This window comes from Brevibacterium sp. K11IcPPYGO002 (assembly GCF_050920635.1).
Classification (GTDB): domain Bacteria; phylum Actinomycetota; class Actinomycetes; order Actinomycetales; family Brevibacteriaceae; genus Brevibacterium.
In genome coordinates this window covers 1,952,745-2,875,490 of record NZ_CP131929.1, presented here as the reverse complement: position 1 = coordinate 2,875,490, position 922,746 = coordinate 1,952,745, and the positions used below count along the sequence as shown (strand labels likewise).

Sequence of the window (922,746 nt, the reverse complement as noted above, 5' to 3'; positions counted from 1 at the left end):
CTCAACGCCAGGGCAAATGGACCATCGCTTATTGAATCCGCAGACAAGTGGGCGGGATGGTACGGAGGCGTAAGAGCAGCGATGCAGAGCGAGGAATCCGCGCTGAGGCTTCGCGCCGACCGAATCGAGGAGGAAGCATGAGGGGTCCACACCTTGCCGGTCACCCGCCTTGTTCCGAGGCTGGTGAGCACGTATGCGCGGAACCTTCCGGGCGCACCTGTTTCGAGTGCGAACGGGAGGCAGGGACTAAGTGGAGTTCGTACTGGTGCCCCGACTGCGACTCGCGAAGACTCGTGAGGATCAGCGACAGCCTCGAATCAATCCAGAAGGAGATGACCAATGACCGCTGACATCAAGGCGTGGGTCGAGGAACGACGGGCAATCATCCATGGCGCACGCGAAGCTATACGACCCGTCGAAGCCATTGACCTTGGACTGACTGATCTCCCTCGCGCCCTGGACGCATTGAACGCGGTACTCAAGGTCCATAGTCCGGGCGACGTGTTCAAGTGGGCTGACGACTGCGCCGACCCGGAGAATCATCATCTGTTCACTGACGTGCGGACCGGAGACATGCTGTGCGAGGTCGAACCGGTCGGACGGTTCTGCAACGGGTGCGTGCCAGAGAAAGATACGATGATCGACGTGGACGAATACCCGTGGCCGTGCCCGACTGTTCAGGCTGTCGATTCGGCGCTGGAAGGGACCATCGGATAGTGATGAACCAGGAGAACGATTACCCAGGAATCACTCGTAGATCTCCTCTAGTGCCAGCCGTACTTCATCAATCTCGCTGGTCAGCTCGTCTAGTTGTCTCTTGTAGGCAGAAACGATTCGGTCGTTGCCACCGAAGGTGTCCTGAAGCTCAAGCCTGCGCTGTTCGCGTTGCTGCTTCAGTCTATTCTGGTGTTCCTCCAGTGCCGATCTCTCTGCGAACAACTCCTTTGCTTGATAGATCGCGGCGTCGCGCTCAAAAGCGTTGCTATACCCGTCACGGTTTTCTTCATATGATGTGATCTGCCTGTTTATGATCTCAGATCTCTCTTGAGCGTTCGAGAGTTCGCGATCAAGCATCTCGAGACTTTGGATTAGGTCGTGCCTAATATCAGGGTCTCCATAGTTGGACTGCCTCCGTTCGAGACGAGAAACGGTGCGATCTCTTTCAATGTTCAATTTTTCGAGTCGGTCTTCCAGAACTCGCTTAATTCTCCCGCTTGAGCTAGAAACCTCACCAACCTCCTCGAGCGAAGCTGCGCTGATCGGAAGTTGAGCTCGCTCTTTAGCGAATTGAAGAAACTTAAGAGGCTCGTAGAAGTGGATTCTCTGCTCAGCGGCGTTCCAGTACTCGTCAACTAGCTCAACCCTTGGACCGAGCGTCTTGCCGTGCTCGATCCACCACCAATCATTTTTCGCATCGTCGGTGACAAATATCATGGGACGCTTGCGTTCGGAACCAGCAAGTAGCATCTCTTTCCATATTAGGAGATCGCCATATCTATTTTCCTCGGACTTGCCGGCATCCTGAAACCCAGGTGGTATCTCCTTCGCGTAACGCTCTTTCCCCTCAGCGTGTATTTGCTTGATAAATTCATCATCGAACCCCGGCCCCACGCGGCCACTGAAGAGTTCGGTTATCTGCTGGAACGTCTGCTCTACTACGGTCCCGTGAGTAATATTCTCTTCGTGCTCTAGCTTCTTGGTAGATAGTTTCTCCGAGAATGAGGTGAACAATTCGTCGAGGTCGTTTAGGAGCTCGGCGCGATTAATTGATGGATGGTGCTTGTATCCGTTAAGGGTTTTCGTTACTTCGTTCTTAGCTTTTTCAATTGATTGATTGATCTTGTCGAACGCAATGGACGTCTCGTGGATAACACCGAGGCGGCGGCGTTGAAACTCGAGTCCAACCTGATAAGGGATCCAAAGGGCGTCCTTGAACTGCCTTAGTACGCTTAGAAACTCGTCGCGAGTCTTGGACGTGTACCTGAAAAAATTCAGTAACGTGTTTGTGTCGAGAACGAGCACGCCCTTCGACCAAATTTGTTCGAACTCCTCGTCGGATGGTGTGTAAAACGCCCTGAACGCTTCTCTCAATTGACCTACCTCTGGTAGTGACTCGGACCTGCTCTGAAGAGAGCCGTGTGCTACTCGAGTCTAGAGTTTTGCCCAGCTAGAAGATTGGCGCACCACAGATCGTTGCGATTTCGTATCCTCACAGGCTTCGAGTGAAATTGACGAGCGTCACAACACACGCGATTCGTCCAGACTGTCTACTGCATGAACGTTTTCCATCGGCCTTGCCGGCGTTCGAACGCGAACCGTTCCGCCCGCAACCGCCTGACCCGTTCCACAACGTCCGGGGCGTAACCGTAGGCCGCGTCCGTATCCGCCAGTCCCTCGAGCACAACAGCGTACTTTTCCGGGGGTAAGTCGATGTGCCGGCACAAGGCGTCACGCGCAGCAGGAGTGTGCGTGGTCTTCTCCAGATCGAGGATCAACCGATCATGCTCGGAGAGCTCATGCACAGTGCCAGGAACCATAGACGCCAGTGTGGCAGACAGAGATGTGAGACTATCTGCCCACCGGCCTCATTCAGCGCAAATGCTGTGTTCCACTGGAGTTAGAGGATCTGCGCTTCCCCTGGCTCAAGCTTCTCGGCCGTTGCGACAAGCGCATACGCCCGGGCAAGTGACTCCAGGCCCTCAGAGGACCTTGAGTGGGCTTGCGGGGCAGCTGCCTTAATCGCCCGAAGTAGAGCTTCTGCAGCTTCTTGCTTGAGCTGTTCGTCAACCGTCATTGGTATCTCACTTTCCGTTGAAGATCACTGGCGGACCTGCCAGTACGTGCAACCATAGACGTAGTTCTCAACGTAAAGTGCGCAACTGCCATCCACATTGCCGATCGTGATCAGAGAGAGACATTTAGCGATCAGACTTCGCGCCGACTATCGCGTGTCGTCCCTGGTAACTCTCCCGTGCCTGGGGTTTAGCTTCGTGCATGATCGTCAGACACCTCAACGCAAGCGACCTCGGCAAGACCGTCACCCTGCCGACTCTCGCCGCCCTCGGCCGATGCCGTAGCGGCACACTCCACTCCATCACCCTCGAATCCACCACCGACACCAGCACGCTGCGCATCGGCGACCACCTCCACTCGGTACCCAACGACGCGACCGTGTACGTCACCTCCGAAGTAAGCGGACTCTGATGGTCGACAAGACCGGCTGGGATCCGGAGAAGTGCCAAGCCACGTCGAAGAAGCGCGGCGACCAGTGCAAGAACTACCCCGTCCGCGGCCTGCGCGTGTGCCTCCGCCACGGCGGGGGATCGAAGAAGGCGCGTGCCGCAGCTACCCGCAACCTCGAGCAGGAGAAACTTGCCCGCGTAGCCCGCAGGCTCGGCACACCCCACACAGACCTAGACCCCGCCCAGGCCCTCCTCGACCTCGTCGCCTCCAAAGCCGGCGAAGTCGAATGGCTCAGGCATCAGGTGGAACTCCTCGAAACCGATGGCGACCTGTGGTGGGGCGAAACGAAGGTCGTCGGCAAGGACAACCCGGAGTTCGGGGAACAGTACGAACGCACCGAGGAAGCCCGCCAGCACGTCGTGTACACGCTGTTGCACAAAGCGCAGGACCAACTCGCCCGGTACGCGGCCGAAACACTCAAGGCCGGCGTCGACGAACGCCAAGTCAAGCTGGCGGAGCAGACGGGTGCCCAGTTCGAAACCGTCCTCACATCCCTCCTCACCGCCATCCAAGCCACACCCGAACAGATGCAGACCGCGGCCACCGAGATCCCGCGGATCCTCCGCAACCTCGCAGGAGGTGGCAAATGACCATCCAGCAAGTCATGGCGCAACGGCAACGCGTACAACGCGCAGCGGGACTTCTCGCGCTCGAATACGACCGGCTCGGGCGAACACCGGACGGGTGGACTATCGCCCACCACCAAGAAGTCATCGCCACCGAAGCGATCGAGCAAGCCGAAAACATGGCCGCAACCGGGGCCATGCTGTGGACCCACGCGGCCAGCATGATCGCCGAAAGACTCGAAGAGAACATCACCGGACTACAGAAAGTGAACACACCATGACCCCGGTATTCCTCAGCCCAGATTGTCGGGGCGGCGCTAACTGTCACAAGTGTGACGGGCAGGCCTGGAACGACATGGACGACGTGCTCGCCGACTGCGGGTGCGACTGCCACGAGGAGGACGCATGAATCCCGGCCACGAGGATTGCACTCACGAGACCGTCGACGAGAAGACGCTCATGGACCCGGAGCCGATTAGCCGGCCCATCTGCCTCCATGACCACCGTGAACCCGTGCACGCCTCAGACGGCGTCGAGCTACCTCCTGTCGGGTTCCACTGCCACTGCTGCGGCAACGTGTGGAACGACCACGCCTACATTGAAAGGGGCCCCAATGCCTAAAGACCTCTGCACCCCGGGAATGTTCCAGCCGCCACGACCAGAGCCGATCATCCCCTCCGCGCCCCGATATGAGTTCACCTGCACCGTGCGCAGACGCGACACATACGGTCGCGAGTACGTCACCTCGACACCAGCATCGGTCTTCGCCACGACCATTGACGAGGCCACGGACAAGCTACGTGACGCATTCGGGGCGAAGTACGACGACTTCCGGAAGTTCTGGTCGCACAGTGTGCTCATCGAGTCCGTCAAGGAGGTTCGATGACTGACCCATCCCCAGCCCAGCAGATCCGCAACCTCTGCGACCAAATCTCAGATCTCATCGAAACCATCGAACCCGCAGCACCCGTCCCCACCTACGGCGGGTCTGAAAGCGGGGGAGGAGCCGCGGCACCCAAATCACCCATGACCGACAACATGGTCATCGCCCGCAACAACCTCAAACAAACCCTCACCTCGTGGGCACTCCTCATCGTCGAAGAAGGCCACCACAACTACACCGGCCGAGACGAAACCACAGCCATCGCCGCATGGATCTACGGGTACGCCGACTGGATGGCCCACCACCCCGCATTCGACGACTTCATCACCGAAATCCAACACGACATGCGGGCCATCCACGACGAACTCAACCGACACATCGACGACCGCCGCTTCTGCGGCTGGCACAACGGACACCCCGTCTACGCACGCCACGACCAAGCCAGCGTCATCATCGACGGCACCACCTACACCCCACAACAAGGCCAAGACCGCCTGAAAGCCGGTATCGCCGACGTTGACCTCACCGCCAAAGAATGCGCCCTCGTCCTCACCCAAGTCCACGGCATCAAAACCACGGCGAAGAAGATCCTCAAGCTCCTCGAGGTCGACAACCGCAACCGGGCCGCCGGTGCCCTCGGTCAGTACGAAGGCCTCCATCCTGTCGGACGGAAAGGGCCTGGCCCTAAATCACCTCTCCTGTTCCGGTTCGAAGAAGTCCTCACTCGAACCCAACAGTCGGGGTGTCGATCTGGACAAAAAGCCTGTTAGGGGATTAGCTATGCGGTAGATGGGTCGAAGTGTCTACGGGCACCGGTCCATCTTTCGCATTCCCGGGGTGTTTCGTCACTTTTCTACCCGCGGAATGCGTCCCCACGCCCCTCGTTGAAGACGCGCTGCTGCTGGCTCCGAGGGGCACTTAAACCCGCAGGGCCGGTCTGCGTTACCAACTGGGGCTAGCGGGGTGCGCGACCCCGTCCATAGAGGCCTTCGCCTGGTGGGCCAGCGTACGCAAACCACCGGGCACTCAAACCAACCCCAGCTGCCGGGCGTTCGCTACCGATGGTCGTTGCGGTTGCCGAGTTGCCGGAACTCGCACCCAAAACCGGCATCAACTTCATGGAGGTGCGCCGTGTCCATTGACTGGATGACGGCGCTCGCAGACAAACTCGAAGCGCAAGCCGGACCGTCCTGGGACTCTCCGCTCGACATTGCCCAGGCCATCACCCCCAACACCATCCAGACGCCAGCGCTCGACCTCATCGATCAGGCGCTCATTGACTGCTACAACACCCCGGATGCGCGCCTCATCATCAGCATGCCACCCCAAGAAGGCAAATCCACACGGGCCGCGAAAGACTTCCCCATCTGGGCACTCACCCAGAACCAAGGCACACGGATCTTCTCCGCCTCATACTCCCAACGCCTCGCCGAACGCAACGGTCGCGCCATCCGCAACGCCATCCACGAACACCCAGAGCTCGGCTTGCAGATCGCCGACGGCAACAGTGCCGTCTCAGACTGGCGACTCCAAGGCCACCCCGGCGGCGTGTATTCAACCTCAGTCGGCGGATCCGGCTCCGGCCAGCCAGCAGACCTCGTCATCATCGACGACCCCATCAAGGACCGCAAAGAAGCCGACAGTGCCACCTACCGAGAGAACGTGTGGGACTGGTACACCGACGTCGTGGTCGCCCGACTCGCACCCGGAACATCCGTGGTCGTCATCCTCACCCGGTGGCACGACGACGACCTAGCCGGCAGGCTGCTAAAGCAGGACGACTCACGCTGGCGATTCCTGAACATTCCAGCCCGCGCCGACCACCGGCCCGAAAAGGGTGAAACCGATGTGCTCGGACGCGAGGTCGGAGAATACATGGTCTCTGCCAGAGGTCGTTCCCGGCTCCAGTGGGAGCAACGGGAGAAAGAATCCGGGCCACGCACATTCGCTGCGCTCTTCCAGGGCCGGCCCACTCCCGACAGTGGCGGTGTGTTCCCGCCGGAAGAGGAATGGGCACGCTATTCCCAGCCGATGTGGGTGGAGCGCCCCGACGGTTCACGCATCATTCCCGGTCTGACCGAGAACGGGTACGAGCTCATCCAGTCGTGGGACATGACGTTCAAGGACACGAACGGATCCGACTTTGTCGTCGGGCAAGTGTGGTTGCGCGTGGGTATCAACGCGTACCTCCTCGACCAAGTCCGCGATCGATTGAACTTCAACGCAACAGTTGAAGCCGTGAAATCCATGACCGCGAAGTGGCCACAAGCCGCAGCGAAGATCATCGAAGACAAAGCGAACGGTCCTGCCGTGATGGCGAATCTCGCCAAGACAGTGCCGGGAATGATCCCCATCGAACCGGAAGGGTCAAAACTGGCACGCGCCAACGCGATCAGCCCGTTCGTGTTCTCCAAGAACGTCATCCTTCCCGACGCGGCTCTGCTGCCGAACGTGACCGAACTGTTGGGTGAGGCGAAAGCGTTCCCGAACTCCGCGAACGACGACACGATCGACGGCCTCTCACAAGCCGTGTCCTACCTGCTACTGCATGACCTCATTGATCAAGACCAGCTCGTCGCTGAGGAATTCGCCGAAGACGCTATCCCAATCAGCTACTTCTAACGAACGGAGGCCCCATGGGTATTCGCAATTGGCTCGGCCTCCAAGAATCGGTGGACCCGGAAGTGAACCGGCTCAAGGGCGAAGTCGACACGCTTGCCTTCAAGCTAGAAGAGTCCTACGACCAGTTGTCACGAATGTTCTCGGAGGACGCTGGCTGGAGTCGTATCGGCCAGGAAACCGAAAAGGACCTCACGCCCGAGGGCCGTAAACGCTCCGCTCAAATGTGCCGAGTCATGGCCATAGCCAATCCCCTCATTGCCCGCGCCATCGCCGTTCGCACCGGATATATCCACGGCAACGGCGGAATCGGAGTCCAGGCTGCCGACGGGAGAGAGTCGGGCACTCAAGACGTCAACAGCGTCGTGCAAGCATTCCTCGATGACCGCGGCAATCGTGCCGCGTTCACCGGTGCTCAAGCCCATGAGGAACTCGAGAAACAGCTGTCAACCGACGGCAACATGTACACGATCCTCTTCACCGACCCGAAGACCGGCTTCGTGCGCGTGCGCACCCTCGACCCCCTCGAAGTCACCGACATCCTCATGAACCCCGAAGACCGGTCGGAACCATGGTTCTACCGCCGCGACTTCGTCGAAACCACCATCGGTGAACGCACATCAAGAGTCACCACGAGGCAACGCACCGTCTGGTACCCGGCATTGAACTACGACCCGACGAAGAAGTTCCCCGTCATCGACGGCAACCCGGTCGACTGGTCTGCTGCCGTCTATCACACGGCTGTGAACCGGACGGGTAAGTTCGGACTCGGGGACGCCCACCCGGCACTGCCATGGGCCCGCGGGTACACGGGTTTCCTTGACGACTGGACGAAACTCACCAAAGCTTTGTCCCGGATCGCGTGGAAAATGTCGGGCAAGAAGAACACTGCCCAGCAGATGCGCTCCCAGCTCAACAACCTCAACGAGGCTGGCGGCATCATCGGCGCGGACGCGGGCACACAGTTGGAGGCTGTCCCGAAAACCGGCGCCACGATCGACGCCGAATCGGGCCGGCCGCTGGCCACGATGGTCGCCGCAGCGTTGGGGATCCCTGTCACGACGCTCATGTCCGACCCTGGACAGACAGGCGCCAGGGCGGTCGCTGAGACCCTGAACCAGCCCACCCGGTTGACGATGCAGTCCCGTCGTGACGTGTGGACGGAAACTTATCGGGCGATCCTCAACCACGTCATCGACCAGGCTGTCGTCGCTCCGCAGGGGCCGCTCAAGGGTGGCGTGTCCGTCGATCCGTACACGCAGCAACGGGAAGTGTCTCTGGGCAATGACGAGGATCGGACGATCACGTTCACTTGGCCGGAACTCGACGACACTCCCATCGACCAGCTGGTGAAAGCCATCACCGATGCGGACGCCACCGGCAAGCTCCCACCGCTCGAGACCATGCGTCTCCTGCTCCGTGCGCTCGGTGTCAGGGATGTCGACGAGATCCTCGACCAGTTCACCGACGACAAGGGCAACTTCATCGACCCGAACGTCAGTGCGGGGGATGCCGCAGTCTCGGCGTACAACCGTGGCGAAGATCCTGCAGCAGTGCTCAACCAGTAGAAAGCGGGTGGTCCGGTGTGGCAATCACAGAGTTGACGTTACGCCGGGCCGCCGAAATCAGGGCCATGGTCGACGACTATGTTGACGCCTCCACCCGCGCACTCACCGCACGGTGGGCGCAAGCATGGCAGGAAGTCGCCCAGGAATGGCAGGACACGATCGCCATCATCCTCGCGAAGAAAGCGGCAGGCGAACCGCTCACCCCGACGCAGATCACGAACCTGGCACGCACTCAACGAGCGTTGGCGATGACCGCGACGAAACTGCGTGAACTCGCCGCCGAGCTCGGGCCACTACTCGAGGACAGTGTGCGCGAAGTCGTTGAACGCACAGCGGACCTCACCACCGGTGTTGCGGCATCCCAGATGCCGCCCGTTGATTCGAAGCTGCTCCCGTCGTTCACGCGTGTCGACCAGCCGGCCCTTGAGCAGATCATCGAACGGTCCCTCGGCCAGATCCACGCCTCATCCCTGCCGCTCTCAGACGAAGCCGTCGACGCCATGAAGTCGGCGCTCATCCGTGCAGTCCCCAGCGGCTGGCACCCGGACAAAGCCGCCAGGGAGATGCTGAAGCGAACACGCTCGGGTTTCAATGGGGGACTCACACGAGCTCTCCGTATCGCCCGCACTGAACAGTTGGATGCTCACCGGGCTGCGAACAGGGCACAGAACATCGCCAATCCGACCGTGACCGCGGTCGTGTGGCATGCGGAACTCTCGTCTCGCACTTGCCCATCGTGCATTGCGAAGCACGGCACTGAATACCCGCCCGATACGGAGGGCCCGTTCGATCATCAGAACGGCCGCTGCACGTTCATCCCCAAAACAAAGTCGTGGCGCGACCTCGGATTCGACATCGAAGAACCACCCGACATCATCCCCTCAGCCTCGGACTGGATAGCGACTAACCCTCACGACGCTGTTGCCGCTCTCGGCCCTGACCGGTACCGGATGCTCCAGGACGGGCAGATCAGCTTGTCCGACATGGCTCGCCGCGTCGACAACCCCGACTGGCGGCCCTCCTATCAAGCTGCTCCACTCGCAGACCTCCGCAGGAAGGCGAATCAATGACACTCCTCAAGGAGACCGCAACCCTCACCCCGAAGGCGGGAGGACGGGCCAAGATCGGCATCATCACCCCCGGCACGGGGTCGAGCGGCGTCTACCCGAAAGAAACCATCGAAGCCGCGGGCCGCGACAAGGTCTTCGGTCAAGGACTGCACATGTACCTCGACCACGCGACCGAGGCACAGGACTGGGAACGACCAGAAGGCTCGCTCCGCGACCTCGTCGGAGTCCTCACCGAAGACGCCCACTGGGACGACGATGTCGGTGGGCTCGTCGCGGAGGCAAAGATCTTCTCTCACTGGAAACCCATCATCGCCGAGATGGCGGAAGACATAGGTGTGAGCATTCGAGCGTCCGGCGAAGTCAGTGAGTCAAGCGGGCAGCGCGTCGTCACCAAACTCACGGAAGCCCGAAGCGTCGACTTCGTCACCAAGGCTGGCCGCGGTGGGAAGGTGCTCGAGCTCCTCGAATCAGCTCGGTTCAACGAGGCCACCGCCGAAGAGATCCGCCGCCTGCTTCAGGACGCCATCAAGAACGAGCACGGTGCGGAGAACACGTGGGTGTGGCTACGCGACTACGACGAGGCCCACGTGTGGTTCGACCTGGACACCGACGACTCGAACACGACGCTTGAACAGGCGTACACCATCGACGGCGTGAACGTCACCCTCACCGGCACAGCGACAGAAGTCGTCCCCACGACCACGTTCGTGCCCAAACAGACCAACCCGGCCCCGTCCGGGAAGGAAACACAAGAATCCGATTCCAAGGAGAAGAACACCATGGAAATCAGTGAAGCCGACCACAAGGCTCTCACCGACAAGGCCGGACGGGTTGAACAGCTCGAAACCGACCTCGCCGAAGCCCGGAAGAAGATCGAAGCCGCCGAAGCCGAGAAGGCGAAGGAAGTCCGCCGTGCCGAAGTCGCAACCATCGTCGAGGAAGCATTCGACGGAGTCGACCCCGGCATGGTCAAGGACCTGCTCATCGACCGACTCGCCGAATCCGACACCACGGGGGACGACCTGATCAAGGAGGCCCGGACGTTCGCCGAGGACTACAAAACCAAGACAGCCGGTACCGGTCAGGTTCGTGGTCTGGGAGAGTCCCGACCCGTCACCACCGACACCACTGCCACCGAATCCGAGCTGCCGTCGTACGACGAACTCACAGCCCTGAAGGGAGCCTGACATGGCGAAGAACCAGAAGTACCCCGAGAACAAGCACATCGCCCTCACCGCCGACAAGGCCTACAAGTCCGGTCAGGCTGTCGCGATCGGCGCCTACCGGGGTGTCGCCCTCATCGACGCCGAACAGGGCGACCGAGTCACCGTTTGGCTCGACGGTTCCTGGGAGATCGACGTCACCGGCGCCCTCATCGAAGGGCAGGTCGTCTACCTCGGCGGAAGTGGTCTCACTGCAACCGCGAACGACACCCCCTGGGGTGTTGCGAACCAGGCCAAGGCCACCGGCACCGGCCCCGCCGAAGTCGCACCGTTCGGTGCCGTCCCGCCCGCCCCCGCCGCAGGCTGACCCCAGACCTGACGCATCCCCACTTAGGAGATAACAATGGAACTTGATCTGCTGGCTGAGGCGGAATTCCGCACAGCCCCCAACATGAAGCAGAAGGTGCTCAGCGCCGCCAAGCTGTTCAACGAAGCCCAGAAGGGCACCAACCTCGGGCTTGCCCAGTTCCGTGAGGCCATGTCCACCAGCGACTTCCCGATCCTCCTGTCGAAGGGGTTCGAAGTCGAAGCCATCCAGGCCCAGAAGGACGCGGTCAAGGAGTACGAACCGTTCGCCCTTGAACGCAAGGTGCCGGACTTCCGACCGAAGAAGCTGCGCGACCTGTTCGGCAACACCGAATTCGAAGAAGTCGCCGAGGGTGAAGAGTACAAGGCTGACACTCTCGACGAACTCGAAGTCGAATACCGGGTGAAGAAGTTCGGTCGCCGCTTCGGATACACGTGGGAGCTCGCACTGTCCGGTGACTTCACCGACATGGCCGACTTCCCCCGCCGGATCGGCAACGGTGCGGTCGAAACGTCGAACAAGAACGTGTTCGGCCTGTTCGTGAACGAGAACGGGCCCCGTGACGACTTCTTCGCCAGCAAGGACACGAAGCCCCTGTCGCCTCAGAACCTGCAGGACGCGATCAACGCTTTCGCGCTGAAGGAAGACTGGCGTGGCGACCTCGTCGACACCACCGGTCTCGTCCTCGTCGTACCCCCGACCCTGCAGTTGGAGGCTCAGCGCATTGTTGGTGCCGCTGAACTCGAACTCGAAGTCACTGACGGGAACAAGAAGACGAAGACCCGCATGCAGAACCCGTTCACCGGTCTCGTGCAAGTTGTCGTGTCCCGCAAGCTCGTCGAACTCGACAAGTCTGCGAACCGGGCCACCACCTGGTATCTCCTCGCTGGTAAGGGGTCCACCCACCCGGCGGTCATCCACGTGGCGCTCAATGGTCACGAGAACGTGGACATTCGTACAAAGCGTGACCAGGGCAACCGGGTCGGCGGCGGCGAGATCCCGTTCGAAGAGGGCTCCTACCTCGACGACACGATCGACTTCCGCGGCCGCCACATCGACGGTTCCGCCAAGGGTCTCCAGGATGCCGACGGCAAGGCGCTTGTCGCCTACGCCTCCACCGGGTCGACCCAGGGCTGACCCCATCTGAGCACGGGCCCCGCCCCACTGTGACCACCATCCAGCGGGGCGGGGAACGGCACAACCAAGGAGTTGTAATGGTCGATTACAACGAACCGGCGCAAAAAGTGCGCCTGTTGATCGGTGATACCAACGCGGATGACCCCGACTTCGACAACGATCAGATCAAAGGTTTCCTCACCATTGCCCGTGACTCAGTGTTGCGGGCGGCTGCGGACGCCCTCGACGCGATCGCGTCGAACGAAGCACTCCTGTCGAAGAAGATCACTACGCAGGATCGCGCCGCTGACGGGCCGGCTGTCGCGGATGCGCTCCGTAAACACGCGGCAGCACTCCGGGCCCGGGCCAAGGAGGAAGAAGACGCTGAGGACGATGAACCGTTCTTCATGGCCTTCAACCTCGACGGTCCCGGCTCACAAGAGGGTGAGGAGATGCGGTTATGACTCGCATCGCCCGCGGCCGCCTCAAGGTCATCCCCCCGGGGTGGTCTGAGCATCACCGTCCCACCGCGTACGGGTTCCTCACCGGCGAATGCACCGCGTACACGCTCGGCGGTATTCCTGACTGGCCCGAACCACGAGAACCGGAAGTCATGCCCGTCTGGGAGTCCGCGCCGTGCTCGGTGCAGTTCCTCACACAATCGTCCCGACCAGTCCTGGTCGCCGACGGTCTCGAAGTCATTGCCACCCACCGAATCTCGGTGCCGATCGCCGCGAAATGGCTCCACTACGGAACCACTATCAAGGTGCTCGACAACCCCGACGACCCGGACTTGAACGGGCGAGAGTTCCAAGTGCTCGTGGCCGAATCGGGGACCACGAACTGGACACGCGACTACCTGTGCCAGGACTTGAACGGGCAGGAAGTGAGGGCGGCTTGATGGACGGAATCCAAGAGTGGAAGAACCTTGGTCTAGACATTTCCAAGGCCGGGCAACGAGCCCACGACAAAGCAGCCCAGGTGATCGGAAAGTCGGCTGCTGACATCACGAGGGACGCGAAAACCTACGTTCCTGTGGATACCGGCAACCTCCGCGCCTCCATCGGTTACGACACCTACAACCAGGGTGACGAAATGTTCGCGGAGATCGGGCCGACCGCGAATTACGGCCAGCACGTCGAGCTAGGCACGAGTCGAATGGCCCCGCAACCGTACATGTCGCCGGCGTTCAACCGGAACGTGACCGGGTTCGAGCAGGCCATGTCCAAGCTGGCGGGGGAGGCGATCTTCCCTGACTGACATCATCACCATCACCACCTGGACGCTCGACCGACTCAAAACTGTCGGCGTTGGCGTGTATGACGGCATAGTTCCCGAATCCGTGCCCACCAGTGCAGGCGGCATCATCAAGCCGTATCTGGCCGTATGGACGCAACCCCTCCGGGAGCACTACGAACAGCCCCTCGACTACTCCGCCCAGGAGACTGCTGGGGCGCTCACCGTCACCGTCGCGGGCGCAACAGTCGGCACGGTCCGAAACGTCTCTCAGGAAGTCATTCGGAAACTCAACCGAATGGCATCACCTGGCGGGGGAGAGTACCGACACGTTGAACCGCATGTCCCGATCCAGCACGACATCCAGGTGAGCCCGCCACGGTACTACCTGCCGTTGTCGTTCGAGTTCCAGCAGCCCTAACCAAACAGTTGACCCAAATCTAAGCCTCGGAGCACTCCGGGGCTTTTCTTATGCCCAGAAACGGAGTCGCTATGGCCGAAACTTTCGACCACTTCAAGCACGCCTACGACAAACGCACCGGGGAGAAACTCCCGTACAAGGTGCCCGAATCCCACTTCCGCATCTTCCCCGACACCCTCTCGCCCACCCCTGTCCAGAAACGACAGGACCGCGCACGCCCCACCCCGACAACCACCCCTGAAGTGGCCTCAGTCGTTGAGGCCGTCACCCGAAAGGAAGGCAAGTAACTATGCCCACCCCACTCGCGGATGGCAAGACGAAGGTCACCATCCTCCCCACCGCCCCGGCCGACCCGAAGGCAATCACCCTCACCGAGCTCGAGGCCGGCATCGAGGCATCGTGCGCGATCCTCACCTCCGACTACAACGTCGGCGCCGCCACCTCCGAATCCGTCGACGAGAAGGCCCTGTGCCAGGAGGGAAACGCCTCCACTTGGGGTGCCAGCAACGGCACCATCGAGTTCACGCTGTTCCTCGAATACGACGATCAGCACCAGCTGGACCTCGAATCTGAAGCCGGAAAGGCCTACGAGGCTGTGAAGGCAAAGGGCACCCAGGTGTACATCGTCCAGCGGGAAACCTCGAAGACATCGAAGGAGGCGTGGGCTTCCGGCGACCCCTATGAGTACTTCCATGGCATCGCTGACAACCCACAGCACGTCGACCGCACCGGATACGTAAAGCGCAAGGTGACAGCGGCGTTCCAGGAGATGGAGCTGCATGGCGTCGTTGCTGAAGCGGTAGGCGGCTGACCTCACCTCAAGACCCCAGTGGCCCGGTTCCTCCATGGCCGGGCCACTGGCCCACCCCACATGGAGACCCCACAACTTTCACATGGAGGAATAGAAAAATGTCCGACTTTAATCCCGATGACTTCATTGCAGGCATCCGCACCGCCCAGAAGACAGTGACGATCTTCAAGGCCGCCGATCTCGCTGGCGAACTGTCCAGCATCGAGGAAGACCTCGAACTGCTCGAGAGCCAGAACGAAGGCGAAGAGCAGACCTTGTCCGCGGGCGCCGAGAAAACTGAGCTGATCGAGAAACGTGACCGCCTGCAGGCCGAGCTCGAGGAGTCCGCAGTTGACTTCACAGTCCAAGCTCTAGAGCAGGATGAAGTCGAGCGCATCACCAAGGAAGCACGCAAGGCCGCGTCCGAACTCGCTGATCAGGCCGCAAAGGATGCCGCCAGTTACGCTCGCGACGAATGCCGCCGCGCCGAAGTCGGCGACGGTAAGGAAATCAAGGAAGCCGTGAGGCGTGCCGCATCGAATGCGTCGAACGCTGTCTTGGCCCGTGAAGCAGGTCTGCACGTTCTCTCTCACGCGATCGTCACCGACACGGGTGCGCGGGCGTTCACGCCGGAGCAGATGCGCATCATGTCCGAGAAGTTGGGGCAGCCGCAGATGAACAAGCTGTACGGCGCGTTCTACGACCTCACGAGCACTGATCCGGGTTCGTTCGTCCCAAAATCGCAGAAGCCTGGGCCGAGGGCCGAGGGCTAAACGCATTGACGCAGACTCGCACAGCACGATCATGGGGGATTCCCGTGACTGTGCTGCGCGGGGAGCGTAAGCCAGGAAAGAAGTGGTCAAACAGGGATAGGGCGTTAGCCCTGGCGCTCACCCTGTATGAAGCAGATCTGTGCAATGGGTGCGGTCAGCCAATGTCACGCACGACAGGCGAGCGGCCCACTGATTACGAAGTGCACCGCATTAACTGTGTTGCCTGCGCGGAGCTCGAAGAGCATCGCGGTCTCGATCGGGAACCCGAAAAGGGCGAGAAGACATACGTCGTGGCTGACGAGTGACTACTGGCGCCGATTCTGTTCACGCATGAGGCCCAGCATTTCACGTCGATCAGCTTCACGCCGGCGCATGTACTTCACGAGTTTCACAATGCCGAAAACGATGCCAGCGATGACCGCGGCAATCACGATCAGCAGGACAAGCAATACAGCTATCTGTCCAATGGCAGGCCTCATTCTGGCCACCTTCCTTAAATCTCCCCTGTAGTCCCAAAAGTATATAGGAGGCCACTGTCATGGTTGAGTCGCGTTCGGTCAGAGTGGTCCTGGCGGCGAAGGTTGATGCCTTCAAGGCCGAGATGGCCGCGGCGGGCAAGTCCGCTGTGGACGCGGCGCAGAAGACTGAAACCGCGTGGGATAAGTCCTCCACTGGTGCCGGTAAAGCCATGGCCGCGATCGGCAAGTATCAGGGCGAGATGACGACTGCCGGCACGGCTATGGCCACGTTCGGCGGTGTCGTGGTTGGTTCTCTCGGGCTGGCCACGAAGGCGGCAATGTCATGGGAGTCCGCGTGGACGGGTGTGCTCAAAACCGTTGACGGCACCCCGAAGCAGCTCGCCAAGGTCGAGGACGGCCTGCGCGACCTGGCCAAGACTCTCCCCGCCACCCACGAGGAGATCGCCGCTGTTGCTGAGGCCGCCGGCCAGTTGGGCATCAAGACCGACAACGTCGTGTCGTTCACGAAAACGATGATCGACATGGGCGAGTCCACGAACATCTCCGCCGAAGAAGCCGCAACCTCTCTGGCACGTCTGGCAAACATCATGGGCACCAGCCAGAAGGACTTCGGCAAGATGGGCGCCTCCATCGTCGGCCTCGGCAACAACTTCGCCACCACCGAGTCCGAAATCGTGTCCATGTCGATGCGCATCGCTGCAGTCGGCAAACAGTCCGGCCTCACGGAAGGTGAAGTATTCGGGCTCGCCACCGCACTGTCATCGGTCGGCATTGAAGCTGAAGCCGGTGGCACAGCCATGTCCCTGGTCATGAAGAAGATCACCAAGGCCGTCGGTGAAGGCGGGGACGGCCTCGACGAGTTCGCCCGAATCTCCGGCATGTCATCCGAGCAGTTCGCTCAAGCGTGGGAGCAGGACGCATCGTCGGCATTGGCCACGTTCGTGACCGGCCTCGGAGAAGCAGACGCATCAGGCGAGAACGTCAACAACACACTCTCCGACCTCGGCATCACCGGTATCCGCGAATCCGATGCACTGCTCCGCCTCGCCGGCGCATCCGACGTGCTCACAGACGCACTCAAGCAGGGCAACGACGAGTACGAAAAGGGCACTGCCCTGGCCGAAGAAGCAGCGAAACGGTACGAAACCGCTGAGTCGAAGATCAAGATCGCCGGAAACTCCCTGAAGGACACCGCCATCACGATTGGTGGCACGTTCCTGCCCGCCGTCGCTGAACTGGCTGACGGCGCCGCGAAACTCGCCACCGCATTCGGGGACCTGCCAGAACCTGTACTCAAGGTGTCGGGAGCACTCGGGGCAATTGCTGGCACTGCGGCACTTGCAGGCGGCGCCGCACTCATCCTCGTGCCCAGAATCGCCGAAACCGTCACCGCGTTCAAAGCACTGAAGACGGCCATGGCCGGTTCAACTGGCGCCGTCGGCAAGATGGGCCGCAATTTGGGTCGAATTAAGTCTGTAGCCAAGGGTGCCGCGCTGGGTCTTACTGCTGTCGCTCTTGCCGCTGAACCGCTCTCTGAGTGGGGCAACTCTGCCGTTGAAGCGACGGATGAAACCGCCGACGCTTTGCAACGCCTGTCAGGTCAGATCGCCCAGAGCAAGATTGACTCTGCGACTCTCAACCAGGCGTTCACCGACATTGTGGCCCCGACCGATGAGTTGGGCGAATTCGGGCACGCCGTGCAAGAGGTCATCAATCCGAATGCCTGGGGTGTCCTCGGTGATGTTGTGACGGACACTGCTCGTGTTCTGACTCTCGGCATGGTCGATATGACCTCATCCACCGAAGAGGCGCGAGCGCGGTTCGAGCAGCTGGGCGAACAGATCGCGACGATGGACACCGAGTCTGCGTCTGCGGCGTTCAATCAGATGGTCGCTGAGACGGACGGCTCCAAAGAGTCGATTGCCAACCTTATCGACTTGATGCCTGCATACAAGGATCAGTTGATTGATACTGCTAATGCGTTGGGCATGAACACTGACAACGCCACTCTTGCGAAGATCGCGACGGAGGGGCTTGGCAATACCGCTGAAGGTGCGGCCGGGGCTGTGGGTGGTGTTGGTGACGCGGCTGATTCTGCCGCTCAGGGCTTGCAGGACATGCTCGACGGCTTGCTTGCGCTGGGCCTCGCGACTCTTGATGAACGCGAGTCCATGCGTCAGTACGAGTCCGCGATCGACGGCGTAAACGAGTCGATCAAGGAAAACGGCACCAGCCTCGACATCACCACGGAGAAGGGCCGCGCCAACCAGGAAGCGTTCGATGCAATCGCTGATGCTGGAATGCGTGCCGCCGATTCGATGGTGCAAAACGGAGCAGACCAGAAAACCGTTCAGGACCAGCTTCAGCGCACGTATGACGACCTGATTGATGCTGCCGGACAGTTCGGGATCACCGGCAAGAAGGCCGAAGACATGGCGAAGGAAGTCATGGGCATCCCGAAGGACGTTGACATCAAAACGTGGATGTCTGATGCGGCCCAGAAGCAGGCTATCGACCTGAAGAAGGAGCTCGAGAAGCTCGACGGCAAAACCGTCAGAACGTTCATCAAGGTCGAGGAAACCTATATTCGAAAGAATCAGGGCGACGCCACCTACTCGCGTGATCGTTACGGCAATGCGCCGGCTGCTCGCGCAAGGGGAGGCATTGACCTGATGCCTATGGCCTCGGGTGGCGTTCTCTCCGATATTGCTCAGATGGTTCCGCCGAACACGTGGCGCTTGGTCGGCGACCGCATGGACGTTGACGAGGCGTTTATTCCTCTCGACGGGTCGGAACGGTCGTGGAAGATCCTTGCGGAAGCGATGCAACGCATGCCTGGAACAATGCCCATGGCGTCCGGGGGCACCCTGAACATGAGTGCGGGCAACACGCTTAATGTCGGGAGCAGCGGTGATCAGACGGGTCTGACGATGCAAGGCATCGCGGCGTCCACCTTGGAAGCCATGGAGCAGATGCGTTCAGAGGTGTCTGAGGGCTGGGCGGCAATGCTTCGCAGCATGCAGGAGACTCAGGCTGAAATGCTCCTGGGAACTCAGGCGCAGAACGCGGCGATGCTGTTGGACACCCAGACCCAGCAGGAGGCGATGCGGGCCACCGTTGCGGCCAAGCAGGCTGGGCAACTGTCGGTGTCGACTGAGCAGCAGGAGCTCATGCGCCTCATGCTCATCGACAAGCAGTCGCAGATGCTGTCGAAGTCGTCCACCGATTTCGAGTCGTTGAAGTCGACGACGGGCACAAAGTTCTCGGACATGCGCAAGAACACCGACACCACCATGGCGGGCATGTACGGGGATTACGACACCCGCCTAGCCAGCCTGAAAGGGTTGAACAAGCGCGGGTTCGAATCACTGCTGTCCACCTCCAACACGAACATGGAGGGCGTCCGGGACGGCATCGACGCGCAAATGGCCGCCGCTCGCCCCGAACTGGGCGGTCGGATGAACGACCTCATCAGTGTCCTCGCCGCGTTCACTACTTCGGTGAACAAGGCGTTCGGTGAAGTGGGTGTGGAGCTCTCGGCGCCGGCCGCGTTGAAGTACGCCGACGGTGGTGTCATGCCTGGGTATACACCCGGCCGGGACGTGCATCACTTCCGTTCCCCGTCTGCTGGCGACCTGTGGCTGTCCGGTGGCGAGGGCATCATTCGCCCGGAAACGGTGCGGATGATCGGCGGCGAGCAGGGTGTTCACGCACTCAACGCAGCAGCCCGCCGCGGTGACAGTGACACTGTGACGCACATGCTTCGCGGTATGGCTTTCGCGGACGGTGGAGTCATCCCGCGCATTCCGGGCGTGAACGCGTTCGCGGATGCTGGTGTGTGGCGGAACCTGTGGGCGATCACGAGGGACCAGTTCCCGAATGCTCGCCTCACATCCGCTTACCGTGGTGGTTCCCGCACGGTGTCGGGTAACGCTTCGTATCACTCCAGGGGTATGGCGATCGACGTGTCACCGTCGATGGACATTTTCAACTTCTGGCGCAACAAGTACGGTGCGAACCTTGCCGAACTGATCTATTCGCCCGCGAACGGCAAGCAGATCAAGAACGGTCAGAACTACACCTACGGCGGTGCGGTCCGAGCCCAGCACTTCAACCACGTCCATATCGCCGCAAGGCAGGCCTTGTCGGATGCTGTGGCTGGTGGTTTGCCGGGTATGGGTGGGGCAATGTCTCACCCGTTCCTGGATCGGGCCGGCGTCACTGCCGGTTCCGACCTCGAGGCTTCCTACGCTAAGGCGGCTGAGAAGCTGACCCAGCAGATCTACGCCAAGCACGCTAAGCAACTCCCTGATGGGATTGCGGGGCAGCTCGGTAAGGGCATCATGTCCCAGGTTTCCGAGGGGCTGGTCGGTAAGGCCACCGAGTACGGCAAAACCACTGCTGTGAACGGCTCGTCTGCCGGTGACCCCGCGGTGAAAGCTGCTGTCCGCAAGATCGCGGAGCAGATGGGTTGGGGCAAGTACTGGGGCGACATTGACTGGTTGGTGAACAAGGAGTCCTCGTGGAATCCGAACGCCGCCAACCCGTCCTCGTCGGCCCGTGGCCTGTTCCAGAAGATGACGTCTCTGCATGGCCCGGTTGAGGACACGGTGGAGGGTCAGGCTCGTTGGGGTCTGAACTACATCAAGTCCACGTACGGGAACCCAGCTGCGGCTCGTGCTCATCATCAGCGGTCGAACTGGTATGAGGGCGGCACGGAACGCGCTAAGCGTGGTCTGGCTGTGGTGGGGGAGGAGGGCCCTGAGCTCGTCAACTTCCAGGGCGGCGAGCAGGTCATGTCGACCGCGGATTCGATGAAGTTCATGGCCGCGAACCGCACCTATATCCCGAACACTGCACCTGCATTCGATGCGGCTGTTATGTCGTCGTCGATTGCGTCGGCGGTGAAGGGGATGCAGGTGACTCCGGAGCAGATCGCGACAGCGTTCGATGGTGTGCCACTGCAACTCGTGATGAAGGACGGCACTCAGATGGATGCGTATATGAAGAAGCAGATAGGCCAAGTTGCTGTTGGTGCTGGGAGGGCTCACTGATGCCGATTGTTGTTGACCCGGGATTCCAGTGGCCGCCGGAGACGGATCCCGTGGTGTCGCCGGATGGGAAGATCACGGCGATTGTGGATCCGGCGCATGCTGGGGTGCTTCTGCGGGCTAATTTCGATGACTCGGTTCCAGACACCCTGGCACAGCCGGAAAAGGTTCTGCGGAAGAATCTCATTACCGACCCTGCCCTACTCTCGGCGGCGTTCTGGTCGACCGCTGACATTATTCGGCGTGTCACATTCCCGTCTGGGTCTGTCGGGAATATTTTCAGCGGCGGAATGGAGCAGAGATGGGTCGACGGCTCGCTCCACGCGGAGTCGGAGGTAGTCGCCAGCGTCGTACCAGGTGATGTCATTACGATAGGCATGAACGCGTCCGCCCCTGTCGGGACGGACATAGGCCTCAGGCTGTACTGGTATAACGACAGTGGCTATATGAGCTCCAATAGCGCGGTTATCACTGGTGCCGGTGTAACAAACTTCTCCCGTGCTGTCGTTACCGGAACTGCTCCAGCAGGGGCGAAGTCCTTTCGGGTCTCTGTGTGGGGGCAGCAAGCGGTCAATAATACCTACATCTATATGGATGCGTTGACCGCTGAGTTCGGGCGAACCGACGGGTCCTACTTCGACGGCGATACCCCAACTAATGGTGACAAGCACTACCGCTACGCCAGTGATGGAACGTCCGAGGAGTACACCCCGGCGACACCATTTATCCCCGGCAAGCCCGGAACGGTGGCGAAGGTGCGGTTTGAACGGCAGGACGGCAGTGTTGTCCGCTCCGGGAATCCCGCTTGGGCGCCCGGTGGGTACGCGCACGCCTACGACCACGAAGCCACGCTCGGCGGTGGCACACTGTGGCGGGCTGTTCCGATTCGCTTCGACGGCACCGAAGGGACTCCTTCCGAATACGTGGGCGCAGTCATTCCCGCACTGTCTGACGGGTGGGCATGGTTGAAACCCGTCACCGACCCGGACAAAGCCATGCTGCTGAAAGTCGAACCACCAGACCTGTCCTACGACGGCCGCGTCGACACGACCAGCATCACCGGAGCACCCCGCCCCGCCGCAACGTGGGACGTCCTCGAAGGGTTCACCACACGGTTGCGGTCCCTCGTGCGTGAGAAGGACGTCGAAGAACACCTCATGGCCCTGTTGGACGAAGGCCCAGTGCTCGCACAGTTCCCCGCCTGCGCAGGCTTGCCGGACTTCTACTTCATCCGCGGGAAACTCGACCTCGAACACGTCCACTGGGACGGATGGCCCTGGCGCCGCTACCAGTGGGACGTCATCCAGATCGACCGACCCGACACCACCGACAGCCCGTTGCGGGTGCCTGGCCTGTCCTACAACACCGTCGAACGTGACTGGACGACCTACGACCAACTCGCGGCCACGGTGGACTCGTACAACAACCTGCTCGAACCATAAGGAGGCACCCGTGTTCCCTGTCTCTGATCGGTGGCTGCAGTCGCTGTCTCTGGCTCGGTATGAGCCCGTCGTGCAATGGTCACCCGACCGCGGAAACACCTGGTTGGATCTGACCTTGCATGACGGGTCCATCACCGCCGCCTCCACCTCACAAGTCCGGTGGACCGCCCGCGGCCTCATCGTCTCCGGCGCAGACATTGGCCGTCGCGCACTGTCCCCATACGGTGCCCGGATTCGCGTGTTCATGCGCATGCACTACGACCGCCACACCGTCGAAACCGTGCCACTCGGTGTGTACCGGGTCGAAGAAGTGTCCCAGGCCGGTCTCCGGCCCGGACGGGCACAGGTGGACGGGCTCTCCCTTGAGGCGCAGGTGCAGGACGAACGGTTCCACCAACCGCGTACCCTGCCGATCGGCACCGGTCAATACTGGGCCACCACCCTCATCAAAGAAGTCCTCCCCGAAGTCAGCATGTCCTGGCGGCTGGGGTCGTCACTGACACCTCAGCTCGTCGAGGAACGCGACCGGTGGGGCTTGATCGACGGCCGCTCCCGCGACCCCTCCATTGCCAAGTCCCTCGGTGGTCGCGTGTTCTGCGACTCCCGCGGGTCCTTCGTCGCAGCCCCCGTCCCGACCCTGGAAAACGAACCCGTGTGGGAACTGGTCGCCGGCGCCGGGGGAGCCTTGGTCGAACCGCAGCAGACACTGTCCCGCGACGGAGTGTACAACCAGGTCGTAGCCTCAGGAGCGTCTGAGAACGGGCAGCCACCTGTCGGGCCGGCAGTCGCATCTGATGTCGACCCGGTCTCGCCGACCTACTACAAGGGGCCGTTCGGGGCGGTGCCGTTGTTCTACACGTCGAAGCTGCTGACGACGTTCCCGCAATGCCAAGCGGCCGCACTCTCACTGCTGGCACCACGGCTGGGATTGAAGCAGACCGTGTCGGTGTCGGCGCTCGTCAACTATGCGATCGAACCCGACGACGTGATCTCGGTGACGATGCCCGACGGTCACGAGGAGAACCACATCGTCGACTCGGTGTCCTACTCGCTGACTGGGTCGACGATGAGCATGCAGACACGATCAACCACGTCGACGGGACTGACCACGATCAGCATGGACGCCGATACCGACTACGGCGAAGGCGAGGAAGGAACATTCGATGAGTGAGGCAGAATCCGATCTCGCGGCCCTGGTCCGCGCCGAAGTCGAACGACAGGCCAACCCTTTTCAGATCATGGTCGTCGATTCCGTGCAGGAGGACGGCACCGTCAACCTGCAGTGGGGTGAGGGCATCATCAACGGGGTCGCCGCGAACGTTTCCTACTCGCCACGCGCTCAGGGTGATGTCGTCCTCGTCCTCAACCACAATGCCGGTTGGCGGGTCATGGACAAGATCGGTGGTCCCGTCCAGATCGATATTCCCGAACCCATCGACCTCTCGTTCGGAACTCCCGCCCCGGCAGGGTACGCGCAGGCGTCGGCCGTGTGGGTCAAAGATGGTGCCCTCTACGTTCAGACTGGCGAAGGCCCGGCGCCGGGCCCGGGCGACCCGCCCACGGCATCGACACCGGACCCGGTGACCGTCGAACCGACCGCCCGCCAGGGGTACAGGTCGGGCCGAAAGGACAGTCAACGGTTCGCTCAGGGGGCGTCGCCGGCGTATCCGAAAGCCTGGACGTCGATCTGGACCTACGGTGGCCGGATCAAGAATGCCTGCCAGGGGAAAACGGTCGACAAGATGCAGATCCGTGTCGCCCGCACATCGAAGTATCACGGAACGTCGAAGAAAGTGCGGCCGAAGTTCGGTCTCCACGACGAGGCTTCTCCGCCCGGATCGACACCATCTCTGTCGAGCAGGTGGGACGGTCCCGGCCTTGGGTTCGGGTCATCTGAGCTCGCCACGATCCCGGCGGCCCAGGCGGCGAAGCTCGCGGCAGGGGACATGCGCGGCATCGGTGTCAGTGCTGGCGTGTCGAACTCGTCCTACCTGATCTACAAGCTCGCCAGCGGAAACCTGCGCATCACGTTCAAATAGACCACCACCGTTCGAAGCACCCATACCGTGGGTGCCTTTCTCGTACCCGAAATGGAGACCACTTATGCCGAACACCCCGTTGTCGAAGATCCCGTACCCCTCGGGCACGGACGCCCCCGCAGCGGCCGCCGACATGATGGCACTTGTCATGTCCGCCGACGACAGGCTCGTCCTCAAAGCCATTGACGAAGCCGACCGGGACTCGAAGTACGGAGAAGCGCCAGTCTCGTCTCTCGTGGTCTCGGGCGAATCACGCAAGATCTGGCTCAAGACCGGCGACCTGCCCACGGACTGGTTCACCGTCTACGAACGGCAGGAATACACCGACGGATTCTCAGCCAACACCGGGTGGGAGATCGAGTACGCCCGGGCAGTGCGGAACACCTCGACAACCGAGATCCGCATCAGGGTGCTGCGCACCGGTGACGACATCATCATCAACGACCGCGGCAACTTCGACGACGAGAAGGTCATGGATCTCCCGCCTGAAGTCGCGGCCACGATCGATGGTGTTCAGGTCATGGCGCCGTGGCGGGCCGCCCGCACCGGTGGTATCGCCCGGATCACGATCGGTGGCGGTGTGTGGCTGTGTGACGGGCACACGAACTCAACAATCCCTTCCGGTGACTCCGTGTGGGTCTCCTCGACTTGGAACAACTGATATGGCGCTCAATCATTTCGGTGGCGGTCCCTCGGACATCGTCACAGACGCAGAAGGAAACGTCGTCGGTGGTGTGCAGCTGCGCGTGTACACCGCCCAGGATGGTGGCAGCCGAGTCACGGAGCTCTACGACTTCGACGGCACCCCACTGTCCGGGGTCGTCGTCTCGGATTCCTCGCCAGGCAACATCGGCCGGTGGTCATTCCAGGCCAGCGACAATTACGACCAACTGTTCATGGACGACGGGGTCAGCGACCGGTGGGTTGTGCCCGCCCGGGAGACGTACACGGCCACCCGGCAGGCTCTGGGCCTCGCGGGTGAGGCGAAGACCGTCGCCGAAGCGGCTAAGGACACCGCCGAGCACGCGTTGGACGAAGTCAACGAACGCCTCGACACATACGGGGACCTCGACATTTTCTCCGTCGCCCCACAGTTCGCCACCCAGTTGCGCATCCCCTCCGACCTGGTGCTCCAATCGTTTGACCGTGATTCCCGCACCGGCGACTACTATGTGGCGCAACCTCGCGTGATCACCGGGTCGTCCACGGAGTCGACGATCATCTACCGGTGCTCGCCGGCGGGCGCGGTCATGGAGACGATGACGTTCATCGGTGGCGGCCACGGGTCAGCCATCGCCGTCGAACGCGACGGCAACGACGTGTACATCTGGACATGGTGGGTCAAGAACGAAGGCGGCGGACCCACCGAAGGACTCTGCCGAGTCCGGTGGTCGGCTGGCCAGTCGATCCACATGTCCGACCCGCTCGTGCAGGCCATGACCCGCCTTGATGGGGAGAACCAAACATTCGCCGCGATCGATGAGGAAGCTGACCGGATCGCGATCCGCAGCTCCGCCGCCGGCATGGAACACTACTACCTGCGCCGGCTCTCCCAGTTCAAGCTCGGCTACGGTGAAGTGCTGGCGTCACTGCCGGGCATGAGTATTGGCGAATACGGGCCCTACCAGGGGCACACGAGCCTCGACGACTACCTCTATGTCGCCCGAGGTGGCACTGGCGGGTTCCCGCCGGTGATCTTCCGGTACGAATGGGCCACCGGCGCCGTGGATGCTCTCGACGTGTCCTCGGCTGCTGTCGGGTTCTCCGGTGCGGCTCCCGGCAATTATGCCGAGCTCGAGTCGATGTCGGTGTGGAGGTCTGGCAACGGGCGCCCGTCCTTGTATTTCGGGTTGGCTACAGGTTCGTACACGTTTCGGCAGTCGATGGCGTTCGTGTTCCGCACCCCTGACACGGACACCCCGGTCACGCCGGCACTGCGGTCTCTGAACTCGTCCATCCAGTCGGGAAGCGTTGGTATTCCTGGCGGAAACGGCACAGTCACGACGAAGCATGTCACGTTCAAGTGGGAATTCGACGGCACCCCGATTGTGGTGCTGACGCCGATCTCATCGAATCCAGACATTGTCGAGTCGGTGACTGTCGCCAACGTGACTGCTCAAGGGTTCGATGCCTACATGTTCCGCACGTCCTCGGCGGCAACCCCCGTCTCGTGGTTCGCCTACTACGGGCCAGGAATGAACGAACACACACCCGCATGACCAGCTTCGAAACCGAATCGCCACACCGATGACAGGAGGGACCATGCAGTGGATATCCCATCGTTCCTCACCACCTACGGCGGACCAGGAGGCATCGTCGCCGTCGCGGCGTGGTTCTTCCTCTCCGACCGCAAGTTCAACGCCGAACGCCGTGCCGAGCTGCGCGAAGATATCGACCGTGAACAGCGTGACAACGCAGACCTGCGCACCGCGCTCACCGACGAGAAAGCCAAACGCATTGCAGCTGAATCAGAACGCGACCAAGAACGAGCACGGCGCATCGCCCTCGAAGACCAGCTGCGCATCCTCCAACAGCGCGACGGAGGTGCATGATGCGAAACCGACACGATGACCGCCGCGACCGCGAATTCCCACCCCGCTGGGTCAACACACTCTTCCTTCTCGCCGCGATCGTGTGCGCCGTATGGACGATCTGGACAATCACCTCCACCCAACAGGAAGCCGACAACGCTACAACGAACGCAAACGCCCTCGCCGACCAAGTCTCACAGGCGTGTGCTGAGGGATCTGTGAAGGTCAACGGCCGCGACATCTGCACGAAAGCCGAGCAGGTGAAGAAGAGCGTGAAGCCTGCCGAACCCGGACCCGCTGGCCCACCCGGACCCCGCGGACCCAAAGGCGAACCCGGCCAGGACTCCACCGTCCCCGGCCCTGCCGGCAAACCAGGCCAAGACGGCGAAGACTCAGATGTTCCTGGACCCGTCGGGCAGCAGGGCGATACCGGCGTTCCAGGTCCCGCTGGTGAACCCGGATCGACAGGGCAGAAAGGCGAAGCCGGCGCGCCCGGACAGGACGGTGCTCCCGGAGCCAAAGGTGAGAAGGGCGAGAAAGGCGATCCCGGGCCGAAGGGCGACAAAGGAGACACCGGCAGTCCCGGAAAGAACGGACGCGGAGTCGCATCCGTCGCCTGCACAGCAGGCGGCGACTGGCTGTTCACCTTCACCGACGACACCACCATCACCGTCGACGGGCCCTGCCGCGCCCAACAGACCACGACGACGCCGACGAGCACGCCCACGATCGCACCGTAATCGCCCAAACTCCACACCGCCCCAGGTAATCCGCCTCGGGGCTTTCTCTATGCCCGGAAGGGGTAGCTATGGCCATGATGCCAGGAGCCGTGAACAGGTTCCTATCGAACCAGGCCAGACAAGGCCGCATGAAGTCCTACCAGGGAGTCTGTCTCCACACCATGGTGGGCAGTCTCGCCGGCACCGACAGCATGTTCCAGAAGGACGGCACCGTCGGCACTGAATCCCACTTCGGAGTCGGCGAACACGGTGAGATCTACCAATGGGTCGACACCAAGTACACCGCCGACGCGAACTACCTCGGATCCGGCCACGTCATCAGCATCGAGACCGCCGACTACGGCGGCTCATTCGGACGCTGGAACACCCGCGGGGACAACGTGCCCTATTGGAACGCGAAGCAGATCGCCGCGATCGTGAAGATCATCGTCTGGGCGTGCAAGACCCACGACATTCCCATCCGCATGATGGCCAACTCCCGCGACCGCGGCATCGGCTACCACGCCATGGGAGTGCCCGGGAACGAACTTCCCAGCAAATACAAGGGCACCCGCTACCAGTGGTCGAAGTACGCCGGCAAAGTCTGCCCCGGCCGGAAACGCATCTCCCAGGTGCCCGGAATCGTCAAACTCGCCCAGACCGGCTCCACCACCCCCGCCACCTCATCGGAAGGAATCCTCGGCATGTCCAAATACAGCGGCGGCAAGCATTATGCAGGCCAACAGAAACTCACCTACAACAAGTGGGAACACGTCCACCTCAACTCACAGGGCGACGTCTCGATCCTCACCTGCAACGGCCACCCCTTCATGGCTCAAACCGGAATCACCGTCGAAGGACTCAAACCCGGCGAATCCATCCAGTTCCGGTACATCATCTCGTCCTACAAGAAGGGCACGAAGACGAAGATCACCGACCGCTACCCGAAGCAAGAGTTCGTCGGCACCAGCGGTGGAACCTACATGGCCCCCACCCAGATCGGCGGCAAGGGCAAAGGCGGCGGTGGCCGTAGCAACCGTCTCCGCCTCCTCGTCTGGACGAACTCCAGAACAGCCAAGATCACCTCCATCCACCCCAAGTCAATGAAAGGCTGACCCATGACAACCTCAATCATCCGCACCGTCGTCCCCATCATCGTCGGCGCAATTGCCAGCGCCCTCGCCACCGTAGGCTTCGAACTCTCCGACGAAGGACGCGAACTCATCGGCACCGTCCTCGGCGCACTCATCGCGATCGCCTACTACATCATCGCCCGAGCCCTCGAACAGAAGTTCCCCAACGCGGGGGTGCTGCTCGGCAAACCCTCCCGACCCGTCTACCTCGACAACACCCCGTTCGACACCGACAACGCCGAAGAAATCGACCCAGACGATGACGACGACGAACCACTCGACGACATCGACGACGAAGAACCCACAGACGAAGGTCTCGAAGCGCTCGCTGCCGCCGAGGTGGACAACACCCCACCGGTCGAGGACTACCGCCCGAAGCACTGACCTCGGTACAGCAACGCCCCGGCCTCACTGCGGTGAAGTCGGGGCGTTTGTCGTCCCGGAACCCCGAGCGGTCGTGACGGAATACGCGAGTTCATGCATTGGTTGAAGCAATACCGATGACCACAGATTGAACAGGGAAGGCTCCACCTATGACAGAACACGCCCCACTGACACTCGGCGCCTGGAACGTCCAGGCAGACAATCCCGAGGCCCTCGGCGAATTCTGGGCGAGCTTTCTCGACGTGTCACCGAACCATTACTCGGGGATGGCGTACCTACCGGCTCACGAGAGCGGCGGCGTGCCGATGATGTTCCAGCCGCGGACGACACCGCGCCCGGACCACCAGGACTCTCACCTCGATCTCACTGTCCCATGGGGCCAGCGCAGATCCCAGGTCGATCGGGCAGTCTCGCTCGGCGCGACGTTTAAGTGGGACGTCCTCGATGAGCATCCTCACGTTCGATGGACGACACTTGCCGACCCCGAAGGGAACCTGTTCTGCGTCGCAGAGCATCCACCAGCAGACGCAGAATAGTCCTCCGATATGAAGACGGCCCCGGCCTCACCTCACGGTGGGGTCGGGGCCGCTTTTGCGATTCTCGCGTGCTAAAGGTCTTCGGGCGAAATTTCTTCGTGATGCTCCTTGACATACAGTACGGGAGTCGACTGTTTCCAGATCCAGTCAAGCACCCTCAGGGTTTCCTCTACCTGCGGCAACTCCCAGACCTGGAGACGCGGGATATATTTCGCGCCGAGCTCCTTTAGTCGCTTCTTCTCATACTTGAAGCGGTGGGTTGGTTTACCCGCCTTGGCCCGATACTGCAGTCGCACCCACAACACATGGTCGGGACTGAAGAGGTACTCGGCGAGTTCTTCGTGAGCAGGCTCATGCATGGCCCCAGTATCGCACCGTGCGCAAACCGCCCCGGGCTCACAGCGAAGTGAGACCGGAGCCTTTTCGTCGTTCATCTGCTGAGCAGATCCTGCGCGAGCTCGACACGCTCAATCACATCCGAAGTCGGATGCTGAACGTTTTCTGATAGTATCCGGTGACCGCTTCACTGTTCACGTAGTCACGCTCGCGCCGGAGGGAGCCGCATGGAAATCGGCCTCATAGGAATCAACAAGTACGCCAAATATCTGAACTTCGCGTGCGACCTTCACATCTATGCTTTCCAACAATTCCTGTCCCAGAACGGCTACTCGTCGACCATCTTGGACTACAAGCCGGTCTACTACGGAAACTTCGATATGCGTTACCCCGCCAAGGACGCAGAGCGCAAATACCGTGAAGCGGTGAAGAAGAAGTCGAGCAGAGCGACGCTCGACAAACTCGCAGACATGGCCCTGGGGTACCGGACCGCGTCGGCAGAACGTGAACGGCGGCTCGATAAGTTCGAAGCGTTCGTCAAAGACCGCCTGAAATTCACCGAAGAACAGTACGATTCGGATCTCCTCGAAGTGGAAGATCCTGGGTTCGACTGCTACATCTGCGTCACGGACGTGATCTGGCAGTCCCTCGCCAAGCACGACTTCGACCGCGGCTTCTTGCTCGGAAGCAAAGCATTCGAGGGCAAGCAGAAGATCGCCTATGCGGCGAGCCGCGGAGCTTCCAAGGACTTCAACGACAGACAAGAAGCCCTCTTCTTCGAGTACCTTGACGACATCGACACCATCACGGTGCGAGAGCGCGACTTCGGCGAGTACATCGAAGCGAAATCTGACAACCGAGCACCACTGGTGTTGGACCCAGTGCTGCTGCACGACAGGTCGTTCTGGGACGAAGTGGCGGTCAAACCCAGCGAGGAACGATACGTCGCCCTGTACTACGTGATGGAGCAGGCCTCAGACACGATCGACAAAGCCGTCGAGTACGCGAAGCTGCACGACCTGACAGTCGTTGAACTGTCGGATCGTCCGTTCAAGTACGGGAAGGTAACCGACCCCGACGTCAAGCACGTCTCCCGCTACGACGTGGGAATGGAAGAGTGGCTGGGTTATATCCAGAACGCCGAAGCAGTATTCACGAACTCCTTCCACGGATGCTGTTTCTCACTGCTGTTCGAGAAGACGTTCTTCGCCGGCCGTCGCAACGGTCAGAAGGTCCCGAACTTCCTGGCAACGTTCGGACTGGACGCGCAGCGTTTCGGCGCGGAATCCGATATCAACAGCTTCTCAGGAGACATCGACTACACGCACGCCAAGAGCGTCCTCGGGCGCCTGCGCCAGGAATCGTCTGACTTCATCCTGCATGCGATAGGTGAGGCCGAGAGCCGGTTCAACTCCGGCCAGGCCAAAGACACATCTCAGCACGAACGTCGCCGACAGAGCCTCACCTACCCAGTCCGATTCCACAGCGGGCAATCCTCCGAGGACGTGCAGATGACCCGCTCCAAAGCACAGGAAGTCAGCGTGACTCGGCTGAAGAGCGGAGGTCTGGAATACCATGTCCCGACCAGCGTCTATGCCAACGACGGCGAAACTGCCATCGACAATTCCCGGTTCACGCGTCCCGGTCATCAACTCGATGGGTGGACGTTGCGATTCCGAATCGACAACCGGTGGTTCTGGCTTCTGGACGATGGATCCATTGCTCCTTCAACAACGCTGGGGAGTGAACTGGATGATCGTAAGCTCGTGATCAAGCCGGGAGACAAGGTTCCGCATCTTCCGGTGAACAAGGTCAGCATGGTGGTGTTCACTGCGAGGTGGTCAGAAGCACGATCGTTCGTGTCTCGTCTTAAGATCCGCGCCGGCATGAGCTGATCACCGGACGGCACTCTCAGGTCCTCGAACTGTGCTTCCGGACGATCTCTTCGATCGACGACACCGACCGCCCCAACGCTTGGGCGCGCTCAGCCACTGTGAGGTCGGTGCGACCGGTCGCGAAGTCGATGTCGTCGCGTGTCCACGGCCGCCACAGGTTCGCGGCTCTCGCATCTTCGCGCTGCCCGACTTCGACTTCCCATTCGCGCAGCCACCTACTCGCCGTTGAGGTGTTCACCCCGACGGCGGCCGCAATGTCGGCAATGCTCTGCCCGGCCTCACGTCGCAGGGTGATCTCCTCGCGCAGTCGCGCCTTGTCCTCGGCCACCGCGTGACGCTTGGTTGGAGAGATGGGGCTGGTGCCACGCCGGTACCGGTCATAGCAGCGTTTGCACAACCCACGCGCAACCGCATCCCGGTCACACCACACTGCGGCACAAGTGCTCATGCTGGGCTCATCTTTGAGGGCATGGCTATAGGGTAGCGGATGCATAATAGAACTCATGATCGAATATGAGGACTACGGCACAGCCACTTGGCGGTACTGGCAGAAGATCCGCAACGAGGCCGGCGCCCGCGGTTCCTTCCGGGACCGTCCGCCGCTGCGGGTGCGTGCTCGTGTCGTGTTCGAGCGGGACGGCGCCGTAGGGGTCGATGGCACCGCCACGCGCCTCGGCTTCGACGGGGCGATCTTCGTTGAGATCAAGGACCGGCGCATGCAGACTATCGGCGTGTGGTTGCCGCCGGATGATGTGTGGTGGCCAGGGCAATGAGTGCCCACGATTGCCCAGAAATTGCCCACACTTCGCCCAAATCAACCCACATTCAACCCAGGCGCAACCCACCCGGCAGCCGCGAGAATTCAACGATCACACGGTTCACCTCGGAGGGAGAACGAACCACGACTTCTTCTCCGGTTCGGGATCGTCCTACGTCATCGGCAAGGCCGGGAACACCGAAGACGACGACTGGGACTTCTGAGTCCTCGCGCCACAGATGCCGAAACGGCCCATCCGAGCACACTCGCTCGGATGGGCCGTTGGCCGTTGTCATAGGGGAGTGTAGCCGTATTCGATGCGGCCGTGAATGACAGACGCCCACCCGCTGCTTAAAACCCGGCAGCAAGTGGGCGTCTTCTCAATCAGTGAGGATCGGGCCGACCCGGTTGGGCCGTGCTGATCCCTGCAGATCGGGGTGACCGAGGTTCGTATCAGGCGGCGGCCATCGGCGTGATCTCACGCAGCGAAGTGCCGGTGAACAGCACAACACGGCCGGTCGCATCTTCGATCGTGATCTCACCAGGAGCCTGACGGCTGATCCGGGGATCGATCATTCCTGCGTGTGCGAGTCCGCGCTGGACCCACTGTGGGAACTCAGACATGGTTCCCTCCTTTCTTCAGTTGTGAATAGCAGGCAACGACGCGCGCTATTCTTCAGGTTCTCAATACGGCGATTGGGTGGTCGCCATGGGGATCTGCGATTCGAAGAGACACAGTGTCCGGAACATTCATCTGCAAAGTCGAACCATGATCGGGGCCTACGACTTCAAAAGCTTGTCGTCAGGAGCAACGCAACGATCGGTTCGATGAACGCGGACAACTTCGAACGCAAGTTGTAAGCGTAACGCGTCGATGTCCACGTTGTCCAATTGAGGTCAGAACCCTAGGCTCAGGTCGACCGACCTTACCGCCGGCCGTCTCGCCGAGGCGGCACCGAACCCCAACGTTGATCCTCTCGCCGTGGTGGACCTGCAAATCGTTTTCGCCGGCCTCTCGCCGAGACAACCCTGAATGCTCTTATCGTAGGCCCTGCATCCGTGCCCGGATTCGCAGCCACAGGATCACCGTGGCGATGAAGAGCACGACCCCACCCGCCAGGAGGACGAGCGCCAGGGGATTGTCCAGTGCTGCACCGACGGTCTGGGACGCCATGGATGGCTCCGACTCATCGGACTTCTGGGACTCCGTCGCTCCGCTCGAACCCGATTCGGCACCCCCGACATCACTCGAGCTGCCAGTGGCGGTCGGGACCGCCTCGGCGGTGGCCTGAACCCCGACGGGAACGGTCTGCAGCGATTTCGGGTTCTTCTGGGCGAAGTCCCATTCGAGCAGGTCGACGGCGGCCTGACGCGAGTTGTTGTCGATGCCGAGCATCGTCGCGACCACACGGTGCCCGTCTCGCTCGGCCACGGCCACATACGAACCCTTCGCGGCCCGGGTGAACCCGTTCTTCAGACCCAGCCCGCCGTCGACCTGGCCGACGATCTTCGTGTGATTCTGGATCTCGTAGCCTTTGAACTTCTCTTTCGTCTGCGGGTTCTTCCCGCCCGGGAACTTGTATGTCTCCGTGCCGATGACCTTCATGAGGTAGTCGTCCTCGCACACCGCCCACGCGAGCTTCATGAGGTCTTCGGCGGTCGTGTACTGGCCTTTCGCGTCCAGGCCCGAGGTGTTCTTCGCCTGCGTGTTCGACATGCCCAGTTCCGCGGCCTTCTCGTTCATCAGCTTCACGGCCTTGTCCTGCCCGCCGGTTGCCCGTCCCAGAGCATTCGCCGCATCATTGGCGCTCGACATCAGCATCGCGTGGAAGAGCAGATCGATCGAGTACTTGTTCGTCTGCATGAGACCGACCTTCGTCCCATCGACTTCCATGTCCTCGAACTCCGCGGTCACCTTCTTCTTCTTGTCAGCGAACTCGTCGACGAGCGCGAGAGCCGTGAGCAGCTTGATCGTCGACGCCGGAGCGTGCCGCTTCTCCACGTTCTTCGCCACGTGCAGCTCCCCGGAATCGAGGTCGCCCACAAGCCAGGACGTGCCCGTCGGCTTCGGGGGCTTCGCGCCGTCACCGAGGTCGTCGGGACTGACATACGCCGGTGCTGTCGACTCCGCCGGCTGGGACACCGCCTGCGCGGGTGCGGGGGAGTGGACGAGCTGGGCGGCGAGCACCAGCAGTGCGGCAGCGAAGCCGAGGACGCGCAGGAGCACGGCGCGTGGTGAGGAAGCAGTCGAGCGGGTGAAACGCATGCGCCCCAGTCTACTTTCGCCTCAGGCAGCTCGTCCTCAGGATTCCCTCACAGGGACGAACCATCACCGAGGCGAGATCCACCTTGTCCGCACGCTCGACCGAGGCGTCACCCACGGAGGCGTCCCGACCGGCGCGGCACCCGCCGGCGCGGGCTCCACCGGCAGAGGTGCCCTCCCATCGGCTGGAGTGAGCTTTTGGTACAGATTCTTTCGGACTGCTCAGGTTCCTCACTGTGCATTTGAGAGAACTGTGGACCGTAATCCGGCTGGAACGCTGTCGAAGCGGCTGGACCACTTCCGCAAAAGCACAGTTGAAGTCCAGTGGCACATGTTCAAATCAGTGCTCTCTGACTTCAACCGTGTATTTGAGGAAGTTGTCCCCTCCTCACCGCGGCCGCACCCTCACCGTGGCGCCCGACCCACCGCAGCGGCACCCCACCCAACGAGGCGGCGCCTCTCCCCGAGGCGCCCCACCCACCGAGGCTGTACCCCACCCACCGAGGCGGGGCAGACGAAAGCGGCCCCGCACCGTGTGGTGCGGGGCCGCTGCAGTCTGACTTGCGCTTACGCGATCAGAATGCGCGCTGCAGGATCGCCTGCTTCACCTCGGCGATGGCCTTGGTGATCTCGATGCCGCGAGGGCAGGCCTCGGTGCAGTTGAAGGTGGTGCGGCAGCGCCACACGCCTTCCTTGTCGTTGAGGACCTCGAGGCGCATGTCTCCGCCCTCGTCACGCGAATCGAAGATGAAACGGTGCGCGTTGACGATCGCGGCCGGACCGAAGTACTGGCCGTCGGTCCAGAACACGGGGCACGACGAGGTGCAGGCTGCACAGAGGATGCACTTCGTGGTGTCGTCGAAAGCCTCACGCTGTTCGGCCGACTGCAGACGCTCACGCGTGGGCTCGTGTCCCGAGGTGACGAGGAACGGCATGACCTCGCGGTACGACTGGAAGAAGGGCTCCATGTCGACGATCATGTCCTTCTCGAGCGGAAGGCCCTTGATCGCCTCGACGGTGATCGGCTTGGACGTGTCGAGGTCCTTGAGCAGCGTCTTGCAGGCCAGGCGGTTGCGGCCGTTGATGCGCATCGCATCGGAACCGCAGACGCCGTGGGCGCAGGACCGGCGGAAGGACAGCGAACCGTCGATCTCCCACTTGATCTTGTGGAGGGCATCCAGCACTCGGTCGGTGCCGTACATCGTGACGTTGTATTCCTCCCAGTGCGGCTCCGAATCGACCTCGGGGTCGAAACGGGCGATCCGGAAGGTGCAGTCGAAGGACGGGATGGACCCGCCTTCGCCGGACACGTGGGTCGGCAGGTCGATCTTCGACGCTGGCTCTGGGGTGGTATCGGTGCTCATCAGTACTTACGCTCCATCGGCTGGTAACGGGTGACGATGACGGGCTTCGTCTCCAGACGCATGCCCTTGATGCCGTCGGTCTCCGCTTCGGGATCGAGGTAGGTCATCGTGTGGTGCATGAACTTCTCGTCGTCACGATCCGGGAAGTCCTCGCGGAAGTGTCCTCCGCGCGATTCCTTGCGGTGGATGGCGGCGACAGAGATGACCTCGGCGAGCTCGAGCAGGAAGCCGAGCTCGACGGCCTCGAGCAGATCGAGGTTGTAGCGCTTGCCGCGGTCCTGGATGCCCACGTTGTTGTAGCGCTCGCGCAGCTTGGCGATCTCGTCGAGAGCCTCACGCAGCGTCTCATCGGTGCGGAACACCTGGACGTTGGCGTCCATGATGTCCTGCAGGTCCTTGCGGATCGCCGCGATGCGCTCGGTGCCGTCCGAGGTGCGCATCTTCTCGAGCATCTCGACGACGTCGGTCGCCGGGCTCTCGGGCAGCTCCACGAACTCGGCGGTCTGCGCATATTCCGCAGCGGCGATGCCGGCACGCTTGCCGAAGACGTTGATGTCGAGCAGCGAGTTCGTGCCCAGACGGTTCGAACCGTGCACGGACACGCAGGCGCACTCACCAGCGGCGTAGAGGCCGGGGATGACGGTGTCGTTGTCGGCGAGCACTTCGGCTTCGATGTTCGTCGGGATGCCGCCCATCGCGTAGTGCGCGGTCGGGAAGACCGGCACCGGCTCCGTGTAGGGCTCCACACCGAGGTAGGTGCGGGCGAACTCGGTGATGTCCGGCAGCTTCTCGTCGATGTGAGAGGGCTCGAGGTGGGTGAGGTCGAGCAGGACGTAGTCCTTGTTCGGTCCGCAGCCGCGGCCCTCGCGCACCTCGTTGGCCATCGAACGGGCCACGATGTCACGCGGAGCGAGGTCCTTGATCGTCGGGGCGTAGCGCTCCATGAAGCGCTCACCCTCGGAGTTGCGGAGGATGCCGCCCTCGCCACGTGCCGCCTCGGAGAGCAGGATGCCCAGGCCGGCGAGGCCTGTGGGGTGGAACTGGAAGAACTCCATGTCCTCCAGAGGGATCCCGCGGTTGTAGGTCACGGCCATGCCGTCACCGGTCAGGGTGTGCGCGTTCGAGGTGGTCTTGAAGACCTTGCCGACACCGCCGGTGGCGAAGACGACCGACTTGGCCTGGAAGACGTGGATCTCGCCGGTGGCCAGTTCGTAGGACACGACTCCGGCCGGGCGCTTGACCCCGTCGACCTCGGTCATGAGGAGGTCGAGGACGTAGAACTCGTTGTAGAACTCCACGCCGTGCTTGACGCACTGTTGGTACAGGGTCTGGAGGATCATGTGACCGGTGCGGTCTGCGGCGTAGCAGGAGCGGCGCACGGCGGACTTGCCGTGGTCGCGGGTGTGTCCGCCGAAGCGACGCTGGTCGATCTTGCCCTCGGGGGTGCGGTTGAACGGCAGCCCCATCTTCTCGAGGTCGAGGACGGCGTCGATGGCTTCCTTGGCCATCACCTCCGCGGCGTCCTGGTCGACCAGGTAGTCACCGCCCTTGACGGTGTCGAAGGTGTGCCATTCCCAGTTGTCCTCTTCCACGTTCGCCAGTGCGGCGCACATTCCGCCCTGGGCGGCACCGGTGTGCGAACGGGTGGGGTAGAGCTTCGTGAGAACGGCGGTGCGGGCACGCTGGCCCGACTCGATCGCCGCACGCATGCCGGCGCCGCCGGCGCCGACGATGACGACGTCGTAATGATGTACCTGCATGTTTCTCCTTTAGGCCTTGCAGAACTCAGCCAGGACCGAGGGGTCCGCTCCGGCCGGGCAGGGATCGAACGTGAAGATGACGAGCGTGCCGAGCACGATGACGATGACCGAGGCGATGTAGAGGATCACCTGCAGGGACATGCGTGTGCCGGGCTTCTCGGAGTAGTCCATGATGATGGTGCGCAGACCGTTGGTGCCGTGCAGCATCGCCAGCCACAGCATGAGCAGATCCCAGATCTGCCAGAACGGGCTGGCCCACTTGCCTGCGACGAATCCGAAGTCGATGGCCTGGACGCCGTCGCCGGCCCACAGGTTCACGAACAGGTGGCCGAAGATGAGGATGACGAGCACGACGCCGGAGATGCGCATGAACAGCCATGCGAACATCTCGAACTTCGAGCGCGTCGACTTGTGCCGGGAGTAGCCGGTCCGCGGAGCCGGAATGGATGTTGTGCTCATGTCAGCCTCCGAAGGTGTGCATCAGCTGGCGGGGAATGAAGGCGATCATGATGATGAGCCACACAACCATGACTCCCCAGAACAGCTTCTTCTGATTTTTCGGGCCACTCTTCGAGAAATCGACGAGAATGACGCGCAGACCGTTGAACGCATGGAATGCGATTGCGGCGACGAGCGCGATCTCACCGAATGCCATGACCGGTGTCTTGTAGGTTCCGATCACTGCGTTGTAGGCCTCGGGCGAGACGCGGACGAGGGCAGTATCGAGCACGTGGACCAGAAGGAAGAAGAAGATTCCGACGCCTGTGACGCGATGCGCGACCCAGGACCACATTCCTTCGTTTCCTCGGTACAGAGTGCCCGTAGACGCTTTGGCCACGGAGCATCCTCCATCTTGATAATTCGGGTGTGTACGTCTAGAAACTACGCCGAAGACCGCTTCCGTGCCAGTCGAGACACGGGTGAGCGTCCCGGATCACACCGCAACCCTGGCAATTCCCTCAAAACTGGGATTCACCGTTTCACGGAATTTCATTTACATCACAGTCGTGTGCTCTAAATTGTCTCGTTCTCGTTCTGACCTTGACGGCCCGGGAACACGGGAGCACCATCGCCGAGGCGGTCCTGAGGTGGGGAGATCCCCACCGGGTGCCTGTGGTTCGGCTCATCCGACACGGCGGGCAACCTCGGGGAAGGCGTGCCCGAACTCTGAGACACTGAATCCGTGAACACGCACTTCCACGCCATCATCCCCGCCGGCGGATCCGGAACGCGCCTGTGGCCGCTGTCTCGCCGGGCGACGCCGAAGTTCCTCCACGATGTCCTCGGTCTCGGTCGCAGCCTCATCCAGGCCACCTGGGATCGGGTCGCGCCGATCGTCGGCGACGACAGAGTCTGGGTGGTCACCGGCGAGAGCCACTTCGATCAGGTCGCCGAACAGCTGCCGCATATCGCCCGCGGCCAGATCATCGCCGAACCCTCACCGAAGGATTCCGCTGCCGCCATCGGGCTGGCCGCCATGCTCATCGCCCGCGAGGATCCCGAGGCCATCGTCGGATCGTTCTCCGCCGATCATTCGATCACGAACGTCGACGAATTCCGGCTCGTCATCGATCAGGCCGTCGCGGCCGCGGAGACCGGAGACATCGTCACGGTCGGCATCATGCCCCGCAATCCCGCCACGGCCTACGGCTATATCGAGACCGGTGACCTGCTCGGACTCGACGGGGCGCCCACGGCCCGGCGGGCGCTGGCATTCGCGGAGAAGCCGGAGGCGAGCACGGCTCGTCAGTATGTGAACTCCGGACGCTACCGCTGGAACGCGGGCATGTTCATCGCCAAGGCCTCCGCCCTGCTCGACATCCTCGCCGAGGAGGACCCGCCGCTCTATTCGGGGCTGGCCCGGATCGCCGAAGCCTGGGACACCCCGGATCATGACGAGGTCCTCAGCGCCGTGTGGCCCGGACTGGAGAAGCGAGCCATCGACTATGTGGTGGCCGAACCGGCAGCCGCGGCCGGTCGTGTCATCGTCATTCCCGGTGACTTCGGCTGGGACGACGTCGGCGACTTCGATTCGGTGGCCAGGCTGCGCCAGCCGGTGCCCGGGGAACCGCGGGGAGTGATCTCGATCGGCGGGAACACCGACCTGCTCGAGGTCGATGCCTCGGGCGTCGTGTTCTCCGAAGGACCGCGGACGGTGGCCATCGTCGGGCTCGACGACCTCGTCGTCGTCGACACCGACGACGTCCTGCTCATCACCTCCCGCTCACACGCCCAGGATGTGAAGAAAGCCGTGTCCCTCGCCGGTGAGCGCGGACTCGACGAACTGCTCTGATCCTGGAGGGCCGTCTCCGGAACCGGGCGGATCTGTACCCTGTCGTGCACGGCAGGGGTGGGCGGACGTGAACGGGGCGGTCGCCTCGGCGAGGGTGGGAAAGCAGGACGCGAAGTATGTCGAAATTGGTCGCAATGGGCACATTTATGACATCGAGTGCCTAGCATGGCTTGAAATGTTCGACATCGCCCATCCCCGACCTCCCCGCTCTGAAGGACCCGACGTGATCAGCTCGACAATCGCTGAGATCGGTGCTGAACTCATCGATTTCCGCCGCGACATCCATGCCCATCCGGAACTGTCCTTCCAGGAGTTCGAGACCACCGACAAGATCGTCGCCCGCCTCGAGGCCGCCGGCCTCAAGCCCCGGCGCCTCGAGAGCACCGGAGTCGTCTGCGACATCGGCGACGGGCCAGTGGCCGTGGGGCTGCGCGCCGATATCGACGCCCTGCCGGTCGATGACCTCATCGATGAGGAATTCCGGTCCACCGTGCCCGGCGTCGCCCACGCCTGCGGCCACGACGTCCACCTGACCTCCCTCATCGGTGCCGGCATCGCCCTGCAGAAGATCCACGAGACACGGCCCGGCGGACTCGGCGTCCGGGTGCGCCTGATCTTCCAGCCCGGTGAGGAAGTCACCCCGGGCGGTGCCCTGCGCGTGATCTCCCAAGGCGTGCTCGACGACGTGCCCGAGGTCTACGCCGTCCACTGCGACCCGAACGTCGACATCGGCAAGGTCGGTTCGCGCATCGGCGCCATCACCGCCGCCGGCGACACCGTCATCATCCGCCTGTCCGGTCACGGAGGGCACACCTCGCGTCCGCACCTGACCGAGGACCTCGTCTACGCGCTGGGCAAACTCGCCACCGATCTGCCCTCGACCCTGGGCCGGCTGATCGACCCGCGCCACGCGATCTCTCTGGTGTGGGGCGAGATCAGCGCCGGCCATGCCGCGAACGTCGTCCCCAGCGAGGGGATCCTGCGCGGAACTCTGCGGTGCCTCGACGTCGACGGCTGGAACCAGGTCGCCGAGGTGCTGCCCGAGCTCGTCGACCGCATCGCCGGACCCTACGGAGTCGAGGTCGACCTCGAACATCGCCGAGGCGTCCCACCGGTGGTCAACACCGAAGACCAGGTCACCCTCATCGAATCCGCCGTCCGCGGGGAACTCGGCGAGAACTCGGTGCAGCTGACCCCGCAGTCCATGGGCGGGGAGGACTTCGCGTGGTACCTCACCCACTGCCCGGGAGCGCTCATCCGTCTGGGCACCCGGACACCCGGCGGCATCACCTACGACATCCACCAGGGTGATCTGCTCATCGACGAACGTGCCGTGGAGATCGCCGCCCGCGTGTTCACGGCCACCGCGCTCAAGGTCCTCGACCGCGACCGGTGATGGCCCGGCGGCTGATTGCCCGCACGCGGTCGGCCGCCGCTGCCCTCTGACCTGCCTCGGACGATGTCTTATTACGCCGTGTCAGGGCGGGCCGATAATCTTGGACTCATGAGGATAAGAGCCCGAACCACGCAGATCGCCGCGCTCGCCGCGGTCGGCGTCCTCACGCTCAGCGCCTGCTCCGTCACGGCCCCCGACGCCCTCGAAGAGGAACGGCTGGGCTGCCTCGTCTCGGCCCCGGCCGGCTTCGACGATCACTCCGCCGGTGCACTCACCCTCGAAGAGACGGAACTGGCCCGCGGGGCCGGGGTCTTCTCAGGCACCTCGAGTCAACGCGTCTCGGGTGGGTCGGCCACCTCGGCGGCATTGGATCGGATGCACGGGCACGACTGTGCACTGACCACGGTCATCGGCCCCGGCGGAGCGGACGAACTCGCGGACTTCGCCGCGGCTCACCCCGACGACCTGTTCCTCGGGGTCTCGCCCGGCACCGACGACCTGCCGAAGAACGTGCTGAGCATGGATTTCGACCTCGTCCCACCGGCGTTCATCGCCGGCTTCACCGCGGCCACTGCCTCTGAGACGGGAAAAGTCGGCATCGTCGTCTCGCACGGATTCCCGCAGGCCGACCGCATCCTGGCCGCCTTCGACGCCGGTGTCGATCTGTACAACAAGGAGAAGGACGAGGACCTGCCGAAAGCGGAGTCCTACCATCCCTCCTCGGACCGGGCCGCCTCGGCGAACGGTTCGCCGCGGGCGATCGACGACACCCGCGACGCCGGGAAGGACTACTTCGAACGATCCTTCGACGCCGATGTCGACGTGCTCGTTCCGTTCGGATCGGCGGCCGCGATGGGAGTGGTCACCTCGGCGGATGAGAAGCGGACCGACCTGACCGCGGCCACGGAGGACCCGGAGAGCGGGGACGATGGGCCGAGCCTGCCGAAGGTCATCTGGTACGGCACCGCGGGCGGGTTCTCGAAGGTGATCGTGGCCACCGTGGAGCCGAACGTGCGCCGCGGACTGCGGACGATGTTCCCCGATTGGCCGCAGAGCAGGAACCCCGACGAGGTGGCCCCCGCCCCGAAGACGGAACCGGAGGAGATCGGCGGCTTCGAAGTCAGCGAGCGACGGTACGAGGGCACGATCGACAACGGCGGGGTGCGGATCGTCGCCGAGGACGGATTCCTCTCCCGTGTCTCCGACGCCGGACGGGGGATCACGGACCTGCGGGAGCGGATCAAGAGCGGGGAGATCGACCCGGAGAAGGGATGAGGGGCGCACGCCGCATCGGATAAGCTGAGACGGTGATGAATGTACCCGCCGGCGTCGCATCGGACGACCCCATCCTGCAGCTGCCCAAAGTCTCCCTCCACGATCACCTCGACGGCGGTCTGCGCCCGTCGACGATGCTCGAGCTGGCCGACTCGATCGGTCACACCCTGCCCGCCACCGATGCCGAGTCGCTGCGCCGGTGGTTCTCGGAGTCCGCGAACTCCGGTGACCTGGTCCGCTACCTCGAGACGTTCTCGCACACCGTGGCGGTCATGCAGAGCGAGGACAACCTGCGCCGAGTGGCCAAGGAATGGGTCCTCGACCAGGTGGCCGACGGCGTCTTCTACGCCGAAGCCCGGTGGGCTCCCGAACAGCACCTCGAGGGCGGACTCGAACTCGACGCCGTCGTCGAAGCCGTCCAGGAGGGTCTGGAGGCCGGTGTCTCCGAGGCCGCGGCCGAGGGCAAGTACATCCGCGTCGGCCAGCTCATCACGGCCATGCGGCAGGCCGAAAACTCCCTGGCGATCGCCGAACTGGCCATCCGCCATCGCGAGAAGGGCGCGGATTCCGGTGTCGTCGGATTCGACATCGCCGGACCCGAGAACGGCTTCCCGCCGTCTGCGCACCTCTCCGCCTTCAACGCCCTGCATCAGGCGTATGTGCCGGTGACGATCCATGCCGGTGAGGCCGCCGGCAAGGAATCCATCCATGAGGCGGTCACCATCTGCCATGCCCAGCGTCTGGGCCATGGTGCGCGCATCGTCGAGGACATGGACATCGTCGACGGTCAGGGCCAGCTCGGCAGCCTCGCCGCCTGGGTCCTCGACCAGCAGATCCCGCTCGAACTGTGCCCGAGCTCCAACCTGCAGACCGACATCGGAGGCACCATCGCCGGACACCCGATCACGGGACTGAAAGACCTCGGCTTCGCCGTCACCATCAACCCGGACAACCGGCTGATGTCGGGCACCTCCGTCTCACGTGAGATGCGTCTGCTCGTCGATGAGGCCGGCTGGAACCAGACCGACCTCGAATGGGCGACGGTCAATGCTGTGACCGCGGCCTTCCTGCCGTTGGATGTGCGTGAGCGCATGCTCGACGAGATCCTCATCCCCGGATTCGCCCGGGTGACCATTTGAGCTCACGCAATGGCCGGACCGCAGGCTCCGGTGCCTCACCGGAGCCTGAGGGGCACGGGATTCCGACCCCGCGGGCGATGCTGCTGCCCGTCATCGTCCTCGGCATCCAGGCACTGGCCCTGATCGGTGCGGCGGTGTCGTTCGTCATCACGGCGATCACCGCCGGACCGCTGGCGGCCTCGCTGATCGGTCTGGCCGTCATGTTCCTCATCTTCGCCGCCGGTGTCGGCGCCGCAGCCCGGGGCGCCTGGCGCCTGCACCGGTGGGCGCGTCCGGCGGCGATCGCCTTCGAACTGCTCGTCATCGTCTTCGCCTTCAGCGTCATCGGCGGTTCCCTGCTGCTGGGACTCGCCTGCCTCGTCACCGCGATCGCCGTGATCATGGGCTTCTTCCTGCCCCCGGTCGTCGACGCCTACAACCGCGCCCTGACCGACTGAGCCGGTTCAAGCAGGTGCTCGTCCGAACATAGGTCGCTTTCGGATACTTTTCTCGCTCGAAAGTATCCGATAGCGACCTGAGTTCTGCGCTGGCGCGTCTGACGGGCAATCTGCGCACACTTAACTCGCGTCAGCGGGGCTGACCGCAGCAACGGATCCGCGGTCAGGTCGGAGCCCGGCAGCATCACACCTGCGGCGGCGACCATTTCTGGACGCTCGCAGCCTGAGCGGCGATGAGTCGTGAGGGAATCGCTGAGAAGATCGCATTGCGCAGCCTCGCCAGCAGCGGCGATTCGAGTTGGAACATCTGCCCCATGAGGCGGGACTTCTGTGCGATCGACTGCGTCCGCGGGCGGCGCAGGGAGTCATAGCGGCCCAGTGCTGCAGCGAGGTCTGGCGGTACTGAGGGCCTCGGGCCCGCACTGTGGTCCGGTTCCTCACCGTTGCGAGTGCGCGCACTGTGGTCCGGGTTCACGCCGGCGCGAGTGCCCGCACCTGTGGCCGCTTGCTCTTCAGCTCGTCCGAGCCGGGTCCTCCCAGATCCCGGAGAGTCCCCGAGCAGCGGGGTGAGCAGGACAGTGAGCGTCGCCGCATCTTCGAGAGCCTGGCCTCCGCCTTGGCCGAGGTTCGGTGTCATCGCATGTGCGGCATCCCCGAGCAGCACGACGCGGCCGCGGTGGAACCTGGCCAGCCGGCGGGAGAGGTCGGAGATCGCGGTGCGGCGGACCGCCTCGGCGTCGGTGTTGGCGATGAGCTCGGCGATGGGGGAGTGCCAGCCGGTGAACATCTGCAGCGCGGTGGCCTTCTCGTCGGCGAAGACCGCGTTCTCGGGCATGTTCGCCACCGCGAACCAGTAGACACGGCCGTCGGCCAGCGGGGCGATGCCGAAGCGGCGTCCGCGCCCGACCGATTCCCCGGCCTCGCCGGACAGCGCCACCGGCACCGAGGTGATGCCCCGCCACGCCGAATATCCGGAGTACCGCGGTGCCACCGGTTCACCGTCGACGACGGTGCGGACCCGGCTGTGCAGACCGTCGGCGCCGATCACGAGGTCGAAACGTGCAGGTGCATCGAGGTGCGAGGATTCGGGTGTGACAGTCAGCGTCCCATCGGATGCTGCCGAGGCCACCTCGGCGTCGGTGCGCACAGTCCCAGGAGCCAAAGCATCGAGGAGGATGCGGTGGAGGTCGGCACGGTCGACGATGCGCAGCGCACCGACGGCCTCGTCGGGCACCTGCACGATCCAGCGTCCATCGGCGCGGCGCTGACCTGCAGCGAAGCCTTCGACACTGGAGTCGGTCACGGCGTCGAAGGCTTCGCGCAGGCCGAGCGTCTCCAGCGCGGCGAGACCGTTGGCGAAGATCGACAGCCCCGAACCGCCGGCTCGCACCTCGGGGGCACGTTCGAACACGGTGACCTCGGCGCCGGCTCTCTGCAGTCCCACGGCCGCCGAGAGCCCGCCGATTCCAGCTCCGATGACAGCGATTCTCATAGAGTCATCGTCGCATGCAGGGCGGTGGGTGGCGACGCCGCCGGCTGATCATTGGTACGCGTCAAGTGTGCGCAGAATGCCCAAAACCGGCCTCAGAATGGCAATCTGCCACCACTTGACTCGTACCGAGGCGAGGCGGAGCCCAGAGATTACTGGAGGAACTCTCCGCAGGCTTCGGTGAGGAAGTCGCCGGCGACTCCGCCCTCTTCTCCGAGGCTGATGGCGGTCTTCTGGATGCCCCACCACACGCGAGGCGAGCCGCCCCACTGTTGGCGGAACTCTTCGCGACGGCCGGGATCCTCGGCGAGGTCATCGGCGGCCAGCCCGATGCGGTCCTGAGCGTCATCGGCGGTGCAGCGCTCCTCGTCGTCCGGCCCCTTCGGGTCGAGCTCTGGGATGTCCTCGTCATCGACGGTTGTCAGGGTGTACGCCGAGTTGCCGATCTCTTCGACGTCGAAGGTGCCGTGGATGAGCAGGAACGGGGAGGCACCGTCGTCGACGTTCTTCGAGTCGACGGTGACGCTGACGCTGTCGGGGCTGTCGGCGGTCACGGTCGTCTCGCCGGAGTCGGGGACTTCCGGGTTGCCGGTGTGCACGTAGACCTTGAGGTAGGCCTCGGTCTTCTTCTCGGCCGCCTCGGCGAGGCCCTGCCACAGCGGGTCGGTGTCCTTCGCCCCACCTGGCGAGGAATCGACGATGGACACCTTCGGTGCATCGTCTGGCGTCTCGATCGGGGTGACCTCCTCCTTGCTCACCGAGGGGCGCGGCTGGGGTCGGGTCTCATCGGGAGTCGACACGCAGGCCGTTGTCGTGGCCAGCAGTGCTGCGGCGGACAGCAGGGCAAGGGGGCGAAGTCGCATGGTTCCTCGAGGTATCTTCAGCGTCCAAGTGGTGTCGCTTCCAGCGTAATGCGCGGGACGGTCCGAGCCCGGGTGGACGCGCGGCGAGGCGGTGAAAGCAGCGCGGGTGCGAGACTTCTGCGCCGGGGTGCGACGCACTGACCCTGACGTCACAGGCCGGCCGCCCAACCGCGGCGCCCCGCCCTGCTGCCTCAGCCGCGGCGCGCTGCGGCGATGAGTTCGCGCAGGCTCTGGCGCTGGCCGCCCGCGGCATAGAAGTTCGCTTCGTCGAGCCACTGCTCATACGCCGATCGCAGCGCCGGCCATTCGCTGTCGATGATCGAGAACCACGCGGTGTCGCGGTTGCGGCCCTTGTACACGAGGTGCTGCCGGAAAACTCCTTCGAAGGTGAACCCGAAGCGTTCGGCGGCCGCTTTCGACGGGGCGTTCGCGTCATCGCACTTCCACTCGAAGCGTCGGAAACCGGAGGCGAAGGCGAGATCGGCGCAGAGGAAGAGCGCCTCGGTGGCCGCCCGCGTCCGGGCCAGCCCCGGACCCCAGAGGATGTGCCCGATTTCCATGACGCCGTTGGCGGCGTCGATGCGCATGAGCGCCTGCCGGCCCTCGGCTCTACCGGTGGATCGGTCCACAACGGCGAAGAAGAGGGGATCGGACGACGTGGCCGCCTCGGCGATCCAGGAATCGAAATCGCTGCGTTCGGTCTGCGGTGTCTGCGGCAGGTATCGGAATCGCTCCTCGATCCCGTCGGGTGCCGAGACCGCAGAGAAGAGCGCATCGCCGTGGACGGTCGGATCGATGGGCTCGAGGTCGACATATCGACCGTGGACGGGTTCTCGCCGAGGCGGCTGTGCGCCCGGGAAATTCGTGAGGTCGTCGTGCATGGCTCAGTCCTCGCTGCCGTCGAATCCGGTGGACAGCTCGCGCAGAAGTCCGGCGAGTTTGCGGCTGCCGGCGGGGGTGAGCCCGCTGAGGATCTCTCGCTCCTTCACCAGCAGATCGGCCAGGGCGGAATCGACAGTGGCACGGCCGCTCTCGGTGAGGTGGACGAGCACTCCGCGCCGATCGCCGGGATCGGGGCGGCGTTCGACCCAACCGCGGGCCACGAGGCGGTCGATGCGATTGGTCATGGTGCCGCTCGTGACAAGCGTCTCCTGCAGCAAGGTTGAGGGGGAGAGCTGATAGGGCTCACCGGCTCGGCGGAGGGCGGAGAGCACGTCGAAGGCCCATCCCTCGATTCCGTAATCGGAGAAGCTCGCCTTCCGTGCCAGGTCCAACTGCCTGGCCAGCCGCGAGACTCGGGAGAGGATCTCCATCGGGGAGACGTCGAGATCCGGACGCTCACGTCGCCAGGCTGCGACTATTCGATCCACTTCGTCCATGAATCGATTTTACGTCCATATCAAGAATCTTGAGCGCAAAGATACTTTTTGACGAGAGATTCCTTACTCTCAGGGTCCGTTTAACCTGCAGGTTTGGATGGACGGGTGCGTTTGGGAATATGGTTGTCCTTGGTTGTTGCATCCGTCAACGAACCTGCAGGGGCCAACCACCCGGCAGCAGAAACGAAGGAAAACACGTGGATCTTTTCGAGTATCAAGCACGTGACCTGTTCGAGAAGCACGGAGTGCCCGTGCTCAAGGCCCAGGTCGCGACGACGCCAGAAGCAGCGAAGAAGGCAGCCGAGGATCTTGGCGGCGGAGTCGTCGTCGTCAAGTCACAGGTCAAGATCGGCGGCCGTGGAAAAGCCGGCGGCGTCAAGGTCGCCAAGAACCCCGATGAGGCCGAGGCCCGCGCCAAGGACATCCTGGGACTCGACATCAAGGGCCACATCACCGAAAAGGTGATGATCGCCGAAGGTGCCGACATCGCTGAGGAGTACTACTTCTCCGTCCTCCTCGACCGGTCCAACCGCACCTACCTGGCCATGTGCTCGAAGGAAGGCGGCATGGAGATCGAGCAGCTGGCCGTGGAACGTCCGGAAGCGCTCGCCAAGATCCCCGTCTCCGCCATCGACGGCATCAACGATGCCAAGGCAGCAGAGATCGCCGAGGCGGCCGGCTTCGACGCCGACACCGCCGCGAAGATCGCCCCCGTGCTGACCAGCCTGTGGACCGTCTTCGAAAAGGAAGACGCCACCCTCGTCGAGGTCAACCCGCTGGTCAAGACCGGTGCCGGTGACATCATCGCCCTCGACGGCAAGGTCTCGCTCGATGACAACGCCGACTTCCGCCACAAGGAGCACGAGGAGCTGCGCGACATCAGCGCAGAGAACCCGCTGGAACTCAAGGCCAAGAAGCTCGACCTCAACTACGTCAAGCTCGACGGTGAGGTCGGAATCATCGGCAACGGCGCAGGACTGGTCATGTCGACCCTCGACGTCGTCGCCTACGCAGGTGAGAACCACAGCGGCGTCAAGCCCGCGAACTTCCTCGACATCGGAGGCGGCGCCTCGGCTGAGGTCATGGCCAACGGACTCGACGTCATCCTCGGCGATGATCAGGTGAAGTCCGTCTTCGTCAACGTCTTCGGCGGAATCACCGCCTGTGACGCTGTGGCCGACGGCATCGTCAAGGCCCTCGAGATCCTCGGCGACCAGGCCACCAAGCCGCTCGTCGTCCGCCTCGACGGCAACAACGTGGAAGAGGGACGCGCCATCCTGCAGAAGGCAGCGCACCCGCTCGTCACGCTCACTGACACGATGGACGGTGGAGCCGACAAGGCCGCCGAACTGGCTGCTGCCAAGTAAGGAAAGGTCTTTACAACAATGTCTATCTTCCTGAATTCCGATTCGAAGATCATCGTCCAGGGCATCACCGGCGGAGAGGGCTCGAAGCACACCGCTCGTATGCTCGCCGCCGGGTCGAACGTCGTCGGCGGTGTCAACGCCCGCAAGGCCGGCACCACCGTGAAGCACAACGACCAGGCCGGCAACGAGGTCGAACTCCCCGTCTTCGGGTCCGTCGCCGAGGCGATGGAAGCCACCGGTGCTGACGTGTCCGTGGCCTTCGTGCCGCCGGCGTTCTCCAAGGACGCCGCGATCGAGGCCATCGACGCGAAGATCGGTCTGCTCGTCATCATCACCGAGGGCATCCCCGTGCAGGACTCGGCAGAGGTCTGGGCCCGTGCACAGGCGGCCGGAAACGCCACCCGCATCATCGGACCCAACTGCCCGGGCATCATCACCCCCGGTGAGTCGCTGGCCGGCATCATCCCGGCGAACATCACGAAGAAGGGCAAGCTGGGCCTCGTCTCGAAGTCCGGCACCCTGACCTACCAGATGATGTACGAGCTGCGTGACCTCGGCTTCTCGACCGCCATCGGCATCGGCGGAGACCCGGTCATCGGCACCACGCACATCGATGCGCTCGAAGCCTTCGAGGCCGATCCTGACACCGAGGCCATCGTTATGATCGGCGAGATCGGCGGAGACGCCGAAGAGCGCGCCGCCGCCTTCATCAAGGAGAACGTGACGAAGCCGGTCGTCGGCTACGTCGCAGGCTTCACTGCTCCCGAGGGCAAGACCATGGGCCACGCCGGCGCCATCGTCTCCGGCTCCTCGGGAACCGCTCAGGCCAAGAAGGAAGCCCTCGAAGCCGCAGGCGTCAAGGTCGGCAAGACCCCGACCGAGACCGCCGAACTCATGCGCGGACTCCTCGCCTGAGTCGCCTGAGACACAACCGCTGCTGAGGGCGGGCCAGCCGATTTCGACCGGCTGGCTCGCCTTCAGTGCATACCAGCTGGCTCAAAGTGCAGGCGCACGGCATAAATGCTCTGCTCCTGCACTTTGAGCCAGCTGCTGTCTGCGGAGGATGAACTGCGCCGATTGTGGCGGTGCGCAACAGCTGGTTCAACGTGCGGGTGTATCGAGAGGAGTGTGCCGCCGGTGACTCCACTCCGGACAAGTCGCCGCGCGCGGACCGCACTGCACACCGCGCGGACCGCACTGCACACCTCGCGCGGCACGTACTAGTCTGAGATCGTGAACTCCCAGACACCTGATCAGACAACGCCGTCGACGAACCCTGCGGACATCCTCCCCGACATCGGCACCGCCGCCCCGCCCGTCGACACCAGACCGTCCGCGCACCCGCGCAACTTCGGCTCCGACAACTGGGCCGGAGTCCACCCCGAAGTCATCACCGCCATCGCCGAGGCCAACGTCGGCCACACACCCGGCTACGGCGGCGACCCGTGGACGCAGCGTTTCCACGACATCATGGCCCACCTCTTCGGGCCCGAGGCCCAAGCGTTCCCCGTCTTCAACGGCACCGGCGCCAATGTCCTCGCCCTGCAGTCGGCGCTGCCGCGCTGGGCCGCGGTGATCACGGCCGCCTCGGCGCATATCAACTACGACGAAACCGGAGCCCCGGAGAAGGTCGGCGGGCTCAAGATCGTCGGTGCCGCCACCGAGAACGGCAAACTCACCCCCGAGACCATCACGGGGGCGATCATCGGCCGCGGCCACGAACACAATGCGCAGCCGCTGGCCGTGAGCATCTCCCAGTCCACCGAATGGGGCACGACCTACACCCCGGAGGAGATCGCGGCGATCGCGGCCACCGCGCACGAGAACGACATGATCCTCCACGTCGACGGGTCCCGACTCGGCAATGCCGCCGCCCACCTCGGCGTCGGCCTCGGTGACATCACGACTTCGGTCGGAGTCGACATCCTCAGCCTCGGCGGAACGAAGAACGGCCTGCTCGGTGCCGAAGCGGTCGTCGTACTGAACCCCGACATCGGCCACGGAATGCGCTTCCTGCGCAAGATGAACCTGCAGCTGGCCTCGAAGATGCGCTTCCTCTCCGCTCAGCTGAACGCGCTGTACGAGGGCGACCTGTGGCGCAACTCCGCCACCCGGTCGAACACGATGGCGCAGCACCTCGCCCACAGACTCGCCGAGGCGACCGAGCGCGGCCGTGTCCCCGGGCTCGAGATCGTGCAGAAGGTCGAGTCGAACGTCGTGTTCGTCCGGATGCCCGCCGAGGTGGCCGCACGGGCCCGGCAGACGTTCGCCTTCGCGGACTGGCCCTTGGAGAGGGACATCGTCCGCCTCATGTGCGCGTTCGATACGACGACCGAGGACGTCGACGCCCTTGTCGCCGCCATTGTCGGGGACTGAAGGACCTCACGCTCGGCTTCGGGCCCGGGCGAGCGTGACCGCACCTGCGACGAGGAAGACCGCGACGGGAAAGATCGCGCGGGGCCCCGATGCGATGAGCGACCACGCCATGAGCGGGATGAGCGCGAGATTGGCTGCACTCCACACCCGCAGTCCTGCGGTGCGGACGTAGGCGAGGATGCACATGATGTAGATGATGACGAAGACACCGCTGGCCGCACCGATCATGTCGACGACGAGGTCCGGCGTCACCAGGAGAATCACCAGCGACACCGTGAATCCGACGCTGAGCAAGAGGATGGCGCGACGGGGCGTCGCACCGGATTCGACGGCCAAGGACCGCGGCAGAATCCGCTCCGTCGCCGCCACAGCGACGATGGTGGCCACGCCCCTGGTCCAGGCCACGGCATTGAGCGTGATCGCCAGGATCCCCATGGCGGCCAGGACGCTTGCGGCGACTCCTCCCCACGGCGTGGACCGCAGAGCGTCGACGATCCCGGTGACCGGATCGACCTGCCTCGACTGCGCCTGAACGGCCACGGTGAGGGTGAGGACGAGGACCAGCAGAAGGACCAGCGAGATGATCGCCACCGGGGCGAAGTCACGCCGTGGATCCGGCAGCTCACGGGCGAGGAAGGTGAGATTCTCGAAGCCGATGAAAGCCCAGAACGCGATGAGCGCCCCGGCAGGGACGAGAGCCAGCTCGGGTATGTCGGGGACGACGTCGGGCGTTCTGCTCGGGTGCAGCAGAGACCAGGCGACGACCGCGACGATGGCGATGACGAGGACCACCGCGCCGACGCGCTCGACAGTGCTGCCCAGAGACCGGCCGCGCAGATTGACGACGACGGCGAAGGCCATGAGCACGGCGGCGATCGCGATCTCGGGAACGTCGATGGCCAAGATGGCCGTGAGGTTCCGCGCCGCCATCACGGACCCTGAGGGCAGTCCGACGACTACGACCATCGAGAACATGAGGGGGACCATCGCCGCGGGACGACGCCCCAGCCCGGTCCTGATCGTCTCGCGAAGAGGATCGGCGCTGTGCCCGGAGACGATGACGGTGTCGCGGAAGAGCATGAGCATGGGCAGGCAGACGAGCGCCGCGATGATCCAGGTGAGAGCGGCCGCGGCTCCGGACTCATGAAGGACAGCGGCCGGCACCGCGATGAGTCCGGCTCCGACGACGGATGACAGACCTGCGGCGACTCCCGGTCCGAGTGACCAGATCCTGGCCCACCCCGTCGAGTGCCCGTCGGGGGGCCTCGGCGCGGACGATTGTGATGCTGCGACCGAGGTCGAAGAGGTGCGTGGTGAAGTCATGACTCCACTCAACCGTCGATCGCAGAGAACCACGAGTGTCTTAAACGACACGTCTCACCGGTTTTCGGTCATAATGGGACGATGTTCACCGCAGCAGTGCTCATCAGAGACGGACTCTCCCTCTTCGAATTCGGCGTCACGGCCGAGGTCTTCGGGATCGACCGCACGGAAGTCGGGTCACCGCCGATCGATTTCCGCGTCTGCTCGGAGGGCGGACCGCGCTGGTTGGAGACCAAGCACGTCTCCGCAGTGAGGATCGAATCCACGCACGGTCTCGAGGGCCTGAGCGGAGCTGACGTCGTCATCGTCAGCGCCAGCCTGCCCCACACCGGCACCGAGGCGGAACGGGCGGCCCTCCGCCGTGCCCATGCGGAGGGAGCCGTGATCGTCTCACTGTGCAGCGGTGCCTTCCTGCTCGCCGGTGCGGGCCTCCTCGATGGGAGTCAGGCGAGCACTCACTGGCTGTTCGCCGACCAGTTGGCACGCGATTTCCCACGCATCGACGTCGTCGAGGCCAACCTGTTCACCGATGCGGGGCAGATCGTCACGGCCGCGGGCACCGCTGCGGCGATCGACGCCTGTCTGCACATCGTCCGACGCGAGATCGGAGCGACGACGGCGCGATTGATCGCGCGGAGGATGGTCGTCGCACCGGCCCGCAGCGGAAACCAGCTGCAGTTCGTCGAGCGGCCGGTTCCCGCAGCCGCCGATCAGGGGCTCTCGGCCACGCTCGAGTGGGCGGCGAGCCGCCTCGGCGAGGACATCGACGCCCCTGCCCTGGCCCGGCACGCGAACGTGTCCGTACGGCAGCTGGGCAGGCGGTTCCAGCAGGAGCTCGGAACGACACCGCTGCAGTGGATCACCCAGGAGAGGATCCGCGCAGCGCAGGAGCTGCTCGAGGTCAGCGATCTGTCGATCGAGGCGATCGGGCGGAAGGTCGGCTATTCGTCGGCGACCCAGCTGCGTGAGCACTTCCGCCGCTCGGTCGGGACGAGCCCCTCGCAGTATCGGGAGTCCTTCGCCGCGGCTACTTCTTCTTCCGTCGGTCGACCTTGACGGAGACGACGGGGACATCGGAGTCGAGGATGATGCGCTGAGCAGTCGAGCCCATGATGAGCTTGCCGACGGGGGAGCGGCGGCGTGATCCGATGACGATCATGCGGGTGTCGGAGGTCGCCTCGGCCAACGCCAGCAGCTCTTCGACGGGATCGTTGCCGCGGAGGAACTGAAGGATCTCGTGGGAGACTTCGGAGGACTTCAGAGTCTCCTTGAGCTCCTCGATGTCTTTGCTGGTGGCGACACCGCGTTCGTCGGGGGTCTCACCGATTCCGGCATTGAGCACGACGAGGACGTCGTCGAATGCGCGGGCCTGCTCGATGCCGAATTCGACAGCGGCCTTGCCTTCGGGCGAGGGGGAATAACCGACGAGGATTGTCATGATCTCTCCTGGTGCGACATTGGACGAAGCTCTCTCAACTACTAGCATATCCGCCCTGTTCGGACGGGTGGCTGTTCACTCCGCAGGGAGGGGCTCCGCAGCTGATCCGCCGACTGCCGATCCCCTCGCCGACGCTACTCTGCTTCGTCTGCATGAACGAAATGTTGGAATAATTGGGTATATGTTGGAACGTGATTGACAGCACGTGAATAGAGTCCTACGATCAGTCAAACCAACAGATAGCCACGTGGTTATTCGCCTGAACGACGATGAGCCGCGAGTAGGAAAGGGCCGGACGTGTTCGCTGAAGAACGGCAACGACGCATCGCTGAGCTGGTCAGCGAAGCAGGCCGGGTCAATGTCACCGATCTGGCCGCCGATTTCGACATCACCACCGAAACCGTCCGACGCGACCTCGCCGCACTGGAAAAGGCCGGAGCTCTCCAACGCGTCCACGGGGGAGCCGTGCCGTGCCGTCCCCACAGCCTCGAAGAGCCGACCTTCGGCGACCGTGAGATCCACAACCTCGATGAGAAGACCGCGATCGCCCGGTCCGGATTGAGCCTGCTGGAGGAGACGATGAGCATCTCCCTGGACGGCGGCACGACCTGCGCGGCCCTCGCCCGGGCGATCGCAGACGAAGCCACCGCCCGCCAATCCGCTGGACAGTCCCCACGACAGCTGCGCGTGATCACCAACTCCCTGTCCGTCATCGACAGGCTGGCCGGTGCTCCCGGCGTCGAGATCTTCGTCCTGCCGGGCCGATTCCGCCCGGTCACTCGGGCCATGGTCGGACCGCAGACGATCACGGCCATCGAGGGCCACCGAGTCGATCTCGCGGTGCTCGGGACCAACGGACTCAGTCACGACGGCGTCTCCACGCCCGACCACGATGAGGCGGCGACGAAATCGGCGTTCGTGCATTCCGGACGCAGGGTCGCCGTACTCGCCGACTCCGCGAAATTCGACGCCGCCTCCCTGGTGCGGTTCGCCGAACTCGACCAGATCGACGTCCTCATCACCGACGACGCGCCGGAAGAGCCGTTGGCGGCCCATCTGGAGACCGCGGAAGTCGAGGTCGTCACTCCATGATCCTCACACTCACAGCCAACCCGAGCCTCGACCGGACCATCGAACTGTCCGGTCCGGTCCTCCGCGGCCAGGTGCAGCGCGCCGTCTGGGCCGGGCAGCAGCCCGGTGGCAAGGGAGTCAACGTCTCCCGCGCCGTGGCGGCCGCCGACCGTGACACCTTGGCGCTCCTGCCCGGAGACAACGACGACCCGGTGCTCACCGGCCTCGACGCGATCGGACTGGCTCATCGCTCCGTTCCCACCGGCACTCCGCTGCGGTCCAATATCACCGTCACCGAACCCGACGGCACGACGACGAAGATCAACGAACCAGGCTCGCCTCTGAGCCTGCAGACCCAGAGTGCACTGCTCGACCTCGTGGTCGATGAGGCAGCCGACGCGAGTTGGGTCGTCCTGGCCGGTTCGCTGCCGCCGGGAGTCGACGATGACTTCTACGCCCGCGCCATCGAGCGCATCCGGCAGCTTCCTCAGCCGCCGCTGATCGCCGTCGACACTTCCGGCGCTCCTCTGGCTGCAGCCCTGCTGGCCTCACCGGATCTCATCAAGCCGAATGCCGAAGAACTCGCCGAGCTGCTCCACGGCGCAGGGCTCCTGCGCGATGCCGGACTCCTCCACGGCGCGGGAATCAACGACGAGGCCCGGGCGCGCAGTGACAGCGGAGTGTCCGATCCGAGCGACGCGGCCGAGCCGCACCAACCCGTCGGCTGTCGCGACGCCGCCGAACCTCTCGGGACCACAGAACCGCTCAATACCGCAGACCTGCACGCGATCGCCGACCGGCTGGAATCCTCACCGCAGCTCACGGCCCGCGCCGCAGCGACCCTGCTCACGGCGCGCGGCCCCCACCCACGATCGATCCTTGCGACCCTGGGTGCCGGCGGTGCGGTCCTCGCTCAGCCGGGGACTGCATGGCATGCTCAGCATCCGCCGATGGGCGTCGTGAGCACCGTGGGCGCAGGTGACTCCACTCTGGCCGGGTACCTGCTGGGACTGACCGGCGGCCGTGAACCCGGTGCGGCCCTGGCCCAGGCGGTCGCCTATGGAGCCGCGGCCGCCCGCCTGCGCGGCACCGGAGTGCCGAGCCCGGGGGATGCCCGGACCGACGCGGTGACCGTCACGCCGCTGACGGCATCCGCAGCAGCACCTGCGGGCAAGCCCACAGCACCTGCAGGCATCCCCGCCGACGCAACTTCCCATCGACATGAGGGCACAACCCCCGACGCCGAGGAGGCACGATGACATCGCTCATCACAACAGAACTGGTGATCCTCGACGCGGATCAGGGGACGGAGCCGTCCGCTGTCATCCGCGCTCTGGCCGCCGCGATCGCCGAACAGGGGCGCGCGAACTCCGCAGACGGACTCGCGGCCGCGGCGATCGCCCGCGAAGAGAAGACCCCGACAGGTGTGCCCGGCGGCATCGCCATCCCGCACGCCCGCACCGAGGCGGTCACCGAGCCCAGCCTCGCAATGGCCCGGCTGAATCCGCCGGTCGACTTCGGTGCCAAGGACGGCCCCGCGGACCTCGTGTTCATGATCGCCGCCCCCGAGGGTGCCGGGAAGGACCACCTCAAACTCCTGTCGACACTCGCTCGGTCGCTGGTGAAGAAGGACTTCGTCGCATCCCTGCGCGCCGCCGCGACCGAGCAGGAGATCGTCGACCTCATCGAAACCGCCCTCGGCCTGCGTGAGACGCCCGAAGAGCAGACGACCACCACCGAGGCGGCGCCGACCGCCACCGAGGCGGACCACCCCCGCCGGGTCATCGCCGTCACCGCCTGCCCGACGGGGATCGCCCACACCTATATGGCCGCCGACGCCCTTGCCCAGGCTGGGGCCGAGATGGGCATCGACGTCGTCACCGAGACCCAGGGGTCGAGCGGCACGACCCCGATCGACCAGTCCGTCATCGATGCCGCCGATGCCGTCGTCTTCGCCGTCGATGTCGACGTCCGCGACAAGGCTCGGTTCGCCGGCAAACCCTATGTGCAGGCGCCGGTCAAGGCCGGAATCGATGATCCTCAGGGCCTTGTTCGCAAGGCCCTCGCCGAGGCGGACGCCCCGAACGGCCACCGGCTCACGACCGCTCACGCCGCCGACGACTCTGCCGACGCGCAGTCCGGCTCCCGTGAAAGCGTCGGCGCTCACCTCAAGCGCGTGCTGCTGACCGGTGTCAGCTATATGATCCCCTTCGTCGCCGCCGGTGGTCTGCTCATGGCCCTGGGGTTCCTCCTCGGCGGATTCGACATCCCCGACTACGCCGAGGACATCGTGCTCGGCAACTCCCTGTGGAACCTGCCCACCGAATACGGTGACCTGGCGCTCGGACCCGTCGGCGCCTACCTGGGCGCCGTGGCCTTCCAGATCGGCAACTTGTCGATGAGCTTCCTCGTCGCCGCTCTGGCCGGATACATCGCCTACGGCATCGCCGACCGTCCCGGAATCGCTCCCGGCTTCACCGTCGGCGCCGTCGCCGTGCTCATGGGCGCCGGCTTCATCGGCGGCATCATCGGCGGACTGCTCGCCGGCTATATCGCCCACTGGATCGGCTCCTTCGCCGCACCGAGGTGGCTGCGCGGGCTCATGCCCGTCGTCATCATCCCTCTGGTGGCCTCCCTCGTCTCTTCCGGCCTGATGTTCATGGTCCTCGGTGGACCGATCAGTGCCCTGACTACGGGCCTCGACTCCTGGCTGAGCTCGATGACCGGAACCGCCGCCGTCGTCCTCGGGCTCATCCTCGGCGCGATGATGGCCGTCGATCTGGGCGGACCCGTCAACAAGGTCGCCTACTCGTTCGCGGTCGCCGGTCTCGCCGCCGGCTCCGTCGACAACCCCGTGCCGTGGGAGATCATGGCCACGGTGATGGCCGCCGGAATGGTTCCGCCCCTGGCCATGGCGCTGGCCACCGCCGTGCGCCCGCGCATCTTCTCTCAGGCGGAGAAGGAGAACGGAAAGGCCGCCTGGCTGCTCGGCGCCGCGTTCATCTCCGAAGGCGCGATTCCCTTCGCCGCCTCCGATCCACTGCGCGTGATCCCCGCGTCGGTCGTCGGCGCCGGCGTCACGGGCGGCATGACGATGGCCTTCTCCGTCACCAGCCAAGCCCCGCACGGCGGAGTCTTCGTCTTCTTCGCCATCGACTCGTTCCTGCTGTTCCTGGTCTCCATCGTCGTCGGCACGATCATCAGCGCCGTGCTGGTGCTCGCGCTCAAGATCCTCGTCCGCAGGGGCGGAGCGTCGGGCCCCGAAGAGGCGAAGCCGGCCGAACCGGTATCGTCGAACGCTGACGCCACACGAGTCTGAACGCTCTCACCGAAGAGGCAAGACAGGAAGGAATGGGGATGTCCGCAGAGTTCTCAGGCATCGGAGTCGTACCCGGACGGGTCATCGCCCCGGCGCTGACCATGCCTGAACCGATATCCGCTCCCGTGGCGAAGCCCGCCCCGGCCGATCCCGAGGCGGAGGCGAACAGGATCCGAGAGGCCTCGGCCGCCGTCCACGCCGAACTGCGTGAGCGCGCGGAGTCCGTCACGGGAGATGCCCGTGACGTGCTCAAAGCCACGGCACTCATGGCCAAGGACCCTGCCTTGGTGAAGACGGCGATCAAACGCCTGTCCGAGACCGATGCGGAGACCGCGATCTGGACGGTGGCCGCCGAGACCGCTGCGCAGCTGGAGAAGCTCGGCGGCTATATGGCCGAACGCGCGGCCGACGTCCTCGATGTCCGTGCCCGCCTCGTCGCCCATCTGCGCGGAGTGCCGGCCCCGGGCATTCCGCATTCGGTCGAGCCCTTCGTGCTCATCGCCGCCGATCTCGCTCCCGCCGACACCGCGACTCTCGACCCGGAGCTGGTGGTCGGACTCGTCTGCGCAGAGGGCGGACCGCAGAGCCACACGGCCATCCTCGCCCGGTCGATGGGCATACCCGCAGTGGTCGCGGCCGCCGGTGTCCGCGAGATCACCGACCACACCCCCGTCTTCGTCGACGGCGGCGCCGGCATCCTGCGCACCGAACCTGGTGCGACGGAGACCGGCCTCGTCGAGTCATGGACGGAGACGGCCGGCCGGCTGCAGTCCTTCACCGGACCCTGTCTCTTGAGCGACGGCGCCCGGATTCCACTGCGTGCGAATGTCGGCGACGGCGCTCAGGCACAGTCTGCGGCAGCCGCCGGTGCCGAAGGCGTCGGTCTGCTGCGCACCGAGTTCTGCTTCCTCGATCGCGACACCGAACCCAGCGTCGAAGAGCAGGCCGAGGCGTACGGGCAGGTGTTCGCGGCCTTCGACGATCACAAGGTCGTCGTGCGCACCCTCGACGCCGGAGCCGACAAACCTCTGCCGTTCCTCACCGACGCCGATGAACCGAACCCAGCCCTGGGGGTACGCGGATTTCGGACCAGCCGCCGGGCTCAGGGAGTCCTCGAACGTCAGCTCGAGGCGATCGCGCTCGCCGCTGCGAAGCATACGGTGACCGTCCACGTCATGGCTCCGATGATCGCCACCGCCGAGGAGGCCCGACAGTTCGCGGAGCTTGTGCACGAGGCCGGTCTGTCCACGGCCGGTGTCATGGTCGAGGTTCCCGCGGCAGCGCTCCAGGCGGCCACGATCCTCGAGGAAGTCGAGTTCGCGTCCATCGGCACGAACGATCTGACCCAGTACGTCATGGCCTTCGACCGCATGCTCGGCGGTCTGGCCGAACTCAGCGACTCGTGGCAGCCGGCAGTCCTGCAGCTCATCGGCATGGCCGCCGCCCAAGGTGCTGTGGCGGAGAAGTCGGTGGGCGTGTGCGGTGAGGCCGCGGCCGATCCGGCGTTGGCCGTCGTGCTCGTCGGCCTCGGAGTCACCAGCCTGTCCATGGCACCGCGGGCCCTGCCGGCTGTCGCCGAGGTGCTGTCCGGTGTCACCCTCGACCAGGCGCAGCAGATCGCCCGCCGTGCACTCGCGGCTCGCAGCGCCAGCGATGCGAAGGCCGCGGTCCGAGCCGAACTGCCGATCCTCGACGAGCTCGGATTGTGAGTCCGGCCGTCGCGGGAGTGACCCCGTGACATACTCAGCACCACCACAGACACCACCCACAGGACATGCCGAACCACCGGTCCGGCCGAACCACGGTCGGACTGACAAGGAAGGACAGAAAATGGCAGAGACCATCGCAACAGTCGGAAGCACCGTCGGCCTGCACGCCCGGCCAGCAGCTCTGCTGGCCGAAGCCGCCGCAGACTACGATCTCGAGATCACCATCGCCCTGGAAGGCGAACCGGCCGAGGACGCCCTCGACGCGGCCAGCGTGCTCTCCCTCATGGGCCTCGGCGCGGAATACGGTCAGAAGGTCGTTCTGCGTACCGAAGGTGACGGAGCCGACGAGGCCCTCGCCAACCTCAAGCAGCTCATCGAGACCGATCACGACGCCGAAGGCTGAGCGGCACGCAAGCGAGGAGGCGGCAACCGGTCCGCTCAGTCTAGACTGAGCGAATGCCCGCCTCCCTGCTGCCCTCTGACTCCGCCGCCGCCCACCGCAGCCGGGAACTGTTGGCGGAATACCTCCAGCTGAGCGACATGCCCGGTCTGCCGCAGGCGCGGATGCTCATCGACTACGTCATCGGTCGCCGCCTCGGAGTCCTCGATGTCTCGGGCCGGGACACCGAAGGCACCTTCGTCGCCGCCGAACTCTCAGCCGAGGTCCCCGAGAACCTCATCCTCGTCGATGATGCGCACGGTCTGCAGGCGACCCTGCTCAGCCGTCTGACCCAGGTGTGCACATACAACGACCGGCTTGACGAGGCGCGGACCTCGGCCGCTGCGGTCGAGTCTCTGGCCGGAGCCGGCGAATCCGCCGGAGAGGCCGGCACCGAAGCGGCACCCGTGCTGGCGGTGAGCGAGCTCAGAGAGATCGCGGGACTGGCCGAACTCGCGGTGGGGGAGACCTGGGCCGTCGTCAACGCTCCGAAGGCGCTGAATGCGCTCACCGAGACGATCGCGGTGCTGCAGCCGTTCGCGAGCACCATCATCGTCATCGGCCGCAGCGATGCGATGAGCCGCGGCGTCAACAAGGAACTTGCCCGCGGCTTCGGTCGGGTCGATGTCTCGCCCGGGGTCGGCAAGCACCGGTTGATCATCGGCAGCCGCCCCCTGTCCTCTCCGAGCCTGCCGGAATTCCCGCGCCGCGGAGTGATCTCCCACCGCGGTGTCGGTGAGCTCGAAGTCCGCGCACATGGGGCCTGCTTCTCCGGGACGAAGAGCGATGAGGGCTCGGAGCTGCTCATCGACTCTCTGCTGGGGCTGCTCCCGGGCGAAGCGCTGGAGTCTGTGCTCGACCTCGGCTGCGGCAATGGCTGGCTGCTCACCGTGGCCATGCGGGCCTCGGGGGCGAATACGGGACTCGGCGTCGATGTGTCGAAGGCGGCGGTCGCCTCGGCGAGGGCCACAACGGAGGCGAACGGAGTCGACGTCGACATCATCCTCGGTGACGCCGCGGACCGGGAAGAACCGGCGCTCGCGGGCCTGGGCGGATTCGACCTGATCCTGCTCAATCCGCCGTTCCATCAGGGAACGGCCATCGAGACAGAGACGGCCGCGGCGCTCATGGCCACGGCCGCCGAGCATCTGGCTCCGGGCGGGCAGGTGCTCACGGTGTTCAATTCGCACCTGCGCTACCGGGATCGTCTCGAATCGATCATCGGACCGAGTCGGCAGCTGGCCCGGAACAAGAAGTTCACGGTCATCGCCAGCCGCCGCGACTGAGACCTCTCGGCAACTGTGCGACCGGGACGGCTGGTGTGCGATCGGGACGGCAGGTGGACGTCCCGACCGCACGACGTCACCGACGATTGCGGCGATAGATCCGCCAGGTGCTCACCTGGTCCCAGATCACGATGATCCAGATCGCGATGACCGTGATGATCTGCTGGATGTCGGCGTTCGCGGTGTTCGTGAGCTCGGGGTGGAGGACCGGCTGAGTGAGCAGCGCGATGGTGAGGAAGACGGCCATGGCGACATCGACGATTCCGCCGATGAGGGCCACGGACGGTTTCGCCGAGGCGGTCGTGAACTTGATGATCTCGACTGCGGCCATGAGGGCAAGGAAGGCCCAGTAGCCGACCAGCCAGCCGACGCCGAGGTCGGGGTTGATGAACGTCTCCCCATCGTTGAGGTGGCCGACGTAGAGCAGGGTCGTGGGGATGAAAGGGATGGCTGCCAGGGCGACGATGAAGACCAGCCCGAGCCCCGCCTCGGCGCGGATCTGCTTGCTGTGGGAATCACGTCGGTCGAGGTCATCGATCGTCCACGTGTCCGATTTCCGTTTGCGCATCGCCTCGGCTGCGCCGCCGTCCGAACTGCGGTCGCCGAGGCCGATGATGATCGTGATGACGGCGAAGGCGGTCAGCAGCGCGGTGACGGTGCTGCCGACGGTCTTGCCGATCAGTTCGCCGATCTGGACGTCGGGGGAGGTGGCGAGAGTGACCACGACATTCGTGAGAATGGCCAGCAGACCGACGGCCGGCAGGATCCAGCGCAGGCTCCAGAGGAAGAGCGGGTACGATTTCGGGCCGATGAAGTGCTGTGGTGAGTTCGAGTACTCCCGCGACAGCGCGACGGGATCGCCGAGCTCTTCGAGGACCTCGCGTTCGATGGCGGCAGTGTGATCCGGGGACGTGTCCGCATCCTCGCCGAGGCGGGCGTCGACCATGTCGTCGATCGTGGCGGTGATCTCGGCGGCGATGTCCGGGCGGGACTCTTCGGGGAGGTGGCGGGTGACGTTGTCGACGTAGATTTCGGTGAGCGCACTCATGGTGTGCCGTCCTTCCAGAGCTTGGTGATGCTGGAGTCGAGTTCGAGCCAGTGGCTGTGCAGTGCGGCGGCGACTTCGGCGCCGCTGTCGGTGAGTGTGTAGTACTTGCGGGGGCGGGCTTGTTCGGTATTCCAAACCGATGTGAGCAACCCCTGCTTCTCGAGCCGCCGCAGCAGGGGGTAGAGGGTGTTGGCTTCGGTGGCGATGCCGGCTTCGGTCAGCGTCGTCAGCAGCGAGTAGCCGTACTGCGGCCGTCGACAGGCGACGAGGCTGGCGAAGACCACGGTGCCGCGTCGCAGCTCCTGTTCGTGGATGGCCAGAGCCTTGTCTTCATCCTCGTTCATGCATCACACGATAGTGTGTGTCACACACTATTACAAGAGGCGGGGTATTCTCTGCTGCGGCACGGTGCGGCACGGTACGGCACGTTTTAGGGCGGGCAGCACATGTTTGAACCTGAGCTATTCGCCTCAAACTGGGCTTTCCAGCACACGCGCACCTTGGGCATCGGCGGGTAGTCTTGCCTCATGAGCTCGAGGAAGTGGGTACTCTTCGATATCGGGGGAGTGCTGGAGGTCGTAGATGATGACACCTGGGGGCAGCATTTCGTTCGCCGGTGGCAGGAGCGATCCGGATTCTCGGCCGAGGAGTACCGGGCACGCATTATGACGGCGGACTTGCCGGTCATCGATCGTCGCGCGGATACGCGGATCGAATATTGGTCGAAGTTAGGTCGAGCGCTCGAGATGGATTCGATCCTGATCGAGGCGATGCAGGCGGACATGTGGGACGAATACTGCGGACGCCTCAACGCAGAGTTGTTCGAGTACGCATCCGCACTCCGCTCGCGCGCCGATGTGGCGATTCTGTCGAATTCGGTCGACGGTGCTCGCGCTGAGGAGGAGCGACGGTTCGGTTTCAGCGCCGTCTTCGACCCGATCCTCTACAGTCACGAAACCGGTCTGCTCAAGCCGGAGCCGGAGGCTTATGAGAATGCGCTTGAGCGGATGGGTGCAGATGCCGGAGGCGTGTTCTTCATCGATGACCATGAGGTCTGCGCCGAGGGCGCTCGGGCCGTGGGTATGAGCGCGATCGTGCACAGCGACAACCCGTCGACGATCAAAGCGATCGAGGAGTTTCTCAAGCAGGAGGCCTGAGCAGAGTCGGTGTACTCCTCGTTGGGTGCCGGCCTCGATAATGGGGGCCAGCAGTTCAGGGTTGTTCAGACGTGCTTTGGTGCAGTCGGCTGATCCGAATCGGCCGAATCGACAGCCAGCTCCGAAGGTTGGGTGCGGAAGCCCTTCGTCGTCACCCCGAGGATCACGGCGCCGATGACGAGCCATATGGTGCCCAGGGTGATCGCGTGGACGTCGAGCTGAGTGAGCAGGAACCCGATGACGATGACGCCGATGATCGGGCAGACGAGGTAGAGAAGCGCATTGTGCGACCGTCCACTTCGGCGTTCGCGCACCCAATAGACGATGACCGAGACGTTGACCATGATGAAGGCGAGGAACGCGCCGAAGTTGATGAACGAGGTCGAGGTGGCCACGTTCATGAAGATCGCGATGAGACCGATCGCAGCGATGGCCAGCAGCGACAGCACCGGAGTGTGGAAGCGCGGGCTGAGCTTTCCGAAGTAGCTGCGTGGAAGCACACCGTCGCGTCCCATCGCATAGAGCAGACGGCTGCCAGCGGCCTGAGCGGCGATGCCGGAAGTGAACTGAGCGATGACAAGGGCGGCGAGGAAGACTGCGCCGAAGAGATGCCCGCCGATGCTCTTGGCGATCTCGAACGCCGCGGCATCGGAGTTCTCGAAGACTCCGCCGGGGTGGACGAGCTGAACCGCGTAGGCCACGACGACGAAGATGCCGCCGCCGATCAGCGCGATGAGCATAATGGCCTTCGGTACGGTGCGAAGGGGCTCGATGGTCTCCTCGGTGAAGGTGGTGACGGCGTCGAATCCGAGGAAGGAATACGCGGCGACCGCGGCACCGCCGCCGATGGCCACGAGAGTCGAGTCGATGCCGGTGAACGGCGTTGGACTGATCAGCCCCGTACCGCCGTCCGAGGCGAATGCATCGGCTAGTGACAGGGCGACGAAGAAGACGATGACGAGGATCTGGAACGACATGAGGATGAGGTTGACCCGATCGGCGACCTTGATTCCCACGATATTGAGCACCGTGGTGAGGAGGATGAAGCCGATGATCCACACGGCCATCGGCACGGCCGGGAACTGCGCCTGCAGGTAGGAACCGCCGATGAGCCAGATGACCATCGGCAGGAACAGGTAGTCGAGCATCGTCGCCCACCCGACGAGGAACCCGACGCGCCCGTCGATGGTCTTGCGCACATAGGTGTAGGCGGACCCCGCCACCGGATAAGCCGCAGCCATGCGGCCATAGCTGTTGGCAGTGAAGAGCATCGCACCGAGTGCGATCAGATAGGCGCTCGCGCTCGCCCCATTCGTCTGGGAGGCGATGACGCCGAAGATGCCGAGGACGATGAGCGGGGTGAGATAGGCGAGGCCGAAGATGACCAGGGACGGCAGTTTGAGTGTGCGGTTGAGTGTGACGTGGTCGGACATGATCGCTCCATTGTCGATGTCAGATTTCCGGGTAGCAGTTGTGCCTGCTGTGCTCAATTGAAGTGGCTTGCTGTCGGAGGAGGGCCGCCGCTCGGGCGCGGCAGTCGGCTCAGGGAATGCCGTGGCCGGGTGACCAGCGCTTCGGGTCGAGGGTGCCCCCGTAGAGGGGGAGGGGGATCGGGTCGTCATCGCAGGCGAACTGCGACCACATGCGATTCGTCCCCGCGGTCCCGATCTCGCGGACGCGTTTGACCCGGCCGGGATCGACGCGGACGATGATCGTGTCTTCGCCGAGTCCCGCCTCGCCGAGGACGAGTCCTTCGGGATCGACGACGATGGATCGCCCGCGGCCGACCGGTCCAGCGCAGTTGACGCTGAGCACGTAGACCTGGTTGACGATTGCGTTCGCGCGGGCGAGAACCAGTTCCTGCTCGCGGTCCTGGCTCGTCGTCTTGACGATGTTGAGAATCGCGTCGGCGCCCATCCACGCCAGATGACGCGTGTGTTCGGGAAACCAGGCGTCGTAGCAGATCGAGAGGCCGAAGGCGCCGTGATCGGGAGTCTGGGCGACGACGAAATCGGTGCTTGGGCGATGTGGTTCGAACGGTCGCCACGGGAACATCTTGCGGTAGGTGGAGACGAGATCGCCGGCAGGAGAGAAGAACAGCTGGGTGTTGAAGAAGCTCCCGTCATCGGCGATCTCGCCGATGCTGCCCGGGCACAGCCAGATGTTGTGCTCGGCGGCGATGCGGCCGATCTCGGCGACGAACTCCGAATCGAGTCGCACAGCCTTCTCGCGCAGAGCGGCGGGGCGGTCGTCGAGTGGCAGGTCGTCGGCGCTGTGCAGGTGGAGCTCGGGATAGACAAGCATCTCGAGCTCGGGATATTTCGCCGAGGCGGCCGCCACGTCCGCGCGGAAGTCGGCCAACGGGTCCGGCCCGGTCAGGGGTGCACGCTGGGCCAGCCCGATGGCCATTTCACTGGTGTCCACTTCGGTCCCTTCTCCGGCGAAAACGGTGGTTCGTCTCACCAACTTTTTAATTGATCAGTTTGATCACTATAAGTCGATGTGACGTTAGACTCAATACATGGCAGCGAGAAATTCTTCGGCACCCGATCCTGCGGGCGTGGGTGCTGAGCGGGATGGGATGGACTCTTCGCAGGCGCGGGCGGTCGATCGAACGCTGTTCGCCGCGCCTGGGGCCGCGGAACTCACTCGGCTGTCTGCCGTCGATACCGTCCGAGCCCGAGTTCTGCTCTCCATCGAGCACGCTCTGCTCGCGCCGGGCAGCAGACTGCCGAAGACCGAGCTCCTGGCGGCGGGACTTGAGGTCAGCGTCATCACCGCTCGACGCGGCCTCGAGAGTCTCGTCGATGACGGAGTCCTCGTGCGCAGGCGGGGCCGCGGTGGGGGGACCTTCGTCGCCGACGATCCGCCACACCTCAACGACTCCGCGGTCACCGCCTACAGAGCAGACGCCGACGCGATCCACCGGCTCATCGACCAGCGGAGTCTGATGGAATCGGCCATTGTCGCCGAGGCTGCCGTGCGGGCCACGCCTGAGCAGTGCGATGAACTCGACTCGCTCATCCAGGCGTCAGCCGAAGCAGCTGACTGGCATGAGCACCATATTCCTGACACTCGTTTCCACCGATTCGTCGCCGAGATCAGCGGCCTGCCCGAGGCCCCGACCTACCTGGCCTGTTATGGCGGACTGACGAAGTATTTCGTACCCTATCCGCAAGAGCAGCTCGAAGAGGGCCGTGACCATCACCGACGGCTTGTGGCTGCATTGCGGAACCATGATCCCCTCGCCGCCATCGAAGTCACCCGTGTCCATGTCGATGCCCTGCGGCGTGAGATGTTCGTCGGTCTCGAGGACAATGACGGATGAGCGGCGCAGAGCCTGGCGGCGACGACCTTCGCGCATTCTGGTCGACGGCGAGAGGTGGCATCCCTGACCTGCCGGACGCGATGCCCGAAGCCTGGGCCTTCGGTGCGACTCCCGAGCATGCGGATGACCTCCTCGCTCTCGTGCTGTCCGGGACGAAGACGGGCACCGCCTCGGCGCTGTGGGACATCGAAGCCGACGGCGATTCCGTCCCCGAGGTGGGCGAACTGAGCATCATCCTCGACGGCCGGGGCCGACCGAGAGCCCTCATCGAAACCACGGCGATCGACATCGTGGCCTTCTCCGCAGTGACCGCCGAGCATGCCCATGCAGAAGGGGAGGGCGACCGAACCCTGGCTGCCTGGCGCGACATCCATGAACGCTTCTGGAGCGAGCACGGACGGCGTGGATTCTCGCCCGAGATGCCGGTTGTGTGCGAACGTTTCCGGGCACTCTTCGGAACGGCCGACGAAGCGCCCGACGGCGAATCCGGCGACGGCTCACGCGGGAAGAGCGCATGAGCGAAACCGAATACTGGGACCTCATCCACGCGGAGCGCGCACGCCTGGCCGCTCTGCTGACGACTCTCGGAACTGAGCAGTGGGCGCACGCCACCCTGTGCACGGAATGGTCGGTCGAGCAGGTCGTCGCCCACCTGAGCGCCGCAGCCAACACCGGGAAGTGGGCCTGGATCCGCAGCATCGTCCGGGCGGGATTCGATCCTGCCAAACACAATGCGCGACTGCTCGAGCGCCGACTCGGTGACTCACCGGGGGAGAATCTCGCGAGGTTCCGCGACTCGCCTCGAAGGACTTCGCCGTGAACTCGAAGACCCTGGTCAAAGGGTTGAAGCTCAGTGCTGTCGACGCCGACTTCGAATCCGGAAACGGTCAGGGGGTGACCGGTCGTGTCCTCGACCTCGTCCTGGTCATGGCCGGCCGCCCGGAGGCATTGGCAGACCTGACCGGAAGTGGGGCCACCGAACTCCGGCGACGGATGGACTGAAACCTCAGCCGAATCCGACGACTCCGACCGCGACAAGGACGAAACCGAGCAGCTGCAGAGTTGCGCGCACGATCTGGAAGACGTCCCACCGTCTGCGCATGGCGATGAATCCCTCGGGGGCGGTCTCCTCGGTGATCCGTCCCGTTCGGGAATTGATCGGGACGTTCCCGACGATCGTCACGACCAGAGCGACGCCGAGGCTGATTGCAGCCGAAACCAGCCAGACGTTGGGCTCATCGATGGCGACGATGATCGCCAGAGCAGTCGCCGCGGTCATTCCGGCCGGCATCACCCGGCCGAACGTCTTCAGCAGGCCCTTCTCCATGATGAGCTGATCGTCCGTCGCCAGCCGACGGATCACCGGGTGGACCAAGGCGGCCGACCCGAACTCCGCTGAGCCGACGAAACCGGTGACGAGGACCGCAGCCAATGCGAAAGCGTCCATGGCCCCTCCTTCTAATAGGTAGTTGGACTATCCATAATAGATAGTAGAGGTATCTGCTAAGGTCGAGCAAGATCAGTCACACAAAATTGCTGGCGGTGCCGGGAGGAGATGGCGATGCAGGAGCCGACGGACAGGCCGGAGATGAGGATGGCGGAGCTGGCCCGCCGTTCGGACCTCAGTGTGCCGACCCTCAAGTACTACCTGCGAGAAGGGCTGCTGCAGCCGGGACGACGGACGAGCGTGAATCAAGCCGTCTACGATCGAACTCATCTTGAGCGGCTGCGCCTCATCCGGGCCATGACGTCGGTGGCCGGACTGCCCTTGGCGAAGGTGCGAGCCGTCGTCGGTGCGGTGGACGGACAGGCTTCGGAGATCGAAGCGATGGGCGTCACCCAGGACGCGCTCGTCGGCGAGGCCGAGACGGACGATGCCGCTGCCTCGGCGATACTCGGCCGTGCGATCACCGCGCGAGGATGGCGCTGCGCGACCTCATCTCCGGCTTATCGGGCGGCTGTGAACGCGGTTGCCATGTTGTCCGAAGAGGGCCTGACTCCGCTCCTCGATCGGCTCGATGCCTATGTCGAGGCGGCAGAAGTCGTCGGCCGGACCGACCTCGATGCGATCGGCGACGCAGTCAGCATGGAGGAGCGGATTCGCGGAGTCGTCCTCGGCAGTGTGCTGCGCACACCGTTGCTCGAGGCGTTGGTCCTGCTTGCCCAGCAGCACTTCGCGCAGGATCTCACTCGCTCGGAAGAAAGCTGATCGGGAACAGCTCCGTCCTGGCGATGACGCGGTCGCGATCGGCGGCCTGCGCCTGACGTCGCGGATCGGCCAGGTAGGAATTGAGCGCTCCCGGGGACTCGAACCGATAGAACTGCACCTCGTCGGGACGCCCTTGGGCCCCGTCGCTCTTGGCACGATTGACGACGCGACCTCCGTGCTCGGAAATCAGCGCGAGAACATCGTTCTCGTAGGCTGTCAGTGCCTCAGCCTGCCCTTCGCGTGCCCACAGCAGGCAGCACAGAAGCACCTCGCGGTCAGCGCCGGTATGCGCTGAGCGTGACCGTTCCTTCGACTCCACCGAGTTCGGCTTCTCCTCACTCGGGAATTGTGCGCTCACGACTCCTGCGGCTTCGCGTCGTAGGTGAGCCAGTTCGTCTTCGCTGCGACATCGTCATAGAGCACCTGAGCCTGAGCGTTGTCATCGGCGGTGATCCACCGGACCACCGAACAGCCTTCGGACGAGGCGATCACCTGCAGCCGGGAGATCAAGGCACGGCCGACACCTCGGCCGCGCGCATCGGGATCGGTGAAGAGATCGTCGAGCCAGATGCCGACGCTGCCTGTCGATGGACGCGAGAAACGACGGTAGTCGGCGATTCCGACGATCGTTCCGTCCGCCTCGGCGACGAGGCTGTTCACTTCATGGTCGGGATCGATGACCCAGCCCCATACGCGGGAGACGACCTCCTCGGATGGTTCCAATCGGTAGAACTCGCGGTAGGCACGGAAAAGCTCCTTCCACCGGGCCTCGTCGGCAGGTGCGGTGGGGCGGATCGTCGGAGCCGGGGACATCGTCATCGGCAGTCCTCTCACTAGGTTCGGTGCAGCACTGACCACATTACGTTCTCCGCATCTGTTCAAGCGGAGTTCCGGACGATGTGTGCTGAAAGTGTGCGGCAGATTCCGCACGGATCGTCCGGAACTCGCCGCATGCGGCTCACTATGAGACAGAAAAGTGCCCCGGGGCGGAAGCTTGTCGACTTCCGCCCCGGAGACCGTGGTACGCGAGAGGGGACTTGAACCCCTACGTCCGAAGACACTGGAACCTAAATCCAGCGCGTCTACCAATTCCGCCACTCGCGCTCTAGCCACCGCGGATGCGGCCGCGCCGCCCTCAAGATTAGCAGGGGCGGCCCGAGTTGCTGAAAACTCGGGCCGCCCCGATGATCGAGCGGAAGGCTCAGGCTGCGATCGCGCCGGCGCCGCTGCCTGGGCAATGCGACGAAGCCGCAGTCGACTCAGGCAGCGTCGATGCCGAGCTCCTTGCGCACGCGGGCGACGTGTCCGGTGGCCTTGACGTTGTACTGGGCGAGTTCGACCTTGCCCTCGGCATCGACGACGACGGTCGAGCGGATGACGCCCTGGACGACCTTGCCGTAGTTCTTCTTCTCGCCGAAGGCACCCCACTCGGTCATCATCGTCTTGTCTTCATCGGAGAGGAGGTCGAAGTTGAGACCTTCCTTCTCGATGAACTGCTGCAGCTTCTCCGGCTTGTCCGGGGAGATGCCGACGACGGCGATTCCGGCGGCTTTGAGTGCCGACAGCGAGTCCCGGAAATCGCAGGCCTCGGTCGTGCAGCCCGGGGTCATAGCGGCCGGGTAGAAGTACACGACGACCCGCTGACCTCGGAAATCGCTGAGGCTCACGGACTTCCCGTCCTGGTTGACGAGGGTGAACTCCGGGGCGGTGTCGCCGACCGACAGACGTGACATGAATGCTCCTCCTGATTGGGGTGGTCTCCGTGGTGGACAACCATTGCTGACCACCACTCTATTCCGTTGCCGGGCCCGATGCCTCGACCGATGCACGCAACCACCTCGACCGATCCTTTCGCCGAGGCGGCTCGCCGTCTCAGTCGACCCGTGCGATGGCCTGTCCGACCGCCACGACGTCGCCGACGGCCGCGACCTGGCGCAGCGTTCCCGCGACCGGGGCTTCGACCCGGGTCTCCATCTTCATCGCCGACAGCACCGCGACCTCGTCACCGGCCGCTACCTGTGCGCCATCCTCGACGAGGAAATCCACGAGGCTGCCCGGCACGGGCGCGGTGACATCCCCGGCACTCGCCGAGGCGGCCCCACCGGTCCCAGCAGCACCGCCCTCACCGCCCTGGCCGGTGTTGCCCTGACCGGTCCCACCGACCGAGCCGAGGGCTGCGAGCAGTCCGGCGGGCAGTCCGATGGTGGTCAGCTTCCCGTCGATCTCGATCGACATGCGCTGCATCTGACCGTCGGCGACCGGGGCCGGGCGCTGCTGTGTCTCGAAGCGCGGCAGCCGCTCGGCTTCGATCCACTGGGTGTGGATGCCGTCGACACCGGCGACGCCGAGACCGGTGAATGCCTCATCACGCAGGATCGCCAGAGAGCACGGCACCACTGTGGCCGGGCCCTCGACGTGGAGCTCCTTCGCCGCTGTCACGGTGCGCGCGATCGCCTGCTCACGGTCGGGACCGTGGACGATGAGTTTCGCGAAGAGGGAATCGAAGGCCGGCTGCACGGTGTCACCGGCACGCACACCGGAATCCCAGCGCACACCGAGGCCACCGGGCACATCGAGGACATCGATGCGTCCCGGAGTCGGGAGGAATCCGCGGCCGGGATCCTCGGCGTTGATGCGCAGTTCGATCGCATGACCGACCGGCTGCGGGGTCGACTCCAGCGACAGTCCGTGGCCGAAGGCGATGCGGAACTGCTCGGCGACGAGATCGACCCCGGAGGTCACCTCGGTGACGGGATGCTCGACCTGCAGTCGGGTGTTGACCTCGAGGAACGTCATGGTGCCGTCGGCCGCGAGCAGGAATTCGACGGTGCCGGCACCGCGGTAGTCCACCTCGGCGCAGATGGCTTCGGCCGAACGGTGCAGACGTTCGCGCTGCTCTGCCGTCAGTCCCGGGGCAGGCGCTTCCTCGATGAGCTTCTGGTTGCGCCGCTGAGCGGAGCAGTCGCGGTCACCGACGGCCACGACCCGACCCTGACCGTCGCCGACGATCTGGACCTCGACGTGGCGAGGACGCTCGAGGTACTTCTCGACGAAGCATTCGGGTCGACCGAAGGCCTCGACGGCCTCACGGGTGGCCGATTCGAAGGCACCGGCCACCTCGGTCAGCTCGTGGACGATCTTCATTCCGCGCCCACCACCGCCGTGGGCGGCCTTGATGATGATCGGCAGTCCCGCCTCGGCGGCGAAGGACTCGACCTCGGCTGCGTTCTCCAAAGGGCGGTCGATGCCCGGCGCCAAGGGGGCGCCGACCTTCTGCGCGAGCTGACGGGCGGTGACCTTGTCGCCGAGGGCGGTGATCGTGTCCGCGTTCGGCCCGATCCAGATCAGCCCGGCGGCTTCGACGGCGGAGGCGAAGTCGGCGTTCTCGGACAGGAATCCGTAGCCGGGGTGGACGGCATCGGCGCCGGCGGACTTCGCAGCGGTCAGGATCGCATCGATGTTGAGGTAGGACTCACCGGCTGTCGTCCCGGGCAGGGCGAATGCTTCGTCGGCGAGCCGGGCATGCATGGCGTCGGCGTCCTGATCGGCGTAGACAGCCACCGAGGTGTGCCCGTGCTGGGCGCAGGCGCGGATGATGCGGACGGCGATCTCGCTGCGGTTGGCGATGAGGATTCTCGACATTGTTCAGCCTTCGTTCTCGTTGGTGCGGGGTGCTGCTGAGGTGCGGGGTGACTCGGCCGGGCGGGTGTTCGGCGTCGGTCGGGCAGAGGTGGTGAACCGCAGTTTCACACCCGGAGGCAGCTGTGCGGCGAGGTCGAGATCATCGACGCTGGCGATGATCGGGTACCCGCCGGTGAGCGGATGGTCGGGGCCGAAGAGGACCGGCTGACCGTTCGGCGGAACCTGCAGGGCACCGGTGACCGCGCCCTCGCTGGGCAGCTCACCGGTGCGGGCCCGCTCGAGCGGAACCTCACCGGACAGGCGCAGGCCCACCCGGTCGGATTCGTGGGTGACCGTCCATACCTGTGACAGCAGCGTGTCGATTCCGGCCTCGGTGAACCAGTCCTCACGCGGTCCCAGGGTCACCGTGAGCGTCACCGTCTCACCCGGCTGCGGAAGGCTCCGCGGCGGTGTGGGAGTGGGATCGACGAGGTGGGGCGCCGTCCGCGGATCGTGCACACCCACCGTGGTGTCCTTGACGACAGCGGCTGGACCGAGCCCGGCCAGGGTGTCGGCGGAGCTGCTGCCGAGCGCCGTGTCGACATCGATTCCACCGCGCACGGCGAGGCAGCGGCGGACTCCGCGCTCGGTCGGTCCGAGTTCGAGTTCGTCCCCGTCGGCCAGGGCAAAGGCCTCGCCGAGGCGGGGTGTGAGAACCGTGCCATCGGCAGCGGTCACGGTGATCGTTCCGGTGGCCCCGGTGACCGCGGCGACGCCGTCACCCGCTGAGCGCAGGAGCACTCCGCCGCCGAAGCTCTCCAGTCCGGCGGCGGTCTTAGCGTTGCCGACGAGACGGTTGGCGTCAGTCAACGCGGAGCGGTCGGCGGCACCGGCGGCGGAGACACCCATCGAGGCGAAACCGGGCCGACCGAGATCCTGGACGAGCAGCTGCAGACCGGGGCGCAGGATCTTCAGGGAGTGAGATACATCGGCGCTCGCCTCCGCACCTGCGGCAGAATCTTCCGCCGCAATCTCGACGATCTCCCGCCCCGCCTCGGCGAACTTCACGATCGTGCCGGGTACGAACAGGGCTGGGGGCTGTCTGTCGAGATCCCACAGTGTCGCATCGGTGCGTCCGATGAGCTGCCAGCCGCCGGGGGAGGAGCGCGGGTAGACACCGGTGAACTCACCGGCCAGAGCCACCGAGCCCACGGGCACACGCGTGCGAGGGGACGAGCGGCGGGGAACGTCGAAGAGCTCGTCGTCACCGGCGAGGTAGCCGAAGCCGGGAGCGAAGCCGGCGAACGCGACCTGCCAGGTCGCGGCCTGGTGGCGGTTGATCACCTCGGCGGGGGAGACGGAGAGGAGGTCGGCCACCTCGGCGAGGTCGTCCCCGTCGTAGCGGACTTCGATCGTGACCTCCCGGGCCGTATCCGAGGCCGACTCGGTGTGCCCGAGCCCGCGCACCGCCTCGGTCAGCGTCTCGGCACTCGTGCGCGCGGGGTCGAAGCTCAGCAGCACTGTGCGGGCGGCCGGGATGAGTTCGGTGACGCCGGGCAGATCAGCGGCTTCGAGGCTGTGGTGCAGGGCCATCGTCGCGGGCAGGTCGGCGCACTCGACGAGGAGGTGGCGCCTCGAGGCGGTGTGGAAGGTCAGGGTGTTGGCCAGCGGGGTCGAGGTCATTGGCGGTAGGTGTCTTCCGGCTCGTCGGTGATGAACATCTTCCCAGGTGAGTGTGTAATCGCGAAGGGAATTCCCGAGGCCTGGATGGCTGCCTGCGGGGTGACTCCGCAGGCCCAGAACACGGGAATGTCGCCGTCGTTGATGACCGGGGCGTCACCGAAATCGGGCGCGTCGAGGTCAGCGATGCCGATCTGGGACGGGTCGCCGATGTGGATCGGGGCACCGTGGACGGCGGGGAAGCGATCGGTGATGCGCACCGCCTCGGCGACCTGGGTTGCCGGGATCGGGCGCATGGACACGACCATGTCTCCGCTGATCCGGCCGGCCGGGCGGCAGGCCGTGGTCGTGCGGTACATCGGCACATTGCGACCGGCTGCCTGGTGGCGGATCGGGATGCCCGCTTCGGTGAGCCCGTTCTCGAAGGTGAACGAGCAGCCGATGAGGAACGACACGAGGTCCGGGTGGGTCTCCCAGGCCCCGGTGGCGTCGGTGACTTCGTCGGTCAGGGCGCCGTTCTCCCAGATCCGGTAGCCGGGGATGTCGGTGCGGATATCGCTGCCCGGCGCCAGCGCGGATGCCAGCTGTCCGGGTTCGAGGACGTCGACGACCGGGCACGGCTTCGGGTTGCGTTGGGTGAACAGGAGGACGTCGAAAGCCCAGTCCGCGGGCACGGAGATGAGGTTGGCCTGGACGAGTCCAGGTGCCATCCCCGAGGTGGGGCCGTCGAATCCAGCCCGGATGCGGGCACGGGCTTCCGCGCCGACAGCCCGCATCGTGTCCATGGCAGTGGTGCCTGTGGCGGCAGCGTTCATCGTCCGGCTCCGGCGAAGGCGGCGATCGCAACACCTTCGGATTCGAGGAGGTCGCGGGCGGCTCGGGCCATGTCGATGGATCCCTGGCTGTCGCCGTGGAAACAGATGGACTGAGCGTCGACGTCGACGAGGCTGCCGTCGATGGCTTCGACCTGTCCGGTCTGGACGAGCCGGAGGACGCGGGCGGCCACGGCTTCGGGGTCGTGGAGGACCGCGTTCGGCTCCGACCGGGAGACCAGGGACCCGTCGGGATTGTAGGACCGATCGGCGAAGGCCTCGGCGGCGACGGTCAGTCCGGCTTCGGCGGCGACGCGGTTGGCCACGCTGCCGGCGAGTCCGAGGAAGACCAGCGAATCATCGATGGCTTTGACGGCGTCGACGACGACCTTCGCCTGCGCCTCGTCGTGGACGATCGCGTTGTAGAGACCGCCGTGGGGTTTGACGTAGGAGACATCTCCGCCGACGGCCGTGGTCAGTCCGATGAGCGCACCGATCTGGTATTCGACCTGGGCCTGCAGGGTGGCTGCGGGCACGTCGAGGGCGCGACGACCGAAGCCTTCGTAGTCGTCGTATCCGGGGTGGGCTCCGATGGCGACTCCGCCCTTCGTTGCGGCGTCGACGGTGGCGCGGATGCCTTCGGGATTGCCGGCGTGGAACCCGCAGGAGACGTTGGCGCTGGTGACGAGGCCGAGCATGGCCGCATCGTCGCTGACGACGCGGTCGGGCACGTTCTCCCCGAGGTCAGAGTTGAGGTCGATTCTCAGTTCGCTGTTGACAGACAATGTCATCCTCCGATTCCGATCATGGCGAAGATGGGGCCGATGGACTGTGTGGCCGTGTACCACGTGACCAGTGTTGCTGCGGTGCCGATGATGAGCAACCACTTCGGGTACTTGTCAGTGCGCAGCAGGCGCGGCCTGAACCAGCCGATGTACATGAAGATCGTCAGACCGATCGGCAGGATGAGGCCGTTGAAGCCGCCGACGAAGACGAGCAGAGTGGCGGGTGCCGTGCCGAGGGCGAGGTAGACGATGAGTGAGACGACGATGAAGGCCACGGTCGCCAGCTGCAGCGGCCAACCGCCCTTGAGTCGCGTGGAGAAGGCGGAGAGGAAGGTCGCGGAGGTGTAGGCTGCGCCGATGACCGAGCTCAGTGCCGCGGCCCAGAAGATGGCGCCGAAGATGCGCATTCCCGCATCGCCGAGGACTGCGGCGAAGGCCTGACCGGCGGGGTTCGCCACGCTCGAGTCGAGGTCGAGGGCGACTCCGGAGGCGACGACGCCGAGGATGGCGAGGAAGAGGACGTAGCGCATGACACCGGTGACGATGATGCCCGACAGCGCCGAACGCATGACCGAACCGGCGTTCTCCGGGCCGGTTTTGCCCGAGTCGAGGTAGCGGTGGGCACCCGAGTAGGTGATGTAGCCGCCGACGGTGCCTCCGACGATCGTGGTCACGGTGGCGAAGTTGATGGTGTCGGGTGCGATCGACTGTCTGAGCGCCTCACCGACGGGCGGGTTCGAGACGATGGCGACGATGCAGGTGAGGATGATCATCCCGATGCCGAGGACGAGGACGACTGTGTCGACGACCTTTCCGGCGCGTTTGAACAGGAAGATGCCGATCGCGAGCACACCGGTGAGCAGCCCGCCGAGCTTCGGGTCGATGCCCAGCAGTGCGTTGAGGCCGAGCCCGCCGCCGGCGATATTGCCGATGTTGAAGGCCAGTCCGCCGATGACGATGAGAACGGACAGGAGGATGCCCGACCCCGGCACGGCCGAGGAGGCCAGCTGGGCCGCGCGCTTGCCCGAGGAGGTCACCATCCGCCAGATATTGAGCTGGATGGCGATGTCGATGAGGATCGAGGCGAAGATCGCGAAGGCGAAGGCCGCCCCCATCTGAGCCGTGAAGGTGGCCGTCTGGGTGATGAAGCCCGGACCGATCGCCGAAGTGGCCATGAGGAAGATGGCCCCGACGATCGCGCTGCGGCTGATCTTCGAGCCGATCTCACTCGAGGCATTGGCGCGTCCCGACGCGGTTGCGTCCGACGAGCTCGATTCCGGCGGTTGGGATTCCGGTGCGTGTGACATGGGAGTCTCCGACTGTCTGGTGGTCATGAGGTCCTTCGCGTGCGCCGATGGGGTGAGGACAGCGATGTCTGTGTCCTGGCACACGTGAAGTGGTAAACAATCTAGCACTTATTGTTGAACAAACATAGACGGGAGTCACATTTTTCTTCGTGAGATTGTGGACGGACGGATGGGAGTTTGCAGCGTCGGTTCAGTAGGATGGAGAGGTGAATCACGATTCGTCCCTGGTCAACAGGCTCACTGACCGTCTCATCGCGGGAGAGCTGCGCCCTGGTGAGCGGCTGTCCGAAGCTGCGCTGGCGAAGGAGTTCGATGTTTCGCGCAATACCCTGCGCGAGGCCTTCCGCGTGCTCGGGGAGCAGGGGCTGGTCACGCACATCCCGCACCGTGGCGTCTCCGTGGCGTCGCCGAACACGGCCGATGTCGTCGATATCTACCGAGTTCGCCATCACGTCGAGTGCTCTGTGCTCGAGCACGCTCCGCGCAACCACCCGAATGCCGTGAGGATGGAGGCGGCTGTCGACGCCGCCGAGAAGTTCGCCGCCGAAGAGAACTGGCTCGAGGTCGGGACGGCGAATATGGAGTTCCACAATGCCGTCGTCTCGCTCTCGGACAGCCGGCGGCTGATGCAGTCGTTTTCCAATGTGCTCGCCGAGCTTCGATTGGCGTTCCTCAAGGTCGAGGTCCTCGACTTCCTCCATGCACCGTTCATCGGTCGCAACAAAGAGGTCGTCGAGGTCTATCGCACGGAGGGTCCCGAGGCTGCGGCGACGATCCTCGGCGCCTACCTCGGAGATTCCGAGCGGCAAGTGCTCGGCGCCTACGCCCGCGCGGGACAGGACTGAACCGGGCCCTGCCCGTGCCGAGAGCCGCTCGTCCTGCCCCTGACCGTAGCCGAATCTGCTGGCAGCCCACCTGAAGTCAGACAGCACAGTTTCAAACATGGGCCTTTCGACTCAAACGGTGCCGCCGCCATCCAAGGGCCGGGCCGTGCGGCTCGCGAGTGGTCCCCAACCAGGACGCCGCCGCAACAGGTGCAGTCCGGCGAATCGGTCCACCCTGCTCTGAATTGCACATAGAGGAACCCGGTGATGTGAGAGCAGGGTGAGCCGAACTTGAGAGCAGGGTGGCCGACAAGGGTGAATGCGAAAGAACCGCTCCCGACGTGATGTCAGAAGCGGTTCTCAGTCTGTGGTGCGCCCCCCGGGACTTGAACCCGGAACCCACTGATTAAGAGTCAGTTGCTCTGCCAATTGAGCTAGAGGCGCGTGCCGCGCACGTTGCGCAACGAGAATTAATATTACTCAGGTGTCGACCGATCATGCAAACCGAGATCGGCCCATATTCGATTTTGTGATGAAGGTCGCAAACCCCTGGTCAGAGTCCCTGTCCCAGCGATCTCTGCGACTCGGAACCCACTGATTGAGAGTCTAGTTCCGGGCCCAGCCGGCGCGGCGTTCTCATCACCGACGCTCGTACGCCCGGCGGCATCTCAGAGATACATTCCGGAACTCGACTGCTCGGCCGGTTCGGAGATCGCGTGGACGTCGCGCTCACGCAGCAGCACATACGCGCGTCCCTCGAGCTCCACCTCGGCGAGTTCCTCAGGGTCGTAGAGGACGGTGTCGCCGAGGTTGGCCTGCCTCACATGCGGGCCCGCGGCCACGACCTTGCCCCACACGAGGCGTCTGCCCATGCTGGCGGTGGCGGGAATGACGATGCCCGCCGAGGATTTGCGTTCCCCGGCTTCCTCGCTGGGTTCGAGCAGGATCCGGTCATGGAGCATCCGGATCGGAAGTGCGGCATCAGCCACGCTTGCGACCGGAGAGTCCGACGACGAGGGCGGCCACACCGAGGACGGCGCCGGCGCCGAGTGCGATGATCTCGGGCTTGGGGGAGCCGTCTTCCTCGACGACCTCGGACTTCGCCTTGTTGACGGCGCGCGTCGCCAGCACCTTCGGGTGGATGCGGCCGACGAGCTCGTCGATGTTCTCGGCGATGCGCTCTTCGCGCAGTCGGATCGACTCCGCGAGCTGCGCGGTTGTCGCCTGGTCGACGGTCACATCTGAGGTGTAGACGTTGTCAGTCATCGGGTCGAGTCCTCCCGGTCGAGAATGCTTTGCTGCGTCTGTGACCTTGTGCCACAGTGCTTCGCTGTCCAGCTTAGCGGCTGGGCACTGCGAGTGTCAGATATCGGCCGCGGTTCGACGGAATCTTACGATCTCGACGTTCGCGTCGGCGGGCATCGTCGGGTAGTGGCCGCGGAGACCGGCGATATACCGCTCCAGCCCACCCGGGCGGGTGAGGTCGAGATCCTCAAGCCGCAGTTCGTCGAGTCCCTTCACCATCACCGAGGTGACTTCCACGGGAAGCGTGCCATGCGCGGTGTTCTCGAAGTACGCCAGAGCCGGACCCGTGCGGTGGCCTTCGTTCCACCGCACAGTCAGCGTCTTCGTTCCGTCGGCGACCGCGTCGAGGTAGCGGGCATTGAATCGCAGCAGCCGTGCGGGGGCAGAGTCCGGATGCCGGTAAGACTGGGGGAGCAGTGCCGTGATTGGGGCGATCGACGGTTGGCCGGTGGTGTCATCGGGAACGACGACGAGCGCATCGGGATGGAGGTCGAGGATGACCTGACGGCAGCGTCCGCACGGGGCCAGCACTCCTCGTGTTTGGTTCCCGACTGCGACGATCGTGACCAGTGGGCCGGCGTTCGCGGCCGCGGCGGCACCGATCGCGACGAGTTCCGCGCAGGGGCCGCCGGTGAAGTGAAAGACGTTGACGCCTGTGTGGATGCGTCCGGTTGTGTCCATCGCGGCTGCGGCGACGGTGTGGTTCTCATCGGCGCCGAGCCCACGCGCGAGTTCCTCTGCGGCGGCGACCACGCGCAGTTCGGAGGCGAAGAGGTCCATTCGACCTCAGTCCTGTTTTCCGCGGCGACCCATGAGGTAGATGATGAACCCGACCGCGGCCATGCCGGAGGCGGCGAGGACGAAGACGGGCCAGGAGCTGACGATCGTGGAGATGATGGATTCGCCGAACGAGGTCGCCGGATTCTGATTGGCCCGCGGAGACGGCTGATCTCCACCCGTGATGAGATCCGTATCGTCTTCGGGTGCCGGCTCCTCGGGGTTGCGTGGCACCGGGTCCGAATAGTCGGGGCGCTTGGTGTTCTCGCCGTCACCGGGCAGCCATTCGTCACCGGCGTTGCCGGGAATGGTTTCGCGTTCGTCGTCCGGGGAGCCATTGCCGTTCGACGGGTCGGGGGTGGTGCCGTCGGCGTCGGAGGCTCCGACCGATGAATCAGTACCGTCCTTGTCCGAATCCTTCTCTTCGTCCTCGTCGGAATCCGAATCGGAACCCGAGCTGTCGGAATCGCTGCTGCGGGAGCCGTCGGAGCCCGAACCGGTGTCGGCGTCGGTTTCTCTGCCGTCGGAGTCCTTGTCGCCAGACGTGTTCGCGCGGTCCTTCGATCCCGAATCCGATGAGGTGGAGCCATCGGTCGAGGTAGTGCTGTCGTCAGAGGCTTCGCTGTCCGCGGACGATCCGTCCTTGCCGGCCTCACGGTCGCTTCCGGCGCCGTCGTCGGAGGTGACACCGTCCTTGTCGGCGGTCTTGCCGCCACCGGTGTCGCTGTCGGCAGTGTCGCCGTCGGACGAGGTCGACCCATCTTCTGATGCGGCGAGGTCGCTGTTCGATGTGCCGTTCTCAGCGCCGGTCTCAGAATCGTCTGAAGTGGAATCGTCCGGGTCGCTGGAGGAATCGGCCCCATCCTCGTCGTCCGGGTAGGGCTGCCCATCGGTGACGACGATAGTCCCGTCCTTAACCTCAAACGTCCACGCGGGTTCCGGCCCGGAGGGAGCGAACTCTTCGAAGTCCATCGCATCGGTCTGACCGTCGGCAACGATCTGACCTTTGTCATTGAAATGGTATTCAGTGGGTGCTGCTGCAGCGGTCGCTTCTGCAACGGACTGCCCGCTGTCGTCGGTGTCCGAGCCGTTCGCGGTCGAATCCGCGGAATCGGTGTCGGACGATTGTGCCGGAATGCGCTTCATTGCCTGTTTGGGGGCTTTGAAAGGCTTTCCGACCCAGCTTTTCGGCAGGGTTCCGGGCTTATTGTCGTTCGGCTTGACCGAAAGCTCATGGCCGACGCTCTGCCAGTCGGCGGTGAGTTCACCGTCGATTTCGCACGGTTCGTCCGAGGTCCACTCCTGATCCTTGCAGGCCTTGTCACCGTCGTCATCGGGACCCGGATCTGAGCTGTCGTCGGCCTCACCCTCGACGTCGATCACACCGTTGTCGGCGCTGCTCGAATCGGCGTCGGTGCCGTCCACGCTGTCTGCCGTCGAATCTGCGTCATCACCTGAAGCGGAATCTGTTCCCGCAGAAGCATCAGCCTCGGAACTCGTACTGGCGTCGGCCGTGGGGGTGGGACTCGGTTGGGCGAGTGCGGGAGAGAACGTCGCCGAGATCGGCAGTGCTGCCAGGGCAAGCGCGGCGCCGATTGCGGCGGCTCTGCGGCTGAACCTGAGTGAGACTGGCACTACGTTCCTTCGCGGTGGGGATTCCGACTTCATTGGGTCAAGGGGACATGACGTTCAGACACATCGGGCACTATCTTAATGTCTTGGCCAGATGTGTTAAAGCCGTAGGCGTGTTTCGCCGTGGCGCGGGATCCGTGACAGGGCGGCGGTTCAGAGCCGAAGCCCCGTGGCCGACGTTCCCTCCCGGGAACCGGCGACCTGTGCCGGGAGCTAGCGATCCTGCGTCTCGGACTTCTTGGTATAGGCCCGAACGGTCGAGTCGTTGCCGAGGACCAGAGCCTCGTTGCCTTCATCGACGACGGCCAGCAGGTCGGTGTCTGTCTTGAACGCCTGCTTTCCGGCGAGCAGGCATGAGGTGTTCGTGTCCATGGTGCAGGGCACGATCGTTCCGCGCGGTTCGGAGAGATGGATGTCGCGGCTTGAGACGTCCATGAGCAGCAGACCCGACTCGAGATCGAAGAGATAGGGGCCGATATAGGCGCGCTTTCCGGCCTGTCCGCGCACCCAGGACTGCTCGCCGACGATATCGGTCGTCGTGGTCACGGTCGAGAGGATCGACCCGTCGTCGAGGGAGTGGACGACGAGTTGGATCCTGTGGCCCGAATTCGTCGAAGCACCCTGCTCGCCCCACAATGTGATCGCCTTGCCGTGGCCGGCCGAGATCCAGTCGATGATCTTCAGGTCGTCGCCGGGGCTTTCGAGTTTGATGCTGCGCTCGTCACCGGTCTTGATGTTCTTCGCCTTGACCGGACCGTTCCAGTCCGAACTGAAGAGTTCATCGTCGTCGATGGCCATCGGGGTCGAACCGGCCTGCGGGGTGGGGACGTCTTCCAGTCCGTCGGCGCCGAAGGTCGAGAGCTTGTTGCCCGATTTGATGAGCACGCTCTTGCCGGCCGAAGTGATACGTGCGTTCTCCGGCAGTTGGTAGGTCTTCGGCTTCGATTTTCCGTCGAAGAGCGCCTCGGCGGTATCGCCCGACTGCCACAGCAGGGCTGGCCGCCCGTCGATGACGGTGTCGACGGCGAAGGTCGGGGACTCGTCGATCTTGGCCTTGTACCGAGACCGGCCGGTGTCTGCGTCGAGGACTTCGAGGCGGTTGTCGTTGACGAGGAGGACTCCGCGGTCGGAAGCCGTCACGGAGGCGCGTTTGGGCACCTCGGCTTCCCATGCCGGGGAATTGTCGTAGCTGGGCACAACGTCTTGGGTCTTGTCGACGGAGAGTTCGGAGGCGGGGTTGACCTGCTGTTCCGAGCCGATCGTCTGCGGGGTGTCGGGGGAGTCGACGGGGACGATGTTGGGAACGACGAATGCGCCGATCATGAGGATCGCCAGACCGATGAGCACGAGCCCGGGGACGGTGATCTTCTTCAGCCGCTGCGGACGTTTGCGGGCCGACCGTCTGCGCACCGGGGTCTTCTTCACCGTCGGCGTGGCCGGCGCGGCCGGTCCGGAGAACGGGGTGCCCAGCGGGTAGCTGTCACCGTTCGACCCCGGTGAGTCGTCCTGAGGCGCGAAGCCGTTCTGCCTGCCCGCGGGCTGGCCGTTCGTGCTCTGGTCCTTCGAATTCCGGTCGGAACGCTCCGGAAGTCCGGCCGACTGCGCCGAACCATCCGCGGACGCCACGGTGGACGATTGGTCCATGGTCGCCTCGGCGCCGGTGTCCTGCGTGGGGGCTGCCCCGACTTTCCCGTTCTCATCGATGCCGATCTCGGTCTTCTTCGACCCATCGTCGATCGTCACGGTTAGGGGAGTCGCGGTCTCTTGGGCATAGTCGCCGAGGTAAGAGATGGCCTGCCCGGTGTCCGAATAGCGACTCGTCGCCCCGTTGAGGGTGATGTAGGTGAACCCGTCGTCAGAGACGGAGATCAACGCACGAGGCATGTACAGGGTTCCTTGAAAATTATCGAGGACAGGGCCGAGTCAATACTAATGAATGTCCGGGGGTGCTCCTACCCGTTGTCCGAAACCGTTATAGATCGCTACTGAATCGTTGCACGTAATGAGATCTGCGTCTCATCGGGCTCGAGGGGCGATTCTGGTTTGCCCGGGTCAGGCGGGAGCGGTTACGATATATCTTGCTGTCTGCGCCTTGAGTCGCAGCGCATGTGGTGGGTATAGCTCAGCTGGTAGAGCGCCGCGTTGTGGTCGCGGATGTCGCGGGTTCAAGTCCCGTTACTCACCCCGATCGGAAAGCCCCGTGATCTGTGCGAACGGATCACGGGGCTTCTTGCATTCCCGCCGTGTGCCCACGATCGGCAGCGGTTTCCCACCGTGTGCCCAACCTTGCCGACCGGGCACCGGGACATTCCATCCTCGATCACCGACGGTCATCGTCGGCCCGCCCGCGATAGTCGGCCCGCCCGCGATCGTCGATAATGAGGCCATGACCATCGACTGCTCCCTGACGGTCGTCGGCAGCATCAACGCCGACATCACCGCCACCACCTCCCGACTTCCCGCCGCCGGTGAGACCGTGGGAGGCGGCCGACTGTCCCGATCGCCCGGTGGGAAGGGCGCGAATCAGGCCGCAGCTGCCGCCCGCCTCGGTGCGCGGACCCGCATGATCGGTGCGGTCGGCCCAGACTCCGATGGCAAAGCGATGCTCGAAGCCCTTCGTGCCGCCGGAGTCCGGACCGATGACATCGCCGAGGCGACCGCCGAGACCGGGACCGCGCTCATCATGGTCGACGCCGCCGGTGAGAATCAGATCGCCGTGTGCGAAGGTGCGAATGCTTCAGCCAGCCTCGCGGGAATCGAATTCGGTGCCGACGAGGCCGTGCTCACTCAGCTCGAGATCCCCCTCGACCTCATCGTCGAACTGGCCCACCGTGTGCCCGGATTCCTCACCGTCAATGCCGCTCCCGCCCGTCCTCTGCCCGCCGAGGTGGTCGATCGTGCCGATCTCATCATCGTCAACGAGTACGAATACTCCCAGCTGCCGCAGCTGCAGACCGCGCAGCTCGTGGCCGTCACCTATGGGGCGAAGGGATCGGCGCTGCTGCACAGAGGCCAACAGATCGCCTTCGCCGAGGCGCTGGAAGCGACCCCCGTGAGCGCAGTCGGCGCCGGAGACGCCTACTGCGCGGCCCTGACCATCGGTCTGACCAGCGGAATCGAACCGGAACGCGCACTGCGGGCAGCCAACGCCGTGGGTGCTGCGGCCGTGGAAGTCGCCTCCGCCCAACCGGAGTTCGACATGTTCGAGACGTACCTGTCCGCACTCGAGTGACCTGGCAGACTGAACGCAGACGGACCCATCCGCTGCTGCCGCCCGAGGCTCGTTGCCGCCACACAAGGTTCGCGCCATCGGTGGCCCACGTCCACCCGAGGAGGACCATTGACGAACACCCACGACCTGTCCCTGTTCACCGGGCTGAGCGCCTTCCCGCTGACTCCGCTGAAGGATGATCGCCTCGACGAGGATGCCTTCGTCGGACTCATCGAACGCCTCGTCCTCGCCGGAGTCGACTCGATCACAGCATTGGGCTCGACCGGTTCGTACGCGTATCTCGACACCGACGAGCGTGCCCGAGTGGCTGCATTGGCGGTCGAATCCGCTCTCGACATCCCCGTCTTCATCGGCGTCGGGGCGCTGCGGACGAGGGATGTGCTGGCCAATGTCGCCTCGGCCGAAGCTGCCGGAGCGCAGGGACTGCTGCTGGCGCCGGTGAGCTATCAGCCGCTGACCGAGGACGAGGTGTTCGCCCTCTTCCGCACGGTCACCGAGTCCACCGACCTGCCCGTCGTCGTCTACGACAACCCCGGCACCACGCACTTCACGTTCACCACCGAGCTCTACTCACGCCTGGCGGCCCTCGACGGAGTGGCCTCGATCAAGATCCCCGGAACTCCGGCCTCACCTGCCGGATGGGAAGAGCGCATCGGTGAGATCCGGGCCGCCATCGGCGAGGAGGCGACCATCGGCATCTCCGGCGACGCTCATGGTGCTGAGGGCCTCATCGCCGGCTGTGATGCCTGGTACACGGCCGTCGGCGGCACCATCCCCGAGCCGCTGCTTGAGATCACACGAGCCGAGGAACTCGGCAATGCGCAGTTGGCCCGCGAACTCTCCGCCGAGCTGCAGCCGCTGTGGGATCTGTTCACCGAGTTCGGCGGAAGTCTGCGCGTGAGTGCCGCCCTCGCGGACCATCTCGGGCTCGTGGGTTCAGGCAGCCTGCCGCTGCCGGTCCGCGATCTCGACGCCGCAGCGAAGCGGAAAGTCGCCGAGGTGGCCGAGCGCCTCGATCTCGGCTGACCCCGAACCGCGCCGAGCGCTGACGTCTCCGCCGACCGCGCACCGCACACCCTGGTACAGCGATGGCAACGTGAGCGCTCGGCGAGTCTTCGCCGCGCCGGACGAGTTCACCATCCGTCCATCTGCGGTTCGGAACCGGTCCACTCCGGGTGACTACGAATGAGTGCTTGCGGGTTCAATCGGCCCGCGACGCCCAATCGATCCCGGAGAACCGATGACGATCCCACTGTCCGCGAAGTCGCTGACGGCTTCGACCGCCGCCCTCCTATTGGCCACCGGCTTCACCGTCGGCGGCACGGTGCCAAGCACGAGCCCAGTTCACGCCGCGGAAGTGGACTCTCCGATCAGCTCCTCGGCCTCGGACGCGCAGATCGACATGGGTTTCCTCGGCTCCCATGAGACCGGACAGTTCGACGAATCCGCCGCTGAGATCACAGCCGTCCACGGTGACACGGTCTTCACCGTGAATGCCCAGGCCGCCACCGTCGACGTCATCGACGCCTCGGACCCGACAAACCCGACGAAGGTCTCCGAGATCACCGGCACGGGAGTCGCGAACTCGATCTCCGTCCGCGAGGACGGCCTCGGCGTCATCGCCCTCGAGAGCCAGGACAAGACGCAGCCGGGAACCGTGATGTTCTTCGACGCGAACGACCCCGCGGCGGACATCCTCGGCGAGGTTCCCGTCGGATCCCTGCCCGATATGGTCACCGTCACCCCGGACGGCACTCACGCCCTGGTCGCGAACGAGGGCGAACCGGCCGACGATTTCTCGACCGACCCGGAGGGCTCGGTGTCCGTCATCGATCTCCCCGCCGAGCTGGCCGCCCCGTCGGAATCGGACGTGCACACCGCGGACTTCCACGAGTTCGAGGACGGCGGTGCGAAGACGCTGCCCGAGGATGTGCGGATCTTCGGACCCACACCCGAAAAGGACCTGCCGATCTCGCGCAATCTCGAACCCGAGTACATCACTGTCGCCGGGGACAAGGCCTACGCGACCCTGCAGGAGGCGAACGCGATCGCGGTCGTCGACATTGCCACGGCCGAGGTGGAGGAGATCCTCCCGCTGGGGTTGAAAGACCACGGTCAGGCCGGCAACGGTCTCGACGCCTCCGACCGGGATCCCGAGGATGCCCCGACCGTGAACATCACCGAATACGAGGGTCTCAAGGGTGCCTACATGCCCGACACGATCTCGACGTTCACCTCCGGCGGCACCGACTACCTCGTGACCGCGAACGAGGGCGATTCGCGGGAGTGGGGTGACTTCGTCGACGCGGCCAGGGTCAAGGACCTCGGCGAGGACGGACTCGCGCCGGTGTGCGAGACCTCGCCGCTGGCCGACAAGCTCGGCGACGAGGATCTCGGGCGATTGAATATCATCACCGATCTGGGCCTCAACGACGCCGGTGACTGCTACGAGGAGCTCGTGGCCTTCGGCGCCCGCTCGTTCTCCGTGTGGACGACCGATGGGAAGCTCGTCGCCGATTCCGGGGACGAGTTCGAGAAGCTGACTGCCGAGGCGGTGCCCGAGTTCTTCAACTCCAACCATTCCGAGTCGAACCTCGAGGGACGCAGCGACGACAAAGGCCCCGAGCCCGAGGCGCTGACCATCGGTGAAGTGGGGGAGAGGACCTACGCTTTCGTCGGCTTCGAACGCATCGGCGGAATCGCCGCCTTCGATCTCAGCGAGCCGAGCGCACCGAAGTTCGCGACCTACTTCAACAACCGGGACTTCTCGGTCTCTGTCGAGGACGAGATCGAGGACGCCTCGGATCCGGCCGCGCTGCTCTCGAGCGCCGGTGACCTCGGGCCGGAGGGCATCACGTTCCTCAATGCGGACGAGTCGCCGACGGGAGAGGCTGCGCTCGTCGTCGGCAACGAGGTCTCGGGCACGACGAGCCTCTACTCGGTCGCCGATCTCGCGAACGACGGGGGCGACGGCGACGACGAGAATGCCGGCGCTGATGACGCTGCCGGCGCTGATGCTGCGGGCGCGAATGTGGATGCGAGCGCGAACGAGGATTCTGGCGCGAACGACAACGACAACGCGAACGACACCGCCCAGGCCGATGCCAGCAGCGAATCCGACTCGGGCAGCGAATCGGACTCGGCCTCCGAAGGTACGGCCGCCGGCGGGACGGAGTCGGACAGCGGCTCGAACACCGGGGCTGGCAGCGGCTCGAACACCGGCGCTGGCAGCGACTCGGCAACCGGCTCGAACGCCGGCTCTGGCACCGATCCTGAGGCCGGGGCGAACGCAAGCGCCTCCGACGCAGGCCCGAACGCAGATAGCTCCGAAGCCTCCAGCGCATCCGACGCTGACGCCGACGGTGGCCCGCTGCCACGCACCGGCGCTGACCTCGGCCAGTACCTCATCCTCGGCGGCATCGCTGTCGGTCTCATCGCACTCGGCGCAGCGGCCTTCTTCCTCGCCCGCCGCCGCAGCTGACACCCGGTCGCACACGACCGCCGACCGCTCAGCTCACCGCCGACCGCTCGACGTATGCCGTGAGCGGTCGACGGCAACTCGCGCGGTCGGTGTGACCAGGCAGGGAAATCAGTCGATCTGGCCGATGGGTTCGCGCTTCTCGGCCTGGAACTGGTCCTCGGCGCGGCCGCGGGCCCAGTAGGCGGAGATCGACAGTGACTCCCGCGGCACTTCGCGGTCCTTGAGGATCGTGCGGATGACCTTGATCGTCTCGCGCTCGCCGTGGGCGAAGACCTGCGGGGTGCCCGAACGCCACTCGAGCCCCTCAACTGCGGCAATGAGCTCTTCGTCCGAGTCCACCCATCTCACTTCGATGCCCGCGGGTGCTGCGGGCAGAACGCGATCGGCTTCGTCGGTGACACACGCCAGGACGATCCCGGTGGCTCCGGCAGGCATCGCCTCGAGGGCAGAGCTCACGGCAGGGATCGCGGAGTGGTCGGCGATGAGCAGGTGCCAGGCGGACTCGGCAGCGGGGGCGTACTTTCCGCCGGCTCCGGAGAGGACGAGTGTGTCTCCTGGCTGCGCGCTCTTCGCCCAGGGCCCGGCGATTCCGTCATCGTCGTGGATGACGAAGTCGATGCTCAGCCACTTCTCCTCCAGGTCGATCTCCCTCACCGTGTAGGTGCGCCGGCTCGGCAGCTTCTCGGGAGACTGCTCGCGCAGCTGCGCCAGATCATAGGGCGGGGCGAGCTCATGCGCCGGATCGGCGAAGAGGAGTTTGACGTACTTGTCGGTCGCATCGTTCGAGCTGATGTTGTCGAAGGTGTCGCCGCCGAGGCGGAGCCGCACCAGATGCGGGCTGACCTCGGTCCTCTCGAGGACAGTGAGCACCGCCTGCCCGCGGGCGGGGCGTGCGGTGCGTTCGGGGGTGTCGGGTGCGGTCGTCACAGGCGGCCTTTCTCAAACGGGGTGCCCCTGAACGCTCACGGTCGGTCTCTGAGTGCGGAGCCGCCTCGGCGCAGGGGTTCGGTAAGGCTCACCTTATCAAATCCTTGCGGGCCGTCCAGAGCCGCCGTCAGCCGGGCCGGTCGACCAACTGCCGTCGCCGTCAGTGGGACCCATCGACCGTCCAGAGCCGCTGTCAGTGTGCCCGGTCGGCCATCTCCCGGCGACGATCGTCGCGGATGCGTTTGAGTCCCTTGACCGATTTGAGCGAATCGAGGATCTGCACGCCCGGAAGTGCGGAGTTCGGTCCCTTGCACTGCATCATGTCATCGGGGTCGAGCAGCACCACGCGGATCCCGTCGTCCTTCATGCGCGACAGCGCTTCGGTGAGCATGCTCCGGGCCACGGAGTTGATCTCGTTGACTCGGCGCAGATCGAGGACGAAGGTGTTCGTGCTGGAGCCGGGCTCGTCCATCGTGCGCAGGACGTTCTCCGAACCGCTCCACTGGATGAGGCCCTGCAGGCTGCAGATGCGGACCATCTTGCCCTGTGCGTCGACGAAGCGACGGTCACGGCGGATGATCGACCGGGCCGGTTCCGGCGCATCCATGATGTGCAGACTCAGACGGTCGGAGAGGTCCTGGAAGATCTTCGCTCCGCGGACGCTCGTGCCGTGCCTGTCCAGGCGCGGGGAGAACGTGGCGATGCCGACCTGACCGGGCATGACACCGAAGACACCGCCGGACACGCCGCTCTTGGCGGGAATCCCGATCTCCGTCATCCAGTCGCCGGCTGCGTCGTACATGCCGCACGTCATCATGACTGCGAGCACCTGCCGGTTGACCCTGGGTGAGAGCACCTGTTCGCCGGTCAGCGGGTTGATGCCGCCGCCGGCCAGCGTCGCGGCCATGATGGCGAGGTCTTTGACGGTGACGGTGATCGCGCACTGTTCGATATAGCCGCGGACCACCTCGTCGGGGTCGTCGTAGAAGATGTCGTACGAGCGGAGCATGTTCGCAATGGCGACATTGCGGTAGGCCTCACGCCACTCCCCGTCGGCCACCGATTCGTCGATCGACAGCTCCCGGCCGGCGAAGCGGGAGAGGCCCGCGCGCACGATCTCGGTGCGTTCGGCCAGTCCTGCACCGGGATCGCCGAGGAGTGAGTGGATCGTCATGGCCCCGGCATTGATCATCGGGTTGAGCGGGCGGCCTGACTTCTTGTCTAAGGAGAGCTCATTGAACTTCTCACCGCTGGGTTCGACGCCGACGTTCTCCAGCACTCCGGCCAGGCCCTCCTGTTCGAGGGCGAGACCGTAGATGAAGGGCTTCGACATCGATTGGATCGAGAACTCGAAGTCGGCGTCGCCGGAAGTGTATTCGAGGCCGTCGAGGGTCGAGATGCAGATCGCGAGCTTCTCCGGATCCGCTGCGGCGAGGTCCGGGATGTAGTCCGCATTCTCGCCGGACCGGTCTGGTCGGAAACGGTCGAGCGTCTCATCGAGGAAATCCGGGATGGGCGATCGCATGGCACCTCCTGCTTAAGTTGTGGTCGGTTGTTCCAGGACTGGCACCGCTCGTGCCTCCGCTGACACCGGCCCGATATTACGTTGGAACCATGACACGGACCAAGTTGCTCCTCCTCGTCGGCCTCGCATTCACCGCGGTCGCCGTCGTCGTCATCGGCGTGATCGTGACCGCGCTGGTGCTGCGGTCCACACCGCCCCACCATGGGACCACGAGGCTGTCCGAGCATGCGCTGACCCCGCAGGAGACCATCACCGAGGTGGCCCCGCACAGAGACGGGACCGTGCAGATCCGCCAAAGGCTGATCTTCGAAACCCCACCCGAGAACGGACAACCTCTCGGTCTGTGGATCAGTGATGCAGGAGTGGGAGAAGATCCTCGGACCGGCCGCCGGCTGGCGATGATGCCGAAACTGTCGTCGCTGAGCGCAGTCGAGTTGAGCACTTCGGACGATTCGACTCAGGACTCACCGAAGACCCTCGGAGAGCTGAACATCGACGTCGACGAGTCGGAGCGGAAAGGCTTCGACCATCCGGCGGTGCACGTCGAATTCACCCCGCAGGATTCCGACGGAGGGTCCGTGCAGTGGAGTGAAGGCCGTCATGTCGTCGAGTTCGAATACGCCCTCGACGATGTGTTCATCTCCGCTGCCGACGAGGAGTTCTTCGCCGTGCCCGTCCCCTCGATCGGCAATGGTCAGCCCTCGCAGCAGACGCATACTCTCGACATCGACACCGGCGGTCCCGTCTACTGTCCTGCCGACAACGTCGACTTCGACCTCGGCGACGGCTGTGACGCTGAAGCATTCGCTCGGGTCGATGATGCTGATGACTCTGGTACCGGCGCGCACGTGGTCTGGCGGGAGTCCCTGACCGACAGCCACGAAATCATCGCCTTCACCCCTCCTGCAGGAATGACGGCGTCCCCGATCCCCTCATATGAAAGGCAGGGCTGAGCGAGATGAGGCAGAGATTCGGACGCCGTCGCGCGTTCTCCATCACGGCGGCGCTCGCAGCGGCCGTGACGATCACGGCTGTGATCGCAGCACCCGGCGGTGTGGACGCCGCGCCGAACCCGCTGCGCAGCAAGTCTGCTGAGCACACCGTCAGCATCGCCGCCGATGGCAGCTACTCGGTGCGGATGGACACGAAACTCGAGCTCGCGCTCGATACGGCATGGGGGTTCGGCGGGGAAGTCCACGATGGATTCCGTCTGCCCGACACCGAGTCCCTGCTGCCTCCGTACCTGCGGGCACAGTATTCGAATCCGCAGGGAACCATCGATTCGACGGCAGGCGAGGCGCACATCGACAAGGAGCTGCATTCCGTCGATATCGACTTCTCCACGGACAGGCTCCCCGTAGGATCTCACCGAGGTGTCCTCGACTACGAGGTTGCCGGAGCAGCGGTGCCGGCCGCGGACCTGAACGGAGAACAGGACAGCGGCGTCGTCGTGTACGTCCGTCCCCTGGACCGCGGAGACCTCGTCATCGAGTCAGCAGCACCGATCACCGCTGTCGACTGTGAGGTCTTCGCTCCGCGCGGCCAGTCATGCGGAGAGAAGAAGGGAGAGTCCTGGACCGTGTCGGGTGAGGAGCTGCTGCGCGATCACACTGTCATCGACGCAGTCCGGATCACGATCGACGCCGACCCGACAGCAGTGCCGACGCCGGACATCGATTCCTGAGGCGGCATGGCCGGCGGCGCTGTCGAGGACCGTGTCGAATCCCAGTGCGACAGTCTGTGACGGAACCGGCGATCGTCCGATGCGCATTCGCAGGTCAACGGGCTCGCTCACGCCTGAGACCGGCAAGGAGCGCCTGAGACCGGCGACGGTGGTGGGCGTTTCGGACCGTGAGGATGAGCGCGGCGAGTACGGCCGAGAGCAGCGAGGCGCTGAGAACGGCGACCTTCGCAACGTCGTGTTCGACCGAACCGGCGGTGAAGCTGAGTTCGGCGACGAGGAGTGAGACGGTGAAGCCGATGCCGGCAAGCAGCCCGATGCCGGTGAGGTCGGCCCAGCGCAGACTGGGGTCCACACCCGCGGTGAACCGGGTGACCAACCACGTGGAGGCGAGGATGCCGACCGGCTTGCCGACGATCAGTGCCGTCATGATCCCGTAGGTCAGGGGATGGGAGAACGCGGAGGCCAGACCGTGGAATCCTCCGATATCGACACCGGCGGCGAAGAAGGCGAAGACCGGAACGGCGAAACCGGCCGACAGCGGTCGGATACGGTGCTCGAGCGCCTCGGCGAGGTCGATGGAGCGACCGTGTTCGTCACCGGCCGTGCGTGTCGAGCTGCGACCGACGACGGCGGGGATCATGAAGCCCAACAGCACTCCGGCGATGGTTGCGTGGACACCGGAGGCGTGCATGAGCGCCCAGGCGACGAGGCCGAGCGGGAGAAGAACGACCCACGCTGCCCAGGCACGGTCGACGAAGACGCGGCGGAAGCGGTGTGCGACGAGTCCGAAGACGATGGCGACTCCGAGCGCCGTGGCAAGGGGGAGAATCGCGATGGTCTCGGTGTAGAAGATCGCGATGATGGTGATCGCCAGCAGATCGTCGACCGCGGCCAGGGTGAGCAGGAAGAGGCGCAGCGCCTTGGGCAGGTGGGAGCCGACGATCGCGAGGACGGCAACGGCGAAGGCGATGTCGGTCGCGGTGGGGATGGCCCAACCGCGCAGCAGCTCCGGACGGGTGAGCAGAAAGGCCGCACAGATGAGGGCGGGGACGAGGACTCCGCCGGCCGCCGCGGCGATCGGGACGACGGCGGTGCGGAGACGCCGCAGGTCACCGCGGGTGAATTCCGCCTTGAGTTCGATGCCGACGAGGAAGAAGAAGACCGCGAGCAGTCCGTCGGCGGCCCATTGTCCGATGCTCAGACGCAGGTGCCAGGGCTCATAGCCGAATTCCCAGTCCCGGATTGCGAAGTATGCAGCCGATGCGGGTGAGTTCGCCCAGATCAGAGCGGCAGCAGCGGCGATGAGGAGCAGCGCGCCGCCGACGGTGTCGCGGCGGAGTGCCCCGAACAGCTGCTGTCCCGGGGTGTTCGGTGAGGCGGATCGTGAGGTGGTTGCAGAGGTGGTGGTCACAGGGATCCCGTTCGTGGTCGGCAGACAAGAGAGTTCGACCCGAAGAGTGGATGTGCAGACAGCGCTCAGTTCGGCGACGCTGAGCGTACGTGCGTGATTCGAGCGGACGTCGTCGGCTCGGCAGATGAGAACTGTCGGAGCGTCACATCAAGGGTCGGAGCGGAAGATCTCCGCGTGCGAACGGCTGTGTGCCCGACTGCATCTCGCCCCACGAAGTGATGTAGCCGTTGGTGCCCGAGTGCGGGAGAACCCACACTTTCGGGCGGAAAGCGGCATTGCGCATGGCGGGAGACATCTCCCACAGTGTAGCCGACCGGCGGCGCGCCGTGCCAACGAGACTTAAGTGGGTACAGATTGCTCGTTTCGGGCGCGAAAATGGCAATCTGGCCCCACTTATCCTCGGGAACCGGGCCGTGCACCCCCGGGAACCGGGCTCGATACCTTCGGGAACCGGGCCCTGTACCCGAGGGAACGGGGGTCGGGTGGCCGGATTCCGCCTCGACGGGCAGCTATCCCAGCCCACCGGAGAGCCGCGCGTGCAGCGTCTCGGTGTACGCGTTCATTCCGGTGATCTCCACACGCGTGCCCATGGCTTCGTACTTCGTGACGATCGCATCGAGGGCGGCCACGGTCGACGCGTCCCAGACATGCGATTCGCTCATGTCGATGACGACCCGATCGGGATCATGCGTATAGCGGAACTGAGTGGTCAGATCATTCGAGGAGGCGAAGAAGAGTTCGCCGCGGACCGCATAGCGGGCGACCGCCTCGGCGGAGGCGGAACCGGTCTCGTCGCGCGGGGCGACCGGAGACTCCGCATCGACCTGATCGTCCGGGGCGCCTGCCACGACCGTGCGTTCGACCGTGACGAAGTGTGCCACCCGCCGAACGAAGAGCACACTGGCCACGAACACGCCGACGACGACGCCGATGGCCAGGTTGCCTGTGGCGACGACGACCGCGACGGTGGCGATCATCACGAAGGTCTCGGACTTCGGCAGCATCGTAAGCGTCGAGGGGCGGATGGAATGCCAGTCGAAGGTGTCGACGCAGACCATCATCATGATCGCCGCGAGCGCGACCATCGGGATCATGCCCACGATGTCGCCGAGCACGACGACGAGGATGAGCAGGAACGCACCGGCCATGAACGTCGAGATCCTGGTCCTCGCCCCCGAGGCGCGGACGTTGATCATCGTCTGCCCGATCATCGCGCAGCCGCCCATGCCGCCGAAGAGGCCGGAGATCATGTTCGCGGCTCCCTGACCCCAGGACTCGCGTGTCTTGTTCGAGTGCGTGTCGGTGATCTCGTCGACGAGTTTCGCCGTCATGAGCGACTCCATCAGGCCGACCAGAGCCATGGCCAGAGAGTAGGGGGCGATCGTCGTGAAGGTCTGCCAGGTCAGCGGGATGTCAGGAATGAAGAGTTCGGGCAGGCTGCGCGGCAGTTCGCCCTGGTCACTGACGGTGGGAACATCGATGGCGAAGACGATGACGATGCCGGTGATGACCACGATCGTGATCAGCGGTGCCGGTACGACCTTCGTCAGCTTCGGCATGAACACGAGCACGACGATGCCGATGGCCAGGAGCGGGTAGACCATCCACGGCACCCCGATGACATGGGGGACCTGGGCCGCGAAGACGAGGATCGACAGGGCGTTGACGAACCCGACCATGACGCTGCGGGGGATGAATCGCATGAGCTTCGCGACCCCGGCCACGGCCAGCAGGATCTGGAATATGCCGGCGAGCATGACGGTGGCGATGAACATGTCCATCCCGTGTTCGCGGGCGACGGGGGCGATGACGAGGGCCACCGCTCCGGTCGCCGCGGAGATCATGGCCGGACGTCCGCCGAGGAACGCGATCGAGGTGGCCATGACGAACGCGGAGAACAGCCCGACCTTCGGGTCGACCCCGGCGATGATCGAGAACGCGATCGCCTCGGGGATGAGGGCCAGCCCCACGACGAGTCCGGCCAGAACCTCACGGGTGAGCAGCCTCGGAGAGGTCAGTGCGGTGAGGACGGTCGGATCGGGTCGGTAGCGGTGGGAATCGTCGGCGGTTTCGGCGGGAATGGGAGTCGTCACGACCGGAACACTACCCGATCGCCGAGGCGGCCCGACCCGACCGTGGTCGCCCAGGTCCGCAACCGGTCACTGCAGGCTGACCCCGGATCCGTGGAGGCTCACCTGCAGTCCCGCCTCGGTGGCGGTGATGTCGGTGAGCTCGAGACCGGCGGGCAGGAAGTCGAGATCGATGACGATATCGGAGATCTCCGAGGTGAGGAACCCGGGCAGGCGGTCGAGGGAGAACTCCGCCGAACCCAGCTTGATCGTCGTCGCATCGACGACGGCCCGTCTGCCGTCGGCCTTCGGGTCGATGCCCACGAGCAGATCCTGACCGAGCATCGACCCCTTGAGGAAGAGCTCACCGTCGACGGTGGTGAATGTCATCCCCTCGGGCAGGTTCGCATGCTCGGCGGCGAGCTCGTCGAGGGTCGAGTGGGGGAGCACCGCGGTGCCGTCGACGGTGCCGATCGGCTTCGACCCGCTGGTCGGAACGTCGTAGAGCTTCGCATCGACGTCGGTGAAGTCGACGCCTTCATAGGTCGCCTCGGCGGCGGTGACATGCACCGAGTTCAGCTCTCCGGAGGCCAGCTGCGTGAGGATGGGGAAGCCCTCGACGGAGACCTCGGCGTCTCCGTAGTCGGCAAGCCCGTCGGCGATGCGCTGCTCCGTGGTGTAGTCGACGATGCGGTCGGCAGCGATGATGCCGATGAGGAGGGTGAGGACGATGACGACGGCGGAGACGATGAACGTCGTCCGCCGGCGGCGACCTCGAGGCCGCTCGTTCGGCTGCGGGTACTGAAGAGTCTGCGCCGTGGTCATGGGCTCCATTGTTGCGCACTCGTCGACGAGTCCGGCAATCGTGCTGCGCCGGCCCCGGTCTGGTTCGCATGGCGCCGACGATGGACGCGCATACCCATTTACCTGGGACGGGACCGCCCATAGGATGACGATATGGATTCCCAGCGCACACAGAACATCAGAACGGTCTCGTCCCGCATCAACTCCTTCCACTCGTCGATGTACTTCTCACAGACGGTCGGCGCCGAATATGCCAAGTACGGGCTCGAACCCGGCGTCGAAGGCAATATGGCCGCACGTTCGGCTCCGCTGGGACGGGTGAATCCCGGGGTCGTGTCCGCCGCGTACTACAACTACTCCGCGGACTTCGTCGCCGGAATGCTGCCGCGCCTGTGGGAGACGGTGACCCCGGAGCAGATGGTCCAGGCCCGCTTCGACGCCGTGAGCGCATACATGGCCGAACTCTTCGACGATCGTGACGACATCGCGCTGCTCACCGAGGCGGCCGACCAGATGACCCAGACTCTGGCCCCCGTGCTCGCCGCCATGGACTTCTCCGGCCGCACCCTGGCCGCCGCCACCGCCGATGTCATCGGCAGCCACCAGGGGCGCACCGCGTTCGAGAAGTTGTGGGACGTGGCGACCATAGCTCGCGAATTCCGCGGCGACGGCCATGTCGCCTCACTCGTCACCGCCGGTGTGCCCGGAATCGACGCCCTCATGCTCGACGTCGCCACCGGCGCCGGATTCCGCCCGCGGGCGGCGCAGAAGACCCGCGGCTACACGGATGAGGAATGGCAGACCGCGCAGACGAGGCTCGCCGAGGCGGGGCTGATCACCGTGGACAAGGACGACCGCGGGCATGACCTGCCCACCATCACCGAGGCGGGCCGTGACCTGAAGGAACAGGTCGAATCTCTCACCGACGGCACTGTTGCAGCCGCGTGGTCGGTCCTCGACGATCGGACGATCGAATCGCTGCTCTCGCCGAGCCGGGATCTGCTGCGCGTCATCGCGAAGTCAGGTGCCTTCCCGTCGAACATCTTCGCCCGCCCCGAGAAGAAGGCCGGCTGAGATGGTCAGCCCTCGTCGGACGCGTTCGCCTCGGTGAGGGTCGAAAAGCTCTCGGCCACCTCGGCGGCGATCGATTTCGCTTCATCGGAGCTCGGTCCCTCGGCGGAGAACACGGCCTTCCGGTAGTACTGGAGCTCGATGATCGAATCGATGATGTCCCCGAGTGCGCGGTGATTGCCGTGCTTGGCCGGCGCCTGGAAATAGGCGCGCGGGAACCACTGCTTGGACAGTTCCTTGATCGAGGAGACGTCGATGATCCGGTAGTGCAGGTAGTCGACGAGTTCGGGCATCTGCTTGGTCAGGAAGACCTTGTCGGTGCCCACGGAATTGCCGCCGAGCGGGGCCTTGCCCGCCTCGGGGACATGCTTCTTCACGTATTCGAGGACCTTCGCCTGCGCCTCGGCGGCGGTGGTGCCCGCGTCGAGTTCGGTGATCAGGCCCGAGGTGGTGTGCATATTCGTGACGAACTCGTTCATGTTCGCCCGTGCATCCGCCGAGGGCCTGATGACGATGTCGATTCCCTCGTCGAGGGGGTTGAGCTCGAAGTCGGTGACGATCGCGGCCACCTCGATGAGTTCGTCCCGCACCTCGTCGAGGCCGGTCATTTCGCAGTCGATCCACACAATTCTGTCGTTGCTCACCCGCCCAGCTTAGGCCAGGGGCAGGTGATCGGGACATTCCGGGGTGGGCGTGTGAACGTCGACACACACTGAGCGTGCGCACAAAGGCGATGTCCGGCATGTGACTTAAACTTGAAGAGTCCCCGAACTGGGGTGCCATTTTTGCTCGGCTGAGGGAAGGTACGCACGTGCGTTACACATTCGCTGTGATTCTCATGGTGGTGGGTGTCGTCGTCGGTGGCCTCGGCATCCTGCAGAAGACCCTGTGGGCGCCGGAGGATACGATCACTGCCACCGCGCAGATCGACGCCGACAAACCGGCGGTCATCGTCGACCCCGGAATGCTCAACCTCTACGAAACCCCGACCACACTGACGGCCAAGGGCAGCGGCGACCTCACGATCGCCCAGGCACCGATCGAGAACGTCGAAGCCTGGGCAGGACAGTCCGCCTATGACCGCATCACCGGACTCGCCGAAGGCGGCAAGCTCACGACCAAGGCGACCGACGGTGAAGGCACGGTGCCCAACCCGGCCGGGGCCGATCTGTGGCAGTCGGAAGTCACCGGCACCGATTCGGTGGAACTGGAATGGAACGACGACGCCAACCGGACCGGCTTCCTCATCGCCGGTGACGGCGAAGCCGGAGCGGTCGAATCCGTGACGCTGACCTGGCCCAACCACGCAGATACCCCCTGGGCGCTGCCGCTGATGATCATCGGCGGTGTCGCCTTCATCAGCGGCGTCGTCCTCCTCGTCCTCGGCGCGAACAATTCGAAGAAGGAAGCGAACCGACGCAAGGCACGGCAGGAACGTCGCCGCAAACTCGCCGAGTACGGCACCGCCTTCGCCGTCGTCCCCGTGCTCGCGCTCAGCGCCTGCGGGCCCGAAGAGCTGCCGAAGCCCGAACCCTCCGAGGCGCCGAGTTCAGCGGCCGCGGGAGTCACCGACGACCAGGCCAAGCGGATCCTCGACTCTGTCGCCACCGACATCACGGCCGCGGACAAGAAGACCGATAAGAAGGCGCTGGCCGAACGTGCCGCCGGCCCCGCTCTCAAACAGCGTGAAGACCTGTACAAGGTCAAGGAGAAGGTCGAAGACCAGAAGATGGCACCGGCCGTGGCCAGCGACGAGATCGTCGCCAACTACACATCGGCCACCGACGCCTGGCCGCGCGTGACCAGCCTGATCACCTCTGCCGGAGGGAGCTCGCAGCTGCTCGTGCTGACCCAGGAGGACCCGCGCAGCGACTACAAACTGTGGTCGCAGACCCAGCTGACAGCCGGCACGAAGCTGCCCGAACTGCCCGACTCGCGTCAGGGCGCGAAGATGCTCGAGCCCGGATCCAAGGACTTCGTCACGACTCCGGAGAAGGCCGTCGCCGACTACGCGAAGGCCCTCGGCAGCGGAGCGGACTCGAAGGAAGCGAAGAAGTTCGACTCCGATGACTTCTCGAAGTCCATCTGGAAGAACCAGAAGGAGCAGAAGGCCAGCGCCGAGGAAGGCAAGGCCGAGGTGAAGTACAAATACACTCCGGGCAAGGAACTCGTCGCTCAGGGCACCGCCGGCGACGCCGCCATCGTCACCGGAGTCATCGACGCCGAATCGACGATCAGCCCCGAATCGAAAGAGGGACGCACCGGCACCCTGACCCTGTCATCGCCGCAGAAGGAGCTCGTCGGCTCCGCGTCGACCAAGCAGCCCGTGACGACGAAGACGACCCAGGTGCTCACCTTCCTCGTGCCCAAGGACGGCAAAGTCAAACTCATCGGCGGACTCGAGACTCTCGCCGGAGCCGAAGCAGGCTGAGGCGGCAGGGCCGGCACCGTGGCGTCCTTTCCCCGACGGCTGAGGAAATAGCCGCAGACGCACCGGTGTTGATACGTTCTGTTGGAAAAGCATGGACCAGGTGCGTCACGGTATTCGCCGAACCCACCGACCGCGTCACAAAGGAGACCACGTGTCAATGGATCCCTCGCAGGAGAACGCACAGCCCGATCAGGGACTCGACCTGTCGGCGGTGCGCAGCAAGAATATGCCGGCCGGACAGGGCGGGCAGGCCGGTAGTGCGGGTGCCGGCGGTGGCCAGGCTGGAGGGGACCCGAACGCGGTCGCCGTTCCGGGACTGGTCTTCGACGTCGACGAATCGACCTTCACCAGCCTGGTGGCGATGTCCGATCGCGTGCCCGTCGTCATCGACCTGTGGGCCGAATGGTGCGAACCCTGCAAACAGCTCTCGCCGATCCTCGAACGCGTCGTCACCTCCTATGGGGGACGTCTGGTGCTGGCCAAGGTCGACGTCGATGCGAACCCGCGTCTGCAGCAGGCCTTCGGAGTCCAGTCGATCCCCACGGTCGTCGCCCTCATCAAGGGCCAGCCCGTCCCGCTGTTCCAGAGTGCTCTGCCAGAACCGCAGGTCCAGGCTTACTTCGACGAACTGCTCAAGCTCGCCGGTGAGAACGGCGTGACCGGGCACGCCGTCACCGGGGAAGCCGAACCCGAACCGGCCGGTCCCGCCCACCCAGAGGCCGAAGATGCACTCGCCAAGGGCGACTTCGACACTGCCGAGAACTTGTTCAAGGCCGCGCTGGCGAACTCACCGGCCGATGAAGAGGCGAAATTCGGTCTTGCCCGGGCCGGGTTGGGACGTCGCCTCATCGACCAGGAGCCGGCCGACCTCATCGCCGCCGCCGATGCCGATCCCAAGGACGTCGAGGCCGCGAAGGCAGCCGCTGACGCCGAAGTCGTCAGCGGCAATGCCGCCGGTGCGTTCAGCCGACTCATCTCTCTCATCCGCACCACCACGGGCGAAGAGAAGGAATCCCTGCGACTGCGCGTCCTCGATCTCTTCGAGGTCCTCGGCGCCGATGACCCAGCCGTGACCAAGGCACGGACCGCACTCATGAGGGCACTGTTCTGATCCAGCGAATCCGACTCATCACCGCCATCCTCTTCGGCGTAGCGGCACTCACGCTCGCCGGACTGGTCATCTCTGCGCTCTCGGTCGTCGGCACCGACGAGATCACAGAGACGCCTGCCTTTACAGTCAGGGACGGGGCCTACGCCGTCGTCCTCGACGAGGCGATCGTGCCCTACTCGGGTTCGAGCGTGACCGTGACGGCGAAGAACTCGAAGGGCACGGAACTGTTCGTCGGAACCGCCAGCGGGGTCGACGCCGACAGCTACCTCGACGGAGTGGCACAGGAGCAGATCAGTGATGTCTCGTTCCCGAACTCCGCCTCCCATCGGTTCACTCCCGGTGATGAGAAACCGGAGGCCGATATCGCCGACCGCGACTGGTGGATCAGCACAGATACTGGACAGACGGTCGCGAAGACCTTCGACCTCGATGCTCAGCCGCAGGTGCTCGTCATCGCCCCTGCGAACTCCGATGACAGTCTCGAAGGAACGACGGTGAGCCTCCAGATGCGCGTCAAGGGTGTCTTCGCCCTCAGCCTGCTCGGCATCGCCGGCGCGATCATCCTCGCCGGATTCTCCGTGTTCTTCTTCATGCGCTGGTGGGCCTCACGCATCCGCCCGCCGAAGAAGGACGCCGGACGGCCGGACAACAGCGGACCGGAGGGTGGCGGGCCCGCGGGCGGCGGCAGCGGACCCCACGACGGCGGCGAAAACGGTCCCTCGGGCGGCTCCGGCCGCAGCGGCCGTAACGGCCGGGGACCGGCCGCTGACCGCGCGGTCAAGGGCGAGCCGGGACCGGCGACCCAGCCGATCTCGACGGTGCAGCCGGACACGGCCGGCCAAGCGCCGCCTCGGCGACGGGATCTGCGGAACCGACGGTCCTTCCGCGCCGTGACGGCCTCCGTCTTGGGCACCGGACTCGTGCTCAGCGGCTGTGCGAACATGCCGATCGCCAAGCCCAGCAGCCCGGATACCACCCCGTACGAACGCACCGCGGTGCGACCCGGCGAGGCCGGGAAGTTCATGACGAACTACACGGAATCGCTGGACAAGACCCTCGGGGACAAGGGCACCGACCTCGATAAGATCCAGGCGGCACCGCTCATCGACCACACCCGCGCGCAGATCCAGATCGCGGACAAAGCGAAGCAGAAGCTGCGTGCGCCGAACTTCACCGAAGTCGTCGCCGGCAGCCCGAACTTCACCGAATACCCGATGTGGTTCTACGCCTTCGGCACCGCGGACAAGAAGTCCACGGACGGCGACAAGCAGCTGACCCAGGTGATGCTGGTGACGCGGGAGTCGGCATCGACCGATCCGCTCGTGCGCTCGGCATCCTATATCCCCGCTGACCAGATGCCGACGCTGATGGCCGATGACAGCGGAGCCGTGGAGGAGGGCCCCGAGGACTTCGCCGACGATATGACGACCGCCTCCGATGACGTCTCGTCGTTCCTCGTCGACGGCAAGGCCAAGTCAGGTGGCCCCGACGGACTCAAGGAGGGCGGATTCAAGGGATTCCGCGACTATGTGGGTGACCTGCGGGACAAGGACTCCGGCTTCGACAAGGTCGACGTCGACTGCAAGCCCTATGAGGACCTCAAGTTCGAGGACATGACCTTGAGCACCGAAAACGGCGCGATCGGAATGGGCGAAGTTCGCTGCACGCTGACGATCAAGGCACCGTCGGACTACGCACTCGACCTCGGCGACACCGTCGAGGCCGTGAAGACTAACGACAAAGAGGGCGACACCATCAAGGTCGACACCGCGCACCCCTATGTGCTGATGAGGACCGGTGACGAGCTCACCGCCGTGGCCACCGACTGGAACGTCCTGTCCTCCAAGGTGGAGTGACCCGCGCTCAGCCGCGGTGGGCGTGGTGCGTCAACACCAGCGGGTTCGAAATTCATACGCACTGATCGAGATCACGGCATATGCATTTTGAACCCGCTCATGCGCGACTCAGCCGCGACTGGCGCGATTCAGCCGCGGCTTGCGCGACTCAGCCGCGGCTGGCGCGGCGGCCGACGCGCAGCAGCCACCACAGGCCGATGAGCGGCAGGAGCAGCGGAATATAGCCGTACCCGCTGCCGAAGTTCGACCACACCGACGGCTTCGCGAAGTCCTCGGGATGGGTGTGGCTGAGGATGCCGACGACGATGACGCCGACGAATTCGACCGCGCAGGCGGCAACGGCGATCCGGTGTGAGACCCGGTTGCCGATGACCAGGCAGACCGTGGCGAGGATGTAGATCACCGCAGCCATGGCGGACAGCGAATACGCGATCGGCGCGACGTCGAACTCGCGGATGAGCTGGTAGCCCGCCCGGGCCGTGGCCGAGAGCGCGAAGACGCCGTACACCGCCGTCAGCGCCCGTCCCGGTCCGGTATGCATCGCCGAGTACGGCGACCGTCCGGTCTTTCCCCTCGCCGAGGCGGCCGTGGAGTCCGCATCGTCTGCTGATGGTGCGCGGCCTGTTGAGCTGTTGCCTGCTGAGTTCGCATCGTCGGCGGAGTCCCCGCCGAACCGATTGCGCCTGGTCACTGCCAAATCTGGTCCAATCTCTCGATCATCACGATCACCGTCAGTCCTGCCGCGGCCAGGACTCCCGGCCCCCAGCGGCTCAGTTCCGCGAACGCCCAGAACCCGGCCAGCGCCATGACCATGATCGCGGTGATGATGTAGCCGAAGTAGAGCAGCGGATCGACATCATGTGTGGAGCCGAAGGTCGCGATCGAGATGATCAGCTGCACGATGAGCAGCAGCAGAAGCAGAGCGGCACCGCCGAGCAGGGCCTTGCCCGCCGGACGGTTGCGGATGGTCTCGACGATCGACCACAGGGTCAGGATGCCGGTGGCGGCGTAGAGGACGATGGTGAAAACGGTGAACACCCGACTCAGTTTAGTCGGCCATGCCGGCGGGCAACTCGTCCGGAGGTGTCGCTCGGCGGGTGAGATGCCGCACGGATCCTGGCCGTAGCCCGGCTCACGCCCTAAAATTGCAGGGTGCCCATCTATCTCGATCACGCAGCCACCTCGCCGATGCCCGCCGAGGTGCTCGAGGTGTACACGAAAGAGCTGGCCCGCCGGGCCAACCCTTCGGCCCTGCACGCGGTCGGCCAAGCCGCGCGGATGCGCATCGAAGAGGCACGTGAGGTCATCGCCCGCGCGGTCGGCGCGGCCACCTCGTCGGAGGTGATCTTCACGTCGGGCGGCACCGAAGCGGACAATTTCGCTCTCAAGGGCCTCTACCTCGCTCGCAACAACGGGACGTTCACGGAGCCTGCCCGCCCGCGGGTGCTGACGACGACGATCGAACATCCCGCGATCCTCGAGACCGTGGAGTGGCTGGAGAGCCTCGGCGCCGAAGCCGTCTGCCTCGACGTCGGTGAGACCGGACGACTCGACCTCGACGCGGCACTGACCGAACTGCGCCGCGACCCAGAACGCACCGCGCTCATCAGCGTGATGGCCGCGAACAACGAGATCGGCACTCTGCAGCCGATCGCCGAGATCGGGGAAGCCGCCGCCGAACTCGGCATTCCCTTCCACATCGACGCCGTGCAGGCGCTCGGGCAGATCCCGCTCGACTTCGCCGCACTCAAGGCGACGGCGATGACGATCACCGCGCACAAGATCGGCGGCCCCGTCGGCATCGGCGCGCTCCTGCTCGACCGCGCGGCGACCCCTACGCCGATCCTCCACGGTGGGGGGCAGGAGCGCAGCGTGCGCTCGGGCACCCTCGACGTCGCCGGTGCGGTGGCCTTCGCCGCCGCCGTCGATCTGGTCACGAGCGACCTCGAGTCCCGGGCGGCACGACTGTCGGGGCTGCGCGACCGCCTCATCGACGGAATCGAATCGAGCATCGACGGGGTCAGGCTCTCCGGCCCGCGCGGAGCGGACCGCCTGCCGGCCAACGCACACTTCACGTTCCCGGGCTGCGAGGGGGACTCGCTGCTCTTTGGTCTCGATGCCAGGGGATTGGCCACCTCGACGGGATCGGCCTGTTCTGCCGGTGTCTCCCGTCCCTCCCATGTGCTCTTGGCCTGCGGTCTGGATGAGGACAGCGCCCGCACCACCCAACGCTTCACACTCGGTCACGATACGACCGAAGCCGATGTCGACGCCCTGCTCGCGGCCCTGCCCGAGGTCGTCGACCAGGCACGCCGAGCCGGGATGGTTTCGGCAACACCCCGATGGATGCAAGGAGCATCATGAGAGTACTCGTCGCCATGTCCGGCGGAGTCGATTCCTCCGTCGCAGCCGCCCGTGCCGTCGACGCCGGACACGAAGTCGTCGGCGTTCACCTCGCCCTGTCCCGAATGCCCGGGACCCTGCGCACCGGATCACGCGGCTGCTGCACGATCGAAGACTCCCGCGACGCCCACCGCGTGGCGGGAATGCTCGACATCCCCTTCTACGTCTGGGACTTCTCCGAGAGGTTCAAGGAAGACATCGTCGATGACTTCATCGCTGAATACGCCGCCGGACGCACCCCGAACCCGTGCATGCGCTGCAACGAGCGCATCAAGTTCGCAGCCCTCCTCGACCGCGCCCTGGCGCTCGGCTTCGACGCCATTGCCACCGGCCACTACGCCGAGGTGCTCCGCGATGACGACGGTCGGCCCGAACTCCATCGCGGTGAGGATCTGGCCAAGGACCAGTCGTACGTTCTCGGTGTGCTCACCTCCGACCAGCTCGAGCACTGCTACTTCCCGATCGGGGCGACCGCGTCGAAGGCCGAAGTGCGCGCCGAGGCGGCCGAGCGCGGTTTCTCCGTGGCCAACAAGCCCGACTCCTACGACATCTGCTTCATCCCCGACGGGGACACGAAGGCGTGGCTGGCCGACAAGATCCCGATGCGTCCCGGACTCATCAAGGACTCCGAAGGTGAGGTTCTCGGCGAGCACGACGGGGCGATGACGTACACGATCGGTCAGCGCAAGGGCCTGGGCATCGAGAAGCCCGCTCGTGATGGCAAGCCGCGGTTCGTCACCGGCCTCGACCCGGCGACGAACACCGTCACCGTCGGGTCGCGCGCCGACCTCGCGGTCTCGCATCTGACCGGCATCCGCACCTCCTGGGCCGGAGCCGCACCCTCGGACATGGGGGACACCCCGGAGACCGGCATCGACTGCGAAGTGCAGATCCGTGCCCACGCCGATCCGGTGCCGGCCCGTGCCTGGCTCGGCGAATTCGTCGCCGAGGCGCCCGAGCATGAAGTCAACCCCATCGTCGACGAGGTCGAGGTGCCTGCCGCGCGTCCGGCCGGGCAGCTCATGCACGTCGACGTCGATGAGGAGCTGTCCGGAGTGGCTCCGGGGCAGACCATGGTCATCTACCGCGGCACCCGTGTGCTCGGCCAGGCCACCATCGACTCCACGGCGAAGGACCGCATCACCCCGGCACCCGAGTTCGCCGGCGCCTGAGCCGCTTCCGCGAGTCGAGGCGAGGGCTGTGGGGCCGATGTCGGCCACTGGCGATACTCTGGGGGCATGAAGGAAAGTCCCCAAGATGTCGTCACGGCACCTTATGGAACCTGGTCTTCACCTCTGGGCGCCGCCGAGGTGGCTGCCGGTGCCGCTCCGATCTTCGATGCCGCCTTCCGCGGAGACGAGGTCTTCTACTCGACGAAGATTCCCGCTGAGAAGGCCCGCACCGGCCTCGTCCGCACGTCGCTGTCACGTCCGGGAGAGCGTGAGCAGGTCATTCCGACCGGGTTCAACATCCGCTCCGCCGTCCACGAATACGGGGGAGCCTCGTGGGCTCTCGACCAGAGCAGCGAGGTCATCTACTTCGTCAACGCCGCTGATCAGCGCGTCTGGCAGATCATTCCCGGGCGAGCCCCGCACGCGCTGACCCCGGACACCTCGGGGCGGATCCGCTACGGGGATCTGCACATGAGCCCGTGGGGGCTGCTATGTGTGCGCGAGGACTGTCGGTCCACCCGTCGTGAACGCGCCATCGTGCTGCTGACCAAGCACGGAACGACGAATGTGCTCTCGACCCACTCGCATTTCATGGCCTGGCCCAGGCTCTCACCCGACGGCAGCACCTTGGCGTTCATCGGCTGGGAGCACCCGAACATGCCGTGGGACGGAACCACCCTGTGGCTGGTCGATGTGCGCACCCCGGCCACACCTGCGGTCGCCGTTCTCAGCGGTGACGGGATCGAACGCCCGCGCAGGTCCGATCCGGGATTGCCGAGTCCGACCGACCCGGGAATCTCGCTGCTCCAGGCGGAGTTCACGTCAGATTCGTCTCTCCACGTCATCTCCGATCACGAAGGGCACTGGGCGCTGTACGGCCTCGACATCGACCCCGTCGTCGTGCGTCCCCTGGTCACCGACGACCGTCAGGCGCCGGCGCCCGAAAGAATCGGATTCGACCGGCTGCGATCGGTCATCGACACCGGCGAGGAGATCGGCGGTGCCCTCTGGCAGCTGGGCACCCGGTGGCACCTCAACGACGGAGATGAGGTGTGGGCGCATTCTCAGGCGGCCACCGCAGCACTCGTGCGCCGCCCGCTCAGCCCTTCCGCCACAACGATGAGTCCTTCCTCCCCGCCCTGGGAGACCATCGACACGACGGGGGAGACCTTCGGCACGATCGAACTCCTCGACCTCGGACGCACCCACCTGCTTCTGACCGCGAAGTCGACCAGGCGCCCCGGAGTCCTCTACGCCGTCGACCGGGTGACCGGACTGTTCACGGAGATCGCCAGCGAACGCCTCGACACCCATCAGGGCTACTATTCCCGCCCGAGCGTCGGCGAACTCGGGGGAGTGCCCGTCGTCATCCACCCTCCCCACAATCCTCGCTTCGCCGCCCCCGTCGACGAACTCCCGCCCTTCGTGGTCTCGATCCACGGCGGACCGACGGGACAGGCGATCCCGGAGATGACAGCCCGCACGAGCTTCTTCACCTCCCAGGGCATCGGCGTCCTCGAGGTCAACTACGGCGGGTCGACCGGATTCGGCCGCGCCTGGCGTAACCGACTGCGCGGCGGATGGGGAGTCGTCGACGTCGAGGACACCGTCGCCGCCGTCAACGGTCTCATCGCAGCCGGACTCGCCGACCCGAACCGCATCGCCATCTCCGGAGCCTCATCGGGCGGATGGACGGTGCTGTCCGCCCTGGCCTCGACGAACGTGTTCGCCTGCGGCACCTCGTATTTCGGAGTCACCGACCTCATGCGCTTCGTCGTCGACACCCACGACTTCGAATCCCACTACATCGACGGCCTCGTCGGACCCTGGCCCGCCGCCCAGGACGAATACATCACCCGTTCGCCGATCCGCCGGACCAGCGATATCACCGTGCCCGTGGCCGTGATGCAAGGCGACCGCGACCCGATCGTCCCACCCTCACAGGCCCAGGAATTCGTCGATACACTTCAACTGGCCGGAGTGGAGTACATTTACCGTCTGTACAAGGGCGAATCCCACGGCTTCGTCCGCGCCGAAACCATCATCGATTCCCTGGAAAGCGAGTTCGGATTCTATGTCGACGTCTTCGGAATCCCCCGCGCCCACCAGCATGGCTGACCGAGTTCTGCCCGCCGCCACGACCACGGGAATCTGGCTGCCCGGAGCCCGTGATCCGCACCGTAGCTATATTGCGACCAGCCCGGTCCGAGAGGCCGCGGCCGCCGGCTTCGACATCCTCGCCGACCAGCTGCCGCCGGTGCCCCTGACCGCCGACCGGTCCGAAGACCGGTGGGGCGCCGATGCCATCGGCCGCGCCGTCGGCCTGCTCACCGAACTCCACGTCGACCGCACGTCCTACGGGTGGCGGCTGACCGCCTCGGCGGGCAAAGACGAACGGCTCGAGGACTCCGCCCTTATCGAAGCCTTCGACGCGATCGCCGAATACGGTGGGTCCCGGCCCGGGCAGGTCCAGATCAGCCTGCCGGGACCGTGGACGCTCGTGACCGCGCTGAGCCTGAGCTCCGGTGCCCGCGTCCTCGGCGATCACGGCGCCCGCCGTGATGTCGTCCAGGCCTACGCCTTCGGCATCGCCGCCTTCACCGATCGCATCGCGGGCTTGGGCATGCAGCCGACCGTCCGCCTCGTCGAATCCCGTCTGAACCCGGTCCTCACCGGCACCTGGCCGACCGTGTCCGGGTGGGCGAGCCTGCCCGCCATCAGCGAAACCCAGGTGTGGGCAGCGCTCGAATCCACACTGCGCCACCTCCCTCCCACCGTGCTCGCCCTGCCGGACCTCGAGCCCTTGCGCCTGCAGGGCAAGGAGATCCCCGCCGCCGAGGCGGTCCGCCGCACCGGCGCCCGCTCCGTGTCAGTGCCGTTGGCTAGCCTGAGACCACACAGCTGGGAGCAGTTGGCGATCCTCGCCGAGGCGGGGCTCGGCACCTGGATCCACCTGCCGACCGAGGCCGGTGGGCGATCGGACGCGGTCAACCATTGGTGTGAACGGATCCGCACTCCGTGGTCGCGCATCGGCATGGGGGCTGCGAGCCTGCGCGAATTCGGGATCATCGCCGGGCCCGAACTGCCGATGACCCACCCGCCGCTGCTGGAGGACCAGCAGGGGATCGGACCCGAGCACAATCGGGGAACCATGACCATCGCCGCCGGCCTGCGGCGGGCTCTTGAGGAGATCGAATGACCACGACACCGGAGAACGCCGACTCATCGACGCCCGAGCACCAGACCTCGGATTCGACCACACTCGACCTGGGCGGCGTCGACCTCACCGACGCGACCGCTCGCGCTCAGGCTCATGCCCAGCTGACCGAGAAGATCGAGGAGCTGCGGGCCGCCTACTATCAGGACTCCCTGCTCGTCTCCGACGCCGAGTATGACGAACTCGTCCATCGTCTGGAAGACCTCGAGGCGCAGTTCCCCGAACTCGTCACCGACTCCTCGCCGACGCAGACAGTCGGCGGCGTCGTCGATACCTCGACCTTCGACCCGGTCGAACACATCGGTCCGATGTACAGCCTCGACAACGTCTTCGACTACGACGAACTGCGAGCCTGGTACGAACGGGTGCGGTCGGCCACCTCGGTGAAGTCGAAGTTCCTGTGCGAACTCAAGATCGACGGTCTCGCCGTCAACCTGCTCTACCGGAACGGCGAACTCGTGCGGGCGGCGACCCGCGGCGACGGACGCATCGGTGAGGACATCACCGCGAACGTGCGCACGATCTCCGATATCCCGCACCACCTCGATACCGAGCACCCGCCGGCCGAGGTGGAGATCCGCGGTGAGGTGTTCTTCCCCGTCGAGGACTTCGCCGAACTCAATGCCTCGCTTGTCGCCGACGGCAAGGCCCCCTTCGCGAATCCGCGGAACTCCGCGGCCGGTTCGCTGCGGCAGAAGGACCCGGCCGTCACGGCGCGTCGGCCCCTGCACATGCTCGTCCACGGAATCGCCGTGTGGACGCCGGCCGACGATTCGCATCCCGAGCCTGCCCACCAGTCCGAGGTCTACGAACAGTTCCGGTCGTGGGGTCTGCCGATCAGCGACTATTTCAAGGTTCTCGACACCGTCGATGAGATCGAAGACTTCATCGCCTACTACGGCGAACACCGTCACGACGTCACCCACGAGATCGACGGAATCGTCATCAAGATCGACGATATCGCCGTGCAGGAGACGATGGGCTACACCTCTCGCGCACCGAGGTGGGCGACCGCATTCAAATACCCGCCCGAGGAAGTCACGACGAAGCTCATCGACATCCAGGTGCAGGTGGGTCGGACCGGGCGAGTGACCCCATTCGCCGTGATGGAACCGGTGACCGTGGCCGGATCGACCGTCGAGCGGGCGACCCTGCACAACGGATACGAGGTCAAACGCAAGGGTGTGCTCATCGGCGACACCGTCACCCTGCGCAAGGCCGGAGACGTCATCCCCGAGGTGCTCGGCCCGGTCGCGGCCCTGCGGGACGGATCCGAACACGAATTCGTCATGCCCACCCACTGCCCGTCCTGCGGGACCGAGCTCGGTGAGCAGAAGGAAGGCGACAAGGACCTGCGGTGCCCGAACTCACGGTCCTGCCCAGCCCAGCTGGCCAATCGCATCTTCTACCTCGCCTCCCGTGCGGCCTTCGACATCGAAGCCCTCGGCGAGGAGGCCGCGCTGGCGCTGACGGCACCGGCCGAACCGGATACACCTCCGCTGACCTCGGAGGCCTTCCTCTTCGACCTCACTCCCGATGATCTGCGTGATGTCAAGATCTGGCGGAACAAGAAGTCCAAGGGTGTGGAGACCGGCGAACGAGAACTTGTGCCCTACTTCTTTACCCGTGGAACCGCGAAGAAGCCGAGCGCTCCGAGCGCGAACACGAAGAAGCTCTTCGACGAATTGGAGAAGGCAAAAGATCAAGAACTGTGGCGGGTGCTCGTCGCCTTGTCGATCCGCCATGTCGGACCGACAGCCGCACGGACCCTGGCCGCGAAGTTCCGCACCCTTGAGGCCATCCGTGAAGCCAGCCTCGAAGAGCTGTCGGCCGTAGAGAGCATCGGTCCGACGATCGCACAGAGCATCCGCGATTGGTTCGAGATCGACTGGCACAACGAGATCGTCGACACTTGGGCGGCAGCCGGGGTGCGGATGGAGGACGACGAAGTCGAGGCCGCCGCGCAGACCCTCGAGGGGCTGACGATCGTGGCGACCGGATCGCTGAGTTCGTTCACCCGCGATGGCATCAAGGAGGCGATCCTCGGCGCCGGCGGCAAGGCAGCGGGATCGGTGTCGAAGAAGACCGACTATGTCGTCGCCGGTGAGAACGCCGGGTCGAAGTTGGACAAGGCGGAGTCGCTGGGCGTGCCTGTCCTCGACGAGGACCAGTTCCGGGTGCTGCTGGAGACCGGCAGCCTCGACTGAGGGAATACATCTCGGTTCCCGGAGGTTCCAAGGTGCGGCTGTGTGCTCATTCGTGACCGAACTCGAAGTCGGGGTTCAGACTCAGTCAAGCTCAGAGACAGCTTCGAGTGGAAGAGTGTGGGACATGAGATGGATCCCCAAAGTCCTCGCCGGTACCTGCGTGGTCGTTGCCGCGGCCCTGACCGCGGTTCCCGTGACGGCGGGCCTGGCCGACCTGGTGCTGGGGCCGGGACCGAACAGCACCAAACGCAATGCTCAGCCCGCTCTGACGTCCATGCGCACTCCGGGGCCTCCGGTCACCGGCCGTACCGAGGAGTCGGCGACTGCGTCCGACCCCGTCTCGACGGATGGTCATGAGGTCATCGAAGGCACCATCGTCGACGATTCGAGTCCGGTCGGTGCCCTGTCGTCCGGCTCATTGTCGACCGGCACGGAACTCGTCGCAGCCACCGTGGCCGACGCCCGGACCCGCATCGCCGATCTCGCCGCCGACCTGCAGTCCGGAGTCTCTGCCGGAGAGTTCACCCAGGCCGACGCCGACCGCGTCGTGGCCGACATGGCCGGATACATCCACGGCACCCGCACCTGGCCCGAACGCCTCACCCCCTGATAATTACTACCTGACGGCGGCCCAGCAACCTCGCGCGAGGTTGCTGGGCCGCCGTCAGGTAGTAATGGGGGAAGGTCACAGCGGGGCTTCGGAAGGGCGCCCCGCGGAGAGACTAGACTGGGGGCGAGTGAAAACGACGATGAAAGGCAGGGAATGACGGAGTCTTCCGCAATCACCCCCGAACAGGTGGAGCATCTGGCTTCACTGTCTCGGATCGCCATGAGCGAGGACGAGCTGAAATCGCTCGCCGGTGATCTGAGCACAATTCTGGGAAACGTCGCCAGGGTCAACGAAGTGGCCGGCGACGATGTGCCCGCAACCAGCCACCCCATCCCGCTGACGAACGTCATGCGCCCCGACGTCGTGGGCGAGACGCTGACCAGTCAACAGGCTCTGGCCTCGGCCCCGGCCGCCGAGGACGACAAGTTCCTCGTCCCGCAGATCCTCGGGGAGGAATGAGATGACCGCACTGACGAACAAGAGCGCCCTCGAACTCGCCGCAGGACTGAAATCCGGCGAGTTCTCCTCCGTCGAGGTCACGCAGGCCCACCTCGACCGCATCGCCTCCACCGAGGATGACTTCAACTCCTTCATCACCGTCACCGACGAACTCGCCCTGGAGACGGCGAAGACCGTCGACGCCAAACGCTCCGCCGGTGAGGACGTCCACGCCCTGGCCGGTGTTCCGGTGGCGCTGAAAGACCTCGTCGTCACCGAAGGCACGCGTACGACCGCCGGGTCGAAGATGCTCGAGAACTGGGTTCCGCCCTACGAATCGACCGTGCACACCTTGGTCAAGGCCGCCGGTCTGCCGGTGCTCGGCAAGACCAACCTCGACGAATTCGCCATGGGATCGACGACCGAGCACTCGGCCTTCGGCAACACCCGCAACCCGTGGAACCTCGACCACGTGCCCGGCGGTTCCTCGGGAGGCGCGGCCGCAGCACTGGCCGGTTTCCAGGCCCCGCTGTCCGTGGGCACCGACACCGGCGGATCCGTCCGTCAGCCCGCCGCGTTCACCGGCACCGTCGGCGTCAAGCCGACCTACGGGTCGATTTCGCGCTTCGGCATCATCGCCATGGCCTCGAGCCTCGACCAGGTCGGACCGATGGGCCGCAACGTCGCCGACGCCGCCGCCCTGCACGAACTGCTGGCCGGACACGATCCGCTCGATTCGACGTCGCTGCCCGACGAGGTCGGCGGGTTTCTGACCGCCGCCCAGACCGGCGAGCTCAAGGGCAAGAAGCTCGGCGTCATCAAGCAGCTGGCCGGTGAGGGATACCAGGACGGAGTCCGCACCGCGTTCACAGCGGCGCTGGAAACCGCTGCCGCCGCAGGTGCCGAGATCGTCGAGGTCGACTGCCCGTCGATCTCCTACGCCCTCGACGCCTACTACCTCATCATGCCCTCCGAGGTGTCGTCGAACCTCGCCCGCTACGACGGCATGCGCTACGGCCTGCGCGTCGAACCCGAGTCCGGTCCCGTCACCGCCGAGACCGTCATGTCGGCCACTCGTGCCGCCGGCTTCGGCGATGAGGTCAAGCGACGCATCATCCTCGGCACCTATGCTCTGTCGGCCGGTTACTACGACGCCTACTACGGTTCGGCGCAGAAGATCCGCACCCTGGTCCAGAACGACTTCGCCAAGGCCTTCGCCGCGGCAGACGTCCTCGTGTCCCCGACCGCTCCGACGACCGCACTGAAGTTCGGTGCGGAGAAGGCCGCCGACCCGATGGCCCTCTACCTCGGCGACGTCGCGACGATCCCCGCGAACCTCGCCGGAATTCCCGGACTGTCCCTGCCCGCGGGCCTGGCCGATGGTCTGCCCGTCGGCTTCCAGATCCTGGCTCCGGCCCGTGAGGACGTCAAACTCTACGAGGTGGCCGGCCCCCTGGAAGCCGCACTCGAATCCGCCGGCGGACGCGTGCTCGACACTCTCGCGGAAGGACTGAACGCCAAGTGAAATACGAAGACGCGATCAAGAAATACGATCCGGTCATCGGCATCGAGGTCCACGTCGAGCTCGGCACCGCGACCAAGATGTTCGACGCCGCCCCCAACACCTTCGGCGGGGGTCCGAACACGAACGTGACCCCCACCTCGCTCGGCCTGCCCGGGTCCCTGCCCGTGGTCAACGAAAAGGGTGTCGAGTACGCGATCAAGATCGGTCTGGCGCTCGGCTGCGAGATCGCCGAGACCTGCCGGTTCGCCCGCAAGAACTACTTCTACCCGGACGTGCCCAAGGACTTCCAGACCAGCCAGTCCGATGAGCCGATCGCGGCCGAGGGCCAGGTCGAGGTCGAGCTCGAGGACGGCACCATCGTCACCGTCCCCGTCGAGCGCGCCCACATGGAGGAGGACGCTGGCAAGAACACCCACGTCGGAGGGGCCACCGGCCGCATCCAGGGCGCCGACCATTCGTTGGTCGACTACAACCGCGCCGGTGTGCCGCTCGTGGAGATCGTCACCCACCCGATCACCGGGACAGGGGAGAGAGCCGCCGAGGTAGCCGCCGCCTATGTGCGCACGCTGAGGGACATCTTCCGCGCCCTCGACGTCTCCGAAGCCCGCATGGAACAGGGCAACGTCCGCGCCGACGTCAACGTGTCGCTGCGGGAGAACCCCGAAGCACCGCTGGGTACCCGCACGGAGACGAAGAACGTCAACTCCTTCCGCTCGATCGAACGAGCCGTGCGCTTCGAGATCGCCCGCCAGGCGACCCTCCTCGAGGCGGGGGAGAAGGTCGTCCAGGAGACCCGTCACTTCCACGAGGAGACCGGAGAGACCTCGTCGGGACGACCGAAGTCCGACGCCGACGACTACCGCTACTTCCCCGAGCCGGACCTCGTTCCGCTGCAGCCGTCCCGCGAATGGGTCGACCAGCTGCGGACGAGCCTGCCCCAGCTGCCGGCGCAGAAGCGTCGCCGCCTCCTCGGGGAATGGAAGTTCTCCGACCTGGAGATGCGCGACATCGTCAACGCCGGACTCCTCGAAGCCATCGAGGACACCGTCACCGCCGGAGCGAAGCCGGCCGCAGCGCGCAAATGGTGGACCGGTGAGGTCGCCCGCCTGGCCAACCAGGAGGACAAGCACCCCACCGAGATCGTCACACCCGCCCAGGTGGCAGGACTCGTCGATCTCATCGATGAGGGCAAGCTCAACGACAAGCTGGCCAAGGATGTGCTCACCGGAGTCTCCGCCGGCGAAGGCGAGCCCGCCGAGGTGATGAAGGCCCGCGACCTCGAGATCGTCGAGGACACCGGGGCACTCGAAGCCGCCGTCGAGGAGGCCATCGCGGCCAACCCCGATGTGGTCGAGAAGATCAGGGGCGGAAAGATGCAGGCCATCGGTGCGCTCATGGGCCCGATCATGAAGGCCACCCGCGGACAGGCCGATGCCGGAAAAGCCAAGGACCTCATCCTCTCCAAAATCAATGGCTGACTTCAGGTCCGAACTGATCCTGGTCGACGCCGGCGCCTGACAGTGCCGAGCAGGACTCAGGATTGATCCAGCCACACCCTCTAGACTGTGCGTCCAAGGGAACCGACCGGGTTCCCGAGCATGGCGGAGGGTGTGGCTGTTCGCATTCCCCGCAGCCGATGGCCCGCCAGGACAGGGCCAAGAGCGTGACCCACACGCGTGGAGGTGAAGCGGTGTCTGAGTGGAAATCGCTGTGGAAGAGCGAATGCGGGAAGTCCGCGCCGATCTACCGGGTGCTCGTGCCCGACAGCGTCAACGAGGCGGTGCTGCGAGCTTGGAGTGCCCGCGGATACCGCTACACGGCCGGAGCCCCGAGCGCGATCATGCTCACCGGTGGGATGAGCCGGAACTTCTTCCGCTCCAGCGTCCTGTTCAAGGGCGGCACTGCCGCCGGCACCGCCGTGACCGCGGGATTCGCGGCTCCCGGAGGACTGGCTCTGGTCTCGGGGTTCGCCGATGCCGCACTGACCTTCGGCGGGATGGGTGTGGCCACCGCCCTGGGGACCGGAATCTTCGCGGCCGTCACCGGCCCCAAATACTTCCGCGATCCGAAGCGTCTGAGCCGGAAGAACCGACGCAAGGTCGCCGCCGCCCAGTGGGTGACCCCGTCCAGTCTCGGCTATCTGCCCGGGCGCAAGGAAGGCCGCGACACCGACGAGCAGCGTCTGTTCCATCTCGCCGTCACGATCGCCCGCAAGATCGTGCGCACCCGCGCCTGGACCCATCCGATCCTCAAAGACCACGTCTCCCGCGTCGACCTCGACCATGCCGTGGCCTCCATCGGAGTGCGGCTGCAGGAACTCGTCAGCCTCCGCGAGGAGATCGAGGGCATCCGTGATGTGGGGACCGCGAAGTCGGTGGAGACCTATCTGTCGAAGCTGGCCGTCGCGTTCTCGTCCATGGCACGCCGCGTGGAGTCGATGCACGACTACTACGAGCGCCTCCTCGAACTCGATCAGCAGCTCATGCTGCTGCACAATTCCGAACGCTCCCGCGAGCTCGGTGACCGGGTGCTCGACGTGCTGTCTCGCACCGCCGCGGACGATTCCGCCGATTGGCAGTTCAGGGAGCTGCGCATCGACGCGGACTCGCAGTCGTCGATCATCTCCGGACTCGTTGCCGAACTCGATCAGACCGCCGATGACTTCGACGACTTCGACACCCGGTTGGCCGCAGCTCAGAAGTCCGTGGACGAACTCGAGGCTTAGGCTCGGCTCTGGTTCAGTGGTCGACTGATCCCGGTTCGCCGACTTGTCTCGGCCCGTTGACCAACCCGCTCCCGGTTCAGTGACCGAAGGGGTCGGGGTCGACCCCCGGCATCCATGACAGGCCCGGCTGGTTGTAGCCATGCGCTTCCTGGGCCTTCTTCCACTTCTTCGACCAGCGCTTATCGAGGCGGTCGACATAGAGGGTTCCCTGCAGGTGGTCGTATTCGTGCTGCATGATGCGCGCGAACCACCCGTCAGCGCTCAGGGTCACCGGTTCGCCTTTCTCATCGAAGCCGTTGACGGTGACCCTGTCGGCACGTTTGAGGGGGAAATCGAGACTCGGCACCGACAGGCATCCTTCGGTCTCATCGTCGGGATCGGGACGGGTATCGGGAACCTTCGAGGCAATGAGCACGGGATTGACGAAGGTGCCGCGACGACGCACACCATAGTCATCGTCGGCGTTGAACACGAAGATGGACTTGCCGACACCGATCTGCGGTGCGGCCAGTCCGACGCCGTTGCTGGCGTCGAGCGTCTCGTGCATGTCTGCGACGAGTTCGGCAAGGTCCTCGTCGAACTCGGTGATCTTCTCGGCACGACGATGCAGAACGGGCTCGCCGCAGACGACGATGGGATGAATAGCCATGAGGACAATCGTATCGGTCACCTGAGACCGTCTCAGACTCCGCCTGACGGCCATGGTCGGGCATGAGCGTAAGGGAGGGCCGCCTCGGTGATCATGTCCGCCGATTGCTCAGCGGTTGTTGCGAATCGGACCTGCGGCAGATGGATAGATATGCGATCGCTCCCAGCCTGTGATAGGGAACGTCATATAGTTTCGCCGCCAGCGAACACAGATTGTTGAGCAACATATCTGGGAACACGTTCAGCGTCGGCGTGGTTATGATGAGGACAAGCCGTCTCGGACCACGAGATGAAAGCTGTCGCTCAACGCTTGCCGGAACAGCTCTGCCGAGCGGTGAGAGGCCTGTGACGGCGGGTGCACACAGAAGCGTGAAAGGACTTACTTTGACCATCTTCAACAACGTCTCCGATCTGGTCGGCCGTACTCCGCTGATCCGCGTCAACAAGGCCAGTGAACGCTCCGGCGCCGAAATCGTTGCGAAGCTCGAATCGTACAACCCGGGCAACTCCGTCAAGGATCGCATCGGTGTGGCGATGATCGACGCAGCCGAGAAGTCCGGCGAACTGCAGCCCGGCGGCACGATCGTCGAAGCCACCTCCGGCAACACCGGCATCGCTCTGGCGATGGTCGGCACCTCCCGCGGCTACAAGGTCAAGCTGACGATGCCCGAGTCGATGTCGAAGGAACGTCGCGCCCTGCTGCGCGCCTTCGGTGCCGAACTCGTCCTCACCGACAAGGCCGAAGGTATGAAGGGGGCAGTGGCCAAGGCCGAAGAGCTTGCTTCCGACGGTGCCGTCCTCGTGCGCCAGTTCGAGAACCAGGCCAATGCCGAGATCCACAAGGCCACCACCGGTCCAGAGATCCTCGCCGACACCGACGGCAAGGTCGACATCTTCGTCTCCGGCATCGGCACGGGCGGGACCATCACCGGCGCGGGAGCCGCGCTGCGTGAGGCCAACCCGGATGTGAAGATCGTCGCCGTCGAGCCCGCGGCTTCGCCGCTGCTGACCGAAGGCACGGCCGGACCGCACGCGATCCAGGGCCTCGGCGCGAACTTCGTGCCCAAGGTGCTCAACACCGATATCTACGACGAAGTCGTCGATGTCGACAACGACGACGCCTTCGAGCGGGCTCGCGCCGTCGCTCTCGAAGAGGGCCTGCTCGTCGGCATCTCCTCCGGTGCCGCACTCTTCGCCGCCGAGAAGGTCGCGTCTCGACCGGAGAACGCCGGCAAGCGCGTCGTCGTCATCATCCCCAGCTACGGCGAGCGGTATCTGTCGACTCCGCTGTTTGCCGAGTACATGGACTGACTCCATGGCAGCGGCACGAGGGCGTCAGACTTCGGTTTGGCGCCCTTGCTGTCTGCAGAGTCCGATGTCGGACCGCTGCGGGAATTCTTCCGCCCGGATCCGACTTGCACGAGACAGACCAAGACGAATGAGCAGGGGGAGTCAACGATGAAGGCACTGTGGACAGCGGCCGCGGCGGCCGCCGGTGCGGCAGCCTATGGGCTGAGCCGACCCGGTGTGCGCGAGACGCTCAAAGAAGACCTTGAGACGGTGAAGCGGCGAGATCCGGCGGCGCGCAATGATTTCGTCTCATTGGTGTCCTACCCGGGGATGCATGCCATCTGGGCCCACCGCGGACTCCACCGCCTGTGGCAGCACGATGCTGGAAAGGTGCCCGCGCGACTGATGTCCCAGCTGGTGAGGACGCTGACCGGTGTGGAGATCCACCCGGGGGCGCAGATCGGGCGTCGCTTCTTCATCGACCACGCCAACGGCGTCGTCATCGGCGAGACCTCGGAGATCGGCGACGACGTCATGCTCTATCACCAGGTGACCCTCGGCGGCACATCGATGGCACAGACGAAGCGCCACCCGACGATCGGCAACCATGTGCTCGTCGGCGCCGGGGCGAAGATCCTCGGCCCGGTCGTCGTCGGCGACAACTCCGCGGTCGGAGCCAATGCCGTCGTCGTCAAGGACGTGGCGGCCGACTCGAGCGCCGTGGGCATTCCCGCGACCGTGCGCCCGAAGAAGAAGGTCGGCGCCGCCTCGGCGAAGGCATCTGCGGATGACGGCTCGGTGAAACACCCGGATTTCGTCCTCGAGGACCCCGCGCTCTGGATCTGAGGCAGCTCCTGCTGCCGGACTGACAGCGGCTCCTGCCTACGGGCGGGAGCCGCTTGTCGTGCTTTGTCGGGTCGATCCACGGTGAGAACCGGGCTGGAACCACCGAGGATCGACCCGGCAATCGACCGCTTGTGGTCATGGCCTCGCGACCCACCCAGGTGGCTGCCCGCGGCCGGGAATACTTTTGACACCACTTCTGTTAAGATTTCAACTAGTTACTTCAAAATTGAAGTGAGTTCGATCAGCAGGGCGGCCGCTCAAGCCGCAGGAGCTCAGACGCAGGAGGCGCCATGGAATTCGGAATCTTCACAATCGGCGATGTCACCACCGACCCCACCGACGGCACCACCGTCAGCGAACACCAGCGGATCAAGAACACCGTCGAGATCGCCAAGAAGGCAGAAGAGGTCGGACTCGACGTCTTCGCCACCGGTCAGCACCACAACCCGCCCTTCGTGGCGCCGGCGAATCCGCCGATCCTGCTGGCCAACATCGCCGCGCAGACGCAGACACTCGAACTCTCCACGGCGACGACGCTCATCACCACGACCGATCCCGTGCGCATCGCCGAGGACTACTCCTACGCGCAACACCTCTCCGAAGGTCGCATCAGCCTGATCATGGGCCGCGGCAACACCGGTCCCGTCTACCCGTGGTTCGGCAAGGACATCCGTGCCGGCATCCCGCTGGCGGTCGAGAACTACAACCTGCTCTACCGTCTGTGGCGTGAGAAGAACCTCGACTGGGAAGGCAAGTTCCGCACTCCTCTCAATGGCTTCACCGTCACCCCGACCCCTCTGGACGAGGTCCCGCCGTTCGTGTGGCACGGTTCGATCCGCAGCCCCGAGATCGCCGAACAGGCCGCCTACTACGGCGACGGGTTCTTCCACAACAACATCTTCTGGCCGACCTCGCACACCGCGCGGATGGTTCAGCTCTACCGTCAGCGCTATGAGTACTACGGCCACGGCACGGCCAGCCAGGCGATCGTCGGCCTCGGCGGTCAGGTGTTCATGCGCAAGAACTCCCAGGACGCCGTCCGCGAGTTCCGTCCCTACTTCGACAACGCCCCGGTCTACGGCCACGGACCCAGCCTCGAGGACTTCTCGACGCAGACTCCGCTGACCGTCGGGTCGCCCCAGCAGGTCATCGAGCGCACCCTGAGCTTCCGCGACTGGGCCGGAGACTACCAGCGTCAGCTCTTCCTCATCGACCATGCGGGACTGCCGCAGAAGACGGTGCTCGAGCAGCTCGACCTCCTCGGCGAAGAGGTCATCCCCGTTCTCCGCGAGGAGTTCGCGAAGGGCCGCCCGGCAGACGTCCCCGATGCCCCGACGCACGAGTCCCTCGTCATCCGCCACCGCGAAGGCCGGGATCCGATCCCCGGCGGCGGAGAAGGATCACGCGCCTTCGAGGACCGGCAGGCACGCGCTGGCGAATCCGCCGGGAACGACGCCCAGAATGCGACACGGGAAGGAGCCGACCGCTGATGAGCACGAAGACGATGAACATCGTGGCCGTGACCACCTCGCTCAGCGAGGATTCGACCACGCTCAAGCTCACGAACCGGATCCTCGGTCAGGCCGCCTCGGCGGGGGAATCGGTGGGCATCGACGTGACCACGGACGTCATCAACGTCCGCCGCCTCGCCACTGCGCTCACGGACATGACCCTGACAGGGTTCCGCTCCGAAGCGCTGGAGACGGCCTTCGCGACCATCGCCGCGGCCGACGCCATCGTCACCGTCGCGCCGGTGTACAAGGCCGCCCCCGTCGGTCTGCACACCCTGTTCTGGCAGCTCATCGATGACAAGGCGCTGAGCCGCAAGCCCGTGCTCATCGCCTCCACCGGCGGCACTGCCCGGCATTCCCTGGCCGGGGACGCCGTGCTGCGGCCGATGCTGTCCTACCTCAAGGGCATCGTCGTGCCCACGACGGTCTTCGCCGCGACCGACGACTGCGGAACCGTCGAAGGCGGCCGGGCGCTGACCGCCCGGATCCGTCAGGCGGGGGAGGAGCTCGTGTCCCTGACCGCAACGATCAGCGGGGCCGGAAACGATGACCTCGCCGAGGTGGCCGACCCCGATCCGCGCGATCGTGCAGGGGCGGGTGCGGCCCCGGGTGCCTCGGCGAATCGCGGAATCGTCGACGAATTCGACCCCGCGAACGTCACCCCGTTCGCGCAGCTGCTCGAGGGCTGAGATGACGGAGATCAGATTCGGGCTCGGGAGGGAGGCGCTGGCGCAGAACGCGTGGCGAACCTATTTCGAGACCTCGCAGCGCCTGCGTCAGGCCCTCGAGGCCCAGCTCAAGGACGATGCGGGCCTCGATGTCAGTGACTACAACACTCTGCTCCTGCTGTGGGAGGCGCCGGAGCGGACGCTGACGATGAGCGCCCTGGCGAAGAAGCTCGTCTTCTCACCCTCGCGGCTGAACTATCGGATCAAGGTCCTCGTCGAGGCGGGACTGGTGACGAAGACTCAGTGTCCCGGGGACGGGCGTGCTCACAATGTGGCGCTGACCGAGGCAGGAGCGCGGGCGTTCCTGTCCGCCGGCTCTCAGCACAAGAGCTATGTCGCCGAGGTCTTCTTCGACCATGTCAGCGACGCCGAGCTCGAGGTGATCGAGGCCGTCTTCACTCGGATCGGGAAATCGCTGCCCGAAAACTGAGGCCGGTGTCGGCCGAGGGGTGAGGTGGGCCCTGCCCGAGAACTGAGGCCGGTCATCTCAGAGTGACGAACGTCTCGGCATGGTCTGAGACTGCGTGCCACAATGAGGGCATGTCCATCACCACAATCGCTTTCCCGAACTCCGAGCTCCGCAATCGTGTGATCGCTCGGATCCCCGCTCACCAGCGCGCCAACGTCGACCTCGTCGTCTTCTCCGACGCCGAACGGTCGGCCAAGCTCAGCCGTGACGATGTCGACGTCGTGATCCTGCCGTACCTGAATTCCGGGCCGACGATCGAGCTGCTCGACGAGCTGCCCAATCTGCGCATGGTCATCACGCAGACGACCGGATACGACCCCGTCGCCCACCTGCCCGAGCGTGGAATCCAGGTCGCGACCGCCTCCGGTGTGCATACGGGAGGCACCGCCGAGCTCGCGCTGGCGCTGACCCTGGCCAGTCTGCGCGGAATCGACGGCGCCGTGCGCTCGCAGGTCTCGCGGGTGTGGGAGCACCACCGCTACCGTTCGCTGCAGGACCGACGCGTGATGATCATCGGCGTCGGTGAGATCGGCTCGGCCATCGCCGACCGCTTCGACCCCTTCGAGGTCCAGCTCACCCGCGTCGCCTCGACCGCGCGTGAGGACGAGCGCGGGAAGATCCACGGCGTCGACGAGCTGCCGAGGCTTCTACCCCACACCGAGGTGGTCGTGCTCATCACGCCGCTCAACGAAGGGACGCACAACCTCGTCGACGCGGAGTTCCTCAGCCTGCTTCCCGACAATGCGCTCATCGTCAACGTCGCCCGCGGCAAGGTCGTCGATACGGACGCACTCGTGGCAGAGCTTGCCACCGGACGACTCCATGCCGCACTCGACGTCACCGACCCGGAGCCGCTGCCGCGCAACCACGCGCTGTGGGGGACCCCGAACACCCTCATCACACCTCACGTCGGAGGCGATACCTCGGCGTTCGAACCACGGGTCGTGAAGATCCTTGCCGCGCAGGTCAGGCGGATCAACGACGGTGAGCAGCCGGTCAATCTCATCAAGGCCTGAGACGCGGTCAATAGGTCACGCGGATCTGACCTAAGCAGGACCCTGACATAGCTCTGCGGTCGGACTCCCGCATGGTGCCCAGAAGAGGTTCCACCATGCGAGAGTCCGGCATGCGGATGCTGAAATCGGGCGTAGCATGCCTGCATGAGCATCGATACAGACACCACCACTCCCGACATCAAACCCCGTTCTCGCGATGTCACTGACGGTCTCGAAGCCACCGCGGCACGTGGAATGCTTCGCGCCGTCGGCATGGGCGACGACGACTGGGTGAAGCCGCAGGTTGCGATCGCGACCTCGTGGAACGAGATCACCCCCTGCAACATGTCGCTGCAGCGTCTCGGTTCGGCCGCCAAGGAAGGCGTCCACGAGGCCGGTGGCTTCCCGCTCGAATTCGGCACCATCTCCGTCTCGGACGGAATCTCGATGGGCCACGAGGGAATGCACTACTCGCTGGTCTCACGTGAGGTCATCACCGACTCCGTCGAGACCGTGATGAGCGCCGAACGACTCGACGGCTCCGTGCTCATGGCCGGCTGTGACAAGTCGATCCCCGGAATGCTCATGGCATCCGCCCGCCTGGGACTGTCGAGCGTCTTCCTCTACAACGGTTCGATCATGCCCGGAACCGCGAAGATGGAGGACGGCTCGGAGCGGGAGGTCACCCTCATCGACGCCTTCGAAGCAGTCGGCGCCTGCCGCGCCGGCACCATGTCCCAGAAGGACGTCGACGCCATCGAACGCGCCGTCTGCCCCGGCGAGGGCGCATGCGGCGGAATGTACACCGCGAACACGATGGCCTCGGCTGCCGAGGCCATGGGCATGTCACTGCCGGGTTCGGCCGCTCCGCCGGCCATCCACCGCAACCGCACGATGTTCGCCCGCAAGTCCGGCGAGGCAGTCGTCAACATGCTGCGCCAGGGCATCACCACGAAGGCCATCATCACCCGCGAATCGCTCCACAATGCGATCGCCGTGGTCATGGCCTTCGGCGGTTCCACGAACGCGGTTCTCCACCTGCTGGCCATCGCGCACGAGGCCGGAGTGACGCTGGAGCTCGACGACTTCAACCGCATCGGCGACAAGGTCCCGCACCTGGGCAACGTCAAGCCCTTCGGCCAGTACGTGATGAATGACGTCTTCAAGATCGGCGGCGTTCCCGTGATCATGAAGGCCCTCCTCGACGCCGGTCTGCTCAACGGCGACTGCCTGACCGTGACCGGCAAGACCGTGGCCGAGAACCTCGAGTCGATCAACCCGCCGGACCCCGACGGGAAGATCCTGCGTGCGCTCAGCAACCCGATCCACGCCACCGGCGGCCTCACCGTGCTGCAGGGATCGCTGGCTCCCGAAGGTGCCGTCGTGAAGTCCGCGGGCTTCGACGCCGACGTCTTCGAAGGCACCGCTCGCGTCTTCGACCAGGAGCAGCCGGCAATGGACGCCGTGCTCAACGGAGAGCTGAAGAAGGGCGACGTCGTTGTCATCCGCTACGAAGGGCCCAAGGGCGGACCCGGAATGCGCGAGATGCTCGCGATCACCGGCGCCATCAAGGGCGCGGGCATCGGCAAGGACGTCCTGCTGCTCACCGACGGTCGCTTCTCCGGCGGTTCGACCGGTCTGTGCATCGGCCACATCGCCCCCGAGGCGGTCGACGGCGGTCCGATCGCGCTCGTCGAGGACGGGGACAAGATCACCGTCGACATCGCGGCACGCTCGATCGAACTCCACGTCGACGAGGAGGTGCTGGCCGAGCGTCGCAAGTCCTGGACGCTGCCCGAGAACCACCGCCTGACCGGTGTGCTCGGCAAGTACGCGAAGCTCGTGCAGTCGGCGTCGAAGGGCGCGGTCTGCTTCTGATCCAGGTCAAGGCCTCTTGCTGACGCAGTCCGCTTCCGGGTGACGCTCGGCGGCACGGGCCGGATCCACCATCGCCGAGGCGGTGCAGACGTGAAGTCTGCACCGCCTCGGCGATTCCGTTGGGGAACGCCGCCGATCACAGCATGAGCCGACGTGACCGTGCGACACGGAACGACGGTTACCGAAAAGTTACTTCGGCGTGTCGCGCGGATTTCCGGGGGACACGCGGCCTTGTCGCAATCGGAACTGCAGGAGACGTTTGTGCGGTGGGTCACATGGGGATACAGTGCGAAATATGCTCAGTCGTTTATGAGGAGCCATTGAGGCTCCTCACATCTCGACTGGCCTACGCACCGAATACCCCAAAGGACCCTTGAACGTTGATGACTGTCACCACCTTCCCGATTCGCCACGAGATCTATTCCCAGCTTCCCGGCCCGATGCACCATTCCGCGGACCACAGTGAGGACAGCCTGATCGCGGTGTCGTAGTCGGCGCCATGGGAAAATACGTTCTGCGGCGGTTCATCAACTACTTCATCCTCGCGTTCATCGCGACGGTCACCGCATACATCACCTCCAGCTCTTTCATGGACCCGGCCTCCCGGTACCGCGGTCAGAATCCGCCGCTGTCGGAGGCATCGATCCAGGCCATCCTCAACAGCCACGGCACGAATCCCGACGTCCCGGTCCTCGAGAGAACATGGGACTGGCTGACGAACATCTTCCTCCACGGTGACTTCGGCACCACGGTGCACAACTCTCCGGTGCTGCAGGAGATCCTCGTCCGCGCCGGTGTCAGCCTCAAACTCCTGCTCATCGGTTCGATCATCGGAGCCCTGCTCGGTGTGATCCTCGGCGTGTGGGGAGCCGTCAGGCAATACAAGGCGTCTGATCAGACAGTGACCTACGCGTCCTATCTCATCATCGCCACTCCGACGTTCGTCATCGGTGTGCTCCTCATGATCATCGCGACCGGTTTCAACAATATGATCGGCACGACGCTCATCCGATTCTCGGGGGACTATTCGGCGAATATCGACCCCGGGTTCCTCCCCTGGTTCACCGACCAGGTGTCACATATGCTGCTGCCCACGTTGGCACTCGTGCTCATGGGTGCCGCGACGTACTCGCGCTACCAGCGTTCGGTCATGCTCGACGTGCTCGCCTCGGACTTCATCAGAACCGCACGCGCCAAGGGTCGCACTCGCAAGACCGCGCTCGTCAAGCATGGAGTGCGCGTCGCGCTCATTCCGATGTCGACCTACTTCGCCTACGCCTTCGGCACGCTGGTCGCGGGCTCCTCGATGCTCGAGGTCGTCTTCTCCTGGAACGGTATGGGCCAGTTCACCATCAACTCCATCCTGCAGTCCGATATCAATGCGGCAGCAGGCTCCGTCCTCTTCGTCGCAGTGCTCACGCTGCTGGCCTCGACCCTGTCGGAGGTCCTCTACGCCGCACTCGACCCGAGAGTGAGGATCTGAAATGGCAACAGACATCCCGATCTCCACGCAATCCGACGCCGAGGTGGTGCCGAAGCGTGCGAAGCCGACCTCCCGGGCGATGCTCATCTGGCGGCGGCTGCGCTCGACCCCGCGTTTCTGGGTCGGTGGAATCCTGCTCGCGTTCTTCGTTCTCTTCGCCCTGTTCGGCAACACCATCAACATCTACTCGCCGACGGACCAGGACGTCTTCGCCCTCAACGAAGGCCCGAGTGCCCAGCACTGGTTCGGCACCAACACGATCGGTCAGGACATCTACGCCCAGACCGTGGTCGGACTGCAGAAATCCCTGCTCATCGGCATCATCGCCGGTCCGGCCGCGAGCATCCTGGCAGCGATCATCGGCTCAGCGGCCGGGTACTTCGGCGGCCGCGTCGAAGCGGTCATCGTGTGGTTCATCAACCTTCTGCTCGTGCTGCCCTCGTTCTTCATCCTCGTGCTCATGGCACCTCTGCTGCGGCAGCTGTCCTGGATGGCCATCGTCGTCTTCCTCGTACTCTTCGGATGGATGATCATGGCTCAGGTCGTGCGCAACCAGACCAAGGCGATCAAGGACCGCGACTTCGTCCGAGCCGCTCGATACATGGGGGTGTCGACGCCGAAGATCCTCAGCCGCCACATCATCCCGAACGTGGCCTCGATCCTCATCGTCGATGCGACCCTCGGCGTCGTCTCCGCGATCATCGCCGAGACCTCGTTGAGCTATTTCAACTTAGGGATCCAGAAGCCCGACGTTTCGATCGGCACGCTGCTGGCCGATGGTTCAGGGGCCGCTGCCACCCGCCCCTGGCTGTTCGTCTTCCCCGCAGGCGTCCTCGTGCTCATGCTCTTCGCCATCAGCCTGATGGCCGATGCCCTGCGCGATGCGATCGATCCGACCTCAGGAGTCAACCGTGACTGAAACACTTGACATCGATCTCAACTCCGTCAACGCGGCTGAACCGATCCTCGAGGTCAGGGATCTGACCGTGACCTTCCCCAACACCAAGGGCGACGTCCACGCCGTCCGCGGGGTCGACTACGAGGTCAGACCGGGCGAATTCCTCGGCATCGTCGGCGAATCCGGTTCCGGCAAATCCGTGTCCTCGATGGCAGTGATGGGGCTTCTTCCCTCGACCGCACAGATCGCCGGCTCCATCCGGTACCGCGGGCAGTCGCTGCTGGATATGAGCGACCATCAGATGTCGCAGCTGCGCGGCCGCGAGATCGCGATGGTCTTCCAGGACCCGCTGTCGGCTCTGACCCCCGTCTATACGATCGGCGAACAGATCTGTGAGGGGCTGCTCATCCACGACCCGGGCCTGTCGAAGGAAGCGGCGAACGAACGAGCGATCGAACTGCTGGAGATCGTCGGCATCCCCGGAGCGCAGCGGCGGGTGAAATCGTACCCGCACGAGTTCTCCGGAGGCATGCGTCAGCGCGCGATGATCGCCATTGCGATCGCCAATGACCCTGACCTCATCATCGCCGATGAGCCGACGACCGCCTTGGACGTGACGATCCAGGCTCAGATCCTCGACGTGCTGCAGAAGGCGCGCGAGATCACCGGTGCCGCGATCGTGCTCATCACCCATGACCTCGGTGTGGTAGCCGGAAATGCGGATCGGATCGCAGTCATGTACGCCGGTCGGCTCGTCGAGACCGGGGGAGTGGAGCAGGTCTTCCACCGCCCGCAGATGCCCTACACGACAGGACTGCTGCGGTCTGTGCCGAACCTCGCGACCGCTGGCACCCAGCGACTCGTTCCGCTGGAGGGCAAACCGCCGTCGCTGTCGAATCTGGCCCCGGGGTGCCCTTTCGCACCGCGCTGCCCGATCGCGGTCGACAGATGCCGCGAGGTCGAGCCCGATCTCGTCGAACACGGAACCCCCGGGGTGCAGGCCGCCTGCCACCGTGCTGATGAGATCGCCCGGGGCGATCTGGCGGCCACAGACATCTACCCGCGTCCCGATCCGGTGGCGACTCGGGTGAGAGACGATTCGGCGCCGAACATCCTTGAGGTCACCGGTCTGCAGAAGCACTTCCCGCTGCTCAAGGGTGCAGTGTTCAAACGACAGATCGGCACGGTGAAGGCCGTCGACGGAATCGACCTCGAGATCAGGACCGGTCAGACTCTCGGCCTGGTCGGCGAATCCGGCTGTGGGAAGTCGACGACGATCGGCGAGGTTCTGGAGATGGTCGCTCCGCAGAAGGGGAGGCTGGTCATCAACGGCATCGACGTCGCGGACCTGAATAAGCGCGAACGTCTGGCCATGCGCAAAGACGTCCAAGTCGTCTTCCAGGATCCGATGGCCGCGATCGACCCGCGTCTGCCGGTCGGCGAAGTGATCGCCGAACCGCTGACCGTGCATAAGGTGCCGGCCAAGGAGCGCAACGACAAGGTTGCCGAGATGCTCGAACTCGTCGGTCTCGATGCGTCCATGGCCGAGCGCTACCCGCACGAGTTCTCCGGCGGTCAGCGGCAGCGCATCGGGATTGCTCGGGCGCTGGTGACGAATCCGAAGCTGCTCGTCCTCGACGAACCCGTCTCGGCCCTCGACGTCTCCGTCCAGGCCGGTGTGATCAATCTGCTCGAGGACCTTCGAGACACATTGGGACTGTCCTATCTGTTCGTCGCCCACGACCTCGCAGTCGTCCGACAGATCTCGGACTTCGTGGCCGTGATGTATCTCGGTCGGATCGTCGAGTACGGCGAATCCGCTGCTCTCTATCGTCACCCGCAGCACCCCTATACCAGGGCGCTGATGTCGGCGATTCCGGTACCCGACCCCGAGGTCGAACGCTCACGCGAACGGGTGCTGCTCACCGGCGACCTGCCGAGCCCGACCGATGAGATCTCAGGGTGCAACTTCCGCACCCGCTGCCCGCTGTTCACCCTGCTGCCGGAAAGCGACAGACAGCTGTGTCTGAACGACGACCCCAGTCCTCGTCCGCTCGAAGGCGGCCTCGTCGCCTGCCACCACGCGGAACGGAGCCGAGAACTCGAGTCTGCGAACTGATCTCACCCCACCAACCCACCTCGAGGAACACAACACAGGAAATGAGGAACTCATGAGAATGAGGAACAAGGCGACAATGGTCGTCGCCGCGACCGCCGCACTGGGCCTGGCTCTGTCCGGCTGCCAGCAGGCGAACAAGGACTCCGGCGGCGTCGACAGCGAGCAGGCCGACAAGGAGATTTCCGGGCTTCCGACCACCGACTATCAGAAAGCCGCCTACGACGAGGTCAAGGACGGTGGAACGCTGACCTACCCGATGACCGAGATCCCCGCGAGCCTCAACTACTACCACGCCGACGGCGCGCACGTGGACAACAACAACCTCTACGGGACGTCATTGGGCGGACCGGTCAGGATCAAGGACGACGGCACGTGGGAAGTCGACAAGAACTACGCCGAGAGCGTCGAGGTCGCCAGCGAGGATCCGCTGGTCATCGATGTCAAGCTCAACAAGGACGCCGTCTGGGAAGACGGCACCCCGATCGACGTCGATGACTACAAGGCCTTCTGGAAGACTCAGAACGGTTCGGACAAGAAGTACGAGGTCGCTTCGACCAAGGGCTTCGAAGACATCGAGAAGATCGAATCCGGCGAGGACAAGTACGATGTTAAGGTCACGTTCAAGACACCGAACATCGACTGGCCGAACTACATCGGCGCGTTCCTGCCCGATGAGATCTCCGAGGACGTCGACGCGTTCAACAAAGACTATGTGAAGAAGGTCCTGCCCTCGAACGGCCCATTCAAGGCGAAGAAGGTCGACAACAAGTCCGGTGTCATCACCATGGTCAGGAACGACGAATGGTGGGGCCAGGAGCCGAAGCTCGACAAGGTGATCTTCAAGGTCGTGTCCCAGGCGCAGCAGGCTCAGGCCTACGCGAACAAGGAGCTCGACCTCGTCGACGTGGGAACCGACGGCGACTCCTACACGACCGCCGGCAAACGTGACGACGGCGAGATCTACAAGTCGCAGGGTATGCAGTGGACTCACCTGACGATGAATGCCGAGAAGGGGGCGCTCAAGGAGCAGGAGGTCCGCGACGCAATCGGACACGCGATCAACCGCGAAGCCATCGCTCAGGCCGCCATCGGTCCCGTCGAAGCGCCCGTGACTCTGGTCAACAACGTCACCTTCATGCCCGGCCAGGAAGGCTATCAGGACAACACCGACGGCAGCCTCGACTTCGATCAGGAGAAGGCGAAGAAGATCCTCGACGACGCCGGCTGGACCGAAGGCGATGGAGGCGTGCGTGAGAAGGACGGCGAGAAGCTCACGTTCAAGATCGTCGTCCCGGCCGATACCGCCTCGAACGCTCAGCGTGCCGAACAGGTGATGAAGGACCTCAACGAGATCGGCTTCAAGATCGAAATCGAGACCGTGCCGGTGGCCGCCTACTTCGCCGACCACGTGCTCAACGGCAACTTCGAGATGGCCACGTTCACCTGGGAGGGCACGGCCTTCCCGATCTCCTCGGGATCGAACCTGTTCTACCCCGCGGACTCGGAGCAGAACTTCTCGAAGATCTCCAGCGATGACATCGGTGAGAAGTTCAAGGAAGCGACGAAGACTCTCGACCCGGCCGAATCGAAGAAGCTGGCCAATGAGGGAGACGCCGCAGTACTCAAGCTCAAGCCTCTCATTCCGATCTACCCGACACCTTATGTGTGGGGCGTCAGGGATGACGTCGTCAACCTCGGTCCGCGTCAGCTCGAAACGCCGGACTGGACGACGATCGGCTTCACGAAGTGATGCTCTGATCGATTGAAGCCAACCGAGACTGCCGGCCCCGTGGGATCACGTTCCCCACGGGGTCGGTCTTTCTGTGCCCGCCTGACAGCCGAGCGGGATCAGATGAATCCGATCGCCACCAGCAGCACGAGCACCAGAGTCACCCCGATGACGCCGAGGCTCCACCGAGTGCGCACGTCCTCGGCATCGGCGGACAGGCCGTTTCGCACGGCCGTTCCGGGAGCATCCGCGAGGGTCTGCTCCCAGCGGCGCAGCAGCTCGAACGCCGGATGATTGTCCGGAGACTCCGGTCGAGTTCCGCCGGTCAGCCCGGAATCGATCTTCCTTCGCGGCAGTCCGGGGGCGTTCCACGGGCGAATGGTGCGCGTGGCCCCGTCCGCCGAAGCTGTTTCGATCGTCACGACAGACCCCAGCCGAATATCACGGATTCGGGTATAGGGCACCGATGTCGTGCGCAGGAGCTCTCTGACCTCGACTTCGTCGGTTCCGACGACGAGTGCCGGCCGCCAGAGCACGGCGAATGCGACCCAGCCGATGAGCACAAGGCCGGGCCCGAAACGCCCGACGGTCTCCCACGCTCCGCGCAGGAGAGCGTCACCGAGGAGGAAGGCGAGGAACGCCCACACGATGACCGTGATGATAGGGCCGCTGCGTTGTCTCAGGATGATCGGTGCACTCACCAGACCAGCCTATCGGCTCTAGGATGTAGGTCACACGAGTTCAGGAGAGGAACACCATGCGCATCGTCGTTCTCGATGATTTTCAAGAGGTGGCAGCCACATTCGCGGACTGGAGCGGTCTCGACGCCGAGGTCGAGTTCATCTCGCGCCCCATCGTCGACGACGATGACCTGGTGCAGGTCCTCACCGGCGCCGAGGTGGTCGTGGCGATGCGGGAGCGAACCGCCTTCACCGCCGGTCGGCTGCAACGTCTGCCGGATCTGCGTCTGCTCGTGACCACGGGGCGGGTCAACGCCTCCATCGACGTGCAGGCGGCGCGTGCGCTGGGGATCGTGGTCTGCGGAACCGAGTCGACCACCTCGGCGACACCGGAGCTGACCTGGGGACTCATCCTCTCCGTCCTGCGCAGCATCCCGGCCGAGGATGCCGCCGTCCGAGGCGGCGGCTGGCAGTCGAGCGTCGGGGGAGACCTCGACGGGCACCGCCTCGGCGTGGTCGGTCTGGGACGACTGGGAACGAAGGTCGCGCGGGTCGGTGCTGCCTTCGGCATGGACGTCGTGGCGTGGAGCCAGAACCTCGATGCCGAACGGGCCGACGGCCTGGGCGTGCGCTCCGTGAGCAAGGACGAACTGTTCTCCACCGCCGACGTGGTCACGATCCACTACAAACTCAGCGACCGCAGCCGAGGACTCGTCAGCGCCGCCGAACTCGAGACGATGAAGCCGGGCAGCATCCTCGTCAACACCTCACGTGCCGGTCTCATCGACACCGACGCACTCATCGCCGTGTTGGAAACAGGCGGCATCCGGGGCGCCGGACTCGACGTCCATGACGAAGAGCCGCTGCCGGTCGATCACCGCCTGCGCGGCACCCCGCGGACCGTGCTCACCCCGCACCTGGGATACGTCACGGAGGACACGTATCGGATCTTCTTCACGCAAGCCGTCGAGGACATCGCCGCCTGGATCTCAGGAGAGCCGATCCGCGTGCTCGGCTGATGCGCCGACGGCTATGGTGAGCAGAGAGGGACGCCACACAACTCGGCCCCTCCGCGCGAGAACTATGAACGAAAGCAGAGGCACAATGGCCGATCAATCCGACAGCGGCGCCGGTGAAAAGACAGTCCTCGACGCGAGTCTGGAGGTCTTCCGTGCCCACGGGATGACGACGATCTTCGGCAACCCGGGCTCGAACGAGCTGCCGTTCCTCGCCGGACTCGGCGACGACTTCCGATTCGTCCTCGGTCTGCATGAACAGGCCGTCGTCGGCATGGCCGAAGGATACGCACGCGCCACGGGAGCCCCGGCGTTGGTGAATCTGCACGCCGCCTCGGGGTCGGGCAACGGTATGGGCGCCTTGACGAACGCCCACTACGGGCACGTTCCGCTGGTCGTCCTCGCCGGTCAGCAGGTGCGCCGCACCGTCGGACAGGAGACGATGCTCGCCAGCGTCGATGCCTCGAGGCTGCCCGCCCCGCTGGTGAAGTACGCGCACGAGCCGCTGTCGGCGCTCGACGTGCCGCGCACACTGTCGCAGGCGGTCTTCGAGGCAACCACACAGCCGAGTGGTCCCGTCTACGTGTCCGTCCCGCTCGACGACTGGGACCAGTCGGCGCTTCCCGACGACGAACTCTTGGCGCAGCGGTCGGTGACGACGGCGGGCACCATGCCGGAGTCGCTGCGCCGCGAACTCACCGACGTCCTCGACGAGGCACGGAACCCTGCCCTCGTCCTCGGGCCGCAGGTCGATGCCGCCGCCGTCGCTGATCCGACGGTCTATGAGGATGCCATGGTTCTGGCCGAGCGCCTGAACGCCTCGGTCTTCGTCGCACCCTCACCGACTCGCTGCCCGTTCCCGACAACGCACCCGAACTTCGAAGGCGTCCTCGTCCCAGGTATCAAGTCAGTGCGTGACCGGCTTGCCGGCCACGACGTCGTCCTTGTCATCGGAGCCGCCACGTTCCGATACCACCGCTGGGAGCCGGCGAGCTATCTGGAGCCGGGCACCGAGGTCATCCAGATCACCCAGGACCCGCGGGAGGCGACACGCGCACCGTTCGGGCGCGCCGTCGTCGCGGATACCGCAACCGCGCTCGCCGACCTCGCGGCAGCGACGACGGACCGAGGACTTCGCCGAGGCGACCGCGTGTCCCGAGTCGTCACCGCCCCACCGCGGTCAGAGTTGGGAATGTCCGGCACCGAGGTGCTCGCCGTGCTCAACGATCACGTTGACGACAGCGTCGTCTACGTCAATGAGACGACCACCCTCGACCTCGACTACCTCGAGCGGATCGTCATCGACCGGCCAGGCATGTACCACTTCCCGGCCTCGGGAGGGCTCGGCTTCGGGCTGCCGGTCGCCGTGGGTTTGGCGATCGGCGACCCGGAGAAGACCATTGTCGCCACCGTCGGTGACGGGTCGGCGAACTACGGGCTCACCGCTCTGTACACGGCGGCTCAGTTGGGGACGAAGACGATCTTCGTCATCGTCAACAACTCCGGCTACGGTGCGCTCTCCGGATTCGCCGAACGGATGGGGGTCCCAGACACCCCGGGGCTGACTCTGGGCACGATCGACTTCGTCTCGCTGGCGCAGGGCTACGGTGTCCCGGCCAGCCGGACCACGACCCGAGAGGAGTTCGAGACCGCCTACCGTGAAGCGCTGCAGGCCGACGGACCGGTGCTCATCGACGCCGTCGTCCTCGGCGCCGACGGCAAGCCGGCGGAGTGACAGAATGACGAAGCCGCCGGAGAGTCGGAACTCTCCGGCGGCTTTCGCTTTGCTCAACCGGGCTCGTCGGGCACGACCGAGGGTCGGGGAGGGCCGCCTCGGCGAGGTATCGGTCGAACCCGACTGGGTCAGTTCACCTCGGCAGGATCGCCGGAGACGCGGCCGCCGTTTTCGAGCGCGTCGATGGCTGCCACCTCGGCGTCGGTGAGTTCGAAGTCGAAGACGTCGAAGTTCTCATGCATGCGGTCGCGGTTGTTCGACTTCGGGAAGACGACGTGGCCCTTCTGCAGGTGCCAGCGGATGATCGCCTGGGCCCAGGACTTCTCATGGGCGGCGGCGATCTCACCGATGACGGTGTTCGCGTAGTCGACCTTGCCCTGGCCCAGCGGACCCCAGGCTTCGATCTTGATGTCGTGCTCGGCCAGCAGCGGACGGGTCTCGACCTGCTGGAACTGCGGGTGGACCTCGATCTGGTCGACGGCCGGGATGATGCCCGTGTCGAGGATCTCCGGCAGGAAGCGGTGGTCGAAGTTCGAGACGCCGATCGAGGTGGTCAGACCCTGATCCCGGTAGCCGGGGAAGGCCTCCCAGGTCTCGACGGAGTTCTTGTTCGCCGGGGTCGGCCAATGGATGAGGTAGAGGTCGACGTGGTCGAGGCCGAGCTTCTCCAGGGATTCTCCGAGGGCCCGCTTCGATTCTTCCGCGCCGTGGCGGTCGTTCCACAGCTTGGTCGTGATGAAGAGTTCGTCACGGGCGATTCCGGACTTCGCGATGGCCCGGCCCACGCCTTCCTCGTTGCCGTAGACGGCGGCGGTGTCGATGTGGCGGTAGCCGACCTCGAGAGCGTCGGTGACGATGCGTTCGGTCTCGTCGGGGTCGACCTTGAAGACGCCGAAGCCCAGCTGCGGGATCGTCTTGCCGTCGTTGAGAGTGAGTGTGGGAACCGTCAAGGTGTCCGCCTTTCGTCACGTGTGCACTGGTCAGGACGGATCCGAAGCTGATCGGGTCCGCCGGTTCGGCACCCGGTGAGAGCGCCGAACCGAGACTATAACGTCACCGGGACCCGGAGCATTCCATGGACGGTCAGCTTCGGCCCTCGTCCTGTGCACGCTTCTTGCCCGTGGACTCCTCGGCGGCGATCTGAGCCTCGTCGAAGACCGACGCGGCCGCGGTGCCGGACTCGGATTCATCCTCGCGACCGGGGGTATGCAGATTGAATTTGATGATCGCCCACCGGAAGAGGAAGTAGTAGATGACGGCGTAGCCCAGACCGATGACCAGCAGGAGCAGGACGGGGCCGATGCCGCCGGACAGTTCCGACGCCCGGCCGAGATTGAGCAGATAGTCCAACGCACCGGCGGAGAACCCGAACCCGGATTTGATGCCGAGCGCATTCACCAGCGCCAGTGATGTGCCGGTGAGCACGGCGTGGACCGCGTAGAGCGGGAATGCGACATAGGCGAAGGCGTATTCGAGCGGCTCCGTGATTCCGGTGATGAAGGCCGTCAGCGCCACCGAGAGCATGATGCCGCCGACGACCTTGCGGCGCTTCGGGTGCGCGGTACGGTAGATCGCCAGAGCCGCAGCGGGAAGCGCGAACATCATGATCGGGAAGAAGCCGGTCATGAACGACCCCGTCCAGTCTGCCGTGCCGTCCACACCGGAGAAGAAGCAGGTGATGTCGCCGTGCGCGGTGTCCCCCGAGGAAGTCGTGCACGAACCCAGCTGGAACCAGGGCAGATTGTTCAGCAGGTGATGCAGCCCGAACGGGATGAGGAGTCGGTTGATCGTGCCGAAGACGAACCCGGTGCCCGGATTGGCTCCGTGCTCCATGAGGAAGCCGCCCACGCCCTTGTTGATGAGGGCGTCGAAGACGGGATAGATGAGCGCCATGATCACGGCGATGACCATCGACGCTACCGCAGTGACGATCGGGACGAAGCGGCGACCGCCGAAGAAGCCGAGGTAGGTCGGCAGTTTGATCCGGTGATAGCGCTGATAGAGCAGGGCGGTGATGATGCCGACGACGATTCCGCCGAGCACTCCGAAGTTGATGACGTTCTCACCCTCACCGTTGTCCGAGCCGAAACTCGGAGCCATGGCCGTGAAGACTCCGGTGAGGACCATATAGCCGACGACGGCGGCCAGTGCCGTGGAGCCGTCGGCCTTCTTCGCGAAGCCGATGGCCACACCGACGGCGAAGATCAGCGGCAGGTTGTCGAACAGAGCCGAACCGGCGGCCGCGAAGACCGTCGCCACCGGCAGCAGCCAGTCGGCGAACTGGCCGAGCCCGTCGGCGCCGAGCATGTCCGGCTGGCCGAAGCGCATCAGCAGAGCCGCGGCGGGCAGCACGGCGATCGGGAGCATGAGGGAGCGGCCGACGCGTTGGAGCTGGGCGAACCCTGGTATCGCCTTCCTGCGCTTCTTCGGTGCCTCAGCGGATGCGGTGGTCATCGGGTTCCTCCTCGGAAGTGGGGTCGTCGGGCACGAGTCGACGTAGACTTGTGACGCAGATCGCAGAACGTGAAATCGACGCCGGCGCATGGGTGCCGGAGATGAAGGTGACAGACATGGACAAAGCAGCGCAGATCCTCGCCGGACTGGGCGGTGCCGACAACATCGACGACATCGAAGCGTGCATCACTCGCCTGCGCGTCGAGGTCGACGATGACTCTCTCGTCAACGAACAGGCGCTCACGGCTGCCGGCGCCTTCGGCGTGGTGGTGCAGGGAAGCGCGGTCCAGGTCGTCGTCGGTCCGGAGGCGGACAACCTCGTCGATGACATCGAAGACCTCATGGGCTGAGTCACGTCTTCGTCTCCTCTGCTCGCCGGTGAGCATCTGCTGGTCGACAGTGATCCTTGTCTGTAGTCTGAGGTCAGTCTAGGCGAAGTACAACTGATTTTGGAGAAAGGCGGCCTGCTGACTATGGCAGTCACGATCGCTGCACCCATCACCGGCACGGTGATCCCATTGACGGAGGTTCCCGACCCCGTCTTCGCGAAAGCGCTCGTCGGCCCCGGAACGGCCATCGACCCCGGCGAGGCCACGACCCTGACGGTCACGGCTCCTGTCGCGGGAAAGCTGACGAGCCTCAAGCCCCACGCCTTCGTCATCTCCCCCCGGCCCGATCAGGGTGTGCTCGTCCACCTGGGCATCGACACCGTTCACCTCAAGGGCGCTGGTTTCACGCTCCGTGCCGAGGCCGGGCACCAGGTCGAGGCCGGCGAAGAGATCATCGTCTGGGACTTGGCAGCCGCACGGGAGGCGGAGAAGTCCGTGATCGTTCCGGTCGTCGTCCTCGAAGCCGACGCCGAGAACCTGACCCTCACCGAGGCGGGGCCGATCTCGACCGGAGACACCCTCATCCGAATCGGCTGAGGATGTCCGAGTCAGCTGCGCCGTATCTACGACACCGGCCGCTGACTGTGCTCTCCTCACTCGACGAAGAGGGTGTGAACCTCGCCCGTATGCTCGCGCCCGCCGAGCGCAGTGAGCTCAAGGACGACGGCTGATCCGATGACTTCGGCGCCGAGATCGGCGACCAGTGACTGAGCAGCTGTGAGCGTCCCGCCGGTGGCGAGGATGTCATCGATGAGGAGGACGCGCTCGCCCTTCTCCAGGACATCGGGCCCTTCGATTGTGGCGGTGCCGTATTCGAGGGTGTACGACACGGCAGCCGCCGGGCGGGGGAGCTTTCCGGCCTTGCGGATCGGCAGGATTCCGACTCCTGTCATCGCGGAGATGGCACCGGCGAAGAGGAAGCCGCGGGCCTCGAGCCCGCCGACGATATCGAACTGACCTGCGAACGGTTCGATGAGCGCCTCGGTGACGGCCCTCATCGCCGGACCATCGGCGAGCAGCGGAGAGATGTCGCGGAAGTCCACTCCCGGTTCGGGATAGTCAGGAATCGAGGTGATGAGGCTCTGGGCGCGGGAGAGATCAGATTGGGTCACGGCACAACGATACTCGGTGGCCATTGTGCCCTCAGCGCAGATCGGCACAATGGGAGGTACCGAAGACGGTGGTGGATCGGAGGAGCAATGACATCGGATGCGACGTACGACCGAATCGCCGAGGCGTTCGCCCGGGTTCCGCGCGAACCCTTCCTGCCGGTGACGGAACGACAGAACGCCTCCGGCAACGTGCCCCTGCCGATCGGGCACGGACAGACGAACTCGCAGCCGAGCACCGTCGCGGACATGCTCCGGCTGCTTGATCCGCAGCCGGGTGAGACCGTCCTCGACCTCGGATCAGGCTCCGGGTGGACCTCGATGCTGCTCGCCGTCCTCGTCGGGCCGGCCGGGCAGGTGCTCGGGGTCGAACGGCATCCCGAGCTCGTCGACTCCTCGCAGGCGGCCATCGACGCCGTCACCGCTGAAGCCCCAGACCAGGAGACCCTCGCCGAGGTGGCCATCCACGCAGCCATTCCGGGTGCCCTCGGTCTCCCGGCTGAGGCCCCGTTCGACCGGATCCTCGTCTCCGCCGGGACAGAGACACTGCCCGACCAGCTCGTCGATCAGCTGGCCCTCGGCGCCACGATGGTCATTCCCGTCGCAGGGGAGATGCTCCGAGTCGTCCGTGACGGGCCCGGTGCCGACGAGCTGACGATCACTCGTCACGGGTGGTATCGATTCGTGCCGCTGATCAGCGAGTGACCTCACACGAGGGAGTCTCGCCAGGCCTGGTGCAGCTGCGCGAACTTCCCGGTGCCGGAGATGAGTTCGTCGGGTGTCCCGTCCTCGATGATCCGACCGGATTCCATGACGAGCACGCGGTCGGCGATCTCGACGGTGGACAGGCGGTGGGCGATGATGATCGCGGTCCTGCCCTCGAGCACCGTGGCCAGAGCGTTCTGCACCAGCCGCTCGGACGGGATGTCGAGGTGAGCGGTCGCCTCATCGAGGACGACGACATCCGGATCGGCGAGGAACACCCGGGCGAACGACACGAGCTGACGCTGTCCCGAACTCAGTCGGCCGCCGCGCTTCTTCACATCCGTGGCATAGCCGTCGGGCAGTCGGCGGATGTACGCATCCAAACCGACGGCGGTCGCCGCCGCCACGACTGCCTCGTCGCTGGCACCAGGATCGCCGATGCGGATGTTGTCGGCGATCGTGCCGGCGAAGAGGAACGACTCCTGAGTGACCATGACGACCGACGACCGCAGCTGTCCGTCATCGAGGTCACGCAGATCCACCTCGTCGAGGGTGATCCGTCCAACGCTGGGGTCATAGAACCGGGTGACGAGCTTGACCAGGGTCGACTTGCCCGCGCCGGTGGCGCCGACGAGCGCGACGATCTGCCCGGCGGGGATGTGCAGATCGAAGCGGGGGAGGACATCGGGTCCGTCGGCGTAGGCGAAGCGGACGCCGTCGAGATCGAGGGAACGACCAGTGGCGGGACGCGTGGGTGCGGCGTCATTGTCCGCAGACGGTGAGTCACCGTTCGCGTGCGTAGGCAGAGCCTGCGGCTGGGTCGGCTCGACCACCTCGGGGTCGGTGTCGAGGACCGCCGCGATCTTCTCTAACGCCGCCGAGGCGGACTGGTAGAGATTGAACGCCTGGACGAGTTCGTCGAGCGGGCCGTAGAAACGGCGCAGGTAGAGGATGAACGCGGCGAGCACGCCGATCTGCGTCCACCCCTCGATGACGAGCCACGCACCGATGACGATGATCACCGTCTGGGTGATGTTGCCGATCAGCCGCGTCCATCCGGCGAACCAGGCCACCCCACGCAGGGCATCGGTGTTCGCATCCCGATACCGCGCATCCTGATCGCTCAGCGTCCCGCGCCGCTCGGGCTGACGGCGGTACGCCTGCACGGCGCGGATGCCGCCCATCGTCTCGACGAAGTGGACGATGACCTTCGCGATCGACGTCCGCGTCCGCCGGTAGGCGCTGCGCTGAGTCGAATGTGCGGCCTTCGTGATGAAGAACAGCGGCACGAAACCGGCGAAGACGACGATCGCCAACGGCACATCGAGGACGACGAGTGTGACGGCGATGAACAGCATCTGCAGCACCGCCAGCGCCGTCTCGAACAGAGAATACGACAGGAACTGCTGCACCGATTCCATGTCCGAGGTCTGCCGGGACACGAGCCGACCCGAGGTCGACTTCTCGTGATAGCCCAGGTCCAGACGCTGCACATGAGTGAACATCCGCTCGCGCAGGGTGAAGAGGATCTTCTGTGCTGTGATCCCGACGAGCCTGGTCGAGGTGAACGCCAGAATCGCCGAGGCGACCGCGGAGACCACGAAGAACGTGACCGCCCGAATCAGCGGACCCATGTCTCCGTCGATGGCGGCGGGCACGCCCTGATCAAGGGCATCGGCGATGAACACCGGCCCGATGACCATGAGGGCCGCGGTGAGGACGACGATGACCGCGAGGAAGATGATCATCGCCGAATGCGGCCTGACCAGCGACATCAGCAGGGCGCGGGCCTTCTTCGCGATATCGGGCGGAAGAGACTCGATCTCGTCGTCGCTGTCGAGACGGGGCATGCTCATGGTGTCCCTCCTTCCGTCGCCGAGGCGGCCGCCCCCGGATGCGTGTGCGCCTCGGTGTGCGCGCTCGCCCCCATGAGTTCGCGATAGAGCTTCGAGGACTCGAGCAGCTGTTCGTGGGTGCCCAGGGCCGCGATCCGGCCCTCATCGAGCACGGCCACCGCATCGGCCAGCGCCGCAGTGGAGGGGCGATGGGCGATGATGAGCGTTGTCGAATCCGGCAGGATCTCCCGCAGGGCTCGCTGCACCCGATCCTCGGTGTCGACGTCGACGGCCGAGAGCGGGTCGTCGAGGACGAGGATGCGCGGACGGCCGATGACAGCGCGAGCCAGGGCGAGGCGCTGACGCTGACCGCCGGACAGTGACAGACCCTGTTCGCCGACCTGCGTATCCAGCCCCTCGGGCAGGCGGGAGACGAAATCCTTCGCCGCCGCGATCTCGAGAGCCTCCCAGATCTCCTCCTCGCTCGCCCCCGGGGCGCCCATCTCGACGTTCTCGGCAACCGAGGTCGAGAACAGGATCGGATCCTCGAAGGACACGGACACGAGGTGGCGCAGCTCGTTGACCGGCATGTCCCGGATGTCGACGTCGTCGATGCTCACCGTGCCGGCGGAGACGTCCTGGAGCCGGGGCACCAGCGACGCCAATGTCGTCTTGCCCGAGCCCGTCGCCCCGACGAGGGCGAGGGTCTGACCGGGTTCGATGGTGAGATCGAGGCCCCGCAGAGTCAGTCGCTTCGTATCGGCGAAATGGAAATCGACATCGGCGAAGCGCAGCCTCCCGCGGTAGTGGCCGACTTCGGGGGCGTCATCGACACCGCCGTCGGTGTCTGTGATGTCGTGGCGGATGTCGATGACCTCCCAATACCGACCGGCGGCGGTCAGCGCCATGAGTGCATCGGCGAGCAGGAAGCCGAGCATCTCGATGGGCATCCGCAGCACCATCGAGATCGTCACCGCCGCCACGACCGTGCCGATCGTCGTCCAGCCTTCGATGACACCCCAGGTGCCCACGGCGACGATCGCGGCCTGAGCCAGAGTCGGCAGCAGCAGGAGCACGCTCCACAGCCAGGAGTCGAGCTTCGCTTTGCGGACCTCCAGGGACTTCAGCCGGGTCGAGATCTCGGCGAAGCGCTCGGCGGCCCAGGGGGAGCGGCCGAAGGACTTGAGGATGCGGATGCCCTGGATGGACTCCTCGACGTCCGTGGTCAGTTCGCCCATGGTGTCCTGCGACCGGCGGGAGGTCTCCCGATAGTGCTTCTCGAAGACGGCGACCGCGATGATCGCCGGCACCGCCATGAGGATCATGATCAGACCGAACACCGGCTGCATGATCACGAGCATCACCGTGCCGACGGCGAGCACGATCGGTGTGGACAGGAGGAAGGGCAGCCCGAATGCGAAGAAACGTCGCAGCTGGGACAGATCATTCACCGCGCGCGAGAGGAGCTGGCCGGACTCCCAGGAATCATGGATCGCCACCGAGGTGTACTGGAGACGATCGAACAGGCGCGAACGCCACGTCACCTCCCAGCGGGAGACGACGGGAGCGACGACCATGCGTCGGGCCCACATGCCGACCGCCTCGGCGATGCCGATGAGCAGCACCCCGAGGACCGGCAGCCACAGGGCGGACAGATCTCGATGGGCGATGGGGCCGTCGACGATGTGGCCGGTGATCACCGGGACGACGAGCTGGATTCCGTTGGCCAGGAGAGTGAGGACGAGCACGAGGACGTACACGCCGATGCGGGAGCGGAGATCAGGCCAGAAACGGAGGAGGGGGCGCACGAGAATCCAGCCTAGTCGCAGACTGTGACCTATTCCACGAATCCGGCAAACGGACTTCCCGTTTCTCTGTGCGCTGAATATCACCGGGTGCGCTGAACATCGCTGGCCGACCGACGGCCGGTGGGAAGGTGTCGACGCAGCGCCGCCTCGGCGAATCTCGCATGTCAACCATTTTCAGTCTTGAATGTTGGGACGAACGATGACGAGGTTTGACACCCTCGAGTGCTGCGGGGAACTATTGAGGCATGACTCACCTTCTTGTCGTCGTTATTCACCAGCGCGCGGATCTTCCGTAGCCTGTCGAGACGACACGTTCCGCGCGCCCCTACCGAATCCGGAGGGGCTTTTTTCATGCGGAGATGAGAAGGAAACCTAGGAAGGATAGGAATCGATGGCAGCCAAGCCCTCGACCGCGAAGGACACGGGCACTCAAGCCGCGTCCGCGCCGGTCACAGCCACACCGTCCAGTATTCGCCGCAACACCGGCCCGGAGGTCCTGACCGGCGCGCAGGCGATCGTCCGCAGCCTCGAGAAGCTCGAGGTCGACACGGTATTCGGGCTTCCCGGCGGCACCATCCTTCCCACCTATGACCCGCTGTTCGAGACGGAGAAGATCCGGCACATCCTCGTCCGCCATGAGCAGGGCGCCGGCCATGCGGCCGAAGGCTATGCGGCGGCATCGGGCAAGCTCGGCGTGTGCATCGCCACCTCCGGCCCCGGCGCGACGAACCTCATCACGGCCCTGGCCGATGCGCACATGGACTCCGTGCCGATGCTCGCGATCACCGGTCAGCAGGCTTCGTCGCTGCTCGGCACCGACGCCTTCCAGGAAGCCGACATCGTCGGCATGACGATGCCGGTGACCAAGCACAGCTTCCTCGTCACTCGCGCCGAGGACATTCCGGCGGCGCTCGTCAACGCCCACCACATCGCGACCACCGGCCGTCCCGGCCCCGTGCTCGTCGACATCACCAAGGATGCGCAGACCGGCACGGCTCCGTTCGTCTGGCCCGAGGAGCCGGTGCTGCCGGGATACCGTCCGATCCTCAAGCCGCACGCCAAGCAGATCCGCGAGGCCGCGCGCCTGATGTCCGAGGCTCAGCGCCCCGTGTTCTACATCGGCGGCGGAGTCATCCGCTCGGAGGCGGAGAAGGAGCTGCTGCGCCTGGCCGAGGCCACGAACATCCCCGTGGTCACCACGCTCATGGCGCGCGGCGCCTTCCCTGACTCGCATCAGCTGCACCTGGGCATGCCCGGAATGCACGGCAGCGTGCCGGCCGTCACCGCCTTCCAGAAGGCCGATCTGCTCATCGCGATCGGCGCCCGCTTCGACGACCGCGTGACCGGCAAGCTCGACTCGTTCGCCCCGAACGCCCAGGTCATCCACGCCGATATCGACCCGGCCGAGATCGGCAAGAACCGCGAGGTCGATGTGGCCATCGTCGGCGATGCCCGCGAGGTGCTCTCCGAGATGCTCGCAGAGATGCGCAGCAAGTTCCCCAAGGCCCTGGAGCGTCAGCGCGAACCGTGGTGGCGCTTCCTCAACCGTCTCAAGCAGACCTACCCGCTCGGCTACGAGACGCACGGCGAACTGTGCGATCCGCAGTACGTCATCTCCCGGATCTCCGCGCTCACCGGCCCCGAGGCGGTCTATGCCGCAGGAGTGGGACAGCACCAGATGTGGGCGGCTCAGTTCGTCGAATTCGAGCGCCCCAAGTCCTGGCTGAACTCCGGCGGACTCGGCACCATGGGCTATTCCGTGCCCGCGGCCATGGGTGCGAAGGTCAGCCAGCCCGACCGTGTGGTGTGGGCGATCGACGGAGACGGCTGCTTCCAGATGACGAATCAGGAACTGGCCACCTGCGCGCTCAACAACATCCCGATCAAGGTTGCGATCATCAACAACTCGTCGCTGGGCATGGTTCGCCAGTGGCAGACCCTGTTCTACGACGGCCGCTACTCGAACACCGACCTCAACACCGGCCACGAGACGATCCGCATCCCCGACTTCGCCAAACTGGCCGAAGCCTACGGCTGTGAGGCGATCCGCGTGGACCGCAACGAGGATGTCGATGCCGCGATCGAGAAGGCGCTGTCGATCAACGACCGACCGGTCGTCCTCGACTTCACGGTCCCACCGGATGCGATGGTGTGGCCGATGGTCGCGGCAGGCGTGTCGAACGATGAGATCGAGTACGCCCGCGGCATCCGTCCCGAGTTCGACGGAGAGGGCGAAGAGGAAGCCGAGGCCGCGATCGCCGAGGCCGCAGCGAACGAAGACGGCACGGTGCGTTCCGTGGCTCAGATCGAAGGAGGCCTGGAATGAACAACAGCCGACACACACTCTCTGTCCTGGTCGAGAACAAGCCCGGCGTGCTCACCCGGTTCACCGGACTCATCGCCCGCCGCGGCTTCAACATCCACAGCCTCGCCGTCGGCGTCACCGAGCACGAAGAGCTCTCGCGGATCACCGTGGTCGTCGACGTCAACGATGTTCCCCTGGAGCAGGTGACGAAGCAGCTGAACAAGCTCGTCAACGTCATCAAGATCGTCGAGCTCGAACCCGAATCCTCGGTGCGTCGTGCGCACATCATCTACAAGGTCAAGGCGAATGCGGCGACACGGCCGCAGGTCGCCTCGGCGGTGGAGATGTTCCGAGCGAAGATCGTCGACGTCGGACCCGATTCCGTGAGCATCGAAGCCACCGGTGAGCTCGGCAAGGTCGAAGCGCTGCGCGAGGTCCTCGAGCCCTTCGGGATCAAGGAGATCGTGCAGTCGGGAACCGTGGCCATCGGCCGCGGGGCGAAGTCGATCACCGACCGTGCCCTGCGCAGCTGACGAACACCGCGCAGCTGATTTCGCGTTCCAACTTGTGGAACCCCTCTCATCTCAAAACGTGAGCAGCAATACCGAACTGTGAAACAATGGGGACATCACCCCGTAATCCGAAGGAGCTAGAACTATGGCAGCAGAACGCTATTACGACGACAATGCAGACCTGTCGATCATCCAGGGCAAGAAGGTCGCCGTCATCGGCTACGGCAGCCAGGGCCACGCCCACTCGCTGAGCCTGCGCGACTCCGGCGCTGAAGTCCGCATCGGTCTCAAGGAAGGCTCGCCCAGCCGCGACAAGGCCACGGCCGAAGGCCTCGAGGTCGGAACCCCCGCCGAGGTGGCCGCATGGGCCGACGTCATCACCATCGCCGCACCCGACCAGGTTCAGGCCGAGATCTTCAACAACGAGATCAAGGATCAGCTGGCTCCCGGCAAGACCCTCGTGTTCATCCACGGCTTCAACATCCGCTACGACTACATCAAGGCTCCCGAGGGCGTCGACGTCATCATGGTCGCCCCGAAGGGCCCGGGCCACGTGGTCCGTCGTGAGTTCGTCGATGGCCGTGGTGTGCCCGTGCTCGTCGCCGTCGAGGTCGACGCCTCCGGCAAGGCCTGGGACACCGTCCTGTCCTACGCCAAAGGCATCGGCGGCCTGCGCGCCGGCGGCATCAAGACCACCTTCACCGAGGAGACCGAGACCGACCTGTTCGGTGAGCAGACCGTGCTCTGCGGCGGCGTCTCGCACCTCGTCCAGTACGGCTTCGAGACGCTGACCGAGGCCGGCTACCAGCCCGAGATCGCCTACTTCGAGGTCCTCCACGAGCTCAAGCTCATCGTCGACCTCATGGTCGAAGGCGGCATCGCCAAGCAGCGTTGGTCCTGCTCCGACACCGCTGAGTACGGCGACTACGTCTCCGGCCCGCGGGTCATCACGCCCGAGGTGAAGGAGAACATGAAGGGCGTCCTCGACGACATCCAGAACGGAAAGTTCGCCGAGCGCTTCATGAACGACCAGAAGAACGGTGCACCGGAGTTCAAGGAGCTGCGCGCCAAGGAAGAGCAGCACCCGGTCGAGTCCACCGGCCGCGAGCTGCGCAAGATGTTCGCATGGCTCAAGGACTCCGATGACGACTACACCGAGGGCACTGCCGCACGCTGATCGGACCTCCCGATTCCTCCGCCGCAGGCTCCGCACAGGGCAGAGGTGCGAAGAAGGAGCCCCGGGCACCACGCGGTGTCCGGGGCTCCTTCCCATCCATGCCGGCAGATACCGGGAGGTGGGCCCGATCGCTGTCGTCCGACCTCGCCGAGGCGGCCGTGCCCTATGCGGCCGTGCCCTATGCGGCCAGTCTGGCCGCACGTCTGGCGGCCTGGATCTCCGGGTCGGGGGCCGGTGCGGAGTCGATGAGTTCGCGAGTGTAGCTCTGCTGGGGGCGCGTGAGCACCTGAGAGGCAGAGCCCTGTTCGACGATCGTGCCGTCCCGGAGCACGACGACAGTGGAGGCGAGCTGTTCGATGACCGCGAGGTCGTGGCTGATGAACAGGCACGCGAACTCGTGGGTGTCGTGGAGTTCGGCAAGCAGCCGCAGCACGCCTCTTTGGACGGAGACGTCGAGAGCCGAGGTCGGTTCATCGGCGATGAGCAGCTTCGGCTCCAAGGACAGGGCACGGGCGATGGCCACGCGCTGTCGCTGTCCGCCGGAGAGTTCGTGCGGATAGCGGGAGGCGAAGTCCGCCGGCAGCTGGACGTCATCGAGGAGTCCGGCCACTCGTGACCTGATCTGCGCGTGGTCGAGGCTGCGGTGGACGCGCAGCGGTTCGGCGATCTGCGCACCGACCGTCCGCCGCGGGTTGAGCGAGCCCCGCGGATCTTGGAAGACCACGCCGATATCGGCTCGACGCCGGCGCTGCCGTCGGTTCGGGCGAGTGCTCACCCGTTGACCGTCGACGAAGGCCCGACCGGTCGTCAGCTTCTGCCCGCCGGTGAGGACGGTGGCGATCGTCGACTTGCCCGACCCGGATTCGCCGACGAGCCCCGTGATCGAACCCGCCGGGATCTGCAGGTCGATGTCATCGACAGCAGTGAACGGTCCGGCCGAGGTCCGGTGCACGACGCTCGCGGACCGGAGTTCCGCGGCAAGCGGGACAGTCACTGTCACGGACGGCGTCTGTCCGCTCGGTGCCGACTCACGATCGGTCAGAGCACCGGCGCCGAGGCGGGGGACAGCGGCGAGGAGCTGCTTCGTGTACTCCTCCCGTGGGGCGGAGAAGAGTCTGCGCACCTCACCGGTCTCGACGATGCGACCGTCCTTCATCACGGCCACTTCGTCGGCGATGTCGGCGACGACGCCCATATCGTGGGTGATGAGCAGGACGGCCTGCCCTTCCTCGCTGGCCTGCCGGCGCAGCAGGTCGAGGATGCCCGTCTGCACTGTGACGTCGAGGGCCGTGGTCGGTTCGTCGGCGATGAGCACGCGCGGTGCATTGATCGTGGCCAGGGCGATCATCGCTCGCTGCAGCTGACCGCCGGAGAGTTCGTGCGGATAGGCCCTCATGACCCGCTCCGGGTCGTCGAGTCCGACCTTGGCCAGTTGGGCGCGCACGCGGTCGGTGACGGAATCTCCCGCAGCGGGCGTCGCTCCACCCGTCGAGGAGCCCGCGTGGGGACGGTGAGCGCGGACCGCCTCGGCGATCTGATGGCCGAGGCGGAACATCGGATTGAACGCGCTCATCGGCTCCTGGAACACGACCCCGATCTCCGCACCGCGCACGGAGCGCAGCCGATCCGCATCGATTCCCACCAGGTCGATCCCCTTCGACCCGGTCCTGGCAAGTCGTACGGAACCGGTCTGTTCGGCCGCCCCGGCCAGCCCGAGCGCGGCCAGCGCGGTCACGGACTTGCCGGATCCGGACTCGCCGACGAGGGCGAGGATCCGTCCCGGCACGAGGTCGAAGGACACATCCCGGGTGATCACACGGTCGCCGAAGGATACGGAGTGCCCACGGTAGGACAGGGCCGCCTCGGCGGGGGAGAGTTGCGGATCGGCAGCCATGGATCAGCCCTTCAGCGAGGCCTTGAAGTAGACCGGGTAGGCAGGGAAGTCGCCGATGACGAAATTCTCCACATTTGATCCGTGCAGGTAGGAGTTCTTGTTGTAGGTCAGCGGCACGATCGGAGCGTCCTCCATGATCGTCTTGTCGGCCTCGGCCCAGATCTTCTGCGCCTTTGTCGGATCGACGGTCTCGGTGGCCTGCTCGATGAGGGCATCGACCTTGTCGTTGTCGTAGTGCGAGATGTTGTAGTTGCCGTTGCCGATCTGCGAGGAGTCGAACAGCGGGGCGATATTGCCGTTGGCCGAGGGGAAGTCCGGCTGCCACGAGCTCAGCGCGAGGTCGAAATCGCCCTTCGCATCAGTGGCGTCGGCGGAGAACGTATTCGAGTCGACGGACTTGATCGTCACCGTGATGTCGACACGGGCCAGAGCCTCCTGGATCGCCTGAGCCTCGGAGACCGAGGTGGCGTCATTGGCGACGAGCAGCTTGAGCGTGCCGAGCTTCGCACCCGATTCCTTGAGCAGCGACTTCGCCTTGGCCACATCGCCCTTCGGGTCGGCCTTGTACAGGTCGTACTCCTCACGTCCGGGAATGCCCGGAGTGATGAGTGTTGTGGCGAAATCGCCGGAGATCTCACCGCCGGCGGCGATGCGGAAGGTGTCCTTATTCACCGCGTAGTTGATCGCCTGGCGGACCTTGACGTCGTCGAGGCCCTTGGCGTCGTTGTTCATCGCGAGGTAGGACAGGGCTCCGGGACCGGAGGTGACGAGGCGGGACTTCGCGCTCGGGTCATTCTGCACCTGCGCGAGCTGGGCGGCGGGCACGAAGCTGGCGGAGAAGCCGTCCTTCGCATCCCCGGAATCGGAGATGAGCGCCTGCGCGGTCACCGAAGCATCCTGGCCGAGCTTGAACACGACCTCATCGGGACCGGCGGTGCGCACCGGGTCGGTCTTCTCGTCCCAATTGTCGTTGCGGGTCAGCACCGCCTCGGCGCCGGACTTGTTCGATTCGACCTTGTACGGTCCGGAGGCGATCGGGTCGAGCCCGTACTTGCCGGGATCGTCCTTGTCCTCGGGCACGGGAGAGAAGGCCGGCATCGAAGCGATCCACGGGAAGTCGCCGAAGGCCGAATCGAGGTGGAAGACGATGGTCTTGACATCCGGGGTTTCGACCGAGTCGAGTTCCTTGCCCTTGAACGGGCCCGTGTAGTCATCTCCGCCCTGCAGCAAGGTCTTGTGGTAGCTGAGACCGCCGGAGAGCTCGGTGGAGAAGGAGCGTTCGATGCCGTACTTGATATCGGCCGAGGTGATGTCCGAGCCGTCCTCGTATTTCAGTCCGTCCTTGAGAGTGAAGGTCCAGGTCTTTCCGTCGTCGCTGGACTCTCCGGTGTCGGTGGCGAGGTCCGGCACGACTTTCGCCTGCTTCCCGGGCTGGATGTCCCAGGTGGTCAGACGCCGGTGGACGAACGACAGCGAGGTGATCGCCAGGCCCTGGCTCTTGCCCGGATCGAAGTCCATGTCAGGGGCGTCGGAGAAGATGTTGAGAGTCCCGCCCTTGGTCGTGTCGCCGAGGGTATTGGACTCTCCGCCGTCTTCGTTGAGCTCGGGGTTGGCGTTGCACCCGGTGAGGATGAGCCCGAGGGAGAGGGTCGCGGCGATGAGTGCCGAGCGTTTCATGATGTGCCTTTCGATGGTGTGCGAAGCGCGATGAGTGATGATGGTGCGGCGATGGTCGGGTGGTGCGGACATCGGCGCCGAGGCGGCCCTGTCCGCATGTGCACACGTGACCCGATCATCGGCTCGCCTTGATCCGTGGGTCGAGGACCGAGTAGCTGAGGTCGGCGATCAGGTTGGCGATGATGACGACGGCCGCGGCGAAGAGGGTGACGCCGACGATGACCTGGATGTCGAGGTTCGTCACCGCCTCGAGCAGGAGGGTGCCGACCCCGCCGAGACCGAAGACCTTCTCCGTGATCACGGCCCCGCCGAGCAGGCCGCCGATGTCGATGGCGAAGAGCGTCGTCAGCGGCAGCACGAGGTTGCGCAGACCGTGCTTGCCGATCACCGTCGACTCGCGCAGACCCTTCGCCCGGGCGGTGCGGATGAAGTCCTGGCTCATCACCTCGAGCATCTGCCCGCGGGTGAGCCTCGCGTAGATCGCGCCGTTGGCGATCGCGAGGACGATCCAGGGCAGGATGAGGTGGAACGCCCACATTCCCGGATTCTCCGTGAACGGCACGTAGCCGCCGATCGGCAGCACGTTGAGGGTGAAGCCGAAGAGGAGGATGCCGAGCAGCCCGAGCAGGTAGGTCGGCGCGGAGATGCCCGTGATGGCCGCACCCATGACGGTGCTGTCGATGAGCGTGCCGCGCTTGAGGGCGGCGATGAGACCCGCGGCGATGCCGCCGAGACCCCACAGGACGGCAGCGCCGAGGGTGAGAGAGAAGGTGATCGGCAGCCGCTCGAGGATGAGGTGTGTGACCGAATCACGAAGACGGAAGGAGTAGCCGAAGCACGGGGCGTTGCAGTGGATCGCTGCCTGGCCCTCACCATACGTGCGGCCGCCGACGATGCCGCCGAGGAAGTCGACGAGCTGCTTCCACCAGGCCTGGTCGACCCCGAGGTAGCGTTCGACCTCGGCCAGACGCTCGGGTGAGCAGGGCTTGCCGCACGAATACTGTGCCGGGTTCGCGGGCATGAGGTAGAAGATCGCGAAGCACGCGGCCGCGATGATGAGCAGGACGAGGATGGCGCCGAGGAGGCGGGAGCCGATGAATTTCGCGCGGATCATGCCTGCCCTCCCGCGCTCAGGGGATCGGTCGATACCGGCGCAGCGGTGGGGGCCGCCTCGGTGCCGGTGGTCGTGGAGGTCTCCGCCTCGGACGGGTCGAGGGCATCGCGGAGCCCGTCGCCGAACATGTTGAAGCCGAGTGTGACGAGGAAGAGCGCCATGCCGGGGAAGATGAGGTACATGGGATCGACCTGGACCCAGCTGATGGCATCGGAGATCGATCGCCCCCAGGACGGGGTCGGCGGATTGACGCCGACGCCGAGGAAGGACAGAGCCGCCTCGGCGCCGATCTTGCCCGGGATCGACACGGTCGTGAAGACGATGACGGTGGCGAGGATGTTCGGAGCGATCTCGCGGACGATGATGCGGATCGTGCCGGTGCCCTGTGCGTCTGCGGCGCGGACGAATCCGCGTTCGCGCAGGGACAGGGTCTCGCTGCGCACGACGCGGGCGACCTGCGGCCAGCCGAAGAAGCCGATGACGAGGATGAGCAGGAGAGGGCGGGGCACGCTGGCGGGCACGGTCGCCGACAGGGCGATGGCGAAGATGAGGAACGGGAAGCCGAAGATGATGTCGGTCAGCCGCGAGAGCAGCCGGTCGGCGATGCCGCCGTAGAAGCCGGCGGCGAGTCCGACGATGACGCCGATGACGATGGACACCGCGGTGGCGGCGAGCCCGATGAGCAGAGACACCTGCGCGCCGTAGCTGACGATGGCGAAGAGGTCGCGGCCGGTGCGGGGTTCGACACCGAACCAGTGTTGAGCACTTATGCCGCCCAGCGGCCCTACGGGGGCGGTGTCGGGGCCGAGGGCGTCAGGGTGGTAGGCGTACGGGCTGTTGCCGGTGATGGCGGAGAAGAGAGGCGCGAGGAGCGCGAGGGCGACGAAGACGATGACGAGCACGAGGCCGATGACGGCGGGGCGTGATCGCCTCAGGCGCGTCCATACTGAGCTGCGTCGAGCGCGCGGCGGTGTTGCCTGGGGCATATCCTTCTTCCTGCTGGATGAGCTCGTACCCTCGTGGGACCGAGAGGTCCGAATGATCGGAGGGTGCCCTCAAGCGAACGGAGTGGTAATTTAACTGCTCAACAATTATGGCCCCTGAATCATTCCTGGGCAAAGTCAGAGGTCAGGCTCAACGGATAGGGCTCTGCGGTGGGCCGGGACGCATGGTGCACCGCAGTCGGTGCTGTGGCGGGTGCGGGGGAGTTTCAGCGTTGGAGCGTGGCCGCGGACTCCAGGGCGGCGACCACCGCGGGCAACGGGTGCGCCGCGAGACGGACGAACGCCAGCGGCATCGTCACCGACGGTGACGTGAGCGGGAGCGACAGGATGGGAGAGTCCGAATCGACCGAGTCGAGCACCGACCTCAGCGCGGTCGTTTCGGGGACGACCGCAGCCCAACGGCCGGTGGCGACGAGCGCCAGAAGCGCCTCGATCGAGTCGGCTTCGACGGTGGGCTGAGGTTCGACTCCGCGGCCGAAGAGCGCGGAGTCGAGGATCTGGCGTGCCCGCATCGCAGGAGTGAGCAGGCACAGCGGCACATCGGCGAGCATCGCTCCGGTGACGATGCGAGTGTCGACGGGGAAGAGTCCGGGGGAGGTGATGATCACGCTGGCCACCTCGGGCAGCGGGGTGGAGACGATATCGTCCCCGTCGGCGGCGGAAGGGTGGATGATTCCGCCGTCGATGTCGAAGGCACGCAGCTTCGCCACGACCTCGGCACTCGACATCCCGGTCTGCAGGCGCGTGTGCACGAACGGATGGTTCGCCCCCAGCGTGGAGACGAGCTGCGCCGAGGCGGCCGTGCCCGAAGGGATGGAGGCGATCGTCGCCTGCCCCGTCAGACGTCCGCGAGCTGCGGTGAGCTCAGCTGCGAGAGCGTCCCGGTCGGCGACGAGGCGCTGTGCCCAGGGTAGGGCGAGTTCGCCCTCGGGAGTGAGGCCCTCGTAGTTGTGGCCGCGACGCACGAGCGGGACCCCGAGCTCACGTTCGAGTTTGCGCACTGCATCGGACAGCGTCGACGGCGAGACATAGCAAGTCGCCGCCGCTCGCCCGAAGTGCTCTTCCCGGGCGAGGGCGACGAAGTACTCGAGTTGGCTCAGCAGCATGGCGCAAGCCTAAGTGATCTCACCGCTCTCAGACGGCGGCAACCTCCTGCTGGGCGTAGGAATGCGCGCCGGTGCCGGCATAGTGCCCGCCTTCGACGATGAGGTACTCGGGGCGGATCGGACGGTCGGCGAACCAGTCCTCGAGGATCTCGCGGGTGCCTGCTGCGTATTTCGCTTGCGACGGCAGAGATGCCCCCGAGGTGTGAGTCGTCATCGCATTGTGCGCCATCGACCGCCACGGATGGTCGGCCGGGGCCGGCTGCGGATCCCACACGTCACCGGCATAGCCGGCGAGCTGTCCCGAATCGAGGGCGCGGACGACAGCGTCCTGATCGGCGATCGCGCCGCGGGCCGGATTGACGATGTAGGAGCCGCGGCGCATCGTCGCCAGCAGCTCATCGTTGAGCAGACCGCGGGTCTGCTCGGTGAGCGGAGCATGGACGGTGAGGACGTCGATGTGTCTGACGAGGTCCTCGATGCTCTCGTGGAAAGTCAGTCCGTACTGCTCCTCGTACTCGGCCGGCAGACGGTGACGGTCCGTGTAGTGGAGGCGGACGCCGAACGGAGCGAGCCGCTCGGCGACCGCCCGACCGATGCGCCCGGCGGCGAAGATGCCGACGTCGAGGCCTTCGACGTCGTAGGAGCGTTCGACGGCATCGGCGATGTTCCAGCCGCCGTCGACCGAGATCTCGTGCTGCCGGACGAAGTCGCGGACGAGGACGAGGATCTGCATGACGGCATGTTCGGCCACGGCGATCGAGTTCGAGTAGGTCACCTCGGCGACGGTGATGCCGAGCGCGTTCGCCGTATCGAGATCGACGTGATCGCTGCCGATGCCGGCCGTGACGGCGAGTTTGAGGTTCTTTGCCTTCGCCAGTCGCTCCGGGGTGAGGTAAGCGGGCCAGAAGGGCTGGGAGATGATGACATCGGCGTCGACGAGTTCACGGTCGAACACGGAACCCTCACCCTCCTTGTCGCTGGTGACGACGAGTTCTCGGCCGGCACCTTCGAGATACGCGCGCAGGCCCAGTTCGCCGGAGACGGAGCCGAGCAGCTGACCGGGCACGAAGTCCGTGCCCTCGGGGCTCGGCAGCGTATGGCCGTTGGGATAGTCGGGAAGGGCGGGAATGGTGTCCCTGGCATCGTCCCGAGGAAACTGCGGGTACCCGTCGACCGGGTCTGGGAAAAGGACGAGCAGCACTTTGGCCATGATTCTTCTTTCGCATATCGGCGTGACTCTCACGTCGCATTGTCACGCTAAGTCCGTCGGCTGCGGATGTTCCAGCGGTTATCTCCGGTCGATCATTCGGTGCCGCCGGATGAGGGCATGGCTGGTCGGGTCACATCGGAACTGTCGAGCGAGGGCGGCGCGGTCGAGGCGCGGCGGATGCGCGGCGGATCGCAGATGCCGAGCGGCAGAGGAGCCAATCACTGTGATGTGAACTACTGTGGACACGTGACGAACTACAGATTCGAAGACTTCAAGCCGACCATCGACGCGTCCACCGGCGAACCGGACGAGCGCACGAAGGGCTATTTCGCCTCGACGAGCGTGGGCTTCCATGACCCCAGGTCGACCGATGCGGCCCTGCTCAACCGGGTCGAGCGGGCGATCGCCGATGGGCGCAACCTCACCGCCGTCTACGCGGATCAGGAGTTCGAGCACGGCCTCGACGCCTCGATCCCGGTGGCGACGTTCGCGTGGTTCGAGAAGCTCGTCAACGTCGGCGGGGGACGGCTGGTGCTCGGGCACCTCATCACCTGGATCACGGTGCGCCCGACCCATCGCCGGCGCGGTCTGCTGCGGTCGCTGATGACCACGGACCTCGCCGAGGCGAAGGCGAACGGCTACCCGTTCGCCGCACTGACCGCCACCGAAGGCGGAATCTATTCGCGCTTCGGCTTCGGTGTGGCGACCTGGCTGCGTTCGATCGAGGTCGACACCTCGCCCGGCTTCAAGATGGTCCGCGAACCCGATCGCCGCGTCGAGATGTGCCTGCCCAGCGAGCTGCGCGAACTGGCTCCGAAGATCTACGGCGAGTTCATGCGGACCTCACCCGGTGCCATGGAGCGTCAGCAGACCTACATCGAACGCGCCACCGGTGCCCTCAATACTGAGACCGGCGAACAGGACCGGGGTGTGCGCGCGGCCCTGCACTTCGACGAACAGGGCGAGCCCGACGGCTATGTGTCCTACAAGTTCGCGGGCTGGTCGAAGACCCCTCCGACCGTCGACATCATCGACTTCGTGGCCGTCACCGATGCGGCCTACGCCTCGCTGTGGTCATTCCTCGCCGCCATCGACCTGTCGACCCGCGTGACCTTCGGTGAGTCCGCCGAATACTCGCCGCTGCCGTGGCTGCTCACCGATTCCAGGCGTGTGAAGACCGTCGCGAGCGAGGACAACATCTGGATCCGCATCCTCGACGTCAAGGCTGCGCTCGAGGCCCGGCCCTGGTATGTGCCCGGGACGCTGACGATCGACGTCGACGATTCCCTCGATCTCGCCGGTGGACGCTTCACGATCACCTCGGACGGTGAGAACGCCGAGGTGACCCCTGCCTCCGATTCGACTCCGGCTGACCTGGGACTCGGCATCGCCGAGCTCGGGTCCCTCTACCTCGGCGGCGCCGATCCCGTCATCCTCGCCCGGGCCGGGCGCATCGACGAGCAGACGCCGGGGTCCGCTGTACTGGCCAGCGCCATGTTCAGTTTGGGCCGGGCACCGTATTCGCCGAACGGCTTCTGAGCGCGCCACGGATTCTGAGCCTGCAGCACTGTCTGTTGAGCGATTGTTCCCAGAATCTGAGACCTTGTGAAGGATTCCTGAAAGTCTCATAAGGTGGACACGTCCCGGACGCAACAGGAGGAAATCAGTGCCCAAGCCCGTCGTGCTCATCGCCGAAGAACTGTCACCGGCCACCATCGAAGCTCTCGGAGGAGACTTCGAGATCCGTCACACCGAGGGCGCCGACCGATCCCAGCTCCTGCCCGCCATCGCCGACGCCGATGCGATCCTCGTCCGGTCGGCCACGCAGGTCGACGCCGAAGCCATCAACGCTGCGAACAACCTCAAGGTCATCGCCCGCGCCGGAGTCGGACTCGACAATGTTGATGTGCCCGCAGCCACCTCGGCGGGTGTCATGGTCGTCAACGCTCCCACCTCGAACATCATTTCCGCAGCCGAGCTGACAATGGCCCACATTCTGGGATCCGCGCGGTACTTCGGTGCCGGCAACACCTCGCTGAAGGCGGGGGAGTGGAACCGGAAGAAGTACACCGGCGTCGAACTCTACGAGAAGACTCTGGGCATCGTCGGCCTCGGCCGCATCGGCGGACTCGTCGCCGAACGCGCGAAGGCCTTCGGCATGCGTCTGGTCGGTTACGACCCCTACATCACTCAGGCCCGAGCGGCTCAGATGGGCGTCGAGGTCCTCGACCTGCCCGGCCTGCTCGCCGTGTCCGACTTCGTCACCGTGCACATGCCCAAGACGCCGGAGACGGTCGGCATGATCAGCACCGAGGAGCTCAAAGCCGCCAAGCCCGGCGCCCGGTTCATCAACGTCGCCCGCGGCGGCATCATCGACGAGGCGGCCCTGGCCGAGGCCGTGGCCAACGGCGAGGTCGGCGGCGCCGGAATCGACGTCTGGAACGTCGAACCGCCGGAGCACTCGGCACTCATGGACCTCGACGCCGTCAACGTCACCCCGCATCTGGGCGCCTCGACTCATGAGGCCCAGGAGAAGGCCGGCGTCGCCGTGGCGAAGTCCGTGCGCAAAGCCCTGGCCGGGGAACTCGTCCCCGATGCAGTCAATGTCGCAGGCGGCGCCATCCACGAGGATGTGCGTCCGGGCATTCCCCTGGCCGAGCGTCTGGGCCGGGTCGTCAACGCGCTGGCCGACTCCTCGGTCACGCACTTCAAGGTCGAGGTCAACGGAGAGATCGCCGACAAGGACGTCTCCGTCCTCAAGCTCTCCGCGCTCAAGGGCCTGTTCAAGGACGTCGTGTCCGACCAGGTCTCCTATGTCAACGCTCCGCTGCTGGCCGAAGAGCGCGGAATCGGCGTCGAACTCGTCACGGATCCGTACTGCGAATCGTTCCGCAACATCACCCGCCTGACCGCGACGACGAGCACCGGGCAGCGCATCTCGGTGTCGGGCACCGTGACCGGTCCGAAGCTCGTGCAGAAGCTCACCGAGGTCGACGGCTACTCGCTCGAGATCGAGCTGACGGACAACCTGCTCATCTTCCGCTACGAGGATCGGCCGGGAATCATCGGTCAGCTGGGTCTGGCGCTCGGCGCGAACAACGTCAACATCGCCGGAATGCAGGTCTCGCCCGCATCGACGAGCAATGAGGCGCTGTCCGTCCTGGCCGTGGATTCGGTCGTCTCGGACGAGGTCGTCAACGCTGTCGCCGGTGCTGTGAACGCCTCGGCCTTCACCGGCGTCTCACTCCAGGAGGACTGAGACCCTCACACAGGCGGACCCGTTCACCCCGCAAGCCAGAGAGCGAAGCGGGGTGAGCGGGTCCTCTGTGCTGTCAGGGTCCAGAACTCGTCGACGAGAACGGCGACGGCGATGCCGATGAACGCGCCGGCGATCGTGTCGGTGAGCCAGTGGACCTGGAGCGCGGTCCGCGACCACATCATGGCAAGGATCCAGACTGCGGCGAGGATGAACGACCAGTGGAAGCCCATCCTCGGTGCCCGAGCTGCCGGTGCCTGAGCTTCTGGTGCCTGGGCGGCTGATCCGCGCAGCTGATGGCGACGGCAGGCGATGATCGCCAGGCTCATGGCCAGTGCGGCAGCGCCCATCGAGTGTCCCGAGGGGTAAGAGAAACCCAAGGACTCGTAGAGCTGATCGCCGGGGCGCAGGCGGGTGACGAGGGCCTTGAGGATCTCCGAGGCGGCGATGCCGGCGAGCATCGTCGTGACGAGGACGATCGCCGAGCGCAGGCGTCTGCGCAGGATGAAGAAGCCCGTGAGCAGCGTGGTGCAGATGACCACGCCGGTGCCGCCGCCGACTTCGGCGAGGACGACGGCGATCCAGTACGGCACCGAGCCCTCAGTGAGGCCGACGAGTTCCAACCAGGACTGATCGATCGGGGTGGGTCCGATGTGCTCGAGGTGCAGCCACAGTCCGAAGGCGATGACGAACAGGACGGCGGGCAGTGTCGCCCACAGCAGCCAGGACTGCTGTCGGCTCAAGCGTTCCAGAGGCCGTAGGTATCAGCCAGGGACGCGATCTTCTTCGCACGGGCCAGGCGGGGCAGGTAGGAGCCGTCGGTAATCTCGGATCCGCCTTCGGCGGCTTCGAGCATCTGGCGGGCCCAATCGCGTTCGTCCTCGCTCGGGCTCATCGCCTCGTTGAGGGTGTTGACCTGGTCGACTGTGAGCACGAGCTTTCCGGTCATGCCCATCATGTGAGTGACCTCGGCATCGGCCCAGACCTTCTCATCATCGGCGTCGGCGGCCGATGGTCCGTCGATGGGGCCGGGCAGGCCGCCCATGCGGGAGGCGATCGTCAGGCGCGAACGGGCATAGGCCAGGGCCATCGGGTCGCCGGAGAAACCCGTGTCCTTGCGGAAGTCGTTCGTGCCGAACGCCAGACGGAAGGTGCCGGGCGCCTCGGCGATCTTCGTGGCGTTCTCCACTCCGCGGGCCGATTCGAGGAGTGCGATGACCGGCAGGCCCGCCTTCGCCCGCATCGCGGTATAGGAGACCTGCTCGGGCCGTTCGGTCTCCGGGAGCATGACTCCGCGCAGACCGGGCAGCATGGCGATCGCGGCGAGGTCATCGTCCCAGAATTCGGATTCCATCTTGTTGATGCGCACCCAGGCCGACATTCCGTTCTTCAGTGCGCGCACGACATTGTCACGTGCCGCAAGCTTCTTGTCGTCGGCGACGGACGCTTCGAGGTCGAAGATGACGGAGTCCGCTTCCGACGTCTGCGCGGGAGTGAAGATCTCCTCCTTCGCAGCGTTGACGAGCAGCCAGGACCGGGAGAGTTTGGCGGGCAGGGCTGCGGCACGGGCGTTGCGGATGGTCTCGGTCAATGATCGACTTTCTCTCGGGGCTGTTTCTGCGTGGCCCCCACGGGGTTTGGGGTGCTGTATCCATCTTCGTCCCTGCGGCGCCGGATGTGTAGCCGAAAACAGGGTTTGAGACGTGAAATTGTTCATGACCGCACACGGATCGCGGGGTCTGCGCAGGGGACGGCAGGCTTGGCCCGTTGGAGAGGCGCCGCGTTCGGGTGCCGGAGGTCGCTCCGCCGCCGTGCCCGTGAGCGCCGCTGACGATGGTTCACATTGTAAGACGCCGTAGTTGCATCGTGAGATGGGGTCGTATTCTGTGAGCATGAAGTTCTCAATCGCAGTCATGCCCGGAGACGGAATCGGCAACGAGGTCGTCCCCGAAGGCCTCAAAGTCCTCCGCCGCGCCATCGAGGTGTCAGGCGAGCCCGTCGAGCTCGAGCTCACAGACTACAAGGTCGGCGCCCAGCGCTTCCACGAGACCGGTGAGACGCTCACCGACGGCGAGCTCGAGTCGCTGCGTGGACATGATGCCATCTTCTTCGGCGCCTGCGGAGATCCGTCCGTGCCTTCCGGCGTGCTCGAGCGCGGAGTGATCCTCAAGATGCGCTTCGGGCTGGGGCATGCAGTGAACCTGCGTCCCTCGAAGCTGTTCTCCGGAGTCACCAGCCCGCTGGCCGATCCCGGAAAGATCGACTTCGTCGTCGTCCGCGAGGGCACCGAGGGCTCATACACCGGATCCGGCGGATCGGTGCGCACGGACACCCCGCAGGAGGTCGCGACCGAGGTCTCGGTCAACACCTGGTACGGCGTCGAGCGTGCGGTCCGCGACGCCTTCGCCCGGGCTCAGGCGCGGAACAAGAAGCTCACCTACGTGCACAAGCACAATGTCATGGTCCATGCCGGTCACCTGTGGCGTCGCGTGGTCGAGAAGGTCGGGCAGGAATTCCCCGAAGTGGCCGTCAACTACGAGCACACCGATGCGTGCACGATCTACATGGTCACGAATCCCGAGCGCTACGACGTCATCGTCACCGACAACCTCTTCGGGGACATCCTCACCGACCTCGCAGCTGCGGTCACCGGCGGAATCGGTCTGGCCGCCTCGGGGAATCTCAACGTCGAAGGAACGGCGCCGAGCCTGTTCGAGCCGATCCACGGTTCGGCTCCGGACATCGCCGGCCAGCAGATCGCGGACCCGACCGCGTCGATCCTCTCGGGGGCGCTCATGGCCTCCCACCTGGGACTCGAGACCGTGGCCAAGGCGATCGAGACGGCCGTCGAAGCCGACCTCGCCGAGCGCGACGGAACGAAGCGGTCCACCTCCGAGGTGGGCGACGCGATCGCGGCACGCCTCGGCTGACCGGATCGACCGCCTCGGCGAGCGGCGGATGGGTGACGACGGGGTCACCTCTGCGAGGATGAACCCAATCGAGCGACACCCGTGTTCAGGGTCGACGACATCACCCCGGTGCGGCGAGCGCCGGGGTGATGGACTACCCTGAAAGTGTCACTCATCACAAGTGAGAAGAGAGTTTTCATGACAGATTTCACCGTTCTTAAGAACCTCCAGCCGCAACCCGAGCTGGTGCGCGAGAACATCAAGAAGGATCCCGGCTTCGGCCAGTACTTCACCGACCATATGGCGCACATCCGTTACACGGTCGATGACGGTTGGCAGGGACACGAGGTCCGGCCCTACGGGCCGCTGCTGCTCGACCCGGCAGCCGCCGTTCTCCACTACGCCCAGGAGATCTTCGAAGGGCTCAAGGCCTACCGTCATGCCGACGGTTCGGTATGGACGTTCCGACCCGAGCGCAACGCCGCGCGCATCAACCGCTCCGCCGAGCGTCTCGCGCTGCCGCAGCTGCCCGAAGAGGACTTCATCAACTCGCTCAAGCAGCTGGTCAGCCTCGACCAGGCTTGGGTTCCGACGCCGGAGTCGGACGCCGATGAGTCGAGCCTGTACCTGCGGCCGTTCATGATCGCCACGGAGCGGTTCCTCGGCGTGCGGGCCAGCCACGAAGTCGACTACTACGCCATCGCATCCCCGGCCGGGCCCTACTTCTCCGGCGGCATCAAGCCGGTGTCGATCTGGCTCTCGCCGAAGCTCAAGCGCGCCGGCGCGGGCGGCACCGGCTTCGCCAAGTGCGGCGGCAACTATGCATCGTCGCTGGTGGCGACCAATGAGGCGGCCGCAAAGGGCTGCCAGCAGGTCCTGTTCACCGACTCGGTGGAGAACAAGTACATCGACGAGCTCGGCGGCATGAACCTCATGCTCGTGACGAAGAGCGGCAAGCTGCTCACCCCGGCGCTGAGCGATTCGATCCTCGACGGCGTCACCCGTCGTTCGCTGCTCGAGCTGGCACCGCAGCTCGGACTCGAGGCCGAAGAGCGTCAGATCTCCATCGAGGAGTGGCGCGAGGGGGCGGCCAGCGGCGAGATCGTCGAAGCATTCGCCTGCGGCACCGCTGCCGTCATCACGCCGATCAGCAAGCTCGTCAGCGAGGACTTCACCATCGACCACGGTGAAGAGGCCGGTGAGAAGACCATGGAGCTGCGCAGGACGCTGCTCGGCATCCAGTACGGACGTGTCGAGGACACGAACAACTGGCTGGTGCGTCTAGCCTGATCAGACGGGCGTCAGCCGGGCACGCTCTTGCGGCGGGCCGCTGCGAAGAGATTCGCGGCGGCCCGCCTTCTGCTTTCCGCTCGTCGCTCACCCGCTGACCCCCGTCGCTCACCCGCTGTCCACTGCGCCGCGGATGTTTTACTCAGTTGTGCGTAAATTGCGGTACTGTGGCCTCGTGCACACGACCACCTCGGCGTCGGTTCCGACAGCCTCCGAAGTCATCGCCCACCTGCCATGGAAGTGGCGCACCCAGGGTGCCATCTTCATCATCGGCGGGCTCGGTTTCATGTTCGACGCATGGGACGTCGCTCTCAACGGATTCCTCATTCCGCTGCTCAGCGACTATTGGAGTCTCAGCCTCGGCCAGGCCGCATGGATTGCGACCGCGAACCTCATCGGCATGGCACTGGGTGCCTTCATCTGGGGCGGCATCGCCGATGTCATCGGGCGAAAGAAGGCGTTCACTCTCACTCTGCTCGTCTTCTCGATCTTCACGGTCGCCGGAGCATTCGCGCCCGCATATGGTTGGTTCATCCTCTTCCGCTTCCTCGCGGGATTCGGTCTGGGCGGATGCATCCCAGTCGACTACGCCCTGGTCGGGGAGTTCACGCCCAGCCGACATCGCGGACGCGTGCTCACCGCAATGGACGGCTGGTGGCCGATCGGCGCCTCGCTCTGCGCGTTCGTGTCCGCCTATCTGCTCGGTTTCGGGGACTGGCGGCTGATCATGCTCGTCATGATCGTTCCCGCCCTGCTCACCGTCGCCGTGCGTTTCGGGATTCCGGAATCACCTCTCTATCTCGCCTCGGTCGGCCGGTACGCCGAAGCCGACGCGATCATCAAGCGACTGGTCGAGCGCACCGGCGCCGACGTCACCGAGTGGACCCATGAACCGGTCGGCGAGGCTGCCGCAACGCCGGCGGCCGGTGACGATGCAGCCCCGGCGACGGCTGAGCCCGACGCGGACCGGAGCACGGCGAGCCCCGCCGCGGCGCAGACGACGCCGACCTCGGACGCGGGGCCCAAGGTCAGCGGGCAGCTGCGAGCAGCCAGCGGTCAGCTCGTGCAGCTGTGGCAGCACTCAGCCAAGACGACCCTCGTCGCGTGGTCGCTCTTCGTCTCCGTCCTCCTTGTCTACTACGCGGCACTGACATGGCTTCCCGGAATCCTGAAGAAGCAGGGGCTGGCCGATCAGGCGGCGTTCCTCGTCACCGGGTCGATGACTGCTGTCGGCATCCTCGGTGTGATCGTCTCCGCGCTCATCGTAGAACGATTCGGTCGCAAATGGGTGCTCGGAGTCTCGGCGATCGTGGCCGCGATCCTCCTGATCGGATCTGCCGTATTCATCGAAGCCTCCGGCGCCGAACTCACCTGGACGGCGAAGGCCGTGATCATCGGCTTCGGCTTCGTCATCCAGATCGCGATCCCGACCCTGTACACCTATGTCTCCGAGCTCTACCCGACCCGACTGCGCGGTTCTGGATTCGGCTGGGCTTCTGCGGCATCGCGTCTGGCCACGGGAATCGCCCCGATCGTATTCGGAGCGTTCATGTGGCCGGTGCTCGGCCTGACCCTGACGTTCGTCCTCACCGGAGCTCTAGTCGTCGTCGCCGTGGTTCTGATGAGCTTCATGGCACGAGAGACGACCGGCGAAGAATTGAGCTGACTAGTGGTCTGACCAGTGTAGATGCGTTCGGCAAATGTCGTGTCAGTGCCGACAGGTAGTGTTCTGGACATGGAGGCAAAGCAGGTTCCAGACGCACTCACCGAGATCCTTCGGTGGCGCGACTGCCTGTCCGAAATGCCTCCGGCCGCGACCGAGGAAGAAGCGATCGATCGCATCACGGCTCTTGAGGAACTGACCTCCGCATGCGCCGCCGCACAGGCCCGCGAAACCCTGACGTTCGATATGCACCGAAAGAATCGGGAGGCCGAAGACGGTGTCCCGAGCAAGAAGCAAGGACTCGGGGTCGGCGCGGAGATCGGCTTGGCCAGAAAGGTCTCCCGACACCGCGGCAACGCGTTGCTCAAATTCTCACGGACCCTGCTCCTGGATCTGCCCAATGTCTACTCGGCAATGAAGGGCGGAGACATCTCGGAGGAGAAGGCACGCACTGTCGCAAAGGAGTCCGACTGGCTTCCACGTGAGAAGAAGCACGAGCTCGACGAGCGGATGGCCGAACGCCTGGCCGAGGTGGGAGTCAGACGACTGGGCAACGAGGTGAGGGCCCTGGCACAGAAGCTCGACCAGCAGGCGGCGGTCGACCACCTCGAACGCTGTGTTGGAGAGCGCTCGGTCAGCGTGCGTCCGGCACCGGGAAACATGGCTTATCTGACCGCTCTGCTGCCGATGTCGCAGGCCGTTGCCGCATTCGCCAATCTCAAGAAGTCGGCTCAGACCGTGACCGCCACCGGCAAAGCCGACGGCCGTGGTCAGAATCAGATTGCTGCGGATCTCTTGGTCGAGCGACTGACCGGGCAGGCTGCCGCTGCGGCCGTGCCCACAGAAGTCCACCTCATCATGCAGGACAGCAGTCTGTTCGGGCCCAGAGAAGAATCGGCATGGTTCCCCGGGGTCGGCCCGATCCCGGCCCAAGCCGCCAGGAACGTCGTTGCCGAGAACGAGGCCGCCACCTTCATCCGCAGGCTGTACACGCGGCCGGAAGACGGTCAGCTCGTGCGGATGGACTCCCGCCGCAGGGAATTCTCCGGGCTGCTTCGACGCATGGTCGTCTTCCGCGACGACGTCTGCCGTTCGCCCTGGTGCGAGGCACCCATCCAGCACGCCGATCATGTCGACGCGGCCGCTGCCGGCGGGGAAACAGACTGGGACAACTCTTCTGGATTGTGCGCCGCCTGCAACTATCTCAAGGAACTCAGCGGGTGGCGCCATAAGGCGACAGCCGAGGCCCTCGAGGTCGTCACACCGACCGGTCACCACTACAGGACCCGAACCAAACCGCTCAGCGGTCCCGATCCCGGGTGCGCCTCTGGTCAGGACGAAGGTCGTGGTGCGAGGCATGGCCCCGGCGAACAGGATCCTCCTGATCAGCAGCATGATCGGGAACGGCAGCAACTTCCCGGCCGACAACATGGCCCCGAACCGGGACGAGATACCGGGGAAGCAGCGGCAGAGAGGACGGCGACACCGGGCGACGGGGCTCGCGCCGTACCGCCGCGTGCCGATCCCGAATTTTCGGTGATGATCCCATGGCGATACATTCGCCGGACCTCGCAGCCGACAACCATCGATATCGGTGGGTCGAGTGTCGGAATCGACATCGTCGATGCCGATGAACGGCCGATGAGCCCAACCGAAGAACTTCTCCGCGCCGCAATCGTCGAACACAGACGCAGGCTGTGAACCGAGTCTGCCGCGGCGACGGCAAGTGGTCACCGAAAGTTCAACTGCCCGCTCCATGACGAGACTATGGTGATAGTCATGAACGACCTCACCGGGCAGCCGTCGCCCGCCGGCCATTGCGCGCGGTCGGGCCAGGTGGACGACCCCGCGGTCGAAATCGTGTGGGGGATGCCGGCGGGGATGGGTCCACAGTGGCAGGGCGTGCCCTCGGGGCCGGGAATCCGCGGTGTCCTGCCACCCCGCAGCGAGGTCGAAGCGCTCTATGGGGCCGCTGCCGCCGAGCCGCCGCTGAACGAGGACCCGAGGTTTGCGGCACTGTTCGCCGACGTCTACGACGTCTCCGTCCGCAAGGGACAGGTCCTCATGACGTTGACCCGGACCCAGCCCGACGGGCGGCTGAGCTCATTCGCCTACGGCCACCATTGGAGGTGGGAGGAGCAAAAGTATCCGTGGGCATTCGAACTGCAGAGCCGCCTCGGCGAGGCTTCGACCGAACTCGAAGCGACCTTCGCACTCAACCTGCTCGCCCGTGATCCGAAGCGGCGCGATCAAGGTCTGGGACGGCGCACCCTGCAAACCTGGATCGGAGAGGTCGGTCACTACGGCTGCTGGCTGCAGACCGACGATATCGACAGTCCGGCACGCCGCCTCTACGAAGAACTCGGCTTCTCAGAACTCGGTCACGGCCCCGAAGCCCCCAACGGTCAGCCCGGCCTGGTCATGTTCCGCAGCCCGCGGTGAGAACTGCACGTGAGAAGAATTCCTCGTCAGCGGCACCACGTGGCTGTGTCAGCAGCGGTCACTAGGATGGGACCATGCGCGAAGAAGACTCACCGACAGCGGCCCCGACGACGAGTGCCGAACTGCCCGACGACGAAAACCTCTGGCTCGAAGACATCTCCGGCGAGCAGCAGATCGCCTGGGTGAAGAACCAGAACACGAAGACCCTTGACCGATTCCACGACGATCTCTTCGACACCATCTCCGGCGAACTGCGCACCGCGCTGGACTCCGATGATCGCATTCCGATGGTCACCAAACGCGGCGACCACTTCTTCAACTTCTGGCGCGATAAGACCAACCCGAAAGGTCTGTGGCGACGCACCACATGGGAGAGCTACCGCACGGACGCACCCGCCTGGGATGTGCTGCTCGACCTCGACGAACTGGCGGCACAGGAAGACACCGCCTGGGTCTGGTCAGGAGCGATGGTCCGGCGCAGCGACAATCGGCGCGCCCTCGTCCTCTTGTCCCCGGACGGAGGCGACTCCCACCGAGTCCGCGAATTCGACCTCGACGATCGCACCTTCGTCGACGGCGGCTTCGACATCCCCGCTGCCAAGACACGACTGGCCTGGCTCGACGATGACACCGTCCTCGTCGCCACCGAGACCGACGCCGACTCACTGACGACCTCGTCGTATCCTCGCCAAGCCAGAGCGCTCCGCCGCGGTCAGACCATCGACGAGGCCCCGATCGTCGCTGAAGTGCCACGTGATCATGTGGCGATCTTCGTCGGCAGCGACATCCGCCCCGACACCGAGGCCACTGACCGCGCCGTCATCATCGACGCCATCGACTTCTTCAACTCGACGATGAGCTTCCTCGACCTCGCCGACATCACCGGCGCAGACGGGGCGCTGTCGGTCGAACCGACGACATGGGCCGACGCGCTCAACCGAGTCGACGTTCCCACCGACGTCGAAGTCGGCTTCGACCGCGACCTCGTGCTCTTCCGTCCGCAGTCGACGTGGAAATCCACCACCACCGAGGTGGCCGCCGGCGGCCTTGCCATCGCCGATATCGATGCGGTCAAGGCAGGCGAGATCACTCCGCGCGTGATCTTCACCCCGGACGCCCGCACCTCGCTGCAGTCCTTCACCTTCACCCGCGACTACCTCGTCCTCGAGCTGCTCGCCGACGTGCAGTCGAAACTCACGGTCCTCGACCTGAACAACGACTTCGTCGAGTCCACCCTGCCCGGGGTGCCGGCCAACCATATGGTCGGACTCGGCGCGGTCGACAAATACGATCCGGCCACCGCCAACGACTTCTGGATGGTCAGCACCGGCTTCCTCACGCCCTCGACGCTGTCGTACGGAACTCTGGGCCCCTCGGACGAAGCTGCGGGAACGAACTCCGAGAAGTCCACCGCCGAGGTGATCAAATCGGCGCCGGCGATGTTCGATGCCGAAGGGCTCAGCGTCGAGCAGCACTTCGCCACCAGCGCCGACGGAACGACGATCCCGTACTTCCAGATCGGATCCGACGACCTCGTGCTCGACGGCGACAATCCCACACTGCTCGACGGCTACGGCGGATTCGAAGTCAGCCGCACACCCGGATACTCACCCGTCGTCGGCATCGGCTGGCTCAGCCGCAGCACCACCGGAAATGCCATCCCGACAGGCCGCCGAGGCGTCTATGTCCTCGCGAACATCCGCGGCGGAGGGGAATACGGACCTGAGTGGCACACCTCCGCGATGCGAGAGAACCGCATGCGCTGCTATGAAGACCATTCTGCCGTGGCACGCGATCTCATCGCCCGCGGAGTGACGAGCCCGAAGAGGCTCGGCTGTGCCGGCGGATCCAATGGGGGTCTGCTGGTCGGCAATATGCTCACCCAGTATCCCGAGCTCTTCGGCGCAGTCTCCTGCGGAGTTCCGCTGCTGGACATGGCCCGGTACACGAAGCTCAGCGCCGGCTATTCATGGAAGGCCGAGTACGGCGATCCGGATGTGGCCGAGGACTGGGCGTTCATCAGACAGTTCTCGCCCTACCACCTCCTCGAGGTCGGACAGGACTATCCGCCGGTGCTGTTCTGGACGGCGACGTCGGATGACCGGGTGGGACCGGTGCAGGCGCGGAAGATGGCCGCCCGGATGCAGGCGCAGGGAATCGAGAACGTGTGGTTCTTCGAAGACACCGAAGGCGGTCATTCCGCAGCTTCGGACAATGAGCAGACCGCATTCACCCGGGCGCTGAGCTACCGGTTCATGTGGAACGCACTGACAGGGGAGTAGGTTGGCAGATATGACGAACGAGACGCAGCACTTCCACGGCGAATACAAGGTCATCGGCGGCAAACTCGTCGTCGCCGATGTCACCACCGACGGTAAGACGATCACCGAGGTGAAGATCTCCGGTGACTTCTTCCTCGAACCCGAGGAAGCCTATTTCGACCTTGCCCCGGCCCTCGTCGGCGCCAGCGTCACCGCCGACAATGCGGCCCTGCGCGGCCGCCTCGACGAGGCTCTGGCCGGATACGGAACGGATCTGGCAATGCACGGCTTCTCCACCGCCGATATCGCCACGGTCGTGCGCCGAGCTCTCGGCTCGGCCGCGAACTTCACCGACTTCGACTGGCAGGTCATCCGCGGAGAGGTGCTGCCCACTCAGCTCAATGTGGCGCTCGACCAGGTGCTGCTCGAAGAAGTCGCGGCAGGTCGTCGGCAGCCGACCCTGCGGTTCTGGGAATGGGAGGACACCGCCACCGTCATCGGGGCCTTCCAGTCCTACGTCAACGAACTGCGCCCCGAAGGTGTGGACAGGCACGACGTGCAGGTCGTCCGCAGGATCTCCGGAGGCGGAGCAATGTTCATGGAAGGCGGCAACTGCATCACCTACTCGATGTTCGTCCCGCCTGCCCTCGTCGCCGGTCTCGACTACGAAGAGTCGTATGTGTTCCTCGACCAGTGGGTGCTCGCGGCGCTGAAGACTCTCGGAGTGGAGGCGTTCTACAAGCCGATCAACGACATCTCCTCGACCGGAGGCAAGATCGGCGGAGCCGCACAGAAGCGCAATCGCGACGGCACACTGCTCCACCACGCGACGATGAGCTATGACATCGATGCGGACAAAATGGTCGAGGTGCTGCGCATCGGCGAAGCGAAGATCTCGGACAAGGGAGTGGCGAGTGCGAAGAAGCGCGTCGATCCGCTGCGGAGTCAGACCGGTGAGGCACGCAAGGACATCATCGATGTCATGGCCGACACCTTCGCCACACGCTATGGGGCCACCTACGGCACCTACACCGAGGAGGAGCTCAAGCGGGCCCAGGAACTCGTCGATGAGAAGTTCGGGACCGAGAAGTGGACGCACCGGGTGCCGTGACAGCGAGCCCCGGCCCGATCGCCGAGGCGGTCGAACCGTTCCGCGGCACGATCGTCGCCCTCGGCGGCGGTGGGTTCTCGATGTCCGAGACCGGGGAATCGGCCATTGATGACGAACTTCTGCAGATGGCGAGTCGGCGAAGCACCGCATCCGATCTCCCAAATGTCTGCTTCGTCCCGACGGCATCCGGCGACAGCCGCGACTACATCGAACGGTTCGAAGCGGCTTTCGGAGGACGAGCCCAGACGCATGTCCTCTCCCTGTTCGGGCAGAGTCCGTGGGACTACCAAGATCCGGGGATGCTGCTCGACATGGACCTCATCTACGTCGGCGGCGGCTCCACGGCGAACCTGCTCAGCCTCTGGCGGCGGCACGGCGTCGACCAACGGATGAGAGAGGCGGCTGCCGGCGGCACGATCCTCGCCGGCATCAGCGCCGGAGCGAACTGCTGGTTCGAGGCATCCTCGACGGACTCGTTCGGTCCGCTGGCCCCGTTGGACGATGGGCTCGGATTTCTGCAGGGGAGCGCCTGCCCGCATCTCCACGGCGAACCCGGCCGGGAAGCCTCCTTCCGGAAATGGATCGCCGACGGCATCCTGCCGGGCCCGGGAACCGCCATCGACGACCATGCCGCGGTCGTCTACGAAGACGGCAGAGCCACCTCGGTGATGGTGGAATCCGACGGCGCAGCCGCGTATTCGGTCGACGAACACGGCCGACTCCGGACCCTGGACGACCACGCACGGCCGCGGGCCGCCGAGGAATGAACGGCGAGAGCTCCCGGGCTGCCATCGCTGACTGACGAATCGAGAAGCGTTTCGGGACGGACGGGTGCGGAATCAGCGGCGGTGGTCTGTAGGATTGGGAACCAATCACGTCCCCTGCACAAGGAGAGCCATGCGCCAGGTCGAACCGTCCGTTGAACTGCTCGCCAAGCCCGATATCGATTGGGAAGCGATGAGGACTTACCTCGATGAGGTGGGCGGAACTTCCTGGGCCGATCGCGTCGAGGATGCGGAATCTCCCGACGCCGAGGATCTCCTCGAGTTCTCCGGACGCATGTGCTACCGCTCGTGGGAGCCGGGCCTCAACCCGAACGTCTCTCGCGTGCGCACCGATTCCGCGCAGTACCTCGGCAATGTCGTGAAGTCCCAGCACGGATCCGTTCTCGAACACGCGAACTTCACCTTCGTCCTCCACAACGTCTCCCGCGTGCTCACCCACGAGCTCATCCGCCACCGCGCGGGGTCGGCGTTCTCGCAGGAATCGCTGCGTTACGTCCGCCTCACCGACATCCCGTTCTGGTTCCCCGAGTGGGCACGCGAAGACCCCGAACTCATGGAACGCAGCCTCCAGGTCCTCGACACCCTCGAGGAGCACCAGAAGTGGATGGCCGAGCACTTCGAGCTCGACGAGGAGGGCACGAAGTTCTCGCACAAGAAGCACATGACTTCGTTCATGCGCCGCTTCGCCCCCGAGGGACTGGCTACCGGCATCGTCTACACCGCGAACCTGCGTTCTCTGCGCCACGTCATCGAGATGCGAACTGCGAAGGGCGCCGAAGAGGAGATCCGCCTCATCTTCAACAAGATCGGTGAAGTCATGCGCGAGGAGGCTCCGGCGGTCTTCGCCGACTACGAAGTCGTCGACGGAGAATGGATCCCCGGCACCCGCAAGGCCTGAGGCTCGCCACCACCAGCCGCACCTGACGCCGACGTCAGACAGATTCCAGGAGGACATGCCATGGCAGATATCTACGCAGCTCAGCTCAACCCCGGCAAGCTCGACGTCGTCAGCGACTGGGTGGCCAAGCAGGATTGGGCCGCTGAGCTCGATCTCGAGGCGAATCCACTCAAGGCCGTCACGGCGTACCGTTTCGACGACCCCATCGGAGAGGTGGGCATCGAGGTGCACATCGTGCGCAGCGGCGATCAGCTGCTGCAGGTGCCGCTGACCTACCGTGGGGCACCCCTCGACGGCGCCGACGAAGCATTCGTGGCGAACATGGAGCATTCGGTGCTCGGCAAGCGGTGGGTCTACGCCGGCATGGGCGACCCGCTGTTCCGGCAGCGCCTCGACCACACCATCGCCACCGCGTCGACCGCGGCGAAGCAGTACCGCGTCGACGCTGAGGGCAATCGGGGAGAGGAGATCACCGATGTGGCCCACGCCTTCGGCACCGGACCGTTGCCGGGTGCCGGCGACGTCGAGATCCTCTACCGCCTGTCGCCCGAATCGCCGGCGGAGAAGTCCGACGCCGGTCTGCTGCTCGGTCGGTGGGAGGGCCAGGACACGAACGTCGTCCTCGCCATCATGGTCTGACGGGGATCGGCACTGCCTGATACGGCCCAATCAACTCACCGCGGGGGAGGAACCGGAACTCATGAGCAGCGACTGCATCTTCTGTCAGATCGTCGCAGGTGACGCACCGAGTGCGCCGATCGCCGAGACCGAAGCGACGTTGGCGTTCATGGACATCCAGCCCGGGTCGGACGGGCATCTGCTCGTCGTGCCGAAACGTCACAGCACTGATCTGCGGGACATCCCGGCAGACGACCTGGCGGCGGTTGCGCTCGAGTCTCAGCGCATCGCCAAGCACGCCTATACGGCCTGGGATGCGGACGGAGTCAATCTCCTCAACTGCTGCGGTGCCGATGCCTGGCAGTCGGTCTTCCACTTCCACATGCATGTCATTCCGCGCTACCGGGACAAGGGCAAGGACCGCCTGCGGCTGCCGTTCGAACCCGGCGTCCGCGGGGATCAAGAGCTCATCGGCTCCATGGCCGCGAGCATGCGGGAGTCGCTCGACGCGGAGTGAGTCATTGCCGTGATCGCCGGCGGTGTGCTCGACCTCGCCGAGGCGACGCACAGTGTCCGAGTCCCCGGCCGTTCTCACCGCGCCAGGTCGATGATCGTCATCCCCGCCGCAGCGGCGGGGGAGCCCATCGCCTCCATCGCCGCCGGTGCCTCGTCGAGTCCGATGACAGTGGTGACGAGATCCTGCGGGCGCAGCCGTCCCTGCACGACGAGGTCGACGAGCTCCGGGTACTCTGCCGCGGCCATTCCGTGCGATCCGAGCACGCTGAGTTCGAGCGCGATCACCCGCGGCAGGTCGACGACCGGTTGGTCGGGCAGCAGACCGATCTGCACGTGCCGGCCCAAGGGTGCCAGAGCTCCGATCGCCGCCCGGATCGTGTCCTCCCGGCCCAGTGCATCGACGGTCACGGCCACCCCGTCAGGATCGGTCGACGCGAACTGCGCGACCACCTCGGCGCTCAGCTCCTCGGGACTGAGATCGCGAGCGTTGACGGTCCGCGCGGCACCGAACTCACGGGCGGACTCCAAGGCCGCATCGCTGACGTCGACGGCCACGACCGTCGCACCGAGGGCACGGGCGATCATGATCGCAGACAGTCCCACCCCGCCGCAGCCGAACACGGCGACCGTCTCGTCCGCGGCAAGCCGAGCCCGCACGCGCAGACCATGGAAGGCCGTGGCGAATCGGCACCCGAGACCGACGACGGCCGCGGCCGGCAGACCCTCGGGCACGGCCACGAGGTTCGCATCGGCATTGTGGATGACGACCCGATCCGCCCACGACCCGAAATGCGTGAATCCCGGCTGCGTCTGATCCGGGCACACCTGCGCATTGCCGGAAACGCACCACCGGCAGCTCCCACACCCGCATACGAACGGCACTGTCACCCGCTGGCCGGGGCGGAACTGCTCCACACCGACCCCCACCCATGCGACCCGACCCACCAGCTCATGCCCGGGTACATGGGGGAGAGTGATCGTCGAATCGTGGCCGGACCACGCGTGATGATCGCTGCGGCACACTCCGGTGGCTTCGACGTCGATGACGACGCCGGCATCGGGGGCAGTGGGCGCGGGAATCTCCTGCAGCCGAGGGCGGACGGAGAACTGATCGAAGACGATGGCGCGCATAACGCCGATCGTAGGCCGCGTGCCCTGCGCAGGCTGAGCCTGTCCGCTCTGTGGCGGGCGGAGTGACGAGGCGCCTCCGACTCAGCGCTGATGGCTTCCGGCAGCCGCCGACTTCTCAGCGCGGATGAACTCCGGCGACTGCCAAAGCATCGAGCAGTCGAGCCCGCAGCGCCTGCGCCCTGGCCGAAAACGCGCGTTGCCGCTCCATGTACTCGGCCTTGCCCGCCGCGGTCTCGACGGCGACGACCCCGTAGCCCCATCCGCGCAGGTCATAGGGAGAGGCCTCCATGTCCAGAGTGCGGATATCGAGGGCCAGATCGAAGCAGTCGACGACGAGGTCCGAATCGGCGACCGGTGAGATCTTCATCGCCCACTTGTACAGATCCATCCCCGCATGCAGACACCCGGGCTGCTCGTTGCCGACCATGCCCTCACGGCTCGGCTGCAGGGTGTTGAGCGGCCGGGCCGGTGCGGTGAAGAAGCGGAACGCATCATGATGCGAGCACTGGATGCGGTGGCCTTCGACCACGGCATCGGTCTCGGCGGGGCTCAGACGCAGCGGCACCTGCTGATGACGGCGCTGCTCCTCGGTGAGTCGGTAGACCATCGCCCACTCGTGAATGCCGAAACACCCGAAATTCGCCTCCCGATTCAGCGTCGACGACAGCAGGGAGGCGATGAACTTCGCCCCGTCCCCACGGTCGGTCCGCCAGGACTCGAGGTCCACCTCGGCGAGGTTCCGGTCCTCGTCGATGAGGTACCAACGCCGGTCGAAATATCGGTGATCGGCCGCCTCGGCGAGTTCGACGCGCACCCCCGGCCCGGGATGCCATTTCTTCAGCTGCCCGACCTTGAACGGGTAGTAGGTGAAGAGGAAATCCTCGACCGGATGGGACTCCTGCCGCATCCGCCGTTCGATATGGGCATCCGTGCGTTCGGCGATCCGATCTTCGTGCTCATCACGCAGCCCGCGCCAGTGAGAGGCGGCAATGACACCGTCACCGAGGCGGCCGGCCGGTTCGTCGGTGCGCTTGTTCGCCGCAGCGATCGGGGCCACCGCCGACGAGGCGGTCGCCGCAGCGATCGGGTCGGCAGTCGTGGTCGATGGCGCGGAAGTCACCGCACCATTGTCCCAGACGACGGCCGGGCCCGCATGCGCGCCGGGCCCGGCGATGAGTCGGTCAGCGGCCCGAGCGCTTTGTGCCCTTCGCCGCTGGAGCGTTGAACGGGTCCTCCGGCCACGGGTGCTTCGGGTAGCGACCCCGGTTCTCGGCTCTGACATGGGCATACGCGTTCGCCCAGAACGATGCGAGGTCGGTCGTCACGGCCAAGGGCCTGCGCGCCGGGGAGAGCAGATACATGGTGACCGGCACCCTTCCGTCGCAGATGCGCGGCACTTCGGTCCAGCCGAAGCATTCCTGGAGTTTGACCGCGAGGATCGGGCTCGGGATCTCGGCGCGCTGGGGTGAGGTCGGAGACTCATCGTCGGCTCGGGAGTCGTCGTCCGCTCCGGACGCGGCCTGCGGCTCGATGAGATCGGGGTCTGAGTACTCGAGGCGGATCGCGGATCCGCTGGGCACTGTGATGTGGGTCGGGGCCAACTCGTCGAGCCGGGCCGCTTCGGGCCACGGCAGCAGGCCGCGCAGGGCGGAGACAAGATCGACCCGGGCAGGGTCGGAGCCCTTCGCGATGCGGTCGAGCACATCCGGGCACCACTGATCGAGCGTGGCGGACAGGTGCTCCCACGTCACCTCCGGCCAGGGCTCCCCGACGACCGCGCGGAGCAGACCGAGCCTGGCCCGCAGGTTCTCGAATGCCTCGGACGGCAGCAGAACCTCGCGGGCACCTCGTTCACGCACTGATGCGGCGATGGCGCGGCGTGCGAGCTCGGGCCCGGCCTGGATCGGGGTGGACGTCAGTTCGATCCCGCCGAGGCGGCTGCGCCGAACCGCGCGGACCTTCCCGGACTCGAACGTCGCCGACTCCTCCGTGTGCAGCAGCCCGGCACCGGCGAGTTCCGCGGTATCGACGTCGATGGGCACGGCAGATCGGATGATCGCACGCGAACCGGCCAGACCCACCTCGGCGATGGCCAGCCACCGACTGCCCTGCAGAGAGGAGTCACGCGGCAGGCTCGCCGCAGTGCCCGAAGCCAGCAGATAGTCGGAGTCCGAAGCACTGCGCAGCCGTGCGATCTGCAGGGGATACGACAGTGCCGTGACGAGTCCGAGATCCTCGGGTGTCAAAGATGTGGCGGAATTGCCGCCGCAGTCTCCCGAGCCTCCGCCATCGCCGTCCGAGGCGAATTCGCGGGCGATCGACGCGAACCGTCTGCGGTCCTGAGCGAATCGGGCATCTCTGCTGCGCCGCAGTTGACGCATCAGAGCGGAGAGATCGGCGCCGGGAGCCCGCTGATCGGACTCGATGACGGCGATCGCCTCGGCCGCACGAACGGGGTCGAGCAGCGCTGCCCCGTCGAGGAGGCCGCGTGCCGCCCACACCGAGGCGGGAATCGCCGCGATCGCCCGCCCGGTCTCGGTGACGTGATCTGCCTCCACGGCACCCAAAGCCACAAGATTGTCGACCGCCTGCCGCTTGGGGCCGGCCGGCAGCGGATCGAGCAGGAGGGCCTCGTCGCCGCCCCACGTGGCTAGGGCCAACACCGCGGAGGTGAGATCGGAGGTCGCGATTTCGGGTGGAGTGTGCTCGGGCAGGCTCGCCCAATCGGACTCTGACATGCAGCGATACGCGACGCCCGGTCCCTGCCGAGCGGCACGGCCGGAACGCTGCGTGCCCGAAGTCTTCGACTCGCGCATCGTCACCAGCCCGGACATGCGCCGCCGCGTATCCAAGCGCGGCCCCCGGGAGAGCCCGGAATCGACGACGATGCGGACACCGTCGATCGTCAGCGCCGATTCGGCCACCGATGTCGAGACGATGACCCGCCGGTTCCGTCCCGTGCCGGACGAGCCCGGATCGACCGGACGCAGGATCGCATCCTGCTCCTTCGCCGGAGTTCGGCCTGTCAGCGTGTGCACCTCGACCGCGGCGGAATCCGAACCACCACCTGCGCTCGCCTCCAGACCTGTGCCCGCCTCGGCACCTGTGCTCGAGCCCACACGACGCCGCACTCGGGACGCCACTTCGTCGACCTCACGAGTCCCGGGAGCGAAGACGAGCACGTCCCCGGCGGCGTTCTCCTCGAGCGCGCGCACCGTCGTAGCCGCCAGATGATCAAGGAAATCCCAGGTCACACCTCGCGCATCGAGCGGCCGTTCCTTCGCCGGTGTCCACCGGACTTCCAAGGGATGAGTCTCGGCGGCCACCGACAGCAGAGTCGCCGGTGCCTGCGGCCCGTCCCCGAGGCGCGCGGCCCACTGCCGCGCATCCAAGGTCGCAGACATGATGACCACAGCGAGGTCCTCACGCAGATCTGCCAACTCCCGGCACATCGCGAATGCGAGATCCGTATCCAACTGTCGCTCGTGCACCTCATCGAGGATCACTGCCGCGACGCCGGTCAGCTCCGGATCGCGCAGCAGCCGTGACAGGAGCACACCCGTGGTGACGAATTCGATGCGCGTCGCAGTCGTCATCCGCGACTCACCGCGGACGGTGAAACCCACCACCTCGCCGAGGCGGGTCCCCGTCAACGATGCGAGCCGCCTGGCCGCGGCGCGGGCAGCCATCCGCCGCGGTTGGGTGACGATGATGCGGCCCGGGAGTTCGGCACCAGCCGAACCTCCGGAGAACCATGCCACGTGCTCGGCGATCATCGGCGGCACCACGGTCGTCTTACCGGTTCCGGGAGGAGCCTCCACGACCACTCGCGGGAAGGGGGCCGCCTCGGCGAGGCTCAGCTCTTCGATGAGCGCGGCGGCGGGCAATCCGGCCCCGATGCGGGCGAGATCGAAGGTGTGCGGGACGTGCGGATCGGGCATGACACCAGTCTCTCAGCAGGGCGGTCACGCCCGCACATGGGACGCCACCTGAGGATCTGCGGGGACCCGATCACGGTTCGAGGTGCACCGACGCGCGGAAGGCACCAGGCACTGACTAGACTGGGGCACATGCGTATCGCCAGATTTGTCCATCAGGACGAGCCCAAATACGGAGTCGTCGAAGGTGAAGTCCCGCCGATCACCGACGGCAGCTGGGACACGTCGGGTCTCGAACTCGCCGTTCTCGACTCCGACCCATTCTTCTCTCCGGCCCAATCGACAGGGGAGAGGCTGAAGATCGAGGATGTGCGTCTGGTCAGCCCCATCCTGCCGCGTTCGAAGGTCATCGGCGTCGGCCGCAACTTCGCCGACCATGCCACCGAGCTCGGCAATGAGGTGCCGGTGTCCCCCCTGACCTTCTTCAAACCCAACACCGCCGTCATCGGCCCCGGCGACCCCATCCGTCTGCCCGCCATCAGCGAATACGTGAGCTATGAGGCCGAACTCGCCGTCATCATCGGCCGGGTGGCCAAAGGTGTGAAGGCCGAGAACGCCAACGACCACGTCCTCGGCTATACCGCCGGAAACGATGTCACCCTGCGCGACATCCAGAAGGCCGACAAGCAGTGGTCACGGGCGAAGGGCTTCGACACCTCCTGCCCGCTGGGCCCGTGGATCGAAACCGAACTCGACGTCGACGACCTGAATATCCGCTCCTGGGTCGACGGAGACATCAAGCAGGACGGGACCACCGCCGACTTCATCTTCGACATCCCGACCCTCATCGAGCACCTGTCCGAGACGATCACCCTGCTGCCCGGCGATGTCATCCTCACCGGAACCCCGGCCGGCGTCGGCCAGATCGTGTCCGGCAACCGCATCGACATCGCCATCGACGGGCTCGGCGTCCTGTCGAACCCGGTCATGGACGCGTAAGCCCCGCACCAGCAGCGCCACCGCGCACACCACAGACTCACACCCGAGAAGATCACGCAAAGGACAATCGTGAGCGTCACAGTTCGTTTCTGCCCATCACCCACCGGCACCCCGCACGTCGGCATGGTCCGCACAGCCCTATTCAACTGGGCCTACGCCAAGCACACCGGCGGCAAGTTCGTCTTCCGCATCGAAGACACCGACGCGGCACGTGACTCCGAAGAGAGCTTCGGACAGGTCGTCGAGGCCCTCAAATGGCTGGGCCTGGACTGGGACGAAGGCATCGAGGTCGGCGGCGTCAATGGACCCTACCGCCAGTCGCAGCGCGGCGAGATCTACGCCGAGGTCATCGAGAAGCTCAAGGCCGGCGGCCATATCTACGAGTCGTATTCGACGAACGAAGAAGTCGAAGCCCGTCACAAGGCGGCAGGCCGTGACCCGAAGCTCGGCTACGACGGCTACGACCGCGACCTCACCGACGAGCAGAAGGCCGCCTTCCGCGCCGAGGGCCGCGAACCCGTGTGGCGCGTGCGCATGCCCGATGAGGACATCACCTTCACCGACCTCGTCCGCGGCGACATCACCTTCAAGGCCGGCACCGTTCCCGACTTCGTCGTCGTCCGCGCGAACGGCCAGCCCCTGTACACCCTGGTCAACCCCGTCGACGACGCACTCATGGGCATCACCCACGTGCTCCGCGGCGAAGACATCCTGTCCTCGACCCCGCGTCAGATCGCTCTCTACGAACACCTCAAGGCCATCGGCATCGCCGAGGCGACCCCCGAATTCGGCCACCTGCCCTACGTCATGGGCGAGGGCAACAAGAAGCTGTCGAAGCGGGACCCCGAATCGAACCTGTTCCTCCACCGCGAGAACGGCTTCATCCCCGAGGGACTCATCAACTACCTCGCGCTGCTCGGCTGGTCCATCGGACCCGACCGCGACGTGTTCAGCGTCAAGGAATTCACCGAGGCCTTCGACATCCACGATGTCCTGCCCAACCCGGCCCGCTTCGACGTGAAGAAGGCCACCGCCATCAACGCCGACCACATCCGCCTCCTCGAGCCGGATGACTTCCGTGATCGTCTGGTGCCCTACCTCCAGGCCGCCGAGGTGCTCCCGAAGGCCCCGACGGATGCTCAGCTGCAGATCCTCGACGAGGCGGCACCGCTCGTGCAGACCCGCATGAAGCTGCTCGGCGAAGCTCCCGATCTGCTCGCGTTCCTCTTCACCTCGGACACCGACCTGACCATGGCCGAAAACGGACTGAAGACGCTCAAGGACTCCGCCCCCGAGGTGCTCGCCGCCTCCATCGAGGTCCTCGACGGCCTCGACGAGTGGACGACTGCCAAGCTCGAAGAGGTGCTCTCAGCCAAGCTCGTCGACGAGATGGAGATCAAACCGCGCCTGGCCTACGGACCCCTGCGTGTGGCCGTGTCCGGCCGCAAGGTCTCACCACCGCTGTTCGAGTCGATGGAGATCCTCGGCAAGGACTCCTCGCTGACCCGCCTCAAGGCACTCGCGGCGCAGCTGTGACCATGGTCGAACAGAAGAACTGGACCCGCGGGGGACTGCACTTCCGTGACGTGTCGGTCACCGTGCCCTTCGACCATTTCGGACGGGCCGGGGACGCCGCCTCGGCGGGGGAGAACGCCGCGTCAGCCGCCTCGGGGACGGTGAATCTGCCGGACACGATGGACGTGTTCGCCCGGATCATCGCCACCGAGGCGGACAGCCGGAAACCCTACCTCGTGTACCTGCAGGGCGGGCCCGGCGTGGAAGCCCCGCGCCCGGGCATCGCCGGCGGATCCAGCGGTTGGGTGAAGCGGGCGCTCGAGGAGTTCCAGGTCGTCATGCTCGACCAGCGCGGAACCGGACGATCGAACCCGATCGGCTCTGTCGATGGGGCCATCACCGGCCTGGAGACGGTGGGGGAGGACCCGACCGCGATCGCCGAGGCGCTGTCGTTCTTCCGCGCCGATTCGATCGTCGAAGACGCGGAGATCCTGCGCGGCCACCTCGGGGCGGACACCTGGTCCCTGCTCGGGCAGTCCTTCGGCGGCTTCACGACTCTGCGCTATATCTCCGCGCATTCGAATGCCCTTCACGAGGTGTACTTCACCGGCGGTGTGCCGGCGATCGGCCTCGACCCGGCGACCGTCTACGGACGGACGTGGGAGGGCATGATCCGCAAGTCCGAGCAGCACTATGCGGCGTTCCCCGGTGACCGTGAGAAGATGCGCAGTCTCGTCGAGCTCGCATCCGTCGGGGACGGGCTCGCCCTGCCCGGGGGTGCGCGTGCGACTCCGGAGCGGATCCGTCTGCTCGGGCACTTCCTCGGTGCCTCCGATGGCCCGGAGAAGCTGCACTATCTGCTCGACCTCGATTTCTCTTCGGCAGCATTCCGGCACGACCTCGCCGCGTCTCTGCCGTTCTCGGGGCGCAATCCGCTCTACGCTGTCATCCATGAGTCCTGCTGGGCCGACGGCACGGTGACGAATTGGGCGGCCAGGCGGGCGATGCCCGATGCCGTGGTCAAGGATCCGACGCTGCTGGCCGGCGAACATGCCGGGCCGGAGTCGATGCACGAAGACCCGGAGCTTGCCCCCTTCGCCGAGGTGGCCGAGCTCGTCGCTGCACGTCAGTGGCCTCGTCTCTACGATATCGACGCTCTGCGGGCCGCCTCGGTGCGCGGCGCTGCGGCAGTCTACTTCGACGACGCCTACGTGCCGGTGGAGTATTCGCTGGCCACGGCCGAGCACCTGTCCGGAGTGCAGCCGTGGGTGACGAACGAGTACGAACACAACGGCCTGCGCGCCGACGGATACCGAGTCCTCGACCGGCTCATCAGACTCGCCCGCGGGTGAGGCTGGGGCCCGTCGGGGCAAGTAGACCGAGCCTGCGCGCGGGACTACTGGGCCCGTCGGCGGGCTGGGTGCGGTGAGCCTGTTGTGTTAAGAAGGTCACATTGAAAATGGCCCTCTGAGATTTGTCCGGAGGCGGGGTGCTTGTGTAGAGTTATATCTCGTTGCTCAGGGAAATCTCCTCGGGGATGACCTTGAAAAACATTGGGCTATGGTGTAATTGGCAGCACGAGTGATTCTGGTTCATTTAGTCTAGGTTCAAGTCCTGGTAGCCCAGCGGACACAGTCTGGATCAGTCCAGGAGTGTTGTTCTGGCCCCCGTCGTCTAGTGGCCTAGGACGCCGCCCTCTCAAGGCGGTAACGGCAGTTCGAATCTGCTCGGGGGTACGGTTGAGCCCCGCATCGAATTTCGGTGCGGGGCTCACTCTAATTCACGGGCTTTCCTGCACCGTGTCAGCATCCGCGGGTTCAAGATTCATATGCACTGAATGAGATCACCACTTCTGCACATTGAAGCCGCTCCTGCGCCAGAAATACAGGGCGCAGCGAGTCAGCGGGAGACCGAGTCGGCGATGCGCTTCGTGTGCTCGGCCGTCTTGATGTTGGAGACGATGAGCTCGAGCACGAGACGGACGCCGATGACCCACAGCGCCGGAATGATCCAGCCGAAGATGATGGCGATCAGCAGCGGCCAGATGCTGAAGCTCGGGCCGCCTGTCATATATGCCGAGGCCGTACCTGCTGCGATTCCCGTGGTGATGCCGGCGATGATGGTACCCAGGTAGGACAGGACCGCGACCACGATCGCGATGATGTAGATGAAGCCCGCCCACTTCACCGCGATGAAGTTGTCGAAGCGGATGTCGAACAGCGACTTGAAGAACCCGGCCTGCTGGGGTGTCGACTGCGGAGCCTGACCATACGCCGGCTGACCGTAGGCGGGCTCACCGTAGGCCTGCTGCTGTGCCGCTCCCTGCGAGTAGGCGCCCTGCTGGTAGGGATCCTGCTGATAAGCGCCGGGCTGCGAATACCCGCCCTGCTGGTACTGCTGCCCCTGTGCCTGATAGGCATTGGGATCGTAGGTGCCCTGCTGATAGGTGGGCTGGTCGGGCTGGAACTGTGCGTTCTGACCCTGTTGCGCTGCCTGATCGTCCTGGCCCGGCTGGTCGGGCTGGGCGTTCTCAGGCTGGTCTCCCGCGCCGGGGTTCTGGCCGTTGAGGTTCTGCTCAGCCGAGCTGCTGTTCGGGTCGTTCGGGTTCTGCGGTGTCGACATGGTGTCCCTCTCGAGAATGGAACGCACCCAGGGCAGGGCACGCTCGCCTGATATCTGCCTGTCATCGCAACCTATCAGGATGCGCCGATCCGCGGCAGGGTGACTGTCATTCTGGGAGGAACAGCGAAGTATTGACTCGGTCCGCAGCCACAGGCTGAGGTGGGAGGTGCTAGGCGTCGGAGTCGGCAGAAGCACCGTCAGGAGCGGCCGAACCGCTGCCTGAGATAGGCGAGCCCGATTCGGCAATCCCGTCGTCGACCCCGGTCAAAGCGATGCTCCACTCGACGGCAAGCTCGTCACCGGGGGCGACGACGTCGAAGTCCTCGCCGGCCGCGCCGGCGGCGAACGCATTCGGAGGGCACGTCATCGGCTCGATCGCAATCGCCCGACGAGCCAGATCCTCATTCAGGCCGTCGCCCGTGCACGCCTGCCAGGTGCGGAACCCTGGCCCCATCCCGACGACGACCTCGCGCAGATCGGCACCCTTCAGTCGTGCCCGAGACCACCCGTCGTCCCCGCGCCGAGGTGAGTCGTACGCATCATCGAGGATCGTTCCGCCGATCAGGCGCAGCGCCCGGAAGTCCTTGCACACCATGCACGCGGAATCATCGGAGGCATGATCGGCCGGAACCGCGGTACCGTCATCGAAGGGGCGCACGGCGGTGGGGATGAGCCGCTCATCGGTCTCATACCAGTGGGCAGCGGGAATGACGAGCTGAGCCTCGTCGACGAGTTCACCGTCCCCGGGCGAGAGCCACGGGTGAAATCCGAAACCGAACGGCGCGGGAGCCGACCCCGTGTTGCGGGCACGTGCGCGCATGCGCAGCTCCGCCTCGGCGAGTTCGGCATCCACCCGCAGGTCGAACGCGAAGGGATACCCCTCTGTCGGCTCCAGCGAGTATTCGAGACTGACCGTCGACTCGGTGCGCTCGACCACGGACCATTCGACGTCGGCGACGAGACCGTGCAGAGCAGTATCCCGCTCGGGCTCGGTGATCGGCAGTCGGTGGCTGTCGCCGGCGAAGTCGAAACGGCCGGCATCGATCCGATTCGGCCAGGGCGCGAGCACGGCCCCGTCGAAGGCATTCATCGGCACCACGATCGGCCGATCGCCGACGCTGAAGCGAACCAGGCTCGCGCCGATGGGGGAGATGACCGCCGTTGACTCGCCACAGGCGAGTTCGATGGTGGCGGTCATGGGTCTCCAAAGGGGTTCGAGTGCGGGAGGTGCGGTTGCAGGTATTGTACGCCGACCGCGCCCAATCGAGCCGCCAGGTGTTAGCATTATGATCGAAAATGATAACTTTTGGGAGGTCTGATGCCGGCGTCGCATCAAAGGGCGAACCTGTCCGATGGTCGTGAGATCCTGTTCTTCCAGGACCCCGACTCACATGTACCGACGGTCGTCGCTGACCCCCGGCCGAAGGATTCGCGACCCGACAGCGGCACCCTGCGCTTCGACCTCCTCACCGGAGAATGGGTCGCCGTGGCCACGCACCGGCAGACCCGCACCCACCTGCCCGCCGCCGCCGAATGTCCGCTGTGCCCGTCGACGCCGGACCGTCCGACGGAGATCCCGGCCGCGGAATTCGACGTCGCCGTCTTCGAGAATCGCTTCCCCTCCCTCGGCCCCGGCCTCGGTGATGTTCCGTCCCATCAGGAGGTCGACACCGCTTTCGCCGAGGCGGCCGCCGACTCCGCCGAAACCGTGATCTCTGCGCTGGCGGGACCGGGATACGGCCGCTGCGAAGTCGTCGTCTTCTCCGCGGAGCACACCGGCTCCTTCGCAGGACTCGGCACCGCACGCGCCCGCACCGTCATCGACGCCTGGGCCAACCGGACCGCAGAACTCTCTGCCATGCCGGGCATCGAACAGGTCTTCATGTTCGAGAACCGCGGGGAGGAGATCGGGGTGACGATGAACCATCCGCACGGACAGATCTATGCTTACCCCTATGTCACCCCGCACACCGCGATCACCTCGGCCCGGGCGCATGACCACCTGCGCCGGACCGGACGACCGCTGCTCGGCGATGTGCTCGCCTTCGAACGCGAGGCGGGGGAGCGGATGATTCTTGAGACCGATCACTTCTCCGCTTTCGTGCCCTTCGCGGCCCGCTGGCCGATCGAAGTCCACCTCGTTCCGCACCGCCAGGTGGGAAGCGTCGACGAGCTCGACGACACCGAACGCGACGACCTGGCGCGCGTCTATCCGGAGGTGCTGCGACGCATCGACGGACTCTACCCGAGCCCCACGCCGTATATCGCGGCCTGGCACCAGGCGCCGGTCAACAGTGCCGACCGCCTGGCCGAATGGCTCCGCCTCGAGATCACGAGCCCGCGGAGGGCGGAGAACAAGCTGAAGTTCCTCGCCGGTTCGGAGGCAGCGATGGGCGCCTTCGTCGGCGACGTCTCCGCCGAGGAGACCGCAGCCAGGCTGCGTGCGGTGACCCCGGAACCCCTCGCCGGACCCGCGGATTCCCTCGCCGAGGCGGAGGCCGGTCGATGAACGCCGAGACGTCGACGACTGTGGCCGCACCGACCCCCGACCACCTCGCCGAGGAGTTCGAGGCCCTGTTCGGGTACCGGCCGCTCGGATCCTTCCGTGCGCCCGGGCGGGTGAACGTCATCGGCGAACACACCGACTACAACTTGGGCTTCGTCCTGCCCATCGCCATCGACCGGGCCGTGTACGTCGCCATCGGTCGGCGACCCGACAACTTCGCTGACGGGCGAGACGTGGACGTGGCGGGTCGCCGGGGCGAGCACAACGCAGAGGACACGGGAACCATGGAGCCGCCTCGGCGCGGGGAGAGCATCCGCATCGTCTCCGACCATCGCGATGACACCGGCCAGCGTCTGTCCGGCCAGTTCGCGGCCGCTGACCTCGCGCCCGGTGCCCTGCCCGGCTGGCTGAGCCACCCCGCGGGCGTCGTCGACGAGATCGCGAAGACCACGGGCACGATCGTCGGCGGAGTCGACCTCTATATCGAATCCACCGTGCCCGTCGGTGCCGGACTGTCGTCATCGCACGCACTCGAAGTTGCGGTGCTCATCGCCCTCGACGAGGTGTTCGGCCTCGGCCTCGACGACCGAGAGAAAGTCCTGCTGACACAGCGAGCCGAAAACGACTTCGTCGGTGCGCCGACGGGGATCGTCGACCAAGCTGCGTCGATCATGACCGAGGCCGGGCATGCGCTCTTCCTCGACTGCCGTGACCTCAGCGCTCGCCAGATTCCCTTCGACCTCGACGCCGAGGGGCTGCGACTCCTCGTCATCGACTCGAAGGTCTCGCACTCGCACAGCGAAAGCGGGTACGGCGCCCGGCGGAGGACCTGTGAGGAGTCCGCCGCGATCTTCGGCGTCGACAGCCTGCGGGAACTCGCCGACGATGTCGACCTGAGCGAACTGACCGAGGAGCAGCGCAAGCGCGTGCGACACGTCATCGCCGAAAACGCTCGGGTCCGCGCCACCGTCGAACTGCTCGAGGACAACGAGCGATCAACCGGCGACGAACATGACGCGCGCATCCGTGCCCTCGGCGATCTGCTGGTGGCCTCCCACGAATCCCTGGCACAGGACTATGAGGTCTCCTGTGTCGAACTCGATGTGGCGGTGGCGGCCGCGATGGGAGCGGGGGCGCTCGGGGCGCGGATGATCGGCGGCGGCTTCGGCGGTTCGGCGATCGCGCTCATCCACGCGGACCGGGTCGACGCAGTCGGCGACGCCGTCACCGCGGCATTCGCCGAACACGGCTACCGGACGCCGGACATCTTCGCCGTCAGCGCGGGGCGGGGCGCGGCACGGTTCGACTGAGCGATGATCCTTCGGGGTCGCTGGCTGTCGTGGTCCGGGCAGGCGTTGACCACCAGAACCTCCACGGTTCATGCTGGAACCTCAGGTGAGGATGAACTCGGAGGGGCGGGGGAGCGGCATGGATAACTGCGACGTCAATGGGGTGAGCCTCGGCGTCGAGGAGTTCGGCGAGGCTGATGCGCCGCTGGTTCTCTGCCTCGGCGCACCGACGATGCTGTCCTGGCCCGATGCCCTGTGCGTGCAGCTGGCTGCGCAGGGACGCCACGTCGTGCGCTGCGACCTTCGCGATGCCGGATCTTCGAGCCATGGTGACCTCGAATCACCGGACTACACTCTGCGAGACCTCGCCGCCGATGCCGCCGAACTCGCTCGGGCCTTCGACGGCCGACCCGCTCATTTGGCGGGAATCGGCATCAGCGGAATGGTTGCGCAGGTCGCGGCTCTCGACCATCCGGAGGCGTTCTCGGCACTCACTCTCATCGGCACCCGACCGGTAGCACCCGGGCCCGTCGACGACGATCTGCCTGATCATGATGAGGTCACGATGGGCCCGCTCTTCGCCCGACCGCCGCCGGACTGGACGGACGTCGACTCGGTGGCGGACTTCATGGCCGAAGGTGCGAAGATCCTCGGCGACGACCCCGCGGAGGCCCGCGACGTCGCAGCCCGGATCTGGGGACGGACGCAAGGCGATGACCCGGAGTCTCACCGGGCCGATCAGCTGGGAATGGTGTTCTCCCGCCTCGACTGCCGGCCACGCTGGCGAGAACGACTGCCGCAGCTGGGGGTGCCGACGTTGGTCGTGCACGGTCGACTCGATCCGTTCTTTCCTGTCGGCAATGGAGAGGCGCTCGCACGGGAGATTCCCGGGGCCCGACTGCTGACCCTCGAGAATGCCTCGCGGGCCGTTCCGGCCGCGGACGTCCCTGAGGTCGTCGGCGGGATAGCCGCGCTCTGAGCGGATCGACTCAGACGGGCTTGGGCCGCCTCGGCGACGGTGTCAGTCTGGTCCGCTCTCCGAATGCGAGGGCGGGTGTCAGTCGGTGCCAGGCGCGCCTGCGGCGTCGTCGGGTGTCTCGACGATGCGGAGCGGACGCAGCCGCGCCCAGATGAGGAAGACGGCCGCGGCGATGACGAGACCGATCCCGGTCCACAGGTTCGCATCGACCCCGCCGGTGCGCTCGGCTTCGTCGGGAGTGAAGCCGACGATTCCGGCGATCGTGAGGATGATGCCGAAGATCGCCAACAGCGCTCCGATGAAGTTGCGGACGTCGAAGGCGCCTGCGGTCTTGGTCTGTTCGTTGGAATTGCTCATGGGAATCACGGGCTCCTTCAGCCGAATGTCACGTTGAGGATGATGACGAGCACCAGGGCGACACCCGCGACGGGCACGGGGCGCTTCCAGAACGGCGCCTTCGGTTCGCCGAGGTCCTCGAAGTCGGACTTCGGGGTCTCCGAGTAGACGAGTCCGCGCAGCTCCGCAGCCGGCTTCGGCGTGGTGAACAGGGTGACGATCACCGACAGGACGATGTCGACGACGAACGCCGTGCTGGCCGCGAGGAATGCGGCACCCTGACCGGGCAGGTCGAGGACTCCGGTCTCGGCGAGGATGAACACGAACACGGCAGACAGCGTGCCGCCGACGAGGCCGACCCAACCGGCGGTCGCCGACATCCGCTTCCAGAACATACCGAGGATGAACGTGGCGAACAGCGGGGCGTTGAAGAAGCCGAACAGCGTCTGCAGGTAGTCCATGAGGTTGGAGAAGTTGCCCGCGATGAGAGCGGTGAAGATCGCCACGACGCAGGCGCCGATCGTCGCCCACCGGCCGATCTTGAGGTAGTAGTCGTCCTCGCGGTCCTTGACCACGTACTGCTGCCACAGGTCGTAGCTGAAGACCGTGTTGAACGCGGAGATGTTCGCGGCCATGCCGGCCATGAACGCGGCGAGCAGGCCGGCGATCGCCACACCGAGGAGACCGTTGGGCAGGACCTCGCGCATGAGCAGCAGGAGCGCATCGTTGTACGTCACGCCCGTCTGTTCGAGCGCGGTCGCCTCGTCGATGGAGGCCGAGATCTCCTTGAACTGCGTCATCTGCGGCACGAGCACCGCGGCGATCATGCCGGGGACGACGACGATGAAGGGGATGAGCATCTTCGGGAACGCGCCGATGATCGGCGTCAGGCGCGCTGCGTTGATCGACTTCGAGGCCATGGCGCGCTGGACTTCGACGAAGTTCGTCGTCCAGTAGCCGAAGGACAGCACGAAGCCGAGGCCGAAGACGATGCCGACGACCGAGAGCACGGGGTTCGAGAAGCCGGAGAGCTGCTCGCCCGGCCAGCTGCTCAGCTGTTCGGCACCGAGCATTCCGTCATTGCTCACCTTGTCGACGAGTCCGTCCCAGCCGCCGACGCGGTTGAGGCCGATGAGGGTGAGCGGGAGGAGAGCTGCGACGATGACGAAGAACTGCAGCACCTCGTTGTAGATGGCCGCGCTCAGCCCGCCGAGGGTGATGTAGGACAGGACGATGGCGGCGGCGACGATGAGGGTGATCCACAGGGGCCAGCCGAGCAGGCGGTTGACGATCGTGCCCAGCAGGAACAGGTTGACGCCGGCGATGAGCAGCTGTGCGACGGCGAAGGACAGGGCGTTGACGAGGTGGGCGCCCGTGCCGAAGCGTCTGCGCATGAACTCCGGAACCGACCGGACCTTCGAGCCGTAGTAGAAGGGCATCATCACGACACCGAGGAACAGCATCGCCGGGACCGCGCCGATCCAGAAGTAGTGCATCGTCGGCATGCCGTATTGGGCGCCCGTGGCGGACATGCCCATGATCTCCACGGCGCCGAGGTTGGCCGACACGAACGCGAGAGCCGTGACCCAGGCCGGAAGGCTCCGTCCGGAGAGGAGGAACTCGATGCTCGAGGAGATCCCGCGTTTGGCGAACCACCCGATGCCGAGGACGAAGATGAAGTAGATCGCTATCAGCAGATAGTCGATCCACTGTGCGTCCAAGCGGATTGCTTCCAAGGTTCCTCCATATGCGTCAGTGCACGGCTTCAAAATGCGTCAATGCATGGATGCGTGTGGTGTGCGACACCCGAGTGGACACTTTAGAGGATTGTGAGCCTGATCGCTAGTGATCGAACTTGAACAGTTCTGATCGTTTGCCCGGCTGGTCAGACGACCTCGACCTCGACGCCTGCCTCGCGCAGGGCCGTGAGCTCGGATTCAGAGCTCTTCGAATCGGTGATGAGCTGCTGGATCTGTTCGGTCGGGACGGTGAGCACCGACGACCGGAGCCCGACCTTCGTGTGATCGACGAGCGCGGTGACGCGACCCGCCCCGGCGGCCATCGCCCGATCCGTGTCCGCGACGGGGAACGCCGGCGTCGACAGACCGAAGTCCGCGGCCAGACCGTTGCCGGAGAGGAATACGGTGTCGGCGCGCAGCCCGAGCAGCTGAGACACCGTGCCGCCGCCGACGAAGGCGCGAATGGAATGGCGCAGCAGACCGCCGACGACGATGACCTCGTTGTCGGGGGAGGAGACCATGGCCTCGGCGACGAGCAGTGAATTCGTCACCACGCGTAGACCTGACCGCGTCACGAGCTCCTTGGCCAACAGCTCGGTCGTCGTTCCCGGCCCGAGCGCCACGACATCGCCGTTGCGCACCTGCGCCGCCGCGGCGCGCGCGATCGCCGTCTTCTCGGCCAGCGCCTGCTCGAGCTTCTCCGCATAGCTCGACTCCCGCGCGCTCGAGGCAAGCACGGCACCGCCATGGGTGCGAATGAGCCTGCCCTCCTCGGCGAGCTGATCGAGGTCACGGCGGATGGTCACGGCCGAGGTGTCGAGCTTCTCCGACAGGGAGGTGATGGAGACGGCGCCGTCTCGCTCGATCGTGTCGACGATGATATTGCGCCTCTGGGCGGCGATCATGGGCCGCTCAGCCGCGCACGAGTGCTTCGGTCAGCGCACGCGCGGCGTCGATGACCGACTTCGCGTGCAGCCGACCCGGCTGGCGGGTGAGCCGGTCGACCGGTCCGGAGATCGAGACCGCGGCGACCACGCGGTTGCTCGGCCCGCGCACGGGGGCCGACACCGAGGCGACGCCGCGCTCGCGTTCGGCGATCGACTGAGCCCAGCCTCGGCGACGGACCCCGGAGAGCATGGTCGCGGAGAACCGGGCACCGCGCAGGCCCGTGTGCAGACGGTCCGGCTCCTCCCAGGCCAGCAGCACCTGAGCGGCAGAGCCGGCGCGCATCGACAGGGTCGCACCGATCGGCACGGAGTCGCGCAGACCCACGGGGCGCTCGGCCGCGGCCACGCACAGACGCAGATCGCCCTGGCGGCGGAAGAGCTGAGCGGACTCACCCGTCTGATCGCGCAGCTGACCCAGAACGGGCCCGGCCGCGGCCAGCAAACGGTCCTCGCCGGCGGCCGAGGACAGCTCGGCCAGGCGCGGCCCGAGGACGAAGCGTCCCTGCAGGTCGCGGCCGACGATGCGGTGGAATTCAAGGGCAACAGTCAGGCGGTGGGCAGTGGGGCGTGCCAGTCCGGTCAGCGTCACCAACTCGGCGAGAGAGGCGGGGCCGGCCTCAAGTGCGGAGAGAACCATTGCGGCCTTGTCGATGACCCCGACGCCGCTACCATTGCTTGTCATAGGCACCATTGTGCGCGTCTCAGTGGGCGAGATGCAAGTTCGCATTGCGATACGGGCGAGTAGATTTCGAATACGCACTCACTCCAGTGCGCACATCGCAATTCATCGACGCGCCGTACCTCGGTCCGTCAGGTCTACATCGGGTGCAGAGATCCCTGCACCGGCGGGAGGAACCATGCCACGCACATTGGCCGAGAAGGTCTGGGCCGATCACGTCGTCTCACGAGGTGTTGACGGTGCGCCGGACCTTATCTACATCGACCTCCACCTCGTCCACGAGGTGACCAGCCCGCAGGCCTTCGACGGACTCCGACTCGCCGGGCGCCCCGTGCGCCGCCCCGACCTCACCATCGCCACCGAGGACCACAACACCCCAACGTGGGACATCGACAAGCCGATCGCCGAACCCACCTCGGCCACGCAGATCAATACGCTGCGCAAGAACGCTGAGGAATTCGGCATCCGCCTGCACAGCCTCGGCGATGCCGACCAGGGCATCGTCCACGTCGTGGGACCGCAGCTGGGCCTGACCCAGCCGGGCACCACCGTCGTCTGCGGCGACTCGCACACCTCCACCCACGGCGCCTTCGGTGCGCTCGCCTTCGGCATCGGCACCTCCGAGGTCGAACACGTGCTCGCCACCCAGACGCTGAGTATCAAGCCCTTCAAGACGATGTCGATCACCGTCGACGGCGATCTGCCCGAGGGCTCGAGCGCCAAGGACATCATCCTCGCGATCATCGCGAAGATCGGCACCGGCGGGGGACAGGGCTACGTGCTCGAATACCGCGGTTCGGCCATCCGCCAGCTGTCGATGGAAGCCCGGATGACGATCTGCAACATGTCGATCGAAGCCGGCGCCCGCGCCGGAATGGTCGCCCCCGATGAGACGACCTTCGACTACGTCAAGGGCCGTCCACACGCCCCCGAGGGCGAAGACTGGGACGCGGCCGTCGAGTACTGGAAGACCCTGTACACCGACGAAGGCGCGGAATTCGACGCCGAGGTGGTCCTCAAGGCCGAAGACATCGAACCGTTCGTCACGTGGGGCACGAACCCCGGCCAGGGCCTGCCGCTGTCGGCTTCCGTGCCCAGCCCCGATGACTTCACCGACGAGAACGACAAGGCGGCCGCCGCCAATGCGCTGGCCTATATGGGGCTGACCCCGGGCACGCCGCTGCGCGAGATCGAAGTCGACACCGTCTTCCTCGGCTCCTGCACGAACTCCCGGATCGAAGATCTCCGGGCCGCCGCCGAGGTGGTCCGCGGACGCAAGAAGGCCGAGAACGTCCGCTTCATGGTCGTCCCCGGCTCCGCGAAGGTCCGCCTCCAGGCCGAAGACGAGGGCCTCGACGTCATCTTCAAGGACTTCGGCGGCGAATGGCGCTTCGCCGGCTGCTCGATGTGTCTGGGCATGAACCCCGACCAGCTGGCCGACGGCGAACGCTGCGCCTCGACCTCGAACCGCAACTTCGAGGGCCGCCAGGGCAAGGGCGGACGCACCCACCTGGTCTCCCCGCTCGTGGCCGCGGCCACCGCAGTGCGCGGCACCCTGTCCTCACCGGGCGACGTCGCCGACCTCCCGCGGGACGCCGAACCCGTGGAATGGGCCGACGACCGCCTGTCCCTGACCCTGACGCCCGTCTCGGCGAACGACTGAAGTAGGAGGAGACCGCCATGGAAGCGTTCACCACCCACACCGGCATCGGCGTTCCACTGCGCCGATCCAATATCGACACCGACCAGATCATCCCCGCGAAGTTCCTCAAACGCGTCACCCGCACGGGATTCGAAGACGCCCTGTTCTACCGCTGGCGGACCAGTGACGACTTCGTCCTCAACGACCCGAACTTCGCGTCCGGCTCCGTCCTCGCCGCCGGCCCCGATTTCGGCACCGGATCCTCCCGTGAACACGCCGTCTGGGCGCTCAAGGACTACGGCTTCCGCGTCGTCCTGTCCTCTCGCTTCGGCGACATCTTCCGGGGCAACTCCGGCAAGGAGGGCCTGCTGGCCGCCCAGCTGGAACAGGCCGATATCGAACTGATCTGGAAGATCCTCGAGAACCATCCCGGCACCCCGATCACCGTGGATCTGAACGAGAAGACCGTGACATGCGACACCGTCACCGTGTCCTTCCAGATCGACGACTACACGCGCTGGCGCCTGCTCGAAGGTCACGACGACATCAGCCTCACCCTGGCCAGGGAAGACGAGATCGTCGCCTACGAATCCTCCCGCTTCGCCTTCAAACCCACGACTCTGCCCGCCAAGGTCTGACCCTCGCCGAGGTGGCCCACCGCCGCCATCGGGCCCCCCCCCACCGAGACGGCCCGCCGCCATGGTCGGACGCGACCTCGGCGCCGGCTCAAGCGAATCGGTGGGATACCGTCGGCTGGGTTAGTCTAGGACGGTGCCCGCCGCAATCAGCGGGCACCGTCTCCGGGTGGAAGCCCGCCCGGATCCGATCATCGGAATCAGGGAGGAACATGCTCGAAGTACGTGGGGGAAACCCGCTGGACGGCACCGTCCGCGTCCGCGGCGCCAAGAACCTGGTGCCCAAGGCGATGGTGGCCTCTCTGCTCGGCGAGACCCCGTCCGTGCTGCGCGGCGTGCCCCAGATCCGCGACGTCGAGATCGTCACCGGACTCCTCGAACTCCACGGAGTCCGCGTCACCTCCGGCCCCGACGGAGACCAGCCCGACGGCGAACTCCATCTCGACCCGGCCGAAGTGGCTCAGGGCTCGATCGTCGACATCGACGCCCACGCCGGATCCTCACGTATCCCGATCCTCTTCTGCGGACCTCTCCTGCACAGCCTCGGCCAGGCATTCATCCCCGACCTCGGCGGCTGCCATATCGGCGACCGCCCCATCAACTTCCACCTCGATGTGCTCCGCAAGTTCGGAGCCGAGGTCGACAAGACCCCCGGCGGCATCATGCTCAAGGCGCACAGCCGCCTGCAGGGAACCAAGGTCGAACTGCCCTATCCCTCCGTCGGAGCCACCGAACAGGTGCTGCTGACGGCGGTGCGCGCCGAAGGCGTGACCGAGCTGCGGGGTGCGGCCATCGAACCGGAGATCATGGATCTCATCGCGCTGCTGCAGAAGATGGGCGCGATCATCACCGTCGACACCGAGCGTGTGGTGCGCATCGAAGGCGTCGACACCCTCCGTGGGTTCATCCACCGCGCCCTGCCCGACCGCAACGAGACCGCGTCCTGGGCCTCGGCGGCACTCGCCACCGGCGGAGACATCTTCGTCGCAGGCGCCAGCCAGCCGGAGCTCATCACCTTCCTCAACGTCTTCCGCAAGATCGGCGGCGAATTCGAGGTGCAGGAGAACGGCATCCGCTTCCGCCATCCCGGCGGCAAACTCCGATCCTTCGCGCTGGAGACCGACGTCCACCCCGGCTTCATGACCGACTGGCAGCAGCCGCTGGTCGTCGCGATGACTCAGGCCGAGGGGCTGTCGATCATCCATGAGACCGTGTACGAGAACCGGTTCGGCTTCACCGACGCCCTGCGTGATATGGGTGCGCAGATCCAGCTCTACCGCGAATGCCTCGGCGGCACCCCCTGCCGCTTCGGGAGGCGGAACTACCAGCACTCGGCCGTGATCTCGGGGCCCACCGGCCTCACGGGCACCCGCATCGACGTCCCCGATCTGCGCGGCGGCTTCAGCCACCTCATCGCCGCGCTGGCCGCCCGGGGCACGAGCGAAGTCCACGGCATCGAACTCATCAACCGCGGCTACGAGAACTTCCTCGACAAGCTCATCGGACTCGGCGCCGAGGTGTCCGCATGAGGGCTGAACCCTCGCCCCGGGCCGCCCACGAGCCGAAGCCCCTCGTCGCGTTCGACCCCGCCTCGGTGCGCTCGCAGAACCGGGCGGGCACCGTCGCCGCCACGGCGGCCTTCGGACTCATGCGCACGGCCACGAGGATGAGCGTGCGGGGGACCGAGCACCTGCCGCCGGCCGGGACGGGCATCATCGCCGCCGCGTACCACGCCAACCATCTCGACCCGATCCTCGTGGGACTGGCGCTCAAGCGCCACGGACGGATGCCGCACTTCCTCGCGAAGTCGACACTGTTCACAGGTGCCCTGGGCGTCATCCTCAAGCGCATCGGGCAGATCCCGGTGCTGCGCGCCTCGGCGCAGGCCGGGGACTCCCTGGCATATGCGAAACAGGCCCTGGCCAACGGGCAGACCGTCGTCATCTATCCCGAGGGCACCTTGACGAAGGACCCGCAGCTGTGGCCGCAGCATTTCAAGACCGGCACCGCCCGGCTGGCGCTCGAGACCGGAGCCCCGATCATCCCCGTCGCCCATTGGGGACTGGACACGGTCTACCCGCGCGGGCAGAAGAAGGTCCGCTTCCGTCCCTTCAGCCACGACTCAGTCGTCGCCTTCGGTCCCGCCATCGACTATTCGGATCTGTGGGATCGCCGGGATGAGAAGAAGACGATGGGCGACCTCTCCCAACGAGTGAAGAACACCGTGGCGGCGATGGTGGCCGAACTGTCCGAACGCGAACTGCCGCAGCGTTTCACAGCTAAGGAGTCTGGCGAATGAGCGTCGACAAGATCACCGTCCTCGGAGCCGGATCGTGGGGAACCACCTACGCCGCGGTCATCGCCGACGCCGGTTTCCCCGTCACCCTGTGGGCTCGCCGCCCCGAGGTCGCCGCGGAGATCAACTCCACGCACACCAATGAGCGCTATCTGGGCGAACGGGTGCTGCCCGAGGGGCTGAGCGCCACCGCCGACGACATCGCCGCCGTCACCGATGCCGAGGTCATCGTCCTCGCCGTCCCCGCTCAGACCCTGCGGGAGAACCTCACCCGCTGGAAGCCGAACCTGCGTGAGGGTGTGAAGCTCGTGAGCCTGATGAAGGGCATCGAGGTCGACACCGGAAAGCGCATGTCCGAGGTCATCGCCGAGGTCGCCGAGGTCGCCGAATCCCAGATCGCCGTCGTCTCGGGTCCGAACCTCGCCCGTGAGATCGCCGACCGGCAGCCCACCGCCACCGTCGTCGCCTCGTCCGACATCACCACCGCCGAGGTGGTCGCGGAGATCAGCGCGAACGCGTACTTCCGGCCGTATACGAACACCGATGTCGTCGGCGTCGAGATCGGCGGTGCGATCAAGAACATCATCGCCCTGTCCGTGGGCATTGCCGACGGGCAGAAGCTCGGCGACAACTCGAAGGCCTCGATCATCACCCGCGGTCTCGCCGAAACCTCTCGCCTGGCCGCGGCCATGGGCGCCGAGGCGCACACTCTGTCCGGGCTCGCCGGACTCGGCGACCTCGTGGCCACCTGCGCCTCGCCCCTGTCACGCAACCGCACCTTCGGGCGCCACCTCGGTGAGGGGATGAGCCTCGAGGACGTCATCGCCCACACCTCACAGACAGCCGAGGGTGTGAAATCCGCCCCCGCCGTCCTCTCCCTGGGCCGACGCAACGGCGTCGACCTGCCCATCACCGAGGCGGTCTGCGCAGTGCTGAACGGACAGCTGCAGGTTGACGAACTCGCCGGATTGCTGTTGTCTCGGAAACGTAAGCACGAAGGACCGCCAGCCTGAGGCGAAGCCCGTCTCAGGCCGATCGCTGGACAATAAGGAGCACCCATGAGCGCCAACTCACCGTTCTTCAACCTTCCCGAACTTCCGACCTTCACGCTGACCAGCACCGACATCGACGACGGTGGAGTGCTCAGCGGCCCCCAGCTCTCCGGCGCCATGGGCGTGCCCGGCGGTGAGGACGTCTCCCCGCAGCTGTCGTGGTCCGGTTTCCCAGCAGAGACCAAGGCCTTCGCCGTGACCTGCTATGACCCCGACGCTCCGACGGGGTCGGGCTTCTGGCACTGGGTCGTCACGGACCTCGACGCCTCGGTGACGAGCCTGGAGGCCAATGCCGGCGATCCGGCCGCCGACCTCCTGCCCGGCGGAGCCGTGACCCTGCGCAACGATGCCGGCGAACCCCGCTTCGTCGGTGCCGCCCCGCCGCAGGGCCACGGACCGCACCGTTACTTCTTCATCGTCACCGCTCTGGCCGAACCGCTGGGCATCGACGAATCCGCGTCACCTGCCTTCGCCGGCTTCAACATGTTCTTCAAGGGCATCGGCCGCGCGTGGCTGGAATGCACGTTCGAGGTCAAGTGAGCTAGAGTCTTTCAGTCCGCGCACACCTGACCTTCTGTGCGCACCCCGTGTCCGGTCCCAGTGCGCGGGAGTACCAGTTCAAAGGAAACTCATGGCAGACAACGATCACCGGCCCCGTGTCGCAGTCCTCTTCGGAGGCCGTTCGAGTGAGCACTCCGTCAGCTGCGTCACCGCGGCCGGAGTGATCGGTGCCATCGACTCCCAGGCCTTCGACGTCCTGCCGATCGGCATCACGAAGACCGGCGTGTGGCGAGTCGTCGACGACTGGGCGAGCATGCGCTTCGATCCCGAAGCCATGCCCGAAGTCACGGACAACGGCACCGAGGTGATTCCTCCGGTCTCCGCCGACGGGGCTCCTTTGCTGCACCGGGATGCCGAGGGCACCTACACCGAACTGGGTGCGGTCGACGTGTTCTTCCCTCTCCTGCACGGACGCTTCGGTGAGGACGGAACCCTGCAGGGACTGCTCGAACTCAGCGACACGGCGTTCGTCGGCTCCGGAGTGTTCTCCTCCGCTGCGAGCATGGACAAACACTTCACGAAGTCGCTCATGGCTCAGGCCGGCATCCCCACCTGCCCGTGGGAGCTTGTGACCGAGACGATGTGGGCCGCAGACCGCGCCGAGGCGGAGAACCGTGTGGCTGGGCTCGGCCTGCCCGTCTTCGTCAAACCCGCCCGCGCCGGATCGTCCATGGGAGTCAGCCGGGTCGCCGAGGCCGCCGACCTCGAAGCCGCCCTGCTCGGTGCCTTCGAACACGACTCCAAAGTCATCGTCGAACCCGAAGTCAGCGGCCGTGAGGTCGAATGCGCCGTGCTCGGTTCCGTCTATGACACGGAGCTGCGCGTGTCCGCACCGGGGGAGATCCGCGTGAGCGGAGATCATTCCTTCTACGATTTCGATGCCAAGTACCTCGACCTCGCCGCCGCTGAGGTCACGTGTCCGGCCGACCTCGACGAGACGGTGACGGCCCGGGTTCGGGAGCTGGCCGCCTCGGTGTTCCGCCTCTTCGACTGCACCGGACTCGCCCGCGTCGACACCTTCGTCACGGACACCGGAGACGTCGTCATCAACGAACTCAACACCCTGCCCGGGTTCACCCCCACCTCGGCGTACCCGTTCATGTGGGCGCAGTCGGGACTCGACTACTCCGAACTCATCGGCGAACTCATCTCGATCGCCCTGATCGACCACTCCCGCGCGAAGTGAGGCGCCCGCCGCGGCGCAATCGCGTCCGCGGCGGGCAGGCTCTAGTCGGTGATGTCCTCCGCGCCGACGCATTCGTGCTCCGGCGGGATCTTCGACAGTGTCGGTGAGATCGCGGCGAGCACATCGTTGCCGGACTCGGCCTTGCGGTTGACGAGCACCTCGACGGCCGGTGTGCGACCGTAGCTGGTGAACCTCCACGTCGAATCGTCGTCGTCCACCGGCTTCGAGATCCAGTCGACCCCGGACACGCTCACGCACTGATCGGTCGTCGGGCCGGGAGGAGTGACTCCGCAGCGCAGCACCGCGACATTGGGATCTCCCCAGGCCTTCGTGCCCTGCGAAGAGGTCGTGCGAGCCTTCTGACCAGAGATCTCATCGGGCAGGGTGAGCATGATGTCGGCACACTTCGGATTCGCCGCGTCCTCGGCCGGTTCGACGATGACGGTGCGCGAACACCCGGTGACTGCGAGTCCGGTGAGCACCGTGGCCAATGCGACGACGGTGAGAGAACGACGACGGTGCGCGGGTTGGGCGTTACGGCGCGTCGAAGCAGAGCGAGATCTCATAGGACTACCGTATCGCCCGATAACCTGGAGCCATGACCCGACTGTCCGAACTTGGCGAATCACACATCATCTCCCGCGTGCTCACCCGCAATCCCAGCAGCACGCACGTGATCGTCGGACCCGGAGACGATGCGGCCGTGACCGCACCGGACGGTCGGCTCGTCTCGACGGCGGACATGCTCGTGGAGAACGAGGACTTCACTCGTGAGTGGTTGGACTGGGGGCGGCTCGGAGTCAAGGCAGCGGCCCAGAACCTCGCCGACGTCTGCGCCATGGGTGCGACCCCGCACGGACTGCTCGTCTCCCTGGCCGTTCCCGATGACACGGACATCGCCTGCCTCGAGGCCCTGTACGCCGGTCTCATCGACGAAGCGGCACGAGCGGGGACGGCTTTGGACTGCACCGTGCCGATCATCGGCGGGGATCTGTCCTCGTCGAGCCTGATCGTCATCGCCATCACCGCGCTCGGGACGGTGGACGAGGACCACGAGATCCTGCGCTCCGGTGCCCAACCCGGAGACGCGCTCTACCTGGCCGGGACGGTCGGGCGAGCGGCCGCCGGGCTCGACCTGCTCTTCGCCGGAGCGCGACGCGACGCCGTCGGACCTGAGCTCCGCTCCCTCATCGAGACCCAACTGGCGCCACGGCCCGACTACGGGGCACTGCGCACGATCGGAGCCTCGGCGATGATCGATGTCTCCGACGGGCTCAGCCTCGATCTCGCCCGGGTGGCGACCGCCTCGGGGGTGGGAATCGACCTCGAGTCGGCCCTGCTCCGCGACCTCATCGACCCGCTGCTGCCGGCGGCCGAATTCGTGCTCGACGCCCGAGCGGCGAGTGGGCCAGGCGATGCGAACGGTACGGCCGGTACGGCCACGACGACGGAGGATCTGGCACTGACCTGGGTCCTCGACGGGGGAGAAGACCACGGCTTCGCCGCGTCGGCGCCGTCGCGTCAGGACCCTGGAGTAGGCTGGCGGAGAATCGGAGCGATCCGCACCGGAGACGATGTCAGCCTCGACGGCACCCCCGTGCCGGCGAGCGGTTTCAGCCATTTCGGGATGTGACATGAGCAACGCCATCAGCCTCAACGGTCGTCTGGCCGCGCGTTGGGCCCGCCGCGCGGTCGACCGGCTGCGCAAGGAGCGCACCGAGATCGACGAGCTCAACGTCTTCCCCGTCCCCGACGGCGACACGGGCACGAATATGTACCACACCCTGCGCGCCGCCTACCTCGCCGTCGAAGAGCTCACCGGACCCGTCACCCTCCCCCAGGTCGTCGCCGCACTCGCCGCCGGAGCCGGACGCGGCGCCCGCGGCAACTCCGGACTCATCCTCGCCGTCGCCCTGCAGGGAGTCGCCGATGCCCTGGCCGGGGTCACCGTGGCCACCGCCGACGCCATGGCCACCGCCCTGGAGACCGCCTCCGACCGGGCCCGGGCCGCCGTCGCCCGCCCCGTCGACGGCACCATGCTCACCGTGCTCGACGCCATGGCCACCGAGGCCCGCGAGCGCGCCGACGACGGAGCCGAGCTGATCGACGTCATCGCGGCCGTGCGCGAACGCTCCCGGTCGGCCCTGCGGGAGACCACCGGACAGCTCACCGTGCTGCGCGAGGCCGAGGTCGTCGACGCCGGATCGACGGGAATCGTCGAACTCTTCGACCTCCTCTACGCCACCGTCACCGGCCGCACCCCGCAGGATTCGATGCTCGCCGAGGTGGCCCGCGCACCGAAGATCATCCACGAAGCCACCGCGGACGAACTCGAGATCGTCGCCATCCTCGCTGATACCCCCGCGGACTCGCTCGCCGAGGATCTCGACCGCCTCGGCGGGACCTCGATCGTCATCAACGCGGCCAAGGTCCACGTCCACGTCGCCGACGAGACGACCGCCGCGACCGTCATCGACCGCCTCGGCGAATATGGGATCGCCCGGCTCGATATGGAAGACCTGCGGATGCACGAGCAGGAAGGGGAGACGAAGCTCATCGCCCTGGTCAAGGGCACGGGGCTGCTCATGCACACTGCGCTCAACGGAGCCACGGCGCTGACTCCGGAGGTGGGGGACCTGTTCGAGACGATGTCCGAACTCATCGCCGCCGAGGACCGGGAGGTCATCGTCATCCCCGGCTCCACCTCGGCGCTGAAGTCCCTGACCGGGCTGGGCGCGCATGTCGTGCGCTCCCGCAACGTCGGCACCCTGCTCTCGGCACTGGCCGTCTACGATCCCTTCGCTCCGGCGGCGGAGATCTTCGCGGACATGACCGAAGCCGCCGCGGGCACGAGAGTGGGCACGATCTATTCGGCCGATCAGCTCGCCTCCGACCCGCCGACCGGCATGCTGCCGGTCGTTGCCGAGGAGAGCGCGGGCGCGGTTCCGGGCACGGGTGCTGGCCCGAGCGGGGGCACGGCGGTGGCGGCTCATCCGGCGCAGTTCTACCGGGTCTTCATCGAAGGCCGCGCGAAGACCCAGAGCACGGAGCTGCGGACCTTGGTCGAGAAGCTCGCCGATCGGCTGCTCGGGGCCGGGGGAGAGCTGCTCACCGTCGTTTACGGACCCGACTGCGCACCCGAAGTGCTCGACCATCTGCGGGACTGGATCCAGAAGTCACATGAGACCGTCCACTTCCAGGACATCGCTGCCCGAGACTCCGGGGTGCTCGTGATCATGGGGGTCGAATGAGGACCCGGCTCGAAGACAACTTCCGGCCGGCCGATCGGAAGAACCTGGCCCAGCGTGGGGTCCATTCGGTCACCGACCTCTTCCGCTTCTTTCCCCGTCGCTACCTCGTGCCGGGGGAGCACACGGAGCTCGGAGATCTGCCGCTGGGTGAGACCGCGATCATCCAGGCCGAAGTCATCAAGGTCGAGACGCGGCGGATGAAGCAGCGGAAAGGCACGATCACCGAAGTCATCGTCCATGACGGAACACAGTCGATGAAGATCGCTTTCTTCAACCAGCATTGGTTGGGGAAGGCGCTGAAGCCGGGACTGACCGTCGTCTTCGGCGGCAAGGTGGAATCGTTCCGTGGGCAGCTGACCCTGGCGTCTCCGGTGTGGCTCAACCGCACCGAGGATGACCATGAGTGGACTCCCGAGGACCTCAACTCGCCGTTCCCCATCTACCCGGCCGTGAAGAAGATCGCGCAGTCCCGGCTGTGGAGTTCGATCAAGACCCTGCTCACCGTCGCCGGTCCCGAGGAGTTCGAGGATCCGCTGCCGAAGGGGCTGCGGGACGCTCATGAGCTGCCGGATCTGCGCACCGCGCTGGAGGACATGCATCGGCCGCGGACGATCGATGACGTCGAGCGGGCCCGGCTGCGGTGGAAGTGGGAAGAAGCGCTCGCCCTGCAGACCGAGTTCGCCGCCCGAAAGGCGAAGCTGGCTGACGAGAAGGCGACACCGCTGCTGACCCAAGGCGCGAAGAGTCGCCGCTTCGATGCAGACCTGCCCTTCACTCTCACCGCATCCCAGATCAGAGTGGGTGAGGAGATCGCTGAGGACATGGCCGCGGACCGGCCGATGCACCGGCTCCTCCACGGTGATGTCGGCTCCGGTAAGACCCTCGTGGCGCTGCGGGCCATGCTCACCGCGGTCGATTCCGGCGCCCAAGCCGCCATGCTCGCACCCACCGAGGTGCTCGCCACTCAGCATTTCCATTCGATCCAGACTTTCCTCGACGAGCAGATGGCGCTGTCTCCGCTGCTGTCCGATGATGATCAGGTGACAGTGGCGCTGATGACCGGGTCGATGCCGGCGAAGGAGCGTCGCGAACTCGCCCTCGACCTCGTCGCCGGCAACATCGACCTCGTCGTCGGCACGCATGCGCTGCTGTCGGAGTCGACGATGTTCTCCGACCTCGGCCTCATCGTCGTCGACGAACAGCACCGGTTCGGTGTCGAACAGCGGGAAGCGCTGCGGGCCAAGGGCGGGGACACGACCCCGCATACGCTCGTGATGTCGGCGACGCCGATCCCGCGCACCGTGGCGATGACGGTCTTCGCCGACCTCGACATCTCGACTTTGAAGGAGATGCCGGCCGGTCCGAAGGACATCGCCACTCATGTGGTGCCGATCGTCGACCATCCTGCATGGTACGTCCGGGTGCGGGAGCGCATGCGGCAGACCGTCGAGGCGGGGAAGGGAGTCTTCGTCGTCTTCCCGCGAATCGAACCGACGGACATCGAGGATCCGGAATCCGGGGACGTCGTCGGACAGAAGCAGGGCATCGAGGACATCACGCGGAAGCTGTCTGAGACCCCGGAATTGGCTGGTCTGACGTTCGGTCTGCTGCACGGGCGGATGTCGACGGCGGAGAAGGACCGGGTGCTTGCGGACTTCGTCGGAGGCGACATCGAGATCCTCGTCTCGACGACGGTCATCGAGGTCGGCGTCGACGTGGCGCGGGCGACGATGATGGTCATCATCGAAGCCGAGAACTTCGGTGTCGCACAGCTGCACCAGCTGCGCGGACGCGTCGGCCGTGACGGCAGCTCCGCCATGTGCTTCCTGCTCACCGAGATGAGCGCTGAGGACGAGAGCTATGGACGGCTGCAGGCCGTGGCCGAGACGCTCGACGGTTTCGCCCTGGCCGAATACGACCTCGACTCCCGCGGCGAAGGCGATGTGCTCAGCGGCTCCCAATGGGGCGGATCCTCGCTGCGGCATCTGTCCATCCTCCGCGACTCCGAGATGGTCGCCGAAGCGAAGACGATCGCCGAGCAGATCGTCGCCGTCGACCCCACCCTCGAGGCGGTGCCCGCGCTCAAGGCCTTCATCAGGCGCGTCCTGCCCGAGGACGACGCGCACTTCATCGAGGCAGGCTGAGGAGGCAGACATGAGAATCATCGCCGGAGCACACAAGGGCGCCAGACTGTCGTCACCGTCGGGGGCGAACACCCGACCGACGTCCGACCGGGTCAAGGAGTCCCTGTTCTCCATGCTCGACGGCTACGGGGTCGTGCCGGCCGCGAACGTCCTCGACCTCTTCGCCGGTTCCGGAGGGCTGGGCTTCGAAGCGATGTCGCGGGGAGCCGCACAGGTCGACTTCGTCGATTCCTCGCTCGCTTCGATCCGCTCGCTGCAGGCCAATGCGGACAAGCTCGGCCTCGACCACTCCGCGACAGTCCACGCCGGGGATGTGCTCCACTTCCTCGCCGGGCTGCCCGGACCGGAGAATCCGGAGTCGCGGGTCTTCGACCTCGTGTTCATGGACCCGCCCTACCCGTTGGGGGAAGACGCTGTCACGCAGATCCTCAGGCGTCTGCGCACGCACTTGGACATGGAGTCCATCGTCGTCGTCGAACGTGCCGCGCGCTCGCCGGAGCCGACGATGCCCGACGGACTCGAAGTCTTCCGCGCGAAGACCTTCGGCGAGACCGCGATCCACTTCGTCCAGCTCGCCGGCGAGGCGGACTGATCTATCAGCTTGGTGAACCTGCAGCAGCTCGGCGCAGGGACCAAGCTGCTGCAGGTTCACCAAGCTGGCACTGAAGTTTCAGGGCTCAGAGCACGCTCGAGAGGAACTTGCGGGTGCGTTCGTGCTGCGGGTTGTTGAAGATCTGATCCGGCGGACCCTCCTCGAGCACCTGACCGCCGTCGAACATCATCACCCGGTGTGAGACGTCGCGGGCGAACTGCATCTCGTGGGTGACCAGCAGCATCGTGATGTCCGTGGTCTCGGCGATATCGCGCAGCACTTCGAGCACGTCGCCGACGAGTTCCGGGTCGAGCGCCGAGGTGACCTCGTCGAGGAGGAGGATCTCCGGGTTCATCGCCAGGGCCCGGGCGATCGCCACACGCTGCTGCTGACCGCCGGAGAGGCGAGTCGGGTGCGCCTCGGCCTTGTCGGCCAGGCCCACGCGTTCGAGCAGCTCCTTGGCTTCTTTGGTCGCGTCGGCCTTGGACTTGCCGAGCACGTGGACGGGGGCTTCGATGATGTTCTCGAGCACGGTCATGTTCGGGAACAGGTTGAACTGCTGGAAGACCATGCCGATGCGCGTGGTCATCTCACGGGTGCGCTTCTTCGGCAGCTCGACCCGCTTGCCGTCGCGCTCTTCGAACGTCAGCGGCTGACCGTCGACGAAGATGTATCCGCCGGTGAGTTCTTCAAGTGTCATCACCAGGCGCAGGATCGTCGTCTTGCCCGAACCGCTGGGTCCGATGAGGGTGACGCGTTCGCCGGGAGCGACCGTGAAGTTGAGATTCTTGAGCACGGTGGTCGGACCGAAGCTCTTCTCCACGTCGGTGAACTCGATCGCCGGTGTGCCGGGGTTGGGCGATGTGGCTGGGGTGTTCTCAGTAGGTGGCAAGGCGTCGATCCAATCTCTGAATGAGCAGTGAGGTCGGGTAGCTGGCGGCGAGGAAGATGATTCCGGCCAGCGTGAAGGCTTCCGTGTAGGCGAAGGTCGAACCGCCGAACTCCTTCGCAGCCGTGACGAGCTCGACGACGGAGATCGCGAACAGGAACGGTGTGTCCTTGAACATCGCGACCGCGTAGTTGCCCAGCGACGGGATCGTCGCTCGCAGCGCCTGCGGGAGCACGATCGCGGTGAACGTGCGCACCGGCGGCAGCGACAGGGCGGTGGCCGCCTCGAACTGTCCCGGCGGCACCGCATCGATTCCGGCTCGGTAGCTTTCGGACATGTAGGTCGAATAGTGGATGCCGATGACGATGAAGCCGACGACGAGAGCCGGGATATCTACGAGCCCCGGGATGTCCGAGAACGCGTAGTAGACGAACAGCAGCTGGACGACCAGCGGGGTGTTGCGGATGAACGCGACGATGAGACGGACGAGCCAGTTGATCCACCGCGGCAGTCCGCGGATGGCTACGGCGAGGATGAGGCCGAGGATCGCGGCGATGACGGTGCCGACGACGGTGGCGATGAGCGTGTTGACGAACCCGCGCAGCAGGATCGGCAGCGCTTCGGCGGCGAATTCCCAGTTCCAGATCACAGGTTGCCTCCCTGACCGGAGAAGGGTCCCTTGGTGGGATCCGTGCCGGTGCCGTGGTTGGCACCCTCATTCGCTGCAGCGTGCGAGGCGAGCCGGTCGCGGCGCACGGCATCGGCGCGAGCCGCACGCCTGGCGTCGCGACGTTCGGTGCGCGAGTTCGGGCGCCTGCGACCCAGCGCAGCTGTGGCCCTGCGTTCGAGGAAGTTCATGAATTCCTGGAGCAGCCAGGCCAGCACGAAGTAGATGAGGAGACCGATCGAGAACGCGAACATCGTGTCACCGGTCGACTGGCGCAGCTGGCCGACCTTGTCGGTGAGGTCGGAGAGAGTGATGAAGGAGACGACCGCCGTGCCCTTGAGGAGTTGGATGAGCAGGGTTGCGATCGAAGGGATCATGAGCGCCCAGGCCTGCGGGAAGATCACACGGATCATCCGGCGGGTGGGGGAGAGGCTGAGTGCGATCGCGGCTTCCCACTGCCCGGGGGCCACGGTCTTGATGGAGGACCGGACCACCTCGGCGGAATAGGCTCCGTAGTTGAGCGCCAGCGCGCCGATGCCACAGGCCATGGGGTCGAGGTCGGCGCCGAGGAGCGGCAGCACGTAGAACAGCCAGAACAGCTGGACGAGCAATGAGGTGCCGCGGAAGAATTCGACGATGATGCGCGCCGGGATGCGCAGCCAGGCACTCGGCGAGGTCATCGTCAGACCGAGGATGAGGGCGATGAGCACGGCCCCGATGCTGCCGAGAACCGTGAGGATGATGGTTGTCTGAACTCCCTCCCACAGCTGTGGGAGGAAGTTCAGCAACGTCGTGATGTTGTCGTTCATGGTGCTGGAGGAGGTGCCGACTCAGGAGTCAGCGGTGGGAAGTTCGCCCTTGCACAGCTGATCGGTCGTGATCGAACCGTCGGGGCGCTCCTCGGCCGTGAACCCGTAGTCGCCGACAGCGTCGAGGTAGGCGTCCTCGTCGGAGATGATCTTGTCCAGCCCCTTGTTCCACTCGTCGCGGAGTTCGTCGTCATCGGTGCGGAAGACTGTGGCGCCGGCACCGACCTGCGGGACCCCGTCGATCTCCTGGACGAAGGATTCGCTGACTTCGACACCGGCATCGGCGTTGTTCTTCGCCATCCAGTTGAGCGAGATGGCGGTCAGCGCAAAGACGTCGGCGCGACCGGTGGTCACTGCGTCCATGCCGTCCTGCGGGGTGCCGACCTGCTGGGTCTTGATGCCGAGGTCTTTCGCATAGTCGGACTCGATGGCGCCGGTCATGGTGGCGAGCTTGACGCCTTTGTCCTTGACGTCGTCGAGGTTCTTCATGCCGTCGAGCTTGCCCTCCTTGGTCATGAGGGCGGTGGTGTACATGAACTCGGGATCGCCGAAGGCGGCCTGCTCGCAGCGGTCGGGCAGGATCGACATACCGGCCGAGATCGCGTCGAAGCGATCGGCGTTGAGACCGGGGATGAGGGATCCGAATTCGGTGTTGACGCCTTCGACGTCGTCGACGCCGAGCTCCTTGAACACGGCCTTCGCCAGGGAGACGGAGGCGCCCTGGAGCTCACCGCCCTCTTCGAAGCTGTATGGGGCCTCACCGGCGAAGCCGACCGTGATCTTTCCGTCGTCGATGGCCTTCTGCAGAGTCGACTTGTCCGAGTCGCTTCCGCCGCAGGCACCCAGTGTGAGCGTCAGCGCGAGGATCGAAGTCGCGGCGGCCAGTCCTTTGAGTTTCATATGCTGTTCCTTCCTTGAACGTCGACACATCAACGTGACGTGCGTCTCTGGAACAGTATTCAATACTCATGTTGTCCGAATGTCACACTGTCTGACAACGTTATATGATCGTGACCGTGACGAATTCTCCTACTTCCGAGCTGCCGGTGCTGCGCAAAGTGGTCCGGGCCTCGACGATCGACCTCATCGTCGACCAGATCCGCAACGCCATCTACTCCGGGTCGCTCGAGCCCGGTCAGTCGATCAACGAAGTGCGCACGGCCGAGCTGCTCGAGGTGTCACGGCCGTCTCTGCGGGAGGCCCTGCAGCGACTCATCAGCGAAGGCGTGATGACCCATGCTCCGGGGCGAGGTGTACATGTGAGGCGGATGCGCACCGCCGATATCGACGATGTCTATGCCGTGCGCGAGGCCATCGAATCGCAGGCGGTCAAGCTCGTCATCAGGCAGGGTCGGTCCACGTCACGGATCGGTACGGCGCTGCGAGAGCTCGAGCACGCCATCGAGGACAACGTCGCGCGCACGATCGGCGACGCCGACCTCAACTTCCACCATTCGATCGTCGCGTGCTCCGGATCGGCGCGGCTGACCGACCTCATGAAGGTCTCGATGGTGCACACCCGGCTGCTGTCGCTGTCCGATAAGCGCGGCTACGAGGTCCGGTGCGATCTCGTCGACAGCCACCGCAAACTCGCCGAGGCGGTCGCCGCCGGTGACGAGCCCCGTTCCCTGGCCATCGTCGCGCGGATCATGGCCGAGGCCGCCTCCCGACTGCACGGGCCCGGTGACGGTTTCGACGCTCGGCTCGTCAGAGGCCACGACGATGAGTCGCCCGCCGACGACCAGTGGCTGCGACTGCGCAAGCGGACGCAGTAGGCCATCACTTCCGCAGGCGGCTCCGGGGTTCTGCGCGAAGGCGGCTGAGTCCTCACGTCCGGATATGGCGTACCGTAGAAACAGGCAACGTTGCTTCATTCCGGACGGAGGTGCCCGTGACTGTGCGAACGAGTTCGAGTTACTGGTCCTTTGCCACAAGGGCCTGGCTCTTCACCGTCGCAGGCATTGTGATCGGACTCCTGGGCGCGTGTTTCGTCATGGTCGCGTGGGCGGTGATCATGGTCTGGTTCGGCATCATCTACATCATCGCCTTCACCCTGGCGCTGGCCATCGTGCTGCTTGTGCCGACGAAGACCCGCGACGAGTCGCGGGCGGCGCGACAGTTCTGGTGGTTCGTGGCAGTCAGTGCGATCGCAGTGGTCCTGACTCTGATCTACTCTGCAGTCAACGGTGCGCTCTTCAGCGGCACTCCGACCGGTACGGTAGTCGCGATCCAGTTGGCTCACTCGGGGATCTTCTTCGTCGCCTCGGTCCTCGTCGCAGTGGTCTGCACTGTGGTGCGGGCGCGCAGGGCCGTTCGGCTCGAGCGCTCACACCCCGAGACCACACGCGCCTGATCGGGGCAGACGATACGATGAGGGCATGAAGGTCGTCTGCCCCGGTTCCTATGACCCGATCACCATGGGTCATCTCGATATCATCGCCCGCAGCTCTCGGATGTTCGAAGAGGTCGTCGTTGCGGTCGTCCACAATCCTTCGAAGTCCGGTCGCTTCGACCCGGAGGTCCGCGCGGACCTCATCCGTCGATCCCTGACCGAGGACGAACGCACTCAGGGCGCACAGAACATCACGATCGATCTCGTCTCCGGAGGCCTCCTCGTCGACTACTGCACGAGAATCGGCGCCCCCGCCGTCGTCAAAGGCCTGCGCTCGGGCACCGACTTCGCCTACGAACTGCCGATGGCGCTGATGAACAAACACCTGTCCGAGCTCGAGACGATCTTCGTCCCCGGCGACCCGAAGTTCGAACACGTCTCCTCCTCACTCATCAAGGAAGTCCACGGAGGCGGCGGGGACATCGAAGGCCTCGTCCCCACCTCGGTGCTCGACGCCCTGCGGGGAGACATTCCCGGCGACGGCGCTCGCTGAGGGATGGGCGCGGCGACTCCAGCCAACCGGGCGTGGTTTCCCGGCCTCGTCATCCATACCGTGCTCGCGCACGCCACCTACAACGGCGTCCGCGTCCTCATCTCCTACCGCACCCTCGAACTCGGCGGAACGGGGTTCGTCCTCGGTCTGATGACGGCCGTGTACTCGCTCGTCCCACTGCTCACCGCCCTCTTCATCGGCCGCCTCGTCGATCGGGGCTACGCCACCGCGGTGCTGTGGACGGGAACCGTGCTGTCCGTCCTGCCCGTCGCGCTCGCGGCCATGGCCCCCAACCTCGGCGTGCTGCTGGTCGCCACGATGAGCCTCGGCGTCGGACAGCTGCTGACCACGGTCGCCTCCCAAGCGCTCATCCCGCAGAGTTTCCCGGCGGCCCAGATGACATCGAAGTTCGGCCACCTCACCCTCGGCGTCTCGATCGGGCAGACCATCGGACTGCCCCTGGCGGGAATGGTCGCCGACGCGACCTCCGGGCAGGCACACATCACGAACGCCCTGTGGTTCATGACCGCGGTCTCCGCGCTCACCCTCATCGCCGCCGTCATCGTCATGCTCCGCGGCAGGACTCCGCACGTCTCCCGGGCCGAGGCGGCCGAAGGGGCGCAGACGCCGTGGGCGCTCCTGTCGATCCGGGGGATGAAACCGGCGATCTTCGCGTCCATGGCCACGCTCGCCGCCGTCGATCTGATGACCGCCTACCTGCCGCTCATCGGGCAGCAGAACGGACTGTCCGTGACCACGGTGACCTGGCTGCTCGCCCTGCGCACCCTGGCCTCGGTGGTCTCACGGCTCTTCATCGGAAGCCTCACGGCCAGGTGGCGGGACCTGTCTCTGCTGTGGACCGCCTCGGCGATAGCCGGCATCAGCGTCGTCCTCATCCCCGTGTTCAGCCAACCGTGGACGCTCGGGGTGCTGCTCGCGGTCGCGGGATTCTGCTTCGGGCTCACCCAGCCGCTGACCATGTCGTGGGTGTCCGCGCTGGCCGATGCGAAGAATCGGGCCGCGGTGCTCTCGATCCGCCTGGCGGGCAACCGACTCAGCCAGGTCGCGATCCCCTCGGCCGCCTCGGCGCTGACGATCGTCGCCGGCTCCGGGATCGTATTCACGATGTCCGGAGCGCTGCTCCTCATCGCCGGGGCAGTGACCTGGCGCAATCATCACGAACGATGGTGACGAGGAACACCTGCACGGCCGATGAGGACCGATTGGTAATGACCGCTGACAATGATTAGAATGGTGAGTCGCGTGTGAACGCAGGAGCGACATCCTCAAACGCACCAGGAGGACAGGGCATGAAGGACAGATCTGAATTCGTCTATGATCTCAGATCCATGGGATTGCTCGGTCATCCGGGTGAGTGGGAACGGGTGAACACCACCTTGTCGGCTCCAGCGGATCTCAAGATCGAAGTGATCGGGGTTGCGGAAGGTTCACCACTGACGCTCGAGCTGATGTTCGAGAGTGTGTCGGAGGGAATCTACGTGTCGGGCACAGTCTCGGCGACGGCCCGCGGCGAAGACGCGAGGACGCTCGAACCCATCGAGCTGCCTATAGATGTGGACATCCAGGAGATGTACGTCTATGAGCAGGCCGAAGGGGACGAGGACTCCTACGTCATCGACCGGGATCAGCTCGACCTCGAGCCCGCGATCAGAGACGCCGTCGTGATGGCTCTGCCGTTCAATCCCTCGCGGGATGAGAGCGAGGAGTTCAGCTACACCCTGGGGGAAGACCTCGAGGTGGACGAGGACGAATCCGAATCGCCGTTCGCATCATTGAAGAATCTGTTGGAAGAGAAGAAAGAGAGCTAGACGTGGCTGTTCCGAAGCGTAAATTGTCGCGCAGCAACACCCGCCACCGTCGTTCGCAGTGGAAGGCCAAGGCTCCGAACCTGGTCAAGACTGTGGAGAACGGTCGCGTTGTGTACTCGCGCCCCCACCAGGCCAAGGTCGTCGAAGACGCAGCCGGCACCCCGCTGTACCTCGAGTACAAGGGCCGCAAGGTCGCTGACGTCTGAGACTGTGGACACTGACACCACAGCAGCACTGAAGAAGAGTCTCGGGATCGATATTGATCCCGAGACTTTTCGTCTCGCGCTCACGCACCGCTCCTTCGCCTTCGAGGCCGGTGGCATCCCCACCAACGAGCGCCTCGAGTTCCTCGGCGACTCCGTTCTGGGCCTCGTCGCCACCGAGTCGCTGTTCTACGACAACCCGGACCTGCCCGAAGGCCAGCTGGCCAAGATGCGTTCGGCCGTCGTCAACACGCGCGCCCTGGCATCGATCGCCCGCCGACACGGCATCGGCGAGCACATTCTTTTGGGCAAGGGTGAGGAGCTGACCGGAGGCCGGAACAAGGACTCGATCCTCGCCGACACGGTCGAGGCCCTCATCGGCGCGACCTTCGTCTCCCGCGGACGCGAAGAGGCCTTCGCCTTCGTCCACCGCCTCATCGACGGAATGCTCGACGACGCGGTCAACCTCGGTGCCGGGATGGACTTCAAGACCACCCTGCAGGAAGCGGCTGCCGACCTCGATCTCGGTGCGGTGAGCTACGAGATCACCTCGGCCGGGCCCGACCATGCGATGGTCTTCACCGCCACCGCAATGCTCGGGGCGAACAACTGGGGCGCCGGCGACGGATCCTCGAAGAAGGCCGCCGAAGCCGCGGCCGCCGAGGTGGCCGTCAAAGCCATCCGCACCATCTACCCGGACTACCGGCGCTGAGACTCACCGTGTACGTGAGGTCTTTCTCGGGTCTTCGCGCTCTGCTGGGGCACCCATCTGATGCCTGAGCTTCCCGAGGTCGAAAGCGTCCGTCGCGGCGTCGACGAATGGACGGCCGGAACCACGATCACCGGCGCCGAGGTGGCCGACCCCCGAATTCTGGGCACGACGTCCCAGCGGCGCATCGATCCGTCCGCGGTCTCCGGGTTCGTTTCGGCCGTGACCGGGGCGCACATCCTCAAGGCCGAACGGCGCGGGAAGTTCATGTGGCTGAGCCTGGGGGAGGGGACTGTGCTTGCCTCTGAGCCGGGCTCGGGGGCCTGCTCGCCGCCGAGGCCCGAGCTCGGCATCCTCGTGCATCTGGGCATGAGCGGCCAGCTGCGCGTCCATTCGCCCGGCGAGGAGCTCCACCGGCACACGCGCGCGGTTCTGCACCTCGACAGCGACCGCGAACTGCGCTTCGTCGACCAACGGATCTTCGGCCATATCGGCGTCCAACCTCTCGTCCACGGGTACGGGCGCCTCGTTCCCGCCTCGGCGATCCATATCGCCCCCGATCCGCTCGAACCCGCGTTCGATCCGGAACGGGTCGTGGCGGAGCTTAAGAAGAAGCGCACGGCGATCAAGGCCGCGCTGCTCGACCAGACGCTGGTCAGCGGGATCGGAAACATCTACGCCGACGAGGCGCTGTTCCGGGCGGGGGTCCACCCCTTGGCGGTGCCGACACGGACACGGAAGAGCCGCCTGACCGCGGTCCTCGAATCCGCAACGAAAGTGATGAGCGACGCCCTGGCCGTGGGCGGGACGAGCTTCGACGCTCTCTACGTCAACGTCAACGGGGAATCCGGGTATTTCGATCGGGCTCTGCTCGTCTACGGGCGCGGGGGACAGGAATGTGTGCGCTGCGGGACCGAGATCGTCAAGATCACCGTCGGCGGGCGCGGAACCCACTACTGCCCCGTGTGCCAGAAGGCCCCACGGTACCGGTAGGAATGAGGTCGCTGTGGTGGCCTGGTTTCCGTATCTCCGGCGCGCTGCACCCCAGCTGCCGAGAGCATCCCGCACCGTTGCTCGCAGTCCCTCGCCTTCGCCGCAAGTCCTACAGGCAACGGTCCATCGGTCACCGGCAGGGGCATTATGCACCGCTGCAGCGCGGAGCAATGAAACTCAGGGTGATGGATGCCGGGCAGGAGAGGCTGTCGAGACCTCCGGCTTCAACGCAGTGAAGCGTAGACTCGGGCGAGAAGTCGCCACCTCGGTGCTCAGGCGGAGAGGAATGCTCATGTTCACGGTTCCAACGATCGTTGCAGGGATCGTACTCCTGCTCGTCAGGGCGGTTCTGACCGTGGCTTTCGTCCGCGAGTTCATGGTCAAGGCCAAGGATATTCCGCGGTTCGCCGAGGCGGATGGGCTCAACGTTCCGACCGCATGGTTCGTCGCCATCGCCGAGCTCGCCGCCGCAGTCTCATTCGCCACCGGCGTCCTCGCTCAATGGGCCGGTCTCGGCGTGGTCGTGCTCATGCTCATCACGACGAGCCTGCACGTCTTCAAATGGCACTCGAAGTACTGGGCCTCGGCGGGTGGTCCCGAATACGACCTGCTCCTGTTGGTGCTGGCTGCCGTCATCACTGCATTCGGTGCCGGACCGATCGCCATTCCGGCACTGTTGGGGATGTGACAGCGACGGGATTCGGCCGGCTCAGGACGAATGTGTCAGCAGTTCGGATACGACGGAGTCATGTTCGTTGAGGATGTCGCCGAGCATCGCATTGAGACGCGCAGCGCCCGGACTGTGCTTCGAGTTCTTGGCACCGATCATCGATCTCGTCGAGTGCCTCTCCGCGGCAGCGCGCCACGAAGAGGATGAACTCGACGAACACCGACCAGGTATCGTCGGCTTCGGCAGGACGCTGTCCCGCTATGGAGCCCAGGGCGTCCTCGCGAGATACGCTTTGTGGCCGTCGATGAGGGCTCTCTGCGCCTCGCCGTGGTCGGGCGGGGTGAGTATGTTCGCAGGGTTCGTCGGAGACAACCACAGCGAGTCGACCTCGACGATCCGACCGTTTCTGAGCCGCGCGGCCGCTGCCAGCCGAGGGCGAGACCCTGGCGCGGGGATGAGAATGCGGTCGAGATCCCGCCAGGCAATCCGGCGGGGCCTGCCGGTGAATCCGCACCAGATGAACTCCTCAGGTGTGATCTCGAGTCGGGCACGAGCACCCATGTGGAAGTTCACCCAGGCGCCGATGAGCAGGATGACCGGGCCGAAGAGGAAGAGGAGAAGTGCCGGTTCGGCGAAGATCGCCAGGATGATCACCGTGATGAACGCGAGAATGGCCATCACGACGAGCATCCAGCCGATGAACTTCGAGATGTTGCCCTCGCGTCTGATGACAACGTTCATCTGATCAGGCTCCGCCCTTCGCTCGGGTCATTGTGGGCAATCTGCAGCGTCGATGTCGTCACGATTCGTCATCCTATCCGGCTGGGGTGCGAATCTGTCGACCAGGAGGCGTTTGTCTTCCCGGAAGCATCGGGCACCGACGGTCTCATGTCCTACAGCTGCGAGCGCATCCGTCACCGTTCGCGGCAAATCGCACCGATGCAACGCGGTGATTGGGCGCGAACGGTGACGGATGCCTCTGGCCGGCCGCGGAGATGGCGGTGCGTACCCGGCGCGCACCTCGGCGACGAGAATACGGCAACTTCCTCCCCTCCAAACTACCTGACGGCGCCCCAGCAACCTGGCGCCAGGTTGCTGGGGCGCCGTCAGGTAGCAATTGGGGGTGTCAGCTCTTGGTGGTGGACTTGTCCGCCGACTCGGTGCTGGAGTCAACACGCGAATCGCCGGCGGCATCCTCATCCTCGTCCTCGACCTGGAGTTCCGAGGTCTCGAGTCCGAAGATCTCGCCGTCGTACGCGTCGACCGCGGTGGCCACAGAGGTCTCGAGCACGTGCGCGGCCAGCTGCTCCTGGATGATGAGCGGATCCTTCGACAGGTCCTTCCAGACCGCCACGCACAAAAGCAGCATGACGATGACGAACGGCAGGGCGGAGACGATCGTGATGTTCTTCAGTCCGTCGAGTGCCTCGGCGGGATCGTTGCCGCCCGCCAAGAGCATGACCGCAGCGACGGCACCGGTCGCGGTGCCCCAGAAGATGACGAGGCCCTTGCCCGGCTCCTGCATGCCGTTGGCCGACAGGGTGCCCATGACGATCGACGCGGAGTCCGCGCCGGTGACGAAGAAGATCGCAATGAGGACGACCGTGACGATCATGAGGATGATCGCGATGAGGTTCGGCAGCGGCAGAGCGCCGAGGAGGTCGAACAGGATCGTGTCCATGTTGATGTCCGGTTCGCCGTCGACGACCGTCGCCAGCGCCTTGACCGTGCTTTCGCCGCGCTCGGCGCGTTCCTGGATGCCGATGGCGCCCCCACCGAAGATCGCGAACCAGATGGTCGAGACGACCGAGGGAACGATGAGCACACCGGTGACGAACTGACGAACGGTGCGTCCGCGGGAGATGCGGGCGATGAACAGGCCGACGAAGGGCGACCATGACACCCACCAGGCCCAGTAGAAGACCGTCCACGACGACAGCCACTCGTTGACACCCTGACCTTCGGCGGCGGTCCGGGACGCCAACTGGGGCAGATCCTGGATGAACGAACCCACCGAGGAGGGGACGACGTTGAGGATGAACAGCGTCGGTCCGCCGATGAAGACGATGAGGGCGACGATGACCGCGAGCACCATGTTGATGTTCGACAGCCACTGGATGCCCTTCTCCACACCCGAGACCGCGGAGACGACGAATGCAGCGGTGAGAATCGCGATGATGATGACGAGCACCGGGGAGGAGACCTCGGACATGACGCCCGCCGACTCGATGCCGCCGCCGATCTGGATGGCGCCCAGACCCAGCGAGCAGGCCGAGCCGAACAGAGTCGCGAGGATCGCAAGGATGTTGATGACCTTGCCGCCGATTCCGTTGACTGCGCGTTCGCCGAACAGCGGGGTGAACATCGAAGAGAACAGCTGTGAGCGTCCCAGACGGAACGAACCGTAGGCCACGCCGAGACCGACGATGGCATACATCGCCCACGGGTAGAGGGTCCAGTGGAACAGCGTCGTGCCCATGGACGTGCCCATCGCCTCAGGAGTGGAGCCGTCGACAGTGTTCGGGGGAGGGGACATGTAGAAGAACAGGGGTTCGCCGACCGCGGAGAACACGAGGCCGATGCCCATGCCCGTGGCGAACATCATCGCTATCCACGAGGAGGTCTTGAACTCCGGCTTCTCATCGTCACGGCCCAACGGGATCCGGCCGAAGCGCTTGAGCGCGACGACGATGACGAAGATCGTGAAGATCGTGGCGGCGATGACGAAGAGCCATCCGAAGTTGTCCATCACGCCCGTCAGCAGCGTGCCCGCCACATTGCCGAGGCTTTCGGGGGAGACGAAGCCCCAGATGACGAATGCGACCGCGAGGATGCCGGCCGCGAAGAAGACCACCCTGTCCAGGCCCTCACGTTTGAAAGGGCGGAGCGCGGTCGTCGGATTCTTCAGATGCTCGATGAGCTCTTGAGTCTTTGAGTGTTCACTGCTCATAGTGATGAGCCGATCGGAGCAGGCCCTCGGTGGAGCAGTGGAGGACGGGCCACCGCCTCGGCGTTCCTTCCTTGACGGGACTGCATCGGACAAGTGGTACAAGCAAAGGCCCTGTCGGTCACGACAGGGCCTTTCCCAGCTCCCCCGGCTGGGCTCGAACCAGCGACCCTTCGATTAACAGTCGAATGCTCTGCCAACTGAGCTACGGAGGAAAAATGCGCAGTCGTCCACGCACGAGGAGAAACTCTACCAAAAGATTCGGGATCTCGCCGCCGCCTGCGGATATGCTGGGTGCCAATATGCATCTCAAAAGCCTGACACTGCGGGGATTCAAGTCCTTCGCCTCGGCGACGACCCTCCGATTCGAGCCGGGGATCACCTGCGTCGTCGGACCCAACGGCTCGGGCAAATCCAACGTCGTCGACGCCCTGTCCTGGGTGATGGGCGAGCAGGGTGCGAAGAATCTGCGCGGCGGAAAGATGGACGACGTCATCTTCGCCGGAACCTCGAAACGCCAGGCACTGGGACGCGCCGAGGTGACTCTGACCATCGACAACACCGACGGAGCCATCCCCGTCGACTACACCGAGGTGACGATCTCGCGGACCCTCTTCCGCACCGGCGGATCCGAATACGCCGTCAACGGTGCCCCGGCCAGGCTGCTCGACATCCAAGAGCTGCTCAACGACTCCGGCCTGGGTAAGGAGATGCACGTCATCGTCGGTCAGGGCCGACTCGATGCGATCCTCCATGCCGACCCGCTCGAGCGCCGCAGCTTCATCGAAGAGGCCGCCGGGGTGCTCAAGCACCGCCGCCGCAAGGACAAAGCGGTCCGCAAACTCACCGGACTGCAGACGAACCTCGACCGGCTCACCGATCTGCGCACCGAACTCAACCGGCAGTTGGGACCCCTGGGGCGGCAGGCCGAAGCCGCCGCGAAGGCCGCGACCGTCCAGGCGACCCTGCGTGACGCCACGGCCAGGCTGCTCGCCGACGATGCCGTGCGGATGCAGTCCTCCCTGGCCTCGACGAGCGAGGGCGAAGACCACAGCGACCGCATCACCGAACTCGACCACCGCCGCACCCGCACCGAGGCGCGGCTGTCGGAGATCGAAGCCCGTCTGTCCGAACTCGACTCCGAACTCGACGTCCAACGCACCGCCGAATCGCGGACACAGACACAAGTCGTGCGCGCTCAAGGACTGAGCCGACGGGCCGAGGACAAACGCTCCCACCTGCTCTCGGAAGTCACGAGCTTGGGGCAGAGGGAAGCGAAGTCACCCGAAGAGCTGCGCGCCCAGGCCGAACGCAACCGTTCCGAACTCACAGAGGCCGAAGAGGCCGTGACCGAGAGGACGACTGCGCTCGAGGCCAGCCAGCAGCGGAAGGACGAGCTCACCCAGGCGCTGCGCAGCGCCGAAGACGAGGTCAAGGCCGCACAGATCGCCATCACCGAAGCGGTGAAGAACCGCTCGGCCCTGCAGTCCAAGCAGACCCAGGCGGCCGAGCGGATCACCGACCTCAGGACCCGGATCGAAGCCAACCGCGCGGAGATCGACACCGTCACCGCCCGCATCGCCGAGCGCAGCAGGGACCTCGAAACCGCGGAGACCGGAGTCGAGGACGTCGAAGCCGGTGAGACCGAACTCGACTCCGCGTACGTGGCGGCGCAGGAGAGCCTCGAGAAGCTGGAGACCGAACGCACCGGCCTGCAGGAGCAGCGGGCACAGGTCGCGTCCGAACTGTCCTCGGCGAAGGCTCGTGCGGAGGCCCTGGCCCTGGGCACCGCCTTGGAAGCCGACCTCGACGACATCGTCAACGCCGAACTGCCGGGGGTGCGCACCGCGGTGACCGAACGGCTGAGCGTCGACCACGGCTTCGAAATGGCCGCGGCCGCCGCGCTGTCGACCACGGTCTCCGGCGTCATCGTCGATGACAGCGACGTGGCGCTGGCAGTGCTCGACCACCTCGGCGAGGACACGAACGTGTCACTGACGATCCCCGCTGGGGTCGAATCAGCGACCGGGAAGGGCGGTGGAAGTGCCCTCGAGGCGCTGCCGGAGCTGCCTGCCCTGGGCGACCTGCGCTGGCTCTCCGAGGTCGTCGACAGCGACGTCCCCGAACTGCGGAATCTGGTAGCCCGGGCCCTGCACGGAGTCGTCTGCGTCCCCGACGCGCGCACCGGAATCGAGCTGACCGAATCCCGACCGGAACTCACCGCCGTCACCGTCGCCGGGGAAGTGCTCACCGCGACCCGCATCAGCCGGGCCCGCACCGCCTCGGGCACACGCCTAGCCTCACAGACCGCGCTCGAGGACACCCGGTCCCAGATCACCGACCTCGAGGACCGGGCAGGCAAGCTCGACGCGTCCCTGCAGGAACTCGAACCGCGCTTGAGCGCAGCGCGAGAGGAATCGGCCGCGGCGCTCGACGCTCTCCACTCCTCCGATGCGAAGATCATGGCCGCCGCCGAGGAGGTCTCTCGCATCACCGGTGAGATCGGCGTGGCCCGCACTCGACTGCAGCGCGCGCAGGAGAACGCCACCGAACTCGACGCCCGCCTGACCGCCGCAGAACGCGACTCCCAATCGGCCGCGGCGGCACTGGCGTCCGCCGCCGAGGTCGACGAAGTCGTCGACACCGCTGCCCGGGACGAACTCAGCGCCCAGGTCGCCCGGGCCTCGGACGATCTCGTCGAAGCCCGCATCAGCCACCGGTCGGCTGCCGACCGGGCCCGGTTCCTCAGCGACCGGGTCGACTCCCTCCTGCGAGCGGCGAAGGCCGAAGAAGCGGCGCGGGAGCAGACGCAGCGCGCGATCGCGAAGAAGAAGCGCGCGGCCGCCTCGGTGCAGCTCATCGCCGAGACGGCGGCCGACGCCGCCGAGCTGGCCACCTCCACGGTGGCCGAACTCGGTGAGGCGATCCAGGTCCTCGTCGACGAACGCGGCGGTCTGCGTGAAGAGAAGGGCCGCCTCGGCGAGGAATTGGGGTCGACGCGAACCCAGCTGCAGAAGCTCAAGGACGCCGCCGCCGAGGCGGAACTGGCGAAGGAGCGATTCAGGCTGAGACTCGAGGAGATCGCACACCGGTCCGAAGAGGAGACGGGCTTGGGCATCGACCGCCTCATCGACGAATTCGGGCCGCATCTGCCCGTCCCGTCATTCGATGAGGACGTCGAGGATCGTCCGTATGTGCGCGCCGAGGTGGAGAAACGGCAGAAGCAGGCGGCCTCCCAGCTCAAACGCATCGGCACGGTCAATCCGCTCGCGCTCGAGGAGTACGAGGCGCTGAAGGAACGGCATCAGTTCCTCGAGAAGCAGATCGCGGACATCGAATCCTCGCGCAAGGACCTCATGCAGCTCGTCGAGGAGGTCGACCGGCACGTCGAACGCGTCTTCGCCGACGCCTATGCGGACACGGCGCGGGAGTTCGAGGACATCTTCTCCCGTCTCTTCCCCGGTGGTGAGGGCGCACTGAGCCTGACCGATCCGAACGATATGCTCACCACCGGCGTCGACGTCCACGCCCGCCCGGCCGGCAAGAAGGTCAAACGCCTGTCTCTGCTCTCCGGCGGCGAGCGGTCGCTGGTCGCCGTGGCCATGCTGGTCGCGATCTTCAAGGCCCGGCCGAGCCCGTTCTACGTCATGGACGAAGTCGAAGCGGCCCTCGACGATCTCAACCTCTCGCGGCTGCTCACGGTGTTCAAGGAGCTCCAGGACTCCTCGCAGCTCATCGTCATCACCCACCAGAAGCGGACCATGGAGATCGCCGACGCCCTCTACGGCGTGACGATGCACGGCGACGGAGTGTCGAAGGTCATATCGCAGCGGATTCCGTGAACCACTGCACCCGGTCTGCCCGCCGCGCCCGAGGTGACGGGCCCGCCGTGAGGACACAAGGCCGTTTGACGGTGACGTCCAGGACAGTCCCAGCGAATTTTGCAACAGCGCTCCGGCGGGCGAGCACAATTGTCGTCGCCGGGGACTATAGACTTGGGCCGAGACACAGGTAATCGAAGAACGTGAGGAGCGAGACGTCCATGGCCGAGGCTGCTGTGCTGCGAGGTGGCTCGAGGGCATGAATTCGGTACTTGTCGTCATCGTCGGACTGGCGATCTCCTTCGCTCTGGCACTCGTCGTCGTCCTCCTCGTGGCTCTGCCCGGCCTGCGCGCCGAAGGACGCCTGCGGTACTCCTCCGACGTGCAGCGTTTCCGCCTGCCGCCCGAGTGGACCGGCTACGACGACGAAGTCCACGAGTTCTTCGGCCACGACGACGGCACCTCGCACCTGGCGACGAGGGAGCAGGCGGCGGTGACCGCGATCCGCGACCACTCCTATGTGCTGCGCCCCCAACCCCGACGCCATGCCGCACCCTCACTCATCACGGTGCGCCCGCGTACCCGCCATTGGAAGATCCCCGAATCGGGAACCGGGTGGAAGACCACCGCCGGGCTGCTCTTCGGCAGCCGCGGGTCCTGACCTTCGCACCCACGGTCTCGAGCGGTCGAGGCCGACGACAACGGAGACCGCGCCGACTGATTCCGGCGCGCTCAACAACACACAGACACCACCGGAAGAATCCGGGAACTCGAGTGCCGGCGGACTTGACGGCGGCGCTCAAAGGAGGACGGAAGAACCATGGATCAGCCGATCATCTTGCTCATCGTCGCGGCGATCGTGTTCGCTCTCGTCGTCGCGCTGGGCATCTCGCTGCGCGTCAACGCCCGGAAGAAAGGGCTGGATGAGCGGCGCGGCATCGATGCGGAGGTCACCGGTGAGCTGAGCATCGATGACGTCGCCGAGGCGGTCGAGAAGGACAGAGCCGAAACGCGCGGATCCGAGGTTCCCACCGAACCTGCCAGCCGCCTCGTCCGACTGCGCGAGCGCCTGGCGAAGTCGAACTCCGGTCTCGGCCGCGGGCTGCTCAACCTCCTCTCACGCGACAACCTCGATGAGTCCGCCTGGGAGGAGATCGAGGACACGCTCATCCTCGCCGACGTCGGCGTCGAACCGACGACCGAACTCGTCGACCGCCTGCGCGAGCGCGTCAAGGTGCTCGGCACCAGGGACCCCGAAGAGGTTCGCGGACTGCTGCGCGAAGAGCTCATCACACTCGTCGACCCGACGATGGACCGGTCGCTGGCCGACACCGGCAAGGGCGACGACCCCTCCGTCATCCTCGTCGTCGGCGTCAACGGCGCGGGGAAGACGACGACGGTGGGCAAGATCGCCCGCGTGCTCGTCGCCGAGGACAAGTCCGTGCTGCTCGGAGCCGCGGACACCTTCCGTGCCGCCGCAGCCGAACAGCTGGCCACATGGGGCGAACGCGTCGGCGTCGAAACCGTCCGCAGGGACGAAGGGGCCGACCCCGCCTCGGTGGCGTACTCAGCCGTCGAGAAGGGGCAGGCCGACGGCACCGACGTAGTCCTCATCGACACCGCCGGGCGTCTGCAGAACAAACGCGGACTCATGGATGAGCTCGGCAAGGTCAAGAGAGTGGCCACCCGCCCGCTGGGGGAGGGCCACGAGATCGACGAAGTGCTCCTCGTCCTCGACGCGACCACCGGGCAGAACGGCATGCAGCAGGCGAAGGTCTTCGCCGAGGCGGTCGACATCACCGGAATCGTGCTCACCAAGCTCGACGGCACCGCGAAGGGCGGAATCGTCGTCGCCGTCCAGCGTGAGCTCGGCGTGCCGGTCAAGCTCATCGGCCTCGGCGAAGGCGCCGACGACCTCGCACCATTCACCGCCGAAGGATTCGTCGACGCGTTGCTCGACTGATTCCGTCGTCATTTCTCGGCCGGGTCTCGCCCTTGTATCTGCTGGGTGAGACCCGGCTTGTCACATATCGGAAACATGAACGACTCACCTCTGTGACATCCGTCATGGAGACTGTGTCTGCCCGGTTCGACCCGGAACCGGCATAGACAGATAAGAGACGACATGGAACTCGATGCAGTGAATGTATGGATGATGGTCGCCGCGGGTCTGGTTCTGCTCATGACCCCCGGTGTGGCCTTCTTCTACGGAGGAATGACGCGAATCACCTCCGCCATCAACATGATGATGATGGTCTTCTCCGCGATGGCCGTCGGCGGCCTCGTCTGGGTCCTCTTCGGATACGGGCTCAGCTCCGGGGGCTCCATCGCCGGGATCGTCGGCGATCCGCTGTCCCAACTGGGACTGGCCGATGCCGTGGCCAATGAGCCCGAATCGCTCATCTCGATCGGCTACGGTTCGACCTTCGCGATGATCGCCATCGCCCTCATCGCCGGAGCCGTCGCCGACCGCGCGAAATTCTCGACCTGGCTGGTCTTCTCCGCCGCCTGGGTGACCCTCGTGTACTGCCCGCTGGCCTTCATGGTCTGGGGCGACGGACTGCTCACCGAATCCGGTGCCATCGGCAGCCTGTTCGGCCCCGCCATCGACTTCGCCGGAGGCACGGTCGTGCACATCAACGCCGGCATCTCGGCGCTGGTCCTGGTCGTGGTGATGGGCCGCCGGGCCCGGTTCTCGACCCCGCACAAGCCGCACAACATCCCGATCACCGTGCTCGGAGCCGCCCTGCTGTGGTTCGGCTGGTTCGGCTTCAACGGCGGTGCCGCCTCGACGATCGAACAGGGCGGCCTGATCTGGATCAACACGCTGGCCGCACCGGCCGCCGGCATGATCACCTGGATCATGATCGAACGGATGCGGGCCTCGCGGCCCTCGAGCATCGGCAGCGTCTCCGGTGCCATCGCCGGACTCGTCGCGATCACCCCGGCATGTGCGAATGTCGACCCCTACGCGGCCGTCCTCATCGGCGTCGCCGCCGGCGCGGGAGCGATCTTCGCCGTCGAAGCGAAGAACCGTCTGCGCTACGACGATGCACTCGACGTCGTGGCCGTCCACCTCGTCGCCGGAGTCATCGGCACCGTGATGATCGGCTTCTTCGCCTTCCCACACGAGGACGGGCCGGCCGGCCTCTTCTACGGCGGCGGTCTCGAACTCCTCATCGCACAGGTGCTCGCCTGCCTTGTCGCGGTCGTCTTCGCCGGAGTCGTCACCCTGGCCATCTCGCTGGTCCTGCGATCGACGATGGGTCTGCGGATCGACCCCCGCGAGGAACTCGAGGGAATCGACGCCTTCGAACATGCCGAACAGGCCTATTCGTTCCGCTGAACACCCCAGACGCCCGTCAGGGGGCCGGTCGGTCTCGCCGGCCGCCTCGGCGGGGGAGAGTGCGAAGTCGTGCTCAGCGAATGCCTCGGCACAGGTGGAAGCAGACCGCCTGAGCCGAGGCATTCGGCCGTCCACACACCCGCGGACGGCAGGGCCGGCTCGGGGTCGGCATCTGTCACCGGTAGTGGCACCTCATACAGGTGCTGCGGCATCTGTCACCGTTGGCACCACAACACCCCGATGCAATGGGGCGATTCAGCGGGAACGGTGAGGAATGGCCGCAAGCGGGGCCGGTTCGGGGAATTGTCAGCGGCCGCGGTTTCAGCCGGACCCGGGTGACTTGCTAGTCTAGAGAGTCGACCAAACCATCGTGAAGAAGGCTTGTACGTGTTTAACTCTCTGTCCGACAGGCTCACCGCGACTTTCAAGAATCTGCGCGGGAAGGGCCGGCTGTCCGAAGCCGACGTCGATGCCACCATCCGTGAGATCAGACGTGCCCTGCTCGACGCCGACGTCGCCCTGCCTGTCGTGCGTGCCTTCACCGGCCGGATCCGCGAACGCGCCCTGTCCGAGGAGGTCTCGGCCGCGCTCAACCCCGGCCAACAGGTCGTCAAGATCGTCAACGACGAACTCGTCGGCATCCTCGGCGGGCAGACCCGTCGCCTCAACTTCGCCAAGCGTCCGCCGACGGTCATCATGCTCGCCGGCCTCCAGGGTGCCGGTAAGACCACCCTGGCCGGCAAGCTCGCCCACTGGCTGAAGTCCGAGGGCCACCGTCCCATGCTCGTCGCCGCCGACCTGCAGCGGCCCAACGCCGTCAACCAGCTCCAGATCGTCGGCGAACGTGCCGGTGCCGTGGTCTATGCCCCGGAGCCGGGCAACGGCGTGGGCGATCCGATCCAGGTCGCCACCGACTCGATCGAGGTCGCGAAGTCCAAACTCCACGACGTCGTCATCGTCGATACGGCCGGCCGCCTCGGCATCGACGAGGAGCTCATGGCCCAGGCCGCGGACATCCGCAGCGCGGTCAACCCCGACGAGGTCCTCTTCGTCATCGACGCGATGATCGGTCAGGACGCGGTGAAGACCGCCGAGGCGTTCCTCGACGGCGTCGACTTCACCGGCGTCGTGCTCTCGAAGCTCGACGGTGACTCCCGCGGTGGTGCCGCGCTGTCCGTCGCCGAGGTGACCGGGAAGCCGATCATGTTCGCCTCGACCGGCGAATCGATGAAGGACTTCGAACAGTTCCATCCGGACCGGATGGCCGACCGGATCCTCGACATGGGCGACATCATGACGCTCATCGAGCAGGCCGAGAAGAATTTCGACGAAAGAGAGACCGAGAAGCTCAAGAAGAAGGTCGAATCCGGCGAGGACTTCGACCTCAACGACTTCCTCACGCAGATGGCGGGCCTGAAGAAGATGGGCTCGATGAAGAAGATGCTGGGCATGATGCCCGGCATGAGCCAGTACAAGGATCAGCTGGCGAACTTCGACGAGCGTGAGGTCGACCGGGTCGAAGCGATTGTGAGATCGATGACACCGCAGGAGCGCTCCAACCCGAAGATCCTCAACGGCTCCCGTCGTGCCCGCATCGCCAAGGGCGCCGGCACCACGGTCACCGCGGTCAACCAGCTCATGGAGCGCTTCACTCAGGCGCAGAAGATGATGCGGTCGATGACTCGTGGGGGCGGCGGAATGCCCGGAATGCCCGGTGGCGGCGGTATGCCGCAGATGCCCGGAATGAGCGGAATGCCTGGTGCCGCGGGTGGAAAGAAGAAGAAACCCGCGGGGAAGAAGAAGGGCCGCAAGGGCGGTCAGTCGGGCAACCCGGCCAAGCGTGCGCAGGAGGCGCAGGCGCTGGCCGATAAGAAGGCGGGCAAGACCCAGGACCCGGTCGGTTCGGCCTTCGGCGGAGTCGACCTCGGCGCCGATGAGGAATTCGACCCGGCGAACCTGCCCAAGGGTTTCGGGGGAATCTTCCCAGGTGGCAAGAAGTAGAGGCTTCTGGCACAATTGACTCTTGTACTTTTGCTCTCGGTCCGGGCCCTCTCATCCGCGCCGAAGTGATAGTCCGAGCCGCGGCTTCCAGCAGATCAACCCCACGATTCTTCTGGTACAGCTGTGCACACAGAACACAAAAGGAGACACCACTAAAGTGGCAGTCAAAATTCGTCTGACCCGCATGGGCAAGATCCGTGCACCCTTCTACCGCGTCGTCGTCGCTGATTCGAAGACTCGTCGTGACGGTAAGGCCATCGAGCAGATCGGCATCTACCACCCGACCCGTGAGCCTTCGGTCATCGAGATCGATTCCGAGCGCGCACAGTACTGGCTGTCGGTCGGCGCACAGCCGAGCGACCAGGTCAAGGCTCTGCTCAAGCTCACCGGTGACTGGCAGAAGTTCAAGGGCGAGGGTGAAGCGGTCAACACCGTCAAACCGCAGCCGGAGAAGGAAGCCTACGTGGCCCCCAACGCCGAATCGGTGATCAAGGAAGCCATCACGCAAAAGGGCGGCAAGTCCGCTGACGCTGCCGAGGCTCCGGCCGAGGAAACAGCTGAGGCCGCTGAAGAAAGCGCTGAAGCCTGAGATGTTGCCTGATTCGCTCGAGCATCTGGTCCGCGGAATCGTCGATCATCCCGACGACGTCTCCGTTCGTTCGCGTTCGTCGCAGCGCGGTACGACCCTCGAGGTCCGGGTTCACCCCGAAGACCTCGGCCGGGTCATCGGCCGTGCAGGCAGGACCGCCAAGGCCCTGCGCACCGTGATGAACTCGCTGGCCGGCCGTGAGTCGGTGCGAGTGGACCTCATCGAGGCGTAATTCCGACATCCGAGAGGGGATGCAGTGCCGATGCGCTGCATCCCCTCTCGTGCATTCATCCGCCGGTCGCCGACTACACTGGTGCCAGAACACGGCGGTCCGCCGGCCGACCGCAAGAGAAGTCATCCAGGCGCATGATCGGCCGGACAGACAGTGACAGCACACTTCGAGGAGCAGTATGGACACGGTGATCGCCCGGCTGGGCAAGCCGCACGGAATCAAAGGCGAATTCACCGTCGAGGTGCGCACCGACCGACCCGAGGAACGGCTCAACCCCGGTGAGACCTTCGCCACCGATCCCGATATCGGAGTGCTGACGCTGAAGTCGGCGAGGTGGCACCGCGACCGCCTGCTCTTGGCCTTCGACGAGGTCCCCGATCGCAATCGTGCCGAGGAGATCCGCAACACCCTCATCCTCGCCGAGGCGGACGACGTCGAGGACGAAGCCGATGCCTGGTACCTCGATGACCTCGTCGGGCTCAAGGTCTATGAGAACGACGCCCTCGTCGGCGAGATCGTCGACGTCACCAACGGCACCGCCCAGGATCTGCTCCATATGAAGCACGCGGACGGACACGTTGTGCTCATCCCCTTCGTCACCGAGATCGTGCCCGACGTCGACATCGACTCCGGCCGCATCAGCGTCACCCCGCCCGCCGGCCTCTTCGACGCCGAATGAGCGAACTGTCCCCGATGACCGACGACGACACCCCCGCCGAGGCGGTCGGACCGGACCCTGTGACCCAGGGTGCGGCCCCCGCCGAAGCGGTCCGACCTCAGATGTCGATCGACGTCGTCTCGATCTTCCCCGAATACCTCGCCGGTCTGCAGCTCTCGCTCATCGGCAAGGCCGTCGACCGCGGCCAGCTGAGCCTGGACGTCCACGACCTGCGGGACTTCACCTTCGACCGGCACAACACCGTCGATGACTCGCCCTACGGCGGCGGAGCGGGAATGGTCATGAAGGCCGAACCCTGGGCCCTGGCTCTCGAGCACATCCTGGCAGGTCGCGGCAGCGCTGCGGAGGGCGAAGGCCCGGAAAGTGCTCAGACTGCGGGTCCTCCAGCCGGCGGCAAGCCGACGCTCATCGTGCCCAGCCCTGCCGGTCAGGTGTTCGATCAGCGCATCGCCGAGGATCTCGCCGCCCGCGACCACCTCGTCTTCGCCTGCGGACGCTACGAAGGCATCGACCAGCGCGTCATCGATTGGGCTGGGGAGCACTTCGATCTGCTGCCCATGAGCATCGGCGACTATGTGCTCAACGGCGGCGAAGTCGCTTCGATGGTGATGATCGAAGCCGTCAGCCGCCTCATCCCCGGCGTCATCGGCAACCCCGAGTCGCTGACCGAGGAGAGCCATGAAGACGGACTGCTCGAATACCCGATCTACACGAAGCCGGCGAACTGGCGCGGACGTGACGTGCCCGAGATCCTGCTCAGCGGCAACCATGCCGCGATCGCCCGGTGGCGACGTGACCGACGTCTCGAACGCACCGCAGAAGTCAGACCGGATCTGCTCGAGAGACTCGATGACCTGAGCAAGGACGACCTTGCGGCGCTTCAGCGGTTTGAGTCTGAGCGCTCAACCGTGACAGAATAGAGCGTCGCGTTTGTTGGCACTCACCTGCTTCAGGGGGATGAGTGCCCACGGTGGCCCGCCGCGTCGTTTCGGCGGGTCGACGGGGAGAGATCCCGACAGACGATCCAGCTACCGGTTCACCGGTCCGATATGCGTGTCCTCGACCTGAAGCAGGGGCCACAGGAGAAACCACAATGCAGAAGCTCGATGTTGTAGATGCAGCCTCGCTGAAGTCTGACGTTCCCGAATTCCGCCCGGGCGACACCCTCAACGTTCACGTCAAGGTGATCGAAGGTTCGCGCTCGCGTATCCAGGTCTTCAAGGGAATCGTCATCCGTCGCCAGGGCGACGGCGTTCGCGAGACCTTCACCGTTCGTAAGATCAGCTTCGGCGTCGGTGTGGAGCGTACCTTCCCGGTGCACTCGCCCAACGTCGACAAGATCGAGGTCCTCACCCGCGGCGCAGTGCGCCGTGCGAAGCTGTACTACCTGCGCGAACTGCGCGGCAAGGCTGCTCGCATCCGCGAAAAGGCCTGATTTGCCCGGCACTGTGGGAGATGATCACACGGTGCCGAACAGACATGAAGACGCGACCTTCGGGTCGCGTCTTCTGTCTTCGGCACGGTTCTGGAAGACGATTGCTGCGATCGCCGTCGTCATCATCGTCCTCGGCGGATCGATCCGCGGGTTCGTCATCCAGCGCTTCACCATTCCGAGTGCCTCGATGGAGCCGACGCTCAAGGTCGACGACTCGATCACGGTGTGGCGTCCGGATGCCCTGCGGGGTGACCTCCAACGCGGAGACATCGTCGTCTTCGACGGTCGCGGATCGTTCGTCGACGATGCGCTGCCCACACCTCTGCAGAAGATCGGCTCGTGGGTCGGACTCGGCCCCCGGGACGTCTACTACGTCAAACGCGTCATCGCCGTCGGCGGTGACAGCCTCGAATGCTGCGACGCGAAGGGGCGTCTGCTGCTCAACGGCAAACCTCTGCGCGAAGACTATGCCCCCACCCCCGCCTCGGCGGTGGAATTCTCCATCGAAGTCCCCGACGGCACCATGTGGGTGATGGGCGACAACCGCAATGAATCCGCCGACTCCCGGTCGCTGCTGGGACGGCCCGGTGGGGGATTCATCCCCACCGATCGGGTCATCGGCCCCGTGATCGGACACGGCTCCTCGATCGACTGAGCGCCGCCTCGGTGAGGGCGGGTCCAAAGTGCAAATGCGGTGATTTCGATCGGTGCGTATGATCTTCGAACCCGCGGGAGCTGACACGCGGTGCTCATACTCCCGTCCCGACCTGTCACACGCGAGGTCGGGAGCCCGCCTCGGTGAGGGAATTCGACGGCAGCCGGACACGCTCAGGGACTGCCTGAGCGTTCGCACTCAACTGCACTGCGGCTGAGCGTGAGGCTCCGGTCGTGCTGATACGCTCGGTTCAGTCCACAGCCGCAGTGCTGATCCGAACAGCCGCAGTCCTGGTCCGATGTGAAAGCGAACGAATGACAAGCGAATCCGAAGCTTCCCCGCCACCCGCCTCGAAACGGTTCGCGCGCGGGCTGCTGGAGACCCTGGCGATCATCGTCATCGCCCTGCTCATCTCGACGGCGCTGAAGACGTGGGTCGTCCGCGCGTTCTACATCCCGTCCGAATCGATGATGACCACCCTCCAGGTCGATGACCGGGTCCTCGTCAACCAGCTGGCTCACCGCTTCGGACCCGCCGACCGCGGCGACATCATCGTCTTCGACGACCCCGATCATTGGCTCTCGGCGGCCGAGACCGCCGAATACACGCCCAACCCGGTCCTCGAATTCATCGGATTGGCCCCCGCGGACTCGGGCAATCAGCTGATCAAACGCGTCATCGGCGTCGGCGGTGACACGATCAAGTGCTGCGACGCCGAAGGTCGCCTGCTGGTCAACGGCGAACCGATCGACGAAACCTACCTCGATGAGGGCACCGCCCCCTCGGAGGTCGAATTCGAAGTCACCGTGCCCGAGGGCCACTACTGGGTGATGGGCGACAACCGCAGCAACTCCGCCGATTCCCGCTACCACATGGACACCGACCCCTATGTGGCCGAAGACGACGTGGTCGGCACCGTGTTCCTCATCAACTGGCCGTTCAAACACTTCAGCTGGGTCTCGACCCCCGACGAGGTCTTCGCGGACGTGCCGGACACCGCCGAGGGAATCACCGGGAACTGATGGCCGCACTTGGACTGACCGACCTCAGCGTCGAACGCGGACTGCTCAGCGAGGGATTCGATTTCGTCATCGGCGTAGACGAGGTGGGCCGCGGCGCTTTGGCCGGGCCCGTCGGTGTCGGTGTCGCCCTGTTCGATCTGCGCGCCCTCACCGCCGCCGAGGTACCCGCCGGCATCCATGACTCGAAGCAGCTGAGCGCGCAGTCGAGGCAGGAGGCCACCGAGCGAGTGCGATCGTGGGCGACCGCCGCGGCGGTGGGGTCGACGACTCCTGCCGAACTCGACGAGGTGGGGATGACGATGGCTCTCAACCTCGCCGGACGCCGCGCCATGATGTCGATGCTCAGCGATTGGGCGGACCCGCGTTCCGAGGGTCATTGTTCGATCGGTTCCGAACAGAACGGTTCGGGCGGTGTCGATGTCGATGGCAGAGCCGCCTCGGTGGGCGAATTCCCTGACCGTACGATGGTGCTCCTCGACGGGCGCCACGATTGGCTCTCGGCCCCACTCACCCTCGATTGCCTGGGGATATTCGGAGACTGTGCCGACCTCGAACTGCCGCCGGTGCGCACCGTGATCAAGGGCGACGGCTCGGTTCCGGCGATTGCGGCGGCAAGCATCGTGGCGAAAGTGGCACGCGACGAGACGATGATCGCCCTCGCCGAGGCTCATCCGCACTATGGTTGGGAATCGAACGTGGGATACGGGACGGTGAAGCACCGACAGGGCATCGCCGAACTCGGCCCCAGCATCCACCACCGGAGAAGCTTCCGCCTGAGCGCGGACTCAAGAGCGAAGGAGGGCCTGTCATGAGTGCCGATGATCTTGACGACTACGAAGCGCAACTCGAACTTGCGCTGTACAAGGAATACCGGGACGTCGTCGGTCTCTTCGCCTATGTCGTCGAGACCGAGCGTCGGTTCTACCTCGCCAACCATGTCGACCTCAAGGCCCACAACGACGCCGGCGACGTGTACTTCGAACTCACCCTGCGCGACGCCTGGGTGTGGGACAGCTACCGATCGGCGCGGTTCATCAAGACCGTGCACGTGCTGACGTTCAAGGACGTCAACATCGAAGAGATCGCGAAGTCCGATCTCGAACCGCCCACGGCGATCCGCGGCTGAGGCGGCTTCCTCGCATCATCGGCGGAGCCCCAGCTCAACCACTCGCGCACCGATCGCTGTGGACGCCGCTCTGACTTGACCGTCGTGGGCCTGTGGACGGTCGGGCGCCGTCCACAGGCCCATTTTCTGCTCTTCCGCACAGCCACGGCGTCGTGGTCATCTGACCGACATGGGACGGATACGAACACCCGGTCGGACACGAGCGTCGAAGAGCACGCGGACCGTGAAGGGCCTGCGTAAGCAGGCGCTCGGCAGCAGGGGAGAGGACCTCGCGGTCGCGTTCTTGGAGGACGCTGGTCTGGTCGTTCTCGAACGCAACTTCCGGTGCGCACGAGGAGAGCTCGACATCATCGCCCGCGACGGTGACACCGCGGTCTTCGTCGAGGTCAAGACACGGCGCACCGCACTGCTGGGATCACCGCTGGAAGCCGTGACCCGAACCAAACTCGCCCGCATCCGCACACTGGCCGGGATCTGGCTGAGCGGGCAGGACGAATACTTTCCGGCCACGCGCATCGATGCGCTCGGAATCATCATGGAACCGCGCGTCCAGTACTTCCACTGCCCGAACATCCAGGTCGACTCATGAGCGAGGGGGTCCCGGGACAGGAGGAACCGCCGTTCGAGCAGGCCGAGCCGGACGAACCGCGCGAGCCGGACGAACAGGCCGGGGCCGACGATGTCGAACCCGCCTCCTCGGCGCACACCATCGGACGGGCCTCCGCCGTGGCACTGTGGGGGCTGACCGGGAAGATCGTGTCGATCGAAGCCAGCGTCAGCGCGGGACTGCCCGGAATCGACATAGTCGGACTGCCGGATGCCTCGGTGAGCGAATCGCGCAAGCGACTTCGGGCAGCCCTGGCCTACCTCGGAGAACCCGTCGCCACAGAACACCTGACAATCAATCTCACCCCTGGAACAGTGCCGAAGATCGGCACCGGATTCGACCTCGGCATCGCCGTCGCCGTGCTCAGAGCACTGTCCCTGATCACCACCGAGGACACCGGCGGCGTCATCCACTGCGGTGAGATCGGGCTCGACGGCAGAATCCGTCCCGTCACCGGAGTGCTCCCGTCCCTGCACACAGCGCTGCAGGCCGGTTTCGACCGGTTCGTCGTCCCCATCGGCACTGCCGACGAGGCACGGCTCATCGGACGCGCCAGAGTCCTCCCGGTCGCCTCTCTGGCCGAGGTGGTCAATGCCTATGGCGGATCGATGGCCGTACCTGCACTGCCGGCGGTCCTCGACATGGACCGACCCGTCCCCGTGGCCCCGGAACTCCACGATCTCTGCGAAGTCCAAGGACAGGCCGAAGGGCGATTCGGCCTCGAGGTCGCCGCCGCGGGCGGCCACAACCTGCTCATGCGCGGCACACCTGGAGCGGGCAAGACCCTGCTCGCCCAGTGCCTGCCCGGAATCCTGCCGCCGCTGAACGACGATGAAGCCGTCGAGGTCGCCGCCGTCCGCTCGCTGCGCGGGGAACTCGACGGCAGCGACGGACTCGACCACCGGCCCCCGTTCGAAGCACCCCACCACCGCAGCACCGCCTCGGCGCTCATCGGCGGACGCCGACCCGGAACTGTCGGAGTGCTGAGCCGCGCCCACCGCGGGGTGCTGTTCATGGACGAAGCTCCCGAATTCTCCCGCGACGTCCTCGAAGCCCTGCGGCAGCCGATGGAATCCCGTCGCGTCCACATCCACCGTGCGTGGGGATCGATGGTGCTTCCGGCCTCGTTCCAACTCATCATGGCTGCGAACCCCTGCCCCTGCGGGGTGGGGATGGCCGGGGTCGGTGCAGACTGTCGATGCACCCCTCTGGACAAACGCCGCTATCGCAATCGGCTGTCGGGGCCGCTGCTCGACCGGGTCGACCTGCAGCTCGAACTCTTTCCCGTCTCCCCGGCCGACCTCCGCCTCGGCGGGGACCAGGAGACGAGCGCCACAGTGGCGGCCCGCGTACTCGACGCGCGGAACCGGCAGGCCGAACGCTTCGCCGACTGCGACTGGAGGCTCAACGCCGAAGCGCCCGGAGCCTGGCTGCGCGACCACTTCGCACTCACACCGGCAGACCTGTCCGATCTCGACCGGGCGCTCGACACGGGCCGGATCACCATGCGCGGCTATGACAGGGTGCTGCGTGTCGCCACCACTCTGGCTGATCTGGCCGGGAAACCCGGTCCCGACCCCGACACGATGAGAACGGCGCTCGCCCTGAGGACGCAGGAGTCATGACCATGAACACTGATGAGGACGTCCGCGCAGCCATCGCCTCACTGCTGCGCATCGGTGAGCCCGGCGACGGTCTGCTCAAACGGCTCGTCGACGGAATCGGTCCGGTCGCCGCCCAAGGGATCATCATGGCCGTCGGCCGCGGTGAGACCACCGCTCACGAAGCCGTCCACGGTCTGACAGTCACCGGCACCGAGGCGGCCGAACACGGGCAGATGCCCGAGGCCATCGACCGGTGGGCGGTGCGAGCCGGGGACGTCGAGACGAGAGGGGATGATCTGGACAAGATTGCGAGAATCGGCGGCCGACTGGTCATTCCCGATGATGACGAGTGGCCCCGAATGCTCGACGACCTCGGTCCCGCAGCACCCTTGGGTCTGTGGGTGCGGGGAGCTGCCTCCCTCAGCACCGTCCTGGCTCGAGCCGTCGCCGTCGTCGGGGCCAGAGCGGCCAGCAGCTACGGAACCAAATGCGCCTCTGACCTTGCATGGGACCTGGCGGCTCGCGGAATCACCGTCGTGTCCGGAGGCGCATTCGGCATCGACGCAGCCGCCCACCGAGCCGCCATCGCCAGGGAAGCGCCGACGGTGGCATTCATGGCAGGGGGAGTCGATCGCTTCTATCCGGCGGCGAACGCCGACCTGTTCGAACAGATCCTCTCCACCGGCGCCATCGTGTCCGAGACGGCACCGGGAATGACGCCGATGCGCCACCGGTTCCTGCTGCGCAACCGACTCATCGCCGCCTCGGCGCAGGTCAGCGTCATCGTCGAAGCCGGTTGGCGCAGCGGAGCACTCAACACCGCGCGGCATGCCCTCGAACTCTCCAGGCAGGTCGCGGCCTTCCCCGGGTCCGTGTACTCGGCGTCGTCGACCGGGGCCCACAAGCTCGTGCGCGAGCACGAAGCAGAACTCGTCACCTGCAGCGACGATGTCATCGCACTCATGGACGACGAGACTCCGGCGCTCTTCGACGCGACCGCGGCGGGCGCCGCCGCAGAGAACGGAGAACGTCCGCCGCCTCCCGACCCCCGTGAAGCGCTTGATGAGCGGGAGAAGATCTGCCTGAATGCGCTGACCGTATCGAAGCCGCTCGACGTCGGGACCATCGCCTCTCGGGCAGGACTGACGATCGCAGATGCGCTCAATTCGCTGACTACTCTCGACCTGGCCGGAATGGCCGAACGCCGCGACACCGGATGGGTGAAACTGCGCACGTCCCGCGGCTGAGCCCGACCGTCCACGTATCCTGGGGACGTGAGCACATCTTCGACCGTCGCCGAGGTGGTGACAGGCTATGCCGACCACCTGCGGTCTCGTGACGTCTCCGAGCACACCGCTCGCGCCTACGTCGCCGACGTCTCCGATTTCCTCGACCACGCCGTGCACTCGACGAAGCTCCGACGCGGGACCGAGGGAGGACACCCGTCGACGACGTCCGGCGCACGCATCGATCTCGCCTCAGTCGAACTCGATGATCTGCGTTCCTGGCTCATCACCCTCGACGATGCCGGCGCAGCGAAATCGACGGTGGCTCGCAAGATTGCCGCTGTTCGCTCCTTCTTCGCCTACGGCGTGAGCAACCTGGGGCTGTCGAACAACCCGGCGGCACGTCTGCGGACTCCGAAGAAGGACTCCCGGCTGCCCACAGTGCTCAAACCGCAGCAGGCCGCCGACCTCATCTCCGCTGCCGAAGGCCCGCGAACCGGAGACACCGACGCGAGCGATTCGGCGGCTGGCGGCGCCACGACGGGCGACACGACGGGCCCCACGACGGGCGACACGGCACAGGGCGACACGGCACAGGGCGACCCGCTCGACGCGGCCAAACGCATTCGCGATGCCGCGATCCTCGAAATGCTCTACGCCACCGCGATCCGCGTCTCCGAACTGACCGGACTCGACCACAGCGACATCGACGACCGCGCATCGATGATCACCGTGCTCGGCAAAGGCGACAAAGAACGTCGCGTCCCATTCGGCGCCCCGGCACGCAGAGCCCTCGACGACTGGCTCGCCACCCGCGACCTGTTCGCCGGTCCCCACAGCGGCGACGCACTGTTCCTCGGCGTCCGTGGAGGGCGCATCGGTGCGCGGCAGGTGCGCGAACTCGTTCACCGCTACGGCTCCGACGACCCCAGTGCTCCCGACATCGGACCGCACGGTCTGCGGCATTCGGCGGCCACGCATATGCTCGATCGCGGGGCCGACCTGCGACAGATCCAAGAGCTGCTCGGCCACTCCACGATGAGCAGCACGCAGATCTACACCCAGGTGTCCATGCAGCGGCTGCAGGACACCTACCGGCGCGCTCACCCGCGAGCCTGAGACCCACCGTGACGCACTTGGCCGGCAGAGCCATGGCGGAAGCGTCGGCCTGACCGAGGCGCTCTACTTCCGGAATTCCCAATGCCACGGCTCGGGCAGCGACCCCGTCTGCCGCGCCCAACCGGGATGGATCCACCCGAACCTCGGCGCATTCGCCCGCATCCACTGATGTTGCGCGGTGCCGAAGGAATTGATCCCGCTGCCGAGGTCGACCGCCAGCGCCCACCCATGATTCGACGTTCCCGGTGTCGCCGCCATCCGCCCTTTCCGCCGTTTGAGGATCACCTGCGTGGCGTAGTCCCGGTAGGCGTCGGTGACCGAGATCGGGGCACCGAACCGAGCCTCGAACGCTGTCGAGAGCCGATCGAAGGCCGCTTGAGCATCGCAGCGCAGCATCTGCCCGGGAGCCGACTCCAACGCACACATCGCCGAGGCGGGAATCCGCCCATTGCGGTGACCGCCCCACGCTCCGGCACCGGAGGCGGTCGAATCCCCGCCTCCTCTCGGTTCTTTCGCAGGCTTCCGCGACAGAGGCAGCAGCGCAGACTTCTCCTGACCGAAGAACTTGCCCGGATCGACGTACCTCTTATCGCTCGCGGCCGGCCATGCTCCGATGTGCAGGCACGAACGCCGACAGTGGCCACCGTTGCCCACCGTGCCGATCTTCTCGCCGGCGGCAAATCCCTGACCCTTCTCCAACGACGTCGCGGCCGGCTGGAACGTGAGCACATGACCGGACTCGGTGAGAATGCTGACGGTCGCAGTCCCCGCCACCGTGCCGGCAAAGCGGATCGTCCCTCCCGTCGGTGCCCGCAGCAGTTCGCCAACGACTGCGAGCACGTCGATTCCGCGATGGCCGGTCAGCCACGGCTTGTCCGGAGGATCGAATGCTTCGATGATCTCCATCGCCGGCACCGGTGTGACCCAATTCGTCGGAGCACTCCTCGGCATACCGCCCTGCTGCATTGTCGACGTAGGGGCCGCGGCGCTCGCCGTCGGGGGAGTGCCCGTGAGCACAAGTGCCGTTGCGATGATCGCGGCAAGAAGCAGTGACTGCGGTGAGCCCAGGCTTGAGCGTCTCGCTCGAAGGCGGAACAGCAGGCGGAGGCGGTCGAGCGCGAAGTGAGTCATGGGAGCATGCAAACCCGTCGCGCAAGGTCGTGTCATCCGCGAGTATCACCCCTGTGGACGATCCGCCTCCCTCCACAAGGCGCCGACGTTCGAGTCGCACGCCAGTCCACAGGAAGCGATGGTCGAGTGCACCGAATCGACGGCGATTCAGGTCCCCACGACCGACGGGACCGGTCGCCGCGGCTCCCACTCCACCGAACGATCCACAGCTGCCGACGCACGAGTCGATGCGTTGATCCGCATCGGTGGGCCGCCTCGGCGGGGGATCGACCGTGATTGGAAATGACTTGCCCAACCGGGATAGACTAAGTCCAGCAGAAGCGTGTCTTCTGACTACGCGTATCCGAATTCTTCTCCTTCCCGTGGTGCAGGCAGCCGTCAGGTGTGCCTGTGGGGCGGACGAACCGGGTACCAGGAATCAACCGAAAATGTCATCGACGCATCCCGTCGATCGAATCGACGCGGACCATTAGGGGTTCGCTGTGAGCACGATCGACGCGCGCGTGACGTAAAAGCACCCCGAGGGTGCACAGAAAGGAGGGCGTCGGCATGGCCGTCGTCACCATCCGCCAGCTGCTCGACAGCGGCGTTCACTTTGGACACCAGACCCGTCGTTGGAACCCGAAGATGAAGCGCTTCATCTTCACCGAACGCAACGGCATCTACATCATCGACCTGCAGAAGTCGCTGGGCTACATCGACAACGCCTTCGAATTCGTCAAGGAGACCGTGGCCCACGGCGGCTCGATCCTCTTCGTCGGCACCAAGAAGCAGGCCCAGGAATCCATCGCTGAGCAGGCTCAGCGCGTGGGCCAGCCCTACGTCAACCAGCGTTGGCTCGGCGGTATGCTCACGAACTTCCAGACCATCTCGATGCGTCTGCGCCGGCTGAAGGAACTCGAAGAGATCGACTTCGACGACGTTGCAGGTTCCTCGCACACCAAGAAGGAACTGCTCATCCTGCGTCGCGAGAAGGACAAGCTCGAGAAGACCCTCGGCGGCATCCGCGACATGCAGCGCACCCCGTCGGCCGTCTGGATCGTCGACACCAAGAAGGAACACCTCGCGGTCGACGAAGCCAAGAAGCTGGGCATCCCGGTCATCGGCATCCTCGACACCAACTGCGACCCGGACGACGTCAACTACCCGATCCCGGGCAACGACGACGCCATTCGCTCGGTCTCGCTGCTGACCCGCGTGGTCGCCGACGCCGTGGCCGAGGGCCTCATCGCCCGCCACTCCTCGGACGACGCCAGCGGAGAGAAGAACGTCTCCGCCGTCGAGCCCATGCCCGAATGGGAGCGCGAGCTCCTCGAAGGCAAGACCGAAGAGGAGCCCGCCGAGGCTGCCGCTCCGGCTGCCGACGCCGCTGAAGCCGCTCCTGCCGCTGAAGCCGAGAACGCTGAAGCTGCTCCTGCCGCTGAAGCCGCCGACTCCACCGAGTCGACCGAGTCCTGATTTCGTTTAACTCCACCATCCTGAGGAGAAAGAATGGCAAACTACACTGCCGCTGATATCAAGGCACTGCGCGAGAAGACCGGCGCCGGAATGATGGACGTCAAGAAGGCTCTCGACGAGGCCGACGGCGACCAGACGAAGGCCATGGAGGCCCTGCGCATCAAGGGCCTCAAGGGCGCCACCAAGCGCGAAGGCCGCTCGACCTCCGACGGTCTGGTCGCGACCTCCGTCGAAGGCGGAGTCGGCACCATGATCGAGCTCAACTCGGAGACCGACTTCGTGGCGAAGTCCGAACCGTTCGTCAAGCTCTCCGAAGAGGTCCTCGAACTGGCCGTGGCGAACAAGGCCGATTCGGCCGAAGCGCTGCTCGCCGCCGAGACCGACGGCAAGCCCGTCTCCCAGTTCATCACCGAATCCGGTGCCTCGCTGGGCGAGAAGGTCGAACTGCGTCGCGTGGGCCGCGTCGAAGGCTCCAAGGTCGCCTCCTACCTGCACCGCACCAACAAGGACCTGCCCCCGCAGGTCGGCGTGCTGCTGGCATTCGAGGGTGACGACGAGACCGTGGCACACGATGTTGCCGTGCACATCGCCGCCATGGCCCCGAAGTACTTCTCCCGCGAAGACGTTCCCTCCGATCTCGTCGAGAACGAACGTCGCATCGCCGAAGACACCGCGAAGAACGAAGGCAAGCCCGAACAGGCTCTGCCGAAGATCATCGAGGGTCGCGTCAACGGCTTCTTCAAGGAGAACTGCCTGCTCGACCAGGGATTCGCCAAGGATCCCAAGCAGTCCGTGGCCAAGGTGCTCGAGGCTGCGGGCGTCAAGGCCACCGGCTTCCTGCGCTTCCGCGTCGGAGCCTGATGCACCACTGACCGTGAAGCAGACTGATCTCTGCTTCCCAGGTTCACCGAGTGAGTGAGAACTCACCGGCGAAGCGGGGTCGGACCAATCGGTCCGACCCCGTTTTTCGCTAGACTGACCCAGACGCCCGATCACAGGCACCCGAACACCGAGGCCCGAACACAGTGACGATCCCACCGGGTACAGACCTGCCCGCACGGAAGAAGGACTTTATGACAAGCACCCCTGTTCACGAATCCAGCTACGCCAGCCGCGCGGTGCGCACTCATCGCCGCCGTGTTCTGCTCAAGCTCTCCGGCGAGGTCTTCGGCGGCGGCAAGATCGGCGTCGATCCCGACGTCGTGGCCGCAGTCGCCCGCGAGGTCGCTCCCACCACCGAGGATGTCGAGGTCAGCATCGTCGTCGGCGGCGGCAACTTCTTCCGCGGAGCCGAACTCTCCCAGCGCGGCATGGACCGCACCCGCGCCGACTACATGGGCATGCTCGGCACCGTGATGAACTGTCTGGCCCTGCAGGACTTCCTCGAACAGGCGGGTGTCGACACCCGCGTGCAGACCGCGATCCCGATGTCGCAGGTCGCCGAATCCTATATTCCCCGCCGCGCCATGCGGCACATGGAGAAGAACCGCGTCGTCATCTTCGGCGCCGGCGCCGGACTCCCGTACTTCTCCACCGACACCGTCGCCGCCCAGCGCGCACTCGAGGTGCACGCTGATGAGGTCCTCATCGCCAAGAACGGTGTCGACGGCGTCTACACCGCCGACCCCAAGGTCGACCCGAACGCCGAGAAGATCGCCGAGATCAGCTACCAGGACGCCCTGCAGCGCGGTCTCAAGGTCGTCGATGCGACCGCCTTCAGCCTGTGCATGGACAACAAGCTGCCGATGCACGTCTTCGGGATGGAAGGCGACGGCAACCTGCGCAAGGCCATCATCGGTGAGAAGATCGGCACGGTCGTCCACTGAGACACGGACCACCGAGGCGGACATCTCCGCCGAGGTGGCCCGACACCGAACGCAGGCGGGTCCTCACAGCGTGGAACCGTCGCCATCGTGGCGGCCGGCCGCCTGGCATCCACGCAGGTGAGAACATTCCTGTGATGTTTCGGTGCGGCATTTTTCAGTGATGACCCATAGAATGAACCCAAAGCTTTAAGAGATGGAAAGAGGCAACCGTGATTGAAGAGACACTGGCCGAAGCCAGAGAGAAGATGGACAAGGCCGTCGAATTCACGCAGGAGGACTTCGCGTCGATCCGCACCGGACGCGCCAATCCCGCACTGTTCGCCGATATCGAGATCGACTACTACGGTGCTCCGACGCCGCTGCAGCAGCTCGCCTCGTTCCAGACGCCCGAGGCTCGCACGATCCTCGTGACCCCCTACGACAAGGGCACGCTGACCGATATCGAGACCGCTCTGCGCAACTCCGACATCGGCGCGAACCCTGCCAACGACGGCAACGTCATCCGCGTCGTCCTCCCGGACCTCACCGAGGAACGCCGTAAGGAGTACGTCAAGATCGTCAAGGGCAAGGCCGAAGACGGCAAGGTCTCCATCCGCAACATCCGCCGTCACGCCAAGGAGACGCTCGAACGCATCAAGAAGGACGGCGAGGCCGGTGAGGACGAGGTCACTCGCAGCATCTCCGAGCTCGACGATCTGACGAAGAGCAAGGTCGACAACGTCGACAAGCTGCTTGCGCAGAAGGAAGCTGAGCTGCTCGAGGTCTGATGATCGCCGTGACTGGGTCCGACAGCCCCGCGACTGATCCGGCTCCCCTCGGGGAGCCGGATCAGTCGGGCGAGGCCGCGCGGGTTGAGACCCCTTTCCCCAAACGTCGAGACCTGCGCAATTCGGACAAGCCGTATTCGCCCGACGATCCGGAGTCGAACCCCACCGCCGAGGCGGCTGCCGCCGACGCCGATCCGGAACCGAAGGACTACGGACGGGCCGGACGGAACCTGCCGGCCGCGATCGGCATGGGACTGCTCATCGGCGGCGTAGTGCTCGCGTCCCTGATCTTCCTGCCGATCTCCTTCCTCTTCATCGTCCTCGTCGGCATCGTCGCCGCCATGTGGGAGCTGGCGAACGCGCTGTCACGGTCCGGCTCCCTGGTCTCCCGTGTGCCGACTATGGTGTCGGCCGCCTGCATGGTCGTGGCCACCTTCATCGGCGGCCGTGAAGCACTCTGGGTCACCTTCGCCGCCAGCGCCGGAGCAGTCATGCTCTTCACGATGGTCGAGCGTCGGAAGAACGCAGTCAAAGACGTCTCGCTCTCCCTCTTCGCTCTCACCTACGTCGGCCTCATGGCGTGCTTCATCGTCTACATCCTCACCCAGCCGGACGGCAACTTCTACGTCATCATCTTCCTCGCCGCCGTCGTCGCCTCCGACACCGGCGGCTACGTCTTCGGCGTGCTGTGGGGCAAGCACCCCATCGCACCGCGGATCTCTCCGAAGAAGTCCTGGGAGGGCTACCTCGGCTCCACCGTCTTCGCCGCAGCGGTCGCAACGGTCCTGGCGATCACGGTCGTCGGCGCCCCGTTCTGGACCGGGCTCGTCATCGGCGCGGTGATTCCCGCTTTCGCCACCCTCGGCGACTTCAGCGAATCGATGATCAAGCGCGACCTCGAACTCAAGGACATGGGCACCCTGCTGCCCGGCCACGGCGGTGTGATGGACCGACTCGACTCGATCCTGCCGACCGCCCCCGTCGCGCTCGTCCTCTTCTCGGTGCTGCCGGGCTACCTCTGACCGGCCCGCGGCGCAGATCGTGCAGGCGTCCTCTGACCCGCTGGGTTCGGGCCCGCCCGACGTGGCGGCTCGCACACGACAGGCGCGCGCCGAACATGAGACAATGGCCGTGTGAGTTCTCAAGCAGGCAGAAGGCAGACCAGGCCCGTCGTCGAACATGCCGACGGCACGACATCGAAGACCCCGATGCGCGATGGCCGTCCCCTTCTCAACTTCAAGTCCGCACGGGTCAAGCAGCCGCCTCAGCATCTGGCCGATATGACGATGGACGAACGCATCGCCGCGGTCACAGAGATGGGACTGCCCGCCTTCCGGGCCAAGCAGATCTCCACCCATTACTTCAGCCACTACGTCACCGACACCGAGGCGATGACGGACCTGCCCAAGGACAAGCGGGCAGAGATCCAGGAACGGTTCTTCCCGCACCTGCTCACCGAGGTGCGCCGCCTGCGCACCGAGAACGGCGACACCATCAAATTCCTGTGGCGCCTCTTCGACGGGGCCCTCGTCGAATCCGTGCTCATGCGCTATCGCAACCGTGTCACCCTGTGTGTGTCCAGCCAGTGCGGCTGCGGAATGAACTGCCCGTTCTGCGCCACCGGCCAGCAGGGCCTGACCAGGAACATGTCCACGGCCGAGATCGTCGAACAGGTCGTCCGGGCCAACCAGGTCATCGCCGCCGGCGAACTCTCCGAGGCTCCGACGTCGGATATGCCCGGTGCCGGCGAGACCGCGCTCGGTGCGGAAGCCGACGATGACGATGCGGCGGGGGAGTCCGCGTTCGACCCGGAGGCGACGGCCGCCTCGGCGAACGGACCCGAACGGGTCTCGAACATCGTCTTCATGGGCATGGGCGAACCCCTGGCCAATTACAAGCGCGTGATGAACGCGGTGCGCCGGTTCGTCGGACCGAGCCCCGAAGGGCTGGGCATGTCGGCCAGGCGGATCACGATCTCCACGGTCGGGCTCGTGCCCGGCATCAACAAACTCGCCGCCGAGGACATCCCCGTCACCTTCGCACTCAGCCTGCACGCCCCCGATGACGAGCTGCGCGATGAGATGATCCCGGTCAACACACGGTGGAAGGCCGACGAGGCCATCGACGCTGCCTATAACTACTACCAGGTGACCGGACGGCGGGTGAGCATCGAATACGCGCTCATCAAGGACATGAACGATCACGCCTGGCGTGCCGAACTGCTGGCGAAGAAACTCAACGCCCGCGGACGCGGCTGGGTCCACGTCAACCCGATCCCGCTCAACCCGACCCCGGGGTCGGTGTGGACGGCCTCCGAACCGGACGTCGCCGACGAATTCGTCCACCGCCTCATCGATCAGGGCATTCCGACGACGATCCGCGATACCCGCGGCTCCGATATCGACGGCGCCTGCGGACAGCTCGCCGCAGCCGACTGATCGATGCTCGGATCGGCACCCGCCGACCGCGGCCACGCAATTTCTGCGGCTTCCATCTATCATGGTGGAAACACCACAGCCACTCGCTTCTGGAGGAGACATGGCGGACACGACTTTCCCTCGAATGTCCGGATGGAAGAACGGATACGACCCCAAGCAGGTCGACAGCTTCTTCAAACGTGCACGTGAGTCCTTCGAACGGCCGACGCCGCAGCCCGGCGACCTCGACTCCCGGGCGGTGCGCACGGTCGGCTTCGACCTCGTCCGCAAGGGCTATCACGTCGCCGTCGTCGATGCCGCGCTCGATCGTCTCGAAGACGCATTCGCCAAGCAGGCCCGCGACCGCCTCATCGCGCAGTCCGGTCAGGACGCCTGGGTCTCCGAACTCACCCGTGTGGCCGCGTCCCTGCGGGGACGCCTGGTCCGTGAGCCCGGGGAGCGCTTCGACAACCCGCCTCCCGGAGTCATCGGCTACGACATCACCCAGGTCGACGACATGTGCGACAAGGTCAATTCGTACTTCACGCAGGGCGTGGCGATGAGCGTCGACCAGGTCCGCCGCGTGCTGTTCAAGACCGCGAAAGGCAAGAAGGCGTACAACGAGGACCAGGTCGATGCGTTCATCGACCGCGTCGTCGAAGTGATGGCCTCCGTTGACTGATTTCCACTACTTCGCGGTTCCGACCGCGACCGATCCCGGCACGCTCAACCCGGTGTACGAACTCCTCGACTTCCCGATCGCCATGGGCCGGGCCGAGGACGTCGTGCTGACCGGTCCGGCACCGGAGAAACCGCTCGTCGACGGTCGTGAAGTCACCGATCCCCGCCTGATCAAGGCCCTGTCCGTTCCGGTCGAGCTCGACCGCGCCGAGGTGCTCGACCGCAGTTCGAAGCTCGCCGGAGTGCTGCGCGCCATGGGTGTCGTTCCCGAATCCGGAGCCCGGCTCACCTTCGCCGAGGATGTCCCGCCGCTGGCGCGGGCGCTCGGTGTTCTTGCCGCCGCCCGGATCGGGCTCGTCGTGGATCTGCGGGCAGGGGCTGCGTCTGACTCTGCTTCAGACCTGGTGGTTCTCCACGCCATCGAAGACACACCGATCGAACCGGGGCGTGCCTCCGTACGGGTCACCCGGTCGCGCTTCGAAGGCGTCGGAGTCACGATCGGGTCTGAAACCGCGAACCTCGACCAGGCGATGCGCGACTCCCGCGTCGAATTCGCCGCCGTGGTGCCGCTCGACCCGCAGCGCACGCTGGTGCTCACCGACGACGGTGATCTTGAGGCGAGTTCGAGCCTCGACTGGTACCGCACCGAGGTCCTCTCTGCTTCCTGAGCCCCGGACGTCTGGGGGCTTCGACACCGATGATGGTGTCGACGATCCGGCCTCTGCGGACCCGCGGCCTGCGGACCCGCGGTCTGCTGATCTGCGTTCGGCTGAGACGGTGGCTGCCCTGCGCGCGGCCGGCTGTGTCTTCGCCGAAGACGAAGCGGCGATCCTCCTCGAGGCAGCGACCGCGTCTGCTGTCGACTCGCCCACGGTCGACGGGCCCGCTGTCGACGGGTCTGCTGTCGACGGGTCTGCTGTCGACGGGTCTGCTGGCGCTCATGCTGCGCCGAGACTCGGTGAGCTGGTGGCTCGTCGCGTTGTCGGCGAACCCCTCGAGCAGATCGTCGGTTGGGTCGATTTTGCGGGCTTGCGATTGAACGTTGAGCCCGGAGTGTTCGTGCCGCGGCAGCGGACCGCTCTGCTCGCGACGGACGCGGTGTCCGCGGTTCAGCGGATGGTGGACTCACGAGGGAACAGGCCGGAGACCAACTCACGAGTGAACGGGGCAGAAGCAGAAGCCGGCGTCGCGGCAATGCGACCTGTTGTGCTCGAAGCGTTCTGCGGTGTCGGTCCGGTCGCCTCGGCGGTGGCCGCGTCGGTGCCGGGGGTCGATATTCACCTCGGTGATGCGCAGGCGGAGGCTGTGGGTTGTGCGGTGGGGAATGCCGAAAGCTGTGTTCACACGGGGGAGTTCGGCCGGGCAGGCGAATCAGTGCCGGCACTTGAGTCCGGCACCACCGTGACGGGCCATCTCCTCGACTGCCTGCACGGACTGCCCGACTCACTGCACCAGTCGATTTCGGTGATCGTGGCCGTCCCGCCCTACGTTCCTGAAACTGCGGCCGATTTTCTGCCCCATGAGGCCCTCGACTTCGAGCCGCGCACCGCTCTATTCGGCGGACACGACGGACTCGACCTCGTGCGCCGGCTCATCACGGAGTCACTCGACTGGCTGGCCCCTTACGGAGTGCTGCTCATCGAACTCGGGCAGGATCAGGCTGCCGAGGCCACCGGCCTCGCTGCCGAGCGGGGGCTGGAAGCCCAGAGCCACCTCGGCGAGGACGACCACACGGCCGTCCTCGAACTGCGCCGGGGCCACTGGAACTGACAACGGCCGGTTGCGTTCCGACTGGCTCAAAGTGTCCGTGCAGTGCATTAGGGCTGTGCGCGCGCACTTTGAGCCAGTCGGTGGGTGGGTGCCGCCGGCGCCCCGGCCCACCCCTGGAATTGAGGTTCAGTTCGCGAAGGCGTTGATCCCGGTCATCGTCCGACCCAGGGTCAGCTGGTGCACCTCATGGGTGCCTTCGTAGGTGAGCACGGTCTCGAGGTTGACCGCGTGACGCAGCGGCGGGTATTCGCTCGTGATGCCCGACCCGCCGAACAGGGCGCGCAGGTCACGGCAGACATTCATCGCGGTATCGACGTTGACCATCTTGCCCAGGCTGATCTGCTCCGGGCGCACACCCTTCTCGGAGTCCTTGAGCTTGCCCAGATGCGCAGCGAGCAGAGTGATCTGCGAATACTGGCCGAAGGCCTTCGCCAACTTCTGCTGAGTGATCTGGAAGGAGGCCAGAGGACGATCGAACTGCACACGGGTGCCGGTGTACTCCAGTGCGGAGAGCAGGGCATCACGGGCCGCGCCGGTGACACCGAAGACGATTCCGTAGCGAGCCTCGGACAGGCAGGACAGGGGTCCCTTGAGTCCTTTGGCCTTCGGCAGCATCGCATCCTCGGGCAGACGGACGTTGTCGAGGACGATCTCACCGGTGATGGATGCGCGCAGCGAGATCTTGCGGTGGATCTCCGGGGTCTGCACACCCTCGGTGGTCGAGGGGACGACGAAGCCGCGGACGACGTTCTTGCCCTTGTCGTCGACCTCCTCGGTCTTGGCCCAGACGACCATGACGTCGGAGACCGGGGAGTTCGTGATCCACATCTTCGCGCCGTTGAGGATCCAGTCGGATCCGTCCTTCTTCGCGGTCGTCTTCATCCCCGACGGGTCGGAGCCGACATCGGGCTCGGTCAGGCCGAAGCAGCCGATGGCTTTGCCGGCGGCCATCTTCGGCAGCCATTCTTCCTTCTGTGCTTCCGATCCCCAGTGGTGGATGGCGAACATCGCCAGCGACCCCTGCACGGACACCAGCGACCGCAGACCGGAGTCGACGGCTTCGAGCTCCCGGCAGGCGAGTCCGTACTGAGTCGCCGTCGATCCGCCGCAGCCGTAGCCGTCGAGGTGCATGCCCAACAGACCGAGCTCGCCGAGCCCTTCGGCCAGTTCGCGAGCGGGGATGGTGGCGTCGAGGAAGTAGTCGCCGATCTTCTCCCGGACGTTCTCGTCCAGCCACTTCTTCACGATCGACGCGAATTCGAGGTCATCGGATTCGAAGACCGAATCCAATCCAAGAATGTCGTCAGGGCTCAGCGTCTTGCTCATATCCATCTCTTTCGCCATTGATTCTTCTCACTCACTGTTTCACCGGAGCGCGGTGGACAACCGGCGCATCCGAACCACAAGATTTCCGCGGCTCCCTGGGTGGAGATCGAAGCGACACACGAGAACGTGTCGAGTCATTTCCCAGAGAACTTTGGCATCATCGGTTGGCGTGAGTAAACGTGGTTTCATTGTAGTCGGCTCAACCGGTTCGGTCGGCACCCAGGCCCTTGACGTCCTTGCCGAACACCGGGACGAGCACGCGATCGTCGGCTTGGCCGCCGGTTCCCAGCTCGACCTTCTGATCGAGCAGGCCCTCGATTTCCACGTTCCCGTCATCGGGCTCACCACGCCTCCCGCCGGAGGAGAGACCGAGGTGCGTGCGCGACTGACCGAGTTGGCTGCCGATCGGGGGATCGCCGATCCCGTCGACGCCATCCACCTCGGTGACGACGCCGCCGAGGCGGTCGCAAGCTTGACCGCGGACATGGTCCTCAACGCGATCACCGGTGCCGCCGGTCTCGGCGCGACCCTGGCCGCTCTCGAGCGTGGCACGGATGTGGCCCTGGCGAACAAGGAATCCCTCATCATCGGCGGGTCCATCGTCCTCGACGCCGCTCGTGCCTCCGGGGCCCGGCTGGTGCCGGTCGACAGTGAGCACTCCGCCATCGCCCAGGCGCTGCGCGCCGGCACGCATGGGGAAGTCAGCAAGCTCATCATCACCGCGTCGGGCGGACCGTTCCGCGGAATGACCCGCGATGCCCTGCGTCGGGTCACTCCCGCCCAGGCGCTCAACCATCCCACATGGTCGATGGGGTCGATGATCACCATCAACTCGGCGACCCTGGTCAACAAAGGCCTCGAAGTCATCGAAGCCCACCTGCTCTTCGACATCGACTTCGACCACATCGAAGTCGTCGTGCATCCGCAGTCGCAGATCCATTCGATGGTCGAGTTCAGCGACGCCTCGACGATCGCGCAGATCTCCCCACCGGATATGCGCCTGCCGATCTCCTATGCTCTGGGCACCCAGGACGACGGAACGACGAAGCGATTGACCTCGGGCGCCGTGCCGCACAATTGGGGTCAGCCCATGCACTGGTCGTTCGAACCGGTCAACCATCTCGCCTTTCCCGCGCTCGGCCTGGCCATCGACGCCGGTAAGAAGGGACGCAGCTACCCGGCGGTGCTCAACGCCGCCAATGAGGAACTCGTCGCCGCGTTCATCGCCGGTGACATCGCCTTCACCGGAATCGACAAAGGTCTGGCCCGGGCTCTGGCCGCTCACGAACCGGCGGCCGAACACACGGTGGAGACCGTGCTGGCCGCCGACGCCTGGGCCAGGGACTTCGCTCGCGCTGATGTCGCCGAACAGAAGGGGGGCCGCCGATGACCGTTGTGCTCTACATCGTCGGGATCATCCTGTTCCTCATCGGCATCTCGATCTCGATTGCGCTGCACGAACTCGGCCACCTCACTCCGGCGAAGAAGTTCGGAGTCAAAGTCACGCACTATATGGTCGGCTTCGGACCTACCCTGTTCTCCTTCCGCCGCGGTGAGACCGAATACGGCATCAAAGCGTTCCCCCTCGGCGGGTTCATCGCGATGCCGGGAATGTACCCGCCGGAAGAAGCCACGAAGTCCCGCCATGAGACAGCCGCCGCTGGACAGAGAGGCGGTGCCGCCGGCATCGTCGTCGACGGCGGGGTCGACGGAACGGCGGGCCGCCTCGGCGAACCGGACGGGGCGCTTGACTCAACGGACAACGAAACGGCGGGCCGCCTCGGCGAAGGGACGGATGACGGTGATGTTGCACCGCTGCGTCGGGACCGGAAGAAACGGAAGGGGCGGCTGTTCGAGGACACGATGGCCGATGCCCGGGAGTTCTCGAATCAGGAGATCGAGCCGGGGGAGGAGCACCGGACGTTCTATGCGCTCAGCGTGCCCAAACGCCTCGTCGTCATGTTCTCGGGCCCCTTGGTCAACCTCGTCCTGGGCATCCTCATCATGGCGATCTCGCTGCTGGGCATCGGTGTGATCACTCCGACGACGACCGTCCAGACCGTCGTCGAATGTGCGGTGCCCGCCTCAGAAGCGCAGCAGCGTCCCGCCTCGGAGCAGAACACCTGCCGTGACGACGATCAGCTCACCCCCGCGTGGGAGGCCGGGATCAGACCGGGTGACGAGATCACCGCGATCGCCGGCGTCGAGACGAAGGACTGGGACCAGCTGTCCTCGGTCATCAAGGACCATGCCGGCGAACGTGTCGACGTCGACTTCATCCGCGACGGTCAGGCCCAGACGGTGACGGTGCCGATCATCGCCACCGAACGGCCGAAGGTCGACGACGCGGGCAAGACCATGCTCAACCCGGACGGGACTCCACAGACCGAGACCCAAGGATTCTTCGGCGTCGGACCGGTGCAGGAACGCCAGTCCCTGCCGCTCGCTGAGTTCCCCGGCGCCGTGTGGGACCAGGTCTCGGGAGTCTTCCATGCGATCCTGACGCTGCCGGTCAAACTCGTCGATATCGGCGAGGTGGCCGTCGGGACGAAGGACCGCGATGCCGAGGGACTCGTCGGCATGGTGGGCGTCGGCCGCATCGCCGGTGAGATCGTGTCCACCGACCAGATCGACGTCGTCGACAAGGCGCAGATGGGGCTGGGCATGCTCGGCTCGCTCAACATCTTCCTCTTCGCGTTCAACATGATCCCGTTGCTGCCCCTCGACGGCGGACACATCGCCGTGGGCCTCTACGAAGGTGCGCGCCGCCGAATCAACCGGTGGCGCGGACGCGGGCTGGTCGGTCCCTTCGACACGGCCAAACTGCTGCCGCTGACGTATGTTTGCATCGGACTGATGCTGTGCATGACGGCGCTGCTCGTCTACGTCGACCTCGTCAAACCCATCACCCTCGACGCGATCTTCAACTCCGGCGGGTAGGTCGGGCCGCTCCGGCGGGTAGGCCGGACTGCGCCGGCAGGTAATCCGGTCCGGGCTGGCAGAGTGGGCTCATGGGACGCTCGGGCGAGTGGATTCACGGGCCGGCGCGGGCTGTCGAACTCAGGAACTGAGGGTGATCGCCTGCACCTCGCCGAGGTGATTGAGCCCGACCGTGATCGTCGCGTTCTCATCTGCTGTGCCCGGCACCGTGACCACTCCGCGCAGCGGGGAGACCATCTCGAGGTCCGCCTCGGCGAGGGGACGGTCGAGCTGCTTCTCCGCCCGCCACCGGGCGAAGCGCTCCCGCCGCTCGTCACGGGGCTCGTCGAGGTCCATGTTCACCCCGAAGATCGCCTCGGCGACGGTGTCGTCGAAGTCGTTGACGAGGTTCGCTGCGGCCATCACGGTGTCGATCTGGGCTCGGCCTGCGGGGCAGCGGGGCACCGGCCCCGAGGTGGCCCGCCGTTCCAGCCTTATGCCGTGGTGTCCTGTGGCTGCCGCCCAGCCGAGGTCGAGCGCGTCTTGGACGACCCGCTGCGCCGGATAGTACGTGGTGTTGCCGAGGACGACCAGGCTCAGCCCCAGGTCGGGGAACCAGCGCATATGTGAGCCGTACCCGGGGTAGCCTCCGGAGTGACAGACGACGCGGCCCAAGCGCGTGTCCAAGCGAGTTTCGAGTCCATACCCGTAGCTGAGAGTCTCCGCGTGATAGTCGCTCGTCTGGATCTCCATGGTCCGTCGTGGCTGCTGGTCGTCGGTCAGTATCCGCGACAGGGACCCGGGAGCGTAGGAGTCCACGCGGTCAAGGGCGTCGAGATGCGCGCCCATCCATGTGCCGATGTCGTTCACGGTGGAGATGATCCCGCCGATGGGGGAGAAGACCCCGGGCCCGGTGAGTTCGGCCGGGTGGAGGCCACCGCCCAGATCGACTCGGTGACCGGGCGCCAGGTCCGGGAAGTCGGTGTGGTCGAAACCGGTGCGAGTGAGTTTCAGGGGATCGACGATCTCCGCGGACACGAGTTCGGTGAACGCCCTGCCTGTGACCGCCTCGGCGACCATGCCGAGAAGCGCATAGCCGAGGTTCGAATACTCATAGCCGGTGTCGGCTGGGGCGCAGGCGATGGCGCCTCTGTGCAGCCATTCGGTGAGCTCGGCCGGAGTCATCGCCTCCATCCGGTCGGCCCACGGGTCGTCCTTCGTGAAACCGGTGCTCATCGTCAGGGCCTGCCGGCAGGTGCGGTCGGCGATGGCCGTGTCGGCCAACTCGGGGAGCAGGACAGAGAAGGGAGCGTCGAGATCGAGTCCGTCGGCGGCGAGGACCCCGATGGCCGCGGCCGTGAAGGACTTCGTCATCGAAGCGATCCGGTACGGAACGTCGGCGTTGACGGTTCGGGCAGGGCCGCCTCGGCGAAAGATTCCCCACGCCAGGGATCCACCCTGGTCGTCGAGCTGCTGTGCTTCGGCATCGAGAGCCGCAGACATCGCCTCGACATCGGGTTCGACGAATCCGGGTGTGCTCACAGGGCTGCTCCTTCGTGCCGATGTCAGGTCACCTTCACACTACCGTCAGCCGGTGACACAAGTGCGGGGCAGTCGGACGCGGAAGCGGTGCGGCCGAAGTCGTGTGTCACTGGGTGCGCCCCGCGGACAGGCACGGGTCGCGCCCTGCGGACAGGCACGGGGTGCGCCGCGCGGACGGACAGCTCTGTGTCAGTGCGAGGTCCTACAATGGTGATGGTTCGCACAATCCGGGTCCCGCATCGGCGCCGGCTCGGACATTGTGGCTGGTCACCAGCCTGACTGAAGGGATCCTTCGTGACATCGGTCAATCTCGGAATGCCCGCACCGCCGCCTCCCGTGCTCGCTCCGCGGAGGAAGACGAGGCAGATCAACGTCGGAAAAGTGGGCGTCGGGTCCGAATCCCCGGTGAGCGTGCAGTCGATGACGACGACGCAGACGACGGACATCAACGGCACCCTGCAGCAGATCGCCGAACTCACTGCCGCCGGCTGCGATATCGTGCGCGTGGCCTGTCCCACCGCCGACGACGCCGCGGCCCTGCCGATCATCGCCGGCAAATCCCAGATCCCCGTCATCGCCGACATCCACTTCCAACCCAAATACGTCTTCGCTGCCATCGACGCCGGCTGTGCGGGAGTGCGCGTCAACCCCGGAAACATCCGCAAGTTCGACGACCAGGTCAGAGAGATCTCGAAGGCCGCCGCCGAGGCGGGCGTGTCCATCCGCATCGGCGTCAACGCCGGCTCCCTCGACAGACGGCTGATGGACAAATACGGCAGAGCCACGCCCGAAGCGCTCGTCGAATCCGCCCTGTGGGAGGCGTCCCTGTTCGAAGAACACGGATTCTATGACTTCAAGATCTCCGTCAAACACCATGACCCGGTGATCATGGTCCGCGCCTACGAGCTGCTGGCCGAGCGCGGCGATTGGCCGTTGCATCTCGGCGTCACCGAGGCGGGGCCCGCCTTCCAGGGCACGATCAAATCCGCCACCGCCTTCGGACACCTGCTGGCCGAAGGCATCGGGGACACCATCCGCGTCTCCTTGTCAGCTCCTCCGGCCGAGGAGGTCAAGGTCGGCAACCAGATCCTCGAATCCCTCAACCTGCGGCCCCGGAAGCTCGAGATCGTCTCCTGCCCGTCCTGCGGGCGTGCGCAGGTCGACGTGTACACGCTCGCCGAACGCGTCACCGCCGGACTCGAAGGCATGGAGGTGCCGCTGCGGGTGGCCGTCATGGGGTGTGTGGTCAACGGCCCCGGTGAGGCCCGAGACGCCGATCTCGGTGTGGCCAGCGGCAACGGCAAGGGGCAGATCTTCGTCAAGGGCGAGGTCATCCGAACCGTGCCCGAATCCGAGATCGTCGAGACCCTCATCCACGAGGCCAACCGGATCGCCGAGGAGGCTGCGGGGCAGTCCTCCGGTGCTGCGTCGGGGCCGCCTGAAGTCACCGTCGGGTAGGTGCGATACCTTGTGAGGACGAACAGATACATGGTCCACCCATTGGCCCATGCTGATGGCTGAGAAAGAGTTCAGGGGCACATGGCGCTGAGGATCGCACGACTGGAACATCAGCACACCCGGTGGCTGACGGACCTGCTTGCGCGCAACCCCTGCGAGAACGTCTACCTCATCTCCCTGCTCGAAGTTACAGGTACGGCCCGCTTGGGCTCCCCGGCCGGCACGCTGTACGGAATCTTCGACGGTGACCGTCCCGTCGCCGCCTACTGGGTGGGCGGCAACATCATCCCGGTTGCGGCGACTCCGGCGACGAACGAGGTGCTTGCCCGCAAGCTCAATGCCGACGGGCGCGTGTCCTGCTCACTCATCGGCAACCGGTCGGTCATCCTCGACCTCCAGCAGCGACTCAATTGGGGGCGTCCGCGGGGAGTGCGCGAACGGCAGCCTCTGCTGGCCATCAGCTCCGACCCTCAGGTCACCCCCGACGAGCACGTGCATCGGGTGACCCTCGACGACCTGGGTGCGGTGTTTCCCGCCAGCGTCGACATGTTCACCAAAGAGGTCGGATTCTCACCGATTGAGGACGGCACCGCCGGATACCTCTCGCGGGTGCGCGGGATCATCCGAGGCAAGAACTGCTATGCCCGGATCTCTGCGACCCTGCCCCAAGGAGGCGCGGTGCCGAGGTGGCCGGCCGAAGAGCAGGACGAACAGGTGCTGTTCAAGGCCGATATCGGCATCCGTGCCCGCCGCATCGTCCAGGTCCAAGGGGTATGGGTCCATCCCGCGGTGCGCAATCAGGGGCTCGGGGCCGCGGGCATGGCCGCAGTCGTCCAGCGCACCCGTGACAAAGGCCATTCCACGGTGAGCCTGTATGCCAATGACTACAACGAGACGGCGCTGCGCATGTACGCCCGTGTCGGCTTCGAACAGGTCGGCACCTTCGCCACCATCATGTACTGACCTTTCGGGTGATGTCACCGACCGCTCGAGTTACCGTCGCTGTATCACGTTATGCGGTGAGCGGTCGGCGGTAACTTGAGCTCTCGGCGGGTGGGGACGACGCCGCGGTGAGCTGTCGGCGGATCAGTCGCGGCGGTTGCGCGACCGGGGCTTGGCCAGATCGCCGAGGAACTTCTCCATCTCCCGGCGGTCCTTCTTCGTCGGACGCCCCAGCCCTTTGTCGCGTCGGGGCACGAAGCCGCGCAGCGCGGGATCGGGCGGGGGAGTGAGGTCCTCATAGCACTGTACGGCGATGGAGGCCTGCATCCGGGTGGGGATGAACCCGGTGATCTTCCAGATGAACTCGGACCCGGCCTTGCGCACCCGCACCTCTTGGCCGATCGTTACTTTCTGCGCGGCCTTGACCCGCTGACCGTCGACCTGCACATGTCCGCCACGACACGCCTGAGTGGCGAGGTTGCGGGTCTTGAACATCCGCGTCGTCCACAGCCATACGTCGACGCGCATGTGCTTGACCGCATTTCGGTTGATCTCGGTCATCAGCGAAGACCGTCCGGAGAATTCGGGCCGGCAGGGCGGGTATCGGCAGTGTGCGTGACCGATGAGTGCACGCCGGCAGAGGCATCGTCGGGGGACTGGATCCGGGTGTCGGCACGCAGCGCCAGAGCCGACCGTCGGGTGAATGTCTGCGCCGGACGTCCTCGCCCCTGGCTGACGGCCTCCCCGGTGGGATCGAGCAGAGGCAGCATGGTGCGACGGAACGTATCGGCCTGCAGGCTCTCCCCGGCGACGATCTCATGGAGTTCGCGCAGCTGCCGCAGCGAGAACTCCTTCTCCAACAGCCCGAAAGGATCCGGGGTGCGCTCGTGAAAGGCCCGCAGGCGGTGCACGGCCACGCGCACGATCTCCTGATGTTCGGCACTGAGCTCATGAACGTCGTGGACGGGCACGAGCTTCCTGCTGTGGACGGGGGAGTCCGGGTGATCGGAATCCGACTCCGCAGACTCAGGGTCGGCGGCCTCGGGGAGGGCTGCCTCGGTGGGGGACGTCTGGGCTCCCTCGGTCGCAGCATCCGGCACGGCCGCCTCGGTGGGGGTGTCATCCTCGGCGAGCCCGACGTCGGCGGCGGAGAGCACATCGAGATGGGCCACGGAGATCACCCAGCCGCGATCATCACGGTCGGGCTGGTCGAACACGTGCAGCTGTACGGGGGCGCGGTCGACCAGCCGGGCCTTCTCACGCAGACAGCGGGCGACGGCCTCGGCGAGGCGTTCCTGCGGACGCAGAATCGACCCGGGCAGCTGCCACACCCCGTCGCCGGGATGGGTCATGAGAACATGCAGGCCGCGGCCGGGCACGGGGCAGAGGACCGCGGTGTCGACCGCGACCGAGGGCCGCGGGAACTGCGTGAGTTGGCTGGGATCAGGCATGCTCTTCGTATCGTTCGGACTCGTCATTTCAGCGGGGACCGGGCGGGGCACCGGACGGCCCCGACCAGTGCTGGACTTCGGTGCTGCAGCCCCCAGTCTAATTCTCTTCCCCCAGGTGACGAATCCGCGCCCGTACCGATTCCCTCTGCTTCGCCCGCGTGCGATAGTGTTCGATCTGAGTCTTGACAAGTTGAGGAGATTTACCCATGGCCCTGCGCATGTCGTCCCTGTTCGTGCGAACCCAGAAGGAGGACCCGGTCGGCGCCGAGGTGGCCAGCCACAAACTGCTGCACCGTGCCGGATACATCCGCAGGTCGGCGCCGGGAATCTACACGTGGCTGCCGTTGGGCCTGGCCGTGCTGGGCAAGATCGAAGCGATCGTGCGCGAAGAGATGGCGCTCGCCGGCTCCCAGGAAGTCCACTTCCCGGGGCTGCTGCCCGCCGATCCGTACAAGAAGTCCGGCCGGTGGGAGGCCTTCGGCCCTGATCTCTTCCATCTCAAGGATCGCCGCGAGAACGACTACATCCTCGCGCCCACCCATGAGGAGGTCTTCACCCTCCTGGTCAAGGACCTCTACTCCTCGTACAAAGACCTGCCGCTGTCGATCTACCAGATCCAGACGAAATACCGCGACGAGGCCCGCCCCCGCGCCGGCCTGCTGCGCGGACGCGAATTCATCATGAAGGACGCCTACTCCTTCGACATCGACGACGCCGGACTCGACGCCTCCTACGAGGCCATGCGCGTGGCCTACCTGCGGGCCTTCGCCCGCCTCGGCCTGCCGTGCCTGCCGGTCAAGGCGACCCCGGGCGCCATGGGCGGCTCCGGAACCGAAGAATTCATCTACCCCTCCGAGGTCGGCGAGGACACGTTCGTGAAGTCGCCTGGCGGATACGCCGCGAACGTCGAGGCCGTGACCTCGATTGTGCCCGAGGCGATTCCCTACTCGCAGTCGCCGGCCGCGCATGTCGAGGACACCCCGGACACCCCGACGATCGAGACCCTCGTGGCCGCGGCGAACGCATCGCACCCGCGCTCCGATCGCGAATGGACGGCCGCAGACACGCTGAAGAACGTCGTCTGCGCCGTCACCCACCCCGACGGCACCCGCGAGATCATCGTCATCGGCCTGCCCGGTGACCGTGAAGTCGACCTCGACCGGGCCGCCGGCACCGGAATGCTCGGCGACGGTGAGGTCGACCTCGAGGCCGCGACCGCCGAGGATCTCGCCGCCCATCCGGAGCTCGTCAAGGGCTACATCGGACCCGGCAACTCCCTCGATGCGCCGGTGCTCGGCCTCGAATCTGCCTCGAAGATCCGCTACCTCCTCGACCCCCGCGTCGTCGACGGCACCCGCTGGATCACCGGCGCCAATGAGCCCGGCCGCCACGTCTTCGACCTCGTCGCCGGGCGCGACTTCACCGCCGACGGCACCATCGAAGCCGCCCAGGTCGTCCTCGGCGATCCGGCGCCGGACGGCTCCGGTCCGCTGGAGCTGGCCCGCGGTGTCGAGATCGGTCAGATCTTCAAGCTCGGCCGCAAGTACGCCGAATCCCTCGACCTCAAGGTGCTCGACCAGAACGGCAAGGCGACCACCGTGACCATGGGCTCCTACGGCCTCGGCGTCACCCGCGTCATGGCCTGTATCGCCGAGGAGTACCATTCCGAGGACGGACTCCTGTGGCCGCAGCACCTGGCCCCGGCCGATGTGCACATCATCGTCGCCGGCAAGGGCGAGGAGATCGCCGCAGCCGCCGAGAAGATGACGACCGAACTCGAAGCCGAAGGTGTCAGCGTCCTGCTCGACGACCGCAACAAGGTCTCGCCCGGGTTCAAGTTCGCCGATGCCGAGCTCATCGGCATTCCCACCGTCATCGTCGCCGGTCGCGGTCTGGCCGACGGCGTCGTCGAGGTCCGCGACCGTCTGGCCGGGGAGAAGTCCGACCAGCCCGTCGCCGAGGTGGTCCCCGCCACCGTGGCACGGGTGCGTGAGGCGTACGCGAAGGCCGCAGCCGCAGCCGACGCGGCGGTCAGCGCCGACCAGAACGCCTGAGCCGCCTCGGTGTTCGACGCCCTCGCCGGAGGCATCGACGTCACCTGGACGATGCTCCTGTGGCTGCTCGCCGCGGGAGTTCTGGCCGGGTGGATCGATGCCGTCGTCGGCGGGGGCGGGCTGATCCAGCTGCCCGCGCTGCTGCTCGTGCCGGGGATGAGCCCCGTCCAGGCGGTCGCGACGAACAAGATCGGGTCGATTGCGGGCACGACCGCCTCGGCGATCACCTATCTGCGCACGATCACACCGGACCGGTCCGCGACGATCCCGGCCGCAGCCTCGGCGTTCGTGGGCGCCGTGCTCGGGGCGAAGCTCGCGACCTTGGTGCCGGCTGAGGCGTTCACCCCGATCATCCTGGTCGCGCTCATCGGGGTCGGGATCTTCACCGTGCTCAACCCGAGCCTCGGGGCCGACGCCACCCTGCGGTTCGGGGAAACGTCGAAACGCCACCATGCCCTGTCGTGGCTGATCGGGTTGGTCATCGGCATCTACGACGGGGTGCTCGGACCGGGCACGGGATCGTTCCTCGTCATCGCCTTCGTCTCGATCATCGGATTCTCGTTCCTGCAGGCCTCGGCGACGGCGAAGGTCATCAACTGGGCGACGAACTTCGGAGCGCTCGTCTACTTCATCCCCGACGGTCAGGTCGTCTGGCTGCTGGGCGTGGTCGTGGCCATCGGCAATGTCACCGGCGGAATCTTCGGCGCCCGCACCGCGCTAGCGAGGGGCTCCGGGTTCGTCCGTGTCATCTTCGTCATCGTCGTCTCCGTGCTGATCCTCAAGCTCGGCTTCGACGTCATCGCCACCCTCATCCACTAATTGCTACCTGACGGCGGCTCAGCAACCTCGCGCGAGGTTGCTGAGCCGCCGTCAGGTAGCAAGTGGGGTCAGCCGATGGGTTTGAGGGCGTGGGCGTTGACTCCGGCGACATCGGCGCCGGACAGGGCGCGGGCCACCCACAGGGAACGAGCCGCATCGGCCAGGCTCGAATTCGACCCGCCGGAGGCTGCGCGCAGGTACCAGAACATGTTCGTGACCTCACGAGCCACGGTCGCACCCATCCCGTACTGCGGATCGACGCCGGCACACAGCGCCAGGTCCGTGGCGAAGCCGCGCAGCCACGCCGCCTGCGCCTGCGGATGATCCGAGGGGATCTCGGCCAGGCGGTTCCACAGGATCGGGGCCAAGGTGTACGCCGTCGGACCGGCCAAGGGCTGCGGATCGATGGCCTTCCATGTGGAGATGCCCGTCGGATCGGGATTGCCGGCGAGGATGTTGTAGTAGTGCAGATCGGCATGGATGAGCCAGCTCTCATCCGACGAGGCCAGGGTCTGCATCCAATTGCGGGCGAACGACAGCAGCAGGGAATCGTGCGGACCCGCCTCCGACCACCCGGTCAGCAGCGCGGCATCGGCATCGAACGAGTTCAGCCACCCGGCCACGACATCCTGGACGCGCAGGAACTCCGAAGTCGCCGGAATCTCCAGGGACCGCTGCAGGGCACCCCAGACCGGTGGCACATCGGCTAAGGGAAGCACCGAGAGATTGTCCTTCGTACGCAGCCGCTCCTGCAGAGTGACCCGGAAGCTGCGATCATCCCGGATGACCCGCACCGCCCCGTGCCCGTTCCACATCTTCAACGCCCGCAGCACCTGCGCATGCGCTGCCGTATGCGCCGAGGTGGGAGCCGCGAACCGCAGCACCCCCTGATAGTTCTCCTGCGTGAGCACCGGAATCACCAAGGACTCGCACCCGGCCCATGGGGCGCCGGGCACGTCGTCGAAGCGCAGCTTCCACCGGTCGAGGAGCTCATTGGCCATATAGTCGAGCGCCGCAACCCACGAATCGGTGCGGTATTCGCCGATGATCTCGCGCGTCGCACGGTAGAGAACCGGTGGAACCTTCACTTGTGCACCTCCGCCTGCCCGGGTTCGTCGTAGGTGAAACGCAGCGGCTGCGGATCGGCGAATGCCATCCGTGTCCGGGCCGATTCCCACAGCCGCAGAATCGCCGAGGCGTCCGCCTCCAACCAGGGCAGAAGTGCCGACGCGATGCCGTCCTCGAGGGAGAGTGCGAGGTCCTTCGCGGAGTCCGCGTCCGTCGGGGTGGGGTCGAGCTTCCACGCCGAGGCGGCCGGATCGGCCGTGTGCTCACCGAGGCGTTCGAGCATCTCCCCGGACAGAGCCCCCAGGGATTCGAGCCGAGCCAGCGCAGCTGTGCGTTCGTGTGACTTCGAGTCGAAGTTCACGGCGAGCCGCTCATAGCCGTACGCGGCCGCCCGCGACTGGTTGAGGATCGCGTTGTACATGTCTGCCTGCCCCGCGGGCACTTCGCTTTCGGAATCGTTCGTCCCAGCATCCGCGTCGGCCTTGCCGGTGGCGCTGGGCGACGCCGTCGACTCATCGCCGCGGTCCGAGCCGTCGAGCTGCTCACGCCCGGCACGGATGAGTTCGGCGGCGGTGGTGATGATCTCCGGCTTCTTGGCCCCGGCGACCAGGGCCAGACCCGTGGCCACATCGGCCAGGGCCGGAATGAGACCCGATCCCAAGGACGCCGAGGCCTCGAAGACGGCGCGGGAGGCCACCTCGGCGGCTTGGACGAAGGTCCGTTCATCCTCGGTCGGGGGTGCTTCGGTGGCGAATTCTGTCGGCGGATTCCATTCGGGACCGATCGCCGCAGCGAATGCGGCGAGGTCCTCACCAGCGGTTTCGGGATCCCCTGCGCCGGGGGAGGCGGAGTCGAAGATGCGGGCGAGACGATCGCGCAGCTGCTGGGTGGCATCCAGCGTGGGGATCTCCGGATCCTGATCGAGTCGCAAGCCGCAGGCGGTGAGCAGGCCCAGGCTCAACCCGCCGACGCCGGCAGTCAGCAGGCCGCGGCGACTGACGGGAAAACGCATACGGCAATCCTATCGGATGCCCCGTCAACGCCGCGGGACGCCCGAACCAGGTCGAAGGCTTAACCTCGACGGCGCCTGTCGCTTAGGGTGGGTGAGAACACGGCGGTCGCACACGTGCACGGTGCGCCGGCCCCGCGCCCCACCTCGGCGAGGGGAGAGGCCAGAGAAATGGAGGAGACATGGACGAAGACGTCGAGCGGATCAAGGGCCTGCTCGCCCCGCCCCTGCAGGATGCGGGATTCCACCTCGAGACCGTCAAAGCCGTCGCTGCCGGACCACGGCGCACGCTCACCGTCGTCGTCGACCTCGACGAATCGAGCACCGATCCGATGTCGATGGAGAAGATCGCCGAATCGACGAAGATCGTCGGCGACGCCCTCGATGAGGTCGAGATCTTCCGGGACAAGCCCTATCAGCTCGAGGTCACGAGCCCCGGTGCCACCCGGAAGCTCGAGACCCCCCGCCACTTCCGACGCGTCATCGGCCGGCGCCTGGAGATCACGACGAAGAAGGACACCTTCAAGCTCGACCTCGCCGAGGTGGGGGAGAGTTCGATCACGGGCACGGACCCCCAGCGCAAGGAGTCGAAGACGGTCGACCTCGGCGAGATCCGCAAGGCCCAGGTGGAACTGAAGTTCCGCTGAGGCGAACCTCACGCTCCGCCGGCGGCGAGGTCGCCCCAGCACGGACAGAGTGCGGGCGCGGACTGGGATAGACTGTTACGCCTGCATAAGTGAACACAGACAATTCAATGCTCGGTTGAGCGAGAGAGGACTTAGACATGGACATCGACCTCAATGTTCTGCGCGTGATCGAACGAGAGCGTGAGATCCCGCTGGAAACCCTCATCGAGCTCATCGAACAGGCGCTCTTCCTCGCCTACCAGAAGACCGAAGGAGCCTGGCCCGACGCCCGTGCCGAACTCGACAAGTCCACCGGTGAGGTGCGCATCCTCGCCGTGGAGTTCGACAACGACGACAACCCGATCGGCGAGTTCGACGACACTCCCACCGGCTTCGGCCGCATCGCCGCCCAGACCGCCCGACAGGTCATTCACCAGCGGCTGCGCGATGTCGAGGACGAGACCCTGCTCGGCACGTTCAAGGGCCGCGAGGGCGAGATCGTCTCGGGCATCATCCAGCAGGGCCGGGACCCGCAGATGGTCCAGGTCGACATCGGCGACGTCGAGGCGGTGCTGCCCCCGCACGAACAGGTCCCCGGCGAGACCTACGCCCACGGCACCAGACTGCGCGTCTACATCGCCGATGTGCACAAGGGCACGAAGGGCACCTCGGTCACCGTCTCCCGCACCCACCCGAACCTCGTGCGCCGACTCTTCGCCCATGAGGCCCCTGAGATCGCCGACGGCACCGTCGAGATCGTGTCCCTGGCCCGCGAGGCCGGCCACCGGACGAAGCTCGCCGTGCGCGCCACGAAGCCGGGAGTCAACGCGAAGGGATCGTGCATCGGCGAGCTCGGCTCACGTGTGCGCGCGGTGATGAACGAACTCGGCCAGGAGAAGATCGACATCGTCGACTACTCCGACGACCCGGCGAAGTTCATCGCCCACGCGCTGTCCCCGGCCAAGGCCAAGAGCGTCGAGATCCTCGACGCCGCCGCGCAGGAATCCCGTGCCGTCGTCCCCATCGACCAGCTGTCCCTGGCCATCGGCAAGGAAGGGCAGAACGCCCGCCTGGCGGCCAAGCTCACCGGGTGGAAGATCGACATCGTCGCAGGCGAGTAGCCTTTCGCAGTGATCGGCACCACTGGCCCCCCTTGGCGCGAGCGGGGGTGCCGGTGCTGTAGAATCATTCATTGTGAATGTTGGTGATGGACCCGTAAGGACGTGCATCGCCTGTAGGCAGAGGGCCGGTCGGGACGAGCTGACACGCTTCGTGTTCCGCCCCGATCAGCATCCCGCCGTCGTCCACGACGTGTCAGCGACACTGCCGGGACGTGGTGCGTGGGTGCACCCCGATGAGAAGTGCCTGAACAGGGCCCTGACCACTGCCGCCTTCGCTCGATCCTTTCGAACGAAGATCACCGCCTCGGACCTCCCGAGGCCGGACACCGAACCCAACGAGAACGGGTAGCCGAATGGATGACAAGTTGTGAGTGTCGCACGATGACACCCAGACGGAATTCGAGAGAGCAGTGAAATGAGTACTGCTCTTCATTGATGAGGTTCTTTCCTGACCGGGAAAGAACCCGGACAGGAGAACTGTGGCAAAGCCCCGTGTCCATGAGCTCGCGAAAGAGCTCGGCACAACAAGTAAGAACGTCCTCGAAAAGCTCCAGGACATGGGCGAATTCGTTCGCTCCGCCTCTTCGACGCTCGAAGCGCCCGTCGTGCGCCGCGTGAAGGAGGCATTCGCCGATTCCGCTTCCGCCGACGGTGGGAAGTCGACCGGCGCGAAGAAGGCCGCCAAGCCGGCCGCGAAGCCCGGAGCCCCGAAGCCCGGTGCGAAACCCGCACCCAAGCCCACCGCGAAGTCGGCTGCCAAGCCGGATGCTGCGAAGTCTGCCGGCTCGGCGAAATCGGCCCCCGCCGAGGATGCCGCCCCCGCTGCGAAGTCCGCACCGAAGCCCGGCGCCAAGCCGGCCGCTCCGAAGGCCGCCGAGCCGACCGAGGCTCCCGCGGCTAAGCCGGCTGCCTCCTCGGCGCCGAAGCCCGGCGCCCCGAAGCCGTCTGCCGCGCCCAAGCCCGGCGCCCCGAAGCCCGGAGCACCCAAGCCGGGTGCGGCGAAGCCCGGCGGCCGCGGTGCCGGACGTCCCGGCAACAACCCCTTCGCCTCCTCGCAGGGAATGCCGAAGCCCGGCCGCGGACCCAAGTCCGGCGGTCGCTCCGGCGGTCAGGGAGGCCAGGGCGGCCAGGGCGGACGCCCCGGCAACAACCCGTTCGCCCCCTCGCAGGGAATGCCGAAGCCCGGTCAGAAGCAGCGCTCCGGCGGTGACGAGACCTCCGGCGGCCCGCGTCCGGCACCACGCCCGGGCGCACCTCGCCCGAACCCGTCGATGCTGAAGAACTCGGCGCTGAACAAGCCCGCTCCCGGCCGCGGTCGCGGCGGCGGACGCGGAAATGCGCCCGGCGGTGCACCCGGTGCACCGGGCGGCGCTCCCGGCGGTCCTCGTCGCGGACCCGGCGGCGGTCCAGGTGGTCGTGGTTCAGGTCGCGGTCGCGGAAGCACACAGGGTGCATTCGGCCGCGGCGGCGGTCCCCGTCAGAAGGGACGCAAGTCGAAGCGGGCGAAGCGCGCAGAGCTCGAGCAGATGCAGGCTCCGTCGGTCGGTGGCGTCACCGTTCCGCGCGGAGACGGCAACACTCCGCTGCGTCTGCGTCGCGGCTCCTCGCTGGCCGACTTCGCCGAGAAGATCAACACCGATCCGACGAACCTCGTGACCGTGCTCTTCCACCTCGGTGAGATGGCCACGATCACCCAGTCCCTCGACGAGGCGACCTTCGAGGTCCTCGGCGAAGAGCTCGGCTACAAGATCGAGATAGTCTCGCCCGAAGACGAAGACCGTGAGCTGCTGGAGACCTTCGACATCGACCTCGACGCCGAAGCCGCAGAAGAAGACGATGAAGACCTGCAGGCACGTCCGCCGGTCATCACCGTCATGGGTCACGTCGACCACGGTAAGACCAAGCTGCTCGATGCGATCCGCTCGGCCAATGTCGCTTCCCGCGAGGCCGGCGGAATCACCCAGCACATCGGTGCCTACCAGGTCGAGGTCGACCACGAGGGCCAGGAGCGCAAGCTCACCTTCCTCGACACCCCCGGTCACGAGGCGTTCACCGCCATGCGTGCCCGTGGTGCGAAGTCGACGGACCTCGCGATCCTCGTGGTCGCCGCCGACGACGGCGTGATGCCGCAGACGATCGAAGCTCTCAACCACGCTCAGGCGGCCGACGTGCCGATCGTCGTGGCCGTGAACAAGGTCGACAAGGACGGCGCCAACCCCGCCAAGGTCATGCAGCAGCTGACCGAGTACAACCTCGTGGCCGAGGAATACGGCGGCGAGACCATGTTCGTGCCGATCTCCGCGCTCAAGCGCGAGGGCATCGACCAGCTGCTCGAGTCCGTGCTGCTGACGACCGATGCTGCGCTGGACCTGCGGGCGAACCCCGACAAGTCCGCTCGCGGCATCGCGATCGAAGCCAAGCTGGACAAGGGCCGCGGTGCGGTTGCCACCGTCCTCGTCGAGTCGGGCACCCTGCGTCAGGGCGACGCCATCGTCTGCGGCACCGCCTACGGACGTGTACGTGCGATGTTCGATGAGAACGGCAACGTCGTCGAGGAGGCCGGACCCTCCCGCCCCGTGCAGGTGCTCGGTCTGTCGTCCGTCCCGCGTGCCGGTGATTCGTTCATCTCCACCGACGACGATCGCACGGCCCGTCAGATCGCTGAGAAGCGTGACGCCATCGAGCGCAACGCCGCTCAGGCTCGCGGTCGCAAGCGCATCAGCCTCGAAGACTTCACGAAGGCTCTGGCCGAGGGCAAGGTCGACATGCTCAACCTCATCCTCAAGGGTGACGTCTCCGGTGCCGTCGAAGCACTCGAGGATTCGCTGCTCAAGATCGATGTGGGCGACGACGTCGACCTGCGGATCATCCACCGCGGCGTCGGTGCGATCACGGAGAACGACATCAACCTGGCCACGGTCGACAACGCGATCGTCCTCGGCTTCAACGTCCGTCCGGAAGCGAAGGCTCGCGACCTGGCCGACCGCGAAGGCGTCGACGTCCGCTACTACTCGGTCATCTACCAGGCGATCGACGACATCGAGTCCTCGCTCAAGGGCATGCTCAAGCCCGAGTACGAAGAGGTCCAGACCGGTACTGCGGAGATCCGCGAGGTCTTCCGCTCGTCGAAGTTCGGCAACATCGCCGGTTCGATCGTCCGCGACGGCCTCATCAAGCGGAACTCGACCGCTCGCGTCACCCGCGACGGAATCGTCATCGGCGACAACGTCCACATCGAATCGCTGCGCCGGTTCAAGGACGATGCGACCGAGGTCCGCGAGGGCTACGAGTGCGGTATCGGACTCGGCAAGTTCAACGACCTGCGCGTCGGCGATATCATCGAGACCTTCGAGATGCAGGAGAAGCCGCGCGACTGATCGGTCGCCGCGCGAGTCACATCCGCCTGATCGGAGCGCAGCAGCGCACCCGAGGAGACGGATGGGACTGACACCGTGAGTCGACGGCTCCGGTCGGCCCCCGAACGGGGGACCGGCCGGAGCCGGTTCGATTCCACCGCTAATATAGGGCCGGAAGAGTTGTTCCGGCCCCGAACAGAAGGACACGTACCATGGCAGACTCGACACGGGCCCGCAAGATCGCCGACCAGATCAAGGTCATCGTCGCCAGCACCATCGAGCGCAAGCTCAAGGACCCCCGCCTCGGCTTCGTCACCGTCACCGATGTGCGCGTGACCGGCGATCTGCAGCACGCCACCATCTTCTACACCGTCTACGGCGACGACCAGGACCTCGTCGGCACCGGTCATGCCCTCGAGTCCGCCAAGGGGTTCATCCGCTCCGAGGTCGGCAAGGGACTGACGATCCGTCTGACCCCGAGTCTCGAATTCATCGCCGATGCCGTCCCCGAGGCGGCCGCCCGTCTCGACGGACTGCTCGCTCAGGCCGCCGCCGACGATGCCCGCGTGGCCGGGCTGGCCAAGAACGCGCAGCATGCAGGTGAATCCGACCCGTACAAGAAGACCGACGACGCCGACGAGGAGTGATCGCTGCATCCGGCTGGCCAGATCATCGCTCCTGGTCATCGGGGGGAGCGGCAGAACGTCGGCCGAGGGTCGGATTTGAGCTTCGTCACGTCGCGAAAAAAAGTTCTCGTAACAGTTTTGTTATCTTTCCGAGATGTCGTAGACTTTTTGCGGTAACGAAATGATTACGACTCTGTTAAGGGAATTCTGCATTGGGTAAGCACTCCTCACCGAAGCCGTCGTTCGCGAAGCAGCTGATCCGGGACCTGGCTCCCGGCAAGCGCCCCGCCGGCCGACGCGCAGCGAATGCGCCGTCCTCGGCGACTTCCGTGCTGGCGACTGTCAAGCAGCGTCCCGTCGTCGCCGCGATCGCCGTCCCGGCAGCCGCGACCGCCGCCGTCGTCGGTTCGACCGTCGTCATGGGACCGCCCGAGTCCGGCAACGTCACCACCGAGGCAGCATCGACGACTCCGGAGGAGTCGACCACTGCCTCGACTCCGAGCCAGAAGGAGCTCGACGCCGAACGCAAGAAGGCCGGCGAAGAGTACCTGGAGAAGGTCAAGGACGACCCGAAGTACAAGAACAAGACCTCGAAGACCGACCTCGAGGTCAAGGCTCCGCCGAAGCCGGAGCCGACCGCCGAATCCTCGGCCGCTGAGAAGAAGAGCGACGATTCGTCCTCCGATGAGAAGTCGGGCGATGAGAAGTCCTCCGGCGGCGGCACCTCCTCGGACACCTCGGCTCCGCCCTGCAGTGTGTCGTCGTCGATCGAGTCCGGTCTGCTGCCGAACGCCGTCAACGGCTACCGTGCCGTCTGCGCGAAGTTCCCCGAGGTCAAGACCTACGGCGGACGTCGACCCGGCACCGGTTCGGACCACAACACCGGAGAAGCCGTCGACATCATGATCACCGGCTCCACCGGCGACCGCATCGCCGACTACCTCATCCAGAACCAGGGCGCCCTCAACGTCAAGTACGTCATCTGGAAGCAGCGCATCTGGATGCCCGGACAGGGCTGGAAGGGCATGGAGGACCGCGGAGACGCGACCGCCAACCACTTCGACCACGTGCACGCGTCCTTCAACTGATCGTCGGACCCAGTGAGCGATTCTTCCCCACAGGGCGTCCTCGTCTGCGACAAGCCGCAGGGGCTGAGCTCCCACGGTGTGGTCTCCCGTATCCGCCGCTGGTTCGGGACGAAGAAGGTCGGCCACGCCGGCACTCTCGACCCGATGGCCACGGGCGTGCTCGTCCTCGGCCTCGGCCGCGGCACCAAGCTGCTCACCTATATCACCGGGGTCTCGAAGACCTATTTCGCCACCATCCGTCTGGGGTCGTCGACCCCCACCGATGATGCGGACTCCGACCCCGATCGCTTCGCCGACCCGGCCGACCTCGCCCGTGTCGACACCGCGGCCATCGAAGCCGCCGTGGCCAAGCTGCGCGGTCCCATCGATCAGGTGCCCAGTGCCGTCTCGGCGATCAAGGTCGACGGCAAGCGCTCCTACGCTCGCGTCCGTGCCGGCGAGGACGTCGAACTCAAGGCCCGTCGTGTCGAAGTCTCGGAGTTTCAGATCATCGACCTCCGCTTCGCCGCTGAAGAAGGGCACATCGACGTCGATGTCGAAGTCGACTGTTCCTCCGGGACGTATGTGCGCGCCCTGGCCCGCGATATCGGCACCGACCTCGGCGTCTTCGGCCACCTCACCGCGCTCAGGCGGACGCGCGTCGGCGATTTCCACATCGACCAGGCCGTGACCCTGCCCGAGGACCTCGACGTTCCCGCGCCTGCTCTCATCTCCCTCGCCGGGGCGGCCCGCACCCTGCTGCCGGTCGTCACCGTCGACGCCGGTCGGGCCAGGGCGCTCATGCAGGGTAAGACTGTTCCGGCTGGCGACTGGCATGCCGACCCCGACGCCGACGACTCGGGAAGCCGGGAGGTTGCCGTCGTCTGCGACGATGCGCTCGTCTCCGTGGCCGAAGTGCGTCGCAGCGGCGGTCTGAAGTCACTGACCGCCTTCGCCATCGACCTCGCCTGAACGGGACCCGGCTGATCCACTGAAACAACGAACAATGTTGTATTGGATGAATACAATCAAAATGCTTGTATCTCTCGGTGTCATCTGATCTACTTGTCCTATGTTCGTCTTGACCATCGACCAGCAGGACTCGCGCTCACACGCCGACGCGGTGCCCCGAATCCTCGAGGTGCTCTCGCCGATCGAGGCGATCGTCCCCTTCGCCCGCACCATCGGTGACGAGGTCCAAGGGGTTCTCGACGACCCTGATGCCGTCGCCGAGGCGGTCCGCCGCATCGGCATCGACGCCGGCTGGCATATCGGGATCGGAATCGGCGAGGTCGAGCGGCCCCTGCCCGAGACCACCGCCGAGGGCAGGGGAGCGGCGTTCTATGCCGCCCGTCAAGCGGTCGAGGCGGCGAAGTCCGCACCTGCCCACCTCGTCGTGAGTGCCGACCCGGACAGTGACCATCGCGGCCTGGCGGAGGCGGCCCTGCGCCTTCTCATCAGCACGCTGACCGAGCTGCGCAGCCACTCCCGCGGCTACGTCGGATACCGCCTCGACCACCCCGACGCGACTCAGGCCGAGATCGCCGCGGAGTTCGACGTCTCCCAGCAGGCCGTCTCCCGCGTGCTGTCGGCCGGTCCCGCCGACATCGTCTCCGGCGCCGAGCACCTGGCTCGGTATCACCTCGACCGCCTCCAACGAGGCCTGTCGGAAGGGGCCGCACATGTGGACTGAGGTGCTCGTCGCCATCGCCGCCGCCTTCGTCGCGGCGCTCATCGGCTGGCCGCTCGTGCCGCTCCTCCTTCGCCTGACCCATTCGGGTCCGGGAACCAAGCACGAACGGACCGGGGCCGAGGATGTCGAAGTCCTGCGCGGCGGACTGTGGATCGGCATCGTCGAGCGTGCACTCATCGCCGGAGCCATCGTGCTCGGACGGCCCGAACTCATGGCCGTGGTCATCGCGGTCAAAGGACTCGGTCGCTTCGCGGAGATCAAATCCTCGGCGGCAGCGGGGGAGCGGTTCATCATCGGCACCTTCGTCTCCATCGCCCTGGCCTCCCTCCTCGGCGTCATCGGCTGGGCGATCGTGGCCTGACCGGGGTCTCCCGGGTCTTCCCCGCCTCGGCGAGGTCCGGGTTAGGAGGCGGAAGATGTCTGCGATAATCTGAATCGGTGCACGGAAGGAGCGAATGTCTGGTGGAGCTGTATCACGGACTCGGTGAGGTCGAGGTCGACACTGTCGGCACCGTCGTCACCCTCGGCAACTTCGACGGCGTGCACCGCGGACACCAGACGGTCCTTGCCGCCGTCGCCGCCCTGGCCAGGCAGGAGGGCCTGCGCTCGATCGCGATGACCTTCGACCCGCACCCGCGCACGGTCCACCGCCCCGATGACCCGACCGTGATGATCACCTCGACCCGGCAGCGCGCCGAGCTCATCGCCGCCACCGGAATCGACGGCCTCCTCATCCAGCCCTACGACCTCGACTTCGCCGCCCAGTCGGCCGAGGAGTTCGTGCGCAGATATTTCGTCGAAGCCCTGCACGCGAAGATCGTCGTCGTCGGCGACGACGTCCGCTTCGGGCGTGACAACGAAGGCACGATCGAGACCCTGCGCAGCCTCGGCGAGAAATTCGGCTTCCGAACCGAGACGATCGACGAGGTCGGGCGCGGGGGCCGGTATTCGTCCTCCCGGATCCGGGAACAGCTCACCGCCGGTGATGTCGCCGAGGTGGCCGATCAGCTCGGCCGCTACCATGCACTTCACGGCACCGTCGTCCACGGTGATGCCCGCGGACGCGACCTGGGATTCCCGACGGCGAACCTCTCCGAGAATCCCGACGGGCTCGTCCCCGCCGACGGCGTCTATGCCGGATGGGCGACGTTTAACGGTGAGGACCAAGCGTACCCGGCAGCGATCTCCGTGGGCACGAACCCGACCTTCCAGGGGCAGGTCCGACGGGTCGAGGCGTACGTGCTCGACAAGGAATTCGGCGAATTCGACGTCTACGACCGTGAGATGACTCTCGAATTCGTCTCCCGCATCCGCGGGCAGGTCGCGTTCACCGGGATGGACGACCTCGTCGTGCAGATGCATGAGGACATCGCCGATGTGCGCGAAGTCCTGCATACCTGATAAGCTGATCTCTGCCGTTTTCACCGGCCGCGGTCCCATAGTGCAGTGACTTCAGGTCCCTGCGCCGCGCAACGACACGAAGGAGAACTCCATGGCTCTCGATACCGCTGTGAAGCAAGAGATCATCAAGGAATATGCAACTCATGAGGGCGACACCGGTTCTCCCGAGGTCCAGGTTGCACTGCTGACCCGCCGGATCACCGACCTGACCGAGCACTTCAAGGATCACAAGCACGACCACCACTCGCGTCGTGGCCTGCTGCTGCTCGTCGGCCAGCGTCGCCGCATGCTCAAGTACCTGCAGAACGTCGACATCGAGCGTTACCGTTCGCTCATCAAGCGCCTCGGCCTGCGCCGCTGATTCGACTCTGCTGATCAGCCCCGTCTGATCGGATCGTGTCGAACAGTTCGGAAGCGTCCCACCTCTCGGTGGGGCGCTTTCGTGCTTCTGCGGTAGACTCATGCGTGGACGCACATGCCATGGACGTTTCGGTCTTCGGTAGTGGCCTCCGGAGGAATGCGCGCCGACACCGACTTGCAGATGCAAGCGGCTGCCGACACCGGTTCCGTGGGCCCCGATCGATGACCGGCGTGGATCCATGCATCGTCCACTGCCAATATCCCGCCGGAAGGGCGCGGGGTCTCGCACTGCGCAACGCAGTGCGCTGCCTCGTGGCGTCGAGGGACCACCCTCGAGCGCTGCAGATCGTGCGATGACCGCCGCGCACCGGCACAAACTAGGAGACTACGTGGGACTCAACCCTGAATCCGCCGTTGCCCATATCGACAACGGCAGCTTCGGCAAACACACCATTCGCTTCGAAACCGGTCGGCTGGCCCAGCAGGCCGCCGGCTCCGCCGTCGCCTACCTCGACGACGACACCATGCTGTTCTCGGCCACCTCGGCCGGAAAGAACCCCCGTGAGGGCTTCGACTTCTTCCCCCTGACCGTCGACGTCGAAGAGCGCATGTACGCCGCCGGCCGCATCCCCGGCTCGTTCTTCCGTCGCGAGGGACGCCCCTCGACCGACGCGATCCTCACCTGCCGCCTCATCGACCGCCCGCTGCGCCCGTCCTTCGTCAAGGGCCTGCGCAACGAGGTCCAGGTCGTCGTCACCGTGATGTCGGTCAACCCCGACCACATCTACGACGCCCTGGCCATCAACGCCGCTTCGATGTCGACCCAGCTGTCCGGTCTGCCGTTCTCCGGCCCCATCGGCGGTGTGCGCATCGCGCTCATCGACGGCCAGTGGGTCGCGTTCCCGAACCATTCGCAACTTCAGGACGCCGTGTTCAACATGGTCGTCGCCGGTCGCGTGGTCGGTGACGACGTCGCCATCATGATGGTCGAGGCCGAAGCCACCGACAACGCCATCGACAAGATCAAGACCGGCGCTCAGGCCCCCACCGAGGAGGTCGTGTCCGAAGGTCTCGAAGCCGCGAAGCCGTTCATCGCCGAGCTCTGCCGCGCGCAGTCCGAACTCGCCGATCGTGCCGCGAAGCCGACCGTCGAATTCCCCGTCTTCCGCGACTACGAGGACGACGTCTACGAGGCCGTGAAGGAACTCGCCGAGGCGAAGCAGACCGAGAACTTCACAATCGCCGACAAGCAGGAGCGCGAAGCCGCCGGCGCCGTCCTCCTCGACGAGCTCTTCGAGAAGCTCGGCGAGCGCTTCGAAGGTCGTGAGAAGGAGATCGCGAACGCGCTCAACGCACTGACCAAGCAGGTCGTGCGCAAGCGCATCCTCACCGAGCAGGTCCGCATCGACGGTCGTGGACTCAAGGACATCCGTCCGCTCACCGCCGAGACCAACGTCATCCCGCGCGTGCACGGTTCGGCCATCTTCGAACGCGGCGAGACCCAGATCCTGGGTATCACCACGCTCAACATGCTCAAACTCGAGCAGACGATCGACTCGCTCTCACCCGAGACTTCGAAGCGCTACATGCACCACTACAACTTCCCGCCCTATTCGGTCGGTGAGACCGGTCGTGTGGGCAGCCCGAAGCGCCGCGAGATCGGCCACGGAGCACTGGCCGAGCGTGCCCTCGTGCCCGTTCTGCCCAAGCGTGAGGACTTCCCGTACGCGATCCGCGAGGTCTCCGAGGCCCTCGGTTCGAACGGTTCGACCTCGATGGGTTCGGTCTGCGCCTCGACGCTGGCCATGCTCTCGGCCGGTGTGCCGCTGCAGGCGCCCGTCGCCGGCATCGCCATGGGACTCGTCTCCGATGTCATCTCCACCGACCAGGGTGAACAGACCGCGTACGCGGCTCTGACCGACATCCTCGGTGCCGAAGATGCCTTCGGCGATATGGACTTCAAGGTCGCCGGTACGCGTGACTTCGTCACCGCGATCCAGCTCGACACCAAGCTCGACGGCCTTCCCGCCTCGGTGCTCGGTGCCGCACTCAAGCAGGCCCGCGAAGCACGCATGGTCATCCTCGACGTCATCGCTGAGGCCATCGACGCCCCGGCCGAGATGGCACCGACGGCACCGCGGATCATCTCCGTGAACATCCCCGTCGACAAGATCGGTGAGGTCATCGGGCCCAAGGGCAAGATGATCAACCAGATCCAGGAGGACACCGGCGCGGACATCAGCATCGAAGACGACGGAACCGTCCTCATCGGTGCCACGGACGGACCGGCCGCCGAGGCCGCCCGCTCGATGATCAACGCGATCGCGAACCCGCAGGTTCCCGAGGTCGGCGAACGCTACCTGGGCACCGTGGTCAAGACGATGAGCTTCGGCGCATTCGTCTCACTGACCCCGGGCAAGGACGGCCTGCTGCACATCTCCGAGCTGCGTAAGCTCAACGACGGCAAGCGCGTCGAGGATGTCGAGGACGTCGTCGGCGTGGGCCAGAAGGTCCAGGTCGAGATCACGAAGATCGATGACCGCGGCAAGCTCTCGCTGGCTCCGGTCACCGACGAAGACGAGAAGTCGGACGAAGAGGGATCAGACAACTGATACTGAAGAGTTCGCACACCGGGGAGGGCAGCCGAATCGATCGGTCTGTCCTCCCCGGTGGTTTGACGCTGACCACCGAACACATGCCGGGCCTGGCCTCGGAGACGATCGGGATCTGGGTCGCCGCCGGGTCCCGCGACGAATCCGCCGAGACCGCCGGCTCGACGCATTTCCTCGAACACATGCTGTTCAAGGGCACCGGGTCGAGGGATGCGAAGTCCATCGCCGCGGCCTTCGACCGCACCGGCGGGGATTCGAATGCGATCACCGCCAAGGAGCTCACCTGCTACTACTCCCGGTGCCTGGTCACGGACCTGCCGAACATCACCGGGCTGCTCGTCGACATGGTCTCGAACTCCCAGCTCGATACCGAGGAGTTCGAACGCGAGCGCGGAGTCATCATCGAAGAGCTCGCCATGTCCGCCGATGATCCCGGGGACGTCCTCTTCGACGACTTCGATTCCCTGGTCTTCGGCACGCATCCGCTGGCCCGGCCCGTGGGGGCGACGAAGGATCAGATCCGCGTGCTCGGCCACCACACGGTCATCGACCACTATCAGTCGACGTACATTCCGCCTCGCCTGGTCATCGCCGCCGCAGGTGGTGCGACCCATGAAGAGGTCCTCGCGATGGTTGAGGATGCCCTCGCCGAGGCGGGGCTCGGGTCCCGTGCCGATGTCTGGTCGGGTGCGGGGAACGGCATTCACGGTGGGGACTCGGTGGGCACCGGCGACGCGGACGGCGGGGCCGCCTCGGTGGCGAAAGGCTCGCACCTCGGTGGGGCCGCCCGGGTGCGTCCTGAGTTCCACTCCGGGAAGTCGCATACGGTCAAGGACATCGAACAGCTGGGCATCATGCTCGGCTGCGAAGGTCTGGAAGAAGGCCATGACGACCGGTTCATCTACTCGGTCATGCTGACCATGCTCGGCGGCGGGATGTCGTCGCGGCTGTTCCAGAGCGTGCGCGAGGAGCGTGGACTGGCCTATGCCGTGAACTGTGTGGCCAGTCAGTTCACGGATACCGGCACCTTCGGCATCTACGCCGGCTGTACGGCCGAGAACGCTCAGGCCGTCGTCGACCTGGCCATGAGCGAATGGGACCGGTTGGCGCAGGAGACGCCGAGCCAGTTCGAGCTCGACGAGATCGTGTCCCAGCTCTCAGGCTCGATGGTGCTCGGTCTCGAGTCCTCTGCGGCGCGGATGAACCGTCTCGCGCGGTCGGAGATCTTCGGGCTGCCGCTCGAATCGCCGATGGACCTCATCGAACGTGTCCGCTCGGTCACGGCCGAGGACGTCAGCGAGATGGCCGGTCGGCTGCTGTCGCGGCCCAAGGCTCTGGCTCTGGTCGGACCGGCTGCCGAGGTCGAACTGCCCTGAGCGCGTTGCCGTGTCCAGGGCTTCGGCCGTCGGACGCGGGACGCCCGTCAGCAGGAACGTAGAGGGGACAGGCGAGATGGCGAGGAAGAACGCAGCGGTCCGTCGGGAGGAGATCCTGGCGGCCACGGTCGAGGAGATCGAGGCGACGGGTCTGCGCGGGCTGCGCGTCTCCGACGTCGCTGCCCGTCTGGGTTTGAGCGCCAGCCTCGTCATCTACCACTTCGAGACGAAGGAAGCCCTCGTGGCCGAGGCCTTCGACTTCGCCGGGCGCCAGGACATCGACCACGCCAGGGAACTGGCAGCCGGGGCTGCCTCGGCGAGGGGGAGTGCTTCGGCTCTCCAGCGATTGCGGGACGTCGTCGGCTGGTACCTGCCCCGCGGGTCCTCGCGCAGCTGGAAGATCTGGATCGACGGCTGGTCGGCCGGACTCGTCGACGACGCTCTGCGGTCGACATTCGCCGCTCTCGACCAGGAGTGGAAGTCGATCCTCGTGGGCCTCATGGACGAGGCCATCGCGGCAGGCGAATGCTCGGCCCCGGACGGTGGCACTGAGGCGTGTGCGACCCGGGTACTGGCCTTCCTCGACGGTCTGGCGATCCAGGTGATGGTCAATTCGCAGGCCGTCGATTCCGGGCAACCGGGTGCCTGGGTCGACGACTTCCTCCGCCGCGAACTCGGGTGAGCACGCCCCTTGACGTGGTGGGCATCGCGCCGTCAGAATTGAGTCGTACACGTTACTGAATAGCGATTCAGTAAGGCTTGGACGTCATCTGCTCCCGACTCTCGTGGAGGTCCCATGTTCATGGACATCACCTGGCAGGACTCTGTCACCGGCGCGGCAGGCTATGTCGTCATCGACACCCTCGTGCGCGGCACCGCGTCCGGCGGACTGCGCATGCGCAAGGGCTGCTCGCTCGACGAAGTGCGCGGACTCGCCCAGGGGATGACCCGCAAGGAAGCCATCCACCTCCGCGAGGGACGACACTATGTGCCCGTCGGCGGTGCCAAGGGTGGCATCGACTTCGACCCCCGCGCACCCGGAGCCAAGGACGTCCTCGAACGCTTCCTCGTCGACATCAATCCGATCATGCACGCCTACTGGGCTCTCGGCGAAGACCTCGGTGTCCGCCAGGACGACATCGACGAGATCCTCGACCGCCGCGCACTCGGCTCAGGACTGTCCGCCGTCGACAAGCTCGTCGACGATCCGGCCGCCGTCGAAGCCCGCGCGGACAAGGCGTTCTCCACCATCGTCGACGGCCTCGCCCAGGACGAACTCGTCGGCGGCCTCGGCGTGGCCACCTCGGTGCTCACCGCCCTGCACGACGCCGGCCGCGACCCCGGCGAATCCACAGCCGTCATCCAGGGATTCGGCTCCATGGGCGGAGCCACCGCCCGCTACCTCGCCGAGGCGGGACTGCGCATCGTCGGCATCGCCGATGCCGACGGATTCGTCACCAACCCCGCGGGACTCGACGTCGAAGCGCTGCTGACCACCCGCGACCAGTTCGGCGGCATCGATCGCGCAGCACTGCGCCCCGAGGACCACGTCGGCGATCGTGACGACTGGCTCGCCGCCGACGCCGACGTCCTGATCCCTGCTGCGGTGAGCTACTCGATCACGCCGGACAACTGCGACCGCATCACCGCCTCACTCATCGTCGAGGCCGCGAACATGCCCGTCCTGCCCGCAGCCGAAGAGACGCTGCTGGCCCGCGGCGTCACCATCATCCCGGACTTCCTCGCGAACTCGGCGACGAACGCCTGGTGGTGGTGGGTGACCTTCGGCGACGTCGACGGCAGTTGGGACGACAGTCGCACCATCGTCACCACCACCCTGCGCGACCTCACCGCCGAAGTCCTCATCGCCGCCCGCGACCAGGGCATCAGCCCCCGGGCGGCAGCCCAGGCGAAGGTCGATGCGAACCTCGCCGCGCTCCACGCGGCCTCTGCCGAAAACACCGCCGCCCCCGCCTCGGCGCTGGAAAGCTAGCGACATGGACGCGTTCTTCGATCCCGGCAGCGTCGCCGTCCTCGGGGCCTCGAACGATTCCAGCAAATGGGGTTTCTGGCTCGCCGCCGGAGCCCTGCGCGGATCCGAGCGCCGCCGCGTCTACCTCATCAACGCCACAGCCGCCTCGATCCAGGGTCGGCCGACATTCGCCCGCCTCAGCGACCTGCCGGAGACCCCGGAGCTGCTCGTCATCTCCGTGCCCGGCCCGACCGTCGCGGGAGTCGTCGCCGAAGCACTCGAGAACGGAGTGCGCGCCTTCCTCATCATCTCTGCCCGCGTCCCCGACGCCGACGCATTGGCTGCCACGATCCGTGAAGCCGGCGGCCGCCTCATCGGCCCGAACTCCTTAGGGCTCGTCGACTCACACGCTGATCTGCTCCTGGCCTGGGGCAATTTCACCCCCGGAAGTCTCGCCGTGGTCACCCAGAGCGGACAGCTCGGCACGGAGATCGCCACCCTCGCGGCCCGCAGCGGACTCGGCATCTCCCGGTTCGCGTCGATCGGCGGCCAATCCGACGTCCGCGCCGCCGAGGTGCTCACCACCCTCGTCGACGACCCCGCCACCGCTCAGGTCGCGCTCTACCTCGAATCCTTCACCGGCGGCGGCACCCTCGTCTCGGCCCTCAAAGCCCTGCGCGCCGCCGGGAAGCCGACGATGATCCTGACCACCGGAGCCTCCAGTGCAGGAGCGCGACTGGCACGATCCCACACCGGGTCGATGACCACGGCCATGGACACCATCGACGCCGCCTGCCGGGCCGCCGGCTCCATTCGCCTGACCACCCCCGGCCAGCTCGTCGAACTCGCCGGATTCTTCGCCTCGGCCTGGTTGCCGAACGGCCCGCGCATCGGTGTGCTCTCCGACTCCGGCGGGCAGGGAGCGATCGCCGCCGACACGGCCGAGAGCTGGGGTCTCAATGTCACCGAGCTGACCCCGACCACGCGACAACGTGCCGCCGGAATCCTCACCGACGCCGACCACATCGACAACCCCATCGACCTCGACGGCGCAGGGGAGAAGAACCTCGACGTCTACGCGGACCTCGCCGAGGTGCTGCTGGCCGACGCGGACATCGACGCCGTCGTCCTGTCCGGATACTTCGGCTGCTACGGCGAGGACGTCCCCGACCTCATCGACCGGGAACTGGCCGTCGTCGACCGGTTGGGTGACCTCGTCGCCGAGGCGAAGAAACCCGTCATCGTCCACTCGATGAGCGCATCCTCGCCGGCCGTCACCCGACTCTGGGAGCTCGGCGTCCCCGTCTGCACCTCCATCGAAGCGGCCATGCGCGTGCTCGCCCGCGCCGGCTTCTACGCCGCCCATTCGGGCCGGCTCACCGAATCACTCGAACTCACCGGCCCCGTCACCCCGTGGGGCGCCGGATACGCCGCTGCCCGAGCGGTGATCGAGGACGCGGGGATTCCCGTCCCTGCCGCTGTGACCGTGGGCAGCGTGGGCCCGGGGGAGACCCGTGCACCCGCCGAGGCGGTCCCGGATTCCGGACTCAATCCACCGTTCGCGCTCAAGGCCGGATGGCCTGCCCACAAGACCGAGGTCGGGGGCATCGCGCTGGGGCTGAACGACCTCCACGCGGTCGAAACGGCGTATGCGGACATGGTGGGCCGCCTCGGCGAGGGTGAGTACATCCTCGAGGAGATGGACACACGTGACCATGTCGTCGAGATCCTCGTCGGGGGTCGGCAGGACGAGAACTTCGGGCCGCTCGTCATCGTCGCCGCCGGCGGGACGGAGACCGAACTCTTCGCCGATACGTGGCTCGAACTCGCCCCCGTCACCCACACCGAAGCCGTCGACATGATCGCGCGGCTGAGCTGCTCGCGGCTGCTCACCGGATGGCGGGGCAGGCCCGCCGCGGACATCGACGCCCTGGCCGAGGTCATCGTCGCGGTGTCCCGACTGGTGGCCGGGAACAACGCCATCGCCGAAATCGAGATCAACCCAGTGCGAGTCGCCCCGGACGGCGCCCTGGCTGTCGACGCACTCGTCGTGACGACGGACAACCCGCCAGCGGAGAACGTGTCAGCAGCCTACGTGTCAGCAGAGAACCCGAACAGCGAGGACTGAGAATGGACCAGACGACCATCACCGGCGGGGCGCATCTGGCTCGCGCACTCCAGGCCGAAGGGATCACCCGTGTCTTCGGTATCCCCGGCACCCACAACCTCGAGATCTTCGCGCAGCTGAGTGCCGCCGGAATCGACATCGTCTCACCCCGCCACGAACAGGGCGCGGGCTATATGGCCGACGGCGCCGCCCGCGTCACCGGCGAGGTGCAGGTCGTCGTCACGACCACCGGACCGGCCGCGCTCAATGCGCTCACCGCACTGCTGCAGTCCTTCACCGACTCCGTACCCGTCCTCCTCATCACGCCGGGCATGCCGCTGACCCACCCCGGCCGCGGCAACGGGCTCCTCCATGAGGTCCGCGATCAGTCCGCGGCCCTGTCAGCCGTCCTCACCGAGGTCATGCGGGTCACGAGCCCCGGCGAGGTGTCGCTGGCGGTGGGGCAGACACTGTCGGCGATGCGTTCGGGGCGGACCCGTCCGGCCGCAATCGAGATCCCGCTCGATCTCATCGAAGCCGCCGGCCCCGGAACACGCCACCCGTCCGTGACCCGGGCACTGCCGGCTCCCGTGCCCTCAGCGATCGATGCCGCCGCCGAGGCGATCGCCGGTTCGACGCGACCGCTCATCATCGCCGGCGCCGGAGCTCACGGAGCAGGAGAGGAGGTCGCAGCGTTGGCGGAGACGCTCGGAGCGGGAATCGTCCTGTCGTCGAATGCGAAGGGACTCGTCGATGACCGCGCCGAGACCACCATCGGCGCCATCGGGGTCCTCGAACTGCTCCCCGAGCTCACGGGCGATGCCGATGCGGTCATCGCGATCGGCACCGAACTGGCCCCCAGCGACTTCTGGCCGGAACCGCTGCCGCTGCCCGACACCGTTGTGCGCATCGACATCGACGAGGTGCAGATGCTCACGAACGCTGACGTCAGCCATCCGATCCTCGCCGCCGCGAAGGACGCGACTGCGGCATTGAACGAGCGGATGTCCGTGCTGCGGACGGAGTCCGCGACCTTCGCCGCACGGGACTGGAGGGCCGGCTGGAAAGCAAGGGCCGCCTCGGCGATGGAATCCGACGGCCGCCCCTGGGCCGATCTCTCGACGGCGCTCACCGCGTTCGCGGAGACCGACGACTCTCCGCTCATCGTCGCGGCGGACTCGACGATGGCCTGCTACTACGGGGTGCAGACCGGATGGAAAGCTCGCCCCGGTGACCGGTTCCTCTACCCGGCAGGGGCGGGCACGCTCGGCTTCGGTCTGCCCGCCGGAATCGGTGCGAAACTCGCTGCTCCACGGGCCAGAGTGGTCGCGGTCGAAGGCGACGGGGGATCGATGTTCACGATCGCCGAACTCGCCGCAGCCGTCCAGGCAGGCGTGCGGATGAGCCTCATCATCGTCGACAACGGCGGGTACGGGGAGATCCGCAACGAGATGGACGACCGCGGGGACACCCCGTCCGGGGTGAGGCTGACCGGACCGGACTTCCCGGCGCTGGCGCAGGCGATGGGGGCGCGCGGGGTCCATGTCGACGGGGCAGATGCGCTGCTGGCCGCTCTCACCGAGGCGGAAGCAGCAAATGGTCCGACACTCATCCACATCACCGAGGATTCCCGGGCCGGAGCGGACATGCTCGACTGATAGGGGACGAGGGACGTCAGTCGGGCGCAATGGGGCGCCCGACCTCCACTGACAATGCGAAGGAGAACCGATGAACTACACACCGTGGCCGCTGACCGATGAACAGCACGACATCCTCGACCTCGTGCGCGGATTCGCTCACGACACGATCCGACCGGCCGGTCGCCGCGTCGACGAAGCCGACACCGAATCGCCCGTCGACATCTTCACCGCCGCCGCGAAGCTCGGGATCACCGACTTCATGATCCCCGAGGAATTCGGCGGCGGCGGATTCACCGATGTCTTCACCCAATGCCTCGTCCAGGAGCAGCTGTGCTTCGGGGATCCGGGCATCGGGAACTTCGTGTGCTCGAACGGCTTCTTCGCCGACCCGATCCTCGCATTGGGCACGCCGGAGCAGAAGGAGGAGTGGCTGCGACCGCTCACGGGGCCGGAGCCGAAGATCACGGCGCTGGCGACGACGGAACCCGGCTCCGGATCGGATTCGGCGTCGATCATCACCCGGGCGGATGCCGTCGACGGCGGGTACATGCTCAACGGGCAGAAGGCCTGGATCTCGAACGCGGGGCTCGCCGACTTCTACGTCGTTTTCGCCAAAACCGACTCCTCGCAGCGTTCGCGCGGGATCAGCGCATTCCTGCTGCCGCGGGAGACCGAGGGGATGGAGTTCGGGGCGCCGATGAAGAAGATGGGACAGCGGGCCATCGTGTGTCGGGAGATCTTCCTCTCCGACGCATTCGTGCCCACATCGGGCCGCCTCGGCGAGGAAGGGCAGGGCTTCTACGGACTCATGCGCACCTTCGACATCTCACGGGTGGTGCTCGGGGCTGCGGCGCTCGGCACGGCACGGGCGGCCTTCGAATATGCGCGTGACTATGCGCGAGAGCGCACACAGTTCGGGACGAGAATCATCGACCATCAGGCCGTGGCGTTCCGGCTGGCGGATATGTCCTCGCGGATCGATGCGGCGTGGCTGCAGGTGCTCAATGCGGCGCGGATGCTCGACGCCGGTGACGCCGTGGATCGGCAGCAGATGACGGCCGCGGCGGCCATGGCGAAGCTGAACGCCTCGGAAACGGCGATGTTCTGCACGTGGGCGGCCGTGCAGACCCTCGGCGGATGGGGGTATTCGCGAGAGCATCCCGTTGAGCAGTGGATGCGCGATGCCAAGCTCGAGGAGATCGAGGAGGGCACCTCGGACATCATGCGGCTGCTCATCTCACGCAACCTCGGGTGAAACCGTCACCGGCACGCAGGTGACGGTGGCAGCCTGACGTCGGGGCCGCCTCGGTGAGGGTGTCAGTCTTTCCGGACGGGTGTCGAGGTGTCACCTCGCGTCATATGGAATAGGTTGTCGGATCCCCTTGTTGTCCGAGATGAGACCCTGGGATAGGGTCGAAATGAAGCCACCGATGTGGTGGTCATCAAATCTGATCAGGAGGAATCTCATGGCTGAGCAGTACACACTTCCGGAACTGCCCTACGACTACTCCGCTCTTGAGCCGCACATCTCGGCTCGCATCATGGAGCTGCACCACGACAAGCACCACGCCACCTACGTCAAGGGCGCCAACACCGCCGCCCAGCAACTGGCCGAAGCTCGCGAATCCGGCAACCTCGCGAATGTGCCGAAGCTGACCCGCGACCTCGCGTTCAACCTGGGCGGTCACGTCAACCACTCGATCTTCTGGAACAACATGTCCCCGGACGGTGGAGACAAGCCGGTCGGTGAACTCGCCGCAGCCATCGACGACCAGTTCGGTTCGTTCGACAAGTTCCGCGAGCACTTCACCACCGCGGCCACCACGATCCAGGGCTCCGGCTGGGCCGTCCTCGTCTACGACCAGCTCGGCGGGAACCTCTTCATCGAGCAGCTCAAGGACCAGCAGTCCGACATCCAGCTCGGCGGCACCCCGGTTCTGCAGCTCGACATGTGGGAGCACGCCTTCTACCTCGACTACCAGAACGTCAAGCCCGACTACGTCAAGGCGTGGTGGAACATCGTCAACTGGGCCGACGCCGGCGCACGTTTCGACCGCGCAGTCGCTCAGACCAAGGGCCTCCTCCTCGGCTGAGACCCCAATTGCTACCTGACGGCGGCCCAGCAACCTCGCGCGAGGTTGCTGGGCCGCCGTCACGTTGTTTGGGGAGCGAAACCGGCGCCGGTGGAGGTGCCGTCGGACTGGCCATTGCGGATAGGGTGACCGAATGAGTGCAACCCTCCGACCGAGCTAGAACTACCCGACGGGGGCCCAGCAACCTCGCGCGAGGTTGCTGGGCCCCCGTCAGGTAGTAACAAGAGTGTTCGGAGGGTCACTGGATGTGAAGAGACCTGCCGAGGGTCGCTAGACTGGCTGGCGGAGATCTTACCGGTCGTCTCGCCTCGTCCCGACCGGCACTTCTCACAGGGATCATCGCACAAGGAGTCACAGCATATGAGCATTCGCGTAGCCGTCATCGGAGCCAAGGGTCGGATGGGATCCCACGCCGTCGATGCGATCAACGACGCCGAAGGACTCGAACTCGTCGCAGCCCTGGGCAGCAGCGACTCGCTGGAGACCCTGCTTGAGCAGAACATCGACGTCGCCGTCGAACTCACCGTGCCCAAATCCACCGAAGACAATGTCCGCTTCCTCGTCGAGAACGGCATCGATACGGTCGTCGGCACCACCGGCTGGGACAACGACCGTCTGGCCCGTCTCGAGGACACACTGAACGACCACCCCAAGACCGCGGTGCTCATCGCCCCGAACTTCTCGATCGGTGCCGTCCTGGCCATGCGCTTCGCCGAACTTGCGGCCCCCTACTTCGACTCGGCCGAGGTCGTCGAGATCCACCACACCCGCAAACTCGACGCCCCGTCCGGCACGGCGAACCACACGGCCCAGCGCATCGCCGCCGCCCGCAACGCCGCCGGCCTGCCGGCCGTTCCCGACTCCACCGAATCCGATCCGCAGGGAGCCCGCGGCGCCGTCATCGACGGAATCCACGTCCACGCCATCCGTCAGCAGGGCATGAACGCCCACGAAGAGATCCTCTTCGGCTCCGACGGCGAAGCCCTGACCATCCGCACGGACTCGCATTCCACCTCGGCGTTCATGCCCGGCATCGTCACCGCCGTGCGGTCCATCGCCGATTACACGGGGCTCATCCACGGCCTCGAGAACATGCTCGACCTCTGATGTCGAAGGCCAAGATCGGGGCGATCATCGTCTCCGTCGTCCTCGTCTTCTACTTCGTCCTCATGGGCCAGCGGGCGTGGATCCTCGTGCGCGAACCCGCGATGATCCCCACGATCATGGGCATCGCCCTGTTCGTCCTGCCCGTCATCGGCGCATGGACGCTCATCGTCGAACTCGTCTTCGGTGCCCGTACGGAGAAGCTCGCGCGCATCCTCGGGGAGGAAGGCGGACTGCCCGTCGACGACCTGCCCAGGACGCCGGGCGGGAAGATCATCCGCGAGGCCGCCGACAGGGAATTCGTGAAGTACCAGGCCGAAGCCGAGGCAGCCCCCGAGGACTGGCGGTCCTGGTTCCGGCTCTCGTGCGCCTACGACGCCAGCGGCGACCGCAAACGTGCACGCGCCACGATGCGCAAGTCGATCAGTCTCTTCCGGGACGGTCAGAAGCAGGGGGCGTAGGCCCCGGCGACGCCGCCCGAATGACCGCTGCGATCCCGCCCTCGAGCGGGCCGCGTGAGCTGACGGCCAGCTTCCACACCAGCGGCAGCAGCACGAACGTGAGCGCGTGGATGACAAACTCGAGCGTCTGCTCGCCCGTCGTCGCGGCCTCCTCCATCGGATTGCCGACGATCTGCGACCGCGTGATCTCCAACAGCACCACGTGTGCCGAATAGACACTCAACGGCATCGACCCCGGCGCCGACAACGGTGCAAGCACCCACGACCGACGACCCAACAGCATCGCCGCAGCTTGGCAGGCGGCGATCGTCATCATCGCGGTGCCGCCTGTGGAGAGCAGATCGAACGGCGTGCCCGAATGCGGACCGGCGATCGCCAACCACCACCATGACGTCGCCGGAGTCACCCCGTAGCTGCCGGTGAACAGGGCCGCCGTGAGGTCCGTGCCCCACATCTGCGACACCTCCACGAGCGCGGCATCGCCGCCGAAGACATTGAGCAGAATCCACGAGGCACCGCGACCGGCGACGTAGAGTCCGAGTCCGGCCGTGAACAGCGCGCGCAGGTGCCGGCCGATGTCGAGCTTCGCCACGGCCATGCCGAGCAGAATGTATGACAGCCACTGCAGCACCGGGTAATAGCCGGTGAGGAACAGGTCGGTGAGCATCGTCCCTGGTGTTGCCAGGTCGAAGAATCCCATCGGCAGGTAGCTCGGTTCGAGGAGGAATGTCGAGCGCACCCACATCGACACGATCGGGGAGACGACCATCCAGACTCCGGCGATCGCGAACAGCGCACCGGCCCGCAGACGCAGGAAGAACAGCGCAAGCGCGAACATGATCCCGTAGTTGACGAGGATGACCGCGAGCAGTCCGGAGATCGACCCGAGGCACAGCCCGATGAGGACGATGGCCGCCGCCCGGATGAGCACGCTCGGCGCCGCATCGCGCAAGCGGCCCGATTCCGCCATCCGTGACCGGGTCGAGAGCACCAGAGAGCAGCCGGCGAGGACTGCGAACAGCGCCGAGGCGCGCCCGGCGAAGATCGCTGCCCAGGTCGGCATCCCCGTCTCGTCGCCGAGCGCGAAGATGTGCGTGACCATCATCGCCAAGAGAGCGATCCCGCGGGCGACATCGAGTCCGATGAGGCGACCGTCGGGGCTGAGCCGACGGGCAACCCTCGCCGAGGTGGCCGTGGAGTCTGCGTCGTGCGCTCGGTGAGGTTCCGCCGGGTGAGAGCTCATGGAACGATTCTCACACGACTTCACATCTGCTCGCCTGCCCTTGTCCGCTCCCGGGGTATCTTTATGCCATGACCTTCAACCCGAACGCCGATATCAGCGGCAACAGGACGAGCAGACGCGGTCGCAACACCGCGATCGTCGGGGGCGGCGGCGTGGGCATCGTCGGCCTGCTCGTCTTCCTCATCGGACCGCTGCTCGGCGTTGATGTCACCGGGCTGATGGGTGGAATCACTCCGGACGACGGCGGCAGTCAGAATCAGTCGAGCGGGGCGAGCATGTCCCAATGCGATACGGGTGAGGACGCGAATACGAACATCGACTGCCGAATGGCCGGAGCGCAGGTCGTTCTCGACGACTATTGGGCTCAGCAAGTGGACGGCTACGAACCGCCGGCGATGACACTGGTCGACGGTCAGACCTCGACGGCCTGCGGAACCGCTTCGAACCAGGTCGGGCCGTTCTACTGTCCGGCCGATCAGGGCGTCTACATCGATCCGAGCTTCTTCGACATACTGCGTCAGCAGTTCGGTGCCTCGGCCGATGAGCTCGCCCAGCTCTACATCGTCGGTCACGAATGGGGTCACCACATCCAGAACATCACCGGCGTGATGAGCGAGCACCCGAACAACGGCACCGGACCTGAGAGCAAGGGCGTGCGCACCGAACTCCAAGCCGACTGCTACGCCGGTGCCTGGCTCGGCAAGGTCACCACACCCACCGACGACAACGGCACTGCGTACCTCGAAGAGCCCACGAAGGAACAGCTCGACGATGCCCTCAACGCGGCCTTCGTCGTCGGCGACGATCACATCCAAGAGCAGTCCGGTTTCGTCAACCCGGAATCGTTCACCCACGGCTCGAGCAAGCAGCGCCAGAACTGGTTCACCACCGGATACAACCAGGGGCTGAACAGCTGCGACACCTTCGCCGTCTCAGGCGATCAGTTGTGATGCGCAACTTCGCGAAGTGTGACGATCCGACTGCTGCTGTCGGCATCATCAGGAACCGGCAGTGGCGATGAACAGCCATCCGCGGCCGGGAGCGTAGGGGAGATCGTGTACCTCGACCCCGGTGAATCCTGTTTCCGATAAAGTCTGTTCGAGCACAGATCTTGGTCTGAACCGCAATGTGGACGTCGAATCGATGCGTTCCCCGTCAAGGTGGAAAATCGTTGGTGAAACGAAGGTGACGAACTCACCTTCCACATTCGTCGTCTCGATCCATTCCTCGACCACGCCTAACTCCGCGAGTTCGACTGCGCGGTGAGTGGCTTCTTTGGTCCACCGCTCCCAAGCTCGGTCCGCTGGATCACGTGTTTCGAACACCAGCCTTCCCCCGGTACGAAGGCACAATCGGATTGCGCGCAGTGTGGAAAGCCACTCTTCGTTGTCGAGGAAGACCTGTGCGACATTCGCGGTCATCGTCGCCATATCGAAGGAGTGCCTCCGGGCGTTGTCGTCGGCCACGTCGGAAGCTGTACCGATGACAAGCTCGGCTGAACCGGGTTTCAGTTTTGGCTGTGCGACCTGCAAGGATGCTGCAGCCGGATCGACGCCGAGAGCACTGACATCCATGTCGACGAGCCGAGCGATGAACTCCCCGGTGCCGCACCCCACGTCGATCACAGTTTCCGCTCCGAATTCGGTTGCCAGGTTCACATACGTTTCCAGGTCCGATCGGTCAGGATCAAGAGGGTCATAGACCTGGGCTAGCCGGGGATGTGAAAAGCAGGCGTCAGGCATAGCTTCAGGGTAACTGCAGGAAGCAAGTGAAGCACTCGATTTACGTGAGCCAGCCCTTGCCCACGTTCGTCATACGGTGATATGAATAACTGAGTCGACCCCATCGAGGGGCAGTCACCCGGCCCCACCCGCAAGTGATCAAGGATGATCATGTCTCAGCTGTTCCCGCACCTCTTCGAACCCATCACCATCGGCTCCACGACGATCCGCAACCGCATCGTCTCCTCCGGCCATGACACCGTCCTCGACGATCACGGCCACATCGGCGACGACCTCGTCGCCTACCATGAGGCCCGCGCGAAAGGCGGAGCCGGACTCATCGTCCTCCAGGTCTCCGGCGTCCACGAAACCGCCCGCTACACCAGCCACGTGCTCATGGCCACCGACGAATCCTCCGTCCCCGGATACCGGGCCGTCGCCGAGGCGGTCCACCGCCACGGGGCCACGATCGTCGCCCAGCTCTTCCACCCCGGCCGCGAAGTCATGGACGGCGAGCGCGGAATGGCACCGCGCGCCAAGGCCCCGAGCGACGAACCGCAGGAACGCTTCAAGGTCGTCCCCGAAGCGCTGACCACCGCTGAGGTCAGAGGCATCATCGCCGGCTACGGGCATGCCGCGAAGCGCATCGTCGAGTCCGGAATCGACGGCGTCGAGATCGTCGCCAGCCACGGCTACCTGCCCATCCAGTTCTTCAACCCCGCCGTCAACACCCGCACCGACGAGTACGGCGGCAGCCCGGAGAACCGCCGCCGGTTCCTCGCCGAGGTGGCCCAGACCGTCCGCGCCGCCGTCGGACCCGACATCGTGGTGGGCGTGCGGATCTCCGGTGAGGAGAAGACCGAGGACGGGCTCGTCGCCGCTGAGATCCTCGACCTCATCGACCACCTCGACTCCCTGACCGCCGACGCCGCCGATGCCGCCGACGGCGTCGACTGCCTCGACTACTTCTCCATCACCGCCGGCGATTCCTCCACCCTGCAGGGCGCCGTCCACATCGTTCCCTCGATGCAGATCGACCCCGGATACGCGACGAACCTGTCCGAACAGGTCAAGAAGATCACCGACAAGACCGTCATGGTCGCCGGCCGCATCAACCAACCCCACGAAGCCGAAACCGCTATCGCCGAAGGCCGCACCGACATGGCGATCATGACCCGCGCGATGATCTGCGACCCGGAGATCGCGAACAAATCCGCAGCCGATGAGGTCGACGAGATCCGCGCCTGCATCGGCTGCAACCAGGCCTGCATCGGCCACTTCCAACAGGGTGTGCCGATCTCGTGCATCCAATACCCCGAATCAGGTCGGGAGCTGACCTTCCTGCCCCGACCGACGGTGCGCACCAGACGCAAGGTCCTCGTCATCGGCGGGGGACCGGCCGGGCTCAAAGCCGCCGCGGTCGCCGCCGAACAGGGCGACGCCGTCGTGTTGTGCGAGAAGGAGCCCCACCTCGGCGGGGCGGTTCTATTGGCGCAGGAACTGCCGTACCGGTCCGAATTCGGGGGAGCGGCGACGAACCTGACCGCCGAGGCGGCCCGCGCCGGCGTCGACATCCGCACCTCCACACCGGCCACCCAGAACCTCATCACCGAGGTCGCCCCCGACCACGTCATCATCGCCACCGGTGCCGAACAGCGCATGCCCGCCCTCGAGATCGCCGACGACGCATTCGTCATCGGGGCTCGCGACTATCTGCGCGACGACCCGGACCTGCCGGCCGGGCGCGTGCTCGTCACAGACTGGAAGGGCGACTGGATCGGACTCGGCATCGCCCTGCGCCTGGCCGAAGCCGGACGCCAGGTGACTCTGGCGACCGCGGCGAACTTCGCCGGTGCCGCGATCCAGCAGTACACCCGCACCCTGCTCGTGTCCCAAGCACTGCGGACCGGTCGGGTGCAATTCGTCAACGACGCTCGCCTCGTCGGCGTCGATGCCGATACCGGCTACCTGCAGTCGACGCTGTGCGAGGTCGTCCACGAGGTCGACGGCGTCGCCGCGACGATCGTCTCTGGAGCACCGCGATCGGTGCCGGTCGACCTCGACTTCGGGACCGCCTCGGTGACGGTGATCGGCGACGCCCTGGCCCCGCGCACGGTCGAGGAAGCCGTGTACGAAGGTCTGACCGCGGCGACCGATCTGGCCGAACGACGAGAACCGGTCACGGCATGAGCCCCCGTCCGGCTCAGCCTCCCGAGCAGGCCGAGGCGAAGAAGTTCGCGATCATCCAGGCGACCCTCGACGCCATCGTCGCCAAAGGTCCCGCCGCGGTCCGGCTCGGGGACGTGGCGAAAGCAGTCGGCATGTCCATCGGCACCGTGCAGTACTACTTCGAGTCCCGGGACGACCTGCTCGCCCAGGCGTTCTCCTTCCATACCGCGACGGTGCTGCTGCACCTCGAGGAGATGGCGAAGCCAGGCGATGACCCTCGCGGTCGACTGGCTCGCTATCGCCTGCACGATGCGTTCGCGGCAGTCCATGGGGTGGGAATGCACGAGCAGCGGTCGCGGATCTGGCTCGAACTCGTCACCGCCGCGCGCACGGACGAAGGCCTGCAGAACTGTGTCGATGCCGTGTTCGACGGATGGCGGAAGCTGTTCCGGAAGATCGTCGATGATGGGCTGAAGAGGCACGAATTCGGGCTCTTCCAGCTCTCCGTCGCCGAGGTGGTCGACACGTTCGTCGCCATCATCGACGGATTCGACCTGGCCACCGTCGCCGGTCACGGTCCCGATCCGTCCACGATGACGCGGATCCTCATCGAGACCGCGGACCGCCTGCTCGAAGGGTAGGGGGCACCGCGCCCGCGCGACGGGTGGGCGCGGCCGTCTCACAGCCGCGCGATCGTCTCCACGTCTTCGCCGAACTCCCGGGCAGTCTCCTCGGACACCGTCACCCGCGTCGCACGCAGCGCCTCGAGATAGTCATCGGTCGAAAGCACATCCGACCGAGAGGAGATATCGACCTGCTGCTGTCGCAGCGACGACGCCAGAGCTTCCTGCGAAGCACGCCGGGCAGCGTATTCGATATCGGCCGGGGTCAGACCGTCACTGGCATTGACGAGCACGTCGAGATCGACACCGGCGATCGTGTGCTCGGGAATGTAGCGCGACCAGATCGCCTCCCTGGCGGTGGCATCGGGCAACCCGATGGGAATGACGTAGTCGAAGCGTCCATGCCGCAGGAACGCCGCATCGAGGGCACGGACGAAGTTCGTCGCACAGATGAGCAGCCGGCCCTCCCGATCCCGGAACTCCGCAACCTGCTTGAGCAGCTCATTCGTCACCCCCTGCGTCGGCGACGGCGGCTCGCCCCCGCGCTTCGACGCGATCTCCTCGACCTCATCGATGAACACGACAGCATGCTCGAGCTCATTGATCTGCTCGAACGTTGTCCGCAGACCCGCGGCCACACCACCGGGCTCACCGGACAGACGCGACGGGAACACCTCGACGAACGGCCAGTCCAACCGCGACGCCACCGCCTTCGCAAATGTCGTCTTCCCCGTCCCCGGCGGACCGAAGAGCATCACCGCCCGAGGCGGGACCACCCCGAAATGATCGGCGAGATCCGGTTCGGCCAAGGGCACGACGAGGCGGTCCTCGAGCATGTCCTTCTCCTCCTGCATCCCGCTGACCCCGTCCCAGAGGTGGCGCGGCAGGATGCGTCCGCCCACCGTTTTGAGACGGTCGAGCTCACGACGTTGGACGGGCAGGTGACGCTCGACGTACTTCAGCCCGGAACGGGTCTCGAAACCGTTGGCCACCAGACCATCGCAGGCCGACGTCCCCGCGGGAATGAGCATCGACAGCTTCCCCAAGCCCAGCGGCATGAGACGGCGTTCGAGCGCATCGAGCAGCCCCGCCTCGGCGCGGGTGCCCTGCTCCGGATCCGCACGGACCGCCTCGAGGACATGGAAGAACACGAGAACCCCCTGCCCGTGGGCGGCGCGGCCGACGGCGGCACCGACGATCTCCTCATCGCGGACGGCCACGACGGCCTGATTGCGCTGGCAGGCGGCCAACACCTCGGAGAGCGGATAGAGCGGGGGAGCGGCCGAGGATTCCGGGACGGCGGCTTCGAAGAGACGGATGATTCCGTCGAGATCATCATCATGGAAATCGCGGATGCGGGTGCGGGTCATCGAAAACTCCTGTGTTTCGGTGGCGGGCAGGGCACAAGCGTAGACGATCAGACGGACACAGGTGTGATCCGTCTCTCACCGTGACCGCATGAGCGCCGCAGACGAGGCGAACGACACCCGCAACGCGGGTGGACCACTGCACTGATGAGACGACGTGGGCGGTATCCTTGGGTCTATGGCGATTCTCGGTGATCAGGCAGCAGCGACTGCCATTGACGCGTTCGGTTCCGTCGGCACGGCAATGGTGACCCCATTCAAGCGCGACGGCAGCATCGACTATGCGTCCGTGGAGAAGGTGGCGAACCACCTCGTCGAGCTCGGCAACGACATGCTCGTCGTCTCCGGCACCACCGGCGAATCACCGACGACGACCGACGACGAGAAGGTCGAACTCATCCGCGTCGTCCGCGGAGTCATCGGCAAGCGGGCGAAGATCGTCGCCGGCACCGGCAACAACGTCACCGCACACACCATCGACCTCTCCCGCCGCTCGGCCGATGCCGGAGCCGACGGGATCCTGCTCGTCACCCCGTACTACTCGAAGCCGACCCAGCCGGCGATCGAAGCCCATATGCGCGCGGCCGCCGACTCCACCGACCTGCCGGTCATGCTCTACGACATTCCCGGCCGCGCCGGTGCTCCGATCATCACGGACACCCTGCTGCGACTCTCGGACCACCCGAACATCCTCGCGGTCAAGGACGCCAAGGGCGACCTCTTCGCCTCCTCGTTCGTCATGAACAACTCCTCGCTCGTGTACTACTCCGGCGAGGACGCCCTCAACCTGCCGCTGCTGTCCCTCGGCGCGCTCGGACTCGTGTCCGTGGCCGGGCACGTCTGCTCGGACCGGTTCGCCGCGATGGTCTCCGCAGTGGCGAACAACGACCTCAACACCGCACGCACCCTCTCCCGCGACACCGCGGACGTGGTGGATGCGCTCATGAACCATATGCCGGGAGTGATCTCGGCGAAGGCCGCTCTGCAGGCCCAAGGAATACTCGACAACCGCGACGTGCGTATGCCGCTGCTCCCAGCTGATGAGGATCAGATGGCGTTCGTCGCCGCCCAATTGACCAGGAGTGGTTACCTCAGTGAATAATGCATTGACCCAAGAACTGTCCCTCCCGCCGAAGATGGACAGAGAAGCCGTCCGCATCGTCGCGCTCGGCGGACTCGGCGAAGTCGGCCGCAACATGACCGTCTTCGAATACCACGGCAAACTCCTCATCGTCGACTGCGGTGTGCTCTTCCCTGAAGAGGACCAGCCCGGCGTCGACCTCATCCTCCCCGATTTCTCCTACCTCGATGACCGCCTCGATGACATCATCGGTCTCGTACTGACTCACGGCCACGAAGACCACATCGGTGCCGTTCCCTACCTGCTGCGCCGCAAGGGCGACATCCCGATCCTCGGTTCGCAGCTGACGATCGCGCTCATCGAAGCCAAGCTCAAAGAGCACCGCATCAAGCCCATCACCCGTGTGGTGGCCGAAGACGATGTTGACCAGCTCGGTCCCTTCGACCTCGAGTTCGTCGCCGTCAACCACTCGATCCCCGACGCCCTGGCCGTGTTCATCCGCACCGGCGCCGGCAACATCCTGCACACCGGTGACTTCAAGATGGATCAGCTGCCGCTCGACGGCCGCATCACCGACCTGCGCGCCTTCGCCCGCCTCGGCGAAGAGGGTGTCGACCTGTTCATGACGGACTCGACGAACGCCGAGGTCCCCGGCTTCACTGCGCTGGAGAAGGACATCGGGCCCGTGCTCGAGAACCTCTTCGGCACCGCCGAGCGCCGCATCATCGTCGCCTCGTTCTCCTCCCACGTCCACCGTGTGCAGCAGGTGCTCAACGCCGCCACCGCCCATGGCCGCAAGGTGGCCCTCGTCGGCCGCTCCATGGTGCGCAATATGAAGATCGCCGAAGACCTCGGCTACCTCAACGTGCCGGCCGGAACGCTCATCGACATCAAGAAGGTCGACGACTACCCCGAGGACCAGATCGTCCTCATGTGCACCGGTTCCCAGGGCGAGCCGATGGCCGCCCTGTCGCGGATGGCCAACCGCAACCACCGCGTCGACGTCGGCGACGGCGACACCGTCATCCTCGCCTCCTCGCTCATCCCCGGCAACGAGAACTCCGTGTTCAAGGTCATCAACGGCCTGATGAAGCTCGGCGCTCGTGTCATCTCGAAGGCCGACGCGAAGATCCACGTGTCCGGCCACGCCTCCGGCGGCGAGCTGCTCTACTGCTACAACATCGTCAAACCCCGCGGCGTCATGCCCGTCCACGGCGAATGGCGTCACCTGCTGGCCAACGCCCGCCACGCCGAGGCGACCGGAGTCGACCCGAACAACATCGTCCTGGCCGATGACGGCTGGGTCGTCGACCTCAAGGACGGCCACGCCGAGGTCGTCGGCGCTGTCGACTGCAACTACGTTTTCGTCGACGGTTCGTCGGTCGGTGAGATCACCGAGGCGGACCTCAAGGATCGCTTGGTCCTGTCCGGCGAGGGCTTCGTGACGATCTTCATGGCCGTGAACTCGCAGACGAAGTCGCTCATCGCCGGACCCGAGATCCACGCCCGCGGTGTAGCCGAGTCCGATGACGTCTTCGACTCGATCGTTCCGAAGGTGCAGAAGGCCGTCGAGGATGCCCTGCGTGACGGCACCACCGATCAGTACCAGCTCCAGCAGGTGGTGCGCCGCACCATCGGCCGCTGGGTGTCGTCGAAGCTGCGCCGCAAGCCGATGATCGTCCCCATGGTCGTCATCGTCTGAGACTCCGTCGGCGGTCGGCTCGACTGTCGGTCTGCTGCGCCGACGAACCCACGAACGCCCGCAGGTGCCTGAAGGCCCTGCGGGCGTTGTCGCGTTCCGGACGAATCGCCTTTTGATCGGCACATCGCGTTTGAACCCGATGACTGGATCAGAAGGCGATGACTCCTGTGCCAAAAGGCGATGACACCCGGTGCGGGAACGATTCGCGCGGACGGCAGCGTCAGGCGCGGGAACGATACGCGCGGACGGCAGCGTCAGGCGCGGGAACGATACGCGCGGCCGGCACAGTCAAGCGCGGACGGCAGTCAGGTGCGCGTGGTGGGCTCCGGATCGTCGTCGGCCGTGCCTTCGCTGCCACCGGCCGCCGCCCCGACGCCGACCCCGGGAAGCGGCTTGCCCGGCGACCGGCGGAGCATCACCACGACGACGGCGAGGCCGACGATGATCGCGGTGAGGACGACGGTGCCCGCATTGAAGCCCAGGCCGTTGAGGCCGATGAACGCCAGAGCGCCCGCAGTCAGCGAATAGACGAGCATCGGGATCGACGTCCGCCGGATGAGCTCGCCTTCCCGACCGATGAGTCCCACCGTCGCCGAGGCGGCCACGACGTTATGGACGGCCACCATGTTCCCAGCGGCGCCGCCGACCGCCTGAGCCGCGACCACGGTCTCGGGACTCGCCGCACCGATCGCGGTGCCGGTGGAGAACTGGAACTGGGAGAACATGACGTTCGAGACGGTGTTCGAGCCCGCGACGAACGCACCCAGAGCACCGACGAAGGGGGCGACCAGCGGCCAGGCGTCGCCCACGGAACTGGCGGCCGCCTCGGCGAGGGTGACCGGCATCGAATCCAGGCCTGCACCGTTGTAATCGGCACCGGAGTTGATGAACACGCGCACCAGCGGCAGGGAACACAGGAGAGCAACGGCAGCGCCGGCGATCTGCGAACCGGCGATCTGCCACGAGCCTGCGATCTGCTTCCTCGACATCCGGTGGATGAAGTACGTCAGCCCGCACGCGAGGACGAAGATCGCCCCCGGCGACCACAGCAGATCCATGTTCTGACTGATCGGGGTGCCGAAGATGTTATCGATCTTGATCACGGCCGGACCGGTGAGGAACTCCTTGATCGCGGGGACATTGCGCGTGATGAGCAGCAGAGCGACGACGATGAGATAGGGCGACCAGGCGCGGGCCAGCGACATCTTCTTCGTCAGCTGCGCCTTCTCCTTGTTCGGGTCGACGGTGCCCATCCAGATCGCCGGCCACGTCTCACGCGGAGCGAAGTCCCAGGTCTTCTTCGGCATGAGGAAGCCCATCCGCGAGGTCGTCACGACGATGGCCAAACCGATGAGTCCGCCGAGCAGCGACGGGAACTCGGGTCCGAGCACATTGGCCACGATGAGATAGGGGACGATCATCGCCACGGCTGCATAGATCGCGAACGGGGCGATGGCCAGACCGTCGGCGAAGCGCCGATTGGCACCGAAGAACCCGGTCATCAGGCACGAGAGCAGCAGCGGGATGAGAATGCCGCAGCAGGCGTGGATGAGCGCGACCTGGGTGGCGGTGTGAGCGACGAACTCGGCCTGGCCGAGGCCGAGCTGACCGGCGCGTTCGGCGACATCGGCCGACATCGAGCCGTCCTCCTGAGACAGTCCGGTGCCGATGCCCACGACCATCGGGGTGCCCACGGCACCGAAGCTGACCGGAGTCGACTGAATGATGAGACCGGCGAGGACCGCGGCGATCGCAGGGAAGCCGAGGGCCAGCAAGAGCGGGGCGACCACGGCCGCCGGAGTGCCGAAGCCGGCGGCACCCTCGATGAAGGAGCCGAAGAGCCACGCGACGATGATGACCTGCACGCGCCGGTCCGGGGAGATCGCGATGAAACCGGAGCGGATCGTCTCGATCGCCCCGGACCGGGTGACCGTAGCCAGCAGCAGAAGCGCGCCGAAGACGATCCACAGCAGTCCGATCGCGACGAGGAGGCCCTGGACGACCGATGCGCCGATCGTCACCCACTCGATCTGCCAGGCGAAGTTCGCCACGAGCGCGGCAGCGATCAGTCCGATCGGCATGGCGTATTTCGCAGGCCAGCGGAAACCGATGAGAAGGATTCCGGCCAAGAGAATGGGGGAGAGGGCCAAGAGAGCTGCAACAGCGAGGTTGTCCACTTTTCAGTCCGATCCGCGGCGTCGTTGCCGCATCGGCGAGTCCATGAGCGATGTCCCCCTTATCCTCTCCAGCCGCCTGGGCAGAGTCAATGAACACACGGTCTCGAATGCAGGATAGGGTTTGACGAGACGTGCATCACCTCATATTCTTTCGTGGTGTGAACAAACATTTTCACAATGTGAAAGTTTCGCAGTCAAAACCCCGTTGACCAGCGAACATATCGCATCACCAGATGTGGATAAGGACGCAGCACCGATGTGCTGACTAAGGAGAACCATCGATGACCGCTCATATCGAAAACCTGGACATCCCGGCCGGGATGGAGATCACCGGTGAGCTGCCGGACGGGGCTGAGAAGGTCCTCACGCCCAAGGCGCTTGAGCTCATCGTCGATCTGCACCGGAAGTTCAACGGCGACCGTCTCGAGCGCCTCGAGGCTCGCAAGGTACGCCAGGCCGAGATCGCTGCAGGCAAGGACCTCGACTTCCTCGAAGAGACCGCCGAGATCCGCAACGATCCGTCCTGGCAGGTCGCACCCCCGGCACCCGGCCTCGAAGACCGCCGCGTCGAGGTCACCGGCCCCACCTACAAGAAGATGACGATCAACGCGCTCAATTCCGGCGCGAAGGTGTGGCTGGCCGACCAGGAAGACGCGAACACCCCGCAGTGGGATTCGGTGATCCAGGGTCAGATCAACCTGCTCGACTCGCTCAACCGCGAAATCGACTTCACCTCTCCCGAGGGCAAGGAATACACGCTCGCCCCCGATGAGGAGCTGCCGACCATCGTCGTGCGCCCCCGCGGCTGGCACATGCCCGAGAAGCACATCCTCATCGACGGGGAGGAGACCTCCGGTTCGCTCGTCGACTTTGCCCTGTACTTCGCGACCGCCGGTCAGATCCAGATCGAGAAGGGCCGCGGCCCCTACTTCTACCTCGCGAAGATGGAGAGCCACCTCGAGGCCCGCCTGTGGAACCAGGTCTTCGAACACGCCGAGGATGCCTTCGGCCTGGCCCGCGGCACCATCCGCGCCACCGTGCTCATCGAGACCTACACCGCGGCCTTCGAGATGGAGGAGATCCTCTTTGAGCTGCGTGAGCACTCCGCCGGACTCAACGCCGGCCGTTGGGACTACATCTTCTCCGTGATCAAGAACTTCCGCTCCCGCGGCTCCGACTTCCTGCTGCCGGATCGTTCGGACGTGACGATGACGGTGCCGTTCATGCGCGCCTACACCGAACTGCTCGTGCGCACCTGCCACAAGCGCGGGGCGCACGCCATCGGCGGAATGTCGGCGTTCGTCCCCTCGAAGGACGAAGCCGCGAACAAGGCTGCCTTCGACAAGGTCCGCGAGGACAAGTCGCGTGAGGCCTCCAACGGCTTCGACGGCTCCTGGGTCGCCCACCCCGGAATGGTTGCGCTCTGCAAGGAGGTCTTCACCGAGACCCTCGGCGACAAGCCCAACCAGATCGACAACAAGCGCGAAGACGTCGACGTCTCCGCCGCCGATCTGCTCGACGTGAAGTCGACCCCGGGTGCGATGACCGAGGCGGGCCTGCGCACCAACGTGTCCGTCGGCATCCAGTACCTGCGCGCCTGGCTCGAAGGCAACGGCGCGGTCGCCATCAACGGACTCATGGAGGACGCCGCGACCGCCGAGATCTCCCGCTCTCAGGTGTGGCAGTGGCTGGACGCCGGAATCACCCTCGACTCCGGTGAGAAGGTGACCAACGAGCTCGTCGAGCGCATCGTCGCCGAGGAGGTCGCCAAGCTGCCCGGTGACGACGCAGGCTGGAAGGACGCCACCGACACCTTCGTCTCGGTCGCCCTCGACCCCGAGTACGTCGACTTCCTCACCCTGCCGGCTTACGCCCGCATGCCGTGACCTGGCGCCGCTGACGACACCGAACGCCCTCGAAATCTGTGCCCCGAGCACCGATTTCGAGGGCGTTCTTCGCTAAGCTCGACATACACACGCAAGCGACGGTTCCGGATCGACCCGCAGGTGGGAGGTGCCGATGACGGATGGATTGACGGAGGCGGGGATGAGCCTGAGCGCAGACGCACTGCCCCGTCTGGCCAGTCCCAGGGGCATCGCGGAACTCTCCGAACTCATGGCCCGCGCCCACGCCGAGCAACGCACCGTCGCGGTGTTCGGCGGCGGCACCGCCTTCGATGACCATCCGCCTGTCTCCACTCCCGGGCTGCTCATCGACCTGACATCGATCGCCGAGGTGGGCGACCATTCCGGCGACACGATCCGGGCCGGAGCCGGAACCCGGATCAGCGCCCTGACCAGGTTCGCCGCCCAATCGGGACAGGAGATCCTCGCTGATCTTCCCCGCGACCGCATCGACGCCGGCGCCACGCTGGGCGGAATGATCGCCACCGCGGCCACCGGGCCCCGCAGTCTGCGCCGCCCCCGGCTGGTAGAGACCGTGGAATCCGTGACGGTCGTCGCCGCCGACGGGACCATCGCTCGCACCGCCGAAGGGCTCCACCCGGATCTTGGCCGTCGCGCTCTGCCGCGCCTGGTCACCGGATCCTGGGGGACCCGGGCGATCATCGCCGAAGCCGAGATCCGTCTGACAGGGCGGCCCGAAACGCAAGGTTTCGTGTGGATTCCCGGCACCGAGGCGGCCTGCGACCTTCTGACCGCCCGTCGCGTTCCCGACGCGGTCGTCATCGAACGCCCACCAGGTTCACCTGCGGCAACAGTGGTTCTCATCGAAGGGGAGACCGACGACGTCGTCGGCGAAATCGACCACCTCGCAGACAGAGTTCCCGGAGCGACTCCGTGCGCGGAACCGGAATGGTGGGGTCGCAGAGCGCGCCTGGCCGCGACCATCGAGCTGTCGGTGGCACCGAGCTTCATTCCGACTCTCATCGATGCCGTGACCCGCCTGGAGACGACGATCGGCTATCCGCTGCAGTTGCGCGGCAGCGCGACCGGCGTATTCGAACTGGGCATCGGCGCCCCGGAATCCGAACCGGGAGTGGCCACACACGTGGCCCTCGAGCATCTGCGCAGCTTCGGCCTGCACTGCATCGCCGCCCGGCTGACCCACGCCCCCGCGCCGGTCTGGGACGAGGTCGACGCGTGGGGTCCGCAGCCGGGACAGGCAGGTCTGCGCGAGATCAAGACTCTGATCGACCCGCACGGAATCCTTGCCCCGGGCCGCGGAATCGCCGGGATCTAGCCTTATTTCACCAACAGCACCGGGCACTCGGCTTCGAGGATGACCTGCTGTGCGCTGGAGCCGAGCAGCAGCTTGACCACCGGCGAGCGTCGCTTCGTGCTCATGACGATCAGCGCCGCATCGTGGTCGGCGGCGAGACCGAGGATCTGCTCGGCCGGGTCGGGACCGGCACGGTGGACGGCATAGTCGAGCTCCGCCTCGGCGAGGGCGGCACCCAAATTCGTGCACTCGGCCAGGGGAGAGGTCGACGGGGCGGTCGTCGTATCCGTGCCGAGCACGACGGCCTGCACCGCCGCGTGCTCGCGGCGTGCCGCGGCGATCGCCTGCTCGAGCACTGCGTCAGAGGAATCGGGACGCAGCGCCAGGACCACGGTGCGAGACGCCGAACCGATGCCCGGTGACGCGGTGACCTGCCGAGACGGAACGGGGAAGCGGGGCTGTGAGGTCGAGTAGAGATCAGTCATCTGGGGCCTCCGCTCAGCCGATTCCGATGACGCCGACGGCCACGCCGACTGCGAGCATGACGAGAGCGACGATGAGCGCCCGCCACAGCACCTTCTTATGGTGATCGCCGAGCTCGACGCCGGACAGCGACACGAGCAGCAGGATCGCGGGCACGAGCGGTGACTGCATGTGCACGGGCTGGCCGGTGATCGAGGCGCGGGCCATATCGGCTGCGGAGATGCCGAAGTGGGAGGCGGTCTCGGCGAGCACGGGCAGGATGCCGAAGTAGAAGGCGTCGTTGCTCATGAAGAACGTCATCGGGATCGACAGCAGACCGGTGATGACGGCCATGTAGGGTCCCATCGAGTTCGGGATGACCTCGACGAGCCATTCGGCCATCGCGTCGACCATCCCGGTGCCGGACATGACGCCGGTGAGCACGCCTGCGGCCATGACCATGGCCACGACGGAGATGATCGCAGTGGCGTGGGAGGCGAGCTCCTCCTGCTGGTCCTTCATCTTCGGGAAGTTGACGATGAGGGCGATGACGGTGCCGATCATGAACAGGTACGGCAGCGGCAGGATGTCGATGATGAGCAGGACCATCACGGCCACGGTCAGGGCCAGGTTGAACCAGAACAGCTTCGGCCGCAGGGTTGCGCGGTTGGGATCGAGTGCGGTGTTCGTCAGGCCCGAACCAGTTCCGGCGGATGCGCCTGTGTCGTTCGCGGAGGCGGGTCCCGCCTCGGTGGTGGTGTCATCGTGCGCCGAGGCGGCCGACCCGAATCCGTGTCCGTGTCCAACCGTGGTCGCACCGTTCCCGGTGCCCGCGGACGAACCCGCGGTCGTGCTGGCTCCGGCCACGGCGCCGACGAGGTCCCTGCGACGGTTCGATCCGCGGTCGGAGGCCCAGGCGACTCCGTTCTTGGCCAGGCGGCGGCGTTCGGAGATGCCGAGCACGTAAGCGAAGACGAAGCAGACGAGCAGGCCGGCCACCAGGGAGGGGACCATGGGGACGAAGATCTCGTTGGCGTCGATCTGCAGCGCCGAGGAGGCTCGGGCCGTCGGTCCGCCCCACGGGACGATGTTGAGGGTGCCGTTGATGAGACCGGCCACGCAGGTGAGCACCACCGGCGACATCTCGAGGCGCTGGTAGATCGGCAGCATGGCCGCGGTGACGACGATGAACGTCGTCGATCCGTCGCCGTCGAGCGACACGGCACCGGTGAGCAGCGCAGTGCCGAGGACGACCTTGACAGGGTCGTTGCCGGCAACCTTGAGGATGAACTCGACGAGCTTGTCGAAGAGGCCGACGTCGATCATGATGCCGAAGTAGATGATGGCGAAGAGCAGCAGCGCTGCCGTCGACGACATCGAGGCGATCGCGTCCATGACCATCTCTCCGATGCCCAGACCGGCCCCGGCGAAGAGGCCGAAGATCGTGGGCACGAGGATGAGCGCGAGGATCGGCGAGAGTCGTTTGGTCATGATCAGTGTCATGAAGACTGCGATCATGGCGAAACCGAGAATGACAAGCACGAGCTTCTCCTTCGAAGGCGAATGTGAGGCTCGAAACACCGTAGGGCCCAGATCACGGGCCGCGCGCGCTTGTGTGCACTGATGGCGTTTAGATCGTTGACCGCCTTTTGCGCATTTCGCTCAAACGCGGCTACGCTGAACGCGTGTCCCGGCCCCACCGTTCGTTCTCCCGACGTGTGCTGATCTCTCAGCTCGCGCTCGTCATCGTGATCCTCACCCTGGTCACCGGGGTGTTCGCGTGGATGGGGGCGCGCACCGTCACCGAGGTGACCGAGACGAAGGCGCTGGCCACTGCCCGCACGCTGGCGATCGATCCGGACGTCCGAGCCGCCGCCACGCAGGCCTCGGCCGATCACGCCGATGAGCCCGATGAGCAGATCGTGGAATCGATGTTGGCGATCACCGGTGATCTGCGCGACCGGTCGGGGATCAGCTTCGCCGTCATCACCGACGACCGCGGCATCCGACTCACCCACCCCGACAGGTCGAAGATCGGGCACAAGGTCTCGACGTCGCCGGATGAGGCGCTGGCCGGTCGCGAGAACGTCTCCCACGAATCCGGAACTCTGGGCGAGACGGTGCGGGCGAAGGTCCCGATCTATTCGACCGAGGACGGAGAAACTGTCGTCGGTGAGGTCTCGGTGGGCATCTTCGCCTCCGTGCTCGATGCCGATGTCCGCCGCGAACTCATCCTGCTCGGCACTGTGGCCGTGCTCGCTTTGGCGCTCGGCGGAGTCGTGTCGGTCATGCTCGGGCGCCGGCTGCGCAGGGAGACGCTCGGCGTCGGACCCGAAGAGCTCGCCGAGATGGCCCGCGACCAAGGAGCCGTGCTCCACGGTCTCGACGACGGAGTGCTCGGATTCGACACGAACGGGAAACTCACCCTGAGCAATTCGAATGCGAAGGAGCTGCTCGGCGCCGCCTCGGTGAGGGAGAACATTGCGGCCGAGGCGATCGACGTCCCCGACGAGATCACCGCGCTCATGGCCGAAGCCCCGGCGGACGGGGCGCTGCGGCGGCGGATCACGATCGGCGACCGGATCCTGCTGGCCACAGCCGTGCGGGTCCAGCGCGACGGGGTCTCCGTCGGCGGGGTCGTGACCGTCCGCGACGAGACCCAGATGCTGACGATGGCGCGCCAGCTCGAATCCGTCACCGCCATGGCCCGGGCACTGCGCACTCAGCGTCACGAGTTCGCCAACCGGCTGCACACCGTGCTCGGCCTCGTCGACACGGGCGCGACCGATGAGGCCCACACCTATCTGTCCTCCCTTTTGGGCACCGGACCGATCACGACCCCCGTCGAGGACATCGACCTCATCTCCGATCCTTACCTGCGGGCCGTCCTCGAAGCGAAGGGGACGACCGCCGCGGAGGCGGGAGTGACCCTGGCCGTGACACCGGACTCCCTTGCCGTGGGCGCGGTCCGCGACCCGGAAGCGGTCACGCTCATCCTCGGCAACCTCATCGACAACGCCGTGCGCGCGGCCGTGGCGGGGCAGCGATACGCCGGGGACGGGGGCCGGGTCGAAGTGGAGGTGCTCAGCTCCGGGACGGAACTCCACGCGGTCGTCACGGACACCGGCGACGGGATCGACGACGAGGTTGCGGGACGGATCTTCGACGAGGGTTTCACGACCTCGCCGGCCGCCTCGGCGCCGGACTTCGGGATCGGACTGACCACGGGAACCGGCACCGGGGACGGTCACGGGCTCGGCATAGGACTTGCGCTCTGCCGCCGGGTCGCGCAGAAGGGCGGGGGAGAGGTGTGGCTCATCGACGGACACGATCCGGGCCTCGGAGGGGCGAGCTTCGGCGTACGCCTGCCCGATGCGCTCGACGACCCAGCCGACGTCGGCGACGCGGGCGATGTGACGGCCGCCGACGATGATTTCCCAACTGATGAGGAGAGATGATGGTCAACGTTCTCGTGCTCGATGACGACTTCTTCGTCGGGCAGATCCATGCCCGCTATGTCGACGAGGTGCCCGGCTTCACGGCGCTCGAACCCGTCCGCGACCTGAAGACAGCGCGCGAGATCATCGCCGAGCATGACGTCGACCTGCTTCTCGTCGACTATGTGCTGCCCGAGGGTACCGGTGTCGACCTCATCCGCGAGACCGATATCGATGCGATCGTGCTCTCGGCGGTCACGGATCCGCAGGTGGTCCGCTCGTCGCTGCGGGCGGGAGCGATGACGTACATCGTCAAGCCCTTCGCGGCCGAGGTGCTGCAGAACTTCCTGCGCCGGTACGCGAGGTTCCTCCGCTATTGGGAGCGGGAGAAGGTCGGTCAGGCCGACCTCGAGCGGCAGCTTCGCAACCTCCATGATGCTGCGGCCGTCGGCGGAACCGGGGCGAGCCCGGCGGGATCGTCGACGACGACGCGGATCCTCGCCGCACTCGAGGAGGCGAGCGGTCCGATGACGGCACTCGAGGTCGCCGAGGCGGTCGGTGCCTCCCGGGCGACCGCGCAGCGGCATCTGGCGAAGCTTGCCGAAGCCCGCACGATCACGGTGTCCCTGCAGTACGGGTCGACGGGTCGGCCCGAGCACCTCTACTCGACCCGCTGAGGTGGGGCGAGCTCGTCTCGGTCACTCTCGATCATCGGCTTCGGCGCTGCCTGGCCGGAGTGCTTCTGCCGCGAACGGACTGATTCTTCCCCCGAACGGCTTGATTCTTCCCCGAACGACAGGTTAGGTGTGCGCAGATTGCCAAAAATGCGCGGAAAACGTGCAATCTGAGCCCACTTATCTCGCTCAACGCCAGGAGCGTTTCGCTCTCAGGGAGATTCGACCCCGTCAGACGTGCCTCTTCTCACTGTCGTGCGGTTGTTTCGTCGCTGTTGAGCAGATCGAGTTCGCGGGGAAGTTCGCGCATCCGCAGCAGGCGGGAGGCGAGCACCGGAAGTGAGCCGAGCAGCGCACAGGCCGCCAAAATCCACATCGTCGTCGTCACCCCGAGCCAGTCACCGAGGATGCCTGCGAGGAAAGCGCCGAGCGGCATCGGCCCCCACACGAGGAAGCGGACGGAAGCGTTCATCCGGCCCAGCAGCGGTTTCGGGCACAGCCGCTGGCGGAAGCTCACCTGCGCAATGTTGTAAACAACGACCGCCCAGGTCACAAGGAACCAGCTGATCAGCAGGGTCGGCAGTGCGGGCAGAACGGTCGCGAGCGGGACACCGAGGAAGCAGAGGCCGCCGATCAGCGCGGACAGGGCGATGCTCGTTCCTTCGCCGAGGATCTTCTGCACCCATGCGGCAGAGAGCGCACCGAGGATGCCGCCGGCCGAGGCGACGGACATGATGATGCCGAGCTCGACCTGGTGGAGTCCCAGCGTGGTGAGGGCGAACAGCACGAAGAGAGCGAAGATGCCCGACGACGCGAAGTTCGTCAGCCCTGTGCACGCGGTGATCCGGCGCAGCAGCGGGTGGCCGATGACGAAACCGAGTCCCTCGCGGATCTCGGCGACGAAGCCGGCCCGCCCCTCGGCCGGCCGTGGGGTTTCGCGGTGTCGGATGAGTCCGACGAGGATGCTGGACAGTCCCATGCAGATGCTCGTCAGTCCCACGGTGAGCGGGGCCCCGATCGCGGTGACCAGTCCGGAGGCCAACGTCGGTCCCGCGACTCCGGCAGTCTGCTGGCTGGCTTGGAGCTTGCCGTTGCCGTCGGAGATCGCATCGCTGTCGACGAGCTCGGGCAGATAGGACTGATTGGCGATGTCGAAGAAGACCCTGACGATTCCGACTCCGGCCGCGACGAGGTAGAGCTGGACCATGCTCAGGGCGCCGACCATCCAGGTCAGCGGGATGGTCAGGAGGATGGCGGCGCGGATGATGTCGCCGGAGACGATGACAAGTCGCTTCGGCAGACGGTCGACCCAGGCACCGGCGGGCAGGCTGATGAGCAGGAACGCCCCTGATTCCAGGGTCGCGAGTACTCCCATTTCGAAGGCACCGGCGTGCAGGATCTGCACGGCGATGAGGGGCAGGGCGAAGAGAACGAGCTCGGATCCGAACACAGAGACCGTGTCGCCTGCCCACAGCTTCATGAAATCGCGGTGTCTCCACAGCGAGACGTGCTTCGGCCGTAGTGGTGAAGCGGGACCGTGCTGCTGTTGTGGTTCGCTCGACGGCGGTTGGTCGGATGTGGCCATGGCTCTTCCTCGAGACGGCGGGCGGAGGATCAATGATTGAGCGTCAGTGATTGAGGGTTGCCAATCAGTAATGCTCCATGATCGATTGGGAAAAGTCAATCACTTTAGGGGATTGATTGACTTCTCCCGATCACTCGCTAGCGTTGAGGCATGAACGATGACACTCCTGCGGCCGGGCAATCGCCCGACCCGAGTTCGACAGGGCAGACACCCGCCGCGGCCTCCCTCGCCCGAGCAGTCGAGCGCCGGGACGCCACCGAGGCCGAGGCCAAAACGCTGGCCTCGAGTATTCGCATCCGAATCCTGCGGCTGTGCCTGGACGAAGCCCTGAGCAATCGTGAGATCGCCGAGGCGACCGGCCTCAATCCCGCGACCTCGCTCCATCATGTGCGGATGCTCGCCGACACCGGATTCCTCGAACCTCAGGAGGCGCGGCGCGGCAAGCGCGGGTCCAGGGAGATCCCGTACCTCGCCACGGGCAAAAGCTGGTTCCTCAACACCGGCGATATGACGACCGAAATGCTCGAGGCCTTCACCGCCGAATTCACCGCCGCACCGTATGAGGAGCGGACGATGGGGCGGATGGCCGCGATGCTCACCGAGGATGAGGTTGAGGAATTCCGGTCTCGGATCGATGAGCTGTTCGAAGAGTTCCGCAGTCGGCGCAAGAAGGACGGCGCCACTCAGTGGGGTCTGTTCATCGCCATGCATCCGAGTGATCCGCATGCCCGCTGACGGCGCTCGGAATCCCGCTGATGACGCCGGGGACAGCTATGTCGACGCGCGATGCGCTGCCGTCTATGACATCTTCGAAGGACCCGAACGGGACGACCTCGACGTCTACGCGGCGATGGTCGAGGAGTTCGGGGCCGCCTCGGTGGTGGATGTGGGATGCGGAACGGGCACGTTCGCCACGATGCTCGCCGGTCGGGGAGTGGAGGTCGTGGGCGTCGATCCCTCGGCGTTGGCGTTGGACGTGGCGCAGTCGAAACCCCATGCCGGCAAGGTGACGTGGGTCCACGGGATCGCAGCGGACTTGCCTCCGCTGCAGGCCGACATGGCTTTCATGACAGCCAACGTGGCGCAGGCGATTCTCGGAGATGAAGCCTGGGCGGAGACGTTGACGGCGATCCGCCGGAAACTGTCGCCGGGCGGACTCCTCGTCTTCGAATCACGCGACCCCGAGAGGCAGGCGTGGCGGGAATGGACGAAAGAGTACACCTATTCGACGGCCGAGGTCGGCGGTGAGGGTACGGTCGAGTCGTGGGTGGAATTCGAAGACTCACACGGCGGGTTCGTCGATTTCGTTGGAATGTTGGTCTTCGAACGGGACGGCCGTCGCGTCGAGCAGAGGAGCCGCCTGCAGTTTCGTGACCGCGCCGAGCTGACGAAGTCACTGGAGGACACCGGATTCGTTGTCATTGAGATCCGTGACGCGCCGGACCGGCCGGGCCGCGAGTTCGTCTTCATCGCTCGGGTTCCCCTACAGGCGGGTACCGACCTGGACCAGCCGCGCTGATTCTTCGCCGAACGGCAAGTTAAGTGTGCGCAGATTGCCAAAAATGCGCCGAAAACGGGCAATCTGAGCACACTTATCTCGCCCAGCGGCGTGAAATAGCACTAGGCGAGCCGTCTCGGCCACGTCGGCCCGCTGGTGGCGGAGACGATCGAACCATCGAAGGAGCGAGCTCTCGCAGGCGTGGAGCCGGGTTTGGGCAGTGACACGCGGGGCCGAACATTGCCCCTGGTGGCACGCCGAAACCTGCGGATTTGCTGGGCAGGAGCGCAATATCGTCCTAAGATGAGAGACATGGCGACCAGAACGACTTCCCCCGCTTCTGGTTCCGGGAAACGCACAGCGCGCAAAAACGCTGGTCGGTCCGGTCAAGCGGGGACCGAAGAACCCGGGACAAACGTTGTCACCGGTGCATGGAGGGGAGTGGCCCACATGGCCGGAAACCGTGCGCGAAAGACTCTCAGCGACGAACCGACCGATCAATCACCGACGAAGCGGGACGGCACCGCGTTCTTCCTCATCGGACTCTCGATCATCATCGCCGCCTTCGAATGGTGGAACATCCCCGGCGCGATGAGCGACGCCGTCCGCGGAATCGTCGAAGGCACCTTCGGCCGAGTGGCACTCGCCCTGCCGGTGGTCTTCACCTGCTATGCGATCCGCCTGTTCCTGCGCGGCGACGACAACCGCGGCAACAACCGCATCCTCATCGGGATGATCTTCGGTCTGCTCGCCGCCTCGGGGCTGGCCCATATCGCCGCCGGCAACCCGACCTTCACGAACTCCCGCGAAGCCATGGCCAACGGGGGAGGCGCCCTCGGATTCGTCGTGTCCTCGCCGCTGGTCATCGCGACCACCGTCTACGTCGCCGTGCCGCTGCTCGTCCTCCTCGGGCTGTTCTCCCTGCTCGTGGTCACCGCAACCCCGGTGCGCGCGATTCCCCGCCGACTCACAGACCTGTACTACCGACTCACCGGCGGTGCCCGATCCGCAGCCGACGCCGAGGCGGCCGAGACCAAACAGTCCGACCTCGTTGCCGAGAACGGCCGCACCTCCGACCTCAAACCCGTGATGGGCGCCAAGCGCCGCAGTCGGAAGAAGAAGACCGAGATCCCCGATGCCGACTCGGATGCCGCCGACGACGACACCGCTACGAAGGCCTACGACAAGGCCTACATCCACGAGAACGACGTCAGCGACGAAGAGGCCGACACCACCCGGATCGAGACCAGCCCGGAGCCGAAGCTCAAGCCCGGCCAGCGCCGCCCCACCAAGGCCGAACGCGAGATGGCCGAGCTGAAGAAGACCATCGGGATGGACGACGACGCCGCGAACCAGGCGAAGAAGTCCGAGCCCGCTGCCGCCTCGGCGCCGGTGCCGATCACGAACGCACCTGCACCTCCACCCACGGAGCAGCTGCCCGAACGCGTCGAGCAGCTCACCCTGGCCGGCGATGTCACCTACACCCTGCCCGCCTCCGACAACCTCCAGCCCGGACCTCCCGCCAAGGAACGCTCCGAGGCCAACGACCGTGTCGTCGAAGCCCTGCGCGATGTCCTCGAGCAGTTCAAGATCGACGCCGAGGTCACCGGGTTCTCCCGCGGACCGACGGTCACCCGCTACGAGGTGGAGCTCGGCGCGGGCACGAAGGTCGAGAAGGTCACGGCGCTGTCGAAGAACATCGCCTACGCCGTGGCCAGCGCCGATGTGCGCATCCTCTCGCCGATCCCCGGCAAGAAGGCCATCGGCATCGAGATCCCGAACACCGACCGCGAGAACGTCGCCCTCGGCGACGTGCTGCGTTCGAAAGCCGCCCGCAAGACCGACCACCCCATGGTCATGGGCGTGGGCAAGGACGTCGAAGGCGGATTCGTCGTCGCCGATCTGTCGAAGATGCCCCACCTGCTCGTCGCCGGTGCCACCGGTGCCGGTAAGTCCAGCTTCGTCAACTCCATGATCACCTCGATCATGATGCGCGCTACCCCCGACGAGGTCCGCATGATCCTCGTCGACCCCAAGCGCGTCGAGCTGACGATCTACGAAGGCATCCCGCACCTGATCACCCCGATCATCACGAACCCGAAGAAGGCCGCCGAGGCGCTCGAATGGGTCGTGCGCGAAATGGACGCCCGCTACGACGACCTCGCGAACTACGGCTTCAAGCACGTCAAGGAGTTCAACAAGGCCGTCCGCGAGGGCCGCATCCAGCCGCCCGCCGGGTCCGAACGCGTCCTCCAGCCCTACCCGTACCTGCTGGTCGTCGTCGACGAGCTCGCCGACCTCATGATGGTCGCCCCGCGCGACGTCGAAGCCTCGATCCAGCGCATCACTCAGCTGGCCCGTGCCGCCGGCATCCACCTGATCCTCGCCACGCAGCGACCCAGCGTCGACGTCGTCACCGGTCTCATCAAGGCCAATGTGCCCTCGCGTCTGGCGTTCGCAACCTCATCGCTGGCCGACTCGCGAGTCGTGCTCGACCAGCCCGGCGCGGAGAAGCTCATCGGTCAGGGTGACGCCCTGTTCCTGCCGATGGGCGCGGCCAAACCGATGCGCGTCCAGGGAGCCTGGGTCAACGAGTCCGAGATCGAGAAGGTCGTCGAACACGTCAAGAGCCAGCTGACCCCGAACTACCGCGAAGACGTGGCCGTCGAAGCACCGAAGAAGCAGATCGACGAGGACATCGGAGACGACCTCGAACTGCTGCTCCAGGCGATCGAACAGGTCGTGACCACGCAGTTCGGATCGACCTCGATGCTCCAGCGCAAGCTGCGCGTCGGCTTCGCCAAGGCCGGTCGCCTCATGGACCTCATGGAGTCCCGCGGCATCGTCGGACCGTCCGAGGGATCGAAGGCCCGCGATGTGCTCGTGCGCCCCGACGATCTGCCCGGCACCCTGGCCATCATCAAGGGCGAGACCCCGCCCGACGGTGATTCGTCCGGCGCGGCGGCCGACGCCCCGACCGACGGGGGCCAGAGCCACGGCCAGACCGGGGAGCCCGGCTCCGGGCACGCCTCGGCGGCCGGGGACTACGACGAGGAGTTCGACGACGACTACGGGGACACCTCCCACGGCTCGGCGTCGTACAGCTCAGCATCGTCCGACCGATACGCGAACGGAGTCGGCCATGCCGGCGACCTCACCGTCGGCGACGTCGACCCGGAGACCGGGCTCGAGGTCGTCGAAGCCGCAGGAGAGGACGCCTGGCAGCTCACCGGCCGCTGATCTCATCCGAACCTCACCCCTCGCCGAGGCGGCGCACCGTTGCGACGGTGCGCCGCCTCGGCGATTATCGTCGTGAATCCCATGGTTGGAATGATCTGCTCAGCTCACTCCGATAGGCTGGATGTGTGAACGATCGAGTCGAGGCCGGAGCCTCCCAGCAGCCCGCAGCAGAACCGAGTCCGTGGAACATTCCGAACGCACTCACGGTGCTGCGCCTCCTCATGGTGCCCCTGTTCCTCGTGCTCCTGCTGACCGACGGCGGCAACGATGTGACCCTGCGCTGGTGGGCGCTCGTCGTGTTCCTGCTGGCCATGTTCACCGACTTCGTCGACGGCTACCTGGCCAGACGGAACAACCTCATCACGAACTTCGGCAAGATCGCCGATCCCATCGCTGACAAATCGCTCATGGCAGCCGCACTCATCGGTCTGGCGATCATCGCCGAACTGCCCTGGTGGGTGCCCGTGATCATCCTCGTGCGCGAGTTCGGCATCACCGTGCTGCGGTTCTTCATGATCCGCATTGCTGTCATGCCCGCCTCGCGCGGCGGCAAGATCAAGACCGTGCTGCAGACGGCGGCGATCGGGCTGTTCCTGGTGGTCTTCCCGCTCTCGGACGTGCTGCCCTCCGTCGTCTCCGTCATCCTCCTCGTCGTCGCCTGGATCATCATGGCCGCGGCCATCGTCGTCACCATCGTCACCGGCGTCGACTACTGCGTGCAGGCGGCCAAGCTGTACAAGGACGCGAAGAACGGCAACGGCGGGGATGCGCCGAGCGCCGGGGGCACGCAGCGTGGCTGAGTCCGAGCTCATGGCGACCGCGCGTCGCATCATCTCCACCTGTTCTCAGCTGGGGATCTCGCTGGCGTCGGCGGAATCGCTGACCGGCGGACGCTTCGTCGCCTCGCTCGTCGACGTGCCGGGCGCTTCGGCAGTGGTGCGCGGGGGACTGGTCACCTACGCCACCGACCTCAAGGCGAGCCTGGCCGGAGTGAATGCCGACCACCTCGAGGAGACCGGACCGATCGACCCGGTCGTCGCCGCACAGATGGCTGTCGGCACGGCCGTGCAGTGCGTCGCCGATATCGGGATCTCCTGCACCGGTGTCGCCGGTCCCGATCCGCAGGACGACAAGCCCGTCGGACTCGTCTACACCGCGATCGCCTTCGGCGGGAAGGCGAAGGTCTTCGAACACGAGTTCACCGGTGACCGCGACGCCATCCGACGCCAGACGGTGGAGGCGATGGCGGTCAACCTCGACGAATTCGTGCGCGAACTCGCCTTCGGACCGGAAGCCGGGCAGGCGTCGAATGCTGGCGAGGACGCCGCGGAATAAGTTCGTCTGCTGTGGGGTTGACCGGGTGATGACCATCGGACGAAAATTCTCCAAAGTCTTCGAATGGACTGGCAATACCATCCGCTCGGGGCCCCAGGTTGGTGCTGTGTCACGGCCAGGTTGTAAGGTTGTTGGAACTACATTGACGGGACGCGCTGACAAAGGGAGGGCCGCGTTATGTTACTGAGAGTCGAAATCGGCGACGCACTACGTTCCGCCCGCCGTCGTCAAGGACGCACCCTTCGCGATGTCTCGACCGGGGCCAGCGTTTCGCTGGGCTACCTCAGCGAGATCGAGCGCGGACAGAAGGAAGCCTCTTCGGAGCTGCTGTCGGCGATCTGTGAAGCACTCGATCTGCCGCTGTCGGCACTGCTGTCGTCCGTGTCCGATCGCTTCGCACTCGAAGAGGGCGTGCAGATCCCCGATACCATTCCGCAGGAGCTCTCGGACAAGATTCTCGGTCACCCCGAGGGATACTCGTCTCCGCGCCTGGCTGCCAAGCCCTGATGCGGCATACGCTCTACTGGATCCTCATGAACGAGGAGTTCGGTGAGGCTCGTGCCGCCTCCCTGCACACCGACCTCACGCTGAGCTCATTGGGTTCACGAACCGCGGCGCAGGCATTCGAAGCCGGTGTCGAACCCCGCGATATCTGGATCGCCGTGTGCGACTCCATGGGCGTTCCCGAATCCCGCCGCCTGGGCAAGGAGAAGCCGCGCTCGACTCCGTTCTGATTTCTCGCAGCTGCGCGAAACCTTCCCTGTCGGCGCGGTGTCGGCCGAGTGTAGACTGACCGCATGAATCAGGCCGTCCCGTTCATCACCTTCCAGCCCAGCCGCGGCCAGAGCGCCGCCGAAGCCATGGACACCTATGTCGAGCTCTTCGCCGACGGGCGAGTGATCCTCGACAATCGCTACGGTCCGGAGGGGCCGGGTGCCGAGGGCACGGTCATCATGTCCGAGATCGAGATCGCAGGCCAGAGACTACGGTTGAGCGACAGCTTCGCCGCTCACGAGTGGGACATCACCCCTGGTGTCTCGCTCATGGTCGACTGCGAATCGGCCGAGGAGCTCGAACGCCTCTTCACCGCACTGAGCGCGCAGGGGACTGTGTTCATGCCGCTCGACGACTACGGATTCGGACCGTTCGGATGGGTGGGCGACCGCTTCGGTCTCACCTGGCAGCTGGGCCTGGCGTCGGCCTAGATTCCGCAGAGACACGCGACACACCCGAATATATAGAACACCTGTTCCCATGTGGGTTATCCTGGTGAGGAATCACGGGACCTGTGACCATGAGTGGCTGGTTATCCACGGGGGAATCGCTTCCTCTGTCGTTATGTCAGTGCCATCTTCTAGCCTTGGTCTCAAAGGAAAAGCAACGAAGAGGAGACGTCATGGCACGTACACCCAAGAACCTTCAGGTTCCCACCGGCGGCGACAAGTCGAAGGCACTCGAAGCCGCAATGGGCCAGATCGATCGCAACTACGGCAAGGGTGCGATCATGCGCCTCGGCGACGGTGTGCGTGAACCCATCGCCTCCATCCCGACCGGTTCGGTCGCTCTCGACATCGCTCTGGGCATCGGCGGTCTGCCGCGCGGTCGTGTCGTCGAGATCTACGGTCCGGAATCCTCCGGTAAGACGACCGTGGCTCTCCACGCGGTGGCGAATGCTCAGAAGGCCGGCGGAATCGCCGGGTTCATCGATGCTGAGCACGCACTGGACCCCGAGTATGCGAAGAAGCTCGGCGTCGACACCGATCAGCTCCTCGTCTCCCAGCCGGATACCGGCGAGCAGGCTCTCGAGATCGCCGATATGCTCATCCGCTCCGGAGCGCTGGACATCATCGTCATCGACTCCGTTGCAGCCCTCGTGCCCAAGGCCGAGATCGAAGGCGAGATGGGCGACAGCCATGTCGGTCTGCAGGCTCGCCTGATGTCGCAGGCGCTGCGTAAGATCACCGGTGCCCTGGCTCAGTCGAAGACCACCGCGATCTTCATCAACCAGCTGCGTGAGAAGGTCGGCGTCTTCTTCGGTTCCCCGGAGACCACCTCGGGCGGTAAGGCACTGAAGTTCTACGCCTCCGTGCGCATCGACGTCCGCCGCATCGAGACCCTCAAGGAAGGTCAGGACGCGGTCGGCAACCGGACTCGTGCGAAGATCGTGAAGAACAAGGTCGCTCCGCCGTTCAAGCAGGCCGAGTTCGACATCCTCTACGGCCACGGCATCTCCCGCGAAGGCAGCCTCATCGATATGGGCGTCGACAACGGCATCGTGCGCAAGTCCGGTTCCTGGTTCACCTATGACGGCGATCAGCTGGGTCAGGGCAAGGAGAACGTCCGCAACTTCCTCCGCGACAACCCGGGCCTGGCCGAAGAGATCGAGCTGAAGATCAAGCACAAGCTCGGTCTCATCCAGGTCGACGAACCCGAGGACGGCGCCGAGGCGGCCGGAGAAGCTCAGACGGATGACGTCGAAGTCTCCTGACGTCTCGTCGACTGACGACGAGTACACCGGTCACGAACCCACCGCAGCGACCGATACGGTCGGTGCGGGGGACTTCGGCCGGAACGACTCGTCTCAGACCGAGACGCTCTCGCAGCTGCGCAGCGCGATCTCGGAGATCGACCAGCGTCATGCCGAAGGAGAGGCCGGATTCTTCGCCGGTCTCTCCGGCCTCGACGATGGTGATGTCACCGGCGGCAACGGTCGATCCGGCAGCCGAAAGAGCTCGGGGTCGCGTTCCGAAGGGGGCTCGGGAAAACGGTCGGGGAAGTCTGCACGATCGGCGTCGAAGGCCGGCTCGACAGCCGGTTCGAAGCGGAAGAAGAACTCCAGCGGCTGGAAGCGACAGCAGCAGGAACCGGACAACGGGTGGGTCGAAGGCGGTACCGACTCGACTCCGGACTTCATCGACGTTCCTGATTTCCTTGCGGCCGAGAATGATGGTCCAGATCTCCTCGCGAGCGATGGCAATGCCGCGCCCGACTTTCTGGATGACAGCGACGGCCCACCCGACTTCGCTTCCGGTTCCGGGCTGAGCTTCGATGACGACGAGGATGAGGCACCCGACTTCGACGCAGACTACGCCCAGGCGAAGAAGACGGCCATGAACATGCTCGCCATGCGCGATCACTCCAGCGATGAACTGCGCAAGAAGCTCCTCAAACGCGACCTCATGCCCGAAGCGATCGATGTCCTCATCGAAAAACTGCAGAACTCGCGGCTGCTCAACGACGAAGAGTTCGCCCACCGCTTCGCACGGGCACAGCGCGAGAACCGGAAACTCTCCCGATCCGTGCTCAAACGCGAACTGAGCAAGAAGGGCATCAGCCCCGAACTGGCCTCCGAGGCCGTGGCCGACATCGACGGCGAGGAAGAGCTCGCTCGCGAAGTCGCCGAGAAGAAGGCCGCCTCCACCCGGCGCCTCGACTATGCGGTGCGGGAGCGCCGGATCCTCGGCATGCTCGCCCGCCGCGGCTTCCCCTCGGCGATCTGCATCAAGGTCACACGAGACGTGCTCGCCGACGACTGAAACGGCCCCCGGGGAACGGCTAGAATAGGTGCGCCATGACTGAACTGATTGAATCCCCGACGACATCCGGTACCACCCCTCGCAGCTACGAGGTCAAGACCTACGGATGTCAGATGAACGTGCACGACTCCGAGCGTCTGTCCGGGCTGCTCGACGACGCCGGCTACGTTCAGGCGAACACCGACGACCAGGCCGACGTCGTCGTCTTCAACACCTGCGCCGTGCGCGAAAACGCCGACAACCGCCTCTACGGCAACCTCGGCCAGCTCGCGAAGGTCAAGGAGAACCATCCCGGTCTCCAGATCGCCGTCGGCGGATGCATGGCGCAGAAGGACCGCGACACGATCGTGAAGAAGGCCCCCTGGGTCGACGTGGTCTTCGGCACCCACAATATGGGCTCCCTGCCCGCGCTGCTCGAACGCGCCCGCCACAACGAGGAAGCGCAAGTCGAGATCCTCGAAAGCCTCGACGTCTTCCCCTCCACGCTGCCCAGTCGGCGCGAATCCCAACATTCCGGGTGGGTGTCGATCTCGGTCGGCTGCAACAACACCTGCACCTTCTGCATCGTGCCCAGCCTGCGCGGCAAAGAGAAGGATCGTCGTCCCGGCGACATCCTCGCCGAAGTCGAAGCACTCGTCGCCGACGGAGTCGTCGAAGTCACTCTGCTCGGCCAGAACGTCAACTCCTACGGTGCCGAATTCCGCGACAAGGGCGCGTTCGCGAAACTGCTGCGCGCCGTCGGCAACGTCGACGGGATCGAGCGGGTCCGCTTCACCAGCCCGCATCCGGCTGCCTTCTCCGACGACGTCATCGACGCAATGGCAGAGACCCCGACCGTCATGCCGCAGCTGCACATGCCGCTGCAGTCCGGTTCGGACACGATCCTCAAATCCATGCGGCGGTCCTACCGGACCAAGCGGTTCATGAACATCCTCGACACCGTGCGCGAGCGCATCCCGCACGCGGCCATCACCACCGATATCATCGTCGGCTTCCCCGGAGAGACCGAAGAAGACTTTCAAGGCACGATGGACATCGTCCGCCGTGCCCGGTTCTCCCAGGCTTTCACCTTCCAGTACTCCATCCGCCCCGGCACACCCGCGGCGACGATGGACAACCAGGTGCCGAAGGACGTCGTTCAGGAGCGGTTCAAACGCCTCACCGCACTCCAGGACGAAATCGCCTGGGACGAGAACAAAGCCCAGATCGGCCGTGAGGTCGAGGTGCTCGTGACCAAACTGCCCCACGCCGATTCCCCCAGGCTGAGCGGTCGTGCCGAAGACAATCGACTCGTCCATGTCGGAATCCCCGACGGCGCCCAGATGCCTCGGCCCGGCGACTTCGTCACCGCGACCGTCACCGAAGCGAAGCCCTACTTCCTCCTCGCCGATTCCGGGTTCTCCGTGCGCCCTTCCCGCGCCGGTGATGCCTACGACCGGGCACAGGCCGACAGCTGCGGTGCACCGAGCCCCGGCCAGAGTGCTGCCGGCACGACGAATCTCGGCATGCCGACCATCCGCGCCCGCGGCTGAGATGGGCGCCTTCGCCGTCATCCCGGCAGCTCCTGTGCTGCTCGAGAACATCGACCGCAGCGAAACCACTCGTATGGTCGAACTGCGGACCGCGCTCCACAACACCGTGAGGTCGCAGTCCGACTGGGCGCTGCCCATCGAGACCCTGCCGCCCGTGGCCGGGCTCGGCGGTTGGGGGATCGACCGTGGAGTCGATACTCGCACAGGTCGGTTTCTGGCCGGAGCCGACTGGGTCGACACCGTTGACGCCCTGACGGGGGAAGAACGCAGACTCGCCGAGGCGGCCGACCCGGCCATCATCGTCGCGATCCTTCACGCTCACGCCGCCGGCGTCGGCACCGGCCCACTCGGATCGAGCGAGAATCTTCTGCTGCCCATCGACCTGTCGGGAGCCGCAGCTGAGGACGCACCCCTGGCCCCGATCGACGGCGCCGCAGACTTCGATGACGCAGTCGTGGAGACACTCACCTCCGGGCCCACGCTCGACACCGCAAGACTGGTCGAACTCAGTGAGCGCGCGGAGACCATGGCCGCGAATCTCAGCGTGCTTGCCGCAGGAATCCGCCACGTCGTCGACCACGGTGCTCGGGTGTCGACGCTGGAACCGGTTGTCGACGAACCCGTTCACGACGTGCGGACACTCTGCGGCACCGGAATCTGGGCATGATCGCCGATGGCTGAAGATAACGCGCCGATCATCACCGTCGTCGGAGCCACCGCCACCGGGAAATCGGACCTTGCGCTGGATCTGGCCGGCCGCCTCGGCGGGGAGATCATCAACACGGATTCGATGCAGTTCTACCGAGGGATGGACATCGGCACAGCGAAGCTGCCGGTCGATGAGCGGCGGGGGATTGCGCACCATCTCATCGACATCCTCGACATCACCGAAGAGGCGAACGTCCAGGACTTTCAGACGCGTGCGCGGGCGGCGATCGCGGACATCCGGGGGCGCGGACTGCGCCCGATCCTCGTCGGCGGGTCCGGGCTCTACGTGCGTGCTGCGGTCGACCATATGGAGTTCCCGGGCACCGACCCTCAGCTGCGGGCCCGCCTTGAGGCCGAGGTCGCCGTCGACCGGTGGGCGCTGCATCAGAAGCTGCGCGAACTCGACCCGAAAGCGGCCGAGAAGATCACCGTCAACGACCAACGACGCATTGCGCGAGCCCTCGAAGTCATCGAACTCACGGGGCGTCCGTTCAGCGCTCAGCTGCCGGACTACCAGGAGATCGAACCGACCCTGCACCTGGGTTTGAACATGGACCGAGCCGTGCTTCACGAGCGCATCGCCACTCGCGTCGACCTCATGTGGGATCACGGGTGGGTCGACGAAGTGATTCGGCTCCTCGACGCCGGACTGGCCGAAGGCAAGACGGCGTCGCGCGCCATCGGGTACGCACAGATCCAACGCCACCTGTCCGGAGAGCTCACCGCCGCCGCGGCGAAGGACGAGACGACGATCCGCACCCGGCAGTTCGCACGTCGACAGGACACCTGGTTCCGTCGTGATCTGCGCATCCACTGGATCGACGGCAGCGCCGCCGACGCCGAGCAGAACCTGGCGGCCGCCCTCGACGTCCTGGGCGGGCACTGACGACATAGCGGCCGAGCTCGACATAGCGGCCGAGCTCGACGTGCTGGGCAGGCGCTGACAACATGTCGGCCGAGCTCGACGTGCTGAACGGGCACTGAAGACCTGACTGGACCGTCACCGATAGGATGGAGTCATGAGCACTCCGGATACCCCGTTCGCCGCCTGGTCCGATGTCACCTTCGTCAAGGGACACGGCACCCAGAACGACTTCGTTCTGCTCTCCGACGACGACAGCAGGCTGGAGATGCATCCGGAAGCCGTCGCCACGCTCGCCGACCGGCGGGCCGGACTCGGCGCCGACGGCATCATCCGCATCGTCCGCTCCGCCGCCAGCGGCATCCCGGGGGCCGCCGAACAGGCTGACGCCGGTGCCGAATGGTTCATGGACTACTACAACAGCGACGGCAGCCTCTCCGAGATGTGCGGCAACGGCGTTCGCGTCTTCGCCCACGCGCTCGTGGCCAGCGGCCGCGTCTCCGCCGAGGCCCGCGACATCCTCGTCGGCACCCGCGACGGAATCAAGACCGTGCGCACCACCCTCAACCCGGCTCTCGGCGTCCAGACCGGAGACGACGTCGTCGACACCGGCACGCCCGGACCCGGATCCGCCAGCGACGCCTGGTACACGATCGACATGGGCGAATGGTCACTCGACCCGTCAAGCAGCGTGCTCGTGACCACCGGAGGCATCGAGGTCGCCCGACCCGGATTGCGCGTGTCCACCGGCAATCCCCACACCGTCGTCGCCCTGGCCGAAAATTCCGAACTCGCCGCCGCCGACCTGCGTGATGCCCCCGTCCTCGACCCCGTGCCCGCACAGGGCTCGAATGTCGAATACATCGTCATGGAGCCCGCCCGATCCGATGTGGCCGGGGGAGAAGGCGCCCTGCGCATGCGCGTGTTCGAACGCGGCGTCGGCGAGACCCGCTCCTGCGGAACCGGAGCCTGCGCGGCAGCGATCGCAGCCCACCACTGGGCCGGCGAGAAATCACCCCTGCAGTGGAGAGTCGACGTGCCCGGCGGTCAGCTGCGCATCGAAATCGAACCCGATGCCGAAGGAACGAGCGGACGCGTCAGCCTCGCCGGACCCGCGGTCCTCGTCGCCAGCGGCACGATCAGCTGAGCTCAGCCGCGCTCGACCGTGAGCACGCGGAAGCCCTTCGACGATCCCGCGCGCACGACCTCGAAGCTGTCACCGAGCATCCCGGCGATCCACTTCTGCAGGGAATCGGCACCGAGGTTCTTCGACACGACGAGATCGGCGCGCCCACCCGGAGCCAGACGCGGCAGCCACGTCTCCAAGAGCTCATGCAGCGCCTCCTTGCCGATGCGGATCGGGGGATTCGACCGGATCGCGGCGAACTGCAGGTCGGCGGGAACATCGGCGGCGGTGACGGTGTTGATCGAATCGAGACCCAGCCTGCGCGCATTCGCCGCGGTGGTCTCCAGGGACCGGGAGTTGACGTCGAGTGCCCACACTCGCACATCCACCTCGGCGTCCTGGGCATCCAAGGCCGTGTGCAGGGCGATCGGCCCCCACCCGCAGCCGAGGTCGAGGATATCGCCGGCCGGCGGCTGCGGCAGATGCCGCAGCAGCACAGCCGTGCCGAGGTCGAGGCGGGTGGGTGAGAACGTGCCGGATACGGTTTCGACGGTGACGGCGCGGCCGGCCAGATCGAGGTTGAGTTCCCGCGACTTGGCCTCGCTGCTCGGCGATTCGGTGAAATAGTGCTCTGACACCGTTTCAGTGTAGACGGCTGTGGGAGAATTGATGGACACCACCGTCGGTGCGCACCGGTGCGAGACCGGTGCGAGGCATGACGACGTCGGCACGAGAAGTCCCGTGCGGACGGCAGAGAACAAAGGAATGAATGACGTCTGAAGACAAAGAGCGTCGCAATGCGATGCTCGACCGTGTGCTCTCCCGAGGCGCCCAAGCCCTCGACGATCACGACACCACACCCGAGGACGACCAGTTCGACCTCGCCGAGCGCGCCGCGCTCACCCGCGTGGCCGGGCTGTCCACCGAACTCGAAGACATCACCGAGGTCGAATACCGTCAGGTCCGCCTCGAACGCGTCGTCCTCGCCGGGATCTGGAACACCACCCAGGCCGAAGCCGAGAACTCGATCCGCGAACTTGCCGCGCTGGCCGAAACCGCCGGTTCCGACGTCCTCGACGCGCTCATCCAGCGCCGCGACAAGCCGGATCCCGGCACCTTCCTCGGCAAGGGCAAGGCCGCCGAGCTCGCCGAGGTCGTCGCCTCCGTCGGCGCCGACACCGTGATCATCGACTCCGAACTCGCTCCCAGCCAGCGGCGTGGACTCGAGGACGTCATCAAGGTCAAGGTCGTCGACCGCGTCGCGCTCATCCTCGACATCTTCGCCCAGCATGCGAAATCCCGCGAAGGCAAGGCCCAGGTCGAACTCGCCCAACTCGAATACCTCCTGCCGCGTCTGCGCGGTTGGGGTGAGTCGCTGTCCCGGCAGGCCGGCGGTCGTGTCGCCGGCGGTGCCGGAATCGGCTCTCGCGGGCCCGGTGAGACGAAGATCGAACTCGACCGTCGCCGCATCCGTGCGCGCATGTCGAAGCTACGCCGGGAGATCAACGCGATGGCGCCGTCTCGAGAGACGAAGCGGAAGAACCGCGCCCGCCATCATGTGCCGTCCGTCGCGATCGTCGGGTACACGAACGCGGGCAAGTCCTCCCTGCTCAACCTGCTCACCGACGCCGAGGTGATGGTGCAGAACGCCTTGTTCGCCACCCTCGATCCGACCGTCCGGCAGGCCAAGACTGCCGACGGCATCGTCTTCACCTACACCGACACCGTCGGGTTCGTCCGCAACCTGCCCCACCAGCTGGTCGAAGCCTTCCGTTCGACCCTGGAGGAGGCCGCCGGTTCGGATCTGCTCCTCCACGTCGTCGATGCCTCCCACCCGGATCCGCACGGTCAGATCCAGGCCGTGCGCAATGTGCTGGGGGACGTGGAGACCGGGGACATCCCCGAACTCCTCGTGTTCAACAAGGCCGATATCGCCGAGGAGGCTGTGATCACCGGCCTGCGCGCGGAGTACCCCGACGCCCAGTTCGTCTCCGCCGTCTCGAAGGAAGGGATCGACGACCTCATCGAGGCCATCGAGAACCGCCTTCCCGTCCCGGATATCGACATGACCGTGCTCATTCCCTATGAACGCGGTGACCTCGTGTCGAAGATCTACGCCCTCGGCACGGTCGAACACGAATCGCACGGCACGGAGGGCACCAGCCTGCAGGCGAAGGTGCCGACCGAACTCGTCGACGAACTGCGCGAATTCCAACGTCCGGACCTGGTCATCGACGAGTGAAAGCAGTCGAGAACCTCCTCGAATCCGCTGTCGGCGCCATCGGCGGATCGCCACGCGAGGGTCAGCAGGAGATGGCGCAGGCGGTCGCCTCGTCGCTGGACAAGGGAATCCATCTGCTCGTGCAGGCGGGAACGGGCACCGGCAAATCGCTGGCGTACCTCGTCCCGGCGGCCGAATACGTCACCCGCACCGGCGGGAAGGTCGTCGTGTCCACTGCGACCCTGGCCCTGCAGACTCAGATCATCCACCGCGACCTGCCCCGGCTGTTCAAGGCCGTGAAGAAGGACCTCGACCCGCTGCCCCGAGCGGCACTGCTCAAGGGGCGGCGGAACTATGTGTGCAAGCACAAGCTCGCCGGCGGATACCCCGACGAGGGTGAGGGCATGCTCTTCGACCTCGGGGCCGACGCCGAGGCGGGACGCAAACCCACCGAACGTTCGGGTCTGGGGGAGGAGATCCAGCGGATCCGCACCTGGGAGAAGACCACCGACACCGGCGACCGTGACGACCTCCTGCCCGGTGTCAGCGATCGCGCCTGGTCACAGGTGTCCGTCAACGCCTTCGACTGCCTCGGATCGAACTGCCCGCTGTTCACCGAATGCTTCGCCGAAATCGCCCGGAACAAAGCCGCCGAAGCCGATATCGTCGTGACGAACCATGCCCTGTTGGCCATCGACGCCTTCGGGGAATCGAACGTGCTGCCCGAACACGATGTCATCATCATCGACGAGGCCCACGAGCTCAAGGACCGGGTGACCAGCGCCCTGTCCGGGCAGATCAACACGAGCATGCTCTCGGCGGCGACGAGCTCCGTGCGCAAACACACCACGGTCCAGGACGGGGTCGTCTCGCTGCTCGATTCCGCCGCGGCGGCACTCGAACGCGCCCAGACCTCGGTGCCCGAGGGACTCATCCTGCATATGAGCGAGGCGCTCGGACTGGCCCTGGCGCAGATCCGCGACTCCGCCCGCCAGATCATCAACGACATCGGCGGCAAGACCGACGACGCCGATGCCGGACGGCAGATGGCCAAGGCTCGCTGTCAGGAGATCTTCGAACTCGCCGAACGCTTCTGCGACCCGGGCAAAAACGACGTCATCTGGCTCTCCCGGTCGACGTTCAGAGAGAAGGAGACGACGAACCTCGTCGTCGCACCCTTGAGCGTGGCCGGCACCATGCGCAACGGGATCTTCGAGGAATCGACGGTCGTGGCCACCTCGGCGACCCTGTCCCTGGGCGGGAACTTCGACGCGGTGGCGGCCTCGTTGGGACTCTTCGGGCCGGACGCCCCGAAGTGGGACAGCCTCGATGTCGGATCACCCTTCGACTACGGCAAGCAGGGCATCCTCTATGTCGCTTCCCACCTGCCCAAGCCCGGACGCAGCGGACTGAGCGAGGAAGCGCTGACCGAACTCGAAGAACTCGTCGAATCCTCGAACGGCGGGGCACTGGGGCTGTTCTCCTCCCGGGCGGCGGCCAACGCGGCAGCCGAACACCTGCGGACGAAGTTCGACTTCCCGATCCTGCTCCAAGGCGACGACGGCCTGCCGGCGCTGGTCTCCCAGTTCACGGCCGATGATCAGACCTGCCTGTTCGGGACGATGTCCCTGTGGCAGGGAGTCGACGTGCCGGGACGGACGAACCGCCTGGTCATCATCGATCGTCTGCCGTTCCCACGCCCCGACGACCCGCTCATGCAGGCACGGGCACGCGATGCCGACCAGCGTGGAGTCAACGGATTCATGGCAGTATCGGCCACGCATGCCGCCCTGCGGCTGGCACAGGGTGCCGGTCGCCTCATCCGGTCGACCAAGGACAGGGGAGTGGTGGCCGTGCTCGACTCGCGGCTGCGCTCGGCCCGGTATGCCGGGTTCCTCGTCAATTCGATGCCGAGGATGTGGCCGACGACGAACTCCGGCCTCGTCCGCACAAGCCTGGCCAGACTGGCCGAAGCTGACGAGAAGTGAGGCAGACGGTTCTGAGTCCCGCCGGATGACGCAGAAGCGCCCGCGACCAACCGTGGTCGCGGGCGCTTCTCAGTTCGAAGGCGGGGCGGAGGATCAGAGGCGGCGGATGACGGCGACGACGAGGCCCATGATCTGTGCGTAGGTGCCGTCGATGGGTTCGTAGTTCTCGTTCTGCGGCATCAGCCACTGCTGACCGGCCTTGCGCTTGAGCGTCTTCACCGTGGCCTCGCCGTCGAGGAGGGCTGCAACGATCTGACCGTTGTCGGCGGTGTGCTGCTTGCGCACGACCACCCAGTCGTCGTGGCAGATGGCGGCTTCGATCATCGAATCGCCGACGACCTTGAGCAGGAACATCTCTCCGGAGCCGACGACCTGCGTCGGCAGGGAGAAGACATCGTCGACCTCCTGCTCGGCCAGGATCGGGCCGCCGGCGGCGATGCGTCCGACGACCGGGACCTGCACGGTGTTGTTGGCCAGCTCCTCGTACTTCGCGCGCTCGGCCTCTTCCTCTTCGAACGGATTGACCACTTCGATGGCACGCGGGCGCTTCGGGTCGCGGCGGACATAGCCGAGGCGTTCGAGCTGGGAGAGCTGGTGGGCGACGCTGGAGAGGGACGCCAGTCCGGCGGCTTTGCCGATCTCGCGCATGCTCGGCGGGTAGCCGTTGGCCACGACGGCGCGTTCGATGGTCTCGAGGACGAGACGCTGGCGGGGAGTGAGGCGGAAGTCGCCCTCACCGGATGACCCCTCAGGGATCTGGACCACGTCGTCATCGCTGCGAGCGGCAGCGATCTCGGTGGCAACATCTTCGTTGCGAGGCCTGCCTCTGCCTCGTTTGTTCTGAACCACTGCTCGTTCCCCTTCGTTCTATTCCCTGCCGCTGAACGCCGTGATCTCCGCTTCGAAGATTCTCGTGTCAGTGCCGACTGAGATGGTTCTGACAGATCAATCAACAACGCTGGTTCCCTCTCATTGTCGCATAGATGTTCGAGTTGGACTGGACATTTGTTCGATTGGCATGTTGAATAGAACAGACGTTCTACCGATTACTGGTGGAATCGTACGAATGAAAGAGGTAATGCGATGTCTGCACAGAACACCGAGCTGCGCCTGACCACTCGTGGACGCCAGGCTGTGCGCCTTCTCCGGACCCTGCTCGTCGCTCTCGTCGTCATCGGCGGAGCGGTCCTCCTCGCCACCCAGTCGTTCTCGGCCGCTGCCGTCGCCGAATCGGAGACGGAGAGCATCGGCATCGACGCCGAGGCGGTCGTCGTCGGTGAAGGCGAATCGCTGTGGACCGTGGCGACGAGTCTCGGCATCGACCGCGACACCCGTGATGTCGTGGCCGACATCGTCGAGATCAACCACCTGGACACCCCGACCGTTCACCCCGGCCAGACCCTCGACGTCCCCGTCCGCTGAGGTCGAGGCCGGCTCGGCCGGCAGGGCGCCGGCCACGGGCCGACCCGTCCGATTGGGTGAGCCGACCGGCGCACCTCGATGCCCGACCCGCCGCCCGGGCGGCGGGGGCCTCTCGGTAGAATGGTCGCCGTGGGAAACATCGAATCTCTGCCAGTGCGCTCCGACCTCGTCGGCCAAAAGCCCTACGGGGCTCCGCACCTCAATGTGCCGGTCCAGCTCAACGTCAACGAGAACGCCTATCCGCTGCCGGACGTCGTTATCGACAGCATGCGTTCCGCCATCGACGACCATTTCGCGGGACTCAACCGTTATCCCGATCGCGAATTCACCGCACTGCGCGAACATCTCGTCACCTATTTGGACGGTGTGAACGAACGTGCGGGGGACACCGTCGACCTCGACCCCTCCATGATCTGGGCCGCCAACGGTTCGAATGAAGTGCTCAGCCATATCGTCCAGGCCTTCGGTGGACCGGGCCGCACGGTCCTCGGGTTCACCCCCTCCTATTCGATGCACCCGCTCATCACCACGGGCACGGGTGCCGAATGGCAGCACGTCGAACGCAAGGACGATTTCACTCTCGATGCCGAGACGGTCGCCGCCGAGGTGGCGCGGGCGAATCCGGACATCGTCTTCCTGTGCACTCCGAACAATCCGACCGGCACCTCGATCGGCCTCGACGTCATCGAAGCCGCCTACGACAATTGCGCAGGGATAGTCATCGTCGATGAGGCGTACGCGGAATTCTCCCGCCCCGCCAAGTCCTCGGCGATGACTCTGCTTGACGGCCGGCCCCGCCTCGTCGTCTCCCGCACCATGAGCAAGGCCTTCGCCTGTGCCGGACTGCGTTTGGGCTACGCCATCGCCGCCCCCGAGCTCATCGATGTCCTCCGCCTCGTCCGCCTGCCGTACCACCTGTCCGAGGTCACTCAGGTGCTCGCCTGCACGGCACTCGAACACGCGGAGCTGCTGCTGGGCAACGTCGACCGACTCATCGACTCGCGCAACCGCATGTCGAGCCACCTCGCCGAGGCGGGCTTCACCGTCCACGACAGCGATTCGAACTTCGTCCTCTTCGGCAACATCGCCTCACCGGCCGAGCTGTGGCAGAAGCTCCTCGACCGCGGAATCCTCATCCGCGATATCGGCATCACCGGCCACGCCCGCGTCAACGCCGGCACCGAGGACGAGACCGAAGCGTTTCTGACCGCCATCGACGAGATCCTCGCCGACGACCCTGACCTCCTCGCGGACCGTCCGCAGTCTCCGACCCCGTCATCAGCCGCCCCGACGAAAGGCACTCCATGAGGCAGGCCCAGAACTCACGCACCACCTCCGAGTCAACGGTGTCCGTGTCCGTCAACCTCGACGGCACCGGCACCTCGAACATCTCGACTTCCGTGCCGTTCTTCGACCATATGCTCACCGCCCTGTCGAAGCACTCGATGATCGACCTCGACATCACCGCCACCGGCGATACGCACATCGACGTCCACCACACCGTCGAGGACACCTCGATCGTCCTCGGCCAGACCATTCGCGAAGCACTCGGCGACAAGGTCGGCATCCGCCGCTACGGCTTCGCCGCCGTACCGCTGGACGAAGCACTGGCCCAGTGCGTCGTCGACGTCTCCGGTCGACCCTACTTCGTCCACGAAGGTGAACCCGAAGGCCAGCAGTACCACCTCATCGGCGGTCACTTCACCGGTTCGATGACCTCCCACTCACTGGAATCCATCGCCTTCAACGGCGGACTGACCGTCCACCTCGACCTGGTTCGCGGCCGCGACCCGCACCACATCGTCGAAGCCGAATTCAAGGCCTTCGCCCGCGCGCTGCGGCAGGCCGTCGAGACCGACCCACGGAGCAACTCCGTTCCCAGCACCAAGGGAGTCCTGTGAGCACGACCGTCATCGTGACCCCATTCGGGGTCGCCCAGCAGCTGGCCGCCGCCTGCGTGCTGTCGAACATCTCCGGCACCATCGTGCCGATCGGCGAGTTCAGCGGCATCGTCCTCGCCGACACCGATGTCAAAGCCGGCAACGAGGCGGCCGCCGCGATCTCGAAGCTCGCCGGCAAACATGAGGTCCTCCTCCTCGTGCGCAGCGAAGAGCAGATCGACGCCGGCCACTTCCGCCACGGCGCCCGAGAATCCGATGTGCCGGCCGGACTGGCACTGAAGAACCTCCCCGATGTCCTCGAAGGGCTGCTGCTCGAAACCGTTGCCGCAGACGACGTCGAAGGCAGCATCAGAACCGATTCGATGACGAAGCTGCAGGCCAGTGCGGCCACGATGAGTCCGGGCCGGGCGGCCATGGCGCGCACGGCGCTGCTGTGGATCATCGCTGCCGTCCTCGCCGGACTCGTCACCGCCTTCGGCATTGCGTTGGCAGTGGGCGGGAACACCATCGCCTGGGTCGTCGCCGCGCTCGGCGTCATCGTCCTCGGGTTCTCCCTATGGAGGATCTGGTCGGTGCTGAGCAAGGGGGCGAAGCGATGACGACGGTCGCCGTCCTCGACTACGGAGCCGGCAATGTCCGCTCCGCCGTGCGTGCGGTCGCCGCGGCCGGTGCCGAGGTCACGCTCACGGCCGATCACGATGTCATCAACGACTCCGACGGACTGCTGGTCCCCGGCGTCGGCGCGTTTTCGGCAGTCATGGCCGGACTGGAGAACGTCGGGGGAGTCGACCTCATCCGGGACCGCCACGAACAGGGGCGACCGCTCCTCGGCATCTGCGTCGGCCTCCAGGTGTTCTTCGCCCGCGGCGTCGAACACGGAGTCAGGACCGAGGGCATCGGTCTGTGGCCCGGTGCCGTCACCGGCCTCGAAGCTCCGGTCATCCCGCATATGGGATGGTCGAAGGTCAACGCTCCCGCAGACTCGGCCATGTTCGCCGGCATCGGAGACGAACGCTTCTACTTCGTCCACTCCTACGCCGCGACCGAGCCCCCGGCGAACGCGACGGTGACGACCGCCCGCCACGGCAACGACTTCATCGCCGCTGTCGAAGACGGAACCACCTGGGCAGCACAGTTCCATCCCGAGAAATCCGCCGAGGCGGGCGCCAGGCTGCTGCGAAACTGGCTCGCCTCGTTCGCCGCCGACAGCAGCACCGGTGGTGGTTCCGGCAGCACCAGCGATTCCGGCAGCAACCCCACAGACCCACTCAGCTCCTGACCGAGCACACCGACTATGGTTGCCTCAAACCCCGTGGCACCCTGGCAGAAAGGTCACAATGACAGACAGTTCGAACAAGCTGGTCCTCCTCCCCGCCGTCGACGTCGCCGACGGCAAGGCCGTCCGCCTCGTCCAGGGCGAAGCCGGAACCGAAACCGACTACGGCTCACCCATCGACGCCGCCCAGGACTTCGAGAGCCGTGGCGCCGAATGGATCCACCTCGTCGACCTCGACGCCGCCTTCGGACGCGGATCGAACTCGGATCTGCTCAACCAGGTCGTCAAGGCTGTGGGGATCAAGGTCGAACTCTCCGGTGGAATCCGTGACACCGAAAGCCTCGAACGCGCACTCGACACCGGAGCCGAGCGCGTCAACATCGGCACTGCCGCCCTGGAGAACCCCGAGTGGACCGCGGAGATGATCTCGCGCTTCGGCGATCAGGTCGCCATCGGCCTCGACGTGCGCGGAACCACCCTGGCCGCCCGCGGCTGGACGAAGAAAGGCGGAGACCTCTACGAAGTCCTGAACACCCTCGAAGCCGCCGGCTGCTCCCGCTACGTCGTCACCGATGTGCGCAAGGACGGCACCCTGCAGGGTCCCAACGTCGACCTGCTCAAGGACCTGGCGCAGAAGACGGACTCTCCGATCGTCGCCTCCGGCGGAGTCTCGAGCCTCGATGACCTGCGTGCCCTCCGCGAACTCGTGCCCTTCGGCGTCGACTCCGCGATCGTGGGCAAGGCACTCTACGCCGGCAAGTTCACCCTGGAAGAAGCCCTCGACGTCGCAGGACGGTGAGCCGGTGAGCACGCACTCGCACGAGCCGCGCCGGCCGGACGAGCCGGGCCACTCGCCCGAGCCGCACGAGCCCCGGTCCGCCGCATCTGCCGACCAGGCAGGCGACGCCCACGCCCCGACGGATTCCGCCGGTCAGGCGTGGGCGGGCCGGGACCTCAAACCCAACCCGTTCTCCGGTGACACCGGGCTGGCGGATGCGGCCCTGCTGGAGGCCCTGACCCAGGTCGCTCAGGCGCCCCTGGATCCCGCCGCACACCAGCAGGTCGTCCGGGCTCTGGCCGGGGCCAGGCTCTACGCCCCGATCGTGCCGATGGCTCTCGACCAGGAGATCGGGGAGAACGGGCTGATGGCCGACAATTCCTCGGAGATGGCGATGGTCCGTCTGCAGGCCGAGGACGGACGCGAGTGCACCCCGGGATTCTCCGGAATCCCACCTCTGACGGCCTGGCATTCGGACGCCCGTCCCGTGCCGATCGAATCCGAACGGCTCGTCCTCGGGGCGATCGAGGCCGAATCCCAGCTCGTCGTCCTCGACCCCGGGGCCGAGTCCTCATTCCTGCTGCGCCGTCCGGCGATGTTCGCGTTCGTGCAGTCCCAGCCCTGGACTCCGTCCTGGGCCGACGCCGAGGTGGCCGAGCGTCTGCGTGCCATCGCCGAGTCCTTCCCCTGGCTGGTCAGGATCGGTGTGAGCCCCGGCAGCAACAGCGTTCACCTCGGTGGGCCGGAGCTCGGCATCACGCTCGGCGTCGAGTCCGAGGTCGCCCCAGTTGAAGTGCGCCGGTTCCAGGAGGCCGTCGCCGGTGACGAGGACCTCGTCGCGAAGATCGATTCCCTGGCCATCCGCCTCGTCGAAGTCTGACTGTTTCGGGCGTGTCAGATCGGCAGGGCACCTATGCTTATGACCCATGAGCGAAATCCGTGACCTCAGCCACTCGACCGCGCCGGACGACAGCTACCTCGACGAGATGTCCAGGCAGACCCGGGCTCGGGCCGAGCAGGCCGCCGAGTGGACCTCGGACTTCACCGGCGCCCCGGAGACGAGCCGGTCCGGCATCGCCGAGGGCCTCAACGCAGCCGAGGGCGACCTCACGGACCTGCTCCACACCATCCACGGCCTCGCCGAGACCGCCTTCGAAGAATTCGATTCGGTCGCCGCGATCGCCTCGGTGCTGGGCAATCACGGAGTCGACGTCGAGACCGGCCTCTACGGTGTGACGACGACCCTGCGCGCCACCACCGGTTCGGGTAACGGGCGCACGATCGCGATCCTCGCCGAATACGACGCCCTGCCCGAGATCGGGCACGCCTGCGGGCACAACATCATCGCCACTGCCGGAGTCGGTGCCTTCCTCGCCCTCCACGCCCTGTACGAGAAAGACCCTGCAGCCGTGCCGGGCACCGTCGTGCTGCTGGGCACCCCGGCCGAGGAGGGGCATTCGGGCAAGGAGGTCATGGCCCGGGCCGGTGCCTTCGACGGCATCGACGCGGCCATCATGGTCCACGGCTACGGGTACGACTGCGCCGACCAGGTGTGGCTGGGACGTCGCCTGCTCAAGGTCACGTACTCAGGAGTCGCCGCTCACGCCTCGGCGCAGCCCTTCATGGGGCGCAACGCCCTCGACGCGGCGAACCTGTTCTACCAGGGACTCGGTCTGCTGCGGCAGCAGATGCCGCCGATCTCCCGCCTGCACGCGGTCATCACCGACGGCGGAACGAGACCGTCGATCATCACCGAATCCGCGACCGTGCAGTGCTACGTCCGCTCGAAGTTCCCCGAGACGCTCAAAGAGCTCTCCGACCGGGTCGAGGACGCGGCGAAAGGTGCCGCACTCATGACCGGAACCGGCGTCACGGTCGACTGGGACGACCACCCGCCCTCGCTGCCCGTGCGCACGAACCAGGCGCTGACCGCCCGTTGGTCCGAACACGAACAGACCCGCGGGCGCCAGCCGCTGCCCGCCGGCGTCCTCGACGAATCGATCGCCGCGTCCACGGACTTCGGCAACGTGTCCTATCGGATTCCCGGCATCCATCCGCTCATCAAGACCGCCGACGCCGAGGTGGCCCTGCACACCCGTGAATTCGCCGAGGCAGCGAGGACCCCGGCCGCCGAATCCGCGGCACTCGACGGGGCGTACGGACTTGCGTGCACCGCCCTGGACTTCCTCGCCGACGATGCCCTCGCCGCCGAGGTGACCGCAGAGTTCGACCGCGAGGGCGGAGCGATCGATGTCGAGCACTTCTTCGACTGAACTCGCCGCGTCACCGCGCGCAGCACCCCACCGAGGCCTTTCCAACGAGAAGAAGGACTGATCATGTCAACGACGACAAACGGCAGAGTCGGCTTCGGCCAGAGAACGCTCGACTGGATCGAACGCATCGGCAACAAGCTGCCCGAACCGTTCACTCTGTTCCTCGGGCTGTTCATCCTCACCGGGCTCGTCTCCACCGCCATGGCCCTGGCCGGAGTCTCGGTGTCCATCCCCGGCACCGAGGACACCGTGGCGATCAAGGGTCTGTTCACCGGTGAGGGTCTGGCATGGCTGACGACGACGATGGGGGACAACTACATCGGGTTCCCGCCGCTGGCGACGGTGCTGCCGATCCTTCTGGCCGTCGGCGTCGCCGAGAAGTCGGGGATGCTGGCCGCCGCCGTGCGCATCGCGTTCGGCAAGAGCCCGAAGTGGCTGCTGCCCTATGTCGTCGGTTTCGTCGGCGTCGTCGGCTCGATCATGGCCGATTCCGCGTTCGTCATCATCCCGCCCCTCGCCGCGCTCGTGTTCAAGGCCGCGGGACGGCACCCGATGGCCGGCCTCATCGGCGGGTTCGCCGCCACCGGAGCCGGCTATTCGACGTCGATCGTGCCCACCAGCCTCGACGCACTGTTCGCGGGCATCACCACCTCGGTGATGGATACGCTGCCGAACACCGACTACACCGCGGTCAACCCGGTGTCGAACTACTACTTCAACATCGCCTCGTCGATCGTGCTGGCAATCATCGCCGGCTTCATCATCGACCGGCTCATCGAACCGAACATGGTGCGCAAGGGCGTGCCGCGTGAGTATGCGAGCGCCTCGGGGAGCGGCTTGGCGCGGGAATACCGGGCGCCCGACAGCCCCTACGGGGACACCTCGGCGACATCAGAGGATCAGTCCTCGGGCGATTCCCATGAGTCCGAGACCACCGAGATCAAAGCGGAACTCGAGCCGGAGGAGAAGAGGGGGCTGATCTGGGCGGTCGTCGCGGCGCTCGTCCTCACCGCGGTCTTCCTCGTCGCGTTCCTCCTCCCGGCCTCGCCATGGCGCAATGAGGACGGCGGCTTTCTGCCGAAGTCACCGCTGCTGTCGTCGATCGTCTTCATCGTCTTCGCCTACTTCATGCTCATGGGCGTCGTCTACGGGTTCGTCGTGCGCACCGTGCGGTCGATGAACGACCTGGTGAGGATGATGAGCCAGTCGATCATCGACATGATGTCCTTCCTCATCCTCGCGTTCATCCTCGGCCAGTTCATCGCCCTGTTCAATTGGACGGGGATCGGTTCGTGGATCGCCGTCGCCGGAGCCTCGGGGCTCGAGGCGATCGGCCTGACCGGGCTCGCGGCAGTCATCGGGTTCATGCTCCTGGCCAGTGTGCTCAACCTGTTCATCGTCTCCGGGTCGTCGATGTGGACGCTCATGGCCGCGGTGTTCGTCCCGCTCTTCGCCCTGCTCGGCTACGAACCGGCGTTCATCCAGGCCGGATTCCGCGTCGGCGACTCGGCCACCCAGGTCATCACCCCGCTCAACCCGTACATGATCGTCCTCCTCGGCCTCGTCCGCCGCTACGAACCCAATGCCGGACTGGGCACGGTGATCTCACGGATGTTCCCGTTCGTCATCCCGTTCTGGCTGGCCTGGGCCGTGCTGCTGACGATCTGGTTTGTCTTCGACCTGCCGCTGGGTCCGGGCAACGGGATCCGGCTGTGAGGCCTCGTTCGCTCACCGAGGCTGCCGTGCAGGAGTCTCAGACGTTTCCGCGTCGAGCATCTGCCGCACGCCCTCCCGCCAGTCGGTCGTGCCGACCTTCTCTGCCAACTCGCTGGAGGAGATGACACAGGGTTCGTACCAGATCGGGGCCAGAGCGTTGAGCTCGTAGAAGGAGCGTTCGATCACTCCTGCCGCACGGGTCGCCCAGCGCGGCACCGTGGTCGGGCGCTTGTGCTTCTGCCCGAGGGCATCCGCGGTGAAATCGGCGATCTCGGCCAGAGTCGGGTTCGACGCCGGGGCGATCCGCAGCTGATGCGTCCCCGCGGGGACGTCCTTCAGATCCTCTGCCGCTTGGATCATGGCGGCCGCGTGGTCGGCGATGACGGTGATGCCATGCGGCACGTCCGTGCGTGCCGGCACATAGACCCGTCGACCCTGACCGATCGGGTCCGTGATGCACATGCGCACCACTGACGACCACTTCTCTGCAGTTCTGCCGAGCAGGTCCCCGGCGATGACGCTTGCACAGGTCGCCGGATGGGTTTCCCGTGCTTCGATCAACCGCTGCCGAATCCGTCCCTTGTCGTCGACCGGGGCGAAAGGGGAGTCTTCGGTGATTGGGGAGTCGAGGCCGGCGAAGGCATAGACCGACTCCGGGAAGACCACAGGAATGTCGAGTTCGGCCGCAGTGTCAAGGACCGCCGCATCGAGGCGGGGGAGTACCTGCTCCCATTTGCGGCTGTCGTACGCGGCGTGGGCACAGGCGAAGATCGCATCGACTCCGGCAGCGGCCTCGGCCAGCTGGGCGCGATCACTCGCATCGGCCTTGAGATGGGTCGGAGTGATCACCGTCGTCGTGCCAGCCGTTGAGGACGTTTCCGATAGGGCAGTGGTGTTGGTCGCTCCGGCCGAGGTGCTGGATGGACCGCCGCCTGAGCGGGTGGCGATGCGGACATCTGTGCCTGACGCGATGAGCTGCGCCGCGATCTCCGAACCGATCTGACCATTGCCGATGACGAGTGCTGTTTTCATGACGGATCCCTTCTCGATCTCTCCAAGCGGTAAACGAGAGCGGTGCTCTCGGAATTCAGCGTAGGCCGCACGCATCGACAATGCAAGAGCAGTGCTCACTATTGTTAACTTTGCTCTCGGATCGTAGGGTGAAGTCATGACAGAGACGACTCCACGACAGCGAGCCCGAATCGAGACGGAAGCCCAGATCACCGCGATCGGCAACCGGATGGTCGACGACGACGGAGTCGACGGGCTGTCGCTGCGGGCGATCGCGCGAGAGCTCGGGGTCGTCTCCAGCGCGGTCTACCGCTATGTGAAGAGCCGTGATGAGCTGCTGACGATCCTCATCCGCGATGCCTTCACGCAGATCGCCGATGCCGTCGATGAAGCGTTGGCGGGTCGTCGAAGTGTTGAGACCCTTGCGCTGACCATGCTCGACTGGTCGAGGAACCATCCGAATCGGTGGGCGCTCATCTACGGCACCCCGATCGCTGACTACAAGGCTCCGCGAGAGGAGACCGTGGTGCCGGGGACGCGCATCATGGTCGCGCTCGCGCAGCTGGTGGCAGAGACCGGGTGTGCTGCCTCCGCCTCGGACCCGGCGCAGCGGCGCCGAGGAGGGCCGTCTGGGTCGAATCCTGACATGCTGAAGCCGCTTCGTGACGGCCTCGAGGAGCTCGGCCTCGATCACTCCGACGGGACCATCTTGAGAACAGTGACCATCTGGGTCGCTGTCATCGGTCTGATCAACGGTCTTCGGTTCGGCCAATTCGGTCCGGGGTTCGACGAAATCGAAGGTGAACTCATGCGCGGAGTCATCGGCAGCCTCGGTGAATGAACCGCGGGGCGGGGTGGGAATCGGCGGCCGATCGATGAATGAGGGTGCAACTGAATGGTTGCACTTTGGCGGGGTGCGAGATAGAGTCGTCGCCAACGGGGCCCAGCGCCGATCTCACCGACGAGAGGAACCATCGTGACCGAGGACGACGTACCCATCACTGCGGATGATGTGCCTGACGAGATCGTCCGCAGCATCCACATCGACGCCGACGCGCGAACTGTGTGGGACATCATCAGCGAACCCGGCTGGTTCATCAATGACGGCAGCTACACCGAGCATGACATCAGTTCTGAGGGCGGTGTCTCTCGGGTGGTTGACCCGAACGTCGGCGAATTCGCCATCGGCACGGAGGAGCTCGACCCGCCTCGTCGTGCCGTCTTCCGCTGGCTCGGCGGGACGCCCGGATCGTTGGACGACTTTCCCAGCACCACGATCGTTTTCACCATCGAGCCAGAGGGCCAGGGCGTCCTGCTCACCGTCCGCGAGAGTGGGTTCGCCCGGCTCAGCGACGATGCCGCCGAGCGGCGCCGGCGATTTGAGGAGAATGCCGAAGGCTGGGTCGAAGAGCTCGCGGTGGCGAGGGGACTCGCCGTGTCGGCGAGATGAGTTCTGCAGACGATTCCGTTCAGCACAGATTGCTGTCGGACGAGGCGGATCTCGTCTTCAAGGCGCTGGCCGACCACACGAGACGCCGCATCCTGGTTCGGCTGTCCCAGTCGCCCGATGACGCCGGCGCCGTGGCACGTGATCTCGGACTGAGCCGACAGGCCGTGGCCAAGCAGCTGCGGATTCTCGAGAGCGGAGGAATCGTGAGTTCGGCGACCCGATCAGCCCGCCGCGTACACTCGGTGAGCCCGTCGCAGATCCGCGAAGTATCCGATCTGCTCGGTATCGTCGCCCACGGCTGGGATCGTCGCCTCCGCGGCATCAAGGCGCAGGCGGAGCGAGCAGGTGAGGATTCCTGATCCGTCACCAATGCTTCGCCTTCGGAGCCACCTCTCAGCCGAGGCGCTGTGCCGGGGGTTCGGCGGACCCGGTGGGCCATCCTCCCCGGCGAACGGCTGGACCATAGACGAAGGCGGCCCCCGACGAATGGTCGGGGGCCGCCTCGGTGATGGATGTGTCAGCGGACGGGGCCGGTGAACTTCTCTCCGGGACCTTCGCCGGGGGCGTCGGGAATCTCCGAGGCCTCGCGGAAGGCCAGCTGCAGGCTGCGCAGCCCATCGCGCAGCGGGCGGGCGTGGTGGTCGCCGATCACGGTGGCGGCACCGGTGACGAAGCCGGCCAACGCGGTGATCAGCTTGCGGGCCTCATCGAGGTCCTGGAGGTCGGCGCCGTGACCTTCGGCGGTGTCCTCGGCCAGGCCGCACTTGACGGCGGCGGCGGACATGAGGTGGACGGCACTGGACGTGATGACCTCGACAGCGGGGACCTCGGCGATGTCGCGCGTAACGTCGGCGATCGCCTCGGCGGGAACAGATTCTTCAGAACTCATGCCATAAGCTTGACATATAAATCAACGCGGCGATCACACCAGGGCCTCGATGTGCGAAGAGTCATGAAGCGTAGTACACTGGTAGCTGGTGCGAAGCGGAGTCTGTCTCCCACCTTGATCGCGAAGAGCGATCGGGTCCAAAGATCTATCCTTCGGGCATTGTCCGAATGGGTGCAGATCGAGGTGTATTCACTGAACGTACGTCTACCGTACTGCTCGTGTGTGCAGGCTCCCTTGGCATGTGTCAACGGGAGCCTTTTTCGTTGCCACGACCACATTTGAGCAAAAAGGAGTGAACACATCAGCGAGACGCGCATCAATGACCGGATTCGGGTTCCCGAGGTCCGGTTGGTCGGACCCAATGGTGAACAGGTCGGTATCGTTGCCATTCGCAAGGCACTCGATCTCGCCGCTGAGGCAGGTCTCGACCTCGTCGAGGTAGCCCCACAGGCGAAGCCACCCGTAGCCAAGCTCATGGACTACGGAAAATTCAAATATGAATCTGCCCAGAAGGCCAGAGAAGCTCGGAAGAACCAGGCGAACACTGCGCTGAAGGAGATCCGCTTCCGTCTCAAGATCGACGAACACGATTACGAGACGAAGAAGGGCCACGTCACCCGCTTCCTCGAAGGCGGCGACAAGGTCAAGGTCATGATCATGTTCCGCGGACGTGAGCAGTCCCGCCCCGAGATGGGCATCAAGCTGCTCAACCGCTTGGCCGAAGATGTGTCCGACCTCGGCTCCGTCGAGTCCTCACCGCGAGTCGACGGACGCAACATGGTGATGGTCATCGCCCCGCACAAGTCAAAGTCTGACGCCAAGGCGGAGGCCCGGAAGGCATCGGCTGGTGCCAAGGGCAAGTCCGCTGAGGTGAAGTCCCGTCGCGATCGGGTCGCTGCCGAGAAGAACTCAGCTCGCCCGGACGCGTGAGAAATTAAGTACGTCGCGTTCCAGGCCCGTCCTGGACTGTGCGTGTGAAGTAGTTGCAGGCGGTCGACGTCGGCAACGAATTGCAAAGGAGAACGGCACTATGCCGAAGCAGAAGACGAACAGCAGCGCCAAGAAGCGCATGCGCGTGACTGGCAGTGGCAAGATCATGCGTGAAGGCGTGAACAACCAGCACAAGTTCGAGGGCAAGACCTCGGCTCGTAAGCGCCGCGTGTCCACCGACCAGGTCATCACCGGTGGCGACCGCGCCAAGGCCCGCAAGCTTCTGGGCAAGCTCAAGGGCAGGTGAGACCCCTTTCGGGTCTTCGCTTTCCGGCAGCAGCCGGGAACTCCCACGGGCAGTCGACATCGGCTGTCTCAGCTTGAACCAGAGTCCGGCACCGCCGGCAGATACGAACTTTTCAAAGGAGTAACACGTGGCACGTGTGAAGAGAGCGGTCAACGCTCACAAGAAGCGCCGGGTCATCCTCGACCGGGCAAGCGGCTACCGCGGACAGCGCTCGCGCCTGTACCGCAAAGCCAAAGAACAGGTCATCCACTCGCTGGTCTACAGCTACCGTGACCGTCGCAAGCGCAAGGGCGACTTCCGTCGTCTCTGGATCCAGCGCATCAACGCCGGCGCCCGCGCCAACGGCATGACCTACAACCGTTTCATCCAGGGCCTCAAGGCCGCTGGAGTCGAGGTCGACCGTCGCATGCTCGCCGAGCTCGCCGTGAACGACTCGGCCACCTTCGCGCACCTGGTCAAGGTCGCCAAGGATGCTCTTCCTGCTGACGTCAACGCAGCGAAGACCGACGCCGCCTGAGCAGCGTCGACTCAAGACTCCGGTCACACAGTGACTGACCGATCGCCTCGGTGATCGACGACGGCCCCGAACTGCAGGTTCGGGGCCGTCGGTCGTTCTGTCGGGGCCCGCCTGGTCCCCAGATCGGCTCCTGTCTCCTCAGCCACCACTTCTTCCACTTCAGCACTCAACGGATCGAGAACACGGTTTCATGAAACTCCCTGACGTCATCTCCTCGCCTCAGTCGAAGCGGATCAAGAACGCCGCGAAGCTGCTCAAGCGTCGCGACCGCAAGGCCACGGGGCAGTTCCTCGTCGAGGGTCCGCAGGCCGTGCGGGAGGCACTGGCGCGCAAGGGCTCTGTCGTTGAGCTCTTCATCACCGAGGAGGCCGCCGCGGAGCATCCCTCGTTCGTCTCCGCGGCGAAGCACGGCCGCATGCAGTGCAGCATCGTCACCCCCGAGGTACTCACCGAGCTCGCATCGACCGTGAACTCCCAAGGTGTCGTGGCCGTGTGCAAGACCCTGGACGTGGAGCTGACCTCGGTGCTCGACAAGGAAGCTCAGCTTGTCGTCGTCCTGTCGCAGGTGCGTGATCCGGGCAATGCCGGTACGATCATCCGACTGGCCGATGCCGCGGGAGCCGATGCCGTGGTGCTGACGTCATCGTCGGTGGATGTCTACAACGACAAGGTCGTGCGCTCGACTGCCGGCTCGCTCTTCCACATTCCCGTCGTCACCGGAGTCGGCCTGTCCGAGGTCACCGAACTGGCCCGTGCCCGCGGCCTGCAGGTGCTCGCCGCCGACGCCAACGACGAAGCCCACGATCTTCACCACCCGTGGGATACAGGCCTGGATCTCACCGCACGGACCGCCTGGGTCTTCGGCAATGAAGCGTGGGGGATGAGCGCAGAGGAACTGGAGCTGTGCGATTCGTCCGTGGCTGTTCCGATCTACGGCTCGGCCGAAAGCCTCAACCTCGGCACCGCTGCCGGTGTGTGCATTTACGAGAGTGCCCGCAACCAGCGGATGTGAGGGGCTATTTGGTTCCGGCGGCCTTGGCGGTCTGCTCGTTGGCGACGAGTTCCCAGATGTAGCCGTCGAGGTCAGCGAAGTACCCCATGTACGAGCCATCGACATCTTGACCAGGATCGGCTGATCCACCGGCGGCGACAGCACGGTCGAGTACCTCGTCGATCTCAGCACGCGTGGCGAATGCACACGAGATGATGCTGGCGCCGGGAACCGGATTCTTCGAACCGGGCTGACCTGAGAGCTCGAGGTACTGACCGTATTCGTCGGCGGTGATGAAGAAGATGGAGAGGTTCGGCAGCTCGAAGGCGACGATACCGTCCTCCACTCCGTCGGTTTCGAGGCCGAGCCCATCGGCGTAGAAGTTCGCGGTGGCCTGTGGGTCGGCAACGGGCAATGACAGGATCGTTGTCAGTGGCTTCATGACTGGAGTCTAGCGGGGGAGTGCCGCCGAGGCGGATTCCACCTCTTACTGCAGTACACGATCATTACTCGTGGCCCAACGGATGCCTTGTCAGACGGACTTCGCGAGTTAGGAAGCAGAGGCCAAGAGCTGGCTGGCTCTTTGGTAGGAAACACCCAGAGTCTCACCGATGTCCCGCACAGTCATTCCCAATTTGCGCAGCTCCTCGGCGGCCTGACGTGACTCGGACGCTGCCTGACTATTCGCGGTGGCAACGATTTCCCTCAGTCTGGCTGCCTCTTGCAGATGCTCTTGGGCGGCGCTGGGAACGATTGGAACAACTGTGACTTCAACTGCCGTTTCGGGAACATCGGCAACGAAAGCGATAGCTTCCGGCATGATCTTCTTGGCTTCCGCGAGTGATCTAGATTGTGACAGTGCTCCGGGGACTTCGCGGCACTGCAATGACCACCACGATCCGTTGCGGGTTGCTTCGACTGTGTAGATCACTTCCGCCACCATCCTTTCCCGAGTTCCTTCGCGTACTGATCAAAGAATTTTCGTGCGGTGACATCGTCGATTTCACGGTGCCGACCGAGCGTGGATCGGGTCTGTCCGACCGTGACACCTGTGTGGTTGGTGAGTTCGGTCAACGAAAAATCTTTCCCGGCTGCTTTGGCTGCTTGTTTGAGCTTCTTGAGAACAGCCGTCCGCTTCATTACTCAAGTCTAGTGCAGGATAGACGGGGCCGTCTAGAGCGATCTAGACAATTGGCTCGTTGAAATGAAACTGCACCGGTGGGGTCTTGTCTGCGTCCATGATGCGACGCACTGTCTCGTTCACAGGGAACCGTTAGGGTGGCACTATGGCCACCGAATCTCCGCGCCCACCGAAGCTCAGCCTCGACGATCTGGTTCAGGGCTTCTTCGGCGATATCGGTCCCGAGGAATTCCTCGAAGGGATGGAGTTCAGCGACCTCAACCTCGCCGAGGCGGACGCCACCCAAGCGACGTTCCTCGACTGTCGAATGACGAACGTGAACTTCGGCGACGCCGAGGCTCCGATCGACCTCAGCGGAGTCAGGATCTCCGGAACGGAGATCACGGACTGCCGCGCCGACACCTGGACCATGCCCCGTGGAAACCTGCTGCACACTGACGTTTCCGGTACGCGGATCGGTGCCGGCGTTGTCTATGACAGCGTGTGGGAGAAGGTGCGGTTCACGAACTGCCGCATCTCCTACCTCAACCTGCGGGAATCGAAGCTCACCGACGTCGAGTTCCGGGACTGCAAGATCGACGAAATCGACCTCGACCGAGCGAAGGTCAGCCGGGTCGCATTCCCGGGAAGCAGCGTCGGCGTCTTCCAGTGCGAAGGCGCCACCCTCGGCAACGTCGACATCCGGGGACTGGAACCGCACAAGATCTCCGGAGTCCACTCCTTGCGCGGAGCGACCATCGACGACACCCAGCTCATGCTCTTCGCCGAACTCTTCGCTTCTGAACTCGGCATCACCGTGGAGTGAGCGCCCACAGGCCGGCGAGCACTACGAACCGCCGGGCGCCGAGCCGCGGCGAGCGGTCTCGCGCCGGTCGATGGCGACACGTACCTCGTCGATCGCAGTGCGGATCATTCGTCCGTAGCCGTCATCGGGCAAAGATTCGCTGTGTTGCTCGGCGGCGCAGATGTGCTCCGCCGCGGCATCGAATGCACTCAGGCGACGGAGGTTGTCGGCGATATTGAGGTGGAGGCTGGGGTAGAAGCCGGCGACCTGGAGCGACTGGTGGTGGACCTGTGCACGTTCATCACTGAGCGAAGCTGCGGCGTCGAGAGCACGAATGTCCCAGATGAGTGCCTCAGCAGGATGATCGAAGAGATCAGCGAGATAGTGCGCAAGCGTGCAGCGATGGAACGGATCGCCGGAGGCCCCGACCTCCGTCCAGAGGTCGACCAGCTGATGCCGAGCGGTGTCGACGTCTCCTGCTCTCCCGAGTTCGACGGCTCGTCCTATCGCCTCCATCGTCGGATCGGGTGCGGCTGGTGTGGAGTTCATGGTGATTTGTTCCTGTCTGTGTCAGTGGGCGGGGGCCTGGCACGGCATGAGGACGGTGGTGAAGTCTCCGTCATCAGCTGAGCGCAGGATGACGGGTTGATCCGACGCAGTGACGTCGAGGATGAGATCGTTTCCGAGCGCATTGGTCACCGCCGGATGCAATGTCGTGAGTTCGAACCACAGAGTGAGTTCGGAGCTGTCTCCGGTGCCGTCGATGTCAACGGAGTCAGCGGGGTGCAGAACCTGCACCCCGCTCGCAGAGAGTCGCAGACTGACCTTATCCGGGGCCTGCTGTTCCATTGTTTGCAACAGCTGCCGGCGGTCGATCATGTAGTGGTGGACAGCTGTCGGCAGGGACGAAAAGAAGTCGCGAGCATCGGGGAACGGCTCTTCGATCAACGTGCACTGGCACACGGTGCCATCTTCGTGCACGATGCGCAGGAAGCCGTCGCCTGCCTCGAGAGTCACTGTCGGGCTTCTGCGGATCGCCGAAACGGTGTTCCGCAGGGCATGGCCCGATACGGTGCCTGCCCATGTCGTGCCCGCCGACCGGCTCGGCACCAGGGTGCGACTGGTGAAGCGGTAGCGATCCGTCGCCGCCAGTATGAGCGCGTCCGGTTCGACGCAGAGACGAACACCGTTGAGGACGGGGAAGTCGGGGTCGTCGGCAGTCGTCGCCAGAAGTTGGTCGACAGCCGCGGCGAAGACGGGCCCGGAAAGAGTACACAGTGATGTCGAAGCCTCCGACTGCAAAAACTCGGAGAGGCGCGCAGCCACAAGCTGTAACCGCGCAGTCTCGTCCGACACCCTGCGCATATGGTCATTCAGGAGCCGCAGCGATTCCGCGGAATCGGACGCAGTTTCGGCCGCGAAGAACCGAGAGACATCGGACAGCGGCATTCCGAGCTCACGAAGCTCCCGCAGTCGCTGCGCCGTGTCTATCTGTTCCTCACTGTAGAAGCGATATCCGGTCTGGGAGTCGACATGGTCAGGGCGGAGGACGCCGGCATCGTCGTAGAAGCGCAGCGCGCTCGCCGTCAGCCCCACTATTCGGGCGAACGTCCCGATCGGCATCAAGTCAGAATCAGTCACCCGAACATTGTCCGGTCTCAACCGACTTGAAGGTCAACCCCTGTCACTCGTCGTCTAACCCCTCCAGGCTGTCCGGGGGAGTGAAGTAGGCCTTACGCAGGTAGAGCATCGCACCACCGCAGACCAAAGTGATGACGACCGCGGTGACTGCCACCTCGATGACATCTGCTCCGCCGACCAACAGCGACGGCAGAACGAACCCGCCCACCAGCGAGCACAGCAGCACAACTCCTAACGGAACGCTGCCGATGAAGCTCCTGACCTCGAGGCCAACACCACTTGCCCGAAACACAGACCAGACCACGATCGCCGAGGCGGTCGCCGCCCCGAACATGACCCAGAGCAGTGAATCGATCGGCCGATCCCGCAGGAGTGCCTTGACGATCTCGCCGAGGGATCCCCACGCGCACAGCGTGGAGACCCCCAGCAGAATCGTGAAGATACGTGACCGTATCAATTGGCCAGTTGCCGGATCAGGGTCGGAAGCACCAAAAAACAGTGCCTCACCGCTGTCCCAACTCGTCGATGAGCACGCGTTTGTTCTCCGAATAGTCGATGGGCACGACGACAACGTGCACACCACCCGCCGCGAACGCATTCTCCAGGGCGTCGCTGATGCTGTCGACATCCTCGACGCGGGTGCCGGTGGCCCCATACGACTCCGCGTACTTCACGAAATCAGGGTTGCCGTAAGTCAGACCGTAATCGGGGAATCCGTCCGCAGCCTGCTTCCAGCGGATCATGCCGTAGGCGTTGTCCTCGAGGATGACGACAACAAGATCGAGACCCAAACGCACGGCGGTCTCCAGCTCCTGGCTGTTCATCATGAACCCGCCGTCGCCGACCACGGCCATGACACGACGCTCCGAGTAGGTCAGCTTCGCCCCGATCGCCGAGGGCAGCCCGGCGCCCATCGTCGCGAGAGCATTGTCGAGCAGCAGGGTGTTCGCCCGGGTCGTGCGGTAGTTGCGGGCGAACCAGATCTTGTACATTCCGTTGTCGAGGGCCACGATCCCATCGGTCGGGACCACGTCACGGACCTCCTGGACGATCCGCTGGGGGATGAACCGATCCTCATCGGCTCCCTCGTGGATCTTGATGAGGATCTCATCACGCATCGGCAGGAGCGCCTCTGCGGTGGGCACGGGGCCGCCGAGCACCTCGGCGAGCTTGTCCAAGGACGGACCCAGGTCACCGATGACCTCGAACTGCGGGAAATACACCTGCTCGACGATGGCGGGACGGTACCCGATGTGCACGACCGTCGGCCCGTTCTCGTCCATCGTGAACGGCGGCTTCTCCGTCGTGTCGTGACCGATGGTGACGATGACATCGGCGGCATCGATCGCGTCGTGGACGTAGTCCCCGGACGTCAGTGCCGCCGTACCCATGTACAGATCCGACGCGCCCGTCACCGACCCCTTGCCCATCTGCGTGGTCACGTAGGGGATGCGCATCTCAGCGACGAAACGCGACAGAGCCTCGCTGCACGAGGCCCGGGAGGCATCCGCACCGAGCATGAGCAGCGGGTGCTTCGCCTCCTTGATGACGTTCGCGGCGTTCGCGATCGCCGTGTCTCCGGCGACGGGCCGACTGTTCGTATGCGGTTCGATGAGCTCGAATCCGTCGACCGGCATCCCCGCGATGTCCTCGGGCAGTTCGAGGTGCACCGGTCCGGGACGCTCGGCCTGGGCGGCGCGGAACGCTTCGCGGACCATCGTCGGAATCATCGCCGCCGAGCTGATCTGCTTGCTCACCTTCGTCAGCGGTTCCATCGTCGCCACCGTGTTGACCATCTGGAACGCCGCCTGCTCGGCCGTGCGGATGCCCTTCTGACCGGTGATCATGATGACCGGCATTCCGCCGAGGTGGGCGTACGCAGCCCCGGTCGCCAGGTTGAGTGCCCCCGGGCCCAAGGTCGTGAGCACGACCCCGGGCTTGCCCGTCAGCCGACCGTAGGTGGCGGCCATGAACGCGGCCGCCTGTTCGTGGCGGGTGAGGATGAGTTCGATCGATGAGTTCCGCAGGGAGTCGACGAAGTCGAGGTTCTCCTCGCCGGGAATGCCGAAGATCCGCTCGACGCCTTCGTTCTCCAGGGCTCTGACCATGACATCTGATGCACGTTGTGTCGTCATGTGCCCGACCTTACGCTTGTGTCGGCGCGAACCCTATGACCAGCCCCACACCACCGACACCGAGGCGGCCCACCCACCCAGCTGACGTACAGAACCGCGGGGCCGCCTCGGCGAAAGGATCACCTACCGAGGTGGACCACCCACCCAGCGGACCAGACCAGGGCCCTGCCGGGGGAGACGATAGACTGGCACGCGAAGAAGAATGACGTCCCCACAGCTGCGGGCAAGTACGGACAAAAGGACATTGATGACAGACCAACTCGACCCCTTGGACGAGTCGGCCGTGAAGCAGGCCGTCGACGCGGCACTTAGGGCTTTCGCGGATGCGACGACTCTCGACGAGCTCAAGCAGGCGAAGATCGACCACACCGGCGACAAAGCCCCGCTGGCGCTCGCCAACCGAGCCATCGGCTCGCTGGAGAAGGCCGATAAGGCCGCCGCCGGCAAGATCGTCGGCAAGTCCAGGGGACAGGTCAAGCAAGCCCATGACGCACGCCTGGCCGAACTCGAAGCCGAACGCGATGCGGCCGTGCTCATCGAAGAGGCCATCGACGTCACCCTGCCCACCGATCGTCGCCGCCTCGGCGCTCGCCACCCGCTGAGCCTCATCCAGGAACAGGCCGCGGACTACTTCGTCGGCCTCGGCTGGGAGGTCGCCGAAGGCCCGGAGATCGAATCCGAATGGCTGAACTTCGACGCGCTTAACTTCGGACCTGACCATCCGGCCCGCCAGATGCAGGACACGTTCTTCGTCGACCCACCCGAGGCCGGTCTCGTCCTGCGCACCCACACCTCACCGGTGCAGTCGCGGTCCCTGCTCGAACGCGGTGTCCCGCTCTACGTCGTGTGCCCGGGCAAGACCTTCCGCACCGATGAGCTCGATGCCACGCACACCCCGGTCTTCCACCAGATCGAAGGCATCGCCATCGACAAGGGCCTGACCATGGCTAACCTGCAGGGCACCCTCGACGGCTTCGCCCGCGAGATGTTCGGCCCGGAGTCGAAGACCCGACTGCGCCCGAGCTTCTTCCCGTTCACCGAACCGAGCGCGGAGATGGATTTCTGGTTCCCCAACAAGGTCGGCGGACCCGGCTGGATCGAATGGGGCGGCTGCGGAATGGTCCACCCCAACGTGCTGCGCGCCGCCGGCATCGACCCCGACGTCTACCAGGGCTTCGCCTTCGGCATGGGCATCGAACGCACCCTGATGCTGCGCGAGGGAATCAACGATATGCACGACATGGTCGAAGGCGATGTGCGCTTCTCGGCCCGTTTCGGAATGAAGGCTTGATATGCGCGTCCCACTGAACTGGCTGGCCGACTATGTCGATCTCCCAGCCGAGACCGACCCCCATGCCCTCGCCGCCGAATTCGCGGCCATCGGACTCGAGGAAGAGGACTTCTTCGGCCCCGAGATCACCGGGCCCCTCGTCGTCGGTCGCGTACTCGAACTGGTCAAGGAAGAGCACTCGAACGGCAAGACCGTCAACTGGTGCCGCGTCGACGTCGGCCCCGACCACAACGAGGATCTCGACGATCCGAAGGACCCGCAGCCCGGCCCCGAGGTGCCCAGCCGCGGCATCATCTGCGGTGCCCACAACTTCGTGCCCGGCGACCTCATCGTCGCCTGCCTGCCCGGAGCAGTCCTGCCCGGTGACTTCGCCATCGCTGCTCGCAAGACCTACGGTCACAAGTCCGACGGCATGATCTGCTCGGCCAAGGAGCTCGGCCTCGGCGAGGATCACTCCGGCATCATCGTGCTGTCGGATTTGGGATTGTCCGGTGAGCCCGGTGACGACGCGATCGCGCTGCTCGGCCTCGACCAGGTCACCCTCGACGTCAACGTCACCCCCGATCGCGGCTACCAGCTGTCGATGCGCGGCATCGGACGCGAATACGCACAGATGAAGGGTCAGACCTTCACCGATATCGGATCCGCCGAGGTGGCCCCCACCAACGCTGCCACCGACGATGGATTCCCTGTGTCGGTTGAGGATGCGAACCCCATCAACGAGGTGGCCGGCTGTGACCAGTTCACCGCTCTTCAGATCACCGGGCTGGATCCGGCCGCGAAAACTCCGTTCTGGATGCAGCGTCGCCTGCAGCAGGCGGGAATGCGTCCGATCAGCCTGACCGTGGATGTCACGAACTACGTCATGCTCGAACTCGGTCAGCCGTTGCACGCCTACGACACTTCGCTGCTCGGCGACGAGATCGTCGTCCGCCGTGCGACTGCGGGGGAGAAGTTCACGACTCTCGACGATGTGGAGCGCAAACTCGATCCCGAGGACCTGCTCATCACCGACCGCGGGGACGGCCCCAGCGGAAAGGGCGGGAAGATCATCGGCCTTGCCGGTGTCATGGGCGGAGCCGACGTCGAGGTCAACGACCAGACGACCGACGTCGTCATCGAGGCCGCACACTTCGACCCGATCTCGATTGCCCGCACCTCGCGTCGCCACAAGCTGTCCTCGGAGGCCTCGCGTCGCTTCGAGCGCGGAGTCGACCCGAAGCTCGCTCCAGTAGCCGCCCGTCGCTGCGCGGACCTGCTCGTCGAACTCGGCGGCGGTACCCTCAGCCCCGCCACCACGCAGGTCGGTCAGGCTCCCGAGCCGATGGTGCTCGACCTCAAGGTCGCCCGCGTCGCGTCGCTGGTCGGCATCGACTACACCGTCGCCGAGGTGACCACACTTCTTGAGGGCATCGGCGCGATTGTGACCGCCAAAGACGAGGAGACGGTGTCGGTGACCGTGCCCAGCTGGCGCACGGACATCACCGACGACGTCGACCTCATCGAGGAAGTCGCCCGCACCGGAGGCTATGACCGGATTCCGTCCGTTCAGCCCGCCGCTCGGGCCGGCAACGGACTGACGGTCGCGCAGAAGACGCGTCGCCGTATCTCGAACCTGTTGGCTGCCGACGGGTTCACCGAGGTGCTGTCGTACCCGTTCACGAACGACAAGCGCGATGACCAGCTGCGGCTCGAGGCCGATGATGTGCGTCGCAAGCATGTGCGTCTGGCCAACCCGATGTCCGAAGACCTGCCGCTCATGCGCACCAACCTGCTCTCGACACTCGTCGACCTCGTGGTTCGCAACCAGGGCCGCGGGGCGAAAGACGTCGCACTGTTCGAGGCGGGACTCGTGTCCACCTCGGCGGGCCTGCCTGAGGGGCCCGGACCGCGTCACCTGCCCGGATATCACCCGAGCGATGACGAGCTGTCGGAAATCTACGCTTCGGTGCCGCACCAGCCCTACCACTACGCGGGCATCATCTCCGGCAATGCGGAGATGCCCGGCGTCTGGGGCAAGGGCCGTAAGGCCGAGGCCACCGACGTCATCGACACCGTCCGTCGGATCGCTGAGACAAACGGCCTCGAGGTCACCGTCGAGGCCGACCAGATCGCTCCGTGGCATCCGGGACGGGCTGCGAAGTTTGTCCTTGCCGACGGTCAGGTGCTTGGCCATGCAGGTGAGCTGCACCCGAAGGTGTGCGAAAACCTCGGCCTGCCGGCGCGGACCGTCGCCTTCGAGATCGACCTCGACGCACTGCTGGCCCAAGACGACCTGCGAGCCTGGGACGGCGCTCTGTCGACCTACCCAGTCTCCCGCCAGGACGTCGCGCTCATCGTCGATGCCGAGCTGCCGACGCAGACTCTGGCCGCGACGCTGCGTGAAGGTGCCGGGGAGGAGCTCGAACTGCTAGAGACCTTCGACCTCTACACCGGTGACCAGCTGCCCGAGGGCAAGAAGTCGCTGGCGTTCCGCCTGACCTTCCGGGCCCCGGATCGTACGCTCAAGGCCGATGAGGCCTCGGCGATGCGTGAAGCGGCGACGAAGCTGGCCGCCGAGCGTCACGGCGCTGAAGTCCGCAGCTGAGAACAGTGCGTCACAGAGCCCGGTCGACCGTTACAGTGGTTCGACCGGGTTCTGTCGTATCCGCGCCGCGCGCCGCGGCATCGAGCCCGAGAGCGACCGACCACGCGGCGGTGTGAATCCGCATCGCGCGCCACGACAACTGACCACCCGCAGTCGACCAAGAAAGTGGAGTCCCGACCATGTCCGAGAAGCTGCCTTACGGAACAAACATGCCGACCACCGACGGAACCTCTGAAGCGACCGCGGTTCCGTCCGAGACGATCGCGCTCATCACCGGCGGCGCCCGCGGAATCGGGCGTCATCTGTCCGAGGCGTTTGCGAAGGCTGGCTATGACGTGATCGTCACGGCCACCTCGGCGGAGAAGGCGGAAGCTGCTGCTGATGAGATCGCTGAGGCGACCGGGGGAACGGTGACCGGTGTCGGTCTGCGCACTGATGACATCACCGCGGTGAACCAGCTGCGTGACTCTGTCGCCGAGCTCGAGAAATCGACGGGGAAGCGTCTGCAGGTGCTCATCAACAATGCCGGGCGCATCGAGTCGACCGAGGGGCCGTTGTGGGACGCCGATCCGGAGAGCCTCAAGGACGTCGTCGACGCGAACGTGCTCGGCGTCGCGCTCATGATCAACGTCTTTGCACCCGTATTGATGGCGGGCGCCCAGGCGACCGGCCGTCTCAGCCGCATCATCGACCTCAACTCGGGATCGGGGGCGAAGGGCACGCCGGCGTATGCAGTGTACTCGGCGTCGAAGGCAGCACTGTTCCGCATCGCCGACTCGGTCGTTCACTTCGGGCATGACAAGGGACTGCGTATCTTCGAGATGGCGCCGGGCGTCGTCGAGACAGCCATGACGAAGTCGATGCCCGTCCACGATTTCCGCCAGGGTGACGACTGGACCTCAACCGAGCAGGTCACCGGACTCGCGCTGGCTCTCGCATCGGGAACCTTGGACGCGTTCACTGGGCGATACGTCCGTGCCGGTGCGGATACGGAGGAGTCACTCCTCGTCGAGGCAGCCGATGGCCTGTCGGACACGACTCGACGGCTTGTGCTCGGCTGAGGCACTCATAGCTACGTCGTCGATTGCCGGTAATGAACGGACCGGGAATCCTCAGACAACTACACATTCTGCGCTCAAATATGGTTAGTCTTGAGCCAAGGTGAGGCCAGGACTGAAGACAACTCAAAGGAGAGTCGAGTTTATGATTATTGGGGCGTACGGACTGTTCTGGGAACAAGGGTTAGTTGAATGGGACGCTCGACCTTGGCGACTTCTAGGACGGCGAGGTCTGAACTCGGGAAGTCTCCGGATTGTTGATTTCAGGAGAGCGCGAGGTGTCTACATTCTTTATAACGACGTCAATGTCTACTATGTGGGGCTCGCAGTTGGAGCCAACGGTATTGGAAGTCGAATCCGCGACCATCTCGATGATGAGCATTCTCAATTGTGGAACCGGTTCTCCTGGTTTACCTTTGATTCTCCTGATGGCGAAGGAGCTATCGGTGACGACGGCGTAGAAACTGTGACTCAAACCTACAACGGAGTGGAGAATCTTGATACCAAAGATTTGATTCGCGATCTGGAGGCACTGCTACAGCAGGCGATGCAACCCCTGGCGAACAAAGCGATGACCAAGTTTGCTGATGGCGAAGAATGGTATCAAGTCGCCAGCCGTGTTCCTGAAGTCCTGTTGTTCGAACACTTGGCTCCACGGCTTCGACCGCGTCTCTGAAGAAAGCGAGTGTCTCATGGTCGACATTGACAGCGCCTTCCCCGAAGTCAGTTCCGACACGATAGATTTCGCTAAGAGTAAGTGTCTACTAGTTCTCCGGGACGATTTGACCCCTGGACGAGTCCGTCGGTATTACGACGCTAATACAAATTACGCTGGTTCCACCTTTGCTGGTCTTGAGCCAAATGTCTCGGACACAATCACTGCGACCGATCTGTTGGCGGTAACCACGCTGTCAGTTGACATTCCGGTACTAGCAGTGCGGCGAATTCTTGAAGACGAAGCCACCCAGAACGAACTCCGTGTTGCACTTGGGTCTCTCCCCACCTGTTCGCTTGAGGACACAGTTGAGCACGACTTTCCAGCAATGCAAGTATTTTACGACTTGGTCAAGTCGCTGCTGGCAAGAGCGGATACCAAAAGTTCGAATGCATGGGTGACAGCTAGCAAGATCACTGCACGAAAACGGCCAGGCTTGTTTCCGGTGCGAGATAACGTCGCGTGCAAGTTGCTGGGAATCGATCGTCTTGGTGATCGTGCGAAGGACTGGATTGTATTCCGTGAGTTGATGCGGGATAAGGAAGTACGTGCGGCTCTGACTGCCACAGTGTCAAAGGCAGAAGCTTTGAAGGACGAGCGGGTAGTTAGGTTTGACGTTCAACCGCTGAGGCAATTGGACGTAGCCCTCTGGACAGCCGAATCAAAATAGTCGGCTCGGGCTTCGCCGGTGAAGCGGGTAGAGCCCTCGTCGTGAAGGCTTAAATACCGACTATTTCAATGGTGGCTCTTGCCAAAGTGACCTATTGTGGCTTCCGTCGGCGGTTGCGGAGAATCGGAATCATCAGAACGAGTGCGCCGATGATGGGCAGCAGTGCCCAAAGCGGGTACCGGCCGCTGTTCGGGTCGGCCAGGAAAGCCACGTTCACGATCAGCCCGATGCCGAGAAGAATCCACCCAGTCAATTTCAAAGCTGTGAACACCGACGTCCTCCTGTCTCATTGGGTGTGATCGTGAGCGACGCTACCAGCTGCGCTTGTCTGTGGAATACGATTATTCCTGCCTCACATCCACGACGCACGGACGTCTGGATTCGATGAGGTGCCAGAGCTGCGTATGAGGAGGCAGGCGTGATCCGGACTCTGCTCATCGACAATGCCGATTCGTTCACGCTCAATCTTTTTCACCTCCTCGCCGAGGTGAACGAATGTGCGCCGACGCTTGTGCCCAATGATTGGACCGAGTTCGAACTGAGCGTCCTCGACGAATTCGACAATGTTGTCATCTCGCCTGGGCCAGGAACACCAGAAAGATCGGCAGACTTCGGCATTTGCGCCGAGGTGATCGAGCATTCCACGATCCCGGTACTTGGCGTATGCCTCGGCCATCAAGGCATCGCTCATGTGCACGGGGGAGCCGTGGTGCACTCTCCGGAGCCTAGACACGGTCGGGTCTCGGCGATCCGGCATACCGAGACCGAGTTGTTCGCCGGGATCCCCTCGCCGTTTTCGGCGGTGCGGTACCACTCCCTCGCAGTGACCGACTTGCCCGATTGTTTGGAGGCAACAGCGTGGTCCGAAGACGGAGTCATCCAAGCGCTCCGGCATCGGTCCAGGCCACAATGGGGAGTCCAGTTCCATCCGGAATCGATCGCCTCCGATGAGGCTCGGACCCTGCTGCGGAAATTCGCCGAGCTTACTGCGGCATGGAACCGGGGGACTGAGCATCAGGATGACGGTTCGGTCAATGAGGCGTGGGATGGCGAGGAGATTGTCTCGAAATCTGACCTCCTTGCAGGGACGTGCGCAGCGCTCAATCGGTCCGAAGCGACTCCCCACCCTGCTGACGATCGGCACCACTACATTCTCGACACCGATGTTCTCCCTCAGACATTCACCGACGAACGTCTCTTCGCCGAGCTCTTCGGTGACGAACCTGAGGCAGTTTGGCTCGACGGAAATTTACCTGGCAATGACTCGTCCCGGTTCTCGATCATGGGTGCGCCGTCCGGTCCGCTGAGCAAAGTAGCGACTGCCTCTGTGTCGGAAGGGACTGTCGAAGTCCGATCGGCCAGTGGCGAATCAAAGAGCTTCATTCAGTCGTCCGGATTCTTCGACTGGCTCGATATCGAGCTCGCTAGCACGACCGTCTCAGTGTCAGGCACAGAGGATGAACCGCCCAGCGCAGGATCCGAAACCCCCGACATACGTGCGGACAACCACGATCTGCCGTTCGATTTCCATCTTGGGTGGGTCGGCTATCTCGGCTACGAGCTCAAGACCGAGGTCGGCTCGCCGAACCAGCGCGAATCCGACCTGCCTGACGCCGTCATGATGTTCCTCGACCGCGCCCTCATCATCGACCACGAGACCGAGCGCATTCACCTTTTAGTGCTGCGTCGTGACGACGACCCCGCAGGCCGCGCGACAAACCAGGAATGGCTCGACTACACACGCACGCGGATCGCATCGATCCCCACCGATGAGGTCACTGGCGCTCATCAGCCGAGCACCGCCTCGGCGAAGGCGGACATCACAAACCCGGCGAAACGCCGCGATCCAAACCTCGTGGCACGGAACAGTCGGCACGAGTACCTCGACCTCATCGACCAAGTGCAAGAGAAGATCACCGATGGCGAGACTTACGAAGTCTGTCTGACGAACATGCTCGAGGGCACCGTCGATCCGCATGCGTCACCACTGGAGATGTATCTGCGGCTGCGTGAGGACAATCCGACGTCGTTTGGGGCGTTCATCCGCACGCGAGAGGCGGTGATTCTCAGCACCTCACCTGAGCGGTTTCTGCGGATTGGCGCAGACGGCCGGGTGGAGTCGAAGCCGATCAAGGGCACTCGTCCCAGGGGAGCGACACCGGCCGAGGATGAAGCGATCAAGGCTGAGCTGGCCGCTTCGGTGAAGGATCGGTCGGAAAATCTCATGATCGTCGATCTCGTGCGGCACGACCTCGGACGCACGGCCGAGCTGGGATCGGTGCAGGTGGACACGTTGTTCGGGATCGAGTCGTATGCGACGGTGCATCAGATGGTCTCGACGGTGAGTTCACGCTTGGCCGAGGATGCTAGCCCGGTGGCGTGTGTGCGGGCGGCGTTCCCACCAGGGTCGATGACTGGGGCGCCGAAGCTGCGGACGATGACGACCATCGAAGAGCTCGAGGCCGGCCCGCGTGGGGTGTACAGCGGAGCAGTCGGGTATTTCTCGCTCGGCGGTGCCGTCGATCTCGGCGGTGCCGTCGATCTCAGCGTCGTCATCCGCACGCTCGTCGTTCAGGGTGAGACTCTGAGTTACGGGGTCGGCGGAGCGATCGTCGCACTCTCGGATTCCGAGGAGGAGTACGAGGAGACAGTGGTGAAGGCGGCTCCGGTGCTGAGGTTGCTCGGTGGAGTGGAGTTCCCCGGCGAGGTTGTCGTTCATGCGAACGCCCCGTCCGAACTGAGGACACATATCCATTCGACTGAGCAGATAGGCGATGCTGACGTCCACACCATGATCCCCGCCGAGGAGGCCGGACCGACCGATACCGCTGTGGCCGAATACTCGGGTGGAGCTGAGCGATGAACGTGTGGCTGTGGAATCAACAGGATCACCGTTTCGAGGAGCCTACGACGGATATCAGCTCATCGAAGCTGATGGCCGCCGATTCGTGGCTTGTTGAAGACGGGCGGGTACGAGCGTTCGACCTCCATCGGACACGGTTCGGTGATGCTGCTGCGCAGGTGGGGATGGGTGATGCGATCACCGACGAATTTTGGGCGGCAGTGGTCGAGAAGATCTCGGCGAAGGGGGAGTGGTTTCCGCGCGTAGATGTCCTCGACGTTTCTCCTGACGCCGAACGTGAGTTGGCATTCCGGTTGCGACCAGCACCGACTCGGACGCAGGAGTTGAAGGTTCTCATCCCGCCATATTCCGACCCGCGAATCACTCCGAATCGGAAAGGCCCGGACATCGCTTTGCTTGAGCGTGTGCGGGAGGAAGCCGGTGAGCAGTACAGCTGTGACGAGGTATTGCTCATCAACGGGGACGGGTACGTCATCGAGGGAGCGACGACGAGCCTGCTGTGGTGGGATGAAGAGACGCTCTGTGCACAGGACCCGGAGTTAGGCGCACTGCCGGGAGTCACCTCGGCGGTGATCCTCGAGGAGGCCCGCGCTCGGTCGGTTCCGATCGAGTTGCGGCGAGTGCGGCCCGAGGAGCTTATGGAGCACGAAGCATGGCTCGTCAACGCGCTCCACGGGATTCGGCGAGTGAGCGAACTCGTTGACGGGCGTGACCTTCACGACAGCGTGCAGCGCGGCGATGAGCCGAATCAGATTTGGGCTGGGCATAGAGGCGGGCCCCATGCGGATGCGGTCCGGCTCGGCCGTTGGCGTGAATGGTTGGAAACGATTAGGGTCGCTCCGGGCATGTGAAGGCTCCGGGCGATGTAGTTGGTCAGCTTGCGGAACCCGAGTGCGGAGCCGCGCAGGTGTTCGAGCCGTCCGTTGAGCGCCTCGGTCGGCCCGTTGCTGGTGCCGGGTCGTTCGAAGTAGGCGAGCTGGTAGACGCCCCAGGCCGCCTCGACCTCGACGTGAGCGTCATCAACGAACAGCGCGCGTAGCCTGTCGCTCTGCTTGTCGGTGAGCAGGTCCGCGCCGGTGTGCAGCGTGCGCCGCGACTTGTAGAGCGGGTCGTCCCTGAACCCACGGTGCCCGTGGATCGCGAGTTGGACCCGGCGCCGGCACCTGTCGAGGGCGTCACCGGCCAGGCGCACGACGTGGAAGGGATCCATCACCGTGACCGCGTCCGGGATCTCCTCTGCAGCGGCGGTCTTGAACCCGGTGAAGCCGTCCATCGCGACCACCTCGACCGCGTCACGGAAGGCGTCGTCGCGGTCGGCGAGCCAAATCTTGAACGCCGCCTTCGACCGGCCCTCGACCATGTCCAGCAGCCTTGCTGGGCCGGCGCCATCGCGGACCGGGTGAGGTCGATGATCACGGTGACGTACTTGTCGCCACGCCTGGTGTGGCGCCAGACGTGCTCATCGACGCCAATGACCTTCACGCCCTCAAACCGCGTGGGGTCGTTGATCAGCAGCCGCTTGCCTTCAGCCAGGACCGCGTTGGTGGCGGTGTCCCACGCGACCCCGAGTCCCTCGGCGACACGGGCGACGGTGAGGTGTGCGACCACGATCCCTTCCAGCGCCCACCGCAGCCCGGTGCGCGAGAGCTTCGCGCGTGGCTCCGCCGCGGCGATGGTGTCTTGGCGCCACACGTGTCCGCAGTCGGCACAGCGGTAGCGGCGCACTACAACTGCCAGCACGGTCGGTCGCCAGACCAGCGGCTCATGGGCCAACCGCCGGATCACGGTGTCACGAGCAGCGCCTTCGCTGCCGTACCGCCGGCACCACTGATCTGGTTCCACCACGCGGCACGCGAGGACCGCACGATCCGGTTCAAGTCGTTGTCCGGTCACGCTCAGACCGAGGCCGTCGAGTCGAACGAAGGCGGTCAGGTCAAGGCGGCCGAAGCCGGCCGACGGGGTAGCGTCGGACACGTCGAGGTCTTTCGGATGGATGGCGTAGGAACCTCCGTCGTCGGGAGACCTCGACGTCTATCTGCGGACCGACGCGCCCGGCCGACCTACACCGTCATCTGAGAAGACCCCTGAAACGTCTTCGACGACGGGACCGGCGAGGAGGAAGGACGCGGTGAGCTAAAGGAATGGAGCTTGCTCGGCTTCGACGCCGCCGCAAGCTCCGGTGAAACGATCGGTACTGGTCGGTCGTCGTCGGTCACCACCGGATGGCGGCGTCCCCCACACTCGGCGTTTGCGCAGGTCAGCGGCTCGTTCGCCCAGTGGGCGCATCGAGCGATAGACGCAAAGCCGACGTGATTAGGTCGTCGGTTCGATTCCGACAGGCGGCTCCGGCGAAAAGCCCCTGACCTGCGGAAACGCAGGGCAGGGGCGGTTCGGTTCTGGTGGTCGCGCGATGCGCTGGCCTCACGGCTCTGCCCGGCACCGACGTCGCTTTCCTCTGCGATGGACCCCTCGCCGGCTGAGCGCTCGCGGCCGGCATCCTGTCCGTGGGCCGATAGGCCGCGCACCGCTCGGCAACGCAGCATGGCGTTGGGTCGCGACCTGGCGACGGCTCGGCGGGGCGCGATCGCCTCGTGCGTTGGCGGACTACGGGAGCTTGGACGCGAGGACGTCGGCCGCCAGGATCTCGGGTGCTGCGCTGAGGAGGTGCTGGTTGGCCGTCAGGGCTGCGACGATGGCGCCGTTGGCGTGGGCGTCGCGAGCGGCTTCGTCGGGGAATGCATCGAAGATCCAGAAGGTGTCGGCGTGGGTCCTGACCGCGAACCAGACAATCGTTCCTACTTCTTCGTTGGCGAGTTCGACAGCGCCGGCGAGCAGATCGGCGAGCGCGTCGTGCTGTCCATCGGCCGCGACGATCTTGGCGACGAAGGCATACGGAAGTGATGCGGGTGTTGACATGAGGGACTCTCCTTGAGGTCGTGGTTCTTTGTGGGACGAGTTCAGCTTATGACGAGCGAGGGCCGGTGGGTAGTGGCGTATACGGCAGTATCGCTATTGTTTACGTCATGCGTATTGGACTGATCGCGATTGACGGCTGCTTCGGTTCGGCTATCGCGTCGATCATCGACATCGTGCGGGTGGCCGACGGAGCCCGCGGCGATGTCGACCCGCGGATCGACCCGATCGAACTCGCCATCCTCGGGCCGAAACGGCGAGTGACCACGACGGCATCGATGACCCTGTCGGTGGACCACCCGCTGTCGGAGTCCGCAGAGTTCGACGTGGTCGTCGTCCCTGCGCTTGGAACCCTTACGGCCGCCGCTACCAACGACGTCCTCCAGAGCCGAGATGCTCGTTCGGTCATCGCCTCGCTCGGGCGCCTCGACGAGGCGACCACCCGGATCGCCGCGGCGTGCACCGGCGTGTTCGCTGTCGCCGAGACCGGACGGATGCATCATCGGCGGGCGACGACCAGCTGGTTCCTGGGGCCGGAGTTCCTGAAGCGCTATCCGACCGTCGCCCTCGATCTCGACACCATGGTCGTGGTCGACGGGAACCTCGTCACCGCCGGCGCCGCGTTCGCCCACATCGACCTCGCGCTCTCACTCGTGCGATCGATCAGCCCCGACCTGGCCCAACACGTCGCCAAGCTCCTCATCATCGACGAGCGCCCGTCGCAGGCGGCCTTCGTCGCCTACGAACATCTCCGGCACGAGGACCCGATCGTCGTCGAGTTCGAACGCTTCGTGCGCGCCCGCCTGGACGAACCGTTCAACGTCGCCTTCGTCGCGCAGTCGCTCGGCACCAGCCGGCGCACCCTCGAACGACGAGTTCGTGCGGCGCTCAACCTCACTCCGCTCGGCTTCGTCCAACGGCTTCGCATCGAACGAGCTCGGCACCTCTCAGCAACCACGGACCTCACCTCCGCCGAGATCGCGCTACGGGTCGGCTACGCGAACGCCGAGACTCTGCGCTCCCTCCTGCGTAGGGAGCGACGCCGTTCCTGACCTATCGCCATGCCTGTAGCCGGTGTGCTAGTGCTCGACTGGAACCACCTCTCAGCACGTCGCGTCGACGCTCCTGCGTCACCCCTGGACGGCCCACTCGACACGCCCGCAGCACAGGCCATGTGACGTGTCCCGGCTTCCCGAACGGTCGGGGTCGGGTGGCTGTGATGTCGCTGCGTTCTCGTCGAGAGGATGAGCGGACCCGATCAGAGTCGATTGGGATAAGACGCGAAGGCGGTCAGGTCAGGGCGGCCGAAGCCGGCCGGCGGGGTAGCGTCGGACACTCCATTTGAAGGCGCACCGTTCTTGACCGATGCGTTTTGGCTCGTGGCGATCACCGTTCCGATCGTCGCAGTCTCCGATGTTCAATGCCGAATGGTTACAGGCTCGTCCGCCATTATCCACTCGACGATTGCGGCAACATGAGCATCGACCGAGTCGAGGGCCGGTAGGGGAGCGGTCTCCGGTGGGACTAGCAGGCCGATCTCCGTGCACGACAGGGCCACAGCGTCAGCGCCACGAGCCTTGAGGTCGTTCATGATTTCGACGTAGCGGGCTCGGGAGGCATCGGTGAACTTCCCTTGGGTGAGTTCATCCCAGATGATCTGATCGACCTCGAGGCACGTTGCCTCATCCGGTACCAGAGTCTTGATGCCCTGTGCTTCGAGCCGGCCGGTGTAGAAATCCTCGAGCATCGTCCATCGGGTGCCCAGAACCGCCAGCGTCGAAAAGCCCTGGCGCTTCGCCATAGTCGCGATCGAATCGACCATGTGAATGAGAGGCGCATCGACCTGCGCCTCGATCGCCGGAGCGCACTTGTGCATGAGATTGGTGGCAATCGCAACAGCCTCGGCACCGCCATCGACCAAACGCTGCGCCGTCGAGGCCAGCGACGCATCACTGCCTGCCCAATCGTTGGCCTCCTGCAGCTCCCGGATATCTGCGAAGTCGCACGAGTCGAGCAGGATCTGCGCGGAATGGTGACCACCGAGCTGCTTAGCCACTGCATCATTGATCTTCGTGTAGTACTCGATGCTCGAATGCCAGCTCATTCCACCCAGCAGACCGATCCTGCGCATACTCCAACTCCTCGACTTGGCAATGACTTCAACGCGACTTCTTCCAGTGTGGTGCGCATCATCTGCCTTCGGTAGGCCCAGTTCCCACTGCTGTGTCATAAGCTGGACTTATGGCTAATGTCTTCGAGCAGGCTCTCGACCTCGGCGAGCCCAAACGCCTCCTGATCTTCGGCGCCATCGCCGAGGCAGGCAGCATCGGTGCCGCAGCCCGCGAACTCGGCTGGTCCCAACCAGCGCTGTCCCAGCACATGACTGCGCTGGAGAAGGACCTCGGGGTCACCCTCTTCGACCGCACCCCGCGAGGCATCCGCCTCACCACCGCCGGCCAACTCGCTCGCATCCGCTCAGGCGAGGTGGCCGCCTCGGTGACGGGGTTGCGCAGTGACCTGGCGAAAGCCTTCGGACTCGGTGGACGCAATGTCCGCCTTGCAGGCTTTCCCAGCTTCGTCATCGGTCCACTGGCCGCGGCGCTCGGCAGGCTCGAAGCCAATGCGGGCACAAGTACGGACTCACCGCTTCACCATTCGTACGAAGTCTCCGAGGCCGAACCGCCCGAAGCACTGCGGATGCTCGACGACGGTGACATCGATATCGCTTTCCTCTTCCATCACGAAGACGAAGCCCCGCCTGAGCTGGCCGGACATATGACTGTCGACCTCGGGGCCGACCACCTCGACCTGCTCGTTCCCGAACGGTGGAACCGAGCCGGGCAGATCCAACACCTCAACGATGTTGCCGAACTGCCGTGGATCATGGGATGCGTGCGCTGCCGGTCGACCGCCGAACGCCTCTGCCGCACCGCCGGCTTCGAACCCCGTACCCGGCACATCACTGACAATCCCGGCGCCATCCAATCACTCGTCTCCAACGGACTCGGCGTCGCGTTGCTGCCTCGGAGCGCCCGCCGGTATTCCCAAATCCCCGGCATCGATCCCATCGCCCTTGCTGAGGCCGGCGCGCGTCGAGTCACCGCGATGATCCCCGACGGGCTGGCAGACGCCTCCGAAGTCGTCGACCTGATCGATGCGTTGCGAGCTTCCGACGTCACCGGCGGTGGGGCAGGCGCGGATGGCATCGTCCCAGCCGTAAACAGTGCAGGCGCCACCGGCACCTTGACCGACGGCTACAGTGACTCTTGATGAGCACGTTCACCAAAGTCCTCGATAGGTGGCTGACGGTCACCACGGCCGCGGCGATCATCGTGATGATGCTCCACATCGTCACTCACGCCCTGGCCCGGTCGATCTTCCACGCCCCGATCTACGGCACCAACGAGATCGTCGAATACTGGTATCTGCCGATCGTGGCACTGCTCGGCATTCCGGCGGCTCAGCTACAGAAGGAACACATCACCGTGACCATGGCCATCGAGAGGGCGAAACCCGCGACCGCCGCTCTCTTCACCGTGTTCGCGTGCATCCTCGGTGCCCTCGTGTCCGCGGCCTTCGCCTGGTTCGGGCTGATGAAAGCCCTGGAGAACACGGCGATCGGATCAACCGCCGACGTCTCCGCGGTCATCACCTGGCCCGTGTACTACCTCGTGCCGATCGTATTCGTCCTTCTCGTCGTGCTCTATATTCTCGATGCCGTCGCCATCCTCCGCCGCCGGCGCACCGAAACAGGGGAGGAGTAGTGAACGCCAACACCGACCTCACCGGTGCACCCCTGCCGCCAGAAGACGCGAACACCGCGAACATCATCGGCACGACCACCCAGAAACCCACCACCGCGCTCTTCCCGTCAGGCTCCCGCCGCGAACGCCCCGGCACACTCTCCCTGACCATCGGGTTCGGACTCATCGTCGTCTGCCTCGCCGGCCTCTTCACCAGCCCATCCGCGGCCATCGGAGGCGCCTGGTGCATCGGCATGATGCTCGTCCTCCTCTTCCTCTCCGTCCCTGTAGCCATCGCTTTGTCCGTGCCGTCGATCATCGGCGTCTACGCCGTGTCCGGCATCCCGGCGACGATGAACATCCTGGCCACCGCCCCATTCAGCGCAGTCTCTGACTGGTCGATGAGCGTGCTGCCCATGTTCATCTTCATGGGCATGCTGCTCACCCAATCTGGACTCTCCGGCAAGGTCTACCGCGTCGCCGACCACTGGTTCTCCTGGCTGCCCGGCGGAATCGGCATCGGCACCACCTTCGCCGGTGCGGGACTGTCGGCTGTGACCGGCTCGACCATCGGCATGACCTACGCCCTGGGCCGGGCCGGCATCCCCGAAATGCTCAAAGCCGGCTACGACCGCCGCATGGCCGTCGGCACGATCATGGTCTCCGGAATGACCGGCAACCTCATCCCACCCTCGATCCTCATGGTCGTCTACGCCGGCATCGCCTCCGTCCCCGTCGGCCCCGCCCTCATGGCCGGAGCCGTCCCCGGAATCCTGCTCGCCGTCTGCTTCGCCGCCTTCATCTTCGCCATCGGCGTCATCGCCCCGAATCTAGTCGGCCGCGGCCCGGACGCCCAGAATCCAACGAACAACAGGGACACCACCCGCCCCACGACCACCTGGCGCGACCGCTTCACCTCCCTGACCGGCGTGTGGGGGTTCGCAGTCATCCTCGTCGTCCTCTTCGGCGGTATGTTCTCCGGCATCTTCACCCCCACCGAGGCCGGAGCCGCCGCCGCGCTCTGCTCACTGCTCCTCTGCCTGTGGGAAAAACGGGGCGAACAACCGTGGCGGAAGGTCGCGGATTCGGCCATGGATACGGTGGCGGCCACCTCGGCGATCTTCTTCATCATGATCGGCGCGACCATGCTCACCAGCCTGCTCGCCATCACCGGACTCGCCCCCATCCTCACCGGCCTCATCACGGACCTCGGGCTGTCGCGGATCGGATTCCTGCTCGTCCTCATCGTCCTCTACATCGTCATGGGCATGTTCTTCGACACCCTGTCAATGATGCTGCTGACCATCCCTATCCTCCTGCCCACCCTCGAGACGATGGGCGTGAGCCCGCTGTGGTTCGGAGTCTTCGTCGTCCTCCTCGGCGAGTTCGCCATGGTCACCCCGCCGGTCGGCATCATCCCCTACATCGTCCACTCGATCGCGAAGAACCCCGAGGTCAACCTCGGTGCCACGGTCACGCTGCGCGACATCTTCACCTCCCTGCTGTGGTTCTTGCCCGTGGCCGTGGTCTTCCTCATCCTCATGATCACCGTGCCCGGAATGACCGAATGGCTGCCCGACCTCATCAGCCGCACCAGCGGCGGAATGGCCGGATAACCCTCGCCGAGGCGGCCGTGCCCATCCGTGCCATGTGTCGTCTGTGTGGCTGCCGCAGGGTGTGAGCGGACTCATGGTTAGGGTGACCTCATTCAGGCATATGATTGGAGGGAATTCTCAGCTCTCGTTCAAAGGAGTCCCATGAAGCGCATCCGCACGGCAGCACGCCCCGCCAAGGCCATCGCGGCGGTCGCATCCCTGGCACTGTTGGCCGGGTGCGCCGGTTCCGTCGGCGGCGACGGCTCGGGTTCAGGAGACTCCGCGGGGGAGGGCTTCGCCTATGACGCCTCCCAGGATGAGATCGATGAGGCTCTGGCCGATCTTGACCCGGTGACGATCAAGTTCCAGCCTTCGGCGATGTCGGAGAAGTCGATCCTCGCGCCGAACGGACTCGACGTGAAGAAGGCGATCGAGGAACGCTCGGGCGGAAAGATCACCGTCGACATCGTATGGGGCCAGGCGATCGCCAGCTACGCCGACGTCGATGACGCTCTGGCTGATGGGCGAGTCGATCTCGCGTTCACTCTGCCGTCGTACACCCCGGCCGAGTACCCGGCCTTCGACGCGATCGGCACGGCCATGTCGACGTTGCCGTCCTCGCCGGTGGCCAGCGATCTGGCGGCGAACGCGGCTGGCGTGCAGGCTGCGTGGGAGACGCCCGAAGTGCTCGAGGAGTTCGAGAAGAAGAACCTCGTTCCGCTCATCCCGATGCTCGCCGCGGGTGGGTACTCGACGATGTGCTCGAAGCCGATGACCTCGCTTGATGATTGGAAGGGCAAGCAGGTGCGTGTCGGTTCGGCTGCAGCGGGCAAGCAGGTGACCGATCTGGGCGCGACTCCGGTGTCGCTGTCATTCCCCGAGACCTATGAGGCGCTGCAGCGCGGAACCGTTGACTGCGATCTCGGTCAGTTGGCTCCGAACGTCGAGGCCGGCACCTTCGAGGTGGCCCCGAACATCGGTGTCGCCTCGGATGCGGGCATTGCTCGCTCGGCCGGAGCGATCACGGCGGGAAAGAAGTATTCGGACCTGCCGGTGGCTTACCAGCAGGTCATCTTCGACTCGATGTCGACGACGCTTAGCACGATGATGGAGGTCGTCATCGGAGCGAAGGCGCAGGCCGTCGAGCAGGCGAAGGACAACGACGGTTCGGTCGAGCCCTTCGACGATGACGTGCAGAAGCAGATGGCGAAGTACGCGAAGACCCTGTCGGATAAGACGGCGGAGAAGGCAGGCGTCGCCGACGCGCCGAAGACGCTGGGCACCGCTGGTTCGGAGTGGGCGAAGTCCGTGTCCGAGCTCGGCTACGACGACAAGGGCGACTTCGCCTCACTCGATGAGTGGTATCCGGAGGACGCGAACTACGACAAGTTCGGCGACGAGCTGTTCGAGAAAGTCATGGCCGAGCATCGGCCGGGGTAATTAGCCGAGTCTAGAGTTCGGCGACCCGCGCCTCGAGTTTGAGCTGGGCCCGTTCGAATTCGGTCCCTTTGTTCGCGGAGTGTGCAGTTGAGATGAGACTTGGGAATCATGGTCGGCCATCCACGGACAAAAGCGGAATCATTCAGACCTGTCTTTGCAGTCAAATTTTCGCAAGACAAAGCGGATGTGTCGGTTCCTATGGAAACGATGAATGCTGTCGGCGCCCACCAGGGGGGAGAACTCGAATTTGCCACAGTTTCTTCACGATAGCGGAACGTATGACCTATCAGGCGAATAGTTCGGCATTGCTCGGAGCTTGAGTCATCTTGTGGACCCCATGGCCGGGTCTCAACTAAATTTTCGAGTTTGATTCGATCTGTTGATGACTGGTCATAGTTGAAACCAACCTATTTTGGGGCCGTAGAAAGCTACCAGCAGCAGCGCCAAAGCTTCCACGATGGCCACAAGTATTGGAATTACCCAGCCCGCAATGTGCAATCCTCCCGAACGGTCAGAGGAGTACTTTCGATGCCAAGTAGCACTTGCGGACAGAAATAAAGCTACGAACGGTATGGGACTGAATAGGATTGCCGATCCTGCCAGAATTCTCCAGGTCTCGCTATCCGAGCGATGGTGCTCCTTCTCCCGCTCATATCGTTCTCTGAGAAGTCTAATTTGGGTACGTGCGAAGTCCAACATGGCTGCGGGGTAGTCTCTTTTGATTCGCAGCGTGCAGAGAAGTGTCACTGTGGCAAATGACGGAACTGCAACCAGCATTCCGTAGGCGATAGGCGGTATGTAATCCTCTGGTCCAGCGGACGATCTTACAAAGGGCAAAGCAAGGATTATGGACTGTATGGAGACGAGCGTAATTGCAAGCACCGGGAGGAGGACCTGGAAGATTGCTTCCATGACCCTGCCCCGAAGGATTGTCGGTATTGCCTGAGTACTGACAATGATTAGACCTGTTGTGCATAGGCTCGACAACACTGCAAATGCGAACGTAAGCAATCGTTGCTCAATGAGCATCCAGGCAACCCCAGTGCCAACCGCGACAAGTAATGAACCGAAAATTATACTGTTCAAGATCAGTGCTGCACGCGGCCTGTTCCGAGCCATTCCGTGAATTTTCACTTCTGTGGCCCTCAGGGAATCGATTCTTGCCTGTCTAAGTTTCTGAGCGAGTCGTTCCTTGCGGGCTTCTTCTGAAACTATGGTTACTGCATCAGAAGCAAAGATCAGTGCAAGTACCGCCACAAGTGGAATCCCGATGGCTGAGGCAAGGTTCAGGGTCCCCGAGGACGTCGACGATACAATGCTGTCAATTAGCACGTAGGGGACAAGGAATGCCGAGCCGACTGCGATTAAGGTAGCGACGGGTCCCCAGAATTGGCGTTGTGAGACGGCGTCGTCCTTTGTGAATCTCTCAGGGTCGCGAGGAAGTCGTAGGAAGACTTGGACCGCAACGGCGGCAGTGATTAAGAGAGTAACAGCAACCCCTGCGGCTTCAAGATTTGCTGAAGGGTACGGGATTGTGGGCGTCGATGTGCTCGCACTTGTCTTGTTTGAAATCAATGCAAGAAACCACTGGATGGCATATAGCGTTCCAGCTGCCACGCCAACAAATCGGAACGTTGAATACATCGACCGCGAGTACTGATCAATCTCGCTGTCTGGCAATTGAGACTCCACCCGGCTGGGGTTGGTCGATCGCTTTGCTCTACGGCGTCTTTTCAAGATGTATCGCTGTCCCCCTGTCATCCAACCAGTATATACAATGTGACTTGTGCTCTTGCTCGTCCGAGCGTCGAATACCATCAGCTCTGTGAAGTTCTATGAGGCGGACGCTACAGGTTCGACAGCTGCGCGGCTGTCTGCAAAAGTCGAGCGAAAGGTCCGATCCGCGAATGAGCATATGAGAGGAAATGCGGCTAGCGCGCGAGCTCCCGGCGCGGACAACAATCAGCATCACGAGATCTGGAGACGTTGGATTGCCACTTGGCATTAGCGATGTTCACGTCTACTGGTCAGCATGCTCCAATGCAAATTTCCGTTGGGTTGTTCCGGCATCTATTAGGCTGGTCACTGTGTCCAGCTTCGGCCCGCCTCCCGTGGACGGCGGCGCGGACCACACACGACGGAAGGGCTGACGGGTGACGATCCTCTACACCATCGGACTGGGCGTCCTCAGCGCGCTCATCGTCGGATTCCTCGTCCGGCGGATGATGATCACCGGCACCGGGGCCGCCCGCAACACCATCGTCTCTCTCATCATGGGCCTCTCGATCTGGCCGATCACCCTCCAGGCGTACAAACTCCTCGGCATCTCCGAGTCCGATCAGTACCCGAACCTGTCGATGAGCTTCCCGGCGATCATGGTGTTCCTGCTGCTCTTCGCGTGGTTCATCGTCATCCAGATGTTCGTCCTCCTGGCGATCGAACTCATCATGCCCTCGGGTACCCTGAGCTCACTCATCCGCAACGCGCCGAAGATCCCCACCTGGTACCGCCGCGTCAACCGCCTGGCCCAGATCCAGTCGATCCTCATCAAATTCGGCCTCTCCCGCTACCTTCGACCCAGAATCCCCACCCTCCGTGTCTCCCTCCGCGAGATCGCCGCCACCACTCGCGACGCCCTGGCCGCCTCGGGGGTCACGTTCATCAAGCTTGGCCAGTTCATCGCCACCCGCGGTGACATGATCCCGCACGAATTCGTCGAGGAGTTCTCCACCCTCCAGGCCGGGGTGAAGCCCGTTCCCTTCGCCGAGGTGAAGGACCAACTCGAGGCCGAATGGGGCCGTCCCGTCGCCGAGGTGTTCGCCGAGTTCGACGAGAAACCCTTCGCAGGTGCCTCCGTCGCCCAGGTCCACCGCGCCGTTACCTGGGAAGGTCGTGTGGTCGCGGTGAAAGTGCAGCGACCGAAGATCCGCAAACAGGTCCGAGCCGACTGCGATATCGTCCTCACCCTGGCCGACCGGCTCGACCGCACCACCGACTGGGCGAAGAAGATCGGCATCGCGAAGCTCGCACGCAGCTTCGTCGATTCCCTGCAGGGTGAGCTCGACTACCGCGGCGAACTCGCCCACATCGAAGCCCTCCGCCTCGCCGATGAGACCGGTCGGTCGACGACGAAGACCGAGTCAGTCGTTCAAATCCCTCACGTGTACAAGGAGCTCTCCGGCCAGTTCGTCATCGTCATGGACCTTGTCGAAGGTTCCCCTCTGTCCCACGGCGCCGAGGTGGTCGACCACCTCTCCGAAATCGCGCGCAGAGAGATCGCCCAGGACCTCTTCCTCATGGTCGTCCGCCAGGTGCTCGGCAAGGGCATCTTCCACGCCGACCTCCATGCCGGAAACATCGTCGTCTCGAGCGCGGGCCGTGCTGGCCTCGTCGATTTCGGTGCCGTCGGACGCATCGACAAACGCGATCGCAGGGCAATCGCACTGCTGCTCATGGCCTTCGATTCTCAGAACTCACAGGCGGCGACCGCTGCAATCCTCGAACTACTCGGCACGCCGAGTGAGGTGAACCTGCGCGAGCTGCAACGTGAGATCGGACAGATCATGCTCAAGTATGGCGATGGTGCCCCTGGCTCGACCTCAGCGGCGCTGTTCGGCGAGCTCATCGATTTCGTCGTCGACTTCGGATTCCCGATGCCGGCCTCCGTGGCGACGGCGTTCCGTGCCATCAGCACCCTCGAAGGGTCAATCACTCGCCTCGTGCCGGAGCTCAACCTGCTGGCGCTGGTGACTCAGAACGGTAAGACGTTGCTGCGCGAGGTCGGGGGACTGGGAGTCGACCGACACGAGATGACGCTCTACGCTGCTGCGACCGCACCGCAGATCGCCGAGCTGCCCGGCCAGATCTCGCGCATCGCCGGGCATCTGCAGGACGGTACTCTCGACGTCGGCACGAGCGGACTAAACATTTCAACGATCAAGAATCTGCTGGTCTCGACCGTCGAGCAGTTCATTCAAGTGATCGTCTCGACCGCTCTCATCCTCGGCGGAGTGATCCTCATGGCCGCCAACTTCGGGCCGGCGTTGGCACCAGAACTCAAACTATTCACGTACTTTGGCGCCTGGATGCTCCTTGCCGGCAGCGTCATCGCGGCGCTGGTTCTCGCGCCGGCGCTTAGACAGCGCATGACGTGGGAAGGGCTGGGGTAGCCGCCACCGGCTGAGGACTCCCCACCAGTCCTCCGCGTCGATGGCACTTGGGCACCTATTCGGTTGCCACGAAGTGGCCGCCTCCCAGATCCTGAAGTGTCACCTTTTCAGGTCCTTGATCCTCGGGCCAGACAGGGCTGGGAATTTCGCCGGCGATGAGGGCGCGCTCTCGTCGTTGTCCCGGGTCTGCGATCGGGGCGGCATCCATGAGGCGCTGAGTGTACGAATGCTGAGGGTTCTCGAATACCTGTCGCCGCGGGCCCATCTCGACGATCTGCCCGAGGTACATGACGGCAACGCGATGAGCGATACGTTCGACGACTGCCAGATCGTGGCTGACGAAGAGATATGACAGGTCGAGATTCTGCTGCAGTTCGATCATCAGGTTGAGCACCGTAGCTCGCACAGACACGTCGAGCGCGGAAACCGCTTCATCGGCGACGATGAGGCTCGGATTGAGTGTGAGCGCACGAGCGATGCAGATGCGCTGCCGCTGCCCGCCGGAGAACTGGTGCGGGTACTTTCGCATGTCGTCGGCACTGAGCCCGACGAGTTCGAACAGCTCGGCGACACGGTCATCGGGATGGCTGTTCGACGAGGCCCGGTTCAGTCGCAGCGGATCGCCGACGATCTTGCCCACGGTCTTGCGCGGATTCAGACTGGCGAAGGGATCTTGGAAGATCATCTGGAGATGACGACGGTGCGGCCGCAGACCCTTCGTTCCAAGGTCGGTGATATCAGTGTCGAGCAGTCTGATCGTTCCGCTGTCGGGTTTCTGCAGTCGCATTGCCAGATTCGCCAATGTGGTTTTGCCGCACCCGCTCTCACCCACGAGGGCGAAGGTCTCTGCTTTGCCGACATGGAAGCTGACATCCTCGACGGCGTGGACGCGCATACCGCCAGAAATCGAGAAGCCCTTGATCAGATTTTCGACTTCGAGAATTCTCGCCATCAGGAAACCTCTTCCTTATCAAGATGAAACAGCGCGGGGGAGTCGGTGCCGTTCATCGAGCCCAGTTTCGGAACAGCGCTCAAAAGCTTCTTCGTATATGGGTGCTGAGGATTGTGGAAGATGTTCTGCACGCTGTCGGTCTCGATCTCATGTGACTTCCGCATGACCAGGACCCGGTCGGCGATCTCTGCCACGACACCCATATCGTGGGTGATGAAGATGATCCCAGCGTCGAGGTCGTCCTTGAGCTCGCGCAGCAGAGCGAGGATCTGTGCTTGGATCGTTACATCCAAAGCGGTCGTCGGCTCATCTGCGATGAGGATTCGTGGTTGGCATGCGAGAGCCATGGCAATGACCACTCGTTGCCTCATTCCGCCTGACATCTGATGGGGATACTGGCGAGCGCGTCGCTTCGGTTCAGGGATGCGCACTTTTTCCATGATTTCGATGACGCCCGTCTTGGCTTCACGGCGAGACATTCCCTTGTGGACCCGGAGAACCTCGGCGAGCTGATTGCCCACCGAATAGACCGGATTCAGCGAAGTCAACGGCTCCTGGAAGATCATCGAGATGTCATTGCCGCGGATAGTGCGCATCGTCCTTTCCGCCGCAGTGCGCAGATCGACGGTGTCACCGTTTGCTCGAGAGAACCTCATCTGGCCGTCGGTGACCTTTCCCGATGACGACAGCTCGACGAGACGCATGATGGCAAGGGACGTGACCGACTTACCCGATCCTGATTCACCGACGATGGCTAGGACCTCTCCAGCACTGACGTCGAAGGATATGTCATCGACGGCAATGTTGTCCTGGAACTTCACGGACAAGTTCTTCACGGACAGAATCGGTGTATCACCCCCGCCGTGTTCGTGTGTGGCTCCGATGGAATCAGCAGTGAGCGTTGCGGTGTTCATCGTTCACGTCCTTTGGGGTTGAGGGCGTCGTTGAGGCCGTCGCCGGAGAGGCTGACACTGAGGACAGCAAGGAAGATTGCCAAACCGGGGAACGCCACCGGCCACCACGCAGTGAGCATCTGTTCACGGTTGTTGCCGAGGATCAGTCCCCAACTCATCGTGTTCGGATCACCGAGACCAAGGAAGCTCAGCCCTGCCTCAAAGAGCATTGCCTGACCGATGACGAGGGTGGACATGACGACGATCGGCGGCAGAGCGTTGGGCAGGATCGTCTTCATGATGATCCAGAAGTCCCCGGCACCTGCAGCACGATCATTCCTGACATAATCGAGTTCGCGAATCCGCAGGAACTCCGCTCGAGTAATGCGCATCGTCGCGGGCCAACTGACGACTCCGATAGCGATAGTGATGGTCAAGAGGCTCGGACTGAACAGAGTGACGAGGACCATGGCGAGCAGCAGCGGCGGCAGGACCTGGAAGAACTCGGTGATGCGCACAGCGACAGAGTCTGCCCAACCGCGATGGTAACCGGCGAATCCCCCGAGGATGATTCCAATGGTCGTCGATAGGATGGCGGCCACCACACCGACGAGCATGGTGGCTCGTCCGCCGTAGAGGAGTTCAGCGAAGAGATCACGTCCCAAGGCGTCAGTTCCCAGCAGCAGATCGGACTCTCCGGGCGCTTCCATCGGGATGCCGACGATTTCGAACGGATTGTTCGGATAGATCATCGGCCCGAAAGTAATGGCGAGCAGGATAATAGCGAGGAGTGAAAGGCCGACGAGGGCCACCCGGTTGCGCCGGAACAATGTCCACGCCGTCGTCGGACGTTTCCTCTTCTGCGTCGCCGCGGTGGGCGGCTCTTCGGGCTGGTCTTGACCGGTGCCCGGCAATGACATGATGTCGGTCATTGTGGCCCTCCTGAGATAGCGATTCTGGGATCGATGATGCGGTAGGCCACATCTGTGACCAGATTGGCGATGATGACGAGCACGGAGCTGGCCAGGAGGATCCCGAGAATCACGGGCGTGTCTCTGCGGAGGATCGATTCGAGCAGGAGTGAACCGAGTCCCGGCCAATTGAATACGACCTCGATGAGTACCACGCTCGAAAGCAGCGCACCGACATGGAGTCCGAGCAGAGTGACGACTGGCAGCACAGCATTACGCAGCGCATGCTTGAAGATGACGACTTTGCCTCCCAATCCTTTTGCCCAGGCCGTGCGGATGTAGTCGGAGTCGAGGACCTCGAGCATGCTCGTGCGTGCCGTGCGGCTGTAGAGCGCCACATAGATGAGTGCCAAAGCAGTGGCCGGGAGGACAAGATGCATCGTCGTATCCCACATCTGCGGAAGGGTATGCGGGGAGACAATGATCGAGTTCATTCCCTGGATCGGGAAGATGGGAATGGCGATCGACAATGCCAGGAGCAGGAGCACTGACGTCCAGAACACCGGAGCGGCAAAGCCGACGAGGGCGATGACCGTGACGAAGTAACTGAGAATCCCTTGTGGTTTGATCGCGGCGACGACTCCGAGCAGCGTGCCGATGATGAGTCCAGCGAGCATTCCGGTTCCGGCGAGGAGAACCGTGGGGTACAGCCGCTCACCGATGAGAGCCGTGACGTCCTGGCCGAAGTAGAACGAATAGCCGAGGTCGAAATGGGCGATCTGGACCAGGTAGTGCCAGAGCTGAACGATGAGCGGATCGTTGAGCCCGTAGGCTTCTCTGATCGATTCGAGCTGTTCGGGAGTCGTGCCGCCGGATTCGCCGGCGATGACGGTGGCAGGATCGCCCGGAGCGAGGTGAATGAGGATGAAGTTGAAGATGATGACTGCGAGCAGGAGGAGGACAGCCTGGGCGATACGGGAGGCAATCGAGCAGCCTCTGGCCAGCGCCATGCTCCTGCGTCCCTTGAGCTTGATCTTCGGTGGGGCGGTCAATGACATGGTCAACCTTCTATCAAGGTGTCGAGCAGCGGCGACATGATGCCGAACGGGCCATTGGGTGGATTCTTCACAGCGTTCGAATAGATGTTGCGGTACGTCTGATTCTCAAGTGGAAGCACGGGAAGTTCATCGGTGAGAATCTTCTGGACCTTCGAATAGTCGTCTTTGCGTGTCTTTTCGTCAGGCGCGGCGGCGGCCTTCTTGAAGAGCCGGTCGACGTCCTTATTGCAGTACTGGGACATGTTCGCCCACAGAACACCCTTCTTGATGTTGCTGCACACGTAAGTGCGTTCGACTCCGACTGCCGGGTCGCCCCAGTTCCAGACATTGTCGAGCGTCATATCGTAGTCGTAGTTGGACACACGACTGCCCCACGTCGGTTCGTCTGCGGAACTGCGGATTCTGACGATGACTCCGACTTCTTTGAGATTTGCTTTGATGGTCTCGGCCACACTCGACGCCATCTCGGCGCTTCCAGGAAGGTAATCGAGCTGGATGGTGAATCGCTTGTCGTTTTTGTCGAGCGGGTATCCGGCGTCGTCGAGTAGGTCCGCTGCTTTGTCGAGATCGCGGTCATAGCGCGGCATCGATTCATCGAAGTAGGGGCTGCCGCTGGCGATCGGACTCGTTGCAGGCTCGAACTGTCCGCGGTGGAGTTTGTTGGTGAGATAGTCACGATCGATCGCGTAGGCGATCGCCTGCCTCACCCGCTTGTCGGAGACATACGTGCTCTTCACATTGAACCCGAGCCAGGAGATCGAGCCGATGCCCTCGTACCCCTTGTCCGCGACCGTGATGTCATCGACGTTCCCCAGGCGGGAGAGAACAGATGGGGTGTTCGTGACCATCATGTCGACCTCGCCCTTCTCCGTAGCCAGGGCAAGAGTGTTCTCATCGCCGATGATCTCGAAGAGCACCTGTCTGGGTGCATCGTCGTTGGGCAGGAAGAAGTTATCGACCTTGTCGAGCACGATGCGTTTGCCTTCGATATTGCTGGACAACCGGTAGGGGCCTGAGCCGACCACATCGTGCGCATTCTGCGGATGGTCGGCCACCGTGTCATCGCTGCCGTAGACGTGCTTGGGGATGATGGGAAGGAATGGCGGGCTCATCGCCATCATCAGCGCGGGATGCCGTCGGGACATCTTGATCACCACGGTGTGTTCATCGGGGGTCTCGACCTTTGTGACTGGTCCGAAGAGGTTGGCGCCGAACGGGTGTTCCTTCTTCACCACACCGAGCGAAAACGCCACATCCTCGGAAGTGATGGGCTGTCCATCGTGGAATTTCGCATTCTCGACCAGATGGAGGGTCATCGTCTTCCCATCAGCTGATTCCTTCCAGGACTTCGCGAGATACGGCTCGGGTTCGAGCTTGTCGTTGAGTCGAATCGGGCTGGCGAACAGCTGCGTACCAGGGGTGGCTGTCGCCAGCCCGGATTGGACAGCAGGATTGAGGACACGTGGTGCCGACCGGGTGCCGAAGATGAAGGTGTCATCGCTGGTGCCGACCAGTGCTGACGGCGCGGCGCAGCCGCTCGCCGTGAGTGTCAGCGCTGCGGCGATCGCCAAGGCCGGCGTGATCCTGCGGGCCGTCGGACGCCGTCGCGGTCTGTCCGCGTGGTTCCTTCTCCGGATGAACTTCATTGTTCCCTTTCTCACGGTTGTCAGCGGCTATTCGCCGACCTGTCCGTGAAGTGCTCGTGCCAATTCGTTCACTGGTGCGGGAGTTTCGGTATGGCTGCCGACGGCTATGAGGACGAGGTGCCCGGGTTCCGTCGAGTCGGCGCCGCCAGAGGCGACCTCATCGGTCGCGCATCGCGTACCGTCGTATTGGATGAGGAATCGGCGTCCTGTGTGCCGGCTGTCGGGAAAGATTCCCTTGGCGCGGACGAAAGTCTCCGGAAGTCTCTGCACCAGTGCACAGAGTCCGTCCGGATCGATTGCCGAAGCGGTCGTGATCGTCCACGAACTGTGGTCCTGTCCGGCATGGTCAGAGGCAGACGCATGCTTGGAAACCGTTGGATCCTCCGCTGGGCCTTTCCGCTGCTGCGTCGGCTCTCCAGGCAGGAGTTCACTGCGGTCGATGACTGCGGCATCGATTCCAGGCTGAGAGGTCAGCCATTCCGTGACTTCTTGCACCCTCTGGTCGTCGACGAGGTCGGTCTTCGTCAGCAGCAGCCTGTCGGCGCCACGCAATTGTGAAAGCACTGTTTCGCCCACCCATTTGCGGTTGACGTCCCGGCGAATCGACGTGACATCCGCACAGACGACGACGCCGCCCCTGGAGAAACCTGGATGATCTCCCCAGCGTGCTACGACATCAGGTTGGCCTACTCCACTGACTTCGACGAATACAGATGTCGCCGGGGGAGTCGCGGACTTGATTGCCTCGATAGCTGCAGCCATTCCATCTGAGAGATCGCAGCAGATGCAACCGTTGGAGATCTCCACCATTCGGCCGTCTCTGGAACCGACGATCTGGGCGTCGATATTGACGGTGCCGAAGTCATTGACGATGACGGCTGTGCGCTCGCCGTCACGCCGATCAAGGATCTCGTTGAGGAGGGTCGTCTTCCCCGCACCGAGGTAGCCTCCGATCACTGTCAACTCGGTCACGGGTTCACCTGACCGCCGAGAAATGTCGACCGGCAACGACGGTGCCGCGGACCGTGATCTCACGCAGTTCTGATGGTGAGCATTCGTATGGATCTCGATCGAGGATTGCGAAGTCCGCGAACTTACCTGATTCCAACGTGCCGACGAGGTGGTCGAGCTTGAGCATGTAGGCTGCACCGATCGTCACAGCGTCAAGAGCATCGGGCACGCTGATTCGTTCGTGTTCGCCGAGGATCCTGCCGCTGGGCGTGGCACGTTCGGCTGCGTAGGACGCCGTCGCCAAGGGATCAAGTGGAGTGATAGGTGTATCGCAGTGGAACGAGATCGGCACTCCGACGCGCAGCGCGGTGGCCGCGGCATCCATCCGCTCGGCACGGTCGGGTCCGAGGATGAGATCGCGGTGCTGGTCGCCCCAGTACCAGATGTGGTTCGAGAAGATGTTCGCACACATGCCCAGTGCCTTCATCCGGCGATACTGCGCAGGTGTGGACAACTGGCTGTGTGTGACCGTGTGGCGGTGGTCCCAACGTGGAACCTCCCGCAGTACTTGTTCGACGGTGTCGAGGTAGAGCTCGGTCGCCTCGTCGCCATTGCAGTGGACATGCACGAGTGCACCGGCCGCGTGATAAGCGCGGAACGCTGTGTAGAACTGTTCGGGGGAGGACAGCCAGATGCCGTTGTCGTCACCGGAGATGTAGCCGGGATCTTGGAGTCGCGCGGTGAAGCCCTGGATGGATCCATCGAGGAAGAGCTTGACCCCGCCGAGGCGGACCTTGTCGGTGCTCGTCGTCGCCAACTCCGCGACTCGCTCGGCTTCGTCGGCGGCGTCTCCGTTGCCGCCCATCCCACCCCCGCGGTGGAACAGGGACAGCCGAACTGGATATGACTCATCATCGATGATGTCGCGATGTGCCTCGAGATCTCTTGTGAGCACGAACGGATTTCCGAGGTCGGCAGCTGTTGTGACGCCGTGGTTGCAGGCGTCGGCTCCGAAATTCCGTAATGCGGACGCGCTGAATTCTCCACCCAGAACTGACGTGGCGCTCTTAACGAGAGCGATCGCCGGCGGCTCCTGCAGCTCACCTGTGGGCTCACCGGCTGAATCTTTGACAACGCCCTCGACAGGGCAGTCTCGGTCGATGCCTTCCTGCCTGAGCATTTCGGAGTTGACGGTGGCGAGGTGACCGCTTTGATGCATGATGAAGATCGGACGCGTATTCGACACGGCGTCGAGGTGTCGGCGGTCGAGTCGATCGCCAGGCAAGAAGATCGGATCGAGGCCCCAGGCGCGCAGAACCTCGCCCTCGTCGAGTTTCGAATCGGCTTCCCATAGCCTCTCTTGGACTTCTTCGATGCTCGTGCAGCCGGTCCAGATCTTTCCGTCAGGTCCCTTCCGCGTGTAAAAGCCGATGTAGGTCTGCTCCCACATTCCGCCGCTTTTCGCATGCGCGTGGGCTTCGACCATTCCGGGGAAGATCACCGAGTCCGCGTAGCGATCGTCGATGCGTGACGGTCCATGGGCCTCGAGTTCGTCCAGCGAGCCGATGGCTCGGATACGGGAACCGCGAACCATGATCGCTTCGGCGCTCGGACGCGCGGGGTCAAGCGTCCGCACCAGTTTTGCGGGATAGATGACTTGCTCGGACGAATCCATCTTTGTGGCCAGCCTTCTGCGGACTCGTCGTCGTCGACGAACCGCGGTTTGGAATTAGAGAGGTTAAGCATTCGTTTCGGCAGTGACGCCAGACCTGGGGTCATGAGTCGACGTCACCAGGGGTGATGGTGTTCGGGCACCGAAATGTAGGCGGCGCCCGAACACCACCGGCCAACAACGGCCATGGCGACTACACGATCACACGTAGTCCTTGTACTTATCGAGGGTGCGAACCGGCTTGCGCAGAGCATCGCGGCGGAAGGGATCGCCGAGCTCCTTCGTGCACATGATCTCGATGACCGTGGTCTTGCCTTCGTTCATCTGAGCGTCCACGGCCTTCTGCAGGGCCGGGCCCACCTCGGCGAGATCGTCGACGACGATGCCGTCGGCTCCCATCGACTCGGCCATGGCTGCGAAGCTCTCACCATTGTCGAGCTCACCGGCGATGAAACGATGACCGTAGAACTCCACCTGATTCTTCTTCTCCGCACCCCACTGCCGATTGCGGAAGACCACTGCGGTGACCGGAATGTCGTGGCGGACTGCGGTGAGCACCTCGACCATGCTCATCGCCCAGGCGCCGTCACCGGCGTAGGCGATGGCCGGACGTTCGGGGGCGGCGCGCTTGGCACCGATGATCGTCGGCAGCGCGTAGCCGCAGTTGCCGAAGCTCATCGGAGCGAAGAAGCTGCGGGGGCGTTCGAAACGCAGGTAGCTGTGGGCGACCGAGTTGATGTTGCCGATGTCGGTGGAGACCATGACGTCGGCGGGCATCGCCTTCTCGAGCTCGCGCAGCACCTGACGTGGATGCAGCCAGTTGCCCTCCTCTTTCTCCGCCTCACCGATGGCGTCGAGAGAGAACTCGTCCTTCTCATGAGTCCAGGAATCGAGCTCGGCCTCCCAGGCATCTTTCTCCGCCTTGATGAGGCCGGCACGCTGGTCCTTCGTGGCGTCGCAGGCGACCTCGCGGGCGTTGAGACGGGCGAGGAGATCCTCGGCGACGGCCTTGGCGTCACCGCAGATGCCGACATCGATCTTCTTAACCAAACCGAGCATCTTCTGATCGGCATCGACCTGGATGATCTTCGCATTGGTGGGCCAGTAGTCGAATTCGTACTGGGGCAGTGTGCCGAACGGTCCCAGACGGGTGCCCAGCGCGAGGACGACATCGGCCTGGTTGATCAGCGTCATCCCGGCCTTCGAGCCTTGGTACCCCAACGGTCCGGCCCACAGCGGGTGGCTGGCGGGGAACGAGTCGTTGTGCTGGTAGCTGTTGACCACGGGCGATCCGAGGCGCTGGGCCAAGGCGATGCACTCATCGACGCCGTCGGCCATGACGACACCGCCGCCGGAGACGATGACGGGATTCTTCGCCGAGGCGAGCAGTGCTGCTGCCTCTTCGAGGGACTCCGTACCACCGGGTCCGCGGTCGATCTTCTGCGGCTGGGGAATCTGCGGATCGCATTCCCCGTAGAAGAAGTCACGGGGGATGTTGAGTTGGGTCGGACCCATCTCCGACTTCGCGCGGTCGAAGCAGCGGGCGGTGAATTCGGACATGCGGGACGCGTTGGACACATGTCCCTGGTACTTCGTGAACTCCTGGAACATCGGCAGCTGATTCGCCTCTTGGAATCCACCGAGCCCGATCGAGTTCGTGCCCGCCTCCGGGGTGACGATGACGACCGGCGAATGTGCCCAGAAGGCAGCGGCGATCGCTGTCACGCAGTTCGAGATGCCCGGCCCGTTCTGACCGGTGACCACCCCGTGACGTCCCGATGCGCGGGCGTAGCCATCGGCCATGTGCGCGGCGCCCTGTTCATGGACCACGGGAATGAAGTCGATTCCGGCTGGGGCGAAGATGTCCATTGCGTCCATGAACGCCGAGCCCATGATGCCGAAGATATCGGTGACACCGTTGGCCACCATCGTTTCGACGAAGGCCTCTGAAGAGGTGATCTTCTGAGTGGTGACCGCGTCGCTCAGCGCCGCACTCTCGGTTCGATCGGCCAGTTCCGTCATCGCAACGTCTCCTGTTCATCCTAGGACCACTACCTTGTGGTCTCGGTTTTGTGTTCATTTCACTTCGAAAAGCGGAACACCTCGAATCTACGAGTCGAGCTCCTCGGGTGTCAATAGAGTTCCGGAAAAGATTTCGTTTGGTACTATAATTCGAGACGGAATGATTTTCGGGACGAGGCCGACAGCGGGCCGGAGAGGCAGGAGACCATGGATGATCTGGCTGAGCCTGGGTTCGACGAAGGCGTGTCACTCGCCGGGGAGACTCCGGCGCTGAGGCTGGTGTCGCTGTTGGAGTTCATCTCCACCCGCGACCAGATCTTCACGCTTCAGTCTCTCGTCGTGCAGACGGGGCTGCCCAAACCCACCCTCCACAGGATGCTCCAGCAGCTCGAGGGTGCGGGACTGCTCACCCGGCACAGCGACGGCCGCCATTACGGCACCGGAGCGAGACTGCGGAGAATGGCTGAGGACGTTCTGCTCAATGACTCGAGACAGGGAGCGCGGCGGATGATCCTCTCCCAGCTGTCCGAGGAAGTCGGTGAGAGCTGCAACCTCACCGCAGTCTCCGGCGATGAGGTCATCTACCTCGACCGGGTCGAGACCTCACACCCGCTGCGCGTGCATCTTGAAGCCGGCAGCCGCGTGCCGATCCATGCCTCGGCCAGTGGGAAGATGATCGCCTCCCAGTATGGGGAGACGCCGCGCTGCAGACTGCTGAGCAGTTCGCTCTTGAGAAGGTTCACGCCGCACACTCTCACCGATCCGGCAGAGATCGAGGCCGAGCTCGACGCGGCTCGACGCTCCGGGTATGCCCTTGACCGGCAGGAATACCTCGAAGGTCTCGTCTGCCTTGCCGTGCTCATCCCCACCGACATCGGTCGGTCCAACCAGGCACTGGCAGTTCAGGCCCCCGTGATCCGAAAGTCGATCGACGATCTCGTCGAACTCCTGCCGGTGGTCCGAGAAGCCGCGCAGCGCATGGCTGTGCTCGATGAGATCGATCGCGCCGACGAGAACTCGGCCTGAACCGCGGCCGGCCGACCGGCTGCCACAGTCAGGCTGAACCACGACCACGAAAGGACGGCGCTCATGGCCGACGTTTCAACACTGCGAGAACTGTTCGGCATCGATGCCGACATGCCCGTGCCGATGCTCGAGGACGACAGCGATCTGATCCCGCGCATCGATGAGAACTACCGCTTCGACCCTGAGGTGACCCGAGCGATCCTCGCCGGATTCTCCCACGGATCCCGTGTGCTCGTGCAGGGACTGCACGGGACAGGGAAGTCCACGCACATCGAACAGATCGCCGCCCGCCTCAACTGGCCGCTCATGCGCGTCAACCTCGACGGGCAGATCTCGCGGTCCGACCTCGTGGGCAAAGACCAAGTCGTCATCGAGGACGGCCAGCCCCGCACTGCCTTCGAAGAAGGTGTGATCCCCTATGCGCTGACGAGGCCGATGGCGCTGGTCTTCGACGAATACGACGCCGGCCGCCCAGAGGTCATGTTCATCATCCAGCGACTGCTCGAACGCGACGGCCTGTTCACCCTCACCGAGCAGAACCGGGTCATTCGGCCGCATCCGCACTTCCGGCTCTTCGCTACGGCGAACACGGTCGGCCTCGGCAATGTCAACGGCCTCTATTACGGAGTCAATCGGCTCAACCAGGCTCAACTCGACCGGTGGAACATCATCGCCTCGCTCGACTATCTCGACCCCGCCGAAGAACTCCTCGTCGTCACCGGACAGGTGCCGGAGGCAGCGACCAAGCTCGGCGAGGCGACGGTGGCGACGATGATCGAGGTGGCGCAGCTGACACGCAGCGGTTTCGCCGCCGGCGACGTCTCCGCCCTCATGTCACCGCGCACAGTCATCTCCTGGGCGGAGAACTCGGTGATCTTCGGCGATGTCGAGTTGGCGTTCCGGTTCTCCTTCCTCAACCGCTGCGACTCGACCGAGCATCCGCTCGTCGCGGAATACTACCAACGCTGCTTCGGCGGTGAGCTCGACCTCGACCACGCGGCGACGGCAAGCTGATGACAGACCTCGGTCAACAGTCGGCGACGCCGCGTTCGGCCCGAGAGGAGCACGACCTCGAACGGCGGCTGGCCTCGGTGTTCAGGGCGCTGAGCCAGGACGCTGACGTCGACCTGTGGGCGCACCGACCGGCCGATGCGAACGGTCTGCTGCCGATGAACGCGCCCCATCTCTACCCTGACCCTGCCCGATCCGAGCTGCCCTCCCTGCGCGGAGCCACGGACGCCATGGCCATGCGTCGAAAGTGGAGTGATCCCGAACTTCACCGACAGATGCTCCCCGCGGCGCGGGAAGAACGCCTCATCGTCGAGATCCTCGAACAGTTCCGGTGCGAATCCCTGGCTCGACAGGCAGGCGTCTGCAGCAACCTGTCTCAGCGACATGCGCACTGGCGCAGCGAGTATCTGCGCAGCCGTCTGCACGAAACCCACCTCGGCATGCTTCTGTACACGGTCATCCTCGTCACCCGGTCGGTCGTGAATCGCGAGCCGATCGGTCGGGAGGACTCCGACCTGGTCGAAGAGTCCCGGTTCGAACTCTCACCCGATCTCGGGCCCTTCCTCCTTCCCCTGCGCAATAGCCGACACGATCAGCGGGCCTTCGCCGAGGTGGCCCGCGACCTCGCGCACACGCTCGCCGGCCGGATAGCCGCCGTCGAAGAGCGAGAACGCACGCGGTCCGGGGCGCGCGAGCGTCATGCCGCCCCGAGCCTGCCGTTGGTATTCGACATCGCCGAGGACCTGTTCGCTCCCGTCCCGGAGGGAGCCGGTGGGCAGCTCCACCTCGCCCGCGGCTACCGGGCGTGGACGACGCGGTTCGATCGGGAATCGACCATCGCCGAGGTGGTCCGGACGGAGAGTCTGCGCAGCGGCCGGACCGCCATCGCCGCCGAAACGGCACGTCGGTCGGTGCCGTTGGCGCCGGTCATTTCCCGCCTGCACGGTGTCGTCGAGGCAGCCAAGGAGGCTCATGAACTTGTCGACTCCGAGGACGGGGTCCTCGACCCCTCTCGGCTGACACGGCTGATCACCTCTCCTGGCGACCCGCGCGTCTTCCGCGGACGTTCGCAGCGGGCCGAGACCGATTGCGCCGTAACTTTCCTGCTCGATCTCTCGGGGTCGATGAAGCCTCATGCGCTCGGACTCGGCGTGCTTCTCGATGTCCTCGTCACGGCCCTCGACCGGTTGGATGTGACCACGGAGATCCTCGGGTTCACCACCAACGCGTGGAACGGCGGACGCGTGAGAAGCGAGTGGAAGAAGGCCGGCTCGCCCGAGCGGCCGGGGCGGCTCAACGAACTCCATCACCTCGTGATCAAGTCCGGAGCGTCCTCGTGGCGGCGGACGCGCACCCACCTCGGCGGGCTTCTCAAGACCTCGCTGTATCGGGAGGGCATCGACGCCGAAGCCCTGCGCTGGGCGGTCGACAGACTCCGCAGTCAGCAGGCGGCGAAATCGGCCGTGGTCGTCATCAGCGATGGGCTGCCCGCAGACTCTGCCACCGCCGTCGCCAACGATGACGACTACCTCGCCCGGGACCTCGAGACGACGGTGGCCGGTCTGCGGTGTGCCGGCGACCTCGGCATCCTCGGCGTCGGCATCGGCACGGACCCCGGTCTCATCTACCCCGCCAGCGTCGAACTCGATGCCGAATCTCTGGGGGATCGGGCCTCGGTGCGGGCGATCGTCGACGGGCTCCGCTCCGTCCTCGGTCGCTGAACGACATACCAGTACGAGGGGCGCGAAGGCCCAAGCTCGTCTGAACACCGACCTCGGTGGTCGAACCGACGACAGCGGTCGGCCCACTGCCAGTGATTCCTGGCAGCGGGCCGACCGCTGTGCTGTCCGGGGCTGTCCGGAATCGTCTCAGCCGTCCGCGGACAGGCGTCCTTCGCGGCGCAGCTGAGCGCGTTCGCTGAACCGGGTGACGGCTGGGCGATCATCACCGAAGACGAGGCGATCGACCTGATGATCGGTGAGTTTCCTGTTGTGCCGGATCCGGGAGAGGAAGAACACGACTCCGATGACGATCCAGACGGCCAGGGCGATGAGCGACTGCGGTCCCAACGCACCGGGAGACCCCGGGATGAGCAGGAGCAGCATGAAGACGACCGCGATGACCGCGCCGACACCGGAGAGCACCTTCTTCGTCGTCGAGTACATTCCCGGCAGAGCCTTGGGATCCCGCGCCTCATGGGTGGGGCGGAAGATCCGGAATGCGCACAGACAGGTGTAGAGGTAGGCGATCGTCACGCCGATCGAGGACATGTCGACGACCCACGTCAGCGCCGCGCGTCCGAACCAAGGGCTGATGAGGCAGACGATGAGGACCGCGATGATGCCGACGTAGGGGGTCTTGTGCTTCGAATGCAGGCGGGCGAAGATCGGCGGGATCATCTGTGCGCGTCCCATGGCCATGAGCACTCGGCTGGCCGAGACATAGAAGCCGTTGAGTCCGGTGCTCACTCCCATGGTGATGGCGATTGCGAGAAGCAGCAGCCCGGAGCCGCCGATGACGCCGGTTACCGCGTCGGCGGTGCCCCAGGCCGATCCCGAATTGGCCAGGGCCTGCCACGGTTCGGCCATCGACACGGACACGATCATCGCCATATAGAGAGCCGCAGCGGTGACGATGGCCAGGACGATGAGGCGCAGCGCCTTGGACGGTGAGAAGTCGAACTCCTCGGCCGCCTGCGGAACATTGTCGAAGCCGATGAAGGCCCAGGGAGCGATGGCGACGATCGCGATGATCGCAGCGACTGGGCTGACGCCGTCGGGCAGCGCGGGAGACATATTGCCGAAATGGGTCGTCGGGCTGGCGATCACGGAGATGATGATCGCAGCGACCGCGATGATCATCAGCACGCAGGCCCAGTACTGGACGCGACCCGACAGGGCCGTGCCGCGGATGTTGAGGACGGCGAAGACGATCAGTGCTGTCACGGAGATGATGATCTCCGGCAGATACACGTCCCAGCCGGCGACCGTGTAGAGATAGCCCTGCTCGATGACCGAGGGCATGATCTTGCGGAACAGCAGTGCCAGGGCGGAGGCATTGAGTGCGACGATGCAGACGTAGCCGAGTGTGAGGAACCACCCGGCGAAGAAGGCATGCACGCGTCCGTAGCCGATGAGTGCATAGGCCAGCTCACCGCCGGAGACGGGGAAGGTGCGGATGAGGAAACCGTAGCTGACGGCGATGACGAGCATGAGCCCGGCGCCGATGGTGAATCCGGCGAGTGTGCCCAGGGGACCGCCCATGGCCAGCCAGTCGGTGGGGAGGATGAATGCTCCCCAGCCGACTGCCGAGCCCAGGGCGATGGCGAAGACCCAGCGAGGCTTGAGCGTCTTCGCCATCCTCTCCGGCTGCTGACCGTCCCCGGCCCCCGGCGGTGAGGAGGCGACGTTCTGGGGTGGGTTCTCTATTGATTTCGACATGGCACCTTACTTTCGTCACTTCGTTGTGAAGGTATGGGCAGTGGATGTGGTTCGCTGTTGGGCGTCTGCCGCAGGAGTGAGCGCCTGCAGGCAGGTGATGAGACCGACGTTGACGATGTCGGAGACGCTTGCCCCGCGAGACAAGTCATTGATCGGTGCGGCGAGGCCCTGCAGGAGGGGGCCGAAGGCGGCAGCTCCGCCGAGGCGCTCGGCGATCTTGTAGCCGATGTTTCCGGCTGCGAGGTTGGGGAAGACGAGCACGTTCGCGTGGCCGGCGACTGCGGATTCGGGGCACTTCGACTTCGCCACGGATTCGACGATGGCTGCGTCGAACTGCAGTTCGCCGTCGACTTCGAGTTCGGGGCAGCGGCTGCGAATGTGCTCGATGGCCAGTCTGACTCGATCGATGTCGGAGTGTTGGGCCGAACCGGCCGTGGAGAACGAGAGCATCGCCACGGACGGATGCTGATCGGTGATGGCAGCGAAGGTTCTCGCCGTGGCGATGGCGATCGCCGAGAGCTGCTCGTCGTCGGGGACCGGGATGACCGCGCAGTCCCCGAAGCCCAGATATCGTCCGTCGCGCAGGCGCATGAGGAACGAGGAGCTGAGCAGAGACGAGTCCGGAGCGAGCCCGACAATCGACAGCCCTGCCCGAATGACATCGGCGGTGGGCCGGTCCGCGCCCGCGACCGCTGCATCGGCCAGTCCTTCCTTGACGGCCGCGGCAGCGAGGAAGACGGGATCGGTCAGCCACTGCTCGGCGAGTTCGGGACGCTTCCTCTCTGCGCTGCTGCGGATTCTCTCCCCGGTCCGGCCGGCGGCGAGCCTTGCCGGATCGTCGACTGACCAGCCGGGGTCGGCATCGGTGATGCCCAATTGCCTAGCGCGGTTCCGGACCTCGTTCCCGTCGCCGATCAGGATCGGCTGGACGCCCACCTCGGCGAGGGCGCCGGCAGCGCGGAGGACACGCTCATCGTGGGACTCGGCGAGGATGATCCTCGGTCGAGACCCGCGACCGCGCAGCCCGAGCATCCGATCGCGAAGCATCGGGTCGATCGTCACGGGCTCGAGTTCGCGCGCTGCCGGCGTCTTCAACATGGTGCATCCCTCAGACCGCAGCCGACAGGGCAGATACGCCGAGGTGCTTGTCGACGGCCCCCATGACGTGGTCGACCTTGTCGAGTAGGTCGTCGAGGACGGTCTGGTCGGCGACCAGCGGCGGCGAGAGGACGAGCATCGTGGCCCCGCGGTTGTCCGGGCGGGTGATGAGTCCGACTTCCTTCATCGACGTCGGAATCACTTCGGTGAGCACCTGCTTCGAGGCTTCGGGAGTCAGCTCGGCCCCGGTGTCGCGGTCGGCCATCATCTCGATGGCGTAGAAGAATCCGGTGCCGCGGTATTCCCTGATGCACCGGTAGGAATCGGCGATCCGGTCCAGACCGTTCTGAAAATACGGCTCGAGGCTGCGGACGTTGCCCGGAATGTTCTCCGTCTCCAGCGCCGTGAGATTCGCGCTGGCGACAGCAGTGGCGACCGGATGACCGCCCCACGTGGCACCGTGGGTGAAGACCCCGGCACCGGGGGAGTCGAGCAGCGCCTCGGCCAGGGGCTTGCGGATGATGACTCCGCCGAGGGGGAGGTAGCCCGAGGTCGAACCCTTGGCGAAGGTGATGAGGTCGGGGACGACGTCGAACTTGATCGAGCCGAACCATTCGCCCAGACGTCCGAATCCGGTGATGACCTCGTCGGCGACGAGGAGGATCCCGTGTTCGTCGCAGATCTTGCGCAGCTCCTGCCAGTAGCCTTCGGGCGGGACGAGGGCTCCGCGTGAGTTCTGGACGGGCTCGGCGAAGAGGGCGGCGAAGGTGTCTCCGCCTTCCCTGTCGATGAGTTCTCTGATGGCCTGGATCGAGGGCAGGTCAGTTGCGGTGCCGCCTGCCGGAACCTTTTCGCCGAGGGTGTTGGGCACGTGGAAGACGCCGGGCATGAGTTCGCCGAAGGGCTCCTTGTACGCGGGGATGCCTGTGACGGCGAGAGCTCCGAGGGTGGTGCCGTGGTACGCCATGTCTCGGGCGATGATCTTCGTGCGTTCGGGCTGTCCCTGCGACCGGTGGTATTGGCGCGCGAACTTGACGGCGGATTCGACTGCTTCGGAACCCGAGTTCACGAAGAAGACGGTGTCGAGGTCGCCGGGGGCATGGCCGGCGATGCGGGTCGCCGCATCCACTGCGGCAGGGTGGGCTGAGCCCCAGTTGGTCCAGTAGGACAGACGGCTCATCTGCTCGAAGGCGGCAGTGGGGATGTCCTGGCGACCATGCCCGATGTTCACGCAGAACAGTCCGGCCAGACCGTCAAGGTACTTGTCGCCCCGCTCATCGGTGAGGTAGCTGCCGTGGCCTTCGACGATGATCGGGAGATCAGCGTCGTTCCACACCTTGCCGGTGGTGAAGTGGGGAAAAAGGTGCTGCTGGGCACGATTTGCATAATCCGAGATCGTCACGCGAACCCTCCATTCGAACTGTCTGGGTCGGTACGTCGAGGCGTCCCGACTCCGGCACTCCTTCGTTGGTGTGCTTGACATCACTCTCGCGATTATCTGGTTCCGAATGAAGTCCCAGTCCGTTGCGAGTTATTTGGTGCCAGTTGGCAGGGGAGGGTCAGTAGTCGGTGAGGGTTGCGTCGATCGCCTCGGCGAGGAGTCGTACACCGGGTTCGATGGACCGGAGATCGATGGCCGCGAAGCCGAGTCTGAAGTTGTTCCGGTGGCATTCGGGGGAGAGGAAGAACGGATCGCCTCTCTCGATCACGACGCCTCGGCGCAGGCATTCGTCGGCGAGGATCTTCGCGTCGAGGCGGTCAGGCGCTTGGATCCAGACGCTGACACCTCCGGCAGGAAAGGGCACTTTCCACGGCAGATGCTCATCGAGCGCGGATGTGAGCGTTTCCCATTTGGTGCGCAGTTGGGTGCGGCGGCGCGAGATGGTCCGGTGGTACTGGCCGGAGTCGATGAGCAGCGCCATTGCGCGTTGAGTGTGCCCGGGGACGTGGCGGATGGAATAGCGTCGGTGGGTGCGCATACGGTCGATGAGCTCAGGCTCTGCAACGATGTAGCCGAGGCGCAGGCCGGGGGCGAGGAATTTGGAGAATGAGCCCAGGTAGATCACGTGCTCGGAATTGGGCAGGGCCCTGAGCGCTGGCGTGGGTTTGCCGCGGTAGCGGAATTCCGAATCGTAGTCGTCTTCGATGATGAGCGAGTCGGTCTCGCGCATGGTCGTCAGCAGCTGGGTGCGGCGCGAAGAATCGAGGGTGACGTTTGTGGGGCTGTGATGGCTGGGGGTGACATAGACGAGGTCGAGTCTGTTCGGGGGCGGGATCATTCCACGATCGTCCACTTGCAGCGGGAACAGCTGCCCGCCGACGCGGGCGAAGGCGTGTTTGGCATCGACGTAGCCGGGGTCTTCGACGCCGACGGTGGTATTCGGTCCGACGAGCAGCTGTGCCAGGAGGTCAAGTCCCTGTTGTGAGCCTGCCGTGATGAGGACATTGTCGGGATCGACGTGGATGCCGCGACTGGGCAACACTCGTTGACACAGCAGCCTGACCAGCAGCGGATCATCCTCGTCGATGGCATCGCGGACCGAGAACTGCAGATGTTCGGGTTCCATGGCGGTGCGCAGGGCTCTGGCCCAGGCGAGTCGTGGGAATTCCTCCGCATCCACCTGTCCGGCGACGAATGGGTAGGGGCAGGTCTGCCAGTTCTTCGTCTTCGTGATCTCCGGTAGGTGGATATCTCGGACGGGGCGAATCTTCTTCTCCCAATCGATGGGCGCATTCGTCCGGCGGATGCCGTCGCCGTCAGTGATGGCATCGTCGAGCAACTTGCTGTTGATGAAGTGCCCGCTGCGGGGCCGTGCTTCGATGAGCCCCGTCGCCACGAGTTCCTGGACGGCTGCGTTGACGGTGTTGCGTGAGAGCCCGAGCTCATGTGCCAGGTCTCGGGATGACGGGAGCGCCACATCGGGGCTGTAGGCGCCGGAGAGGATCTGGTGTTCGAGCGCTCTGCGCAGCTGCCGGTAGAGCGGCTCCTTCGACCGATGTGAGATCTCGATGGGGGCTCTGAGCGGCGCTTGGTCGTGGCTGCGGGCGTTGTCGGAAGGTGGTGTCATTGCTCGGAGGGTCTACAGTGCCAAGGTGTTCGTGTTCTCGCCGTACCCGACCGGGTAGCGAGGAATCACGACCATGGGAACGGGAATGCTGCGCAGCATCTTGTTGGCGGTGGCGCCGAGGAACAGCGACTTCGGTTGTGCGAGTCGGCTCGAACCGATGATGACGATCTCGCTGTCGTCCCAGCTCAATCTCTCGACCGCGGAGTCGACGGATCGCCCGTGGGCGACATCGACCATGACTTCGACCGCATCGTCGACCTGCTGGGACGCGCTCAGCAGCAGCCCTCGGGCATGGTCGGACGGTGAACGTCCGTCCGGTGAATGAGGCGGTGCGTCCAAGCCGATGAGCGAGACGAGTCGGAGCGGAACGTCGTGACGGACCGACGAGCTGACGGACACGTCGAGGACTGCCTCGGCGCCGACTCGCGTCCCCATCGCACATGTGAGCCGTGTCAGTCTGCTCGGAGGGAGATAACCCGACGGAGCGAGCGCGACGGGGACCGACGCGGAATGCAGCAGGGCATTGGCCACGGACCCGACCGTGAACCTTCTGAGCGGGCCGCGGCTGGCTGCCCCGACGATGATGAGGTCGCACGGTCCGGCGGATGCGATGTCGAGCAGGCCTTCTGCCATCGAATCGGCGAAGTGGATGGTGGCTGTGGACGTGATCGTCTTGGGGATGAGGTCGATGACCTTCGACAGACCCTCCTGCGCTGTGTCCTTGCGCAGCTGTTGGAACTCTCGCTCCTGAGCTGTCTGCGCGTGTTCAGGCTGTGGCCCCCGGATCACGTGGACGAGTTCGATTGCGACTCTGTGCGGAGCGACGACTGAGCGTGCCAGAGTGAGGGCCAAAGAGACGGCGTCTCTGTCGCGTCTGTCCAGAGTGATTCCGACGACGTAGCGCATTGAGTCTCCTTTGACCTGGTGCTCTGTATCTGTGTGGGGCGCGTCTTCCGCGTCCCGATTCGACTATAGGTGAGACCACTGGCCGCCGACAAAGCGCAGGTCAGAGACTTGAAGAGTGGCTCTCACATCGACAGCGGATGGTCGACGGGCACGAACCGGGAGACCTCTTGAGCGGCTCGGACTGCATCGGCTCCGAGCTGATGGAGGCGGTCGTCGTCCATTCTCACCGTCGGGCCCTGGATGACGATGGCGGCCTGCGCCTGGCCCTTTGCGTCGAGGACCGGGGCGCCGACGCAGCGGACGCCGTCGACGTTCTCCTGGTCGTCGATGCTGAAGCCGCGTGTTCGGGTGGAGCGGATCTCGGATCGCAGATCCTCGCGTGTGCTCAGCGTCCGGGATGTGACCGGTTCGAGCGCCTCGGGCAGGGCGTCCAGATAGTCGTCTGCATTGTCGGAGAATGCAAGGATAACCTTGCCCGAAGCGGTGGCGTACAGAGGAAAGCGGGCACCGACGCGTTGAACGAAGCGCAGGGGAAGGGTGGATTGGACGCGCGTCATGACAACGGATTCGACACCGTCACGGATGGCGAGGTTGATGGACTCCTCAGTCATCTCGTTGAGCCGTTCGAGGAACGGGATCATCTTGTCGATTCCGAAGCTTCGCTGCGCCGCTTGACCGAGAAGCACCGCACCGCTGCCCAGGTAGTAGGCGTCATTCCACGGATTCTGAGCGATGAGACCTTCGGCCAGCAGCGCTCTCGCGATGCGATAGACGGTGCCGGAGGACAGCCCCAGCTCCTCGGCGATGGAGGAGAGGGGCAGATCCGCCTCGGTGTCGGCGAGGAGCTTGAGAATGTTCAGCGCACGTCCGACAGCCTGAGTGCCTGCTGGATGCCCATTCACCATGCTCGTGAGCCTATCAGGGGCCGATCGACTCCTGGCGGCTGCGCTCAACGTGTCTGTCGTCTTCCCCATCGTCGGTGAACATGTCTCTGCGTCGGATCAGTATGGCCGAGACCGCGCTGATGACGGTGACGGCAAGGACGTAGACCATGATCGAGCCGAGATGACCGTCACTTTCTCGGAGGAGGAAGGAGAGGATGAGCGGTGTCATCCCCGAGGCGACGATGCCGGAGATCTGATAGACGACCGAGATTCCGCTGTAGCGGATCCAGGTGGGAAACAGTTCGGCGAAGAGCGAGGCTTCCGGCGCATAGACGACCGGATAGACGACGCCGAGCACGATGCCGATGGTGGCGAAGATGAGCACCGGGTTACCGGTGCCGATGAGCAAGAGGGCCGGGTAGGTGAGGACGCCCAGTGCGATGACACCGAGTGCGTACATGCGCCGTCGGTCGAAGCGATCGGAGAGTCTGCCCATGAGCGGGATGACCCCGACCATGATGACCGCACCGACCATCACGGCCGTCAGGATCGTTCCTTGTCTGACGGCCAGGCTCGTCGTGGCGTAGGTGATGATGAAGACCGCCCAGAGGTTGAAGGCGACGCCTTCGGCCCACCGTGCGCCCATTCCCAGCAGGATGTTTCGCCGGCTCTGCCTGTCTTTGACCAACTCCATGGCGGGAATCACCGCGCGTGCCTCTGCTTTCTCGAGCTTGGCAAATGCAGGTGTCTCCATGACTTTCAGCCGGATGAAGAGTCCGACGCCGACGAGGACGGCGCTGAGCATGAAGGCGACTCGCCATCCCCAGGTGAGGAATGAGTCATCGGACATCACTGCACCGAGAAGGGCGAACACACCTGTACCGAGGACCAGACCAACCGCGAGGCCGATCTGCGGGAAGCTGCCGTAGAGACCGCGTTTGCCTTTCGACGCGTATTCGACCGCCATCAGCACAGCTCCGCCCCACTCGCCTCCGACGGCGACGCCTTGGGCGATTCGACAGGTGACGAGGAGCAGGGGAGCGGCGAAGCCGATCGTTGCGTGGGTGGGAATGACGCCGATGAGGAAGGTGGCGATGCCCATGATCATCATGGTGGTCACCAGAGTCTTCTTCCGCCCGACCCGATCGCCGATGTGGCCGAAGACCAGTCCGCCGATGGGTCGTGCGACGAATCCGACGGCGAAACTGGCGAAGGCGAGAATGGTGCCGATGAGAGGATCGTCGTTGGGGAAGTAGAGCTTGTTGAAGACGAGTCCGGCGGCCATTCCGTAGAGGAAGAAGTCGTACCATTCGACGGTGGTTCCGACGATGCAGGACATCATGACGACGCGGATGTCCTTCTTCGTGAATGAATTGACGTCAGTTGGTCGGGGACCTGTACTCATAGTGACTCCCGGAAGATTCCTGTCAGCGCTTCGCGAGTGACCGGACGGGGCACGACGGCCATCTGTCGAGTCTGTTTGAGCGTGCCGTCGACGAGTTCGTCGATGTTGTCTTCTGTGTATCCGAACGTGCGCAGTCCGCTCGGCATGTCGATGTCACGCATGAGTTCGGAGAGAACGTGGGCAAGAGCATCTGCTCCATCAGTGCGTGTGAAGGTCTGACCGCTCAGCAGCTCTGCGGCACGAAGGTGCCGGTCGGGGTCGGCCGGGTAAGTCCAGCGGAAGACGGCGGGGGCGGTTGCCGAGACGGCTTGGCCGTGGGGGACCATGACCATCTCGGGATACCCTTCGGCCTGATAGTTCTCGACGGCCCCGGCGATGGGGTAGGCGTTGGCGTGGGGGAGATGGGTGCCTGCGTTTCCGAATCCGGTTCCGGCGGATGCCGAGGCCATGGCCATCTGGCTTCTCGCGTTGATGTCGCGGCCGTTCATCACGGCTTTGCGCAGGTTGCGTCCGACGAGTCTGAGTGCCTGTTCGCACCAGATGTCGCTGATGGGGTTCGAGCCGCAGAATGCCGGTCGTTTCGTCGGGTCGTTCGGGGCCGGTTTCGCGTCGAAGGCAACGCTTGTGTAGCTTTCGAGCGCATGAGACAGGACGTCCATTCCGCTGGCCGCAGTGACTTGGGCGGGAAGGGAGACCGTGGTCAGGGGATCGACAATTGCCATCGATGGGCGTAGCCGAGCATGGCTGATCGCTGCCTTGAGGTGCATGTCCAGAAAGTCGATGACGCAGATCGTCGTCGATTCTGAGCCCGTGCCTGCCGTGGTCGGTACGGCGATGAGTGGTTTCAGCGGCAGCCATGGGGCGGTGCCTTCTCCGATGGGCGGGGTCACGTAGTCGAGGAGTTCGCCGGGGTGTGTTGTGAGCAGATTGACGGCTTTCGCTGTATCGATCACCGACCCGCCGCCGATCGCAACGTAGCAGTCCCATTCCTTCTGCCGCGCCCAGCGGACCGCGTAGTCGATGCTCTCGTTGGTCGGTTCGATGCCGACCTCGTCGAAGATGTCTGCCGAAATGTCTTCGTCTTCCAGCTGCTGGACGACGTCATCGGGTATGCCGGTGGCGCGGACGTGAGCGTCAGTGATGATCAGGCATGACTGTGCGCCGAATGTCTTGATGTCTGAGTACAGCTCGTTGAGAGAGCCATTTCCGAACTTCAGGGGTGGGGCAGCCCACGTAAATACAGATTCGTTCTGCTGAGATGTGCCCATGCTGATGCTCCTTTGCATTCAGATGTGGGAAGGTTCCCCACATTGTGTCTCGACCCTAAAAGCTGAGAGCGCAAATGTGAAGCACTTCACAGGAGAAATTGGGCTGTTGGGCTGCGAACGTGGCAGACAGAACGTTGGTGGTAGCCGTCTGACCAGCTGATTTCTCAGTCAGCGGAAATAGGGGAGGACCCGAGAAATATCGGTGGCGACCGCTTGGCTTGGCATGCTGGCGAATGAACTCGATCGGATGATCATCGTTAAGATAGTTGGCATGACGGAAGCTTCGACCTCGACGCGAATCAGCGATACCGCTCTCATTTTCGAAGGTGGAGGCATGCGAGCTTCGCTGACCAGTGCCATGGTCGTCACACTGCTCAAAGCAGGACTGTCCTTCGACTGGGTCGCCGGAATCAGCGCCGGAGCATCGAACACGGTGAACTATCTGTCTGGCGATGCGTGGCGGGCCCGCCGGTCTTTCGTCGAGTTCGCTGCCGACGAGCAGTTCGGAGGCTTCCGGTACTTCGCGCGTGGCCAGGGCATGTTCAATGCTGAGTACATCTACCAGCAAGCTGGTGGGCCGAACGAGGCATTGCCGTTCGACTGGGAGGCGTTCCAGGCGAGCACAGGGGATATGCGGATCGTCGCGTTCGATGCAGAGTCCGGCGAGGACGTGGTGTGGTCGAAGGAGGACACACCGCACATCGATGACCTCATGGTTCGAGTCCGTGCTTCGTCAACGATGCCGGGTCTCATGCCTCCGGTGCACCTCGATGGGCACGTGTACGTCGACGGCGCGATGGGCGAGGACGGCGGAATCGCGTTGAGCCAGGCTCAGCGCGAGGGTTTCGAGAAGTTCGTCATTGTGCTGACCCAGGAACGTGGTTACCGGAAGGAGCCGCAGCGGTTCCCCGCAGTCTTTCGCGGCATCTTCCGAAAGTATCCGGCCTTGGCTGATGCGCTGCTGACGAGGTGGAAGCGCTACAACGAAACCCGCGAACGCATCTTCGAGCTCGAAGCGGAGGGCAAGGCACACGTCTTCGTCCCCGACCGCATGCCGGTCGACAACAGTACGCGTGACCTCTCGCGGCTAGCTGCTGCTCATCGGATGGGGCTATCGCAGGCGCGAGGGGAGTTGTCGGCGATGTTGGAGTTCATTGGGGTGACACTTCCGGCAGCCGAAACCGGCAGATGAGCCGACCCGTCACCGGGCAGTGCCGCCGACGGGCCGATTCGGTCTGAGACGTCCTCAGAACCGAGTGCTCATCCAGAGACGTCAGTCGCTCGGAACGTGACTGAGCAGTCCCATAATGTCGAAGACGACAGTGGCAGCAGCCAACGATGTAGTGTCGGCGTGGTCGTAGGCGGGGGAGACTTCGACCACGTCTGCGCCTACGATATTCAGCCCCTTGAGCGACCGAAGCATTCTCAGCAGCTCGCGAGAATGCAGACCGCCCATCTCCGGTGTCCCGGTACCAGGGGCGAAAGCGGGATCGAGCACATCGATGTCGATCGACAAGTAGACAGGGGTATCGCCGATTCGCTCTTGGACTCGACGGACCGCCTCGGGGACTCCGATGTCGTCGATGTCCGAACAGCGGATGATTTGGAAGCCGAATTCGTGGTCGCGGACGAAGTCTTCCTGGTCATAGACCGGACCGCGAATGCCGACATGCATCGACCGGTCCTCGATGAGGAGGCCCTCTTCGAATGCACGGCGGAACATCGTGCCGTGGGTAATCGGCTCGTCGAAATAGGTGTCCCACGTGTCCAGGTGGGCGTCGAAATGCAGCAGTGCGACAGGGCCATGCACCTTCGTCGTGGCCCGAAGCAGGGGAAGCGCCACGGTGTGATCGCCGCCGAGGGTGATCACCGTCTTGTCCTTGCCGACAAATCGGTCTGCCGCTCTTTCGATCTGCGCCACGGCCTTCTCATTGTCATAGGGGGTGCAGGCGATGTCCCCGGCGTCGACGAACTGCGCGGTCTCGACGGGAGTGCAGTCGAGTTCGACATGGTAGCCCGGACGAAGGAGTCGGGATGCCTCCCTGATAGCAGACGGGCCGAAGCGAGCGCCCGGTCGAAATGATGTTCCGCCGTCGAACGGGACTCCGACGATGGCGACGTCGTAGTCGGGCACCGCTTCGAGCTGGGGGAGGCGGGCGAACGTGCCGAGACCGGCGTAGCGCGGAACTTCGGTTGCCTCGACTGGGCCGATTGGGGTATGTGTGACCATGAGTGTCTCCTTTTTTGGGTGTGCTTCGATGGGTTCTGGGGTGTTCGTTCTACGCTGCGGACTCGTGGGTTGCCGTCGAGGACAATGAGCGATTCGCAGTCTCGGGAGCGAGGATGATCGTCGCGATAAGTCCGATGAGGCTGATGCCCGCCCCGATTGCCAGCGACCCCGACGCTCCGAAGTTGATGATGGCCAAGGGCATGAGATACGTGCTGACGGCGCTGCCGATCCGGCTGACAGACGTGCCTATGCCAACGGCCGTCGCTCGGACCTCGGTGGGGAACAGCTCATTGGGGTAGACGATCTGGAGGAAGTTCGCCGATCCGGAGGCGATTGCGAAAATCGCGAGCATCACGAACAGAGTCACCGAACCTGCTGCCGGGATGAAGATCGGGATGGCCAAGACCACTGTGGCGAGGAGGAACGAGTAGAGCAGCAGCTTTCTGCGCCCGATCTTCTCCACCAGCCACAATCCTGGAATGCCTCCCACGACGAAGAGGGCAGAGATGATCAGCGAACCGCCGTAGAGATTGGCGTCTCCGGTCATTCCGAATGATGCCAGAAGTTCCGGGGCGAATGTGTAGACGGCGAACATGGGGATGACCTGCATCGTCCAGAAGACAGCGACGAATACCGTGCGTTTGAGATATGGGTGGCGGAAGACGGTGAGGAAGTTCGCCCTCGGGGCATCGTCTTCGACGGTCTCTCCCAAGTCTTCCAGCTCGTACTGCTCACCGTAGACCTTCTTGACCACGGCGCGTGCTTCGTCGTTTCTCCCCTGAGACAAGAGCCATCGGGCCGATTCCGGTGAGCCGAGGCGGAAGAGGAGTGTGATGATGGCGAAGAGCGCAGGAGAAATCAGGAGGTACCTCCAGGCATCTGGACCGATGTCCCGGAGGAGGAAGGCGACGAAGAATGCGAAGGCGGCGCCGATCGCCCACATCACGAAAGTGAATCCCAGGAAGCGGCCCCGATGCCGGCGGGGAAGGTATTCGGCCAGCAGTGAGGTCGCTATCGGATAATCGGCGCCGATCGCCGCGCCCAGCAGGAATCTCCACAGCACAATCTGCCACACTTCCGTCGACAGCCCCGACAGCAATGAGAAGACGGCCAGTGCGAGAAGATCGATGACGTACATCTTCTTCCGCCCGATCTTGTCGGTCACCCAGCCGAAGACGGCCCCGCCGGCGAAGATGCCAATGAGGCTCGCCGCTCCGAGCAGCCCTACTTCGGCGGGGGACATGTTCAGTCCCGGCTGCAGGGTGATGAGAGCGATCCCGACAATGGAGAGGGCGTAGCCGTCGAGGAAGGGTCCACCCGACGAGAAAAGCGTGAGCTTGTAGTGGAATGCCGTCAATGGCGCGTCGTCAACCGACCGAGCTGTCATGGACATGTGATTTCTCTCTCTTCGGGGTGTGTCTTAGTCCAAGGATGTCGAGTGTGGCGGCAACACGAAAGAATCGCGAGTATACAAATTAGACTGTCTTGTAGACATATGTATAGTGCTTTCATGGCTATCACTGTCGGCGAGCTCATCGCACTGCCCGAACTCCAATTGACCCTGCTTGCGGGCAAGGGAGGAACCGAGCGCACGGTCGAATGGGCTCACACCAGCGACCTCCCCAACCCGTGGCGATGGGTGGGTGCACGCCAGGCTCTGCTGACCAATGGCGGCGCGATACCGACCGCCGCCGACGACCAGATAGCGTGGGCACGGAGTCTCGCCGAGCGTGAGGTCTCGGGAGTCGGCATCGGAGCCGAGATGGGCGGTTCTGATCTCACCGATGAGCTGCTCGAGGTCTGCGACGACCTCGACCTGCCCCTCTTCTCCATCCCTTACCCATTGCCGTTCGTCGCTGTCGCCCAGGCAGTGGCCGAATCGGCGACGCTGGCCCAGACCCACCGTCTGCGGATCATCTCGCGACTCTACGATTTCATGAGCCGTGACCAGACGGAGTCTCTGACCGGTGCCGAGGCGGTGTCCACCGTCGCGGACATCATCGGTCACGAGATCGCGATCATCGATGACCATTGCTGGGACTCCTGGATTGCCAGCGAAGCATTGCCCGAGTGGGTTCCGCAGCTTGTCGAGCAGCGCGGGAGGTCAAAGCGGATCAATGTGCCTACGGTGTGGGAATCCCCATCGGCTGAGGTCGCTCATCTCGTGCCGCTGGGCACACTTCCGGGAGCCTTGGCGGTTTTCAGACGAAGCCACACCTCGAGTTCGGATCAATCGACGCTCTTGCACGCCGCCTCTGTGCTGGGGACGGCGCTGTCGCGCCGGGAACTGCAGGCGATGCACGTCAATCGTGTGCACAGCGAATACCTCAGCCGCATCCTCATCGATCAGAACCGGTTCGGCTTCGAGAGCTCCGGCTGGATGCATCAGCTCGGCTATTCGGGGCAGGTGGAGGCGGTCACTCTGTTGGGTCCTCCGTCTCGACGTGAGTCCACGGTGTCGCGACTTCAGCGGCACGGTGTCCGCTTGGAGGTGACCTTGCAGAACGAGCGGCATCTGCTCGTAGTTCAGCACAACGATTTGGCCACGACTCTCGAACATTGTTTGGAACCGCAGGTTCGCGCCGGGATCGGGCTCGCGGTCGACACCGGCGTAGTACATGAGTCGCTCAAGCAGTCGCTGTGGGCAGTCAAAACTGCTCCCGCCGACGCGTCCGCGTCGATCGTTCACTATGATCCGGCAACGCCGTGGATGGGATTCCACGACCCGCAGGCGGGAGAGGACTTCGTCAATCGGATCCTCGGACCTCTGCTCGACGACACACCGTCCCACGCCATGCTCATCGAGACCTTGGACGTATATCTAAAAGGGAACCGTTCACCGCAGAAAGCGGCGCAGCACCTCGTCGTTCACCGGCAAACCGTCATCCAGCGGATGAAGAAGGTCGAGGCGGCACTCTCGGTCGACCTCGCTGACACGGCAGTCATCGCTCAGTTGTGGGTGGCGATGACGGTCTACCGTGCTCTTGGAGACTCGAGGGCCTCGGGTCAGTTTCATAGAAGTAGGCGGTGAGCGTCTCGGTGGCGGACCCGGTCGATCGCACGATTCGTGTCGGTGACCTGCGTGATCTCTTGTTCGTCGACGGTGTGAATTTCTGAGGACTGCGATATTTGACTGTCAGGGGTCATCGCTATCGACTTTGCTTCTGGTGTTGAAGTGATGTGGTTGGACGGGCAGGTGTACGTGGCTGGTCATTTGGGGGAGTACCGGGAGTTCCTGGAGGACGGGCGCAACGCGAAGGCCTCGAGAGACTTGCGATTGCTCTGATCCTGGTGTCCAAGTATCGGAGTTCCTGCGCCGATATTTCGGGGCCAATCGAGAAATTTTCCAATACCGCTACCTGTACCCCAACTTCACCGAAATCTCCCTGGCCGCAGCCTTCATTACCGGCACCAGCGCCTGCATCCGATCTTTCGGCATAAATGGACGTGTGGCTGACAGCGAGATTCCAGCGACGATCTCCCCGCTGCCGTCTCGAATTGGAGCGGCCACACACCGGATGCCTGGTTCATTCTCTTCCAGATCGAACGAAGCCCCATCGCGCGTATAGCCGTGCATTCGTTGGATGAACGACTCCACCGCAGACGAATCTGCCTCAGGATTCTCCGCAACAAAGAGCCGCTCCCATCGATCTTCCTGTCCTAGCAACAGCGCTTTCCCGACGCCAGTCCGAGTCAATGGCATCCGGTGGCCGATGCGCGATCGCATCTCCGCCCCACGCGTGCCCGGAATCTTGTGGAGATAGAGCACCGACTCCCCATCCTCGACCGAGAGATGAATGGTGTCCTGCGTCCGTTCGGCCAGTGCCTCGAGGCTCTCTCTGGCGACCACTGGCAGTGGGTCCTGGTTGAGCGCGGTGAAACCAAACTCGATGAGCGTGGGCCCAAGCCGGAACTCCCCAGGCGACCCATGACGCAGATAGCCCATCTGTACCAACAGCTGAATCATGCGGTGCGCGCTCGACCTGCCAAGCCCCGTTGTCTCGACCACGGCTTTCAATGTCGTCGAGCCGTGCGCCACTGCACTGATGATCTGAAGGCCCCTGGCCAGGGTCTGTGTGCCCTGCGGAATGGTGTCACTCGAACGTGTCCCAAAGTTCTCGGTCATTCCACCAGTATGTCATCTATCCCACATATAGGGACAACGGTGGCGCATGATGGAACACCACCCCATAGTGACTTCTATGGCAAACCTGGCACCACCCGAGGCCCCGCAGATGATCGGCCTCGACTGGGGGACAAGCTCACTGCGAGCGTTCCTCATCGGCAACGGCGGAGAAATCCTCGCCGAACGTAACGGACCGGACGGGATCATGGCCGTCGGTCCCGATTCCACCGACCCGCGCGGCGACTTCTCCCACATCGCGCAATCCGCGATCGGTGACTGGCTCGCAAACTACGGTCAACTCCCGGTCCTGGCCAGCGGCATGATCGGTTCAACCCAAGGTATCGCCGAGGCGGGCTACCTCGACCTGCCAACCGATCTGGGAGATCTCGGCAAGCACCTCACAACAATTGAACTCGACACCGTCGACCTCAGCATCGTCCCCGGCCTGCAGAAGACCGCGAGCGAGACCGACGCTCCCGATGTCATCCGAGGTGAAGAGACCCAGCTGCTCGGACTGCTCACTCCCGAACTTTCAGAACAGCGCACGGTGGTCCTTCCCGGTACCCACTCAAAATGGGTGACCAGCGAAGGAACTCGCATCACCGACTTCTCCACCTCGATGAGCGGCGAAATCTTCGGTCTGCTGAGCACTTCGTCGATCCTCGCCCGCCTGGCCGAACCCACCGTCGACTTCCACCTCGAAGCCTTCGACTGGGGAGTAAGCATCGGAGCCGATGACCCCGCTGTTCTCACCTCGTCGCTCTTCTCCGCCCGCACCTGGGCCCTCGACGGGCGCCTGCTCGCCGAAGAGGTCAACGACTACCTGTCAGGAATGCTCATCGGCTCAGAGACCGCCAGCCAGCTGACACCGAATACCGAATCTTCCGCACCGGTCATCATCTGCGGTTCGACGAACCTCACCCAACGCTACTCACGCGCACTCAACCGACTGGGCCGGGAAACAGTCGTCGCGGATCCGCGCGCGGCCGCGACCGGACTCTTCCGCATCGCTGAACACTCCGGCCTCGTGCCGACTAAGGAGAACGCACATGACTGACTCAGTTCCCGCCGGCCTCATCGCGATCCTCCGCGGGGTCCGCTCCGACGAAGTCCTCGACATCGCCGAAGGCATCGTCGACGCCGGCTTCTCCGCGATCGAGGTTCCACTCAACTCGCCCGACCCACTCGCCTCGATTACCGCACTGGTTGAGCAATTCGGAGACACAGTGGAGATCGGCGCCGGCACGGTGCTCACCGCCAGCCAGGTCCGCGAGTGCCACCAGGCCGGTGCCCGCATCATCGTCGCCCCCGACACCGACCGCGATGTCATCACGACCGCACTCGAGCTCGGGCTCACCCCATACCCGGGTGCTGCGACCCCGACCGAAGCGTTCGCCGCAGTCAAAGCCGGCGCCACCAACGTCAAGCTCTTCCCATCCTCGGCGGTGGGGATCAGCGGAATGAAAGCCTGGCGCGAAGTTCTTCCCAGCGGCACCGAACTCTTCCCCGTCGGGGGAGTCGGCGCCGACAATGCAGCCGAATGGCGAAAGGCTGGCGCAGCCGGCCTCGGCCTCGGCTCATCCCTCTATCGCCGAGGCGACCGCCCCGACGACGTCCGCACCCGGGCCCAGGCGATCGCCTCGGCGTGGGCTCAATCCTTCTGACATCAACGACGATCACCGAACGAAAGGTAAGAACAATGAAGATCACGTCGATGACGACGTTTACCGTGCCGCCGAGGTGGCTCTTCCTCAAGATCGAAACCGACGAGGGGATCGTCGGTTGGGGAGAGCCGATCATCGAGGGCAAGGCCGCCACCGTGGCCGCCGCCGTCGACGAGCTCTCCGACCTGCTCATCGGCAAGGACCCTGCGAACATCGAAGACCTGTGGACGATCATGTATCGCGGCGGCTTCTATCGTGGCGGGCCGATTCTCATGAGTGCGATCTCCGGTATCGATCAGGCGCTGTGGGACATCAAGGGCAAGGCGCTCGGCCAGCCGGTTCATCAGCTGCTCGGCGGGAAGGTCCGCGACCGGGTCCGCACCTATTCGTGGATCGGCGGTGACCGTCCCGGTGATACGGCGGCGGCTGCGCTGGAGACGAAGAACCGCGGCTTCACTGCGGTGAAGATGAACGCGACCGAGGAGCTGCAGTTCATCGATTCCTACACCAAGGTCGACCGGGTCATCGAAAACGTCCAGGCAGTCCGTGAGGCCACGGGTGATGACTTCGGCATCGGTGTCGACTTCCACGGTCGCGTGCACAAGCCGATGGCCAAGGTCCTCATCAAGGAACTCGAACCCTACCGGCTGCTCTTCATCGAAGAACCGGTGCTCTCCGAACACTTCGGCTCACTGCGCGACGTCATGGCGAACACCCCGACGCCGATCGCGTTGGGGGAGAGGCTGTTCTCTCGGTGGGACTTCCGCGAAGTGGTCGCTTCCGGTGCCGTGGACATCATCCAGCCGGACGTCTCTCACGCCGGCGGCATCACCGAGACGCGGAAGATCGCGATGATGGCCGAAGCCTACGATGTGGCACTCGCGCTGCACTGTCCCTTGGGACCGATCGCGCTCGCCGCCTGTCTGCAGGTCGACGCCGGCAGCTACAACGCCTTCATCCAGGAACAGAGCCTGGGCATCCACTACAACGCGAGCAATGATCTGCTCGATTATGTCACCGATTCGTCGGTGTTCGACTACGACGACGGCATGATCACGATCCCGACCGGCCCCGGTCTAGGCATTGAGGTCAACGAGGAATACGTCATCGAGCGCTCGGCCGAGGGCCACCGGTGGCGGAATCCGATCTGGCGGCACGCCGACGGCTCGTTTGCGGAATGGTGAGGAGAGAGATCAATGACGAAACTCGACAACCTCACGGTCACCAAACCGACCCGAATCCGCTATATCATCGCGGTTCTCCTCTTCATCACCGTCGTCATCAACTACATGGACCGGGCCAACCTGTCCATCGCGATGCCGGCACTGTCTCAGGAATTCGATCTGACGACCGGGCAGCAGGGCATCCTGCTCTCGGCATTCGGGTGGACTTACGCTGCGATGCAGTTGCCCGGCGGGTGGCTTGTCGATCGAGTCCGTCCTCGAGTCCTTTATGCGTCGTGTCTAGTGCTGTGGTCACTGGCTACGTTGTTCATGGGAATGTCCGGCGGCTTCATCGCTCTCATCATTCTGCGGCTCATGGTCGGCGGATTCGAGGCTCCCGCGTATCCGATCAACAACAAGGTCGCGACCGCGTGGTTCCCGGAGCGTGAACGCGGGCGAGTCATCGCTTTCTATACCTCGGGGCAGTTCATCGGCCTGGCACTGCTCACACCGGTGCTGTCGTGGCTGCAAACGGTGCTCACCTGGCACTGGGTGTTCATCCTCACTGGTGTTGTCGGCATCTTCTGGGCTGGTGTCTGGTGGTTCGTCTATCGTGAGCCGCGCGACAAGGCCGGCGTCAACCAGGCCGAGATCGACCTCATCGCCTCAGGCGGGGGACTCGTCGACGTCGAAAGCGGCGCGAAGAAGGAGGCCAAGCCGAAGCTGAAGTGGTCCGACGTCAAGGTCGTGCTGACCCGGCGGAAACTGTGGGGCATTTACCTCGGCCAGTTCTGTCTGACGTCGACTCTGTGGTTCTTCCTCACCTGGTTCCCGACCTACCTCGTCGACTACCGGGGCATGGACTACATCGAGTCGGGCTTTATGGCATCGTTGCCGTTCATAGCCGCTCTCGTCGGTGTGCTGCTCTCCGGCACGGTCTCGGACCTCATGGTCAAGCGGGGCCTATCTCTGGGAATGGCGCGGAAGCTGCCGATCATCATCGGTCTGGCAATGACCGTGTTCATGCTTGGCGCGAACTACACGGATTCCTCGGCGTGGGTCATCGTGTTCATGTCAATCGCCTTCTTCGGCAACGGTTTCGCTTCGATCACCTGGTCACTGGTATCTGCGCTGGCACCTGAACGACTGCTGGGTCTGACGGGCGGCATGTTCAACTTCATCGGCAACCTGTCATCGATCGCGACCCCGATCGTCATTGGCTTCCTCGTCACCGATGTCGACTTTGCGCCGGCGTTCGTCTACATGGCCGCGATCACCATTGTCGGTGTGCTCTCGTACGTGTTCCTCGTCGGGAAGGTCGAGCGGGTGGAGGGGTAACGGTCAGCAATCTTCCGTCGGCGACTCAGAGTTGATTCTAGTATCAGTTTTGCGGGAGCATATCAGGCCGGAGACTCATAGAAAGATCATCGACTTTGGCATCCCGATACGGGTGATTGCGAGTGTCTCACAACTATCGACGAGTACCTCTGATCGTCGTCCGGGTTACGAGACATGGTATTGAGAATCGTCCATCGCATGAACACACCGGATAGCTCCCGAAAATTCAACTGAGACGAACAAATGCGTGTTTGAGTACGTGAGACTTCTCGTATGGCTAGGGATATAAGACGCTGAACCGTTTCTGGGGCGTTACTCAGGAAGAAGGGATTCCGGTAACCTGAGAAAAACTAGAGGAGAGCGCATGCGGCTTGTTGAAGTGATGGTCCGGAACTACAGGTCGATCGGTTCGCAGACAAAGTTCGACGTCGAGGACTTGACTACTCTTGTCGGTCCAAATAATGAAGGTAAGACCAATCTGCTCAGGGCTTTGGGGTTGGGGATGTACCTCATCGAGCGATGGAGCACACTTCCTGCCGGTCTGTCTAAAGACGGGGAATTGACTGGCTCCGCAGCTTCACACGTTCTTCGATCATCTCGATTCTCTCCTGGCTCGAGAAGACAGGAACGTCTGGGGTATAGCTGGTCCGATGACTACCCGCTGTCAAAGCAGGAAAAGCGGGGATCGCGACCGACGATCATCCGCTTGAAATTTCAGCTGACCGATGAGGAGGTGGATGAATATACCCGTTCGATTGGTATTGCAAACAACGGTGAGCTGCCGATTGAAATCAGTTTATCGCGGGGGTCAGCCTCGTTTGGAGTGGTCAAGCCCGGACGGGGCGCTGCTAGTCACAAGACGAAGGCAAGCGAGATTGCTGCCTTTATCGCATCAAAGCTTACGTTTGTGCTTATCCCAGCGGTTCGCACCGTCGAGCAGGCTCGTAGTTTACTGAGCGACCTAACGAGGCTCAGAATGCGCGAGATCACTAAATCGGACGAATATGTCCGGCTGACTAAACGTCTCAATGAGTTGCGGCAGGCTGCCGTCTCCGAAGTGGGGTCCGAACTGACGTCATCAGTTAGTCGATATCTTCCTTCGGTTGTGGACGTGAAGCTCATGACCACTGACTTCGAGCGGTCAGACACAGTAGACGACGTTCTGATCGACGATGGCTCGATTACGTCCATCGCAAACAAAGGCGACGGAGTGAAGAGTCTCGTCACCCTCGCATTGATTCAGGAGCTCGCTAAGGAGAAAGCGCAGAGCCACAGTTTCATCTTGCTAGTTGATGAACCGGAGGCGCACCTGCACTCTTCGGCAGTTCATGAGCTGCAAATGCTCTTCCAAGAGCTCTCTTCCACGCAGCAGGTCATTCTGGCGACCCACAACCCTGTATTCGTTAACCGAGACCGAATCGGCTCGAACGTTTTAGTGCAGACGAATGAAGCAAGGCCTGAAAAAACCATTGGTCAAATCCGTCAGGCACTCGGAGTTCAACTCCACGACAATTTAGATTCGGCCGAAACCGTGATTCTGGTTGAGGGTCTCACAGATGCAAAGGCACTGCCGCACCTTTTGGCCAATGATGCGCCGCTGCTTCGCGCAGATATTCGGAACGGACGAGTCGTCTTTAAAGCTACCAAAGGCAGCGGTAAGTTACGTGCTCTCATTTCGCGCGAGAAGTCGTCTGTCTCGCGAATCATCGCTGTTTTGGACGGGGACGAGGCTGGTCAGGCCGAGGCTAGTCGACTCCGTGAGGAACGATTGCTATCTCCAGAGAATATCTTTGTGGTGCGGGATTCGACGCGTAAGTACTCGGAACTCGAGGACCTGCTGGAACCGAGTGAATATGTTTCTGCGTTGTCAGATCTCTTCGGTCGCCCCTTCGCTTCTAAACACTTTGCCAAGCGTTCGCTCAAATGGTCGCAAAATCTCGCAGCCGCAGCGGCGTCTTTGGGCCTCGCAGACAGCTACGAGGACCTCGAAACCAAAGCGAAACGATGCGTCGCTCAACGGGTGACTGAAGTTGACAGTGCGGTGCTCAAGGAGAGTGCAAAGGAAAACATTGATGCTCTTCGCCTGCTGATCTGGCCTGGCAGCAAGGACCCTACTGTCTAACACTGGTGTACTTACCTCCCGCGGTCGACTTCTGTTCGACAATGCCACCCTGCTCCTCGCAAGCGCAGTTCGCGATCGTACGGAGGTTGTCTAGACCGGGGTTGGCCAAGGCTGTCGTGGCTAGTGAAAGCTCCCGATTAGCCTCGTTCCAAGGCAAATTCCGATACCAAGGCGTCTCATAACTTTCGTGTCTTCAAACCCATAGGTTGTGAGACAGCTCAGCTGTGCAGTGCCATCGTCTGCGTTAGAGCAAAGGTTGAAGACGTTCTCGCAGAGCAGGGTCGCAGATGTATACATATGTGCCCCGAATTCCTCGTGTGAGCAGCACGCTGTAGATGTTGCGAACATACTCGAGCAGGTCTTCGTCGGTGTATCTGATTCCGAGTTTGGGGTTGTTCTCGCGGCCCTTCTTGTCGTGATAATTGTCGCGGTCAAAGATGAGCATTCCTGCGACGGGATCGTAGCGGAGGTCGTTGCCGATGATGACGCCGACATAGTTGAGATCGTAGCCCTGGACTGTATGGATCGAGCCGACTTCTTCGACTGATTTGGGTGAGTTGATCCAGTCAGTGGTGGCCGTGTTCCACCTCATTTGCTCGCCGTCGAGATCGATGTCGTAAGCGGTCTTATCGTTCTTGCTCTTCCACGGCCATGCATAGCCAGCTACCAATCGCGACAGCCCGTGATCTTCTTCTCGCTTATGAAGCTCCCGTCGCATCTCGCCTAGGTCAGTGAATAGCCGAAGATCGTAGTCGCCGAAGTCCTCACGGGCCTTGGGAGGCTTGTTGCTGAGCACTTTGCGGATGTAGCTGACATAGTCCTTTTCGGCTGAGATGCGCATCTGGGTTCGAAGCGGATAGTGCCGTTCCGCCGCTTTTGCTCGTGACACGAGACCCTGTGTGGCGGTTGATGGCAAATCCGCCGGTCGAACGGTCTGGCCGACATCGAGCATGAGGATGGAGTGGTGGCTCTGCTTCTGTACCCAATCCAGCTGAGTTTTCTGCGGATCGTCCCAACCAAAAAGCTTTTCGTTGATCTCAATGAACTTCTTGTTGAGTGGTCCTGATGCCTGATTTGCCCTCTGATTGAGGCGGTGAGCTTCATCGACAACAAGTAGGTCGAACTGTTCAGCGTTCTCACCGACTTGGAACGGCGTCAGCACCATGCCCTTGCTCAGTCCGGGAGTCAGCTTGAACACTTTGGCGATTGAGTCTCGCAGTGATTGCTGAGGGACGACTATTCCGAATTTAAGGGACCTGAGCAGCTCGGCGTGTTCAGGCGTGAAATAGTCACTGAAAATGGAATCGATGTCGAGCGGCTCTTCCGAGTCGTGTCGCCTGATGTCTTCCAGCAACTTGAGCAGGTAGATTGCGACAACCGTTTTGCCTGTTCCTGGAATGCCTTCGACAACGACGGTGTTATTAACGCCCCTCTCTAAGTCGTCAAAGAATCCCTCTAGAATGTCATCGACAGCGATGGCCTGATCATGGTTGAGTGACTTGAATGGCGATAGCTTGAAGAGATCGCTGTTGATGATCTGAGGGATGGTTCGTTTGAAGAGCTTTTCCTGAGACCGTAGCTCTTCGAAGATCTGATGGAACGTTTTGTTGTAGGTCTCGCGGTCGAAGTAGTCGGCATCGGTGATCCCCGCGTTGAGGTTGAGCACCTGGCGGCTACCATCGCCATGGAACATGCGGATGAGGAACGACTCCAGATCCAGGCACGCCGACTTATTGAAAGTGTCATCTAGTACAACTCTGACTGACTGCAGCCGTTGCTTAGTATCAGATTTCAAATGCTGCCGCATTCGTCCCTCGACGTTGAGAGACTCACCGATGTACACCTCATTGTGATTATTCATTACATAAACAACTGGCCAGTTTCTATGCCGTGGATGGGCGGCGCCCCACACTTCGACCTGCTCTGATTTAAATGGAAACCGTTCGATTTTAAAGCTGGTCATATTTAACGCTCGTGCCTCGAGCCTTTTCCGCTGGGTACTTCTCGCGAGTCTTGGCCAGCTTGTCCAAAATGATGGTGTCGGGATCCAGGTCCAGTTTGTCCGCGAGCAACATGCAATAGGTCAGCACATCAGCCAACTCGTCCTTTGCGGACTCGAGGTCGGCATCTCCCCATTGGAAACATTCGAGTAGTTCTCCCGCTTCGATGGAAACGCTCTTCGCGAGATTCTCGGGGGAGTGGAACTGCTGCCAATCGCGTTCTGCCATGAACTGACGGATTGTGTCGCGAACAGAATCTTCGTACATGACTTCAAGGTATCAGCGACGTGCGACAAGTGGGCGAAGCCAAACGCAAATTGGATCTCATGTATCAACCAAACGGGATTGGAGTGCGTTCAGTCATACGCCTTTATCCCGACGAATGGGGCCCGGAGTTCCTGTTCATTTTCAGCAACTCCGGGCCCAATCTCATGTAGCTGAGTCAGGCAATCAACACAACTTTGCCGGTCGTCTTCCGCCCCTCAAGCGCCCGGTGCGCATCAGCGGCATCGGCCAAAGCGAACGTCGCACCGACGCGGAAGTTGAGCCAGCCGTGTTCGATGCCGTTGAAGAGCATTGCCGAACGCTTTGCAAGTTCCTCCGAATTGCGAACAAACCATGCCAGCGACGGACGCGACAGGAAGATTCCGCCCGAGGAGTTCAAGCGCTGGATGTCGAACGGCGGCACCTGACCTGATGCTCCACCGAAGAGAACCATTGACCCCAGCGGCTTGATCGACGCCAACGATGCATCGAACGTGTCCTTGCCGACACCGTCGTACGCGACATCGACGCCCTCACCATCGGTGAGCTCCTTGACCTTCGCCGTGATGTCAACGCCCTCGCCGTAGAGGAACACGTCATCCGCGCCAGCCTTGCGCGACAGCTCCGCCTTCTCGTCCGTGCTCACCGTCGAGATGACATTGCCACCCAAATGCTTGATGATCTGTGTGAGCAGCAGACCCACACCACCGGCACCCGCGTGAACGAGCGCCGTCTGTCCCGGCTTGATCTCATGCGAACTCGTCGCCAGGTACTGCGCCGTCAGACCCTGCAGCGGCATCGCCGCAGCCACCTCGGCGGATACACCCTCCGGCACGCGCAGAAGAAAGTCCGACTTCACGACGACCTGCGTCGCATACGAACCCGGGCCCTCGTGCCATGCCACACGGTCACCGACCTGCCAGCTCTCAATGCCCTCGCCCACCTCGGCGATGTATCCCGTGCCCTCGACGCCGACGACATGCGGGTACTCCATCGGATACACACCCGAACGACGGTACGTGTCGATGAAATTCACGCCCGCAGCCTCGACGTTGACGAGCACCTCACCGGGACCGGGCTTCGGAGTCTCGATCTCACCGAACTCCAGGACCTCCGGTCCACCAGCCTGCATCGCACGAACTGCCTGGGTCATGACGCCTCCTGCATATAAATTAATTGCCTGGTATGGTTATACATATGAACGATCTTACGGTTGCCGTCTCCGGTGCCACCGGATACGCCGGGGGAGAGGTCCTCCGGCTGCTGAGCACTCACCCCCACTTGAACGTCACCACGGTGTGCGGACATTCCACCGCGGGTGAGAAGCTCGGCCGACATCAACCCCATCTTCCCCGATTGTCTGACCTCGTGGTCCAGGAGTCCACCGCCGAGGTGCTCGCCGGCCACGATGTCGTCATCCTCGCGCTCCCGCACGGACAGTCCGGACAGATCGCCGCCGAACTCGAATCCACGAGCCCGGACACCCTCATCATCGACCTCGCAGCCGACCACCGGCTCATCAGCGCGGCTGCTTGGGAGAAGTTCTACGGCTCCGCGCACCAGGGCACCTGGACCTACGGTCTGCCCGAGCTGCTCACCGCCGGCGGCACCAAACAGCGCGAGGCGCTCAAGTCCACGAAGCGCATCGCCGTGCCCGGCTGTAACGTCACCGCCGTGAGCCTCGGACTCGCACCGCTCATCCAGGCCGGACTAGCGGCGCCCGCCGGACTCAACGCGGTGCTGGCCAATGGTGTCTCCGGTGCAGGCAAGGCGCTCAAGCCGCATCTCACCGCCGCCGAGGTCCTCGGCAATGCCTCGCCCTATGGCACGGGTGGCACGCACCGGCACGTTCCCGAGATCGAACAGAACCTCAACGGCGTCCTCGGCGTCGACGCCGCCGACGGCCCCACCCGCATCTCATTCACCCCGACACTCGTGCCCATGGCCCGAGGCATCCTCGCGACCATCACCGCCGACGCTGGCGAAGCCGCACCACGCAACGCCGAAGGCCTCCTCGACGCTGCGGCACTCAAGGAGCAGCTGAACGCTGCCTTCGACCAGGCCTACGCCGGCGAAGCCTTCGTCCGCGTCCTGCCCGACGGCCAGTGGCCACAGACCGCTGCCACCACCGGATCGAACGTTGCGCAGATCCAGTTCACCGTCGACGAACGCGCGGAGAAGCTCCTCGTCGTTGTCGCACTGGACAACCTTGTGCGCGGCACGGCCGGACAAGCCATCCAATCCATCCACCTGGCCCTCGGTCTCAACGAGACCACCGCCCTTCCCCTCGAAGGAGTCGCCCCATGAGCGTGACCGCCCCACTCGGCTTCACCGCCGCCGGACTCACCGCCGGACTCAAACCCTCCGGCACCAAAGACCTCTCCCTGGTCGTCAACAACGGACCCGACACCGTCGTCGCCGCCGTCTACACCTCCAACCGGTGCAAGGCCAACCCCATCCTGTGGTCCCAGAAGGCCTCCGCTAACGGGCAGGCACGCGCCGTCGTCCTGAACTCCGGGGGAGCGAACTGCTACACCGGCGACTTCGGCTACGGGACGACGACCCTGACCGCGCAGACCACCGCCGAACTCCTCACCGAATCCGGCATCACCACCCCAGCTGAAGACGTGCTCGTCTGCTCCACCGGACTTATCGGCGTCGGTGGTCAAGACTTCCGCGACTCCATCGTGAATCACCTCGCCCCACTAGTCGCGGCCGCCGACACGAGCGTCGAAGCCGGTCAGTCCGCTGCCGAAGCGATAATGACCACCGACACCGTCGCAAAAGTTGCCACCCGCACCGGTTCCAGCGGGTACACGATCGGCGGCATGGCCAAGGGCGCGGGCATGCTCGCACCGGGGCTGGCGACCATGCTCGTCGTCATCACCACCGACGCCAAGCTCGACCAAGCGACTCTCGACCAAGCGCTGCGGGCTTCGACGAGCCAGTCCTTCGACCGACTCGACACCGACGGCTGCATGTCGACGAACGATACCGTCATCCTCATGTCGTCGGGCGCCCACGAAGCCGCCGTCGATACGGACGAGTTCACCACCCTGCTGCGCGAACTCTGCCTCGACCTCATGCACCAACTCCACGTCGACGCCGAAGGCGCCCACCACGACATCGCCATCACCACCAAAGGTGCTGCCAGCGAAAAAGACGCCGTCGAAGTCTCCCGGTCCGTGGCCCGCTCGGCCCTGTTCAAGGCCGCGATCTTCGGGGAGGACCCGAACTGGGGTCGCGTCGTCGCTCAGGTGGGAACCACCTCGGCGGATTTCGATCCCACACAGATCGACGTGATCATCAACGGCGTCCAGGTGTGCACGGCATCTGGCCCCGACGAAGACCCCGCGAACGTCACGTTCGAGCGCACCGTCGACGTCGTCATCGACCTCCACGCCGGCGACGACACCGCCACCGTGTGGACCTCGGACCTCACCCACGACTACGTCGAAGAGAACAGCGCCTACTCCTCATGAACACCCCCGTCGACATGTCCACGAAATCCACGGCCGCCCGGCTCGCCGCCGCCCAGGTCAAGGCCGAGGCCCTGACCGAGGCACTGCCCTGGATCAAGACCTTCGCCGGTGCCACGATCGTCATCAAATACGGCGGCAACGCCATGGTCTCCCCGGAGCTGCAGCAGTCGTTCGCCGATGACATCGCGTTCCTCCGCTTCGCCGGCATCCGCCCCGTCGTCGTCCACGGAGGCGGCCCCCAGATCTCTGCCATGCTGAAACGCCTGGGCATCGAATCCGAGTTCAAGGCCGGACAGCGCGTGACCACCGAGGAGGCCGCCGAAGTCATCCGCATGGTCCTGTCCGGCCAGGTCAACCGCGACATCGTGTCCCGGATCAACCAGAACGGTGACGCCGCGATCGGCCTGTCCGGCGAAGACGCCGACCTGCTGCTGGCGAACAAGGCCACCGCCGAGGTGGACGGGGAGACCATCGACCTCGGCCGGGTGGGCGAGATCGCCCAGGTGAATACGACAGTGCTCACCGAACTCCTCGATGCCGGACGGGTGCCCGTCATCTGCTCGATCGCCTCGGAAATCGGGGGAGAGGCGGGGAAGCCGCTGAACATCAATGCGGACCTGGCCGCCTCGGCGGTGGCGAAGGCGCTCAAGGCACACAAACTCATCATGCTCACCGATGTGCCCGGCCTCTACGCGAACTGGCCGGACACGTCCTCGCTCATCTCCCGCATCGACCCGGACAAGCTACGCGAACTCCTGCCCTCGCTCGACTCGGGCATGATCCCGAAGATGACCGCGGCGCTCGAGGCGATCGAGCACGGGGTCAAGCAGGCCCACATCATCGACGGCCGGATGGCGCATTCCCTCCTCCTCGAGGTCTTCACCTCGGAGGGAATCGGCACCATGGTCGAGGACACCATCGTCGAACCCGCACCGCTGGGCGACGGGCACCAGGCGAACCTCGCCGAGGCGGCCCCGACGGACGGGACGACCGCAAGCGACAACAGCAACGGAGGACGTTCATGACCGAGACGACCGACCAGGCGCAGGCTTCCGATCAGGCCCAGACGTGGCGGGACGATTTCTCCCGTGTGCTGTCCCCGGTATTTGGGTCCCCGCAGCTCGACATCGTCCGCGGCGAAGGCTCCTATGTGTGGGATGCCTCGGGCAAGCAGTACCTCGACCTGCTCGCCGGCATCGCCGTCAACGCCCTCGGCCACTGCCATCCCGCGTGGGTCAGCGCCATCACCGAACAGGCCTCGACGCTCGGCCACATCTCGAACTTCTTCACCTCCCCGGCCCAGATCGGCCTGGCCGAGAAACTCCACGAGATCCTCGACCTGCCCGCCGGATCTGCCGTGTTCTTCTCGAACTCGGGGACCGAAGCCAACGAGGCGGCCTTCAAGATGGCCCGCCGCGCCGCCGGCGGGGGACGGCCCTTCATCATCGCCGTCGAAGGCGCCTTCCACGGCCGCACCATGGGCGCCCTCGCGCTGACCGCGAAGGAAGCGTACCGCGCTCCCTTCGCTCCCGGTGTCCCCGGCGTCGTGCACGTGCCCTACGGCGATGTCGAAGCACTCGAAGCGGCGATCAATGAGAACACCGCCGCTGTGTTCGTCGAACCAGTCCAGGGTGAGGTCGGCGTGCGGATGCATCCGGCCGGCTACCTCACCGCGGTGCGCGAACTGACGACGAAGGTCGGGGCGCTCATGGTCCTCGACGAGGTGCAGTCGGGCATCGGCCGCACCGGTTCGTGGTTCGCCCACCAGGATCCCGAGATCGGCGAGGGCGTCACCCCGGACATCATCACCTCGGCGAAGGGGCTCGGCGGCGGCATGCCGATCGGCGCGACCATCACCGTCGGCGACGCGAATACTGGTCTGCTCGAAGCCGGACAGCACGGCACGACCTTCGGCGGCAACCCTCTGTCGTGCGCCGCCGGACTCGCCGTGCTCGAGACCATCGAGAAAGACAACCTCCTCGACCACGTCACCGAGATCAGCGACTGGCTCAAGCCTCAGCTGGCGAAGGTCGACGGGATCGGTGAGATCGCCGGTAAGGGACTGCTCCTCGGGCTCGAACTGACACCTGGCGAGGACGGCCAAGTTCCGGATTCGAAAGCCGTGGCTGCCAGGGCACTCGAGGCCGGGTTCATCATCAACCCCGTCGCCCCCGGTCGCTTGCGCCTCGCCCCGCCGCTGACCATCACCACGGACGAGCTCACTCCGTTCGTCGACGCCCTGCCCGGGCTCATCGCCGGCTGAGACCCACCCAGACTTTCGAAGGACACCTCATGACACGCCACTTCCTCAAGGACACGGACCTCAGTCCGGCCGAACAGGCCGAGGTCCTCGACCTCGCCGTCGAACTCAAGGCCGCCCCCTACTCGCGGACCCCGCTGGCCGGCCCGCAGACCGCCGCCGTCATCTTCGACAAGACCTCGACTCGCACCCGGGTCTCGTTCGCCGCCGGCATCGCCGCGCTCGGCGGACAGCCGCTCATCATCAACCCCGGTGAGGCGCAGCTCGGGCACAAGGAATCCATCGCCGACACCGCCCAGGTGATGTCCCGGATGGTATCGACGATCATCTGGCGCACCTACGCCCAGGCTGGGCTCGAAGAGATGGCCGAATACTCCTCGGTGCCCGTCATCAACTCCCTGTCCGATGACTTCCACCCCTGCCAGATCCTGGCCGACCTGCTCACCATCCGCGAACACCGCGGCGACGTCAAGGGCCAGACCATGACGTACTACGGCGACGGGGCGAACAATATGGCCAACTCCTACGCCCTCGGCGGAGTCAACGCCGGAATGCACGTGCGCATCGCCGCCCCCGCTGACTACCAGCCCGACGCAGCGATCGTCGCCGAGGCCGAGGCACTCGCCGCCCAGACCGGCGGATCGCTCACCGTCACCGACGACCCCGTGGCCGCCGCCACCGGTGCCGACGTCCTCGTCACCGACACCTGGGTGTCCATGGGGCAGGACTCCGCCGGACGTGACGACGAGGCCTCTCCGTTCACAAAGTTCCAGGTCAACCAGGAACTCATGAACCATGGCAACGACGCGATCTTCCTCCACTGCCTGCCCGCCTACCGCGGCAAAGAGGTCACGGCCGAAGTCATCGACGGCCCCGCCTCGGTGGTCTTCGATGAGGCCGAGAACCGCCTCCACGCGCAGAAGGCACTCATGACCTACCTCCTGGAGCGATGATGGCCGAGCCGAACAACAGCGCCCCGCTGACGAAGACCGCCCGCCAGCAGAAGATCATCGATCTCATCACCCGCCAATCCGTGCGGTCCCAGATTGAACTCGCCGAGGCGCTCGCGACGCAGGGCATCACCGTCACCCAGGCGACCCTGTCGCGCGACCTCGCCGAGGTGGGGGCCGTGAAGATCCGATCCACCGCGGGATCCGTGTACGCCGTTCCCGGTGAGGGCGGGGACCGGTCCCTGCAGCAGTCGACGGGGGAGACCCTCGATGCGAAGCTGCCGCGGATCCTCGAGGAGCTGCTCGTCTCCGCGGTCTCCCAGGACAACACGGTCGTGCTGCGCACCCCGCCCGGGGCCGCACAGTATCTGGCCTCGGCGATCGACCGGTCGTCGATGGTCGGCATCTTCGGCACCCTGGCCGGCGACGACACGGTCCTCGTCATCGCCGATGCTGCGGTCGGGGGAGCGGCCGTGGCCGAGACCTTCCTCGAATACGCGGCCGGCGGGCTGACCGAGGGCTGAGCCTCGGCCAGTGCGGCCGGGAACCAAGCCGGCCGCCTCGGCGAGGCAAAACTGGAACAATGACAACTGAGTTTCTTCATTTCAATGAACGGGCCGGCGCATCCGTGCTGGTGGGAAAGGACGATCTGTGAGCGAACGACTGAGCCTGTGGGGCGGACGATTCTCCGACGGTCCGGCCGATGCGCTGGCCGCGCTGAGCAAGTCCACGGACTTCGACTGGCGCCTGGCGAAGTACGACATCGCCGGTTCCAAAGCCCACGCGAAGGTCCTCCACCATGCGGGACTACTCACCGATGACGAGCTGTCGGGGATGCATTCGGCTCTCGACGAGCTGCTGCGTCAGGTTGAAGCCGGCGAATACGTGGCGGCCGAATCCGACGAGGACGTGCACTCGTCGCTCGAGCGCGGACTCATCGAGATCGCCGGTCCCGAGCTCGGCGGGAAGCTGCGTGCCGGACGGTCCCGCAATGACCAGATCGCGACGATGGGGCGGATGTACCTGCGTGACCACGCCCGTGAGGTCGCCGGTCTCGTGCTCGACACCGTCGAGGTGCTCATCGCTCAGGCTGAAGAGCATCCCGAGGCACCGATGCCCGGGCGCACCCATCTCCAGCATGCTCAGCCGGTGCTGCTCGGTCACCATCTGCTCGCCCATGCGTGGCCGCTGCTGCGCGACGTCGCACGGTTCGCCGACTTCGATGCCCGCGCCGGGGTGTCTGCCTATGGTTCGGGTGCTCTGGCCGGATCGTCGCTGGGCCTCGACCCGCAGGCTGTGGCCGCGGACCTCGGGTTCACCGATTCGGTGGAGAACTCCATCGACGGCACCGCCTCGCGCGATGTCTTCGCCGAGTACCTGTTCATCACGACGATGATCGGCATCGACCTCTCCCGCCTGTCCGAGGAGGTCATCGCGTGGGCGACGAAGGAGTTCTCGTTCGTCACCCTCCACGATGCGTACTCGACGGGGTCGTCGATTATGCCGCAGAAGAAGAACCCCGACGTTGCTGAGCTCACCCGTGGCAAGTCCGGTCGCCTCATCGGTGATCTCACCGGTCTGCTCTCGACGCTCAAGGCGCTGCCGTTGGCGTACAATCGGGATCTGCAGGAGGACAAGGAACCGGTCTTCGACGCCACCGACACCCTCGAGCTGCTGCTGCCAGCATTCACCGGGATGGTGGCGACGTTGACGTTCGACACCGAGCGGATGGCGTATCTGGCTCCGCGCGGATTCGCCCTGGCTACGGACATCGCCGAATGGCTCGTCCGTGAGGGCGTGCCGTTCCGTGTCGCGCACGAACTCTCGGGGGCGTGCGTGCAGCTGGCCGAGTCGCGGGAAGTCGAGCTGTGGGATCTGACCGATGAGGACTTCGCGGGGATCTCTGAGCACCTCACCCCGGCTGTTCGCGAGGTGCTCACGACGCTCGGGTCGATCGATTCGCGGTCGGCTAAGGGCGGGACGGCTCGCTCGGCCGTCGAGGCGCAGATCGCCAACGCGAAAGCCGAAGTTGCTCGCCTGCGTGAGTTCGCGGGGTCGGCTCGCAGCGTGTGAGTTTGCGGCTCGACGTGCACCGGGCGGTGCATCGGATCTGAGTGCCGCCCGGCCGGACCGTCGGCCGGGAGACTCCGCGAGTCCGAATGGTGTTCAGCCCTCTACGCGGGTCGGTTTATTCGGGTCGTTCCACCGGTGGGGGTCGGTCTCGGACGCGGTCCTGCGCAGGATGTCCAGGGCCGCAGTGAGCTTCTTCGACAACCTCGCTCCGGCCATCGTCACTCCGACGATCGTGTTGGCGAATTCCGGGTTCGTCACCGGCAGATAGCGCACCGGCATGCCCTGAAATGTCCGGGTGTCAGGGTGAGGAACGGCATTGGCCAGGGAGAAACCGAGACCCCAGCCCACCATCGACCGGATCGTCTCCGCGTTGGGGATCAGCCAGCGCACGGTCGGCTCGTAGCCGACCCCACGGATCTGACTGACCAGCAGGTCGGCCGTCGGCGGAGAATCGAGCAGGATGAGCGGGTCGTCGATGAGTTCGGCGATATCGACTCCATCCTTGCTCGCTGCAGGATGATCGGCGGAGACGAGGGCATGCAGCTGCACATCGGCGAGGTCGTGTCGGGTGATCCCCTCGATCTGAATCTGCTTGCGATACATGACAGCGACATCGACCTCCCCATTGAGGACCATCTGCTGCATGGTCATGGGATGAGCCTCGACGAAGCTGAGATCGATCTGCGGATGCCGCCTGACGAAATGAGAGGCAGCGCCCGGCAGCATCCGAGGCGCGGCCGTCGGAATGCAGCCGATGCGCAGAGGCCCCTGCAGAAGAGACGACTCGTCATTGAGCGATTCGACGGCATCCGAGACGGTCGACAGGATCTCCCTGGCATGCATACCGAACTCCCGGCCGGCACTCGTCGGGCGGGCACGCCGCGCGGGGCCGCGTGCGATGAGCGTGACTTTGAGCTTCTTCTCCAACTGCGCGAGTGCCGCAGAGACCGTCGCCTGAGACACGCGGCACTCCTTTGCCGCTTCGCTCACCGAACCACGGTCGAGAACGGCGAGAAAGTACTCGAGCTGGCGAAGCGTGATGTCAGTCATAGCTGGAGTCTATATTGAAGCCAGCAAAAATTTGCTTTTCTTTTTGATTCCGACGGAGAAGACTGAAGAGGTCAAAGACGCAACAAGTCGAAAGTGCCAGCTCATGAACGATTCGAAGATGAAGATAGTCACCCTCGGTACCGCCGGTGGCCCACGCTGGTGGAAAGGCGACGCCAAAGATCGAGCAGGGATCTCGACCGCGATCGTCGTCGAAGACCGCTTCTACCTCGTCGATGCCGGCCACGGCGTCGGACGTCGCACACGTCAGGCCGGTCTCGAACTCGGCGACCTCGGCGGAGTCTTCATCACCCATCTGCATTCGGACCACACCATTGATCTTCCGTCGCTGGTGGTGTTCGGAATGCACGAGCTCCAGCACCGAGTCGACACCCCGGTTCCCCTCTTCGGGCCCGGCGACCGCGGCGCGCTGCCTCCGACCTCGCCGCGCGCAATCGTCCCGCCCACGCCTGTCGCGCCGGCGAACCCCACCCCAGGCATCACGGACATGTTCACCAACATCGTCGCGGCCTTCGCCACCGACCTCAACGATCGCGTGCTCGACTCCCTGCGACCATCGCCGGAGAGCCTCTTCGACCCCCGCGATATCGCGATCCCACAGGACATCGGGTACCACCCCAATACGGCTCCGACCCCGGAGATGGAACCCTTCGTCATCTTCCAGGACGATCTCGTCACGGTGACTGCGATCCTCGTCGAACATCCGCCCGTGGCACCCGCCTTCGCCTTCAGGTTCGACAGCGAGCACGGGTCGGCGACCATTTCGGGCGATACCTGCGAAACCGCCAACCTCGTCAGACTTGCACAAGGAACGGACCTGCTGCTCCACGAAGCAATCGACTTCGACTGGGTCGACCAGATGTATGCGCACCGTGACGACGACGAAGGCAGAGCCTCCAGAGACCACCACTACAAGTCCCACACCTCTGTCGCCGGAGCGATTCGAGTCGCCAACGCGGCACAGGCGCGAACGCTCGCTCTCCACCATCTGGTGCCCGGTTCTGCCGATGACTCCGTCTGGCACAAGGGGCAGACAGAATTCGCCGGAACCTTCCTGGTCCCCGAAGACCTCGACACCATCAATATCGCCACTGTGGCCCAACCAGCACTGAGGAGCTGACTGAAATATGCACGACAACAAAGATGTTGTTGACAGAGACGGCCTCCAGACCTCGTTGAGGACGCCCGAGATGAGACGAATTCTCACCTCGAGCTTCGTCGGCTCTGCCATCGAGTTCTACGACTTCATCCTCTACGCCACCGCCTCCTCGATCGTCTTCGCTCAGCTGTTCTTTGCGGGTCTCGGTCCCGGACTGTCGCTCTTCGCCTCGTTCAGCACTCTCGCGGCCGGCTACCTGGCACGCCCGCTCGGCGGAGTGATCTTCGGGCACTTCGGCGACCGGGTGGGGCGAAAGAAGGCCCTGATCGTCTCCATGGTGATGATGGGGGCGGTCACCGTGGTCATCGGACTCATGCCGCCGACCGCATCGATCGGAATGATCGCTCCGGTATCGCTGTTCACACTGCGCATCATCCAGGGAATCGCCGTCGGCGGCGAGTGGGGCGGCGCGGCGCTGATGGCACTCGAGCATGCGCCGAAGAAACGGCGCGGTCTGGCCGCGGCGTTCGCCAATGCCGGTGGTCCGGCGGGTGCGATCCTGGCGACGCTCGTTCTGTCGCTGACAGCGACACTGACCGGGGAGAACTTCGTGACATGGGGCTGGCGTCTGCCGTTCCTGCTCTCGGCCGTGCTCATCGTCGTCGGTCTCGTCATCCGTCTCAAGGTCAGCGAAACGCCCGCCTTCCAGCAGCTCGAACACGAGAGTGAGGAGAGAAAGGTCCCGCTGCTCACAGTGTTCAAGGACTACAAGCGGCAGGTTCTCATCGCTCTCTTCGCGACGATGACCATCTATGTCACCCAGGGCCTGACGACCGTCTGGGGCGTATCGGTCGCGGTCGCCGCAGGAGAGGACAAATCCGACGTTCTCAATTGGAAGGCCGTCGGAGCGCTGACCACTCTGATCGTGACGTTCGTGGTCGCACGACTGAGCGACAGGATCGGACGAAAGCGTTCTCTCATCGGCGCCCACATCGTGGCTGCGGTCCTCGCCGTGCCGATCGTGATGCTCATCGTCAGCGGTGAGCTCCACCAGTACGCTGCTGCAATCATCCTCGGCAACGGGATTGTCCAGGGCTTGTGCTACGGGCCGATTGCGGCCTATGTCTCCGAACTCTTCCCGCCTGCCGTACGGTACACCGGCGCATCCGTCGGCTATCAGCTCGCCGCAGCGCTCGGAGCGGGACTGTCACCGATGATCGCCTCGGCCCTCATCATGGTTCCGGGAGCCGGGCCCTACCTCATCGGTGGGGTCTGGGCACTCTTCGCCGTGGTCGGAGCAGCAGCCGTTCTGGTCAGCCGTCCCTTTCCGGAAAGTGACCCGAACCCCGGGCCGCCGGTCGGAGAATCCGACGTCGAACCGGTGCTCGGCCGGACCGCACACAGCTGAGTCAGGGCAGTGAGGATGTGGGGCACGAGTGCGTGAGTGGGCAGGTGGGCGGAGGTTCTCGGCCCGGGTGCCAGATGCGGCAGCAGTGTTCCCATACGGGAACACGGCGACTAAAATCGGGGTATGGAGACTCGTCCGTTCATCGACACCCCGGAACGACTCGCGACAGTCGTTCATCGGGCGCGGACCGAACTGGGGTGGACTCAAGCAGAGTTGTCCCAGCGCGCCGGTGTCGGTCGACGTTTCATCGTCGATCTGGAGGGCGGTCACCCCCGGGCCGAGATCGGTTTGGTGATGACCGTACTGAAGACCCTCGGCCTGTCGCCTCGAGCAGTGCCTGCTATTCCGCAGTGGGCGTTCCATGACGACGGCACGCTTAAGGATGAATACCGGAGATTCAGCGAAGATTCCGGGGGACAGCACTTACACCATCAAGAGCACGATGATTCCAACGTCTCTGAGTTGACGCGTGCACTGGGAGCCAGCCATCGCTGAGACTGCGCTGGAAGTGTTCAAGGATGGTCGCCATCTGGGGCAATTCCGGCGCGGTGCTTCGGGGCCCGTCAGCTTCGCCTACGATCGAGACTACGAGGGTCCGCCGATTTCGCTGTCCCTGCCGCTCGACGGCGGAGCGACCAGGAACGCTGCCGAGCGGTTTCTCGACAACCTTCTTCCAGACAATGTTCGGGTTCGCGGCCGCTGGGCCCGATAACTGGGAACGACCGAAGAGCCATTCGAGTTGCTGGCTCATATGGGCGAGGATCTTGCGGGTGCTCTTTTCCTCAACCCTGAAGGTCAAGCGCCTGACTCAGGATCCGCAGGCGCCGTCATCGCAACTGACGACCAGATCGCCGATCGCATCGCATCGATCATTCACGACCCTGACGCCTGGCTTGCCGCGGAACAAGTTGGGTCGACACGTCTGTCCCTGGCCGGAGCGCAGGGAAAATTCACACTGGCTCGTATCGGCGACGATTGGTTCTGGCCTTCTGCCGCCGTGCCGTCTACCCACATTCTCAAACCGGCGATGCAGCGACTTGTACAGGTGCCCGAGGCAGAAACTGGTGCGCTCACTCTGGCTATTGAACTCGGCCTGGATGCGCCGGTCGCCAACGCAGTGAAAATTCGTGGGCAGTCGACATTCATCGTCAAACGTTTCGACAGAGATACGGCGCAATCGGTCGCTCGTCGCATTCACACAGAGGACTTCGCCCAAGCCGTCGGGCGCTCACCCGATCAGAAATACGGAATGTCACCGGAACAGATCATCGAGGTGCTCGGACGGCATGCGGCAGAATCCGAGAAGTATCGTTTCATCCGGTTGTTGGCATTCAACGTCTACCTCGGCAACGCCGATGCGCATGCCAAGAACTATTCGGTGTTCCTCGACGATGAGATTCGTCTGACTCCGCTTTACGACGCGGTGCCGACACTCGTATGGCCGACCTTGACCGACGATCGACTGGCGATGAAGGTCGGCGGCGCGTTGCGCAGCTCTGAAGTGCAGTTCGCCCACTGGCGGAAGCTCGCGAACAGAACTGACCTCGACGAGGACACGGTTGTCGGCATCGCCGAGGAGATCGGGCGAGGAATCAGGGACCGTTCCTCCGCAGTCTTCGAAGGTGCTGGCATGTCGGCGGAGATGCTGCACCGATTGGAGTCAGTGGTACGCAGCACAACCCGCCACCTTCCCAGAGGATGACGAACATCGCGGAGATCTCTTCGCAGATCAGCCCGACGAGTGGGGTCCGGGCTGAAGGGCCGCTTGGTGATTCAAGGAGGACGCGGGAACAGCCGCCTCGGCGAACACGTAGAATTGACCCCGTCGGCTCCGCGCCGGCACAGACCACAGATTCGAAAGGACCGAAGTGACCGACATCTTCAGTGAACTCAAGGCCCGCGGGCTCGTCGCAGTTTCCACCGACGAGACCGCCCTGCAGAAAGCCCTGGCCGAGGAGTCGCTGACCTATTATGTCGGTTTCGATCCGACGGCCCCGAGCCTGCACATGGGCAACCTCGTCCAGCTGCTCACCGCCGCTCGCCTCCAGCAGGCCGGACACAACCCGCTCGCCCTCGTCGGCGGCGCCACTGGCCTCATCGGCGACCCCCGCATGTCGGGGGAGCGGACGCTCAACCCGCGTGAAGTCGTCGAGGAATGGGTCGCGAAGATCCGCACCCAGGTCGAGAAGTTCCTCGACTTCGACGGACCCAATGCCGCCCAGATCGTCAACAACCTCGACTGGACCTCGCAGCTGTCGGCCATCGACTTCCTCCGCGATATCGGCAAGCACTTCCCGGTCAACCGGATGCTTGCGAAGGAGTCCGTCTCCGCCCGCCTCAACAGTGAAGCCGGCATCTCCTTCACCGAGTTCTCGTACCAGATCCTCCAGGGCAACGACTACCTCGAGCTCAACCGCCGCTACGGCTGCTCCCTGCAGACCGGCGGCTCCGATCAGTGGGGCAACCTCACCTCGGGCGTCGACCTCATCCGCCGCGTCGAGCAGAAGTCCGTCCATGCCCTGGCCACCCCGCTGATCACGAAGGCCGACGGCACGAAGTTCGGCAAGACCGAATCCGGCACCGTGTGGCTCGATTCGTCGCTGACCAGCCCGTACGCGTTCAGCCAGTTCTGGCTCAACGCCGACGACCGCGACGTGGTGAAGTACCTCAAGGTGTTCTCGCTGCGCCCGATCGACGAGATCGAAGCCATCGAAGCCGAGTTCACCGCCGCCCCCCACACCCGTGTGGCGCAGAAGGCCCTCGCCGAGGATGTCACCACCCTTGTCCACGGACGCCAAGCATACGAGCAGGCCATCGCCGCCGCCTCCGCCCTCTTCGGCGGAGGAGAGTTGGCCGGCCTCGACGCCTCGACGCTGGGTGCCGCAACCTCCGAGCTGCCCCGCGGTGAGGTGTCCGCGACTCAGCTGGCCGAAGGGCTGCCGATCGCCGATGCCTTCGTCACCGCCGGCATCGTCAAGTCCAAGGGCGAGGCCCGCCGTGCCATCAAGGACGGCGGCGCCTACATCAACAACGTCAAGGTCGCCGACCAGGAGCAGACCCTGACCTCGGCCGATGTGCTCTCCACGGAAGCCGGGGGAGTCGTCCTCCTGCGCCGCGGCAAGAAGACCCTCGGCGCCGTCGATATCGTCGGCTGAGCAAACCGCAGACCCTGACAATGCCGCGTCCTCCTCTTTCGAAGGGCGCGGCATTGTCATATTCACGACGATTGGATCCGTCCGACAACGGGAAACCTTGTCATCGGCGAATACAAACTAGCGGGTTGTAGAGGCAACGTCGGCTACGGCATTGCGGCTAGGGGAATGCAGTCAGTCAGCGTGCGCTCTGGCAGCCTGCGGTCAACCGGACCGGCGATGTGGGGCCATCACCATGGAAAAGCATGCGGTCATCGAGCAGACTGGCAGATGACGGACAACCGCACGAATACCGACTGACAAACGCACGAGGAGATCATGCGCACCCTGCTCAACATCATCTGGTTCATCTTCTCCGGCCTCTGGCTCGCCCTCGGGTACTGGGCCGCCGGCATCATCGCCTGCATCTTCATCGTCACCATCCCCTGGGGCATCGCGTCCTTCCGCATCGGCAACTATGCACTGTGGCCCTTCGGCCGCGAAGTCATCGAGACCCGCCCGGCGGGAGTGGCGACGACCCTGGGCAACATCATCTGGCTCATCGTCGCCGGAGTCTGGCTGGCCATCGGCCACGTCATCACCTCGATCCCTCTGTTCATCTCGATCATCGGCATCCCCCTCGGCTGGGCGAACATCAAACTCATCCCCGTCTCGCTCATGCCCTTGGGCAAGCAGATCGTCGACAGTGATCGGCTCATGCCTGGCTACCGGGGCGTGTGAGCCAAGCGCTTAAGAACTCTGCTCCTCGAGTTCCTCGAGAGAGATGCTGCCTTTGCGGACTGCCCACAGCACGCGACGAGTGCGCACAATCCGGGGCAGGGTGATGATCAGCAGACCTCCGAGCATGTTGAGCGGGATCACGATTGCGAACCACTGCAGGAAGTCGAAGATCGAAATATCCGCGCCCGCCATCATGGCGGCGAAGATGACGATCGCGTTGATGGCTCCGTGCAACATGCTGACTCCGATCACCAACAGGCCGGTGATCATACAGACGATCGCCTTGACGACATCATTCGACGTTCCCTGCTGCATACGGGTCGACAAAGTGATCGTCGCGCCGGCGAGAAGTGAGAGAGCGAGCATGACGATGAGCGAAGACTGGTTGATATAGCCGAGCGCCATATCCGCGATCGTCTTGTGATAGTCCGGGAGGGCGATGACGATCAGCCAGGCGAAGACCGCGCCGCCAATCAGGTTTGTCACGAGGGTGGTCAACCAGAGGCGGAATACCTGTACCCAATTCGCCTGACCGGCGATGACGGCGTTGATCGGGAGGAGGAACTCTTCGGTGAATAGCTCGGAATGCGCGAGCTTCAAAGCCAATAGGCCGATGCCGAACGCCATCCCTGCCAGAATCTCCGACCCGGTTGCTTGCTTGACGAGCACCATGGCCAATATGCCGAGACCGACATCGATGCCGCCGAAGAGCCCGGTGACTATGAGTTCCGGCCACTTCCGGTTGAGCCGCTTGGCACCCTCCGTGACTGTATTTGCCGCCTCGTCGATGAGGGCGTCTTCAAGATCGAGGTCGTTTCGGCCAAGTCGTTCTCGCTGCTCTTTCTGAGTCATCCCGTCAGTGTAGGGGCTGGGACGACCCGAAACGCTGGGAATCACCTGCACGGCGAGGGCCAGGGACTGCCGTCGGCGAGAACCTGGCGGGGCTCGGGAGTCGTGCTGCTGTGCCTGTGGAAGTAGGTGTGAAACCGGGTGTATACCCCTGGTGACGGGTGTCACAGCAAGATTTCCGTTCTCGAGTTGCACGTCGCCTCTGGGGTGGTCTAGAGTTATATCTCGTTGCCCGCCGGAAACGAGGTTCACGGAACACCGTTTCTACCGGGTCTGACCAGGACAAACACAGTTTGATCCAAGTGTTCAGGCGATCGGGTGGGTAACATCCCGGTAGCTAAGCCCATTCGCGCTGATGGTACTGCAACTTGGTGGTTGTGGGAGAGTAAGTGACTGCCGCAATATTTTTTGGGGTGATGGCCTCGTTCGATCCTTCGTGGGTTGGGCGGGGCCATCACTGTATTCACGGATGGACACGATTTCGATGACAATTGACGCGCTCAAGGCCGAACTTGCTCACACCGGCGAGGTCGCGATCGGCTTCAATCGCACGAAGCAGTTTCTGCGCAATCCAGCTGGTTTCCTACGATTGCGTCGGTCCGGCCTTCCCACACCTCAAGTGATCGTCAATGACTTCGGGCTGTGGGCTGCTGTCGACGACTTTCCCGATGGAGGCGTGCCATGGAGTCGGATTCTCGAAGTCCACATCTCCAAGGTGAACGTCAGCGCCTACATCGACGTGAGCATCAGGACACCGGATACTCCCGACCGGCGACGGACGCTGCGGCTGCCGCATATGCTCACGATTGACCCGGAAACCCTCGCCAAATGGATTGTCATGGAACTGATGGAGCGCGGAAACCCGATCTGAGGGCCGGGCGTCGAGTCCACGCTGGATCCACTGAACCAGTGTCCGTGTACTGCTGAACTTCCGCGTACTGCTGAACGGGCAGTGCCGGAATGTTGAACGTGTTCCGCTCCAGAACGTGCGAAGTGTTCTTCTCCCGAGTTGCAGGTGCTTGTCGACGGGCGTGTGTCGTGTCACGATGAAGCTGTCCGCTGGGCCGGATGCAAGTGAATAGCGACATCCGAATAGACAGCAAGGGAGACACCGCATGAACGCAACAACCATGATCTGGATTGTCGTCGCGATCGTCGTGGTTCTGATCATCGTCGGGATCATCATCGCAGTCAGCCGCAAGGCGGCAGCGAAGAAGCGCGAACACCAGCGGGAACAGGCCGCGCAGATTCGGCAGGAGGCTGCCGAGTCCGAACACGATGTTCGTGCCCGAGAGGCCGAGGTCGAGAAGCAGAGAGCTGAGGCCAAACGCGCGAAGGCTGACGCCGACGCACGGGCGGCTGAGGCTGATCGTCAGGCTGCACAAGCCGAACAGCTCGACTCGGAAGCGGCTAAGCGGGAAGAAGCTGTGAGAGCAGAGCGTCTCGAGCATGAACGCCGACTGCAACGTGCCGACGAGCTGGATCCGGATGCACCAGAGGCCACAGCCGACTCCCGCCGGTCGGATGACCCTGTCCAACAGCACGACGTCCGTGCCGACGGCTATCCGCCGGAACATGGTGTTCACCCACGGGCCGAAGACTCGGTGGCCGACGAGCACGGACCTCGCGCCGACCGTCATAGCGCGCGAGACCCCTACGTTGGGAACGACCGACGACTGGATCCTCCCGAGGGCCATGGAGATACCAACACGCCGAAACACTGACACACCTGCCTGCAGAGCAGACAAGCCATCTTGAGTCAGACAAGCCATCTGAGGCAAATATGTTATCTGAGGCAGGCCAGTCATCTCAGGCACACGAACAACAGGAGACAGAGCAGACGGTGCCCGAACCCCATACGGTTCGAGCACCGTCTCGTCGTTCTCGGACTGCGGGGCGCACCAGGCGATGGGGACGCATATAGGGTGGGCCGCCTCGGCGAGGGAATGCGCCCGAGCGCAACGACACGGATTTGTGACAACCGATTTTGTTGATACGGTGCGACGCTTCTGTAGTGTGGGCGGCAACAACTCTACGGAAGGTACGCCATGCTCGACAAACTGCACGATGCATTGAGACTTCGCACCAACCCGGCCATCTTCTTCTCCTCAGCGGCCGTGATCATCATCTTCGTCCTCGGGACGATCTTCTTCACCGATCAGATCGACGCCGGCGTCTCGGTCGCCTCCGACTGGCTGCTGACGAACCTCGGCTGGTTCTACATCCTCGGCGTCACCGTCTTCGTCGTCTTTCTCATCTACATCGCCGCTTCCCGATACGGGCGGGCGAAGCTCGGCCCCGACGACGAACCTCCGGAGCACTCCAACGGCGCCTGGTTCGCCATGCTCTTCGCCGCCGGAATCGGTTCGATCCTCATGTTCTGGGGCGTGGCCGAACCCGTCAGCCACTTCGGCGACCCACCCCGTGCCTCCCTCGGAATCGAACCCGGCACGCCGGCCGCAGCGGTCGATGCCATGAATTTCACGTACTACCACTTCACCCTGCACACCTGGGCGATCTTCACTCTGCCCGCACTGTGCTTCGCCTACTTCATCCACAAGCGGAACCTGCCGCCGCGCGTGAGCTCGATCTTCCAGCCCATCCTCGGTGAGCGCATCCACGGACCCATCGGCAAGACGATCGACGTCGTCGCCATCATCGGCACCGTCTTCGGCATCGCCGTCTCGATCGGCCTGGGCACACTGCAGATCAACGGCGGGCTCGCCCAGGTCATCGGCATCCCCGAGAACGCCCTGTGGCAGCTGATCATCATCGGTGTCGTCTGCGGGCTGGCCACGATTTCGGTCTCACTCGGCCTCGACAGGGGCATCAAGATCCTGTCGAACCTCAACATCGTCGTGGCGGTGCTGCTGCTCGTCTTCATCATCGCCTTCGGACCGACCCTGTTCATGGCCAAAGGCGTCTTCGAATCCCTCGGCACCTACATCCACCAGCTGCCCGAACTCGCACTGTGGAACGACACGTTCGCGAACACCGGATGGCAGAACACCTGGACGGTCTTCTACTGGGCGTGGACGATCACCTGGTCGCCGTTCGTCGGCATCTTCATCGCCCGCATCTCCCGCGGACGCACCATCCGCCAGTTCGTCATCGGCGTCCTCGCCATTCCCTCGGCGTTCTCGATCCTGTGGTTCGGCATCTTCGGCTACGCGTCCTTCGACATCGAGCTCAACCAGGGTGGGGGACTGGTCGACCGAGTCGTCGATCAGGGAGACATCCCGGGTGCGCTGTTCGCGTTCCTCGACCACTATCCGTTGGCCGGTCCCATATCGGTGGTTGCGATCGTCCTCGTGATCATCTTCTTCGTCACCTCGGTCGACTCCGCAGCGCTCGTCGTCGACACCATGAACAACGGCCACGAGGACTTCAACCCGCTGCCGCAGCGGATCTTCTGGGCCCTTGCCGTCGCCGTCGTCACCGCGGCCCTGCTGGTGTTCTCCGGCACCGGCGGACTCGAAGCCCTGCAGTCGACGATCATCCTCGTCGGTCTGCCGTTCTTCATCATCGCCTATTTCCAGATCTACGCTCTCATGCGCGCCCTGCGTGAAGACGCCGGCATCCTGCCGCGCGTGCGCATGCGCCGCTGGAAGAGGGTCCTGCCGCCCGAAGAGGTCGAACGCCGACAGGGCGACGACGAACAGTTCGGGCACGAATATGACGACGATGAGGAAGTCGTCACCGAACCCGAAGCGGTCGAACCGGCACCGAAGTTCCGGGACCCCTACGTCGAAATCGGTCGAGAGAAGAAGGGCCGGCGCGAGGGAACGCTGGCCAGTCGCACAGGCAGCCGCTCGAGCAGTCGCGGACAGGGAAAGGGCGATGACGCGGACTGAGGCTGACCGGTCCGAACGCGACTCTGATCGTCGCGGCCGGACATGACGAAGGGGGCGCTGCACTGGCAGCGCCCCCTTCTCATGCCTTGAGGTCAGATGAAATGGTCAACCGACCGGCTCAGATCACTGACCGTTCTTGATCATCTCTGCGCACTTCTCACCCATCATCATCACGGTGATGTTCGGGTTGACCGTGGTGATCTCCGGCATCGCCGAGGCGTCGACGACGCGCAGACGGTTCACACCCTTGACCCGAAGCTGCGGATCCAGCGGCGACATCTCGTCATCAGGTGCTCCCATGCGCACCGTGCCGACCGGGTGGTAGACGGTGTTGTGGGTGCGGGTGATGTAGTCGGCGATCTGCTCGTCGGTCTGGACGTCCTTGCCGGGGAACAGCTCCTCGCCGGCCCATTCGGACATGGCGTCCTGGGCGACGATCTCGCGGGCCTTCTTGATGCCGGCGACCATGACGCGCATGTCGTGACCCTCCGGATCGGTGAAGTAGCGGGGATCGACCTTCGGCTTGTCACGGAAGTCCTTCGAGCGCAGACGCACGGTGCCGCGCGACTTCGCATGCGTGACGTTCGGGGTCAGGCAGAAGGAGTTCTCCGAGGTGTTGTAGCCCTGGCGCAGGGTGTGCATGTCGAAGGGCACCGAACCGTAGTGCATCATCAGGTCCGGACGGTCGAGCCCCTCCTCGGTGGGCGAGAAGATGCCGATCTCCCACCACTGGGTGGAGTCCTCGACCATCGGCTTCTTGGCCTCCCACGAGATGACACCCTCCGGGTGATCGCCCAGGTGCTCGCCGACTCCCGGCGAGTCGACGCGGGTCTCGATGCCGACCTCGGCGAGGTGGTCCTTCGGGCCGATGCCCGAGAGCATGAGCAGCTGCGGGGTGTTGATGGCGCCGGAGGAGACGATGACTTCCTTCTTCGCCTCGATCCGGTTGGTCTTGCCGAAGGCGTTGTTGACCACGAGCACGGCCGTGCAGTTGTCGTTCTCGTCGAACTCGAGCTCCTTGGCCTGAGTGCCGGTGAGGATCGTGAGGTTCTCACGGTCGAGGATCGGGTGGAGGTAGGACACCGAGGACGACGACCGGGTGCCGTCGTCCTTGCGGTTGACCTGGAAGAAGTTCGCACCGTTGATGACGGTCTGCCCCTCGTTGAACTGCACGCGGGGGATGCCGGCCTGCTCGCAGGCGTCGAGGAGAGCGATGCCGCAGGGGTCGACCGGGGGCACATTCATCAGGCTGACCGGTCCGTCATGGCCGTGGTGGTCGCCGGGCAGCTCATTGTTCTCGAGCTTCTTGTACAGGCCGAAGGTGTCCTTCGAACCCCACCCGGCTGCGCCGTGCTTCTCTTCCCACTCGTCGAGATCCTCGCGCGGAGCCCAGAAGGCGATGCACGAGTTGTGGGAGGAGCAGCCGCCGAGCACTTTGGCGCGGGCGTGGCGCATATGCGAGTTGCCGTTCTCCTGCTCTTCGATCGGGTAGTCCCAGTCGTAGCCGGATTCGAGGAGCTCCATCCAGCGGTTGAGCTGAAGGACGACGTCCTTGTCCGTGTCGGTGGGGCCGGCTTCGAGGAGTCCGACGGTGACCTCGGGGTCCTCGCTCAGCCGGGCTGCGACCGCGGCTCCCGCGGAGCCGCCGCCGACGACGACGTAGTCAAAGCTATGAGTAGTCTTCACTGTTCATCTCTCCTTGTAGAGGTAGGCGTCTGCAGGCTGCGACTGATCACTTGGTGTGGTTGGGGAACCAGCCGGTGACTGCCGGTTCGAGGTTCTGGTAGATGTGCTTGGCTTCCTGGTACTCGGCGAGACCCGTGGGTCCGAGTTCGCGACCGAAGCCGGACTGCTTGTACCCGCCCCATTCGGCCTGCGGCAGGTAGGGGTGGAAGTCGTTGATCCAGATGGTGCCGTGGCGCAGACGCTGAGCGACCAGCTGGGTCTTGCCCGCATCCTGGCTCCACACGGCTCCGGCGAGACCGTAGTAGGTGTCGTTGGCGATCTCGACGGCCTCGTCGACGGTGGAGAAGGTCTCGACGGTGACGACGGGACCGAAGGCCTCATCGGAGACGACGGACATTCCGCGCTTGACCTGGTCGAGCACGGTCGGCAGGTAGTAGAAGCCGTCGGCCAGATCGCCTTCACCGAACTTGCCGCCGCAGCGCAGACGGGCACCTTCGGCCACACCCTTCTCGACATAGGCATGCACCTTGTCGCGGTGTGCCGCAGAGATCAGGGGACCGGTCTCGGCGTTCTCATCGAAGGGACCGCCGAGGCGGATCTGCTCGGCACGTTCGACGAGGCGGTTGACGAATTCCTCGGCGATGGATTCCTCGACGATGAGTCGGGCACCGGCCGAGCACACCTGACCGGAGTGGACGAACGCGGCGTTGAGCGCATTGTCCAGGGCCGCCTCGAAGTCGGCGTCGGCGAAGACGACGTTCGGGTTCTTGCCGCCGAGTTCGAGGGCGATCTTCTTGATCGTGTCCGCGGCGTTGCGTGCCAGCAGGCGACCGGTGACGAGTCCGCCGGTGAACGAGACCATGTCGATGTCTTCGTGAGTCGACAGCGGGGCACCGGCATCGGCGCCCGCACCGAGGATGAGGTTGCCGACTCCGGCCGGCAGACCGAGCTCCTCGAACACCTGCATGGTGAGGATCGCGGTGTGCGGGGTCAGCTCGGCCGGCTTGAGGACGAAGGCGTTGCCGGCGGCGATGGCCGGAGCGATCTTCCACGCGGCCTGCAGCAGCGGGTAGTTCCATGGGGTGATGAGTGCGCAGACGCCGAGGGGTTCGTGCACGATCTTCGAAGCCACGGTGTCGGTTCCGGCGTCGACGACGCGACCGGCATCGTTTGCGGCGAGCTTGCCGAAGTAGTCGAAGCAGTTCGCGATGTCGTCCATGTCGATCTGCGATTCGACGAAGCGCTTGCCGGTGTCGAGGGACTCAGCACGCGCGAATTCGTCCTTGCGCTCACGCAGCACGGCGGCGAACTTCAGCAGCAGGTCGCCGCGTTCGCTGGCAGGAACCGATGACCAGACGCCGGAGTCGAAGGCACGGCGGGCGGCCTTGATCGCCAGCTCGGTGTCCTCAGGGCTGGCTTCGTCCACCTCGGCGACGAAGCTGCCGTCGGCTGGATTGTGGATCTTCCGGGTTCCACCGTTGACGGCTGAAACCCACTGTCCGTCGATGAAGAGTGTGTTCGGCACGATTTCTCCTTTTCCTAGCGGGTGAACGAGTAGCAGTTCTGTTGAGTCGAGCGGTCTGTGCCGTCCGAAGTCACGGCGGTGCGTCCCAGCCTGGTTCGGCTCCGAGGATTCGGAGCGGCGGTTCCAGGCCGTGCGGGTGCAGGCCGTGCGGGTGCGGGCCCCGTGAGTCCGGGCCGTGCGGATGCAGGCCGTGCAGACAAAGACACAGCAGCGGCCGCAGAGCCGACTGCCGGCGTGTGCCGGCAGTCTGACCTGCGCGGCGACTGGTTCTGGGGTGCCGACTCGCATGCTTCCGGAAATCACAATAGGCGAAGACCGGGGCCGAACGCGCAATCCGATGATGCTGGTCACACAGGCCGGTGAGATTGGTCATCGCCACATGGGAGATTGCGGGGGACAGCTGAGCATCCAGGCCGAAAATTCTGATCGTGGAATCGCGGAGACATCTGTCATCCGCACAATGAGCTTCCACGTCAGGTGTCATTCATCCCCTGGTGTCGAGGCGGCGCGGGCACCCGCTGCCGCCGGACGTCTTCGATTGCCGTCGGCCGTTCCACTGGAGTCGCCTTGATTCTAACAGAGCGCTGAGGCGGTGACCTGGGCCTCGACGTGCACAGCAGCGGGCACGACGATGAGCGTGAACGGACCGCCGACGTGTCCCCGCCCACACGGCGACGAAGCAGTAAGTGGACTAGAATAGAGCGGAACACCGAAAAGACTTCATAGGGAGAATCGTGGCCCAAGGGGATTCGCGAGACAGGCAGGACAACCGCCGCGCAGATGGCGGTCGCCGCTCAGATCGCGACAACAATCGCAACCGTCGACCGGACAACCGGGACGGTCGCGGGCCACGCCAGTCCGACCGCCGAGGCGGCTACCAGGGCAACCGTCGCAACGACGATGACCGCCGTGGTGGGTTCAACCGTGACCGCCGTGACGACGATCGTCGGGGCGGATTCAATCGAGACCGCCGGGATGATGATCGCCGTGGCGGCTACCAGGGCAATCGCCGCAATGACGACGATCGACGCGGTGGCTTCAATCGCGATCGTCGCGACGGGGACGACCGTCGTGGCGGATACCAGGGCAACCGTCGGAACAATGATGATCGCCGCGGCGGCTACCAAGGGAACCGTCGCAACGACGACGATCGACGGGGCGGCTTCAATCGCGACCGTCGGAACGACGATGACCGTCGGGGTGGCTACCAGGGCAACCGCCGGAACGACGATGACCGTCGGGGCGGCTTCAACCGGGACCGCCGTGACGGTGACGACCGTCGAGGCGGCTACCGCGGAAATCGACGGGACGACAACCGTGGAGGACGCGGCGGCCACGGCCGAGGCGACAATGATCGTCGTGCCTCTCGCAAGACCGACACCGGCGACTACGCACGCGAACAGCGCGCCCGCCGCCCGCGGATCCAGGAACCCGAGATTCCCGATGGCGTCACCGGTCGCGAACTCGACAAAGAGATCTCGTCACAGCTGCGCACCCTCGACAAAGAGAACGCCGACATGGTCGCCAAACACCTCGTCGCCGCCGGCGGGCTGCTCGACCTCGACCCGGAACGCGCCCACGAGCACGCGAAGGCCGCCATGGCCCGCGCCGGCCGTGTCGCCGTCGTCCGCGAAGCACTCGGCATCGCCGCGTACTACGTGGAGAACTACGACGAAGCCGTCCGCGAACTGCGCACCCACCGTCGCATCTCCGGCTCGAACGACAACATCGCGCTGATCGCCGACGCCGAACGCGGCCGCGGCAAGCCCGAGAAGGCCCTCGAGCTGCTGAAGACCTCCGAGGAGCTCGACCTCGACGCCGACACCCGCACCGAACTCGTCATCGTCGCGGCCGGCGCCAAATCCGACCTCGATGACATCGCCGGAGCGCGCCGACTCATCGAAGCCGAGGACTTCACTCAGAAGCCCTGCGGCGGACTCGTCCGACTCATGGCCGCCTACGCCGAGGTGCTGCGCATCGACGGCGAAGGCGAACTCGCCGACAAGTACGAGGAGCTCTCCCGCCGGACCGCCAAGGCGACCGGCACTCTGTTCGGCGACGAGGTGCCGGACCTCAACGCCGGCGTCGAGATCGAAACCGTCGACGAGGTCGAAGACGAGCCCGCAGCTGCCGAAGCCGGGGCCTCCGAAGGCGCCGACGGTGACGCGGCCGCCTCCGAGGAAGCCGCCGAAGAGGCAGCAGAGGCTGAGACCGCTGAAGCTGCGACCGACTCGGCGCCCGAAGCTGATGTTGCCGACTCGGCATCCGAATTCGATTTTGCCGAGGACGCCGAGCCAGAGACCGAAGCTCCGCCAGCAGCACCGAAGTCGAAGACGCATGTCTCGGCGAAGGAATTGAAGTCGGTCACAGTCACCGACGATGAGATCGAAGCCGAACTCGACGAGATCCTCGCCGACGCCGGTTCCGACGCCGACGCAGACGCCGAGTCTGGGACGACAGCAGCCGAGGCCGACGGAGACCAGTGACACTGACCGCCGAACAGGACAGCACAGCAGATGGGCGCCCGCCCGAGTCCCCGGGTACGCCCATCGACTGCGTCCTGTTCGACCTCGACGGAGTCGTCTACCACGGCACCCACGCCATCGACGGAGCCGCCGACGGCATCAACTGGCTCCACTCCCAGTCGATCCCGGTCAGCTACGTCACGAACAACGCCACCCGCACCGCCGTCGCCACCGCCGAGAAGATCACCGGAATGGGTGTCGATGCCTCCGCAGACGAGGTGACCACCTCGGCGCAGGTGCTCGCCGAACGCCTGGCCGAACGCTTCGGACCCGGTGCGCGCGTCCACCTCCTCGGCACGACCGGACTGCGCATCGCACTCGACGATGCCGGCCTCGACATCACGGACTCACCGGACGCGGAACCCGTCGCCGTCGCCCAAGGACTCGACCCGGAGATCGACTACGCGAAGATCGTCCGCACCTGCGAGATCATCCGCTCCGGCGCCGAATGGTGGGCGAGCAACCCCGACTTCTCCCTCCTCACGGAGACCGGGAAAGTCCCCGGCAACGGTGCCTTCGTCGAACTCATCGCCCGACTCACCGACTCCACCCCCGTCATCGTCGGCAAACCCGCCCCGCACATGATGGACTTCGCGGCCGGCCGCCTCGGTGCGCACCGCCCGCTCATGGTCGGCGACCGCCTCAACACCGACATCGAAGGCGGCTGTGCCGCCGGAATCGACACGGCCCTCGTCCTCACCGGAATCCACGACATCCACGATGCCCTGCGCACAGGACCCGAGAGCCGACCGACCTTCATCCTGCCGAATCTGCGCGGACTCGAAGCCCTCATCACCGGAACCGACCGCGGTGAGTCCGCCCGGATCGAAGCCGAACTCCGGCGTGCATGGGCAGCCATCGATGCAGGGGAGACCGACGCCGAGGCGGTCCTGGCCGACGGTCGCCTGCCCCGCCGGATCGGTCAGGACTCATGAGCGAAACCCCGCGACCGACCCCGACACCCGGCCCGAATCCCGGCCCGAACTCCGCGCCGACCCCGGCCTCGGTGAGTGGGGACGTGCCGGTGGAGACATGGCGGGCCGGCCTCGCCGCAGCCAGAGAGGCACCGGCAGCCGAGCGCCACGGACAGCTGAACTCCCTGCTCGACGACCTCGACGCCCAGGTGGGCTCCTTGTGAGCAGACTCGACCGGGCACTCGTCGACCGCGGGCTGCTGAACTCCCGCTCCCGCGCCGCCCGCGAAATCGCCGCCGGCCGCGTGACCGTCAACGGCCGCTCCGCGACCAAAGCCTCCCAGGACGTGAGAGACGTCGACGACATCACCGTCACCGAACCCGACCCCTGGGTCGCCCGCAGCGCCCACAAACTCCTCGGCGCCCTCGACGCCTTCGACCTCACCGACCGACTCAAGGGTCTGACCGCCCTCGACGCGGGAGCCTCCACCGGCGGCTTCACCCAAGTCCTCCTCACGCACGGAGTTGCGCACGTCTGGGCCGTCGACGTCGGCCACGACCAACTCGCGCCCATCCTCCGCGACGACCCGCGCGTCCACGTCCGCGAAGGACTCAATCTGCGCGAACTGGCCGACTCCGACGTGCCCACCGTCGACCTCGTCGTCGCCGACGTCTCCTTCATCTCCCTGCGCCTGCTCATCGGCCCGCTGCTGGCCGCCACCGCTGCGAGCGGGGAACTCCTCCTCATGGTCAAACCCCAATTCGAACTGGCCCGTGCGTCCCTGGACAAACACGGCGTCGTCACCAGCCGGGACAGACGCCGCCGCGCCATCGACTCCGTCCTCGAGGCGGTGACTGACGACGGCGCCCGCGTCACCGACATCGCCCCCTCACCCCTGCCGGGCCCGAGCGGGAATCGAGAGTACTTCCTGCGTGTTCGCCCAGGCCGAACACACCACCAGTCCGATAGGCTCGACCAAGCAGACATCCCCGCCCACCTGGACGACATGATGAGAGGAGAGTCGTGACCAGACACATCATGGTGCTGCTGCACCCCCAACGTGATGAGTCGGCCGTGGCCGCCGTCAGCGTGTTCAAGGCCCTCCTCGACGACGGCGTCACCCCCGTCGTCCTCTCCGACGAGATCGTCGGCATCCGCGCCCGCCAGGCCGAAGCCGTCGACGACGAACCCATCCTCAACCACTGCACGATCATCGACCCCTCCGAACTGGGGGAGTGGAAGAACGCCTGCGAACTCGTCATCGTCCTGGGCGGCGACGGCACGATCCTGCGCGCCGCCGAACGCTTCCACGGTTCCGGCGCCCCGCTCATGGGCATCAACCTGGGCCACGTCGGATTCCTCGCCGAAAGCGAGAAGGAAGACCTCGCCGAGGCGGTCCACCGTGCCTCCCAACGCGACTACTCCGTCGAGGAGCGGCTCGCCCTCGACGTCTCCGTGTGGCACGAAGGCGAGAACATCTTCAACGCCTGGGCGCTCAACGAGGCGACCATCGAGAAGACCTCGAAGTCCCGGATGATCGACGTCGTCCTCGGCGTCGACGCCCGCCCCGTGTCCTCCTTCGGCTGCGACGGCGTCATCCTCGCCACCCCCACCGGCTCGACCGCGTACTCGTTCTCCGCCGGCGGACCCATCGTCTGGCCCGAGGTCGAAGCGCTCATCCTCGTGCCGATCTCCGCCCACGCCCTGTTCTCCAAACCACTCGTCGTCAACCCGACCTCCCGCCTCGGTGTGGAGATCTCCCAGATGAACCCCGAATTCTCCGCCGTGCTGTGGTGCGACGGCCGCCGCGCCCTCGAACTGCCGTCCGGGGCCCGCGTGGAAGCCACCCGGTCGAAGTCGCCGATCCGGCTCGCCCGCCTCCACACCGGCCCGTTCACCGACCGACTCGTCGCGAAGTTCCGCCTGCCCGTCTCCGGCTGGCGAGGACCGATCAAGGAGGCCTGAATGATCTCCGAACTGCGCATCTCCCACCTCGGCGTCATCGCCGAAGCCGCCGTCGAACTCGACACCGGCTTCACCGTCGTCACCGGTGAGACCGGTGCGGGCAAGACCATGTTCGTCTCCGCCCTGTCCCTGCTCATGGGCCGCAAGGTCGGCTCCGGAGTCGTGCGCAAAGGCGCGGAGAAGGCGGAGGTCGAAGGCATCTTCACCGGAGTCTCCGAACCCGTGCGCGAGCGCATCGAGGAAGCCGGCGGCAGCGCCGATGACGAGGCGATCATCTCCCGCACCGTGGCGCTGAAAGGCCGCGCCCGGGCGACGGCGGGCGGACGCACCGTGCCGATCTCCGTGCTCACCGACATCTCCTCGGACCTCATCACCCTCCACGGCCAGTCCGAACAGCTGCGCCTCAAGGGCGCCGCCCAACAGCGGCAGCTGCTCGACGCCGCCGGTGGTGCTGCTCTCGCCGAGGTGGCCGAGCGCTACCGTGCCGCCTTCGAGACCTGGCGCGAGACCGAGGCCCGCGTCAGCCGCATCAAGGACTCCACGGCCGCCCGCCGCGAACGCATCCTGTGGCTGCGCGGCTGCCTCGAGGCCATCGACAAGGTCCGCCCCGAACCCGGTGAAGACGAGACCCTGGCCGCACAGTCGGCGAAGCTCGGCGCCGCCGCCGAGATCACCCGGGCCGTCGGCGCCGCCCACGACCTGCTGCTCGGTTCGGAGATCGACGATGCCGGAGCCGCCGTCGACCTCGTTCACCAGGCCATCAGCACGATCACCGATGTCGAAGGCTCCGACAAGGATCTCGTCACCATCCGCGAAGCCCTGGGCGACGCCGTGCTGCGGCTGTCCGACTCCGCCGCGGAACTGTCGAACTACCTCTCCGGATTCGACGAACTCGGCGAGACCTCGCTGGAGGAGACCGAGGCCAGGCGCGCGGAACTCGGGACTCTGGCCCCCTACGGTCAGGACGTCGCCGAGGTCCTCGACTTCGAAACCCGATCGGCCGCGGAACTCGCCGAACTCGAAGCCGAAGACCGTGATCTCGACGGACTCGACGCCGAACTCGCTGAGGCCCGCGAGACCATGGAGGCGGCCGCCTCGGCGCTCACCGAGATCCGCAAGGCCACCGCAGACGAATTCTCCGCCGCCGTCAGCGAAGAACTCGCCGCCCTGTCGATGCCGAAGGCCTCGGTCGACTTCGAGATCTCCGAACGCGAACCCACCACCCACGGGGCCGACGAGGTGCGGCTGACCTTCGCCGCCCACGAATCCTCCCTCCCCGACGACATCGCGAAGATCGCCAGCGGGGGTGAGCTCTCCCGCGTCATGCTCGCCATCGAAGTCGTCCGCGCCGCCAGCGAATTCATCCCCACCTACGTCTTCGACGAAGTCGACGCCGGAGTCGGCGGCAAGGCGGCCGTGGAGATCGGCCGCCGCCTGGCCAAGCTCGCCCGCAATGCCCAGGTCATCGTCGTCACCCACCTGCCCCAGGTCGCCGCGTGGGCCGACACCCATGTGACCATCGTCAAGGACGATGACGCCGAGACCGTGCGCTCGGGTGTGGCGGAACTGACCGATTCCGAACGCGTCGTCGAACTCTCCCGGATGCTGGCAGGCATGGACGACTCCGCCTCGGCGAAGGCCCACGCGGCCGAACTGCTCGACAATGCACGGCAGGTCAAGGAGGCCGGCGTTGGCAGCAGATGAGAGAATGAGCGGACCATGAAAGTGCGCAGACACCGTGAGAACCTCACCGCACCGACCCGGTCCGGTCCCGCCCCTGCCCGTCTGGACCGACGCACAAAGGATCTGACGAAGCGCCTGCAGGCCGGCGACATCGCCGTCATCAAACACTCCGATATCGACCGCATCTCCGCCGAAGCTCTCGTCGCGTGCCGCCCGGCAGCGGTGATCAACGCCGACAAATCGATCTCCGGCCGCTACCCGAATCTGGGCCCGAGCATCATCGTCGACGCCGGCATCCCCCTCATCGACGCCGCCGGAGCCGAGATCTTCGACACGGTCGACGAGAACGCCGAGATCTCCATCGACGGGGCCACCGTGTACGCGGGCGAGACCGAGGTGGCCACGGGCGTCCTGCAGACGGCCGAGACGATCGCCGAGGATATGCACGCCGCCGAGGCGGGAATGAACTCCGTGCTCGTGGACTTCATCGACAACACGGTCGAATACATCCGCAAGGACTCCGACCTACTCTCGGCCGAACTCGTCGTGCCCGAGGTGAAGACGAGGTTCACCGACCGGCATGTGCTCATCGTCGTCCGCGGATACCACTACAAGGAGGATCTGGCGATGCTGGCCTCCTATATCCGCGAATACCGGCCGCTGCTCATCGGCGTCGACGGCGGAGCCGACGCCATCATCGAAGCCGGCCACCGGCCGGACATGATCGTCGGAGACATGGACTCCGTGTCCGACACCGCCCTGACCTCGGGCGCCGAGATCGTCGTCCACGCCTACCGTGACGGCACGGCACCGGGCACCGAACGGGTCGAAGCCCTCGGAGTCGACTGCGTAGCCTTCGCGGCCTCGGGCACGAGCGAAGACATCGCCATGCTGCTTGCCGATGACAAAGGGGCCGAACTCATCGTCGCCGTCGGCACCCACGACACCGTCATGGAGTTCCTCGACAAGGGCCGCAAGGGCATGGCCTCGACCTTCATCACCCGCCTGCGCGTGGGATCGAAGCTCATCGACGCCAAGGGCGTGTCCCTGCTCTATCGGCAGCGCATCTCCAGCCTGCAGCTGGCCGTGCTCGTCGTCGCCGGGCTCGTCGCCCTCGGAGTGGCGATGACCGCGACCTCGGCCGGACAGACCTTCCTCGGCCTCATCGGCGCCCAACTCGACGGCCTCTTCGGCTGGATCGGCTCCCTCTTCGGCGGCGACCCCGCAGCATCGACCGACTCCGCCGGCCTCATCCAAGGAATAGACCCGTGATTGATTTCCGCTACCACCTCGTCTCCCTCGTCTCGGTGTTCCTGGCGCTGGCCGTCGGCATCGTCCTCGGCGCGGGACCGCTGAAGGAACCGATCGGGGAGTCCCTGCAGAGCCAGGTCGACGCCCTGCGCACCGACCGCGACAACCTGCGCTCGGATCTCGACGCTGCCAAGGGCAATATCGACAAGCAGAACGAGTTCGTCACGGCCGCGGCCCCGGAACTCATCGGCGGCATCCTCGACGGGCAGGAAGTGAGCATCATCGCCGCCCCCGACGCGGACTCCGAACAGGTCGAAGAGGTCAGCAACAGGGTCAAGGAAGCCGACGGCACCATCGCCGGTGACGTCTCGTTCGTACCGAACACGCTCAGCCTCGCCGATTCCACACAGTTCCTCAAGACGCTGCGGACCCTCGTCCCCAGCCTGCCGAAGGACGACTCGACCGCGATCCGCGCCGCCCTCGTCATCGCCCTGACCGGTGACGCCTCGATGCTCGAGGACGAGGACAACCAGGCGGATGCCGAAAAGCAGGCGGCGAAGCTCTACGACGCCTTCGTCGAAGCCGACCGTCTGCGCACCGACACGGACCACAAGACGACCTCGCTGTTCATCGTCATCGACGATGAGAACTCGACCCTGGCCGAGGACACCGAGCCCAGCCCGCAGAACTCCGACGACAAGGGCACCCGCACCCTCGTCACCGACTTCATCACCGCACTCACCGCCGAAGCCACCTCGGTGGTCGTCGCCGGCGACGCCGGATCGGCACAGAACGGACTCGTCAACGTGCTGCGGACGGAGAAGTCCCGCGCCAGCACGGTCGACGGACTCGGCCTCGGTGCCGGCCCCGTCATCACCGTCCGGGCCCTGGCCTCCGGAGAGGCCGGAACCCACGGACACTTCGGATTCGCCGAGGACGCCGAAGGCATCCTGCCGGGCAAGACCGAAGAGACGTCGTCCGCGGACACGCAGAAGGGAGACGAGAAATGATCCGCTCCATCGTCAGCACCGCCGTTGCCGGACTCGTCGGCTTCACCGCGACGAAGGCCGTGCTCGGTTCGCGGCTGCGCACCCACGACTCCGTGGTGCGCACCAACCACGCCGGACGCGACGTCTCACTCGCTGAAGGACCCGCCGTCGCGACGGGACTGCTGGCCGGCAGCCTGCTCATCGAAGACTCCCGCCAGAAGGCGGCGACCCTGCTGGCCACGGCCGCGGCCGGCGGTCTCGGCGCGGTCGACGACTTCTGCGAATCCGGGTCCTCGAAGGGACTGCGCGGTCATCTGTCCGCACTGGCCCGTGGTCAGATCACGACCGGGACGATCAAGATCACCGGCATCCCACTCGCCTCGATCGCTGCCGCCGCGATCCTGCGCAGCCGCACTCGCCCGACCGGGCTCTTCGGCTCCACGCACTCGACAACCGACCGCACCTGGTACGCAGCCGCCGCGGATGTCATCGTCACCGGGGGAGTGATCGCCGGATCTGCGAACCTGTTCAACCTCCTCGATCTGCGTCCCGGTCGGGCACTCAAAGCCGGAGCGCTGACCCTGGCGTTGACCGAGCACGACCGTCGCGTGTCCTGGGCACCTGCCGGGGCGATCGCCGGAGCCACAGCCGCCGCCTGGCCCGACGACCTCGCCGGTGACGCGATGCTCGGCGACACCGGCGCCAACGCCCTGGGCGCGACGATCGGCGTGATCCTCGCCGAAACCGCCACCCCGGCACAGCGACGCCTCATCCTCGCCGTCCTCGCCGGACTCACCCTGGCCAGCGAGAAAGTGTCCTTCACTTCCGTCATCGAATCGACCCCGGGTCTGCGGGAGATCGACTCGTTCGGCCGCGAGGTTCAGTGAACAAGCTCGTTCGAGTCCTCGCCGCCACGGCGCTGCTCGTCTCGATCATCACCCTGCTGACCCGTTTGGTCGGCTTCCTCCGCTGGCTGGTGTTCTCGGCAACCGTCGGCGCCGGCACCGTCGGCACCGCCTACCAGAGCGCGAACCAGGTCCCGAACATCCTCTTCGAGGTCGTCGCCGGCGGGGCCCTGGCCGGGGCGGTCATCCCGCTGCTCGCGGTTCCCCTGGCCAGATCGGATCGGGAGACCGCCGGACGCATCGCCTCCGGCCTGCTGACCTGGGCGATCAGCGTCACCCTGCCGCTGTCGATCCTGCTGGCCGCCTTCGCCCCGCAGATCGCGAGGATCCTCGTCGATGAGAAGACGAGCGCCGCGGGAGTGCAGGCGACCGTCGAGCTGCTGCTCATGTTCTCCCCGCAGCTCGTCCTCTACGGAATCGGCGCCGTGCTCACCGGAGTGCTGCAGGCCCACCGCAAGTTCCTGTGGCCGGCGTTCGCTCCGCTGCTGTCCAGCCTCGTCGTCATCGGCAGCTATATCGCCTACAGTGCCGCCGGTGGCAGCGACGACACCTGGCAGACCCACCTCGGCTGGCTCGGCTGGGGCACCACCGTCGGCGTCGCCGCCCTCGCCCTGCCGCTGGCACTGCCGATGGCCTCGACCGGGCTGAAACTGCGCCCCACCTTCTCCTTCCCACCCGGCGTCGCCCACCGTGCGCTGCGCCTGGCCGGAGCCGGAATGTCGGCCCTGCTCGCCCAGCAGGCTGCCGTGCTCGCGACCCTGAGCCTGGCGAACCATTCGGGCGGGGACGGCACCCTCGTGCTCTTCAGCTACATCAACGCCGTCTACCTCCTGCCCTACGCCGTGCTCGCCGTGACCGTGGCGACCGTGATCTTCCCGACCCTGTCGACCTGGGTGGGTCGATCCACCGACCCCGAGGCGACCGCTGAGCGACGTGGACAAGCCGGAGTGCGCCTGCGCTCGGTGACCTCGACGACGACGGCTCTCATCATCGCCATCGGCGGACTCGGCGCGGTCATCCTGCTCTCGGCAGCAGGCCCCCTGCAGACCTTCTTCATCGCCATCGACGCCGAAAGCGAATCCGCCGCCCCCTTCGACTCGATGGCCACGGCGATCATGGTCATGGCCCTGGCCGTGCCGGGCTGGTCCTTCGTCGCCTGGGGCACTCGCGTCTTCTACGCCCTCGAACGCTCCCGCCACTCGGCCGCCGCCACGACGACGGGGTGGATCCTCGTCATCGTCGGCATGATCGGAGCCATCCTGGTCGCGGGTGCGAACGGGAACCCCGGTCTGACCCTCATCTGCATCTGCAGCGGCTATGTGCTGGGCATGACCGTGGCCGGAGTGTTCCTGCTCGTGAACATGCGCCGCGTCCTCGGTCCCACCGGACTCGCCCTCGTCGGGCGTCGGTCGCTGCTCGCGCTCGGGGCCGCCGTCGTCGCCGGCACCGCCGGAGTCGTGACCTCGCAGTGGCTCGGGGGACTCTTCGACAACTCCGCGAGCTCGGCCGTCATCGCCGGAATCATCGCCGCCCTCCTCGGCTGCGTGGTCTTCGGACTCATCGTGCTCGTCATCGACCGTGGATTCCTCGGCGAAGTCCGCCGCCTGCTGGCCGACCGCAACCGGGCCGACGTCAACGACGAGACGACCGCGCATGCGACCGGCGCGCACAACAGCGACCACGGATCCAGCGGAGGTGACCCTGGAAGCAGCAGCGACCGTGGACCCAACGACACCGACAGGGAGGAAGACTCATGAGGATCGTCTTCGTCATCGGCACCTCGACCGGGGGAGTCGGCACCCACGTGCACGCACTCGCCCGAGACCTCTCCGCCGCCGGCCACGAGATCGGCGTCATCGGACCGGCCGCCACCGACGAACACTTCGGCTTCTCCCTGCTGCCCGGAGTCCGGTTCGGCGTCCTCGAACTCGGCACCGGAATCGGCGCCTCCGACGCCGCCCTCGTCCGCCGACAGCGCACACTCCTGCGCAGCTTCGCCCCGCAGATCGTCCACGCCCACGGTTTCCGGGCCGGGCTCATCACCCTGCTGACCCTGCGCACGCTGAAGACCCGGCCGACATTCGTCCTCAGCCTCCACAACCAGGCCAGCGGACAGGGACTGCGCGGTCGGGTCGAAACCCGGGTCGAGACGATGCTCGCCCGCGGAGCCGACCTCGTCCTCGGAGCCAGCACCGACCTCGTCGACCGCGCCCGCGAACTCGGCGCGCAGACCGCCCGCTTCCTCCCAGCCGCCGCTCCCGAGGTGACTCAGGTGTCCGCCGAGGCGGCAGCCGCCACCCGTGCGGGACTGGCCGAGGAATTCGACTTCGATCCCGGGGCACTCATCGTCCTCGCCGTCGGTCGCGTCGCCAGACAGAAGAACTACCCGATGCTCGTGCGTGCACTCGCCCGCCTCGGGGCGGGGGACCGGCAGGGCGGGATCGTCGCCCTCATCGCCGGTGCCGCCGACGATGAGGTGCTCGCCGACGTCCGCGCCCAGTACGCCGACGCGGCAGCCGCCTCGGCGATTCCGGCCCTGCATTTCCTCGGACCCCGCGACGATGTCGCCGAACTCGCGGCCGCCGCGGACATCTACGCGCTCACCAGCGTCTGGGAGGCCCGGGCACTGGTCCTCCAGGAAGCACTGATGACCGGCAAGGCGATCGTGGCCACCGCCACCGGCGGCACCGCCGAACTCGTCGGCGACGCGGGGATGCTCATCGACCATGATGACGATGCCGCCTTCGCCGCAGCCGTGGCCGAACTCGCCGTCGATCCCGCCCGCCGCGCCGAACTCGGGACGAGAGCCCGGGCACGCGGAGCGGAGCTTCCCGATGAGAGGGAAGTCGCCGAAGAACTCGCAGGTCTTTACACGGAACTCGTGTCGGCCCAGGTAGGCTAGAACCAGCGTCGAACGAAAGAAGAGGATGAGGAAATGAGCGAATCCGGCGAGGTCAACCCACTGAGCGCAGACACCAGGATTCTGCACGTGCTCGCCGATACCACCGGTCCCGTCGTCGAAGTGGCGAAGCTCGCCGTGCTCGGTCACCTCCGGGCCGGTTTCAAGGTCGCCGTCGCCGCGCACCGGTCTCTGCTGGGGACCTTCGGAGTCCCGGAGGAGCTGGCCGGCGAATTCCGCGAGATCGAGCTCACCGCCCGTCGTCGACTCACGACCGCTGACCCCGGTTCCGCCTTCACCCTTCACAAGTACTACCAGCACGTCGACATCGTCCACGCACACGGACTGCACGCGGCGACGCTCGCCGGGCTGGCCTTCACCGGTCTGCCCGCCCGCCTGCACCCGAAGGTCGTCGCCACCATCGAATCCTTCGACTCCGCGAACGTCATCGAGAAGACCGGAGCCGAGATCGTCGGCCGCACGGCCACCGCGGTCCTCGGCACGACCGAACCCGTCGTCGACTACTACGGCGGCCGCGTCCCGGTCGTCGAACGCGCCGAACTCGTCCACCCGGACATCGACGTCGACCTCACCGTGCGCACACCGCGCGCCGAGGTCCGCCGCGAACTCGGGCTCGCGCAAGGCACCTGGATGGTCGCCAGCCCCATCGCGCTGCGCGACCACACGGCCCTGGCGACCGTCCTCGACGCCGCCGACCAGATCAACCAGCGCCGCCGTGACCGCAAGGTCGTCTTCGTCCTCACCGGCACCGGCAAGGACCGCTCGACGATCTCCCGCGAATTCGCCGACCGCGGCGTCCTCGTGGCACCGGCCGGAGACCTCGTCGATGTCGCGGCCGCCGCCGATGTCGTCATCGCCAGCGAGACGATGACGGGACTGTCCCACGAAGACCTCATGCAGCTGTCGAAACCGGCGGTCTTCATCGGCAGCGAACGCCGCGCCGGAATCTGGGGAGAGGCCGCGCAGGCCGTTCCCGCCGACGACACGGAAGCGCTGCTGCGTGAGATCAATCATCTTCTCGACGACCCGGCCGGACGCGGAACCTCCGCCGTGGCGGCGAAGAAGCGGGTCATCGACGTGAGCAACGGTGCGGCGATCTCCGAGACGCTGCTTGATCTGTACGCCGAGGTCGACGCAGTCTCGGATTCGTGAGCCGGACTTTGATAGAATCAAATCCCGTGGTGAATCGAACTGGCCCTGGCGGCACACATACGGCAAAGCACATCTTCGTCACGGGAGGCGTCGCCTCCTCGTTGGGCAAGGGTCTGACGGCATCGAGCCTCGGCCATCTGCTCACACAGCGCGGCCTCACCGTGGCCATGCAGAAGCTGGATCCCTACCTCAACGTCGATCCCGGCACCATGAACCCCTTCCAGCACGGTGAAGTCTTCGTCACCGAGGACGGCGCCGAGACCGACCTCGACATCGGCCACTACGAGCGCTTCCTCGACAATGACCTTGACGGTGCGGCGAATGTCACCACCGGGCAGATCTACTCCTCGGTCATCGCGAAGGAACGCCGCGGCGCGTACCTCGGCGACACCGTCCAGGTCATCCCGCACATCACCGACGAGATCAAGGCGCGGATGCGCGCCCAGGCCGAACGCCCCGAGGCGGACCGTCCCGATGTCATCATCACCGAGATCGGCGGCACCGTCGGCGATATCGAATCCCAGCCCTTCCTCGAGGCGGCCCGCCAGGTCCGTCACGACATCGGCCGGGACAACGTGTTCTTCATCCACGTCTCCCTCGTGCCCTACCTCGGGCCCTCCGGAGAGCTGAAGACGAAGCCGACCCAGCATTCGGTGGCCACCCTGCGCTCCATCGGCATCCAGCCCGATGCGATCGTGCTCCGCTCCGACCGTGAGCTGCCGGATTCGATCCGGGCGAAGATCGCCGGCGCCTGCGACGTCGAGACCGACGCGGTCGTGTCCTGCGTCGACGCTCCGAGCATCTACGACATCCCGAAGGTCCTCCACGACGGCGGCCTCGACGTGTTCGTCATCCGCAGCCTCAACCTGCCCTTCCGCGACGTCGACTGGACGAAGTGGGACTGGGTGCTCGAACGCGTGCACAACCCGTCCCGGGACGTGACCATCGGCATCGTCGGCAAGTACATCGACCTGCCCGACGCCTACCTCTCCGTCACCGAGGCGCTGCGCCACGGCGGCTTCGCCAACGATGCGAAGGTCAGGATCAAGTGGATCCAGTCCGATGACTGCTCCACCGAGGCCGGCGCTGCGGCAGCCCTGTCCGGCCTCGACGCGATCTGCGTGCCCGGCGGCTTCGGCATCCGCGGCATCGAAGGCAAGCTCGGCGCACTCGAGTACACCCGCACCCACGGCATTCCGACCCTGGGCCTGTGCCTGGGTCTGCAGTGCATGGTCATCGAATACGCACGCAATGTCGCCGGGCTCGAAGCCGCGTCGTCGTCCGAGTTCGACCCCGAGACCACGGTTCCGGTCATCGCGACCATGGCCGAGCAGCTCTCGATCGTCGAAGGCGAAGGCGACCTGGGCGGCACCATGCGCCTGGGCACCTACGAGGCGAAGCTCACCGAAGGCAGCGTCGTGGCCGGCGTGTACGGGGCGACGACGATCAGCGAACGGCACCGTCACCGCTACGAGGTCAACAACACCTACCGCGAGCAGATCGCCGAGGCGGGGCTCGAGTTCTCCGGAACCTCACCGAACGGTGAGCTCGTCGAATTCGTCGAGCTCCCGCATGATAAGCACCCGTTCTACGTCTCCACCCAGGCGCACCCCGAGCTGAAGTCGCGGCCGACCTCACCGCACCCGCTGTTCGCGGGTCTGGTCGCCGCCGCACTCGAGCGTCAGTGACCCTTGTCCATCCTCACAGCGAATGCCGTCGGCGCCAGCGCCGGCGGCATTCGCCGTTCCACCACCGTCGAGTTCAGCACCGTCGAGTTCAGCCACGTCGATTTCAGGGAGAGCGCCGATGAGCACAGACCATGAGATGAGCACCGACCATGAACAGCCCCTCGCCGACGAACCGGTGATCCCGCCGATCACCTCCTCCGCGGTCGTCTACGAAGGCGCGGTGTGGGACATCCGCAAGGAGACCTTCGACCTGCCCGAGGCCTCCGGGCTCGTCCGTGATCTCATGGCGCACACCGGGGCTGTCGGCATCGCCGTCGTCGACGACCACCAGCGGATCCTGCTGGCCCAGCAGTACCGGCACCCCGTCCGCGCCCGACTGTGGGAGGTTCCGGCCGGTCTGCTCGACATCCCCGGCGAGGACCCGCTCGACGCCGCGAAGAGGGAACTCATCGAGGAGGCCGACCTCACGGCCGCACACTGGGACGTGCTCAGCGACTCGTGCCTGACCCCGGGCGGCAGCTCCGAGACGATGCGCCTCTACCTGGCACGTGGGCTGTCCTACGTGCCCGAGGCCGACCGTCACGAACGCGGCGAGGAAGAGGCAGGGTTCCGCTTCGCCTGGGTCGGCATCGACGACGCACTCGAGGCCGTGGCCGACGGGCGGATCACCAACGCGATCGCTCAGCTGGCGATCTTCCAGGTCGACCGGGTCCTGCGCGCCGAAGCAGCGGGAGCACCGGTCAAGCTGCGTGCCGTCGATGCGCCGAGGCGACTCGTCGACGGCCGCCCCGACTTCGGCCGCGGTGCCACCGTCGAGACGACCGGTTCGGCAATGGCCGAGACGACCGGTTCGGCCACGGCGGAGACGACCGGTGCCGGTGGCGGGAACTCACCGTCGACACAGACCGGCGCGGGCGAGGACTGAGACCCTATGGCTCGGCACGGCGCCGAACTCCTGCCCGACGACCTTCCCGAGGACCTGCGGCGCGCATTCGGGTCCTATCTCGCCTCCCTGCGCTTCGAACGGGGACTGTCGATGAACTCGATCGACGCCTATGCTCGTGACCTCGCCCGGTACGGAACCTGGCTGACCGACGACGGGGTGGGCCGCCTCGGCGAAGTCGATCGACAGAAGGTGGAGAACTTCGCTCTTCACCTGCTCGATTCGGGACTGGCACCGCGGACTCGGGCACGCGCGCTGGTCGCGGTGCGCCGATTCCACACCTTCGCACTGGGGGAGAACCTCGCGCCGACGGATCCGGCCTCCGAGGTCAGTCCACCGCAGGAAGGACTGCGGCTGCCCAAGGCTCTGGCGCTCGACGAGATCGAAGCGATGATCGCCACCACCGACGGTGAGGAACCGGTCCAGATCCGGGCCGCGGCCCTTCTCGAACTCCTCTACGCCACGGGGGCGCGCATCTCCGAAGCCGTGGGCGTCGACCTCGACGATCTCGACCTCGACTCCGGGCTCGTCCGGCTCTACGGAAAAGGCGGGAAGGAGAGGATCGTGCCCTTCGGATCCCACGCCGCCCGAGCCCTGGGTGCCTGGGTGTCGCGGGTGCGACCGTCGATGGCGGCGAAGGCGAGATCCTCGGCTCCCGCCGGGGCTCTGTTCCTCAACGCCCGCGGCACCCGACTCTCCCGGGTCTCGGCATGGCAGATCGTCAAGGACGCCGGTGAGGCGGCGGCCATCGGGGCCGAGGTGTCTCCGCATACGTTCCGGCACTCGTTCGCCACGCATCTGCTCGAAGGCGGAGCGGACATCCGCGTCGTCCAGGAGCTGCTCGGCCATGCCTCGGTGACGACGACGCAGATCTATACGAAAGTCTCCGAGGAGACACTGCGGGAAGTGTACGCGACCTCGCACCCTCGGGCGCGGTAGGGTTGGACGTAGAGCAACGAAAGGTGGCCATCCGAGAGATGAATACGCAAGAGGCGTTGGATATCCCCCAGCAGAAGTCGGCAGCAGGCGAGCCCCAGGACTTCCCGGAGCCGGCACCCCTGGCGTCGCACGGACCCGCCCGCATCATCGCGATGGTCAACCAGAAGGGCGGGGTCGGCAAGACCACCTCGTCGATCAACCTCGGTGCGGCCCTGGCCGCGTACGGCCGCAAGATGCTGCTCGTCGACTTCGACCCGCAGGGCGCACTGTCCGTCGGACTGGGACTCAACCCCTATGAACTCGACATCAGCATCTACAACCTGCTGATGAACCCGCGACTGGACCCGCACGAAGTCATCGTCGGAACGGACTTCGACAACATCGACATCCTGCCGGCCAATATCGACCTCTCCGCCGCCGAAGTCCAGCTCGTCGGCGAGGTCGCCCGCGAGCAGGTGCTCGCCCGCGCCCTGTCGAAGGTCGCCGACGAATACGATGTCATCCTCATCGACTGCCAGCCCTCGCTGGGGCTGCTCACCGTCAACGCCCTGACCGCCGCCCACGGCGTCGTCATCCCGCTCGAGACCGAGTTCTTCGCCCTGCGCGGTGTCGCCCTGCTCGTCGAGACCATCGAGAAGGTCCAGGACCGACTCAACCCCTCACTCGAGGTAGACGGAATCCTGGCCACGATGTTCGACTCGCGGACCCTGCACTCGAAGGAAGTCATGTCGCGCGTCACCGAAGCCTTCGGTGACAAGGTCTTCGAGACCGTCATCAACCGCACCGTGAAGTTCCCCGACGCCTCCGTGGCCGCCGAACCGATCACGAGCTTCGCCCCGAAGCACGCCGGGTCCGAAGCCTACCGTCGACTGGCCCGGGAGCTCATCGCCCGCGGAGGCGCACCCTGAGCGACTCCGCAGTCCACGAGGAGGAGGCGGCCCCCGTTCCGACCGACGCCGACTCCGGCGAGGTGGTCGACGCAGGCGATGGGTCCACAGGCGCCGACTCCGGCGATGACGTCGTGCAGGGCTTCCAGGTGCGGTTGGAGAACTTCACCGGCCCTTTCGATCTGCTGCTCGGTCTGATCTCGAAACGTCGCCTCGACGTCACGGAGATCGCGCTGGCCGAGGTGACCGATGAGTTCATCGCCTACACCACCGAGCTCAAGGATCAGGCGAACCTCGCCGAGATCTCCCAGTTCCTCCTCGTCGCCGCGACCCTGCTCGACCTCAAGACGGCCCGGCTGCTGCCGCACGAAGACGGTGAAGAGGTCCTCGACCTCGAGCTGCTCGAGGCCCGAGACCTCCTCTTCGCCCGGCTGCTGCAGTACAAGGCGTACAAGTCCGTGTCCGGTTATCTGGCCGACGCGATGGCCGCCGGTTCCATCCGCGCCCCACGCGATGTCGACCTCGAGCCTGCGTTCCAAGACGTGCTACCGCCGCTGGAGCTGAACATCGGACCCGGTGAACTGGCCGGAATCTTCGCCACCGTGCTCCAACGCGATCACACCCCGCCCAGCGTCGCCGTCGACCATATCCACTTACCGCTCGTGAGCGTCTCCGAGCAGCGCGGGCACATCCTGTCCCTGCTGCGCGTCGGAGACGTCGACTTCCAGGACCTGCTCGAAACGGCCGAGAACACCCTGGTCGTCGTCGCGAGATTCCTCGCCCTGCTCGAACTGTTCAAGGTCGGCCTCTGCGACTTCGACCAGCCCGAACCCCTGGGTCGGCTGCTCATCCACCGGACCGAGATGAACGAAGACGGAGTCGACCTGCGCACCGAAGGCGACTGGAGCGGCGACGAAGCCGCAGATCGCGACCAGGATGCGAACGACGACCTGGATACGGACGACGACCTGGCCGCGACCAACACTGGGGGGAGCGCAGAATGATCGATGACGAGATCCTCGCCGGCATCGAGGCCGTGCTCATGATCACCGATTCGGCCGTGACCGCCGCCGACCTCGCAGGCTCCCTCGGCCTCGACGAAGACACCGTCCTCGAAGCCATCCGCATCCTCAAGGCCGACTACGACGGGGATGAGGACCACCGCCAGCGCGGGTTCGAGATCCGTCACGTCGCCGGCGGTTTCCGCATCTTCTCCCGCGGCGACTACCACGAAGTCGTCAAGGACTTCCTCACCGCCGGGCAGAGTGCGAAACTCTCCCAAGCCGCACTCGAGACCCTTGCGGTCATCGCCTACCGGCAGCCGATCTCCCGGCCCCGCATCGCCGCCATCCGCGGAGTCAGCGTCGACGGCGTCATCCGCACCCTGCTGCTGCGCGGACTCATCGTCGAAGCCGGCAAGGAGGCGACCACCTCGGCGCTGCTCTATGCCACCACGCCGCAGTTCCTCGACACGATGGGCATGAACGCGATCGTCGATCTGCCGGACATCGCCCCTTACCTGCCCGAAGACGCCGACGTCGCCGAACTCGGCTCGCAGGACACCGAAGTGCTCGCCGAGATCGACGGCGCCCTCGAGGACGATCTCGACGACGATTCCGATTCGACCGCCGAGATGTCACGAGTCGCTGATTGATTTGAGAGAATGGATGTATGAGTCCCTACCGTGATCACCGCGCCCCCGGCGGGCGCCAGAACCGACCCAGCCGAAAACAGCGCGCAGCGACGGCCAATCACGCCTCCAGCAGCGGCGGGTCGGGTGCCGGTCAGACATCGGACGCCCACGTCAGCGGGGGGGTGCGGCTGCAGAAAGTGCTCGCCGAGGCGGGCCTGGGATCACGTCGTGCCTGTGAGCAGCTCATCGTCGACGGCCGCGTCGAGGTCGATGGCCGCATCGTCACCGAGCTGGGCACCCGGATCGACCCGGAAACGCAGTCCGTGTACGTGGACACAGTGAGAATTTCGACACAGACCAAGAAGGTCTACCTCGTGCTCAACAAGCCCGCGGGAGTCGTGTCGACCATGAGCGACCCCGAGGGCCGCCCCTGCCTGGCCGACTATGTGCGCAACAACAACGAGCGCCTCTTCCATGTCGGCCGCCTCGACACGGAGACCGAAGGCATCATCCTGCTCACCAATGACGGGGAGCTGAGCAACCGGCTGGCCCACCCGCGCTACGAGATCCCGAAGACCTACCTCGCGAAGGTCAAGGGCCAGCTGGCGAAGGACGCCGGAGCCATCCTCAAGGCCGGAATCGACCTCGAGGACGGCTTCGTCAAGGTCGATGATTTCAAGCTCGTCGATTCGACCCCGGGCAAGTCCGTCGTCGAACTCACCCTCCACTCCGGCCGCAACCGCATCGTGCGCCGCCTGCTCGCCGAGATCGGCCACCCGGTGGAGCGCCTCGTGCGGCTGAAATTCGGGCCGATCGTCCTCGACGAGCAGAAGCAGGGCAAGATCCGCCCGCTGCGCTCCGACGAGGTCGGCGCACTGTTCGAGGCCGTCGGTCTGTGAGAGTCCATATCATCGGCACCGGCCTGCTCGGTGCCAGCCTGGGGTTGGCGCTGAGCGCCGAAGGCCATCAGGTGACCCTCGAAGACACCTCGCCGACCGCGCAGCAGCTCGCCGCGGACCTCGGTGCCGGTCAGGTCGGTGCACCCGAACACCCGGACATCGTCGTCGTGGCCACCCCGCCCGACGTCGCCGCACGGGTCATCGCCGCAGCACTCGAGGACTACCCGAACGCCACGGTCACCGATGTCGCCAGCGTCAAGACCCGCCTGCTCGAAGCGGTGCGCGAACTGGTCACGGGCACTCAGCTCGATCGCTACATCGGCTGCCATCCGATGGCCGGACGCGAGAAGTCCGGGGCGATCGCCGCCCAATCGGACCTGTTCACGGCCCGACCCTGGGTGATCTGCTCGGATGAGGACACCCCGGCCGACCGCCTCGGCGAGGTCATCGCCATGGCCGAGGACACCGGTGCCTCCGTGCTCCACCTGGACCCGCGCATCCACGATGCCGCGGTCGCGAAGGTCTCGCACGTGCCGCAGATCATCTCCTCCCTCGTCGCCTCTCAGCTGCGGCATGCGCCCTTGGAGGAGATCTCGCTGGCCGGACAGGGACTGCGCGATGTCACGCGCATCGCCGCCTCGGACCCGGGACTGTGGACGCAGATCCTGACCGGGAACGCCGAGGAGGTCCGTTCCGTACTGGTCGATCTGCGTACCGAACTCGACGAGGTCATCGGCGCTCTCGAACTCGGACCCGGGTCGACGGGACTGCTCGCCAAGGCGATCGCTTTGGGCAACGAAGGACACGACCGGATTCCCGGCAAGCACGGGCAGCCGCCGACCACCTATGCTGTTGTCACGATCCTGGTTCCGGATACGCCCGGAATGCTGGCCCGGCTGTTCAAGGACATCGGCGACCTCGGCGTCAATGTCGAGGATTTCCGGATGGATCACGCCTCCGGTCGGAAACTGGGCATGGTCGACGTGTCCGTGGTCCCGGCCATCCAGCAGGAGCTGGAGATCGGATTGCTGTCGAAGGGATGGCAGATCCCCGAATCCGCCATCGAGAAAGAAGGAACTGCATGAGCGTCGTAGCCATTGACGGACCGTCCGGAGTGGGCAAGTCGAGCACCGCCAAGGAGGTGGCGCGGCGACTGGGCTGCCAGTACCTGGACACCGGTGCGATGTACCGGGCGATGGCGTGGCTGTGCCTCAACCGCGGGGTCACCGACCCCGTCGACGTGCTCGAGCAGGTGCGCGGTGCGGATCTGGAGATCTCGCTCAGCCCGGACGAATTCTTCGTCTCCGTCGACGACATCGACGTCACCGAGGACATCCGCGGTGCGGACGTGTCCGCGAACGTGCAGACGGTCTCCGGCGTCATCGACGCCCGCGAGGAGCTCATCGACATGCAGCGGGCCTATATCGCCGCCGCACCCGAGGGCATCGTCGTCGAAGGCCGGGACATCACGACCGTGGTGGCCCCCGACGCTGATGTGCGCATCCTCATGACCGCCCGCGACGAGGTCCGTGTGGCCCGCCGGGCGAAGGAAGTGCACGGCAATGCCGACGCCGAGGCGATCGCCGCCACCCAAGACCTCGTCACGGGCCGTGACGCCAAGGACTCCGCCACGACGAGCTTCCTCGAGGCCGCCGACGGAGTGTACACACTCGATACCAGCGACATCGACTTCGACCAGGTGGTCGAGACGGTGCTGCAGCTGGTGAAGGACTCACAATGAGCGAATCCGAATTCCATGAGACACCCGACGACGACCTCGTCGACCGTGTCGAGAGCATCAGCGACGAGGAGGCCGAGCAGCGGGCGACCGCGCTCGAGGCCGGACTCGAAAGCTATGAGCTCGAAGACGAGGACCGTGCGCTGCTGCGCGCCTACGGCTTCGACGAGGACGAAGACGAGGCGCTCGGCGCCGCACCGGTGCTGGCCGTCGTCGGTCGCCCCAACGTCGGCAAGTCGACGCTGGTCAACCGCATCCTCGGCCGCCGCGAAGCCGTCGTCGAGGACGTTCCGGGCGTCACCCGTGACCGGGTGAGCTACCGGGCGGAATGGAACACGAAGGAGTTCACCCTCGTCGACACCGGCGGGTGGGATCAGGACTCGAAGGGCATGGCCTCGCGGATTGCGATCCAGTCCGAGATCGCCGTGGACATGGCCGATGCCGTCCTCCTCGTCGTCGATGCCACGACCGGTCCGACCTCGACCGATGAGATGGTCGTGAAGATGCTGCGCCGGAAGAAGAAGCCGGTCCTGCTGGCCGCGAACAAGGTCGACGACGAACGCGGCGAACTCATGGCCGCAGAACTCTGGGGCTTGGGCCTCGGCCAGCCGTGGACCGTCTCGGCTCTGCACGGTCGGGGTGTCGCCGACCTGCTCGACGAAGTGCTGACGATCCTGCCCGAGGTCTCGGCCGTCGACACCCGTGTCGAAGAGGGCGGACCGCGTCGGGTGGCCCTCGTCGGTCGTCCGAATGTCGGCAAGTCCTCCCTGCTCAACCAGCTCATCGGCAGCGACCGGGTGCTCGTCGACAATGTCGCCGGCACCACGCGTGATCCCGTCGACGAACTCATCGAGCTCGGTGGGAAGCAGTGGCGCTTCGTCGACACCGCCGGTATCCGTCGTCGCGCCCATCAGGCCAGCGGCGCCGACTTCTATGCCGCGCTGCGCACACAGACCGCACTGGAACGCGCCGAGGTGGCCCTCGTCCTCATGGAGGTCCAGGATCCCCTGAGCGAGCAGGACGTCCGCATCGTCACGACCGCCGTCGAGGCGGGACGCGCCGTGGTGCTGGCCTTCAACAAGTGGGATCTGCTCGATGACGAACGTCGCTTCTACCTCGAGCGGGAGATCGAACGGGACCTCGGCCATGTGGCGTGGGCACCGCGCGTGAACATCTCGGCGAAGACCGGACGTCATGCGGAGAAGCTCGTACCGGCGATGGAGACCGCTCTCGACGGCTGGGACACCCGCATTCCGACGGGACGACTCAACGCGTTCCTCGGTGAGCTCGTCGCAGCCAACCCGCACCCGGTGCGCGGCGGAAAGCAGCCGCGCATCCTCTTCGGCACTCAGGCGCAGTCGCGTCCGCCGAAGTTCGTGCTCTTCACCACCGGCTTCCTCGACCCCGGCTACCGTCGGTTCATCATCCGTCGTCTGCGCGAGACCTTCGGCTTCAAGGGCACCCCCATCGAGGTGTCGATGCGCATCCGTGAGAAGCGTCGGGGACGCTGAATGAACGAGGACGAGCAGACGAGTGCATCGGGCTCCGCAGACACTGCACCCGGATCGCCCGGCGAAGCCGCACGCCCGGCCGAGTCTGCGCCGTCCTCACGACCGGTGACCGGCTCGAATTCCGAGCCCACGGGCCCTGCGGCGACCTCTGCGTCGGACTCGGAGTCCGCAGGCGCGACCTCTGCGTCGGGGACGGCCGCACCGGCCGCCTCGGTGGGGAACGCTCCCGGTTCGGCCGCCTCGGTGACGGTGGGATCTTCCTCCTCCGAAACCGAATCGAGCGCGGCACTCACCACAGCGCCCGGAGTCGCACCCGGCTCCGAGCCTGGCACGGCAGGCGAGGCACGACCCTGGCATGCGCGGCCGCCGGCGCGAGCGCTGATGATCGCGGTGACGCTGGCGGGGCTGGCCTATGCGCTGATGTTCTTCCGCGGACTCCAGGACATCGTGGCTCCGGTGTTCCTCGCCCTGAACTTCTACATCGTCGTCTACCCGGTGCAGCGGCTGCTCACCAGGATCAAAGTGCCGCGAGCGATCGGGGCGTGCATCTCGGTCGTGCTCGTGCTGTGCATGATCTTCGCGTTCTTCGGCCTCACCGCGTGGTCGGTCGCCGAACTCGTCATCCTCATCCCCAGCTACAGCTACGAACTCGCCGCCACGTACCAGAATGCGCTGGCGCTGCTGTCGGACATCGGAGTGACATCCTCGGTGATCCAGCAGCAGCTCTCAGGTTTCGACGTCCGCTCCGTGCTCGACGCCATCTACCCGCTGCTGACGAATCTGTCGTCGGTTGCGGGCCTGCTGACCACCGTGATCATGGCCGTGTTCTTCGTGGCGATGGATTCGATGGGCATCGACAAGCGGATGGCGATGCTGCTCGACGTCAAGCCGTCGCTGTCGGCGTCGATCGGCGACTTCGCCAGCGGTGTCCGCCGCTACTGGGTGGTGGCGACGGTCTTCGGCCTCATCGTCGCATTCCTCGACGTCATCGCCCTGGCGATCATCGACGTCCCGCTCATCTGGGTGTGGGGCGTGCTCGCATTTCTGACGAACTACATTCCGAACATCGGTTTCGTCATCGGTCTCGTCCCGCCCGCTCTGCTGGCGCTGGTCGACAGCGGTTGGCAGTCGGCGCTGTGGGTGGTCATCGCCTACAGTGTGCTCAACTTCGTCATCCAGGCGATCATCCAACCGAAGTTCACCGGCGAGTCGGTGGGTGTGACCCCGCTGATCTCGTTCCTGTCCCTGCTGTTCTGGGTGTGGATCCTCGGCTGGCTCGGCGCCCTGCTGGCGCTGCCGGCGACCCTGCTGATCAAGGCTCTGCTGGTCGACGCGGACCCGAAGGCCAGATGGGTCAATATCCTTCTCGCCTCCGATCCGGACACCGGACGCGCCGAACTGGTCAAGGGCCGGAGGAAGCATCAGGCTGCGCACTGACGAGCCAGCGGGGGCGACAGAAGCGTTCGGCAGATGCGGTCTGAGACTGCCCGCGGTCCGGCGAATCCCACATTCTCGCTTTTCCCGTCCCTAGTCGCCTCGACCCCTCGCACTGTGGCGGCAGAGTGGTTAGCATGAAGTATGGCGACACTACTGAATATCCATCCGGAGAACCCGCAGGACCGACTGATCGAGAAGGCCGCTGAGTCACTCAGGAACGGTGGCCTGATCGCCTATCCCACGGATTCCTGTTATGCCCTCGGCTGTGCCTTGGACAACAAGGACGGCATCGAGCGGATCACTCGCATCCGACAACTCGGTTCGAAGCACCATTTCACACTCATGTGCCACGACTTCGCCCAGCTGGGTCAGTTCGTCATCGTCGACAATTCCGACTTCCGTGCCATCAAGTCGATGACGCCGGGACCGTACACGTTCATCATGAAGGCGACGAAGGAAGTTCCGCGCCGGATGATGCACCCGAAGAAGCATTCGGTGGGAGCTCGGATCCCGCAGAACGTCACGGCACTCGCACTCGTCGAGGCGATGGGGGAGCCGATCCTGTCCTCGACGCTGCTGCTGCCCGACGATGAGGATCCGCTGACCCACGCCGAGGATGTCATGGACCAGCTCGGCAATGACCTCGACATCGTCATCGAGTCCGGAGTCCCCGGAGTCGTGCCGACCTCGGTCATCGACTTCACCGGCAAGTACCCCGAGGTGGCTCGCGTCGGAGCCGGGGACGTCTCGCGGTTCCTCGACGAGTGAGCCGCCAAGGTCGGTCGCACTGACCTCACCGGAGTGCCGATTCGCGGCTGATCACACGCCGGATCGACAGACCGGAACGATCCGGCAGACGAACTCAGCGAGATCTCGCCGAGGTGGCCGAGCCGCCTCGGCGAGATCTCATCCGCACCGGTGTCCTTCTCAACGGGTGGGACCCGTGCGCCGTCAGAGTCCGAGGTAGGCCGCCTGCACGTCAGGATTGTCGAGCAGCCGGGAGGCATCATCGGCGAGGACGATCCGCCCCTCAGCGAGAACGTATCCCCTGTGGGCGATTGCCAACGATGCCTTCGCGTTCTGCTCACTGAGCAGAACTCCGATGCCGTTGCGATTGATCTGGGCGACCGACTCGAGGACCTGCTCGACGACGATGGGAGCCAGGCCCATCGACGGCTCATCCAGGATCAGCAGGCTCGGATCCGACATCAGTGCCCGACCGATCGCGACCATCTGCTGCTGTCCGCCGGACAGTGAGCCTGCCGGCTGTTTGGCTTTCTCCTTGAGGATCGGAAACATATCGAGCACGTCAGCGTAGATCTCTTCGGTACGAGAACCGTTCCGGTGAGGATATGACCCCAGACGCAGATTCTTCTCCACCGACATCTTCCCGAACAGGTGACGGCCCTCGGGGCAGTGCGCGATACCGGCCTTGACGATGGCATTCGCGCGAGCTCGATGCAGCGGCCGCCCCTCATAGGCGATCGAGCCGGTACGGACCCGCATCAGTCCGCTGATGGTCTTGAAGAGAGTCGTCTTGCCTGATCCGTTCGCTCCGAGGACCACGGTGAGCTCTCCGGGCTGCGCAGTGATGCTCACGCCGTGGAGCACATCGGCGGCATCGTATCCGGTGCTGACATTGTCGAGCGTGAGCATCAGTTCTCCTCCTGTGCTGTCGAACCGAGATAGGCGCGGATGACATCCGGATTCGACTGGATCTCCGCCGGTGCACCGAGCGCCAGCTTCTGGCCGTGATCGAGAACGAGGATCGTGTCCGCGAGGTCCATGATCATCGTCATCTTGTGTTCGACGAGCAGGACGGAGACCCCTCGCTGCGGCAGGGAGCGGATGAGGTTGCCGAAGTCGACGGTCTCCTCTTCGGGGATGCCGCCGGCCGGTTCGTCGAGCAGCAGCAGCTCAGGCTCCGTGGCCAGGGCCATGGCCACTGCAGTGCGCTTCTGCACCTCCTGCGGAACATTGGACGCCAGATCGTGCCGATACTCCGCGACCCCGCAGAACTCGAGAGCTTCCATCGCCTTGTCCTCGTTGATGCGCGATTCACGACGGTGGCGAGGAGTGTGGAAGACAGCGTCGAAGACATTGGACTTCGAACGGACGATCCGACCGGCCAGGACGTTCTCCAACAGGGTGCTGTCATCGAACAGATTCGTCGTCTGGAATGTGCGCGCGATACCGCCGGCGACCGTACGGTGCGGGGACGAATGAGTGATGTCCTCACCCTTGAAAGTGATCGTCCCCGCGGTGGGCCGATAGAAGCCGTGGACGAGGTTGAACAGCGTTGACTTGCCTGCTCCGTTGGGACCGATGACAGCGGTGATCTGGCCCTCCTCGACGTCCAGGTCGACGTCCTTGACCGCATCGAGTCCGCCGAAGCGCTTACCGAGGTCTCGTATTTCAAGCATTGTCATTTCGTCTCCTCGGAAGAGGGGGAGCCTCCGGTCCGGCCGACACCCGAGTCGACCCCGTCGGCGACGGTCCGTGCGCGGTGGTCGCCTGTTCCGCCGGGGGCCGAACCACCTGTCGAATCGGGACCGTCGTCGGCGCCGCGGGCAACTTCGGCCCTGCGTCGTCGATTTCGTCTGTCGACGAACCCGCCGAGGTAACCGACGATTCCCCGCGGTGCGAAGATCACGAGGGCGACGATGATGGGGCCCAGAACGATGAATCGATAGGCTTGGAAATCCTGGAACAGTTCGAACAGGAATGTCACGATCATGCTCCCGAGCAGGGGACCTGCGACAGTGCCCATTCCTCCGACGAGGATGAACATGAGGAATTCGAAGGTCTTGTCGATCGATGCCGAATCGGGTCCGATGAAGCCGACCACGGATGCGTAGAGACCTCCGCCCATTCCGCCGAAGACAGCGGATGCCGCGAAGGCGAGCTGTTTGCTGAAACCGACACGCACACCGATCGCATCCGCGAGGTCTTCGCTGGTTCTGATGGTCAGCAGCGTGCGGCCCACGCTCGAGCGCCGAATCGCGTACGTTGTGTAGACGCAGACGAGCAGAACGGCGAAGACGAGGTAGAACATCGCAGTGGGCGATTCGAAGTCGATGAGTCCTCCGCCTTCGGGGAACTTCACATTGTTGACTCCGGAATGTGCATGAGTGACGGACTCCCAGCGGCTGATGACGAGGAAGATGATGAAGCCGATGGCCATGGTGAAGATGGCGAAGTATTCGTCCTTGGTCCGCAGCGCAATCAGCCCGCAGAGGTAGCCGATGACCGCGGTCCCGATCACGGACACGCAGAAGGCAGCCCAGAAGGACCAATCGTAATCGGTGGTGAGCAGCCCCACCCCGTAGGCGCCGATGCCGAAGAATCCGCCTTGAGCCAGATTCAGCTGACCGGTGAAGCCGAGGATGATGTTGAGACCATAGACGGCGATCGCCGCACACATGCCTACGGTGATCACCCGCATCGTGTAGTTCTCCTGCCCGAACGCCAAGGGTGTGAGGCCGAGCAGGATGATGACGGCGATGGTGCCGATGATTCGAAAATTCTTCACTGAGTTCATCGCTGCACCGCCTTCGTGAACAGTCCGTTGGGCTTGATGGCCAGCACGGCCACGAGAACGACGAATGCCACGGCCTCGCCGACCGCGGAGGAGATGTAGGTCGCTGTCATCGTCTCGGCGATCGCGAGTGCGAAACCGCCGACGATGGCCCCCGGAAGAGATCCGAGTCCGCCGAGGATGATGATGGCGAACACCTTGAGGTTGAGGGCGTCTCCCATCGTCAGTGACAGGAGGTTGATCGGTGCGACGAGTCCCGCCGCGATGGTTGCGAGCACGGCGGACAGACCCAGCGTCAGCATCGCGACCATCGACGGGTTGATGCCGACGAGCGACGCACCGACGCGATCCTGTTCGATCGCTTCGATCGTCTGACCGTGGATGGATCGTTTGATGAACCACGCCAACAGCGCCAACACGATCACAGCGGTGACGATGATGACGATGCGCTGGGCAGAGATCTCGGCGCCGAGTATCCGCAGCTCGCCGGTGATCGGAGTGTCCATACGGCGGAAGTCGGCGCCCCAGATCGCTTGAGCCAGAGCCTGGAAGAAGAACATCGCACCGACTGCCGCAATCATGTGGTGAGTATGCGGGGAGTTGCGCAAGGGGTGGAATACGAGACGCTCGAGCCCGACGCCGACGATGAAGAGCACGAGCGCCGCGATGCCGATCGCCGCGATATAGGGAACACCGACGGTTGTGAGGAAGAAGTAGGTGATGTAGGCGCCGAGCATATACAGCGCACCGTGAGCCAGATTGGGAATGCGCAGCACTCCGAATACCAAGGTCAGACCGATCGCGGCCAGGCAGTAGACGCCGCCCAGCGCAAGGCCGTTGAAGAGCTGTTGGATGAAGAGGGTCATGATGATTCGGGTCCTCTGCAGGCATGAGTGCGGCCCGGGTGAGGCGCACGGACGCGCCTCACCCCTGAGAGATGCCGCTGGCGGAGATTACTTGTCGTCGGATGCCTGTTCGATCGGCACCTTCGTGTATTCGCCGTCCTCATCGAGGAAAGTTGCCTCCAAGTCGGGGTTGAGGAGGTGACCCTGCTCCGTGATCTCATCGGGGAAGCCATTGACTTTGTACTTGTCATCGACATCCGGCAGTGCTTCTCCGATGGCTTCCCTGATCTTCTCGGGGTCGTCCGTCGTGCCTGCAACCTCCATCGCCTTGGCGATGATCGCAATCCCTTGGTAGTTCAGCGCCGTTTCGCTGGTCGGGACCTTCTTCTCTCCGGCCTTCTCGGCGAACTTCTTCAGGAAGTCTTCGGTGCCCGGATCCTGATACTCGGAGACGGGCAGAACACCGACCGAGTTCTTGAGATTGTCGAGCTCCGTCACCGTCGCCATCTCATCCAGTTTCGCCTGGTCCATGACGAGGAAGCTGCCTTCAAAGCCCTGCTTGCGAGCTTCTTCCATGATCAGAGCGGTCGGCTGGGATGGTCCGCCGACGAAGATCGCGTCGGGCTTCTCGGCCAGGGCTTTCGAGACGGGCCCCGCGAAATCGGACACGGTGGCATAGTCGATGCTGTTGTCTCCGCCGACCTTTCCGCCGGCGTCGCTCCACGCGCCTGTGATCGACTTGGTCCACTGCTGCCCGTATTCACTCTGAGTTCCGAGCAGAGCGAGCTTCTTGCCTCCGTGTTCCATGGCGGTTTCGGAGAACTCCGTCGCGTAGGATTCGAAATTCGGGGGAATCATCATCGTCAGAGGATTGTCCGCCTGCACGATCGCCGGATCCGAGGTGTACGCGGAGATGAGGAAGTTCGATCTGCCGCTGTTGATCTGCTGAATCGCCTTGATCGCTCCGGCATTCGGGGAGACGACCACCGGAGCCTTGTCCTGGTCGGCCAGTCGTTGAGCATTGCTGGCAGCAGTGGACGGTGCATATTTGTCGTCGAGGGACTTCAGCTCCAGAGTCACGGGCTCGCCATCGACCTCGACACCGTCCGCATTGAGATCGGCGATGGCCATTTCGAGACCGATCTTCACGTTCTCACCGTACGCGGCGCCTCCACCGCTGAGCGGTCCGGTGTAGCCGATGACGACTGAGTCGCCCTCACCCGAGCCGCCACCGCCTCCGCACGCTGTGGCGGTCAATGCGATGGCACCCATGATTGCGGCCGCCGAAAGTCTGCGGCGGCGACTTCGCGAGACAGAGTTCATCTTTTCTCCTTTGAAAAGCTCTTGGAACACGTTTGCTCCACACGTTGCCCGAGCCGTCGTCGGTGACGGTGCTCGGAGTCGTCGTCAATCCGTAATGGACTTCGACTGATGTGAACACTTCCAAATCACTCTGGTGAAGTCAATGGTTTTGAGCTAGATTTTTGAACGTTCGATAATCTTCGGGACCCGGCCTGGTCTGGAGGGTATAAGGCGAGGTCGGGCGACATGTGCGCAGAAACGTCGGGAGATGTTTCGAGTCGCTGACGCGTTCGAGGCGGCTCTCTGTCTGAAAGGTGAGCAAACAATCGTTCAGTGGCGAATCTGGTCTACAGTGGGCATAACTGCATGCGAGATCTGTGTCACATCAGGTCTGATGCGGACGCGAACCGCAGTTGATGACTCGGTTCCCCTCGGCAATGACGCAACATCATCTTTAGGAGCGTGTTCATGACTCGTACAGCAATCGTCACCGGTGGAGGCCGCGGCATCGGAGCCGCCATCGCCAAGCGGCTCGGAGCCGACGGACTCAAGGTCGCCGTCCTCGATATGGGTCCGACCGACGAGACCGTCGCTGCCATCAAGGGCGCCGGCGGCGAAGCTCTCGGCCTCGAGGCCGATGTCTCCGACGAAGATTCGGTCGATGCTGCGGTCAAGCAGGTCGCCGAGACCCTCGGTGCGCCGACCGTGCTGGTCAACAACGCCGGCATCCTGCGCGACAACCTCCTGTTCAAGATGACGCACGAGGATTTCAACAAGGTCCTCTCCGTCCACCTCGGCGGAGCATTCCTCATGGCGCGGGCCGTGCAGTCCTACATGGTCGACGAGAAGTTCGGCCGCATCATCTCGATGTCGTCGACCTCGGCTCAGGGCAACCGCGGACAGACGAACTACTCCGCCGCCAAGGCCGGTATTCAGGGCATCACGAAGACCTGGGCGATCGAGCTCGGCAAGTTCGGCATCACCGCGAACGCCATTGCCCCCGGCTTCATCGAAACCGACATGACCAAGGCCACCGCCGAGCGCGTGGGGATGGGCTTCGAGGACTTCGTCGAAGCTTCGGTCAAGCAGATCCCCGTGGCCCGTTCCGGAAAGCCCGAGGACATCGCTCACACGGCATCGTTCCTCGCCTCCGAAGGCGCCGGATTCGTCTCCGGTCAGGTCATCTACGTTGCCGGCGGTCCGAAGGACTGATCGCCGCCGTCCTCGCGACGGGTTCACGAACATCTTCGAAAGGTGAGAACTATGAGAGAAGCAGTCATTGTGTCGACGGCCCGCACGCCGATCGGCAAGGCCTACCGTGGTGCCTTCAATGACACCCAGGCTCAGGAGCTGGCCGGCCACGCGATCAAACACGCCGTGGAGCGGGCCGGTCTCGAAGGAGGCGAGGTCGAAGACGTCGTCTTCGGTGCCGCTCTGCAACAGGGCAGCCAAGGAACGAATGTCGCTCGGCAGGCGGCACTGCGAGCCGGCCTTCCTGTCACGGTTCCCGGAATGTCGATCGACCGGCAGTGCTCATCCGGGCTGATGGGCATCACGACCGCGGCGAAGCAGGTCCTCTTCGACGGCCAGGAGATCGCCGTCGGCGGTGGCGTGGAGTCGGTGTCGCTGGTCCAGAACGACAAGATGAACATGTTCCGGGCCAAGGATCCGTGGCTCGAACAGCGCATCCCGGGCATCTACTACCCGATGCTGGCGACCGCCGAGGTCGTCGCAGAACGCTACGGTGTCAGCCGTGAGGCGCAGGACGAGTACTCCCTGTCCTCGCAGCAGCGCACCGCCGCTGCTCAGGAAGCCGGTCGGTTCGATGACGAGATCGTGCCCCTGCCGACGACAAAGGTCGTCGTCGACAAGGAGACGAAGGAGACCTCCCGTCAGGATGTGCTTCTCGAAGCCGACGAGGGCAACCGGCCGTCGACGACGCTCGACAGCCTTGCCGGACTCAACCCGGTTCTCGAGCCCGGTGTGGCGTCGAAGGTTCCGAGCATCACCGCCGGCAACGCCTCTCAGCTCTCTGACGGAGCCTCCGCTTCGGTGGTCATGTCGAGCGATGAAGCCAGCCGTCGCGGGCTCGAACCGTTGGGCATCTATCGCGGCATGGCCGTGGCCGGCTGCGAGCCGGACGAGATGGGCATCGGTCCTGTGTTCGCCATTCCGAAGCTGCTGAAGACCCATGGTCTGTCGATCGATGACATCGGGCTGTGGGAGCTCAACGAGGCGTTCGCTGTCCAGGCACTGTACTGCCGTGACCGGCTCGGCATCGACCCGGAGAAGTACAACGTCGACGGCGGCGGCATCTCTGTGGGGCACCCCTACGGAATGACCGGTGCCCGGCTTGTCGGACACGCCCTCATCGAGGGACGTCGTCGCGGAGTGAAGTACGTCGTCGTCACGATGTGCATCGGCGGGGGACAGGGAGCTGCCGGACTGTTCGAAGTCTGCTGAGGCATTCCCTCGGCAGCTGCGCAAGAGCGAAGGGCCGACGATATTCGAGTCGATTCTGACCGGATGTCGTCGGCCCTTTCTGCGTCGACGAGCGGTGTGAAGTCCGACTTCCCGCCGGTGGTCTGCCGACAGTGAGCCGGTGGTCTGCCGACAGTGAGCCGTCAGCGGTGATGAAGTCGTCGTAGTCGGACGTCAACGGAGGCTCGTTGCGCAGGACACCTTTCAGAACGGTGGAGGTTCGCCGGAGTCCCAGAACCAATCGCGCAGCTCCGGGCCGTCCTCATCGTCTGGCAGGGCGCCGGACGTTTCGCCGGTTCTGCTCGGCGCAGACACCGGTGTGAATGCGCAGAGATCCCCGGCAACGAGTTCCCTCCAGCCGGGGGTGCCTTCGGCTGCCGCTGGTACAGGGCATTCCCGCGCCCGTTTCCGATCGCCGGGAGCCGGGTGCTTCGCATCTGCTCCGCCGCTCTGGGCCGTCGATGGCTTGGTGCCAGATCCCCGCTCAATTTCAGAGTCACGCTCAGCGCCAGTATCACTTTCGGGCGCTGTCGCATGGTCGTGGGCAGATGGATCCTCTGTGCTCGACTGCTCCACTGTGACCGCTCGGCACTGTCGTGCGAGGCCACTGCCGAATCGTTCGAGGAACAACCGGGCATGCTCGACGCTGATGGGGTTGTCCGGTGAGACGACCTCCACGGTGACACCCTTGCGGAAGACATACTCAAGGTGGCCGGGCTCGGTCATCCGCACGTCGAAACTGCCGTTGGTCTTCTGCTGGTGATGCGCCTTGCAGAGACAGTGGAGGTTGCCGAACCGGGTGAGACCGCCCTGGGTAGGGTCGGAGTGATTGAACGGGTCAATGTGGTCGACCTCTGTCATCTCAGCTGGTTGAGTGCAGCCGGGGAATGTGCACGTCACGAACTGGGCGACGAGCGTCTTGCGCACGCTGTTGGGAATCGCGTAGGACGTTGCCTTCGCATCGACAGGTGTCCCGGTCGCCGGGTCGGTGAGCAGCCTGGTCCATGTGGTGGAGTAGCCGGCGACTCGTCGTGCCATGTCGGCAGGGATCGGCGACCCGTTTGGAAGCATGCCCGCCAGATCGCACACCTCACCTGAGGTCAGCGGTACGTCAGAGCCTGTGGGCTGTGCTGTTGGGGTGATCGGGGGCGCCGGTGACTCGGTGGGCAGCGGCGGAGCTGAGGCGTCCGTCGTCGGTGGCGGTACCTCGACGGCTGGTGGCGGATCTGAGGATTCCCCGGTCAGTAGTGGTGCACCTGGGGAATCGCTGCTCGGCGGCGGTGCACCCGGGGGATCCGTGGGCGGCAGCGGAGGACTGCCGTCTTCCGACTGGAATTGGCTGAGCAGCGTCAGCAGAGGAACGGTGATGAATGTGCTGGCCTGATTCGCGAGCCAATACTCGCTGGTCGGCATGTCCAGGAGGAATTCGAAGCTGATGCGGCGCTCGCCGGCATCGAGGACGGGATTGCCGAATGCGTCGACAGCGCCGGCTGCTGCAGCAGCGGTGCCCTCGGCGGCGGGGCGGGCTCCGTCGGCACGCGAGCCGATGAGAGCCGAGAGCGATTCGGCCGCGTCGTGATCCGTGGTGCTGTTGCAGCTGAGGATGGCCTCGAGCAGTTGGGACTCGAAAGTGCGTCCTGCCGGAGTGATAGGCGCATTGGGGCTGGATTCGCTCTGTGCTGTGGCTGCCGAATCGGCTGACGCAGCTCGCGTCGGTGCTTCGTAACCGTTCTTGTCCATGTCGTCGAATACCCGCTCGATGTAGTCGAGCAGGGCCTCGCCTTCGTGCATCGGGGTGCCGTCGGGGCCGGCGAAGAGGCCATCGAGGGAGAAATCGGAACTCGTCGACGAGCCGTCTGCGTCATTGGTGCTGATGATGCGCAGCTTCAGCTGAGGACGCGTGCGCGTGAGGATGTCGAACATCAGGGCAGAGATCGACCGTTCCTCATCAAAGCAGTCGCCTGCTTTGAGCTGGCTCGAGAACGCACTCGTATTGTTCTTATGGACTGCGCGGCAGAATGCGTCGAGCCTACGGAAACACGCTTGAAGCTCCGGAGCGGGACCGGTCAGAGTGAGGTAGGCAGTTCCGTCGTCGCCGGTGCTGAAGTCGACCCGACGCCGCAGCGATACGCTCTTCAACGTATCCTCGGCCGGCTGAAGCGCGGCTATCTTCAGCGCGACCGAACGTTTGAACGTCTCGATCGTGATGTCGGCGCGCCTGTGAGCCAGATAGTCGTCGAGCGCAGGCAGATGCTCGAAGTGCAGGTCACGGCACGCGCGAGTCACACAATCGACATGCTCGATCGTGAAGTCCCCATCCAGGCAGCGTTTGAGGAATCGCGGAAGCCCGTGCGCCAGCGTCATCGACGACGTCATGTGCTGGAGCGATCTGCTCGTGGTTGCGCCGAGCAGGCTCGAGTTCACGCCAGCCTCAGTCGGCTCGATATTGCTGCGCAGCCATGCGAAGAAGGTCATTTCCGGGTCAAAGCCTGGAAAGTCAGGCAACAGAGCAGGATCGGACAGGAACTCCTCGGCCAACTTCCGGACTCGACGGAGACGGCGACCGGCTGCACGGTCCTTCTTCGGCCCGGCGCTGATGCCGATCTTCGTTCCCGATTCGGCTTCGACCTGAGCCACAGCTTGTGTCCACGCCAGATTCTCTCGGTTGGTCCAGGTCCTGCGCGGGGAGAAGAGGTCGTCGGAAGGGAGGTCGACTGCGCAGATCTTCTGGTCGATGGCGTCGCATTCGCGGCTTCGGTGCGAGCCGACGGCACCGTCGGGTGCTTGGGTCTGAGCCTTCTTCTCGCCGAGGGCGGCAGATGTTCTGCCGGTTTCAGGCGAGGAGTAACGGGTACAGGTCTCGGTGAATGATGCGAACTCATAGACTGCGTCGGGATGGCATCCCAGGAGCCCGAGAGCATAGGCAACATCCTGTGCAACGGCACGACTGGTGGCGACCATGGAGTGGATCTGCGCGAGGCTGCTCTGCGTATAGGCATCCAGCAGGTCGACGAGGTCACTGTCTTCGGCCTCTTCCATGCGACGCCCGTGCGCACGACGGAACTGGGACAGGGTCCGGCTGTCTGCCTCTGATGAGGGAGAGGCAGGCAGGAGCGACGTCCGTCCGTCGTTGTCTCCGATGTTCTTCATCGGTTTCTCACCTCTCCACGCCTCTGTGGAAGTCGCTCGTCGGGAAATCGCCTATCTCAATTATATGATCTGCAGCCACATATTGATGTCACAATACGATTACAAATAGAACAAAAAGCGATTAGCAATCGACCATGACCTATTCAATCTCATCCTCGGCGATGCTGCTCTGTTTGTCCTCCGACTCTACAGTTCGGCACTGACACGACAGTGCGATCGGGGTGAGCCCGCCTTCGCGCGGGGCGCTCCTCGGAACGTGTAGGTCCGCCTTCGCAGGGGCGATCCTCGGCACTCGGGCCCAGCGGGACCGGTTCGCTAGAATCGGGGACGTGGCAGCGATCGACAAAGACATTCTCCGTTTGGCTCTTCCCGCACTCGGAGCCCTGATCGCCGAACCCATCTTCCTGCTCACGGACACGGCCATGGTCGGCCACCTCGGTGCCGGTGCATTGGGATCGCTGGCGATCGCCTCCACAATCCTGCAGACGGTGCTCGGTCTGATGATCTTCCTCGCCTATGCCACCACGCCGCGTGTGGCCAAACGGATGGGATCGGGGGACCGGCCAGGCGCGATCACGGCCGGTTTCGACGGAATCTGGCTGGCACTGGGCACGTCCATCCTGCTCATCATCGTTGGGCTGCCCCTGCTGAGAACTGCGATCGAGGCGTTCGACCCGGATCCGGCGATCACGGAGGGCGCACACTCCTACCTCGCGATCTCATGGTGGGGTCTGCCATTCATGCTCATGGTCATCGCGGCCACCGGACTGCTGCGCGGACTCCAGGACACGAAGACTCCGCTGGTCGTCGCCGCTGCCGGGTGCATCGCCAATATCGGCCTCAACGCCTTCTTCATCTACGGGCTCGACATGGGGGTCGCGGGATCGGCGATGGGCACGGTCCTCGCGCAGGCCGCAATGTGCGCGGTCTACCTCACCATCTCCGTCCGCGCGGCCCGCCGCCTCCACGCCGGCATCCGCCCCGACTGGACCGGCGTGTTCACTTCGGCGAAGACATCCGGGTGGCTGCTGGTGCGCAATGCCTCGCTGCGTGCCGCACTCATCCTGCTCGTCTTCCTGGCCACGGCGATGGGCACCACGGACCTCGCCGCGATCCAGGTCGCTCAGAGCATCTTCTTCGCGCTCGCGCTCGCCCTCGACTCGTTGGCCATCGCCGGCCAGGCGATGATCGGCCTCGAGCTGGGCGCGAAGAACACCGCGGCGGTCGCCGCGATCAACCGCCGCCTGTGCCTGTGGGGGATCGTCTTCGGCATCGTCGTCGGCGTCGTCCTGTTCGCCGGCTCCGGAATCATCCCCCGTGCCTTCGCCTCCGACCCTGCCGTGGTCTCGGCGCTGGCCGCCCTCCTGCCGGTGCTCGCCTTGAGCATGCCGATCGCAGGCTTTGTCTTCGTCCTCGACGGCGTGCTCATGGGAGCCGAGGACGCGAGATACCTGGCTCTGGCACAATTGGTCGCTGTGATCGGATATGCGATTCTGCTCATCCCGATCATCAGCATCTGGCCGGGAGCACCCGGGCTCTGGGCCGGATTCTGCATCGGATTCGTCGGTTTCCGCGCCCTGACCCTGGGCTGGCGAGTACGCAACCGGGCGTGGATCGAACGCGCCGTCGAGAAAGGAATCTCATGAACGCTGCCCACACTGACGCTCATGATTCGCAGAACACCTCCGCCGACTCCCAGAACACTTCCGCTGATTCGCAGAACACCTCCGCCGAGGCGGCCGGCGCCTCCCTGCGCGGACGGATCCGTCCGCTTCCCGCCGAGACCGATGACGAGACCTTCCTGCCGTTCCTCGATCTGTGCTTCAACTGGTCGATGGACAAGCCCCGAATCGAACTCGAGGACCTCCGATACCGCAGCGATGCCGTCTTCTACTACCGCGGCTGGGGCCGCGAGGGAGATATCGCCGTCGCCGCACACGCCGAAGCCGATGCGCAGTCGCCGATCGTCGGACTTGCGTGGGTGCGTCTGGCCGATATCGACGACGTCGTCGGCAAAGCCGATGAGCGGGTGGGCGGCGACTTCGCTGCCGCCCTGGACAAGACCGGCACCGAGGTGGTCCGCAGCGAAGTCGTGCCCGACGGCGATGCCGGGGCGACGGCTGAGGACCAGCGCGATGCAGAGGCCCAGAGCAATGCAGAGGACCAGAACGATGCGGAGGTCGGGGCCGGCCCCGAAACCGGTCAGGGCGGTCAGGCCGACGACTCAACTGCCGAGCCGACTGGCTCCGAGCCGGCAGCCGCCGATCTGACGCCGTCGGATGAGCAGACGCCCTTCACCGGCTACGGCTGGGTGGCGGCGGACATCCCCGAACTCTCGATGGCAGTGCTGCCCGACCACCAGGGGCAGGGCATCGGCGGAGCCCTTCTCGACACGGTCTGCGCGCTGGCCCGGATGAGCGGCTTCCCTGCGGTCAGTCTGTCCGTCGAAGACGGCAATGGGGCGGCGAAGCTCTACGCCGACCACGGATTCGTGTCCGTCGGACGCAACGGCGACTCGGACGTGCTCGTCCGTAAGCTCGGCTGAGGCGCAGCCAGCTCCTCAGCCACTGACCCCTTTACGGAAGCTCGGGAAGTTCGAGCTCGTCGAGCCAAGGACGGACCACCTCGGCGATGTCACGCTCTGTCGACTCGGAGAAGCAGCGGATGAACTCCTCGGTGCTCACCGAGGAATGACGGTACCGCTTCGTCCACTCGCCGACGGCGGCGAAGAAGTCCGTATCGCCGAGCTCACGGCGCAGAGCATGCAGGCACAGAGCGCCGCGCTTGTACACGCGGTCGTCGAACATGTCCGGCCCGCCCGGGTCGCCGAGCAGAATATCCTGCGGCTGAGCGGACAGCTCCTCCCACCACTGTCTGGCACGTTCATCGGCACTCGCCCGCCCGGACTCCTCCGACCACAGCCACTCCGCGTAGCAGGCAAAGCCCTCGTTGAGCCAGATGTCGCGCCAGCGTGATGGGGTGAGCGAGTTTCCGAACCACTGGTGCGCCATCTCGTGGGCGACGAGGCGTTCGGCCTCCCACTCGGGACCCAGATGATTGGGCCCGAGCACGGACAGGGGCTGCGACTCGAGCGGGATCTCGAGCACATCATCGGTCACGACCACGTCGTAGACGTCGAACGGGTAGGGGCCGAAGCGTTCGATGAACAGGTTCATCATTCCGTGCTGGACACCGAGGCGCGCGACGGCCACATCCCAATGATCGTCTGCGTAGACGCCGAGGGGAACGGGGGACTCGGTCCGGCTGTGCGCCGAGCGCCCGCCTGAAGAATCGTGAACAGGCACGTCCTTGCCGGCAGCGCCGGCGACTCCGTCGGCGGCACCGGCGACTCCTCGGGCGGCGCTCGTCAGGGCATCTCCGGCCGAGCCCGCGACGGCGTCCTTCGCAGCGCCGAGGATTGCGGCGCCGACCCCGATGGTTCCGGAGCTCAGCGGGATCTGACCGTACCGGTACCGACCGATCTGCACCGTCGCCAGGTAGGTCGCCAGGGGAGTCGTCGACTCATACGTCCACCGTGTCCGCCCGGCCTTGCGGGTCTTCTTCGTCAAGGACCCATTGGACACCACCGTGTACTCGGACTCGACGAGCACCGAGATGCGGTACTGGGATTTGTTCGAGGGATGGTCATTGCACGGGAACCAGGTCGAGGCGCCGACGGGCTGTCCGGCCACGAGCACTCCGTCTTCGAGCTCCTCCCAGCCGACGTCACCCCAGGTGCCGATCGCCGGTTCCGGATTGCCCGCATAGCTGATGTCGATGACCACCGGCTGGTCGCTGACCAGCGCCGGGATCGTCAGCCGCAGCTTCTTCCCCCGGGCGGAGAAGCGGACCTTCTTGCCGTTGACGATGGCCTTCGTCACCCGCAGTCCCGTGAGATCGAGGACGATCGATGAGGTGTCCGTGAGCACCCGGCCCTTGAGCACCGCCCTGGCCGCCAGCCGGTTCGGGCCGATGCGGTAGTCGAGGTCGAGATCGTAGTGGTCGATACGAAGGTCAGCGTTGCCGACGCCCTGGGTATAGGAATCAAGCATGCGATCGGCCTGCTTCTTCGAGTGAGGGAAGTTCTGGGGCATCCACCCAGGGTATGACAGGATTGCCGCTGAAATAGGCATGGGCCGGCACGAACTCCCCGCGCATGACCAGAGACGTCGCTCCCACCGTGGCGTTCTCACCCAGCGTGGATGCCGGGAGGATGACGCTGTTGGGCCCTAAGGTGGCGCCGGGATCGAACCGAACGGAATCGAGGCTCATCACCCGATCATGGAACAGGTGAGTCTGGACCACACATCCGCGGTTGACCGTCGAGTTGTCCCCGAGTTCGACGAGGTCGGCCTCCGGCAGCCAGTAGCTCTCGCACCACACACCGTGACCGATCCTCGCGCCCATCGCCCGCAGGTACCACACGATCGCCGGCGTCCCCACGGCATTCCGAGTGAACCATGGGGCGGCCACGAGTTCGACGAAGCAGTCGGCGACCTCGTTGCGCCAGATGAATGACGACCACAGCGGATGCTCCCCGGGACGGATGGGGCCGACGAGGATCCATTTCGCTGCCACGGCCAGTCCCGCCGCCACAGCACCTGCGGCCATCATCACGATGCCCGAGGTGAGCAGGGCCAGCAGCACCGAGGCGAGGAATGTCGTCGACTCTGCGGCCACCCCGCCCGGCAGTCCGAGGAAGAACCAGATGGTGAGGACGACCCCGGTGATGAGCACACCGCCGGCGATGATCGAAGAGATCCGCAGCGTCTCCCAGAAGGCACGCGCGGCCTTGACCCCGAAGGTCGGGGAATAGGTGAGCGACTCGTCGGATTCCACGGTCGCGCGGCGCAGCTGCACCGGGGGAGAACCGAGCCACGACGACCCCTTCTTCGCCTTCGCCGGCGCAGCCGAGAGCACCGCGACCAGGGAGTTCTTCGGCACCCTGCGGCCGGGGGAGGCGATCCCCGAGTTGCCGAGGAAGGCGCGCTTGCCGACCTTCGCCCGCCCGGCGCGCATCCAGCCGTGGCCGAGTTCGTAGCTGGCGACCATGGTGTCATCGGCAAGGAAGGCGCCGGCGGCGATCGTCGTCATCTTCGGAACGAAGACGACCGTCGAGATCTCAGTGCCCGGCCCGACCTTCGCACCGAGGAGGCGCAGCCACCACGGGGTGAGCATCGACGCGTAGAGGGGGAACAGGAGGTCCCGGGCCATGTCGAGCAGACGCTCGGTCGCCCACACCCGATAACCTCTGGCCGAACGGACGGGGAACTCGCCTTCGTCCATGCCGATCGCCAGAATCCGCACCGCGATGAGGACCAACAGGGCCGTGGTGACGAACCACAGACAGGCGACCACGGGCGACCACGCCGCGAGCAGCCAGGGCGACTCGACGACCTCGATCCCGGAGACCCCGAGCATGAGGGCGATTCCCGGCACCACAGCCAGGTACGGCAGGAGCGCATTGATCTGGGAGCCGACGGCATAGAACAGGAACGGCAGACGTCGCCTCGGCGGGGGAGCCGGCCAGGACTTCTTCGCCTTCCCGACGCGCACGGCCGGTGAACCCGAGTAGATCTGGTTCTTCCGCACCCGCCCGGTCACCGCCGATCCGGCTTCGACTAGGGCCCCGACACCCACCTCGGCGCCGGGCATGAGCGTCGATCGGGCACCGATCGTGGCATTGCGACTGATGTCGATGCGTCCGATGCGCAGCAGATCCCCGTCGACCCACCAGCCCTTGAGATCGACCTCGGGTTCGACGGCAGCGCCTTCGCCGAAGGTGAGGAAACCGGTCACCGGCGGCACCGAATGCAGATCGGCATCGGGCCCGATTCGGTTGCCCAGCAGCTTCGCGTACCAGGTCACCCAGGGTGCGCTCGCCACCGAGACCGCCGCAGCGAGATCCGCGATGTGTTCGGCCAGCCACAGTCGCTTGTGCACCCAACCCGAGCGCGGATAGACACCGGGTCGGATCCCGATCATGAGCAGCCGTGCCGCTCCTGCCGAGATGAGCATCCGCCCCCATGCGGTGACGAAGACGAGGAAGAGGACGGCGACGACCGGCCACGGAGTCAGCGGCAGATCCGCGCCCAGACTCACGCCGAGGTTGGCGAGCACCATCGCCAGCACCACCCACCGGACCCCGCCGAGGATGTGCACCGGAATGCCGAGCAGCACCTGGAAGGCCTGCATCCCCCGGGAGGTCCGGTTGATCGTGCGCTTGGGACCCGTCGGTCCGATCCCGGAGCCCTCCTCACCGAGGCAGAGCCCGGCCAGGGCACCGAAGCGCGGATGGGCGTAGACATCGCCGACGGTGACGCTGGGATGGCGAGTGCGCAGACGGGACACGAGCTGGGCCGCACCCAGGGAACCGCCGCCGGCGGTGAAGAAGTCCGTATCGCTGCCCGGACGGGCACCGAGGACCGCGGCCCACTGCTGCCCGACCCACTCCGTGTCCTGGTCGAAGACCTCATCGGATCCGGCCGCCTCGGCGCCGGCATCGAGCGGCCAGGGCAGGGCATTGCGGTCGACCTTGCCGGAGGTCTTCGTGGGCAGGTCCGCGACGAGAGCCAGACGGGGAACGAGCGCGGCAGGCAGTTCGTCGCGCAGCCGCGCCTCCCAGGAGGGAAGATCGGCTTCACCGGCACCGGCGCCGGGGGCGAGATAGCCGATGAGGACGTCCGTGCCGGCAGCGGTCTTCTTCACCGCGGCTGCGGCACCTTCGACACCGGGCAGGGCCTGCAGGGCGGCATCGATCTCGCCGAGTTCGATGCGCCTGCCGCCGAGCTTGATCTGCTCATCGGCACGGCCGACGAAGATGAGCCCGGCCGGATCGTTGACGACGAGGTCGCCGGACCGGTACGCCCGGTCCCAACCGAGACTCGGCATGGGGGCGAACTTCTCGGCGTCCTTCGCCGGATCGAGGTAGCGGGCCAGTCCGACCCCGCCGATGATGAGTTCGCCGGTCTCGCCAGCGGCGACGGGCACTCCCTCGGCATCGACGACGGCGAGGTCCCACCCTTTGAGCGGCAGGCCGATGCGCACCGGCTCGGACCCGTCGAGCATGGCCGCGCAGGCGACGACGGTCGCCTCGGTGGGACCATAGGTGTTCCACACCTCGCGGTCGTCGTCGCGCAGCCGGCGGCCGAGCTCGGGCGGACAGGCCTCTCCGCCGAAGATGAGGAGGCGGACATTGTCGAGACTCTCCGCCGGCCACAGTGCGGCCAGGGTCGGCACCGTGGAGACGACGGTGATCTGCCGAGACGACAGCCACGGGCCCAGATCCATCCCGGACTTCACCAGTGCACGCGGGGCCGGGACCAAGCACGCGCCGTGCCTCCACGCCAGCCACATCTCCTCACAGCTGGCGTCGAAGGCCACGGACAGTCCGGCCAGCACGCGATCGCCGGGACCCAGCGGCTCCGCGATACAGAACAGGGCCGCCTCGGCGTCGACGAAGGCCGCCGCCGAACGGTGAGTGACGGCGACGCCCTTCGGGGTGCCCGTCGATCCGGAGGTGAAGATCACCCAGCAGTCGTCATCGGGGGTGGGGGAACGCAGCTCCGAGCGATCACGGGGCCCTCGACCGGTGCGGGATTCGATGTGTGGTCCGGCGGTGATCACTCCGGTCACGGCCGCCTCGGCGAACACGGTGCGCGCGCGTTCATCCGGGTCGTCGACGTCGACGGGAACGTAGGCCGCGCCGAGCATGAGCGTGGCCAGGATCGCCAGATACAGGTCCACGGACCCCGAGGGGACACGGATGCCGACCTTGTCCCCGGGCCCGATTCCGGCTGCGGCCATCTCCAGTGCGAGATCGCGGATCGCGGTGATGAGCTCGGAGTAGCTGAGCACGCGAGCGCCGTCGTCGAGGGCAGGCTGATCGGGATGAGCAGCGGCCGACTCGAGGAGGACGTCGATGAGGGTGCGGTCCTCACGGGGCCGTACGGGGGACGGGAACTGCGGTGCGTATTCTCTCACGTGTCTTCCGGGTCGATCGGGAGCTGACTGGTGCCGGGCCGACCGGCATCGCCGGTGACCGTAGCCGACGAAGGTGTCGCGGACGTGAATTCGGGTCGGGACGCGAATGGTGCGCATTCCGGTCCAACTGTCCGATCCTATCGTCAGCGTTCTCGTGATCAGCGCGCAGATCGTCACGGAGCGGGCGTCCGTGATAGATGTGAGTAGACGACCGTCCACGGTCGACCAGCTGACTTTCAATGATGAGGAGCACGCCCATGGTCACAGTTCTCACCCACGCCACAGTCTTCGACGGAACCCGCTTCCTGCCCGGCACTCGGGACGTCGTCATCGACGGAGGACGGATCGCCTCGGTGACCGAAGGAGGGCAGGGCTCGCACAACGCCGGAGACGAGCACATCGACTGCACGGGACAGACGATCATTCCCGGAGTCATCGACTGCCACGTCCATCTCACGAGCAGTGGTGCGGCAGCCACCTCGAACTTCCACGACCCTTTCTCGCTGCAGTTCTATAACTCCGTGAAGAATATGGAAGCCACCCTCAAGGGCGGAGTGACGACCGTGCGCGATGCCGGAGGCACCGACCTCGGCGCGAAGGTGGCCGTGGAGACCGGTGTGGTGCGCGGTCCGCGACTGACGATCGCCGTGAACATCATGTCCCAGACCGGCGGGCACGGGGACTTCCACCTCGTCTCCGGAGCCGAATCCCCGTTCCTGGCCCCGCACCCGGGCCGTCCGTCGGGAGTCGCCGACGGACTCGAAGAGGTGCAGAAGAAGGCCCGGGAGCTGCTGCGGGCCGGGGCCGACCACATCAAGATCTGTTCGACCGGGGGAGTGCTGTCCCCGCGGGACGACCCGCGGCACTCGCAGTTCACAGAAGCCGAGATCTCCGTCATCGTCGCCGAGGCGGCCGCCCAAGGTGCCCATGTGATGTCCCACGCGCAGGGTGCACCGGGAATCAAGAACGCCGTGCGCGCCGGGGTGCGCTCGATCGAACACGGCATCTACCTCGACGGCGAAGCCATCGACCTCATGCGTGAGCACGGCACCTTCCTCGTCCCCACCCTGCAGGCTCCGCAGGCCGTCATCAAGGCCGCCGATGCCGGGGCTGGTCTGCCTGCCTCCGTCGTGGACAAGGCCCGGCGCGTCGTCGACGCCCACCAGGAGTCGATCGCCCGGGCCCACGAAGCAGGAATCCCGATCGCCCTGGGCACCGATGCCGGAGTCGGCCCGCACGGGAAGAACCTCGAAGAGATCAGCCTGCTGGCCGAGGTGGGACTGTCCACAACGGAGGCGCTCGCCGCCGGAACCTCCGTGGCCGCCCGGCTGCTCGACGACGATCGGGTTGGGCGGATCGGTGAGGGCGGGCTGGCCGACCTCGTCGTCGTGGACGGTGACCTGCGCACAGCCGACGTCCGCGGAATCGAGGACCGGGTCAACGCCGTCTACCTCGACGGTGCGCTCGTCTGAGCGGTTGACCGCCGAGCAACGCCGCCGAGCATCGTCGCCGAGGCGGTACGCCCGGTTCGTCCGACTGCGTGGGCACAGCCGCCTCGGCGAGTGAGACCGGTCTCGACCGAATGCTCGGTGAGGCAAACCTAACCTAATGAGGTTATGATGGGAGCGACCGATCCATCAGTCCGCAGCACGTCACTGCGGCGGGAACGCCCAGAGGGAGGAGTGCCGCGCACCGATGAATCCGCTCGACTGGTCGTTCCCGATCGCCGTGACCTGGCTGATCATGTTCGGCATCATCATCTGCCGCGCCGGCGGCACCTTCCTGCTCGGTCGCTTCGCACGCAGGGGAATCCGCAGATTCGCCCGGGTCGAGAGGATCATGGCCGGACCCAAATACCGCCGTGCCGAGGACACGATCGACCGCTTCGGGGCTCCCGTCGTGGCACTGAGCTTCCTCACCGTCGGACTGCAGACGGTGGTCAACCTCGCTGCCGGAACCACGGGGATGCGTTACCGCCGCTACATACCGGCGCTCGTTGTGGGCGGATCACTGTGGGCGCTCATCTACTCGACCGTCGGGTTCCTCGGCTTCACAGCGGTGGCCCGGGCCTACCAGGCCGAACCGGGACTGACCGTCGGGCTGGGGCTCGTGTTCGTCATCGCGATCATCGGTCTGCTCATCGGACTGCGCAGGGACCGAGACCCCGCCGAGGAGTCGACCTCCGCCTCGGCGAACTGAACGGCACCCCTGCTGACTTGCCGACCGCTTCGGCGAACTGAACGATCTTCGTCCGAGGCTCTCTGCGTCCGTGCGACAAGCAGCGTCCGTGCGGCAGACCGTGATCCGAAGCGGTGTGCGAATTCAGTAGAGTGAGACTGCGTCAAGGTCGACGGGACGAGGCTGCTCGTCGACAGTGAGTAAAGGAGTCCTCGGATGGTCGTGGCCTGGTGGAGCATCATTCCGTTCGTTCTGCTTCTCGGATGCATCGCGGTGCTCCCGCTCATCCCCGCCACGGAGAAGATCTGGGACCGCAACCTCGTCAAGCTCCTCGTCGCCCTCATCCTCGGCGTGCCGATCGCCGTGTGGTTCCTGCTCAGCGGGGAGACGACGACCGTCATCCACGCGCTGCTCGAGTACTTCCAATTCATCATGCTCATCGGCAGCCTCTTCGTCGCCTCGGGCGGGATCTTCCTCGTCGGCGACATCAAGGCGACACCGCGGAACAACACGATCTTCCTCGCCGTCGGCGGTGTGCTCGCCTCATTCATCGGCACCACCGGTGCGGCGATGCTGCTCATCCGCCCAATCCTCAACACGAACCAGGACCGCAGGCACCGCACTCACACGGTCATCTACACGATCTTCATCGTCGCGAACTGCGGTGGTCTGCTCACCCCACTGGGCGATCCGCCGCTGTTCCTCGGCATGCTGCGTGGAGTCCCCTTCGAATGGACATTCGGGCTGTGGCCGTACTGGCTGTTCGTCAACGCTCTGCTGCTCATCAGCTACTTCGCCCTCGATACGAAGATGTATGCGAAGGAACCGGTCGAGGCCCTGGCCAAGGACGCCGAGCATGCGACGAAACTCGGCCTGCGCGGTGCCAGCGGTCTGCTGTTCCTGGCGATCATCATCGTCGCCGTCGCGTTCGTCCCCTCGGTCGACCTGCACGCGATCGACATGGGACATGCGAGTGCTTCGGACTTCGTGCCGTGGCGCGAACTCGTCATGCTCGTCTCCGCGGCGACGTCGTTCCTCGTCGGTGATCGCGGTGCCCGGTTCAACCTCAACAAGTTCACGTGGACGCCGATCCTCGAGGTCGGAGCGCTCTTCATCGGCATCTTCCTCACGATGATGCCGGCCCTGGCCTACCTCGGCCAGGTCGCCCACAAGATCCCGCTGGGCGAGATCTCCCTATTCGTCTTCACCGGCGGTCTCTCCTCCGTCCTCGACAACGCCCCGACCTATGTCACCTTCTTCGAGATGGCCGCTCAGGTGCCCGGCGAACCGAGAGTGGCGGGAGTGTCCGAGACCCTGCTCATCGCGGTCTCGCTCGGAGCCGTCATGGGCGGGGCCATCACCTACATCGGCAACGGACCGAACTTCATGGTCAAATCCGTCGCGGATTCGGCGCACGTGGCGATGCCGAGCTTCGGCGGCTATGTGTGGTGGTCGCTGCGCCGCCTCGCGCCGATCCTCGCCTCGATGGTGCTCGTCTTCATGGCCGACTCGCTGTGGTGGAGTCTGCTCGGAGTCCTACTCGCGCTCGTGATCCTCGGACTGGCCGGGCGAGACCTGCGCGCAGCGAAAGCCGCGAAGGCCGCGTGAGGGCCGCGGCCGGAGTCGGCCTCTACTTCACCGGCAACGGGGCCGTCTTCGCGGCTCTCCTGCCGTGGTATCCGCTGCTGGTCGACCGACTCGGGCTGAGTTCCTGGCAGTTCGGCCTCGTCGTCGCCTGCTTCGCCGCCGGATCGCTGCTGTCCTCGGCCCTGCCTGCCGCGCTCATCGCCCGATTCGGAGCCCACCGAGTCGTCATCGGAGGGACTGTGATGCTCGGTGCGGCCGCCGCGGCGACGGTCTGGTCGGTCAATGGTGTGACGATGGCGAGCTGCCTCCTCCTGCTGGGCTGCTGCGATGCGATCGTCGACGTCGCGCAGAACGTCGTCGGCATCTCCGTCCAGGAGAGATCAGGTCGCACGATCCTGTCATCGATGCATGCGCTGTGGAGCCTCGGGGGACTGCTCAGCGGAGCCGCTGCGACCGCAGCCGCCAGCTCCGGCGCCGACATGCGGGTGTGGCTGGCGCTCATCGGCGTCGCGACCGTGCTCATCACCATCGTGGGACGTTGCCTCATCGGCGGCTCTGCCTCACCGAGACGGATCGCCGGCTCCGACGCCGACGATGGGAGAGGCGGCGGAGATGGGGCGGCGGCCCGCCCGAAGCGAGCGATCATGGTGGCGGCGCTGCCGTTGGCGATCGTAGCGATCTGCGGTGCCTCGGTCGAAGACATTGCGAACAACTGGGCCGGGCTGGCCGCGGTCGAACTCGCGGACGTTCCGGCCGCCTCGGCGGGGATCGCCTTCAGCATCGTCATCGGCAGCCAATGCCTCGGACGGTTCAGCGGGGACGTGCTCGTGGCGAAGTTCGGGGCCGGCCGGATCGCGCGCCTCGGGGGCGGACTCATCGCTCTGGGCGGGGTCGGCGTCATCGCGGCCCAGGAGCCGATTCTGCTGCTCGTCTCGATGGGGGCGCTCGGATTCGGCTCGGCGACGCTCGTGCCCGGTGCACTCGGCGCGGCCGGTCGACTGCCCGGCGTCGGCCGGGCCGGGGGAGTGACGCTGGTGAACTGGCTGATGCGAGTCGGCTACCTCGGCACGAGTCCGCTGGTCGGGGTCGTCGCCACAGGAGCCGGACTGAGATGGGGTCTGGGCATCCTCATGCTCATCGGCATCCTGACGATGGTCTTCGCGCGCCGCTTGGACGTCCGAAGCGATGAGCGATGATCTTCTCAGGCAACGAAAAATGTGCCGCTCCTTCGTATGAACGAAGTGGCGACACATTCTCTCAGAAGCGGGTGGTGACCCTGGTGGTCGGGCTAGCGGGATTTGAACCCACGACCTCTTCACCCCCAGTGAAGCGCGCTACCAAGCTGCGCCATAGCCCGTTACCGTACTCCCTCGTGGGCAACGAGAACTAGCTTATACCGATCGGGGGTCAACTGCCAAAACCGCGTTCCGTGACCTTCGAAAAACAGGTATCATCCCAGGTAGATACCGAAGAAGCGGGACGTGCAGAGGCCTGTCAGGGTGACTCAGTAACATTTCCGTTTCGTGATTGTTATGAACGTGGCCCAGGCGGCTATGCTTGGTACACCGACAAACTAGAGGAGTCGACATGGCAGATCTGGATTATCCAGTATCTTTGCGGTACTCGCGCGACCACGAGTGGGTTGCGACCACGGAAGACAATGCAGTAGTCCGTGTGGGTATCACTGATTTCGCCCAGGAACAGCTGGGTGACGTCGTCTATGTCGACCTGCCTGAAGCCGGGGACTCGGTCACCGCAGGGGAGTCCTGTGGCGAAGTCGAGAGCACGAAGAGCGTCTCGGACCTGATCGCACCTGTGTCGGGGACCATCACCGAGGTCAACGACTCACTCGACGATTCACCTGAGACCGTGAACTCGTCGCCTTTCGAGGACGGGTGGATGTATCTCGTCGAACTCAGTGACCCCGCACAGCTCGAATCGCTGATGGACAGCGAAGCGTACAAAGAGCTCATTCAGAGCGAGGAGGCGTAATGTCGCAGAATCACGATCAGAATCGTCCGACCCCCTCGCAGCCCTGGTATGACAACGGACAGGTCCCGCAGTCGAAGAAGTTCCCATTCGGAGCCGGAAACGGCAACGGCGGTGACGAGTCGGCAACTCGGATGAACCCTCAGGTCGACCAGAACGGCCAGGGGAACACCCCGCCCGTCACGCAGCAGCCGGCCGACGGAGCCCCGCAGGCGCCGCAGTACGGCAACGGTCAGAACTACGGCGGCACCCCGCAGGGCGGACAGAACTACGGCGGCACGCCCCAGGGCGGACCACAGTACGGTAACGGTCAGCAGTTCGGCGGCACCCCGCAGGGCGGACAGAACTATGGTGCGTCCCAGCCGGCCAACCAGCCCTATGCCGGACAGGGTCGGGGCAGCCAGGGCCAGCCCCAATATCAGCCTCAGCAGAATCAGTATCCGCCGCAGAACTTCGGCCAGCCGCAAGGCAGCCAAGGTCAGCCGCAGTACGGAAACCAGCCGCAGCAGGGTGGCCAGCCGCAGCAGGGCGGCCAGCCGCAGTACGGCTCGAACGGCGCCGGCCAGTACGGTCAGTTCGATCCCAACCAGCAGCAGGGAGGCCAGCCCGGCCCCGGCCAGTACGGTCAGCCACAGTCCGGTCAGCCCCAGGGTGCGCCGACGGGCGGCGGTCAGGATCCGATGAATGATTCGGGCAGCCAGCAGTTCCAGGGAATCCTGGATCCGCATACCGGTGAGATCCACCCGGTGCCCGACCTCGAAGGTCTGCAGGACGCCGATGCTCTGCTCGTCGTCGTCTCCGGGCCGGACTCCGGTTCGCAGATTCTGCTCGACACCGATGTGGTCACCGTGGGCCGCAGCCCGAACGCCGACATCTTCCTCGATGACGTCACCGTCTCGCGCAAGCATGCCGAGTTCATCCGTACGCCCAGCGGTTTCACGCTGCGCGACACGGGCTCGCTCAACGGCACCTATGTGGGGCGTCAGCTCATCGACTCCATCGAACTGCAGAACGGAGCCGATGTGCAGATCGGCAAGTTCCGAATGATCTTCCAGCAGCGTCCGCGCTCCTGACCGGGGGATAATGTCAAAAGTCGAAGTCGAGGTTGTCGGCGTCCGCATCGAAATGCCCGCCAACCAGCCGATTCTGCTGCTCAAGGCCAGCGAACCTGCCTACTACCTGCCGATCTGGGTCGGAGCGATCGAGGCCAATGCGCTGTCGATCGCACAGCGGGGGCTGACCCCGCCCCGCCCCATGTCGCATGCTCTGCTGCTCGACGTCCTCGAGAAGTACGACGCCGAGCTGCAGGATGTGACGATCACCGGCAAGGACGGTCAGATCTTCCTGGCCGAGCTGCACACGAACGACGGGAAATCGATCTCCGCGCGCCCCTCGGACGCGGTGACTCTGGCGCTGACAGCGCACTGCCCCGTCTTCGTCGAAACACAACTGCTTGAAGAATCCGGAATCGAAGCCCCCGAGGCCGATGAAGAGGAAGTCGCACAGTTCAGAGACTTCCTCGACAACGTCTCGGCCGAGGACTTCGAGACCGGTACCGAAAATCCATGAAAGTGAAACAGTGAGTCTCCACACCGATCCGGTCCTGTCCAACAGAGAAATCGCCGCTGCCGGCCACGACAATCTCCGCGGTCTCGACGACTGGCGAGAAATGGATCCGAAGCAGCAGCCGACGTATCTCGACAGCGCCGCCCTCGACGAGGTGCTCACCGATCTGCGCAGCTCTCCTCCGCTGGTCTTCGCCGGAGAAGCCGATGTGCTCAAGCAGCGGATCGGCGCCGCCTCACGCGGTGAGGCCTTCGTCCTGGCCGGAGGAGACTGCGCCGAATCCTTCGACGGAGCCCAGGCGGACAAGATCCGGGCTCGAGTCCAGACGGTTCTGCAGATGGCGGCCGTGCTCACCTACGGCGGTTCGATGCCCGTGGTCAAGATCGGCCGCATGGCCGGTCAGTTCGCGAAGCCGCGGTCGGCCGATATGGAGACGCGTGATGGGGTCACCCTGCCGTCGTTCCGCGGCGATATCGTCAACGGCTACGAGTTCACGGAGGACTCCCGCCGTCACGATCCGGAACGTCTGCTCAAGGCGTACCACATCTCCGCCTCCACGCTGAATCTCATCCGTGCGTTCACCCAGGGAGGCTTCGCCGATCTGCGGTTCGTCCACGATTGGAACCGCGGTTTCCTCGCCTCGAACCCCGGCTACCAGCGCTACGAACAGACCGCTGCCGAGATCGACCGTGCCATCCGCTTCATGGATGCCTGCGGAGCCGACTTCGACGCGCTCAAGACCACCGAATTCTATGCCGCCCACGAGGCGCTGCTGCTCGAATACGAACGGGCACTGACCCGCATCGACTCGCGCACCGGTGACGCCTACGACGTCTCCGGCCACTTCCTGTGGATCGGTGAACGCACGCGCGAGATCGACGGTGCCCACGTCGACTTCCTGTCGAAGGTGCGCAACCCCATCGGCGTCAAGCTCGGACCGACGGCCACGGCGGACGACGCTCTGGCGCTGGCCGAGAAGCTCGATCCGGACGCCGAGCCGGGCCGCCTGACCTTCGTCACCCGTATGGGTGCCGGTCAGATCGGCGAATCGCTGCCGGCCCTGCTGTCGGGAATCGGCGACCGCCTGCCGCACGTGACCTGGGTCTGCGACCCGATGCACGGCAACACGATCACCTCGAACACCGGGTATAAGACCCGCCGCTTCGAAGACGTCATGGCGGAGGTCGAGGGATTCTTCACCGCCCATGCCGACGCGGGCACGATCCCCGGCGGACTGCACATCGAACTCACCGGTGATGACGTCACCGAGATCATGGGCGGAGCCACCGAGATCGACGACGAAGGTCTGCGTCGCCGCTATGAGACCCTGGTCGATCCGCGCCTCAACCACGATCAGTCGCTGGAGATGGCGTTCCAGGTCGCCGAATACCTGACTCGCCGGAAGTAACAGCCACAGCTGACGATGCCGGGGGCTCCGCAGAAACTCTGCGGGCCCCCGGCATTGTCGTCGGACCGACGGGAATCTTCGTCCGACCGACGGGAATCTTCGTCCGACCGACGGGAATCTTCGTCCGACCGACCGTCGTGCCTGACCGACGAGTCCTATGTGTCCGAGTCGTCCTTCTTCTCGTCGTCGGACTTCTTGTCCTTGGATTCGTCCTTCTTATCATCCTTCGAGTCGGAGTCGTCCGTCTTCTCCTTGCCCTTGGACACGCGGACGATGATGAGCGAATTCGCCGGCTTCGCCTCGGTGCTCTTCGGGAACTGCGAGACGACTTTGCCCTTGGGCACGTCGTCGGAGAACACCTCGTCCTTGCCGACGCGGAATCCGCGCTTGGCCAGGGTCGCATAGGCAGCGTCGAAGGTCAGTCCTTCGACGTTGGGAACCGGGATCGGAGCGACACCCTTGGACACGACCAGATCGATCTTCTCGCCCTTCGACAGCTTCGTCCCGGCTTTCTGCGATGCCGAGATGACGGTGTCCTCGGCGACCGTGTCGCTGTACTCCTCCTCGACCTTGCCGACGGAGAGGCTGACCTTCTTCAGCGCGTCCTCTGCTTCGTCGCGGCTCTTGCCTGCGAGCTTCGGCACAGCGAATTTCTCCTCACCCTTGGACACGACGACCGTGACGGACGAGTCGGGGGCGAGTTCCGCTCCGCTGACGGGTTCGGTGCCGATGACCGTGCCGGCGGGCACCTTGTCGTCGAAGACCTCCTTGGGCTCGGCCCTGAGGTCGTTGTCCTCCAACTGCAACGTGACCTCGTCGACGGGTTTGCCGGCGAGTTCGCCGGGGACGATGGATGTCGGTGCCGGCAGGTTCGCGATGACGAACCAGGCGACCAGAGCGAGAACCGCGACCACGGCGACGAGTCCCGTCAGCATGCGGCGTCGGCGGCGTCGGACAGCGGAGGGACTCGCCGAGGCGGCCGCGGAGCCGGCGACGATCATGGCCGGGCCGCGGCGATCGGATTCCGAATCCTTCGATTCCTGTTCGTCCTCGGTGTCCTCTCGATCACCGGAATCGTCCGAGTCTGCAGGCTCGTCGGAAGCGGCGGAGTCCGCAGCATCGGCGTCGGGGGAGTCAGCGGTGGCGCTGACTCCGGCCGCGGCCGCTGCGGCACCGCCACCGAGGACTCCGGCTCCGGGCGCAGCCGTGGCGGCCGCACCGGCGGCATTGTCCGGGTCGTCGTCTTCATCGTCGGGGTCAGCTGCACCGGTGTCCGCCTCGGCGTCATCCTCTTCGCCTTCGAGATACGGGATCTCGTCGGTGCGGGAGCGCTTCTCCTTCGGCGCTTCCTCGCCGAGATCGATGCTCGCAGTGAGCATGGGGGAATGCTCGCCGGCCGCGATCTGCGGATCTCCGAGGTCGAGCTCGGCCTCGGTCATCTCCGCACGTGCTTCGGCCAACGCCAGTCGGAACTCGGCGGCATCGGCAGGGCGGTCCTCGGGATCCTTCGACGTCGCCCACAGCACGAGTGCGTCCAGGCGCGGGCTCAGCCGGGCGACGACCTCCGACGGCGGCGGAACCGTGTCGTGGACGTGCCGGTAGGCGACCTGGATCGGCACATCGTCGGTGTAGGGCTGTGCGCCGGTGAGCATCTCGTAGAACATGATGCCGACCGTGTACAGATCGGTGCGGGCATCGGCCCCGGCCCGGGTGACGAGTTCGGGAGCAACATAGCCGACGGTGCCGATGAGGGTCTTCGTCGTCGTCGCCGTGGTCACGGCGCGCGCCAGACCGAAGTCGGCGAGCTTGACCTGACCGTCGGTGCCCAGCAGCACATTGTCGGGTTTGAGGTCACGGTGGATGATGCCCGTCGAGTGCACGGCCTCCAGTGCGGCGAGGATCGCGTCGAGGACGACGATCGCCTGTCTGGGGGTGAAGGTGCCGCGGTGCTTGAGCTCACGGCGCAGCGTCACCGACGGCAGGTACTCCATGACGAGGTAGACGATATCGCCGTCGCGGGCCTGATCATGGATGGCCACGAGGTTCGGGTGGGTGAGGCGACCGGCGTTGATGGCCTCTCGGCGGAAGCGTTCGACGAAGGTGTCATCGGAGATGAGGTGTTCGTGCATGACCTTGATCGCGATCTCACGGTCGAGACGCAGGTCGGTGCCGCGGTAGACCATGGCCATGCCGCCGCGGGCGATCTTGGCATCGATGCGGTACCGGTCGTTGAGCACCGTGCCGATGAGGGGATCTCGGCGGGCGGTCACAGGGCCTCCTGCAGACGTACACGCTGCAGCTGGACACCGCGGACGAAGGCCTTCGTCTCCGGCAGCAGTCCGTCGGCGCGAACCGAGCGCAGGTCCTGGTAATAGCCGGCGATGGCTTCGTTCTCCGATTCGGCGGTTTCCATCAGCCAGCCGAGGATGACGGTGCCGGCGACGATATTGTCGTCGATATCGAGCAGATCGAGTCCGCGGCCGACGATATCGGACGCCCAGCGACCGGATCGGGGAGTGATCTGCATGATGCCGATCGCATTGCCGGCCGAGACCGTCGTGTGCTGGAAACCTGATTCCTGTGCGGCAACGGCCTGCATGAGGGCAGGATCGGCTCCGAGTTCGACGGCCAGTGAAGCGACGAGCAGCTTCGCCTGCGCCGGTGCCGGATGGCGGCGGTGCAGCAGGGTGTATTTGTTCAGCCGTGCCGCGTGGAGCACCGCGGGGCGGATGCCTTCGACCTGCGCGCTGGCGGCGACGCGGGGGATGTCACGAGGCGCTTCGGGTGCGGTGCGACGCGGGCGGGCCGTCGACGGGCGAAGCAGGAGGAGCTCGCCGACCGTGATGAACGAGTCATCGCCCATGGCGTTGGCCCGCCGCAGGGTCGCCGGTGAGATTCCGTGGCGTGCGGCGATTCCCTGCAGGGTCTCACCGGGGGCGACGACGTGTGAGGGATCATCATCGGGCAGATCGTTCTTCTCCGGCAGAGACAGGACCTGCCCTTGATGAAGGTTCTGACGCGGCGAGATCCGGTTGAGTTCGGCCAGTGCAGGCACGGAGACGCCGTGTTTGCTGGCCACAGCGTAGAGGGTGTCGCCCTGCTTGACCTTGTAGGTGCGGCCGCCGTGGGTGACGGGCACGGTCGCACCCGCGGTGCCCGAGATCCACTGTGGGCCGGTGCTCGCGGCCGCCGTGTCCGCGTCATCGGAGTCGTGGTCGGATGCGGTGGTGGGGGCCACCTCGGTGGGGGATTCGTTTTCGGGGTCGACTCGTTCGGCTCCTGGGATCGGACCGGTCGAATTCACCTTCGATGCGGCGCGGATGTCAGGAGCGGCGGTGACGGGCCTGTGCCGTCGCGGTCGTGTCATCTGTCACCTGTTGACTTCATGTCGAGTGGGGATACGATCCCCAGCCTAACGAGTGGGCGGGCTCGACCCGAGCATTCGGCACCGCATGGCGGGGTGTTTCTGCCGAATATTGCTACGCTTGAGGGTGTGAATACCGAAGAACTCGTCCAGGACTGGGCCCCGCTGCCCGACATCGCAGAACTCACCGGGCTCGGCATCTCCCAGGTGCGGAGGCTGCTCGAAGACGGCGCCATCTGCGGAATCAAGACCGGCGATCCGAAGGTTCTGCGGGTCCCGTTGGCCTTCTTCGTCGACGGTGAGGTCGTCAAACCGCTCAAGGGCACCCTGCATACCCTCTACGACGCCGGATTCGATTACGAAGAAGCCATCGTGTGGCTCTTCACCCACGACGAATCCCTGCCCGGCCGGCCCATCGACCTGCTTCGCGCCGGCAACAAGAAGGAAGTGCGCCGCCGCGCTCAGGCCCTCGCGTTCTGATCTGCGCCGCACACTCGAGGTGCGCAGGACCGTTCGTCGGGTTCAGCTGGAGCGGTAGCTCAGCGCCCTCGCGAATCCCTTGAGTCGCTGCTGCGCGGCCGGACCGATGCGCACTCGCGCCGAGGCGGCCGCCTCGGACGGTGAACCGGTCGCTGCGCCGACTCCTGCCCACGTATCGACGATCGTCGCTGCGTGGGCATGTTTGTCCGCGATGAAGGATTCGACGGCGGCGAGACCGCCCGAGTCCGAGATCATGCCAACGCATTCGGCCACCTCGGCGTCGGTGAGATCCGGATCGCCCAACCGTGCGGCGAGGACCTCGAGCCGGTCCGCTGGGATCCGGGAGGCCGTCTCGGCGATGAGCACGGTCCGCTTGCCCTCGCGGATGTCGTCGCCGGCGGGTTTGCCCGTGGCCTCTGGGTCGCCGGCGATGCCGAGGACGTCATCGCGCAGCTGGAATGCCTGACCGAGGGGAAGACCGAAAGCGGAGATCTCCTTCAGCTGCTCGCTGTCCGCACCTGCCAGGGCCGCTCCGAGCAGGAGCGGCTGCTCGACCGAGTACTTCGCGGACTTGAAGCTGAGCACCTCCCACGCACGATCGGCGATCCGGGCGTCGCCGAGGGGGATGACCTCGGCGAGCACATCGAGGTACTGGCCGACCATGACGTCGCGGCGAACGACCCCGCGCAGTTCGCGAGCCGATCGGCTGTCGCCCAGGGTCTCCTGCGAACGTTCGAAGAGCTCCTCGCTCAGTGCCAGACAGATATCGCCGATGACGATGGAGGCGGAGACACCGAAGGAGGCGCCGTCGCCGTGGAAGCCGGAGCGCTGGTGGCGGGCCTCGAACTGACGGTGCAGGGCGGGCCGGCCGCGCCGGGTGTCCGAATTGTCGATGACATCATCATGGATGAGCGCGGCGGCGTGGAGTAGTTCGAGTGAACCTGCCGCCTGGGCCAGACCCGCGATGACGTCGGCGGAAGGGCCCGTGTCCGTGCAGGCACGGACGTCTCCGCCGGCGAGCTGGAAGCCCCACCACAGCAGGACGGGACGGATCCTCTTGCCGCCGCGGGTGAACTCGATGAGAGCGTCGCCGATCGCCGTCGCATCGGGTGAGATCGCCTCGAACTCTGCGGCCTTCTCGGCGAGGAAGGCCTCCAGCTGGATAGACACCTCGGCGGCGATGGATTCGGGAGAGTCGAGAGCCTCGACGAGGGCAGGAGGGGCAGGCGTCGCGGCGGATGACGAGGGCACGGCCGCCGGCGAGGGCGCGGCGGGGTCGGCGTTGTTGCCGGGCGTCGCAGAATGATGTGAGGTCATGAACCGATGTTTCCGCCGACGGTGACGATCGAATTCGCTTTGTCCTCGGAATCCTCGGCGACCGTGACGACGAGGACGCTGTCATTGTCTTCGTGCTTGAAGTTGACCACACGGGCGCTCTTCGTCTTCACCTCATCTCCGAGGCGTTCGAAGTCGGCCTTGCCGAGCTCCTTCTCGTAGAACGCGAAGACGTCCTTGGCATCGGCCTCGGCGCGCAAGGTGAGGCTGACCTGTTCGGGCAGCTTCTTGTCCTTGTCGTTGTGGGCCTTGACGATCGACGCGGAGAGCACCTCGGAGTCCGGATACGGCTTGATGTACTCGGGCAGATCCTTCACATCGTTCGAAGTATCGGGGTCCGAGCCTGTGGCCTCGGTCGATGCTTCGGCCGAAGCAGCCTCGGACTCGGCAGAAGCGGCCTCGGACTCGACCGAGGCTGCGGAGGTCGAGGTCTCCTGGGAGGCCGAAGGGCTCGATTCGGCCGTGTCTCCACCGGTTCCCGAACAGCCCGCAAGTGCGAGAGCGGCGACGATGGGCAGTGTCATGACAGCGGTGCGCGATACCATGCTTCAAGAGTACCTGGACTGTTCGGCGGAGCCGAAAGGAACGAGCGCGAGGAGCAGGCGATGAGTCGGAAGCAGCTGGCACGATCCGGAGGTGATCTGAGCCGACTGGGCACGGACGACGCCGGTGCCACCATGCTCCACCTCGACATGGACTCGTTCTTCGTCTCCGTCGAGCTGCTCAGCCGTCCGCACCTCGTCGGCCGTCCCGTCATCGTCGGCGGGCGCAGCGGCCGCGGAGTCGTCGTCTCGGCCAGCTATGAAGCGCGAGAGTTCGGGGTGCACGCGGCGATGCCGATGTCGCGGGCCATGAATCTGTGCCCCGTCGCCGAGGTGATTCCGCCCTCCCATGGCCAGTATTCCTCCTACTCCCGCCAGGTCTTCGATCTCGTCGCCGAGGTCACCCCCGATGTGCGTCAAGTCAGTGTCGACGAAGCCTATATCGACGTTGCCGGAGCCGTGCGACGGCTCGGCTCTCCGGTGGAGATCACCACGCAGCTGCGTGCCCGGATCCGGGAGCGGACGGGTCTGAGCGCCTCGGTCGGCATCGCCGTCAGCCGGGTCGTGGCCAAACTCGCCTCGACCAGGGCGAAGCCGAACGGTCAGCTGCTCGTGCCCGTGGCTGCGACCCAGGAATTCCTCGATCCGATGCCGATCGAAGCTCTGCCGGGAGTGGGGGAGAAGACCCAGGCAGGATTCTCCCGCTACGGAATCCGTCTCATCGGCGACCTCGCCGCCGTGGACGAGGACTGGGCCGCACGCGTCTTCGGCGCCCACGGCCATCAGCTGTGGCGGGCCGCCCACGGACGGGACTCCTCCGGTTTCGACCAGCAGGCCAGAGAGCACTCGATCAGCGCGGAGAACACCTTCGGCGAGGACATCTGGGACATCGCTGTGCTCGAACACGAACTGCTGCGCCTGGCCGACAAGGTCGCCTACCGGGTCCGTGCGGAGGGAAAGGTGGCCACGAGCCTCGGACTGAAGTACCGCCTCGGCGATTTCACCACCCTGTCGAGATCGGTGACCCTGGCGGCTCCGACGGATCTGGCCAGGGAGATGTACGAAGCTCTGCGCCCCGCCCTGCGCACGTTGCGCGAACAGCGCTCTCAGGGAGTCAGACTGCTCGGAGTCAGGGCTGCCGGACTCAGCGATTTCGCCGTCACGGGACGACAGGCCACCTTGGACGAACCAGTTCATTCCGGACGCGACGCCGAGGTCGCCCTCGACGAGGTGAGACGCCGATTCGGCAGCGAAGCGATCTCGCAGGCCTCGCTTCTGCGCAAGCGTCCCGACGGCTGAGAGCGGGTGAGCGGGAGCACAGTCTGAAGACCCCGTGGGAATCCGGCCCCTGACGGCCCCCGGAGATGTTTTTTCGAGCCTCAGAGACTATGATTGAGTGAAAGACTTGAGTAGCGAAACGGGGGTTCGAGATGCCACTCTCCGATCACGAACAGCAGCTGTTGGACCAACTGGAGAAGCAGCTGCGCAGTGAAGACCCTCGTTTTGCCCGGAATATCTCGGAAACCCAGGCCGCAGCCACGGGGCCCGGGTTCTCCGCCAAGCGCTTCGTCCTCGGGATTCTCGTCGCTCTCGCCGGACTGGCCGCGACGATCCTCGCGATCTCGCTCGTCTCCAGTTCCGTCTGGTGGATCGCACTCGGCGTCGTCGGGTTCGGCCTCATGGTCGCCGGAATGTACTGGGCGTTCAGCCGTCCCGGTCATGTGCACACGACTCAGACGGACTCTCGGAATTCCGGAGGCAAGAGCGGCGCCAAGGGCAACTCCGGGTTCATGGGCCGGATGGAAGACCGGTGGGAGAAGCGCCAGCGCGGCGAATGATCCCGGTCTCGGCGATCAAGGCACTCTCGATATGAGGGTGCCTTTTCCAATGCCGATCCGCTTGCTCGTGAGTGCCGGTTCAGTCCTTGCCGTCAGTGCCGGTGTCTTCGTCTTCGCCGAGGCGGCCCACTGGCGATCGAGTCACCGCCGACTGGGAGACTACGACGTCGCCGGTCCCCGCAGGCGCCGCAGCGGCCGGCGCGCGAGTCGTCACACAGAGACCATGCGGACGGCGGGCAGCGACCAGATCATCGTGGTCCTCGGTTATGCCAACCGCGGGCAGCGGCCGAACGGAATCAACCGATTCCGGGCTCGGGCCGGTCTGCGATCGATCGATCCGAGGGCACAGTCGACCCTCCTCATCTTCTGCGGGGGAGCCGTCGCGGGCAGAACGTCGGAGGCGCACCTCGTGGAGAGCTTCGCCCGTGAGGAACTCGGCTTCACCGGCAGATCGGTTCTGGAAGCGCAGAGCACAACCACGTGGGAGAACATCGCCAACGCGCTCCCGATCATCGATCGGGAACTCACCCCTGCCACGACGATCAGCATCGTCTCGAACTCCCACCATGCCGAGAAGGCGCGCGACCACCTGTGGCAGATGCGTCCGGACCTGGCACGACGACTGGTCCGCGGCGGAGACTACCGATTCGGAGAACATCCGCTGGTGAAGCCCATCGCCGCCGTGCGCGGCCTGCTCGCCCTACGTGCGCACGATCGAGAGAACGCGAAACACGCGGCAGGGCACTGAGGTCCCACGCTCTCGCACTGAGCTCCCAGGCTCTTGGAGTCTGCGACGAGCCGCCTCGCGGGGACGAGAGAGCGGCGAGCCTGTCGTGGAGGATGAGGAAGCGCAGAGGCGGCCCCGCAGGACCGCCTCTGCGCTCACCGGCCAGGATCGTCAGGTATCGGCCAGGATCGTCAGCTCATCGTCATTTGGGACGATTGAACAGGCTGGCCGGCCAGATCTTCGCCGAGATCCGACTGCCCGGCGTGGCCCGCTCCGACAGGTCCGTACTGACCTCGCCGACGAGCGCGCGTACCTCCGAGTCATCGAGGGACTCGGTCGCGGCACCGTAGCGCTGGGCTTCGAGAGCATCGACGAACGCTCCCAGGGCCGAATCATCACGGCCCGTCTCGGTCGGTGATGACGGAGCCGGACTGCTCAACCGTCGCAGCCGTTCATCCGAACGATCAAACGTCGAGGAGCCGGCGCCTTCTGCGCTCTGAGCGGCGGCACCGGAACCGGCACCCGCCTCGGCGGCGGACTTGCGCACGGGTTCGCCGGTGTCCGGATCGATCTCCGGCGCCGTGGAGCCGGCATCCGTACCGGCCGAGCTCGAAGCATCGGCGCCCCCGCCGCCGGCGCCACCGGCAGCTCCGGCCGCTGGGACGGCACCGGCGAGCACGAGCTCGTTGAAGCGCAGAGTCCGACTCGAATCCAAGCTCTGCCCGTAGTCGGTGGCCAGAGCACGGACCTCTGTCCACACCGCTTCGAGGTTCTGCGGATCCTTCGTCCGGCGTGAGCGCAGGATCGAACGCCAGATCGCGGGCAGTGCGGCGAGCAGCAACAGGACGAGCACGATCACTGCGCTGCCGATGACAGTGCCCAGGTTCGAACCTGCCGGCTCCGCGGCCTGAGTGCTCGTCTCCTCCTCGGTGGGCTCGTCGGAGCCACCGGTCGGCGAGGCGGACTCGGTCGGCTCCTCGCTCGGGCTCGCCGACTCCGATTCCTCGCTGTCCTCCTGCTGGCCGGCTCCATCGGCGAGAGTCCACTTCGGCGGATCGCCGGCCGGCCCGCCTGGAGTGGGTTCGAAACGCACCCAGCCGGCGCCTTCGAAGTACAGTTCCGGCCAGGCATGCGAATCCTGCATGCTCACATCAGTGCCGTTCTCGGACTCGTCCCCGCCGGCGTATCCGACGCCGATGCGGGCCGGAATCCCCATCGTCCTGGCCATGATGGTCATGGCCGAGGAGAACTGGACGCAGTAGCCCTGCTTCTCGGCCAGGAAGTCCGAGATCGCATCGCCGCTGGCCCGTTCGGGAGCATCGAGCGAATACTCGAAATCGCCGCCGCGGAAGTACGCCTGCAGCAGGACCGCGGCCTCCCACTGGTTCTCGGCATCGGCGGTGACCCGCTCTGCCGTCTCCTTCACGCTCGGCGGCAGGGAATCGGGGACGGCGAGTTCGGTCTCGAAATCGCTCTCGGACACCGGAGTCGCCGACTGCAGATCCTCGACATCGGGATTCGGGGACAGATAGTCCATCGAATACTGCAGACCACCGGTCTTCTCACCGTTGCCCACGATCGTCAGGGTCTTCTCGTCGAAGATCCACCGACGGCCCAGATCCTTCGGCTGCTGCGGGGCATACGGAGACGGCAGGTACTGCTGGTCGTAGTTGTCGCCGACGGCGACGTTGATCGTCTCTTCCGTGAAGTTCGTGTCCCTGGGCATCCCCGCCGGCCACGGCATGCCGTCACTCGCGATCGCGAAGGGGTCGAGGCTGAATGGACTCGGTGCCCAATTCTCTCCGTCGAAGTCGTCGATCGAAGTCAATCGAATCGGATCGGCGTCCTCGTCCGTCGTCTGATAGCTGAAGAGGGTCGCATCATCACGATCACCGAGGTTCTGGCGCAGGTTGAGGAACGGGTTCGTCACCGTCAGATCGCCCTGGCCCTTCGACGCCCGATCGGGCAGGGTCGGCACCGGCGGCAGCAGAACGGGCAGGCCGATGCCGATGGCCAGAGCCACAGCACCGGCGAGGATCGCCGTCATCCCTCCCCGCCACCGGGTCGCGGGCAGATAGGGGCTGAGCATGAGCAGCAGGAACGCCGCCAGGATGGCGACCACATGCCACCATTTCACTTCCTGCGCGGCGAAGTAGACGGGGATCATCCACAGCACGAGCAGCAGCACGCCACCGACCTTCGGCGCCCGCAGATCCGAGACGAGACCGTCGATGAGGATCGTGATGAGGGTGAAGGCGATCGTGAGCATCGCGATGAATCCCGGAGTGCTCGCGGCCGGGGGAGCGGTGGCATAGAGGTCGCTGACCCCTTCGGAGAGCAGATCGATCACCGCCCCGAAGGACCCACCGGTCGGGATGAACCCGAGCAGCAGCGAATCCCCGGCGCAGACGACGAAGACCGCAATGAGGCCGGCCACGCACTGGGCGATGACCGCGGTGCCGGTCGAACGCAGTGCCGGGACGGTGCGGAACACGGCGCCGACGATGACGACGACGGCGACGGCGACCAGCACTGGCGGCAGCCAGGCGAGGTCCCTGAACACCGCCGACACGGCGAGTGCGGTCAGAGCCATGGCGACGAAGACGACGATCGCTTCGAGCCAACCGGTGCTCGGCCGCTCATCGCTGGTCGACACCGGCGCCGAACGATCCTGCGCCGGGGGGCCGGAATCGGCTCCGTACGGACGGGTGTCAGGAGTGTCGAGGCTCATCGGCGCACCCCCTGCGGTGTCGCGCGCGCACCACTGGGAGTCGCAGCTGCGCCTCCCGGCGTCGAGGAGGCGCCGCCGGCACCGGTTGTGCCCGGTCCGGGGTCGGCCGAGGTCCGTCCGGTGCCGCTGCGAGAGCGCTTGGTCTCGAAGGTCGTCCACGACTCCGGCAGATCTTCGCTGAGACCGAGCATCGTCAGATCGTCGATCTCGCTGAGCGTGCGCAGAGTCACCGGCACACGACGGGAGAAGTGGGAGGCGAGTTCCTGTCCGCGCTGATCACCGACGGAGCAGATGACGATGTGATTCGGGTTGTCGTGCGACGGCAGTTCGACCCTGCCCGGGCGCACAAGGGCGGTCAGAAGACGCAGCTTGTCGATCTCGCGGGCTCCTTTGAATCTGATCTGGTGTCCGGGAGCGACGACATTGACCTCGTAATCGGACTTGAGGAACGCGGTTCCGGCTGCGGTGGCCGCGGCCAGCAGGAACTCGATCTCGAGATCGCTCGGCTCCTCGGCACCCTCATCGGCGACGAGGTCGATGAGGATGAGCGCATGGAGCGTCTCCTCATCGGCTTCGTGTCGGACCATGAGCTCGCCGGACTTCGCCGTCGAGGGCCAATGCACATGCCGCAGGTCATCGCCGGGCACGTACTCACGCGTGTGGAAGTCCCGGGTGGTGTGTCCGGTGCGGACCTTGCCGTCATCGAGGCGGGCGGGCCGGATCGACGAATCCTGCGGAATGCGTGCGGGCAGGATCGGCACGGACACGGCCACGGGGAAGGCCCCGTGGACCTTCTTCTTCATCTTCACCAGGCCGAAAGGCCCGAACACGGTGATGAGGACCGCATCGATCCCGGTCACGCCGCGGCGGTTGGGGGTGAAGGACGTCAGCACCGTCTGCGAAGCCCCATGAGCCAGAGCCGGAACATCACCGGAGGTGGAGTCGCCGAAGCCCTCGGCCGGAACGAAGTCGATCGTCGCGGCCGGCATCGCGAGCTGACCGATGTTGGTCACGCGCGCCTGCACTTCGACTTCTTTGCCCTCGGCGGCCAACGGGTAGCGGTTGTGCGAGGGCGACAGCGCCACCTCGTGGAGGTTCGTGCTCATCGTGATCGACACCCGCCGGGTGCCCCACAGGATGAGCAGCGCCGAGAGCAGGACCAGGCCGAGCAGCAGCAGACCGGCCGGAAGCAGACCGGGCAGCGCGAAGCGGTAGGCCGTGATGATGAGGGCCGCCCCGGCCAGGACGAAGATGATTCCCGAAGTGCTCAGTCGCATGCGGTCACTGGTTCGTCGAGACGGGCACGCGGGACAGCACCCGACCGATGAGGTCGGCAGCCAGCTCCGCGTCGTCTCCGTCGCGGGGGATGATGCGGTGGGCGAGGATGTACGGGGCCAGAGCCTGCACATCGTCGGGGGTGACGAAGGTGCGTCCCGACAGGGCCGCGCGAGCCTTCGCCGCGCGCAGCAGGTGGACACCGCCGCGCGGGGAGCTGCCGAGCAGGATCGCCTGATCGCCGCGGGTGGCATGGAGGATCGCCACGATGTATTCGCGCAGCGCCCGGCTCGCCGAGACGTGGCGGACGATCGTGCGCGCCTGGGTGATCTGCTCGAGGTTCGTCACCGCGGCGGCGGTCTCGAGGGGATCGTTCTGGATCTGGTTGTCCAACAGGTCGACCTCATCGGACGTCGCCGGGTATCCCAGGGAGATGCGGGTGAGGAAGCGGTCGCGCTGCGCCTCGGGCAGAGCGTAGGTGCCCTCCATGTCGATCGGGTTCTGAGTGGCGACGACGATGAACGGAGTGGGCATCGGATAGGTCTGCCCGTCGATCGTCGCCTGGCCCTCGGCCATGCACTCGAGCATCGCCGACTGCGTCTTCGGGGACGCGCGGTTGATCTCATCGGCGATGACGATGTTCGCGAACACCGGGCCCTGCCGGAACTCGAAGTGGCGAGTCTCCTGGTTGAACAGGTTCACGCCCACGACGTCGGTGGGCAGCAGGTCCGGCGTGAACTGGATGCGGCGCACGGAGCCGTCGACGACCTTGCCCATGGCACGGGCCAACAGGGTCTTGCCGACGCCGGGGACGTCTTCGAGGAGGACGTGTCCGCCGGCGAGCAGCGCGATGAGCGAGAGCCCGACGGCCTCATCCTTGCCTTCGAGGACCGCGTTCATCGCTGTGCGTGCCCGCGAGGTCAGATTCTGCACCCACTCGATGTGTTCGGCGCCGATCACGGAATTGGTCTGTGTACCTTCTTGGCTGGTCGACATACCCTCTATTGTCCCTGAAAGCCGGCACCCCAGCCACACGAGATTCTTTCAGCTTCGTCACCCCCGTCTCCGGCCTCTCCCAGCTGCTCCCCGAGGCGACCCCCACTCCACTCCCCACCCACCTCCCCACTTTCCTCCACGCGGACCCTCCACTTTCCTCCCCGTTCGCCTCCACCTCGGTGCGGGGGATCATCCGCGATCCGCGGATTCTCGCGGATCCCTGCCGTTCTCGCTGCTCTCGCCGAGGCGGACCACCCCTTGTGTGAACGCACTGAATCCCGCCCGTCCGACACTCTCGCGACGCGCCTTCGGGAAATTTTCCCCACTTTCCTCCACCTATCTGAACTGGGAAAACGTTCGTTTCGTCGTATCGTTCGGATCAGAAGCTGGAATCCGTGGAGGGAAGTGGAGTACTGTGGTTGCTATCGGAGCCGATGGGTTTCGAAAGGGGTGAGACGACATGTTCTTGGGCACTCATATGCAGAAGCTCGACGACAAAGGTCGCCTCATCCTGCCCGCAAAGTTCCGCGAGGAGCTGTCGCCCGGACTCGTTCTGACCCGTGGCCAGGAGAACTGCCTCACCCTGTTCCCCACCACGGAGTTCGAAGCCGAGCACGCGCGAATCCAGAACGCGCCGAAGACGAATAAGGAAGCCCGCGATTACCAGCGTGTGTTCCTGTCGGCGGCATTTGCGGATCAACCGGACAAACAGGGACGCATCACGGTCCCGAACATATTGCGGCAGTACGCATCACTGACCAGGGAAGTCGCAGTGATCGGCATGGGAAACCGAGTCGAGATCTGGGATGCACCGACCTGGGAGGACTACCTCGTCGGCGCTCAGCAGGCCTTCGCCGAACGCGAAGAGGAGGTGATCCCCGGAGTGATCTGATTCTGCTCGGGCTTGATCCTTGCCCGCCGTGCTCGAGTTTCGGGGAACTTCCCCGTTTCCGAAGCTCGGACGTCCTGACACACTTCCCCGGTGGCAGGGCCACGGCGGTCAAGGTTCTGGCTCCAGCAGCGCACACGCAACACACGCCCCGAAACACACACCCACACGAAGGACCCACGCATGACAGCTCAGCAGCACGTACCGGTGCTCCTCGAGCGCGTGGTCGAACTCATCGGCGTCGGCGTCGAAGCCGCTCGCAGAGCCGGGCTCGCCCCGGTCGTCGTCGACGGCACCCTGGGAATGGGCGGGCACGCAGAAGCCGTGCTCACGGCCTTCGACGATGTCCACCTCGTCGGCATCGACCGGGACCTGCAGGCCATCGACATCGCCACCGAACGTCTGGCCCCCTTCGCCGATCGCACCGACATCGTCCACGCCGTCGACGATGAGCTGCCCGACGTCCTCGCCGACCTCGGCATCGAATCGATCAGCGCGATCCTGCTCGACCTGGGAGTCTCCTCCCTGCAGCTCGACGAAGACGAACGCGGTTTCTCCTATTCCCGACCGGCGCCCTTGGACATGCGCATGGACCGCACCCAGGACCTCACCGCCGCGACAGTGCTGGCGACCTACTCCGAAGCCGAGCTGCGCCGCATCCTGCGCGAATACGGCGAGGAGAAGCTGGCCGGCAGGATCGCGAAGATCCTCGTCACCGACCGGACCCACACTCCATGGGAGACCTCGGACCAGCTCGCGGCCATGCTCTCGCGGGTGATCCCGCAGACGAAGAAGCGCTCCCACCCCGCCAAACGCACGTTCCAAGCCCTGCGCATCGAGGTCAACGACGAACTCGGAGTGCTGCGCACCGCGCTGCCTGCGGCCCTGGAAGCGCTGCACCTCGGGGGAGTGGCCGTCATCGAGTCCTACCAGTCGCTGGAGGACACGATCGTGAAGAAGACCTTCCGGACGGCCACGACCTCCTCGGCACCGCCGGACCTGCCGGTCGTCCCCGAAGAGCACCAGCCCTGGCTGGCGGAGATCATCAGAGGCGCCGAAATGGCCGATGAGCACGAAGCAGAGACCAACCCGCGGGCGGCGAGCGTCCGACTGCGGGCAGTGCAGAAGATCAGGGAGGCACGATCGTGAGGAATTCTCAGGCGACCGCGGGTCAGCCCCACTTCACCGAACGCTCCCGCCGGCTCGAAGAAGCCGGTGGTCAGCAGGGCGGAGCGAAGCTGCGGCTGCTCAAGTTCGAACTGCCGAAGTCCCGTCTGCCCTTCTCGATGCTGTGCGTGGGGATCCTGTTGGCCGCCCTGGTGGCCGTGCTGCTGCTCAACATCTTCGTGGCCAACACCTCCTACAAGGTCGACCAGCTGACGAGTCAGAAGGAAGCCCTGGCCGAACAGAAGGACCGCCTCGTCGAGGACAACTCGTATCGCGAGTCCCCGCAGAACATCGCCCTGGCCGCCGAGGAGCTCGGCCTCGTCAGGGATTCCTCGCCGGAGTTCCTCGATGCGAAGACCGGGAAGATCATCGACGCACCCGGCATCGACGTCAGCGGTGAGAAAGAGCCCACAGTCGTGCCCGGCCCGCGCGCCGATACACGCGATGACATCCGACCCAATCTACGATCGGATGAGAAGCTCCCGGTCGTCGGGGGCAGCCCGAGCCAGGACGTGGCGGCTCCGAGCCAGGAGGCACCGAAGTAGTCCGAGCTCACCGGGACCGGGGAACGGCCTGACCGAATCATTCGCCGACCACACCAAGGACCGAGGACTCAAGCAATGGGCTCACGCACAACCCGACTGAAGAGGAAGCGCAAGGGCGATGGCCCCAATCTGCGCCTGCGGATGGGCTTCATCGCCGCAGTCTCGATCCTCGTCCTCCTCATCACCTCCGTCCGGCTTGTGTCGATCCAGGGCATGGACTCGATGAAGCTGGCAGAGAAGGCACTGTCGAACCGGCTGGTCACCCGGACGCTGCCGGCCGATCGCGGACAGATCCTGGCCGCCGACGGCACCGTGCTCGCCGACAGCGTGTCCCGCTACCAGCTCGTCGTCGACCAGCAGAACGTCGCCCAGTACGAAGTCGACGGCGAACTCGTCGGGGCGTGGGGAGCAGCCGAAGCCCTGTCGAAGCCGCTGAACACCGACCCCGGTCTGCTCTACCCCAAACTCGTCGGCGACAAACGCTGGAACCCCGTCGCAAAGGGGCTGACCGCGGAGACCTGGCGTGAGGTGAAGAAGCTCGAAGTCCTCGGAATCTCCGCCGAGGAGTACTCGGTGCGTTCGTACCCCGCCGGCGGAGTCGCCGGCAACCTCGTCGGCTTCCTCAGCTCCGACGGCACGGCCCAGGCCGGACTCGAGATGGCCTACGACGAACAGCTGTCGGGCACGGACGGCCAGCAGCAGTACGAGCGCGGTGCACGCGGAGAGATCATCCCGCTCGGCGACAACAACATGAAGGACGCCGTCGACGGCCAAGGTCTGCAGACGACCATCGATCCCGCGATGCAGTACTACGCCCAGCAGGCCATCGAGGAGCAGCGGAAGAAGCACAAAGCCGAATCTGCATCCATCGTCATCAAAGAGGTCAAGACGGGACGCATCATCACCGCCGCAGACGCTCCCACGGTCGACCCGAACTCGCCGGGCAAGGTCGACGGCGACGACCGCGGTTCGCGCATCTTCACCGATGTGTTCGAACCGGGTTCGACCGCGAAGATGGTCACCGCCGCGGCGCTGCTCGATCAGGGGCTCGTCACGCCCGAACAGGAATTCACCGTCCCGGACAAGTGGAAAGCGCCGAATGACGAAGAGTTCCGCGACTCCCACGAACACCCCGATGAGAAGCTCACCTTCGCCGGGATCCTCGCCGAATCCTCGAACACCGGCACCATCCTGGCCGGAAAAGAGCTCACCGAAGCCCAGCGCTACGCATACATGAAGAAGTTCGGCTTCGGTTCCGGTTCGGGCATCGGCTTCCCGGCCGAGACCTCGGGCATCCTCCACCCGTACGAAGAATGGGACGGACGCACGAAGTACACCGTGATGTTCGGTCAGGGAGTGGCCGCGAACGCACTGCAGACCACCGACGTCATCTCCACCATCGCCAACGGGGGAGTCCACGTCCCCTCTCGACTCGTCGACGGAATGATCACCCCCAACGGCCGCACCATCTCCACCCCCGCCGGAGAGAAGGAACGGGTCGTGAGCAAGAAGGCCGCCGACGAGACCCTGCGGATGCTCGAAGGCGTCGTCGCCGAAGGCACGGGCAAGTCCGCTCAGGTCTCGGGCTACCGCGTCGCCGGAAAGACCGGTACCGCGCAGGCACCGGCAGCAGAAGGCGGAGGCTATGACGGCTACACCGCCTCGTTCGTCGGCGTCCTGCCCGCCGAAGATCCCGAACTGGCGATCTCCGTGACTTTGCAGCGGCCTCGGAACGGCTACTACGGTGGACAGGCCGCCGCTCCCGTCTTCTCCGATGTCGCGGGCTTCGCGATGCGGCATCTCAAGATCCCACCGTCGACGCAGAAACCAGATCTGCCCGCTCGAGAATGGAAATGATGCGCTTCTCACAGCTGCTGCCGATCGCACCCGGCACCCTCCACGGTGACCCCGAGACAGAGGTCACCGGAGTCTCCCATGATTCCCGAGCGGTCTCACCCGGTCAGCTCTACGCCGCCCTGCCGGGCGCGAACGTCCACGGTGCGAAATTCGCTCCCGAACTCATCCGCGGCGGGGTCGACGCCATCCTCACCGACGACGCGGGCTGGCAGCTCATCACCGATGCACTGAGCGCGGACGAGGCCGGCCGGCAGCTGCTCGAAGGCGTCACCGCTCTCATCGTCGAAGCCCCCCGCGCCGTGCTCGGGTTCGTCTCCGCCGCCGTCTACGGGACCACCTCGGTGCCGGAGGTCATCGGTGTCACCGGAACGAATGGAAAGACCACGACGACCTATCTGGCCGACGGGATGCTCGAGGCACTGGGGCATCGCACCGCCGTCATCGGCACGGTCGCCATCCTCATCGCCGGGGACACCGTGCCGAGCGTGCGCACGACCCCCGAAGCCCCTGAACTGCACGCTCTGTTCGCGAAGATGCGCGCGGCCGAGGTCGACACCTGTTCGATGGAGGTCTCCTCCCACGCGCTCAGCCAGCATCGCGTCGACGGGGCGCACTTCCGCGTCGCCGGGTTCACGAATCTGTCCCAGGACCATCTCGACTTCCACAACACGATGGAGGAGTACTTCGAGGCGAAGGCACAGCTGTTCACCCGTACCTTCTCCGATCAGGCCGTCATCGTCGTCGAGGACGAATGGGGTGAGCGGATGGTCGAGGCCGCGCAGGTGCCCGTGCGCACCTTAGGACGCGACGACCGCAGCCGATGGCGCATCGAACACACCCCGGGCGTCTCCGACTTCGTGCTCCATCTCGACGACGGACGAAGCATCCGTCTGCGTTCACCGCTGCCCGGTGACTTCAACGTCACGAACACGGCCCTGGCCGCTTCGATGCTCATCGAAGCCGGTATCAGTGCCGCGGACATCGATGCGATCGGCCGCAGCTTCGCGGTCACGGTGCCGGGACGGATGGAGATCATCGACGTCTCCGGACCGCGGGCCCTCGGCGAATCCCACCCCGAGCTCCTGCCGCGGGCCATCGTCGACTATTCCCATACCCCTGATGCGATCGCGAAGGCGCTTGCGACCCTGCACGCCGACTCCGACGAACTCATCATCGTCTTCGGCGCCGGAGGCGACCGGGACCGCGGCAAACGCTTCGGCATGGGGCAGGCGGCGGCACGCGAGGCCGATGTGATCGTTCTCACCGACGACAATCCGCGCACCGAGGATCCCGACACGATCCGCGCCGCCATCAGGCAGGGAATCGACGCCGAGGTGGATGCGGGCCGGGCCCGTGTGAAAAAGATCATCGAGGTTGCCGACCGCGGTGCCGCCATCGATGAGGCGATCGCGAAAGCAGACCCCCGCGCCACCGTGCTCATCGCGGGAAAGGGGCATGAGACAGGCCAGACCGTGGGCACCACGGTCACCGATTTCGACGACCGGGCCAGGACACGCTCAGCGCTGTCCATGCGACTGGGCGACGCACAACCAGGTAAAGTTCACAGATGATATGAAGCGACTGACTGCAGCCGAGATCGCAACCGCCCTGAGCGGCGAGTTGTACGGCATCGACCCCGAGACCCCATTGACCGCCGGTGTGGTGACCGACTCGAGAGAAGTCGGACCCGGCGATATCTACGTCGCCCGCCGAGGCGAGAGCTTCGACGGCATCGAATTCGCCGCCGCCGCCGTCGAGGCGGGAGCGGCCCTGATCATCGGCGAATCCGTCCCCACCATCGACGATGAGCCGCTGCCGGTCGTCGTCGTCGCCGATGCCACCGAAGCGCTCGGCCAGCTGGCCAAGCACAGCATCGAAGGCCTGCGCGCAGACGGCGAGATCACCGTCATCGCGATCACCGGCTCCGTCGGCAAGACCACCGTGAAGGACCTCGCCGCCGACCTCCTCGCAGGTGCTGCCGAGACCGTGTGGCCGCCGAACTCCTACAACAACGAGGTCGGCGTCCCGCTGACGGCCCTGCGGGCGGTCGAGTCCACCCGTTTCCTCGTCCTCGAGATGGGGGCCCGGTCGATCGGCAACCTCGCCTATCTGACCAGCCTCATCCGGCCCGATATCGCCGTCGAACTCGCCGTGGGCACCGCCCACTCCGGAGTCTTCGGGTCGATCGAGAACACCGCTCGGGCCAAGGCCGAGCTGGTCGAGTCGCTGACGGCCGGATCCACCGCCGTGCTCAACGCCGACGACACCCGCGTGTCCGCAATGCGCGAGGTCCTCGCTCCCGACGTGTCCACCCTGTGGTTCTCACAGCGTGAGTCCCTGCCCGAATGGGTCGGGGCCGACGACCGGGTCGTGCGCGGCACCTCTGTGTCCACGGATTCCTCCGGTCACCCGACGTTCACCCTCACCCTGCCCGGTGAAGAGCCGCGGGATGTGCGACTGGCGCTCATCGGCGAACACCACGTCGGCAACGCTCTGGCGGCAGCCGCCATCGCCCACGCCTGCGCAGTGTCGACGAAGTCGATCGTCACGACCCTGTCGACCTCCTCGGCGGCCAGCCGCTGGCGGATGGAGCTCATCGACTCGCCGACGGGCGTGACCGTGCTCAACGACGCCTACAATGCGAACCCCGAATCCATGCGAGCCTCCCTGAAGACCCTGGCCTCGATGGGCCGCGGTGACGAGGAGACGAGCCCGCGTCGCACCTTCGCCGTGCTCGGCGAGATGCTCGAACTCGGTGATGAGTCGGTGTCCGCACACTCGGACATCGGCGAACTCGTCGTGCGCCTCAACATCACTCGCACCATCGTCGTCGGCGACGGCGCCAAGCCGATCTTCAACGCTGCGAACCTCGAGGGCTCCTGGGGCAACGAGGCGGCCTGGGTACCCACCGCGGCCGAGGCGAGGGATCTTCTCAATTCCGAACTCGCACCCGGCGACATCGTCCTGTTCAAATCCTCCCGCGACGCCGGTCTGCGCTACCTGGGAGACGAAATCGCCGGAGTATCGGGGGCCTGATGATTGCCGTACTGCTCGCAGCCTGCCTGGCTCTCATCTTCGCCCTCGTCGGCACCCCGCTGTTCATCCGGGTGCTCGTCAGGAAGGGGTACGGCCAGTTCGTCCGTGACGACGGTCCGACCTCGCATGCGACGAAGCGCGGGACCCCGACCATGGGCGGCGTCGTCATCATCGGCGCCGCGGTGCTCGCCTACCTGCTCGGACATCTGTTCACCGGTTCCGTGCCCACGGCATCGGGTCTGCTCGTGCTGTGGCTGGCTGCGGGACTGGCGGTCGTCGGGTTCCTCGACGACTTCATCAAGATCAAGAAGCAGCGGTCGCTGGGCCTGCGCCCGACACCGAAGCTCATCGGCCAGGCCTTCGTCGGAATCTCCTTCGCCGTCCTCGCCCTGCAGTTCCCGAACTCCTTCGGCGAGACCCCGGCGTCGACGAAGGTCTCGTTCATCCGCGACACGAACCTCGACCTCGCCTTCGGCTCAGCGATCCTCGGACTCATCCTGTTCGTCATCTGGGCGAACCTGATCGTCACCGCCGTCTCGAACGCGGTCAACCTCACCGACGGGCTCGACGGTCTGGCCGCCGGTGCCTCGGTGGTCGTCTTCGCCGCCTATGTCGTCATCGGCACCTGGCAGTCGACGCAGAACTGCAACCTCATGTCCGAGGCCACGAATGCCTGCTACTACATGCGCGACCCCCGTGACCTCGCGATGGTCGCCGGGGCCATGGCCGCCGCCTGCTTCGGCTTCCTGTGGTTCAACACCTCCCCGGCGAAGATCTTCATGGGCGACACCGGTTCGCTGGCCATCGGCGGTGCCTTCGCCGGACTGGCGATCATGTCGCGCACCGAGCTGCTGCTCATCGTCCTCGGCGGACTCTTCGTCATCATCACCCTGTCGGTGATCATCCAGGTCGCTTCCTTCAAAACCACCGGCAAGCGCGTGTTCCGAATGGCGCCGCTCCAGCACCACTTCGAGCTCAAGGGCTGGGCGGAAGTGACGATCGTGGTGAGATTCTGGATCATCGCCGCCCTCTTCGTCATCGCCGGAATCTGCCTGTTCTACGCCGACTGGGTGGCCCGCGTTGGCTGATGACCCCACCACCCCCAAGGAGATCCCGGCCGCGCTCAGCGGCCCGAGCTCATCCTTGGCCGGACTGCGCATCCTCGTCACCGGCCTCGGCGTGACGGGATTCCCCGCCGCCGTCCACCTCGGCGAACGCGGCGCCGACGTCATCGTCATCGACGGCGACGACACGGCCGATGTCAGCGAGAAGGCGCATATCCTCGAGGTCTTCGACGTCGACATCCGCCGGGGTCCCGACCACGTCGAGGCTCTGCCCGAGGGCGAGCTCGACCTCGTCGTCACCTCGCCCGGGTGGCGCCCCGACCAACCCGTGCTCGCGGCCGCAGCAGAGGCCGGCATCCCCGTCATCGGTGAAGTCGAACTCGCCTGGCGGATCCGCGGGACGAACGATGCCAAATGGCTGGCCATCACCGGCACGAACGGCAAGACGACGACCACGACGATGCTCGAGTCGATGCTGCTGGCCGCCGGGCTCAAGGCCAAGGCCTGCGGCAACATCGGCACCCCGCTGCTCGAGGCGGTGCTCGAACCCGGGCTCGAGGTTCTCGCGATCGAACTCTCGAGCTTCCAGCTGCACTGGCAGGAGTCGATGAGCGCCGACGCCGCGGCCGTGCTCAACATCGCCCCCGACCACCTCGACTGGCACGGCAGCGCCGAGGCCTATGCGGCAGACAAAGCGAAGATCTTCCACAATGCGAAGCTCGCCTGCGTCTACAACTGCGCCGACGAGGTGACACTGCACATGGTCGAGGACGCCGACGTGATCGAAGGAGCCAAGGCCATCGGCTTCACCACCGGTGTGCCCCGCCCCGGCGAACTCGGCGTCGTCGACGACCTGCTCGTCGACCGGGCCTTCATCCCGCAGCGCTACTCCTCGGCCGCCGAACTCGCCTCCCTCGACGATGTGGCGGCCGCCACCGGCGTCGCGGGGTCGCAGCCGGCCCCGCACCAGGTCGCCAACGCTCTGGCCGCCGCCTGCCTGGCACGCGCGATCGACGTGCCCGGTCAGGCGATCGCTGCGGGACTGCAGAACCATTCGCTCGGAGCGCACCGCATGGTCACCGTCGCCGACGCGGACGGCATCCGCTGGGTCGACGATTCGAAGGCGACGAACACTCACGCCGCGAATGCCTCACTGGCCGCGTTCGACTCGATCATCTGGATCGCCGGGGGACTGCCCAAAGGCGCGGACTTCACTTCTCTGTTCGCCGACCACCGCGACCGGCTCAAGGCGCTCGTGCTCATCGGCTCCGACGACTCGGCCTATCGCGAGGCCATCGCCGCGACCATCCCCGACCTCGACGTCGTCCGCATCGAACCGGCCCTGGCCGTGGATTCGGGAGTCCCGAAGCGCCGCGGCGAGGCGGTCGCCGCGGCCGCCGTCGACGCTGCCGCGGCCTTGGCCGAACCCGGCGACACCGTTCTGTTGGCACCGGCGGCCGCGAGCATGGACCAGTTCCTCAACTACAACACTCGCGGCGAACTGTTCACCGAGGCCGTCAACACGCACCTGGAGCGCTGAGATGGGACGGCAGGCCACCGCGAAGGCGGTTGAACGTCGCCGCCGCAAGCGTGCGAAGGCGACTGTCTCCGCAGCGACTCCGTCGACGTCGAAGAGCCTCGGAGCGACCGCGACGAAGCCTGCGGACGTGAAGTCCGCCACACGGGCCCGTGCGGGGAAGTCCGCCGCCACGGAATCTGCCACGAAGACCGCTACGAGGAAAGCCGCCGGCGGGAAGAATCCGGCGAAGGCAACCGGGAAGAAACCTGCGAGGAAGCCTGCGAAGGTCGTCGGGAAGAACACGACCGCCTCGGCGATCCGGAACGCATGGGATCATGTGCGCGGCGACATCTCCGGACTCTCCGCTCATCCGCTGACGACCTACTTCCTCATTCTCGTCTCCGTCGTGCTGCTCACGGGGCTGGGCCTGGTCATGGTGCTCTCCGCCTCATCGATCACCTCCTACGACGGGGGAGCAGGCTCATCGTTCGCCTATTTCAACAAACAGGCGATGTTCGCCGGCGTCGGCCTCGTCCTCATGTACATCGCGAGCCGGATGTCGCTGCAGTTCTGGAAGCGGACCGCCTGGTTCGCGATCATCGGCGGCCTCGCCATGCAGGCAGCGGTCTTCATCCCGGGCCTCGGCAAGGAGACGAAGGGCAACGCGAACTGGATCGGCGTCGGCGGATTCCAGATCCAGCCCTCGGAGTTCCTCAAGGTCGCCCTCGCCCTGTGGCTCGGCTTAATCCTGGCCCAGAAGGCCGGGAAGATGACCACCTTCGGCCACGCCATGATCCCCGTCGTTCCCGGAGTCCTCGCCGCCGCCGGACTCGTCGTCGCCGGCAACGACCTCGGCACCGGCCTGGTCATCATGGCCATGGCGATCGTCTGCCTGTGGGTCGGTGGGTTCCCGATGAAGTACTTCCTGCTCCTGGGCAGCGTGCTCGCTGCGGCGGTCACCTTCTTCGTCCTCAGCTCCCAGAACCGTCTCGACCGCATCCAGGCGATGCTCACCGGACATGCCGATCAGTCCGCCGCGGACACCATGGGGCAGGCGTGGCAGTCCAACCACGGACTGTTCTCCCTGGCCTCGGGCGGATGGCTGGGAGTCGGACTCGGCGCCAGCCGTGAGAAATGGTCCTGGCTGCCCGAAGCCCACAACGACTTCATCTTCGCCATCATCGGAGAGGAGCTGGGCCTCGTCGGCACCCTCGTCGTCATCCTCATCTTCGCCGTCCTCGGCTTCGGGATGGTCCGGGTGGTGATGCGCTCGAACAGCCTCATGGTCCAGGTCGCCACCGCCGGCTTCTTCGCCCTCATCATCGGCCAGGCCGGAATCAACATCGGCGTCGTCACCGGAATGCTGCCGGTCATCGGTCTGCCTCTGCCGTTCGTGTCCTACGGCGGCTCCTCGATCATCGCCTCGCTGCTCGCCGTCGGTGTGGTGCTGTCGTTCGCTCGCACCGAGCCGGGCGCCGAGGCGGCCATCGCCGCCAACAGGGATCGCCTGCGATCCTCGCTCGCCGTGCTTGCCCGCAAGAAAAGGAAATGAGATGACGAACATCCTCCTCGCCGGTGGAGGCACCACCGGCCATATCTCGCCGATGCTGGCGATCGGCCGTGAGCTGGCCCGGCAGCACCCCGATTGGGATGTCGTGGCGCTGGGCACTCCCGACGGGCTCGAGGCCGAAATCGTTCCCCGCGCCGGATTCGAGCTGCTCACCATCGACAAGGTGCCCATGCCTCGGTCGCTCAGTCCCGCCCTGCTGAGATTCCCGTTTCGCTTCCGCGGCAATATCTCCGCCGTCAAGCAGATCATCTCCACTCGCGGCATCGACGCCGTCGTCGGCGTCGGGGGCTACGTGTGCCCACCGGCGTTCCTCGCCGCCAAACAGGCGAGGATCCCGCTGATCGTCCACGAGGCCAATGCGAAGCCGGGAATGGCCAACCGCCTCGGCGCCCGACTGACCACAGCGGGGCGCGTCGGCATCACGTTCCCGGACACGCAGCTGCCGGGTTCGACTCTCGTCGGCATGCCCATGCCCACCGAGATCACCGATCTCGACCGCAGCGACGAAGGACGGCGTGCAGGATTCCGTGCCGATCTCGGTCTGCGCGATGACCGCCCTGTCCTCGTCGTCACAGGGGGCTCCTCCGGGGCACAGAAGATCAACGAGGCCTTCCTCGCCACCGCGACCGCATGCCAGGAGGCCGGCATCCAGGTCCTCCACATCACGGGAGCCGGAAAGGGCGAAGCGCTGCGCGAGGTCGCAGCCGAACTGAGCGACTACCACGTCGTCGACTATGTCGACGGAATGCACCGGGCCTACGCGGTCGCCGATCTGCTCGTCGCCCGCTCCGGAGCAGCCACGGTCTCCGAAGCCACGGTCGCCGGCGTCCCCGCGCTCTACGTGCCCCTGGCCATCGGCAACGGCGAACAGCGCCTCAACGCCTCCGGCAGCGTGAGCGCCGGTGCCTCGCTCATGGTCGACAATGCCGACTTCTCACCGTCGACGGTCGTCGAGACCATCCTGCCGCTGCTCGCAGACGCATCGCGACTCGCGCAGATGAGCCGAGCGGCACTGAACCTCAACTACCCCACCGATGCCGCGGCCCGCATGGCCGCCATCGTCAATCGTGCATTGGAAGGCTGACCATGACCTCTGCGAACACGAGTCCTGCGAACATCGTTCCCGTCGGCGAACTCGGAGCCGTCCACTTCATCGGCATCGGCGGTTCGGGAATGTCCGGAATCGCCCGGATCATGGTCATGAACGGAGTCGACGTCTCCGGCTCCGACGCGAAGGAATCCAACGTCGTCGATGTTCTCCGGACCTTGGGCGCCACGGTCACGATCGGACATTCGGCCGAGAACCTCGGGGCAGCCGACACCCTCGTCATCTCCTCGGCCATCCGCAAGGACAACCCCGAACTCGTCGAAGCACAGCGACGTGGGCTGCGCATCCTCCACCGCTCCGGGGCTCTCGCCTCTCTCATGGTCGACCGGCGAGCCGTGGCCGTGGCCGGCACCCACGGGAAGACCACGACCACGTCGATGACCACCGTGGCACTGCAGGCCTGCGGAGTCGACCCGTCCTTCGTCATCGGGGGAGTGCTGTCGACGACGGGCACGAATGCCCACCTGGGCACCGGAGACGTCTTCGTGGCCGAGGCCGACGAATCCGACGGGTCGTTCCTCCTGTACGAACCGGCGATCGGCATCCTCACGAACGTCGAAGCCGACCACCTCGACCACTACGGGACTCCGGAGAAGGTGCGCGAAGCCTTCATCGAATTCTGCGACGGCATCCAAACCCGGGGTGGGACGATCATCGCCTGCGCCGACGACCCGGGATCCCACGACGTCGCCCTGCACTCCCGCAGCCAGGGCGCCGATGTCGTCCTCTACGGCACCTCCGTCGACGCCGATCTCGTGCTGCGCGACCTCGACTCCGGAATCGGCTCGACCTTCGTCCTCGACCTGCCCGGCCGCGACGACGAGCTGCGGGTCGAACTGCGGCAGCCGGGCATGCACAACGCGCTCAACGCCACCGCCGCGATCGCCGTGGCCCACAGCCTCGGCGCCGATGTCGAACGCGCGGCCGCCGGGCTCGCCGGCTACGGGGGCACGCGCCGGCGCTTCGAAGAACGCGGCATCGCGGCCGGAGTGCGCGTCATCGACGACTACGCCCACCACCCGACCGAGGTCCGTGCGGTGCTCAGCGCCGCCCGCGGAGTCGTCACCGACGGCGGACGGGTCTGGGCGATCTTCCAACCGCACCTGTATTCGCGGACGATGGAATTCCGGGAGGAGTTCGGACAGGCCCTCGGCTTGGCCGATGAGGTCGTCGTCCTCGACGTCTTCCCCGCCCGCGAAGATCCCGTGCCGGGAGTCACCGGAGCGCTCATCGCCGACAGGGTCCCGCACGGGAACGTGGCCTTCTTGGAGTCCTTCGCCGAGGCGGTCCCGTTCGTCGCGGCACGGGTGAAGCCCGGTGATCTCGTGCTCACAGTCGGAGCCGGCGACGTGACGATCCTCGGACCCGAGCTGCTGAGCGCACTGGAGGGCTGAGGCCCATGGTGCCGCTTCCCCCGGCCCGGTCCGGAGACAACTCCACCGCCGACCTCACCGGAGTCATCAGGGCTCGCCGCCGGCAGACCTGGCGTCGACGCCTCATCGCCATCGGCATCGTGGCCGCGCTGATCGCCCTCGTCGCCGTCGCCTGGTTCTCACCCCTGCTGTCCCTGCAGAAGGTGCAGGTGAGCGGCAGCGAGCTGATCGACACCGACACGGTCAGCGATTTCGTGCTCGACGGTCAAGGCGGCAGACCCCTGCCGCAGGTGCGCCCGGGTGCGGTCGAGGACTCCGTGCTGGGGGAGTTCCCGAAAGCCGAAGCCGCCTCCGTCCACTATGCAGGCCCCCGGGCCCTGAAGATCGACATCACGGACCGCACCCCCGTCATCGCGATCGAAGGCGCATCCGGCTACCGTCTCTACGACTCAGAGGCCGTCGATCTCGGGACGGTCGACACAGCGCCCAAGAAGCTCACCGTGCTCAGCGGCGGCGGACACCAGCCGGACCGAGAGACCGTCGCCGCGGTGATCCGCTTCATGGGCGATCTGCGACCGGAGCTGCGCCGACAGCTGGTGACGATCGAGGCCGAGGACTCCATGAGCCTCAAGGGGCGACTCGACACCGGCAAGCAGAAGGCCACGGTCGTCTTCGGCGATTCGACCGACTCCAGCCTCAAGGTGCGCACCGCCGCCCAACTCGCTGCCGAAGGCCGTACCGAGATCGACGTCTCCGTGCCCTCGGTACCCGTGACCGACTGATCCTCGGTGGGCACGAGCAGCGGTCCGGGACGCCGCTCGTTCGCACCGCACGGGGCAGCCACTGCGATTGCCGCCGTTTGGCCCCGACACACCGGGTGTGAAGTTTGGCCGAACCCCGACACTCCGGCGAGAATGGTTGCAGTGAGATTGCCCCGCCCAATAGCCTCAGGGCAGAGAACACAGACCGAATGCGCACGCAGACCCTGCGGAGCGCAAGCGCTTGAGACGAGGAACCGACTTGGCTGAATTCCCACAATCCGGAGCGGACATCAAAGTTGCCGGAACCGGCGGCGGCGGTGTCAACGCTGTACAGAGGATGATCGACGTCGGCCTGCGCGGCGTGGAGTTCATCGCAATCAACACCGACGCCCAGGCTCTCGTCCTGTCCGACGCCGATGTCAAGCTCGAGATCGGCCGTGACCAGACTCGCGGACTCGGCGCCGGCGCGGACCCGGAGATCGGCAAGAAGGCAGCCGAATCCTCCGAAGACGCCATCCGCGACGCGCTCGAAGGTGCGGACATGGTCTTCGTCACCGCCGGCGAAGGCGGCGGCACGGGAACCGGCGCTGCCCCCGTCGTGGCCCGCGTGGCCCGCTCGCTCGGCGCACTGACCATCGGCGTCGTGACCCGCCCCTTCACCTTCGAGGGACGCCGTCGTTCCGCGCAGGCAGAAGCCGGAATCGCGGCGCTGCGCGAAGAGGTCGACACCCTCATCGTCATCCCCAACGACCGTCTGCTCTCGATCTCCGATCGCAGCGTCTCCGTCGTCGAAGCATTCCGCTCCGCCGATGAGGTCCTGCGCTCCGGTGTCCAGGGCATCACCGACCTCATCTCGGTCCCGGGACTGATCAACCTCGACTTCGCCGACGTCAAGTCGGTCATGCAGGATGCCGGCACTGCGCTCATGGGCATCGGTGCGGCAACCGGCGACGACCGTGCCGTGCAGGCCGCCGAATCCGCCATCGCCTCCCCGCTGCTGGAAGCCAGCATCGACGGCGCCCACGGAGTGCTGTTCTGCATCACCGGCGGCGGCGACCTCGGACTCTTCGAGGTCAACGAGGCTGCACGCCTGGTCCAGGAGGCCGCGCACCCCGAAGCGAACATCATCTTCGGCGCGGTCATCGACGACAACATCGGCGACGAATGCCGAGTGACCGTCATCGCCGCCGGGTTCGACAACACCTCCCCGAATGCGGAGGTCGCCGGATCCGATCAGATCCCCGCGCCGATCCCGGCCGCCGCTCCGGCCGAGCCCGAGTCGCCCGTCGTCGCCGAACCCGAGACCGAAGCGCCTGAGGCCGATGAGCCGGCACCTGCCCCCCGACGCAGCGAGGAGCACCAGATTCCTGCCTCCCTGCCGGGCGAACGGAGCAGTTCGAACTTCGACTCCGATCTCGATATCCCGGATTTCCTCAAGTAATATGCTGCGCTCGAGGTTCGTCATCCCGGGCAGACGCACCGCCCACGTCGCCTTCACCGATCGGCACGGCGGCTATTCGAGCGGGGACTTCTCCTCGTTCAACCTCGCCCGCCACGTCGGAGACGATGACGAACTCGTCGCAGCCAACCGAGCCGCTCTCGCTCAGGTCATCGGCCTGAGCGGCGAGCGGCTCTCGTTCGTCTCCCAAGTGCACGGAACCGATGTGCACATCATCAGCGACGAAGCACAGCTGCGGCAGGAACCGGTCGAGGCCGATGCCCAGCTGACGACCGTGTTCGGAGTGGGCCTGGCGATCATGGTCGCCGACTGCACCCCGGTGATGCTCGCCGACGCCGAGGCGGGCGTCATCGCCGCCGTCCATGCGGGACGCCCGGGAATGGCCGCGGGTGTGATCGGCTCGACGATCGCCGCAATGCGCGACGCGGGCGCTCGGGACATCCATGCAGTCATCGGACCGTCCGTCTGCCCTCGCTGCTACGAAGTCCCACCGGAGCTGAGGAGCGAGGTCGCGGCGATCGAGCCGACAGCCGCCTCGGTGTCGGTCACCGGCACACCGGCCCTCGACGTCGCCGGAGCGGTGGCCGAACAGCTGCGCCGGGCCGATGTGGCCATCGATCACTTCTCACGCACCTGCACGAAGGAATCCGAGGACCTCTTCTCCTACCGCCGGCAGAAGCGCACGGGGAGGTTCGCCGGGATCATCTGGCTGCAGGAAGAAAAGACCGCGACACACCCATAGGACTCACCGGACCGGATGCCCGGGTGCGATAGTTTGGGCGACAGGTGAGCAAGTGCCGAAGTCCGAGGAGCTTTAGACATGTCAGCAATCAAGAAGACGCTGGAATACCTGGGTTTCGTCGAAGAAGAGGACGAGACCACCACCCAGCACACCGACCGTCGTGAATCGGCGCGCCGCGACCGTGAGGTCGTCGAGACCTTCGACGACGTCGACGACTCCGACGCCCCGGCGGCAGCGGAAGAACGGACCCCGGCTCCGGTGACGCCGATCCATCCGTCACCGATCCGTCCCGTAGACACCCCGGCGCCAGGAACCTCAATGAATCGCATCAGGACCATCCACCCCCGCAGCTACAACGACGCCATGGTCATCGGCGCCGCCTTCCGCGAGGGCACCCCGGTGATCATGAATCTCTCGGAGATGGACGAGAACAACTCCAAGCGTCTCGTCGACTTCTCCGCCGGCCTGATCTTCGGTCTGCACGGCTCGATCGAACGGGTCACGAACAAGGTCTTCCTGCTCACCCCCGAGAACATCGAGGTCGCCGGCGAGAACGAAGCGGATTCGGACACGCAGGCCAGCTTCTTCAACCAGAGCTGAACGGCGCCTGGACACTCTCAACTCGTCCTCAGCTGGAGCCGATAGGCTGAAGCCTCAGAACTCTCAAGCAACAACGAAAGGCGCGGGGGACCCACGTGGCCATCATCTTCTACATCCTCGGTACAGCGCTGAGCCTCTATGTGTACGTGCTCCTGGCGCGCGTGGTGCTCGACCTGGTCCAGGTGTTCTCCCGCGACTGGCGGCCCACCGGCTTCCTCCTCGTCCTCGCCGAGATCGTGTACACACTCACCGATCCGCCGCTGAAGCTGCTGCGCAGGATCATTCCGCCGCTGCGTCTGGGGCAGGTCTCGCTCGACCTGGGATTCATCGTCCTGCTCATCGGCATCCAGATCATCGCGTCGGTGTTCTTCAACCTCTCGCACACCTCCGCCTGATGCCCTCGCCGCGGTGACCTCGGCTGACGAATCACTGTGAATGGGCACCGGGAATCGCCTCCGGATCTCTTCGGTCGGCTATCGTGAATCGTCTGCGTGATGACCGGATGGATGGTGAATATACTCACCATAATTGGCTGTCCGCGTGCTCGGCTTGTTAGCCTCGGATGCGGAAAACTTCGTCATTGAATGCGAGACACGCCATTACTGCGGGACAAAACTGCAGGTGTTACGCTAATGTGACGTTGAAGCCGTCCTTCGGGGCGGCAGCGTAATGAATGTAGATCGACTGAAGGTGACCTCATGGCGCTCACGCCTGAAGACGTAGTAAACAAGCGGTTCCAGCATGTGAAGTTCCGCGACGGGTACGACCAGGACGAAGTCGACGATTTCCTTGATGAGGTCGTCGTTGAGATTCGCCGTCTCTACCAGGAGAACGACGAGCTGCGTCAGAAGCTCTCCACCGCCGAACAGCGTGTGAAGGAACTCGAAGCCGGCGGCGCCTCCGCGGCACCGGCAGAGGACATCGACGCCACTCAGGCGATGCCCGCAGCCGTTCCCGCACCCGAAGAGAAGGAAGAGGCTCCGGCTCCGGCCGAGGCATCTGCCGCTCCGGCACCGGTCGAAGAGACCCCGGCCCCGGCCGTCAAGGAAGCCGCTCCGGCCCCCAAGGACAGCTCTGCTGCACCTGCTATGGCAGCCGGTGCCGCCGGTGGAGCCGCGGGTGCCGGCCTCGGCGCTGCCGCAGCGGGCGACGGAGACGCTCATGGTCTCATCGCTCTGGCTCAGCGCGTCCACGACGAGCATGTCGCCGAAGGTGAGCGCAAGCGCGACGAGCTCATCAAGGGCGCTGAGAAGGAAGCAGCCGACATCGTCGGCAAGGCCGAATCCAAGCGCGACGAGACGCTGTCGACCCTCGAATCGCAGAAATCGACGCTCGAGCGTTCGATCGACCAGCTCTCGAACTTCGAGCGCCAGTACCGCACTCGCCTCAAGAGCTACCTCAACGATCAGCTGCGTGACCTCGAGAACTCCACGAGCCTGGCTCCGGAGACCCTCGACGGAAACGGCCCGCTGGGCGGTTCCTCGAACCACAAGCTCTGATCCCAGCGCACCAGCGACCGAGGTCCGGGAACTCTGCGGAGTGCCCGGGCCTCCGTCGTGTCCGCACACTCCGCCGCCACACGCCTGCATCCGGCACCGTCGGCAGTGGTCTAGAATGAACCAAATGAACGATCCTGCCTCACGGGTGAAACGACCTCGCGCCGCCATGATGGTCCTGCTGTTCACAATCGCAGCATCAGTGCTCGTGATCGATCAGTTCACCAAGTTCCTCGCCGTCACCTTCCTCGAAGACAAGCCTCCGGTTCCGGTGATCGGCTCCCTGGCCGGATTCACCTTCTACCGCAACCCCGGAGCCGCGCTCGGCCTCGGGTCGAATGTGACGTGGATCTTCCCGATCATCGCCGTCGGCGTCTTCATGGCCATCCTCGTGATCTCTCGCAAGCTCGGGTCGCGGGCCTGGGCGATCGGCCTCGGTCTGCTCTTAGGCGGTCTCTTCGGCAACCTCGTCGACAGGCTCTTCCGCGAACCGTCGTTCCTGCACGGCGCCGTCGTCGACTTCATCGATCTGTCTCTGTTCATCTGCAATGTCGCGGACATCGCGATCTCCGCCGCCGCAGTGACCCTCGTCATCGTCAGCCTCAGGGGCATCGACATCGACGGATCGGACTCCACCCGCGTGAAAGAGGACTCTTATGACTGAACGATCCATCCTCGTCCCCGAGGGACTCGACGGCCAGCGCGTGGATGCTGCGATGTCGAAGCTGCTCGGTCTCTCCCGCACTGCGGCCGCCGATATCTGCGCCGACGGGGGAGTGGAGATGTCCGGGCGCCCGGTCATCAAGTCCGATCGCGTCATCGCCGGTGAACGACTCGACATCATGATGCCCGAGCCGAAGAAGCCGCTCGAGGTCGTGCCCGATCCCGTGCCGGGAATGCGCATCGTCCACGACGAAGATGCATTCGTCGTCGTCGACAAGCCCGTCGGCGTGGCAGCACACCCGGCCCTCGGCTGGACCGGACGCACCGTCGTCGGCGGTCTCGCCGCAGCAGGATTCCGCATCGCCACCTCCGGCGCGCCCGAACGTCAGGGCATCGTGCAGCGACTCGATGTCGGCACGTCGGGACTCATGGTCGTGGCGAAGAGCGAATACGCCTACAGCGTGCTCAAACGCGCCTTCAAGGAACGCACGGTGGAAAAGACCTACCATGCGGTCGTGCAGGGACTGCCCGACCCTGTGCTCGGCACCATCGATGCCCCGATCGCCCGGCATCCCAAACACGACGGACTCTACGCGGTGCGCACCGAAGGCAAGAACGCGATCACCCACTACGAAGTGATCGAAGCCCACCGCCGTGCCGCACTCGTCGAGGTCCACCTGGAGACCGGACGCACTCACCAGATCCGCGTCCATTTCTCCGCCACCAAACATCCCTGCGTCGGCGATCTGCCCTACGGCGCCGATCCGGTGCTGGCGAAGGAACTCGGACTGGAACGCCAATGGCTGCATGCCGTCAAGCTCGGTTTCCACCACCCCGATACGCAGAAGTGGGTCGAATTCGAAAGCGGGTATCCCGAGGACCTGCAGACCGCGCTCGACCGCATCCGGCCGAGCTGACACCGGTGGCCGGCCGCGCCGCCCACTGCTGGTGCCGGAACCCGGCTGCTGAGCGACACGCCGCGCTGAACTGCGCGTGCAGGGTCCCCGGAGCCACGTGCCGGGAGCAACACTTCCGGGAGCCGTCTTCCGAACGGTCGATGGACTAAGCTGGAACGGCAACACCGGCAACTTCAGGAAGGCGGCGCCCAGTGCCGAACGAGGACTTCGTCCACCTCCACGTCCACACCGAATACTCCATGTTGGACGGTGCGGCACGCCTCGCCGATCTGATGGCGGCGACGAAGGCATCGGGGATGTCCGCGATCGCCACGACCGACCACGGATACCTGTTCGGTGCCTTCGACTTCTGGTCTCAGGCGACTGCCGCCGGAATCAAACCCATCATCGGCGTCGAAGCCTATGTCACCCCCGGCACCGACCGCCGGGACAAGACGCGCGTGAAGTGGCGCACCGACGAATCGCAGAAGAGCGATGATCTCTCCGGCGGTGGTCTCTACACGCACATGACTCTGCTGTCTCGGAACAATACGGGCATGCGCAACCTGTTCAAGGCATCATCGTATGCCTCCCTCGACTCGGTGACCGCGAAATGGCCCCGACTGGACCAGGATCTGCTCGAGAGCTATTCCGACGGACTCATCGCCACCACCGGCTGTCCCTCGGGCGAGGTGCAGGTGCGGCTGCGGCTGGGGCAATACGAAGAAGCCAAAGCGGCGGCCGGGAAGTACCGTGAGATCTTCGGCAGGGACAACTACTACGTCGAACTCATGGACCACGGCCTGTCCATCGAGAAGAGGGTGACGAAGGACCTCATCCGACTGTCGAAAGAACTCGACATTCCGCTGGTCGCCACCAACGACCTCCACTACACGCACGAATCCGATGCGAAGGCGCACGAGGCCCTGCTGGCCATCCAATCAGGTTCGAAACTCATCGAACCCACCTACGATCAGGGCGGATCGCGCTTCGCCTTCTCCGGCTCCGGCTACTACCTCAAGACTCCCGCAGAGATGCGGTCACTGTTCAGGGAATTCCCCGAGGCCTGCGACAACACCCTCGAGATCGCCGAGAAGTGCGAAGTCTCCTTCGACACCTCGGCGAACTACATGCCGAAGTTCCCGTGCCCTCCCGGCGAGGACGAGACCTCGTGGCTGATCAAGGAGGTCGCGAAGGGACTCGACTACCGGTACCCCGACGGTGTTCCCGACGACGTCCGCAGGCAGGCCGACTACGAACTCGACATCATCATCTCGATGGGCTTCCCCGGCTACTTCCTCGTCGTCGCCGACTTCATCAACTGGTCGAAGGACAACGGCATCCGCGTCGGGCCCGGCCGTGGTTCGGGTGCCGGCTCCATGGTCGCCTACGCGATGCGCATCACCGATCTCGATCCGCTCCAGCACGGACTGTTCTTCGAGCGCTTCCTCAACCCGGACCGTGTGTCCATGCCCGACTTCGACGTCGACTTCGATGATCGTCGCCGCAGCGAGGTCATCGACTATGTGACCGAGAAATACGGCGACGAGCGTGTGGCGATGATCGTCACCTACGGCACGATCAAGACGAAGATGGCACTGAAGGACTCCGCTCGAGTCCTCGGCAAACCCTTCTCCATGGGCGAGCGGCTGACGAAGGCTCTGCCGCCTGCGGAGATGGCCAAGGACATTCCGCTCAAGGACATCGAGGACCCGGAGTCCAAGCGCTATAAGGAAGCCGGGGAGTTCCGCGAACTCGTCGACGCCGATCCGGAGGCCCGGGAGACCTTCGAGACCGCCAAGGGCCTGGAAGGGCTGAAGCGACAATGGGGTGTCCACGCCGCCGGTGTCATCATGTCCTCGGACCCGATCATCGACGTCATTCCGATCATGCGGCGGTTCCAGGACGGACAGGTCATCACCCAGTTCGACTATCCGACCTCTGAGGGCCTCGGGCTCATCAAGATGGACTTCCTGGGGCTGCGGAACCTCACGATCATCTCCGACGCAGTGGAGAACATCAAAGCCAACCGGGACTACGAACTCGACCTCGAGCACCTTGCCCTCGACGATCCTGCCGCGTACGAGCTGCTGACCCGGGGTGACACCCTCGGCGTGTTCCAGCTCGACGGCGGCGGCCTGCGTGCCCTGCTGCGGATGATGAAGCCGGACAACTTCGAGGATATCTCCGCGACCCTGGCGCTCTACCGCCCCGGGCCGATGGGCGCCGACTCGCATACGAACTATGCCCTGCGCAAGAACGGTCTGCAGGAGGTCACCCCGATCCACCCGGAGCTCGAGGAGCCGCTCAAGGAGATCCTCGACACCACCTACGGTCTCATCATCTACCAGGAGCAGGTGATGGCGATCGCACAGAAGGTCGCCGGCTACTCGCTGGGACAGGCAGACATCCTCCGCCGCGCGATGGGCAAGAAGAAGAAGTCCGAGCTTGACAAGCAGCAGGTCGGATTCTTCGGCGGCATGAAGGAACGCGGCTATTCCGAAGCCGCTGCCCAAGCCCTGTGGGACATCCTGCTGCCGTTCTCGGACTACGCGTTCAACAAGGCGCACTCGGCCGCCTACGGCGTCGTGTCCTACTGGACCGCCTATCTCAAAGCTCACTACACCGCCGAATACATGGCGGCCCTGCTGACCTCGGTCGGTGACAACAAGGACAAGCTCGCGATCTACCTCAACGAGTGCCGCCGTCTGGGCATCACCGTGCTGCCTCCGGACGTCAACGAATCCGCGCTCCACTTCACCCCGGTCGGCACCGATATCCGCTTCGGCATGGGCGCGGTCCGCAACGTCGGCGCGCACGTCGTCGAGGGCATCGTCGAGGCCCGCGACGAGAAGGGCGCCTACACCTCGTTCACGGACTTCCTCGACAAGGTGCCCAGCCACGTGTGCAACAAGCGCACGATCGAATCGCTCATCAAGGCCGGCGGCTTCGACTCGCTCGGCCACAGCCGTCGCTCACTCGTCGAAGTCCACGAGGAGGCCGTGGACTCGGTCATCGGCGTCAAGAGGCAGGAAGCCAACGGACAGTTCGATCTCTTCGCCGGGCTCGGCGGGGGAGACGACTCACCGGGCTTCTCCGTGACCATCCCGGACCGTCCGGAGTGGGAGAAGAAGGAGAAGCTGTCCTTCGAGCGTGACATGATCGGTCTCTACGTCTCCGACCACCCGCTCAACGGGCTCGAAGGTGTGCTGGCTGCCGAATCCGATGCCTCCATCGCCGAGGTGGTCGATCCGGAGTCGCACCGCCATGACGGATCCCAGATCAAGGTCTGCGGAATGATCACCCAGGTCACCCGCAAGGTGTCGAAGAACTCCGGGCGTCCCTATGCGATCGTGACCGTGGAGGATCTCGAAGCCGAGATCGAGGTGATGTTCTTCGGCGACACCTACGAGCCGGTGGCGAGCCTGTTGGCGACCGACCTCGTGATCTCCCTGACCGGTCGCATCCGCACCTCAGATGACCGACCGACCTCGCTGATGGCGATGTCGATGACGATTCCCGATGTCACCGACCCCAACGATCGGCCGCTCAACCTCATCATGCCGATGGAGAAGGCAACCGAGGAGATGGCGTCGAAACTCAAACGGATCCTCGAATCCAACAAGGGGCAGACGGACGTCCACATCACCCTGTCTCAGCCGGGACGGCAGACGATCATGCGCCTGGATCGGTCGATCCGAGTCGATCCGAACCCCAGCCTCTACGGCGACCTCAAGGCTCTGCTGGGCTCCCGCTGCTTCAGCGTCTGAGGCGCGACCGCCGAGACCGCCCTCGTCCGCACTGCGGGCCGGGGGCCTGCAGTGCTGCTGCGGAGACTAGAATGATGCGGGTGAACATTCTGGACTTCCGTGGTGAGACCCTCAACAAGCGATTCCTGGCGCAGAAGCTGCCTCGGGCCGCCGAGACCCATGCCGATATCGAACGACGAGTCGCCGACCTGCTCGACACCGTCGCCGGCGGGGGAGCGGCCGCGGTGAAGGACTTCACCGAACGCTTCGACGGGGTCCGTCCCGAGGCTCTGCGCGTGCCGGCCTCGGCGCTGGCCGAGGCCGCAGCCGAACTCGATCCCGCGGTCAAGGCCGCACTCGTCGAATCCATCGCCCGGGCCCGGACGGTCGCGGCCGATCAGCGTCCCGACGACGTCCGCACCGAACTGGCCTCCGGCGCCTTCGTCACCACCCGCCACCTTCCGGTCGAACGAGTCGGACTCTACGTTCCCGGCGGACTGGCCGTGTACCCGTCGACGGTGATCATGAACGTCGTGCCGGCACAGACCGCCGGTGCACACTCATTGGCGATCGCGAGCCCGCCCCAGAGCAACGGCCTGCCGCACCCCACCGTGCTCGCCACCGCACACATCCTCGGCGTCGACGAAGTGTGGGCGATGGGCGGAGCACAGGCGATCGGCGCCCTGGCCTACGGCTTCGACGACGGTGAGGAACTCGAACCCGTCGACCTCATCACCGGTCCCGGGAACGCCTATGTGGCTGCGGCGAAGTCCCTGGTCCGTTCCCGGGTGGGCATCGACGCGGTCGCCGGACCCACGGAGATCATCATCCTCGCCGACGACCAGGCCGACCCGCGCTTCGTCGCCGCCGACCTCATCAGCCAGGCCGAACACGACGAACTGGCCGCCTCGGTGCTGGTCACCGACTCCGTCGATCTCGCCGAGGCGGTGCAGAAGGAGCTGGACGTGCAGGTGCCGCAGGCGATGCACACCGAACGGATCGGGACGGCTCTGGCCGGTCGACAGTCGGCGATCGTCCTCGTCGACGATCTCGACGCCGGGATCACCGTGGTCAACGGCTACGCCGGAGAGCACGTCGAGGTCCACACGGCCGATGCGGAAGCGGTCGGGGCACGGATCACGAACGGCGGAGCGGTCTTCCTCGGCGATTGGGCACCGGTGTCGCTCGGTGACTACTGCGCCGGGTCGAATCACGTGCTGCCCACGATGGGCACCGCCGCTCACGGTTCGGGGCTGGGTGTGCACTCATTCATCAAGGTCAGCCAGGTCATCGACTATGATCGACAGGCACTGTCCGAGGTGGCCGGGCACATCGGTGTTCTCGCCGCCAGCGAACAGCTGCCGGCCCACGGGCGGGCTGTCGACATCAGGTTCGAGGAGTAGAGATGCGCTGTCCGTTCTGCCGTGAGTCCGATTCGCGGGTCGTCGATTCGAGGACCAGCGAAGACGGCGCGGCGATCCGTCGGCGTCGGCAGTGCCGTCACTGCGGTCGTCGTTTCACCACGATGGAAGCCACGAGCCTGTCGGTGATCAAACGCTCCGGAGTCACCGAGGAGTTCTCCCGGCAGAAGATCATGTCCGGTGTGCGCAAGGCCTGCCAGGGACGCCCGGTCAGCGACGATGATCTCGCGAAGCTCGCACAGCGGGTGGAGGAGAACATCCGGTCGCGCGGAATCGCGGAGATCGACGCCGATGAGGTGGGGCTGTCGATCCTCGAACCGCTGCGGGAGCTCGATCAGGTCGCCTACCTGCGCTTCGCCAGCGTCTACCAGGGATTCGATTCGCTCGAAGACTTCGAGGCCGCGATCGATTCGCTGCGTGCCGATGCGCTGCTGCAGTCCGGGCAGACCCGCGAACCCACTCCCGACGACTTCGCGGACTGAGCGTCTGAGGTCTGCGCGCGACCGGATCCTGAGACAGCTGAGATTTCTGTCGGAAATCTCCGTTTCGAGTACCGCGGTACAGAAATAGTTGTGTAGTATTGAACGTGCGCGCTACGGCGCGCGGCCGCTTGCGGTTCGGAGGGGAAGCCGAACCCAAGCGGCCTTTCACATTCACCCCAATTGCTACCTGACGGCGGCCCAGCAACCTCGCGCGAGGTTGCTGGGCCGCCGTCAGGTAGCAATAGGGGTGGTCAGCCGGCTCGGCGGATCGCCTCGGCGGAGAAGAGCTCGGTCAGTTCCGTGGACACGGACGCCAGCACACGCAGACGTTCCGTCGTTCGGGTCAGCGCCACATAGAGGCCGCCGACGCCTTCCTCACCGCCGACCGGGGAGATGCGGCCGGGCTCGACGATGATCACCGCATCGAACTCGAGGCCTTTGGCCTGCTGCGGGGTGATGAGGGCGATCTGATGGTCCAAGCCCGTGACCGACCGTCCGAAATCGAAGTCCGCGATCGCCTCGGCGATGGGATCGATGAGCGCCTCATCAGCGATGACGGCGATCTTCCCACCTTCGGCGGCGGACACCTCGGCCGCGACCGCGCCGGGGAGGGCGGCCAGCAGCTCGGATTCGTCGGCGAAGGAGTCCAGCTGCGGATCCGAACCGCCCTGACGCACCGACTCGACGAGCTCGAGCTGCGGGAAATGCCGATGCAGGTAGCGGTTGGCCAGATCCATCACCGACTGCGGAGTGCGGTAGGAGACCGTGAGCACCTGGAGAGCGAAACGGTCGCCGACGAACTCGGTGAGGATCGATGACCAGGTGCGGGCGTTGTCGACCTGCGAGGACTGTGCGAGGTCGCCGACGACGGTGGCCGACTTCGACGGCACGCGGCGGAAGAGGACCCGCCACTGCATCGGGGACAGCTCCTGCGCCTCATCGACGACGAGGTGGCCGTACGTCCACTCCCGGTCCTCGAGGGCGCGTTCGGCCAGGGTCATCGCCGGGCCCTGCTCCTCCCAGCGGGACGCGAGCGTCTCGGCGGAGACCATTCCGCCGGTCTCGGTCATATCGACGACGGCTTCGGCGTATTCGCGAGCCGAGTCATCCCGCGCCTGAGTCTGCTGAGGCGCGGAACCGAGAAGCTCGGCAAGCTCGTCGAGCAGGGGCACATCGTCGACCGTGAACTCATCCCGACGCTGCTCGAGCAGAATCGACTGTTCGGCGGGTGTGAGGAGTTTGCGAGCCGCGGCCTGGAGTTTGTGCGGTCTGCCCAGCAGAGAACGCAGAGCAGCCGCGGGACCGATGGGGAACCACGCGAGGTTGAGGGCGCGCCGGACGTCGACGGACGACCGCAGGTCCTCAAGCAGTTCGGGCAGCCGCTCGCCGGCCGCATCCATCCCCATCTCACGGGCGAGATCCTCGGCGAGGATCTTCAGCAGCCCGGTGACGAAACCGGTGCGGGCAGCATTGTGCGGATCTCCGCTGCGACGAGCCCGATCGCGCGCGGACTGCACATCCTTGCGACGCAGCACGATCGTATGCGAACGCACCCGCATCTCGACGTCGTTGTCGGGGATGCGCTGATAGTTCGCAATATGGTTCTTCAGCACCCGAGCCATGACGGAGCGGCCCTTGATCTCGGCTGCTGCCGGTGCATCAGCGGCATCCGTGTCGAGTCCCGGATACAGCTGCCCCGGGGTGAGCAGGACGGCCCCTGTCTCGCCGAGGCTGGGCAGAACCTTCTCGATGTACTTGAGAAACACCGTCGACGGGCCGACGAGGAGGACACCGGACTTCGCGATGCGCTCCCGATGACGGTAGAGCAGGAACGCGGCACGGTGGAGAGCGACGGCGGTCTTGCCGGTGCCCGGACCGCCCTGGACGACGAGGACGCCGGAGAGCGGACGGCGGATGATCGCGTCCTGTTCGGCCTGGATGGTCGCGACGATATCGCCCATCCGACCGGTTCGGTGGGTGGTCAGTGCTGCGAGCAGAGCACCTTCACCCTGCAGGTTCGACCGCTGAGTGTCATCGAGTGCGTCGATGTCGAGCACATCGTCTTCGATGCCGGTGACCAACCGGTTGGCGGTGACGAGGTGACGGCGGCGGGCGATGCCGTCGGGATTGGCGGCCGTCGACTGGTAGAAGCGTTCGGCGGCCGGAGCCCTCCAGTCGATGAGGATCTGCTGACGCTGATCGTCGGTGAGTCCGATGCGGCCGATATAGGTGGGGTCGTCCTCATCGACGATGTCGAGGCGACCGAAGCACAGTCCCTCCTCGGCGCCGTCGAGACGGATGAGCTGATCTTCGTACAGCGTCGCGAAGGCATCGCGTTCGGTGCGGTGCTGGTGATTGCCTCCGACCTCGGAGATCCTCACCGTCCCCAGGCGGGCTGTCGTCTCCTCCCGGAGCTCATCGAGGCGGGCATAGAGCTCGTCGAGCTTGGTCTGCTCGACTCGAATTTCTGAAGTTTCGGTCATCTCACCTTCTTGGGTCGGCATTCAATTATGCCGAACTTTGCGCGGTGTCTGTAGTCGCAGCGTCATTTCGGACCGGGGCGTACCTCACAATCGGGCCGTGGGCACGCGCGCGGCGTCAGAGACGCAGGCGGGAGCGCAGGCAGTCGAACGAGTCAGAGCCCCGAGGGAGAACGCCGGCGTGTGTGAGGTCATAGGCCCAGGCGGGAGCGCAGGTCGGTTCCGGCCAGGAAGGTCGCGGAGGAGGCGGCGGTGCGCAGACTCCGGTCGAGGCCGGCCGTGTCGAGTTCGGAGTGGGAGGCGAGGACGACGACATTTCCGCGCCGACGTCCCTTGAGGATCGCCGGTTCCGTGGCGGCGGCAAGATGCGCGAAGTGCTCGCCGAGGCCGCGGAGTTCGTCCCTGAGGAGATGGTGGTCGCCGGGGTCGGGCACATTGGCGACGTAGATGCCGGAGTCCTTGACCGCCTCGGCGCAGGAGGCGAAGAACTCGGATGTCTGCTGGGTTGTGGGAACCGAGTCGTGGTCGAAGGCATCTCGGACGAGGACGTCGAGGGTGTCGGCTCTGAACTTCCCGATCTCCACTGCTCCGTCGCCGGCGCGCAGGGCCAGGGCGGGGGAACGGGGCAGGTCGAACCAGTCGCGGGCGAAGTCGAGCAGCTTGGCGTCGATGTCGATCGCCGTCTGCTTCGACCCCGGTCGTGCCGAGTTCAGCGCCCGGGCCAGAGCGCAGCCGGCGGCACCGATATGTGCGGCCCGGAGAGTGCGGTGAGGGAGCTCGACGTCGATGATGCGTCGCATCCAGTCCAGGTACTCGAAATCCAGACGCTGCGGATCGGACAGAGTGATCGACGACGACGGGACTCCGTTGACATGGAGCACATAGGAATCGGCCTCGCCGTCGAGCTTCTCCAGCCGGGCCTGACCCGTCGAGATGTCGACCACTTGAGAACCAGGTGCTGTGTATATCCGTCTCTTCGCCACCCCTCACTTGTATGCCAGTGAGGCGATTGAGGCAATTCGGCGCAGATTCTCGTGGGGACGGCGGTCGTGACTCATCCATCTGCGCCCTGTGGACGGGATCGGTCCGTCCACAGGCGCAGGACGGGGCCTGGAAGAACGGTCTCGGGATCGGCTGGAGTGGGGGTCAGACAGGAGGCCCTCTCATGGGCCTCATCGCAGGCACGGGAACCGCCGCAGCCGGCAGGTTCCATCCCGATCAAGGAGGACGCAGTGAAGACACCGGCTCGCACGCCCGAGGACATCATCGGAATCATCCCCCACACCCTCGGCTACACCCCGCAGCGCAGTCTCGTCGCCGTCATCGTCGGCACCGAGAACAACGGGTCCCAGACCAGCTCGACGACGCTGCGCATCGACTTCGACCGGGAGAGCGCGGCACAGACGCTGTCCGAAGGCGGCAGCTGGTACGCCGATCTCATCATGCGCGCCGGCACTGTCAGCGGTGTCTTCCTCGTTCTCTACGATGACGACTACCAGCCGGTCAGCGCCTTCGGCCTCGGTGCCGACGCCGAATACGCCGAGGTCCACCGTGGTCTCATCCGGGCGGCGATCGACGAGTTGGCCATGACCTTCGCCGCCAGAGGCGTCGACACTCTCAGCGCCTGGTGGGTCAACCAGGAGCACTTCGGACGCATCGACGAGGACGGCTTTGACTGCACGCCGCTGATCGACGCAACCACCTCGGCGTGTGCCACGGAGCTCGTCGCCGGCGGATCCAACCCCGTCGCCGATCCGGTGGATCTCGTCATCTCACCCATGCCCGCCGAGGCCTTCGCCGACAGCCGCCGCGGACACGCCGAGGAGTGGATGGGCACGGACGAGGCCTTCGTGGTCCTTGCCGAGGTCTATCCGCGCTTGGATGTGATGCGGTGCGAGGAGGAGGCGATCGACGAGGCGCGCATCCACGATCTGATGGACCTGCCGACCGTCATGGCGCTCGATACTCTGCTCGTCGAGATCTGGTCACGGGACGCCCTGGAGATGATCCTGAGCTTCGACCACCCGGATTTCCCGCCGTCGGTGGTCAACGGTCTCGACGGGGAGGAGCTGTGCACGATGAGTCGGCGCATCGTCTCCCAGGCGCAGGCTGCGCAGCAGCTCGTCGGCCTCTCCTCGCGTGCGCCGCGGCCGCGAGACATCATGCTCACCATCGCCTTCCTCAAGGACTACCTGCAGGCCGGGCACCCGCAGGCGAGGGCCAACGCCTATGCCGTCATCGCCTGGTTCGAATGGGCGCTGGGCGGATCGACGATGGCGCTGAACTATGCTCGTGCCGCGATCGAGCTCGAACCCGAACACGGACTGGCCGAACTCATCGTCGGCGCGGTCGACATGGGGTGCCTGCCTCGTTGGCTGACGGAGACACAGCGCACGACCATCTGAACGATGCTGTGTGATCGCCGCGGTCACCGAGTGAACGGCCCGGACGGATCGCCGCGGAGCCTTCGAGGTCCGATTCGCAAAGCAGGGAATAACGTGAGAAAATTAAGCGTTGACCCAGTCATTGCATGATGGGCGAGCTATGCGTGCTCGCCCCGGACCGTACGCGGACCACTTGACTTGGGTCTTAGTACTGTCCGAATGCATGGGGAAGTTTCAACGCTCGCGAAAGGTGAACACGTGCCCAGAGTCGACAAGGAATCCACAACGGTGACGGAGAAGTCGGAGGGAACGGCCGGCACGACCTCGACCGGTGGATCCAAGACCACTGCGGCGTCGAAGTCCACTGCGAAGAAGACGACCGCTGCCGGAACCAAGAAGTCCGCGACCGCGAAGTCGACGACCGCGAAGTCGGCTGCCGCAAAGACCGAGGCAGCTGCGTCGAAGAAGACGACTGCTGCGAAGAAGACGACCGCAGCGAAATCGACGGCTGCGGCGAAGACGACCACGACGGAGTCCACCGCCGCCAAGGAAGCCACGAAGGCGACCAAGGCGAAGAAGGCCGACGACGTCATCGACACCACCGAGGAAGTCGAACCGGCCGCGGACGCTCTGGCTACAGAGGAGAGCCCCGCCGAGGCGACCGAGACGAAGAACTCGGAAGAGAAGGAGAAGAACGCCGCCGTGGCCGAGGCCGGAGGCTTCATCGTCTCCGACGCCGACGAAGAGGATGCGCCTGCCCAGCAGGTCGTCTCCGCCGGTGCGACCGCGGACCCGGTCAAGGACTACCTCAAGCAGATCGGCAAGGTGGCACTGCTCAACGCCGCCGAGGAGGTCGACCTCGCCAAGCGCATCGAGGCCGGAATGTACGCCGAGCACCTGCTCGACGGCGGAGAGGTGACCGACCCTCGCGAGACGATGGACTACAAGTGGATCATCCATGACGGTCGCATCGCGAAGAACCACCTGTTGGAAGCCAACCTCCGCCTCGTCGTGTCCCTGGCCAAGCGCTACACCGGTCGCGGAATGCTCTTCCTCGACCTCATCCAGGAAGGCAACCTCGGCCTCATCCGCGCCGTGGAGAAGTTCGACTACACGAAGGGCTTCAAGTTCTCGACCTACGCCACGTGGTGGATCCGTCAGGCGATCACCCGTGCGATGGCGGACCAAGCGCGGACGATCCGCATCCCGGTGCACATGGTCGAGGTCATCAACAAACTCGCCCGTGTGCAGCGTCAGATGCTGCAGGACCTCGGTCGCGAACCGACCCCGGAAGAGCTCGCGAAGGAACTTGACATGACGCCCGAGCGTGTCGTCGAGGTGCAGAAGTACGGCCGCGAGCCCATCTCTCTGCACACCCCGCTGGGTGAAGACGGCGACTCGGAGTTCGGCGACCTCATCGAGGACTCCGAAGCTGTTGTGCCTTCGGACTCGGTGAGCTTCACCCTCCTCCAGGAGCAGCTGCACTCCGTGCTCGACACGCTCTCGGAGCGTGAAGCCGGAGTGGTGTCCATGCGCTTCGGACTCAACGACGGTCAGCCGAAGACCCTCGACGAGATCGGCAAGGTCTACGGCGTCACCCGTGAGCGCATCCGCCAGATAGAGTCGAAGACGATGGCCAAGCTGCGCCACCCGTCCCGCTCGCAGGTGCTGCGCGACTACCTGGACTGAGGCTCGTCTCGAGGTCCGCTCGAGGTGAGAAGAGCGGAACGCCCCTGGGAACTTCCCAGGGGCGTTTCCCGTATCCGAATCAGAACCAGTCGACGACGCCGTCGAACAGGGCGTCGGCGTACTTCTCCTGCCCGGACTTCGACTCCATGAGCTTCGCCTCAGACGGGTTGCGCATCTCTCCGCATTCGACGATGACGGCGGGCACCGAAGCATTGTTCAGACCGGCCAGGTCCGGCCTCCGGCTGATCGCGTCCTGTCCATAGGCCCTGTTCGGGGTGAACTCCTCACTCATCGACCTCCCCACCGATTTCGCCAGATCCACGGAAGCCCTCTCTGTCCTCTCGTTCTCACCGGGATCGGCGACGATGATGTGGAAGCCCTTCACCGCACTGGACTCGCTGCCGTTGGCGTGAATGCTCACGAGCAGATCCGCATCGTCGGCGAATGTCCCGCGCTCGTCCACACACGGTCCGACTCCTGTGTTGTCCTCGCGGCTGAGAACGACTTCGGCCCCGGCATCCGTCAGCGACTTCTCCAGCTTCCTCGCCACGGCCCATGTGAAATCGGCTTCCGGATAGTCGGAGCTCGTCGACGTGCCCGTGGTGTTGCACGCCTTCGTGCCTCCGCGACCGTCGGGCACCTGCCGATTGATCGTCTCCGGATGGTCCGCATTGCCGCCGTTGTGCCCGGGATCGACCGCGATGACCTTCCCTGTCAGGTCCGCATCGTCGGCCCGCGCCGAGGCGGTCTCCGACTCTGGACTGTCGTCGCCGTCTGCGGCGTCGTCGGCTGATGCGGACTCACCGCTGGTCTCGGCTGCCTGAGTGGTCCGTCCGGGAGCGGCCGAATCCTGGGAGCAAGCCGACAGGCCGGGCAGACAGAGAGCGGCAGAGGCGAGGAGGCTCGGCACGAGGAGACGATGGCGCATGGCTCCATTCTTCCAGCTGCGGGGCGCCCATGGTCGAGCTCGTCCGGATGGATTCCCGACACGAGCCGCAGAGAATAGGGTCCTGCGCGCGCAGCGATTAGAATTTAATCGAACGAGAGGAATTGTGTGGAAGACGAAAGCTACGGCGCCAGGCACCTGTCCGTCCTGTCCGGTCTTGAAGCGGTACGCAAGCGACCCGGCATGTACATCGGCACGACCGACTCCCGCGGTCTCATGCACTGCCTGTGGGAGGTCATCGACAATTCCGTCGACGAGGCCCTCGGCGGATACGGATCCGAGATCCTCATCGAGCTCGCCGCCGACGGCTCGGTGGCGGTCACCGACAAGGGCCGCGGCATCCCCGTCGACATCGAACCGAAGACCGGGCTGACCGGCGTCGAGGTCGTCATGACCAAACTCCACGCCGGCGGCAAGTTCGGCGGCACGTCCTACGCCGCTTCGGGCGGACTGCACGGAGTCGGCGCCTCGGTCGTCAACGCCCTGTCCGCTCGCCTCGACGTCGAGGTCACCCGCGGATCGAAGGTGCACAAGATGTCCTTCCGCCGAGGCGTGCCCGGACGCTTCGACGACTCCTCCGGCACCCCGAGCCCGGACAACCCCTTCGAGGCCTTCCAGGAACCGACCGGCCTCGACATCGTCGGCAAGGCCAAGCGCGGAGCCACCGGCACCCGTGTCCAGTATTGGGCGGATCCGCAGATCTTCCTGTCCAAGGCCCAGTTCGACTACCCGCATCTGGTCGAACGTGCTCGTCAGACCGCCTTCCTCGTTCCCGGACTCGAACTGCGCATCGTCGACCGGCGTGGTGTCGTCCGTGACGAGACCGGCGCCGTTATCGCCGAGCGCGAAGAGGTCTTCAAGTTCGACGGCGGAATCACCGAATTCGTCGACCATCTCTCCATCGACCCTCCGATCACCGACACCTGGCGTCTGCAGAACACCGGCACCTTCAAGGAGACCGTCCCGGTCCTCAACTCCTCGGGGCACCTCGAATCCAAGGAAGTCGAACGGGAGGTCGGCGTCGATATCGCTCTGCGCTGGGGGACCGGTTACGACACGAAGCTGAAGTCCTTCGTCAACGTGGTCGCCACCCCGCAGGGCGGCACCCACCTCGCCGGGTTCGAGCAGGCCTGCCTGAAGGCGATGCGCAAGGCCGTCGACGCCAACGCGCGCAAACTCAAGGTCGGCAAGGACAAACTCGAGAAGGACGATGTGCTCGCCGGCATCACCGCCGTCGTCACCGTGCAGCTGGCCGAACCCCAGTTCGAGGGGCAGACGAAGGAGGTCCTCGGCACCGCCGCGGTGCGCCAGATCGTGGCCAAGACCGTCGAGACCCAGCTCGGCGAGGTGCTCGCGTCGACCAAGCGCGCGGAGAAGCAGCAGGCAGCTGTGCTCATGGAGAAGGTCGTGGCCGAGATGAAATCGCGCATCTCTGCCCGCACCCACAAGGAGAACCAGCGACGCAAGACCGCGTTGGAAGCCTCCTCGCTGCCGGCGAAGCTCTACGACTGCCGCGACAACGGAGTGGAGAACACGGAGCTGTTCATCGTCGAGGGCGACTCGGCGATGGGCACGGCGAAGGCCGCTCGCAACTCCGATCATCAGGCCCTGTTCCCCATTCGCGGGAAGATCCTCAACGTCCAGAAGGCGACCTTGGCCGACATGCTCGCCAACGTCGAATGTTCGGCGCTCATCCAGGTCATCGGCGCCGGTTCGGGACGCAGCTTCGATATCGACGCCGCCCGCTACGGGCGCGTCGTCATCATGACCGACGCCGATGTCGACGGCGCGCATATCCGCACCCTGCTGCTGACTCTGTTCTTCCGGTACATGAAGCCGCTGGTCGAGGCCGGTCGCGTCTTCGCCGCCGTGCCGCCGCTGCACCGAGTCGAGGTCGTGACGAAGCGCGGAACGCCCAATGACATCGTCTACACCTACACCGAAGCCGAGCTCCATGCTCTGCTGAAGAAGCTCGAGAAGCAGAAGAAGGCCTACAAGGAACCGATCCAGCGGTACAAGGGTCTCGGCGAGATGGACGCCGACCAGCTGGCCGAGACGACCATGGACCCGAGCATGCGCACCCTGCGTCGGGTGACGATGGCCGATGCCGAGATGGCGGAGAACACCTTCGAACTCCTCATGGGATCATCGGTCGGACCGCGCAAGGAGTTCATCGTCTCCGGCGCCGCCGTCCTCGATGCCGAACGCATCGACAGCTGAGAGTAACGACCGAGTCAGCACCGATGCTGAGTCGGCACCGACTCATCTGAGCCCGGGCCGAACGCCGGTCCGGGCTCAGATGCCGAATGCCGAGGGCGTGACGATGAGCAGGGTCGGCAGGAGCAGAAGCAGAACTGCCAGCCCGATCGACATCAGGCGCACGGGGATCCGCGCCGGATCCAAGGGGCGTGACAGGCGCAGGATGCGCTGAGCGGACAGGTCGCTGCGATGCTCGGGACTGATCGCTGCGGCTGAGCTGACCGCCCGGGCCAGGATCTGCGGATCGACATGGTCACGCGCCTGATCATCGGCCATGAGCTCGATGAGTCGATTCACCGAATTCAGCCCGATGGCCGTGGCCGAGAAGTACGGCAGGGCCCGATGCCATGCGGCAAAGGGGATGACGAGCACATCGTGCCGGAAATCCAGATGGGCCCGCTCATGGGCGATGACGGCGGTGCGTTCGTCCTCGTCGAGGGCCTTGAGCAGACCGGTGGACAGGACCGCGGTGCCCTTCCGCGGCCCTTTGGGCAGACAGTAGGCGACGGCTTCATCGGTGGTGATGATGCGGGTGTCAGGGTAGGCGATCGACGGTTCGCTGAGCAGATGGAGGATCTCGTCGTGGCGCAGGCGGGTCTTCCGCGCCGAATAGAACGTGAGGACCAGGCAGCCGAGCAGCCGAGCGATGAGGACTACGGCGATGACGAGGAAGATCCACGCCAGGAGCGACAGCTGGGTGTGGTCCTTGCCCCGCATGAGATCGAAGAGTCCCTGGGGGAGACTCGTCGTGCCCGGGGCGACGGCGAAAGCGAGAGCGGCGCCGATGAGCGACAGGCCACCCGAGAGTCCGACGGCCTGCCACAGGACGACCTCGGAGATCGGGTCACCGCGGAAACGAGCGAGTGCCGCAGGAACAGGCCATGCCAGCAGAAAAGCCAGCACGGCCAGAATGATTCCCACGATGGTCATTGAGGTGACCGGCCTGGGTCAGGACTGCGTCGAGTGATTGCGCCCGAGCAGATTGCGCAGCGCCTTGGTGTCGGCCTCCGAGACGGTGCCGAGGAAGCGGGCGAGCACAGCCTGACGATCCGGTGCCTGAGACAGCATCTCGGTCATCAGCTCCGCCACGTGATCCTCACGGGTCGAGACCGCGATGTAGCGGTGCGGACGGATGCTGCGATCGCGAGTGACGAATCCCTTCTTCTCGAGCCGAGACAGAACCGTATGTACCGTCGTCAGCGCGAGCTCGCGGTCCGAGAGGACTTCGCGGAGCTCGGCGGCACTCAGCCCGTCATCGTGGACCCAGATGGCGTCCATGACGCTGCGTTCGAGTTCACCCAGTGTTCCCACAGTTCTTTCGCCCTCAATTTCTTTGTCGGTCTGATCGCTCCAGTATATCTCTACAGTCTGTCGAATTCCACACAGACACCTGATCTTCGGCCCAGTCGCGGCCTTGGCCAGGTGAACGCGCCCCAGCGCATAATTGGAACCGGGAGTCTTGAATGATGAAACCGTGACAGCGGCGTTTCTACGAACTGTAGAATTCTACGTGACGTAGAAACACTGCTCGCGTGAAACCTGAATGGAGCACCCATGGAGCTGGACCCGGTCCTCATCGGACGGTGGCAATTCGGAATCACAACGGTCTACCACTTCTGGATGGTGCCGTTGACCCTGGGGCTGGGCATGCTCGTGGCGATCCTGCAGACGATCTACCACCGCACCGGCAACGAGGTGTATCTGCGGAGCACGAAGTTCTTCGGCAAGCTCTTCCTCATCAACTTCATCATGGGAGTGGCCACCGGCCTGGTCCAGGAATTCCAGTTCGGCATGGCGTGGAGCGAATACTCCCGCTTCGTCGGCGACGTCTTCGGTGCGCCCCTGGCGTTGGAGGCCCTGCTGGCCTTCTTCCTCGAATCGACGTTCCTCGGCTTGTGGATCTTCGGCTGGGGCAGACTGCCGCGGGCGGTCCACCTCGGTTCGCTGTGGCTGGCCGTCATCGGCACGTGGGTCTCGGCCTACTTCATCATCGTCGCGAACTCCTGGATGCAGCATCCCGTCGGCGTCGAGATGGTCGACGGCCGGCCCGTGATGACCGACGTCTGGGCGGTGCTCGGCAACAACACCGCCATCGCCGCCTTCACGCACACGATCTTCGGCGCCCTGGCCGTCGGCGGTTCCTTCCTCCTCGGCATCTCGTGGTACCACCTCTACCACCGGCGCAAGGACGGAATCGACACCGTCGGAGCCGACGGCAAGGTCATCGTCGGTTCCTCGAAGAAGATTCCCGGACGGGACAAGACAGACCATGCGGTGTGGATCAAGTCCCTGCGCATCGGTGCGATCGTCGGTGTCCTCGCCTTCGCCGGCGTCTCGATCACCGGTGACGTCCAAGCCAAGCTGATGTTCGAGCAGCAGCCCATGAAGATGGCCTCCGCCGAGGCGGCCTGCCACGACGGCACCCAATTCTCCGTTCTCACGATCGCCGACCCCTCGTCGAATGACTGCGACGGCGTGGAGAACATCTTCGAGATCCCCGGTCTGCTGTCGTTCCTGGCCAATGGGGACTTCGACACCCCCGTCCACGGTGTGACGACGCTGCTGCCCGAATACCAGGAGCGCTATGGCACCCACATCCCCGACGACCCGCGCTACGGCGAACACGCCGGCGAACCGATCGACTACCAGCCGATCATGATCGTCACCTACTGGGGCTTCCGGATGATGATCGGCTTCGGCGCCCTGGCCGCCGGGGTCTGCGTCATCGGACTGTGGCTGGCCCGCAAGGGCACGGTGCCCGAGTCCAAGTGGCTCAGCCGCGGCTTCGTCCTGGCCATCACGACACCGTTCCTCGCGAACTCGGCCGGATGGATCTTCACCGAGATGGGCCGTCAGCCCTTCGTCGTGGCCCCGAACCCGGCCCAGCTCGACGGGGTGTATATGTACACCCAAGCGGCGCTGTCACCCGAGGTGACACCGGCAATGCTGCTGTTCTCACTGATCAGCCTGGCCACCGTCTACGGAATTCTGATGGTCGTCGAACTGCGACTGATCACGAAGTACGTCAAGGGCGGAGTCGCCTCGGCGATGCCCGAACTCGACCAGACGAATACGAAGCCCACGATCACCGACAACGGCGACGACGTCCTGTCGTTCGCGTACTGAGGGAAGGTCACGATGGAAATCCTCGCCACAATCTGGTTCGTCCTCATCGTCGTGCTCTGGATGGGATACCTCTTCCTCGACGGCTTCGACCTCGGTGTGGGCATGATGATGCCCTTCCTCAGTCGCAGCGAACGCAGCAAACGAGTTCTGCTCAACTCGATCGGCCCGGTCTGGGAGGGCAACGAAGTCTGGCTGATCACCGCGGCCGGAGCGATGTTCGCCGCCTTCCCGCACTGGTACGCCTCACTGTTCTCCGCGCTCTACATTCCCCTGACGATCTGCCTGCTCGCACTGATCTTCCGCGCCGTGGCCATCGAATACCGCGGCAAGGGGCACTCGCAGCGGTGGAAGTCCTTCTGGACCTGGGCCGTGGCCGTGGGCTCGGCCGGAACTGCCGTCTGCATCGGAGCGATGCTGGCGCTGACGACCATCGGGCTGCCGCTCAATGATCACGGCGATATGGTCGGCGGCCCCTTCGCCTGGATGTCGTGGCCGGCGCTCGTCGGCGGCCTCGGCGGACTCGGCTTCTCCCTGGCCCACGGGCTCATCTTCCTCGGACTCAAGACCCAGGGCGAAGTCCGGGCACGGTCGCGGCGCTGGGCCGGGAGGATCATGCTGCCGGCGGCGATCCCGTTCCTCATCTGGTTCGCCTCCTCGATCACTCAGCGGACCTGGCTCGTCGTTCCGGTGCTCATTGCGATTGCCGCGCTCATCGCCGCGTACTTCGCGGTGCGCGCCGGAGCCGAGAAGAGAGCGTTCATTCTGCACGGGATCTATCTCATCGCAGGACTGGCAGCGGTCTTCTCCGGTGCCTTCCCGAACGTTCTGCCCTCGACGCTCGACCCGTCGAACTCGCTGACGATCGGTGCAGCCTCGTCGTCGGACTACACCCTGAACGTCATGCTCATCGTGACGATCGTGATCCTGCCGATCATCATCGCCTACCAGATCTTCAGCTACCGGATGTTCCTCGGCCGCATCGCCGAGACCCACATCCCCGAAGCGCACAAGCTGCCGGTGGCGATCCGATCGTGAGCTCGCCCCCGTCGATCCTGCTCGAACTGCCGACCGGTCGGCGGGGGCTGGCACTCTCGGTGTTCTCCGCCCTGTGTCGGGCGGTGGGGATCGTCCTCATCGCCGAAGCGCTGGTGCGCGCCATCATCGGCCACAGCGTACCCGGGGTGTGGGTGTTCCTCGGCGCCCTCGGTGCACTGCTGCGCGGCGGCGGTCTCTGGCTCGACCGCAGTTTGGGCACCTCCTTGGCCGCTGAATCGAAACAGGGTCTGCGTCGCTCGATCCTTTCGGGTCTGCTTCGCGGGCGGGGACGCCCGCGGACGAATGCGGCGGTCACGGTCACCCGCGGAATCGACGATCTCGATGACTACTTCACCACGGTGGTGCCGGCCCTGACCGCGGCCGCCGTGGTGCCCATCGTCCTGCTGGTGCGCATCGTCTTCAGCGACGTCCTCTCCGCGGTCATCATCGCGGTATGTCTGCCGCTGGTTCCGGTGTTCATGGTGCTCATCGGCCGTTATACGGCGGAGTCGACCTCGGCGACGCTGGCGGCTCTGGAGCGGCTGTCGGATCATCTGGCCGAACTCGCCGAAGGGCTTCCCGTGCTCATCGGCCTCGGGCGTTCACGTGATCATGCGGCTCGGCTGCGGGAACTGGGGCAGCGCTACCATGCGGCGAACCTGTCGACGCTGCGCATCGCGTTCCTCTCGAGTCTGGCGCTCGAGCTCATCGCCACGATCTCGGTGGCACTCGTCGCCGTGGTCATCGGTCTGCGCCTGGTCAACGGGACGATGGACCTGGGCGACGGCCTGCTGGTCCTGCTCATCGCGCCCGAATGCTTCATTCCTCTGCGGGAGCTCGGCGCCGGCTACCACGCGAGCGAGAACGGTCGCGAAGCGCGGGGGAGAGCCCAGGCGCTGATATCAGAGACTCAGACGGCAGCCAGCCGACCGACGACGGCCGCTGCCACCGAGGCGACGGCTGCCGCTGAGGCGACGGCCGACCGGGGACATGCGCTCAACACCACCGGTCGACCGGGTGAGCAGCGCGTTCTCTATGCCGACGGCACGCTCATCACCTGGTCGGGCGCCATTGACGCTCGGCCGGGCGTGACGACGATCAGCGGCCGGTCGGGGACAGGCAAGACCACTGTGCTCGGTGCGCTGGTCGGCAGCCTGCCGGCCGATGCGCACTCCACTGTCGCTCCCGTTGCTGCAGCCTATGTGCCGCAGGCTCCACGGATGTTCGCCGAGACCATCGGTGCCGAACTCGCCCTCTTCGGACTCGACGAGGACAGAGCGCGGTCGGCCCTGTTCGCCGCTGGACTGCCCACCGATCTGCGGGTGCAGACCGCGGCGCTGAGCCCCGGCCAGCAGCGCCGGCTGGCGCTGGTGCGTGTGCGGCACCGCCTCGGTGATGGGGGCGGGCTGCTCGTCCTCGACGAACCCACCGCCCACCTCGATGCCGACAATGCCGACATCGTCATCGCCATGATCGCCGAGGCGGCCGCCACCAACCGGGTGGTCCTCGCCAGCCATGACGTGCGGGTTCGCGCCCTGGCCGACACCGAGATCCGCCCGGAGAAATCACGAATCGACGGGGCCGAGACTGCGGAGTCGGCGACTGCGGCGGAGTCGGCGGCTGCGGCGGAGACCGCAGCCGCAGGTCAGCGGTGGAGCTCCGCTGCGGAGGCTCCCGCTACACAGACCAGGGACGACTCCGGTCCGAAGAGTCTGCTGGGTTCGGGCAGCGGGCAGCGAGATCGGACGCGTGCGAAGCCGCAGTCGCGAGACCGAACCGATGCCGAGCGGCAGTCGGGCACACAAGCACGGACGGGAACCGAAGCCCGGACAGCGGCACTGCGCCGGCGGTGGTCTGTTCTGAACTCGAGTCTTCCGCTCTTCACCCCGACCATGCTGGTGGCCGCCCTGACCGCGTGCGCGTCCAGTCTCGCGGCCATCGCCTTGACCGCGGTCTCTGCATGGCTCATCGTCGAAGCCTCCTACCAGCCGCCCATCATGCTGCTCATGGTCGCCATCGTCGGCGTGCGCTTCTTCGGGCTCAGCCGGTCCGTGCTCCTCTATGCCAGCCGACTGAAGCTGCATTCGGCGATCTTCGCCGCCCTCACGCGACTGCGCACCCGACTGTGGGAGCACTTCGAGCGTGTGGGCATGAGTGATCGGCGTCTGCTCACCTCGGACTCGGCGCTGCGCGCCATGGTCGCTGACGCCGATGACGTCCGCGACTTGGTGCCCCGGACTCTGTTCCCGCCTCTCGTCTCCGTCCTGGTCGTCATGGGTGTGAGCATCACGGCGGCACTTCTCCACGTGGAGTCTCTGGTCTGGCTCGTCCTGCTGGGCGCCGTCAACCTCATCATCGTCCCGATCATCGTGATACGGGCAGAGAGCCGCTTGGCGCACGGAATCCGGGAGGGGCGCAATCAGATCCTGTCCGCACTCACGCGCGCTCTCAACGCGAAGGACGATCTGCGTACGAACCGGGTCGACACTGAGGTGATCGGCCAGTTGGCGGAGCTCGAACACGATCTCGCAGCGAAGCAGAAGGCGTCCGCCCGCAATTTCGGCCTTGCCCAACTGTGGCTGCAGCTGAGCACCTTCGCCACCGCAGTCATCCTGGCGGTGTCCACGGACGCTCCGACCGAGATCGTCGCCGTGCTCTCGCTCATGGCGCTGGGACTGGGCGAAGTGTTCGCCTCGGCGCTCGAGGCATTCCGCCAACTTCCCGCCCTGGGATCGGCACTGGACTGTCTGCCCGATTCAGACAATGCGGAGGCCCGCGAAGCGGAGGTGTCGGGACCCGACGCCGAGAGAACAGCTCCTGCCGCCGGAACGACGGCCGAAGAGATCGACGATTCGTCCCGCCACTGTGACCCCGCGGCCGAGCTCGTCGGTGTCGACGCCCTCGAATTCGATGAGATCACCGTCGGATGGGACGACCGGGCGGTCGTCGCAGGGCTCGGCCTGCGAGCCGAACGCGGACGGTGGACCGTGCTGTGCGGCGACAGCGGAACCGGAAAGACGACGAGCCTGAGCGTGCTCCTGCGGTTCCTCGACCCCTGGTCCGGAAGCTACCGTGCCTGTGACCGGACCGGGGTCGGCCACGATATGCTCACACGCTCACCAGCGGACCTGGTCGGCCGCATCGCCTGGTGCCCGCAGGAAGCACATGTCTTCCGATCCACCGTGCGCGGCAATCTCGCCCTGGCGAGGCAGACGGTGCCCGGAGACGACGAGATGGCCATCGCGCTGAGAGCGGCAGGGTTGGGCGACTGGGCCGACGCCGCGGGGCTTGACCGGTGGGTCGGCGATCACGGTACGGAGATCTCCGGTGGTCAGCGCCAGCGATTGGCGGTGGCCAGAACCCTGCTGACCGGTGCCGACGTGATCGTCCTCGACGAGCCGACGGCACACTTGGACGATGAGACGGCACGGCTGCTCATCGACGACCTGCGCGAGAACCTCCGCGATCGCACGGTCGTCATGGTCACTCACGACAGGCGACTGATCGCGGATGGCGATGAGGTCGTCGACCTCGGCACAGTCGAACCGGGTGCAGCGGACCTCGGCTCACGCGATCCCGAGGGCGAACACTCGAGAGTCTGAGGTCAGTCCCGCTTCGACCCGAACATGATCTCGTCCCAGCTCGGGATCGAGGCTCGCGAATTCTTCTTCGACTTCGGCTTCGAGTCCTTCGCCGACGCAGAGTCCTTGAAATCATCGGAGTGATCGCTCACCCCGGGCTCATTGAGCAGCGAGAGCTGATTCTCATCATCGAAGACACCGACCTTCTCAGTCGGCTCCTGCGGTTCCTCGGCAGAGGCAGCCGCATCCTCGAAGGCGAAGACCTCGTCATCGGCGGCGGCTTCGGGCTGACCGGGAGCGGTGTGCGCCCCCTGCGGGTGAGTCTCGGGATCCTCGGTGACCGCACGCAGACGGGTCCGCGGCTCCTCCTCGGTGTGGCGACGCTTGCGCAGGTTCTCCAGAATCCGGCCGGTCTCAGCTTGGTGATCGCGGGCCTGCTGCGACGGAGCCGAACCGGCGGTGGGGCGGACCGGTCCGTCCGCGGCGATCGACGCGGACGACTGATCGGTGCGCGGGAGGACATCGACCTCCTCGGTGCTCCTCTGACGCTCCGCACCGCTGCCGTAGTTCGGGATCGGTCCGGTGTCGGTGGGGCCGGAATCGGCGAGCCACTTCGCCTCGTCGTCGATCGGGGTCAGCGATCGGCGGTAGTAGTGCCAGCTGGCGGTGCGGACTCGATCAGCGGCAGTGAAGCTGAGCTGGATGTACCAGTTGCCGTCCTGCTGCTTCCAGGAATCCCATTCCATCGTCTCGATATCGACATCACGCATCGCCAGACGTTCCTGGCACAGCTCGATGAGCGGAGTCGGCTCACCGTTGGGATCGTGGTCGGAATAGATGGGATGACGGCTGGCGAGGTAGGCGGTGCGTTCGCGTTCGGCCATCGCCGGACCTACGTAGGTGCGCACATATTCGAGATCGGCTCCGGTGGTGGCCACGACCTCTTCGGCGTCCATGCCGCCGCGGATCATGGCCTGGATCTCCTTCGGGCGCACGGGAGCCTCGGGCTTGGACTGGGAGCGGTCCCTGCGGACCGCGGCGATGAGAGCCTCATCGAGGACGACTCGGTACTGAAGCCCGTTCTCGTCGTTCAACAGCAGATGAGTGCCGTCTGCGTTGACTCCGTTCAAGATCAGTTCACGCATTGCCTTAAGCTCCTTTGTCGCGTCTCTTGAAGATCGTGTCACGTTCGGCGCGTCGCGCCGGGCAGATTTCCGCGCGAGTCGCGAAATCACAGGCCGGATCGACCGCCGGCAGAGGGAGACTGTGAGACCGGCCACGGTTGAGTCGGGCGTGAACCCGGGGCCTGAACAGTTGACAGCGGCACGGCAGGCGTGGTCCGACCCGATCCGGTCTGCACCGTGAGTGGGCACGGCTCACTCTGCGGACAGCGGGCCGAGTTGAGGTGCAGTCTGTAAGATCGAAACCGTGAAAACGACTGCACCCATCGACGCCCTGGTCCTCATGTCATTCGGCGGACCGGAGGCCCCAGAAGAAGTGGTTCCATTCCTTCGCAACGTCACCGCCGGCCGCGGGATTCCCGAGGAGCGGCTCGAGGAGGTGGGGGAGCACTATTTCGGCTTCGGAGGGAAGTCTCCGATCAATGATCAGAACAAGGCGCTGCTGGCCGCGCTGCGCGACGAACTCGATCGTCGCGGGATCGAGACTCCGCTGATCTGGGGAAACCGCAACTGGGACCCCTACCTCACCGATGAGGTCCGCACCCTGGCGAAGGACGGTGCCACACGGTTCCTCTCGATCGACACCTCCGCCTACTCGTCCTACTCGTCGTGCCGACAGTACCGTGAGGACTTCGCGAAGACGATCGACACGCTCAAGGACGAAGGCCTCACCGTCTCGATCGACAAGATCCGTCAGTTCTACAACCACCCCGGCTACGCCGACGCCTGCGCGGACTGTCTGAACGAAGGGCTCACCGACTTCCGGAGCAAGGTCGGACAGATGGACTCGGCCAAGCACCGGATCCTCTTCGTCACCCACTCGATCCCCAACGTCATGCAGGACGCCTCCGAGGTGACGACCAACGGCTACCGTGCCCAGCACGAAGAGCTCATCGACCATCTCGTGGGGCGCATCGATCAGGCCGATCGTGTTCCGGCCGAACTCGTCTACTGTTCGCGTTCGGGCTCGCCCGAGGTGCCGTGGCTCGAACCCGATGTCAACGACCGGATGACCGAACTCGCCGAGGAGGGGGTGACCGGTGTCGTGCTCGTGCCCATCGGCTTCATCTCCGATCATATGGAGGTCGCCTTCGACCTCGACACCGAGGCGAAGGAGACCGCCGCAGAGCTCGGGCTCGACTTCACCCGAGTGGCGACTGTGGGCACCCACGACGCCTTCGTCAAGGGCCTCGTCGATCTCGTGGAGGAGCGCATCGCTCAGCTGCGCGGAGATGACATCGACGCTCCGGCCCTGCCCGGGACGAAGGCCCTGGTGCCCGGCAGCGGAGCCTGCAGCATCGACTGCTGCCGCGGTCGCATCGAACGCGCGACCTATCCGAACTGGGCCATGGCGAACTGAGGCCCGGAGCCGAAAGAGCCCTCCCTCACCGAATCGGTGAGGCAGGGCTCTTTCTCTCGATGTTCTCTCAGCTATCCTCGGGGGCCGGGATGACCGGCAGGGCACCTGTCTCGGCCTGGATCACCTCGGCGATGGGACCGGTGTCGACATCGTTGCGACCGGCCAGTTCCATGAGGTTCTGCAGGTCGTCGATGAGGTTTTCGACGAGGAAGTCGTCACCGGCAGACCGGGCCTCGTGAATGCGATGACGGACATCATCGATTCGGGTGTCGAGCTGATCAGCGAATTCACTCATTGTGGATCCGTCCTTCCTCGGGCCGCCTCCACAGGGGACGAACCCGGTAATCTACCGACAGGCAGTGCTGTCGGTGCTGTCCATCACAAGCATTCTTGCAGAGCTCTTCGTGAACTCTATGTGTGCTCTGTCCATGCAGACAAGCTGGTGACGAGAATCACCGCATCCGGTGTTCATTCCATCTTGCCAACGGCAAGCATACAGTGCACAATGCTGGGGACACATCTCGGAAGAGGAGAATAGTTCCTCTTCGGCACCCCCTCCGGACAGAGAGCGATGAGGCCATATGGCAACAGACTACGACGCACCTCGCAAGCAAGACGATGAGATCAAAAGCGATTCGATCGAGCAGCTCAAGGCCCAGCGTTCCCAGGCTCAGGCGAGCAAGATCGACGAAGACGAGACTGCAGTAGCCGAAGGCTTCGAACTTCCGGGTGCGGACCTGTCGAACGAAGAGCTCTCCGTTCGGGTCCTGCCCAAGCAGAACGATGAGTTCACCTGCATGGAGTGCTTCTTGGTCCGCCATCGTTCGCAGCTTGCGACGGAAGAGGGCGGGATCCCCATCTGCACGGACTGTGCAGGCTGAATCGCTTCTCTTCTCGAAAACGGACCGCGCCCTCGATTGGGTCGCGGTCCGTTCTTCTTCTCCAATTGCTACCTGACGGCGGCGCAGCAACCTCGCGCGAGGTTGCTGCGCCGCCGTCAGGTAGCAATAAGGGGTGGGGTTAGGGGGTGAGGGCGGCTGCGAGTTCGTGGGGGCGCCGTGATGAGACGAGCCAGTACGGGGTGGGGTCCGTATCATCGTCGAGATCGATGCGGACGACGGACTTCGCCCACGGGCGGATCTTGAGGAAAGCGCGCGCATCGAGATCGACACCGCGGGCCCGGCGGGCCTCCTCGCCGTCGAAGGCGACCGCGCGAGGGACGAACCGGCGGTCGATATGCGCTTCGCCCACGAACAGCTGACGTTCGGTGACGATGATCGACAGCGTCAGCGAGTTGAGCCACCAGGCGAAGAGGATGAAGCTGATGACGGGAAGGATGACGGTGCCGAGCTGCCAGACGGGCATGACCATGAGCGCCGTCGACAATGCGGCCACCACGACGAGGGTCCACATGCCGATCGAGGGACGGACCTTCTCCTGAAAGACCACATGGGTTCCGGATTGAGTTGCTGCCATGGGGCCATTGTCCCATAGCGAGAAGTTTGGCCACGCTCAGGCTGGAGCGTTAGAGTGCTTCTTTGTGACGGAAACCGTGAAGATCAACCTCCAGCTCCTCGACGTGGGCATGAGCGCACCCGCCTACGCGCATGCGGGCGACGCCGGGGCGGACCTGCGTTCGACGATCGATTTCGTCCTCGAACCCTTCGAACGCCGTGTCGTGCCGACCGGAATCGCGATCGCCCTGCCGGAGGGCTATGCGGCCTTCGTCCACCCGCGTTCGGGACTGTCGAGCAAGCACGGGGTCACCGTCGTCAACGCTCCTGGCACCATCGACGCCGGGTACCGCGGCGAGATCAAGGTGCCGCTGATCAACCTCGATGCGAAGACCCCGCTGCGCGTCGTCCGCGGCGACCGCATCGCCCAACTCGTGATCCAAGCGATCGCCCACGCCGACTTCGACATCGTCGAATCCCTTGATGACAGCGCCCGCGGCGCCGGGGGATTCGGATCCACCGGCGGAATCGACGCCGGCCTCAGCGAAAAGGAGAAGTGAGGACTCATGGGACTGTTCTCCCGGTTCAAGAAATCCACACCGACGACCGATGACGACGTCCGCACCGACGACGAACTCACCGACGACGATGAGCTCGACGCCCAGGACGCCGACACTGACACCGAGGCTGTCGACAGCGCAGACGACGACGCCGATATCGACGCGGCCGAGTCCGACGACGACGCGGCCGAGTCCGACGACATCGACGAGGAAGAGGCGCTGCTGGAGAAGTCAGCACCCTTCGACCGGTCCGACAACGGCCCGTTCGACATCTCCGAGGAGTATCCGGAACATGACCGCCTCGACCTCGGCGCACTCAAGGTGCCCGTCGTCGACGGAATGCAGGTGCGTCTGGACACGGACGATGATTCTCAGCGCGTGCTGGCAGTGACCCTCATCCACGACGGCGGAGGCATCCAGCTGCAGGCGTTCGCGACACCACGGTCCGAGGGCCTGTGGAACACGGTGCGCAGTCAGCTCGCCGAGTCCGTGACCAAACAGGGCGGGGAATCGACCGAGCTGCACACCTCGCTCGGCAGGGAACTGGCCATCGAAGTTCCGGCGAAGACGGAATCCGGCCGTCCCGGCAAACGCGCCATGCGCTTCGCCGGCATCGACGGACCACGCTGGTTCGTCCGCGCCGTGTTCTCCGGCAAGGCCGTGACCGATGACGAGGTGCGAGCCGAACTCTCCGCACTCTTCCGCGGAGTCGTCGTCGACCGCGGTCAGGAGGCCATGGCTCCCCGCGAGCTCATCGCCCTGACCGCCCCGCAGGTCGACCAGGGCGAGACGGAGGAGAAGCACGAAGACGAGCTCAACCCCTTCGAACGCGGGCCTGAGATCACAGAGGTCCGCTGAGCGGCGATGCGGAACCTCATTCCCCGCCTCGTGCGCGAGTTCGGATCCCGTGAGGCCGAGGCTCGGGCCGATCTGCGCCTGGTCAGTCAGATTCCCGGCGTCATCCCGGTCGAAGAGTTAGAGGCGCGAAAGACCTCACGCATCGCCGGAGTCGTCTCGGCGACGACCCAGTCATGCAGCGCCGACAGTCCCAGGCTCGATGTCACCGTGGCCGACGGCACCGGCGAAGCCCGCGCCCAATTCCTCGGACGTCGCGAGATCAGCGGCATCCGTCCCGGATCCCTGATCGTCTTGGAAGGACGATTCTGCGGAAAGGACGGAGTGCTCACCGCACACAATCCCGTCTACGAACTCGTGCAGACGCGCGACGACTCCGAGGACTGACCGGTCTGCAGCCACCAGACGGTCTCCACCGCCGAGTCGTCGCGGACGCTCGCGGATGACTGAGCCGCCTCAGCCCTCGGTGTTCTCGTCGGCTGTCGCGGTCTCCTGCAGCAGCGCGAGCAGCGCCGGCTCCTGATCGGGGGAGGAGAGGAAGAACAGTTCGTCTCCGGCTTCGATGACGTCATCGGCACTCGGGGCGAACGCCCGCGAATTGCGGATGATCGCCACCAGCACGGTATCGAGCGGGAAGGTGATCCCGCCGACGCGCTCGGCCACGAGCTCGGCGTTCTCGTGCACGGTGAACTCGAGCAGCCCTGCCTGACCGCGTTCGAAGCTCATGAGGTGGACCAGTCCGCCGACCTCCACTGCTTCCTCCACGAGTGCGGTCATCAGGCGCGGAGTCGACACGGCGACATCGACGCCCCAGTTGTCGTCGAAGAGCCATTCGTTCTTCGGGTTGTTCACGCGCGAGACGGTCCGCGGCACCCCGAACTCGGTCTTCGCCAGCAGGGAGAGCACGAGGTTGGTCTTGTCATCTCCTGTCGCGGCCACGACGACATCGGCCTCCTCCAGCCCCGCCTCGGCGAGACCGGCGAGCTCGCACGCATCGGAGAGCAGCCATTCGGCGCCCGGAATGCGCTCATGCCCCAGCGCCTCCTTGCTCTGATCGATGAGGAGGACCGTATGGTCCTTGTCCAGCAGCTCCCTGGCCACCGAGCGTCCGACGGAACCGGCACCGGCGATGATGACTCTCATTCTTCTTCCTCCACGGTTCGCACGGGCTGATCGAGGATCCGTTCGATCTCGCCGAGGCGGTCGACCGGAGCCATGAGATGAACGAGATCTCCGTCCTGGAGGAGCAGATCATCATGGGCGACGATGCCCTCGGACAGACGGGTGACATAGGCGACCCGCGCCTTGGTCCGTGTTTCGATCTCCTTGATCGGACGCGCCACCCAGCCAGGATCCAGATGCACCTCCGCCAGGACGAGTCTGCCCGAGGGGTCACGGTATTCGGTGATCGACCCCTGCGGGACGAGCTTGCGCATCACCTGCTCGGCCGTCCACCGCACGGTGGGCACGGTGGGGATGCCGAGCCGTTCGAAGACCTGCGCCCTGTTCGGGTCGTAGATGCGGGCGGCGACATTGCTCACGCCGAAGGTTTCGCGAGCGACACGCGCGGCGAGGATATTCGAATTGTCACCGCTCGAGACGGCGGCGAAGGCGAAGGCTTCGGCGGTCTTCGCCTGGGACAGGGTCTCACGGTCGAATCCGACCCCCGTGATCGTCGAGCCGCTGAAATCCCGACCGAGCTTGAGGAACGCGTCGGGATTCCGGTCGACGACTGCGACGGAGTGCCCATTCGCATCGAGGGCTTTGGCCAGGGACGCCCCGACTCGGCCGCAGCCCATAATCACGAAGTGCATGGGTAATCCTTCCCGCAGTGATCTACCATTGGTTGCCGTGGCCAGCAGTTTTTCTGATGCCGTCAAAAGACTACTCGTTGGACGGCCCTTCCGCAGTGAGGACAGGCGTGCGCCTGCGCTGAAGAAGCGCATCGCGATGCCCGTCTTCGCCTCTGACATGCTCTCATCGGTGGCCTACGCCCCCGATGAGATCCTGCTGGCACTGTCACTGACCTCACTCGTGGCCCTGACCGTGGCCCCCTGGATCGGTGTGGCCGTCGGCATCGTCATCCTCGTGATCGTCGCCTGCTACCGCATCAACGTGCGTGCTTACCCCTCCGGTGGGGGCGACTACGAGGTGGCCTCGAAGAATCTCGGCTCCGGGGCCGGTCTCGTCGTGGCCGCGGCTCTCCTCGTCGACTACGTGCTCACCCTGGCCGTGTCGATGACGGTCTTCGCCGCCTATATCACCACGGCCTTCCCGATGCTCGCGCCCTACCGTGTGCCCGTGGCCATCGTCGGCATCCTGCTCATCTGCTTCGCCGGTCTGCGCGGCTCACGAGCCACTCCGATGCTGCTGGCCGTGCCGACCTACCTGTTCCTCGGTGCCGTGTTCCTGACGATGTCGGTCGGTCTCATCCGGGTCGGGCTCGGCGACACTCCGCACGCTCAGACCGCGGACTACACCGTCGTGCACAGCAACATCGGCGACCAGGCGACTCTCGGCCTGGCCACCGTCCTCATCGTCCTCCGTGCGTTCTCCTCCGGAGCCGTCGCTTTGGCCGGAGTGCAGACCGTGGCCACAGCGGTACCGGCCTTCAAGAAGCCGCGCGGCAAGAACGCCGGCAACACCCTGCTGCTGTCGGGGCTGCTCGCGGCCCTCATGCTCACGGGGCTGACCTATCTGGCATCGGTCACCGGCATCAAATACGTCGACGACCCGCATATCTACCTCGTCCGTGCAGACGGCAGCCCGGTCAGCGCCGAATACGAACAGGAACCCGTCCTCGCGCAGCTCGCACACGCGATCTTCGACAACGCGCCGGCGATGTTCTTCATCGTCGTGCTCATCACCGCGCTCGTGCTCATCGCCGCGGCGAACACCGCGGTCGAGGGCTTCCCCGGACTGGCCTCTCGACTGGCCCGCGATGAATTCCTGCCGCGGCAGCTGGCGACGAAGGGCGACCGCCTCACCTTCTCCAACGGCATCCTGCTGCTGGCCGCGGCCGCGATCGTCCTCGTCATCGCCACTTCCGCCTCGGCGACGGTGCTCATCCAGCTCTACCTCGTCGGGGTCTTCGCCAGCTTCGTCCTCGGCCAAGCGGGGATGGTCCTGCACTGGCGCAAACGCCTGCGCCTGGTCATCGACTCGAAGACCCGGATGCGGATGCACCTCAACCGGGTCGTCAACGCCGTCGGCTGTGTGCTCGCCGCCGGTGTCCTCATCGTCGTCATCGTCTCGAAGTTCCTCGCCGGAGCCTGGCTGGCCGTCGCCGCCATGGCCGGGCTCTACCTCGTCATGGGGGCCATCCACCGTCACTATTCGCGAGTGGCCCGCGAGCTCGCCCCCGACGCTGATGTGAACTCGCGGACGATTCCGTCGAACACCCACGCCATCGTCGTCGTCAGCGAAATCGACAAACCGACGATGCGGGCGCTGTCCTACGCTCGGGTGACCCGGTCGAGCCAGCTCGAAGCCGTCACCGTGGCCGTGGACGAAGAGGCCGCGGCCGGTCTGCAGAAGAGGTGGAACGAGATGGAGCTGCCGGTGCCGCTGACGGTGCTCGGCTCGCCTTACCGCGAACTCGTCCGCCCGATGCTCGCCCATATCCTCGCCATCCGCCGCAGATCGCCCAGGGACCTCGTCATCGTCTACATCCCGCAGTTCGTCGTCGGTCGGTGGTGGGAGCACATCCTGCACAACCAGGTGGCTCTCAAGCTGCGCACCCGACTGCTGCTGGTGCCCAACGTCGTCGTGGTCTCCGTACCCTGGCGACTGAAATCCTTCTCCCGACAGTACGGCGGAGACGGCCCCGATGCCGACACCTCGCTGTACAGACAGGCATAGAACACGCATGAGCGACACCTCGTCTCACGCCCGGGAACTCACCCTCGACATCGAGGCACCGGCGGCCGGCGGCACCACCATCGCCCGCCACGACGGCCAGGTCGTCTTCGTCACCGGTGCCCTGCCCGGTGAGAAGGTCCGAGTCCGCACCGAGGCGGGACCGCCCGCCCGATTCCTCCGCGCGACCGTCACCGAGGTGATCGAGTCCTCTGCCCATCGCGTGCCCGACCGTCGTCTCGACTACGTCCCCGGCGATTCGGCCGACGTCTTCGGTGCCGGATCCGCTGCGGGCAACGGTGGACGGCCCGTGCCGGGGTCGGCCGGATTCGGCGGCATGGAATTCGCCCATGTCGACCTCGCCCACTCCCGCACGCTCAAAGCCGAGGTGCTGCACGACCAGCTCAAGCGCATCGGCCACATCGACGCCGACCCCGAGGTGCTTGCCGCACCGGGTGAGACCGACGGCACGGACTGGCGCACACGCGTGCAGCTGGCCGTCGACGATACCGGCCGCGCAGGAATGGTCGCCCCCCGATCTCACGAGGTCATCCCCGTGACCGCGCCGCCCCTGGCCGCCGGACCCCTGCACGAGCTCGACATCGCGGGGCTGCATGCGCCTGGGGCGCGCCGGCTCGAATTCGCGTGGGCCGGTGACCGCGGTGCGCTCATCGTCCGCGGGCAGTCCACCGCGCAGGTCCTCGACGCAATCGGATCCTGGCTGCCGACCTCCTTCTCACTCCTCGCCGAGGCGGCTGAACCCGAGAGCGGCCATGGCCGTGGCCGCGGTGGTCGTCACCGTGGGCGCAGGCGCGCCCAAGCGCCTGCTCGTCCGCTGCGAGTGATCCGCGGTGAGGCCACCCTGACCGAAACGGTCGACGGTCATGACTTCGCCGTCGGCGCAGACGGCTTCTGGCAGGTCCACCGGAACGCGGCCGCACTGCTCAGCTCGGAGGTCGTCACAGCACTGCCTGCCGATGTCGAGGCGATCACCGACCTCTACTGCGGGGTCGGACTTCTCGGCATCACTGCCGCCCGAGCCACCGGTGCACCCCTGTTCGGGGTCGAAGGGGTGGAGGCGGCCATCGTGCATGCGCGCGAGAACGCCGCCGATCTCGAGTCCCGCTTCCTCGCGCTCAGCGTCGATCGGGCCCGTCTGCCCGATTCGGACATCATCATCCTCGACCCGCCACGGGCGGGCGCGGGGAGGAAGGCCACCTCGGCGATCATCGAATCAGCGGCACGCACCCTGGTCTACGTGTCCTGTGACCCGGCCACGCTGGCCCGGGACCTCGCAGCCCTCACGGATGGGGGATTCGCGATCGAGAGCCTCACCGGATTCGACCTCTTCCCGCTGACCGCGCACCTGGAGACCGTCACAGTCCTCAGGCGGTGACCGGGCGGCGGGGGAGGAGGACGAGCGCGATGAGGGCGATGAACGTCGTGAGGAAGCCCCACAGCCCCCACCAGCCGCCCGACCGGCCCTTCTCCTTCGCGAACGAGCTGCAGACGACGGCGAAGATGATGCCGACGAGCAGTGCGCCGAAACCGAATCCGGCGCCTAGGGTGAACGGGTCCATGGGAACTCCTCGGTGGTGACACGCTGGTGCGATGCCTCGTGTGACTGTGCTTCCCACGCTAGGCAGTCAGGCCCGGCCGCGGCCCTGGTGATGCCCGCACGAGGACGTGCGGAAAACCCGATCGACGGGCGCCGTTCGTCCGTGTGCCATGGTGGTCAAAGCCCCTCAAATGCGATAGAATTTATCTTGACGTCAAGATACTTTTGGAAACATATGTGTCGCGTAAATCGGTGCGTGATGCAAGGGTCCGACCGCCGAGTCGGACGGACCCGGTTTCGTGGATGAGTGTCGGATGAAACAGGAGAATCACGATGAGCAACGTCGATACGTTCAAATCGAAGAGCACCCTGACCGTAGGCGATAAGGATTATGAGATCTATCGCCTGGACCAGGTCAAAGGGTCGGAGAAGCTTCCCTTCAGCCTCAAGGTGCTGTTGGAGAACCTGCTGCGCACGGAAGACGGCGCCAACATCACTTCGGAACATATTCAAGCCCTCGGCAGCTGGGATCCCAATGCCGAACCCGATACGGAGATCCAGTTCACCCCCGCCCGCGTGGTGATGCAGGACTTCACCGGTGTGCCCTGCATCGTCGACCTCGCCACCATGCGCGAGAAGGTCGTCGAGCTCGGCGGCAGCCCGGACCAGGTCAACCCGCTGGCTCCGGCCGAACTGGTCATCGACCACTCGGTGCAGATCGACCGCTTCGGCACCGCTGACGCCGTCGAACTCAACATGGACATCGAATACCAGCGCAACGGTGAGCGCTACCAGTTCCTGCGCTGGGGCCAGACCGCATTCGAAGACTTCAAGGTCGTGCCTCCGGGCATGGGCATCGTCCACCAGGTCAACATCGAGCACCTGGCTCGCGTGGTCATGCCGCGCGAGGTCGACGGAGTCCTCCGGGCCTACCCGGACACCCTCGTCGGCACCGACTCGCACACCACGATGGTCAACGGCCTCGGTGTGCTCGGTTGGGGCGTCGGCGGCATCGAGGCAGAGGCCGCCATGCTCGGCCAGCCGGTCTCCATGCTCATCCCGCGCGTCGTCGGCTTCAAGCTCACCGGTGAGATTCCCTCCGGTGTCACCGCGACCGACGTTGTCCTCACGATCACCGATATGCTCCGTCAGCACGGTGCCGTCGGCAAGTTCGTCGAGTTCTACGGCAAGGGCGTCGCCGAGGTGCCGCTGGCCAACCGTGCGACCATCGGCAACATGAGCCCCGAGTTCGGTTCGACCGCCGCGATCTTCCCGATCGACGAAGTCACCATCGACTACCTCAAGCTCACCGGCCGCTCGGATGAGCAGATCCAGCTCGTCGAGGACTACGCCAAGACGCAGGGACTCTGGCACGATCCGGACAACGAAGTCGAGTACTCCGAGTACCTCGAACTCGACCTGTCCACCGTGGTGCCCTCGATCTCCGGACCGAAGCGCCCGCAGGACCGCATCGAGCTCTCCGACGCCAAGAACCAGTTCGCCAAGGACATCCACAACTACGCCGCTCCCGGCGAGGAGTCGAAGTCCGTGGCCGTCAGCACCGCCGACGGACGCAACTTCGAGCTGGCCAACGGTGCCGTGGCGATCGCTTCGATCACCTCCTGCACCAACACCTCGAACCCCTCGGTGATGATGGCCGCCGGCCTGCTGGCACGCAATGCCCGCAAGCGCGGACTCAACTCGAAGCCGTGGGTCAAGACCTCGATCGCACCGGGTTCGAAGGTCGTCACCGAGTACTACAACAAGGCCGGCCTCATCGAGGACCTCGAAGCGCTGAACTTCTACATCGTCGGCTACGGCTGCACCACCTGCATCGGCAACTCCGGTCCGCTGGACGCGGAGATCTCCGACAGCATCCAGGACAACGACCTCTCGGTCACCGCAGTCCTGTCGGGCAACCGCAACTTCGAGGGCCGCATCAGCCCGGACGTGAAGATGAACTACCTCGCTTCGCCTCCGCTGGTCATCGCCTACGCACTGGCCGGCACCATGGACTTCGACTTCGAGAACCAGCCCCTGGGCAAGGACTCGGACGGCGTCGACGTCTACCTGGCCGACCTGTGGCCCTCGCCTGACGAGGTTGAGTCGGTCATCGCCGATTCGATCTCGACCGATATGTTCGACAACGAATACGGTCGCATCTTCGACGGTGACGAGCGCTGGCAGCAGCTCGACACCCCCGAGGGCAAGGTCTTCGAGTGGGATGACGAGTCGACCTACGTGCGCAAGCCCACCTTCTTCGACGGCATGGGTCTCAAGCCCGAAGCCGTCAAGGACATCAAGGGCGCCCGCGTGCTCGCGAAGCTCGGCGACTCGGTGACCACCGACCACATCTCGCCCGCAGGTTCCTTCAAAGCCGACACCCCGGCCGGCAAGTACCTCGTCGAGCACGGCGTCGAGCGCAAGGACTTCAACTCCTACGGCTCGCGTCGCGGCAACCACGAAGTCATGATCCGCGGAACGTTTGCGAACATCCGTCTGCAGAACCAGCTCCTCGACGGAGTCCAGGGTGGCTTCACCCGCGACTTCTCGCAGGAAGGCGGACCGCAGACGACGATCTACGACGCGTCCGTGAACTACCAGGCCGCCGGCACCCCGCTCGTCGTCCTCGGTGGCAAGGAATACGGCTCGGGATCCTCGCGTGACTGGGCCGCCAAGGGCACGAAGCTGCTCGGCGTCGAGGCCGTCATCACCGAGAGCTTCGAGCGCATCCACCGCTCGAACCTCATCGGCATGGGCGTTCTGCCGCTGCAGTTCCCCGCCGGCGAATCCGCTGATTCGCTCGGACTCGACGGCACCGAGACCTTCTCCATCGAAGGCGTCACGGAGCTCAACGAGGGCACGACTCCGGCGACCGTCAAGGTCACCGCCGAGAAGGAAGACGGCACCAAGGTCGAATTCGACGCCGTCGTCCGCATCGACACCCCGGGTGAAGCCGACTACTACCGCAACGGCGGCATCCTGCAGTACGTGCTGCGTCAGCTCGCAGAAGCCTGATCGCAGGAGACGAGGCCTGAGCGGCGACTTCGCCGCACCAGGCTGAGCCGTGAGTCTGCGACTCGCGGCAGCCGGTTCGCGCTGAAGCGCTGAGCCGAAACTGATCGAAGGCCGGTGGGATTCTTCCCACCGGCCTTCGTCGTCCCCGGATGCGTGCGGCGGTGCCGTTGACAGAGCATCCCTCACCGTTCGCGTTACGTCCTCCACACAGTTCGGCATCCCTCACCGTTCGTGACAAACCACACCGCTGCCAAGGAATCCGTCACCGTTCGTGACAAATCGCCCCGTTGCAGCGGGGTGGTGTGCGGCGAAGGGTGAGGGACGGTCGCTGTCGTGCGGGATTGTCAGGGAGCGTGAGCGCGCCCGCGGGAATCCTTGCGCTGGTGGTCGGCCGCCTCGGCGTGGGTGGGGGTGGGCGCGAATGCGACCATCACTCATCGGCAGTCTCTCAACACCGTGCAGCAACGGGGTGGTGTGCCACGAACGGTGAGGGGTGCTTTCGCAATGGTGTGAATTGCCAGCGCCGAGGCGGTGTGACGGGAAGGATGAGGGGCACTGCAGCGCGGAGAAATGCAGCGAAGGGTGAGCGACGCATCTGTGAGCGATAGGATGGGGCGAATGGAATCTGTCCGCCAACGATGACGTCAGAACTGAGGCCGCATGACCTTTCTCGAATCCCTCGGCTCGCCGGCCGACCTGCGTCGACTCGACGCGTCGGAATGCGACGTGCTGGCCAAAGAGATCCGCGACTACCTCATCACGACCGTGTCCGGCACGGGCGGACATCTGGGCCCCAACCTCGGCGTCGTCGAACTGACCATGGGCATCCACCGCACCTTCGACTCGCCACGCGACACCATCATCTTCGACGTCGGCCACCAGACGTATGTGCACAAGCTGCTCACCGGCCGCCGCGAGGAGTTCTCCACCCTCCGGCAGCGCGACGGGCTCTCCGGCTATCCGAGCCGGTCCGAGAGCGATCATGACGTCGTCGAGAACTCCCACGCCTCGGCCTCGCTGTCCTGGGCCGACGGCATCGCCAAGGCCCGCCAGCTGAAAGGCGAGGACGACCGCCACGTCGTCGTCGTCATCGGCGACGGGGCCCTGACCGGGGGAATGACCTGGGAAGCGCTCAACACCATCGCCGCCGACACCTCCACCCCGCCGCGGCGGCTGGTCATCATCGTCAACGACAACGGCCGCTCCTACGCCCCGACCGTCGGCGGATTCGCCGCCCACCTCGACGAACTGCGCACCACCTCGAGCTACGAGAGGCTCCTGAGCTGGGGCAAAGAGACACTCCGCCAATCCGGCCGACCCGGCCGCGCCGCCTACAGCGCCATCCACGGCGTCAAACGCGGACTCAAGGACATGGTCAGCCCACCCGAGACCGGAATGTTCGACGAACTCGGCATCAAATACCTGGGCCCCGTCGACGGACACGATCAGTCCTCGGTCGACAAGGCCCTCCAGCTGGCCAAGCAGTTCGACGGCGGTCCTGTCATCGTCCACATGATCACGCAGAAGGGCCACGGATTCGACCCGGCCGTCAACGATGACGCCGACCAATTCCACTCCGTCGGCGTCATCGACCCCGTGACGGGCAAGTCGACACCGTCGAAATCGACATCATGGACCTCCGTGTTCGGCACCGAGATCTGCGAACTCGCCGAAGAGCGCGAGGACATCGTCGCCATCACCGCGGCCATGCTCCTGCCCGTGGGACTGGCGAAATTCGCCGCGGAGTTCCCCGACCGCGTCTTCGACGTCGGCATCGCCGAACAGCATGCGGTCGCCTCCGCCGCGGGGCTGTCCTACGGCGGCCTCCACCCCGTCGTGTGCATCTACTCGACGTTCCTCTCCCGGGCCTTCGACCAAGTGCTCATGGACGTCGCTCTCCACCGTCAGGGCGTGACCTTCGTCCTCGACCGCGCCGGAATCACCGGCCCGGACGGAGCCAGCCACCACGGAATCTGGGACATCGCGATGCTGCGCGTCGTCCCCGGACTGCGCCTGGCCGCACCCCGCGATGCCGCCCGGCTGACCGAAGAGCTGCGCGAAGCCGTCACCGTCTCCAACGCCCCGACCGTGGTGAGATTTCCCCGCGGCAGCGTCGGGGCCGACATCCCGGCGCTGAGGCGGCTCGACGACGGCGTCGACATCCTCCGTGAGGGGCCGGCCGGGTCGAAGCCCCATGTGCTCATCGTCTCCGTCGGGCCCTTCGCCACGTTGGCCGGGGACGTCGCCGACCGTCTGGGCGAGCAGGGGCTGAGAGCCACGATCGTCGATCCCAGATGGGTGCTGCCCGTGCCCGGATCCGTCGTCGACCTCGCCGCCGACCACAGCCTCGTGGCCGTCATCGAAGACGGGGTGAAGATCGGCGGTGTGGGTTCGCAGATCCGCTCCGACCTGCGCGAAGCCGATTCGCGGATCGGGGTGCTCGAGCTCGGCGTGCCCGATGAGTTCCTGCCGCAGGGAACACGCGAAGAGATCCTCGCCGAGGTGGGCCTCGACGTCGACACGATCGTGGCCGATATTCTCAAGGCCCTGCCCGCCGAGGTGGCCGATCGAGCCGATCAGAGTTCCCGCCGCGCGGTGTGAGGTCCGGGGCTGAGCGTGACGGTCAGGGTAGGGGGAGCCCGGCCAGGGTCTTCTTCAGTACAGGGGCACTGAGCTCGATCTGCCACGGTCGGGCTCCCGCCTCGGCGAGGTGGTCCTCGACATCGACGCCCGACTCCGCGGCCAGCGACTTCACGATTGCCGGCTGGAGGAGAATATCGTGGGGGATCGTCAGCTCCTCGGAGAGCTGTGACATCGCGGACTTGAGCGCGGCCACCCGCTCCTTGAGTTCCGCCGGATTGAACTCGCTGCGCTTCGACCGTCCGCGCTCGGACCGTCCCGGCAGCTCGTCGGCACCCAACCGGGAGGCCTTGCGGTAGGCACGGAAGAGTCGGGCCGCCTCGGCGCGGGAGAGCCTGCGCCACTGAGCCAGGATGTCGTCGCTGGACTTCACACCGGATTGAGCGAGGGCGACGAGCTCACGATCGCGCAGGATCTTCGTGGGAGCCAGATCGGCCTCACGCGCCATGGAATCCCGGGCCTGCCAGAGCTCGCGGACCCGGGCGATGTCGCGGCGGGACCTGATCTTCGACAGTCCATGCGTGCGTCGCCACGGCTCATCGAAATGCTTCGGCGTGAAATCGAGCAGGTGGGTGAACTCCTGCTGCGCAAACTCCCACCGGTCGGAGTCGAGAAGCTGCTGGTGGAGGATATCGCGGATCGGCAAGAGCACTTCGACGTCGAGGGCGGCATAGTTCAGCCACTCCTTCGGCAGCGGACGCGTTGACCAATCGGCGGCCGAATGCTCCTTCGCCAGCCGCACACCCAGGGTGCGTTCGGCGACCGCGGCCAGACCGAACTTCTCCCACCCGAGCAGTCTCGCCGCCAGTTCGGTGTCGAACAGAGCGGCCGGGCGCATCCCGCGCTCCTGCAGACACGGCAGGTCCTGCGTCACCGAATGGATGACCCACTCATCGGTTCCGAGGGCCGGGTTGAGGTCGCTGAGATCCCCGAGCGTCTCGGAATCGAGGAGGAATGTGCCTGCACCCTCACGGCGCAGCTGCACGAGGAAGGCGCGCTGACCATATCTGATTCCGGAAGCACGTTCGGCATCGATGGCGATCGGACCCTGGGCGGCGGCCAGACCGGCGATCGAGGAGGAGAGGTCCTCTGGGGTGTCGACGACGTCGGGGATGCCGTTCGCGGGTGTTTCCAAAAGCGGTAGTTCAGTTGTCATCGACGGCGCCCGGGCAGGGCTGTGACTCCTTCAGGAAGTGGTGGCAGTCCGGCGACTGTGCTGAGCAGATCGATCCAGGCTTCGAAGTGATTGCCGATCAGATCCGGCTCGTCAATCACGGGTGTCCACGAAGCGCGCAGCTCCAAGTCTATCGTGGCCGGGCGATCGGCCAGGGTGCCGAAGCTCTCGGACAGCACCCGAGTGGTCGTCCCACCGGCGGCGAGGACCTGGCAGTCGTTGGAGTCGAGGGCATCTTCGAGCCAGCTCCACGCGACGTGCCCGAGCATCGTCTCATTGCCGAGTTCGTGTTCGAGCTCGGCACGGATGTAGGAGACCACCCGGAACGATCCTTCCCATTCCTCCGGGGCGGCGGGATCGTAGAGGACGACGATGCGGCCGGTCGCGAGTTCGTCGATGGTTTCGCCGCTGGCCCGCAGGAACGTCTCATCGGCGCTGACCTCGGCTCCGAGAGCATAGGAGTAGGGGGCCAGTCTGGCCGGGGCGGGGATCTCGGAAATCGACACGTTGTTCGTGCTGCGCGCCTGACGCAGCACCGACGTCACGGCGGAGAACTCCGCCGGAATGCGATTGAGAGGTGAGGTGTTGACCACAGTTGCCACGATAGATCAGCCATGCGGACAGGGGAATCATCCACGCCGAGGCGGCCCCGGACATTCCTGCGGCCCGTGTCCTCGGCCGCATGCTGAGACGGCAAGACGAGCCGTCTTGAAACCGCTGCCGAGTGGGCATGAGCGATCGAAGAATGGGAAGATGGCCCCATGACATCACCCCTGTTGGCTGCCCTGCGTTCGGAGCCGGTTCCGCACACTCCCGTCTGGTTCATGCGGCAGGCCGGCCGCTCCCTGCCCGAGTACCGCACGCTGCGCGAAGGCACGCAGATGCTCGATGCCTGCCGCGACCCCGAGATGGTCTCCGAGATCACCCTCCAACCGGTCCGCCGCCACGGCGTCGACGCGGCCATCTTCTTCTCCGATATCGTCGTCCCGCTCCAGGCCGCCGGTGTCGATGTGGAGATCGTTCCCGGCGTCGGCCCGGTCATCGCCTCTCCGGTGCGCTCCCGCGCCGATATCGATGCCCTGCCCGACCTCGACGCCGCCGATATCCCCGATATCGCCGAATCGATCCAGCGGGTGACCGCCGAACTCGGCGAGGCCACCCCGCTCATCGGCTTCGCCGGCGCTCCGTTCACGCTGGCCAGCTACCTCATCGAAGGCGGGCCGAGCAAGAACCATGAGAAGACGAAATCACTCATGGTCTCCGACCCCGAGGCGTTCTCGACCCTGCTGAGCAAGCTTGCGCAGATGTCGGCGACGTTCATCGACGTGCAGCTGAACGCCGGCGCCAAGGCCTTCCAGCTCTTCGACTCCTGGGCCGGCTACCTCGCTCGAGAGGACTACGAGAACCACGTCCTCGAACACTCGACCGCGGTCTTCGACGCACTGTCCGGACACGATGTGCCCAGCATCCACTTCGGAGTGCAGACCGGTGAGCTGCTCGGCTCCATGGCACAGGCCGGATCGACGACCGTCGGCGTCGACTTCCGCGTCGACCTCGCCGATGCCGCCACTCGCGTCAACCCCGGTCAGGCGCTCCAGGGCAACTTGGACCCGGCCCTGCTCTTCGCCCCGTGGGAGGCACTGTCCGCCCGCGTCGAGGCGATCGTGCGCAAGGGGCTCGAACTCGACCGCGGATTCGTCTTCAACCTCGGCCACGGTGTCCTGCCCGACACCGACCCCGAGGTGCCCGGACGCGTCGTCGACCTCGTCCACCGCGTCTCGGCAGAGATCCTCGGCGGTCGCGGCTGATCCGATGAGTGAGATCACCGTCGTCGGGGGAGGGATCTCCGGCCTCGTCGCCGCCTACCGGCTCTCCGCCGACCACCGAGTCACCGTGCTGGAAGCCGGTGACCGCCTCGGCGGCTGTCTGAAAGCAGCCACGCTTGATGGTGCCGTGCCGGTGGGCATCGACACCGGGGCCGAAGCGAGCCTCAACCGTCGTCCGGAGACCAAGGGCCTGGCCGCCCAACTCGGCCTCAACCCCGTGTTCCCCTCGACTCAGCACAGTTCGCAGGTGCTCAGCCGGGGAAGCCTGCACGCGATCCCCAAACGGACGATCATGGGGGTGCCCGCCGAGGCGTCCGAGGTCGAAGCCCTCATCGGCGCCGAGGCGGCCGCCCGCTTGGCGGCCGAACGGATCACCCCGCCGATCGAGGGTGATGACGTCTCGCTCGGGGACTTCCTGTCCGCGCGCCTCGGCGGCACCATCGTCGACGCACTCGTCGATCCTCTGCTCGGTGGGGTGTACGCGGGCCGCTGCCGGGACCTGTCCCTGGCCGAAACGGTGCCCGCACTGCTGCCCGCCGCCGTCGAGGGCACCTCGGTGCTCGACCTCGTCGCGCAGCTCCTCGCCGCCCGCGACGCCCAGACCGCGTCGGCAGGGAACCCGGAACCGGTGTTCATGAGCTTCGAAGGCGGAATCAACCGCCTCATCCCGGCCCTGCACGAGGCGATCGTGCTGGGCGGCGGGACGGTCCGCCTCGGCGCCGGTGTCACCGGGATCGACCGCGACGGTGAGAGGTGGATCGTCCGTGGCGAGGGGGGCGACATCGAATCCGATGGGCTCGTCCTCGCCACGCCCGCGCATGTGACCGCCGGGCTGCTGAGGCCGGTGGCCCCGGAATCGGCGGGTCGCCTCGGCGAGATTCCCTCTGCCTCCACTGCACTGGTTGCCGCCCTCGTCGACCTCGGGGGAGTCGAGCTGGAGGGGTCGGGGTTCCTCGTCCCCGCGACCGAGGGCACATTCATCAAGGCCTCGACATTCGTGTCGAACAAATGGCCGTGGACGGCTGACCACATCCCCGCGGGGACGGCCCTGGTGCGGATGAGCATCGGACGCTTCGGCGACGGGCCCGAGGTGTGGAGCAGTCTGTCCGATGAGGAGATCATCGGACGCGCCTTCGCCGATTGGCAGACGATCACCTCCCGCCCGGAGTCGCAGCTGCTCGGCTCGGAAGTCCAGCGCTGGGACTCCGCACTGCCGCAGTACCTGCCCGGCCATGCCGGACGCATCGCCGCCATCGACTCGGAGATCGCGGGCCTGCCCGGCCTCGAACTCGCCGGATCCGCCTATGGGGGAGTCGGCATTCCCGCCTGCATCGCCCGCGCGGACGCAGCTGCCCAGAGACTGAACCGACCCGCCGATGACGACCGTGACACGTCAGAATGAAGAGAAGACAGAAGGAGCAGATATGAGCGAATACACTCAGCCCACCGACGCCCAGATCGAAGAAGCGAACGAGCAGACGCGGTATATCGCCTACTCCGTCTTCGCCTCAGCCGGAGAGCTCGGCGATGCCGACCGCAGGGAACTCGCCGATGAGCTGCATGCGGCTCTCGAGCCCCTGAAGGAACGCGGCCTCATCGTGCGCGGAATCTATGACGTCTCCGCTCTGCGCGCCGATGCCGATGTCATGTTCTGGTACCACGCCCCCGAGATCGAGGTCGTCCAGGCCGCGTACTCGGCGATCCGCCGCAGCCTCATCGGCGGAGTGCTCGAACCCGTCTGGTCCGTCGTCGGAATCCACCGCCCGGCCGAGTTCAACAAGGCGCACCTGCCGGCTCTGCTGACCGATCCGGAACCCGGCGATTACATCTGCGTGTACCCGTTCGTGCGGTCCTACGACTGGTACCTCCTCGACCCCGCCGAACGGGCGACGATGCTGCGCGACCACGGGATGGCCGCCGCCGGGTACAAGGACATCAAAGCGAACACGATCGCGTCCTTCGCACTCGGCGACTACGAATGGCTGCTGGCCTTCGAGGCCGCCGAACTGCATCGCATCGTCGACCTCATGCGCGACCTGCGCAACACCGAGGCACGCCTGCACGTGCGCGAAGAGGTTCCGTTCTACACCGGACCGCGTCGCGAACTCGTCGACATCATCTCCGACTGGCGCTGACTGAGCGTCGTTCGCCCCGCCGGGTCCGAGAACGGGCCTGAGGCCGGCAGAACCTGTGGCAGAGAAAGGGCCGCCGCACCGATCCGGTGCGGCGGCCCTTCGCGTGGTCGGGGAGTGACCCGCGGCTATCTGCTGCCCTTCTTGACCACATAGGAGTGGCCGCTGGCGTCGGTGCGCATCTCCAGGCCCATGGCATCGAGCTGCTGATGCCGCAGAGTCTCGTCCTCGTAATAGCCGCCCGGACGAGTGTTGTCGACCTGGGCCGGGCCGACGATCTTGCGGAAGAAGTTGTTGAGCCAGCCCACCCCACGCTGAGACCCCGGATACTCATCGCCCTTCCGCGCCGAACGTGCAGGCTTCCGGTCCTGCTTGCGTTCGGAACCATCGGCGGAAGGCTGCGAGGAGGACGACATAGAGGGGATCCTATCGACGTGGTGCCGCATGGGCTCGGACGGTCAGACTTCACCAACAGTGTACACTAATCATTAGTGCACTAAGTAATTCCTGAGGAGGGTGCACGCCCTGATTGCCGAGGCGGAGGATCGACGACGCACGATGCTGGAATCTCAACGTTCGACAGAGCAGCTGGACAATCCGCTGGCGCTCGAGAGCCAGATCTGCTTCGCACTGGCGGTGGCCTCCCGCGGGGTGATCGGTGCCTATCGGACCGTGCTCGAACCGCTCGGCCTGACCCATCCGCAGTATCTGGTCATGCTCGCGCTGTGGCAGCACGAGAGGCTGCCTGTGCGTGAGATCGCCCGGCTGCTGCGTCTCGAACCCGCCACAGTGTCCCCGCTGGTCAAACGCCTCGACGCGCTGGACTATGTGACGAAGACGCGCAGCGGCAGCGACGAGCGGATCGTCGAGGTCACGCTCACCGACACCGGCCGTGAGCTGCGCAAGACCGCCGAGGCGATCCCCGGGACGATGATGGCCAAGCTCGGCATGGACGTCGACGGAGTGCGCGAACTGCACGCGGTGATGCAGAAGATCATCGCCTCCGTCGACGCCGCCGCCGAGGCCGACGACTGAACGATCAGCCGGCCGGGCGCTCCATCGGGGTGTGCTCGATCCCGTCCTCGTCGAAGCGGGGACCATTCGGGACGAAGCCGAAGGACGAGTACAGCCGGCCGAGGTGGGACTGCGCATTGAGCGTCAGCGGTGTGGCCGACCAGGCGTCGACGATGTCGCCGAGCAGTCGCCGGCTCCAACCCTGACCGCGGGCGTCGGGGTGGGTCGCCACACGACTGATGCTGCGCGCTCCGGGGCGGGCGGCCGGTCCGTCGGGAATGTCAGCCGGGAGCAGCCTGGCGTAGGCCCATGGTGAGAGATCGCGTCCGTGCTCGGCACCATGAGTGTCCGACATCACCGCCTCCGGACGCGGGTAGAAGAAGTGCAGCGTCTCCGGCAGGGTATCGACTCCATCGGCGTCGAGGAAGACGCATTCCTGTTCGACGACGAAGGCGAGGGAGCGCAGCTGGAGGATTCCGTAGAGCTCTGCCGGCAGGAGCTGGTCGAAGGTCTTCACGACCGGTTCGGTCGCATCGCTGATGCGAGGTTCAGCTGTCACCTCAGCTGTCCGCAGCGTCGGTGTTGAGCTTCAGAGAGATCGAGTTGATGCAGTAGCGCTGGTCGGTCGGAGTGCCATAGCCCTCGCCCGAGAAGACATGGCCCATGTGCGAATCGCAGTTCGCGCAGCGGACCTCGACCCGTTCCATACCCAGCGAGTTGTCGCGGATGTAGCGGACCCGGTCTTCGGCCAGAGGCGCGTAGAACGACGGCCAGCCGCAGTGTGAGGCGAACTTCGTCTCCGACGGGAACAGGTCGGCTCCGCAGGCCCGACACTGGTACATCCCCGAAGTCGTCTCATCGTTGTACTCACCGGTGAATGGGCGTTCGGTTCCGCCCTGGCGCAGCACTGCGAACTCCTCGGGCGTGAGCACGTCCTGCCAGCGGATCTCCTCGGCCGCTGCCCCCTTTTTCGTCGACGTTCCAGCGTTGATATCGGATGACTGAGTCATCGTGACCTCCGGTCTCTGTCCTTCACGGTGATTGCGGTGCGGGGGAGATGGTCTCCGCCCCTGGTGAGTGCGACTGCGAGCGGCACTCGCCCATTCCGCACAACAGCGTTTGGTGCCTGATCATTCCGTAGGCAACAATGAACACAGGAGGTTTTCATGGTCCGCGACACGAAGTTCCCCGCCCGCCTGCTCGCCGCCGGTATCGGCGTCGGCGCCGGACTCGGTGCCCTGATCTCTGTGGCGTCGTCGGGCTTGGCCGCCTACTTCGCCCGGAAGATCATCGTTCCGGAGAATGCGCCCGAAGAACTCGACATCCTGCACATCGACGGTTTTCCGCCGAATATGCGCATCCACCTGCCCGCCGATGAGGAGACCACGGTGCCCGGCACCTATGGGCTCTACTTCAATCAGGGGTCGGGGCACGCGGTGATCGGCGACATCGTCGAATACGATCCGCGCTCACGCACCGTCTCCCGGGAGATCCTGTCCGTCACCCGCGGTGATATCCGCCGGGCCTGGCGGGGACGCTGGACCGGCGTCGTCTATCCCGATCCGATCGCGGCCGGCGTGAACTTCGAGGACATCGAGATCCGCTCCGATGCCGGGAGCCTGCCCGCATGGCTGCTGCCGACCGATCATCCCGAGCCTCAGGACACCTGGGCGATCCTCATCCACGGTCGTGCGAGCACCCGCGCCGAAGGTCTGCGTGCCGCCCCCGTGCTCAACACCCTCGGTGTGCCCGCGATCGCCATGTCCTACCGCAACGACGCCGAGGTGCGGGTGGAGACCACATCACGCTACGGACTCGGCGACACCGAATGGATCGACGTCGACGCGGCCATCGACTTCGCCGTCTCACACGGGGCGAAGAACATCGTGCTCTTCGGCTGGTCGATGGGCGGGGCCATCGCCCTGCAGGCGGCCTCCCGCGGACGCAATCGCAGATTCGTGACCTCACTGGTCCTCGACGGACCGGTCGTCGACTGGGTGAATGTGCTCGACGGGCAGGCGAAGAAGAACCTGCTGCCGACGCCGATCGCCAAACTCACGCTCGAGATGATCACGCAGCCGTGGGCACGTCCGATCACCGGCCTGGAGACCCCGCTCGACCTCGATCGCATGGACTGGGTGACCCGTGCCGCCGAACTCGACGTGCCCGTGCTGCTCATCCACTCCGACGACGACGAATTCGTCCCCTCCGGACCGTCTCACGCTCTGGCCGGGGTCAGGCGGGACCTGGTGACGATGCCCTCATACAGCAAGGCCCATCACACGAAGGAATGGAACATCGACCCGGTGCGCTGGGAAGACGATGTCGCGAACTTCCTCGAGGCGAAGATCCTGCCCAAGGACTGAAACCCCGCCCTCACGGTTCGAGCGTGAGCGTGTCCTCAGCCGCCGCGGCCACCGCCTGCTTCGAATACGGCCAAGGGCGATTGACATTGGCCGCCCAATCATTCGTCTGATCGTCGTAATGCGGGTGGAAGGCATGCCCGGATGCTCCCGTGAGGTTGATCCAGTTCGACGCGTCGAAGTTCGACAGATCGACCGTCTGCCGCATCGACGGCACCCAGTTCGTCTCATATCCGACCGAGGCGTCCCAGCCGGTGGCATGGACGACTCCCGAGCCGCCCGAGACCTCGTAGGGGCCGCGGTTGAACAGCTTCTCCACCGGCGTGATCCCGGATTCGCCGAGGCTGGCGTTGCGGATCGTCAGTCGGTGCAGGATTCCCCACCGCCAGGTCACGGGCTCCGGTCCCAGCAGGTCCTCCGTCTCCGCCCACGCCGTCTTCATGGCCTTGCGCAGAGCCTCGTCCCGACCTTCGACGCCCTGACTCGACCACCACCTCGAATCCGGGTCCTCGAGGAGGTCCGCGAGCACGAGGTACCACCGCGATCCGCCGCCGGGGGACACCCCATCGGGCAGCTTCGAACTGATCGTCTGTTCGAGCAGCGTCTTCGTGAGCACGTTGAAGTAGGCGGCTCCGGCACTGCTGGCGGCATCAAAGCCGTTCCACGCCTTGAGCAGCTTCTTGGCTTCGAGGATGTCCTCATCACCGTGGGAGTGGATCTTGACGGCTTCGGGCACGAGTTTCGCGGCGAACGGATTCTGGTCGTCGTTCTGGATCTCCGCCATGTCCGTCGGCCGCAGCTTCCGGCCCTCGGCGACGGCATCCTTGATGCGTTTCGTGATGCGGCGGGCACGATCTCCGTAGTCGAAGTCCTCACCCAGCTGCACGGTCTCGCCGGGGGAGGCGACCGGGTTGTTCGCGGTGACGATCCACCCGCGCTCCGGGTTGTACAGGCTCGGCAGGTCGTCGAAGTCGACCCAGCCCTGCCAGTCCTCGTCGGACTTCCAGCCGCGACGGGGCACGGTGCCGTCGGCCTGTCCTCGACGCGGGATCATCCCGGGGGCCTGATAGCCGATATTGCCGGCGACATCGGCGTAGACGAGGTTCTGGGAGGGCACGTCGAACAGGGACGCCGCATGCCGGAACTCCTGCCAGTTCGTGGCCTTGTTGATGGCGAACACCGCCGAGGCGGTCGTGCCCGGGCGCAGAGCCGTCCAATCGAGGGCGAGACCGTAGTGCTCCTCGGCCGGTCCCGATTTCGGATCCTGCGAATCCGCCCCGGTCGTCGCATCGAGGACCTTGCGGTAGGTGCCCTCGAGCTTCGATACGAGAGGGCCGTTGCGGGTGGAGCGGATGGTGATCTCGCGCGGGTCCTCGCCCGCGACCTCGATCGTCTCCTTGCGGACCTGCAGCGGTTCGTCACCGTCGTCGTGGATGACCTTCCCGTCGCGGATCTTCTCCACCACGAGGTCGGTGACATCGGCGCCGAGATTCGTCAGCCCCCAGGCGATCGACTGGTTGTGGCCGATGACGACGCCGGGCAGTCCGGAGAAGGAGAACCCGGTGACATCGAAGGGGCACTCGTCGGTGACCTTCTTGCATCGCAGGCCCACCTGGTACCAGACCGAGGGCATCGCCGGGGCGAGGTGCGGGTCGTTCGACAGCAGCGGACGACCGGTGCTCGTGTGCTCCCCGGAGATCACCCACGAATTCGACCCGATATCGTCGCTGTTCTGTCCCAGCATCGGCGGCAGCGAATCGAGCGTGTTCCGCAGGTCGAGAAGACCATCGGTCGGGGCGGCAGCCTCGGTGACAGTGCCTCCGGCCCGTGCCTCATCGTCCTCCCGTGCACGGTCGTCGACATGGGACTCGTCGTCGGCGTCATCGCCGCTGCGGTTCTTCGGGGCCTTCTGGCCGGCCTTGCCGCCGAGGATCGTCGGACGGGTGTCGTACGGATAGTCCGGATAGAGATCGGCCATCTGCTCGTCGGTCAGCTCAGAGCCGAGAATCGACCGGTCGATCTCGTCTTCGAGATTCGATCGCAGGTCCCAGGCCATGGCCTTGAGCCAGGCGACACTGTCGACCGGGGTCCATTCCTCGACCTCGGTGCTGCCGGACTCGATTCCGAGGACGGCGTATTCGAGGGACAGCTCTGTGGGGGACTTGTCCTTGAGATAGGCGTTGACTCCGTCCGCATAGGCCTCGTAGTAGCCCAGGCTCGTCTTATCGAGCTTCCTCACCTCCTGCTCGGCGACCTTCCGCCAGCCGAGAGTGCGGATGAAGGTGTCGGTGCTCAGCTGGGATCTGCCGAAGAGCTCGGAGAGCCGTCCCGAGGTGACATGCCGGCGGAAATCCATCTCCCAGAACCTGTCCTGAGCGTGGACGAATCCTTGGGCCAGGAACAGGTCGTGCGCGGTTTCGGCCTCGATGGTCGGCACACCCGATTCGTCACGGTGGACGGTGACCGGTGCGTCGAGCCCCGGCAGCGAGATCTCACCATCGGTGGTCGGGAAGGACCGACGGACGAGGAACAGTCCGACGAGGGCGAGGATGAGGGCGAGAACGAGAACTCCGGCGATGACGCGCAGCAGCACACGCGCGCTGACCGACAGGGTGGAACCGCTGGATGGGCGGAGCACCTTGAGCAATGCGCTCGATTCTATCTCATTCTGCGCATCGGGTGCCGCCATGAGTCTCCTTCGGCCGTCCTGAATGTTTCGGTCTCAGCAAGTATAGGTGTCAGGTGGCTTGGGTCTGTGGACGAAGGTCACGAGAACGACGGAGATCATCATGAGCAGGAACCACGCCACCAGCTTCGTCAGCGGCACCAGGTGCCAGCCGTCGTCCTGACTCGGGTACAGCCAGGCACCGGCCGCGGTCCCGATGTTCTCGGCGACCCAGATGAAGAAGGCGACGAGGACGAAGGCCAACAGCACCGGCATGGTCAGTGTTCTGCGGTGGACGTGGAAGTACATGCGGCAGCGGAAGAAGACGATGACGGTGGCCACGACGAGGACCCAGCGGACATCGAGGATGAAATGGTGGGTGAAGAAGTTGACGTAGATGGCGGCGGCGATGATCACGGTCAGCCACCTCGGCGGGTAATGGCAGAAGCGCAAGTCGAAGAGACGGTACACGCGGGCGATATAGGAGCCGACCGCTGCGTACATGAACCCGGTGAACAGGGGCACGGCACCGATGTGCAGGACCCCGCCGGGGGCGTAGTTCCATGAGCCCACGGCGGTTTTGAAGACCTCCATGCCGGTGCCGACGACGTGGAAGACGATGATGACGATGAGCTCGCGACCGGTCTCGAGCCGAGCGACGAGCATCCCGATCTGAACCAGCACGGCGAGAATGACGAGGAAGTCGTTGGCGGCGATGGCCGCGTCATCGGGATAGAACAGTGAAGTGGCGATGATGGCGGCGAGCATGAGGGCGCCGAAGAGGCAGGCCCACGCCTGTTTGACTCCGAAGGCGAGGAACTCCCGAATGCCGGCGGGAACCCGGGGGAGCAGCCTGTCGGCAAAGGCGTCGAGGACCGCCTCGAGTGTGGTGAGTTCGCCGCGATCAGCCATCTGCTGAAGTACCCACTTCCGAAAAACTGAGAATGACCTTACGATATTCCTGCGGTCACACTGGGTGCCCGTAATCCGGCCCCCATCCAGTGAGAAGAACGCTCACTTGGTCATGGACGACCTCAAGGACCTCACCTGATGAAACCGCTGCCATTCCTCGCCTCGGCACTCACCGGAATTCTCCTCACTGCGACCCTATCGGGACCGGCGCTCGCGGCCGCACCGGACACACTCACGAACACGAACGGTGCCTCTGCGGCGAACGTGCCGACAACGGCACCCGGCCTCGGCGACTCAGAATCCGGGGAGGGCGACAGCGGGTCCTCGCGCACCGACGAGGACTCGGCCCAGGACGCCGCCGCCGGCGCAGACACCGAAGGCGCTCCTGCGGAGACGACCGTCGACGCCCAGACCGATGAGGTCACAGCGTTGCCGCTGGATTCCTCGGACGTGACAATCGTCGGCGCCACCTGGGAAGGCGACGATCCCGAGCTGGAGATCCGCACCCGCGATGGGAACGGCTGGTCGGCGTGGGAGACCCTGCCCACGGACGACGAAGGCGGACCTGACCTCTCTTCCGCAGAAGCAGCGCAGATCCCTGCTGCCTCACACCAGTCGCAGTCCGTGGCTGTGCCGGTGCTCGACTCCGATGCCGTCGAAGTCCGCGCCGCCGACCCACAGGCCGCTACCGATGATCTGCGGATCACCCGGGTGTCCACTGCGGTCACCAAGGCTGATGCACAGGTCGCGAAGTCCGCCGGCGGCCTGACCACACAGGCAGCCACGGGATCGGGCGTCGACGCGCAGATCTCGGCCGCGGACCTGCGCGCGAAGATCGTCACGCGCAAACAGTGGGGTGCCGATGAGAAGCTCGTCCGCTGTGCCACGGACACGACGCCATCGGCCACAGGCGTGTTCATCCATCACACAGCGGGTTCGAACTCGTACTCGAAGGCACAGGCACCGGCAATCATCCGCGGCTACCTCACCTATCACACTCAGAACCGCGGATGGTGCGACCTCGGGTACAACTTCCTCGTCGACAGATACGGCACCATGTACGAAGGTCGTGCCGGCAGCCTCGACAAGGCAGTGACCGGAGCTCACGCGTCCGGGTTCAATTCCTGGACCATCGGCATCAGCGTGCTCGGCACCTACTCCTCGGCGGCCCCGAGCGCGGCAGCACAGACCTCGGTCAAACGCCTCGTCGCGTGGAAAGCCGGACAGTACGGCTTCAACCCGACCGGGAAGATGACTCTGACTTCAGGCGGGGGTGGGACGAGCAAGTACGCCCTGGGCAAGAAGGTCAGCCTCAACGTCGTCGCCGGACACCGGGACACCAGCTACACCGAATGCCCGGGACTCGCGTTCTACAACAAGCTCGGCAGCATTCGCACAGGAGCCAAGTCACTGGTGCCCGAGCTGACCCCGCCGCCGACCACAAGTCCGGCCCCGAAGCCCGCGCCCAAACCCGCGCCGAAACCGAAGTCGTATCCGACGAAGGGCGCAATCGGTTCGTACTATCAGAAGAACGCGGCGAAGACCGGCAAACCGGTCGGCTCGGAGAAGAAGCTGACGAACCCGAACGGTGCTTACCAGTCCTTCGCCAAGGGCACCGTGTATTGGTCGAAATCAACCGGTGCTCACTTCCTCACCAAGGGCCAGATCCGTGTCGCCTACAAACGAGTGAAGTATGAGAAGGGCGTCCTCGGGTTCCCCAGCAGCGATAAGCAGACCTTCAAGCACCGGAAGAGCGCTCGATACCAGAGATTCCACTCCGGAATGATCACCTGGTCACCGCAGACCGGCAGCGATGTCATCTACGGCGGCTTCCTCACGAAGTGGAAGAAGATGGGCTATGAACGCAGCACGCTCGGACTGCCCACCGCTGACCGGACAGTGAAGAACGGCGTCAAACGCCAGAACTTCGAACGCGGCTATATGACGTACACGAAGAAGACCGGAATCAGGGTCCATATCCGCAGATAGCGCTGTCCTCCACTGAGGAGGTGGGTCGCCGACGCGGACGGGACATAGACTGCCGTCATGCACATCCTCCTCTTCGGCGCCTCCGGCCACGTCGGAACCGGACTCGCCCAGCTGCTCGGTCCGCACCACACAGTCACCGGGATCGTCCGCCGCCCTCCGGATACGAAGACGGCCTACACACCTGTGACCGTGCCGGACTGGGTGGACGAACCGGAGGCGGTCACCGCGGCGCTCGCCACCGCCGGCCTGCCGCCGGTCGATGCCGTCATCGCCGCCATCGGCGGGTGGTACATCGACGAACCGGTGCTCGACCGAGGTCTGGCGAAGTTCGATGCGGACTATGACTCCTACCTGCGCGGGCACTTCACCGCCTGTGCGCTCTCGCAGTCCCTGGCGTCGGGCCGGAAGAGCGGAGACCAGGGTTTCGTCCACCTGGCCCTCAACGGCGTCGCCAGCGTCGAGGCTCTCGCCGGGTCCGGGGCGATCAGCGTCTTCGGTGCCGCGCAGAAGATGCTCATCGAGGTCGCCGCGGCGGAATCGACGGGCGTGGCCTTCCGCGAACTGCGGATCATGGCCCCCATCGGCGGCGATGATCGCAATGACCTGGCCGGGGGAGTCGACACCGTCCCCCTCGCCGAGGTGGCCGATGCCCTCACCGCGATCCTCGACTCACCCGATCGCTTCGACGTGAGCACGGAGATCCGCGCGAACGAGGGAACCTCGGCCGGCTGAGCGTCCGGCTCAGGCGCGATCATAGCGGAGGAAGACCTGGCCGTCCTCCGCGCGGACATCGATGAGGTGCAGGTCGATCTCGGCCTCGAGCCCGGAGAAATGGCTGCCGGGAGTGCGGAGATAGCGCGGACTCACGCTCAGATGCAGTTCCGCGCCCGGATAGTGCTCGAGCAGCCGGAAAGCGAGATTCGGGCCCGATTCGCACAGCAGCACCGCCTCGTCGGTCGGTGCCGCCTCGTCGGTCGGTGCCGATTCGGGGGACGGTGCCGTGCTCAGGGAGGCGGCCACCTCGGTGATGGTGTCCGGACTGAAATGCTGAGCATGATAGTCGAGACCGCGGGCATCGAGCTCGGCCTGCAGGGACGTCGGATCGGACTCGGTGAGCACATACACGGGTGTGTGCTCCAGGGTTTTGCCGGCGGCGTTGATGACAGGCAGCTGCGGATTGAGCGCGGTGCGCCGGTCGATGATGATCGCGTTCGCGCTGCGGCGCAGGGCGAGGAAGCGCCGGAAGTCAGCGTCCGTGGACACCCCGGTCGACCAGCCGTCCTCGGCGAACGAGCCGTTGATCGACTGGACGAGGGAGATGATGAGACGGCGCACGGGATCCTGCTCTCCTGCTTCTTCGGCTCGGCTATTTCTTCAGCTCGGGTGCCGGCCCCATGGCGATGCGCGGATGGGCCTCGGGATCGAGGGTGCGCATGATCCACTTGAGGTCCGCCTCGTCGAGGGTCACGCAGCCGTTCGTGCCCGAATCGTGGTCGAGGTGCAGCCAGATTCCGCCGCCCTTGTCCCAGCCCATCGGTCGCGTCTTGTCCGTCGGCGGGGTGCCGGGCTTGCGGTTGTAGTCGATGGCGATGATGTAGTCGAAGACCGACGCATAGTCCGCCCCATAGGCCACCGTCGCCGAGGAGGGCAGCCGATCGTCCTGGGTGTAGGGGAGGTCGGTGCCCGGGTCGGCTTTGAACCCGCCCGCGTCGCTGAGCGAGAACACACCGATCGGAGTGGTCTTGTCGCCCTCATGGCGGTCCTTCAGCCACCCCTTCGAGCCGTTGTGGGTGTCGAAGGTCCTGAGCTTCTTCCACTTCGTGTCAGTGAACTCATAGAAGCTCAGACTCGACTTCTCCGAATCGGCCGTCGGCGAGGTCGCGACGAGGACCTGCGAGGTCTCTGCCGGGATCTGGTCGGTGTACTCCTTCGCCAGACCCGGGACAGGAACGGGATTCACCGGGCCGGTCGCCTCGGCGCCGGACGCGTCGGATGCGGGCGATGCGGGCCCGGTTCCGCTGGGAGAATCCTGGGCCGGGGCCGCGAAATCACCGACGTTCGTCTGCTGCGCGGGCGCGGCGAATCCTGGGGATCCGACAGTCGCGGAATCGTCCGTGCCGTCGTCGGAATCGGCGCCGCAGGCGGTCACGAGCAGAGCGCAGGCGAGCAGCGCGGGAACTCCCGCGCGCCTGAGGACTCCATCGGACATACGGCCATCCTCTCACGAGGGATGGGAACTCGCCGGTAGCGACTATGCGAAAATGACCTCATGAGCATTCCACCTGTGCCGAACCATCCTCCGCGCCCCGGGCGTCGGAAGCCGGCCGAGGAATCTCCCGAGTCGATCACAACCCAGTTGTTCATCGGCGAGGATGATTCCGCGGCCGATGGCTCCACCCAAGCGCTGACCTCCGCAGAACTTCAGAGGCTGCGGTCGATGGTCGAATCCGATGGCACCGATGCCACCGAGGTTCTCAGCCTCGAAGAGCTGCGCGGGCTCGCCGCCGCCGAAGGATATGAGACCGGCGGACTGCCGGCCGCGCCGCGCAAAGTGAACTCCGACGACATCGCCGCTGCTGAGGCGCCCTCGGCTCCGAAGCAGTGGAACCCGCAGCCCGCACCCCACCCCCATCAGGGACAGTGGGGCGGCGAATTCGGTGCCGCAGGTCAGGCCCCGGCACCGCAGCCGCAGTCCGCCGGGCCGGTGCAGTCGCCGGGGGTGCCCGATCACGCTCAGCCCGGCACCGGTCGCCCCGGTGGCCCCGGTTACGGGCAGGCCGGCCGCGGTCCCGCGTACGCCGCCCCCGCAGGCTATGCCGCCGGCTATGGGCCGGGCGGACCTGCCGGTTCCGGGGGGCCCGGGGGATCTGGCGGGCCCGGCGGGCCTGGTGGGCCTGGTGGGCCCGGCGGTCCGGGGAATCCGGGCGGCCCGCACGATCCCTATGGTCGGCGCGGAGACACGAAGAAGGTCCCCGCGTGGCTCTGGGTGCTTGCGGCCATCGCGCTCATCCTCGCCCTCGGCATCGTCGGCTATATCGTCTGGGACTCCACTCAGGGGGAGGACACCACCACGGTCGGGCCCACGGACGAACCCTCGATCGGTCAGACCGATGATCCCGAGCCGTCCGATTCCGGCAGCTCGACGGCTCCCGTCGCCGAGGAGAGCTTCGCCTCTCCGTCGGGCAACATCGCCTGCACCATCGACTCCGAACGGGCGCGCTGCGTGATCAAGGACTACGAGTTCTCACCACCGGAGAAGCCCGACGACTGCCGACTCGACGACTGGGGCTCCATCGTCGTGGCGAACCGGGACGGCGCGGGATTCTCCTGCCTCGACGCTCCCGAGAGCAACGGCCCGGCACGCGTCCTCGGCTACGGGGACTCGATCTCCGCTGAGGGCATGACCTGCACCTCCAGCAGGGAGGGCATGACCTGCAAGTCCGACGACACCGGAGTCGGCTTCAACGTCCGCCGCGCCTCGGTCGACTTCCTCAAATAGGGCCGCCTCAGACAGGGCGGCGGAGGATCGGGCGGTGTCGCCTCGGCGTTCTCAGGATGTGGACCGGATTCGGACGCAACGAGGGAGGGGGACTACGGTGGCCGTGTGGCTCACAGGATCCTCCTCCTTCCTTGCCGCGACGAGTCCTGAACGGACAGCACGCTCGTCGCGGAGTCCTCGTATGCTGGTCAAGCGCTGAGAAACTTAAGTTAGAGGAACAATGAAACTGCAGAAGCCAACTCCGATGCCGTTCGGCAAGTACAAGTCGTTCCAGGACCGCATCGCGCTGGATATGCGCGATCGCACCTGGCCGGATCAGATCATCAGCAAGGCGCCTCGCTGGCTGAGCACCGACCTGCGCGACGGCAATCAGGCGCTCATCGACCCGATGACGCCCGACCGCAAACGCAAGATGTTCGATCTGCTCGTGCGGCTCGGGTTCAAGGAGATCGAGGTCGGATTCCCCGCGGCCAGCCAGGTCGACTTCGACTTCGTCCGCGAGATCATCGAACAGGATGCGATCCCCGATGACGTCCGCATCTCCGTGCTCACGCAGGCTCGAGAGGACCTCATCGAACGCACCGTCGAATCCCTCGTCGGCGCGAAGATGCCCACCGTGCACCTCTACAATGCGACGGCTCCGGTCTTCCGCAAGGTCGTCTTCGGCTTCGACGGTGACGGCTTCGATCAGACCCGCGATATCGCTCTGCAGGGCACTCAGGCCGTGATGAAGCACGCCGAGACGCTGCTGTCCGATGCGGACTTCGGCTACCAGTACTCGCCGGAGATCTTCGTCGACACCGAACCCGAGTTCGCCCTCGACATCGTCGGCAGCGTCCTCGACATGTGGCAGCCCGCCGACGGTCGCGAAACCGTCGTCAACCTGCCTGCCACCGTCGAACGCGGAACCCCGAACACGTATGCGGACCAGATCGAATGGTTCTGCCGCAATATGCCCTACCGCGACGAGGTGGCCGTGTCCCTCCACCCGCACAACGACCGGGGCACCGGCGTGGCTGCGGCGGAGATGGGGATGATGGCCGGCGCCGACCGGATCGAAGGCTGCCTGTTCGGCAACGGTGAGCGCACCGGAAACCTCGACCTCGTCACCGTCGCCCTCAACCTGTACACCCAGGGCATCGATCCGGAGCTCGACTTCTCCGACATCGACGAAGTCATCCACACCGTCACCGAATGCAACCAGATCGGCGTCCACGAACGCCACCCCTACGGCGGCGACCTCGTCTTCACCTCGTTCTCGGGCTCGCACCAGGACGCGATCAACAAGGCCTTCGCCGATCGGGAGAAGAAGGCGAACGCTCAGGGCACCCCGGTCGACCTCATGGAATGGGACATGCCCTACCTGCCGGTCGACCCGAAGGACCTGGGCCGGTCCTACGAGGCGATCATCCGTGTGAACTCGCAGTCCGGCAAGGGCGGAGTGACCTACCTGCTCAAGAGCGAGCACGGACTCGACCTGCCGCGTCGCATGCAGGTCGAATTCTCCCGCGCCGTGCAGCAGCACACCGAGGCCGGCGGTGAGGTCACCGCCGAGGAGATCCGCCGCATCTTCAACTACGAATACCTGCCCGCCGACGACCCCGAGAAGGCGTGGGGCCGCTTCCAGATCGTCGGTCTGCGCACCGAGTCGGGCAACGTCGACGGCGCCGGCTCGTCGGCCGAGCGCATCGAGGTCGACCTCATCGTCGACGGTCAGGAACGCACCTACGAAGGACGCGGCAACGGACCGATCGACGCGCTCGTGAAGATCCTCATCGACCAGTTCGACGTCGACGTCCGTCTCCAGGACTACTCCGAGCACGCCATCGGCTCCGGCGCCGACACCAACGCCGCTGCCTATGTCGAACTCGCTGTCGAAGACCGCGTCGTGTGGGGCGCCGGACTGCACCCGAACATCACAAAGGCCTCGCTCAAGGCCGTCGTCTCGGCCGTCAACCGGGCCGCCCGTGACCGTGACCGGGATCGTCAGGCCTGAGCACCATCGCCTCGGCGGCCGATCTCACAGCAGTCGCCTAAGCGCGGCGGGATGATTCCCCGCCGCGCTTGAGCGATAATGGGCCAGTGCACAACTATCGTGATGAAGGCATCGTGCTCGGCGGGCACAAGCTCGGCGAAGCCGACCGGATCGTCACCGTGCTCACTCGCAGCCACGGCCTCATCCGCGCGGTCGCGAAGGGGGTGCGACGGACGAAATCACGGTTCGGCTCCCGCCTCGAACCCTTTATGCTCGTCGATCTGCAATGCCATGTCGGCCGCAGCCTCGACATCGTCACCCAGGTCGAACTCATCGAACCCTTCGCCCGCGGAATCGCCACAGACTTCGATGTCTATTCGGCCGCCTCGGTGATGGCCGAGACGGCACGCAGCATCACCGAAGCCGAACCCCAGTCGCGCACACATTTCCTCCTCCTCGTGTCCGCGATCCGCTCGCTGTGCAATCGCGAACACCCGCCGAGGCTGTCGCTGGATGCGTACCTGCTGCGCGCGATGTCCGTGGCCGGGTGGGCACCGAGCCTGCTCGACTGCGCCCAGTGCGGGAGCCCCGGACCTCACCGGGCGTTCTCCGCAGCACTGGGCGGGGCCGTGTGCACGAACTGCCGTCCCTCGGGGGCGGCGCTGCCCGACACCGATGCGCTCGAACATATGGCCGCGCTTCTGTCCGGTGACTGGGAGCGGGCCGAGGCCTCAGACCTGCACGATCAGATCGACGGGTCGAAGATGGTCTCGGACTGGGTGTCGTGGCACCTCGAACGCAATATCCGATCCTTAAGAGTACTGGAGAGCACATGAGCTACCCCGCACCACCGGCCCACCCCAGCGGAGCGACACCTCCGCGCATCGACGCGAAGTTCGTGCCCAGGCACGTCGCGATCGTCATGGACGGCAACGGTCGGTGGGCGAATCAGCGGGGGCTGGCGCGTACAGAAGGGCACAAGGCCGGTGAGGCGTCGCTGCTCGACGTCATCCACGGCGCGATCGAGATCGGCGTGGACTATCTGTCGGCGTATGCGTTCTCGACCGAGAACTGGAAGCGCTCACCCGAAGAGGTGCGATTCCTCATGGGCTTCAATCGCGACGTCATCCGTCGCCGACGCGATGAGCTCAACGCACTGGGCGTGCGGATCGTGTGGTCCGGGCGGCGCGGTCGCCTGTGGCGTTCGGTCATCGACGAGCTCGAGACCGCCGCCGAGATGACGAAGCACAACACGGGACTGGTGCTCCAGTTCTGCGTCAACTACGGCGGACGGTCCGAGATCGTCGACGCGATCAATGAGATCACCGCCGAGGTGGCCGCCGGGAAGCTCAAGCCCGGCAAGGTCTCGGAGAAGACCGTCCGCTCCCGCCTCTACGCACCCCTCGTGCCCGACGTCGACCTGTTCATGCGGTCATCGGGGGAGCAGCGGACCTCGAACTTCCTGCTCTGGCAGTCCGCCTATGCCGAAATGGTCTTCCAGGACGTGCTGTGGCCCGATGTCGACCGGCGCACCCTATGGGCGGCGATCGAGGAGTACGCCCGCCGCGACCGTCGCTTCGGCGGCGCAGTCGACACGCCTTCGGCTGCAGCTCGGTGAAAGCGCGCAGGGCCCCGCAACATCATGCTGCGGGGCCCTTGCTCTGCCTGTGGTCGGATCAGTAGCGGTCGCGGGGACGGTCGCCCCGCCCGCCGAACTTCTTGCCGCCTCGGCGATCACCGCGGAAGTTGCGTCCGTCACCGGGCTGCTTGTCGAAGTTGCGCTTCTTGAACGGGCGTCCCGGGCGACCCGAATCCGGACGGATGTCGATGGGACGGCCCTGGATCTCGGTGTGGGAGAGCTTGCGCAGCACCGACGGATCGAGGTCCTTGGGCAGGTCGACGAGCGTATGGTTCGAACGGATGTCGATATGGCCGATCTGCTTCGAGGTGATTCCGCCTTCGTTCGCGATCGCTCCGACCACGGCGCCCGGTTGGAGACGCTCGTTGCGCCCCAGGGCCAGACGGTAGGTCGTCATGTTCTCATCGCGGGCGCGTCCGCCGCGGCCCGGACGGCCGCCGTCACGACCACCATCGCGGTCGCGGTCACGGCCCTGACGGCGCGCCGGCTCGGGCATCGGCTCGGCCTTGAGCGTATTCGACTCGAGGACGAGGGAGGCGAGAGCGGCTGCGATGTTCGAGGCCGGCACGTCGCGGGAGAGCGAGTACGCCTCGATGACCTCGGTGAGTTCGGACAGTTCGGTGGTAGCGAGCACATCGTCGATGCGCTTCGTGAACTTCTCGACCCGAGTGTTCGTCAGCTCCTCGACGCTGGGCAGGGTCAGCGGTTCGACCTTCTGCTTCGTGGCGCGCTCGATCGAGCCGAGCATGCGCTGTTCCCGCGGGGTGACGAAGAGGATCGCCTCACCGGAACGTCCGGCACGACCGGTGCGACCGATGCGGTGGACGTAGGACTCGGTGTCGTGCGGGATGTCGTAGTTGACGACCAAGGTGATGCGTTCGACGTCGAGACCGCGGGCGGCGACGTCGGTGGCGACGAGGATGTCGATCTTGCCTTCGCGCAGCATGTCGATCGTGCGCTCACGTGCCTGCTGGGGGATGTCGCCGTTGATCGCGGCGGTCTTGAATCCGCGGGCGCGCAGCTTCTCGGCCAGTTCCTCGGTGGCCTGCTTCGTGCGCACGAACATAATGATGCCCTCGTACTCCTCGACCTCGAGGATGCGGGTCAGAGCGTCGAGCTTGTGCGAATGCTGGACCATGAAGTAGCGCTGGCGGATATTCGCGCCGGTCTGCGACTTCGCAGCGACCCGAACTTCCTGCGGGTCGTCCAGGTACTTGCCGGTGATCCGGTGGATCGAGGTCGGCATGGTGGCCGAGAACAGAGCGACCTGACGGTCCTCACCGACCTGGCTGAAGATCTCTTCGATGTCTTCGGCGAAGCCCATCTTGAGCATCTCGTCGGCCTCGTCGAGGATGAGGTGACGCAGGCTGCCGAGCTTGAGCGAACCCTTCTTCAGGTGGTCGATGACACGACCCGGAGTGCCCACGACGACCTGCGCACCACGGCGCAGACCCGCCAGCTGCGGGCCGTAGGCCTGTCCGCCGTAGATCGGGAGCACGGAGAAGTCGGGAAGTTCCGTGGCATAGGAGGTGAACGCCTCGGCGACCTGGATCGCGAGTTCGCGAGTGGGGGTGAGGACGAGAGCGAACGGGCCGTCCTCAGCGCGCCCCGCCTCGGCGAGGTCGGACAGAGCCGGCAGGGCGAAGGCCGCGGTCTTTCCGGTTCCGGTCTGGGCGAGACCGATGACGTCACGGCCCGACAGGAGGGTCGGGATGGTCTCGGCCTGGATGGGTGTGGGGATCTCGTAGCCCTGTGCCTCTACGGCCTTGAGCACGAGCGGGTGGAGTCCCAGTTCGGAGAATCTCGGAGTGGTTTCGTCGTTTGCGGACACATCGGTCATGAGTGATCTCTCTCACGTCGGCACACACTTGATCGCAGATGACTGTAGTGGCGATCTACCCTGCGGCCGCTTGTGCAATCATCGTGAGCAATCCGGGCCGAAACCGTAGTGATCCAAGAACTCGCTTGGACAGACGTGAAGACGTCGGTACGGAGAAAGGTTTGGGTGTACCCCAAGTCTACATGCCGTGCCCTCGCCGAGGCGGCTCCGAAATGGGAAACCGAGTGTGAGATCAGTCGCCTCCCATGGTGTCCATCGCGGTGTCTTTCCGTCGTCGAGGACGGGCATCCGGGCAGGTCGGGTCGGTGTTGAGGAAGCGGCGGCGTGACCGGTTAGGCTGGTACCTGCGAGCCACGGCAGCCGGCCGTCGGCGAACTGAAACAAGGAGAGAACTAGTGGCACAGTCCAAGTTGGATGCCGTCATCGCCCTGGCCAAGCGCAGAGGATTCGTCTTCCAAGCAGGAGAGATCTACGGCGGTTCCCGCTCGGCATGGGACTACGGGCCCTTGGGCGTGGAGCTCAAAGACAACATCAAGACCCAGTGGTGGCAGCAGTTCGTGCGCGGACGCGAAGACGTCGTCGGCCTCGACTCCTCCATCATCCTGCCCAAGCGCGTCTGGGAAGCCTCCGGCCACGTCGCCACCTTCGTCGATCCTCTCGTCGAGTGCCTCAACTGCCACAAGCGCCACCGCGAAGACCACCTCGTCGAGGCGTATGAGGCGAAGAACAAGAAGGCCCCGGAGAACGGAATGGCCGATATCGTCTGCCCCGACTGCGGCACTCGTGGTCAGTGGACCGAGCCGCAGGAGTTCTCCGGTCTGGTCAAGACCTTCCTGGGCCCTGTCGACTCCGAAGCCGGACTCCACTACCTGCGTCCGGAGACCGCGCAGGGCATCTTCGTCAACTTCAACAATGTGCTCACCGCTGCCCGAAAGAAGCCGCCGTTCGGCATCGGCCAGATCGGCAAGGCCTTCCGCAACGAGATCACTCCCGGCAACTTCATCTTCCGCACCCGCGAGTTCGAGCAGATGGAGATCGAGTACTTCGTCCACCCGGACGAGGCCGACGACTACTACAAGCAGTGGGTCGAAGACTGCTGGTCCTGGTTCCTCGATCTCGGCATCTCTGCCGACAACGTCCGCCGCCTCGACGTCCCCGCCGAGGACCGTGCGCACTACTCGGCCGGCACCATCGACATCGAATACCGCTTCGGCTTCCAAGGATCCGAGTGGGGCGAGCTGATGGGTGTGGCCAACCGCACCGACTACGACCTCGGCACTCACACCGAGGTCTCGGGAGCGAAGCTGCAGTACTTCGACCAGGCCAGCGGCGACCGCTACACCCCGTATGTCATCGAACCCTCCTTCGGCCTGACCCGGTCGATGATGGCATTCCTCGTCGAGGCCTATCGCGAGGACGAGGCGCCGAACACGAAGGGCGGAGTCGACAAGCGCGTCGTACTGGGGCTCGATCCGCGACTGGCTCCGGTCAAGGCCGCGGTGCTGCCGCTGAGCCGCAATGAGAAACTCACCCCTGCGGCCAAGGATCTGGCTGCCCGCCTGCGCCGACGCTGGAACATCGACTTCGACGATGCCGGCGCCATCGGACGCCGCTACCGTCGCCAGGACGAGATCGGCACCCCGCTGTGCATCACCGTCGACTTCGACACCCTCGATGATCAGGCCGTGACGATCCGCAAGCGTGACGACATGAGCCAGGAACGCGTGAGCATCGACCAGGTGGAGAAGTACCTGGCCGACCACCTCGCCGGCGCCTGACCCCAATTACTACCTGACGGCGGCCCAGCAACCTCGCGCCAGGTTGCTGGGCCGCCGTCAGGTAGTTCTGATCACGGCTGGCCGCCAACGCGAGCATCAGCCGCCAATCCCGCCTGGTTCACCGCCCCGCATCTCTGCGATCAGCCACCTCCCGAAGGACCGCCATGCATATGACGTCCCACCACGAACCGAAGGCCTCGCCGAGGGTTCGCCTGATCATGCTCGCCTGCCTCATCCCGCTCATCGTGGTCACGATCGCCGGGCTCTTCGTGCTGTGGCCATCAGGACCGGACAAGGACCTGCCCGGCGGCGGGCCGACGACGAACTCGGCCGAGGGGACCACCGATACGAAGGTCACCGTCACCGCTGTCGACGCCTCGGACTGCGAGCCCGGCGAGACGGACCCGATGGTCCGCGCCGACTGCACGACCTACACCGTCGAGGCGGACGGGCACGAAGGCAACCTGTACGTCACCCCCGACGCGGTCAAGGCCGGCGTCGACGTCGGCGACACGATCAAGGTCCTCGACTTCACGCAGTCGCCGGACCGGGCGGAGATGGGCACCGATTACGTGTTCATCGATTTCGACCGCAACGTTCCGATGCTGGCCCTGGCGATCATCTACGCGATCGTCGTCCTCCTCGTCGCCGGTCTGCGGGGCCTGCGCGCGCTGATCGGACTCGGGTTCGCCGGTGCTGTGCTGTTCGTCTTCATGCTCCCGGCCATGCTCGACGGCAAACCTCCGGTGCTGGTGGCGATGGTCTCGGCGAGCCTGATCATGGTCATCGCGCTCTACCTGGCGCACGGAATCTCGACGCGGACGTCGACGGCGCTGTTCGGAACGGTGCTCGGCATCGTCATCACGGGCATCCTCGGTGCGTGGATGACGTCCTGGGCGAATCTGGGCATCGCCTATTCTGAGGACGGGTACCTGCTGGTCGATACGACGGATCTGGGGATGACCGACATCATCGTGTGTGCGATCCTCATCACCGGGCTCGGGGTGCTCAACGATGTCACGATCACTCAGGCTTCGGCGGTGTGGGAGCTGGCAGCCGCTGCCCCGGAGATGAAGCCCGGTCAGCTGTTCTCTCGGGCGATGCGCATCGGGCGTGACCATATTGCCTCGACCGTCTATACGATCACGTTCGCGTATGTGGGCTCGGCGCTGATGACGCTCATCATCGTCTCCGCGCACGATCAGCCGCTGTTCGACACGTTCACGCTCGGGGACATGTCGGTGGAGGTGGTGAGCATCCTCGTGTGCTCGATCGGTCTGGTCGTCGCGATTCCGCTGACGACCGGACTCGGCGTCCTCGTGGTGAAATCGGGAGTGCGCCCGCCGAGGCGGCCGACCGGATCCGTTGCCGCGCCCGGCGCGATCACGGTTGCCGACCCTGCAGGGGAACGGCCCCCGCTGACGCGTCGCGAGGCCCGTGAGCGCGACCAGAGCCGCTGAATGTCGCCCCAGAACTACCTGACGGCGGCTGAGCAACCTCGCGCGAGGTTGCTCAGCCGCCGTCAGGTAGCAATTGGGGTCAGAACATTGTCCAGGCTTCCTGGAGGACGCCGCGGATGATCTGCTCCATCTCGTCGAACTCGTTCTGACCGACGGTCAGCGGAGGCGAGAGCTGGATGACCGGGTCGCCGCGGTCGTCGGCGCGGCAGTACAGGCCGCTGTCGTACATCTTCGCCGACACGAAGTTCTTGAGAATCCGCTCGGACTCCTCTTCGGTGAACGACTCCTTCGTGTCCTTGTCCTTGACGAGTTCGATTCCGTAGAAGAACCCCTCACCGCGGACATCACCGACGATCGGCAGGTCCTTGAGCTTCTCGAGCGTGAACTTGAACGCCGCAGCGTTCTCGTGCACGTGGTCGTTGAGCTTCTCCTCTTCGAAGACGTCGAAGTTCGCCATCGCGGCGGCACAGGCGACGGGGTGACCGCCGAAGGTGTAGCCGTGGTAGAAGGTCTCATCGCCGCCGGGGCCGAAGGGCTCGAAGAGCCGATCGGAGGCGATCATCGCACCCAGCGGCGCATAGCCGGAGGTGATGCCCTTGGCCGAGGTGATGATGTCGGGAACATAGCCGAAGTCGTTGCAGGCGAACATGTCGCCGATGCGACCGTAGGCGCAGATCGTCTCGTCCGAGACCAGCAGCACATCGTATTCGTCGCAGATCTCGCGCACCCGCTCGAAGTATCCGGGAGGCGGCGGGAAGCAGCCGCCGGAGTTCTGCACGGGTTCGAGGAAGACGGCGGCCACGGAGTCGGCACCTTCGAACTCGATGGCCTCACCGATGCGGTCGGCGGCCCAGCGGCCGAAGGCCTTCTCATCATGGGCGAGGTGCTCCGGTGCCCGGTAGAAGTTCGTGTTCGGCACCTTGTGAGCACCGGGGACCAGCGGAGCGAACTGCTCCCGCAGACCCGGCAGCGAGGTCACCGACAGCGCACCGTGCGGCGTGCCGTGGTAGGCGGTGGCCCGCGAGATGATCTTGTGCTTGCCGGGTTTGCCGACGAGCTTGAAGTAGTTCTTCGCCAGCTTCATCGCCGACTCGACCGAGTCGCCGCCGCCGGAGGTGAGGAAGACCCGGTTGAGATCGCCCGGCGCATAGCTGGCCAAACGCTCCGAGACCTCGATCGCCTGCGGGTGGGCGTACGACCACAGCGGCATGAACGGCAGCTTCAGCGTCTGGTCGTACATCGCCTTCGCGATCTGCTCACGACCGTGACCCACCTGGACGGTGAACAGGCCGGCGAGACCGTCGAGGTACTTCTTGCCCTTGTCGTCGAAGATGTGGTGGCCCTCACCGCGGACGATGACCGGCGCCTCACCACCGTTGAACAGTGCTTGGTGTGGTGACATGTGCATCCACACGTTGTTGCGGATGGCATCCTGATAAGGAGTGCCGGCCCTGGTGACATTGTCTGTCATCGCGTCCCCCAGTTGTATTTCTGCTTTTCGAGTGAGAGGTACATGAAGAGCTCCGTATCCACGACGACATCGATCGAGCGGAGCTCCTCATTGACGAACTCGATCAGATGCCGATCCGATTCACACACGATCTCGACCAGCAGGTCGAACGAACCGGCGGTGACGACGAGGTAGTCGATCTCGTCGTAGTCGTGCAGCTTCTCGGCGACCGCGGAAATGTCTCCGCGGACCTTCAGCCCCACCATCGCCTGCCGCGCGAATCCCAGACTCAGCGGGTCGGTCACGGCGACGATCTCCATGACACCCGACTCGATGAGCCGCGACACCCGCTGGCGCACGGCGGCCTCGGACAGGCCGACGGACTTGCCGATGGCCGAATAGGATTTCCGTCCGTCGTGCTGCAGTTCGACGATGATCGCCTTGGACTTCTCGTCGAGATTCCCCAGTCGGGAACCGCTGCCGTTCGGCAGGAGCGGGTCCATTCTTCACCTCCGTGATGTGCGTCTCAGGACAATCTATCACCGAATCTGCTGAAATGCGCTGTTTCGTTTGCGAATTCCGTCGAAACTGAAATTGTTTGGTTCTGGATTCGTCAGAAATCGCCGAGGCGGCCGACGAGTATCCGTGCCGAGCGCCGTTTCCGCGACGCCAGGATCCGCCGGTGGTGACCATTCGAATCGGCTGTCCGCCGACCGCCCGAAACCGCCGTTCGCGGACCGGCCGGGTCGGCCGTTCGGGGATCGCTGAGGGCCGCTGTCGGCAGCCGTCCGAATCCCTGTTGAGAAGCGCTGCGAATCGCCGCTGCGAAAGCCCGCGGATTCCCGCTGCCGCGCGGATCGGCGGACCCGCGGCAACACGCGCGGTGACAGTGATTGACAGTATGTGAGCGGGGTCACCACACTGGGATCATGAATGAGGGGGAGCTGTTCTACGGCGGCGAGGATAATCGCCCGGATGTGTACGGGATGCGTCCCGGAGCCGAGCAGGGGCAGGCCGGCAAAGAGGTCAAGGCGCGCCCGCAGCCGGTTCCCGGCGAGGTCGATACGATCGGCGCGAACGAACTGTCGTTCAGCGCCGAGGAGTACCTCGGTCGGATCGCCTCGGTGCGCAACCGCATGCTCGACCAGGGCCTGGCCGCGCTCATCGTCACCGACCCGGCGAACATCTACTACCTCACCGGCTACAACGCGTGGTCCTTCTACACCCCGCAGCTGCTGTTCGTGCCCTCGTCGGGACCGATGACGCTGTTCATGCGCGATATGGACGCCCGCGGAGCCTCGCACACCTCATGGCTGCCGCCCGAGGACATCGTCGGCTATCCCGAACGCTATGTGCAGCGCCCCCATATCCACCCTTTCGACTGGGTCGCCTTCGCCCTGCGCCAGCGGTGGGAGGTCGCCCGAGCATCGACCATGCCGGTCGGAGTCGAGATGGATTCGCATTTCTTCTCCCCGCGAGCCTTCCGCGCACTCGTCAATGGTGTGCCCGAATGGCGCCTCGTCGACTCCTTCGAGCTCGTCAACTGGATCCGTGCGGTCAAATCTCCGGCTGAGGTCGCGCTCATGCGCAAGGCTGCGAAGGTGACCACCGCGGCCATGGACGCGGCACTGGGCACGATCGGCGTCGGAGTCGGTCAGAACGAGGTGGCGGCCGCGATCTCCGAAGCTCAGACCCGCGGCGGCGACGGGGTCTGGGGCGACTACCCCTCGATCGTCCCGCTCATGCCCACCGGCGAAAGCGCGGACACCCCGCACCTGAGCTGGACCGATCGGAAGTTCGAACGCGACGAATCGGTGAGCATCGAACTCGCCGGTGTTCACCGCCGCTATCATGTTCCGCTGGCCCGTACGGCGGTGACCGGGCGGCCGAAGCAGGAGCTCGTCCGCCTCGAGGGGGTCGTCGCCGAGGCGCTGTCGGCAGTCCTCGACGTCGCCGCTCCCGAGGTGCCCACCGCGGAGCTCGCCCGCACCTGGAATCGGGTGCTGGCTCTGTCGGGACTCGAAAAACCCAGTCGCCTGGGGTACTCGATCGGGATCGGCTACCCGCCGGACTGGGGCGAGCGGACGATCTCGATCCGCACCGAGGACGACCAGATCCTCGAAGCGGGAATGACCTTCCACCTCATCGGCGGCATGTGGATGAACGGCTATGGAATCGAGCTGTCGGAACCGGTGCTCATCACCGACACCGGCTGCGAACCGTTCACGAACTTCCCCCGTGAGATCATCCGCGTCTGAGGCGAGGAACGTCGGCCCCTCAGGCGAAGAACTGGATCCACAGACCGAGGGCCAGGGCGTTGATCCCGGCCACCGCGAGTGCTCGGCCCTGCACCCAGGAGATGTCCTTCGCCGAGGCGGCCACCGAGGAATCCGCGATCTGCACGGCCATCGCCACCCGTGGGGGAGCGGCGAGAGCGGCCAGCGAGCCGGCCGCATTTCCGGCCGCGACGACCGGCAGCGCCGAGACATGCGATGATGCCGCGGCCGCGGTCAGCGTGCCGGTGAACATCGAGTTCGCTCCCGTGTTCGAACCGGTGAGCACCGCGCCGATGGAGTTCAGCCATGGAGTGAGCAGGATGAGCCCGGCCGGCAGCAGTGAGCCGATCGTCTCGCTCATCCCCGTCGTCGTCATGATCCAGCCCATGAGCATGAATGCGGCGGTGCCCACCCCGATGGGAATCCAGGAACGCACTGCCGCGACCGTGACGTCGCGTCTGCCGGCGACGGCGGTGGCGGCGATGAGGCAGGCGGCGGCCAGCCAGAACGGGGGAGAAGCGACGATCTGCGTGATGATCGACGGCAGCGCGGCGTGCAGAGCCCGGGCCAACAGCAGACCGACCGTGAGCGCCCCGTAGGGCAGAACGGCCACGCCGAGGCGGCGCGTCAGGCCCGTGGTCTTCTTGCCGACCATGAACAGCGCACCGAGGACAACGATGACGATGAGCGAACCGATGATCCCCGACGGGGCCATGCCGATGACGGAGCTGGAGGCGAGGATCCCCGCCCACATGAGGGCGCCGGCACCGATGATCCCCAGCGCCGAGGCGGGAGACGGGCGCATGATCGCGACCACCGCGATCGCGACGATGATGACGGGGATCGCATTCACCCACGCCGTGGCCAGACCGAGTTCGTCGACGCCGAGTCCGGCCAGCGCCGCTGCGACGGTGGTGCCCGGACCCAGGGCGCCCCATGGAACGGCGATGAGGCCGAGGAGACCGAGGATCGCCGACTGCCGCAGAGTGCAGCCGAGGTGGGTGAGGATCGGCACCCCGACGGTGACGCCGATGCCGAAGCCGGTGACCGATTCCGCGAAGGGCACGATCCCGAACACGACGAGCGCGACCCCAAGCGGGCGACTCGGTGACAGTGCTTCGACCCAGGCCGAGATCTGCGACATCGACCCGGCGGATTCGAGCAGCCGGGCGAGCAGCATGCCGAAGAGCAGGATGAGCGCGACCTCGAGGATGAGCGGAAAGTAGTCGATCCCCGATTCGACCAGCACCGAGACGGGGGTGGGGAAGGCGACGGCGACGAGACCGGCCGCGAGCACCGCTCCGGCCAGTGCCGCGACCCAGGAGCTCTGCTTGAACAGGAGCAGGAGGATGGCAATGAGGATCGGGGTGAGAGCCAGCACTGCCGCCATGGAGATGCGTTTCCTTTGTGAGAGAGGATTCTACGATCCAAGAATAGTTTATGATGCTCCAATGGTGAAAGAAGAGGATCTCGGCGCTCGTGTCTTCGGCGCCCGCATCAGAGCACGGCGCAAATTCAACAACCTCACCCTCAATGAGCTCGCGGTCCGGGCAGGACTGTCCCGCGCGGCTCTGTCGAAGATCGAACGCGGTGAGCAGGATACCTCCGTCTCGAACGCCATGGGCCTCTCCCGCGCCCTCGGCGTCGACGTCGGCGAGCTCCTGGCCGCCCCGGAAGTGACGATCACCCGCAGCGAGGCGATCCCTGCGACCTCGACCTTCGGGAAAGGGGTCTGGCGTCGGGACCTGCCGTCGGCGATCGAGAACATGGACGTCGTCCACTACCGTCTCGACCCGCGCAGCGAGACCTCGGCCTTCGCCGCGCACCGCAGCGGATCGCGTGAGAGCTTCTTCGTCCTCAAGGGCAGCATCGAAATCGTCACCATCGACCGCCGCACCACTCTGCACTCCGGCGACTGTGCCCAGGCTCCCGGCGACGTACCGCATCAGTTGGCCAATCCCCACGACGAACCCGCCGAACTCATGCTCATCATCGTCTGAACCCGCCCCACCCCTTGTTACTACCTGACGGCGGCCCATCAACCTCGCGCGAGGTTGCTGGGCCGCCGTCAGGTAGCAATAGGGGTGGTCTTGACCGGGCGAGGCGCCTCGGCGAACATTGTTATGTTCCATTTCCGTTCAAGGACGTCTGTGCTGTGAAGTGAATCCTCATGCCGTGACTAGCGGGTGCCACGGGCCCGCAGCGCTTCCGCGTACACGAAATGAGGATCCTTATGTCCACAGCCATCACTGTGTCCGAACTGGACTACCGCCTCGGCGACGATACCGAGATCTTCGCCGGACTCACCGCCGCCATCCCTGCCGACCTCGTCGGACTCGTCGGCGACAACGGGATCGGCAAAACCACCTTCGCCCGCATCCTCGCCGGTCGGCTGCGCGCCTCGGCGGGAACCGTCACCGGTGCAGACGGCGCCGTCTACATCGACCAGCTGCTGCCGCATTCGACGCAGCGGGTCGACGCCGCACTGGGCATCGCCCCCGTCCGACTGGCGCTGGGCCGCGCCCTGGCCGGAGAGGCGACCGGGGCCGACTTCGACCTCATCGGCGACGATTGGGACATCGAAGAGCGGGCCCTGGCCGCGCTGTCCGAACTCGGTCTGCACCTGAGCGTCAGCGACCTCGACCGGAGTCTGCGCAGCTTCTCCGGCGGACAGGCGACACGCATCGGGCTGGCCCGAGCGGCGCTGGTCGGCGACGCCTGGCTGATCCTCGATGAGCCCAGCAACAATCTCGATGAGGACGGACGGGCTCTGCTGACGACGCTGCTCACCGACCGACGCGGTCTGACCCTCGTCATCTCCCACGACCGGACTCTGCTCGAACAGATGACCTCGATCATCGAGATGACCGACCAACTGCGCGTCTACGGAGGGAACTTCGACGACTTCGAAGCCATGGTCGCCGCGGAAGAAGAAGCGAAGCAGCAGAAGGTCACCGACGCGAAGAAGTCCCATCGGATCGAGAAGCGACAGCGGATCGAACTGGAGACGAAGCTCGCCCGCAGCGAACAGAAAGGGGCGAAGGACAAACTCAACAGACGGCGTCCCCGGATCGCAGCCAACGCCATGGCCCATTTCGCCGAGAAGTCCGCGGCGAAGCGACGCGGCGACAAAGCCGCCGACGAAGCAGCCGCCTGGGACGACCTCACCGCCGCCAAGGATGCGCTGCGCCGGACCTCGAGCGTCCGCCTCGACCTGCCGGACACCCAGGTCCACGCGAGCAAACGGGTCCTCGAGATCTCCACGGCCGCCTCGGCGAGGTCCGAGCGAAACCAGACGATCGTCGGCCCGGAACGGATCCGACTGACCGGACCCAACGGGGCAGGGAAGTCGACCCTGCTGGCGGCGATCCTGGCGGCCGCGAACGAACGGGGCCCGCACGGCGAGGACAAGGGCGACACGTGCGGTGGACACGCGGGGACCGAAACCGGCCCGCCGATCGTCGAACTCTTCGGCGACCTCGACATCACCGTCGCAGCAGCCGCGGCCCACCTCGACCAGCAGTACCGACTGCCGGGGGAGCTGACGGTGATGGAAGCGGTGCGATCGGGCAATCCGCAGCTCGACCCGCACCGCGTCCACGAAGTGCTCGCGGCCATGGGACTGCGTGCCGGACGCACCGACCAGATCTGCCGGACCCTGTCCGGAGGGGAGCGGTTCCGCGTCGCCTTGGCCTCAGGACTCCTCCAGGATCCGGCGCCGCAGCTGCTCATCCTCGACGAACCGGGCAACAATCTCGACCTGTCATCGCTCGAAGCGCTGGTGACCGCTCTCGAAGGATTCGGCGGTGCGATGGTGATCGTCACCCACGACGACCGACTCGCCTCCGAACTCTCCGTCGACACCGAATGGGACGTGCGGGAATTTCTGCGCACGGCAGCCGTTGATTGAGTCGAGACGAAAGGGACGAGCCGAGGCGGCGAAGCAGGCGGGAGAAACAGACGAATGTGCGATTTTGACTTTACTGGGATAATGGTTGCGTGAGTGTCATCAGCCCTGCCCCAGAAACCGCATCCCCGACGCCCGAAACAGCCCTGCGCATCGGGCCCATCGAGCTGTCCTCGCCCGTCGTGCTCGCGCCCATGGCCGGGATCACGAACACCGCCTTCCGCCGCCTGTGCCGCGAATACGGGGCAGGACTGTATGTGACCGAGATGGTCACCACCCGGGCGCTGGTCGAGCGGAGCCCGAAGACGATGCGGATCATCCACCACGAACCCTATGAGACCCCGCGTTCCGTCCAGCTCTACGGAGTCGACCCGGTGACCATGGGGCAGGCGGTGCGGATGCTCGTCGAGGAAGATCGGGCCGACCACATCGACCTCAACTTCGGCTGCCCCGTCCCCAAGGTCACGCGCAAGGGCGGCGGATCCGCGCTGCCGTGGAAGCAGGACCTGTTCACGTCCATCGTGACAACGGCCGTCACCGAGGCGGCCCGCCGGGACGTGCCCGTGACCGTGAAGATGCGCAAGGGCATCGACGCCGACCACACGACCTTCCTCGACGCCGCCGAAACCGCTCGCAACGCCGGCGTCGCCGCCGTCGCCCTGCACGGGCGCACTGCCGCGGACCTCTACTCGGGGACCGCGGACTGGGATGCGATCGCCCGGCTCAAGGACCACCTCGGCGATACCGTTCCGGTGCTCGGCAACGGGGATATCTTCGCCGCCGAGGATGCTCTGGACATGATGGCCAAGACCGGCTGCGACGGCGTCGTCATCGGTCGCGGCTGTCAGGGACGGCCGTGGCTGTTCGGTGACCTCGCGAACGCTCTGAACGGCAGCGACGAACGCCATCGTCCCGGTCTCGCCGAGGTGGCTCGCGCGGTGTACAAACACAGCGAGTACCTCGTCGATCATTTCGAGGACGAATTCCTCGGCGTCCGTGACCTGCGCAAACACATCGCCTGGTACTTCAAGGGCTACCCCGTCGGAGGAGAGCTGCGCAGTCAGCTGGCCATGGTCTCCTCCCTCGAGGAACTTGCCGGACTGCTCGATCAGCTCGACAAGGACGCCCCCTATCCGGGAGCAGCCGCCGAAGGGTCCCGCGGCCGCACCACCCGGCCGAAGAAGCCGCACCTGCCCGAAGGCTGGCTGGACTCCCGCATCTTCGATCCCAGTGGGAAGTCGCTGCTGTCGGAGGCCGAACTCGACATCTCAGGAGGATGAGAATGCCCTTCGACACTCACCCGCACACCTCGGTGCGGACGGGTACCGTGGCGGTCTACTCGCCCTGGGACGAGGAACGGTGGGTGAGCGAACCGGCGAAGAATCCACGACGTTCGGCCTTCCAGCGTGACCGTGCCCGCGTCCTCCATTCCTCGGGCCTGCGCCGTCTCGGTGCGAAGACCCAGGTCGTGTCCCCGGGCACGGACGATTTCGTCCGCACCCGCCTCACCCACTCCCTCGAGGTGGCCCAGGTCGGACGCGAACTCGCCCGCTACCTCGGCTGCGATCCCGATATCGTCGACACCGCCTGCCTGTCCCACGACCTCGGACACCCGCCCTTCGGCCACCACGGAGAGACGATTCTCGATGCCCTGTGCGCCGACATCGGCGGCTTCGAGGGCAACGCCCAGACCCTGCGCCTGGTCACCCGCATCGAACCGAAGGTCATCGCCGACGACGGCCGTCCGGCCGGTCTCAACCTGTCCCGCGCCAGCCTCGACGCACTGACGAAGTACCCGTGGCCGCGAGCCGAAGCCACGGCCGGTCGCCGCGACTCCGGGGTGCGCAAATTCGGTGTCTACGATGACGACCGAGCTGTCTTCGACTTCTACCGCGACGGCATCGACAACGGCCAGAGATGCATCGAAGCCCAGGTCATGGACTTAGCCGACGACATCTCGTACTCCGTCCACGACGTCGAGGATGCCATCGTCGCGGGCCACCTCGACCTCGCCGACTTCGCCGCCGATGACCGTCGGACCGAACTCTTCGACATCACCCGTCAGTGGTATCTGCCGGAGACCACCGATGCGGAGATGGACAAGGCGCTCGGCCGACTGCAGGCCGCCGCCTACTGGCCCAAGGAGGCCTTCGACGGATCCCGTCGGGCTCAGGCCGGTCTCAAGCACATGACCAGTCAGCTCATCGGCCGGTTCGTCGGTGCCGCGGAATCCGCGACCCGTGAGGAATTCGGGTGGGAACCACTCGCCCGATACTCCGCCTCACTCGTCGTGCCCGAGACGACCACCGTCGAGATCGCCGTGCTCAAGGGCATGGCCACGCTGACGGTGATGGTCGCCGAGGATCGACTGCGACTCCATGACATCCAGGCAGCGGTCATCAACGAACTCGCCGAATGGTATTCGCAGTCACCGGACACACTCGATCCGATGTTCCGCGCCGACCACGCCGAGGCCGCCGACGACTCCGCACGCCGGCGCGTCATCGTCGACCAGATCGCCTCCCTGACCGACCATTCCGCCTGGGCTCTGTACCACCACCTCAACGCCGGAGCGGAGGATCGGCTCTAGACCATGGCCGGACTCATCAAGCGCGAGGACATCGACGAACTGCGCAGCCGCACCCGCATCGACGAGGTGATCGGGGAATTCGTCACCCTCAAGACCGCAGGCATCGGATCGCTCAAGGGCCTGTGCCCGTTCCACGACGAGAAGACTCCCTCGTTCACGGTGCGCCCTCAGGTCGGGATGTACCACTGCTTCGGCTGCGGTGAGTCCGGAGACGTATTCACCTTCCTGCAGAAGGTCGAACAGCTCAGCTTCGTCGAAGCCGTCGAGACCCTGGCCGGCAAGGCCGGAATGCATCTGCGCTACGAGGACGGGAAGGGACCCGACCGGGAACAGGCCAGCCGCAGGCAGCGGCTGCTGGAGATGCACGAAGTCGCCGGGCGCTTCTTCGCCCAGGCTCTGGAATCCGAAGCCGGGCAGATCGGTCGCGAATTCCTGTCCGGCCGCGGCTTCCCCGCGGAGTCGAGCCGAGAGTTCGGCATCGGGTTCGCCCCGAAATCCTGGGATGCCCTGACGACCCATCTGCGCCGGGCCGGCTTCACCGATGAGGAGATCCTCGCCGGCGGCCTGGCCAGCGAAGGCGGACGCGGAATCTACGACCGGTTCCGCGGTCGGGTGATCTGGCCGATCAAGGACATGACGGCCCGGACCATCGGCTTCGGCGCCCGCCGACTCTATGACGACGACAAGGGACCGAAGTACCTCAATACTCCGGAGACCGCGCTCTACCACAAGAACCAGGTCCTCTACGGGCTCGATCTGGCGAAGAAGTCGATCGCGAAGACCAAGCGCGTCGTCGTCGTCGAGGGCTACACCGACGTCATGGCCGCCCACCTCGCCGGAGTCGACCAGGCCGTGGCCACCTGCGGCACGGCCTTCGGCGCCGAACACGTGAAGATCATCCGACGCCTCCTCGGCGACGACCCGACCGGACAGGTGATCTTCACCTTCGACGGAGACGCCGCCGGTCAGAAGGCTGCGCTCAAGGCCTTCGAATTCGAGAGCCTGTTCAGCGCCCAGACCTTCGTCGCCGTCGAACCCGACGGCCTCGATCCCTGTGACCTGCGCATGCGGAAAGGTGACGCGGCCCTGCGCGAACTCATCGACGGGTGCAAGCCGCTCTTCGAGTTCGTCATCACCACCGCGATCTCCCGCTTCGACCTCGACACCGTCGAGGGTCGGATCTCCGCGGTCCGCGCCGCCGCCGAGGTGCTCACCGACATCCGCGACCGTAACAGCCTTTCGCATTACTACCGGTTCGTCGCCGGCCGCATCGGCGTCGACATCGATGAGGTGGAGGCCGCGGTCCGCACCGCAGCCCGCCAACCGAAGCAGAACAGACGGCCCGCCGAGGCGCCCGCCCGCCAGTCGTCCTACCGCGACGGCCCACCGCCGGCACCGAGCGCACCCGCACCCTCGACGTCAGCCGTACCCGGTTCTGGATCAGGGTCCGGTGCCGGGACCGGACCGGGGCACGCCCCGGTCGAGGACGCACGCGATCCCGGTCCCGCCTCGGCGCCGGAGGTCTCCGACGAACGCAGCCTGGAATACGTCTACGAGGAGCGCCCCGACGTCTCGAACCTCTCGGCTCCGATCAGCCCTGCACGGCTGAAGACGGAGAAGGGCGCCCTCATGGTCGCCCTCCAACATCCGGAGGTGGTCAATGCCAAGCTCTTCGACTCGCTGTCCGCGAAGGCCTTCGAACACCCCGGGTATCGGCGGATCCAGGACGCGATCAGACAAGCCGGGGGACTGGGTGCCGCTGGCCCCGCCCAGTCGAAATGGGCCGAGCGCGTCCTCGACGCCGCTGCCGAGGACCTCAAACCCTATGTGGCTCAGCTGCTCGTGACCCCGTTGCCGGTGATCGAAGGGGACGGGATCGACCGGTTCGCCCGCGGCATCGTCGCCCGCCTCTTCGACTACGACCTCGAACGCATCGCCAAGGAACTCCACTCCCGCCTGCAGCGTCAGGACACCGCCGACGGAGCAGGCCAGGCCGCACTGCTCGGCCAGCTGCAGACCCTCGAACAGCACCGGGCACGGCTGAAGACGCTGATGTAGAACACTGCACACAGTGAAATAGTGCACAATTGCAGATTTGCAGTTGGTGAAAGTTTGCATATGGTGCAAACTGTACCTATGCCCGTTGAAGAATCCCTGCGCTCGAAAAAGGCGCGGCTGACCCGCAGCGCCCTCCACGAGGCGGCGATCACCCGCGTCCTCGAAGACGGCCTGGCCTGCGCCACCGTGGCGACGATCGCCGCCGACGCCGGTGTGTCCACACGCACCTTCTTCAACTACTTCGAGACGAAAGAGGACGCGATCGTCGGCCTCGGATCCGAGGTCAGCGTCGATGAGGGCCTTGCCTTCGACTACGTCCACAGCCCCGCCGGGCTCGACACGCTGGCCGAGGACACGGCGCGCTTCGTCCGCGAAGCGCTGCTCGTCGGCTCCGTCGATCCCAAACTTCCGGCTCGGCGCCGCCGCCTCTTCGCTCTCTACCCGGAACTCGTGAGCAAGAGCTTCGACCGGGCAGAAGAGCTCGAAGAGATCGTCACCGGTCACGTGCTTGAGCGACTGCGCCACCTCGGCCAGGAGTTCTCCTCCGAGGAGTCCGCCTGGCGCAGCGCGCGGATGCTCACCCAGCTCTGCCGCGTCCCGCTCAACCATGCGGGACAGACGATCAAAGCCGATCCCGAAGCGGTCGAGGGCAAAGGCGGAACCCAAGCGATCTTCGAAGACTCCCTTAGCCTGTTCCGCAAGGTATTGGACCGACTGCAATGACGAAAGCTGTGATGAGAAGCAACCACGAAACCGATGAGAAGACGATGACGGCAACCACCTCGAAGAACTCCGCACCCACGGGACCCGACGCACAGACCGAGCCGATGGCCACCTCGGCGATCATTCTGCTCTTCGTGGGCCTGATGATCGCGATGTTCATGTTCTCCCTCAACCAGACGGTGCTGGCGACCGCGTTGCCGACCATCGTCGGCGAACTCGACGGCGTCGACCAGATGCTGTGGGTCTCCACCGCGTTCATGCTCGCCTCGACGATCATGATGCCCGTCTACGGCAAGGTCGGTGACCTGTTCGGACGCAAACCGCTGTTCATGTTCGCCATCTGCTGCTTCCTGCTGGGATCGGTCTTCGCCCTCATCGCGAACGAGATGTCGACGCTGATCCTCGGCCGCGTGCTCCAGGGCATCGGCGGCGGCGGAATGATGATCCTCTCACAGTCGATCATCGCCTCCGTCGTCCCCGCCCGCGAACGCGGCAAGTACATGGGCATCATGGGCTCGGCCTTCGCCGTGTCGTCCGTGGCCGGACCGCTCATCGGCGGCTGGCTGACCGAAGGACCCGGCTGGCGCTGGGCGTTCGCCATCAACTTCCCGCTGGGCATCATCGCCCTCATCGCCGCCGCCGTGTTCCTCAAGGTGCCCAAGCATGACAAGGGCGCGGGCCAGCGTCCGAAGATCGATGTCATCGGCATGGCGCTCGTCTCCATCGTGACCTCCTGCATCGTGCTCACCTCCGCTTGGGGCGGACATGACTACGAATGGGGATCATGGCAGATCAACGGGCTCATCGTCACCGGAATCATCGCCGCAGTCGCCTTCGTCTTCGTCGAACTCAAGGTCAGCGAGCCGGTCATCCCGATGCACCTGTTCACCAACCGCGACTTCCTGCTGTGCACGATCGCCGGTCTCTTCGTCGGCATCGGCATGTTCGGTGTGCTCTCCTACATGCCCACCTACCTGCAGATGGTCCACGGCATCGATGCCACCGTCGCGGGACTGATGATGGTGCCGATGATGGGCACCATGCTCGTGTCCTCGACGCTCGTCGGATTCATCGTCTCCCGCACCGGCAAGTACAAGAAGTACCCGCTGACCGGCATCCTCATCATGGCCGCCTCCCTCGTCCTGCTCTCCCAGCTCAAGGCCGAGAGCTCGGCCTGGGAGACCATCGGCTGCCTGGCGCTGCTCGGACTCGGACTGGGCTTGAGCATGCAGACTCTCGTCCTCGTCGTCCAGAACGCCTTCCCGGTGTCCATGGTCGGCACCGCGACCGCCTCGAACAACTACTTCCGCCAGGTCGGCGCCACCCTCGGCATGGCCTTCATCGGATCCGTGTTCACCCAGCGGCTGATGGACAACATCAAGTCCGGAATCACGGAGATCGCCAAGGCCTCCCCGCAGGGTCACATGCCCCAGGTCTCCTCGACCGGGCTGACCCCGGAGATCGTGTCGAAGCTGCCGGAGCCGATGCATTCGCTCATCATCACCTCCTACAACGATGCCCTCGTGCCCCTGTTCCTGTGGGTGGCTCCGCTGGCCGTCCTCGGATTCGTCTTCCTCTGCTTCCTGCCCAACACTCCGCTGGCGCAGACGCTGAAGAACGAACCGGCGAAGCGGGAGAACCTCGACGTCGCAGCAGAGAATGCGGGGGCCGTGTCCGCGTCGGTTTCCACCCCGGTCGAGGCTTCATCGGTTAGTGTGGCAGAAAGCCCTCTGTCCAAGGAGCCGAGGAATGACGGTACTGACCATACTCAACTCACCCGGGACCGAGATCCCCGAACTGATCACTGATCTGGGGGAGCGGGACGGGATCGAACTTCGCATCGCCGAGGCGTCGACCCTGTCCCAGGCGCTGCCCGGCACCGATGTGCTGCTGATGTGGGATTTCTTCTCCACCGCACTCAAGGATGCCTATGCACATGCCGACCGGCTCGACTGGGTCCATGCCGCCGCGGCGGGCGTCGATTCGCTCCTCTTCGATGAGCTCGTCGACTCGCCGGTGACGGTGACGAACGCCCGGGGGATCTTCGATCGACCGATCGCCGAATTCGTCCTCAGCTACATCCTCATGCACGCGAAGAGCTCGATCGGCTCGCTCCACGACCAAGCGGAGGGGAAGTGGAACCGCCGGTCGACCCGCGATATCGCCGGCACCAAGGCGCTCATCGTCGGCACCGGTGCGATCGGCCGGGGCATCGCCCGCCTGCTGAAGGCCGTCGACATCGAGGTCACCGGAGCCGGGTCGCGCGCCCGCAGCGGCGACGCCGACTTCGGTGAGGTCATCGACTCCGCCGCCCTGCCTAAGCATGTGGCCGGATTCGACTGGGTCATCGACATCGCACCGCTGACGGAGAAGACCGAGAGGCTCATCGGCGCCGAGGCATTCGCCGCCATGGATGACACCGCCGTGTTCATCAATGTCGGACGCGGAGACACCGTCGACACCGACGCGCTCGTCACTGCGCTGCGCGACGGGCAGATCGCCGGAGCCGGTCTCGACGTCTTCGACGAAGAGCCGCTGCCCGCCGACCATCCCCTGTGGGCGATGGACGATGTCATCATCACCCCGCATATGAGCGGTGATACCGACGGCTGGAGAATGCGGCTGGCCGAGCAGTTCCATCGCCTGTTCGAACAGTATCTGGCCGGAGAGCGGTTCCCGCACACCGTGGACAAGAAGCTCGGGTACGTGCGGTGAGCCTGGCCGACGACCCCACGGCGCAGCGGGCGTTCCTGGCCAGGGTGATCGCCGAACTCATCGCTGTGCGCCGTGCCCGTCTGCTGAGCATGCTGGTGCTCGCCCTGGCGATGCTCGTCGCCGGTCTCGGGGCCGCCGGCCAGGCTCAAGGCGATCACATCGATGCGGTGCTGCTGTTCTCGGCATTCAGCCTCATCATGATCGGCATCGTCTGTGCGCTGGGCGCGATCATCGCCTGGACGCGGATCAACCGGGACGTGCTCGATTCGATCGCGGCCACCCGTCCGGCTCGGGCCAAGGCACCGCGGACGCGCAACGCCGGATTCGCCGTGGCCCTCGGCTTCGCTGTCGTCGGGATCCTGTTCGGCATCCTGCTGTGGGCCGAGGCTCCGATCCTGGCCGGCGCCGTCGTCATCGCCTGCCTGCTGCTGGCCTGTCTGGGGCCCATCTGGGCGAATGAGCTGGCCAACGCCGATGATCGACTCGCCGTCATCCTCGACAGCGACGACGAACTGGCTGACCGATTCGCCAGTTTCACGCCGATCTGGCTGCATGAAGCCATGGAGTCCGATGCCGCGGAGTGACTGATTCCTCCCGCTGCTGATTAAACATCCCGAAACCGGCAGAACCTCCCGTTCCTGCGGGAGGTTCTGTCGTTCCCACGGGGTTGCGGCACGAAGCGGAGGGCATGCGGCCCAGGGTGCGGGATGGCGCCGAGGATGTGCTGAACCACTGGCGCAAGGCCCGGCGGGGACGGCGACGGACGTGATAGACGAAGGCGCCCGGAGTCGTGAGACTCCGGGCGCCTGTCTCAGCCGGTCATCGAACGCTCATCCGAGCGTTGCGGTGGGCCGCCTCGGCGATATCGATATCAGGGAAAGGCCGGGACGTCGACGTCGGCCATCTTGGCCACGCAGCGCACGACCTGGCAGGAGTAGCCGAATTCGTTGTCGTACCAGACGTAGACGACGACGCGGTCCTCATCGACGATCGTGGCCAGACCATCGACGACACCGGCGCGCTTGGAGCCGACGAGGTCGGTGGACACGAGCTCGGGAGAAGTGACGTAGTCGACCTGGTTGCGCAGCGGCGAATGCATCGACACCTCACGCAGGAACGTGTTGAGCTCGTCGACCGTGGTGGCGGTGTCCAAGTTGAGGTTGAGGATCGCCATGGACACATTCGGGGTGGGTACGCGGATCGCGTTGCCCGAGAGCTTCCCCGCCAGTTCCGGCAGAGCCTTGGCCACGGCCTTGGCGGCGCCGGTCTCGGTCAGCACCATGTTCAGCCCGGCCGCACGGCCGCGGCGGGAGCCCTTGTGGAAGTTGTCGATGAGGTTCTGATCGTTGGTGAACGAATGGACCGTCTCGACGTGGCCGTTGCGGACACCGAACTTGTCGTTGATGGCCTTGAGCACCGGAGTGATCGCGTTCGTCGTGCACGAAGCCGCCGAGACGATGGTGTCCGAGTCGAGGATCGCATCGTCGTTGACTCCGAAGACGATGTTCTTGACATCGCCCTTGCCGGGAGCCGTGAGCAGGACCTTCGACGCACCGGGGCAGGCGAGGTGCTTGGACAGGCCCTCGTCGTCGCGCCACTTTCCGGTGTTGTCGACGATGATGGCATCGTTGATTCCGTAGGCGGTGTAGTCGACCTCGGAGGGGTCATTGGAGTAGATGACCTGGATGAGGGTGCCGTTGGCCTGGATGGTGCTGTTCTCTTCGTCGATGACGATGCTGCCGTCGAAGGCTCCGTGGACCGAGTCGCGGCGCAGCAGGGAGGCGCGCTTGACGATGTCGTTCTCCCCATTGCGGCGCACGACGATGGCGCGCAGACGCATACCGGTGCCGCCGGCACGATCGATGAGGATGCGGGCGAGAAGACGGCCGATGCGACCGAAGCCGTAGAGGACGATATCGCGGACCTCGCCCTTGCCGGACTGTGATTCGACGACATCGGCGAGCTCGGAGGCGAGGAAGGCGTCGACATCGGCGGTCGGATCATCGAGCTTCTCGATGAGGCGGCCCAGATCGATGCGGGCCGGTGCCAGGTTGAGCCCGGACAGCGCCTTGACGATGCGGTGGGTGATCTGGATGTCGAGCTCTTCGCCGAGGAAGTGGCGAGCATAGCGGTGGGCCTTGATCATGCCGGTCACCGACTTATTCAGCAGCGACCGCCCGAACAGGGTCAGCAGCACGTCGTTCTCACGGTACAGGCGTCCGACTAGCGGAATGAGTTCTTCGGCGGCGGTCTGCTTCTTCGCCCAGTCGTCCAGGCGAGCAGTCGTAGCGTCAGTCAAAGGTCGTGTCCCCTCGGTCAGTTATAACGGATGCGCCCACAGTCTACCGTCTCGCCTATTCGCGATCGGACCGGCGTTCCTCGAACCGTTTGAAGCCCAGCAGGGTCAGTGCCACGATTCCGGCACCGGTGATGAGCGCGCCGAGGCTCTGCGCCTGCACCTTCGGTTCGACGAACCGGTATTCCTGCTCCTCTTCGCGCGGCCGAGGTGGTTTCGCCGTGCCGATCCACGCGGCGATGAACAGGACGATGCGGGCGAAGACGTTGAGGGTGAGCATGATCGCGATGATCGATCCGAACACACCGGCGGCCTTGTTTCCGGAGAAGAGATTGACGAGCACCGTGGAGAAGTTGATGAGGATGAGGAACGCGGTCGCGCCGATGAGCGAGCCGCGGTTCTTCGCCTGTTTGTCGACCGGCCTCTCCGGCAGCATCGTGAATAGGAACCAGAAGATCATCCAGGCGGCGCCGAAGGTGAGGATGACCGGAACGATGAACAGCAGGCTCGCGGCGATGCCGGAGAGTCCGAGCAGATCGACGATCATCGACCGCAGACCGGTGCCGACGACGGTGAGTGCCACAGCCAGGAGGAGTCCGATGATGAGGCCGATGAGAGTGATCACGTTATTGATGACCTTGCTGACGAAGGACTTCTCCGGCACGGCATCGTCGAAGTCGTCGTGCAGCTGGGCTCGCACTGCGGCACCGAGGTTGCCGATGAATCCCTGCCCCGTGTAGAGACCGGTGAGAATACCGATGATTCCGACTGCCTGCCACTGCAGCAGATAGCTCTCGAGCTGTTCGGTCAGGGATTCGTTGCCTGCGGTGAACGTCTCGATCTGCTGCGTGACCTCGGGCAGGAGCTCGGGGCGGGCGACGTCGAGGACGAAGCCGATGCTCGCGAGGCTGACCATGGCGATGGGCATGACCGCGAGAACGAGGAAGTAGGTGATCGCGGCACCGAACTGATTGCCCAGACGCTGTCCGAAACGCTGGACCGCGCGCATGAGGTGGGCAGGTCCGGGTCGGTTGACGGCATTGTGGCCGACCTCAGCGACGGTGTTGCGCGAGGCCAGTACTTTGGCAGGTGCCACGTGTGTGCTCCTTCGATGCGTATCCGCAAGGTGCGTTCGTATTCCGGTCTGAGGTGTTCGTTTCCACACTAGCCGCTGTGAGCGCACTGTGAGGGGCGGGCCGCGCCCGTATCTAGACTTTTGACCATGCCGATCCCTGATTCGCACTCCCTCGCCGCCGCTTTCGCGACCGCGGTCACAGGCGGACTCTCAGGCAGTCTGCCTTCCGGCGCGGCTTCTGCGGAGGTGGTCTCAACCGGCGGCAGCGCCGCGGACGACCTCAGCGGGTTCTCGGCCTGGACGGTGACGATCATGGAGACCCTGGGACCGGCCGGTGTCGGCTTCATGGTCTTCCTCGACAACATCTTCCCGCCGATCCCCAGCGAGCTCGTCCTTCCGCTGGCCGGATTCACCTCCAGCCAAGGGCAGATGAACATCGTGGCCGCGATCGTCTTCGCCACGATCGGCTCGGTTCTCGGCGCAGTTCTGCTGTGGGCTCTGGGCAAGTGGATCGGCATCGAACGCATCGCCCGAATCGCGGTGACGATGCCGTTGGTCGACGTCGATGACGTGCACAAGACCGTCGATTGGTTCGACAGGCACGGGGACAAGGCCGTGTTCTTCGGGCGGATGATCCCGATCTTCCGGTCGCTCATCTCCATCCCCGCAGGCATGCGGGACATGCGGCTGGGCACGTTCCTGCTGCTGACCACGGCCGGCAGCGCGATCTGGAACACGATTCTCATCGTCGCAGGCTTCACCCTCGGTGAGAACTGGTCGGTCGTAGAGACCTACGCCGGCTACTTCCAGAACCTCGTCATCGTCGCCGTCGTCGTCTTCGTCATCGTGTGGATCGTGTTCAAGATCCGCAGACAGCGGCGGAAGACGGCCGCCGGGCTCGACACGACCGAAGACGATCATATCGAGCCCGGACAGTCCTGAGGTCGAGTCCTCGGCTCAGCTTACCCAAGCCGCCGCGGTATGTGCGGGGGTGACCTCTTCGCCGGGCTTGACGGGTCCGGGAGCCGTCCCGTCGCCGAAAGGCGACCCGCCGAACTTCCGGTCGCGACCGTGATCGCTGAGCCACCCCGAGAGGTCAGGGCCCTTGGGCACGATCTGCGTCGGATTCACATCCTGGTGGACGATGTAGTAGTGCTGTTTGATCTGCTCGAAGTCGACCGTGTCCCCGAAGCCCGGCGTCTGGTACAGGTCGCGGGCGTAGCCCCAGAGGTTCTCGAAGGCAGTGAGCGGCTGACGGTTGCACTTGAAGTGACCGAAGTAGACGGGATCGAAGCGCACGAGCGTGGTGAACAGTCGCACATCCGCCTCGGTGATGGTCTCTCCCATGAGGAACCGTGACCGGCCGAGCCGATCCTCGACGATATCGAGCGCGTTGAATAGGCGATCGAAAGCGGCATCGTAGGCGTCCTGGGAACCGGCGAATCCGCAGCGGTAGACGCCGTTGTTGATCTCCGTATAGATATGACGCATCACCTTCTCCATCTCCTCCCGGGATTCTTCGGGCCAGAGATTCGGGGCACCCGCACGGTGGTAGTCGGTCCACTGAGTGGAGAAGTCCTCCGTGATCTGCGGGAAGTCGTTGGTCACGACGACGCCGGTGGGCACGTCGACAACGGCAGGCACGGTGATTCCGCGCGGATAGTCCGGAAAGCGGGCGAAGAATGCCTGCTGCAGCCGTTCGATGCCGAGCACCGGATCCACCCCGCCCGGGTCGAGGTCGAACGTCCACGACCTGGCATCGTGGGTGGGGCCGGGCAGGCCGAGGGAGATGACGTCCTCGAGCCCGAGGAGGCGACGGACGATGATCGTCCGGTTCGCCCACGGGCAGGCGCGGGCGGCGACGAGGCGATATCGGCCCGGTTCGACGGGCCATTGAGCGTTCGGATCGTTGAGGATGCGATCGTCGATGTAGTTCGTATCGCGGTTGAACGCCGCGCCTTCGGTCACGTAGCTGGGAGTGTGATCGGTGGACTCGGACATGACGCTGCCTCCAATGAGATCGATGAGTGCGACTTCTGTCCTCAGCTTACGACGCGGTGGCAAGCCCTCGCCGAGGCGGCCCGCCGTCACCGTCGCCCGTCCTCCCGGAATGGGGAGGGGCCCATCCGCCACCGAGGCGGGACGACGACGGCCCGGGACGGACCGTTCGAGTCCGTGCCCGGGCCGTACCCCGCAGGCTGAGTTCGGCGACTGTGCCTCAGCCGGCAGCGACTGTGCCTCAGCCGGCGTAGAGCGCGTCGATCTCGGCGGCGAAGTCCTTGTTGATGAGGTGACGCTTGACCGACTGCTTGGCCGAGAGGTAGCCGTTGTCCTCGCTGAGTTCGATCGGCAGGATCGTGAACTTCTTGACCCCCTCGGCACGCGAGACTGTCTTGTTCATCTGTTCGACGGCCTTGGCCACTTCGGCCTGGATCGCATCGTCCTCGGCGGCCTCGGGCAGATCCATCTGCGGCAGATCGTGGTTCTTCAGCCAACCCGGCAGCATCTCCGAATCGAGGAAGATCAGCGCCGAGACGAACTTGCGGTTCTCCCCGACGAGCACCGGCTGGCCGATGATCGGGTGGCGCCGCAGCACGTCCTCGAGGGGAGCCGGGGCGATGTTCTTGCCGCTGGAGGTCACGATGATCTCCTTCTTGCGGCCGTTGATCGTCAGATACCCGTCGTCGTCGAGGGATCCGAGGTCACCGGTGCCGAACCAGCCGTCGTGGAACTCCTTGGCCGTGGCCTCGGGGTTGTTCCAGTATTCGCGGAAGACCGGCACGCCCTTGGCCAGGATCTCACCGTCGGGAGCGATCGCCACCGAGACTCCCGGCAGCGGCACACCGACGGTTCCGATCTTCGACTTCTCCGGAATGTTGACGGTGATCGGCGCCGTGGTCTCGGTGAGCCCGTAGCCCTCGAGGACGATGATGCCCAGTCCGCGGAAGAAATGGCCGAGGTGAGAGCCGAGTGCGCCGCCGCCGGAGACCGCGTGAGTGACGTTGTCGCCCATGACCGCACGCAGCTTCGAATAGACGAGCTTGTCGAACAGAGCGTGCTGGAGCTTGAGGCCGGTCGGCACCTTGCCGGTGTCGAGCGCCTTCGAATACGCGACGGCAACCTGCTCGGCGCGGCGGAAGATCTTCTCCTTGCCGCCTGCCTGAGCAGTTGCCAGTGCGGAATTGAAGACCTTCTCGAAGACGCGGGGCACACCGAGGATGAACGACGGGCGGAAGCTGCCCATGGCGTCGGTGAGCTTCGTCAGATCCGATTGGTGGGCGAGCAGAGCGCCGTTGCTGATGGCCAGAACCTCGATGAACCGGGCGAAGACATGGGCCTGCGGCAGGAACAGCAGGCAGCGCATGTTCGTGTCCAGGACGCTGGGGATCTGGTGGCGCGCGGCCTGGGAGGTCTGCACGAAGTTCGCATGGGTGAGCACGCAGCCCTTTGGCTTGCCGGTGGTCCCGGAGGTGTAGATGATCGTGGCAACGGAATCGGCGTCGACCTGCGAGCGGGCGGCTTCGAGCTCATCGTCGCTGATGCCCTCGCCCGCCTCGGTGAGATCGGCGAAAGCGCCGTCGTCCCAGACCCGCAGCGCCGGCTCGTCGCGTCCGGCGGCCTTGGCCGCGGCACGCACCCGATCGGCATGGTCGCGCGAGGAGACGAGCCCACGGGTGACGTCGGCATCGGTGAGCATCCAGCTCAGCTGTGCCTCCGAAGAGGTGTCGTAGAACGGCACGGAGATCCCGCCGGCATACCAGATGGCGTAGTCGCTGAGCGTCCACTCATAGGAGGTGGGGCCGAAGATCGCGATCCGGTCACCGACTCCCACACCCAAGGCGATGAGTCCCTTCGCGGCCGCCTTGACCTCTGCGAGGAATTCGGCCGCGGTCAGTTCGTCCCAACCGTCCCCGTCGGGTTTGGCGACCAGAGGGCGAGAGGGGTTCTCAGCGACTGTGCTGAGGAAGATATCGGTGGTCGACGAGGCGGTATCGACCTCGAAACCGACGACGGGTGTTGACGACTGCGGCATGGTCGTTGAGCTCATGAGTCTCCTTCGAGGACGTAAGTTACTGCTCGGTTATCCTACAGTTCGGCCGGGTCTCAGTGAAATCGATCACGTTTGCCGAGATAACCGGCGTCCGCTGACCTGTGAGCAGTCTAACCAAGTCGAATCAGGGGGCGTTCAGAGTACGATGGTCAGAACCCGCTCACGTCTGTTCAGCGAAGGAAGGTAATGACGACGAACCCTGAGGAGACCGGTTTCCGCTATGACGCGGCGCTGGCCGAAAAGATCGAGAAGTCTTGGCAGCGCACGTGGGAGGAATCGGGCACGTTCCACACCCCGAACCCCACCGGAGACCTCGGCGAGCTCGACTCCCAGGACGCTTCGTCGCCCTACGGTCCGCCTGCCGACCTCAGCCGACGCGAGTCCCTCTACATCATGGACATGTTCCCGTACCCCTCCGGTGCGGGACTGCACGTCGGCCACCCGCTGGGCTACCTGGGCACCGACGTCTACGGCCGCTACCAGCGGATGCGCGGACACAACGTCATGCACGCCCTGTCCTATGACGCTTTCGGGCTGCCCGCCGATCTCTACGCGGTGCAGACCGGTCAGCACCCGCGCATCACCACCGACGCCAATATCGCGAACATGACCGAGCAGCTGCGTCGCCTGGGGCTGGCCCACGATGTGCGTCGCCGCTTCGCCACGACCGATGACGACTTCGTCAAATGGACGCAGTGGATCTTCCTGCAGATCTTCAACTCCTGGTACGACCCCGAGGCGACCACTCCCGACGGCGAGGCCACGGGGGCTGCTCGTCCGATCGACACGCTCATCGAGCAGTTCGCCTCCGGTGCACGGCCCACCCCCGACGGTCGCGCCTGGTCGGATCTGAGCCCGGCGGAGCGCGAGAACGTCCTGCAGGGCTTCCGCCTCGCCTACGTCTCCGAATCCCCGGTCAACTGGTGCCCGGGACTCGGCACAGTGCTGGCCAACGAAGAGGTCACCGCCGAAGGTCTGTCCGAACGCGGAAACTACCCGGTCTTCACCCGCCGGTTGCGTCAGTGGAACATGCGGATCACCGCCTACGCCGACCGCCTCATCGATGACCTCGACGTGCTGGACTGGCCGCATGCGATCCACGCGATGCAGGTCAACTGGATCGGCCGGTCGAAGGGCGCCCTGCTGCGCCTGCCCGTCGCCGGTGATGAGTCCTGCGACATCGAGGTCTACACCACCCGCCCGGACACCCTCTTCGGCGCCACGTACCTCGTGCTCAGCCCCGAACATCCGCAGGTCGCCGACCTGACCGCAGGCGCTTGGGACGAGTCCACGCCTGAGTCCTGGCGCGGGGGAGAGGCCACTCCCGCCGAGGCGATCGCCGCCTACCAGAGAGCCGCCGCGGCCAAGACCGACGCCGACCGGCAGCAGAGCCGTGAGAAGACAGGCATCTTCACCGGCTCCTACGCGCTCAATCCGGCCACCGGGGCGCAGGTTCCGATCTTCATCGCCGACTATGTGCTCATGGGCTACGGCACCGGAGCGATCATGGCCGTACCCGCCGAAGACGCCCGCGACTGGGACTTCGCGAAGACCTTCGGGCTGCCCTATATCCGCACCGTGCAGCCGCCGGCCGACCACGATGAGGACGCTCCGTTCACGGGCGCCGGCGTGATGATCAACTCGGCCAATGCCGAGATCGACATCAACGGCCTCGAGATCGACCAGGCGAAGGCCTCGGTCACCGCATGGCTGAAGGACAAGGGCCTGGCCACCGAGTCCACTCAGTACCGTCTGCGCGACTGGCTGTTCTCCCGCCAGCGCTACTGGGGCGAACCGTTCCCCATCGTCTACGACGAGAACGGCACCCCCATCGCCCTGCCCGACGAGATGCTGCCCGTCCAGCTGCCCGAGGTCGACGATTTCGCGCCGCGGACCTACGCGCCCGACGATGCCGACAGCCGTCCCGAACCGGCTTTGAGCCGGAACCAGGAATGGACGAGCATCGAACTCGACCTCGGTGACGGTCCGAAGACCTACCAGCGGGAGACGAACACGATGCCCAACTGGGCCGGATCGTCGTGGTACCAGCTGCGTTACGCGGACCCGCACAACGACGACCGCCTCGTCGATCCCGCCAACGAGAAGTACTGGCTGGGACCGCGGGCCTCGAAGCCGCGCGGCGGGGCCGACCTCTACGTCGGCGGGCAGGAGCACGCTGTGCTCCACCTGCTCTATGCCCGCTTCTGGCACAAGATCCTCTTCGACCTCGGGCACATCTCGTCGTCCGAACCGTTCCACCGCCTGGTCAACCAGGGATACATCCAGGCTTACGCCTACACCGATTCCCGTGGCGTCTACGTTCCCGCCGCCGAGGTGGAGGAGAGGACCGAATCGAACGGTGAGCTGACGTTCTGGTTCGGCGGCGAACAGGTCAACCGGGAGTACGGAAAGATCGGCAAATCGCTGAAGAACTCCGTCATGCCCGACGAGATGTACGACGCCTTCGGTGCCGACACTTTCCGCGTCTATGAGATGTCGATGGGCCCGCTGGAGCAGGACCGTCCCTGGGACACCCGCGCCGTCGTCGGTGCGCAGCGGTTCCTGCAGCGTGTGTGGCGGCTCTTCGTCGACGAGGCCACCGGCGAGTCCGTGGTCGCAGACGGCGCAGCCGACGCCGAATCGCTCAAGGTCCTCCACCAGGTCATCGACGGTGTGCGCGAGGACATGGACCATCTGCGGTTCAACACCGCGATCTCCAAACTCATCGTGCTCACCAATCACGCCACCAAACAGGGTGGAGCGACCCGGGACGTCCTCGAGCCGCTGACGATCATGCTCGCGCCCTTCGCCCCGCACCTGGCCGAAGAGCTGTGGTCGCGGCTCGGTCACGAGTCGACGGTCACCTACGCGGCCTTCCCCGAGGCGGATCCGAACCATCTCGTCGCCGAGACCGTGACCTGTGTCGTCCAGGTCAAGGGCAAGGTGCGTGCACGGCTCGAAGTCGCCCCCGACATCTCCGCCGACGAGTTGGAGACGCTGGCTCTGCAATCTCCGAACGCCGTCAAGGCCCTCGGCGGTGCCGGAGTGCGCAAGGTGATCGTGCGCGCCCCCAAGCTCGTCAACATCGTCCCCGACGCCTGAGCCCCCCGGCCGATACTTCGCCGTAACACAGCATCTGGGAGACTGCATGGGTACGGGCGCCGGACGGCGGCGCCCCTTCTTCGACTACGACTGGTGAGAGCATGACGAACGACAGAGTCCAGGACGAGATCCGACACGCCCTCGGCGTGCGACCGCAGATCGACCCGGCGACGGAGATCGCCCGCCGTGTCGAATTCCTCGTCGACTATGTGCTCACCACCGGTGTCAGAGGCCTCGTGCTCGGCATCAGCGGCGGACAGGACTCCACCCTGGCCGGCAGGCTCTGCCAGCTGGCAGTGGAGGATCTGCGCCGCCGCGGGGCCGACGCCGAGTTCTGGGCCGTGCGCCTGCCCCATCATGTGCAGACCGATGAGTCAGACGCCCAGGATGCTCTGTCGTTCATCGCCGCCGATCATGAGCTGGCGATCAACATCGGCGCCGCCACGGATGCGGCTGCCGAGGAGTACGAGAAGGCCACGGGAGAGCCGATCACCGACTTCGGCAAGGGCAACGTCAAGGCCCGGATGCGGATGATCGCCCAGTTCGAGCTGGCGGGGGAGAAGAAGGCCCTCGTCGTCGGCACCGATCACGCCGCCGAGGCGGTCACCGGGTTCTTCACGAAGTTCGGTGACGGTGCGGCCGACGTCATCCCTCTGGCGGGCCTGAACAAACGACAGGGACGGGAACTGATGCGCCACCTCGGCGCTCCCGAACATCTCATCGTCAAGGCTCCCACTGCGGATCTGCTCGATGACGAACCCGGACAGACGGACGAATCGTCGCTGGGACTGACCTACGACCAGATCGATGACTTCCTCGAAGGGAAGGAGATCGAGCCGGCTGCCGCCTCGGCGCTCATCGAGAAATACCGCCGCTCAGAGCACAAGCGACGGACCCCGGTGGCTCCGTTGGACACGTGGTGGATCCGGCACTGAGCCTCAGTCGTTGAACGGCGGGGTGCCCGAGACGAGTCCGAGTTCGAGTGCTGTCTGGTTGAACTCCCACCGGGAGGAGACGAAGTCGTCGCTGAGGCGTTCGCCGCGGCTCTGGGCTTCGGTGTAGCCGCGCCAGCCGTCCCTGCGGGCATCACCGGGACGGATCTCACGGGTGCCGGAATCATCGGGAGAGACCTGGGTCTCCTCCTTCACCCAGATCGACAGCCCCTCGGCGGCCCGATAGAGGTTCATGAACGCCGCGTGCGAACGCGGGTTGTCGAAGCTGGCCTTCTTGAACTCGGCACAGAAAGTGGTCAGCGGTTCGAGTTCGTCGACGGCGACGGTCGCGAAGGTCGCATCGAGTCGCAGGGACTGGACGAGGCCCGACGAATCCGGGATGAGCTCGAGAATGCGGCGGGCGCGACGCTCATCGGGAAGCAGCTCGACCGTGTTCTCCACCGGGGTCAGCCCGAGGGTGTCCATCCGACCGCGTTCGACGCTGAGCTGCTGGCGCAGCGCGTCGATCTGCTGCTGAGCACGGCGCCATTCGCCGTGGAACATCAGCAGCGCGGCGATCACGCCGAGGCACAGCACGAGTCCGATGATCCAGGCGGCAGGGTGCAGCCCGGGGACGGCGAAGGCCACGATGCCGAGCACGGTGAGCACCGCAAACGTCACGGCTGCCGGTGAGTTGGTGAGGAAATCAAGGAAACGCTTCACAATTCCAAGCCTACTGTTTCAACCTCCACATCTCGTGCAACCGGGTGGCATATAGTGTGGTGCGAAAACGCATGCCAATTCCCAGGAGAGCTCGGTTTGAAGATTTCAGTCATCGGTTGCGGATATCTGGGTGCGGTCCATGCGGCGGCCATGGCGTCCCTGGGACATGAGGTCACGGGAGTCGACGTCGACACCGCGAAGGTCGAGGCACTGACCTCCGGCCGTCCGCCCTTCTACGAACCGGGACTGAGTGAACTCCTCGTGAAGGCTCAGGAGCGGGGAAAACTCGAATTCACCACCGACGTTTCCCGCGCCGCCGAGGCGGCCGTGCACTTCGTGTGTGTGGGCACTCCGCAGAAGCCCGGCGAGTTCGCCGCCGATGTCACCTATGTCGATGCGGCCGTGGAATCGCTGCACCCGCACCTGACTGCAACGTCGGTGGTTGTGGGTAAGTCGACCGTTCCCGTGGGCACCGCCGAGCGTCTGGCCGGGATCATCGCCGGCACCGGAGCGGCGATGATGTGGAATCCGGAGTTCCTGCGTGAAGGGCATGCCGTCGAGGACACCCTCCACCCGAACCGTCTGGTCTACGGCGTCGCCGACGGAGAGGCCGGGCAGGCCGCGGCCGCGGCCCTCGACGAGGTCTACGCTTCGATCCTGACCGACGGCACTCCCCGGATGATCACGGACTTCGCGACCGCCGAGCTCGTCAAGACTGCGGCGAACTCGTTCCTCGCCACGAAGATCTCCTTCATCAACGCGATGGCCGAACTCTGCGAGGCCTCGGGCGCCGATGTCACCCAGCTCGCCGATGCGATCGGCATGGACGACCGGATCGGCCGCAAATTCCTCAATGCCGGACTCGGCTTCGGCGGCGGCTGCCTGCCCAAGGACATTCGCGCCTTCATGGCCAGGGCCGGAGAGCTCGGCGCCGATCAGGCGGTGGCCTTCCTCAAGGAGATCGATTCGATCAATATGCGCCGTCGAGTGCGGATGGTCGACATCGCCCGGGACGCCCTGGGCGGGTCGTTCATCGGCAAGAAGATCACCATCCTCGGTGCCGCCTTCAAACCCGACAGCGACGACGTCCGTGACTCCCCGGCCCTGGCCGTGGCCAGGCTCATCGCCACCCAGGGCGGGCTGGTCACCGTCACCGATCCGCAGGCGATCGGCAATGCGCAGAAGTCGTTCCCCGAACTCGACTACGTCGCCGACACGACCGAGGCGATCACCGGGGCGCAGGCCGTGCTGCTGCTGACCGAATGGCGCGAATACCGCGACCTCGACCCGGCGGCGACCGCTGAACTCGTCAGCGCGAAGGTGCTCGTCGACGGCCGCAATGTGCTCACCCCCGAACTGTGGCGGGCAGCGGGCTGGACCTACCGGGCGCTGGGCCGTCCATGAGGATCGGGCTGGTCACCGACTCCACGGCACAGCTCTCCGCTGACGAACGCGACGCGCTCAGCGAGGCCACCGGCGGCCTCTTCGCCGTGGTGCCGCTGACCGTGCTCATCGGCGGAGTCGCCTTCGCCGACGGTGAGGTCGATGCCGGGCACCTGTGCGCGAAGATGACCGACGGCACCGAGGTGACCACGTCCATGGCCACCCCGGCCCAGTTCTCCGACGCCTATGCGCGGCTGCGCGAGGACGGGGCCGAAGCCATCATCGTCGTGACCATGTCCGCGGAGCTCTCGGGCACCCGCGATTCTGCGGTCACCGCCGCCGAAGCCGAGGACATCCTCGTCGACGTCGTCGACTCGAGGACCACCTCGGCGGGACTGGCCGGGGCGCTGTCCGTGGCCGTGGCCGGGATCCGGCAGGGACTCGACGTCGAATCGATCGCCGGGACCATCGCCGACTGGTGCGCGGCCGAGACCCGTTCCGTGTTCGCCCCCGGCAGCCTCGAACACCTGCGCCGAGGCGGCCGGATCGGTGCCGCATCATCCCTGCTGGGCAGGGCCCTGCAGATCGTTCCCGTGCTCGGCCTCAACGCCGGAATCGTCGTTCCGCTCGCCCGGGTGCGCACTCGCTCCAAAGCACTGGAGAAGATCGTCACTCTGGCCGCGCAGGCCGCCGCCGAGGTGGCTGACCCCGAGGACACCGTGCAGGTCGAGGTGCAGAACGCCGAAGGGGAGATGGACGCAGCCGATGCCGAACTGCTGAGCTCACGGCTGCGTGAGCTCGGATTCGATCCCTCGTTCAGGACGCTGTCGACGATCATCACCGCCCATGTCGGGCCCGGCACGGTCGGCGTGACCGTGCAGACCCAGCCCTGACTCACACACCCTGGCCTGGGGACGCTCGTGTGACTTGACCACCTCAGCCCTGTGGACGCAGAACCCTTGTCCACAGGCAGGGGCGCTGTCATGGCCGTCGTGTGTCAGCAGAGCTTACCGTCGGGTCATGGCTGTGTCTCCGGATGATCGTTTCGCGGGCCTCCTGGGTGCCAGTGCCGAACGCGGCGGTTGGGTGCCGGGCGACATCTATACCGCCGACACCGCCGGTGACGAAGAACCCGTCGAGCCCCGACGGGTGCGGCTGCCCGTTGTGGTGGCCCTGGGCATCGCCACGGTCGGCATCCTCTGCCTCGCCTTCTTCCTCTTCCGGCCCGCGCCGCAGCATTCGCCTGTGGGCAGCGGTGACGACCCCGGCTACGGTGCAGAAGCCGGCCAGTCGCCTGCCGCGACCGGCGAGCGAGGTGAAACAGGTGAAACCGGTGAGGGAACGGCGGGAGCAGCCGCAGGACAGGAAGGAGGCGCCTCGGGGAAGGCCGGCGAGGCGAACGGGAAGGTGATCGTCCACATCACCGGGGCAGTGAACGATCCCTCCGTGGTCACCCTGAAGGCGGGCGCCCGGGTCCAGGACGCGGTCGAAGCCGCCGGAGGACTGAGCGCCGGAGCCGACGGCGAAGCGGTGAATCTGGCGCGCGTGCTCGCCGACGGTGAGCAGATCCATATCCCGGCAGAGGGCGAAGAACCAGCAGCCGGCGTCGATGGTGCGGGCGCAGATGGCACCGGTCAGGACGGAACCGGTTCGTCTGGAACTGGGGGAGCGGGCGCGGGAGGAGGCAGCGGTTCGTCGGGAACCGCCGACGGATCAGCCGGGGACAACGGCGCTGCATCCGGGGCAGGGAAGGTCGATCTCAACACCGCCGATGCCACGACCCTCGAGACCCTGCCCGGGGTCGGGCCCGTCACAGCCGAGGCGATCATCAGCCACCGCAGCCAGCAGCCGTTCGCCGGCGTCGAGGATCTGCTGCTCGTCAAAGGCATCGGGCCGAAGACCTTCGAGAGCCTCAAAGACCTTGTCACCGTCGGCTGACCCGGACCGTCCGGGCTCGCGGCCGCAAGCGCGACGGTCTGGGACGCGGCCGTGGGAGCTCAGGGGCTTCGGCCTGGCGCGGGCATCCGGGGCCGTGGTCGCCTTGATGCGGGAACACGCGGCACTGTGGCCGGGCTCCGTCCGGCTCCTCTGCTGTGCCGCGGGCCTCTGGGCCAGCGCACTCCTGGTACCGGGGCCGTGGGCGCTGTACGGCATTCCCGTGCTCGGGCTCGCCGGGATCGTGATCCTGCGACGGCACCACCACCTCGGTGTCGGGATCCTCGTCTTCACCTGTCTGCTGACCATCCAGATCACCGCCCTGGCTGCCGCTCACGGTCCGGATGAGGCCGCCGAGACCACGGGCCTCGTCGTCGGCCACAGCGAACCCGGAGCCTCCGGCTGGACGCGACTGACGCTGGTCACCCCCACCGGGTTCACCCACGTGCTCAGCCCCGACGCCGTTGCGGACGGGGCGACGGTGCGGATGCGCACGACGCGCCTCGATGACATCCGCGCCACCGATGCAGAACCACACGCGCTGACAGAACCGAACGCACTGTGGCAGTGGCGAGAGACGCTTCGCACCGAACTGCGCAAGCATTCGGTGGCCGCCGGCAATGACGGCGGACGGCTGCTGCCCGGACTCGTCGTCGGCGACACCTCACCGCAGGATGACCGGATGGTCGACGACATGCGCGTCGTCTCCCTCACCCACGTCTCGGCCGTATCGGGCAGCAACGTCACGATCGTCAGCCTCGGTGCCGGACTGCTCGCCGGAGCCTGCCGAGCCGGACCGCGGCTGCGTGTGAGCATCGGGGTGCTGACCTGCCTCGGCTACGTCTTCGTCGTCGGCTTCGAACCCAGCGCGATCCGCGCCGCCGGAATGGCGATCGCGGCGGCACTCGTGTTCCTGCGCGGCGGCGGGATCTCCCCGGTCGCGGTCATGTGCTCGACAGCGAGCCTGCTTCTGGCCTTCGTCCCCGTGCTGGCCACCTCGGTGGGGTTCGTCCTGTCCGTGGTCTCCACGGCCGCGATCATGTTCGTCGTCCCGGTCCTGCTGCGCCGCCTCGCCGTGCACCTGCCTCTGCTGCCCACGGTGCTCGTGACCGCACTCATCGTGCCCTTCGTCGCCCAACTCGCGTGCACCCCGGTGCTCGTAGCGATCGATCCGCGCATCGGACTCTGGTCGGTCGCCGCCAACGCCCTGGCCGCACCCGCGGTCATGCCGGCGACGGTGGCAGGATTCCTCAGCCTCGTGACCACCGGCATCGCGACGACTGGACTGCCCGGAGGCGATTTCGCCTCGACCCTGCTGGCCTGGATCGGATCGTTTCCGGCCTGGTGGATCGTCCTCGTCGCCCGAGTCTGCGCCGCCCTGCCCGGTGCGGCGCTCGACTGGCCGATGCCGCCGGTCGGAACGCTGCTGGCACTCGGGCTGCTCGGCCTGGCCGTGGTCGGAACCGGGATGCTCGTGCGTCGCAGGCTCTGGGGTCTGCCCGTGCTCGTTCTGTGCTGCCTGCTCACCGCCGTCGTCATCGTCACGGTGAGGACGAAGCCGCCGGCCGCGGACTGGCTGGTGCTCGTCTGCGACGTCGGTCAGGGGTCGGCTGCGGTGGTCAACCTCGGTGACGGTCGCGGTGTCGTCGTCGATACCGGGCGCGAGCCGAAACCCATCGACACGTGCCTCGACGCATCCGGGATCGAGGAATTCGACCTGTTCATCTCCCACTTCGATGCCGACCACTTCGCGGGATACGCGGGCACGACGTGGGGGCGCACGATCGACCGGCTGTTCGTCTCCGCGAATGTGGTGACCTCGCCCGACGCACAGCGCGTGATCGCTGACACCGGTGCGCAGGCGGTCCCCACCCACCGCGGCCAGACGCTGACCTTCGACACGGCGAGACTCGAGGTGCTGTGGCCGCCGCTGCGTTCGGTTCCCGCCGCGGACGACGAAGAGCTGCGCAACGAGGACTCCCTGGTGGTGCGGGTCGACCAGGAGGGACTGAGCACGCTGCTGCCCGGCGATGTCGGAGCCGAGGAGCAGTATGTGCTCGCCCAACAGGTGCAGCCGGTCGATGTGCTCGTCGCACCTCACCACGGCTCCTCCGATCTGGCTCCAGAGTTCTTCGCCGCCGCGGCGCCGGGCCTGGGCGTCATCTCTGTGGGGGAGAACAGCTACGGGCACCCGAGTGAGAAGTCGCTGCGATCCTTCGGTCCTGTGCCCGTGCTGCGCACCGATCACTGCGGTCCGGTTGCCCTCTATGCGCAGAGTCGATTCAGCACCGGGCAGGGCTGTGCCGAAGGCCAGAGGTGAGATCGCGGATGCCGGTCCGCCGTATCGGTCATGTCGGACGGCCGCGATAGGCTGGGGTCCATGGCAGTGAAGAAGACCCTGATCCCCTGGAGTTCGGCGAAACCCGCCCCTGTCGTCATGATCTCCGGCGGTGAATCGGTGCTTGTGCGGATGGCCAAGGATCGCATCGTGTCGGCCGCACGGAAGCAGGATCCCGAAGAGATCGAGTTCGATGCTGCCGGATACCAGGCCGGTGAGTTGGCGATGGCGGCTTCACCGTCCCTGTTCTCTTCGTCGAAGCTCATCGTCGTCGATGCCGTCGAGAAGTGTTCGGAGGATTTCCTCAACGACGCGCTCGACTATCTGGATGCCCCGAACGATGACGCCGTGGTGGTGTTGCTGCACGCCGGCGGCAATCGGGGAGCGAAGCTCATCAAGAAGCTCGACTCCGCCGGGTTCCCGCGCATCGATGCGGCGGTGCTGAAGAACGAAAGCGATCGGGCGAAGTTCGCTCAGACCCGGTTCAAGACCGCGAAGCGACGAATCGACGAAGCGGGAATGGCCGCGCTCATGTCGGCGCTGGGCTCCGATCTGGCCGAACTCAATGCCGGAGTCGACCAGCTCATCGAAGACACCGAAGGCACGATCACCGCCGAGGTCGTCGACCAGTACTACGGCGGGCGGGTCGAGGCCACCGGCTTCAAGGTCGCCGATGCGGCCGTGGCCGGTGATGCGAAGAACGCGCTGAGTCTGCTCAGGCATGCGCTGTCGACCGGGTCCGATCCGGTCCCGCTCGTGGCGGCAGTGGCGATGAAGCTGCGCGGCATGGCGAAGGTGCAGGGATTCTCCGGCACCAGCGGGGAGCTGGCCTCGGAGCTGAAGATGGCGCCGTGGCAGGTCGACCGTGCCCGCCGGGAGGTGAGGCGGTGGAACGAGGTGGCACTGGGCCAGTCGCTCATCGCCGCGGCCGAGGCCGACGCGGCCGTCAAGGGCGGAGGGCGCGACCCCGTCTACGCTGTCGAATGGTTCGTCTCAGAAGTCGCCCGCCTCGCCCGCCTCCGCTAATTGCTACCTGACGGCTGCCCAGCAACCTCGCGCGAGGTTGCTGGGCCGCCGTCAGGTAGCAATTGGGGACGAGAACGGGGTCCGAACCGTGTGGTTCGGACCCCGTGAAGCTATAGCCTCAGTCGTGCGCTCAGAGAGCGTTGATCTGCGTGGACAGGCGCGACTTGCGGTTCGCAGCGTTGTTCTTGTGCAGAACACCCTTCGAAACAGCCTTGTCGAGCTTGCGGGCAGCCACAGCATAAGCCTGCTGTGCCTCTTCCTTGTTGCCGGCAGCAATGTTCTCGCGAACGACGCGGACGTAGGACCGAACCTCGGACCGGACAGCCTTGTTGCGCTGACGAGCCTTCTCGTTGGTCTTGATCCGCTTGATCTGGGACTTGATATTAGCCAATTTCAACACTCTTTCGTGTTAGTGGTACATGGTCGTGAGGGCGCATCGAACCGACAGGATCATCTCCGCGGGGAAACACATCGACGACATCGAATCCGACGGCATCTTCACCCGACCTCGGCGAGACACACGCCTTGATGAAGACACAATTACCTATGATACAGCCTCGAGTCCCGGGCCGGAAATCCCTTTGCCGCCCGCCCGCTCAGGCAACACCGGGCCTCGGCCCGGCAGGTGTGCCGGGTCTCAGCCGGAGATGTGCTCGGCCACCCGGTCGAACACGTCACGGGGCATGATCGCGCCCTCTCTGCGGATCGAATCGGGGTCGAGCCGAATGATCCGATCGAGACGGAGCTCAGAGGGCCGGCCCTGTGAATCCCAGTCCCCGGTACCGATGTTCATCCATGTGGCGTGCCGGTCCTGACGAACCTCGCCGACGCCGCCGGGGATGTGATCTTTGCTGGTGAGCATGAGTGCGAGCACCCATCGGCCGTCACGGCCGACGATCAGCGAGGGCCGATCCTTGCCCTGCGTATGGTCCTCTTCGAACGGCACCCATCCCCAGACGACTTCTCCCGGATCGGCATCGCCGTCGAGATCGGGGGAGTAGCTGACCGTGATCGAGCCCGTGTAATCGCCGGGGTACGAACCCGATCCGCCCTGGCCGCTCGAGGCGGAACGATCGGCAGTACCCGCCGAGGCGGCACCTCCGCCGCCCGACCGTGCAGTATCCGGCCGGCGGGCATCCGTGGGCTGCGATGCGCCTTTTGAGTTCTTCTTCGACTGTGACTGCCGCAGGTAGCGCAGCCCCTCCCGGACTCCGATTCTCGCGGCCCGATTGACCAGTGATTTCCAGTTCATGTCTCCAGCCTAAACGAGCAGGCTGTCACAGGCTGCAAGAACTGTGTGCCGACCCGGTCAAGCGAACGAGCCGTAATGGGCGGGCGATCGAGCCGCCACGGTCACGAGAATTCGAGGACCGCCTCGACGGGGAAGTGGTCGGAGGGGTACTTCCCGTCGATGTCGAACGTGTCGATGCGAGTGGACACCGTGCGCAGGCCCGGGGTGGTCAGGATCCAGTCGATGCGCGGCTCACCGGCTTTCGGGCCTGTGTAGCGATGGAAGGTGCCGATATCCTCCCCGGGCACTTCCGCGGCGGTGTCGGTGAGGCCGAGTTCGGTGCAGAAGAAGTCGTAGACCGGGGAACCGGTGGCGACATTGAAGTCACCGGTGACCACGCAGGGATGGGCCGCCTCGGCGATGGACTCGGCCATGATCCGACCGGACTCGAGACGCGCGCGCTCGGACTTGTGATCGAGGTGGGTGTTGAGCACACGCAGCCGTCGTTCGGAGTCGAGGTCGCGGACTTCGACCGTCGTCAGGGTGCGCGCGTGGGAGACTCCCCATGACTCCGAGGCGACCGTGTCGGGCTGTTCGGACAGCCAGCTGATGTCGACGGCTTCGACGTCGAAGCGCTTCGAATCGAGGATCACGGCTGTGAACTCGCCGGAGTTGCCGCCGGAGTGGCCCTCTCCGAGCCAGATGTACTCCTCGGGCAGCAGGCTGATGAGCGTCTCGAGCTGGTCGAGTTCGCCCTCCTGGGTGCCGATGAGGTGCGGACGTGCGCGCCGGATGAGCTCGGCGGCGATCGGCAGCCGCTCGGCCACCGGATGTCCGTCCATGGCGGGATAGCGGAGGTTGAAGCTCATGACCCGGAATTCGCTCATGCCACCATCTTCCCCGATCGGCACGGTCCGGCACATGCATCGGCACGCCTCAGCGGAGGCGAATCGCGAAAGACCCGGGCGATCAGGGCGTGCCCGCCCGTGGATTCCAGGTCCGTGCACAAGTCATGAAACAATAGGAGATCGGGTCTGTCCGGGGACTCGGTCTGTCGAAGGAAGGGCGTTCATGTCACCTCAGGTGAATCAGGAAGCTGCACAGCGGATCTCACCGTCTGCCACCTCACCCGAGCTGATTCGCAATTTCTGCATCATCGCTCATATCGATCACGGCAAATCGACCCTGGCCGATCGCATGCTCCAGATGACCGGCGTCGTCGAGAACCGCGATATGCGTGCCCAGTACCTCGACCGGATGGACATCGAACGCGAACGCGGAATCACCATCAAGTCCCAGGCCGTGCGCATGCCGTGGGAACACGCGGAGACCCCGTACGCGCTCAACATGATCGACACTCCCGGCCACGTCGACTTCAGCTACGAGGTCTCGCGATCACTGGCCGCCTGCGAAGGCGCACTGCTGCTCGTCGACTCCGCTCAGGGCATCGAAGCCCAGACGCTGGCCAACCTGTACCTGGCCATGGAGAACGATCTGACGATCATTCCCGTGCTCAACAAGATCGACCTGCCGGCCGCACAGCCGGAGAAATACGCGGAAGAGCTCGCCAACCTCATCGGCTGCGAACCCGAGGACTGCCTGCTCGTGTCCGGCAAGACCGGTGAAGGCGTCGAGGAGGTCCTCGACCGCATCATCACCGATATCCCCGCACCCGTCGGCGACGCCGACGCCCCGGCCCGCGCCATGATCTTCGACTCCGTCTACGACACCTACCGCGGTGTGGTCACCTACGTTCGGCTCGTCGACGGTTCCCTCAAGCCGCGCGAGAAGATCGAGATGATGTCGACCGGCAGCACTCACGAACTGCTCGAGATCGGCGTCTCCTCACCAGAGCCGAAGGCGACGAAAGGCCTCGGCGTCGGTGAGGTCGGCTACCTCATCACCGGCGTCAAAGACGTCCGGCTGTCGAAGGTCGGCGATACCGTCACGCTGGCCGCGTCTCCCGCACCGGAACCGCTCGAGGGCTACAAGGAGCCGCAGCCGATGGTGTATTCGGGTCTGTTCCCGATCGACGGCTCCGACTACCCGGTGCTGCGTGACGCGCTGGACAAGATCAAACTCAACGATGCCTCCCTGGCCTACGAGCCCGAGACATCCACTGCGCTGGGCTTCGGCTTCCGCTGCGGCTTCCTCGGCCTACTGCACCTCGAAGTCCTCCGCGATCGGCTCGAGCGCGAATACAACCTCGACCTCATCTCGACGGCACCGAGCGTGATATACGACGTGACCATGGAGGACGGGACCGAGACGACGGTGACGAACCCGAGCGAATTCCCCACGGGTAAGGTCAAGGAAGTCAGAGAGCCCATGGTCCGGGCGACGATCCTCACTCCGAGCGACTACATCGGTGCGGTGATGGAGCTGTGCCAGACCCGTCGGGGCAACCTGCAGGGCATGGACTACCTGTCCTCGGACCGCGTGGAGATCCGCTACCGCCTGCCGTTGGCCGAGATCGTCTTCGACTTCTTCGACCAGCTCAAATCACGGACCAAGGGCTATGCGACGCTCGACTACTCCGATGACGGGGAGGATCCGTCGGATCTCGTCAAGGTCGACATCCTGCTGCACGGCGACCAGGTCGATGCGTTCTCCGCGATCGTCCACCGCGACAACGCCTACTCCTACGGTGTGGCGATGGCCGGGAAGCTGCGCAAGCTCATCCCGCGCCAGCAGTTCGAGGTGCCCATCCAGGCGGCCATCGGCTCTCGCATCATCGCCCGTGAGACCATCCGCGCCATCCGCAAGGACGTGCTGTCGAAGTGCTACGGCGGCGACATCAGCCGTAAGCGCAAACTGCTCGAGAAGCAGAAGGAAGGCAAGAAGCGGATGAAGGTGGTCGGCACCGTTGAGGTTCCGCAGGAGGCGTTCATCGCGGCCCTGTCCTCCGACGAGCCGGAGACGAAGGACAGCAAGAAGTAAGTGCCCGCACAACCGACCGGTGAGGTCCCTCCGCGCGACGGTTCGCTGCCGACATCGGTGGGGATCGGGGCCGCCGAGCGGGGGCTGAGCCTCTACATCCACGTCCCGTACTGCCGGGTCCGCTGCGGCTACTGCGACTTCAACACCTACACCGCCGACGACCTCGGTCCAGGCGCGTCCCGCGAGGATTACCGCAGCAATCTCGCCCGTGAGCTCGATCTGTCCGTGTCCACCCTCGCCGAGGCGGGGGCGGGCAATCGTGAGGTCTCGACGATCTTCTTCGGCGGGGGCACCCCGACCTTGCTCGCAGCCGACGTGCTCGCCGGGGTGATGGACGATGTCCGCGCCCGCTTCCGCTTGGCCGGGAATGTCGAAGTCACCACCGAAGCCAACCCCGACACCTTGGACCCCGCCTACATCGCGACCCTCGCCGGAGCCGGTTTCAACCGCATCTCCATGGGGATGCAGTCGGCCGTGCCGCACGTGCTCGCGACCTTGGACCGCACCCACGATCCGGAGAAGATCCCCGAGGTGGCCCGCTGGGTCAAGGATGTCGGCTTGGAGCTCAGCCTCGACCTCATCTACGGCACCCCGGGGGAGTCGATCGACGATTGGCGTCGCTCTCTCGACGTGGCCCTGTCCAACGAGGTCGATCACATCTCGGCGTATTCCCTCATCGTCGAGCCGGGAACGAAGATGGGCGCGATGGTTCGTCGCGGCGAACTGCCGATGCCCGATGACGACGACTTAGCCGATAAGTACGAGATCGCCGACGCCGCGATCTCCGCTGCCGGTCTGCAGTGGTACGAAGTGAGCAATTGGTCGACCGGTCCCGATACTCGTTGTGAGCACAATCTGGCCTATTGGCGCAATGCCGACTGGTGGGGCTTCGGACCCGGAGCCCACTCACACGTCGGGGGAGTCCGGTTCTGGAACGCCAAACATCCGCGTGCTTGGGCTGATCGGTTGGTGGCGGGGGAGTCCCCGTCGATCGGGCGGGAGGTCCTCGATGACCAGACCCGGGAGATCGAACGGATCATGCTCGCAGCCAGGATCGACCGGGAGCTGCGCCTGGACTCTCTGGCACCGGGCAGCCAGCAGGCGATCAGGACGTTCATCAAGCAGGGACTGCTCGACGCGGATGGCGCCGCGGCCGGCTGGTTCCAGCCGACTCTGCAGGGGCGTCTCATGGCCGACTATATGGTGCGCATCCTCACCGAATACGTGTGAATGAGTCTCGCCCCGCCGTCCGGATCGGGTGGCGAGGCGAGCTGCTCAGCGAATCTGCGCCGGTGGGACCATCGGGCAGCGCCAGATCACTTGATCCAGTTCGGCGTCATCGGAATGCGGTAGCCCTCGCCGCGGTTGGCTGCCATTCCGGCGATGATCTCGATGACGATCATGTAGATCGAGAGCACCGGCAGGAGCAGCAGGATGAGGAAGCCGATGCCGACGATCGTGAGGATTCCGCCGATCAGGCCGATGCCGAATCCGGCGATGACACCGATGATCAGCAGATTCAGCGACTGCGCGCCATGATGGCGGAGGAACGGCGACTTGTCCTTGTTGATGATGAAGAGGATGAGGGTGACGATCCAGCCGACGCCGACGACGTAGGTGGCGGCGTGCGCGAGGTGTGACCACAGTGCAGTGGTGCGTTCGCTCTGATCGGCGTTCCAGAATCCGAGTGTGTTCGGACCGTAGGCGGCATCCGGAAGTTCTGCTCCCATGGGAACACCGGCGGCAGCCGACTGCGCCGAGGATGCTCCTTGGAAACCGTATCCCGCCTGCGGCTGTCCCTGGGGAGCGCCGTAGGGCTGCTGCGAGCCGTATCCGGGCTGAGATCCCTGCTGAGGGTTCGGCGGCTGAGAGCCGTACTGGGCCGGACCACTCTGCTGCGGCTGCGAACCCTGCGGTGGCTGCTGGGTATACGGCTGCTGCGAGCCCGACTGCGGGGAATAGTTCGGAGGCATCGGCTGTGACTGTCCGTTGCTCGGCTGCTGCGGGTTGTCCGACATGAGAGTCCCTTCAGAGTGTGCGATCACTCCACATTAACCCAGGGAGAGCGGGCTGTCCCAGAGTGCGCGGGATGACGGGGGATGGTCACTTCACGAAGTTGAAGGTGAGCGGAAACTTATACCCCTCGCCCCTGTTCGCTGCGACGGCCGCAATGATGTAGAGGACGCAGTAGACCAGTGGGACGATGAACGCTGCGTACATGATGATGATGCCGATCCCGAAGGTCACCAATGCCAGGATGAAACCGAGGATGCCGAAGACGAAGAGGGCACCGACGGTGACGATCGTGTTCGTGATCAGCGCATTGAGCCCCTGACGCGAATGCTCGCGGACGAACGGCGACTCGTCCTTCTTCACGAGGAACATGATGAGCGGCATGAAGCCGAAGAGAAGCGCGCCGAGGTGTGTCCACAGAGCCGTGGTCCGATCGGGTTCGGGGGCCATCCAGAACTGTTCGGAGCCGGGTCCGTACGCCTGCTCGGGCAGAGAGCGGGAGTCGAACATCGCCGGGTTGTGCATCTGCGGCATGCCGAAACCAGGCTGCGCGCCATATCCAGGCTGTGCGCCGAACGAATGTTGTGAGCCGTACCCCGGCTGCCCACCATATCCCGGCTGCCCACTGTGCGTCTGCGGCTGAGAATACTGCCGGCCCTGCGACGCGTAAGGCTGCTGCGGGCCGGAGGCCTGTGAGTAGTTCGGCGGCATCGGCCGGCTGCCCGGCTGCTCGGGGTGGTGCGACATGGGGATCCTTTCGAAGAACGTCTGCCATTCACACTATCCGAGCCGGGTGTCCCGAGGATGTCGGGGAAGCCTCACTCCTGTGACAGTTTCGGCACACGTCGACAGATCCGCGTGACCACCGCGGGCCACCGCGCGGCACCACCGAAGTCACTCAGCCGACGGTGACGAAATCGATGAGTTCCTCGACCCGACCCGACAGCGTCGGTTCGACATCGGCGATGGTGCTGACCTTCCCGAGGATGCGCACCCAGCCGCGAGCGACGTCCCGATGATCGGCGTGCGGCCATCCGATGCGACGGAGGATTCCCGTCTTCCAATCCTCACCGCGGGGGACGACCGGCCATTGCCGGATGCCGACGACATGGGGCTTCACCGCCTGCCAGATATCGACGTAGGGGTGGCCGATGATATGGACGACATCGCGGTAGCGCGGATCGGCACGGATCGCCTCGGCGATCTTCGATTCCTTCGTCCCGGTCACCAGATGGTCGGCGAGGACACCGACCCGATGGTCGCGATCCGGACCGAAGGCTGCGAGCTTGTCGGCGACGTCGTCGAGACCGCCCAGGGGTTCGACGACGACGCCTTCGATGCGCAGATCATCGCCCCAGATCTTCTCGACGAGCTCGGCATCGTGCTTGCCCTCCACCCAGATCCGCGATCCACGAGCCACCCGGGCCTTCGCCCCGACCACGGCGCGAGACCCGGAAGCCGTCCGCCCGGGCTGCTGCGCCTTCTTCTTCGGCAGCTGCACATCGACGGGCTGACCTTCGAGGAGGAAACCCGGTCCCAAGGGGAAGGCCCGGACTTTGCCGACGCGGTCCTCGAGCTTGACGACGACACCGGCCGTGGTCTTCTCCGCACCGACGACCGCACCGACATAGCCGCTCATCGCATCCTCGAGAACCATGCCCAGGCCGAGCTCGACCTGGCGGGACTTCTTCGGACGGTGCGACGACGGCGAGGAACCGGAGAGCACATCGGGGCCATAGCGATCAAAAGCATTCACGGGCACCCACCATAATCAAGGACGGTCCCGCAGGCGCGCAGACCCGCAGGTCACCCCAGAAATGAATTCCGGGGACGAGAAGCGTAGAATTGGCACTCAGGCTCAAGGAGTGCCAAGTATCGGCACGGGACCGCGATCGGCTGAAGAGACGGAGAGGAGAACCGCGATGAACGACAGCAGACGTGCACAGGTGCTGCGCGCCATCGTCGAGGACTTCGTCGCCACCAACGAACCCGTGGGATCGAAGGCGATCGTCCAGCGCCACACCCTCGGCGTCTCCCCGGCCACGATCCGCAACGATATGGCCCAGCTCGAGCAAGAAGGCTATATCGCCCAACCCCACACCTCGGCCGGTCGGATCCCCACCGATCTCGGCTACCGGATGTTCGTCGACCGCATCGACGAGTTCAAACCGCTGACCACGGCTGAACGCCGCGCGATCTTCCAACTCATCGACGGCGATGTCGATCTCGACGAGATGCTCGACCGCACCGTCCGTGTGCTCTCCGGCCTCACCCGCCAGGTGGCGCTCATCCAATACCCGACGGTGTCGCGGGCGCGCATCAAACACGTCGAGATCGTCGGCCTCGGCCCCGGCCGGATCCTCGTCGTCCTCATCACCGACGCCGGTCAGGTCGAGCAGAAGTCAGTGATCACCCCGACCCCGCTCGACGAGGACGCCGTTCGCGGGCTGCGCGACCAGATCAATGCCGAATTCGCCGGGCGCACGCTTGCGCAGGTATTCGGTTCGGCTCCCACCGCCGAGGCGGTCGCCGCCGAATCGAGTGAGGCGGCTGGGCGTGACGAGTCCGGACTCACACAGATCAGGGCCGCCGTGGTCGACCTCGTCGCCGCGACCCGCGAAGAACGCATCATCATGGCCGGAACTGCGAACCTCGCCCGTTCCGGCAGCGAATTCGGAGAGAAGATGGCCCCGATCCTCGAGGCCTTCGAGGAGCAGGTGGTCCTGCTCCGGCTGCTCACCTCGATGGCCGAAGACCATGAGGGGATCAGCGTGCGCATCGGGCGTGAGAATACTCACGAATCATTCAGCTCGACTTCCGTCGTCGCCGCCGAATATGGTCATGACGCGGGTTCGTCGGCCAGACTGGCGGTGCTCGGCCCGACCCGGATGGACTATCCGACGACGATCTCGGCAGTCCGTGCCGTCGCGAAGTACGTGTCCTCGATCCTCGACCGAGGGTAGGGCCGGTGCAGTGACGACGACCAGGGGTGCCCGCAGTCGGGCAGCACACAACCGGTGAGCACCGCGCAGCAGCGCAGCCACCACCACGAACAGAGAAGACCACTACGTCAGGGAGAGAGAAGTTTCTGTGGCCGATCACTATGAAACACTCGGAGTGTCCAAAGACGCTTCCGCGGCTGAGATCAAGTCGTCGTACCGGAAGCTGGCACGCAAGTACCACCCGGACGTCAATCCCGGTCACGAAGACGAATTCAAAGCCATCTCACTGGCCTACGATGTGCTCTCCGATCCGGAGAAGCGCCGCAACTACGATATGGGCGGCGGCGAGAACGGTCAGGGCTTCCCCGCCGGCGGCGGCTTCGGCGGATTCGGAGACATCTTCGAGACCTTCTTCGGCGGTGGCGGCGGACAGGCCGGAGGCCCGATCCCGCGCACGCAGCGCGGCAAGGACGCCCTCGTCGGCGTCAACATCGACTTGAAGACTGCGGCCTTCGGCGGCACCGTCGATCTCGACGTGACCACTGCGGTCGTCTGCGACACCTGTTCGGGTGCCGGCACGCAGGAGGGCACGAAGATCGAGACCTGCTCGCTGTGCCACGGCGCCGGCAGCGTCCAGCGCATGACGCGGACCCTGCTGGGCCAGATGGTCACGAACCAGACCTGCAACTCCTGCCACGGCTTCGGCACCGTCATCCCCAACCCCTGCCTCAACTGCCAGGGCGACGGACGCGTGCGCAAGCAGCGGACCATGAAGATCCGCATCCCCGCCGGAGTCTCCGACGGCACCCGCATCCAGCTCGGCAGCCAGGGTGAGGTCGGTCCCGGAGGCGGACCCGCCGGTGATCTCTTCGTCGAGGTCATGGTCACCCGCCACGACGTGTTCCAACGCGACGGCGACAACCTCCGGGCTGCGGTCTCGGTGCCGATGACCGCAGCGACCCTGGGCGCGACCATCCCGTTCGAGACCTTCGACGGCACTCAGGACCTCACCATCGCCGCCGGCACCCAGTCCGGCACCGTCGTCAAACTTCCCGGACTCGGCGCCTCCCGCCTGCGCTCGGAGACTCGCGGCGACCTGCTCATCACCGTCGACGTCCTCACCCCGGACTCGCTCGACGACGAACAGCGCGAACTGCTCGAGAAGCTCGCCGAACTGCGCGGAGAAGAGGCGCCGCGGGCCCAGATCTCGACGGAGAACCGCGGAATGTTCTCCCGTATGCGTGAGAGGTTCGCCGGTCGGTGAGTCTTCCCGTCTTCCGCTCCGCCACCGCCGCCGAGGCGGTCGTCGGATCCGCTCTCACCTTCGGTGAGGACGTGGCCGGGCACGCGGTGCGGGTGCGTCGGATCGGTCCCGGCGAAGGCATCGACATCGTCGATGGAGACGGCACACGTGTGCGCGGAACCGTCACGGCCGCCTCGGCGAATGAGCTGACGATCGACGTCACCGCGGTGACGAACGAGGACAGCACCGGCCCACGCCTCGTACTCGTCCAGGCCCTGGCGAAGGGCGACCGAGACCTGCAGGCCATCGAAACGGCCACGGAGATCGGCGTCGACGACGTCATCCCCTGGGCCGCCGAACGTTCGATCGCCGACTGGCCGGCGAAGAAGCGGGAGAAGATGGCCGCGAAATGGGAGAACCTGCTGAACGCGGCCTCCCTGCAGGCCAGACGCTCCCGGTTTCCGGTGCTGCGCCAACTCGTCCGCGGGGCCTCCCTGGCCGCAGCATTCGACGAGTCCGATGCGGTCTTCGTCCTCCACGAGACCGCTCAGCGCAGACTCTCCGCAGCGCTGGCCGATCTGATCGCGGACGGTTCCTCGCCGCTGCCGAAGCGCATCGTCTTCGTCGTCGGCCCCGAAGGCGGCATCAGCGACGGCGAACTCGAAGCCCTGACCGGCCGTGGAGCGAGACCGGTGCTGCTGGGACCGACGATCCTGCGCTCGTCATCGGCGGGACCCGCCGGTCTCGTCCTGGCCCAGAATTCATTGGGCCGTTGGTGAGGCATCGGACTAGGATGGAAGCACACTCAGGCGCTGCCGGTGACGGTGCGCTCGCTTGCAAAGGAACATTCTGGACATCACCCCACCGAACTCGAATCCCATGAACCCCACCGACTCGGACACCGGCGCAACCGGCGACGGTGCCGCAGCCGGTGATGCCGTGACGGACACCCAGGGTGCCGATCGTGACACCGTGCGACTGGTCATTCCCGACTCCATCGACCTCGTCGCCTTCTTCGGCCCCGGAGAGTCGAACCTGCGCGCCCTGGAGAAGACCTTCGACGACCTCGACATCCACGTCCGGGCCAATCAGGTCCAGGTCACCGGAGATCCCCAGCGCGTCGAAGCCTTCGTCAGCGTCATCGGGGAACTCAAGAAGCTCCACGCGGCCGGCCATCGCATCAACGAAGAGACGATCGAGAGGGTCACGACGTTCTCCTCCGAGGGCGCGGCCGCCTCGGCGGTGCTCGGCACGAACATCCTCTCCACCAGGGGAAAGTCGATCCGTCCGAAGACGATGGGCCAGCACGACTACGTCAGGGCCATCCGCAACCACACGATCACCTTCGGCATCGGTCCGGCCGGAACCGGCAAGACCTACCTGGCGATGGCGATGGCCGTCAACGCCCTCCAGCACAAAGAGGTCTCGCGGATCATCCTCACCCGACCTGCCGTCGAAGCCGGCGAATCCCTGGGCTATCTGCCCGGCACGCTCAATGACAAGATCGACCCGTATGTGCGTCCGCTCTATGACGCCCTCCACGACATGGTCGACCCCGAGTCGATCCCGCTGCTCATCGAGACCGGCACGATCGAGGTCGCTCCCTTGGCCTATATGCGCGGGCGCACCCTCAACGACGCCTTCATCATCCTCGACGAAGCCCAGAACACGACGGCCGAGCAGATGAAGATGTTCCTCACCCGCCTCGGCTTCGGATCGCGCATGGTCGTCACCGGCGACATCTCTCAGATCGACCTGCCGGGCAAGACCCGCAGCGGACTCAAGGTCGTCCGCGACATCCTCGACGGGATCGATGACCTGCAGTTCTGCGAACTGGGCAGCAAGGACGTCGTCCGGCATTCGCTGGTGACGAAGATCGTCGAAGCCTACGACCTGTGGGGGAGTGCCGAATGAACACCGAGATCCTCAATGAGACCGACGCCGAGGTGGACCTCGACGAAGTCGTGGCCCTGACCGAATACTTAGGCGGTGCCCTGCACATGCATCCCGGGGCAGAGTTGGCGGTGACGATGGTCGATTCGTCGGCGATGTCCGAACTCCACGTCACCTGGATGGATCTCGAGGGTCCGACCGACGTCATGTCCTTTCCCATGGATCAGCTCCACCGCGGTGAGCCGGGGACGCCGACCGAAGGCCAGATGGGCGATATCATCATCTGCCCCGAGGTCGCCGAAGCCCAGGCCCGGGCGGCCGGTCATTCGACGATGGACGAGATCCTGCTGCTCACCGTCCACGGTTTCCTCCACCTGCTCGGCTACGACCATGGTGAGCCCGAGGAGCGCGAGGAGATGTTCGCCCTCCAGCGGCATCTGCTGCTGACCTTCTTCGCGGCCCGCTACGACGGTCGCACCGACATCCCCACCCCCACCGAGGTCTGATCGTGTTCATGTTCTTCCTCGGTGCGGCACTGTGCCTCATCATCGCGGCCACCCTGTCTGCCGTGGATGCCGCTCTGCTCAACGTCTCCCACCATGCGGTCGAGGAGGCGAAGGAGGACGGCAAACGCTCAGCTGTGCGCGTGGAGCGGATCCTCGCGGACCTGCCGACGAACATCAACGTCATCATCTTCGTCCGCAACTTCCTCGAAGCACTCGCCACGGTCTTCATCGCACTGGCCTATGACTCCTACTACTCCGTGGGTCCGCTCATGGTCTTCCTCACGGTGATCACCGCCTCGGTGGCGGTCTTCATCATCGCCGGAGTCTCCCCGCGCACGATCGGCAAACGCCGGTCCCTGGCCGTGAGCCTCAACCTCAGCTGGGTCGTGCGCATCGTCCTCGTCGCGCTCAAACCTCTGGCCCGCATCCTCGTCGTGCTCGGCAATCTGCTCACCCCGGACAAGGTGTACAAGGACGGTCCGTTCGTGACCTCCGAACAGCTGCGCGACCTCGTCGAGCGTGCCAGCGAATCCGACATCATCGAAGACGGCGAACGCGAGATGATCCAGTCCGTGTTCAACCTCTCGGACACCTCGGCGAACGAGGTCATGGTGCCGCGCACCGACCTCATCACCGTCGACGCCGACGTCAGCCTGCAGAAGACGATGAACCTGTTCTTCCGCTCCGGCTTCTCCCGCATCCCCGTCTGCGGGGATGATCTCGACGACGTCCGCGGAGTCGCCTACCTCAAGGACGTCGCCCGCCGTCTCCACCTCCATCCCGAGGAAGCCGAACGGCCCGTGGGCAACCTGGCCCGCACCGTCCTGTTCGTTCCGGAGACGAAGCCGGCCGATGACCTGCTGCGGCAGATGCAGCTGGACTCGACGCATCTGGCGATCCTCATCGACGAATACGGCGGCACCGCCGGGCTCGTGACCATCGAAGACATCGTCGAGGAGATCGTCGGCGAGATCGAAGACGAATACGACAACGGCGATGACGAACTCGTCGCCGGCGACGACGGATCATTCATCATCAGCACCCGCATGTCGATCTCCGACTTCGCCGACTATTTCGATGTGCGCATCGACGAGGATGACGTCAACAGCGTCGGCGGACTGCTCTCGAAGCTCATCGACCGGGTGCCCATCGACGGCTCGCACGCGTCGATCGCAGGCCTCGAGATCGAAGCCATGGAGGGTCAGGGCCGCCGCCACCGGATCACCCACGTGCGGGTGACCCGCACTCACGAGGACAGCAGAGACGACGCACAGACCGCCGCAGCCGGTGGTTCGGGGACGAAGGAAGAGGACTGAGATGGAATTTCGCACCGACTACCCCGAGGACTACCGGGCGGGCTTCGCCTGCTTCGTGGGACGGCCCAATACGGGCAAATCGACGCTGACGAACGCTCTGGTGGGGGAGAAGGTCGCAATCACCTCGGCCAAACCTCAGACGACCCGTCACACGATCCGCGGGGTCGTTCACAAGGACGACCACCAGCTCATCCTCATCGACACCCCCGGACTGCACAAACCGCGCACCCTCCTCGGTTCTCGACTCAATGATCTTGTGGCGTCCACGCTGGGTGAGGTCGACGTCATCGGCTTCTGCCTGCCCGCCGATGAGCCGATCGGACCCGGTGACCGCTATATCGCCTCCCAGCTGGCTCTGCTGGACGGGCGGACCCCGATCGTGGCGCTCGTGACGAAGGTCGACCGGGTGCCCAAGGACAAGATCGCCGAGGCGCTGCTGGCCGTCGGCGAGCTCGCCGACTTCGCCGACGTCGTCCCCGTCTCCGCAGTCGAGGACTTCCAGGTCGACACCGTCGATTCGGTGCTCGCGGCACACCTGCCGAAATCTCCTCCGCTCTATCCCGACGGCGACCTCACGGATGAGCCGGAGGAGAAGATGATCGCCGAGCTCGTCCGCGAGGCGGCCCTCGAAGGTGTGCGGGACGAACTGCCGCATTCCCTGGCTGTGCAGGTCGAGGAGATGTATCCGCGGGAAGGCCGCAGCGAGGACAATCCGCTGTGGAACGTCCACGTCAACCTCTATGTCGAACGTCCCAGCCAGAAGGCCATCATCATCGGCAAGGGCGGCAGCCGGCTCAAGGCGATCGGCTCGGAATCCCGCCAGGGCATCGAACGGCTGCTCGGTACCAAGGTCTACCTCGACCTGCACGTCAAGGTGGCCAAGGACTGGCAGCGCGATCCCAAGCAGCTCGGTCGACTCGGCTTCGACTTCAACAGCTGACCGCCCGGTTCGTCCGCCGCCGATGGTGCGAACAGTACGCCGGCGGACGTCGGAGACGGTGCGGTTGCGCCCTCTGTGACGGGCGCCACCTCATGAGTGCCGAGTTGAACCGGGCACTCGGGCCTGCCTTAGACTAGGCCGAGTGAATGCCGAGCAGACTCTGGTCGCACTGAGCGACCGATCCCCACAGGTTGCCCCCGAAGAGCTCATCGCAGGTCTCGTGCCGCCGCCGCAGTTCGAGGACGTGTCCTTCGACAGCTACCGCACCGACCCCGCCGAGCCGTCGCAGGAAGAGGCGCGGAACAGACTGCGGGAATTCACCGAGCGTTCGACCGGCCAGGGATTCTTCGGCAAGCTGTTCTCGAAGGGCAAGTCCGGTGCCAAGGGCGTCTACCTCGACGGCGGCTACGGTGTCGGCAAGACACATCTGCTGGCTTCGGCCTGGCACGCCAATGAGAAGCCTGCGACCTTCGGCACGTTCGTCGAATACACGAACCTCGTCGGAGCCTTGGGTTTCGCCCGGGCCCGCGACGACCTGTCGACGATGAAGCTCGTCTGCGTCGACGAATTCGAACTCGACGATCCCGGCGACACCGTGCTCATGTCGCGGCTGATGCGCGAACTCACCGACGCCGGGGTGAAGATCATCGCGACGTCGAACACTCTGCCCGGGTCTCTGGGGGAGGGGCGCTTCGCCGCTCAGGATTTCCTGCGCGAGATCCAGGCGCTGGCCGATCAGTTCGAGGTCTATCGCATCGACGGCAAGGACTACCGTGCCCGTGAGCTCACCGCTCCGGCCGATCCGCTGCCGGAGTCCGAACTCGATGCGGCTGCGAGCCGGCTCGACGGAGTCGTCGCCCGCGACGACTTCTCTCAGCTGCTCAGCCACCTGTCCACCGTCCACCCTTCGCGCTACGGGCGGATGGTCGACGGCATCGACGCGGCTGTGTGGGAGAACGTGCGCACCATCGACAACGAGAGCGTGGCGCTGCGATTCGTCGCGCTCGTCGACCGGCTCTACGATCGCAATGTGCCGATCATCAACTCCGGTGCGGCCCTCGACAAGGTCTTCACCGACGAGTCGCTGGCCGGCGGGTACAAGAAGAAGTACATGCGCTGTCTCTCACGCCTGACAGCACTGTCGTCCTGAGCCCGGATCGGGGCCCGACCCGACGATCGACGCCCGTGAGACCTCCGAACGAGGTCTCACGGGCGTCGGTCTTTTCAGCTCAGGCCGATCACATCGAAGATGCGCAGGTCCGGGACCCAATCGGGCAGGCCGGTGAGTCGGAGGGTCAACCACACGATGGCGGTCACGAACGCCGCCGTCACCGCGCCGACGGTCCATCGCACCCACAGCCTCTGCGCCATGATCCAGTGGGTCCACCGTTCGACGTTCACGCGCACGAAGCGCAGCAGCCGCCGAGCCCAGTGGAATTCGCTGGAGATGATGAACAGGCCGATGATGACGATGAGCCAGCCCGGGCCGGGCAGCGGAACGAGAACGAGTCCGATGAGCACGATGAGTGTGCCGAGGCCGCCGACGATGCTGCGATACAGCCGTGCCGTGTGCGGATTGGCCAGCACTGTTCGGCGCCACCGGAGGAAGCCCAAACGCAGCTTGCGCCACGGTCGGGGACCTTGCCGGTGGTGGCGTGACAACCAGCCTTTGGGGCGGGTCTGCGGACTCTCTGCGTTCACCCCACCACTATAGGATGGTGACCCTGAAAGCTTGATCGACGGGTGTGACCACGATCACCCGATTCTGATTTTGCGTAAGCCGCCACCTGCGTATAGAGTTATATCTCGTTGCCAGGGAAACCGGGCAGCGAGAAATGCGGATGTGGCTCAGTTGGTAGAGCATCACCTTGCCAAGGTGAGGGTCGCGGGTTCGAGTCCCGTCATCCGCTCGGAGGCGTCATGGCACTGCCTTGGCGGTGGCGTGGCCGAGAGGCGAGGCAGCGGCCTGCAAAGCCGTATACACGGGTTCGAATCCCGTCGCCACCTCGGATGACCGGCAGGAATGTCGGTTGACCAGCGCGATTGGCGCAGCGGTAGCGCGCTTCCTTCACACGGAAGAGGTCACTGGTTCGATCCCAGTATCGCGCACAGGGACCCTCGGGTTCCGGTGCAACAAATGAATAGAGCGCGATTGGCGCAGCGGTAGCGCGCTTCCCTGACACGGAAGAGGTCACTGGTTCGATCCCAGTATCGCGCACAGAAGGAGCCCCGAGTGATCCGCTCGGGGCTTCGTGCATTCACGCTCGCGCAGGCGTCTGTCTATGAGGCGCTTTTTTCGCAATAGCTCACTTTTGGGTGAATAGCCCATGTTTGAAACAGGGCTGTTCACTCTAAGCTGGGCGGAACCCGCGAAGTATGGCTGCGGCCGCCAGCGGCGGGGAAGCGCGATGGTGGGCGCGGCGAGGCAGTGGCTCCCGAGGTTCATGGTGCTGATGTGGATGGTGTGCGTTTCGTTCACTATGTTCCAGGACTGAAACGCGGTCAGCATGCGGTAACAAAGGGGTTTGCTAGTACGCTAGGTGTTGTACTAAACGACGATGACTTCGGAGCACCTATGTCTACTCCTCAGAACCCGTACGGTTCGGGTGACGGTTCGCCCAACGACCCCAACGGGCAGAACCCGAACAACCAGCCGCCGAATGCCCCCAACTACGGCAATGATCAGAATTCCGGCCAGCAGCCGGGCCAGTCCGGCTCGGAGCAGTCCGGTCAGCAGTACGGCTCGGCGGGCAACCAGCCCTACGGTTCGCAGCCGAACTACGGCCAGGGCGGCAACGACGGCTCGCAGCAATACGGACAGCAGGCTCCCCAGTACGGTTCGCAGCCCAACTACGGTGCGTCGAACGACCAGAACCAGTACGGTCAGAACCAGTACGGTCAGGACCCGAACAACCAGTACGGCCAGGGTCAGGGCGACCAGAACCCGTATGGCGGCAACCAGTACGGGCAGAACCCCTATGACGCCAACGCGCAGTACGATGCCAACCAGTACGGTCAGCAGCCGGCCTACGCAGGTGCAGACGGTTCCTCCGATCAGTTCATCCCGGCCAACCCGAACGCCGCCTACGGTCAGTACCCGTCTGGCAGCGGCGGGAACACGTCGAAGAACATCTGGGGCATCCTCGCCCTCATCGGCGGCATCGTCGGCGTCCTCGGATCGTTCTTCTTCGGTATCGGCGCGATCTTCGGCATCGCAGCGATCATCTTCGGCTTCGTCGGGCTCTCTGCGGTCAAGAAGAGCTTGGCCAGCAACAAAGGTCTCAACATCACCGGCATCATCCTCGGTTTTCTTTCGGTCGTCATCGCGATCGTCGCGATCGTCGCGACCGTCATGTTCGGAGCCTTCATCTTCAACGCGGCCGAAGAAGCTGCCAGCTCCTCCGCGTCACCGGATTCGAGCCAGGGGGCCGGACAGGATCCCAGCCAGGGCTCCGATGGCTCCGACGGAGCAGGCGCCGCACCTGCTCAGGCCGGCGAGGTCGAGATCGGCACCGACGTCACTGCACAGATCAACGTCCGCGAGGGCACCGCAGGAGAGTACGCTTCAGGCGCTGAATCGACCAATGGTGAGATCGCCATCGTGACGATGACCGTGAAGAACAACTCGAGTTCCGACCTGGAGATGACTCTCACGAACCTGTCCGCCAACAACGGCGGCAGCACGGAATACGACGACGTCTTCGACGGCGGAAACTACAAGGGCTCCCTGGCCTTCACCGATCCGGTTCCCGCCGGCGGCGAAACGACCTATGAATTCGCCTTCGCTGTCCCCAAGGCCGAAATCGATGGGATGCACCTCAAGCTCGAACTCGTCGACGACCTCGGCAAGGGCAAGGACTTCGAGTTCTACAAGCAGTGACACTCTGTTTCCCGAGGTGACAGGGCCCATACGGTCCTGACACCTCGGGTACAGGCTTCGGCAGACTCAGTGTGGGTGGCAGTCTTCGGACTGTCACCCAACTGATTTGTCGCAACCGAATTGGTACTAGAATCTGAGGGTGAGTCGCCCACCGAACGGGCTGCTCGAATGAACACGGAACGAACGGAGAAATCAGTGGCAGACAGCATTGACTGCGCGGGCGAAAGCATTCCTTTCACAGAGGGGCTGACCGGAACGGAGATCTTCTCCACCGACCGCACGGTCGTTGCCATGTGGCTGAACGGCGAACCCGCCGACCTCAGCCGCGAGCTGCAGTCAGGGGATCGGATCGCCCCGATCACCATCGACTCCGATGCCGGACTCGATATCCTGCGCCACTCGACGGGTCACGTCACCGCTCAGGCCGTCCAGGAGCTCTTCCCCGGGACCAAGCTCGGCATCGGTCCCTACATCACCGACGGCTACTACTTCGACTTCGACGCCGCCGAGCCCTTCACTCCTGAGGACCTCAAGGCGATTCAGAAGAAGGCGGCCCAGATCGTCAAGTCCGGCCAGACCTTCAACCGCGTCGTCGTCACCGAGGACGAGGCACGGGAGCGGATGGCGAACGAGCCGTTCAAGCTCGAACTCATCGACGACAAAGGCAAAGGCGGCGACGAAGAGACCTCCGTGGAGGTCGGCGGCGGTGAACTCACCGTCTACGAGAACGTCGACCGCAAGGGTGAAGTCGTGTGGCAGGACCTGTGCCGCGGTCCCCATCTGCCCAACACCAAGCTCATCGGCAACGGCTTCGCCATCACCCGCTCCTCGGCCGCCTACTGGCGCGGCGACCAGGCGAATGCGAGCCTGCAGCGCGTCTACGGCACCGCCTGGGCTTCGAAGGACGACCTCAAGGCCTATCAGGACCGCAGTGCCGAAGCCGAACGTCGCGACCATCGCAAGCTCGGCGCCGAAATGGACCTGTTCTCCTTCCCCGAGGAGCTCGGCTCCGGTCTGCCCGTCTTCCACCCCAAGGGCGGGGTCATCAAACGGGAGATGGAGGACTACGTCCGCGCCCGTCACATCGCTGAGGGCTTCGAATACGTCGGCACCCCGCACATCTCGAAAGAGACCCTCTACTACACGTCAGGACACCTGCCTTACTACGGCGAGAACATGTTCCCGGCGATGTCGGTCGACGAGATCCGCGACGAGTCCGGCCAGGTCGTCAAGGAGGGCACACCCTACCGGCTCAAGGCCATGAACTGCCCGATGCACAACCTCATCTACCGGTCCCGCGGTCGGTCCTATCGAGACCTGCCGCTGCGCCTGTTCGAGTTCGGCACCGTCTACCGCGATGAGGCCTCCGGTGTCATCCACGGCCTCACCCGCGTCCGCGCCCTGACCCAGGACGATTCGCACTCATACGTCGCCCAGGAAGATGCAGGGAAGGAGATCCGCCATCTGCTGAACTTCGTGCTCAGCCTCCTGCGCGACTTCGGCCTCGACGACTTCTACCTCGAGCTCTCCACCCGTGACGAGGACGGGAAGAAGGCGGATAAGTTCATCGGCTCCGACGAACAGTGGGCCGAAGCCACCAGCGTGCTCGAGGAGGTCGCCCAGGAGACGGGACTCGAACTCGTTCCCGACCCGGGCGGCGCGGCCTTCTACGGCCCGAAGATCTCCGTCCAGGCCCGTGACGCCATCGGCCGCACCTGGCAGATGTCGACCGTCCAGCTCGACTTCAATCAGCCCGAGCGCTTCGGACTCGAATACGTCGCCGCCGACGGCTCCCGCAAACAGCCGGTGATGATCCACTCCGCGAAGTTCGGTTCCATCGAACGCTTCCTCGGCGTGCTCACCGAGCATTACGCCGGCGCCTTCCCCGTGTGGCTGGCGCCCGTGCAGGTGACCTGCATCCCCGTGGCCGAGGAATTCAACGACTACCTCGCCGAGGTGGCCGACCAGCTGCGCAGATCCGGAGTCCGGGTGGAGCTCGACGACAGCGACGATCGGTTCCCGAAGAAGATCCGCAATGCGTCGAAGTCGAAGGTGCCCTTCACCCTCATCGCCGGAGGAGAGGACCGCGACGCCGGGGCCGTGTCCTTCCGCTTCCGCAGCGGTGAACAGGAGAACGGCGTGCCCGTCGCCGAGGCGGTGCGACAGATCCTCGACACGATCGAGACCAAGGCTCAGGTATGAGCGGAGGCGACGACGACCGAACCGCTCAGGAGAACTCGGGCGGCCGCCTCGGTGAAGGGATTGCCTACCCCGAGGCTGCCGCGGGGTTCCCCGGGGAACCCGACGGATTCCAACGACTGTGGACCCCGCACCGGATGGTCTACATCGACGGTCAGGACAAACCCAAGGACGACCGCGCCGACGAATGCCCGTTCTGCACGGCACCGTCGAAGACCGACGCGGACGGTCTCATCGTCGCCCGCGGTCAGCACGTGTACGCGGTGCTCAACCTCTACCCGTACAACCCGGGCCATCTGCTCATCTGCCCCTACCGTCACGTCGCCGACTACACGGACCTGAGCCACGACGAGACCGTCGAACTCGCCGGTTTCACACAGAAGGCGATGCGCGTCATCCGGGCCGTGTCCGGACCCCACGGTTTCAACCTGGGCATGAACCAGGGACCGGTGGCCGGCGCGGGAATCGCCGCCCACCTGCACCAGCACGTCGTCCCGCGCTGGGGCGGAGACGCGAACTTCCTGCCCGTGATCGCTCAGACCAAGGCCCTGCCGCAGGTGCACGCCGATGTGCAGGCACGGCTCAAAAAGGAATGGAACAGATGAATCCTGAAGACCTCGGCACTCTCGCCGAGTACTCCTCGCCCATGCTGCGCGGCAGCGACACCGTCATCACGATCCGGCGACCCGACCTCGAGACCAACAGCTACCTCGCCCAGCTGTTCTCCCTGAATGCCGACCGCTCCAGACGGCTGACACACTCCTGGTCGGATTCGAACCCGCAGTGCGGCCCGAACTGGTCGGGATATCTGAGCGCGGAGAAGAAGGCCGCCCCGCAGCTCTTCGCCGGCGACAGCCTGGAGACGGCACACCAGATCACGGACAACCACCTCGGGGTGGCCGAATTCGCTCTCGACGACTCCCGCGCCAGGGCGCTCTACGTCGCCCGTGTCGCCGAACCAGGCCGCTACGGACTCGACGAAGCCGTTCCGGCGGCCGAAGAGGCACCACGTCGAATCACCACGGCGTCCTACCTGGCCAACGGACTCGGCTACACGAACGACCGTCCGGCCCGTGCCTTCCTCGTCGACCTCGCCGAACCCGGGATCGGCACCGTCGGCCTGCGCGGAGCCTCCGAAGTCCCGCTGTCGACGCTGCTGACCACCCCGGACACCGACGTCCACGATCCGCGATTCTCCCCGGGCGGGCACTGGGCGAGCGTGATCGCCGCGGCCGAACCCGATCGCGGGCGACCCGACCTGCGCAGCACCGTGTGGCTGCTCGGCCGCGAGGAGTCGCACCCGCTCGACCTGCCGCCGATGAGCCTGAGTCTGCATGTGTGGATCGACACCGAACGGGTGCTGCTGCTCGGCAACGCGCTGAGCCGGGACGAACTCGACTTCGTCGGGCAGATGCCCGGTCTCTTCCTCCACGACATGACGACCGGCTCCACGACGCGGCTGACCGACCCGGAGACCGTGGCCCTGGCGCCGATCCGGCCACAGATCCACGGGGGAGCGGTCGTCGCCGCCGTCGACACCGACGGAGCCACCCGAATCGTCCGCATCGGCCTCGACGCCGCACAGGTCGCTCTCGACGACCTCGAATTCCTCACCGACGACACCACCGCCGTCAACGGCTTCGACCTCGACGAGGAGACCCTCGTCTTCACCGGATCGACTCCACGCTCTCCGGCCGTCCTCGGCCGGATCAGTCTCGACGCTCGCGCGGACTCCTGGGCCGCCTCGGTGATGGGTGAGACGGTCATCGTCAAGGAGCATCCGGCACCGGCGAACTCCGTCGAACCCCAGGTGCTGCGGGTGCCAGGCGTTTCCGGGACGATCACCGGCTGGCTGGCCAAACCGCACGGGGAGGGACCCTTCCCCGTCATCCTCAACATCCACGGCGGGCCCTTCGCCCAGTACACCCATTCGTGGTTCGACGAGACCCAGGTGCTCACCTCCGCAGGATATGCCGTCGTGTATTCGAACCCGCGCGGATCCGGCGGCCGCACCCGCAGCTGGGGGACCGCCGTCCAAGGCGATATGGCGGCACCGGCGATGGCCGATGTGCTCGCCGTCCTCGACCACGCCCTCGAATCCGATCCCACCCTCGACCGCAGCAGGCTGGGCATCCAGGGCGGATCGTATGGGGGATATCTCACAGCCATGACGATCGCCGCGGACCATCGCTTCCGCGCAGCCATCGTCGAACGCGGCTACCTCGATCCCGACAGCTTCGTCGGGACCTCCGACATCGGGCGCTTCTTCACCGAGGAGTACACAGGCCGCAGCCGAGAGGCCATCGCCGCCCAATCACCCCTGGCTCACGCCCCGCAGGTCGGCACACCGACCCTGGTGATGCACTCGGAACTCGATCTGCGCTGCCCGCTGGAACAGGCCCAGCAGTACTACGCTGCCCTGCAGCGGGCCGGAGTCGACACCGAGATGCTCATCTTCCCCGGCGAGAACCACGAACTCTCCCGGACCGGGCAGCCCCGCCACCGCAGGCAGCGCTTCGAAGCCATCCTCGACTGGTGGGATCGGCACTTCAGCGGCGGGAATCGGACCCAGCCGGAGGGCGAGCGACATCGCTCGGACGCGGCTGATCCTGGTGCCGCCTCCGCGGCCGACTCCGCCTCATGAGCGTCGAGTTGGTGGGGAACGCGCAGAGCCGATATCGTTCTCTGAGCCGCTGTCGTGCTCTTGCCGAAATCCCCCAGCGTCATTATTCTGCAAACACTTGCCTCCCTTCGCCGCCGACCACTGGAGAAACATGAAACCTCGTAAAGCCTCACGGGTCGTTTTACTCAATGAGCGCGACGAGGTTCTCCTGATCAGGGCCCAGGACCTGCTGACACCCAGTCACCAATGGTGGATGACCTGCGGCGGAGGTTCCGAACTCGGTGAATCGGCTGCGCAGACGGCGGCCCGGGAACTGGCGGAGGAGACCGGGATCGAATGCGAACCCCACGAACTCATCGGCCCCTTGGCCACCCGTGACGAGGTCTTCGAATTCACGGAGAAGTCACTGCGCCAGGTCGAAACCTATTTCGCCTTCCGCACCACCGAGGACATCGAACTCGAAGACGCGGTATGGACGGACATCGAGAAACGCAGCCTGCTCGAATTCCGCTGGTGGACCCGGGAGGAGCTCCTGGCCACGACGGAGACGATCTATCCGAAGAATCTGCTCGGCCTCATCGACCTGGCCACCGCCGGGTCCGTTCCCGACGTGCCGCTGGTCATCGACTGAACTCGCAACTGCGCACCGAGGCGAGTCCGCACGGAATCGCCTCCGGTCGTCTGCATGGGTCCGGGCGATCAGCGTATAGAATTGAGAGGCTGTAACTACAGGAAGGAACACCAGTGTCAGGTCATTCCAAATGGGCAACGACTAAACACAAGAAGGCTGCCATCGATGCCAAGCGCGGCAAACTCTTTGCCAAGCTGATCAAGAACATCGAGGTTGCCGCTCGCAACGGTGGACCCGACCCCGACGGCAACCCGACGCTGTTCGATGCGATCCAGAAGGCGAAGAAGAACTCGGTGCCCGCCGACAACATCACCCGCGCGGTCAAGCGCGGCGGCGGTCTCGACGGCTCCGGAGTCAACTACGAGACGATCATGTACGAAGGCTACGCCGCCGGCGGTGTGGCACTGCTCATCGAATGTCTCACCGACAACCGCAACCGTGCCGCCTCCGAGGTGCGCGTGGCCGTGACCCGCAACGGCGGGTCGATGGCCGATCCCGGTTCGGTGACGTACAACTTCAACCGCAAGGGCGTCATCACCGTGGGCGCCGAGGAGACCGACGAAGAGGCCATTCTGCTGGCGACCATGGATGCCGGGGCCGAAGAGGTCAAGGAAGTCGGCGAGAAGTTCGAGATCATCTGCGAGGCCACCGACCTCGTGGCCGTGCGCACCGCGCTCGTCGACGCCGGGATCGACTACGACTCGGCCGAAGCCTCCTTCGTGCCCGAGCTCGAGGTCAGCCTCGACGCGGAGACCGCGCAGAAGGTCTTCTCCCTCATCGATGCGCTCGAAGACAGCGACGAGGTGCAGAACGTCTACTCGAACGCCGATGTCAGCGATGAGGTCCTCGCCGAACTCGATGCCTGATGCGCATCCTCGGTGTTGATCCCGGACTGACCCGGTGCGGGCTCGGTGTCATCGACACCCTGCCCGCCCGGAAGGCGACGATGGTCGCCGTCGACGCCCTGCGGACTCCCTCGGCCGATTCCGTCGACCTGCGACTCGGTGCCATCGCCGAGGCGTTCGACACCTGGTTGGACACGTATCGTCCCGATGTCGTCGCCATCGAACGCGTCTTCGCCCGCAATGATGTGTCCACGATCATGGGCACCGCCCAGGCATCGGGACTGACGATGGGGCTGGCCGCCCGCCGCGGACTGCCCGTGGCCATGCACACCCCGTCCGAGGTCAAGGCCGCGATCACCGGTTCGGGACGTGCGGACAAGAAGCAGGTCACCTCGATGGTGACACGGATCCTCGGGCTCGAGGCGCCGCCGAAGCCCGCCGACGCCGCCGACGCCCTGGCGATCGCGATCTGCCATTCCTGGCGCGGGGCGCTGGCGGCCCAATCGACGCCGGGGAAGAACAAGGACCTCACCGAACGCAAGTCCGGCGGTCGGCAGGGCAGCGGACTGACGAAGGCTCAGCAGCAGTGGGCCGAGGCCATGCGGCGCGCCAAGTGAGCATGGGGCAGAGGGCGCCTGCTAACCTGGATTCGTACACGTGTTCCCCTTAAGAAAGGCTGTCCGTGATCAGTTTCCTCAGCGGTACGGTGCATCGGATCGCAGCTGACCACCTCGTCGTTCTCACCTATGGTGTCGGCCGCAAGGTCCATGTCACCCCCGACACCCTGGCCGGCACCCGGCACGGCGCCGAGATCGAACTGGTCACCAGCCTCGTGGTGCGCGAAGACTCGATGACGCTGTTCGGCTTCACCACCGAAGACGAGAACCATACCTTCGAAGTGCTGCTGTCGATCTCCGGAATCGGCCCGCGCCTGGCGATGGCGATCCTGTCGGTGATGGGGCCCGACGAGCTCGCTGCCGCGATCACGAATCAGGACGCCAATGCGCTCACCCGGGTGCCCGGAATCGGGAAGAAGGGCGCCTCACGCATCATCCTCGAACTCGAGAACAAGCTGCCGAAGCTCACCGCTGCCGCTCCCGGACCGACCCTGTCCTTCGGCGGCGGAAACCAGCAGGTCGTCGACGCCCTCGTGGGACTCGGGTGGAAGGAACCGCAGGCCGAGGAGGTCGTCGCCGAGGTCGTCAAGGAGACCGGTGCTGACGCCGGCACCTCCGTGATCCTCAAGGCCGCACTGAAGGTCCTGGGTGCGAAGCGATGACGAGCTCCTTCGACCCTGACTCCTACGAGATGGACTTCGGCGATCAGGACCTGACCGGAGCCGAACAGGAGAGGCTCGTCTCGGGACGCGCCGAGACGGCCGAACGCGACGCCGAGGCAGCGCTGCGACCGAAGGGCCTGGCCGACTTCATCGGCCAGCCGCAGGTACGGGAGCAGCTCTCCCTCGTCCTCGACGCCGCGAAGGCCCGACAGAAGGCTCCCGACCATGTGCTGCTCTCCGGTCCTCCCGGACTCGGCAAGACCACTCTGGCGATGATCATCGCCCATGAGATGAACTCGAGCCTGCGGGTGACCTCCGGCCCTGCCGTCCAGCATGCCGGTGACCTCGCCGCGATCCTGTCCTCCCTCGAGGAGGGCGAAGTCCTCTTCATCGATGAGATCCATCGGATGGCCCGTGCCGCGGAGGAGATGCTGTATGTGGCGATGGAGGACTTCCGAGTCGATGTCATCGTCGGCAAGGGCCCGGGCGCGACCGCTATTCCGCTCGATCTCCCGCAATTCACTCTCGTCGGTGCCACCACCCGGTCGGGTCTGCTTCCGGCGCCGCTGCGCGACCGCTTCGGCTTCACCGCCCTGCTCGACTTCTATTCGAGTGCCGACCTGCTCACGGTTCTTCGGCGTTCGGCCAAGATGCTCGGCATCGAATCCGAACTCGCCGGGCTCGAAGAGATCTCCACACGTTCGCGGGGCACCCCGCGAATCGCGAACCGCCTGCTGCGCCGCGTCCGCGACTGGGCACAGGTGCGGGGGAGCGGAATCATCGACGAGGAGGCCGCCACCAACGCCCTGCGCGTCTACGAGGTCGATGAGCTCGGTCTCGACCGCCTCGACCGATCGGTTCTGCACGTGCTGTGCCAGCGCTTCGGCGGAGGCCCGGTCGGGCTGGGAACCCTCGCTGTCTCCGTGGGCGAAGAAGCCGACACCGTCGAAACCGTGTCCGAGCCCTACCTCGTGCGGGAGGGGCTGATCAGCCGCACCCCACGGGGACGTGTGGCCACCTCGGCCGCCTGGAATCACCTGAAAATGCAGATCCCAGCAAACTATGAGTTCTGAACCCCGCATTTGAGTTCGCTATGAGAGGTGAGGACGAACTAAGCTGGTTCACTGATTCATTCATATGAAAGGCTGATATCTGTGGATTTGCTGATCCCTCTTGCGCTTGCCGCGCTGCTGATCTTTTTCCTGTTCAATTCTCGGCGTAAGCAGAAAGCGCGTGCGGAGCAGATCAAATCGGGTCTCGTGCCCGGCGCAACCGTGATGACGACCTTCGGTGTCTTCGGCACCGTGCTCTCCATCGACGAAGAGAACAACCAGGTGACCATCGAATCGGGACCAGGCACGGTTCTGCGCGTCCACCGCCAGGCCATCGGCCAGATCGAGAACAATCAGGCCGCAGCGCCCGTCGATGCCCCCGGCGCCGACGCCCCCGCCGCCGATGTCGATGCCGCCGCCGACGACGAGAAGCCGGCCATCACCGACGCCGAGCTCGACGCCATGAACGAACGCAAGCGCGCCGAGAAGGACACTGCGGACGACGAGACTGCTGAGGACATCAGCGCCGATGAGTCCGCTGCGAAGACCGAGGACGCCGACGCAGTCGCTGAGGCCGAGGACGTCGACATTGATGCCGCAGAGACCGATGCCGACTCCGCAGCTGCCGATGATGATTCCACGGACTCGACTGATTCGGATTCCGACAAGAAGAACTGATCCGTCCTCGCACTCTTCTCCCGACTGAAAGCTGAAACGTGTCCGATATCGAAGAAAAACCACGCCCTGGTTTGCGCTTCCTGTGGCTGACGATCATCACTGTGGTCCTCGCCGCTATCATCGCCGGCGGGGTTATCTGGTCGAATGCCACGACGACTCCGAAGCTCGCGCTCGACCTCGAGGGCGGAACCTCGATCATCCTGGAGCCGCAGGTGTCCGAGGGCACGGACATCAGCACGGAGCAGCTCGATCAGGCCGTGGCGATCATCCGCCAGCGCGTCGACTCGACCGGTGTCTCCGAAGCCGAGATCACGACGCAGGGCGACCGCAACATCGTCGTCAACCTCCCGGGCAACCCCGACGAGGAGACCCGCAACCTCGTCCGTTCATCTGCTCAGCTGGTGTTCCGCCGCGTGGCGCTGGTCGGTGACCCGCGTTCACAGGAGCAGATCCAGAAGGAACAGGAGAAGAGCGGCGAGGAATCGGGTGCCGATGACGGGCTGAGCGACGAAGAGCGCAAACGCCTCGAGGATCTCACCGGCGCCGACTCCCAGGGCGACGGACAGGGAGAGGATCAGGCTCCGTCCGGCGGCGGCGATGTCGTCGAGGCCGGCGGCTCGGCGACGAAGACGGACGAGTCCACAGAGGAGACGAAGTCCTCGGAGTCGGCGAGCAAGGACGCGGAGAAGTCCGGAGAGGGCAGCGGCTCGAGCGAGGGCTCGAAGGTCACCGACTCGACACCGCGGCCTCTCTTCGATCCCGAGAAGGACGCCTCCGAATGGCAGACCGACGCAATCATCAAGGAATACACGGAGCTCGACTGCACGAACAAGAAGAATCGGACGGGCGGGCAGCAGCAGCCCTCGGACGAACCGGTCGTCTCGTGCTCCGAAGACGGACAGGCCAAGTACATCCTCGGACCCGTCGAACTCTCCGGTGATCACCTCGCCGATGCGAACGCGGGCTATGCCGCGGGAGCCAACGGCGTGCAGACCAACAATCCTGCCGTCAACCTCTCCTTCGATTCGACCGGGCGTGAGATCTTCAAGCAGATCACCTCGGACATCACCGGCAAACAGCAGCCGTACAACCAGTTCGCTATCGAACTCGACGGCCTGGTGCTCTCGGCTCCGTCCTCGAACGCGGTGATCACCGACGGCAACGCTCAGATCACCGGCAATTTCACCCTCGACGAGGCACAGACTCTGGCCAATCAGCTCAAGAACGGTTCGCTGCCTCTGAGCTTCCAGGTCCAGAGCGAGGACCAGATCTCGCCGACCCTGGGATCGAACTACCTCAAGATCGGTCTGCTCACCGGACTCGTCGGACTCCTGCTCGTCGTCGTGTACTCGCTGCTGCAGTACCGAGTGCTCGGCCTCGTCACCGTCTCGAGCCTCGTCGTCGCCGGTGTACTCACCTACCTGCTGCTGTTGCTGGCATCGTGGAGATACGGCTATCGACTGTCACTGGCGGGTGTCGCCGGTATCATCATCGGCATCGGCATGGCCGCGGACTCGTTCATCGTCTACTTCGAACGCGTGCGAGACGAACTGCGCAGCGGGCGCAATCTGCTCTCCGCCGTCGAGGTCGGCTGGGACCGAGCCAAGCGCACGATCTACGCCTCCAAGGCCGTGAACATGCTCGCCGCGGTCATCCTCTACATCCTGGCCGTCGGCTCGGTGCGGGGCTTCGCCTTCACCCTGGGCCTGACCGTGATCATCGACGTGCTCATCGTCTTCCTGTTCACCCACCCGATGCTGCAGTTCCTGGCACGCACGAAGTTCTTCGGCGAGGGCCACCCGATGTCGGGCATGGATCCGCGTCTGCTCGGGGTCAAACCCGCCGCATACCGCGGGGCTCTCAATCTGTCCATCGACGACCAGGACAAGTCGCCCGAAGCCAAACGGCGTGAGAAGGCGCGTCTGCGCAAGGCCGGGATGACAGCCGAGGACGGTTCCGACACCACCGCCGCGGCTGCCGCGTCCGAGTCGGAGAAGACCACGACCAACGAGTCGAAGGCGTCCACGGCCGCGAAGTCGAAGACCGTCGAATCGAAACCGGCGAAGACCGCGACGGGCGGAATGACCATCGCCGAGCGGAAGGCCGCGGCTCGACGCGCCGAGGAAGAGGATGCCGCCGAGGACTCGGCAGCAGCCGATGGCAAGGAGGATGACAAGTGAAACGGTTCTTTGCCTGGGGCAACCGGCTGCACAGCGGCGAATCATCGATCCCCTTCGTCGGCAAGGCGAAGCTGTGGCTGAGCATCGCCGGAGTCCTCGTCCTGCTGTCTCTGCTCGTCCCGCTCATCTTCGGCTTCAACTTCGGAATCGCTTTCAAGGGCGGTTCGCAGTTCCAGGTCGACCACGTCACCGACACCTCGGCGGCCAAGGGCGAAGGGATCATCAACGAGGTGGTCTCCGGATCCGAGCCGCGCCTGACGCCGACCAGTGACACGGCCGTCGAGATCGAGACGAACCAGCTCACCGACCCGCAGATGCAGGACGTCCGCGACGCACTCGTGTCCGGATACGATGTGAAGGTCGAAGACGTCACCTCGACATTCGTCGGTCCTGAATGGGGACAGGACGTGACGTCGAAGATGATCCGTGCGCTCGTCATCTTCGTGGCGATCGCGCTCGTCGTCATGGCACTGTACTTCCGCACCTGGAAGATGTCGGTCGCGGCGATCGTCGGACTTTTCGTCGTGATGATCGTGACGATGGGCATCTACTCAGCCACCGGCTTCGAAGTCACTCCGGAAGCCATCATCGGATTCCTCACCGTGCTCAGCTTCTCGCTCTATGACACGGTGGTCGTCTTCGACAAGATCCGAGAGAACACGACGAGGTTCGAGGAGAAGCGGAAGCTCAAGTTCTCCGAACTCGTCAACCTCGGTGTGAATCAGACGACGGTGCGTTCGATCAACACGTCGGTGGTGTCCGTGCTCCCGATCGCCTCGATCCTCTTCATCGGCGTGTTCCTGCTCGGCGCGGGAACACTGGTCGATATCTCGCTGTCCCTGTTCATCGGTACTATAGTGGCAGCCGCTTCGACGCTGTTCGTCGCGAGCCCCCTCTACGCCGTCCTCCGGGCGAATGAACCGGCGGTCAAGGCACAGGAGGAGGCCGTGCGTGAACTACGCTTGAAGGACGGGGGAGCAGACGTCCCACCGGTGACACACGCCGAAGTCTGAACCCCGAGAGAGGAGATGGTGTGGCATCGTCGGCTGATTCGCGTCGTCCGCGAGGCATCTCCCGCTTAGCCTGGTGGGCGGCCAGGGCACAGAACAACCCTGGCTACCCGCGAGTGCTCGGCCCGATGATCCGGGCCCTGCAGTCGAACCATCCGAAGGCGGACATCGACCTCGTCGTCCGGGCCTACAAGGTCGCCGAGGAGGCCCACCGAGGGCAGACCCGGAAGTCCGGTGACGCCTATATCACCCATCCCATCGCTGTGGCGACGATCCTCGCGGAGATCGGCATGCTGCCGGTCACCCTGGCCGCCGCACTGCTGCACGACACGGTCGAAGACACCTCGTATTCGCTCGACGAACTCACCGAGGAATTCGGTTCCGAGGTCGCAGCCATGGTCGACGGGGTGACGAAACTCGACAAGCTCACCTATGGGCAGGCCGCGCAGTCCGAGACCGTGCGCAAGATGATCGTGGCGATGGCCAAGGACATCCGCGTCCTCGTCATCAAGCTCGCGGACCGCCTGCACAACGCGCGCACCTGGCGATTCGTCCCGGCCTCGTCGAGCACGAAGAAGGCCCGCGAGACCCTCGACATCTTCGCCCCGTTGGCACACCGACTGGGCATGAACACGATCAAATGGGAGCTCGAAGACCTGTCCTTCCAGGTTCTCCATCCCAAGGTCTACGACGAAGTGGTCCGACTCGTCGCCGACAGGGCTCCCGAACGCGAGAAGTATCTGGCCACTGTCTCCGAGGAGCTCCAGAGCGAACTCAAGGAATCCGGGATCGACGCCTCCATCACCGGCCGGCCCAAGCACTACTACTCGATCTATCAGAAGATGGTCGTGCGCGGACACGAGTTCGCCGACATCTACGATCTCGTCGGAGTCCGCGTCCTCGTCGAATCCGTACGCGAATGCTACGCCACTCTCGGCATCGTCCACGCCCGGTGGAACCCGGTTCCCGGACGGTTCAAGGACTATATCGCGATGCCGAAGTACAACATGTACCAGAGCCTGCACACCACGGTGATCGGGCCGGCCGGCAAACCCGTCGAGATCCAGATCCGGACCCACGAGATGGACCGTCGCGCAGAATTCGGCGTCGCCGCTCACTGGAAGTACAAGGATCTGAATAAGTCCTCGAAGGCCGTGACCTCGAACACCGCCCGCTCTGTGAAGGTCTCCGACGCCGGAGAGGTCGACGACGCAGCCTGGCTGCGACAGCTCCTGGACTGGCAGCGCGAGGTCTCCGATCCCGACGAATTCCTCGACAGCCTCCGCTACGAGGTGAACTCGAAGGAAGTCTACGTCTTCACCCCCAAGGGCGAGGTGATGAGCCTGCCGGCGGGAGCCACCCCCATCGACTTCGCGTACGCCGTACACACCGAGGTCGGACACAAGACGATGGGCGCGCGAGTGAACGGTCGCCTCGTCGCCTTGGACACGGAGCTGAAGAACGGGGATTCCGTCGAGGTCTTCACCTCGAAGGATGAGAATGCCGGCCCCAGCCGTGACTGGCTCGGCTTCGTCAAGAGCCCACGTGCCCGCAGCAAGATCCGCCAGTGGTTCTCGAAGGAGCGCCGCGAAGAGGCGATCGAGAACGGTCGCGAACAGCTCGCCCGGGCGATGCGCCGCCATACGATCTCCGCCGCCTCGCTGATGAGCCAGGAGGCCCTCCAGGTCGTCGCCACGGAGATGCGGCTGCCCGATGTCAGCGCCCTCTACGCCGCGATCGGCAACGGCGTCTCCTCGGCTCAGCACGTCGTCGATCTGCTGGCCAAGGAAGTCGGGGAGGACGACGACTCGGTCGTGCTGCCGCCCGAGCCGCGCAACCGGACCGGCCAGTCCTCGGGACATCATTCCTCGTCCGAAGGCGTCATCGTCAAAGGCGTCGACGATGTGCTCGTCAAGCTCGCCCGCTGCTGCACCCCGGTGCCGGGAGACGAGATCCTCGGCTTCGTCACCCGCGGTTCGGGCGTCTCCGTGCATCGCGTCGACTGCCCGAACGTCACCTCACTCAAACGGGAGCCCGAACGTATGGTCGAGGTGTCCTGGGGCGAGAAGACGAGCGGAATCTACCTCGTCCAGATCCAGGTCGAAGCCCTCGACCGTTCCGGTCTGCTCTCCGACATCACGAAGGTGCTCACCGAGACCCATGTGAACATCCTGTCAGCATCGGTCGGCACCTCCCGCGCCCGCGTGGCACAGTCGAAGTTCGTCTTCGAGATGAGCGACGCCAGCCATCTGGACACGGTGCTCTCGGCCGTGCGGAAGGTCGAAGGGGTCTTCGACGTCTATCGCATCTCCGGCGGCTGACCCTCCCGGTCCAAGGCCTCGCGCATCTGGGCGACGAACGGGCGGCGGGCCACCTCGGTGAGGTAGTCCCGGAGGCGATGGCGCAGTCCTGCGGGGATCTCCGCGATGATGCCCTTGAGCGCCCGCGGTGACTCTGCGGACCAGTTCCGGAAGTGCGGGAAGAGCAGATCGTAGAGCGTGCGTTCCTCCGTGGTGATCGGCAGCCCGTCGATGAGGCACCAATCATCTTGCGCCAGATTCGTCTCGTGGACGTCGAAACCGTCATCGGCGATCCACCGGCGCCTGGGCAGCGTGATGAAGTTCAGCGGAGCGGGAGCCCGGCCGAGTCCGCGGTGCACCCACCAAGCGCTGTCGTGGGAGAGCGCGAGTCCGGGTGGGATGAGCGAATGCAGGGCGGCCATCCGCTCAGCGGGGGAGAGGATCGCACCCTTGCGCACCCAGGTCGATTCGGTCAGTCGGATGAGCAGGCCGTCGAGGGTGAGCTCGGTGAGCTGCTCGTACCCGAAGTCCCGCAGATGAAACAACGCCTCCATACCCGAACTATCGTCGGATGTGGAGACGTTGACAAGACTTCGGAGAGCGCCTGTGGACAGGTGCTGACTCGAACGTCAGAAGCTGTGGACGCGCGCCGCGGCCTCAACCGAGCACTGCGGCCTCAGTCGAGTTCTGCGGCTGTCTGGGCGAGCTGATCCCGCCAGGCGCGGCGAGCGTCGAGAGCTTCCTGCGCCTCGGCGACGGACTTCTCATCGCCCCCGGCCTTCGCAGCCTCGAGCTTCTTCTCGAGATCGACGATCGACTCGTCGAGCTGACTCAGCGCACCCGAGGTGCGGGCCTTCGTCTCCGGGTTGCTGCGCTGCCACGCGGCTTCCTCGGCATCGGCGAGCGCGCGTTCGACTTCGCGCAGACCGTTCTCCATCCGCGAGACATCGGCGCGAGGGACCTTGCCGGCTTCCTCCCACTGGTCCTGGATGGTGCGCAGCTCGCGCTTGGCCGCCACCGGGTCGGTGATCGGCAGCAGCGCCTGAGCCTTCTTCAGCAGCTCTTCCTTGACGACGAGGTTTCCCTTGAACTCCTCGTCCAGAGCGGCATTCTCCGCATCACGGGCGGAGAAGAACACGTCCTGTGCTGCACGGAACCGTGCCCACAGCGCATCATCGTCCTTCCGGGAGGCACGCGGGGCGCGCTTCCACTGGCTCATCAGGTCCTTGTACTTCTGCGACACGGTGCGGAAATCGGTCGAGGCCGACAGCGACTCCGCCTCGGCGACGATCTTCTCCTTGATCCTTCTGCCTTCGGCATTGACCTTGTCGAGCTCGGCGAAGAACTCTTTGCGCTTGTGTTCGAAGGTGTTCCGAGCCTGCGAGAACCTGCCCCAGAGCTCCTGATCGACGGCACGCGGCAGACGGGGTCCGCTGCGCTGCATGTCCTTCCACTGGGCGAAGAGCTCACGCAGACGCGCACCCGACTGCTTCCACTGGATCTTCGACGGATCCTGCTTGGCCAGGGTCTCGGCCTCCACGACAAGAGCCTCACGGTCCTCGGCGGCTGCCAGCTTGGCGGCCTGGGCCCGGGCAGCCTGCCGGGACTCCGTGGCCTCGGCATCGGAGATGAGAGTGTCGAGAGTGGCGCTGAGCCCCTTGAGATCACCGACGACGTTGGCTTCCGGCAGCGACTCCTGCAGCGTCTTCGCCGCCGAGACGACCTCACGGCCGGGAGCGCCGGCGGAGAGACGATTGCGCAGCAGGACCGCGCTCTCGGCGAGTTCGACGTACTTCTTCGCGAAGTACTCGAGCGCCTCGTCGGGAGTGGCGTCCGGGTACTGACCGACGGCCCGTTCGCCCTCGGGAGTGGTGACGAACACATTGCCGTCCGCATCGGCACGACCATGAGTCACCGCGCGAGCCACCTCGGCGTCGTGGTCGATATGGCTGGCATTGACCACCTGTGCCGCCTGCGGACGCGGCAGCGACGACGGACGGGGGGTCGGCTTCGGTGTCGGGGTCGACATGGTTCTCACCTTGTTTCCATCGGTCGAACCGGCAGGTCATTCCACCCGCCGATCACTCGATTGTGGGATAGACGTTATCCCAGCATAACCATCGGCGAGCGTGTAGATAGACTTTGCACATGGATGTGTTCTCGACCAACGCCGAATTCCTCGACGTCAACTGCTATGCCGTGCGTGCAGAGGGCTCCAGCGACTGCATTCTCATCGACTCCGGATACGACTGTGCCCCCGGCCTCGAGAAGCTGCTGAGCGAGGAGGGACTGGAGCCGCGGGCGATCTTCCTCACCCACGGCCACCCCGACCATATTCTGGGTCTGACCAACGTGCTTGCGCGCTGGGACGTGCCCGTCCACCTCGGCGCCGCCGACCGGTACCGTCTGGACTCCCCGGCGACGACGCTCAACCCGCAGTTCGCCGCGATGCTGGCCCCGCTCGTTCAGGACTGGAACGCACCGGTCGCGACCGACATCACCGACGGGCACAGCGTCGAGATCGCCGGACTGACCGTCACGGCGGTCGCCGCACCGGGCCACACAGAAGGGTCCATGCTGCTGCGCGTGACCGACGGCTCGGACGAAGTCGTCTTCACCGGTGACGTCGTCTTCGCCGGGGCCATCGGCCGCGTCGACCTGCCCGGGGGAGACCCGCAGGCCATGCAGGAGTCGCTGCGGACATTCGCCGCGCTCCCGGACGTGCCGATCTATCCTGGGCACGGCCCGGCGTCTCGCGTGAGCACGGAACTCGCGACGAACCCGTTCTTCTGACGACTGATGTTCTGAGGATTGAGCGACCGACGCCTCGGATCCTCCTGTCCTTCGCGGGCGCGAAGTCGCAGTCGACACCACCCGATCCACATACCATCCGATTCAGCGGCGCCTCACGGCGCCGCATCCACACCGAAAGCAAGGAGCACCATGGCGAAGTCAGCCCGTCTGTCCGGATTCCCGGAACGACTCCCGGCCGAACGCGTGATCGAGAAGGCCATCATCGACACGCTCGAACACACCTTCGCCCTGCACGGGTTCTCCGCCCTCAACCATCGCGCCGTCGAACCGATCAGCCAGCTGGCCAAGGACGGAGAGATCGACAAGGAGATCTTCGCCGTCTCCCGCCTTCACTCCGAAGGTGCCGAACGCAACCCGCTCGGACTCCACTTCGACCTCACGGTGCCCCTGGCCCGCTACATCGCCGACAATGCGAACGACCTGAGCTTTCCGTTCAAGGCCGCCCGCGTCCAGCCCGTCTGGCGGGGCGAACGTCCGCAGGCCGGTCGGTACCGTGAGTTCATCCAGGCCGATATCGACGTCATCGCCGATGGGGAGCTGCCCGGACACTTCGAGGTCGAGATCCCCTTGGCCGTGGCCGATGCGTTCTCCCGTCTCGCCCCGCTCGGTGTGCCCGGAATCAGGATCGTCGTCAACGACCGCAGGCTGCTCGAAGGCTTCGCCCGCGGAATCGGACTGACGAACATCCAAGCCGTGCTGCGCTGCCTCGACAAATACGACAAGATCGGCCCCGCCGAAGTGGCGAAGCTGCTGGCTGCCGAAGCGGGCGCCGATGAGGAGCAGCAGCGGCTGTGCCTGGAGCTGGCCGCCATCGAATCCGACTCCCCGGACTTCGCCGACGAGGTGCGTGCCCTCGGCGTCGACCACCCCCTGCTGGAGACCGGACTCGAATCGCTGACGACGCTGCTGCGCGCCGCAGCCGTTCGCGCACCCGGAGTCGTCGTCGCCCAGCTCAAGATCGCCCGCGGCCTCGACTACTACACCGGAGCGGTCTATGAGACCCAGCTGATCGGCCACGAAGAGCTCGGCTCCGTATCCTCCGGCGGTCGCTACGATTCGCTCGTGACCGTGGGCAAGAAGAACTATCCCGGGGTGGGCATGTCCATCGGCGTCTCCCGCCTCATGGCGTTCATCCTCGGCGAGGAATCACAGATCCGCGCCACCCGCGGGACCCCCTCGGCCGTCGTTATCGCCGTCACCGAGGAGGCCCGACGGGCTGATGCCGACGCCGTGGCCGCGCAGCTGCGGTCCCGGGACATCCCGTGCGAGGTCTCGCCGAGCGCGGCGAAATTCGGCAAGCAGATCCGCTACGCCGAACGCCGCGAGATTCCGTTCGTCTGGTTCACCGACGGTGAGTCCGGCCACGAGGTCAAGGACATCCGCTCGGGGGAGCAGACCACGGCGGATCCGGACACATGGACTCCGGCGGACGACGACCTCTGGCCCCGCGTGTACCGGAGCTGAGCGCAGGGCGACTATCATTGATCAGGCGCTAGACCACAACATCACAAAGGAGCCCTAGGTGCTGCGAAGCCACGAAGCCGGAAGCCTGCGAGCCGCGAACGCAGGAGAAACCGTCACCCTCACCGGGTGGGTCGATCGTCGTCGCGATCACGGAGGTGTCGCCTTCATCGATCTGCGTGACGCTTCGGGAATCGTGCAGGTCGTCGTCCGTGAGGACGATGCCCACCAGCTGCGCAACGAAACCGTCGTCAAAGCCACCGGAACCGTCTCGGTGCGCCCCGACGGCAATACGAACCCGAACCTGCCCACAGGTGAGATCGAGGTCATCGACACCACCGTCGAGGTGCTCTCCGAAGCAGCGGCCCTGCCGTTCCAGGTCTCCGACCATGCCGAGGACTCCGGTGCCGTGGGCGAAGAGACCCGGCTTCGCTACCGGTACCTCGACCTGCGCCGTTCGGGCCCGGCCAAGACGATCCGTCTGCGCTCCGATGTCAACAAGGCCGCACGATCCGTCCTCGACGCCCACAGCTTCGTCGAGGTCGAGACTCCGACCCTGACGAAGTCGACTCCGGAAGGCGCCCGCGACTTCCTCGTCCCGGCCCGCCTCAAGCCCGGCTCCTGGTACGCCCTGCCGCAGTCCCCGCAGCTGTTCAAGCAGCTGCTTCAGGTCGCCGGCATGGAACGCTATTACCAGATCGCCCGCTGCTACCGCGACGAGGACTTCCGCGCCGACCGTCAGCCCGAGTTCACCCAGCTCGACATCGAAGCCTCCTTCGTCGAGCAGGAGGACATCATCGCGCTGGCCGAAGAGATCCTCACCGCGCTGTGGAAGCTCATCGGCTACGACATCACCACGCCGATCCCGCACATCACCTACCACGAGGCGATGGAGAAGTACGGTTCGGACAAGCCGGACCTGCGCTTCGGCCTCGAACTGCACAACCTCACCGAATTCTTTGCCGACACCCCGTTCCGCGTCTTCCAGTCGCCCTATGTCGGCTCCGTCGTCTACCCCGGCGGCGGCTCGCTGCCCAGGCGTCAGCTCGACGGCTGGCAGGACTGGGCCAAGCAGCGCGGGGCGAAGGGCCTGGCCTATGTGCTCATCGGCGAAGACGGCACCCTGTCCGGTCCGGTGGCCAAGAACATCTCCGATGAGGAGAAGGCGGGACTCGCCGAGGCAGCCGGAGCGCAGCCGGGCGATGCGATCTTCTTCGCCGCCGGTGATCGCAGCATGCGTGCCCTCCTCGGTGCCGCCCGCAACGAGATCGCCGAACGCACGGGTCTGATCAAGGACGGCGACTGGGCCTTCGTGTGGGTCGTCGACGCACCCCTGTTCGAATCGGCCGCCGAGGCTCAGGCTGCCGGAGACGTCGCCGTCGGCGGCGGACAGTGGACCGCCGTCCACCACGCCTTCACCGCTCCGAAGCCCGAATTCCTCGACACGCTCGAAGAGGACCCGGGCGCGGCCCTGGCCTACGCCTACGACATCGTCTGCAACGGCAACGAGATCGGCGGCGGCTCGATCCGCATCCACCGCAAGGACGTCCAGGAACGCGTCTTTTCGATCATGGGCATCTCCGCCGAAGAGGCCGAGGAGAAGTTCGGCTTCCTTCTCGAAGCCTTCAAGTTCGGCGCACCCCCGCACGGCGGCATCGCCTTCGGCTGGGACCGCATCGTGTCCCTGCTGGCCGGCGTCGACTCGATTCGTGAAGTCATCGCCTTCCCGAAGTCCGGCGGAGGATTCGATCCGCTGACCCAGGCACCGGCCCCGATCACCGACGCCCAGCGCGCCGAGGCCGGAGTCGACTTCGAACCGGAAGACGACGACGCCGAGGCCTGATGAGCCAAGAACCCAATCTGTTCACCGACGGCCCGGACCAGGAAACACCGGGTCCGGGCTTCGCCGGTTCCTCCGGGACCTCCTCGGGGCGGGCCCTGGATCCCCTGGCCGTGCGGATGCGTCCCCGGACCCTGGACGAGGTCGTCGGTCAGGAGCACCTGACCTTCCCAGGTTCCCCCCTCAACCAACTCGTCGAAGCCAGCGGGGGAGACCGGGCGGGAGCCTCCTCGGTGATCCTGTGGGGTCCGCCCGGAGTCGGAAAGACCACGCTGGCCCATGTCATCTCGCATGCCCCGGGCCGCACCTTCGTCGAACTCTCCGCGATCACCGCGGGCGTCAAGGACGTGCGCCAGGTGATCGAGAACGCCCGCCGGGAACGGGAGATGTACTCACGGACCACCGTGCTCTTCCTCGACGAGATCCACCGGTTCTCGAAGGCCCAGCAGGATGCCCTGCTGCCGGCGGTGGAGAACCGGCTCGTCGTGCTCGTGGCCGCCACCACGGAGAATCCGTCGTTCTCGGTCATCTCACCCCTGCTGTCGCGGTCGCTCATGCTCACCCTGCGTCCGCTCGACGACGAGGCGGTCGGCAATCTGCTCGATCGTGCCGTCGGATCCGATCGCGGGCTGGCCGGACAGTTCACCCTCACCGAGGAGGCCCGGAACTTCATCGTCCGCATCGCCGGAGCCGACGCCCGCCGATCACTGACCGTCCTCGAAGCCGCCGCCGGAATCGCCGCCGCGCAGTCGGAGGAGTCGAGCGACGAACCGATCGCGATCACCGAATCCGCCTGCGCGGAGGCGAGCAGCGAAACCGTTCTGCGCTACGACAGGAACGGCGACCAGCACTACGACGTGATTTCCGCGTTCATCAAATCCATCCGCGGCTCCGACGTCGACGCGGCCCTGCACTATCTCGCGCGGATGATCGTCGCCGGTGAGGACCCGCGCTTCATCGCCCGTCGCGTCGTCATCTCCGCGGCCGAGGACATCGGCATGGCCGACCCGCAGGCGCTGCCCATCGCCGTGGCCGCCTCGACGGCGGTTGCCAACATCGGCATGCCCGAAGGACGGATCCCGCTGGCCGAAGCGGTCACCTACCTCGCGCTGGCCCCGAAGTCGAACGCGAGCTACCGCGCCCTGGATGCCGCGATCGCCGATGTGAAGAACGGATTCGCCGGGCAGGTGCCGATGCATCTGCGCGACGCCCACTACCCGGGGGCGAAAGAACTCGGCCACGGCGAGGGCTACAAATACTCGCACGACTATCCGCACGGGGTCGCCGATCAGGAGTATCTGCCGGAGACCCTGCGCGGAAAGCGCTACTACACTCCGACGGGCAACGGGATGGAACGATCCATGGCCGACAGGCTGGAGAACCTCCGGAGACTCCTGCGGCCCTGATAACTTAGGTGACAGACCCGGTGGCGGGCTGAGCCGTCGCGGGCGGCGCCGAGCGAGGAGGACGGCATGGCGGACATCGTCATCACCATCGCCGCCGCGCTGGCGCTCGGACTGATCGCCCATGAGCTGCGCATCCCTCCGCTCGTGGGATTCCTCGCCGCCGGATTCGGTCTGCACGTCTTCGGCTTCACCGCCTTCGCGGGACTGCAGCAGGTCTCGGACATCGGAGTGGTTCTGCTCCTGTTCACCATCGGACTGAAGTTCGATCTGCGCTCCCTGCTCCAACCCGAAGCCCACGGCACCGCTGCGCTGCACATGATCACTGTGGTCCTCCTCGGCGCTGGGACGATCGGAGCCGCCGCCGCCATCGGCCTCGTCAGCGTCGGCGGGGGATTCGGCACCTTGGCGCTGCTCGGATTCGCCCTCTCGTTCTCCTCCACGGTGCTCGTGGTCAAAGTGCTCGAAGACCGCTCCGACGACGGGTCCTACTACGGCCAGATCGCCATCGCGATCCTCGTCCTCCAAGACCTCGCGGCGGTCGCCTTCATCTCGATCGCAGGCGAAGAGCCGCCGAGCCTGTGGGCCTTCGCCCTCGTCCTGCTCGTTCCCGCGGTTTGGGTGCTGGGTCGGATCCTCGACCGCGTCGGACGCGGTGAGCTGCTCGTCCTCTTCGGCGTCGTCATGGCCTTGGGTCCCGGCTACGTCGCCTTCGAATCCGTCGGCATCCACGGCGACCTCGGAGCCTTGGTGCTCGGGCTGTTCTTCTCCACCCACCCGCGTGCCGGGGAGTTGTCGAAGTCGCTGTTCAGCGTCAAGGAGCTCTTCCTCGTCGGATTCTTCGTCGTCATCGGGCTCCAGGCGGTGCCCACCTGGTCGGATCTGTTCATGGCGCTGGCCCTGTGCGTCGTCCTGCTGCCGTTCAATTTCGCGAGCTTCTACCTCATGGGACGGCTCTTCGGTCTGCGTAACCGCACGAGCGTGCGCACCAGCCTGGCTCTGAGCAACTTCTCCGAATTCGCACTCATCGTCGTCGCCGTCGGCGTCGACAACGGGCTCTTCGAGGACAACTGGCTGACCATCATCGCCCTCGCCGTGGCCCTGGGGATGATCGGATCCTCCCTGGCCAATGCCTACAGCCTTCCGATCGTGGCGAGGCTCGATGCGATTCTGCCGGATGAGAACGAGAGTCGGCTGCGGGCGAGTGACCGGCCGTTGGACACCGGGGACGCGGAAGTCGTCGTCCTCGGCATGGGCCGCATCGGCCGCGGCGCCTACGAGCGCTTCGTCGAGCGCGGCGACCGGAGCGTCATCGGCGTCGACAACGACCTCACCGTCGTCGAGGCTCTGCGCGCCGACGGGTTCACGGTGCTCGAAGGCGATGCCACCGACCACGAGTTCTGGCACCGCCTCGTCGTCGGCGGCAGCGCCCACACTGTCGTGCTGGCCATGGCGCTGCACGATTCGAACACCTTCGCCCTCGAGCAGCTGCGCATCGCCGGGTTCCCCGGGATCATCGCCGCGGTCGTCCAACGCCCCGATCAGGCCGAACATTTCGTTCGTGCCGGGGTTCACGCGGTGATCAACATCTACGGCGGGTCCGGAGCCGCCGTGGCCGATGCCGCCATCGACAGCCACGAAGACGGCTGCCGGCAATGACCGCAGTGCATGCGGACACGTCGGCCGGCAGGGGCGGACGGTCGGAATCATTCGGGTCGTCGGAAGCAGTCGGGAAGATCACAGATGCGAGCGCGCCGATCCGCTTTGCGACAGTCGCCCCGCACCCGCTAAGATTGACAGCTGTTGTGCCTGCACTCTAAAGGCGGTCGGTGCGAGCGGATCTCGACGCTCAATCCCTCTTTCCCATCCGGGGAAACAACAGTCGCGTTCGGGGCGAGAACCCTGCCGGGGCCCTTCGTGACAGAACACATTGATGAAAGGTAATACAGTGCCAGCACCAGCACGTAATCGCCGCATGACGCGCCTCTCGCGCGCCCTCGGCATTGCTCTGACACCCAAGGCCGAGAAGTACTTCGAGCGTCGTCCGTACCCTCCAGGTGAGCACGGCCGCGCCCGCCGTCGCAACGACAGCGACTACTCGGTCCGCCTCAAGGAGAAGCAGCGTCTGCGCGCGCAGTACGGCATCCGCGAGGCCCAGATGCTCAAGACCTACAAGGAAGCCAACCGTCTGCCCGGTCTGACCGGTGAGACGATGGTCGAGCTCCTCGAATCGCGTCTCGACGCCCTCGTCCTGCGCTCGGGCTTCGCCCGCACCATGGCCCAGGCCCGTCAGTTCGTCGTCCACCGTCACATCACTGTCGACGGACAGCGCGTGGACCGTCCCTCCTTCCGCGTGAAGGAAGGCCAGACCATCCAGGTGCACGAGCGTTCGGCTTCGATGGATCCGTTCCAGGTCGCCGCCGCCGGTGGTCACAAGGACGTCCTGCCCGCAACGCCGGGCTACCTCAACGTGAACCTCGAGGGCCTGCAGGCAACCCTGCTGCGCACCCCGAAGCGCGAAGAGGTGCCGATCACCTGTGACGTGCAGCTCGTCGTCGAGTTCTACTCGCGCTGATCTGCTGACCACAGCGCATCGCGCCGCCGCGACTGCCCGGGACCGCACGGTTCCGGGCAGTCGTGCATTCACGGCGCGCCGCGTCACCTCGCATATTGCGACGGAGCCATTAAACTAGTCCCTGTTAAGTGCGGGTACGCACGAGTAAGTGTCGCGTCAGGCGCAACAGCCGGGCGGAGCACAGGCAATATCTGAAAGGCCTTGGATTGAAGACGGCAGAGATCAAACAACGCTGGTTGGACTACTTCGAAGCGAACGGGCACACCGTGGTCCCCTCGGCGTCGGTGATCAGCTCCGATCCGTCCATCCTGTTCAACATCGCGGGAATGGTCCAGTTCATTCCCTATCTCACCGGTCGTGAGCCGGCGCCGTTCAACCGGGCAACCAGCGTGCAGAAGTGCGTGCGCACCGGAGACATCGAAGAGGTCGGCAAGACGACCCGCCACGGCACTTTCTTCCAGATGAACGGCAACTTCTCCTTCGGCGACTACTTCAAGCGCGATGCCATCAAGTTCGCCTGGGGACTGCTGACGACCCCCGTCGCTGAGGGCGGGCTCGGCTTCGACCCGGAGCTGCTGTGGGCGACCGTGCACGAGGACGATGCAGAGACCATCGACATGTGGCTCGAGGAGACCTCCGTTCCCCGTGAGCGCATCCAGCTGCGCGACAACGAGGACAACTACTGGCACACCGGCCAGCCCGGCCCGGGAGGCTACTGCTCGGAGATCTACTTCGACCGCGGCCCCGCCTACGGCGTCGACGGCGGACCCGTGGCCGACGAAGACCGCTACATCGAGATCTGGAACCTCGTGTTCATGGAGTTCGAACTCTCCGAGGTTCGCTCGAAGGTCGACTTCGACGTGGCCGGCGAGCTGCCCGCGAAGAACATCGATACCGGCATGGGACTCGAACGCGTCGCCTTCCTGCTCCAGGGTGTGGAGAACATGTACGAGATCGACGAGGTCTTCCCCGTCATCGAGGCCGCCAGTCGTCTGGCCGGTCGGACCTACGGCGAGGACGAGCACGCCGATGTGCAGCTGCGCGTCGTCGCCGACCATGTCCGTTCGGCACTGATCATCATCGGCGACGGGGTCCGTCCCGGCAACGAAGGCCGCGGCTACATCCTCCGCCGGCTGCTGCGCCGTGCCGTGCGCGCCATGCGCCTGCTCGGAGTCAAGGAAGAAGTCCTGCCCGAGCTGCTGCCCGTGTCCATGCAGGCCATGAAGCTGTCCTACCCGGAACTCGAAACCGACTTCGACCGCATCTCCCGGGTCGCCTACGCCGAGGAGAAGGCGTTCCTGCGCACCCTCGAATCCGGCACCCAGCTGTTCGCCAATGCCGCACAGTCGCTGGGCGGCGGAGACAAGACCATCAGCGGAGACATCGCCTTCGCCCTCCACGACACACACGGGTTCCCCATCGACCTCACTCTCGAGATGGCCTCCGAAGCCGGACTGAGCGTCGACGAGGCCGGGTTCCGCGAGCTGATGAGTGAGCAGCGCACCCGCGCCAAGGCCGATGCCAAGGCGAAGAAGGGCGGCGGCCACACCGATCTGTCCGCCTATTCGGCACTGCTCGACGAAGGCACGAGCGAATTCGTCGGCTACGACCGACTCGAATCCGATTCGCGCGTGCGAGGAATCGTCGTCGACGGGGTCGCCGCCGAGGTGCTCACCGCCGGCCAGAGCGGTGACGTCGTCCTCGACCTGACCCCGTTCTACGCCGAATCCGGCGGTCAGCGCGCCGATGTCGGCCTCATCTCCGGCCACGGCTTCACCGCCCGGGTCAGCGATGTGCAGAATCCGGTCAAGGGACTGCCGGCTCACCGGGTCGAGGTCATCGACGGAGAGCTGCGCGTCGGTGACGAAGTGCTCGCCGCCGTCGACCACGATCACCGCTTCCAAGGTGCCCAGGCCCACACCGCCACTCACCTCGTCCACGCCGCGCTGCGTGAGATCCTCGGCAGCCATGCCGTGCAGGCCGGTTCGCTCAATCAGCCCGGATACATGCGCTTCGACTACTCGTTCCCCGAAGCCCCGAGCACGCAGATGCGGTCCGAGATCGAAGAGGTCGCGAACCTGGCGGTGCGCTCGAACTACGAAGTCGGCACCGAGTACATGTCCTTCGACGACGCGAAGAAGTCCGGTGCCATGGCGCTCTTCGGCGAGAAGTACCCGAACGTCGTGCGCGTCGTCGACATCGGCGGACCCTTCTCGCGCGAGCTCTGCGGCGGCACCCACGTCGGCGCCTCCGCCGAAGTCGGCCCGATCTCCGTGCTCTCCGAAGCCTCCGTCGGCTCGGGAGTCCGACGCATCGAAGCCGCCGTCGGCATGGACGCCTTCCGGTCCCTGGCCGCCGAGCGGACCATCGTGTCCTCCCTGTCGGAGATGCTCAAGGTCCCCGGCACCGATGTCACCTCGCGGGTGTCCGACCTGATGAGCCGGCTCAAGGACGCTGAGAAGGAGATCGCCCGGCTCAACGCCCAACAGCTGCTCTCCTCTTCGGGCAAGTTCCTCGATGAGGCACAGACCGTGGGCCGGACACTCTTCGTCCAGGCCGAACTCGGCGATATCGCCAATGCCGGAGACATCCGCACACTGGTGACCGACCTGCGCAACCGGGTCGCCGACCGTCAGGCCGTGATCGTCGGCATCGGCGTCAGCAGCGGAAAGCCCGTCGTCGTCATCGCCACCACCGAAGAGGCCCGCACCGCCGGACTGCAGGCCGGCAAGCTCGTGTCTCTGGCCTGCGGTGAACTCGGCGGCGGAGGCGGCGGCAAGCCCGACCTCGCCCAGGGCGGCGGCAGCAACCCCGCGGCGATCCCATCGGCCATCGCGGCGGTCAAGGCAGCCATCCAGTGAGTTTCCGCCGAGGTCGCCGACTGGGTCTCGACATCGGTTCCGTGCGGATCGGCGTCGCCTCCAGCGACCCCGACGGGATCCTGGCCACCCCGCTCACCGTCGTCCGACGCAGCGACGAACCGGCGGCCCTGAAGCAGCTGCGCGCCATCGTCGACGAATACGAACCCATCGAACTTCTGGTGGGGGACCCGAAATCCCTCGACGGAGCCGCCCGGGCCGCGGCCACCTCGGCGTTGGAGTTCGCCCGTCGGGTCGCCGCGGCCACCGGCACCCCGGTCAGGCTCGTCGATGAGCGCTTCACCACGGTCGAGGCCCACCACGCCCTCGCCGCGGCCGGGAAGTCATCGCGTCAGCGACGCGAGATCGTCGACGCCCAAGCCGCCGTGATCATCCTCCAGAACGCCCTCGAATACGAACACAACACCGGTGTTCCCGCCGGTCGTGAGATGCCCGACGAGGAGTACGACGTATGAGCCCCATCACCGATGAGTTCTCGTCAGACGACGGACTCACCCGCGCAGAGGTCCGCGCGAAGAAACGGCGCAGAATGCTGCGTCGGCGGCGGACGACTACGATCGTGATCATCTGCATCCTCGTCTTCGGCATCGGAGGATTCTTCGGTGTGCGCGCGGCCGGTGGAGTCTTCGACGACCTGTTCGGCCCCAAAGGCGACTATGAAGGTCAGGGAACGAACGAGGTCTCGATCGAGATCGCTCCCGGCTCCTCCGCCCGCACCGTGGCCAACCAGCTCGTCGAAGCCGGGGTCATCATGAATTCCGAACCCTTCCTCGACGAGATCGAACGCCGTGAGGCGACCATCCAGGCAGGAACCTGGACGATGCGGGAGAAGATGAGCTCGGAGGCCGCGGTCGAAGCGCTCATCAACCCCATCGCCCCGCCGAAGATCACGGTCGCCGAAGGCAAACAGGTCGAAGAGATCAAGGCGATCATGATCGAGTCGGGGATGAACGCCGATGAGGTCGACAAAGCCATCGACGACAAGACCCCGAAGGACTACGGACTCGATATCGAGGCCCCGAGCCTCGAAGGCTACCTGTATCCGGCGACGTATGACCTCAACAAGCAGAAGACCGCAGAGGACATCGTCCAGGAGATGGTCGACAAGACCGAGACCGAACTCGACGAACTGGGAATCGAGAGCAAGGACGCCAACCGCATCCTCACGCTGGCCAGCCTCGTGGAGAAGGAATCCCCGGGGGACCCCGAGGTGCGATCGAAGGTGGCCAGGACCTTCCTCAACCGCATCTCCGAGAAATCGAAGACCGGGGGACTGCTCCAATCGGATGCGACAGTGGCCTATATCCACGGTGCCCGCTCCGACCTGACGACGACGAAGAAGGAGCGCCAGTCGGACTCGCCGTACAACACGTACAAGAAGAAGGGCCTGCCTCCCGGACCCATCAACTCGCCGAGCCGGGGAGCCGTCGAAGCAGCGCTCGAACCCGCCGACGGCGATTGGCAGTTCTTCGTCGCGACGAATCCGGACACGGGGGAGACGAAATTCGCCGACAACTACGAGGATCATAAGAAGAACGTCGAGATCTACCGCAAATGGCTGCGCGAGCACAGGAAGGACAACGGATAGCCGGTGAGGATCCTCGCCGCAGTGCTCGGTTCGCCGATCGCACATTCGAAGTCCCCGCTGCTCCACCGTGCCGCCTTCGCAGCGCTGCACATGGAATCCAGCGAATACTCCCGATTCGAACTCGCCGCCGACGAGCTCGAGGCGTTCCTCGACTCCCACCCCGAGCACATCGGGTTCTCGCTGACGATGCCGTTGAAGGACCGTCTCGTCACACTCGCAGCCGAACGCGGATGGGACGTCGATGAGACGGCCGCGCTGACAGCGGCCGGCAACACCCTCATCCGGCGCAGCGGTCGGGTGCAGGTGGCCAACACCGACGTGCGCGGCATCGTGCAGGCGATCGCCCCACACAGAGAATCGGGACCGGCCGGGGCCGGTGGTGCGGGAGCGGGTCGGGCGACGATCCTCGGCGCCGGAGCCACGGCCGCCTCGGCGCTCGTGGCCTGCCGCGATCTCGGGATCGCACGCGTGGACTTCCGCGTCCGCAACCCTGACCGTGCCCGGCGGGTTCTCGATCTGGCCGAACGGATCGGATTGAGCGCCTCGGTGGGGGATCTGAGACGGATCGGTCCGTCGGCGATCGTCATCTCCACCCTGCCCGCCGAGGCGGCCCCCGACCCGATCTGGGACGAATCCTTCGCCCCCGGTGCCATCGCCCTCGACGTCGCCTACGCCGCCGATTCGACCTTCCTCGCCGCGGCCGCCGCGCACGGTCTGCGCCCCGTCGCCGGAACCGCCATGCTCGTCGAACAGGCCGTCGCCCAGTTCGAGATGTTCCTCGCCGCGGCCAGGGCCGACGACCCAACCACGACGGAGACCCTGCCGACGTCGACGACCCTGCCGGCAGCAGACGACCTGACCGCGCGGGTCGCGTCGGCCATGTACGCAGCACTCGAGGGCCCACCCGCCCGGGTCCACGACTGAACCGGGTATCGAGATGGGCGCCGGAGTGCTGCACGGGATGACCATCGGTGTCACGGTGCTGACCGCTCTGGCCTGCGGCCTCATCCTCGCCGTGACCCCTCGGGTCTGGCTCAACGACTCCGCGCACCTGCAGCGGTGGCAGTCATCCAGATGGGCTCGCGGAATGGGACCGATGCTGCTCGGCCCCATCATCGCCGCGGCAGTCGCCGTCGTCTTCACCCTCACTGTGCTCGCACCACCGGAGACCGGGTGGAGCGCATATGCGCCGCTGAGCGGGACGACGTTCACCCTGGCCGAGCCGAACTCGGCCGATCGCATCGTCTCCGCACTGCTGCTGGGCATCGTCTCCGGCGCCACACCGTTCCTCGCCACCGCGGACGTCAGCGTCCGCAGACTGCCCGATCGGATCGTCATCCCCCTATCGCTGCTGGCCCTGGGACTCATCATCACGGGCTCCGTGCTCGGAGACCTGCCGCTGTGGTTCTCTTCATTCTTCGCGGGACTCCTCGCCCTCGTCTTCTTCACAGCACTGCACCTGGTGGGGCGTGTGCTGCGGGTTCGGTCGATGGGCCTTGGGGACGTCAAGCTCGCGTTCATCGTCTTCGCCGTCGCCGGTCTCTTCGACCCGTGGGCACCTGCGCTCGTGCTGGTCGCCATGATGCTCATCAGCGGGATCTGGGCGCTCATCGCTGCGGTCCGAGCCGGTCGGGTCCGCGGGGTGACCATCGCCTTCGGACCGGCGATGCTTTCCGGCATGTGGCTCGGGTGCCTGTTCGCCCCAATACTTTTGTAGAATCGGTGGAATGTTGAGATGGCTGACTGCAGGCGAATCCCACGGCGAAGCGCTGACCGGGATCATTGAAGGGCTTCCCGCCCATGTACCGATCACCAGGGACGATATTCGTGCGAGCTTGGCTCGCCGCCGACTCGGCTATGGCCGCGGTGCGCGGATGAAGTTCGAAGCCGACGAGGTGCGTCTCCTCGGCGGTGTCCGTCACGGGCAGACCTTGGGCTCACCCGTGGCGATCGAGGTCGGCAACACCGAATGGCCGAAATGGGAGTCCGTGATGAGCCCGGACCCCGTCGACGCCTCCGAGCTCGAGGGACTGGCCCGCAACGCCCCGCTGACCCGACCGCGTCCGGGGCATGCCGATATCGTCGGGATGCAGAAGTACGGCTTCGATGAGGCTCGTCCCGTGTTGGAGCGCGCTTCGGCACGTGAGACCGCGATGCGTGTGGCGCTGGGCACTGTGGCCGCGAAGTTCCTCGGCGAACTGGGCATCACCCTCGTCTCCCATACCGTGGCCATCGGCGGTGCCGAACACTCCGCCGATGCACAGCCCGCACTGCCGACCGCGGCCGATGTCGACGCCCTGGATGCCGATCCTGTCCGCTGCTTCGACGCCGATCTCTCGGCGGCGATGGTCACCGAGATCGACGCGGCGAAGAAGGCCGGGGACACCCTCGGCGGAGTCGTCGAGGTCCTCGCCTACGACCTGCCTCCGGGGCTGGGTTCCCATGTGCATTGGGACCGTCGTCTCGACTCCCGCCTGGCCGGTGCCCTCATGGGCATCCAGGCGATCAAGGGAGTCGAGGTCGGAGACGGGTTCCTCACCACGAAGCGTCCCGGCTCGCGGGCCCACGACGAGCTGGAAGTCGGGCCCGACGGATTCCGCCGCACGAGCAACCGCGCCGGCGGCACCGAGGGAGGCATGTCCACGGGCGGTCCGCTGCGCGTGCGGGCGGGAATGAAGCCGATCGCGACAGTCCCGCGCGCCCTGGCGACGGTCGACGTCGAGTCCGGTGAGGCCGCGAAGGCGAACCATCAGCGCTCCGACGTCTGCGCGGTGCCTGCCTCCGGCGTCGTCGCCGAAGCCATGGTGGCACTCGTGCTCGCCGAGGCGGTCGTCGAGAAGTTCGGCGGAGACTCCGTTGCCGAGACGAAGCGGAACCTGGACGCCTATGTCGCGGCCATTCCGGAGAACCTCCGCATCGGACGATGAACCACCCCCCGCTGCCCAAGCCGGTCCCGCCCCTGGAACCGGTCCCCGCCGCGCTCTCGCGCATCGTGCTCTCCGGTCCGCCGGCGGCAGGGAAGTCGACGATCGGTCGGCTTCTCGCCGACCGGCTCGGCCTGCCGCTGACGGACACGGACGCGAACATCGTCGACAAGTACGGTGTCATCTCGGAGATCTTCGTCGAACGCGGCGAAGATCACTTCCGACGCATCGAACGCGAGGTCGTGCGCAGAGCACTGCGTCGTCTGCTCGACCGTCCGGGCATCGTGTCCCTGGGCGGAGGAGCGATCCTCAACCCCGGCACCCGTGCTCAGCTGCGACACCCGGCGATCAAAGTCGTGCACATCGATATCGATGTCGACACCGTGGCACAGCGACTGACCGCCCCGCACCGACCGCTGCTGCGCGGTGCCGGCAGCCCGGTGGAGAACTGGCTGGCCCTGGTCAGCGAACGTGAACCGCTCTACGAACAGGTCGCGACCTTCCGGGTCCAAGCGTCGAACTCACCGCCGTCGACGGTGGTCAACCGAGTCGTCGACGTCCTCACCGGTCTGCAGCGAGCCGAAGAGTACGCGAAGTACGCCGATCCCGACGACGACGGATCCGGTCAACAGCGGTGAGCACAGCCTCGGCGGTGAGATGTCTGCGACCACATCGGTCACCCGTTTCGCCGCCGGGCACCGGTGAGAGCTAGGCTGGATCCGGCCCACGGAAGCCGTGCCTCGACTCCGAGCACTCACCGGGCGGCCGAGCCTTGAGAGAAGACGATGAACGATCAGGAAGACGGACGAATGAGCCTCACACGCATCAATGTGGACGCCGGCGGGAACTACCCCGTCCTCGTCGGCCAGGGACTGCTCGGCGAACTGCCCGAGCTGCTCGGAAACCGCGTCGAGAAGGTCCTCGTCATCCATCCCCGCGCCCTGCGGACGACTGGTGAGACCGTTCGCGACGACCTCGCCGCGGCCGGCCTCGAAGCTGTGGCCGCGGAGATTCCCGACGCCGAAGAGGCCAAGCACGTCCAGGTCGCCGCCTTCTGCTGGCAGGTCCTCGGCCAGTCCGACTTCACCCGCACCGACGCGATCGTCACCGTCGGCGGGGGAGCGGTGAGCGACCTCGGCGGATTCGTCGCCGCCACCTGGCTGCGCGGAATCACGGTCATCCACATCCCCACCACCGTCCTCGGGATGGTCGATGCCTCCGTCGGCGGCAAGACCGGGATCAACACCGCCGAAGGCAAGAACCTCGTCGGCTCCTTCCACGCACCCGCCGGAGTCCTCGTCGACCTCGACACGCTCGGGACGCTGCCGGAGAACGAACTGTTCACCGGACTCGCCGAAGTGGTCAAGACCGGATTCATCGCCGACCCCGCGATCCTCGACCTCGTGTCGAACCATTCGAAGGACGAGATCGCCGATGTGCACGGACCCGTGCTGCGCGAGCTCATCGAACGCTCCATCCGGGTCAAGGCCGAGGTCGTCTCCGGAGACTTCAAGGAATCCGGACGCCGGGAGATACTCAACTACGGTCACACCCTCGGCCATGCGATCGAACACAAGGAGCGCTACCAGTGGCGCCACGGTGCCGCCGTGTCGGTGGGCATGGTCTTCGCCGCCGAGGTGGCGTCGATGATCAAGAGCCTGCCCTACGAAGTCGTCGACCTCCACCGCGAACTGCTCGGCAAGCTCGGACTGCCCGTGGGGTACCGCTCCGACGTCTGGCCGCAGCTGCTGGACACGATGAAGCGGGACAAGAAAGCCCGCGGAGCGATGCTGCGGATGGTTCTGCTCAGCGACATCGGCGAACCGAGCACCGTCGAGATCCCCGATGCCTCCATCCTCTTCACCGCCTACCAGGAGATCGGTGAGGATTCGCCGACGGTTCCCCTCGGCATCGGACTCGGCCTCGACTGACCCCGCCCAAATGGAAGCGTCCCGCTGAAGCTTGCTAGACTTGCCCAGTGGCGCATTCGTCGACCCCGAACCGCGGGGCTGGGCGGCGCGCCGTGCCGACTGCGATCACCATTCGGTGATCAGGACTGAACCGAAGAAGGACGAATTAGTGGCGACAACGAACGACCTGAAGAACGGCCTTGTGCTCAACCTCGACAACCAGCTGTGGCAGGTGCTCGAATTCCAGCACGTCAAGCCCGGAAAAGGACCGGCCTTCGTCCGCACCAAGCTGAAGAACGTCATCTCCGGCAAGATCATCGACAAGACCTTCAACGCCGGCACCAAGGTCGAGACCGCGAATGTCGACCGCCGCGATATGCAGTACCTCTACCATGACGGCACCGACTACGTGTTCATGGACGCCAAGGACTACGACCAGGTCAACATCTCCGCAGAGCTCGTCGGCGACGCCGCGAACTACATGCTCGAGAACCAGGATCTGCAGATCTCCTTCCACGAAGGCACCCCGCTGTCGGTGGAGCTGCCGCCCTCGGTCGAGCTGACCATCACCCACACCGAACCCGGACTCCAGGGCGACCGTTCGACCGGCGGATCGAAGCCGGCGACTCTCGAGACCGGCTACGAGATCCAGGTGCCCCTGTTCCTCGAAGAGGGCGTGAAGGTCAAGGTCGACACCCGCAGCGGCGACTACCTCGGTCGCGTCAAGTAAGTGGCATCCGCACGTACCCGAGCCCGTCGTCGGGCTCTCGAGCTGCTCTTCGAAGCCGGGCAGCGTCGACTGGCCATGGACGAACTCGTCACCATGCGGTCGAACGATCCCGACTACCCGATGAAGGAATACGCGGTCGAGATCGTCACGGGCATCACCGAGAAGCAGGCGGAGATCGATGAAATCATCTCCACCTACTCAGAAGGCTGGACCCTGGACCGGATGCCGGCCGTCGACCGGTCTCTGCTCGAGATCGGAACCTGGGAGATGCTGTTCAACGACGAGGTCCCCGACAAGGTGGCCATCGACGAAGCCGTGTCACTGGCCAGACAGTTCTCCACAGATGACTCACCCGGTTTCGTCTCGGGACTGCTCTCCCGCATCCTCGACGTCAAACCGACACTCATCTGACGGCGGGTCCGCACTTCGGACCCGCCCGCCGGTGGGCACCTCACCGGGTCTACAATCGAATCGAACCACTCCTTTAACCACCGTCCAGAGAGGCGGAGAAGGGGAAATATGACACAGCGAACAGTGCTGGACGCCCCCGATATCTCGCGGGCGATCACCCGGATCGCCCATGAGATCATCGAATCCAACAAGGGCAGCGACGACCTCGTGCTCCTCGGCATTCCGCGCCGCGGAGTCCCGCTCGCGCACCGACTCGCCGAGGCGATCGCCTCGATCTCCGGGAATCCCGAGACCGCTGCTGAACTCTCCGGCAGCCTCGACATCACGATGTACCGCGACGATCTGCGCGGCGGCTCCTACCGGACACCCGAACCCACCTCCATCCCGAGTGCGGGAATCGATGCGAAGACCGTCGTCCTCGTCGACGATGTGCTCTTCTCCGGGCGCACCATCCGTGCCGCCCTCGATGCCCTCGCCGATGTCGGCCGGCCCGCCAAGGTCCGGCTCGCCGTTCTCGTCGACCGCGGCCACCGGGACCTGCCGATCCGTGCCGACCATGTCGGCAAGAACCTGCCGACATCGAGCAGCGAACGCGTCAACGTCTCCCTGACCGAAATCGACGGAGACGATTCCGTGAGCATCTCGGGGGGCCGCGAATGAAGCATCTGCTCGACACCGCGACGCTCAGCCGAGACGACGCCATCGGCATCCTCGACATCGCTGAGGAGATGACGCTGGTCTCCGAACGCGAAGTCAAGAAGCTGCCCGTGCTGCGCGGACGCACGGTGGTCAACCTCTTCTTCGAGGACTCCACACGCACACGCCTGTCCTTCGAAGCCGCAGCCAAACGGCTCTCGGCCGATGTGCTCAACTTCTCCGCCAAGGGCTCCTCCGTTTCGAAGGGCGAAAGCCTCCAGGACACCATCCAGACGATCTCGGCGATGGGAGCCGATGCCATCGTCGTCCGCCATTCCGGAGCTGGCACCGCCCACCGCCTCGCCCATACCGGGTGGATCGACGTCCCCGTCGTCAACGCAGGCGACGGCACCCACGAACACCCCACCCAGGCGCTCCTCGACGCGTTCACCCTGCGTCGGGCACTGGCCGGAGTCCCCGCCTCGGGGCCGGTGGCCGGGGGACCGCGCGGTCAGGGACTCGACGGAGCGAAGGTCGCCATCGTCGGGGATATCCTGCATTCCCGTGTGGCCCGGTCGAACGTGCACCTGCTCGCCCGCCTCGGCGCGGATGTCCACCTCATCGCCCCGCCCACCCTGCTGCCGTGGGGAGTGGAGGACTGGCCGGTGACCGTCCACTTCGACTTCGATTCGGCCCTGAGCGCGGTGGACTTCGCCGCCGTGATGATGCTGCGGGTCCAGCACGAGCGGATGCACGAATCCTTCTTCCCCAACGAACGCGAATACGCCCGCTTGTGGGGACTGAGCGCGGCCCGGCTGGCCACACTGCCAGCCTCGACCTTCATCATGCACCCGGGTCCCATGAACCGCGGTTTCGAGATCTCCGCTGCCGCAGCGGATTCACCCCGCGCCCTCGTCCTCGACCAGGTCGAGAACGGAGTGAGCGTGCGCATGGCGGTCCTCTACCGTCTGCTGACCGGTCAGGAGGAGACCAATGACTGATTACCTCATCCGCGGAGCCGACGTCCTCGGACGCGGAGTCGCCGATATCGCGATCCGTCACGGACGCATCGTCGATCCCGAGCTTCTGGGCACAGACGATCACGAGACCGTCGAGGCCGCAGGCCTCGTGGCTCTGCCCGGCCTCGTCGACATGCACACCCACCTGCGCGAACCCGGCAAAGAGGACGCCGAGACCGTGCTCACAGGGTCCCGATCGGCGGCGTCGGGCGGCTACACCTGCGTCCACGCCATGGCCAACACCGCGCCCGTGGCCGACACGGCAGGAGTCGTCGAACAGGTCCACCGACTCGGCCGCGCCGCCGGATTCACCGAAGTCGTGCCCGTCGGCGCCGTGACCACCGGCCTCGAGGGCCGTCAGCTCGCCGAATTGGGCGCCATGGCACGTTCGGGTGCCCGCGTGCGCATGTTCTCCGACGACGGCATCTGCGTCTCCGATCCGCTGCTCATGCGCCGCGCCCTCGAATACGTCAAGACCTTCGACGGGATCATCGCCCAGCACGCACAGGAACCGCGCCTGACCGAGGGCGCACAGATGAACGAGGGAACGGTCTCGGCCGAACTCGGACTGCCCGGCTGGCCCGCCGTCGCCGAGGAATCGATCATCGCCCGTGATGTGCTCCTGGCCGAACACGTCGGATCCCGGCTGCACATCTGCCACGTCTCCACCGCCGGCAGCGTCGACCTCATCCGGTGGGCCAAGGCCCGGGGGATCGCCGTGACCGCCGAGGTGACACCGCACCATCTCATGCTCACCGACGAACTCGTACGCACCTTCGACCCCGTGTACAAGGTCAACCCGCCGCTGCGCACCGACCGTGACGTCCAGGCGCTCCGGACTGCTCTGGCAGACGGCACGATCGACGTCGTCGGCACCGACCACGCCCCGCACACCGCCGAACACAAGTGCAGCGAATGGACCGCCGCGGCCATGGGCATGGTCGGCATGGAATCCGCGCTGTCCATCGTCGTCGCCGCCATGGCCGACCACGACTTCGACTTCGGCGATGTGGCCCGTGTGATGTCGTCGGCCCCGGCTCGGATCACCGGAGCCTCCGGGCACGGCAGTCTCGAAATCGGGGCGAGCGCGAACATCGTCCTCGTCGACCCGGCCGCACCGCACCGCATCGAACCCGCCGACCACGCCACGAAGGGACGGAACAACCCCTTCGCCGGCGTCGAAGTGACCACGCAGGTCACCGACACCTTCTTCTACGGCCACCGGGTCTTGGCCGCAGGGGCACTGACCACACCCCACCCGGCAGGAGCAACATGGACACAACAGTAGGCACACTCATCGTCGCCGCAGTCATCGTCATCGTGATCGTCGCGATCGCCTGGGGATGGAGCCGACGCAAACAGGCCCAGGCGGAAGTCGTCACCCCGCCGAAGCCCCATATGGGCATCAAAGCCGTCGCCGAACCCGTCGAAGGCTCCTATGTGTCGACGACGAAAGCCGGCCATCCGCTCGAACGCGTCGCCGTCCACGGCCTGGGCATCCGCACCACCGGGGAACTCGTCGTCACCGACGGGGGAGTGATCATGGACCTGGCCGGACGCGACGACTTCCTCATCCCGCGCCGAGACATCGTCTCCGTGGACACCACGAACGGGATGATCGGCAAATTCGTCGAACGCGGAGGCATCATCCGCATCACGTGGCACCTCGGCGACACCCTCGTCGACACGGGCTTCCGCGCCCGCTACGCCGCATCCACCACCCCCACCGTCGACCGCATCCGCGAAATGATCGAAGAGGCACAATGAGTTTTTCCACCACCCCCGCCGTCCTCGTCCTCGAAGACGGCCGGACCTTCCACGGATCCGCCTACGGACACCTCGGCGAGACCACCGGTGAGGCCGTGTTCGTCACCGCCATGTCCGGATACCAGGAGACGCTGACCGACCCGTCCTACCACCGGCAGATCATCATCCAGGCCGCTCCGCACATCGGCAACACCGGCGTCAACCGCACCGATGACGAATCCGCCAGGATCTGGGCGGCCGGCTACGTCGTCCGCGACGCCTCCCGGATCTCGTCGAACTGGCGATCCGAAGGCGACCTCGTCGACTGGCTGACCGAGTCCGGGATCGTCGGCATCTCCGACGTCGACACCCGAGCCCTGACCCGCCACCTGCGCGACAAGGGAGCCATGCGCGTGGGCATCTTCTCCGGCGCCGCCGCCGAGACGCCCGAGTCCGAACTCCTCGCCCGTGTCCAGGCCTCCCCGCAGATGGCCGGAGCCAACCTCGTCGACGAGGTCTCGATCACCGAACCCACCCTCATCCCCGCCCGCGGGGAGAAGAGGTTCAGCGTCGCCGCCGTCGACCTCGGCATCAAATCGATGACCCCCGAGCGACTGTCCGAACGCGGAATCGACGTCCATGTGCTGCCGTCGACGATCAGCTTCGAAGAGATCCGGGCCCTCGGCGTGGACGGAGTCTTCTTCTCCAACGGCCCCGGCGACCCCGCCACCGCAGACGACCAGGTCGAACTGCTGCGCGCCGTGCTCGATGCCGGCATGCCGTTCTTCGGCATCTGCTTCGGCAACCAGCTGCTCGGGCGGGCACTGGGCTTCGGCACCTATAAGCTGCCCTTCGGCCACCGCGGCATCAACGTGCCCGTGATGGACCGGACCACGGGCAAGGTCGAGATCACCTCGCAGAACCACGGCTTCGCCGTCGACGCTCCGCTGACAGGTGAGACCATCGCCCCGCACAAGGCCGACTACGGCCGGGTGACTGTGTCCCATGTGTGCCTCAACGACGATGTCGTCGAGGGACTCGCCTGCCTCGACATTCCCGCCTTCTCCGTCCAATTCCACCCCGAGGCTGCGGCCGGCCCGCACGATTCGAGCTACCTGTTCGATCGCTTCGTCGACCTCATGTCCGCTTCCCAGGCCGATTCGGCTGCCCAGGCCTAAGGAGAACACCCAATGCCACTGAGACACGACCTCACATCCGTCCTCGTCATCGGCTCCGGCCCCATCGTCATCGGCCAGGCCTGCGAATTCGACTATTCGGGCACCCAAGCCTGCCGCGTGCTGCGCTCCGAGGGCCTGCGCGTCATCCTCATCAACTCGAACCCGGCGACCATCATGACCGACCCGGACATCGCCGACGCCACGTATGTCGAACCGATCGATCCGGACGTCATCGAGACGATCATCGAGAAGGAGCGCCCCGATGCGCTCCTGCCCACCCTGGGCGGACAGACCGCACTCAACGCGGCCATCGCCCTCCACGACGCCGGAGTGCTCGAGAAGTACGGCGTCGAACTCATCGGTGCCGACGTCGACGCCATCCAGCGCGGTGAGGACCGACAGAAGTTCAAGGACATCGCCGAGGCCTGCGGCGCCGAGGTGGCCCGGTCGGCCATCTGCCACACCCTCGACGAAGCCCTGGCCGCGGCCGAAGAACTCAACTACCCGGTCGTCGTGCGCCCCTCATTCACCATGGGCGGCCTCGGCTCGGGCATGGCCTACGACGAAGCCGATCTGCGCCGCATCGCCGGCGCCGGCCTGTCCGACTCCATCACCCACGAGGTGCTGCTCGAGGAATCGATCCTCGGGTGGAAGGAATACGAACTCGAGCTCATGCGCGACAACAAGGACAACGTCGTCGTCGTGTGCTCGATCGAGAACGTCGACCCCGTCGGCGTGCACACCGGCGACTCGATCACCGTGGCCCCGGCGCTGACCCTGACCGACCGGGAATACCAGTCGATGCGCGATATCGGCATCGCCATCATCCGCGCCGTCGGCGTGGACACCGGCGGCTGCAACATCCAGTTCGCAGTCGATCCCAAGACCGGACGCATCATCACCATCGAGATGAACCCGCGCGTGTCCCGGTCCTCGGCGCTGGCGTCGAAGGCCACCGGCTTCCCGATCGCGAAGATGGCCGCGAAGCTCGCCGTCGGCTACTCGCTCGACGAGATCCCCAACGACATCACGAAGGTCACCCCGGCCAGCTTCGAACCGACGCTGGACTATGTGGTCGTGAAGATCCCGCGCTTCACCTTCGAGAAGTTCCCGGCCGCGGATCCGACCCTGACGACGACGATGAAATCCGTCGGCGAAGTCATGGCCCTGGGCCGCAACTTCACCACCGCGCTGCAGAAGGCGATGCGCTCACTCGAGCAGAAGGACTCCTCGTTCAGCTGGACCGACCTGCCCGACGTCTCCGACGACGACGTCCGCGAATCCGTCCTCGAAGCGATCTCGCACGCCACCGCTGACCGCATCCACTCGGTCCAGCGCGGACTCGCCGCCGGGCTGAGCGCGGCAGAGGTCTTCGACGCCTGCGAGATCGACCCCTGGTACCTCGACCAGATCCAACTCATCAACGAGGTGGCCGCCCATATCCGCGACGCCGACGAACTCGACGAGCACGTCCTGCGGGTCGCGAAGAACCACGGCTTCTCCGACGAGCAGATCGCGGGACTGCGCAGCCTCGACACGAGCGTCGTCACCGGCATCCGCCACGCCCTGCGCGTGCGCCCGGTGTTCAAAACAGTCGACACCTGCGCCGGAGAATTCGAAGCGAAGACTCCGTACCACTACTCGAGCTACGACTCCGAGACCGAGGTCATGAGACGCGACCGCCCGGCCGTGATCATCCTCGGCTCGGGACCGAACCGGATCGGCCAGGGCATCGAGTTCGACTATTCCTGCGTCCACGCCACCATGGCGATCGGCTCGGCCGGATACGAGACGATCATGGTCAACTGCAACCCGGAGACCGTGTCGACCGACTACGACACCGCCGATCGCCTGTACTTCGAACCCCTCACGTTCGAAGACGTCATGGAGGTCTACCACGCCGAACTCGCCGCCGGTGAGGTCCTCGGCGTCGTGTGCACCCTCGGCGGGCAGACGCCGTTGGGCCTGGCCGACAAGCTCAAGGCCGCAGGCGTGCCGGTGCTCGGCACCCAACCCGAAGCCATCGACCTGGCCGAGGACCGCGGAGAGTTCGGAACCGTGCTGGAGAGGGCCGGACTCACCGCTCCCAAGCACGGCACCGCGGTGACCTCTGCGGAAGCGGCAGCGATCGCCGAGAACATCGGCTACCCGGTGCTCGTGCGGCCCTCCTACGTCCTCGGCGGACGCGGAATGCAGATCGTCTACGACCGCACTCAGCTGCTCGACTACATGGCCAGCGCCACGGAGATCTCCACCGATCGTCCGGTCCTGGTCGACCGGTTCCTCGAAGACGCCATCGAGATCGACGTCGACGCCCTCTACGACGGCAACGAGGTCTACATCGGCGGAATCATGGAGCACATCGAAGAAGCCGGAATCCACTCCGGCGACTCCGCCTGCGTACTGCCCTCGCTGACGCTGGGTGAGGACGTGCTCGAGCGCGTCCGCCAGGGGACGAAGGCCATCGCCGAAGGGGTGGGCGTGCGCGGACTGCTCAACATCCAGTTCGCCATCGCCGCCGACGTCCTCCACGTCATCGAAGCCAACCCACGGGCCTCGCGGACCGTGCCGTTCGTCTCGAAGGCGACGTCGACCCAGCTGGCCAAGGCCGCGGCGCTCATCGCCGTGGGCCGCACGATCGAGGACCTCCGCGGTGACCTGCTGGCCGCAGAGGGCGATGGCTCGACCCTGCCGCTCGACCATCCGATCGCCGTCAAGGAGGCGGTCCTTCCGTTCCGTCGGTTCACTACCGTCGAAGGAAAGATCGTCGACTCGATCCTCGGCCCCGAGATGCGCTCGACCGGTGAGGTCATGGGCATCGACCACAACTTCCCGACCGCGTTTGCGAAGGGACTGCTCGGGGCATCCGTGAAGTTGCCGACCTCGGGCACCGTGTTCGTGTCGGTGGCCGATCGGGACAAGCGGGCCATGGTGCTGCCGGTCAAAGAACTCGTCGACATGGGCTTCGACGTCGTCGCGACCACCGGCACCGCGGCCGTGCTCTCCCGCTACGGGATCAAGACGACTCAGGTGCACAAGCACTTCGAGGCCGATGCCGAAGACCGCACGGTCATCGACTACCTCACCGCGGGCACCATCGACATGGTCATCAACGTGCCGTCGGGTCGGCAGGAACGCGCCGACGGCTATGAGATCCGAGCCGCGGCGACCGCGAACTCCGTGCCCCTGATCACCACGCTCGCCGAATTCGCCGCCGCAGTGACCTCCCTCGAGGTGATCCGCGACTCGAAGTTCGACGTGCGCAGTCTGCAGGACTGGAGCGCCTGATGTTCGGCACTCGGCTGGCAGCCGCCATGGAACAACACGGGCCGCTCTGCGTGGGCATCGACCCGCACGAGCATCTGCTGGCCTCCTGGGGGCTGCCGGCCAGTGCTGCAGGCGTCCGCGAGTTCGCCCTTCGTACGGTCGGGCAGCTCAAGGGATCGGTGGCAGCCGTGAAACCGCAGTCCGCGTTCTTCGAACAGTACGGTTCCGCCGGAGTCGCCGCTCTCGAAGAGACCCTGGCCGCGGCCAAGGACGCCGGTCTGCTCACCGTCCTCGACATCAAACGCGGTGACATCGGCTCGACCATGGGTGCCTACGCGAGGGCCTACCTCGACCCCGCCTCGGCGCTGGCCGCGGACTCGATCACGGTCTCGCCCTACCTCGGGTTCGGAGCCCTGGAGCCGGCGTTCGAACTCGCGGCCGTTCACGGCAAGGGCGTCTTCGTCCTCGCGCTGACCTCGAACCCGGAAGGGGCGGAGGTCCAGCATGCCGTGCGAGACGGCGAATCGGTGGCCGCAGCGATCGTGTCCCGAGTCCGGCAGCGCAATGCTCAGGCACTGAACTCGGCCGAGGTGCTCGGTTCGTTCGGACTCGTCGTCGGAGCGACAATCGGCACCGCAGCAGCGGACCTGGGATTCGATCCCAGCGATTGCGGGGGACCGATCCTCGCTCCCGGCGTCGGCGCACAGGGCGCAGGTCTGGCTGAACTGCGCGCCGTCTTCGGCGACCGGGCCCTGGAATCGGGACAGGTGCTCGCCACCGCCTCCCGGGCGGTGCTCGGTGCCGGTCCCGACGGATTGGCCGACGCCGCAGCCGCACTCAACCGTGACCTGACGGCAGCGGACTGAGCACCGGTGTTCGGATCGCGAGGGCGGTCCGAACACCGGATTCGGCGTTCCGTCGGTGGGCCGATTCCGGCTCGCCACGCCACAAATTTCTGCTCATATCGCCTCTCGGCAGGGATTGTGTCTTAGACTGAGACAACTTCCCTACCTGCCCGTTCATGGTGACAGAGGAGACAAAGTGGCACTCGAACCGTTGACCCCGCAACAGCGTTCCGCTGCGTTGGACAAAGCGTTCAAGGCACGTCAGGCACGAGCCGAAGTGAAGTCGGCGCTCAAGACCGGCGATACCGATCTCGCGGCCGTGCTCAAGAAGGCAGCAGACGACGAAGCACTGGCGAAGATGCGTGTGCTCGATCTGCTCAGGGCCCTGCCCGGAGTCGGCGACCGGCGAGCCGAAGCCGCCATGGAAGAGGTCGGCATCGCCACCTCCCGGCGGATCAAAGGTCTGGGTGTGCACCAGAAGTCCGCCCTGTTGGAGAAATATTCCTGAGTGTGACAACCTCAGACCTGTGAATAATCGACTCACCGTCCTCGCGGGTCCGACCGCCGTCGGAAAAGGCACCATCAGCACCTATATTCGGCAGAACCACCCCGAGGTCTGGTTCTCCGTGTCGGCCACGACCCGCCCCCGGCGCCCCGGTGAGATCGATGGTGTCCATTATCACTTCCTCACCGACGACGCCTTCGACGCTCTCATCGCCGAGGATCGGCTGCTCGAATATGCCGTCGTCCACGGGCGCCACCGCTACGGCACGCCTTCGGCTCCGGTGGAGGAGAAGCTCGACCAGGGGATTCCCGCACTGCTCGAGATCGACCTGCAGGGCGCCCGTCAGGTCAAAGAGAAGATGCCCGATGCCCGCTTCGTCTTCCTCGCCCCGCCCAGCTGGGAAGAACTCGTCTCCCGACTGACCGGCCGCGGCACCGAAACCGAAGAGGAGCAGGAGCGGCGACTGGCCACCGCGAAACGCGAATTGGCCGCCGAATCGGAGTTCGACGTGACCATCGTCAACGACCACGTTCGCACTGCGGCCGAAGAACTCCTATCATTGATGGGTATAGCCACTTCCGATTAGATGGGAATCTCCTTGCCCGCACAGCCTGAAGGCATCACCAACCCTCCGATCGACGATCTGCTGAGCGTGACCGGTTCGAAGTACGAACTGGTCTCGATCGCGGCAAAGCGCGCCCGTCAGATCAACTCGTACTACGCCCAGCTGCAGGAGGGACTGCTCGAGAACGTCGGTCCGCTCGTCACGCCCGGCACCAACGAGAAGCCCCTGTCGATCGCTCTGCGTGAGGTCAACGAGTCGAAGATCGTCGCTCGCGAGGTCTCCGAAGCCGACTTCATCCAGGCCGCACCCGAGGCCGAAGCCACCGCTCCTGTGAGCAACGACGGCGCGATCGACTTCAGCGACCAGTGAGAATCGTACTCGGCGTCGCCGGTGGGATCGCCGCCTACAAGGCGGCACACATCATCCGGCGACTCCGGGAACTCGACCACAGCGTCAAGGTCGTTCCGACGGCCAACGCACTGAAATTCATCGGTGCCCCCACTCTTGAGGCCCTGTCCGGCCAGACCGTGACCACCGATGTCTTCGACGAGATCGACACCGTCAATCATGTGCGCATCGGACAGGAAGCCGAACTCGTCATCATCGCCCCGGCGACCGCCGATCTGATCGCGAAGATCGCCGCCGGCCGAGCCGATGATCTGCTCACCGCCTCCGTGCTCACCACGACCGCCGAGGTCGTCGTGGCTCCGGCCATGCACACGGAGATGTGGCTCAATCCCGCCACAGTCGCCAATATCGCGACCCTGCGCTCGCGCGGCATCCATGTCCTCGATCCTGCTGTCGGGCGCCTCACCGGACCCGACTCCGGTCCCGGACGACTGCCCGAACCCGAAGAGATCGTCGACTTCGCGCTCTCGGTCAAGGACGGCACCGCCGACGACTCGGCAGACGCGCTCAACCGCCCCAGCGGTGCTCTGTCCGGTCGCCGCATCGTCATCAGCGCCGGCGGCACGCGGGAGCCACTCGACCCCGTGCGCTTCCTCGGCAACCGCTCCTCAGGCAAACAGGGCATCGCCCTGGCGAATGCCGCGCATGGCGCGGGCGCATCCGTCGAACTCGTCGCTGCGAACATCGACACCGGTCTGCTGTCGGGACTGCCCGCTGACATCACGGTCACCCCGGTCGAATCCACTCTGGAGCTGCAGGAGGCGATGCATACCGCCCAGGCGAGCGCCGATGCCATCATCATGGCCGCCGCCGTCGCCGACTACCGGCCCGCCGAGACCGCGGACTCGAAGATGAAGAAGTCCGGAGACGACGGTCTGACCCTGCGCCTGACGCAGAACCCGGACATCCTGCGCGGACTCGTCGCCGAGCGCTCTGGGCAGACCGGCCTCCGCCGTCAGATCATCGTCGGATTCGCCGCCGAGACCGGTGACTCCGACACGACCGCGCTCGACTACGCTCGAGCCAAGTTCGAGCGCAAAGGCGTCGACCTGCTCGTGTTCAACGACGTCTCGGACGACCGCGCCTTCGGCCACGATGACACCATGGTCCAGATCATCTCCTCCGATCGCGGCGACATCGTCGTCGGTGAGGAATTCCACGGGTCGAAGGACCATGTTTCACAAAAGGTCATTGCGGCCGTCTCCGACCAAATCACCCACGTAGAATCGACAACGTGACACACACAAATCTGCGTTTCTTCTCATCCGAGTCCGTCACCGAGGGACATCCCGACAAGATCTGCGACCAGATCAGCGATGCGGTGCTCGACGATCTGCTTCGGCAGGACCCCAACGCCAAAGTGGCCGTGGAGACCATGGTCACCACCGGACTCGTCCACGTCGCCGGTGAGGTGAATACGGCCGCCTACGCCGATGTCGCCGGCATCGTGCGCAGCCTCATCACGGGGATCGGCTACGACTCCTCGGACACCGGCTTCGACGGACACTCCTGCGGAGTCTCCGTGTCGATCGGCAGCCAGTCCACGGACATCCACTCCGGTGTGACGAACCCGCTGGACTTCCGCGAAGCCGTCGAATCCTCCGACCACGGCACGAGCCTCGGAGCCGGAGATCAGGGACTGATGTTCGGCTATGCCGACAACTCCACCGATGTCCTCATGCCGCTGCCCATCCACCTGGCCTCCCGGATGGCTGAGCAGCTCTCTCAGGTGCGCAAGTCCGGTCGGCTCGACTATCTGCGTCCCGATGGGAAGACGCAGCTGACGCTGGGCTATGACGGCGACGAGGCAGTGTCGATCGAGAACGTCGTCGTCTCCACCCAACACTCGGCGGAGACCAGCCAGTCCCAGCTGCACACGGAGATCAAGGAACTCGTCATCGATCCGGTGATCGCCGACTCCGGTCTCGACGTCTCTGGCGCGAACATCCACATCAACCCCGCCGGTCCCTTCGTCACGGGCGGGCCGATGGGCGATGCCGGTCTGACCGGTCGGAAGATCATCGTCGACACCTACGGCGGGTTCTCCCGTCACGGAGGCGGCGCGTTCTCCGGCAAGGATCCTTCGAAGGTCGACCGTTCCGCGGCCTACGCGATGCGCTGGGTGGCGAAGAACGTCGTCGCCGCCGGTCTGGCAGACCGGGCCGAAGTGCAGGTGTCCTATGCGATCGGCCGAGTCGACCCGATGGGCCTGTACGTCGAGACATTCGGAACGGAGAAGGTCGATCCGAACGCGATTTCACGGGCCATCCGCGAGGTCTTCGACCTCCGCCCGGCGATGATCATCGCCGAACTCGATCTGCTGCGCCCGATCTACTCGCAGACCTCGACCTACGGCCACTTCGGCCGCGAACTGCCCGACTTCACCTGGGAGGTCACGGACCGCGCCGAGGATCTGCTGCGCGCCGTGTCCTCCAACTAGTCTGCCGTCGGCGTGGACGAACCCCTCCCGATCGACACCGGAACCTCGGCCGAGGGCCAGGTGCCCCTGGCCCCGACCGATCCGGTCGCCCGCGTACTCATCGACCATCCCGTCCCGCACCTGGCGCGGGCCTTCGACTATGCGGTCCCGGACAAGCTCGCCGAGGCGGCCCTGCCCGGTGTGCGCGTGCGCGTGAAGTTCGCCGGGAAGCTGCGTGACGGCTATCTGCTCGAACGCGTCGAATCCTCGGACCACGTCGGGCCGTTGGCGACGATCCAACGGATCAGCGGACCCGTCCGAGTTCTCAGTGAGAACCTGCTCGCGTTGAGCGAAGCGGTCGCCCGTCGCTACGGCGGGACGCTCGCCGATGTGCTGCGCCTGGCCATTCCTCCGCGCCACGCTCGCGGCGAGAGAGCCGTGCTCAAGGACGAGAAGACCGGGACGGCTGCGAATGAGTCCGATGCGGCGACCGACCATCCTGTACTGAGCCCGAACGACGGTTCGGCGGATGATCCGCAGCTGCTCGGCCGCCTCGGCGGGTGGGTTCTTACGGCGGGGGAGGAGCCGAGGGCCGACGATGTCTCCGGGCCGCCTCGGCGCCGGGCCATGGCGTGCACACCCGGGCCGACGCCGGGACTCAGCTGGATCCGTGCCGGACTCGATGCTGCGCGGACGGTGCTCGGGGCCGGCCGGTCCGTGCTCTGGCTCGTGCCCGACTATCGTGAGCTCGCCGTGCTCCATTCGGCGCTGACCCACGCCGGGATCGCGGAGGTCTCGGTACTCAGCGCCGAGACGTCACCGGAGCTGCGCTGGCAGGCCTGGCTGCGCGGACTGCTCGGACACACGCGGATCACGATCGGCACGCGTGCGGCGGCCTTCGCCCCCGTCGCGGACCTGGGGCTCATCATCTGCACCGACGACGCGAACCTCAACTATCTCGATCAGCACGCCCCGTACCCGCACGCCAGGGAGGTCTGCCTGCTGCGGTCGACGATCGAGGACACCGAACTGCTCTTCGTCTCCACCGACCGCAGCGCCGAAGTCCAGCGCCTCGTCGAGATCGGCTGGCTGGCCGACGTCACTCCGGTCGGTCCCGCCAGGCGGCATGCCGCCCCGGTCGTCTTCGTCCCCGACGAGGATCGGGACCCCTTCGCCTGGCAGCGTATTCCCAGCCGCGCCTGGCAGATCATGCGCACGGCGCTGCGTCCGCGTCCCCGGGACGGGGGAGTGCCCGGTCCGGTGCTCGTGCAGGTGCCGCGATCCGGGTACTATCCGGTCTTCGCCTGTGCCCGCTGCCAGGAAGTCGCCCGCTGCCCGCAATGTCAGGCGACGCTGACCACTCAGTCGGAGGTCGGTCCCTTCGCCTGCCGGACCTGCGGCTATCACTCGGAGACCTTCAGGTGCCTGCGCTGCCGCTCGAACCAGGTGAGATCGATCGTCCGCGGCCGGGCCCGCACCGTAGAAGAGCTCGCCCGTGCACTGCCGGATGTCGAGATCGTCGAATCCGGAGGCGATCACATCACCACGGTCCTCGACGAGACCCCGCGCCTCGTGGTGGCCACGACCGGAGCCGAACCCTATGTGCTCGGCGGCTTTGCCGCGGCGATCCTCTTGGATTCGCTGTGGCCGGGTCCCTGGATGCGCTCGATCGACGAAAGTGTGGCACGCCGACTGCGTGCCGCCTCACTCGTGCGCTCCCGTGATGACGGGGGAGCCGTCTATCTCGGCGACGAGGACGAAATCATCCGGCAGACCCTGACCGCCTTCGACCCCACGACCTTCATGTCACGGCAGCTGAGCGACAGAAAGGTCCTCGGCTTCCCGCCCTACCGACGGATCCTCGAGCTCACGGGAGCCGGCGCCGACATCGACGAGGTGCTCAAGCAGATCGGCGAGGTCGAGGAACTCCTGCGTGAGGACGCCGCGGACGCTCAGCGCAGCGTCAGCGCCTACCCGTTCTCCGCCGGAGACCGCGTCGGGACGAAAGTGACCGAGATCATCGCGTCCCGCTCGGCCAAGAAGCAGCCGCTGGTGCGAGTGCGCATCGATGATCCCCGGTCGCTGTGACCGCGCGGCGAACCAGTAGAATCCAAGTCGTGGATATCGTCTTCGCCGGCACCCCTGATGTCGCAGTACCCGCCCTCGAGGCCTTGGCCGTCTCGGACCACAGCATCCGTGCGGTGCTCACCCGACCCGATGCGCCCGTCGGACGGAAGAGAGTCCTCACCCCGTCACCGGTGAAGACCCGCGCTCTCGAACTCGGACTGCCCGTCATCGAAGCCGCTCGTCTGCGCGGAGACGTCATCTCCCAGCTGCGGGCACTCGATGTCGACGCCGTCGCCGTCGTCGCCTTCGGAGCCATCGCCGGACCCGCCGCACTGGACACGGCCCGCCTCGGCTGGTTCAACCTCCACTTCTCCCTGCTGCCGGCCCACCGCGGGGCCGCTCCCGTTCAGCGGGCACTCATCAACGGTGAGACCACCAGCGGAATCAGCGTGTTCCGCATCGATACCGGCATGGACACCGGGCCGGTGCTGCGCCGGTTGGAACTGCCGCTCGACCACGCGGACGTCGCCGAGGCTCTCGACGACTATGCCCACCGCGGGGCCCCCGAACTCGTCGCCGCCTTCGACGATCTCGCCGCCGGCACCGCCGCCCTGACACCGCAGACCGGTGAGTCCAGCCATGCCGAGAAGATCACCGTCACCGACGCCCACCTCGACCTGTCCGCATCCACGACCGAGGTCATCAACCGGGCCCGCGGGACCAGTCCCGCACCGGGACCGTGGGTGGAACTCGACGGCAAGAGGACGAAGCTCTTCGGACTCTCGCCTGCACCCGAGGTGACGGCCTCCGGCGCGATCGGCGAACTGACCACCTGGCAGCAGCAGCCGGTGCTCTGCTGCGGTGACGGGTGGGTCCGGGTCGAGCAGATCCAACCCTTCGGCAAGGCCCGGATGGCCACGGCCGACTTCCTGCGCGGTCGGCAAGACGTGACCTTCGACCCCTATACCGAGAGGCAGGCATAAGAGCCATGGCTGAGTCAGCAGGCAGAGACCGCCGTCGCGGCAGAGGCGATCGCGGCCGCCCACCTCAGAACCGCGGAGCACCGCAGGGCGAACGGATGGGTAAGAACCTGCCGCGGCGCATCGCCTGGGAAGTCCTCCTCGACGTGGCGACGAAGGACGCCTACGCGAACCTGCTGCTGCCGGCCAAGCTCTCCCGCACCCATATGGGCGCTCAGGACGCCGCCTTCACGACCGAACTCACCTACGGTGCCCTGCGCCGACAGAAGTTCTACGATGCGGTCATCGAAATCGCCTCATCCCGGACCGTCGACAAGATCGATCCCGAACCCCTGGCCGCGATGCGCCTCGGCGCCCACCAGCTGCTGTCGATGCGGGTGCCCAACCATGCGGCACTGTCCGAAACCGTGGCCGTGGTCAAACGGACGGCTGTGAAGACCGCCGGATTCGTCAACGCCGTGCTCCGCCGCATCTCGGAAGCCGAAGCCGACGTGTGGCTCGACCGTGTCACTGCCGAGGCTGACGAGACCACCCGACTGGCGATCGAACACTCCCACCCCGAATGGGTCGTCCGGGCACTGAACCAGGCGCTCAAGGGTCACGGCCGCGACGCCTCCGAGCTCGAAGCCCTGCTGGCAGCCGACAACGCGCCCGCAAAGGTCGGTGTGTCCGCCCTGCCCGGGCTCATCGACCGCAGCGAACTGCCGGGAGAGCCCACCCCGCTGTCACCGATCGGCGTCACCCTGGACACCGCGGTGCCCCGGGACGTGGCAGCCGTGGCCGACGGGCGTGCCCGCGTCCAGGACGAAGGATCGGCCCTCGTCGCCCTCGCCCTGGCCGAGGTCGACGCACCCACCGGAACCTGGGCCGACCTGTGCGCCGGACCCGGCGGCAAGGCCGCCGTCCTCGCAGCCAGAGCAGCCGGAGAATCGACAAACCTCGAAGCCTTCGACTCCAGCGAACACCGTGTCGACCTCGTCCGCGACTCCACCAAGGCGCTGACCAACGTCACCGCCGCCGTCCGCGACGGACGCGACGCCCGCGGACCCTACTCGAAGACCCTCGTCGACGTGCCCTGCTCCGGACTCGGTGCCCTGCGCCGCCGCCCCGAAGCCCGCTATCGCAGACGGCCCGAGGACATCACGGCGCTGACCGGGCTGCAGAGAGAACTGCTCGCCGCTGCCCTCGATGCCTGCGCGCCCGGGGGAGTGGTCGCCTACTCGACGTGCTCACCGCACTACGCCGAGACCGTGCTCATCGTCGACGAAGTGCTGCGCCTGCGCGCCAAGGCCGTGAGCGCTGACGTGGAGATCCTCGACACCCCGGCCGTGCTGTCGGCGATCACCGGCACCGAGGCGGAGTCGTTCGCCTCGGTGACCCGGGCGGGCGGGCGATACGCTCAGCTCTGGCCCCACGTCCACAACAGCGACGGAATGTTCCTGGCCCTCCTGCGAAAGGCGAAATGACCCATGTCGATCGACATCAACCCCTCCATCCTGTCCTCGGACTTCTCCGATCTGCGCGGTGAGCTGACGAAGATCAGCACCGCCGATATGGCCCATATCGACGTCATGGACAACCATTTCGTGCCGAACCTCACCTTCGGTCCGCCCGTCGTCGAACGCATCCAGGCGATCTCGCCGATCCCGCTCGACGCCCACCTCATGATCGCCGACGCCGATCGCAACGCTCCCGTGTACGCGGAGATCGGCTGTGCCTCGGTGACCTTCCACGCCGAGGCGGCCGCCGCCCCCGTCCGTCTCGCCCGGGAACTGCGCCGCCTCGGGGCCAAGGCCAGCCTCGCACTCAAACCGGCCACCCCGATCGAACCCTTCATCGACCTCCTCGGCGAATTCGATCAGATCCTCATCATGACCGTCGAACCCGGATTCGGCGGGCAGAAGTTCCTCGATGTGTGCCTGCCGAAGATCAGACGGACTCGTGAAGCGATCTCGGCTGCCGGACTCGAGATCCGGCTGCAGGTCGACGGGGGAGTCTCCGCGGCGACGATCGACCGCGTCGTCGATGCCGGCGCAGACGTCCTCGTGGCCGGCTCCGCCGTCTACGGCGCCGACGATGCCGCAGCGGCGATCAGCGAACTGCGCACCCTCGCCGCCGCACACGCCCACTGACCGATCCGGGCCGAATGCTGCTTGCGGCCCACACCTGAAGAGAGCCTGCGATGGACCTGTTCGACTGGTTGAACACCCCGGCATTCGAACTGCTGGGCAGACCCGTGCCGTACTCCGACCTGTTCGGCAACATCTGCGCGCTGGCCACGGTCGTCTTGGCGCTGCGGCGGAACATCCTGTCCTGGCCGGTGCAGATTCTCGGTTCCATCCTCCTGTTCTCCGCCAGCCTTTCCGCCGGCCTCGGCGGCAATGCCTCTCGGCAGGTCGTCATCATCGTCGCCGCGGTCTGGGGATGGACGCAGTGGAAGAAGTCCAAGGCCGCCGCCGGCGAAGTCCTCGTCCGCTGGGCGACCTGGAAGGAACGGGCGATCCTGATCGCGGCTCTCGTCATCGGCACCGGAGTCTTCGGCTGGGTCCTCGCCGCAGGCGGGTGGTCCTGGAACCCGTACCCCGACGCGTATATCTTCATCGGCTCGATCGTGGCCATGTATGCCCAGGGCCGAGCCATCGTCGAATTCTGGTTCGTCTGGCTCGCCGTCGACCTCGTCGGCATTCCGCTGGCGATCTCCGGCGGGCTCGTCTTCTCCGGAGCTGTGTACCTGTTCTTCCTCGTCATGGTCATCCTCGGACTCGTCGACTGGTCGAAGCGCTCCCGCCAGACGATCTCGGCACCCCATCGTCCGGCCACCGACATCGGCCGCGATCCCGAGGACTGAGCGCAGGCGGCCGCGGGGCACTCGGCTGCCAGCCTGGCGCGTTTTGGAACGTGAGACCCCGAGCGCTGCGGCGAATGCGGATGCATTAGGCTGGAGAAGTGAAGACCTTTGATTCTCTCTACGCCGAACTCCAGCAGAAGTCCCTCGATCGCCCCACCGGTTCGAAGACCGTGGCCGAACTCGACGCCGGAGTCCATGCGATCGGCAAGAAGGTCGTGGAAGAGGCCGCCGAAGTGTGGATGGCCGCCGAATACGAGACCAAGGACGAGCTCGCCGAGGAGATCTCGCAGCTGCTCTACCATGTGCAGGTGATGATGATCGCCAAGGGACTGACCCTCGACGACGTCAACACCCACCTCTGAGACCTTCCCACGAATCCGACCGACCCGACGCCATCGAACTCCAAGGGACCCCATGCTGCGTGTAGCCGTGCCCAACAAGGGCGCACTGTCCGAAGCCGCCTCCGACATGCTCAGCGAGGCCGGATACTCCACTCGACGCGGAACCAAGACACTGGTCCATCAGGACGAGGTCAACGGAGTCGAATTCTTCTACCTGCGTCCCCGCGACATCGCCATCTACGTCGGCTCCGGCATCCTCGACGCCGGAATCACCGGCCGTGACCTGCTGCTCGAGTCACAGGCCGAAGCCGATGAGGTGCTCGGGCTCGGGTTCGGTGCCTCGCGCTTCTTCTACGCCGGCACCACCGGCTCCTTCACCTCGCCCGACCAGCTGGCCGGTGCCCGCATCGCCACGAGCTTCCCGAATCTCGTGGATGCCGATCTGCAGCGACGCGGCATCGCCGCAACGACCGTGCAGCTCGACGGAGCGATCGAGGTCTCCATCCAGCTCGGAGTCGCCGACGCCATCGCCGATGTCGTCGAGACCGGCTCCACACTGCGCGCCGCGGGACTCGAAACCTTCGGCGAGCCGCTCCTCGAATCCGAGGGTGTGCTCATCCAGCGCGACGGCGCCGAATCCCGCATCGGCGTGCTCAAACGCCGCCTCGAATCGGTCATGGTCGCCCGCCAGTACGTGCTCGTCGACTACAACATCGAACAGCGCCTGGTTCCCGAGGCGATCTCGCTGACCCCGGGGCTCGAATCCCCGACCGTGTCTCCGCTGCAGGAGACCGGGTGGGTCGCCGTGCGCGTCATGGTCGAAGCGAAGGAAGTCAACAACGTCATGGACCGACTCTACGGAGTCGGGGCGCGTGCGATTCTGGTGACGAACATTGGCGCCTGCCGAATCTGATCTTGCCGTGTTCCGGCCCCGACAGGTGCGCATCATCAGCATCGTCGGTGCCGTTGCTGTGACCGCGGGGTTCGCGGTCCTGTCCGTGGCGCTGTTCGTCGTGGACTGGGAACCGTGGACAGTGCTCGACATGGTATGGATGAACCTGCTGGGCATTCTCTTCGGAGCTGCCCTGCTGCGCATCTCCGATATTCAGGCTCGGCCCACCGAGGAGGGCCTGGTGGTCAAGAACATGGTGCGCACTCGTCGACTCGACTGGGGACAGATCCTCGGTGTGACGTTCTCACCCGAGGGCGATGACCCGTGGCCCCTGTTGGATCTCACCGACGGCACCACCTGTGCGGTGATGGCGATCCAGCATGCAGACGGTCGCCGCGCCCATGCGGATGTCGCACGATTGCGTATGCTCATCAACAGACGCACCCACTTCAAGGAGGACTAGGAATGGCGAACGAGACACCCGAGACCGCGGCGGGACCCCTGACCGGATATACCGTCGTCGACCTCTCCCGAGCACTCGCCGGCCCTCATGCGGGAATGATGTTCGGCGACCTCGGTGCGCGTGTCATCAAGGTCGAGAACCCCGGCAAGGGCGACGATTCGCGGTCCTGGGGTCCTCCCTTCGTCGGACCTGCGGACAACCCTCAGGCCACCTACTTCTTCTCATGCAACCGCAACAAGGAATCCATCGCCCTCGACCTCAAATCCGAGACAGGCAACGACACCCTGACCGGACTCATCGCACGCGCCGATGTGCTCATCGAGAACTTCCGCTCCGGAGTCCTCGACCGACTCGGCTTCTCCACCGCCCGCTGCATGGAGATCAACCCGCGCCTGGTCATCCTCTCCATCACCGGCTTCGGCCATGACGGCCCCGAAGCCTCCCGTGCCGGCTACGACCAGATCGCCCAGGGCGAAGCGGGCCTGATGTCGCTGACCGGCTCGGGGCCCGATGATATGCAGCGCGTGGGTGTGCCGATCGCCGACCTGCTCGCCGGAATCTACGGCTCGTACGGCGTGCTGGCGGCTCTGCTCGAACGCGAACGCACCGGAAAGGGCAAGGTCGTGCGCACCTCGCTCATCGCCGGAATGGTCGGCGTCCACGCCTTCCAGGGAACCCGTGCCACGGTGGCCGGTCAGGAACCGCAGCCGGGCGGCAACCACCACCCGTCGCTGTCGCCCTACGGACTCTTCACCTGCCGCGACGGCGCCGTGCAGATCTCCGTGGGCAACGAGAACCTGTGGCAGAGGTTCTGTGCGGCCTTCGACATCGATCCCGCCACCGAGGGCATGGCCGTCAACTCCGAGCGCGTGGAGAACCGCCCCGCAGTCATCGAACTCATCGAGGACCGCTTCTCCGCCTACGACGCCGCCGATCTGCTGCACAGACTCACCGAGGCGGGAATCCCGTCCGGCACGGTGCGCACCCTGCCCGAGGTCTACCAGTGGGATCAGGCACTCAGCCAGGGACTCAAGGTCTCCGTCGACCACCCGGTGCTCGGCGACATCGACCTGCCCGGACCGCCGCTGCGCTTCTTCGACGCCGATGCCTCCGGTGAGGTTGAGACCACCCGCACCGCTCACGACGCCCCGCCGCTGCTCGACGAAGACGCGGAATCCATCGTGGCGTGGCTCGCCGACCGAAACTGAGGGGGAGACCTCATGTCGCGTCTCAACGCCTTCGAACTCGTCGACATCGTCCTCGACGAAGGCTCCTTCCTGTCCTGGGACTCCGCCCCCATCCGACCCGCCGGCGGGATCTCGGCCGCTTACTCGGCTGAACTCGATGCCGCTGCGCAGAAGTCGGGCGTCGACGAATCCATCATCTCCGGTGAAGGCACCATCGACGGCCGCCGAGTGGCCGTGATCGCCGGCGAATTCCGGTTCCTCGCCGGCTCGATCGGCGTGGCCGCGGCCGAACGCCTCGTCGACGCGATCGAACGCGCGACCCTCGAAGGGCTGCCGCTGCTGGCCGGCCCCGCCTCGGGCGGCACCCGCATGCAGGAGGGCACGATCGCCTTCCTGTCGATGGTGAAGATCACCAACGCCGTCATCGCCCACCGCAAGGCCGGACTGCCCTACCTCGTCTACCTGCGCCATCCGACCACAGGCGGCGTCTTCGCCTCCTGGGGATCGCTGGGGCATGTCACCGTGGCTGAGCCCGGATCCCTCATCGGATTCCTCGGCCCCCGAGTGTTTGAGGCGATCTACGGGGAGACGTTCCCGGAGAACGTGCAGACCGGGGAGAACCTGCACAAGATGGGCATCGTCGACGCCGTCATCGGTCCCGAACGCATCGCCGGCACCGTCTCCCGCGTCCTCGATGTGCTCATGGGCGCCCAGGAGGTCCCGCGCCAGGTGCCGAATCCGGACACGGCCCCGGCGACCGTCGACCCGAACTCCGATGCCTGGGCCGCGATCACCAGCTCGCGCCGTCCCGAGCGGCCCGGAGTCCGTGACCTGCTGCGGACCGCCGCGAACACCGTGCTGCCGCTCAACGGCACCGGCGAGGGCGAGAAGGATCCCGGACTGCTGCTGGCGCTGGCGAAGTTCGGTTCCGCACCGTGCATCGTCCTCGGCCAGGACCGGTTCCGGCAGGACTCCCGGGCCCCCATGGGACCGGCGGCTCTCCGTGAGGCCAGACGCGGAATGCGTCTGGCAGCGGAACTGCGCCTGCCGCTCGTCACCGTCATCGACACCCCTGGTGCGGCCCTGTCGAAGGAAGCCGAAGAGGGCGGAATCGCCGGTGAGATCGCCCGCAGCCTCGCCGACCTCGCGAACCTCGACGCCCCCTCCGTCTCGCTCATCCTCGGTGAGGGCTCCGGAGGCGGCGCACTGGCACTCATCCCCACCGACCGGGTGCTCAGCGCCGAGAACGGCTGGCTCTCGCCGCTGCCGCCCGAAGGCGCCTCGGCGATCGTGCACCGCACCACCGAGAGAGCCGCCGAAATGGCTCAGAACCAAGGTGTGCACGCCCCCATGCTGCAGGCCAACGGAGTCGTCGACCGGATCATCGCCGAACACCCCGACGCCAGCGACGAGCCGTTGGACTTCGTCGCCCGGGTCGGTGAGACACTCGAATACGAACTTATCTCGCTCATGCGCGAACCATCGGCCAGACGCCTGGCCCGCCGGATGGATCGCTATCGGGGCCTGGGAATCTAGGAGGACTGCGTGGTAGCTGTCAGAGTCATCCCCTGTCTGGACGTCGACGGCGGACGCGTCGTCAAGGGAGTGAAGTTCGCCGACCTCAAGGACGCCGGCGACCCCGTCGAACTCGCCCGCCGCTACGGCGAATCCGGAGCCGACGAACTCACCTTCCTCGACGTCACCGCCAGCAGCGGAGACCGGGAGACCGTCCACGACGTCGTCCGCGCCTGCGCCGAAGAGGTCTTCATCCCGCTGACCGTCGGCGGCGGAATCCGCAGCGTCGCCGACGTCGATCGTCTGCTGCGCGACGGAGCCGACAAGGTCTCGGTCAACACCTCGGCGGTCGAGAACCCGGAGCTCATCAGCGAGATCTCCCGACACTTCGGCAACCAGGTCCTCGTCCTCTCTCTCGACGCGCGCCGCGCACAGGGGGCGAGCACGGAATCCGGGTTCGAAGTCACCACCCGCGGCGGTCGTCAGGGCACGGGCCGCTGCGCGATCGACTGGGTCCGGGAAGCCGCCGACCGCGGGGTCGGCGAGATCCTGCTCAACTCCATCGACGCCGACGGCACACGTGAGGGGTTCGACCTCGAACTCATCAGCGCCGTCCGCGCCGCCGTCGACGTGCCGCTCATCGCCTCGGGCGGAGCCGGCAGGGTCGAACACTTCGCCCCGGCGGTGGAAGCAGGAGCCGATGCGCTGCTGGCCGCCAGCGTCTTCCACTTCGGCACACTGAGCATCGCCGAGGTCAAGGACGCACTGCGTGCGCAGGGAATCGACGTCCGATGAGCAGCGATATCGACGCCACCCCGGGCAACTGGCGGGAGATCATCACGCTCAATGACGACGGGCTCATCCCGGTCATCGTCCAAGAGGCGACGAGCCGAGAGGTGCTCATGCTCGCATGGATGGACATCGAAGCCGTCTGCCGCACACTGGACACGAAGCGGGCCACCTATTGGTCACGCTCCCGTCGAGAATACTGGGTGAAGGGGGAGACCTCGGGCCATGTCCAGCATGTCCGCTCGCTCGGCCTCGACTGCGATGCCGACGCTCTGCTCATGCTCGTCGACCAGACCGGGCCCGCCTGCCATACGAACACCCCGACCTGCTTCACCGGAAGGACCATCAGTGTCGACTGAACCAGCGGCGAACCCGACCGACCTGCCGATCCGCCCCAGCCTCGACCAGTTCCGGGCCCTCGGCGCGGACCATCGGCTGGTGCCGGTCCACACCCAGGTGCTCGCGGACTCGGAGACCCCGCTGAGTCTCTACCGCAAACTCACCGACGGCGGACCGGGAAGCTTCCTGTTCGAATCCGCGGTCGCCGGGTCCTGGGCGAGATACTCCTTCATCGGATCGGCACCCGTGGCCACCCTCATCTCCACCGAGGACGGATTCCACTGGACCGGCACTCCGCCGGTGGGCATCCCCACCGACGGCGACGTCCTCGACGCGGTCACCGCCACCCTCGACCTCCTGGCCGTGGCCGAAGCGGAATCGGAGCTGCCGCCGATGGTCTCGAGCTTCGTCGGCTACTTCGGGTGGGACATCGTGCGCCGCTTCGAGCGGCTCGGCCCGCCGCGACCCAACGAACACCACCTGCCGACCGTGCAGCTGATGATCCCCGGCGATATCGCCGTCTTCGACCACTATTCGGGAATGGTCACCCTCGTGGCCAACGTGTTCAACGTCAACGGCGCCGATACCGGCATCGACGACGCCTACGCCTCCGGAGTCGAACGCATCGCCGAGATGTGCGACCGCCTCCGGCAGCCCAGCCCGGCCGATGTCCTCCGCCCCCGGAAAGCCGATCCCGAGGTGGTCACCCGCACCCAGCCGCAGGTGTACCTTGACGGTGTGGAGACGGCGAAGCAGAAGATCGTCGACGGCGAGATCTTCCAGGTCGTCGTCGGTCAGCGCTTCGACACCCCGTGCGACGCCGACGCGCTGAGCGTCTACCGGATGCTTCGGCATGCGAACCCGAGCCCCTTCATGTACCTGCTCAACCTCCACGACGACGGAGGTGAGCCGGTGAGCATCATCGGCTCCTCACCAGAGGCACTCGTCACCGTCCGGTCCGGAGAGGTCATCACCCACCCGATCGCCGGTTCGCGCCCCCGCGGCACCACTCCGGAAGCCGATGACTCCCTGGCCCGGGAGCTCTTGGCCGATGAGAAGGAGCGAGCCGAGCACCTCATGCTCGTCGACCTCGCCCGCAATGACCTGGCGAAGGTCTGCGCGGCCGGCACCATCGACGTCAGCGAGTTCATGGACATCGTCCGCTACAGCCACATCATGCACATCAGCTCGACCGTGCGGGGCGAACTCGAACCCGGAACCACCGCCATCGACGTCCTGCGGGCGACTTTCCCAGCCGGGACGCTCTCGGGTGCGCCCAAACCCCGGGCGCTGCAGATCATCGACGAACTCGAACCCGTCGGTCGCGGAATCTACGGGGGAGTGGTCGGCTACATGTCCTTCACCGGTGATCTCGACCTCGCCATCGCCATCCGCACGGGAGTGCTCCGCGACGGCACGATGAGCGTCTACGCCGGAGGCGGGCTCGTCGCCGACTCCGTGCCGGAGACCGAATACCAGGAATCGGAGAACAAGGCCGCGGCAGTGCTGCGTGCCGCCGCCGCTGCCGATGCGCTGGATTCGACGGAAGGAAGCCGGAGGTGAGGCCATGACGAAATCACGCGGAGTCCTCATCGTCCTCGTCATCGCCGCCGCCATGTGGGCGCTGACGATCTCCGCCTGGCAGGCCGGCGCCGGCGGCGACACACTCGGACCCACCGGTGTGGCGAAGGTCACCGAGGATGCGAGCTCGCAGTCCTCGCCCGTGGCCAACGCCTGTGTGGCGATCATCGCGGTCTCGGGACTGCTCGCCGCGATGCTCGGGCGGATCGGACGCTTCGTCGTGCTCGGTCTGGCCGGGATCGCCGGCATCGGCTACGGGATCACGGCCCTGAGCGCAGCCTCGGCGCCGGGAGCGACTTCCTGGGCGATCATCGCGGCAGTGGCCGCGGGCATCGGCGTCATCGGCATCATCTGGGTCGCCGTCGCCTCGAACGGGTGGACGAACTCCAACCGGTACGCCCGCACCGCCGAATCCGCCGGAGGGGAGTTCGATTCGGCCGCGACCTGGGACGCCCTGTCCCGCGGGGACGACGTCGAGGACGCCCCCGACGATGAAGAGCCGAACGGTCCCGATGCCGAGCGGGATTCGAAATGACCTTGTGACCGGGTCGGTGTCCGGTCAGCAGACGAAGCGTGACACAATGGAGGAAAGATTCCACACGCGTGTCACGCACTCACACTAAGGAGCGCCATGTCGCAGTCCATCGCCCGCAACGGGGCCGCAGATCTCGACAAATCCACGATCGACTACGCAGCGATCGCCGATCCCGGTCACGGCAACTCGGTGGCGGGATGGACCGGAGTCATCATCATGCTCATCGGCGTGAGCGTCGGCTGTGTGGGCTTCACGATCCACAACCCCACGATCACCTACATCGCCATCGGCATCGTCGCCCTCGGCGTCGTCGTCGGACTGATCCTGCGTGCCGTCGGGCTGGGCAACAAGCCGAAGAAGAAATGACGGTTCTGGGCGACATCATCTCCGGTGTGCGGGACGACCTGCAGGCACGCCGGAGAGCGGTTCCGCTGAGCGAGATCACTGCTCTGGCCGCGGCCGCCGAGCCCGTCCGCCGCTTCGACCTGTCTGCCGACTTCGGCGTCATCGCCGAGGTCAAACGGAAATCGCCCTCCCGTGGGGACCTCGCCCGGATTCCCGACCCGGGCACCCTCGCGGGTCTCTACGCCGCCGGCGGAGCCCGGGCCATCAGCGTGCTCACCGAGGCCCGCCGCTTCAACGGCAGCCTCGCCGACCTCGACTCCGTGCGGGCAGCCGTGGACATCCCGGTCCTGCGCAAGGACTTCATGGTCGACGAATACCAGTTCCACGAGGCCCGTGCCCACGGTGCCGATATCGTGCTGCTCATCGTCGCGGCCCTCGACCCCATCCAGCTGGGCGACTTCCATGCCCTGGCCACGGAGCTGGGGATGACCGCGCTCGTCGAGACCCACAACCGCGAAGAGCTGGAGATCGCTGCCGCGCTCGGTGCCGAACTCATCGGCGTCAACACCCGCAACCTCAAGGATCTCAGCGTCGACACCGACCGGTTCGCGCCTCTGGCCGATCTCGCCCCTGACGGATGCACCCTCGTCGCGGAGTCCGGTGTCGCCGGTGCCGCCGAGGTGACGAAGTACGCGGATGCCGGCGCCGACCTCGTGCTCGTGGGCGAAGCTCTCGTCACCGGCGGTCGCCCGCAGGCCGCGGTCGAGGAGTACACCGCGCTCGGCCGGGAACGCCGCTCCCTGTCCGCATCCTGAACCCGCCCCCGTCGGCTGCCGGAAGTGGCCGACGATGGGCCGATACCGTACCCATCCGGTCGTCGGGCGCAGCGGGGCCCTCCGCCCCGCCCGACGACACCACGAGGAGATCGAGAAGGACCGCAATGACCGATTTGAGCCAGGAGACAGGACCGTACTTCGGCGAGTTCGGAGGCAGGTTCATCGCCGAAGCGCTGATCCCGGCGCTCGACGAGATCGAAGAGACCTGGCGCAAATCCCAGGTGGACCCGGCCTTCACCGACGAACTGCTCACCCTGCAGCGCAACTACATCGGCCGTCCCTCTCTGCTCACCGAGGCCACACGCTTCGCCGAGCACTGCGGTGGGGCACGCGTGTTCCTCAAACGCGAAGACCTCAACCACACGGGCAGCCATAAGATCAACAACGCACTGGCTCAGGCGCTGCTGGCGAAGCGGATGGGCAAGACCCGTCTCATCGCCGAGACCGGAGCCGGTCAGCACGGAGTCGCCACGGCAACAGCGGCGGCCCTGCTCGACATGTCCTGTGTGGTCTACATGGGTGAGGAGGACACTCAGCGTCAGGCCCTCAACGTCGCGCGCATGCGTCTGCTCGGCGCCACGGTCAACGCCGTGACCAACGGCACGCGCACGCTCAAGGACGCGATGAATGAAGCCCTGCGCGACTGGGTGGCCAACGTCGACGACACCCACTACGTCATCGGCACGGTCGCCGGCCCCCACCCGTTCCCGGCGATGGTCCGCTCATTCCAGAAGGTCATCGGCATCGAAGCGCGCGAGCAGATCCAGGAGCTGACCGGCCGTCTGCCCGACGCCGTCTGCGCCTGCGTGGGCGGCGGATCGAACGCGATGGGACTCTTCGCCGCATTCCTCTCCGATGCCGACGTGAGGATCTACGGCTTCGAAGCCGGCGGCGAAGGGGTCGACTCCGGCCATCACGCAGCCCGATTCTCCGGGGGACGCCCGGGCGTCCTCCACGGCTCGGCCACCTACATCCTTCAGGACTCCGATGGACAGACCCAGGCCTCCCATTCGGTCTCCGCCGGCCTCGACTACCCGTCGGTCGGTCCCGAACACTCCCACCTCCATGACACCGGTCGGGTGACATACGAGCCCGTCGTCGACGAAGAGGCGATGGAGGCGATGCGTCTGCTCTCCCGCACCGAAGGCATCATCCCCGCCATCGAATCGGCTCACGCTCTGGCCGGAGCCATCCGCATCGGTCGTGAGCTCGGTCCCGAAGCGGTCCTGCTGGTCAATCTCTCCGGCCGCGGCGACAAGGACATGACGACCGCCGCGAAATGGTTCGACTACATCGACGAAGGAGCGGTGCAGGTATGACGCACTCAGGCCCACGCACAGGAACCACCCTCGACGCCGTCGCCGAGGCGGGCCGCAAGGCCGCGCTCATCGCCTACCTGCCGGTCGGCTTCCCCACGGTGGCGGGATCGACCGAGGCCATGGTCGAACTCGTCCGCAACGGCGTCGACATCATCGAGGTCGGAATGCCCTACTCCGATCCCGGAATGGACGGACCCGTCATTCAGCGTGCCGGTGAGGCTGCCTTGGACAACGGGGTGCGCACCACGGATATCTTCACCGCAGTCGAAGCCATCGCTGAGGCCGGCGGCACCGCCGTCGTCATGAGCTACTGGAACATCGTGCTCCAATACGGCATAGACAGCTTCGCCCGCGATCTCGCCTCGGCCGGCGGGGGCGGCATCGTCACCCCCGACCTCATCCCCGATGAGGCCGGACCGTGGCTGGCAGCCTCGGAGACGCACGGCCTCGACCGCATCTTCCTCGCCGCACCCTCATCGACGCCCGAGCGCCTGGCCCGCATCGTCGAGCACAGCTCCGGTTTCGTCTACGCCGCCTCGACCATGGGCGTCACCGGCGTCCGCTCCGAAGTCGACAACCATGCCCGCGACCTCGTCGCCCGGCTGAAAGAAGCCGGAGCCGAACGCGCCTGCGTCGGCCTCGGCGTGTCGAATCGCGACCAGGCGGCCGAGGTCGCCGAATACGCCGACGGCGTCATCGTCGGTTCCGCCCTCGTCCGGGCACTGGGCTCCGAGGGAGTGGCCGGAGTCGGTCGCCTCGCCGCCGAGCTCGCAGAAGGGTGTGCATGAGCTTCAGCCCGGCATGGGCCGTCTTCACCCTCCTCGGCGTCGGACTCGCCCTGTGGATGACAGCCATCCAATGGCGCACCCGCGGCGGCCACAAGGGAGACCTGTGGGCCATCACGGTCGTCGGTCTGCCTGCGGCGATCATCGGCGGACGCCTCGGACATCTGCTCTCGGCGGCGGACACCTATTTCGGCCCGGCCGGCAGCCCGTTGCGGGCATTGGCCCTCTGGGACGGGGGATTCAGCTTCTGGGGAGCCACCATCCTCGGCTTCGTCTCCGTCTGGGTGCTCACCCGCTTCCAGGGCATCAGGTTCCGACCGCTGCTCGACTCGGTCGCACCGGGACTCATCCTCGGCCACGTCGCCGGTGCCTTCAGCGACTGGTTCGACGGTCGCCTCGAACTGGTCACGGTCCTCACCGAATCGGCGTGGAACCTCATCGCCTGCGTTGTGCTCATCATCGTCTCCAAGCGCCTCCGGCTCGGCTACGGCCAGGTCTTCGCCCTCTACCTGTGCCTGTTCGGCCTCGGCCGCATCCTGCTCGAAGCCCTGCGCGTCGGCAGCCCGGCCGCCGAGGATGCACGGCTCCTCCTGGGACTGCCGTTCAACGTGTGGACGGCCGTCCTCGCCCTGCTCATCGGTCTCTGCTGGCTCGTCGTCTCCCGTCTGCGCCACCGCACCCATGAGACCGGCGTCTACGCGCACGGATCTCGCACCCTGCTGCGTCGCCACCGCCGTGGGAAGCACACCTTCGGGATCAATGCACCCAATATCGCCGAGGCGGCCGAGACCTCCGGAGCTCCGCTGCCATCCGTGGCGCGGGTGGCCGACCCCGATGACCGCGCGAGCGCGGACGTGCCCGTCGCCGCGACTGACACCGAGGCTGACGACTCGGAGATCGAGCGCGAATCAGACATCGATCTCAGCGGTCGCCACAGCTTCGGTTTCTTCGGAGCCGTGACCTCGGCGATCTCGATCGTGCCCGATGTGCGCGGAAAGTCGGCGCCCGCCTCCCACGAAGAGAACCCGCGAACGTCCAACAAATGAGACGAATTGGTTCGCTGTTCGTTCCTTTCTCTGCTTTTTCTGAAATTGCACATGGTGTAAGTTAGGACTCCGGCTGTGAGAGTGATCTCACAGCCGGGTTCGGAAACGCTGTTTTTCGGACTCGTCCACACCGCAAGGGACAGCGCCGTCTTTTCGGGAAGCACTCAACACCGAGAAGGCAGGATATGAACCACAGCGCTCAGTCGACCCCCAAGACCACGGCCCCGCCTGGCCGCATCGGTCTCTACGATCCGGCGCTCGAACACGACAACTGCGGCCTCGCCCTCATCGTCCGCTACCGCGGATCTGCCGACCACGAGGTCGTCGAACAGGCCCTGACCGCTCTGCGCAAGCTCGAGCACCGAGGCGGCATCGGTTCGGACGAGGGCACCGGCGACGGTGCGGGCATCACTCTCCAGGTGCCCCATGACTACTTCGCCGAGGTGCTCGCCGCCGACGGCATCGACCTGCCCGAGCCTGGCGCGTACGCCGTGGGCATCGGATTCTTCGCCCAGGACTACGGGCGCGATCTCAAGGCCGCAACCCCGCCGCTGTCGGAGAACGTGTCCCCGGACTTAGGCGCCGGCGCCGCGGCCGGCGACGAAACCCAGGACAACCTCGTCGCCCGGATCGCCGCCGAGGAGGGCCTGCGCGTGCACGCGGTGCGGGATGTGCCCCACGATGACAGTGTGCTCGGCGACATCGCCCGATCGACCATGCCTCGGATGTGCCAGGTCTTCCTCGCTTGCGACGAGCGCTACCCGGCCCGTGACGACGCGGACCTCACCCGTCGCGCCTACATCGTGCGCAAGCGCCTCGACCACGCGGGCATCTACTTTCCCTCGCTGTCCCCGGCGACCATCACCTATAAGGGGATGCTCTCGACCGGTCAGCTCTCTTCGTTCTACACCGAACTCCGCGACGAGCGGCTGACGTCGCGGATCGCGCTGGTCCACTCGCGCTTCTCGACGAACACCTTCCCGTCGTGGCAGCTCGCCCAGCCATTCGGCACGATCGCTCACAACGGCGAGATCAACACCGTGCGCGGCAACCGCAACTGGATGCAGGCCAGGGAATCGAAGCTCGCCTCCGAACTCCTCGTCTCTCCCGTGCCCGAGACCTCGCGCAGCCTCGACCGGCTGTGCCCGATCGTGCCGCCCGGTGCTTCCGACTCGGCGTCGTTCAATGCCGTCGTCGAGCTCATGGTCGCCTCCGGACGATCGCTGCCGCAGGCGATGCTGATGATGATCCCCGAGGCCTGGGAGAACAATCCGGGCATGGGCGAGGAGCGTCGGGCCTTCTACGAATATCATTCGCTGCTCATGGAGCCCTGGGACGGTCCCGCCTGTGTGGCCTTCACCGACGGCCGGCTCGCCGGCGCCGTCCTCGACCGCAACGGTCTGCGCCCGGCCCGGTACGTGATGACCGAGGACACGGTGGTGCTCGCCAGCGAGGTCGGAGTCGTCGATCTGCCCGAGTCCGAGGTCGTCGCCCGCGGCCGCCTCACCCCGGGCCGCATGTTCCTCGTCGACACCGAGTCCGAGCGCATCATCTCCGACACGGAGATCAAGAACCAGCTCGCCACCGACCACCCCTATTCCGACTGGGTGGACAGCTGCTCGAAGCGATTGAAGGATCTGCCCACCCGCGTCCACGTCACTCACCCGCAGTCCTCGGTCAGGCGCCGCCAGCGCACCTTCGGCTACACCGAGGAGGAGCTGCGAATCCTCATCTCGCCGATGGCCGAGACCGGGGCCGAACCACTGGGTGCGATGGGCACGGACACCGCGATCGCAGCGCTCAGCCAGCGACCTCGCCTGCTCTTCGACTATTTCCACCAGAACTTCGCTCAGGTGACGAATCCGCCGCTCGACTCGATCCGCGAGGACATCGTGACGAGCATGGCTGCCGGGATCGGCCGAGAGGGCAATCTGCTCGAGTTCTCGAAGCCCGACTCCGCGCACATCCTGCTCGACCAGCCGGTCATCGACAACGACGAGCTCACGGCGATCGCGCACGTCAAGGGCAGCCACCTCGGCGTGGAGAACGCACACCCCTCCGTGATCCTCTCCGGCCTCTACTCGGTCAACGGGGGAGACGACGCGATGGCCGAGCGTCTTGAGGCGCTGTGCGCCGAGGCGAGCGCGGCGATCGAGGCCGGCGCCGTGTTCATCATCCTCTCCGACCGGGACTCGACGGCCGATCTCGCTCCGATCCCGTCGCTGCTGCTCACCTCGGCGCTGCACCACCACCTCGTCCGCGAACGCTCGCGGACGAGGGTGAGCATCATCGTCGAGGCCGGCGACGTCCGCGAGGTCCACCACGTCGCGACCCTCGTGTCCTTCGGGGCGTCCGCGGTCAATCCGTACCTCGTCATGGAATCCGCCGAGGCGCTCGTCCGCTCGGACCGGATCCGGGGAATCAGCGAAGAGGCCGCAGTTGCCAACGTGCTCACCGCGCTCAACAAGGGACTGCTCAAGATCATGTCGAAGATGGGCATCTCGACCGTGCAGTCCTACCACGGGGCGCAGACCTTCGAGGCTCTGGGACTGTCCGAGGCATTCATCGACAAGTACTTCACCTCGACTCCGCACCAGCTCGGCGGCAGGGGCATCAGGGAGATCACGGCGGAGACGAGTGCTCGCCACGGGGACTCCTACCGCGATGATCACCCCCGCCCCTCGCACCGGAACCTCAACGTCGGCGGGGAGTACCAGTGGCGTCGCGAAGGGCCGGAGCATCTGTTCAACCCGGAGACGATCTTTAAGCTCCAGCACTCCACCTCCACGGGACGCTTCGACATCTTCGGCCAGTACACGGCACAGATCAACGAACAGTCGCGCGAGCTCATGACGCTGCGCGGTCTCTTCGACCTCGTTCCACGCGAATCGGGCCCGATCGACATCTCCGAGGTCGAACCTGCCGAAGAGATCATGAAGCGGTTCTCGACCGGAGCGATGAGCTACGGTTCGCTGTCCCAGGAGGCCCACGAGACCCTGGCGATCGCGATGAACCGGATCGGCGGCAAGTCGAACACGGGCGAAGGCGGCGAGGACACCGAGCGGCTCATCGACCCCGAGCGCCGTTCGGCGATCAAGCAGATCGCCTCGGGGCGCTTCGGCGTCACGAGCCACTACCTCACCGAGGCCGACGACCTGCAGATCAAGATGGCGCAGGGAGCCAAGCCCGGCGAGGGCGGGCAGCTGCCCGGGACGAAGGTCTACCCGTGGATCGCGAAGACTCGCCACGCGACTCCGGGCGTCGGGCTGATCTCGCCTCCGCCGCACCATGACATCTACTCGATCGAGGACTTGGCCCAGCTCATCCACGACCTCGGCCGCGCCAACGCCAAGGCCCGGGTCCACGTCAAACTCGTGTCCGCGATCGGTGTGGGCACGGTGGCTGCCGGAGTGGCGAAAGCCGGTGCCGACGTGGTCCTCATCTCCGGGCACGACGGCGGAACCGGAGCGAGTCCGCTCAATTCGCTCAAGCACGCGGGCACTCCCTGGGAGCTCGGCCTCGCCGAGGCCCAGCAGACCCTCGTGCTCAACGGTCTGCGCGAGAAGGTCAGCGTGCAGGTCGACGGTCAGCTCAAGACCGGCCGGGATGTCATCATCGCAGCCCTGCTCGGCGCGGAGGAGTTCGGGTTCGCGACCACGGCCCTCGTCGTCTCCGGCTGCATCATGATGCGCGTGTGCCACAAGGACACATGCCCGGTGGGTGTGGCGACCCAGAACCCGAAGCTGCGCGAGCGCTTCCACGGTCAGGCCGATCACGTCGTCAACTTCTTCACCTTCATCGCCGAGGAGGTCCGCGCCTACCTGGCGGCGCTCGGCCTGCGCAGCCTCGATGAGGCCATAGGCGCGGTCGAGCGGCTGAGAATCGACGAGGAGCGGGCGGCCGCAACGGGGCTCGACCTCGATCTCGCCTCGATCCTCAAGGTCCCAGTCGACCTCCACGGCAGCTCCGACGTCGCACGCAAATGCGGTGAACCCGTCGACCGCGACTTCGCCGACGAGCTCGACCTCCGCCTGCTCGAGCAGGCCCGAGACGCCATCTCTCAGGGCACGGAGACGACGATCACCTCGGCGATCGAGAACACCGACCGCTCGGCGGGCACCCTGCTCGGCCATCACGTCACTCTCGCCCACGGGCAAGCGGGCCTGCCGGAGCACACGATCCGGCTCGAGCTGCGCGGAACTGCCGGACAGTCCCTCGGCGCCTACCTGCCGCAGGGGGTCAGCATCGAACTCCACGGTGATGCGAACGACTATGTCGGCAAGGGCCTGTCCGGAGGAATCGTCAGCGTTCGGCCGCATGCTGAGAACCCCACCCGACCCGAACACAACGTCATCGCCGGCAATGTGCTCGGCTACGGGGCGACGGCTGGCAAGCTGTTCGTCTCGGGACAGGTGGGGGAGCGGTTCCTCGTCCGCAACTCCGGCGCCGAGGCGGTCGTCGAGGGCATCGGCGACCACGGCCTCGAGTACATGACTGGAGGTGTGGCCGTCATCCTCGGCGGCATCGGCCGGAACTTCGCCGCAGGCATGTCCGGCGGCACCGCCTATGTGCTCGACTTCAATCCGGCCCGACTCAATCCGAAGGAGCGGGCGGCCGGCGTCTTCCGCTTCACCGGTGTCGGCGTGGACGATATGGAGATCCTCGAGCGGCTGCTGCGTGAGCATGTCGAATGGACTGCCTCACCGCTGGCCGGCGAGCTCCTCGACGGACTGCGCCGAGGACAGGACGTCCTCTCCCGCTTCACGAAGATCATCCCCGTCGCCTACGCGACGGTCAAAGACATCCAGGACGAGTTCGTCGCGGCCGGCAAGGCCGTCGACTCGGACGAGGCCTGGCACACGATTCTGGAGGCCACCAATGGCTGATCCGCACGGATTCCTCACCGTCGAACACCGGGAGCTGCCGAAGCGGCGCCCCGTCCCGATCCGTCTCATGGACTACAAGGAGGTCTACGAGGCGGGTGATCCCGAGCAGCTGCGACGGCAGGCATCACGCTGCATGGACTGTGGCATCCCCTTCTGCCATCAGGGCTGCCCGCTGGGCAACCTCATCCCGGAATTCAACGACGCGATGTACCGCGGCGAGCTCCCGCGCGCCGTCGAACTGCTCCACGCGACGAACAACTTCCCGGAGTTCACCGGGCGTGCCTGTCCGGCCCCGTGCGAGAACGCCTGCGTCCTCGGCATCAACCAGCCGGCAGTGACGATCAAACAGGTCGAGGTCACGATCGTCGATCAGGGCTTCGAGGCCGGTCTCATCCAGCCGATCATCCCCGAGCGGATCACGGGCCACACGGTCGCCGTGATCGGATCCGGTCCCACCGGGCTGGCCGCGGCCCAGCAGCTGACCCGAGCCGGGCATACGGTCGTCGTCTACGAACGCGCCGACCGCCTCGGCGGACTTCTGCGCTACGGCATCCCGGACTTCAAGCTGGAGAAGCACCACATCGATCGTCGACTTGATCAGATGCGTGCGGAGGGCACCCGCTTCAAGACCTCGGTCGAGGTCGGACGCGATGTCACGCTCGAATCCCTGCGTTCGAGCTTCGATGCCGTCATCGTGTGCACGGGTGCGACGGTTCCGCGCGACATGCCGATCCCCGGCCGCGATCTCGACGGGGTCGAATTCGCCATGGACTACCTCGTGCCCTCGAATCGGGATCAGGCGGGCGATCATCGCGGACCCGAGGCCGACTCGTCGGCGTTCATCGATGCCGCGGGCAAACACGTCATCATCATCGGCGGCGGGGACACGGGCGCCGACTGCCTGGGCACGGCCCTGCGCCAGAAGGCGGCCTCTGTGACGACGCTGGCGATCGGCGCCCAGCCGCCCGCCGAACGCAGTGAGAGCGATCCGTGGCCGACCGTTCCTCGCGTCTTCGAAGTCCAGTCCTCGCACGAGGAGGGCGGAACGCGGAAGTACCTCGCCTCGACCACGCGCTTCGTCGGCGACGACACCGGCCGCGTGAGCGGGATCGAGGTCACCGAGACCCAGTTCGTCGACGGCCGCCGGATTCCGACACCGGGCACCGAACACGTCCTCGAGGCCGATCTCGTGCTGCTGGCGCTGGGATTCTCCGGACCGGAGTCGGAATCGTTCGGTCTCGACGTCGCCGAGACCGGAGCCTTCACCCGTGATGACTCCTACGCTTCGGAGACCCCCGGAGTCTTCGTCGCCGGCGATGCCGGACGCGGACAGTCGCTCATCGTGTGGGGCATCGCCGAGGGGCGCGCCGCGGCCGCCGAAGTCGACCGGTTCCTCACCGGGTCGACGAGGCTGCCGGCACCCGTGCAGCCCACCGACGAAGGGTTCAAATGCTAAGATAGTTCATGTCAGACACTGAGAAAGGGTGGTGGGTGCGGCACAGTGAAGTGCCGCACCCGCACCGCCCGTGACCAGCGAAGAGCGGTGGAAACCGCCGGCTGAGACTTTAGGTAGGGTGGAGCGTATGAGGCGTGCAAAGATAGTCGCAACTTTAGGTCCGAACCAGAACTCCTATGAAGAGATCCGCGAGCTCGTAGATGAAGGCGTCGATGTCGCCCGATTCAATCTGAGCCACGGAAAACGAGAAGAGCACGAAGAGAAGTTCGCCTGGGTCCGCCAGGCCGCACTCGACACCGGACGCCCCGTCGCCGTCCTGCTGGACCTCCAGGGTCCGAAGATCCGCGTGGGCACCTTCGCCAACGGGAAGGAAGAGCTCGTCGAAGGGGCTGCCTTCACCATCACCAGCCGTGATGTCCCCGGCACCGCGGATCTCGTATCCACGACCCTGCCGACCCTGGCAGAAGACGTGTCCGTGGGAGATCCGCTGCTCATCGACGACGGGCGCCTGCGCCTGCGCGCCACCGAGGTGACCGCCACCGATGTGGTCACCGAGGTCGAGATCGGCGGAACCATCTCCAACCACAAGGGCATCAACCTGCCCGGAGTCCCGGTCTCCGTTCCCGCTCTGTCGGAGAAGGACGTCGACGACCTCAAGTGGGGGCTGCAGCTCGGCTTCGACTGGGTCGCCCTGTCCTTCGTCCGCAGCCCCGAGGACATGAACGATGTGCGTGCGGTCATGGACGAGGTCGGAATCACCGCTCCGGTCATCGCCAAGCTCGAGAAGCCGCAGGCGGTCGACCAGCTCGATGAGATCATCGACGCCTTCGACGGAATCATGGTCGCCCGCGGCGACCTCGGCGTCGAGCTGCCGCTCGAGCAGGTGCCGATCGTGCAGAAGCGGGCAGTCGAGATCGCCCGTCAACAGGCCAAGCCCGTCATCGTGGCCACACAGATGCTCGAGACGATGATCGACGCTCCGCGGCCCACCCGCGCCGAGGCCAGCGACTGCGCGAATGCCGTCCTCGACGGCGCGGATGCACTCATGCTCTCCGGCGAGACCTCGGTGGGTGCGCACTGGGTCGAAGCGATCCGGACGATGAGCCGGATCATCGGCTCCACCGAGGAGCACGGTCTCGAGCGGATTCCGGCGCTGGGCACCGTCCCGCATACCAAGGGCGGAGCCGTCACCGCGGCGGCCGTGCAGATTGCTCAGCAGCTGGATATCGATCTTCTGTGCACCTTCTCGCAGACCGGCGACTCCGTGCGGCGCATGTCGCGTCTGCGCCCGGCCTGGCCGATCCTCGGCTTCACGCCCGACCCGCAGGTCCGTCACCAGCTGGCGCTGACTTGGGGAGTCCGGCCGTACCTCGTGAAGACCGTGCGCCACACCGACCAGATGGCACGCCAGGTCGACGCCGTTCTGCTCGCCGACGGCACGGCCCGCGAAGGCGATCAGAGCATCCTCGTGGCCGGTTCGCCTCCCGGGATCCCGGGCTCGACGAACGCTCTGCGCATCCACACCATCGGCGACGCCGCCAAGGGTGTGACGGCCGCATACCAGGACGCCTCGGACTCGGAAGAGGATCCGCTGGCCGGATATGGCGTCGTCGCCGAAGCGCCGATAACCCGTGAGGTGCCGATCGTGCGCGAGGGCCATTCGCCCCGCCACTGATCATGCGGTCCGAAGCGCCGGCGGCACCCGCCTCGTTACCACGGGGCAGGTGCCGCCGGCGTCTCTGTGTCCGGTCCGGGTCGCGAACTGGTTCCGGAGTGCGAGGCAGCTCACAGACGATCGAGGAATTTCGCGGATTGCTCAACAGTTGTGCTGTCTGTTGCCCAATCCTCCCTGCGGATCACAGAGGGGAGGACCCGCTAGGAGAGGAATTCAATGAGACTGCCCGCGTGGAGCAAGTCCTTCGGAGTGCAGGTGACCATCGCACTCATCGCCGGTGTCATCCTCGGGCTCATCGCCCGCTCATGGGGGCCGGTCAGCGACAGCGCTGACAACTGGCTCGGCCAGACCCTGGACACCATCGGCTCGTCGTACGTCACCCTGCTCAAGGCCGCCGTCGTGCCGCTGGTGATCACTGCGATCATCGCGAGCATCGGCAACCTGCGCAAGGTCACCAATGCCGCCAGGCTTGCGGTGTCGACCCTGCTGTGGTTCGCCCTCACGGCGCTGATCGCCGTCATCCTCGGACTCATCATCGGCATCGTCATGCAGCCCGGCGCCCATGCCGATGCTGCGTCGCTCAACGCCGGTGCACCGGACTCCCAGGGCAGCTGGCTCGGGTTCCTGACCGGACTGATCCCGGTGAACTTCCTCGGACTCGAGGTGGCCACCTCGGCGGATGAGGCCGGAGCGCTGACCTCCGATGTCAACTTCAACATCCTCCAGCTCATCATCGTCTCCGGCGCCATCGGCATCGCCGCGGTCAAGGTCGGAAAGGCCGCAGAGCCGTTCCTCCAGTTCACCGAGGCGGCTCTGGCCGTGGTTCAGAAGGTCGTCTGGTGGATCGTGCGGATCGCTCCGATCGGTACGCTCGGCCTCATCGGCAACGCCGTGAACTCCTACGGCTGGTCGACGATGGGATCGCTGCTGTGGTTCGTCGTCGCCGTCTATGTCGGCCTTGCGATCGTCTTCTTCGTCGTCTACCCGGCCCTGGCTCGTGCCAACGGCCTGTCCGTGCGCCAGTACTTCTCCGGAGTCTGGCCGGCCACGCAGATGGGCTTCGTCTCCCGGTCCTCGATCGGCACCATGCCCGTGACGCAGAAGGTCGCCACCGACAACTTCGGCGTGCCCCATTCCTACGCCGCCTTCGCCGTGCCCTTCGGCGCAACGACGAAGATGGACGGCTGCGCGGCGATCTACCCGGCGATCGCGGCGGTGTTCGTCGCTCAGTTCTTCGGCATCGATCTCTCCCTCATCCAGTACCTGCTCATCATCTTCGTCGCCGTCATCGGTTCGGCCGCCACAGCCGGCACGACGGGTGCGACCGTGATGCTCACCCTGACGCTGTCGACGCTGGGGCTGCCGCTCGAGGGCGTCGGTCTGCTGCTGGCCATCGAACCGATCGTCGACATGGGCCGCACCGCGCTCAACGTCTCCGGTCAGGCACTCGTGCCCGCCATCGTGGCCAAGCGTCATGAGATCCTGGACGTCGAACGCTTCGATGCCCCGCGCATCAACGGCTACGTTCCGACGGAGGAAGCTGCCGATGTCGACGAGACCCGCACCGAGGATGCCCACAGCCGGAGTTGATCTCCTCTCGGCCGAGGGACCGGCCGAGCCCGATGTCCTGCAGGTGACATCGCTGCTCGGCCGCCTCGTCGAGGGCCGGCCTTCCGCCCCCATGTCGACAGCGAAGAGGTCGCAGTCGCCCCGCAGGCGCAGGGCAGAGGTGTGGGGAAGGGGCTGATGGCAGCGCTCATCCGGGCGGCGCGTGAGAGCGGGACGGAGGTCGTCACCCTCGACCTGCGGCGCTGAATCGGCCGAATGAGCCGAACGGTGTGCACGGGCGGGTTCGAAAATCATAGGTAGTGATCTTGATCAGTGCGTATGCACTTCGAGCCCGCGGGTGCTGACACCCCCGAGGGAATGCAAGAAGGCACTGTCGACAACATGGTCGACAGTGCCTTCGTCTGTACCGGATGCGGGACTCGAACCCGCACGTCTTTCGACAATGCATTTTGAGTGCACCGCGTCTACCGATTCCGCCAATCCGGCTCGTCACGAGCTGTCCTGTCAGGACCGCCTGTGCAACGGGACGATTCTACTGCGCGCGCGGACCGATTGCACATTCGCCGCCCGCCGAGGATGCCCGCCGGTGGCCACCGTCACCGGCCGTGGCCACCCTCACAGAAGAAACTTACCGGTCCGCTGGCCACGACGCTGAGCGCCTGGTCTAGACTGGTGACGTGCTTTCAAACAGCGAAGAATCAACTTCAGATGAGTCCGTGCCGGTCCGCCGCGTAGTCGTGGCCGAAGACGAGGCCGTGATTCGTCTCGATATCGTAGAAATGCTCCGCGAAGTCGGCTATGACGTCGTCGGTGAGGCTGCGGACGGCGAATCCGCCATCCGCCTGGCCGAGGAGCTGCGCCCCGACCTCGTGGTCATGGACATCAAGATGCCCATCCTCGACGGAATCTCCGCGGCCGAGCGCATCGCCCGCGCCCGCATCGCGCCCGTGGTGCTGCTCACCGCCTTCTCGCAGAAGGAGCTCGTGGAGCGTGCCCGCGATGCCGGCGCCATGGCCTATGTCGTCAAGCCGTTCACCTCGGCCGACCTCATCCCGGCATTGGAGATCGCGCTCTCGCGTCACGCCGAGATCAGCTCGCTCGAGTCCGAGATCTCCGATCTCACAGAACGTTTCGAGACCCGCAAGCTCGTCGAACGCGCCAAGAGCCTGCTGCAGACGTCCATGGGGCTGAGCGAACCCGAGGCCTTCCGCTGGATCCAGAAGACCTCGATGGACCGCCGACTGACGATGCGCGAGGTCGCCGAGACCGTGCTCAAGCAGATCGGCAGCAAGAAGTAACCACCTTCCGGACCAGGCAGGTCCGGACCCGGAACTCAAGAAGGCCGGCGAATCCCGAGATGGATTCGCCGGCCTTCTGCGTTCGCTGCGGAAGGTCCTGTCTCGGCCCTTCGCCTCCGCCCTTCGGTTCGGACCTCAGCCCTTCGGCTCGGTCTTCAGGATCATGTTCGTGATCCGCACGATCGAGAGCAGCCGCCCCGCCTCGTCGGTCATCTTCACTTCATGGGAGACGATCGTGCGTCCCTGGTGGAGCACCTCGGCGCGACCGGTGACCACGCCCTCACGCGCAGCACGCAGGTGAGTGGCATTGAGATCGACTCCGACGACGTTCCTACCCCCGGAGAGCAGGTACGAATGCATCGATGCCAGCGACTCGGCGAGGACGACGTGGCCGCCTCCGTGGAAGAGTCCCATCGGCTGCCGATTGCCGACGACCGGGGCCGTGGCCACGACATGGTCATGGGCGAGCTCGACGAATTCGATTCCCATCCTCTCGGCCAGCTCACCACCGGAGCCCGGCCCACGCAGCTGCTCGAGCAGCGTGTCGATCTCCTCAGATGTGGTGTGAGTAGTCAGGGACACGTCGGGACGCAGCATCGGTTCTCCTTCAAGTCAGCTTCGAACGCTAGGCTATGCCATGTGAGTCACTCAAACGAATCCCTCCTGCTCATCGACGGACACTCCCTGGCCTACCGGGCTTTCCATGCCCTGCCGGTCGAGAACTTCTCCACCAGCACCGGACAGACGACGAACGCCATCTACGGCTTCATCTCGATGCTCATCAACGTTCTCCGCGACGAGGAGCCCAGCCATGTGGCCGTGGCCTTCGACCTCGGACGCCAGACCTTCCGCCTCGAGGAGTACCCCGAGTACAAAGCCGGCCGGGCGAAGACTCCGCCCGAGTTCCATCCGCAGATCGACCTCATCAAGGACATCGTCACGGCGATGGGCATCCGGGTCGTGACGAAGGAGGGCTTCGAAGCCGACGACGCCCTGGCGACGATGGCGAAGATGGGCACCGAGGCCGGCTCGTTCGTCGAGGTGATGAGCGGAGACAAGGATTCGTTCCAGCTCGCCTCCGACCGGGTGACGGTCCTCTACCCGAAACGCGGAGTCAGTGATCTCAACCGGATGACTCCTGCCGCGGTCGAGGAGAAGTACGGGGTCAGCCCCGCGAACTATCGGGGGCTGGCCGCGCTCGTCGGTGAGAAGGCCGATAATCTGCCCGGCGTGCCCGGAGTCGGTGACAAGACCGCTGCCAAATGGCTCACCGCCCACGGCGACCTGCCCGGCGTGCTGGACAACGCCGACAAGATCGGCGGCAAGGTCGGGGAGAAGCTGCGCGACCATATCACCGAGGTGGAGCGGAACTACCGACTCAACCGCCTCCTCGACGACGTCGACCTGGGACTGGAGTTCGACGACCTGGCCTGGGGCGAAGGCGACCCGGCCGAACTGTCGAGCCTGTTCGATCAGCTCGAGTTCCAAGCCCTCGGCAAGCGTCTGGCCGCGATCTTCCCGGAGGCCGGAGACGATTCCGAGCCGGCCCCGGCCCGCGAGACCACCATCGAGACCCTCGACATCGACACGCTGCTGTCGAAGATCGCCGACCACGATGTGCTCGCGCTCGATTCGGATGCCTCCTTCGAGCTCGGCCACGGTCAGGCCCGGACCCTTGCGGTCTCCGCCGAACCCGGGCAGGCGTGGGTCGTCGACCTCGCCGAGGCGGGGCAGAAAGCCGTCGGCAAGCTCGGTTCCGCGCTGGGCGGGCATGCGCTCATCCTCCACAGCTCGAAGCTGCAGATCAAGGCGTGGGAGTCGATGGGGCTGTCCGTGACCGATGTCGCCGGGGACACGGCTCTGGCCGCCTACCTCCTCGTTCCCGATGCCCGTTCCTACGAGCTCGGGCAGATCGCCGCCGACCGCGCCGGCATCGACCTCAGCGAACCCGAAGCCGATTCCGGACAGCTCGCCCTCGACCTCGATTCGGATGCCGCGGTGACCACGCACGGTCAACGCGCCGCCGCTCTGCTCGAAGTCCACGAGGTGCTCGCCGCCGCCGTCGACGACGCGAACATGACGCAGGTGTACCGCGAGATCGAGCTGCCGCTCGTGCCCGTGCTCGCGCGGATGGAAGCGACCGGAATCGCCGTCGACGAGGATGGACTGTCGAATCTCATCGACGAATTCACGAAACAGGCCGAAGCCAGCGCGCAGGAAGCCTACGACGCGATCGGCCACGAGGTGAATCTCGGTTCTCCCAAGCAGCTGCAGACCGTGCTCTTCGACGAACTCGATATGCCCAAGACCAAGCGGACGAAGACCGGCTATACGACGGATGCCGAGGCCCTGGCCGAACTGTTCGTCAAGACCGAACATCCCTTCCTCCAGCATCTGCTGGCCTACCGGGATTCGACGAAGCTCAAGCAGACCGTGGTCGGACTGCTGAAGACCGTCGCCGACGACGGCCGCATCCACACCACCTACCAGCAGACCGTGGCTGCCACGGGACGGCTCTCCTCGCTGGATCCGAACCTGCAGAACATTCCGGTGCGGACCGAATCGGGTCGACGCATCCGGGAGATCTTCATCGCCGATCCCGAGGTGTCGGGTGGGACTCTGCTCACCGCCGACTATTCGCAGATCGAAATGCGGATCATGGCTCACCTGTCCGGCGACGGCGCGCTCATCCAGGCGTTCAAGGACGGCGAGGACCTCCACTCCTATGTCGGCTCGAAGGTCTTCGGCGTCGGCATCGACGAAGTCGACTCCGAGATGCGTTCGAAGGTCAAGGCCATGTCCTACGGGCTGGTGTACGGACTCTCCGCCTACGGACTCTCCCGGCAGCTGGCGATCGGGGTCGATGAAGCCAAGGGGCTGATGGACCAGTACTTCGAACGGTTCGGGGCCGTCAAGGACTACCTTGACGACATCGTCGAACAGGCCCGCGCCAAGGGGTTCACAGAGACCATCATGGGCCGCCGCCGCTATCTGCCGGCGCTGCACAGTGACCGCCGACAGCTGCGGGACATGGCCGAACGCGCCGCACTCAACGCACCGATCCAGGGGTCGGCCGCCGACATCATGAAGATCGCCATGCTCAGGGTCGCAGCGCGGCTGCAGGACCTGCACTCGCCGATGCTGCTGCAGGTTCATGACGAGATCATCGTCGACGTCCGGCCTGATGAGATCGGCGAGGTGACGACGATCGTCACGGAGGAGATGGGGTCGGCGTTCGAGCTCGATGTGCCCCTCGACGTCAACGTCGGCACCGGCCGCTCCTGGCACGCCGCCGCCCACTGACCCTGCCGCGTCGGGCCGGCAGCGCGTGTGCTGAAAGGGCGGCACGGTGATAGCGGCACACTCATCGCGATCCGCCTAGGCTGACGACATGACGAGCGAATCCGAACCTGGGCAGTCCCGAGGACTACTTCCGGGAGGTCCTGTCCCAACCGGGAGTCGATGCCGTCGTCCTCGCGCGCGGCGTCGCCTCGGGGGAGGCTCTCGGGCCACGGCCGGCGGACGCGTTCGCATCCCTGTGCGACTCTGCACTGGCCACGATCTCCGCGCTGAGCCCCGCAGCCGCGGATGCGACGATCATGACGATCGGCGGGGGAATGCGGGCCGGAGACTATGTGCGCACGCGGACCTTCGAACTCGTCGTCCACGGAATCGACATCGCCGCCGCACTCGGAGTCGAACCCGCAGTCCCCGCAGCTGCGCTCCGGGACTCGTTGGCGATCGCCGTGGAACTCGCGGTGCAGGGCGGAACCGGAAGCGCCGTCCTGGCAGCGCTGACCGGGCGCGGGGGACTGGTCGGAGACTTCAGCGCGCTCGGCTGAGCGGCACCTCAGTCTTTGGTCAGCGTGGTTGAGAAGATCACGGTGCCGGGCATGAGCGCTCCGCGCAGCGGTGACCAACCGCCCCAGGCGGTCCGATTCTCTTCCGGCCATTCGGGTTCGGTCACCGAATCGATCGTGAAGCCGGCCTCGACGAGCAGTCGGACCCAATCGCTCATCGTGCGGTGATGCTCGGCGTAGACGGGCTGACCGTCGGAGGACAGCTCGACGTACGGTGTGCGGTCGAAATACGAGTACTCGACGGTCAGACCGGCCTCGCCCGGAACATCGGGGAACATCCACCGCATCGGGTGAGTCGTCGAGAAGACCCACTGTCCGCCGGTGCGCAGCACTCGTGCGACCTCGGCGAAGACGACCTCGGCGTCCTTGACGAAGGGCAGGGCGCCGTAGGAGGAGAACGCACCGTCGAAGCTGTTCGAGGCGAACGGCAGCTGCCTGGCATCGGCGAGGAGGAAGGTCGGAGGAGTCGCCTCGGTGCTGAGGGGATGTTCGCGCTGCAGACGCGAGGCCTGCTCGAGCATCCCGGCCGAGACATCGACGCCCGTGGTGATCGCGCCCTGTTCGGCCAGCCACCGGGAGCACTGGCCGGCACCGCAGCCGACCTCGAGCACCTGCTTCCGGTCGACATCGCCGAGGAGGCGCACATCGGATTCGTGAATTCCCTCGGGACACCAGATGAAATCCGAGGCGCCGAGGAACGTGCCGTGCTCGGCCAGATACTCCTCGGCCGAGTTGTCCCAATAGCTGCGATTGGCCCGGACTGAAGCCTCTTCGTCGATCGGGAGATAGCCACCGCTGATGACCTCGGCTCCGTCAGTTCCTTCGCTCATGGTTCCTCCGTGGCCCCAGGTGGTGATGAATCGTCTCTTCGGCGTGCATTCACGCCCAAGAAGGTGCTAGCATTGACAACCGTATGCGCCTGTGCATACAAGTCCAAATTCGCAATCGAGACCGGATTCGGTTCTTGCGGCTACTCACACGACCTGCCGCCAGGGTACCGGATCTGGACCAATATTCCATCGGAGTCCCTACCTATATGACCACCACCACGCCGGAATCGGTGCAGCCGAAGCAGGTCGCTGTCAACGACATCGGAACCGCTGAGGATTTCCTCGCCGCCGTCGATGAGACCATCAAGTACTTCAACGATGGCGACATCGTTGAGGGCGAAGTCGTCAAGGTCGACCGTGACGAAGTCCTCGTCGACATCGGATACAAGACGGAAGGCGTCATCCTCGCGCGTGAGCTTTCCATCAAGCACGATGTCGATCCCGGCGAAGTCGTCGAGGTCGGGGACGAAATCGAAGCCCTCGTTCTTCAGAAGGAAGACAAAGAGGGTCGTCTCATGCTGTCGAAGAAGCGTGCTCAGTACGAGCGTGCCTGGGGCGACATCGAGAAGATCAAGGAAGACGACGGCGTTGTCACCGGCACCGTCATCGAGGTCGTCAAGGGCGGCCTGATCGTCGACATCGGACTGCGCGGCTTCCTGCCCGCGTCCCTGGTCGAGATGCGTCGCGTCCGCGACCTCGCCCCCTACATCGGCCAGCAGGTCGAAGCCAAGATCATCGAACTCGACAAGAACCGCAACAATGTGGTCCTGTCGCGCCGTGCCTGGCTCGAGCAGACCCAGTCGGCCGTCCGTCACGACTTCCTGCAGACCCTGCAGAAGGGCCAGGTCCGTCCTGGTGTCGTGTCCTCCATCGTCAACTTCGGTGCGTTCGTCGACCTCGGTGGTGTCGACGGACTCGTCCACGTCTCCGAACTGTCCTGGAAGCACATCGATCACCCGGGTGAGGTCGTCACCGTGGGTGACGAGGTCACCGTCGAGGTCCTCGACGTCGACATGGACCGTGAGCGCGTCTCGCTGTCGCTCAAGGCCACCCAGGAAGATCCTTGGCAGCACTTCGCTCGTACGCACGTCATCGGACAGATCGTTCCGGGCAAGGTCACCAAGCTCGTTCCGTTCGGTGCATTCGTGCGCGTCGAAGACGGCATCGAAGGCCTCGTCCACATCTCCGAACTGGCCGTGCGCCACGTGGATCTGCCCGAGCAGGTCGTCTCGGTCGACGAGACCATCTACGTCAAGGTCATCGACATCGACCTCGAACGCCGCCGCATCTCGCTGTCGCTGAAGCAGGCGAACGAAGGCGTCGATCCCGAGGCCGAGGAGTTCCTCGACCCCGCTCTCTACGGCATGCCGCAGGAGTACGACGAGGACGGCAACTACAAGTACCCCGAGGGCTTCGACCCCGAGACCAACGAATGGGTCGAGGGCTACGAGGCTCAGCGCGAGACCTGGGAGCAGCAGTACGCCGCCGCTCAGGAACGCTGGGAAGAGCACAAGAAGCAGGTCGCCAAGGCCATCGCAGCGGACGCCGAGGCCTCCGCAGCCGATGCCGTCGGTTCTGCCGAAGCCGCTCCGGCCACCGGATCGTTCTCCTCCGAAGAGGCGAACGACGAAGGCACCCTGGCCAGCGACGAAGCTCTCGCAGCTCTGCGTGAGAAGCTTGCAGGCAGCTGATAGCAGCCATCACTTGGGCTCCCGGTCGGAAGGCCGGGAGCCCTTTGTGTATGCCCCCACGACTCGAGAGCGCCTGCGCCCCTGGCTGTGGTACGCCCTCCTCCTCTGCGTCGGCAGCCTGACCGTCTTCGGCTCCGTCGCCGCGGACCCCGGCGGCAGCGTCGTCGCCTCCAACGACGACACCTCCCTGTTCATCTGGTGGCTCGGCCACGGCGCACACGTGCTCGCCGACGCCCTCGGGTTCGGAGCCGGTGAGACCGGCGGTCTGCTGTACACGGAATCGATGAACACCCTCGGTGGGGGAGTCAACGGGGCGTGGAACACCTCCTTGGTCGGCTTCGCGATCCTGCTCGCCCCCGTCACGTGGGTGGCCGGCCCCATCGTGAGCTACAACCTGCTCGTCCTCGCCTTCCCGGTGCTGGGCAGCCTGGCCACGGCGGTGCTCTTCCGCCGCTTCCTCGACCATCTGCCCGCTTTCCTCGCCGCTGCCGGTGTCGGCTTCTCCAGCTATGTCATCGCCCAGCTCGGCGGACACCCGAACCTCGCCTATATCGTCACCCCGCCGCTGACCGCCTCGGCGCTCCTCGCCCTCCTCGACCTCGGGCGGACCACCGCCGCGCGTGGCCGTTCCCTTCTCCGCGACCGCCGCCTCTGGATGCTCGGCGGAGGCTTCGGGCTCCTCCTCGGCTTCCAGTTCTACGTCTCCACCGAAGTGCTGGCCGGAACATTCCTCGCCGCGCTGTGCTTCCTGGCAAGCCTCGCTGTGTTCGGGCGGGGTCTCCACCGCGGCCGATCGTGGCTGGCTCTCGGACTCGGGTCCGCTGTCGCCGGGATCATCGCCGTGCTGTGTGCGATCCCGCTGCTGGTGACCATGTCCGGCCCGAACGCCCCACACGGCGCCATCCGCCCGCACGGAGTGTGGAACACCGACCTGCTCGATCCGATCCTGCCTGCGGCCCCGGCCTGGCTGAGCTCCGGGGTCTCCCCGCTGCCCCGGATCATGGAGATCGACCCGGCCGAACTCGGCGCCTACGTCGGCGCACCCGCGCTGGTGGCGGCCGTGCTCATCGTCTGCGGCCTCGGCCGCCGCTCCGTGTATGCGGTCCCGGTGCGCATCGCGGCTGCAACCGGTTTCCTCGTCTTCCTGCTGGCGTTGGGTTCCCCGATCCTTCTGGCCGGCCGGGTGCTTGTCGAGACCGGTCCGTTCGCACTCGTCGAAGCCGTCCCCGTGCTCAACAACATCCTGCCCATGCGTCTCGTCCTCCACTCGACGATCGCCCTGTTCGCCGTGCTCGGCATCGGCCTCCAATGGGCGCTGAACCACCACAGACTGCGTCGCGCCCGCGCCCTCCTCATCCTGCTCGTCTTCGCTGCCGTTGTCGTCCTCCCCGCTCCGCAGACCGCCCACGAGGTGACCGTTCCGGCTTTCTACGAGGAATCGATCGCCGAGGTGGTCCCCGCCGGATCCGTGGTCAAGACCTTCCCCCGCCCCCTGGCGTGGGCTGAGCCCCACGCCGACGAAGCCATGGTGTGGCAGTCGGTCAGCGGATTCCGCTACCGGGAGACCGGTGGCTACTTCATCGGTTCGAGCCCGAATTCGCCGGTGATCTACTCCGCCCCCGAGGATGCCCTCGACGAAGTGCTCCACGCCTCCGTCTTCGACGGTGAGCCCATGCCGAACGCGGACAGCCGGGAAGTCGCCTCGGCGATCGCCGAACTGCGGAAGGCCGGGGTCGACTTCATCGTCCTCGCCCCGGACGCCCCGCTCCTGCCGGGCGGTGACGGAGAGTATGCGGAATTCCTCGATGCTGCTGTCGGCGATCCGATCTTCGCCGATGACGGAGTGCGGGTCTACCGCCTGGATCAGTAGGATGAGGCCATGCTGAGAATCGGTCTCACCGGCGGAATCGGCGCCGGAAAGTCAACGGTGTCCGACATGCTCGTCGAGGGCGGGGCAGCGCTCGTCGACGCCGATGCGATCGCCCGCGAGGTCGTCGAACCCGGACAGCCACTGCTCGCTGACCTGGCGGCGGCCTTCGGCCCTGAGGTGCTGGACGCCGATGGCTCGCTCAACCGACCGGCACTGGCATCGGCTGCCTTCGTCGATGCCGAGCACACGGCACAGCTCAACGCACTCATGCATCCGGCGATCCGCGACCGCACCGCCGAACACTTCGCCCGGCATGCCGATGCCGAGATCGTCGTCCACGACGTCCCGCTGCTCGTGGAGAACGCCATGACCCCTGCCTACCACCTCAATCTGCTCGTCGACGTGCCCGCCGAGGTGCGGCTGGGCAGGCTGATGGATTCCCGTGGAATGGACCGCGATGACGCCGCCGCACGGATCTCCCGCCAAGCCGACGACGAGACGCGCCGTGCCGCCTGTGATGTCGTCATCGACAACTCCGGTCGTCTCGAGGCGACGAAGGCCGCGGTCGGCCGACTCATCGACGAACGGATCCGACCCTTCGCCGCCAATCTCGGCGCGGGTCTCCGAGCCCCGAGAACAGCCCTCGAACTCGTCGATCCGGAGCACACGGACCGGACCGGTGACGCGCAGCGAGTGCTCGCAAAGCTGCGACACGGCACAGGCGACGATTTCGCCATCGAGCACATCGGCTCCACCTCGGTACCGGGACTGCCCGCCAAGGACGTCATCGATCTGCAGCTCATCGTCCCCGATCTCACCGCCGCCCGAGAACTGGCGCCCCGTCTGGCCGACCTCGGCTATCCGGGAGAGGAGATGAGCGACCACCTCGGCGAGAGTTCGACCGAGGGGAAATGGTTCCACGCGAACACCGACCCTGGCCGGGCCGTCAATCTGCATGTGCGCACCGCGGACTCCGTCGGTGCCCGCTTCGCCCGCGCGTTCCGGGACCTGCTCATCCAGGACGCGGGGGAGAGAGACCGCTACCTGCGGGTCAAGCGCGAACTCGTCGCCGAGGCGAAGGCGGACGGTGGCACGAACGCACAGATGATCCGGACATATGCGGAGTCGAAGGAACCGTACTTCCTGCAGATGCGTCGCAGGCTCGTCCCCGACAGCTTCGACTGACTCGGTGAGACTCGTCGGCCGACACGTCGCGGGCGGTGTCGAACCGGTGCCGGCCTGCCCAATGTCAGGGGCGGGGGCTAGGGTTGGACCATGAGCTCAGAACGCCCCCTGCCAGCGATCGGCCACCGCCCCGACGTCACCCGCGAGGTGGCGCCCTTCGAGGTCGTCTCCGAATACTCGCCCTCGGGTGACCAGCCGACGGCGATCAATGAGATCTCCGACCGGCTCGACGCGGGGGAGCGGGACATCGTCCTCCTCGGTGCCACCGGCACGGGCAAGTCGGCGACGACGGCATGGCTCATCGAGCAGGTGCAGAGACCGACGCTGATCATGGCGCCGAACAAGACCCTGGCCGCGCAGCTGGCCAACGAATTCCGACAGCTGCTGCCCAACAACGCGGTCGAGTACTTCGTCTCCTACTACGACTACTACCAGCCGGAAGCCTATGTGCCGCAGACGGACACGTTCATCGAGAAGGACTCCTCGATCAACGACGAGGTCGAACGGCTCCGGCACTCGGCCACGAATTCGCTGCTGACAAGGCGTGATGTCGTCGTGGTCTCGACGGTGTCGTGCATCTACGGTCTCGGCACACCCGAGGAGTACGTCGACCGGATGGTCACCTTGCACAAGGGGGACGAATGCGATCGGGACGAGCTGCTCAAACGCTTCGTGTCCATGCAGTACGCCCGCAATGACATGGCCTTCACCCGCGGCACCTTCCGTGTGCGCGGAGACACCGTGGAGATCATCCCGCAGTACGAGGAACTCGCGCTGCGCATCGAGTTCTTCGGCGACGAGATCGAATCGCTGCAGACTCTCCACCCCCTGACGGGTGAGATCGTCCGCGACGAGGAGACCATCCACGTGTTCCCGGCCAGCCACTATGTCGCCGGTGAGAACCGGATGGCGAAGGCCATCAGCGGGATCGAGGACGAGCTGCAGAAGCAGCTGAGCGATTTCGAATCTCAGAACAAGCTGCTCGAAGCACAGCGGCTGAAGATGCGCACGACCTATGACCTCGAGATGATGGAATCGATGGGCTTCACCTCCGGCATCGAGAACTACTCCCGGCATATCGACGGTCGCGCACCCGGCTCGGCACCGAACTGTCTGCTCGACTACTTCCCCGAGGATTTCCTCCTCGTCATCGACGAATCCCACGTCACCGTCCCGCAGATCGGCGGCATGTACGAAGGCGATATGTCGCGCAAGCGCACGCTCGTCGAACACGGATTCCGCCTGCCCAGCGCCATGGACAACCGGCCGCTGAAGTTCGACGAGTTCCGGGAGCGGGTGGGACAGAGCGTGTACCTGTCCGCGACCCCCGGCAACTTCGAACTCGGGAACTCCGACGGCTACGTCCAGCAGATCATCCGCCCCACCGGCCTCGTCGACCCGGAGATCAAAGTCAAACCGACGAAGGGGCAGATCGACGACCTGCTCGACGAGATCAGGACACGCGTCGATGCGAACGAGCGTGTGCTCGTGACCACGCTGACGAAGAAGATGGCCGAAGATCTCACCGACTATCTGCTCGAACACGATATCCGGGTCCAGTACCTCCACTCCGACGTCGACACTCTGCGGCGTGTGGAACTGCTCACAGAGCTGCGCGCCGGTGAGTTCGATGTGCTGGTCGGCATCAACCTGCTGCGGGAGGGTCTCGACCTGCCCGAGGTCTCCCTCGTGGCGATCCTCGACGCCGACAAGGAAGGCTTCCTCCGGTCGTCGACATCGCTCATCCAGACGATCGGTCGTGCCGCTCGCAACCTCAACGGCCAGGTGCACATGTACGCCGATACGATCACGGATTCGATGCGCACGGCCATCGATGAGACCGACCGCAGGCGCGCGATACAGATCGCCTACAACGAAGAGCACGGCATCGATCCCGCCCCGCTGGTCAAGCGGATCGCGGACATCACCGAGCGTCTGCAGCGTGAGGACGAGGACACTCGCGAGCTGCTCACCGAGTTCGACTACGGCAAGGGAAAGCGCGGCTACAACTCGACCCTGACCGACGAACAGAGGGAAGCCGCGGGCAAACCCGGTTCGCTCCGTCCGCCGGCAGCCGACCTCACCGAGCTCATCGAATCGCTGACCTCGCAGATGCATTCGGCTGCCGCGGAACTGCAGTTCGAGCTCGCCGCACGTCTGCGCGATGAGCTCTCCGACCTCAAGCAGGAGCTGCGTCAGATGAAGGAGGCCGGGCACGCCTGAGCCGTGCCGGTGACGCGTGAGCGATGCTCGCGTGTTTATACTGGTGTGCTGGCGAAAGGGAGTATCCCGTCCATCCGCGGTCGTCACCACGACCCCACACCGGGGTCCGGACGCGGAGCGCACGCAGATTCACCGCGTGGGAGAGACTTTCGACCTGGATACATCCTATTCACCACGAAAGGCATCCATGGATATCCTGTCCTCCACGCTGGCCGCCGGCGGCAACGCCGCTGCAGCGAGCGAATCTCCGATTCCCGTCTGGTTCATGATCACCTCGGGAATCATCGTAGTTGCGATCCTCGTCTTCGACCTCCTCCTCGTCGTCAAACGACCACACACCCCGTCGATGCGCGAAGCGAGCATCTGGGTCGCCTTCTACGTCGCCCTGGCTCTTGTCTTCGCCGGTGCGCTGTTCGCCATCGGCGATGCCCAGCACGGCAGCGAATTCCTCACCGGTTGGCTGCTCGAGTACTCGTTGAGCATCGACAACCTGTTCGTCTTCATCATCATCATGGGCAGCTTCTCGGTACCGCGGAAGTACCAGCAGGAAGTGCTCATGGTCGGCATCATCATCGCCATCGTCTTCCGCGGCATCTTCATTCTCGCGGGTGCGGCGATCATCAGCGCCTTCGTCGAAGTCTTCTTCATCTTCGGCATCTTCCTCCTCATCGTCGCCTACCGACAGGCCTTCAGCTCCGAAGACGAAGGAGACGGCGAGAACGGCCTCATCCGGTTCCTGCGGAAGCGGATCAACGTCGTCGACGAATATCACGGCAACAAGCTGCGTGTGACCCTCGACGACAACAAGAAGTACTGGACCCCGATGTTCATCGTGTTCATCGCCATCGGCTCGACCGATGTGATGTTCGCGCTCGACTCGATCCCCGCGATCTTCGGCGTCACCCAGAACGCGTTCCTCGTGTTCACCGCGAACGTGTTCGCCCTCATGGGACTGCGTCAGCTGTACTTCCTGCTCGGAGGGCTCGTCGACAAGCTCGTGTACCTCCACTACGGAATCGCTGCGATCCTCGGCTTCATCGGCGTCAAACTCATCATCCACGCTCTGCACTCGAGCGATTGGGAGTTCCTCTCCTGGGGTCATTCGATCCCCGAGGTGCCGACCTGGCTGTCGCTGACCTTCATCGTCTTCGCCATGGTGGTGGCCACCCTGGCCTCACTGATGAAGATGAAGAAGGACGGCATCTCATTCCGAGACATGAGCTCCGAGGAGTCCGAAGGGGCCTGAGCCGACCGGACCCGGTCATGCGGGAGCGGACTCGGTGTCGGCACAGAACGAGCGGGGTCCGTCTCGATCTCTGGAGACGGACCCCGCTCTTCTCTGCTCTGTCGGGGCAGACCCGGACGGGCGGTGCGGCGCTCAGCCCTGGGCGAAGGGACCGAACACGGGCGTCCATTCGCGGATGTCCGTCGATTCGATGACACTGAGTGACGCATAGGGATCGGCAGCGAGGTGGCCCTCGACCTCTCTGCGGTCGGCGGCGCTGAGGATCAGCAGTCCTCCCGGCTGGGGATCGTTGTCCAGGGGGCCGGATGCCAGGATCGTCCCGGCCTCATTCATCTCCGCCTGCCAGCGGCGGTGCGCAGGGCGGTGCTCCATCCGCGTATCCGTATCGGGACCATAGTGATAGGTGACGGCGAAGACCGGCATATGTGACTCCTCGGTGTCGAGCAATAGGATGGAACCAGTCTAATCGGAAAGGTCTGTGCATCAGCGTGGCCAGATTGCAGGAGATCCCAGCGGAATTCGCGGACGACGACACGATCTATGAGTCCTTCGGCGAATACTGCGCAGAGATCGGAGTCGAGCCGTACCCGGCTCAGGACGAGGCGTTCCTCACGATCCTCGCCGGCGACAATACGATCATGGCGACCCCGACCGGTTCGGGGAAGTCGCTCGTCGCCCTCTTCGCCCTCTATCAGTCCTTCACTCGCGGGATCCGATCGTACTACACGGCTCCGCTCAAGGCCTTGGTGAGCGAGAAGTTCTTCTCGCTCATCGACGCCTTCGGAGCCGAGAACGTCGGCATGATCACCGGCGACTCCACCGTCAACCCGGATGCTCCCGTCATCTGTGCCACGGCGGAGATCCTGGCCAATCAGGCGCTGCGCGAAGGCGGACTGTTCGATGCCGGAATGGTCGTCATGGACGAATTCCACTATGTCGCCGATCCTTCCCGGGGCTGGGCCTGGCAGGTGCCCCTCCTCGAGATGCCGCAGACCCAGTTCGTCCTCATGTCCGCCACCCTGGGCGACACCGCCGACATCCGGCGAACCATGACCGAGACGACCGGACGGGACTCCTCCGTGGTCACCTCGGCGACCAGACCCGTCCCACTCGAGTACGAATATTCGACAGAGACGCTCTCGGACACTCTGCGCGGACTCGTCCGCAACGACAAGGCCCCGGTCTACGTCGTCTCCTACTCTCAGAACGGTGCCATCGACCTCGCCACCAATCTGCTCTCGGTCGATCTTGCCTCCAAGGAGCAGAAGGCCGCGATCGCCGCCGCCATCAAGGGCTTCTCCTTCGGCAAGGGATTCGGGACCAGCCTGCGCAAACTGCTGCTGCACGGCGTCGGCGTCCACCACGCGGGGATGCTGCCGAAGTACCGCCGACTCATCGAACAGCTCGCGCTGAAGGGTCTGCTGCTCGTCATCTCCGGCACCGACACCCTCGGTGTGGGTATCAACGTGCCCATCCGCTCCGTGCTGCTGACCCGACTGACGAAGTTCGACGGGCGGAAGATGCGCAGGCTCAGCGTCCGCGAGTTCCAACAGCTCGCCGGGCGTGCCGGTCGCGCCGGATTCGACACCCGCGGCTACGTCATCGCCCAAGCCCCCGAACACGTCATCGACAACCTCAAGGCCGAAGCGAAGGCCGCGAACGATGAGAAGAAGAAAAAGAAGAAGGTCAAGAAGAAGGCCGCCCCCGTCGGCTTCGTCGGCTGGTCCGAAGAGACCTTCACGAAACTCATCGAGGGCGAATCCGAGACCCTGCGGCCGCGGATGAAGATCGACCATTCGACGATCCTCAACCTCGTCGCCCGCCCCGGCTCCGATGTCTCGACAATCAGTGACTTCATCGACAAGACGCATGAGAGCAGGGACCGCCGACTCGACCTCAAACTCACCGCGATCAGCATCGGACGCTCCCTCATCGACGCCGGTCTCATCGAGGTCCGCGGCAGCGAGCTCGTCGCCACCCAGGACCTCGGACCGCAGTTCGCGCTCAACCAGCCCCTGGCGCCCTTCGTTCTCGCCGCACTCGACCTTCTCGACGAGGACGACGACACCTACGCCCTCGACGTGGTGTCAATCGTCGAGGCGACCACCTCGGTGCCGTTCCAGATACTCAAGGGCCAACTCGACCGGATCAAGGGGGAGACCCTCGCCGAGCTCAAAGCCGAAGGCGTCGAATACGCCGAACGCATGGCGATCCTCGACGAGATCGAAAGCCCCGCACCCCTGGCCGAGTTGCTCGACCCGGCCTTCGACCATTTCGTCGAGACTCATCCCTGGCTCCACCGGGGCGGCTTCGAACCCAAATCCGTCGTCCGCGACATGATCGAGCAGGCCATGGGCTTCACTCAGTTCGTCGGCTACTACAGTCTCGCCCGGGCCGAGGGCAGCCTGCTGCGCTACCTCACCGACGTCTACCGCGCGCTGCTCCACAACGTTCCCGCGGAGAACCGGACCGAGGAACTCGAGACCATCATCGAATGGTGTGGTGAGACCATCGCGCGGACGGATTCGTCGCTGCTCGACGAATGGCGCACCCTGCAGGGTCTCGACCCCACTCAAGCTGCCGACGATCTGCCGGCCCTCGACCGCCGCTTCTCCGAGAACACGAAGGTCTTCACCGCAGAGATCCGCAATGCTCTGTTCCACCGAGTCCTGCTGGCCGAACGTGCGAACTACACGGAGCTCGGCCGTCTCGACGCCGAATCCGGGTTCGACTCACGGGCCTGGGAGGACGCGATCGAGGACTTCTACGACGAATACGGGGAGCTCATCGTCGACCAGAAGGCCCGTGGCCGGGAATATATCGACATCAGCCCCGGTTCAGACACATGGAGCGTCCGACAGATCCTCGCCGACCCCGACGACAACAGGGACTGGGCCATCGACGCCGAGGTGGACGTGGCCGCCAGCGACGAATCCGGAGACATCGTGCTCCGCATCCTCTCCGTCGGAGAGATCGGCGGATGAGTCTTCGAACCGCTGCGAATACAGCAATGTCAGTGCCGAGTAATACAGTGGTCAGGTGATGAAAACCAATAACGGTGAGCAAGTGACAGGCGTTTCCCATCTCGACACCCTGTGGGTCAAGGGAGCCCGAGCGCACAATCTCAAGAACGTCGAGATCGCGCTGCCGCGCGACTCGATGGTCGTGTTCACCGGCTTGTCCGGTTCCGGCAAATCCTCGCTGGCCTTCGACACGATCTTCGCCGAGGGGCAGCGACGCTACGTCGAATCCCTGTCCTCCTATGCCCGGATGTTCCTCGGACAGATGGACAAACCCGACGTCGACTTCATCGAAGGGCTGTCCCCGGCGGTGTCGATCGACCAGAAGTCGACGTCGCGCAATCCGCGTTCGACCGTCGGCACGATCACCGAGGTCTATGACTTCCTCCGCCTGCTGTGGGCACGGATCGGCACCCCGCACTGCCCCGTCTGCGGTGAGGTCATCACGAAGCAGACACCGCAGCAGATCGTCGACCAGCTGCTCGAACTCGAGGAGCGCACGAAGTTCCTCGTCCTCGCTCCTGTCATCCGCTCCCGCAAGGGCGAATTCGTCGACCTCTTCACCGACCTGCAGTCCAAGGGCTTCTCGCGGGCCATCGTCGACGGTGAGCAGATCAGCCTGAGCGAACCGCCCACGCTGGAGAAGCAGTACAAGCACACGATCTCCGTGGTCGTCGACCGCCTCGTTGCGAAATCGGGAATGCGCCCGCGGCTGACCGATTCCGTCGAAACCGCCCTGGGGCTCGCCGACGGACGCATCGACGTCGAACTCGTCGACGCGGGCACGACCCGCACATTCTCCGAGCATATGTCGTGCCCGAACGAGCACCCCCTGACGATCGACGAGATCGAACCCCGCTCGTTCTCCTTCAACTCGCCGTTCGGCGCCTGCCCCACCTGCGACGGCATCGGCACCCGCCTGCAGGTCGACGAAGATCTCGTCGTCCCCGACGAGGACCTCAGCCTCGGCTCCGGGGCCATCGCCCCCTGGTCGGGCGGCAAACAGGTTGCGAAGTACTTCAACCGTCTGCTCAAGGGTCTCGGCGACGAACTCGGCTTCGATATGAAGACGCCGTGGAAGAAGCTGCCGAAGACTGCGAAGACCGCGATACTCACGGGCAAGGACTACAAGGTCCATGTCAAGTACAAGAACCGCTTCGGTCGTGAACGCACGTACTCGACGGGCTTCGAAGGCGTCTACCAATACATTCAGCGCAAACACGAGGAAACCGAATCCGAGTGGTCGCGGGAGCGCTACGAGTCCTATATGCGGGAGATCCCGTGCGCCAGCTGCGACGGTACGCGCCTCAAACCGGAGATCCTCGCCGTCAAGGTCGGGGACAGGTCCATCGCCGAGGTCTCCGAACTCGCCCTCGACGAAGCGGCTTCCTTCCTCCGTTCCCTCGAACTGAGCTCCCGGGACGCCGCGGTGGCGGCGCAGGTGATGAAGGAGATCAACGCCCGTCTCGGCTTCCTCCTCGACGTCGGCCTCGACTACCTCAGCCTCAATCGGGCCGCCGGTACGCTCTCCGGTGGTGAGGCCCAGCGCATCCGTCTGGCCACTCAGATCGGCTCCGGCCTCGTCGGCGTCCTCTACGTCCTCGACGAGCCCTCGATCGGTCTGCACCAGCGTGACAACCGCCGGCTCATCGAAACGCTCAACAAACTCAAGGATCTCGGCAACACCCTCATCGTCGTCGAACACGATGAGGACACCATCGAATCCGCCGACTGGATCGTCGACATCGGACCCGGTGCCGGCGAGCACGGGGGAGAGGTCGTCTACTCCGGTCCTGTCACCGGCCTGAAGGATGCCGACGGATCGATCACCGGAGACTATCTCTCCGGTCGACGAGCGATCCAGATCCCGCCGACCCGCCGTCCCGTCGACAAGGAGCGGATGGTCACCGTCGAGAAGGCCGTGGAGAACAACCTGCGCGACGTCACGGTGTCCTTCCCCCTCGGTGTGCTCACCGCGGTCACCGGAGTGTCCGGGTCGGGCAAATCTACTCTGGTCAACGAGATCCTCTACACGCAGATGGCGAACGTCCTCAACGGTGCCTCCCGGGTGCCGGGACGGCACAAACGCGTGACCGGCCTGGACAACCTCGACAAGGTCGTCCACGTCGACCAGTCGCCGATCGGGCGCACCCCGCGGTCGAACCCCGCAACCTACACCGGCGTCTTCGACCATGTGCGCCGGCTGTTCGCCGAAACCGAATCGGCGAAGGTCCGGGGCTATCTGCCCGGACGATTCTCGTTCAACGTCAAGGGCGGACGCTGCGAGAACTGCAGCGGCGACGGCACGATCAAGATCGAGATGAACTTCCTGCCCGACGTCTACGTGCCCTGCGAAGTCTGCCAGGGCGCCCGGTACAACCGCGAGACCCTGGAGGTCACCTTCAAGGGCAAGAACATCGCCGAAGTCCTCGACATGCCGATCGAAGAGGCCAACGACTTCTTCGCCGCGATTCCCGCGATCTCACGCCACCTCAAGACTCTCGTCGAGGTGGGGCTCGGATATGTGCGACTCGGACAGCCGGCCACGACTCTCTCCGGCGGTGAGGCCCAGCGTGTCAAGCTCGCCGCGGAACTGCAGAAGCGCTCCCGCGGTCGCACCGTCTACGTGCTCGACGAACCGACGACCGGTCTGCACTTCGAGGACATCTCGAAGCTGCTGATGGTCCTCCAGGGACTGGTCGACAAGGGCAATACGGTCATCGTCATCGAACACAACCTCGACGTCATCGGCAACGCCGATCACATCATCGACCTCGGCCCGGAGGGCGGTCGCGGTGGTGGGCAGATCATCGCCCAGGGCACTCCCGAAGAGGTCGCCGAGGTGGCCGAATCCCACACCGGACGGTTCCTCAAACCGATGCTCAAATCCTGATTCGAATGCCTGATCCATCCACCTACCGTCCGGCCACCGGGTCGATCCCCACCTCGGCCGGGGTCTACAAGTTCCGGGATCCCGACCGGCGGGTGATCTATGTCGGAAAGGCGAAGAACCTTCGCAATCGACTCAACTCGTACTTCGCCAATCCCGCCGCGCTGCATCCGCGCACGTCGACGATGGTCCACACCGCGAACTCGGTGGAATGGACCGTCGTCGACACCGAGGTCGAAGCGCTCCAGCTCGAATGGACGTGGATCAACGAGTTCAATCCGCGGTTCAACGTCATGTTCCGCGACGACAAGTCCTATCCGTATCTGGCGATCACGATGAACGACGAGGTGCCTCGCGCCTTCATCACCCGCGGAAAGCGACGCAAGGGCGTGAAGTACTTCGGTCCGTTCGCTCAGGTGTGGGCGATCAAGGACACGCTCGATCTGCTGCTCAGGGCCTTCCCCATGCGGACCTGCACACCGGGGGTCTACCGTCGGGCCGAACGCAGCGGCAGGCCCTGCCTGCTCGGATACATCGACAAATGCGCAGCCCCCTGCGTCGGCCAGATCAGCAAGGGCGATCACAAGGATCTGGCCCGCAGCATCTCTGATTTCATGTCCGGCAACACCGGCCGATTCATCAGCCACCGGCAGAAGGAGATGGCCAGCGCCGCGGCGGAACTCGACTACGAGCGCGCGGCCCGTCTGCGCGACGAGATCTCCGCGCTGCAGAAGGTCCTCGACAAATCGGCTGTGGTCCTGTCCGTGAGCGCCGACTGCGACATCTTCGCCCTCGTCACCGAGGAACTCGAGGCCTCCGTCCAGGTCTTCCACGTGCGTCAGGGCCGTATCCGCGGCCAACGCGGCTGGATCATCGAACGCTCCGATGATCACACTCCCGCCGAGCTGACCACCGACTACCTGCGACAGGCCTACTCGGGACTCGATGCCGATGCCATCCCGAAGGAGATCCTCGTCGACACGCTGCCGGCGGATCTGGATTCGCTGGAGGCCTGGCTGAGCCAGCAGCGCGGTTCCCGAGTGACCGTGCGGGTACCCGAACGCGGTGAGAAGAAGGCCGCCTTGGAGACCGTGGGCAAGAACGCGAAGGAAGCGCTCGTCCAGCACAAGCTCAAACGCTCCTCCGACCTGACGACCCGCAGCCAGGCTCTCAAGGAGATCCAGGAGCACCTCGACCTGGCGGAAGCACCGCTGCGCATCGAATGCATCGACATCTCCCACACTCAGGGATCGAACGTCGTCGCCTCCCTCGTCGTATTCGAGGACGGAATGGCGAAGAAGCGCGACTACCGACACTTCGCCATCCACGGTGACGCCGCGGCCGACGATACGGCTTCGATGTACGACGTCGTCTCCCGTCGGTTCAGCCGCTACCTCGAACAGATGACCTCCGAGGAGCCCGATGAGCGCTTCGGCTACCGACCCAGCCTCCTCGTCGTCGACGGTGCCGGCCCGCAGGTTGCGGCCGCCACGCGGGCACTGACGGATCTCGGCATCGTCGACATCTCCGTCGTCGGTCTGGCCAAACGACTCGAAGAGATCTGGGTTCCCGACGATCCGTTCCCCGTCATCCTCCCGCGCAACTCCGAAGGGCTCTTCCTCATGCAGCGTCTGCGTGACGAGGCCCACCGCTTCGCCATCACCTACCACCGGTCGAAACGCGCGAAGGCGATGACGAGCTCGGTGCTCGACGATATCCCGGGTCTCGGGGAGTCGAAGCGCACCGCTCTGCTACGTCATTTCGGATCCGTGAAGAAGGTCCGCGCCGCCACCGCCGAGGAGATCTGTGAGGTCAGGGGAATCGGTCCCGCCCTCGCTGCGAAGATCGTCGCGGCTCTGGCCGACTGAGCTCTGCGATTCTGCCCTAGAGTAGTGCCGAGGGACAGTGTGCCCACCGACCGAACGGGCACGAGCAGAGGAGGACGCGTGAGCGTGCAGGCCGAATCGAACGGATCCGACCACCCCATCGAGGTGGTGCTCGTCACCGGCATGTCCGGAGCCGGCCGCACCACCGTGGCCAATGTGCTCGAAGACATGGACTGGTACGTCGTCGACAACCTGCCGCCGCAGATGATGCGTCCGCTCGTCGAACTCGTCGCTCGGGCCGACGGTGCCCTGCCGAAGATCGCCATCGTCATCGACGCGAAAGGGCGGACGAAGTACACCGAGCTGCAGGAGACGATCAGCGATTTCGTCGATCAGGGTCTGTCCCTGCGCATCGTCTTCCTCGACGCCTCCGACGAAGTCCTCGTCCGACGGTTCGAATCGACGAGGCGACCCCATCCTCTGCAGGGGGAGGGGACCCTGCTCGACGGCATCGAAGCCGAACGTGCCGAGCTCGAATCCCTCAGACACCGCGCCGATATCATCGTCGACACCTCCGAACTCAACGTGCACCAGCTCTCGGCGGAGGTGCGCAAGCGCTTCAGCGACGACGACACCCCGCCGCTGCGCCTGACGGTGATGAGCTTCGGATTCAAATACGGACTGCCCAAGGACGCCGACCACATTGCCGACGTCCGCTTCCTGCCCAACCCGTACTGGATTCCCCACCTGCGCGGACACAACGGACTCGACTCCGATGTCGCAGACTACGTCCTCGAACAGAACGGCGCCGAGGAATTCATCGAACGCTATGCCGCAACCCTGTCCACCGTCGCCGAGGGGTATCTGCACGAGGGTCGCGGCTACGCGATGATCGGCATCGGCTGCACAGGCGGCAAACACCGTTCCGTGGCGATCAGCGAACGCGTCGGACGACTGCTCTCGGCCCAGACCGGGATCCCAGTGGCCGTGCGTCACCGCGATCTGGGAAGAGAATGACATGGAGACCGAAGATCTGCCCGTCATCTCCACGGGCGCACAGAAAGACGGTCCCAATATCGTCTCCTTCGGCGGAGGCCACGGACTCTATGCGGCGCTGAGGGCGTTCCGCCTGCTCACCGAAGACCTCACCGCGGTCGTCACCGTCGCCGACGACGGCGGCTCTTCCGGTCGACTGCGCGATGAACTCGGCGGACTGCCTCCAGGCGATCTGCGGATGGCACTGGCCGCGCTCTGCGATGACGGGACGTGGGGGCAGACCTGGCGTGATGTCATCCAGCACCGCTTCGAATCGACGGGTGAGCTGGACGGTCACGCGGTGGGCAATCTGCTCATCGCAGCACTGTGGCAGATCCACGGCGACCATGTGGCCGGCCTGGACTGGATGGCCCGGCTGCTGCGTGCTCACGGTCGCGTGCTGCCGATGTCCTCGGTGCCGCTGACGATCGAAGCCGATGTGAAGTTCCCCGGCTCCTTCCAGGTCGTGCGCGGCCAGTCCGTGCTCGCCTCCACGATCGGCCACGTCGAGACCGTGCGCCTCGATCCGGCGGCCCCACCGGCCCGCTACGAGACAGTCGAGGCCGTGGAAGAAGCCGATGTCCTCAACCTCGGCCCCGGCTCCTGGTACACCTCGGTGATGCCGCACCTGCTCGTGCCCTCCCTCGCGGAGGCGATCGTGGCCTCGAACGCGGTGAAATCCCTCACGCTCAACCTCAGCTCCACCGACGGTGAGACGAAGGATCTGAGCCTCGGCGAACACCTCGTCTCCCTCCACCGCCATGCCCGCTCACTGACCTTGGACTACGTCCTCGTCGACGAGGCGGCTACCGAACGCGAACCCGATCTGCCGCAGCGGGCCGAAGACATGTTCGGGGCGAAACTCTGGGAACGTCCCTTGCGCTCACGGCGGCAGGGTCAGCATGACAGTCTCAAACTCGCGGCATGCTACCGTGACATGTTGTTGGACGCCGGGATCGGCGTCGCCGAGCAGTGGTAGAACTTCAGGTGCAGGAGGACGAGCTATGGCACTGACCGCTCAGGTCAAGGACGAGTTGGCGCGTGTGACGATCACACGCACCTCCGCCCGCAAGGCCGAGGTGTCCTCGATCTTCCGCTTCTCGTCGGCACTGCACCTCGTCAACGGCTCGATCGTCCTGGAGGCCGAACTCGACACCGCTCAGGCCGCCAAACGACTGCGTGCGGAGATCAAGGACCTCTACGGTCAGCACGCCGACATCGTCGTCATCAACGCCGCCGGGATCCGCCGCTCCAACCGCTATCTGCTGCGTGTCACCCGTGACGGGGGAGCGCTGGCCCGCCAGACCGGACTCGTCGACAACCGCGGCCGGCCCGTGCGCGGGCTGCCCTCGGCCATCGTCAACGGCTCCGTGGCCGATGCCGAAGCCGCCTGGCGCGGAGCCTTCCTCGCCCACGGCTCACTGACCGAACCGGGACGTTCCTCGGCACTCGAGGTCACGTGCCCGGGCCCCGAGGCGGCTCTTGCCCTCGTCGGTGCCGCTCGCCGCCTCGGACTGAGTGCGAAGGCCCGGGAGGTCCGCGGAGTCGATCGCGTCGTCATCCGCGATGGCGACGATATCGCCGCACTGCTCACCCGCATGGGCTCCCACAGTGCCGTGCTGGTCTGGGAGGAACGGCGGATGCGCAGGGAAGTCCGCGCGACCGCGAACCGTCTGGCGAACTTCGACGATGCGAACCTGCGCCGCTCTGCCCGTGCCGCTGTGGCCGCCGGCGCCCGGGTCGAACGCGCACTGGAGATCCTCGGCGACGAGGTCCCCGAGCACCTGCGCTATGCCGGTCAGCTGCGAGTGACTCACAAACAGGCGTCCCTCGAGGAGCTCGGTCAGCTCGCCGACCCGCCGATGACGAAGGACGCGGTCGCCGGCCGGATCCGCAGGCTGCTGTCGACTGCGGACAAGCATGCGGAAGAACTGGGAATTCCCGGCACCGAAGCCAGTCTGACCCCGGAAATGCTCGAGGATCGCTAAGATCGAGGCATGAGACGAATCGCCATCAACGGCTTCGGCCGCATCGGTCGTGCCCTGTTCCGTCTGTCCCTCGAACCCGATGCCGATTTCGAGGTCGTGGCCATCAACGATCTCACCGATACGACGACCCTGGCCCATCTGCTCTCCCACGATTCCGTCTGGCCGCGGTTCGACCATGACGTCGAGGCCGCCGACGAGGTGATCATCGTCGACGGACGCGAAATCGCCGTGACCAGCCAAGCCGAGCCGGCCGCCATCGACTGGAGCTCGCACAAGGTCGAACTCGTCGTCGAATCCACCGGACGCTTCACGCGTCAGGACCAGGCCGAGGCCCACCTCGGAGGCACTGTGAAGACAGTCGTGCTCTCCGCCCCCGGAAAGGACGTCGACGCCACCCTAGTCATGGGAGTGAACGAAGACACCTTCGACCCGAGCGTGCACTCCGTGGTCTCGAACGCCTCGTGCACGACGAACTGCATGGCCACCGTCGTCAAAGCACTCGACGACGCCCTCGGCGTCGAATCCGGTCTGCTCAACACCGTCCACGCCTACACCGGCGATCAGATGCTTGTCGACGGACCCCACCGGGATCTGCGTCGTGCTCGCGCCGCCGCCGTCAACATCGTGCCCACCACGACCGGAGCTGCTCGCACCGTCGGCCGCGTGATGCCCCACCTCGAGGGCAAGCTCGACGGACTGGCCGTGCGCGTGCCCGTGCCCGTCGGATCGATCATCGATTTCACCTTCACCACCTCCACGAGCGCCGACCGCGACGAGGTCAACGCAATCCTCGCCTCCGCGGCGGATGAATCACCCTATCTCGACTTCTCCACCGACGAACTAGTCTCCAGCGACATCGTCGGCACCACCGCCTCGGCGATCGTCGATTCCAAGCTCACGATGGTTCTGGGAGACCAGATCAAGGTCGTGGCCTGGTACGACAACGAGTGGGGCTACACGAACCGACTCACAGACATGGTCAGCTACATTCTCAGCGAAAGGGACTCATGAGGACATTCGACGATGCGGGCATCTTCGCCGGCCACACGGTGCTCGTCCGCAGCGATCTCAACGTGCCGATGGACGACGGCACCATCACTGACCGGGGGCGCATCCTGGCCTCGGCCGGAACCATCAGGTCCCTCGCCGAGGCGGGAGCCAAGGTCATCGTGATGTCGCATCTGGGTCGGCCCAAGGGAGAACCGGATCCGCAGTTCTCGCTGGCCCCGATCGTCCCCGAACTCGCCGACGCCATCGGCCGCCCGGTCGCCTTCGCCGCCGACACCGTCGGTGAGGATGCGCAGACGAAGGCCGCGGCCCTGTCCGACGGTGAGGTGCTGCTGCTGGAGAACCTCCGCTTCAACCCCGGCGAGACGGCGAAAGACGATGCGCAGCGCCAGGAGTTCGCGTCCCGCCTGGCCGGACTGGCCGACGACTTCGTCTCCGACGGTTTCGGCGTCGTCCACCGCAAGCAGGCCTCGGTCTACGACATCGCCGGACTCCTCCCGCACTATGCCGGTTCGCTGGTGCGCGCGGAAGTCGAAGTCAGCGACCGGCTGCTCAACGATCCCGCCTCACCGTTCACCGTCGTCCTCGGCGGGTCGAAGGTCTCGGACAAACTCGGCGTCATCGACAACCTCATCGACCGTGCCGACAATCTGCTCATCGGCGGGGGAATGGTCTTCACCTTCCTCGCCGCGCTCGGCCACGACATCGGTTCGAGCCTGGTCGAGAAGGACCGCATCGACGATGTCAGGGGCTACCTCGAACGCTCCCGGTCCGGAGGGGCCCGCATCGTCCTGCCCACGGACATCGTCATGGCCGCCTCCTTCGCCGCCGACGCCGAGCACTGGGTCCGGCCCGTCGCCGAACTCGAAGACACTCCGGCCGGAGCCAACGGCCTCGGTCTCGACATCGGACCCGAATCGGCCCGCACCTACGCTGAGATCATCGCGGGCTCGACCACCGTGTTCTGGAACGGGCCGATGGGCGTCTTCGAATTCCCTGCCTTCGCTGCCGGAACCAAGGCCGTCGCCCAGGCACTGACCGATGACGCCAGCGGTCGGGGACAGCGGCTGACCGTGGTCGGCGGCGGCGACTCCGCGGCCGCCGTGCGCAGCCTCGGCTTCGCCGACGATGCTTTCGGCCATATCTCCACCGGCGGAGGTGCCAGCCTCGAATACCTCGAAGGCAAGACCCTGCCCGGACTCGACGCACTCGGATGAGGAAGACACACACCATGAGCGACCGCACCCTGCTGCTGGCAGGCAATTGGAAGATGAACCACGATCACCTGGAGGCGATCTCCGCTGTCCAGAAGCTCGCTTGGGCTCTCGAAGACGCCAAACTCGACGACAGCCATTGTGAAGTCGTCGTCATCCCGCCGTTCACCGACATCCGTTCGGTGCAGACTCTCGTCCAAGGCGACAAACTGTGGCTGAAATACGGCGCCCAGGACGTCTCCCAGCACGCTCCCGGAGCACATACGGGAGAGATCGCCGCTTCGTTCCTCTCCCGCCTCGGCTGCAGCTACGTGGTCATCGGACACAGCGAACGCCGCGCGGACATCCAGGAGACCAACGAGGTCGTGGCCGCGAAGATCAATGCCGCACTGTCGGCCGAACTCACCCCGATCATCTGCGTGGGCGAGTCCCTGGAACAGCGGCAGGAGAAGAGCCACATCGAGTTCACGCTCAGGCAGCTGGATGAATCCCTGGCCGGCTTCGACGCCGCTGATCTCTCCGGCCTCGTCATCGCCTACGAACCCGTGTGGGCGATCGGCACCGGTGAGACCGCAACGGCCGCCGATGCCGCCGAGATGGCGTCGGCGATCCGCGCACGCATCGGTGAGAAGTACGGCGACGCTCTTGCCCAGACCACCCGCATCCTCTACGGCGGATCGGTCAAGGTCGACAATGTGGCAGAGATCGTCGCCTCCGCGGACGTCGACGGCGCGCTGGTGGGCGGTGCGAGCCTGAGCGGCCCGGACTTCGCCGCTTTGTGCAAGGCCGCAGTCGCGAAGTAGACTGACAGACGCATCATTCGACGAAACACTCGACGAAACATAGGTTGAATCCGACGTGGAAATCCTCAACATCATTCTCATCGCTCTGCTCGTGCTCACGAGCATCTTCCTCACCCTGCTGATTCTCATGCACAAGGGCAAGGGCGGTGGCATGTCCGACATGTTCGGCGGCGGAATGTCCTCGTCGCTGGGATCCTCGGGCGTCGCCGAGCGCAACCTCAACCGGTTCACGACGCTCATGGCGATCATCTGGGCGGCCTGCATCATCCTGCTGGGCGTCCTCACCCGCTTCAACGCCTGAGCAGACGAACGAGGAGGACCCCGACCATTCCGGTCGGGGTCCTTCTCTGTGCCGTTCAGGCTGATCTGTCTCGGTCGGAGCCGATCAGTCGTGGCCGAAGTGGTGCCGGGGGCTGATCGATCCGATCGCCTCTCGCAGCTGGGAGAGGCCACGAGAACGATCAAGCAGGTGCAGACGCAGCACGGGCCGACCCTTCTCGGTCAGCACTGCTGCATCTCCGGCGGCCTGGGCGCGCTGCAGCTGTGCGAAGCCGAAGTCGCGTCCCGGCACCAGCAGGTCGGTGCGAGCCTCACCGGTGATCTGAAGGAACACCCCGTTCGGGTGACCGCCCTTGTGGTACTGACCGGTCGAATGCAGGTAGCGGGGTCCGAAGCCGAAGGTCGTCTGCACTCCGGCGTGTGTGGACACGAGCGGTCGCAGATCCTCAGCTTCGGCATCGGCGATCCGATCGAGGTAGGCCTGAATGCCGACATACCCGTACTCGTCGACCCGCGAGAACAGCTCCTCCAGGGCTCCGACGAGATCGGTGGCCTCGCCGACGACCTCGAGGACGTCGATGGCTCCCTCACGGAACTGCGGCTGTCCTGCAGTTGCCGAGTCCGGCCCGTCGAGCAGATGCCTGGCCTGCGCCTTGGCCGCTTCCACATCGGGCTGGTCGAAGGGATTGACCCCGATGCCGTATCCGGCGATGGCCGTGGCGTATTCCCAGAACAGGAACAGCTCGCCCAGTCCACCCGTGATGCTCGCTTCGAATCCGGACGGGGCGCCCAGCTCTGAGCCATCGGCTGCCGGCCCGAGCAGGCACAGGAGAGCGTCCGCGCGGGCATCGGAGAACCCGATGTCGGCGGGGGAGTCGACGACGACGGGAAGGATGCCCTGACCGTCCTTGCCGAGGGATTCGGCGATGAGCTGCTCGACCCAGGCGCCGAGGCCGGCCAGCTGCCCAGAGGTCTCGGCGAGGACGAGCTTCTCCGTCGTTCTCGCGTGCGCGATGCTCAGCCACGCGCCGAACCGCAGTGCCGGGTTGTCCACGCTGTCTGCGGACAGTTCCGCGGTTGCCGCAGCGGCTTCTGCGACGATGCCGCGCACATCGGCACCGGCCAGACCTGCGGGAACGAGCCCGAAGGCCGAAAGCGCACTGAAGCGTCCGCCGACAGTGGGGTCGGCGAGGAAGGTGGCGAGGAAGCCCTGATCGGCGGCCAACGCTTCGAGCTCCGTTCCCGGATCGGTGATCGCGATCATCCGGGACGCGGGATCGACGTCGATCGATTCGAAAGCCGCGGCGAAGCTGCGTCGGATCGAATCCGTCTCCACCGTGGTGCCCGACTTCGACGCGATGACGAGGACAGTGTGCTCGAGGTCGGTGCCGATCGCCTCGGCGACCTGATTCGGATCCGTCGAATCGACGATCTCGAGTCGGACACCCGCGGTCTGAGCCATCACCTCCGGAGCGAGCGAGGATCCGCCCATTCCGGCCAGGCCGATCGTGCGCAGACCCTGCTCCTGGAGTACTGATCGCAGGGACTCGATCTCATCGAGCAGCTCAGCAGCCTGCTGCGGAAGGTCCACCCAGCCCATCCGGTCCGCGGCATCGGCGGCTCCGTCGAACAGCTCCGCATCCTTGTCACTCAGTCGGGAGGCCAGACCGGTGTCGATGAGACGCGCGGCCTCGGCCTCGAATTCCTCGCCGACGGGAACAGAGAGTGAGAGCCTCATGAGCGCTCCAGAGCCGTCCGGATCGTGTCCTGGAGTTCGGTCCAGCTGACATCGAACTTCTCCAGGCCCTGTTCTTCGAGCACGGTCATGACCTCGGCGTAGTCGATGCCCAGTCGAGCCAGGGCGTCGAAGACCTCGTCGGCGGCACGGTAGTGCTCGGAGGTGATCCGGCCGGCAACCTCACCGTGGTCGGCGAAGGCCTCCAGAGTGGGTTCGGGCATCGTGTTCACGGTGTTCGGCGCGACCAGTCCGGTCACATACATCGTGTCGGCATAGTCGGGGTTCTTCACTCCGGTCGAGGCCCACAGCAGACGCTGCGGACGCGCGCCGGCGAGTTCGAGGACCCGGAAGCGTTCGGAGGTGAACAGCTGTGAGTGGATCTCATGGGCGAGCACGCAGTTCGCGATGCCCGCCTTGCCCTTGAGCTCGGCGGCCTTCGGGTCCTCGATCGAGTCGAGACGGGAATCGATCTCCGAGTCCACACGGGAGACGAACACCGAGGCCACCGACCGGATCGTCGAGAGGTCGTGACCGGCGGCGCGGGCCTTCTCCAGACCCTGGAGGAAGGCTTCGACGACATGGCGGTACCGGGTCAGGGAGAACACGAGGGTGACGTTGACGCTGATCCCGGCGGCGATCGTCTCGGAGATCGCGGTCAGCCCCGCCTCGGTGGCGGGGATCTTGATCATCGCATTCGGTTCGCCGACGCGTTCCCACAGGGACTTCGCCGAGGTGACGGTCCCCTGCGAATCGTGGGCCAGCGGGGGAGCGACCTCGATCGACACGCGACCGTCCTGACCATCCGTGGACTCGAAGACCGGACGGAACAGGCGCGCCGCCTCGGCGACATCCGCGGTGGTCAGTGCCTCGATGGCCTCATCCACATCGGCACCGGAGGCGCCCAGATCGGCGACCGCAGAATCGTAAGCGTCGGAACTGGAGATCGCGTTCGCGAAGATCGTCGGATTCGTCGTCACACCCATGACGGAGGAGTCCTCGATGAGGCGCGCGAGATCCCCGGATTCGAGTCGGGTGCGGGAGAGGTCGTCGAGCCAGATCGAGACTCCGGCCGCGCTGAGCTGCTGGAGACGTTCACTCATGCTTCCGCCTTTGCTGCGTTGATGGATTCCTTGGCTGCGTCGACGACGGCCGAAGCCGTGATGCCGAACTTCTCGTACAGGGTCTGGTAGTCCGCGGAGGCGCCGAAGTTCTCGATTGACACGGCACGTCCGGCATCGCCGAGGTACTTGTGCCAGCTCATCGCCGAGGCGGCTTCGATGCTCACGCGGGCCCTCAGCGTACGCGGCAGTACCGTGGCCCGGTAGTCCTCCGGCTGCGCGTCGAACCATTCCTGGCACGGCATGGAGATGACGCGTGCTGCTGTGCCCGATGCCTGCAGAGTCTCGGCTGCTTCGAGGGCGATGGCGACCTCGGAACCGCTGGCGATGATGGCCACCTCGGGCTGGTCGCCGGTATCGGTGAGCACATAGCCGCCGCGTGCGGCTTCGGAGGCGGGAGCGTACTTCTCACGGTCGAGGACCGGCACGGCCTGGCGGGTGAGCACGAGTCCGCTGGGTCCGTCCGTGCGGTCGAGGATCTTCCGCCATGCGACCGCGGTCTCGTTCGCATCGGCCGGTCGGACGACGTCGAGGCCGGGGATGGCGCGCAGTGCGGAGAGGTGCTCGATCGGCTGATGGGTCGGTCCGTCCTCGCCGAGGCCGATCGAATCGTGCGTCCACACGAACAGGTTCGGCAGCTGCTGGAGAGCGGCCAGACGCACGGCCGGACGCTGGTAGTCGCTGAAGACGAGGAACGTGCCGTTGTACGGGCGGGTTCCGCCGTGGAGGGCGATGCCGTTGCCGATGAGACCGGCGGAGAACTCGCGGACGCCGAAGTGGATATTGCGTCCGTACTCATGTCCGGAGAAGGCACCGGTGGACCGGTGAGCGGGCAGGAAGCTCGGCTCACCCTTGACCAGGGTGTTGTTCGAACCCGCGAGGTCGGCGGAGCCGCCCCACAGCTCGGGCATGGTCTCGGCGATCGCATTGAGCACCTGACCGGAGGCGGCACGAGTGGCGATGCCCTTCTCGTTGGCTTCGAAGACCGGGAAGGCCGCATCGAGGTCGGCGGGCAGTTCGCGCTTGGACAGACGGTCGAAGAGCGCGGCGTTGTCCGGGTTGGCGCTGCGCCATTCGGCGAAGGACTTGTCCCATTCGAGGTGGGCGGCGCGACCCCGGTCGAGGGCCTGACGAGTGTGGGCGAGGACCTCGTCGGCGACGGCGAAGGTCGCCTCCGGGTCGAAGCCGAGGATCTCCTTGGTCGCCCGGATCTCGTCCTCGCCGAGGGCCGCGCCGTGGGATCCGCCGGTGTTCTGGGCGTTCGGGGCCGGCCAGGCGATGATCGTCGACAGGCGGATGAACGAGGGGCGGGAATCGGCGCGAGCGGCTTCGACGGCGGAGTGGAAGGCTTCGATGTCCTCGTGGTAGTCACCGCCGGCGGTGAAGTCGACGTGCTGGACGTGCCAGCCGTAGGCGGCGTACCGGGCGGCCGTGTCCTCGCCGAAGGCGATCGCGGTGTCGTCTTCGATGGAGATCTTGTTGTCGTCCCAGATCACCAGCAGGTTCGACAGCTCCTGAGTCCCGGCCAGCGAGGAAGCCTCACCGGAGACTCCCTCTTCGAGGTCGCCGTCGGAGGCGAGCACGACGATGTTGTGGTCGAACGGTGAGGTGCCGGGAGCCGCCTCGGGGTCGAAGAGTCCGCGTTCGCGACGCGCGGCCATGGCCATGCCCACGGCCGAGGCCAAGCCGGAGCCGAGCGGCCCCGTGGTGATCTCGACACCGGCGGTGTGGCCGACCTCCGGGTGGCCCGGGGTCAGCGAACCCCATGTGCGCAGGGCCTTCAGATCGTCGAGTTCGAGCCCGAACCCGGCCAGGTAGAGCTGGACGTACTGGGTGAGCGAACTGTGACCGCAGGAGAGGACGAAACGATCTCGGCCGACCCAAGTCGGGTCGGCCGGGTCGTGAGTGAGTCCGTGCTGATACAGGTAGTGGGCGATGGGAGCCAGGCTCATGGCGGTGCCCGGGTGCCCGTTCCCGGTCTTCTGCACCGCATCCGCGGCGAGGAGGCGGGCAGTGTCGACTGCGCGATTGTCGAGTTCAGTCCAGGACAGAGTTGTCATGTCGTCGAGCGATCCTTCGTTCGTCTGAAGAGCGTGCATTCAAACTCTACCCGTCGGACGCCTGAAGCGCCGCCCCTGTTCACCTGCCGTGCCGGCAGGGAGCGAGACTTTTAGGCTACCGACGGGTAAAGTGTGGTCTCGCGCACAGCTGTGGTTCCACATTCAACAACTGCGGTGTGCCGAAGAGACTGAGAATGGGCCGTGCCTGACTGGAGGGATGACAGGGTGAGCAAAGAGGCTGATCCCATGATCGATGCCGCCGTCGCAGACAGCGGAGACCGTCGACCCGGAAGGCTGACGGGAAGGCGACCCGACCTCGCCGAGGTGGCCGAACAGACGAGAGGGCTCCGTCGGCTGATCTCCCGGATCGGCACGGCGTGCCCGGTGTTGTTCGCCGTGGCGACCGTGTCCGTGTCGTCGGCGATCGCACAGCCGCTGCGCGGCAGCGTCGACATCGACGAGCTCGGTCTGTGGACGTTGGGTACTCTCCTTCTGCTCACCCCCTTCGCAGCAGCGCTGGCCGTGATGCTCAACGCGCGGCGCGGCGGACTGGTGTGGACGACCGCCCTCGTCTATACCGTCATCGCCGGAATCATCGGCCTGTGCGTCGATGTGAATCTCCTCCGCACGGATTCGCAGTCGGCCTCGCTGAGCTTCATCTCAATGCTCGTCGTACAGGTCGTCGTGCTTGCTCCCGTGTGTGCCGCAGTGGCCTTCCTCGTTCGCATCGTCAGTGACTCGACTCGCCTGCGCGCGACTGGCAAAAACTTCGACAAAGGGTAGAATCTAGGGCGTGAGCAAACTTCGTCAGAACCGGGAAGAGCAGAGTGAACGACCTCTGCAGAGGGCCATCGACGAGCAGAGCCTCTCCACCCGACCGCGTTCGATCATCAGCGCATATATCGCGCTGACCAAACCGCGCGTCATCGAGCTGCTCCTCGTCACGACCGCGCCCGTGATGTTCCTGGCAGCTCAGGGAATGCCGAACATCTGGCTCGTCATCAACACGCTCATCGGCGGAGCCGCCGCTGCCGCCTCGGCCTCGGTCTTCAACTGCTACGTCGACCGTGACATCGACGCGAAGATGGAGCGGACGAAGGACCGTCCCCTCGTCACCGGAGAGATCAGCCCCCGCTCTGCGCTGGTCTTCGCCTTCGTGCTCGGCATCGGATCGATCTTCTGGCTCGGCGGCTTCACGAATTGGGTCACGGCGGGGCTGACCGCCTCGGCGATCCTGCTCTATGCCGTCTTCTACACCCTCGTCCTCAAGCGTCGCACCTCACAGAACATCGTCTGGGGCGGCGCAGCAGGCTGTATGCCGGTGCTCATCGGCTGGTCAGCCGTGACCGGAGGAATCGCCTGGGAGCCCGTGCTGCTCTTCCTCGTCGTCTTCTTCTGGACCCCGCCGCACTATTGGCCGCTGGCGATCAAGTACAAGGCCGACTACGACGCCGCGGAAGTGCCCATGCTGCCGTCGAAGGTTCCGCCGACATCCGTCGGCCGACAGATGATCCTCTACACGTGGGCGATGATCGCCTGCTCGCTCGCACTCATTCCCATCGCTCCGATGGGCCCGGTCTACACGATCGTGGCCGTGGGCGCCGGCGTCTGGTTCCTGTGGTCGTGCTACTCGCTGGTCTCCCGTGCCAAGCAGGGTAAGGACGGCACGTCGCTCAAGGCGATGAAGGTCTTCCACGGGTCGATCACCTACCTGTCGCTGCTCTTCCTGGCAGTGGCCATCGACCCGTTCGTGTCCACCCTGATCCCCGGGATCTGGTGAAGCCCACGGATTGACCGCCTCAGCTGCCGCAGGGTGCGCATGAGCGGTTGCGAAATTCATACGTGGTGATCTTGATCAGGACGTATGAATTTCCAACCAGCGGCTGCTGACACGGCCGTGCCCATTTACCCCGGTTTCAGCCTCTTCGAGGATGCTCAGCCTGCGTTCACGAGATCGTCGATGACGATCTTCTTCATCTGCATGAGCGCCTGAGTCTGTGCCGGACCGGTCATCAGCTCGCCGAGGTTCGCGGGAACGATCTGCCAGCTGACTCCGTAGCGGTCCTTGAGCCAGCCGCACTGTTCGTGCTCGGGGGAGGCCGACAGATGCGACCAGTAGTGGTCGATCTCGGCCTGGTCCGCGCATTCGACGGTCAGCGAGATCGCCTCGTTGAACGTGAACACCGGTCCGCCGTCAAGGCAGATGAACTCAGTGCCGTCGAGGACGAACCGGCCGCTGATGACCTTCCCGCTCATCCCCTCGAAGTGTTCGTCGAGGGATTCGTCGGGATAGCGTTCGATGGACAGGATGCGCGAATCGGGGAAGACGGAGCAGTAGAACTCCATGGCCTCCTCGGCGCAGTCAGGAAACCACAGACACGGAACGATCGGGACTGACATCGGTGCTCCTCGGGTATGCGCTGTCGAGGACGGCAACGCTTGCCGCAATCGTAGCCGACAGGCCGACCATGTGTAAGGCCACGAGCAGTTCGGGAACACCGAGGAAGTACTGGACGTAGCCGATGACTCCCTGGACGACCTCGACGATGAGCAGGACGGTCAGCGGTGCGACCATCGCCGATTGTGCCTTCTTCCGCGCGACGACGAGCGCAGAGAGCGTGGCGACGACGAGCAGCCACACCGGCGCGGCATGCAAACGGGTGACCCAGATGTTGTCGAGGTTGTTGCGGGTCGAGATCGTCGAACCCGAATGGGGCCCGGCCCCGGTGGTGAGCACGCCGAAGACGACGATGATCGCGGTGAGGCCGAGGATGATCCAGCCCAATGTCGGCAGCGGAGCCGGGGCCTTGGTGCCCAGCCGCACGCCGGTGTCGTAGGTGCGGCGGACGAAGTAGGCGGCGACGCCGACAGCGACGGCCGAGGGGACGAAGTGTCCGGCGACGACCCAGGGGTTGAGCTTCGTCCACACGGTGATTCCGCCGACGACGGCCTGGACGGGCACGATGGCCAGCAGTCCGATATTGAGCCAGAACAGATCCGGGCGCTGCTTCCGAACCCTCCACAGCATGAGCGCAATGCCCGCGCCGAGGATCGCCAGCGCCACAGCCAGCAGGCGGTTGCCGAACTCGATGGCGCCGTGGATGCCCATCTCACTGGTGGCCACCAGCGAATCCGGGGTGCACTTCGGCCAGTCCGAACAGCCGAGCCCCGAGCCGGTGAGCCGGACGATTCCGCCGGTCAGGATGATCCCTGCCTGGGCGATGAGCATGGCCCAAGCGGCGATGCGGATCTTCTTCGTGACCACTTCACTCCTCATTCGAAACGGAACCACCTGCGTGCCGCAAGCGTTCCCACAAGCCCCCATACCAGGAGCACGATGATTGCCTTGATGTCTGTGCCGCCGTCTCCGATGACGGACCGCATGGCGTCGCCGAGCGCACCGGAGGGCAGGTAGCCCACAACCGTTCCCCATTCTCCCGGATGTGCGATGACCAGGCCACCGACGCCGGCCATGAGCACCCAGATGAGGTTCGTGGCCGCCAGGGTCGCCTCGGCGCGGACGGTGCCGGCCATGAGCAGACCGAGCGAGAGCAGCGCTGCGGTGCCCGGCAGTGTGGCCAGGATGAGTCCGAGGACGTCGACGGGACCCCGGAAGCCGAGAATGGCCGCCGCGGCGAAGACGAGTGCGTACTGGATGAGGACGACGACGATGACGGCGCCGAGTTTGCCGAGGATGAGTCCGTTCGTGCCCAGCGGAGTCGTCGCCAGCTGCCGCAGCACTCCGTAGCGACGGTCGAAGGCGGTCGCGATCGCCTGACCGGTGAATGCGCTGGAGGCCAGGCTCAGGCTCAGCGCTCCGGGGACGGCGATCGACAGCGGATCGGCCCCGGCGTCGATGACTCCGAGGCCGGTGAGCAGGGGAGTCTTCGCGAGGAAGACGAGCAGGCCCAGGGGGAAGATGACCGAGAGCAGCAGCTGTTCGCCGTTGCGCAGAACGGACAGGGTCTCGAACTTCGTCTGCGAGATGATGCGTGCGGCTGTCATCGCAGCGGCCTCCCGGTCAGTTCGAAGAAGACGTCGGACAGGGACTGTCTCTGCATGCCGATGTCCGTGATCTGTCTGCCCGCCTCGGCGATGGCCGTGCACGCCGCCGCGATCTGGCTCGCCGTCGGTGCTCCGTCGATGATGATCAGGGAGCCCTGCGCCGAGGCGGGGCCGAGCTCGGTGAGTCGATCGACGAGAGCGGCGGGGACGGGGGAGTCGAGCCGGATCGTCAGCGCCCGCGACCCGGCGGAGGCGCTGCGCAGCTCCTCGGGCGCTCCCTGGGCGATGATCCGTCCGCGATCGATGACGACGACCTCGTCGGAGAGCTCCTCGGCCTCGGTCAGGTCGTGGGTGGTGAGGACGACGGCGACCCCGCGGTCGGCGAGATCTCGGATGAAGCTGTGGACGACCTCACGAGCCTGGGGGTCGAGGCCGGCGCAGGGTTCGTCGAGGAAGACCAGACGGGGCCGACCGATGAGGGCTGCCGCCAGCGCCACCCGCTGCTTCTGTCCGCCCGAGAGTCGGCGCATCGTGCGTCCCGCGAAGTCGTGGAGGCCCAGGGGTTCGGCGAGTTCTTCGACCGGCAGAGGGTTCTCATAGAGGGAGGAGAGGTGGCGAAGCACCTGCAGCGGCTTCGAGCTCATCGGCAGTCCGCCGTCCTGGAGCATCACCCCGGCCAGCTGCGAGGTCGTGGAGTGGGCGGTGACGGGGTCGTGGCCGAAGATCTCCACCGTGCCCGCATCGGGACGGCGGGTGCCCACTGCCAGGGAGATGGTCGTGGATTTGCCCGCGCCATTGGGTCCGAGGACGCCGAGGACGGATCCGGACTCGGCCGTGAGGTCGATTCCGTCGACGACACGGTGGGAGCCGTAGGAGTATTGGAGACCGCGGATGGTCAGGGCCGGAGATGACACCAGACTATTCTACGACGCGTCGAAACTGGTGTCGAAACCGCAGGCGGCGGGCGCCCGATCGGGCGGTGGTTAGGCTCACCTAGTTTTACGAAACAAATTACGCAACAATATTGTTGTGTTAGTCAAGGAGGTGGATTATGGCTGCAAACGACACGGAAGATCGCCGCACCCGGCAGAAGGTCTTCCAGTCGGTGCTCGACGAAGGGCCGATCACTGCTTCGTCTTTGGCCAAAGCCCTCGAGCTGACTCCCGCGGCGATCCGTCGTCACCTGGACGCACTGGAGAGCGAGGGCCTCATCGAGGTCCGTGAACTCGCCGGCAAACAGGCGGGCAGGGGCCGACCGGCCCGGCACTATGTGGTCACGACGGCCGGACACGATTCGGTCAGTCATTCCTACGACGAGTTGGCCGTGAACATCCTGCGCTTCATGGAGGACAAGCACGGCAAGTCGGCTGTGGAGGACTTCACCGAAGACCTCGTCGGCCGTCTGCGGGACCGCCTCGGACCGGAACTCGAGAAGCGCGGCGGCACCACAGTGGCGTCACGCTCACGCGCTCTCGCCGCAGCGCTGACACGGGAGGGGTACGCCGCCTCGGCGACACCGGTTGCGGCCGGGACCCCGTTGGAGGCGATGCAGCTGTGCCAGGGACACTGCCCGATCCAGGCCGTGGCGGCGGAGTACCCGGAGATCTGCGAAGCGGAACTCGCGATGTTCTCCGACTACCTCGGCGTCGACGTACGCCGGCTGTCCTCGTTGGCGCAGGGCGACCATGTGTGCACCACCCACATTCCGACTTCGGAACTGACCAGACCACTCATCCACAGCAATGATCGACCTCAAGGAGGTTCACGATGACTGACACAGGAAATCGGATCATCGATGCGAATCCCGAGCTCAAAGACCTCGGGCAGTACGCATACGGTTGGCACGACGAGAACGACGCCGGCGCGACCGCGCAACGCGGCCTGAGCGAGGAAGTCGTCCGCAACATCTCGAAGCTCAAGGACGAACCCGAGTGGATGCTCAAGCGTCGGCTCAAGGCTCTGCGCCTGTTCGACAAGAAGCCGATGCCGAACTGGGGTGCCGACCTCACCGGAATCGACTTCGCCGACATCAAGTACTTCGTCCGCTCCACCGAAGGTCAGGCGACGTCCTGGGAGGACCTGCCCGAGGACATCCGCAACACCTATGACAAGCTCGGCATCCCCGAGGCGGAGAAGCAGCGCCTCGTCGCCGGCGTCGCCGCACAGTACGAGTCCGAGGTCGTCTACCACCAGATCAACGAAGAGCTCGAGGCTCAGGGCGTCATCTTCATGGACACCGACACCGGTCTGCGCGAGCACCCGGAGATCTTCGAAGAGTACTTCGGCTCGATCATTCCCTCCGGTGACAACAAGTTCGCCGCACTGAACACCGCTGTCTGGTCCGGCGGCTCGTTCGTCTACGTCCCCAAGGGCGTCCACGTCGAGATCCCGCTGCAGGCCTACTTCCGCATCAACACGGAGAACATGGGCCAGTTCGAGCGCACGCTCATCATCGCCGACGAGGGGTCCTCGGTCCACTACGTCGAGGGCTGCACCGCACCGATCTACAAGACCGACTCCCTGCACTCGGCCGTCGTCGAGATCATCGCGAAGAAGGATGCGAAGGTCCGCTACACGACGATCCAGAACTGGTCGAACAACGTGTACAACCTCGTCACCAAGCGCGCCATCGCCGAAGAGGGCGCCTCCATGGAATGGGTCGACGGCAACATCGGCTCGAAGGTGACCATGAAGTACCCGGCCATCTGGCTCACCGGCGAGCACGCCCGCGGTGAGACGCTGTCCGTGGCCTTCGCCGGCGAGGGACAGCACCAGGACACCGGTGCGAAGATGGTCCACGCCGCTCCGCACACCCATTCGTCGATCGTGTCCAAGTCCGTGGCCCGCGGCGGCGGCCGTGCCGGCTATCGCGGACTCGTCCACGTGCACCCGGGTGCCGAAGGCTCGTCGAACAACGTCCTCTGCGACGCTCTGCTCGTCGACAACGTCTCCCGTTCGGACACGTACCCCTACATCGACATCCGCGAAGACGACGTCACACTTGGCCATGAGGCTACCGTGTCCAAGGTCAGTGAGGATCAGCTCTTCTACCTCATGTCCCGCGGCATGGAGGAGACCGAGGCGATGGCGATGATCGTGCGCGGCTTCGTCGAGCCCATCGCGCGCGAGCTCCCGATGGAGTACGCCCTCGAACTCAACCGCCTCATCGAACTGCAGATGGAAGGCGCGGTCGGCTGAGACCCGACCCCGCGCCCACTGCACTCAAAGGAGTAAATCTGTGACTGATACCACCAATCCGCTTGGCCTTTCGGAGCACTCGCACGGTTCCGAGGTCCAGGAGCCCGATTCGAAGCGCGATGCGCGCACGCGCAGCTTCGATGTCGCCGACTTCCCCGTGCCCACCGGCCGGGAGGAGGAATGGCGCTTCTCTCCCGTCCGCAAGTTCAGCGAGTTCTTCGAGGACACCGCCACCGAGGCGACGCTGAAGTTCGAGTCGGATCTGCCCGCGGGCCTGTCCGTCGAGGAGATCTCGCTCGAGTCGGCTCAGGAACTGGGCATCCTCGAACCCGAGGACCGCGCTGCGGCCGTCGCCGCCAACCGCGCCTCGGCGGTGACGCACTACTCGATCCCCGCGGACACCGAGCTCGAGCGGGCCGCGATCATCCACGCCGACGGCACCGGTGAGGCACTCGGCCACGGCCATGTCGTCGTCACGGTCGGAGCGAACTCGAAGGCGACCATCGTCGTCGAACACGAGGGACTGGCCCGGTACTCCGAGCTCGTCTCCCTCGTCATCGGCGATGGTGCGGACGTGACCTTCGTATCTCTGCAGCTGTGGGACGACGGCTCTCAGCACCTCGGTCAGCACGATGCGATCGTGGGCAAGGACGCGAAGTTCAAGCACATCCACATCACCCTCGGCGGCGACGTGGTGCGCCTGAACACGAACGTGCGCTACTCGGCAGCCGGGGGAGAGGCCGAACTGCTCGGACTCTACTTCGCCGATGCCGGTCAGCACCTCGAGCACCGCACCTACATCGACCACAACACACCGAAGGCCCAGTCGAACGTCCACTACAAGGGCGCTCTGCAGGGCAAGGACGCGCGCAGCGTGTGGATCGGCGATGTGCTCATCCGTCCCGAAGCCCTCGACATCGACACCTACGAGCTCAACCGGAACCTCATCCTCACCGACGGCGCCCGCGCCGACTCGGTGCCGAACCTCGAGATCGAGACCGGCGACATCGCCGGTGCCGGCCACGCCTCCTCGGTGGGACGCTTCGATGAGGAGCACCTGTTCTACCTGATGAGCCGCGGCATCCCCGAGGACGTCGCCCGTCAGCTCGTGGTCCGCGGATTCTTCAACGAAGTGATCCAGAAGATCCAGGTGCCCGAGATCGAAGACGTGCTCAACGAACGCATCGAAGACGAACTGTCCCGGAGTGTTCTGTGACCATGATCGACGTGGCAGCCACCGACGAGGTGGCTCCCGGCGGCACCATGCGCATCGAGGTCGGCGAGTACGAGATCTGCATCGCTCGCGACTCCGACGGCACCATCCACGCCATCGACGACCTGTGCACCCACGGTGAGGTGTCGTTGGCCGAAGGAGACGTCGAGGACTGCACCATCGAATGCTGGCTGCACGGCTCGCAGTTCGACCTCACGACGGGCAAACCGGTGAATCCGCCGGCGTTCGAACCCGTCGCGGTCTATGACTGCAAAGAGATCGCCGGCCGCATCCTCGTCGACCCGAACACCACCCTGAACTGACCTCAAGACCGAAGAAGAAGAAGGATCATTATGTCCACTCTCGCAATCGAAGACCTGCACGTCGGTGTCAACACCGATACCGGTCTCAAGCCCATCCTCAACGGCATCAACCTCGTCATCAACACGAACGAGACCCACGCCATCATGGGCCCCAACGGCTCCGGCAAGTCGACCCTGGCCTACGCCCTGGCCGGCCACCCCAAGTACGAAGTGACCTCCGGTTCGGTCACCCTCGACGGCGAGGACGTCCTCGAGATGTCCGTCGACGAGCGCGCCAAGGCCGGACTGTTCCTGGCCATGCAGTATCCCGTCGAGGTTCCCGGCGTGACCGTGACGAACTTCCTCCGTTCGGCCAAGACCGCCATCGACGGTGAAGCTCCGAAGCTGCGCAACTGGACCAAGGACCTCAAGCAGGCGATGGAGAACCTCCGCGTCGATCCCGCCTTCGCTTCGCGCAATGTCAACGAAGGCTTCTCCGGCGGTGAGAAGAAGCGCCACGAGATCCTGCAGCTCGAGATGCTGAAGCCGAAGTTCGCCGTCCTCGACGAGACCGACTCCGGTCTCGACGTCGACGCGCTGCGCATCGTGTCCGAAGGCGTCAACCGCGTCAAGGACGCCACGGACGTCGGCATCATGCTCATCACCCACTACACGCGCATCCTCAACTACATCAAGCCCGATCACGTCCACGTGATCATCGAGGGCAAGGTGGCCGAGGAAGGCGGACCGGAACTGGCCGAACGCCTCGAGAACGAAGGCTACGACCGCTTCTTCCAGAAGGCCTGATGTTCTCACGTCTGAGGGGCGACTTCCCGATCCTCGATGTGAGGGTCGGGGAGTCGCCGCTGTCGTATCTCGACTCGGGCGCGACATCGCAGAAGCCGCAGTGCGTCATCGACACCTTCGTCGAGTACTTCCAGCAGCGCAACGCCGCCGTCCACCGGGGCGCACACTCCCTGGCCGTCGAGGCCACGGACGCCTTCGAGAACGGTCGGATCGCGGCTGCCGGACTCGTCGGCGGGACACCGGAGCAGGTGTGCTGGACGAAGAACGCCACCGAGGCGCTCAACATCGTGGCCCTCGGCATGGATCGGGCCAGCCACGGCTTCGGGGGAGACGACGCGGAGCGCTTCGCCCTCGTCCCCGGTGATTCGATCGTGGTGACCGAGATGGAGCATCACGCGAACCTCGTGCCGTGGCAGCAGCTGGCCGCCTCCACAGGAGCACAGCTGCGCTGGCTGCCGGTCACCGATTCCGGTGAACTCGATCTGACCGACCTCGACACGATCGTCGACGAATCGACGAAGGTGCTCGCGTTCACGCACGTCTCCAACGTCCTCGGCACGATCAACCCGGTCGACCGCCTCGTCGAACGGGCCCGCGCCGTCGGAGCCTACGTCGTGCTCGACGCCTGCCAGTCCGTACCGCATATGCCCGTGGACTTCGTCGACCTCGACGTCGACTTCGCCGCCTTCTCCGCTCACAAGGCTCTCGGCCCCACCGGTCTGGGTGCGCTGTGGGGCAAGGCGGAGCTGCTCGACGCTCTGCCGCCGGTGCTCACGGGCGGATCCATGATCACCACGGTGACCATGGACGAGACCGCGTTCATGCCCGCTCCGCAGCGGTTCGAGGCCGGCACGCAGCCGGTCGCCGAGGTGGCGGCATTCGCGACAGCGATCGGCTACCTCACCGAGGTGGGGCTGGACAATGTTCTCGAACATGAGGAGGAGCTCGCCCGAGTCCTCCTCGACGGGATCGGCCAGATCCCCGGAATCCGCATCCTCGGCGAGGCCGAAGACCGGATCGGGACGGTGGCCTTCGACGTCGACGGCGTGCACGCCCACGACGTCGGACAGTATCTCGACTCGCAGGGCATCGCCGTGCGGGTGGGCCACCACTGCGCTCAGCCGCTGCACCGCCGCTTCGGGGTCACCGCCTCGACGCGGGCGAGCACGTATCTGTACAACAACGTCGAAGACTGCACCCGCTTCCTTTCTACTCTGGCGGAAGTGCGGCCCTTCTTCGGAGTCGCATGAGGAGGGGAGCGAACCGATGAGCACACAGATGCAGCAGCTCTACCAGCAGGTCATCCTCGACCAGTCGCGGGCACGCATCGGCAACACCGAACTGCTCCGTGACGCAGCAGAGTCACCGCACGGACATTCGCATCAGGTGAACCCCACGTGCGGCGATGAGATCGAACTCGAAACCGAACTGCGTGATGACGGCACGATCGCGGTGCGGTGGACCGGAGACGGCTGTTCGATCTCGATGGCCTCGGCCTCAGTGCTGTCCGAACTGGCCGCCGATTCCTCCGTGTCGCAGATGCTCGAGATCGAAGGCGCGTTCCACGAACTCATGCATTCCCGTGGGACAATGGACGCGGATGAGTCGATTCTCGGGGACGCCGCGGCGTTCACCGGAGTGTCGAAGTTCCCGGCCAGGATCAAATGCGCTCTCCTGGCATGGATGGCGTTCAAGGACGCACTCAACCAAGCACAAGCAGCTCGTGAGGAGAAACACAATGCCTGAAGTCATTGACGCACCGCAGAATGCCAGCGTCGACGAAGTGCGCGAGGCGATGATGGACGTCGTCGATCCCGAGCTCGGTGTCAACATCGTCGACCTCGGCCTCGTGTACGGACTCTCGGTCGAAGACGACGGCACCGCCGTGATCGAGATGACCCTGACCTCGGCGGCCTGCCCGCTGACCGACGTCATCGAGGACCAGACCGCACAGTCGCTCGAGGGGATCGTGCCGGCCTACCGGATCAACTGGGTCTGGATGCCGCCATGGGGTCCGGAGAAGATCACCGAGGACGGCCGCGAACAGATGCGCGCCCTCGGATTCAACATCTGATCCAAGACCGAACACCATCGCCGAGGCGGGGCTGACCTTCTCAGGTCGCCCCGCCTCGGCGATCGTCGTCCGATCCGGCCATCGTCTCCGGGCAGGGTCGCGGAGATCACCGCCCCGCGGCCGGAGATCCCGAGTGCGGCGTGAAAGAATGGAATCCGACTTTCCAAGGAGACCCATTGACGATCATCGCTGCCGCCGACGGATCCGCACTCGGCAACCCCGGACCCGCCGGGTGGGCCTGGTACATCGACGACACCTCCTGGCATGCCGGCGGGTGGAAGAACGCGACGAACAACCGCGGTGAGCTCATGGCCGTCCTCGACCTGCTCCGGTCGACCGCGGACAGCGATGACGGACTGAAGATATACTGTGATTCGCAGTACGTCATCAACGCCCTGACCAAATGGATGCCGGGGTGGAAGCGCAAAGGGTGGAAGAAGGCCGATGGAAAAGAAGTCCTCAACAAGGACCTCTTAGCGTCTCTCGATGAGGCATTGAGCGGGCGGACGGTCGAGTTCGAGTGGATCAAGGGCCACAACAACCACGAACTCAATGAGGCTGCGGATGATCGCGCCCGCGCGGCCGCCACCGCCTTCCAGAAGGGCACGCCCGTGCCGGAGGGCCCCGGATACGTCCCCGCGGGCACGTCGACCGCGACGGCAGACGACGAACCGGCAGAGCCGAACACCACCGTCGTATCCTGTCGCGTCCCGTCCTCAGTCGCGGATGAACTCGTCGCCCGGGCACAGGCCCGCGGCATCCACCCCCAAGAATTTCTGGCCGAACTCATCGGCCGCAGTTTGGAGACAGAATGATTCAGGCCTCCGGCCTCGAAGTCGCCGTCGGCGCCCGCACACTCATGTCCGAGGTGTCTTTCCGCGTCGACAAGGGCGACCGTGTCGGTCTCGTCGGCCGCAACGGCGCCGGCAAGACGACCCTGACCAAGGTGATCATGGGCGGACACCCGGCTCAATCCGGATCCGTGTCGATCTCCGGCACCGTCGGCTATCTGCCGCAGGATCCGCGCAGCGGTGACCTCACCGCCACCGGAATGGAACGCATCCTCTCGGTGCGCGACCTCGATGTCCTCGTCAAGCGTCTGCGCAAGGCCGAACGGCAGATGGCCTCTCCGGACGAGAAGGTGGCGACGAAGGCCATCGACCGGTACCCTCGCATCGAAGCCGAGTTCATCGCCGCCGGCGGCTATGCAGCCGAGTCCGAAGCCTTCGCCATCGCCGCGAACCTCGGCCTCGACGAGGCACTGATCAGCCAGGAGATCGGGACGCTGTCCGGCGGTCAGCGCCGGCGTGTGGAACTCGCCCGGATCCTGTTCTCGGCCCCGGACACGATGATCCTCGACGAGCCGACGAACCACCTCGACGCGGAATCCGTGCTGTGGCTGCGCGACCATCTCAAGGCCTACTCCGGTGGTCTGATCATCATCAGCCACGACCTCGACCTCATCGACGAGGTGGTCAACAAGGTCTTCTTCCTCGATGCCACGCGTCAGACCATCGACATCTATTCGATGGGCTACCGGCTCTACCTCAAACAGCGTGAGGACGATGAGCGGCGTCGCCGCCGCGAACGTGCCAATGCCGAGAAGAAGGCTGCGGCGCTCAACGCCCAGGCGAACAAGATGATGGCGAAGGCGACGAAGACGGTCGCCGCCCAGCAGATGGCCAAGCGCGCCGACCGACTGCTCGCCGGGCTCGAGGACGAACGCGCCACGGAGAAGGTTGCGAATCTGCGCTTCCCCGCCCCGGCCGACTGCGGTCGTGTGCCGCTGACGGCCGAGGGACTCTCCCGCAGCTTCGGCTCGACCGAGGTGTTCACCGGTGTCGACCTCGCAATCGACAAGGGCACACGAGTCGTCGTACTCGGCTACAACGGGGCCGGCAAGACGACTCTGCTGCGACTGCTCGCCGGACTCGACGAACCCGATTCCGGAGAGGTCGTGCCGGGACACGGTCTCAAGCTCGGCTACTACGCGCAGGAGCACGAGACTCTCGACCTCGAGCGCACCGTGCTGGAGAACATGTCGCGGAACTCCCCGCATCTCGATGACACCGCGGTGCGCAATGTGCTCGGATCGTTCCTGTTCAGCGGTGACGATGTGCACAAACCCGCCGGGGTGCTCTCCGGTGGAGAGAAGACACGTCTGGCGCTGGCCACTCTTGTCGTCTCGAGCGCGAACGTGCTGCTGCTCGACGAGCCGACGAACAACCTCGATCCCGCCTCCCGTGAGGAGATCCTCTCGGCGATCCGCCGCTACGAAGGTGCGATCGTGCTCGTCACCCACGATGAGGGTGCGGTGTCCGCGCTCGATCCCGACCGCGTGCTCTTGCTGCCCGACGGCGACGAGGATCTGTGGAACGACACGTACCTCGACCTCGTCACGCTCGCCTGAGCCGGCTCAACGCACTCGGCTGAGCCGGTCGGCCTCACTCGGCTGATCGGCTCACTGTGAGCGGAAGCGCTCCTCGAACAGGGCATCCTCGTCGGCTTCTGCCTGCCCGCGCACGGTCGGCGAGGCCCAGCGGTTGCGGCCGTAGCGGCTGCCCGGCTGGCTGATCTTCGCCCCCGCATCGAGCGCGGCTTTGTCGATGACGACCATGTCATTTTCGGCAGCAGCGCCGTGTTCGACCGCCTCGGCGGCGGCCTTGCGTTCACGGCGGGCCGAGATGACCACGGCGATGATGATCATGATTCCGAAGGCGAACCACTGGAGCATATAGGACAGGTGGTTGCCCGGATCGAGCTCGGGCATCGGCAGCGGGGTCAGTGCTTCTTCCGGGGAACCGCCGGTCTCCGCCGGTGAGGCCTCGACATAGACGTGCGAATAGGCGTCATCCATTCCGGGAATGCGCGCGGGATCGATGGCTTTGATGAGGCCCTTCGGGTTCTCATCCTCGGACCCGTCCTGAGCGGGACGCAGATGAGCGACCACGGTCTGCTCACCCTGCGGCGCCGGCGGCACGGAATCCTGTTCGGCGGTGAATCCGCGGACGACGGCGATCGTCGAACCGCCGCTGATCTCGAACGGAGTCACCACATAGAAGCCGGGTTCGTCTCCGACTGTGCGGTTGCGCGCGAGGACGGTGTCGGAGTCGGAGTACTCACCGGTCAGTTCCACCTGGGTCCACTCATCGGTGGTGCCCAGCGTGGAATCCGGTGTCGAGAGCACCGAGGTGATGTCAACGGGGTCGGCGGAGTAGTTCGCGGTGATCGTCGCGATCTCCTGCTCGCGCTGATCGCGGCGGTCCTTCTGCCACAGGGCGAGGAACACGCAGGCGATGATGACGACGATCGCCATGGCGATGTATTTGAGCCAGCGTGCGGAGAAGAGGAAGGAATAGCGGCTCAACCTGCATCCTCTGGAATCTCGTCGACGGAGACGTCGGTGATGAAGAAGTCGCGCAGCGTCAGAAAGTCACGCAGATAGACGAGATGCTCATCACAGGCCAACCACGTCTTCTTCCTCTCAGGGGTGTGGACGCGGGGGTTGTTCCACAGCAGGGCGCGGGTCGCGAACGCCCGGCATTCCTTCGCGGAGCACTGCAGCCGCTCGCTCAAATCTGGTCCCTCCTGTCGTCGTCGTTGTCGTCGACGGTCTCACCTTGGACGGTTTCTCCCGGGATGGTCTCTCCCGGGACCGTCTCGCCCCGGATCGTTTCGTGCTGGTGATCCGCGCCTGGATCGGTCGGGTCCGGGTCGCCGCCTCCGGGATCTGCGTCGTCGACTGTTTCCTCTTCGACGGTCTCCCCGTCGAGGGTGTCGCCGGAGATCGTCTCACCGCGCGCCGGCGGCAGCTCCGCCAGCGGGGCCTGTTCGAGCAGTGCGGAACGATCATCGCTGGTGCGTTCGCGGCCCGCATTGGCGAAGATCACCGCAGGGTAGGGGAGGACGACGGCACCTGCCACGCAGATCCACATGAGGATGTGCAGATCGGCGACGAAAGCGAAATAGGCGGCCACGAAGCAGACCGTCCTGATGCCCATGGTGATCGAATACTTGATGATCCGAGACCGCATATCGTCATCAAGGGCGGTGTCTGCCGTTGTGATCTGCTGAGCGTGCCTGACCATATCCTTCTTCGATCGATGACTGCCAAACATGATACTCGTCCTTTGTGAGAGTCGTATCCATCGGCCGAAGAACAGGATAGGTTTGTCCACGACAGATGTGAAGAACACAGTCGATCAACAGGAGACCCACGTGTCAGAACCACGCACAGTCCTCGTCACCGGCGGCAATCGCGGAATCGGCCGCACCATCGCCGAGGAGTTCCTCGCCCAAGGGGACAAGGTGGCCGTCACCTCCCGCAACGGTCAGGCCCCGGAGGGTGCTCTTGCCGTGGCCGCCGATGTCACCGACAGCGAATCGATCGATCGGGCGTTCACCGAGATCGAGGAGAAGCTCGGCCCCGTCGAGGTCGTCGTGGCCAATGCCGGAATCACCGCCGACAATCTGCTCATGCGGATGAACGATGACGAATTCGAATCCGTCATCGACACGAATCTCACCGGTGCCTTCCGCACCGTCAAGCGCGGAATCACCGGGATGATCCGCGCGAAGAGGGGCCGCATCGTCCTCATCTCGTCGGTGTCGGGACTCTACGGCGTCCCCGGCCAGGCGAACTACTCGGCGTCGAAGGCCGGTCTCGTCGGCTTCGCCCGCTCCATCACCCGCGAGGTCGGCTCCCGCGGAATCACCGCGAATGTCGTCGCCCCCGGCTTCATCCGCACGGATATGACCGATGAGCTCAGCGAGAAGCAGCGATCAGAGTACCTGTCGACGATTCCGGCCAAACGCTTCGCCGAGGCCGACGAGGTCGCCAAGGTCGTCCGCTGGGTGGCCTCCGATGAAGCCGCGTACATCTCCGGTGCCGTCATCCCCGTCGACGGCGGACTGGGAATGGGCCACTGACCCAGACGGTGCTGGGCCGGTCACAACCGGATCCTGGGCCGCAGACGATGCGGCCCCGCCGGGCCACAGCCCGTAGACTTCGATACAGAGACACCGCCCGAAGCGGCGTCATGCACACGCAACCACCTTCCTTTCGAAAGGACCACCATGGGAATTCTTGACGGAAAGCGCATTCTCGTCACCGGCGTGCTCACCGAGGCTTCGATCGCCTTCGCCGCTGCTCGCATCGCACAGGAGCAGGGAGCCGAGGTCATCCTCTCGAGCTTCGGCCGTCAGATGAAGATCACTCAGGTGATCGCCGAACGTCTGCCGCAGACCCCGCAGGTCATCGAACTCGACGCCACGAACGAAGAGGATCTGAACGCCCTGCCCGAGCGCCTCGGCGGCAACATCGACGGAATCGTCCACGCCATCGCCTTCGCACCGAAGGACGCCCTCGGCGGAGTCTTCCTCGACACCCCGTGGGACTCCGTGTCCGCGGCCATCCACGTCTCCGCCTACTCGCTCAAGGCCATCGCCGTGGCCGCGAAGCCCGTGCTCAACAAGGGCGCCGGAATCGTCGGGCTGACCTTCGATGCGACCATCTCCTGGCCTGTCTACGACTGGATGGGTGTGGCCAAGGCCGCCTTCGAATCGACCGCCCGCTACCTCGCCAAGTACGTCGGCGAAGACGGCGTGCGCGTCAACCTCGTCTCGGCCGGACCGCTGAAGACCACCGCCGCCACCTCCATCCCCGGTTTCGGAACGCTCGAAGACATGTGGGGCGACCGCGCACCCCTGGGCTGGGATCAGACGGACACCACCCCTGCCGGCAAGGCCATCGTCGCTCTGCTCTCCGACTGGTTCCCCGCCACCACCGGCGAGATGATCCACGTCGACGGCGGATTCCACTCCACCGGAGCCTGAGACATCCCATGCCTGTGCTCATCCTCGCCCGCCACGCCAAGGCGGAAGCGCATGGTCCCACCGACTTCGAACGGTCCCTGGATGCCAAGGGCCTGGCTCAGGCCGTCGAAGCCGGAGCCGAGATCGCCGAGCGCTGGTCACCCGATGTGGCCATCGCCTCGGCGGCCAGGCGCACCGTGCAGACCGGTCAGGCCGTTGTCGAAGCGGTCAACCGCGCTCATGGAGGTAACCTCGACGAACCGGGTGAGCTGACCCTGAGTGAGGATCCCTCGCTCTACGCCGGGTCCGTCGACGACTGGCTGGATGCGATCAATTCGATCCCCGCGGATGCGCAGTGCGCGTATATCGTGGGCCACCAGCCCACCGTCGCCGAGGTGGTCGGCCACCTCAATCCGGAAGGCGGGGTTCCCGATACGTTCCGTCCCTCCTCGATCGCGGTCTTCGACCTCGAGAGCTGGGACGTGGAGCCGGGGCACTTTCCTGCCCCGCAGATCCGGGTCTTCCACGGAGTCTGAACGCTCCGCCTGAACGACGCGATCTCAGACGCCTGTGGCGCTGACGAAAGATTCGTCAGCGCCACAGGCGTCTTCGGTCAGTCAGCGGCCGATGGCACCGGTGCCACACCCTCGGCGGGATCGTTCACACGTCTGCACGGGCAGCGACAAGGTCGATCACGGCACGCAGGTCACGTGTCTCCACGGACGCGTCCGCTGCGGCGACGAGAGCCGGCTTCGCACAGAAGGCGACTCCGAGACCAGCGGCCTCGATCATGCCGATGTCATTGGCGCCGTCCCCGACCGCCACCGAGGCGGCACGATCGTATCCGCCGGCAGCGAGCAGATCCTCGAAGATCTCGGCCTTGGCGCTCGGGTCGATGACACGGCCGTTGGTCCGCCCGGTCAGCAGCCCGTCATGGATGTCGAGTCCGTTGGCGAAGACGTCGGTGATGCCCAACTGTGCGGCGACGGGAGCGATGATGGCGGTGAAGCCGCCCGACACCAGCGCCACCTGGCCACCTGAGGCGTGCACGGCCGAGACCAGGTCGGCGGCTCCCTCGGTGAGGGTGATCTGCTCCCGCACCTCATCGAGCACGGTCTCCGGCAGCCCGGTGAGCAGGGCGACCCGTTCGGCCAGGGATTCGGCGAAGTCGAGCTCACCGGCCATGGCGCGTTCGGTGATGTCGGCGACCTGGTCTCCGACCCCGGCATGGGCGGCGATGAGGTCGATGACCTCTTCGTTGATGAACGTCGAATCGACGTCCATGACGAGCAGTTGGACGGGGATCTGGGAGGCTGTGGCCTCAGGCGTCTCATTCACCCCTTCATCGTAGCCACCGCCATGATGTAGTCCGCGGCGGCGGGGTGCAGCTGAGACAGCAGTGCACCGAACTCGGGTGGGGCGACCGTCGCAGGGGCGAGCACGCTGCGCATCCGGTGGTGGATGTCGAGGGCGGCGTAGATCGCTCGGGAATCCGCCTCGGTGGGGATGAGTCGGGAGATCGGATGCATCGTCGACAGCTCCTCCTGCCAATCCCGCCACGGTCCCTGCCGCCAGTCCTCGGGGACGTCGATGGTCTCGATGAGGCGCAGGCCCTCCATCACCAGCAGGCGCAGCCGCCGCAGCGCCTCCGGAGCGGTTCCGACCGAGACGGGGCGGAAGACGGTGGGCGCACAGGCGAGGATCTCCACGTTCGCTTCGGCGCCGATGAGGGCGATCGCCGCCTGCTCGTCACCGCGGTGGAGGATGACGGGGGCGGTGTGGCGTCCGACCTTCGTTCGGGCGGCGCGATCGACCGGGGGCGTCGTATGCGGCAGGGATGGGTGGTGGAGCGCCAAGCGCGCATGAGTGATTCCGGCGGCGGCCGCCTCGGCGATGAAGAGCAGAAGCCCGGTGGGCACGGACGAGTCGAAGACCTCATCGGAGACGATGAGAGGAACATCACGATCATCGTCGAGGAAGGCAGAGGTCACCTCGTCAGGGGGCAGGGTCGAGCGCAGTCGGTGGTTGAGTGCCAGGGTCAGCAGCAGTGAGTCGGTCGTCAGGTCCATGTCGAACCAGGATAGACGGCCCGTCTGCGATAGAGTCTGAGGATATGAGTGAAGTCCTGAATCTGGATTCTGTGTCCGTGCGCCGGGGGACCAATTTCCTCCTCGACGATTTCTCGCTGACCGTCGCCGAAGGCGAGCACTGGGCGGTGCTCGGACCCAACGGTGCGGGCAAGACGACCCTGCTCGAACTCGCGGCCGGTCGCATGCATCCGACAAAGGGGACGGTCAGCATCCTCGAGGAGCAGCTGGGGCGCGTCGACGTGTTCGAACTGCGGCCGCGCATCGGCTATGCCTCGACGATTCTGGCCAACCGCATTCCCAGTTCCGAAGCGGTCCTCGACACCGTGCTCACCGCCGCCTACGGCGTCACCGGACGTTGGGTGGAGGAGTACGAGCAGGACGACATCGACCGCGCCCGCGATCTGCTGGCCGCGTTCCACATCACGCACTTGGCTGATCGCACCTTCGGCACGCTGTCCGAGGGCGAGCGCAAGCGTGTGCAGATCGCGCGTGCACTCATGACCGACCCGGAGCTGCTGCTGCTCGACGAGCCGGCGTCCGGACTCGATTTCGGTGGGCGTGAGGAGCTGCTCGGTGCGCTCTCGGAGATTCTGTCGTCGAAGTGGGCGCCGGCCACGATCATGGTCACCCATCATGTCGAGGAGATCCCGGAGGGCATCACGCACGTGCTGCTGCTGTCCGAAGGCACCGATCTGGCCGCCGGTCCGATCGAGGAGACCCTGACGGCGGAGAACCTTGCGGCGACCTTCGGCATCGACGTCAAGCTCACCCGGGACGGTCAGCGCTACCACGCACGTTCCGCCCTCTGAGCATGGAGTTCCTGGCGAACCTGAGCCTCGAACCGTGGCAGATCCTCCTGGTCATCGTCGCCGGAATCGCGGCAGGTGGCATCAACGCCGTCGTCGGCTCCGGAACGCTCATCACCTTCCCGGCGCTCGTCGCCTTCGGAGTGCCGCCGGTGGTGTCGACGATGAGCAACGCAGTCGGGCTCATTCCCGGCAACATCGCTTCGTCGTTCGGATACCGTGAAGAGCTGCGCGGACAGTGGAAGCGGATCCTCGGATTCGTTCCCGCCTCTCTGCTCGGGTCGCTGACCGGGGCGTATCTGCTGCTGCACCTGCCCGAGGATGCTTTCGAGACGATCGTGCCGGTCCTCCTTGTCGTGGCCTTGATCATGGTCGTCGGGCAGCCGTATCTCTCCCGCTACCTGAAGAGCCGGTCCCTGCGCCGTGCCGAGGCCGCCGGGGTCGAACATCGGGCCGCCTCGGCGGGGGATCGCCTGTCCACCGGCCGGTACATCGCCGTGCTCACCGTCGTCTTCCTCACCGCAATCTACGGCGGTTACTTCGCCGCCGCCCAGGGCATCATCCTCATCGCCCTGCTCGGTCTGCTCCTGCCCGACGATCTACAGCGACTCAATGGGCTGAAGAACGTCCTCGTCCTCGTCGTCAATACGGTTTCGGCGAGCACGTACATCATCGTCGGCCACGACCGCATCAACTGGATCGCCGTCATCTGCATCGCCATCGGCTCCCTCGTCGGCGGGTACTTCGGGGCCCGTATCGGGCGGAAGTTCTCACCCGTGCTGCTGCGCACCGTCATCGTGGCCCTCGGCCTCGTGGCGATCTGGAGGATCCTCACACTGTGAACGGAAGTGCGTTGTGAACGGGAGCACGCTGTGAACACTCCGGCCAAGGCACCCATGACCCGCCAGCAGGTCATCGATCGGTCCGCTGAGCTCGGGATCGCCGTCGAGCGTCTGCGCTTCTTCGACGAGGCGGACCTGGCTGCTGAGAGCCAAGGCGATGATTCCAACGCTGCCCTGCACGGGCGTCTCGAGGGCATGCGTGACTACACGCAGCTGACCGATGTCGCCCTGCGCAGCGTGCGTGAACCCGCCGAGGGGCTGTTCATCGCCGAATCCTCGAAGATCATCCGTCGCGGTCATGCTGTCGGAATGTCGCCCCGGTCATTCCTGACCAGCCCGAAATGGCTGTTCGACTTAGCCGACATCATCTCTGAAAGCGATGTGCCGATCTTCATCGGCACGGATTCCGCTGTCGAAACACTGACCGGATTCCACCTCCACCGAGGGGCGCTGGCCGCGATGGCCCGACCTGTCCTTGCCCCGGTCGCCTCACTGATCGCCGACGCCAGGCGCCTCGTCGTCATCGAGGACATCGTCGACCATACGAACGTCGGCGCCATCTTCCGGTCTGCGGCCGCGTTCGGCGCCGATGCCGTGCTCGTGACCCCGCGCTGTGCCGATCCGCTCTACCGCCGGTCGATCCGCGTGTCGATGGGCACGGTCTTCCAAGTCCCGTGGACCCGCGTCGAGTCCTGGCCAGGCGGGATCGCCGAGCTCCAGGACGCCGGATTCCATGTGGCGGCTCTGGCGCTTGATGATGATTCGGTGAGCCTGCGCGAGTTCGCCGCCACCGCACCCGAGCGCACCGCTGTCGTCTTCGGCACCGAAGGCGACGGACTGAAGCGATCGACGATCGCCGCCTGCGACTCGACCGTGATGATCCCCATGAGCGGGGGAGTCGACTCCCTCAACGTAGCGGCCGCCTCGGCGGTCACCTGCTTCGCCCTGCAGGAAGAGTGACGGCTGAGTCAGTGCCTCAGGCTACGGTGTCATCATGAGTGAGTCGGTGGAAATCTTTCGAACTGAAGACGGCGGAGTCCGGTTGGATGTCCGCACTGCAAAGGGCTCTGTGTGGCTGACGCGGAAACAGCTGGCAGAGCTGTTCGGTCGAGACATCAAGACGATCGGCAAGCACATCGTGAATGCCCAGCGCGAAGAACTAGCCGGCCTTCCAGTTGTCGCAAAATTTGCGACAACTGCTTCGGACGGTAAGACCTACCAGATCGAACACTACGACCTCGACCTCGTGCTCTCTGTCGGATATCGGGTGAAGTCGGCCGAGGGAGTGCGCTTTCGGAAATGGGCGAACGACGTACTCCGGCGATATGCGATCGATGGCGCCGCGGTCAATGAACGAAGGCTGTCTGAGATCGGCACGATCGTGTCCGTTCTGGCGCGGTCAGATGACGAACTGGTGTCGGGAGTAGCAGATGTGCTTTCGACCTATTTACCGAGCTTCTCGATCCTGCGCGACTTCGATGAGGGCAGCATCGTTGCTTCGCCCAATACGTCGCCGGACTGGTCGCTGACGTTGGAAGGTGCACGTGACATCATCAGACGTCTGGCCCAGAGGTTTCCTAAAGATCAGTTCTTCGGAATTGAGCGCGGTGACGGACTGGAGGGTGTCATCGGGGCGATCTACCAAGGCTTCGGTGACCACGAACTGTACCCCACCGTTGAGGAAAAGGCCGCGAATCTGCTCTACTTCGTCGTCAAGGACCATCCACTTTCCGATGGCAACAAACGCTGCGCGGCCGCTCTGTTCGTCACCTTCCTCGATCACAACAATGCGCTGATCGGTCACGACGGGCATCAGCTCGTCGCCAACAACGCTCTCGCAGCCATCACGTTGCTGGTCGCAATGAGCGATCCCGCAGAGAAGGATCTGATGATTGCTCTCATCATTCGTATGATCGTCCCGGAGACATATTGACCAGAAGCACAGTCGAAAGCGAGCGAACGCCGATGGACCGCAGCACCCTAGCCCTTGCTCTTGAAGTCGGACGGATCACCGGCGAGGTCGCCACCCCCAGGGAGAACAACCTCTCGCACATCCACCGGTTCCTCGACCAGGAGCGGCAGTTCGACTTCGGTGTCGAACTCACCCGCGAATGGGACTATGACTCGGTGTTCGCGCTCATGGTCGAGCGCTGCGGCCTGCGGCTCGATCCCCAGTTCGTCGAAGGCGTGGACACGATCTCCACCGACGCCTGCATCATCGCTCTGGAGAAGCTCGCCGAGGCTGTCGGTGAGGTCACACGGTCAGGAGGTCGGATCCTCTTCGCCACCGGGCACCCGGCGGGCCTGCTGCCCGTCCATATGGCGATTGCCGACGCGGCGAAGGACGCGGGCGCGGTCATCGACGTCCGTGACCACTTCATTCCGGTCCCGGAGATCGGTGGCGACGTCCGCCAGATCAACAATGTGTGGACTTGGCACCAGCATGGCGGCAGCCCGCACACGCACCTGGCCGAACCGATGCATGCGCTGCTCGATGATTTCGCCGCCCGCGGCGGCATCGCCCCAGACCTCGTCGTTGCCGACCACGGGTGGGCCGGAGCCGCGTCGAGCAGGGGATTGCGGACCATCGGCTACGCCGACTGCAACGATCCGGCGCTCTTCGTCGCCGAGGCGCAGGGTCAGATCGAAGCGACCATCCCGCTCGACGACGACGTCGTCCCGAACCTCTACGCCCCACTCATCGACTACGTCATCGAGCGTGCGGGACTGAGCTGACCGACGGCGCTCGGCAGACGGGGAGCATCGGACCGACAGGCGGTGCTGGACCGACTGTCGATGCCGGACCGAGCGACTCGGTCAGCCGATCTCGGTGGCCAGGTCCTCGATCACCTCGGCGCCGGGCAGAGACGAGAGTGCGGAACCGGAGAGAATCAGCTTGGAACCGCGGATGCCGGAACCGATGATGAGCTCCTCGGCCGCGGCGACGCGGGAATCGATGAGCACTCGGTAGTTCTCCGGCAGGCCGATCGGCCCGATGCCGCCGTACTCCATCCCGGATTCGTCCACGGCCCGCTCGAGCGGAAGGAACGAGGCCTTGCGGACGTCGAGGAGCTTCTTGACCCGCTTGTTGACATCGGCGCGGGTGTTCGCGAGCACCATGCACGCGGCGATGCGCTCCTCACCGCCCCGTGAACCGGCGACGAGGACGCAGTTCGCCGAGGTGGCCGGGGGCAGATCCGTGGCATCGAGGAGAGCCGCGGTGTCTGCGATCTGGGGATCGATGGCGAAGACGTCGACCTCGCCGGAGACCGTCGGCAGGGCGGCGGCCGTCGATTCGGCCATGAGCTCCGGAGCAGTGGCGGCGGGCTGGAGAGTGAACTGAGCGGAGAGGCGCTGTTTCGTGGTCATGGCCACAGTTTAGGAGATCCGTGTCGAATCGCTTTGTCCGGGCCCATCAGTTAGAATCGATTGTCGCTCCGTGTCCGGTTCCTACGGTTCGGAGCGTGTCCAGCAGACGAATTCGGGCACTGGCAGATGAGTTCAACTCATATCAGGCGCCTGAAAGAATTCAGCAGAGGTAAGAAAATGAAGAAGGACATCCACCCGGAATACGCACCGATCGTGTTCAACGATCTGGCTTCCGGCACCAAGTTCCTCACCCGCTCCACCGCTAAGAGCGACAAGACCATCGAGTGGGAAGACGGCAACACCTACCCCGTGATCGACGTCGAGATCTCGTCCGCTTCGCACCCGTTCTACACGGGCAAGCAGCGCATCCTCGACTCCGCCGGCCGCGTGGAGAAGTTCAAGGACCGCTACAAGGGCTTCGGCAAGCGCTGATCTCGGGAGTTTCCAACTGCTTCATACAGATTGCCCCGCACACCGAATCGGTGTGCGGGGCAATCTGCTGTCTGCAGGTCGACTGACTCTGATGCGACGTCCCGACTGTGACTGGGTGCGTCCTCGCGGGGACGCAACCGAAGCACCGGTGATCAGTCGACGGTGACTGAGACCTCGGAGGAGGGGCTCACCCGTGCCGCCGGGTGGTAGAGCGAGGCGACTCCGGTGGCATTGTCGAGGCAGTTCGCGATTCCGTGTGCGACCTTCTCCTTGGCGGAGACGACGGCGTCCTTGATGTCCAGACCGGTGGCGATGCCCGCCGCGATCGAGGAGGCGAACGAGCAGCCTGCCCCGTTGACGAGCTTGTCATTGACCTTGCGCGAGCGCAGAGTCGTCACGGTCTCACCGTCGAAGAGGATGTCGATGGCATCGTCCCCGGCGAGGCGCGCCCCGCCCTTGACGACGACGTTCTTCGCACCCTGCCCATGGATGATCTTCGCTGCCTCGATCATGCCCTCGACGGAGTCGATGGGGTCGACCCCGGCCAGAGTGGCGGCCTCTTCGAGATTCGGGGTGACGACGGTGGCCACGGGCACGAGGTTCTCGACGAAGAGATCCTTGAGATCGACCATGGTGCCTGCGCCCTTGCATACGAGCACAGGATCGAAGACGTACGGCAGATCATTGGTCTTGAGCTCTTCGGCGAGGACCAGTGCCGAGTCGACGGAGCCGAGCATTCCGGACTTGATGGCGGTGAATTCGTGCACAGCCAGCGTCGATTCGAGCTGGCGGTTGACGACCTCGGGTTCGATGAACTCGAGGACGTGGGCGAATCCGTCATTGGGATCGAAAGTGACGATGCAGGTGACAACGGCAGTGCCGAAGGCACCGTATTCGTCGAACATCTTCAGATCGGCTTCGAGTCCGGCTCCTCCGGAGACATCGGATCCGGCGACGGTGAGCACCTTTGCGGTCATAGTGGTCCTTTCAGGTAAAGCGTTCGCGAAGAATTCTACGCGGGTTCAGGCGCCCGTGTAGCCGTGCTGGCGCCAGGCTTCGTAGATGGCGATGGATGCCGAATTCGCCAGGTTGAGCGAACGGCGTGCCGGCAGCATCGGGATCCGCACCGTCATATCGACATGGTCGTCGGTGACGACCTCGTCGGGCAGTCCCGTCGACTCGCGTCCGAAGAGGAGGACGTCTCCGTCTTGGTACTCCACCTCGGCGAAGGAATTGTCCGTATGCGTGCTGAACGCGATCACCCGACGCTCACCGAGGTGGCTCCAGAGCACGTCGATCGATGGATGGACGGTGACATGGGCGAGGTCGTGATAGTCGAGACCGGCTCGGCGCAGCTTCGCGTCGGAGAGGTCGAAGCCGAGGGGCTCGACGAGATGGAGATGGGCTCCGGTGACCGCGGCGAGCCGGATGGCATTTCCGGTGTTGCCGGGGATCTCGGGAGTGTGGAAGACGATGTCGATATTCATATCCCTCTCATCTTCTCACCTCTTTCCAGGGAAGGACCTCATCGGCTGTCCCGGCGGACGAGGAGGTAGCCCTGCCTGGTCGCCTCCGGGAAGCGGCCGGCCCGGTCGGGTTCTCGTTCGAGACGGGCGGCAGGGGTGAAACCATGCGGTTCGAGGGCGGTGAGAACGTCATCGATCGAACGGCGGTGGAAGTCGAGGTCGACGTCGAAGCCGGCGAGATCGGAGAAGTGATCGACCCGGTCGCCGAGCTGAAACGCCAGCTGGAACCAGCCTCCCGGACGCAGGACACGGGCCGCCTCGGCGAAGGCGAGGGCAAGCGCATCCCCGGGGACGTGGATGGTCGAGTACCAGGCGACGAGACCGGAGAAGGACACATCAGCATAGGGCAGAGCGGTCATCGACCCGACGTCGAACTGATGGGTCGGATAGAGGCCCTTCGCGAGTTCGATCATGGCAGGGGAGAGGTCGAGTCCGCGCGGTTCCAGCCCAAGGGCGCCGAGGAACGTAGTGATGCGACCGGGCCCGCAGCCTATATCGAGGACCTCCGCTGAGCCGGTGCCGAGGACGAGCTCGGAGAACGCCCCGAGCACGGCTCGGTCATGAGGTTTCGCAGTGAGCTCGTCGGCGACCCAGTCCGTGTAGGTTCGGGCGATCGCATCATAGGAATCACGCGTGGCCGCTTCGCGGGTGCGGGCTTCGTCAGTCATGACCGTCACCCTACCCGTCGGCGCTGACACGGCAGGCAAGAGCCAGTTCGGCAGTCTTCGGGACACATGTGGTTAGGCTTGGTCACCTGCAGAAACGAAACTCAATCGAATCTCAGCGGTGATTCATTTCTGAAGATTGCCTTCGCTCGAATTCTCGTGTCAGTGCCGAGCCCTAGAGTGGAGGCACGGTTGGTGGTCATGGGGATCGCCGGACCGGAGGGCCGACGGGCCGCGGGAGGGGAGCACCATGAGAGACGATGAGCCGATTGCAGCGGAGGCGGCCGACCTCGCAGGGCTGAGTGTCGATCCGAAGGACTATGGAGGGGCTGACGCCGATGTGGACCCCAGCACCCTCACCTGTGAGCAGATCGTGACGGATATCCGGCGCAACATCTCATGCATCTCCTTCTGCCACGCTCGCGTCATCACCCTCATCGACGAGGTCGAGAGGCGGGGACTGTGGGCGGAATGGGTCGGTGTGAAGACCCTGACCGAGTGGGTGATGCATGTGGCGTCGGTGAGCATGCACACGGCTCGCGAGTATGTGCGCGTGATGAGGGCGCTGCGGGAGATGCCGAAGGTGAAGAAGAGTCTGGCGGGCGGTGATGTCAGCTTCTCAAAGGTGAGGGAAGTGACCCGACTGGGGGAGCGGATCGGCGACGATGAGGCGCTGCGTCTGGCCACCCTTGCCACCGGCAGCCAGATCAGCCGGATCTCGCAGAACTACCAGCAGCTGGCCGACAAGATCGACAACGGCCCGTTCCCGCTGTACCTGGCTGAGGACAGTGTGAACATGCGTCAGGTGGCACCCGGTCGGACCCGGATCACGATCGAACTCGAGGAAGACGATGCCGCAGAGATCGCCGCGATGCTCGACGCCGCCCGCCAGGTTCTCGAGCGTCCCGTCCATGACGGTGGTTCCGATGAGGAGGGGGCTGCGGGCGAAGGCGGCACAGTGGACGAGGCTCCTTATGAGCCGGTCTCCCAGGTCATGTGCCTGATGGAGATCATCCACGCCTTCCCCCGTGCCGAACCCGCGGGTTCGATCGACGCCGATCGTGCCCGACTGCTCGTCCATGCCTCCGCCGAGGTGATCACTCGCAGCGGAGCCACGGTGGAAGCCGCGCCCGCGTTCAAGCCACCTCTGCTCAGTATCCCCGCAAGACCAGCGGCCGACGCAGGCGTCCCCGCGGGGACGAAAGGCGAATCGGACGGTCCGGCGGAAGAGGGGATTGGGTCAGACCGTGCGGGAGGAGCCGAGGGAAGCGTCCCCGCGGGGACGTCGGGCGGACGGGCGGATACGACCTGCCGGATCGAAGGGTTCGGCGGCATCACCGCGGCGACGGCGGAGCGCCTGAGCTGTGAGGCGCTGATCAGCGGGGCGATCAAGGATGCCGGAGGCGACGTCCTCATGCTCGGGCGCTCGAAGCGTCTGGTGAGCAGACGACAGCGAATGGCGCTGAGTGTGCGTGATGTCTGCTGCCAATTCCCCGGCTGCCGAGCCCGCAGGCGATGCGATGCCCACCATATCCGCCCCTGGTCGCAGGGTGGGAGGACCGATATGGACAATCTCATCCTGCTCTGTCGCCGACATCACACCGTGGTGCACAAATACCAGCTGCGCATCGAACGCACCGGAGCGGACTTCGCCGGAGCGATGCGCGGTCCCGCTGCCTTTGCCTTCTACATGCCCGACGGTTCCCAGCTGCTTCCTCTGGAAAGTCGGGTGAGGGGGCGGATGATGTTCAATACCGCGGTTCGCGTCGCCGAGGTCAAGAAGATCACGAAAGCGGCCGATCCCGGCACCGTCGGCGGCGGTTACGGCTTTGACCTCGGCCTCTGTATCGCATGGATGTTCGAAGCCGAATGGCGACACGCCCGGGAGGGCAGAGCTGTTGTCTGAATCTTGCCAATTTAGAACACCAGTTCGATAATGGATGTCATGTCAGCAGCACCGGTCATCGAACAGCTCAGTCGGGAGACGGGGGTCTCCACGGCTGCGGCGCTGTTCGATAAGATCCCACCCCATCCGGTGGATCCTGTGCTCTCTCCGCTGTTCCGGCGCGGCGGTCTGCCGCGCGGCGAACTCGTCACCGTCACCGGTGAGCTGTCGCTGAGCTGCGGCCTGGCGGCGATCGCTGCGGCGACCCGGGAGCAGAAGTGGTGCGCCGGCATCGGGCTCGGCGAACCGGCCGTGTCCTCGATCGCCGACCTCGGCGTCGACCTCGACCATTTCGTCAACCTCGCGACCCCCGGCGAGGACTGGCTGCGAGTGGCTTCGATCCTCATCGAATCCTTCGACATCATCCTCGTCGACCCCGGCTTCGCCCCGAGCGCTTCGGAACGGGCCCGACTCCTGGCGAAGATCCGCGAACGACGGATGAGCCTCATCAGCCTCCGTCCCGTGTCCGGCAGCACAGAGCAGATCGAGATCACCGACACCCGCTGGTCGGGTGCCGAACACGGCCGCGGACGCCTGCAGTCCTGCCTCGTACGTGCCCGGTCGCAGACGGGAAGCCACCGGTTCCTGCTGCCCGGGCCGTCGGGAACTCCCGCCAGCGTCCCCGCAGGGACGCTGGAAGTCGTGACAGGCGGCGTCCCCGCGGGGACTGCGAACGCTGCAGCCGAAGCACGCACTGTCCCGGCCACAAGCCCGGACACAGATCCGGACATGGGCACAGATCCGGGCACGGATACAGCCGACGATCCTCGGTGGTCGACGATCACACAGCTGCGGCAGGTGATCAGCCATGTCGGATGAGTCCGGCCGCACCCTCGTGCTCACCGTGCCCGACTGGCCGGCGGTGGCCGCAGCGGTCGAACACGACATCGCACCGGGCCGTCCTGTCGCGGTCCTCCATGCCGGCAAGGTCATCGCCGCCAATGCTCCGGCCCGTTCCGCCGGCATCACCGCCGGAAACAACAAACGCGCCGTGGGATACCGCTGTCCGGAAGCCCACGTCGCGGTCTGGGACGAAGAGGCGGACAACCGACATTTCAGTGCCGGGGTCGGTGCCCTCGACAACCTCGTCGCCCGGTTCACCCTGCTCAGCCCGGGAACATTGGCTCTCCCTCTTGACTCGCTCAGACACGGCTACACCGACGAAGCCGATGCCGTCGAGACACTGGTCTCGGCTCTCGTCGATGACACCGGGTGGGAGTTCTTCCCCGGAATCGCCGACACCGTCTTCGCCGCGGTCCTCGCCGCCGGGCAGGCGCGCCGGGTCGAACCCGGGCAGACCGAGGACTTCCTCTCCGCCCAGCCGATCACCACCCTGGAATACGCCGGCGCCGAGGCGACCGCGCTGATCGAGGTCTTCTGGCAGCTGGGGCTGCGCACCCTCGGTGACCTCGCCCGCCTGAAGACCACAGACGTGAACGCACGCTTCGGCGCCTTCGGTCGACATCTGCACGACCTGGCCTCCGGGCAGGCAGGAGCCCCGCTCGCCGATCATGTCCGCGGCGAACAGCTCGACGTCGAACTCGATCTCGATGCCCCGACGACCCGCAGTGACACCCTCGGCTTCCTCGCCCGCCAGCTCGGTGCCGATCTGCTGGCCAAGGTGCGCAGACAGGGGCTGGTCTGCACCCAGATCACGATCGAGCTCGATGCCGCGGCCGGCCAGTCCTCGTCCCGGACCTGGCGGATCGAGGACATGCAGGAGAACGCGATCGCCGACCGTCTGCGGTGGCAGGCCGAAGGCTGGCTGGCAGGAGTGGGCCGGGGTTCTCGTCCGGGACAGGATCCCCGCACGCCACAGCCCGACCCGCAGGAACTCGACATCGTCGACGAGCCGGCTCCCGATGCCGAGGACTTCTCCGACGACGGCATCATCGCGCTGCGTCTCATCGCAGCCGAACTGACCACCCCGATCGGTGTCACGCGCAGTCTGTTCGACGAGAACACCGGGCAGATCACCCATACGCTCGAGCGTCTGCAGGGGCTGTTCGGTCCCGATGCCGTCCTGGTTCCGGGCCTCCAGGGCGGGTGGGACCCGGCAGAGACGAACCTGTGGACCCCGTGGCAGCAGGCGGCCGTCCCCGAACGCAGCTCTGCCGCACCCTGGCCCGGGGCCCTGCACGCACCGCGTCCGACGACCGTCGAACATTCCGCCGTCGACGTGCTCGCCGCGGACGGCTCACCGGTGGAGGCGCGCCCCTCGGGGCTGGGGGCGGTGCCGGCGACGATCAGATTCCCCACCGGGCAGACCGAGGCCATCGCCGACTACTCCGGTTCCTGGCCCATCGAATCCGGGTGGTGGGATCCGAACCGAGCCGTCTACCGGACCCGGCTGCAGGTGGTCACCGATGCCGGCCGTGCCCTTCTGCTGAGCAAAGAGCACGGTCAGTGGTACCTCACCGGCCGTTACCGCTGACGGGCAACCTGCTGACCAACGACCCCAACTGAGAGGAGGAGGTCCCGATGGGATTCTCGAACCCGCGCACACCGTGGTCGAAGCTGGCGCGCCGCCTCGAAGGCAAGGACATCCCGTCCTCCCCGGCGGACAAACAGCCTGCTGGCGAGAACCCGGCAGGAAAACAGCCTGTCGACAAGCATGCCGACGGCTCCGATGCCCCGGCGTTCTCCCGCCCCGACCGCTATCAGGTCTCGGTCGGCCCCGGCGGTTCGGACGGACGCGGCCGCTATCAGGAGCCGACAGGCGCCGGCAGCGCTCAGGGGATCGGCAGCGGACCGGGACTGCTGCGTCAGAGCGGCGTGGACTGGGCGGAGCTGCATGTGCATTCCCAGTTCAGCTTCCTCGACGGAGCCTCCGACCCCGAAGAGCTCGTGGCAGCCGGTGCCGCCGCCGGGCTGAGCTCCCTGGCGCTGACCGACCACAACGGACTCTACGGAGCCGTCCGCTTCGCCCATGCCGCCGCCGAGGTGGGGCTGGACACCGTGTTCGGCTCTGAACTGTCCGTGGGGTTGGCCGAGAAGATCCCCGGCCAGACCGACCCCGATGCCACCCACCTGCTCGTCCTCGCCCGCAGCGTCGAGGGCTACCACCAGCTCTCTCAGATCATCACCGAGGCGAACCTGTGCGGTGAGAAGAACCGTCCGCTCTTCGACCTCGACGAACTCGCGGCCGAGGACGGAGACTGGATGATCCTGACCGGCTGCCGCAAGGGACCGCTGCGACGAGCGTTGGGCGACGACGACGGCGGGCTCAGCGCTCTGCGCGAACTCACCGCACTCTTCGGACCCGACCGAGTCGCCGTCGAACTCAGCCGAGACGGAACCCCGGATGACGACGAGAGGCTGCGCCACCTCGGCGATCTGGCCCAGCGGACGGGACTGCCGATCATGGCCAGCAACGCCGTCCACTTCGCCACCCGCGCCCAATGGAAGTCCGCGCAGGTGAGGGCCTCGGTGCGGTCGCGGCTCTCGCTGGATGAACTGGCCGGGTGGCTGCCGGCGACGGCGAGCGCACGCATCCACACCGGGGAGGAGATGCTCGCACGCTTCCCTCGGCAGGCTCTGGACAATGCGGTGCGGATCGGTCGGGACTGCTCCTTCGTCCTCTCCTCGGCCCGCCCCGACCTGCCGAAGGCGCCGATGCCCGATGAGACCGAAGGGGAGACGTATCTGCGCGGCCTCATCGCCGAACGCGGACGGCACCGCTACGGAACGAGAGCCGAGAACCCCCGAGCTTGGGAGCAGCTGGACCGGGAGATGGACATGATCGCGCAGCTGGGGTTCTGCGGATACTTCCTCATCGTCTTCGACATCACCGAATTCTGCCGCCATATGGGCATCTTCTGCCAAGGGCGGGGATCGGCGGCGAACTCCGCGGTCTGCTTCGTTCTGGGCATCACCGCCGTCGACGCCGTCAAACACGGACTGCTCTTCGACCGGTTCCTGTCCCCGGACCGCAAGGGGTACCCGGACATCGACATCGACATCGAATCCGGCCGCCGCGAAGAGGTCATCCAATACGTCTACGACCATTTCGGCCGCGACCGCGCCGCCCAGGTCGCCAATGTCATCACCTACCGGGCGAAATCGGCCATCCGGGACGCCGCCTTCAGCCTCGGCTACGCCCCCGGACAGCAGGACGCGTTCTCGAAGTCGAGCAACCGGTGGTCGAGCCTGCCTGATGCCGAGGACTCCCCGGTGCCCGCCCCGGTGCTCAAGGTCGCCGAGGATCTGCTCGGCTCACCGCGCCATCTGGGCATCCACTCCGGTGGGATGATCCTGGCCGACCGTGCCATCGGCGAAGTCGTACCGATCGAGAAGGCGACGATGGGCCACCGCACCGTCGTCCAATGGGACAAGGACGACTGCGCGGCCATGGACCTGGTCAAGTTCGACCTGCTCGGTCTGGGCATGCTCACCGCCCTGCACGAGATGGTCGGACTCGTCCACCGACACACCGGGGTCCTCATCGACCGAGCGGAGATCGATGACGACGACGCAGCCGTCTACGAGATGCTCTGCCGTGCCGATGCCGTCGGGGTCTTCCAGGTCGAATCCCGCGCCCAGCTGGCGACTCTGCCCCGGCTGCGGCCGGAGACGTTCTACGATCTGGCCGTGCAGGTCGCGCTCATCCGTCCCGGCCCCATCCAGGGCGGCTCCGTCCATCCCTACATCCGTCGCAGGCAGGGCTTCGATGAGGTCGAATACCTCCATCCGCTGTTGGAAAAGTCCCTGGCCAAGACCTGTGGGGTGCCGCTGTTCCAGGAGCAGCTCATGCAGATGGCCATCGACGTCGGCGGGTTCACCGGGGCCGATGCCGACCGGCTGCGGCAGGCCATGGGCTCACGCCGGTCTGAGAAGCGGATGGCCGAACTCGCGGAGAAGTTCCGGACAGGTGCCCTGGCTCGCGGGGTCGCCGAGGACACTGCCGAGGCGATCTTCGCGACCATCGCGGCCTTCGCGAACTACGGGTTCCCCGAATCGCATGCCATCAGCTTCGCGAACCTCGTCTATCAGTCTGCTTGGTTCAAATACCATCACCACGCGGCTTTCACCGCCGGACTGCTGCGCAGCCAGCCGATGGGCTTCTACTCCCCGCAGTCGCTCATCGCCGACGCCCGCCGGCACGGGGTGCCGATCCTGCCCGTCGACATCCGGTGGTCGCAGGCGGCCACAGACCTCGAACGGGTCGCCGAGGCGGGGGAAGGGGGCACCGCCTCGGCGGGGGAGCTGGGGATCCGCTTGGGACTGGACACGGTCGCCCATGTCGGCTCCTTCGCCGAGGTGATCGTGACCGAACGTGAGAACGCACCGTTCACCTCGGTGGCGGATCTGGCCGAACGCACCGGAATCGGCAAGCGGGCCATGGAATCGCTGGCCACGGCCGGAGCCCTGTCCGGATTCGACCTCGACCGACGGCAGGCGCTGTGGCTGGCCGGGGGAGTCGCCGGTGCTCATCCGGGACTGCTGCCGGGAACGGCGAGCGTGGACTCGGCCCCGACCCTGCCGACCATGGACGCCTTCGATGTGACCTTGGCCGAACTCTTCTCCACCGGGATCACCGTCGACGGCTACCCCACACAGATGATGCGCGAGACGCTGAGCGCCCGCGGATACTCATCGACTGCGGATGCGGCGCGTGCGGCGGACGGAACCCGGATGACGGTGGCCGCGATCGTCACTCATCGGCAGCGCCCGGCGACCGCCTCGGGCATCACCTTCATCAACCTCGAAGACGAATTCGGGATGCTCAATGTGGTGGCCACGGCGGGGCTGATGAAACGCTTCCGTACGGTTGCGACCTCCCGCAACGCCCTCGTCGTCACCGGGCTCATCCAGCGCGGGGGAGACGTGGTCAGCCTCTACGCGCACAAACTCATCCCCCTCGAGGTGCAGCTGCCGACGAAGGCGCGTAACTTCCGCTGATCGTCGGCGCTGCACATGTGACAGCTGCACGACACGGTGTGACGAAACATGACACATGATGACGCCAACATGACACACAGGCGGGTGCAAGCCGGCGAAGTCGATGACAGTAGACACATCACATCGACCGGCAACACCGCCACCGCACTCACACAGGAGAGTCACCATGACCCAGGCATTCGAAACCCGCCAGATCCATGCCGGACAGGTACCCGACCCGGTCACCGGTTCCCGCGCCCTGCCGATCCATCAGACGACTTCGTTCGTGTTCAACGATGTCGACCACGCCGCAGCACGCTTTGCGCTGACCGACGTCGGCCCCGTCTACAGCCGCCTGACGAACCCGACGAACGAGGTCGTCGAGAACCGCATCGCCGATCTCGAGGGCGGCGTCCACGCCGTCCTCACCGCCTCGGGCCAGTCTGCGGCCTTCCTCGCGATCACGAACGTCGCCGGAGCCGGTGACCACATCGTGGCCAGCTCCAGCCTCTACGGCGGAACCGTCAACCTCTTCGACGTCACCCTGCGCAAGCTCGGCATCGAGACCACCTTCGTCGACGTCGACGACCACGAGGCGTGGAAGAACGCGATCCAAGACAACACGAAGCTCCTCTTCGGTGAGGTCGTGTCGAACCCGCGCTCGGACATCCTCGACATCGAGGCGATCGCCGGAATCGCTCACGATGCCGGTGTGCCGCTCTTCGTCGACAACACCCTCGCCAGCCCCTACCTCGTGCGTCCGATCGAACACGGTGCCGACGTCGTCCTCCATTCCGCCACGAAGTACCTCGGCGGCCACGGCAACTCCGTCGCCGGAGTCCTCGTCGACAGCGGCAACTTCGACTACGGCGCAGCGCCGGAGAAGTTCCCCGGCTTCAACGAACCCGACGCTTCCTACAACGGACTCGTCTTCGCCCGCGACCTCGGTGCCGAGGGAGCCTTCGGCGTCAACGTGTCCTTCGGCCTCAAGGCCCGCGTGCAGGGACTGCGCGACCTCGGGCCCTCGCTCAGCCCCACGAACGCATTCCTGCTGGCCCAGGGCATCGAGACTCTGAGCCTGCGCATCGAACGCCACGTGGAGAACGCGAACAAGGTCGCCGCCTACCTCGAGGCCCACAGCCAGGTCGACCGCGTCGCCTACGCCGGACTCGAGTCGAGCCCCTGGAACGGTCTGGCGAAGAAATACCTGCCGAACGGCGTGGGTTCGGTGCTCGCCTTCGACATCGCCGGCGGCTACGACGCGGCGGTGGCCTTCGTCGACGCCCTCGAACTGCACTCGCTGGTGGCGAACATCGGCGACGTCCGCTCGCTCGTCATCCACCCGGCCTCGACCACGCACGCGCAGCTCGACGAGGAAGCCCAGAAGGCCGCCGGAGTCAACCCGGCCCTGGTGCGCCTGTCCGTGGGCATCGAAGGCATCGACGACATCATCGGCGACCTCGACAAGGGCTTCGCGGCGGCTGCGGCGAAGGCGCAGACCGCGGCCTGAGATGACCACCCAGAGCACTTCCGTCGAGCGGATCCTGGGCTTCGGCACGGACTCCGGGCATACGTTCGGCACGGTCGAGATCGCCTATGAGACCTTCGGCACTCTCAACGCCGACCGGTCCAATGCGATCCTCATCGAGCATGCTCTGACCGGCGACACCCGCGTCACCGAATGGTGGGCGGGTGTCGTCGGACCCGGGGAGGCCGTCGACACCGACAAGTACTTCGTGGTGTGTGCGAACTCCCTGGGAGGCTGCTCGGGAACGACCGGGCCGCAGTCGTCCTATGATGACGGCCTGGCCTACGGATCCCGATTCCCTCGGGTGACGATCCGCGACATGGCACGCCTGGAGCACAATCTCGCCCAGATCCTCGGCATCGACTCCTGGGTCGCCGTCATCGGCGGATCGATGGGAGGTGCGCGAGCGCTCGAGTTCGCTCTGTTGGACAGTCGGAAGGTCCGCAAATGCGCGGTCATCGCCGCACCGGCCTTCTGCGAAGCCGATCAGATCGCCTGGGCGATGATGCAGGAACGCGCGATCGAACTCGACGCCGACTACTATTCCGGAGACTATTCGGCCGTCGGCAGCTTCCCCAGTCATGGCCTCGGCTTGGCTCGGCAGATCGCGCACCTGACGTATCGCAACGATGTCGACCTCAATGAACGCTTCTCTCGTCGGATGCGTTCGGAGGACTACTACGAGGTGACCTCGTACCTGGACCACCAGGCCAAGAAGCTCACCGCTCGGTTCGACCCGCACAGCTACATCGTGCTCACGCGAGCCCTGCGCGACCATGATGTGCGACGCGGCCGCTCCTCCGACCTCACGGTCGCACTGGCCGATGCCTGCACCGACAACCTCGTGGTCTCCGTGTCCTCGGATCGGCTGTTCCCGCCGGAACAGGTGGGCATCCTCGCCGAGGCGCTGCCCGGAAGAGTCCGACACCACATCGTCGACTCCCCGGTCGGCCACGACGGGTTCCTCACCGAGACCGAGAAGATCTCCGCGGTCCTCGCCGACTTCCTCGCCGACTGAGGCCGACTCGCCGACTGAGGCCGACTCGCCGGCTGAGGCCGAGGGGAACGTCAGACGATCTCAGGCGTCAGACAGGACCACTGACAGCCCGCAGGCACCGTTCACCCCAAGCACCAGAAGACCCCCGCAGACCGTTCGCTGCGGGGGTCTTCTGGTGTGCCCGGATCACGGAACCGCGGTCACCGTGCGGCGGCCTTCGCCTTCTTCTTCGCGGCCTTGCGCAGCTGCTTCTCGTCGACCGGGAAGTCCTGACGGGCACGCGCCCGACGGTAGTAGTCGGCGGCCTCGGCCTGACGCTCGGCTTCGACACCGGAGGCGATGGTGGCCCGACGGTGGACATCCGAGTAGCCGAATGCCTCGACGAGGTCGAGGGCGTTGGCCGCGAGCTTCTGGCACAGACGGTTCAGCGTCTCGTTGATCTGGCGTGCGCGCGACATCGGCAGGCGACCGTACATGAGGTGCCAGGCCATATGCTTCTCGATCAGTCCGAGACCGTAGGTGTCACGCAGACGACGGAAGGCCTTGGCCTGATCGGCGTCGGTCTGCTCCCTCATCTTCTCGTCGAGTGCCTTCCACTTCTCGAGCTCGACATAGGCGCGTGCCATCTCGATGAGCTCGTGCTGGTGGACGTTGAACAGATCGGCCGCCTGCGCGGCCGGCATCTTCGTCGCCGGACGCAGTGCCTGGGCCACTCCGGAGACCATGACCTCCAGACGCGTCTCGAGCAGGGTCCGCTGCAAGCGTCCCGACCGGATCCGTTTGTCACCGAGGTTCGGGGTCAGCGCGTCCGAGATCGCCCGTCCGGCATTGGCCAGACCGGTGCGGTAGAGCGTGTGCTCGGCGGCCTGGGTGCCGATGAACCGGGCGGCACCACCGACGTCGAGATTCGCGAACTCCTTGGCATAGTCACCGAGGAGGCGCTTGGCCACGAGCTGCAGCAGCACCGTGTTGTCGCCTTCGAAGGTGACGTAGACGTCGAGGTCGGCGCGCAGTCCCACGAGGCGGTTCTCCGCCATGAAACCGGCACCGCCGCAGGCTTCACGGCATTCCTGGATGACGTCGAGCGCCATCCAGGTCGAGTCGGCCTTGAACGCTGCTGCCCGGGTCTCGAGCAGAGCCCGGTTCTCCTCGGAGTCGTCGGCTCCGGCGAAGACCTCCTCGAAGGAGGTCAGCAGCTTCTCGTGTGCGAACGCTGAGGCGTAGACGGCGGCGAGGGCAGGCATGAGGCGACGCTGATGCTGGCCGTAGTCGAGCAGGGTTGTCTCGGCGAAGTCGTCGCCGGCCGTGAACTGCTTGCGTTCGAGTCCGTAGCGCACGGCGATGTCGAGGGCGAGCTTCGAGGCGACCACGGAGGCGCCGTCGAGCGAGACGCGGCCCTGGACCAGGGTGCCGAGCATCGTGAAGAAACGGCGTCCCGGTGATTCGATGGGGGAGGAGTATGTGCCGTCGGCGGTGACATGTCCATAGCGGTTGAGCAGATTGGTGCGCGGGATCCGCACCGAGTCGAAGGCGAGGCGACCATTGTCGACGCCCTTGAGCCCGCCCTTGTAGCCGTCGTCTTCGATCGAGACTCCCGGCATCGGCTCACCGGACTCGTCGCGGACGGGCACGAAGAAGGCATGCACCCCGTGCTTGACTCCCTTGGTGATCAGCTGTGCGAAGAGAACGGCGGCCCTGGCATCGCGGGCGGCGTTGCCGATGTATTCCTTCGTTGCGGCCCGGAAGGGAGTCTCGATGACGAACTCTTCGGTCGCCTCGTCGTAGGTGGCGGTGGTCGCCACGTTGGCGACATCGGAGCCGTGTCCGATCTCCGTCATCGCGAACGAACCCAGCAGGCGTCCGGACTGAGCGTCGAGCAGCCACTTGTGATGCTGCTCCTGATCGCCGAGGTGGAGGATCGCTCCGCCGAATAGCCCGAACTGGACGCCTGCCTTGATCTGCAGGCTCGGGTTGGCGGTGACGGTCTCTTCGAACCCGGCGACGTTCGTGGCGTGTTCGTTCTTTCCGCCCATCTCCGGTGACAGCCCGGTCATCGGCAGTCCGGTCTCGGCCATCATCATGACCCCGTCGAGGGTCTTCGCCCGTGCGGTGTCGAGATCATCGGCCGGATCGTCGTGGGTCGACGGTTCTTCGGCCAGGGTTCGCCCGCGTCGGCGAGCGTCTGCCCACTGTCCGTCGAGGACGGTGTTGATGGCTTTCGGATCAAGAGACAGCTTCATTGTTCTACTCCTCGTTGTTCGGGCAGGGTTGCCCAGAGCCAATGGGTGATGGTGGTGGCGAATTCCTCGGGCCGGTCCGGTCGGGACAGCCAGGACTCGGTGGCGGCGCGGACGAATCCGATCGCTCCGGCCGACCACAGCCGAGCCTGGTCCCCGCTCAGGCCGAGGCGTTCGGCCAGCTGCCCGGCAATGGAATTGAAGAAACCGCCGGTCTCCTCGGGCGCGAACCGGTTGACTGCGGTGTCGCAGAAGCGATACACGTTCGGGGAATTCGCGGCGAGCGTGACGAATGCGCGGATCATCGCGGCCAAGGACTCCTTCGCCGCTGGTGAGCCCTCGCCCTTCGCCGAGGTGGCCGCGGCCTCATCGAGAGACCGGATGATGACGCCCATCGCCCATTCGCCCATGGCCGCCTGGAGACCCGCTCGATCGGTGAAATAGCGGTAGAGGACCGACTTCGACGTCCCGGTCGCGTCCGAGATCTGCTCCATCGACATGCCGTCGCCGTGCTCGTCGACGACGAGCCGCACGGAGCGCAGAAGTTCCCGACGACGCTCGTCGCGATGCTTCTGCCATCTCGTCGAGCGGCCGTCTGTGATCGATTTCATGTAACCGACAGTATCAGGTACTGTCGGTATCAGCTAAATCAACCACCCGGAGGTGCACATGTCCGCTCCCAACAACCGCGCCGTCATCCTCGGCGGCAACCGAATTCCCTTCGCCCGCTCGAACAAGCAGTACTCGAAGGCCACGAACCTCGATATGCTCACCTCGGCCATCGACGGGCTCGTCGCCCGCTTCGGACTGGCCGGAGAGAACATCGGCGAAGTCGCCGGAGGTGCAGTCCTCAAGCACTCGAAGGACTTCAACCTCACCCGGGAAGCCGTGCTCGGCTCCGCCCTCGCACCGACGACCCCCGCCTTCGATCTCGGTCAAGCCTGCGCCACGGGGCTCGAAGCCGTGGTCAGCCTCAACAACAAGATCAATGCCGGGCAGATCGAATCCGGAATCGCCTCGGGTGTGGATTCGACATCCGACGCTCCGATCGTCATCAACGATTCGATGCGCGAGATCCTCCTCGAGCTCACCCGTGCGAAGACGATGGTGCAGAAGGCGAAGATCGCTTCCCAGATTCGCCCCGCCTACCTCGCGCCGCAGGCTCCGAGCACGGGTGAACCGCGTACGGGCTTGAGCATGGGCGAGCACCAGGCGATCACCACCGCGGCCTGGGGCATCAGCCGACAGGCTCAGGACGAACTGGCCGTGGCTTCCCATAAGAACCTCGCCGCGGCATGGGATTCGGGCTTCTTCGATGACCTCACCACCCCGTACCTCGGGGTCAGCCGCGATACGAACATGCGTGCCGACTCGACCGTGGAAGCGCTGGCGAAGCTCAACCCCGTCTTCGGCAGGAAACTTGCCGCCGAGGCGACCATGACCGCCGGCAACTCGACTCCGCTGACCGACGGCGCATCCTCGGTGCTGCTGGGCAGTGAGGACTGGGCCGCCGAACACGGCTTCACCCCGCTGGCGCGCCTCGTCGATGCCGAAGCCGCCGCCGTCGATTTCGTCGACGGTGACGAAGGGCTGCTCATGGCCCCCGCCTACGCCGTCCCGCGGCTGCTGGCCCGCAACGGCCTGACCTTCGACGACTTCGATGTCTTCGAGATCCACGAGGCCTTCGCCTCCACTGTGCTCTCGCACCTGGCCGCCTGGGAGTCCGAAGAGTTCTGCAAGGACAAGGCCGGACTCGATGCGGCACTGGGCACCATCGACCGCGACAAGCTCAACCCCCTGGGGTCGAGCCTGGCCGCCGGCCACCCCTTCGCCGCCACCGGCGGACGGATTATCGCCAGCACCGCCAAGCACCTGAAGACCACCGGCAAGAAGCGCTCCCTGGTCTCGATCTGCGCCGCAGGCGGACAGGGACTCACCGCGATCGTGGAGGCAGCATGAAAGACACCTATCTCTCCCTCGTCAACGGACCGCTGAAGCAAATGGCCAAATCCCTCGGTCTGCCGCAGCCGGTCGAACTCAACCGCTTCGGCTCCACCCCGGCGTCGTATGAGAACAAGCCGGTCCTCGTCCTCGGCACCGGCCCGGGTGCTCAGGGCTTGGCCGATCAGCTGCTGGAGAACGGACTCGAGGTCCGCCGCAACGCTCAGACGGGTGAGAAGCTGCGGGCCGTCATCGCCGTCCTCGACGATGCACAGTCCCCGGCCGACCTGTCACCGGTCGTCCTCGAGATCGGTGCCGCCCTGCGCTCCCTTGCCGTCTGTGGTCGAGTGATCACCATTTCGACGGCACCGGATGCCCGAAACCAGACACCGGAGCAGGCCGCCACCACTCAGGGCATCACCGGCTTCACCCGGTCGGTCGCCCACGAGATGCGCGCCGGCGCCACCGCCAACGGGATCCTGCTCGACGGCGTCGACCTCACCGCACCCTCGGTGACGGCGGCTCTGTGGTTCCTGCTCTCCGGCAAGTCTGCCTATGTCTCCGGCCAGTTCCTCACGGTGTCCTCGGACGCCGGCCCGCGGCTGAGCCTGGACGAGTTCATGTCCACCGGTGAGGCCGGCCCGCTGGCCGGACGCACAGCCGTGGTCACCGGTGCCGCACGCGGGATCGGAGCCGCGATCGCCGAGAACCTCGCCCGCGACGGCGCCTACGTCATCGGCGTGGACATGCCGCAGGCGGGGCAGGCGCTGGCGCAGGTGATGAACCGGATCGGCGGCAAGTCGCTGCAGCTCGACATCACCGCAGCAGACGCCCCGGACAAGATCGTCGAGGCGCTCGGAGCACCCGTGGACATCCTCGTCCACAACGCCGGCATCACTCGAGACAAGATGCTGGCGAACATGGACGCGGCCAAGTGGGATTCGGTCATCGCCGTCAACATCGCCGCGCAGACGATGATCAATTCTCATCTCGCGGAGAAGGGACTCTTCGCCGACGGCGCCCAGGTCGTCTCCCTGGCCTCGACCTCGGGAATCGCGGGCAACCGCGGTCAGACGAACTATGCGACCTCGAAGGCCGGAGTCATCGGGCTCACTGCCGCCTCGGCGGAGGACTTCGCCGCCCGCGGGGGAGCGATCAACGCGGTGGCACCCGGATTCATCGAAACGGATATGACCGCGAAGATGCCCACCCTCACACGGCAGGTCGCACGCCGGCTCTCGAGCCTGCAGCAGGGCGGGCAGCCGGTCGACGTCGCCGAAGCCATCGGCTTCCTCGCCTCCAGCGGCGCCCGCGGCATCAACGGTCAGACGTTGCGTGTCTGCGGTCAGAACATGGTGGGTGCATGATGGCGGATTCGATGCTTCCCATCTATGCCCGTGCCCTGCTCAAGACCCTGCCGGTGGGCCCGCGCACCGGTCCGGAGCTGCCGGAGCATGCGATCGATCGCAGCATTCCGCTCGAACCGGTCGCCTATGCGGGATTCGCCCACGTCGTCGGTCATGGCCTGGACGACATCGTCCACCCCGGCTATCTGCACATCCTCGGCTTCCCGCTGAGCATGCAGCTGCTGGCCGACCCCGAGGTGCCGCTGCCGATGATGGGGATGGTCCACATCCACAATCGCGTCGACATGCATTCGCAGGCCCGCCTCGGCGAGGTTGTCGACTTCCACCTCGAACTCGCCGGTCCGTTCGAGCACACGAAGGGCACGACGATCGAGGTTCGGCTCGAGGCGAAGGTCGACGGACGTCCCGTGATGGACGAGGTGTCCACGTATCTGGCGAAGGGGCGCAAGCTCTCCGGAGCCAAGCCGAAGTCACAGGTTCCGCACCTCGAGTTCACCGCACCGCAGCCCAGCGCGGTGTGGCGTCTGGACCCGATCATCGGCCAGCGCTATGCGAAGGTCTCCGGTGACTACAACCCGATCCACCTCAACGGTCTGGCCGCGAAGGGATTCGGGTTCCCGAAGCAGATCGCGCACGGGATGTACAGCGCCTCCCGGGCGTTCGCGGCGATGGATCCCCGGCTCGAGTCCTACCGCTGGGATGTGTCCTTCGCGAAGCCGATACTGCTGCCCGGCACGGTCGGCTATGCGCTGACCGAGGGACGTCGCCACGAGGCTGCGCAGTCGGCCGTCTTCGATCTGAAGAACGGCAAACCCCACGTCCTATCGCAGGTGGCACACCTCGACTGATGGCCTGATAAGTGCAGTGCGTCACAAAAGCCGATTTCGATTTTGCGACACCGTTTCGCGCATGTAGAGTTATCTCTGTTGCCAGCGCGAGTGGCGGAATTGGTAGACGCGCTAGCTTGAGGTGCTAGTGCCCAACTTATCGGGCGTGGGGGTTCAAGTCCCCCTTCGCGCACAACGAGGAGATGGCCTCCGGATTTCGGTCCGGAGGCCATTTTCGCATTTAGCCGTCGGAGTCGTCTGCGGCACAGGGGCATCCGGCTTCCGCGGGTCGAAAGTGCATACGCCCTGATCGAGATCACCCCGCATGAATTTCGAACCCGCGGGTACGGGGTGCAGGCCGAAATGTGTGTGCTGGCCGATCCGCTGGTTCACACCGTGTGGCCGGTCAGGAACGCCCGCCGGTGGGATACGGTGGTGATTGTCAGACCGATCACAGCACCGCCGCGTGATCGAACCACCACCGAGGGGAGCCCCCGTGTTTGATTTCAGAGCCGCAGAGGACGAAGTCGTCGAACTGTGCCGTCAGCTCATCCGCATCGACACCCAGAACTGGGGCGGGAACACAGCGAACCCGGAGCTGCCTGCGGCCGAACTCATCGCATCCTGGCTCGCCGAGGTGGACCTGAAATCCGAAATCGTCGAATCGTCGCCGGGAAGGGCCAACCTCGTCGCCCGTGTGAAGGGCTCCGACCCGGAGGCTCCGGCACTCGTCGTCCACGGCCACACGGACGTCGTTCCGGCCGCGGCCGAGGACTGGAGCGTCGACCCCTTCGAGGGCGTCATCAAGGACGGGCTTCTGTGGGGCCGCGGCGCGGTGGACATGAAGGACATGGACGCGATGATCGTCGCCTCCGTCCGTGGCATGCTCGCCCAAGGACTCACCCCTCGTCGGGACCTCGTGATCGCCTTCTTCGCCGACGAGGAGGCCGGAGGCAATTACGGCGCCCGCCATATGGTGCGCAACCGTCCCGAGCTGTTCTCCGGAGCCACCGAGGCGATCTCGGAGGTCGGAGGCTACTCCGTGGATGTCCGCGGGCAGCGCGTCTACCTCATCCAGACCGCCGAGAAGGGCTTGGCCTGGCTCAACCTCATCGCCCACGGCACAGCCGGACACGGGTCCCAGCGCAATGACGACAACCCGGTCACGCGTCTTGCTGCAGCCATCACCCGCATCGGCAACCACCCGTGGCCCCAGGAGATCCCGCTGGCCACGCGGAAGCTGCTCGAAGGCGTCTCCGAACTCACGGGAATCGAATTCACGGCAGAGACGATCCCGCAGCTGCTCGCCGAACTCGGTTCGGTCGAGAAGTTCGTGGCACCGACCCTGCAGAACACCTCCAATCCGTCGTTCCTCGACGCCGGTTACAAACACAACGTCATCCCCGGCACCGCGACCGCTTATGTCGACTGCCGCACTCTGCCGGGTCAGCATGAGGACGTCATGCTCACAATCAAGGAACTCGCGGGAGAGGGCATCGACATCTCCGCCGAGGATGAGGGCGAGGCCCTCGAGTCGCCGTTCGACACCCCGCTGGTCGCGCAGATGCGCAAGAGCCTCCTCGCCGATGATCCGAGCGCGAACGTCCTGCCCTACACTCTCTCCGGGGGCACGGACAACAAGTCGATGGCTGAACTCGGCATCACCGGCTACGGTTTCGCCCCGCTCCAACTCACCGGCGACCTCGACTTTCCGGCTATGTTCCACGGCGTCGACGAGAGAGTGCCGATCTCGGCGCTCAAGTTCGGGACGCGGGTCCTCGGCGACTTTCTGATGAAGGCCTGAGCGCTGATGAGAGTCTGACCGCTGATGACGGTCCGACCGGCACCGGCAGCACGGTCACAACGATCCCGACGAGCACTCCGACGGCGCTGAGCACCGTGATCAGCGTGACATCGGAGCCGGGAATCGGCAGCAGCGCATCGAGTGCCAGTGCCCCGACCAAGTTCCCGAAGAGCGCGAACAGGCTGAGCAGCAGCACGCCCAGCCTCGCCACGGTCACCGTGGTCAGAGCGATGAAGACCACCCCGAAGGCTCCGCCGAGGAGGGTCCACCACTGATCCGGTGCGGTCGGGAATCCGCGCCAGGCAACGCCGGTCATGAGCAGGACGACCGTGCCGATGCCGAGTGCTGCGAAACCGACGGTGAAGTTCACCGTGGTCGCGACCACCGCCGATTCGGTGGCGGCACGGATATGGCCGTTGAACGCCTGCTGCACACTGGTCAGTGCCCCGGAGACGAACGGAAGCAGGGGAGTCCACAGAGGTATACCCGACTGCAGGCGGTCACCGGCGGCGAAGGTCAGAGACGCGAGCACGATGAGCACGCCGAGGATGCGCAGCACATTCAGACGCTGTCGCCCTCCCGGCGGCAGTTCGGTGGAATCGACGATGAGTCCGCCGGTTACCTGACCGGAGACGAAGGCCATCGTGAACATGGCCACTCCCAGCAGGGGAATGGTCGTGGCCTGCGCGATGACGACGAGCCCGCCGCTCAAGCCCCCGAAGAGCATCCACCAGGGAAGACTGCGGTCACGCAGCAGTCCGAAGAGCCGGCGGGCGGAGGCTCGAGAGCGGGCCGAGACCGCCAAGGCGATGCCGACGCAGAGGAGTCCGACGAGGAATGAGATGAGTGCGGCGAAGACGGCGTGGCCGAGCACCTGACCGAGCAGCCCGTTCGCCCGACCCTGCAGGGACATCGCCGCCCCCGCTGCGATCGTGACGAGGCCGGCGGTGAGGACCGGGACGAGGGAGGGAGACCTCAACCGATCAGCTGCTGACCGCCAGCGGCATGATCTTGCGGCGCAGCCACACGGTGCGGACTCCGCCGACGGAGATGCGGGTGCGGGCGAGCTCCCACTGTCCGTATTCCGCCTGGTCGTTGAGTTCCTGCAGGCTGACCGACCGCGGCACATCCCGGGAGAACGAGACTTTCCGGAACTCGTAGGTCATACGTGGACGCTGACGTTTCATAGCCTCACCCTAGACGATCTGGGCTAATCTTGACGGTATGCCCGTCATCGTTCTGCTGCGGCACGGTCTCTCCAGCGCCAACGTCTCCGGAATCCTGGCCGGACGCGCGCCCGGCGTGTCCCTCACCGATGAGGGAACACGGGCGCTGCGGGCCAACCTCGAGCTGCTGCCGCACCGGCATTTCGCCCAGCTTCTGCATTCGCCCCTGCAGCGCTGCGAACAGACCGCGACCATCGCGGCGGAGGCAGCCCGATTCGAGCGCATCGACGTCGCCGATGCCGTCATCGAACTCGACTACGGCGAGTGGACGGGCCGATCGCTCACAGAGCTTGGGGAGGAGCCCCTGTGGGCGACCGTGGTGAAGACGGCGTCGCAGGCCAGGTTCCCCGGAGGGGAATCCATCACCGAGGCGGCCGAGCGCTCGACTGCCCGCGTCCGTGACCTCGTGGCTCAGCTGCGCGAACAGGAGCGTGCCGATGCGGAACTCGAGTCCGCCGCGGATTCCGGAACCGACGCGGGGAAGTCGGCGCCGCCTCGGTGGGCGATGATCGTCTCCCACGGAGACATCATCAAGGCGATCATCGCCGATGCGCTGGGAATGCCGCTGGACGATTTCCAACGGCTGAGCGTCGCTCCCGGGTCGTTCACGGTCATCGACTTCTCCGGTGACAAGCCGGTGCTCGCCGCGATGTCGGTGACAGCCGCCGGACTCGCCCAGTCGGCCGCGGTCGGCGGCGGCGGAATGCGCTGATCCCGGCACTCGTGGGCGAATGCCGGGATCAGGGTCTGTCGCAACAGGTCGCGATGTCGACTCAGACTGCGGCGAGGACTCCCGTGCCGAGCAGGATGTAGAGGACGATGCCCAAAGCCACGCGGTACCAGACGAAGATGGCGAACGACTTCGTCTCCACATACTTGAGGAACCAGTGGATGACGACGAGGCCGAGAGCGAAGGAGATGACCGTGGCCAGTATCGTCGGTCCCCAGCCGAGCACCATGGCCTCACTGCGACCGAGCGTCTGCGCCACGCCGTAGAGGCCCGACCCGACGACGGCGGGAATGGCGAGCAGGAACGAGTAGCGGGCCGCGGAGGGACGATCGAAGCCCATGAACCGGCCGGCCATGATCGTACCGCCGGAGCGTGACACGCCGGGGATGACGGCGAGCGCCTGGGCAAAACCGAACAGGATGCCCTGACCCCAGTTCATATCCTCGAGGGTGCGTTCGCGTTTCCCTGCCCAGTCGGCGATGCCGATGATGAGACCGAAGACGATGAGCATCGTCGCCGTGATCCAGAGGCTGCGCAGAGCACCCTCGATGTAGTCCTGGAAGAGCAGGCCGATGATGACGATGGGGATCGAGCCGACGATGATGAGCCAACCCAGGCGCACCTCGGGGTCCTTGCGATCATGCTTGCCGACGAGTGCTTTGCACCATTTCGAGATGATCGTGACGATATCGCGCCAGAAGTAGACGACGACGGCCGCCTCGGTGCCGATCTGGATGATGGCGGTGAAGAACGCACCCGGATCGGACCCCGGAAGCATGAGTTCGCCGACGATGCGCACATGCGCCGACGACGAGATCGGGAGGAACTCGGTGAGCGCCTGAACGATTCCGAGCACGGCGGCGACCAGCCAGTCGTACATACGACTCCTTGAGATTATGAGGTGGGAACGAAACCACGGTAGTCGCAGCATCAGGTAACCTCAAGAAGCATGAAGCACCAACGCCTCGGCACCACCGGTCTGGAAATCAGCGATGTGGGTCTCGGGACCTTCGAGTGGGGGCACCGGGTCGATGACCAGGTCGCCCAGCTCCTCGTCGACAGCTACATCGACGCAGGTGGCAACCTCATCGAGCTGCCGAGCTCGGCCACAGCCTCCGCAGAGGTGCTCGGGCGGCTGAGACTTCCCGAAGAGATTCTGCTGCTGTCCCGAGTGGGCGTGTCCATGAGTGAGCCCGACCACATCGAGGTCGGGCTCGGGCGTTCGAGAATCCTCAGCCAGGTCGACACGCTCCTGCGCACGGTGGGACGCGATCACCTCGATGTACTCGTCCTCGACGTCTTCGACGCCGAAGTCGACCGTGCCGAGACCGCCTCGGCCGTTGAGACGCTGCTCACGCTGGGGAAGGTCCGCTACGTCGGGGTGTCCCACCACACCGGGTGGCAGCTGGCGGAGATGCGCGGAGCCGGAATTCCGGTGGCCTGCGCCGTCGCCGAATACTCGCTGCTCAACCGCGAGGCCGAAGCAGAGCTCATTCCCGCGGCCGACTATGCGGGAGTCTCACTCATCGCCGGAGCGGGACTGGGCCGCGGAGTGCTCACCGACAAATACCGGAACGCGACTCCGCAGGATTCCCGCCTGGCGGGGGAGCTGAGCGACTACGCCGGTGCCTATCTCGACGAGCGCTCGAACCGGGTACTCGCAGGCGTCCGTCGTGCCGCGACCGCGTTGGGTGTGTCGACAGTCGACATCGCCTTGGCCTTCAACCGGCAGCACGGAATCGCGAGCACTCTGGTCTCGCCCCGCACTCCGGCACAGCTGGCCGAGGTCACCGGCAGCGAGGTCGAACTGGCCGCGGAGATCGCCGAGGTGCTCGACCAGATCTCATGGAGTCCGTCCGCCTAGAGACTCGGCTCGGGTCCTGTCGGGTCCTGCGCGAGATTCTCGAGCTTCTCAGTCATCCTCGTCGTCATCGTCGAGAACGAACTCGTCATCGTCCTTGGCATCCTCGACATCATCGAAGAGCTCGAACGGGGTGACTTCGTCGAACGCAGTGTAGATCGCGTCTTCGTAGATTTCGAAGGCATCGGCCAAAGCCATATAAGCGGCTTCGACTCGGGGGTCTTGGTCACCGTTGCGGTGTGCGGATGCAGCGTAGTGCTCTCTCACTGCTTCGAGGAATGCGTCCAGGGCCTCACGAGGATCAGTGCTCATGACTCAAATGTATCCCAGGCCGGACCGACATGTAAGTCTTTGAACTAGGCTGAAGACATGGCAGCTCTGTACGACCACCCCACGCCCGATCGTTTCGTCGTCGGCACAATCGGACTTCCCGGCGAGAGGACGTTCCTCCTCCAAGCGAAGTCCGGCACCGCGCTCACGACGGTGGTCGTCGAGAAGGAACAGGTCGAGATCCTCTCCGACCGGATCACCGAACTGCTCGACATGGTGATGATCAAGGACCCGGCCGCTCGGGTGCCGCAGACGGCGCTCGACGATCTCATCGACAACGCCGGGCTCAACGTTCCCATCGAACCGGAGTTCCGTGTCGGCACGATGAGCCTGGGCTGGGACACCGTCAAACACGAACTCGTGATCGAATGCTTCGAACTCACCGAGGCGGACGCCCAGGCCGGAACCTCTGCCGACCCCGATGACGACGAGGTCGAACGAGAGGTCCTGCGCATCGTCCTCGACGCCGCGGCCGCCCGCGAGTTCGCCCGGCGCGGCGAACAGGTCGTCAGTGCCGGACGCGGAGACTGTCCGTTCTGCTCCCTTCCGCTCGAACCCGACGGCCACCTGTGCCCCCGTGCCAACGGGATCCCGCGCGCCTGATCGGTGATGGACCACGGGTTTGTCCTCGACGCACTGGCTGCGGGGGACTGGACGGAGATGGGAGCGATCCCACGCGCCAGCAATGACACCCGACTGCTCGTGCTCGAACACGAGGGCCGGGCGATCAAGGCCGTCTACAAACCCATCTCCGGCGAACGGCCCCTGATCGACTTCCCGGAGCAGACCCTGGCCCTGCGCGAGGTCGCCGCCTACCGGCTGTCGTCCGCGCTCGATCTGGAAGTGGTCCCGCCGACGGTGCTGCGCGACGACCTGCCGGCCGGTCGCGGATCCCTGCAGGCCTACGTCGAAGCCTCCGACGATGACGAAGCGGTGACCCTGTCGACGGTCAACGCGATCCCCGTCGACCACACCCCGATCTTCGCCCTGCGCACCGAAGACGGCCGCGACCTCGTACTCTCCCACTCCGTCGACGGTGCCCTGCGCACCATCGCCTTCTTCGACCTGCTGGCCAACAACGCCGACCGCAAAGCCGGCCATGTCATCACCGGCAGCACGCTGCCGAGCACCGCCGCGGCCGACATCGGCGTCTTCGGCATCGACAACGGACTGACCTTCCACCAGGAGGAGAAGCTGCGCACCGTGCTGTGGGGTTTCTCTCGCACCTCGTTCTGCGCCGAAGAGATCGATGCTCTGCAGGAAGTCGCCGCCATGGACGAAACGCTGCGGACGCAGCTGAGCGACTGCCTGTCGGCCGACGAGATCCAGGCCCTCAAACACCGGGCGAACCGGCTTCTCGCCGCCGAGTTCTTCCCCGAAGCACCGGATGATCGCACCGTCATTCCCTGGCCGCCGATCTGAAACCGGCATCACGTCAACCCGGAAGTGCCGAACGCCTGCCTCTCGGTTAGGCTGGGTGCCGTGAAGTCATGGCCCGAACCTCAACTGCCCCGTCTGACCAGCACCGGCAAGGTGCCTACGGTGTTCGATACGAGCACCCGCAGCCCGCGCAGGTTGCGCGGATCCGAGCAGACCGCTCGACTCTACGTCTGCGGCATCACCCCCTATGATGCGACGCACCTCGGGCACGCCTCCACCTATGTCGCCTTCGATCTGCTCAACCGGATCTGGCGCGATGCGGGACTCGAGGTCGACTATGCACAGAACACCACTGATGTCGACGACCCGCTGCTGGAGCGCGCCGACGCCACGGGAGTCGACTGGCGCGAACTCGCCGCCTCCCAGATCGAGCTCTTCCGTGAGGATATGGAAGCCCTGCGGGTGCTTCCGCCGGCCAGCTTCATCGGCGTCGTCGAATCCGTCGACGAGATCGCCGCCGGAGTCCGCGATCTCGTGGACAGGGGAGCCGCCTACACCCTCGACAACGGTGACGTCTACTACCGGGTGTCGACGCAGATCACCCCACCGTTCGGCACCGTCAGCCATGATGATGCCGAAACCATGGCCGCGCTGTCGGCCGAACGCGGCGGAGACCCCGAGACTCCGGGCAAAGACAACCCCATCGACCCGCTGCTGTGGCGGGCCGAACGCGAAGGCGAACCGTCCTGGGACGGCGGAGCACTGGGTCGGGGACGACCGGGATGGCATGTCGAATGCACAGTCATCGCCGATCGGTATCTCGGCTTCCCCGTCGATGTGCAGGGAGGCGGCAGCGACCTCATCTTCCCGCACCACGAGATGAGCGCCGCCCATGCAGCTGCCTGGCGGGACACGCCGATGGCGAAGACCTATATGCACACCGGAATGGTGGGCCTCGACGGCGAGAAGATGAGCAAGTCCAAAGGCAACCTCGTCCTCGTCTCGAAGCTGCGCGAGCGTGGAGTCGATCCCATGGCCATCCGCACCGTGATCCTGTCCAACCACTACCGCAGCGACTGGAGCTTCACCGAAGAACAGCTGTCCATCGCCGAGGCACGCCTCCAGTCATGGAGGCACGCGGCCAAATGCGAATCCGAATGTCGCCAGGGTCTGCGCGAGCACATCATCGGTCTGCTGCGGGAAGCACTCACCGATGACCTCGACAGCCCGCGGGCTCTGGGGATCCTCGACGAGTGGGCCGAACACTATGCGGACTCCGAATCCTCGGAGACAGCGGGCATCACCGGCGACCGAGTCGCCGACGCCGTCGACGCCCTCCTGGGCATCCGTCTGCTGGACTGACATCGTTCGGCGTCGACCGCCTGACCACCGAATGACCGTGGTTCACTTATCGCGGCCGCGTTTGCGCAGATAGCGTTCGAACTCGGCCGCGATGGCGTCTCCGCTGGCCTCCGGCAGGTCCGCCGAATCGTTCTGCTTCTCCAGCGCCTTGACGAGCTCTGCCAGCCGCGGGTTGAACGAGACGAGTTCGTCGGCGCCGAGCTCCCAGGCCCGGCTCTCCTCTTCGAGCACATGGATGTCGATCTCGATGCCGACATAGCGCTCGACCGCCTTCGCCAGAGCGAGCTCGGCCTTCGGCGACTGAGACTCTGCGAGATAGTCCGGCACGCCCACCCACAGGTTGATCGCCCTGATTCCGCGCCAGCGGCAGGCGACTCCGAGAAGCCCGAGAATGCCGATGGGTCCCTCATACCCGTTGGCGTCGATGCCGAGACCGGACGCGAGTTCAGCGTCCTCGGTGTTGGCCACCACGGGCAGGGGCCGCGTATGCGGAACCTCGGCATGGAGCCCACCGAGGAGGACGACGGTATCGTCAGCACCGACGTGAGCGAGAATGAGGCTGAGGAACTCCCGCCATTTCAGGCCCGGTTCGTGCCCCTGGATGACCGTGATCGGCAACTCGCCGAGGCGGCCCCGGTGCACCGCGACACCCGGCCAGGCGATCGACGCCGTTCCGGCCTCGTCGCGGATGATCTCGGGTTCGGAGAAGCGGAATTCGTAGAACCCATCGGTGTCGAGGATCTCGGAGTCGTCCAGCTGCCAGACCTCGATGAGATCCTTGGCCAGCGAACTCGCCGCTTCGGAAGCATCGGCATCCTGACCTTCGAAGGCGATGAAGACGAGTGCCCCGGACCCGGATGGAAGAATACTCATGGTTCCAGACTACGCTGGGCCTATGACGAACCACGCATCAGCCGACCCTTCCGCCGTCCTGTGGGACATGGACGGAACCCTCGTCGACACCGAGCCGTATTGGATCCGCGCCGAGACCGAACTCATGAACGCCCACGGGCTGTCCTGGTCGGAAGAGCAGGGGCTCGAATTCGTCGGCAACGAGCTGATCGTCTCGGCCCGAATGATGCGCGAGGCCGGTCTCGACCTGCCCGCCGAGGAGATCGTCGAGACCCTGATGGGCAACGTCATCGGACAGATCCGAGCATCCGTGCCCTTCCGCCCCGGTGCACTGGAGCTGCTGGCCGAGCTCAAGGCCGAGGGCATCCCGAACGTCATGGTCACGATGTCCTACCGACCACTGGCCGAGGCGGTCATCTCCAGCTGTCCGCCGAACAGCTTCGCCGGTCTCGTCTCCGGCGACGAGGTATCCGCCGGCAAACCGAACCCCGAGCCGTATCTGCGCGGAGCCGCTCTGCTCGACCTCGACCCGGCCGACTGTGTGGCCCTGGAGGATTCGAAGCCGGGTCTGGCCAGTGCCGAGGCGGCGGGAACCATTGCCATCGGGATCCCGCATTTCGTCGACCTCGAGCCGCGTCCGGGCCGGATCCTGTGGGACAGCCTCGAAGGCCGCGGAGTCGCCGACCTGCGACGTCTGCGCGCTCAGCAGAGCGCCTGAACCCTAAGCCCCGACGATCTTCGTGATCTCCGGGGGCGGGGGAGCGGTATTGCCCCAGGCCGGGCACAGCGGCTTGAACGTGCACCAATTGCACAGCGGTGACTTCTTCGGCCGCCACCGATCGGACTCGGCCGAGGCGATGATGTCCTTCCAGATGGCATCGATCTCGAACTGCGTCTGTTCGACCTCAGCCATCGTCGGGTGGGATTTCAGCACACTGCGCGAACCCAGGTACATCAGCTGCAGAGTGTGGACGAGTTCGCCGGAGAGGCGGTAGACGACGAGAGCGTAGAAGCCCATCTGGAACTTCGCCTCCCGCCCGTACTGAGGTTTCGGCTGCTTGCCCGTCTTGTAGTCGACCAGCCGCCGCTCGCCGCCCGGGGCGACGTCGACCCGGTCGATGAAACCGCGCAGTTCGAGACCGTTGTCGAGTTTCGTCCGCACGAACTTCTCCGTCTCCTCGGGTTCGAGATGCTCCGGATACTCGAGAACGAAGTAGGAATCGATGAGCCGACGCGCCGATGTGAAGAACGTCTCCTTCTCGGCGTCGTCCCCGAAGATCTCGAGCACCTCCGGATCCTTCTCGACGAGCTCCTCCCACGCCGGCATGAGCATCGTCTGCGCGAGTTCGGCCGTGCGTTCGCCTGCCGGTGCGGTGAACAGCTTCTCGAGCACCGAATGGACCACCGTGCCGCGGAACGCGGCCTGAGAGGGCGGCTCCGGCAGCTTGTCGATGCTGCGGAAACGGAACTTCAGAGGGCATTGGATGAAGTCGTTGGCCCGCGAGGGCGAGAGACTGGTGAGCTCGGCCATAACTCCACTGTAACGACCTGCACGGACACGACGTGGCGACCAGCGGTCGGAGCGTCGTCGCTGTTAGGCTGAGTAACCGACCCTCAGTGGTCCGCTGACCACGACATCGACCGGAGGAACCCCTTCAATGGCCGCGAAAAACCACCACCCCGGTGCGTCATCGGGTCTGCGCTTGGGCACCGTCCTCGGCGCTCCGGTGATTCTGGCGTGGTCGTGGTTCCTCGCCGCCATCGTCATCACCATCCTCTTCACTCCGTGGCTCAACCAGGTCCGACCGGATCTGGGCATCGGGGCCTGGTTCGTCGCCTTCGCCTACGCCGTGCTCCTCTTCGCCTCCGTTTTCCTCCACGAGCTCGCTCACGGCGTCGCCGGTCAGTTCTACGGTCAGAAGGTCGCCGCGATCGAGCTGAACATCTGGGGCGGGTTCACCCGGTTCGAACCGCAGATGGACAACCCGCGTGACAAAGCGGCGATGACGAGCTTCGTCATCTCCATCGTCGGCCCCATCGTCAACATCGTTCTCGCCCTGCTGGGATGGTGGTGCCTCAGTGCCGCCAGCCCCACCTCGGTGCCGTGGCTGCTGCTCATCGCCGTCACCTTCGCCAACGTCGCCCTCGGCGCCATCAACCTGCTGCCGGGCATCCCGCTCGACGGCGGCTGGGCGCTGCAGGCGATCATGTGGCGCATCACCGGGTCACAGTTTCTGGGCACGATCGTGGCCAGCTGGGTCGGCCGCATCATCGCCGTCGGCTTCATCGGCTGGTCGGTGATCACCCCGCTGCTGGCCGGCGATCGACCCGACCCGCTGACCGTCGCCTGGATGTCTCTCATCGCGATCATGCTGTGGTTCTCCGCCGGAGATGCCGCAACCCACGCCAAACGGGCCCGGAAGATGGAGACCTACGACCTCGCCCAGGTCATCCAACCGGCGATCGCCGCCACCTGGGACGCCGACCTGGCCGACACACTCGACTATGCGAACACGCTCGGGAATGCGAAGGAGCGCACACTCATCGTCGTCCTCGATCAGAAGGGTCTGCCGTACGGTCTCGTCGACCGACACGCCGCAGCGGGTCGACTCGCCGAGACCCTGGACGCCGTTCCCGCCGGTGAGGTCGCCCGCCCCCTGGCCGGGTGGATCGGCGTGCCGAAGGACATCACCGCCCCGCACCTGCTCGAATCGCTCACGCACCGACCCAAGGCGCAGTTCAGCCTGGTCATGGACGGCAACACCCTCGTCGGAGTCATCGACCTGCAGGAGTTCTTCGACGAGCTGCTCGCAGCCTGAACCGGTTGTGTGAGGCAATCCTCACCAGCGTAGAGTGGACTCATCATGACTCAGCCACTCCATTCCCGGCCCCCGCGCGTTCTGGGCGCCGGAGAGAAGGTCCAACTCACCGATCCCAAGGGCCGGATGCACACCTTCGTGCTCTCCCCGGGTGAGCACTTCCACACGAACAAGGGCCTCATCAGCCACGATGACATCATCGGGCGCACCGAGGGAATCATCGTCGCGAACTCCGGGGGAATCGACTTCCAGGTCTTCCGCCCGCGCTACGAAGACTTCGTGCTCTCCATGCCCCGTGGCGCCGCAGTCGTCTACCCGAAGGATTCGGGTCTCATCGTCACCCTCGGCGATATCTTTCCCGGCTCAGTCGTCGTCGAAGCCGGCGTCGGATCCGGAGCCCTGTCGATGGCGCTGCTGCGAGCCGTGGGCCCGAACGGATCCGTCCACTCGTTCGAACTGCGTGAGGAGTTCGCGACGATCGCGGCCGGCAACATCGCCGACTTCTTCGACGGCGAACCGGACAATTGGTCGGTCACCGTCGGCGATCTCGCACAGACCCTGCCGCAGACGTTCGGCCCCGGCAGCGTCGACCGCGTCGTCCTCGACATGCTCACCCCCTGGAACACGCTCGAGGCGGTCAGCGAAGCCCTGACACCCGGGGGAATCGTCATCGCCTACGTCGCCACTGTCCCGCAGCTCTCCCGCTTCGTCGAGGCCCTGCGCGCCACCGGCAGGTTCGCCGAGCCCGAATCCATGGAGGCCATGGTCCGCGGCTGGCATGTCGACGGACTCGCCGTCCGCCCCGACCACCGGATGATCGCCCACACCGGGTTCCTCATCATGGCCCGCCGGATGGCCGATGGCACCAGCCCGCTGGAGAAGAAGAAACGTCCCCAGGGAGCCACCGCGGCCGCCGAGGATGTGGCGGCGTGGACGGAACCGGAAGTCACCGAGGCGGCCATCGGCACCCGCACCGCACACGGGAAGAAGCTGCGCCGGGTGATGCGCGAGGCCGGCAGGCGCCTGCGCACCGACCCCGCAGGCTCCGCAGACGCGCAGCCCACAGATGTCACAGACAGCCCGACCGGCAACAGCACAGGGCCGAAGGAGGATCGATGACAGAGACCACGACCGAAGTGAAGAAGCTGCGCGAGGACACCGCGTCCCTGCGCCAGCAGCTCTACACAGCGGGAAAACGCAATGAGGCACTGTCGAAGACTCTGCGCACGGCCCGTGATGAGCTCGGCCGGATCAAGGAGGAGGCCAGGCGCCTGACCGAGCCGCCGAACAACTGGGGCACACTCATCGCCCTCGGCGAGAACGCGGTGACTGCCGATGTCATCGTCGGCGGCCGCCGGATGCGTGTGGCCGTCGCCCCCGAGGTCGAGCCCGAGAGTCTGCGGGCCGGAGCCGATGTGCTGCTGTCCGAAGGTCTCGTCATCATCGGCACCGGCGACTTCCCGCCCGTGGGATCGGTCGTCAACGTCCGCGAATTCGTCGATTCCCAGCGGATCCTCGTCGGAGCCCCCGGCGATGACGAGCAGGTCTTCACCCTCGCCGCCGATCTCGTCGACGCAGGGCTGCGCGTCGGCGATGCCGTAGTCGTCGACACCCGCACCCATTACGCCCTGCAGGTCGTCGAGAAGCCCGAGGTGTCCTCGCTGCTGCTCGAAGAGGTCCCCGACATCACGTACTCGGACATCGGCGGACTGGCCGACCAGATCGAGCAGATCAAAGATGCCGTCGAACTGCCTTTCGAACATCCCGAGCTCTACACCGAGCACGGACTCAAACCGCCCAAGGGGATTCTGCTCTACGGGCCTCCCGGCTGCGGAAAGACGCTCATCGCGAAGGCCGTGGCGAACTCCCTGGCCGATCGCACCGGGACGGTCCGCACGAGCAAGACCTACTTCCTCAACATCAAAGGCCCGGAGCTGCTGGACAAGTACGTCGGCGAGACCGAACGCCAGCTGCGCCTGATCTTCGCCCGGGCGCGGGAGAAGGCCTCAGCCGGGTTCCCGGTCGTGGTGTTCTTCGATGAGATGGAATCACTGTTCCGCACCCGCGGCACCGGCAAGTCCTCGGACGTGGAGACGACGATCGTCCCGCAGCTGCTCACCGAGATCGACGGCGTCGAACAGCTCGACAACGTCATCGTCATCGGCGCCTCGAACCGGGAGGACCTCATCGACCCCGCGATCCTGCGCCCCGGCCGACTCGATGTGAAGATCCGCATCGAACGCCCCGACGCCGAGGCGGCCCGCGACATCTTCGAGAAGTATCTGACCGCCGAGCTGCCGCTGCACTCGAGCGTGCTCGCCGGTCACGATACGCCCGCCGAGGCGGTCTCGTCACTCATCGACAGCTGCGTCGAACGGATGTTCGCCGAAACCCCGGAGAACGAATTCGTCGAGGTCAGCTACGCCGACGGGTCGAAGGAAGTCCTCCACTTCTCTGCGTTCGCCTCCGGGGCGATGATCCACAACATCGTCGACCGGGCGAAGAAGGCGGCGATCAAGTCGCTGCTCGACACCGGCGAACGCGGTCTGCACCCCGGGCATTTCGAGGATGCGATCGCCGAAGAGTTCAGCGAACACGAAGACCTGCCGAACACAACGAATCCCGACGAATGGGCACGGATCTCCGGGCGCAAGGGCGAACGGGTCACTCATCTGCGGATGATGCACCTCGACACGACCAGGGGAGCCCCGACCGTGCCGTACGAGACCGATATCGCCGAGGTGCGACCGAATTCCGATCTCGTCTGAATCGGGGCTCAGCGGCTGCGCTTGCGGCGGCCGGAACCACCGGAGACGGCCGTGGCGATGAGACGCCAGCCGACCAGAGTGATGAGGTTGAGCGAGGTCGCGACGATCATGAAGCTCACCGGCACCGAACCCGGATCGCCGCCGGCTCCGGTGATTCCGCGCAGGACGAGTCCGACGAGGACTGTGACCGCCCAGACCCCGGTGCCCGTGGCCAGCGGAGCGATCGGCCGATCCCAGACGGCCGTGAGCAGCCAGGCGATGACGAGGGCGGCCACGAACGGCCACGCCGTGGTCATCAGCCCCTGCGGATCGAAATTGTGAGAATGTGTGTAATGACCGACGATCGTGAACAGAACCACGAGGATGAGGTCGACGATCAGTGCGATGGGGAGATGAGATTTCTTCGTTGCCACGTCCCCGAGTCTAGACCGTGGAGGAGAATCAGATGCTCAGAGTCAGACGCGTCATGGGAGCCGAGACGGAGTTCGGCCTCAGCCAGCCCGGCAACCCGCGGGCCAACCCGATGCGGGACTCGGCTCGTGTCGTCGACGCCTATGCCGGTCCGCGCGGACTGAAGTCGTCCCAGAACTTCTGGGACTTCGCGACCGAGTCTCCGCTGGCCGACGCTCGCGGCTTCTTCATGAACATCGCCGATGCGGACGTCTCGCAGCTGACCCATCTCCCGCAGGACGATGTCGAAGCCCAGTACCTGGCGAACGTCGTCACGGAGAACGGCGCCCGCTATTACGTCGACCACGCTCATCCCGAATACTCCTCCCCGGAAGTGCTCACCCCTCGCGATATCGTCACCTTCGACCGGGCCGGCGACCTCGTCGCCCTCGAATCGGTGCGGACCCTGGAGAAGAGCGCGGAACCGGTCAATCTGTACAAGAACAACACTGATTCCAAGGGAGCCTCCTACGGCACCCATGAGAACTACCTCGTCGACCGGTCCACCGACTTCGACGACCTCGTGGCCGGCCTCGTTCCCTTCTTCGTCACCCGGCAGATCCTGTGCGGATCGGGACGGGTCGGCATCGGCCGCGAAGGCGAGGGCAAGGGCTTTCAGATCTCATCCCGAGCGGACTTCTTCGAAGCCGAGGTGGGACTCGAGACGACCCTGCGGCGTCCGATCGTCAACACTCGTGACGAACCGCACGCCGATCCCGCGAAGTACCGTCGGCTGCACGTCATCATCGGCGACGCCACCTTGGCGGAGCCCGCCACGTTCGTCCGCTTCGGCTCCACCTCCCTCGTCCTCGGCCTCATCGAAGCGGGGCTGGCACCGCGGATCGAACTCGCCGATGCCCTGCAGTCGCTGTGGGATGTCAGCCACGACCTCAGCCTGACCGCCCCGCTGCCGCTGACCGACGGGACGACGGCAACGGCGATCGAGATCCAAGAGGCCTTCTATTCAGCCTGCCTCGAACACGCGGATCCCGATGATGCCGAGACGAGTCAGGTGCTCGCCGAATGGCGCCGATTCCTCGACGGTCTCTCGACCGACCCGAGGACTCTGGTCGACTCCATCGACTGGGTCGCCAAATGGGTCCTGCTCGAGGGCTACCGCTCCCGTGAGGGAATCGACTGGGACCATCCGAAGCTGGCCCTCATCGACGTCCAGTACCACGATGTGCGCCCGGAGAAAGGGCTCTTCCACAAGCTCGAACGTGCCGGGCGCATCCGGCGGCTGACCACCGACGCCGAGGTCGAAGCCGCCGTGACCAACGCTCCCGACGGGACCCGCGCATTCCTGCGCTCCGTGGCGGTCAGCCGCCTCGGGGAGGATCTGGTGGCCGCGAGCTGGGATTCGCTCGTGGTCAACGCGGAATCCCTCGGGGTGGTGCGTCTGCCCATGCACGAACCTCTCAAAGGCACCCGGGAGCTGCTCGCCGATCGGGTGGAGGGAATCGCGACCGCCGAGGGCCTGCTGAAGGCACTCGGAGTCGATAGACTGAGTTCGCAGAACGACTGAAGGAGTGTGAGATGAGCTCGCAGGAACAGGTCCAGAGAGACAAATCGTCCGGTGGGGGAGATGCTCCCGTCGATCCGCCGGAGGCCGTGCAGGGACAGATCAACACTCAGAACGTCGATTCCATCCTCGACGAGATCGACGGTGTGCTCGAGTCGAACGCGGAGGAGTTCGTCAAGAACTTCGTGCAGAAAGGCGGCCAATGAGATGGCAGGATTCCCTCCTGCATTCTTGAGTTCGACGAGCAACTCCTTCGTCGAACTCGCCCGCTCCCTGGCGCCCGAAGCGCTGCCGCACCCCGGAGCCCGGGATCTGGCCGAACAGTCCCCGGAGGGTACGACCATCATCTGTTTCCGCACGGCCAGCGGAATCCTCATGGCCGGTGACCGGAGAGCGACCATCGGCAACCTCATCGCCTCGCATTCGATGGAGAAGGTCAAAGCAGCCGACGACTACTCCGTCATCGGCATCGCCGGCACCGCCGGGGTCGCACTCGACCTCATCCGGCTCTTCCAACTCGAGCTCGAACACTACGAGAAGATCGAAGGCGCCCGTCTCTCGCTCAACGGCAAAGCCAACCGCTTGGCTGCGATGCTGCGCGGGAACCTCGGCCTGGCGATGCAGGGACTCACCGTCGTCCCGATGTTCGCCGGAGTCGACGATTCCACACCGCAGGGCCAGATCTTCAGCTTCGACGTCACCGGCGGAAAGTACGAAGAGCACCGATTCCATTCCATCGGGTCCGGTTCCGGTTTCGCCCGCGGGGCGCTGAAGAAGCTGTGGAGGGCCGACCTCGACACACCCTCGGCGATCTCCGTGGCCGTCGAGGCTCTCTTCGACGCCTCCGACGACGACTCGGCGACGGGCGGACCGGATTTCGTCCGGCAGATCGCACCGACGATCGTCACCGTCGACCTCGAGAACGGGGTCACCGAGGTCGATTCGGCCACCGTCTTGGACACCGCCACCGAGGTCGTCGACCGCCGCACGGCCAGCGCCCGGTGATGAGTGCGGCACAGTCACCGCGAAAGGATCGTCGATGAGTCAGGCACCGTTCTACGTCTCGCCCGAGCAGCTGATGAAGGACCGGGCCGACTTCGCCCGCAAGGGCATCGCCCGCGGTCGGTCCGTCGTCGTCATGCGCTTCGACGCAGGCATCCTGCTGCTGGCGGAGAACCCGTCACCGACGCTGCACAAGATCGCTGAGATCTACGACCGGATCGGCTTCGCCGCCGTCGGCAAATACAACGAATTCGAGACCCTGCGGCAGGCCGGCGTCCGCTACGCCGACCTGCGTGGATACTCCTACGACCGCACCGACGTCACCGCTCGCGGGCTGACGAATGCGTACGCGCAGACCCTGGCCGGAGTCTTCACCACCGAGTCGAAGCCCTTCGAGGTCGAACTCGTCGTCGCCGAACTCGGACTCGCACCGGAGACCGACCAGCTCTACCGGCTCAGCTACGACGGATCCGTCATCGACGAGACCGAACATGTGGCCATCGGCGGCCAAGCCGATGCGATCACGGCATCCCTGGCCGGGGTGCGCAGCTCGCAGATGACACTGCGCGAGGTGTTCAACCACGGTGTGACCGCGTTGGGTGCCGCGAGTCAGGCGATCGTGGCCACCGACGCACTCGAGGCCGCCGTCCTCGACCGCACGACGACCAAGCAGCGCACGTTCCGCCGCCTCGACGATGCGGCGATGAGCGCACTGCGGGAGGACTGAATGGCACGCATCTACGGGCTCGAAACCGAATACGGACTCGCCCACACCGCCGACCCCGAGGGTCGGCGCATCGGCCCCGAGGAGATCGCCCGCTATCTCTTCCGTCCCGTCGTCGAATGGGGCAGGTCGTCGAACGTGTTCCTGCCCAACGGGTCGCGCCTCTACCTCGACGTCGGCTCCCACCCGGAGTACGCGACCGCCGAATGCGATGACTTGGGCGACCTGCTCGCCCAGGATCGGGCCGGCGAAGGTCTGATGATCGACCTGCTGGACAAGGCGCAGGCCGCCCTCGACGCCGACGGCATCGGCGGACGTGTGCACATGGTCAAGAACAACACGGATGCGGCTGGCAACTCCTACGGGTCGCACGAGAACTTCCTCATCCGCCGCTCCCTGGACTTCAACCGGCTGACCACGGTGCTGCTGCCCTTCCTCGTCACCCGGCAGCTGCTCGTCGGGGCCGGAGCCGTGATTCCGCGCCGTTCGGCATTCACCCCCGACGAGGAAGCCGACCGGTCGGAGATGATGTTCGGCCTCTCCGGCCGATCCGATGTCATGTGGGAGGGACTGTCGTCGGCGACGACACGGTCGCGTCCGATCATCAACGCCCGCGACGAACCGCACGCCGATGCGGAGAAGTACCGGCGGCTGCACGTCATCGTCGGTGATTCCTCGATGTCGACGGCCACCTCGGCGCTCAAGATCGGATCCGCGGTGCTCATGCTCGACCTCATCGAACAGGGGGCGCGGATCCCGGAGAACGGGCTGCGCCACCCGGTGCGCGATATCCGCCTCGTCGCCCGCGATCTCACGGGACGGGTCGTGCTCGAACGCACGGACGGAACCACGACGACGCCGCTGGGACTGCTCGCCGACTACCGGGACCGGGCACAGCGGATCGTGGAATCCGGGGAGCACAGCCTCGGCGACGACGAACTCGCCCGCTACATCATCGACCTGTGGACGCGGATGCTCACCGCCGTCGAAGCGCAGGACTTCTCGACCGTGGACACGGAGATCGACTGGGTGATGAAACGCACCCTCATCGAACGGTCCATGCAGCGCGGAATCACCGATATCGCCGATGCGCGCATCCACCGCCTCGACATCGCCTTCCATGACATCACACCCGCAACGGGGCTGTTTCCCAAGCTCGAAGCCGCCGGAATGGCGAAGAGCCTCGTCCCCGCCGAGGCTGCCGAACGAGCGAAGGACACGCCCCCGGCGAGCACACGGGCGGCGATCCGCGGCGAATTCGTCCGCGCGGCCCATGCCGCCCGACGCGACTACACCGTCGACTGGGTGCACCTGCGTCTCAACGACGAATCCGGTCGAGCAGTCGCACTCAAGGACCCGTTCGCCACGACGCACCCGCAGGCGGAAACACTCATCGCGGGCCTGTAAGATCGCCCTGTGATCCGGTCTGGCCCCTATCCGGGCACGGCCTTCGCGTGACGAAAGGAAACCAGTGCGCACCAAAGTGCTCAGCGCCATCGCGGCGGGCCTGTTGCTGCTCTCGGCCTGCGGGCAGGGTGATGAGTCCGAGGACTCGACCACACCTCCGCCGTCGGTGGCCGCTCAGGACGCGAAGTCGACCAGCCTCGACGACATCACCGTCGACGGCAAGATCGGGAAGAAGCCCGAGGTCAGCTTCGAGACACCGCTGGTCATGGACAAGACCGAGAGGAAAGTGCTCACAAAGGGCACCGGCGACAAGATCGCCGACGGCGAACAGGTCACGGCACAGATGACGCTGGTCTCCGGCACGACCGGCAAGACCGTCGAATCCAGCTACGACTCGGACGCCGCAGCCGGTTTCCCCATGGACAAGTCCCAGATCTCCGAAGACCTCTACAACGCACTCATCGACGTCAAGGTCGGATCACGCGTGATGATGTCGCTCAACGGCAGCGCCCAGCAGGGCGAAGCCTCACAGACGCTCGTCTACGTCATCGACATCGAGGACGCGAAGAAGCCGCTGACCCGGGCGCAGGGCAAGAAGGCCGATCAGTCGGACAACCCCGTCACCGTGAAGTGGGGCGACGACGGTGCACCGTCGATCTCGAAGCCGAAGGGCAAGAAGCCGACCGAACTTGAGACCTACACGACGATCGAAGGCGAAGGCGACGAGGTCAAGAAGGGCCAGAGCGTCGCCGTGAAGTACTCCGGCTGGCTCTGGGACGACACGTCGAAGACCTTCGACTCGAACTGGAAGAAGGGCGGACAGCCCTTCGTCGTGGCCCCGGTCGGCGAGGCTCAGGTCATCGACGGCTGGAACGAGGGACTCGTCGGGCAGAAGGTCGGCGACCAAGTCGTCCTCGTCGTCCCGCCGGACAAGGGGTACGGCGAACAGGGCAATGATTCGATCCCGGGGAACTCGACCCTGATCTTCGTCGTCGACATCCTCTCGGCCCAGGGCTGAGAACCGGTCCGATATCTCACCAGAACCGACACCAGGAGGAACACATGAGCAAGCAGAAGCCCGAAGTCGATTTCCCCGGCGGCGACGCCCCGACCGAGCTCATCATCACCGATGATGTCATCGGCACCGGCGCCGAGGCGGGACCCGGCGACACCGTGAGCGTGCACTACGTCGGAGTCGCCTATTCCACGGGCGAGGAGTTCGACGCCTCGTACAACCGCGGCACCCCGCTGGAGTTCCGTCTCGGATCCGGAATGGTCATCTCCGGCTGGGACCAGGGCATCCAGGGGATGAAGGTCGGCGGACGCCGTACCCTGCAGATCCCGCCGCACCTGGCGTACGGCGACCAGGGCGCCGGCAGAGTCATCCAGCCCGGAGAGTCGCTCATCTTCGTGTGCGACCTCGAGAACGTCCGCTGAGCATCAGCAATGGGATCAGCACGCGCTGACTCTGCGTGAAGCGGCTGTGGCCGGGTTCGTCGGAACCCTGCCACAGCCGTCTTTCCCGACGCGGAGGGGAATTCTGCGAGGACCGGCGGTTGCCTGTGTGTTCGCCGCGCTCAGCTGTGGACGAGCCGGGCGGCGCAGCGTCCAGCGGCGGCCGCGGCGAGGAACGATGCGGCATCGGCCGGCAGCTTCCTGCCCATCGTCGACAGACGTACAGGTGAGGCACGCAGCGCATCCCACAGTCCCGTCAGATCGACGTCGACGAGTTCATGCATCTGGAGTCGAGACAGCTGCTCGGCCACGGTCGCGGTCACGACTTCGGGATCCGGGTCCATCTCGGCTCTCTCCGCCTCGGTGAGGGTGGAGAAGTCGGGCACCGGCACGGTCATCCCCGGTCGAGCGATCTCAGTCAACGGCGTCAGCGAATGATGGGAGATGCCGAAATGACGGCCGCGGGCGTCGGCATTCGACATCCGCAGCAAGCCGATCGGACGCCCACCGAGCAGGGCTGCGGCATTGAGGTGCTCTCCGGTGACCAGGCCCGAATAGCCGTACTTCGTGCCGGTGCCGAGGTTCCCGGGACCCTGTGCGACGATGGCGATGTCGGCGTCCATCACGTGCTTGGCCGCGAGCAGTCCCGTATGGATCGTCACCGCTTCGAGGTCTCCGCCCCAGGCCTGCCCGGTGCTGATCACCCCCGTCAGCCATTTCGCGTCCTTGAGTCCGGCGACGGCCTGCGAGAACGGGGACGGCAGAGCCGCACCATCGCTGAGCACATAAGCCACCGACAGTGATGGGTCGACGACGCGGATACCGGCGATCGCTGCGGGCAGAGCCGAATGCAGATCGGCGACGATCACGGGCATGCCGTCGAGGTGCTCCGCCTCGGCGAGGGTGGCGTGATGCTGCGATTCCTGATCGTCGACGCCGAGGACCATCGTCTGCAACGGTGAATAGCGGTCCTTGACGAGATGGCCCGGACCGTCCGGAGGATCGGTCGGCAGCGCTTCGGGCAGGGCGACGATGAGCCCGAACCCTCCGGTGCCCAGCCTCTTCGCCAGAGCCGAGACATTGACGATGACGGTGTCCTGGTTCTGCGGCTGCCCGACGGCATCGGTGTAGGCGATCGCCCGGATGGATCTCACATCGGTTCCCGGCACAGCCTCGTCCAGGTCGACGTCGAGCTCTGTGTATCCTGGCCGGGTGGAGCGAATCGCTGCGACGATTCCTTTGCGCCAATGAATCATGGTCCCAAGACTATCGCCCGGCCTAGGTTACGGTGGAATCGTGAATACACCCCGCACCAGCAGACAGAGACAGCAGACCGAACGTTTGATGAATCTGCTGATCGCCCTCCGCGCTTCTCGCGGCTGGGTGTCGCGCAAGACGCTGATGAGCGCCATCGACGGCTATTCCGGGCTCGACGAGGTCGCCTTCGACCGCAAGTTCTCCCGCGACAAGGAGCTGCTGCGGCACATGGGCATCACTATCGCAACCCGGGCCGAACACGATGCCTACGGTGATGTGGGGGAGACGGGCTATCGGATCTCCACCGCCGACTATGCGATGGGCGACGTCGACCTCACTCCCGCCGAGGTGGCCGCTGTGACCGTGGCCGCCGCATTCTGGTCCGAGACCGAGCTCGGGGCGTCCTCGTCTCAGGCCCTGACGAAGCTGCGCGCACTCGGCATCGACCTCGACCAGTCCGCCGCCGGCCCGGGAAACGTCGATCCGGGCACCGCCGCACACCGGCTGGCCAGCGCGAACTTCGCCACCGCTCTCCATCACATCAATGCCCGCGAAGCCATCGGCTTCCGGTATCACAAACCCGGTCAGAGCGAGAGGAAAGTGAAGCTGGAACCCTATGCGCTGCTCAGCCGCGGCGACCGTGTCTACCTCTTCGGCTTCGACCTCGACCGCGAGGCCCGACGCACCTTCCGGCTCTCCCGCGTCGAAGGTGGGATCGCGAAGCTCAGCGGCCGTGAACCCGGCGACTATGAGATCCCCGAGGATTTCTCCCCGCAGCTGGCGCTGCAGTCGAGTTCCGAGATGGCCGTCGTCGCCGAGGCGAGGCTGCACATCCGTGCTCACCGGGCCGATCCGCTGCGCCGTCGACAGATCCGCAGCGATGGCGACGAGGTGGTCATCGGCTATTCCGATGCCGATGCCCTCGCCGCCGAGATCGTCGGCTTCGGGGACGCCGTGGACGTGGTCGATCCGCCCGAACTCGTGCGCGCCGTCGACCGCAGACGCGAAACGATTCGCCGATCGCTCGACCGTTTGGGAGGCTCCAGTGTCCTCAGCGCGTGAACGGCTCACCCGACTGCTCAGCCTCGTCCCGTACCTCGATGCGCATCCGGGCGCGGATCTCGAAGAGACCGCTGCCTATTTCGGCATCGACTCCGCCACCCTCATCGACGATCTGCAGCTGCTCTTCGTCACCGGTCGACCCGGACATATGCCCGATGACCTCATCGATGCCTCGTGGGAGGGCGGGCAGATCTTCGTCTCCAACGCCGAAGAGGTCTCCGTGCCCGTGCGGCTCAGCGCCGAGGAGGCCGGAGTCCTCGTGCTCGCTCTCGACATGCTCTCGTCCCTGCCAGGGCTCGATTCCGCAGCGGTGGCCACGGCCGCGTCCAAATTGCGCGCAGCTGCAGGAGAGAACCTGCGCACGGCCGTCGACGTCAGTCCCATCGACGCCGACGAGGAGCTCCTGACCGCTCTGCGCAATGCGGTGGAAGAAGGCACGGCGCTGCGGATCGACTATTACGTGGGCTCCCGTGACGAACTCACCACGCGGACCATCGCCCCGACCCGACTCGTCCCCGGTGCTGACTGGTACGTCGATGCGTGGTGCTATTCGGCCGGAGCGCCCCGGCGGTTCGCACTGGGTCGCATCCGGTCCTGGGAATCGGCCGCGCATCCGCCGATGTCGGTCAGCGAGTCGATGACCACCTCATACGAAGTCACCCTCGGTCTTGCGGCCGGGGGAGCATGGCTGGCAGATGAACTCGACGTGACGAATCGGGAGTACCTCGACGGTGGTGACACGAGCGTGCGCATCCGCCTGCTCGTGCATTCTGTGGATTGGCTCAGCCGGTTCCTGCTCTGTCATGCCGATGTCATCACCGAGATCGACGACACCGAAGCCGTTGCGGGCGCCCTGAACAGGCTCGGCTGAGACGAAGGCCGCGTCCGGAAGTGGATGAAAGGCTCAGCCGCAGCGCGTAGACTCTTCCACAGCATCAACAATCCAAGGAGCTCCCCATGAGACCAAGTTTCGTGCAGATCGCGATCGTGATCCTCATCATCGTGATCATCTTCGGCGCACCCAAACTGCCGCAGCTGGCCCGAAGCCTGGGACAGTCGATGAAGATCTTCAAGTCCGAGGTCAAGGATCTGCGCGGCGATGAGGACGAATCCGGCAAGAGCACCGAGCCGGGAGCGCTCAACCAGAACTCCTCGACCGAATCCTCCACGGCCACCGGTGAGACCACTGGCACCGAGGAGTCGCGGCGAGAGAAGCAGGACCCGCAGTCTCACGAGAAGTGAAAGAGAACAGTCAGCGCAAGCCCTCTCGATCACGGAAGAACAATCCTGAGAAGAAGATGCCCGTCGTCGGGCACCTGGTCGAGTTGCGCAACCGCGTCATCATCTCCGCCATCGCCATTGCTCTGGGTGCGGTGGCAGGCTGGTTCCTCTACGACCCCGTCCTCGATATCCTCCAAGAGCCGATCCGCACTATCCGCGACAACGGCGGACGGATGGCCGAGATCAACTTCGCCGGAGTCGCTTCCCCCTTCGATCTGAAGATCAAGCTCTCGTTCTTCATCGGACTCTTCCTCTCCTGCCCGATCTGGCTCTACGAGGTCTGGGCTTTCATCGTGCCGGGGCTGAAGCGGAAGGAGAAGCTGTACTCTCTGGGATTCCTCGGGGCAGCGATCCCGCTGTTCCTGGCCGGGTCGACGATGGCGTTCTTCGCTCTGCCCAATGCGGTGAAGGCCCTGACCTCGTTCACTCCCGAGGGCGGCACGAACATCATCCCGGCACAGGATTACCTGAGCTTCGTGATGATCATCATCGTGGTCTTCGGTCTCGCCTTCGTCCTGCCGGTGCTCATGGTGGGACTGAACATGCTCGGAATCCTGTCGGCGGAGCGGATCCAGAAGTCATGGCGGATCATCGTCATGCTCGTGTTCCTGTTCGCCGCGATCGCCACCCCGACTCCGGACGCCATGTCCATGTTCTTCCTCGTCATCCCCATGATGACCCTGTTCTGCCTGGCCTGGGTGATCTGTGTATTCAATGATCGCCGACGAAAGAAGCGCCTCATCGCGCAGGGCCTGTGGGTCGACGAGGACGAACTGACCGACGAAGAGAAGAATGACTGACCCCACACCGCTTTCGACCGATACTCCTGCGGAGGAGTCACCGAGCCCCTCCGCCGCCTATGCCGGCTTCAAGGCGCGCGCGGATTTCGCCCGCACCCCCTTGGGACAGTTCATGGAGCGCACTCAGTTCGCCCTCGACGACTTCCAGGTCGAAGCCTGCAGCCACCTGCAGCAAGGGGAGGACGTGCTGGTCACGGCGCCGACCGGCGCAGGCAAGACGCTCATCGCGGAGTTCGCCGTGGAACTGGCCCGGGGCGAGGGCAAACGGGTCTTCTACACGACACCGATCAAGGCGCTGAGCAATCAGAAGTTCAGCGACCTCGCCGAGGTCCATGGGGCTGAGAACGTCGGGCTGCTCACCGGTGACATGTCGATCCGCCGGGATGCGCCGATCATCGTCATGACCACCGAAGTGCTGCGCAATATGCTCTACAACGACGTGGCGGGACTGTCGGATCTCGGCTTCGTCGTCCTCGACGAAGTCCACTACCTCGCCGACCGGTTCCGCGGGCCGGTGTGGGAAGAGGTCATCATCCATCTTCCCGACCGTGTGCAGATGGTGTCGCTGTCGGCGACGGTATCGAATGTCGAGGAGTTCGGTGCCTGGCTGCGTGAGGTCAGAGGACCGACGACGATCGTCTCGACGAGTCACCGTCCGGTGCCGCTGGTCAACCATGTCCTGGTCGGCCACCGGATGTACGACCTGTTCACGCACAGCGATTCCGACCGTATCGATCCGGCTCTCAACCACGCCACCCGCACGCACGGAGGACCACGGTCGAAACGGGCACGCGCCACCCGGGCACGATTCCGCCGCCCCAGCCGCACCCAGGTGGTGGCATCACTCGCCGAGGCGGCCATGCTGCCGGCGATCATGTTCATCTTCTCCCGCAACGGCTGCGATGAAGCCGTCGAACAGTATCTGAGCACGGGCACCGACCTCAACTCCCGGGAGGAGAAGACGATCGTCAATGCCGCTCTCGAAAAGCTGCGCGATGACCTCGCCGACGACGATCTCGGCATCCTCGGCTATCACACCTTCCGTGAGGGTCTGCTGCTGGGAGTGGCCGCGCACCATGCGGGGATGATCCCGCAGTTCAAACAGCTCGTCGAAGAGCTGTTCTCGCAGGGAATCATCAAGGTCGTCTTCGCCACGGAGACGCTGGCACTGGGCATCAACATGCCTGCGCGCACCGTCGTGCTCGAGAAGCTCGTGAAGTTCAACGGCGAAGCACATGTGATGATCACTCCGGGGGAGTACACCCAGCTGACCGGGCGGGCAGGTCGCCGCGGAATCGACCGCATCGGCCATTCCGTCGTGGTGTGGCACCCGACCATCGAGGTCAGCGAGCTGGCGGCCCTGGCCTCGAACCGTTCCTACGCGCTGAACTCGGCGTTCGGACCGACGTACAACATGACTGCGAATCTGCTGTCGCGGATGAGCTCTGAGGAAGCGGCCAAGGTGCTCGAGACCTCGTTCGCCCAGTTCCAGGCCGATAAGGCCGTGGTCGGCCTGGCGCGGAAGGTACGCAAGAACGAAGCCACGATCGAGGCGTATGAGAAGTCCATGCACTGCGATCGCGGTGACTTCTCCGAGTACGCCGGGCTGCGTCGGGCGATCTCGGACACGCAGAAGCAGGAGACCAGGACGAAATCGCGGAACAGGCAGCGCGATATCGTCGAGTCCCTCACCGCGCTCAAGATCGGCGATGTGGTGACGATGCCGGCCAAGCGGGTCGGTGGTCGCGCGGTCATCATCGCTCCGATGAGCAACAAGGACGGTGTGTCCCGACTTCCCACCGTCCTCACCGAGCAGGGCAAGGTGTGGCACCTGCGCCCGCACGAGGTGACCGAGCCCGTCGCCTCGTGCGGGCGAGTCCGGGTGCCGAAGAAATTCAACCATCGGCAGGCAGGCGACCGCAGACAGCTGCTGTCCATCCTCGAGGCCGCCATTCACGACGGCCGAGTGGATTCCGAAGCCCACTGGGAATCGAGCCGACAGCATCAGGGCGAGAGCACCACAGTGGCCGAACTTCAGGCGCAGATGCGGGCACACCCCTGCCACGACTGCCCAGATCGGGAGCTCCACGCCCGCTGGGCCAACCGTGCCGACAAGCTCATCCGGGAGAACGAATCGCTCATCGCCCGCATCGAAGGGCGCACCACCTCGATCGCTCTGGTCTTCGACCGGGTCCAGGACGTGCTGCGGGGCCTCGGGTTCGACCCCGAGCATTCGACGATGCTGCGTCGGATCTACGGCGAACGGGATCTCCTGGTGGCGCTGACGATCCGTGCCGGGCTGTGGGACCGACTCAATGAGCCGGAGCTCGCAGCGTTCGCATCGATCTTCGTCTTCCAATCGCGCAGAGACACCCTGACCGCGCATCGGGCGCCGAGCGCCGACCTCAAGACCGTCTGCGATGAGTCCGAGACGATCTGGCGTCGACTCTTCCACCTGGAAGAGCAGCATGCACTGAATACGACTGACGAACCGGATCGCGGGCTGATCAGACCGATGTACCGGTGGACCGAAGGCAAAACCCTGTCGGAGTCACTGCGGGGCAGCGATATCGCCGCCGGAGACTTCGTCAGATGGGCCAAGCAGAGTCTCGATCTGCTCGGTCAGGTCGCTGAGGTCATCGACCCGCAGACCGCAGTGCGCGTGCGTCGTACGATCGAAGCGATCCGGCGCGGAGTCGTCGCCGACTCCTGAGCGTCGCCGCGTCTGCGCTCTCCGCCGGGGGAGCGCAGACGCAGCGTCATCGTCTCAGCGACGGACCTTCTTGACGATGTTCTCGATATCGGAGCCGAAGGCGTTCTCCGTCGTCAGATAGGTCCACGTCGACGACGGACGCTTCAGGCCGTGCGATTCGAGGTCGATTCCCTCCTCGGTGATCGTCGCCTCCTTGATCGTCGCCGTCGAATCGTCGATGACATCGGACCAGAACGATGAGAACACGCGGATCGATTCGGTGTTGAACGCTTCGTGCGGCTTCTCCCTGGCGAAGGTGCGCAGGTGAATGCCCTCACGCAGGTCGTTGAGGAAGGCGAGGTGATCGACCCACCGTGCGTCGAGGTGGAAGAGCATGACAACGCGGAGCACCGAGTCCAGCAGCTCCTCCGAGTGCTCCTGCGCGATCTCATCGGCACGGTCGCCGAGTTCTTTGCGCAGCTGCTCGACGGGTTCGTCGTCCTTGCGGATCTCGGCGCGGCGGTCGAGGACGAGCTCACGCTGTTTGGCCATGAGCTCATTGAAGCGCCAGGTGTCACGGTGCAGTGCGGTGTTCTGGCCCTCGGCGATGCGCTGAGCGTGTTCGACGAGGCCGAGTGCGCGCTTGGATTCGATGAGCCCGGTCTCATCACCCTCGGAGACGAACCGTTGGATCTCGGGAACCCTGGTGACCAGTTCGTCTTCGAGGCTGGTGAAGAACACAGACGTGCCGGGATCGCCCTGACGACCTGCGCGACCGCGCAGCTGGTCATCGAGTCGGGATGACGGATAGCGACCGGCACCGATGACGAGGAGGCCGCCGGCATCGGCGACGTCGTCATCGGCCAGTCGGATGTCCGTACCGCGACCGGCCATCTGCGTCGACACCGTCACGGCGCCCGGCGCTCCGGCCTTCGCGATGATCTCGGCTTCTCGGGAATCGTCCTTCGCGTTGAGAACGGCGACGTCGATTCCGCGTTCGGTCAGCCGTTCGGCCAGGGACTCGCTCTCGGCTACCGATGAGGTGCCGATGAGCACGGGACGTCTGCGGGCGTGATTGTCGACGACTTCCTCGACGATCGCGCGTTCCTTCGACTCCTGATAGGTGAACAGGCGATCGGGTTCGTCGCTGCGGATCACTGGCAGATGAGTGTCGATGGGCACGATCTCCAGCCCATAGAATTCGCGCAGATCGTCACCGACGGCCAGGGCGGTGCCGGTCATACCGCACACGGTCGCATAGCCGTGGATGAGCTCTTCGACCGTCATCTGGTCGAGGATCTCCCCGCTGTCGGTGGCGTCGAGGCTCTCCTTGGCTTCGACTGCGGCCTGGAGCCCGTCGGGCCAGCGCTGGAGTTCGGCGACGCGGCCCCGGGAGGAGGAGATGAGTTTGACGCGTCCGTCGACGACGAGGTAATCGACATCGCGTTTGACCAGCGCCCGGGCATGAAGAGCGAGATTGACGGCGGCGAGCGTCTCGGAGTCCTCTCCGAAGAGTTCGACGTCGAGCTCGTCCTCGACCCTATCGACTCCGGCATCGGTGAGTGAGACGGCATGGCGGTCGGCACTGACCTCGAAGTCGGTGTCCGGGCTGAGTCGGGACACGAGCGCTGCGATCGCAGCATCGGTGTCCTGGACGCTGGCCGAACCGGCGAGGACCAGCGGCACACGTGCCTCGTCGATGAGCACGGAATCGGCCTCGTCGACGATGACGACATCGCGTTCGGGCACCCGCTGATCGGCATCCTCGGTGAGGAACCGGTCGCGGAGAACATCGAAACCGACCTCGGTCACCGACGCATAGACGACTTCGGCACGGTAGGCCTCACGGCGTTCGTCGTCGGCCTGTGCGCCCGAGATCGCAGCGGACCTCACGCCGAGGAGGTCGAACAGCGGCTTCATCCAATTGCGGTCTCGAACGGCGAGGTAGTCATTGACGCTGACGACATGCACGCGTCGTCCCTGCAGCGCGTAGCCGGCAGCCGCCAGCGCGCCGACGAGAGTCTTGCCCTCACCGGTGGCCATCTGCACGATGCTGCCCTGCAGGAGCCCGACGAGCCCTCGCAGCTGAGTGTCATAAGCACGTTCGTCGAGGACCCGCTCACCGGCTTCGCGTGCCAGAGCACAATAGCGGATGAGGGTCTGCTGCTGGCTGCCCGATGCGAAGACCTCACCGGCGGCCTCCGTGAGTTCGGCATCGCTGAGTTCGGAGAATTCGCGCCCGGCCGCGTCCAGATCGTCGACGGCGCGCTCGAACCAACCTGTCGTCTTCTCCGCATGAGAGCCGGGTCGGTTGAGCAGGCGAGAAAAGAATCCCATTGTCGTCCTTCGTCGTTGGTGCGTCGGTGTCGAGTCTAGCGTTCAGGACATCGGCCACGAACCGTCGACGACGGCCTCGGCGTTGCCCTTCTTCCGCAGCCAGGCCTGCAGTCCTGCCGCCTGTGAGCGCTTCCAATCGGCCTGTGCGGCCATGATCTCATCGTTGCTCAGCGCGGAGATTTCCGTGGACTTTTCGGCCAACGCTCGGGAAATGTCCAGAGCGGCCAGGGCGTCGGCGGCGGCATCGTGGGCGTCGAGGAGTTCGATGCGGTAGGTCTTCGCCGTCTCGATGAGTGTCCGTTTTCCCCTGCGATAAGGGTCGATCTGCTTGTCGACGACGAATGTGTCGACGATCGTCGGAATGATCGAGGCGAAATCGATGTCCGGTCGATGGCGGGCGACTTCCGCTGCCATCACACTGAGGTCGTAGACGACGTTGTGCCCGACGACAACGGCGCCTTCTTCTCGGAGCGCGGCGAATTCTGCACACAGTTCGCTGACGACCTGGACGGCGGCCGCACCATTGGCCCGAGCGAATTCGGTGGTGATGCCGTGGACGGCACGCGCCGATTCCGGGATCTCGATGCCCGGATCCGCCAGCCATGTGCGCACCTGAGCAGGCGAGTCGACGAAGGCGGCGGTGACGATGCGGGCAGTGGCCGGTTCGACTCCGGTGGTCTCGAGGTCGAAGCCGACGAGCCGTGACTGCACCCACGAAGCGGTCCCGGCCGACCGTGGCGCCGACTCGGCAGACTCGGTCGACCTCCTGGGCTGCGCGATCGTGTCGGTCTGTGCGGCCGCATGAGAGGCGGCCTCATGCGAGGCTGCGACAGCGTCGGCTCCTGACACGGATTCGAGCGCACTGATGAGGTTGTCGACGGAACGGCGGATGTTCTGCCCGTCGGCGGCGTCCTCGACTGCGGCGCGGTCAAGGCCGTTCGGGACGCTGTCGAGGTCGATGCCGTGGTCGACGTCGGTCAGGCAGCGCATGACCTCGAGCGTCTTGTGCAGGGTCTCTTCGACCTCAATGATCGTTGCGGCCCGCTTCGGGCTGAGGCCACCGGTCTTCACGCCGGCTTTGGCGGCGTTGATGATCGATTCGAGGGAACCGAAGTTCTGCAGGAGGGTCGCCGCACTCTTCTCCCCGATCCCGGGGGCTCCGGGCAGCCCGTCGGACGGGTCGCCGCGCAGAGCTGCCAGCTCACGGTAGCGGGTGCCGTCGGGCACTCCGTAGGCGTTCGGCAGATCCGTCTGGGTCAGGGCCTCCCACTCGCCGCCCTTGCGGGGGCGCAGAACACTGACGTCAGTGGACGAGTCGAGCAGCGCCAACAGGTCCCGATCGGGGGAGACGATGATCACGGGGGTCGTCGATTGGACGGCCATCGTGGCGATGACGTCATCGGCTTCGGTTCCGGCCACCTCGGCGATGGGGATTCCGGCAGCGGTGAGGACACGGTTCATGATCGGCAGCTGCACTGCCAGCTCGGGAGGGATCTCCGTACCGGCTTCCTCATCTTTGACGCGTGCCGCCTTGTATTCGGGCATGATCGCAGTGCGGAAGTCCGGACGCCAATCGGCGTCCATCGTCGCGATGACACGATCGGTGTCGAAGCGGCGCACCATCTGGGCAACGGTGTCGAGCACCCCGCGCACGGCGTTGACCGGATGACCGTCGGCATTGACGATCGAATCCGGCACCGAATAGAAGGCGCGATAGTACAGAGCTGGCGTATCGAGCAGAACCAAGGGCTTCACAATCGATGACGATACCTGACCCTCCTGACACAGGTGTAGCCGCCACGGCCGACGGTGTAGCCTGTCGGCTGTGACTATGTACTTTGGTGGAGATGTTTACAGCAGTGTCGACCCTTTTGCGACGGCACTGGGGCATGCGGACGGAAAGGTCTCGTTCATCGGTTCGGATGAAGCGGCCAAGGCCCTGGACCCGGAGGCGATCGACCTCGGTGAGGACTTCCTCACACCCGGTTTCGTCCACGCCGGTCTGATCGTCGACGAATCAGTCCCGACGGCGGCCGACCTGTACGCGCAGGGGTTCACCCATGTGCACGCGATCGGCAGCGCCGAGCAGATTGCGCAGTTCGCTGCCGACGCCCCGGACGGACTGTCGATCGTCGACTACCCGCAGCTGGGCTCCGGTTCCGTCGAAGCCGGACGTGCTTCGATCGCCGCAGCGGATCTCCTCGCGCTCGAGGAGCTGCCGGCGCTGAGCCTGTTCATCCTCGTCGATTCGAATGAACTGCTCACCGGCGTGCTCGAGGTCCTCCGTGCCGATGCCGCCCATGCCCAGCGTCACGGTTACCGTCTGCGATTGGACTTCGCCGTTCCGGACGAGCAGGTGCAGTCCCTCGGCCGCAGCGGTATCGCCATCACGCTCGACCCCGCACAGCCGCAGCCGCTGGCACAGCTGCTGGCGGCCGGGGCGCAGGTGTCCTTCAGTCATTCCGAGACCTCACCCTGGGCAGGAGTGCGGGATGCCGTCGTCGGCGACGGAGGCATCGGTGCGCGCGCGGCGTTCAATGCGGCGACCCGCTTCGCTCATCGCGCGGCCGGACACCCGGAAGGGGGAGTCCTCGCGCCCGGAGCCGATGCCGATATCGTGCGGTGGAAGGTCGAACGTCTCGTCGTTCAGGTCGCCGACCCGCGCGTCGCCGCCTGGAGCACCGATCCACGGTCCGGGACTCCAGGACTTCCCGAGCTGTCTCCGGACGTGGCTCTGCCCACCCGGGTCGAACTCTGAACCGGAGCTGCAGATGCGGGAGGGCCCGCTGACTTCAGCCGGGTCGGGCCTGTCCAGCCGACACGCCGATAGCGCGAAATTTTCTTTCCTCTGTCTGAGCCTGTGACCTGCGGTTTCAGTTATCAGCCCAGGTCACGGCGATTTTGCGAAGTCTCGATGGGCCACTAGATTCGACGTGAGCATTCCGCTAGATGCGGGATGGAGTCGGCACTCCCGTCAATAGATAACTCGCTGCCGCAGCAGCGTGGTCCGAAGGCGGGGGTGTCGACTCATTGTCTGGAGCGACTACCGCGTATCGTGGAGTGCGTGCTTTCCAAGATTCTTGTCGTCATCCCCACCTTCAACGAACGTCTCGCCCTCCCCGTGACTCTGGCCGGACTGTTCGAACAGCAGCCCGATGTCGACGTCCTCATCGTCGATGACAGCTCACCGGACGGAACGGGGGAGTGGGCCGACGAGCAGGCTGCGGCAGATCCCCGGATCAACGTCCTCCACCGCACCGAGAAGTCCGGACTCGGCAAGGCCTATATCGCCGGATTCGAATGGGCGCTGGAACGCGACTACGAGATCATCTGCGAGTTCGACGCCGACGGCTCGCACCGCTCCCTCGACCTGGGGCAGCTGCTCGACGCCGCCGCGGAGGGGCGAGGAGACCTCATCATCGGATCCCGATGGGTTCCGGGCGGAGAGATCGTCGACTGGCCCAAATCCCGGTTCTTCCTCTCCCGCGGCGCGAACGTCTATGTCAACGCGGTCATGGGATTGGGAGTCAAGGACGCAACGGCGGGATTCCGTGCCTACAACCGGGCTGTGCTCGAGGCGCTCGATCTCTCCGACGTCCAGTCGCAGGGATACTGCTTCCAGATCGACATGACCTATCGCACCGTCGAGGCCGGGTTCCGGGTCGCCGAGGTGCCCATCGTCTTCGTCGAACGCGAGCTCGGCGAATCGAAGATGAGCGGCTCGATCATCACCGAAGCGTTCACGAAGGTCGCCGGCTGGGGTCTGACCCGCCGTCGCAATCAGCTCCGTCGCCTCCTCACCCGTTCCACCCCCTCAATTGCTACCTGACGGCGGCCCAGCAACCTGGCGCGAGGTTGCTGGGCCGCCGTCAGGTAGCAATAAGGGGTGCGGGTCTGTTGACCTGCACCCCTTATGGGTTCCTGTTGCGGCTGGTTCAGCTCTGGGCCGGAACCTCACCGCGACGGATCGCGAGGCGCTCATCGAGGAGCACCTGGAGTTCGTCGAAGGACCGGCGTTCCAGGAGCATGTCCCAATGGGAGCGCACGTGCTTCACGGGCTCACCATCGGGCTCGTTGACTCCGACGCGGACTCCGATGCCGTGGATACCGGAATCCCAGGCCGAGGGGACCTCGGCCTCGATCGAGAACGGCACCTTGAAGCGGGTTCCGTCTTCGCATTCGAATTCGACCATCTGGCGGGGTGCCGGCTCGACGCCCTCTTCGGTTTCGAGGCTGCGCGAGCCCAACTGTGTTCCGCGGAGACTGCGTTCGCTCATATCTAAGACCTTCCGACTCGACTGCACACCTTGGACGCAATGTAACAGTCTACCGTGCCCGGATATTCCTCGCCGACAGCCCCGGAGCGGCATGCGCGAATCGACGAGGAAGGAGGGGCAGTCAACCGCGCCGATTCCCCAGCACCGCGAGACCGAGCTCGACATCATCGGTGACGATTCCGTCGACTCCGAGGTCGAGCAGCGACTGCATCGTCGGCTCATCATTGATCGTCCAGACGTGAACGAGCAGGCCCGACCGGTGAGCTCGGGCGACGAAGTCGGCAGTGACCACGGGAATCGTCTTGAACGACGCGGGCACCTGCAGTGCGTCGACTCCCGGAGGCAGGGCAGCGGCCCCGTGATCGGGGAAACCCGGCAATCGACCGAGGGCGAACAGGGCAGTCTCCCTGGTGCCTGTCGACGTGCGCACCCCGGGCAGGGCGGTGCGCAGCCGTCGCAGGGTTCCCGAGTCGAATGAGGCGAGGCGGATCCTGTCAGCGGCATGGAAATTATGCGCGAACCGGATCATGGGGCCGATGCTGTGAGCGGCCTTGACATCGATATTCCACTGCACCTCCGGCAGTGCCTCCACCAGCGCTTCGAGGCGGGGGAGTCGACCCCCTGCGAGGAGGTCGACCTCGTCGAGCTCGTCAGCAGGGAGTTCGCGGATGGATCGGGGTATCCCGGCGATGCGGTTGAGGTCGGCATCATGAGCAGCGAAGAGGATGCCGTCTGCGGAGGCGTGGACGTCGGTCTCCATCCACTGCACCCCGGCGTCGGCGGCTGCGGCGAATGCCTCGAGGGTGTTCTCGCTCATCCCGGGCCACAGTCCGCCTCGGTGAGCGATGATCTCTGGGTCTGCGATGACCTCCCGCTGGGAATTCATGATCCAATCCTAATCAGGGTGTTGATTTCACCGAGGCAGTGTTCAAGGATGGAGTCATGAGTTCACACCGCGAACCCCTCGAACCCGACGATGTCCTCGACGCGACCGCGAAGACTCCGACCGAACGCGCACGCCGGGTCGCCGGACGCGCATACAGCGCAGCGAGCACCGGTGTGAGGAATGTGCGTGAGGCGACATCGACCTCGCGCCTCATCGAAGCCGGCGAGAACGGCGTCAACCGCGCTTTGGGAAGCATTTCGCACGCGATCGATGACGCTGTGCGCAGCGGCAAGGTCGAACGTGCCTTCGACCGGGCACAGGAGACCGTGACGACCGGAGCCGACGGTGTCCGGAAACTGGTGACGCGCAAGCCCCGTCGCCCCTGATCAGATCCGGCCGCGAACCGGTTCGCAGGACCTGCGACTCGGCAGTCGACCGATGCCGCCCGTGAGCAGAGTCTCAGCAATGTGGCACACCCAAACGGTGTGCCACATTGCTTTTGTAACAGTTCCTTAACTAGAATCTGTGAAGATAACGATCAGATAACTTGGAGCCAATCCTCGAGCGCACGGCTGCGAGAGGTCTTCCCCCTGCATCTCCGAGTTGCCGAGACACTCCGTGATGACGACGAGGAACACGACTGTGGGCAGACACTCAGCACCGAACACCAAGAAGACCGGTTCGATCTTCTCCGCGCTGACAGCGAAGAAGAAGGCCGGACGTCACGCACCCGCCGACCGGCAGAACACCGCCGGGGGAGTGCTGGCGGCAGTCCGCACCCGCCCGGTGCTCTCCGCGTTCATCGTGCCGACCGCCGCGACGGCAGCCGTCGTCGCCTCGAGCCTCGCAATGGTTCCCAACGACTCTTCCACGAGCGGTCAGGTCGTGGCCGAAGCGCCTGCTGTCGCTGTCTCCGAGCCGACGCAGGCTCCGGATGAGTTCCTCGAAAAAGCGAAGAAGCAGGCCAAGGAGAAGCCTGCAGAGGTCACGATCGACACTCATATCGAGACACCGAGCCCCAAGCCGTCGAAGACCGCTGAGACCAAGGACGAAGGAGCGTCCAGCGGCGGAGAGACGTCCGGTAACGAGGGATCGTCGGCAGGGTCCGCGGATGAGAACGACGGGCCGTCGAACTCCGGCAAGTCGGCAGGAGAATCCGGCAGCTGCCCGATGTCCTACTACGGCGGCGGTGACGGATTCGACGGTAAGCAGACCGCCAACGGTGAGATCTTCGATACCAATAAGCTCACCGCGGCTCACAAGACCCTGCCGTTCGGCTCCAAGGTGAAGATCACGAACACCGCCAACGGCAAGTCCGTGACCGTGCGCGTCAATGACCGCGGTCCCTACCACGGCAACCGCTGCTTCGATCTGTCGAAGGCCGCTATGGAAGCCGTCGGCGGAGTCGGCGCCGGGCAGATCAACGGCAAATACGAGGTCCAGTGACGCCGTCTGTCTCCTGCAGCCGCTGACTGCGGAATCCGCAGGTTCTGCGACGCAAATACGAGTTTCGAACTTTTTGACCATATAGACAAAGGGAATTAGTCGCTCGTTCGAGCCTAGAGATACGGATTGCTCTGTTGCTACGAAATTCGTATTCGTCTTTTCGACCTTGGTTTTCGACTGTGGGGTAGCTAACCTGAAGCCACCATCACACAGTCTGTCGAGGAGTCCGCCATGTCCGCAGAAACCCGTGACGTCGTCATCATCGGAGCAGGCCCATCGGGCCTGAGCGCGGCCCGTCGGCTGCGGAAGTCCGGACGCAGCGTCATCGTCCTCGAAGCTCGTGATCGTGTGGGCGGACGGACCTGGACCGAACACATCGACGGGCAGATGTTCGAACTCGGCGGACAGTGGATCTCTCCGGACCAGACCGCACTGCTGGCTCTCGTCGACGAACTCGGCAAAGAGACCTACCCCCGCTACCGCGACGGCGACAGCGTCTACATCGCACCCGACGGAACCCGCACCGTCTACTCGGGCGAGATGTTCCCCGTGGGGGAGTCGACCCAGACCGAGATGGAACGCCTCATCGGCCTCCTCGACGAACTCGCCGCCCGGATCGGACCGCAGGCTCCCTGGGATGCCGAGGACGCTGCCGAACTCGACTCGATCTCCTTCCACCACTGGCTGCGTGAACAGTCCGAGGACGAACTCGCCTGCGAGAACATCGGACTGTTCGTCGCCGGCGGCATGCTGACCAAGCCCGCCACCACCTTCTCAACGCTCCAGGCCGTCCTCATGGCCGCCTCGGCGGGATCATTCACGAACCTCGTCGATGATCATTTCATCCTCGACCGTCGCGTCGTCGGCGGAATGCAGTCGGTCTCCGTGCAGATGGCCGAGGAACTCGGTGCGGACATCGTCCGCCTGCAGCAGCCGGTGCGTCGGATCGAATGGTCGGAGACCGGAGTCCACGTCTCGACCGACGAACTGAGCGTCAGCGCCCGGTCCGCGATCGTCGCCGTCCCGCCGAACCTCTACTCGCGCATCAGCTATGACCCGCCTCTGCCGCGGCTCCAGCAGATCTTCCACCAACACCAGTCGATGGGGCTCGTCATCAAGGTCCACGCCACCTACGACGCTCCGTTCTGGCGTGAGGACGGTCTGTGCGGAACCGGATTCGGCGCCTCCCGTCTCGTTCAAGAGGTCTACGACAACACGAACCACGGCGAAGAGCAGGGCACCCTCGTCGGGTTCATCTCCGATATCAACGCCGACGCCATGTGGGCCCTGGACGAGGAGACCCGCCGGACGACGATCCTCGAAGCGCTGGCCGATTTCCTCGGCCCGAAGGCTCTCGACCCGCGCGTGTTCTACCTCTCCGACTTCGGTGCGGAGGAATGGACTCGCGGTGCCTATGCGACCAGCTACGACCTCGGCGGTCTGCACCGGTGGGGGCCGTTCCAGAACGACCCGGTCGGACCGATCCACTTCGCCAGCTCCGATATCGCCGCCGAAGGCTACCAGCACGTCGACGGAGCAGTGCGCATCGGCACCGCCACCGCCGAGAGGATCCTCGGCGAGATCTCCTGAGATGAGCAGCACACAGCCGTCACCGTCGACGAACACGAGCGGACTGAGCGCCAAGGGACTCTCCGCCGGCAAGATCGGAGCCATCGGGGGAGCCGTCATCGGCATCTCCTGCATCGCCCCGGCCTATACGCTGACTTCAGGATTGGGTCCGACGATCTCCGAGGTCGGGGTGCACACCCCGGCTGTGCTGCTCATCGGCTTCGTACCGATGCTCCTGGTCGTCTTCGGCTACCGGGAACTGAACACGGCGATGCCCGACTCGGGAACCACCTTCACCTGGGCGACCAGAGCATTCGGGCCCTGGCTCGGATGGATGGGCGGCTGGGGACTCGTCGCCGCCACCGTCCTCGTGCTGTCCAATCTCGCGGCCGTGGCCGTCGACTTCCTCTTCCTCCTCCTGTCACAGGTGTTCTCCGATCCGTCCGTCGCCGAACTCACCCGGGTTCTGTGGATCAACATCCCCGTCACGATAATCCTCACCGCTGCCGCGGCCTGGGTGTCGTATCGGGGAGTCGAAGCCACGGAGAAGCTGCAGGTGTGGCTGGTCGCCTTCCAGGTGCTGGCGCTGGGATGGTTCGTCATCGCCGCGGTCGTGCAGGTGGCGAACGGCACCGCCTTCGACCCGACCCCGGTGTCTCTCGACTGGTTCAACCCGCTGTCGGCCGGCGACTTCTCCACCGTCGCGGCTGCGGTGTCACTGTCGATCTTCCTCTTCTGGGGTTGGGACACGGTGATCACGATGAACGAGGAGGCGAAGGATCCGGAGAAGACCCCGGGTCGGGCCGCCATGCTCACGATCATCGCGATCGTCATCATCTACATCGCCTGCACGATCGCGGTCATCTCGTTCGCCGGCATCGGCACCCAGGGGCTCGGGGCAGGCAATCCGGACAACCAGGAATCGATCTTCGCCTCACTCGCCGGCCCTGTCATGGGTCCCTTCGCGGTTCTCGTATCCATCGCGGTGCTCTCCTCCTCTCTGTCGTCGCTGCAGGCGACGATGGTCTCGCCCTCCCGGACGATCCTGGCGATGGGCCACTACGGAGCACTGCCGGAGAAGTACGGTCGCGTCTCCCCGCGGTACAAATCGCCGTCCGTGGCCACCGTCACCTCGGCGGGAGCAGCGATCATCTTCTACGTCGTCATGCGTCTGCTGTCCGAGAACGCCCTGTGGGACACGATCACCGCTCTGGGCCTCATGGTCTGCTTCTACTACGGCATCACGGGTCTGGCCTGCATCTGGTACTTCCGACGCAGCCTGTTCGCCTCGACCCGCACGTTCTTCTTCCGGTTCCTGTTCCCGCTCATCGGCGGAGTGACCCTGCTGGTCATCTTCGTCACCACCGCGATCGACTCCCTCGATCCCGACTACGGTTCGGGGTCGTCCGTCTTCGGCATCGGACTCGTCTTCGTCCTCGGCATCGGAGTACTGGCCCTGGGCGTGGTCATCATGATCATCCAATCCATCCGCCACCCCGACTTCTTCCGCGGACACACCCTGAAACAGGGAGTCGACGAGGGGTGAATGAGCAACTGGTGGCTCTGCGCCGAGTCCGGGACCGCATCGACCGCGAGTTCGACCAGCCCTTGAGCGTGGAGGCCCTGGCCACAGGCGTGCACATGTCCGCCGGGCACCTCAGCCGTCAGTTCAGAGCGGCCTTCGGCGAATCGCCCTATTCGTATCTCATGACGCGCAGGATCGAACGCGCCATGGCCCTCATCCGCCGCGGCGATCTCACGATCACCGAGATCTGCTTCACCGTCGGATTCTCCTCCCTGGGCACCTTCAGCACCCGCTTCAGCGAACTCGTCGGACTCTCACCGACCCGCTACCGCGACGGAGTCGCCGCAGGCGAGCACCGGCTGCCGACGATCGTGGTGAAGAATGCCCTGCGACCGGTCAGGAATCGAGAAGTCCCACCTGACTGAGCAGTCTACGATTGCTCACATGGACATCTCGATCAACGCCAGCTTCCTGCCGCACACCGATGCGGACGAATCCCTGACCTTCTACCGTGACATCCTCGGCTTCGAGCTGCGCCTCGACGTCGGTGCCGGACGCATGCGCTGGCTGACGGTGGGACCGGTCGGCCAACCCGACACATCGATCGTGCTCACCCCGCCCGTGACCGACCCGACGATCAGCGACACCGAACGGGAGACCATCGAGGCACTCATCGCCAAGGGCAGCTATGCCGCGATCGTGCTCGCGAGCCCGAACGTCGATGAGGCCTTCGCCGAGGTGGAGGCCAAGGGCGCCGATATCGTGCAGGAGCCGATGGACCAGCCCTACGGTCTGCGCGACTGCGCCCTGCGGGATCCCGCCGGAAACATGATCCGCATCCAGCAGAGAGGCTGAGACCTGTGCACACTGCAGACAGCCATGACCTCATCCGCGTCAGCGGAGCCCGGGAGAACAATCTCAAGAACTTAAGGGTCGAGATCCCCAAACGTCGCCTGACGGTCTTCACCGGAGTCTCCGGTTCCGGCAAGAGTTCGCTGGTCTTCCACACCATCGCCGCCGAGTCCCAGCGGATGATCAACGAGACCTATTCCGCGTTCGTCCAAGGCTTCATGCCGGCGATGGCCCGACCCGAAGTCGACGTCCTCGAGGGGCTGACGACGGCCATCCTCGTCGATCAGGAGCGGATCGGAGCGAACCCGCGATCCACCGTGGGCACGGTCTCGGACATCAATGCGAAGCTGCGCACCCTCTTCGCTCGTCTGGCAGAACCGAACCTCGGGTCGACCAACGCCTACTCCTTCAACGTGGCCACCCTGAGCGGGAAAGGCGCGGTGAGTATCGACAAGGGCGAGGGCAAGCAGGTCGAACGCAGGTCCTTCTCCGTCAACGGCGGAATGTGCCCGCACTGTGAGGGAATGGGTACAGCCACGGACATCTCCATCGCCGAGGTGGTCGATGAGTCGAAATCCTTGAACGACGGAGCCATCACGGTCCCCGGGTACAAACCCGGCGGTTGGTCCGTGCGCATGTTCTCCGAATCCGGCTACTTCGACCCGGACAAACCGATCGCCGACTTCGATGAGAAAGAGCGACACTACCTTCTCTACGCCGAAGGCGAGAAGGTCAGGATCAATGGCACGAACATCACCTTCGACGGGCTGATCCCGCGGATCCAGCGGTCGTTCCTGTCCAAGGATCGAGACTCGATGCAGAAGCACATCCGGGAATTCGTCGACCGAGCCGTCGTCTTCACCACCTGTCCCGACTGCGAGGGCACTCGTCTCAATGCGGCCGCGCGGTCCTCCCTGATCGCCGGTCGGTCCATCGCCGATGTCTGTGCCCTGCAGATCTCGGACATCACGGAATGGCTCGACCAGATCACCCCGGGGGCCGCCTCGGTGCTGCTCGAGTCCCTGCGTGCGGATGTGCGCGCCTTCAACGACATCGGCCTCGGATATCTGTCCCTGGACCGATCGGCGGGATCGCTGTCCGGGGGAGAGGCGCAGCGGATCAAACTGGTCCGCCACCTGGGTTCGTCGCTCACGGACGTCACCTATGTCTTCGACGAACCGACGATCGGCCTGCACCCGCACGACATCCGAGCGATGAATAACCTGCTGCTGGCGTTGCGGGACAAGGGCAATACGGTCCTCGTCGTCGAACACAAGCCCGAGACGATCCTCATCGCCGACCACATCGTCGACCTCGGTCCCGGCGCGGGCAGCGACGGGGGAGAGGTCACCTTCACCGGAACCGTCGACGGTCTCCGGGAATCCGATACGCTCACCGGTCGCCACCTCGGATACACCGCCGCGCTCAAGGACACGGTCCGGGAGTCGGCGGGGGCACTGGAGATCCGCGGTGCCGGATCGCACAATCTGCGCGACGTCGATGTCGATGTGCCCCTCGGCGTGCTCACCGTCGTCACCGGAGTCGCCGGTTCGGGCAAGAGCAGCCTCATCGAAGGGTCACTGCGGGGACGCGAGGGCGTCGTGATGATCGACCAGGCACCGATCAAGGGATCCCGGCGCAGCAACCCGGCCACGTATACAGGGATGCTCGAGCCCATTCGGAAGGCGTACGCGAAGGCCAATGGGGTCAAACCCGCCCTGTTCAGCGCGAATTCCGAAGGCGCCTGCCCGGTCTGCAACGGCGCCGGGATCATCTATTCGGATATGGCGCTCATGGGCGGCGTGTCGGCACCCTGCGACGAGTGCGAGGGCAAGGGGTTCCAAACCGAGGTGCTCGAATTCACCTTGGGCGGACTGAATATCCGTGACGTCCTCGACCTGCCGGTGGATTCGGCGATTACGCACTTCAGTGCGGGGGAGTCGCGCATTCCCGCGGTCGTGAAGATCCTGGGTGTACTGGCCGAGGTGGGACTCGGCTATGTCAGTCTCGGCCAGCCGCTGACGACGCTGTCCGGGGGAGAGCGCCAGAGACTGAAACTGGCGGTGCACTTATCGGCGAAGGCCGCCGATGCGGCGCAGGTGATCATCCTCGATGAGCCGACGACCGGACTGCACCTGGCCGATGTCGAGAACCTGCTGCGTCTGCTCGACGGACTTGTCGACTCGGGTCGGACCGTCGTCGTCATCGAACACCATCAGGCCGTGATGGCTCATGCCGATCACATCATCGACCTGGGACCCGGTGCCGGACATGACGGAGGTTCCATCGTGTTCGAAGGCAGCCCGGCCGAACTGGTCGCAGGAGTGAAGACGAACGGTTCGCTGACCGCCGAGCACCTGGCCGCATATGTGAATGCCTGACCGGGGGAGCCGCTTCTTATCACGCTTCACTCAGATAGCGCGGAGGCGATTCGGATGCTGAATTCACGGTCTCGGGTTCAAATGCGGCAGTTGATTCGTTACGGTGTATAACGGCTCGGTAACGACCGGGTTACAGAACCGAAATGCAGTCGTACTTTGGAGAAGACACAGTGAACCTCTACAGCACAAGCCTCCGCAAGGCCGCCCTGCTCGTCGGCGCCGGCGCTGTCGCAGCCGCCGGACTGACCGGAATGAGCGCGGCGCAGCCGGCACAGGCATCTGAGAAGGGCGTCTGGGACAAGGTCGCCGAATGCGAATCCGGCGGAGACTGGCACATCAACACCGGAAACGGATACTACGGCGGACTGCAGTTCTCCAAGCAGACCTGGAACGCCTTCGGCGGTTCGGGCACCGCGGACGAGCACAGCAAGGAATGGCAGATCCACATCGCTCAGAAGGTGCTCAAGGAGCAGGGTCCGGGCGCGTGGCCGGTTTGCGGCGAGAAAGCCGGACTGACGAAGTCCAACGGTGCAGCCGATGACGGCGGCGGGTCCGGCGATGACGGCAAGAAGGACGATGGCGGCTCGGACGACAGCGGCAAGGTCGGCCTCGGCGGCAACGTCACCGTCGGCAGCTGAGACCGCACAATGATCTGACGATCACAGCGCACGAACACCTGGGCTGTGATCGTGAAATGGCCGCGAGCGACGCACGTATCGCTCGCGGCCATTTCCGTACACCCATATTTCTGTGTACTGCCGCGTCTCTCCCGGATCTCGACTGGAACGCCGATAATATACATTCTGTTAAGTAAAGATATAGAGCCGCTCCCCGAGGTGCGCAGTTACAGTTGAATCCGGCGATCTGAGCCTGTGATCCATCAGGCGACACCAGGAGGCGAAATGGCGACGAAGCAACCAGCAATGCGACCGACCGGCGAACCCGTCGATGACGTGCTCGACCGTGCCGGCGGTCCCAGGCGCGCCGAGGCCGACCGCCTGCTCGAGATCTTCGCCGAAATCTCCGGCGAAGCACCTGTGGTGTGGGCTTCGCGCATCATCGGGTTCGGTGAGATCGAGTATCGCTATGAGTCCGGACATGGCGGCACAATGCCGGTTCTCGCCTACTCCCCTGCTGCACGCCAGCACACGATCTATCTCACCGGCGACTATGAAGAGCACTGGCCAGACCTCGTCTCCAGGCTCGGCAAGCATCGCAGCGGCATATCATGCCTGTATCTCACGCGTCTGAGCGACGTCGATGAACCGGTTCTGCGCGAGCTGCTCGAGCGCACCCGCGATCACACACTGGCCGAATGGTCCGACTGATAGTCTGTACTGGACAGTAACTCAGCTCACAGCAAGGGCACCTCCATGACCGCAGACACCACAGCCGCGCAGAGCACCGACTCGGCGCCCACCTTCAAGCTCTGGACGAAGATGCAGGAGATGCCTCTGGGCAGCCGCGTGGGCTCCTGGCTGTTCTCTCAGGCCGTCTCCTTCAAGGCACCCTATTTCCGCACCGTGCGCCCGCAGATCAGAGAGCTGCGCCCGGGCTTGTGCCGCGTCACTGCGCCCAACCGTCGCGGAATGCACAACCACATCGGCACCTATCACGCGATCGCGTCCTGCAATATGGCCGAGGTCGCCGCCGGTGTCATGACCGATGCGACCGTGCCGCCCACTCACCGCTGGATCCCTGCGGGAATGACCGTGGAATACAACGCCAAGGCCGGCAAAGGGGCGGTCACAGCCGTCACCCGGCTTGAGACGATCCCCGAATTCGGCGAGGAGAAGTTCGACCTGGTCGTCCCCGTCGACATCCTCGACGCCGAGGGCACCGCATTCGTCACAGCGCACATCACCATGTACATCTCACCGAAGAAGCACTGAGTCACCCTGGCTCCACTCGGTGACCGATTCGGACCGGTCACCGGCCCGACAGCAGCAGCACCCGCTGAGCGTACGTGACTTCCTCGCCGACCGGGCGCGGCGGCCTGTATCCGCCCTCGGCGCCCAGGGCGATGATGAGATCGCCGAGTTCGGTTGAGATGAACTCGGCGAGGCTCTCATCGATCGGCCAGTCGTGACCGGTGCCGCGTGAGAGGTCCGCGGCATGGAGTGCGAGCTCGAGGATGCGCATCTGCACCAGCTGCGTCCCCGGGATGCTCCCGATCCGATGCGCGACCGGCGTGTGCAGGTCGCATTCGTTCACCAGCGCTCTGAACGTCCTCTCATGAGTCCAGAAGGATTCGAGCCTGTCGTCGCCGAGGTGATCGACTCCCCTGGTGGCTTCGGCCTCCGCAGTGCTCGCCTGCCCCAGCAGCAGCGTGTAGCGAACTCCCCCGCCGATCACGTGATTGATGAGCTCGGCATTCGTCCACTCTCCGGCGCCGCTCGTCCGATTCAGATCGGAATCGCGGACTCGCTGCAGCGCTGTGACCCAACACGTCTCTGCCCGATCGAGCTGCTTGGTCGTGACTTCGTCCATGCCCTCAGCTTAGGTCGGAAGAGCTCGGGCCGCGTCGTTCTGCTCGGTGGGATGCACGTCGACGATCGCCTCACAGCGTCTCGAACAATGAGAACTTCCGGCCAAACAGTAGTCCTGACCGTTCGGTCAGTATACGTTGTTCCTACGCCCCGCATGTTGGTATACCAACGTGACCTGCCGTCCGGGGCCCCTGCAACTCGACAATGAAGTGAGGAGCTGACCATGACTGTGGCCAGCGGATCGGCCGACTACATCGGCCTCGCAAACGCACCGATTCTCTGGATACTCGCGTTGGCGGTGATGGCCGTCGTCGTCGTCCAATCGCTCATCTACATGACCGCCGTGAAGAAGAACGCCGAATCCGCGGGAATGAGCCAGCAGGAGGTCAGGTCGGCGTTCCGCGCCGGTGGTGTCGCCGCCATCGGACCGTCGCTGTCGGTGGTCCTCGTCGCCATCGCTCTGCTGCCGCTGTTCGGCACTCCCCCGGTCATCGTCCGGGTCGGTCTCATCGGCTCCGCCGCCACCGAGGTGGCCTCTGCGTCGCTGGCTGCAGGCACCATGGGTGCCAACCTCGGTGATGAGACCTTCACCCGCGGGGTCTTCATCGTGGCACTCATGGCGATGAGCCTCTCGGGCGCAGGCTGGATGATCTCCACCCTCATCCTCACCCCGATCTTCAAGCGCAGCTCCCACAAGCTCGAGAAGGTCAATCCCGCGCTCATGTCGATCATCCCGGGCGCGGCACTTCTCGCGGCCTTCGCGGCCCTGACCTTCCGTGAGCTGCCGAAATCGCCGGCACACGTCATCGCCGTCATCGTCTCGGCAGTCGTGATGAGCATCTGCCTGCTGCTCGCCAAGACACTCAAACAGAACTGGCTGAAGGAATGGGGACTGGGATTCTCCCTGCTCATCGGCCTCGTCGCCGCATATTTCGCCCACTATGCCGGTCTCGGACTGCCCGAAGCCTGAGGAGAGAACATGTCATCGATCATCACATCGCCCTCGCACGCGGCGTTCGAGCGCACCACCAGCCGGTGGGGCTCGATCACGCTGTTCGTCGGATTCCTCATCGCCACCTCGGTGCCGTTCTATCTGCTCTTCGTGGCAGACGCGAACATCGACTTCGGTGAGATACTCAAAGGGTTCCTCGCCGTGTTCGCCGTCTACGGCGTCTTCTACATCGTCGAACCTCTCACCTACTTCCCGATCCTCGGTCCCGCCGGAATGTACCAGGCCTTCATGATCGGCAACGTCTCGAACAAGCTGCTGCCCTCAGCCATCGTCGCTCAGGACGCGATCGGGGCGAAGCCCGGCACTCGCAAGGGCGAATATGCGGCGACGATGGCCATCTGCGGGGCCGCGATCATCCACGTCACCTCGATGGTCATCTTCGTCGGCATCCTCGGCACGTGGCTCGTCACTCTCATCCCCGAGTCGGCCACCCTCGTCGCGAAGCTCTACATCCTCCCGGCCATCCTCGGCGGTGTCACCGTCCAGCTCATCGCGTCCCTCAAGCAGCTCAAGTCGACACTCATCGCCCTCGGTATGGCGGCTCTGGTCATCCTCGTCCTCGTCCGACTGGTTCCCGTGCTCGCGCCCGGCGACGTCGCGATCGTCGTGTTCCTGACCATCCTCATCACCTGGTTCACCCGCAACAAATCGGTCACGGACAAGAGGCCGGGCAGCGACGGCACCGATACCGTCGGGATCAACTGACGACAGTCTGCGCCTGTCGCTCAGTCTCCGAGACCGACCCCCGCATCCGAGAATTCCTGCCAAGATGGCACCAGACCCCTGCTGAAAGGACCTCATGTCACTCAAGCCCGCTCTCCGCGCGTCGATCAGCGCCGATCTCGACCAGACGATTGCCGACTACAAACACTTCCACCGCACTCCCGAGCTGTCGATGCAGGAGACGAACACCGCCGCCGAGATCGCCTCCCGACTCCACGCCCTCGGACTGACCACCCGCACCTTCGGCGGAACCGGCGTCGTCGCCGTGATCGACAACGGCGACGGGCCCGTCATCGGCTACCGTGCCGACATCGACGGCCTGCCGATCAGCGAGGACACCGGACTCGACTACGCCTCCGCCGCAGAGGGCACTCTGCCCGACGGGGAGACCACGAAGGTCATGCACGGCTGCGGCCACGACACGCACATCACCGTCGGTCTCTACCTCGCCAAGCACCTCGTCACACACAAGGACCTGTGGTCGGGTACCGTCGTCATGCTCTTCCAGCCGGGGGAAGAGACCGGTCAAGGTGCCCGGGCCATGCTCGACGACGGACTCTGGGATGAGATCGTGCGCCCCGAAGTCATCTTCGGTCAGCATGTGTGGCCCGGAACGGCCGGCCACATCTACGCCAGCAGCGGCACCGCCATGGCGATGTCCGACTGCCTGCGCGTGACCGTCAAGGGCAAACAGGCGCACGGATCCCAACCGGAGAACGCGATCGACCCGATCGTCCTCGGCGCCTATATGATCACCCGGCTCCAGTCGGTCGTGTCCCGTGAGATCTCCGGGCGCGACATGTCCGTCGTCACCGTCGGCACGTTCCACGGCGGGCTCAAGGAGAACATCATCCCGGACTCCGCCGAGTTCAAACTCAATATCCGCACCTTCACCGAGGAGGTCCGCGCAGTCGTCCTCGACCGGGTCCGCCGCATCATTCTCGCCGAGGCGCAGGCTTCCGGTGCCCCGGAACCGGAGATCGAGGAGATGTATCGGTTCCCGCGCTGCTTCAACGACCCCGACGAGACCGAGTCGTTCCTCACTCACCTCGGAGCCGAGCTCGGTGCCGAGCAGGTCCACCTGACCGAGCCTGCCACCGGCAGCGAGGATGTCGGAGCGTTCGGAGATGACATCGGTGTGCCGTACGTCTACTGGTTCTTCGGCGGCTACTCCCCTGCGAAATTCGAAGACGGACAGACCCCGGCCGGCAACCACTCCCCGTTCTTCGCTCCTGACGATGTCGAAACCACGCTCGAGACGGGCATCCGAGCCGCGCTGTCAGCGGTGCTGAGCAAGGTCGGAAAGGACCGCGCATGAGTGAGGAGATGCTGTGGTGGTCGACCCGTGAACTGGCTGCCCGGATCGCTGCCAAAGAGGTCTCCGCCCGTGAAGCGCTGCAGGTCCACCTCGACCGCATCGATGCAGTCAACCCCGTCCTCAATGCCGTCGTCACCCGTGACGACGAGGCCGCGTTCGCCCAGGCGGAGGCGGCGGACTCAGCGACCGCTCGGGGTGAGAGCTTCGGGCCCCTGCACGGAGTCCCGATGACACACAAGGACACTCACGACACTGCGGGAATGCGCACGACCTGGGGATCGCCGCTCATGGCCGATCGGGTTCCCGAATCGGATGCGCTCATCATCGCCCGACTCAAAGCCGCCGGCATCACGACGACGGGCAAGACCAATGTCCCCGAGTTCGCCGCCGGTTCGCACACCTTCAACGAGGTGTTCGGCACGACGGTGAACCCCTACGACCGAACGAAATCGGCATCAGGGTCCTCCGGCGGTGTGGGTGCGGTGCTCGCGGCTGGGATCCAAGCCTCCGGGGACGGATCGGATATGGGCGGATCACTGCGTTCGCCCGCATCGTTCAACAACGTCGTCGGGCTGCGACCGAGCAACGGCCGCATCCCGCACACCCAACCGGGCAACCCCTATGCGTGGCTCGCGCAGAGCGGGTTCATGGCACGCACGGTCTCCGATGCCGCCCTGCTGATGTCGGTGGCCTCGGGTCCGCACCCCTCGGCGCCGGAATCGATCCCGGAATCGGGCAGTGTCTTCGACCTCCCGGAGTTCGCACAGGACGCCGACCGCTCCCCCGACCTCACCGGTCTCCGGGTCGGATTCAGCCCCGACCTGGACGGACTGCTTCCTGTCGAGGCCGAGGTGAAAGACATCGTCGCCTCCACGGCTCTGGTGTTCAGCGGTCTCGGAGCGCAGGTGGACGAGGAGATTCCGAATCTCACGGACGCCGATGAGGTATTCAATGTTCGCCGTGCCCTCGACTTCGTCGGGTCCTGGGGCGGGCTGTATGAAGCGCATCCGGAGCGCATCAAGGAATCGGTCAGGTGGAATATCCGCATGGGCCTCGATCTCACCGGCGCCGAGGTGGTTTCGGCCGAAACCGCACGCACGCGCCTCCACGGTGAGATCGACCGATACTTCGCCGGACACGATGTCCTCGTGCTCACCACCTGCCAGGTCCTGCCGTTCGACGCCGACATCGAATACCCGACGCAGATCAACGGTGTGCAGCTGGAGAACTATCTCGATTGGATGCGGGCCCTGTGCCTGATCTCGGCGACGGGATGCCCCGCGATCTCGGTGCCGGCAGGATTCTCGGCCTCCGGCCTGCCGGTGGGTGTGCAGATCGTGGCGAAACCGGGCGCTGACGTCGAACTGCTCCGAGTCGCTCATGCCTTCGAATCGGCGACCGGCCACCACCGCCGGCGGCCGGAGCTCTGAGCCGAACGTCGCGCCGGAATCGGCTCAGCTCGGGATGGGGCGGGGCAGGTATGGCAAACCTGGGCAGAGTTTGCCGAGCCTTTCCACACTGGAACGGTTCTAGAAAAGGTGTCAGGATATTCTCTAAGCAGGCGGAATGGATCCGCCTCGAACAGCAAAGGAGTAACAGATGCACCTGAGCCCCGCTATGCAGAAGGTCCTCAACGAGCAGGTCACCCTCGAACTCGAAGCCTCGTTGGTCTACCTCCAGCTCTCCATTCAGCTCGACGATCAGGATCTGCCCGGAATGACGCGCTGGATGCGCGCCCAGTCCGAAGAAGAGCAGGTGCACGCCGCGAAGTTCACTCAGCACTGCCTCGACCGCGGATTCGCCCCTCAGATCGGTGATATCGCCGCTCCGAAGGTCTCGGGCTCGCAGCCGATCGACTTCTTCAAGGCCGCTCTGGCGCACGAGGAGAAGGTCTCGGAATCCATCCGCAATCTCTACCGCACCGCCCAGGACGAAGCCGACCTCGACGTGCTGCCGCTGCTCCACTGGTTCATCGACGAGCAGGTCGAGGAGGAGTCGAGCATCTCGGAGATCATCGGTCGCCTCGAACGCGTCGGCACCGACGGTGCCGGTGTCCTGCGCATCGATTCCGAGCTCGGCTCGCGCCACCCCGATATCACCGCCGACGGCGAGTGATATCCGCAGACTGTCCACTTGAGGCTCAGCGCTCATCTCGAGTCGCGTGAGTCGAGGGTGGACTCGAACCGAGTACTCAGCGGCCGATCCCAGTGCGGGGTCGGCCGCTGTGCTGTCGGCTCCTGTGACGACGGCAGGAGAATCCGTACTCAGCCGAGCACCGACTGGCCGAGGAGGAGAACCACCGGCAGGGTGACGAGCATGATGACGGTCTGTCCGGCGATGAGTGCGGCCATGAGCTTCGCGTCTCCCCCGAGCTGCCTCGCCATGACGTAGCCCGAACTCGCCGTCGCAATCGACTGGAAGAGCAGCCCGACCAGTGCAGGCACCGTCGGGATGGCGAAGAGGGCCAGGGCCGCCAGCGACAGGCTCGGCAGTACGAGCAGCTTGATCGCCGTCGAGGCGATGACGGCCCGAGTATGAGAACGCAGAGAGAATGTCTGCAGACCGGCACCGACGCACAGCAGACCGATGGGCAGCGAGGCCGACGCCAAGGGCTCGAGGACCGTTGACGCCACGTCGGGCAGGCCCAGACCGCTGACATTGGCCGCAGCTCCGGCGACGCAGCCGAGCACGAGAGGATTCGTCACGATCGCCCTCAGCAGCGCGAGCAGCGAGCTCGGCCCGGTGCGGAGGAACTCGAAGCCGAGACTCGAGACGACGTTGACCGTGGGGACGAGGATCGCTGCGACGATCGCGGCAACGGCGCTGCCCTCGGAGCCGAACAGGCTGCCCGCCAAGGACAGTCCGATATAGGTGTTGAAGCGGATGCCTCCCTGCAGAACAGAGGTGAAGGCGGGAAGATCACGCGCGATGACCCGACGGGTCACAATGATGCCCAAGGACACGACCACTGTGGGAATGACGAGCGCCGCCGCCAACCGCGCGAGCGGGACATGGGCCACATCCACCTCGGCGACGGAGGTGAAGAGGAGCACCGGAAGCAGACAGTAGTACGCGAGCTTCTCCGCACCTGACCAGAACTCGGGGCTCCGAAAACCCGGCAGTCTCTTCAGCACCAAGCCGAAGGCGATGAGCACCGTGACGGGAAGGAGGGCGAGGAGTATGGGAACCAGGCTCACAGACTGAGAATTTCATGAGTTCGGAATCATTTCAAAGTTGAGTGTGTTTGACTCAATGTAGGACCCGAACGAAAGGAAGCACATGGCTACACGTTTCGACCCCATCCGCGACCTCGACCGATTCTTCTCCGAGGTCACCCGCACCCCGAACGCCACCACTCTGCCGATGGACCTCTACCGTGACGGCGAAGTCTTCATCGCTCGCATCGACATGCCCGGAGTCGATCCGAGCAGCATCGATGTCGACGTCGAAGACCGCACGCTCACGGTTCGCGCCCGCCGCGAATCCGAGGTCGCCGACAAAGACGTGAAGTGGCTGACCAGGGAACGCACCAACGGCACCTACGCCCGTCAGCTCACGCTCGGCAACAGGGTGGCCCTGGATCGCATCCGTGCCGACTACAGCGACGGCGTCCTCACACTGACGATCCCCGTCGCCGAGGAGGCCCGTCCGCGGAAGATCTCCGTTTCGCACGCTTCCGGACAGACCGCCCCCGAGGTGGTCGAATCGTCCGCGGCGGACGAACCCCGCTCCCCCGGCGTCGGCAGCTGAATCCGCTGGACGCGGGCCCCACCCGAACGCGGGTGGGGCCCGCGTCGTGCGTTCAGCGGCGCTGAAGCAGGTAGGCCAGGCACATGTACGGCAGCTCCACCCTGTCCGGGATCGGATGTTCGACACGGAGATGTTCGCGCAGATTCGATTCGACTCTGTCCCTGGTCTTCTCGTCCGAGCGCAGCCAATAGGAGCGTGTGCGAGCGAGGTCGACGATTCCATCGACGGAGACCTCCGTGGCGAATTCGACGAGTCTGTTCTCGGTGAGCGTCAGACCGCGGCCGGGCTGAGGCCGGTACTGAGGTCGGTACACGTCGCCTGCGTGCATGATCCGGCTCAGGCGCAGCACCCAGTCGACACGGACATCGAGCTGGTTGATGAGGATGAGCAGTCGGCCTCCCGGTCGGAGGATGCGGGCCACTTCTGCGGCGGCACTCGCCTCGTCGAACCAATGCCAGGCCTGAGCGACCGTGACGAGGTCGAGGCTCTCGGCTTCCAGGCCCGTGTCCTCGGCCGTGCCGACCACGGCGGGCGCAGGATTGCGTTCGAGCGCGGCTGTGTCGGGATCGACGGCGATGAGATCGACGCCGAGGGCAAGCAGCTGACGGCTGAGGATTCCGGTGCCCGCACCGAGGTCGCAGACCTGCAGATCGGACCAGCTCCGGTCCCAACCGGTCAGCGCCAGGTCCAGAGCCGTCTGAGGATAGCCGGGGCGCACCTCGTCATAGACTCCGGCCTGGGCACCGAAACGGCGCCCGTGTGCGGCCTGCGCGCGTGGTCGCACCATCTGCCCCTGCCTTTCGCCGAACGTCGGTCGGTCGTCGTGGCGACCGCTGCGGACCACTCTAGCGTCGTTGTCAGCCAGCGAGTCGATAGGATGGAGTCAACGGCCCGTTCCCAGCCCTGAGGAGTCAGCATGTCCGCACCGTCCGATCTCCAGTCCCGACTGGATGAGGCCTCCGCCGCCTATGAGGAATTCGCCTCACGCGGCCTCGACCTCGACATCACCCGCGGCAAGCCCGCCCCCGAGCAGCTCGACCTCGCCGCCGATCTGCTCACCGCGGTCAGCGGTGACGACGTGTTCACCCCAGGCGGTGTCGACACTCGCAACTACGGTGGGCTCGACGGGCTCATCGAACTGCGTGAGATCTTCGCCCCGCTGCTCAAGGTGCCGGCGAATCAGCTGCTGGCCGGAGGCAATGCATCGCTGACGTTCATGGCGCAGGCCCTGAGCTTCGCGCTCATGCACGGCACAGCAGTCGACGACCGCCCGTGGGGTCGGGGCCCGCACAAACTGCTGTGCCCCGTGCCCGGCTACGACCGTCATTTCACCCTGGCCGAGTCCCTCGGATTCGAGCTTCTGACCATCCCGATGGACGACGAGGGACCGGTCATCTCCGAAGCGCAGCGTCTGGCCGAGGACCCGGCGGTCAAAGGCATGTGGTTGGTGCCGATGTATTCCAATCCGACCGGAATCACCATCACCGAGGCGCGGGCACGGGAACTCGCGGCCATGCCGACCGCGGCCGACGATTTCGTTCTGCTGTGGGACAACGCCTATGGGGTGCATCATCTGCGTGAGGACCATCCGGACAATCTCGACATCCTCTCTCTGTGCGCCGAGGCCGGCAACCCCGAACGAGCATGGATCTTCGCCTCGACCTCGAAGATCACGCATGCCGGTGCCGGCGTGTCGTTCTTCGCAGGCGGCCCGGCCACGGTCGACTGGATGCGAGCCAACCTCGGGAAGGTCGCGATCGGCCCCGACAAGATCAACCAGCTGCGCCATGTCCGGTTCTTCTCCGACCCCGCCGGGGTCGAAGCGCATATGCGCAGGCATGCCGAGATCGTCGCTCCCAAGTTCGATGCCGTCCTTGCGGCGCTGGAAGACGGCCTCGGAGCAGATGAACTGGCACAGTGGACCTCGCCGGACGGGGGCTACTTCATCACCCTGACGACGATGGAGGGCATCGCGGATCGAGTGGTCAAACTCGCCGGGGAGGCGGGTGTGAAGCTGACGCCGGCTGGAGCCACTCACCCCTACGGACTCGACCCGCACAACAACACCATCCGCATCGCCCCGACGATGCCGACACTCGATGAGGTCGAACTCGCGGCTCAGGGTCTCGTGGCATGCGTGCGACTGGCCAGCTATGAGAAGCTGCTGGCCGGCTGATAGACCTACGCTGCCTGCAGACTGAAACAGGTCCGCCCCGAACCGAATGGTTCGGGGCGGACCTGTCTGGTCCATGGTCGTCGGTTCAGTAGTCGTAGAAGCCGCGTCCGGACTTCACACCGAGCAGTCCGGCATCGACCATTCGCGACAGCAGGATCGGCGGTTTCGCGGCCGGATCGCCGGTCTCCTCATACATGCTCTGGGCAGCGTAGAGGCAGGTGTCGAGACCGACGAGGTCGGCGAGCTTGATCGGGCCCATCGGGTGGGCGCAGCCGCCGACCATGCCTGCGTCGATGTCCTCCTTCGTCGCGAACCCGGATTCGAGCATCCTCACCGCGCTGAGCAGGTAAGGGATGAGCAGGGCATTGACGATGAACCCGGGGCGGTCATCAGCCTGGATCGGATTCTTCCCGAGCACCTCGGCGACGAACGAGGTCACGGTGTCACGGACGTCGTCGGCGGTGAGGACCGAGGAGACGATCTCCACCAGCGGCTGCACCGGTGCCGGGTTGAAGAAGTGGACGCCGAGTACGCGTTCGGGACGCGAGGTCGCCTGAGCGAAGCGGATGATCGGCATCGACGAGGTGTTCGAGGCGAGAATGGCCTCCGGGTCGGTGACGACCTGGTCGGTTTCGGCGAAGATCGACTTCTTGATGTCTTCGTTCTCGCTGGCTGCTTCGATGACGAGCTGACGGTCGGCGAGATCACCGATGTCGGTGGTGAACCGCAGTCGGCCAAGGGCCTCGTCGCGGGCGGCGGCATCGAGCTTGCCCTTGTCCACGGCGCGGGCCAGGGACTTCTCGATGCGGGCTCGGCCGGCGGCCGATGCCTCCTCGTTGATCTCACGGACGATCACGTCGAGGCCGGACTTCGCCAGCACCTCGGCGATTCCGGCTCCCATGAGTCCGCTGCCGATGACGGCTGTGCGCTGAATGCTCAAGAACTTCTCCTTCTCAGGTCATTGTGGTCGATGGTGTGCGTGTCGATGTGCTCAGGACATCCGCGCCAGGAACCAGTCGGCCGAGCGGATGGCCTTCATGGCCTCCCGCCGGCGCTCTCCGGGCAGAGTCTGGATGTAGACCTGCCCGTCGAGGTGGCCCACCTCGTGCTGGAGCATCTGTGCGAAGACCTCAGTGCCCTCGATCTCGATCGGCTGATTCTTCGCATCCACCCCGCGCACCCGAGCGAACTCGTAGCGCGGGGTGGGGAAGAACAGTCCGGGCACGGAGAGGCAGCCTTCTTCGATATCACGCAGCTGCCCGCCGAGCTCGACGATCTCCGGGTTGATGACATAGCCGGTGCGACCGTCGAGGTCGTAGCCGAAAGCCCGCAGGCCGACTCCGATCTGCGGTGCGGCCACGGCCGCACGGCCCGCGGGCCTCGCGGTGTCGACGAGGTCGGCGGCCAGAGCTTCGACGTGATCGTCGAAGACCGTCACCGTCTCGCATCTGCTGCGCAGCACGGGGTCGCCCCACAGCCGGATCTCGCGTTCAGGCATCGATCACCACGACGAGGTCTCCGCCTTCGAGCTGCTGGACATCAGCGATGGCCACTCGGGAGACGGTTCCGGCCGTCTGCGTGGTGATCGTCGCCTCCATCTTCATGGCCTCGATCGTGGCAACGGTGTCTCCGACAGCGACCGTGTCGCCCTCGTGGACCTGCATGGTCACGACGCCGGCGAACGGGCTGCCGACATGACCGCGGTTGTTCGGGTCGGCCTTCTCTGCCGTCTTGACTTCGCTTTCGACGGACCGATCGCGCACCTGCAGCGGACGCAGCTGTCCGTTGAGGGTGAACATGACCGAACGCATTCCGCGTTCGTCGGTTCCGCCGATGGCCTGGACGCCGATGAGCAGGTTCTTGCCCTTCGCCAGTTCGACGGCGTGTTCTTCGCCGCCGGTGAGCCCGTAGAGGTATTCGGAGGTCTCGACGACGGACAGGTCCCCGTAGTTCGAGCGCATCGTCCGGAATTCCTTCGTCGGTCCGGGGAACAGCAGCTCGTTGAGCTTGTCCTTCCGCTCCCGGCCCGGTGTCTGCAGAGCTTCCGCATCCGCGGGTTCGAGGTGTTCGACGAGCGGCTTGGCGGAGCGACCGGCGAGAGCCTTCGTGCGGAACGGCTCGGGCCATCCGCCCGGAGGGTCACCGAGGTCGCCGTTGAGGAAGCCGATCACCGAATCCGGGATATCGAACTTGTCCGGGTTCTCAGCGAATTCCTCCGGTGAGACACCGGCACCGACGAGATGAAGCGCCAGATCGCCGACGACCTTCGACGACGGGGTGACTTTGACGAGGTGGCCGAGGATCGAATCGGCGGCCGCGTACATGTGTTCGATGTCTTCGAACCGCTCCCCGAGGCCGAGCGCCACGGCCTGCTGACGCAGGTTCGACAGCTGACCGCCGGGGATCTCGTGGCGGTAGACGCGACCGGTCGGTCCGGCGAGACCGGATTCGAAGGGTGCGTAGAGTTTGCGCACAGATTCCCAGTAGGGCTCGAGATCGCTGACGGCGTCGAGACTGATGCCTGTGTCGCGGTCGGTGTTCTCGAACGCGGCGACGAGTGCGGAGAGACTCGGCTGGCTGGTCGTTCCGGCCATGGCCGCCGAAGCGGCATCGACGGCATCGGCTCCGGCAGCGGCCGCAGCATAGAGGGTGGCCAACTGGCCGCCGGCGGTGTCGTGGGTGTGGACGTGGACGGGCAGATCGAAGTTCTCCCGCAGAGCCGTCACGAGCTTGGCCGTGGCGGCAGGGCGCAGCAGACCGGCCATGTCCTTGATGGCGAGAACATGGGCCCCGGCCTCGACGATCTGCTCGGCCAGGCGCAGGTAGTAGTCGAGTGTGTAGAGCTCTTCGGTCGGGTCGAGGATGTCCGAGGTGTAGCACAGAGCCACCTCGGCAAGCGCCGTGTTCGTTCCGCGCACGGCCTCGATCGCCGGGCGCATCTGCTCGACGTCGTTGAGCGCATCGAAGATGCGGAAGATGTCGATGCCCGTGCGAGCGGCCTCGTCGACGAAGGCGTCGGTGACCTCGGTCGGGTACGGGGTGTAGCCGACGGTGTTGCGGCCGCGCAGCAGCATCTGCAGATTGATGTTGGGCACCGCGGCGCGCAGAGCCTCGAGGCGTTCCCAGGGATCCTCACCGAGGAAGCGCAGAGCCACATCGTAGGTGGCGCCGCCCCAGGCCTCGATGCTCAGCAGCTCTGGCGTCATCCGGGACACGTGTCCGGCCACGGCCAGCAGATCGCGGGTGCGCACTCGGGTGGCGAGCAGCGACTGGTGAGCGTCACGGAACGTCGTATCGGTGACGGCCAGTGCGGTCTGCTCCCGCAGGGCACGCGCGAAGCCCTCCGGACCGAGCTCGGCGAGGCGGTCGCGGCTGCCGGGAGCGGGAGCCTGCGAGAGGTCGATGTTCGGGAGCTTGTCGCCCGGACGGATGCGCAGCCCCGGTTCGCCATGGGGGCGATTGACCGTGACGTCGGCGAGGTAGTCGAGCAGCTTCGACCCACGGTCGGCGCTCACGCGTGTGTCGAAGAGCTGCGGGCGCTCTTCGATGAAGGACGTGGAGAGGTCGCCGGCGACGAATGCGGGATCGTCGAGGACGGCCTGCAGGAAGCCGATGTTCGATGACACCCCGCGGATGCGGAACTCCGCCAGTGCTCGCTTGGCCCGGCCGACGGCCTGAGCAAAATCCCGACCGCGGCAGGAGAGCTTGACGAGCATCGAGTCGAAATGGGGGCTGACGGCGGCACCGGCATGGACGGTTCCACCGTCGAGGCGCACGCCTGCACCGCCGGCCGAGCGGTAGGCGGTGATCGTTCCGGTGTCGGGACGGAACGAGTTGGCAGGGTCCTCGGTGGTGATGCGGCACTGGAGGGCGGCACCCTTGATGCGCATCTCGTCCTGTCGCAGGCCGATCTCTTCGAGGCTGGCCCCGGCGGCGATGCGCATCTGAGACGCGACGATGTCGACATCGGTGATCTCTTCGGTCACGGTGTGTTCGACCTGGACGCGCGGGTTCATCTCGATGAACACGTGCTTGCCTGCGCGCGGGCCGTCGGTCTCGAGGAGGAACTCCACGGTGCCGGCATTCTGGTAGCCCAGCGCCTTCGCGAACTTCAGGGCATCGGCGTGCAGGGCGGCCGCGATCTCGGGATCGAGGTTCGGTGCCGGAGCGATCTCGATGACCTTCTGGTGGCGGCGCTGCACGGAGCAGTCGCGTTCGAAGAGGTGGATGGCGTTCGAATCGTTGTCGGCCAGCACCTGGACCTCGATGTGACGGGGGCGCTGCACCGCCTGCTCGATGAAGACCGTGGGGTCGCCGAAGGCGCCCTCGGCCTCGCGCATGGCGGCCTTCAGCGCATCCTCGAGCTCGGTCGCCTGAGCCACGCGACGCATTCCGCGGCCGCCGCCGCCTGCGACAGCCTTGACGAAGAGCGGGTATTCCATCGATTCGGCATCGGCGAGCAGCTGCGCGATATCGGCCGACGGACGAGTCGAGTCGAGCACCGGGATGCCCGCATTGCGTGCGGCAGCCAGCGCCTGGACCTTGTTTCCTGCCAGTTCGAGCACATCGGCCTCGGGGCCGATGAACGTGATGCCCGCGTCAGCGCAGGCACGTGCCAGATCGGGGTTCTCGGAGAGGAATCCGTAACCGGGGTAGATGGCGTCGGCGCCGCTCTCCTTCGCCACCCGCAGCATCTCTTCGACACTGAGGTACGCGCGGACGGGGTGGCCCTCCTCACCGATCATGTAGGCTTCGTCGGCCTTCATACGGTGTTCGGAGTTGCGATCCTCATAAGGGAAGACTGCGACGGTGGAGGCTCCGAGCTCATAAGCGGCACGGAAAGCACGGACGGCGATCTCTCCGCGATTGGCCACGAGTACTTTGGAGAACATAGGTGTCTCTCACTTCTGTATCGGCCGCACTGGGCGACTGGTCGACAAGCTGTCGGAAACATACTCTACAAGTGACCTGGAACACCCCTGCGCCCGGGGGTCGACTTTGGACTGAGACGTGAGTCTCGGCGTGGTCGGCACGGCTCGGCAGCCGCCGATACGTTAACGTAGGAGGGTGCTTGTCCTCAGTATCAGCAGCCTCAAAGGCGGAGTCGGTAAGACATCCGTGACGCTCGGTCTGGCCTCGGCGGCCTACAACAGAGGAATTCCCACTCTGGTCGTCGACATGGACCCGCAGGCGGACTCGTCGACCGGCCTCGATGTGCCGACCTCGACGCGTGTCGACATCGCCGATGTGCTCGCTGCCCCGAAGTCCCAGAAGATCCTGTCCGAGGCGATCATCCCCTCCGGATGGGTCGGAGACCGGCTCGGCCACCTCGACGTGATCTCCGGTTCTCCGCGCGCTGCGGAATTCGATCGGCCTTCGCTGTCCGAGCGCTATCTGCGCCGACTCGAAGACGCTCTGTCGCGGATCGCCAAGGGCTACCGGCTCGTCCTCATTGACTGTCCGCCCAGCCTCAACGGCCTCACCCGCACGGCTTGGACGGCGAGCAATCGCGTCGCGGTCGTGACAGAGCCGAGCCTGTTCTCAGTCGCGGCCGCCGATCGGGCCCTGCGCGCAACGGATGAGCTGCGGCAGCGCGGTGCCTCCGACCTGCAGCCTCTCGGACTCGTCGTCAACCGGGTGCGGGCCGGTTCGACCGAACACGACTACCGCATCCAGGAGATGCGCGAGATGTTCGGTCCGCTCGTGCTCAATCCGCCTCTGGCCGAACGCGCGGTCATGCAGCAGGCTCAGGGATCGGCGCGACCGATCCACTCCTGGCCCGGCAAACCGGCTGATGAGGTCTCCGCCTCGTTCGACGCTCTTCTTGAGCGCGCGCTGCGCTCGGAGAACATCCGGGGCCGACGTGGCGCGGCACCGGCCAAGAACGGCGGTCAGCAGACCGAGAAGAAGTGAACGCTTAAGCCGCTGTTCCCCAGCAGATCGTCGACTGCCGCCCCGAACACAGGTTCGCGGCGGCAGTTCTGCATGTGATGGAGACTCTCAGAGCGCGATCAGAACGACCGCGATCAGAACGACCCGGACGAGAACCGAGGCGGCCCGCTCGGTCTGAGCGGGCCGCCTCGGTGAAGGTGCAGAATCTCTGTCGGCTGTCAGCCGGACTTGCGTGCGCGTCGTGCTGCGAGTTCGTCCATGGCTTCGAGCGCCGCATCGTCTTCGGGAATGCGTTCGCTCGGGAATTCGGACAGCGTTCCCTCGACTTCGTTCCAGACGCGCCCCACGGCGATCCCGAAGACGCCCTGACCGCCTTGGAGGAGGTCGACGACCTCATCGGGTGAAGTGCATTCGAAGACGCTCGCGCCGTCGGACATGAGAGTGATCTGGGAGAGATCCTCGACGCCGCGGGAGCGCAGGTGCTCAACGGCCGTGCGGATCGACTGCAGCCCGACGCCGGTGTCGAGGAGTCGCTTGACGATCTTGAGGACGAGGATGTCACGGAAGCTGTAGAGCCGCTGGCTGCCGGATCCGGTCGCATTGCGGATCGACGGGGTCACCAGATCGGTGCGTGCCCAGTAGTCGAGACGACGATAGCTGATGCCGACGACCTTGCAGACGGTGGGACCGCGGTAGCCGGCCTCTTCATCGAGTACGGGCAGATCATCATCGAACAGCAGGCCCTGGGCTGCTGACGGCATCGGCGTCATGTCGACGCTTTCATGACTTGAGCGGTTCACACCGACTCCTCCTTTAAGTCCCTGGGGGAAGCGAAGGTCGCTTGGAAGGACCGAGAACATAGTCATTCTAGCCCTCTTCCCAGCGAACCTACAGTGGGATTCAACAACTCCAAGTTATTCTGCCGTCCCGGCCAGGACAAACACCCCGAGGTAACAATTTCCGCGTGTCGCAGTTACCGCAGTATTCGAACATGTCACATGGATGTCATTCAGGCGCCTGAGGGCGGTCCGAGGCGAGGAATCAGGACGACGTCGGCGGCCCGTCGCCGCCGGTTTCCGGCTCGTCCCGGCCTGAGGAGCCCAGCGTCTTCGCCTCTCCCCTGCCTGTCGCCGCGTCGCCGTCCTTGGGCGCGCCCTTGGCTTTGGCCGCGTCCTTATCGGTTTCCGGCTTCTTCGGCTTCGCACTCGTCAGCAGCTTGGTCTTGACCGTCGACGCATAGGTGTCGACGTATTCCTGACCCGACAGGCGCATGATCTCGTACATGATCTCGTCGGTGACCGACCGCAGCATGAAACGGTCGACCGGCAGCCCCGAATACTTCGAGAAGTCCATCGGTGTGCCGAAGACGACGCCGACACGCCGGAGTTTGGGCACGAGGCGACCGGCCGGCTGCAGCTTGTCCGTGCCGATGATCGCGACCGGAACCACGGGAGCGCCGGACTCGAGGACGAGACGTGCGATGCCGGTGCGTCCGCGGTAGAGCTTTCCGTCGGGCGAGCGGGTGCCTTCGGGGTAGATGCCCAGGGAATTGCCTTCGCCAAGGACCTTCAGCCCGGATTCGAGAGAGGCCTGCGATCCGGATCCTCCGCCGCGGTCCATGGGCAGCTGGTTGTTGAGTTTGAAGAACCAGCGGGTCACCGCGCCTTTGATTCCGCGACCGGTGAAGTAGTCCTTCTTCGCCAGGTAGACGACGGGGCGCGGAGCGAGCAGAGGGACGAAGATCGAATCCATGAAGTGGTTGTGGTTTCCCGCGATGATCGCTGGGCCCTCGGCAGGAAGATTGTCCAGGCCACGTACCCACGGACGGAAGAGGATACGCAGGATGGGTCCGGCGAGAATTCGCTTGAGAAACCAGTAGAACACGCGCACCCTTCCGACTACGACTCTTTGTCGTCCTCGGCAATCATATATCGATACGAACGGTGAACAGCGAAGTCCGCTGCCACACATCCGTGCCATGCTGGAGACATGGAGATCGATTTCACACTCAGAGCGGATCCGACGGCCGCCTACCGCAGCCGTGCTGCCGGTTCGTCCGCTGCGGTCCTGTTCCTGCACGGACTCACCGGCTCTCCTGTCTCCTGGGTGCCGATCGCCCGTGCGGTCGAGGGGCGGGGCATCGACGTCAGCGTTCCCCTGCTGCCCGGTCACGGCACCTCGTGGCGGGACATGGACGCCACCGGGTGGTCCGACTGGTTCGGCGCGGCGCGCACCGAGCTGGGTCGCCTGCAGGCCGACCACGACAGGGTCATCGTCGCCGGACTGTCGATGGGCGGGTCCCTGGCGTTGGCTCTGGGCGCCGCGGAGGGGGCTCCCGATGAGATCATCGTCGTCAATCCCGCCCTCTTCGTCGACTCCCCCTTCGCTCCCCTGCTGCCGGTCCTCCGGCATGTCGTGCGGACGATTCCGTCGATCGGCGGCGATATCGCCCACCCGGACCGCGACGAGTGCGCTTACGAGCGGACCCCTGTGGCTCCCCTGGCGACGTTCCATCGTGCGCTGAAGGCTCTGCGCGACGATCTGTGGAAGGTCGACCGCCCCGTGACCGCAATGATCTCCGGTGAGGACAATGTCGTCGGTCCGCGCACGCTGCGTGTGCTGCGATCGGACCTCCCGCAGCCGCCGAGCATCATCGCTCTGCGTCACTCCCGTCATGTCGCCACCCTCGATTTCGATGCGCACACCATCGCCGAGGCGGTCCTGAAGGCAGCTCGCACCGAGGCGGCCGTGCCGTTCCAGTCGGAGACCGGGGAATAGCCGAGCCCACGGAATTGCTGATGCAGATATGAACGACGACGGCAGCGCTTCGACTCCCGACGACGAGGGCCGGGAGGATTGGCGTGGAGACGTTCCCGACCCGGAGAAGATCGGACACGACCGATCGCGCATCAGCGACGAGGAGTGGGACGACCTCGTCCGGCAGATCGCCGAGCCCTCCGCCGCCATGGGCGATATGCCCGCCGAGGATGTTCGCGACGCTCTCGAGGACACCGAGCACTGGGAGCCCGAGCCGGCGGAGCCCATCGGGTGGCGCACCGCTTCGCCCACCCTCGTGCTGTCCTGGGCCGCCGCACTCGGAGCAGTCGTGCTCCTGCTCATCGGCGTCGTCTTCTTCCGACCGCTGCCGGGATGGTACCTGCTCATCGGTCTGGCCGTCGGCATCGGCGGAGCGGTCGGACTGTTCTTCCACCTGCCGAGTCATCGGTCCGCCGATGACGGCGACGGATCCTCGGTGTGAATGGTGCTGATCGCTTCGCGTCAGCCGCACCTGAGAGACTGAGCGTCATGACCGTCCCGTTCGACCGTGCCCCCAGCGCACTGCACAATTCTCAGCTCTCCTTCGACAGCCTCGGCACTCCTCTGTCCGATGTCACCTTCGTCATCGTCGACCTCGAGACGACCGGCACCCGGGCGGGGCAGTCGGAGATCACCGAGATCGGTGCGGTAAAGACCCGCGGCGGTGAGGTCATCGGAGAGTTCCAGACGCTGGTCAAGCCGGAGCACTCGGTGATCAGCCCCTTCGTCGCCCGGCTCACCGGCATCACTCATGCGATGGTCGATGACGCCCCACCGATCAGCTCGGTGCTGCCGAGCTTCCTCGAATTCTCCATCGGTGCGGTGCTGGTGGCCCACAACGCGCCTTTCGACATCGGCTTCCTCCGCTCGGCCTGTGAACGTCTCGACTATCACTGGCCGGCTCCGACGGTCCTCGACACCGTCACTCTCGCCCGTCGCGTCGTCGGTCGTGACGAAGTGCGCAATCACAAGCTCTCGACCCTGGCCGCTCATTTCGGCACCCAGGTCGAACCCGATCACCGTGCGCTCTCCGATGCTCGCGCGACCGGCGAGCTCCTCCATCATCTGTTCGAACGCTTCGGCGGCTACGGGGTGACGACTCTCGAGGAGCTGTCCGCCGTCAGGCAGTCGGGGTGGGCGAAGCGACAGGCCAAATCCCATCTGGCCAAGGGCGTTCCCGCCGAACCCGGCGTGTATATGTTCCTCGACGGCACTCGCCGTGTGCTCTACATCGGCAAGTCCGGGAATATGGCCCGACGGGTGCGCGGGTATTTCAACGCCTCGGAGAACCGCGGCCGCATGGCCGAGATGATCACCGCGGCACAGGAGGTCAGCTGCCTGCCGTGCGCGCACGCGTTGGAAGCCGAGGTCCGCGAGATCCGCCTCATCGGCGAGCTGGCGCCTCCGTACAACCGACGATCGAAGAATCCGGACCGCAATTCCTGGATCGTGCTCAGTGATGAGCTCTTCCCGCGGCTGTCGGTGGTCCGGGCGAATTCGGCCCTGGAACGCTCCCCCGCGCCGCCGCTGGGACCGTTCCGATCGCGGAAATCCGCGCAAGCCGTCAAGGAGCTCCTCGACACCCTCTACCCGGTCAAGAGGTGCACGACGACGATCAGGAGGTGCACCCTCGGCGAACATCGTCCGTGCGTGAGCGCCCAGGTCGGTCAGTGCGGCGGCCCATGCGCGGGGATCACGGACGTCGATGACTACCTGAGCTCCATCAGGGAGCTGTTCGAGCTCGTCGCCGGGGATCTGTCGTCTCTGCAGCGTTTGGCCGCAGAGCGGATGAGGCGACTGGCCGGTGAGGCTCGCTACGAGACGGCAGCCGAGGTCCGTGACGCGCTGCGCACCGCGGTGTCGATCGCTGCTCGGGCCGAGCAGGTGTCGGCTCTGCGCAGGATTCCCGAACTGGTTGCGGCGGCGCCCGGATCCGAGGCCGGCTGGGATCTGGCGATCATCCGGCACGGAAAACTCGCCGGTGCCGGCCATGTGTCGGCCAGACCGGCCATGGCAGATTCGCTGGCGGTGCTGGCCCCGACCGCGGAATGGGTGCCTGCTCCCGGCGCGCTGCCGCAGGAGACTGACTCTCTGCCGGAGGAGACGCGACTGCTGGCCGGATGGCTGGAGACCGCCGAACTCATCTCCGTGACCACTGCAGACGATCGTGGCTGGTCGCTGCCTCGACAGGGAGCGACCAGCCACGCTCAGTCCTCAGGAGCGATTCGTCTCAGCGACCCGATGTGAGACGTCGATGAGCTGTTGGAGTTTGTCCGCACCGCCGCCGTTGTCGATCGTGTTCACCGCAGTCTCGAGCTTGAGAGCCAGGCGCTCGGTGAACGTGCCCACAGCCGATTCGTCGGCGGCCACGAGAGCCGCTGCGGCGTTGATGGCCACGATGTCGCGCACGGCTGACCGCTCACCGTCGAGGACAGCCCGGGTGATGGCGGCGTTCTCGTCCGGACCTCCTCCCCGCAGATCGTCCTTCGTCGCCCGCTCGATGCCGAGGTCGAGCGCGTCGAAGGTCGTGTGCTCGATCTCGCCGTGACGGACCTCCCACACATCGTTGACAGCAGTGTTGCTCAGCTCGTCGAGTCCGTCTCGTGACCGGAACACCACGGCCTGATGTCCGCGCTTGGCCAGGGTGCCGACGACGAGCGGAGCCATCTGCGCGTCGGCGACTCCGATGGCCGTATGCCGCGCCCGGGCCGGGTTCGTCAGGGGTCCGAGGATGTTGAAGGCGGTAGGGACGTTGATCTGTCGCCGCACTGCCGCGACGAACTGCATCGAGGGATGGAAGACGTTGGCGAAGCAGAAGGCCAGCCCGACCTCCTGGGCGATCTGACCGGTCTGTTCGGGAGTGATGTCGAACCGCACCCCGAGTGCTTCGAGCACATCGGCGGAGCCGGACGCCGAGGATGTCGCACGGTTGCCGTGTTTGACGACGCGCTGCCCGGTCGCGGAGATGATCATGGCCGCGGTCGAGGAGATGTTCGCCGTCTTCGCGCGGTCCCCGCCGGTGCCGACGATGTCGACGGAGTCTTCGAGCCCGGGCAGGGGCACGGCGTGGTCCATCATCGCCGCCACCAGTCCGGCGATCTCTTCGACCGTCTCGCCCTTTGTGTGGTGCGCGGCCAGAAATGCGGCCATTGTCACATCCGGAGTCCTGCCCGACATGATCTGGTCCATCGCCCAAGCCGCCTGAACGCCGTCGAGGTCCTGCTGATGCATGAGAGCCATCAGCAAGTCCGGCCAGTTCTGAGTGGCTGCCTCGACCTCGCTGCGGGACTCCGACACGTGCGTCGCCGGGGTGGTCAGGGGCGTGGAATCAGTCATCCGTATGAACTCTCACTAGGCGTTCTCACCGTCCCGCAGAAGGGGACGTTCCTTACCTGCGGCATACTATCGCGACTTCGACACGCGGGCGGAAGCTGCCCCCGGAACGAGATTTCGGCACCAGATCGGGGTTTTTGCTACGTCGTGTAGAAATTTCTTTCTCGAAACCTGGGTAAAAGATGAAAACTCACCCCGAGACGGGTAATAATGGGGTTGTGTCAACTGCCACTGCATCTCAAACAGCGCCAGCACATCCGGTTGTCAATCGTCCGAATGTGACCACGGTGGGCTTCATCGTGTTCCTCGCGAGCGACCTGATGTTCTTTGCCGCGCTCTTCGCCATGTACTTCACCATCCGGTCCGTCGTTCCGGAGCTGTGGGAGACGAGGACCGAGATCCTCGACATCCCCTACGCTCTCGGCAACACGCTGATCCTGGTGTCGTCTTCGTTCACCTGCCAGCTCGGTGTGTTCGCAGCCGAGAGGTTCCGCCCCCGGCGGACCGGCTCGCTGTTCAACATCGCCAAATGGGGAATGGTCGAGTGGTTCTACCTCACCTTCGCCCTGGGCGCGATCTTCGTCTCCGGCCAGGTCATGGAGTACGCGACGCTCGTCAGCGAGGGCATCTCGATCAACACCGATGGCTACGGTTCCGTCTTCTACCTGACCACTGGTTTCCACGGTATCCACGTGACCATCGGTCTCATCTGCTTCCTGCTCGTCATCGGACGTGCCTATGGGGCGAAGAAGTTCGGTCACCACGAAGCCACATTCGCAATCTGCGTGTCCTACTACTGGCACTTCGTCGATGTCGTCTGGATCGGTCTGTTCGGCGTCATCTACCTCCTCCAATAGGCGGACTGAGATGCTCGGCCCCCAGGACTCACAACACTTCAAGCAAAGGACGATCAAGTGAAGCTTCTAGCAGATCGCCGCAGACATCCCATGGCGCTGGTCGCGCTGCTTCTCGTGGGACTGCTGCTGACCGGCGGAGCCTATGCACTCTTCACGCAGACTTCGAGCGCCAAGGCGGACACAGCCAGCGCCTCTGACATCGAAGAAGGCAAGAAACTCTTCGCGGCCAACTGCGCCACCTGTCACGGCATGAACGCCGAAGGCTCGAAGGCCGGCCCCGGACTCATCGGCGTCGGCGCCGCTGCTGTTGACTTCCAGGTCGGCACCGGACGCATGCCGCTGCAGGCCAACGGCCCGCAGGCTCGCGTCAAGGAACCTCAGTTCGACGATGAGCAGACCGCCCAGCTCGCTGCCTATGTTGCTTCGCTCGGACCAGGACCGGCAGTTCCCGAGGACGAGTACCTCGATGCTTCGAAGGGCGACCCCGCGGCAGGCGGCGGTCTGTTCCGCACCAACTGCGCCATGTGCCACAACGTGGTCGGCTCCGGCGGTGCTCTGACACGCGGCAAGTACGCACCGAACCTGTCCGAAGTCTCCGAGAAGCACCTCTACGAAGCGATGCAGACCGGCCCGCAGAACATGCCGATCTTCAACGACGCGAACCTGACTCCCGACGACAAACGCGATGTCATCGCCTACGTCAAGGAAGTCTCGGACAACCCCTCCCCCGGCGGATTCAAGCTCGGATCCCTGGGTCCGGTGGCTGAGGGCCTGTTCATCTGGTTCTTCGGTCTTGCTGCCGTCATCGGTCTGACAGTGTGGCTGTCATCCAGGGCCAAGTGAGTCCGACAGTGTCGTACACCATCAATTACGAGAAAAGACGGGGAATTCAATGACCTCGAAAGAGCACTCCGGCGGCGGCAGCCAGCTCGAGGAGTTGAACGGGTTCACGAACCCGGGCCTGCCCGAGCACAAACCACGGCTGGCCGACTCGGATCCACGCGCCGAGAAGGTCGCCGAACGACAGGTGGCCGCCTGGTTCATCCTCTCGATGATCGGAACCATCTGGTTCATCGTGGCCTACTTCCTGTTCACTCCGGGCGAATCGATGCAGAGCATCCGCCTCCACAACATGTTCGTCGGCCTCGGTGCCGCTGTCGCGATGTTCTCCATCGGCTTCGGAGCTGTGCTCTGGGCCAAGAACCTCATGAGCGACCACGAGGGCATCGACGAACGCCATGACATCGGCGGCAGCGAAGAAGATCAGGCGATTGCGCTCGAGATCCTTCACCAGGCCAAGGAAGAGTCGGGCATCGCCCGTCGTCCTCTGCTGCGCAACACACTCATCGCCGCACTTGCGATCGCACCGCTGCCGGCGGTCCTCGTCTTCCGCGATCTCGGCCCGCTCCCGGGCGACAAGATGTTCAACACGCTGTGGCAGAAGGGCACTCGCCTCATCCGCGATGTCGGCGGAATCCCGTCGGTTGAGTCAGAACGTCCGATCAAGGCTGACGAAGTCACGATCGGCTCGGCGTACCACGTCCTTCCCTCGGGCATCGGCGACGAGGAAGCCAGCGAGCACCCGCTGAACGAGAAGGCCAAAGCGGCCGTGCTCCTCATGCGCATCGATCCCAATGAACTCAAAGAAGACCCGGACCGCAAGGACTGGTCACACGACGGAATCGTCGCCTACTCGAAGATCTGCACCCACGTCGGCTGCCCGGTCGCACTGTACGAGCACCAGACACATCACCTGCTGTGCCCCTGCCACCAGTCGACCTTCGACGTGACGGAACACTGCAAGGTCATCTTCGGCCCGGCCAAACGACCGCTTCCTCAGCTGCCCATCACTGTGGACAGCGAAGGCTACCTGGTTGCCCAGTCGGACTTCCCTGAGCCTGTCGGACCTACGTTCTGGGAGATCAACCACCCATGAGTACTACACAGCCAACCACCACAATCGGGAAGGCGGCGAACTTCGCCGAAACCCGCGTCGGGGCATCCGTCCTCGTCCGCGAGTTCGGTCGCAAGATCTTCCCCTCCCACTGGTCGTTCATGCTCGGCGAGGTTGCTCTCTACAGCTTCATCATCGTCGTTCTGTCCGGAACGTTCCTCACGTTCTTCTTCCAGCCCGCCATGGGCGAACTGCACTACGACGGACCGTGGCTGCCGCTGCGCGGCGTCGAGATCTCCGAAGCGTATGACTCCACCCTGGCGATCTCCCTCGAGATCCGCGGCGGTCTGTTCATCCGACAGATGCACCACTGGGGGGCCCTGCTCTTCGTCGCAGCACTGAGCGTGCACATGCTGCGCGTGTTCTTCACCGGCGCCTTCCGTCGCCCACGTGAGCTGAACTGGGTCGTCGGCGTCCTGCTCGTCATCATGGGCATGGCAGCCGGCTTCACCGGTTACTCGCTGCCTGACGATCTGCTCTCCGGCAACGGACTGCGAATCATCGACGGCATCCTCAAGTCGCTGCCGCTCGTCGGAACCTACATCTCGTTCTTCCTCTTCGGAGGCGAGTTCCCGGGCATCGACATCGTGGCCCGTCTGTACACCCTGCACATCATGATCGTGCCGGCCCTGCTCATTGCGCTCATCGGCATCCACCTGATGTTCGTCGTCGTGCACAAGCACACCCAGTACCCGGGTGCCGGCAACACCGAGAAGAACGTCGTCGGAGAACCCGTTCTCCCGACCTTCGCGGCCAAGGGCGGAGGATTCTTCTTCCTCATCTTCGGACTGATCTCGCTCATCTCGGCGCTGTTCACGATCAACCCGATCTGGAACTACGGTCCCTACGACCCGTCTCCCGTCTCGGCTGGTACACAGCCTGACTGGTACATCGGCTGGGCCGACGGATTCCTACGCATCGTTCCGGGATGGTTCGAGTTCTACATCTTCGGATGGCCGATCTCGTTCAACATCAACAGTGCCGTGCTCGTCATGGGCGGCGTGTTCGCTGTCATGTTCATCTACCCCTTCTTCGAGGCGTGGCTGCAGAAGGACCATCGGGAACACCACATTCTCGATCGCCCCCGCAACAACCCGACTCGGACGGCCATCGGCGTTGCAGGAATCATCTTCTACTGCAATATGTGGGCGGCTGCATCGGGTGACATCATCGCCGTGTTCTTCCAGATGTCGCTCAACGACATGATCTACATCTTCCGGTTCCTGTTCTTCTTCGGACCGATCATCGGCTACGTCATCACCAAACGCATGTGCCTGGCACTCCAGCGCAAGGACCGCGAGATCGCTCTGCACGGACGGGAGACGGCTCACATCATCCGTCTGCCCCACGGTGAGTTCCTCGAACGCCACGAGGCTCTTCCCCCGCACAAGCTGTGGAAGATCACCGCGTTCGAATCGCCTGCCTACGTGCCGGCTCAGCCGAATGCCGAGGGCAAGATCACGGGCATGGAGAAGCTGCGTGCGCGACTCTCACGCTTCTTCTTCGAAGATCGTGTGGCTCCGGTGTCGAAGCAGGAACTCGAAGCTTCGCACCACGAGCACGACGCAGTCGAGGGCTCGAACAGCAACCAGCTCGGTCACTGATCGATCTGACCAGCCAAAGCCGAGGGGCTCAGCAGTTCAACTGCTGGGCCCCTCGGTCTATTCATCCGTGGTGCTCTTCACCGTAGCACCGACTCAGCCTCTCCCCCACGCTCTACTGCCCGTCCTGCAACAGTCGAGACTTACCGCGTTCGGTCAGCATCGGCAAGAGGCGTGGCACACTGCGTCGCCAGTGACCTTCTTGTTGAACCGCATCGGACGACCACCGATACATGTCGCCTCGGCGGGCTTCTGCAGCCGTCTCGCGGCGCGAGCGTCGGGCGCACGCTGAAGCAGTCCCCTGGCCGGACCACATGTTTGACGGACGAGAGTCATCGATCCAGCCTCTCTGGACGCGCACCCGCAGCGTTCGGAAATCCCGGTTCGCCAACAGGCGACCTCGGAATGACACAGATGACCAAAAACCGGTCGCCCCAACTGCTCGCAGGGTTGCAGCGGCACGCAAAAGCTGGCGGCCGCCGACATGTCATGTCAGGCAAGGCAAGACCCACTTCAACCCTTCAACCCGCATACGGCCGTTTGGAGTCCCTGTCCGGCCTGTGTGTGGAGCCAACCAAATCGCTGGAAGCCATACAAGGGGCTCTGACGCTGCCGAGGCGAACCATGGTGCGCCAACGGGCCGCATCGATGGCCGTCGATCAACTCCAGTATCAGTGCCGTCGATCATCACTTTTGGTACGAAGCATCGATTTCGATCTCGATGATCCGTCCAAAATGCAATCACTCTGCGTCAGCGATGGTCCCACCGACGAGTCCATGCTCCTGCACCAGCGCAACTGCCTTCCCCTGAACTCGCGCACGGCCCAGACCTCGGCCTCGAGCTCCGGGGAAGAGAGCGCTTATTCGAGCGTGGTGTCTTGTGTCTTCACGGATGTCTACGAGTGGGAATCAGGGCGCCAAACACCGACCAGGCCCGTATACAGCGACGGGATCGCCAAGCAACGACCGGGTCGGTGCATCGCAACGGGCCCGCGAATAGCACTGTGGCCCAGACTCGAAATGAGTCCGGGCCACAGTGGGAGGGCGATCAGATCACCGTATCAGTGGGCGAAGTCACCGCGATCGTGTTCGTAGGTGAGTCCGACGAGTGCGACGATGCCGAGCACGACACCGAACGGGAAGATCCACCAGCCCATCGCGATTCCGTAGAACGAGACGGCAGCAGCACCCGCGCTAACGATGGGCCACCAGCTCCACGGGCTGAAGAACCCGTAGTCGGCGTCGGCCTCGGAGATCTCGGCGTCGTCGTTGTCCTGAGGCTGACGCCCGACGCGACGGTCCGTCAGCCAGAGGTAGACACCGATCATCAGGGCCATCAGACCGACGAGGAGCAGTGCCGGGAACCCGACGAGCTCGGTGAAGTCGGTGAAGACGCCGTAGAAGATCCCGACAGCGATGAAGAACAGACCGCAGAGGTTGAAGACGTAGATCGATGACTTCATTTGGCGTTGTCTCCTGTGAGCTGGGGTTCTGTATGACCGTGCCCGCTGTACTCGAGCAGCTCGGGGTGGTTGAGGTCGAACGCAGGACGTTCGGAACGGATCCGCGGCAGCGAGGTGAAGTTGTGGCGCGGGGGCGGGCAGGAGGTGGCCCATTCGAGCGATCCTCCGTAGCCCCATGGGTCGTCGACCGTCACCTTCGGTGCGGTGCGGTGGGTGATCCACACATTCCAGAAGAACGGAACCATGGACAGACCCAGCAGCAGCGATCCGACCGTCGATACCTGGTTCATCCAGGTGAAACCGTCCTGCGGCAGGTAGTCGGCGTAGCGACGCGGCATCCCGTCGACGCCCAGCCAGTGCTGGACGAGGAACGTTCCGTGGAAGCCGATGAACAGCATCCAGAAGTGGATGTGTCCGAGCTTCTCGTTGAGCATCTTGCCCGTCCACTTCGGCCACCAGAAGTAGAATCCGGCGAACATCGCGAACACGACTGTACCGAAGACGACGTAGTGGAAGTGAGCGACGACGAAGTAGGTGTCGGACACGTGCTGGTCGAGTGCGGGGCTGGCCAGGATGACACCGGTGAGACCACCGAAGAGGAACGTGGCGAGGAAGCCGATCGACCACACGATGGGTGTCTCGAACGTGATCGAGCCTCTCCACATCGTGCCGATCCAGTTGAAGAACTTCACACCTGTCGGAATCGCGATGAGCATCGTCATGAAGGCGAAGAACGGCAGTGCAACCACGCCCGTGACGTACATGTGGTGGGCCCACACGGTCACCGACAGAGCGGCGATGGCGACTGTTGCGAAGACGAGTTCCTTATAACCGAAGACCGGCTTGCGGCTGAACACCGGGAAGATCTCTGTGACGATGCCGAAGAACGGCAGAGCGATGACATAGACCTCCGGGTGACCGAAGAACCAGAACAGGTGCTGCCAGAGGATCGGCCCGCCGTTGCCCGGACTGAACACATGCGAACCGAGAACGCGGTCGGCACCGAGCACCAGCAGAGCGGCGGCCAGCGGCTGGAAGGCCATGAGCACGAGGATGCCTGTGACCAGAACGTTCCAGGTGAAGATCGGCATCCGGAACATGGTCATGCCGGGTGCGCGCATGGTGATCACCGTAGTGATGAAGTTGACGGAGCCGAGGATGGTTCCGAAGCCCTGCAGGGCGAGTCCGAGAACCCACAAGTTGCCGCCGGCTCCCGGTGTGAACGTCGTATTGCTCAATGGCGCATAGGCGGTCCAACCGAATGATGCCGCACCCTGCGGGGTGAGGAAGCCGGAGATGGCCACAAGGCTGCCGAAGAGGTACATCCAGAACGCGAAGGCGTTCAGGCGGGGGAACGCCACATCCGGAGCTCCGATCTGCAACGGCATGATGACGTTGGCGAAGCCGGCGAACAGCGGGGTGGCGAACATCAGCAGCATCAGTGTGCCGTGCATGGTGAACAGCTGGTTGTACTGTTCCTTGGTCTCCACGATCTGCATTCCGGGCTCGAAGAGCTCGAGGCGGATGATGAGCGCCATCACACCGCCGACGCAGAAGAAGAAGAACGAACCGATGAGGTACATGTACCCGATCGTCTTGTGGTCCGTCGACGTGATCCAGTCGACGATGATCTTGCCCTTGCTCCGTGGAACTACCGGGGCATCAAGAGCCGCCTGATCCATCGTGGCGGTCATTTCTCAGCACCTTCTTTCGGGTACCAGTTGCGATCGTACTCCGGTCCCAGCTGGCCTGTGTTGCCCTGATCGGCAAGCGACTGCGTGTAATCCTGGAATTCTTCCTTGGACACGACCTTGACGTTGAACAGCATCTCCGAGTGGTATTCGCCGCACAGCTCGGCACACTTGCCGACGTACTCGCCTTCCTTCTCGGCACGCAGATGCAGGCTCTGGTCATGGCCGGGGATCATGTCGCGCTTCTCGAGGAAGGCGGGAACCCAGAAGGAGTGGAGGACGTCACGGGAGTGCAGGCGGATCTCCAGGTCGGTGTCAACCGGAAGGTAGAGAGTCGGAGCGGTCTTCTCGGGCTCCGGGGTGCCGTCGAGTGCAACCTGAGTGCCGGCGTAGTAGACGTCTTCGGTCTCGTAGTTGAAGTCCCAGGCCCACTGTTTGGCAGCGACCTCGATGACCTGCTCACCGGGGGTCGTGTCGTCTGTCGTCTTCTCCATGACCTGGACGTTCTGGAAGAAGAACCCGAGGACGAGGACGACCGGAGTCACCGTGAAGAGGATTTCGATCGGCATGCTGTAGCGCATCTGCACCGGCAGTCCGCGATCGTTCTTGCGGCGGCGGTAGGCGACCATGGCCCACAGGATAAGGCCCCACACGATGAGGCCGACAATGAGAAGGGCGATCCAGCCGCCGTTCCACAGCGCTGTATAGGCATCCGTGTGGTTCGTCGCGCCTTGCGATTCGACGGGAAAAAATCCTGTGGCGATCTGCTCTTTCGTGCAACCCGATAGCAACGCCGGTATCAACACGGCGCTCAGAATGCCGAGCCGCTTCGCCCAGGACCGCTGCGGTCCTGACTGATTCGGAGAATCCACGTGCAGCCTTTCACAACGTTCTGCGTCTCCAGGTCAGGCCGAGAGACGTGTACTTACTCTGTCAGTCATAAGACTACCGCTACACGCGGTAGAAATTCATCTGCAGATGTTCATTTGTTGAGAATATCCTGACAGAGACTGCCCGTGAGCGCGGATTCTAGGTGCGCGGAGTATTCGAGGCCGCTGATCTCCGACACGCCGAGGCTCGCGAGATGTGATGTCTGCCACTGGGTGTCGATGAGCCAGTCCCTCTGTCCCGCTTCCTCATCCGCCGAGGTGGATCGGCTTTCTCTGCTGTCGACGTCGGTTCCGTCGAAGAGTCCGACGAGGTGGGCCAACGCCGCCTTCGACGCATCCCGCTGAGTGTGGAACATCGATTCGCCGGCGAAGAACGAACCGATGGCGACTCCGTAGAGCCCTCCCACGAGCTCATCGTCGTTCCAGACCTCCACGGAATGGGCCCAGCCGTCCTCGTGGAGGCCCGTGTAGAGCTCGATCATCTCCTCGGTGATCCAGCTTCCCGTCCGTGCCGGGTCGGCACAGGAGCGCATGACGTGGATGAAGGCGCGGTCGGTTGTGAAGGTGAAGTGCTTCATCGACTTGCGCAGGCTCTTCGTCACGCGCAGGTCACCGGGAAACAGGACACCGCGGCGTCGTGGCGCCCACCATCCCATCCGACCGGCGCCGCCGTGGCCGACTCCCATCGGGAAGAGCCCGGCCCGATACGACAAAAGGACCTGGGACTGCGTGGCCGTGAATGACACGGCACGCAGATCTTCCAGGTCCATGAGAAGCGGTCCTCCTCAGCCGAGGCTGATCAGTGGAACGAATCTCCGCAGGCGCAGGATCCGCCCGCGTTGGGATTGTCGATGGTGAAGCCCTGCTTCTCGATGGTGTCGGAGAAGTCGATGGTCGACCCGCTCAGGTAGGGAACGCTCATCCGGTCGACGATGACCTCGACGCCGTCGAAGTCGCGGACGGCGTCCCCGTCGAGGAAGCGCTCATCGAAGTAGAGCTGGTAGATCAGTCCGGAGCATCCGCCGGGCTGGACAGCCACGCGCAGGCGCAGGTCGTCACGACCTTCCTGCTCCAGCAGGCTGCGGACCTTGTCGGCAGCGGTCGACGACAGCTCCACCTCGTGGGTGGCTTCGGCTTTTTCGGTCACAGTCATGGTTACTCCTTCTCGCGTTCCTGTCCCCAGGCTACACCGGTGACAACATCGGTGCCCGGCAAGCTATTCCCCGTTTCTGTCATGAACGGTCGCCGAGGCGCTGCAGCAGCAGTGCTTCGGCGACGATCGCGGCCTTGAAATCGGGCAGGTAGAGCGATTCGTTGGCGCTGTGAGCCCGGGCGTCCGGGTCCTCGACACCCGTGACGAGGATCGAGGCGCCGGGGAATACGTCGAGCAGATCTGCGATGAAGGGAATCGAACCGCCGATGCCCATCGTCACCGATTCGGTGCCCCAGGCATCTGTGAGAGCCTGACGGGCGGTTCGGACGATTGGGTCGTCCTCATCGGCCTGCCAGGGGCTGCCGCCTTCGGTCTCTCCGATGCGCAGCTGTGCGCCGAAGGGCAGATTCGCCCGCAGGTGCTCTTCGACGGCTCTGACCGCAGAGGCGGGGGTGTCCCCGGGCGCGAGTCGGATCGAGAGCTTGGCCTTGAGCGAGGACTGCAGCGTGTTCGACGAGACCGCGACATCGGGGATGTCGAGACCGATGACGGTGATCGACGGCTGGGTCCACAGACGGGAGGCCAGGGTGCCCGTACCGATGAGGTCGGTGTCCGGCAGCACTCCCGAGTCGGTGCGCAGAGTCGCCTCGTCGTAGTCGATGGCTGTCTCCGTGTCCGTGTGCAGACCGGCGACTGCGACGGAGCCCTTGTCGTCATGGAGTGTGGCCAGCAGCTTCGTCATCGCGAGCATCGCATCCGGTGCCACTCCCCCGTACATTCCCGAATGCACGGCGTGGTCGAGAGTGGAGACCTCGAATTCGACGGCGCACATTCCGCGCAGGCTCGTCGTCAGGGCCGGGGTTCCCGCAGCCCAGTTGCCGGAGTCGGCGACGACGATGACATCGGCGCGCAGCCGATCCCGGTAGGTCTCGAGGAAATTGCGGAAGCTCGGGCTGCCGGCCTCTTCCTCGCCTTCGAAGAAGAGGGTCACACCCACACCGAGGCGGTCGGCCAGCAGTCGCAGAGCCGTGAGATGGACCATGATCCCGGCTTTGTCATCGGCGGCTCCGCGTCCGAAGAGACGATCGCCCCTGCGGGTGGCGACGAACGGTTCGGTGTCCCAATCCTCGGCGCGTCCGGGCGGCTGCACGTCGTGGTGGGCATACAGAAGGACCGTCGGGGCGCCCTCGGGCGCCGGCACCGAGGCGACGACGGCCGGGTACCCGGAGGTTCCGTCGGGCTGGTCGGCGCTGAGGATGTCCACGTCGAGGCCGAGCTCGCGTGCCAAGCCGGCGACCGCCTCGGCGCTGGCGGTGACATTCGCGGCGTCGAAGCTCGGCCAGGCGACCGAGGGAATGGCGACGAGATCCGAGAGATTGCCGAGGACCTCCTCGAAAATGGTGTCCAATTCGGCATGCAGTTGTGCACTGTCAAGTGCTGAAGTCGATTCGCTCATTCTCCAAAGGTAGTATTCATCTCGTGTTCGGAAGCAAAAAATCTCGCGCGGACGACGAAACCGCCGCCTCTCAGCCAGTCCATGACGACCCCTCCGCAGAAGCCGACGCCCGTCGCGAAGCGGAGGCGAAGAAGGGACGGCCCACGCCCAAGCGCAGCCAACAGGAGTCTGCGCGCCGTCAGCCCTTGGTGAACAAGGATCGCAAGGTTGCGAACAGACGAGCCAAGGAGCAGCAGCGGCAGGAGCGTGATCGCGCGCGCATCGGAATGATGAACGGTGAGGAGAAGTATCTCACCCGCCGTGACAAAGGACCTCAGCGACGGTACATCCGCGACTACATCGATGCCCGCTTCTCGGTCGGGGAGATCTTCATCCCGGCCGCGATCCTCATCCTCGTCATCGCATTCACGCAGCCGGTCCAGATCCAGCAGTACTTCACCTACGCCGTCTGGGGGCTCATCGCACTGATCATCCTCGACGGGTTCGTGCTCAACTACATCCTCAAGAACCGGCTGCGCAACAAGTTCGGCGAAGTCGAACGGGGAATCACCTTCTATGCGGTCATGCGCAGCATCCAGCTGCGTCCTCTGCGCATGCCCAAACCGCAGGTCAAGCGCCGCCAGTACCCCGAGTGAGCAGCCCGCTCGGCTCAAGGCCGCGAACGATGCGGCCGGGGAAGAACGGACCGGAATAGATCATCTCCGAATAGACCTGAACCAGATCGGCGCCCGCGGCCACTCGAGCCCGGGCGTCTTTCGCATCCGCGACTCCCCCGACGGAGATGACGGTGAGCTCATCACCCACGTGACTCTTCACCAGACGCAGCACCTCGAGTGAGCGTGCGGCCACAGGACGTCCGGAGATGCCGCCGGCCTGACCTTCGGCGAATTCCGCCTCGTCCCCGGTCAGCACGGACCGGTCGATCGTCGTATTCGTCGTGATGAGCCCGTCGACGCCGGTGCGCAGTGCCAGGTCGCAGATCTCCGCGACATCCTCATCGGCGAGATCCGGGGCGATCTTGACCAGCAGGGGCACATGACCCAGCGACGACCGCGGGCGCTCGACCACCTCGGCGGCGGTGTCGCGGACGGCGGTGATGATCGGCTCGAGGCTGCCCACCGACTGCAGGTCCCGCAAACCCGGAGTGTTCGGCGAACTGACATTGATCACGAGGTAGTCGGCCAAGGGAGCCAGCGCCCGGGTCGACGCGGCGTAGTCATCCACCGCGTCGGCCGCCTCGACGACCTTCGTCTTGCCGATGTTGACGCCCACGATCGGACGCAGACGCGGCGGGAGGGATTCGATCTTCGCCCGTTCGGCGGCGATGTTGAACGATGCCTGCCGGGCTCCGTCGTTGTTGAACCCCATCCGATTGAGCAGGGCGAGGTTCTGCCGCAGACGGAACAGCCGCGGACGATCATTGCCCGGCTGAGCATGGGCGGTGATCGTTCCCACCTCGATATGGCCGAAGCCCAACGCCGACATCGCACGGACCCCCACGCCGTTCTTGTCGAATCCGGCGGCCAGGCCGACGCGGTTGGCGAAGGGCAGTCCCATCACCTCGACGGGCCGGACAGTGCCGCGGGCACAGACGAAGCGGAGCAGACGCCCGAGCAGAGGAACGGAATCCAATACCCGCAGAGCGGTGAACGAGAGGTGATGGGCCCGTTCGGCGTCCATCGGAACGAAGAGGAGTCTGAAGATCAATGAGTACACGCACTCAAGAATATGTCAGAGTCGCCCATCGCATCAGCCGGCGCGTGCCCGACCGCTTCAGCAAGTCGGCGTGTTAGGCATTAGGATCGAATCAACGTTCAACGACGACTGAAAGGGAACTCATGGCTGGTGCATCCACCCTCAGCAGCTACTCCACGACCTCACCGGCGAAGGCCACCGCCTCCGTACTGGTGCTGGCGGCTGCAGATTCGATAGTCCTCGGACTCGAAGGCGCGAAGGCGGCGAAGACCGCTCTCAACGACGCCGCGCAGGCCATCGGGTTCAGCGGAAAGGCCGGATCCACCGCTCGTGTTCCCGCTCCGAAGGGCATCGCCGCGAACTCCGTGCTGCTCGTGGGGCTCGGCGATGACGATGCCGACGACACCGATGTCGCCGCCACGGCCGAATCGCTGCGCCGAGGCGCAGGTGCCGCGCTGCGCGCGCTGGATGGAGTCGAGTCGGTCGCACTGGCTCTGCCCGCCGCCACTCCGGCCGAGGTCGAAGCGGTCACAGTAGGCGCCGGACTCGGTGCGTACCGCTTCCTCGACTACCGCAGCGAAGGCAGGACGCCGGGTGCCATCACCGTCATCGGCCCGAAGGGCAAGACCTTCACCGCGGCCCATGGCGCCGGCGACGTCATCGCCGCAGCGACGAACAGGGCGCGCGATCTCGTCAACACTCCCCCGCTGGATCTCTATCCCGAGTCCTACGCCGAGATCGTCAAGGGCCAGGCCAAGGACCGCAAGCTCAAGGTCACCGTCCTCGGCGAGAAGGAACTCAAGGCCGGAGGCTACGGCGGAATCATCGGCGTCGGCCAGGGTTCGACCCGCGGGCCCCGACTCGTCAAGGTCGAATACGCACCGCGCGGGGCGAAGCGCCATCTCAGCTTCGTCGGCAAGGGCATCACCTTCGACTCCGGCGGGATCTCGCTCAAGCCCGCGAAGAGCATGGAGGACATGAAGTCCGATATGGCCGGTTCCGCGGCCGTCGTGCAGGCGCTCTTCGGCATCGCCGACCTCAAACTGCCCGTGCGGGTCACCGCGTGGCTGCCGCTGGCCGAGAACATGCCCGGATCCTCGGCGCAGCGTCCCAGCGATGTGCTGAAGATGCGCAGCGGCAAGACCGTCGAGGTCACGAACACCGATGCCGAAGGCCGACTCGTCCTCGCCGATGCACTCACCGACGCCGGGGAGGAGAACCCGGACCTGCTCATCGACGTGGCCACCCTCACCGGTGCGCAGATCGTCGCACTGGGTGAACGCACCTCCGGCGTCATGGGCTCCGAAGCCGCACGGGCTGAGGTCATCGCCTCGGCATCCGTGGCCGGTGAGCAGATGTGGGCGATGCCGATCCCCGAGGAGATGCTCTCCGGGTTCGACTCCACCGCCGCCGATCTCACGAACTCCGGGCCGCGCCCCGGCGGCATGCTCGCCGCTGCGGCGTTCCTGCGGGAGTTCGTCGGTGAGGGTGCGAATTGGGCGCATATCGATATCGCCGGACCGAGCTTCAACGGGTCCGCACCCTTCGGCTACACACCGAAGGCCGCAACCGGAGCCGCGGTGCGCACCCTCATCGAAATCGCGAAGGCCCAGGCCTGAGCACAGTGGTTCTACACGCTGTCGAGGTGAACGTGATGATGCCCACCTGTGTCCAATCAGACAGCGTTTTTCTTCGCCCCGGCCGAGAAAAGTGGAAAGATAAGACTGAAAGCTGCGTACTGCAGCCTTATTCACAGCTACGAGGAGAAATCCGTGAGTGACGAATTGACCTACGACCTTGTCGTTCTGGGCGGCGGAACCGGTGGCTATGCCGCTGCTCTGCGAGCCGCAGAGCTCGACATGAAGGTCGCTTTGATCGAACGCGACAAGGTGGGAGGCACCTGCCTGCACCGCGGCTGCGTGCCGACGAAGGCTCTTCTGCACGCCGCAGAAGTCGCCGACACCGCCAAGAACTCCGAGACCTTCGGCATCGAAGCCGAGTTCAAGGGGATCGACATCGCCAAGGTGCTCGAGTACAAGGACGGCGTCATCACCCGCAACTACAAGGGTCTGCAGGGTCTGGTCAAGGCTCGCGGAATCGACACCTACTTCGGCACCGGCAAGCTCGTCGGCAAAGACACCGTCGACGTCACCGGCGAAGACGGCAGCCACACCGTCAAGGGAACGAATGTTCTGCTCTCGACCGGTTCGACGTCGAAGACCATCGGACTCGAGGTCACCGACCGGGTGATCACGAGCACCGAGGCACTCCAGCTCGACAAGGTCCCGAACTCCGCCATCGTGCTCGGCGGCGGCGTCATCGGCGTCGAGTTCGCCAGTGTCTGGAACTCCTTCGGAGCCGACGTCACGATCGTCGAAGGCCTCAAGCACCTCGTCGCCAACGAGGACGAGACCATCTCGAAGAACCTCGAACGCGCCTTCAAGAAGCGTAAGATCAAGTTCAAGCTCGGCGTCATGTTCAAAGGCGTCGAAGAGACCGCAGACGGCGTCAAGGTCACCCTCGAAGACGGTTCGACGCTCGAAGCCGAGTACCTTCTCGTGGCCGTCGGCCGCGGCCCGGTCACCGACGGCTTCGGCTTCGAAGAGCAGGGCATCCCGATGGATCGCGGATTCGTCCTGGCCAACGAACGTCTCCACACCGGCGTCGGCAACATCTACGCCTGCGGCGATATCGTCCCCGGACTCCAGCTGGCCCACCGTGCCTTCGGCCAGGGCATCTTCGTCGCCGAAGAGATCGCCGGACTCAACCCGGCACCGGTCGTCGAATCCGGCATTCCCCGCGTGACCTACTGCGAACCGGAGATCTTCTCCGTCGGGCTCTCGTCGGCTCAGGCCGAAGAGAAGTACGGCAAGGATCAGGTCGAGGCCCTCGAGTACAACCTCGGCGGCAACGGCAAGTCCGTGATCCTGAACACGACAGGTCTGATCAAGGTCGTCCGGGAAAAGGACGGTCCGGTCGTGGGCGTGCACGGCATCGGCGCGCGTCTGTCCGAGCAGGCCGGTGAAGCTCAGCTCATCGTCAATTGGGAAGCATTCCCCGAGGAAGTCGCGCAGCTCATCCACGCGCACCCCACGCAGAACGAAGCACTCGGCGAAGCCCACCTGGCTCTGGCCGGCAAACCCCTGCACTTCCACTCATAAGATCCGAGGAGACGAATACTCATGTCGAATTCCGTTCAGATGCCGGCTCTCGGAGAGTCGGTCACCGAGGGCACTGTCACTCGCTGGCTCAAGGAAGTGGGCGAAGAGGTCGAGGTAGACGAGCCGTTGCTCGAGGTGTCGACCGACAAGGTCGACACGGAGATCCCCAGCCCGTATGCCGGCACCCTCGAGAAGATCCTGGCCGAAGAAGATGACGTGGTCGAGGTCGGCGGCGACCTCGCCTATATCGGCGACGGCAGCGGCGCGTCCTCCGACGAGGAAGCACCGGCCGAGGCACCTGCCGAGGCACCTGCCGAAGAAGCCCCTGCTGAAGAGGCTCCCGCTGACGAAGCACCGGCAGCCGATGAGGCACCGACGGAGGAATCCGCTCCGGCCGCTTCTGATTCCGATTCGTCCGAAGGCACCGAGATCACGATGCCCGCGCTCGGCGAGTCCGTCACCGAAGGCACCGTCACCCGTTGGCTCAAGGACGTCGGCGAAGAGGTCGAGGTCGACGAACCTCTGCTCGAGGTCTCCACCGACAAGGTCGACACCGAGGTCCCCTCCCCCGTCGCTGGAGTCGTTCAGGCTCACCTCGCAGACGAGGACGACACCGTCGAGGTCGGAGCGCCTCTGGCTCGCATCGGTTCCGGTGCCCCGTCCGAATCCGCACCGGCCGAGGAAGCCCCCAAGGAAGAAGCTCCCAAGGAGGACGCTCCTGCCGAGGAGGCACCGAAGCAGGAGGCTCCCAAGGAGGAGGCTCCCAAGGAGGAGGCGCCGAAGCAGGAGTCGGCTCCCAAGCCGGCCGCAGCCGCATCGGCGCAGTCGGCCTCTGCCGCTCAGGCCGAAGAGCCTGTGGACGCCGCTGCCCAGGCCCCTGCCGCCGCCGACACCGTGGGCGAGAACGCCGCCTACGTCACTCCACTCGTGCGCCGCCTGGCCCGCGAGAAGGGTGTCGACCTCTCGCAGGTCACCGGCACAGGAGTGGGCGGACGCATCCGCAAGCAGGATGTCGAGGCGGCGGCGAAGAGCGCTCCGGCCACAACCCCCGCGGCACAGTCCGCCGCACCGGCCGCAGCTTCCAAGGCTCCGTTCAAGGTCGAGATCCCCGAGGAGGTCGCGAAGCTGCGCGGCACCACGGAGAAGGCTTCGCGCATCCGCCAGACCATCGCCAAGCGCATGAGCGAATCCCTCGATGTCTCTGCACAGCTCACGCAGGTCATCGAAGTGGATATGTCTCGCGTCGTGAAGCTGCGCAAGGCCAACAAGGAGGCATTCCAGGCCAAGCACGGTTCGAAGCTGACCTATCTGCCGTTCTTCGCGAAGGCCATCGTCGAGGCGCTTCAGGTGCACCCGAAGGTCAACGCCCAGTATGATCTCGAGTCGCAGCAGATCACCTACTTCGATCACGAGCACCTGGCCGTCGCGGTCGACACTCCGCGCGGACTGCTCGTTCCCGTGATCAAGGATGCCGGTGACCTCAGCGTCGCGGGTCTGTCCAAGGCCATCGACGACGTCGCTGATCGGACCCGCAACAACAAGATCATGCCCGATGAGCTCTCGGGCGGAACCTTCACGGTGACCAACATCGGTTCCGTCGGCGCGCTGTTCGACACGCCGATCATCAACCAGCCGCAGATGGGCATCATCGGCACGGGTGCGATCGTGCGTCGTCCCATCGCTGTGAAGACGGCCGACGGCGACGAGGCGATCGCCATTCGTGACATGGTGTACCTGCCGTTGACCTACAACCACCAGCTGGTCGACGGTGCGGATGCGGGACGATTCCTGCAGACGATCAAGGCACGTCTGGAAGAAGGCAACTTCGAGGCCGACCTCGACCTCTGAACCTGACTCTTCCGCACACCTTCCGAGGGGCCGACCATGCGTGGTCGGCCCCTCGGGGCATTCACGGCTCGGCGATCTCGCGGACCTCTGCAACGAGCCATCTTCCCTCGACCTTCTTCAGCTCGAATTCGACCGACTGGGCGGCGAACTCCTGCAGATCATCACCGCTTACCGCGCTCGAACGCATGAGTGCCGAGGCGACCACTCGGTCATCGTCGGTGGCAACGATCTTCACGTCCTCGACATCGATCGAATAGTCCGAGTCGACGTATGCCGATGGATCGATGAGCTCATCCGCTGCGGCGGCAGCGGACTCGGGGACCGTCAGTGCCTGCAGAGCCTCGCTGTCTCCGTCGCTGAGCGCCGTTGCTCGGGACTCACACAGATCTTTGAGAACACCGGTGACGTCGTCGACGCCGAGTGCGGGCGTCCGTGCATCCGATGAGGCGGACCCCTGGCCGGAAGAAATATCTTCCCTGTTCGAGGACTCGGGGGACGACCATGATGACCAGACGACGATTCCGCCGAGAAGCGTCAGGCACACGGCGACGCCGATGAGCAGCGTGCTGCGTCCCAGCACGTGCGGCAGTGCCATGGTTCTCAGGCGTGACCGGAGAGAATCCACGGCACTCAGCATCGGCGCCAGCAGTCTTCTCCGTGCCTCCGGTCGCTTCCGCCTCAAACGCCGCGAACTCTTCGCCCCAGCACGCAGCGGTGAGACTTCTCCGCCGCGCAGAGGCGGAGCCGGAGTCCCGAGGTTCGACTCGATGTCCCCCGTCGTTCCTCGATTCGGCCGGAGTCCGGATGCCACCCGCAGGCGTGCCGTGAGCGCCGCTTCGGGTGCCGTTGCACTCTCGGCGGGAACCAGCGGCAGCGCAGCGGGACGGTCGAGGGTACGCAGCGAATCGGCTGCCTCGGCGAGGGCGGTTTCCAACCTGACATCGGTCGCTCCGTCGTCGAGGAGACCGGCGACGAGCGATCGCAGGGCCGACGATGATTCGGCCAGTGCCAGATCCACCGGCAGCAGAGCCTCGGCCCATGGACGCCCGAAGACAGCATGGTAGATCATCTCCCCCACGGCCCGCCGCGGCGTCGTCGATCTCGGCGCGGAGACGCCGGGAATGATCACTGGTCGGCCTTGGGCGTCGAGGGCGAAGGCCGACAGAGCGAGCCGATCCTCCGGGCGTGTGCAGTTCCGCAGTTCGTCGACGATGCCGAGGAACAGTGTGCACAGCTCGGGCTCGGTCAGTCCCTGATAGGCACGGACGACGTCGAGGACGAGCCCACCGGGCGAAACGGGGACGATGAGCAGGGAACGGGCACCGCTCGGAAGGGCCACCTCGGTGAGGGTGAGAACACGGGGATGATCGGAATCGAAATCATTGTGCACGACGCCCCACGCACTGCGACCGTCGGAATCGACGACGCGATGGATATCGTCCGCGATCGTTGCTTGGAACTCCCATGTCATCGTCGGTCATCTCCATTGATGATCTTGTATGCTGTTTGGTGTCGTTTAATAATGAGTGGTGCAGTCGTTCTGTGTCAAGGGCCACAGACTCGGTGACGGGCGACAGATGTGATTGGGAACAAATTGAACACCGGCGACAAGAGTCATAGTGTGGAGCCATGCCCCTGGCCACAGAAACGCTCGGGTTCGCCCCTGTCCTCTCGGACTATCGGCAGACTTGGGAATTGCAGAAGAGATACCACGACGACGTGCTCGCAGGTGATCGTCCTTCGACGATCCTGCTCCTCGAGCATTCACCGGTCTATACGGCCGGCAAGCGCACCGAGGACTTTGAGCGGCCCACCGACGGCACCGATGTCATCGACGTCGACCGCGGTGGGAAGATCACCTGGCACGGACCGGGACAGCTGGTCGCCTACTGCATCTACAAGCTCAACGATCCCAAAGATGTCCGACTCTTCGTGTCCCAGCTCGAGGACGCGATGATCCGACTGCTCTCCGAATACGGAATCGGAGCGACCACGATCGAGGGCCGTGCCGGAGTCTGGCTGCCAGACGACGGTCTCCGTCGCGACCGCAAGATCGGCGCCATCGGAATCCGCATCCACGAAGGCGTGACGATGCACGGTCTGGCGCTCAACTGCAGCAATGACCTCGGCGCCTACGAATCCATCATCCCCTGTGGGATCACCGACGCCGACACCACGACCATCAGTGCCGAGCTCGGCCGCACTGTCACTCCGGAGGATGTGGCACAGCGACTCGACGAGATCCTGCACGAGACCATCACCGCATAGGAGAACTCAGATGACGATCGCACCAGAGGGCCGCCGCATGCTCCGCGTCGAGGCCCGCAACTCCGAGACTCCCATCGAGGACAAGCCGGCCTGGATCAAGGCGAAGGCCCATATCGGCCCCGAGTACACGGCACTGAAGTCGCTCGTGCGCAAGCAGGAGCTGCACACGGTCTGCGAAGAGGCCGGATGCCCGAACATCTTCGAATGCTGGGAAGATCGCGAAGCGACCTTCCTCATCGGCGGCGAACAGTGCACCCGACGCTGTGACTTCTGCCAGATCGACACCGGCCGACCGGCCGAATTCGACGCCGACGAGCCGCGCCGCGTGGCCGCCTCGGTGGCGGAGATGGGACTGCGCTACTCGACGATCACCGGTGTGGCCCGTGACGACCTCGACGACGGCGGTGCCTGGCTCTACGCAGAGACCGTGCGCCAGATCCACGGCCTCTCCTACGTCGACGGTCGCGGCACCGGCGTCGAACTGCTCATCCCCGATTTCAATGCCAAACCGGATCAGCTCGCCGAGGTGTTCTCCTCCCGACCCGAGGTGCTCGCGCACAACGTCGAAACGGTGCCGCGCATCTTCAAGCGGATCCGCCCCGCGTTCCGCTACGAGCGTTCCCTGTCCGTGATCACCCAGGCCCGCGAAGCCGGTCTGGTGACGAAGTCGAACCTCATCCTCGGGATGGGTGAGACGAACGACGAGATCATCTCCGCGCTTAAGGACCTGCACGATGCCGGATGCGACCTCATCACGATCACGCAGTACCTGCGCCCCTCCCCGCGCCACCACCCCGTCACCCGGTGGGTGAAGCCCGCCGACTTCGTGATGCTGCGCGATGCGGCCGAGGAGATCGGCTTCCTCGGTGTGATGTCGGGTCCGCTCGTGCGTTCGTCCTACCGAGCCGGTCGGCTGTGGGCCACCGCCATGCGTCGCCGCGGCGAGGAGATCCCTTCGCATCTGGCGCACCTGGACAAGCACACGCCCGCCAAACAGGAGGCTCAGGCGGTTGTGGATACCTTCGGCCCCGGCGAAGAGGTAGACTTGACTGCTGAGCAATGAGCGTCGGCCTCCCCCTGATCTCCGGAGGCGACGCCGCAACGCCCCTCAAGAGCAAGTGAGAGAATGAGCGAAGAACCGCGTAAGGGACTCTTCCGGCGCAAGCCCAAAGATCCGAACAAGAAGCCCGGCCGTCTGGCGCAGATGCGTCAGGTCTATGAGCTGTCCGCCAAACACAACAAAGCGACCCCGTGGCTGTTGGCTGCGGCGATCCTCGGGTGCACGCTCATCGGTCTCATGATCGGTCTGCTCATCGGCGGCACCACCGCGATCTTCACGACGATCCTCGGCTTCATGGTCGGTCTGCTGTTGGGCATGTTCATGCTCGGGCGCTTCGCCGAGACCGCCGCATTCGCTCAGATGGACGGACAGCCGGGAGCCTTCGGGGCCGTCCTCAACACCGCTCGCCGCGGCTACCTCATGGACGAGAAGCCCATCGCCGTCGACCCGAAGAGCCGCGATCTCGTGTTCCGATCGACCGGTCGCTCAGGTGTCGTGCTGCTGAGCGAAGGGCCGAAGGGTCGCAGTGCGAAGCTGCTGGCCAAGGAGAAGAAGCGTCACGAGCGCATCCTCCCCAACGTCCCGATCCACACCTTCCAGGGTGGAAAGGAAGACGGCCAGCTGACGATGAAGCAGGTCGTTCCGGCCGTGCAGAAGCTGCCGCGCAAACTCAACCGCGCCGAGGTCCTGGCCGTGCGCAACCGTCTTGCCGCTCTCGGCACTCAGGGTTCGCGTCCGCCGATCCCGAAGGGAATCGACCCGAACAAGGCCCGCCCGAACCACAAGGCCATGCGCGGACGCTGATCCGCAGACACTCAGCGAAGACGAAGAAGCGGCGCCGACTCGATCCGAGTCGGCGCCGCTCTCATCCCCACCACCCCCTATTGCTACCTGACGGCGGCCCAGCAACCCCGCGCGGGGTTGCTGGGCCGCCGTCAGGTAGCAATAAGGAGGTCAGCGGCGGAGGATGACGGTTCCGGCGGCGAGGTCGTGGACCCCGCGGTTGTCGCGGTTGAAGATGAGGGCGGGGATGACGAGCACGACGAGGAGCGCGCGGATGAGCGACTTGAGCAGTCCCGGCACATGGCCGTCGAGGCGGCGGACCTCGACGCCGAAGAGGCGATGCCCCACCGAATAGCCGAGAGTGCCCACGAGCACGAAATTCTCGAGTGCGAAGAAGGCGGGAGCGAGGACCGGATTCGTCGGATCGATGAGATTGGCGATCGCCAGACACATCAGCCAGTCGACGAGCAGGGCGAGGATGCGCTTCCATGCCGGGGCCAGAGAATGCGAGCCGTTGACAGGCAGACCGAGCCGCTTTCCGGGCCAGTCGTCTTCTTCCCTGTCGAACCGGGGTCCTTCGAGCCAGGAACCAAGGTCGTCACGATTGATCACTCCCCCAGCCTACGGAATCCGGCCTGAATGGATCCTCAGGAAACATGCCCGAAACATGGGCGACATCACCACTTCATTCTTCGGCGACTAGGATTGACCGTGGTCAGGACAAACGGCCACCGTACACGAACTAGGAGACCTAAGTGTTCTCGTCTGCTGAAGAACTCGTCAACTTTATCTCGGACAACGACGTCAAATTCGTCGATGTCCGGTTCTGCGACCTGCCCGGTGTGGTCCAGCACTTCAACCTCCCCGCCGCCTCATACGGCACGGAGGAGATCACCGAAGGTCTGCTCTTCGACGGGTCCTCCATCACAGGCTTCCAGGGCATCCACGAGTCCGACATGAAGCTGCTGGCCGATGTCACCTCCGCGTACATCGACCCCTTCCGTGAGGCCAAGACGCTGGTCGTCACCCATTCGATCGTCGATCCGTTCACCGATGAACCCTACTCGCGCGATCCTCGGCAGGTTGCGGCCAAGGCCGAGGCCTACCTGGAGTCCACCGGAATCGCCGACACCGTCTTCTTCGGCGCCGAGGCGGAGTTCTACCTCTTCGACTCCATCCGCTACGAGAACACTCCCGGCAGCAGCTTCTACAAGATCGGATCGCAGGAGGCGGCATGGAACACGGGCACCGATGAGCCCGGCGGAAACCAGGGCTACAAGACTCCGTTCAAGGGCGGCTATTTCCCCGTGTCTCCGCAGGATCACTACGCCGACATCCGCGACCAGATGTCCCTGACTCTCGAGCAGATCGGCTTCGAGATGGAGCGGGCGCACCATGAGGTCGGCACCGCCGGCCAGCAGGAGATCAACTACAAGTTCAAGACTCTCCAGCACGCCGGTGACCAGCTGCTCGACTTCAAATACGTCATCAAGAACACCGCCTTCGAGCTCGGCAAGTCCGCGACCTTCATGCCCAAGCCGCTCTTCGACGACAACGGCTCGGGAATGCACTGCCACCAGTCGCTGTGGAAGAACGGCGAGCCCCTGTTCTACGACGAGAACGGCTACGGGGGGCTCTCCGACCTGGCCCGCTGGTACATCGGCGGCCTCATCGAGCACGCCGGTGCGGTGCTGGCGTTCACGAACCCGACGATCAACTCCTACCGTCGACTCGTGCCCGGCTATGAGGCACCGGTCAACCTCGTCTACTCCGCCCGCAACCGTTCGGCCGCGATCCGCATTCCTGTGACCGGATCCTCGCCGAAGGCCAAGCGCCTCGAGTTCCGCGTGCCCGACCCGTCGTCGAACCCCTACCTCGCGTTCTCGGCGCAGCTCATGGCCGGACTCGACGGCATCCGCAACCGCATCGAACCGCCGGAGCCCATCGACAAGGACCTCTACGAGCTCCCGCCCGAGGAGGCCAAGGACATCAAGCTCGTTCCCGGCACCCTCGACGAGGCGCTCATCGAGCTGGAGAAGGATCACGACTTCCTCACCGCCGGCGACGTGTTCACTCCCGATCTCATCGAGACATGGATCCGCATCAAGCGTGAGAACGAGCTCGATGTCGCTCGCCTGCGTCCGACACCGACGGAGTTCGAGCTCTACTACGGACTCTGATCTCGGCCGGCAGCCGATCTCAGCACAACTGAGATCACGCAGCCGAGTGGAATAGAGTGAGGGCGTCACGGGTTTTCACCCGTGGCGCCCTTTCGGCTCTGCGGCCGCCCACGCGGCCGGTCGGATCACGCACCATCGGAGGGATGGACTTTGACGCATTATGACCTGCTGCTCATCGGCACCGGTTCGGGAAATATGTTCCTCGATAAGCGATTCGCGGGGCTGAAGACCGCCATCGCCGAGGAATGGCACTTCGGCGGCACCTGCCTCAACGTCGGGTGCATCCCGACGAAGATGTTCGTCTACCCCGCCACCCTGGCCGAGCAGGCCGCCCAAGCCGACCGCTACAACCTGACCTCGACCCACCCCGAAGTCGATTGGGCAGGACTCCAGGAACGCATCTTCTCCCGCATCGACGCTATCGAGTCCGGAGGACGCGAATACCGCAGCAGCGACCGCCAACCCAACGTCACGGTCGTGCCCGAACACGTTCATTTCACCGCAGAGAAGACCGTGGCCACCGCCTCCGGCGTGGAGATCACCGCCGATCGCATCGTCATCGCCGCCGGCGCCCACCCGTTCATCCCCGACATCGCCGGGATCGACACCGCCCGTATCGACACCGACGACTACCCGGTGTTCACCTCGAACTCGGTGATGCGCCGCGCCGAACAGCCGCGGCGCCTGGTCATCATCGGCTCCGGGATCGTGGCCATGGAGTTCGCCCACGTCTTCGCAGCTCTCGGCACCGAGGTGACCGTCCTGGCCCGCGGCCCCCGCCTCCTGGGCAATATCGACGAGGAGGCCGCCGACGAGTTCACCCGGGTCTTCGACTCCTCCCACACCGTCCTCCACGGGGCCCAGGCGAGGCAGATCGACATCGCCGACGGAGAGGTCACCTTGACCCTCGCACCCAGCGGGCGCCTCGCCGAGGCGGACCTGCCCGAGACGATCACCGCCGACGGGGTGCTCGTGGCCACGGGACGGGTCCCCAACACCGCCGAGCTCGACGTCGAGGCCGCCGGCTTCGACCTCACCGACGGCAAGCGCCTATCCGTCGATGAGTTCCAGCGAGTCCTCTCCTCAGGTCGGCCCGTACCAGGAGTGTTCGCGCTCGGCGACGTCTCCTCACCTCACCAGCTCAAACACGTCGCCAACCACGAGGCGAAGATCGTCGGACGCAACCTGGATGCAGACGTCGCGGCAGGAGAGCCGGGCAGTGCTCGGACCGTTGACCTCACTGCCGTCAACCATCATGCCGTACCCGGCGCCGTCTTCTCCTCCCCGCAGGTCGCCTATGTGGGCATGACCGAGCACCAGGCGACGGAGGCCGGACACGAGGTCACGATCAAGGTGCAGAAGTTCTCCGATGTCGCCTACGGCTGGGCGATGGCCGATGACCCGGGAATCGTGAAGATCATCGCCGATCGCCGAACCCGGCACATCCTCGGCGCGCATATCGTCGGGCATGAAGCCTCGATTCTCATCCAACCGCTCATCCAGGCGATGGCCTTCGGTCAGAAAGCCGACGAGGTGGCCACCGGGCAGTACTGGATCCATCCGGCCCTGCCCGAGGTGGTCGAGAACGCCCTGCTCGGGCTCGAATTCGCCGACTGACCCGTCGGCCGTCGTCTGATTCGGCGGTCTCCTGCGGGGCACCCGATGGCGACCGCCTGCCGTACGAGAGTCAGAAGTCGTAGAAGCGATGCTCCATGACGGACCGTGCGTGCCGGGTCGTACGCAGATAGTCGTCTTCGAGGTCATGGCCCGCCCCTGCCGGATAGCCGAGCAGGCGGGCCGTGGCCTCGAGCTCGGTGTGATCGGCAGGCAGCGATTCCGCCGTGCGACCGCGGAAGAGCATGACGGCCGAACGCACATCGGTGGCCAGCTGCCAGGCCGCGGCCAGCTGTTCGGCATCGTCGGCCGGAAGCAGACCTTCCTCAGTGGCCACGTCGAGAGCCGACAGAGTCGAGGTCGTACGCAGCCCGTCCACCCGATGCCCATGCCGAAGCTGCAGGAGCTGAACGGTCCACTCGACATCGGAGAGACTGCCGCGGCCGAGCTTGAGGTGCCGGCGCTTATCGGCATTGCGCGGCAGTCGTTCGTCCTCCATCCGCGCCTTGAGCGTGCGCACCTGGGTCAATGCCTTCTGCGGCATCTCCCCCGGGTAGCGCAGCGGGTCGATGAGTGCCAGGAAATCGGCGATGAGACCGTCGTCGCCGGCGACCGGACGTGCCCGCAGCAGCGCCTGCGCCTCCCACGGTTGTGACCACTTCGCGTAGTAGGCCTGATACGACGAGAAGCTGCGCACCAACGGACCGTTCTTACCCTCCGGTCGCAGATCCGCATCGAGGTCGACCCCCTGCGCACCTTCGCTGGCCTTGAGCCTCGAGGAGAGCTGGAGAGCCACCTTCGTCACATGCTTGCTCAGCTTTCCCCGAGCCTCGGCGTCGAGATCGTCGCTCAAGGGGCGGTAGACGAACATCGCATCGGCATCGGAGAAGTAGCCGATCTCGCGTCCACCCCACCGGCCCATGGCGATGATCCCGAAATCGTAGTCCGGAGTCTCGGGACCATCCAGATCGGTTCGGACCGCCTGCAGCGCACCTCGTACCGCCAGATCCATGAGGTCGGAGAGATCACCGGGTATCTCCGCCCGGTCCCCGACGTCGAGGACGTCGCGCAGGGCGATGCGCAGCAGTTCTCGGCTGTAGGTCTCACGGATCGCAGTCACCGCATCTGCCCCGTGGCGTTTGAGCAGTCCGTCGACCTCGGCGTTGAGGATCGCAAGGTCACGGGCGTCGAGGTTCTCGTAGCGATCCAGCCAGGCGACAGCGGCGGGCTGGCGCAGCAGAAGTTCCGTCGCATACCCGGACAGGGAAAGCACCTCGGCGACCGATTTGGCAGCGAGTCCGGAGTCGCGAAGCATCTTGAGGAACCACCCTGACGATGACAGCGACTCGCTCAGCCGTCGGAACGCCAGCAGAGCTCGGTCGGGTTCGACCCCATCGGAGAACCAGTCGAGCAGGGCCGGAAGCACCTGTTTGATGACCAATGCGGTGCGCGACATGCCTGTGGTCAGGGCCTTGATGTGGCCCAATGCTCCCTGCGGGTCAACATACCCGAAGGCCTGGAGGCGATCGGCGGCCGCCTGCAGACTCGTTCCTCGCTTCTGAGCGTCCACGACGGCACCGTGGACTCCGACGGCCGCTTCGAGGATGGGCCGATAGAAGATCTGTTCGTGGAGGCGGGTGACCTGTTTCGCATAGTCGCGGCGGACCTCTTCGAGGCGATCCCCGGTCCGTGATCCGGAGCGGAAGACGGAGCGGGCCAGCATCCGCAGCTTGGTCTCGTCGTCGGGGATGAGTGCGTTGCGCATCATCCGCGGGATCTGGACTCGGTGTTCGACGACCCGCATGAACCGGTATGCGGTCGAGAACACGGATGCGTCCTGTTGGCCGATGTATCCGTGCTCGCCGAGTTCTTCGAGGGCGACGAGGGTGTTCGGGGTCCGGATGTCCTCATCATTGCGTCCGTGGACGAGCTGGAGCATCTGGGCGGAGAATTCGACGTCTCGCAGTCCCCCGCGTCCCAGTTTGATCTGGCGTGGCGCTTCGACTGCCGGGATGAGGTCGACGACGCGTCGTCGCATCGCCCGAATCCCGTCGATGAAGCCTGGGCGGCTGGCCGCCTGCCAGACCAGGGGCAGAAGCGAGGCGGAGAACGCCTCCCCCACCTCGACGTCGCCGGCCACGGGGCGGGCCTTGAGCAGGGCCTGGAATTCCCAGTTCTCGGCGATCTCGGCGTAATAGTGTTCGAACTCCGACAAGGTCCGCACAAGCGCTCCGGCTTTGCCTTCGGGGCGCAGCGCCGTGTCGACCTCCCACAGGGCAGGCTCTCCTCCGGGGTCGGAGAGGATGCTGCGCATGCGTTGGGCGAGGTCGGTGGCCAGATTCCTGGCCCCTTCGGTCGGGGCGGAGTCGAGGACGAAGACGACGTCGACGTCGGAGACGTAGTTGAGTTCTCGGGCCCCGGTCTTGCCCAGGGCGATGACCGCCAGACGGATGTGGGCCGCCTCATCGAGCTCGGCACGCGCGATGGCCAGAGCCGCGTCGAGCGCGGCCGCCGCCAAGTCCGACAGGACGGCCATGACCTGGTCGACGATCTCGCCCGGGGACTCCGCCGAGAGGTCGTCGGCGACGAGGCGGAGCACAGCGTCACGGTAGTTGCGTCGCAGTGCCTTGACTCCTTCGTCTCCGGTCACACTCGCGCGCGGAGCCGGATCGTCGGGGTCTGCACCGAGAGCCGAGAGCATATCGGCGCGTAGCGACACCGCCGAGGCGGCAGGCGTGGAGATCAGCAGGAATGGGTCCGGGGCGAGCAGCAACGGCAGGGAGTCGGGATGTCGGACCAGGTGATCGACCATCGCCTCCGACGTACCGACGACCGCGAGCAGTCGAGCCAGGAGCGGACGATTGAGTTCGTCCTCGGCCAGTTCGCTCGTCGTCCCCGACCTCACCGCGTCCAGCAGCGCCCCGGAATCCTCTTCTGCGGCCTCGACCACGCGCAGCAGACCGAGCGCCGCCCCGTGCGGATCCGGTGCGGCCATGAGCAGATCGACGAACCGCGAGTCAGTGGCCAGAGGCGCACCGAGCAGTTCATCGAGCTCGCGGAGGAAGCGGGCAGTGGCATCCGGGATGCTGGTGGTGCGTGAAGTGACTGCGGCCATCACATCGAGGTGAAGTGCTTGGCGATTTCGTACGGAGTCACCTGCGCACGGTAGTCGGTCCATTCCTGCCGTTTGTTGCGCAGGAAGAAGTCGAAGACTTCCTCGCCCAGCGTTTCGGCGACGAGATCCGAGCCTTCCATCAGTTCCAGGGCGTGGGAGAGGCTGCGTGGCAGCGCTTCGATGCCCATCGCTCGACGTTCGGTGGACGAGAGCAGCCAGACGTTGTCCTCGGCCTCTTCAGGCAGGTCGTAGCCCTCCTCGATCCCCTTGAGCCCCGCTGCGAGCATGAGCGCATAGGACAGGTATGGGTTGGCCGAGGAGTCCAGTGCACGGTATTCGACCCGAGCGGAAGAGGACTTCCCCGAGTTGTACTGCGGGACTCGCACGAGCGCCGAGCGGTTGCGGTGGCCCCACGAGATGTAGGACGGGGCTTCGTGTCCGGTCCACAGGCGTTTGTAGGAGTTCACGTGCTGGTTGGTCACCGCGGAGATCTCGGCGGCGTGGGTGAGCAGTCCGGCGATGAACTGGCGACCGGTCCTCGACAACTGGTACTCAGCACCCGGTTCGAAGAAGGCATTGTTCTCGCCCTCGAACAGGGAGACATGCGTGTGCATCCCATTGCCCGGGTGGTCGGCCATCGGCTTGGGCATGAACGAGGCGTAGACGCCTTGAGAGATCGCGACCTCTTTGATCACAGATCTGAACGTCATGACGTTGTCGGCCATCGTCAGTGCGTCGGCATAGCGCAGATCGATCTCGTTCTGACCGGGACCGGCCTCATGGTGGGAGAACTCCACCGACAGTCCCATGGCTTCGAGCATGGTCACGGCCTCCCGGCGGAAGTCGTTGGCCGTTCCGCCGTTGACATGGTCGAAGTAGCCTGCCGTGTCGACTGGCTTCGGCGCAGTGCCGTCGCTGATCCCGGAGACGGGATCGAGGTTGTCGGTCTTGAATAGATAGAACTCGATCTCAGGATGCACGTAGAAGGTGAAGCCGCGTTCGGCGGCTTTGGCCAAGGTGCGCTTGAGGACGTTGCGCGGATCCGCCGGCGCCGGTTCTCCCCCGGGGACATGGATGTCGCAGAACATCCTCCCGGTCGGCTCGGTCTCTCCGCGCCAGGGCAGCAGAGAGAACGTCGAGGGATCGGGTTTGAGGACCATATCGGCCTCGAAGACACGTGACAGTCCCTCGACTGCCGAACCGTCGAACCCGATGCCTTCGGAGAAGGCGCCTTCGAGTTCGGCGGGGACGATGGCCACGGACTTCAGCTGCCCGAGGACATCGGTGAACCAGAGTCGGATGAATCGCACTTCACGATCCTCGACGGTCCTGAGAACGAATTCCTCCTGACGCGACATCGGTTCAGCCGTTCCACTTCTCGTCGTCTTCGTCCCACTTCTGACTGCGCTCTCGCGCCTTGTCCAGGGCGGCACGGGCGACTTCTTCGGTCTCGTATGGCCCCATTCGGTGGGTCCAATCGCTGACCAGGCCCTTTTCGACGGTGTTCGTCTCGAGGTTGAAGTAGTACTTCGAGTTCGGATCGTCGATATCTTCGTAGAGTCCCATGGCGAGCCTTCTCTCCTCAGCGGGGTTCTGCATTGACGGTTTCAGCTTACCGTTTCACGAGGCGAACTGGCGGCACCTGCCGCGCAGGCCCAGGAACCGCCGCTGCTGGTGTCTTCGCTGCGCGCAATCTCCGTCTGGAACCATGGTTTCCGCGGCATCTGGCACTCAGACACACTGATTTCGCAATTGGGATGACGAAAACAGATTTAAAGGTTTGCTCTCCAAACCTTCAAAGGAATAGAGTTGACACCATCGACGGCCGACGGAGAGGTCGGCCGCCTCCGCCCCTGCGGCACATCACCAGGAGAGAAGGACACACAATGCGCATTTCAGTGCCCACCGAGGTCAAGAACAACGAGTTCCGAGTCGCCATCACCGCTGCCGGCGTCAACGAACTCGTCGCCCACGGCCATGAGGTCACCGTCCAAGCGGGAGCCGGCGAAGGCTCCTTCATCATCGATGCCGAATACGAGGCAGCCGGAGCGACGATCGCCCCCGACGCGGCCTCCACCTGGGCCGCCGGCGATCTCGTGCTCAAGGTCAAAGAGCCGATCGCCCAGGAATACGGGTTCCTGCGCAAGGATCTCATCCTCTTCACCTACCTCCACCTCGCCGCCGATGAGGCACTCACGAAGGCTCTGATGGAGGCCGGGACCACGGCCATCGCCTACGAGACCGTCCAGCCCGACGGCGGCGGTCTTCCGCTGCTGGCGCCGATGAGTGAGATCGCCGGTCGCCTGTCGACTCAGGTCGGCGCGCACAGCCTGCTCAAAGCCAACGGTGGTCGCGGCATCCTGCTCTCCGGGGTCCCCGGCGTCGAACGGGCGAATGTCGTCGTCATCGGCGCCGGTGTGGCCGGGACGAACGCCGCCCGCATGGCCCTCGGTCTCGGAGCGACCGTCGAAGTCATCGACATCAACATTCCGCGTCTGCGGCAGATCGATGAGACCTTCGCCGGTGCCATCGGCACGAAGGTGTCGAACAAGTACGAGATCACGAAGTCTCTGGCTTCGGCCGATCTCGTGATCGGTTCGGTGCTGATCCCGGGCAAGAAGGCGCCGAAGCTCGTCACGGATGACATGGTTTCCGGGATGAAGCCGGGCTCCGTGCTCGTTGATATCGCCATCGATCAGGGCGGCTGCTTCGAGAACTCGCGACCGACGACGCACGATGATCCGACGTTCACCGTGCATAACTCTGTCTACTACTGCGTGGCGAACATGCCCGGCGCCGTGCCGAACACGGCCACGGCGGCGCTGACGAATGCGACTCTGCCGTTTGCGGTGAAGATCGCCGATCAGGGGTGGCATAAGGCGCTGTCGAACGATTCGGCCCTGGCCCGCGGCCTCAACATCCACAACGGGCATGTCACCAACGACAACGTCGCCGAGGCATTCGGCTACGAAGCCGTGTCCGTGGCCCACGCCCTAGCCAACTGAAAACCCCTATTACTACCTGACGGCGGCTCAGCAACCTCGCGCGAGGTTGCTGAGCCGCCGTCAGGTAGTAAGTGGTTCAGTTGCGGGGGACGATGGTCGTGTATCTGAAGTGCTCCTCGCACAGTCGTCCGGCCTCTGCTGCGTCTCCGGCGGCGATCGCCTCGACGATCGCGGCGTGATCGTCCACGGCGTGGTCGAAGAGCTCGGCGGAGAAGGGGTCGTGACGGAAACCGGCGTTGATCTTCGTATCGAGGTCGATGGCCATGCGCACGAGTTCCGGGTTGTGCCCGGCCCGGGCGATGGCGAAATGGAACTGCGCGTCCGCCGTGCGGGCGGCGGCCGCCTCGGCGCGTTGGGAATAGACCTCGGCCAATTCCCGGAGTTCGCTCAGCTCGTCCTCGGTGCGCCTGCGCGCTGCGGTCGCGGCCAGGGAATTCTGGAAGACGGCGCGGGCGTCGAGGAGATTGCGACGTTCGGCATGGAATTCGTCGATCCTGTCGGCCATGGGGGCCAGCGCCTCGGGGCGGGCGGTCTTGACGAACGTCCCTCCCCCGCGGCCGCGGCGACGTTCGACGACACCGAGACGCTCTAACCGCAGCAGAGCCGCGCGCACGCTCGAGCGGGAGACCTGCAGATCCGCAGCCAAGGCCCGCTCTCCCGGCAGCAGTGTCCCTTCCGGCAGCGCTCCCACGGCGATGCCGGAGAGGATGTGGTCGGCGATCTGCTGCGGTGCGCTCGTCAGGCTCACCACTTCGCCCAGGCCCGCGAACTCGTGGCCCGCCGATGTCGTGTCGTCGCTCAATCTGCCTCCCGTCTCCTTGGCACGGCTGCTTCCGATTCTAGACTCCGCGCGCCCCTCGCACCCGCATCGACAGGCGGGCGGTCGGCGGGACAAAGCCGCGTTTCCAGCATAGGATCGACACCATCATGACTGTTCACACTCGCCTGCTCACACCCGGCACCATGTCGCCCGAACGCGGTGTGCCGAAGAACATCCCCCGCCCGGAGTACGTCGGTCGCGCCGACGCCGACGAAGGCCGGGGAAACAATTTCTACAGCCCCGAGGAGGTCGAGGTGGTCCGGACGGCAGGTCGGATCGCGGCCAACGCCCTGGCCGCCGTCGGCGAGATGATCGCCCCCGGCATCACCACCGATGACATCGACCGGGTCGCGCACGAGTTCATGTGCGATCACGGAGCGTACCCATCGACTCTGGGCTATCGCGGGTTCCCGAAGTCCGTGTGCACCTCCGTCAACGAGGTGATCTGCCACGGCATCCCCGATTCGACCGTCATCGAAGACGGCGACATCGTCAACGTCGATATCACCGCCTACTACCGGGGCATGCACGGGGATACGAACTACACATTCACCGCCGGAGACGTCCACGAGGAGTCCCGACTGCTCATCGAACGCACCTACGAGTCGATGATGCGTGGAATCAAAGCGGTCAGACCGGGTCGGCAGATCAACGTCATCGGACGGGTGATCGAGAAGTACGCGAAGCGCTTCGACTACGGAGTCGTGCGCGACTACAGCGGTCACGGAGTCGGACGCGAATTCCACTCGGGGCTCATCATCCCGCACTACGATGCCGCACCCGCCCACGCCGAGACGATAGAACCGGGAATGATCTTCACGATCGAGCCGATGCTCAACCTCGGCACCATCGACTGGGACGTCTGGGACGATTCCTGGACCGTGGTGACGAAGGATCGCAGACGCTCCGCCCAGTTCGAGCACACGCTGGTGGTGACCGAGTCCGGCGCCGATATCCTGACCCTGCCCGACGCCGACACCGCGATTGCCGCGGGACCGGCACACGAGGAGAGATGAGATGAGCACAGAGGCCTCCCCCCGCTTTGCAATCGGCATCGACATCGGCGGGACCGGGATCAAAGCGGCCCTCGTCGACACGGTGACCGGCAAGCTGCCGTTCAAACGACTGCGCGAACTCACCCCGAAGCCGAGCACTCCGGAGGCTGTGGCGGCCACGATCACCACGCTTCTCCATGCGCTCAGTGAACGTGCCGTCGAACTCGAACTCGTCGCCGACCGTGCCGCGCTCGATTCCCTGCCGGTCGGCTGCGGATTCCCCGGCGTCATCCGCGAAGGACGTGTCGAATACACGGCGAACCTCGACCAGAGCTGGATCGGTTCGCCCATCGCCGAGATCATCGGGCAGAGCACGGGCCGCACCGTGTACTTCCTCAATGACGCCGATGCCGCCGGCCTGGCCGAGATGATCTTCGGCGCCGGACGCAAGCACCGGAAGAAGACGGTGCTGCTGACGACACTGGGCACCGGAATCGGAACGGCCCTATTCACTCAGGGCCGGATGGTTCCCTACACCGAACTCGGTCATATCGAGATGAACGGGGCCGACGCCGAAACGCAGGCCGCCGAATCAGTCCGGACCCGGCTGGGATTGACCTATCCGGAATGGGCGGCTCGACTGCAGCAGTACTATTCGATGATCGAGCTGCTGGTCGCCCCGGACGTCATCATCGTCGGCGGCGGGGTCTCGAAGTCCCATGACCAGTTCCTGCCGCTCATCACGACGCGAGCGAAGCTCAAACCGGCGAAGCTGTACAACAACGCCGGAATCGTGGGGGCTGCGATGATCGCGGTCAACGACGGTAAGGCGAAGGTCCGTCGCAGCACGTCGTGAATGGGGTGCCGCAGCTGACGATGAGGACAGGCCACCGATAAGCCGGGTTCTGTCGACGAGTCGGTCGCCCTTCTCGCCTGACGGTCATCTATCTGGGACCGATGTTGCCACCGGCCTCAAGCAATCCACCCGACGACTCGGCGAGCAGCCTCGAACGTCGTCTGTCTGATCTTGCTCCGGATGGGGTTTACCCAGCAGCGACGGTCACCCGCCGCCCTGGTGGTCTCTTACACCACCGTTTCACCCTTACCCAGTCGGAACTGGGCGGTCTGCTTTCTGTTGCACTGGCCCGCGGGTCGCCCCGGGTGGGTGTTACCCACCATCCCTGCTCTGTGGAGCCCGGACGTTCCTCAGCCCTCGTGAAGAGAGCCGCGACCGTCTGGTGACCTGTCCTCAAGCACCCCAGTGTAGTCGCTCAGCGAGGCCGCTGCGCACACAGCACCCACACGCAGCGGAGGTCGGACATCGAACGTGATCAATGTCATCGACACCCGGCCCCGACTGCGTCAGTGCGTGATCATACGATGGGGTGGTGAAGATCCTGCTGCCGCCCTCCGAGGGCAAGACACCGTCGTCAACCGGTCCCACGCTCGATCTCGACGGTCTCTCGGCTGCGGAACTCACCCCGAAACGCAAGCGTGTGCTCGCTGCGCTGAAGAAGGTGTCGAAACGTCGAGATGCCCTCGAGAAGCTCGGCGTCGGCGCGTCACTGACCGAGGACGTCGAACGCAACACGATTCTCGATGAGATACCCTGTGCCCCCGCGCTGCTCACCTATTCCGGAGTGCTCTACGAGGCGATGGGCGCGACCGAGCTGGTTGCGCAGTCGGATGACGACGAGACGCTGCGAGACCGCCTCCACGACGTCCACGTCTTCTCCGCTCTGTTCGGCCGGGTGCACGGACTCGATGAGATCCCCGCCTACCGTTTGGCGATGAAGACCGATCTGGGGACCCTGGGAAAGCTGACCTCATACTGGAAGCCGGTTCTGGCGAAGTCCTGTTCCCTCGATCCCGCCGAGGTGGCCCTTGACTGCCGCTCGAGCGACTACCGGTCCGTGTGGCCGGGTCCCACCGATCAGGTCGTCACCATGGGTGCCGTGTCCGTCAGCGGCGGGAAACGTCGAGTCGTCTCCCATTGGGCGAAGTTCTACCGAGGTGAGTTCGCCGGTCGACTGCTCTCCGATGGTCGCCCCCTGCCGGAGACAGCGGACGAGCTCGTCGCTCGGGCCGAAGAGTTCTACGAAGTCGAGTACGTCGCACCGACTGCATCGAAGCCGGGGAGCCTCATGATCGTCCTCCGGGGCTGACGCGTCGTTCGCAGCGAAAAGTGCGGCAGATCCGCGGTCAGCTGCGGCGCAGCAGCACCGCTTCGCACTCCTCACATTCATAGGTTTCGTTGACGTCGGTGCCGAGCATCTCATGCCAGGCTGCGCCGCCGATCTCCTGACCGCACGCCTGACAGTTGGGCCCATTCAGCAGTGCGGCTCCGGGACCGCCTTGCCGGACATTGGCATCGAACGCCGACAGCAGCTGCTGCGGCATTTCGCTTCTCGGACCGGACTCGGCGGATTCGCTCTCGGCGATGAGTTCCCGCAGCTCGGTCTTCCGGTCCTTCACCGCGGTCTGCACCTCTTTGCCGGAGGCCGTGACATCGGCGATTCGGTCATCGAGTGCCGCCAGCTCGTCTTCTGCGGCTTCGAGCTTCTCCATCTCCTCCAGCTGCGATTCTTCGAGTTCGGAGACCCGAGATTCGTGACCGGCAATCTCTTCTTGCAGATGCACCATGTCTCTGCTGGTCAGACCGGTGCCGTCGTTGAGCTCGGCGGTCTTCTTCTCGATTGTCGAGCGCTGCACCTCGATGAGACGGGTGGCTTCGGCGATGGTCTGCTGGTGACCGTCGACGACCGCGGCGGCCTCGGTCCGCTTCTCTCCGAGCTCCTTGTGGCGGGAGATGAGCTCCTGGAGTTCCTCGGCCCGTTTCGGATTGTCATATTCGAAACGCAGGGCGCGCCCGTGGGCAGTGAGTTCGATGAGGGTCTGCAGCGCTGTTCTCTGGCTGTCGGTGATGAGCATCGTCGGTCTCCTTGTCAGTACCGTTCGACCCAGGGGTCGGTGTTGACCGCTGAGTGCTGCAGCGAAACACTGAATCCGCGACGGGCGAATTCGGTCTCGAGTGCCTCGGCTGCCGCAGTCAGCCAGACCGTCTCCGAAGCCCAATGAGAAACGTCGATGAGCGAAAGTCCGTCCTCCCGACGGTTCGCCGTGTCGAGAGCCTCGGTGGCCGGATGATGGCGGAGGTCTGCGGTTACGTAGACGTCGGCGCCGCTGGCCCGGACCTCATCGAACAGCGAGTCGCCGGCGCCGCCGCAGACCGCGACGCGGGTCACCTGCGCCGCCGGGTCGCCGGCGATGCGCACACCGGTCGTGGTGCGCGGCAGCCGAGACGCGAGTCGTCTGGCAAGGTCGCGGACCGGAGTGGGTTCGTCGAGGTCCCCGACGCGGCCGATCCCCGTCGGCGATGAGTCAGCATCCGATCCGCCAGCGGTGTCGTGTGCGGCCAGGGGCTGCGCATCCTCGATGCCCATGAGTGAGATGAGCACATCGGAGACTCCGCCACGGGCCGAATCGGCATTCGTGTGCGCATTGAACAGAGCAATATCGTTGCTGATGAGGGTGTGCACCGCTCCGCCCTTGAGCGTGGCGGCATTCACCGACTTCACGGGCTTGAGCATGAGCGGATGATGGTTGAACACCAGATCCGCACCGAGGACGACGGCCTCGGCGATGACTGCGTCCATCGGATCAAGAGCCAGCAGGATCGACCGGACCTCGGAATCCGGGTCGCCGACGGCCAGTCCTACGGAGTCCCAGGGCTCGGCCAGGGCCGGCGGCCACAGCGAGTCGAAGACCTCAACGCAGTCACTCACCTTCGGATGTCTCATGCCCCCACACTATTACATCGGGGGCGGTGATCATGGCCCGGAAGGCGGCGATTGGGAACACCCCGAGGACGGCGAAGAGATCAGCGGATAATTTTCCGAGAACGTGATTCAGATCATATATTGGGGCCATGACAACTACAGGCACCACCTCCGAATCACCCGTCATCAGAAACTCGTCCACGGTCTCGGACCTCATCCGACGCAGCGCTGGTCGCTTCCCCACCGACACCGCCATCGAGTTCGGCGACCGAACCTGGACCTATGCTGAGCTCGACGCCGCCGTGACCGCGGTGGCCCGCGAACTCGTCCGTCTCGGTGCGACGAAGGGCGACCGGGTCGCCGCCTATGGGAAGAACTCCGATCTCTTCGTCCTCCTCTATCTCGGCTGCGCCCGTGCCGGGTTCATCCATGTGCCGGTCAACTATCAGCTCAAGAACGACGAACTCGACTACATCCTCAGCAATTCCGGTGCCCAGATCGTCTTCGCCGACGCCGATCTCATGTCCGCTGTCACCGCAACGCCGACCGGGGCCGAGGCGCAGGTGATCGACTTCGCCGATCTCGTTCCGGTCGCCACCGCGGAGGAGATCGCTCCTGCCGACAGTGCCGAGTTCACCGTCGACGACGCTGACGTGGCTCAGCTGCTCTACACCTCCGGTACCACCTCGGCGCCGAAAGGGGCGGTGATGACGCATCGTGCACTTCTGCACGAGTACCTGTCGTCCCTCATGTCCCTTGACTTCGCAGCGACGGATCGCGCCGTCCATGCCCTGCCGCTCTATCACTCTGCGCAGATGCACGTCTTCCTGCTGCCGCTGCTGTCGATCGGCGCGCACAACATCATCGTCCCTGCACCCGTGCCCGAGCAGCTGCTCGCCATCTTCGAGGAACGCCAGATCAATTCGTTCTTCGCCGCTCCCACCGTCTGGGTAGCGCTGGCCAACAGCCCCGACCTCGAAACCCGCAACCTCGACAGCCTCCACAAGGCCTACTACGGTGCGTCGGTCATGCCCGGGCCGATCCTCGAGCGCCTGCGCCGGCGGCTTCCGCAGCTGGGCTTCTACAACTGTTTCGGCCAGTCCGAGCTCGGGCCCCTGTGCACTGTGCTGCGTCCCGAAGAGCACGACGATCATCCGGGTTCGGCCGGTCGCCCGGTCCTGTTCGTCGAGACCCGTGTCGTCGACGCCGGCGGTGACGACGTCGGCCCCGGCGAGGAGGGCGAGATCCTTTACCGGTCGCCGCAGCTGTGCGAAGGCTATTGGAACCTCCCGGAAGCCACCGCCGAGGCGTTCGACAACGGCTGGTTCCATTCCGGGGACCTCGTCAAGGTCGACGAGGAGGGCTTCGTCGAGGTCGTCGACCGAGTCAAGGACGTGATCAACACGGGCGGTGTGCTGGTCGCCAGCCGCCAGGTCGAGGACGCGATCTTCGAACTGCCCCAGGTCGCCGAGGTGGCTGTGGTCGGGATCGCCGATGAGAAGTGGATCGAGGCGGTCGCCGCCTTCGTCGTCCTCAAGGACGGCCAGCCGTCACTGTCGGCCGAGGAAGTCACTGGCCACGTCAAGTCGCGTTTGGCCGGATTCAAGGTGCCCAAGCGGGTGGAGTTCGTGGCCGAACTGCCGAAGAACTCGGCGGGGAAGATCCTCAAGCGCAGCCTGCGCCAAGCCTGAGGGCATGCGGCCCCTCAGGCGTTGGCGACTTCAGCGGTGCCTGCACCGCGCCTGCGGATGACGGGATCGGTGTGGGTGGCCGCCTCGGCGGTGGTCTGCGAATCGGAACAGCAGCCGGCTGCCCCACCACATCCTCCAGCGGATTCGTCCGTTCGGGCATCCCCTCCTTCCCCGGTCTCCTGGCCGAGGATGGTGAATCCGTTGTCGCGGATCATCGCGAGGTCATCGGCGGCGGCTTGGCCCTCGGCGGTGAGGTAGTCGCCGAGGAAGATCGAATTGGCCAGCTGCAGAGCCATCGGCTGCAGCGACCTGAGGTGGATTTCGCGGCCGCCGGCCAGACGGATCTCTCGGTCGGGGCAGACGAATCGGGCCGTCGCGACGATCTTCATGCACTGCATCGGGGTGAGGTTCCACTGCCCCTCGAGTGGGGTGCCGTCGAAGGGGACGAGGAAGTTGATCGGAATCGAGTCGGAGCCGAGGGCCTTGAGCGCGAAGAGCGCTTCGATGATCTGCTCGTCGCTTTCGCCGAGTCCGACGATGAGGCCGCTGCAGGGTGAGAGTCCGGCGGTCTTGGCCAGCTCGACGGTGTTCGCCCGGTCCTCATAGGTGTGGGTCTTGACGATGGTGTCATGGAAGGACTCGGCGGTGTTGATGTTGTGGTTGTAGGCGTCGGCTCCGGCTTCCTTGAGCGATTCGGCCTGCCCTTCTCTGAGGATGCCCAGGCAGGCGCAGACTTCGACTTCCGGATTCTCGTCCTTGAGCCGTTCGACGATCTCTCCGACTCGGTTGACGTCGCGACGGCTGGGGCCGCGACCGCTGGCGACGAGACAGACTCGGGAGGCTCCCCCGCCGATGCCCATGCTCGCCTGATCCATGGCCTCGTCGGTGCTCAGCCACGAGTACTTGAAGATCTCCGCCGTCGAGCCCAGCGACTGAGAGCAGTAGGTGCAGCTCTCAGGACACATGCCCGATTTGAGGTTGACGAGGTAGTTGAGCTTGATCGTCATGCCGAAGTGGCGTCGGCGCAGCTGCGATCCCGCGTGGACGAGTCCGAAGACGTCCTCATCCGGCGTCGACAGAAGCGCAAGTGCCTCGGCTTCGGTGATCTCTCCCCCGTTGAGGATGGACTCGGCGAGCTGGTCTGGGTTCACAAGCTGGTCGGTGCTCACAGGCGTCATCGATTGGTCCTTCGTCTCCGTGCGATTGAAGTGGATCCCTGTCAGTCCAGGTCACGTCTCCTGAACACTGTTCAATCCGGTATCAGAACCGTGATCCCTGTCTCTGCATCAGGTTCCGGGGGCACCGTCCTGAAACGCGTTCAGCGGCCGACGACTCGGCGAGACAGCAACCAGGCGCATAGACTTCTCTCGCCGGCACGGATTGCTGTCCGCCGGCCGGCCAGCGGCCAAGAAGCAGCACGATCGGAACGAGGAGCACAATGGCGGATTCGACACAGACGGACACTCGTACCGGAACACGCAGTCGCCGCGGCTGGCGTCTGCACGGTGACGGGCGGACGATCGCTCCCGGTGAGAGGGTTCTGCCCGAGGAGCGTCTGAGCTGGCCGCGGACCATCAGCATCGGCGCCCAGCACGTCGTGGCGATGTTCGGTGCGACATTCCTCGTTCCGCTGCTCACCGGCTTCCCGCCGTCGACGACGCTGTTCTTCACCGCCATCGGCACTCTGCTCTTCCTGCTCATCACGAAGGGCATGATGCCCTCCTACCTCGGGTCGTCGTTCGGACTGCTCGCCCCGATCGGTGCGGTCACGGGGTTCTCGGCGACATCGGGAGACGACCTCGAGCCTCATGCCATGGCCTTGGCTCAGGGTGGAATCATCTCCGTCGGGGTGACTCTGGCGCTGGTCGGACTCGTCGTCCATGTCGTCGGCGTCCGGTGGATCGAGGTGACGATGCCTCCCGTGGTCACCGGCGCCATCGTCGCACTCATCGGCCTCAACCTGGCACCGGCCGCCTGGGACTGGGTCAAGGCCGCTCCTCTGACGGCTGTGATCACGATCATCGCAATTCTGCTGACCACGGTGGCATTCCGCGGCATGCTCGGACGGCTGTCCATCCTCATCGGCGTGCTCGTCGGCTACGGCGCGGCATGGCTGCAGGGCGAGCTCGACTTCTCCACCGTCACGAAAGCCGACTGGGTGGGACTGCCCGCGTTCCATGCCCCTGCCTTCGACCTGGGCTACCTGGGCCTCTTCCTGCCCGTCGTCCTCGTTCTCATCGCAGAGAACATCGGTCATGTGAAGTCGGTCGCCGCAATGACCGGCCGCGACCTCGACCGACTGACCGGTCGCACGCTCTTCGCCGATGGGTTCTCGACCATCCTCGCCGGATCCGGCGGCGGTTCGGGAACGACGACCTATGCCGAGAACATCGGAGTCATGGCCGCCACCCGCATCTACTCCACCGCCGCCTACCTGTGCGCAGCGATCATCGCCCTCGTCCTCAGCATGCTGCCGAAGTTCGGCGAGATCATCGCCACCATCCCACCCGGCGTCCTCGGCGGAGCGGCGACGGTTCTCTACGGAATGATCGGCATGCTGGGAGTGCGCATCTGGGTGGAGAACAAGGTCGACTTCTCCAATCCGATCAACCTCAACACCGCTGCGGTCTCGCTCATCGTCGCGATCGCGAATTTCACCTGGACCCCGGGCGGACTCCAGTTCGAAGGCATCGCCTTGGGCACCGCCTCGGCGATCATCGTCTATCAGGTCATGAAGGCCATCGCCCGGTGGCGAGGCACGGATCCCGACCGCGTCGCGGAGAATTTCGCCGAGGCGGCCGGCCGCTCCGACTCACCTAGCCGCACGAAGCCGGTCGGCTCCATCGATGCGGATTCAGGCACCGTGGACCCGCAGACTCCGCGGACATCAGACTGATCATCGAGTTCTGGACCAGTCATCGGGTTCAAACTCGAGTACCTGTTCAGAACCCGATTGAACCGGCCCCAATTTTCGTACGCTCGGACCCCATCTGGTGCGGGCTTTCGTCACTTCGCGTCCCAGACCTGAGTTCGCATCCTGATGGCTGGAACGCGAAATGGTTTCAAGCCCGCCGGAGTCAGGCACTCAACGGGCCGGGAATGCAGAAGTGCCGCAACCTCGCCTGAGCGATGATGCGGCACTCTCCCATGGTCGGGATAGCGGGATTCGAACCCACGACCTCCTCGTCCCGAACGAGGCGCGCTACCAAGCTGCGCTATATCCCGTGACCAGGAACTACTATAGCGATGGGAACGCGATCTGAAAAATCGGGACGGTCCACTTCGGAAGAATGAAAGGTATGTCTCATTGGCACTGACAGCCGAAAGCATCACCACCACTGCTCTGACCATCCTGTCGCACTACGGTCTCGGCGATCTGTCCATGCGCCGACTCGCCCGTGAACTCGAGGTTCAGCCCTCGGCGCTGTACTGGCACGTCAAGGACAAGCAGTCCCTTCTCATCCTCATCTCCCGACGCCTCAAGGCCGAAGTCGATGCCCTCAGTCCCGTCGTCGCGGATCCACTCGCCGCAGCCATGTCTCTGCGCGAGGTGCTGCTGAAATACCGTGACGGAGCCGAGATCGTGCTGCTCGGCTATTCGATCGCACCGGCGGACGTCACGCCTGAAGCCTTGGCGGCCGATCGGCTGGGTGCCGAACTCTCTCACGGAATCCTCACGCTCACGCTCGGCGCCGTGGCCGTCGAGCAGAACCGCAGACTCTTCGCGATCGACCCCGCCGATGCGGCAGAGAATTTCGCCGCCAATGCCTCACTCCTGCTGCGATCTTCACGGTGACCGCCTTGACCGGCACACTCATCGCCGTCGATCCCGTTTCGCCGCTCACCTCGGGATGTGGCATACTGATCAGGCGCCGTCGCAGTCGTCGACGACGCAGGTGGGGCCTATAGCTCAGTTGGCTAGAGCATCTCGTTTACACCGAGAGGGTCGGGGGTTCGAGTCCCTCTGGGCCCACCGTCAAGGCATCTCGTGTTCACGGGGTGCCTTTTCCGTGTTCCGACCCAACTCACCAGCCCAGATCGGCAGGTCCGATCCACGCAGGTCCGAGTCCGCCGCCCCGAAACTCGCCGAGGCGGCACCGGCGGGCGGCCCTTCCGCTGTGCGCCCCGCGTGCCTTCTCCAACAGCTCTGCGCTGAGGGTCTCGAGGTTCTGTGCGGACACCTGATCGGTCATCGTGAACTCCTTACTGAGTTGCCTGCAGCCCTGAGGCTTGCTCCTCGCCTCAGGGTAGCCTCGTTTTCGATCTGTGGTGATAGCTTCGAAGAGGAATCAGCGAGGAAAGTGAGAGGTCAGGCTGTGGCAGACGAACCCGTCATCGACGTCCGGAGCATACCGAAGCCGGAGCGGCATCCGCTCATCATCAACGCGTATGAGGAACTCGAGATCGGCACCGGCCTGATCCTCATCAATGACCACCCGCCCGAGGGTCTGCGTGCGGAGTTGGCCCGCGAGTTCGCCGAGGCGGTCGGGTGGGAGCCGCTGGAGGGCACCGAGGATGAGGTCCGGGTGCGCATCGTCCGCCGTGCGTCCACCCCTGCGCCTCGCGTCGTCCTCAACGTCGCCGAACTCAGCGAGACTGTCGAGGATTCCGGGTCCGTCTGGCAGCTGCCGACGCAGCACCGTGACCTCGATGCGAACGTCATCGTGCTGGCCCCGGGCGGGGAGATCCGCGAACATACCGGCCCGTCTCTCGACGTCCTCATCCACATCCTCGCTGGTGCCGGCACCCTCGAGACCGAAACGGGAACGATCGACCTGTCCCCCGGTCAGATCGTATGGCTGCCCCGACGCTCCCGCCGTCGTTTCCTGGCCGACGCCGAGGCGGGACTGCAGTACTTCTCGGTCCATCAGCGCAAACAGGGGCTGAGCATCACCTCTCGCAGCTGATTTCGCGCTGGACGCACGACCGGTGATCAGCGTCCCGGTTCCGGATCATCCGTCCGGGCAGCGGCGATCGCGATGAGCCTGCGCAGCACCGCCTCGTCGATGTTCTCCAGGCGACGCACATAGACGCACCCGGCGCCCTCGGTGTACTTCCCGAGCTGCGGGAGCAGCTTCGCCCCTTCCGGCAGGTCTTTGAGCCCGTACAGCGAGAGCTGGCTCTTGCGCGGGGAGAAACCCGTCGCCGGCCACTCACCGTGACTGCGCGGGTTCACAGGTGATCGGTAGTGGTACCGGCCGTAGCCGACGATCGAGGGTCCCCACATGACGGGCTCTTCGCCGGTGACATCACGGAAGATCGCGTCGAGGGCGATTCCGTCCTCCCTGCGCTTCTCCGGAGTCACGGCATCGAGGTACGCGGCGACATCGACATCGGTCGGCTGGGTCTTGTTCTCTGCCATGAGGACAGTATGGCAGTTCAGGGCTCCTCGGGGATCCATGCCGAGCCGTCCTCGACCCGATAGATGAGGTTCGTGCGGGTATGCGCGACAGCGGGATACCGGGTGAGATAGTCGAGCACGAAGGACTGCACAGCGGCAGCATCGGTGGCGACGATATGCAGCAGATAGTCGTCAGCTCCGGCCATATGGTACATCCGCACCACCCCCGGGAACTTCGGTGCGGCCGCAGTGAACGCATCGATCTCGGCGCGATCATGCTTGGCCAGGCGAATCGATACGAGCGCCTGCAGGCCCACGCCCAGTGCTGTCGGATCGACATCGATATGGAATCCGCGGATGACGCCGAGAGATCTCAGTCGTTTGAGGCGCAGGGAGACCGTCGATTCGGAGATCCCGACGGCCGCGGCCAGGACTGCGCCCGAGGCCCGAGCATCGGCGTTGAGCTCCTGCAGGAGGCGACGATCGTTGGCATCGAGTGAGACATTCTGCGACATGAGTCACAGTCTTCCATATCTCTTCGCAGACTCTCCTGCCAGATTCCCGGATCCTCGCAGGAGATTGCAGGATCATTGCGTCTGCCGGGAGAAGTGTATTGAATGCGGTTATGACATCGATGCACCCTGAGACCCGCATGGTCCACGGCGGAATGGACGGCCTCGCAGCGTCAGGCGTTCATGTCCCCGCGATCGACCTCTCCACCACCAACCCGGTCAATGACGTCCGCACGGGCGGAGATTCCTACGAGAGCCTTGCCGGCGGACATCCCTTGAAAGAGGGAGATTCCCCTGTCTACCAACGTCTGTGGCAGCCCGGTGTGGCACGGTTCGAATCCGCGCTCGCCGAATTGGAGAACGCCGAATCAGCCGTGGCCTTCGCCACGGGAATGGCTGCCATGACTGCCGCACTCCTCGCCGCAGTCGACGCCGGGACACCCCATATCGTCGCCGTCCGTCCCCTCTATGGGGGCAGTGACCACCTGCTCGAGTCCGGCCTGCTCGGCACCTCAGTGACCTGGGCGGAAGACGACCGGATCGCCGAGTCGATCCGTGAAGACACCGGGCTCGTCATCGTCGAGACACCGGCGAACCCCAGCCTCGACCTCGTCGACATCGACGCCGTCGTCGCGGCAGCGGGAGACGTGCCGGTACTGGTCGACAACACCTTCTGCACCCCTGTGCTCCAACGGCCGATCGATCACGGGGCCGCTCTCGTGCTCCACAGCGCCACGAAATACCTCGGCGGTCACGGAGACGCGATGGGCGGAATCATCGCAACGAATACAGACTGGGCCATGCGACTGCGCCGGGTGCGCGCCATCACCGGAGCCCTCCTGCACCCGATGGGCGCCTATCTCCTCCACCGCGGGCTGCGGACTCTCGCCGTGCGGATGCGCGCGGCCCAAGACACCGCGGCCGAACTCGCGCGCCGACTCCAGACGCGCCCGGAGATCGCCCGCGTCCACTACCCCGGCTTCGCCGACTCCGATCCGCGCGGGCTTGTCGGTTCGCAGATGCGCGGCGGCGGGGCGATGATCGCCATCGAACTGGCCGGCGGATTCGACGCGGCCCGGACCTTCGTCGAACACTGCGACCTCATCGTCCACGCGGTCTCGCTCGGCGGTGCCGATACGCTCATCCAGCACCCGGCCTCACTCACCCACCGGCCCGTAGCGGCCACCGCGAAGCCCGGGGACGGACTCGTCCGCCTGTCGGTCGGGCTCGAACACGTCGACGACCTCGCACGAGACCTCTTCACGGCCCTCGACACCATCCGCGAAGCGGCCTGACAGAGCTCACTCCGCGAACGTCTCGATCGGCTCTTGACCTTGACGCTGCGTCAACTTCTAGGCTGTCAGACATGGACTGGTCCATTCAGGAAATCGCACGGCTGACGGGAACGACGAGCCGAACCCTTCGTCACTATGACGCCATCGGTCTGCTGCCGCCGACCTCCATCGCCGCCAACGGCTATCGCTGCTACGACGAAGCGGCTCTGGTGCGTCTCCAGCGCATCCTGCTGCTCAAGGAGTTGGGGCTGCCATTGACGACGATCGCCGAGGTCCTCGACCGGAGAGACGATCCGGTCGAGGCGCTGTCGCAGCATCTGGTCTCACTCGGACGCGAGAGAGACCGGCTCGACCGACAGCTCGCCGCCGTCACCGTCACCATCACCCGACTGAAAGCAGGTGAGCCGCTCATGGCTGAAGAGATGTTCGATGGCTTCGACCATCGCGAATACAAGGAGGAAGTGACCAGGCGCTGGGGTGCCGATGCCTATCGACGGGGGGGGGACGAATGGTGGTCCCGTAAGTCCCCGGAGGAGCAGCAGGAGTGGAAGGCTCGCGTCTCGGCTCTGTCCGAGGATTGGATCGCCGCCGCCGAGGCGGGGGCCGGGCCTGAATCGGACCGCTGCCAGGACCTCGCTCGACGTCATGTCGAATGGCTGCGAGCAGTTCCGGGCACACCCGCGAACGATCCCGACGGAGACCTCGCAGGGTATGTGCGCGGCCTCGGGCAGATGTACGTCGACGACCCCCGGTTCGCAGCGAACTACGGCGGCACCGGCGGAGCCCAACTCGTCAGGGACGCACTCGAGCGCTACCTCGTGACTCGCGGCCTCTGACACCCACGGAGTCGGCTCTCGTCGACTCAGGGCAGTTCGGAGAGTGCCTGCCGGATCTTGTCGGCGGGTGCCTCCAGCTGCTCCGGAGTCTGCATCGGGGCGCGGTCGGAGATGTCGAAGTCATCCATCGAATTCGTCGGCAGGACGTGGATGTGCAGGTGGGGCACTTCGTAGCCGACGATGAGAAGACCGATGCGCTCGCAGTCGAAAGCCTGCTTCTGGGCTTCGCCGATCCTCTTCGCCACCGCGGTGAGGTGAGAGAGAAGTTCCCCATCGGCGTCGATCCAGTGGGAGATCTCGTCGCGCGGAACGACCATGACGTGACCTTCCGTCATCGGAGCGACGTCGAGGAGTGCGACGCAGGTGTCATCCTGATGGACGAACGTGCCGGGGATCTCTCCGTTGATGATCTTCGTGAACAGCGTGGCCATAAGGTGTCCTTTTCAGCAGTCGCCGAAGGTGCCGGAGATCGGCGCTTCGGTGGTGGCTCGTTTCTCACAGGCTGGAAAGCGCCGCGGCGAAATCCTCGGAGAAGTCCCGAGTCTCGGTGCGGGCAATTTGCCTGCCACTGACGATCGTACCCGCAGGTGAGATGACGAAGACTCCTCGTTCGGCGACTCCGTGGATCTCATCGAAGACGCCGAACGCACGCGCCGCTTCACCGTGAGGCCAGAAATCCGAGGCCAAGGTGACGTCGGTTGCAGCCTGACGGGCCCACGCCGCCAAAGTGTATTTGGAGTCCGCGGACACGACGATGACGTCAACGGCATGGGAGCCCTTCAGCATCCGTTCTTGCCACCGGTCGAGGGCGGCGAGTTCGTCTCCGCAGATCGGAGAGAAGGCGAACGGAACGAATGCAAGCACGACCGCGGAACGCGGGTCCGCCTCGGTGAGGGTGACGACCGATCCGAGGTGATCGGGGAGGGTGAGATCCGGGGCCCGATCACCGGGCCTCAGGATCATGAATAGTTCTTCTTGCCCACGAGCCGGAATCCGGCCCAGTCATCGGCGGCACTGACCGTGGAGGTCACGTGCATTCCGGCGGTGGGCGCCGCTTCGGAGATCTCGGCGGGGCTGATGTGTCCCGGACGGTTCGCCTTCGGGCTGAGCAGCCACACGACTCCGCCCTCCTTCAATGTGGTCTGGGCGTCGACGAGGCCGTCGATGAGATCATCGTCGTCCGACCGCCACCACATGAGGATCACGTCGTAGACGTCATCCTCTTCGCCATCGGCGATCTTGTCTCCGATGATGTTCTCGATCGCCTCGCAGAGCGCCTGATCGACGTCGTCGTCATAGCCGACCTCTTGCACGTAGTCGCCCTTGTTCAAACCGAGGTTGTGGCCCAGCTCGTTTGCGAGGGTCGAAGTGGAGGATGTCCTTTCAGAAGCGGAGTTGCTCATGCCTGTATTCTTCCGCCAACAGTGGTCAAGGTGCAAATATCGGCGCGCCCGCGCGCGGCAAGCGCACCCAAACAGCACTCAATCAGCACACCGGACGGTGACCATGTCTGCCGGGCGGGCAGATGCGTCAGAGAGATCACAACATCGCGGGAGCGCGAAGTTCGGCTCGGAGTACTAGGCTGACAGATGTATTGGGTGGCCCCTGGGCTCGGACAACCTGCGGAGCACACACCATCCGATGGACATGATCTCTACACCAAAGAAGATCGTGGAGCTGAAGAGAGGACCACATCGTGGACAATCGGAATCAGGGCGGACCCATCCTCAACGGGCTGCCCAGCCAGGTGCCCGACATCGACCCGGAGGAGACCGCCGAATGGCTGGCCTCCCTCGACGGCCTCATCGACGAGGGCGGTCGGACGCGAGCTCGCTATGTCATGCTGCGCATGCTCGAGCGCTCGCGCCAGAAGCAGATCGGCGTGCCCAGCCTCACCGCCACCGACTACGTCAATACCATCGGCCCGGAGAACGAACCCTGGTTCCCCGGTGATGAAGAGGTCGAGCGCCGCTACCGTCGCTGGAACCGCTGGAATGCCGCCATGCTCGTCCACCGCGCCCAGCGCCCCGGCGTCGAGGTCGGCGGACACATCTCCACCTACGCCTCGTCGGCGACCCTCTACGAGGTCGGCCTCAACCACTTCTTCCGGGGCAAGGACCATCCCGGCGGCGGCGACCACATCTTCTACCAGGGGCACGCCTCCCCCGGCATGTACGCCCGCGCCTACCTCGAAGGCCGGATGAGCGCCGAGCAGCTAGACGGGTTCCGTCAGCAGCAGTCGCACTTCATCGACGGCAAGCCGCAGGGGCTGCCGTCCTACCCGCACCCGCACCAGCTGCCGGACTTCTGGGAGCACCCGACGGTGTCGATGGGGCTGGGACCGATGAACGCGATCGCGCAGGCACAGTTCGACAAGTACCTGCACAACCGGGGGATCAAGGACACGTCGCAGCAGCAGACCTGGGCCTTCCTCGGCGACGGCGAGCTCGACGAGCCCGAGAGCCGCGGCATGCTGCACGTCGCCGCCTTCGAAGAGCTCGACAACCTCAACTTCGTCATCAACTGCAACCTGCAGCGCCTCGACGGACCCGTCCGCGGCAACGGCAAGATCATGCAGGAGCTCGAGTCGTACTTCCGCGGTGCCGGCTGGAACGTCATCAAGGTCGTCTGGGGACGCGAATGGGACGCACTGCTGGCCAAGGACCGCGACGGTGCCCTCGTCAACCTGATGAACGCCACCCCCGACGGCGACTACCAGACCTACAAGGGTGAGTCCGGCGGGTTCGTGCGCGACAACTTCTTCGGCCGGGACCCGCGGACGAAGGCGATGGTCGAGGACTACAGCGATGAGCAGATCTGGAACCTCAAGCGCGGCGGCCACGACTACCGCAAGGTCTTCGCCGCCTACAAAGCCGCGATGGAGCACACCGGCCAGCCCACCGTCATCCTCGTCAAGACGGTCAAGGGCTACTCGCTCGGACCTCACTTCGAGGCCCGCAACGCCACACACCAGATGAAGAAGCTCACGGTCGACGATCTCAAGCTCGCCCGTGACCACTTCCAGATCCCGATCTCGGACAAAGAGCTCGAGGACAACCCGAAACTGCCCCCGTACTACCACCCGGGAGCCGATGCTCCCGAGATCAAGTACATGCAGGAGCGTCGTGCGGAGCTCGGCGGCTACTCCCCCGAACGGCGCTCGACCCATATCGATCTCAAGCTGCCCTCCGACAAGGCCTACCAGGCCGGTCGCCGCGGCTCCGGCAAGCAGGAGATCGCCACCACGATGGGCTTCGTGCGTGTGCTCAAGGATCTCATGCGGGAGAAGGAATTCGGTCACCGCATCGTGCCGATCATCCCCGATGAGGCTCGCACCTTCGGCATGGACTCGTTCTTCCCGACGGCCAAGATCTACAACCCGCACGGGCAGAACTACATCTCCGTCGACCGCGACCTGTTCCTCGCCTACAAGGAGGCCACGGACGGTCAGCTGCTCCACGTCGGCATCAACGAGGCCGGAGCGACCGCGGCACTGACCGCCGTCGGCACCTCGTACGCCACGCACGGCGAGCCGATGATCCCGTTCTACATCTTCTACTCGATGTTCGGCTTCCAGCGCACCGGTGATTTCTTCTGGGCCGCCGGTGACCAGATGGCCCGCGGCTTCGTCCTCGGTGCCACCGCGGGACGCACCACCCTCGTGGCAGAGGGCCTGCAGCACGGCGACGGGCACTCCCATGTGCTCGCCTCGACGTACCCGTCCGTGGTCTCCTACGACCCGGCCTACAGCTACGAGATCGCCCATATCGTCAAGGACGGCATCCACCGGATGTACGATCCCGCCGACGAGCGCGACCCCGACGTGCTCTACTACATCACGATGTACAACGAGCCGATGGTCCAGCCGGCTGAACCGGAGGACCTCGACGTCGACGGCGTGCTCAAGGGCCTCTACCTGCTGAAGAAGGGACCCGACAACGGCGGACCGAAGGTTCAGCTCATGGCCTCCGGCGTCGGTGTGCCGTGGGTGCTCGAAGCGCAGGAGCTGCTCGATCAGGACTGGGGCGTCTCGGCCGATGTGTGGTCGGTCACCTCGTGGACGGAGCTGCGCCGCGACGGACTCGACGCCGAGAACGAGCGTCTGAAGAACCCGCAGTCTGAACCGCGCATCCCGTACGTGACCGAGAAGATGGCCGAGACCGAAGGCCCGGTCATCGCCACCTCGGACTATATGCGCGCGGTTCCCGATCAGATCCGTCAGTACGTGCCCAGCCACTTCACCTCGCTGGGCACCGACGGATACGGAATCTCGGACACCCGTCCCGCGGCACGTCGCTACTACCTCGTCGACGGTCCGTCCGTGGTCACGCAGGCGCTCATCTCGCTGGCCGACACCGGAAAGATCTCGATCGACAAGGCCGCCGAGGCGGCTGAGAAGTACCAGCTCCACGATGTCCGTGCCGGCAGCTCGGGTTCGACCGAGGGGGCTGGCGCCTGATCTCGTCGGTCACCTGAGTGCTGATATGGCCGGAGTCTCCAAGACTCCGGCCATATTTGTCGCCTTTTCCGAATGTTTGTATGTCGCTGACAACCCGATTGTTCTCTTTCGTCTAAACTCGTGCTCATGATGTCTGATGCCGAGACCCTGCGCCGTCGCGCCGAAACCGCCCGCAGGCTGCGTGCCGGAGTGGGTGTCCTGTCATCGGTGACTCTGCAGCGACTGGAGGCGCAGCTGCCCTGGTACCGCTCGATGTCGTCGTCCGACCGTTCCTGGGTGGGCCTGCTGGCCCAGTCCGGCATCTCCTCGTTCGTCGACTGGTACCGCAAACCCGACACGAACCTGCGCGTGGTCTCCGACATCTTCAAGACAGCACCACGCGATCTCATCCGTGCCATCAGCCTGCAGCAGACCCTGCAGCTGCTCAAGATCGTCGTCGAGGTCGTCGAGGAGCGCGTCCCGGACATCGCTCGCCCGGTCGAACAGCCGGCCCTGCGCGAAGCCGTGCTCGTCTATTCCCGTGAGATCGCGTTCGCCGCCGCCGACGTGTATGCCCGCGCCGCCGAGGCTCGCGGCAGCTGGGATGCCCGCCTCGAAGCGATGGTCGTCGACGCCCTCGTCCGCGGAGACTCCGTCGATGAGCTCGCCAGCCGCACGGCGGCCTTCGGCTGGCAGTCCGAGGGCCCCGTCTGCGTCATCGTCGGCCGCGCCCCGCAGCGGTCGGCGAAGAAGGGATTGGACGGCATCCGCCGCAAGGCCAGTCGGTGGGCCGATGATGCCCTCGTCGGCATCCACGACAACCGGCTGCTCATCGTCCTGGGCGGAGTCACAGAACTCGACGATGCCGTCGAGGACCTCTCTGACTGCTTCGGACCCTCCGAGGTCATCGTCGGGCCCGCAGTGCCGGGCCTCGCCGAGGCTGCCACCTCGGCGAAGGCGGCGATCCGGGCGCTCAAAGCCGCGACCGCCCGCCCGGATTCCCCACGCCCTGTCAAAGCCGATGACCTTCTGCCCGAACGTGCACTGTCCGGAGACCGGATGGCCTTGAACGAACTCATCGAACGCTATTACGAACCGCTGACCTCGGGCACCGGACAGCTGCTGAAGACCGTGAGCGCCTATGTCGAATTCGGGTCATCACTCGAGGCCACGGCCAAGGCACTGTCAGTGCACCCGAACACCGTGCGCTACCGGCTGCGCAAGATCACCGACGCCATCGGACTCGACCCGACTACTTCACGTGATGCCTTCGTCATCCACATCGCCTTGGTGTATGGGCGACTGTCCGAGGACGGCGTATTGTCGACCAGCAACAAATCGCAGTGATCTCTGCCCCGAGTCCATTAGATTGATCAACGGAACCCAACGAAAAGAGAACTGAGTGCTTGCAATCACCTGTCCGGGCCAGGGAGCCCAGAAGACCGGTTTCCTGAGTTCGTTCCTCGAACTCGACGCTTTCTCGGCACGGATCGACGAACTCTCGACCGCCTCGGGGATCGACCTGCGTCTGCACGGAACCGAATCCGATGACGAGACGATCAAGGACACCGCGGTGGCACAGCCTCTGCTCGTCGCTTCCGCCATCGCCTGCGCTGCCGAGCTCGGTGTCAGCCCTGCCATCGTCGCCGGACACTCCGTGGGAGAGATCGCCGCCGCGCAGATCGCCGGCATCTTCGCTCCTGCCGATGCCATGCGCTTCGTCAAGGTCCGTGCCGATGGAATGGCCGCCGCTGCCGCCGCCACTCCGACCGGGATGTCCGCTGTGGTCGGCGGCCAGCCCGACGACGTTCTCGCCGCGATCGAGGCCGCCGGGGCGAGCCCCGCCAATGTCAACGGCGGAGGTCAGACCGTGGCCGCCGGATCTCTCGAAGCGCTCGAGGCACTGGCAGAGAATCCGCCCGAGCGCGCTCGGGTCATTCCCCTGGCCGTGGCCGGTGCCTTCCATACCGAGTTCATGGCTGCCGCCACCGCAGAACTCGCTGCCGCCGCCTCGGCGATGGAGGTCTCCGATCCCGCTGCATCGATCCTCAGCAACTCCGACGGAACTGCCGTCGAAACCGGGCGCGAGTACGTCGACCGTCTGGTCAGGCAGGTCACGCACCCCGTGCGCTGGGATCAGTGCCAGGAGACGCTGCTGAACTCCGGAGTCACCGGAATGATCGAACTCGTCCCCGGTGGCACCCTGACCGGAATCGCTCGACGCGCCATGAAGGGCGTCGAGACCTTCGCTATCAAATCGGCCGCCGACCTCGACGGCGCGCGTGAGTTCGCGGCAGCCCACGCCTGAGAATCGAAAGAAGACGCCATGCCTACACTCAAGACTGCCGAACTCGGCACTTTCTCCCGCATTGCCGGAATCGGTGCCTACCGCGCGGAGAACCTCGTCAGCAATGACGATATCGCCGGCCCCATCAACTCGTCCGACGAATGGATCCGTCAGCGCACCGGCATCGTCACCCGCCGTCGTGCCAGCAAGGATGTCGGCGTCCTCGACATGTCCGAGGAGGCCGCGCTCGAGGCCATCGCCTCCGCCGGACTCAAGCCCGAGGAGATCGGGGCGATCATCATCTCCACGGTCACCTTCGAGTACTTCACGCCCTCAGCGGCCGCGGCACTGACCGCGCGCTTGGGCACCGGGCCGATCCCGGCGTGGGACATCAGTGCTGCCTGTGCCGGCTACTGCTACGGCATCTCCCAGGCCGACGCTCTGGTGCGGGCAGGCACACTCGACAATGTCCTCGTCATCGGTGCGGAGAAGCTCTCCGAGGTCATCGACCCCGAAGACCGCTCAATCTCGTTCATCCTCGGCGACGGAGCCGGTGCAGTCGTCGTGTCCTCCTCCGACGAACCCGGCATCTCGAAGACGGTGTGGGGTTCGAAGGGCGAGAACTGGTCGACCATCCGGATGACGGATTCGCTCTACGATATCCGCGACGACCGCGAACTGCCCTTCCCGACCCTGCGCCAGGACGGGCCGACCGTCTTCCGCTGGGCCGTGTGGGACGGCGCCGAGGTGGCCAAGGAGGCTCTCGCCGCTTCCGGAATCGAAGCCGAGGATCTTGCGGCATTCATCCCGCACCAGGCGAATATGCGCATCATCGATGAACTCGCCAAGCAGCTGAAGCTTCCCGAGTCCGTTGTGATCGCACGTGATATCGCCGACAACGGGAACACCTCAGCGGCGTCGATCCCGCTGGCCACCGAGCGGCTCCTGCGCGAGCAGCCCGAGCTCAGCGGCGGTCTCGCCCTGCAGATGGGCTTCGGCGCCGGACTCGTCTATGGTGCTCAGGTCGTTCGCCTGCCCTGAGACACACCCATTCACGGAAAACTCTCCGTGAATGTCCTAAGATATTCGGCGGGACACTCGTCGAAAAGTTCCTCACACGGTCGACAAACCCTCGACCGAAATCAGAAAGTAGGAAAGAAATGGCATTCACCGAAGCTGAAGTCCTCGCTGGGCTCGCAGAGATCGTCAACGAAGAGACCGGCCTGGCTGTCGAAGCAGTCGAAGCCGACAAGTCGTTCACCGATGACCTCGACATCGACTCCATCTCGATGATGACCATCGTCGTCAACGCTGAGAAGAAGTTCGGCGTGAAGATCCCCGATGACGACGTCAAGGATCTCGTCACCGTTCAGGACGCTGTCGACTACATCAACAAGGCTCAGGAAGCCTGACACACAGCAGCCGAACACGGCCCGTCCACAGACGGGCCGTGTCCACACTATCGACGAGGTTTGTACCATGACATCTAAAGTTGTCGTCACCGGAATCGGTGCGGTAACCCCCTTGGGCGCGACTGTCGATGCCACTTGGGAAGCCATTCTGGCCGGTCGGTCCGGCGTCCACACAATGGACAACGATTGGTCGGAGAAGTACGGCCTCGCCGTGGACTTCGCCGCGCAGGTCGACCCACAGGTCGTGCCCGACAATCTCAAGAGGGTCCAGGCCAAACGCCTCGATCCGTCGAGCCAGTTCGCCCTCATCTCTGCTCGTGAAGCCATGGCCGACGCCGGCCTCGAGGAGACCGACCCGGAACGCACCGCCGTCTCCTGGGCCACCGGGATCGGCGGAGTGTGGACTCTGCTCGACGCCTGGGACACTCTTCAGGAGGAGGGCCCGCGTCGGGTCATGCCCCTGACCGTGCCCATGCTCATGCCCAACGGACCTGCGGCCGCCATCGGGATGGAATTCACGGCTCGCGCCGGAGTGCAGACCCTGGTGTCCGCCTGCGCCTCATCGACCGAGAGCCTCGGCCACGCCTATGACGTTCTCGCTTCGGGCAAGGCCGACATCATCATCGCCGGTGGTTCGGAGGCAGCGATCCACCCGATCACTCTTGCCGCGTTCAATTCGATGCAGGCGCTGTCACGTCGGACCGATTCTCCCGAGACCGCTTCGCGTCCCTACGACGTCGACCGCGACGGATTCGTCATGGGCGAAGGTGCGGGCACGCTCATCCTCGAGACCGAGGAGCATGCGAAGGCTCGTGGTGCGAAGATCTACGCCGAGGTGGCCAGCTGGGGAATCTCCAACGATGCTTATCACATCACCGGCGGAGAGCCCGAAGGCAAGCACGCCCTGGCCGCTATGCAGCAGGCGCTCGACGCCGGTGGGCTGACCGCCTCCGAGATCAAGCACGTCAACGCACACGCTACGTCGACTCCGGTCGGAGACATCCCCGAATCGCTGGCCATCAGCGAGCTCCTCGGCGACAACGTCTCCGACGCCCTGGTCTCGGCCACGAAGTCGATGACCGGCCACCTGCTCGGCGGTACCGGTGCCGTCGAGGCGATCCTCACTGTCAAGGCACTGCAGACTCGCACCGCTCCCCCGACCATCAACATCGATGAGGTCGACCCGAAGGTCAAGGGGATCAACATCGTCCGTGACACTCCTGCGGATCTGCCTTCCGGCGATATCGCGGCGATCACGAACTCGTTCGGCTTCGGCGGTCACAACGCCGTCGTCGCATTCCGCTCCGTCTGAGGTTCTGCGCGGGCTCAGACAGCTCTACGGCCCACTCTGAGTCGGAAAGCACGGTTTTGAAACTGTGCTTTCCGACTCAGAGTGGGTCGTTTCCATTAGGGCGCAGGACGAGGTCTGTGCTTGGGAAGGTGGTTTGTGCGGAGCAATCTGCTTAGGGCAACCAGGAAGGTGGTCTGTGCAGAGCCTCCTTCATAAGGCGCGCAGGCACGAGAGCATGCGAAATGGGCACACCCGAGGCAGGGAGGTGTGCCCATTGAGCAGAATCGAGCGACAGAATCAGGCGAACAGAATCACCGCGTCTGCCGACGGTCCCGGCGCGGCGAAGAGAGGCTCAGCCGACCTTGGTCAGCCAGCGCACCGGTGCGCCTTCACCTGCGTGACGGAATGCGTCGAGTTCTTCGTCCCACGCTTCCCCGAGAGCCATCGCCATCTCCGAGGAGAACTTCGCGGGATCGCCTGCCGCGCGTTCCATCACGGAGCGGATGCGGTCTTCGGGGACGAGGATATTGCCGGCGGTATCGGTCACGGCGTGGTAGATCCCCAGATCGGGTGTGTGACTCCACCGCCCACCGTCGACTCCGGCCGAGGGCTCCTCGGTGACTTCGTAGCGGAGCGAGTCCCAGCCGCGCAGTGCGGACGCGATACGGGCTCCAGAGCCTGCGGGCGCGCGCCAGCAGACTTCTGCGCGCACGAGACCTGGCGCTGCCGGCTGGGGTGTCCAGTCGAAGCGTGCCTGTGCGCCGATGGCCCCGCCCGCTGCCCATTCGATGTGAGGGCACAGCGCACGAGGTGCTGAGTGGACGAATAGTACGCCCTGTGTCATATCCATTTCTGCCTCCTACCTCGGATACGTCTTCCCCTACGATCCGAAAGGAGGTGCTGACCACATGATAGTCGATGTCCGACCCACAGCCAAGCATCAAATGTGCTGGTGGCGTCGGGTGTCTGCAGGTGGCTGACAATCGGCGTTACGGTGGGAACATGACCGACGTTCACAGGCCCGAGGATGCATCGCCCCGGACCATCCGCATGTTCCCCGACTATGCAGATACGGTGCTGTGGATCAGCATGCCGATCGACTACGAGGACACGGGGCTGTCCGGCGTGCTCGTCGCGGAGCTGAAGTCGTGGGAACGGTCCTACTATGACTCGCTCGATTCCGATTTCGAATGGGTGACGGCGACAGCTGAACGCACTTACACCGAGGAAGGCGTCCGGCTCGCCCGACTGGTCGCTGCCGAAGTCGGCCCCCAGTTCGTCGTGGAGTTCTCTTCATATGAGGTCGGCGCAGAGACTGTGCATATGCGGGCGGAGCATTCCGCCGAGAACCCGAAGGCGGAAGCAGCCTTCACACGGCTGTTCGACGAGGATGAGGCCGAACAGCGCGAGGCCGAGGAGCGCATCAGAAGCGATCCGGGCGGAGAGTGGTCTGCCTATGGTCCGTGGTGCCCCCGGTCGGACTTGAACCGACGGCCAAGGAATTATGAGTTCCCTGCTCTAACCAGCTGAGCTACGGGGGCCAGCCGAGACAACATTAGCACCATAGGAGTCCGCTTCCCCATTCGGATGACACACGCAATCGGTCGAGCGCAGTCCCGAGGATCCGACGGCTTCAGGCCCGCAGCCTCGCCGTTGCGGTGAGAGGTGCGACGCGAGTGAGAACGCTGCGTGCTGCGTCGACGCATGTGTACCGGTCGGTCGTGATGTAGACATCGAAGACGGTCTGTCCGTCGCTGCCCGGATCGTTGCGTTTCGACGCCGCAACCATGCCCGACCAGTCCGGTCCGACGACCACGACACCGTGTTCGTTGCGGATGGGGTCTGAGGCATCGACGAGGCCGGTGCGCACTCCGGGAATCGGCGGTCCGTCGAACCCGCCGGAGAACATCGCGGTCAGCCCCACGGTGTCACGGATCTTCTCGTACCGCAGCCGTGTCGCCTCGGAGAACTCGGCGTCCTCCCCGAACACGCCGAGAGTGATGGTCGCGGTTCCCGACGCCAGAGCGCGTTCTTCCAGGGCGGCGATCTGGGCGACGAGGAGCTCGCGGTTCATCACCAGCGGCTCACGCCGGAGCCCCTGAGAGATCGAATACGGTGTGCCCAATGCCGGAAGGTTGCGTGAGTAGTGGGAGACGAGAGCGTCCTCGTTCGGTTCGGAGAACGGCTGCGGCTGTTTCGTGGCCTCACCGAAATAGCGCCCTGACATGAATCGCGCGCCCAGGGCGCGCACCCGGTCGAGATCGTCTTCGGTCTCGACACCGTCGGCGAGGATGACCGCGCCGGTGCGTTCGAGATGGGCGTGGAGGAGGCGGTTGAGTTCAGCCAGGTGGGAGTCGCAGTCGATGCGCAGGACGTCCGGGTGGAGTCCGACGACGGAGGGATTGACCAGCGGGACGAAGGAGGTGCTGCGCAGGTCGGCACCGACCGATGACATGCCCACTCCCCATCCCATGGCGCGTGCCGAGCGCACCGAACGCAGCACCGAGGCCGGGGACGAGGCAACGCGGTTGGCGTCGAGCTGGAGGATCACCGACCGGTCGGGTTCCCCGGCGCGGTCCTCGAGGGTGGCGAAGGATTCGGCTTCGGCGTGGAGGAACAGGCGGTTGGACTTCGGCAGTCCTGCGCCTTCGGCAGTGCGCAGCGCCGAATCCCGCAGAGAGGCGTCGATATCACCGGTGATCGTCGAGGCCCGCATGGCGTGGCGCAGGTTCTCCGATTCGGCACGTCCTAGTTCAGGATCGCCCGTGGGAGCCTGCAGAATCTGATGGCCGACCCTTTGGAAGGTCAATACGTCGACGACGGGGGCGAAATAGGTTTCGATCCCGCCCGAACGCACGAGCTCTTCGAGCGCAAGCTCGTCTTCGGGTACGGCCTCGACCACTGTGTTTCCTTCCATGAGCTGATGTGCGTTCACAGTCTTCCACATTCGGACACAGCGGATTGTCTAAAATCCGTAACATTATTGCGCTGACAGCTGATGCTGACCTTGCCGACCGGGCGTGCCGCGAACGGTTCCTCACGCTCGGCGGGGGCCGCCTCGGCGAACTTCGATGAGGCCGACGACTCCGGCGAGGATGACGATGACGGCGATCGCGACGAACGCTCCCATCATTGCCCAATGCCAATTGCTCACCGCAGTGATCGAGAACGCCAGAGCGGTCATGATCGCCAACCCCATCGAGGTGCCGATGCGCTGCCCTGTCTGGAGCACGCCCCCGGAGGATCCGGCATAACGCAGGGGAACCTCCTGCAGGGTCAGGGTCTGATTGGGGCTGATGACCATGCCCTGAGCGGTGCCGATGAAAGCCAGGGTGAGCAGCATCCACCATTCGCTGCCGATGCCTCGGGACAGCAGTGCGACAACGCCGATGGTGGCCAGGAGACCGACGAGGCACAGCGCGATCCCCCAGACGACGAGGCGGCGCCCGATCTGGAAGACGAACCGTCCGGACACATCCGCCGAGACCGCCGAACACAGCGCGGCCGGCAGACCGATCATTCCCGCGGCCAGGGCCGTATGCCCCAGACCCTGCTGCATGTAGATGGCGACGAGAACCCAGACGCTGGTCACGCCCAGGAAGTAGAGGGCGATGATGATCGCCCCGTTGCTGAAGCTGCGGATGCGGAAGAGATCGAGGTCGACCATCGGAGGGCGACCCTGATGCGCATAGCGACGTTCCCACCATGCCCACAGCCAGATCACGCCGATTCCGAGCGGCAGGGACAGCCAGATGAACCAGCCCAGCGATGATTCGACGAAGGGCAGGAGGATGAGCAGGACGCCGACGCCGAGGAGGATGACTCCCACGGGGTCGAGATCCCTGCCGCCTTCGACGTTCTTCGCGTCCTCATCGACGGCAGGTCGCCATGCGCCGACAGGCAGCCAGACCCGGGCGAGGACGAGAGAGGCGATCGCGAAGGGCACATTGACCAGGAAGGTCGCCCTCCAGCCGAGGCCGCTGCCGAACAGTGCGATGAGGGCGCCGCCGAGCACCGGGCCGATCGCCACCGACAGGCCCACGGTGGTGCCCATCAGCCCGAAGGCACGA

822 protein-coding genes, 16 tRNA genes, 1 other RNA gene and 1 pseudogene (2 of these 840 running past the window's edge) are annotated in these 922,746 nt (G+C 65.2%); 582 read left to right on the top strand and 258 right to left on the bottom strand.

Features of this window, described 5'->3' with window-relative positions; translation table 11 throughout:
* Both QYM46_RS13085 and QYM46_RS13080 read left to right on the top strand, forming a co-directional pair.
* Positions 1–141, top strand: the 3' portion of a protein-coding gene (locus tag QYM46_RS13085; RefSeq protein ID WP_432789262.1) for a hypothetical protein. 159 nt of this gene lie to the left of the window's left edge; the window shows 141 of its 300 coding nt (coding positions 160–300); its start codon lies off the left edge, out of view; it ends in the stop codon at positions 139–141.
* A gap of 198 nt (positions 142–339) precedes the next feature.
* Positions 340–717 (top strand): hypothetical protein, encoded by a 378-nt coding sequence (locus QYM46_RS13080; protein ID WP_432789261.1) that lies wholly within the window; start codon positions 340–342, stop codon positions 715–717.
* Between the two features lie 30 nt (positions 718–747).
* Here the strand turns inward: QYM46_RS13080 and QYM46_RS13075 are convergent, their stop codons facing one another.
* The gene (locus QYM46_RS13075) at positions 748–2,091 is read right to left on the bottom strand and encodes a PIN-like domain-containing protein (RefSeq protein ID WP_432789260.1); all 1,344 of its coding nucleotides are present in this window, start codon (positions 2,089–2,091) and stop codon (positions 748–750) included.
* Positions 2,092–2,267: 176 nt separating this feature from the next.
* Complete coding sequence (locus tag QYM46_RS13070; RefSeq protein WP_432789259.1) at positions 2,268–2,537, bottom strand: DUF3263 domain-containing protein; 270 nt, start codon at positions 2,535–2,537, stop codon at positions 2,268–2,270.
* Positions 2,538–2,994: 457 nt separating this feature from the next.
* Here QYM46_RS13070 and QYM46_RS13065 point away from each other — a divergent pair, with 457 nt between their 5' ends.
* From QYM46_RS13065 to QYM46_RS12980, 18 genes are all read left to right on the top strand, one after another.
* Positions 2,995–3,204, top strand: a complete 210-nt coding sequence (locus QYM46_RS13065) for a hypothetical protein (RefSeq protein WP_432789258.1) — start codon at positions 2,995–2,997, stop codon at positions 3,202–3,204.
* The gene (locus QYM46_RS13060; RefSeq protein ID WP_432789256.1) at positions 3,204–3,833 is read left to right on the top strand and encodes a hypothetical protein; all 630 of its coding nucleotides are present in this window, start codon (positions 3,204–3,206) and stop codon (positions 3,831–3,833) included. Before QYM46_RS13065 ends, QYM46_RS13060 begins: the two co-directional genes overlap by 1 nt.
* Positions 3,830–4,090 (top strand): hypothetical protein, encoded by a 261-nt coding sequence (locus QYM46_RS13055; RefSeq protein WP_432789255.1) that lies wholly within the window; start codon positions 3,830–3,832, stop codon positions 4,088–4,090. Before QYM46_RS13060 ends, QYM46_RS13055 begins: the two co-directional genes overlap by 4 nt.
* Before the next feature lie 332 nt (positions 4,091–4,422).
* Entirely contained in the window at positions 4,423–4,695 is a 273-nt protein-coding gene (locus QYM46_RS13050) for a hypothetical protein (protein WP_432789254.1), read from the top strand.
* The gene (locus QYM46_RS13045; RefSeq protein WP_432789253.1) at positions 4,692–5,462 is read left to right on the top strand and encodes a hypothetical protein; all 771 of its coding nucleotides are present in this window, start codon (positions 4,692–4,694) and stop codon (positions 5,460–5,462) included. Before QYM46_RS13050 ends, QYM46_RS13045 begins: the two co-directional genes overlap by 4 nt.
* Positions 5,463–5,823: 361 nt before the next feature.
* A complete protein-coding gene (gene terL / locus QYM46_RS13040) occupies positions 5,824–7,314 on the top strand; it encodes a phage terminase large subunit (protein ID WP_432789252.1) in 1,491 nt (496 codons plus the stop codon).
* 233 nt (positions 7,315–7,547) lie between these two features.
* The gene (locus QYM46_RS13035) at positions 7,548–8,879 is read left to right on the top strand and encodes a hypothetical protein (protein ID WP_432789251.1); all 1,332 of its coding nucleotides are present in this window, start codon (positions 7,548–7,550) and stop codon (positions 8,877–8,879) included.
* 65 nt (positions 8,880–8,944) lie between these two features.
* Positions 8,945–9,949, top strand: a complete 1,005-nt coding sequence (locus QYM46_RS13030; protein WP_432789250.1) for a phage minor head protein — start codon at positions 8,945–8,947, stop codon at positions 9,947–9,949.
* Positions 9,946–11,136: a hypothetical protein gene (locus tag QYM46_RS13025; RefSeq protein WP_432789249.1), complete on the top strand. Its 1,191-nt coding sequence runs from the start codon at positions 9,946–9,948 to the stop codon at positions 11,134–11,136. The genes QYM46_RS13030 and QYM46_RS13025 overlap by 4 nt, the downstream gene beginning before the upstream one ends.
* 1 nt (position 11,137) lies before the next feature.
* Positions 11,138–11,479, top strand: coding sequence for a DUF2190 family protein (locus QYM46_RS13020; protein WP_432789248.1), 342 nt, complete (start codon positions 11,138–11,140; stop codon positions 11,477–11,479).
* Between the two features lie 36 nt (positions 11,480–11,515).
* The gene (locus tag QYM46_RS13015) at positions 11,516–12,616 is read left to right on the top strand and encodes a hypothetical protein (RefSeq protein WP_432789247.1); all 1,101 of its coding nucleotides are present in this window, start codon (positions 11,516–11,518) and stop codon (positions 12,614–12,616) included.
* A gap of 77 nt (positions 12,617–12,693) precedes the next feature.
* Positions 12,694–13,059 (top strand): hypothetical protein, encoded by a 366-nt coding sequence (locus QYM46_RS13010; RefSeq protein ID WP_432789246.1) that lies wholly within the window; start codon positions 12,694–12,696, stop codon positions 13,057–13,059.
* Complete coding sequence (locus tag QYM46_RS13005) at positions 13,056–13,496, top strand: DUF6093 family protein (protein ID WP_432789245.1); 441 nt, start codon at positions 13,056–13,058, stop codon at positions 13,494–13,496. The genes QYM46_RS13010 and QYM46_RS13005 overlap by 4 nt, the downstream gene beginning before the upstream one ends.
* Positions 13,496–13,855 (top strand): HK97-gp10 family putative phage morphogenesis protein, encoded by a 360-nt coding sequence (locus QYM46_RS13000; RefSeq protein WP_432789244.1) that lies wholly within the window; start codon positions 13,496–13,498, stop codon positions 13,853–13,855. Before QYM46_RS13005 ends, QYM46_RS13000 begins: the two co-directional genes overlap by 1 nt.
* A gap of 55 nt (positions 13,856–13,910) precedes the next feature.
* Entirely contained in the window at positions 13,911–14,252 is a 342-nt protein-coding gene (locus tag QYM46_RS12995; RefSeq protein ID WP_432789243.1) for a hypothetical protein, read from the top strand.
* Between the two features lie 71 nt (positions 14,253–14,323).
* Positions 14,324–14,539 carry a hypothetical protein gene (locus tag QYM46_RS12990; protein WP_432789242.1) on the top strand — a complete coding sequence of 72 codons (216 nt, stop codon included), beginning with the start codon at positions 14,324–14,326 and terminating at the stop codon, positions 14,537–14,539.
* 2 nt (positions 14,540–14,541) lie between these two features.
* Positions 14,542–15,063 (top strand): hypothetical protein, encoded by a 522-nt coding sequence (locus tag QYM46_RS12985; RefSeq protein ID WP_432789241.1) that lies wholly within the window; start codon positions 14,542–14,544, stop codon positions 15,061–15,063.
* 155 nt (positions 15,064–15,218) lie between these two features.
* Positions 15,219–15,815 carry a hypothetical protein gene (locus QYM46_RS12980; protein WP_432789240.1) on the top strand — a complete coding sequence of 199 codons (597 nt, stop codon included), beginning with the start codon at positions 15,219–15,221 and terminating at the stop codon, positions 15,813–15,815.
* Between the two features lie 305 nt (positions 15,816–16,120).
* Here QYM46_RS12980 and QYM46_RS12975 read toward each other — a convergent pair whose 3' ends face one another.
* Entirely contained in the window at positions 16,121–16,294 is a 174-nt protein-coding gene (locus QYM46_RS12975; protein ID WP_432789239.1) for a hypothetical protein, read from the bottom strand.
* A 59-nt stretch (positions 16,295–16,353) separates the two neighbouring features.
* Here QYM46_RS12975 and QYM46_RS12970 point away from each other — a divergent pair, with 59 nt between their 5' ends.
* From QYM46_RS12970 to QYM46_RS12920, 11 genes are all read left to right on the top strand, one after another.
* Positions 16,354–21,348: a phage tail tape measure protein gene (locus QYM46_RS12970; RefSeq protein ID WP_432789238.1), complete on the top strand. Its 4,995-nt coding sequence runs from the start codon at positions 16,354–16,356 to the stop codon at positions 21,346–21,348.
* Between the two features lie 587 nt (positions 21,349–21,935).
* The gene (locus QYM46_RS12965; protein ID WP_432789237.1) at positions 21,936–22,787 is read left to right on the top strand and encodes a hypothetical protein; all 852 of its coding nucleotides are present in this window, start codon (positions 21,936–21,938) and stop codon (positions 22,785–22,787) included.
* Between the two features lie 10 nt (positions 22,788–22,797).
* On the top strand, positions 22,798–23,958 hold the full coding sequence (locus QYM46_RS12960; RefSeq protein ID WP_432789236.1) for a DUF5047 domain-containing protein: 1,161 nt from the start codon (positions 22,798–22,800) through the stop codon (positions 23,956–23,958).
* Entirely contained in the window at positions 23,951–24,826 is an 876-nt protein-coding gene (locus tag QYM46_RS12955) for a hypothetical protein (RefSeq protein WP_432789235.1), read from the top strand. The genes QYM46_RS12960 and QYM46_RS12955 overlap by 8 nt, the downstream gene beginning before the upstream one ends.
* A gap of 64 nt (positions 24,827–24,890) precedes the next feature.
* A complete protein-coding gene (locus tag QYM46_RS12950) occupies positions 24,891–25,487 on the top strand; it encodes a hypothetical protein (RefSeq protein WP_432789234.1) in 597 nt (198 codons plus the stop codon).
* A gap of 1 nt (position 25,488) precedes the next feature.
* Positions 25,489–27,045 carry a hypothetical protein gene (locus QYM46_RS12945; RefSeq protein ID WP_432789233.1) on the top strand — a complete coding sequence of 519 codons (1,557 nt, stop codon included), beginning with the start codon at positions 25,489–25,491 and terminating at the stop codon, positions 27,043–27,045.
* A 48-nt stretch (positions 27,046–27,093) separates the two neighbouring features.
* Positions 27,094–27,378: a hypothetical protein gene (locus tag QYM46_RS12940; protein WP_025780251.1), complete on the top strand. Its 285-nt coding sequence runs from the start codon at positions 27,094–27,096 to the stop codon at positions 27,376–27,378.
* On the top strand, positions 27,375–28,097 hold the full coding sequence (locus tag QYM46_RS12935) for a hypothetical protein (RefSeq protein ID WP_432789232.1): 723 nt from the start codon (positions 27,375–27,377) through the stop codon (positions 28,095–28,097). Before QYM46_RS12940 ends, QYM46_RS12935 begins: the two co-directional genes overlap by 4 nt.
* Positions 28,098–28,225: 128 nt before the next feature.
* A complete protein-coding gene (locus tag QYM46_RS12930) occupies positions 28,226–29,191 on the top strand; it encodes a peptidoglycan recognition protein family protein (RefSeq protein ID WP_432789231.1) in 966 nt (321 codons plus the stop codon).
* Between the two features lie 3 nt (positions 29,192–29,194).
* Positions 29,195–29,593 (top strand): hypothetical protein, encoded by a 399-nt coding sequence (locus tag QYM46_RS12925; protein WP_432789230.1) that lies wholly within the window; start codon positions 29,195–29,197, stop codon positions 29,591–29,593.
* A gap of 149 nt (positions 29,594–29,742) precedes the next feature.
* Positions 29,743–30,129 carry a VOC family protein gene (locus QYM46_RS12920; protein ID WP_432789229.1) on the top strand — a complete coding sequence of 129 codons (387 nt, stop codon included), beginning with the start codon at positions 29,743–29,745 and terminating at the stop codon, positions 30,127–30,129.
* Positions 30,130–30,200: 71 nt separating this feature from the next.
* On the opposite strand, the gene QYM46_RS12915 is transcribed toward QYM46_RS12920, so the two are convergent.
* A complete protein-coding gene (locus tag QYM46_RS12915; RefSeq protein WP_432789228.1) occupies positions 30,201–30,488 on the bottom strand; it encodes a hypothetical protein in 288 nt (95 codons plus the stop codon).
* Positions 30,489–30,692: 204 nt separating this feature from the next.
* Between QYM46_RS12915 and QYM46_RS12910 the strand changes: the two genes are divergently transcribed.
* Positions 30,693–32,360, top strand: coding sequence for a polysaccharide pyruvyl transferase family protein (locus QYM46_RS12910; RefSeq protein WP_432789227.1), 1,668 nt, complete (start codon positions 30,693–30,695; stop codon positions 32,358–32,360).
* A gap of 16 nt (positions 32,361–32,376) precedes the next feature.
* Here the strand turns inward: QYM46_RS12910 and QYM46_RS12905 are convergent, their stop codons facing one another.
* Complete coding sequence (locus QYM46_RS12905) at positions 32,377–32,688, bottom strand: helix-turn-helix domain-containing protein (protein ID WP_432789226.1); 312 nt, start codon at positions 32,686–32,688, stop codon at positions 32,377–32,379.
* Between the two features lie 175 nt (positions 32,689–32,863).
* Here QYM46_RS12905 and QYM46_RS12900 point away from each other — a divergent pair, with 175 nt between their 5' ends.
* A complete protein-coding gene (locus QYM46_RS12900; RefSeq protein WP_432789225.1) occupies positions 32,864–33,133 on the top strand; it encodes a hypothetical protein in 270 nt (89 codons plus the stop codon).
* A 437-nt stretch (positions 33,134–33,570) separates the two neighbouring features.
* Here QYM46_RS12900 and QYM46_RS12895 read toward each other — a convergent pair whose 3' ends face one another.
* The 6 genes from QYM46_RS12895 to sdhC form a co-directional block, all read right to left on the bottom strand.
* Positions 33,571–33,741: a hypothetical protein gene (locus tag QYM46_RS12895; RefSeq protein WP_155807412.1), complete on the bottom strand. Its 171-nt coding sequence runs from the start codon at positions 33,739–33,741 to the stop codon at positions 33,571–33,573.
* Positions 33,742–34,156: 415 nt separating this feature from the next.
* The gene (locus QYM46_RS12890; protein ID WP_432789224.1) at positions 34,157–35,383 is read right to left on the bottom strand and encodes a D-alanyl-D-alanine carboxypeptidase family protein; all 1,227 of its coding nucleotides are present in this window, start codon (positions 35,381–35,383) and stop codon (positions 34,157–34,159) included.
* Between the two features lie 572 nt (positions 35,384–35,955).
* Positions 35,956–36,744, bottom strand: a complete 789-nt coding sequence (locus QYM46_RS12885) for a succinate dehydrogenase iron-sulfur subunit (protein ID WP_169252812.1) — start codon at positions 36,742–36,744, stop codon at positions 35,956–35,958.
* Entirely contained in the window at positions 36,744–38,504 is a 1,761-nt protein-coding gene (sdhA, locus tag QYM46_RS12880) for a succinate dehydrogenase flavoprotein subunit (RefSeq protein ID WP_169252811.1), read from the bottom strand. The genes QYM46_RS12885 and sdhA overlap by 1 nt, the downstream gene beginning before the upstream one ends.
* A gap of 9 nt (positions 38,505–38,513) precedes the next feature.
* Positions 38,514–38,963, bottom strand: coding sequence for a succinate dehydrogenase hydrophobic membrane anchor subunit (locus QYM46_RS12875; protein ID WP_025778711.1), 450 nt, complete (start codon positions 38,961–38,963; stop codon positions 38,514–38,516).
* A gap of 1 nt (position 38,964) precedes the next feature.
* Positions 38,965–39,342 carry a succinate dehydrogenase, cytochrome b556 subunit gene (gene sdhC, locus QYM46_RS12870; RefSeq protein ID WP_081770431.1) on the bottom strand — a complete coding sequence of 126 codons (378 nt, stop codon included), beginning with the start codon at positions 39,340–39,342 and terminating at the stop codon, positions 38,965–38,967.
* Positions 39,343–39,687: 345 nt separating this feature from the next.
* Between sdhC and QYM46_RS12865 the strand changes: the two genes are divergently transcribed.
* From QYM46_RS12865 to QYM46_RS12845, 5 genes are all read left to right on the top strand, one after another.
* Positions 39,688–40,797, top strand: a complete 1,110-nt coding sequence (locus tag QYM46_RS12865) for a mannose-1-phosphate guanylyltransferase (RefSeq protein WP_025778708.1) — start codon at positions 39,688–39,690, stop codon at positions 40,795–40,797.
* Between the two features lie 223 nt (positions 40,798–41,020).
* Entirely contained in the window at positions 41,021–42,193 is a 1,173-nt protein-coding gene (locus tag QYM46_RS12860; protein ID WP_432789223.1) for an amidohydrolase, read from the top strand.
* 108 nt (positions 42,194–42,301) lie between these two features.
* Positions 42,302–43,468: a BMP family ABC transporter substrate-binding protein gene (locus QYM46_RS12855; RefSeq protein ID WP_432789222.1), complete on the top strand. Its 1,167-nt coding sequence runs from the start codon at positions 42,302–42,304 to the stop codon at positions 43,466–43,468.
* Between the two features lie 35 nt (positions 43,469–43,503).
* A complete protein-coding gene (locus tag QYM46_RS12850) occupies positions 43,504–44,607 on the top strand; it encodes an adenosine deaminase (RefSeq protein ID WP_432791738.1) in 1,104 nt (367 codons plus the stop codon).
* The gene (locus QYM46_RS12845) at positions 44,604–45,044 is read left to right on the top strand and encodes a hypothetical protein (RefSeq protein ID WP_432789221.1); all 441 of its coding nucleotides are present in this window, start codon (positions 44,604–44,606) and stop codon (positions 45,042–45,044) included. Before QYM46_RS12850 ends, QYM46_RS12845 begins: the two co-directional genes overlap by 4 nt.
* Positions 45,045–45,228: 184 nt before the next feature.
* Here QYM46_RS12845 and QYM46_RS12840 read toward each other — a convergent pair whose 3' ends face one another.
* From QYM46_RS12840 to QYM46_RS12825, 4 genes are all read right to left on the bottom strand, one after another.
* Positions 45,229–46,536: an FAD-dependent monooxygenase gene (locus tag QYM46_RS12840; protein ID WP_432789220.1), complete on the bottom strand. Its 1,308-nt coding sequence runs from the start codon at positions 46,534–46,536 to the stop codon at positions 45,229–45,231.
* Positions 46,537–46,685: 149 nt separating this feature from the next.
* Positions 46,686–47,396, bottom strand: coding sequence for a hypothetical protein (locus tag QYM46_RS12835; protein ID WP_432789219.1), 711 nt, complete (start codon positions 47,394–47,396; stop codon positions 46,686–46,688).
* Between the two features lie 191 nt (positions 47,397–47,587).
* Positions 47,588–48,277 (bottom strand): GNAT family N-acetyltransferase, encoded by a 690-nt coding sequence (locus QYM46_RS12830; RefSeq protein ID WP_432789218.1) that lies wholly within the window; start codon positions 48,275–48,277, stop codon positions 47,588–47,590.
* A gap of 3 nt (positions 48,278–48,280) precedes the next feature.
* Positions 48,281–48,775, bottom strand: a complete 495-nt coding sequence (locus tag QYM46_RS12825) for a MarR family winged helix-turn-helix transcriptional regulator (protein ID WP_432789217.1) — start codon at positions 48,773–48,775, stop codon at positions 48,281–48,283.
* A 197-nt stretch (positions 48,776–48,972) separates the two neighbouring features.
* Between QYM46_RS12825 and sucC the strand changes: the two genes are divergently transcribed.
* The 3 genes from sucC (at position 48,973) to QYM46_RS12810 (ending at position 52,518) form a co-directional block, all read left to right on the top strand.
* On the top strand, positions 48,973–50,142 hold the full coding sequence (gene sucC, locus QYM46_RS12820; RefSeq protein WP_169252806.1) for an ADP-forming succinate--CoA ligase subunit beta: 1,170 nt from the start codon (positions 48,973–48,975) through the stop codon (positions 50,140–50,142).
* 18 nt (positions 50,143–50,160) lie between these two features.
* Positions 50,161–51,057, top strand: a complete 897-nt coding sequence (sucD, locus tag QYM46_RS12815) for a succinate--CoA ligase subunit alpha (RefSeq protein WP_432789216.1) — start codon at positions 50,161–50,163, stop codon at positions 51,055–51,057.
* A gap of 318 nt (positions 51,058–51,375) precedes the next feature.
* Entirely contained in the window at positions 51,376–52,518 is a 1,143-nt protein-coding gene (locus QYM46_RS12810; RefSeq protein ID WP_432789215.1) for a threonine aldolase family protein, read from the top strand.
* Positions 52,519–52,524: 6 nt separating this feature from the next.
* Here QYM46_RS12810 and QYM46_RS12805 read toward each other — a convergent pair whose 3' ends face one another.
* Positions 52,525–53,841, bottom strand: coding sequence for an APC family permease (locus tag QYM46_RS12805; RefSeq protein WP_432789214.1), 1,317 nt, complete (start codon positions 53,839–53,841; stop codon positions 52,525–52,527).
* Between the two features lie 81 nt (positions 53,842–53,922).
* On the opposite strand from QYM46_RS12805, the gene QYM46_RS12800 reads away from it, so the two are divergent.
* Positions 53,923–54,897: a GlxA family transcriptional regulator gene (locus tag QYM46_RS12800; protein WP_169252803.1), complete on the top strand. Its 975-nt coding sequence runs from the start codon at positions 53,923–53,925 to the stop codon at positions 54,895–54,897.
* Here the strand turns inward: QYM46_RS12800 and QYM46_RS12795 are convergent.
* Positions 54,869–55,279, bottom strand: coding sequence for a universal stress protein (locus tag QYM46_RS12795; RefSeq protein ID WP_025778682.1), 411 nt, complete (start codon positions 55,277–55,279; stop codon positions 54,869–54,871). The genes QYM46_RS12800 and QYM46_RS12795 overlap by 29 nt on opposite strands.
* A gap of 297 nt (positions 55,280–55,576) precedes the next feature.
* Between QYM46_RS12795 and QYM46_RS12790 the strand changes: the two genes are divergently transcribed.
* From QYM46_RS12790 to QYM46_RS12765, 6 genes are all read left to right on the top strand, one after another.
* On the top strand, positions 55,577–56,371 hold the full coding sequence (locus QYM46_RS12790; RefSeq protein WP_432789213.1) for a DeoR/GlpR family DNA-binding transcription regulator: 795 nt from the start codon (positions 55,577–55,579) through the stop codon (positions 56,369–56,371).
* Positions 56,368–57,609: a 1-phosphofructokinase family hexose kinase gene (locus QYM46_RS12785; protein ID WP_432789212.1), complete on the top strand. Its 1,242-nt coding sequence runs from the start codon at positions 56,368–56,370 to the stop codon at positions 57,607–57,609. Before QYM46_RS12790 ends, QYM46_RS12785 begins: the two co-directional genes overlap by 4 nt.
* Positions 57,606–59,669: a PTS fructose transporter subunit IIABC gene (locus QYM46_RS12780; RefSeq protein WP_432789211.1), complete on the top strand. Its 2,064-nt coding sequence runs from the start codon at positions 57,606–57,608 to the stop codon at positions 59,667–59,669. The genes QYM46_RS12785 and QYM46_RS12780 overlap by 4 nt, the downstream gene beginning before the upstream one ends.
* A 38-nt stretch (positions 59,670–59,707) precedes the next feature.
* Positions 59,708–61,378 (top strand): phosphoenolpyruvate--protein phosphotransferase, encoded by a 1,671-nt coding sequence (gene ptsP, locus QYM46_RS12775; RefSeq protein WP_432789210.1) that lies wholly within the window; start codon positions 59,708–59,710, stop codon positions 61,376–61,378.
* A 121-nt stretch (positions 61,379–61,499) separates the two neighbouring features.
* Positions 61,500–61,781 carry an HPr family phosphocarrier protein gene (locus QYM46_RS12770; protein WP_169252798.1) on the top strand — a complete coding sequence of 94 codons (282 nt, stop codon included), beginning with the start codon at positions 61,500–61,502 and terminating at the stop codon, positions 61,779–61,781.
* 53 nt (positions 61,782–61,834) lie between these two features.
* Positions 61,835–63,103, top strand: a complete 1,269-nt coding sequence (locus tag QYM46_RS12765; RefSeq protein WP_432789209.1) for a class I SAM-dependent methyltransferase — start codon at positions 61,835–61,837, stop codon at positions 63,101–63,103.
* Between the two features lie 76 nt (positions 63,104–63,179).
* On the opposite strand, the gene QYM46_RS12760 is transcribed toward QYM46_RS12765, so the two are convergent.
* Both QYM46_RS12760 and QYM46_RS12755 read right to left on the bottom strand, forming a co-directional pair.
* Positions 63,180–64,151 (bottom strand): HAAS signaling domain-containing protein, encoded by a 972-nt coding sequence (locus QYM46_RS12760; RefSeq protein WP_432789208.1) that lies wholly within the window; start codon positions 64,149–64,151, stop codon positions 63,180–63,182.
* Positions 64,148–64,495, bottom strand: coding sequence for a PadR family transcriptional regulator (locus QYM46_RS12755; RefSeq protein ID WP_432789207.1), 348 nt, complete (start codon positions 64,493–64,495; stop codon positions 64,148–64,150). The genes QYM46_RS12760 and QYM46_RS12755 overlap by 4 nt, the downstream gene beginning before the upstream one ends.
* Positions 64,496–64,678: 183 nt before the next feature.
* Here QYM46_RS12755 and QYM46_RS12750 point away from each other — a divergent pair, with 183 nt between their 5' ends.
* On the top strand, positions 64,679–65,308 hold the full coding sequence (locus QYM46_RS12750; protein WP_432789206.1) for an HAD-IA family hydrolase: 630 nt from the start codon (positions 64,679–64,681) through the stop codon (positions 65,306–65,308).
* Between the two features lie 65 nt (positions 65,309–65,373).
* On the opposite strand, the gene QYM46_RS12745 is transcribed toward QYM46_RS12750, so the two are convergent.
* Both QYM46_RS12745 and QYM46_RS12740 read right to left on the bottom strand, forming a co-directional pair.
* A complete protein-coding gene (locus QYM46_RS12745) occupies positions 65,374–66,741 on the bottom strand; it encodes an APC family permease (RefSeq protein WP_432789205.1) in 1,368 nt (455 codons plus the stop codon).
* A 109-nt stretch (positions 66,742–66,850) separates the two neighbouring features.
* Positions 66,851–67,732, bottom strand: coding sequence for a carbon-nitrogen hydrolase family protein (locus tag QYM46_RS12740; RefSeq protein WP_432789204.1), 882 nt, complete (start codon positions 67,730–67,732; stop codon positions 66,851–66,853).
* Between the two features lie 97 nt (positions 67,733–67,829).
* On the opposite strand from QYM46_RS12740, the gene QYM46_RS12735 reads away from it, so the two are divergent.
* From QYM46_RS12735 to QYM46_RS12720, 4 genes are read left to right on the top strand one after another with little or no spacing between them, the layout of a single operon-like run.
* Positions 67,830–68,636 carry a FadR/GntR family transcriptional regulator gene (locus tag QYM46_RS12735; RefSeq protein ID WP_432789203.1) on the top strand — a complete coding sequence of 269 codons (807 nt, stop codon included), beginning with the start codon at positions 67,830–67,832 and terminating at the stop codon, positions 68,634–68,636.
* Positions 68,633–69,154, top strand: coding sequence for an ASCH domain-containing protein (locus QYM46_RS12730; RefSeq protein WP_432789202.1), 522 nt, complete (start codon positions 68,633–68,635; stop codon positions 69,152–69,154). Before QYM46_RS12735 ends, QYM46_RS12730 begins: the two co-directional genes overlap by 4 nt.
* Positions 69,151–69,456 (top strand): maleylpyruvate isomerase family mycothiol-dependent enzyme, encoded by a 306-nt coding sequence (locus QYM46_RS12725; RefSeq protein ID WP_432789201.1) that lies wholly within the window; start codon positions 69,151–69,153, stop codon positions 69,454–69,456. The genes QYM46_RS12730 and QYM46_RS12725 overlap by 4 nt, the downstream gene beginning before the upstream one ends.
* Positions 69,453–69,638, top strand: coding sequence for a hypothetical protein (locus QYM46_RS12720; protein WP_432789200.1), 186 nt, complete (start codon positions 69,453–69,455; stop codon positions 69,636–69,638). Before QYM46_RS12725 ends, QYM46_RS12720 begins: the two co-directional genes overlap by 4 nt.
* Before the next feature lie 4 nt (positions 69,639–69,642).
* Here QYM46_RS12720 and QYM46_RS12715 read toward each other — a convergent pair whose 3' ends face one another.
* Positions 69,643–70,083 (bottom strand): anthrone oxygenase family protein, encoded by a 441-nt coding sequence (locus QYM46_RS12715; protein WP_432789199.1) that lies wholly within the window; start codon positions 70,081–70,083, stop codon positions 69,643–69,645.
* Between the two features lie 114 nt (positions 70,084–70,197).
* On the opposite strand from QYM46_RS12715, the gene QYM46_RS12710 reads away from it, so the two are divergent.
* A complete protein-coding gene (locus QYM46_RS12710) occupies positions 70,198–70,845 on the top strand; it encodes a MerR family transcriptional regulator (protein WP_432789198.1) in 648 nt (215 codons plus the stop codon).
* On the opposite strand, the gene QYM46_RS12705 is transcribed toward QYM46_RS12710, so the two are convergent.
* From QYM46_RS12705 to QYM46_RS12665, 9 genes are all read right to left on the bottom strand, one after another.
* Positions 70,823–71,203: a hypothetical protein gene (locus tag QYM46_RS12705; protein ID WP_432789197.1), complete on the bottom strand. Its 381-nt coding sequence runs from the start codon at positions 71,201–71,203 to the stop codon at positions 70,823–70,825. The genes QYM46_RS12710 and QYM46_RS12705 overlap by 23 nt on opposite strands.
* Positions 71,200–71,664 carry an N-acetyltransferase family protein gene (locus tag QYM46_RS12700; protein ID WP_432789196.1) on the bottom strand — a complete coding sequence of 155 codons (465 nt, stop codon included), beginning with the start codon at positions 71,662–71,664 and terminating at the stop codon, positions 71,200–71,202. The genes QYM46_RS12705 and QYM46_RS12700 overlap by 4 nt, the downstream gene beginning before the upstream one ends.
* Before the next feature lie 200 nt (positions 71,665–71,864).
* Positions 71,865–71,949: transfer RNA gene (locus QYM46_RS12695), tRNA-Leu, on the bottom strand.
* A 155-nt stretch (positions 71,950–72,104) separates the two neighbouring features.
* The gene (bcp, locus tag QYM46_RS12690) at positions 72,105–72,578 is read right to left on the bottom strand and encodes a thioredoxin-dependent thiol peroxidase (protein ID WP_101553572.1); all 474 of its coding nucleotides are present in this window, start codon (positions 72,576–72,578) and stop codon (positions 72,105–72,107) included.
* 139 nt (positions 72,579–72,717) lie between these two features.
* Complete coding sequence (locus tag QYM46_RS12685; protein WP_432789195.1) at positions 72,718–74,487, bottom strand: biotin carboxylase N-terminal domain-containing protein; 1,770 nt, start codon at positions 74,485–74,487, stop codon at positions 72,718–72,720.
* A gap of 3 nt (positions 74,488–74,490) precedes the next feature.
* Positions 74,491–76,149: a carboxyltransferase domain-containing protein gene (locus tag QYM46_RS12680; protein ID WP_432789194.1), complete on the bottom strand. Its 1,659-nt coding sequence runs from the start codon at positions 76,147–76,149 to the stop codon at positions 74,491–74,493.
* Positions 76,146–76,961 (bottom strand): putative hydro-lyase, encoded by an 816-nt coding sequence (locus tag QYM46_RS12675; protein WP_432789193.1) that lies wholly within the window; start codon positions 76,959–76,961, stop codon positions 76,146–76,148. Before QYM46_RS12675 ends, QYM46_RS12680 begins: the two co-directional genes overlap by 4 nt.
* Complete coding sequence (locus tag QYM46_RS12670) at positions 76,958–77,743, bottom strand: LamB/YcsF family protein (RefSeq protein WP_432789192.1); 786 nt, start codon at positions 77,741–77,743, stop codon at positions 76,958–76,960. Before QYM46_RS12670 ends, QYM46_RS12675 begins: the two co-directional genes overlap by 4 nt.
* A 2-nt stretch (positions 77,744–77,745) precedes the next feature.
* Positions 77,746–79,077, bottom strand: coding sequence for an NRAMP family divalent metal transporter (locus QYM46_RS12665; RefSeq protein WP_432789191.1), 1,332 nt, complete (start codon positions 79,075–79,077; stop codon positions 77,746–77,748).
* 179 nt (positions 79,078–79,256) lie between these two features.
* Between QYM46_RS12665 and QYM46_RS12660 the strand changes: the two genes are divergently transcribed.
* Complete coding sequence (locus tag QYM46_RS12660) at positions 79,257–79,895, top strand: GntR family transcriptional regulator (protein ID WP_432789190.1); 639 nt, start codon at positions 79,257–79,259, stop codon at positions 79,893–79,895.
* Between the two features lie 347 nt (positions 79,896–80,242).
* Here the strand turns inward: QYM46_RS12660 and QYM46_RS12655 are convergent.
* The 6 genes from QYM46_RS12655 to QYM46_RS12630 all read right to left on the bottom strand — a co-directional run bounded on the left by QYM46_RS12655 (position 80,243) and on the right by QYM46_RS12630 (position 85,472).
* Positions 80,243–80,318 (bottom strand) — tRNA-Lys (locus QYM46_RS12655).
* Positions 80,319–80,542: 224 nt separating this feature from the next.
* Positions 80,543–80,863, bottom strand: coding sequence for a GroES family chaperonin (locus QYM46_RS12650; protein WP_135808739.1), 321 nt, complete (start codon positions 80,861–80,863; stop codon positions 80,543–80,545).
* Positions 80,856–81,140, bottom strand: coding sequence for a DUF3618 domain-containing protein (locus tag QYM46_RS12645; protein WP_025778633.1), 285 nt, complete (start codon positions 81,138–81,140; stop codon positions 80,856–80,858). Before QYM46_RS12645 ends, QYM46_RS12650 begins: the two co-directional genes overlap by 8 nt.
* A gap of 96 nt (positions 81,141–81,236) precedes the next feature.
* Positions 81,237–81,959 carry an ASCH domain-containing protein gene (locus QYM46_RS12640; protein WP_432789189.1) on the bottom strand — a complete coding sequence of 241 codons (723 nt, stop codon included), beginning with the start codon at positions 81,957–81,959 and terminating at the stop codon, positions 81,237–81,239.
* Positions 81,960–81,965: 6 nt separating this feature from the next.
* The gene (locus QYM46_RS12635) at positions 81,966–83,591 is read right to left on the bottom strand and encodes a hypothetical protein (RefSeq protein ID WP_432789188.1); all 1,626 of its coding nucleotides are present in this window, start codon (positions 83,589–83,591) and stop codon (positions 81,966–81,968) included.
* A 210-nt stretch (positions 83,592–83,801) separates the two neighbouring features.
* The gene (locus QYM46_RS12630; protein ID WP_169252781.1) at positions 83,802–85,472 is read right to left on the bottom strand and encodes a hypothetical protein; all 1,671 of its coding nucleotides are present in this window, start codon (positions 85,470–85,472) and stop codon (positions 83,802–83,804) included.
* A gap of 227 nt (positions 85,473–85,699) precedes the next feature.
* On the opposite strand from QYM46_RS12630, the gene QYM46_RS12625 reads away from it, so the two are divergent.
* From QYM46_RS12625 to QYM46_RS12610, 4 genes are all read left to right on the top strand, one after another.
* A tRNA-His gene (locus QYM46_RS12625) sits at positions 85,700–85,772 on the top strand.
* Positions 85,773–85,974: 202 nt separating this feature from the next.
* Entirely contained in the window at positions 85,975–86,820 is an 846-nt protein-coding gene (locus QYM46_RS12620) for a PfkB family carbohydrate kinase (RefSeq protein WP_432789187.1), read from the top strand.
* A gap of 108 nt (positions 86,821–86,928) precedes the next feature.
* On the top strand, positions 86,929–87,846 hold the full coding sequence (locus tag QYM46_RS12615) for a dihydrodipicolinate synthase family protein (protein ID WP_432789186.1): 918 nt from the start codon (positions 86,929–86,931) through the stop codon (positions 87,844–87,846).
* 214 nt (positions 87,847–88,060) lie between these two features.
* Positions 88,061–90,301 carry a choice-of-anchor I family protein gene (locus QYM46_RS12610; protein ID WP_432789185.1) on the top strand — a complete coding sequence of 747 codons (2,241 nt, stop codon included), beginning with the start codon at positions 88,061–88,063 and terminating at the stop codon, positions 90,299–90,301.
* 108 nt (positions 90,302–90,409) lie between these two features.
* Here the strand turns inward: QYM46_RS12610 and QYM46_RS12605 are convergent, their stop codons facing one another.
* Both QYM46_RS12605 and QYM46_RS12600 read right to left on the bottom strand, forming a co-directional pair.
* Positions 90,410–91,228: a siderophore-interacting protein gene (locus tag QYM46_RS12605; RefSeq protein WP_432789184.1), complete on the bottom strand. Its 819-nt coding sequence runs from the start codon at positions 91,226–91,228 to the stop codon at positions 90,410–90,412.
* Between the two features lie 193 nt (positions 91,229–91,421).
* On the bottom strand, positions 91,422–92,753 hold the full coding sequence (locus tag QYM46_RS12600; RefSeq protein WP_169252777.1) for a glutaminase: 1,332 nt from the start codon (positions 92,751–92,753) through the stop codon (positions 91,422–91,424).
* Between the two features lie 89 nt (positions 92,754–92,842).
* On the opposite strand from QYM46_RS12600, the gene QYM46_RS12595 reads away from it, so the two are divergent.
* Positions 92,843–93,706, top strand: coding sequence for a hypothetical protein (locus tag QYM46_RS12595; protein ID WP_432789183.1), 864 nt, complete (start codon positions 92,843–92,845; stop codon positions 93,704–93,706).
* Between the two features lie 5 nt (positions 93,707–93,711).
* Complete coding sequence (locus QYM46_RS12590) at positions 93,712–94,437, top strand: hypothetical protein (RefSeq protein ID WP_432789182.1); 726 nt, start codon at positions 93,712–93,714, stop codon at positions 94,435–94,437.
* A gap of 94 nt (positions 94,438–94,531) precedes the next feature.
* Here QYM46_RS12590 and nhaA read toward each other — a convergent pair whose 3' ends face one another.
* The 3 genes from nhaA to QYM46_RS12575 all read right to left on the bottom strand — a co-directional run bounded on the left by nhaA (position 94,532) and on the right by QYM46_RS12575 (position 98,742).
* On the bottom strand, positions 94,532–95,848 hold the full coding sequence (gene nhaA, locus QYM46_RS12585) for a Na+/H+ antiporter NhaA (protein WP_432789181.1): 1,317 nt from the start codon (positions 95,846–95,848) through the stop codon (positions 94,532–94,534).
* A 509-nt stretch (positions 95,849–96,357) separates the two neighbouring features.
* On the bottom strand, positions 96,358–97,941 hold the full coding sequence (locus QYM46_RS12580; RefSeq protein ID WP_432789180.1) for a SulP family inorganic anion transporter: 1,584 nt from the start codon (positions 97,939–97,941) through the stop codon (positions 96,358–96,360).
* 66 nt (positions 97,942–98,007) lie between these two features.
* Positions 98,008–98,742, bottom strand: coding sequence for an LmeA family phospholipid-binding protein (locus tag QYM46_RS12575; RefSeq protein WP_432789179.1), 735 nt, complete (start codon positions 98,740–98,742; stop codon positions 98,008–98,010).
* 132 nt (positions 98,743–98,874) lie between these two features.
* On the opposite strand from QYM46_RS12575, the gene QYM46_RS12570 reads away from it, so the two are divergent.
* A complete protein-coding gene (locus QYM46_RS12570; protein ID WP_432789178.1) occupies positions 98,875–99,795 on the top strand; it encodes an SCO6745 family protein in 921 nt (306 codons plus the stop codon).
* A gap of 5 nt (positions 99,796–99,800) precedes the next feature.
* Here the strand turns inward: QYM46_RS12570 and orn are convergent, their stop codons facing one another.
* Positions 99,801–100,400 carry an oligoribonuclease gene (orn, locus tag QYM46_RS12565; RefSeq protein WP_169253915.1) on the bottom strand — a complete coding sequence of 200 codons (600 nt, stop codon included), beginning with the start codon at positions 100,398–100,400 and terminating at the stop codon, positions 99,801–99,803.
* A 203-nt stretch (positions 100,401–100,603) separates the two neighbouring features.
* On the opposite strand from orn, the gene QYM46_RS12560 reads away from it, so the two are divergent.
* From QYM46_RS12560 to QYM46_RS12550, 3 genes are all read left to right on the top strand, one after another.
* Positions 100,604–102,223, top strand: coding sequence for a hypothetical protein (locus QYM46_RS12560; protein ID WP_432789177.1), 1,620 nt, complete (start codon positions 100,604–100,606; stop codon positions 102,221–102,223).
* A 157-nt stretch (positions 102,224–102,380) separates the two neighbouring features.
* Positions 102,381–103,334 carry a tetratricopeptide repeat protein gene (locus QYM46_RS12555; protein ID WP_432791737.1) on the top strand — a complete coding sequence of 318 codons (954 nt, stop codon included), beginning with the start codon at positions 102,381–102,383 and terminating at the stop codon, positions 103,332–103,334.
* A gap of 167 nt (positions 103,335–103,501) precedes the next feature.
* On the top strand, positions 103,502–105,190 hold the full coding sequence (locus QYM46_RS12550) for a hypothetical protein (RefSeq protein WP_432789176.1): 1,689 nt from the start codon (positions 103,502–103,504) through the stop codon (positions 105,188–105,190).
* A gap of 148 nt (positions 105,191–105,338) precedes the next feature.
* On the opposite strand, the gene QYM46_RS12545 is transcribed toward QYM46_RS12550, so the two are convergent.
* Together QYM46_RS12545 and QYM46_RS12540 are read right to left on the bottom strand one after the other, a co-directional pair.
* Positions 105,339–105,731, bottom strand: coding sequence for a hypothetical protein (locus QYM46_RS12545; protein ID WP_432791736.1), 393 nt, complete (start codon positions 105,729–105,731; stop codon positions 105,339–105,341).
* A gap of 146 nt (positions 105,732–105,877) precedes the next feature.
* Complete coding sequence (locus QYM46_RS12540) at positions 105,878–106,228, bottom strand: hypothetical protein (RefSeq protein ID WP_139468900.1); 351 nt, start codon at positions 106,226–106,228, stop codon at positions 105,878–105,880.
* 114 nt (positions 106,229–106,342) lie between these two features.
* Here QYM46_RS12540 and QYM46_RS12535 point away from each other — a divergent pair, with 114 nt between their 5' ends.
* The 10 genes from QYM46_RS12535 to QYM46_RS12490 all read left to right on the top strand — a co-directional run bounded on the left by QYM46_RS12535 (position 106,343) and on the right by QYM46_RS12490 (position 119,487).
* The gene (locus QYM46_RS12535) at positions 106,343–107,554 is read left to right on the top strand and encodes a cysteine desulfurase family protein (RefSeq protein ID WP_432789175.1); all 1,212 of its coding nucleotides are present in this window, start codon (positions 106,343–106,345) and stop codon (positions 107,552–107,554) included.
* Positions 107,551–108,765 (top strand): tRNA 2-thiouridine(34) synthase MnmA, encoded by a 1,215-nt coding sequence (gene mnmA / locus QYM46_RS12530; protein WP_432789174.1) that lies wholly within the window; start codon positions 107,551–107,553, stop codon positions 108,763–108,765. The genes QYM46_RS12535 and mnmA overlap by 4 nt, the downstream gene beginning before the upstream one ends.
* 66 nt (positions 108,766–108,831) lie before the next feature.
* Positions 108,832–110,883, top strand: coding sequence for a S9 family peptidase (locus QYM46_RS12525; protein WP_432789173.1), 2,052 nt, complete (start codon positions 108,832–108,834; stop codon positions 110,881–110,883).
* Positions 110,876–111,964 carry a hypothetical protein gene (locus QYM46_RS12520; RefSeq protein ID WP_432789172.1) on the top strand — a complete coding sequence of 363 codons (1,089 nt, stop codon included), beginning with the start codon at positions 110,876–110,878 and terminating at the stop codon, positions 111,962–111,964. Before QYM46_RS12525 ends, QYM46_RS12520 begins: the two co-directional genes overlap by 8 nt.
* Positions 111,961–114,189, top strand: coding sequence for an NAD-dependent DNA ligase LigA (gene ligA, locus QYM46_RS12515; protein WP_432789171.1), 2,229 nt, complete (start codon positions 111,961–111,963; stop codon positions 114,187–114,189). Before QYM46_RS12520 ends, ligA begins: the two co-directional genes overlap by 4 nt.
* A 124-nt stretch (positions 114,190–114,313) precedes the next feature.
* Complete coding sequence (locus tag QYM46_RS12510; RefSeq protein ID WP_432789170.1) at positions 114,314–114,799, top strand: hypothetical protein; 486 nt, start codon at positions 114,314–114,316, stop codon at positions 114,797–114,799.
* Positions 114,800–114,952: 153 nt separating this feature from the next.
* The gene (gene gatC / locus QYM46_RS12505) at positions 114,953–115,258 is read left to right on the top strand and encodes an Asp-tRNA(Asn)/Glu-tRNA(Gln) amidotransferase subunit GatC (RefSeq protein WP_169252765.1); all 306 of its coding nucleotides are present in this window, start codon (positions 114,953–114,955) and stop codon (positions 115,256–115,258) included.
* A 1-nt stretch (position 115,259) separates the two neighbouring features.
* Positions 115,260–116,762 carry an Asp-tRNA(Asn)/Glu-tRNA(Gln) amidotransferase subunit GatA gene (gatA, locus tag QYM46_RS12500; protein ID WP_432789169.1) on the top strand — a complete coding sequence of 501 codons (1,503 nt, stop codon included), beginning with the start codon at positions 115,260–115,262 and terminating at the stop codon, positions 116,760–116,762.
* Positions 116,759–118,240, top strand: coding sequence for an Asp-tRNA(Asn)/Glu-tRNA(Gln) amidotransferase subunit GatB (gene gatB, locus QYM46_RS12495; RefSeq protein WP_432789168.1), 1,482 nt, complete (start codon positions 116,759–116,761; stop codon positions 118,238–118,240). Before gatA ends, gatB begins: the two co-directional genes overlap by 4 nt.
* Positions 118,241–118,452: 212 nt before the next feature.
* Positions 118,453–119,487 (top strand): hypothetical protein, encoded by a 1,035-nt coding sequence (locus tag QYM46_RS12490; protein WP_432789167.1) that lies wholly within the window; start codon positions 118,453–118,455, stop codon positions 119,485–119,487.
* A 76-nt stretch (positions 119,488–119,563) separates the two neighbouring features.
* Here the strand turns inward: QYM46_RS12490 and def are convergent, their stop codons facing one another.
* Positions 119,564–120,136: a peptide deformylase gene (gene def, locus QYM46_RS12485; protein WP_432789166.1), complete on the bottom strand. Its 573-nt coding sequence runs from the start codon at positions 120,134–120,136 to the stop codon at positions 119,564–119,566.
* Between the two features lie 383 nt (positions 120,137–120,519).
* Between def and cysK the strand changes: the two genes are divergently transcribed.
* From cysK to QYM46_RS12430, 11 genes are all read left to right on the top strand, one after another.
* The gene (gene cysK / locus QYM46_RS12480; protein ID WP_432789165.1) at positions 120,520–121,446 is read left to right on the top strand and encodes a cysteine synthase A; all 927 of its coding nucleotides are present in this window, start codon (positions 120,520–120,522) and stop codon (positions 121,444–121,446) included.
* Positions 121,447–121,593: 147 nt separating this feature from the next.
* Complete coding sequence (epsC, locus tag QYM46_RS12475) at positions 121,594–122,271, top strand: serine O-acetyltransferase EpsC (RefSeq protein ID WP_240811914.1); 678 nt, start codon at positions 121,594–121,596, stop codon at positions 122,269–122,271.
* A gap of 290 nt (positions 122,272–122,561) precedes the next feature.
* On the top strand, positions 122,562–123,761 hold the full coding sequence (locus tag QYM46_RS12470) for an LLM class flavin-dependent oxidoreductase (RefSeq protein ID WP_169252760.1): 1,200 nt from the start codon (positions 122,562–122,564) through the stop codon (positions 123,759–123,761).
* A complete protein-coding gene (locus tag QYM46_RS12465) occupies positions 123,761–124,471 on the top strand; it encodes an NAD(P)H-dependent oxidoreductase (RefSeq protein WP_432789164.1) in 711 nt (236 codons plus the stop codon). The genes QYM46_RS12470 and QYM46_RS12465 overlap by 1 nt, the downstream gene beginning before the upstream one ends.
* Before the next feature lies 1 nt (position 124,472).
* Positions 124,473–124,940 (top strand): MarR family winged helix-turn-helix transcriptional regulator, encoded by a 468-nt coding sequence (locus QYM46_RS12460; RefSeq protein ID WP_432789163.1) that lies wholly within the window; start codon positions 124,473–124,475, stop codon positions 124,938–124,940.
* Between the two features lie 110 nt (positions 124,941–125,050).
* On the top strand, positions 125,051–125,995 hold the full coding sequence (locus QYM46_RS12455) for a 2-hydroxyacid dehydrogenase (RefSeq protein ID WP_432789162.1): 945 nt from the start codon (positions 125,051–125,053) through the stop codon (positions 125,993–125,995).
* Positions 125,996–126,139: 144 nt separating this feature from the next.
* Positions 126,140–127,852: a dihydroxy-acid dehydratase gene (gene ilvD / locus QYM46_RS12450; protein ID WP_432789161.1), complete on the top strand. Its 1,713-nt coding sequence runs from the start codon at positions 126,140–126,142 to the stop codon at positions 127,850–127,852.
* Between the two features lie 499 nt (positions 127,853–128,351).
* Entirely contained in the window at positions 128,352–129,335 is a 984-nt protein-coding gene (locus QYM46_RS12445) for an ABC transporter permease (protein ID WP_169252756.1), read from the top strand.
* Between the two features lies 1 nt (position 129,336).
* Positions 129,337–130,254 (top strand): ABC transporter permease, encoded by a 918-nt coding sequence (locus tag QYM46_RS12440; protein ID WP_432789160.1) that lies wholly within the window; start codon positions 129,337–129,339, stop codon positions 130,252–130,254.
* Complete coding sequence (locus QYM46_RS12435) at positions 130,247–132,352, top strand: ABC transporter ATP-binding protein (protein ID WP_432789159.1); 2,106 nt, start codon at positions 130,247–130,249, stop codon at positions 132,350–132,352. The genes QYM46_RS12440 and QYM46_RS12435 overlap by 8 nt, the downstream gene beginning before the upstream one ends.
* Before the next feature lie 52 nt (positions 132,353–132,404).
* On the top strand, positions 132,405–134,102 hold the full coding sequence (locus QYM46_RS12430) for an ABC transporter family substrate-binding protein (protein WP_432789158.1): 1,698 nt from the start codon (positions 132,405–132,407) through the stop codon (positions 134,100–134,102).
* A 98-nt stretch (positions 134,103–134,200) separates the two neighbouring features.
* Here QYM46_RS12430 and QYM46_RS12425 read toward each other — a convergent pair whose 3' ends face one another.
* Positions 134,201–134,782, bottom strand: a complete 582-nt coding sequence (locus tag QYM46_RS12425) for a hypothetical protein (RefSeq protein WP_432789157.1) — start codon at positions 134,780–134,782, stop codon at positions 134,201–134,203.
* A 56-nt stretch (positions 134,783–134,838) separates the two neighbouring features.
* Here QYM46_RS12425 and QYM46_RS12420 point away from each other — a divergent pair, with 56 nt between their 5' ends.
* Positions 134,839–135,780 (top strand): D-2-hydroxyacid dehydrogenase family protein, encoded by a 942-nt coding sequence (locus QYM46_RS12420; RefSeq protein WP_432789156.1) that lies wholly within the window; start codon positions 134,839–134,841, stop codon positions 135,778–135,780.
* Between the two features lie 85 nt (positions 135,781–135,865).
* Positions 135,866–137,512 (top strand): benzoylformate decarboxylase, encoded by a 1,647-nt coding sequence (gene mdlC, locus QYM46_RS12415; protein WP_432789155.1) that lies wholly within the window; start codon positions 135,866–135,868, stop codon positions 137,510–137,512.
* 128 nt (positions 137,513–137,640) lie between these two features.
* On the opposite strand, the gene QYM46_RS12410 is transcribed toward mdlC, so the two are convergent.
* Entirely contained in the window at positions 137,641–138,462 is an 822-nt protein-coding gene (locus QYM46_RS12410) for an aldo/keto reductase (protein WP_169252749.1), read from the bottom strand.
* A 133-nt stretch (positions 138,463–138,595) separates the two neighbouring features.
* Positions 138,596–139,966, bottom strand: coding sequence for a PTS transporter subunit EIIC (locus tag QYM46_RS12405; RefSeq protein WP_432789154.1), 1,371 nt, complete (start codon positions 139,964–139,966; stop codon positions 138,596–138,598).
* A gap of 116 nt (positions 139,967–140,082) precedes the next feature.
* Here QYM46_RS12405 and QYM46_RS12400 point away from each other — a divergent pair, with 116 nt between their 5' ends.
* Positions 140,083–140,316 carry a PTS transporter subunit EIIB gene (locus QYM46_RS12400; protein ID WP_039211300.1) on the top strand — a complete coding sequence of 78 codons (234 nt, stop codon included), beginning with the start codon at positions 140,083–140,085 and terminating at the stop codon, positions 140,314–140,316.
* 123 nt (positions 140,317–140,439) lie between these two features.
* On the top strand, positions 140,440–140,892 hold the full coding sequence (locus tag QYM46_RS12395) for a PTS sugar transporter subunit IIA (protein WP_432789153.1): 453 nt from the start codon (positions 140,440–140,442) through the stop codon (positions 140,890–140,892).
* A 56-nt stretch (positions 140,893–140,948) separates the two neighbouring features.
* Here the strand turns inward: QYM46_RS12395 and QYM46_RS12390 are convergent, their stop codons facing one another.
* The gene (locus QYM46_RS12390; protein WP_169252745.1) at positions 140,949–141,467 is read right to left on the bottom strand and encodes an adenine phosphoribosyltransferase; all 519 of its coding nucleotides are present in this window, start codon (positions 141,465–141,467) and stop codon (positions 140,949–140,951) included.
* Positions 141,468–141,554: 87 nt separating this feature from the next.
* On the opposite strand from QYM46_RS12390, the gene QYM46_RS12385 reads away from it, so the two are divergent.
* Positions 141,555–142,169, top strand: coding sequence for a protein-L-isoaspartate O-methyltransferase family protein (locus QYM46_RS12385; RefSeq protein WP_169252744.1), 615 nt, complete (start codon positions 141,555–141,557; stop codon positions 142,167–142,169).
* Between the two features lie 2 nt (positions 142,170–142,171).
* Here the strand turns inward: QYM46_RS12385 and QYM46_RS12380 are convergent, their stop codons facing one another.
* Positions 142,172–144,025 carry an ABC transporter ATP-binding protein gene (locus tag QYM46_RS12380; protein ID WP_432789152.1) on the bottom strand — a complete coding sequence of 618 codons (1,854 nt, stop codon included), beginning with the start codon at positions 144,023–144,025 and terminating at the stop codon, positions 142,172–142,174.
* A complete protein-coding gene (locus QYM46_RS12375; protein ID WP_432789151.1) occupies positions 144,022–145,812 on the bottom strand; it encodes an ABC transporter ATP-binding protein in 1,791 nt (596 codons plus the stop codon). The genes QYM46_RS12380 and QYM46_RS12375 overlap by 4 nt, the downstream gene beginning before the upstream one ends.
* Before the next feature lie 391 nt (positions 145,813–146,203).
* On the opposite strand from QYM46_RS12375, the gene QYM46_RS12370 reads away from it, so the two are divergent.
* The 3 genes from QYM46_RS12370 (at position 146,204) to ilvC (ending at position 149,806) form a co-directional block, all read left to right on the top strand.
* Positions 146,204–148,138 carry an acetolactate synthase large subunit gene (locus QYM46_RS12370; RefSeq protein WP_169252742.1) on the top strand — a complete coding sequence of 645 codons (1,935 nt, stop codon included), beginning with the start codon at positions 146,204–146,206 and terminating at the stop codon, positions 148,136–148,138.
* Positions 148,135–148,650 (top strand): acetolactate synthase small subunit, encoded by a 516-nt coding sequence (ilvN, locus tag QYM46_RS12365; RefSeq protein ID WP_025779412.1) that lies wholly within the window; start codon positions 148,135–148,137, stop codon positions 148,648–148,650. Before QYM46_RS12370 ends, ilvN begins: the two co-directional genes overlap by 4 nt.
* 124 nt (positions 148,651–148,774) lie before the next feature.
* Positions 148,775–149,806, top strand: coding sequence for a ketol-acid reductoisomerase (gene ilvC / locus QYM46_RS12360; protein ID WP_432789149.1), 1,032 nt, complete (start codon positions 148,775–148,777; stop codon positions 149,804–149,806).
* Positions 149,807–149,984: 178 nt separating this feature from the next.
* Here the strand turns inward: ilvC and QYM46_RS12355 are convergent, their stop codons facing one another.
* The 6 genes from QYM46_RS12355 to QYM46_RS12330 all read right to left on the bottom strand — a co-directional run bounded on the left by QYM46_RS12355 (position 149,985) and on the right by QYM46_RS12330 (position 157,811).
* Entirely contained in the window at positions 149,985–151,700 is a 1,716-nt protein-coding gene (locus tag QYM46_RS12355) for a dipeptide ABC transporter ATP-binding protein (RefSeq protein WP_432789148.1), read from the bottom strand.
* 3 nt (positions 151,701–151,703) lie between these two features.
* The gene (locus QYM46_RS12350; protein ID WP_432789147.1) at positions 151,704–153,377 is read right to left on the bottom strand and encodes an ABC transporter substrate-binding protein; all 1,674 of its coding nucleotides are present in this window, start codon (positions 153,375–153,377) and stop codon (positions 151,704–151,706) included.
* Positions 153,378–153,492: 115 nt separating this feature from the next.
* Entirely contained in the window at positions 153,493–154,491 is a 999-nt protein-coding gene (locus tag QYM46_RS12345) for an ABC transporter permease (protein WP_169252738.1), read from the bottom strand.
* Entirely contained in the window at positions 154,488–155,477 is a 990-nt protein-coding gene (locus tag QYM46_RS12340; RefSeq protein ID WP_432789146.1) for an ABC transporter permease, read from the bottom strand. Before QYM46_RS12340 ends, QYM46_RS12345 begins: the two co-directional genes overlap by 4 nt.
* 224 nt (positions 155,478–155,701) lie before the next feature.
* Positions 155,702–156,601 carry a LysR family transcriptional regulator gene (locus tag QYM46_RS12335; RefSeq protein ID WP_432789145.1) on the bottom strand — a complete coding sequence of 300 codons (900 nt, stop codon included), beginning with the start codon at positions 156,599–156,601 and terminating at the stop codon, positions 155,702–155,704.
* A gap of 28 nt (positions 156,602–156,629) precedes the next feature.
* Entirely contained in the window at positions 156,630–157,811 is a 1,182-nt protein-coding gene (locus tag QYM46_RS12330; RefSeq protein WP_432789144.1) for an NAD-dependent formate dehydrogenase, read from the bottom strand.
* Between the two features lie 246 nt (positions 157,812–158,057).
* Between QYM46_RS12330 and QYM46_RS12325 the strand changes: the two genes are divergently transcribed.
* Positions 158,058–159,350 carry a GNAT family N-acetyltransferase gene (locus QYM46_RS12325; RefSeq protein ID WP_432789143.1) on the top strand — a complete coding sequence of 431 codons (1,293 nt, stop codon included), beginning with the start codon at positions 158,058–158,060 and terminating at the stop codon, positions 159,348–159,350.
* Positions 159,351–159,477: 127 nt separating this feature from the next.
* Positions 159,478–161,070 carry a phosphoglycerate dehydrogenase gene (gene serA, locus QYM46_RS12320; protein ID WP_169252733.1) on the top strand — a complete coding sequence of 531 codons (1,593 nt, stop codon included), beginning with the start codon at positions 159,478–159,480 and terminating at the stop codon, positions 161,068–161,070.
* 23 nt (positions 161,071–161,093) lie between these two features.
* On the opposite strand, the gene QYM46_RS12315 is transcribed toward serA, so the two are convergent.
* Both QYM46_RS12315 and QYM46_RS12310 read right to left on the bottom strand, forming a co-directional pair.
* Complete coding sequence (locus QYM46_RS12315) at positions 161,094–161,810, bottom strand: phosphatase PAP2 family protein (protein WP_432789142.1); 717 nt, start codon at positions 161,808–161,810, stop codon at positions 161,094–161,096.
* Positions 161,807–162,658: an HpcH/HpaI aldolase/citrate lyase family protein gene (locus QYM46_RS12310; protein WP_025779420.1), complete on the bottom strand. Its 852-nt coding sequence runs from the start codon at positions 162,656–162,658 to the stop codon at positions 161,807–161,809. The genes QYM46_RS12315 and QYM46_RS12310 overlap by 4 nt, the downstream gene beginning before the upstream one ends.
* A 301-nt stretch (positions 162,659–162,959) precedes the next feature.
* Between QYM46_RS12310 and QYM46_RS12305 the strand changes: the two genes are divergently transcribed.
* The 11 genes from QYM46_RS12305 (at position 162,960) to QYM46_RS12255 (ending at position 175,561) form a co-directional block, all read left to right on the top strand.
* Entirely contained in the window at positions 162,960–163,997 is a 1,038-nt protein-coding gene (locus tag QYM46_RS12305) for a 3-isopropylmalate dehydrogenase (protein WP_432789141.1), read from the top strand.
* 177 nt (positions 163,998–164,174) lie between these two features.
* Positions 164,175–165,266, top strand: a complete 1,092-nt coding sequence (locus QYM46_RS12300; RefSeq protein ID WP_169252730.1) for a branched-chain amino acid aminotransferase — start codon at positions 164,175–164,177, stop codon at positions 165,264–165,266.
* 175 nt (positions 165,267–165,441) lie between these two features.
* Entirely contained in the window at positions 165,442–166,932 is a 1,491-nt protein-coding gene (locus QYM46_RS12295) for an MFS transporter (protein WP_432789140.1), read from the top strand.
* A gap of 69 nt (positions 166,933–167,001) precedes the next feature.
* Positions 167,002–168,630 (top strand): DUF222 domain-containing protein, encoded by a 1,629-nt coding sequence (locus tag QYM46_RS12290; RefSeq protein WP_432789139.1) that lies wholly within the window; start codon positions 167,002–167,004, stop codon positions 168,628–168,630.
* A 78-nt stretch (positions 168,631–168,708) separates the two neighbouring features.
* Positions 168,709–169,371, top strand: coding sequence for a GNAT family N-acetyltransferase (locus tag QYM46_RS12285; protein ID WP_432789138.1), 663 nt, complete (start codon positions 168,709–168,711; stop codon positions 169,369–169,371).
* Between the two features lie 74 nt (positions 169,372–169,445).
* Positions 169,446–171,653, top strand: coding sequence for a prolyl oligopeptidase family serine peptidase (locus QYM46_RS12280; RefSeq protein WP_432789137.1), 2,208 nt, complete (start codon positions 169,446–169,448; stop codon positions 171,651–171,653).
* 10 nt (positions 171,654–171,663) lie between these two features.
* Positions 171,664–172,743, top strand: a complete 1,080-nt coding sequence (locus QYM46_RS12275; RefSeq protein ID WP_432789136.1) for a lipoate--protein ligase family protein — start codon at positions 171,664–171,666, stop codon at positions 172,741–172,743.
* Positions 172,740–173,510: a Type 1 glutamine amidotransferase-like domain-containing protein gene (locus QYM46_RS12270; RefSeq protein WP_432789135.1), complete on the top strand. Its 771-nt coding sequence runs from the start codon at positions 172,740–172,742 to the stop codon at positions 173,508–173,510. Before QYM46_RS12275 ends, QYM46_RS12270 begins: the two co-directional genes overlap by 4 nt.
* Positions 173,511–173,640: 130 nt before the next feature.
* Positions 173,641–174,426, top strand: coding sequence for an FAD-dependent thymidylate synthase (thyX, locus tag QYM46_RS12265; RefSeq protein WP_169252724.1), 786 nt, complete (start codon positions 173,641–173,643; stop codon positions 174,424–174,426).
* A 60-nt stretch (positions 174,427–174,486) separates the two neighbouring features.
* Positions 174,487–175,065 carry a maltokinase N-terminal cap-like domain-containing protein gene (locus QYM46_RS12260; RefSeq protein ID WP_432789134.1) on the top strand — a complete coding sequence of 193 codons (579 nt, stop codon included), beginning with the start codon at positions 174,487–174,489 and terminating at the stop codon, positions 175,063–175,065.
* A gap of 61 nt (positions 175,066–175,126) precedes the next feature.
* A complete protein-coding gene (locus QYM46_RS12255) occupies positions 175,127–175,561 on the top strand; it encodes an HIT family protein (RefSeq protein ID WP_432789133.1) in 435 nt (144 codons plus the stop codon).
* 74 nt (positions 175,562–175,635) lie between these two features.
* On the opposite strand, the gene QYM46_RS12250 is transcribed toward QYM46_RS12255, so the two are convergent.
* From QYM46_RS12250 to hrpB, 3 genes are all read right to left on the bottom strand, one after another.
* Positions 175,636–176,691, bottom strand: a complete 1,056-nt coding sequence (locus QYM46_RS12250; protein ID WP_432789132.1) for a zinc-binding dehydrogenase — start codon at positions 176,689–176,691, stop codon at positions 175,636–175,638.
* A gap of 115 nt (positions 176,692–176,806) precedes the next feature.
* Positions 176,807–177,811, bottom strand: coding sequence for a 3-methyladenine DNA glycosylase (locus QYM46_RS12245; protein ID WP_248278924.1), 1,005 nt, complete (start codon positions 177,809–177,811; stop codon positions 176,807–176,809).
* Between the two features lie 61 nt (positions 177,812–177,872).
* The gene (hrpB, locus tag QYM46_RS12240) at positions 177,873–180,632 is read right to left on the bottom strand and encodes an ATP-dependent helicase HrpB (RefSeq protein WP_432789131.1); all 2,760 of its coding nucleotides are present in this window, start codon (positions 180,630–180,632) and stop codon (positions 177,873–177,875) included.
* 129 nt (positions 180,633–180,761) lie between these two features.
* Here hrpB and QYM46_RS12235 point away from each other — a divergent pair, with 129 nt between their 5' ends.
* From QYM46_RS12235 to QYM46_RS12215, 5 genes are all read left to right on the top strand, one after another.
* On the top strand, positions 180,762–181,568 hold the full coding sequence (locus QYM46_RS12235; RefSeq protein ID WP_432789130.1) for a fumarylacetoacetate hydrolase family protein: 807 nt from the start codon (positions 180,762–180,764) through the stop codon (positions 181,566–181,568).
* Between the two features lie 69 nt (positions 181,569–181,637).
* Complete coding sequence (gltX, locus tag QYM46_RS12230; RefSeq protein WP_432789129.1) at positions 181,638–183,104, top strand: glutamate--tRNA ligase; 1,467 nt, start codon at positions 181,638–181,640, stop codon at positions 183,102–183,104.
* A 2-nt stretch (positions 183,105–183,106) separates the two neighbouring features.
* Positions 183,107–184,435, top strand: coding sequence for an alpha/beta fold hydrolase (locus QYM46_RS12225; RefSeq protein WP_432789128.1), 1,329 nt, complete (start codon positions 183,107–183,109; stop codon positions 184,433–184,435).
* Between the two features lie 202 nt (positions 184,436–184,637).
* A tRNA-Gln gene (locus tag QYM46_RS12220) sits at positions 184,638–184,709 on the top strand.
* A gap of 37 nt (positions 184,710–184,746) precedes the next feature.
* Positions 184,747–184,819, top strand: a tRNA-Glu gene (locus QYM46_RS12215).
* A gap of 163 nt (positions 184,820–184,982) precedes the next feature.
* Here the strand turns inward: QYM46_RS12215 and QYM46_RS12210 are convergent.
* A complete protein-coding gene (locus tag QYM46_RS12210; RefSeq protein WP_432789127.1) occupies positions 184,983–185,705 on the bottom strand; it encodes a DUF4282 domain-containing protein in 723 nt (240 codons plus the stop codon).
* A 169-nt stretch (positions 185,706–185,874) separates the two neighbouring features.
* The gene (locus QYM46_RS12205; protein WP_432789126.1) at positions 185,875–186,903 is read right to left on the bottom strand and encodes an aldose 1-epimerase family protein; all 1,029 of its coding nucleotides are present in this window, start codon (positions 186,901–186,903) and stop codon (positions 185,875–185,877) included.
* A 120-nt stretch (positions 186,904–187,023) separates the two neighbouring features.
* On the opposite strand from QYM46_RS12205, the gene galT reads away from it, so the two are divergent.
* The 3 genes from galT (at position 187,024) to QYM46_RS12190 (ending at position 190,479) form a co-directional block, all read left to right on the top strand.
* Positions 187,024–188,214, top strand: coding sequence for a galactose-1-phosphate uridylyltransferase (gene galT, locus QYM46_RS12200; protein WP_432789125.1), 1,191 nt, complete (start codon positions 187,024–187,026; stop codon positions 188,212–188,214).
* Positions 188,211–189,521 carry a galactokinase gene (gene galK / locus QYM46_RS12195; RefSeq protein ID WP_432789124.1) on the top strand — a complete coding sequence of 437 codons (1,311 nt, stop codon included), beginning with the start codon at positions 188,211–188,213 and terminating at the stop codon, positions 189,519–189,521. The genes galT and galK overlap by 4 nt, the downstream gene beginning before the upstream one ends.
* A 118-nt stretch (positions 189,522–189,639) precedes the next feature.
* Positions 189,640–190,479 carry an alpha/beta fold hydrolase gene (locus tag QYM46_RS12190; RefSeq protein WP_432789123.1) on the top strand — a complete coding sequence of 280 codons (840 nt, stop codon included), beginning with the start codon at positions 189,640–189,642 and terminating at the stop codon, positions 190,477–190,479.
* A gap of 78 nt (positions 190,480–190,557) precedes the next feature.
* Here QYM46_RS12190 and QYM46_RS12185 read toward each other — a convergent pair whose 3' ends face one another.
* From QYM46_RS12185 to QYM46_RS12170, 4 genes are all read right to left on the bottom strand, one after another.
* Entirely contained in the window at positions 190,558–190,836 is a 279-nt protein-coding gene (locus tag QYM46_RS12185; RefSeq protein ID WP_169252711.1) for a hypothetical protein, read from the bottom strand.
* Positions 190,837–190,853: 17 nt separating this feature from the next.
* Positions 190,854–192,551: a sodium:solute symporter family protein gene (locus tag QYM46_RS12180; RefSeq protein ID WP_169252710.1), complete on the bottom strand. Its 1,698-nt coding sequence runs from the start codon at positions 192,549–192,551 to the stop codon at positions 190,854–190,856.
* A gap of 149 nt (positions 192,552–192,700) precedes the next feature.
* Complete coding sequence (locus QYM46_RS12175; protein ID WP_169252709.1) at positions 192,701–193,459, bottom strand: DeoR/GlpR family DNA-binding transcription regulator; 759 nt, start codon at positions 193,457–193,459, stop codon at positions 192,701–192,703.
* Positions 193,460–193,466: 7 nt separating this feature from the next.
* Positions 193,467–194,183 carry an IclR family transcriptional regulator gene (locus tag QYM46_RS12170; RefSeq protein WP_432789122.1) on the bottom strand — a complete coding sequence of 239 codons (717 nt, stop codon included), beginning with the start codon at positions 194,181–194,183 and terminating at the stop codon, positions 193,467–193,469.
* Between the two features lie 175 nt (positions 194,184–194,358).
* Between QYM46_RS12170 and leuC the strand changes: the two genes are divergently transcribed.
* From leuC to QYM46_RS12135, 7 genes are all read left to right on the top strand, one after another.
* Positions 194,359–195,843, top strand: a complete 1,485-nt coding sequence (gene leuC, locus QYM46_RS12165) for a 3-isopropylmalate dehydratase large subunit (protein ID WP_432789121.1) — start codon at positions 194,359–194,361, stop codon at positions 195,841–195,843.
* Between the two features lie 17 nt (positions 195,844–195,860).
* Positions 195,861–196,460 (top strand): 3-isopropylmalate dehydratase small subunit, encoded by a 600-nt coding sequence (gene leuD, locus QYM46_RS12160; protein ID WP_432789120.1) that lies wholly within the window; start codon positions 195,861–195,863, stop codon positions 196,458–196,460.
* A 209-nt stretch (positions 196,461–196,669) separates the two neighbouring features.
* On the top strand, positions 196,670–197,986 hold the full coding sequence (gene murA / locus QYM46_RS12155; protein WP_169252706.1) for a UDP-N-acetylglucosamine 1-carboxyvinyltransferase: 1,317 nt from the start codon (positions 196,670–196,672) through the stop codon (positions 197,984–197,986).
* Positions 197,983–198,756, top strand: a complete 774-nt coding sequence (locus QYM46_RS12150) for a lysophospholipid acyltransferase family protein (RefSeq protein ID WP_169252705.1) — start codon at positions 197,983–197,985, stop codon at positions 198,754–198,756. The genes murA and QYM46_RS12150 overlap by 4 nt, the downstream gene beginning before the upstream one ends.
* The gene (locus QYM46_RS12145; RefSeq protein ID WP_432789119.1) at positions 198,753–199,766 is read left to right on the top strand and encodes an NAD(P)H-dependent glycerol-3-phosphate dehydrogenase; all 1,014 of its coding nucleotides are present in this window, start codon (positions 198,753–198,755) and stop codon (positions 199,764–199,766) included. The genes QYM46_RS12150 and QYM46_RS12145 overlap by 4 nt, the downstream gene beginning before the upstream one ends.
* Positions 199,767–199,811: 45 nt before the next feature.
* Complete coding sequence (locus QYM46_RS12140) at positions 199,812–200,345, top strand: YbhB/YbcL family Raf kinase inhibitor-like protein (protein WP_025777345.1); 534 nt, start codon at positions 199,812–199,814, stop codon at positions 200,343–200,345.
* Positions 200,346–200,436: 91 nt separating this feature from the next.
* Positions 200,437–201,552: a D-alanine--D-alanine ligase family protein gene (locus QYM46_RS12135; protein ID WP_432789118.1), complete on the top strand. Its 1,116-nt coding sequence runs from the start codon at positions 200,437–200,439 to the stop codon at positions 201,550–201,552.
* 41 nt (positions 201,553–201,593) lie between these two features.
* On the opposite strand, the gene QYM46_RS12130 is transcribed toward QYM46_RS12135, so the two are convergent.
* The gene (locus QYM46_RS12130; protein ID WP_169252702.1) at positions 201,594–202,118 is read right to left on the bottom strand and encodes a DUF3515 domain-containing protein; all 525 of its coding nucleotides are present in this window, start codon (positions 202,116–202,118) and stop codon (positions 201,594–201,596) included.
* Positions 202,119–202,150: 32 nt separating this feature from the next.
* Between QYM46_RS12130 and thiL the strand changes: the two genes are divergently transcribed.
* From thiL to rsmD, 4 genes are read left to right on the top strand one after another with little or no spacing between them, the layout of a single operon-like run.
* A complete protein-coding gene (gene thiL / locus QYM46_RS12125; protein ID WP_432789117.1) occupies positions 202,151–203,185 on the top strand; it encodes a thiamine-phosphate kinase in 1,035 nt (344 codons plus the stop codon).
* Position 203,186: 1 nt separating this feature from the next.
* Positions 203,187–204,803 carry a DAK2 domain-containing protein gene (locus QYM46_RS12120; RefSeq protein ID WP_432789116.1) on the top strand — a complete coding sequence of 539 codons (1,617 nt, stop codon included), beginning with the start codon at positions 203,187–203,189 and terminating at the stop codon, positions 204,801–204,803.
* Entirely contained in the window at positions 204,800–206,947 is a 2,148-nt protein-coding gene (locus tag QYM46_RS12115; RefSeq protein ID WP_169252699.1) for an ATP-dependent DNA helicase RecG, read from the top strand. Before QYM46_RS12120 ends, QYM46_RS12115 begins: the two co-directional genes overlap by 4 nt.
* 10 nt (positions 206,948–206,957) lie before the next feature.
* Positions 206,958–207,539 (top strand): 16S rRNA (guanine(966)-N(2))-methyltransferase RsmD, encoded by a 582-nt coding sequence (gene rsmD / locus QYM46_RS12110; RefSeq protein ID WP_432789115.1) that lies wholly within the window; start codon positions 206,958–206,960, stop codon positions 207,537–207,539.
* Between the two features lie 85 nt (positions 207,540–207,624).
* Here rsmD and ehuA read toward each other — a convergent pair whose 3' ends face one another.
* Genes ehuA through ehuB form a run of 4 tightly spaced genes read right to left on the bottom strand, consistent with a single transcriptional unit; the run spans position 207,625 to position 210,804 of the window.
* Positions 207,625–208,431, bottom strand: coding sequence for an ectoine/hydroxyectoine ABC transporter ATP-binding protein EhuA (ehuA, locus tag QYM46_RS12105; protein ID WP_169252697.1), 807 nt, complete (start codon positions 208,429–208,431; stop codon positions 207,625–207,627).
* Entirely contained in the window at positions 208,418–209,077 is a 660-nt protein-coding gene (gene ehuD / locus QYM46_RS12100; protein WP_169252696.1) for an ectoine/hydroxyectoine ABC transporter permease subunit EhuD, read from the bottom strand. The genes ehuA and ehuD overlap by 14 nt, the downstream gene beginning before the upstream one ends.
* Entirely contained in the window at positions 209,074–209,904 is an 831-nt protein-coding gene (ehuC, locus tag QYM46_RS12095; protein ID WP_432789113.1) for an ectoine/hydroxyectoine ABC transporter permease subunit EhuC, read from the bottom strand. Before ehuC ends, ehuD begins: the two co-directional genes overlap by 4 nt.
* A 21-nt stretch (positions 209,905–209,925) precedes the next feature.
* Positions 209,926–210,804 carry an ectoine/hydroxyectoine ABC transporter substrate-binding protein EhuB gene (ehuB, locus tag QYM46_RS12090; protein ID WP_169252694.1) on the bottom strand — a complete coding sequence of 293 codons (879 nt, stop codon included), beginning with the start codon at positions 210,802–210,804 and terminating at the stop codon, positions 209,926–209,928.
* 116 nt (positions 210,805–210,920) lie between these two features.
* Between ehuB and QYM46_RS12085 the strand changes: the two genes are divergently transcribed.
* From QYM46_RS12085 to QYM46_RS12045, 9 genes are all read left to right on the top strand, one after another.
* Positions 210,921–211,679 carry a GntR family transcriptional regulator gene (locus QYM46_RS12085; protein ID WP_432789112.1) on the top strand — a complete coding sequence of 253 codons (759 nt, stop codon included), beginning with the start codon at positions 210,921–210,923 and terminating at the stop codon, positions 211,677–211,679.
* Positions 211,680–211,795: 116 nt separating this feature from the next.
* Complete coding sequence (locus QYM46_RS12080; RefSeq protein ID WP_432789111.1) at positions 211,796–212,257, top strand: hypothetical protein; 462 nt, start codon at positions 211,796–211,798, stop codon at positions 212,255–212,257.
* A 25-nt stretch (positions 212,258–212,282) separates the two neighbouring features.
* Positions 212,283–212,789 carry a pantetheine-phosphate adenylyltransferase gene (gene coaD / locus QYM46_RS12075; RefSeq protein ID WP_169252691.1) on the top strand — a complete coding sequence of 169 codons (507 nt, stop codon included), beginning with the start codon at positions 212,283–212,285 and terminating at the stop codon, positions 212,787–212,789.
* A gap of 3 nt (positions 212,790–212,792) precedes the next feature.
* On the top strand, positions 212,793–213,980 hold the full coding sequence (locus QYM46_RS12070; protein ID WP_169252690.1) for an MFS transporter: 1,188 nt from the start codon (positions 212,793–212,795) through the stop codon (positions 213,978–213,980).
* Between the two features lie 74 nt (positions 213,981–214,054).
* Complete coding sequence (locus tag QYM46_RS12065) at positions 214,055–214,618, top strand: YceD family protein (protein ID WP_248278923.1); 564 nt, start codon at positions 214,055–214,057, stop codon at positions 214,616–214,618.
* Positions 214,619–214,620: 2 nt separating this feature from the next.
* Positions 214,621–214,824, top strand: a complete 204-nt coding sequence (rpmF, locus tag QYM46_RS12060) for a 50S ribosomal protein L32 (protein ID WP_025777330.1) — start codon at positions 214,621–214,623, stop codon at positions 214,822–214,824.
* Between the two features lie 4 nt (positions 214,825–214,828).
* Positions 214,829–215,533 carry a ribonuclease III gene (rnc, locus tag QYM46_RS12055; RefSeq protein ID WP_025777329.1) on the top strand — a complete coding sequence of 235 codons (705 nt, stop codon included), beginning with the start codon at positions 214,829–214,831 and terminating at the stop codon, positions 215,531–215,533.
* A 60-nt stretch (positions 215,534–215,593) separates the two neighbouring features.
* Positions 215,594–216,523, top strand: coding sequence for a bifunctional DNA-formamidopyrimidine glycosylase/DNA-(apurinic or apyrimidinic site) lyase (mutM, locus tag QYM46_RS12050; protein ID WP_432789110.1), 930 nt, complete (start codon positions 215,594–215,596; stop codon positions 216,521–216,523).
* A 292-nt stretch (positions 216,524–216,815) separates the two neighbouring features.
* The gene (locus QYM46_RS12045; RefSeq protein ID WP_432789109.1) at positions 216,816–217,211 is read left to right on the top strand and encodes a DoxX family protein; all 396 of its coding nucleotides are present in this window, start codon (positions 216,816–216,818) and stop codon (positions 217,209–217,211) included.
* Positions 217,212–217,451: 240 nt separating this feature from the next.
* On the opposite strand, the gene QYM46_RS12040 is transcribed toward QYM46_RS12045, so the two are convergent.
* The 3 genes from QYM46_RS12040 to QYM46_RS12030 all read right to left on the bottom strand — a co-directional run bounded on the left by QYM46_RS12040 (position 217,452) and on the right by QYM46_RS12030 (position 220,355).
* Positions 217,452–217,934, bottom strand: coding sequence for a hypothetical protein (locus QYM46_RS12040; protein ID WP_432789108.1), 483 nt, complete (start codon positions 217,932–217,934; stop codon positions 217,452–217,454).
* Between the two features lie 385 nt (positions 217,935–218,319).
* The gene (locus QYM46_RS12035) at positions 218,320–220,143 is read right to left on the bottom strand and encodes a BCCT family transporter (RefSeq protein ID WP_432789107.1); all 1,824 of its coding nucleotides are present in this window, start codon (positions 220,141–220,143) and stop codon (positions 218,320–218,322) included.
* A 139-nt stretch (positions 220,144–220,282) separates the two neighbouring features.
* Positions 220,283–220,355, bottom strand: a tRNA-Asn gene (locus QYM46_RS12030).
* Positions 220,356–220,442: 87 nt separating this feature from the next.
* On the opposite strand from QYM46_RS12030, the gene smc reads away from it, so the two are divergent.
* The 18 genes from smc (at position 220,443) to QYM46_RS11940 (ending at position 239,602) form a co-directional block, all read left to right on the top strand.
* Positions 220,443–223,982, top strand: coding sequence for a chromosome segregation protein SMC (smc, locus tag QYM46_RS12025; protein WP_432789106.1), 3,540 nt, complete (start codon positions 220,443–220,445; stop codon positions 223,980–223,982).
* 238 nt (positions 223,983–224,220) lie between these two features.
* Positions 224,221–224,622 (top strand): hypothetical protein, encoded by a 402-nt coding sequence (locus QYM46_RS12020; protein ID WP_025777325.1) that lies wholly within the window; start codon positions 224,221–224,223, stop codon positions 224,620–224,622.
* A 159-nt stretch (positions 224,623–224,781) separates the two neighbouring features.
* Positions 224,782–225,924: a signal recognition particle-docking protein FtsY gene (ftsY, locus tag QYM46_RS12015; RefSeq protein ID WP_169252685.1), complete on the top strand. Its 1,143-nt coding sequence runs from the start codon at positions 224,782–224,784 to the stop codon at positions 225,922–225,924.
* Positions 225,925–226,086: 162 nt separating this feature from the next.
* Complete coding sequence (locus QYM46_RS12010) at positions 226,087–227,307, top strand: ammonium transporter (RefSeq protein WP_432789105.1); 1,221 nt, start codon at positions 226,087–226,089, stop codon at positions 227,305–227,307.
* Positions 227,308–227,694: 387 nt separating this feature from the next.
* Positions 227,695–229,308 (top strand): signal recognition particle protein, encoded by a 1,614-nt coding sequence (gene ffh, locus QYM46_RS12005; protein ID WP_432789104.1) that lies wholly within the window; start codon positions 227,695–227,697, stop codon positions 229,306–229,308.
* A 157-nt stretch (positions 229,309–229,465) separates the two neighbouring features.
* On the top strand, positions 229,466–229,897 hold the full coding sequence (gene rpsP / locus QYM46_RS12000) for a 30S ribosomal protein S16 (RefSeq protein ID WP_432789103.1): 432 nt from the start codon (positions 229,466–229,468) through the stop codon (positions 229,895–229,897).
* Position 229,898: 1 nt separating this feature from the next.
* On the top strand, positions 229,899–230,129 hold the full coding sequence (locus tag QYM46_RS11995; protein ID WP_039210974.1) for an RNA-binding protein: 231 nt from the start codon (positions 229,899–229,901) through the stop codon (positions 230,127–230,129).
* Between the two features lie 178 nt (positions 230,130–230,307).
* Positions 230,308–230,808 (top strand): ribosome maturation factor RimM, encoded by a 501-nt coding sequence (gene rimM / locus QYM46_RS11990; protein ID WP_432789102.1) that lies wholly within the window; start codon positions 230,308–230,310, stop codon positions 230,806–230,808.
* A 101-nt stretch (positions 230,809–230,909) separates the two neighbouring features.
* Positions 230,910–231,728 (top strand): tRNA (guanosine(37)-N1)-methyltransferase TrmD, encoded by an 819-nt coding sequence (trmD, locus tag QYM46_RS11985; protein ID WP_169253903.1) that lies wholly within the window; start codon positions 230,910–230,912, stop codon positions 231,726–231,728.
* A gap of 173 nt (positions 231,729–231,901) precedes the next feature.
* The gene (gene rplS, locus QYM46_RS11980) at positions 231,902–232,243 is read left to right on the top strand and encodes a 50S ribosomal protein L19 (protein ID WP_025777317.1); all 342 of its coding nucleotides are present in this window, start codon (positions 231,902–231,904) and stop codon (positions 232,241–232,243) included.
* 31 nt (positions 232,244–232,274) lie between these two features.
* A complete protein-coding gene (lepB, locus tag QYM46_RS11975) occupies positions 232,275–232,898 on the top strand; it encodes a signal peptidase I (protein WP_169252680.1) in 624 nt (207 codons plus the stop codon).
* Positions 232,899–233,212: 314 nt separating this feature from the next.
* Positions 233,213–233,920 carry a signal peptidase I gene (gene lepB / locus QYM46_RS11970; RefSeq protein ID WP_432789101.1) on the top strand — a complete coding sequence of 236 codons (708 nt, stop codon included), beginning with the start codon at positions 233,213–233,215 and terminating at the stop codon, positions 233,918–233,920.
* Positions 233,920–234,732, top strand: coding sequence for a ribonuclease HII (locus QYM46_RS11965; RefSeq protein WP_432789100.1), 813 nt, complete (start codon positions 233,920–233,922; stop codon positions 234,730–234,732). The genes lepB (QYM46_RS11970) and QYM46_RS11965 overlap by 1 nt, the downstream gene beginning before the upstream one ends.
* Entirely contained in the window at positions 234,729–235,046 is a 318-nt protein-coding gene (locus QYM46_RS11960) for a DUF2469 domain-containing protein (RefSeq protein WP_025777313.1), read from the top strand. Before QYM46_RS11965 ends, QYM46_RS11960 begins: the two co-directional genes overlap by 4 nt.
* A gap of 169 nt (positions 235,047–235,215) precedes the next feature.
* Positions 235,216–235,635, top strand: a complete 420-nt coding sequence (locus tag QYM46_RS11955) for a YraN family protein (RefSeq protein ID WP_432789099.1) — start codon at positions 235,216–235,218, stop codon at positions 235,633–235,635.
* Positions 235,632–237,278: a YifB family Mg chelatase-like AAA ATPase gene (locus tag QYM46_RS11950; protein ID WP_432789098.1), complete on the top strand. Its 1,647-nt coding sequence runs from the start codon at positions 235,632–235,634 to the stop codon at positions 237,276–237,278. The genes QYM46_RS11955 and QYM46_RS11950 overlap by 4 nt, the downstream gene beginning before the upstream one ends.
* Entirely contained in the window at positions 237,275–238,504 is a 1,230-nt protein-coding gene (gene dprA / locus QYM46_RS11945) for a DNA-processing protein DprA (protein WP_248278920.1), read from the top strand. The genes QYM46_RS11950 and dprA overlap by 4 nt, the downstream gene beginning before the upstream one ends.
* 27 nt (positions 238,505–238,531) lie before the next feature.
* Positions 238,532–239,602 carry a tyrosine recombinase XerC gene (locus tag QYM46_RS11940; protein ID WP_432789097.1) on the top strand — a complete coding sequence of 357 codons (1,071 nt, stop codon included), beginning with the start codon at positions 238,532–238,534 and terminating at the stop codon, positions 239,600–239,602.
* 63 nt (positions 239,603–239,665) lie between these two features.
* Here the strand turns inward: QYM46_RS11940 and QYM46_RS11935 are convergent, their stop codons facing one another.
* On the bottom strand, positions 239,666–240,733 hold the full coding sequence (locus QYM46_RS11935) for a D-alanyl-D-alanine carboxypeptidase family protein (protein ID WP_432789096.1): 1,068 nt from the start codon (positions 240,731–240,733) through the stop codon (positions 239,666–239,668).
* Between the two features lie 549 nt (positions 240,734–241,282).
* On the opposite strand from QYM46_RS11935, the gene rpsB reads away from it, so the two are divergent.
* The 9 genes from rpsB to QYM46_RS11890 all read left to right on the top strand — a co-directional run bounded on the left by rpsB (position 241,283) and on the right by QYM46_RS11890 (position 249,652).
* Positions 241,283–242,191, top strand: coding sequence for a 30S ribosomal protein S2 (rpsB, locus tag QYM46_RS11930; RefSeq protein ID WP_169252674.1), 909 nt, complete (start codon positions 241,283–241,285; stop codon positions 242,189–242,191).
* Positions 242,192–242,224: 33 nt separating this feature from the next.
* Positions 242,225–243,052 (top strand): translation elongation factor Ts, encoded by an 828-nt coding sequence (tsf, locus tag QYM46_RS11925; protein ID WP_169252673.1) that lies wholly within the window; start codon positions 242,225–242,227, stop codon positions 243,050–243,052.
* Between the two features lie 212 nt (positions 243,053–243,264).
* Positions 243,265–244,017 carry a UMP kinase gene (gene pyrH, locus QYM46_RS11920; RefSeq protein ID WP_248278918.1) on the top strand — a complete coding sequence of 251 codons (753 nt, stop codon included), beginning with the start codon at positions 243,265–243,267 and terminating at the stop codon, positions 244,015–244,017.
* A 209-nt stretch (positions 244,018–244,226) separates the two neighbouring features.
* Positions 244,227–244,784 (top strand): ribosome recycling factor, encoded by a 558-nt coding sequence (gene frr / locus QYM46_RS11915; RefSeq protein WP_169252672.1) that lies wholly within the window; start codon positions 244,227–244,229, stop codon positions 244,782–244,784.
* Positions 244,784–245,806, top strand: a complete 1,023-nt coding sequence (locus QYM46_RS11910) for a phosphatidate cytidylyltransferase (RefSeq protein WP_169252671.1) — start codon at positions 244,784–244,786, stop codon at positions 245,804–245,806. Before frr ends, QYM46_RS11910 begins: the two co-directional genes overlap by 1 nt.
* Positions 245,807–245,917: 111 nt before the next feature.
* Entirely contained in the window at positions 245,918–247,222 is a 1,305-nt protein-coding gene (gene rlmN, locus QYM46_RS11905; protein ID WP_432789095.1) for a 23S rRNA (adenine(2503)-C(2))-methyltransferase RlmN, read from the top strand.
* Between the two features lie 100 nt (positions 247,223–247,322).
* Positions 247,323–247,883: a DivIVA domain-containing protein gene (locus tag QYM46_RS11900; RefSeq protein WP_025777300.1), complete on the top strand. Its 561-nt coding sequence runs from the start codon at positions 247,323–247,325 to the stop codon at positions 247,881–247,883.
* Positions 247,876–248,550: a hypothetical protein gene (locus QYM46_RS11895; protein ID WP_432789094.1), complete on the top strand. Its 675-nt coding sequence runs from the start codon at positions 247,876–247,878 to the stop codon at positions 248,548–248,550. The genes QYM46_RS11900 and QYM46_RS11895 overlap by 8 nt, the downstream gene beginning before the upstream one ends.
* A gap of 109 nt (positions 248,551–248,659) precedes the next feature.
* On the top strand, positions 248,660–249,652 hold the full coding sequence (locus QYM46_RS11890; RefSeq protein WP_432789093.1) for a N5-glutamine methyltransferase family protein: 993 nt from the start codon (positions 248,660–248,662) through the stop codon (positions 249,650–249,652).
* A 126-nt stretch (positions 249,653–249,778) separates the two neighbouring features.
* Here QYM46_RS11890 and QYM46_RS11885 read toward each other — a convergent pair whose 3' ends face one another.
* Positions 249,779–250,978 carry an acyl-CoA dehydrogenase family protein gene (locus tag QYM46_RS11885; RefSeq protein WP_432789092.1) on the bottom strand — a complete coding sequence of 400 codons (1,200 nt, stop codon included), beginning with the start codon at positions 250,976–250,978 and terminating at the stop codon, positions 249,779–249,781.
* Between the two features lie 169 nt (positions 250,979–251,147).
* On the opposite strand from QYM46_RS11885, the gene dxr reads away from it, so the two are divergent.
* Together dxr and QYM46_RS11875 are read left to right on the top strand one after the other, a co-directional pair.
* Positions 251,148–252,368: a 1-deoxy-D-xylulose-5-phosphate reductoisomerase gene (gene dxr / locus QYM46_RS11880; protein ID WP_432789091.1), complete on the top strand. Its 1,221-nt coding sequence runs from the start codon at positions 251,148–251,150 to the stop codon at positions 252,366–252,368.
* Complete coding sequence (locus QYM46_RS11875) at positions 252,365–253,918, top strand: M50 family metallopeptidase (protein WP_432789090.1); 1,554 nt, start codon at positions 252,365–252,367, stop codon at positions 253,916–253,918. The genes dxr and QYM46_RS11875 overlap by 4 nt, the downstream gene beginning before the upstream one ends.
* A 120-nt stretch (positions 253,919–254,038) precedes the next feature.
* On the opposite strand, the gene QYM46_RS11870 is transcribed toward QYM46_RS11875, so the two are convergent.
* Positions 254,039–255,439, bottom strand: a complete 1,401-nt coding sequence (locus QYM46_RS11870; protein ID WP_432789089.1) for a serine hydrolase domain-containing protein — start codon at positions 255,437–255,439, stop codon at positions 254,039–254,041.
* A gap of 294 nt (positions 255,440–255,733) precedes the next feature.
* On the opposite strand from QYM46_RS11870, the gene ispG reads away from it, so the two are divergent.
* A complete protein-coding gene (ispG, locus tag QYM46_RS11865) occupies positions 255,734–256,897 on the top strand; it encodes a flavodoxin-dependent (E)-4-hydroxy-3-methylbut-2-enyl-diphosphate synthase (protein ID WP_169252665.1) in 1,164 nt (387 codons plus the stop codon).
* Positions 256,898–256,978: 81 nt separating this feature from the next.
* Positions 256,979–257,860 (top strand): GNAT family N-acetyltransferase, encoded by an 882-nt coding sequence (locus QYM46_RS11860; RefSeq protein ID WP_432789088.1) that lies wholly within the window; start codon positions 256,979–256,981, stop codon positions 257,858–257,860.
* A gap of 123 nt (positions 257,861–257,983) precedes the next feature.
* On the opposite strand, the gene QYM46_RS11855 is transcribed toward QYM46_RS11860, so the two are convergent.
* Positions 257,984–258,400, bottom strand: a complete 417-nt coding sequence (locus QYM46_RS11855; RefSeq protein WP_432789087.1) for an RNA-binding S4 domain-containing protein — start codon at positions 258,398–258,400, stop codon at positions 257,984–257,986.
* On the bottom strand, positions 258,400–259,290 hold the full coding sequence (locus QYM46_RS11850) for an NUDIX hydrolase (RefSeq protein WP_248278915.1): 891 nt from the start codon (positions 259,288–259,290) through the stop codon (positions 258,400–258,402). Before QYM46_RS11850 ends, QYM46_RS11855 begins: the two co-directional genes overlap by 1 nt.
* Before the next feature lie 206 nt (positions 259,291–259,496).
* On the opposite strand from QYM46_RS11850, the gene QYM46_RS11845 reads away from it, so the two are divergent.
* Together QYM46_RS11845 and QYM46_RS11840 are read left to right on the top strand one after the other, a co-directional pair.
* Entirely contained in the window at positions 259,497–261,344 is a 1,848-nt protein-coding gene (locus tag QYM46_RS11845) for a proline--tRNA ligase (RefSeq protein WP_432789086.1), read from the top strand.
* Between the two features lie 51 nt (positions 261,345–261,395).
* Positions 261,396–262,163, top strand: coding sequence for a TSUP family transporter (locus QYM46_RS11840; protein WP_169253897.1), 768 nt, complete (start codon positions 261,396–261,398; stop codon positions 262,161–262,163).
* Between the two features lie 68 nt (positions 262,164–262,231).
* Here QYM46_RS11840 and QYM46_RS11835 read toward each other — a convergent pair whose 3' ends face one another.
* Both QYM46_RS11835 and QYM46_RS11830 read right to left on the bottom strand, forming a co-directional pair.
* Positions 262,232–263,251, bottom strand: coding sequence for an aminoglycoside phosphotransferase family protein (locus QYM46_RS11835; protein ID WP_432789085.1), 1,020 nt, complete (start codon positions 263,249–263,251; stop codon positions 262,232–262,234).
* Positions 263,248–264,243 (bottom strand): hypothetical protein, encoded by a 996-nt coding sequence (locus tag QYM46_RS11830; protein ID WP_432789084.1) that lies wholly within the window; start codon positions 264,241–264,243, stop codon positions 263,248–263,250. Before QYM46_RS11830 ends, QYM46_RS11835 begins: the two co-directional genes overlap by 4 nt.
* 179 nt (positions 264,244–264,422) lie before the next feature.
* Between QYM46_RS11830 and rimP the strand changes: the two genes are divergently transcribed.
* The 21 genes from rimP (at position 264,423) to QYM46_RS11725 (ending at position 287,855) form a co-directional block, all read left to right on the top strand.
* Positions 264,423–264,887, top strand: coding sequence for a ribosome maturation factor RimP (gene rimP, locus QYM46_RS11825; protein WP_169252659.1), 465 nt, complete (start codon positions 264,423–264,425; stop codon positions 264,885–264,887).
* 137 nt (positions 264,888–265,024) lie between these two features.
* On the top strand, positions 265,025–265,987 hold the full coding sequence (gene nusA / locus QYM46_RS11820; RefSeq protein ID WP_432789083.1) for a transcription termination factor NusA: 963 nt from the start codon (positions 265,025–265,027) through the stop codon (positions 265,985–265,987).
* A 73-nt stretch (positions 265,988–266,060) separates the two neighbouring features.
* On the top strand, positions 266,061–266,336 hold the full coding sequence (locus QYM46_RS11815; RefSeq protein ID WP_025777283.1) for a YlxR family protein: 276 nt from the start codon (positions 266,061–266,063) through the stop codon (positions 266,334–266,336).
* Between the two features lie 130 nt (positions 266,337–266,466).
* The gene (gene infB, locus QYM46_RS11810; RefSeq protein ID WP_432789082.1) at positions 266,467–269,364 is read left to right on the top strand and encodes a translation initiation factor IF-2; all 2,898 of its coding nucleotides are present in this window, start codon (positions 266,467–266,469) and stop codon (positions 269,362–269,364) included.
* Positions 269,365–269,555: 191 nt separating this feature from the next.
* Complete coding sequence (gene rbfA, locus QYM46_RS11805) at positions 269,556–269,990, top strand: 30S ribosome-binding factor RbfA (protein ID WP_169252656.1); 435 nt, start codon at positions 269,556–269,558, stop codon at positions 269,988–269,990.
* A 191-nt stretch (positions 269,991–270,181) separates the two neighbouring features.
* Positions 270,182–271,057 (top strand): ligand-binding protein SH3, encoded by an 876-nt coding sequence (locus QYM46_RS11800; protein ID WP_432789081.1) that lies wholly within the window; start codon positions 270,182–270,184, stop codon positions 271,055–271,057.
* Between the two features lie 12 nt (positions 271,058–271,069).
* Positions 271,070–272,008 (top strand): tRNA pseudouridine(55) synthase TruB, encoded by a 939-nt coding sequence (gene truB / locus QYM46_RS11795; RefSeq protein WP_432789080.1) that lies wholly within the window; start codon positions 271,070–271,072, stop codon positions 272,006–272,008.
* A 100-nt stretch (positions 272,009–272,108) separates the two neighbouring features.
* Complete coding sequence (locus QYM46_RS11790) at positions 272,109–272,729, top strand: hypothetical protein (protein WP_432789079.1); 621 nt, start codon at positions 272,109–272,111, stop codon at positions 272,727–272,729.
* Positions 272,719–273,090, top strand: coding sequence for a hypothetical protein (locus QYM46_RS11785; RefSeq protein ID WP_432789078.1), 372 nt, complete (start codon positions 272,719–272,721; stop codon positions 273,088–273,090). Before QYM46_RS11790 ends, QYM46_RS11785 begins: the two co-directional genes overlap by 11 nt.
* A gap of 101 nt (positions 273,091–273,191) precedes the next feature.
* Positions 273,192–274,130 (top strand): bifunctional riboflavin kinase/FAD synthetase, encoded by a 939-nt coding sequence (locus QYM46_RS11780; RefSeq protein ID WP_432789077.1) that lies wholly within the window; start codon positions 273,192–273,194, stop codon positions 274,128–274,130.
* A 91-nt stretch (positions 274,131–274,221) separates the two neighbouring features.
* Positions 274,222–274,491 carry a 30S ribosomal protein S15 gene (gene rpsO / locus QYM46_RS11775; protein ID WP_169252650.1) on the top strand — a complete coding sequence of 90 codons (270 nt, stop codon included), beginning with the start codon at positions 274,222–274,224 and terminating at the stop codon, positions 274,489–274,491.
* 388 nt (positions 274,492–274,879) lie between these two features.
* Positions 274,880–277,102, top strand: coding sequence for a polyribonucleotide nucleotidyltransferase (locus QYM46_RS11770; RefSeq protein WP_432789076.1), 2,223 nt, complete (start codon positions 274,880–274,882; stop codon positions 277,100–277,102).
* Positions 277,103–277,164: 62 nt separating this feature from the next.
* Positions 277,165–278,478 carry a M16 family metallopeptidase gene (locus tag QYM46_RS11765; RefSeq protein ID WP_432789075.1) on the top strand — a complete coding sequence of 438 codons (1,314 nt, stop codon included), beginning with the start codon at positions 277,165–277,167 and terminating at the stop codon, positions 278,476–278,478.
* A 76-nt stretch (positions 278,479–278,554) separates the two neighbouring features.
* On the top strand, positions 278,555–279,160 hold the full coding sequence (locus QYM46_RS11760) for a TetR/AcrR family transcriptional regulator (protein ID WP_432789074.1): 606 nt from the start codon (positions 278,555–278,557) through the stop codon (positions 279,158–279,160).
* A gap of 114 nt (positions 279,161–279,274) precedes the next feature.
* Positions 279,275–280,471: a Glu/Leu/Phe/Val dehydrogenase dimerization domain-containing protein gene (locus QYM46_RS11755; protein WP_432789073.1), complete on the top strand. Its 1,197-nt coding sequence runs from the start codon at positions 279,275–279,277 to the stop codon at positions 280,469–280,471.
* 4 nt (positions 280,472–280,475) lie between these two features.
* The gene (locus tag QYM46_RS11750) at positions 280,476–282,578 is read left to right on the top strand and encodes an acetate--CoA ligase family protein (RefSeq protein ID WP_432789072.1); all 2,103 of its coding nucleotides are present in this window, start codon (positions 280,476–280,478) and stop codon (positions 282,576–282,578) included.
* Positions 282,579–282,580: 2 nt separating this feature from the next.
* Complete coding sequence (locus QYM46_RS11745) at positions 282,581–284,215, top strand: thiamine pyrophosphate-binding protein (RefSeq protein WP_169252645.1); 1,635 nt, start codon at positions 282,581–282,583, stop codon at positions 284,213–284,215.
* Positions 284,216–284,285: 70 nt separating this feature from the next.
* Entirely contained in the window at positions 284,286–285,452 is a 1,167-nt protein-coding gene (locus QYM46_RS11740) for an acyl-CoA dehydrogenase family protein (RefSeq protein WP_432789071.1), read from the top strand.
* 211 nt (positions 285,453–285,663) lie between these two features.
* On the top strand, positions 285,664–286,290 hold the full coding sequence (locus tag QYM46_RS11735; RefSeq protein WP_101553700.1) for a superoxide dismutase: 627 nt from the start codon (positions 285,664–285,666) through the stop codon (positions 286,288–286,290).
* A 360-nt stretch (positions 286,291–286,650) separates the two neighbouring features.
* Positions 286,651–287,397 (top strand): 4-hydroxy-tetrahydrodipicolinate reductase, encoded by a 747-nt coding sequence (gene dapB / locus QYM46_RS11730; RefSeq protein ID WP_432789070.1) that lies wholly within the window; start codon positions 286,651–286,653, stop codon positions 287,395–287,397.
* Positions 287,397–287,855 (top strand): tetratricopeptide repeat protein, encoded by a 459-nt coding sequence (locus tag QYM46_RS11725; protein ID WP_127364576.1) that lies wholly within the window; start codon positions 287,397–287,399, stop codon positions 287,853–287,855. Before dapB ends, QYM46_RS11725 begins: the two co-directional genes overlap by 1 nt.
* Here QYM46_RS11725 and QYM46_RS11720 read toward each other — a convergent pair.
* Positions 287,818–289,098: a heparan-alpha-glucosaminide N-acetyltransferase domain-containing protein gene (locus QYM46_RS11720; protein ID WP_432789068.1), complete on the bottom strand. Its 1,281-nt coding sequence runs from the start codon at positions 289,096–289,098 to the stop codon at positions 287,818–287,820. The two genes, QYM46_RS11725 and QYM46_RS11720, sit on opposite strands and share 38 nt — an antisense overlap.
* Positions 289,099–289,166: 68 nt before the next feature.
* On the opposite strand from QYM46_RS11720, the gene ypfJ reads away from it, so the two are divergent.
* Positions 289,167–290,048, top strand: coding sequence for a KPN_02809 family neutral zinc metallopeptidase (gene ypfJ, locus QYM46_RS11715; RefSeq protein ID WP_432789067.1), 882 nt, complete (start codon positions 289,167–289,169; stop codon positions 290,046–290,048).
* 48 nt (positions 290,049–290,096) lie between these two features.
* On the opposite strand, the gene QYM46_RS11710 is transcribed toward ypfJ, so the two are convergent.
* On the bottom strand, positions 290,097–290,840 hold the full coding sequence (locus QYM46_RS11710) for a class I SAM-dependent methyltransferase (RefSeq protein WP_432789066.1): 744 nt from the start codon (positions 290,838–290,840) through the stop codon (positions 290,097–290,099).
* A gap of 150 nt (positions 290,841–290,990) precedes the next feature.
* On the opposite strand from QYM46_RS11710, the gene QYM46_RS11705 reads away from it, so the two are divergent.
* Together QYM46_RS11705 and QYM46_RS11700 are read left to right on the top strand one after the other, a co-directional pair.
* Positions 290,991–293,009 (top strand): FAD-dependent oxidoreductase, encoded by a 2,019-nt coding sequence (locus tag QYM46_RS11705; protein WP_432789065.1) that lies wholly within the window; start codon positions 290,991–290,993, stop codon positions 293,007–293,009.
* A complete protein-coding gene (locus tag QYM46_RS11700; RefSeq protein WP_432789064.1) occupies positions 293,006–293,629 on the top strand; it encodes a TetR/AcrR family transcriptional regulator in 624 nt (207 codons plus the stop codon). The genes QYM46_RS11705 and QYM46_RS11700 overlap by 4 nt, the downstream gene beginning before the upstream one ends.
* A 38-nt stretch (positions 293,630–293,667) precedes the next feature.
* Here the strand turns inward: QYM46_RS11700 and QYM46_RS11695 are convergent, their stop codons facing one another.
* Positions 293,668–294,981, bottom strand: a complete 1,314-nt coding sequence (locus QYM46_RS11695; protein WP_432789063.1) for an ATP-binding protein — start codon at positions 294,979–294,981, stop codon at positions 293,668–293,670.
* 175 nt (positions 294,982–295,156) lie between these two features.
* On the opposite strand from QYM46_RS11695, the gene dapA reads away from it, so the two are divergent.
* Both dapA and QYM46_RS11685 read left to right on the top strand, forming a co-directional pair.
* A complete protein-coding gene (gene dapA / locus QYM46_RS11690) occupies positions 295,157–296,080 on the top strand; it encodes a 4-hydroxy-tetrahydrodipicolinate synthase (RefSeq protein WP_169252637.1) in 924 nt (307 codons plus the stop codon).
* A gap of 34 nt (positions 296,081–296,114) precedes the next feature.
* Positions 296,115–297,761 carry a ribonuclease J gene (locus QYM46_RS11685; protein WP_432791735.1) on the top strand — a complete coding sequence of 549 codons (1,647 nt, stop codon included), beginning with the start codon at positions 296,115–296,117 and terminating at the stop codon, positions 297,759–297,761.
* 305 nt (positions 297,762–298,066) lie between these two features.
* Here the strand turns inward: QYM46_RS11685 and QYM46_RS11680 are convergent, their stop codons facing one another.
* Positions 298,067–299,938, bottom strand: a complete 1,872-nt coding sequence (locus tag QYM46_RS11680) for an L-lactate permease (protein ID WP_432789062.1) — start codon at positions 299,936–299,938, stop codon at positions 298,067–298,069.
* 281 nt (positions 299,939–300,219) lie between these two features.
* Here QYM46_RS11680 and aceB point away from each other — a divergent pair, with 281 nt between their 5' ends.
* Together aceB and QYM46_RS11670 are read left to right on the top strand one after the other, a co-directional pair.
* Positions 300,220–301,824, top strand: coding sequence for a malate synthase A (gene aceB / locus QYM46_RS11675; protein WP_432789061.1), 1,605 nt, complete (start codon positions 300,220–300,222; stop codon positions 301,822–301,824).
* Positions 301,825–301,957: 133 nt separating this feature from the next.
* Complete coding sequence (locus QYM46_RS11670; protein ID WP_432789060.1) at positions 301,958–303,139, top strand: FAD-binding oxidoreductase; 1,182 nt, start codon at positions 301,958–301,960, stop codon at positions 303,137–303,139.
* A 2-nt stretch (positions 303,140–303,141) separates the two neighbouring features.
* Here the strand turns inward: QYM46_RS11670 and QYM46_RS11665 are convergent, their stop codons facing one another.
* Both QYM46_RS11665 and QYM46_RS11660 read right to left on the bottom strand, forming a co-directional pair.
* The gene (locus tag QYM46_RS11665; RefSeq protein ID WP_432789059.1) at positions 303,142–303,603 is read right to left on the bottom strand and encodes a universal stress protein; all 462 of its coding nucleotides are present in this window, start codon (positions 303,601–303,603) and stop codon (positions 303,142–303,144) included.
* Between the two features lie 13 nt (positions 303,604–303,616).
* On the bottom strand, positions 303,617–305,122 hold the full coding sequence (locus QYM46_RS11660; protein ID WP_432789058.1) for a CitMHS family transporter: 1,506 nt from the start codon (positions 305,120–305,122) through the stop codon (positions 303,617–303,619).
* 143 nt (positions 305,123–305,265) lie between these two features.
* On the opposite strand from QYM46_RS11660, the gene QYM46_RS11655 reads away from it, so the two are divergent.
* The gene (locus QYM46_RS11655) at positions 305,266–307,038 is read left to right on the top strand and encodes an ATP-binding protein (protein ID WP_432789057.1); all 1,773 of its coding nucleotides are present in this window, start codon (positions 305,266–305,268) and stop codon (positions 307,036–307,038) included.
* Positions 307,035–307,694 carry a response regulator gene (locus QYM46_RS11650; RefSeq protein ID WP_432789056.1) on the top strand — a complete coding sequence of 220 codons (660 nt, stop codon included), beginning with the start codon at positions 307,035–307,037 and terminating at the stop codon, positions 307,692–307,694. Before QYM46_RS11655 ends, QYM46_RS11650 begins: the two co-directional genes overlap by 4 nt.
* A gap of 244 nt (positions 307,695–307,938) precedes the next feature.
* Here QYM46_RS11650 and QYM46_RS11645 read toward each other — a convergent pair whose 3' ends face one another.
* Complete coding sequence (locus QYM46_RS11645) at positions 307,939–309,171, bottom strand: MFS transporter (RefSeq protein ID WP_432789055.1); 1,233 nt, start codon at positions 309,169–309,171, stop codon at positions 307,939–307,941.
* Between the two features lie 255 nt (positions 309,172–309,426).
* Between QYM46_RS11645 and QYM46_RS11640 the strand changes: the two genes are divergently transcribed.
* The 14 genes from QYM46_RS11640 to dapF all read left to right on the top strand — a co-directional run bounded on the left by QYM46_RS11640 (position 309,427) and on the right by dapF (position 323,134).
* Positions 309,427–310,011, top strand: a complete 585-nt coding sequence (locus QYM46_RS11640; RefSeq protein ID WP_432789054.1) for an ArsR/SmtB family transcription factor — start codon at positions 309,427–309,429, stop codon at positions 310,009–310,011.
* A complete protein-coding gene (locus QYM46_RS11635) occupies positions 310,001–310,795 on the top strand; it encodes a class I SAM-dependent methyltransferase (protein ID WP_432789053.1) in 795 nt (264 codons plus the stop codon). Before QYM46_RS11640 ends, QYM46_RS11635 begins: the two co-directional genes overlap by 11 nt.
* A gap of 429 nt (positions 310,796–311,224) precedes the next feature.
* Positions 311,225–314,014 (top strand): DNA translocase FtsK 4TM domain-containing protein, encoded by a 2,790-nt coding sequence (locus QYM46_RS11630; RefSeq protein WP_432789052.1) that lies wholly within the window; start codon positions 311,225–311,227, stop codon positions 314,012–314,014.
* Between the two features lie 125 nt (positions 314,015–314,139).
* Complete coding sequence (gene pgsA / locus QYM46_RS11625) at positions 314,140–314,814, top strand: CDP-diacylglycerol--glycerol-3-phosphate 3-phosphatidyltransferase (protein ID WP_432789051.1); 675 nt, start codon at positions 314,140–314,142, stop codon at positions 314,812–314,814.
* Complete coding sequence (locus QYM46_RS11620; protein WP_432789050.1) at positions 314,807–315,349, top strand: CinA family protein; 543 nt, start codon at positions 314,807–314,809, stop codon at positions 315,347–315,349. Before pgsA ends, QYM46_RS11620 begins: the two co-directional genes overlap by 8 nt.
* Before the next feature lie 177 nt (positions 315,350–315,526).
* Entirely contained in the window at positions 315,527–315,856 is a 330-nt protein-coding gene (locus tag QYM46_RS11615; protein ID WP_062244061.1) for a helix-turn-helix domain-containing protein, read from the top strand.
* A complete protein-coding gene (locus tag QYM46_RS11610; RefSeq protein ID WP_025779743.1) occupies positions 315,856–316,083 on the top strand; it encodes a DUF3046 domain-containing protein in 228 nt (75 codons plus the stop codon). Before QYM46_RS11615 ends, QYM46_RS11610 begins: the two co-directional genes overlap by 1 nt.
* 63 nt (positions 316,084–316,146) lie before the next feature.
* Positions 316,147–316,554 (top strand): VOC family protein, encoded by a 408-nt coding sequence (locus QYM46_RS11605; RefSeq protein ID WP_432789049.1) that lies wholly within the window; start codon positions 316,147–316,149, stop codon positions 316,552–316,554.
* A 191-nt stretch (positions 316,555–316,745) separates the two neighbouring features.
* Positions 316,746–317,837, top strand: coding sequence for a recombinase RecA (gene recA, locus QYM46_RS11600; RefSeq protein ID WP_025779746.1), 1,092 nt, complete (start codon positions 316,746–316,748; stop codon positions 317,835–317,837).
* Positions 317,818–318,885, top strand: coding sequence for a regulatory protein RecX (locus QYM46_RS11595; protein WP_432789048.1), 1,068 nt, complete (start codon positions 317,818–317,820; stop codon positions 318,883–318,885). The genes recA and QYM46_RS11595 overlap by 20 nt, the downstream gene beginning before the upstream one ends.
* A 35-nt stretch (positions 318,886–318,920) precedes the next feature.
* Positions 318,921–320,417, top strand: a complete 1,497-nt coding sequence (miaB, locus tag QYM46_RS11590; protein ID WP_432789047.1) for a tRNA (N6-isopentenyl adenosine(37)-C2)-methylthiotransferase MiaB — start codon at positions 318,921–318,923, stop codon at positions 320,415–320,417.
* Position 320,418: 1 nt separating this feature from the next.
* Positions 320,419–321,084, top strand: coding sequence for a hypothetical protein (locus tag QYM46_RS11585; protein WP_169252622.1), 666 nt, complete (start codon positions 320,419–320,421; stop codon positions 321,082–321,084).
* Positions 321,085–321,090: 6 nt separating this feature from the next.
* Positions 321,091–322,011, top strand: coding sequence for a tRNA (adenosine(37)-N6)-dimethylallyltransferase MiaA (miaA, locus tag QYM46_RS11580; protein WP_432789046.1), 921 nt, complete (start codon positions 321,091–321,093; stop codon positions 322,009–322,011).
* A gap of 133 nt (positions 322,012–322,144) precedes the next feature.
* Positions 322,145–323,134: a diaminopimelate epimerase gene (dapF, locus tag QYM46_RS11575; protein WP_432789045.1), complete on the top strand. Its 990-nt coding sequence runs from the start codon at positions 322,145–322,147 to the stop codon at positions 323,132–323,134.
* Between the two features lie 2 nt (positions 323,135–323,136).
* Here dapF and QYM46_RS11570 read toward each other — a convergent pair whose 3' ends face one another.
* On the bottom strand, positions 323,137–323,751 hold the full coding sequence (locus QYM46_RS11570) for a class I SAM-dependent methyltransferase (protein WP_432789044.1): 615 nt from the start codon (positions 323,749–323,751) through the stop codon (positions 323,137–323,139).
* 131 nt (positions 323,752–323,882) lie between these two features.
* Here QYM46_RS11570 and hflX point away from each other — a divergent pair, with 131 nt between their 5' ends.
* Positions 323,883–325,355 carry a GTPase HflX gene (gene hflX, locus QYM46_RS11565; protein ID WP_169252618.1) on the top strand — a complete coding sequence of 491 codons (1,473 nt, stop codon included), beginning with the start codon at positions 323,883–323,885 and terminating at the stop codon, positions 325,353–325,355.
* Positions 325,352–327,322 carry an ATP-dependent DNA helicase gene (locus tag QYM46_RS11560; RefSeq protein WP_432789043.1) on the top strand — a complete coding sequence of 657 codons (1,971 nt, stop codon included), beginning with the start codon at positions 325,352–325,354 and terminating at the stop codon, positions 327,320–327,322. Before hflX ends, QYM46_RS11560 begins: the two co-directional genes overlap by 4 nt.
* A 93-nt stretch (positions 327,323–327,415) precedes the next feature.
* Here the strand turns inward: QYM46_RS11560 and lexA are convergent, their stop codons facing one another.
* Positions 327,416–328,171, bottom strand: a complete 756-nt coding sequence (gene lexA, locus QYM46_RS11555; RefSeq protein ID WP_025779759.1) for a transcriptional repressor LexA — start codon at positions 328,169–328,171, stop codon at positions 327,416–327,418.
* 234 nt (positions 328,172–328,405) lie between these two features.
* On the opposite strand from lexA, the gene QYM46_RS11550 reads away from it, so the two are divergent.
* The 9 genes from QYM46_RS11550 (at position 328,406) to QYM46_RS11510 (ending at position 336,688) form a co-directional block, all read left to right on the top strand.
* Positions 328,406–328,744, top strand: coding sequence for a LysM peptidoglycan-binding domain-containing protein (locus QYM46_RS11550; protein WP_025779760.1), 339 nt, complete (start codon positions 328,406–328,408; stop codon positions 328,742–328,744).
* Positions 328,745–328,873: 129 nt separating this feature from the next.
* A complete protein-coding gene (locus tag QYM46_RS11545; protein WP_432789042.1) occupies positions 328,874–330,052 on the top strand; it encodes a histidinol-phosphate transaminase in 1,179 nt (392 codons plus the stop codon).
* The gene (gene hisB, locus QYM46_RS11540; RefSeq protein ID WP_169252615.1) at positions 330,049–330,645 is read left to right on the top strand and encodes an imidazoleglycerol-phosphate dehydratase HisB; all 597 of its coding nucleotides are present in this window, start codon (positions 330,049–330,051) and stop codon (positions 330,643–330,645) included. The genes QYM46_RS11545 and hisB overlap by 4 nt, the downstream gene beginning before the upstream one ends.
* A complete protein-coding gene (locus tag QYM46_RS11535; RefSeq protein WP_432789041.1) occupies positions 330,642–331,244 on the top strand; it encodes a hypothetical protein in 603 nt (200 codons plus the stop codon). The genes hisB and QYM46_RS11535 overlap by 4 nt, the downstream gene beginning before the upstream one ends.
* Positions 331,241–331,924: an imidazole glycerol phosphate synthase subunit HisH gene (gene hisH, locus QYM46_RS11530; protein WP_432789040.1), complete on the top strand. Its 684-nt coding sequence runs from the start codon at positions 331,241–331,243 to the stop codon at positions 331,922–331,924. The genes QYM46_RS11535 and hisH overlap by 4 nt, the downstream gene beginning before the upstream one ends.
* A gap of 58 nt (positions 331,925–331,982) precedes the next feature.
* Positions 331,983–332,720, top strand: coding sequence for a bifunctional 1-(5-phosphoribosyl)-5-((5-phosphoribosylamino)methylideneamino)imidazole-4-carboxamide isomerase/phosphoribosylanthranilate isomerase PriA (gene priA / locus QYM46_RS11525; RefSeq protein ID WP_432789039.1), 738 nt, complete (start codon positions 331,983–331,985; stop codon positions 332,718–332,720).
* A 4-nt stretch (positions 332,721–332,724) separates the two neighbouring features.
* Entirely contained in the window at positions 332,725–333,579 is an 855-nt protein-coding gene (locus QYM46_RS11520) for an SseB family protein (RefSeq protein ID WP_432789038.1), read from the top strand.
* A gap of 46 nt (positions 333,580–333,625) precedes the next feature.
* Positions 333,626–334,972: a M20 family metallopeptidase gene (locus QYM46_RS11515; protein ID WP_432789037.1), complete on the top strand. Its 1,347-nt coding sequence runs from the start codon at positions 333,626–333,628 to the stop codon at positions 334,970–334,972.
* A 63-nt stretch (positions 334,973–335,035) separates the two neighbouring features.
* Positions 335,036–336,688 (top strand): AbgT family transporter, encoded by a 1,653-nt coding sequence (locus QYM46_RS11510; RefSeq protein WP_432789036.1) that lies wholly within the window; start codon positions 335,036–335,038, stop codon positions 336,686–336,688.
* A 12-nt stretch (positions 336,689–336,700) separates the two neighbouring features.
* Here the strand turns inward: QYM46_RS11510 and QYM46_RS11505 are convergent, their stop codons facing one another.
* The gene (locus tag QYM46_RS11505; protein WP_432789035.1) at positions 336,701–337,720 is read right to left on the bottom strand and encodes an NAD-dependent epimerase/dehydratase family protein; all 1,020 of its coding nucleotides are present in this window, start codon (positions 337,718–337,720) and stop codon (positions 336,701–336,703) included.
* Positions 337,721–337,856: 136 nt separating this feature from the next.
* Here QYM46_RS11505 and QYM46_RS11500 point away from each other — a divergent pair, with 136 nt between their 5' ends.
* The 3 genes from QYM46_RS11500 to QYM46_RS11490 all read left to right on the top strand — a co-directional run bounded on the left by QYM46_RS11500 (position 337,857) and on the right by QYM46_RS11490 (position 339,508).
* The gene (locus tag QYM46_RS11500) at positions 337,857–338,540 is read left to right on the top strand and encodes a TetR/AcrR family transcriptional regulator (RefSeq protein ID WP_432789034.1); all 684 of its coding nucleotides are present in this window, start codon (positions 337,857–337,859) and stop codon (positions 338,538–338,540) included.
* A gap of 135 nt (positions 338,541–338,675) precedes the next feature.
* Positions 338,676–339,149 (top strand): SRPBCC domain-containing protein, encoded by a 474-nt coding sequence (locus QYM46_RS11495; RefSeq protein WP_432789033.1) that lies wholly within the window; start codon positions 338,676–338,678, stop codon positions 339,147–339,149.
* Entirely contained in the window at positions 339,146–339,508 is a 363-nt protein-coding gene (locus QYM46_RS11490; protein WP_432789032.1) for an ArsR/SmtB family transcription factor, read from the top strand. Before QYM46_RS11495 ends, QYM46_RS11490 begins: the two co-directional genes overlap by 4 nt.
* 158 nt (positions 339,509–339,666) lie before the next feature.
* Here the strand turns inward: QYM46_RS11490 and QYM46_RS11485 are convergent, their stop codons facing one another.
* Positions 339,667–340,038, bottom strand: a complete 372-nt coding sequence (locus tag QYM46_RS11485; RefSeq protein ID WP_025779781.1) for a DUF1844 domain-containing protein — start codon at positions 340,036–340,038, stop codon at positions 339,667–339,669.
* A 348-nt stretch (positions 340,039–340,386) separates the two neighbouring features.
* Between QYM46_RS11485 and infC the strand changes: the two genes are divergently transcribed.
* From infC to QYM46_RS11465, 4 genes are all read left to right on the top strand, one after another.
* Positions 340,387–340,968 (top strand): translation initiation factor IF-3, encoded by a 582-nt coding sequence (gene infC, locus QYM46_RS11480; RefSeq protein WP_248278908.1) that lies wholly within the window; start codon positions 340,387–340,389, stop codon positions 340,966–340,968.
* A gap of 100 nt (positions 340,969–341,068) precedes the next feature.
* A complete protein-coding gene (gene rpmI / locus QYM46_RS11475) occupies positions 341,069–341,275 on the top strand; it encodes a 50S ribosomal protein L35 (protein WP_101553737.1) in 207 nt (68 codons plus the stop codon).
* A 127-nt stretch (positions 341,276–341,402) separates the two neighbouring features.
* Positions 341,403–341,792, top strand: a complete 390-nt coding sequence (gene rplT / locus QYM46_RS11470; RefSeq protein WP_025779787.1) for a 50S ribosomal protein L20 — start codon at positions 341,403–341,405, stop codon at positions 341,790–341,792.
* 190 nt (positions 341,793–341,982) lie between these two features.
* Positions 341,983–342,804, top strand: coding sequence for a TrmH family RNA methyltransferase (locus tag QYM46_RS11465; RefSeq protein WP_432789031.1), 822 nt, complete (start codon positions 341,983–341,985; stop codon positions 342,802–342,804).
* Positions 342,805–342,808: 4 nt separating this feature from the next.
* On the opposite strand, the gene QYM46_RS11460 is transcribed toward QYM46_RS11465, so the two are convergent.
* The 3 genes from QYM46_RS11460 to QYM46_RS11450 all read right to left on the bottom strand — a co-directional run bounded on the left by QYM46_RS11460 (position 342,809) and on the right by QYM46_RS11450 (position 343,923).
* Complete coding sequence (locus tag QYM46_RS11460; protein WP_432789030.1) at positions 342,809–343,225, bottom strand: VOC family protein; 417 nt, start codon at positions 343,223–343,225, stop codon at positions 342,809–342,811.
* Between the two features lie 108 nt (positions 343,226–343,333).
* Positions 343,334–343,714 (bottom strand): hypothetical protein, encoded by a 381-nt coding sequence (locus QYM46_RS11455; RefSeq protein WP_432789029.1) that lies wholly within the window; start codon positions 343,712–343,714, stop codon positions 343,334–343,336.
* Positions 343,711–343,923: a ribonuclease PH gene (locus tag QYM46_RS11450; RefSeq protein WP_432789028.1), complete on the bottom strand. Its 213-nt coding sequence runs from the start codon at positions 343,921–343,923 to the stop codon at positions 343,711–343,713. The genes QYM46_RS11455 and QYM46_RS11450 overlap by 4 nt, the downstream gene beginning before the upstream one ends.
* 146 nt (positions 343,924–344,069) lie before the next feature.
* On the opposite strand from QYM46_RS11450, the gene QYM46_RS11445 reads away from it, so the two are divergent.
* The gene (locus tag QYM46_RS11445; protein ID WP_432789027.1) at positions 344,070–344,729 is read left to right on the top strand and encodes a pentapeptide repeat-containing protein; all 660 of its coding nucleotides are present in this window, start codon (positions 344,070–344,072) and stop codon (positions 344,727–344,729) included.
* 21 nt (positions 344,730–344,750) lie between these two features.
* On the opposite strand, the gene QYM46_RS11440 is transcribed toward QYM46_RS11445, so the two are convergent.
* Genes QYM46_RS11440 through QYM46_RS11425 form a run of 4 tightly spaced genes read right to left on the bottom strand, consistent with a single transcriptional unit; the run spans position 344,751 to position 348,484 of the window.
* Positions 344,751–345,257, bottom strand: coding sequence for a hypothetical protein (locus QYM46_RS11440; protein ID WP_432789026.1), 507 nt, complete (start codon positions 345,255–345,257; stop codon positions 344,751–344,753).
* A 21-nt stretch (positions 345,258–345,278) separates the two neighbouring features.
* Positions 345,279–346,349, bottom strand: coding sequence for a MerR family transcriptional regulator (locus tag QYM46_RS11435; protein ID WP_432789025.1), 1,071 nt, complete (start codon positions 346,347–346,349; stop codon positions 345,279–345,281).
* 43 nt (positions 346,350–346,392) lie between these two features.
* Complete coding sequence (locus QYM46_RS11430; protein WP_432789024.1) at positions 346,393–346,806, bottom strand: hypothetical protein; 414 nt, start codon at positions 346,804–346,806, stop codon at positions 346,393–346,395.
* A gap of 46 nt (positions 346,807–346,852) precedes the next feature.
* Positions 346,853–348,484 (bottom strand): acetolactate synthase large subunit, encoded by a 1,632-nt coding sequence (locus QYM46_RS11425; protein WP_432789023.1) that lies wholly within the window; start codon positions 348,482–348,484, stop codon positions 346,853–346,855.
* A 247-nt stretch (positions 348,485–348,731) separates the two neighbouring features.
* Between QYM46_RS11425 and pheS the strand changes: the two genes are divergently transcribed.
* From pheS to QYM46_RS11390, 7 genes are all read left to right on the top strand, one after another.
* Positions 348,732–349,775 carry a phenylalanine--tRNA ligase subunit alpha gene (gene pheS / locus QYM46_RS11420; protein ID WP_432789022.1) on the top strand — a complete coding sequence of 348 codons (1,044 nt, stop codon included), beginning with the start codon at positions 348,732–348,734 and terminating at the stop codon, positions 349,773–349,775.
* A gap of 1 nt (position 349,776) precedes the next feature.
* Complete coding sequence (gene pheT / locus QYM46_RS11415; RefSeq protein ID WP_432789021.1) at positions 349,777–352,362, top strand: phenylalanine--tRNA ligase subunit beta; 2,586 nt, start codon at positions 349,777–349,779, stop codon at positions 352,360–352,362.
* 209 nt (positions 352,363–352,571) lie between these two features.
* A complete protein-coding gene (locus tag QYM46_RS11410) occupies positions 352,572–353,423 on the top strand; it encodes an SDR family NAD(P)-dependent oxidoreductase (protein ID WP_432789020.1) in 852 nt (283 codons plus the stop codon).
* A gap of 142 nt (positions 353,424–353,565) precedes the next feature.
* Positions 353,566–354,096, top strand: a complete 531-nt coding sequence (locus QYM46_RS11405) for a GIY-YIG nuclease family protein (RefSeq protein ID WP_169252590.1) — start codon at positions 353,566–353,568, stop codon at positions 354,094–354,096.
* Between the two features lie 16 nt (positions 354,097–354,112).
* Positions 354,113–354,805, top strand: coding sequence for a DUF6308 family protein (locus QYM46_RS11400; protein WP_432789019.1), 693 nt, complete (start codon positions 354,113–354,115; stop codon positions 354,803–354,805).
* 418 nt (positions 354,806–355,223) lie between these two features.
* Positions 355,224–357,668 carry an aminodeoxychorismate synthase component I gene (gene pabB, locus QYM46_RS11395; RefSeq protein WP_432789018.1) on the top strand — a complete coding sequence of 815 codons (2,445 nt, stop codon included), beginning with the start codon at positions 355,224–355,226 and terminating at the stop codon, positions 357,666–357,668.
* Entirely contained in the window at positions 357,665–358,519 is an 855-nt protein-coding gene (locus QYM46_RS11390) for an aminotransferase class IV (protein ID WP_169252588.1), read from the top strand. The genes pabB and QYM46_RS11390 overlap by 4 nt, the downstream gene beginning before the upstream one ends.
* Here QYM46_RS11390 and QYM46_RS11385 read toward each other — a convergent pair.
* Together QYM46_RS11385 and QYM46_RS11380 are read right to left on the bottom strand one after the other, a co-directional pair.
* Positions 358,417–359,642 (bottom strand): annotated as a pseudogene (locus QYM46_RS11385) (ISL3 family transposase). The gene QYM46_RS11390 and the pseudogene QYM46_RS11385 sit on opposite strands and share 103 nt — an antisense overlap.
* A 630-nt stretch (positions 359,643–360,272) precedes the next feature.
* A complete protein-coding gene (locus QYM46_RS11380; RefSeq protein WP_158040203.1) occupies positions 360,273–360,584 on the bottom strand; it encodes a putative quinol monooxygenase in 312 nt (103 codons plus the stop codon).
* A 107-nt stretch (positions 360,585–360,691) separates the two neighbouring features.
* Here QYM46_RS11380 and QYM46_RS11375 point away from each other — a divergent pair, with 107 nt between their 5' ends.
* Positions 360,692–361,633 (top strand): GlxA family transcriptional regulator, encoded by a 942-nt coding sequence (locus QYM46_RS11375; RefSeq protein WP_432789017.1) that lies wholly within the window; start codon positions 360,692–360,694, stop codon positions 361,631–361,633.
* Between the two features lie 365 nt (positions 361,634–361,998).
* Here the strand turns inward: QYM46_RS11375 and QYM46_RS11370 are convergent, their stop codons facing one another.
* Complete coding sequence (locus QYM46_RS11370) at positions 361,999–362,712, bottom strand: aspartate/glutamate racemase family protein (protein ID WP_432789016.1); 714 nt, start codon at positions 362,710–362,712, stop codon at positions 361,999–362,001.
* A 110-nt stretch (positions 362,713–362,822) separates the two neighbouring features.
* Between QYM46_RS11370 and QYM46_RS11365 the strand changes: the two genes are divergently transcribed.
* The 4 genes from QYM46_RS11365 to dctP all read left to right on the top strand — a co-directional run bounded on the left by QYM46_RS11365 (position 362,823) and on the right by dctP (position 367,359).
* Positions 362,823–363,851, top strand: coding sequence for a LysR family transcriptional regulator (locus QYM46_RS11365; protein ID WP_432789015.1), 1,029 nt, complete (start codon positions 362,823–362,825; stop codon positions 363,849–363,851).
* A complete protein-coding gene (locus QYM46_RS11360) occupies positions 363,851–364,345 on the top strand; it encodes a TRAP transporter small permease (RefSeq protein WP_432789014.1) in 495 nt (164 codons plus the stop codon). Before QYM46_RS11365 ends, QYM46_RS11360 begins: the two co-directional genes overlap by 1 nt.
* Complete coding sequence (locus QYM46_RS11355; protein ID WP_432789013.1) at positions 364,345–365,940, top strand: TRAP transporter large permease; 1,596 nt, start codon at positions 364,345–364,347, stop codon at positions 365,938–365,940. Before QYM46_RS11360 ends, QYM46_RS11355 begins: the two co-directional genes overlap by 1 nt.
* 141 nt (positions 365,941–366,081) lie before the next feature.
* Complete coding sequence (gene dctP / locus QYM46_RS11350; protein WP_169252582.1) at positions 366,082–367,359, top strand: TRAP transporter substrate-binding protein DctP; 1,278 nt, start codon at positions 366,082–366,084, stop codon at positions 367,357–367,359.
* Positions 367,360–367,749: 390 nt separating this feature from the next.
* Here the strand turns inward: dctP and QYM46_RS11345 are convergent, their stop codons facing one another.
* The gene (locus tag QYM46_RS11345) at positions 367,750–368,976 is read right to left on the bottom strand and encodes a hypothetical protein (RefSeq protein ID WP_432789012.1); all 1,227 of its coding nucleotides are present in this window, start codon (positions 368,974–368,976) and stop codon (positions 367,750–367,752) included.
* A 536-nt stretch (positions 368,977–369,512) separates the two neighbouring features.
* Between QYM46_RS11345 and QYM46_RS11340 the strand changes: the two genes are divergently transcribed.
* A complete protein-coding gene (locus QYM46_RS11340) occupies positions 369,513–371,528 on the top strand; it encodes an ABC1 kinase family protein (RefSeq protein WP_169252580.1) in 2,016 nt (671 codons plus the stop codon).
* Between the two features lie 55 nt (positions 371,529–371,583).
* Here QYM46_RS11340 and QYM46_RS11335 read toward each other — a convergent pair whose 3' ends face one another.
* The 8 genes from QYM46_RS11335 to xsc form a co-directional block, all read right to left on the bottom strand.
* A complete protein-coding gene (locus tag QYM46_RS11335) occupies positions 371,584–372,480 on the bottom strand; it encodes an ABC transporter ATP-binding protein (protein WP_248278904.1) in 897 nt (298 codons plus the stop codon).
* Entirely contained in the window at positions 372,480–373,394 is a 915-nt protein-coding gene (locus QYM46_RS11330) for an ATP-binding cassette domain-containing protein (protein WP_248278903.1), read from the bottom strand. The genes QYM46_RS11335 and QYM46_RS11330 overlap by 1 nt, the downstream gene beginning before the upstream one ends.
* Positions 373,391–374,305, bottom strand: a complete 915-nt coding sequence (locus tag QYM46_RS11325; RefSeq protein WP_211167988.1) for an ABC transporter permease — start codon at positions 374,303–374,305, stop codon at positions 373,391–373,393. Before QYM46_RS11325 ends, QYM46_RS11330 begins: the two co-directional genes overlap by 4 nt.
* A complete protein-coding gene (locus tag QYM46_RS11320; protein WP_432789011.1) occupies positions 374,302–375,342 on the bottom strand; it encodes an ABC transporter permease in 1,041 nt (346 codons plus the stop codon). The genes QYM46_RS11325 and QYM46_RS11320 overlap by 4 nt, the downstream gene beginning before the upstream one ends.
* A 2-nt stretch (positions 375,343–375,344) precedes the next feature.
* Positions 375,345–376,913 carry an ABC transporter substrate-binding protein gene (locus tag QYM46_RS11315; RefSeq protein WP_432789010.1) on the bottom strand — a complete coding sequence of 523 codons (1,569 nt, stop codon included), beginning with the start codon at positions 376,911–376,913 and terminating at the stop codon, positions 375,345–375,347.
* A gap of 102 nt (positions 376,914–377,015) precedes the next feature.
* Positions 377,016–377,960, bottom strand: coding sequence for a CobW family GTP-binding protein (locus QYM46_RS11310; protein ID WP_169252578.1), 945 nt, complete (start codon positions 377,958–377,960; stop codon positions 377,016–377,018).
* A 4-nt stretch (positions 377,961–377,964) separates the two neighbouring features.
* Entirely contained in the window at positions 377,965–379,614 is a 1,650-nt protein-coding gene (locus QYM46_RS11305) for an amidohydrolase (protein WP_432789009.1), read from the bottom strand.
* 198 nt (positions 379,615–379,812) lie between these two features.
* Positions 379,813–381,633 (bottom strand): sulfoacetaldehyde acetyltransferase, encoded by a 1,821-nt coding sequence (gene xsc / locus QYM46_RS11300; RefSeq protein WP_432789008.1) that lies wholly within the window; start codon positions 381,631–381,633, stop codon positions 379,813–379,815.
* 207 nt (positions 381,634–381,840) lie between these two features.
* Here xsc and QYM46_RS11295 point away from each other — a divergent pair, with 207 nt between their 5' ends.
* The 3 genes from QYM46_RS11295 (at position 381,841) to QYM46_RS11285 (ending at position 385,391) form a co-directional block, all read left to right on the top strand.
* Positions 381,841–382,659 (top strand): IclR family transcriptional regulator, encoded by an 819-nt coding sequence (locus QYM46_RS11295; RefSeq protein ID WP_432789007.1) that lies wholly within the window; start codon positions 381,841–381,843, stop codon positions 382,657–382,659.
* Between the two features lie 63 nt (positions 382,660–382,722).
* Positions 382,723–383,673 carry an AAA family ATPase gene (locus tag QYM46_RS11290; RefSeq protein WP_432789006.1) on the top strand — a complete coding sequence of 317 codons (951 nt, stop codon included), beginning with the start codon at positions 382,723–382,725 and terminating at the stop codon, positions 383,671–383,673.
* Positions 383,673–385,391 carry a cobaltochelatase CobT-related protein gene (locus QYM46_RS11285; RefSeq protein ID WP_432789005.1) on the top strand — a complete coding sequence of 573 codons (1,719 nt, stop codon included), beginning with the start codon at positions 383,673–383,675 and terminating at the stop codon, positions 385,389–385,391. The genes QYM46_RS11290 and QYM46_RS11285 overlap by 1 nt, the downstream gene beginning before the upstream one ends.
* Positions 385,392–385,538: 147 nt before the next feature.
* On the opposite strand, the gene QYM46_RS11280 is transcribed toward QYM46_RS11285, so the two are convergent.
* From QYM46_RS11280 to QYM46_RS11245, 8 genes are all read right to left on the bottom strand, one after another.
* Complete coding sequence (locus QYM46_RS11280) at positions 385,539–387,110, bottom strand: APC family permease (protein ID WP_432789004.1); 1,572 nt, start codon at positions 387,108–387,110, stop codon at positions 385,539–385,541.
* Positions 387,111–387,125: 15 nt separating this feature from the next.
* The gene (locus QYM46_RS11275) at positions 387,126–388,208 is read right to left on the bottom strand and encodes a phosphotransacetylase (protein WP_432789003.1); all 1,083 of its coding nucleotides are present in this window, start codon (positions 388,206–388,208) and stop codon (positions 387,126–387,128) included.
* A 10-nt stretch (positions 388,209–388,218) separates the two neighbouring features.
* On the bottom strand, positions 388,219–389,610 hold the full coding sequence (locus QYM46_RS11270; protein ID WP_432789002.1) for an aspartate aminotransferase family protein: 1,392 nt from the start codon (positions 389,608–389,610) through the stop codon (positions 388,219–388,221).
* A gap of 157 nt (positions 389,611–389,767) precedes the next feature.
* Positions 389,768–391,276 (bottom strand): PLP-dependent aminotransferase family protein, encoded by a 1,509-nt coding sequence (locus QYM46_RS11265; RefSeq protein WP_432789001.1) that lies wholly within the window; start codon positions 391,274–391,276, stop codon positions 389,768–389,770.
* 12 nt (positions 391,277–391,288) lie between these two features.
* Complete coding sequence (locus tag QYM46_RS11260) at positions 391,289–392,182, bottom strand: universal stress protein (RefSeq protein ID WP_169252569.1); 894 nt, start codon at positions 392,180–392,182, stop codon at positions 391,289–391,291.
* Positions 392,183–392,304: 122 nt separating this feature from the next.
* Entirely contained in the window at positions 392,305–393,087 is a 783-nt protein-coding gene (locus tag QYM46_RS11255) for an IclR family transcriptional regulator (RefSeq protein ID WP_432789000.1), read from the bottom strand.
* A 13-nt stretch (positions 393,088–393,100) separates the two neighbouring features.
* Positions 393,101–394,471 (bottom strand): MFS transporter, encoded by a 1,371-nt coding sequence (locus QYM46_RS11250; protein ID WP_432788999.1) that lies wholly within the window; start codon positions 394,469–394,471, stop codon positions 393,101–393,103.
* Positions 394,468–395,739 (bottom strand): hydroxyacid-oxoacid transhydrogenase, encoded by a 1,272-nt coding sequence (locus tag QYM46_RS11245; RefSeq protein WP_432788998.1) that lies wholly within the window; start codon positions 395,737–395,739, stop codon positions 394,468–394,470. Before QYM46_RS11245 ends, QYM46_RS11250 begins: the two co-directional genes overlap by 4 nt.
* 271 nt (positions 395,740–396,010) lie before the next feature.
* Here QYM46_RS11245 and QYM46_RS11240 point away from each other — a divergent pair, with 271 nt between their 5' ends.
* Complete coding sequence (locus QYM46_RS11240) at positions 396,011–396,931, top strand: patatin-like phospholipase family protein (protein ID WP_432788997.1); 921 nt, start codon at positions 396,011–396,013, stop codon at positions 396,929–396,931.
* Between the two features lie 81 nt (positions 396,932–397,012).
* Here QYM46_RS11240 and speB read toward each other — a convergent pair whose 3' ends face one another.
* Entirely contained in the window at positions 397,013–397,969 is a 957-nt protein-coding gene (speB, locus tag QYM46_RS11235; RefSeq protein WP_169252564.1) for an agmatinase, read from the bottom strand.
* 49 nt (positions 397,970–398,018) lie between these two features.
* The gene (locus QYM46_RS11230; RefSeq protein WP_432788996.1) at positions 398,019–399,362 is read right to left on the bottom strand and encodes an MFS transporter; all 1,344 of its coding nucleotides are present in this window, start codon (positions 399,360–399,362) and stop codon (positions 398,019–398,021) included.
* A 117-nt stretch (positions 399,363–399,479) separates the two neighbouring features.
* Here QYM46_RS11230 and QYM46_RS11225 point away from each other — a divergent pair, with 117 nt between their 5' ends.
* On the top strand, positions 399,480–401,000 hold the full coding sequence (locus tag QYM46_RS11225) for a PucR family transcriptional regulator (protein WP_432788995.1): 1,521 nt from the start codon (positions 399,480–399,482) through the stop codon (positions 400,998–401,000).
* A 324-nt stretch (positions 401,001–401,324) separates the two neighbouring features.
* Here the strand turns inward: QYM46_RS11225 and QYM46_RS11220 are convergent, their stop codons facing one another.
* Positions 401,325–402,095, bottom strand: a complete 771-nt coding sequence (locus tag QYM46_RS11220) for an IclR family transcriptional regulator (RefSeq protein ID WP_432788994.1) — start codon at positions 402,093–402,095, stop codon at positions 401,325–401,327.
* 76 nt (positions 402,096–402,171) lie between these two features.
* Between QYM46_RS11220 and QYM46_RS11215 the strand changes: the two genes are divergently transcribed.
* From QYM46_RS11215 to QYM46_RS11195, 5 genes are all read left to right on the top strand, one after another.
* Positions 402,172–403,152 (top strand): 2-dehydro-3-deoxygalactonokinase, encoded by a 981-nt coding sequence (locus QYM46_RS11215; RefSeq protein ID WP_432788993.1) that lies wholly within the window; start codon positions 402,172–402,174, stop codon positions 403,150–403,152.
* Positions 403,145–403,759 (top strand): 2-dehydro-3-deoxy-6-phosphogalactonate aldolase, encoded by a 615-nt coding sequence (locus tag QYM46_RS11210; protein ID WP_432788992.1) that lies wholly within the window; start codon positions 403,145–403,147, stop codon positions 403,757–403,759. Before QYM46_RS11215 ends, QYM46_RS11210 begins: the two co-directional genes overlap by 8 nt.
* Before the next feature lie 35 nt (positions 403,760–403,794).
* On the top strand, positions 403,795–404,943 hold the full coding sequence (gene dgoD, locus QYM46_RS11205) for a galactonate dehydratase (protein WP_432788991.1): 1,149 nt from the start codon (positions 403,795–403,797) through the stop codon (positions 404,941–404,943).
* Positions 404,944–404,955: 12 nt separating this feature from the next.
* A complete protein-coding gene (locus QYM46_RS11200; RefSeq protein WP_432788990.1) occupies positions 404,956–406,260 on the top strand; it encodes an MFS transporter in 1,305 nt (434 codons plus the stop codon).
* Between the two features lie 364 nt (positions 406,261–406,624).
* On the top strand, positions 406,625–408,382 hold the full coding sequence (locus QYM46_RS11195; protein ID WP_432788989.1) for an ATP-dependent nuclease: 1,758 nt from the start codon (positions 406,625–406,627) through the stop codon (positions 408,380–408,382).
* A gap of 244 nt (positions 408,383–408,626) precedes the next feature.
* Here QYM46_RS11195 and QYM46_RS11190 read toward each other — a convergent pair whose 3' ends face one another.
* From QYM46_RS11190 to QYM46_RS11180, 3 genes are all read right to left on the bottom strand, one after another.
* On the bottom strand, positions 408,627–410,345 hold the full coding sequence (locus tag QYM46_RS11190) for a DNA/RNA helicase domain-containing protein (RefSeq protein ID WP_432788988.1): 1,719 nt from the start codon (positions 410,343–410,345) through the stop codon (positions 408,627–408,629).
* Positions 410,332–410,649, bottom strand: coding sequence for a nucleotide pyrophosphohydrolase (locus QYM46_RS11185; RefSeq protein ID WP_432788987.1), 318 nt, complete (start codon positions 410,647–410,649; stop codon positions 410,332–410,334). Before QYM46_RS11185 ends, QYM46_RS11190 begins: the two co-directional genes overlap by 14 nt.
* A gap of 175 nt (positions 410,650–410,824) precedes the next feature.
* The gene (locus QYM46_RS11180) at positions 410,825–411,799 is read right to left on the bottom strand and encodes a quinone oxidoreductase family protein (RefSeq protein ID WP_432788986.1); all 975 of its coding nucleotides are present in this window, start codon (positions 411,797–411,799) and stop codon (positions 410,825–410,827) included.
* Positions 411,800–411,843: 44 nt separating this feature from the next.
* On the opposite strand from QYM46_RS11180, the gene argC reads away from it, so the two are divergent.
* The 7 genes from argC (at position 411,844) to argH (ending at position 419,411) form a co-directional block, all read left to right on the top strand.
* A complete protein-coding gene (gene argC / locus QYM46_RS11175) occupies positions 411,844–412,953 on the top strand; it encodes an N-acetyl-gamma-glutamyl-phosphate reductase (protein ID WP_248278897.1) in 1,110 nt (369 codons plus the stop codon).
* A complete protein-coding gene (argJ, locus tag QYM46_RS11170; RefSeq protein WP_169252547.1) occupies positions 412,950–414,128 on the top strand; it encodes a bifunctional glutamate N-acetyltransferase/amino-acid acetyltransferase ArgJ in 1,179 nt (392 codons plus the stop codon). The genes argC and argJ overlap by 4 nt, the downstream gene beginning before the upstream one ends.
* Positions 414,125–415,153 (top strand): acetylglutamate kinase, encoded by a 1,029-nt coding sequence (gene argB / locus QYM46_RS11165; protein ID WP_432788985.1) that lies wholly within the window; start codon positions 414,125–414,127, stop codon positions 415,151–415,153. The genes argJ and argB overlap by 4 nt, the downstream gene beginning before the upstream one ends.
* The gene (locus QYM46_RS11160) at positions 415,150–416,391 is read left to right on the top strand and encodes an acetylornithine transaminase (RefSeq protein ID WP_432788984.1); all 1,242 of its coding nucleotides are present in this window, start codon (positions 415,150–415,152) and stop codon (positions 416,389–416,391) included. Before argB ends, QYM46_RS11160 begins: the two co-directional genes overlap by 4 nt.
* Positions 416,392–416,420: 29 nt before the next feature.
* The gene (gene argF, locus QYM46_RS11155) at positions 416,421–417,341 is read left to right on the top strand and encodes an ornithine carbamoyltransferase (protein WP_432788983.1); all 921 of its coding nucleotides are present in this window, start codon (positions 416,421–416,423) and stop codon (positions 417,339–417,341) included.
* Entirely contained in the window at positions 417,338–417,862 is a 525-nt protein-coding gene (locus QYM46_RS11150; RefSeq protein WP_432788982.1) for an arginine repressor, read from the top strand. Before argF ends, QYM46_RS11150 begins: the two co-directional genes overlap by 4 nt.
* Positions 417,863–417,989: 127 nt before the next feature.
* Entirely contained in the window at positions 417,990–419,411 is a 1,422-nt protein-coding gene (argH, locus tag QYM46_RS11145; protein ID WP_432788981.1) for an argininosuccinate lyase, read from the top strand.
* A 93-nt stretch (positions 419,412–419,504) separates the two neighbouring features.
* Here argH and QYM46_RS11140 read toward each other — a convergent pair whose 3' ends face one another.
* Positions 419,505–420,461, bottom strand: a complete 957-nt coding sequence (locus QYM46_RS11140; RefSeq protein WP_432788980.1) for a LysR family transcriptional regulator — start codon at positions 420,459–420,461, stop codon at positions 419,505–419,507.
* A 103-nt stretch (positions 420,462–420,564) separates the two neighbouring features.
* On the opposite strand from QYM46_RS11140, the gene QYM46_RS11135 reads away from it, so the two are divergent.
* The 7 genes from QYM46_RS11135 to QYM46_RS11105 all read left to right on the top strand — a co-directional run bounded on the left by QYM46_RS11135 (position 420,565) and on the right by QYM46_RS11105 (position 426,858).
* Complete coding sequence (locus QYM46_RS11135) at positions 420,565–421,599, top strand: MBL fold metallo-hydrolase (RefSeq protein ID WP_432788979.1); 1,035 nt, start codon at positions 420,565–420,567, stop codon at positions 421,597–421,599.
* Between the two features lie 70 nt (positions 421,600–421,669).
* The gene (locus QYM46_RS11130) at positions 421,670–422,986 is read left to right on the top strand and encodes an MFS transporter (RefSeq protein WP_432788978.1); all 1,317 of its coding nucleotides are present in this window, start codon (positions 421,670–421,672) and stop codon (positions 422,984–422,986) included.
* A gap of 123 nt (positions 422,987–423,109) precedes the next feature.
* Positions 423,110–423,481 (top strand): helix-turn-helix transcriptional regulator, encoded by a 372-nt coding sequence (locus QYM46_RS11125; RefSeq protein ID WP_432788977.1) that lies wholly within the window; start codon positions 423,110–423,112, stop codon positions 423,479–423,481.
* On the top strand, positions 423,456–423,698 hold the full coding sequence (locus tag QYM46_RS11120; protein ID WP_432788976.1) for a HipA N-terminal domain-containing protein: 243 nt from the start codon (positions 423,456–423,458) through the stop codon (positions 423,696–423,698). Before QYM46_RS11125 ends, QYM46_RS11120 begins: the two co-directional genes overlap by 26 nt.
* Before the next feature lie 39 nt (positions 423,699–423,737).
* Complete coding sequence (locus QYM46_RS11115) at positions 423,738–424,688, top strand: HipA domain-containing protein (protein ID WP_432788975.1); 951 nt, start codon at positions 423,738–423,740, stop codon at positions 424,686–424,688.
* A gap of 166 nt (positions 424,689–424,854) precedes the next feature.
* Entirely contained in the window at positions 424,855–426,141 is a 1,287-nt protein-coding gene (tyrS, locus tag QYM46_RS11110; protein ID WP_432788974.1) for a tyrosine--tRNA ligase, read from the top strand.
* 315 nt (positions 426,142–426,456) lie between these two features.
* Positions 426,457–426,858: a YccF domain-containing protein gene (locus QYM46_RS11105; RefSeq protein ID WP_169252536.1), complete on the top strand. Its 402-nt coding sequence runs from the start codon at positions 426,457–426,459 to the stop codon at positions 426,856–426,858.
* A 9-nt stretch (positions 426,859–426,867) separates the two neighbouring features.
* Here the strand turns inward: QYM46_RS11105 and QYM46_RS11100 are convergent, their stop codons facing one another.
* The gene (locus QYM46_RS11100; RefSeq protein WP_169252535.1) at positions 426,868–427,710 is read right to left on the bottom strand and encodes a formate/nitrite transporter family protein; all 843 of its coding nucleotides are present in this window, start codon (positions 427,708–427,710) and stop codon (positions 426,868–426,870) included.
* 466 nt (positions 427,711–428,176) lie between these two features.
* On the opposite strand from QYM46_RS11100, the gene QYM46_RS11095 reads away from it, so the two are divergent.
* The 3 genes from QYM46_RS11095 to QYM46_RS11085 all read left to right on the top strand — a co-directional run bounded on the left by QYM46_RS11095 (position 428,177) and on the right by QYM46_RS11085 (position 431,561).
* Positions 428,177–428,578, top strand: coding sequence for a hypothetical protein (locus QYM46_RS11095; protein ID WP_432788973.1), 402 nt, complete (start codon positions 428,177–428,179; stop codon positions 428,576–428,578).
* A 244-nt stretch (positions 428,579–428,822) separates the two neighbouring features.
* On the top strand, positions 428,823–429,431 hold the full coding sequence (locus QYM46_RS11090) for a hypothetical protein (protein ID WP_432788972.1): 609 nt from the start codon (positions 428,823–428,825) through the stop codon (positions 429,429–429,431).
* Positions 429,432–429,755: 324 nt separating this feature from the next.
* Complete coding sequence (locus QYM46_RS11085; protein ID WP_432788971.1) at positions 429,756–431,561, top strand: BCCT family transporter; 1,806 nt, start codon at positions 429,756–429,758, stop codon at positions 431,559–431,561.
* 123 nt (positions 431,562–431,684) lie between these two features.
* Here QYM46_RS11085 and QYM46_RS11080 read toward each other — a convergent pair whose 3' ends face one another.
* The 3 genes from QYM46_RS11080 to QYM46_RS11070 all read right to left on the bottom strand — a co-directional run bounded on the left by QYM46_RS11080 (position 431,685) and on the right by QYM46_RS11070 (position 436,109).
* Positions 431,685–433,247, bottom strand: a complete 1,563-nt coding sequence (locus QYM46_RS11080; RefSeq protein ID WP_432788970.1) for a GMC family oxidoreductase — start codon at positions 433,245–433,247, stop codon at positions 431,685–431,687.
* 46 nt (positions 433,248–433,293) lie between these two features.
* Positions 433,294–434,772, bottom strand: a complete 1,479-nt coding sequence (locus QYM46_RS11075) for an aldehyde dehydrogenase family protein (protein WP_432788969.1) — start codon at positions 434,770–434,772, stop codon at positions 433,294–433,296.
* A gap of 794 nt (positions 434,773–435,566) precedes the next feature.
* A complete protein-coding gene (locus tag QYM46_RS11070; protein WP_432788968.1) occupies positions 435,567–436,109 on the bottom strand; it encodes a hypothetical protein in 543 nt (180 codons plus the stop codon).
* 180 nt (positions 436,110–436,289) lie between these two features.
* Here QYM46_RS11070 and QYM46_RS11065 point away from each other — a divergent pair, with 180 nt between their 5' ends.
* From QYM46_RS11065 to QYM46_RS10950, 24 genes are all read left to right on the top strand, one after another.
* On the top strand, positions 436,290–437,258 hold the full coding sequence (locus QYM46_RS11065; protein WP_432788967.1) for a tetratricopeptide repeat protein: 969 nt from the start codon (positions 436,290–436,292) through the stop codon (positions 437,256–437,258).
* Positions 437,255–438,232 (top strand): HAD-IIA family hydrolase, encoded by a 978-nt coding sequence (locus QYM46_RS11060; protein ID WP_432788966.1) that lies wholly within the window; start codon positions 437,255–437,257, stop codon positions 438,230–438,232. The genes QYM46_RS11065 and QYM46_RS11060 overlap by 4 nt, the downstream gene beginning before the upstream one ends.
* Positions 438,229–438,435 carry a hypothetical protein gene (locus QYM46_RS11055; RefSeq protein ID WP_432788965.1) on the top strand — a complete coding sequence of 69 codons (207 nt, stop codon included), beginning with the start codon at positions 438,229–438,231 and terminating at the stop codon, positions 438,433–438,435. Before QYM46_RS11060 ends, QYM46_RS11055 begins: the two co-directional genes overlap by 4 nt.
* Positions 438,432–439,238, top strand: a complete 807-nt coding sequence (locus QYM46_RS11050; protein ID WP_432788964.1) for a TlyA family RNA methyltransferase — start codon at positions 438,432–438,434, stop codon at positions 439,236–439,238. Before QYM46_RS11055 ends, QYM46_RS11050 begins: the two co-directional genes overlap by 4 nt.
* Positions 439,235–440,176, top strand: coding sequence for an NAD kinase (locus QYM46_RS11045; RefSeq protein WP_211167984.1), 942 nt, complete (start codon positions 439,235–439,237; stop codon positions 440,174–440,176). The genes QYM46_RS11050 and QYM46_RS11045 overlap by 4 nt, the downstream gene beginning before the upstream one ends.
* Positions 440,177–441,880 (top strand): DNA repair protein RecN, encoded by a 1,704-nt coding sequence (gene recN / locus QYM46_RS11040; RefSeq protein WP_432788963.1) that lies wholly within the window; start codon positions 440,177–440,179, stop codon positions 441,878–441,880. It abuts the gene before it with no gap.
* 15 nt (positions 441,881–441,895) lie between these two features.
* The gene (gene steA, locus QYM46_RS11035; RefSeq protein ID WP_432788962.1) at positions 441,896–443,131 is read left to right on the top strand and encodes a putative cytokinetic ring protein SteA; all 1,236 of its coding nucleotides are present in this window, start codon (positions 441,896–441,898) and stop codon (positions 443,129–443,131) included.
* The gene (locus tag QYM46_RS11030; RefSeq protein ID WP_432788961.1) at positions 443,128–444,120 is read left to right on the top strand and encodes a copper transporter; all 993 of its coding nucleotides are present in this window, start codon (positions 443,128–443,130) and stop codon (positions 444,118–444,120) included. The genes steA and QYM46_RS11030 overlap by 4 nt, the downstream gene beginning before the upstream one ends.
* On the top strand, positions 444,117–444,986 hold the full coding sequence (locus tag QYM46_RS11025) for a hypothetical protein (protein ID WP_432788960.1): 870 nt from the start codon (positions 444,117–444,119) through the stop codon (positions 444,984–444,986). The genes QYM46_RS11030 and QYM46_RS11025 overlap by 4 nt, the downstream gene beginning before the upstream one ends.
* On the top strand, positions 444,983–446,761 hold the full coding sequence (gene murJ, locus QYM46_RS11020) for a murein biosynthesis integral membrane protein MurJ (protein ID WP_432788959.1): 1,779 nt from the start codon (positions 444,983–444,985) through the stop codon (positions 446,759–446,761). Before QYM46_RS11025 ends, murJ begins: the two co-directional genes overlap by 4 nt.
* Entirely contained in the window at positions 446,758–447,906 is a 1,149-nt protein-coding gene (locus QYM46_RS11015; protein ID WP_432788958.1) for a glycosyltransferase family 4 protein, read from the top strand. Before murJ ends, QYM46_RS11015 begins: the two co-directional genes overlap by 4 nt.
* A 33-nt stretch (positions 447,907–447,939) precedes the next feature.
* Positions 447,940–449,076, top strand: coding sequence for a glycosyltransferase (locus tag QYM46_RS11010; RefSeq protein WP_169252521.1), 1,137 nt, complete (start codon positions 447,940–447,942; stop codon positions 449,074–449,076).
* A gap of 8 nt (positions 449,077–449,084) precedes the next feature.
* On the top strand, positions 449,085–450,764 hold the full coding sequence (locus QYM46_RS11005; RefSeq protein WP_432788957.1) for a CTP synthase: 1,680 nt from the start codon (positions 449,085–449,087) through the stop codon (positions 450,762–450,764).
* A 118-nt stretch (positions 450,765–450,882) separates the two neighbouring features.
* The gene (locus QYM46_RS11000) at positions 450,883–451,689 is read left to right on the top strand and encodes an NUDIX domain-containing protein (RefSeq protein WP_432788956.1); all 807 of its coding nucleotides are present in this window, start codon (positions 450,883–450,885) and stop codon (positions 451,687–451,689) included.
* Positions 451,690–451,695: 6 nt separating this feature from the next.
* Positions 451,696–452,646, top strand: coding sequence for a site-specific tyrosine recombinase XerD (gene xerD / locus QYM46_RS10995; protein ID WP_432788955.1), 951 nt, complete (start codon positions 451,696–451,698; stop codon positions 452,644–452,646).
* A 38-nt stretch (positions 452,647–452,684) separates the two neighbouring features.
* A complete protein-coding gene (locus QYM46_RS10990; protein WP_025780119.1) occupies positions 452,685–453,554 on the top strand; it encodes a ParA family protein in 870 nt (289 codons plus the stop codon).
* A gap of 62 nt (positions 453,555–453,616) precedes the next feature.
* On the top strand, positions 453,617–454,537 hold the full coding sequence (locus QYM46_RS10985) for a segregation and condensation protein A (protein WP_432788954.1): 921 nt from the start codon (positions 453,617–453,619) through the stop codon (positions 454,535–454,537).
* Entirely contained in the window at positions 454,534–455,187 is a 654-nt protein-coding gene (scpB, locus tag QYM46_RS10980; protein WP_432788953.1) for an SMC-Scp complex subunit ScpB, read from the top strand. The genes QYM46_RS10985 and scpB overlap by 4 nt, the downstream gene beginning before the upstream one ends.
* Before the next feature lie 17 nt (positions 455,188–455,204).
* Positions 455,205–456,065: a pseudouridine synthase gene (locus QYM46_RS10975; protein WP_432788952.1), complete on the top strand. Its 861-nt coding sequence runs from the start codon at positions 455,205–455,207 to the stop codon at positions 456,063–456,065.
* Entirely contained in the window at positions 456,062–457,150 is a 1,089-nt protein-coding gene (locus QYM46_RS10970; protein ID WP_432788951.1) for a prephenate dehydrogenase, read from the top strand. Before QYM46_RS10975 ends, QYM46_RS10970 begins: the two co-directional genes overlap by 4 nt.
* Entirely contained in the window at positions 457,147–457,806 is a 660-nt protein-coding gene (gene cmk, locus QYM46_RS10965) for a (d)CMP kinase (RefSeq protein WP_169252514.1), read from the top strand. The genes QYM46_RS10970 and cmk overlap by 4 nt, the downstream gene beginning before the upstream one ends.
* Entirely contained in the window at positions 457,803–459,314 is a 1,512-nt protein-coding gene (gene der / locus QYM46_RS10960) for a ribosome biogenesis GTPase Der (RefSeq protein WP_432788950.1), read from the top strand. Before cmk ends, der begins: the two co-directional genes overlap by 4 nt.
* Positions 459,315–460,751 carry an AI-2E family transporter gene (locus tag QYM46_RS10955; RefSeq protein WP_432788949.1) on the top strand — a complete coding sequence of 479 codons (1,437 nt, stop codon included), beginning with the start codon at positions 459,315–459,317 and terminating at the stop codon, positions 460,749–460,751.
* A 141-nt stretch (positions 460,752–460,892) separates the two neighbouring features.
* Positions 460,893–461,519 carry an L-threonylcarbamoyladenylate synthase gene (locus QYM46_RS10950; protein ID WP_025780104.1) on the top strand — a complete coding sequence of 209 codons (627 nt, stop codon included), beginning with the start codon at positions 460,893–460,895 and terminating at the stop codon, positions 461,517–461,519.
* A gap of 183 nt (positions 461,520–461,702) precedes the next feature.
* Here QYM46_RS10950 and QYM46_RS10945 read toward each other — a convergent pair whose 3' ends face one another.
* The 5 genes from QYM46_RS10945 to QYM46_RS10925 form a co-directional block, all read right to left on the bottom strand.
* Entirely contained in the window at positions 461,703–462,407 is a 705-nt protein-coding gene (locus tag QYM46_RS10945) for an ABC transporter ATP-binding protein (protein WP_432788948.1), read from the bottom strand.
* Positions 462,407–463,174 carry an ABC transporter ATP-binding protein gene (locus tag QYM46_RS10940; RefSeq protein ID WP_248278890.1) on the bottom strand — a complete coding sequence of 256 codons (768 nt, stop codon included), beginning with the start codon at positions 463,172–463,174 and terminating at the stop codon, positions 462,407–462,409. The genes QYM46_RS10945 and QYM46_RS10940 overlap by 1 nt, the downstream gene beginning before the upstream one ends.
* 2 nt (positions 463,175–463,176) lie before the next feature.
* Positions 463,177–464,292, bottom strand: a complete 1,116-nt coding sequence (locus tag QYM46_RS10935; protein WP_432788947.1) for a branched-chain amino acid ABC transporter permease — start codon at positions 464,290–464,292, stop codon at positions 463,177–463,179.
* Complete coding sequence (locus tag QYM46_RS10930; RefSeq protein ID WP_432788946.1) at positions 464,289–465,155, bottom strand: branched-chain amino acid ABC transporter permease; 867 nt, start codon at positions 465,153–465,155, stop codon at positions 464,289–464,291. The genes QYM46_RS10935 and QYM46_RS10930 overlap by 4 nt, the downstream gene beginning before the upstream one ends.
* 87 nt (positions 465,156–465,242) lie before the next feature.
* Entirely contained in the window at positions 465,243–466,457 is a 1,215-nt protein-coding gene (locus QYM46_RS10925; protein WP_432788945.1) for an ABC transporter substrate-binding protein, read from the bottom strand.
* 447 nt (positions 466,458–466,904) lie between these two features.
* Between QYM46_RS10925 and QYM46_RS10920 the strand changes: the two genes are divergently transcribed.
* A complete protein-coding gene (locus QYM46_RS10920) occupies positions 466,905–467,648 on the top strand; it encodes an SDR family oxidoreductase (protein ID WP_432788944.1) in 744 nt (247 codons plus the stop codon).
* Between the two features lie 51 nt (positions 467,649–467,699).
* Entirely contained in the window at positions 467,700–468,899 is a 1,200-nt protein-coding gene (locus QYM46_RS10915) for an acetyl-CoA C-acyltransferase (RefSeq protein ID WP_432788943.1), read from the top strand.
* Between the two features lie 222 nt (positions 468,900–469,121).
* Here QYM46_RS10915 and QYM46_RS10910 read toward each other — a convergent pair whose 3' ends face one another.
* A complete protein-coding gene (locus tag QYM46_RS10910; RefSeq protein WP_432788942.1) occupies positions 469,122–472,067 on the bottom strand; it encodes an HNH endonuclease signature motif containing protein in 2,946 nt (981 codons plus the stop codon).
* Positions 472,068–472,396: 329 nt separating this feature from the next.
* Here QYM46_RS10910 and QYM46_RS10905 point away from each other — a divergent pair, with 329 nt between their 5' ends.
* Positions 472,397–473,713 (top strand): MATE family efflux transporter, encoded by a 1,317-nt coding sequence (locus tag QYM46_RS10905; protein WP_432788941.1) that lies wholly within the window; start codon positions 472,397–472,399, stop codon positions 473,711–473,713.
* On the top strand, positions 473,710–474,612 hold the full coding sequence (locus QYM46_RS10900) for a GNAT family N-acetyltransferase (RefSeq protein ID WP_432788940.1): 903 nt from the start codon (positions 473,710–473,712) through the stop codon (positions 474,610–474,612). The genes QYM46_RS10905 and QYM46_RS10900 overlap by 4 nt, the downstream gene beginning before the upstream one ends.
* Positions 474,613–474,643: 31 nt before the next feature.
* On the opposite strand, the gene QYM46_RS10895 is transcribed toward QYM46_RS10900, so the two are convergent.
* The gene (locus tag QYM46_RS10895) at positions 474,644–476,161 is read right to left on the bottom strand and encodes a M1 family metallopeptidase (protein ID WP_432788939.1); all 1,518 of its coding nucleotides are present in this window, start codon (positions 476,159–476,161) and stop codon (positions 474,644–474,646) included.
* Positions 476,112–480,050: a Pls/PosA family non-ribosomal peptide synthetase gene (locus tag QYM46_RS10890; protein ID WP_432788938.1), complete on the bottom strand. Its 3,939-nt coding sequence runs from the start codon at positions 480,048–480,050 to the stop codon at positions 476,112–476,114. Before QYM46_RS10890 ends, QYM46_RS10895 begins: the two co-directional genes overlap by 50 nt.
* A gap of 257 nt (positions 480,051–480,307) precedes the next feature.
* Between QYM46_RS10890 and QYM46_RS10885 the strand changes: the two genes are divergently transcribed.
* From QYM46_RS10885 to QYM46_RS10870, 4 genes are all read left to right on the top strand, one after another.
* Positions 480,308–481,522 (top strand): amidohydrolase family protein, encoded by a 1,215-nt coding sequence (locus tag QYM46_RS10885; protein ID WP_432788937.1) that lies wholly within the window; start codon positions 480,308–480,310, stop codon positions 481,520–481,522.
* Between the two features lie 223 nt (positions 481,523–481,745).
* Positions 481,746–482,249, top strand: a complete 504-nt coding sequence (locus QYM46_RS10880; protein ID WP_169252501.1) for a DedA family protein — start codon at positions 481,746–481,748, stop codon at positions 482,247–482,249.
* Positions 482,250–482,444: 195 nt separating this feature from the next.
* A complete protein-coding gene (locus QYM46_RS10875) occupies positions 482,445–483,836 on the top strand; it encodes a sodium:proton antiporter (RefSeq protein ID WP_432788936.1) in 1,392 nt (463 codons plus the stop codon).
* Complete coding sequence (locus QYM46_RS10870) at positions 483,833–485,011, top strand: MFS transporter (protein WP_432788935.1); 1,179 nt, start codon at positions 483,833–483,835, stop codon at positions 485,009–485,011. Before QYM46_RS10875 ends, QYM46_RS10870 begins: the two co-directional genes overlap by 4 nt.
* An 84-nt stretch (positions 485,012–485,095) precedes the next feature.
* Here the strand turns inward: QYM46_RS10870 and QYM46_RS10865 are convergent.
* Positions 485,096–485,172 (bottom strand) — tRNA-Pro (locus QYM46_RS10865).
* 230 nt (positions 485,173–485,402) lie between these two features.
* Between QYM46_RS10865 and gcvH the strand changes: the two genes are divergently transcribed.
* Genes gcvH through QYM46_RS10845 form a run of 4 tightly spaced genes read left to right on the top strand, consistent with a single transcriptional unit; the run spans position 485,403 to position 488,778 of the window.
* Positions 485,403–485,807, top strand: coding sequence for a glycine cleavage system protein GcvH (gene gcvH / locus QYM46_RS10860; RefSeq protein WP_169252499.1), 405 nt, complete (start codon positions 485,403–485,405; stop codon positions 485,805–485,807).
* Positions 485,807–486,877: an FHA domain-containing protein gene (locus tag QYM46_RS10855; protein ID WP_432788934.1), complete on the top strand. Its 1,071-nt coding sequence runs from the start codon at positions 485,807–485,809 to the stop codon at positions 486,875–486,877. Before gcvH ends, QYM46_RS10855 begins: the two co-directional genes overlap by 1 nt.
* Positions 486,878–486,887: 10 nt before the next feature.
* Complete coding sequence (locus QYM46_RS10850; protein WP_025780069.1) at positions 486,888–487,373, top strand: bifunctional nuclease family protein; 486 nt, start codon at positions 486,888–486,890, stop codon at positions 487,371–487,373.
* Positions 487,374–487,383: 10 nt separating this feature from the next.
* Positions 487,384–488,778 carry a class II 3-deoxy-7-phosphoheptulonate synthase gene (locus QYM46_RS10845; protein ID WP_432788933.1) on the top strand — a complete coding sequence of 465 codons (1,395 nt, stop codon included), beginning with the start codon at positions 487,384–487,386 and terminating at the stop codon, positions 488,776–488,778.
* Between the two features lie 155 nt (positions 488,779–488,933).
* On the opposite strand, the gene QYM46_RS10840 is transcribed toward QYM46_RS10845, so the two are convergent.
* Both QYM46_RS10840 and QYM46_RS10835 read right to left on the bottom strand, forming a co-directional pair.
* Positions 488,934–491,048 (bottom strand): protein kinase domain-containing protein, encoded by a 2,115-nt coding sequence (locus QYM46_RS10840; protein ID WP_432788932.1) that lies wholly within the window; start codon positions 491,046–491,048, stop codon positions 488,934–488,936.
* Positions 491,045–492,145, bottom strand: a complete 1,101-nt coding sequence (locus QYM46_RS10835; protein WP_432788931.1) for a lytic transglycosylase — start codon at positions 492,143–492,145, stop codon at positions 491,045–491,047. The genes QYM46_RS10840 and QYM46_RS10835 overlap by 4 nt, the downstream gene beginning before the upstream one ends.
* A gap of 126 nt (positions 492,146–492,271) precedes the next feature.
* On the opposite strand from QYM46_RS10835, the gene QYM46_RS10830 reads away from it, so the two are divergent.
* Complete coding sequence (locus tag QYM46_RS10830; RefSeq protein WP_432788930.1) at positions 492,272–492,622, top strand: Rv2175c family DNA-binding protein; 351 nt, start codon at positions 492,272–492,274, stop codon at positions 492,620–492,622.
* Positions 492,623–492,664: 42 nt separating this feature from the next.
* Here QYM46_RS10830 and QYM46_RS10825 read toward each other — a convergent pair whose 3' ends face one another.
* Entirely contained in the window at positions 492,665–493,939 is a 1,275-nt protein-coding gene (locus QYM46_RS10825) for a polyprenyl synthetase family protein (RefSeq protein ID WP_432788929.1), read from the bottom strand.
* Positions 493,936–494,502, bottom strand: a complete 567-nt coding sequence (locus QYM46_RS10820; RefSeq protein WP_432788928.1) for a hypothetical protein — start codon at positions 494,500–494,502, stop codon at positions 493,936–493,938. The genes QYM46_RS10825 and QYM46_RS10820 overlap by 4 nt, the downstream gene beginning before the upstream one ends.
* A 60-nt stretch (positions 494,503–494,562) precedes the next feature.
* Between QYM46_RS10820 and dinB the strand changes: the two genes are divergently transcribed.
* From dinB to QYM46_RS10805, 3 genes are all read left to right on the top strand, one after another.
* Positions 494,563–495,798 (top strand): DNA polymerase IV, encoded by a 1,236-nt coding sequence (gene dinB / locus QYM46_RS10815; protein ID WP_169252491.1) that lies wholly within the window; start codon positions 494,563–494,565, stop codon positions 495,796–495,798.
* A gap of 131 nt (positions 495,799–495,929) precedes the next feature.
* Positions 495,930–496,337 (top strand): DUF3040 domain-containing protein, encoded by a 408-nt coding sequence (locus QYM46_RS10810; RefSeq protein ID WP_169252490.1) that lies wholly within the window; start codon positions 495,930–495,932, stop codon positions 496,335–496,337.
* 49 nt (positions 496,338–496,386) lie between these two features.
* Positions 496,387–497,085 (top strand): YdcF family protein, encoded by a 699-nt coding sequence (locus QYM46_RS10805; RefSeq protein WP_432788927.1) that lies wholly within the window; start codon positions 496,387–496,389, stop codon positions 497,083–497,085.
* A 181-nt stretch (positions 497,086–497,266) separates the two neighbouring features.
* Here the strand turns inward: QYM46_RS10805 and QYM46_RS10800 are convergent, their stop codons facing one another.
* Genes QYM46_RS10800 through QYM46_RS10790 form a run of 3 tightly spaced genes read right to left on the bottom strand, consistent with a single transcriptional unit; the run spans position 497,267 to position 502,066 of the window.
* Positions 497,267–499,795, bottom strand: a complete 2,529-nt coding sequence (locus QYM46_RS10800) for a transglutaminaseTgpA domain-containing protein (RefSeq protein ID WP_432788926.1) — start codon at positions 499,793–499,795, stop codon at positions 497,267–497,269.
* Positions 499,792–501,072, bottom strand: a complete 1,281-nt coding sequence (locus QYM46_RS10795) for a DUF58 domain-containing protein (RefSeq protein WP_432788925.1) — start codon at positions 501,070–501,072, stop codon at positions 499,792–499,794. The genes QYM46_RS10800 and QYM46_RS10795 overlap by 4 nt, the downstream gene beginning before the upstream one ends.
* A 4-nt stretch (positions 501,073–501,076) precedes the next feature.
* Positions 501,077–502,066, bottom strand: coding sequence for an AAA family ATPase (locus tag QYM46_RS10790; protein WP_169252486.1), 990 nt, complete (start codon positions 502,064–502,066; stop codon positions 501,077–501,079).
* 460 nt (positions 502,067–502,526) lie between these two features.
* On the opposite strand from QYM46_RS10790, the gene mraZ reads away from it, so the two are divergent.
* The 22 genes from mraZ to nrdR all read left to right on the top strand — a co-directional run bounded on the left by mraZ (position 502,527) and on the right by nrdR (position 528,463).
* Positions 502,527–502,958: a division/cell wall cluster transcriptional repressor MraZ gene (mraZ, locus tag QYM46_RS10785; RefSeq protein ID WP_101553353.1), complete on the top strand. Its 432-nt coding sequence runs from the start codon at positions 502,527–502,529 to the stop codon at positions 502,956–502,958.
* Between the two features lie 180 nt (positions 502,959–503,138).
* Positions 503,139–504,104 (top strand): 16S rRNA (cytosine(1402)-N(4))-methyltransferase RsmH, encoded by a 966-nt coding sequence (rsmH, locus tag QYM46_RS10780; protein WP_432788924.1) that lies wholly within the window; start codon positions 503,139–503,141, stop codon positions 504,102–504,104.
* The gene (locus tag QYM46_RS10775; RefSeq protein WP_169252484.1) at positions 504,101–504,667 is read left to right on the top strand and encodes a hypothetical protein; all 567 of its coding nucleotides are present in this window, start codon (positions 504,101–504,103) and stop codon (positions 504,665–504,667) included. Before rsmH ends, QYM46_RS10775 begins: the two co-directional genes overlap by 4 nt.
* A gap of 75 nt (positions 504,668–504,742) precedes the next feature.
* Complete coding sequence (locus QYM46_RS10770) at positions 504,743–506,524, top strand: peptidoglycan D,D-transpeptidase FtsI family protein (protein ID WP_432788923.1); 1,782 nt, start codon at positions 504,743–504,745, stop codon at positions 506,522–506,524.
* The gene (locus QYM46_RS10765) at positions 506,521–508,095 is read left to right on the top strand and encodes a UDP-N-acetylmuramoyl-L-alanyl-D-glutamate--2,6-diaminopimelate ligase (RefSeq protein WP_432788922.1); all 1,575 of its coding nucleotides are present in this window, start codon (positions 506,521–506,523) and stop codon (positions 508,093–508,095) included. The genes QYM46_RS10770 and QYM46_RS10765 overlap by 4 nt, the downstream gene beginning before the upstream one ends.
* 1 nt (position 508,096) lies before the next feature.
* Positions 508,097–509,560 carry a UDP-N-acetylmuramoyl-tripeptide--D-alanyl-D-alanine ligase gene (locus QYM46_RS10760; protein ID WP_432788921.1) on the top strand — a complete coding sequence of 488 codons (1,464 nt, stop codon included), beginning with the start codon at positions 508,097–508,099 and terminating at the stop codon, positions 509,558–509,560.
* A complete protein-coding gene (gene mraY / locus QYM46_RS10755) occupies positions 509,560–510,648 on the top strand; it encodes a phospho-N-acetylmuramoyl-pentapeptide-transferase (RefSeq protein ID WP_169252480.1) in 1,089 nt (362 codons plus the stop codon). Before QYM46_RS10760 ends, mraY begins: the two co-directional genes overlap by 1 nt.
* Positions 510,641–512,164 (top strand): UDP-N-acetylmuramoyl-L-alanine--D-glutamate ligase, encoded by a 1,524-nt coding sequence (murD, locus tag QYM46_RS10750; protein WP_432788920.1) that lies wholly within the window; start codon positions 510,641–510,643, stop codon positions 512,162–512,164. The genes mraY and murD overlap by 8 nt, the downstream gene beginning before the upstream one ends.
* A 1-nt stretch (position 512,165) precedes the next feature.
* Complete coding sequence (gene ftsW, locus QYM46_RS10745) at positions 512,166–513,695, top strand: putative lipid II flippase FtsW (RefSeq protein ID WP_432788919.1); 1,530 nt, start codon at positions 512,166–512,168, stop codon at positions 513,693–513,695.
* Between the two features lies 1 nt (position 513,696).
* The gene (gene murG, locus QYM46_RS10740) at positions 513,697–514,797 is read left to right on the top strand and encodes an undecaprenyldiphospho-muramoylpentapeptide beta-N-acetylglucosaminyltransferase (protein WP_432788918.1); all 1,101 of its coding nucleotides are present in this window, start codon (positions 513,697–513,699) and stop codon (positions 514,795–514,797) included.
* Between the two features lie 2 nt (positions 514,798–514,799).
* Positions 514,800–516,215: a UDP-N-acetylmuramate--L-alanine ligase gene (murC, locus tag QYM46_RS10735; protein ID WP_432788917.1), complete on the top strand. Its 1,416-nt coding sequence runs from the start codon at positions 514,800–514,802 to the stop codon at positions 516,213–516,215.
* Between the two features lie 5 nt (positions 516,216–516,220).
* Entirely contained in the window at positions 516,221–516,976 is a 756-nt protein-coding gene (locus QYM46_RS10730) for a cell division protein FtsQ/DivIB (protein ID WP_169252475.1), read from the top strand.
* 238 nt (positions 516,977–517,214) lie between these two features.
* The gene (gene ftsZ / locus QYM46_RS10725) at positions 517,215–518,396 is read left to right on the top strand and encodes a cell division protein FtsZ (protein WP_432788916.1); all 1,182 of its coding nucleotides are present in this window, start codon (positions 517,215–517,217) and stop codon (positions 518,394–518,396) included.
* Between the two features lies 1 nt (position 518,397).
* The gene (pgeF, locus tag QYM46_RS10720) at positions 518,398–519,156 is read left to right on the top strand and encodes a peptidoglycan editing factor PgeF (protein WP_432788915.1); all 759 of its coding nucleotides are present in this window, start codon (positions 518,398–518,400) and stop codon (positions 519,154–519,156) included.
* Positions 519,157–519,234: 78 nt separating this feature from the next.
* Entirely contained in the window at positions 519,235–519,756 is a 522-nt protein-coding gene (locus QYM46_RS10715; protein ID WP_432788914.1) for a cell division protein SepF, read from the top strand.
* Positions 519,757–519,851: 95 nt separating this feature from the next.
* A complete protein-coding gene (locus QYM46_RS10710) occupies positions 519,852–520,151 on the top strand; it encodes a YggT family protein (RefSeq protein ID WP_169252471.1) in 300 nt (99 codons plus the stop codon).
* A 303-nt stretch (positions 520,152–520,454) separates the two neighbouring features.
* Complete coding sequence (locus QYM46_RS10705; RefSeq protein ID WP_432788913.1) at positions 520,455–521,255, top strand: DivIVA domain-containing protein; 801 nt, start codon at positions 520,455–520,457, stop codon at positions 521,253–521,255.
* A gap of 124 nt (positions 521,256–521,379) precedes the next feature.
* Complete coding sequence (locus QYM46_RS10700) at positions 521,380–521,916, top strand: signal peptidase II (protein WP_432788912.1); 537 nt, start codon at positions 521,380–521,382, stop codon at positions 521,914–521,916.
* On the top strand, positions 521,909–522,832 hold the full coding sequence (locus QYM46_RS10695; protein ID WP_432788911.1) for an RluA family pseudouridine synthase: 924 nt from the start codon (positions 521,909–521,911) through the stop codon (positions 522,830–522,832). The genes QYM46_RS10700 and QYM46_RS10695 overlap by 8 nt, the downstream gene beginning before the upstream one ends.
* A gap of 239 nt (positions 522,833–523,071) precedes the next feature.
* On the top strand, positions 523,072–526,581 hold the full coding sequence (gene dnaE / locus QYM46_RS10690; RefSeq protein WP_432791734.1) for a DNA polymerase III subunit alpha: 3,510 nt from the start codon (positions 523,072–523,074) through the stop codon (positions 526,579–526,581).
* A gap of 71 nt (positions 526,582–526,652) precedes the next feature.
* A complete protein-coding gene (gene hisD, locus QYM46_RS10685; protein ID WP_432788910.1) occupies positions 526,653–527,963 on the top strand; it encodes a histidinol dehydrogenase in 1,311 nt (436 codons plus the stop codon).
* Positions 527,964–527,965: 2 nt separating this feature from the next.
* The gene (gene nrdR / locus QYM46_RS10680) at positions 527,966–528,463 is read left to right on the top strand and encodes a transcriptional regulator NrdR (protein ID WP_025777954.1); all 498 of its coding nucleotides are present in this window, start codon (positions 527,966–527,968) and stop codon (positions 528,461–528,463) included.
* Positions 528,464–528,714: 251 nt separating this feature from the next.
* Here nrdR and QYM46_RS10675 read toward each other — a convergent pair whose 3' ends face one another.
* Positions 528,715–530,946 (bottom strand): HelD family protein, encoded by a 2,232-nt coding sequence (locus QYM46_RS10675; protein WP_432788909.1) that lies wholly within the window; start codon positions 530,944–530,946, stop codon positions 528,715–528,717.
* Positions 530,947–531,134: 188 nt separating this feature from the next.
* The gene (locus QYM46_RS10670; protein ID WP_432788908.1) at positions 531,135–531,887 is read right to left on the bottom strand and encodes a spermidine synthase; all 753 of its coding nucleotides are present in this window, start codon (positions 531,885–531,887) and stop codon (positions 531,135–531,137) included.
* A 288-nt stretch (positions 531,888–532,175) separates the two neighbouring features.
* Between QYM46_RS10670 and QYM46_RS10665 the strand changes: the two genes are divergently transcribed.
* A complete protein-coding gene (locus tag QYM46_RS10665) occupies positions 532,176–533,348 on the top strand; it encodes a DUF4192 family protein (RefSeq protein ID WP_432788907.1) in 1,173 nt (390 codons plus the stop codon).
* A 198-nt stretch (positions 533,349–533,546) separates the two neighbouring features.
* Positions 533,547–535,016, top strand: a complete 1,470-nt coding sequence (locus tag QYM46_RS10660) for an RNA polymerase sigma factor (protein WP_432788906.1) — start codon at positions 533,547–533,549, stop codon at positions 535,014–535,016.
* 79 nt (positions 535,017–535,095) lie between these two features.
* On the opposite strand, the gene QYM46_RS10655 is transcribed toward QYM46_RS10660, so the two are convergent.
* Positions 535,096–535,944: an N-acetylmuramoyl-L-alanine amidase gene (locus QYM46_RS10655; RefSeq protein WP_432788905.1), complete on the bottom strand. Its 849-nt coding sequence runs from the start codon at positions 535,942–535,944 to the stop codon at positions 535,096–535,098.
* 126 nt (positions 535,945–536,070) lie between these two features.
* Between QYM46_RS10655 and QYM46_RS10650 the strand changes: the two genes are divergently transcribed.
* Positions 536,071–538,182 carry a DNA gyrase/topoisomerase IV subunit B gene (locus QYM46_RS10650; RefSeq protein ID WP_432788904.1) on the top strand — a complete coding sequence of 704 codons (2,112 nt, stop codon included), beginning with the start codon at positions 536,071–536,073 and terminating at the stop codon, positions 538,180–538,182.
* 75 nt (positions 538,183–538,257) lie between these two features.
* Here QYM46_RS10650 and QYM46_RS10645 read toward each other — a convergent pair whose 3' ends face one another.
* Together QYM46_RS10645 and QYM46_RS10640 are read right to left on the bottom strand one after the other, a co-directional pair.
* Complete coding sequence (locus QYM46_RS10645; protein WP_169252459.1) at positions 538,258–539,151, bottom strand: M56 family metallopeptidase; 894 nt, start codon at positions 539,149–539,151, stop codon at positions 538,258–538,260.
* Positions 539,152–539,169: 18 nt separating this feature from the next.
* A complete protein-coding gene (locus QYM46_RS10640) occupies positions 539,170–539,532 on the bottom strand; it encodes a BlaI/MecI/CopY family transcriptional regulator (protein ID WP_039210305.1) in 363 nt (120 codons plus the stop codon).
* A gap of 243 nt (positions 539,533–539,775) precedes the next feature.
* Here QYM46_RS10640 and QYM46_RS10635 point away from each other — a divergent pair, with 243 nt between their 5' ends.
* From QYM46_RS10635 to cydC, 3 genes are read left to right on the top strand one after another with little or no spacing between them, the layout of a single operon-like run.
* Positions 539,776–541,347 (top strand): cytochrome ubiquinol oxidase subunit I, encoded by a 1,572-nt coding sequence (locus QYM46_RS10635; protein WP_248278882.1) that lies wholly within the window; start codon positions 539,776–539,778, stop codon positions 541,345–541,347.
* Positions 541,348–541,359: 12 nt separating this feature from the next.
* Entirely contained in the window at positions 541,360–542,382 is a 1,023-nt protein-coding gene (gene cydB, locus QYM46_RS10630) for a cytochrome d ubiquinol oxidase subunit II (protein ID WP_169252458.1), read from the top strand.
* On the top strand, positions 542,379–545,984 hold the full coding sequence (cydC, locus tag QYM46_RS10625; protein WP_432788903.1) for a thiol reductant ABC exporter subunit CydC: 3,606 nt from the start codon (positions 542,379–542,381) through the stop codon (positions 545,982–545,984). Before cydB ends, cydC begins: the two co-directional genes overlap by 4 nt.
* 2 nt (positions 545,985–545,986) lie before the next feature.
* Here the strand turns inward: cydC and sepH are convergent, their stop codons facing one another.
* Positions 545,987–547,108: a septation protein SepH gene (sepH, locus tag QYM46_RS10620; RefSeq protein ID WP_169252456.1), complete on the bottom strand. Its 1,122-nt coding sequence runs from the start codon at positions 547,106–547,108 to the stop codon at positions 545,987–545,989.
* A 283-nt stretch (positions 547,109–547,391) separates the two neighbouring features.
* Between sepH and QYM46_RS10615 the strand changes: the two genes are divergently transcribed.
* On the top strand, positions 547,392–548,504 hold the full coding sequence (locus tag QYM46_RS10615) for a ferrochelatase (RefSeq protein WP_432788902.1): 1,113 nt from the start codon (positions 547,392–547,394) through the stop codon (positions 548,502–548,504).
* Between the two features lie 67 nt (positions 548,505–548,571).
* On the opposite strand, the gene QYM46_RS10610 is transcribed toward QYM46_RS10615, so the two are convergent.
* On the bottom strand, positions 548,572–548,799 hold the full coding sequence (locus tag QYM46_RS10610) for a hypothetical protein (protein ID WP_432788901.1): 228 nt from the start codon (positions 548,797–548,799) through the stop codon (positions 548,572–548,574).
* Between the two features lie 286 nt (positions 548,800–549,085).
* On the opposite strand from QYM46_RS10610, the gene QYM46_RS10605 reads away from it, so the two are divergent.
* Positions 549,086–549,385 (top strand): DUF4193 domain-containing protein, encoded by a 300-nt coding sequence (locus tag QYM46_RS10605; protein WP_039210296.1) that lies wholly within the window; start codon positions 549,086–549,088, stop codon positions 549,383–549,385.
* Between the two features lie 139 nt (positions 549,386–549,524).
* Here QYM46_RS10605 and QYM46_RS10600 read toward each other — a convergent pair whose 3' ends face one another.
* Positions 549,525–549,980, bottom strand: a complete 456-nt coding sequence (locus QYM46_RS10600) for a DUF3093 domain-containing protein (protein WP_432788900.1) — start codon at positions 549,978–549,980, stop codon at positions 549,525–549,527.
* A 64-nt stretch (positions 549,981–550,044) separates the two neighbouring features.
* Here QYM46_RS10600 and dut point away from each other — a divergent pair, with 64 nt between their 5' ends.
* Genes dut through QYM46_RS10585 form a run of 3 tightly spaced genes read left to right on the top strand, consistent with a single transcriptional unit; the run spans position 550,045 to position 551,760 of the window.
* Entirely contained in the window at positions 550,045–550,518 is a 474-nt protein-coding gene (gene dut / locus QYM46_RS10595; RefSeq protein ID WP_432788899.1) for a dUTP diphosphatase, read from the top strand.
* A gap of 6 nt (positions 550,519–550,524) precedes the next feature.
* A complete protein-coding gene (locus QYM46_RS10590; RefSeq protein ID WP_432788898.1) occupies positions 550,525–551,376 on the top strand; it encodes a DUF3710 domain-containing protein in 852 nt (283 codons plus the stop codon).
* Positions 551,377–551,382: 6 nt separating this feature from the next.
* Positions 551,383–551,760: an OB-fold nucleic acid binding domain-containing protein gene (locus QYM46_RS10585; protein WP_169252451.1), complete on the top strand. Its 378-nt coding sequence runs from the start codon at positions 551,383–551,385 to the stop codon at positions 551,758–551,760.
* Positions 551,761–551,829: 69 nt separating this feature from the next.
* Here the strand turns inward: QYM46_RS10585 and QYM46_RS10580 are convergent, their stop codons facing one another.
* Positions 551,830–552,516 carry a potassium channel family protein gene (locus QYM46_RS10580; RefSeq protein WP_432788897.1) on the bottom strand — a complete coding sequence of 229 codons (687 nt, stop codon included), beginning with the start codon at positions 552,514–552,516 and terminating at the stop codon, positions 551,830–551,832.
* Positions 552,513–553,187 carry a potassium channel family protein gene (locus QYM46_RS10575; RefSeq protein WP_169252449.1) on the bottom strand — a complete coding sequence of 225 codons (675 nt, stop codon included), beginning with the start codon at positions 553,185–553,187 and terminating at the stop codon, positions 552,513–552,515. The genes QYM46_RS10580 and QYM46_RS10575 overlap by 4 nt, the downstream gene beginning before the upstream one ends.
* A gap of 136 nt (positions 553,188–553,323) precedes the next feature.
* Here QYM46_RS10575 and QYM46_RS10570 point away from each other — a divergent pair, with 136 nt between their 5' ends.
* Positions 553,324–555,234: an APC family permease gene (locus QYM46_RS10570; protein WP_211167980.1), complete on the top strand. Its 1,911-nt coding sequence runs from the start codon at positions 553,324–553,326 to the stop codon at positions 555,232–555,234.
* A gap of 7 nt (positions 555,235–555,241) precedes the next feature.
* A complete protein-coding gene (locus QYM46_RS10565) occupies positions 555,242–556,627 on the top strand; it encodes a class I SAM-dependent RNA methyltransferase (RefSeq protein WP_432788896.1) in 1,386 nt (461 codons plus the stop codon).
* On the opposite strand, the gene QYM46_RS10560 is transcribed toward QYM46_RS10565, so the two are convergent.
* A complete protein-coding gene (locus QYM46_RS10560; RefSeq protein WP_101553389.1) occupies positions 556,617–556,811 on the bottom strand; it encodes a hypothetical protein in 195 nt (64 codons plus the stop codon). The two genes, QYM46_RS10565 and QYM46_RS10560, sit on opposite strands and share 11 nt — an antisense overlap.
* A gap of 311 nt (positions 556,812–557,122) precedes the next feature.
* On the opposite strand from QYM46_RS10560, the gene acnA reads away from it, so the two are divergent.
* Together acnA and dxs are read left to right on the top strand one after the other, a co-directional pair.
* A complete protein-coding gene (acnA, locus tag QYM46_RS10555) occupies positions 557,123–559,807 on the top strand; it encodes an aconitate hydratase AcnA (RefSeq protein WP_432788895.1) in 2,685 nt (894 codons plus the stop codon).
* Between the two features lie 660 nt (positions 559,808–560,467).
* Complete coding sequence (gene dxs / locus QYM46_RS10550; protein WP_432788894.1) at positions 560,468–562,408, top strand: 1-deoxy-D-xylulose-5-phosphate synthase; 1,941 nt, start codon at positions 560,468–560,470, stop codon at positions 562,406–562,408.
* Positions 562,409–562,430: 22 nt separating this feature from the next.
* Here the strand turns inward: dxs and QYM46_RS10545 are convergent, their stop codons facing one another.
* Together QYM46_RS10545 and QYM46_RS10540 are read right to left on the bottom strand one after the other, a co-directional pair.
* The gene (locus QYM46_RS10545; protein WP_432788893.1) at positions 562,431–563,603 is read right to left on the bottom strand and encodes an HRDC domain-containing protein; all 1,173 of its coding nucleotides are present in this window, start codon (positions 563,601–563,603) and stop codon (positions 562,431–562,433) included.
* A complete protein-coding gene (locus tag QYM46_RS10540; protein WP_169252443.1) occupies positions 563,600–564,214 on the bottom strand; it encodes a DUF3000 domain-containing protein in 615 nt (204 codons plus the stop codon). Before QYM46_RS10540 ends, QYM46_RS10545 begins: the two co-directional genes overlap by 4 nt.
* Positions 564,215–564,382: 168 nt before the next feature.
* Here QYM46_RS10540 and hemE point away from each other — a divergent pair, with 168 nt between their 5' ends.
* Genes hemE through hemQ form a run of 3 tightly spaced genes read left to right on the top strand, consistent with a single transcriptional unit; the run spans position 564,383 to position 567,582 of the window.
* Positions 564,383–565,429: a uroporphyrinogen decarboxylase gene (gene hemE, locus QYM46_RS10535; protein WP_432788892.1), complete on the top strand. Its 1,047-nt coding sequence runs from the start codon at positions 564,383–564,385 to the stop codon at positions 565,427–565,429.
* Between the two features lie 4 nt (positions 565,430–565,433).
* A complete protein-coding gene (gene hemG, locus QYM46_RS10530) occupies positions 565,434–566,849 on the top strand; it encodes a protoporphyrinogen oxidase (RefSeq protein ID WP_432788891.1) in 1,416 nt (471 codons plus the stop codon).
* A 22-nt stretch (positions 566,850–566,871) separates the two neighbouring features.
* On the top strand, positions 566,872–567,582 hold the full coding sequence (hemQ, locus tag QYM46_RS10525; protein ID WP_432788890.1) for a hydrogen peroxide-dependent heme synthase: 711 nt from the start codon (positions 566,872–566,874) through the stop codon (positions 567,580–567,582).
* Between the two features lie 125 nt (positions 567,583–567,707).
* Here the strand turns inward: hemQ and QYM46_RS10520 are convergent, their stop codons facing one another.
* Entirely contained in the window at positions 567,708–567,995 is a 288-nt protein-coding gene (locus QYM46_RS10520; RefSeq protein ID WP_248278880.1) for a hypothetical protein, read from the bottom strand.
* A 142-nt stretch (positions 567,996–568,137) separates the two neighbouring features.
* Between QYM46_RS10520 and QYM46_RS10515 the strand changes: the two genes are divergently transcribed.
* A complete protein-coding gene (locus tag QYM46_RS10515) occupies positions 568,138–568,614 on the top strand; it encodes a MarR family winged helix-turn-helix transcriptional regulator (protein WP_169252439.1) in 477 nt (158 codons plus the stop codon).
* A 4-nt stretch (positions 568,615–568,618) separates the two neighbouring features.
* Here the strand turns inward: QYM46_RS10515 and QYM46_RS10510 are convergent, their stop codons facing one another.
* Both QYM46_RS10510 and msrB read right to left on the bottom strand, forming a co-directional pair.
* Entirely contained in the window at positions 568,619–569,152 is a 534-nt protein-coding gene (locus QYM46_RS10510; protein WP_432788889.1) for a GNAT family N-acetyltransferase, read from the bottom strand.
* 1 nt (position 569,153) lies between these two features.
* Positions 569,154–569,603 (bottom strand): peptide-methionine (R)-S-oxide reductase MsrB, encoded by a 450-nt coding sequence (gene msrB, locus QYM46_RS10505; protein WP_432788888.1) that lies wholly within the window; start codon positions 569,601–569,603, stop codon positions 569,154–569,156.
* 156 nt (positions 569,604–569,759) lie between these two features.
* On the opposite strand from msrB, the gene QYM46_RS10500 reads away from it, so the two are divergent.
* Positions 569,760–570,959: an alpha/beta hydrolase family protein gene (locus QYM46_RS10500; protein ID WP_169252437.1), complete on the top strand. Its 1,200-nt coding sequence runs from the start codon at positions 569,760–569,762 to the stop codon at positions 570,957–570,959.
* A gap of 10 nt (positions 570,960–570,969) precedes the next feature.
* Here the strand turns inward: QYM46_RS10500 and QYM46_RS10495 are convergent, their stop codons facing one another.
* Together QYM46_RS10495 and QYM46_RS10490 are read right to left on the bottom strand one after the other, a co-directional pair.
* Entirely contained in the window at positions 570,970–573,645 is a 2,676-nt protein-coding gene (locus tag QYM46_RS10495; protein WP_432788887.1) for a penicillin acylase family protein, read from the bottom strand.
* A gap of 33 nt (positions 573,646–573,678) precedes the next feature.
* Positions 573,679–574,533, bottom strand: a complete 855-nt coding sequence (locus tag QYM46_RS10490; protein WP_432788886.1) for a DUF817 domain-containing protein — start codon at positions 574,531–574,533, stop codon at positions 573,679–573,681.
* 138 nt (positions 574,534–574,671) lie between these two features.
* Between QYM46_RS10490 and QYM46_RS10485 the strand changes: the two genes are divergently transcribed.
* Positions 574,672–576,522 (top strand): N-acetylmuramoyl-L-alanine amidase, encoded by a 1,851-nt coding sequence (locus QYM46_RS10485; protein ID WP_169252434.1) that lies wholly within the window; start codon positions 574,672–574,674, stop codon positions 576,520–576,522.
* A gap of 57 nt (positions 576,523–576,579) precedes the next feature.
* The gene (locus tag QYM46_RS10480; protein WP_169252433.1) at positions 576,580–577,254 is read left to right on the top strand and encodes an NAD(P)-dependent oxidoreductase; all 675 of its coding nucleotides are present in this window, start codon (positions 576,580–576,582) and stop codon (positions 577,252–577,254) included.
* Positions 577,255–577,263: 9 nt separating this feature from the next.
* On the opposite strand, the gene QYM46_RS10475 is transcribed toward QYM46_RS10480, so the two are convergent.
* Complete coding sequence (locus QYM46_RS10475; RefSeq protein ID WP_169252432.1) at positions 577,264–577,857, bottom strand: hypothetical protein; 594 nt, start codon at positions 577,855–577,857, stop codon at positions 577,264–577,266.
* Positions 577,858–577,888: 31 nt separating this feature from the next.
* On the bottom strand, positions 577,889–578,731 hold the full coding sequence (locus tag QYM46_RS10470; protein WP_432788885.1) for a L,D-transpeptidase family protein: 843 nt from the start codon (positions 578,729–578,731) through the stop codon (positions 577,889–577,891).
* Between the two features lie 60 nt (positions 578,732–578,791).
* Between QYM46_RS10470 and QYM46_RS10465 the strand changes: the two genes are divergently transcribed.
* The 4 genes from QYM46_RS10465 (at position 578,792) to QYM46_RS10450 (ending at position 583,614) form a co-directional block, all read left to right on the top strand.
* Positions 578,792–580,021 carry a DUF6636 domain-containing protein gene (locus QYM46_RS10465; RefSeq protein ID WP_432788884.1) on the top strand — a complete coding sequence of 410 codons (1,230 nt, stop codon included), beginning with the start codon at positions 578,792–578,794 and terminating at the stop codon, positions 580,019–580,021.
* A 220-nt stretch (positions 580,022–580,241) separates the two neighbouring features.
* Positions 580,242–582,017: a 2-isopropylmalate synthase gene (leuA, locus tag QYM46_RS10460; protein ID WP_432788883.1), complete on the top strand. Its 1,776-nt coding sequence runs from the start codon at positions 580,242–580,244 to the stop codon at positions 582,015–582,017.
* Between the two features lie 86 nt (positions 582,018–582,103).
* The gene (gene recO / locus QYM46_RS10455; protein WP_432788882.1) at positions 582,104–582,832 is read left to right on the top strand and encodes a DNA repair protein RecO; all 729 of its coding nucleotides are present in this window, start codon (positions 582,104–582,106) and stop codon (positions 582,830–582,832) included.
* Complete coding sequence (locus QYM46_RS10450; RefSeq protein WP_432788881.1) at positions 582,829–583,614, top strand: isoprenyl transferase; 786 nt, start codon at positions 582,829–582,831, stop codon at positions 583,612–583,614. Before recO ends, QYM46_RS10450 begins: the two co-directional genes overlap by 4 nt.
* A 58-nt stretch (positions 583,615–583,672) precedes the next feature.
* Here QYM46_RS10450 and QYM46_RS10445 read toward each other — a convergent pair whose 3' ends face one another.
* Positions 583,673–585,475 (bottom strand): DEAD/DEAH box helicase, encoded by a 1,803-nt coding sequence (locus QYM46_RS10445; protein WP_169252428.1) that lies wholly within the window; start codon positions 585,473–585,475, stop codon positions 583,673–583,675.
* A 395-nt stretch (positions 585,476–585,870) separates the two neighbouring features.
* On the opposite strand from QYM46_RS10445, the gene QYM46_RS10440 reads away from it, so the two are divergent.
* Both QYM46_RS10440 and QYM46_RS10435 read left to right on the top strand, forming a co-directional pair.
* Positions 585,871–587,253 carry a glycine--tRNA ligase gene (locus tag QYM46_RS10440; protein ID WP_432788880.1) on the top strand — a complete coding sequence of 461 codons (1,383 nt, stop codon included), beginning with the start codon at positions 585,871–585,873 and terminating at the stop codon, positions 587,251–587,253.
* Between the two features lie 164 nt (positions 587,254–587,417).
* Positions 587,418–588,713: a YibE/F family protein gene (locus QYM46_RS10435; RefSeq protein WP_432788879.1), complete on the top strand. Its 1,296-nt coding sequence runs from the start codon at positions 587,418–587,420 to the stop codon at positions 588,711–588,713.
* A 79-nt stretch (positions 588,714–588,792) separates the two neighbouring features.
* On the opposite strand, the gene QYM46_RS10430 is transcribed toward QYM46_RS10435, so the two are convergent.
* The gene (locus tag QYM46_RS10430) at positions 588,793–590,184 is read right to left on the bottom strand and encodes an aspartate aminotransferase family protein (RefSeq protein WP_169252425.1); all 1,392 of its coding nucleotides are present in this window, start codon (positions 590,182–590,184) and stop codon (positions 588,793–588,795) included.
* Entirely contained in the window at positions 590,181–590,666 is a 486-nt protein-coding gene (locus QYM46_RS10425; RefSeq protein WP_432788878.1) for an Lrp/AsnC family transcriptional regulator, read from the bottom strand. The genes QYM46_RS10430 and QYM46_RS10425 overlap by 4 nt, the downstream gene beginning before the upstream one ends.
* A gap of 426 nt (positions 590,667–591,092) precedes the next feature.
* Between QYM46_RS10425 and QYM46_RS10420 the strand changes: the two genes are divergently transcribed.
* Positions 591,093–592,421 carry a M24 family metallopeptidase gene (locus QYM46_RS10420; RefSeq protein WP_211167978.1) on the top strand — a complete coding sequence of 443 codons (1,329 nt, stop codon included), beginning with the start codon at positions 591,093–591,095 and terminating at the stop codon, positions 592,419–592,421.
* A gap of 19 nt (positions 592,422–592,440) precedes the next feature.
* Here the strand turns inward: QYM46_RS10420 and QYM46_RS10415 are convergent, their stop codons facing one another.
* Positions 592,441–593,829 (bottom strand): L-lactate permease, encoded by a 1,389-nt coding sequence (locus QYM46_RS10415; RefSeq protein WP_432788877.1) that lies wholly within the window; start codon positions 593,827–593,829, stop codon positions 592,441–592,443.
* 61 nt (positions 593,830–593,890) lie between these two features.
* Here QYM46_RS10415 and QYM46_RS10410 point away from each other — a divergent pair, with 61 nt between their 5' ends.
* The 9 genes from QYM46_RS10410 (at position 593,891) to QYM46_RS10370 (ending at position 605,016) form a co-directional block, all read left to right on the top strand.
* A complete protein-coding gene (locus tag QYM46_RS10410; protein WP_432788876.1) occupies positions 593,891–594,439 on the top strand; it encodes a helix-turn-helix domain-containing protein in 549 nt (182 codons plus the stop codon).
* Between the two features lie 233 nt (positions 594,440–594,672).
* Positions 594,673–596,349 carry an ATP-binding cassette domain-containing protein gene (locus QYM46_RS10405; RefSeq protein ID WP_432788875.1) on the top strand — a complete coding sequence of 559 codons (1,677 nt, stop codon included), beginning with the start codon at positions 594,673–594,675 and terminating at the stop codon, positions 596,347–596,349.
* Between the two features lie 89 nt (positions 596,350–596,438).
* Positions 596,439–597,626: a tRNA dihydrouridine synthase DusB gene (gene dusB / locus QYM46_RS10400; protein WP_432788874.1), complete on the top strand. Its 1,188-nt coding sequence runs from the start codon at positions 596,439–596,441 to the stop codon at positions 597,624–597,626.
* Between the two features lie 2 nt (positions 597,627–597,628).
* On the top strand, positions 597,629–598,936 hold the full coding sequence (locus tag QYM46_RS10395; RefSeq protein ID WP_432788873.1) for a deoxyguanosinetriphosphate triphosphohydrolase: 1,308 nt from the start codon (positions 597,629–597,631) through the stop codon (positions 598,934–598,936).
* 3 nt (positions 598,937–598,939) lie between these two features.
* Positions 598,940–600,994, top strand: a complete 2,055-nt coding sequence (dnaG, locus tag QYM46_RS10390) for a DNA primase (RefSeq protein WP_432788872.1) — start codon at positions 598,940–598,942, stop codon at positions 600,992–600,994.
* Between the two features lie 78 nt (positions 600,995–601,072).
* The gene (locus QYM46_RS10385) at positions 601,073–601,717 is read left to right on the top strand and encodes a TetR/AcrR family transcriptional regulator (protein WP_248278878.1); all 645 of its coding nucleotides are present in this window, start codon (positions 601,073–601,075) and stop codon (positions 601,715–601,717) included.
* An 11-nt stretch (positions 601,718–601,728) separates the two neighbouring features.
* Complete coding sequence (locus tag QYM46_RS10380; protein ID WP_432788871.1) at positions 601,729–603,525, top strand: DHA2 family efflux MFS transporter permease subunit; 1,797 nt, start codon at positions 601,729–601,731, stop codon at positions 603,523–603,525.
* Entirely contained in the window at positions 603,467–604,432 is a 966-nt protein-coding gene (locus QYM46_RS10375; protein ID WP_432788870.1) for a D-2-hydroxyacid dehydrogenase, read from the top strand. The genes QYM46_RS10380 and QYM46_RS10375 overlap by 59 nt, the downstream gene beginning before the upstream one ends.
* Positions 604,429–605,016 (top strand): hypothetical protein, encoded by a 588-nt coding sequence (locus QYM46_RS10370; protein ID WP_432788869.1) that lies wholly within the window; start codon positions 604,429–604,431, stop codon positions 605,014–605,016. Before QYM46_RS10375 ends, QYM46_RS10370 begins: the two co-directional genes overlap by 4 nt.
* A gap of 287 nt (positions 605,017–605,303) precedes the next feature.
* Here the strand turns inward: QYM46_RS10370 and QYM46_RS10365 are convergent, their stop codons facing one another.
* Positions 605,304–606,731, bottom strand: coding sequence for a glyceraldehyde-3-phosphate dehydrogenase (locus QYM46_RS10365; protein WP_169252414.1), 1,428 nt, complete (start codon positions 606,729–606,731; stop codon positions 605,304–605,306).
* A 55-nt stretch (positions 606,732–606,786) separates the two neighbouring features.
* Entirely contained in the window at positions 606,787–607,824 is a 1,038-nt protein-coding gene (locus QYM46_RS10360) for a YhjD/YihY/BrkB family envelope integrity protein (protein WP_432788868.1), read from the bottom strand.
* 126 nt (positions 607,825–607,950) lie between these two features.
* Between QYM46_RS10360 and QYM46_RS10355 the strand changes: the two genes are divergently transcribed.
* Entirely contained in the window at positions 607,951–608,745 is a 795-nt protein-coding gene (locus QYM46_RS10355) for a DedA family protein (RefSeq protein WP_432788867.1), read from the top strand.
* A gap of 15 nt (positions 608,746–608,760) precedes the next feature.
* Here QYM46_RS10355 and QYM46_RS10350 read toward each other — a convergent pair whose 3' ends face one another.
* Together QYM46_RS10350 and QYM46_RS10345 are read right to left on the bottom strand one after the other, a co-directional pair.
* Positions 608,761–609,804: a glutathione S-transferase C-terminal domain-containing protein gene (locus QYM46_RS10350; protein WP_432788866.1), complete on the bottom strand. Its 1,044-nt coding sequence runs from the start codon at positions 609,802–609,804 to the stop codon at positions 608,761–608,763.
* Positions 609,805–610,042: 238 nt separating this feature from the next.
* Positions 610,043–611,851: an AMP-dependent synthetase/ligase gene (locus QYM46_RS10345; RefSeq protein ID WP_432788865.1), complete on the bottom strand. Its 1,809-nt coding sequence runs from the start codon at positions 611,849–611,851 to the stop codon at positions 610,043–610,045.
* A gap of 189 nt (positions 611,852–612,040) precedes the next feature.
* Between QYM46_RS10345 and leuS the strand changes: the two genes are divergently transcribed.
* On the top strand, positions 612,041–614,956 hold the full coding sequence (gene leuS, locus QYM46_RS10340; protein ID WP_169252410.1) for a leucine--tRNA ligase: 2,916 nt from the start codon (positions 612,041–612,043) through the stop codon (positions 614,954–614,956).
* 101 nt (positions 614,957–615,057) lie between these two features.
* The gene (nadE, locus tag QYM46_RS10335; protein WP_432788864.1) at positions 615,058–615,891 is read left to right on the top strand and encodes an ammonia-dependent NAD(+) synthetase; all 834 of its coding nucleotides are present in this window, start codon (positions 615,058–615,060) and stop codon (positions 615,889–615,891) included.
* 3 nt (positions 615,892–615,894) lie between these two features.
* Here the strand turns inward: nadE and QYM46_RS10330 are convergent, their stop codons facing one another.
* Positions 615,895–616,611 (bottom strand): hypothetical protein, encoded by a 717-nt coding sequence (locus QYM46_RS10330; RefSeq protein ID WP_432788863.1) that lies wholly within the window; start codon positions 616,609–616,611, stop codon positions 615,895–615,897.
* 96 nt (positions 616,612–616,707) lie between these two features.
* Between QYM46_RS10330 and QYM46_RS10325 the strand changes: the two genes are divergently transcribed.
* The 5 genes from QYM46_RS10325 (at position 616,708) to holA (ending at position 623,293) form a co-directional block, all read left to right on the top strand.
* On the top strand, positions 616,708–618,015 hold the full coding sequence (locus QYM46_RS10325) for a UDP-glucose dehydrogenase family protein (RefSeq protein ID WP_432788862.1): 1,308 nt from the start codon (positions 616,708–616,710) through the stop codon (positions 618,013–618,015).
* A complete protein-coding gene (locus QYM46_RS10320) occupies positions 618,012–618,887 on the top strand; it encodes a DegV family protein (protein WP_432788861.1) in 876 nt (291 codons plus the stop codon). Before QYM46_RS10325 ends, QYM46_RS10320 begins: the two co-directional genes overlap by 4 nt.
* Before the next feature lie 127 nt (positions 618,888–619,014).
* Complete coding sequence (locus QYM46_RS10315; protein ID WP_432788860.1) at positions 619,015–619,932, top strand: helix-hairpin-helix domain-containing protein; 918 nt, start codon at positions 619,015–619,017, stop codon at positions 619,930–619,932.
* Between the two features lie 106 nt (positions 619,933–620,038).
* Positions 620,039–622,249 (top strand): ComEC/Rec2 family competence protein, encoded by a 2,211-nt coding sequence (locus tag QYM46_RS10310; RefSeq protein WP_432788859.1) that lies wholly within the window; start codon positions 620,039–620,041, stop codon positions 622,247–622,249.
* A gap of 60 nt (positions 622,250–622,309) precedes the next feature.
* Entirely contained in the window at positions 622,310–623,293 is a 984-nt protein-coding gene (holA, locus tag QYM46_RS10305; RefSeq protein WP_432788858.1) for a DNA polymerase III subunit delta, read from the top strand.
* 130 nt (positions 623,294–623,423) lie between these two features.
* On the opposite strand, the gene rpsT is transcribed toward holA, so the two are convergent.
* The 3 genes from rpsT to QYM46_RS10290 all read right to left on the bottom strand — a co-directional run bounded on the left by rpsT (position 623,424) and on the right by QYM46_RS10290 (position 625,411).
* Positions 623,424–623,684, bottom strand: a complete 261-nt coding sequence (gene rpsT / locus QYM46_RS10300; RefSeq protein ID WP_025777880.1) for a 30S ribosomal protein S20 — start codon at positions 623,682–623,684, stop codon at positions 623,424–623,426.
* 246 nt (positions 623,685–623,930) lie between these two features.
* A complete protein-coding gene (locus QYM46_RS10295; protein ID WP_169252403.1) occupies positions 623,931–624,545 on the bottom strand; it encodes a type II toxin-antitoxin system PemK/MazF family toxin in 615 nt (204 codons plus the stop codon).
* Positions 624,546–624,646: 101 nt separating this feature from the next.
* Positions 624,647–625,411, bottom strand: coding sequence for an endonuclease/exonuclease/phosphatase family protein (locus tag QYM46_RS10290; RefSeq protein ID WP_432788857.1), 765 nt, complete (start codon positions 625,409–625,411; stop codon positions 624,647–624,649).
* A gap of 184 nt (positions 625,412–625,595) precedes the next feature.
* On the opposite strand from QYM46_RS10290, the gene lepA reads away from it, so the two are divergent.
* Both lepA and hemW read left to right on the top strand, forming a co-directional pair.
* Positions 625,596–627,464, top strand: a complete 1,869-nt coding sequence (gene lepA / locus QYM46_RS10285; RefSeq protein WP_432788856.1) for a translation elongation factor 4 — start codon at positions 625,596–625,598, stop codon at positions 627,462–627,464.
* A complete protein-coding gene (gene hemW / locus QYM46_RS10280; RefSeq protein ID WP_169252401.1) occupies positions 627,465–628,694 on the top strand; it encodes a radical SAM family heme chaperone HemW in 1,230 nt (409 codons plus the stop codon).
* A gap of 86 nt (positions 628,695–628,780) precedes the next feature.
* On the opposite strand, the gene QYM46_RS10275 is transcribed toward hemW, so the two are convergent.
* The 3 genes from QYM46_RS10275 to QYM46_RS10265 all read right to left on the bottom strand — a co-directional run bounded on the left by QYM46_RS10275 (position 628,781) and on the right by QYM46_RS10265 (position 631,239).
* Positions 628,781–629,482: a DUF4870 domain-containing protein gene (locus QYM46_RS10275; RefSeq protein WP_432788855.1), complete on the bottom strand. Its 702-nt coding sequence runs from the start codon at positions 629,480–629,482 to the stop codon at positions 628,781–628,783.
* 85 nt (positions 629,483–629,567) lie between these two features.
* Positions 629,568–630,224 (bottom strand): DUF4870 domain-containing protein, encoded by a 657-nt coding sequence (locus QYM46_RS10270; protein WP_432788854.1) that lies wholly within the window; start codon positions 630,222–630,224, stop codon positions 629,568–629,570.
* Between the two features lie 151 nt (positions 630,225–630,375).
* Positions 630,376–631,239, bottom strand: coding sequence for a DUF3097 family protein (locus tag QYM46_RS10265; protein ID WP_432788853.1), 864 nt, complete (start codon positions 631,237–631,239; stop codon positions 630,376–630,378).
* Positions 631,240–631,399: 160 nt separating this feature from the next.
* On the opposite strand from QYM46_RS10265, the gene hrcA reads away from it, so the two are divergent.
* The 8 genes from hrcA to zapE all read left to right on the top strand — a co-directional run bounded on the left by hrcA (position 631,400) and on the right by zapE (position 639,467).
* The gene (gene hrcA / locus QYM46_RS10260; RefSeq protein ID WP_169252397.1) at positions 631,400–632,440 is read left to right on the top strand and encodes a heat-inducible transcriptional repressor HrcA; all 1,041 of its coding nucleotides are present in this window, start codon (positions 631,400–631,402) and stop codon (positions 632,438–632,440) included.
* 127 nt (positions 632,441–632,567) lie between these two features.
* Positions 632,568–633,683, top strand: coding sequence for a molecular chaperone DnaJ (dnaJ, locus tag QYM46_RS10255; RefSeq protein ID WP_169252396.1), 1,116 nt, complete (start codon positions 632,568–632,570; stop codon positions 633,681–633,683).
* Positions 633,680–634,441, top strand: coding sequence for a 16S rRNA (uracil(1498)-N(3))-methyltransferase (locus tag QYM46_RS10250; protein ID WP_432788852.1), 762 nt, complete (start codon positions 633,680–633,682; stop codon positions 634,439–634,441). The genes dnaJ and QYM46_RS10250 overlap by 4 nt, the downstream gene beginning before the upstream one ends.
* Positions 634,442–634,541: 100 nt before the next feature.
* Positions 634,542–635,576, top strand: a complete 1,035-nt coding sequence (locus tag QYM46_RS10245) for a PhoH family protein (RefSeq protein ID WP_211167977.1) — start codon at positions 634,542–634,544, stop codon at positions 635,574–635,576.
* Positions 635,573–636,061, top strand: coding sequence for an rRNA maturation RNase YbeY (gene ybeY, locus QYM46_RS10240; protein ID WP_432788851.1), 489 nt, complete (start codon positions 635,573–635,575; stop codon positions 636,059–636,061). Before QYM46_RS10245 ends, ybeY begins: the two co-directional genes overlap by 4 nt.
* 8 nt (positions 636,062–636,069) lie before the next feature.
* Positions 636,070–637,377, top strand: coding sequence for a hemolysin family protein (locus QYM46_RS10235; protein ID WP_432791733.1), 1,308 nt, complete (start codon positions 636,070–636,072; stop codon positions 637,375–637,377).
* 1 nt (position 637,378) lies between these two features.
* On the top strand, positions 637,379–638,317 hold the full coding sequence (era, locus tag QYM46_RS10230) for a GTPase Era (protein ID WP_169252392.1): 939 nt from the start codon (positions 637,379–637,381) through the stop codon (positions 638,315–638,317).
* A 142-nt stretch (positions 638,318–638,459) separates the two neighbouring features.
* Positions 638,460–639,467 (top strand): cell division protein ZapE, encoded by a 1,008-nt coding sequence (gene zapE / locus QYM46_RS10225; RefSeq protein WP_432788850.1) that lies wholly within the window; start codon positions 638,460–638,462, stop codon positions 639,465–639,467.
* 74 nt (positions 639,468–639,541) lie between these two features.
* Here zapE and QYM46_RS10220 read toward each other — a convergent pair whose 3' ends face one another.
* Entirely contained in the window at positions 639,542–640,018 is a 477-nt protein-coding gene (locus QYM46_RS10220; RefSeq protein WP_432788849.1) for a TIGR02611 family protein, read from the bottom strand.
* 136 nt (positions 640,019–640,154) lie between these two features.
* Between QYM46_RS10220 and QYM46_RS10215 the strand changes: the two genes are divergently transcribed.
* The 17 genes from QYM46_RS10215 (at position 640,155) to QYM46_RS10135 (ending at position 657,015) form a co-directional block, all read left to right on the top strand.
* A tRNA-Gly gene (locus tag QYM46_RS10215) sits at positions 640,155–640,227 on the top strand.
* A gap of 26 nt (positions 640,228–640,253) precedes the next feature.
* A tRNA-Cys gene (locus QYM46_RS10210) sits at positions 640,254–640,324 on the top strand.
* Positions 640,325–640,354: 30 nt separating this feature from the next.
* Positions 640,355–640,426: transfer RNA gene (locus QYM46_RS10205), tRNA-Val, on the top strand.
* A gap of 37 nt (positions 640,427–640,463) precedes the next feature.
* Positions 640,464–640,535: transfer RNA gene (locus tag QYM46_RS10200), tRNA-Val, on the top strand.
* 357 nt (positions 640,536–640,892) lie between these two features.
* Positions 640,893–642,197 (top strand): DUF4352 domain-containing protein, encoded by a 1,305-nt coding sequence (locus QYM46_RS10195; RefSeq protein WP_432788848.1) that lies wholly within the window; start codon positions 640,893–640,895, stop codon positions 642,195–642,197.
* Between the two features lie 195 nt (positions 642,198–642,392).
* Positions 642,393–644,399: a threonine--tRNA ligase gene (gene thrS, locus QYM46_RS10190; RefSeq protein ID WP_432788847.1), complete on the top strand. Its 2,007-nt coding sequence runs from the start codon at positions 642,393–642,395 to the stop codon at positions 644,397–644,399.
* Complete coding sequence (locus QYM46_RS10185) at positions 644,396–645,001, top strand: HIT family protein (RefSeq protein WP_432788846.1); 606 nt, start codon at positions 644,396–644,398, stop codon at positions 644,999–645,001. Before thrS ends, QYM46_RS10185 begins: the two co-directional genes overlap by 4 nt.
* Positions 644,998–647,040 carry an alpha/beta hydrolase family protein gene (locus QYM46_RS10180; protein WP_432788845.1) on the top strand — a complete coding sequence of 681 codons (2,043 nt, stop codon included), beginning with the start codon at positions 644,998–645,000 and terminating at the stop codon, positions 647,038–647,040. The genes QYM46_RS10185 and QYM46_RS10180 overlap by 4 nt, the downstream gene beginning before the upstream one ends.
* Before the next feature lie 130 nt (positions 647,041–647,170).
* Entirely contained in the window at positions 647,171–647,650 is a 480-nt protein-coding gene (locus QYM46_RS10175; protein ID WP_169252386.1) for an NUDIX hydrolase, read from the top strand.
* A 113-nt stretch (positions 647,651–647,763) separates the two neighbouring features.
* Entirely contained in the window at positions 647,764–648,516 is a 753-nt protein-coding gene (locus tag QYM46_RS10170; RefSeq protein ID WP_025777859.1) for a YebC/PmpR family DNA-binding transcriptional regulator, read from the top strand.
* On the top strand, positions 648,516–649,112 hold the full coding sequence (ruvC, locus tag QYM46_RS10165; RefSeq protein WP_432788844.1) for a crossover junction endodeoxyribonuclease RuvC: 597 nt from the start codon (positions 648,516–648,518) through the stop codon (positions 649,110–649,112). The genes QYM46_RS10170 and ruvC overlap by 1 nt, the downstream gene beginning before the upstream one ends.
* 65 nt (positions 649,113–649,177) lie before the next feature.
* Positions 649,178–649,774 carry a Holliday junction branch migration protein RuvA gene (gene ruvA, locus QYM46_RS10160; protein WP_169252383.1) on the top strand — a complete coding sequence of 199 codons (597 nt, stop codon included), beginning with the start codon at positions 649,178–649,180 and terminating at the stop codon, positions 649,772–649,774.
* Complete coding sequence (gene ruvB, locus QYM46_RS10155) at positions 649,771–650,847, top strand: Holliday junction branch migration DNA helicase RuvB (RefSeq protein ID WP_248278874.1); 1,077 nt, start codon at positions 649,771–649,773, stop codon at positions 650,845–650,847. Before ruvA ends, ruvB begins: the two co-directional genes overlap by 4 nt.
* Positions 650,848–650,928: 81 nt before the next feature.
* Positions 650,929–651,504, top strand: coding sequence for a preprotein translocase subunit YajC (gene yajC / locus QYM46_RS10150; RefSeq protein ID WP_248278873.1), 576 nt, complete (start codon positions 650,929–650,931; stop codon positions 651,502–651,504).
* A 38-nt stretch (positions 651,505–651,542) separates the two neighbouring features.
* The gene (secD, locus tag QYM46_RS10145) at positions 651,543–653,684 is read left to right on the top strand and encodes a protein translocase subunit SecD (protein WP_432788843.1); all 2,142 of its coding nucleotides are present in this window, start codon (positions 651,543–651,545) and stop codon (positions 653,682–653,684) included.
* A complete protein-coding gene (gene secF / locus QYM46_RS10140) occupies positions 653,681–654,697 on the top strand; it encodes a protein translocase subunit SecF (protein ID WP_169252382.1) in 1,017 nt (338 codons plus the stop codon). The genes secD and secF overlap by 4 nt, the downstream gene beginning before the upstream one ends.
* A 20-nt stretch (positions 654,698–654,717) precedes the next feature.
* Entirely contained in the window at positions 654,718–657,015 is a 2,298-nt protein-coding gene (locus QYM46_RS10135; RefSeq protein ID WP_432788842.1) for a RelA/SpoT family protein, read from the top strand.
* Here QYM46_RS10135 and QYM46_RS10130 read toward each other — a convergent pair.
* Positions 656,994–657,548, bottom strand: a complete 555-nt coding sequence (locus QYM46_RS10130; RefSeq protein WP_432788841.1) for a hypothetical protein — start codon at positions 657,546–657,548, stop codon at positions 656,994–656,996. The two genes, QYM46_RS10135 and QYM46_RS10130, sit on opposite strands and share 22 nt — an antisense overlap.
* 122 nt (positions 657,549–657,670) lie before the next feature.
* Positions 657,671–659,023 (bottom strand): DUF349 domain-containing protein, encoded by a 1,353-nt coding sequence (locus QYM46_RS10125; RefSeq protein ID WP_432788840.1) that lies wholly within the window; start codon positions 659,021–659,023, stop codon positions 657,671–657,673.
* 119 nt (positions 659,024–659,142) lie between these two features.
* Between QYM46_RS10125 and QYM46_RS10120 the strand changes: the two genes are divergently transcribed.
* The 52 genes from QYM46_RS10120 (at position 659,143) to QYM46_RS09865 (ending at position 717,817) form a co-directional block, all read left to right on the top strand.
* Positions 659,143–659,787 carry an MBL fold metallo-hydrolase gene (locus tag QYM46_RS10120; RefSeq protein ID WP_432788839.1) on the top strand — a complete coding sequence of 215 codons (645 nt, stop codon included), beginning with the start codon at positions 659,143–659,145 and terminating at the stop codon, positions 659,785–659,787.
* Positions 659,788–659,937: 150 nt separating this feature from the next.
* A complete protein-coding gene (gene hisS / locus QYM46_RS10115) occupies positions 659,938–661,272 on the top strand; it encodes a histidine--tRNA ligase (protein WP_432788838.1) in 1,335 nt (444 codons plus the stop codon).
* Positions 661,273–661,330: 58 nt separating this feature from the next.
* The gene (gene aspS / locus QYM46_RS10110) at positions 661,331–663,112 is read left to right on the top strand and encodes an aspartate--tRNA ligase (protein ID WP_169252376.1); all 1,782 of its coding nucleotides are present in this window, start codon (positions 661,331–661,333) and stop codon (positions 663,110–663,112) included.
* Entirely contained in the window at positions 663,112–664,515 is a 1,404-nt protein-coding gene (locus tag QYM46_RS10105) for a replication-associated recombination protein A (RefSeq protein ID WP_432788837.1), read from the top strand. Before aspS ends, QYM46_RS10105 begins: the two co-directional genes overlap by 1 nt.
* Positions 664,516–664,581: 66 nt before the next feature.
* Positions 664,582–666,171 carry a cation:proton antiporter domain-containing protein gene (locus tag QYM46_RS10100; protein WP_432788836.1) on the top strand — a complete coding sequence of 530 codons (1,590 nt, stop codon included), beginning with the start codon at positions 664,582–664,584 and terminating at the stop codon, positions 666,169–666,171.
* Positions 666,172–666,445: 274 nt separating this feature from the next.
* The gene (rpsD, locus tag QYM46_RS10095; RefSeq protein WP_373270422.1) at positions 666,446–667,087 is read left to right on the top strand and encodes a 30S ribosomal protein S4; all 642 of its coding nucleotides are present in this window, start codon (positions 666,446–666,448) and stop codon (positions 667,085–667,087) included.
* Between the two features lie 206 nt (positions 667,088–667,293).
* Positions 667,294–669,948 (top strand): alanine--tRNA ligase, encoded by a 2,655-nt coding sequence (alaS, locus tag QYM46_RS10090; RefSeq protein ID WP_432788835.1) that lies wholly within the window; start codon positions 667,294–667,296, stop codon positions 669,946–669,948.
* On the top strand, positions 669,945–670,421 hold the full coding sequence (ruvX, locus tag QYM46_RS10085) for a Holliday junction resolvase RuvX (protein ID WP_169252372.1): 477 nt from the start codon (positions 669,945–669,947) through the stop codon (positions 670,419–670,421). Before alaS ends, ruvX begins: the two co-directional genes overlap by 4 nt.
* Entirely contained in the window at positions 670,418–671,554 is a 1,137-nt protein-coding gene (mltG, locus tag QYM46_RS10080) for an endolytic transglycosylase MltG (RefSeq protein ID WP_169252371.1), read from the top strand. The genes ruvX and mltG overlap by 4 nt, the downstream gene beginning before the upstream one ends.
* A gap of 3 nt (positions 671,555–671,557) precedes the next feature.
* Positions 671,558–672,478, top strand: a complete 921-nt coding sequence (locus QYM46_RS10075) for a shikimate dehydrogenase family protein (protein ID WP_432788834.1) — start codon at positions 671,558–671,560, stop codon at positions 672,476–672,478.
* A 13-nt stretch (positions 672,479–672,491) separates the two neighbouring features.
* Positions 672,492–673,271 carry a prepilin peptidase gene (locus tag QYM46_RS10070; protein WP_432788833.1) on the top strand — a complete coding sequence of 260 codons (780 nt, stop codon included), beginning with the start codon at positions 672,492–672,494 and terminating at the stop codon, positions 673,269–673,271.
* A gap of 10 nt (positions 673,272–673,281) precedes the next feature.
* Positions 673,282–674,481 carry a chorismate synthase gene (gene aroC / locus QYM46_RS10065; protein ID WP_432788832.1) on the top strand — a complete coding sequence of 400 codons (1,200 nt, stop codon included), beginning with the start codon at positions 673,282–673,284 and terminating at the stop codon, positions 674,479–674,481.
* On the top strand, positions 674,478–675,116 hold the full coding sequence (locus QYM46_RS10060; RefSeq protein WP_101553463.1) for a shikimate kinase: 639 nt from the start codon (positions 674,478–674,480) through the stop codon (positions 675,114–675,116). The genes aroC and QYM46_RS10060 overlap by 4 nt, the downstream gene beginning before the upstream one ends.
* 171 nt (positions 675,117–675,287) lie before the next feature.
* The gene (aroB, locus tag QYM46_RS10055; RefSeq protein WP_169252367.1) at positions 675,288–676,409 is read left to right on the top strand and encodes a 3-dehydroquinate synthase; all 1,122 of its coding nucleotides are present in this window, start codon (positions 675,288–675,290) and stop codon (positions 676,407–676,409) included.
* Positions 676,410–676,557: 148 nt separating this feature from the next.
* A complete protein-coding gene (efp, locus tag QYM46_RS10050) occupies positions 676,558–677,118 on the top strand; it encodes an elongation factor P (RefSeq protein WP_025777834.1) in 561 nt (186 codons plus the stop codon).
* Positions 677,119–677,529, top strand: a complete 411-nt coding sequence (gene nusB / locus QYM46_RS10045; protein WP_169252366.1) for a transcription antitermination factor NusB — start codon at positions 677,119–677,121, stop codon at positions 677,527–677,529.
* A 108-nt stretch (positions 677,530–677,637) separates the two neighbouring features.
* A complete protein-coding gene (gene pyrR, locus QYM46_RS10040; protein ID WP_432788831.1) occupies positions 677,638–678,189 on the top strand; it encodes a bifunctional pyr operon transcriptional regulator/uracil phosphoribosyltransferase PyrR in 552 nt (183 codons plus the stop codon).
* Entirely contained in the window at positions 678,186–679,166 is a 981-nt protein-coding gene (locus QYM46_RS10035) for an aspartate carbamoyltransferase catalytic subunit (protein ID WP_169252365.1), read from the top strand. Before pyrR ends, QYM46_RS10035 begins: the two co-directional genes overlap by 4 nt.
* The gene (locus QYM46_RS10030) at positions 679,159–680,472 is read left to right on the top strand and encodes a dihydroorotase (RefSeq protein ID WP_432788830.1); all 1,314 of its coding nucleotides are present in this window, start codon (positions 679,159–679,161) and stop codon (positions 680,470–680,472) included. Before QYM46_RS10035 ends, QYM46_RS10030 begins: the two co-directional genes overlap by 8 nt.
* Positions 680,457–680,951, top strand: a complete 495-nt coding sequence (locus QYM46_RS10025; RefSeq protein WP_101553468.1) for a hypothetical protein — start codon at positions 680,457–680,459, stop codon at positions 680,949–680,951. Before QYM46_RS10030 ends, QYM46_RS10025 begins: the two co-directional genes overlap by 16 nt.
* Positions 680,948–682,108: a glutamine-hydrolyzing carbamoyl-phosphate synthase small subunit gene (gene carA, locus QYM46_RS10020; RefSeq protein WP_432788829.1), complete on the top strand. Its 1,161-nt coding sequence runs from the start codon at positions 680,948–680,950 to the stop codon at positions 682,106–682,108. Before QYM46_RS10025 ends, carA begins: the two co-directional genes overlap by 4 nt.
* 12 nt (positions 682,109–682,120) lie before the next feature.
* Positions 682,121–685,396 carry a carbamoyl-phosphate synthase large subunit gene (gene carB / locus QYM46_RS10015; RefSeq protein ID WP_169252362.1) on the top strand — a complete coding sequence of 1,092 codons (3,276 nt, stop codon included), beginning with the start codon at positions 682,121–682,123 and terminating at the stop codon, positions 685,394–685,396.
* Positions 685,396–686,241: an orotidine-5'-phosphate decarboxylase gene (pyrF, locus tag QYM46_RS10010; RefSeq protein ID WP_432788828.1), complete on the top strand. Its 846-nt coding sequence runs from the start codon at positions 685,396–685,398 to the stop codon at positions 686,239–686,241. Before carB ends, pyrF begins: the two co-directional genes overlap by 1 nt.
* Positions 686,242–686,416: 175 nt before the next feature.
* On the top strand, positions 686,417–686,728 hold the full coding sequence (gene mihF / locus QYM46_RS10005) for an integration host factor, actinobacterial type (RefSeq protein ID WP_025777825.1): 312 nt from the start codon (positions 686,417–686,419) through the stop codon (positions 686,726–686,728).
* 19 nt (positions 686,729–686,747) lie between these two features.
* A complete protein-coding gene (gene gmk / locus QYM46_RS10000) occupies positions 686,748–687,311 on the top strand; it encodes a guanylate kinase (RefSeq protein ID WP_025777824.1) in 564 nt (187 codons plus the stop codon).
* Between the two features lie 12 nt (positions 687,312–687,323).
* Positions 687,324–687,659 carry a DNA-directed RNA polymerase subunit omega gene (gene rpoZ, locus QYM46_RS09995; RefSeq protein WP_227492527.1) on the top strand — a complete coding sequence of 112 codons (336 nt, stop codon included), beginning with the start codon at positions 687,324–687,326 and terminating at the stop codon, positions 687,657–687,659.
* Complete coding sequence (coaBC, locus tag QYM46_RS09990; RefSeq protein WP_432788827.1) at positions 687,656–688,936, top strand: bifunctional phosphopantothenoylcysteine decarboxylase/phosphopantothenate--cysteine ligase CoaBC; 1,281 nt, start codon at positions 687,656–687,658, stop codon at positions 688,934–688,936. The genes rpoZ and coaBC overlap by 4 nt, the downstream gene beginning before the upstream one ends.
* Positions 688,933–690,138, top strand: a complete 1,206-nt coding sequence (gene metK, locus QYM46_RS09985; RefSeq protein ID WP_169252359.1) for a methionine adenosyltransferase — start codon at positions 688,933–688,935, stop codon at positions 690,136–690,138. The genes coaBC and metK overlap by 4 nt, the downstream gene beginning before the upstream one ends.
* 12 nt (positions 690,139–690,150) lie before the next feature.
* Entirely contained in the window at positions 690,151–692,205 is a 2,055-nt protein-coding gene (locus QYM46_RS09980; RefSeq protein WP_432788826.1) for a primosomal protein N', read from the top strand.
* A 29-nt stretch (positions 692,206–692,234) separates the two neighbouring features.
* Positions 692,235–693,167 carry a methionyl-tRNA formyltransferase gene (gene fmt / locus QYM46_RS09975; RefSeq protein WP_432788825.1) on the top strand — a complete coding sequence of 311 codons (933 nt, stop codon included), beginning with the start codon at positions 692,235–692,237 and terminating at the stop codon, positions 693,165–693,167.
* A gap of 5 nt (positions 693,168–693,172) precedes the next feature.
* Positions 693,173–694,630: an RsmB/NOP family class I SAM-dependent RNA methyltransferase gene (locus QYM46_RS09970; protein ID WP_169252356.1), complete on the top strand. Its 1,458-nt coding sequence runs from the start codon at positions 693,173–693,175 to the stop codon at positions 694,628–694,630.
* Between the two features lie 3 nt (positions 694,631–694,633).
* Entirely contained in the window at positions 694,634–695,296 is a 663-nt protein-coding gene (gene rpe, locus QYM46_RS09965; RefSeq protein WP_169252355.1) for a ribulose-phosphate 3-epimerase, read from the top strand.
* A gap of 50 nt (positions 695,297–695,346) precedes the next feature.
* Entirely contained in the window at positions 695,347–696,012 is a 666-nt protein-coding gene (locus tag QYM46_RS09960; RefSeq protein WP_432788824.1) for a nicotinamide mononucleotide transporter family protein, read from the top strand.
* Between the two features lie 98 nt (positions 696,013–696,110).
* On the top strand, positions 696,111–696,374 hold the full coding sequence (locus QYM46_RS09955) for a phosphoribosyl-ATP diphosphatase (protein WP_025777815.1): 264 nt from the start codon (positions 696,111–696,113) through the stop codon (positions 696,372–696,374).
* Positions 696,375–696,426: 52 nt separating this feature from the next.
* Positions 696,427–697,266 carry an ATP phosphoribosyltransferase gene (hisG, locus tag QYM46_RS09950; RefSeq protein WP_025777814.1) on the top strand — a complete coding sequence of 280 codons (840 nt, stop codon included), beginning with the start codon at positions 696,427–696,429 and terminating at the stop codon, positions 697,264–697,266.
* Between the two features lie 7 nt (positions 697,267–697,273).
* The gene (locus tag QYM46_RS09945; RefSeq protein WP_231488506.1) at positions 697,274–697,708 is read left to right on the top strand and encodes a PH domain-containing protein; all 435 of its coding nucleotides are present in this window, start codon (positions 697,274–697,276) and stop codon (positions 697,706–697,708) included.
* A 2-nt stretch (positions 697,709–697,710) separates the two neighbouring features.
* Positions 697,711–698,916 carry a CaiB/BaiF CoA transferase family protein gene (locus QYM46_RS09940; RefSeq protein WP_432788823.1) on the top strand — a complete coding sequence of 402 codons (1,206 nt, stop codon included), beginning with the start codon at positions 697,711–697,713 and terminating at the stop codon, positions 698,914–698,916.
* A 12-nt stretch (positions 698,917–698,928) separates the two neighbouring features.
* Positions 698,929–700,431, top strand: coding sequence for a carboxyl transferase domain-containing protein (locus tag QYM46_RS09935; RefSeq protein ID WP_432788822.1), 1,503 nt, complete (start codon positions 698,929–698,931; stop codon positions 700,429–700,431).
* 9 nt (positions 700,432–700,440) lie between these two features.
* Positions 700,441–701,205 (top strand): imidazole glycerol phosphate synthase subunit HisF, encoded by a 765-nt coding sequence (hisF, locus tag QYM46_RS09930; RefSeq protein WP_432788821.1) that lies wholly within the window; start codon positions 700,441–700,443, stop codon positions 701,203–701,205.
* Positions 701,202–701,558 (top strand): phosphoribosyl-AMP cyclohydrolase, encoded by a 357-nt coding sequence (hisI, locus tag QYM46_RS09925; RefSeq protein ID WP_432788820.1) that lies wholly within the window; start codon positions 701,202–701,204, stop codon positions 701,556–701,558. The genes hisF and hisI overlap by 4 nt, the downstream gene beginning before the upstream one ends.
* Positions 701,548–703,101, top strand: coding sequence for an anthranilate synthase component I (gene trpE, locus QYM46_RS09920; RefSeq protein ID WP_432788819.1), 1,554 nt, complete (start codon positions 701,548–701,550; stop codon positions 703,099–703,101). The genes hisI and trpE overlap by 11 nt, the downstream gene beginning before the upstream one ends.
* Before the next feature lie 4 nt (positions 703,102–703,105).
* Positions 703,106–703,654: a Trp biosynthesis-associated membrane protein gene (locus QYM46_RS09915; protein WP_432788818.1), complete on the top strand. Its 549-nt coding sequence runs from the start codon at positions 703,106–703,108 to the stop codon at positions 703,652–703,654.
* Positions 703,655–703,750: 96 nt separating this feature from the next.
* Positions 703,751–704,020 carry an HGxxPAAW family protein gene (locus QYM46_RS09910; protein WP_101553490.1) on the top strand — a complete coding sequence of 90 codons (270 nt, stop codon included), beginning with the start codon at positions 703,751–703,753 and terminating at the stop codon, positions 704,018–704,020.
* Entirely contained in the window at positions 704,017–704,814 is a 798-nt protein-coding gene (gene trpC, locus QYM46_RS09905) for an indole-3-glycerol phosphate synthase TrpC (protein WP_432788817.1), read from the top strand. Before QYM46_RS09910 ends, trpC begins: the two co-directional genes overlap by 4 nt.
* A 125-nt stretch (positions 704,815–704,939) precedes the next feature.
* Positions 704,940–706,154 (top strand): tryptophan synthase subunit beta, encoded by a 1,215-nt coding sequence (trpB, locus tag QYM46_RS09900; RefSeq protein WP_169252346.1) that lies wholly within the window; start codon positions 704,940–704,942, stop codon positions 706,152–706,154.
* Positions 706,151–706,942, top strand: a complete 792-nt coding sequence (trpA, locus tag QYM46_RS09895) for a tryptophan synthase subunit alpha (protein WP_432788816.1) — start codon at positions 706,151–706,153, stop codon at positions 706,940–706,942. The genes trpB and trpA overlap by 4 nt, the downstream gene beginning before the upstream one ends.
* Positions 706,939–707,985: a prolipoprotein diacylglyceryl transferase gene (locus QYM46_RS09890; protein ID WP_169252344.1), complete on the top strand. Its 1,047-nt coding sequence runs from the start codon at positions 706,939–706,941 to the stop codon at positions 707,983–707,985. The genes trpA and QYM46_RS09890 overlap by 4 nt, the downstream gene beginning before the upstream one ends.
* A 185-nt stretch (positions 707,986–708,170) precedes the next feature.
* Positions 708,171–712,871: a glutamate synthase large subunit gene (gene gltB / locus QYM46_RS09885; protein WP_432788815.1), complete on the top strand. Its 4,701-nt coding sequence runs from the start codon at positions 708,171–708,173 to the stop codon at positions 712,869–712,871.
* Positions 712,864–714,327: a glutamate synthase subunit beta gene (locus QYM46_RS09880; protein WP_432788814.1), complete on the top strand. Its 1,464-nt coding sequence runs from the start codon at positions 712,864–712,866 to the stop codon at positions 714,325–714,327. The genes gltB and QYM46_RS09880 overlap by 8 nt, the downstream gene beginning before the upstream one ends.
* A gap of 127 nt (positions 714,328–714,454) precedes the next feature.
* Complete coding sequence (gene pyk, locus QYM46_RS09875) at positions 714,455–716,002, top strand: pyruvate kinase (protein ID WP_169252341.1); 1,548 nt, start codon at positions 714,455–714,457, stop codon at positions 716,000–716,002.
* Between the two features lie 216 nt (positions 716,003–716,218).
* Positions 716,219–717,592, top strand: coding sequence for a dicarboxylate/amino acid:cation symporter (locus tag QYM46_RS09870; RefSeq protein WP_432788813.1), 1,374 nt, complete (start codon positions 716,219–716,221; stop codon positions 717,590–717,592).
* A 48-nt stretch (positions 717,593–717,640) separates the two neighbouring features.
* Positions 717,641–717,817, top strand: coding sequence for a GNAT family N-acetyltransferase (locus tag QYM46_RS09865; RefSeq protein ID WP_432791732.1), 177 nt, complete (start codon positions 717,641–717,643; stop codon positions 717,815–717,817).
* A 158-nt stretch (positions 717,818–717,975) separates the two neighbouring features.
* Here QYM46_RS09865 and QYM46_RS09860 read toward each other — a convergent pair.
* Positions 717,976–718,057 (bottom strand) — tRNA-Leu (locus QYM46_RS09860).
* Positions 718,058–718,248: 191 nt separating this feature from the next.
* Between QYM46_RS09860 and QYM46_RS09855 the strand changes: the two genes are divergently transcribed.
* Positions 718,249–718,869, top strand: coding sequence for an ANTAR domain-containing response regulator (locus tag QYM46_RS09855; RefSeq protein WP_035320143.1), 621 nt, complete (start codon positions 718,249–718,251; stop codon positions 718,867–718,869).
* A 135-nt stretch (positions 718,870–719,004) separates the two neighbouring features.
* Here the strand turns inward: QYM46_RS09855 and QYM46_RS09850 are convergent, their stop codons facing one another.
* Positions 719,005–719,466 (bottom strand): PaaI family thioesterase, encoded by a 462-nt coding sequence (locus tag QYM46_RS09850; protein ID WP_169252339.1) that lies wholly within the window; start codon positions 719,464–719,466, stop codon positions 719,005–719,007.
* A gap of 42 nt (positions 719,467–719,508) precedes the next feature.
* On the opposite strand from QYM46_RS09850, the gene polA reads away from it, so the two are divergent.
* A complete protein-coding gene (gene polA / locus QYM46_RS09845) occupies positions 719,509–722,172 on the top strand; it encodes a DNA polymerase I (RefSeq protein WP_432788812.1) in 2,664 nt (887 codons plus the stop codon).
* Between the two features lie 107 nt (positions 722,173–722,279).
* Positions 722,280–722,711: a maleylpyruvate isomerase N-terminal domain-containing protein gene (locus QYM46_RS09840; RefSeq protein ID WP_432791731.1), complete on the top strand. Its 432-nt coding sequence runs from the start codon at positions 722,280–722,282 to the stop codon at positions 722,709–722,711.
* An 8-nt stretch (positions 722,712–722,719) separates the two neighbouring features.
* Here the strand turns inward: QYM46_RS09840 and QYM46_RS09835 are convergent, their stop codons facing one another.
* Complete coding sequence (locus QYM46_RS09835; protein WP_169252337.1) at positions 722,720–723,559, bottom strand: class I SAM-dependent methyltransferase; 840 nt, start codon at positions 723,557–723,559, stop codon at positions 722,720–722,722.
* Between the two features lie 206 nt (positions 723,560–723,765).
* Between QYM46_RS09835 and rpsA the strand changes: the two genes are divergently transcribed.
* The 5 genes from rpsA to QYM46_RS09810 all read left to right on the top strand — a co-directional run bounded on the left by rpsA (position 723,766) and on the right by QYM46_RS09810 (position 731,774).
* Positions 723,766–725,250, top strand: coding sequence for a 30S ribosomal protein S1 (gene rpsA, locus QYM46_RS09830; RefSeq protein ID WP_025777794.1), 1,485 nt, complete (start codon positions 723,766–723,768; stop codon positions 725,248–725,250).
* A 46-nt stretch (positions 725,251–725,296) separates the two neighbouring features.
* Entirely contained in the window at positions 725,297–727,120 is a 1,824-nt protein-coding gene (locus tag QYM46_RS09825; protein WP_248278870.1) for a hypothetical protein, read from the top strand.
* Positions 727,121–727,129: 9 nt separating this feature from the next.
* Positions 727,130–728,305 carry a dephospho-CoA kinase gene (coaE, locus tag QYM46_RS09820; RefSeq protein ID WP_169252335.1) on the top strand — a complete coding sequence of 392 codons (1,176 nt, stop codon included), beginning with the start codon at positions 727,130–727,132 and terminating at the stop codon, positions 728,303–728,305.
* Between the two features lie 90 nt (positions 728,306–728,395).
* A complete protein-coding gene (uvrB, locus tag QYM46_RS09815) occupies positions 728,396–730,528 on the top strand; it encodes an excinuclease ABC subunit UvrB (protein ID WP_432788811.1) in 2,133 nt (710 codons plus the stop codon).
* Between the two features lie 187 nt (positions 730,529–730,715).
* Complete coding sequence (locus QYM46_RS09810) at positions 730,716–731,774, top strand: TerC family protein (protein ID WP_169252333.1); 1,059 nt, start codon at positions 730,716–730,718, stop codon at positions 731,772–731,774.
* 132 nt (positions 731,775–731,906) lie between these two features.
* Here the strand turns inward: QYM46_RS09810 and QYM46_RS09805 are convergent, their stop codons facing one another.
* Positions 731,907–732,197, bottom strand: coding sequence for a YciI family protein (locus QYM46_RS09805; RefSeq protein WP_432788810.1), 291 nt, complete (start codon positions 732,195–732,197; stop codon positions 731,907–731,909).
* Positions 732,198–732,262: 65 nt separating this feature from the next.
* On the opposite strand from QYM46_RS09805, the gene QYM46_RS09800 reads away from it, so the two are divergent.
* The 10 genes from QYM46_RS09800 (at position 732,263) to secG (ending at position 745,859) form a co-directional block, all read left to right on the top strand.
* The gene (locus QYM46_RS09800; RefSeq protein ID WP_432788809.1) at positions 732,263–734,758 is read left to right on the top strand and encodes a DEAD/DEAH box helicase; all 2,496 of its coding nucleotides are present in this window, start codon (positions 732,263–732,265) and stop codon (positions 734,756–734,758) included.
* A 58-nt stretch (positions 734,759–734,816) separates the two neighbouring features.
* Positions 734,817–737,687: an excinuclease ABC subunit UvrA gene (uvrA, locus tag QYM46_RS09795; RefSeq protein ID WP_432791730.1), complete on the top strand. Its 2,871-nt coding sequence runs from the start codon at positions 734,817–734,819 to the stop codon at positions 737,685–737,687.
* A gap of 5 nt (positions 737,688–737,692) precedes the next feature.
* Positions 737,693–739,552: an excinuclease ABC subunit UvrC gene (gene uvrC / locus QYM46_RS09790; protein WP_432788808.1), complete on the top strand. Its 1,860-nt coding sequence runs from the start codon at positions 737,693–737,695 to the stop codon at positions 739,550–739,552.
* Between the two features lie 141 nt (positions 739,553–739,693).
* Complete coding sequence (rapZ, locus tag QYM46_RS09785) at positions 739,694–740,527, top strand: RNase adapter RapZ (protein WP_432791729.1); 834 nt, start codon at positions 739,694–739,696, stop codon at positions 740,525–740,527.
* Between the two features lies 1 nt (position 740,528).
* Positions 740,529–741,524: a gluconeogenesis factor YvcK family protein gene (locus tag QYM46_RS09780; protein ID WP_432788807.1), complete on the top strand. Its 996-nt coding sequence runs from the start codon at positions 740,529–740,531 to the stop codon at positions 741,522–741,524.
* Between the two features lie 25 nt (positions 741,525–741,549).
* Positions 741,550–742,533, top strand: a complete 984-nt coding sequence (gene whiA / locus QYM46_RS09775; RefSeq protein ID WP_025777783.1) for a DNA-binding protein WhiA — start codon at positions 741,550–741,552, stop codon at positions 742,531–742,533.
* A 9-nt stretch (positions 742,534–742,542) separates the two neighbouring features.
* Positions 742,543–743,544, top strand: coding sequence for a type I glyceraldehyde-3-phosphate dehydrogenase (gap, locus tag QYM46_RS09770; protein ID WP_432788806.1), 1,002 nt, complete (start codon positions 742,543–742,545; stop codon positions 743,542–743,544).
* Complete coding sequence (locus tag QYM46_RS09765; protein ID WP_169252326.1) at positions 743,541–744,758, top strand: phosphoglycerate kinase; 1,218 nt, start codon at positions 743,541–743,543, stop codon at positions 744,756–744,758. The genes gap and QYM46_RS09765 overlap by 4 nt, the downstream gene beginning before the upstream one ends.
* 14 nt (positions 744,759–744,772) lie before the next feature.
* Positions 744,773–745,558: a triose-phosphate isomerase gene (gene tpiA / locus QYM46_RS09760; protein ID WP_432788805.1), complete on the top strand. Its 786-nt coding sequence runs from the start codon at positions 744,773–744,775 to the stop codon at positions 745,556–745,558.
* A gap of 55 nt (positions 745,559–745,613) precedes the next feature.
* Entirely contained in the window at positions 745,614–745,859 is a 246-nt protein-coding gene (gene secG, locus QYM46_RS09755; protein ID WP_152346380.1) for a preprotein translocase subunit SecG, read from the top strand.
* 84 nt (positions 745,860–745,943) lie between these two features.
* On the opposite strand, the gene QYM46_RS09750 is transcribed toward secG, so the two are convergent.
* Genes QYM46_RS09750 through tkt form a run of 3 tightly spaced genes read right to left on the bottom strand, consistent with a single transcriptional unit; the run spans position 745,944 to position 750,753 of the window.
* Positions 745,944–747,575 (bottom strand): glucose-6-phosphate isomerase, encoded by a 1,632-nt coding sequence (locus QYM46_RS09750; protein WP_432788804.1) that lies wholly within the window; start codon positions 747,573–747,575, stop codon positions 745,944–745,946.
* Positions 747,572–748,675, bottom strand: coding sequence for a transaldolase (gene tal / locus QYM46_RS09745; protein WP_432788803.1), 1,104 nt, complete (start codon positions 748,673–748,675; stop codon positions 747,572–747,574). The genes QYM46_RS09750 and tal overlap by 4 nt, the downstream gene beginning before the upstream one ends.
* Positions 748,672–750,753 carry a transketolase gene (gene tkt, locus QYM46_RS09740; RefSeq protein ID WP_432788802.1) on the bottom strand — a complete coding sequence of 694 codons (2,082 nt, stop codon included), beginning with the start codon at positions 750,751–750,753 and terminating at the stop codon, positions 748,672–748,674. The genes tal and tkt overlap by 4 nt, the downstream gene beginning before the upstream one ends.
* Before the next feature lie 246 nt (positions 750,754–750,999).
* Between tkt and QYM46_RS09735 the strand changes: the two genes are divergently transcribed.
* Both QYM46_RS09735 and QYM46_RS09730 read left to right on the top strand, forming a co-directional pair.
* Positions 751,000–751,536, top strand: a complete 537-nt coding sequence (locus QYM46_RS09735; RefSeq protein WP_432788800.1) for a hypothetical protein — start codon at positions 751,000–751,002, stop codon at positions 751,534–751,536.
* Positions 751,537–751,546: 10 nt separating this feature from the next.
* Complete coding sequence (locus QYM46_RS09730) at positions 751,547–752,533, top strand: heme o synthase (RefSeq protein ID WP_432788799.1); 987 nt, start codon at positions 751,547–751,549, stop codon at positions 752,531–752,533.
* Between the two features lie 155 nt (positions 752,534–752,688).
* Here QYM46_RS09730 and QYM46_RS09725 read toward each other — a convergent pair whose 3' ends face one another.
* From QYM46_RS09725 to QYM46_RS09710, 4 genes are read right to left on the bottom strand one after another with little or no spacing between them, the layout of a single operon-like run.
* Positions 752,689–753,153 (bottom strand): VOC family protein, encoded by a 465-nt coding sequence (locus QYM46_RS09725; protein ID WP_169252319.1) that lies wholly within the window; start codon positions 753,151–753,153, stop codon positions 752,689–752,691.
* Complete coding sequence (locus tag QYM46_RS09720) at positions 753,116–754,018, bottom strand: COX15/CtaA family protein (protein ID WP_432788798.1); 903 nt, start codon at positions 754,016–754,018, stop codon at positions 753,116–753,118. The genes QYM46_RS09725 and QYM46_RS09720 overlap by 38 nt, the downstream gene beginning before the upstream one ends.
* Before the next feature lie 8 nt (positions 754,019–754,026).
* On the bottom strand, positions 754,027–754,758 hold the full coding sequence (locus QYM46_RS09715; RefSeq protein WP_432788796.1) for an ABC transporter permease: 732 nt from the start codon (positions 754,756–754,758) through the stop codon (positions 754,027–754,029).
* Positions 754,755–755,672 (bottom strand): ABC transporter ATP-binding protein, encoded by a 918-nt coding sequence (locus QYM46_RS09710; protein ID WP_432788795.1) that lies wholly within the window; start codon positions 755,670–755,672, stop codon positions 754,755–754,757. Before QYM46_RS09710 ends, QYM46_RS09715 begins: the two co-directional genes overlap by 4 nt.
* A gap of 137 nt (positions 755,673–755,809) precedes the next feature.
* Here QYM46_RS09710 and QYM46_RS09705 point away from each other — a divergent pair, with 137 nt between their 5' ends.
* From QYM46_RS09705 to QYM46_RS09660, 10 genes are all read left to right on the top strand, one after another.
* A complete protein-coding gene (locus tag QYM46_RS09705) occupies positions 755,810–756,529 on the top strand; it encodes a helix-turn-helix transcriptional regulator (RefSeq protein ID WP_169252315.1) in 720 nt (239 codons plus the stop codon).
* Positions 756,526–757,956, top strand: a complete 1,431-nt coding sequence (gene sufB / locus QYM46_RS09700; RefSeq protein ID WP_169252314.1) for a Fe-S cluster assembly protein SufB — start codon at positions 756,526–756,528, stop codon at positions 757,954–757,956. The genes QYM46_RS09705 and sufB overlap by 4 nt, the downstream gene beginning before the upstream one ends.
* A 40-nt stretch (positions 757,957–757,996) precedes the next feature.
* Positions 757,997–759,172, top strand: coding sequence for a Fe-S cluster assembly protein SufD (gene sufD, locus QYM46_RS09695; protein ID WP_432788794.1), 1,176 nt, complete (start codon positions 757,997–757,999; stop codon positions 759,170–759,172).
* Positions 759,169–759,492, top strand: a complete 324-nt coding sequence (locus QYM46_RS09690; protein WP_101553526.1) for a non-heme iron oxygenase ferredoxin subunit — start codon at positions 759,169–759,171, stop codon at positions 759,490–759,492. The genes sufD and QYM46_RS09690 overlap by 4 nt, the downstream gene beginning before the upstream one ends.
* A gap of 30 nt (positions 759,493–759,522) precedes the next feature.
* Positions 759,523–760,278, top strand: coding sequence for a Fe-S cluster assembly ATPase SufC (gene sufC, locus QYM46_RS09685; protein WP_432788793.1), 756 nt, complete (start codon positions 759,523–759,525; stop codon positions 760,276–760,278).
* Entirely contained in the window at positions 760,278–761,528 is a 1,251-nt protein-coding gene (locus QYM46_RS09680) for a SufS family cysteine desulfurase (RefSeq protein ID WP_432788791.1), read from the top strand. Before sufC ends, QYM46_RS09680 begins: the two co-directional genes overlap by 1 nt.
* A 16-nt stretch (positions 761,529–761,544) precedes the next feature.
* Positions 761,545–762,024 (top strand): Fe-S cluster assembly sulfur transfer protein SufU, encoded by a 480-nt coding sequence (gene sufU / locus QYM46_RS09675; protein WP_169252311.1) that lies wholly within the window; start codon positions 761,545–761,547, stop codon positions 762,022–762,024.
* Positions 762,017–762,352, top strand: coding sequence for a metal-sulfur cluster assembly factor (locus QYM46_RS09670; RefSeq protein ID WP_025778421.1), 336 nt, complete (start codon positions 762,017–762,019; stop codon positions 762,350–762,352). The genes sufU and QYM46_RS09670 overlap by 8 nt, the downstream gene beginning before the upstream one ends.
* A gap of 176 nt (positions 762,353–762,528) precedes the next feature.
* Entirely contained in the window at positions 762,529–763,167 is a 639-nt protein-coding gene (locus QYM46_RS09665; protein WP_432788788.1) for a ribonuclease H family protein, read from the top strand.
* Positions 763,164–764,762, top strand: coding sequence for an ABC-F family ATP-binding cassette domain-containing protein (locus QYM46_RS09660; protein ID WP_092013696.1), 1,599 nt, complete (start codon positions 763,164–763,166; stop codon positions 764,760–764,762). Before QYM46_RS09665 ends, QYM46_RS09660 begins: the two co-directional genes overlap by 4 nt.
* 51 nt (positions 764,763–764,813) lie before the next feature.
* Here QYM46_RS09660 and QYM46_RS09655 read toward each other — a convergent pair whose 3' ends face one another.
* The 3 genes from QYM46_RS09655 to QYM46_RS09645 are packed head-to-tail and all read right to left on the bottom strand — an operon-like array spanning position 764,814 to position 766,440.
* Positions 764,814–765,719, bottom strand: coding sequence for an SURF1 family cytochrome oxidase biogenesis protein (locus QYM46_RS09655; protein ID WP_432788787.1), 906 nt, complete (start codon positions 765,717–765,719; stop codon positions 764,814–764,816).
* Positions 765,716–765,928: a hypothetical protein gene (locus QYM46_RS09650; RefSeq protein ID WP_432788785.1), complete on the bottom strand. Its 213-nt coding sequence runs from the start codon at positions 765,926–765,928 to the stop codon at positions 765,716–765,718. Before QYM46_RS09650 ends, QYM46_RS09655 begins: the two co-directional genes overlap by 4 nt.
* Positions 765,925–766,440: a DUF3099 domain-containing protein gene (locus QYM46_RS09645; RefSeq protein ID WP_432788784.1), complete on the bottom strand. Its 516-nt coding sequence runs from the start codon at positions 766,438–766,440 to the stop codon at positions 765,925–765,927. The genes QYM46_RS09650 and QYM46_RS09645 overlap by 4 nt, the downstream gene beginning before the upstream one ends.
* 130 nt (positions 766,441–766,570) lie before the next feature.
* Between QYM46_RS09645 and QYM46_RS09640 the strand changes: the two genes are divergently transcribed.
* From QYM46_RS09640 to QYM46_RS09630, 3 genes are all read left to right on the top strand, one after another.
* Positions 766,571–767,281 (top strand): beta-ketoacyl-ACP reductase, encoded by a 711-nt coding sequence (locus QYM46_RS09640; RefSeq protein WP_169252307.1) that lies wholly within the window; start codon positions 766,571–766,573, stop codon positions 767,279–767,281.
* A 147-nt stretch (positions 767,282–767,428) separates the two neighbouring features.
* On the top strand, positions 767,429–768,187 hold the full coding sequence (fabI, locus tag QYM46_RS09635) for an enoyl-ACP reductase FabI (RefSeq protein ID WP_169252306.1): 759 nt from the start codon (positions 767,429–767,431) through the stop codon (positions 768,185–768,187).
* A gap of 8 nt (positions 768,188–768,195) precedes the next feature.
* Positions 768,196–768,702 (top strand): SixA phosphatase family protein, encoded by a 507-nt coding sequence (locus tag QYM46_RS09630; protein ID WP_169252305.1) that lies wholly within the window; start codon positions 768,196–768,198, stop codon positions 768,700–768,702.
* A gap of 124 nt (positions 768,703–768,826) precedes the next feature.
* Here QYM46_RS09630 and serB read toward each other — a convergent pair whose 3' ends face one another.
* Both serB and QYM46_RS09620 read right to left on the bottom strand, forming a co-directional pair.
* Positions 768,827–769,504: a phosphoserine phosphatase SerB gene (serB, locus tag QYM46_RS09625; RefSeq protein ID WP_169252304.1), complete on the bottom strand. Its 678-nt coding sequence runs from the start codon at positions 769,502–769,504 to the stop codon at positions 768,827–768,829.
* Positions 769,501–770,235: a hypothetical protein gene (locus QYM46_RS09620; RefSeq protein WP_169252303.1), complete on the bottom strand. Its 735-nt coding sequence runs from the start codon at positions 770,233–770,235 to the stop codon at positions 769,501–769,503. The genes serB and QYM46_RS09620 overlap by 4 nt, the downstream gene beginning before the upstream one ends.
* A gap of 44 nt (positions 770,236–770,279) precedes the next feature.
* On the opposite strand from QYM46_RS09620, the gene QYM46_RS09615 reads away from it, so the two are divergent.
* The 5 genes from QYM46_RS09615 to QYM46_RS09595 are packed head-to-tail and all read left to right on the top strand — an operon-like array spanning position 770,280 to position 774,640.
* Positions 770,280–771,065 (top strand): ABC transporter ATP-binding protein, encoded by a 786-nt coding sequence (locus QYM46_RS09615; RefSeq protein WP_025778409.1) that lies wholly within the window; start codon positions 770,280–770,282, stop codon positions 771,063–771,065.
* A 2-nt stretch (positions 771,066–771,067) separates the two neighbouring features.
* On the top strand, positions 771,068–771,904 hold the full coding sequence (locus tag QYM46_RS09610; RefSeq protein ID WP_432788780.1) for a sulfite exporter TauE/SafE family protein: 837 nt from the start codon (positions 771,068–771,070) through the stop codon (positions 771,902–771,904).
* Positions 771,905–771,958: 54 nt separating this feature from the next.
* Positions 771,959–772,864, top strand: coding sequence for a TrmH family RNA methyltransferase (locus QYM46_RS09605; protein WP_432788778.1), 906 nt, complete (start codon positions 771,959–771,961; stop codon positions 772,862–772,864).
* Between the two features lie 34 nt (positions 772,865–772,898).
* A complete protein-coding gene (gene rhuM, locus QYM46_RS09600) occupies positions 772,899–773,837 on the top strand; it encodes a RhuM family protein (protein ID WP_432788776.1) in 939 nt (312 codons plus the stop codon).
* A gap of 32 nt (positions 773,838–773,869) precedes the next feature.
* The gene (locus tag QYM46_RS09595; protein ID WP_432788775.1) at positions 773,870–774,640 is read left to right on the top strand and encodes a phosphatase; all 771 of its coding nucleotides are present in this window, start codon (positions 773,870–773,872) and stop codon (positions 774,638–774,640) included.
* An 81-nt stretch (positions 774,641–774,721) separates the two neighbouring features.
* On the opposite strand, the gene QYM46_RS09590 is transcribed toward QYM46_RS09595, so the two are convergent.
* Positions 774,722–775,273, bottom strand: a complete 552-nt coding sequence (locus tag QYM46_RS09590) for a YbaK/EbsC family protein (protein WP_432788774.1) — start codon at positions 775,271–775,273, stop codon at positions 774,722–774,724.
* A gap of 177 nt (positions 775,274–775,450) precedes the next feature.
* Here QYM46_RS09590 and QYM46_RS09585 point away from each other — a divergent pair, with 177 nt between their 5' ends.
* Positions 775,451–775,705, top strand: coding sequence for a type B 50S ribosomal protein L31 (locus QYM46_RS09585; protein WP_009375892.1), 255 nt, complete (start codon positions 775,451–775,453; stop codon positions 775,703–775,705).
* A 152-nt stretch (positions 775,706–775,857) separates the two neighbouring features.
* Here QYM46_RS09585 and QYM46_RS09580 read toward each other — a convergent pair whose 3' ends face one another.
* From QYM46_RS09580 to QYM46_RS09570, 3 genes are read right to left on the bottom strand one after another with little or no spacing between them, the layout of a single operon-like run.
* Positions 775,858–776,682 (bottom strand): PfkB family carbohydrate kinase, encoded by an 825-nt coding sequence (locus QYM46_RS09580; RefSeq protein ID WP_432788772.1) that lies wholly within the window; start codon positions 776,680–776,682, stop codon positions 775,858–775,860.
* Between the two features lie 45 nt (positions 776,683–776,727).
* Positions 776,728–777,192: a tRNA (cytidine(34)-2'-O)-methyltransferase gene (locus tag QYM46_RS09575; protein WP_169252298.1), complete on the bottom strand. Its 465-nt coding sequence runs from the start codon at positions 777,190–777,192 to the stop codon at positions 776,728–776,730.
* Between the two features lie 38 nt (positions 777,193–777,230).
* Positions 777,231–777,899 (bottom strand): class I SAM-dependent DNA methyltransferase, encoded by a 669-nt coding sequence (locus QYM46_RS09570; protein ID WP_169252297.1) that lies wholly within the window; start codon positions 777,897–777,899, stop codon positions 777,231–777,233.
* 247 nt (positions 777,900–778,146) lie between these two features.
* On the opposite strand from QYM46_RS09570, the gene QYM46_RS09565 reads away from it, so the two are divergent.
* The 6 genes from QYM46_RS09565 (at position 778,147) to metX (ending at position 788,267) form a co-directional block, all read left to right on the top strand.
* The gene (locus QYM46_RS09565) at positions 778,147–779,802 is read left to right on the top strand and encodes a DUF222 domain-containing protein (protein WP_432788770.1); all 1,656 of its coding nucleotides are present in this window, start codon (positions 778,147–778,149) and stop codon (positions 779,800–779,802) included.
* A 39-nt stretch (positions 779,803–779,841) separates the two neighbouring features.
* Positions 779,842–780,660, top strand: a complete 819-nt coding sequence (locus QYM46_RS09560; RefSeq protein WP_248278866.1) for a DNA recombination/repair protein RecA — start codon at positions 779,842–779,844, stop codon at positions 780,658–780,660.
* On the top strand, positions 780,650–782,275 hold the full coding sequence (locus tag QYM46_RS09555) for a DNA polymerase Y family protein (RefSeq protein ID WP_432788769.1): 1,626 nt from the start codon (positions 780,650–780,652) through the stop codon (positions 782,273–782,275). Before QYM46_RS09560 ends, QYM46_RS09555 begins: the two co-directional genes overlap by 11 nt.
* A 47-nt stretch (positions 782,276–782,322) precedes the next feature.
* Entirely contained in the window at positions 782,323–785,742 is a 3,420-nt protein-coding gene (locus tag QYM46_RS09550) for an error-prone DNA polymerase (RefSeq protein ID WP_432788768.1), read from the top strand.
* Positions 785,743–785,908: 166 nt separating this feature from the next.
* Positions 785,909–787,231 carry an O-acetylhomoserine aminocarboxypropyltransferase/cysteine synthase family protein gene (locus QYM46_RS09545; protein WP_169252293.1) on the top strand — a complete coding sequence of 441 codons (1,323 nt, stop codon included), beginning with the start codon at positions 785,909–785,911 and terminating at the stop codon, positions 787,229–787,231.
* 1 nt (position 787,232) lies between these two features.
* Positions 787,233–788,267 carry a homoserine O-acetyltransferase MetX gene (gene metX / locus QYM46_RS09540; RefSeq protein ID WP_432788766.1) on the top strand — a complete coding sequence of 345 codons (1,035 nt, stop codon included), beginning with the start codon at positions 787,233–787,235 and terminating at the stop codon, positions 788,265–788,267.
* Positions 788,268–788,446: 179 nt separating this feature from the next.
* On the opposite strand, the gene QYM46_RS09535 is transcribed toward metX, so the two are convergent.
* A complete protein-coding gene (locus tag QYM46_RS09535; protein ID WP_432788765.1) occupies positions 788,447–790,486 on the bottom strand; it encodes an acyl-CoA dehydrogenase family protein in 2,040 nt (679 codons plus the stop codon).
* Positions 790,483–791,094: a TetR/AcrR family transcriptional regulator gene (locus QYM46_RS09530; protein ID WP_169252290.1), complete on the bottom strand. Its 612-nt coding sequence runs from the start codon at positions 791,092–791,094 to the stop codon at positions 790,483–790,485. Before QYM46_RS09530 ends, QYM46_RS09535 begins: the two co-directional genes overlap by 4 nt.
* 58 nt (positions 791,095–791,152) lie before the next feature.
* On the opposite strand from QYM46_RS09530, the gene QYM46_RS09525 reads away from it, so the two are divergent.
* The 5 genes from QYM46_RS09525 to QYM46_RS09505 all read left to right on the top strand — a co-directional run bounded on the left by QYM46_RS09525 (position 791,153) and on the right by QYM46_RS09505 (position 796,422).
* Positions 791,153–792,442 (top strand): acetyl-CoA C-acetyltransferase, encoded by a 1,290-nt coding sequence (locus QYM46_RS09525; RefSeq protein ID WP_169252289.1) that lies wholly within the window; start codon positions 791,153–791,155, stop codon positions 792,440–792,442.
* The gene (locus QYM46_RS09520) at positions 792,439–793,791 is read left to right on the top strand and encodes a 3-oxoacyl-ACP reductase (protein ID WP_432788763.1); all 1,353 of its coding nucleotides are present in this window, start codon (positions 792,439–792,441) and stop codon (positions 793,789–793,791) included. Before QYM46_RS09525 ends, QYM46_RS09520 begins: the two co-directional genes overlap by 4 nt.
* Positions 793,788–794,639 carry a MaoC/PaaZ C-terminal domain-containing protein gene (locus QYM46_RS09515; RefSeq protein WP_169252287.1) on the top strand — a complete coding sequence of 284 codons (852 nt, stop codon included), beginning with the start codon at positions 793,788–793,790 and terminating at the stop codon, positions 794,637–794,639. The genes QYM46_RS09520 and QYM46_RS09515 overlap by 4 nt, the downstream gene beginning before the upstream one ends.
* 84 nt (positions 794,640–794,723) lie before the next feature.
* Positions 794,724–794,811, top strand: a tRNA-Leu gene (locus QYM46_RS09510).
* Between the two features lie 303 nt (positions 794,812–795,114).
* Positions 795,115–796,422: a M20/M25/M40 family metallo-hydrolase gene (locus QYM46_RS09505; RefSeq protein WP_432788762.1), complete on the top strand. Its 1,308-nt coding sequence runs from the start codon at positions 795,115–795,117 to the stop codon at positions 796,420–796,422.
* On the opposite strand, the gene QYM46_RS09500 is transcribed toward QYM46_RS09505, so the two are convergent.
* Together QYM46_RS09500 and QYM46_RS09495 are read right to left on the bottom strand one after the other, a co-directional pair.
* Positions 796,376–797,401, bottom strand: a complete 1,026-nt coding sequence (locus QYM46_RS09500; RefSeq protein WP_432788761.1) for a DMT family transporter — start codon at positions 797,399–797,401, stop codon at positions 796,376–796,378. The genes QYM46_RS09505 and QYM46_RS09500 overlap by 47 nt on opposite strands.
* 4 nt (positions 797,402–797,405) lie before the next feature.
* A complete protein-coding gene (locus QYM46_RS09495; RefSeq protein ID WP_025778388.1) occupies positions 797,406–797,609 on the bottom strand; it encodes a DUF5703 family protein in 204 nt (67 codons plus the stop codon).
* Between the two features lie 37 nt (positions 797,610–797,646).
* On the opposite strand from QYM46_RS09495, the gene QYM46_RS09490 reads away from it, so the two are divergent.
* Complete coding sequence (locus QYM46_RS09490) at positions 797,647–798,360, top strand: histidine phosphatase family protein (protein ID WP_432788760.1); 714 nt, start codon at positions 797,647–797,649, stop codon at positions 798,358–798,360.
* Between the two features lie 61 nt (positions 798,361–798,421).
* Here the strand turns inward: QYM46_RS09490 and QYM46_RS09485 are convergent, their stop codons facing one another.
* A complete protein-coding gene (locus QYM46_RS09485; protein WP_432788758.1) occupies positions 798,422–799,258 on the bottom strand; it encodes an undecaprenyl-diphosphate phosphatase in 837 nt (278 codons plus the stop codon).
* A gap of 69 nt (positions 799,259–799,327) precedes the next feature.
* On the opposite strand from QYM46_RS09485, the gene QYM46_RS09480 reads away from it, so the two are divergent.
* Positions 799,328–800,242, top strand: a complete 915-nt coding sequence (locus tag QYM46_RS09480; protein WP_169252282.1) for an aldo/keto reductase — start codon at positions 799,328–799,330, stop codon at positions 800,240–800,242.
* 48 nt (positions 800,243–800,290) lie between these two features.
* Here the strand turns inward: QYM46_RS09480 and QYM46_RS09475 are convergent, their stop codons facing one another.
* A complete protein-coding gene (locus tag QYM46_RS09475) occupies positions 800,291–800,551 on the bottom strand; it encodes a hypothetical protein (protein ID WP_152346427.1) in 261 nt (86 codons plus the stop codon).
* A 57-nt stretch (positions 800,552–800,608) separates the two neighbouring features.
* On the opposite strand from QYM46_RS09475, the gene QYM46_RS09470 reads away from it, so the two are divergent.
* Genes QYM46_RS09470 through mshC form a run of 3 tightly spaced genes read left to right on the top strand, consistent with a single transcriptional unit; the run spans position 800,609 to position 803,311 of the window.
* Complete coding sequence (locus QYM46_RS09470) at positions 800,609–801,172, top strand: DUF3090 family protein (RefSeq protein WP_025778382.1); 564 nt, start codon at positions 800,609–800,611, stop codon at positions 801,170–801,172.
* A gap of 6 nt (positions 801,173–801,178) precedes the next feature.
* On the top strand, positions 801,179–801,991 hold the full coding sequence (locus QYM46_RS09465) for an SCO1664 family protein (RefSeq protein WP_432788757.1): 813 nt from the start codon (positions 801,179–801,181) through the stop codon (positions 801,989–801,991).
* Between the two features lie 60 nt (positions 801,992–802,051).
* Positions 802,052–803,311 carry a cysteine--1-D-myo-inosityl 2-amino-2-deoxy-alpha-D-glucopyranoside ligase gene (gene mshC, locus QYM46_RS09460; RefSeq protein ID WP_432788756.1) on the top strand — a complete coding sequence of 420 codons (1,260 nt, stop codon included), beginning with the start codon at positions 802,052–802,054 and terminating at the stop codon, positions 803,309–803,311.
* A 42-nt stretch (positions 803,312–803,353) separates the two neighbouring features.
* On the opposite strand, the gene QYM46_RS09455 is transcribed toward mshC, so the two are convergent.
* Complete coding sequence (locus QYM46_RS09455) at positions 803,354–804,184, bottom strand: PAC2 family protein (RefSeq protein ID WP_432788755.1); 831 nt, start codon at positions 804,182–804,184, stop codon at positions 803,354–803,356.
* Positions 804,185–804,206: 22 nt separating this feature from the next.
* Between QYM46_RS09455 and QYM46_RS09450 the strand changes: the two genes are divergently transcribed.
* On the top strand, positions 804,207–804,881 hold the full coding sequence (locus tag QYM46_RS09450) for an HAD family hydrolase (protein ID WP_169252278.1): 675 nt from the start codon (positions 804,207–804,209) through the stop codon (positions 804,879–804,881).
* 3 nt (positions 804,882–804,884) lie between these two features.
* Here QYM46_RS09450 and QYM46_RS09445 read toward each other — a convergent pair whose 3' ends face one another.
* Entirely contained in the window at positions 804,885–805,694 is an 810-nt protein-coding gene (locus QYM46_RS09445) for a RecB family exonuclease (RefSeq protein WP_432791705.1), read from the bottom strand.
* Positions 805,695–805,821: 127 nt separating this feature from the next.
* Here QYM46_RS09445 and QYM46_RS09440 point away from each other — a divergent pair, with 127 nt between their 5' ends.
* The 3 genes from QYM46_RS09440 to arc are packed head-to-tail and all read left to right on the top strand — an operon-like array spanning position 805,822 to position 809,750.
* Entirely contained in the window at positions 805,822–806,982 is a 1,161-nt protein-coding gene (locus QYM46_RS09440; protein ID WP_169252276.1) for a site-2 protease family protein, read from the top strand.
* A 45-nt stretch (positions 806,983–807,027) separates the two neighbouring features.
* The gene (locus tag QYM46_RS09435) at positions 807,028–808,101 is read left to right on the top strand and encodes a tRNA (adenine-N1)-methyltransferase (protein ID WP_432791704.1); all 1,074 of its coding nucleotides are present in this window, start codon (positions 807,028–807,030) and stop codon (positions 808,099–808,101) included.
* Positions 808,098–809,750, top strand: coding sequence for a proteasome ATPase (arc, locus tag QYM46_RS09430; protein ID WP_169252274.1), 1,653 nt, complete (start codon positions 808,098–808,100; stop codon positions 809,748–809,750). The genes QYM46_RS09435 and arc overlap by 4 nt, the downstream gene beginning before the upstream one ends.
* Before the next feature lie 8 nt (positions 809,751–809,758).
* Here arc and QYM46_RS09425 read toward each other — a convergent pair whose 3' ends face one another.
* Positions 809,759–810,163: a DUF3054 domain-containing protein gene (locus tag QYM46_RS09425; protein ID WP_169252273.1), complete on the bottom strand. Its 405-nt coding sequence runs from the start codon at positions 810,161–810,163 to the stop codon at positions 809,759–809,761.
* A 32-nt stretch (positions 810,164–810,195) separates the two neighbouring features.
* Here QYM46_RS09425 and dop point away from each other — a divergent pair, with 32 nt between their 5' ends.
* The 7 genes from dop to QYM46_RS09390 all read left to right on the top strand — a co-directional run bounded on the left by dop (position 810,196) and on the right by QYM46_RS09390 (position 816,292).
* Positions 810,196–811,725 (top strand): depupylase/deamidase Dop, encoded by a 1,530-nt coding sequence (dop, locus tag QYM46_RS09420; protein ID WP_432791703.1) that lies wholly within the window; start codon positions 810,196–810,198, stop codon positions 811,723–811,725.
* 11 nt (positions 811,726–811,736) lie between these two features.
* Positions 811,737–811,928 (top strand): ubiquitin-like protein Pup, encoded by a 192-nt coding sequence (locus tag QYM46_RS09415; RefSeq protein WP_025778371.1) that lies wholly within the window; start codon positions 811,737–811,739, stop codon positions 811,926–811,928.
* Position 811,929: 1 nt separating this feature from the next.
* On the top strand, positions 811,930–812,727 hold the full coding sequence (gene prcB, locus QYM46_RS09410) for a proteasome subunit beta (protein WP_432791702.1): 798 nt from the start codon (positions 811,930–811,932) through the stop codon (positions 812,725–812,727).
* A 34-nt stretch (positions 812,728–812,761) separates the two neighbouring features.
* Positions 812,762–813,451, top strand: a complete 690-nt coding sequence (gene prcA, locus QYM46_RS09405; protein ID WP_432791701.1) for a proteasome subunit alpha — start codon at positions 812,762–812,764, stop codon at positions 813,449–813,451.
* Positions 813,452–814,855 carry a Pup--protein ligase gene (gene pafA / locus QYM46_RS09400; RefSeq protein ID WP_432791700.1) on the top strand — a complete coding sequence of 468 codons (1,404 nt, stop codon included), beginning with the start codon at positions 813,452–813,454 and terminating at the stop codon, positions 814,853–814,855.
* 64 nt (positions 814,856–814,919) lie between these two features.
* Positions 814,920–815,873: an FKBP-type peptidyl-prolyl cis-trans isomerase gene (locus tag QYM46_RS09395; protein ID WP_432791699.1), complete on the top strand. Its 954-nt coding sequence runs from the start codon at positions 814,920–814,922 to the stop codon at positions 815,871–815,873.
* Between the two features lie 44 nt (positions 815,874–815,917).
* Positions 815,918–816,292 (top strand): FKBP-type peptidyl-prolyl cis-trans isomerase, encoded by a 375-nt coding sequence (locus QYM46_RS09390; RefSeq protein WP_432791698.1) that lies wholly within the window; start codon positions 815,918–815,920, stop codon positions 816,290–816,292.
* A gap of 140 nt (positions 816,293–816,432) precedes the next feature.
* Here QYM46_RS09390 and QYM46_RS09385 read toward each other — a convergent pair whose 3' ends face one another.
* On the bottom strand, positions 816,433–817,566 hold the full coding sequence (locus QYM46_RS09385) for a DUF3866 family protein (RefSeq protein WP_432791697.1): 1,134 nt from the start codon (positions 817,564–817,566) through the stop codon (positions 816,433–816,435).
* 40 nt (positions 817,567–817,606) lie between these two features.
* Here QYM46_RS09385 and QYM46_RS09380 point away from each other — a divergent pair, with 40 nt between their 5' ends.
* From QYM46_RS09380 to QYM46_RS09360, 5 genes are all read left to right on the top strand, one after another.
* Positions 817,607–818,629, top strand: coding sequence for a helix-turn-helix transcriptional regulator (locus QYM46_RS09380; protein ID WP_432791696.1), 1,023 nt, complete (start codon positions 817,607–817,609; stop codon positions 818,627–818,629).
* Complete coding sequence (locus QYM46_RS09375; protein WP_432791695.1) at positions 818,613–819,500, top strand: WYL domain-containing protein; 888 nt, start codon at positions 818,613–818,615, stop codon at positions 819,498–819,500. The genes QYM46_RS09380 and QYM46_RS09375 overlap by 17 nt, the downstream gene beginning before the upstream one ends.
* An 86-nt stretch (positions 819,501–819,586) precedes the next feature.
* The gene (gene tatA / locus QYM46_RS09370; RefSeq protein ID WP_169252266.1) at positions 819,587–819,871 is read left to right on the top strand and encodes a Sec-independent protein translocase subunit TatA; all 285 of its coding nucleotides are present in this window, start codon (positions 819,587–819,589) and stop codon (positions 819,869–819,871) included.
* Positions 819,868–820,710, top strand: a complete 843-nt coding sequence (tatC, locus tag QYM46_RS09365; protein ID WP_432791693.1) for a twin-arginine translocase subunit TatC — start codon at positions 819,868–819,870, stop codon at positions 820,708–820,710. Before tatA ends, tatC begins: the two co-directional genes overlap by 4 nt.
* Positions 820,703–823,423, top strand: a complete 2,721-nt coding sequence (locus tag QYM46_RS09360) for a DEAD/DEAH box helicase (protein ID WP_432791692.1) — start codon at positions 820,703–820,705, stop codon at positions 823,421–823,423. Before tatC ends, QYM46_RS09360 begins: the two co-directional genes overlap by 8 nt.
* Before the next feature lie 54 nt (positions 823,424–823,477).
* Here QYM46_RS09360 and secA2 read toward each other — a convergent pair whose 3' ends face one another.
* Both secA2 and QYM46_RS09350 read right to left on the bottom strand, forming a co-directional pair.
* Positions 823,478–825,739, bottom strand: coding sequence for an accessory Sec system translocase SecA2 (gene secA2 / locus QYM46_RS09355; protein ID WP_432791691.1), 2,262 nt, complete (start codon positions 825,737–825,739; stop codon positions 823,478–823,480).
* A 42-nt stretch (positions 825,740–825,781) separates the two neighbouring features.
* Positions 825,782–827,494, bottom strand: a complete 1,713-nt coding sequence (locus QYM46_RS09350) for a 5'-3' exonuclease H3TH domain-containing protein (protein WP_432791690.1) — start codon at positions 827,492–827,494, stop codon at positions 825,782–825,784.
* A gap of 76 nt (positions 827,495–827,570) precedes the next feature.
* Between QYM46_RS09350 and QYM46_RS09345 the strand changes: the two genes are divergently transcribed.
* Together QYM46_RS09345 and QYM46_RS09340 are read left to right on the top strand one after the other, a co-directional pair.
* Complete coding sequence (locus QYM46_RS09345; protein ID WP_169253852.1) at positions 827,571–828,497, top strand: metal-dependent hydrolase; 927 nt, start codon at positions 827,571–827,573, stop codon at positions 828,495–828,497.
* A 306-nt stretch (positions 828,498–828,803) separates the two neighbouring features.
* Positions 828,804–829,568 (top strand): polyprenol monophosphomannose synthase, encoded by a 765-nt coding sequence (locus QYM46_RS09340; RefSeq protein WP_432791689.1) that lies wholly within the window; start codon positions 828,804–828,806, stop codon positions 829,566–829,568.
* A 106-nt stretch (positions 829,569–829,674) separates the two neighbouring features.
* Here the strand turns inward: QYM46_RS09340 and QYM46_RS09335 are convergent, their stop codons facing one another.
* Positions 829,675–830,016, bottom strand: a complete 342-nt coding sequence (locus QYM46_RS09335) for an RNA polymerase-binding protein RbpA (protein ID WP_169252262.1) — start codon at positions 830,014–830,016, stop codon at positions 829,675–829,677.
* A gap of 121 nt (positions 830,017–830,137) precedes the next feature.
* Entirely contained in the window at positions 830,138–830,902 is a 765-nt protein-coding gene (locus tag QYM46_RS09330; protein WP_432791688.1) for a glycerophosphodiester phosphodiesterase family protein, read from the bottom strand.
* A gap of 56 nt (positions 830,903–830,958) precedes the next feature.
* Between QYM46_RS09330 and QYM46_RS09325 the strand changes: the two genes are divergently transcribed.
* The 10 genes from QYM46_RS09325 (at position 830,959) to QYM46_RS09280 (ending at position 840,567) form a co-directional block, all read left to right on the top strand.
* A complete protein-coding gene (locus QYM46_RS09325) occupies positions 830,959–831,288 on the top strand; it encodes a hypothetical protein (RefSeq protein WP_432791687.1) in 330 nt (109 codons plus the stop codon).
* 256 nt (positions 831,289–831,544) lie between these two features.
* Positions 831,545–832,348, top strand: a complete 804-nt coding sequence (locus QYM46_RS09320) for a septal ring lytic transglycosylase RlpA family protein (RefSeq protein WP_432791686.1) — start codon at positions 831,545–831,547, stop codon at positions 832,346–832,348.
* 231 nt (positions 832,349–832,579) lie between these two features.
* Positions 832,580–833,938 (top strand): flavin monoamine oxidase family protein, encoded by a 1,359-nt coding sequence (locus QYM46_RS09315; RefSeq protein ID WP_432791685.1) that lies wholly within the window; start codon positions 832,580–832,582, stop codon positions 833,936–833,938.
* Between the two features lies 1 nt (position 833,939).
* Positions 833,940–835,463, top strand: coding sequence for an APC family permease (locus QYM46_RS09310; protein ID WP_432791684.1), 1,524 nt, complete (start codon positions 833,940–833,942; stop codon positions 835,461–835,463).
* Complete coding sequence (locus QYM46_RS09305; RefSeq protein ID WP_035320339.1) at positions 835,460–835,867, top strand: helix-turn-helix transcriptional regulator; 408 nt, start codon at positions 835,460–835,462, stop codon at positions 835,865–835,867. The genes QYM46_RS09310 and QYM46_RS09305 overlap by 4 nt, the downstream gene beginning before the upstream one ends.
* Before the next feature lie 19 nt (positions 835,868–835,886).
* Complete coding sequence (locus QYM46_RS09300; protein ID WP_169252253.1) at positions 835,887–836,297, top strand: VOC family protein; 411 nt, start codon at positions 835,887–835,889, stop codon at positions 836,295–836,297.
* Positions 836,298–836,302: 5 nt separating this feature from the next.
* The gene (locus tag QYM46_RS09295) at positions 836,303–838,675 is read left to right on the top strand and encodes an ATP-binding cassette domain-containing protein (protein ID WP_432791683.1); all 2,373 of its coding nucleotides are present in this window, start codon (positions 836,303–836,305) and stop codon (positions 838,673–838,675) included.
* A 170-nt stretch (positions 838,676–838,845) separates the two neighbouring features.
* Positions 838,846–839,313: a transglycosylase family protein gene (locus QYM46_RS09290; protein ID WP_282433931.1), complete on the top strand. Its 468-nt coding sequence runs from the start codon at positions 838,846–838,848 to the stop codon at positions 839,311–839,313.
* A 264-nt stretch (positions 839,314–839,577) separates the two neighbouring features.
* Positions 839,578–840,003 carry a DUF1801 domain-containing protein gene (locus tag QYM46_RS09285; protein ID WP_432791682.1) on the top strand — a complete coding sequence of 142 codons (426 nt, stop codon included), beginning with the start codon at positions 839,578–839,580 and terminating at the stop codon, positions 840,001–840,003.
* A gap of 45 nt (positions 840,004–840,048) precedes the next feature.
* The gene (locus QYM46_RS09280) at positions 840,049–840,567 is read left to right on the top strand and encodes a hotdog fold domain-containing protein (protein WP_432791681.1); all 519 of its coding nucleotides are present in this window, start codon (positions 840,049–840,051) and stop codon (positions 840,565–840,567) included.
* A 37-nt stretch (positions 840,568–840,604) separates the two neighbouring features.
* On the opposite strand, the gene QYM46_RS09275 is transcribed toward QYM46_RS09280, so the two are convergent.
* A complete protein-coding gene (locus tag QYM46_RS09275; RefSeq protein ID WP_432791680.1) occupies positions 840,605–841,165 on the bottom strand; it encodes a maleylpyruvate isomerase N-terminal domain-containing protein in 561 nt (186 codons plus the stop codon).
* Between the two features lie 222 nt (positions 841,166–841,387).
* On the opposite strand from QYM46_RS09275, the gene QYM46_RS09270 reads away from it, so the two are divergent.
* From QYM46_RS09270 to QYM46_RS09250, 5 genes are all read left to right on the top strand, one after another.
* Complete coding sequence (locus QYM46_RS09270; protein ID WP_025778344.1) at positions 841,388–842,134, top strand: DUF5058 family protein; 747 nt, start codon at positions 841,388–841,390, stop codon at positions 842,132–842,134.
* A gap of 9 nt (positions 842,135–842,143) precedes the next feature.
* The gene (locus QYM46_RS09265; RefSeq protein ID WP_432791679.1) at positions 842,144–842,881 is read left to right on the top strand and encodes a hypothetical protein; all 738 of its coding nucleotides are present in this window, start codon (positions 842,144–842,146) and stop codon (positions 842,879–842,881) included.
* Positions 842,882–842,975: 94 nt separating this feature from the next.
* Complete coding sequence (locus QYM46_RS09260) at positions 842,976–844,217, top strand: amidohydrolase (protein WP_432791678.1); 1,242 nt, start codon at positions 842,976–842,978, stop codon at positions 844,215–844,217.
* Entirely contained in the window at positions 844,214–845,647 is a 1,434-nt protein-coding gene (locus QYM46_RS09255) for an amidase (RefSeq protein ID WP_432791677.1), read from the top strand. The genes QYM46_RS09260 and QYM46_RS09255 overlap by 4 nt, the downstream gene beginning before the upstream one ends.
* 169 nt (positions 845,648–845,816) lie before the next feature.
* Entirely contained in the window at positions 845,817–846,332 is a 516-nt protein-coding gene (locus QYM46_RS09250; protein WP_025778340.1) for a ferritin, read from the top strand.
* A 149-nt stretch (positions 846,333–846,481) separates the two neighbouring features.
* Here the strand turns inward: QYM46_RS09250 and QYM46_RS09245 are convergent, their stop codons facing one another.
* On the bottom strand, positions 846,482–847,414 hold the full coding sequence (locus tag QYM46_RS09245; protein WP_432791676.1) for an AEC family transporter: 933 nt from the start codon (positions 847,412–847,414) through the stop codon (positions 846,482–846,484).
* 82 nt (positions 847,415–847,496) lie between these two features.
* Here QYM46_RS09245 and QYM46_RS09240 point away from each other — a divergent pair, with 82 nt between their 5' ends.
* A complete protein-coding gene (locus QYM46_RS09240) occupies positions 847,497–847,967 on the top strand; it encodes an Hsp20/alpha crystallin family protein (protein ID WP_166824833.1) in 471 nt (156 codons plus the stop codon).
* A gap of 52 nt (positions 847,968–848,019) precedes the next feature.
* Here QYM46_RS09240 and QYM46_RS09235 read toward each other — a convergent pair whose 3' ends face one another.
* On the bottom strand, positions 848,020–848,754 hold the full coding sequence (locus tag QYM46_RS09235) for a class I SAM-dependent methyltransferase (protein ID WP_432791675.1): 735 nt from the start codon (positions 848,752–848,754) through the stop codon (positions 848,020–848,022).
* Positions 848,755–848,883: 129 nt separating this feature from the next.
* Here QYM46_RS09235 and QYM46_RS09230 point away from each other — a divergent pair, with 129 nt between their 5' ends.
* Entirely contained in the window at positions 848,884–850,143 is a 1,260-nt protein-coding gene (locus QYM46_RS09230) for an aminotransferase class I/II-fold pyridoxal phosphate-dependent enzyme (RefSeq protein ID WP_432791674.1), read from the top strand.
* A gap of 85 nt (positions 850,144–850,228) precedes the next feature.
* Here the strand turns inward: QYM46_RS09230 and QYM46_RS09225 are convergent, their stop codons facing one another.
* From QYM46_RS09225 to QYM46_RS09215, 3 genes are read right to left on the bottom strand one after another with little or no spacing between them, the layout of a single operon-like run.
* The gene (locus QYM46_RS09225; protein ID WP_432791673.1) at positions 850,229–851,083 is read right to left on the bottom strand and encodes a 3-hydroxybutyryl-CoA dehydrogenase; all 855 of its coding nucleotides are present in this window, start codon (positions 851,081–851,083) and stop codon (positions 850,229–850,231) included.
* A 51-nt stretch (positions 851,084–851,134) separates the two neighbouring features.
* Positions 851,135–851,641, bottom strand: a complete 507-nt coding sequence (locus QYM46_RS09220; RefSeq protein WP_432791672.1) for a peptide deformylase — start codon at positions 851,639–851,641, stop codon at positions 851,135–851,137.
* On the bottom strand, positions 851,634–855,035 hold the full coding sequence (locus tag QYM46_RS09215) for a pyruvate carboxylase (RefSeq protein WP_432791670.1): 3,402 nt from the start codon (positions 855,033–855,035) through the stop codon (positions 851,634–851,636). The genes QYM46_RS09220 and QYM46_RS09215 overlap by 8 nt, the downstream gene beginning before the upstream one ends.
* A gap of 175 nt (positions 855,036–855,210) precedes the next feature.
* On the opposite strand from QYM46_RS09215, the gene QYM46_RS09210 reads away from it, so the two are divergent.
* Entirely contained in the window at positions 855,211–856,056 is an 846-nt protein-coding gene (locus QYM46_RS09210; RefSeq protein WP_432791668.1) for a ParA family protein, read from the top strand.
* 197 nt (positions 856,057–856,253) lie between these two features.
* On the opposite strand, the gene QYM46_RS09205 is transcribed toward QYM46_RS09210, so the two are convergent.
* A complete protein-coding gene (locus tag QYM46_RS09205; RefSeq protein WP_025778331.1) occupies positions 856,254–856,835 on the bottom strand; it encodes a MerR family transcriptional regulator in 582 nt (193 codons plus the stop codon).
* A 241-nt stretch (positions 856,836–857,076) separates the two neighbouring features.
* The gene (locus QYM46_RS09200) at positions 857,077–857,919 is read right to left on the bottom strand and encodes a lysophospholipid acyltransferase family protein (RefSeq protein WP_432791667.1); all 843 of its coding nucleotides are present in this window, start codon (positions 857,917–857,919) and stop codon (positions 857,077–857,079) included.
* Between the two features lie 105 nt (positions 857,920–858,024).
* Between QYM46_RS09200 and QYM46_RS09195 the strand changes: the two genes are divergently transcribed.
* Genes QYM46_RS09195 through QYM46_RS09185 form a run of 3 tightly spaced genes read left to right on the top strand, consistent with a single transcriptional unit; the run spans position 858,025 to position 861,099 of the window.
* On the top strand, positions 858,025–858,813 hold the full coding sequence (locus tag QYM46_RS09195; RefSeq protein ID WP_432791666.1) for an alpha/beta hydrolase: 789 nt from the start codon (positions 858,025–858,027) through the stop codon (positions 858,811–858,813).
* Between the two features lie 28 nt (positions 858,814–858,841).
* A complete protein-coding gene (locus QYM46_RS09190; protein ID WP_432791665.1) occupies positions 858,842–859,294 on the top strand; it encodes a hypothetical protein in 453 nt (150 codons plus the stop codon).
* A gap of 47 nt (positions 859,295–859,341) precedes the next feature.
* Complete coding sequence (locus QYM46_RS09185) at positions 859,342–861,099, top strand: DEDD exonuclease domain-containing protein (RefSeq protein ID WP_432791664.1); 1,758 nt, start codon at positions 859,342–859,344, stop codon at positions 861,097–861,099.
* Here QYM46_RS09185 and trpD read toward each other — a convergent pair.
* The gene (gene trpD / locus QYM46_RS09180; protein ID WP_432791663.1) at positions 861,067–862,188 is read right to left on the bottom strand and encodes an anthranilate phosphoribosyltransferase; all 1,122 of its coding nucleotides are present in this window, start codon (positions 862,186–862,188) and stop codon (positions 861,067–861,069) included. The genes QYM46_RS09185 and trpD overlap by 33 nt on opposite strands.
* A gap of 215 nt (positions 862,189–862,403) precedes the next feature.
* Between trpD and ctaE the strand changes: the two genes are divergently transcribed.
* Genes ctaE through qcrB form a run of 4 tightly spaced genes read left to right on the top strand, consistent with a single transcriptional unit; the run spans position 862,404 to position 866,600 of the window.
* Positions 862,404–863,042, top strand: a complete 639-nt coding sequence (ctaE, locus tag QYM46_RS09175) for an aa3-type cytochrome oxidase subunit III (protein WP_432791662.1) — start codon at positions 862,404–862,406, stop codon at positions 863,040–863,042.
* Between the two features lie 57 nt (positions 863,043–863,099).
* A complete protein-coding gene (gene qcrC, locus QYM46_RS09170; protein ID WP_432791661.1) occupies positions 863,100–863,885 on the top strand; it encodes a cytochrome bc1 complex diheme cytochrome c subunit in 786 nt (261 codons plus the stop codon).
* A 49-nt stretch (positions 863,886–863,934) separates the two neighbouring features.
* Positions 863,935–864,978, top strand: a complete 1,044-nt coding sequence (qcrA, locus tag QYM46_RS09165) for a cytochrome bc1 complex Rieske iron-sulfur subunit (RefSeq protein ID WP_432791660.1) — start codon at positions 863,935–863,937, stop codon at positions 864,976–864,978.
* A complete protein-coding gene (gene qcrB, locus QYM46_RS09160; protein ID WP_432791659.1) occupies positions 864,975–866,600 on the top strand; it encodes a cytochrome bc1 complex cytochrome b subunit in 1,626 nt (541 codons plus the stop codon). Before qcrA ends, qcrB begins: the two co-directional genes overlap by 4 nt.
* Before the next feature lie 1,058 nt (positions 866,601–867,658).
* Here qcrB and QYM46_RS09155 read toward each other — a convergent pair.
* From QYM46_RS09155 to QYM46_RS09130, 6 genes are all read right to left on the bottom strand, one after another.
* Positions 867,659–868,060, bottom strand: coding sequence for a cytochrome c oxidase subunit 4 (locus QYM46_RS09155; protein ID WP_432791658.1), 402 nt, complete (start codon positions 868,058–868,060; stop codon positions 867,659–867,661).
* Positions 868,057–869,754 carry an aa3-type cytochrome oxidase subunit I gene (ctaD, locus tag QYM46_RS09150; protein WP_432791657.1) on the bottom strand — a complete coding sequence of 566 codons (1,698 nt, stop codon included), beginning with the start codon at positions 869,752–869,754 and terminating at the stop codon, positions 868,057–868,059. The genes QYM46_RS09155 and ctaD overlap by 4 nt, the downstream gene beginning before the upstream one ends.
* Positions 869,751–870,623, bottom strand: coding sequence for an aa3-type cytochrome oxidase subunit II (ctaC, locus tag QYM46_RS09145; RefSeq protein ID WP_432791656.1), 873 nt, complete (start codon positions 870,621–870,623; stop codon positions 869,751–869,753). Before ctaC ends, ctaD begins: the two co-directional genes overlap by 4 nt.
* A 110-nt stretch (positions 870,624–870,733) precedes the next feature.
* A complete protein-coding gene (aat, locus tag QYM46_RS09140) occupies positions 870,734–871,411 on the bottom strand; it encodes a leucyl/phenylalanyl-tRNA--protein transferase (protein WP_432791655.1) in 678 nt (225 codons plus the stop codon).
* Between the two features lie 29 nt (positions 871,412–871,440).
* Entirely contained in the window at positions 871,441–871,794 is a 354-nt protein-coding gene (locus QYM46_RS09135) for a HesB/IscA family protein (protein WP_025778316.1), read from the bottom strand.
* Positions 871,795–871,873: 79 nt separating this feature from the next.
* Positions 871,874–873,250: a dipeptidase gene (locus tag QYM46_RS09130; protein ID WP_432791654.1), complete on the bottom strand. Its 1,377-nt coding sequence runs from the start codon at positions 873,248–873,250 to the stop codon at positions 871,874–871,876.
* Positions 873,251–873,273: 23 nt separating this feature from the next.
* Between QYM46_RS09130 and QYM46_RS09125 the strand changes: the two genes are divergently transcribed.
* Complete coding sequence (locus QYM46_RS09125; RefSeq protein ID WP_432791653.1) at positions 873,274–873,885, top strand: DUF3043 domain-containing protein; 612 nt, start codon at positions 873,274–873,276, stop codon at positions 873,883–873,885.
* Here QYM46_RS09125 and QYM46_RS09120 read toward each other — a convergent pair.
* A complete protein-coding gene (locus tag QYM46_RS09120) occupies positions 873,860–874,966 on the bottom strand; it encodes a quinone-dependent dihydroorotate dehydrogenase (protein WP_432791652.1) in 1,107 nt (368 codons plus the stop codon). The two genes, QYM46_RS09125 and QYM46_RS09120, sit on opposite strands and share 26 nt — an antisense overlap.
* A gap of 122 nt (positions 874,967–875,088) precedes the next feature.
* On the opposite strand from QYM46_RS09120, the gene QYM46_RS09115 reads away from it, so the two are divergent.
* The 3 genes from QYM46_RS09115 to sucB all read left to right on the top strand — a co-directional run bounded on the left by QYM46_RS09115 (position 875,089) and on the right by sucB (position 879,954).
* The gene (locus QYM46_RS09115) at positions 875,089–876,564 is read left to right on the top strand and encodes a leucyl aminopeptidase (protein ID WP_432791651.1); all 1,476 of its coding nucleotides are present in this window, start codon (positions 875,089–875,091) and stop codon (positions 876,562–876,564) included.
* Between the two features lie 153 nt (positions 876,565–876,717).
* Positions 876,718–878,106: a dihydrolipoyl dehydrogenase gene (gene lpdA / locus QYM46_RS09110; RefSeq protein ID WP_432791650.1), complete on the top strand. Its 1,389-nt coding sequence runs from the start codon at positions 876,718–876,720 to the stop codon at positions 878,104–878,106.
* A gap of 21 nt (positions 878,107–878,127) precedes the next feature.
* Positions 878,128–879,954, top strand: a complete 1,827-nt coding sequence (sucB, locus tag QYM46_RS09105) for a 2-oxoglutarate dehydrogenase, E2 component, dihydrolipoamide succinyltransferase (protein WP_432791649.1) — start codon at positions 878,128–878,130, stop codon at positions 879,952–879,954.
* Between the two features lie 61 nt (positions 879,955–880,015).
* Here the strand turns inward: sucB and QYM46_RS09100 are convergent, their stop codons facing one another.
* Complete coding sequence (locus QYM46_RS09100; RefSeq protein WP_432791648.1) at positions 880,016–881,425, bottom strand: hypothetical protein; 1,410 nt, start codon at positions 881,423–881,425, stop codon at positions 880,016–880,018.
* 158 nt (positions 881,426–881,583) lie between these two features.
* Between QYM46_RS09100 and lipB the strand changes: the two genes are divergently transcribed.
* From lipB to QYM46_RS09085, 3 genes are all read left to right on the top strand, one after another.
* A complete protein-coding gene (lipB, locus tag QYM46_RS09095) occupies positions 881,584–882,222 on the top strand; it encodes a lipoyl(octanoyl) transferase LipB (protein ID WP_432791647.1) in 639 nt (212 codons plus the stop codon).
* Positions 882,223–882,232: 10 nt separating this feature from the next.
* A complete protein-coding gene (lipA, locus tag QYM46_RS09090) occupies positions 882,233–883,285 on the top strand; it encodes a lipoyl synthase (RefSeq protein ID WP_432791646.1) in 1,053 nt (350 codons plus the stop codon).
* Positions 883,286–883,348: 63 nt separating this feature from the next.
* Entirely contained in the window at positions 883,349–884,086 is a 738-nt protein-coding gene (locus QYM46_RS09085) for a DUF4191 domain-containing protein (protein ID WP_432791645.1), read from the top strand.
* Positions 884,087–884,236: 150 nt separating this feature from the next.
* Here the strand turns inward: QYM46_RS09085 and QYM46_RS09080 are convergent, their stop codons facing one another.
* Entirely contained in the window at positions 884,237–884,677 is a 441-nt protein-coding gene (locus tag QYM46_RS09080) for an RDD family protein (RefSeq protein WP_432791644.1), read from the bottom strand.
* 143 nt (positions 884,678–884,820) lie between these two features.
* On the opposite strand from QYM46_RS09080, the gene glnA (QYM46_RS09075) reads away from it, so the two are divergent.
* Together glnA (QYM46_RS09075) and QYM46_RS09070 are read left to right on the top strand one after the other, a co-directional pair.
* Complete coding sequence (gene glnA / locus QYM46_RS09075; RefSeq protein ID WP_432791643.1) at positions 884,821–886,245, top strand: type I glutamate--ammonia ligase; 1,425 nt, start codon at positions 884,821–884,823, stop codon at positions 886,243–886,245.
* A 150-nt stretch (positions 886,246–886,395) separates the two neighbouring features.
* On the top strand, positions 886,396–887,862 hold the full coding sequence (locus tag QYM46_RS09070) for a mycothione reductase (RefSeq protein ID WP_432791642.1): 1,467 nt from the start codon (positions 886,396–886,398) through the stop codon (positions 887,860–887,862).
* A 70-nt stretch (positions 887,863–887,932) separates the two neighbouring features.
* On the opposite strand, the gene QYM46_RS09065 is transcribed toward QYM46_RS09070, so the two are convergent.
* The 3 genes from QYM46_RS09065 to QYM46_RS09055 are packed head-to-tail and all read right to left on the bottom strand — an operon-like array spanning position 887,933 to position 892,540.
* On the bottom strand, positions 887,933–890,974 hold the full coding sequence (locus tag QYM46_RS09065; RefSeq protein WP_432791641.1) for a bifunctional [glutamine synthetase] adenylyltransferase/[glutamine synthetase]-adenylyl-L-tyrosine phosphorylase: 3,042 nt from the start codon (positions 890,972–890,974) through the stop codon (positions 887,933–887,935).
* A complete protein-coding gene (glnA, locus tag QYM46_RS09060; protein WP_432791640.1) occupies positions 890,974–892,332 on the bottom strand; it encodes a type I glutamate--ammonia ligase in 1,359 nt (452 codons plus the stop codon). Before glnA (QYM46_RS09060) ends, QYM46_RS09065 begins: the two co-directional genes overlap by 1 nt.
* A gap of 4 nt (positions 892,333–892,336) precedes the next feature.
* The gene (locus tag QYM46_RS09055) at positions 892,337–892,540 is read right to left on the bottom strand and encodes a hypothetical protein (protein WP_432791639.1); all 204 of its coding nucleotides are present in this window, start codon (positions 892,538–892,540) and stop codon (positions 892,337–892,339) included.
* Positions 892,541–892,860: 320 nt separating this feature from the next.
* Between QYM46_RS09055 and ald the strand changes: the two genes are divergently transcribed.
* Positions 892,861–893,979: an alanine dehydrogenase gene (gene ald, locus QYM46_RS09050; RefSeq protein WP_432791638.1), complete on the top strand. Its 1,119-nt coding sequence runs from the start codon at positions 892,861–892,863 to the stop codon at positions 893,977–893,979.
* Positions 893,980–894,055: 76 nt separating this feature from the next.
* On the opposite strand, the gene QYM46_RS09045 is transcribed toward ald, so the two are convergent.
* Positions 894,056–894,781 carry a FadR/GntR family transcriptional regulator gene (locus tag QYM46_RS09045; RefSeq protein WP_432791637.1) on the bottom strand — a complete coding sequence of 242 codons (726 nt, stop codon included), beginning with the start codon at positions 894,779–894,781 and terminating at the stop codon, positions 894,056–894,058.
* A 125-nt stretch (positions 894,782–894,906) separates the two neighbouring features.
* On the opposite strand from QYM46_RS09045, the gene map reads away from it, so the two are divergent.
* On the top strand, positions 894,907–895,815 hold the full coding sequence (map, locus tag QYM46_RS09040; protein ID WP_432791636.1) for a type I methionyl aminopeptidase: 909 nt from the start codon (positions 894,907–894,909) through the stop codon (positions 895,813–895,815).
* A gap of 1 nt (position 895,816) precedes the next feature.
* Positions 895,817–896,650: a polyphosphate--glucose phosphotransferase gene (gene ppgK / locus QYM46_RS09035; protein WP_169252211.1), complete on the top strand. Its 834-nt coding sequence runs from the start codon at positions 895,817–895,819 to the stop codon at positions 896,648–896,650.
* Between the two features lie 22 nt (positions 896,651–896,672).
* Here the strand turns inward: ppgK and rnpB are convergent.
* Positions 896,673–897,041, bottom strand: an RNA gene (rnpB, locus tag QYM46_RS09030) — RNase P RNA component class A.
* Between the two features lie 141 nt (positions 897,042–897,182).
* Here rnpB and QYM46_RS09025 point away from each other — a divergent pair.
* Positions 897,183–897,959, top strand: coding sequence for a YaaA family protein (locus tag QYM46_RS09025; RefSeq protein WP_432791635.1), 777 nt, complete (start codon positions 897,183–897,185; stop codon positions 897,957–897,959).
* Positions 897,960–897,996: 37 nt separating this feature from the next.
* Here the strand turns inward: QYM46_RS09025 and QYM46_RS09020 are convergent, their stop codons facing one another.
* Both QYM46_RS09020 and QYM46_RS09015 read right to left on the bottom strand, forming a co-directional pair.
* Positions 897,997–898,725, bottom strand: a complete 729-nt coding sequence (locus QYM46_RS09020) for a zinc ribbon domain-containing protein (protein ID WP_169252209.1) — start codon at positions 898,723–898,725, stop codon at positions 897,997–897,999.
* Positions 898,726–898,739: 14 nt separating this feature from the next.
* Positions 898,740–899,594 (bottom strand): Nif3-like dinuclear metal center hexameric protein, encoded by an 855-nt coding sequence (locus QYM46_RS09015; RefSeq protein WP_432791634.1) that lies wholly within the window; start codon positions 899,592–899,594, stop codon positions 898,740–898,742.
* A 128-nt stretch (positions 899,595–899,722) separates the two neighbouring features.
* On the opposite strand from QYM46_RS09015, the gene QYM46_RS09010 reads away from it, so the two are divergent.
* Positions 899,723–901,264 carry a fatty acyl-CoA synthetase gene (locus QYM46_RS09010; RefSeq protein ID WP_432791633.1) on the top strand — a complete coding sequence of 514 codons (1,542 nt, stop codon included), beginning with the start codon at positions 899,723–899,725 and terminating at the stop codon, positions 901,262–901,264.
* Between the two features lie 14 nt (positions 901,265–901,278).
* On the opposite strand, the gene bioB is transcribed toward QYM46_RS09010, so the two are convergent.
* The gene (gene bioB, locus QYM46_RS09005) at positions 901,279–902,442 is read right to left on the bottom strand and encodes a biotin synthase BioB (protein WP_432791632.1); all 1,164 of its coding nucleotides are present in this window, start codon (positions 902,440–902,442) and stop codon (positions 901,279–901,281) included.
* A 260-nt stretch (positions 902,443–902,702) separates the two neighbouring features.
* Between bioB and QYM46_RS09000 the strand changes: the two genes are divergently transcribed.
* Positions 902,703–904,160 (top strand): uracil-xanthine permease family protein, encoded by a 1,458-nt coding sequence (locus tag QYM46_RS09000; protein WP_432791631.1) that lies wholly within the window; start codon positions 902,703–902,705, stop codon positions 904,158–904,160.
* A gap of 252 nt (positions 904,161–904,412) precedes the next feature.
* Here the strand turns inward: QYM46_RS09000 and QYM46_RS08995 are convergent.
* Positions 904,413–904,489: transfer RNA gene (locus QYM46_RS08995), tRNA-Pro, on the bottom strand.
* 82 nt (positions 904,490–904,571) lie between these two features.
* Here QYM46_RS08995 and QYM46_RS08990 point away from each other — a divergent pair.
* Entirely contained in the window at positions 904,572–905,060 is a 489-nt protein-coding gene (locus tag QYM46_RS08990; RefSeq protein WP_432791630.1) for a TetR family transcriptional regulator, read from the top strand.
* Between the two features lie 103 nt (positions 905,061–905,163).
* A tRNA-Val gene (locus QYM46_RS08985) sits at positions 905,164–905,237 on the top strand.
* 52 nt (positions 905,238–905,289) lie between these two features.
* Here the strand turns inward: QYM46_RS08985 and QYM46_RS08980 are convergent.
* On the bottom strand, positions 905,290–905,457 hold the full coding sequence (locus tag QYM46_RS08980; protein ID WP_432791629.1) for a hypothetical protein: 168 nt from the start codon (positions 905,455–905,457) through the stop codon (positions 905,290–905,292).
* A gap of 123 nt (positions 905,458–905,580) precedes the next feature.
* Here QYM46_RS08980 and QYM46_RS08975 point away from each other — a divergent pair, with 123 nt between their 5' ends.
* Positions 905,581–906,171, top strand: a complete 591-nt coding sequence (locus tag QYM46_RS08975) for a DUF2249 domain-containing protein (RefSeq protein ID WP_432791628.1) — start codon at positions 905,581–905,583, stop codon at positions 906,169–906,171.
* 26 nt (positions 906,172–906,197) lie between these two features.
* On the opposite strand, the gene QYM46_RS08970 is transcribed toward QYM46_RS08975, so the two are convergent.
* Both QYM46_RS08970 and QYM46_RS08965 read right to left on the bottom strand, forming a co-directional pair.
* On the bottom strand, positions 906,198–906,626 hold the full coding sequence (locus tag QYM46_RS08970; protein WP_432791627.1) for a DUF1801 domain-containing protein: 429 nt from the start codon (positions 906,624–906,626) through the stop codon (positions 906,198–906,200).
* 17 nt (positions 906,627–906,643) lie between these two features.
* Positions 906,644–907,120: an Lrp/AsnC family transcriptional regulator gene (locus tag QYM46_RS08965; protein ID WP_432791626.1), complete on the bottom strand. Its 477-nt coding sequence runs from the start codon at positions 907,118–907,120 to the stop codon at positions 906,644–906,646.
* 110 nt (positions 907,121–907,230) lie between these two features.
* Here QYM46_RS08965 and QYM46_RS08960 point away from each other — a divergent pair, with 110 nt between their 5' ends.
* Together QYM46_RS08960 and QYM46_RS08955 are read left to right on the top strand one after the other, a co-directional pair.
* On the top strand, positions 907,231–908,412 hold the full coding sequence (locus QYM46_RS08960; RefSeq protein ID WP_432791625.1) for a trans-sulfuration enzyme family protein: 1,182 nt from the start codon (positions 907,231–907,233) through the stop codon (positions 908,410–908,412).
* A 71-nt stretch (positions 908,413–908,483) separates the two neighbouring features.
* Complete coding sequence (locus QYM46_RS08955) at positions 908,484–909,248, top strand: MerR family transcriptional regulator (RefSeq protein WP_432791624.1); 765 nt, start codon at positions 908,484–908,486, stop codon at positions 909,246–909,248.
* Between the two features lie 26 nt (positions 909,249–909,274).
* Here the strand turns inward: QYM46_RS08955 and QYM46_RS08950 are convergent, their stop codons facing one another.
* From QYM46_RS08950 to QYM46_RS08940, 3 genes are all read right to left on the bottom strand, one after another.
* The gene (locus QYM46_RS08950) at positions 909,275–909,679 is read right to left on the bottom strand and encodes an HIT family protein (RefSeq protein ID WP_432791623.1); all 405 of its coding nucleotides are present in this window, start codon (positions 909,677–909,679) and stop codon (positions 909,275–909,277) included.
* A gap of 64 nt (positions 909,680–909,743) precedes the next feature.
* Positions 909,744–910,211, bottom strand: coding sequence for a redoxin domain-containing protein (locus tag QYM46_RS08945; protein WP_432791622.1), 468 nt, complete (start codon positions 910,209–910,211; stop codon positions 909,744–909,746).
* The gene (locus QYM46_RS08940) at positions 910,208–910,651 is read right to left on the bottom strand and encodes a DUF3052 domain-containing protein (protein WP_169252195.1); all 444 of its coding nucleotides are present in this window, start codon (positions 910,649–910,651) and stop codon (positions 910,208–910,210) included. Before QYM46_RS08940 ends, QYM46_RS08945 begins: the two co-directional genes overlap by 4 nt.
* Positions 910,652–910,944: 293 nt before the next feature.
* Between QYM46_RS08940 and aceE the strand changes: the two genes are divergently transcribed.
* The 6 genes from aceE to QYM46_RS08910 all read left to right on the top strand — a co-directional run bounded on the left by aceE (position 910,945) and on the right by QYM46_RS08910 (position 918,697).
* Positions 910,945–913,707 (top strand): pyruvate dehydrogenase (acetyl-transferring), homodimeric type, encoded by a 2,763-nt coding sequence (aceE, locus tag QYM46_RS08935; RefSeq protein ID WP_432791621.1) that lies wholly within the window; start codon positions 910,945–910,947, stop codon positions 913,705–913,707.
* Positions 913,708–913,833: 126 nt separating this feature from the next.
* Positions 913,834–915,033: a PucR family transcriptional regulator gene (locus QYM46_RS08930; protein WP_169252193.1), complete on the top strand. Its 1,200-nt coding sequence runs from the start codon at positions 913,834–913,836 to the stop codon at positions 915,031–915,033.
* Between the two features lie 55 nt (positions 915,034–915,088).
* Complete coding sequence (locus QYM46_RS08925) at positions 915,089–915,994, top strand: ACP S-malonyltransferase (protein WP_432791620.1); 906 nt, start codon at positions 915,089–915,091, stop codon at positions 915,992–915,994.
* Between the two features lie 18 nt (positions 915,995–916,012).
* On the top strand, positions 916,013–917,014 hold the full coding sequence (locus tag QYM46_RS08920; RefSeq protein WP_169252191.1) for a beta-ketoacyl-ACP synthase III: 1,002 nt from the start codon (positions 916,013–916,015) through the stop codon (positions 917,012–917,014).
* A 119-nt stretch (positions 917,015–917,133) separates the two neighbouring features.
* The gene (locus tag QYM46_RS08915) at positions 917,134–917,385 is read left to right on the top strand and encodes an acyl carrier protein (RefSeq protein WP_025776743.1); all 252 of its coding nucleotides are present in this window, start codon (positions 917,134–917,136) and stop codon (positions 917,383–917,385) included.
* A gap of 67 nt (positions 917,386–917,452) precedes the next feature.
* Positions 917,453–918,697: a beta-ketoacyl-[acyl-carrier-protein] synthase family protein gene (locus QYM46_RS08910; protein ID WP_432791619.1), complete on the top strand. Its 1,245-nt coding sequence runs from the start codon at positions 917,453–917,455 to the stop codon at positions 918,695–918,697.
* Between the two features lie 331 nt (positions 918,698–919,028).
* On the opposite strand, the gene QYM46_RS08905 is transcribed toward QYM46_RS08910, so the two are convergent.
* From QYM46_RS08905 to QYM46_RS08890, 4 genes are all read right to left on the bottom strand, one after another.
* Positions 919,029–919,520 carry a DUF3145 domain-containing protein gene (locus QYM46_RS08905; protein ID WP_432791728.1) on the bottom strand — a complete coding sequence of 164 codons (492 nt, stop codon included), beginning with the start codon at positions 919,518–919,520 and terminating at the stop codon, positions 919,029–919,031.
* Positions 919,521–920,140: 620 nt separating this feature from the next.
* Positions 920,141–920,217, bottom strand: a tRNA-Ile gene (locus QYM46_RS08900).
* Positions 920,218–920,309: 92 nt separating this feature from the next.
* Positions 920,310–921,611, bottom strand: coding sequence for an EAL domain-containing protein (locus tag QYM46_RS08895; RefSeq protein WP_432791618.1), 1,302 nt, complete (start codon positions 921,609–921,611; stop codon positions 920,310–920,312).
* A gap of 102 nt (positions 921,612–921,713) precedes the next feature.
* A protein-coding gene (locus QYM46_RS08890) for an MFS transporter (protein ID WP_432791727.1) crosses the window boundary here: on the bottom strand, positions 921,714–922,746 show its 3' portion. Its footprint extends 389 nt past the window's final position; the window shows 1,033 of its 1,422 coding nt (coding positions 390–1,422); its start codon lies beyond the right edge, outside the window; the stop codon is at positions 921,714–921,716.

What these genes read in the sequence shown, in the direction of transcription:
- QYM46_RS13080 (WP_432789261.1), top strand. Translation starts at nt 340, where the DNA reads ATGACCGCTGACATCAAGGCGTGGGTCGAGGAACGACGGGCAATCATC.
- QYM46_RS13070 (WP_432789259.1), bottom strand. Translation starts at nt 2,537, where the DNA reads ATGGTTCCTGGCACTGTGCATGAGCTCTCCGAGCATGATCGGTTGATC.
- QYM46_RS13065 (WP_432789258.1), top strand. Translation starts at nt 2,995, where the DNA reads ATGATCGTCAGACACCTCAACGCAAGCGACCTCGGCAAGACCGTCACC.
- QYM46_RS13060 (WP_432789256.1), top strand. Translation starts at nt 3,204, where the DNA reads ATGGTCGACAAGACCGGCTGGGATCCGGAGAAGTGCCAAGCCACGTCG.
- QYM46_RS13055 (WP_432789255.1), top strand. Translation starts at nt 3,830, where the DNA reads ATGACCATCCAGCAAGTCATGGCGCAACGGCAACGCGTACAACGCGCA.
- QYM46_RS13050 (WP_432789254.1), top strand. Translation starts at nt 4,423, where the DNA reads ATGCCTAAAGACCTCTGCACCCCGGGAATGTTCCAGCCGCCACGACCA.
- QYM46_RS13045 (WP_432789253.1), top strand. Translation starts at nt 4,692, where the DNA reads ATGACTGACCCATCCCCAGCCCAGCAGATCCGCAACCTCTGCGACCAA.
- QYM46_RS13035 (WP_432789251.1), top strand. Translation starts at nt 7,548, where the DNA reads ATGGCCATAGCCAATCCCCTCATTGCCCGCGCCATCGCCGTTCGCACC.
- QYM46_RS13030 (WP_432789250.1), top strand. Translation starts at nt 8,945, where the DNA reads ATGGTCGACGACTATGTTGACGCCTCCACCCGCGCACTCACCGCACGG.
- QYM46_RS13025 (WP_432789249.1), top strand. Translation starts at nt 9,946, where the DNA reads ATGACACTCCTCAAGGAGACCGCAACCCTCACCCCGAAGGCGGGAGGA.
- QYM46_RS13020 (WP_432789248.1), top strand. Translation starts at nt 11,138, where the DNA reads ATGGCGAAGAACCAGAAGTACCCCGAGAACAAGCACATCGCCCTCACC.
- QYM46_RS13015 (WP_432789247.1), top strand. Translation starts at nt 11,516, where the DNA reads ATGGAACTTGATCTGCTGGCTGAGGCGGAATTCCGCACAGCCCCCAAC.
- QYM46_RS13010 (WP_432789246.1), top strand. Translation starts at nt 12,694, where the DNA reads ATGGTCGATTACAACGAACCGGCGCAAAAAGTGCGCCTGTTGATCGGT.
- QYM46_RS13005 (WP_432789245.1), top strand. Translation starts at nt 13,056, where the DNA reads ATGACTCGCATCGCCCGCGGCCGCCTCAAGGTCATCCCCCCGGGGTGG.
- QYM46_RS13000 (WP_432789244.1), top strand. Translation starts at nt 13,496, where the DNA reads ATGGACGGAATCCAAGAGTGGAAGAACCTTGGTCTAGACATTTCCAAG.
- QYM46_RS12990 (WP_432789242.1), top strand. Translation starts at nt 14,324, where the DNA reads ATGGCCGAAACTTTCGACCACTTCAAGCACGCCTACGACAAACGCACC.
- QYM46_RS12985 (WP_432789241.1), top strand. Translation starts at nt 14,542, where the DNA reads ATGCCCACCCCACTCGCGGATGGCAAGACGAAGGTCACCATCCTCCCC.
- QYM46_RS12975 (WP_432789239.1), bottom strand. Translation starts at nt 16,294, where the DNA reads ATGAGGCCTGCCATTGGACAGATAGCTGTATTGCTTGTCCTGCTGATC.
- QYM46_RS12970 (WP_432789238.1), top strand. Translation starts at nt 16,354, where the DNA reads ATGGTTGAGTCGCGTTCGGTCAGAGTGGTCCTGGCGGCGAAGGTTGAT.
- QYM46_RS12965 (WP_432789237.1), top strand. Translation starts at nt 21,936, where the DNA reads ATGGATGCGTTGACCGCTGAGTTCGGGCGAACCGACGGGTCCTACTTC.
- QYM46_RS12955 (WP_432789235.1), top strand. Translation starts at nt 23,951, where the DNA reads ATGAGTGAGGCAGAATCCGATCTCGCGGCCCTGGTCCGCGCCGAAGTC.
- QYM46_RS12950 (WP_432789234.1), top strand. Translation starts at nt 24,891, where the DNA reads ATGCCGAACACCCCGTTGTCGAAGATCCCGTACCCCTCGGGCACGGAC.
- QYM46_RS12945 (WP_432789233.1), top strand. Translation starts at nt 25,489, where the DNA reads ATGGCGCTCAATCATTTCGGTGGCGGTCCCTCGGACATCGTCACAGAC.
- QYM46_RS12935 (WP_432789232.1), top strand. Translation starts at nt 27,375, where the DNA reads ATGATGCGAAACCGACACGATGACCGCCGCGACCGCGAATTCCCACCC.
- QYM46_RS12930 (WP_432789231.1), top strand. Translation starts at nt 28,226, where the DNA reads ATGAAGTCCTACCAGGGAGTCTGTCTCCACACCATGGTGGGCAGTCTC.
- QYM46_RS12925 (WP_432789230.1), top strand. Translation starts at nt 29,195, where the DNA reads ATGACAACCTCAATCATCCGCACCGTCGTCCCCATCATCGTCGGCGCA.
- QYM46_RS12920 (WP_432789229.1), top strand. Translation starts at nt 29,743, where the DNA reads ATGACAGAACACGCCCCACTGACACTCGGCGCCTGGAACGTCCAGGCA.
- QYM46_RS12915 (WP_432789228.1), bottom strand. Translation starts at nt 30,488, where the DNA reads ATGCATGAGCCTGCTCACGAAGAACTCGCCGAGTACCTCTTCAGTCCC.
- QYM46_RS12910 (WP_432789227.1), top strand. Translation starts at nt 30,693, where the DNA reads ATGGAAATCGGCCTCATAGGAATCAACAAGTACGCCAAATATCTGAAC.
- QYM46_RS12900 (WP_432789225.1), top strand. Translation starts at nt 32,864, where the DNA reads ATGATCGAATATGAGGACTACGGCACAGCCACTTGGCGGTACTGGCAG.
- QYM46_RS12895 (WP_155807412.1), bottom strand. Translation starts at nt 33,741, where the DNA reads ATGTCTGAGTTCCCACAGTGGGTCCAGCGCGGACTCGCACACGCAGGA.
- QYM46_RS12890 (WP_432789224.1), bottom strand. Translation starts at nt 35,383, where the DNA reads ATGCGTTTCACCCGCTCGACTGCTTCCTCACCACGCGCCGTGCTCCTG.
- QYM46_RS12885 (WP_169252812.1), bottom strand. Translation starts at nt 36,744, where the DNA reads ATGAGCACCGATACCACCCCAGAGCCAGCGTCGAAGATCGACCTGCCG.
- sdhA (WP_169252811.1), bottom strand. Translation starts at nt 38,504, where the DNA reads ATGCAGGTACATCATTACGACGTCGTCATCGTCGGCGCCGGCGGCGCC.
- QYM46_RS12875 (WP_025778711.1), bottom strand. Translation starts at nt 38,963, where the DNA reads ATGAGCACAACATCCATTCCGGCTCCGCGGACCGGCTACTCCCGGCAC.
- QYM46_RS12855 (WP_432789222.1), top strand. Translation starts at nt 42,302, where the DNA reads ATGAGGATAAGAGCCCGAACCACGCAGATCGCCGCGCTCGCCGCGGTC.
- QYM46_RS12850 (WP_432791738.1), top strand. Translation starts at nt 43,504, where the DNA reads ATGAATGTACCCGCCGGCGTCGCATCGGACGACCCCATCCTGCAGCTG.
- QYM46_RS12840 (WP_432789220.1), bottom strand. Translation starts at nt 46,536, where the DNA reads ATGAGAATCGCTGTCATCGGAGCTGGAATCGGCGGGCTCTCGGCGGCC.
- QYM46_RS12835 (WP_432789219.1), bottom strand. Translation starts at nt 47,396, where the DNA reads ATGCGACTTCGCCCCCTTGCCCTGCTGTCCGCCGCAGCACTGCTGGCC.
- QYM46_RS12830 (WP_432789218.1), bottom strand. Translation starts at nt 48,277, where the DNA reads ATGCACGACGACCTCACGAATTTCCCGGGCGCACAGCCGCCTCGGCGA.
- QYM46_RS12825 (WP_432789217.1), bottom strand. Translation starts at nt 48,775, where the DNA reads ATGGACGAAGTGGATCGAATAGTCGCAGCCTGGCGACGTGAGCGTCCG.
- sucD (WP_432789216.1), top strand. Translation starts at nt 50,161, where the DNA reads ATGTCTATCTTCCTGAATTCCGATTCGAAGATCATCGTCCAGGGCATC.
- QYM46_RS12805 (WP_432789214.1), bottom strand. Translation starts at nt 53,841, where the DNA reads ATGACTTCACCACGCACCTCTTCGACCTCGGTCGCAGCATCACAATCG.
- QYM46_RS12800 (WP_169252803.1), top strand. Translation starts at nt 53,923, where the DNA reads ATGTTCACCGCAGCAGTGCTCATCAGAGACGGACTCTCCCTCTTCGAA.
- QYM46_RS12795 (WP_025778682.1), bottom strand. Translation starts at nt 55,279, where the DNA reads ATGACAATCCTCGTCGGTTATTCCCCCTCGCCCGAAGGCAAGGCCGCT.
- QYM46_RS12785 (WP_432789212.1), top strand. Translation starts at nt 56,368, where the DNA reads ATGATCCTCACACTCACAGCCAACCCGAGCCTCGACCGGACCATCGAA.
- QYM46_RS12780 (WP_432789211.1), top strand. Translation starts at nt 57,606, where the DNA reads ATGACATCGCTCATCACAACAGAACTGGTGATCCTCGACGCGGATCAG.
- ptsP (WP_432789210.1), top strand. Translation starts at nt 59,708, where the DNA reads ATGTCCGCAGAGTTCTCAGGCATCGGAGTCGTACCCGGACGGGTCATC.
- QYM46_RS12770 (WP_169252798.1), top strand. Translation starts at nt 61,500, where the DNA reads ATGGCAGAGACCATCGCAACAGTCGGAAGCACCGTCGGCCTGCACGCC.
- QYM46_RS12765 (WP_432789209.1), top strand. Translation starts at nt 61,835, where the DNA reads ATGCCCGCCTCCCTGCTGCCCTCTGACTCCGCCGCCGCCCACCGCAGC.
- QYM46_RS12760 (WP_432789208.1), bottom strand. Translation starts at nt 64,151, where the DNA reads ATGAGTGCGCTCACCGAAATCTACGTCGACAACGTCACCCGCCACCTC.
- QYM46_RS12755 (WP_432789207.1), bottom strand. Translation starts at nt 64,495, where the DNA reads ATGAACGAGGATGAAGACAAGGCTCTGGCCATCCACGAACAGGAGCTG.
- QYM46_RS12750 (WP_432789206.1), top strand. Translation starts at nt 64,679, where the DNA reads ATGAGCTCGAGGAAGTGGGTACTCTTCGATATCGGGGGAGTGCTGGAG.
- QYM46_RS12745 (WP_432789205.1), bottom strand. Translation starts at nt 66,741, where the DNA reads ATGTCCGACCACGTCACACTCAACCGCACACTCAAACTGCCGTCCCTG.
- QYM46_RS12735 (WP_432789203.1), top strand. Translation starts at nt 67,830, where the DNA reads ATGGCAGCGAGAAATTCTTCGGCACCCGATCCTGCGGGCGTGGGTGCT.
- QYM46_RS12730 (WP_432789202.1), top strand. Translation starts at nt 68,633, where the DNA reads ATGAGCGGCGCAGAGCCTGGCGGCGACGACCTTCGCGCATTCTGGTCG.
- QYM46_RS12725 (WP_432789201.1), top strand. Translation starts at nt 69,151, where the DNA reads ATGAGCGAAACCGAATACTGGGACCTCATCCACGCGGAGCGCGCACGC.
- QYM46_RS12715 (WP_432789199.1), bottom strand. Translation starts at nt 70,083, where the DNA reads ATGGACGCTTTCGCATTGGCTGCGGTCCTCGTCACCGGTTTCGTCGGC.
- QYM46_RS12710 (WP_432789198.1), top strand. Translation starts at nt 70,198, where the DNA reads ATGCAGGAGCCGACGGACAGGCCGGAGATGAGGATGGCGGAGCTGGCC.
- QYM46_RS12700 (WP_432789196.1), bottom strand. Translation starts at nt 71,664, where the DNA reads ATGACGATGTCCCCGGCTCCGACGATCCGCCCCACCGCACCTGCCGAC.
- bcp (WP_101553572.1), bottom strand. Translation starts at nt 72,578, where the DNA reads ATGTCACGTCTGTCGGTCGGCGACACCGCCCCGGAGTTCACCCTCGTC.
- QYM46_RS12685 (WP_432789195.1), bottom strand. Translation starts at nt 74,487, where the DNA reads ATGTCGAGAATCCTCATCGCCAACCGCAGCGAGATCGCCGTCCGCATC.
- QYM46_RS12680 (WP_432789194.1), bottom strand. Translation starts at nt 76,149, where the DNA reads ATGACCTCGACCCCGCTGGCCAACACCCTGACCTTCCACACCGCCTCG.
- QYM46_RS12675 (WP_432789193.1), bottom strand. Translation starts at nt 76,961, where the DNA reads ATGAACGCTGCCGCCACAGGCACCACTGCCATGGACACGATGCGGGCT.
- QYM46_RS12665 (WP_432789191.1), bottom strand. Translation starts at nt 79,077, where the DNA reads ATGACCACCAGACAGTCGGAGACTCCCATGTCACACGCACCGGAATCC.
- QYM46_RS12645 (WP_025778633.1), bottom strand. Translation starts at nt 81,140, where the DNA reads ATGACTGACAACGTCTACACCTCAGATGTGACCGTCGACCAGGCGACA.
- QYM46_RS12640 (WP_432789189.1), bottom strand. Translation starts at nt 81,959, where the DNA reads ATGGACCTCTTCGCCTCCGAACTGCGCGTGGTCGCCGCCGCAGAGGAA.
- QYM46_RS12630 (WP_169252781.1), bottom strand. Translation starts at nt 85,472, where the DNA reads ATGCCTCGTGCGTTGATCTCCGTCTCTGACGACGGGTTCACCTACATC.
- QYM46_RS12620 (WP_432789187.1), top strand. Translation starts at nt 85,975, where the DNA reads ATGACCATCGACTGCTCCCTGACGGTCGTCGGCAGCATCAACGCCGAC.
- QYM46_RS12610 (WP_432789185.1), top strand. Translation starts at nt 88,061, where the DNA reads ATGACGATCCCACTGTCCGCGAAGTCGCTGACGGCTTCGACCGCCGCC.
- QYM46_RS12600 (WP_169252777.1), bottom strand. Translation starts at nt 92,753, where the DNA reads ATGCGATCGCCCATCCCGGATTTCCTCGATGAGACGCTCGACCGTTTC.
- QYM46_RS12595 (WP_432789183.1), top strand. Translation starts at nt 92,843, where the DNA reads ATGACACGGACCAAGTTGCTCCTCCTCGTCGGCCTCGCATTCACCGCG.
- QYM46_RS12590 (WP_432789182.1), top strand. Translation starts at nt 93,712, where the DNA reads ATGAGGCAGAGATTCGGACGCCGTCGCGCGTTCTCCATCACGGCGGCG.
- QYM46_RS12575 (WP_432789179.1), bottom strand. Translation starts at nt 98,742, where the DNA reads ATGACCACGGCGCAGACTCTTCAGTACCCGCAGCCGAACGAGCGGCCT.
- QYM46_RS12570 (WP_432789178.1), top strand. Translation starts at nt 98,875, where the DNA reads ATGGATTCCCAGCGCACACAGAACATCAGAACGGTCTCGTCCCGCATC.
- orn (WP_169253915.1), bottom strand. Translation starts at nt 100,400, where the DNA reads ATGACCGGCCTCGACGAGGTGCGGGACGAACTCATCGAGGTGGCCGCG.
- QYM46_RS12555 (WP_432791737.1), top strand. Translation starts at nt 102,381, where the DNA reads ATGGATCCCTCGCAGGAGAACGCACAGCCCGATCAGGGACTCGACCTG.
- QYM46_RS12545 (WP_432791736.1), bottom strand. Translation starts at nt 105,731, where the DNA reads ATGCATACCGGACCGGGACGGGCGCTGACGGCGGTGTACGGCGTCTTC.
- mnmA (WP_432789174.1), top strand. Translation starts at nt 107,551, where the DNA reads ATGAGAGTACTCGTCGCCATGTCCGGCGGAGTCGATTCCTCCGTCGCA.
- QYM46_RS12525 (WP_432789173.1), top strand. Translation starts at nt 108,832, where the DNA reads ATGAAGGAAAGTCCCCAAGATGTCGTCACGGCACCTTATGGAACCTGG.
- QYM46_RS12520 (WP_432789172.1), top strand. Translation starts at nt 110,876, where the DNA reads ATGGCTGACCGAGTTCTGCCCGCCGCCACGACCACGGGAATCTGGCTG.
- ligA (WP_432789171.1), top strand. Translation starts at nt 111,961, where the DNA reads ATGACCACGACACCGGAGAACGCCGACTCATCGACGCCCGAGCACCAG.
- QYM46_RS12510 (WP_432789170.1), top strand. Translation starts at nt 114,314, where the DNA reads ATGAGATGGATCCCCAAAGTCCTCGCCGGTACCTGCGTGGTCGTTGCC.
- gatC (WP_169252765.1), top strand. Translation starts at nt 114,953, where the DNA reads ATGACGGAGTCTTCCGCAATCACCCCCGAACAGGTGGAGCATCTGGCT.
- gatA (WP_432789169.1), top strand. Translation starts at nt 115,260, where the DNA reads ATGACCGCACTGACGAACAAGAGCGCCCTCGAACTCGCCGCAGGACTG.
- def (WP_432789166.1), bottom strand. Translation starts at nt 120,136, where the DNA reads ATGGCTATTCATCCCATCGTCGTCTGCGGCGAGCCCGTTCTGCATCGT.
- epsC (WP_240811914.1), top strand. Translation starts at nt 121,594, where the DNA reads ATGAAGGCACTGTGGACAGCGGCCGCGGCGGCCGCCGGTGCGGCAGCC.
- QYM46_RS12470 (WP_169252760.1), top strand. Translation starts at nt 122,562, where the DNA reads ATGGAATTCGGAATCTTCACAATCGGCGATGTCACCACCGACCCCACC.
- QYM46_RS12465 (WP_432789164.1), top strand. Translation starts at nt 123,761, where the DNA reads ATGAGCACGAAGACGATGAACATCGTGGCCGTGACCACCTCGCTCAGC.
- QYM46_RS12460 (WP_432789163.1), top strand. Translation starts at nt 124,473, where the DNA reads ATGACGGAGATCAGATTCGGGCTCGGGAGGGAGGCGCTGGCGCAGAAC.
- QYM46_RS12455 (WP_432789162.1), top strand. Translation starts at nt 125,051, where the DNA reads ATGTCCATCACCACAATCGCTTTCCCGAACTCCGAGCTCCGCAATCGT.
- ilvD (WP_432789161.1), top strand. Translation starts at nt 126,140, where the DNA reads ATGAGCATCGATACAGACACCACCACTCCCGACATCAAACCCCGTTCT.
- QYM46_RS12445 (WP_169252756.1), top strand. Translation starts at nt 128,352, where the DNA reads ATGGGAAAATACGTTCTGCGGCGGTTCATCAACTACTTCATCCTCGCG.
- QYM46_RS12440 (WP_432789160.1), top strand. Translation starts at nt 129,337, where the DNA reads ATGGCAACAGACATCCCGATCTCCACGCAATCCGACGCCGAGGTGGTG.
- QYM46_RS12430 (WP_432789158.1), top strand. Translation starts at nt 132,405, where the DNA reads ATGAGAATGAGGAACAAGGCGACAATGGTCGTCGCCGCGACCGCCGCA.
- QYM46_RS12420 (WP_432789156.1), top strand. Translation starts at nt 134,839, where the DNA reads ATGCGCATCGTCGTTCTCGATGATTTTCAAGAGGTGGCAGCCACATTC.
- mdlC (WP_432789155.1), top strand. Translation starts at nt 135,866, where the DNA reads ATGGCCGATCAATCCGACAGCGGCGCCGGTGAAAAGACAGTCCTCGAC.
- QYM46_RS12405 (WP_432789154.1), bottom strand. Translation starts at nt 139,966, where the DNA reads ATGACCACCGCATCCGCTGAGGCACCGAAGAAGCGCAGGAAGGCGATA.
- QYM46_RS12400 (WP_039211300.1), top strand. Translation starts at nt 140,083, where the DNA reads ATGGACAAAGCAGCGCAGATCCTCGCCGGACTGGGCGGTGCCGACAAC.
- QYM46_RS12395 (WP_432789153.1), top strand. Translation starts at nt 140,440, where the DNA reads ATGGCAGTCACGATCGCTGCACCCATCACCGGCACGGTGATCCCATTG.
- QYM46_RS12385 (WP_169252744.1), top strand. Translation starts at nt 141,555, where the DNA reads ATGACATCGGATGCGACGTACGACCGAATCGCCGAGGCGTTCGCCCGG.
- QYM46_RS12380 (WP_432789152.1), bottom strand. Translation starts at nt 144,025, where the DNA reads ATGAGCATGCCCCGTCTCGACAGCGACGACGAGATCGAGTCTCTTCCG.
- QYM46_RS12370 (WP_169252742.1), top strand. Translation starts at nt 146,204, where the DNA reads ATGGCAGCCAAGCCCTCGACCGCGAAGGACACGGGCACTCAAGCCGCG.
- ilvN (WP_025779412.1), top strand. Translation starts at nt 148,135, where the DNA reads ATGAACAACAGCCGACACACACTCTCTGTCCTGGTCGAGAACAAGCCC.
- ilvC (WP_432789149.1), top strand. Translation starts at nt 148,775, where the DNA reads ATGGCAGCAGAACGCTATTACGACGACAATGCAGACCTGTCGATCATC.
- QYM46_RS12355 (WP_432789148.1), bottom strand. Translation starts at nt 151,700, where the DNA reads ATGGCTGCCGATCCGCAACTCTCCCCCGCCGAGGCGGCCCTGTCCTAC.
- QYM46_RS12350 (WP_432789147.1), bottom strand. Translation starts at nt 153,377, where the DNA reads ATGAAACGCTCGGCACTCATCGCCGCGACCCTCTCCCTCGGGCTCATC.
- QYM46_RS12345 (WP_169252738.1), bottom strand. Translation starts at nt 154,491, where the DNA reads ATGATCCGCGCGAAATTCATCGGCTCCCGCCTCCTCGGCGCCATCCTC.
- QYM46_RS12340 (WP_432789146.1), bottom strand. Translation starts at nt 155,477, where the DNA reads ATGCCCCAGGCAACACCGCCGCGCGCTCGACGCAGCTCAGTATGGACG.
- QYM46_RS12335 (WP_432789145.1), bottom strand. Translation starts at nt 156,601, where the DNA reads ATGCTGCTGAGCCAACTCGAGTACTTCGTCGCCCTCGCCCGGGAAGAG.
- QYM46_RS12330 (WP_432789144.1), bottom strand. Translation starts at nt 157,811, where the DNA reads ATGGCCAAAGTGCTGCTCGTCCTTTTCCCAGACCCGGTCGACGGGTAC.
- QYM46_RS12305 (WP_432789141.1), top strand. Translation starts at nt 162,960, where the DNA reads ATGAAGTTCTCAATCGCAGTCATGCCCGGAGACGGAATCGGCAACGAG.
- QYM46_RS12300 (WP_169252730.1), top strand. Translation starts at nt 164,175, where the DNA reads ATGACAGATTTCACCGTTCTTAAGAACCTCCAGCCGCAACCCGAGCTG.
- QYM46_RS12290 (WP_432789139.1), top strand. Translation starts at nt 167,002, where the DNA reads ATGGAGGCAAAGCAGGTTCCAGACGCACTCACCGAGATCCTTCGGTGG.
- QYM46_RS12285 (WP_432789138.1), top strand. Translation starts at nt 168,709, where the DNA reads ATGAACGACCTCACCGGGCAGCCGTCGCCCGCCGGCCATTGCGCGCGG.
- QYM46_RS12280 (WP_432789137.1), top strand. Translation starts at nt 169,446, where the DNA reads ATGCGCGAAGAAGACTCACCGACAGCGGCCCCGACGACGAGTGCCGAA.
- QYM46_RS12275 (WP_432789136.1), top strand. Translation starts at nt 171,664, where the DNA reads ATGACGAACGAGACGCAGCACTTCCACGGCGAATACAAGGTCATCGGC.
- thyX (WP_169252724.1), top strand. Translation starts at nt 173,641, where the DNA reads ATGCGCCAGGTCGAACCGTCCGTTGAACTGCTCGCCAAGCCCGATATC.
- QYM46_RS12260 (WP_432789134.1), top strand. Translation starts at nt 174,487, where the DNA reads ATGGCAGATATCTACGCAGCTCAGCTCAACCCCGGCAAGCTCGACGTC.
- QYM46_RS12255 (WP_432789133.1), top strand. Translation starts at nt 175,127, where the DNA reads ATGAGCAGCGACTGCATCTTCTGTCAGATCGTCGCAGGTGACGCACCG.
- QYM46_RS12250 (WP_432789132.1), bottom strand. Translation starts at nt 176,691, where the DNA reads ATGCGCGCCATCGTCTTCGATCAGTTCTCCGTCCGCCCTCGGCTGCAG.
- hrpB (WP_432789131.1), bottom strand. Translation starts at nt 180,632, where the DNA reads ATGCCCGATCCGCACGTCCCGCACACCTTCGATCTCGCCCGCATCGGG.
- QYM46_RS12235 (WP_432789130.1), top strand. Translation starts at nt 180,762, where the DNA reads ATGCGTATCGCCAGATTTGTCCATCAGGACGAGCCCAAATACGGAGTC.
- QYM46_RS12225 (WP_432789128.1), top strand. Translation starts at nt 183,107, where the DNA reads ATGGTCGAACAGAAGAACTGGACCCGCGGGGGACTGCACTTCCGTGAC.
- QYM46_RS12210 (WP_432789127.1), bottom strand. Translation starts at nt 185,705, where the DNA reads ATGTCGACACCGCAGAACCCGAACGACCCGAACAGCAGCTCGGCTGAG.
- QYM46_RS12205 (WP_432789126.1), bottom strand. Translation starts at nt 186,903, where the DNA reads ATGACCGCCACCATCGAACTCGCCTGTGGCGAGTCAACGGCGGTCATC.
- galT (WP_432789125.1), top strand. Translation starts at nt 187,024, where the DNA reads ATGCCGGCGTCGCATCAAAGGGCGAACCTGTCCGATGGTCGTGAGATC.
- galK (WP_432789124.1), top strand. Translation starts at nt 188,211, where the DNA reads ATGAACGCCGAGACGTCGACGACTGTGGCCGCACCGACCCCCGACCAC.
- QYM46_RS12190 (WP_432789123.1), top strand. Translation starts at nt 189,640, where the DNA reads ATGGATAACTGCGACGTCAATGGGGTGAGCCTCGGCGTCGAGGAGTTC.
- QYM46_RS12185 (WP_169252711.1), bottom strand. Translation starts at nt 190,836, where the DNA reads ATGAGCAATTCCAACGAACAGACCAAGACCGCAGGCGCCTTCGACGTC.
- QYM46_RS12175 (WP_169252709.1), bottom strand. Translation starts at nt 193,459, where the DNA reads ATGATCGCCGCCCAGAGGCGCAATATCATCGTCGACACGATCGAGCGA.
- QYM46_RS12170 (WP_432789122.1), bottom strand. Translation starts at nt 194,183, where the DNA reads ATGACAAGCAATGGTAGCGGCGTCGGGGTCATCGACAAGGCCGCAATG.
- leuC (WP_432789121.1), top strand. Translation starts at nt 194,359, where the DNA reads ATGCCACGCACATTGGCCGAGAAGGTCTGGGCCGATCACGTCGTCTCA.
- leuD (WP_432789120.1), top strand. Translation starts at nt 195,861, where the DNA reads ATGGAAGCGTTCACCACCCACACCGGCATCGGCGTTCCACTGCGCCGA.
- murA (WP_169252706.1), top strand. Translation starts at nt 196,670, where the DNA reads ATGCTCGAAGTACGTGGGGGAAACCCGCTGGACGGCACCGTCCGCGTC.
- QYM46_RS12150 (WP_169252705.1), top strand. Translation starts at nt 197,983, where the DNA reads ATGAGGGCTGAACCCTCGCCCCGGGCCGCCCACGAGCCGAAGCCCCTC.
- QYM46_RS12145 (WP_432789119.1), top strand. Translation starts at nt 198,753, where the DNA reads ATGAGCGTCGACAAGATCACCGTCCTCGGAGCCGGATCGTGGGGAACC.
- QYM46_RS12140 (WP_025777345.1), top strand. Translation starts at nt 199,812, where the DNA reads ATGAGCGCCAACTCACCGTTCTTCAACCTTCCCGAACTTCCGACCTTC.
- QYM46_RS12135 (WP_432789118.1), top strand. Translation starts at nt 200,437, where the DNA reads ATGGCAGACAACGATCACCGGCCCCGTGTCGCAGTCCTCTTCGGAGGC.
- QYM46_RS12130 (WP_169252702.1), bottom strand. Translation starts at nt 202,118, where the DNA reads ATGAGATCTCGCTCTGCTTCGACGCGCCGTAACGCCCAACCCGCGCAC.
- thiL (WP_432789117.1), top strand. Translation starts at nt 202,151, where the DNA reads ATGACCCGACTGTCCGAACTTGGCGAATCACACATCATCTCCCGCGTG.
- QYM46_RS12120 (WP_432789116.1), top strand. Translation starts at nt 203,187, where the DNA reads ATGAGCAACGCCATCAGCCTCAACGGTCGTCTGGCCGCGCGTTGGGCC.
- QYM46_RS12115 (WP_169252699.1), top strand. Translation starts at nt 204,800, where the DNA reads ATGAGGACCCGGCTCGAAGACAACTTCCGGCCGGCCGATCGGAAGAAC.
- rsmD (WP_432789115.1), top strand. Translation starts at nt 206,958, where the DNA reads ATGAGAATCATCGCCGGAGCACACAAGGGCGCCAGACTGTCGTCACCG.
- ehuC (WP_432789113.1), bottom strand. Translation starts at nt 209,904, where the DNA reads ATGAACGACAACATCACGACGTTGCTGAACTTCCTCCCACAGCTGTGG.
- ehuB (WP_169252694.1), bottom strand. Translation starts at nt 210,804, where the DNA reads ATGAAACTCAAAGGACTGGCCGCCGCGACTTCGATCCTCGCGCTGACG.
- coaD (WP_169252691.1), top strand. Translation starts at nt 212,283, where the DNA reads ATGAAGGTCGTCTGCCCCGGTTCCTATGACCCGATCACCATGGGTCAT.
- QYM46_RS12070 (WP_169252690.1), top strand. Translation starts at nt 212,793, where the DNA reads ATGGGCGCGGCGACTCCAGCCAACCGGGCGTGGTTTCCCGGCCTCGTC.
- mutM (WP_432789110.1), top strand. Translation starts at nt 215,594, where the DNA reads ATGCCTGAGCTTCCCGAGGTCGAAAGCGTCCGTCGCGGCGTCGACGAA.
- QYM46_RS12045 (WP_432789109.1), top strand. Translation starts at nt 216,816, where the DNA reads ATGTTCACGGTTCCAACGATCGTTGCAGGGATCGTACTCCTGCTCGTC.
- QYM46_RS12040 (WP_432789108.1), bottom strand. Translation starts at nt 217,934, where the DNA reads ATGAACGTTGTCATCAGACGCGAGGGCAACATCTCGAAGTTCATCGGC.
- QYM46_RS12035 (WP_432789107.1), bottom strand. Translation starts at nt 220,143, where the DNA reads ATGAGCAGTGAACACTCAAAGACTCAAGAGCTCATCGAGCATCTGAAG.
- smc (WP_432789106.1), top strand. Translation starts at nt 220,443, where the DNA reads ATGCATCTCAAAAGCCTGACACTGCGGGGATTCAAGTCCTTCGCCTCG.
- QYM46_RS12020 (WP_025777325.1), top strand. Translation starts at nt 224,221, where the DNA reads ATGAATTCGGTACTTGTCGTCATCGTCGGACTGGCGATCTCCTTCGCT.
- ftsY (WP_169252685.1), top strand. Translation starts at nt 224,782, where the DNA reads ATGGATCAGCCGATCATCTTGCTCATCGTCGCGGCGATCGTGTTCGCT.
- QYM46_RS12010 (WP_432789105.1), top strand. Translation starts at nt 226,087, where the DNA reads ATGGAACTCGATGCAGTGAATGTATGGATGATGGTCGCCGCGGGTCTG.
- QYM46_RS11995 (WP_039210974.1), top strand. Translation starts at nt 229,899, where the DNA reads ATGTTGCCTGATTCGCTCGAGCATCTGGTCCGCGGAATCGTCGATCAT.
- rimM (WP_432789102.1), top strand. Translation starts at nt 230,308, where the DNA reads ATGGACACGGTGATCGCCCGGCTGGGCAAGCCGCACGGAATCAAAGGC.
- trmD (WP_169253903.1), top strand. Translation starts at nt 230,910, where the DNA reads ATGTCGATCGACGTCGTCTCGATCTTCCCCGAATACCTCGCCGGTCTG.
- rplS (WP_025777317.1), top strand. Translation starts at nt 231,902, where the DNA reads ATGCAGAAGCTCGATGTTGTAGATGCAGCCTCGCTGAAGTCTGACGTT.
- lepB (WP_432789101.1), top strand. Translation starts at nt 233,213, where the DNA reads ATGACAAGCGAATCCGAAGCTTCCCCGCCACCCGCCTCGAAACGGTTC.
- QYM46_RS11965 (WP_432789100.1), top strand. Translation starts at nt 233,920, where the DNA reads ATGGCCGCACTTGGACTGACCGACCTCAGCGTCGAACGCGGACTGCTC.
- QYM46_RS11960 (WP_025777313.1), top strand. Translation starts at nt 234,729, where the DNA reads ATGAGTGCCGATGATCTTGACGACTACGAAGCGCAACTCGAACTTGCG.
- QYM46_RS11955 (WP_432789099.1), top strand. Translation starts at nt 235,216, where the DNA reads ATGGGACGGATACGAACACCCGGTCGGACACGAGCGTCGAAGAGCACG.
- QYM46_RS11950 (WP_432789098.1), top strand. Translation starts at nt 235,632, where the DNA reads ATGAGCGAGGGGGTCCCGGGACAGGAGGAACCGCCGTTCGAGCAGGCC.
- dprA (WP_248278920.1), top strand. Translation starts at nt 237,275, where the DNA reads ATGACCATGAACACTGATGAGGACGTCCGCGCAGCCATCGCCTCACTG.
- QYM46_RS11935 (WP_432789096.1), bottom strand. Translation starts at nt 240,733, where the DNA reads ATGACTCACTTCGCGCTCGACCGCCTCCGCCTGCTGTTCCGCCTTCGA.
- rpsB (WP_169252674.1), top strand. Translation starts at nt 241,283, where the DNA reads ATGGCCGTCGTCACCATCCGCCAGCTGCTCGACAGCGGCGTTCACTTT.
- tsf (WP_169252673.1), top strand. Translation starts at nt 242,225, where the DNA reads ATGGCAAACTACACTGCCGCTGATATCAAGGCACTGCGCGAGAAGACC.
- pyrH (WP_248278918.1), top strand. Translation starts at nt 243,265, where the DNA reads ATGACAAGCACCCCTGTTCACGAATCCAGCTACGCCAGCCGCGCGGTG.
- QYM46_RS11910 (WP_169252671.1), top strand. Translation starts at nt 244,784, where the DNA reads ATGATCGCCGTGACTGGGTCCGACAGCCCCGCGACTGATCCGGCTCCC.
- QYM46_RS11900 (WP_025777300.1), top strand. Translation starts at nt 247,323, where the DNA reads ATGGCGGACACGACTTTCCCTCGAATGTCCGGATGGAAGAACGGATAC.
- QYM46_RS11885 (WP_432789092.1), bottom strand. Translation starts at nt 250,978, where the DNA reads ATGAGCAAGACGCTGAGCCCTGACGACATTCTTGGATTGGATTCGGTC.
- QYM46_RS11875 (WP_432789090.1), top strand. Translation starts at nt 252,365, where the DNA reads ATGACCGTTGTGCTCTACATCGTCGGGATCATCCTGTTCCTCATCGGC.
- QYM46_RS11860 (WP_432789088.1), top strand. Translation starts at nt 256,979, where the DNA reads ATGGCGCTGAGGATCGCACGACTGGAACATCAGCACACCCGGTGGCTG.
- QYM46_RS11855 (WP_432789087.1), bottom strand. Translation starts at nt 258,400, where the DNA reads ATGACCGAGATCAACCGAAATGCGGTCAAGCACATGCGCGTCGACGTA.
- QYM46_RS11850 (WP_248278915.1), bottom strand. Translation starts at nt 259,290, where the DNA reads ATGCCTGATCCCAGCCAACTCACGCAGTTCCCGCGGCCCTCGGTCGCG.
- QYM46_RS11845 (WP_432789086.1), top strand. Translation starts at nt 259,497, where the DNA reads ATGGCCCTGCGCATGTCGTCCCTGTTCGTGCGAACCCAGAAGGAGGAC.
- QYM46_RS11840 (WP_169253897.1), top strand. Translation starts at nt 261,396, where the DNA reads ATGCTCCTGTGGCTGCTCGCCGCGGGAGTTCTGGCCGGGTGGATCGAT.
- QYM46_RS11830 (WP_432789084.1), bottom strand. Translation starts at nt 264,243, where the DNA reads ATGCGTTTTCCCGTCAGTCGCCGCGGCCTGCTGACTGCCGGCGTCGGC.
- rimP (WP_169252659.1), top strand. Translation starts at nt 264,423, where the DNA reads ATGGACGAAGACGTCGAGCGGATCAAGGGCCTGCTCGCCCCGCCCCTG.
- nusA (WP_432789083.1), top strand. Translation starts at nt 265,025, where the DNA reads ATGGACATCGACCTCAATGTTCTGCGCGTGATCGAACGAGAGCGTGAG.
- rbfA (WP_169252656.1), top strand. Translation starts at nt 269,556, where the DNA reads ATGGCAGACTCGACACGGGCCCGCAAGATCGCCGACCAGATCAAGGTC.
- QYM46_RS11790 (WP_432789079.1), top strand. Translation starts at nt 272,109, where the DNA reads ATGTTCGTCTTGACCATCGACCAGCAGGACTCGCGCTCACACGCCGAC.
- QYM46_RS11785 (WP_432789078.1), top strand. Translation starts at nt 272,719, where the DNA reads ATGTGGACTGAGGTGCTCGTCGCCATCGCCGCCGCCTTCGTCGCGGCG.
- rpsO (WP_169252650.1), top strand. Translation starts at nt 274,222, where the DNA reads ATGGCTCTCGATACCGCTGTGAAGCAAGAGATCATCAAGGAATATGCA.
- QYM46_RS11760 (WP_432789074.1), top strand. Translation starts at nt 278,555, where the DNA reads ATGGCGAGGAAGAACGCAGCGGTCCGTCGGGAGGAGATCCTGGCGGCC.
- QYM46_RS11755 (WP_432789073.1), top strand. Translation starts at nt 279,275, where the DNA reads ATGTTCATGGACATCACCTGGCAGGACTCTGTCACCGGCGCGGCAGGC.
- QYM46_RS11750 (WP_432789072.1), top strand. Translation starts at nt 280,476, where the DNA reads ATGGACGCGTTCTTCGATCCCGGCAGCGTCGCCGTCCTCGGGGCCTCG.
- QYM46_RS11745 (WP_169252645.1), top strand. Translation starts at nt 282,581, where the DNA reads ATGGACCAGACGACCATCACCGGCGGGGCGCATCTGGCTCGCGCACTC.
- QYM46_RS11740 (WP_432789071.1), top strand. Translation starts at nt 284,286, where the DNA reads ATGAACTACACACCGTGGCCGCTGACCGATGAACAGCACGACATCCTC.
- QYM46_RS11735 (WP_101553700.1), top strand. Translation starts at nt 285,664, where the DNA reads ATGGCTGAGCAGTACACACTTCCGGAACTGCCCTACGACTACTCCGCT.
- dapB (WP_432789070.1), top strand. Translation starts at nt 286,651, where the DNA reads ATGAGCATTCGCGTAGCCGTCATCGGAGCCAAGGGTCGGATGGGATCC.
- QYM46_RS11725 (WP_127364576.1), top strand. Translation starts at nt 287,397, where the DNA reads ATGTCGAAGGCCAAGATCGGGGCGATCATCGTCTCCGTCGTCCTCGTC.
- QYM46_RS11720 (WP_432789068.1), bottom strand. Translation starts at nt 289,098, where the DNA reads ATGAGCTCTCACCCGGCGGAACCTCACCGAGCGCACGACGCAGACTCC.
- ypfJ (WP_432789067.1), top strand. Translation starts at nt 289,167, where the DNA reads ATGACCTTCAACCCGAACGCCGATATCAGCGGCAACAGGACGAGCAGA.
- QYM46_RS11710 (WP_432789066.1), bottom strand. Translation starts at nt 290,840, where the DNA reads ATGCCTGACGCCTGCTTTTCACATCCCCGGCTAGCCCAGGTCTATGAC.
- QYM46_RS11705 (WP_432789065.1), top strand. Translation starts at nt 290,991, where the DNA reads ATGTCTCAGCTGTTCCCGCACCTCTTCGAACCCATCACCATCGGCTCC.
- QYM46_RS11700 (WP_432789064.1), top strand. Translation starts at nt 293,006, where the DNA reads ATGAGCCCCCGTCCGGCTCAGCCTCCCGAGCAGGCCGAGGCGAAGAAG.
- QYM46_RS11695 (WP_432789063.1), bottom strand. Translation starts at nt 294,981, where the DNA reads ATGACCCGCACCCGCATCCGCGATTTCCATGATGATGATCTCGACGGA.
- dapA (WP_169252637.1), top strand. Translation starts at nt 295,157, where the DNA reads ATGGCGATTCTCGGTGATCAGGCAGCAGCGACTGCCATTGACGCGTTC.
- QYM46_RS11685 (WP_432791735.1), top strand. Translation starts at nt 296,115, where the DNA reads ATGGACAGAGAAGCCGTCCGCATCGTCGCGCTCGGCGGACTCGGCGAA.
- aceB (WP_432789061.1), top strand. Translation starts at nt 300,220, where the DNA reads ATGACCGCTCATATCGAAAACCTGGACATCCCGGCCGGGATGGAGATC.
- QYM46_RS11670 (WP_432789060.1), top strand. Translation starts at nt 301,958, where the DNA reads ATGACGGATGGATTGACGGAGGCGGGGATGAGCCTGAGCGCAGACGCA.
- QYM46_RS11665 (WP_432789059.1), bottom strand. Translation starts at nt 303,603, where the DNA reads ATGACTGATCTCTACTCGACCTCACAGCCCCGCTTCCCCGTTCCGTCT.
- QYM46_RS11650 (WP_432789056.1), top strand. Translation starts at nt 307,035, where the DNA reads ATGATGGTCAACGTTCTCGTGCTCGATGACGACTTCTTCGTCGGGCAG.
- QYM46_RS11645 (WP_432789055.1), bottom strand. Translation starts at nt 309,171, where the DNA reads ATGAAGCTGTGGGCAGGCGACACGGTCTCTGTGTTCGGATCCGAGCTC.
- QYM46_RS11640 (WP_432789054.1), top strand. Translation starts at nt 309,427, where the DNA reads ATGAACGATGACACTCCTGCGGCCGGGCAATCGCCCGACCCGAGTTCG.
- QYM46_RS11635 (WP_432789053.1), top strand. Translation starts at nt 310,001, where the DNA reads ATGCCCGCTGACGGCGCTCGGAATCCCGCTGATGACGCCGGGGACAGC.
- QYM46_RS11630 (WP_432789052.1), top strand. Translation starts at nt 311,225, where the DNA reads ATGGCCGGAAACCGTGCGCGAAAGACTCTCAGCGACGAACCGACCGAT.
- QYM46_RS11615 (WP_062244061.1), top strand. Translation starts at nt 315,527, where the DNA reads ATGTTACTGAGAGTCGAAATCGGCGACGCACTACGTTCCGCCCGCCGT.
- QYM46_RS11610 (WP_025779743.1), top strand. Translation starts at nt 315,856, where the DNA reads ATGCGGCATACGCTCTACTGGATCCTCATGAACGAGGAGTTCGGTGAG.
- QYM46_RS11605 (WP_432789049.1), top strand. Translation starts at nt 316,147, where the DNA reads ATGAATCAGGCCGTCCCGTTCATCACCTTCCAGCCCAGCCGCGGCCAG.
- recA (WP_025779746.1), top strand. Translation starts at nt 316,746, where the DNA reads ATGGCACGTACACCCAAGAACCTTCAGGTTCCCACCGGCGGCGACAAG.
- QYM46_RS11595 (WP_432789048.1), top strand. Translation starts at nt 317,818, where the DNA reads ATGACGTCGAAGTCTCCTGACGTCTCGTCGACTGACGACGAGTACACC.
- miaB (WP_432789047.1), top strand. Translation starts at nt 318,921, where the DNA reads ATGACTGAACTGATTGAATCCCCGACGACATCCGGTACCACCCCTCGC.
- QYM46_RS11585 (WP_169252622.1), top strand. Translation starts at nt 320,419, where the DNA reads ATGGGCGCCTTCGCCGTCATCCCGGCAGCTCCTGTGCTGCTCGAGAAC.
- miaA (WP_432789046.1), top strand. Translation starts at nt 321,091, where the DNA reads ATGGCTGAAGATAACGCGCCGATCATCACCGTCGTCGGAGCCACCGCC.
- dapF (WP_432789045.1), top strand. Translation starts at nt 322,145, where the DNA reads ATGAGCACTCCGGATACCCCGTTCGCCGCCTGGTCCGATGTCACCTTC.
- hflX (WP_169252618.1), top strand. Translation starts at nt 323,883, where the DNA reads ATGACGTCTGAAGACAAAGAGCGTCGCAATGCGATGCTCGACCGTGTG.
- QYM46_RS11550 (WP_025779760.1), top strand. Translation starts at nt 328,406, where the DNA reads ATGTCTGCACAGAACACCGAGCTGCGCCTGACCACTCGTGGACGCCAG.
- hisB (WP_169252615.1), top strand. Translation starts at nt 330,049, where the DNA reads ATGAGGCAGGCCCAGAACTCACGCACCACCTCCGAGTCAACGGTGTCC.
- hisH (WP_432789040.1), top strand. Translation starts at nt 331,241, where the DNA reads ATGACGACGGTCGCCGTCCTCGACTACGGAGCCGGCAATGTCCGCTCC.
- priA (WP_432789039.1), top strand. Translation starts at nt 331,983, where the DNA reads ATGACAGACAGTTCGAACAAGCTGGTCCTCCTCCCCGCCGTCGACGTC.
- QYM46_RS11515 (WP_432789037.1), top strand. Translation starts at nt 333,626, where the DNA reads ATGAGCGAAATCCGTGACCTCAGCCACTCGACCGCGCCGGACGACAGC.
- QYM46_RS11510 (WP_432789036.1), top strand. Translation starts at nt 335,036, where the DNA reads ATGTCAACGACGACAAACGGCAGAGTCGGCTTCGGCCAGAGAACGCTC.
- QYM46_RS11505 (WP_432789035.1), bottom strand. Translation starts at nt 337,720, where the DNA reads ATGAAAACAGCACTCGTCATCGGCAATGGTCAGATCGGTTCGGAGATC.
- QYM46_RS11500 (WP_432789034.1), top strand. Translation starts at nt 337,857, where the DNA reads ATGACAGAGACGACTCCACGACAGCGAGCCCGAATCGAGACGGAAGCC.
- QYM46_RS11490 (WP_432789032.1), top strand. Translation starts at nt 339,146, where the DNA reads ATGAGTTCTGCAGACGATTCCGTTCAGCACAGATTGCTGTCGGACGAG.
- QYM46_RS11485 (WP_025779781.1), bottom strand. Translation starts at nt 340,038, where the DNA reads ATGAGTTCTGAAGAATCTGTTCCCGCCGAGGCGATCGCCGACGTTACG.
- rpmI (WP_101553737.1), top strand. Translation starts at nt 341,069, where the DNA reads ATGCCGAAGCAGAAGACGAACAGCAGCGCCAAGAAGCGCATGCGCGTG.
- QYM46_RS11465 (WP_432789031.1), top strand. Translation starts at nt 341,983, where the DNA reads ATGAAACTCCCTGACGTCATCTCCTCGCCTCAGTCGAAGCGGATCAAG.
- QYM46_RS11460 (WP_432789030.1), bottom strand. Translation starts at nt 343,225, where the DNA reads ATGAAGCCACTGACAACGATCCTGTCATTGCCCGTTGCCGACCCACAG.
- QYM46_RS11450 (WP_432789028.1), bottom strand. Translation starts at nt 343,923, where the DNA reads ATGAAGCGGACGGCTGTTCTCAAGAAGCTCAAACAAGCAGCCAAAGCA.
- QYM46_RS11445 (WP_432789027.1), top strand. Translation starts at nt 344,070, where the DNA reads ATGGCCACCGAATCTCCGCGCCCACCGAAGCTCAGCCTCGACGATCTG.
- QYM46_RS11440 (WP_432789026.1), bottom strand. Translation starts at nt 345,257, where the DNA reads ATGAACTCCACACCAGCCGCACCCGATCCGACGATGGAGGCGATAGGA.
- QYM46_RS11425 (WP_432789023.1), bottom strand. Translation starts at nt 348,484, where the DNA reads ATGACGACACAACGTGCATCAGATGTCATGGTCAGAGCCCTGGAGAAC.
- pheS (WP_432789022.1), top strand. Translation starts at nt 348,732, where the DNA reads ATGACAGACCAACTCGACCCCTTGGACGAGTCGGCCGTGAAGCAGGCC.
- pheT (WP_432789021.1), top strand. Translation starts at nt 349,777, where the DNA reads ATGCGCGTCCCACTGAACTGGCTGGCCGACTATGTCGATCTCCCAGCC.
- QYM46_RS11410 (WP_432789020.1), top strand. Translation starts at nt 352,572, where the DNA reads ATGCCGACCACCGACGGAACCTCTGAAGCGACCGCGGTTCCGTCCGAG.
- QYM46_RS11405 (WP_169252590.1), top strand. Translation starts at nt 353,566, where the DNA reads ATGATTATTGGGGCGTACGGACTGTTCTGGGAACAAGGGTTAGTTGAA.
- QYM46_RS11400 (WP_432789019.1), top strand. Translation starts at nt 354,113, where the DNA reads ATGGTCGACATTGACAGCGCCTTCCCCGAAGTCAGTTCCGACACGATA.
- QYM46_RS11390 (WP_169252588.1), top strand. Translation starts at nt 357,665, where the DNA reads ATGAACGTGTGGCTGTGGAATCAACAGGATCACCGTTTCGAGGAGCCT.
- QYM46_RS11380 (WP_158040203.1), bottom strand. Translation starts at nt 360,584, where the DNA reads ATGTCAACACCCGCATCACTTCCGTATGCCTTCGTCGCCAAGATCGTC.
- QYM46_RS11375 (WP_432789017.1), top strand. Translation starts at nt 360,692, where the DNA reads ATGCGTATTGGACTGATCGCGATTGACGGCTGCTTCGGTTCGGCTATC.
- QYM46_RS11370 (WP_432789016.1), bottom strand. Translation starts at nt 362,712, where the DNA reads ATGCGCAGGATCGGTCTGCTGGGTGGAATGAGCTGGCATTCGAGCATC.
- QYM46_RS11365 (WP_432789015.1), top strand. Translation starts at nt 362,823, where the DNA reads ATGGCTAATGTCTTCGAGCAGGCTCTCGACCTCGGCGAGCCCAAACGC.
- QYM46_RS11360 (WP_432789014.1), top strand. Translation starts at nt 363,851, where the DNA reads ATGAGCACGTTCACCAAAGTCCTCGATAGGTGGCTGACGGTCACCACG.
- dctP (WP_169252582.1), top strand. Translation starts at nt 366,082, where the DNA reads ATGAAGCGCATCCGCACGGCAGCACGCCCCGCCAAGGCCATCGCGGCG.
- QYM46_RS11335 (WP_248278904.1), bottom strand. Translation starts at nt 372,480, where the DNA reads ATGGCGAGAATTCTCGAAGTCGAAAATCTGATCAAGGGCTTCTCGATT.
- QYM46_RS11330 (WP_248278903.1), bottom strand. Translation starts at nt 373,394, where the DNA reads ATGAACACCGCAACGCTCACTGCTGATTCCATCGGAGCCACACACGAA.
- QYM46_RS11325 (WP_211167988.1), bottom strand. Translation starts at nt 374,305, where the DNA reads ATGACCGACATCATGTCATTGCCGGGCACCGGTCAAGACCAGCCCGAA.
- QYM46_RS11320 (WP_432789011.1), bottom strand. Translation starts at nt 375,342, where the DNA reads ATGTCATTGACCGCCCCACCGAAGATCAAGCTCAAGGGACGCAGGAGC.
- QYM46_RS11305 (WP_432789009.1), bottom strand. Translation starts at nt 379,614, where the DNA reads ATGGATTCGTCCGAGCAAGTCATCTATCCCGCAAAACTGGTGCGGACG.
- xsc (WP_432789008.1), bottom strand. Translation starts at nt 381,633, where the DNA reads ATGACGGAACTGGCCGATCGAACCGAGAGTGCGGCGCTGAGCGACGCG.
- QYM46_RS11295 (WP_432789007.1), top strand. Translation starts at nt 381,841, where the DNA reads ATGGATGATCTGGCTGAGCCTGGGTTCGACGAAGGCGTGTCACTCGCC.
- QYM46_RS11290 (WP_432789006.1), top strand. Translation starts at nt 382,723, where the DNA reads ATGGCCGACGTTTCAACACTGCGAGAACTGTTCGGCATCGATGCCGAC.
- QYM46_RS11285 (WP_432789005.1), top strand. Translation starts at nt 383,673, where the DNA reads ATGACAGACCTCGGTCAACAGTCGGCGACGCCGCGTTCGGCCCGAGAG.
- QYM46_RS11280 (WP_432789004.1), bottom strand. Translation starts at nt 387,110, where the DNA reads ATGTCGAAATCAATAGAGAACCCACCCCAGAACGTCGCCTCCTCACCG.
- QYM46_RS11275 (WP_432789003.1), bottom strand. Translation starts at nt 388,208, where the DNA reads ATGTTGAAGACGCCGGCAGCGCGCGAACTCGAGCCCGTGACGATCGAC.
- QYM46_RS11265 (WP_432789001.1), bottom strand. Translation starts at nt 391,276, where the DNA reads ATGACACCACCTTCCGACAACGCCCGCAGCCACGACCAAGCGCCGCTC.
- QYM46_RS11260 (WP_169252569.1), bottom strand. Translation starts at nt 392,182, where the DNA reads ATGCGCTACGTCGTCGGAATCACTCTGGACAGACGCGACAGAGACGCC.
- QYM46_RS11255 (WP_432789000.1), bottom strand. Translation starts at nt 393,087, where the DNA reads ATGGTGAATGGGCATCCAGCAGGCACTCAGGCTGTCGGACGTGCGCTG.
- QYM46_RS11250 (WP_432788999.1), bottom strand. Translation starts at nt 394,471, where the DNA reads ATGAGTACAGGTCCCCGACCAACTGACGTCAATTCATTCACGAAGAAG.
- QYM46_RS11245 (WP_432788998.1), bottom strand. Translation starts at nt 395,739, where the DNA reads ATGGGCACATCTCAGCAGAACGAATCTGTATTTACGTGGGCTGCCCCA.
- QYM46_RS11240 (WP_432788997.1), top strand. Translation starts at nt 396,011, where the DNA reads ATGACGGAAGCTTCGACCTCGACGCGAATCAGCGATACCGCTCTCATT.
- speB (WP_169252564.1), bottom strand. Translation starts at nt 397,969, where the DNA reads ATGGTCACACATACCCCAATCGGCCCAGTCGAGGCAACCGAAGTTCCG.
- QYM46_RS11230 (WP_432788996.1), bottom strand. Translation starts at nt 399,362, where the DNA reads ATGTCCATGACAGCTCGGTCGGTTGACGACGCGCCATTGACGGCATTC.
- QYM46_RS11225 (WP_432788995.1), top strand. Translation starts at nt 399,480, where the DNA reads ATGGCTATCACTGTCGGCGAGCTCATCGCACTGCCCGAACTCCAATTG.
- QYM46_RS11220 (WP_432788994.1), bottom strand. Translation starts at nt 402,095, where the DNA reads ATGACCGAGAACTTTGGGACACGTTCGAGTGACACCATTCCGCAGGGC.
- QYM46_RS11215 (WP_432788993.1), top strand. Translation starts at nt 402,172, where the DNA reads ATGGCAAACCTGGCACCACCCGAGGCCCCGCAGATGATCGGCCTCGAC.
- QYM46_RS11210 (WP_432788992.1), top strand. Translation starts at nt 403,145, where the DNA reads ATGACTGACTCAGTTCCCGCCGGCCTCATCGCGATCCTCCGCGGGGTC.
- dgoD (WP_432788991.1), top strand. Translation starts at nt 403,795, where the DNA reads ATGAAGATCACGTCGATGACGACGTTTACCGTGCCGCCGAGGTGGCTC.
- QYM46_RS11200 (WP_432788990.1), top strand. Translation starts at nt 404,956, where the DNA reads ATGACGAAACTCGACAACCTCACGGTCACCAAACCGACCCGAATCCGC.
- QYM46_RS11195 (WP_432788989.1), top strand. Translation starts at nt 406,625, where the DNA reads ATGCGGCTTGTTGAAGTGATGGTCCGGAACTACAGGTCGATCGGTTCG.
- QYM46_RS11190 (WP_432788988.1), bottom strand. Translation starts at nt 410,345, where the DNA reads ATGACCAGCTTTAAAATCGAACGGTTTCCATTTAAATCAGAGCAGGTC.
- QYM46_RS11185 (WP_432788987.1), bottom strand. Translation starts at nt 410,649, where the DNA reads ATGTACGAAGATTCTGTTCGCGACACAATCCGTCAGTTCATGGCAGAA.
- QYM46_RS11180 (WP_432788986.1), bottom strand. Translation starts at nt 411,799, where the DNA reads ATGACCCAGGCAGTTCGTGCGATGCAGGCTGGTGGACCGGAGGTCCTG.
- argC (WP_248278897.1), top strand. Translation starts at nt 411,844, where the DNA reads ATGAACGATCTTACGGTTGCCGTCTCCGGTGCCACCGGATACGCCGGG.
- argJ (WP_169252547.1), top strand. Translation starts at nt 412,950, where the DNA reads ATGAGCGTGACCGCCCCACTCGGCTTCACCGCCGCCGGACTCACCGCC.
- argB (WP_432788985.1), top strand. Translation starts at nt 414,125, where the DNA reads ATGAACACCCCCGTCGACATGTCCACGAAATCCACGGCCGCCCGGCTC.
- QYM46_RS11160 (WP_432788984.1), top strand. Translation starts at nt 415,150, where the DNA reads ATGACCGAGACGACCGACCAGGCGCAGGCTTCCGATCAGGCCCAGACG.
- argF (WP_432788983.1), top strand. Translation starts at nt 416,421, where the DNA reads ATGACACGCCACTTCCTCAAGGACACGGACCTCAGTCCGGCCGAACAG.
- QYM46_RS11150 (WP_432788982.1), top strand. Translation starts at nt 417,338, where the DNA reads ATGATGGCCGAGCCGAACAACAGCGCCCCGCTGACGAAGACCGCCCGC.
- QYM46_RS11140 (WP_432788980.1), bottom strand. Translation starts at nt 420,461, where the DNA reads ATGACTGACATCACGCTTCGCCAGCTCGAGTACTTTCTCGCCGTTCTC.
- QYM46_RS11135 (WP_432788979.1), top strand. Translation starts at nt 420,565, where the DNA reads ATGAACGATTCGAAGATGAAGATAGTCACCCTCGGTACCGCCGGTGGC.
- QYM46_RS11130 (WP_432788978.1), top strand. Translation starts at nt 421,670, where the DNA reads ATGAGACGAATTCTCACCTCGAGCTTCGTCGGCTCTGCCATCGAGTTC.
- QYM46_RS11125 (WP_432788977.1), top strand. Translation starts at nt 423,110, where the DNA reads ATGGAGACTCGTCCGTTCATCGACACCCCGGAACGACTCGCGACAGTC.
- QYM46_RS11115 (WP_432788975.1), top strand. Translation starts at nt 423,738, where the DNA reads ATGGGCGAGGATCTTGCGGGTGCTCTTTTCCTCAACCCTGAAGGTCAA.
- QYM46_RS11105 (WP_169252536.1), top strand. Translation starts at nt 426,457, where the DNA reads ATGCGCACCCTGCTCAACATCATCTGGTTCATCTTCTCCGGCCTCTGG.
- QYM46_RS11100 (WP_169252535.1), bottom strand. Translation starts at nt 427,710, where the DNA reads ATGACTCAGAAAGAGCAGCGAGAACGACTTGGCCGAAACGACCTCGAT.
- QYM46_RS11095 (WP_432788973.1), top strand. Translation starts at nt 428,177, where the DNA reads ATGGACACGATTTCGATGACAATTGACGCGCTCAAGGCCGAACTTGCT.
- QYM46_RS11090 (WP_432788972.1), top strand. Translation starts at nt 428,823, where the DNA reads ATGAACGCAACAACCATGATCTGGATTGTCGTCGCGATCGTCGTGGTT.
- QYM46_RS11085 (WP_432788971.1), top strand. Translation starts at nt 429,756, where the DNA reads ATGCTCGACAAACTGCACGATGCATTGAGACTTCGCACCAACCCGGCC.
- QYM46_RS11065 (WP_432788967.1), top strand. Translation starts at nt 436,290, where the DNA reads ATGGTCGCCAAACACCTCGTCGCCGCCGGCGGGCTGCTCGACCTCGAC.
- QYM46_RS11055 (WP_432788965.1), top strand. Translation starts at nt 438,229, where the DNA reads ATGAGCGAAACCCCGCGACCGACCCCGACACCCGGCCCGAATCCCGGC.
- recN (WP_432788963.1), top strand. Translation starts at nt 440,177, where the DNA reads ATGATCTCCGAACTGCGCATCTCCCACCTCGGCGTCATCGCCGAAGCC.
- steA (WP_432788962.1), top strand. Translation starts at nt 441,896, where the DNA reads ATGAAAGTGCGCAGACACCGTGAGAACCTCACCGCACCGACCCGGTCC.
- QYM46_RS11025 (WP_432788960.1), top strand. Translation starts at nt 444,117, where the DNA reads ATGATCCGCTCCATCGTCAGCACCGCCGTTGCCGGACTCGTCGGCTTC.
- QYM46_RS11015 (WP_432788958.1), top strand. Translation starts at nt 446,758, where the DNA reads ATGAGGATCGTCTTCGTCATCGGCACCTCGACCGGGGGAGTCGGCACC.
- QYM46_RS11010 (WP_169252521.1), top strand. Translation starts at nt 447,940, where the DNA reads ATGAGCGAATCCGGCGAGGTCAACCCACTGAGCGCAGACACCAGGATT.
- QYM46_RS11000 (WP_432788956.1), top strand. Translation starts at nt 450,883, where the DNA reads ATGAGCACAGACCATGAGATGAGCACCGACCATGAACAGCCCCTCGCC.
- xerD (WP_432788955.1), top strand. Translation starts at nt 451,696, where the DNA reads ATGGCTCGGCACGGCGCCGAACTCCTGCCCGACGACCTTCCCGAGGAC.
- QYM46_RS10990 (WP_025780119.1), top strand. Translation starts at nt 452,685, where the DNA reads ATGAATACGCAAGAGGCGTTGGATATCCCCCAGCAGAAGTCGGCAGCA.
- scpB (WP_432788953.1), top strand. Translation starts at nt 454,534, where the DNA reads ATGATCGATGACGAGATCCTCGCCGGCATCGAGGCCGTGCTCATGATC.
- QYM46_RS10975 (WP_432788952.1), top strand. Translation starts at nt 455,205, where the DNA reads ATGAGTCCCTACCGTGATCACCGCGCCCCCGGCGGGCGCCAGAACCGA.
- cmk (WP_169252514.1), top strand. Translation starts at nt 457,147, where the DNA reads ATGAGCGTCGTAGCCATTGACGGACCGTCCGGAGTGGGCAAGTCGAGC.
- der (WP_432788950.1), top strand. Translation starts at nt 457,803, where the DNA reads ATGAGCGAATCCGAATTCCATGAGACACCCGACGACGACCTCGTCGAC.
- QYM46_RS10955 (WP_432788949.1), top strand. Translation starts at nt 459,315, where the DNA reads ATGAACGAGGACGAGCAGACGAGTGCATCGGGCTCCGCAGACACTGCA.
- QYM46_RS10950 (WP_025780104.1), top strand. Translation starts at nt 460,893, where the DNA reads ATGGCGACACTACTGAATATCCATCCGGAGAACCCGCAGGACCGACTG.
- QYM46_RS10945 (WP_432788948.1), bottom strand. Translation starts at nt 462,407, where the DNA reads ATGCTCACGCTCGACAATGTCAGCACCGGATACGATGCCGCCGATGTG.
- QYM46_RS10940 (WP_248278890.1), bottom strand. Translation starts at nt 463,174, where the DNA reads ATGCTTGAAATACGAGACCTCGGTAAGCGCTTCGGCGGACTCGATGCG.
- QYM46_RS10935 (WP_432788947.1), bottom strand. Translation starts at nt 464,292, where the DNA reads ATGAACTCAGTGAAGAATTTTCGAATCATCGGCACCATCGCCGTCATC.
- QYM46_RS10930 (WP_432788946.1), bottom strand. Translation starts at nt 465,155, where the DNA reads ATGACCCTCTTCATCCAACAGCTCTTCAACGGCCTTGCGCTGGGCGGC.
- QYM46_RS10925 (WP_432788945.1), bottom strand. Translation starts at nt 466,457, where the DNA reads ATGAACTCTGTCTCGCGAAGTCGCCGCCGCAGACTTTCGGCGGCCGCA.
- QYM46_RS10920 (WP_432788944.1), top strand. Translation starts at nt 466,905, where the DNA reads ATGACTCGTACAGCAATCGTCACCGGTGGAGGCCGCGGCATCGGAGCC.
- QYM46_RS10915 (WP_432788943.1), top strand. Translation starts at nt 467,700, where the DNA reads ATGAGAGAAGCAGTCATTGTGTCGACGGCCCGCACGCCGATCGGCAAG.
- QYM46_RS10910 (WP_432788942.1), bottom strand. Translation starts at nt 472,067, where the DNA reads ATGAAGAACATCGGAGACAACGACGGACGGACGTCGCTCCTGCCTGCC.
- QYM46_RS10900 (WP_432788940.1), top strand. Translation starts at nt 473,710, where the DNA reads ATGAACGCTGCCCACACTGACGCTCATGATTCGCAGAACACCTCCGCC.
- QYM46_RS10895 (WP_432788939.1), bottom strand. Translation starts at nt 476,161, where the DNA reads ATGCCCCAGAACTTCCCTCACTCGAAGAAGCAGGCCGATCGCATGCTT.
- QYM46_RS10885 (WP_432788937.1), top strand. Translation starts at nt 480,308, where the DNA reads ATGGTCACAGTTCTCACCCACGCCACAGTCTTCGACGGAACCCGCTTC.
- QYM46_RS10880 (WP_169252501.1), top strand. Translation starts at nt 481,746, where the DNA reads ATGAATCCGCTCGACTGGTCGTTCCCGATCGCCGTGACCTGGCTGATC.
- QYM46_RS10875 (WP_432788936.1), top strand. Translation starts at nt 482,445, where the DNA reads ATGGTCGTGGCCTGGTGGAGCATCATTCCGTTCGTTCTGCTTCTCGGA.
- gcvH (WP_169252499.1), top strand. Translation starts at nt 485,403, where the DNA reads ATGGCAGATCTGGATTATCCAGTATCTTTGCGGTACTCGCGCGACCAC.
- QYM46_RS10855 (WP_432788934.1), top strand. Translation starts at nt 485,807, where the DNA reads ATGTCGCAGAATCACGATCAGAATCGTCCGACCCCCTCGCAGCCCTGG.
- QYM46_RS10850 (WP_025780069.1), top strand. Translation starts at nt 486,888, where the DNA reads ATGTCAAAAGTCGAAGTCGAGGTTGTCGGCGTCCGCATCGAAATGCCC.
- QYM46_RS10835 (WP_432788931.1), bottom strand. Translation starts at nt 492,145, where the DNA reads ATGACACGACCGCGACGGCACAGGCCCGTCACCGCCGCTCCTGACATC.
- QYM46_RS10825 (WP_432788929.1), bottom strand. Translation starts at nt 493,939, where the DNA reads ATGACCTCACATCATTCTGCGACGCCCGGCAACAACGCCGACCCCGCC.
- QYM46_RS10820 (WP_432788928.1), bottom strand. Translation starts at nt 494,502, where the DNA reads ATGGTATCGCGCACCGCTGTCATGACACTGCCCATCGTCGCCGCTCTC.
- dinB (WP_169252491.1), top strand. Translation starts at nt 494,563, where the DNA reads ATGAGTCGGAAGCAGCTGGCACGATCCGGAGGTGATCTGAGCCGACTG.
- QYM46_RS10810 (WP_169252490.1), top strand. Translation starts at nt 495,930, where the DNA reads ATGCCACTCTCCGATCACGAACAGCAGCTGTTGGACCAACTGGAGAAG.
- QYM46_RS10805 (WP_432788927.1), top strand. Translation starts at nt 496,387, where the DNA reads ATGCCGATCCGCTTGCTCGTGAGTGCCGGTTCAGTCCTTGCCGTCAGT.
- QYM46_RS10800 (WP_432788926.1), bottom strand. Translation starts at nt 499,795, where the DNA reads ATGAGCCTCGACACTCCTGACACCCGTCCGTACGGAGCCGATTCCGGC.
- QYM46_RS10795 (WP_432788925.1), bottom strand. Translation starts at nt 501,072, where the DNA reads ATGCGACTGAGCACTTCGGGAATCATCTTCGTCCTGGCCGGGGCGGCC.
- QYM46_RS10790 (WP_169252486.1), bottom strand. Translation starts at nt 502,066, where the DNA reads ATGTCGACCAGCCAAGAAGGTACACAGACCAATTCCGTGATCGGCGCC.
- mraZ (WP_101553353.1), top strand. Translation starts at nt 502,527, where the DNA reads ATGTTCTTGGGCACTCATATGCAGAAGCTCGACGACAAAGGTCGCCTC.
- rsmH (WP_432788924.1), top strand. Translation starts at nt 503,139, where the DNA reads ATGACAGCTCAGCAGCACGTACCGGTGCTCCTCGAGCGCGTGGTCGAA.
- QYM46_RS10770 (WP_432788923.1), top strand. Translation starts at nt 504,743, where the DNA reads ATGGGCTCACGCACAACCCGACTGAAGAGGAAGCGCAAGGGCGATGGC.
- QYM46_RS10765 (WP_432788922.1), top strand. Translation starts at nt 506,521, where the DNA reads ATGATGCGCTTCTCACAGCTGCTGCCGATCGCACCCGGCACCCTCCAC.
- QYM46_RS10760 (WP_432788921.1), top strand. Translation starts at nt 508,097, where the DNA reads ATGAAGCGACTGACTGCAGCCGAGATCGCAACCGCCCTGAGCGGCGAG.
- mraY (WP_169252480.1), top strand. Translation starts at nt 509,560, where the DNA reads ATGATTGCCGTACTGCTCGCAGCCTGCCTGGCTCTCATCTTCGCCCTC.
- ftsW (WP_432788919.1), top strand. Translation starts at nt 512,166, where the DNA reads ATGGGACGGCAGGCCACCGCGAAGGCGGTTGAACGTCGCCGCCGCAAG.
- murG (WP_432788918.1), top strand. Translation starts at nt 513,697, where the DNA reads ATGACGAACATCCTCCTCGCCGGTGGAGGCACCACCGGCCATATCTCG.
- murC (WP_432788917.1), top strand. Translation starts at nt 514,800, where the DNA reads ATGACCTCTGCGAACACGAGTCCTGCGAACATCGTTCCCGTCGGCGAA.
- QYM46_RS10730 (WP_169252475.1), top strand. Translation starts at nt 516,221, where the DNA reads ATGGTGCCGCTTCCCCCGGCCCGGTCCGGAGACAACTCCACCGCCGAC.
- pgeF (WP_432788915.1), top strand. Translation starts at nt 518,398, where the DNA reads ATGCTGCGCTCGAGGTTCGTCATCCCGGGCAGACGCACCGCCCACGTC.
- QYM46_RS10715 (WP_432788914.1), top strand. Translation starts at nt 519,235, where the DNA reads ATGTCAGCAATCAAGAAGACGCTGGAATACCTGGGTTTCGTCGAAGAA.
- QYM46_RS10705 (WP_432788913.1), top strand. Translation starts at nt 520,455, where the DNA reads ATGGCGCTCACGCCTGAAGACGTAGTAAACAAGCGGTTCCAGCATGTG.
- QYM46_RS10700 (WP_432788912.1), top strand. Translation starts at nt 521,380, where the DNA reads ATGAACGATCCTGCCTCACGGGTGAAACGACCTCGCGCCGCCATGATG.
- QYM46_RS10695 (WP_432788911.1), top strand. Translation starts at nt 521,909, where the DNA reads ATGACTGAACGATCCATCCTCGTCCCCGAGGGACTCGACGGCCAGCGC.
- dnaE (WP_432791734.1), top strand. Translation starts at nt 523,072, where the DNA reads ATGTTGGACGGTGCGGCACGCCTCGCCGATCTGATGGCGGCGACGAAG.
- hisD (WP_432788910.1), top strand. Translation starts at nt 526,653, where the DNA reads ATGATGCGGGTGAACATTCTGGACTTCCGTGGTGAGACCCTCAACAAG.
- nrdR (WP_025777954.1), top strand. Translation starts at nt 527,966, where the DNA reads ATGCGCTGTCCGTTCTGCCGTGAGTCCGATTCGCGGGTCGTCGATTCG.
- QYM46_RS10675 (WP_432788909.1), bottom strand. Translation starts at nt 530,946, where the DNA reads ATGACCGAAACTTCAGAAATTCGAGTCGAGCAGACCAAGCTCGACGAG.
- QYM46_RS10660 (WP_432788906.1), top strand. Translation starts at nt 533,547, where the DNA reads ATGCATGGGGAAGTTTCAACGCTCGCGAAAGGTGAACACGTGCCCAGA.
- QYM46_RS10655 (WP_432788905.1), bottom strand. Translation starts at nt 535,944, where the DNA reads ATGCGCCATCGTCTCCTCGTGCCGAGCCTCCTCGCCTCTGCCGCTCTC.
- QYM46_RS10645 (WP_169252459.1), bottom strand. Translation starts at nt 539,151, where the DNA reads ATGACCATCGTGGGAATCATTCTGGCCGTGCTGGCTTTTCTGCTGGCA.
- QYM46_RS10635 (WP_248278882.1), top strand. Translation starts at nt 539,776, where the DNA reads ATGGAGCTGGACCCGGTCCTCATCGGACGGTGGCAATTCGGAATCACA.
- cydB (WP_169252458.1), top strand. Translation starts at nt 541,360, where the DNA reads ATGGAAATCCTCGCCACAATCTGGTTCGTCCTCATCGTCGTGCTCTGG.
- sepH (WP_169252456.1), bottom strand. Translation starts at nt 547,108, where the DNA reads ATGCGTGAACTGATCTTGAACGGAGTCAACGCAGACGGCACTCATCTG.
- QYM46_RS10610 (WP_432788901.1), bottom strand. Translation starts at nt 548,799, where the DNA reads ATGAGTGAATTCGCTGATCAGCTCGACACCCGAATCGATGATGTCCGT.
- QYM46_RS10605 (WP_039210296.1), top strand. Translation starts at nt 549,086, where the DNA reads ATGGCAACAGACTACGACGCACCTCGCAAGCAAGACGATGAGATCAAA.
- QYM46_RS10600 (WP_432788900.1), bottom strand. Translation starts at nt 549,980, where the DNA reads ATGGCAGCAACTCAATCCGGAACCCATGTGGTCTTTCAGGAGAAGGTC.
- QYM46_RS10590 (WP_432788898.1), top strand. Translation starts at nt 550,525, where the DNA reads ATGGGACTGTTCTCCCGGTTCAAGAAATCCACACCGACGACCGATGAC.
- QYM46_RS10585 (WP_169252451.1), top strand. Translation starts at nt 551,383, where the DNA reads ATGCGGAACCTCATTCCCCGCCTCGTGCGCGAGTTCGGATCCCGTGAG.
- QYM46_RS10580 (WP_432788897.1), bottom strand. Translation starts at nt 552,516, where the DNA reads ATGAGAGTCATCATCGCCGGTGCCGGTTCCGTCGGACGCTCGGTGGCC.
- QYM46_RS10575 (WP_169252449.1), bottom strand. Translation starts at nt 553,187, where the DNA reads ATGCACTTCGTGATTATGGGCTGCGGCCGAGTCGGGGCGTCCCTGGCC.
- QYM46_RS10570 (WP_211167980.1), top strand. Translation starts at nt 553,324, where the DNA reads ATGCCCGTCTTCGCCTCTGACATGCTCTCATCGGTGGCCTACGCCCCC.
- QYM46_RS10565 (WP_432788896.1), top strand. Translation starts at nt 555,242, where the DNA reads ATGAGCGACACCTCGTCTCACGCCCGGGAACTCACCCTCGACATCGAG.
- QYM46_RS10560 (WP_101553389.1), bottom strand. Translation starts at nt 556,811, where the DNA reads ATGGACCCGTTCACCCTAGGCGCCGGATTCGGTTTCGGCGCACTGCTC.
- acnA (WP_432788895.1), top strand. Translation starts at nt 557,123, where the DNA reads ATGAGCAACGTCGATACGTTCAAATCGAAGAGCACCCTGACCGTAGGC.
- dxs (WP_432788894.1), top strand. Translation starts at nt 560,468, where the DNA reads ATGACCTTTCTCGAATCCCTCGGCTCGCCGGCCGACCTGCGTCGACTC.
- QYM46_RS10545 (WP_432788893.1), bottom strand. Translation starts at nt 563,603, where the DNA reads ATGACAACTGAACTACCGCTTTTGGAAACACCCGCGAACGGCATCCCC.
- hemE (WP_432788892.1), top strand. Translation starts at nt 564,383, where the DNA reads ATGACATCACCCCTGTTGGCTGCCCTGCGTTCGGAGCCGGTTCCGCAC.
- hemG (WP_432788891.1), top strand. Translation starts at nt 565,434, where the DNA reads ATGAGTGAGATCACCGTCGTCGGGGGAGGGATCTCCGGCCTCGTCGCC.
- hemQ (WP_432788890.1), top strand. Translation starts at nt 566,872, where the DNA reads ATGAGCGAATACACTCAGCCCACCGACGCCCAGATCGAAGAAGCGAAC.
- QYM46_RS10520 (WP_248278880.1), bottom strand. Translation starts at nt 567,995, where the DNA reads ATGTCGTCCTCCTCGCAGCCTTCCGCCGATGGTTCCGAACGCAAGCAG.
- QYM46_RS10515 (WP_169252439.1), top strand. Translation starts at nt 568,138, where the DNA reads ATGCTGGAATCTCAACGTTCGACAGAGCAGCTGGACAATCCGCTGGCG.
- msrB (WP_432788888.1), bottom strand. Translation starts at nt 569,603, where the DNA reads ATGACTCAGTCATCCGATATCAACGCTGGAACGTCGACGAAAAAGGGG.
- QYM46_RS10500 (WP_169252437.1), top strand. Translation starts at nt 569,760, where the DNA reads ATGGTCCGCGACACGAAGTTCCCCGCCCGCCTGCTCGCCGCCGGTATC.
- QYM46_RS10495 (WP_432788887.1), bottom strand. Translation starts at nt 573,645, where the DNA reads ATGGCGGCACCCGATGCGCAGAATGAGATAGAATCGAGCGCATTGCTC.
- QYM46_RS10490 (WP_432788886.1), bottom strand. Translation starts at nt 574,533, where the DNA reads ATGGCTGATCGCGGCGAACTCACCACACTCGAGGCGGTCCTCGACGCC.
- QYM46_RS10485 (WP_169252434.1), top strand. Translation starts at nt 574,672, where the DNA reads ATGAAACCGCTGCCATTCCTCGCCTCGGCACTCACCGGAATTCTCCTC.
- QYM46_RS10480 (WP_169252433.1), top strand. Translation starts at nt 576,580, where the DNA reads ATGCACATCCTCCTCTTCGGCGCCTCCGGCCACGTCGGAACCGGACTC.
- QYM46_RS10470 (WP_432788885.1), bottom strand. Translation starts at nt 578,731, where the DNA reads ATGTCCGATGGAGTCCTCAGGCGCGCGGGAGTTCCCGCGCTGCTCGCC.
- QYM46_RS10465 (WP_432788884.1), top strand. Translation starts at nt 578,792, where the DNA reads ATGAGCATTCCACCTGTGCCGAACCATCCTCCGCGCCCCGGGCGTCGG.
- leuA (WP_432788883.1), top strand. Translation starts at nt 580,242, where the DNA reads ATGAAACTGCAGAAGCCAACTCCGATGCCGTTCGGCAAGTACAAGTCG.
- QYM46_RS10450 (WP_432788881.1), top strand. Translation starts at nt 582,829, where the DNA reads ATGAGCTACCCCGCACCACCGGCCCACCCCAGCGGAGCGACACCTCCG.
- QYM46_RS10445 (WP_169252428.1), bottom strand. Translation starts at nt 585,475, where the DNA reads ATGACCGATGTGTCCGCAAACGACGAAACCACTCCGAGATTCTCCGAA.
- QYM46_RS10435 (WP_432788879.1), top strand. Translation starts at nt 587,418, where the DNA reads ATGCATATGACGTCCCACCACGAACCGAAGGCCTCGCCGAGGGTTCGC.
- QYM46_RS10430 (WP_169252425.1), bottom strand. Translation starts at nt 590,184, where the DNA reads ATGACAGACAATGTCACCAGGGCCGGCACTCCTTATCAGGATGCCATC.
- QYM46_RS10425 (WP_432788878.1), bottom strand. Translation starts at nt 590,666, where the DNA reads ATGGACCCGCTCCTGCCGAACGGCAGCGGTTCCCGACTGGGGAATCTC.
- QYM46_RS10420 (WP_211167978.1), top strand. Translation starts at nt 591,093, where the DNA reads ATGAATGAGGGGGAGCTGTTCTACGGCGGCGAGGATAATCGCCCGGAT.
- QYM46_RS10415 (WP_432788877.1), bottom strand. Translation starts at nt 593,829, where the DNA reads ATGGCGGCAGTGCTGGCTCTCACCCCGATCCTCATTGCCATCCTCCTG.
- QYM46_RS10410 (WP_432788876.1), top strand. Translation starts at nt 593,891, where the DNA reads ATGGTGAAAGAAGAGGATCTCGGCGCTCGTGTCTTCGGCGCCCGCATC.
- QYM46_RS10405 (WP_432788875.1), top strand. Translation starts at nt 594,673, where the DNA reads ATGTCCACAGCCATCACTGTGTCCGAACTGGACTACCGCCTCGGCGAC.
- QYM46_RS10395 (WP_432788873.1), top strand. Translation starts at nt 597,629, where the DNA reads ATGCCCTTCGACACTCACCCGCACACCTCGGTGCGGACGGGTACCGTG.
- dnaG (WP_432788872.1), top strand. Translation starts at nt 598,940, where the DNA reads ATGGCCGGACTCATCAAGCGCGAGGACATCGACGAACTGCGCAGCCGC.
- QYM46_RS10385 (WP_248278878.1), top strand. Translation starts at nt 601,073, where the DNA reads ATGCCCGTTGAAGAATCCCTGCGCTCGAAAAAGGCGCGGCTGACCCGC.
- QYM46_RS10380 (WP_432788871.1), top strand. Translation starts at nt 601,729, where the DNA reads ATGAGAAGCAACCACGAAACCGATGAGAAGACGATGACGGCAACCACC.
- QYM46_RS10375 (WP_432788870.1), top strand. Translation starts at nt 603,467, where the DNA reads ATGACGGTACTGACCATACTCAACTCACCCGGGACCGAGATCCCCGAA.
- QYM46_RS10355 (WP_432788867.1), top strand. Translation starts at nt 607,951, where the DNA reads ATGCCGATCCCTGATTCGCACTCCCTCGCCGCCGCTTTCGCGACCGCG.
- QYM46_RS10350 (WP_432788866.1), bottom strand. Translation starts at nt 609,804, where the DNA reads ATGTCCGAGTCCACCGATCACACTCCCAGCTACGTGACCGAAGGCGCG.
- QYM46_RS10345 (WP_432788865.1), bottom strand. Translation starts at nt 611,851, where the DNA reads ATGAGCTCAACGACCATGCCGCAGTCGTCAACACCCGTCGTCGGTTTC.
- leuS (WP_169252410.1), top strand. Translation starts at nt 612,041, where the DNA reads ATGACGACGAACCCTGAGGAGACCGGTTTCCGCTATGACGCGGCGCTG.
- nadE (WP_432788864.1), top strand. Translation starts at nt 615,058, where the DNA reads ATGACGAACGACAGAGTCCAGGACGAGATCCGACACGCCCTCGGCGTG.
- QYM46_RS10320 (WP_432788861.1), top strand. Translation starts at nt 618,012, where the DNA reads ATGAGGATCGGGCTGGTCACCGACTCCACGGCACAGCTCTCCGCTGAC.
- QYM46_RS10315 (WP_432788860.1), top strand. Translation starts at nt 619,015, where the DNA reads ATGGCTGTGTCTCCGGATGATCGTTTCGCGGGCCTCCTGGGTGCCAGT.
- QYM46_RS10310 (WP_432788859.1), top strand. Translation starts at nt 620,039, where the DNA reads ATGCGGGAACACGCGGCACTGTGGCCGGGCTCCGTCCGGCTCCTCTGC.
- holA (WP_432788858.1), top strand. Translation starts at nt 622,310, where the DNA reads ATGGCAGTGAAGAAGACCCTGATCCCCTGGAGTTCGGCGAAACCCGCC.
- QYM46_RS10295 (WP_169252403.1), bottom strand. Translation starts at nt 624,545, where the DNA reads ATGAACTGGAAATCACTGGTCAATCGGGCCGCGAGAATCGGAGTCCGG.
- QYM46_RS10290 (WP_432788857.1), bottom strand. Translation starts at nt 625,411, where the DNA reads ATGAGCGAATTCCGGGTCATGAGCTTCAACCTCCGCTATCCCGCCATG.
- lepA (WP_432788856.1), top strand. Translation starts at nt 625,596, where the DNA reads ATGTCACCTCAGGTGAATCAGGAAGCTGCACAGCGGATCTCACCGTCT.
- QYM46_RS10275 (WP_432788855.1), bottom strand. Translation starts at nt 629,482, where the DNA reads ATGTCGGACAACCCGCAGCAGCCGAGCAACGGACAGTCACAGCCGATG.
- QYM46_RS10270 (WP_432788854.1), bottom strand. Translation starts at nt 630,224, where the DNA reads ATGTCGCACCACCCCGAGCAGCCGGGCAGCCGGCCGATGCCGCCGAAC.
- hrcA (WP_169252397.1), top strand. Translation starts at nt 631,400, where the DNA reads ATGAACGACAGCAGACGTGCACAGGTGCTGCGCGCCATCGTCGAGGAC.
- QYM46_RS10245 (WP_211167977.1), top strand. Translation starts at nt 634,542, where the DNA reads ATGAACCCCACCGACTCGGACACCGGCGCAACCGGCGACGGTGCCGCA.
- ybeY (WP_432788851.1), top strand. Translation starts at nt 635,573, where the DNA reads ATGAACACCGAGATCCTCAATGAGACCGACGCCGAGGTGGACCTCGAC.
- QYM46_RS10235 (WP_432791733.1), top strand. Translation starts at nt 636,070, where the DNA reads ATGTTCTTCCTCGGTGCGGCACTGTGCCTCATCATCGCGGCCACCCTG.
- era (WP_169252392.1), top strand. Translation starts at nt 637,379, where the DNA reads ATGGAATTTCGCACCGACTACCCCGAGGACTACCGGGCGGGCTTCGCC.
- QYM46_RS10195 (WP_432788848.1), top strand. Translation starts at nt 640,893, where the DNA reads ATGTCTACTCCTCAGAACCCGTACGGTTCGGGTGACGGTTCGCCCAAC.
- QYM46_RS10185 (WP_432788846.1), top strand. Translation starts at nt 644,396, where the DNA reads ATGAGCGGAGGCGACGACGACCGAACCGCTCAGGAGAACTCGGGCGGC.
- QYM46_RS10180 (WP_432788845.1), top strand. Translation starts at nt 644,998, where the DNA reads ATGAATCCTGAAGACCTCGGCACTCTCGCCGAGTACTCCTCGCCCATG.
- QYM46_RS10175 (WP_169252386.1), top strand. Translation starts at nt 647,171, where the DNA reads ATGAAACCTCGTAAAGCCTCACGGGTCGTTTTACTCAATGAGCGCGAC.
- ruvC (WP_432788844.1), top strand. Translation starts at nt 648,516, where the DNA reads ATGCGCATCCTCGGTGTTGATCCCGGACTGACCCGGTGCGGGCTCGGT.
- ruvB (WP_248278874.1), top strand. Translation starts at nt 649,771, where the DNA reads ATGACGAGCTCCTTCGACCCTGACTCCTACGAGATGGACTTCGGCGAT.
- QYM46_RS10130 (WP_432788841.1), bottom strand. Translation starts at nt 657,548, where the DNA reads ATGGAGGCGTTGTTTCATCTGCGGGACTTCGGGTACGAGCAGCTCACC.
- QYM46_RS10125 (WP_432788840.1), bottom strand. Translation starts at nt 659,023, where the DNA reads ATGTCGACCCCGACACCGAAGCCGACCCCCCGTCCGTCGTCGCTGCCG.
- QYM46_RS10120 (WP_432788839.1), top strand. Translation starts at nt 659,143, where the DNA reads ATGGATGTGTTCTCGACCAACGCCGAATTCCTCGACGTCAACTGCTAT.
- hisS (WP_432788838.1), top strand. Translation starts at nt 659,938, where the DNA reads ATGGCGAAGTCAGCCCGTCTGTCCGGATTCCCGGAACGACTCCCGGCC.
- QYM46_RS10105 (WP_432788837.1), top strand. Translation starts at nt 663,112, where the DNA reads ATGAGCCAAGAACCCAATCTGTTCACCGACGGCCCGGACCAGGAAACA.
- QYM46_RS10100 (WP_432788836.1), top strand. Translation starts at nt 664,582, where the DNA reads ATGGCGGACATCGTCATCACCATCGCCGCCGCGCTGGCGCTCGGACTG.
- rpsD (WP_373270422.1), top strand. Translation starts at nt 666,446, where the DNA reads ATGAAAGGTAATACAGTGCCAGCACCAGCACGTAATCGCCGCATGACG.
- mltG (WP_169252371.1), top strand. Translation starts at nt 670,418, where the DNA reads ATGAGCCCCATCACCGATGAGTTCTCGTCAGACGACGGACTCACCCGC.
- QYM46_RS10070 (WP_432788833.1), top strand. Translation starts at nt 672,492, where the DNA reads ATGGGCGCCGGAGTGCTGCACGGGATGACCATCGGTGTCACGGTGCTG.
- aroC (WP_432788832.1), top strand. Translation starts at nt 673,282, where the DNA reads ATGTTGAGATGGCTGACTGCAGGCGAATCCCACGGCGAAGCGCTGACC.
- QYM46_RS10060 (WP_101553463.1), top strand. Translation starts at nt 674,478, where the DNA reads ATGAACCACCCCCCGCTGCCCAAGCCGGTCCCGCCCCTGGAACCGGTC.
- aroB (WP_169252367.1), top strand. Translation starts at nt 675,288, where the DNA reads ATGAGCCTCACACGCATCAATGTGGACGCCGGCGGGAACTACCCCGTC.
- pyrR (WP_432788831.1), top strand. Translation starts at nt 677,638, where the DNA reads ATGACACAGCGAACAGTGCTGGACGCCCCCGATATCTCGCGGGCGATC.
- QYM46_RS10035 (WP_169252365.1), top strand. Translation starts at nt 678,186, where the DNA reads ATGAAGCATCTGCTCGACACCGCGACGCTCAGCCGAGACGACGCCATC.
- QYM46_RS10030 (WP_432788830.1), top strand. Translation starts at nt 679,159, where the DNA reads ATGACTGATTACCTCATCCGCGGAGCCGACGTCCTCGGACGCGGAGTC.
- QYM46_RS10025 (WP_101553468.1), top strand. Translation starts at nt 680,457, where the DNA reads ATGGACACAACAGTAGGCACACTCATCGTCGCCGCAGTCATCGTCATC.
- carA (WP_432788829.1), top strand. Translation starts at nt 680,948, where the DNA reads ATGAGTTTTTCCACCACCCCCGCCGTCCTCGTCCTCGAAGACGGCCGG.
- carB (WP_169252362.1), top strand. Translation starts at nt 682,121, where the DNA reads ATGCCACTGAGACACGACCTCACATCCGTCCTCGTCATCGGCTCCGGC.
- pyrF (WP_432788828.1), top strand. Translation starts at nt 685,396, where the DNA reads ATGTTCGGCACTCGGCTGGCAGCCGCCATGGAACAACACGGGCCGCTC.
- QYM46_RS09970 (WP_169252356.1), top strand. Translation starts at nt 693,173, where the DNA reads ATGGCTGAGTCAGCAGGCAGAGACCGCCGTCGCGGCAGAGGCGATCGC.
- rpe (WP_169252355.1), top strand. Translation starts at nt 694,634, where the DNA reads ATGTCGATCGACATCAACCCCTCCATCCTGTCCTCGGACTTCTCCGAT.
- QYM46_RS09960 (WP_432788824.1), top strand. Translation starts at nt 695,347, where the DNA reads ATGGACCTGTTCGACTGGTTGAACACCCCGGCATTCGAACTGCTGGGC.
- hisG (WP_025777814.1), top strand. Translation starts at nt 696,427, where the DNA reads ATGCTGCGTGTAGCCGTGCCCAACAAGGGCGCACTGTCCGAAGCCGCC.
- QYM46_RS09940 (WP_432788823.1), top strand. Translation starts at nt 697,711, where the DNA reads ATGGCGAACGAGACACCCGAGACCGCGGCGGGACCCCTGACCGGATAT.
- QYM46_RS09935 (WP_432788822.1), top strand. Translation starts at nt 698,929, where the DNA reads ATGTCGCGTCTCAACGCCTTCGAACTCGTCGACATCGTCCTCGACGAA.
- hisI (WP_432788820.1), top strand. Translation starts at nt 701,202, where the DNA reads ATGAGCAGCGATATCGACGCCACCCCGGGCAACTGGCGGGAGATCATC.
- QYM46_RS09915 (WP_432788818.1), top strand. Translation starts at nt 703,106, where the DNA reads ATGACGAAATCACGCGGAGTCCTCATCGTCCTCGTCATCGCCGCCGCC.
- QYM46_RS09910 (WP_101553490.1), top strand. Translation starts at nt 703,751, where the DNA reads ATGTCGCAGTCCATCGCCCGCAACGGGGCCGCAGATCTCGACAAATCC.
- trpC (WP_432788817.1), top strand. Translation starts at nt 704,017, where the DNA reads ATGACGGTTCTGGGCGACATCATCTCCGGTGTGCGGGACGACCTGCAG.
- trpB (WP_169252346.1), top strand. Translation starts at nt 704,940, where the DNA reads ATGACCGATTTGAGCCAGGAGACAGGACCGTACTTCGGCGAGTTCGGA.
- trpA (WP_432788816.1), top strand. Translation starts at nt 706,151, where the DNA reads ATGACGCACTCAGGCCCACGCACAGGAACCACCCTCGACGCCGTCGCC.
- QYM46_RS09890 (WP_169252344.1), top strand. Translation starts at nt 706,939, where the DNA reads ATGAGCTTCAGCCCGGCATGGGCCGTCTTCACCCTCCTCGGCGTCGGA.
- gltB (WP_432788815.1), top strand. Translation starts at nt 708,171, where the DNA reads ATGAACCACAGCGCTCAGTCGACCCCCAAGACCACGGCCCCGCCTGGC.
- QYM46_RS09880 (WP_432788814.1), top strand. Translation starts at nt 712,864, where the DNA reads ATGGCTGATCCGCACGGATTCCTCACCGTCGAACACCGGGAGCTGCCG.
- pyk (WP_169252341.1), top strand. Translation starts at nt 714,455, where the DNA reads ATGAGGCGTGCAAAGATAGTCGCAACTTTAGGTCCGAACCAGAACTCC.
- QYM46_RS09870 (WP_432788813.1), top strand. Translation starts at nt 716,219, where the DNA reads ATGAGACTGCCCGCGTGGAGCAAGTCCTTCGGAGTGCAGGTGACCATC.
- QYM46_RS09850 (WP_169252339.1), bottom strand. Translation starts at nt 719,466, where the DNA reads ATGCTGCGTCCCGACGTGTCCCTGACTACTCACACCACATCTGAGGAG.
- QYM46_RS09835 (WP_169252337.1), bottom strand. Translation starts at nt 723,559, where the DNA reads ATGAGCGAAGGAACTGACGGAGCCGAGGTCATCAGCGGTGGCTATCTC.
- rpsA (WP_025777794.1), top strand. Translation starts at nt 723,766, where the DNA reads ATGACCACCACCACGCCGGAATCGGTGCAGCCGAAGCAGGTCGCTGTC.
- coaE (WP_169252335.1), top strand. Translation starts at nt 727,130, where the DNA reads ATGCTGAGAATCGGTCTCACCGGCGGAATCGGCGCCGGAAAGTCAACG.
- uvrB (WP_432788811.1), top strand. Translation starts at nt 728,396, where the DNA reads ATGAGCTCAGAACGCCCCCTGCCAGCGATCGGCCACCGCCCCGACGTC.
- QYM46_RS09810 (WP_169252333.1), top strand. Translation starts at nt 730,716, where the DNA reads ATGGATATCCTGTCCTCCACGCTGGCCGCCGGCGGCAACGCCGCTGCA.
- QYM46_RS09805 (WP_432788810.1), bottom strand. Translation starts at nt 732,197, where the DNA reads ATGCCGGTCTTCGCCGTCACCTATCACTATGGTCCCGATACGGATACG.
- uvrA (WP_432791730.1), top strand. Translation starts at nt 734,817, where the DNA reads ATGAAAACCAATAACGGTGAGCAAGTGACAGGCGTTTCCCATCTCGAC.
- uvrC (WP_432788808.1), top strand. Translation starts at nt 737,693, where the DNA reads ATGCCTGATCCATCCACCTACCGTCCGGCCACCGGGTCGATCCCCACC.
- rapZ (WP_432791729.1), top strand. Translation starts at nt 739,694, where the DNA reads ATGTCCGGAGCCGGCCGCACCACCGTGGCCAATGTGCTCGAAGACATG.
- QYM46_RS09780 (WP_432788807.1), top strand. Translation starts at nt 740,529, where the DNA reads ATGGAGACCGAAGATCTGCCCGTCATCTCCACGGGCGCACAGAAAGAC.
- whiA (WP_025777783.1), top strand. Translation starts at nt 741,550, where the DNA reads ATGGCACTGACCGCTCAGGTCAAGGACGAGTTGGCGCGTGTGACGATC.
- gap (WP_432788806.1), top strand. Translation starts at nt 742,543, where the DNA reads ATGAGACGAATCGCCATCAACGGCTTCGGCCGCATCGGTCGTGCCCTG.
- QYM46_RS09765 (WP_169252326.1), top strand. Translation starts at nt 743,541, where the DNA reads ATGAGGACATTCGACGATGCGGGCATCTTCGCCGGCCACACGGTGCTC.
- tpiA (WP_432788805.1), top strand. Translation starts at nt 744,773, where the DNA reads ATGAGCGACCGCACCCTGCTGCTGGCAGGCAATTGGAAGATGAACCAC.
- QYM46_RS09750 (WP_432788804.1), bottom strand. Translation starts at nt 747,575, where the DNA reads ATGAGGCTCTCACTCTCTGTTCCCGTCGGCGAGGAATTCGAGGCCGAG.
- tal (WP_432788803.1), bottom strand. Translation starts at nt 748,675, where the DNA reads ATGAGTGAACGTCTCCAGCAGCTCAGCGCGGCCGGAGTCTCGATCTGG.
- tkt (WP_432788802.1), bottom strand. Translation starts at nt 750,753, where the DNA reads ATGACAACTCTGTCCTGGACTGAACTCGACAATCGCGCAGTCGACACT.
- QYM46_RS09735 (WP_432788800.1), top strand. Translation starts at nt 751,000, where the DNA reads ATGATCGATGCCGCCGTCGCAGACAGCGGAGACCGTCGACCCGGAAGG.
- QYM46_RS09725 (WP_169252319.1), bottom strand. Translation starts at nt 753,153, where the DNA reads ATGTCAGTCCCGATCGTTCCGTGTCTGTGGTTTCCTGACTGCGCCGAG.
- QYM46_RS09715 (WP_432788796.1), bottom strand. Translation starts at nt 754,758, where the DNA reads ATGACAGCCGCACGCATCATCTCGCAGACGAAGTTCGAGACCCTGTCC.
- QYM46_RS09705 (WP_169252315.1), top strand. Translation starts at nt 755,810, where the DNA reads ATGGCTGCAAACGACACGGAAGATCGCCGCACCCGGCAGAAGGTCTTC.
- sufB (WP_169252314.1), top strand. Translation starts at nt 756,526, where the DNA reads ATGACTGACACAGGAAATCGGATCATCGATGCGAATCCCGAGCTCAAA.
- sufC (WP_432788793.1), top strand. Translation starts at nt 759,523, where the DNA reads ATGTCCACTCTCGCAATCGAAGACCTGCACGTCGGTGTCAACACCGAT.
- QYM46_RS09680 (WP_432788791.1), top strand. Translation starts at nt 760,278, where the DNA reads ATGTTCTCACGTCTGAGGGGCGACTTCCCGATCCTCGATGTGAGGGTC.
- sufU (WP_169252311.1), top strand. Translation starts at nt 761,545, where the DNA reads ATGAGCACACAGATGCAGCAGCTCTACCAGCAGGTCATCCTCGACCAG.
- QYM46_RS09670 (WP_025778421.1), top strand. Translation starts at nt 762,017, where the DNA reads ATGCCTGAAGTCATTGACGCACCGCAGAATGCCAGCGTCGACGAAGTG.
- QYM46_RS09660 (WP_092013696.1), top strand. Translation starts at nt 763,164, where the DNA reads ATGATTCAGGCCTCCGGCCTCGAAGTCGCCGTCGGCGCCCGCACACTC.
- QYM46_RS09645 (WP_432788784.1), bottom strand. Translation starts at nt 766,440, where the DNA reads ATGGTCAGGCACGCTCAGCAGATCACAACGGCAGACACCGCCCTTGAT.
- fabI (WP_169252306.1), top strand. Translation starts at nt 767,429, where the DNA reads ATGGGAATTCTTGACGGAAAGCGCATTCTCGTCACCGGCGTGCTCACC.
- QYM46_RS09630 (WP_169252305.1), top strand. Translation starts at nt 768,196, where the DNA reads ATGCCTGTGCTCATCCTCGCCCGCCACGCCAAGGCGGAAGCGCATGGT.
- QYM46_RS09620 (WP_169252303.1), bottom strand. Translation starts at nt 770,235, where the DNA reads ATGGACCTGACGACCGACTCACTGCTGCTGACCCTGGCACTCAACCAC.
- QYM46_RS09615 (WP_025778409.1), top strand. Translation starts at nt 770,280, where the DNA reads ATGAGTGAAGTCCTGAATCTGGATTCTGTGTCCGTGCGCCGGGGGACC.
- QYM46_RS09610 (WP_432788780.1), top strand. Translation starts at nt 771,068, where the DNA reads ATGGAGTTCCTGGCGAACCTGAGCCTCGAACCGTGGCAGATCCTCCTG.
- QYM46_RS09605 (WP_432788778.1), top strand. Translation starts at nt 771,959, where the DNA reads ATGACCCGCCAGCAGGTCATCGATCGGTCCGCTGAGCTCGGGATCGCC.
- rhuM (WP_432788776.1), top strand. Translation starts at nt 772,899, where the DNA reads ATGAGTGAGTCGGTGGAAATCTTTCGAACTGAAGACGGCGGAGTCCGG.
- QYM46_RS09595 (WP_432788775.1), top strand. Translation starts at nt 773,870, where the DNA reads ATGGACCGCAGCACCCTAGCCCTTGCTCTTGAAGTCGGACGGATCACC.
- QYM46_RS09590 (WP_432788774.1), bottom strand. Translation starts at nt 775,273, where the DNA reads ATGACCACGAAACAGCGCCTCTCCGCTCAGTTCACTCTCCAGCCCGCC.
- QYM46_RS09585 (WP_009375892.1), top strand. Translation starts at nt 775,451, where the DNA reads ATGAAGAAGGACATCCACCCGGAATACGCACCGATCGTGTTCAACGAT.
- QYM46_RS09580 (WP_432788772.1), bottom strand. Translation starts at nt 776,682, where the DNA reads ATGACCGCAAAGGTGCTCACCGTCGCCGGATCCGATGTCTCCGGAGGA.
- QYM46_RS09575 (WP_169252298.1), bottom strand. Translation starts at nt 777,192, where the DNA reads ATGAATATCGACATCGTCTTCCACACTCCCGAGATCCCCGGCAACACC.
- QYM46_RS09570 (WP_169252297.1), bottom strand. Translation starts at nt 777,899, where the DNA reads ATGACTGACGAAGCCCGCACCCGCGAAGCGGCCACGCGTGATTCCTAT.
- QYM46_RS09565 (WP_432788770.1), top strand. Translation starts at nt 778,147, where the DNA reads ATGAGAGACGATGAGCCGATTGCAGCGGAGGCGGCCGACCTCGCAGGG.
- QYM46_RS09560 (WP_248278866.1), top strand. Translation starts at nt 779,842, where the DNA reads ATGTCAGCAGCACCGGTCATCGAACAGCTCAGTCGGGAGACGGGGGTC.
- QYM46_RS09555 (WP_432788769.1), top strand. Translation starts at nt 780,650, where the DNA reads ATGTCGGATGAGTCCGGCCGCACCCTCGTGCTCACCGTGCCCGACTGG.
- QYM46_RS09550 (WP_432788768.1), top strand. Translation starts at nt 782,323, where the DNA reads ATGGGATTCTCGAACCCGCGCACACCGTGGTCGAAGCTGGCGCGCCGC.
- QYM46_RS09545 (WP_169252293.1), top strand. Translation starts at nt 785,909, where the DNA reads ATGACCCAGGCATTCGAAACCCGCCAGATCCATGCCGGACAGGTACCC.
- metX (WP_432788766.1), top strand. Translation starts at nt 787,233, where the DNA reads ATGACCACCCAGAGCACTTCCGTCGAGCGGATCCTGGGCTTCGGCACG.
- QYM46_RS09535 (WP_432788765.1), bottom strand. Translation starts at nt 790,486, where the DNA reads ATGAAGCTGTCTCTTGATCCGAAAGCCATCAACACCGTCCTCGACGGA.
- QYM46_RS09530 (WP_169252290.1), bottom strand. Translation starts at nt 791,094, where the DNA reads ATGAAATCGATCACAGACGGCCGCTCGACGAGATGGCAGAAGCATCGC.
- QYM46_RS09525 (WP_169252289.1), top strand. Translation starts at nt 791,153, where the DNA reads ATGTCCGCTCCCAACAACCGCGCCGTCATCCTCGGCGGCAACCGAATT.
- QYM46_RS09520 (WP_432788763.1), top strand. Translation starts at nt 792,439, where the DNA reads ATGAAAGACACCTATCTCTCCCTCGTCAACGGACCGCTGAAGCAAATG.
- QYM46_RS09515 (WP_169252287.1), top strand. Translation starts at nt 793,788, where the DNA reads ATGATGGCGGATTCGATGCTTCCCATCTATGCCCGTGCCCTGCTCAAG.
- QYM46_RS09495 (WP_025778388.1), bottom strand. Translation starts at nt 797,609, where the DNA reads ATGAAACGTCAGCGTCCACGTATGACCTACGAGTTCCGGAAAGTCTCG.
- QYM46_RS09490 (WP_432788760.1), top strand. Translation starts at nt 797,647, where the DNA reads ATGCCCGTCATCGTTCTGCTGCGGCACGGTCTCTCCAGCGCCAACGTC.
- QYM46_RS09485 (WP_432788758.1), bottom strand. Translation starts at nt 799,258, where the DNA reads ATGTACGACTGGCTGGTCGCCGCCGTGCTCGGAATCGTTCAGGCGCTC.
- QYM46_RS09480 (WP_169252282.1), top strand. Translation starts at nt 799,328, where the DNA reads ATGAAGCACCAACGCCTCGGCACCACCGGTCTGGAAATCAGCGATGTG.
- QYM46_RS09475 (WP_152346427.1), bottom strand. Translation starts at nt 800,551, where the DNA reads ATGAGCACTGATCCTCGTGAGGCCCTGGACGCATTCCTCGAAGCAGTG.
- QYM46_RS09470 (WP_025778382.1), top strand. Translation starts at nt 800,609, where the DNA reads ATGGCAGCTCTGTACGACCACCCCACGCCCGATCGTTTCGTCGTCGGC.
- QYM46_RS09465 (WP_432788757.1), top strand. Translation starts at nt 801,179, where the DNA reads ATGGACCACGGGTTTGTCCTCGACGCACTGGCTGCGGGGGACTGGACG.
- QYM46_RS09455 (WP_432788755.1), bottom strand. Translation starts at nt 804,184, where the DNA reads ATGAGTATTCTTCCATCCGGGTCCGGGGCACTCGTCTTCATCGCCTTC.
- QYM46_RS09450 (WP_169252278.1), top strand. Translation starts at nt 804,207, where the DNA reads ATGACGAACCACGCATCAGCCGACCCTTCCGCCGTCCTGTGGGACATG.
- QYM46_RS09445 (WP_432791705.1), bottom strand. Translation starts at nt 805,694, where the DNA reads ATGGCCGAGCTCACCAGTCTCTCGCCCTCGCGGGCCAACGACTTCATC.
- QYM46_RS09440 (WP_169252276.1), top strand. Translation starts at nt 805,822, where the DNA reads ATGGCCGCGAAAAACCACCACCCCGGTGCGTCATCGGGTCTGCGCTTG.
- QYM46_RS09435 (WP_432791704.1), top strand. Translation starts at nt 807,028, where the DNA reads ATGACTCAGCCACTCCATTCCCGGCCCCCGCGCGTTCTGGGCGCCGGA.
- arc (WP_169252274.1), top strand. Translation starts at nt 808,098, where the DNA reads ATGACAGAGACCACGACCGAAGTGAAGAAGCTGCGCGAGGACACCGCG.
- dop (WP_432791703.1), top strand. Translation starts at nt 810,196, where the DNA reads ATGCTCAGAGTCAGACGCGTCATGGGAGCCGAGACGGAGTTCGGCCTC.
- QYM46_RS09415 (WP_025778371.1), top strand. Translation starts at nt 811,737, where the DNA reads ATGAGCTCGCAGGAACAGGTCCAGAGAGACAAATCGTCCGGTGGGGGA.
- prcB (WP_432791702.1), top strand. Translation starts at nt 811,930, where the DNA reads ATGGCAGGATTCCCTCCTGCATTCTTGAGTTCGACGAGCAACTCCTTC.
- prcA (WP_432791701.1), top strand. Translation starts at nt 812,762, where the DNA reads ATGAGTCAGGCACCGTTCTACGTCTCGCCCGAGCAGCTGATGAAGGAC.
- pafA (WP_432791700.1), top strand. Translation starts at nt 813,452, where the DNA reads ATGGCACGCATCTACGGGCTCGAAACCGAATACGGACTCGCCCACACC.
- QYM46_RS09390 (WP_432791698.1), top strand. Translation starts at nt 815,918, where the DNA reads ATGAGCAAGCAGAAGCCCGAAGTCGATTTCCCCGGCGGCGACGCCCCG.
- QYM46_RS09385 (WP_432791697.1), bottom strand. Translation starts at nt 817,566, where the DNA reads ATGATTCATTGGCGCAAAGGAATCGTCGCAGCGATTCGCTCCACCCGG.
- tatA (WP_169252266.1), top strand. Translation starts at nt 819,587, where the DNA reads ATGAGACCAAGTTTCGTGCAGATCGCGATCGTGATCCTCATCATCGTG.
- QYM46_RS09360 (WP_432791692.1), top strand. Translation starts at nt 820,703, where the DNA reads ATGACTGACCCCACACCGCTTTCGACCGATACTCCTGCGGAGGAGTCA.
- secA2 (WP_432791691.1), bottom strand. Translation starts at nt 825,739, where the DNA reads ATGGGATTCTTTTCTCGCCTGCTCAACCGACCCGGCTCTCATGCGGAG.
- QYM46_RS09345 (WP_169253852.1), top strand. Translation starts at nt 827,571, where the DNA reads ATGTACTTTGGTGGAGATGTTTACAGCAGTGTCGACCCTTTTGCGACG.
- QYM46_RS09335 (WP_169252262.1), bottom strand. Translation starts at nt 830,016, where the DNA reads ATGAGCGAACGCAGTCTCCGCGGAACACAGTTGGGCTCGCGCAGCCTC.
- QYM46_RS09330 (WP_432791688.1), bottom strand. Translation starts at nt 830,902, where the DNA reads ATGAATTCCCAGCGGGAGGTCATCGCAGACCCAGAGATCATCGCTCAC.
- QYM46_RS09325 (WP_432791687.1), top strand. Translation starts at nt 830,959, where the DNA reads ATGAGTTCACACCGCGAACCCCTCGAACCCGACGATGTCCTCGACGCG.
- QYM46_RS09315 (WP_432791685.1), top strand. Translation starts at nt 832,580, where the DNA reads ATGTCCGCAGAAACCCGTGACGTCGTCATCATCGGAGCAGGCCCATCG.
- QYM46_RS09310 (WP_432791684.1), top strand. Translation starts at nt 833,940, where the DNA reads ATGAGCAGCACACAGCCGTCACCGTCGACGAACACGAGCGGACTGAGC.
- QYM46_RS09300 (WP_169252253.1), top strand. Translation starts at nt 835,887, where the DNA reads ATGGACATCTCGATCAACGCCAGCTTCCTGCCGCACACCGATGCGGAC.
- QYM46_RS09285 (WP_432791682.1), top strand. Translation starts at nt 839,578, where the DNA reads ATGGCGACGAAGCAACCAGCAATGCGACCGACCGGCGAACCCGTCGAT.
- QYM46_RS09280 (WP_432791681.1), top strand. Translation starts at nt 840,049, where the DNA reads ATGACCGCAGACACCACAGCCGCGCAGAGCACCGACTCGGCGCCCACC.
- QYM46_RS09275 (WP_432791680.1), bottom strand. Translation starts at nt 841,165, where the DNA reads ATGGACGAAGTCACGACCAAGCAGCTCGATCGGGCAGAGACGTGTTGG.
- QYM46_RS09270 (WP_025778344.1), top strand. Translation starts at nt 841,388, where the DNA reads ATGACTGTGGCCAGCGGATCGGCCGACTACATCGGCCTCGCAAACGCA.
- QYM46_RS09265 (WP_432791679.1), top strand. Translation starts at nt 842,144, where the DNA reads ATGTCATCGATCATCACATCGCCCTCGCACGCGGCGTTCGAGCGCACC.
- QYM46_RS09260 (WP_432791678.1), top strand. Translation starts at nt 842,976, where the DNA reads ATGTCACTCAAGCCCGCTCTCCGCGCGTCGATCAGCGCCGATCTCGAC.
- QYM46_RS09255 (WP_432791677.1), top strand. Translation starts at nt 844,214, where the DNA reads ATGAGTGAGGAGATGCTGTGGTGGTCGACCCGTGAACTGGCTGCCCGG.
- QYM46_RS09250 (WP_025778340.1), top strand. Translation starts at nt 845,817, where the DNA reads ATGCACCTGAGCCCCGCTATGCAGAAGGTCCTCAACGAGCAGGTCACC.
- QYM46_RS09240 (WP_166824833.1), top strand. Translation starts at nt 847,497, where the DNA reads ATGGCTACACGTTTCGACCCCATCCGCGACCTCGACCGATTCTTCTCC.
- QYM46_RS09235 (WP_432791675.1), bottom strand. Translation starts at nt 848,754, where the DNA reads ATGGTGCGACCACGCGCGCAGGCCGCACACGGGCGCCGTTTCGGTGCC.
- QYM46_RS09230 (WP_432791674.1), top strand. Translation starts at nt 848,884, where the DNA reads ATGTCCGCACCGTCCGATCTCCAGTCCCGACTGGATGAGGCCTCCGCC.
- QYM46_RS09220 (WP_432791672.1), bottom strand. Translation starts at nt 851,641, where the DNA reads ATGCCTGAACGCGAGATCCGGCTGTGGGGCGACCCCGTGCTGCGCAGC.
- QYM46_RS09215 (WP_432791670.1), bottom strand. Translation starts at nt 855,035, where the DNA reads ATGTTCTCCAAAGTACTCGTGGCCAATCGCGGAGAGATCGCCGTCCGT.
- QYM46_RS09195 (WP_432791666.1), top strand. Translation starts at nt 858,025, where the DNA reads ATGGAGATCGATTTCACACTCAGAGCGGATCCGACGGCCGCCTACCGC.
- QYM46_RS09190 (WP_432791665.1), top strand. Translation starts at nt 858,842, where the DNA reads ATGAACGACGACGGCAGCGCTTCGACTCCCGACGACGAGGGCCGGGAG.
- QYM46_RS09185 (WP_432791664.1), top strand. Translation starts at nt 859,342, where the DNA reads ATGACCGTCCCGTTCGACCGTGCCCCCAGCGCACTGCACAATTCTCAG.
- trpD (WP_432791663.1), bottom strand. Translation starts at nt 862,188, where the DNA reads ATGACTGATTCCACGCCCCTGACCACCCCGGCGACGCACGTGTCGGAG.
- qcrA (WP_432791660.1), top strand. Translation starts at nt 863,935, where the DNA reads ATGACCTCGAAAGAGCACTCCGGCGGCGGCAGCCAGCTCGAGGAGTTG.
- qcrB (WP_432791659.1), top strand. Translation starts at nt 864,975, where the DNA reads ATGAGTACTACACAGCCAACCACCACAATCGGGAAGGCGGCGAACTTC.
- QYM46_RS09155 (WP_432791658.1), bottom strand. Translation starts at nt 868,060, where the DNA reads ATGAAGTCATCGATCTACGTCTTCAACCTCTGCGGTCTGTTCTTCATC.
- ctaD (WP_432791657.1), bottom strand. Translation starts at nt 869,754, where the DNA reads ATGACCGCCACGATGGATCAGGCGGCTCTTGATGCCCCGGTAGTTCCA.
- aat (WP_432791655.1), bottom strand. Translation starts at nt 871,411, where the DNA reads ATGGACCTGGAAGATCTGCGTGCCGTGTCATTCACGGCCACGCAGTCC.
- QYM46_RS09135 (WP_025778316.1), bottom strand. Translation starts at nt 871,794, where the DNA reads ATGACTGTGACCGAAAAAGCCGAAGCCACCCACGAGGTGGAGCTGTCG.
- QYM46_RS09130 (WP_432791654.1), bottom strand. Translation starts at nt 873,250, where the DNA reads ATGAGCGAATCGACTTCAGCACTTGACAGTGCACAACTGCATGCCGAA.
- QYM46_RS09115 (WP_432791651.1), top strand. Translation starts at nt 875,089, where the DNA reads ATGGCTGGTGCATCCACCCTCAGCAGCTACTCCACGACCTCACCGGCG.
- sucB (WP_432791649.1), top strand. Translation starts at nt 878,128, where the DNA reads ATGTCGAATTCCGTTCAGATGCCGGCTCTCGGAGAGTCGGTCACCGAG.
- QYM46_RS09100 (WP_432791648.1), bottom strand. Translation starts at nt 881,425, where the DNA reads ATGACATGGGAGTTCCAAGCAACGATCGCGGACGATATCCATCGCGTC.
- lipB (WP_432791647.1), top strand. Translation starts at nt 881,584, where the DNA reads ATGCCCCTGGCCACAGAAACGCTCGGGTTCGCCCCTGTCCTCTCGGAC.
- lipA (WP_432791646.1), top strand. Translation starts at nt 882,233, where the DNA reads ATGACGATCGCACCAGAGGGCCGCCGCATGCTCCGCGTCGAGGCCCGC.
- QYM46_RS09085 (WP_432791645.1), top strand. Translation starts at nt 883,349, where the DNA reads ATGAGCGAAGAACCGCGTAAGGGACTCTTCCGGCGCAAGCCCAAAGAT.
- QYM46_RS09065 (WP_432791641.1), bottom strand. Translation starts at nt 890,974, where the DNA reads ATGGCCGCAGTCACTTCACGCACCACCAGCATCCCGGATGCCACTGCC.
- glnA (WP_432791640.1), bottom strand. Translation starts at nt 892,332, where the DNA reads ATGTCGCGTCAGGAGGAATTCGTTCTCAGGACCGTCGAGGATCGTGAA.
- QYM46_RS09055 (WP_432791639.1), bottom strand. Translation starts at nt 892,540, where the DNA reads ATGGGACTCTACGAAGATATCGACGATCCGAACTCGAAGTACTACTTC.
- ald (WP_432791638.1), top strand. Translation starts at nt 892,861, where the DNA reads ATGCGCATTTCAGTGCCCACCGAGGTCAAGAACAACGAGTTCCGAGTC.
- map (WP_432791636.1), top strand. Translation starts at nt 894,907, where the DNA reads ATGACTGTTCACACTCGCCTGCTCACACCCGGCACCATGTCGCCCGAA.
- ppgK (WP_169252211.1), top strand. Translation starts at nt 895,817, where the DNA reads ATGAGCACAGAGGCCTCCCCCCGCTTTGCAATCGGCATCGACATCGGC.
- QYM46_RS09020 (WP_169252209.1), bottom strand. Translation starts at nt 898,725, where the DNA reads ATGCTCATCACCGACAGCCAGAGAACAGCGCTGCAGACCCTCATCGAA.
- QYM46_RS09015 (WP_432791634.1), bottom strand. Translation starts at nt 899,594, where the DNA reads ATGAGACATCCGAAGGTGAGTGACTGCGTTGAGGTCTTCGACTCGCTG.
- QYM46_RS09010 (WP_432791633.1), top strand. Translation starts at nt 899,723, where the DNA reads ATGACAACTACAGGCACCACCTCCGAATCACCCGTCATCAGAAACTCG.
- bioB (WP_432791632.1), bottom strand. Translation starts at nt 902,442, where the DNA reads ATGACGCCTGTGAGCACCGACCAGCTTGTGAACCCAGACCAGCTCGCC.
- QYM46_RS09000 (WP_432791631.1), top strand. Translation starts at nt 902,703, where the DNA reads ATGGCGGATTCGACACAGACGGACACTCGTACCGGAACACGCAGTCGC.
- QYM46_RS08980 (WP_432791629.1), bottom strand. Translation starts at nt 905,457, where the DNA reads ATGACCGATCAGGTGTCCGCACAGAACCTCGAGACCCTCAGCGCAGAG.
- QYM46_RS08970 (WP_432791627.1), bottom strand. Translation starts at nt 906,626, where the DNA reads ATGGCAGAGAACAAGACCCAGCCGACCGATGTCGATGTCGCCGCGTAC.
- QYM46_RS08965 (WP_432791626.1), bottom strand. Translation starts at nt 907,120, where the DNA reads ATGTCGCAGAATGTCTCACTCGATGCCAACGATCGTCGCCTCCTGCAG.
- QYM46_RS08960 (WP_432791625.1), top strand. Translation starts at nt 907,231, where the DNA reads ATGACATCGATGCACCCTGAGACCCGCATGGTCCACGGCGGAATGGAC.
- QYM46_RS08955 (WP_432791624.1), top strand. Translation starts at nt 908,484, where the DNA reads ATGGACTGGTCCATTCAGGAAATCGCACGGCTGACGGGAACGACGAGC.
- QYM46_RS08950 (WP_432791623.1), bottom strand. Translation starts at nt 909,679, where the DNA reads ATGGCCACGCTGTTCACGAAGATCATCAACGGAGAGATCCCCGGCACG.
- QYM46_RS08945 (WP_432791622.1), bottom strand. Translation starts at nt 910,211, where the DNA reads ATGATCCTGAGGCCCGGTGATCGGGCCCCGGATCTCACCCTCCCCGAT.
- QYM46_RS08940 (WP_169252195.1), bottom strand. Translation starts at nt 910,651, where the DNA reads ATGAGCAACTCCGCTTCTGAAAGGACATCCTCCACTTCGACCCTCGCA.
- QYM46_RS08930 (WP_169252193.1), top strand. Translation starts at nt 913,834, where the DNA reads ATGATGTCTGATGCCGAGACCCTGCGCCGTCGCGCCGAAACCGCCCGC.
- QYM46_RS08920 (WP_169252191.1), top strand. Translation starts at nt 916,013, where the DNA reads ATGCCTACACTCAAGACTGCCGAACTCGGCACTTTCTCCCGCATTGCC.
- QYM46_RS08915 (WP_025776743.1), top strand. Translation starts at nt 917,134, where the DNA reads ATGGCATTCACCGAAGCTGAAGTCCTCGCTGGGCTCGCAGAGATCGTC.
- QYM46_RS08910 (WP_432791619.1), top strand. Translation starts at nt 917,453, where the DNA reads ATGACATCTAAAGTTGTCGTCACCGGAATCGGTGCGGTAACCCCCTTG.
- QYM46_RS08905 (WP_432791728.1), bottom strand. Translation starts at nt 919,520, where the DNA reads ATGACACAGGGCGTACTATTCGTCCACTCAGCACCTCGTGCGCTGTGC.